826 protein-coding genes, 17 tRNA genes, 2 other RNA genes, 10 pseudogenes, 1 CRISPR repeat array, 3 riboswitches and 1 other annotated feature (2 of these 860 cut by a window edge) are annotated in these 909477 nt (G+C 63.7%); of the genes and pseudogenes, 462 read left to right on the top strand and 393 right to left on the bottom strand.

Annotated elements, in window-relative coordinates:
- The 10 genes from der to ACFOKF_RS14780 form a co-directional block, all read right to left on the bottom strand.
- Positions 1-1215: the 5' portion of a ribosome biogenesis GTPase Der gene (gene der / locus ACFOKF_RS14825; RefSeq protein WP_380796575.1), read on the bottom strand. Its footprint begins 150 nt before the window's first position; 1215 of the gene's 1365 nt are visible here — the first part of the coding sequence; its start codon is at positions 1213-1215; its stop codon lies off the left edge, out of view.
- Positions 1216-1310: 95 nt separating this feature from the next.
- Complete coding sequence (locus ACFOKF_RS14820) at positions 1311-2648, bottom strand: outer membrane protein assembly factor BamB family protein (RefSeq protein ID WP_380796573.1); 1338 nt, start codon at positions 2646-2648, stop codon at positions 1311-1313.
- Between the two features lie 8 nt (positions 2649-2656).
- Complete coding sequence (locus ACFOKF_RS14815) at positions 2657-3355, bottom strand: tetratricopeptide repeat protein (RefSeq protein ID WP_380796571.1); 699 nt, start codon at positions 3353-3355, stop codon at positions 2657-2659.
- A gap of 75 nt (positions 3356-3430) precedes the next feature.
- A complete protein-coding gene (gene panB, locus ACFOKF_RS14810; RefSeq protein WP_380796570.1) occupies positions 3431-4303 on the bottom strand; it encodes a 3-methyl-2-oxobutanoate hydroxymethyltransferase in 873 nt (290 codons plus the stop codon).
- A 60-nt stretch (positions 4304-4363) separates the two neighbouring features.
- Positions 4364-4702 (bottom strand): type II toxin-antitoxin system RelE/ParE family toxin, encoded by a 339-nt coding sequence (locus ACFOKF_RS14805; protein WP_380796568.1) that lies wholly within the window; start codon positions 4700-4702, stop codon positions 4364-4366.
- Entirely contained in the window at positions 4692-4973 is a 282-nt protein-coding gene (locus tag ACFOKF_RS14800; RefSeq protein ID WP_380796567.1) for a type II toxin-antitoxin system Phd/YefM family antitoxin, read from the bottom strand. The genes ACFOKF_RS14805 and ACFOKF_RS14800 overlap by 11 nt, the downstream gene beginning before the upstream one ends.
- A gap of 111 nt (positions 4974-5084) precedes the next feature.
- Positions 5085-7541, bottom strand: a complete 2457-nt coding sequence (locus ACFOKF_RS14795) for a TonB-dependent receptor (protein WP_380796566.1) — start codon at positions 7539-7541, stop codon at positions 5085-5087.
- Positions 7542-7703: 162 nt separating this feature from the next.
- Positions 7704-7892 carry a YezD family protein gene (locus tag ACFOKF_RS14790; protein ID WP_380796564.1) on the bottom strand — a complete coding sequence of 63 codons (189 nt, stop codon included), beginning with the start codon at positions 7890-7892 and terminating at the stop codon, positions 7704-7706.
- 102 nt (positions 7893-7994) lie between these two features.
- Entirely contained in the window at positions 7995-8666 is a 672-nt protein-coding gene (locus tag ACFOKF_RS14785) for an RBBP9/YdeN family alpha/beta hydrolase (protein WP_380797821.1), read from the bottom strand.
- 177 nt (positions 8667-8843) lie between these two features.
- Positions 8844-9209, bottom strand: a complete 366-nt coding sequence (locus tag ACFOKF_RS14780) for a PRC-barrel domain-containing protein (protein ID WP_380796563.1) — start codon at positions 9207-9209, stop codon at positions 8844-8846.
- 91 nt (positions 9210-9300) lie between these two features.
- Between ACFOKF_RS14780 and ACFOKF_RS14775 the strand changes: the two genes are divergently transcribed.
- Complete coding sequence (locus tag ACFOKF_RS14775) at positions 9301-9732, top strand: OsmC family protein (protein WP_380796561.1); 432 nt, start codon at positions 9301-9303, stop codon at positions 9730-9732.
- Here the strand turns inward: ACFOKF_RS14775 and ACFOKF_RS14770 are convergent.
- From ACFOKF_RS14770 to ACFOKF_RS14705, 14 genes are all read right to left on the bottom strand, one after another.
- Positions 9704-10630, bottom strand: coding sequence for a DMT family transporter (locus ACFOKF_RS14770; protein ID WP_380796560.1), 927 nt, complete (start codon positions 10628-10630; stop codon positions 9704-9706). The two genes, ACFOKF_RS14775 and ACFOKF_RS14770, sit on opposite strands and share 29 nt — an antisense overlap.
- A 55-nt stretch (positions 10631-10685) precedes the next feature.
- A complete protein-coding gene (locus ACFOKF_RS14765; RefSeq protein ID WP_380796559.1) occupies positions 10686-11480 on the bottom strand; it encodes a class I SAM-dependent methyltransferase in 795 nt (264 codons plus the stop codon).
- A 477-nt stretch (positions 11481-11957) separates the two neighbouring features.
- A complete protein-coding gene (locus ACFOKF_RS14760) occupies positions 11958-12647 on the bottom strand; it encodes a hypothetical protein (protein WP_380796557.1) in 690 nt (229 codons plus the stop codon).
- 117 nt (positions 12648-12764) lie between these two features.
- Positions 12765-14297, bottom strand: a complete 1533-nt coding sequence (locus ACFOKF_RS14755) for a CpaF family protein (RefSeq protein ID WP_380796556.1) — start codon at positions 14295-14297, stop codon at positions 12765-12767.
- Positions 14298-14397: 100 nt separating this feature from the next.
- Positions 14398-14781: a hypothetical protein gene (locus ACFOKF_RS14750; RefSeq protein WP_380796554.1), complete on the bottom strand. Its 384-nt coding sequence runs from the start codon at positions 14779-14781 to the stop codon at positions 14398-14400.
- A 17-nt stretch (positions 14782-14798) separates the two neighbouring features.
- Positions 14799-14978 (bottom strand): hypothetical protein, encoded by a 180-nt coding sequence (locus ACFOKF_RS14745; protein ID WP_380796552.1) that lies wholly within the window; start codon positions 14976-14978, stop codon positions 14799-14801.
- On the bottom strand, positions 14975-16966 hold the full coding sequence (locus ACFOKF_RS14740) for a hypothetical protein (protein WP_380796550.1): 1992 nt from the start codon (positions 16964-16966) through the stop codon (positions 14975-14977). The genes ACFOKF_RS14745 and ACFOKF_RS14740 overlap by 4 nt, the downstream gene beginning before the upstream one ends.
- Before the next feature lie 209 nt (positions 16967-17175).
- Positions 17176-17430: an ATP synthase F1 subunit epsilon gene (locus tag ACFOKF_RS14735; RefSeq protein ID WP_380796549.1), complete on the bottom strand. Its 255-nt coding sequence runs from the start codon at positions 17428-17430 to the stop codon at positions 17176-17178.
- Positions 17431-17577: 147 nt separating this feature from the next.
- A complete protein-coding gene (gene atpD / locus ACFOKF_RS14730; RefSeq protein WP_155181116.1) occupies positions 17578-19023 on the bottom strand; it encodes a F0F1 ATP synthase subunit beta in 1446 nt (481 codons plus the stop codon).
- A gap of 21 nt (positions 19024-19044) precedes the next feature.
- The gene (locus tag ACFOKF_RS14725; RefSeq protein WP_298395323.1) at positions 19045-19929 is read right to left on the bottom strand and encodes a F0F1 ATP synthase subunit gamma; all 885 of its coding nucleotides are present in this window, start codon (positions 19927-19929) and stop codon (positions 19045-19047) included.
- A gap of 3 nt (positions 19930-19932) precedes the next feature.
- The gene (locus tag ACFOKF_RS14720; RefSeq protein ID WP_380796547.1) at positions 19933-20523 is read right to left on the bottom strand and encodes a LysE family translocator; all 591 of its coding nucleotides are present in this window, start codon (positions 20521-20523) and stop codon (positions 19933-19935) included.
- A 40-nt stretch (positions 20524-20563) separates the two neighbouring features.
- Complete coding sequence (gene atpA / locus ACFOKF_RS14715; RefSeq protein ID WP_380796545.1) at positions 20564-22093, bottom strand: F0F1 ATP synthase subunit alpha; 1530 nt, start codon at positions 22091-22093, stop codon at positions 20564-20566.
- Positions 22094-22096: 3 nt separating this feature from the next.
- Positions 22097-22651, bottom strand: coding sequence for a F0F1 ATP synthase subunit delta (locus ACFOKF_RS14710; protein ID WP_380796544.1), 555 nt, complete (start codon positions 22649-22651; stop codon positions 22097-22099).
- 200 nt (positions 22652-22851) lie between these two features.
- Positions 22852-24423, bottom strand: a complete 1572-nt coding sequence (locus tag ACFOKF_RS14705) for a S1C family serine protease (protein ID WP_380796543.1) — start codon at positions 24421-24423, stop codon at positions 22852-22854.
- Positions 24424-24535: 112 nt separating this feature from the next.
- On the opposite strand from ACFOKF_RS14705, the gene ada reads away from it, so the two are divergent.
- Positions 24536-25609 (top strand): bifunctional DNA-binding transcriptional regulator/O6-methylguanine-DNA methyltransferase Ada, encoded by a 1074-nt coding sequence (gene ada / locus ACFOKF_RS14700; RefSeq protein ID WP_380797820.1) that lies wholly within the window; start codon positions 24536-24538, stop codon positions 25607-25609.
- A gap of 80 nt (positions 25610-25689) precedes the next feature.
- Positions 25690-27216 (top strand): hypothetical protein, encoded by a 1527-nt coding sequence (locus ACFOKF_RS14695; protein ID WP_380796541.1) that lies wholly within the window; start codon positions 25690-25692, stop codon positions 27214-27216.
- On the opposite strand, the gene ACFOKF_RS14690 is transcribed toward ACFOKF_RS14695, so the two are convergent.
- Genes ACFOKF_RS14690 through ACFOKF_RS14680 form a run of 3 tightly spaced genes read right to left on the bottom strand, consistent with a single transcriptional unit; the run spans position 27137 to position 30230 of the window.
- Complete coding sequence (locus ACFOKF_RS14690; protein WP_380796540.1) at positions 27137-27352, bottom strand: DUF1289 domain-containing protein; 216 nt, start codon at positions 27350-27352, stop codon at positions 27137-27139. The genes ACFOKF_RS14695 and ACFOKF_RS14690 overlap by 80 nt on opposite strands.
- The gene (locus ACFOKF_RS14685; RefSeq protein WP_380796537.1) at positions 27352-29523 is read right to left on the bottom strand and encodes a primosomal protein N'; all 2172 of its coding nucleotides are present in this window, start codon (positions 29521-29523) and stop codon (positions 27352-27354) included. Before ACFOKF_RS14685 ends, ACFOKF_RS14690 begins: the two co-directional genes overlap by 1 nt.
- Positions 29524-29567: 44 nt before the next feature.
- Complete coding sequence (locus ACFOKF_RS14680; protein ID WP_380796535.1) at positions 29568-30230, bottom strand: DUF2490 domain-containing protein; 663 nt, start codon at positions 30228-30230, stop codon at positions 29568-29570.
- A 132-nt stretch (positions 30231-30362) separates the two neighbouring features.
- Here ACFOKF_RS14680 and fsa point away from each other — a divergent pair, with 132 nt between their 5' ends.
- Positions 30363-31016, top strand: a complete 654-nt coding sequence (fsa, locus tag ACFOKF_RS14675) for a fructose-6-phosphate aldolase (RefSeq protein WP_380796532.1) — start codon at positions 30363-30365, stop codon at positions 31014-31016.
- 148 nt (positions 31017-31164) lie between these two features.
- On the top strand, positions 31165-31506 hold the full coding sequence (locus tag ACFOKF_RS14670; RefSeq protein WP_380796530.1) for an antibiotic biosynthesis monooxygenase family protein: 342 nt from the start codon (positions 31165-31167) through the stop codon (positions 31504-31506).
- A gap of 139 nt (positions 31507-31645) precedes the next feature.
- Here ACFOKF_RS14670 and ACFOKF_RS14665 read toward each other — a convergent pair whose 3' ends face one another.
- Complete coding sequence (locus tag ACFOKF_RS14665; protein WP_380796529.1) at positions 31646-34441, bottom strand: TonB-dependent receptor; 2796 nt, start codon at positions 34439-34441, stop codon at positions 31646-31648.
- 689 nt (positions 34442-35130) lie between these two features.
- Between ACFOKF_RS14665 and ACFOKF_RS14660 the strand changes: the two genes are divergently transcribed.
- Positions 35131-38079, top strand: coding sequence for a TonB-dependent receptor domain-containing protein (locus ACFOKF_RS14660; protein WP_380796527.1), 2949 nt, complete (start codon positions 35131-35133; stop codon positions 38077-38079).
- Positions 38080-38193: 114 nt separating this feature from the next.
- Here the strand turns inward: ACFOKF_RS14660 and ACFOKF_RS14655 are convergent, their stop codons facing one another.
- Entirely contained in the window at positions 38194-39162 is a 969-nt protein-coding gene (locus ACFOKF_RS14655; protein WP_380796526.1) for a magnesium and cobalt transport protein CorA, read from the bottom strand.
- A 235-nt stretch (positions 39163-39397) separates the two neighbouring features.
- Here ACFOKF_RS14655 and ACFOKF_RS14650 point away from each other — a divergent pair, with 235 nt between their 5' ends.
- The 9 genes and pseudogenes from ACFOKF_RS14650 to epsC all read left to right on the top strand — a co-directional run bounded on the left by ACFOKF_RS14650 (position 39398) and on the right by epsC (position 48026).
- A complete protein-coding gene (locus tag ACFOKF_RS14650; protein ID WP_380797819.1) occupies positions 39398-39910 on the top strand; it encodes a hypothetical protein in 513 nt (170 codons plus the stop codon).
- Positions 39911-40029: 119 nt separating this feature from the next.
- Positions 40030-40473, top strand: a complete 444-nt coding sequence (locus tag ACFOKF_RS14645; RefSeq protein WP_380796525.1) for a hypothetical protein — start codon at positions 40030-40032, stop codon at positions 40471-40473.
- A pseudogene (locus tag ACFOKF_RS14640) lies at positions 40473-41181 on the top strand (winged helix-turn-helix domain-containing protein). Before ACFOKF_RS14645 ends, ACFOKF_RS14640 begins: the two are co-directional and overlap by 1 nt.
- Before the next feature lie 180 nt (positions 41182-41361).
- A complete protein-coding gene (locus ACFOKF_RS14635) occupies positions 41362-42060 on the top strand; it encodes a carbonic anhydrase (protein ID WP_380796524.1) in 699 nt (232 codons plus the stop codon).
- 3 nt (positions 42061-42063) lie between these two features.
- Entirely contained in the window at positions 42064-43560 is a 1497-nt protein-coding gene (locus tag ACFOKF_RS14630; protein WP_380796522.1) for a SulP family inorganic anion transporter, read from the top strand.
- A 297-nt stretch (positions 43561-43857) separates the two neighbouring features.
- The gene (locus tag ACFOKF_RS14625; protein ID WP_380796519.1) at positions 43858-44715 is read left to right on the top strand and encodes a TorF family putative porin; all 858 of its coding nucleotides are present in this window, start codon (positions 43858-43860) and stop codon (positions 44713-44715) included.
- A gap of 164 nt (positions 44716-44879) precedes the next feature.
- Complete coding sequence (locus ACFOKF_RS14620) at positions 44880-45590, top strand: response regulator (protein ID WP_380796518.1); 711 nt, start codon at positions 44880-44882, stop codon at positions 45588-45590.
- Complete coding sequence (locus tag ACFOKF_RS14615; protein ID WP_380796517.1) at positions 45587-46915, top strand: ATP-binding protein; 1329 nt, start codon at positions 45587-45589, stop codon at positions 46913-46915. Before ACFOKF_RS14620 ends, ACFOKF_RS14615 begins: the two co-directional genes overlap by 4 nt.
- Positions 46916-47003: 88 nt before the next feature.
- Positions 47004-48026 (top strand): serine O-acetyltransferase EpsC, encoded by a 1023-nt coding sequence (epsC, locus tag ACFOKF_RS14610; protein ID WP_380796516.1) that lies wholly within the window; start codon positions 47004-47006, stop codon positions 48024-48026.
- Positions 48027-48151: 125 nt separating this feature from the next.
- Here epsC and ACFOKF_RS14605 read toward each other — a convergent pair whose 3' ends face one another.
- Positions 48152-48556: a hypothetical protein gene (locus ACFOKF_RS14605; RefSeq protein WP_380796514.1), complete on the bottom strand. Its 405-nt coding sequence runs from the start codon at positions 48554-48556 to the stop codon at positions 48152-48154.
- 478 nt (positions 48557-49034) lie between these two features.
- A complete protein-coding gene (locus ACFOKF_RS14600; RefSeq protein WP_380796513.1) occupies positions 49035-50711 on the bottom strand; it encodes an alkaline phosphatase family protein in 1677 nt (558 codons plus the stop codon).
- 76 nt (positions 50712-50787) lie between these two features.
- Between ACFOKF_RS14600 and ACFOKF_RS14595 the strand changes: the two genes are divergently transcribed.
- The 10 genes from ACFOKF_RS14595 to ACFOKF_RS14550 all read left to right on the top strand — a co-directional run bounded on the left by ACFOKF_RS14595 (position 50788) and on the right by ACFOKF_RS14550 (position 61108).
- The gene (locus ACFOKF_RS14595) at positions 50788-52815 is read left to right on the top strand and encodes a protein-disulfide reductase DsbD family protein (RefSeq protein WP_380796512.1); all 2028 of its coding nucleotides are present in this window, start codon (positions 50788-50790) and stop codon (positions 52813-52815) included.
- Complete coding sequence (locus ACFOKF_RS14590) at positions 52815-53552, top strand: TlyA family RNA methyltransferase (RefSeq protein ID WP_380796511.1); 738 nt, start codon at positions 52815-52817, stop codon at positions 53550-53552. Before ACFOKF_RS14595 ends, ACFOKF_RS14590 begins: the two co-directional genes overlap by 1 nt.
- 88 nt (positions 53553-53640) lie before the next feature.
- Entirely contained in the window at positions 53641-54690 is a 1050-nt protein-coding gene (locus tag ACFOKF_RS14585) for an efflux RND transporter periplasmic adaptor subunit (protein ID WP_380796510.1), read from the top strand.
- A 10-nt stretch (positions 54691-54700) separates the two neighbouring features.
- Positions 54701-57805, top strand: coding sequence for an efflux RND transporter permease subunit (locus ACFOKF_RS14580; RefSeq protein ID WP_380796509.1), 3105 nt, complete (start codon positions 54701-54703; stop codon positions 57803-57805).
- Positions 57806-57832: 27 nt separating this feature from the next.
- Complete coding sequence (locus ACFOKF_RS14575; protein ID WP_380796508.1) at positions 57833-58381, top strand: TspO/MBR family protein; 549 nt, start codon at positions 57833-57835, stop codon at positions 58379-58381.
- Positions 58382-58423: 42 nt separating this feature from the next.
- Complete coding sequence (locus tag ACFOKF_RS14570; RefSeq protein ID WP_380796507.1) at positions 58424-58732, top strand: accessory factor UbiK family protein; 309 nt, start codon at positions 58424-58426, stop codon at positions 58730-58732.
- 42 nt (positions 58733-58774) lie between these two features.
- Positions 58775-59281, top strand: coding sequence for a type III secretion system chaperone family protein (locus ACFOKF_RS14565; protein ID WP_380796505.1), 507 nt, complete (start codon positions 58775-58777; stop codon positions 59279-59281).
- Between the two features lie 4 nt (positions 59282-59285).
- Positions 59286-60122 (top strand): pyrroline-5-carboxylate reductase family protein, encoded by an 837-nt coding sequence (locus ACFOKF_RS14560; protein ID WP_380796504.1) that lies wholly within the window; start codon positions 59286-59288, stop codon positions 60120-60122.
- A 158-nt stretch (positions 60123-60280) separates the two neighbouring features.
- A complete protein-coding gene (locus tag ACFOKF_RS14555) occupies positions 60281-60784 on the top strand; it encodes an asparaginase domain-containing protein (protein ID WP_380796503.1) in 504 nt (167 codons plus the stop codon).
- A gap of 81 nt (positions 60785-60865) precedes the next feature.
- A complete protein-coding gene (locus ACFOKF_RS14550) occupies positions 60866-61108 on the top strand; it encodes a hypothetical protein (RefSeq protein WP_298395424.1) in 243 nt (80 codons plus the stop codon).
- A 206-nt stretch (positions 61109-61314) separates the two neighbouring features.
- Here the strand turns inward: ACFOKF_RS14550 and ACFOKF_RS14545 are convergent, their stop codons facing one another.
- The 13 genes from ACFOKF_RS14545 to ACFOKF_RS14485 form a co-directional block, all read right to left on the bottom strand.
- On the bottom strand, positions 61315-61842 hold the full coding sequence (locus ACFOKF_RS14545; RefSeq protein WP_184266835.1) for a CarD family transcriptional regulator: 528 nt from the start codon (positions 61840-61842) through the stop codon (positions 61315-61317).
- Positions 61843-62106: 264 nt separating this feature from the next.
- A complete protein-coding gene (gene fdxA, locus ACFOKF_RS14540; RefSeq protein ID WP_380796500.1) occupies positions 62107-62445 on the bottom strand; it encodes a ferredoxin FdxA in 339 nt (112 codons plus the stop codon).
- A gap of 282 nt (positions 62446-62727) precedes the next feature.
- Complete coding sequence (locus ACFOKF_RS14535; protein ID WP_380796498.1) at positions 62728-64104, bottom strand: amidohydrolase; 1377 nt, start codon at positions 64102-64104, stop codon at positions 62728-62730.
- A gap of 82 nt (positions 64105-64186) precedes the next feature.
- Positions 64187-64483, bottom strand: coding sequence for a type II toxin-antitoxin system RelE/ParE family toxin (locus ACFOKF_RS14530; protein WP_380796497.1), 297 nt, complete (start codon positions 64481-64483; stop codon positions 64187-64189).
- Positions 64480-64737: a type II toxin-antitoxin system ParD family antitoxin gene (locus ACFOKF_RS14525; protein ID WP_380796495.1), complete on the bottom strand. Its 258-nt coding sequence runs from the start codon at positions 64735-64737 to the stop codon at positions 64480-64482. The genes ACFOKF_RS14530 and ACFOKF_RS14525 overlap by 4 nt, the downstream gene beginning before the upstream one ends.
- A gap of 45 nt (positions 64738-64782) precedes the next feature.
- On the bottom strand, positions 64783-66297 hold the full coding sequence (locus ACFOKF_RS14520) for a S10 family peptidase (RefSeq protein WP_380796493.1): 1515 nt from the start codon (positions 66295-66297) through the stop codon (positions 64783-64785).
- A gap of 73 nt (positions 66298-66370) precedes the next feature.
- Positions 66371-66892 carry a DUF2239 family protein gene (locus tag ACFOKF_RS14515; RefSeq protein WP_380796491.1) on the bottom strand — a complete coding sequence of 174 codons (522 nt, stop codon included), beginning with the start codon at positions 66890-66892 and terminating at the stop codon, positions 66371-66373.
- Between the two features lie 67 nt (positions 66893-66959).
- Positions 66960-67736 (bottom strand): exodeoxyribonuclease III, encoded by a 777-nt coding sequence (xth, locus tag ACFOKF_RS14510; protein WP_380796490.1) that lies wholly within the window; start codon positions 67734-67736, stop codon positions 66960-66962.
- A gap of 162 nt (positions 67737-67898) precedes the next feature.
- Positions 67899-68225 carry a HesB/IscA family protein gene (locus ACFOKF_RS14505; protein ID WP_380796489.1) on the bottom strand — a complete coding sequence of 109 codons (327 nt, stop codon included), beginning with the start codon at positions 68223-68225 and terminating at the stop codon, positions 67899-67901.
- Between the two features lie 81 nt (positions 68226-68306).
- Entirely contained in the window at positions 68307-69035 is a 729-nt protein-coding gene (locus ACFOKF_RS14500; RefSeq protein WP_380796488.1) for a M23 family metallopeptidase, read from the bottom strand.
- A gap of 107 nt (positions 69036-69142) precedes the next feature.
- Positions 69143-69952 carry a ferritin-like domain-containing protein gene (locus ACFOKF_RS14495; protein ID WP_380796487.1) on the bottom strand — a complete coding sequence of 270 codons (810 nt, stop codon included), beginning with the start codon at positions 69950-69952 and terminating at the stop codon, positions 69143-69145.
- Positions 69949-70410 (bottom strand): thioredoxin-dependent thiol peroxidase, encoded by a 462-nt coding sequence (gene bcp, locus ACFOKF_RS14490; RefSeq protein ID WP_380796486.1) that lies wholly within the window; start codon positions 70408-70410, stop codon positions 69949-69951. The genes ACFOKF_RS14495 and bcp overlap by 4 nt, the downstream gene beginning before the upstream one ends.
- A gap of 2 nt (positions 70411-70412) precedes the next feature.
- On the bottom strand, positions 70413-73097 hold the full coding sequence (locus ACFOKF_RS14485; protein WP_380796485.1) for a bifunctional [glutamine synthetase] adenylyltransferase/[glutamine synthetase]-adenylyl-L-tyrosine phosphorylase: 2685 nt from the start codon (positions 73095-73097) through the stop codon (positions 70413-70415).
- A 104-nt stretch (positions 73098-73201) separates the two neighbouring features.
- Here ACFOKF_RS14485 and ACFOKF_RS14480 point away from each other — a divergent pair, with 104 nt between their 5' ends.
- Together ACFOKF_RS14480 and ACFOKF_RS14475 are read left to right on the top strand one after the other, a co-directional pair.
- Complete coding sequence (locus ACFOKF_RS14480; protein WP_380796483.1) at positions 73202-73387, top strand: hypothetical protein; 186 nt, start codon at positions 73202-73204, stop codon at positions 73385-73387.
- 83 nt (positions 73388-73470) lie between these two features.
- A complete protein-coding gene (locus tag ACFOKF_RS14475) occupies positions 73471-73800 on the top strand; it encodes a hypothetical protein (protein ID WP_380796482.1) in 330 nt (109 codons plus the stop codon).
- Between the two features lie 3 nt (positions 73801-73803).
- Here ACFOKF_RS14475 and ypfJ read toward each other — a convergent pair whose 3' ends face one another.
- Entirely contained in the window at positions 73804-74691 is an 888-nt protein-coding gene (gene ypfJ / locus ACFOKF_RS14470) for a KPN_02809 family neutral zinc metallopeptidase (RefSeq protein WP_380796481.1), read from the bottom strand.
- Positions 74692-74835: 144 nt separating this feature from the next.
- Between ypfJ and ACFOKF_RS14465 the strand changes: the two genes are divergently transcribed.
- Together ACFOKF_RS14465 and ACFOKF_RS14460 are read left to right on the top strand one after the other, a co-directional pair.
- The gene (locus ACFOKF_RS14465) at positions 74836-76041 is read left to right on the top strand and encodes a patatin-like phospholipase family protein (RefSeq protein WP_380796480.1); all 1206 of its coding nucleotides are present in this window, start codon (positions 74836-74838) and stop codon (positions 76039-76041) included.
- Positions 76038-76829, top strand: coding sequence for a 3-hydroxybutyrate dehydrogenase (locus tag ACFOKF_RS14460; RefSeq protein ID WP_380796478.1), 792 nt, complete (start codon positions 76038-76040; stop codon positions 76827-76829). The genes ACFOKF_RS14465 and ACFOKF_RS14460 overlap by 4 nt, the downstream gene beginning before the upstream one ends.
- Before the next feature lie 228 nt (positions 76830-77057).
- On the opposite strand, the gene ACFOKF_RS14455 is transcribed toward ACFOKF_RS14460, so the two are convergent.
- Positions 77058-78125 (bottom strand): fatty acid desaturase family protein, encoded by a 1068-nt coding sequence (locus tag ACFOKF_RS14455; protein ID WP_380796476.1) that lies wholly within the window; start codon positions 78123-78125, stop codon positions 77058-77060.
- A 151-nt stretch (positions 78126-78276) separates the two neighbouring features.
- Here ACFOKF_RS14455 and ACFOKF_RS14450 point away from each other — a divergent pair, with 151 nt between their 5' ends.
- Both ACFOKF_RS14450 and ACFOKF_RS14445 read left to right on the top strand, forming a co-directional pair.
- Complete coding sequence (locus tag ACFOKF_RS14450) at positions 78277-79434, top strand: N-acetyltransferase (RefSeq protein ID WP_380796475.1); 1158 nt, start codon at positions 78277-78279, stop codon at positions 79432-79434.
- Between the two features lie 94 nt (positions 79435-79528).
- Positions 79529-79711 (top strand): CsbD family protein, encoded by a 183-nt coding sequence (locus ACFOKF_RS14445; RefSeq protein ID WP_380796474.1) that lies wholly within the window; start codon positions 79529-79531, stop codon positions 79709-79711.
- A gap of 176 nt (positions 79712-79887) precedes the next feature.
- On the opposite strand, the gene ACFOKF_RS14440 is transcribed toward ACFOKF_RS14445, so the two are convergent.
- Positions 79888-81258: an alanine/glycine:cation symporter family protein gene (locus ACFOKF_RS14440; RefSeq protein ID WP_380797818.1), complete on the bottom strand. Its 1371-nt coding sequence runs from the start codon at positions 81256-81258 to the stop codon at positions 79888-79890.
- Between the two features lie 101 nt (positions 81259-81359).
- Between ACFOKF_RS14440 and glmM the strand changes: the two genes are divergently transcribed.
- The 4 genes from glmM (at position 81360) to ACFOKF_RS14420 (ending at position 84407) form a co-directional block, all read left to right on the top strand.
- Positions 81360-82700 carry a phosphoglucosamine mutase gene (gene glmM, locus ACFOKF_RS14435; RefSeq protein ID WP_380796473.1) on the top strand — a complete coding sequence of 447 codons (1341 nt, stop codon included), beginning with the start codon at positions 81360-81362 and terminating at the stop codon, positions 82698-82700.
- Positions 82701-82823: 123 nt separating this feature from the next.
- A complete protein-coding gene (locus ACFOKF_RS14430; protein ID WP_380796472.1) occupies positions 82824-83048 on the top strand; it encodes a DUF1272 domain-containing protein in 225 nt (74 codons plus the stop codon).
- On the top strand, positions 83045-83815 hold the full coding sequence (thiD, locus tag ACFOKF_RS14425; RefSeq protein WP_380796471.1) for a bifunctional hydroxymethylpyrimidine kinase/phosphomethylpyrimidine kinase: 771 nt from the start codon (positions 83045-83047) through the stop codon (positions 83813-83815). Before ACFOKF_RS14430 ends, thiD begins: the two co-directional genes overlap by 4 nt.
- A complete protein-coding gene (locus ACFOKF_RS14420) occupies positions 83808-84407 on the top strand; it encodes a ribonuclease HII (RefSeq protein WP_380796470.1) in 600 nt (199 codons plus the stop codon). Before thiD ends, ACFOKF_RS14420 begins: the two co-directional genes overlap by 8 nt.
- 8 nt (positions 84408-84415) lie before the next feature.
- Here the strand turns inward: ACFOKF_RS14420 and ACFOKF_RS14415 are convergent, their stop codons facing one another.
- On the bottom strand, positions 84416-85828 hold the full coding sequence (locus ACFOKF_RS14415; protein ID WP_380796468.1) for an APC family permease: 1413 nt from the start codon (positions 85826-85828) through the stop codon (positions 84416-84418).
- On the bottom strand, positions 85825-86868 hold the full coding sequence (speB, locus tag ACFOKF_RS14410; protein WP_380796467.1) for an agmatinase: 1044 nt from the start codon (positions 86866-86868) through the stop codon (positions 85825-85827). The genes ACFOKF_RS14415 and speB overlap by 4 nt, the downstream gene beginning before the upstream one ends.
- 106 nt (positions 86869-86974) lie before the next feature.
- Here speB and ACFOKF_RS14405 point away from each other — a divergent pair, with 106 nt between their 5' ends.
- Positions 86975-87982: an Ldh family oxidoreductase gene (locus tag ACFOKF_RS14405; RefSeq protein WP_380796465.1), complete on the top strand. Its 1008-nt coding sequence runs from the start codon at positions 86975-86977 to the stop codon at positions 87980-87982.
- A gap of 5 nt (positions 87983-87987) precedes the next feature.
- On the opposite strand, the gene ACFOKF_RS14400 is transcribed toward ACFOKF_RS14405, so the two are convergent.
- Positions 87988-88284, bottom strand: coding sequence for an RNA-binding S4 domain-containing protein (locus tag ACFOKF_RS14400; RefSeq protein ID WP_380796464.1), 297 nt, complete (start codon positions 88282-88284; stop codon positions 87988-87990).
- A pseudogene (locus tag ACFOKF_RS14395) lies at positions 88277-91083 on the bottom strand (helicase-related protein). The gene ACFOKF_RS14400 and the pseudogene ACFOKF_RS14395 overlap by 8 nt, the downstream one beginning before the upstream one ends.
- A 226-nt stretch (positions 91084-91309) precedes the next feature.
- Here ACFOKF_RS14395 and ACFOKF_RS14390 point away from each other — a divergent pair.
- Positions 91310-92839, top strand: a complete 1530-nt coding sequence (locus ACFOKF_RS14390; protein WP_380796462.1) for a M23 family metallopeptidase — start codon at positions 91310-91312, stop codon at positions 92837-92839.
- A 40-nt stretch (positions 92840-92879) separates the two neighbouring features.
- Positions 92880-93662, top strand: coding sequence for a nucleotidyltransferase family protein (locus tag ACFOKF_RS14385; protein WP_380796461.1), 783 nt, complete (start codon positions 92880-92882; stop codon positions 93660-93662).
- A 275-nt stretch (positions 93663-93937) separates the two neighbouring features.
- On the opposite strand, the gene ACFOKF_RS14380 is transcribed toward ACFOKF_RS14385, so the two are convergent.
- From ACFOKF_RS14380 to ispH, 15 genes are all read right to left on the bottom strand, one after another.
- Complete coding sequence (locus ACFOKF_RS14380) at positions 93938-95854, bottom strand: TniQ family protein (protein ID WP_380796460.1); 1917 nt, start codon at positions 95852-95854, stop codon at positions 93938-93940.
- A gap of 2 nt (positions 95855-95856) precedes the next feature.
- Positions 95857-96885: an AAA family ATPase gene (locus ACFOKF_RS14375; protein WP_380796458.1), complete on the bottom strand. Its 1029-nt coding sequence runs from the start codon at positions 96883-96885 to the stop codon at positions 95857-95859.
- Positions 96882-99026 carry a hypothetical protein gene (locus tag ACFOKF_RS14370; RefSeq protein WP_380796457.1) on the bottom strand — a complete coding sequence of 715 codons (2145 nt, stop codon included), beginning with the start codon at positions 99024-99026 and terminating at the stop codon, positions 96882-96884. The genes ACFOKF_RS14375 and ACFOKF_RS14370 overlap by 4 nt, the downstream gene beginning before the upstream one ends.
- Positions 99023-99754: a hypothetical protein gene (locus ACFOKF_RS14365; RefSeq protein WP_380796455.1), complete on the bottom strand. Its 732-nt coding sequence runs from the start codon at positions 99752-99754 to the stop codon at positions 99023-99025. Before ACFOKF_RS14365 ends, ACFOKF_RS14370 begins: the two co-directional genes overlap by 4 nt.
- 300 nt (positions 99755-100054) lie before the next feature.
- A complete protein-coding gene (locus ACFOKF_RS14360) occupies positions 100055-101449 on the bottom strand; it encodes a UvrD-helicase domain-containing protein (RefSeq protein WP_380796453.1) in 1395 nt (464 codons plus the stop codon).
- A 4-nt stretch (positions 101450-101453) separates the two neighbouring features.
- Positions 101454-103151 (bottom strand): ATP-dependent nuclease, encoded by a 1698-nt coding sequence (locus ACFOKF_RS14355; RefSeq protein ID WP_380796452.1) that lies wholly within the window; start codon positions 103149-103151, stop codon positions 101454-101456.
- Positions 103152-103226: 75 nt separating this feature from the next.
- Positions 103227-105818: a hypothetical protein gene (locus ACFOKF_RS14350; RefSeq protein ID WP_380796450.1), complete on the bottom strand. Its 2592-nt coding sequence runs from the start codon at positions 105816-105818 to the stop codon at positions 103227-103229.
- Between the two features lie 8 nt (positions 105819-105826).
- Positions 105827-106336 (bottom strand): hypothetical protein, encoded by a 510-nt coding sequence (locus tag ACFOKF_RS14345; RefSeq protein ID WP_380796449.1) that lies wholly within the window; start codon positions 106334-106336, stop codon positions 105827-105829.
- 448 nt (positions 106337-106784) lie between these two features.
- A complete protein-coding gene (locus ACFOKF_RS14340; RefSeq protein ID WP_380796447.1) occupies positions 106785-107456 on the bottom strand; it encodes a hypothetical protein in 672 nt (223 codons plus the stop codon).
- Positions 107453-107944, bottom strand: coding sequence for a hypothetical protein (locus tag ACFOKF_RS14335; protein ID WP_380796445.1), 492 nt, complete (start codon positions 107942-107944; stop codon positions 107453-107455). Before ACFOKF_RS14335 ends, ACFOKF_RS14340 begins: the two co-directional genes overlap by 4 nt.
- Positions 107941-108165 carry a hypothetical protein gene (locus ACFOKF_RS14330; protein ID WP_380796443.1) on the bottom strand — a complete coding sequence of 75 codons (225 nt, stop codon included), beginning with the start codon at positions 108163-108165 and terminating at the stop codon, positions 107941-107943. The genes ACFOKF_RS14335 and ACFOKF_RS14330 overlap by 4 nt, the downstream gene beginning before the upstream one ends.
- Positions 108162-108695, bottom strand: a complete 534-nt coding sequence (locus tag ACFOKF_RS14325; protein ID WP_380796442.1) for a hypothetical protein — start codon at positions 108693-108695, stop codon at positions 108162-108164. The genes ACFOKF_RS14330 and ACFOKF_RS14325 overlap by 4 nt, the downstream gene beginning before the upstream one ends.
- Before the next feature lie 260 nt (positions 108696-108955).
- A complete protein-coding gene (gene rnhA / locus ACFOKF_RS14320) occupies positions 108956-109417 on the bottom strand; it encodes a ribonuclease HI (RefSeq protein WP_380796441.1) in 462 nt (153 codons plus the stop codon).
- 54 nt (positions 109418-109471) lie between these two features.
- Positions 109472-110449 carry a homoserine kinase gene (gene thrB / locus ACFOKF_RS14315; RefSeq protein WP_380796439.1) on the bottom strand — a complete coding sequence of 326 codons (978 nt, stop codon included), beginning with the start codon at positions 110447-110449 and terminating at the stop codon, positions 109472-109474.
- 3 nt (positions 110450-110452) lie between these two features.
- Positions 110453-111412 carry a 4-hydroxy-3-methylbut-2-enyl diphosphate reductase gene (gene ispH / locus ACFOKF_RS14310; protein WP_380796438.1) on the bottom strand — a complete coding sequence of 320 codons (960 nt, stop codon included), beginning with the start codon at positions 111410-111412 and terminating at the stop codon, positions 110453-110455.
- 156 nt (positions 111413-111568) lie between these two features.
- Here ispH and ACFOKF_RS14305 point away from each other — a divergent pair, with 156 nt between their 5' ends.
- The 9 genes from ACFOKF_RS14305 (at position 111569) to tatC (ending at position 118783) form a co-directional block, all read left to right on the top strand.
- A complete protein-coding gene (locus ACFOKF_RS14305) occupies positions 111569-112177 on the top strand; it encodes a hypothetical protein (protein ID WP_380797816.1) in 609 nt (202 codons plus the stop codon).
- A 117-nt stretch (positions 112178-112294) separates the two neighbouring features.
- Entirely contained in the window at positions 112295-114019 is a 1725-nt protein-coding gene (argS, locus tag ACFOKF_RS14300; RefSeq protein WP_380796437.1) for an arginine--tRNA ligase, read from the top strand.
- A 10-nt stretch (positions 114020-114029) separates the two neighbouring features.
- Positions 114030-114752 (top strand): SPOR domain-containing protein, encoded by a 723-nt coding sequence (locus tag ACFOKF_RS14295; protein ID WP_380796435.1) that lies wholly within the window; start codon positions 114030-114032, stop codon positions 114750-114752.
- Positions 114753-114871: 119 nt separating this feature from the next.
- The gene (gene nagZ / locus ACFOKF_RS14290; RefSeq protein ID WP_380796433.1) at positions 114872-115885 is read left to right on the top strand and encodes a beta-N-acetylhexosaminidase; all 1014 of its coding nucleotides are present in this window, start codon (positions 114872-114874) and stop codon (positions 115883-115885) included.
- Positions 115882-116667, top strand: coding sequence for a segregation and condensation protein A (locus ACFOKF_RS14285; protein ID WP_380796432.1), 786 nt, complete (start codon positions 115882-115884; stop codon positions 116665-116667). Before nagZ ends, ACFOKF_RS14285 begins: the two co-directional genes overlap by 4 nt.
- Positions 116664-117257, top strand: a complete 594-nt coding sequence (gene scpB, locus ACFOKF_RS14280; RefSeq protein WP_380796431.1) for an SMC-Scp complex subunit ScpB — start codon at positions 116664-116666, stop codon at positions 117255-117257. The genes ACFOKF_RS14285 and scpB overlap by 4 nt, the downstream gene beginning before the upstream one ends.
- Positions 117258-117285: 28 nt before the next feature.
- Positions 117286-117528 (top strand): twin-arginine translocase TatA/TatE family subunit, encoded by a 243-nt coding sequence (locus ACFOKF_RS14275; RefSeq protein ID WP_380796429.1) that lies wholly within the window; start codon positions 117286-117288, stop codon positions 117526-117528.
- A 29-nt stretch (positions 117529-117557) separates the two neighbouring features.
- A complete protein-coding gene (gene tatB, locus ACFOKF_RS14270) occupies positions 117558-118007 on the top strand; it encodes a Sec-independent protein translocase protein TatB (RefSeq protein WP_380796427.1) in 450 nt (149 codons plus the stop codon).
- The gene (tatC, locus tag ACFOKF_RS14265) at positions 118004-118783 is read left to right on the top strand and encodes a twin-arginine translocase subunit TatC (protein WP_380796425.1); all 780 of its coding nucleotides are present in this window, start codon (positions 118004-118006) and stop codon (positions 118781-118783) included. Before tatB ends, tatC begins: the two co-directional genes overlap by 4 nt.
- 114 nt (positions 118784-118897) lie before the next feature.
- Here the strand turns inward: tatC and ACFOKF_RS14260 are convergent, their stop codons facing one another.
- From ACFOKF_RS14260 to ACFOKF_RS14250, 3 genes are all read right to left on the bottom strand, one after another.
- The gene (locus ACFOKF_RS14260; protein ID WP_380796424.1) at positions 118898-119281 is read right to left on the bottom strand and encodes an excalibur calcium-binding domain-containing protein; all 384 of its coding nucleotides are present in this window, start codon (positions 119279-119281) and stop codon (positions 118898-118900) included.
- A 129-nt stretch (positions 119282-119410) separates the two neighbouring features.
- Complete coding sequence (locus tag ACFOKF_RS14255; protein ID WP_380796423.1) at positions 119411-119539, bottom strand: entericidin A/B family lipoprotein; 129 nt, start codon at positions 119537-119539, stop codon at positions 119411-119413.
- A gap of 348 nt (positions 119540-119887) precedes the next feature.
- A complete protein-coding gene (locus tag ACFOKF_RS14250; protein ID WP_380797814.1) occupies positions 119888-120871 on the bottom strand; it encodes a cell wall hydrolase in 984 nt (327 codons plus the stop codon).
- Positions 120872-121057: 186 nt separating this feature from the next.
- Here ACFOKF_RS14250 and ACFOKF_RS14245 point away from each other — a divergent pair, with 186 nt between their 5' ends.
- The 27 genes from ACFOKF_RS14245 to ACFOKF_RS14115 all read left to right on the top strand — a co-directional run bounded on the left by ACFOKF_RS14245 (position 121058) and on the right by ACFOKF_RS14115 (position 152869).
- The gene (locus tag ACFOKF_RS14245; RefSeq protein ID WP_380796421.1) at positions 121058-122053 is read left to right on the top strand and encodes a cysteine synthase A; all 996 of its coding nucleotides are present in this window, start codon (positions 121058-121060) and stop codon (positions 122051-122053) included.
- Positions 122054-122094: 41 nt separating this feature from the next.
- The gene (locus ACFOKF_RS14240; RefSeq protein ID WP_380796419.1) at positions 122095-122391 is read left to right on the top strand and encodes a hypothetical protein; all 297 of its coding nucleotides are present in this window, start codon (positions 122095-122097) and stop codon (positions 122389-122391) included.
- Between the two features lie 44 nt (positions 122392-122435).
- Positions 122436-123665, top strand: coding sequence for a DUF4350 domain-containing protein (locus ACFOKF_RS14235; RefSeq protein WP_380796418.1), 1230 nt, complete (start codon positions 122436-122438; stop codon positions 123663-123665).
- Positions 123666-123872: 207 nt separating this feature from the next.
- Positions 123873-124370 carry a division/cell wall cluster transcriptional repressor MraZ gene (locus ACFOKF_RS14230; protein ID WP_380796417.1) on the top strand — a complete coding sequence of 166 codons (498 nt, stop codon included), beginning with the start codon at positions 123873-123875 and terminating at the stop codon, positions 124368-124370.
- Positions 124367-125323, top strand: a complete 957-nt coding sequence (gene rsmH / locus ACFOKF_RS14225) for a 16S rRNA (cytosine(1402)-N(4))-methyltransferase RsmH (RefSeq protein WP_380796415.1) — start codon at positions 124367-124369, stop codon at positions 125321-125323. Before ACFOKF_RS14230 ends, rsmH begins: the two co-directional genes overlap by 4 nt.
- Positions 125320-125970 (top strand): colicin transporter, encoded by a 651-nt coding sequence (locus tag ACFOKF_RS14220; RefSeq protein ID WP_380796413.1) that lies wholly within the window; start codon positions 125320-125322, stop codon positions 125968-125970. Before rsmH ends, ACFOKF_RS14220 begins: the two co-directional genes overlap by 4 nt.
- Complete coding sequence (locus ACFOKF_RS14215) at positions 125970-127673, top strand: peptidoglycan D,D-transpeptidase FtsI family protein (RefSeq protein WP_380796411.1); 1704 nt, start codon at positions 125970-125972, stop codon at positions 127671-127673. The genes ACFOKF_RS14220 and ACFOKF_RS14215 overlap by 1 nt, the downstream gene beginning before the upstream one ends.
- On the top strand, positions 127673-129115 hold the full coding sequence (locus ACFOKF_RS14210) for a UDP-N-acetylmuramoyl-L-alanyl-D-glutamate--2,6-diaminopimelate ligase (RefSeq protein ID WP_380797812.1): 1443 nt from the start codon (positions 127673-127675) through the stop codon (positions 129113-129115). Before ACFOKF_RS14215 ends, ACFOKF_RS14210 begins: the two co-directional genes overlap by 1 nt.
- Before the next feature lie 97 nt (positions 129116-129212).
- The gene (locus ACFOKF_RS14205; RefSeq protein WP_380796410.1) at positions 129213-130604 is read left to right on the top strand and encodes a UDP-N-acetylmuramoyl-tripeptide--D-alanyl-D-alanine ligase; all 1392 of its coding nucleotides are present in this window, start codon (positions 129213-129215) and stop codon (positions 130602-130604) included.
- The gene (gene mraY / locus ACFOKF_RS14200) at positions 130604-131677 is read left to right on the top strand and encodes a phospho-N-acetylmuramoyl-pentapeptide-transferase (protein ID WP_380796409.1); all 1074 of its coding nucleotides are present in this window, start codon (positions 130604-130606) and stop codon (positions 131675-131677) included. Before ACFOKF_RS14205 ends, mraY begins: the two co-directional genes overlap by 1 nt.
- Positions 131678-131681: 4 nt before the next feature.
- Complete coding sequence (gene murD / locus ACFOKF_RS14195; RefSeq protein WP_380796408.1) at positions 131682-133142, top strand: UDP-N-acetylmuramoyl-L-alanine--D-glutamate ligase; 1461 nt, start codon at positions 131682-131684, stop codon at positions 133140-133142.
- Between the two features lie 40 nt (positions 133143-133182).
- Complete coding sequence (locus ACFOKF_RS14190; RefSeq protein ID WP_380796407.1) at positions 133183-134385, top strand: FtsW/RodA/SpoVE family cell cycle protein; 1203 nt, start codon at positions 133183-133185, stop codon at positions 134383-134385.
- Positions 134382-135563: an undecaprenyldiphospho-muramoylpentapeptide beta-N-acetylglucosaminyltransferase gene (murG, locus tag ACFOKF_RS14185; protein ID WP_380796405.1), complete on the top strand. Its 1182-nt coding sequence runs from the start codon at positions 134382-134384 to the stop codon at positions 135561-135563. The genes ACFOKF_RS14190 and murG overlap by 4 nt, the downstream gene beginning before the upstream one ends.
- Positions 135560-136987: a UDP-N-acetylmuramate--L-alanine ligase gene (murC, locus tag ACFOKF_RS14180; RefSeq protein WP_380796404.1), complete on the top strand. Its 1428-nt coding sequence runs from the start codon at positions 135560-135562 to the stop codon at positions 136985-136987. Before murG ends, murC begins: the two co-directional genes overlap by 4 nt.
- The gene (murB, locus tag ACFOKF_RS14175; protein ID WP_380796402.1) at positions 136933-137910 is read left to right on the top strand and encodes a UDP-N-acetylmuramate dehydrogenase; all 978 of its coding nucleotides are present in this window, start codon (positions 136933-136935) and stop codon (positions 137908-137910) included. The genes murC and murB overlap by 55 nt, the downstream gene beginning before the upstream one ends.
- 148 nt (positions 137911-138058) lie before the next feature.
- Positions 138059-139009: a D-alanine--D-alanine ligase gene (locus ACFOKF_RS14170; protein ID WP_380796401.1), complete on the top strand. Its 951-nt coding sequence runs from the start codon at positions 138059-138061 to the stop codon at positions 139007-139009.
- Positions 139002-139958, top strand: a complete 957-nt coding sequence (locus tag ACFOKF_RS14165) for a cell division protein FtsQ/DivIB (RefSeq protein ID WP_380796399.1) — start codon at positions 139002-139004, stop codon at positions 139956-139958. The genes ACFOKF_RS14170 and ACFOKF_RS14165 overlap by 8 nt, the downstream gene beginning before the upstream one ends.
- Before the next feature lie 6 nt (positions 139959-139964).
- A complete protein-coding gene (gene ftsA, locus ACFOKF_RS14160; protein ID WP_380796398.1) occupies positions 139965-141248 on the top strand; it encodes a cell division protein FtsA in 1284 nt (427 codons plus the stop codon).
- 106 nt (positions 141249-141354) lie between these two features.
- Positions 141355-142809: a cell division protein FtsZ gene (gene ftsZ / locus ACFOKF_RS14155; protein ID WP_380796396.1), complete on the top strand. Its 1455-nt coding sequence runs from the start codon at positions 141355-141357 to the stop codon at positions 142807-142809.
- A 124-nt stretch (positions 142810-142933) separates the two neighbouring features.
- Positions 142934-144808: a tetratricopeptide repeat protein gene (locus ACFOKF_RS14150; protein WP_380796395.1), complete on the top strand. Its 1875-nt coding sequence runs from the start codon at positions 142934-142936 to the stop codon at positions 144806-144808.
- A 112-nt stretch (positions 144809-144920) separates the two neighbouring features.
- A complete protein-coding gene (locus tag ACFOKF_RS14145) occupies positions 144921-146081 on the top strand; it encodes a deoxyguanosinetriphosphate triphosphohydrolase (protein ID WP_380796394.1) in 1161 nt (386 codons plus the stop codon).
- 87 nt (positions 146082-146168) lie between these two features.
- Positions 146169-146268: riboswitch (glycine riboswitch) on the top strand.
- A gap of 182 nt (positions 146269-146450) precedes the next feature.
- The gene (gene gcvT, locus ACFOKF_RS14140; RefSeq protein ID WP_380796393.1) at positions 146451-147602 is read left to right on the top strand and encodes a glycine cleavage system aminomethyltransferase GcvT; all 1152 of its coding nucleotides are present in this window, start codon (positions 146451-146453) and stop codon (positions 147600-147602) included.
- A 28-nt stretch (positions 147603-147630) separates the two neighbouring features.
- The gene (gcvH, locus tag ACFOKF_RS14135; RefSeq protein ID WP_380796392.1) at positions 147631-148002 is read left to right on the top strand and encodes a glycine cleavage system protein GcvH; all 372 of its coding nucleotides are present in this window, start codon (positions 147631-147633) and stop codon (positions 148000-148002) included.
- Between the two features lie 155 nt (positions 148003-148157).
- Positions 148158-149516, top strand: a complete 1359-nt coding sequence (gene gcvPA / locus ACFOKF_RS14130) for an aminomethyl-transferring glycine dehydrogenase subunit GcvPA (RefSeq protein WP_380796390.1) — start codon at positions 148158-148160, stop codon at positions 149514-149516.
- A 114-nt stretch (positions 149517-149630) separates the two neighbouring features.
- Positions 149631-151202, top strand: a complete 1572-nt coding sequence (gene gcvPB, locus ACFOKF_RS14125) for an aminomethyl-transferring glycine dehydrogenase subunit GcvPB (RefSeq protein ID WP_380796389.1) — start codon at positions 149631-149633, stop codon at positions 151200-151202.
- A complete protein-coding gene (locus tag ACFOKF_RS14120; protein WP_380796388.1) occupies positions 151199-151843 on the top strand; it encodes a DUF938 domain-containing protein in 645 nt (214 codons plus the stop codon). Before gcvPB ends, ACFOKF_RS14120 begins: the two co-directional genes overlap by 4 nt.
- A 102-nt stretch (positions 151844-151945) precedes the next feature.
- A complete protein-coding gene (locus tag ACFOKF_RS14115; protein WP_380796387.1) occupies positions 151946-152869 on the top strand; it encodes a hypothetical protein in 924 nt (307 codons plus the stop codon).
- On the opposite strand, the gene ACFOKF_RS14110 is transcribed toward ACFOKF_RS14115, so the two are convergent.
- The 7 genes from ACFOKF_RS14110 to ACFOKF_RS14080 all read right to left on the bottom strand — a co-directional run bounded on the left by ACFOKF_RS14110 (position 152826) and on the right by ACFOKF_RS14080 (position 161765).
- Positions 152826-154781, bottom strand: coding sequence for an ATP-binding protein (locus ACFOKF_RS14110; protein WP_380797811.1), 1956 nt, complete (start codon positions 154779-154781; stop codon positions 152826-152828). The genes ACFOKF_RS14115 and ACFOKF_RS14110 overlap by 44 nt on opposite strands.
- Positions 154782-154929: 148 nt before the next feature.
- Positions 154930-156162 carry a serine palmitoyltransferase gene (gene spt / locus ACFOKF_RS14105; protein WP_380796386.1) on the bottom strand — a complete coding sequence of 411 codons (1233 nt, stop codon included), beginning with the start codon at positions 156160-156162 and terminating at the stop codon, positions 154930-154932.
- A 107-nt stretch (positions 156163-156269) separates the two neighbouring features.
- On the bottom strand, positions 156270-156512 hold the full coding sequence (locus tag ACFOKF_RS14100) for an acyl carrier protein (protein ID WP_298397959.1): 243 nt from the start codon (positions 156510-156512) through the stop codon (positions 156270-156272).
- A 120-nt stretch (positions 156513-156632) separates the two neighbouring features.
- Positions 156633-156911, bottom strand: a complete 279-nt coding sequence (locus ACFOKF_RS14095) for an ETC complex I subunit (protein WP_380796385.1) — start codon at positions 156909-156911, stop codon at positions 156633-156635.
- Positions 156912-156966: 55 nt separating this feature from the next.
- The gene (gene hrpB, locus ACFOKF_RS14090) at positions 156967-159495 is read right to left on the bottom strand and encodes an ATP-dependent helicase HrpB (RefSeq protein ID WP_380796383.1); all 2529 of its coding nucleotides are present in this window, start codon (positions 159493-159495) and stop codon (positions 156967-156969) included.
- Positions 159496-159824: 329 nt separating this feature from the next.
- Positions 159825-160604: a TSUP family transporter gene (locus ACFOKF_RS14085; protein ID WP_380796382.1), complete on the bottom strand. Its 780-nt coding sequence runs from the start codon at positions 160602-160604 to the stop codon at positions 159825-159827.
- Positions 160605-160736: 132 nt separating this feature from the next.
- Positions 160737-161765, bottom strand: coding sequence for a polyprenyl synthetase family protein (locus ACFOKF_RS14080; protein ID WP_380796380.1), 1029 nt, complete (start codon positions 161763-161765; stop codon positions 160737-160739).
- Positions 161766-161828: 63 nt separating this feature from the next.
- Here ACFOKF_RS14080 and ACFOKF_RS14075 point away from each other — a divergent pair.
- A pseudogene (locus ACFOKF_RS14075) lies at positions 161829-162148 on the top strand (chorismate mutase).
- Positions 162149-162312: 164 nt separating this feature from the next.
- On the opposite strand, the gene ACFOKF_RS14070 reads toward ACFOKF_RS14075, so the two are convergent.
- From ACFOKF_RS14070 to ACFOKF_RS14040, 7 genes are all read right to left on the bottom strand, one after another.
- The gene (locus tag ACFOKF_RS14070; protein ID WP_380796378.1) at positions 162313-163257 is read right to left on the bottom strand and encodes a cupin-like domain-containing protein; all 945 of its coding nucleotides are present in this window, start codon (positions 163255-163257) and stop codon (positions 162313-162315) included.
- 283 nt (positions 163258-163540) lie between these two features.
- Complete coding sequence (locus ACFOKF_RS14065; RefSeq protein WP_380796376.1) at positions 163541-163810, bottom strand: hypothetical protein; 270 nt, start codon at positions 163808-163810, stop codon at positions 163541-163543.
- 101 nt (positions 163811-163911) lie between these two features.
- Positions 163912-164802: a DMT family transporter gene (locus ACFOKF_RS14060; RefSeq protein WP_380796374.1), complete on the bottom strand. Its 891-nt coding sequence runs from the start codon at positions 164800-164802 to the stop codon at positions 163912-163914.
- Positions 164803-165203: 401 nt separating this feature from the next.
- A complete protein-coding gene (locus ACFOKF_RS14055; protein WP_380796373.1) occupies positions 165204-165455 on the bottom strand; it encodes a hypothetical protein in 252 nt (83 codons plus the stop codon).
- Between the two features lie 389 nt (positions 165456-165844).
- Positions 165845-166492: a heme exporter protein CcmB gene (locus ACFOKF_RS14050; protein WP_380796372.1), complete on the bottom strand. Its 648-nt coding sequence runs from the start codon at positions 166490-166492 to the stop codon at positions 165845-165847.
- Positions 166489-167088, bottom strand: a complete 600-nt coding sequence (gene ccmA / locus ACFOKF_RS14045; RefSeq protein WP_380796371.1) for a heme ABC exporter ATP-binding protein CcmA — start codon at positions 167086-167088, stop codon at positions 166489-166491. The genes ACFOKF_RS14050 and ccmA overlap by 4 nt, the downstream gene beginning before the upstream one ends.
- Complete coding sequence (locus ACFOKF_RS14040) at positions 167085-167492, bottom strand: metallopeptidase family protein (protein WP_380796369.1); 408 nt, start codon at positions 167490-167492, stop codon at positions 167085-167087. Before ACFOKF_RS14040 ends, ccmA begins: the two co-directional genes overlap by 4 nt.
- 39 nt (positions 167493-167531) lie before the next feature.
- Here ACFOKF_RS14040 and ACFOKF_RS14035 point away from each other — a divergent pair, with 39 nt between their 5' ends.
- On the top strand, positions 167532-167822 hold the full coding sequence (locus tag ACFOKF_RS14035; RefSeq protein WP_380796367.1) for a 4a-hydroxytetrahydrobiopterin dehydratase: 291 nt from the start codon (positions 167532-167534) through the stop codon (positions 167820-167822).
- A 3-nt stretch (positions 167823-167825) separates the two neighbouring features.
- Here ACFOKF_RS14035 and ACFOKF_RS14030 read toward each other — a convergent pair whose 3' ends face one another.
- From ACFOKF_RS14030 to ACFOKF_RS14020, 3 genes are all read right to left on the bottom strand, one after another.
- On the bottom strand, positions 167826-168329 hold the full coding sequence (locus tag ACFOKF_RS14030) for a hypothetical protein (protein WP_380796366.1): 504 nt from the start codon (positions 168327-168329) through the stop codon (positions 167826-167828).
- Complete coding sequence (locus ACFOKF_RS14025) at positions 168326-170659, bottom strand: patatin-like protein (RefSeq protein WP_380796365.1); 2334 nt, start codon at positions 170657-170659, stop codon at positions 168326-168328. Before ACFOKF_RS14025 ends, ACFOKF_RS14030 begins: the two co-directional genes overlap by 4 nt.
- 173 nt (positions 170660-170832) lie before the next feature.
- Positions 170833-171531 carry an endonuclease/exonuclease/phosphatase family protein gene (locus ACFOKF_RS14020; RefSeq protein WP_380796364.1) on the bottom strand — a complete coding sequence of 233 codons (699 nt, stop codon included), beginning with the start codon at positions 171529-171531 and terminating at the stop codon, positions 170833-170835.
- 88 nt (positions 171532-171619) lie between these two features.
- Between ACFOKF_RS14020 and radA the strand changes: the two genes are divergently transcribed.
- Together radA and ACFOKF_RS14010 are read left to right on the top strand one after the other, a co-directional pair.
- Positions 171620-172987: a DNA repair protein RadA gene (radA, locus tag ACFOKF_RS14015; RefSeq protein WP_380796362.1), complete on the top strand. Its 1368-nt coding sequence runs from the start codon at positions 171620-171622 to the stop codon at positions 172985-172987.
- A gap of 11 nt (positions 172988-172998) precedes the next feature.
- Positions 172999-173517, top strand: a complete 519-nt coding sequence (locus ACFOKF_RS14010; protein ID WP_380796360.1) for a CvpA family protein — start codon at positions 172999-173001, stop codon at positions 173515-173517.
- A 21-nt stretch (positions 173518-173538) separates the two neighbouring features.
- On the opposite strand, the gene ACFOKF_RS14005 is transcribed toward ACFOKF_RS14010, so the two are convergent.
- The 4 genes from ACFOKF_RS14005 to ACFOKF_RS13990 all read right to left on the bottom strand — a co-directional run bounded on the left by ACFOKF_RS14005 (position 173539) and on the right by ACFOKF_RS13990 (position 177585).
- Positions 173539-174435: an NAD-dependent epimerase/dehydratase family protein gene (locus ACFOKF_RS14005; protein ID WP_380796358.1), complete on the bottom strand. Its 897-nt coding sequence runs from the start codon at positions 174433-174435 to the stop codon at positions 173539-173541.
- Between the two features lie 25 nt (positions 174436-174460).
- Complete coding sequence (gene proB / locus ACFOKF_RS14000) at positions 174461-175594, bottom strand: glutamate 5-kinase (protein ID WP_380796356.1); 1134 nt, start codon at positions 175592-175594, stop codon at positions 174461-174463.
- 95 nt (positions 175595-175689) lie between these two features.
- The gene (obgE, locus tag ACFOKF_RS13995) at positions 175690-176787 is read right to left on the bottom strand and encodes a GTPase ObgE (protein WP_380796354.1); all 1098 of its coding nucleotides are present in this window, start codon (positions 176785-176787) and stop codon (positions 175690-175692) included.
- Positions 176788-176967: 180 nt separating this feature from the next.
- Entirely contained in the window at positions 176968-177585 is a 618-nt protein-coding gene (locus ACFOKF_RS13990; RefSeq protein WP_380796352.1) for a TetR/AcrR family transcriptional regulator, read from the bottom strand.
- 53 nt (positions 177586-177638) lie between these two features.
- Here ACFOKF_RS13990 and ACFOKF_RS13985 point away from each other — a divergent pair, with 53 nt between their 5' ends.
- Positions 177639-178487: a metal-dependent hydrolase gene (locus ACFOKF_RS13985; protein ID WP_380796351.1), complete on the top strand. Its 849-nt coding sequence runs from the start codon at positions 177639-177641 to the stop codon at positions 178485-178487.
- Between the two features lie 31 nt (positions 178488-178518).
- Complete coding sequence (locus ACFOKF_RS13980; RefSeq protein ID WP_380796349.1) at positions 178519-179052, top strand: GNAT family N-acetyltransferase; 534 nt, start codon at positions 178519-178521, stop codon at positions 179050-179052.
- 19 nt (positions 179053-179071) lie between these two features.
- Here ACFOKF_RS13980 and ACFOKF_RS13975 read toward each other — a convergent pair whose 3' ends face one another.
- From ACFOKF_RS13975 to rplU, 3 genes are all read right to left on the bottom strand, one after another.
- Positions 179072-179644 (bottom strand): GNAT family N-acetyltransferase, encoded by a 573-nt coding sequence (locus ACFOKF_RS13975; protein WP_380796348.1) that lies wholly within the window; start codon positions 179642-179644, stop codon positions 179072-179074.
- A 273-nt stretch (positions 179645-179917) separates the two neighbouring features.
- Positions 179918-180187 (bottom strand): 50S ribosomal protein L27, encoded by a 270-nt coding sequence (rpmA, locus tag ACFOKF_RS13970; protein ID WP_093013466.1) that lies wholly within the window; start codon positions 180185-180187, stop codon positions 179918-179920.
- Positions 180188-180214: 27 nt separating this feature from the next.
- Positions 180215-180511: a 50S ribosomal protein L21 gene (gene rplU, locus ACFOKF_RS13965; protein WP_093013463.1), complete on the bottom strand. Its 297-nt coding sequence runs from the start codon at positions 180509-180511 to the stop codon at positions 180215-180217.
- 233 nt (positions 180512-180744) lie between these two features.
- Here rplU and ACFOKF_RS13960 point away from each other — a divergent pair, with 233 nt between their 5' ends.
- The 3 genes from ACFOKF_RS13960 (at position 180745) to ybaL (ending at position 183085) form a co-directional block, all read left to right on the top strand.
- On the top strand, positions 180745-181098 hold the full coding sequence (locus ACFOKF_RS13960) for a hypothetical protein (protein WP_380796345.1): 354 nt from the start codon (positions 180745-180747) through the stop codon (positions 181096-181098).
- Positions 181099-181153: 55 nt separating this feature from the next.
- On the top strand, positions 181154-181282 hold the full coding sequence (locus tag ACFOKF_RS13955; protein ID WP_256215045.1) for a hypothetical protein: 129 nt from the start codon (positions 181154-181156) through the stop codon (positions 181280-181282).
- A 174-nt stretch (positions 181283-181456) separates the two neighbouring features.
- Positions 181457-183085, top strand: a complete 1629-nt coding sequence (gene ybaL, locus ACFOKF_RS13950; protein WP_380796343.1) for a YbaL family putative K(+) efflux transporter — start codon at positions 181457-181459, stop codon at positions 183083-183085.
- A gap of 50 nt (positions 183086-183135) precedes the next feature.
- Here the strand turns inward: ybaL and ACFOKF_RS13945 are convergent, their stop codons facing one another.
- The 17 genes from ACFOKF_RS13945 to ACFOKF_RS13865 form a co-directional block, all read right to left on the bottom strand.
- Positions 183136-184881, bottom strand: coding sequence for a DEAD/DEAH box helicase (locus tag ACFOKF_RS13945; RefSeq protein ID WP_380796341.1), 1746 nt, complete (start codon positions 184879-184881; stop codon positions 183136-183138).
- A gap of 313 nt (positions 184882-185194) precedes the next feature.
- Positions 185195-185893 (bottom strand): 50S ribosomal protein L1, encoded by a 699-nt coding sequence (gene rplA, locus ACFOKF_RS13940; protein WP_380796339.1) that lies wholly within the window; start codon positions 185891-185893, stop codon positions 185195-185197.
- Between the two features lie 3 nt (positions 185894-185896).
- Positions 185897-186328, bottom strand: a complete 432-nt coding sequence (gene rplK, locus ACFOKF_RS13935) for a 50S ribosomal protein L11 (protein ID WP_380796338.1) — start codon at positions 186326-186328, stop codon at positions 185897-185899.
- 237 nt (positions 186329-186565) lie between these two features.
- The gene (gene nusG, locus ACFOKF_RS13930; protein ID WP_380796336.1) at positions 186566-187102 is read right to left on the bottom strand and encodes a transcription termination/antitermination protein NusG; all 537 of its coding nucleotides are present in this window, start codon (positions 187100-187102) and stop codon (positions 186566-186568) included.
- A 32-nt stretch (positions 187103-187134) separates the two neighbouring features.
- Positions 187135-187341: a preprotein translocase subunit SecE gene (gene secE, locus ACFOKF_RS13925; protein WP_298398022.1), complete on the bottom strand. Its 207-nt coding sequence runs from the start codon at positions 187339-187341 to the stop codon at positions 187135-187137.
- 171 nt (positions 187342-187512) lie between these two features.
- Positions 187513-187588, bottom strand: a tRNA-Trp gene (locus ACFOKF_RS13920).
- Positions 187589-187651: 63 nt separating this feature from the next.
- Positions 187652-188569 (bottom strand): YihY/virulence factor BrkB family protein, encoded by a 918-nt coding sequence (locus ACFOKF_RS13915; protein WP_380796335.1) that lies wholly within the window; start codon positions 188567-188569, stop codon positions 187652-187654.
- A gap of 61 nt (positions 188570-188630) precedes the next feature.
- Positions 188631-189548, bottom strand: a complete 918-nt coding sequence (locus ACFOKF_RS13910; protein WP_380796333.1) for a response regulator — start codon at positions 189546-189548, stop codon at positions 188631-188633.
- Entirely contained in the window at positions 189545-192904 is a 3360-nt protein-coding gene (locus ACFOKF_RS13905) for a hybrid sensor histidine kinase/response regulator (protein ID WP_380796331.1), read from the bottom strand. The genes ACFOKF_RS13910 and ACFOKF_RS13905 overlap by 4 nt, the downstream gene beginning before the upstream one ends.
- A 1-nt stretch (position 192905) precedes the next feature.
- On the bottom strand, positions 192906-193547 hold the full coding sequence (ureG, locus tag ACFOKF_RS13900; protein ID WP_380796330.1) for an urease accessory protein UreG: 642 nt from the start codon (positions 193545-193547) through the stop codon (positions 192906-192908).
- Positions 193544-194278 carry an urease accessory protein UreF gene (locus ACFOKF_RS13895; protein WP_380796329.1) on the bottom strand — a complete coding sequence of 245 codons (735 nt, stop codon included), beginning with the start codon at positions 194276-194278 and terminating at the stop codon, positions 193544-193546. The genes ureG and ACFOKF_RS13895 overlap by 4 nt, the downstream gene beginning before the upstream one ends.
- Positions 194214-194738, bottom strand: a complete 525-nt coding sequence (locus tag ACFOKF_RS13890) for an urease accessory protein UreE (protein ID WP_380796328.1) — start codon at positions 194736-194738, stop codon at positions 194214-194216. The genes ACFOKF_RS13895 and ACFOKF_RS13890 overlap by 65 nt, the downstream gene beginning before the upstream one ends.
- Before the next feature lie 13 nt (positions 194739-194751).
- Positions 194752-196464 carry an urease subunit alpha gene (gene ureC, locus ACFOKF_RS13885; protein WP_380796326.1) on the bottom strand — a complete coding sequence of 571 codons (1713 nt, stop codon included), beginning with the start codon at positions 196462-196464 and terminating at the stop codon, positions 194752-194754.
- A 1-nt stretch (position 196465) separates the two neighbouring features.
- Complete coding sequence (locus tag ACFOKF_RS13880) at positions 196466-196771, bottom strand: urease subunit beta (RefSeq protein ID WP_380796325.1); 306 nt, start codon at positions 196769-196771, stop codon at positions 196466-196468.
- A complete protein-coding gene (locus tag ACFOKF_RS13875; protein ID WP_298398040.1) occupies positions 196768-197070 on the bottom strand; it encodes an urease subunit gamma in 303 nt (100 codons plus the stop codon). Before ACFOKF_RS13875 ends, ACFOKF_RS13880 begins: the two co-directional genes overlap by 4 nt.
- An 8-nt stretch (positions 197071-197078) precedes the next feature.
- The gene (locus tag ACFOKF_RS13870) at positions 197079-197909 is read right to left on the bottom strand and encodes an urease accessory protein UreD (protein ID WP_380796323.1); all 831 of its coding nucleotides are present in this window, start codon (positions 197907-197909) and stop codon (positions 197079-197081) included.
- Between the two features lie 131 nt (positions 197910-198040).
- Positions 198041-199534: an agmatinase family protein gene (locus ACFOKF_RS13865; protein WP_380796321.1), complete on the bottom strand. Its 1494-nt coding sequence runs from the start codon at positions 199532-199534 to the stop codon at positions 198041-198043.
- A gap of 355 nt (positions 199535-199889) precedes the next feature.
- Between ACFOKF_RS13865 and ACFOKF_RS13860 the strand changes: the two genes are divergently transcribed.
- The 7 genes from ACFOKF_RS13860 (at position 199890) to ACFOKF_RS13830 (ending at position 207115) form a co-directional block, all read left to right on the top strand.
- On the top strand, positions 199890-200471 hold the full coding sequence (locus ACFOKF_RS13860) for a methylamine utilization protein MauD (protein WP_380796319.1): 582 nt from the start codon (positions 199890-199892) through the stop codon (positions 200469-200471).
- A 62-nt stretch (positions 200472-200533) separates the two neighbouring features.
- On the top strand, positions 200534-201004 hold the full coding sequence (locus ACFOKF_RS13855) for a (2Fe-2S)-binding protein (protein ID WP_380796318.1): 471 nt from the start codon (positions 200534-200536) through the stop codon (positions 201002-201004).
- A complete protein-coding gene (locus ACFOKF_RS13850; protein ID WP_380796316.1) occupies positions 201001-203184 on the top strand; it encodes a xanthine dehydrogenase family protein molybdopterin-binding subunit in 2184 nt (727 codons plus the stop codon). Before ACFOKF_RS13855 ends, ACFOKF_RS13850 begins: the two co-directional genes overlap by 4 nt.
- Positions 203185-203264: 80 nt before the next feature.
- Positions 203265-204203 (top strand): right-handed parallel beta-helix repeat-containing protein, encoded by a 939-nt coding sequence (locus ACFOKF_RS13845; RefSeq protein ID WP_380797810.1) that lies wholly within the window; start codon positions 203265-203267, stop codon positions 204201-204203.
- Between the two features lie 31 nt (positions 204204-204234).
- Complete coding sequence (locus tag ACFOKF_RS13840) at positions 204235-204429, top strand: hypothetical protein (protein WP_066863839.1); 195 nt, start codon at positions 204235-204237, stop codon at positions 204427-204429.
- A 650-nt stretch (positions 204430-205079) separates the two neighbouring features.
- Entirely contained in the window at positions 205080-205448 is a 369-nt protein-coding gene (locus ACFOKF_RS13835; RefSeq protein ID WP_380796314.1) for a BlaI/MecI/CopY family transcriptional regulator, read from the top strand.
- Positions 205445-207115, top strand: coding sequence for a M56 family metallopeptidase (locus ACFOKF_RS13830; protein ID WP_380796312.1), 1671 nt, complete (start codon positions 205445-205447; stop codon positions 207113-207115). Before ACFOKF_RS13835 ends, ACFOKF_RS13830 begins: the two co-directional genes overlap by 4 nt.
- Here the strand turns inward: ACFOKF_RS13830 and hemW are convergent.
- The gene (hemW, locus tag ACFOKF_RS13825; RefSeq protein ID WP_380796311.1) at positions 207112-208287 is read right to left on the bottom strand and encodes a radical SAM family heme chaperone HemW; all 1176 of its coding nucleotides are present in this window, start codon (positions 208285-208287) and stop codon (positions 207112-207114) included. The two genes, ACFOKF_RS13830 and hemW, sit on opposite strands and share 4 nt — an antisense overlap.
- On the opposite strand from hemW, the gene ACFOKF_RS13820 reads away from it, so the two are divergent.
- Both ACFOKF_RS13820 and ACFOKF_RS13815 read left to right on the top strand, forming a co-directional pair.
- Positions 208286-209023 (top strand): CAP domain-containing protein, encoded by a 738-nt coding sequence (locus tag ACFOKF_RS13820; RefSeq protein WP_380796309.1) that lies wholly within the window; start codon positions 208286-208288, stop codon positions 209021-209023. The genes hemW and ACFOKF_RS13820 overlap by 2 nt on opposite strands.
- Before the next feature lie 61 nt (positions 209024-209084).
- Entirely contained in the window at positions 209085-209837 is a 753-nt protein-coding gene (locus ACFOKF_RS13815; RefSeq protein ID WP_380796308.1) for a hypothetical protein, read from the top strand.
- 246 nt (positions 209838-210083) lie between these two features.
- On the opposite strand, the gene rdgB is transcribed toward ACFOKF_RS13815, so the two are convergent.
- Complete coding sequence (gene rdgB, locus ACFOKF_RS13810) at positions 210084-210713, bottom strand: RdgB/HAM1 family non-canonical purine NTP pyrophosphatase (protein ID WP_380796307.1); 630 nt, start codon at positions 210711-210713, stop codon at positions 210084-210086.
- A gap of 96 nt (positions 210714-210809) precedes the next feature.
- Entirely contained in the window at positions 210810-211526 is a 717-nt protein-coding gene (gene rph / locus ACFOKF_RS13805) for a ribonuclease PH (protein WP_093083901.1), read from the bottom strand.
- A gap of 133 nt (positions 211527-211659) precedes the next feature.
- Here rph and ACFOKF_RS13800 point away from each other — a divergent pair, with 133 nt between their 5' ends.
- The 4 genes from ACFOKF_RS13800 (at position 211660) to ACFOKF_RS13785 (ending at position 215131) form a co-directional block, all read left to right on the top strand.
- Positions 211660-212169, top strand: coding sequence for a DUF6438 domain-containing protein (locus tag ACFOKF_RS13800; RefSeq protein ID WP_380796305.1), 510 nt, complete (start codon positions 211660-211662; stop codon positions 212167-212169).
- 31 nt (positions 212170-212200) lie between these two features.
- Positions 212201-213244 carry a heat-inducible transcriptional repressor HrcA gene (gene hrcA / locus ACFOKF_RS13795; RefSeq protein ID WP_380796304.1) on the top strand — a complete coding sequence of 348 codons (1044 nt, stop codon included), beginning with the start codon at positions 212201-212203 and terminating at the stop codon, positions 213242-213244.
- The gene (gene grpE / locus ACFOKF_RS13790; RefSeq protein WP_380796302.1) at positions 213241-213795 is read left to right on the top strand and encodes a nucleotide exchange factor GrpE; all 555 of its coding nucleotides are present in this window, start codon (positions 213241-213243) and stop codon (positions 213793-213795) included. The genes hrcA and grpE overlap by 4 nt, the downstream gene beginning before the upstream one ends.
- Positions 213796-213889: 94 nt before the next feature.
- Positions 213890-215131: a threonine synthase gene (locus tag ACFOKF_RS13785; RefSeq protein WP_380796300.1), complete on the top strand. Its 1242-nt coding sequence runs from the start codon at positions 213890-213892 to the stop codon at positions 215129-215131.
- A gap of 39 nt (positions 215132-215170) precedes the next feature.
- On the opposite strand, the gene ACFOKF_RS13780 is transcribed toward ACFOKF_RS13785, so the two are convergent.
- Positions 215171-217360, bottom strand: a complete 2190-nt coding sequence (locus ACFOKF_RS13780; protein WP_380796298.1) for a TonB-dependent receptor — start codon at positions 217358-217360, stop codon at positions 215171-215173.
- A 177-nt stretch (positions 217361-217537) separates the two neighbouring features.
- Here ACFOKF_RS13780 and ACFOKF_RS13775 point away from each other — a divergent pair, with 177 nt between their 5' ends.
- Both ACFOKF_RS13775 and ACFOKF_RS13770 read left to right on the top strand, forming a co-directional pair.
- Entirely contained in the window at positions 217538-218170 is a 633-nt protein-coding gene (locus tag ACFOKF_RS13775) for a PadR family transcriptional regulator (protein ID WP_380796296.1), read from the top strand.
- A gap of 1 nt (position 218171) precedes the next feature.
- Positions 218172-218450, top strand: coding sequence for a DUF2218 domain-containing protein (locus ACFOKF_RS13770; protein ID WP_380796295.1), 279 nt, complete (start codon positions 218172-218174; stop codon positions 218448-218450).
- A gap of 55 nt (positions 218451-218505) precedes the next feature.
- Here the strand turns inward: ACFOKF_RS13770 and ACFOKF_RS13765 are convergent, their stop codons facing one another.
- Complete coding sequence (locus ACFOKF_RS13765; RefSeq protein ID WP_380796294.1) at positions 218506-219636, bottom strand: M14 family metallopeptidase; 1131 nt, start codon at positions 219634-219636, stop codon at positions 218506-218508.
- On the bottom strand, positions 219633-220250 hold the full coding sequence (locus tag ACFOKF_RS13760; protein WP_380797809.1) for a hypothetical protein: 618 nt from the start codon (positions 220248-220250) through the stop codon (positions 219633-219635). Before ACFOKF_RS13760 ends, ACFOKF_RS13765 begins: the two co-directional genes overlap by 4 nt.
- 210 nt (positions 220251-220460) lie before the next feature.
- Here ACFOKF_RS13760 and ykgO point away from each other — a divergent pair, with 210 nt between their 5' ends.
- The gene (gene ykgO / locus ACFOKF_RS13755) at positions 220461-220586 is read left to right on the top strand and encodes a type B 50S ribosomal protein L36 (protein WP_004210176.1); all 126 of its coding nucleotides are present in this window, start codon (positions 220461-220463) and stop codon (positions 220584-220586) included.
- A 125-nt stretch (positions 220587-220711) separates the two neighbouring features.
- Here the strand turns inward: ykgO and ACFOKF_RS13750 are convergent, their stop codons facing one another.
- Positions 220712-221716, bottom strand: coding sequence for an esterase-like activity of phytase family protein (locus tag ACFOKF_RS13750; RefSeq protein WP_380796292.1), 1005 nt, complete (start codon positions 221714-221716; stop codon positions 220712-220714).
- A 262-nt stretch (positions 221717-221978) separates the two neighbouring features.
- On the opposite strand from ACFOKF_RS13750, the gene ACFOKF_RS13745 reads away from it, so the two are divergent.
- A complete protein-coding gene (locus tag ACFOKF_RS13745; RefSeq protein WP_380796291.1) occupies positions 221979-222386 on the top strand; it encodes a glycine zipper 2TM domain-containing protein in 408 nt (135 codons plus the stop codon).
- Between the two features lie 52 nt (positions 222387-222438).
- Here the strand turns inward: ACFOKF_RS13745 and ACFOKF_RS13740 are convergent, their stop codons facing one another.
- From ACFOKF_RS13740 to ACFOKF_RS13730, 3 genes are all read right to left on the bottom strand, one after another.
- Entirely contained in the window at positions 222439-222687 is a 249-nt protein-coding gene (locus ACFOKF_RS13740; RefSeq protein ID WP_380796289.1) for a hypothetical protein, read from the bottom strand.
- A 93-nt stretch (positions 222688-222780) separates the two neighbouring features.
- The gene (locus tag ACFOKF_RS13735) at positions 222781-222996 is read right to left on the bottom strand and encodes a circumsporozoite protein (protein ID WP_093013587.1); all 216 of its coding nucleotides are present in this window, start codon (positions 222994-222996) and stop codon (positions 222781-222783) included.
- A complete protein-coding gene (locus ACFOKF_RS13730) occupies positions 222993-223244 on the bottom strand; it encodes a hypothetical protein (RefSeq protein WP_380796288.1) in 252 nt (83 codons plus the stop codon). Before ACFOKF_RS13730 ends, ACFOKF_RS13735 begins: the two co-directional genes overlap by 4 nt.
- Between ACFOKF_RS13730 and ACFOKF_RS13725 the strand changes: the two genes are divergently transcribed.
- From ACFOKF_RS13725 to ACFOKF_RS13690, 8 genes are all read left to right on the top strand, one after another.
- Positions 223225-224196 (top strand): ArsR/SmtB family transcription factor, encoded by a 972-nt coding sequence (locus ACFOKF_RS13725; protein WP_380796287.1) that lies wholly within the window; start codon positions 223225-223227, stop codon positions 224194-224196. The two genes, ACFOKF_RS13730 and ACFOKF_RS13725, sit on opposite strands and share 20 nt — an antisense overlap.
- Entirely contained in the window at positions 224193-225098 is a 906-nt protein-coding gene (metF, locus tag ACFOKF_RS13720; protein ID WP_380796285.1) for a methylenetetrahydrofolate reductase, read from the top strand. The genes ACFOKF_RS13725 and metF overlap by 4 nt, the downstream gene beginning before the upstream one ends.
- 96 nt (positions 225099-225194) lie before the next feature.
- Positions 225195-226241 (top strand): homocysteine S-methyltransferase family protein, encoded by a 1047-nt coding sequence (locus ACFOKF_RS13715; RefSeq protein WP_380796283.1) that lies wholly within the window; start codon positions 225195-225197, stop codon positions 226239-226241.
- 100 nt (positions 226242-226341) lie between these two features.
- The gene (gene metH / locus ACFOKF_RS13710) at positions 226342-228942 is read left to right on the top strand and encodes a methionine synthase (protein ID WP_380796282.1); all 2601 of its coding nucleotides are present in this window, start codon (positions 226342-226344) and stop codon (positions 228940-228942) included.
- Between the two features lie 156 nt (positions 228943-229098).
- Positions 229099-229923 (top strand): peptidyl-prolyl cis-trans isomerase, encoded by an 825-nt coding sequence (locus tag ACFOKF_RS13705; protein WP_380796281.1) that lies wholly within the window; start codon positions 229099-229101, stop codon positions 229921-229923.
- A 1-nt stretch (position 229924) separates the two neighbouring features.
- Positions 229925-230551, top strand: coding sequence for a HupE/UreJ family protein (locus ACFOKF_RS13700; protein WP_380796279.1), 627 nt, complete (start codon positions 229925-229927; stop codon positions 230549-230551).
- Positions 230548-230925, top strand: coding sequence for a HupE/UreJ family protein (locus tag ACFOKF_RS13695; RefSeq protein WP_380796278.1), 378 nt, complete (start codon positions 230548-230550; stop codon positions 230923-230925). The genes ACFOKF_RS13700 and ACFOKF_RS13695 overlap by 4 nt, the downstream gene beginning before the upstream one ends.
- Complete coding sequence (locus tag ACFOKF_RS13690; protein WP_380796277.1) at positions 230922-232487, top strand: tetratricopeptide repeat-containing sulfotransferase family protein; 1566 nt, start codon at positions 230922-230924, stop codon at positions 232485-232487. Before ACFOKF_RS13695 ends, ACFOKF_RS13690 begins: the two co-directional genes overlap by 4 nt.
- 120 nt (positions 232488-232607) lie before the next feature.
- Here the strand turns inward: ACFOKF_RS13690 and ACFOKF_RS13685 are convergent, their stop codons facing one another.
- Positions 232608-235064, bottom strand: a complete 2457-nt coding sequence (locus ACFOKF_RS13685) for a TonB-dependent receptor (protein WP_380796275.1) — start codon at positions 235062-235064, stop codon at positions 232608-232610.
- A 375-nt stretch (positions 235065-235439) separates the two neighbouring features.
- Here ACFOKF_RS13685 and ACFOKF_RS13680 point away from each other — a divergent pair, with 375 nt between their 5' ends.
- From ACFOKF_RS13680 to qhpE, 10 genes are all read left to right on the top strand, one after another.
- Complete coding sequence (locus ACFOKF_RS13680) at positions 235440-236891, top strand: agmatinase family protein (RefSeq protein ID WP_380796274.1); 1452 nt, start codon at positions 235440-235442, stop codon at positions 236889-236891.
- Positions 236891-238240 (top strand): agmatinase family protein, encoded by a 1350-nt coding sequence (locus ACFOKF_RS13675; protein WP_380796273.1) that lies wholly within the window; start codon positions 236891-236893, stop codon positions 238238-238240. Before ACFOKF_RS13680 ends, ACFOKF_RS13675 begins: the two co-directional genes overlap by 1 nt.
- A gap of 18 nt (positions 238241-238258) precedes the next feature.
- Positions 238259-239731: an agmatinase family protein gene (locus ACFOKF_RS13670; protein ID WP_298398411.1), complete on the top strand. Its 1473-nt coding sequence runs from the start codon at positions 238259-238261 to the stop codon at positions 239729-239731.
- 133 nt (positions 239732-239864) lie between these two features.
- On the top strand, positions 239865-241592 hold the full coding sequence (gene peaA, locus ACFOKF_RS13665) for a quinohemoprotein amine dehydrogenase subunit alpha (protein WP_380796272.1): 1728 nt from the start codon (positions 239865-239867) through the stop codon (positions 241590-241592).
- Positions 241589-243040 carry a quinohemoprotein amine dehydrogenase maturation protein gene (gene peaB / locus ACFOKF_RS13660; RefSeq protein WP_380796271.1) on the top strand — a complete coding sequence of 484 codons (1452 nt, stop codon included), beginning with the start codon at positions 241589-241591 and terminating at the stop codon, positions 243038-243040. The genes peaA and peaB overlap by 4 nt, the downstream gene beginning before the upstream one ends.
- The gene (gene qhpC, locus ACFOKF_RS13655; RefSeq protein ID WP_380796270.1) at positions 243037-243414 is read left to right on the top strand and encodes a quinohemoprotein amine dehydrogenase subunit gamma; all 378 of its coding nucleotides are present in this window, start codon (positions 243037-243039) and stop codon (positions 243412-243414) included. Before peaB ends, qhpC begins: the two co-directional genes overlap by 4 nt.
- 8 nt (positions 243415-243422) lie before the next feature.
- Positions 243423-244511: a YncE family protein gene (locus ACFOKF_RS13650; protein WP_380796269.1), complete on the top strand. Its 1089-nt coding sequence runs from the start codon at positions 243423-243425 to the stop codon at positions 244509-244511.
- A 121-nt stretch (positions 244512-244632) separates the two neighbouring features.
- Positions 244633-245625 (top strand): hypothetical protein, encoded by a 993-nt coding sequence (locus ACFOKF_RS13645; protein ID WP_380796267.1) that lies wholly within the window; start codon positions 244633-244635, stop codon positions 245623-245625.
- Positions 245622-247325 (top strand): ABC transporter ATP-binding protein, encoded by a 1704-nt coding sequence (locus tag ACFOKF_RS13640; protein WP_380796265.1) that lies wholly within the window; start codon positions 245622-245624, stop codon positions 247323-247325. The genes ACFOKF_RS13645 and ACFOKF_RS13640 overlap by 4 nt, the downstream gene beginning before the upstream one ends.
- Positions 247318-248019: a subtilisin-like serine protease QhpE gene (qhpE, locus tag ACFOKF_RS13635; protein ID WP_380796263.1), complete on the top strand. Its 702-nt coding sequence runs from the start codon at positions 247318-247320 to the stop codon at positions 248017-248019. The genes ACFOKF_RS13640 and qhpE overlap by 8 nt, the downstream gene beginning before the upstream one ends.
- On the opposite strand, the gene ACFOKF_RS13630 is transcribed toward qhpE, so the two are convergent.
- Both ACFOKF_RS13630 and ACFOKF_RS13625 read right to left on the bottom strand, forming a co-directional pair.
- Positions 247953-248948, bottom strand: coding sequence for a HupE/UreJ family protein (locus ACFOKF_RS13630; RefSeq protein WP_380796261.1), 996 nt, complete (start codon positions 248946-248948; stop codon positions 247953-247955). The two genes, qhpE and ACFOKF_RS13630, sit on opposite strands and share 67 nt — an antisense overlap.
- Entirely contained in the window at positions 248935-249702 is a 768-nt protein-coding gene (locus tag ACFOKF_RS13625) for a peptidyl-prolyl cis-trans isomerase (protein WP_380796260.1), read from the bottom strand. Before ACFOKF_RS13625 ends, ACFOKF_RS13630 begins: the two co-directional genes overlap by 14 nt.
- A gap of 226 nt (positions 249703-249928) precedes the next feature.
- On the opposite strand from ACFOKF_RS13625, the gene urtA reads away from it, so the two are divergent.
- The 5 genes from urtA to urtE all read left to right on the top strand — a co-directional run bounded on the left by urtA (position 249929) and on the right by urtE (position 254656).
- A complete protein-coding gene (urtA, locus tag ACFOKF_RS13620) occupies positions 249929-251140 on the top strand; it encodes an urea ABC transporter substrate-binding protein (RefSeq protein WP_380796259.1) in 1212 nt (403 codons plus the stop codon).
- Between the two features lie 139 nt (positions 251141-251279).
- On the top strand, positions 251280-252167 hold the full coding sequence (gene urtB / locus ACFOKF_RS13615; RefSeq protein WP_380796258.1) for an urea ABC transporter permease subunit UrtB: 888 nt from the start codon (positions 251280-251282) through the stop codon (positions 252165-252167).
- Entirely contained in the window at positions 252160-253188 is a 1029-nt protein-coding gene (urtC, locus tag ACFOKF_RS13610; RefSeq protein WP_380796256.1) for an urea ABC transporter permease subunit UrtC, read from the top strand. Before urtB ends, urtC begins: the two co-directional genes overlap by 8 nt.
- Positions 253185-253943 (top strand): urea ABC transporter ATP-binding protein UrtD, encoded by a 759-nt coding sequence (urtD, locus tag ACFOKF_RS13605; RefSeq protein WP_380796255.1) that lies wholly within the window; start codon positions 253185-253187, stop codon positions 253941-253943. The genes urtC and urtD overlap by 4 nt, the downstream gene beginning before the upstream one ends.
- A complete protein-coding gene (urtE, locus tag ACFOKF_RS13600) occupies positions 253940-254656 on the top strand; it encodes an urea ABC transporter ATP-binding subunit UrtE (protein WP_380796254.1) in 717 nt (238 codons plus the stop codon). Before urtD ends, urtE begins: the two co-directional genes overlap by 4 nt.
- A gap of 10 nt (positions 254657-254666) precedes the next feature.
- Here urtE and ACFOKF_RS13595 read toward each other — a convergent pair whose 3' ends face one another.
- From ACFOKF_RS13595 to ACFOKF_RS13560, 8 genes are all read right to left on the bottom strand, one after another.
- A complete protein-coding gene (locus ACFOKF_RS13595; protein ID WP_380796253.1) occupies positions 254667-255083 on the bottom strand; it encodes a DUF2147 domain-containing protein in 417 nt (138 codons plus the stop codon).
- Positions 255084-255311: 228 nt separating this feature from the next.
- Entirely contained in the window at positions 255312-256304 is a 993-nt protein-coding gene (locus ACFOKF_RS13590; protein ID WP_380796252.1) for a type II secretion system F family protein, read from the bottom strand.
- Positions 256305-256323: 19 nt separating this feature from the next.
- Entirely contained in the window at positions 256324-257322 is a 999-nt protein-coding gene (locus tag ACFOKF_RS13585; RefSeq protein WP_380797808.1) for a type II secretion system F family protein, read from the bottom strand.
- A gap of 56 nt (positions 257323-257378) precedes the next feature.
- Entirely contained in the window at positions 257379-258668 is a 1290-nt protein-coding gene (locus ACFOKF_RS13580) for a nucleotide-binding protein (RefSeq protein WP_380796251.1), read from the bottom strand.
- A gap of 1 nt (position 258669) precedes the next feature.
- Complete coding sequence (locus tag ACFOKF_RS13575; RefSeq protein ID WP_380796250.1) at positions 258670-259332, bottom strand: CpaD family pilus assembly protein; 663 nt, start codon at positions 259330-259332, stop codon at positions 258670-258672.
- A 16-nt stretch (positions 259333-259348) separates the two neighbouring features.
- On the bottom strand, positions 259349-260878 hold the full coding sequence (locus tag ACFOKF_RS13570; RefSeq protein ID WP_380796248.1) for a type II and III secretion system protein family protein: 1530 nt from the start codon (positions 260876-260878) through the stop codon (positions 259349-259351).
- Between the two features lies 1 nt (position 260879).
- Positions 260880-261893 carry a Flp pilus assembly protein CpaB gene (gene cpaB / locus ACFOKF_RS13565; RefSeq protein ID WP_380796246.1) on the bottom strand — a complete coding sequence of 338 codons (1014 nt, stop codon included), beginning with the start codon at positions 261891-261893 and terminating at the stop codon, positions 260880-260882.
- Between the two features lie 51 nt (positions 261894-261944).
- Positions 261945-262418: an A24 family peptidase gene (locus tag ACFOKF_RS13560; RefSeq protein WP_380796244.1), complete on the bottom strand. Its 474-nt coding sequence runs from the start codon at positions 262416-262418 to the stop codon at positions 261945-261947.
- Positions 262419-262466: 48 nt separating this feature from the next.
- Between ACFOKF_RS13560 and ACFOKF_RS13555 the strand changes: the two genes are divergently transcribed.
- The 3 genes from ACFOKF_RS13555 to ACFOKF_RS13545 are packed head-to-tail and all read left to right on the top strand — an operon-like array spanning position 262467 to position 264732.
- On the top strand, positions 262467-263432 hold the full coding sequence (locus ACFOKF_RS13555) for an alpha/beta fold hydrolase (protein ID WP_380796243.1): 966 nt from the start codon (positions 262467-262469) through the stop codon (positions 263430-263432).
- On the top strand, positions 263429-264532 hold the full coding sequence (locus ACFOKF_RS13550) for an NAD(P)/FAD-dependent oxidoreductase (RefSeq protein WP_380796242.1): 1104 nt from the start codon (positions 263429-263431) through the stop codon (positions 264530-264532). The genes ACFOKF_RS13555 and ACFOKF_RS13550 overlap by 4 nt, the downstream gene beginning before the upstream one ends.
- A gap of 23 nt (positions 264533-264555) precedes the next feature.
- A complete protein-coding gene (locus ACFOKF_RS13545) occupies positions 264556-264732 on the top strand; it encodes a YegP family protein (protein WP_082462619.1) in 177 nt (58 codons plus the stop codon).
- Between the two features lie 143 nt (positions 264733-264875).
- Here the strand turns inward: ACFOKF_RS13545 and ACFOKF_RS13540 are convergent, their stop codons facing one another.
- Complete coding sequence (locus tag ACFOKF_RS13540; protein WP_380796240.1) at positions 264876-266183, bottom strand: lipopolysaccharide biosynthesis protein; 1308 nt, start codon at positions 266181-266183, stop codon at positions 264876-264878.
- A 224-nt stretch (positions 266184-266407) separates the two neighbouring features.
- Between ACFOKF_RS13540 and ACFOKF_RS13535 the strand changes: the two genes are divergently transcribed.
- A complete protein-coding gene (locus tag ACFOKF_RS13535) occupies positions 266408-267178 on the top strand; it encodes a phosphocholine cytidylyltransferase family protein (protein WP_380796238.1) in 771 nt (256 codons plus the stop codon).
- A 182-nt stretch (positions 267179-267360) separates the two neighbouring features.
- Here ACFOKF_RS13535 and ACFOKF_RS13530 read toward each other — a convergent pair whose 3' ends face one another.
- The 6 genes from ACFOKF_RS13530 to ACFOKF_RS13505 all read right to left on the bottom strand — a co-directional run bounded on the left by ACFOKF_RS13530 (position 267361) and on the right by ACFOKF_RS13505 (position 271935).
- The gene (locus tag ACFOKF_RS13530) at positions 267361-267633 is read right to left on the bottom strand and encodes an HPr family phosphocarrier protein (protein ID WP_380796236.1); all 273 of its coding nucleotides are present in this window, start codon (positions 267631-267633) and stop codon (positions 267361-267363) included.
- Positions 267630-268034 (bottom strand): PTS sugar transporter subunit IIA, encoded by a 405-nt coding sequence (locus ACFOKF_RS13525; protein ID WP_380796235.1) that lies wholly within the window; start codon positions 268032-268034, stop codon positions 267630-267632. Before ACFOKF_RS13525 ends, ACFOKF_RS13530 begins: the two co-directional genes overlap by 4 nt.
- A gap of 28 nt (positions 268035-268062) precedes the next feature.
- Complete coding sequence (rapZ, locus tag ACFOKF_RS13520; protein ID WP_380796234.1) at positions 268063-268989, bottom strand: RNase adapter RapZ; 927 nt, start codon at positions 268987-268989, stop codon at positions 268063-268065.
- Entirely contained in the window at positions 268986-269435 is a 450-nt protein-coding gene (locus ACFOKF_RS13515) for an HPr kinase/phosphorylase (protein ID WP_380796233.1), read from the bottom strand. The genes rapZ and ACFOKF_RS13515 overlap by 4 nt, the downstream gene beginning before the upstream one ends.
- Before the next feature lie 231 nt (positions 269436-269666).
- Positions 269667-271262, bottom strand: coding sequence for a sensor histidine kinase (locus ACFOKF_RS13510; protein WP_380796231.1), 1596 nt, complete (start codon positions 271260-271262; stop codon positions 269667-269669).
- The gene (locus ACFOKF_RS13505; RefSeq protein ID WP_380796229.1) at positions 271231-271935 is read right to left on the bottom strand and encodes a response regulator; all 705 of its coding nucleotides are present in this window, start codon (positions 271933-271935) and stop codon (positions 271231-271233) included. Before ACFOKF_RS13505 ends, ACFOKF_RS13510 begins: the two co-directional genes overlap by 32 nt.
- Positions 271936-272212: 277 nt before the next feature.
- Between ACFOKF_RS13505 and ACFOKF_RS13500 the strand changes: the two genes are divergently transcribed.
- The 3 genes from ACFOKF_RS13500 (at position 272213) to ACFOKF_RS13490 (ending at position 275308) form a co-directional block, all read left to right on the top strand.
- Positions 272213-273814: a phosphoenolpyruvate carboxykinase gene (locus ACFOKF_RS13500; protein WP_380797807.1), complete on the top strand. Its 1602-nt coding sequence runs from the start codon at positions 272213-272215 to the stop codon at positions 273812-273814.
- Between the two features lie 195 nt (positions 273815-274009).
- Positions 274010-274321 carry a hypothetical protein gene (locus tag ACFOKF_RS13495; protein WP_380796228.1) on the top strand — a complete coding sequence of 104 codons (312 nt, stop codon included), beginning with the start codon at positions 274010-274012 and terminating at the stop codon, positions 274319-274321.
- A 168-nt stretch (positions 274322-274489) separates the two neighbouring features.
- Positions 274490-275308: a ferredoxin--NADP reductase gene (locus tag ACFOKF_RS13490; RefSeq protein ID WP_380796226.1), complete on the top strand. Its 819-nt coding sequence runs from the start codon at positions 274490-274492 to the stop codon at positions 275306-275308.
- Between the two features lie 210 nt (positions 275309-275518).
- Here ACFOKF_RS13490 and ACFOKF_RS13485 read toward each other — a convergent pair whose 3' ends face one another.
- From ACFOKF_RS13485 to ACFOKF_RS13470, 4 genes are all read right to left on the bottom strand, one after another.
- Positions 275519-276385 (bottom strand): FAD:protein FMN transferase, encoded by an 867-nt coding sequence (locus ACFOKF_RS13485; protein WP_380796225.1) that lies wholly within the window; start codon positions 276383-276385, stop codon positions 275519-275521.
- Between the two features lie 110 nt (positions 276386-276495).
- Positions 276496-277389: a DUF4198 domain-containing protein gene (locus tag ACFOKF_RS13480; protein WP_380796223.1), complete on the bottom strand. Its 894-nt coding sequence runs from the start codon at positions 277387-277389 to the stop codon at positions 276496-276498.
- Positions 277390-277402: 13 nt separating this feature from the next.
- The gene (locus ACFOKF_RS13475; protein ID WP_380796222.1) at positions 277403-277933 is read right to left on the bottom strand and encodes a DUF2271 domain-containing protein; all 531 of its coding nucleotides are present in this window, start codon (positions 277931-277933) and stop codon (positions 277403-277405) included.
- A 14-nt stretch (positions 277934-277947) separates the two neighbouring features.
- Positions 277948-278592 (bottom strand): PepSY-associated TM helix domain-containing protein, encoded by a 645-nt coding sequence (locus ACFOKF_RS13470; protein WP_380796220.1) that lies wholly within the window; start codon positions 278590-278592, stop codon positions 277948-277950.
- A 292-nt stretch (positions 278593-278884) separates the two neighbouring features.
- Between ACFOKF_RS13470 and ACFOKF_RS13465 the strand changes: the two genes are divergently transcribed.
- Positions 278885-279898, top strand: coding sequence for an MlaA family lipoprotein (locus ACFOKF_RS13465; protein ID WP_380796219.1), 1014 nt, complete (start codon positions 278885-278887; stop codon positions 279896-279898).
- A 268-nt stretch (positions 279899-280166) separates the two neighbouring features.
- Here the strand turns inward: ACFOKF_RS13465 and ACFOKF_RS13460 are convergent, their stop codons facing one another.
- Together ACFOKF_RS13460 and ACFOKF_RS13455 are read right to left on the bottom strand one after the other, a co-directional pair.
- A complete protein-coding gene (locus ACFOKF_RS13460; RefSeq protein ID WP_380796217.1) occupies positions 280167-284831 on the bottom strand; it encodes an NAD-glutamate dehydrogenase in 4665 nt (1554 codons plus the stop codon).
- A gap of 319 nt (positions 284832-285150) precedes the next feature.
- Complete coding sequence (locus ACFOKF_RS13455) at positions 285151-286461, bottom strand: PAS domain-containing protein (protein WP_380796216.1); 1311 nt, start codon at positions 286459-286461, stop codon at positions 285151-285153.
- Between the two features lie 193 nt (positions 286462-286654).
- Between ACFOKF_RS13455 and ACFOKF_RS13450 the strand changes: the two genes are divergently transcribed.
- From ACFOKF_RS13450 to ACFOKF_RS13440, 3 genes and pseudogenes are all read left to right on the top strand, one after another.
- Positions 286655-286730, top strand: a tRNA-Thr gene (locus ACFOKF_RS13450).
- Positions 286731-286876: 146 nt separating this feature from the next.
- Positions 286877-287056: pseudogene (locus tag ACFOKF_RS13445) on the top strand (DUF6538 domain-containing protein); the annotation flags it as partial.
- A gap of 18 nt (positions 287057-287074) precedes the next feature.
- Entirely contained in the window at positions 287075-288277 is a 1203-nt protein-coding gene (locus tag ACFOKF_RS13440) for a site-specific integrase (protein ID WP_380797806.1), read from the top strand.
- A gap of 29 nt (positions 288278-288306) precedes the next feature.
- Here ACFOKF_RS13440 and ACFOKF_RS13435 read toward each other — a convergent pair whose 3' ends face one another.
- Positions 288307-288924 (bottom strand): type II toxin-antitoxin system VapC family toxin, encoded by a 618-nt coding sequence (locus ACFOKF_RS13435; protein WP_380796214.1) that lies wholly within the window; start codon positions 288922-288924, stop codon positions 288307-288309.
- Positions 288924-289712 (bottom strand): hypothetical protein, encoded by a 789-nt coding sequence (locus tag ACFOKF_RS13430; protein WP_380796213.1) that lies wholly within the window; start codon positions 289710-289712, stop codon positions 288924-288926. Before ACFOKF_RS13430 ends, ACFOKF_RS13435 begins: the two co-directional genes overlap by 1 nt.
- A gap of 184 nt (positions 289713-289896) precedes the next feature.
- Here ACFOKF_RS13430 and ACFOKF_RS13425 point away from each other — a divergent pair, with 184 nt between their 5' ends.
- Positions 289897-290187 carry a hypothetical protein gene (locus ACFOKF_RS13425; RefSeq protein ID WP_380796212.1) on the top strand — a complete coding sequence of 97 codons (291 nt, stop codon included), beginning with the start codon at positions 289897-289899 and terminating at the stop codon, positions 290185-290187.
- Between the two features lie 25 nt (positions 290188-290212).
- On the opposite strand, the gene ACFOKF_RS13420 is transcribed toward ACFOKF_RS13425, so the two are convergent.
- The gene (locus tag ACFOKF_RS13420; RefSeq protein WP_380796211.1) at positions 290213-290767 is read right to left on the bottom strand and encodes a recombinase family protein; all 555 of its coding nucleotides are present in this window, start codon (positions 290765-290767) and stop codon (positions 290213-290215) included.
- A gap of 225 nt (positions 290768-290992) precedes the next feature.
- On the opposite strand from ACFOKF_RS13420, the gene ACFOKF_RS13415 reads away from it, so the two are divergent.
- The 5 genes from ACFOKF_RS13415 to ACFOKF_RS13395 all read left to right on the top strand — a co-directional run bounded on the left by ACFOKF_RS13415 (position 290993) and on the right by ACFOKF_RS13395 (position 295771).
- The gene (locus ACFOKF_RS13415; RefSeq protein ID WP_380796209.1) at positions 290993-291439 is read left to right on the top strand and encodes a hypothetical protein; all 447 of its coding nucleotides are present in this window, start codon (positions 290993-290995) and stop codon (positions 291437-291439) included.
- Between the two features lie 62 nt (positions 291440-291501).
- A complete protein-coding gene (locus ACFOKF_RS13410; protein WP_380796207.1) occupies positions 291502-292956 on the top strand; it encodes a hypothetical protein in 1455 nt (484 codons plus the stop codon).
- Complete coding sequence (locus ACFOKF_RS13405; RefSeq protein ID WP_380796205.1) at positions 292953-293750, top strand: hypothetical protein; 798 nt, start codon at positions 292953-292955, stop codon at positions 293748-293750. The genes ACFOKF_RS13410 and ACFOKF_RS13405 overlap by 4 nt, the downstream gene beginning before the upstream one ends.
- On the top strand, positions 293747-295093 hold the full coding sequence (locus ACFOKF_RS13400; protein WP_380796204.1) for a hypothetical protein: 1347 nt from the start codon (positions 293747-293749) through the stop codon (positions 295091-295093). Before ACFOKF_RS13405 ends, ACFOKF_RS13400 begins: the two co-directional genes overlap by 4 nt.
- A 3-nt stretch (positions 295094-295096) precedes the next feature.
- Positions 295097-295771: a hypothetical protein gene (locus tag ACFOKF_RS13395; protein ID WP_380796203.1), complete on the top strand. Its 675-nt coding sequence runs from the start codon at positions 295097-295099 to the stop codon at positions 295769-295771.
- Positions 295772-295775: 4 nt separating this feature from the next.
- On the opposite strand, the gene ACFOKF_RS13390 is transcribed toward ACFOKF_RS13395, so the two are convergent.
- Entirely contained in the window at positions 295776-296525 is a 750-nt protein-coding gene (locus ACFOKF_RS13390; protein WP_380796201.1) for a thermonuclease family protein, read from the bottom strand.
- A 219-nt stretch (positions 296526-296744) separates the two neighbouring features.
- Between ACFOKF_RS13390 and ACFOKF_RS13385 the strand changes: the two genes are divergently transcribed.
- Positions 296745-297056 carry a DUF6626 family protein gene (locus ACFOKF_RS13385; protein ID WP_380796199.1) on the top strand — a complete coding sequence of 104 codons (312 nt, stop codon included), beginning with the start codon at positions 296745-296747 and terminating at the stop codon, positions 297054-297056.
- 28 nt (positions 297057-297084) lie between these two features.
- Here ACFOKF_RS13385 and ACFOKF_RS13380 read toward each other — a convergent pair whose 3' ends face one another.
- The gene (locus ACFOKF_RS13380; protein ID WP_380796198.1) at positions 297085-297582 is read right to left on the bottom strand and encodes a hypothetical protein; all 498 of its coding nucleotides are present in this window, start codon (positions 297580-297582) and stop codon (positions 297085-297087) included.
- A gap of 55 nt (positions 297583-297637) precedes the next feature.
- Positions 297638-298150 (bottom strand): hypothetical protein, encoded by a 513-nt coding sequence (locus ACFOKF_RS13375; protein WP_380797886.1) that lies wholly within the window; start codon positions 298148-298150, stop codon positions 297638-297640.
- On the opposite strand from ACFOKF_RS13375, the gene ACFOKF_RS13370 reads away from it, so the two are divergent.
- The 3 genes from ACFOKF_RS13370 to ACFOKF_RS13360 all read left to right on the top strand — a co-directional run bounded on the left by ACFOKF_RS13370 (position 298066) and on the right by ACFOKF_RS13360 (position 301946).
- Positions 298066-298944: a DNA N-6-adenine-methyltransferase gene (locus tag ACFOKF_RS13370; protein WP_380796196.1), complete on the top strand. Its 879-nt coding sequence runs from the start codon at positions 298066-298068 to the stop codon at positions 298942-298944. The genes ACFOKF_RS13375 and ACFOKF_RS13370 overlap by 85 nt on opposite strands.
- 504 nt (positions 298945-299448) lie before the next feature.
- Positions 299449-300537, top strand: a complete 1089-nt coding sequence (locus ACFOKF_RS13365) for a hypothetical protein (RefSeq protein ID WP_380796195.1) — start codon at positions 299449-299451, stop codon at positions 300535-300537.
- Complete coding sequence (locus ACFOKF_RS13360; protein ID WP_380796194.1) at positions 300537-301946, top strand: DUF3987 domain-containing protein; 1410 nt, start codon at positions 300537-300539, stop codon at positions 301944-301946. The genes ACFOKF_RS13365 and ACFOKF_RS13360 overlap by 1 nt, the downstream gene beginning before the upstream one ends.
- A gap of 318 nt (positions 301947-302264) precedes the next feature.
- Here ACFOKF_RS13360 and ACFOKF_RS13355 read toward each other — a convergent pair whose 3' ends face one another.
- The gene (locus tag ACFOKF_RS13355; protein ID WP_380796192.1) at positions 302265-302780 is read right to left on the bottom strand and encodes a hypothetical protein; all 516 of its coding nucleotides are present in this window, start codon (positions 302778-302780) and stop codon (positions 302265-302267) included.
- 225 nt (positions 302781-303005) lie between these two features.
- Between ACFOKF_RS13355 and ACFOKF_RS13350 the strand changes: the two genes are divergently transcribed.
- Positions 303006-303560, top strand: coding sequence for a recombinase family protein (locus tag ACFOKF_RS13350; protein ID WP_380796190.1), 555 nt, complete (start codon positions 303006-303008; stop codon positions 303558-303560).
- 61 nt (positions 303561-303621) lie between these two features.
- Here the strand turns inward: ACFOKF_RS13350 and ACFOKF_RS13345 are convergent, their stop codons facing one another.
- Positions 303622-303837 (bottom strand): hypothetical protein, encoded by a 216-nt coding sequence (locus tag ACFOKF_RS13345; RefSeq protein ID WP_380796188.1) that lies wholly within the window; start codon positions 303835-303837, stop codon positions 303622-303624.
- A gap of 686 nt (positions 303838-304523) precedes the next feature.
- Between ACFOKF_RS13345 and ACFOKF_RS13340 the strand changes: the two genes are divergently transcribed.
- The 6 genes from ACFOKF_RS13340 (at position 304524) to ACFOKF_RS13315 (ending at position 312447) form a co-directional block, all read left to right on the top strand.
- The gene (locus tag ACFOKF_RS13340) at positions 304524-304613 is read left to right on the top strand and encodes a potassium-transporting ATPase subunit F (protein WP_380796187.1); all 90 of its coding nucleotides are present in this window, start codon (positions 304524-304526) and stop codon (positions 304611-304613) included.
- A 16-nt stretch (positions 304614-304629) separates the two neighbouring features.
- Positions 304630-306333 (top strand): potassium-transporting ATPase subunit KdpA, encoded by a 1704-nt coding sequence (gene kdpA, locus ACFOKF_RS13335; RefSeq protein ID WP_380796186.1) that lies wholly within the window; start codon positions 304630-304632, stop codon positions 306331-306333.
- A gap of 75 nt (positions 306334-306408) precedes the next feature.
- Complete coding sequence (kdpB, locus tag ACFOKF_RS13330; protein WP_380796185.1) at positions 306409-308457, top strand: potassium-transporting ATPase subunit KdpB; 2049 nt, start codon at positions 306409-306411, stop codon at positions 308455-308457.
- Positions 308458-308468: 11 nt separating this feature from the next.
- Positions 308469-309059, top strand: coding sequence for a potassium-transporting ATPase subunit KdpC (gene kdpC, locus ACFOKF_RS13325; RefSeq protein ID WP_380796184.1), 591 nt, complete (start codon positions 308469-308471; stop codon positions 309057-309059).
- Positions 309056-311725, top strand: a complete 2670-nt coding sequence (locus ACFOKF_RS13320; protein WP_380796183.1) for a DUF4118 domain-containing protein — start codon at positions 309056-309058, stop codon at positions 311723-311725. Before kdpC ends, ACFOKF_RS13320 begins: the two co-directional genes overlap by 4 nt.
- Positions 311722-312447 carry a response regulator gene (locus tag ACFOKF_RS13315; RefSeq protein ID WP_380796182.1) on the top strand — a complete coding sequence of 242 codons (726 nt, stop codon included), beginning with the start codon at positions 311722-311724 and terminating at the stop codon, positions 312445-312447. The genes ACFOKF_RS13320 and ACFOKF_RS13315 overlap by 4 nt, the downstream gene beginning before the upstream one ends.
- A gap of 92 nt (positions 312448-312539) precedes the next feature.
- Here the strand turns inward: ACFOKF_RS13315 and ACFOKF_RS13310 are convergent, their stop codons facing one another.
- Together ACFOKF_RS13310 and ACFOKF_RS13305 are read right to left on the bottom strand one after the other, a co-directional pair.
- Positions 312540-312764, bottom strand: a complete 225-nt coding sequence (locus ACFOKF_RS13310; protein ID WP_380796181.1) for a hypothetical protein — start codon at positions 312762-312764, stop codon at positions 312540-312542.
- Positions 312765-313082: 318 nt separating this feature from the next.
- Positions 313083-314927, bottom strand: coding sequence for a potassium transporter Kup (locus tag ACFOKF_RS13305; RefSeq protein WP_380797804.1), 1845 nt, complete (start codon positions 314925-314927; stop codon positions 313083-313085).
- Between the two features lie 630 nt (positions 314928-315557).
- Between ACFOKF_RS13305 and ACFOKF_RS13300 the strand changes: the two genes are divergently transcribed.
- Positions 315558-317018, top strand: a complete 1461-nt coding sequence (locus ACFOKF_RS13300) for a hypothetical protein (protein WP_380796179.1) — start codon at positions 315558-315560, stop codon at positions 317016-317018.
- A 166-nt stretch (positions 317019-317184) separates the two neighbouring features.
- Positions 317185-318000 carry a TorF family putative porin gene (locus tag ACFOKF_RS13295; protein ID WP_380796177.1) on the top strand — a complete coding sequence of 272 codons (816 nt, stop codon included), beginning with the start codon at positions 317185-317187 and terminating at the stop codon, positions 317998-318000.
- 395 nt (positions 318001-318395) lie between these two features.
- Here ACFOKF_RS13295 and ACFOKF_RS13290 read toward each other — a convergent pair whose 3' ends face one another.
- The 3 genes from ACFOKF_RS13290 to ACFOKF_RS13280 all read right to left on the bottom strand — a co-directional run bounded on the left by ACFOKF_RS13290 (position 318396) and on the right by ACFOKF_RS13280 (position 323101).
- Positions 318396-319037, bottom strand: a complete 642-nt coding sequence (locus ACFOKF_RS13290; RefSeq protein ID WP_380796176.1) for a UPF0149 family protein — start codon at positions 319035-319037, stop codon at positions 318396-318398.
- Positions 319038-319075: 38 nt separating this feature from the next.
- Positions 319076-321529 carry a glycoside hydrolase family 2 TIM barrel-domain containing protein gene (locus tag ACFOKF_RS13285; RefSeq protein ID WP_380796174.1) on the bottom strand — a complete coding sequence of 818 codons (2454 nt, stop codon included), beginning with the start codon at positions 321527-321529 and terminating at the stop codon, positions 319076-319078.
- Positions 321530-321652: 123 nt separating this feature from the next.
- Positions 321653-323101 carry a sigma-54-dependent transcriptional regulator gene (locus tag ACFOKF_RS13280; RefSeq protein ID WP_380796172.1) on the bottom strand — a complete coding sequence of 483 codons (1449 nt, stop codon included), beginning with the start codon at positions 323099-323101 and terminating at the stop codon, positions 321653-321655.
- Positions 323102-323251: 150 nt separating this feature from the next.
- Between ACFOKF_RS13280 and ACFOKF_RS13275 the strand changes: the two genes are divergently transcribed.
- From ACFOKF_RS13275 to ACFOKF_RS13260, 4 genes are read left to right on the top strand one after another with little or no spacing between them, the layout of a single operon-like run.
- Positions 323252-323377 carry an aa3-type cytochrome c oxidase subunit IV gene (locus ACFOKF_RS13275; RefSeq protein ID WP_380796170.1) on the top strand — a complete coding sequence of 42 codons (126 nt, stop codon included), beginning with the start codon at positions 323252-323254 and terminating at the stop codon, positions 323375-323377.
- Positions 323378-323402: 25 nt separating this feature from the next.
- Positions 323403-323672, top strand: coding sequence for an NAD(P) transhydrogenase subunit alpha (locus ACFOKF_RS13270; protein WP_380796169.1), 270 nt, complete (start codon positions 323403-323405; stop codon positions 323670-323672).
- The gene (locus tag ACFOKF_RS13265; RefSeq protein WP_380796167.1) at positions 323669-324322 is read left to right on the top strand and encodes a hypothetical protein; all 654 of its coding nucleotides are present in this window, start codon (positions 323669-323671) and stop codon (positions 324320-324322) included. Before ACFOKF_RS13270 ends, ACFOKF_RS13265 begins: the two co-directional genes overlap by 4 nt.
- A gap of 43 nt (positions 324323-324365) precedes the next feature.
- Positions 324366-325055, top strand: coding sequence for an aspartate/glutamate racemase family protein (locus tag ACFOKF_RS13260; protein ID WP_380796165.1), 690 nt, complete (start codon positions 324366-324368; stop codon positions 325053-325055).
- 18 nt (positions 325056-325073) lie between these two features.
- Here the strand turns inward: ACFOKF_RS13260 and ACFOKF_RS13255 are convergent, their stop codons facing one another.
- From ACFOKF_RS13255 to ACFOKF_RS13240, 4 genes are all read right to left on the bottom strand, one after another.
- Positions 325074-325817, bottom strand: a complete 744-nt coding sequence (locus ACFOKF_RS13255) for a FadR/GntR family transcriptional regulator (RefSeq protein ID WP_380796164.1) — start codon at positions 325815-325817, stop codon at positions 325074-325076.
- Positions 325818-325836: 19 nt separating this feature from the next.
- Positions 325837-326760, bottom strand: a complete 924-nt coding sequence (locus ACFOKF_RS13250) for a Gfo/Idh/MocA family protein (RefSeq protein ID WP_380797803.1) — start codon at positions 326758-326760, stop codon at positions 325837-325839.
- Positions 326757-328334: an aldehyde dehydrogenase (NADP(+)) gene (locus ACFOKF_RS13245; RefSeq protein ID WP_380796163.1), complete on the bottom strand. Its 1578-nt coding sequence runs from the start codon at positions 328332-328334 to the stop codon at positions 326757-326759. The genes ACFOKF_RS13250 and ACFOKF_RS13245 overlap by 4 nt, the downstream gene beginning before the upstream one ends.
- 171 nt (positions 328335-328505) lie before the next feature.
- Positions 328506-330308 carry an IlvD/Edd family dehydratase gene (locus tag ACFOKF_RS13240; protein WP_380796162.1) on the bottom strand — a complete coding sequence of 601 codons (1803 nt, stop codon included), beginning with the start codon at positions 330306-330308 and terminating at the stop codon, positions 328506-328508.
- A 136-nt stretch (positions 330309-330444) separates the two neighbouring features.
- On the opposite strand from ACFOKF_RS13240, the gene ACFOKF_RS13235 reads away from it, so the two are divergent.
- Together ACFOKF_RS13235 and ACFOKF_RS13230 are read left to right on the top strand one after the other, a co-directional pair.
- Positions 330445-331350, top strand: coding sequence for a 2-dehydro-3-deoxygalactonokinase (locus ACFOKF_RS13235; RefSeq protein WP_380796161.1), 906 nt, complete (start codon positions 330445-330447; stop codon positions 331348-331350).
- Positions 331347-331979, top strand: coding sequence for a 2-dehydro-3-deoxy-6-phosphogalactonate aldolase (locus ACFOKF_RS13230; RefSeq protein WP_380796160.1), 633 nt, complete (start codon positions 331347-331349; stop codon positions 331977-331979). The genes ACFOKF_RS13235 and ACFOKF_RS13230 overlap by 4 nt, the downstream gene beginning before the upstream one ends.
- 12 nt (positions 331980-331991) lie before the next feature.
- Here the strand turns inward: ACFOKF_RS13230 and ACFOKF_RS13225 are convergent, their stop codons facing one another.
- Positions 331992-334025, bottom strand: a complete 2034-nt coding sequence (locus tag ACFOKF_RS13225; RefSeq protein WP_380796158.1) for a hybrid sensor histidine kinase/response regulator — start codon at positions 334023-334025, stop codon at positions 331992-331994.
- 137 nt (positions 334026-334162) lie between these two features.
- Here ACFOKF_RS13225 and ACFOKF_RS13220 point away from each other — a divergent pair, with 137 nt between their 5' ends.
- From ACFOKF_RS13220 to rpsI, 4 genes are all read left to right on the top strand, one after another.
- On the top strand, positions 334163-335197 hold the full coding sequence (locus tag ACFOKF_RS13220) for a COX15/CtaA family protein (protein ID WP_380796157.1): 1035 nt from the start codon (positions 334163-334165) through the stop codon (positions 335195-335197).
- Positions 335194-335976, top strand: coding sequence for a hypothetical protein (locus tag ACFOKF_RS13215; RefSeq protein WP_380796156.1), 783 nt, complete (start codon positions 335194-335196; stop codon positions 335974-335976). Before ACFOKF_RS13220 ends, ACFOKF_RS13215 begins: the two co-directional genes overlap by 4 nt.
- Before the next feature lie 136 nt (positions 335977-336112).
- Positions 336113-336592 carry a 50S ribosomal protein L13 gene (gene rplM, locus ACFOKF_RS13210; protein WP_084438944.1) on the top strand — a complete coding sequence of 160 codons (480 nt, stop codon included), beginning with the start codon at positions 336113-336115 and terminating at the stop codon, positions 336590-336592.
- Positions 336592-337128 (top strand): 30S ribosomal protein S9, encoded by a 537-nt coding sequence (rpsI, locus tag ACFOKF_RS13205; RefSeq protein ID WP_298398089.1) that lies wholly within the window; start codon positions 336592-336594, stop codon positions 337126-337128. The genes rplM and rpsI overlap by 1 nt, the downstream gene beginning before the upstream one ends.
- A 67-nt stretch (positions 337129-337195) precedes the next feature.
- On the opposite strand, the gene ACFOKF_RS13200 is transcribed toward rpsI, so the two are convergent.
- On the bottom strand, positions 337196-338089 hold the full coding sequence (locus tag ACFOKF_RS13200) for a diacylglycerol/lipid kinase family protein (protein ID WP_380796155.1): 894 nt from the start codon (positions 338087-338089) through the stop codon (positions 337196-337198).
- 70 nt (positions 338090-338159) lie between these two features.
- Here ACFOKF_RS13200 and ACFOKF_RS13195 point away from each other — a divergent pair, with 70 nt between their 5' ends.
- Together ACFOKF_RS13195 and ACFOKF_RS13190 are read left to right on the top strand one after the other, a co-directional pair.
- A complete protein-coding gene (locus ACFOKF_RS13195) occupies positions 338160-339032 on the top strand; it encodes a metallophosphoesterase family protein (RefSeq protein WP_380796153.1) in 873 nt (290 codons plus the stop codon).
- A 240-nt stretch (positions 339033-339272) separates the two neighbouring features.
- A complete protein-coding gene (locus tag ACFOKF_RS13190; RefSeq protein ID WP_380796152.1) occupies positions 339273-340025 on the top strand; it encodes a helix-turn-helix domain-containing protein in 753 nt (250 codons plus the stop codon).
- A 29-nt stretch (positions 340026-340054) separates the two neighbouring features.
- Here ACFOKF_RS13190 and ACFOKF_RS13185 read toward each other — a convergent pair whose 3' ends face one another.
- From ACFOKF_RS13185 to ACFOKF_RS13175, 3 genes are all read right to left on the bottom strand, one after another.
- On the bottom strand, positions 340055-340318 hold the full coding sequence (locus ACFOKF_RS13185; RefSeq protein ID WP_380796150.1) for a type II toxin-antitoxin system RelE/ParE family toxin: 264 nt from the start codon (positions 340316-340318) through the stop codon (positions 340055-340057).
- Positions 340315-340581, bottom strand: coding sequence for a CopG family ribbon-helix-helix protein (locus tag ACFOKF_RS13180; RefSeq protein ID WP_380796149.1), 267 nt, complete (start codon positions 340579-340581; stop codon positions 340315-340317). Before ACFOKF_RS13180 ends, ACFOKF_RS13185 begins: the two co-directional genes overlap by 4 nt.
- A gap of 67 nt (positions 340582-340648) precedes the next feature.
- On the bottom strand, positions 340649-341500 hold the full coding sequence (locus ACFOKF_RS13175; RefSeq protein WP_380796148.1) for a class I SAM-dependent methyltransferase: 852 nt from the start codon (positions 341498-341500) through the stop codon (positions 340649-340651).
- Between the two features lie 41 nt (positions 341501-341541).
- On the opposite strand from ACFOKF_RS13175, the gene ACFOKF_RS13170 reads away from it, so the two are divergent.
- From ACFOKF_RS13170 to cas2, 8 genes are all read left to right on the top strand, one after another.
- Positions 341542-342291 (top strand): double zinc ribbon domain-containing protein, encoded by a 750-nt coding sequence (locus ACFOKF_RS13170; RefSeq protein ID WP_380796147.1) that lies wholly within the window; start codon positions 341542-341544, stop codon positions 342289-342291.
- A gap of 42 nt (positions 342292-342333) precedes the next feature.
- Complete coding sequence (gene grxC / locus ACFOKF_RS13165; RefSeq protein WP_380796146.1) at positions 342334-342591, top strand: glutaredoxin 3; 258 nt, start codon at positions 342334-342336, stop codon at positions 342589-342591.
- A gap of 8 nt (positions 342592-342599) precedes the next feature.
- A complete protein-coding gene (locus ACFOKF_RS13160) occupies positions 342600-343430 on the top strand; it encodes a carbon-nitrogen hydrolase family protein (protein ID WP_380797801.1) in 831 nt (276 codons plus the stop codon).
- The gene (locus ACFOKF_RS13155) at positions 343427-343915 is read left to right on the top strand and encodes a DUF1178 family protein (RefSeq protein WP_380796145.1); all 489 of its coding nucleotides are present in this window, start codon (positions 343427-343429) and stop codon (positions 343913-343915) included. Before ACFOKF_RS13160 ends, ACFOKF_RS13155 begins: the two co-directional genes overlap by 4 nt.
- A 48-nt stretch (positions 343916-343963) precedes the next feature.
- Positions 343964-344040 (top strand) — tRNA-Arg (locus ACFOKF_RS13150).
- Positions 344041-344567: 527 nt separating this feature from the next.
- The gene (cas9, locus tag ACFOKF_RS13145; protein WP_380796144.1) at positions 344568-347771 is read left to right on the top strand and encodes a type II CRISPR RNA-guided endonuclease Cas9; all 3204 of its coding nucleotides are present in this window, start codon (positions 344568-344570) and stop codon (positions 347769-347771) included.
- A gap of 46 nt (positions 347772-347817) precedes the next feature.
- Positions 347818-348762, top strand: a complete 945-nt coding sequence (cas1, locus tag ACFOKF_RS13140; RefSeq protein WP_380796142.1) for a type II CRISPR-associated endonuclease Cas1 — start codon at positions 347818-347820, stop codon at positions 348760-348762.
- On the top strand, positions 348759-349097 hold the full coding sequence (gene cas2 / locus ACFOKF_RS13135) for a CRISPR-associated endonuclease Cas2 (RefSeq protein ID WP_380796140.1): 339 nt from the start codon (positions 348759-348761) through the stop codon (positions 349095-349097). The genes cas1 and cas2 overlap by 4 nt, the downstream gene beginning before the upstream one ends.
- A 72-nt stretch (positions 349098-349169) precedes the next feature.
- A CRISPR array of direct repeats spans positions 349170-350327; the repeat unit is 36 nt; unit sequence GGCCTAGCATTTCAGAGATCGCAGGCCAACGGCAAC.
- A 191-nt stretch (positions 350328-350518) separates the two neighbouring features.
- On the opposite strand, the gene ACFOKF_RS13130 is transcribed toward cas2, so the two are convergent.
- On the bottom strand, positions 350519-350854 hold the full coding sequence (locus tag ACFOKF_RS13130; protein ID WP_380796139.1) for an ArsR/SmtB family transcription factor: 336 nt from the start codon (positions 350852-350854) through the stop codon (positions 350519-350521).
- Between the two features lie 290 nt (positions 350855-351144).
- Between ACFOKF_RS13130 and ACFOKF_RS13125 the strand changes: the two genes are divergently transcribed.
- Positions 351145-352272, top strand: coding sequence for a site-specific DNA-methyltransferase (locus ACFOKF_RS13125; RefSeq protein ID WP_380796138.1), 1128 nt, complete (start codon positions 351145-351147; stop codon positions 352270-352272).
- 131 nt (positions 352273-352403) lie between these two features.
- A complete protein-coding gene (gene folP / locus ACFOKF_RS13120; RefSeq protein ID WP_380796137.1) occupies positions 352404-353528 on the top strand; it encodes a dihydropteroate synthase in 1125 nt (374 codons plus the stop codon).
- Here the strand turns inward: folP and ACFOKF_RS13115 are convergent.
- The 5 genes from ACFOKF_RS13115 to ACFOKF_RS13095 all read right to left on the bottom strand — a co-directional run bounded on the left by ACFOKF_RS13115 (position 353525) and on the right by ACFOKF_RS13095 (position 357332).
- Complete coding sequence (locus ACFOKF_RS13115; protein ID WP_380796136.1) at positions 353525-354016, bottom strand: GNAT family N-acetyltransferase; 492 nt, start codon at positions 354014-354016, stop codon at positions 353525-353527. The genes folP and ACFOKF_RS13115 overlap by 4 nt on opposite strands.
- Before the next feature lie 6 nt (positions 354017-354022).
- Complete coding sequence (locus ACFOKF_RS13110; protein WP_380796135.1) at positions 354023-354652, bottom strand: hypothetical protein; 630 nt, start codon at positions 354650-354652, stop codon at positions 354023-354025.
- A gap of 72 nt (positions 354653-354724) precedes the next feature.
- Positions 354725-355162 carry an HIT family protein gene (locus ACFOKF_RS13105; RefSeq protein ID WP_380796134.1) on the bottom strand — a complete coding sequence of 146 codons (438 nt, stop codon included), beginning with the start codon at positions 355160-355162 and terminating at the stop codon, positions 354725-354727.
- The gene (locus ACFOKF_RS13100) at positions 355159-356262 is read right to left on the bottom strand and encodes a CDP-alcohol phosphatidyltransferase family protein (RefSeq protein ID WP_380796132.1); all 1104 of its coding nucleotides are present in this window, start codon (positions 356260-356262) and stop codon (positions 355159-355161) included. Before ACFOKF_RS13100 ends, ACFOKF_RS13105 begins: the two co-directional genes overlap by 4 nt.
- On the bottom strand, positions 356259-357332 hold the full coding sequence (locus tag ACFOKF_RS13095; RefSeq protein WP_380796131.1) for a glycosyl transferase: 1074 nt from the start codon (positions 357330-357332) through the stop codon (positions 356259-356261). The genes ACFOKF_RS13100 and ACFOKF_RS13095 overlap by 4 nt, the downstream gene beginning before the upstream one ends.
- A gap of 202 nt (positions 357333-357534) precedes the next feature.
- On the opposite strand from ACFOKF_RS13095, the gene ACFOKF_RS13090 reads away from it, so the two are divergent.
- From ACFOKF_RS13090 to lpdA, 9 genes are all read left to right on the top strand, one after another.
- Entirely contained in the window at positions 357535-358323 is a 789-nt protein-coding gene (locus ACFOKF_RS13090) for a succinate dehydrogenase iron-sulfur subunit (RefSeq protein WP_380796130.1), read from the top strand.
- 1 nt (position 358324) lies between these two features.
- Positions 358325-358786 (top strand): PaaI family thioesterase, encoded by a 462-nt coding sequence (locus ACFOKF_RS13085; RefSeq protein WP_380796129.1) that lies wholly within the window; start codon positions 358325-358327, stop codon positions 358784-358786.
- A complete protein-coding gene (gene zapE / locus ACFOKF_RS13080; RefSeq protein WP_380796128.1) occupies positions 358783-359895 on the top strand; it encodes a cell division protein ZapE in 1113 nt (370 codons plus the stop codon). The genes ACFOKF_RS13085 and zapE overlap by 4 nt, the downstream gene beginning before the upstream one ends.
- A gap of 320 nt (positions 359896-360215) precedes the next feature.
- The gene (mdh, locus tag ACFOKF_RS13075) at positions 360216-361178 is read left to right on the top strand and encodes a malate dehydrogenase (protein ID WP_380796127.1); all 963 of its coding nucleotides are present in this window, start codon (positions 360216-360218) and stop codon (positions 361176-361178) included.
- 99 nt (positions 361179-361277) lie between these two features.
- Positions 361278-362162 (top strand): succinate--CoA ligase subunit alpha, encoded by an 885-nt coding sequence (sucD, locus tag ACFOKF_RS13070; RefSeq protein WP_380796126.1) that lies wholly within the window; start codon positions 361278-361280, stop codon positions 362160-362162.
- An 89-nt stretch (positions 362163-362251) separates the two neighbouring features.
- Entirely contained in the window at positions 362252-365047 is a 2796-nt protein-coding gene (locus tag ACFOKF_RS13065; RefSeq protein ID WP_380796125.1) for a 2-oxoglutarate dehydrogenase E1 component, read from the top strand.
- 8 nt (positions 365048-365055) lie between these two features.
- Positions 365056-366306 (top strand): 2-oxoglutarate dehydrogenase complex dihydrolipoyllysine-residue succinyltransferase, encoded by a 1251-nt coding sequence (gene odhB / locus ACFOKF_RS13060; RefSeq protein WP_298396102.1) that lies wholly within the window; start codon positions 365056-365058, stop codon positions 366304-366306.
- A 72-nt stretch (positions 366307-366378) separates the two neighbouring features.
- Positions 366379-366645 (top strand): GIY-YIG nuclease family protein, encoded by a 267-nt coding sequence (locus ACFOKF_RS13055; protein ID WP_380797800.1) that lies wholly within the window; start codon positions 366379-366381, stop codon positions 366643-366645.
- Positions 366646-366694: 49 nt separating this feature from the next.
- Entirely contained in the window at positions 366695-368095 is a 1401-nt protein-coding gene (gene lpdA / locus ACFOKF_RS13050; protein WP_380796124.1) for a dihydrolipoyl dehydrogenase, read from the top strand.
- A gap of 420 nt (positions 368096-368515) precedes the next feature.
- Here lpdA and ACFOKF_RS13045 read toward each other — a convergent pair whose 3' ends face one another.
- Entirely contained in the window at positions 368516-370129 is a 1614-nt protein-coding gene (locus ACFOKF_RS13045) for a GNAT family N-acetyltransferase (protein ID WP_380797798.1), read from the bottom strand.
- 96 nt (positions 370130-370225) lie between these two features.
- The gene (locus ACFOKF_RS13040) at positions 370226-371449 is read right to left on the bottom strand and encodes an NADP-dependent isocitrate dehydrogenase (RefSeq protein ID WP_380796123.1); all 1224 of its coding nucleotides are present in this window, start codon (positions 371447-371449) and stop codon (positions 370226-370228) included.
- A 160-nt stretch (positions 371450-371609) separates the two neighbouring features.
- On the opposite strand from ACFOKF_RS13040, the gene ACFOKF_RS13035 reads away from it, so the two are divergent.
- Together ACFOKF_RS13035 and ACFOKF_RS13030 are read left to right on the top strand one after the other, a co-directional pair.
- Positions 371610-372344 carry a phosphatidylserine decarboxylase gene (locus tag ACFOKF_RS13035; RefSeq protein WP_298396091.1) on the top strand — a complete coding sequence of 245 codons (735 nt, stop codon included), beginning with the start codon at positions 371610-371612 and terminating at the stop codon, positions 372342-372344.
- An 88-nt stretch (positions 372345-372432) separates the two neighbouring features.
- On the top strand, positions 372433-373161 hold the full coding sequence (locus ACFOKF_RS13030; RefSeq protein ID WP_298396143.1) for a CDP-alcohol phosphatidyltransferase family protein: 729 nt from the start codon (positions 372433-372435) through the stop codon (positions 373159-373161).
- Between the two features lie 75 nt (positions 373162-373236).
- Here the strand turns inward: ACFOKF_RS13030 and ACFOKF_RS13025 are convergent, their stop codons facing one another.
- Positions 373237-373464 carry a hypothetical protein gene (locus ACFOKF_RS13025; RefSeq protein ID WP_380796122.1) on the bottom strand — a complete coding sequence of 76 codons (228 nt, stop codon included), beginning with the start codon at positions 373462-373464 and terminating at the stop codon, positions 373237-373239.
- A 256-nt stretch (positions 373465-373720) separates the two neighbouring features.
- Between ACFOKF_RS13025 and rpsB the strand changes: the two genes are divergently transcribed.
- From rpsB to ACFOKF_RS12960, 13 genes are all read left to right on the top strand, one after another.
- On the top strand, positions 373721-374479 hold the full coding sequence (gene rpsB, locus ACFOKF_RS13020) for a 30S ribosomal protein S2 (protein WP_380796121.1): 759 nt from the start codon (positions 373721-373723) through the stop codon (positions 374477-374479).
- 207 nt (positions 374480-374686) lie between these two features.
- A complete protein-coding gene (gene tsf / locus ACFOKF_RS13015; protein ID WP_298401465.1) occupies positions 374687-375613 on the top strand; it encodes a translation elongation factor Ts in 927 nt (308 codons plus the stop codon).
- A 192-nt stretch (positions 375614-375805) separates the two neighbouring features.
- On the top strand, positions 375806-376531 hold the full coding sequence (pyrH, locus tag ACFOKF_RS13010) for a UMP kinase (protein ID WP_298401461.1): 726 nt from the start codon (positions 375806-375808) through the stop codon (positions 376529-376531).
- A gap of 7 nt (positions 376532-376538) precedes the next feature.
- Positions 376539-377096 (top strand): ribosome recycling factor, encoded by a 558-nt coding sequence (gene frr, locus ACFOKF_RS13005; RefSeq protein ID WP_380796119.1) that lies wholly within the window; start codon positions 376539-376541, stop codon positions 377094-377096.
- 43 nt (positions 377097-377139) lie between these two features.
- Positions 377140-377880: an isoprenyl transferase gene (locus ACFOKF_RS13000; protein WP_380797796.1), complete on the top strand. Its 741-nt coding sequence runs from the start codon at positions 377140-377142 to the stop codon at positions 377878-377880.
- 4 nt (positions 377881-377884) lie between these two features.
- Positions 377885-378664, top strand: coding sequence for a phosphatidate cytidylyltransferase (locus ACFOKF_RS12995; protein WP_380796118.1), 780 nt, complete (start codon positions 377885-377887; stop codon positions 378662-378664).
- On the top strand, positions 378661-379818 hold the full coding sequence (locus ACFOKF_RS12990; protein ID WP_380796117.1) for a 1-deoxy-D-xylulose-5-phosphate reductoisomerase: 1158 nt from the start codon (positions 378661-378663) through the stop codon (positions 379816-379818). Before ACFOKF_RS12995 ends, ACFOKF_RS12990 begins: the two co-directional genes overlap by 4 nt.
- Entirely contained in the window at positions 379815-380948 is a 1134-nt protein-coding gene (rseP, locus tag ACFOKF_RS12985; protein WP_380796116.1) for an RIP metalloprotease RseP, read from the top strand. The genes ACFOKF_RS12990 and rseP overlap by 4 nt, the downstream gene beginning before the upstream one ends.
- Positions 380949-381038: 90 nt before the next feature.
- Positions 381039-383687 carry an outer membrane protein assembly factor BamA gene (gene bamA / locus ACFOKF_RS12980; protein WP_380797795.1) on the top strand — a complete coding sequence of 883 codons (2649 nt, stop codon included), beginning with the start codon at positions 381039-381041 and terminating at the stop codon, positions 383685-383687.
- Complete coding sequence (locus tag ACFOKF_RS12975; protein ID WP_380796114.1) at positions 383687-384337, top strand: OmpH family outer membrane protein; 651 nt, start codon at positions 383687-383689, stop codon at positions 384335-384337. Before bamA ends, ACFOKF_RS12975 begins: the two co-directional genes overlap by 1 nt.
- A gap of 40 nt (positions 384338-384377) precedes the next feature.
- Positions 384378-384818: a 3-hydroxyacyl-ACP dehydratase FabZ gene (gene fabZ, locus ACFOKF_RS12970; protein WP_449325397.1), complete on the top strand. Its 441-nt coding sequence runs from the start codon at positions 384378-384380 to the stop codon at positions 384816-384818.
- Positions 384819-384930: 112 nt separating this feature from the next.
- On the top strand, positions 384931-385155 hold the full coding sequence (gene rpmE / locus ACFOKF_RS12965) for a 50S ribosomal protein L31 (RefSeq protein ID WP_298401445.1): 225 nt from the start codon (positions 384931-384933) through the stop codon (positions 385153-385155).
- Between the two features lie 129 nt (positions 385156-385284).
- Positions 385285-385800 (top strand): hypothetical protein, encoded by a 516-nt coding sequence (locus ACFOKF_RS12960; RefSeq protein WP_380796112.1) that lies wholly within the window; start codon positions 385285-385287, stop codon positions 385798-385800.
- Here ACFOKF_RS12960 and aroB read toward each other — a convergent pair.
- Together aroB and ACFOKF_RS12950 are read right to left on the bottom strand one after the other, a co-directional pair.
- Positions 385797-386906: a 3-dehydroquinate synthase gene (aroB, locus tag ACFOKF_RS12955; protein ID WP_380796111.1), complete on the bottom strand. Its 1110-nt coding sequence runs from the start codon at positions 386904-386906 to the stop codon at positions 385797-385799. The genes ACFOKF_RS12960 and aroB overlap by 4 nt on opposite strands.
- Complete coding sequence (locus tag ACFOKF_RS12950) at positions 386897-387445, bottom strand: shikimate kinase (RefSeq protein WP_380796109.1); 549 nt, start codon at positions 387443-387445, stop codon at positions 386897-386899. Before ACFOKF_RS12950 ends, aroB begins: the two co-directional genes overlap by 10 nt.
- 97 nt (positions 387446-387542) lie before the next feature.
- Between ACFOKF_RS12950 and ACFOKF_RS12945 the strand changes: the two genes are divergently transcribed.
- From ACFOKF_RS12945 to ACFOKF_RS12925, 5 genes are all read left to right on the top strand, one after another.
- Positions 387543-387731 (top strand): hypothetical protein, encoded by a 189-nt coding sequence (locus ACFOKF_RS12945; RefSeq protein ID WP_380796108.1) that lies wholly within the window; start codon positions 387543-387545, stop codon positions 387729-387731.
- Positions 387732-387736: 5 nt separating this feature from the next.
- Entirely contained in the window at positions 387737-389569 is a 1833-nt protein-coding gene (locus ACFOKF_RS12940; protein WP_380796107.1) for a hypothetical protein, read from the top strand.
- A 2-nt stretch (positions 389570-389571) separates the two neighbouring features.
- A complete protein-coding gene (locus ACFOKF_RS12935; protein ID WP_380796106.1) occupies positions 389572-390504 on the top strand; it encodes a tyrosine recombinase in 933 nt (310 codons plus the stop codon).
- Between the two features lie 11 nt (positions 390505-390515).
- A complete protein-coding gene (locus tag ACFOKF_RS12930; protein WP_380796104.1) occupies positions 390516-391460 on the top strand; it encodes an acetyl-CoA carboxylase carboxyltransferase subunit alpha in 945 nt (314 codons plus the stop codon).
- Positions 391461-391588: 128 nt separating this feature from the next.
- Entirely contained in the window at positions 391589-393067 is a 1479-nt protein-coding gene (locus ACFOKF_RS12925) for a M48 family metalloprotease (protein WP_380796103.1), read from the top strand.
- Positions 393068-393134: 67 nt separating this feature from the next.
- On the opposite strand, the gene ACFOKF_RS12920 is transcribed toward ACFOKF_RS12925, so the two are convergent.
- Positions 393135-393296, bottom strand: a complete 162-nt coding sequence (locus tag ACFOKF_RS12920; protein ID WP_056687935.1) for a Flp family type IVb pilin — start codon at positions 393294-393296, stop codon at positions 393135-393137.
- A 135-nt stretch (positions 393297-393431) separates the two neighbouring features.
- Positions 393432-393617, bottom strand: coding sequence for a Flp family type IVb pilin (locus ACFOKF_RS12915; protein ID WP_380797793.1), 186 nt, complete (start codon positions 393615-393617; stop codon positions 393432-393434).
- An 83-nt stretch (positions 393618-393700) separates the two neighbouring features.
- Here ACFOKF_RS12915 and ACFOKF_RS12910 point away from each other — a divergent pair, with 83 nt between their 5' ends.
- Positions 393701-394108, top strand: a complete 408-nt coding sequence (locus tag ACFOKF_RS12910; protein WP_380796101.1) for a (deoxy)nucleoside triphosphate pyrophosphohydrolase — start codon at positions 393701-393703, stop codon at positions 394106-394108.
- A 61-nt stretch (positions 394109-394169) separates the two neighbouring features.
- Here ACFOKF_RS12910 and bfr read toward each other — a convergent pair whose 3' ends face one another.
- From bfr to ACFOKF_RS12895, 3 genes are all read right to left on the bottom strand, one after another.
- On the bottom strand, positions 394170-394649 hold the full coding sequence (bfr, locus tag ACFOKF_RS12905) for a bacterioferritin (RefSeq protein ID WP_298401424.1): 480 nt from the start codon (positions 394647-394649) through the stop codon (positions 394170-394172).
- A 161-nt stretch (positions 394650-394810) separates the two neighbouring features.
- Positions 394811-394981: a (2Fe-2S)-binding protein gene (locus ACFOKF_RS12900; RefSeq protein ID WP_298401422.1), complete on the bottom strand. Its 171-nt coding sequence runs from the start codon at positions 394979-394981 to the stop codon at positions 394811-394813.
- Between the two features lie 60 nt (positions 394982-395041).
- Positions 395042-396280 carry a DUF418 domain-containing protein gene (locus ACFOKF_RS12895; RefSeq protein ID WP_380797790.1) on the bottom strand — a complete coding sequence of 413 codons (1239 nt, stop codon included), beginning with the start codon at positions 396278-396280 and terminating at the stop codon, positions 395042-395044.
- A 61-nt stretch (positions 396281-396341) separates the two neighbouring features.
- Here ACFOKF_RS12895 and ACFOKF_RS12890 point away from each other — a divergent pair, with 61 nt between their 5' ends.
- Positions 396342-397115, top strand: coding sequence for a methyltransferase domain-containing protein (locus ACFOKF_RS12890; RefSeq protein ID WP_380796099.1), 774 nt, complete (start codon positions 396342-396344; stop codon positions 397113-397115).
- Here ACFOKF_RS12890 and ACFOKF_RS12885 read toward each other — a convergent pair.
- The 4 genes from ACFOKF_RS12885 to ACFOKF_RS12870 form a co-directional block, all read right to left on the bottom strand.
- Positions 397073-398716, bottom strand: coding sequence for a glycoside hydrolase family 43 protein (locus ACFOKF_RS12885; protein WP_380797789.1), 1644 nt, complete (start codon positions 398714-398716; stop codon positions 397073-397075). The genes ACFOKF_RS12890 and ACFOKF_RS12885 overlap by 43 nt on opposite strands.
- 159 nt (positions 398717-398875) lie before the next feature.
- On the bottom strand, positions 398876-401053 hold the full coding sequence (gene purL, locus ACFOKF_RS12880; RefSeq protein ID WP_380796098.1) for a phosphoribosylformylglycinamidine synthase subunit PurL: 2178 nt from the start codon (positions 401051-401053) through the stop codon (positions 398876-398878).
- 98 nt (positions 401054-401151) lie between these two features.
- Positions 401152-402480, bottom strand: coding sequence for a DUF418 domain-containing protein (locus ACFOKF_RS12875; RefSeq protein ID WP_380796096.1), 1329 nt, complete (start codon positions 402478-402480; stop codon positions 401152-401154).
- A gap of 45 nt (positions 402481-402525) precedes the next feature.
- Complete coding sequence (locus tag ACFOKF_RS12870; RefSeq protein WP_380796094.1) at positions 402526-402900, bottom strand: hypothetical protein; 375 nt, start codon at positions 402898-402900, stop codon at positions 402526-402528.
- Positions 402901-403114: 214 nt separating this feature from the next.
- Here ACFOKF_RS12870 and ACFOKF_RS12865 point away from each other — a divergent pair, with 214 nt between their 5' ends.
- A complete protein-coding gene (locus ACFOKF_RS12865; RefSeq protein WP_380796092.1) occupies positions 403115-405271 on the top strand; it encodes a winged helix-turn-helix domain-containing protein in 2157 nt (718 codons plus the stop codon).
- Positions 405272-405312: 41 nt separating this feature from the next.
- Here the strand turns inward: ACFOKF_RS12865 and ACFOKF_RS12860 are convergent, their stop codons facing one another.
- Positions 405313-405696, bottom strand: a complete 384-nt coding sequence (locus ACFOKF_RS12860; protein WP_380796091.1) for a hypothetical protein — start codon at positions 405694-405696, stop codon at positions 405313-405315.
- Positions 405697-405878: 182 nt separating this feature from the next.
- On the opposite strand from ACFOKF_RS12860, the gene ACFOKF_RS12855 reads away from it, so the two are divergent.
- The 5 genes from ACFOKF_RS12855 to queA all read left to right on the top strand — a co-directional run bounded on the left by ACFOKF_RS12855 (position 405879) and on the right by queA (position 409690).
- Positions 405879-406133, top strand: coding sequence for an exodeoxyribonuclease VII small subunit (locus tag ACFOKF_RS12855; protein WP_298401406.1), 255 nt, complete (start codon positions 405879-405881; stop codon positions 406131-406133).
- A gap of 5 nt (positions 406134-406138) precedes the next feature.
- A complete protein-coding gene (locus tag ACFOKF_RS12850) occupies positions 406139-407053 on the top strand; it encodes a polyprenyl synthetase family protein (protein WP_380796089.1) in 915 nt (304 codons plus the stop codon).
- 4 nt (positions 407054-407057) lie between these two features.
- The gene (coaD, locus tag ACFOKF_RS12845; protein WP_298401401.1) at positions 407058-407567 is read left to right on the top strand and encodes a pantetheine-phosphate adenylyltransferase; all 510 of its coding nucleotides are present in this window, start codon (positions 407058-407060) and stop codon (positions 407565-407567) included.
- 143 nt (positions 407568-407710) lie between these two features.
- Positions 407711-408499 (top strand): peptidylprolyl isomerase, encoded by a 789-nt coding sequence (locus ACFOKF_RS12840; RefSeq protein WP_380796087.1) that lies wholly within the window; start codon positions 407711-407713, stop codon positions 408497-408499.
- A gap of 162 nt (positions 408500-408661) precedes the next feature.
- Complete coding sequence (queA, locus tag ACFOKF_RS12835; protein ID WP_380796086.1) at positions 408662-409690, top strand: tRNA preQ1(34) S-adenosylmethionine ribosyltransferase-isomerase QueA; 1029 nt, start codon at positions 408662-408664, stop codon at positions 409688-409690.
- A 3-nt stretch (positions 409691-409693) separates the two neighbouring features.
- Here queA and ACFOKF_RS12830 read toward each other — a convergent pair whose 3' ends face one another.
- From ACFOKF_RS12830 to ACFOKF_RS12820, 3 genes are read right to left on the bottom strand one after another with little or no spacing between them, the layout of a single operon-like run.
- Entirely contained in the window at positions 409694-411676 is a 1983-nt protein-coding gene (locus ACFOKF_RS12830; RefSeq protein ID WP_380796085.1) for a M48 family metalloprotease, read from the bottom strand.
- Positions 411673-412041, bottom strand: a complete 369-nt coding sequence (locus ACFOKF_RS12825) for a hypothetical protein (protein WP_380796084.1) — start codon at positions 412039-412041, stop codon at positions 411673-411675. Before ACFOKF_RS12825 ends, ACFOKF_RS12830 begins: the two co-directional genes overlap by 4 nt.
- Before the next feature lie 16 nt (positions 412042-412057).
- The gene (locus tag ACFOKF_RS12820) at positions 412058-413845 is read right to left on the bottom strand and encodes a CHASE2 domain-containing protein (RefSeq protein WP_380796082.1); all 1788 of its coding nucleotides are present in this window, start codon (positions 413843-413845) and stop codon (positions 412058-412060) included.
- Positions 413846-414251: 406 nt separating this feature from the next.
- Here ACFOKF_RS12820 and ACFOKF_RS12815 point away from each other — a divergent pair, with 406 nt between their 5' ends.
- Positions 414252-414506, top strand: a complete 255-nt coding sequence (locus ACFOKF_RS12815; RefSeq protein ID WP_380796080.1) for a hypothetical protein — start codon at positions 414252-414254, stop codon at positions 414504-414506.
- Positions 414507-414511: 5 nt separating this feature from the next.
- On the opposite strand, the gene ACFOKF_RS12810 is transcribed toward ACFOKF_RS12815, so the two are convergent.
- The gene (locus ACFOKF_RS12810; protein ID WP_380797787.1) at positions 414512-414850 is read right to left on the bottom strand and encodes a DMT family protein; all 339 of its coding nucleotides are present in this window, start codon (positions 414848-414850) and stop codon (positions 414512-414514) included.
- A 122-nt stretch (positions 414851-414972) separates the two neighbouring features.
- Positions 414973-415899: a DUF2171 domain-containing protein gene (locus ACFOKF_RS12805; protein ID WP_380796079.1), complete on the bottom strand. Its 927-nt coding sequence runs from the start codon at positions 415897-415899 to the stop codon at positions 414973-414975.
- Between the two features lie 238 nt (positions 415900-416137).
- Here ACFOKF_RS12805 and ACFOKF_RS12800 point away from each other — a divergent pair.
- The 3 genes from ACFOKF_RS12800 (at position 416138) to ACFOKF_RS12790 (ending at position 417779) form a co-directional block, all read left to right on the top strand.
- Positions 416138-416213: transfer RNA gene (locus ACFOKF_RS12800), tRNA-Ala, on the top strand.
- A 66-nt stretch (positions 416214-416279) separates the two neighbouring features.
- Entirely contained in the window at positions 416280-417050 is a 771-nt protein-coding gene (locus tag ACFOKF_RS12795; protein WP_380796077.1) for an NUDIX hydrolase, read from the top strand.
- Positions 417051-417053: 3 nt separating this feature from the next.
- On the top strand, positions 417054-417779 hold the full coding sequence (locus ACFOKF_RS12790; RefSeq protein ID WP_380796075.1) for an extensin-like domain-containing protein: 726 nt from the start codon (positions 417054-417056) through the stop codon (positions 417777-417779).
- Positions 417780-417784: 5 nt separating this feature from the next.
- Here the strand turns inward: ACFOKF_RS12790 and trpE are convergent, their stop codons facing one another.
- Together trpE and ACFOKF_RS12780 are read right to left on the bottom strand one after the other, a co-directional pair.
- Positions 417785-419305 carry an anthranilate synthase component I gene (gene trpE / locus ACFOKF_RS12785; protein WP_380796074.1) on the bottom strand — a complete coding sequence of 507 codons (1521 nt, stop codon included), beginning with the start codon at positions 419303-419305 and terminating at the stop codon, positions 417785-417787.
- A 1-nt stretch (position 419306) separates the two neighbouring features.
- Positions 419307-421259 (bottom strand): peptidyl-prolyl cis-trans isomerase, encoded by a 1953-nt coding sequence (locus tag ACFOKF_RS12780; protein WP_380796073.1) that lies wholly within the window; start codon positions 421257-421259, stop codon positions 419307-419309.
- Positions 421260-421465: 206 nt separating this feature from the next.
- Between ACFOKF_RS12780 and tpiA the strand changes: the two genes are divergently transcribed.
- From tpiA to ACFOKF_RS12765, 3 genes are all read left to right on the top strand, one after another.
- Positions 421466-422227, top strand: coding sequence for a triose-phosphate isomerase (tpiA, locus tag ACFOKF_RS12775; protein WP_380796072.1), 762 nt, complete (start codon positions 421466-421468; stop codon positions 422225-422227).
- 181 nt (positions 422228-422408) lie between these two features.
- A complete protein-coding gene (gene secG, locus ACFOKF_RS12770; protein ID WP_380796071.1) occupies positions 422409-422783 on the top strand; it encodes a preprotein translocase subunit SecG in 375 nt (124 codons plus the stop codon).
- Between the two features lie 90 nt (positions 422784-422873).
- On the top strand, positions 422874-424505 hold the full coding sequence (locus ACFOKF_RS12765) for a CTP synthase (protein ID WP_380796069.1): 1632 nt from the start codon (positions 422874-422876) through the stop codon (positions 424503-424505).
- Positions 424506-424643: 138 nt separating this feature from the next.
- Here ACFOKF_RS12765 and ACFOKF_RS12760 read toward each other — a convergent pair whose 3' ends face one another.
- Positions 424644-425756 (bottom strand): NADH:flavin oxidoreductase/NADH oxidase, encoded by a 1113-nt coding sequence (locus ACFOKF_RS12760; RefSeq protein WP_380796067.1) that lies wholly within the window; start codon positions 425754-425756, stop codon positions 424644-424646.
- 160 nt (positions 425757-425916) lie between these two features.
- On the bottom strand, positions 425917-427047 hold the full coding sequence (locus ACFOKF_RS12755; protein ID WP_380796066.1) for a PQQ-dependent sugar dehydrogenase: 1131 nt from the start codon (positions 427045-427047) through the stop codon (positions 425917-425919).
- Positions 427048-427246: 199 nt separating this feature from the next.
- Between ACFOKF_RS12755 and rimP the strand changes: the two genes are divergently transcribed.
- From rimP to ligA, 18 genes are all read left to right on the top strand, one after another.
- Positions 427247-427771 carry a ribosome maturation protein RimP gene (rimP, locus tag ACFOKF_RS12750; RefSeq protein WP_380796064.1) on the top strand — a complete coding sequence of 175 codons (525 nt, stop codon included), beginning with the start codon at positions 427247-427249 and terminating at the stop codon, positions 427769-427771.
- 14 nt (positions 427772-427785) lie between these two features.
- Positions 427786-429357: a transcription termination factor NusA gene (nusA, locus tag ACFOKF_RS12745; RefSeq protein WP_380796063.1), complete on the top strand. Its 1572-nt coding sequence runs from the start codon at positions 427786-427788 to the stop codon at positions 429355-429357.
- Positions 429358-429642: 285 nt separating this feature from the next.
- Positions 429643-430305 (top strand): DUF448 domain-containing protein, encoded by a 663-nt coding sequence (locus tag ACFOKF_RS12740; protein ID WP_380796061.1) that lies wholly within the window; start codon positions 429643-429645, stop codon positions 430303-430305.
- A 102-nt stretch (positions 430306-430407) separates the two neighbouring features.
- Positions 430408-433035 (top strand): translation initiation factor IF-2, encoded by a 2628-nt coding sequence (gene infB, locus ACFOKF_RS12735; protein ID WP_380796059.1) that lies wholly within the window; start codon positions 430408-430410, stop codon positions 433033-433035.
- Between the two features lie 123 nt (positions 433036-433158).
- A complete protein-coding gene (gene rbfA, locus ACFOKF_RS12730) occupies positions 433159-433557 on the top strand; it encodes a 30S ribosome-binding factor RbfA (RefSeq protein ID WP_380796058.1) in 399 nt (132 codons plus the stop codon).
- Between the two features lie 31 nt (positions 433558-433588).
- Positions 433589-433858, top strand: a complete 270-nt coding sequence (locus ACFOKF_RS12725; RefSeq protein WP_380796056.1) for an AbrB/MazE/SpoVT family DNA-binding domain-containing protein — start codon at positions 433589-433591, stop codon at positions 433856-433858.
- Entirely contained in the window at positions 433858-434247 is a 390-nt protein-coding gene (locus ACFOKF_RS12720) for a type II toxin-antitoxin system VapC family toxin (RefSeq protein ID WP_380796055.1), read from the top strand. Before ACFOKF_RS12725 ends, ACFOKF_RS12720 begins: the two co-directional genes overlap by 1 nt.
- A gap of 15 nt (positions 434248-434262) precedes the next feature.
- The gene (locus ACFOKF_RS12715; RefSeq protein ID WP_380796054.1) at positions 434263-435159 is read left to right on the top strand and encodes an alpha/beta hydrolase family protein; all 897 of its coding nucleotides are present in this window, start codon (positions 434263-434265) and stop codon (positions 435157-435159) included.
- A 92-nt stretch (positions 435160-435251) separates the two neighbouring features.
- Entirely contained in the window at positions 435252-435830 is a 579-nt protein-coding gene (locus ACFOKF_RS12710) for a thymidine kinase (RefSeq protein ID WP_380796052.1), read from the top strand.
- Complete coding sequence (locus ACFOKF_RS12705; RefSeq protein WP_380796051.1) at positions 435827-436387, top strand: GNAT family N-acetyltransferase; 561 nt, start codon at positions 435827-435829, stop codon at positions 436385-436387. The genes ACFOKF_RS12710 and ACFOKF_RS12705 overlap by 4 nt, the downstream gene beginning before the upstream one ends.
- Before the next feature lie 11 nt (positions 436388-436398).
- On the top strand, positions 436399-437376 hold the full coding sequence (gene truB, locus ACFOKF_RS12700) for a tRNA pseudouridine(55) synthase TruB (RefSeq protein ID WP_380796050.1): 978 nt from the start codon (positions 436399-436401) through the stop codon (positions 437374-437376).
- Positions 437373-437642 carry a 30S ribosomal protein S15 gene (gene rpsO / locus ACFOKF_RS12695; protein WP_380796049.1) on the top strand — a complete coding sequence of 90 codons (270 nt, stop codon included), beginning with the start codon at positions 437373-437375 and terminating at the stop codon, positions 437640-437642. The genes truB and rpsO overlap by 4 nt, the downstream gene beginning before the upstream one ends.
- A 174-nt stretch (positions 437643-437816) precedes the next feature.
- Positions 437817-440135, top strand: a complete 2319-nt coding sequence (pnp, locus tag ACFOKF_RS12690; RefSeq protein WP_380796047.1) for a polyribonucleotide nucleotidyltransferase — start codon at positions 437817-437819, stop codon at positions 440133-440135.
- Between the two features lie 147 nt (positions 440136-440282).
- Positions 440283-441302, top strand: a complete 1020-nt coding sequence (locus ACFOKF_RS12685) for a sensor histidine kinase (protein ID WP_380796046.1) — start codon at positions 440283-440285, stop codon at positions 441300-441302.
- 55 nt (positions 441303-441357) lie between these two features.
- The gene (locus ACFOKF_RS12680; RefSeq protein ID WP_380796045.1) at positions 441358-442155 is read left to right on the top strand and encodes an outer membrane protein assembly factor BamD; all 798 of its coding nucleotides are present in this window, start codon (positions 441358-441360) and stop codon (positions 442153-442155) included.
- Positions 442156-442304: 149 nt separating this feature from the next.
- The gene (recN, locus tag ACFOKF_RS12675; RefSeq protein ID WP_380796044.1) at positions 442305-443966 is read left to right on the top strand and encodes a DNA repair protein RecN; all 1662 of its coding nucleotides are present in this window, start codon (positions 442305-442307) and stop codon (positions 443964-443966) included.
- A gap of 85 nt (positions 443967-444051) precedes the next feature.
- Entirely contained in the window at positions 444052-444426 is a 375-nt protein-coding gene (locus tag ACFOKF_RS12670) for a putative quinol monooxygenase (RefSeq protein ID WP_380796043.1), read from the top strand.
- Positions 444427-444664: 238 nt separating this feature from the next.
- Positions 444665-446776 (top strand): NAD-dependent DNA ligase LigA, encoded by a 2112-nt coding sequence (gene ligA / locus ACFOKF_RS12665; protein ID WP_380796042.1) that lies wholly within the window; start codon positions 444665-444667, stop codon positions 446774-446776.
- A gap of 104 nt (positions 446777-446880) precedes the next feature.
- Here ligA and ACFOKF_RS12660 read toward each other — a convergent pair whose 3' ends face one another.
- Complete coding sequence (locus ACFOKF_RS12660) at positions 446881-447270, bottom strand: winged helix-turn-helix transcriptional regulator (protein ID WP_380796040.1); 390 nt, start codon at positions 447268-447270, stop codon at positions 446881-446883.
- Between the two features lie 108 nt (positions 447271-447378).
- Between ACFOKF_RS12660 and ACFOKF_RS12655 the strand changes: the two genes are divergently transcribed.
- Positions 447379-447990, top strand: coding sequence for an NAD(P)-dependent oxidoreductase (locus tag ACFOKF_RS12655; RefSeq protein WP_380796038.1), 612 nt, complete (start codon positions 447379-447381; stop codon positions 447988-447990).
- A 40-nt stretch (positions 447991-448030) separates the two neighbouring features.
- Here the strand turns inward: ACFOKF_RS12655 and yghU are convergent, their stop codons facing one another.
- Complete coding sequence (yghU, locus tag ACFOKF_RS12650) at positions 448031-448900, bottom strand: glutathione-dependent disulfide-bond oxidoreductase (RefSeq protein ID WP_380796037.1); 870 nt, start codon at positions 448898-448900, stop codon at positions 448031-448033.
- A gap of 89 nt (positions 448901-448989) precedes the next feature.
- The gene (locus ACFOKF_RS12645) at positions 448990-449424 is read right to left on the bottom strand and encodes a universal stress protein (RefSeq protein ID WP_380797786.1); all 435 of its coding nucleotides are present in this window, start codon (positions 449422-449424) and stop codon (positions 448990-448992) included.
- 400 nt (positions 449425-449824) lie between these two features.
- Between ACFOKF_RS12645 and groES the strand changes: the two genes are divergently transcribed.
- Both groES and groL read left to right on the top strand, forming a co-directional pair.
- Positions 449825-450112 (top strand): co-chaperone GroES, encoded by a 288-nt coding sequence (groES, locus tag ACFOKF_RS12640; RefSeq protein WP_380796036.1) that lies wholly within the window; start codon positions 449825-449827, stop codon positions 450110-450112.
- A 56-nt stretch (positions 450113-450168) separates the two neighbouring features.
- A complete protein-coding gene (groL, locus tag ACFOKF_RS12635; RefSeq protein WP_380796035.1) occupies positions 450169-451812 on the top strand; it encodes a chaperonin GroEL in 1644 nt (547 codons plus the stop codon).
- 468 nt (positions 451813-452280) lie between these two features.
- On the opposite strand, the gene ACFOKF_RS12630 is transcribed toward groL, so the two are convergent.
- Positions 452281-452961 carry a GNAT family N-acetyltransferase gene (locus ACFOKF_RS12630; protein WP_380796034.1) on the bottom strand — a complete coding sequence of 227 codons (681 nt, stop codon included), beginning with the start codon at positions 452959-452961 and terminating at the stop codon, positions 452281-452283.
- 123 nt (positions 452962-453084) lie between these two features.
- Here ACFOKF_RS12630 and ACFOKF_RS12625 point away from each other — a divergent pair, with 123 nt between their 5' ends.
- On the top strand, positions 453085-455103 hold the full coding sequence (locus ACFOKF_RS12625) for a putative bifunctional diguanylate cyclase/phosphodiesterase (RefSeq protein WP_380796033.1): 2019 nt from the start codon (positions 453085-453087) through the stop codon (positions 455101-455103).
- Positions 455104-455114: 11 nt separating this feature from the next.
- On the opposite strand, the gene ACFOKF_RS12620 is transcribed toward ACFOKF_RS12625, so the two are convergent.
- Positions 455115-456071: a crotonase/enoyl-CoA hydratase family protein gene (locus ACFOKF_RS12620; protein ID WP_380796031.1), complete on the bottom strand. Its 957-nt coding sequence runs from the start codon at positions 456069-456071 to the stop codon at positions 455115-455117.
- Positions 456072-456309: 238 nt separating this feature from the next.
- On the opposite strand from ACFOKF_RS12620, the gene ACFOKF_RS12615 reads away from it, so the two are divergent.
- Together ACFOKF_RS12615 and tgt are read left to right on the top strand one after the other, a co-directional pair.
- Positions 456310-456489, top strand: coding sequence for a hypothetical protein (locus ACFOKF_RS12615; protein ID WP_380796030.1), 180 nt, complete (start codon positions 456310-456312; stop codon positions 456487-456489).
- A gap of 58 nt (positions 456490-456547) precedes the next feature.
- Entirely contained in the window at positions 456548-457678 is a 1131-nt protein-coding gene (gene tgt, locus ACFOKF_RS12610) for a tRNA guanosine(34) transglycosylase Tgt (RefSeq protein ID WP_380796029.1), read from the top strand.
- 6 nt (positions 457679-457684) lie between these two features.
- Here the strand turns inward: tgt and ACFOKF_RS12605 are convergent, their stop codons facing one another.
- Together ACFOKF_RS12605 and ACFOKF_RS12600 are read right to left on the bottom strand one after the other, a co-directional pair.
- The gene (locus ACFOKF_RS12605; protein ID WP_380796028.1) at positions 457685-459193 is read right to left on the bottom strand and encodes a sensor histidine kinase; all 1509 of its coding nucleotides are present in this window, start codon (positions 459191-459193) and stop codon (positions 457685-457687) included.
- A gap of 88 nt (positions 459194-459281) precedes the next feature.
- Positions 459282-459572 carry a NepR family anti-sigma factor gene (locus ACFOKF_RS12600; RefSeq protein ID WP_380796026.1) on the bottom strand — a complete coding sequence of 97 codons (291 nt, stop codon included), beginning with the start codon at positions 459570-459572 and terminating at the stop codon, positions 459282-459284.
- A 246-nt stretch (positions 459573-459818) separates the two neighbouring features.
- On the opposite strand from ACFOKF_RS12600, the gene ACFOKF_RS12595 reads away from it, so the two are divergent.
- The 8 genes from ACFOKF_RS12595 (at position 459819) to ACFOKF_RS12560 (ending at position 468972) form a co-directional block, all read left to right on the top strand.
- The gene (locus ACFOKF_RS12595) at positions 459819-460610 is read left to right on the top strand and encodes a response regulator (RefSeq protein ID WP_380797783.1); all 792 of its coding nucleotides are present in this window, start codon (positions 459819-459821) and stop codon (positions 460608-460610) included.
- 78 nt (positions 460611-460688) lie between these two features.
- On the top strand, positions 460689-460820 hold the full coding sequence (locus tag ACFOKF_RS12590) for a hypothetical protein (protein ID WP_380796025.1): 132 nt from the start codon (positions 460689-460691) through the stop codon (positions 460818-460820).
- A gap of 148 nt (positions 460821-460968) precedes the next feature.
- Positions 460969-461616, top strand: coding sequence for a sigma-70 family RNA polymerase sigma factor (locus ACFOKF_RS12585; RefSeq protein WP_380796024.1), 648 nt, complete (start codon positions 460969-460971; stop codon positions 461614-461616).
- A 50-nt stretch (positions 461617-461666) separates the two neighbouring features.
- Positions 461667-461930 carry a hypothetical protein gene (locus ACFOKF_RS12580; RefSeq protein ID WP_380797782.1) on the top strand — a complete coding sequence of 88 codons (264 nt, stop codon included), beginning with the start codon at positions 461667-461669 and terminating at the stop codon, positions 461928-461930.
- A 167-nt stretch (positions 461931-462097) separates the two neighbouring features.
- Complete coding sequence (locus ACFOKF_RS12575) at positions 462098-463486, top strand: TIGR03013 family XrtA/PEP-CTERM system glycosyltransferase (protein ID WP_380797781.1); 1389 nt, start codon at positions 462098-462100, stop codon at positions 463484-463486.
- 16 nt (positions 463487-463502) lie between these two features.
- Complete coding sequence (gene prsK, locus ACFOKF_RS12570; protein WP_380796023.1) at positions 463503-465569, top strand: XrtA/PEP-CTERM system histidine kinase PrsK; 2067 nt, start codon at positions 463503-463505, stop codon at positions 465567-465569.
- Positions 465569-466933, top strand: coding sequence for a PEP-CTERM-box response regulator transcription factor (gene prsR, locus ACFOKF_RS12565; RefSeq protein ID WP_380796021.1), 1365 nt, complete (start codon positions 465569-465571; stop codon positions 466931-466933). The genes prsK and prsR overlap by 1 nt, the downstream gene beginning before the upstream one ends.
- Entirely contained in the window at positions 466933-468972 is a 2040-nt protein-coding gene (locus ACFOKF_RS12560; RefSeq protein WP_380796020.1) for a tetratricopeptide repeat protein, read from the top strand. Before prsR ends, ACFOKF_RS12560 begins: the two co-directional genes overlap by 1 nt.
- A 170-nt stretch (positions 468973-469142) precedes the next feature.
- On the opposite strand, the gene ACFOKF_RS12555 is transcribed toward ACFOKF_RS12560, so the two are convergent.
- Positions 469143-469487, bottom strand: a complete 345-nt coding sequence (locus ACFOKF_RS12555; RefSeq protein ID WP_380796019.1) for a GntR family transcriptional regulator — start codon at positions 469485-469487, stop codon at positions 469143-469145.
- Between the two features lie 70 nt (positions 469488-469557).
- A complete protein-coding gene (locus tag ACFOKF_RS12550; RefSeq protein WP_380796018.1) occupies positions 469558-470136 on the bottom strand; it encodes a nitroreductase family protein in 579 nt (192 codons plus the stop codon).
- Between the two features lie 144 nt (positions 470137-470280).
- Here ACFOKF_RS12550 and ACFOKF_RS12545 point away from each other — a divergent pair, with 144 nt between their 5' ends.
- The 6 genes from ACFOKF_RS12545 (at position 470281) to ACFOKF_RS12520 (ending at position 477525) form a co-directional block, all read left to right on the top strand.
- Positions 470281-471804, top strand: coding sequence for a peptide MFS transporter (locus tag ACFOKF_RS12545; RefSeq protein WP_380796017.1), 1524 nt, complete (start codon positions 470281-470283; stop codon positions 471802-471804).
- Positions 471801-473198, top strand: coding sequence for an amidohydrolase (locus ACFOKF_RS12540; protein WP_380796016.1), 1398 nt, complete (start codon positions 471801-471803; stop codon positions 473196-473198). Before ACFOKF_RS12545 ends, ACFOKF_RS12540 begins: the two co-directional genes overlap by 4 nt.
- Positions 473195-474535, top strand: a complete 1341-nt coding sequence (locus ACFOKF_RS12535) for an amidohydrolase family protein (protein ID WP_380796014.1) — start codon at positions 473195-473197, stop codon at positions 474533-474535. Before ACFOKF_RS12540 ends, ACFOKF_RS12535 begins: the two co-directional genes overlap by 4 nt.
- A gap of 230 nt (positions 474536-474765) precedes the next feature.
- Positions 474766-475056, top strand: coding sequence for a GIY-YIG nuclease family protein (locus tag ACFOKF_RS12530; protein WP_380796013.1), 291 nt, complete (start codon positions 474766-474768; stop codon positions 475054-475056).
- A gap of 172 nt (positions 475057-475228) precedes the next feature.
- The gene (locus tag ACFOKF_RS12525) at positions 475229-475852 is read left to right on the top strand and encodes a hypothetical protein (protein WP_380796012.1); all 624 of its coding nucleotides are present in this window, start codon (positions 475229-475231) and stop codon (positions 475850-475852) included.
- A gap of 61 nt (positions 475853-475913) precedes the next feature.
- Positions 475914-475969: a sequence feature (sul1 is cis-regulatory element that is thought to sense ions involved in sulfur or methionine metabolism; They are found in Alphaproteobacteria), on the top strand.
- A gap of 65 nt (positions 475970-476034) precedes the next feature.
- Positions 476035-477525, top strand: coding sequence for a SulP family inorganic anion transporter (locus ACFOKF_RS12520; RefSeq protein WP_380796010.1), 1491 nt, complete (start codon positions 476035-476037; stop codon positions 477523-477525).
- 159 nt (positions 477526-477684) lie between these two features.
- Here the strand turns inward: ACFOKF_RS12520 and ACFOKF_RS12515 are convergent, their stop codons facing one another.
- The gene (locus ACFOKF_RS12515) at positions 477685-478155 is read right to left on the bottom strand and encodes an SH3 domain-containing protein (protein ID WP_380796008.1); all 471 of its coding nucleotides are present in this window, start codon (positions 478153-478155) and stop codon (positions 477685-477687) included.
- Positions 478156-478286: 131 nt separating this feature from the next.
- On the opposite strand from ACFOKF_RS12515, the gene ACFOKF_RS12510 reads away from it, so the two are divergent.
- Positions 478287-479285: a 2-hydroxyacid dehydrogenase gene (locus ACFOKF_RS12510; RefSeq protein ID WP_380796007.1), complete on the top strand. Its 999-nt coding sequence runs from the start codon at positions 478287-478289 to the stop codon at positions 479283-479285.
- 12 nt (positions 479286-479297) lie between these two features.
- On the opposite strand, the gene ACFOKF_RS12505 is transcribed toward ACFOKF_RS12510, so the two are convergent.
- Complete coding sequence (locus ACFOKF_RS12505) at positions 479298-479744, bottom strand: PA2169 family four-helix-bundle protein (RefSeq protein ID WP_380796006.1); 447 nt, start codon at positions 479742-479744, stop codon at positions 479298-479300.
- Positions 479745-479932: 188 nt separating this feature from the next.
- Between ACFOKF_RS12505 and ACFOKF_RS12500 the strand changes: the two genes are divergently transcribed.
- The 5 genes from ACFOKF_RS12500 (at position 479933) to acnA (ending at position 488314) form a co-directional block, all read left to right on the top strand.
- The gene (locus ACFOKF_RS12500; protein WP_298399454.1) at positions 479933-480118 is read left to right on the top strand and encodes a DUF1328 domain-containing protein; all 186 of its coding nucleotides are present in this window, start codon (positions 479933-479935) and stop codon (positions 480116-480118) included.
- Positions 480119-480123: 5 nt separating this feature from the next.
- A complete protein-coding gene (locus tag ACFOKF_RS12495; RefSeq protein ID WP_380796005.1) occupies positions 480124-480327 on the top strand; it encodes a DUF5818 domain-containing protein in 204 nt (67 codons plus the stop codon).
- Between the two features lie 42 nt (positions 480328-480369).
- Positions 480370-482130 (top strand): DUF885 domain-containing protein, encoded by a 1761-nt coding sequence (locus ACFOKF_RS12490; protein WP_380796004.1) that lies wholly within the window; start codon positions 480370-480372, stop codon positions 482128-482130.
- Positions 482131-482348: 218 nt separating this feature from the next.
- A complete protein-coding gene (locus tag ACFOKF_RS12485) occupies positions 482349-485114 on the top strand; it encodes a bifunctional aconitate hydratase 2/2-methylisocitrate dehydratase (protein ID WP_380796003.1) in 2766 nt (921 codons plus the stop codon).
- Between the two features lie 530 nt (positions 485115-485644).
- Positions 485645-488314 (top strand): aconitate hydratase AcnA, encoded by a 2670-nt coding sequence (gene acnA, locus ACFOKF_RS12480; protein ID WP_380796002.1) that lies wholly within the window; start codon positions 485645-485647, stop codon positions 488312-488314.
- Positions 488315-488371: 57 nt separating this feature from the next.
- Here acnA and ACFOKF_RS12475 read toward each other — a convergent pair whose 3' ends face one another.
- Both ACFOKF_RS12475 and ACFOKF_RS12470 read right to left on the bottom strand, forming a co-directional pair.
- Entirely contained in the window at positions 488372-489082 is a 711-nt protein-coding gene (locus tag ACFOKF_RS12475; RefSeq protein WP_380796001.1) for a rhomboid family intramembrane serine protease, read from the bottom strand.
- 4 nt (positions 489083-489086) lie between these two features.
- Positions 489087-491402 carry a GH92 family glycosyl hydrolase gene (locus ACFOKF_RS12470; protein WP_380795999.1) on the bottom strand — a complete coding sequence of 772 codons (2316 nt, stop codon included), beginning with the start codon at positions 491400-491402 and terminating at the stop codon, positions 489087-489089.
- 110 nt (positions 491403-491512) lie between these two features.
- Here ACFOKF_RS12470 and ACFOKF_RS12465 point away from each other — a divergent pair, with 110 nt between their 5' ends.
- Positions 491513-492214, top strand: coding sequence for a glutamine amidotransferase (locus ACFOKF_RS12465; RefSeq protein ID WP_380795998.1), 702 nt, complete (start codon positions 491513-491515; stop codon positions 492212-492214).
- A 377-nt stretch (positions 492215-492591) separates the two neighbouring features.
- Positions 492592-493944 carry a glycoside hydrolase family 27 protein gene (locus ACFOKF_RS12460; RefSeq protein WP_380795996.1) on the top strand — a complete coding sequence of 451 codons (1353 nt, stop codon included), beginning with the start codon at positions 492592-492594 and terminating at the stop codon, positions 493942-493944.
- Between the two features lie 88 nt (positions 493945-494032).
- Here the strand turns inward: ACFOKF_RS12460 and ACFOKF_RS12455 are convergent, their stop codons facing one another.
- Together ACFOKF_RS12455 and ACFOKF_RS12450 are read right to left on the bottom strand one after the other, a co-directional pair.
- On the bottom strand, positions 494033-495694 hold the full coding sequence (locus ACFOKF_RS12455; protein WP_380795995.1) for a M28 family metallopeptidase: 1662 nt from the start codon (positions 495692-495694) through the stop codon (positions 494033-494035).
- Positions 495695-495896: 202 nt separating this feature from the next.
- Positions 495897-496553: a glutathione S-transferase gene (locus tag ACFOKF_RS12450; RefSeq protein WP_380795994.1), complete on the bottom strand. Its 657-nt coding sequence runs from the start codon at positions 496551-496553 to the stop codon at positions 495897-495899.
- A gap of 126 nt (positions 496554-496679) precedes the next feature.
- Here ACFOKF_RS12450 and ACFOKF_RS12445 point away from each other — a divergent pair, with 126 nt between their 5' ends.
- On the top strand, positions 496680-497903 hold the full coding sequence (locus ACFOKF_RS12445; protein WP_380795993.1) for a polyhydroxyalkanoate depolymerase: 1224 nt from the start codon (positions 496680-496682) through the stop codon (positions 497901-497903).
- 135 nt (positions 497904-498038) lie between these two features.
- Positions 498039-498790 (top strand): IS5 family transposase gene (locus ACFOKF_RS12440; protein WP_380797779.1). Its coding sequence is split into 2 segments (ribosomal slippage): positions 498039-498369 and positions 498369-498790, totalling 753 coding nucleotides; the frame shifts between segments, so codons are not numbered across the junction.
- Between the two features lie 225 nt (positions 498791-499015).
- Here the strand turns inward: ACFOKF_RS12440 and ACFOKF_RS12435 are convergent.
- The 3 genes from ACFOKF_RS12435 to ACFOKF_RS12425 form a co-directional block, all read right to left on the bottom strand.
- Positions 499016-499984: a fatty acid desaturase family protein gene (locus tag ACFOKF_RS12435; RefSeq protein WP_380795992.1), complete on the bottom strand. Its 969-nt coding sequence runs from the start codon at positions 499982-499984 to the stop codon at positions 499016-499018.
- Between the two features lie 102 nt (positions 499985-500086).
- Entirely contained in the window at positions 500087-500821 is a 735-nt protein-coding gene (locus ACFOKF_RS12430; protein WP_380795991.1) for a GIN domain-containing protein, read from the bottom strand.
- On the bottom strand, positions 500773-501525 hold the full coding sequence (locus ACFOKF_RS12425) for a head GIN domain-containing protein (protein WP_380795990.1): 753 nt from the start codon (positions 501523-501525) through the stop codon (positions 500773-500775). Before ACFOKF_RS12425 ends, ACFOKF_RS12430 begins: the two co-directional genes overlap by 49 nt.
- Before the next feature lie 115 nt (positions 501526-501640).
- On the opposite strand from ACFOKF_RS12425, the gene ACFOKF_RS12420 reads away from it, so the two are divergent.
- Positions 501641-503224 carry a M28 family metallopeptidase gene (locus ACFOKF_RS12420; protein ID WP_380795989.1) on the top strand — a complete coding sequence of 528 codons (1584 nt, stop codon included), beginning with the start codon at positions 501641-501643 and terminating at the stop codon, positions 503222-503224.
- A gap of 176 nt (positions 503225-503400) precedes the next feature.
- On the opposite strand, the gene ACFOKF_RS12415 is transcribed toward ACFOKF_RS12420, so the two are convergent.
- Positions 503401-503784 (bottom strand): VOC family protein, encoded by a 384-nt coding sequence (locus tag ACFOKF_RS12415; protein WP_380795988.1) that lies wholly within the window; start codon positions 503782-503784, stop codon positions 503401-503403.
- Between the two features lie 86 nt (positions 503785-503870).
- On the opposite strand from ACFOKF_RS12415, the gene hisG reads away from it, so the two are divergent.
- The 8 genes from hisG (at position 503871) to ACFOKF_RS12375 (ending at position 511778) form a co-directional block, all read left to right on the top strand.
- On the top strand, positions 503871-504533 hold the full coding sequence (hisG, locus tag ACFOKF_RS12410; RefSeq protein WP_380795986.1) for an ATP phosphoribosyltransferase: 663 nt from the start codon (positions 503871-503873) through the stop codon (positions 504531-504533).
- Complete coding sequence (gene hisD / locus ACFOKF_RS12405) at positions 504523-505812, top strand: histidinol dehydrogenase (protein WP_380795985.1); 1290 nt, start codon at positions 504523-504525, stop codon at positions 505810-505812. Before hisG ends, hisD begins: the two co-directional genes overlap by 11 nt.
- Before the next feature lie 100 nt (positions 505813-505912).
- A complete protein-coding gene (nusB, locus tag ACFOKF_RS12400) occupies positions 505913-506359 on the top strand; it encodes a transcription antitermination factor NusB (RefSeq protein ID WP_380795984.1) in 447 nt (148 codons plus the stop codon).
- 34 nt (positions 506360-506393) lie between these two features.
- Entirely contained in the window at positions 506394-507308 is a 915-nt protein-coding gene (gene thiL, locus ACFOKF_RS12395) for a thiamine-phosphate kinase (protein WP_380795983.1), read from the top strand.
- A gap of 60 nt (positions 507309-507368) precedes the next feature.
- Positions 507369-508364: a porphobilinogen synthase gene (gene hemB / locus ACFOKF_RS12390; protein ID WP_380797777.1), complete on the top strand. Its 996-nt coding sequence runs from the start codon at positions 507369-507371 to the stop codon at positions 508362-508364.
- On the top strand, positions 508357-508923 hold the full coding sequence (locus ACFOKF_RS12385) for a GNAT family N-acetyltransferase (RefSeq protein WP_380795982.1): 567 nt from the start codon (positions 508357-508359) through the stop codon (positions 508921-508923). Before hemB ends, ACFOKF_RS12385 begins: the two co-directional genes overlap by 8 nt.
- 21 nt (positions 508924-508944) lie before the next feature.
- Positions 508945-511179 (top strand): spermidine synthase, encoded by a 2235-nt coding sequence (locus ACFOKF_RS12380; RefSeq protein ID WP_380795980.1) that lies wholly within the window; start codon positions 508945-508947, stop codon positions 511177-511179.
- Positions 511176-511778 (top strand): gamma carbonic anhydrase family protein, encoded by a 603-nt coding sequence (locus tag ACFOKF_RS12375; RefSeq protein ID WP_380795979.1) that lies wholly within the window; start codon positions 511176-511178, stop codon positions 511776-511778. The genes ACFOKF_RS12380 and ACFOKF_RS12375 overlap by 4 nt, the downstream gene beginning before the upstream one ends.
- 105 nt (positions 511779-511883) lie before the next feature.
- Here the strand turns inward: ACFOKF_RS12375 and ACFOKF_RS12370 are convergent, their stop codons facing one another.
- The 7 genes from ACFOKF_RS12370 to ACFOKF_RS12340 all read right to left on the bottom strand — a co-directional run bounded on the left by ACFOKF_RS12370 (position 511884) and on the right by ACFOKF_RS12340 (position 518419).
- Positions 511884-512168, bottom strand: a complete 285-nt coding sequence (locus ACFOKF_RS12370) for a hypothetical protein (protein ID WP_380795978.1) — start codon at positions 512166-512168, stop codon at positions 511884-511886.
- Between the two features lie 33 nt (positions 512169-512201).
- Positions 512202-512714 carry a hypothetical protein gene (locus ACFOKF_RS12365; RefSeq protein WP_380795976.1) on the bottom strand — a complete coding sequence of 171 codons (513 nt, stop codon included), beginning with the start codon at positions 512712-512714 and terminating at the stop codon, positions 512202-512204.
- A 154-nt stretch (positions 512715-512868) separates the two neighbouring features.
- Entirely contained in the window at positions 512869-513486 is a 618-nt protein-coding gene (gene eda, locus ACFOKF_RS12360; RefSeq protein WP_380797776.1) for a bifunctional 4-hydroxy-2-oxoglutarate aldolase/2-dehydro-3-deoxy-phosphogluconate aldolase, read from the bottom strand.
- Between the two features lie 2 nt (positions 513487-513488).
- Positions 513489-514463, bottom strand: a complete 975-nt coding sequence (gene glk, locus ACFOKF_RS12355; RefSeq protein ID WP_380795975.1) for a glucokinase — start codon at positions 514461-514463, stop codon at positions 513489-513491.
- A 112-nt stretch (positions 514464-514575) separates the two neighbouring features.
- Entirely contained in the window at positions 514576-516402 is a 1827-nt protein-coding gene (edd, locus tag ACFOKF_RS12350) for a phosphogluconate dehydratase (protein WP_380795974.1), read from the bottom strand.
- Positions 516395-517858 carry a glucose-6-phosphate dehydrogenase gene (gene zwf / locus ACFOKF_RS12345; RefSeq protein ID WP_380795973.1) on the bottom strand — a complete coding sequence of 488 codons (1464 nt, stop codon included), beginning with the start codon at positions 517856-517858 and terminating at the stop codon, positions 516395-516397. Before zwf ends, edd begins: the two co-directional genes overlap by 8 nt.
- A 147-nt stretch (positions 517859-518005) precedes the next feature.
- Entirely contained in the window at positions 518006-518419 is a 414-nt protein-coding gene (locus ACFOKF_RS12340; RefSeq protein ID WP_380795972.1) for a MerC domain-containing protein, read from the bottom strand.
- A gap of 189 nt (positions 518420-518608) precedes the next feature.
- Here ACFOKF_RS12340 and ACFOKF_RS12335 point away from each other — a divergent pair.
- Positions 518609-518693 (top strand) — tRNA-Leu (locus tag ACFOKF_RS12335).
- Positions 518694-518824: 131 nt separating this feature from the next.
- Positions 518825-519010 carry a hypothetical protein gene (locus ACFOKF_RS12330; RefSeq protein WP_380795970.1) on the top strand — a complete coding sequence of 62 codons (186 nt, stop codon included), beginning with the start codon at positions 518825-518827 and terminating at the stop codon, positions 519008-519010.
- Positions 519011-519041: 31 nt separating this feature from the next.
- Here the strand turns inward: ACFOKF_RS12330 and ACFOKF_RS12325 are convergent, their stop codons facing one another.
- Complete coding sequence (locus ACFOKF_RS12325) at positions 519042-520190, bottom strand: pyridoxal phosphate-dependent aminotransferase (protein ID WP_380795969.1); 1149 nt, start codon at positions 520188-520190, stop codon at positions 519042-519044.
- Positions 520191-520248: 58 nt separating this feature from the next.
- Between ACFOKF_RS12325 and ACFOKF_RS12320 the strand changes: the two genes are divergently transcribed.
- Positions 520249-520512 carry a hypothetical protein gene (locus ACFOKF_RS12320; protein ID WP_380797775.1) on the top strand — a complete coding sequence of 88 codons (264 nt, stop codon included), beginning with the start codon at positions 520249-520251 and terminating at the stop codon, positions 520510-520512.
- A 94-nt stretch (positions 520513-520606) separates the two neighbouring features.
- Here ACFOKF_RS12320 and pgl read toward each other — a convergent pair whose 3' ends face one another.
- The 5 genes from pgl to ACFOKF_RS12295 all read right to left on the bottom strand — a co-directional run bounded on the left by pgl (position 520607) and on the right by ACFOKF_RS12295 (position 526324).
- A complete protein-coding gene (gene pgl / locus ACFOKF_RS12315; RefSeq protein ID WP_380795968.1) occupies positions 520607-521299 on the bottom strand; it encodes a 6-phosphogluconolactonase in 693 nt (230 codons plus the stop codon).
- A gap of 1 nt (position 521300) precedes the next feature.
- The gene (locus ACFOKF_RS12310) at positions 521301-521777 is read right to left on the bottom strand and encodes a YbaK/EbsC family protein (RefSeq protein ID WP_380795966.1); all 477 of its coding nucleotides are present in this window, start codon (positions 521775-521777) and stop codon (positions 521301-521303) included.
- Positions 521774-522778 carry a UDP-glucose 4-epimerase GalE gene (gene galE / locus ACFOKF_RS12305; protein WP_380795964.1) on the bottom strand — a complete coding sequence of 335 codons (1005 nt, stop codon included), beginning with the start codon at positions 522776-522778 and terminating at the stop codon, positions 521774-521776. Before galE ends, ACFOKF_RS12310 begins: the two co-directional genes overlap by 4 nt.
- A 67-nt stretch (positions 522779-522845) precedes the next feature.
- Positions 522846-525023, bottom strand: coding sequence for a 3-hydroxyacyl-CoA dehydrogenase NAD-binding domain-containing protein (locus ACFOKF_RS12300; protein WP_380795963.1), 2178 nt, complete (start codon positions 525021-525023; stop codon positions 522846-522848).
- A 92-nt stretch (positions 525024-525115) separates the two neighbouring features.
- Entirely contained in the window at positions 525116-526324 is a 1209-nt protein-coding gene (locus tag ACFOKF_RS12295) for an acetyl-CoA C-acetyltransferase (protein ID WP_380797773.1), read from the bottom strand.
- A gap of 230 nt (positions 526325-526554) precedes the next feature.
- On the opposite strand from ACFOKF_RS12295, the gene ACFOKF_RS12290 reads away from it, so the two are divergent.
- Positions 526555-527289, top strand: a complete 735-nt coding sequence (locus tag ACFOKF_RS12290; RefSeq protein WP_380797771.1) for a metallophosphoesterase family protein — start codon at positions 526555-526557, stop codon at positions 527287-527289.
- 41 nt (positions 527290-527330) lie between these two features.
- A complete protein-coding gene (locus ACFOKF_RS12285; protein WP_380795961.1) occupies positions 527331-528998 on the top strand; it encodes an MFS transporter in 1668 nt (555 codons plus the stop codon).
- A gap of 3 nt (positions 528999-529001) precedes the next feature.
- Here the strand turns inward: ACFOKF_RS12285 and ACFOKF_RS12280 are convergent, their stop codons facing one another.
- Entirely contained in the window at positions 529002-529601 is a 600-nt protein-coding gene (locus tag ACFOKF_RS12280; protein WP_380795960.1) for a nucleotidyltransferase family protein, read from the bottom strand.
- A gap of 151 nt (positions 529602-529752) precedes the next feature.
- Here ACFOKF_RS12280 and folE point away from each other — a divergent pair, with 151 nt between their 5' ends.
- From folE to ACFOKF_RS12255, 5 genes are all read left to right on the top strand, one after another.
- Entirely contained in the window at positions 529753-530358 is a 606-nt protein-coding gene (folE, locus tag ACFOKF_RS12275; RefSeq protein WP_380795959.1) for a GTP cyclohydrolase I FolE, read from the top strand.
- Positions 530355-531194, top strand: a complete 840-nt coding sequence (locus ACFOKF_RS12270) for an SDR family oxidoreductase (protein WP_380795957.1) — start codon at positions 530355-530357, stop codon at positions 531192-531194. Before folE ends, ACFOKF_RS12270 begins: the two co-directional genes overlap by 4 nt.
- A gap of 87 nt (positions 531195-531281) precedes the next feature.
- A complete protein-coding gene (locus tag ACFOKF_RS12265) occupies positions 531282-532061 on the top strand; it encodes an enoyl-CoA hydratase-related protein (RefSeq protein WP_380795956.1) in 780 nt (259 codons plus the stop codon).
- A gap of 204 nt (positions 532062-532265) precedes the next feature.
- Positions 532266-534650, top strand: coding sequence for a TonB-dependent receptor (locus ACFOKF_RS12260; RefSeq protein ID WP_380795955.1), 2385 nt, complete (start codon positions 532266-532268; stop codon positions 534648-534650).
- The gene (locus ACFOKF_RS12255) at positions 534650-535894 is read left to right on the top strand and encodes a dipeptidase (protein ID WP_380795953.1); all 1245 of its coding nucleotides are present in this window, start codon (positions 534650-534652) and stop codon (positions 535892-535894) included. The genes ACFOKF_RS12260 and ACFOKF_RS12255 overlap by 1 nt, the downstream gene beginning before the upstream one ends.
- Before the next feature lie 113 nt (positions 535895-536007).
- Here the strand turns inward: ACFOKF_RS12255 and mmsB are convergent, their stop codons facing one another.
- From mmsB to ACFOKF_RS12235, 4 genes are all read right to left on the bottom strand, one after another.
- The gene (gene mmsB, locus ACFOKF_RS12250) at positions 536008-536892 is read right to left on the bottom strand and encodes a 3-hydroxyisobutyrate dehydrogenase (RefSeq protein WP_380795951.1); all 885 of its coding nucleotides are present in this window, start codon (positions 536890-536892) and stop codon (positions 536008-536010) included.
- Between the two features lie 145 nt (positions 536893-537037).
- Positions 537038-538126 carry an enoyl-CoA hydratase/isomerase family protein gene (locus ACFOKF_RS12245; protein ID WP_380795950.1) on the bottom strand — a complete coding sequence of 363 codons (1089 nt, stop codon included), beginning with the start codon at positions 538124-538126 and terminating at the stop codon, positions 537038-537040.
- Positions 538127-538206: 80 nt separating this feature from the next.
- Positions 538207-539349, bottom strand: coding sequence for an acyl-CoA dehydrogenase family protein (locus ACFOKF_RS12240; RefSeq protein ID WP_380795949.1), 1143 nt, complete (start codon positions 539347-539349; stop codon positions 538207-538209).
- 72 nt (positions 539350-539421) lie between these two features.
- On the bottom strand, positions 539422-540918 hold the full coding sequence (locus ACFOKF_RS12235) for a CoA-acylating methylmalonate-semialdehyde dehydrogenase (protein WP_380795947.1): 1497 nt from the start codon (positions 540916-540918) through the stop codon (positions 539422-539424).
- Positions 540919-541026: 108 nt separating this feature from the next.
- Here ACFOKF_RS12235 and ACFOKF_RS12230 point away from each other — a divergent pair, with 108 nt between their 5' ends.
- From ACFOKF_RS12230 to ACFOKF_RS12215, 4 genes are read left to right on the top strand one after another with little or no spacing between them, the layout of a single operon-like run.
- The gene (locus ACFOKF_RS12230) at positions 541027-541929 is read left to right on the top strand and encodes a LysR family transcriptional regulator (RefSeq protein ID WP_380795945.1); all 903 of its coding nucleotides are present in this window, start codon (positions 541027-541029) and stop codon (positions 541927-541929) included.
- A 38-nt stretch (positions 541930-541967) separates the two neighbouring features.
- Positions 541968-542597, top strand: coding sequence for a class I SAM-dependent methyltransferase (locus tag ACFOKF_RS12225; protein WP_380795943.1), 630 nt, complete (start codon positions 541968-541970; stop codon positions 542595-542597).
- 60 nt (positions 542598-542657) lie between these two features.
- Positions 542658-543590: an ABC transporter ATP-binding protein gene (locus ACFOKF_RS12220; protein WP_380795942.1), complete on the top strand. Its 933-nt coding sequence runs from the start codon at positions 542658-542660 to the stop codon at positions 543588-543590.
- A complete protein-coding gene (locus ACFOKF_RS12215; RefSeq protein WP_298401858.1) occupies positions 543587-544357 on the top strand; it encodes an ABC transporter permease in 771 nt (256 codons plus the stop codon). Before ACFOKF_RS12220 ends, ACFOKF_RS12215 begins: the two co-directional genes overlap by 4 nt.
- Positions 544358-544408: 51 nt before the next feature.
- Here ACFOKF_RS12215 and ACFOKF_RS12210 read toward each other — a convergent pair whose 3' ends face one another.
- From ACFOKF_RS12210 to ACFOKF_RS12190, 5 genes are all read right to left on the bottom strand, one after another.
- Complete coding sequence (locus ACFOKF_RS12210) at positions 544409-544729, bottom strand: hypothetical protein (RefSeq protein WP_380795940.1); 321 nt, start codon at positions 544727-544729, stop codon at positions 544409-544411.
- 114 nt (positions 544730-544843) lie between these two features.
- The gene (locus ACFOKF_RS12205; protein WP_380797769.1) at positions 544844-546154 is read right to left on the bottom strand and encodes an MATE family efflux transporter; all 1311 of its coding nucleotides are present in this window, start codon (positions 546152-546154) and stop codon (positions 544844-544846) included.
- Between the two features lie 186 nt (positions 546155-546340).
- Positions 546341-547270 (bottom strand): DUF808 domain-containing protein, encoded by a 930-nt coding sequence (locus ACFOKF_RS12200; RefSeq protein ID WP_380795938.1) that lies wholly within the window; start codon positions 547268-547270, stop codon positions 546341-546343.
- Positions 547271-547374: 104 nt separating this feature from the next.
- Positions 547375-547623: a hypothetical protein gene (locus tag ACFOKF_RS12195; RefSeq protein WP_380795936.1), complete on the bottom strand. Its 249-nt coding sequence runs from the start codon at positions 547621-547623 to the stop codon at positions 547375-547377.
- On the bottom strand, positions 547620-547949 hold the full coding sequence (locus ACFOKF_RS12190) for a hypothetical protein (RefSeq protein WP_380795935.1): 330 nt from the start codon (positions 547947-547949) through the stop codon (positions 547620-547622). Before ACFOKF_RS12190 ends, ACFOKF_RS12195 begins: the two co-directional genes overlap by 4 nt.
- A gap of 117 nt (positions 547950-548066) precedes the next feature.
- Between ACFOKF_RS12190 and ACFOKF_RS12185 the strand changes: the two genes are divergently transcribed.
- From ACFOKF_RS12185 to ACFOKF_RS12175, 3 genes are all read left to right on the top strand, one after another.
- Positions 548067-548336 carry a plasmid stabilization protein gene (locus tag ACFOKF_RS12185; RefSeq protein WP_380795934.1) on the top strand — a complete coding sequence of 90 codons (270 nt, stop codon included), beginning with the start codon at positions 548067-548069 and terminating at the stop codon, positions 548334-548336.
- A gap of 190 nt (positions 548337-548526) precedes the next feature.
- A complete protein-coding gene (locus ACFOKF_RS12180; RefSeq protein WP_380795932.1) occupies positions 548527-550701 on the top strand; it encodes a TonB-dependent siderophore receptor in 2175 nt (724 codons plus the stop codon).
- 212 nt (positions 550702-550913) lie between these two features.
- Positions 550914-551525, top strand: a complete 612-nt coding sequence (locus ACFOKF_RS12175; protein WP_380795930.1) for an outer membrane protein — start codon at positions 550914-550916, stop codon at positions 551523-551525.
- A gap of 265 nt (positions 551526-551790) precedes the next feature.
- On the opposite strand, the gene rplI is transcribed toward ACFOKF_RS12175, so the two are convergent.
- The 3 genes from rplI to rpsF are packed head-to-tail and all read right to left on the bottom strand — an operon-like array spanning position 551791 to position 553052.
- Positions 551791-552387 (bottom strand): 50S ribosomal protein L9, encoded by a 597-nt coding sequence (rplI, locus tag ACFOKF_RS12170; protein WP_380795929.1) that lies wholly within the window; start codon positions 552385-552387, stop codon positions 551791-551793.
- Between the two features lie 13 nt (positions 552388-552400).
- Positions 552401-552625, bottom strand: coding sequence for a 30S ribosomal protein S18 (gene rpsR / locus ACFOKF_RS12165; RefSeq protein ID WP_009821298.1), 225 nt, complete (start codon positions 552623-552625; stop codon positions 552401-552403).
- A gap of 13 nt (positions 552626-552638) precedes the next feature.
- The gene (gene rpsF / locus ACFOKF_RS12160; protein WP_380795927.1) at positions 552639-553052 is read right to left on the bottom strand and encodes a 30S ribosomal protein S6; all 414 of its coding nucleotides are present in this window, start codon (positions 553050-553052) and stop codon (positions 552639-552641) included.
- A 253-nt stretch (positions 553053-553305) separates the two neighbouring features.
- On the opposite strand from rpsF, the gene ACFOKF_RS12155 reads away from it, so the two are divergent.
- The gene (locus ACFOKF_RS12155) at positions 553306-554706 is read left to right on the top strand and encodes a GntP family permease (RefSeq protein ID WP_380795925.1); all 1401 of its coding nucleotides are present in this window, start codon (positions 553306-553308) and stop codon (positions 554704-554706) included.
- A 217-nt stretch (positions 554707-554923) separates the two neighbouring features.
- Here ACFOKF_RS12155 and ACFOKF_RS12150 read toward each other — a convergent pair whose 3' ends face one another.
- From ACFOKF_RS12150 to ACFOKF_RS12125, 6 genes are all read right to left on the bottom strand, one after another.
- Positions 554924-555298 carry an RcnB family protein gene (locus tag ACFOKF_RS12150; RefSeq protein WP_380795924.1) on the bottom strand — a complete coding sequence of 125 codons (375 nt, stop codon included), beginning with the start codon at positions 555296-555298 and terminating at the stop codon, positions 554924-554926.
- A 242-nt stretch (positions 555299-555540) separates the two neighbouring features.
- Positions 555541-555705 carry a hypothetical protein gene (locus ACFOKF_RS12145; protein ID WP_380795923.1) on the bottom strand — a complete coding sequence of 55 codons (165 nt, stop codon included), beginning with the start codon at positions 555703-555705 and terminating at the stop codon, positions 555541-555543.
- 197 nt (positions 555706-555902) lie between these two features.
- Positions 555903-557108: an ABC transporter permease gene (locus ACFOKF_RS12140; RefSeq protein WP_380795922.1), complete on the bottom strand. Its 1206-nt coding sequence runs from the start codon at positions 557106-557108 to the stop codon at positions 555903-555905.
- 190 nt (positions 557109-557298) lie between these two features.
- The gene (locus tag ACFOKF_RS12135) at positions 557299-558000 is read right to left on the bottom strand and encodes an ABC transporter ATP-binding protein (RefSeq protein ID WP_380795920.1); all 702 of its coding nucleotides are present in this window, start codon (positions 557998-558000) and stop codon (positions 557299-557301) included.
- A gap of 3 nt (positions 558001-558003) precedes the next feature.
- The gene (locus tag ACFOKF_RS12130) at positions 558004-559524 is read right to left on the bottom strand and encodes an efflux RND transporter periplasmic adaptor subunit (protein WP_380797767.1); all 1521 of its coding nucleotides are present in this window, start codon (positions 559522-559524) and stop codon (positions 558004-558006) included.
- On the bottom strand, positions 559524-561002 hold the full coding sequence (locus tag ACFOKF_RS12125; RefSeq protein ID WP_380795919.1) for an efflux transporter outer membrane subunit: 1479 nt from the start codon (positions 561000-561002) through the stop codon (positions 559524-559526). The genes ACFOKF_RS12130 and ACFOKF_RS12125 overlap by 1 nt, the downstream gene beginning before the upstream one ends.
- A gap of 160 nt (positions 561003-561162) precedes the next feature.
- Between ACFOKF_RS12125 and fabD the strand changes: the two genes are divergently transcribed.
- The gene (gene fabD, locus ACFOKF_RS12120) at positions 561163-562098 is read left to right on the top strand and encodes an ACP S-malonyltransferase (protein ID WP_380795918.1); all 936 of its coding nucleotides are present in this window, start codon (positions 561163-561165) and stop codon (positions 562096-562098) included.
- A 20-nt stretch (positions 562099-562118) separates the two neighbouring features.
- A complete protein-coding gene (gene fabG / locus ACFOKF_RS12115; RefSeq protein ID WP_380795917.1) occupies positions 562119-562859 on the top strand; it encodes a 3-oxoacyl-[acyl-carrier-protein] reductase in 741 nt (246 codons plus the stop codon).
- Between the two features lie 115 nt (positions 562860-562974).
- Here fabG and ACFOKF_RS12110 read toward each other — a convergent pair whose 3' ends face one another.
- Positions 562975-564207, bottom strand: coding sequence for a glycosyltransferase family 87 protein (locus ACFOKF_RS12110; protein WP_380795916.1), 1233 nt, complete (start codon positions 564205-564207; stop codon positions 562975-562977).
- 207 nt (positions 564208-564414) lie between these two features.
- Here ACFOKF_RS12110 and ACFOKF_RS12105 point away from each other — a divergent pair, with 207 nt between their 5' ends.
- From ACFOKF_RS12105 to mltG, 3 genes are all read left to right on the top strand, one after another.
- Complete coding sequence (locus ACFOKF_RS12105; protein ID WP_006950224.1) at positions 564415-564648, top strand: acyl carrier protein; 234 nt, start codon at positions 564415-564417, stop codon at positions 564646-564648.
- A gap of 179 nt (positions 564649-564827) precedes the next feature.
- Positions 564828-566087 (top strand): beta-ketoacyl-ACP synthase II, encoded by a 1260-nt coding sequence (gene fabF / locus ACFOKF_RS12100; RefSeq protein WP_380795914.1) that lies wholly within the window; start codon positions 564828-564830, stop codon positions 566085-566087.
- 82 nt (positions 566088-566169) lie between these two features.
- Positions 566170-567141 (top strand): endolytic transglycosylase MltG, encoded by a 972-nt coding sequence (gene mltG, locus ACFOKF_RS12095; protein ID WP_380795913.1) that lies wholly within the window; start codon positions 566170-566172, stop codon positions 567139-567141.
- Between the two features lie 12 nt (positions 567142-567153).
- On the opposite strand, the gene ACFOKF_RS12090 is transcribed toward mltG, so the two are convergent.
- On the bottom strand, positions 567154-567576 hold the full coding sequence (locus ACFOKF_RS12090; RefSeq protein ID WP_380795912.1) for a sugar transporter: 423 nt from the start codon (positions 567574-567576) through the stop codon (positions 567154-567156).
- Positions 567577-567666: 90 nt separating this feature from the next.
- On the opposite strand from ACFOKF_RS12090, the gene ACFOKF_RS12085 reads away from it, so the two are divergent.
- Entirely contained in the window at positions 567667-568173 is a 507-nt protein-coding gene (locus ACFOKF_RS12085; RefSeq protein WP_380795911.1) for a 2'-5' RNA ligase family protein, read from the top strand.
- 244 nt (positions 568174-568417) lie between these two features.
- Here ACFOKF_RS12085 and ACFOKF_RS12080 read toward each other — a convergent pair whose 3' ends face one another.
- Entirely contained in the window at positions 568418-569644 is a 1227-nt protein-coding gene (locus ACFOKF_RS12080) for an NAD(P)/FAD-dependent oxidoreductase (protein WP_380795910.1), read from the bottom strand.
- A gap of 187 nt (positions 569645-569831) precedes the next feature.
- On the opposite strand from ACFOKF_RS12080, the gene ACFOKF_RS12075 reads away from it, so the two are divergent.
- Positions 569832-571049 carry a hypothetical protein gene (locus tag ACFOKF_RS12075; RefSeq protein ID WP_380795909.1) on the top strand — a complete coding sequence of 406 codons (1218 nt, stop codon included), beginning with the start codon at positions 569832-569834 and terminating at the stop codon, positions 571047-571049.
- A gap of 63 nt (positions 571050-571112) precedes the next feature.
- Here ACFOKF_RS12075 and ACFOKF_RS12070 read toward each other — a convergent pair whose 3' ends face one another.
- A complete protein-coding gene (locus ACFOKF_RS12070; protein WP_380795908.1) occupies positions 571113-571814 on the bottom strand; it encodes a hypothetical protein in 702 nt (233 codons plus the stop codon).
- Entirely contained in the window at positions 571811-572902 is a 1092-nt protein-coding gene (locus ACFOKF_RS12065; RefSeq protein WP_380795907.1) for a GSCFA domain-containing protein, read from the bottom strand. Before ACFOKF_RS12065 ends, ACFOKF_RS12070 begins: the two co-directional genes overlap by 4 nt.
- Positions 572903-573183: 281 nt before the next feature.
- On the opposite strand from ACFOKF_RS12065, the gene ACFOKF_RS12060 reads away from it, so the two are divergent.
- Positions 573184-574653 carry a S41 family peptidase gene (locus ACFOKF_RS12060; protein WP_380795905.1) on the top strand — a complete coding sequence of 490 codons (1470 nt, stop codon included), beginning with the start codon at positions 573184-573186 and terminating at the stop codon, positions 574651-574653.
- 241 nt (positions 574654-574894) lie between these two features.
- On the opposite strand, the gene ACFOKF_RS12055 is transcribed toward ACFOKF_RS12060, so the two are convergent.
- The 5 genes from ACFOKF_RS12055 to ACFOKF_RS12035 all read right to left on the bottom strand — a co-directional run bounded on the left by ACFOKF_RS12055 (position 574895) and on the right by ACFOKF_RS12035 (position 577812).
- Positions 574895-575776: a hypothetical protein gene (locus ACFOKF_RS12055; protein WP_380795903.1), complete on the bottom strand. Its 882-nt coding sequence runs from the start codon at positions 575774-575776 to the stop codon at positions 574895-574897.
- Positions 575773-576315: a recombinase family protein gene (locus tag ACFOKF_RS12050; protein WP_380795902.1), complete on the bottom strand. Its 543-nt coding sequence runs from the start codon at positions 576313-576315 to the stop codon at positions 575773-575775. The genes ACFOKF_RS12055 and ACFOKF_RS12050 overlap by 4 nt, the downstream gene beginning before the upstream one ends.
- 125 nt (positions 576316-576440) lie before the next feature.
- Positions 576441-576683, bottom strand: a complete 243-nt coding sequence (locus tag ACFOKF_RS12045; RefSeq protein WP_380795900.1) for a hypothetical protein — start codon at positions 576681-576683, stop codon at positions 576441-576443.
- On the bottom strand, positions 576680-577609 hold the full coding sequence (locus ACFOKF_RS12040; protein WP_380795899.1) for a hypothetical protein: 930 nt from the start codon (positions 577607-577609) through the stop codon (positions 576680-576682). The genes ACFOKF_RS12045 and ACFOKF_RS12040 overlap by 4 nt, the downstream gene beginning before the upstream one ends.
- A complete protein-coding gene (locus ACFOKF_RS12035) occupies positions 577606-577812 on the bottom strand; it encodes a hypothetical protein (RefSeq protein WP_380795898.1) in 207 nt (68 codons plus the stop codon). Before ACFOKF_RS12035 ends, ACFOKF_RS12040 begins: the two co-directional genes overlap by 4 nt.
- A 154-nt stretch (positions 577813-577966) precedes the next feature.
- Between ACFOKF_RS12035 and ACFOKF_RS12030 the strand changes: the two genes are divergently transcribed.
- Positions 577967-579775 (top strand): recombinase family protein, encoded by a 1809-nt coding sequence (locus ACFOKF_RS12030; protein WP_380795896.1) that lies wholly within the window; start codon positions 577967-577969, stop codon positions 579773-579775.
- On the opposite strand, the gene ACFOKF_RS12025 is transcribed toward ACFOKF_RS12030, so the two are convergent.
- Positions 579754-579830 (bottom strand) — tRNA-Met (locus ACFOKF_RS12025). The genes ACFOKF_RS12030 and ACFOKF_RS12025 overlap by 22 nt on opposite strands.
- 263 nt (positions 579831-580093) lie before the next feature.
- On the opposite strand from ACFOKF_RS12025, the gene ACFOKF_RS12020 reads away from it, so the two are divergent.
- The 4 genes from ACFOKF_RS12020 to ACFOKF_RS12005 all read left to right on the top strand — a co-directional run bounded on the left by ACFOKF_RS12020 (position 580094) and on the right by ACFOKF_RS12005 (position 584309).
- A complete protein-coding gene (locus tag ACFOKF_RS12020; protein WP_298399373.1) occupies positions 580094-581503 on the top strand; it encodes a circularly permuted type 2 ATP-grasp protein in 1410 nt (469 codons plus the stop codon).
- A 175-nt stretch (positions 581504-581678) separates the two neighbouring features.
- Positions 581679-582611: an alpha-E domain-containing protein gene (locus ACFOKF_RS12015; RefSeq protein WP_380795894.1), complete on the top strand. Its 933-nt coding sequence runs from the start codon at positions 581679-581681 to the stop codon at positions 582609-582611.
- Positions 582612-582635: 24 nt separating this feature from the next.
- A complete protein-coding gene (locus ACFOKF_RS12010; RefSeq protein ID WP_380795892.1) occupies positions 582636-583508 on the top strand; it encodes a transglutaminase family protein in 873 nt (290 codons plus the stop codon).
- A gap of 63 nt (positions 583509-583571) precedes the next feature.
- Complete coding sequence (locus ACFOKF_RS12005) at positions 583572-584309, top strand: peptidase (protein ID WP_380795891.1); 738 nt, start codon at positions 583572-583574, stop codon at positions 584307-584309.
- A gap of 6 nt (positions 584310-584315) precedes the next feature.
- Here the strand turns inward: ACFOKF_RS12005 and ACFOKF_RS12000 are convergent, their stop codons facing one another.
- From ACFOKF_RS12000 to gyrA, 3 genes are all read right to left on the bottom strand, one after another.
- On the bottom strand, positions 584316-584669 hold the full coding sequence (locus ACFOKF_RS12000) for a YbaN family protein (protein ID WP_380795890.1): 354 nt from the start codon (positions 584667-584669) through the stop codon (positions 584316-584318).
- Between the two features lie 191 nt (positions 584670-584860).
- On the bottom strand, positions 584861-585208 hold the full coding sequence (locus tag ACFOKF_RS11995) for a DUF952 domain-containing protein (RefSeq protein ID WP_380795889.1): 348 nt from the start codon (positions 585206-585208) through the stop codon (positions 584861-584863).
- The gene (gyrA, locus tag ACFOKF_RS11990) at positions 585205-587901 is read right to left on the bottom strand and encodes a DNA gyrase subunit A (protein WP_380795887.1); all 2697 of its coding nucleotides are present in this window, start codon (positions 587899-587901) and stop codon (positions 585205-585207) included. Before gyrA ends, ACFOKF_RS11995 begins: the two co-directional genes overlap by 4 nt.
- Positions 587902-588193: 292 nt before the next feature.
- Between gyrA and ACFOKF_RS11985 the strand changes: the two genes are divergently transcribed.
- Entirely contained in the window at positions 588194-589468 is a 1275-nt protein-coding gene (locus ACFOKF_RS11985) for a hypothetical protein (protein WP_380795885.1), read from the top strand.
- Between the two features lie 86 nt (positions 589469-589554).
- Positions 589555-590799 carry a tetratricopeptide repeat protein gene (locus ACFOKF_RS11980; RefSeq protein WP_380795884.1) on the top strand — a complete coding sequence of 415 codons (1245 nt, stop codon included), beginning with the start codon at positions 589555-589557 and terminating at the stop codon, positions 590797-590799.
- A 54-nt stretch (positions 590800-590853) separates the two neighbouring features.
- On the opposite strand, the gene ACFOKF_RS11975 is transcribed toward ACFOKF_RS11980, so the two are convergent.
- Entirely contained in the window at positions 590854-591327 is a 474-nt protein-coding gene (locus tag ACFOKF_RS11975; RefSeq protein ID WP_380795882.1) for an Lrp/AsnC family transcriptional regulator, read from the bottom strand.
- 204 nt (positions 591328-591531) lie between these two features.
- On the opposite strand from ACFOKF_RS11975, the gene ACFOKF_RS11970 reads away from it, so the two are divergent.
- From ACFOKF_RS11970 to ACFOKF_RS11955, 4 genes are all read left to right on the top strand, one after another.
- On the top strand, positions 591532-593295 hold the full coding sequence (locus ACFOKF_RS11970) for a sensor histidine kinase (RefSeq protein ID WP_380795880.1): 1764 nt from the start codon (positions 591532-591534) through the stop codon (positions 593293-593295).
- Between the two features lie 47 nt (positions 593296-593342).
- A complete protein-coding gene (locus tag ACFOKF_RS11965; RefSeq protein WP_380795879.1) occupies positions 593343-594380 on the top strand; it encodes a polysaccharide deacetylase family protein in 1038 nt (345 codons plus the stop codon).
- A 27-nt stretch (positions 594381-594407) separates the two neighbouring features.
- A tRNA-Ile gene (locus ACFOKF_RS11960) sits at positions 594408-594483 on the top strand.
- 93 nt (positions 594484-594576) lie between these two features.
- On the top strand, positions 594577-596115 hold the full coding sequence (locus ACFOKF_RS11955) for a DUF6538 domain-containing protein (RefSeq protein WP_380795878.1): 1539 nt from the start codon (positions 594577-594579) through the stop codon (positions 596113-596115).
- 313 nt (positions 596116-596428) lie between these two features.
- Here the strand turns inward: ACFOKF_RS11955 and ACFOKF_RS11950 are convergent, their stop codons facing one another.
- The 5 genes from ACFOKF_RS11950 to ACFOKF_RS11930 form a co-directional block, all read right to left on the bottom strand.
- Positions 596429-597280, bottom strand: a complete 852-nt coding sequence (locus ACFOKF_RS11950) for a hypothetical protein (protein ID WP_380795876.1) — start codon at positions 597278-597280, stop codon at positions 596429-596431.
- A gap of 10 nt (positions 597281-597290) precedes the next feature.
- Positions 597291-597896 carry a hypothetical protein gene (locus ACFOKF_RS11945; RefSeq protein WP_380795875.1) on the bottom strand — a complete coding sequence of 202 codons (606 nt, stop codon included), beginning with the start codon at positions 597894-597896 and terminating at the stop codon, positions 597291-597293.
- Positions 597896-598405, bottom strand: coding sequence for a hypothetical protein (locus ACFOKF_RS11940; RefSeq protein ID WP_380795873.1), 510 nt, complete (start codon positions 598403-598405; stop codon positions 597896-597898). Before ACFOKF_RS11940 ends, ACFOKF_RS11945 begins: the two co-directional genes overlap by 1 nt.
- 17 nt (positions 598406-598422) lie before the next feature.
- On the bottom strand, positions 598423-598689 hold the full coding sequence (locus ACFOKF_RS11935) for a hypothetical protein (RefSeq protein ID WP_380795871.1): 267 nt from the start codon (positions 598687-598689) through the stop codon (positions 598423-598425).
- 1179 nt (positions 598690-599868) lie between these two features.
- Positions 599869-600456, bottom strand: a complete 588-nt coding sequence (locus ACFOKF_RS11930; RefSeq protein ID WP_380795870.1) for a recombinase family protein — start codon at positions 600454-600456, stop codon at positions 599869-599871.
- Positions 600457-600941: 485 nt separating this feature from the next.
- Here ACFOKF_RS11930 and ACFOKF_RS11925 point away from each other — a divergent pair.
- A pseudogene (locus tag ACFOKF_RS11925) lies at positions 600942-602116 on the top strand (IS3 family transposase); the annotation flags it as partial.
- A gap of 255 nt (positions 602117-602371) precedes the next feature.
- On the opposite strand, the gene ACFOKF_RS11920 reads toward ACFOKF_RS11925, so the two are convergent.
- The 5 genes and pseudogenes from ACFOKF_RS11920 to ACFOKF_RS11900 form a co-directional block, all read right to left on the bottom strand.
- On the bottom strand, positions 602372-603397 hold the full coding sequence (locus ACFOKF_RS11920) for an IS110 family transposase (protein ID WP_380795869.1): 1026 nt from the start codon (positions 603395-603397) through the stop codon (positions 602372-602374).
- 347 nt (positions 603398-603744) lie between these two features.
- Positions 603745-604222 (bottom strand): annotated as a pseudogene (locus ACFOKF_RS11915) (IS3 family transposase); the annotation flags it as partial.
- A gap of 84 nt (positions 604223-604306) precedes the next feature.
- Entirely contained in the window at positions 604307-606793 is a 2487-nt protein-coding gene (locus ACFOKF_RS11910; protein ID WP_380795867.1) for a branched-chain amino acid ABC transporter ATP-binding protein/permease, read from the bottom strand.
- The gene (locus ACFOKF_RS11905) at positions 606790-607659 is read right to left on the bottom strand and encodes a branched-chain amino acid ABC transporter permease (protein WP_380795866.1); all 870 of its coding nucleotides are present in this window, start codon (positions 607657-607659) and stop codon (positions 606790-606792) included. The genes ACFOKF_RS11910 and ACFOKF_RS11905 overlap by 4 nt, the downstream gene beginning before the upstream one ends.
- A gap of 9 nt (positions 607660-607668) precedes the next feature.
- Positions 607669-608853, bottom strand: coding sequence for an ABC transporter substrate-binding protein (locus tag ACFOKF_RS11900; RefSeq protein WP_380795864.1), 1185 nt, complete (start codon positions 608851-608853; stop codon positions 607669-607671).
- 244 nt (positions 608854-609097) lie between these two features.
- Between ACFOKF_RS11900 and ACFOKF_RS11895 the strand changes: the two genes are divergently transcribed.
- The 11 genes from ACFOKF_RS11895 to hpxZ (ACFOKF_RS11845) all read left to right on the top strand — a co-directional run bounded on the left by ACFOKF_RS11895 (position 609098) and on the right by hpxZ (ACFOKF_RS11845) (position 622289).
- Positions 609098-609856, top strand: a complete 759-nt coding sequence (locus ACFOKF_RS11895) for a GntR family transcriptional regulator (protein WP_380795862.1) — start codon at positions 609098-609100, stop codon at positions 609854-609856.
- Positions 609853-610506, top strand: a complete 654-nt coding sequence (locus ACFOKF_RS11890; RefSeq protein ID WP_380795861.1) for a flavin reductase family protein — start codon at positions 609853-609855, stop codon at positions 610504-610506. Before ACFOKF_RS11895 ends, ACFOKF_RS11890 begins: the two co-directional genes overlap by 4 nt.
- Before the next feature lie 275 nt (positions 610507-610781).
- A complete protein-coding gene (locus ACFOKF_RS11885) occupies positions 610782-614063 on the top strand; it encodes a TonB-dependent receptor (RefSeq protein WP_380795859.1) in 3282 nt (1093 codons plus the stop codon).
- A gap of 18 nt (positions 614064-614081) precedes the next feature.
- Positions 614082-615479: an amidohydrolase gene (locus tag ACFOKF_RS11880; protein ID WP_380795858.1), complete on the top strand. Its 1398-nt coding sequence runs from the start codon at positions 614082-614084 to the stop codon at positions 615477-615479.
- A gap of 7 nt (positions 615480-615486) precedes the next feature.
- Positions 615487-615648: a hypothetical protein gene (locus ACFOKF_RS11875; RefSeq protein WP_380795857.1), complete on the top strand. Its 162-nt coding sequence runs from the start codon at positions 615487-615489 to the stop codon at positions 615646-615648.
- Entirely contained in the window at positions 615645-616991 is a 1347-nt protein-coding gene (locus ACFOKF_RS11870) for an AtzE family amidohydrolase (RefSeq protein ID WP_380795856.1), read from the top strand. Before ACFOKF_RS11875 ends, ACFOKF_RS11870 begins: the two co-directional genes overlap by 4 nt.
- On the top strand, positions 616982-618559 hold the full coding sequence (locus ACFOKF_RS11865) for a gamma-glutamyltransferase family protein (RefSeq protein WP_380795855.1): 1578 nt from the start codon (positions 616982-616984) through the stop codon (positions 618557-618559). Before ACFOKF_RS11870 ends, ACFOKF_RS11865 begins: the two co-directional genes overlap by 10 nt.
- Positions 618553-619803 carry an allantoate amidohydrolase gene (locus ACFOKF_RS11860; RefSeq protein WP_380795827.1) on the top strand — a complete coding sequence of 417 codons (1251 nt, stop codon included), beginning with the start codon at positions 618553-618555 and terminating at the stop codon, positions 619801-619803. The genes ACFOKF_RS11865 and ACFOKF_RS11860 overlap by 7 nt, the downstream gene beginning before the upstream one ends.
- A gap of 55 nt (positions 619804-619858) precedes the next feature.
- Entirely contained in the window at positions 619859-621040 is a 1182-nt protein-coding gene (locus ACFOKF_RS11855; RefSeq protein ID WP_380797765.1) for a pyridoxal-phosphate-dependent aminotransferase family protein, read from the top strand.
- The gene (gene puuE, locus ACFOKF_RS11850) at positions 621037-621912 is read left to right on the top strand and encodes an allantoinase PuuE (protein ID WP_380795829.1); all 876 of its coding nucleotides are present in this window, start codon (positions 621037-621039) and stop codon (positions 621910-621912) included. Before ACFOKF_RS11855 ends, puuE (ACFOKF_RS11850) begins: the two co-directional genes overlap by 4 nt.
- Positions 621909-622289, top strand: a complete 381-nt coding sequence (hpxZ, locus tag ACFOKF_RS11845; RefSeq protein ID WP_380795830.1) for an oxalurate catabolism protein HpxZ — start codon at positions 621909-621911, stop codon at positions 622287-622289. Before puuE (ACFOKF_RS11850) ends, hpxZ (ACFOKF_RS11845) begins: the two co-directional genes overlap by 4 nt.
- Positions 622290-622361: 72 nt before the next feature.
- On the opposite strand, the gene ACFOKF_RS11840 is transcribed toward hpxZ (ACFOKF_RS11845), so the two are convergent.
- The 5 genes from ACFOKF_RS11840 to ACFOKF_RS11820 all read right to left on the bottom strand — a co-directional run bounded on the left by ACFOKF_RS11840 (position 622362) and on the right by ACFOKF_RS11820 (position 630214).
- A complete protein-coding gene (locus ACFOKF_RS11840) occupies positions 622362-623750 on the bottom strand; it encodes a uracil-xanthine permease family protein (protein ID WP_380795853.1) in 1389 nt (462 codons plus the stop codon).
- Complete coding sequence (locus ACFOKF_RS11835) at positions 623747-624853, bottom strand: purine nucleoside permease (RefSeq protein WP_380795851.1); 1107 nt, start codon at positions 624851-624853, stop codon at positions 623747-623749. Before ACFOKF_RS11835 ends, ACFOKF_RS11840 begins: the two co-directional genes overlap by 4 nt.
- A 62-nt stretch (positions 624854-624915) precedes the next feature.
- Entirely contained in the window at positions 624916-627396 is a 2481-nt protein-coding gene (locus ACFOKF_RS11830) for a TonB-dependent siderophore receptor (protein ID WP_380795850.1), read from the bottom strand.
- 188 nt (positions 627397-627584) lie between these two features.
- The gene (locus ACFOKF_RS11825; RefSeq protein ID WP_380795849.1) at positions 627585-629114 is read right to left on the bottom strand and encodes an adenosine deaminase family protein; all 1530 of its coding nucleotides are present in this window, start codon (positions 629112-629114) and stop codon (positions 627585-627587) included.
- A complete protein-coding gene (locus ACFOKF_RS11820; RefSeq protein ID WP_380795847.1) occupies positions 629111-630214 on the bottom strand; it encodes a purine nucleoside permease in 1104 nt (367 codons plus the stop codon). The genes ACFOKF_RS11825 and ACFOKF_RS11820 overlap by 4 nt, the downstream gene beginning before the upstream one ends.
- Before the next feature lie 132 nt (positions 630215-630346).
- On the opposite strand from ACFOKF_RS11820, the gene ACFOKF_RS11815 reads away from it, so the two are divergent.
- The 3 genes from ACFOKF_RS11815 to ACFOKF_RS11805 all read left to right on the top strand — a co-directional run bounded on the left by ACFOKF_RS11815 (position 630347) and on the right by ACFOKF_RS11805 (position 632503).
- On the top strand, positions 630347-631279 hold the full coding sequence (locus tag ACFOKF_RS11815) for a LysR family transcriptional regulator (RefSeq protein WP_380795846.1): 933 nt from the start codon (positions 630347-630349) through the stop codon (positions 631277-631279).
- Between the two features lie 85 nt (positions 631280-631364).
- On the top strand, positions 631365-631895 hold the full coding sequence (locus tag ACFOKF_RS11810; RefSeq protein WP_380795845.1) for a phosphoribosyltransferase: 531 nt from the start codon (positions 631365-631367) through the stop codon (positions 631893-631895).
- 29 nt (positions 631896-631924) lie between these two features.
- A complete protein-coding gene (locus ACFOKF_RS11805; RefSeq protein WP_298397725.1) occupies positions 631925-632503 on the top strand; it encodes an LOG family protein in 579 nt (192 codons plus the stop codon).
- 1 nt (position 632504) lies between these two features.
- Here the strand turns inward: ACFOKF_RS11805 and ACFOKF_RS11800 are convergent, their stop codons facing one another.
- The 18 genes from ACFOKF_RS11800 to ACFOKF_RS11715 all read right to left on the bottom strand — a co-directional run bounded on the left by ACFOKF_RS11800 (position 632505) and on the right by ACFOKF_RS11715 (position 652094).
- Entirely contained in the window at positions 632505-633200 is a 696-nt protein-coding gene (locus ACFOKF_RS11800; RefSeq protein ID WP_380795843.1) for an HAD family hydrolase, read from the bottom strand.
- Between the two features lie 13 nt (positions 633201-633213).
- Positions 633214-634491 carry a guanine deaminase gene (guaD, locus tag ACFOKF_RS11795; protein ID WP_380795841.1) on the bottom strand — a complete coding sequence of 426 codons (1278 nt, stop codon included), beginning with the start codon at positions 634489-634491 and terminating at the stop codon, positions 633214-633216.
- Complete coding sequence (xdhC, locus tag ACFOKF_RS11790) at positions 634488-635408, bottom strand: xanthine dehydrogenase accessory protein XdhC (RefSeq protein WP_380795840.1); 921 nt, start codon at positions 635406-635408, stop codon at positions 634488-634490. Before xdhC ends, guaD begins: the two co-directional genes overlap by 4 nt.
- The gene (xdhB, locus tag ACFOKF_RS11785; protein ID WP_380795839.1) at positions 635405-637714 is read right to left on the bottom strand and encodes a xanthine dehydrogenase molybdopterin binding subunit; all 2310 of its coding nucleotides are present in this window, start codon (positions 637712-637714) and stop codon (positions 635405-635407) included. The genes xdhC and xdhB overlap by 4 nt, the downstream gene beginning before the upstream one ends.
- The gene (xdhA, locus tag ACFOKF_RS11780) at positions 637707-639137 is read right to left on the bottom strand and encodes a xanthine dehydrogenase small subunit (protein WP_380795837.1); all 1431 of its coding nucleotides are present in this window, start codon (positions 639135-639137) and stop codon (positions 637707-637709) included. Before xdhA ends, xdhB begins: the two co-directional genes overlap by 8 nt.
- 1 nt (position 639138) lies before the next feature.
- Positions 639139-639468 carry a hydroxyisourate hydrolase gene (uraH, locus tag ACFOKF_RS11775; RefSeq protein ID WP_380795835.1) on the bottom strand — a complete coding sequence of 110 codons (330 nt, stop codon included), beginning with the start codon at positions 639466-639468 and terminating at the stop codon, positions 639139-639141.
- A complete protein-coding gene (locus ACFOKF_RS11770) occupies positions 639465-640883 on the bottom strand; it encodes an FAD/NAD(P)-binding protein (RefSeq protein ID WP_380795834.1) in 1419 nt (472 codons plus the stop codon). Before ACFOKF_RS11770 ends, uraH begins: the two co-directional genes overlap by 4 nt.
- Positions 640880-641323 carry a 2-oxo-4-hydroxy-4-carboxy-5-ureidoimidazoline decarboxylase gene (gene uraD, locus ACFOKF_RS11765; RefSeq protein WP_380795832.1) on the bottom strand — a complete coding sequence of 148 codons (444 nt, stop codon included), beginning with the start codon at positions 641321-641323 and terminating at the stop codon, positions 640880-640882. The genes ACFOKF_RS11770 and uraD overlap by 4 nt, the downstream gene beginning before the upstream one ends.
- Entirely contained in the window at positions 641320-641700 is a 381-nt protein-coding gene (hpxZ, locus tag ACFOKF_RS11760) for an oxalurate catabolism protein HpxZ (protein WP_380795830.1), read from the bottom strand. Before hpxZ (ACFOKF_RS11760) ends, uraD begins: the two co-directional genes overlap by 4 nt.
- Positions 641697-642572 (bottom strand): allantoinase PuuE, encoded by an 876-nt coding sequence (gene puuE, locus ACFOKF_RS11755; RefSeq protein WP_380795829.1) that lies wholly within the window; start codon positions 642570-642572, stop codon positions 641697-641699. The genes hpxZ (ACFOKF_RS11760) and puuE (ACFOKF_RS11755) overlap by 4 nt, the downstream gene beginning before the upstream one ends.
- The gene (locus tag ACFOKF_RS11750; protein WP_380797765.1) at positions 642569-643750 is read right to left on the bottom strand and encodes a pyridoxal-phosphate-dependent aminotransferase family protein; all 1182 of its coding nucleotides are present in this window, start codon (positions 643748-643750) and stop codon (positions 642569-642571) included. Before ACFOKF_RS11750 ends, puuE (ACFOKF_RS11755) begins: the two co-directional genes overlap by 4 nt.
- A gap of 55 nt (positions 643751-643805) precedes the next feature.
- Positions 643806-645056, bottom strand: coding sequence for an allantoate amidohydrolase (locus tag ACFOKF_RS11745; RefSeq protein ID WP_380795827.1), 1251 nt, complete (start codon positions 645054-645056; stop codon positions 643806-643808).
- Positions 645050-646627, bottom strand: coding sequence for a gamma-glutamyltransferase family protein (locus tag ACFOKF_RS11740; RefSeq protein WP_380795825.1), 1578 nt, complete (start codon positions 646625-646627; stop codon positions 645050-645052). The genes ACFOKF_RS11745 and ACFOKF_RS11740 overlap by 7 nt, the downstream gene beginning before the upstream one ends.
- Positions 646627-647538 carry a 5'-methylthioadenosine/S-adenosylhomocysteine nucleosidase gene (locus ACFOKF_RS11735; RefSeq protein ID WP_380795824.1) on the bottom strand — a complete coding sequence of 304 codons (912 nt, stop codon included), beginning with the start codon at positions 647536-647538 and terminating at the stop codon, positions 646627-646629. Before ACFOKF_RS11735 ends, ACFOKF_RS11740 begins: the two co-directional genes overlap by 1 nt.
- A complete protein-coding gene (locus ACFOKF_RS11730) occupies positions 647538-648905 on the bottom strand; it encodes an NCS2 family permease (protein WP_380795822.1) in 1368 nt (455 codons plus the stop codon). The genes ACFOKF_RS11735 and ACFOKF_RS11730 overlap by 1 nt, the downstream gene beginning before the upstream one ends.
- A complete protein-coding gene (locus tag ACFOKF_RS11725) occupies positions 648902-650242 on the bottom strand; it encodes an AtzE family amidohydrolase (RefSeq protein ID WP_380795821.1) in 1341 nt (446 codons plus the stop codon). Before ACFOKF_RS11725 ends, ACFOKF_RS11730 begins: the two co-directional genes overlap by 4 nt.
- Entirely contained in the window at positions 650239-651384 is a 1146-nt protein-coding gene (locus ACFOKF_RS11720; RefSeq protein WP_380795820.1) for a bile acid:sodium symporter, read from the bottom strand. The genes ACFOKF_RS11725 and ACFOKF_RS11720 overlap by 4 nt, the downstream gene beginning before the upstream one ends.
- Before the next feature lie 101 nt (positions 651385-651485).
- Complete coding sequence (locus ACFOKF_RS11715; RefSeq protein ID WP_380795818.1) at positions 651486-652094, bottom strand: TetR/AcrR family transcriptional regulator; 609 nt, start codon at positions 652092-652094, stop codon at positions 651486-651488.
- A 104-nt stretch (positions 652095-652198) separates the two neighbouring features.
- On the opposite strand from ACFOKF_RS11715, the gene ACFOKF_RS11710 reads away from it, so the two are divergent.
- The 8 genes from ACFOKF_RS11710 to cobJ all read left to right on the top strand — a co-directional run bounded on the left by ACFOKF_RS11710 (position 652199) and on the right by cobJ (position 664573).
- Positions 652199-655111, top strand: coding sequence for a DUF2339 domain-containing protein (locus ACFOKF_RS11710; RefSeq protein WP_380795816.1), 2913 nt, complete (start codon positions 652199-652201; stop codon positions 655109-655111).
- Positions 655112-655177: 66 nt separating this feature from the next.
- A riboswitch (cobalamin riboswitch) is annotated at positions 655178-655417 on the top strand.
- A 169-nt stretch (positions 655418-655586) separates the two neighbouring features.
- Positions 655587-656624, top strand: a complete 1038-nt coding sequence (locus ACFOKF_RS11705) for a HoxN/HupN/NixA family nickel/cobalt transporter (RefSeq protein WP_380795815.1) — start codon at positions 655587-655589, stop codon at positions 656622-656624.
- A 36-nt stretch (positions 656625-656660) separates the two neighbouring features.
- Positions 656661-656883: riboswitch (cobalamin riboswitch) on the top strand.
- 189 nt (positions 656884-657072) lie between these two features.
- Complete coding sequence (cobW, locus tag ACFOKF_RS11700; protein WP_380795814.1) at positions 657073-658110, top strand: cobalamin biosynthesis protein CobW; 1038 nt, start codon at positions 657073-657075, stop codon at positions 658108-658110.
- Positions 658111-658119: 9 nt separating this feature from the next.
- Positions 658120-661362, top strand: a complete 3243-nt coding sequence (gene cobN, locus ACFOKF_RS11695; RefSeq protein ID WP_380795813.1) for a cobaltochelatase subunit CobN — start codon at positions 658120-658122, stop codon at positions 661360-661362.
- On the top strand, positions 661359-662486 hold the full coding sequence (locus tag ACFOKF_RS11690) for a cobalamin biosynthesis protein CobG (RefSeq protein WP_380795811.1): 1128 nt from the start codon (positions 661359-661361) through the stop codon (positions 662484-662486). Before cobN ends, ACFOKF_RS11690 begins: the two co-directional genes overlap by 4 nt.
- Positions 662470-663099, top strand: a complete 630-nt coding sequence (locus ACFOKF_RS11685; RefSeq protein WP_380795809.1) for a precorrin-8X methylmutase — start codon at positions 662470-662472, stop codon at positions 663097-663099. The genes ACFOKF_RS11690 and ACFOKF_RS11685 overlap by 17 nt, the downstream gene beginning before the upstream one ends.
- A 5-nt stretch (positions 663100-663104) precedes the next feature.
- Positions 663105-663827 (top strand): precorrin-2 C(20)-methyltransferase, encoded by a 723-nt coding sequence (gene cobI / locus ACFOKF_RS11680; RefSeq protein ID WP_380797764.1) that lies wholly within the window; start codon positions 663105-663107, stop codon positions 663825-663827.
- Complete coding sequence (gene cobJ / locus ACFOKF_RS11675; protein ID WP_380795807.1) at positions 663824-664573, top strand: precorrin-3B C(17)-methyltransferase; 750 nt, start codon at positions 663824-663826, stop codon at positions 664571-664573. The genes cobI and cobJ overlap by 4 nt, the downstream gene beginning before the upstream one ends.
- On the opposite strand, the gene ACFOKF_RS11670 is transcribed toward cobJ, so the two are convergent.
- Entirely contained in the window at positions 664549-665298 is a 750-nt protein-coding gene (locus ACFOKF_RS11670) for a cobalt-precorrin-6A reductase (protein WP_380795805.1), read from the bottom strand. The genes cobJ and ACFOKF_RS11670 overlap by 25 nt on opposite strands.
- Between ACFOKF_RS11670 and cbiE the strand changes: the two genes are divergently transcribed.
- Genes cbiE through bluB form a run of 7 tightly spaced genes read left to right on the top strand, consistent with a single transcriptional unit; the run spans position 665297 to position 670948 of the window.
- Positions 665297-666502 carry a precorrin-6y C5,15-methyltransferase (decarboxylating) subunit CbiE gene (cbiE, locus tag ACFOKF_RS11665; protein ID WP_380795804.1) on the top strand — a complete coding sequence of 402 codons (1206 nt, stop codon included), beginning with the start codon at positions 665297-665299 and terminating at the stop codon, positions 666500-666502. The genes ACFOKF_RS11670 and cbiE overlap by 2 nt on opposite strands.
- On the top strand, positions 666499-666864 hold the full coding sequence (locus tag ACFOKF_RS11660) for a cobalamin biosynthesis protein (RefSeq protein WP_380795802.1): 366 nt from the start codon (positions 666499-666501) through the stop codon (positions 666862-666864). Before cbiE ends, ACFOKF_RS11660 begins: the two co-directional genes overlap by 4 nt.
- Positions 666861-667646, top strand: coding sequence for a precorrin-4 C(11)-methyltransferase (gene cobM / locus ACFOKF_RS11655; RefSeq protein ID WP_380795800.1), 786 nt, complete (start codon positions 666861-666863; stop codon positions 667644-667646). Before ACFOKF_RS11660 ends, cobM begins: the two co-directional genes overlap by 4 nt.
- Positions 667643-668950 (top strand): cobyrinate a,c-diamide synthase, encoded by a 1308-nt coding sequence (locus ACFOKF_RS11650; protein ID WP_380795799.1) that lies wholly within the window; start codon positions 667643-667645, stop codon positions 668948-668950. Before cobM ends, ACFOKF_RS11650 begins: the two co-directional genes overlap by 4 nt.
- On the top strand, positions 668947-669702 hold the full coding sequence (gene cobF, locus ACFOKF_RS11645) for a precorrin-6A synthase (deacetylating) (RefSeq protein WP_380795797.1): 756 nt from the start codon (positions 668947-668949) through the stop codon (positions 669700-669702). Before ACFOKF_RS11650 ends, cobF begins: the two co-directional genes overlap by 4 nt.
- Positions 669699-670304 (top strand): cob(I)yrinic acid a,c-diamide adenosyltransferase, encoded by a 606-nt coding sequence (gene cobO / locus ACFOKF_RS11640; protein ID WP_380795796.1) that lies wholly within the window; start codon positions 669699-669701, stop codon positions 670302-670304. The genes cobF and cobO overlap by 4 nt, the downstream gene beginning before the upstream one ends.
- On the top strand, positions 670301-670948 hold the full coding sequence (gene bluB, locus ACFOKF_RS11635) for a 5,6-dimethylbenzimidazole synthase (protein WP_380795795.1): 648 nt from the start codon (positions 670301-670303) through the stop codon (positions 670946-670948). The genes cobO and bluB overlap by 4 nt, the downstream gene beginning before the upstream one ends.
- Positions 670949-670984: 36 nt before the next feature.
- Here the strand turns inward: bluB and ACFOKF_RS11630 are convergent, their stop codons facing one another.
- From ACFOKF_RS11630 to ACFOKF_RS11600, 7 genes are read right to left on the bottom strand one after another with little or no spacing between them, the layout of a single operon-like run.
- Positions 670985-672442, bottom strand: a complete 1458-nt coding sequence (locus tag ACFOKF_RS11630) for a GH1 family beta-glucosidase (RefSeq protein WP_380795793.1) — start codon at positions 672440-672442, stop codon at positions 670985-670987.
- 14 nt (positions 672443-672456) lie between these two features.
- A complete protein-coding gene (locus ACFOKF_RS11625) occupies positions 672457-674781 on the bottom strand; it encodes a glycoside hydrolase family 31 protein (protein WP_380795791.1) in 2325 nt (774 codons plus the stop codon).
- 18 nt (positions 674782-674799) lie between these two features.
- Positions 674800-676425 (bottom strand): alpha-L-fucosidase, encoded by a 1626-nt coding sequence (locus ACFOKF_RS11620; protein WP_380795789.1) that lies wholly within the window; start codon positions 676423-676425, stop codon positions 674800-674802.
- A complete protein-coding gene (locus tag ACFOKF_RS11615; RefSeq protein WP_380795787.1) occupies positions 676425-677219 on the bottom strand; it encodes an SGNH/GDSL hydrolase family protein in 795 nt (264 codons plus the stop codon). Before ACFOKF_RS11615 ends, ACFOKF_RS11620 begins: the two co-directional genes overlap by 1 nt.
- Positions 677220-677236: 17 nt before the next feature.
- Positions 677237-678025, bottom strand: a complete 789-nt coding sequence (locus ACFOKF_RS11610) for a GDSL-type esterase/lipase family protein (RefSeq protein WP_380795786.1) — start codon at positions 678023-678025, stop codon at positions 677237-677239.
- Positions 678022-678990 carry an alpha/beta hydrolase gene (locus ACFOKF_RS11605; RefSeq protein WP_380795784.1) on the bottom strand — a complete coding sequence of 323 codons (969 nt, stop codon included), beginning with the start codon at positions 678988-678990 and terminating at the stop codon, positions 678022-678024. The genes ACFOKF_RS11610 and ACFOKF_RS11605 overlap by 4 nt, the downstream gene beginning before the upstream one ends.
- Positions 678987-679772, bottom strand: coding sequence for an IclR family transcriptional regulator (locus tag ACFOKF_RS11600; RefSeq protein ID WP_380795782.1), 786 nt, complete (start codon positions 679770-679772; stop codon positions 678987-678989). The genes ACFOKF_RS11605 and ACFOKF_RS11600 overlap by 4 nt, the downstream gene beginning before the upstream one ends.
- 253 nt (positions 679773-680025) lie before the next feature.
- Here ACFOKF_RS11600 and ACFOKF_RS11595 point away from each other — a divergent pair, with 253 nt between their 5' ends.
- The 11 genes and pseudogenes from ACFOKF_RS11595 to ACFOKF_RS11545 all read left to right on the top strand — a co-directional run bounded on the left by ACFOKF_RS11595 (position 680026) and on the right by ACFOKF_RS11545 (position 695307).
- Positions 680026-682827, top strand: coding sequence for a TonB-dependent receptor (locus tag ACFOKF_RS11595; RefSeq protein WP_380795780.1), 2802 nt, complete (start codon positions 680026-680028; stop codon positions 682825-682827).
- A gap of 93 nt (positions 682828-682920) precedes the next feature.
- Entirely contained in the window at positions 682921-684147 is a 1227-nt protein-coding gene (gene fucP / locus ACFOKF_RS11590) for an L-fucose:H+ symporter permease (protein ID WP_380795778.1), read from the top strand.
- Entirely contained in the window at positions 684144-685415 is a 1272-nt protein-coding gene (locus ACFOKF_RS11585) for an aldo/keto reductase (protein ID WP_380795776.1), read from the top strand. The genes fucP and ACFOKF_RS11585 overlap by 4 nt, the downstream gene beginning before the upstream one ends.
- On the top strand, positions 685412-686614 hold the full coding sequence (locus ACFOKF_RS11580; protein WP_380795774.1) for a UxaA family hydrolase: 1203 nt from the start codon (positions 685412-685414) through the stop codon (positions 686612-686614). Before ACFOKF_RS11585 ends, ACFOKF_RS11580 begins: the two co-directional genes overlap by 4 nt.
- Positions 686611-687342: an SDR family oxidoreductase gene (locus ACFOKF_RS11575; RefSeq protein ID WP_380795773.1), complete on the top strand. Its 732-nt coding sequence runs from the start codon at positions 686611-686613 to the stop codon at positions 687340-687342. Before ACFOKF_RS11580 ends, ACFOKF_RS11575 begins: the two co-directional genes overlap by 4 nt.
- A pseudogene (locus ACFOKF_RS11570) lies at positions 687342-687685 on the top strand (L-rhamnose mutarotase). The gene ACFOKF_RS11575 and the pseudogene ACFOKF_RS11570 overlap by 1 nt, the downstream one beginning before the upstream one ends.
- An 11-nt stretch (positions 687686-687696) precedes the next feature.
- Complete coding sequence (locus ACFOKF_RS11565) at positions 687697-689304, top strand: DUF5597 domain-containing protein (protein WP_380795771.1); 1608 nt, start codon at positions 687697-687699, stop codon at positions 689302-689304.
- A 140-nt stretch (positions 689305-689444) separates the two neighbouring features.
- Complete coding sequence (locus ACFOKF_RS11560; RefSeq protein WP_380795769.1) at positions 689445-690182, top strand: ImuA family protein; 738 nt, start codon at positions 689445-689447, stop codon at positions 690180-690182.
- The gene (locus ACFOKF_RS11555) at positions 690172-691635 is read left to right on the top strand and encodes a Y-family DNA polymerase (RefSeq protein ID WP_380795768.1); all 1464 of its coding nucleotides are present in this window, start codon (positions 690172-690174) and stop codon (positions 691633-691635) included. Before ACFOKF_RS11560 ends, ACFOKF_RS11555 begins: the two co-directional genes overlap by 11 nt.
- Positions 691632-694841 carry an error-prone DNA polymerase gene (locus ACFOKF_RS11550; RefSeq protein ID WP_380795766.1) on the top strand — a complete coding sequence of 1070 codons (3210 nt, stop codon included), beginning with the start codon at positions 691632-691634 and terminating at the stop codon, positions 694839-694841. The genes ACFOKF_RS11555 and ACFOKF_RS11550 overlap by 4 nt, the downstream gene beginning before the upstream one ends.
- Before the next feature lie 115 nt (positions 694842-694956).
- On the top strand, positions 694957-695307 hold the full coding sequence (locus ACFOKF_RS11545; RefSeq protein WP_380795764.1) for a hypothetical protein: 351 nt from the start codon (positions 694957-694959) through the stop codon (positions 695305-695307).
- Between the two features lie 96 nt (positions 695308-695403).
- Here ACFOKF_RS11545 and vapC read toward each other — a convergent pair whose 3' ends face one another.
- The 3 genes from vapC to ACFOKF_RS11530 form a co-directional block, all read right to left on the bottom strand.
- Positions 695404-695715 carry a tRNA(fMet)-specific endonuclease VapC gene (gene vapC / locus ACFOKF_RS11540; protein ID WP_380795763.1) on the bottom strand — a complete coding sequence of 104 codons (312 nt, stop codon included), beginning with the start codon at positions 695713-695715 and terminating at the stop codon, positions 695404-695406.
- Between the two features lie 97 nt (positions 695716-695812).
- Positions 695813-696043: a type II toxin-antitoxin system VapB family antitoxin gene (gene vapB, locus ACFOKF_RS11535; protein ID WP_380795761.1), complete on the bottom strand. Its 231-nt coding sequence runs from the start codon at positions 696041-696043 to the stop codon at positions 695813-695815.
- 77 nt (positions 696044-696120) lie between these two features.
- Positions 696121-696792 (bottom strand): spermidine synthase, encoded by a 672-nt coding sequence (locus ACFOKF_RS11530; protein WP_380795759.1) that lies wholly within the window; start codon positions 696790-696792, stop codon positions 696121-696123.
- Positions 696793-696921: 129 nt separating this feature from the next.
- On the opposite strand from ACFOKF_RS11530, the gene ACFOKF_RS11525 reads away from it, so the two are divergent.
- Positions 696922-697374: a hypothetical protein gene (locus ACFOKF_RS11525; protein ID WP_298397838.1), complete on the top strand. Its 453-nt coding sequence runs from the start codon at positions 696922-696924 to the stop codon at positions 697372-697374.
- Here ACFOKF_RS11525 and ACFOKF_RS11520 read toward each other — a convergent pair.
- The 10 genes from ACFOKF_RS11520 to ACFOKF_RS11475 all read right to left on the bottom strand — a co-directional run bounded on the left by ACFOKF_RS11520 (position 697359) and on the right by ACFOKF_RS11475 (position 708780).
- The gene (locus ACFOKF_RS11520; protein ID WP_380795757.1) at positions 697359-699146 is read right to left on the bottom strand and encodes a carboxypeptidase regulatory-like domain-containing protein; all 1788 of its coding nucleotides are present in this window, start codon (positions 699144-699146) and stop codon (positions 697359-697361) included. The two genes, ACFOKF_RS11525 and ACFOKF_RS11520, sit on opposite strands and share 16 nt — an antisense overlap.
- Entirely contained in the window at positions 699143-701257 is a 2115-nt protein-coding gene (locus ACFOKF_RS11515) for a DUF4175 domain-containing protein (protein ID WP_380795755.1), read from the bottom strand. Before ACFOKF_RS11515 ends, ACFOKF_RS11520 begins: the two co-directional genes overlap by 4 nt.
- Positions 701254-702384: a BatA domain-containing protein gene (locus ACFOKF_RS11510; RefSeq protein ID WP_380795754.1), complete on the bottom strand. Its 1131-nt coding sequence runs from the start codon at positions 702382-702384 to the stop codon at positions 701254-701256. The genes ACFOKF_RS11515 and ACFOKF_RS11510 overlap by 4 nt, the downstream gene beginning before the upstream one ends.
- Positions 702381-703274, bottom strand: a complete 894-nt coding sequence (locus tag ACFOKF_RS11505; protein WP_380795752.1) for a DUF58 domain-containing protein — start codon at positions 703272-703274, stop codon at positions 702381-702383. The genes ACFOKF_RS11510 and ACFOKF_RS11505 overlap by 4 nt, the downstream gene beginning before the upstream one ends.
- 11 nt (positions 703275-703285) lie before the next feature.
- Positions 703286-704275, bottom strand: coding sequence for an AAA family ATPase (locus ACFOKF_RS11500; RefSeq protein ID WP_380795750.1), 990 nt, complete (start codon positions 704273-704275; stop codon positions 703286-703288).
- 49 nt (positions 704276-704324) lie between these two features.
- Entirely contained in the window at positions 704325-705020 is a 696-nt protein-coding gene (locus ACFOKF_RS11495; protein WP_380795749.1) for a DUF4159 domain-containing protein, read from the bottom strand.
- A 16-nt stretch (positions 705021-705036) separates the two neighbouring features.
- Positions 705037-706371: a TldD/PmbA family protein gene (locus ACFOKF_RS11490; protein ID WP_380795748.1), complete on the bottom strand. Its 1335-nt coding sequence runs from the start codon at positions 706369-706371 to the stop codon at positions 705037-705039.
- 20 nt (positions 706372-706391) lie between these two features.
- Positions 706392-708026, bottom strand: a complete 1635-nt coding sequence (locus ACFOKF_RS11485) for a TldD/PmbA family protein (RefSeq protein WP_380795747.1) — start codon at positions 708024-708026, stop codon at positions 706392-706394.
- Between the two features lie 273 nt (positions 708027-708299).
- Positions 708300-708376, bottom strand: a tRNA-Pro gene (locus ACFOKF_RS11480).
- A gap of 104 nt (positions 708377-708480) precedes the next feature.
- A complete protein-coding gene (locus ACFOKF_RS11475; RefSeq protein WP_380795746.1) occupies positions 708481-708780 on the bottom strand; it encodes a JAB domain-containing protein in 300 nt (99 codons plus the stop codon).
- 161 nt (positions 708781-708941) lie between these two features.
- Here ACFOKF_RS11475 and thyA point away from each other — a divergent pair, with 161 nt between their 5' ends.
- From thyA to ACFOKF_RS11455, 4 genes are all read left to right on the top strand, one after another.
- A complete protein-coding gene (thyA, locus tag ACFOKF_RS11470) occupies positions 708942-709877 on the top strand; it encodes a thymidylate synthase (RefSeq protein ID WP_380795744.1) in 936 nt (311 codons plus the stop codon).
- Positions 709878-709994: 117 nt separating this feature from the next.
- Positions 709995-711290, top strand: coding sequence for a 3-methyl-2-oxobutanoate dehydrogenase (2-methylpropanoyl-transferring) subunit alpha (locus tag ACFOKF_RS11465; RefSeq protein ID WP_380795743.1), 1296 nt, complete (start codon positions 709995-709997; stop codon positions 711288-711290).
- Positions 711291-711446: 156 nt separating this feature from the next.
- On the top strand, positions 711447-712451 hold the full coding sequence (locus tag ACFOKF_RS11460) for an alpha-ketoacid dehydrogenase subunit beta (protein ID WP_380797763.1): 1005 nt from the start codon (positions 711447-711449) through the stop codon (positions 712449-712451).
- A gap of 94 nt (positions 712452-712545) precedes the next feature.
- A complete protein-coding gene (locus ACFOKF_RS11455; protein ID WP_380795741.1) occupies positions 712546-713826 on the top strand; it encodes a dihydrolipoamide acetyltransferase family protein in 1281 nt (426 codons plus the stop codon).
- A 43-nt stretch (positions 713827-713869) separates the two neighbouring features.
- On the opposite strand, the gene ACFOKF_RS11450 is transcribed toward ACFOKF_RS11455, so the two are convergent.
- Positions 713870-714613: a class I SAM-dependent methyltransferase gene (locus ACFOKF_RS11450; protein WP_380795739.1), complete on the bottom strand. Its 744-nt coding sequence runs from the start codon at positions 714611-714613 to the stop codon at positions 713870-713872.
- A gap of 99 nt (positions 714614-714712) precedes the next feature.
- Positions 714713-715171, bottom strand: a complete 459-nt coding sequence (locus tag ACFOKF_RS11445) for a hypothetical protein (RefSeq protein WP_380795738.1) — start codon at positions 715169-715171, stop codon at positions 714713-714715.
- Between the two features lie 174 nt (positions 715172-715345).
- On the opposite strand from ACFOKF_RS11445, the gene ACFOKF_RS11440 reads away from it, so the two are divergent.
- The 4 genes from ACFOKF_RS11440 (at position 715346) to ACFOKF_RS11425 (ending at position 716926) form a co-directional block, all read left to right on the top strand.
- The gene (locus tag ACFOKF_RS11440) at positions 715346-716494 is read left to right on the top strand and encodes an AI-2E family transporter (RefSeq protein WP_380797761.1); all 1149 of its coding nucleotides are present in this window, start codon (positions 715346-715348) and stop codon (positions 716492-716494) included.
- 42 nt (positions 716495-716536) lie between these two features.
- Positions 716537-716613 (top strand) — tRNA-Asp (locus ACFOKF_RS11435).
- An 80-nt stretch (positions 716614-716693) separates the two neighbouring features.
- Positions 716694-716770: transfer RNA gene (locus tag ACFOKF_RS11430), tRNA-Asp, on the top strand.
- Between the two features lie 79 nt (positions 716771-716849).
- A tRNA-Asp gene (locus tag ACFOKF_RS11425) sits at positions 716850-716926 on the top strand.
- Positions 716927-716956: 30 nt separating this feature from the next.
- On the opposite strand, the gene ACFOKF_RS11420 is transcribed toward ACFOKF_RS11425, so the two are convergent.
- From ACFOKF_RS11420 to ACFOKF_RS11405, 4 genes are all read right to left on the bottom strand, one after another.
- Positions 716957-717193 carry a DUF2842 domain-containing protein gene (locus ACFOKF_RS11420; RefSeq protein ID WP_380795736.1) on the bottom strand — a complete coding sequence of 79 codons (237 nt, stop codon included), beginning with the start codon at positions 717191-717193 and terminating at the stop codon, positions 716957-716959.
- Complete coding sequence (locus ACFOKF_RS11415; RefSeq protein WP_380795735.1) at positions 717190-717783, bottom strand: 5-formyltetrahydrofolate cyclo-ligase; 594 nt, start codon at positions 717781-717783, stop codon at positions 717190-717192. Before ACFOKF_RS11415 ends, ACFOKF_RS11420 begins: the two co-directional genes overlap by 4 nt.
- A 326-nt stretch (positions 717784-718109) precedes the next feature.
- A complete protein-coding gene (locus ACFOKF_RS11410; protein WP_380795734.1) occupies positions 718110-718445 on the bottom strand; it encodes a cell division protein ZapA in 336 nt (111 codons plus the stop codon).
- Positions 718438-718632: a hypothetical protein gene (locus ACFOKF_RS11405; protein WP_380795733.1), complete on the bottom strand. Its 195-nt coding sequence runs from the start codon at positions 718630-718632 to the stop codon at positions 718438-718440. The genes ACFOKF_RS11410 and ACFOKF_RS11405 overlap by 8 nt, the downstream gene beginning before the upstream one ends.
- 193 nt (positions 718633-718825) lie before the next feature.
- Between ACFOKF_RS11405 and tkt the strand changes: the two genes are divergently transcribed.
- The 3 genes from tkt (at position 718826) to ACFOKF_RS11390 (ending at position 723257) form a co-directional block, all read left to right on the top strand.
- A complete protein-coding gene (gene tkt, locus ACFOKF_RS11400; RefSeq protein WP_380795732.1) occupies positions 718826-720787 on the top strand; it encodes a transketolase in 1962 nt (653 codons plus the stop codon).
- A 99-nt stretch (positions 720788-720886) separates the two neighbouring features.
- A complete protein-coding gene (gene gap, locus ACFOKF_RS11395) occupies positions 720887-721897 on the top strand; it encodes a type I glyceraldehyde-3-phosphate dehydrogenase (protein ID WP_380795731.1) in 1011 nt (336 codons plus the stop codon).
- A gap of 157 nt (positions 721898-722054) precedes the next feature.
- Positions 722055-723257 (top strand): phosphoglycerate kinase, encoded by a 1203-nt coding sequence (locus ACFOKF_RS11390; protein WP_380795729.1) that lies wholly within the window; start codon positions 722055-722057, stop codon positions 723255-723257.
- Positions 723258-723381: 124 nt separating this feature from the next.
- Here ACFOKF_RS11390 and ACFOKF_RS11385 read toward each other — a convergent pair whose 3' ends face one another.
- Entirely contained in the window at positions 723382-724596 is a 1215-nt protein-coding gene (locus ACFOKF_RS11385; protein ID WP_380795727.1) for an MFS transporter, read from the bottom strand.
- A 140-nt stretch (positions 724597-724736) separates the two neighbouring features.
- Positions 724737-725222 (bottom strand): TlpA family protein disulfide reductase, encoded by a 486-nt coding sequence (locus ACFOKF_RS11380; protein ID WP_380797760.1) that lies wholly within the window; start codon positions 725220-725222, stop codon positions 724737-724739.
- A gap of 296 nt (positions 725223-725518) precedes the next feature.
- Between ACFOKF_RS11380 and ACFOKF_RS11375 the strand changes: the two genes are divergently transcribed.
- Positions 725519-726424, top strand: coding sequence for a fructose bisphosphate aldolase (locus ACFOKF_RS11375; protein WP_380797758.1), 906 nt, complete (start codon positions 725519-725521; stop codon positions 726422-726424).
- A 77-nt stretch (positions 726425-726501) separates the two neighbouring features.
- Entirely contained in the window at positions 726502-727548 is a 1047-nt protein-coding gene (locus tag ACFOKF_RS11370) for a hypothetical protein (RefSeq protein WP_380795725.1), read from the top strand.
- Positions 727549-727646: 98 nt separating this feature from the next.
- Here the strand turns inward: ACFOKF_RS11370 and ACFOKF_RS11365 are convergent, their stop codons facing one another.
- Entirely contained in the window at positions 727647-728774 is a 1128-nt protein-coding gene (locus ACFOKF_RS11365; protein WP_380795723.1) for a DmpA family aminopeptidase, read from the bottom strand.
- A 97-nt stretch (positions 728775-728871) separates the two neighbouring features.
- Here ACFOKF_RS11365 and thiE point away from each other — a divergent pair, with 97 nt between their 5' ends.
- From thiE to aac(6'), 25 genes are all read left to right on the top strand, one after another.
- The gene (gene thiE, locus ACFOKF_RS11360; RefSeq protein ID WP_380795721.1) at positions 728872-729573 is read left to right on the top strand and encodes a thiamine phosphate synthase; all 702 of its coding nucleotides are present in this window, start codon (positions 728872-728874) and stop codon (positions 729571-729573) included.
- A 125-nt stretch (positions 729574-729698) separates the two neighbouring features.
- Positions 729699-730796 carry a L,D-transpeptidase family protein gene (locus ACFOKF_RS11355; RefSeq protein WP_380795720.1) on the top strand — a complete coding sequence of 366 codons (1098 nt, stop codon included), beginning with the start codon at positions 729699-729701 and terminating at the stop codon, positions 730794-730796.
- Positions 730793-731362 (top strand): M23 family metallopeptidase, encoded by a 570-nt coding sequence (locus ACFOKF_RS11350; RefSeq protein ID WP_380795718.1) that lies wholly within the window; start codon positions 730793-730795, stop codon positions 731360-731362. Before ACFOKF_RS11355 ends, ACFOKF_RS11350 begins: the two co-directional genes overlap by 4 nt.
- A 290-nt stretch (positions 731363-731652) precedes the next feature.
- A complete protein-coding gene (efp, locus tag ACFOKF_RS11345) occupies positions 731653-732216 on the top strand; it encodes an elongation factor P (protein WP_380795717.1) in 564 nt (187 codons plus the stop codon).
- The gene (locus ACFOKF_RS11340) at positions 732216-732587 is read left to right on the top strand and encodes a hypothetical protein (RefSeq protein WP_380795715.1); all 372 of its coding nucleotides are present in this window, start codon (positions 732216-732218) and stop codon (positions 732585-732587) included. The genes efp and ACFOKF_RS11340 overlap by 1 nt, the downstream gene beginning before the upstream one ends.
- Positions 732588-732627: 40 nt before the next feature.
- Positions 732628-733443: an inositol monophosphatase family protein gene (locus tag ACFOKF_RS11335; RefSeq protein WP_380795714.1), complete on the top strand. Its 816-nt coding sequence runs from the start codon at positions 732628-732630 to the stop codon at positions 733441-733443.
- A gap of 267 nt (positions 733444-733710) precedes the next feature.
- Positions 733711-734085: an NADH-quinone oxidoreductase subunit A gene (locus ACFOKF_RS11330; RefSeq protein ID WP_093012011.1), complete on the top strand. Its 375-nt coding sequence runs from the start codon at positions 733711-733713 to the stop codon at positions 734083-734085.
- The gene (locus ACFOKF_RS11325) at positions 734076-734630 is read left to right on the top strand and encodes a NuoB/complex I 20 kDa subunit family protein (RefSeq protein ID WP_380795712.1); all 555 of its coding nucleotides are present in this window, start codon (positions 734076-734078) and stop codon (positions 734628-734630) included. Before ACFOKF_RS11330 ends, ACFOKF_RS11325 begins: the two co-directional genes overlap by 10 nt.
- 1 nt (position 734631) lies before the next feature.
- A complete protein-coding gene (locus ACFOKF_RS11320; RefSeq protein ID WP_380795710.1) occupies positions 734632-735357 on the top strand; it encodes an NADH-quinone oxidoreductase subunit C in 726 nt (241 codons plus the stop codon).
- Positions 735357-736592 carry an NADH-quinone oxidoreductase subunit D gene (locus ACFOKF_RS11315; RefSeq protein ID WP_380795708.1) on the top strand — a complete coding sequence of 412 codons (1236 nt, stop codon included), beginning with the start codon at positions 735357-735359 and terminating at the stop codon, positions 736590-736592. The genes ACFOKF_RS11320 and ACFOKF_RS11315 overlap by 1 nt, the downstream gene beginning before the upstream one ends.
- Positions 736592-737260, top strand: coding sequence for a complex I 24 kDa subunit family protein (locus ACFOKF_RS11310; protein WP_380795706.1), 669 nt, complete (start codon positions 736592-736594; stop codon positions 737258-737260). The genes ACFOKF_RS11315 and ACFOKF_RS11310 overlap by 1 nt, the downstream gene beginning before the upstream one ends.
- The gene (gene nuoF / locus ACFOKF_RS11305; RefSeq protein WP_380795704.1) at positions 737257-738594 is read left to right on the top strand and encodes an NADH-quinone oxidoreductase subunit NuoF; all 1338 of its coding nucleotides are present in this window, start codon (positions 737257-737259) and stop codon (positions 738592-738594) included. The genes ACFOKF_RS11310 and nuoF overlap by 4 nt, the downstream gene beginning before the upstream one ends.
- Before the next feature lie 2 nt (positions 738595-738596).
- The gene (nuoG, locus tag ACFOKF_RS11300) at positions 738597-740603 is read left to right on the top strand and encodes an NADH-quinone oxidoreductase subunit NuoG (RefSeq protein ID WP_380795703.1); all 2007 of its coding nucleotides are present in this window, start codon (positions 738597-738599) and stop codon (positions 740601-740603) included.
- Positions 740600-741640 carry an NADH-quinone oxidoreductase subunit NuoH gene (gene nuoH, locus ACFOKF_RS11295; RefSeq protein WP_380795701.1) on the top strand — a complete coding sequence of 347 codons (1041 nt, stop codon included), beginning with the start codon at positions 740600-740602 and terminating at the stop codon, positions 741638-741640. The genes nuoG and nuoH overlap by 4 nt, the downstream gene beginning before the upstream one ends.
- 1 nt (position 741641) lies before the next feature.
- Entirely contained in the window at positions 741642-742127 is a 486-nt protein-coding gene (gene nuoI, locus ACFOKF_RS11290) for an NADH-quinone oxidoreductase subunit NuoI (protein ID WP_380795699.1), read from the top strand.
- Between the two features lie 29 nt (positions 742128-742156).
- Positions 742157-742768: an NADH-quinone oxidoreductase subunit J gene (locus tag ACFOKF_RS11285; RefSeq protein ID WP_380795698.1), complete on the top strand. Its 612-nt coding sequence runs from the start codon at positions 742157-742159 to the stop codon at positions 742766-742768.
- A 112-nt stretch (positions 742769-742880) separates the two neighbouring features.
- On the top strand, positions 742881-743186 hold the full coding sequence (gene nuoK / locus ACFOKF_RS11280; protein ID WP_004211745.1) for an NADH-quinone oxidoreductase subunit NuoK: 306 nt from the start codon (positions 742881-742883) through the stop codon (positions 743184-743186).
- A 10-nt stretch (positions 743187-743196) separates the two neighbouring features.
- Positions 743197-745287, top strand: a complete 2091-nt coding sequence (nuoL, locus tag ACFOKF_RS11275) for an NADH-quinone oxidoreductase subunit L (protein WP_380795697.1) — start codon at positions 743197-743199, stop codon at positions 745285-745287.
- Positions 745287-746834: an NADH-quinone oxidoreductase subunit M gene (locus tag ACFOKF_RS11270; protein WP_380795695.1), complete on the top strand. Its 1548-nt coding sequence runs from the start codon at positions 745287-745289 to the stop codon at positions 746832-746834. Before nuoL ends, ACFOKF_RS11270 begins: the two co-directional genes overlap by 1 nt.
- Positions 746834-748270, top strand: a complete 1437-nt coding sequence (gene nuoN, locus ACFOKF_RS11265; RefSeq protein ID WP_380795694.1) for an NADH-quinone oxidoreductase subunit NuoN — start codon at positions 746834-746836, stop codon at positions 748268-748270. Before ACFOKF_RS11270 ends, nuoN begins: the two co-directional genes overlap by 1 nt.
- Positions 748267-748974 carry a biotin--[acetyl-CoA-carboxylase] ligase gene (locus ACFOKF_RS11260; protein WP_380797755.1) on the top strand — a complete coding sequence of 236 codons (708 nt, stop codon included), beginning with the start codon at positions 748267-748269 and terminating at the stop codon, positions 748972-748974. Before nuoN ends, ACFOKF_RS11260 begins: the two co-directional genes overlap by 4 nt.
- Positions 748975-748984: 10 nt before the next feature.
- Positions 748985-749767 (top strand): type III pantothenate kinase, encoded by a 783-nt coding sequence (locus ACFOKF_RS11255; RefSeq protein WP_380795693.1) that lies wholly within the window; start codon positions 748985-748987, stop codon positions 749765-749767.
- Positions 749764-751401 carry a ribonuclease J gene (locus ACFOKF_RS11250; RefSeq protein WP_380795692.1) on the top strand — a complete coding sequence of 546 codons (1638 nt, stop codon included), beginning with the start codon at positions 749764-749766 and terminating at the stop codon, positions 751399-751401. The genes ACFOKF_RS11255 and ACFOKF_RS11250 overlap by 4 nt, the downstream gene beginning before the upstream one ends.
- Before the next feature lie 10 nt (positions 751402-751411).
- Entirely contained in the window at positions 751412-751681 is a 270-nt protein-coding gene (locus ACFOKF_RS11245) for a DUF1467 family protein (RefSeq protein WP_380795690.1), read from the top strand.
- Complete coding sequence (aac(6'), locus tag ACFOKF_RS11240; RefSeq protein WP_380795689.1) at positions 751678-752139, top strand: aminoglycoside 6'-N-acetyltransferase; 462 nt, start codon at positions 751678-751680, stop codon at positions 752137-752139. Before ACFOKF_RS11245 ends, aac(6') begins: the two co-directional genes overlap by 4 nt.
- 1 nt (position 752140) lies before the next feature.
- On the opposite strand, the gene ACFOKF_RS11235 is transcribed toward aac(6'), so the two are convergent.
- From ACFOKF_RS11235 to ssrA, 9 genes are all read right to left on the bottom strand, one after another.
- Positions 752141-753319 carry a molybdopterin molybdotransferase MoeA gene (locus ACFOKF_RS11235; RefSeq protein WP_380795688.1) on the bottom strand — a complete coding sequence of 393 codons (1179 nt, stop codon included), beginning with the start codon at positions 753317-753319 and terminating at the stop codon, positions 752141-752143.
- Positions 753316-753786 carry a cyclic pyranopterin monophosphate synthase MoaC gene (gene moaC / locus ACFOKF_RS11230; protein ID WP_380795686.1) on the bottom strand — a complete coding sequence of 157 codons (471 nt, stop codon included), beginning with the start codon at positions 753784-753786 and terminating at the stop codon, positions 753316-753318. Before moaC ends, ACFOKF_RS11235 begins: the two co-directional genes overlap by 4 nt.
- Entirely contained in the window at positions 753783-754574 is a 792-nt protein-coding gene (gene trpC / locus ACFOKF_RS11225; protein ID WP_380795684.1) for an indole-3-glycerol phosphate synthase TrpC, read from the bottom strand. The genes moaC and trpC overlap by 4 nt, the downstream gene beginning before the upstream one ends.
- Entirely contained in the window at positions 754571-755563 is a 993-nt protein-coding gene (gene trpD, locus ACFOKF_RS11220; RefSeq protein WP_380795683.1) for an anthranilate phosphoribosyltransferase, read from the bottom strand. Before trpD ends, trpC begins: the two co-directional genes overlap by 4 nt.
- Before the next feature lie 159 nt (positions 755564-755722).
- A complete protein-coding gene (locus tag ACFOKF_RS11215) occupies positions 755723-756313 on the bottom strand; it encodes an anthranilate synthase component II (protein WP_380795682.1) in 591 nt (196 codons plus the stop codon).
- Between the two features lie 271 nt (positions 756314-756584).
- Positions 756585-759275 carry a TonB-dependent receptor domain-containing protein gene (locus ACFOKF_RS11210; protein ID WP_380795680.1) on the bottom strand — a complete coding sequence of 897 codons (2691 nt, stop codon included), beginning with the start codon at positions 759273-759275 and terminating at the stop codon, positions 756585-756587.
- A gap of 91 nt (positions 759276-759366) precedes the next feature.
- Entirely contained in the window at positions 759367-760965 is a 1599-nt protein-coding gene (locus ACFOKF_RS11205) for a hypothetical protein (protein WP_380795679.1), read from the bottom strand.
- A 282-nt stretch (positions 760966-761247) separates the two neighbouring features.
- Positions 761248-761631 (bottom strand): tetratricopeptide repeat protein, encoded by a 384-nt coding sequence (locus ACFOKF_RS11200; RefSeq protein ID WP_380795677.1) that lies wholly within the window; start codon positions 761629-761631, stop codon positions 761248-761250.
- Between the two features lie 326 nt (positions 761632-761957).
- Positions 761958-762318, bottom strand: a transfer-messenger RNA (tmRNA) gene (ssrA, locus tag ACFOKF_RS11195).
- Between the two features lie 24 nt (positions 762319-762342).
- On the opposite strand from ssrA, the gene ACFOKF_RS11190 reads away from it, so the two are divergent.
- Entirely contained in the window at positions 762343-763110 is a 768-nt protein-coding gene (locus tag ACFOKF_RS11190) for an NRDE family protein (RefSeq protein WP_380795676.1), read from the top strand.
- Here ACFOKF_RS11190 and ACFOKF_RS11185 read toward each other — a convergent pair.
- Complete coding sequence (locus ACFOKF_RS11185) at positions 763107-763751, bottom strand: prolyl hydroxylase family protein (protein ID WP_380795675.1); 645 nt, start codon at positions 763749-763751, stop codon at positions 763107-763109. The two genes, ACFOKF_RS11190 and ACFOKF_RS11185, sit on opposite strands and share 4 nt — an antisense overlap.
- A gap of 170 nt (positions 763752-763921) precedes the next feature.
- On the opposite strand from ACFOKF_RS11185, the gene ACFOKF_RS11180 reads away from it, so the two are divergent.
- The 14 genes from ACFOKF_RS11180 to ACFOKF_RS11115 all read left to right on the top strand — a co-directional run bounded on the left by ACFOKF_RS11180 (position 763922) and on the right by ACFOKF_RS11115 (position 776603).
- A complete protein-coding gene (locus ACFOKF_RS11180) occupies positions 763922-764797 on the top strand; it encodes a type II secretion system protein N (protein WP_380795673.1) in 876 nt (291 codons plus the stop codon).
- A complete protein-coding gene (gene gspD / locus ACFOKF_RS11175) occupies positions 764794-767001 on the top strand; it encodes a type II secretion system secretin GspD (RefSeq protein ID WP_380795671.1) in 2208 nt (735 codons plus the stop codon). Before ACFOKF_RS11180 ends, gspD begins: the two co-directional genes overlap by 4 nt.
- Positions 766998-768524, top strand: a complete 1527-nt coding sequence (gene gspE, locus ACFOKF_RS11170) for a type II secretion system ATPase GspE (protein ID WP_380795670.1) — start codon at positions 766998-767000, stop codon at positions 768522-768524. The genes gspD and gspE overlap by 4 nt, the downstream gene beginning before the upstream one ends.
- The gene (gspF, locus tag ACFOKF_RS11165; protein WP_380795669.1) at positions 768517-769734 is read left to right on the top strand and encodes a type II secretion system inner membrane protein GspF; all 1218 of its coding nucleotides are present in this window, start codon (positions 768517-768519) and stop codon (positions 769732-769734) included. Before gspE ends, gspF begins: the two co-directional genes overlap by 8 nt.
- 10 nt (positions 769735-769744) lie before the next feature.
- On the top strand, positions 769745-770299 hold the full coding sequence (gspG, locus tag ACFOKF_RS11160) for a type II secretion system major pseudopilin GspG (RefSeq protein ID WP_380795668.1): 555 nt from the start codon (positions 769745-769747) through the stop codon (positions 770297-770299).
- A gap of 88 nt (positions 770300-770387) precedes the next feature.
- A complete protein-coding gene (locus tag ACFOKF_RS11155) occupies positions 770388-770867 on the top strand; it encodes a GspH/FimT family pseudopilin (RefSeq protein ID WP_380795667.1) in 480 nt (159 codons plus the stop codon).
- Position 770868: 1 nt separating this feature from the next.
- Positions 770869-771231 (top strand): type II secretion system minor pseudopilin GspI, encoded by a 363-nt coding sequence (gene gspI, locus ACFOKF_RS11150; protein WP_380797753.1) that lies wholly within the window; start codon positions 770869-770871, stop codon positions 771229-771231.
- Entirely contained in the window at positions 771231-771956 is a 726-nt protein-coding gene (gene gspJ / locus ACFOKF_RS11145; protein WP_380795666.1) for a type II secretion system minor pseudopilin GspJ, read from the top strand. The genes gspI and gspJ overlap by 1 nt, the downstream gene beginning before the upstream one ends.
- Positions 771949-772938 carry a type II secretion system minor pseudopilin GspK gene (gene gspK, locus ACFOKF_RS11140; protein WP_380795664.1) on the top strand — a complete coding sequence of 330 codons (990 nt, stop codon included), beginning with the start codon at positions 771949-771951 and terminating at the stop codon, positions 772936-772938. The genes gspJ and gspK overlap by 8 nt, the downstream gene beginning before the upstream one ends.
- On the top strand, positions 772935-774050 hold the full coding sequence (gene gspL / locus ACFOKF_RS11135; protein WP_380795662.1) for a type II secretion system protein GspL: 1116 nt from the start codon (positions 772935-772937) through the stop codon (positions 774048-774050). The genes gspK and gspL overlap by 4 nt, the downstream gene beginning before the upstream one ends.
- Positions 774047-774535 (top strand): type II secretion system protein GspM, encoded by a 489-nt coding sequence (gene gspM, locus ACFOKF_RS11130; protein ID WP_380795660.1) that lies wholly within the window; start codon positions 774047-774049, stop codon positions 774533-774535. The genes gspL and gspM overlap by 4 nt, the downstream gene beginning before the upstream one ends.
- Complete coding sequence (gene gspN, locus ACFOKF_RS11125) at positions 774532-775254, top strand: type II secretion system protein N (protein ID WP_380795658.1); 723 nt, start codon at positions 774532-774534, stop codon at positions 775252-775254. Before gspM ends, gspN begins: the two co-directional genes overlap by 4 nt.
- Entirely contained in the window at positions 775251-775994 is a 744-nt protein-coding gene (locus tag ACFOKF_RS11120) for a prepilin peptidase (RefSeq protein ID WP_380795656.1), read from the top strand. Before gspN ends, ACFOKF_RS11120 begins: the two co-directional genes overlap by 4 nt.
- Positions 775995-776126: 132 nt before the next feature.
- Positions 776127-776603: a PilZ domain-containing protein gene (locus tag ACFOKF_RS11115; protein WP_380795655.1), complete on the top strand. Its 477-nt coding sequence runs from the start codon at positions 776127-776129 to the stop codon at positions 776601-776603.
- A 24-nt stretch (positions 776604-776627) separates the two neighbouring features.
- On the opposite strand, the gene ACFOKF_RS11110 is transcribed toward ACFOKF_RS11115, so the two are convergent.
- A complete protein-coding gene (locus ACFOKF_RS11110) occupies positions 776628-778028 on the bottom strand; it encodes an exopolysaccharide biosynthesis polyprenyl glycosylphosphotransferase (RefSeq protein ID WP_380795653.1) in 1401 nt (466 codons plus the stop codon).
- A gap of 246 nt (positions 778029-778274) precedes the next feature.
- Positions 778275-779366 carry a glycoside hydrolase family 5 protein gene (locus ACFOKF_RS11105; RefSeq protein ID WP_380795652.1) on the bottom strand — a complete coding sequence of 364 codons (1092 nt, stop codon included), beginning with the start codon at positions 779364-779366 and terminating at the stop codon, positions 778275-778277.
- A 92-nt stretch (positions 779367-779458) separates the two neighbouring features.
- On the opposite strand from ACFOKF_RS11105, the gene ACFOKF_RS11100 reads away from it, so the two are divergent.
- The gene (locus ACFOKF_RS11100) at positions 779459-780490 is read left to right on the top strand and encodes a glycosyltransferase family 2 protein (protein ID WP_380795651.1); all 1032 of its coding nucleotides are present in this window, start codon (positions 779459-779461) and stop codon (positions 780488-780490) included.
- Positions 780491-780835: 345 nt separating this feature from the next.
- Here ACFOKF_RS11100 and ACFOKF_RS11095 read toward each other — a convergent pair whose 3' ends face one another.
- From ACFOKF_RS11095 to ACFOKF_RS11085, 3 genes are all read right to left on the bottom strand, one after another.
- The gene (locus ACFOKF_RS11095; protein WP_380795650.1) at positions 780836-781825 is read right to left on the bottom strand and encodes an NAD-dependent epimerase/dehydratase family protein; all 990 of its coding nucleotides are present in this window, start codon (positions 781823-781825) and stop codon (positions 780836-780838) included.
- Positions 781826-782082: 257 nt separating this feature from the next.
- On the bottom strand, positions 782083-782340 hold the full coding sequence (locus ACFOKF_RS11090; RefSeq protein ID WP_380795648.1) for a hypothetical protein: 258 nt from the start codon (positions 782338-782340) through the stop codon (positions 782083-782085).
- A gap of 40 nt (positions 782341-782380) precedes the next feature.
- Positions 782381-782457 (bottom strand) — tRNA-Pro (locus ACFOKF_RS11085).
- 437 nt (positions 782458-782894) lie between these two features.
- Between ACFOKF_RS11085 and ACFOKF_RS11080 the strand changes: the two are divergent.
- The 9 genes and pseudogenes from ACFOKF_RS11080 to ACFOKF_RS11040 all read left to right on the top strand — a co-directional run.
- Positions 782895-783218, top strand: a pseudogene (locus ACFOKF_RS11080) (BapA/Bap/LapF family prefix-like domain-containing protein); the annotation flags it as partial.
- 79 nt (positions 783219-783297) lie between these two features.
- Entirely contained in the window at positions 783298-788094 is a 4797-nt protein-coding gene (locus ACFOKF_RS11075) for a hypothetical protein (RefSeq protein WP_380795647.1), read from the top strand.
- Positions 788091-796943: a BapA/Bap/LapF family large adhesin gene (locus ACFOKF_RS11070; RefSeq protein ID WP_380797751.1), complete on the top strand. Its 8853-nt coding sequence runs from the start codon at positions 788091-788093 to the stop codon at positions 796941-796943. Before ACFOKF_RS11075 ends, ACFOKF_RS11070 begins: the two co-directional genes overlap by 4 nt.
- Positions 796944-797062: 119 nt before the next feature.
- Positions 797063-798394 carry a TolC family protein gene (locus ACFOKF_RS11065; RefSeq protein WP_380795646.1) on the top strand — a complete coding sequence of 444 codons (1332 nt, stop codon included), beginning with the start codon at positions 797063-797065 and terminating at the stop codon, positions 798392-798394.
- A gap of 2 nt (positions 798395-798396) precedes the next feature.
- Positions 798397-800562, top strand: a complete 2166-nt coding sequence (locus ACFOKF_RS11060) for a type I secretion system permease/ATPase (protein WP_380797750.1) — start codon at positions 798397-798399, stop codon at positions 800560-800562.
- Complete coding sequence (locus tag ACFOKF_RS11055; protein ID WP_380795644.1) at positions 800559-801746, top strand: HlyD family efflux transporter periplasmic adaptor subunit; 1188 nt, start codon at positions 800559-800561, stop codon at positions 801744-801746. Before ACFOKF_RS11060 ends, ACFOKF_RS11055 begins: the two co-directional genes overlap by 4 nt.
- Positions 801743-804823, top strand: a complete 3081-nt coding sequence (locus tag ACFOKF_RS11050) for a Mur ligase family protein (RefSeq protein WP_380795642.1) — start codon at positions 801743-801745, stop codon at positions 804821-804823. Before ACFOKF_RS11055 ends, ACFOKF_RS11050 begins: the two co-directional genes overlap by 4 nt.
- A gap of 89 nt (positions 804824-804912) precedes the next feature.
- Positions 804913-805395 (top strand): MarR family transcriptional regulator, encoded by a 483-nt coding sequence (locus ACFOKF_RS11045; protein ID WP_380795641.1) that lies wholly within the window; start codon positions 804913-804915, stop codon positions 805393-805395.
- A 334-nt stretch (positions 805396-805729) separates the two neighbouring features.
- Positions 805730-806464 (top strand): cell wall hydrolase, encoded by a 735-nt coding sequence (locus ACFOKF_RS11040; RefSeq protein WP_380795639.1) that lies wholly within the window; start codon positions 805730-805732, stop codon positions 806462-806464.
- An 82-nt stretch (positions 806465-806546) separates the two neighbouring features.
- On the opposite strand, the gene ACFOKF_RS11035 is transcribed toward ACFOKF_RS11040, so the two are convergent.
- The 3 genes from ACFOKF_RS11035 to ACFOKF_RS11025 all read right to left on the bottom strand — a co-directional run bounded on the left by ACFOKF_RS11035 (position 806547) and on the right by ACFOKF_RS11025 (position 809286).
- A tRNA-Glu gene (locus ACFOKF_RS11035) sits at positions 806547-806621 on the bottom strand.
- A gap of 295 nt (positions 806622-806916) precedes the next feature.
- On the bottom strand, positions 806917-807717 hold the full coding sequence (locus ACFOKF_RS11030) for a SapC family protein (protein ID WP_380795638.1): 801 nt from the start codon (positions 807715-807717) through the stop codon (positions 806917-806919).
- 129 nt (positions 807718-807846) lie between these two features.
- Positions 807847-809286 carry an FAD-binding oxidoreductase gene (locus ACFOKF_RS11025; RefSeq protein ID WP_380795636.1) on the bottom strand — a complete coding sequence of 480 codons (1440 nt, stop codon included), beginning with the start codon at positions 809284-809286 and terminating at the stop codon, positions 807847-807849.
- Positions 809287-809364: 78 nt separating this feature from the next.
- Here ACFOKF_RS11025 and ACFOKF_RS11020 point away from each other — a divergent pair, with 78 nt between their 5' ends.
- Both ACFOKF_RS11020 and ACFOKF_RS11015 read left to right on the top strand, forming a co-directional pair.
- Positions 809365-809799: a hypothetical protein gene (locus tag ACFOKF_RS11020; protein WP_380795635.1), complete on the top strand. Its 435-nt coding sequence runs from the start codon at positions 809365-809367 to the stop codon at positions 809797-809799.
- 123 nt (positions 809800-809922) lie between these two features.
- Entirely contained in the window at positions 809923-811302 is a 1380-nt protein-coding gene (locus ACFOKF_RS11015) for a DEAD/DEAH box helicase (protein ID WP_380795633.1), read from the top strand.
- 147 nt (positions 811303-811449) lie between these two features.
- On the opposite strand, the gene ACFOKF_RS11010 is transcribed toward ACFOKF_RS11015, so the two are convergent.
- From ACFOKF_RS11010 to ACFOKF_RS11000, 3 genes are read right to left on the bottom strand one after another with little or no spacing between them, the layout of a single operon-like run.
- Positions 811450-811857, bottom strand: a complete 408-nt coding sequence (locus ACFOKF_RS11010) for a Rap1a/Tai family immunity protein (protein WP_380795632.1) — start codon at positions 811855-811857, stop codon at positions 811450-811452.
- Positions 811858-811861: 4 nt separating this feature from the next.
- Positions 811862-812335 carry a Holliday junction resolvase RuvX gene (gene ruvX, locus ACFOKF_RS11005; protein ID WP_380795631.1) on the bottom strand — a complete coding sequence of 158 codons (474 nt, stop codon included), beginning with the start codon at positions 812333-812335 and terminating at the stop codon, positions 811862-811864.
- A gap of 33 nt (positions 812336-812368) precedes the next feature.
- Positions 812369-813487: a DUF3089 domain-containing protein gene (locus ACFOKF_RS11000; RefSeq protein WP_380795629.1), complete on the bottom strand. Its 1119-nt coding sequence runs from the start codon at positions 813485-813487 to the stop codon at positions 812369-812371.
- Positions 813488-813606: 119 nt separating this feature from the next.
- Between ACFOKF_RS11000 and gatC the strand changes: the two genes are divergently transcribed.
- The 4 genes from gatC to ACFOKF_RS10980 all read left to right on the top strand — a co-directional run bounded on the left by gatC (position 813607) and on the right by ACFOKF_RS10980 (position 817842).
- Positions 813607-813894, top strand: coding sequence for an Asp-tRNA(Asn)/Glu-tRNA(Gln) amidotransferase subunit GatC (gene gatC, locus ACFOKF_RS10995; protein WP_093015170.1), 288 nt, complete (start codon positions 813607-813609; stop codon positions 813892-813894).
- 100 nt (positions 813895-813994) lie between these two features.
- Positions 813995-815479 (top strand): Asp-tRNA(Asn)/Glu-tRNA(Gln) amidotransferase subunit GatA, encoded by a 1485-nt coding sequence (gene gatA, locus ACFOKF_RS10990; RefSeq protein WP_380795627.1) that lies wholly within the window; start codon positions 813995-813997, stop codon positions 815477-815479.
- A 97-nt stretch (positions 815480-815576) separates the two neighbouring features.
- Positions 815577-817082, top strand: a complete 1506-nt coding sequence (gatB, locus tag ACFOKF_RS10985; protein WP_380795625.1) for an Asp-tRNA(Asn)/Glu-tRNA(Gln) amidotransferase subunit GatB — start codon at positions 815577-815579, stop codon at positions 817080-817082.
- A 244-nt stretch (positions 817083-817326) separates the two neighbouring features.
- Positions 817327-817842, top strand: a complete 516-nt coding sequence (locus ACFOKF_RS10980) for a hypothetical protein (RefSeq protein ID WP_380795623.1) — start codon at positions 817327-817329, stop codon at positions 817840-817842.
- A gap of 137 nt (positions 817843-817979) precedes the next feature.
- Here the strand turns inward: ACFOKF_RS10980 and ACFOKF_RS10975 are convergent, their stop codons facing one another.
- From ACFOKF_RS10975 to ACFOKF_RS10960, 4 genes are all read right to left on the bottom strand, one after another.
- The gene (locus ACFOKF_RS10975; protein ID WP_380795621.1) at positions 817980-821195 is read right to left on the bottom strand and encodes an autotransporter outer membrane beta-barrel domain-containing protein; all 3216 of its coding nucleotides are present in this window, start codon (positions 821193-821195) and stop codon (positions 817980-817982) included.
- A 99-nt stretch (positions 821196-821294) separates the two neighbouring features.
- A complete protein-coding gene (locus tag ACFOKF_RS10970; protein ID WP_380795620.1) occupies positions 821295-823733 on the bottom strand; it encodes a TonB-dependent receptor plug domain-containing protein in 2439 nt (812 codons plus the stop codon).
- The gene (locus ACFOKF_RS10965) at positions 823717-824646 is read right to left on the bottom strand and encodes a FecR family protein (protein ID WP_380795619.1); all 930 of its coding nucleotides are present in this window, start codon (positions 824644-824646) and stop codon (positions 823717-823719) included. The genes ACFOKF_RS10970 and ACFOKF_RS10965 overlap by 17 nt, the downstream gene beginning before the upstream one ends.
- Before the next feature lie 54 nt (positions 824647-824700).
- Positions 824701-825213 carry an RNA polymerase sigma factor gene (locus ACFOKF_RS10960; RefSeq protein ID WP_380795617.1) on the bottom strand — a complete coding sequence of 171 codons (513 nt, stop codon included), beginning with the start codon at positions 825211-825213 and terminating at the stop codon, positions 824701-824703.
- A 141-nt stretch (positions 825214-825354) separates the two neighbouring features.
- Here ACFOKF_RS10960 and ACFOKF_RS10955 point away from each other — a divergent pair, with 141 nt between their 5' ends.
- The 6 genes from ACFOKF_RS10955 (at position 825355) to glgX (ending at position 835963) form a co-directional block, all read left to right on the top strand.
- Positions 825355-826551, top strand: a complete 1197-nt coding sequence (locus ACFOKF_RS10955) for a serine hydrolase domain-containing protein (RefSeq protein ID WP_380795615.1) — start codon at positions 825355-825357, stop codon at positions 826549-826551.
- A gap of 123 nt (positions 826552-826674) precedes the next feature.
- Entirely contained in the window at positions 826675-829143 is a 2469-nt protein-coding gene (locus ACFOKF_RS10950; protein WP_380795613.1) for a glycogen/starch/alpha-glucan phosphorylase, read from the top strand.
- Positions 829144-829160: 17 nt separating this feature from the next.
- A complete protein-coding gene (gene glgB / locus ACFOKF_RS10945; protein WP_380795611.1) occupies positions 829161-831320 on the top strand; it encodes a 1,4-alpha-glucan branching protein GlgB in 2160 nt (719 codons plus the stop codon).
- Between the two features lie 55 nt (positions 831321-831375).
- Positions 831376-832635, top strand: a complete 1260-nt coding sequence (gene glgC / locus ACFOKF_RS10940; protein ID WP_380795609.1) for a glucose-1-phosphate adenylyltransferase — start codon at positions 831376-831378, stop codon at positions 832633-832635.
- Positions 832636-832643: 8 nt separating this feature from the next.
- On the top strand, positions 832644-834092 hold the full coding sequence (glgA, locus tag ACFOKF_RS10935; protein ID WP_380795608.1) for a glycogen synthase GlgA: 1449 nt from the start codon (positions 832644-832646) through the stop codon (positions 834090-834092).
- Entirely contained in the window at positions 834089-835963 is a 1875-nt protein-coding gene (glgX, locus tag ACFOKF_RS10930; RefSeq protein ID WP_380795607.1) for a glycogen debranching protein GlgX, read from the top strand. Before glgA ends, glgX begins: the two co-directional genes overlap by 4 nt.
- Here the strand turns inward: glgX and ACFOKF_RS10925 are convergent.
- The 7 genes from ACFOKF_RS10925 to ACFOKF_RS10895 form a co-directional block, all read right to left on the bottom strand.
- Entirely contained in the window at positions 835944-836513 is a 570-nt protein-coding gene (locus ACFOKF_RS10925) for an NUDIX domain-containing protein (RefSeq protein WP_380795606.1), read from the bottom strand. The two genes, glgX and ACFOKF_RS10925, sit on opposite strands and share 20 nt — an antisense overlap.
- A gap of 64 nt (positions 836514-836577) precedes the next feature.
- A tRNA-Lys gene (locus tag ACFOKF_RS10920) sits at positions 836578-836653 on the bottom strand.
- Between the two features lie 43 nt (positions 836654-836696).
- The gene (gene folK / locus ACFOKF_RS10915) at positions 836697-837191 is read right to left on the bottom strand and encodes a 2-amino-4-hydroxy-6-hydroxymethyldihydropteridine diphosphokinase (RefSeq protein ID WP_380795604.1); all 495 of its coding nucleotides are present in this window, start codon (positions 837189-837191) and stop codon (positions 836697-836699) included.
- A 1-nt stretch (position 837192) separates the two neighbouring features.
- Positions 837193-837438, bottom strand: a complete 246-nt coding sequence (locus ACFOKF_RS10910; protein WP_380795603.1) for a hypothetical protein — start codon at positions 837436-837438, stop codon at positions 837193-837195.
- Positions 837435-837821: a DUF1801 domain-containing protein gene (locus tag ACFOKF_RS10905; RefSeq protein WP_380795602.1), complete on the bottom strand. Its 387-nt coding sequence runs from the start codon at positions 837819-837821 to the stop codon at positions 837435-837437. Before ACFOKF_RS10905 ends, ACFOKF_RS10910 begins: the two co-directional genes overlap by 4 nt.
- 2 nt (positions 837822-837823) lie before the next feature.
- Positions 837824-838672, bottom strand: a complete 849-nt coding sequence (gene aguB / locus ACFOKF_RS10900; RefSeq protein WP_380795601.1) for an N-carbamoylputrescine amidase — start codon at positions 838670-838672, stop codon at positions 837824-837826.
- Between the two features lie 97 nt (positions 838673-838769).
- Complete coding sequence (locus tag ACFOKF_RS10895) at positions 838770-839756, bottom strand: agmatine deiminase family protein (protein ID WP_380795600.1); 987 nt, start codon at positions 839754-839756, stop codon at positions 838770-838772.
- A gap of 101 nt (positions 839757-839857) precedes the next feature.
- On the opposite strand from ACFOKF_RS10895, the gene ACFOKF_RS10890 reads away from it, so the two are divergent.
- A complete protein-coding gene (locus tag ACFOKF_RS10890; RefSeq protein ID WP_380795599.1) occupies positions 839858-840310 on the top strand; it encodes a DUF6265 family protein in 453 nt (150 codons plus the stop codon).
- A gap of 4 nt (positions 840311-840314) precedes the next feature.
- Here ACFOKF_RS10890 and ACFOKF_RS10885 read toward each other — a convergent pair whose 3' ends face one another.
- From ACFOKF_RS10885 to rpsD, 3 genes are all read right to left on the bottom strand, one after another.
- Positions 840315-840677 (bottom strand): hypothetical protein, encoded by a 363-nt coding sequence (locus tag ACFOKF_RS10885; RefSeq protein ID WP_380795597.1) that lies wholly within the window; start codon positions 840675-840677, stop codon positions 840315-840317.
- A 402-nt stretch (positions 840678-841079) separates the two neighbouring features.
- On the bottom strand, positions 841080-842735 hold the full coding sequence (locus ACFOKF_RS10880) for a M28 family peptidase (protein ID WP_380795595.1): 1656 nt from the start codon (positions 842733-842735) through the stop codon (positions 841080-841082).
- 135 nt (positions 842736-842870) lie between these two features.
- Positions 842871-843485, bottom strand: coding sequence for a 30S ribosomal protein S4 (rpsD, locus tag ACFOKF_RS10875; protein WP_093084966.1), 615 nt, complete (start codon positions 843483-843485; stop codon positions 842871-842873).
- A 257-nt stretch (positions 843486-843742) separates the two neighbouring features.
- On the opposite strand from rpsD, the gene ACFOKF_RS10870 reads away from it, so the two are divergent.
- Positions 843743-844039, top strand: coding sequence for a chorismate mutase (locus ACFOKF_RS10870; RefSeq protein WP_380795593.1), 297 nt, complete (start codon positions 843743-843745; stop codon positions 844037-844039).
- A gap of 87 nt (positions 844040-844126) precedes the next feature.
- Here the strand turns inward: ACFOKF_RS10870 and ACFOKF_RS10865 are convergent.
- The 4 genes and pseudogenes from ACFOKF_RS10865 to rpiB all read right to left on the bottom strand — a co-directional run bounded on the left by ACFOKF_RS10865 (position 844127) and on the right by rpiB (position 847614).
- A pseudogene (locus tag ACFOKF_RS10865) lies at positions 844127-845198 on the bottom strand (TrmJ/YjtD family RNA methyltransferase).
- Between the two features lie 113 nt (positions 845199-845311).
- On the bottom strand, positions 845312-845773 hold the full coding sequence (gene nrdR / locus ACFOKF_RS10860) for a transcriptional regulator NrdR (protein ID WP_298395859.1): 462 nt from the start codon (positions 845771-845773) through the stop codon (positions 845312-845314).
- Positions 845774-845862: 89 nt separating this feature from the next.
- Positions 845863-847164: a serine hydroxymethyltransferase gene (gene glyA / locus ACFOKF_RS10855; protein WP_380795591.1), complete on the bottom strand. Its 1302-nt coding sequence runs from the start codon at positions 847162-847164 to the stop codon at positions 845863-845865.
- A gap of 12 nt (positions 847165-847176) precedes the next feature.
- Positions 847177-847614: a ribose 5-phosphate isomerase B gene (gene rpiB, locus ACFOKF_RS10850; protein ID WP_380795589.1), complete on the bottom strand. Its 438-nt coding sequence runs from the start codon at positions 847612-847614 to the stop codon at positions 847177-847179.
- A gap of 102 nt (positions 847615-847716) precedes the next feature.
- Here rpiB and ACFOKF_RS10845 point away from each other — a divergent pair, with 102 nt between their 5' ends.
- Entirely contained in the window at positions 847717-847908 is a 192-nt protein-coding gene (locus ACFOKF_RS10845; protein ID WP_380797749.1) for a hypothetical protein, read from the top strand.
- On the opposite strand, the gene ACFOKF_RS10840 is transcribed toward ACFOKF_RS10845, so the two are convergent.
- The 4 genes from ACFOKF_RS10840 to gltX form a co-directional block, all read right to left on the bottom strand.
- A complete protein-coding gene (locus ACFOKF_RS10840) occupies positions 847862-848701 on the bottom strand; it encodes a helix-turn-helix transcriptional regulator (RefSeq protein WP_380795588.1) in 840 nt (279 codons plus the stop codon). The two genes, ACFOKF_RS10845 and ACFOKF_RS10840, sit on opposite strands and share 47 nt — an antisense overlap.
- Before the next feature lie 51 nt (positions 848702-848752).
- Positions 848753-849874: an HPP family protein gene (locus ACFOKF_RS10835; protein WP_380795587.1), complete on the bottom strand. Its 1122-nt coding sequence runs from the start codon at positions 849872-849874 to the stop codon at positions 848753-848755.
- 146 nt (positions 849875-850020) lie between these two features.
- Positions 850021-851307 (bottom strand): citrate synthase, encoded by a 1287-nt coding sequence (locus ACFOKF_RS10830; protein ID WP_380795586.1) that lies wholly within the window; start codon positions 851305-851307, stop codon positions 850021-850023.
- Positions 851308-851327: 20 nt separating this feature from the next.
- Entirely contained in the window at positions 851328-852770 is a 1443-nt protein-coding gene (gene gltX, locus ACFOKF_RS10825; protein ID WP_380795585.1) for a glutamate--tRNA ligase, read from the bottom strand.
- Between the two features lie 112 nt (positions 852771-852882).
- Here gltX and ACFOKF_RS10820 point away from each other — a divergent pair, with 112 nt between their 5' ends.
- A complete protein-coding gene (locus ACFOKF_RS10820; RefSeq protein ID WP_380797748.1) occupies positions 852883-854943 on the top strand; it encodes a ComEC/Rec2 family competence protein in 2061 nt (686 codons plus the stop codon).
- On the opposite strand, the gene lexA is transcribed toward ACFOKF_RS10820, so the two are convergent.
- Positions 854940-855626, bottom strand: coding sequence for a transcriptional repressor LexA (lexA, locus tag ACFOKF_RS10815; RefSeq protein WP_380795583.1), 687 nt, complete (start codon positions 855624-855626; stop codon positions 854940-854942). The genes ACFOKF_RS10820 and lexA overlap by 4 nt on opposite strands.
- A gap of 96 nt (positions 855627-855722) precedes the next feature.
- Entirely contained in the window at positions 855723-858401 is a 2679-nt protein-coding gene (locus tag ACFOKF_RS10810; protein ID WP_380795582.1) for a hypothetical protein, read from the bottom strand.
- 80 nt (positions 858402-858481) lie between these two features.
- Between ACFOKF_RS10810 and ACFOKF_RS10805 the strand changes: the two genes are divergently transcribed.
- The 4 genes from ACFOKF_RS10805 to ACFOKF_RS10790 all read left to right on the top strand — a co-directional run bounded on the left by ACFOKF_RS10805 (position 858482) and on the right by ACFOKF_RS10790 (position 862593).
- Positions 858482-858784: an Hpt domain-containing protein gene (locus ACFOKF_RS10805; RefSeq protein WP_380795581.1), complete on the top strand. Its 303-nt coding sequence runs from the start codon at positions 858482-858484 to the stop codon at positions 858782-858784.
- A 91-nt stretch (positions 858785-858875) separates the two neighbouring features.
- Positions 858876-860042, top strand: coding sequence for a hypothetical protein (locus tag ACFOKF_RS10800; protein ID WP_380795579.1), 1167 nt, complete (start codon positions 858876-858878; stop codon positions 860040-860042).
- 89 nt (positions 860043-860131) lie between these two features.
- Positions 860132-861217 (top strand): hypothetical protein, encoded by a 1086-nt coding sequence (locus ACFOKF_RS10795; RefSeq protein WP_380795577.1) that lies wholly within the window; start codon positions 860132-860134, stop codon positions 861215-861217.
- Positions 861214-862593 carry a sensor histidine kinase gene (locus tag ACFOKF_RS10790; protein WP_380795576.1) on the top strand — a complete coding sequence of 460 codons (1380 nt, stop codon included), beginning with the start codon at positions 861214-861216 and terminating at the stop codon, positions 862591-862593. Before ACFOKF_RS10795 ends, ACFOKF_RS10790 begins: the two co-directional genes overlap by 4 nt.
- Before the next feature lie 57 nt (positions 862594-862650).
- Here ACFOKF_RS10790 and ACFOKF_RS10785 read toward each other — a convergent pair whose 3' ends face one another.
- Positions 862651-863307, bottom strand: coding sequence for an alpha/beta hydrolase (locus ACFOKF_RS10785; RefSeq protein WP_179042312.1), 657 nt, complete (start codon positions 863305-863307; stop codon positions 862651-862653).
- 153 nt (positions 863308-863460) lie between these two features.
- Between ACFOKF_RS10785 and ACFOKF_RS10780 the strand changes: the two genes are divergently transcribed.
- The 8 genes from ACFOKF_RS10780 (at position 863461) to ACFOKF_RS10745 (ending at position 869657) form a co-directional block, all read left to right on the top strand.
- Positions 863461-864507, top strand: coding sequence for a cysteine desulfurase family protein (locus ACFOKF_RS10780; RefSeq protein WP_380795575.1), 1047 nt, complete (start codon positions 863461-863463; stop codon positions 864505-864507).
- Positions 864504-865592 (top strand): cysteine desulfurase family protein, encoded by a 1089-nt coding sequence (locus ACFOKF_RS10775; RefSeq protein ID WP_380795574.1) that lies wholly within the window; start codon positions 864504-864506, stop codon positions 865590-865592. The genes ACFOKF_RS10780 and ACFOKF_RS10775 overlap by 4 nt, the downstream gene beginning before the upstream one ends.
- A 19-nt stretch (positions 865593-865611) precedes the next feature.
- On the top strand, positions 865612-865947 hold the full coding sequence (locus tag ACFOKF_RS10770) for a 2Fe-2S iron-sulfur cluster-binding protein (protein WP_380795573.1): 336 nt from the start codon (positions 865612-865614) through the stop codon (positions 865945-865947).
- A gap of 13 nt (positions 865948-865960) precedes the next feature.
- Entirely contained in the window at positions 865961-866935 is a 975-nt protein-coding gene (gene blaSGM / locus ACFOKF_RS10765; RefSeq protein WP_380797746.1) for an SGM family class A beta-lactamase, read from the top strand.
- 55 nt (positions 866936-866990) lie between these two features.
- Positions 866991-867410, top strand: coding sequence for a hypothetical protein (locus ACFOKF_RS10760; RefSeq protein ID WP_380795572.1), 420 nt, complete (start codon positions 866991-866993; stop codon positions 867408-867410).
- A 138-nt stretch (positions 867411-867548) separates the two neighbouring features.
- Positions 867549-867644, top strand: an RNA gene (gene ffs / locus ACFOKF_RS10755) — signal recognition particle sRNA small type.
- Between the two features lie 67 nt (positions 867645-867711).
- Positions 867712-869337: a DNA polymerase III subunit gamma/tau gene (locus tag ACFOKF_RS10750; protein ID WP_380795571.1), complete on the top strand. Its 1626-nt coding sequence runs from the start codon at positions 867712-867714 to the stop codon at positions 869335-869337.
- On the top strand, positions 869334-869657 hold the full coding sequence (locus ACFOKF_RS10745; RefSeq protein WP_380795570.1) for a YbaB/EbfC family nucleoid-associated protein: 324 nt from the start codon (positions 869334-869336) through the stop codon (positions 869655-869657). The genes ACFOKF_RS10750 and ACFOKF_RS10745 overlap by 4 nt, the downstream gene beginning before the upstream one ends.
- Here the strand turns inward: ACFOKF_RS10745 and ACFOKF_RS10740 are convergent.
- Entirely contained in the window at positions 869641-870768 is a 1128-nt protein-coding gene (locus tag ACFOKF_RS10740; RefSeq protein ID WP_380795569.1) for an acyltransferase family protein, read from the bottom strand. The two genes, ACFOKF_RS10745 and ACFOKF_RS10740, sit on opposite strands and share 17 nt — an antisense overlap.
- Positions 870769-871127: 359 nt before the next feature.
- Here ACFOKF_RS10740 and lon point away from each other — a divergent pair, with 359 nt between their 5' ends.
- The 5 genes from lon (at position 871128) to ACFOKF_RS10715 (ending at position 875516) form a co-directional block, all read left to right on the top strand.
- Positions 871128-873524 carry an endopeptidase La gene (gene lon, locus ACFOKF_RS10735; protein WP_380795568.1) on the top strand — a complete coding sequence of 799 codons (2397 nt, stop codon included), beginning with the start codon at positions 871128-871130 and terminating at the stop codon, positions 873522-873524.
- Positions 873525-873703: 179 nt separating this feature from the next.
- Positions 873704-873976: an HU family DNA-binding protein gene (locus ACFOKF_RS10730; RefSeq protein ID WP_024019962.1), complete on the top strand. Its 273-nt coding sequence runs from the start codon at positions 873704-873706 to the stop codon at positions 873974-873976.
- A 219-nt stretch (positions 873977-874195) separates the two neighbouring features.
- Complete coding sequence (locus ACFOKF_RS10725) at positions 874196-874759, top strand: septal ring lytic transglycosylase RlpA family protein (protein WP_380795567.1); 564 nt, start codon at positions 874196-874198, stop codon at positions 874757-874759.
- On the top strand, positions 874756-875346 hold the full coding sequence (locus ACFOKF_RS10720; protein WP_380795565.1) for a nucleotidyltransferase family protein: 591 nt from the start codon (positions 874756-874758) through the stop codon (positions 875344-875346). Before ACFOKF_RS10725 ends, ACFOKF_RS10720 begins: the two co-directional genes overlap by 4 nt.
- Positions 875347-875439: 93 nt before the next feature.
- Positions 875440-875516, top strand: a tRNA-His gene (locus ACFOKF_RS10715).
- 157 nt (positions 875517-875673) lie between these two features.
- Here the strand turns inward: ACFOKF_RS10715 and ACFOKF_RS10710 are convergent.
- Positions 875674-877946, bottom strand: a pseudogene (locus tag ACFOKF_RS10710) (TonB-dependent receptor).
- Positions 877947-878179: 233 nt separating this feature from the next.
- Between ACFOKF_RS10710 and hisI the strand changes: the two are divergent.
- Positions 878180-878551: a phosphoribosyl-AMP cyclohydrolase gene (gene hisI / locus ACFOKF_RS10705; protein WP_380797744.1), complete on the top strand. Its 372-nt coding sequence runs from the start codon at positions 878180-878182 to the stop codon at positions 878549-878551.
- Positions 878538-879068 carry a hypothetical protein gene (locus tag ACFOKF_RS10700; protein ID WP_380795564.1) on the top strand — a complete coding sequence of 177 codons (531 nt, stop codon included), beginning with the start codon at positions 878538-878540 and terminating at the stop codon, positions 879066-879068. The genes hisI and ACFOKF_RS10700 overlap by 14 nt, the downstream gene beginning before the upstream one ends.
- Here ACFOKF_RS10700 and ACFOKF_RS10695 read toward each other — a convergent pair.
- The 3 genes from ACFOKF_RS10695 to ACFOKF_RS10685 form a co-directional block, all read right to left on the bottom strand.
- The gene (locus ACFOKF_RS10695; protein WP_380795562.1) at positions 879065-879691 is read right to left on the bottom strand and encodes a YitT family protein; all 627 of its coding nucleotides are present in this window, start codon (positions 879689-879691) and stop codon (positions 879065-879067) included. The two genes, ACFOKF_RS10700 and ACFOKF_RS10695, sit on opposite strands and share 4 nt — an antisense overlap.
- Before the next feature lie 121 nt (positions 879692-879812).
- Positions 879813-880952 (bottom strand): aspartyl/asparaginyl beta-hydroxylase domain-containing protein, encoded by a 1140-nt coding sequence (locus ACFOKF_RS10690; RefSeq protein WP_380795561.1) that lies wholly within the window; start codon positions 880950-880952, stop codon positions 879813-879815.
- A 41-nt stretch (positions 880953-880993) separates the two neighbouring features.
- Positions 880994-882187, bottom strand: coding sequence for an MFS transporter (locus ACFOKF_RS10685; RefSeq protein ID WP_380795559.1), 1194 nt, complete (start codon positions 882185-882187; stop codon positions 880994-880996).
- Positions 882188-882360: 173 nt separating this feature from the next.
- On the opposite strand from ACFOKF_RS10685, the gene ACFOKF_RS10680 reads away from it, so the two are divergent.
- Positions 882361-883248 (top strand): EamA family transporter, encoded by an 888-nt coding sequence (locus ACFOKF_RS10680; RefSeq protein WP_380795557.1) that lies wholly within the window; start codon positions 882361-882363, stop codon positions 883246-883248.
- A 6-nt stretch (positions 883249-883254) separates the two neighbouring features.
- On the opposite strand, the gene ACFOKF_RS10675 is transcribed toward ACFOKF_RS10680, so the two are convergent.
- From ACFOKF_RS10675 to ACFOKF_RS10665, 3 genes are read right to left on the bottom strand one after another with little or no spacing between them, the layout of a single operon-like run.
- The gene (locus tag ACFOKF_RS10675) at positions 883255-883977 is read right to left on the bottom strand and encodes a L,D-transpeptidase family protein (RefSeq protein ID WP_380795556.1); all 723 of its coding nucleotides are present in this window, start codon (positions 883975-883977) and stop codon (positions 883255-883257) included.
- A 40-nt stretch (positions 883978-884017) separates the two neighbouring features.
- Positions 884018-886285 carry an NADP-dependent malic enzyme gene (locus tag ACFOKF_RS10670; RefSeq protein ID WP_380795554.1) on the bottom strand — a complete coding sequence of 756 codons (2268 nt, stop codon included), beginning with the start codon at positions 886283-886285 and terminating at the stop codon, positions 884018-884020.
- 27 nt (positions 886286-886312) lie between these two features.
- A complete protein-coding gene (locus ACFOKF_RS10665; RefSeq protein WP_380795552.1) occupies positions 886313-887230 on the bottom strand; it encodes a LysR family transcriptional regulator in 918 nt (305 codons plus the stop codon).
- Positions 887231-887326: 96 nt separating this feature from the next.
- On the opposite strand from ACFOKF_RS10665, the gene ACFOKF_RS10660 reads away from it, so the two are divergent.
- The 4 genes from ACFOKF_RS10660 to alaS all read left to right on the top strand — a co-directional run bounded on the left by ACFOKF_RS10660 (position 887327) and on the right by alaS (position 894592).
- Complete coding sequence (locus tag ACFOKF_RS10660; RefSeq protein WP_380795550.1) at positions 887327-889438, top strand: malate synthase G; 2112 nt, start codon at positions 887327-887329, stop codon at positions 889436-889438.
- Between the two features lie 147 nt (positions 889439-889585).
- A complete protein-coding gene (locus tag ACFOKF_RS10655) occupies positions 889586-890212 on the top strand; it encodes a glutathione S-transferase family protein (RefSeq protein WP_380797742.1) in 627 nt (208 codons plus the stop codon).
- Positions 890199-891458, top strand: coding sequence for a M24 family metallopeptidase (locus ACFOKF_RS10650; protein ID WP_380795549.1), 1260 nt, complete (start codon positions 890199-890201; stop codon positions 891456-891458). Before ACFOKF_RS10655 ends, ACFOKF_RS10650 begins: the two co-directional genes overlap by 14 nt.
- Positions 891459-891937: 479 nt before the next feature.
- Positions 891938-894592, top strand: coding sequence for an alanine--tRNA ligase (gene alaS / locus ACFOKF_RS10645; protein ID WP_380795547.1), 2655 nt, complete (start codon positions 891938-891940; stop codon positions 894590-894592).
- An 82-nt stretch (positions 894593-894674) separates the two neighbouring features.
- Here the strand turns inward: alaS and rpoH are convergent, their stop codons facing one another.
- The gene (rpoH, locus tag ACFOKF_RS10640; protein WP_298399097.1) at positions 894675-895586 is read right to left on the bottom strand and encodes an RNA polymerase sigma factor RpoH; all 912 of its coding nucleotides are present in this window, start codon (positions 895584-895586) and stop codon (positions 894675-894677) included.
- 76 nt (positions 895587-895662) lie between these two features.
- The gene (locus ACFOKF_RS10635; RefSeq protein ID WP_380795545.1) at positions 895663-896616 is read right to left on the bottom strand and encodes an RluA family pseudouridine synthase; all 954 of its coding nucleotides are present in this window, start codon (positions 896614-896616) and stop codon (positions 895663-895665) included.
- A gap of 17 nt (positions 896617-896633) precedes the next feature.
- Between ACFOKF_RS10635 and ACFOKF_RS10630 the strand changes: the two genes are divergently transcribed.
- Entirely contained in the window at positions 896634-897035 is a 402-nt protein-coding gene (locus tag ACFOKF_RS10630; protein ID WP_380795544.1) for a M67 family metallopeptidase, read from the top strand.
- Positions 897036-897133: 98 nt separating this feature from the next.
- Entirely contained in the window at positions 897134-897793 is a 660-nt protein-coding gene (locus ACFOKF_RS10625) for a histidine phosphotransferase family protein (RefSeq protein ID WP_298399089.1), read from the top strand.
- Here ACFOKF_RS10625 and ACFOKF_RS10620 read toward each other — a convergent pair.
- The 5 genes from ACFOKF_RS10620 to map all read right to left on the bottom strand — a co-directional run bounded on the left by ACFOKF_RS10620 (position 897768) and on the right by map (position 902361).
- The gene (locus ACFOKF_RS10620; RefSeq protein ID WP_380795543.1) at positions 897768-898304 is read right to left on the bottom strand and encodes a DUF4269 domain-containing protein; all 537 of its coding nucleotides are present in this window, start codon (positions 898302-898304) and stop codon (positions 897768-897770) included. The two genes, ACFOKF_RS10625 and ACFOKF_RS10620, sit on opposite strands and share 26 nt — an antisense overlap.
- A complete protein-coding gene (locus ACFOKF_RS10615; RefSeq protein WP_380795541.1) occupies positions 898301-899350 on the bottom strand; it encodes an NAD(P)H-dependent flavin oxidoreductase in 1050 nt (349 codons plus the stop codon). The genes ACFOKF_RS10620 and ACFOKF_RS10615 overlap by 4 nt, the downstream gene beginning before the upstream one ends.
- 103 nt (positions 899351-899453) lie before the next feature.
- The gene (gene glnA / locus ACFOKF_RS10610) at positions 899454-900866 is read right to left on the bottom strand and encodes a type I glutamate--ammonia ligase (protein WP_380795540.1); all 1413 of its coding nucleotides are present in this window, start codon (positions 900864-900866) and stop codon (positions 899454-899456) included.
- Between the two features lie 88 nt (positions 900867-900954).
- Positions 900955-901293, bottom strand: a complete 339-nt coding sequence (locus ACFOKF_RS10605; RefSeq protein ID WP_298399077.1) for a P-II family nitrogen regulator — start codon at positions 901291-901293, stop codon at positions 900955-900957.
- Between the two features lie 237 nt (positions 901294-901530).
- Positions 901531-902361: a type I methionyl aminopeptidase gene (map, locus tag ACFOKF_RS10600; RefSeq protein ID WP_380797740.1), complete on the bottom strand. Its 831-nt coding sequence runs from the start codon at positions 902359-902361 to the stop codon at positions 901531-901533.
- A gap of 79 nt (positions 902362-902440) precedes the next feature.
- Here map and ACFOKF_RS10595 point away from each other — a divergent pair, with 79 nt between their 5' ends.
- Positions 902441-903202, top strand: a complete 762-nt coding sequence (locus ACFOKF_RS10595; protein ID WP_380795539.1) for a competence/damage-inducible protein A — start codon at positions 902441-902443, stop codon at positions 903200-903202.
- A gap of 105 nt (positions 903203-903307) precedes the next feature.
- On the opposite strand, the gene ACFOKF_RS10590 is transcribed toward ACFOKF_RS10595, so the two are convergent.
- Together ACFOKF_RS10590 and ACFOKF_RS10585 are read right to left on the bottom strand one after the other, a co-directional pair.
- Positions 903308-903691 carry a c-type cytochrome gene (locus tag ACFOKF_RS10590; protein ID WP_380795538.1) on the bottom strand — a complete coding sequence of 128 codons (384 nt, stop codon included), beginning with the start codon at positions 903689-903691 and terminating at the stop codon, positions 903308-903310.
- A 279-nt stretch (positions 903692-903970) separates the two neighbouring features.
- Positions 903971-904045, bottom strand: a tRNA-Asn gene (locus ACFOKF_RS10585).
- Between the two features lie 417 nt (positions 904046-904462).
- Between ACFOKF_RS10585 and ACFOKF_RS10580 the strand changes: the two genes are divergently transcribed.
- On the top strand, positions 904463-905125 hold the full coding sequence (locus tag ACFOKF_RS10580) for a PEP-CTERM sorting domain-containing protein (protein ID WP_380795536.1): 663 nt from the start codon (positions 904463-904465) through the stop codon (positions 905123-905125).
- A 24-nt stretch (positions 905126-905149) separates the two neighbouring features.
- Here the strand turns inward: ACFOKF_RS10580 and ACFOKF_RS10575 are convergent, their stop codons facing one another.
- The 5 genes from ACFOKF_RS10575 to mrdA all read right to left on the bottom strand — a co-directional run.
- Positions 905150-905689, bottom strand: a complete 540-nt coding sequence (locus ACFOKF_RS10575; protein ID WP_380795534.1) for a retropepsin-like aspartic protease family protein — start codon at positions 905687-905689, stop codon at positions 905150-905152.
- Positions 905690-905985: 296 nt separating this feature from the next.
- The gene (locus tag ACFOKF_RS10570; protein ID WP_380795533.1) at positions 905986-906528 is read right to left on the bottom strand and encodes a hypothetical protein; all 543 of its coding nucleotides are present in this window, start codon (positions 906526-906528) and stop codon (positions 905986-905988) included.
- A 144-nt stretch (positions 906529-906672) separates the two neighbouring features.
- Positions 906673-906748: transfer RNA gene (locus tag ACFOKF_RS10565), tRNA-Lys, on the bottom strand.
- Between the two features lie 107 nt (positions 906749-906855).
- Complete coding sequence (gene rodA / locus ACFOKF_RS10560) at positions 906856-907968, bottom strand: rod shape-determining protein RodA (protein WP_380795531.1); 1113 nt, start codon at positions 907966-907968, stop codon at positions 906856-906858.
- Positions 907965-909477, bottom strand: the 3' portion of a protein-coding gene (gene mrdA, locus ACFOKF_RS10555; RefSeq protein WP_380795529.1) for a penicillin-binding protein 2. It continues 563 nt past the right edge of the window; 1513 of the gene's 2076 nt are visible here — the last part of the coding sequence; its start codon lies off the right edge, out of view; its stop codon occupies positions 907965-907967. The genes rodA and mrdA overlap by 4 nt, the downstream gene beginning before the upstream one ends.

Below are 909477 nucleotides of genomic sequence, written 5' to 3'. Positions count from 1 at the left end.
CGGCGGACGCGTCTTGTTCTGGGTGATGTAGCGCAGCTTGATCCGCTTGCCGCCCGGCGCCGGGGGCGGATTGGCCTCCAGCGCGGTTTCGAACCAGCGGTTGAGCTGGCCGGTCGAAATGCGCTGCGACCAGGCGGTCCGCGTTTCGAAGGCGACATGGATCAGATCGTCCAGACCCTTTCCGCTTGCCGCCGACACGGTCATGATGGGCACGCCGCGCACCTGCGCCAGACCATCGGACAGCGCCTGCTTGATGCCCTGATACAGGGCCGATCCATTTTCCACCGTGTCCCATTTGTTGAGCGCGATGACGAGGGCGCGGCCTTCCTCCAGCACCTTGTCGGCGATGCGCAGATCCTGCGCTTCCAACCCGCGCGTCGCGTCCAGCAGCAGGACGACGACTTCGGCGAAGTTCACGGCGTTGAGACCATCGGAAACCGCCAGCTTTTCCAGCTTGTCCTGCACCTTGGCGCGCTTGCGCATGCCGGCCGTGTCGATCAGGCGGACGGGCCGGTCCAGCCCTTCGCGGCTGGTCCACATCCAGTCGACGGCGATGCTGTCGCGCGTGATGCCGGCTTCCGGCCCGGTCAGCAGGCGGTTTTCGCCCAGAAATTTGTTGATGAGCGTGGACTTGCCCGCATTGGGGCGACCGACGATGGCGAGCTTCAGTGGCGCGCTTTCCTCATCCTCGTAAAAATCCTTCTCGTTCGCGGCGTCCTCGCGGTCGATATGCGGTAGCAGCGCCTGGAACAGGTCGGCCAGGCCCTGACCATGTTCGGCAGAAAAGGGGATGGGTTCGCCCAGGCCCAGGCTGAAGGATTCCATGACGCCATCGTCCGCCGCCTTGCCTTCCGCCTTGTTGGCGACCAGCACGACCGGTGTGTCGTTGGCGCGCAGCCAGCGGGCGATTTCCTCGTCCAGCGGGGTGATGCCGGCGCGCGCGTCGATCATGAACAGGGCAACGTCACAATTGTCGACTGCGGCCTGCGTCTGCATCCGCATGCGGCCGGGCAGCGACTGCGCGTCTTCATCCTCATAACCGGCGGTGTCGACGATGGTGAAATCGACGCCGAGCAGGTTCGCCTCGCCCTCCCGCCGGTCGCGCGTCACGCCGGGCTGGTCGTCGACCAGCGCCAGCCGCTTGCCGACCAGGCGATTGAACAGGGTGGACTTGCCCACATTGGGACGTCCGACGATGGCTACCGTGGGCAGCATGCCCGTATTCCTTCCAAAAATTCAAACCGGTTAAACGCGCTACTCCCGCGCAGGCAGGGCCTGCACGGGAGTAGCGCTTAGCATATTTTTCGCTCTTAGCGGAACGCCGTCAATTTTCCATCATCGGCCAGCACATAAAGCATGTTGTTGGCGACGATCGGCGACAGCGACATGGAGTTTTTCATGTCGATGGTCGACTGGACGGTGCCGTTGGCCGGGTCGACATAGACCATTTCGCCACGGGTCGACACCACGATCAGGCGGCCGCCGGCCAGGATCGGGCCGGTCCAGCGGATCGCCTTGTCCTTTTTCTTTTCCTTCTGCCAGCGGCGCAGCTGGCTGACCCAGCGGATCTTGCCGGTGGCACGCGCGACGCACAGCAGGCGGGCGTCGCTGGTCACGGCGAACACCCATTCGCCAACGACCGCCGGCGTGGAAATGCCGGCGATGTTGATTTCCCACAGGCGCTGGCCGCTGGTCAGTTCATAGCTGGCCATGCGGCCGCCCTGACCAATGGCGAAGACGCGGCCGCGATCGATCACCGGATCGGCGTCGATGTCGGTCAGCGTCGCCACCGCGGTCGAAATGCTGGTGCGCGACAGGGCGTCGCCCCACAGGCTGCGGCCATTTTCATAACGATAGGCGGTGATTTCGCCCGAGCTGTAGCCCGCGATCACCGTGCCCTGCGCGGCGGCGGGCGCAGCTACGCCGAAAATGCCCGTGACCTGCAACGTGCCGCTGTCGGTCCACTGGGTTTCGCCGTCGCTCTGGTTGAGCGCGAAAATCTGATTGTCCTGGCCCATCACATAGACATGGCCGTTTTCCAGCGTCGGCGCGCCGCGCAGCGGGCCGCCGGGATGCTTTTTCCAGACAATCGCGCCATCCGCGACATTGAGCGCGAACACGTCGCCCAGGCCGGTGCTGGCGAACAGGCGATCGCCCAGCACGCTGACGCCGCCGCCAAACAGCGCGCGGCCATTGCCCTTGCCTTCGGACGGCAGGCTGGTTTGCCACAGCTTGGAACCGCTGGCCGCGTCATAGGCGATGACATGCGCGCCCGCGTCGGTCACGAACAGCTTGCCTCCCGCGACAACCGGCGATGCGGCAAGACGCGCCTGGGGCGAACTGCCCTCGATCGACGCGGTCCAGACGCGGCTGGGCGATCCGCCCAGCGACACATGGCCCATTGCCTTGGACGGGTCGCCGCCCGGCTGCGCCCATGCCTCATTCACATAGGGGGCGGGCAGGCTGACCGGCACGTCGGCCAGAGACGGCTCCACCTCTACGCCCTGCTCGTTGCTCAGGATCGATACGCGGTTGCCCAGCACCGGCGTCTTGGGGCCGCCCTTCTTGCCGCCGACCACGCCGCACCCGGCGATCAGCGCAACAAGTGCCGCCATCGTGACAGCCCGGCCCATCTTCATGCTTGCCATGCGATCGATCATCCTTCGGTGGTTTCGGCCGGTATCTCGACCGCATCAATGCCCATGACGCCGGCCATCTGTCTGGCCCGTGAACGGATCGATTCGGGCACCCGGCTATCCTTTGCCATGGCGGCGAAAATCGGCCCGGCCATCTTGGTCTGGCCCATCTTCATATAGGCCAGCGCAACCAGTTCGCCCGCGCTGCCGAACCAGGGCGCGCCCTCGATCGCCAGCGGCTTCAGCCGGTCGACCACCTGCTGGGGCTTCAGGCTGTCAAATTCCAGCGCAGTCTGGCGGATCAGCGCCAGATCGCGATAGGGCTGATCGAGGCTGGTGTCGGCGGCCATGGCGGCAAAGGCGGCGATCGCGGCCTTGCTGTCGCCCTTGCGCGCGGTAAGGCCTGCCTTGGTCAGCAGCGCGGATGCGCGATAGCCCGGCTGGTTGGCCTTGGCCAGCGCGTCCAGTTCCTTCGCGTCGGGCGTGCCGCCGCCAGCAGCGCTCGTCAGCACCGCGTCCATCTTTTCGGATACGGCTTCCGACTGTGTCTTGCTGTAATGCTGCCAGTAGAGCCAGCCGCCAAAGGCGGCCAAGCCCAGGATGATGGCGGCAAGGGTCAGGCGGCCATAACGCTCCCAGAAGGTCATCAGCCGGTCCTGACGGACGGCTTCATCGACCTCGCGCATGAAGGCTTCGCTGTTTTGCGGCGTGAGGGCCACGGGAATCTCCGAGAAATGGGTCAGAAAACTCTGCCGGAAGGCGCGATCAATAGCGGCGCGTATGCAACAGGCAAATCATATTTTGGGCCGATATACCTGTTCGTCGGTCGGAAAGGCGCGGCTGCGCACATCGGCGGCATAGCGTGCGGCGGCGTTGCTGATCGTTTCTGCGATATTGTCGTATCGCTTCACGAAGCGCGGCACCCGTTCGAACATGCCCAGCATGTCTTCCGCCACCAACACTTGTCCATCGCACCGCGCCGAAGCGCCGATGCCAATGACGGGGACGTCAACGCTGGCGGTGATGATGTCTGCCAGTTCCTCCATCACGCCTTCCACCACCATGGAAAAGGCGCCGGCCTTCGCCACCGCGCGCGCATCGCCCAATATCTTGGCATGTTCTTCCTGGCTCTTGCCGCGCGCGCCATAGCCGCCCAGCGCGTTCACCGCCTGCGGGGTCAGGCCGATATGCGCCATCACCGGGATGCCGCGCTGGGTGAGGAAGGCGATGGTGTCCGCCATCGCTTCGCCGCCCTCCAGCTTGACGCCGGCTGCGCCGGTTTCCGCCATGATGCGGCTGGCGCTGGCGAAGGCCTGCTGCGGCGAAGCTTCATAGCTGCCGAACGGCATGTCGATGATGACGACGCTGTGATAGCTGCCCCGCACGACGGCGGCGCCATGGGCGACCATCATGTCCAGCGTGACCGGCAGGGTGGAGGGCAGGCCATAGATGACCTGACCCAGCGAGTCGCCGACCAGCAGCATGTCGCAATGGGGGTCAAGCAACTGCGCCTGTCGCGCGGTATAGGCGGTCAGCATCACCAGCGGCTCCGCCGTCTGCCCTTCGAACTTGCGCCGCTGGATGGCGGGCACGGTCAGGCGCTTCATCGGTGCGGGCGTGGGATTGGCGCGGCTGGTCGCGGTGTCGATCGTGAAGGTCGTGGACATGGCGCGGGTGTCTAGCCCAGCGCGGGGCGCGGCGCAAATGCCGGTGCGGGGAAGGCGGGTTTACGGAGCGAGCAGGCGTCCCTTCAAAAGCGTCTGTACGTCGCGTCGGCCATCTACAATCGCCATGATCGCAACCCTATCCTGAGCAACATGATAGATAAGGCGATAAGGCAAATGAAGAATTTGCCGCACCTCGCGATTGCCGACTTCCGTGGCCTCTGGCACCATGCTGCCGCGCAAGGAAAAATATTCTAGCGTCTCGACCCGCTCATAAAGACTATCGAGAAGTGTGTCGGCGTCATCCAGCGAGCGCTGATCTGCCGTGTAGGCATGAATGGCCTCCAGGTCGTCGGCAGCGCCCTGCGTGATATTAACGAGATAGCGTTTTTCAGCCGTCATTTTTACGGCGCTTCGCCTTGATCTCCTCAAAGACTTCGCGCGCCGGCCTGACACGGCCTGCCCTGATGTCCTCCATCCCCAGCGCTAGTATCTTCAGCATCGCCAGGGTTTCCTGCGTCTTTTCATAAGAGCGGATGTCCTGAACGACCGCCTTCGCCTCGCCATTCTGGGTCAGGATCATCGGTTCGGCGCCGTCGTTCAGGTCGGCCAAGACCTCCGCCGCATTGGCCTTGAAATAGCTGATCGGCTTGATCCGGGTGGAATAGCGCATGGCGAATGGTCCTCGATCAAATATGGACCATATATAGTCCATCGGGCCGATCAACACAAACGGGGCGGCATCGTTGCCGCCCCGTCTTCATGCATTCTTCGAACCGAAATCTCAGAAGGAGAATTTGATCGTGCCGCCCCAGGTCTGCGGATCGCCGACCTGCCCTGCGATCAGGCCGGTATTACCCGGCGCGACTTGCAAGTTTTCGATATAATTGACGTCGAAGGCGTTGCGGACCCAGCCGAACACGTCGAACCCTTCGCCGCGGAAGCCGGCGCGCACATTGGTCAGCGCATAGCCCTTCACCTCGGTATAGATGGACGGCGAGGCATTGCTGTTCCAGTGCGAACGGTAATTGCCGTCGACGCCCAGATAGATTTGCCCTTCCTTCGCCAGCAGCGTGACCGGGATGTTATATTCCGCGCCGTAGGAGAAAGCCCATTTGGACACGCCAGGCAGATCCTGCCCCGAAATATCGCACTGGCGCGGGCTGAGCGCGCCGGGGACGCCAGGTTGGGAATAATCGGGCGTGGCGCTGGCCGCCTGATATGTGCCGCCGGACAGCTCGGGCGGGCACGGGGCGTCGACGAACTTCTTATATTTGGCGTCGGTATAGGCGCCGTTGGCATAGGCGGTGAAGCGATCGCTCGCCACGATCTTGAAGTCGGCCTCGATCCCCTGCGATCGCACCTTGCCAGCATTGGCGAGGTAGCCGCGCACCGTACCGAACTGGCCGCCATTCACCGTCGCTTGGAAATTCTTGATGTCGGTGCGGAAGGCGGTCAGGTTGAAGGTCGCCCGGCGATCCAGAAACTGGGTCTTGAGGCCAATTTCATAGTGGTTGACCGATTCCGGCTTCACCGTGCTGGCGTCATAATTGACGCTGTTGTCGGCGTTGAGCGGCAGGCCGTTCTGGTTGATGCCCAGCGTCTTGAAGCTCTTGGCATAGGTGGCGTAGGCCAGGACGTCGCGCGCCACCTTGTAATTGACGTTGAAGTCATAGGTGAAGTTCCACGCGCTGTCGGACGGCGCGCTGATCTGCGGCTGATAGACGCCGCATTGCTGGGTCGTACCCTTGATCGTGCCGGGTGCCGCGACCGTGGTGCAACTGATCGCCTGACCCTGGGCGTTGGTGACGACACGCTGATAATAGCCCGACTTCTTGTCATAGTTGAGGCGCACGCCCGGCTGGATGGTCAGCGCGTCCGTGACCTTCCAGCTCAGCTGCCCGAACAGGGCGGCGCTGTCTGCCTTGAGATATTGGGTGTTGCTGGCGGTCAGGCCCGCCAGAGTGGCCGGAATATTCGCCGGGTTGGTCGGGTCGGTCGACGGGGCCAGGCTCCACTGGGCCGCATCTTCGCCCTGCTGTTCCGTGCCCTGAGTGTCGATCCGCTGCTTGAAGCCGAACAGGCCGACGACGAAGTCGATGTCCTTGCTTTCATAATTATAGCGGAATTCCTGGCTATACTGATCCTGCTGCGACGGATTTTGCGAACGCGACACGATCGACAAGCCGGTGAAGTCGCGATCATTTTCCGGCTTCCAGTCCCAGAAACGCCATGCTGTGACGGATGTCAGGGTGCCGGGGCCAACATCCCATTTGATCTTCGCCGACACGCCGCCAATCTTGTTGCCGGCATTCAGGTTGCTGTCCAGATCGGTCAGCCGGTCATAGGGATTGCGGCTGGGCACGACATAGCCCTGCGCGGCGGCCAGCGCGTCATATTGGCGGTTGAGCGGGCGCTGGGTCTTGCCCACGCGCACGAAGGTGGTGCCGCAGCATTCGGGATCCTGCTTGCTATAGTCGCCCGACAGGGTGATGCTGAAATCTTCCGTGGGTTTGAACAGCAACTGGCCGCGAATGCCCAGATTATCCTGTTCGTTGATCCAGCGCTGGCTAGTCACATTATAGAGCGTGCCGCGCCGCGTGGTCGCGGCAACCGCGATACGGGCGGCGACGGTTTCGGACAGCGGGCCGGATATGGCGGCCTTGGCCTGCTTGTAGTTGAGATTGCCCACGGTCAGTTCGGCGCGGCCTTCGAAATCGAAGGTCGGCTGGTTGGTCGTGATGTTGATCGCGCCCGCCGTGGTGTTCTTGCCATAGAGCGTGCCCTGCGGGCCGCGCAGCACTTCCACCTGATTAACGTCAAGGAAATCGAAAGTCGCGGCGGCGACGCGGCTGTTATACACGTCGTCGACATAGATGCCGACGCCCTGTTCGAAGCCGTCGCTGGTCAGGCCGAACGGCACGCCAAGGCCGCGGATATTGACCGACGTGTTGCGCGGATTGGTGGTGTAGACCTGCAATGTCGGCGCCAGCTGTTGCAGCTTCACGATGTTGAAGTTGCCGGTCGCCTCGATGCTATCGCCCTTGACCACGGAAATGGCCAACGGCACTTCCTGCGCGGTTTCCTGCCGGCGGCGGGCGGTGACGACGATTACTTCGCCGCGCGGGCTGGTCTGCTCCGCGCCATCCGCATTGGGCTGGGCTGGTTCCTGCGCAAAGGCGCTCGGCGTGATGATGGAGGCGCCCGCGACGCCCGCGAGCAACAGAAAACGCGCAATCATGATATTCCCCTTTTGTCCGGATGTCCGGTGGTGCTGATCGCGGCGTTTCCGGTGGTCCGGTCAAAGCCGATAATTATCGGAGATGCTTGTCGTTGGTTGCGGCTCACCCCCATGCCGCATGGGCCATGCCGGCCCCTATTCGATGTGCCCCGGCTGACGACGTCAGCTGGTCAGGCGCGTCTTTTCCGTCACGTCGATCTGAACCACGCGCGCGTCATGGACGGTCAGCGTGATGGATCCAAAGCGCAGCGCTTCCAGTACGTCGCGCACCTTGTCGATGCTGGCGGCGATGTCGGGGCGCTGGCCTTCCGATCGGTTGTGGCGGATGTCGATTGGTCTGTGTTCGTTCATATAACCCTCTTTCCGCCTAATATCTCAACTTCAAAGATAGACAAAAAAGCAAATATAAGGGGCGCGCAAGTTTGTCTTGTCGCGCCCCTCGGGGGTGAGCCTTTAAATCCGGGCGGCCACGCGGCCGGGCTTGCGCTCCTGCTGCTGGGCCAGCGGGACGGCGGGGCGCATCTGGCGCATGGCGGACGCCTGTTCCTGGGCATTGTCGATCAGCCGGTCGACCAGCGACTGGCCGAACTGCCAGTCGCCCAGGCCGGAATCGGCGTTGATATGCCCGGCATGGCCAGCGTCGATAAACTCGCTGCCCCAATTTTTGCCGATGCTGTGCGCGCGCTCGAAGAAAATATAAGGGTCGTCGCGACTGCCCACCAATATGGAGGGGAAGGGCAGTTGCGCACGCGGCGTAGGGCCAAAGCCGCCGATCGTTTCGGGCGTTTCCATCCGGTCGCAATCGGGCGGCGCCACCAGCAGCGCGCCTGTCACTGGCCAGCCATAAGCCTGGCTTTGCAGCGCCCCCCACCAGGCTACCGCCATACAGCCCAGACTATGCGCCGCCAATATGACCGGCCCGTTCGCCTGCCGGATCGCGGCATCCAGCCGCGTGACCCAGGCGTTGCGATTGGGGCTGGCCCAACTGCCCAGATCGACCCGTTCGCAATCGCCGCGCTTTTCCTCCCACAAAGTCTGCCAATGTCCCGGCCCGCTATTGTTGAGGCCCGGGATGGTCAGAATGACCGGCTGGCGCGTGTCACTCGAAAAACCGAATCGCTCCATGGTCTGATCCTCATCCTTCATGTCGAGCCTTCGACAATAATTCTATTTATCTGGTAGACAATGGGCAAGCGGCGAAATGTGGTGAAATTTGGGCAGTTGGAAAAAGACGTCGGCAGGGTGATGAAAAGGGCCGGGCGAACGGTGTCGCCCGACCCTGTCATGGTGCGGCACTCGCCATTACCAGGGGTAGATCAGGCCATAATATTGGTGGACGTCGCGGCCATAAGCGTCGCTATAGGCCGGGCGCTGGTCTGCGGCGAAGCGCGGGGCATGGTCCAGCAACTGCCGGTCCAGATCGACGACATAGCCGCCTTTGTCCGCATCGAAATGCAGCATCGACCAGGGCAGGGGGAAATGATCGCTGCCGATGCCCAGAAAGCCGCCAAAGGACAATATGGCATAGCGGGCCTGCCCGCTGCGCTTTTCCACCATGAAACTGGCGATCCTGCCCAGATGTTCGCCCTGCCGGTTATAGACTGCTGTGCCTTCAATCTGATCGGACCCGATCAGGTCATGGGGATGGTCGATCGTCAGGTTCGTCATTGTCACTCTCCTGCATACATGTCTCTATAGTCATGCAACCAAGGGGAGCCGCCGGGGTTCCTCCGCTTCACCCTCAAAGGAGCATCAGGCCATGAAGATCAATCGCAGCGGTTCGGCAGTGTGGACAGGGGGCCTCAAGGACGGGAAGGGTGCGATCTCCACCCAGAGCGGCGCGCTGGACGCCTATCCCTACGGCTTTGCAACACGGTTTGAAGGCATGCCGGGCAGCAACCCGGAAGAGCTGATCGCGGCCGCCCATGCCTCCTGCTTCACCATGGCCTTGTCGCTCATTCTGGGCGAGGCAGGGCTGACGGCGGAGAAGATGGAAACGAGCGCGGTCGTCACGCTGGAAAAGCTGGAGGACGGTTTTGCCGTCACCGCCAGCAAGCTGACGCTCAAGGCGACCATCCCCGGCGCGGACGACGCGACCTTTCAGGATCTCGCCGCCAAGGCGAAGGCCAATTGCCCCATTTCCAAACTGTTGAAGGCGGAAATCAGTCTGGAGGCGGAGTTGCTAGGCTAACGATCGGCGGCCTGGCGCGGACATGTTCGCGCCAGGCGATATAGAGGCCGCTCGCGACGATCAGGGTCGCTCCGATCCAGGTCGTCGCCATCGGCCAGCCCTGACCGATCGCCACGCCCAGCAGCGTGGTCCAGATGATCGCGCTATAATCCATCGGCAGCACGACGGACACCGGCCCCCAGCGCAACGCAGCGGTCAGGCAGATCTGCGCCACGCCGCCAACGATGCCGATCGCCAGCAGCCAGCCCCACGTCACCATGTCATGCGCCTGCGCGTAAAAGGGCATGGCGATGCCCAGCGGCACCATCGACAACAGGGTGAACCAGAAGACGACGACGCCCGCGCTTTCCGTTCGCCCCAGTTCGCGCAGCACCAGGCTGACGCTGGCCGTCACCAGCGCGGCGGCGATGGCGACGGCGACGCCCTGAACGGGGAAATGGCCGGCATCGGGCCGCACCATCACCAATACGCCGGCAAAGCCGATCAACACGGCGGTCCAGCGATGGATGCCGGTTGCCTCGCGCAGCACCAGCGCGGACAGGATCGTGCCGAAAATCGGCATGGTGAAGCCGATCGTCGCCGCCTCTGCCGGGGGCAATAATATATAGGACAGGAAATTCAGCATCATGCCGATCAGGCCGATGGCCATGCGGGTGGCATGAACGCCGATGCGCCGGGTCTTGATCGCCGACAGGCCCGTGCTGGACGCGATCCAGGCAAACACCACCGGCAGCGCGATCAACTGACGGTAGAACACGGTTTCGATCAGATTGACGCCGCGCTCACTGGCGATCCGGCCGCTGACGAACATGATCGACAGGCAGATGACCGCGATCAGGCGTAGGCCGATGGCAAACAGCGGCCGGTGTGGGCGATCGGAAGAGGCAGCGGAAGTCACCCCGCCGCTCTAGCCCGGTTGCGCGATGACGCAACCGGGGAAGGCATATTCTCGCCTATTTCGTCGGCTTGCGGAATTTCAGCGTCATCCGGTCGCTTTCGCCGATGGCCAGATATTTGTCCTTGTCGACTTCCTTCTGGCTCAGCGTCGGGGGCAGGGTCCAGACGCCCTTGGGCCAGTCGGCCGTGTCCTTGGGATTGGCGTTCACGTCCGACGCGCCGACATATTCGAAACCGGCGGCCTCCGCGATCCGGCGTATGGTCGACACCTTCAGATAACCGCTGCTCTTTTCCAGTGCGGTGTCACGGTCTTCGGGCAGGCGATGGTCGACCACGCCCAGCGTGCCGCCGGGCTTGAGCATGTCGAAAAACGCCTTGAAGGTCGCGCCTTCGGTTCCGCCCATCACCATATTATGCACATTGCGGAACGTCAGCACCGTGTCGACGCTGCCGGCGGGAATAGCGGCCGTCTCCTCGGGATAGGCGACCAGCTTCACCTTGCCATAGACGTCGGGCTTGGCGGCCAGAAAGCCCTTATAGCCGTCCAGATAACGGCCGGTGGGCTGAAGCGCATAGAATGTGCCCTTATCCTTCAGCAACGGCGCCAGGATCTCGGTATACCAGCCGCCGCTCGGGCTATATTCCACCACGGTCTGGCCGGGCGTTACGCCAAAGAAAGCCAGCGTCTGCGCAGGATGGCGATATTGGTCGCGTACGACATTCTTGTCGGTGCGGCTTGGCGCGGCGACGGCGGCGGCGATCGGGTCTGCGGCCTGATGATGGGCATGCTGGGCAACGGCCGCGCCAATCGGCAGCAGCGCGGCGGCGGCAAGCAGGAGGGGAAGGCGCATCGGGCAATCCTCTTCATTGTGGAACTGCGCGCCGGTGTGCCCGCTCCCCGCCAGCCTGGCAAGCGCTGCTTGGCGGGAAAGGGCGGCGGCCAAAGAGCGATGACGGATTGTTGGCCACTATCCGTCACCCCAGCGAAGGCTGGGGTCGTAGGAGAGGGCGCGCTACACGGCCTGAGATCCCAGCCTTCGCTGGGATGACGGCGAAAACAAGACCGTCCCCTAACCACCCACTACCCTCGCTTCCAATGTTGGATTTTCTCTGATCTATCCTGTGGGGTGGAACAGTCGCTGCCTTTGCCGCCTCCATGCGCATCCTGTCGCGTCCCCGTCGCCAGCATGTCGCGCCGGCGTTGCGCCAGTGTCGCTTGGGTGTCGCGTCCCTGGCGCAAAGCTGTCGCAAAGGCGGAAAAAAGCGTCAGATTCGGCCGACGACACTGTGAACTTCGGCCGCATCGCTACGTCGCGACCCGATCCGCCCTAAAATTCGCGGATCAACCGGATTCCGCCCTTGGGTCGAAACACACCGCCATGCGGTCGTTCCGCACCCAGCCCCGCCTGCACATTGATTTTATGGGCCAGCCGCTGGTGGATTTGCGGCATGGCCAGCACATAGCCGTCCGATCCGCCCCGATAATTGAGTTCCAGCCCCAAAATCTGCCCCTCGGCGCTGTCGTAGAAGAGCGAGTGGTTGACGATGGCTGCATTGCGCCCGCGCCCGCCAGACAGGGACATGTCGCCAAGGCCGGCCATCGACACGCTGCTCCACCGCGAGTTGTAGCGATGGACGAACATGTAAGCGAAGCTACTGCGATAATGGCCGGCATGCCGGTCATAAATGCCCAGATATTGCACGCCATGGGCGCTGCGCCCGCCGTTCAGCGTCCCGAACGCCGCCTGCAACCCCAGCTTCAATTCGGTCAGCCGGCCATCCTCGAACGGCAATTCGCCCTCGATCGCGAAGCCGTCGGCCAGCGCATATTCCACTTCCGGCGCCCACTGGATGGTCCGATCGGGACCGGACAGCGATGTGGTCGCCAGCGTGTTGGCTTCCATCTGGCCGCGCTTGGCGCCCAGCGGCCTCATCATGTCGAACACCATCGGTTCGGGCACGTCGGGATAGCTGGTGGGATAGTCGGTTTCCGCCTCCGCCGACGACCAAAGACCCATCAAAAGAAACGCCACCCCGTGGCTGACGGGATGGCGTATGGTTCGTCGAAACACTCTGATCTCCTTCGATCACATGGCAATCACCATGTCTACGAAGGCGAGCGTCGGTTTATTCCCTTAGAGGCAGGCTTCCAGGAACGGCTGGTCGAATCCGAACATGCGCGCCTTGTCCAGCGTGTAGGGACGCAGGCCCATGGAGCGATAGTCGCCGACGATCTTCCCGCTGTCATCTTCGTCATGATATTCGAACTTGAACAGTTCCTGCGTGACGATGACGTCGCCTTCCATGCCGATGACTTCGGTGATGTTGGTCACGCGGCGCGAACCGTCGCGCAGGCGCTTCACCTGCACGATCAGGTCGACCGAATCGGCGATCTGCTTGGAAATGGCTTCCTTGGGGATCTTGATGTCGCCCATCAGGATCATGTTTTCCATACGGCCCAGACACTCGCGGGGCGAGTTGCTGTGCAGCGTGCACATGGACCCGTCGTGACCCGTGTTCATCGCGGCGAGCAGGTCGAAGCATTCCGCGCCACGAATTTCGCCCAGGATGATTCGGTCCGGGCGCATACGCAGCGCGTTCTTGACCAGATCGCCGATGGTGATCGCGCCTTGCCCTTCCAGATTGGGCGGGCGGGTTTCCAGCGGCAGCCAGTGCGGCTGTTGCAGCCGCAGTTCGGCCGCGTCTTCGATCGTCAGCACGCGTTCGCCCGGGTCGATCATCTTCGACAGGGCGTTGAGCATCGTCGTCTTGCCCGAACCCGTGCCGCCCGAAATCACGATGTTGAACCGGCATGCGCCGGCGATCTTCAGCGCCGTCGCCATCTTGGGGCTCATCGCGCCCCACTGGGCCAGCATGTCGATGGTGATTGGCTTGGCCGAGAATTTACGGATCGAAATGGCCGTGCCCTTCAGGCTCAGCGGCGGCACGATCACGTTGACGCGGGAGCCGTCGGGCAGGCGGGCGTCGGCCAGCGGCGTCGTCTGGTCGACGCGGCGGCCGACCTTGTTCACGATGCGCTGGGCGATCTGGAACAGATGCTCTTCATCGCGGAACTTGATCGGCGCGATCTGGAGCTTGCCCTTCTTTTCAATATAGGTCTGTTCCGGGCCGTTGACCATGATGTCGCTGACGTCCGGGTCGGCCAGCAATTCTTCCAGCGGGCCAAGGCCCAGCAGTTCGTCCACCAGCACCTTTTCCAGCGCGAACTGTTCGCGCCGGTTAAGCGTCAGCTTCAGTTCCGCCAGCACTTCCATGATGATCGGACGAAATTCCTCCGCCAGCTCATCCTTGGTCAGGGTCGCGGCGGCTTCCGGGTCGACGCGCTCCAGCAGGCGCGGCAGCACCTGTTCCTTGATCTTGTGGACGCTCGCTTCAAAGCCCTGCGGCCCCGCGTCGGGCACGTGCTCGGCATTGGCGCGTTCCGACAATCGCGACATGGCGTCGGCATTGCGCTGCATCGCGCTGGTGGGCGCGGCCAGCGGGTCGAACGGCGCTTCGCCGGGCAGAGACGCGATGTCGAGCGGAGGGAACTGGTCGCCGCCACGGGGCAGTTCCTCACGGGGGGCTGCGCCGCCCTGCATCGGGCGGGCCACGCCAAAGCCGGGCTTGATCCCGGCAGGTCCATTCTTCCGTCCAAAGGCGCTCATATATCTCCGCCATTCTGTCATGACCGGCCGGCAACCAACGAAAAGGCCGGATCATTATCTGGGTGATAAAGGTGAATAGGGTGGAAACTTTGATAAATGGCTAATGGCCCGTGGCCGCCGGAGCGGGAGCCGATACAAAGCGTGGATCGGCGCCGAACCAGCCGCCGATCATGCGCCCGCTGCGCAGCAGTTGCTGGCCCTGCGGCGTGATGTGGATGCGCCCCTGTTCGACGCGGATATTGCCGGACAGGCTTTGTTCGGCGATGCGCCGGTCGATCTGGCGCATGTCGCTCAGATATTCGCGCACGAAGACGCGCTCCAGACCCTGCGCATCCAACTGTCCGTCCTGCCGCTCGATCCGGGCGAGCAGGAACATGGTGATGGACCGGTCGAACGTGACGGGAAAGACGATCAGGAAGCTGATGTTGAACGCCAGCGACAGGGCGACGGCGCCGATCCCGGTCGACAGGTCGATCGCGGCCATGCGCCGGGCCGCGAGGATCAGCAGCCCCCCAGCAGCGCCGCACCGATGAAGCCGATCAGCACGCCGCGATAGAAGAGCAGGGGGATCGACGCCAGCAGGGGCGATGCGATCAGCGCCAGATAGAGCAGGAAGCCGCCGGCCAATATGAGGAGATAGAGGAGGGCGAGGACGGCCAGTTGGCGCATCATGGCGGTCATGGCGCAATCTCCTTCACGGTAACGAGGCAGGCCAGTGGTTCGCGCATCGCGCAATGCAGGCCCGGCGGCGGCCCGCCAGCCTTGCGCCAGATCGGGTCCACAGAGGCGAAGAGCAGATGATCGACCCCGGCCGCCCTGGCGCGCCGGCCTATCTCCTGCGGCGACAGCGGCTTCTCGAAGATCGGGCGAAGCAGGGCGATGCGTTGCTGCACCGCCTGCGGCGACGCGCCGAACAGATTGGCTTCGCGGTCGGCCACGCCGGTTCGCTGGACGCCATACAGGCCGAAATTGAAGATGCGCCGATGCAATGCCGGATTATGCTGGATGACATCGCTGGCCGGCAAGGTCCGCGCGGCGCGTTCATAGATGCGCCGCTGATCGTCATCGTCGGCGCGCGGGCTGATCAGTTCGCTGAAGGACGTGCGGAAATAGGGCGGACGAATGAGCCGCAGCCCGACCACGTCCCAGGCGACGGCCAGCATCCCCAGCGCCAGCAGCAGGCGGAAGGTCAGCGGCTGCATCTTCAGGCTGGACGCCGGTCCTTGCAGCCAGGCGGCGGTCCACAGGATTGCGGCAATCTGAGCGAACCAGATCGATCGCCAGGCGAGGTCATTGTTGATGATGGTCGATTTGAGGAAACTCGCCACCAGCAGCGAGATGATGGCGCTCGCCAGCAGCACCCATTGCACAGGTTCGCGCCGGTCGAAGGCGCGGCTGCGCCACCAGCCGATCGTCCCCCACAGGAAGATGCTGAATTCCATGGCATAGTTGAGCGGCAACAACGCCAGATGCAGCCAGGTCCAGTCGCCGCCTTCGGGCAGAAGCACGGTGAAGGGGCGTACCGACAGGGCGATGGGCAGGCCGCTGTCGTCGCGATAGGCCATCAGGTCCGCTATCTGCATCAGTGCCGCCAGCAGGGCGACCGCGCCCGCGACCGGCAACACCGGGTCGCGCCGCCACAGCGCGATGCAGCCCCAGCCGACCAGAAGCGGCGCAGCCGTCAGCATGATCCACACCGATGACCCGAAACAGGTGGCGACGCCCAGGCCCGCCGCGCCCGCCAGAAGCCAGCGCGCCTTGCCGGTCGCCGCCTGCGCGCGGATCAGCAACAGAAATGCGCCCCATGCCGCGATCATGGCGGTCATATGATGCGGCACCCACAAGGTGGAGCGCAGCGCGAAGACGATTTCGGTATTCCACCAGTCGGTCTGCGCTTCGATCTTTCCAGTGGACATCAACCGCACCGCCATCATCAGCAGGTCCGCGCCGGATGTGAAGCAGAAGAGCAGCAGCAGCGCCATGAAGGGGCGGGCGCGGCCGGGGCGGATCAGGCGGGCGTCAACGGCGATGCGCCAGAGCAGGGCGACGAAGGCAAGGCCGGCCCAGAAATCGGCGGCGGCAAAGGCCATGCGGGCGTTGATCGCCTGGCCGCCCGACCAGAGGATCGCTGCGGGCCAGAGATAGAAATAATAATAATAGCCGACAGAACCGGCCCGCGCGAAAAAGGGGTCGGTGAAGGGCAGTCCTTCCCGCGCGATGGCGCCGGTCACGGCCGCATGTTTCACCAGATCAAGGTCGAGCAGCGACTGGTTGAGCATCCCGCCAATGCTGAAATCGACAAAGACGAAGGCGATGATCGCGGCCCACAGCGCCACCAGCGGCCCGGTGATCGACCAGTCGCCGCCGCGCGGAGCGATCAGCAGCCGGAACCGGGGCAGGGCGGAGAGGGCCAGCATGCCATGCAGGCCCGCCATTGCCGCCATCCCACCTGCGCGCACCAGCAATGCGTCTATGGCAGGCAATAATGTGACGGCCAGCAGCAGCGCCCAGCCGATCCGGTCCCAACCGCGGCCGCAATCCATGCCAAGACGTTCGAACAGGCGAAGTATGCCCGCGCCCGGCAACAGCATCCAGCCGATTCCCAGCAATATGCCAAGCAACAGGCCGGCGCCATCCGTCAGCAGCGGTGAAGCCAGCATCTCACCCATGCCAGGCCATGCGCGCTTGTTCCGGGCCGAATCGCATTCTTCCCATGTCACCCTTGTCCAACCACATCGAGGCAAGACCTAGGGTGGGAGGGTAAATGTCTGTTTAACCGTCCCGCCGGGCAGGGATTGGATGATCCGTGGAATCAAGAAGGGGCGGCCTGCCATCGCAAGCCGCCCCTTCTGGAACATGGGATTAGGGTACTGAAGCCTTAGCCGGCCTTTTCGGCCAATACCGTCAGACCCTTTTCATTCACCTCGGCAAAGCCGCCTTGCACCCGGATCACTTCCGGGGCCGCGCCGGCGCTGGCGAAAATCTGGATCGCGCCGTCGCGCACGGTCGACATGAAGGGCGCATGGCCTTCCAGCACGCCGAAGTCGCCGTCGGCGCCGGGGACGACCACCTGATAGACTTCCTCCGAACGGACGAGCTTTTCAGGGGTCACGAGTTCGAAATGCAGTGCCATTTTTTCGATCCTAAGCCCCTCCCTTTCAGGGAGGGGTTGGGGTGGGTGCCATCGCGCGGCGATGGCCTACAACCTCTAAGGACGGAAGCTCGCTATGCTCGCACCCACCCCAACCCCTCCCTTGAAAGGGAGGGGCTATTTTCTGGTTTACGCCGCTTCGGCAGCCAGCTTCTTGGCCTTCTCGACGGCTTCGTCGATGCCGCCGACCATGTAGAAGGCGTTTTCGGGCAGATGGTCATATTCGCCTTCGACCACGGCCTTGAACGACTTCACCGTGTCTTCGATCTGGACGAACTTGCCCGAAATGCCGGTGAAGACTTCGGCGACGTGGAAGGGCTGCGACAGGAACTTCTGGATCTTGCGCGCACGGGCGACGGTCAGCTTATCTTCTTCCGACAGCTCGTCCATGCCCAGGATCGCGATGATGTCCTGAAGCGACTTGTACTTCTGAAGGATCGACTGGACCGCGCGGGCGGTGTCATAATGTTCCTGACCCACGGTGCGCGGCTCCAGAACGCGGCTGGTCGAATCCAGCGGATCGACCGCCGGATAGATGCCCAGTTCCGAAATCGCACGGTTAAGAACCGTGGTGGCGTCAAGGTGCGCGAAGCTGGTGGCCGGCGCGGGGTCGGTAAGATCGTCCGCGGGGACGTACACGGCCTGAACCGAGGTGATCGACCCCTTGTTGGTCGAGGTGATGCGTTCCTGCAGCGCGCCCATGTCGGTCGACAGGGTCGGCTGATAGCCCACGGCCGAAGGAATGCGGCCCAGCAGAGCCGACACTTCTGCGCCCGCCTGGGTGAAGCGGAAGATGTTGTCGACGAAGAACAGAACGTCCTGATTTTCGACGTCGCGGAAATATTCGGCGATGGTCAGACCCGACAGGGCGACGCGCGCGCGGGCGCCCGGGGGTTCGTTCATCTGGCCATAAACCAGCGCAACCTTGGAGCCTTCGCTGATCGCGTTGCCGTCGGCGTCCTTGGCGATAACGCCGGCGTCGAGGAATTCGTGATACAGATCGTTGCCTTCACGGGTGCGTTCACCCACGCCCGCGAAGACCGAGGTGCCGCCATGGCCCTTGGCGATGTTGTTGATCAGTTCCTGAATGAGAACCGTCTTGCCGACGCCGGCGCCGCCGAACAGGCCGATCTTGCCGCCCTTGGCATAGGGGGCCAGAAGATCGATGACCTTGATGCCGGTGACCAGGATCGAGCTTTCGGTCGACTGGTCGACGAACTCGGGGGCCTTGGCGTGGATCGGCGAGGTCAGCGTGGTGGCGACCGGGCCGCGCTCGTCGATCGGCTCGCCAACGACGTTCAGGATGCGGCCGAGCGTGGCCGGGCCGACGGGAACGCTGATCTGCGCGCCGGTGTCGGTGACTTCCTGACCGCGGGTCAGGCCGTCGGTCGAGTCCATCGCGATGGTGCGAACGGTGTTTTCACCCAGATGCTGGGCGACTTCCAGCACCAGGCGCTGGCCGTTGTTGCTGGTTTCCAGCGCCGAAAGAATGGCGGGAAGTGCATCCGGGAAGGTCACGTCGACGACGGCGCCGATGACCTGCGAAATGCGGCCTACATTGTTGGTGGTTGCCATGACTTATGTCCTTGCCTGCACTTAGAGGGCTTCGGCGCCCGAGATGATTTCGACGAGTTCGGTGGTGATCGCGGCCTGACGGCTGCGGTTATACTGGATGGTCAGCTTGTTGATCAGGTCGCCGGCGTTGCGGGTCGCATTGTCCATCGCGGTCATCGACGCGCCCTGTTCGGATGCGTTGTTTTCCAGCAGCGCCTTGAACAGCTGGATCGAAATGTTGCGCGGCAACAGGTCGTCCAGGATCGCTTCCTCGCTCGGTTCATATTCGACCGTGGCGGGGATGGCGTTGCGGTCGGCATCGGCCGGGATCTTGACCGGGATGATTTGCTGTTCGGTCGGGATCTGGGCCAGAGCCGACTTGAAGCGCGAATAGAAGAGGTGCGCCACGTCGAACTTGCCGTCGAGGAACATGGCGCTCAGCTCCTGCGCAACGGCCTGCGCCTGGGCAAAGCCTGGTTCTTTCGCGCCGGTGGTGTCGAACTGGGCGACGATCTTGCCGGGATAGGCGCGATTGATGACCGGACGACCCTTGCGGCCGATCAGGTAGAACTGAACCTTCTTGCCGTCCAGCTCCAGCTCGCGCGCCTTGGCGAGGGCCGCCTTGACGATGTTGGCGTTGAACGCGCCGGCCAGACCACGGTCGCTATTGGCAACGACCAGCAGATGCACATCATCCTTGCCGGTGCCGGCCAGCAGCGGCGAAGCGCCTTCGCCCGACCCGCCGGCGATCTTCGACGCGAGGCTCGCGACGACCGCTTCCAGACGGCTGCTATAGGGGCGGGCGGCTTCTGCAGCGGCCTGCGCCTTGCGCAGCTTGGCGGCGGCGACCATCTGCTTGGCCTTGGTGATCTTCTGGGTCGATTTGACCGACCCGATGCGGAGCTTCAGTTCCTTGAGGCTAGGCATAGTTTATACGTTCCGAGCAAGGGCCAGACGACCCGCGAGACCAAAGAAACCGACGCCCATGGCGCCTTCGAACCAGCGCATTGCGCGGCTTTGACCGACCGACCGACCCGCCTTGGTGGCGAGCGCCGCGAGCAGCGCGCACCAGACGAAGCCGAGCGCATAGACGATCGCGATCAGCAACATGCCCTGCCATGGCGCATCCGGGCCAGTGCCCACAAACTGGGGCAGCGCGGCCAGAAAGAAGATCGCAACCTTCGGGTTCAGCACGGTGCTGATGAACCCCTGCATGAAGGGCGATCCGCCGATGCGGACCTTTGGCGCGTCCGAAGCCGGTGTCGGCTTGATCGCGCCGCGCAGCAGGCCAAGGCCCATCCACGCCAGATACAGCGCGCCGGCGATCTTTACCGCCATGAACAGCCCCGGCACCGCGTTCAGCACGCTGAGGAAGCCGAAGCCGCACAGCAGCATGTAGAACAGGCCGCCCAACTGGATGCCGCCGATCGCCGCCATTCCCGCCTTCAGCCCGCGGCGCGCTGCGTGACCGGCCACCAACATGGTGTCCGGTCCCGGCAGCAGCACCAGACCGATCGACATGATGGTCCAGGCAAGGAGGGAATGGGCGGTCAGCACGGGCTTACGCGAAGGTCTTGCCGAACGAGTCGAGCGCAGCCTTCAGCTTGCCCTTGGCGTCGTCGCCCAGATCCTTGCTGTCGCGGATCGCGGTCAGCACTTCGGGGTGATCGTGACGCAGATAGGCCAGCATCAGTTCTTCGTAACGGGTCACGTCCTTGACCGGGATCGCGTCCAGATAGCCGTTGGTGCCGGCGAAGATCGAGGCGGTCTGCTCTTCGAACGGCAGCGGCGAGAACTGACCCTGCTTCAGCAGTTCGGTCAGGCGCGCGCCACGGTTCAGCAGCTTCTGGGTCGAAGCGTCGAGGTCCGAACCGAACTGGGCGAAGGCCGCCATTTCGCGATACTGAGCCAGCTCCAGCTTGATCGAGCCGGACACCTTCTTCATCGCCTTGGTCTGCGCGGCGGAACCGACGCGCGACACCGACAGGCCGACGTTGATGGCCGGACGGATGCCCTGATAGAAGAGGTTGGTTTCCAGGAAGATCTGGCCGTCGGTGATCGAGATCACGTTGGTCGGGATGTAGGCCGAAACGTCGCCCGCCTGCGTTTCGATGATCGGCAGCGCGGTCAGCGAACCATTGCCATTGGCGTCGTTCATCTTGGCCGCACGTTCCAGCAGGCGGCTGTGCAGATAGAAAACGTCGCCCGGATAGGCTTCGCGGCCCGGAGGACGACGCAGCAGCAGCGACATCTGGCGATAGGCGACGGCCTGCTTGGACAGATCGTCATACACGATCACGGCATGCATGCCGTTGTCGCGGAAGAATTCGCCCATGGTGACGCCGGTATAGGGCGCCAGATACTGGAGCGGAGCGGGTTCCGAAGCGGTCGCGGCGACGACGATCGAATATTCCATCGCGCCATTTTCTTCGAGCTGCTTGACGATCTGGGCGACGGTCGAGCGCTTCTGGCCGACGGCGACATAGATGCAATACAGCTTCTTGCCTTCGTCGTCGCCTGCGTTGACGCCCTTCTGGTTGATGAAGGTGTCGATCGCGACGGCGGTCTTGCCAGTCTGACGGTCGCCGATGATCAGCTCGCGCTGGCCACGGCCGACGGGGACCAGGGCGTCGATCGCCTTCAGGCCGGTCTGCACGGGTTCGTGCACCGACTTGCGGGGGATGATGCCCGGCGCCTTGACTTCAACGCGCTTGCGCTCGGTATACTGGATCGGGCTCTTGCCGTCGATCGGGTTGCCAAGGCCATCGACCACGCGGCCCAGCAGGCCCTTGCCGACGGGGACGTCGACGATGGTGCCGGTGCGCTTGACGGTGTCGCCTTCCTTGATCTCGCTGTCGGACCCGAAGATCACGACGCCGACATTGTCGGCTTCCAGGTTCAGCGCCATGCCCTGAACGCCATTGGCGAACTCGACCATTTCGCCCGCCTGGACGTTGTCGAGGCCATGGACGCGGGCGATGCCGTCACCCACGGTCAGCACGGAACCGACTTCGCTCACCTGTGCTTCGGTGCCGAAATTGGCGATCTGGTCCTTGATGACCTTCGAAATTTCTGCGGCGTTGATGTCCATGTCTTAGCCTTTCATCGCCATGGCGAGCGTGTTCAATCGGGTGCGGATAGAGCTGTCGATCATCTGGCTGCCGATCTTGACGACCAGCCCGCCCAGGATTGCGGGGTCGACCTTCGCCTCGACCGCGACTTCGCGGCCGACGCGCGCCTTCAGGCTCTTGGCCAGGGCGGTGATCTGGGTTTTGGTAAGGGGGTGCGCGCTCGTCACTTCGGCGCGGGCCTCGCCCTTGTGATTCGACAACAAGGTTTCATAGGCGCGGATGACGGCGGGCAATTGCCCCAGGCGACGGTTCTGGGCGAGCACGCCCAGGAATTTCGTCGTCAGCGCGTCGATCCCCATGGAGGATGCGACGGCGGCGATCGTCTTACCCGCTGCATCGCGGCTCAGCACGGGGCTGGTGATCAGGCCCTTGAAATCAGGCGATTCGGCCACAGCGGCCTTCAGCGCGCTCAGGCTTTCCGCCACCGTATCGAGCGCATTTGCGTCGCGCGCCAGATCGAACAGCGCCACCGCATAACGGCCGCTGAGGCTGGCTTGAATACCGCCGCTAGTCTCCACGCGCTTACCGTCCTCCGTTTGACGTTCCGGCTGCTGATCAGCCGGTCATGCAAAAAGGGGGCGCGGTCTGATGCCGTCCCGTGCCCCTGTTGTCGGGCCGGTTAGCAGCGGGTTTATGACTATGCAAGTCATGTGACGCGATTCCATCGATAGTGTGAAAGCGCAGCTATTTGCCTGAGTTTTTATGCGGGACGAATCGGTTATTCGGCAGGATCGGCCGGTGCAAGCCGTCCCTTCTGGCAATGATAGACAATTCGTTCATTGGACTGGGCCGGAAGCAGCGTTGTCATATTGCTCTGGAGCGAGGCGATCCGAGTCAGCATCGCGGAGTCGTTGCCGCATCCTTTGATCGGTCCGGCCCCGGCCCCGTCCTTCAATAGCGCGCGCGCCTTGTCCATCGTGTCGAGGTCGGGCAGCCAGCGCTGAACGCGCAGCGTGCCGCTGGCCGGATCAAACTGGCTGGACGTCACATAGTTGGAGTCGTCGGGGACGATCGTACGCTGCCACTGCGTGCCCGATGCGACATATTGGGTGTCGCCATTGACGCAGCCGCCCTCGGCCCAGTTGAAACCGATGTCATTGGGCTGAGATACGGTCAGTCGGCTGCGGTTGAGGTCGATCCGGCAGATATTGTCGCCGGCCCAGGCAAAGGCGCCGTTGCTGGTCACGCCCTTGTCCTGCGGCAACTTCACCCGTTCATCGATGCTGGCGAAGCTGGGCTTGAGGAAGAAGAGGCCGAGCGCCGCAAGCAACAATACGCCGCCGCCCGCCAGGAACCAGGTCGCCTGCTTTTCCTTGCCCTGATTGTAGAACAGGCCGCCCGCGGCAAGGCCCAGCACGGCGAGCGCCAGCAGCACGGCCGCGCCCGCCATCGCATTTTCGCGCGCGGTGATGACGTCGCGTTCGGCGTCGTCGCGCGCCTTGGTCAGCGCCTGTTCGCGCGCATCCGCGCTGGCGCGGTCCTTCTGTTCGGTCGCCTGCGCCTCGCGCTGGGTGATGGAGGCTTCGGCCGCGTCCGCTTCGGCCATGGACCGGCATCCGACAACGGTGTGCAGGGAGGAGACGCCGGCCTGCCGCAGGAAGGAGGCGACCTCGCGCCAGGACACGGCAAAGCCGAACTCCGCATCATTGCCGTCCGACACCGATCCGAAGCTGTTGACGCCCAGCACCCGGCCGCAATCGTCGACCAGCGGCCCGCCGCTGTTGCCGGCCGCCAGCGGGGCGGTGTGCAGCAATGTGTCGAAGCTCTGGCTGGCCCGGCCGGAAGAGAGGGTGCCGCTGGTTTTCACCGTGGCGAGCGGTTGCACCAGTTGCTTGAGGCCCAGCCCCTGCGCCCGATCGACTGTGCCGGGATAGCCGATGGCGGTGACATGCTGCCCGTCGCTCACGGCCCCGGCATAGAAGGTGCTGACCGGCAGCCGCCCTTCCTCCAGCTGAATGAGGGCCAGGTCATTGCCCGGCGAATAGGCGATGATTCGCCCGCCATAGGTCTTGGTCCCCTCGGACGGGATGACGCCGATGACCAGATTCTTCTCTTCGCGGGCCAGTTCCACGACATGGGCGTTGGTCAGCACCTTGTCGGGCGCGACGGCAAAGCCGCTGCCATGGCCGACGAAATAGGCATCCGACCCGTCGGTCGCGACCAGCGCGACCCGCACCACGCCACGCGCGGCGGCGGCAATGTCCTGCTGTTCCGCATGCAGCGAAGCCGGCGCCATCAGCGCCAGCGTGAAGCCAAGGATCGGGGTGAAGCGGCGAAGAAAGGCGACCATCGTGGCGCATACATATTGGAAGGCGGGCGCGGCGCAATCGGGAAAAGGCAAAATGCTTTGGGCGCAAGACGCAGGAAGCATGGCGGACGGCCTGCTTCTATCCCATATCCGCATGAACCACATGACTCGCCTTCCTGTTTCCTTGCCGGCCCGGTCCCCCGCCATGCCCGATGCCGACGCCTGCTGGGCCGCCTTTCTGGCGCGCGACCGGGCGATGGACGGCGTCTTTGTCGGCTGCGTCGCCAGCACCGGCATTTATTGCAAGCCCAGTTGCGCCGCGCGCCATCCCAGGCGCGAGAATATGTCCTTCCTGCCCGATCCGGCGGCGGCGCGTGCGGCGGGCTTCCGCGCCTGCCTGCGCTGCCGCCCGGACGAGATCGGGCGCGACCGGCTGGCGGTGGAGAAGGCTGTCGCGCTGATCGAATCAGCGGAAGAAGCGCTGCGTCTGGAGGCGATCGCCGATCATGTCGGCTATGCCCCGCATCATTTTCATCGCCTGTTCAAGCGGGAGACAGGGCTGACCCCGGCCGCTTTTGCGCGCGGCATGCGCGCCGAACGGCTGAAACGGGCGCTGGCCCAGCCGGGCAGCGTGACTGCCGCCATCTATGAAGCGGGCTATAATGCGCCCAGCCGCGCCTATGCCGATGCGGAGCAGCATCTGGGCATGACGCCCAGCGCCTGGAAGGATGGCGGGCGCGGGGTGACGATTCGCTGGCGCGTGATCGATTCCAGCCTTGGTTCCATGCTGGTCGCGGCGACTGGCAAGGGGCTGTGCCGCATCAGCTTCGGCGAAGGGGAAGGGGCTTTGCGCGCCCGCTTTCCCCATGCCGATATTCGCCCGGCCGACCCGGCGCTCGATGTTATGGCGCAGCGGGTCGTGGCGCTGGTCGATGATCCTGCGGCCGGGGCCGACCTGCCCGTCGATGTGCGCGGCACGTCGTTCCAGCAGGCGGTCTGGGCGGCGTTGCGCGCGATCCCGCCGGGTGAAACGCGCAGCTATGGCGCTATTGCCGCAGCGATCGGCCGCCCCGGCGCGGTGCGGGCGGCGGGCACGGCCTGCGGCGACAATGCTCTGGCGGTCCTTATCCCTTGTCACCGCGTCGTGCGGGGCGACGGCAGCATGGGCGGCTATGCCTGGGGACTGGAAAGAAAGCAGGCGCTGCTGGCGCGCGAAGCCGATAAGTAAGAGGCAAGTAACGGGAAGATTACGGCTTTTCTTCCTCATCTGCCTCGGCCACAAAGGGCTGGGGTTTATGGGGTGGTGATATGCGACATGCAGGAATTTGCAGCAGGATATTGGCCGGACTGCTTCTGACCGGGGCCAGTGTCGGCACGGCCCACGCCGCCTGGTATCAGGCTCAGTCGCGCCATTTCACCGTGTACAGCGAGGGCAATGATGCAAAACTGCGCGGCTTTGCCGAACGACTGGAGAAGTTCGATTATCTGCTGAGGACGATTACGGGCGTCACCGATCCGGAACGCGGCAGCCCGGTCAAGGTCTATCTGCTGTCGAGCGAGGGCAAGGTGAAGGCGCTGGCCCGCAATCCCAATATCGGCGGCTTCTACACCACCTCGGATCGCACCGCCTTTGCGGTGTTGTCACGCGAAGCCAAGAGCAACCAGTTTGATTTCGGGGCGGAGGAAATCCTCTTTCACGAATATACCCACCATTTCATGCTGCACCATTTCCCGGCCGCCTATCCGGCCTGGTATATTGAAGGGTTCGCCGAGTTTTTTTCGGTGGTTAAATTTCCAAAGGACGGGTCGATCGAATTTGGCAATTTCGTTTTGGCGCGCGCGCCGGGGCTTTTCCTGGGTGAACCTTACCCTGTCGCCAATCTTTTTGCCCGCAACGCCGATGGCCTCAGCCTGCGCGATGGCGATCGTTATTACGGCCGGGCTTGGCTGCTCACCCATTATTGCCGTTACAATGCTGCGCGCCGTGCTGAACTGGCGCGCTATCTTGCCGATGTGGCGAACGGTGTAAAAGACATTCAGCCGGAAAGCTATTTTGCCGGTGGCTTCGCCAAACTGAATGGCGAACTTAATGGCTATATGCGCAAGCGAACCATGTCCATGTCGCGGCTCACCCCAACGGAAATGAAGATCGACGCTATCGTGGTCACTCCGGTCGATCCGGCGCAAGGCGATCTGATCGAAAATGAACTGCGCCTCATCAATCATCCCCGGACCGAAGACCTGCCCGGAATCGTGACGGCCATTCGCAGCATCGCCGCCAAATATCCGGCCAGCGCCTATGCGCTGGCGCTGCTGGCCGAAGCCGAATGGGCGGCCGAACAGAAGGATGCGGCGCTGGCTGATGCGGACCGGGCGATCGCGATCGATCCCAAATCCTCGCGCGCTTATGCCGTGCGAGCCGAAGCCCTGCTGGAAAAGGCGCATGACAGCGATGCGGAGGCGGACTGGAAAGCGGCGCTGACCTCGATCGTGCGCGCCAACCGCGCCGACACCGAAGATCCCGTGCCGCTCGCGCTCTTCTACCGCTATCATGCGATGCGCGGCGGCAAGATGCCGGATATCGGTTATGACGGCCTGTACAAGGCTTTTACCCTATTGCCGCAAAGCCCCGAATATCGTTTCAATTTCGCCCATGCGACGGCCATCAGGGGCGATTACAAGACGGCCTCGATCCTGCTCGATCCGATCGCCTATTCGCCGCACGGATCGGAGATGCGCGAAGGCGCCCTGAGGCTCAAGACGGAGTTTGACGCGCAGGCGGCGGAAAAGGAGCAGGGCGCGGCAAAGGCTGGAAATCCTCCACCCGCGCCATGACCGCCGTGCGATCCGCGTCGCTCATGCTGCGCCAATGAACGATCTCCTCGATCGTTCGACCGCATCCGGTGCAGCTTTTGCGCGTCCGGTCGAGGCAGCACAGGTTGCGGCAGGGGCTGGCGATCGGCGCAGTCATCACATGAAGCTGTAGGGGTCGATGTCCACTGCGACCCGCGTGCCCGATTTCCACGCCAGATTGCCCAGCCATTCGCGGATCGCGCCCTGCACATCGACCTGACGGGTGGCATGGATCAACAGGCGATGCCGGTGCCGTCCGCGCAGGACGGACAGCGGCGCAGGCGCGGGGCCATAGACGCGCATCCCCTCTATCACCGGCGCCGATTTGCCGATCAGCCGTGCGGTCTGCGCCGCTTCATCGGCATCCTCGCTCGATATGATGATCGCGGCGAACCGGCCGAAGGGCGGGGCGTTGGCGCGTCGTCTATTCTCCGTCTCCACCCAATAGAAACGCTCGGTATCGCCGTCGATCAGCGCCTTGATCACTTCGCTTTCGGGCATGCGCGTCTGGATGAACACCTTGCCCGGCTTCTCCCCGCGTCCGGCGCGCCCCGCCACCTGCACGATCTGCTGAAATGTCCGTTCGGCTGCGCGCAGATCGCCGCCCTCCAGCCCCAGATCGGCGTCGATCACCCCCACCACGGTCAGGTTCGGGAAATGATAGCCTTTGGTGATCAGTTGGGTGCCGACGATGATGTCGATGTCGCCCGCCTCCACCGACTTCACGAACTCCGCCGCCCGCGCCGGCGAATGGAGCGTGTCCGATGTGGCGATGGCGATGCGCGCCTGCGGCCACAGCGCCTTCACCTCATCCGCGATCCGCTCGACGCCGGGGCCACAGGCGACCAGCGACTCTTCCTCCTTGCACTCCGGGCAGCGGCGCGGGGCGGGAACGACATGGCCGCAATGATGGCAGGCCAGCCGGTGCGTCAGCCGATGCTCAACCATCCAGGCGGTGCAATTGGGGCATTGAAAGCGATAGCCGCAATGGCGGCAGAGCGTCAGCGGCGCATAGCCGCGCCGGTTGAGGAACAGCAGGCTCTGCTCGCCCTTCGCCATCACCTCGTCGATCGCCTTGACCAGCGGCGGCGCGATCCAGCGGCCGCGCTCGGGCGGATCGGTCAGCAGGTTGATCCCCTCGATCGCCGGCATTTCCGCCCCGCCAAAGCGCGATGGCAGCTTGATTTCGGCATAGCGGCCCAGTTCCACCTGATGCCGCGTTTCGATCGCGGGTGTGGCCGAAGCCAGAATGACCGGGAATTTTTCCATGAGGCCCCGCATCACCGCCACGTCGCGGGCATGATAATGGACGCCTTCCTCCTGCTTGAAGCTCGCCTCATGCGCTTCATCGACGACGATCAGGCCCAGATTGGGATAGGGCAGGAACAGGGCCGATCGCGCGCCGACCACCACCTGCGCTTGTCCGCTGGCAATGGCGCGCCAGGCCCGCCGCCGCTCGCTCTGGCGCAGGCCGCTATGCCAGTTGACCGGCACCGTGCCGAACCGCTTTTCGAACCGCTCCAGAAACGGTTCGGTCAGCGCGATTTCGGGCAGCAGCACCAATGTCTGCCGGTCGGCGCGGATGGCGGCGGCGATTGCCTCGAAATAGACCTCCGTCTTGCCCGATCCTGTAACGCCGTCAAGCAGGAAGGGCGCAAAGTCATGCGCGCGCACCGCATCGGCCATCTGGTTCGCGGCGCTGCGCTGCGCCTCCGACAGGGCGGGCGGCGCATGGTCGGGATCGGGCATGGGAAAGGGCGTGTCGACGCTCACCTCCACCGCCTCGAATATATCCTGCTTGATGAGGCCACGGATCACCGCGTCGCTGACACCGCCGATCATCGCCAGTTCGCGGATCAGCCCCTGTCGCTCGCCGATGCGCTCCAGCGCCTGCGCCCGCTGCTCGGTCATGCGATCGGGCACGGCCCCGGTCGCCTTATACTCGATAACCGTGCGCGCGCCCTCCAGCGCCGCCATGGACGACAGCGCCATGCGCAGCACTGCGGCGGGCGGGCTGAGATAATAATCCGCCGTCCATTCGATCAGCCGGCGCAGCGGTTCGGGCAGGGGTGGGGCGTCGATCACTTCGATCAGGTTGCGTAGCCGGTTGTCGCCCACCGTTTCGGTGTCGGGGAAGCTGCTTTCCTCCCACACCACGCCGATCAGCTGGCGCGGCCCCAGCGGCGCGACGACGATGCTGCCCGGCTCCACCCGCATGCCGTGCGGCACGCGATAGTCGAGCGGGCCAAGAGCGGCGTTCAGGATCAGGACACGGGCGCGCGACGACATGGCTATCGTCCTTAAAGCGCTGGGCGCGGGGCGCAATGGGCTGGTTACAGCCGCCAACTCAGCGTCAGCCAGGGAATATGCGACACGACATCGGGCCGCCCGTCGCGGAAATTCTGTTGCAGCATATACAGGAGTTGCGCGTCCAGTGTCTTTGCAACCGGATGGCGCAGGCCGATCTGGTGGCGCATCATGGCCAGGCCCGTCTTGTCGCCCGGCCGGGCGCGGTTGAGGTGAAAGAAGATTTCGGTGGCGGCGATGACGGTCCATTGTTTCTCGCCGTCAATCGGGACCGCCGCCTGCACCCGTTGCCGCAGTCGCCAGCTGGCATGATCCGCCGTGCTGAAGAAGCGCTGCTCCATCCGGGTGCGGCTGATCCATATGCCCTTGGACAGCGTCGCCTGCTGGAACAGCCGCAATTCGTGATCCGCTTCGCTTTTCAGATAGGCCATGCCGCCGCCCAGTTGCAGATGCGGCGCGATCTTGTGGTCGATGCCGATCCGGGCGAGAAACTGTTCGCCGCCGCTGCGCGCGTCGGATCGCAGTCGCTGGCTCGAATCGACGGTGACGATGTCGCCGGGGCTGACGCGGATGGTCGCCAGTTCGGTCATCCATGCCTGGCTTTCTCCCGTCGCGGCGCAGGCCGGGGCTGCCGGCGACAGGAGGAGGCATAGCCCCGTGGTGAAGCGGGCGCGGGGCGAACGGGGCATGTCTGGTCCTTTGGAAAGGTAGCCATGCCTTAGTCGTGGCCCGGTGTGGATGTAAATATGGCCCTGCCAGATGGCGAAAGCGGCCATCAGCGGCTAAAGGGGCGCGATTCGCACAGCCCCGGAGTCCTCCCCATGAAATTCTTCGTCGACACCGCCGACACCGCCGAAATCCGTGAACTGGCCGCCACCGGCCTGCTGGACGGCGTCACCACCAACCCCACGCTGATCCACAAATCGGGGCGCAAGTTCCTGGAAGTGGTGGAGGAAATCTGCGGCATCGTGGACGGCCCGGTCTCGGCCGAAGTGGTCGCGCTCGACCATGAAACGATGATGAAGGAAGCCGAAATCCTGCGCAAGATCGCCGACAATGTCTGCATCAAGGTGCCGCTGACCATCGACGGCCTCAAGACCTGCAAGGCGCTGACCGACGATGGCGCGCAGGTCAATGTGACCCTGTGCTTCTCGGCCAATCAGGCGCTGCTCGCGGCCAAGGCCGGCGCGACCTTCATCTCGCCTTTCGTCGGCCGTCATGACGATAATGGCTTTGACGGTCTGGCGCTGATCGAGGACATCCGCCTCATCTATGACAATTACAGCTTCGGCACGGAAATCCTGGCCGCCTCGCTGCGTCACCCGATCCATGTGCTGGACTGCGCAAAGATCGGCGCGGACGTCATCACCGCCCCGCCGGCCGTGATCAAGATGCTGTCGAAGCATGTCCTGACCGACAAGGGCCTTGAAGGCTTCGCTGCGGACTGGGCCAAGACCGGCCAGACCATTCTGTAAGAGAGCCGCACCGGCCCGCACCCCCACCCGACCAACCATCAGGATACCATGTCTGGGCGGTCGAGTGGGGGTGCGGCCTCCTGACGAAGCTTCTTCTGGAACCCGTGCCCGACCCGGCTCATTCTCTCCTGAAGGAAGGAGAGAGGCTATGTTCGTCGCGGTCTATTGGTGGCGGGTCCATCCGGGCAAGGAGGATCAGTTTCGCGCCGCCTGGCGACGCGGCACCGATTTGATCCGCGCCAAATATGGCAGCTATGGATCGCGGCTGCATCGCGACGAGGATGGCCGCTTCGTGGGCTATGCCGAATGGCCGGACGAGGCGACATGGCGCGCGGCATTCGACCGCAAGATGGTCTATGACGACCCGGAAGCCCGCGCCGCCTTTGTCGACGCTATTGCAGAAGTCCCGGCGGACGCGGACCCCATCTTCACCATGACCGTGACCGACGATCTGCTGGTGCGGCACCCCTTGGAACAAGGACCGGAATAAAGATGCGCGATCCCGACAAGCCCGATTTCGGTTTCCTCTGGTTTGCGCTGTTGCTGACCGTCATCGGCCTGCTGTTCATGATGTTCTATGGCTGATCGGCGCACCCGTCGGCATCGGCCGGCGGGTGCGCCGCGACGGATCAGAACTTGATCGATGCGTTTACGAAGAAGGCGCGGCCATAGACGTCGTAGGTCGACGGATAGGTATTGGCCTGCTCCTGATTGTCGCCCAGGATCGGCGGCTTCTTGTCAAAGGCGTTGTTCATGCCGATCGACCAGCCGAAATGCTCGGTCGGCTGCACCTGCAACGCCAGATCGAACAGGTTGTACGCCTTGATCTTGTCGACGCTGTAGCCGCCGCTATCGTCGCGCACGCTCGACAGATAACGATGGGTGACGCCCAGCGTGATCGGCCCGCTGGTCCAGGTGATGCGGTTGTTCAGGCGCAGCTTGGAATAGGGGTCGCCGCAATTGACGCCGAACTTCCCCGCGCAGCTCTGGTTCAGTTCCGCGATTGCGGCGACCGGATTGAGGTCGAAGCGGATCAGGCGGGTGCCCGCCACGCGGAAGGCCAGTTTGCCGGTCTTGGCCCCGAACACACCGAAGTTCAGCGGCACGCTATAGTTGAGTTCGAAGTCGACGCCCGACGTCTTGAGGCCGCCAGTGTTGGATTGCAGGTTCACCGCTCCTTCAATCTCGCTGCTGGTCGCATTGCGCGGCAACAGCGCGCAATAGCTGCTGTCATAGGGCGTCCATCCATTGGCTTCGTCGCCATAGCAGGCGCGGATGATGTTCGCGGTGCCGGCGGTCGAGATATAATTGTCGATCTTCGTGTTGTAATAATCCACCGTCAGCGACAGGCGCGGGGCAAAGCTGGGTTGCAGGATCACGCCCAGACCCCAGGTGTTGGATGTTTCCTCGCGCAGGTCGGGATTGCCGCCGGTCAGCGATTCGATCTGCGAACTGCCGCCATAGAAATCCGTGCCCAGCGCGGAGGCCGACACGCCACTGGCAAGGCAACTGGCCGACAGGGCCGTGCTGCCGGTGGCGGCGTCGGTGGCGCAGGGGTCGGTAGCGGTCGGGAAATCCTGTGCCTGGCCCGAATAAAGTTCCGATACCGACGGCGCACGGACCGCGCGGCTATATTGGCCGCGGAAGGTGACGTCCTTGACCGGCGCATAGATCAGGCCAGCGGAGAAGGTGCTGACATTCTTCGCCGACGTCGAATAATGGGAAAAGCGATAGGCGCCGTTGAAGTCCAGCTTGTGTACCAGCGGCACGTCAGCCAGCAGCGGCACGCTGATTTCGGAGAAGAACTCCTTCACGGTATAACCGCCCGACAGGCCCTGTCCGCCGTTGAAGCCGACCACGTCGCCTGATGACAGCGCTTCGTCGGGATTATAGCTGCCATGTTCGTTGCGATATTCAAAGCCCAAGGCGATGCCCGCCGGCCCAGCGCCCAGATCGAACAAATTGCTGTTGGTGACTGCGACGTTCGCCACCTGTTCGGTGATGATGCTGACGTTGCGGGTGTCGATCGCAATGAAGGCGGCCGCTTCGTCGCTGATATTGCCTTCGCCAAAGATGTTGAGCGGCACGCAGCCATTGCTCGTGTCCGAACAGACCAGATTGCCGTCGCTGTCATAGCTGGTCTTGAGCGCCTGCTCGACCCGGCTGCGCGACACATTGCCATATTGGTTTTCGACCTGCCGGGTGCGGGCATAGGTATAATAGGCGTCGTAATTCCAGTCGCCGCTGATCTGCCCCTTCGCGCCGATCATCGCGCGGTAGGCAGTGTTGGTGACGTCGGAAATGCGATCGCCCACTTCGGTCATGCGGCGATAGATGTTGGCGCTGGCATAGCCGTCGCCATCCGTGTCCGCCGCAGCCAGCAACGCCTGCGCGTCCGACGACAGGAAGGACGAGTCCGTGTCGAGCGAGACGGTGCCGGTGAAGGGCGTCGGGGCCAGCTTGTTCTTCACCTTGTTGCGGATGAACTGCCCCTCGGCATAGAGGGTCAGGTGATCGCTGACGTCGAAATGGCTCTGCGCGCTCAGCAGGATGCGCTTCTGGGGCACCTGCAAATAGTTGGACGGCGCATAATTATAGGCGTCGCTCGCCGCGCTGTAGGCGGACAGGCTGCCATCCTGATTGAACTTGTACTGGCTGTTGTTCAGCGACAGGCGCGTCGCCGGGATGGAGCCGGAGCCGCCGGGGGCCAGTCCGCCGGCGCCGTCGTCGGTATAGGTTTGCCGCGTATAGCTGCGCGCGCTCTGGTCCACGCCGTCACGCTTGATATAATCGGCATAGAAAGTGATGTTGCCCCGGCCGTCGGCGAAATTCTGGCCCAGCAGGATATTGGTGTTGAACGTGCCGCCGTCGCCCGCTTCGTTCAGGCGATAATTGGCGTTGGCTTCGACGCCCGAATAATTTTTCTTCAGCACGAAATTGATGACGCCGGCGATCGCGTCGGACCCATAGACGGCGGACCGGCCGCCCGACACGACTTCGACATGATCGATCAGGCCGGCGGGAACGGTGTTCAGGTCGACCACCTGGCTGGCGTCATAGGACACATAGCGCCGGCCATCGACCAGAACCAGCGTGCGCTGCGCGCCCAGACCGCGCAGGTCCGCGGTCGATACGCCGCCGCCCGGATTGTTCGATGCGGCCGTGGTGCTGGGGATCAGTTGCGGCAGGTCATTGATGATCGCCTCGACATTCGCCTTGCCGCTCAGTTTCAGTTCCTGGCTGCTGACGATGGAGATGGGTGACGCCTGTTGCAGGTCGGGCCGGGCAATGCGCGATCCGGTGACGACGATCGTGTCGTCGCCCGCCGCGCTGCTGCTGTCATCCGCATTTTGCGCCAGTGCCGGCGTCGACAGGCCGAGCAAGAGCGTCGACGCCAGAAGGCGCCGTTGAAAAGAGGCTCGCATAATTGAAATTCTCCCTTTGGAAGCCTGCCTGCTGGGGCGGTTTCCGCGACCATTTATGATGAACGCACCGGTGCGATGCGTCAGGACTGTGACAGCATCGTCGGCCGGTCAATTATTTTTCATCTGTATAAATGGCTTTTGCGGGGCATGTTGCTTTTCAAGCACAACTATTTCTTTTTATTACATTATGTCCTGAAATATTGCGACTTTCCCCGCAATGTTGAGACGCATCAATGCCGGTCGGATTGGGCATGTGGATGCGATCGTCGGGGCACTTGGCGGGGCATGGGGCGACTCATGCCGAAGAATGCGCAGTCCGGTCGGCGCGCGTCGCCCTACGTTCCTTCGCTGCCTTTGTTCCCCTGTCGGCAAATAATTTTACGATCGAAAAGTAATTTTCGCCGGCGGATGACGGGCATTGCAGTGAATTTTCTATAATATCATTATAAATCAAATTGTTATGAGAAGTTGCGCGCTATATTTCTATCCCGAAATGATGTGGCAATAAAATGACACATTTCAAAAAAGGACGAGTTGCGAAACAGGATTTGTTTGCAAGGTCGGTGCAGGGACGGCACCGCAGGCCGTCCGCGCGGCGCCCCCCGCCTTAAACGGTCGCCAACGCAGGCAAATTTGCCGCTCCAGATAAGGGACTGGAAATCTTGAAGAACTTTGGACTTATCGCGTTCTTGCGAGGCGGAGTCGCGCCCGCAATCCTGGCTGCGACGCTCAGCCACGCCCCCGCCTTTGCGCAGGACGCCGCACCCCAGGCCGCTGCCGAACCGGCCGAAGACACGATCGTCGTCACCGGATCGCTGCTGCGTCAGGTCGACAAGCTGACCATGTCGCCCATCACCACCGTATCGGCGGAAGATCTGGCGGTGCGCGGCATCACCACGGTGCAGCAGGGCATTCAGAGCCTGTCGGCCAATAACGGCCCGGCGCTGACCAACGGCTTCTCCGCAAACGGCGCCTTCGCCGGCGGCGCGTCGGCCGTGTCGCTGCGTGGCCTCTCCACCTCCTCGACGCTGGTCCTGTTCGACGGCCTGCGCGCGGCTTATTATCCGCTGGCGGATGACGGCACGCGCAACTTCGTCGATCTCAACACCATTCCCGACGCGATCGTCGAGCGGGTTCAGGTGCTCAAGGATGGCGCATCGGCCACCTATGGCGCCGATGCGGTCGCCGGCGTGGTCAACATCATCACCAAGCGCGAAGTGAAGGGCCTGCACCTTCAGGCCGAAGCCGGCGTCAGCGAAAAGGGCTATGGCGCCAACCAGCGTCTGGCCGCCACCTATGGCTATGGCGACCTGTCCGAACAGGGCTTCAACGCCTATGTCAGCGCCCATTATCTCAAGAGCAACGCGGTCTATAACCGCGATCTCAGCGCGCCCTATAACAGCGACAATCAGTCGGGCATCTGCCACGACGGCGTGTGCGGCCCGAACAATATCGCCAACGGCGTCGATCCTTCGATCGGCTATACCGGCCTGTCGACGGCAACCAATGTGTTCATGGTCCGTCCGTTTGATCCGTCGACCAACCTTGGCACCGGCCGCTATCAGTTGCTCAACACGGCGGCGGGCTGCGGCAACCTCAATCCCTATACCCTGACCGATCAGGAATATGCAGATTTCACCACCGCGCCGCGCACCGTCTGCCAGCAGGACATCACCCATGACTATAGTCAGGTGCTGCCCGAACAGCAGCGCTGGGGCATTTCGGGCCGTCTGACCAAGATCGTCGGCGACAGCGGCGAAGCCTATCTCGAACTGAACTACGAGAACAGCAAGTCGTCCTACACCGGCCTTGCCTCGATCATCCGCGCCAATGCGCCGGCCGGCATCGACAATCCGGCCTATTCGACCTCGACCGGCTCCACCCTGCTGCGTCTGCCGGTCTATGTCTGCGCCCGCGGCACCGCGACCTGCGATGCCACCAACGGCACGCTGAACCCCAACAACCCCTATGCCGCGCAGGGTCAGGAAGCCGCCATCATCGGCCGCCTGCCGACCAGCACCGAATATAATGAATCGGTCAGCCAGGTCTTCCGCGCCGCCGCCGGCATCAAGGGCGATTTCGGCGACGACTGGCATTATCAGGTCGATGGCACCGCCATGGTGTCCAAGCTCAAGACCAAGGCGAAGGGCTATGTCTACATCCAGCATCTGCTGGATGTGATCGCGGACGGTTCGTACAACTTCATGAACCCGTCGGCGACTTCGCAGGACACGCTCGACTATCTGACCCCGACCCAGATCAACCACAGCAAGACCCAGCTGTATCAGGGTCAGGCCAGCATCTCGAAGGATGTGTTTGATCTGCCCGGCGGTCCGCTTCAGGTCGCCGTGGGCGTGGCTGCGCGCTATGAATCGCTCAACAATCCCAGCGGCAATCCCGATTATAACGGCCCGACCGAGCGCTATTTCCGCCTGAACGCCTTCGGCGCCAAGGGGCATCGCGACGTGGAATCGGCCTATTTCGAAATCAATGCGCCCGTCATCGATCAGCTGGAGCTGAACGCGGCCGGTCGCTACGACCACTACTCGACCGGGCAGGATAATTTTGCGCCCAAATTCGGCGCGAAGTTCAAGCCGATCCGTCAGCTGATGATCCGCAGCACCTATTCGCGCGGCTTCCGCGTACCCAGCTTTGCTGAAATGGGCGCGCTGCCGACCACCGGCTACGTCACCCAGTCGCTCGGCACCATGCCGGACTCCTATCTCGACCAGCATCTGAACGCTGATGGATCGTATAACAGCTATGTCACGACCTACTCGATCGGTCAGACGACGGTCGGCAACCCGGAACTGAAGGCGGAAAAGTCGCGCAACTTCACGCTGGGTGGCGTGTTCACGCCGACCAACAATCTGTCGTTCAGCGTCGACTATTATAACATCAAGAAGACCGGCGCGATCACCTCGGTCGATTTCTCCGGCGCCATCGCCAACTATTATGCCACTGGCGAAACCAGCTATGACGGCGTGACCATCATTCAGGATGAAGTCGATCAGGCCCATCCTGATGCGCAGCGCCGGATCCAATATGTCCAGGGCAGCTTCATCAACGCCAATACGATCAAGACGTCGGGCATCGATTTCAACGCCACCGGCAAGTTCCGCATCAACGACAACATCACCTTCTCGTCGTCGATCGATGCGACCTATGTGATCAAGCTGAACACCGAATATCCCGGTGGCCGTGTCGAACATTATGTCGACACGCTGGGCAACTTCAACCTGACCGCCGGGTCGGGCACCCAGCAATGGCGTGGCAGCTGGCAGAACACGGTCGATTTCGGCCGTGGTTCGATCAGCGCGACGGCTTACTACACCGACGGCTATAATTATTCGGCCGAAGATCAGGGCGGCACCGCCGGCGACTGTAGCCTAGTGCCCACCAACTATAATGGCGACGCCTATCAGGGTTGCCGCGTGAAATCGTTCATCAGCGTCGACATGACTGGCACGATCAAGGTCAATGACCAGTTCGAGCTCTATGCCAACGTCATGAACGTCTTCAACAACAAGCCGCCTATCGATGCGACGACCTATGGCGCCTATCTCTACAACCCGGTGGTTGGCGAGTCGGCGATTCTGGGCCGCTCCTTCCGCATCGGGGCGAAGGCTTCCTTCTAACAGGGGTGCCTTAAAGCAACCGGGCGGTCCTCCCTTGCGGGGCCGCCCGGCCTTTCTGGCAGTCGGTGCGTCCTCTCCAGCCGACACTGGAGGCGGCGCGCCGTCGCTGTTTCTTCACAACCACTTCAATTTCTTGAACCGCACGTAAAGCAGGGTGCAGATCACCGCGATCACACCCAGCACGACCGGATAGCCGTAGAGGCTTTTCAGCTCCGGCATATGTTCGAAATTCATCCCGTAAATGCCCGCAATCGCGGTCGGCACCGCCAGAATCGCGGCCCAGGCGGCCAGTTGCCGGGTGATGTCGCCGGTGCGCTGCTGCTCCAGCAGGTTGGAGGATTCGAACACGCTGTTCAATATCTCGCGCAGATCGTCCACCATTGTCTGCACCCGGCGCACATGGTCGCGCACATCGCTGAAATAGGGCCGCGCCTCATGGTCGATGCAGGGCAGGTCGACCTTCACGAACTTGGTCGCCACCTCCTGCATCGGGGTCAGGATGCGCTGGAACCGGATCAGCTGGCGGCGCAGGTTGAAGATGCGGGTAATTTCGTCCCGACCCAGAAAATGGTCGATCATGTGCTGCTCCATCGTCAGCACCTCTTCTTCGATCCCCTCGATGATCGGCAGATAGCCATCGACGATGAAGTCCAGAATGGCGTGGGCGATATAGTCCACCCCCTGCGCCAGACGCGAAGGCACCGCTTCCAGATCATGGCGCAGCGTCACATGCGCGCGCGCTGATCCATGGCGGACGCTGATGATGTGATTATGGCCGATGAACAGCGCCGTTTCGCCATAGCAGATGACGTCATCTTCGATATGGGCGGTGCGGGCGACGACGAACAGCTGATCGCCATATATATCGACCTTGGGCAGCTGGTTCGCCTTGATCGCATCCTCGACCGCCAGCGGATGGAGATCATAGGTTTTTGCCAGCATCTGCATCTCGTCCACGCTGGGGTCGGCGACCCCGATCCAGACGAACTCCGACTTGTCCTGCGCACAGGCGACCCGTTCGTCGATCGACACCGCGCGTACGCGCTGGCCATGGCGATAGAGATAGGCGGCGATGACGGTCATGAAGCCTCTGTTTCCCAGTTGTTTCGGGCAATTAGCAGACTCTGTCCGGTCCGTCGCCCGCGTCTTGCATTTTGTCGCGCGGATCGCTCGGCTCCTATGATTTTTGCCAAAGGGGGTGGCGTGTGACTTCACCCTGACATAGTTGGGGCGGAAAGGGGGGCGCATGAAGAAGCGCGCGGAACATGCCGGGGAGAGGGCAGGCCGTGCGCGGGACCGGAGCCGTGCCTTGACCATAATGACAATAGATTTTGAGGCGTCCTGCCTGCCCCGCCATGGCCGTTCCTTTCCGATCGAGGTGGGGATTGCCGGGGATGGTGTCGCGCGCAGCTGGCTGATCCGTCCGCATGCCGACTGGGCCGACTGGGACTGGACGGCCGAAGCGGAGGCGCTGCACGGCCTGTCGCGTGAGCGCATCATGCACGAAGGGCAAACGGTCGATATTGTGCTGGCCGAACTGGTTGCGGCGGTGGCCGGACAGCGTGTGGTCGCCGATAGTCTGATCGATCAATATTGGCTCGACACGCTGGCCAGCGCAGCCGGCGCAGCAAGTCCGTTCCGCATCGACCATGTCGCCAGCCTGTTCGATGAACAGGGCGCGGACGAACAGCGCGTCGCCGATGCGGTGGCCCATGCCGACGCGCAGGGCGTGGTGCGGCACCGTGCAGCCGGCGACGCCTTGTGGCTTTCGGCGCTGATTTCCCGGCTCACCGGCGTGGTGCGGGTGCCGGTACTGGTGGCCGCGCAATGAGCCTTGCTTTCACGCATCAGCAATGATTTGTTACGTCCAGCCCATTACGCAGACATTCATCGGACCTACACCCGACGCAATCCCCGGTCGCTGACGTCCGGGCGTAGAAGGAGTAGCCCATGTTCCTTATCATCGCATCGCAGGCGCTCGCCATCATGGCTGCGGCCGTCACCCCCGTTCACAGCACCGAAATCAGCCACGGTGCGCAGGCCTATAGCGCCAGCTATCATGCCCAGCCGTCGGTCAGCCTGCGCGAAGTCGAACCGCGCTTCGCCAACCGCAATGCCGTGCCGGTGTGCCGCTGGCAGGCCGACCTGACCGTCAACCGCGCCGTCGCCGCACAGGGGCGCGCCGTTCCCGCCTTTGGCAAGGCGATCCATCGCTTCACGCCGGTGTCGGGCAGCTATGCCGGCAGCTGCGCCGCTGCGCGCAGCCAGATCAATGCCGAAGTCGCGCGCTATGCCCAGGCCAAGGCGGCCGAAGCGGTTGCCGTCGCGCAGCAGGACCGCGCCGTGCTGGTGGATGAACTGGACAGCGTGCGCGCGCTGACTATTCAGGGCTGATGAACCCACCGCTGGTACTGATCGCCGAAACCCAGCAGGATTTGCGGCACAATGTCCGTGAATATCTGGAACAGAGCGGATTTCGCGCTCTGCCTGCGGTTTCGGCGAACGACATTTTCAGCGCTTTGACCAGCGCGCCGATCGGGGCGCTGGTGCTGGACGCGGCGTTGCGCGGATCGGACGGGCTGGACCTGTGCCGGGACGTGCGCGAACGCAGCGATGTGCCGATCATCCTGGTCGGCGCCAATAGTTCGGAGGTCGACCGGGTGGTCGGGCTGGAACTGGGCGCCGACGATTATATGGCCAAACCCTATTCCACGCGGGAACTGGCGGCGCGGCTGCGCGCCGTGCTGCGCCGGGGGGGGGGAAAGGGCGTTGGGCCTGCGCCGTCAGACCCAGGCGATCTTCGATGGCTGGGTGGTGGATTTCGCCCGGCGTGAAGTGGTCGATCCGCAGGGCGGGCTGGTGGACCTCACCGCCGCTGAATTTTCGCTGCTGACGGTGTTTATCGATCATCCTCAGACCGTGATCGCCCGCGCCCGCCTGATGGAGCTGGCCGGCGTGCGGGACGCGCCCTCGTCCGACCGCAGCATTGACGTGCTCGTCAGCCGCCTCCGCCGCAAGCTGGGGGAGAGTGGCCGGGCTGCCCCGATTGTTACAGTCAGGGGCGTCGGATATATGTTCAGCGCCGTGGTGGACCGGCGCTGAACCGGCCTTTTCTGCGCCAAATGGCCGTTTTCCGCCATTTGGCGCAGCGCCCGCTCTCTTTATCGGTCAGACATATAATTTAACAAATCCGCTGCGTTGCAGCAAAGTGGCGTCTCTATCCTTCAAACTACACCGGTCCGCCCCCTGGCCGGAAAGCATTTGAAGAAGAGGATAGACTCCATGAACGAGCTACTCGGCCGCGTTTTCGACTTTGAAACCAAGGTCTACCCCAGCGAAAGCACGCTGTACAATCAGCTGGCCAACCATGGCCAAAGCCCCAAGGCGCTGATGATCAGCTGCGCCGACTCGCGCATCGTGCCCGAACAGATCATGCAGGCTGCGCCCGGCGACCTGTTCGTGTGCCGCAACGCCGGCAATATCGTCCCCCCGCATGACAGCCAGCTTGGCGGCGTGACCGCCACGGTCGAATATGCCGTCATGGTGCTGGGCGTGCGCGACATCATCGTGTGCGGTCATAGCGACTGCGGCGCGATGAAGGCGCTGGCCACCAACGCCGACCTGACCGCCATGCCCAATGTCGCCGCCTGGCTGCGCCACAGCCATGCCGCGCAGAAGGTGTGCAGCGACAATTATCCGACCGATCTGGAAGCGGCCGACAAGCTGCGCAACATGGCGCTGGAAAATGTCGTCGTTCAGCTGGCGCATCTGCGCACCCATCCGTCGGTGGCTTCGGGCATCGCCCGTGGCGAAATCGCGCTGCATGGCTGGTATGTCGACATTCACGCCGGGCAGGTGCTGGGTCTGGACGGCGAGACCGGCCAGTTCGCACCGATGCGTGAAGGCGAACCCATGCCGGTCGCGCTCCCCCACGGCCGTCGCCTCGCCGGCGCAGCGGTCTATGCCCAGGCGGCGGAGTAAATCATGTTGAAGGCTCTTTCCGGCGGCAATTTCAGCCGCGACTTCACGGCGTCGATCGTCGTGTTTCTGGTGGCCATGCCGCTCTGCATGGGCATTGCTGTGGCCTCCGGCGTGCCGCCGGAAAAGGGCCTGATCACCGGCATCATCGGCGGCATCGTCGTCGGCCTGCTGGCGGGTTCGCCGTTGCAGGTCAGCGGTCCGGCCGCAGGTCTGGCGGTCATCGTTTTTGAAATCGTGCGCGAACAGGGGCTGTCCGCCCTCGGCCCGATCCTGATTCTGGCCGGTGCGATCCAGGTGGTCGCCGGTCTGTTGCGGGTCGGCGGCTGGTTCCGCGCCATTTCGCCTGCGGTCGTGCATGGCATGCTCGCGGGCATCGGCGTGCTGATCGTCGTCGGCCAGTTCCATGTGCTGTTCGATGACAAGCCCCTGTCGAGCGGCCTGCACAATCTGATCGCGATGCCCGGCCAGATTCTGGGCCTGTCGAACGGCGGCGCCGCCACGGCCTTTGCGGTTGGCCTCGTCACCATCTTCGGCATGCTGGGCTGGGAAAAATTCCGCCCCGCATCAATGAAGCTGGTGCCCGGCGCGCTGGTCGGCGTGCTGCTGGCGACGATCGTGGCTTTCTCGCTCGGCCTGCCGGTCGCGCGCGTGGCGGTGCCGGAATCGATCGTTGCGGCGGTCAGCCTGCCCGAACAGGGGCTGCTCGCCCAGTTGATGAACCCCACCATCATCACCACCGCCATCGCCATCGCCTTCATCGCCAGCGCGGAAACCCTGCTGTCGGCGGCGGCGGTCGATCGCATGCATGATGGCGTGCGCACCAACTATAACCGGGAACTCAGCGCGCAGGGCGTGGGCAATCTGCTCTGCGGCTTTGCCGGCGCGCTGCCGATGACCGGCGTCATCGTCCGCTCCTCGGCCAATGTTCAGGCCGGCGCCAAGACGCGCCTGTCGGCGATCCTGCATGGCGTCTGGATATTGGGCTTCGTCGCCCTGCTGCCCTGGCTGCTGCGGGAAATCCCGATGGCGGCGCTGGCCGGCATCCTTGTCATCACCGGCGTCCGTCTGGTCAGCCTGGCGCACGTCAAGCATCTCTTCAACCTTTATGGCCCGCTTCCGGCCGTGGTGTGGGCGGCGACTTTGATTTGCGTGGTGGCGACCGACCTGCTGACCGGCGTGCTGGTGGGCATCGGCCTGTCGATGCTGGAACTGTTGCCCCATGCCAGCAAGCTGCGCCTGAAGGTCGAGGAAGAAAATCGCGGCGATGCGCATGAAGTGGCGCTGCGCGGTACGGCGACCTTCCTCAGCCTGCCCAGATTGTCGGCAAAGCTCGAATCGCTGCCAGCCGCCGGACTCGTTATCCTGAATGTCGAGCGTCTGGGCCATATCGACCATACCTGCGCGGAAATGCTGCGTGAATGGGTCGATCGTCGCCGTGGTGCAGGCGCGCCGGTCGAACTGTTCGGTGCGACCGGACGGATGCGCCAGCTCGTCGCCTGACATCTCCCCCTCCCGTTCAGGCGGCATCCCGAACCGCCGTGCCATCCCCCCGGCACGGCGGTTCTTCTTTGTCCGTTTTCAATTCAGAAATATAATAGCAATATATATTGCTCTTACAGCAAAGAACCGTGTTCCCCATGGCACAACATGCCTGATCCTTTCGCAGGTGCGGTAAAAGCGGTTTGCGCGTCCGCCGCCAGCGAATAGTTGAAGGTCATCCGCCGGTATTGGAGACGATGATCCAAAGATCTTCGAGCCGCTGCGGATGCAGGACGGAACATTCCAACCTAAAGGGGAATGTTCATGAAGTATCAAATCGCCTGTGCCGCCCTCGCGCTGATGAGCGCCGCGCCGGCTTTCGCTCAGGAAGAGCCCGCCAGCCCCGTCACCGTTTCCGGCAGCGTCGGCCTTGTGTCCGACTATCGCTTCCGTGGCGTGTCGCAGTCGGACAAGGCTATGGCCGTTCAGGGCGGCATTACCGCAACCCATGAAAGCGGCGCCTATGTCGGCACCTGGGCATCCAACCTCGCGGGCTGGGGCACCTTCGGCGGCGCTGGCATCGAACTCGATCTGTTCGCCGGCTATGCTGTTCCGCTGAACGAAACGACGACGCTGGACGTCGGCCTGACCTGGTACATGTACCCTTCGGGCGCGGATGAAACCGATTTCGCCGAACCCTATGTCAAGCTGTCGAGCCAGTTGGGGCCGGTCAAGGGTCTGCTGGGCGTCGCCTATGCGCCCAAGCAGCAGGCGCTGGGCAAATGGTATAACAGCGCCGACAGCTATGCGACCGGCATTCCCGACGCTCCGGGCAAGAAGAATGACAATTTCTACATCTGGAGCGACGTCAGCGGCGCCATCCCGAACACCCCGGTCAGCCTGAAGGCGCATCTGGGCTGGTCGAAGGGCAATAGCGGCCTTGGTCCGAACGGCACCTCGGTTGCGCCGACCGGCAAATATCTCGACTGGATGGTCGGCGCCGACTTCGCCATCCCCGGCACGCCGCTCACGCTGGGCGTCGCCTATGTCGACACCGACATCGCTCGCGTCGAGCAGACCTATCTGCGCCCGAACCTGTCGGTTGCGGACGCTGACAATGCCGGCAAGTCGATCGTCGGCAGCCAGGTGGTCTTCTCGCTCTCGGCCGCTTTCTGATCCTGACAGGCGCCGGCCCATCCTCGTGACGGGCCGGCGCTTTTCCCTGCCGTGACAAATTGTTGCTACAGTCGCGATCATGGCTTTCCGCCCGCCGCCATGGTTGACCCCCGATATGGCCGGCCCTATCTCCGCAGCATGATAATCGTCCTGCTGCCGACCTCATGACCGCCCCGTCGATCATCCTCGTTGAAGACGATCCGCCGCTGCGCACGCTCACCGCCCGCGCGCTCCAGGAACATGGTTATCTGGTTCGCCCGGCCTCTTCCGGGCCGGAAATGTGGGTGGCCTTCGACGCCGGCCCGGTGGACCTGGTCGTGCTGGACGTCATGCTGCCGGGCACCAACGGCATTGACCTGTGCCGCCAGATCCGCCGCAAGAGCGACGTTCCCATCATCTTCATCAGCGCCAAGGGCAGCGAAACGGATCGCATCGTCGGGCTGGAGCTGGGCGCGGACGATTATTTGCCAAAGCCGTTCGGCACGCGCGAGCTGATTGCCCGCATCCGCGCGATCCTGCGCCGCGTCGGCGTGGAGCGCGGCCCGGACGAACATCGCGAAAGCGAAGCCCATTTCGACGGCTGGAGCGTCAACTTCCCCCGCCGCGAACTGCGCTCTCCCACTGGCGCGATCGTCGACCTGACCGGCGCGGAGTTTGATCTGCTCGGCTCCTTCCTCAGCCATCCGCAGCGGGTCATCGCGCGCGAACGGCTGATCGAACTGTCGCGTACCCGCATGGGCGACAGCTCCGACCGCAGCATCGACGTGCTCGTCAGCCGCCTGCGCCGCAAGCTCACCACGTCGGACAAGGCCGCGCCGATCACCACCGTCCGCGGCGTTGGCTATATGTTCAATGCAGAGGTCAGCCGCGCTTGAGGCGGCATGTCAGGGGATCGCTGGGGCTGCTGGGCCGGCTGTCCGCGATCCTGCTGCTGACGGTTACGCTGGAATTTGCGATCGGCGCGCTGATCTATGAACGGACCAGCCAGCTTTCCCTGCAAGAAGATGAAGCGCGGCGTCTGGCCGAACATCTGGTCATCGCGCGCAAGCTGCTGATCGAACAGCCGGCCCCCGAACGGCCGGCCCTGAGCCTGCAACTGACGACCGACCGCTATGACGTGCACTGGTCGCCCTCCGCGCCGCCGCCGCAGCAATTGTCGCCCGAACTGGAGCGGATGCGACGGCAGGTGGTGGTCTGGGAGCCCAGCCTCGAAAAGTCGAGCCTCTGGTTGCGGCTGAATCCCGCCCGCCCGGCTGAAATCAACGGCGGCCTTCGGCTGAGCGACGGCAGCTCGCTCTATTTCGCCATGCACAATAGCGGCGGCAAATGGGCCTTTGCCCTTGGGCGCATGGGGCTGGCGCTGATCCCGGTCATCGCATTGCTGATCGCGGGGTGGCTGCTCATCCGCCAGACGCTGGCGCCGCTGCGCGATCTCACCCACGCCACGCACAAGATCGGGCGCGGCTCCGAAGTGGTCGTGCCCGAAGCCGGCACCAATGATGTGCGCAACCTCATCACCGCCTTCAATGCCATGCAGGCGCGCATCCATCGCCTGATCGACGAGCGGACGGAAACGCTGGCGGCGGTCGGCCATGATCTGCGCACGCCGCTCGCCCGGCTGCAATTGCGGCTGGAAATGGTGAAGGATGATGAAGTGCAGCAGGCGATGGCCGGCGACCTGGAGGAAATGGGGTCGATGCTGGAATCGCTGCTCGCCTTTCTGGGAGGAGAGAAAGACCCGGAGCCGCCGGTGCGCACGGATATTGCCGTCAGCATCGCCACCGTGGTCGACGCATTTCAGGATCATGGCGACGATGTGACCTATGATGGGGCGGATCATCTGGAAATGGACGTGCGCAGCCTCTCCCTGCGCCGTGCGGTCCGTAACCTCATCGAAAATGCGCTCCATTATGGCCAGCGCGCCCGTGTCTCGGTGCAGCGCAAGGGGCATGAGGTGCTGATCCGGGTCGATGATGATGGCCCCGGCATCCCGCGCGAACGGCTGGAGGAGGTGCTGCGGCCCTTTTCCCGGCTCGACGATGCGCGCCAGCGCAATACGCGCGGCCTGGGGCTGGGGCTGGCCATCGTGCAAAAGGCGGTGGCGGCGGAAGGCGGCCAGTTGACGCTGGCGAACCGGCCCGAAGGTGGGCTGCGCGCGGAAATCTGCCTCCATCTGCCGCGATCGGTCGGTCGCGGCTAAAAGAAAAACCGTCCGACCCCAAGCAAAACTCGTTTATCGCGCTCCCCGCCCGCACGCTATGCCGTCTGCATAAAGGCATGAGGCGAATATGAGCGCAGACGGACCGGAAGACGATCGCAGCATCGAAGGGCGCGGGGTTGAAGGATATTGGGACCTGGATCAGCTGGTCGCGGATCTGAGCGCGGCGCGCGCGCGCTGGCGTCAGGCGCAGCAGCATCATGCCGAATATGGTGCGGAGGGTTTTCCCTCGCGCGCCAATCTGGCGAAGATCATGCAGTCCTTATGCGGCGCGCTCTTCCCGCTGCGCCTTGGCCCCAGCTTCGTGCGGCTTCACAATGAGGACGCCTTCGTCGCGGAAACGCTCCAGACCGTGCTCAGCCGCCTCTACGGCCAGATCCGGCTCGAACTCATCTATGCGCTGAAGGATGAACCGGCCGCCGTGGTGGATCGGGAGGCGGCCCGCATCATCGGCGGCTTTGCCCAGAGCCTGCCGGGGCTGCGCGAATTGCTGGATACGGATGTCGACGCCGCCTTCCTGGGCGATCCGGCCGCGCGCAGCGTCGATGAAGTGCTGATCTGCTATCCCTCCATGCTGGCGATCATCCATCACCGGCTGGCGCATCGCCTCTATGAACTGGGCGCGCCGCTGGTGGCGCGGATCATCTCCGAAATCGCCCATGGCAAGACCGGGATCGACATTCATCCCGGCGCGACCATCGGCCAGTCCTTCTTCATCGATCATGGCACCGGCGTCGTCATCGGCGAAACCGCGATCGTGGGCCATCGCGTGCGCCTGTACCAGGGCGTGACGCTGGGTGCGCGCAGCTTCCCGGCGGATGAGAAGGGGCATCTGGAAAAATCGCTGCCCCGCCATCCGATCATCGAGGATGATGTGGTCATCTATGCCGGGGCGACGGTGCTGGGCCGGATCATCGTGGGCAGCCGATCGGTCATCGGCGGCAATGTCTGGCTGACGGACAGCGTGCCGGCCGACTCCAACGTGCGTCAGGCCAAGGCGCATTATGAGGTCACAAGCCGCGTCGAAGTCTCCGCCCCCCACCGCGTCCACGCCCTGCTGGAAAGCACCGACGGCATTGGCGAGAATATCTGAGAGAAAAGGGGCGTGGCGGACAGGGGTGGTAAGGCGACAGTCTGGTTTTGGAGAGATGAACGGCGATAGCTGACGCTGCGCCTTAAAAATTATTAGGCAACGATCGCACGATTGCGGACGCCACTCTATTCGGCCTCTGGCCAAGCCGCTTCGTCTTCGACTGGGTTTGGCAACCTGCTCTCCATCCAGTCTGCGATGGTTCCGGGCCTCGTGTCGCGATCTTGGCATTCGATTACCCATCCGAGGTAATCTCGCGGGCCGCCGTTTAAGTATGGCGGCGGGGACACGGGCTTGAACACCGTCGGCAACCGTTCGGAAAGTGACAACTCGTTGAGAACGTAAGCGATCTCTTGAACGGCATTCCATGCGAGATGATGGTCAAGCTTCAGCGAGAACTTCACCCACCATCCAGCGTCGCTCATTCCTGAACCGAAGCCACCCCAAGGAGTGTCATTGGTCCGAACAGACGGTATTCGCGCGAGATATGTGAGTAGCTTGTGGAAGCCGCGATCATGCTTGGTCATATCCATGGGTTGCCAGCATATCCGAGTAAGTTCAGCAATCCACCAGATTTCGTCTTCGGCGTCTGACGTGCCATCCAAAAGAGTAGCCGGTTTCAAGAATGAGGATGATCTGATGAAGTGACCAAAAATGGTCGATTTCGCCCGGTCTGCTCTCCGGCCCGAAACCAGACAGGCCACTATCGCGACATCACCGGCGAATCGGTCTGCCTAATGGCGATCAGGGGTGGGAAGCGGACGGTCCATCTTCTCACTCTCCGTTCGCCCTGAGCTTGTCGAAGGGCTGCACTTCTTCTTCAAAACGCAGGGTTTAGAAGAAAAGAGCAGGGCTTCGACAAGCACAGCCTGAACGGATGTTTGGTGGCCGATTCTGGCTGTTTCCAGCCCAAAGCCCGTTCGCGTCGAGCGACGCTGGTCCTGAGCCAGTCGAAGGGGCGAGAAACGGATAGCGCGATGCTCCCCGTTGCCCGACCCGAACGACTAATCCTTACTGCGCGCAGCTATCGCCTGCGCCGGCAATCAGGTCCAGACAGCGCCCGTCAATCTGATCCTTCGGCACGGGCAGATGGATCAGCGCGGCCAGCGTGGGCAGAATATCCACCGTTTCCACGCCCAGCGGCTGTTCGAAATGGCGCATGCCCTTGCGCCAGAACAGGATCGGCACGCGGCGATCCGTGTCCCAGGGCGAACCATGGGTCGCGACATAGCCCTTGGTGCCGTCGGGAATGGACATGACGCGCGGCTTGAGCAGCAGCAGCAAATCGCCCGACCGCTGGGGATCGAAGCTGGCGCGCGCTTCCTGCAACAGGCTCCAGCTTTCGGGCGGGCCGGACGGGGCCGGGGCGGCGGCGATCTCCGCCTTGGTGAAGACGGTCTGCACCTGTGGATGGGCGCGCAGCAGCGTCAGCGTTTCGGCCTCCACCTTTGCCCGTTCGGCCTTGGTCAGCCCCTTGTCGAAATAGAGATCGCCCGCCGGGCCGTCGCCCCAGATCAGCTTCTTGCCGGTCAGGCCGGTCTTCGCGCCGATCGCGGCGGTCAGCGCCTTGGGCGTCAGCGCCGCATCGACGCGGGCCTCCATCGGCATGGCATTTTCCTGATGCCGTTCGGGCAGGTCGTGGCCGCCATGGTCGGCGGTCAGCACCACGACATAATCGATGCCGTCCTTGTCCAGCTTATCGAAAAACGCGCCCAGTTCGGTATCGAGCCGGTCGACCTGGATGCAGCTTTCGGTGCCTTCGGTGCCATAAGTGTGGCCGACATAGTCGGTCGCCGACAGGCCGATCGAAATGATGTCGGTCTGCGCCTGCTTGCCAAGGCCCATGCTTTCGATCGCGCCGGCGGCCAGCACCAGCGTCAGCGCATCCTGTTCCGGCGAGGCGCGGAACTTCTTGAAATCGCCGGCGTCGCGCGCGAAGCGGCCGTTGCCCACGGTTTGCCCAGCGCCGATATTGACCGCGAAATCCTTCGCCGCGCATTGCGGCGGCAGTTCGAAGCCCGGATTGGGCTGGGCCAGGCGGGCGGCCAGTTGCTCGTTCACCCTGGCGACCAGCGGCGGAGTCGCAATGCCTTTGTAACTGACATAGCCCTTGGGCGTCAGCCACCAGCTCTGGTCGGCGGTCGGCCCGCCCATCATGATGACGGCGCGGTCCTTGCCCGCGACCGATACGACGCGGGTGGCGGGGTTGGCGATCTTCATCCGGCCGCCCAGCGTCGGCACCTTCAAATGCAGGGGCGACGCGACATAGTCATTGCTGTTGGTGCCCGGCTGGCTTTCATCCTCGGCGCAATAGACCGCCTTGTCCTCGCGCTTGGTGTCCAGATCGAACCAGGTGTTGGCGATGATGCCGGTGCGCGACGGGCGGCTGCCGGTCAGGATGGTCGAATGGCCGGGGCAGGTTTCGGTCGCGGCATGGCTCTGATAGCCGCGCGGGAAGACCGCGCCTTCGCTGGTCAGGCGCTTGAGGCCGCCAGTATAATATTGGCGATATTCGCTGAACAGGTCGGCGGAAAACTGGTCGACGCTGATCGCGACGATCAGCTTGGGCGCTGAGGCAGGAACGGTGGTCGGCGTGGCCGCTGTCGGGGCGGGGCTTTGCGCCATGACTGGCATGACCGGGGCCAGCGCGGTGGCGAGCAACAGGGCGGCGGCGACTCTTTTGAACATATGTACAACCTTCTCATGCCTTGACGGCGGATAGGGACCGACCTAGCCCCCATGCATCCACCCGACCAGAGGCCCGATGCGGATTTTTCAAGTCATAATGATGACGCTCGCCCTGTTGGCGGGGGCGTCCAACGCAAAGGCGCAAACCGCTTTTGGCGGCGGCAACGCGCATATCGCGGCCGTTCTGGCGGCCGAAAGCGGCGCGCCCAAAGCCGGCGAGGGCACGACCATCGCCTTCGCCATGACGCCGCAGGCCGGCTGGCACGGCTATTGGGAAAATCCCGGCGACGCGGGGCTTGGCATGAGCGTCGACTGGACCCTGCCAAAGGGCGTGACCATCGGCGCGCTGCGCTATCCGGTGCCCGAAACGCTGCTGATTTCGGGCCTGATGAACCATGTCTATGAAGGCCCCTATGCCGTGCTGGCGGACCTCAAGGTCGCGGCGGATGTTGCGCCGGGCACCCATCTGCCGGTACGGGCGAAGGCGCAGTGGCTGGCCTGCACCGACAAGATTTGCGTGCCGCAAAATGGCGAACTGGCGCTGGACCTCATCGCGGGCGACGGCATGGTCGCACCGGCGGATCGCGCCCGGTTCGATGGCTGGCGCACGCATCTGCCCCGCCCGCTGGGATCGCAGGCCAGCTATGCCGTCAAGGACGGCATCCTGCGTCTGTCCGTGCCATTCCCCGCCAGCGCGCAGGCCAGCGATGTTCACCTCTTCCCGCTCGCCGAAGGGCTGGCCCGCTATGCCGCCCCGCAAAAGGTGACGCGCGACGGCGACCGGCTGCTGATCGAAACGCAGGCGGGCGAAGGCAAAGGCGGGCCGGTGCAGGCGGTGTTGCGCACCGGCGACCATGTCGGCTTCCTGCTGACCGCCGCGCCCGGCGTCGTCGATCCGGCGGCCGGGGGCGATGGCCGGTGGAGCGCCATCTTTGCAGCACTGGGCGGCGCGCTGCTCGGCGGCCTGCTGCTTAACATCATGCCTTGCGTCTTCCCGATCCTGGGCCTGAAAGCCATGAGTCTGGCGAAGGCGGGCGGGGACGAGCGCGCCGTCCGCCGCGAAGCGATCGCCTATACGCTGGGCGTCATCCTCGCCTGCATGGCGCTGGGCGGCGCACTGCTGGCCCTGCGCGCGGCGGGCAGCGCGGTCGGCTGGGCCTTCCAGTTGCAGGATCCGCGCATCATCCTGGGCCTGTTGCTGCTGGTGACGGCCATCGCCTTCAACCTTGCCGGCCTGTTCGATCTGCGCGCCTATGGCGGCGGCGAAGGTCTGGCGGGCAAGGGCGGCGTGGCCGGCTCCTTCTGGACCGGCGCACTGGTCGCTTTCGTTGCGACACCTTGTACTGGTCCCTTCATGGCGGCGGCCATGGGCGCGGCGCTGCTGCTGCCCTTGCCCGCCGCATTGGCCGTCTTCGCGGGCCTCGGCCTCGGCCTCGCGCTGCCCTTCCTGTTGCTCGCCTATCTGCCGGCCCTTCGCAAACGATTGCCAAAACCGGGGGCATGGATGGGCCGCATCCAGAAAATCCTGTCCATCCCGATGTTCCTCACCGCCCTTGGCCTCGCCTGGCTGCTCGGCCAGCAGCGCGGCGTTTCCGGCATGACCATCGGCCTTGGCGCAGCCCTGCTGCTGGCGCTGATGCTCTGGGGTCTGGGCGGCCGCCAGCGGCTGGGCAAAGGCGGCGGCCTGATCGCCGGTCTGCTCGCCATCGCCCTGTTCGCCGGCGCCAGTCTCGCCCTGCCGACCCGCGCGCCCGCCGCCGCTGCAAACAGCGAAACAACTGTCCACTTCGATGTCGCACGCCTCGCCGACCTGCGCGCCGCCGGCAAACCCGTCTTCCTCTATTTCACCGCCGACTGGTGCCTGACCTGCAAGGCGAACGAAGCCGCCGCCATTGACCGCGCCGAAACCCGCGCCGCCTTCGACAAGGCGGGCGTCACGGTGATGGTCGGCGACTGGACCAATGCCGATCCCGCCATCACCCGCTTCCTTGAAAGTCAGGGCCGTTCGGGCGTTCCCCTCTATCTATGGTATGCACCGGGCAAGGAGGCCCAGACCTTGCCGCAATTGTTGACCCCTGCCACCCTCGCCGGACTGGTGCGCTGATGGCCAAGCTGCGCGCCGATCAGTTGCTCGTTGACAATGGTCTTGCCGAAAGCCGCGCCCGCGCGCAGGCGCTGATCCTGGCCGGCCTCGTCTATCTGGGCGACAAGAAGGTGGAAAAGGCCGGGCAGCAAGTGCCTTCCGATGCCGATCTCGACGTGCGCGGCCGCGACCATCCCTGGGTTTCGCGCGGCGGCATCAAACTCGCCCATGGGATCGAGGCATTTGCCATCGACGTCACCGGATTCGTCGCCATCGACGTTGGCTCGTCGACCGGCGGCTTTACCGATGTGCTGCTGACCAATGGCGCGGCGAAGGTCTATGCGGTGGACAGCGGCACCAACCAGCTCGCCTGGAAATTGCGCTCCGACGACCGGGTCATCGTCCATGAACAGACCAGCGCCCGCATCCTCACTGACGCGCATATTCCCGAACCCATCGACATCATCGTATGCGACGCCAGCTTCATCAGCCTCGCCAAGGTGCTGGAAAAGCCGCTCTCCTTCGCCAGAGCCGGTGCGCACCTTCTCGCCCTCATCAAGCCGCAGTTTGAGGCGCGGCGGGAGGAAGTCGGCAAAAATGGCGTGGTGCGCGACGCCGCCGTTCATGACCGTGTCTGCGCCGAAGTGCAGGCTTGGGTGCGCGAACAGGGCTGGACCGTCTCCGGCCTGACGCAAAGCCCGATTACCGGGCCGCAGGGCAATGTCGAATTTCTCCTCTACGCCCGGCTTGGTGGATAATGGACGTATGTTCGTTCCCGCAGCTACTGTCATAAGCATTGGCGCAACCCGAATTGCGTCGCTCGAAAAGGCCCGTAAGCCCTCCGTCATGCGTTCTGTCCTGCCCATCACCCTGATCGCCCCCCTGATTGCCCTCGGTCTTGCCGGTTGCGGCGGTCAGAAGGAAAAGAAGCCGCGCGCCGTCCCCCTGGTCGAGGTGCAGCCGGTCGCCGTCCAAGCCTTCACCGACAATGTGGAGGCGGTCGGCACGGCGCTCGCCAATGAACAGGTGGTGCTCTCCGCACCCGTCACCGAACGCATTACCGCGCTCAACTTCGCCGATGGCGGCTATGTGGCGAAGGGGCAGGTCATCGCCACGCTCGCGGTCGGACAGGAACGGGCCGAACTCGCCTCGGCCGAAGCATCGGCATTGCAGGCGAACCAGCAGCTTCAGCGCATTCAGGCGTTGAAGACCCGCGGCTTCGCCACCGGCGCCACGCTGGAGCAACAGACGGCGCTCGCCAATGCCGCGCGCGCTAACGCAGATCTTGCCCGCGCCTCGATCGGGGATCGCATCATCCGTGCGCCCTTCGCCGGCTGGGTGTCGCTGCGCACCGTATCGCCCGGCGCGATCGTCACCGCTGGGACTGCCATCGCCACGGTCAGCGACATCAGCCGGATCAAGCTGGATTTCACCATCCCCGAAACCCGCCTGTCGTTGGTGCGGGAAGGCATGCCGATCCGGGCCGTGTCCGCCGCCTGGCCCGATCGCCCATTCAACGGCACCATTGCGACCATCGATCCGGTGATCGATCCCGCCACCCGCGCGATCCGGGTGCGCGCCATCCTGCCTAACCCGGACAAGGCGCTTAAGCCCGGCATGCTGCTGACGGTCAGCATCCTGTCGCGCCAGCGCCAGTCCCTGGCTGTGCCCGAACTGGCGCTGGTCGGCGATGGCGAGGAACGCTTCGTCTTCCTGCTGGAGGATCACACGGCCAAGCGGGTCAAGGTCGACACCGGCATCCGTCAGAATGGGCTGGTCGAAATCACCGGCGGGCTGAAGCCCGGACAGAAGATCGTGACCGAAGGCGTGGTCAAGCTGACCGACGGCATGACGGTGCGGCTGGCCGGCGACAAGCCCGCCAAGACTGGCGGCTAAGGCTAGGACGATGCAGCTTTCCGATCTTTCGGTCCGCCGTCCGGTCTTCGCCGCGGTCGTCGCGGTGCTGATGTGCATCGTCGGCCTCGTCGGCTATCTCAGCTTGTCGGTCCGCGAATATCCTGATGTCGATCCGCCGATCGTGTCGGTCGAAACCACCTATACCGGGGCGGCCGCTTCGGTCGTGGAAACGCGCATCACCCAGTTGATCGAAGATGCGGTTGCGGGCGTGCAGGGGATCGAAACGATCACCTCCACCTCGCAGGACGGCACCTCGCGCATCAACATCGAATTTAATCCGTCGCGCGATGTCGACACCGCCGCCAATGATGTGCGCGATCGTGTCGGCTCGGTGGTGGAGGATTTGCCGGAAGACGCGCTGGCGCCCGAAATCCGCAAGGTCGATTCCGATGCGCGCGCCATCCTCTTCCTCGCCTTTTCCCGGCCGGGCTGGTCGCCGATCCGCATCAGCGACTATCTGGACCGCAATGTCGTCGATCGGTTCGCCGCGATTGACGGTGTGGCGCGCGTCAATATCGGCGGCGAAGCCCGCCCGTCGACCCGCATCTGGTTCAACGCGGAAAAGCTCGCCGCCTTCGGCATGACCCCGGCCGATGTGGAAGCCGCGCTGCGCAGCCAGAATGTCGAACTGCCCGCCGGCCGCTTTGAATCGAAGGATCAGAACCAGACGCTGCGCGTTGAGCGCTCCTTCGCCACGCCTGACCAGTTTTCTCGACTGGTGGTCGGCCGCGGCGCCGATGGCTATCAGATCCGGCTGGGCGATGTCGCGCGGATCGAGGAAGGCGCGGAAAATCCCTATACCAGCTTCCGCTCCAATCAGGGCACGGCGATCGGCATCGGCATCATCCGCCAGTCGGGCGCGAACACGCTGGAGGTCGCGCAAAAGGCCAAGGCGCTGATCAAGGAACTGGAGCCGACCCTGCCCAAGGGGATGCGCGTCGCTATCGGCACCGACGAATCCCTGTTCATCGAACGCGCGATCGACAATGTCTATGACACGCTGATCGAAGCCGCGCTGCTCGTCATCCTGGTCATCTTCCTGTTCCTGGGGTCGGTGCGCGCGACCATCGTGCCGGCTGTCACCGTGCCTATCTGCCTGCTTGCGACCTGCGCCGTCATGTGGCTGATGGGCCTGTCGATCAACCTGCTGACCTTGCTCGCCTTCGTGCTCGCCATCGGTCTGGTGGTCGATGACGCGATCGTGGTGCTGGAAAATGTCTATCACCGGGTCGAACAGGGGGATGATCCGCTGGTCGCGGCCTATCTTGGATCGCGGCAGGTGGGCTTCGCCATCATCTCCACCACGCTGGTCGTGTGCGCGGTGTTCGTGCCGGTGATGTTCCTGGCCGGGCAGACCGGCCTGCTGTTCCGCGAACTCGCCATTGCGATGATCGCGGCCATCGCCTTTTCCGGCTTCATTTCGCTCAGTCTGGCACCGATGCTCTGTTCCAAGCTGCTCAGGACCGCCGAGCGCGGCCGGTTGGCCCATTGGATCGACGCCCGTTTCCAGCAGATCGAAGGCGGCTATGCCCGCTGGCTCGACGGCGCGCTGCGCAAACCGCTGTTGCCGCTGCTGGGCGTGCTGCTGTTCCTGGGCGTGGCGGGCTTCCTCTTCACCCGCCTGCCCAGCGAACTGGCCCCGGCCGAGGATACCGGCGTGGTCGAAGGCCAGATCAACGCGCCCGAAGGCACCGGTTTCGACCGGATGATGGCCTATATGAAGAAGATCGAGGATGATCTCGCCTTCCTGCGCAAGGATGGAACGCTTCAGAATTTGGTGATCCGCACTCCGGCGGGCTTTGGCACGACCGACGATTTCAACAGCGGCAACGTCATCGCCTTCCTGCGTCCGTGGGAAGACCGCACCATCACCACGGCGCAGGTCGCCGACATCGTCAACAAGGTGATTGCCGACCAGCCCGGCGTGCGCGGCAATGTCGCGCCGCGATCGGGGCTGGGGCGCGGGCGCGGGCTGCCGGTCAATATCGTGCTGGCCGGCTCCACCTATGAAGGATTGATGGCGGCGCGCGACCGGATCATGACCGCGGCGGCCAGCTATCCGGGCCTCATCAACCTCGACAGCGATTATAAGGAAAGCAAGCCGCAGATGCGGATCGAGACCGATCTGGCGCGCGCGGGCGATCTGGGCGTGTCGGTCAATGAAGTCAGTCAGGCGCTGCAAAGCCTGCTGGGGTCGCGCCGCGTGACCACCTATGTCGATCGGGGCGAGGAATATCGCGTGCTGGTGCAGGCGGAAAATGAAGGCCGCCGAACGGTCGCCGATCTGGAGCGGATCAATGTGCGCAGCCGCACCGGCGCGCTGGTGCCGCTGTCCGCGCTGGTCACGGTCCGCGAAGTCGCCGGGCCGCGTCAGCTCAACCGCTTCAACAAGCTGCGCGCCATTACCCTGAGCGCAGGGCTGGCGCCCGGCACCTCGCTGGGCGAGGCGCTGTCCTTCCTGGAGGATCAGGCGCGCCAGTCGCCCGAAGTGCTGGCAATCGGCTATCGCGGCGAAAGCCAGTCCTTGCGCGAAACCGGCGGGGCAATCTGGCTGGTCTTCGGCCTCACCATCCTGATCGTCTATCTGTTGCTCGCCGCGCAGTTTGAAAGCTTCATCCATCCCGCCGTCATCATCGCCACCGTGCCGCTGGCGGTGGCCGGCGGGGCGCTGGGGCTGGCGATCACCGGCGGATCGGTCAATCTCTACAGCCAGATCGGCATCGTCATGCTGGTCGGCCTTGCCGCCAAGAATGGCATCCTGATTGTCGAGTTCGCCAACCAGCTGCGCGACGAGGGCATGGAGATTGCCCAGGCCATTCGTGAGGCTGCAAAGCGGCGATTGCGTCCGATCCTGATGACCTCGATCGCGACCGTGATCGGCGCGGTGCCGCTGGTCATCCGGGGTGGGGCAGGGGCGGCGGCGCGCCACTCGATCGGCGTAGTGGTGGTGTTTGGCGTCAGCCTGGCGACGCTCATCACATTGTTCCTCATTCCAATCTTCTATTCGCGCGTTGCCAAGCGGACGCTTTCTCCGCAAACCGTTGGCCGCAAGCTGGATTCGGCGCTGAAAGATTCGCCCGAACCGGCCGAGTAGTGGCATGCGCGGGGGTTGTTGCTGTCGATGAACCAGATTGCGTCCCAGGGTCAGTTGCGTCTTGCCTATCTGCGATGGGCGCTCTTCACCGTTCCCACCGTCGTTGCTTTGGGGTTCCTGTCGGGAAAGCTCGCCAATAGCGGATATGGCAATCGCTGGTTCGACGCGCTGGAAAAGCCGGCGCTGATGCCGCCGGGCTGGGCCTTCGGCCTTGCCTGGACCATTCTCTATATCCTGATGGCGCTGGCCTTCGCCATTGTGCTGCATGCGCGCGGGGCGAAGGGGCGGGGCGCTGCGATCGCTCTTTTCCTGATTCAGCTGCTGATGAATCTGGCCTGGTCGCCCTTGTTCTTCCGTGCGCATCAGGTCGGCAGCGCGCTGGGGCTGATCCTTGCGCTGGTCGTCGTCGCGGGGATCACCACGCTGCTCTTCTGGCGCATCCGGCGCTTTGCCGGCATGTTGCTTGTGCCCTATCTCCTCTGGCTGGCCTTTGCGTCCTTCCTCACCTATGAGATCGGCCGACTGAACCCGGAAGCGGCCACCCTTGTCGCGCCTGCGCTCAGAACCCAGATATGAATTTCGGGCGCGCACCGCGCGCGCCGCAGCAAGGATAAGGCAATGCAGAGCGAAAACCGCTTTTTCGACGATCTGGCCAAGCTGGTGAACGGCGCTGCCGGGACCGTGGCGGGCATGACGCGCGAATTTGAATCCAACGCGCGGGAACGCGCCAAGGACTGGATCGGCGGCATGGACTTCGTGTCGCGCGAGGAATTTGACACGGTCAAGGCGCTGGCCGCCGCCGCGCGCGAAGAGGTGGAACTGCTCAAGGCGCGCCTCGATGCGCTGGAAGGCAAGGCTGGCGAACCCGTGACCAAAAGCGTCAAGGCGAGCAAGAAGGCATCGGACGGGGCAAAGTCTGCGGACTGATCCCGACTGTCCTTTCGCCGCATGCGGTGATAAGGCGCGCCGATGATGGATAGCGACGAATTTGAACATGGCGGCCAGGAAGCCGCCCCGATCGATATGCTGGCCGCCTTTTTCGAGGCACATGGCTGGAGCTACGATCAGGTCGGCGAGGATGAGATTGTCGCGAACACCCAAGGGTCGTGGGCGCAATATGAGTTGCGCGGCATCTGGCGCGACGAGGATCAGGTGCTTCAGCTTCTGGCCATGCCCGACATTCGCGTGGCGGAGGACAAGCGCGCCGCCGTCTATGAAACGCTGGGCCTGATCAACGAACAGCTCTGGATCGGCCATTTCGAACTCTGGTCCTCCAGCGGCATCGTGCTGTTCCGCCATGGCGCTCTGCTGGGCGCGGGCGGCACGCTGACGCTCGATCAGGCGCAGTTGCTGGTCGAAACCGCGATCGACGAATGCGAGCGCTTCTACCCGGTGTTCCAGTTCGTCCTCTGGGGCGGCAAGACCCCGACGGAAGCGATTTCCGCCAGCCTCATCGAAACGCGCGGCGAGGCCTGATCCCATGACCCCGATCCCGTCGATGCGCTGGCCCGATCATCTGTTCCTCATCGGCTGCGGCAATATGGCGGGGCAGATGTTGTCGCGCTGGCTCGACTGCGGCCTTGATCCCGCGCGTGTCACCGTGCTGCGCCCCAGCGGCCGGCCGGTGGCGGATGGTGTCACGGTCATCACCGATTATCCGTCCGCCTTGCCGGCCGGAACGACGGTGCTGCTGGGCATGAAGCCCTATCAGATCGCCGATGTGGCGGCTGCGCTGGCGCCGCTGTGCCGCGCCGATACCCCGATCATCTCAATCCTGGCCGGCACCACATTGGCCGATCTTCGCGCTCGTTTCCCGGCTGCGCGGGACATCGTGCGCGCCATGCCCAATCTGCCGGTAGGGTTGGGGGAGGGCGTGACGGCGCTCTTCACCGATGCGACGACGGGGCAAACGGGCAAGGCGGACGTCGAAGCGCTCATTCAGCCTCTGGGCCTTGCCGAATGGATCGCGGACGAATCTTTGTTCAATCAGGTGACGGCGCTGTCTGGCTGCGGCCCCGCTTTCCTCTTCCGCTTTGCCGATGCGCTGGCCCGCGCGGGGGAGGCGATCGGCATACCCGCGGATCAGGCCGCCCGCATGGCGCTGGCGACCGTGCAGGGTTCGGCCAATATGGCGGCGCGCGCCAGCGCCCATGCCGGCGACAGCCCGGCAATCCTGGCCGACCGGGTCGCCAGCCCCGGCGGCATGACGCGGCAGGGCCTCAACGTACTGGACGCCGACGACCGGCTATTGACCCTCCTCACCGATACGCTCGCCGCCGCCCGCGATCGCGGCGAGGCGATGGCGCGCGGCGAATAGGGCGGTTTCTGCAGCCATGCTTTTGCGCTAGAGCGATTTCCAGTCAGATGGAATCATCTGACGATTAAGAAATCGCGGTAAAAAAGACTTCGAACGTCGATCTGAACCAATCAGATCGACGTTCGAAGCCGCGCGAAAATATGGCCCCGGAGTCCCCTATGCTGTCGCCCGAAACCCCGATTTTGCTGCTCACCACCGGCGGCACCATCGACAAGATTTATTTCGACGCCCTGTCCGATTATCAGGTCGGTGAAACAGTGATGGCGAAGCTGCTGGAGGTCGCCCGTGTCAAGCGCCCCTTCCGCATCGAAGAAATTACCCGCAAGGACAGTCTGGAACTGGATGACGCCGACCGCGCGCTGATCGCCGCCCGCGTCGCCGCCGCCCGCGAAACGCATATCGTCATCACCCATGGCACCGACACCATGACCGATACGGCCAGGTTGCTGAAGGACATAACGGGCAAGACGATCGTGCTGGTCGGCGCGCTGGCTCCCGCGCGCTTTGGCGAAAGCGACGCCAGCTTCAACCTCGGCATGGCCTTCGCCACCGCGCAGGTCGCGCAGCCCGGCGTCTATATCACCATGAGCGGCTCCGTATTCCGCGCGGACAAGGTGGTGAAGGATCGCGCCAAGGGCGCGTTCGTACCCGTAGAGGACTGATAAGGGCCTCCGGCCTCCCCGGAACCTTGCCCGCGGCCCGCGCATTGAGGCGGACGGGTGGCTTGATGAGGAGGAGTGGTTATGGCCGATTATCAGGAGCGTCCGGCAACGACGACAACGGTGATCGAACGACGCAGCGGAGGCGGAATGACCTTCGCAATCCTGCTGCTGGTGGTTGTGGTGGCGGTGGCCGCCTTTTTCCTGATCAGCAGCGAAAGCAAGAAGGACAATGCGGTGTCGACCGCCGCGACGCAGGTGGGCCAGGCCGCCAGCGATGTCGGCGACGCGGCCAAGGATGCCGCTGGCGCCGCCAAGGGCGAATGACCGTTTGAACCGTCATATAATGCCCGTTCGGGCTGAGCCTGTCGAAGCCCTGCTCTTCCTTTGAATGAGCACGGCGCTTCGACGGATTCGAAGCGAACGCATGCTGGCAATGGCATGATAGTCTGACCAACGAAAAAGGGCGCCCCGACATGATCGGAGCGCCCTTTTTATATCCGCTTGCCGTTGTCGGCTCGGCGAAATGCGTGTCAGCCCTCGACCTTGGCGTGCTTGGGCGCGGCTTCGTTCAGAATGCGCAGGATCTTCTTGAGCGCGGTCGGTTCGTCCGTTTCTTCCATCGCGGCGAGTTCGCGGGCTAGGCGGCTGGATGCCGCTTCGAAAATCTGGCGCTCCGAATAGCTCTGTTCGGGCTGGTCGTCGGCGCGGAACAGGTCGCGGGTCACTTCGGCGATCGACACCAGGTCGCCCGAATTGATCTTCGCTTCATATTCCTGGGCGCGACGCGACCACATGGTGCGCTTGACCTTGGGCTTGCCCTTGAGCGTTTCCATCGATTCTTCGAGGGTCTTGTTGGAGGACAGCTTGCGCATGCCCACGCCTTCGGCCTTGTTCGTCGGCACGCGGAGCGTCATGCGCTCCTTTTCGAAACGGAGCACATACAGCTCCAGCTCCATGCCCGCAATCTGCTCCTTCTGGAGTTCGATCACACGGCCCACGCCGTGCTTGGGATAAACGACATAATCACCAACGTCAAAGGACAGCGCCTTGGCAGCCATTTGATACCTTTCCAATTCAATCGGGGAACGGGACGAACGCGGGGCAGATGCGCGAAAAGCAAATGCCGGGAGGTCCACGGCGCCACCGTCAAGACATGAAGCTTATTCTCCAGAGCCGGATATAAGGGGGCATATCCGACCGTCACGGCCCTATTTAGCAGATTCGTAACAAAATTACCACCCCCGGACACAATATCTGGGGATGGGTCTGGGGGTGGGCATGGGAATATGCCGCAATATGGGACGCTATTGGCGCTGCTTGGCTCAGCTGCCTTCGCCGGGGTTGGGCGAGAAGAACTGCTCCAGCTTGTTCTCGACGCCGCTCATGGCGTCGGCATCCGCCGGGGCTTCACCCTTGACCGTGATGTTGGGCCATTCCGCCGAATATTTGGTGTTCAGCTCCAGCCATTTTTCCAGCCCATTTTCGGTGTCGGGCAGGATTGCTTCGGCCGGGCATTCGGGTTCGCACACGCCGCAGTCGATGCATTCGTTCGGATTGATGACCAGCATATTTTCGCCTTCGTAGAAACAATCCACGGGGCAGACCTCGACGCAATCCATATATTTGCAGCGGATGCAGTTGTCGGTCACGACATAGGTCATTGTCTGGGCACTCTTGGCTTGGAAAAACGCGGCCCTGCTATGCCCGACGCGCGCGAAGGTCAATGAGGATAATGTTGCCGGGGCTTTAGGGGCGGTTTTCGCTGTTCGATTGCGCGTGACATTTCCTGGGAGTCGTTTGGAAAATGCGTGAAAGAACGCATTTTCATGGCGGCGCCGGCCCGCACCCCCACCCGACCGCCCATCAGGATACCATGTCTGGGCGGTCGGGTGGGGGTGCGGGCCGGTGCGGATGCGCCAGAGGCGCATACCCCAAAAAGGACTTCAGTCCTTTTTCAATATGTCGAGCGCCAGCACCGTCATCGCTTCGCTGGCGGTCGCGATCACCTTGTCGGCTTGCGGCGCCCAGAAGGGGCTATGCAGCGACGGCAGGCTGATCTGGCCGGCATCGGCCGCCGCCATCTTGTCCGCCGGCACGCCGCCGACCCAGAAGATGAAGCTGTTGATCGATTTATCGGCGCGATAGAAGCGGCCGAAATCCTCGCCACCCATCACCGCTGGCGTCTTGACGACGCGGCCTGCGGGGAAATGGCTCTTGAGCAGGCCCGCCATCTGCTCGGCAAATTCGGGCGGATTATAGGTGGAAGGCGTGAATTCATCCTTCACGCTGACCACCGGCATCCGGTCGTCCGGCACGCCGGCGGCGATCGCTTCGCCCTTCGCCACGCGCTCGATCCCCTTGATCAGCTTGGCGCGCGTCTCGTCCGAATAGCTGCGCACCGTCAGCAGCAGCTTCGCTTCATCGGGGATGATATTATGCTTGGCCCCGCCCTGAAAGCTGCCGACGGTGACCACCGCGGGATCCTGCGGATCTTGCTCCCGGCTCACCAGCGTCTGAAGCGTTGTCACGATCCGCGCGCCCAGCACGATCGGGTCTTTGGCCGTCTGCGGATAGGCGCCATGGCCGCCCAGTCCTTTCACCAGAATGTCGACGCTGTCGACATTGGCCAGCGCATAGCCGGGGGTATAGCCAACGACACCTGCCTCCAGATTGGCCGCGTCGTGGAAGGCGATGGCGTGGGTCGGGCGCGGAAAGCGGGTGTACAGCCCGTCTTCCAGCATGTCGCGCGCGCCCTTGCCCACTTCCTCGGCGGGCTGAAGGATCATGACCAGCGTGCCCTTCCAGTCCTTCTTGCGCGCGGCCAGCAGCTTGGCCGTTTCGATGAAGGCGGTCATGTGCGTATCATGGCCACAGGCATGCATCACGCCCGTCTCGACCCCCTCGGGCGTCTTGGTGCGGACCTTTGAAGCAAATTCTAACCCTGTTTGCTCCACCACGGGCAGCCCATCCATGTCGGCACGGATCAGCAAGGTCGGGCCGGACCCGTTGGTCATCACCGCCACGACGCCGGTGCCGCCGACCTTTTCGGTCACGTCGAACTTCAGCGCCTTCAACCGCTTGGCCAGTTTCGCGGCGGTATTCGTCTCCTGCAACGACAATTCGGGATTGGCGTGCAGGTCGCGATAGAGCGTCATCAGCCCGTCCATATCCTTGGCCACTGCCGCGCCGATCTCGCTCTGGGCGGGCGGGACGGAGGCGGGCGTAGCCGGAACAGGCGCTGGCGAAACTGGCGCGGTCTGGGCGCTGGCGATGGATGAAAGGCTGACGGCGGCCAGAACGGCCGTAAGCGCGTGGCGCATGTTGATGAATCTCCCTTGCTGCGCAGAAGCATAAGGGGATTTTAGGGCCGGGGAAGGGGGATTGTTACGGGTTTGGCGTTGCTCAATCGAGGCCAAGGCGATCGAGATAATCGCTGGCGCCATGCAGGACATGCAGCACAATGATCCGCTGCGGTTCGACCCGGTAAAAGATCAGATACTGCCCATGCACGCGCCTTCGCACATCCAGATGGGCGTAGCGCTCTACGACCGGGAACGCCCTTGGATAATCGGCAAGGCCAAGGCACTTGTTCCGCAGTTCGCGGATGAAGCCGAGCGCACGGACCGGACTATCGATCGCAATATGGTCAGCAATCGCCTCCAGATCGCGCTCCGCCTCGGCGGTCAGTTCGACCTTCATTCGGCGCTGTCAGGCAATGCGCGATATTTGCTCTCCAGCCGGTCGAATATGGACCCGGCCTCCTTCGTGCGGCCCGTATCGGCATCGGCTATGCCTCGCAGGATCGATGCATCCAGCGCCGCCAGCCGTGTCTCGCGCTCCTGGATCAGGCGCACGCCTTCGCGCAGCACCTCGCTCTTGCTGTTGTAGCGGCCGGTTTCGACCAGACCAGCGACGAAAGCTTCCAGTTGCTTGCCCAGATCGGCGCTGATCATGACATTGTCCTCCAGCGCCGATCATAGGGTGTTTATCAACTATTATCAACGCGCCGAAATGAACGCCCTGATGTCGGCGCTCAGCTTGCGCAGGTCGTCGGGGCGGACATACATCATGTGGCCGGCGTCATAATAATGATATTGGATGCGTGATGCGTCGAAGCCCGTGCGGCTCATCGCATATTCCGCGCCGAAGAAGGGCGTCGCGAAATCATACCAGCCCTGGCCGACAAAGACTTTGAGGCCGCTATTCTCGCGCAATGCCTTGCCCAGATAGGGGGCCACGCTGCCATAGACTTCGCTCGCCCGGCCGCTCTTGCCGTCCAGTTTCCAGTCCCATCCGCTGACCCCGCCAATCGTCACATAGGATCGATCGGTCTTGTAACCCAGATCATCGCGGGCGTAGCTGTTCATTGCGGCCGTATAAGCGCCATCGATCGCATAGAAGCTGGGGTCATTGTCCGGCTCCTCACCCGCCGCATCATAATCCTTGCCGGTATAGCGGGTGTCGAGCCGGCCGATGCTCACGCCCCGGTCGCGCAGCAATTCCTTATAGAAGCGGCCGGGCGAAATGCGCAGTTCGGCATGATCGACAAAGGCTTCCGACAGGCCGGTCAGCCGCGCCAGTTCCGCGCGCACGCTGGCGCGCTCCTGCGCGGGCAGGACATTGCCCTTAAGCAATGCGGCTGCATAAGGACCAATGGCGAAGGCGCGGGCCTGTTGCGCGGCTTCCGCCACGGTTGCGGGCGGATTGCCCATGCGCTTGTGATACCAGGCGGTCGTCGCCATCGACGGCAGGTTGATGATATAGGGCATTTCATTGCCCTGCACCTCGGCCGTCGCGCCGAAATCGAGGATGGTGGAAATCAGGATGATGCCGTTCACCGCGACATCATTGTAACTGCCTTCCAGTTCGTTGATCAGCGCCACTGAACGGGTCGTGCCATAGCTTTCCCCGCCAATATATTTGGGCGATGACCAGCGGCCATTGTCGTTCAGCCACAGGCGGATAAACTCGGCGATCGACTTGGCGTCGGCCGACACGCCCCAATAATCCTTGGGATCCTTCTTGCCGATGGCGTGGGAAAATCCGGTGCCGACCGGATCGATGAAGACAAGGTCGGTGACGTCCAGCAGCGATTCGGCATTATCCACCACCGGATAGGGCGGCGCACCGTCATCGCGCGCATCGGGCAGCACGACCCGCTTGGGCCCGAATGCGCCCATGTGCAGCCAGAGCGATCCTGATCCCGGACCCCCATTATAGAGGAAGGTGATTGGCCGGTTCCTGTCCCCGCCATCCTTGACATAGGATGTGGCATAGATCGCCGCGAGCGGCTTGCCATCCTTGTCCTTCAGATAGGTCTCGCCGGTGGTCGCGGTATAGCTGATCGCCTTGCCGCCAAACACGCCCTTATGTTTCGTGACAGAGACATTGGGCGCGGGAACGGGGCTTTCCGCCACATCCTCCTTCTTCCTGCCGTCATCCTGCGCGTGCGCGGCGACGGCGGTGGCGGAAAGGGCCAGCGCCATAGCGGCGAGGCTGGTGGTCAAACGCATGTCGGTCCCCTTGTTTTACGACCGTCTGGCTAGCGGAGAGACGGGTCGGCGGGAAGGGGGATTGGCTATGTCGTCAGCCTGCAAAGGCCGGCGCCGCCAGAGCGCGGCCATGGTCGCGCACGCCAGAGGGCCAGTCCTGCGACAGCGAAGTAAACAGGTCCGCGTCCTTTGCGAACAGCGCCCGCATGGCGGCTTCATAATTGGGCCGGTCGCCCGCCATGGCGGTGAGGAAATGATAGGCGGCGTCCATGGCTGCGCGCGGGCTGGGCGTCGCGGCGCTGGTCTTGCGCGCCTCTTCGACCAGTCGGCGCAGCGTCGCCGATGCGCCGCCGGGTTGCGCCGTCAACCAGTCCCAGTGGCGGGGCAGCAGCGTCACTTCGCGCGGCTGGACGCCCAGCTTGGGGCGCCCTCTGCCCCGCGATTCCTCCACAGCGGGGCCGCGCAGATCAATATCGACCTGCCGCCCGGTGGCGTCATCGAACAACAGGATATTCTGGGCCTCATCGCCCATGGCGCGCAGCGCAGCGCGTACTTCGCCTTCATCGCCCGTGGCGATCCACAAATCGCCTGCAAAGGCCGTCAATGTCCGTTCCATGCCGAATCTCCTTCGGCATGGGTTATTATTACCCGGATTTTATTGAGTCAATATAATCCGGGTAAAATTATGCCGAACGCAATTCCACCCAGGTCGGCGCGTGATCGCTGGCCTTCTCCCGCCCGCGAAATTCCCTATCGACCTGCGCGTCGATCAGGCGGTCGGCGGCCGCCGGGCTGAGGAGAAGATGATCGATGCGGAAGCCGGCATCGCGCGGCCAGCTGTTCGCCTGATAATCCCAGAAGGTCCAGACGCCGCCATTGGGGTGGCGGCTGAGGATCGCGTCGGTCCAGCCGTCGGCCAGCAGGCGGCGATAGGCGGCGCGGCTTTCGGGCTGCATCAGCGCATCATCCTGCATCGCCTTGACCGAGAATGTGTCCACGTCGCGCGGGATGACATTATAGTCGCCCGCCAGGATCGCGGGCACTTCCTCCGCCCAGATTTCCGCCGCACGGTCGCGCAGGCGCTTCATCCAGCGCAGCTTATAATCGAATTTCGGGCCGGGCTGGGGATTGCCATTGGGCAGGTAGATGCTGGCGACGCGCACGCCCTTTACGTCGGCTTCCAGATAGCGGCTATGCTCGTCCTCCGGCTCGCCGTCCAGACCGCGGCGCACCTCGACCGGGGTTTCGCCGCGCGCGAGGATGGCGACGCCGTTGAACCCCTTCTGCCCGTGCCAGATCACGCCATAGCCGGCGGCCTCTATATCCTTGACCGGGAAGGTTTCGTCGCTGGTCTTGATTTCCTGAAGGCAGGCAATGTCGGGGCGCGTTTCGTCCAGCCATTCCAGCAGGCGCGGCAGGCGCGCCTTGATGCCGTTGATGTTGAAGGTGGCGATGCGCATGGGACGGCCCAATCTCTGTAGGTTCGTTGATTCCGGCACCCCGCATAAAGGCGAATGTGCTCCTGCGAAAGCGGGAGCCTAGGGTCGACCGGAGTGCCCTGCATTCTAGGCTCCTGCGTTGGCCTATGGCCGCCCTACGGGTCGCAGGAGCACTGCGTTCCGTTACACCGAGAAGCTGGTGCCGCAGCCACAACCGGCGGTGGCGTTGGGGTTCGTCACCTTAAACGCCTGTCCGCCCAGATCGGACACGAAATCGACGGCGGAGCCACGGACCAGATCGATGCTGACATCGTCCACAACCAGCGTTACGCCGTCGCGCTCGACCGACAGGTCTTCCGCCTCGACCGCTTCGGCCAGACCGAACCGATATTGGAAGCCGGAACAGCCGCCGCCTTCCACCGACAGGCGCAGGATCGCGGGCTTGCCCTGCTTGGCGGCGATGGCGGCCACGCGGGCGGCGGCGGACGGGGTGAGATCAATATCGGCCATGATGCCCATCAGATAGGATCAAGCAAAAGGCCCGGCAACCCATGGGGCGCCGGGCCTTTTGCAAATTCGGTCAAAAAACGATCAGTCGACCGCCTTTTCCTCCGCCTTGGTCGGGCCGCCCATGGCGAGCGGCGGCTTGCTGTTCATCGCGACCAGATAGTCGGGGCCGGCGACGAAGGGCAGCGGGTTGATGGCGGCGCCGTCGACACGGACTTCATAATGGAGGTGGCTGCCGGTGGAGCGGCCGGTCGAGCCCATCAGTCCGATGATCTGGCCGCGCTTTACATAGGAGTTTTCGGCGACCAGCAGCTTCGACATATGGCCGTAACGCGTTTCCATGCCGCTGCCGTGGGAAATCTGGACCAGATTGCCATAGCCGCTGGCCCAGCCGGCGCGGCTGATGATGCCGTCGGCCGTGGCGTGGATCGGGGTGCCCACGGGGCCGGGAATGTCGATGCCCTTGTGCATGCGGGCGGAGCGATTGAACGGGTCGGAACGCACGCCGAAGTTCGACGTCAGGGTCAGCTTTTCGACCGGGCGGCCCGACGGGATATAGGCTGCGGTCTTGGCGTTGCCGTCCAGCCGCTGAAGGCTGGAAAAGAGATTGGAGAAGCCGACGTCTGACGGGCCAAGCGGGCTGGTGTTGATTTCCGACGCGTCGCCATAGGGATCGTCGGTTTCGGTGGCGCTGGCAGGAGCCGCGGCGCAGAGCGCGCTCGCCATTCCGATAGTCGCTAAAACCGTCTTAACCTTGATGCTCGTTTGGAACAAACGTGACCCGCGAGCATTGACCATATGAAGAACCGACATGCAGACCCCGACTATGTCACCGGAGACTTCAGTCACTCGGTGCTTCCCGTGTTATGTAATTTGGCGACCGTGATCGCCCCCGCTGAGTGCAGACTGCAAATCCGGGATCATGTTGCAAGCGCGACGTAGAATTCTTCCGTCAAACCGGCCTGCCGACGCGCCGAGTCGTTGAACGGCGGCTTAACGGAGCCACGAAAGTGGCGTTTCACAAGCATTTGGTAATGATTTGGGGAGTCGAGCCCCTGACGGTTCGTCGCCCAGTTAAACCATGTCGTCCCCGCTGACACGTGACGAATCTCGTCATGCATTATGCGCCGCAACATCCGGGCGGATGTCAGATCGCCGATCGTCTCGAACCGCTCCACCGTCGCCGGCGTGATGTCCAGTGCGCGCGCCTCAAGCACCATGGGCACGATGGCCAGACGTGCGAGCGCGTCGGCCGCCGTTTCCTCCGCCGCCTGCCACAAGCCGTCATGCGCGGGCAGCGCGCCATAATGGCTGCCGAGTTGCCGCAGGCGCCGGTCGAGCAGCGCGAAATGCATCGCCTCCTCTGCGCCGACCTGCATCCACTGGTCGGTGAAGGCGCGCGGAAATTCCCCGCCAAAACGACCGACCAGATCGAAGGCGAGGTCGATTGCGACAAATTCGATATGCGCGATGGCGTGCAGCATGGCGATGCGCGCGCGGTCCGATCCCATCTTGCCGCGCCGGGGCATCTGGGCCGGGAGCAACAGTTCGGGCGCATCGGGGCGCGCAGGCCGATCGGGCATGGCCGTATCGAAGCGATGGGCGATCCGCCCCAGCCGCCAGTCCCGCGCCGCCGCCCGCGCCGCCATCAGCTTGGCGTGCGGTTCGGGCGTGCGCAGCACATGGGCGCACGCCGCGCCCACGCTGTCGATCGAAACGGGTAACGTCAAAGCGCTTGCACCGCCTCCAGCACCTGCGCGGCATGGCCCTTCACCTTCACCTTGGGCCAGACGCGCAGGATATGGCCGTCCGCGCCGATCAGGAAGGTCGCGCGCTCAATCCCCATATATTTGCGGCCATAAAGCGACTTTTCGACCCATGTGCCAAAGGCTTCGCAGGCCGCGCCCGGCTCGTCGGACGCGAGGATGACGGTAAGGCCGTATTTTTCCGCGAATTTCTTCAGCTTTGCCGGCTTGTCCTTCGAAATGCCGATCACCGGCACGCCGGCGGCGGCATATTCGTCGGCCAGCGCGGTGAAATCCTTCGCTTCATTGGTGCAGCCGGGCGTATCCGCCTTGGGATAGAAATAGACCACCAGCGGCTTGCCGCGATAGGCATGCAGCGCGAAATCGACGCCGTCGGCATCCTTGAGCGTCACATCCGGGATCGCGTCACCCTGTTCCAGCATGGTCATTCCTCCTGATAGGGCGCGGCCAGCGCAGCCCAGGCTTCGTGCACGCATTGCCGCGCCTTGGCGTAGCTTGCAAGCAGCCCGTCCCAGTCCTCCGCGCCGCAGGCGCGCGCAACCAGCGGGCGCGTGGCCTCCGGCGGCTCGGTGGATTTGGGCGAAACGAGCCGCGAGACGACGAGATAGCGGGTGATAAGGTCATGCGCGGCGATCAGCCCGTCGGGCAGATGGCCGGCCGCGACCAGCTGGGCCAGCGCCTGGCCCAGGTCGGGATCAAACGCCATGCGATAATGGAACTGGTTGATGTGGATCAGAAATTCCAGATCGACGAGGCCGCCGGGCACCAGCTTTACATCAAGATTGCTGGCGGGCGGCTTATGCCTGGCGATGTCGCGGCGCATCTTCACCGCCTGCGCGGCGAGTTGATCGAAATCGCGCGGGCGCTGGAGCGTCTCGGACAGGACAGCGTCGACGGCGGCATAAGCGGACGGCGATCCGAAGACGGGCCGCGCCCGCGTGAGCGCCAGATGCTCCCAGGTCCAGGCTTCCTCGCGCTGATAGCGGGCGAAACTGTCCAGGCTGACCGTCAGCAACCCCTGCGCGCCCGATGGCCGCAGGCGGGTGTCGACTTCATAAAGCGGGCCGGACGCGGTGTGGACCGACAGGGCGTTGGTGATGCGCTGGGCCAGGCGATTGAAATATTGGGTGGCGCCCAGCGGCTTTGCGCCATCGGATTCGGTCGAAAAATCGCCGGTGAAGAGATAGACGAGGTCAAGGTCCGACGCATGGGTCAGCACGCCGCCGCCCATGCGGCCGAGCGCCAAGATGACCAGTTCGCCGCCGGGCACCTTGCCATGGGCGGCTTCGAATTCGGCGATGGTGCCGCTGGCCAGCGCCTCGATCGCGGCCTGCGCCACCCGGCCATAGCCCCGGCCCGCCTCCAGCGGATCGCCGCCGCGGATGATCTGCGCGCCCAGCGCAAAGCGGCGGTCGCCCACACGCTGGCGCACGCGATCCAGCAGGGTCTGATAATCCTCGCCCGGCTCCAGCGCGCCGAACTGTTTTGCCAATATCTCGACCGAAGGCGGGGGATCGAAGGCGGATGCGTCGATCAGCCCGTCGAGCAATTCGGCGCGGCGGCTGAGCGCATCGGCTAGGGTGGGCGCGTGGCTTAATATCTCGGCCATCAGTTCGACCAGCGCCGGGCGGGCGGCGAGCAGCTTGAAGAAATTGATGGCGCTGGGCAGTCGGCCGATCATGTCGTCCAGCCGATTGAGCGCGCGCGACGGATCGGGCGCCTTGGCCAGCGTGCGCATCAGGCCGGGCAGCAGCGCCTCCAGCGCCTCGCGCGAGGGCGCGCTGCGCAGCGCGCGGATGGTGCCGCCGCGCCAGTGGGCGATGCGGGCGATCGGGGTTTCAGGATCGGTAAAGCCCAGATCGATGAGTTGCGCCTTCAGCCGCTCCTCATCATGCGACAGGGAGGCGTCCTCCTTGTCCGGGCTGAGCCGGTCATAATTGCGGCCAACCCATTCGACATGCGGGCGCAGCAGGTCGATCAGCGCCGCGCCGTCGGGCAGGCCATGGAGCCGGGCGACATTGTCCAGACTGGCTTCCGACTTGGGCAGCTCATGGGTCTGGCGGTCCTCCACCATCTGAAGCCGATGTTCGATCGTACGGAACAGGATATAGGCGGCGTCCAGGCGCGCCGCGACATCGGCGTCGATGACGTTGGCGGCGGCCAGCGCGCGCAGCGCCTCGCGGGTGTTGCCCGACCGCAGCGATGGATCGCGGCCGCCATGGATCAGCTGGTGGACCTGCGCGAAAAACTCGACTTCCCGAATGCCGCCGCGCCCGCGCTTCAGGTCATAGCCCGGCCCGAAAGCCTGCCCCTGCGCATAATGGTCGCGGATGCGGCGCGATATGTCGACGATTGCGTCGATCGCGCCGAAATCCAGGCTGCGCCGCCAGACGAAGGGACGGATCTGGCGCAGGAAATAGTCGCCCAGCGCCTTATCCCCGGCCGCAGGACGGGCGCGGATGAAGGCGGCCTGCTCCCAGCCGAGCGCGGTCGATTCATAATAGCCGATCGCCGCCTCCACCGGCAGCGCGATTGGCGTGGCCTCAGGCGAAGGGCGCAGGCGCAGATCGACGCGGAAGACATAGCCGTCGCCGTCGCGCGCGGTCAGGATTTCGCTCATCCGTCGGCCAATGCGCACGGCGGCGTCGGCCACATCTTCGCGCTCGCCATGGGGCAGGGTGGCGGGATCATAGAGCAGGATCGGGTCGATGTCGGACGAATAATTCAGCTCGCGGCTGCCATGCTTGCCCAGCGCCAGAACGACGAAGCCCCTATGCTCCGCATCGGGATAGCGTTCGCGCATCGCCGCGGCCAGCGCCTCCTCCAGCGCCTGATCGGCAAAGTCGGACAGGGTGCGCGTCACCCGGTCCATATCCCATGCGCCGGCAAGATCGGCCGCCGCCACCGCAAGCGCAATCGCTCCGCGCCGCCGCCGCAGCGATCGGGCGACGCCATCCTCCGGCGTGCCGGCCGCCTGCGCCGCGGCCAGCGCGCCGTCATAGTCGGCATCGGCCAGCCGATCGGCCACGGCCGGGAAGCGATCGAGCGCGCGCGCCAGAAAGGGGGAGTGCGCCCTTATTCTCGCCTCGGTTTTCGACCAGTCCGTCACATTCGCTCTCCTGCGGCCTTCGCCTTATCCTGCGGCGCTATTGCGCGGGCATGCGACGAATGCCAGAAACTTTTATGGCGGATGGCCGTTCTTCGGACATGGAAATGCAGCGCAAAATTTATGGGCAGGCGACGACGGGGCGCGAAGGCGGCAATGGCCGCATCGTCACTGTGTCCCTGCCCGCGCCCCATGAAGGGGTGGGCAATGCGCTGCGGTCGACCTATGCGCCGGGGCGCGAAGCCTTGCCCGACGATATGGCGGCCCTGCTGGCCAAGCTCGACCGACACTGACCGGCCCAGGGGCTAAGGGCTTTCTTTACATGTTGGGCTTAGGATGCGCGGTCAATCATCGCCCATAATGAAGATCGCGCCCCATGATGTACCGCAATTTCGCCATCGCCATAGTGCTCGCCGCGCCGATCATCGTGATGGGCGTGCAGTCCTTCCTGCCGGCCCGGCATCAGCCGGCAGCGGAGCCACAGGCTGCGGCGCCCGCGCCCGCCCCGGAACCTGTCGCCCCGCAACCCGTGGCGCCGCCGCCCACGCCGGTCGCGCCCCCTGCCGATGACAGCGGGACATTCGGGCAGCCCATGGCCGACGCCGGCCAGCCGATGGTGACGGCTTCGCCCGACGTGGCGCCCACGCCTGCGACCGGCTTCACGCCGGGCGGCGCGCCGGCCGGATCGCCCAACGCCGAACCCTAAAGGTCAGATTGCGCCCTGAAACGTGTCGCACTGGGCCGGATCGCCGGTGGACAGCCCCTTGCGCAGCCACTGCATCCGCTGCGCACTGCTGCCATGGGTGAAGCTTTCGGGCACCGGCCGCCGGCCCGCCGCCTTTTGCAGCGTATCGTCGCCGATCGCCTCGGCCGCGCGCATCCCTTCCTCCAGGTCGCCCGGCTCCATCAAATTGGTGTCGCGCGCCGCCCAGACGCCGGCATAGCAGTCCGCCTGCAATTCCATCTTCACCTGTAGCGCATTGCCCTCCGCTTCGCTCGCGCGCTGTTGCGCCTTGCGGATGCGGTCGGCCTCGCCGGTGATGGTCTGGATATGGTGGCCCACTTCATGCGCGATGATATAGCCGATCGGGAAATCGCCCGGCGCGTTGAAGCGCGTCTCCATTTCCTTGAAGAAATCGGTGTCGAGATAGATGCGCTGGTCGGCCGGGCAATAAAATGGCCCCATCGCCGATTGCGCCGCGCCGCAGCCCGACTGGCCGTTCTGGCTGTAGAAAACCAGCGTCGGCGGCGGATATTGCTGCCCCTCCGCCTTGAAGATGTCGGTCCAGCGCCGTTCGGTCGATCCCAGCACCTTGAGCGATATGCGCTGTACATCGGTCAGTTCGTTGCTCGACGGGCGTTCGGTCTGCACCGGCGCCTGCTGACCGCCACCGCCGCCCAGCAGGCTCAGCGGGTTCATGCCCATGACCATCATGATCACCAGCACGACGACGATGCCGCCACAGCCAAAGCGGCTGCCGATCAGCGGCAGCAACATGCCCAGGCCGCCACCCAGTCCACCGCCGCCAAAGCCGCCGCCGCCCCGGCCGTCCTGCACTTCGAAATGGCTGCTTTCCTGTTCGTCGTCGAGCCGCATCGCGCCCTCCCTTTCGCTTCCCTGCCTACGCCATTCCCGGCGCGCGGAAAACCGTCCTTGCAAGACAAGGTTGCGGCAGGTGACTGAATTGTTACGAGACATTAAGTTGGAATGATCGCGCCAAAGCCTATATTGCAGTGCGACATGGCTGATATCGAACCCAAGCGCGCCCACGCGCCGACCGATGCGAAACCCCAGCGCCGTGCCAGGACGCCGCTGTCCCTTCCCCGCGAAATCGCGCTTTTGCTTCAGGGCGGCGGCGCACTCGGCTCCTTCCAGTCGGGCGTCTATGAGCATCTGGACGAACTGGGAATCGACGTCACCTGGGTCGCGGGCATATCGATCGGCGCGGTCAACGCCGCGATCATCGCGGGCAATCCGCCGCATCGCCGGATCAGCCGGCTAAAGAAATTCTGGTACACCGTGTCGGGCGGCATGCCCAATGTCATCCTGCCCGAAATCGATCATATTCGCGAGGTCGCGCATTTGATGGCGGCCGGCACGGTCGCCACCTTCGGCGTGCCGGGCATGTTCCGCCCTCGCCTGTGGCCCGCGCCGCTGATGCCGGCCGGCACATCGGGCGCGATCAGCTTCTATGACAGCAGCCTGCTGAAGGACACGCTGGACGCCTGCGTCGACTGGGATCTGCTGAATGACGGGCCGGTGCGGCTTTCGGTGGGCGCCGTCGACGTGGAAACCGGCAATTTCGCTTATTGGGACACGCGCGGTCCCGGCGGCAACACCCGCATCGACGCGCGCCACATCATGGCGTCGGGCGCGCTGCCCCCCGGCCTGCCGCCGGTCGAAATCGACGGCCGCTGGTATTGGGACGGCGGCATCGTGTCCAACACGCCGCTGTCCCATGTGATCAACCACCAGACCGAAGACATGCTGGTGTTCCAAGTCGATCTGTTCCCGGCCGAAGGGCCGATGCCGCGCCAGATGACTGACGTCTATTCGCGGATGAAGGATATTCAATATAGCAGCCGCACCCGGCAGGTGACGGACCAGTATCTGCGCCTGCGCCGCGAACATGGCGCGATCAAGGCGCTGCTCGACAAGCTGCCGCCCGAATTGCAGGACGCGGCCGAAGCGCAGAAGCTGCGCGACATGCTGGATTGCGGATCGGTCAACATCGTCCATCTCATCTACCGCTCCCGCAACTGGGAAAGCGGGGCGAAGGATTTCGAATTTTCCCGCTCCACCATGCTGGATCACTGGGCGCAGGGGCGCGACGCGGTGGAGGAAGTGATGCACAAGGGCGATCTGATCGCGCGCAATATCCTCGACGGCAAGAGCGCGACCTTCGACCTCGACGCACCCGATCATCTCAAGGAGAAAAAGGCATGAGCAAGTCCCTGCAAGGCAAGACCGCCCTGATCACCGGATCGACATCGGGCATCGGACTTGCCTATGCGAAGGCGCTGGCGGGGGAGGGCGCCAACATCGTCATCAACGGCTTTGGCGACAAGGATGCGATCGAAAAGGAACGGCTGGGGCTGGAAGCGCTCAGCGGCGCAAAGGCGCTTTATTCGGGGCATGATCTGACCAGGGTCGACCAGATCGAGGCGATGATGAAGGAAACCGCCGACAGCTTCGGCGGCGTCGACATCCTCATCAACAATGCCGGCATGCAGCATGTCGCCCCGGTCGAGGAATTTCCGCTCGACAAATGGGATCTGATCATCGCGCTCAATCTGAATGCGGCCTTCCACACCACCCGCCTCGCCATTCCCCATATGAAGGAAAAGAAGTGGGGGCGGATCATCCAGACCGCCTCGGCCCACTCGCTGGTCGCCTCTCCCTTCAAGGCGGCCTATGTCACCGCCAAGCATGGCCTTGCCGGCTTCACCAAGACGGTGGCGCTGGAAGTCGCGACCTTTGGCGTCACCGCCAACTGCATTTCGCCCGGCTATGTCTGGACCCCGCTCGTCGAAAACCAGATCCCCGACACGATGAAGGCGCGGGGCATGACCCGTGAGCAGGTAATGAACGACGTGCTGCTGGCGGGCCAGCCGACCAAGCAGTTCGTCACCGCCGAACAGGTGGCGGCGACCGCCCTCTATCTGTGCAGCGACGCCGCCGCGCAGGTGACGGGCGCGAACCTCAGCATCGACGGCGGCTGGACCGCGCAATAGGGCCGGGATGCTCTCCTTTCGTCATTCGCACCCGTGAGCATGACGAAAGGAGGATGACCGTCGTCGGCATTACCCGTCACCCCAGCGACCCGAAGGGCGACCGAAGGTCAACGCTGGGGTCGCAGGAGATGACGCTTTACCGGGCCTGAGATCCCAGCCATCGCTGGGATGACGGTGAAAACAACATGGTCCGCTTCCCGCCCATCTTGGCCATCATCGCCCCGCCGCTCAGCGCGCGGTCATCGTGCTCCGCGCGATCTTGCCGACCAGCGGCAGCATGCCGGCATAATTGCCCTTATGATAGGGCGAGTCCGCCGTCAGCGTCGCCATCAGCCGGACATGGGCCTTGCCCAGCGCATGATAGGGGACGCTGGGCAGCAAATGATGCAGCGCATGATAACGCAGCCCCACCGGCGCCCACAAAGCGGGCAGATAGCCGGGCGGCGGCACATTGACCGAATCCAGATATTGCGCCGTCACGGTCATCGCCTCGCCCTCATTCTCCCAGAGATGCGCGACCAGCGTGCGCAACTGGTTGATGACGGTCATGGCCGAATGCACGCCCATATAGACCAGCAGCGGCTTCCATCCGAAGGCGAACACGCTGCCCACCAGCGCCAGCGCAAAGACGCAGGCGCCGGCTTCCTGCCAATGCCACATGCGCGCAAAGTCGCCTTCGGGCGCGCGGCGGCGATAGGCCGGATTGATCGACAGCGCCGACAGCTCGGCGACGACCTTGCGCCGCAGCGGCGGGATCAGCAGCGACAGCGGCGTCAGCACGCCAAAGCGCAGGATCAGGCCCACCGGGGCCAGCGCCGCAACGACGATGAACAAGGGCAGCGACCATGGCTTCATCAACGCCAGCGGCAGATATTCCGGGTCGTCCGCCGTGCCATAACGGGTGCGGGCATGATGCTGGGTATGCACGCCTTCGTACAGGAAGGACGGGATCATCAGCGGAATGCCGACGATCAGGTTCCAGCCGAAACGAAAGCCGGGCAGGGCGCCTTTGCGGATATGCGTCAGTTCGTGGATGAAGCTTGCCGCGCGATACAGCGCCATCATCGCCACGATCGCGCAGCCGATCGCCACGGCCGCATCCTTAACCAGCATCGCGCCGCCCAGCGCTGCCCAGCCGACCAGAGCGGACGCCAGCATGTCGGGCCAGTAGATGCGAGGATTGGCCACGGCATAGTCGCGCGACATTTCGGCCGCGGCGCGCAGCATGGCATTGTCGTCAGGAATGGCCGCCCGTGCCTTTTGCGCGGCGGCCTTTATGGGATCATGCACTGTCATGCGGCCGGTCCTAGCTTCCAAATGCGCTAACATCATGGCAGCACCATGACATATTCATCCTGTTACCCATCTGTTTCCGGCGCGTGATTGACATTCCGCAAACAAGCGCCGAACTGCACCCCATTCCTCTTTTCCTCTGAAGGCGGCACCCGTGGCGCAGAACGATCTGGTTATCACTCCCGTTTCCGGCAAGGCGGACCTCAAGGCTTTCATCGATCTGCCCTGGCGGCTCTACGCCAAGGATCCCAATTGGGTGCCGCCTCTGAAGGCCGAAGTGAAGGAATTGCTGACGCCGGGGAAAAATCCCTTTTTCGGCCATGCCCAGGCGCAATATTTCCTCGCCCGTCGCGGTGGCGTGGTGGTCGGCCGCATTTCCGCTCATATTGATCGTCTGGCGCTCCAGCAGCCGGTGGAGCAAGGCATGGGGCCGGGCACCGGCAATTTCGGCCTGTTCGAGGCAGAGGATGACGCGACCGGCAAGGCGCTGATCGCCACCGCCGAAGACTGGTTGCGGGGTCAGGGCATGACCCGCGTGCTGGGTCCGATCTCGCTTTCCATCTGGGAAGAGCCGGGCCTGCTCATCCAGGGGCATGATCATCCGCCAACGGTGATGATGGGCCATAACAGCCCCGCCTATCAGGCGATGATCGAAGGGGCGGGCTATACCCCGGCCAAGCAGCTCAAAACCTATGAGCTGGACATCACGAAGCAATTCCCGCCGCTCATTCAGCGCATCGTCCAGTCGGGCGAGAAAAACGGCCGCATCCGCATCCGTCAGGTCGACAAGAAGCAGTTCGACAAGGAAGCGGCGATCATCCTGTCGATCCTGAACGACGCATGGGGCAATAATTGGGGCTTCGTGCCGATCACGGATGAAGAAGTCGCCCATACCGGCAAGAAGCTGAAACCCATCGTGTTCGAAGACCTCATCATGGTCGCCGAACTGGATGGCGAGCCGGTCGCCTTCATGATGACCTTGCCCGACTTGAATGAAGCGGTGGCGCCGCTCAACGGCTCGCTCTTCCCGTTCGGCTGGATCAAGCTGCTGAAATGGCTGAAGAAGCCCGATTGCCGGACGATGCGCGTGCCGCTGATGGGCGTGGTGCAGCGTCTCCAGTCGTCGCGCATGGCCAGCCAGCTCGCCTTCATGATGATCGAATATATCCGCCGCAACGCGATCGCCCATTATGGCTCGACCCGCGGCGAAATCGGCTGGGTGCTGGACGATAATCAGGGCATGAACGCCATTGCCGACGCGATCGACAGCAAGGTGAACAAGGTCTACCAGATTTACGAAAAGGCGCTGTAATCTGGGTTAAGCCGTTGTTTCGCCTGCGTATCGTTGGAAACTCTTTCCATGCTGCCTCGTTGATATTCCAAACCCTTCAACACGGAGTATCGACATGGGCGAAGCAACCGACAAGCTGAAGGCCGCCGGCAACAAGGCGGCTGGCGCGATCAAGGAAGGCATCGGCAAGGCGACCGACAATGAACGGCTTGAAGCCGAAGGCAAGGCGCAAAAGGCCAAGGGCACGGCGCAGGATATTGCCGGATCGGTCAAGGGCGCTTTCGGCGACAAGATTTAACGCTACTGCGTCTGCGCGGAAAAAGGCCTCGCTCCATCGGAGCGGGGCCTTTTTGCATTTCTGTCCTACAGGGCGGAAATCCGCTACTTCAGCGGGATGGAAAGAAGGATAGGAAACTTTCCGATAGGATCAGCCCGGCGCAACGAAATGTCGAAACTTGCGGGAAATATGCGAAGTTAAGCCTCCTCCTTCGCCAGATACTCCCGCACGTCCCGCCGCAATTCCCCGGCGCACAGATAGAGGGCGATGACATTGGGAATGGCCATCAGGAAGAAGCTGCTGTCGACGATCCCGACCACCCGGCCAAGGTCAATCGCGGCGGCAGGCGGCAAGGCGACGACATAGAGGATCTTGTAGACCCATTGCGCCTTTGGCCCGTTGCCGAACAGATAGCCCCAGGCCTGCAATCCATAAAAGCCCCAGGCGACCAGGGTGGAATAGGCGAACAGGAACACCACCACCGCCAGCAGCCAAGGGAACCAGGGCGAAACCCTGGCAAAGGCGGCCGATGTGATCGCAATCCCCTCCAGCCCGCTATTCCACGTCCCCGCCACCACCAGCGCAAGGCCTCCCAGCGCACAGACGATCATCGTGCCGAGCAGCGGCTCCAGCAGCGCAACCAGTCCTTCCGACACCGGATGCTCCGCCCGCGCCAGACTATGCGCCATCACGGCGGAGCCGACCCCGGCTTCGCTGGCGAAGACCGCGCGCCGCATTCCCGCCACGAACGCGCCCACCGCGCCGCCGGTCGCCGCATCGCCCGACCAGGCCCCGTTCCAGATCAGCGCCAGCGCGGACGGGATTTCGGCAGCGTGCAGGATCAGGATCGCCGCCACCCCGGTCAAATAGACAGCGACCTTGATCGGGGTCAGCCGCTTCGACACTTCGCCCAGCCAGGCCGCGCCGCCCAGTGTCACCAGCGCCACGGCGCTGGCGATGAACACGCCATAGGCCCAGCCATTGGTGATACCGGTCACGACCTTCACCTGCGCAAAGCTTTGATTGACCTGCACCATCGGGATCGCGCCGAACAGAGCGAAAAAGGCATAGGCCCCGCCCAGAAGCATCCCGATCTTCGGCCAGCCCCGCGCCGCGCCTACGGCTTTGAGAACATACATCGGCCCGCCATGCACATGGCCGCGACTGTCGAACACGCGATATTTCAGGCCCAGCGTGACCTCCGCCATCTTCACCGTCATCGCGAACCAGCCGATGATGAACATCCACAATATCGCGCCCGGCCCGCCCATGGTCAGCGCCACCGCGACGCCCGCGATATTGCCCAGCCCGATCGTCCCGGACAGCGCGGTGGAGAGCGCCGCCCACTGGCTGACATCGCCCTTCGCCTCGCCATGCTGGGGCTGGCGGCGCAGGATGCGGATCGCCCGCCCGACCTGGGTCACATTGGGGAAGCCCAGCCAGAGCGTGAAGAACAGCATCGGCAGCGCCAGATAGAGCACGATCAGTTCGATCTGCGCGCCAAAAAGCGGCATCTTGAAAAAGACGGCGGCGGACAGGCCGTCGACAAAGGCGTTGAAATTTTCCATCATCTGCCGATGCCGCCCTGCGCATGGAAAGTCGATTAAAGATTGCTCATGTGGCGGCTGCGGGTTGATCGCCTGACCCGGATCGGTGCATGGAGAAGGGCATGAGCAGGCAATATTTCGGCACTGACGGCATTCGCGGCCGCACCAACCAATGGCCCATGACCGCCGAGCTGGCGATGAAGGTCGGCATGGCGGCCGGCACCCATTTCCTGCGCGGCAGCCACCGCCATCGCGTGGTCATTGGCAAGGATACCCGGCTTTCGGGCTATATGGTTGAAAATGCGCTGGTCGCCGGCTTCACTGCCGTCGGCATGGACGTGGTCCAGTTCGGCCCGATCCCGACGCCCGCCGTCGCGCTGCTCGCCCATTCGATGCGCGCCGACCTTGGCGTCATGATCTCCGCCAGCCACAATCCCTATTTCGACAATGGCATCAAATTGTTCGGGCCGGACGGCTACAAGCTGTCGGACGAGGATGAACTGAAGATCGAGGCGCTGCTGGGGCAGGATATTCCCCTTGCTGCATCGAAGGATATTGGCCGCGCCCGCCGGGTCGAGGACGCCCGTGGCCGCTATATCCATGCGGTCAAGTCCAGCTTCCCCGCCGATCTGCGGCTCGACGGCCTCAAGATCGTGGTCGATTGCGCCAATGGCGCCGCTTATCAGGTCGCGCCCTCCGCCCTGTGGGAACTGGGCGCCACCGTTGTCGCTGTCGGCGTTACGCCCAATGGGACCAACATCAACGACGGCTGCGGTTCGACCGCGCCGCTGCTCTTGCAGGAAACCGTTGTTTCCTCGGGCGCGGACATCGGCATCGCGCTGGATGGCGACGCCGACCGGCTGATCGTCGTGGACGAACAGGGCAAGATCGTCGACGGCGATCAGATCATGGCGCTCATCGCCGCCAATTTCGCGCGGGAAGGCACGCTGCGCGGCGGCGGTCTGGTCGCCACGATCATGTCGAACCTCGGCCTCGAACGCTTCCTGTCGGGGCAGGGCATCGCGCTGGAACGCACCAAGGTCGGCGACCGCTATGTGCTGGAACGCATGCGGGAGGGCGGCTTCAATGTCGGCGGCGAACAATCGGGCCATATGATCCTGTCCGATTACGCCACCACCGGCGACGGCACGGTCGCCGCGCTTCAGGTGCTGGCGGCTTTGGTCCGCTCCGGCAAGCCCGCCAGCGAAGTGCTGCACCAGTTCGATCCCGTGCCGCAGCTTTTGAAGAATGTTCGCTTCTCCGGCGGCAAGCCGCTGGAGCATGACGAGGTCAAGCGCGTCATCGCTCAGGCCGAAGCCGAACTCAATGGCGCCGGCCGCCTCGTCATCCGCCCCTCCGGCACCGAACCTGTCATCCGCGTCATGGCCGAAGGCGACCGGGAGGATCAGGTGAAGGATGTGGTCGAGCGCATCTGCGCCGCGGTCGAAAAGGCGGCGGCATGAAGCGAGAAAAATTTCCGTTCGCCCTGAGCGAAGTCGAAGGGCATCGCCGACCGCAGGGAGGTGTCTTCGCCTCCGCTCAGAAAGGGGCTTCGACTTCGCTCAGCCCGAACGGATATATCTATCATGCTTGAAATGCGCCCCGATTGCGAACGCTGCGGCACGGATCTTCCCGCCGACGAACCCGGCGCCTTCATCTGTTCCTTCGAATGTACCTGGTGCGCGCCCTGCGCCGAAGCGCTGGACGACCGCTGCCCCAATTGCGGCGGCGAACTGATGGACCGCCCGACGAGGGTGGGGAAGGCGCTGGCTAGTAACCCGGCCTCGACGGAGCGGCATTACAAGGGATGACGCCCGCCCGCATCCTCATCATCGCCGGCTCCGACAGTGGGGGCGGCGCGGGTATTCAGGCGGACCTCAAGACCGTGACCCTGCTCGGCGGCTTCGGTATGACCGCGATCACGGCGATCACCGCCCAGAACACGCTGGGCGTGCAGGGCGTCCACCCGATCCCCACCGACATGGTGCTGGCGCAGATGGAAAGCTGCATCAGCGACATCGGCGTCGACGCGGTGAAGATCGGCATGATCGGCAGCGCGCAGACCGCCCACGCCGTCGCCGATCGGCTGGCCCAGTTGGCCCAGGTGGCCAATGTCCCGATCGTCTTCGATCCCGTCATGGTCGCGACCAGCGGATCGATATTGGCCGATGACGCGACGATCGCTGCGTTCGAAAAGCTCATGGCCATCGCCACGCTCGTCACCCCCAATATCCCCGAACTGGAGGCGCTTGGCGGGCAGGACATCGCCGTCCGCTTCGACACCCATGTCCTTGCCAAGGGCGGCCATGGCGAAGGGCCGATGCTGACCGACCGGCTGATCGCGCCGCGCGGCGTGCTCAAGGCATGGAGCAATGCGCGCATCGACACGCCCCATACCCACGGCACCGGCTGCACGCTGGCCAGCGCCATCGCGGCCGGGTTGGGGCAGGGGCTGGACCTGATCGAAGCGATCGAGCGCGGCCGCAAATATGTGCGCGAAGCGCTCAGCCTTTCGCCGGGGCTTGGCGGCGGTCATGGCCCGATGGGCGCGCCCTTCGGTTTCCACGCCTATGCCTGATTTCTCGCACGAAGCGCTGCATCATCCCGGCCTTGTCGCCGGGGTGGATGAGGCCGGCCGGGGACCGCTGGCCGGCCCGGTGGTCGCCGCCGCCGTCATCCTGCGCGCCCACGATTGCCCCGATGGCCTCAACGACTCAAAGCAATTGAGCGCAAAGAAGCGTGCCATGCTGGAAGGCGAGATCAAGGCGCGCGCCCTTTGCTGGGGCGTCGGCATCGCGACGGTCGAGGAGATTGACGAGATCAACATTCTCTGGGCGACGATGCTGGCCATGACCCGCGCGGTCGAGGCGCTGGGGCCGGATGTTGCCCATATATTGGTCGACGGCAATCGCTGCCCCAACTGGCGCTGGGCTTCGACGGCGATCGTGGAAGGCGACGCCAAATGCCTGTCGATCGCGGCGGCCTCCATCCTCGCCAAGGAGGAGCGCGATCGCATGATGATCGCGGCGGCGGCCGACTATCCCGGCTATGGCTGGGAAACGAACAAAGGCTATGGCAGCGCGAAACATATGGCCGCCCTGCGCGAACATGGCCCGACCCCGCTCCACCGCCGCAGCTTCGCCCCGGTGGCGCAACTGACCCTGTTATAGCGGACGCATCAGGCCGGCTGCGGCGCGGGCGCGCCGATCAAAAGCCGCTGCGCCATCACCAGCAGCCCGCCCAAAGCCAGCCAGCCCAGCATCAGCCATATCTCCACCGGCATGCTCTCGCTAATGCCGAAAGGCGTGGCGATCGCCGCGCTCGCCACCACGGTCGCACCGACGGCGATCGCCATCAGCAGCGGCCGCCCGCCCGGCAAGGCAAAAGCCGGAACCACGCGGTCCATCGCCCGCAACCGCATCAGCGCAAACAGCGCCACCGCGGCAATCGCGGTGGTGCACATCGTCCCCATGGAGATGATGGGACTGATCGCCCCGCGCCCCGCCAGCACGCCAAGGCAGGTCCAGAACCCGACCAGCAGCGCCGCCCGTCGCGGGGCGCCGGTCCGCGCATCGATATGGGCGAGGCTGGCCGGCAGGAAGCCCGCCCGCGCCTGCGCCAAAATCACCCGCGTCGCCGACAGGTGCATCGCGTTCCAGGTCTTCAGCAGCGAAGCCATGGCGACCAATATGATCCCGTTGGTCGCCAGCCCGCCCGCCAGCGCATGGTCGAACGCGGCGGCGACTGGCAGCGCGCCCGTCGTCAGATCGCGCCACGGCGCGAGCGACGAAGCGGCCAGGATGATCAGGCTGTAGAAGAGCGCCGCGACCGCAACCGCCAGCATCATGGCCCGCGCCACCGTGCCGAAACTGGTGCCCGGCGCGCGCTCCTCCACCGCCGATGCGGCGTTTTGGAACCCGGACAGCCACATGCCCGCAACGCCCAGCATCACGAACATGCCGCCGCCAAAGCTGCGCCCCTGCGCGCTCTCGAACAGCGGCTGCCAGTTGCTGATGTCACCCTGCGCAAAGCCCAGCAACACCAGCAGCGCCGATGCGGTCAGGAAGGCGAAGGTCACGATCTTCTGAAATCCCACCGCCACCTTCGCGCCCGACGCATTGAGCAAAGTCATGATCGCCGCGCCCGCCAGCCCGACCATCAGGTCCATCGCCGTGACCGGCCGGCCCAGCAGCGTATAGAGCGGCGTCTGTCCACTCAGCGAGGGGATCAGATTTTCCAGGAACCAGGACAGCGCCAGCCCCTCAAACGCGCTGATCCCGACAAAGTAGAGCGTCAGATACCAGCCGGTGACGAAGCCCGGCCATGGCCCGAACGCCTTTTCCACGAACACGAACTCCGCCCCGGCGCGCGGCACGCGGGCAACCAGTTCGGCATAGGCGGCGGCGACTGGCACCATCAGCAATGTCATGCCCAGAAACGCCAGCACCGCGCCGCCCGGCCCGGCGGGGGCGACCCATTCGCCCATCAACACCATCCAGGCGGAGCCGACGATCGTGCCAAAGGCGAGCGCGAAATAGCCCGGCCCGGTGACGCCGCGCTTCAGCGCCGGTTCGGCGGGCGCGCCGCTCATCGCCGCAACTGGACCAGGCAGAGCAATTGAAACAGCATTTGCGCGGCGGCCTGCGCCGTCAGCGTCGTCGGATCATATTCGGGAGCGACCTCCACCACATCGCCGCCGATGATGTCGATCCCGGCCAGGCCGCGCAGCAGGTGCAGCGCCTCGCGCGTCGACAGGCCGCCAATTTCCGGCGTACCCGTCCCCGGCGCATAAACCGGGTCCAGCCCATCGACGTCAAACGTCACATAGGTCGGGCCGTCGCCCACAACTTCCAGAGCCTTTGCGACCACCGCGTCCATGCCCATCGCCGCGCACTCTTCGGCATGGATCACCGTCATCCCGCTGGCATAGGAAAATTCCCACAGATATTCCGCGCCGCCCCTGATGCCGATCTGCACCGATCGCTTCGGGTCCAGCACGCCGGCCAGAACCGCCTCCCGGAAAGGCGCGCCATGGTGGAATTTGGACCCTTCATAAATGCCGCCCGTGTCGCAATGGGCGTCGAAATGGACCATGCCCATCGGTCCCCGCGTGCGCGCCAGTCCCTTCATGATCGATCCGGTGATGCTATGGTCGCCGCCCACCGACAGCGGGATCGCCCGCGTCGCGCCGACCATGGCATAGCATTCTTCTATGTCGGCATGGCACAGGGACAGGTCATAGCGGCTCTGCATCGCCACATCGCCGACATCGGCGACCTTGAGCGCATTCATCGGCGCCACCCGCAGCGCATGTTCATAGGGACCGATCCGGTCCACCGCCCGCACCGCGCGCGGGCCATAGCGCGCGCCCGGCCGGTTGGTGACGCCCAGATCCATCGGCACGCCGATCAGTGCGACGTCCAGCCCATCCAGCGTTTCAGGGGCCAGGCCGCCGGCGACATAGGGCGCGTCCAGCAGGGTAGAAGGCTGGGCGAAGGGCCATCGCCTCTTGTCGCCGCTCTTGAATTGCAGCCCGGCGACCTCGCGGAAATGGGGATCGTGAATATCCGCCCCGCCGCCTCCGGCATAAAGGCGGCGCAGCTCTTCAAGGTCGATCGGATCGATGGGCATGGCATCAGTCTGGACGGCGGCATGGGGGCGGCAATGGGGTGAATGACATATGGCCTGATCCGGTCGCGCCGTTGCGCCGCGCGATAAAGCAGGGGAGGGTGCGGCCATGACCCATATGGATTTCGACGCGCTGGTCGCGCTGCTGGCCCGCATCTTCATCGCCAATGGCGCATCTGCGGGCGTGGCCGATATTCTCGCCCGTAATTGCGCCGGGGCGGAACGGGACGGGGCGATGAGCCATGGCCTGTTCCGCATGCCCGGCTATGTCTCTACTCTGCATAGTGGCTGGGTCGACGGCCGGGCCGAGCCGGTGGTGGAGGATGCCGGCGCATCCTTTCTGCGGGTCGATGCCGCCAATGGCTTCACCCAGCCCGCGCTCGCCGCCGTGGCGCCGATTGCGATCGAAAAGGCGCGCGCCACCGGCGCCTGCGTGGTGGCGATCCGGCGGTCGCATCATTTCGCCGCGCTCTGGCCTGATGTCGAACCCTTCGCCGAAGCGGGCCTCGTCGCCATCGCCATGGTCGACAGCATGGCCGTGGTCGTCCCGCCCGGCGCGCGGCGGCCAGTCTATGGCACCAATCCGCTCGCCTTCGCCGCGCCGCGCGAAGGCGGCAGGATCATGGTGTTCGATCAGGCGGTCAGCTTGCTGGCCCATGGCGATGTGCAGATCGCCGCGCGCGAAGGCCATGTTTTGCCCGAAGGCGCTGGCGTCGATGCGGCCGGCCAACCGACGCGCGATGCGCAGGCGGTGCTGGACGGTGGCGCGCTCTTGCCCTTTGGCGGGCACAAGGGCGCGGCGATCGCGATGATGATAGAGATCATGGCCGCCGCCCTGACGGGCGGCAATTATTCGCATGAAGTCGACTGGTCGGCGCATCCCGGCGCGCAGACGCCCTGTACGGGCCAATGCCTGATCCTGATCGATCCTGCGCGCGGTGGATCGGGGGCGGGCTTTGCGGCGCGGGTCGAGCAACTGGTCGATGCGCTCCGCGCGGCGGGGCAGGAACGGATGCCGGGCGACCGCCGCTTCGCCGCACGCGCGAAAGCAGTCAGGGATGGTGTGCCGGTCAGTGCGGAGATGCTGGCGCGGCTGGAGGCGTTGCTGACGTCATAGCGCAATCAGCCGCCGACCGTCAGTTCCTCATAACAAGCCTGCGCCTCGGGGGCGGGGCCGCGTCTGGCCGGCAGGGCGATGACGCGGACCACGCGGACGCTGTCGCCATGGGGAAAGGTGATGAGGTCGCCCGCGCGCACCGGCGCATGGGCGCGGTCGATGCGGCGACCGTTCAGGCGGACATGGCCGTCCTCCGCCAGCTTCTGCGCGCTCGTGCGGCTTTTGCAGAGCCGCACGAACCACAGAAATTTGTCGATGCGCAGGCTGGGGCCGTGGCCGGCGCCCGCGATCGGATCAGCCATTGCGGCCGAGAAGGTCGGCCAGGCCGGCAAAGGCGTTGTTCACCGGCTTGGGGCTGCTGCCCGGCGAGGCGGAACGGGGCGCGCCGCCATCCTTGCCCGGGCGCCGATTGCCTCCATCACGCGACTGGCCATCACGCGGCTTGGCGTCACGCGATTGGGGACCGCGCCCCTGCTGACCCTGCGGCCGTCCACCCTGCGGACGATCGCTACGCGCCTTCTGACGCCCTCTGAACGCCCAGTTCGCGCCGGTTGCCGGGGTCGCCTCGACCACCGCAGCCGCTTCGCCGCCTTTCGCTTCGACGGCCGGCGCGCTTTCGGTTTCGGCCTCTGCGGCGATGGCTTCCGGCTCAGCGGCTGGCGCAATCGGCTGCGGCGTGACCGGCCGGAAGCCGGCCAGGCGCATCAGTTGCAGGAAGGATGCTTCGGACAGGCCCAGCGATACGATCTGCGGGCTGCTATGGGTGAAGGGTTCGTTCTTCGCGATCGTTTCATGCGCGGTCCGGGCCATGCGTTCGGCCATGTCGATGCGCAGCATCTGGTCGCCAAAGCCGCGGAAGCCGGCAATGCGCGCGCCCATTTGCGCCATTTTCTCGCCCGCCGGGATCAGGGTCAGCCCGGGCCGGGCAGCGGCAGGCAGGGCTTGGCGATGCGCGCGGCCAGCAGGGCGGAGCGCCAGCGCGCCGCGCCCGGTTTCAGCAGGCCGTGATGATAAATGTCAAGAACGCCAATATCGATGCCCGCCTTGCGCAGCAGATGGCGTTGCTCCTTGTCCAGATGGCCCAGCGCCGAATCGAGGTCGAGCCGCGCGATCACGCCGCCGGCGTCGCCCAACTGGGCAAAGACGGCGCGCACCACGGCGGGCACGGCCGGATCGGCGGCGCTTTCCGCCATCTTCACCAGCGGCAGCAGATGCTTCTGCTTCTGCGCCTCGAACCAGGCGGCCAGGCGGGCGACGACCTGCTTCTGCACATCCTGACCCAGGCTAAGTAACGCGCGATCCAGCCGAATTTCGGGCGCCAGCAGGCTTGGCCCCGCCAGCAGAGAGGCCACGGGCGTCTCTCCCCAGGCGATCCCCGGCGCCTGTCCCGCTTCGTCCAGCAGGGCGAAATCCGTATCCGCCGCTGCAATCAGTTCTTCAGCCTTCACTCGTAATACCTTTCCAAGGCGCCGTTCCGCGGCCGCCAGCAACATCTTTCGGTCCTGATGCCGCGTAGCGGGATCGACCGAGAAACGAAATCCGTCAAGTCGCCCGATCGTCTCGCCATCCACGCAGACCGTCCCATCCTGCTCCACGGTGACGGGCAGGGTGCTGGCATTCTGGCCGATGTCGCGCAGCAGAACGGATGTGCGCCGGTCCACGAAACGCTGCGTCAGCGCGGCGTGGAGGGCGTCGGACAGTTTTTCCTCCAGGGCGCGGGTGCGTTCGGCCATTTCGCCCGGATGGGCCAGCCAGTCGGGGCGATGGGCGATATAGGACCATGTCCGCGCCGCCGCGATCCGGCCCGACAGCGTGTCAATATCGCCCTGCACCGAATCGAGTCGCGCCACCTGCTGGGCGAACCAGTCGCGCGGGATATGGCCGGTTCCTTCCGACAGGAAGCGCCAGATGCGGCTCACCATGCGGGCATGATGTTCTGCGCCCAGCTTCTGGAAATCGGGCAGGCCGCATGCCGACCAGAGCCGCTCGACCTGCCGCTTACCCTTTACTCGCTCGATCACCAGCGGATCGTCGGCCATGCGGCGCAGCACGGCATGGTCCACCGCTTCGGGCGCGGCGCGCAATTGCGGCCGTTCGGGCTTTTGCTCCAGATCGAACAGCAAATGGTCCAGCCGGTCGGTGCGCGGCGTGCCGTTGCGCCAGAAAAGCTGCTCCACCGGCGGGAAGCGATGCGCCTCGATCGCTTCGATTTCTTCGGGCGTGAAGGCGGCGTCGCCATCCTCATGGCCCAGACTGCCGAAAGTGCCATCCTTGTGATGTCGCCCCGCGCGCCCGGCGATCTGCGCCATTTCGCTGATGGTCAGGCGGCGGCTGCGGCGGCCGTCAAATTTCCGCAGCGAAGCGAAGGCGACATGGGCGACGTCCAGGTTCAGGCCCATGCCGATCGCGTCGGTGGCGACCAGATAATCGACCTCGCCATTCAGGAACATTTGCACTTGAGCATTGCGGGTGCGGGGGCTGAGCGCGCCCATCACCACCGCCGCCCCGCCCCGGAAGCGGCGCAGCATTTCGGCGACGGCATAGACTTCCTCGGCGGAGAAGGCGACGATGGCGGAGCGTTTGGGCAGGCGGGACAGCTTCTTCGCGCCGGCATAGCTCAACGTGGAAAAGCGCGGCCGGCCGATGATCTCCACATCGGGCACCAGCGCTTTCACCAGTCTGGCGATGCTGGCCGACCCCAGGATCATCGTTTCCTCGCGGCCCCGCGCGCGGAGCAGCCGGTCGGTGAAGATATGGCCGCGCTCCGGGTCCGACCCTAATTGCGCCTCGTCCAGCGCGACGAAGGCGAAATCCTCCTTCACGCCGGACTCTCGTCCTCCGCCGATCGGCATGGATTCGGCCGTACACAGGAAATAGCGCGCGCCCGGCGGCACGATCTTTTCCTCGCCGGTGATGAGCGCGACCAGCTGCGGCCCCTTGATCGCGACCACCCGGTCATAGACTTCACGCGCCAGCAGGCGCAGCGGGAAGCCCATCATGCCGCTGGAGTGGCCACACATGCGTTCGACCGCCAGATGCGTCTTGCCGGTGTTGGTGGGCCCGAGAACGGCGGTGATGGGCGAACGGGCGAAGGATGCCATGGTCCCGCCTATGTCGGGCAGGATGCGTGCGCGGGCAAGAGGCGATTGCAGGTTCCCGGGCAATATCGCGCCCGTCCGGCTCCCGCCACGCTTCGTCGCAGCCTGGACTGTCATCGCATCGTCTTTATTTGACTTTAACCCTGTGCGTTCACAACAGTGCCACCCACGCATGGCGCGGGGGACGTTGCCGATGCGGCAATGAAAAGAATGCGTTGGGGTCGCGGTTTTGTTTCATGATAGCCAGTTCGGTCCGCAGCAAGGGGGCGCTTCGGTGTCTCTCTGGCTCGCCGATTCGCTTCAGCAGGCGCCGGCCGCCTCGCCGCAAGACTGGCGCACGCGCCTGCGTGAATGGGCCGATGAAGTCGATCTGGTCCCCGATCTTGGCCAGCGCATCGGCAGCCTCACCTGGTTTCGCGGTCTTGCCACCTGCTTTGGCCTGTGCGCCACCGCCCTTTATCTTTCCCCGGCTTTTGAGGCGATTCCGGGCGTTCCCGGCCCGGTTCTGAGCAGCGGGCATTATGATGAAGTGCGCAGCCAGATGATCACTCCGCTGGCGCTGGGCGCGGACAGCGGCCGCCATATGGGGCCGACCGATGCGGTCCAGCCGCTGCGCGAAACGCCCGAGCGCCCGCAGATCGAACTCTCCGCGCAGGTGGGTAGCAGCGACACGCTGCCCCGCGCCTTGTCGCGCGCCGGCGTCAGCAGCGGTGATGTGGCCACCGTCATGGCGATGGTCGGCGGCGACATCGATGCCGGGGTGAAGCCGGGAACGCGACTCGACATCATATTGGGCCGCCGCGCCAGCCGCGATCGGCCGCGTCCGCTCGACAAGCTGGCCTTCCGCGCCCGGCTCGATCTCGACATGGAAGTGACCCGCGCCGGCGGCGTCCTCTCTGTCCGACGCATTCCGATCCGCGTCGACAATACGCCGTTGCGCATTCAGGGCGTGGTCGGCGACAGCATCTATCGGTCTGCCCGCGCGGCTGGCGCGCCGCCCAAGGCGGTGCAGGCGTTCCTGCGCGTCATCGCGGGGCAGGTCGATCTTGGCGGCATCGGTGCGGGCGACCGCTATGACATCGTCACCGAATATCGCCGCGCCGAAACCGGCGATGTGGAGGTGGGCGAACTCCTTTATGCCGGGCTGAAGCGCGCGCGCGGCAAATCGATCGACATGCTCAAATGGACCAAGGACGGCCGCACCGAATGGTTCGAGGCGTCGGGCGTGGGCGAACGGCGCGGCGTGCTGTCGGCGCCGGTGTCCGGCCGCTTGTCCTCCAGCTTCGGCATGCGGCGTCACCCGATCCTGGGCTATACCCGCATGCATGCCGGCATCGACTTCGCCGCCCGTTACGGATCGCCCATCTATGCCGTGACGGACGGCGTCGTCTCCTATGCCGGGCGGCATGGCGGTCATGGCAATTATGTTCGCATCGAACATGGCGGCGGCCTTGCCACCGGCTATGCCCATATGAGCCGCATTGCGGCGGCATCGGGGCAGCGGGTGCGGCGCGGTCAGGTGATCGGCTATGTCGGGTCGACCGGCCTGTCGACCGGCCCGCATCTCCATTATGAATTGTATCGCCGGGGACAGGTGGTCAATCCGCTGTCGGTGAAATTCACCACCGTCGCCCAGCTCGCCGGGGGCGAACTGGCGGCCTTCCGCGCCCGTCTGGCCCAATATCAGGGGCTGCGCGTCGGATTGCACGATAATTTCGCACAAAAGGCAGCAACGGCTCCGGCGGCACTTGGCAAATAAGGCGCTTTCCGCGCCGCGCCTGCTTCGCTAACGGGCGGCAATGACTGGTTCCGTTACCGCCATCCTGCTCGCCGGCGCGCGCCCGATTCCCGATCCGCTGGCCGCCGCTGCGGGCGTTGCGGTCAAGCCGCTGGTGCCCGTCGGCGGCGAACCGATGATCAACCGCCCGGCGCGCGCGCTGCTGGATCATCCGGCGATCGGCCAGGTCGTCATCCTCACCCAGCGGCCTGATCTGCTCGCGGCCGACTCTGCCACCGGCTGGCTGGCTGCGCATCCGCGCGTGCGGTTCGAAACCGGCGGACAGGGCATCGCCTCTTCCCTGCTGGCGCTGCTGGAGGCGGGCGACCTGCCCTTTCCCATCCTGCTGACCACCGCCGATCATGTGCTGCTGGACCGCGCCATGCTCGACCAGTTCGTAGACGAAGCCACCGGGGCCGACATTGCCGTCGCCATGGTGGAGCGAGAAACGCTGCTGGCGCGCTATCCGGGATCACGCCGCACCTGGCTCAAATTCCGCGACGGCTGGTGGTCGGGCGCGAACATCTTCTGGTTCGGCAGCGACAAGGCGCGGTCTGTCATCGCCCTGTGGCAGGAGGTCGAACAGGACCGCAAAAAGGGCTGGAAAATCCTCGCCGCCTTCGGTCCCTTCGCTTTGCTCGGCGCGCTGTTGCGTATCCTGACGCTGCGGGGTGGTATCGCCCGGATCGGCCGCAAATTCGGCCTGACCGCGCGGCTGGTGGCGATGGCCAGCCCGGAAGCCTGCATTGACGCCGACAAGCCGGAAGATGTCACGCTGATCGAGACGATCTTGCAGCGCGGGTAAGCCGCGCGCTTATTTCTGTCGCAGCCTTCATAAGATGCTGACATAAATTATTATAAATCAGTTTCTTGCCATATTTTTCCTTCTACATAAGTTGTCGCTAGATGACCACCATAATTTGGCGATGACGCCCATCGCGTGCCCCATAAGTTGGCGGTGAAGCCAAGCATCTGTCGAAAATAAATATGGGGCAGAGGCATGAGACAAGCGGGCCAATTTTGAAAATGGCCCGCGATAGCTTGATTGTTGTAATTGCTTGCTACTTAACGTGCGAGCTCTTAATCCGCTTGGCGGATGAGATGCTTATCCAGTTCGTCGATGTACGACGGCCCAAGCGAGGCCGAGAAGTGCTGAATGACGTCCCGGACGCTATAGCTGTAACTCGGGTGAGATCGCTGTTCGGTAGGGTTCCACAGGGTCTCTACTTCAAAGCGTATCTGACCGTTTTGGCGTAATGCTCGACTTTCCTTGATGCCAAGGCGATGATTCGCGCCCCATAGTATGCTGACCATATTGTTGAGCGGGCGCGCTGGGATCATTGCATCGGCCGTATCCAGGGCGATTGCTCTGTTGGCAACACCAATCCGGTTGGCGAGAGACAGGTCGGCATAGAGATCGCAAAGTTTCGGATTGTTAACGGTGCAATACGTCGGCAGGCGCCCGCTCATCACGTCAAGCAATATCGCTGTTTTGTTATAGTGAGGAGATAAGACCTTGCGCATGACTTCTGTGGTCAACGGATGGTAAGCTGTAAGCGTATCGACCTTGACTGCGATCGAGCGTATCCGGGTAAGGATTGTCTCAATGTCATTCATTCGGTAGACCGATTTTCGCTTGCGGGCGAGACCTTCGAATTCGTTGGCGGGCAGGATTAGATCAACATGATCCCAACCAGCCAGACGACGTTCCTTAGAGCCGCCCTCGATCAAATCCGATGCCACCACTGACGATACGGTTCGTTGGTATTCGTCCCAGCGGGCTTTGACGCGAGTGAGTAGGGTGTCGCCAAGCTGCTTCGCGGGCTGGGCGCAGCCTTCTGCCTCCATCGCATCGATGGTTTCATCGTAGATACGCCGGAAGTCTGCAACATAATATTTGATGCCGAGCTCTTGCGCGATGATGCGTGCATTCATGGTTCTGGCCAGAACGCGCGCGCGGGCACTCTCGGACGTCCGGTGTCGTTTATGCCTGACGATCCCCTTATTTTCTGCCAGCCATCGACGTGTTTCCCGAGCAATGATTTGAAGCGGGATGCCATCAATTCCGCGGTCCGGTGCAAGACAGCGCCGGCCCATCCGGGTCGCCAGAACTGCGCGATCCTCCAGACGACTGGCTTGAGGTGGCGAACGCGAAGCAAGTTCATCAAGGATATTGTGCCAACTCTCGGGCCATCCAAGCATGATTTCGACCGCGGCTTCAGCGCGACGTATGAAATCGCCGGGCACTCGTGAGGGACCAGTGAGGCCATAGGGAAGAAAAGTATGTTCTGCCGGCCGATCTTCCTCGGCGGGCGTGGTGGCGACAGTTCCGATAAGGTCCATTGCAGCCAGAAGATCGTTCAATTCTAGGGTATCGAAAGGCGCAGGTACTTCATCCTTGGTTTTGGCCAGCGAAATATATCCTGTTACCTCGGTGCGACCGACTACGGGGTAAAGTAGGCGGGCTGCAGCAAGGGTTAATTCGGACGCTGGTATGATCGGCAGGTCGGCAAGTTCATGGCCACAAACGCAACTCCAAGCATCTTCGGCACCAGCAGAATGATACTTCAACTGCCGCGCGCATGCATTGCAACTATCGATAAGGAGGCAACCATGTTGTGGGCAGCAGGTGATCTGACTGACCGACCAAACCTCGCGTATTGTGCCGCCAGACCGAATACACGCGGGGCAGACCTTCATCTCACCACGCGATAGATGACTCGGTCGAATTGCATGCCCCATGAATCTGATGGCCCCATTGGCTCCTGGGACATTGGCCGGCAGCCATCGCATTTTAGTTAGCGCCTCGACGCTGGTTCCAGCGGCAGTTGCAAGATTGGCCCAGAGTCGGTCTTCTGAAACGGGTCTAATTCTCCCAATTTCTGCCCACCGCATTATTGCCGAAAGGGTAATGCCGTTAACCTCAGCAAGGCGGCGGACGAAGCCATGGACGGATTCACCACGGCGCGGCGGCAGGATCTGGGGCAGGCGGGCCATGGTCAGAGCACGCTTGCGTCGTCGAGGACGCCGCGCAGGCGCATGGCCGCGAGCGTGCCGCCGTTGAAGGGGTTGGGAATGGCCTTGCGTTCGGCCATGGAACTGTTTTTGCTTATCTGAGCTGCCTGCTGCAGGACGAACTGTGCTTCGGCCGAGTCATATAATTCCGCCTCGGTGATTCGGGGTAGGTCACGCTCGATCGCCAACCGTCCCGCTTCGACGATCAGGTGGCCGACCTGGCGAAGAAATCCGTAGGTTACCTGGTGGATCTTGAAGGCGAGCTCCGGGACGCTGAGGCCTGAAAATTCATCGAACGGCAGCTTGTCGTCGAGATCGGCCAGAAAGGCCTGCCATTTCAACTGTTCGGACGGAGTGTCGTGAGTGTAGCGGCCAACCTCGAAGAAGTGAGGCGTAATGCTGAAGAGTTCCGGTTCCTTGAGTACGAGGTCACGCACCTGATCGGTACCGACCATGACGATCGGGATGTTCGCCTCGCGCAGCCCGAAAGGTGCCTGACGCGATCGCTTTTTCTTCTTCGACAGGCTCTTGACCCAGCGCGCCACCCGGCTGGCCGTTACTGCCCCCTCGTTTGGAGCGATATGGTGGAATTCGTCGATGATGACCATTTCCACGCCCTGCATCAGCATTTGATGTTTGACCGCCGCCGTGATGGGCCCGGCATCGGACGCCGTGCGTCCCTTCGGCAGATCTTCCAGGCCAAGCTGAGCTGCCATTTCCGCAGCTATGAGAACCGGTGAGGTCGCGCCTTCCAGTTCAATCGCGATCAGGTCCTGCCGGAGGCTGCCATGTTCCTCGCAGATGGTGCGCCGCTTCTCAAGGTAATGCTCGATGATCAAGGTCTTGCCTACGCCGGACTCGCCCCAGATCACCACGTTGCCGGGCTCGCGGGCGTTGAGACGGGTCGCTCGGACCTTCTCGAGGGCCGCATGAATGTCCTTTTCGACCTTGCGTGAGACGAAGGCGTTACCGAGTAGGGCGATGCGGCGCTTGCGCTGTTCGTCGTCGCTCATTGGATGATGGTCTTTTTGCGACCGGCATAGGGCGAGGAGGGAAGCGCGGCCGGCGGCGGGACGTCCTCCTGTTGCTGAAGGGCGTCGGCCTGGATCTTGGCTGCTACGCTACGCTGGAAACTCTCGGTCCTGGGCTTCTGCAGCCGCGCGTTGGCATCGGATCCGACAACGGTGGTCGAGGCGTCGCTGCCTGCGCGCGCCTGGCGGCCTACGCCTTCCCAACGCTTGGCGGACACCTTGTGACCGGCGCCGCTTTTCCTGCCCGCCCGCATCTTGCTGACCAGTTGCCGCCGGCATTCCGGGAGGTCGTCCTCTTCCTCGCCCGCCTTTATCTGGGCGTTGCGGTAGTCGAGGATGCGCTCGTGCTGCCAGATCGAAAGGCCACGGGCATAGTCCTCCCACTTTTCGGCGATGGGCACCGCGAGCAGTTCGCCGGTATGCGGCATTTCGACGAAGATCTGGCTGATGTCGCCGGTCTTGAGGCGGCACTTCACACGGCGGCGCGGCGAGAGTTCCAGGAACCTGCGGTCGTCCAGCGCGTCGATCAGCTCCGGGGAATAGAAGAGCAACCGCTTGTAGGGCACGCCCGATGGCCGGATCGTTGCTTCGAAGCTGCGGCCGAATAACTGGTGCGCTTCTGCGATGTCGGGAATGATTTCGACTTCCTGCTCGTCGATCAGCGCGTTCCAGGCATCTATGGGGCGCCCCTGCAGTCCGGTCGTGAGGCCGCCGTGTCCCTGGCGTGCGTAGATGTCGACGAGGTAGATGTGGATGGCGTGCTCGATCTCCTCCAGCGTCGCGACGACGTCCTTTTCAGGATTGTAGCCCACGCGCTTGAGGACGTTGGCGAAGGTCGTGCCGGGGATGGTGTGGAAGAGCCCCCGCGACACCGTGCCGATGGCGCGCTCGATGCCTCCCTTTTCCCATGGCCGGCGCCGCCCCATGATCGCGACTTCGTTGATGCCGATGTCCATGCAGGTTTCCAGCACGGACTCTGACAGGTTCTCCATCCCCTGATCCAGCGCGATCGTGCGCGGCTTGCCATAGACCGGCCAGTCGTGACGGACGATCCAGTCATGGTCACGGCGCATTTCGTCGAGGTAGGACTTGGGGAAGATCGCGCTGCGCAGGCATTCCATGACCGTGTGGATGCTGGGCGGATCGAAGGAGATCGCGAAGCCCGCCGGCATGCGCGTGCAACGGTCGGTGGCGATTACCAGCCATGGTCGGCCGATCGGAAGATTGGTATCTGGATCGACGACGATGATGTCGGCCTTGGTGCTGTCGAGCTCCAGGCGCTCCAGCGGTAGTTCGGGATCAGCCAGCGTCCTGCGGCCCACGAACTTCGTGTCGGCGATGGCCTGGCCGAACTCGGCGGCTGTGAGGTCCGAGGGCTTGCGCCGGGCGATGGAGCTGCGCAGCGCGGTCTTGCCGACATGCGGGAATTTCATGTGGGGCAGGCGGGTGACATTCAGGGCGTCGATGTCGCCGTTGACGAAGGAGCGCAGCGTCTTGAAGTCGACCCGGGGCCGCGTCATCCAGAGTTCGTCGATGCGACGTTCGACGATTTCGCGGACCTGTTCGTCCAGTCGGTCGCTACGGTTGCCCTTGTCGTGATGGTGCGGGATCAGGCGCATGCGTTCGCACCGGCCGCCATCGTCGAGCATCCAGCGTTCAAGCGTTCGTACCGAAACGTCCGGTAATTCAAGCTCCCTATAGCTGGCTTCCCGGCGCAGCCGATCCAGCAACCACTTCTTTTCCTTCTGGGTCGCACCGATCATGCCGCCAGCAGCCTGGACAGCCTGCATGTAGCGCAGCTTGCGGTCAGCTTCGGCGATCGACTGCTTGCTCACGTCGCGAATTCGGGTGCGGATCACTTTGCCGCCGGCATCCAGCCGTTCGGTGTCAGGCGGCGAGCTGAGCTTGAATTCGCCGCATGCCACGCCCTCGGCTATTTCGAGGTCGGTGAACTGGATGTGCTCGTTGGTGAGATCGACGCGCCATTCCAGAACCTGGCCCTGCCGGCGCTCGAATCTGGCGATGCGCCCCTTCCATAGCATTGACCAGCCACGGTGGATCTTGAGGCGGACTTGCCCATCGCCCTTCTTAGGCGCGCGGATCGAGGACACGAGCGCGTTCATGCCGCGACCTTGTAGCGATCGAGCAGATCATCGATGGGGCGGCGAATGGGTAGCAGCCTGTCGGGCATGGCGGCCGGATCGAACGGCCGGACGACCGTCTCGATCCCGATGGGCCCATCCAGGTCGCAGAAAATCTCTCCGCGCGCGGCCATTCCCAGGACGGCGCCCCGGGTTGGCGCCTTTGCGCCCAGCCCTTCTGAAAGACGGCGCATCAGGTCGGCTACGCGGATGGGTCCCCGTTGCACGATCATCAGTACGGCGTTCGCGGATTCGCGTTCGATGCGGTGAGTGCTGAATGGCCAGAGGCGTGTCGCCCATTCATAGCGGGGTTCGGCCATGAGTTCGCTGCGAAGCGCGACGCTATACACCGCACCACTGGCCTCTATGGACCGGGCGTGCAGCGCCAGGCGGCGGATAAGGGTCTGATCGCCCAGGTAGATGTCGTCTGACTTCACCTCATGGACTTCGGTCACGCCGCCGATCAGCACGGCATAGTCGGGATAGTGGAGATCTGTGCGGCCATCCACCTTGGCGCAGCTTTCCAATGGCCGGTCGGCGATGCGAATGACGTTCGCGTCGATCTCGGCCAAGATCAGGAAGGCCCGCTCGTTCGGCGAGATGTACTGGAGCTTCCGGCCCATCTTGGCCGACAGGATGTGCCCGGCCGGATTGCGGTTGCCGCGCCTCACTTCCCGCCGCAGCGGGGTGTCCGAAATATCAAGCCCCATGGGCCATGGCGGAAGCAGGCGGAGTTTTTCCGCCCTCGTGCCTGCATGCGCGGCACGAACCTGTCCTGTCGAATTCGCCACCGAATCGGTTCCCCTTTGGACGCACCATGACGATCGGTACGTTGCCGGAAGGTAAATCCCCGCCCGGGCAATTTATATGGGCGGGAACGTATAGGGAACACGCAAGACGGGGTTTGGTTTCAGGATGGATGATCTATCCTGAAAATGAACTGCCTACATGCGCATTGCCAAAGGCTGACTGACGGTTTGTCTCACTGGCATTGGTGACAACAAGATGGATCAGAGGCTTCGACCTATGACTGATTTGTTGGAAATTACCGTTATCGCCTTTGATGCACGGCTGAGTGCGACGTAGGCGTTGCAAGCGTTCATCGCACCGGCTTCGAGGATCAGGACGTGTTCCGCCTCCAAGCCTTTGAGCAATAGGGTGCTACCGATTCCCATCGACGGTATTTGTCGCCCTCCGCTCCGCTTGGCTTCGCGTACGCTGAGCACCGATGCTTTCAGATCGCCGTCATCGGTTGTGCGACGCATTCCATCCAGCATCACGGCCAGCAGGTCCGGGCGGAACACCCGCAACCCCGGCGTGAGCCTCCATGACTCCAGCATCCGGGCAAGATTCCCAAATGTGGCGCTCTGGCGGGCGGAGAGGAAGGAACGCTCGATGTCGTCGCTGGGGACAGCTCTCCCCGCATTCAGATCATTTAACCGATCGACAAAAGGCTTATCGATCCCGGACATGACCGAGCGGGCGAATTTCAGAACCTTGTTCAGCCGCTTCAGATCTTTCTCGCCGCCGATTTCCGCCGCAGCATCCTTGATCTCTGGCATGTCGGCACGTTCAACCACTTGCACACCATGGTGCGCCTTGGCGAATGCGACCCTTGACGACGGGTCAATAGCGCTGCCTACGATCAATGACGTCGGCGCGCCAATAGCACGCAGCGCGGCTATGGCATTCGCTTCAGCCGCATTTTGTTCCGCAGCGTCAACCGCGCGGATCCAAGTCAGGTTGGCCGGCGCAGTCGCAAGATCGACGCCGCGACCGTTTTCGAGATCGTTTCGGATTGCCAGGATCCAGTGGCCGAAATCTTCCTCCCCTTGCCTAATCCAACGCCATGGATCGTTGAGTGTGCCCTCGAGCGGGAAGGCTGACAGCACAGTCCCGTCCCAATCGGGGAGGGCTTCTGCGAAATCGAAGATGCGCTGAAGCGGGTCGCCGAGCACGCAACATGGCAACCGTTGTGCCAGTTCCGTCACCAGACGGTGCTGGGCGGCATTGCAATCCTGATATTCGTCGACGATTACCCGGGAATAGGATGCGCGTAATATGGCGTCCAGCGCTCCTGATGAAACTGCGCGAATGGCAGCCTTGCGCAGCGTAGGATAATTGATGGCGGCGAGGTCCGGCCGATGCCCCGAGAGTTCTGGGTACGAGTTCACAACCTGCAGCGACCAGCCGTCCAGGGTAGTGACACGCGCCCTGGCATTCGCGATCTTCGAGCGCGCCATGCGTGACCGAAGTGCATGTACACCGGCATTGGTGTGGGTCAGCACGAGCGCTGGCTTGCCGTCATTCCGTGCGACAGCCTGCACGATCGCCTCCGTTTTTCCGCATCCGGCAGGCGCGACAATCGATCCGCGATTTATGGCAAGAATATCGGGAATGGACATCGAGTTACGCCGCTACCCAGTCCCGTAGATTCTGAAGGATGACCGGCATCTTGCCCGAACAGCTATCCAGCGCAGGCGCGAGAACTTCGCGGCCGACGCGCTCGCCAAGCGTCACATTCTTGAACCAGCCGCCCTTCTTTGCCGCGGCCCCAAGGTGCTCACGCTCGTCTTCGCTGATGCCGAGAGATGCGCAAAAGGCATCGGAATTGAGCGCGGGCGAACGATTGCGAAGATCACCGTCGACCTTGTCCTTTCCGTTTTCTTCGACGGCAATTTCTACCAGACGTTCGATTTCATCGTCCGGGAGGGTCCAGCACAGTTGTTCCTCTGTCGACAGACCGTGATCCCAATGGAATTGGGTGACACCCGCAGTAGCAAGCGATTCCAATTGCTTCGGTGTGAAGGGCTTGTCGCAATCGCGCAATAAGGCGGTTCGATAGCCAAGGCGAGCAAAGGCACAGGCGCGCGCGATCATGCTATCGCCGCCGCCATCGGCGAGCGCCGCCCCTTTGGCGGCTAAGGTCGGCAGGTTGTTTTCGTCGCGATGCATATCGAGACCGCGAAGAAGTCCGATTTCCGTTGGTCCTTCGCACACGATAACCTGGGGGGCGAGGAACGCTTCCGCACAGGCGCGAAATGTCTTTTGGCTTTCAACACTCCCATCAGTGCGGAAAAGGCGCACCTGTCCAGATCCGTCATCTGCGGCGCGCCAGATTTGGTCGGCGGATAGCTCGCGCACTACCACTGCTGAATGAGTGGTCAGGAAGACCTGGCGCTTTGGCGCGGCTTCCTTGCTGCCAAGCGTATGGAGCAGCCGTATGATCCGGTGAGGTTCCAGTCCATGTTCGACCTCGTCGACCAATACAAAGGGGCTGGCTTCGCTGGCGGCGGCCTGAAGTCCTGCGATCAGCAGCCTGCTGCTTCCGACGCCTAGGTTGCGAAGGGGGACCCCGTCCTTGTTGTGTAGAGCGATAGTGCCGCCCGAGAAGCTGATACCATGCGCGTCCAAAAGCGCGGTCGCTTCTAGCGCGCCCGAAATACCCGCTTTTGCCGCGACTTCGTGCACAATATCCAGTGCGTCTTTCACTTGATCGAGAGCTGCCAACCCGAATTCAGCACGAGCCTTGCGTGCCGCTTCCGCCAAAGCGCCTCCAGCGCCCGACGGAATTTCGGCCAGCTTGTTGAGGATCGACCTGTTGCCCCATGCGAGGTGATGGTTTGCGTAAACGCCAAGACGAGTGGGAGCGAGCTTTTTACGCTCGGCCGGCGGAATTTCACGGGTGACGCCATCGGCATCGGCCCGATCGGAATAGAGGCACCATCGCGGTTCAAGATCCTGATCGACGGTCAGACGGACAGTGATGACATCTTCGAGATCCGCCCCCGGCTCGTCCGATAGTCCCACGAGGGCATCCCATCCGCGATGCACTATGCCATATCTCTCGAAATCGAGCAGTGCATCGGGGAGCTCACCGATGGTGACCCGTATGTCGATGGGCTGATTTACATCGAGTTGCCAGAAATCTGCGTCGGAGAACGTGAGATTTCGACGTGGTGCAAGCGTCAGTTCGATCGCGTCCAATAGTGTCGATTTGCCTGTATCACCCGATCCGATGATAGCGTTGACGCCGGGAAGGGGCCCCCACACAGCTTCCCGAACCCCTCGAAAATGGCGCACATCGATCTGACGAATCGCGGTCATATTTCACCCTGCACGCGAAAAATCAGACGTGTCATCCTTCGTATCGTCCTATGAATTTTGAGAACATATTCACGATCAGAAACCTGAGCCACAATCGTGACAGACCACGTTGGAAATCTGGTCTGCGACGGTCAGGTGATAGGTCATCTGCTGGCCATTTTTATGCAAGGGCGTCCCGCATCCGAAACAGTGGGTCTGCATCGTTCCGGTCCCGCACCTATGACACTGGAAATACCATTTCCTGTTTCCATTCTCCGTACGGTCTGGCGTCACATCTGCCGGCTCGTGGGCCTCGCCGCAAGCAATGCAAAAGGTGGAGGTTGAACGGCATACTTCCATTGTCCTGCCCCAGGATCCCGCACCGCTTCCATCCCGAATTTCTCCAGACTCGGGCGCAGGGAATATCTGCTGCAGTTCAAGGGCGATCAGTCGGCGCAGGTTGGTCAGTGACGCAGCGCCCGATATAGGGTCAGCAGCGAGTTGGATGCTTCCATAAGCGTGCCCGGTGGGATTGTTCTGCCCATAGTCGCAATCTCGCCGCCAGCCGAGCGGAGACGTTCGGTGTTCGATTGCGGCCTTGGCGGGCTGCAGGATGAAGACCTTGTCCCCATCCTGGCCGTACTTCTTGATGTCGACCAGCAACGTCAGCATCGCGGAAAGCTCATCTGGCTTCCACCGCGTGCGAAACTTGGCGTCCATAACCAAGCCAGACCGGGACTGAGGCGGCATAAAATCCCGAAAAATCGACCGGCGCCCACCTTGGGGGGCCCCAACGGTAAAGCGCAGGCGAAAGTCTGGTCGACGACCGTTCGCCAGCACCGGCTCGACGTCGAGACAGGCGGTCATCCCTGGATTGGCCCGGGTGAAGCTCAGCGAAAACCCAGGATCATTGTGCACTGGCGCCCGGGTCACGGACGCAACCACATGAGCCACCCAATCGTCCTGCGGCTCGAAGCCGAAGTCTTGCATGAGGATGCCGATGATCTTGATCAGGCACCAGCGCTCGTAGAGCGCGCTGGCATGCAGGGTGTTGATACGTCCCAGCCTATCGAGTGTGTCGCCACTGAGACCTATGCGCCGTTCGAGCACCGACACCTTCTGGAAAGCTGCAAGCGCCGCAGCATAGATCGGCGACTGGAAGAAGCGCATTCCCATCGGAAACACCGAGCTACTGGGAACCTTGAGGTGTTCCCAGCCGGTGTCCTGCTGCCCCAGTGCGCTGGCAACGGCGTCCAGTTCGGCGCAGATCGCTGCATTTCCCGCGCCGCGCTCTGCAAAGTGGTCGGCGCGCGTGGCTGCACTGTTTGCCTCGAGGCGGTATTCTTCCTGTTCTCTGCGGCTGATTGGTCGACGCCAACCATGCTGCTCATATCGGGATCGCGCCGCCTCGCGCCGCACAAGGACCGGCGAATGGGCGCGGGCACTTGATATCTGGGTGAACGTCGCACGGCGCCCGGTCTTGTCGTTCGACGTCTGGAACGTGGTGATTTCCGCATTCCCGGTGAGATCGAGGCGCACGCCCTTGTCGAAACGGGAGGCGGCAACGATCAAGTCGTGCAGGTCTTCCGGGACTCGGGCGACGCTGAAATCGATCCCCTGGCGACCGTCGTACCGATCATCCCTGTCAGGGTTGCGATAAAAGAATTCCCTGGCTCCGCGCCCGTCTCCCCCGAATTCCTTGCCGACGGTGAACCGATACAGCCGTTCGGTCTGCCCCGGCGCGAGTGGAGAACTCGGCCATGTGGCGATGGCATCAAGGCGGGCACGGATGTCAGAAAGCTGGTTGTCGAAGATTTCCTGGTCGACCTCGACAGTTTCGACGGCCAGCAGTTCAGCTGCCCTCGACCTCTCCCGATTTGCCCTGGCGGTGAGATGAGCCTGATGGTGGCTGGAAGAGCGTGCGACCGATCTGGCCAGGCGACGACAGTGTTGGACAAGGCTGCGCAGATAGCGGTTCTCGGGAACGTCAGCACTTTCCTGTGCGGTACGGCCGGGATAGGTGCGAGCGCCCGGCCTGCGCATGACAGCGCGGAACGTCTCCGAATTTGGGCGGACCCTGGCGGTTGCCGTGGCGGCGGTCACTTCGCGGATTTCACGCGCGGGATGTTCAAGAACGCGGCCAGCGGTATCAGCGAACGCACGAAGGGCGTCCAGAAGATCTCGGCTGCTGTCCGACCCAACCTCTCCCAATGCGCCGGTACGGCTTCCTATTGCCAGCCAGACGAGCTCATCCCTGAAATCGTCCAGATAGTCCTGAGCATGCGCCCGATCGAGTTCCAGCGCCACGGCGTCGAGGATGAGCTTCCGGCTGGATCCGAGGTCGACCGAGAACGAACCGAACGAGCGGTGCATTTCCGAGACGTGCCTGTGCCCCGCCTTGTTCCACCCTGTCTCGGGGATCCACCATGTTCCGCCGTGTTCGTCCGACACCTTTAGCCATGGCAGACGCTCATCCTGGGCGTTGACGGTGCATGGCTCGACATCTGTCAGAGCCCCGGAGAGCTGAAGGCCAACCCACGGTGCTGGGTCACGGAAGATTGACACCTCGGCATGCAAGGTGCCATCCGGAGCCGTTTCGATCTCGATGGGATAGGTCGAAACCTCAACCCGACGCGCTATGCCTCGAGCCTCCCATTCGATGTCGAGATAGTGCGCCAGAACCCCCATGGGATGGTTCAGCGCAGCCAGTAGTTGATGATGCCGTTGTTGCCCTCGGCCAGTTTGATCATGCGCTCCAGATCCGTGACGCTGCTTGTGTCCGGATCGAGGGCTGCATTTTCGAATCGCTTGGTCAATTCGGCGCTCAGTTCCATCAGCAGCTCGAGACGCGGCCGCCCGTTGGCTGCAGGACGCGCGGAATCGAATGCGAGCTTCGGCAAGATCTTGTGCTTGATCACATTGTCCAAGGCCTCGTCAGCACCGATACCAGCCGCGGTTGCAGCATCGATGTAGCCTTGGGACTGGCGCACGGCGCGTAACCCGAATTCCACGCCCAGCGGATCGAGATACTGGCGCGCGATCTGCGAGAGGAACTTTACGTTCGCATCGCTGCGATCGAAAGCAGGATATTCCGCACGGCTGCCCAGTTCGTGTGGCAGCATCCGCAATGGACCATCGAGTGGCTGCATTGCTTGTGAGGCATCCTGCACTTCCTGCTCGATGGCAGGGAAACCGCCTTCTGGCATGCCGCCTGCGACGAGGCGATGGTGACGTTGATCATAATTGTATGTCCTGTTGGGCCGGGCGGCGTGGTGGGCTAGGAGAAAGCGGCAAGCGCGACAAGCTCACCCGCATGGCGGGTTACGCCGTTGCGGGTGCAGTCACGATCGCCGCCGTGCGGGTCAGAGAACCATGGTTGGTGGGAAGGCCTGACGCCGGATCCTGGACGAACTGGTCCTGCAATTTTTCAATCTGCATTACGTTCAATTCGTCACCCCCTGTATCTGTCAGGGGGTTATAGGATGGGCATCCGGTGAGGCCAATAGTGCGAAGGCAAAAGTGGCCGCGTTATGTTACGGAAGGTAAAGGCGAAACTTGGGCGGCCTGTCGCTCACTTTATACCGACTGCCATGATCCAAGATGAAGGGGCAGGGTGGGACGGCACTAGCAAGAGCAGCGCCGCCCCTCTGTGCCTCACGCTCCGGACGGACCTTCTATCCTTGGCGATGTGCCTATTTTTGGCAATCGCAGGCCGGAATCCTCGCCGATGGTTTCCAGCCAACGAGCGAGATCATGTTCGGCACCGGCCCGCATTTCTGCGCCGCGACGTACTTCCGACAGCCCTAGAGCCAGCGTCAGTCTGAAGGTCGCAATGGTGTCCACGATGATGCCCAGTTCCGCAGGACCCGCGTTCGTCGTGTAGAAGTCATCGAAGCGCTGGCCGTCGTCGCGTGTGTCGACGTCGATCCTGTGATCCATGCAGGTCGATCGGAAGCTGGCCCCATGCGGTGCCAAAGTCGAGAGATCGATCAGGCGCCCCTTCTTCAGATCGGTGCGGTGGATACGATCGACGCTGGCATCCGGGGCATCGTCTGGCACGCCGTCCAGCCGGTTCTCGAGATCCCAGCCAGCCAGCAGTCCCTGGGGCATGTTGGCGGACGTCCATCTTTCGATGGCTGTGTCGGGCTCTGAATACCGGATGCACCGGATGGCGAGGTCGAAGCGATCGGCTTCGTCCAGGTGAGGGCGGTATGACAGGAAACCGACCGCCGTTGGAACTTCGTAGGTCCATGACGTGCGGGACATGGTAGCCGGCTTGCTGACCGTCGTGACGGCAACGGCGGTGAATGCGACAAGCGCGCTCATCGTTCATCGCCTGGGAGCAGGGCCAGCATTTTCGCTGCACCTCGGTTCGCGGCGATCTGCCTTGGAACCGCTCCTTCTGACAGGGCCGAGGTCATACGAAGCATGAGCCGAACCGCCCGGCCTTCAGGGGTCAGGCGCTGCGAATCAAGCGGATGCTTGCCGTGCCAGGTCAGGCCGGACGAATTCAGCCAGTAGCAGTAGTGCTGCCAGAATCCGTCATGACAGAAGATGTCCCGTAAGACGACGGCGGGAACGAGATCATCGTCGAGCCGATGCAGGCGGTCCAGCGCGACGTGCAGCATATCCAGCTGCTCGTCATACTTGAGGCAGGCGCACATGTTGAGCCGGTGTTCCCAGAACACATGGCGTAGGCCGCCATCATAGACCTTGTTGCCCATCACGATGGTCTGACCGCCGTCCGGTTGCGGATGGGTCTGCAGCCAATAGCCCCACGGCAGATCTGGCGGATAGTTATAGGTCTCGATCATGGCCGCACCTCCATGTTCAGGAGGCCGACGGCCATGCCACCGGACACCACGACCGCATTGATGGCTAAGGTCATGGCCAGCCCGTAGGTTAGCCATTTGGTAGAACCGCCCGGGGCCGGGGTCGCAGCTCCGCGCGCCGCTTGGATCGCGATTGCGATTCCGAGCAGTCCAAGGAGTGCGGTGCTGAAGCCCAGCGCGTGTATGGGATGGAGATGCATCATTCTGCACCGTCCCAGGGCGCACCTTCACTATCGTCGTAGGACTGAATCTCCCGATACGACTGATCCCAGTCGACTTCGGCGAGGGTGGTAGGGTTGAGGATGGTGCCGTGTGAGGCAAGCCAGGATGCCGCGACTCCAATGCGCTGATCGAGGTCGGCGGCAACGAAGGGTTGGCTCAGACGGTTCAGCAGCAGTACCATGCCGAGCGGATCGACCTCTGCGGCCGAAAGCGCGGCGCAGCTGCCGCTGATTTCCGCAGCGATCCCGCCGGTCATCCTGTCGATGGAGGAAAAGCGCAAGCACAGGTCGTTCCAGACCGCGATCCGCTCTTCTTCGACCGCGTAGGTCATTTCGGCAATGAGGTTGTCTGGTGCAAGGCGGCTTACGGACACGATGCTCGCGACCGATGTCTCGACGACCCGCCTATGCTGGTGGAATGTCGGGGCGGGCAGAGTCCGCCAGTAGCTCAGTGATCCGACGAGATGCAGCGACTGCGCCGCGATCTCGCCCTCGAGGGCAAAGTTACGCATGGGTTTCTCCCCACGTTCGCCGACGACTTAGCCGGCTGCGGTTTCTGGATGAGAATGTCATCCGGAAAGCGGGAACGTAAGAAGAACGGATTTGGATTCAGGTGACCCGAAATTATTTTTAAGTGACGGGAACCTTCTGAGGTGTCGTCGCCAACTTATGCGATCCAAATCACAATTATATTGTATTTTAAGTAGTTACGGCTCGAACATCAGTCCGAGCCGTAACCTATCGACAACTTATGCCGGGTCTCGTCGACAACTTATGCCGGACGCGACAATTTCCGGAAACTCTCCGCCGCGGCGCAGGCCAGCTTGTCGGCGCGTTCATTTTCCGGGTGGCCGGCATGGCCCTTCACCCATTGCCACGTAACCTTGTGGCGCGCCGCGGCCTTCACCAGTTCCTGCCAGATTTCGACATTCTTGACCGGCTTGTTGTCGGCGGTGCGCCAACCCTTCTTCTGCCAGCCGAACACCCATTTGGTGATGCCGTCCATCACATATTTGCTGTCGGTGTAGAGCGTGACCTGACAGGGCTTCTTGAGCAGATTGAGCGCTTCGACCGCCGCCATCATCTCCATGCGGTTGTTGGTCGTCTGCGCTTCCCCGCCGGAGATTTCCTTCTCCGTTTCGCCAAAGCGCAGGACCGCGCCCCAGCCGCCCGGGCCGGGATTGCCCTTGCATGCGCCGTCGGTGAAAATGTCGACATGGGGAAGATCGGTCATATTCTCTCCTCCGTTCGGTTCGAGCGAAGTCGAGAACAGAACGAATTTCAGGGATTAGGCGCCCAGCAATTCGACCGGGTTCGCGCTGGCGTAAAAGTCCAGACGGCGCAGATAGGCGAGCGGATCCTTGCGCGTCACCAGCGCGTCGGCCGGCGTATTGATCCAGTCGAAGGCGCGGGTCAGCAGGAAACGCAGCGCCGCGCCCCGGCACAGGATCGGAAAAGCGGCGCGCTCGGCCTCGCTCAGGCCATGCGCCCGGCTATAGCCTTCGCCCAGCGCTGTCGCGCGCTCGCCAAACCAGGTCGCGCCGTCATTGCTGAAGCACCAGGCGCTGTGGGTCACGGCCAGATCATAGGCGCGAATGTCGGTGCAGCTGAAATAGAAATCGATCAGGCCCGTGACCTCGTCTCCCAGCATCAGCACATTGTCGGGGAACAGATCGGCATGGATGACGCTGCGGGGCAGGTCGTCGGGCCAATGAGCGTCGAGAAAGGCCAGTTCCTGCGCCACGCGCGCGCCCAGGCCCGGTTCGATCTGGTCGAAATCCGCGCCGCACCGCGCCGCCAGCGCATGCCAGCCATCCTTGTCGAGCGCATTGCGCCGCTCGCCCGAAAAGCCCTGCGCCGCTTTGTGCAATTCGCCCAGCGCCGCGCCGGCGGCGCGCGCCTGACCCGGCGTCGGTTCGGTCAGCGAAATGCCGGTCAGAAATTCGATCAGGCAGGCGGGGCGGCCCGAAAGCTGCTGGAGTCGCTTGCCTTCCCGGTCGGCGATAAAGCGGGGGACGAGGCAGCCGCGTGCGCCCAGATGATCCAGCAGGTCCATGAAGAAAGGCAAATCCGCCTCATCCACCCGCTTTTCATACAGGGTCAGGATATAGCGATGCCCTTTGCCGTCGGGACCGGTGGTTTCCAGCAGATAATTGCTGTTCTCCACGCCTTCGGCAATGCCCTTGGCCGACACCAGCCGCCCGGCGTCATAGCGCAGCAGGAACGCGTCAATCTCTTCGGCGGGAACATGGGTGTAGACAGCCATGGCTCAAGCCGTCTCCAGTCCGCGGGGCAGCTTGAAGGCGATATTCTCCTTCGCCGTTTCCACCTGCTGTTCCTCGACCGTGAAGCGCTCGCCGATCCGCTCCACCACCTCGCGCACCAGCACTTCGGGGGCGGAGGCGCCGGCGGTCAGGCCCAGCGTCTTCACCCCGTCGAGCCAAGCGAAATCAATGTCGGCTGCGCGCTGGATCAGGCGGGCAGGGGTGCCTTCGCGCTCCGCCACTTCGACCAGGCGCAGCGAATTGCTGCTGTTTGGGGCGCCGATCACATAGACGGCGTCGCACTGTGCGGCGATCGCCTTGACGGCGGTCTGGCGGTTCGACGTGGCGTAGCAGATGTCCTCGCCCTTGGGCGCGGCGATGCTGGGGAAGCGGCGCTCCAGCGTCGCCACGATCGCGGCGGTATCGTCCACCGACAGGGTGGTCTGAGTCAGGAACGCCAGATTGTCGGGATCGGCGGGTGCAAAGGCTTCCGCATCCTCCACCGTCTCGATCAGGGTCATCGTGTTCGCCGGAACCTGCCCGAACGTGCCGATCACTTCGGGATGCCCCTTGTGGCCGATGAACAATATATGCCGGCCGGCTTCGACCTGCCGTTCGGCCTGGCGATGGACCTTGCTGACCAGCGGGCAGGTGGCGTCCAGATAGTCGAGGCCGCGCTCCTCCGCCTTGGCCGGCACCGCCTTGGGCACGCCATGGGCGGAAAAGACGACCGGCACGCCATCGGGCACCTGATCCAGTTCCTCGACGAAGATCGCGCCCTTGGCCTTCAGGCTGTCGACCACGAACTTGTTGTGGACGATTTCGTGGCGGACATAGACCGGCGCGCCATATTTCTCGATCGCCCGCTCCACGATGATGATCGCGCGGTCGACCCCCGCGCAAAAGCCGCGCGGGGCGGCGATCAGCAAGGTCATGGGCGGCAGGTTGGCGGGCGCGTCGGTCATGCCTGCCGCTTAGGCGAATGTCGCTCGGGATGAAAGCCGCTTCCTTGCGGTTGCGTGCCGGGCGGCGGATGGATAAGGAAGCGCAAAGCGTCCGGTTCTGTGGGCCATGACAAGGAATATCTGTCTGTGAAACTGTCTCCTATCGCCCTGACTGCTATGCTGGCTTTGGCCCTGGCCGGTTGTTCGCGTCGGGGTGAAATCGATGCGACCGGCGGCATCGTCGCGGTGCGATCGGCCTGCCCGACGGCGGCGATTCCGGCGCAGACCGGCGATATTACGCTGTTCAACCCGGCAAACAGCACCGATGCGTCGGCAATCGATGTGGTGGCGAACATCACCGATCTGCGCTCGACCTGCGCCGATGGTGCGCAATTCTACACCGAAGCGACCTTCACCGTGAATGCGCGCCGCAGCGATGCCGGCGCGGCGCGGCAGGTGACTTTGCCCTATTTCTCGGCCGTGGTGCAGGGCGGTAACGCCGTCGTCGCCAAGCGCATCGGTCAGGTCACGCTGAATTTCGCCGCTGGCGAATATCGCGCCAGCGCGCAGGCCAAGGCCGGTTCCTATGTGAACAAGGCCGCCGCGACCCTGCCAACGGACATCCAGCAGAAGATCACGCAGAAGCGCAAGGCGGGCGACGCCGACGCCGCGATCGATCCCTTCGCCCAGCCGGACGTCAAGGCGGCGTTGCAGCGAACCAGCTTCGAGCTGCTCGTGGGTTTCAACCTGACCCAGGACCAGCTCAAATATAACGCGACCCGTTAAGCGCGGCCCCATTCAACCGTTCGGGCTGAGCTTGTCGAAGCCCAGCCCTTTTTTGCAGAAAAGAGCGGCCATTCGACAGGCTCAGGGCGAACGGAACTTGCAGGAAAGTTTCGTCCCTTGTCCCTTTACACCCGTTTCACCGCTCACCTCGACGCCGTGCTCGACGCGCTGGAGGCCGATGGCGTGTTGCCCGCCGGCCTCAACCGCAAGCCGGTGACGGTCGAGCCGCCGCGCGACCCCAGCCATGGCGATCTCGCCACCAACGCCGCGATGGTGCTGGCCAAGCCCGCCGGCACCAATCCGCGCGCTCTGGCCGACGCGATCGTGGCGAAATTGCAGGCGCTGGACGAAGTGGAAAGCGCGACCATCGCCGGTCCCGGCTTCATCAATCTGACGCTCACCGATCCGACCTGGCGGGCGGAACTCGCCGCGATCCATGCCGACGCCGCCGATTATGGCCGGTCCGATTTCGGGCAGGGCGTTACCGTCAATGTCGAATATGTTTCGGCCAACCCTACCGGCCCCATGCATATGGGTCATTGCCGCGGCGCGGTGGTGGGCGATGCGCTCGCCACGCTGCTGGAATATGCCGGGCATAAGGTGATCCGCGAATATTATATCAATGATGCGGGTGGTCAGGTCGATGTGCTCGCCCGCTCGGCGCATCTGCGTTATCGCGAGGCGTTGGGCGAAACGATCGCCATTCCTGAAGGACTCTATCCGGGCGACTATCTGGTCGCCGTGGGGCAGGCGCTGGCCGCCGAGCATGGCGACAAGTTCGTCGGCGCGCCGGAAAGCGACTGGCTGGTTCTGTTCCGCACCTTTGCCGTCGCCAGGATGATGGACATGATTCGCAGCGACCTTGCGCTGCTCGGCATCCATCACGACATCTTCTCGTCGGAAGCGGAATTGCAGGCGGCGGGCAAGCCCGAACAGGCCGAAGCCTGGCTGCGCGCCCATGACCTTGTCTATGACGGCACGCTCGAAGCGCCCAAGGGCGAATTGCCCGACGATTGGGAGCCGGTCGAACTGCCTTTGTTCCGCTCAACCAAATTCGGCGACGATCAGGATCGCCCGATCAAGAAGTCGAACGGCAGCTGGACCTATTTCGGCGCCGACATGGCCTATCACTATCAAAAGGCCCAGAACGCCGATCAGCTGATCGACATCTGGGGCGCCGACCATGCCGGCACGGTCAAGCGCATTCAGGCCGCCGTCGCCGCCCTGACCGAAGGCAAGGCGCGGTTCGACGTCAAGCTGATCCAGATGGTCCGCCTGTTGCGGGATGGCGAACCGGTGAAAATGTCCAAGCGCGCCGGCAATTTCGTGACCTTGGCCGATGTGGTGCGCGAAGTGGGCAAGGATGTGGTCCGCTTCACGATGCTGACGCGCAAGGCCGATGCCCAGATGGACTTCGACTTTGCCAAGGTGGTGGAGGCGTCGAAGGACAATCCCGTTTTCTACGTGCAATATGCCCATGCGCGCATTTCCTCGCTGGGCCGTCGCGCGCAGGAAGCGGGAATCGATCTGCCCGCACCCGACCTGTCCCTTCTTGGGACGGCGGAACTCGCCATGGTCAAACTCGCCGCCCAATTCCCGCGCGTGGTCGAAGGATCGGCGCAGGCGCGCGAACCGCACCGGATCGCTTTCTATCTCAACGATTTGGCCTCTGCCTTCCATGGCTGGTGGAATATGGGCAATGATGATCCGCGCGCGCGCGTCATTTTGGCGGACGATCCGGCAATCACCGCCACCCGGCTTTTCCTCGCGCAGGGAATCGGGCAGATTATCCGCAATGGCCTTGCCCTCATGGGCGTCGCGGCCCTGACGGAAATGCAGTGAGGCTCTGACCATGGGTGATTATGCGCGGGGACGACTGGATCTGGACGATGAAGATCGTCTGCCCTGGCTCGAACCGGCGATGGACGATGCGGACGATGACGGCATTTCGCCGTTGCGGCTGCTCGGCCTCATCATTCTGGGGCTGGTGCTGATCGGCGCAGTGGTTGCCGGCATATGGGCGGTGCAGAACCGCAATGGCGGCGGCGGCGCGAATGAGGGGCAGCTGATCGCTGCGCCGACCGACAGCTACAAGATCGCCGCCAATGAGGCGGACGCCAAGAAGTTCGCGGGCGAAGGCGACGCCAGCTTCGCCGCGAGCGAAGGCGTGGCCCGTGACGGCCGCATCGATCCCAGCCGCGTGCCCGAAGCGCCCATCGCCAAGACGGCGCCCGCACCGGCCGGCGCGCGACCCGCTGCCCCCGCCAAGCCAGCCGCCAGCGTCACCGCGCGCGTTGCCGATGAAACCAGCGTCACGCCCAAGGCCGCAGCGCCCAAGGCTGCGGCCAGCGGCACGATCCAGCTGGGGGCCTATGGAAGTGCGGCCGTCGCCAAGGATGGCTGGTCCAAACTGTCGAAGCGTTTCGCCTATCTCGCGCCGCTCGCCACCTCGATCGAGCCGGCTGAAGTCGGCGGCAGCACCGTCTATCGTCTGCGCGCCAGCGCCGGAGCGCAGGCAAGCATGATTTGCGGCAAGCTGAAGGTCGCAGGCGAAAGCTGCATGGTGGTCAACTGATCGATCGGGCCGGCGTGGTGGACAAGCGGGCCGGCCTGATCGTGCTTATGGCCTGATGTTATGGCCGAAGCGCCATTTGCGCTTCGACAGCGCCCCAACGGCCCGCTACCATATACGCCATGAAGCCTGTCATTTTCGGCCTTGCCGGCGAAGCCCTTACCCCCGACGAGCGCGCCTTCTTCATCGAAGCGCAGCCCGCCGGCTATATCCTGTTCAAGCGCAACATCGTGGATCGCGCCCAGTTACGCGCGCTGACCGACGATCTGCGCAGCCTGCATGGCCGCGACGACCTGTTGATCATGATCGATCAGGAAGGGGGGCGCGTCACGCGGATGCAGCCGCCCGTCTGGCCGTCCTTCCCCCCCGGCGCGGTGTTCGATCGCCTCTATGATCTGGCGCCGTCCAGCGCCATCGCGGCGGCGCGCGCCAATGCCCGCGCCATCGCCCTGACGCTGGCAGAGGTCGGCATCACCGTCGATGCGCTGCCGTTGCTGGACGTGCGACAGGAGGGCGCGAGCAACATCATGGGCGATCGCACGCTGGGCGCCGAACCGATGCGCGTCGCCGCGTTGGGCCGCGCCACGCTGGAGGGGCTGGCCGAAGGCGGTGTGGTCGGCATCGTCAAGCATATCCCCGGCCATGGCCGTGCGCTGGTGGACAGCCATCTGGAACTGCCGGTGGTGGACGCCAACCTTAATGCGCTGGACACCGACATCGCGCCCTTCCGCACGCTGCGGCATGCGCCGATGGGTATGACCGCCCATGTCGTCTATACCGAATGGGATGCGGAGCGCCCGGCGACCCTGTCGCCGACCGTGATTGGCGGGATCATCCGCGACCGGATCGGCTTTGACGGGCTGCTGATGTCCGACGATCTGGATATGAAGGCGTTGCAGGGCAGCATTCCCGATCTTGCCGCGGGCGTGATCGCGGCAGGATGCGACATTGCGCTCAACTGTTTCGGCAAGATGGACGATATGGTCGGCATTGCCGATCGCCTGTCCGACATCAGCGACCTGTCGCGCGGACGCCTTGATCGCGCCATGGCGTCGGTCACGCGGGGGGCGGACCAGCCGCCGATCGACGAACTGCTGGCGACGCGCGATTCGCTGCTCGGGCTGGTGGCCGCTTGACGCAAGACCTGTTCAGCCCTCCGGCCGTTCCCGCGCCGCACCAGCTGACCGTTAGTTTCGACCATTGGGAAGGGCCGCTCGATCTGCTGCTCACCCTTGCGCGCTCGCAAAAGGTCGATCTGCGCGAAATCTCGATCCTGGCCCTGACGCAGCAATATCTGGCCTTCATCGACAGCGCGCGCCAGTTGAAGCTGGAACTGGCGGCCGATTATCTGGTGATGGCGGCCTGGCTCGCCTATCTCAAATCCTCGCTGCTGCTGCCGAAACAGGAACAGCCTGATCCCAGTCCGGAAGAACTGGCGTTGCGGCTGCAATTGCGGCTCCAGCGGCTGAACGCCATGCGCGACGCCGCCGCCCGGCTGATGGCGCGTGACCGGATCGGCCGGGATGTCTTTCCCCGGCGCAAGCCCGAAGGGCTGCGGCTGGTAAAGAAGGCGCAGTGGCGGGCCAGCCTCTATGACCTGATCGCCACCTATGGCCAGATCCGCGCCCGCACCCAGCCGGTCATCCACACCATCGCCGTGCGTCCGGTGATGACCCTGGATGAGGCGCTCCAGCGGGTCGGGTCGCTGGTTGGCGCGGCGATCGACTGGACCCGCCTCGAATCATTCCTGCCCCCGGACATCGATCCGCCAAAGGCGAAGTCGGCGCTGGCCAGCAGCTTCGTCGCCGCACTGGAACTGGCGAAGCAGGGGCGGCTCGATATTCAGCAGGACGGGATTTTCGCGCCCATCTATCTGCGCTCCCATGTGCCTGACCCTGCCAGCGGATCGTTACTATGAATCCAGAACCCGATGATTATCTGCGCGCCGTGGAAGCTGCGCTGTTTGTGGCGGAAACGCCGCTGACCCCGGCCGAGATCCGGCTGCATGTCGGGGAGGGTGGCAATCTGGACGCAGCCTTGCGCACTATCGCCGCCGATTATGCCGGACGTGGCGTCAATCTGGTCGAGCGCGGCGGGCGCTGGCATTTCCAGACCGCGCCCGACCTTGCCCATATCTTGCGGCGCGAAAAGGATGAACCGCGCAAGCTGTCGCGCGCGGCGATGGAGACGCTGGCGATCATCGCCTATCATGAACCCGTTAGCCGCGCGGAAATAGAGGCGATTCGTGGGGTTCAGGTGGCCAAGGGGACGCTCGACGTGCTGATGGAGGCGGGCTGGGTTCGCCCCGCCGGCCGCCGCGAAGTGCCCGGTCGCCCGCTCATTTATGCGACGACTGTAGAATTTCTGACGCATTTCGGGCTTAGCAGCCGCCGCGACCTGCCAGGAATCGAGGATTTGCGGGCCGCAGGTCTGCTCGATCCGGTGGATTTGGCGCTGGAGGGTCTGGCCGGCCAATCCGTTGTGGAAAATGATGAGGAAGAGGCCTAGATAGGCGCTCTACTAGGAGTATTGAAAAATGGGTTCCTTTTCGCTGATGCACTGGGTGATCGTGCTCCTGGTCGTCATGCTGCTATTTGGTGGCGGCCGTATTTCCGGCCTGATGGGTGACGTGGCCAAGGGTATCAAGAGCTTCAAGAAGGGCATGGCCGAGGACGACGACGTTCCGCCCGCCAAGCCGGCGACGCGCATCGAAGGCCATCGCGTGCCCGAACAGGACGCGCCGAGCCCGAGCGCGACCGAAGAAAAGACCAAGGCCTGATCCTCTCCAGCACAGGCCGATAGTCCCGCATGTTTGGCATCGATTCGTCCGAACTTCTGGTGATCGTGATCATTGCTGTGATCGTGATCGGGCCGAAGGATTTGCCGCGCGCGCTCTACAAGGTGGGGCAGATCGTGGGCAAGGCGCAGGGCATGGCCCGCCATTTCCGCACTGGCATCGACGCCATGGTGCGCGAAGTGGAGCTGGAAGAGCTGGAAAAGAAATGGGCCGCGCAGAACAAGCGGATCATGGACGAGCATCCGCCCGAACCCATGCCCGCCAATGAAGTGCTGCCTGCGCCGGCGGAGGATAAGCCGGCCTTTGTCGCGCAATCCGCGCCGGTCGACGACAAGCCGGCCTTTGTCGTCGAATCGGCGCCTGCGACTTCTGCCCCGGCGCCTGCCGTTCCTGCTCCGGAAGGCCCGTCCTATCTGGCGGGGCCGGCGGCTCAGCCGCCCAAAGGTGATGCTGCGGCATGATCAACGATATTGACGACAGCAAGGCGCCCTTGCTCGACCATCTGATCGAACTGCGCAGTCGCCTGCTCAAATGCGTCTATGCGCTGTTCGTCACTGGCGCGATCTGCTTCTATTTTTCGGAGCAGCTCTTCGCCATCCTCGTCCATCCGCTCAAGGAGGCGTTCGGGGATGGCGGCGGCCGGCTGGTCTATACCAAGCTGTATGAGGCGTTCTTCGTTCAGGTGAAGATCGCCGTATTCGGCGCTTTCTGCCTGTCTTTCCCGATCATCGCCAATCAACTCTGGGCCTTTGTCGCGCCGGGTCTTTACGCCAAGGAAAAGAAGGCGTTGCTGCCCTTCATCCTGGCAACGCCTTTCCTGTTCGCGATGGGGGCCAGTCTCGCTTATTTCGTGGTGATGCCCACCGCCTTCCATTTCTTCCTGGAATTTCAGGGCAACAGCAGCGGCCTCTCGGTCGAGGCGCTGCCCAGCGCGGACAGCTATCTGGGCCTCGTCATGCAGTTCATCCTCGCCTTCGGCATCAGCTTCCTGATGCCGGTGCTGCTGATGCTGCTCAACCGGGCGGGCTTTGTGACGCGGGCGCAACTCATCGGTCTGCGCCGCTACATGATCGTGGCGGCCTTCATCCTGGCGGCGGTGCTGACACCGCCCGATGTGGTGTCGCAGCTGATGCTCGCCATCCCGCTGCTGCTACTCTACGAAATCACCATTATCGCCATCTGGTTCACGGATCGGAAGCAGGCGAAGGATGAGGCGACCGAAGAAGCGGCTGCCTGACGGCTTAGAGCATTTTCAAAGCAGATGGCATCATCTGCTGACTCGGAAAATGCGGAAAATAAAAGAAAAATAGAATATGTTCCGATTCAGAATGATCGGAACATATTCTAAACCCTATCGTGGGTGATAGGGTTCGCAGGCTATTCCATCATTATCGCCGTCCATATGCGCGCCATAGCCGGGCTGGCCACGATAGAGCGGGGCGGCGCCGGCTGCGCGTGCCTCCCGGCAATTGCGATAGGACCAGCTATTGCCCGCGCCGACGGTCTGGTTGGATCGCTGGACATTCACGCTTTCCCGGCCAGCGCTGGCGGGTTGCTGGCCATCCAGTTCAGCGGCCGACATCGGCGTCTGATCGCCAATGCTGTTGCGCGTCGGTCGCCATTGCGTGTCGACTTGCCGGGCGGCGGCGACCGCCGGCGGACTATCGCCATTCCGCGTCGCCATGCCGCCGACCAGTCCGATGACCACGGCGCCAAAAACGGTCTTGATGGCCATGCTGTTGCTTACCATGCCGCAGGGATGGCAGGTCGGGGTAAAGGTTCGGTTGCGATCGGGCCGGACGCATAAAAAAGCCCGCCTCGGCGGAGGCGGGCTTCGATAGAAAGCCTCGATCAGGCTCTCGGTTCAGTTTGCCGAGCGCTCCACGGCCTTGCCGGCGCTCTGTACGTCGCGGCCTGCGCCTTCGACCGTGTTGCACGCCGAAACCATAAGCGACCCAGTAAGCAGCAGTGCGGCCAGGATTTTCTTCGTCATCGAATATCTCCTCCAAAACTTCGTGGCCGCCCGTGGCGGCGACGCAGGAAAGAACCCGCGCCCGGCTGATCCGTTCCGATGCCGAAAAGAATAATGATTTCAATGGGAAGTGCCCCAAAAATGCTGAGCCCGGAACGCGTCGGGGGGGAGATACGTTCCGGGCTCATATTTTGTGGATAGCAAGAGCGGGGGGCAAAAGATTTGCTATCCGAAATGTAGAACCCCTCAAGGGTCGGGAAGGTTCCGGTTCAGGCTCGAAAAATCGATTTTTTTATTTGCCGCGATAACAAGCAGTTCGTTGGTTACTGGCGATTAACCGAAGAAAAATCGCTCTCGAAAGGCAGAATGTCAGATGAGCGGGCGGCCGCTGTTGCGATATTCCGGGCGAATGGTCGATTCCGGCAGTCCGTCGTCAGGCGCGGGCAGGCTGGATTTGGGGATCCAGCCGGTGGGCGGCGCGACGGGCATGGCGGGGGAAGAAGTGGCGGCGGATGGCGCCGTCAGCATCTCGACCGGCTGCACCGGCTTGGCGGGCCAGCTCGTCCGCGCCGGGCCGGAAATCGTCTCGCGCCCCAGATAGGCGATCTGGAAGGCGGCGGGCGTGCCGTTGAAGCCCGGATTGCGATAGAAGATATGCGCGCCGATCACCGCGACCGCCTGAAGGCTGGAGGACCAGTCGGGTCGCACCGCCAGCGTATGATAATGGGTGGCCAGGCCGACCGGCGCATACACCTGCCCGGCCAGCGCATTGCTCGCCACCCGGCGCGCCCGCACCCATGCCGCGGCGGCCGGCATCCGCGCCATCGATCCGTCGCAGCTGAAGGTGAACTGGCAATGGAAATCGGTGCGTTCCGATCCCTGATAGACGACGCCGCAGACCGTGTTGGGCCAGAGCGGGCTGCGCACCCGGTTCAGCACCACCTGCGCCACGGCGCGCTGGCCATCTTCCGGCTCGCTTCCCGCTTCATAATAGACGGCGGACGTCAGGCAGTTGAGCGCGCGATAGCTGTCGAGCGGGGTTAGGCCGCGAAAGAGGACGGCGGGAGCGGCCTTCACCGCCTCCAGCCCCAGCACATGTTCGCTCTTCACCGTCTCGACGCCGGGCGTCGGATCGAAGGCGCCCTCCGCAAAGAAAAAGGCCGATCCGGGAAAATTCTGTCCCACTTCCTCGGCCGGATCGACAAAGCGCTCCGCCTGTCCGCCGTCGAGCATGTCGAGCGGCGCGGCGGTGATCAGGCGCGGGGCGACCAGCGCCAGCAGCGCGATCAGCAGGATCGCGCCATGGGCTTTCCAGCCCCAACCTTGCCAGTCCGGCCTTTTCCAGCCCTGCATGATCCCGCTGTTCCGCATGGCCCGCCCATACACCAATCTTCCTGCCAACTCCTCAACGATTTGTCCCCGTGCCGCGATGGGACGTCCGGGGCATGGCGGGTTAACAGGCGCGACAAAATGCGCCTTGGGGCGATGCAGCAATCCCTTGCTTGGCAAAGGCGCGCCGCCTCCGCTATGCGTCTCCCCATGCTGCTCCAATCTGATAGTCTTGCGCTGATCGGCAACACCCCGCTCGTGCGCCTCGCCGGCCCCTCCGAAGAAACGGGCTGCGACATTTTCGCGAAATGCGAATTCGCCAATCCCGGTGCGTCGGTGAAGGATCGCGCCGCGCTGTTCATCGTCAACGATGCCGAGGAAAAGGGCCTGCTCAAGCCCGGCGGCACCATTGTCGAAGGGACGGCGGGCAATACCGGCATCGGCCTGGCGCTGGTCGCCAATGCCAAGGGGTATAAGTCGATTATCGTCATGCCCGAAACCCAGAGCCGGGAGAAGATGGACACGCTGCGCGCGCTGGGCGCGGAACTGGTGACGGTGCCCGCCGCGCCCTATTCCAACCCCGGCCATTTCGTCCACACCAGCCGCCGTATTGCCGAAGAGACGGAAAATGCGGTCTGGGCCAACCAGTTCGACAATATCGCCAATCGCAAGGCGCATATCGCCGGCACGGCCGAGGAGATCTGGACGCAGATGGATGGTCGCATCGACGGCTTCACCTGCGCAGCCGGCACCGGCGGCACGATCGCGGGCGTGGGCCTGGGCCTCAAGGCCAAGGATGAGGATATTGTCATCGCGCTCAGCGATCCGCATGGTGCGGCGCTCTATAATTATTACGCCCATGGCGAATTGAAGGCTGAAGGCAGCAGCGTTGCCGAAGGCATTGGGCAAGGCCGCATCACCGCCAATCTGGAAGGCGCGCCGATCGATACGCAGTTCCGCATTTCGGATGAGGAGGGGCTGCATTGGGTCCGCCGGCTGCTGGCCGAAGAAGGGCTGTGCCTTGGCCTGTCGTCGGGCATCAATGTCGCGGGCGCGGTGGCGCTGGCGAAGCATCTGGGGACGGGCAAGCGGATCGCGACGATATTGTGCGACACTGGCTTCCGGTATCTCTCGACCCTCTACAACCGGCAATGGCTGGAATCTAAGGGCTTGACGGTCTTCCCCTGGCTCGCGCAGACTGCATGATCGCCGACACGGGTCGCGACGAAGAGGTCAAAGGCAAGAGCATGGCTGAAACACCTCGCCGGCAGGAAGGGTTGCAGCGCGTCCAGATCGGTCTGACGGGTCTGGCCGGTGTCGTGCTGCTCGTGGGGCTGGCCAATATCGTGATCGACAAGGCGCGGATCGACGACGCGTCGCTGCCGCCGCCGGTGGTGCCGACCCTGACCCAGAACGCCGTCTCGCCCAAGGAGCCGCTGGCCGAACTGGGCGTGCAGCCCGCGCCTGAACAGGCGCCGATCGTGCCCGATCTTCAACCCGATCCCAATATCCGCAATCGCGACCCCGCCCAGCAGCAGCGCTGAACCGTGCGGGGCGAGTCGGACCACCGCCGATGAAGGCGGGCTGCGTGCGCTTTCTATGGCTGTGGCTGCCTTCGGTCGGCATCTTTCTCGCCGGTCTCTATCGCGCATTTCTGACCGGGCAGGCTGATCCATGGGATTGGGGTGTGCCAGTTGCCGGGATGCTGGCGGCGGCGGGGTTTGCGCTGGGGCAGCGCGGCTGGCGGATGCGCATCTGGCTGGCGCTGGGCGGCGTCGGGTCGGTTCTGCTCTTCTGTGCGCTCGCCGCCGCCCGGTCGTCCGATCCGCTGGCGGCGCTGGGGCTATTGGTGGTGGGCGTGCTCGCCGTGTCAGGTGGCGCGCTTTTGCACTCACCTCCGTTCGGTTCGAGCCTGTCGAGAACCCGAAGTGCTGGTCTGTCCCTATTCTTGCTGCTCCTCGCCGCTCTCCTCCTCTGGCGCGGTCCGGCCCAGCCGGTCCATCCTGTCCCGGATCGTCCCGACCTTGCCGTTATCACCGGACTGCCACTCTTCTGGGACGAGTTGGGAAGGGCCGGGCCGCGCGATGCGCCAATCGTCACGGTCCTGCGCACGCGCTTCACCGTCACACCGCTGGATGATCCGCTTCAACTCAAGGCGTCAGGTGCGTGTCGTCTGCTGCTGGCTCAGTCGCGTGCGCTGACGCCGGAGCAGATGGTGGCGATTGACCAGTGGGTGCGCGATGGCGGCACGGTGCTGGTGCTGGCCGACCCGTTGCTGCGCTGGCCTTCCGCACTGCCGCTGGGCGATCGCCGCCGCGCCCCGTCCGTCAGCCTGTTGCAACCGCTGCTGACCCATTGGGGCTTTCGTCCAATCGATATAAAAAGAGCGGAAATCCGTGATCGGACGCCTGACGGCTATGTCATCACCCTGTCGGGCGTGCAGTTGTTTCTGACCGGGGCGGAAGATCGCATCGTTGGGCCAAGTGACTGGATCGTGCATCGCAAACCGATGGGGAAGGGGGAAGTGTTGTTGCTGGGCGATGCCGACCCGATCGACGACCGGCTCTGGCTCGCCGATCCCGCACGCCCCCTCGATCCGCGCTACTGGGTGGCCGATACGCCTGCGCGCGTCGTCCACTGGCTGGGCGGCGCGTCGATCCCCGGTGACCGCCGCTGGATGCAGGATGTGCAGGGAGTCGCGCAGGCTGTCGGCAGGGCGCTTCTGGCTGGGATGGCATGGGCGATCATGGGTGCGCTGCTGTTTCGTCGGGAAAGACCAGGTTTCAGTCCGGAACAAAAGGAGAAGATGGCACAATGAAAGGTAACAAATCCGGTTAGTCCCGCATTTCACCGTCTTTTCCCAACTTCACCCATGCTTTCCCATTGCAGTCGCCCCCTATGCTTGGTAGGAAAACCAGCATTGGGGTTCGTCAGGCTTTGCGTTGTCCTGTGCGCTGGATGGTGTTTCTCGTGATTCCGGCGACGGATGGCCTGTGCCCTAAGAACAAGGGGTCAGGTTGCCAGCGTGTCGGACGTCATTCTCTATTCGGGCAACGCATTCAGCGTCGCGGACGGCAAGGGCCGTTTCGTGCTGCCCCTGGAGATGCGCAAGCTGGTCAAGCAGGCCAGCGGCGGCGAAAATCGCCTGTGCCTGTCGGTCCACTTCGGCAATGGCTGCGCCACCGGCTTCGGCCTGTCGCACAAGCAGTTCCTGTTCGAGGAAGTCGAAAAGCTGGAGCAGAAGGCCGATGAGGCCGGCCGCGATTTCAATGCCGACCTGGAGCGCGAAAACCGACTCGGCACGATCGAGGACGTGAATTTCGACGACGCCGGCCGTTTCTTCCTCCACCCCGATATTAAGGAAGAAGCGGGCATCACGGACGTCATCTTCTTCTACGGCGTTGGTCGCTATTTCCAGATCTGGAAGCCGGAGGCGCTGGTTGAAAGCCCCGACCGTCCTGCGCTGATCCGCAACAAGGTGAAGCGCTGGCTGGATGCGCGCGCGGCGGGGGGTGGTAAGTGAGCGCCCCCGTCGACGCCCCGCACATCCCTGTCCTGATCGATGAAGTCCTCGACGCCCTCGCCATCACCCCCGGCGAAATCCATGTCGACGGCACCTTCGGCGCGGGCGGCTATAGCAGCGCCATGGCCCGCGCCGGCGCGCGCGTCTTCGCCTTTGACCGCGACCCTGATGCGATTCGCGAAGGGCAGGGCGTGGCGCAGGCTCATGGCATCACGCTCATCCCCGGCGAATTTTCCCGTATGGCGGAATTGCTGGCGGAGCGAGGCATCGAAAAAGTGTCGGGCATCACGCTCGACATCGGCGTCTCCTCGATGCAGCTCGATCGGGCGGAGCGCGGCTTTTCCTTCCAGTCGGATGGTCCGCTCACCATGACGATGAGCCAGGACGGCATGAGCGCCGCCGATTTCCTCAACAATGCCCCTGAGGAAGAGATCGCCTACGTCATCTATCGTTATGGCGATGAACCCAAATCGCGCCGCGTCGCCCGCGCGATCGTGGACGCGCGCCCGCTGGAGCGCACCGGCCAGTTGGCGGCTGTCGTGCGCAAGGCGCTGGGTCACAAGCCCCATGACAAGAAGGATCCGGCGACCCGCACCTTCCAGGCGATCCGCATCCATGTGAACCGCGAACTGGAGGAGCTGGAACTGGCCCTCGACGCGGCCGAGGCGCTGCTGGAAGAGGGCGGCCGGCTCGCGATCGTCACCTTCCACAGTCTGGAAGACCGCATCGTCAAACAGTTTCTGCGCAAGCGCAGCGGTGGCGAAGGGGCGGGGTCCAGGCATTTGCCCGAACGCGCCGCCGGTCCGCAGCCCAGCTTCGCCAAGCCCGCAAAGGCGGTGCGTCCCGGTGAAGCCGAACTGGCCCGCAACCCCCGCGCCAGATCCGCCACCTTGCGGTCCGCCATTCGCACCTCTGCCCCCGCCCAAATGTCGCCCCGGAGTTCTCGGTCATGATTGCAGTCAAGAGGTTGCAGAGCCTGATCTGGGTGATCCTCGTCGCACTGGGGGCGCTCGGCGCCTATATGGTGTCGCTCAAGGTCGCGACCGAGCGGAACGAACTGATGAAGGTTCGGGCGCAGATTTCCGCGACCAGGGCTGACATCCGCTATCTGGAAACGGAATTCAGCGCGCGCGCCTCCATGCGTCAGCTGGAAAACTGGAACCAGCATGACTTCATGTATGCGACGCCCACCGCTCAGCAATATCTGGGCGGGGAGCAGGCGCTCGCCCATCTGGACGGCGTTCAGCCCAACGGTCCCGATTATGTTGCGCCGCCGGTGATGGTGGCGATGGTGGAAACCCCCGCCGATCTGCCCTCCGCCCCGCAAAAAGCGCCCGAAAGTCCTGCCGCGACCCAGATCCGCAGCGACATCGCCGTGATCCGGGAGGCGCATGCCGCCGACAATGTCGACAAGCTGCCCAAGCCCGCGCCCAAGACCCCGGTGCAGCAGGCGAAGGCCGATGCCGATGTGTCGCGCCCCAATCCGATCGCGCGCAAGGCGGAACGGATGGCGATGCTGGACGCCAAGCTGCTGGATGACAGCACACTGGGCGATCTGACCGCGAAGGCGGCGCGCGAAAAGCGCAAGGAGGCGCGCTGATGGCCACGATCATCGTCCAGCCCGGCGGGCCGCGGGCCGGGCGGCAGCGGGTCAACCTGACCGCCATCGCCCACAACCGGCTGATGCTGTTGTTGCTGATGTTCATGGGCATTACGGGTCTTGTGATCTGCCGGCTCCTTTGGGTCGGCATTTTTGCGCATGGGGCGGGGGGCGATGATGCCCTCTCCGCCTTCGTTCCCGCGCGCGCCGACATTGTCGATCGCAACGGGGTGCCGCTGGCGCGCACCATGGACGCCTATTCCGTCGCCGTCCGCCCGTCCAAGCTGATCGGCGATCCGGCCGAACTGGCGCGCAAGCTGCATCAGATTTTCCCCGAAGAGTCCGAATCGGCCTTCTACAAGAAGCTGACCGGCCGGGGCTGGGCCTATCTGCGCCGCCGCGCGCTGCCCGAACAAGTGGCTGCGGTGAATGCGCTGGGTGAAATCGGCATCGAATTTCCGCGCGAAAAGGAGCGCCTCTATCCGCAGCGCACGCTGGCCGCCCATGTGCTGGGCTTTGCCCCCAATGCAGAGGGTGCGGGCGGCATGGGCGCCGAGGCGGCGTTCAACGACCGTCTGACCGACGCTGCGCAGCGCAACAAGCCTTTCGCCATGTCGATCGACAGCCGGGTGCAGGGCGCGCTGGAAAGCGAACTTTATGCGCAGCTGGTGCAGACCCGCGCGAAGGGCGCAGGCGGCATCATCCTGGACGCCAACACCGGTGAAATCATCGCCATGGCGTCGCTGCCCGTGTTCGATCCCAACAAGTTGCAAAATTACGCTGGGAAGCGCTGCTCCGAATCGCCGCTCTGCAACCATATGGTGCAGGCGCGCTATGAGCTGGGTTCCGCCTTCAAGCCGTTGTCGATCGCTGCGGCCATGGATGCCGGTGTGGTGACGTCGATGAGCAAGCGGTATGACGCGACCGCGCCGCTCGCCGTCGCCGGCTTCCGCATCAAGGATGATCACCCGCTTGGCCGCTGGATCAACGTGCCGGAAATCCTCGTCCATTCGTCGAACATCGGCACCGCCCGCATCGCCGACGAAATGGGTGCCGCGCCGTTGCAAAAACTGTTCCGCAGCCTCGATTTCGATCAGCGCGCGCCGATCGAGTTCAACGAGCGCGCCGGGGGGCTGTGGCCCTCCAGTTGGGGCCGCATCACCAGCATGACCACCTCCTATGGTCATGGCATCGCCGTTACCCCGCTGCATCTGGCCACGGCTTATGCCGCGCTGGTCAATGGCGGTATCTGGCGCCCGGCGACCGTGCGCAAGCTCAGCGTCGATGAAGTGCCGGAAGGACGCCGGGTATTTTCCGCCGCCACCAGCGCGCGGATGCGGCAACTGTTGCGGATGATCGTGTCGGCGGGTACAGGGCGTAGTGCCGACGCCAAGGGATTCCGGGTGGGCGGCAAGACGGGTTCGGCCGAAAAGCCCCAGGAAGGGCGCTATAACAAGACTTCGCTGGTGACGACTTTCGCTTCTGCCTTCCCGATGGACAATCCCCGCTATGTCGTGATCGCGATCATGGACGAGGCGACGGGCCAATATGGTCTGCGCACCGCCGCATGGACCGCCGCGCCGGTGGTGAAGCGCGTCATCGAACGGACCGGGCCGATGCTGGGGGTCATGCCGGATGAGCGGCGGGACGTGGATATTTCGGATTTGATGCCGCTGCTGCACGGCGACAAGGAGAAAGAGTGATGCGCCTCGGGTCGCTAATCGAGGAGCTGGACGTCGAGGTCGGTGCCATCACCGGCCTCGACTCGTCCGTGACGGGTTTCGCCATCGACAATCGCAAAGTCGCGCCGGGCACCATCTTCGGCGCCTTTCAGGGCCTGCGCGTCAATGGGGAGGATTATATCCCCGAAGCCGTGAAGGCTGGCGCCATCGCCGTGGTCGCCCGCCCCGAAGCGAAGGTGGAAGGCGCGATCCATATCGCCCATGCCAATCCCCGCCGCATCTTCGCCCAGATGGCCGCGCGCTATTTCGCGCCCTTCCCGGACGTGACCGTCGCCGTCACCGGCACCAATGGCAAGACCAGCACAGTCGAACTCGCCCGCCAGCTCTGGCGGATGATGGGTCATAAATCCGCGTCGATCGGCACGCTGGGCGTCACCACATCGGTCGATCAGGTGTCGACCGGCCTTACCACGCCCGACATCGTCACCTTCCTCGCCAACATGTCGGGGCTTCGGCGCGAAGGCATCACCCATGCCGCGTTCGAAGCGTCCAGCCATGGCCTGGACCAGTATCGCACCGAAGGTCTGCCGGTTCTTGCCGGCGCCTTCACCAACCTGTCGCGCGATCATCTCGATTATCATGGCGACATGGACAGCTATTTCGACGCCAAGATGCGTCTGTTCGACGAAGTGGTCGCGCCCGATGGCGCGGCCATCGTCTGGGCGGACGACGCATGGTCGGACAAGGTCATCCAGCGGGCCTCGAAGCGGGGGCTTCGTGTGCTGAGCGTCGGGGTGCAGGGGCAGGCCCTTCGGCTCGCCAACCGCACCCCGACCCAGTTGGGCCAGACGCTGGACATCGAAGCGGACGGCAAGTCGTACAAGGTCAATCTGCCGCTGATCGGCGCCTATCAGGCCGCCAATGCGCTGACCGCCGCCAGCCTCGTCATCGCCACCGGTGGCGACACGGCCAAGGTGCTGGAACTGCTCGGCCGGGTCCAGCCAGTGCGCGGCCGTCTGGAGCGCGCCGTCATCAGCCGCGCGGGCGCGCCGGTCTATGTCGACTATGCCCATACCCCCGATGGTCTGAAGGCCGCGATCGAAGCGCTGCGCCCGCATACCAAGGGCCGCCTCATCACCCTGTTCGGCGCGGGCGGAGATCGCGATGCGGGCAAGCGGCCGCTGATGGGCAAGGTCGCGGCAGAATTGTCCGATCATGTCATCGTCACCGACGATAACCCCCGTTCCGAAGAACCTTCCGCCATCCGCGCCGCCGTGCTGGCCGGCGCACCGCAGGCCGAAGAGATTGGCGGCCGCCGCGCCGCCATCGCCGCCGCCATTGGTCAGGCCGGGGGCGACGACATCGTCCTGCTGGCGGGCAAGGGGCATGAGCAGGGCCAGATCATCGGCGACCGCGTCCTGCCCTTTGACGACGTCACCGTCGCGCGGGAGTGCGCGGGTTGATGCATCACGCACCATCAACCGTTCGGTTCGAGCTTGTCGAGAACCTCATGCGCGCGACGGTTCTCGACAGGCTCGAACCGAACGGAGGTTTGTGTCTATGACCGACCTCTGGACCTCCGCTGAAATCGCCCAGGCAACAGGCGGCGCCGCGTCGGCGCCGTTCGCCGTTTCGGGCGTCGCCTTTGACAGCCGCGAAGTGGGGCAGGGCGACCTGTTCGTCGCGATGAAGGGCGAAACCACCGACGGCCATAAGTTCATCGACCGGGCGTTCGGTCAGGGCGCGGCGGGTGCGATCGTCAGCGAACCCGTCGCCCATCCCCATATCCTCGTTCCCGACAGCGCCGCCGCGCTCGAATCTTTGGGAAGAGCGTCGCGCAAGCGCATGGCTGGCAAGGTGATTGGCGTCACCGGATCGGTCGGCAAGACCGGCACGAAGGAAGCGCTCTTCCTCGCGCTGGACCGCAGCGCGCCGGGGCAGGTGCATCGTTCGGTCAAAAGCTACAACAACCATGTTGGCGTGCCGCTCAGCCTTAGCCGGATGCCGCGCGATGCTGCCTATGGCGTGTTCGAAATGGGCATGAACCATGCCGGCGAACTCTCTGCCCTGACACGGCAGGTCCGCCCCCATGTCGCCATCGTCACCGCCATCGCGCCCGCCCACATCGAATTTTTCGGCACCGAAGCGAAGATTGCGCAAGCCAAGGCGGAGATTTTCGAAGGGCTGGAGTCGGGCGGCACCGCGATCATCCCCTATGACAGCCCCCATGTCGCGACCCTCTATAACAAGGCGGAGCGCCATGCCGGCCGCATCCTGACCTTCGGCATGAGCGATCAGGCCGACATTCATGTGATGGAATCGATGGCTGCGCCGGGCGGCGGCACCTTCGTCACGGCAAGGCTGCCCGACGCGGAACTTTGCTTCACCATCGCCGCGCCGGGCGATCATTGGGTGTCCAATGCATTGGCCGTGCTGGCCGCCGTGGAGGCGGTCGGCGGCGATCTGGCGGCGGCGGGCCTTGCGCTCGCCGAAATGCCCGGCCTGCCGGGCCGCGGCGAACGGCGCATGTTGCCCGTTGCGGGCGGCAAAGCGCTGCTGATCGATGAAAGCTATAACGCCAATCCGCTGTCGATGAAGGCGACGTTGACCCAGCTGGGCCGCGAAAATGCCGATCGCCGCATCGCCATATTGGGCGGCATGCGCGAACTGGGCGATCGCAGCGTCGAACTGCACGCCGGCCTTGCCGCGTCGCTGGCGGCGGGGCAGGTGGATTTCGCCATTCTCGTCGGCGCTGAAATGGCGCCGCTGGCCGATGCGTTGGATGGCGCCATCCCCTATGCCCATGTCCCCGACACGGCGGCGGCCATCCCCCTTATCCAAACCGAAATGCGCGCGGGCGACGCTGTTCTGGTCAAAGGCTCCAATGGCGTCGGGCTGTCCCGCCTGATCGCCGCCCTGACCGAAGCCGCCCGCGAGAAAGAGACGAACTGATGCTGTACTGGCTCGCCGAAACCCTTGATTTTGCGGGTATCTTCAACCTGATCCGCTATCTGTCCTTCCGGGCGGGCGCGGCGATCTTTACCGCGCTGCTGATCGGGCTGGTCATTGGTCCCAAATTCATCGGCTGGCTGCGCGTGCGTCAGGGCAAGGGACAACCGATCCGCACCGATGGGCCGCAGACTCACCTCGCCAAGCGCGGCACGCCCACCATGGGCGGCCTCATGATCCTGACCTCCATGGTCGCGTCGGTGCTGCTGTGGATGGACCTCAGTTCCACCTATGTCTGGGCCTGCCTGTTCGTGACGCTGGGCTTCGGCGCAATCGGCTTCCTCGACGATTATGACAAGGTGACGAAGGCCAGCCACAAAGGGCTGTCGGGCAAGATGCGCCTGCTCTTCGAATTTCTGATCGCGGGCGTGGCCGCATGGATGATCGTCCACCAGCATGGCAATACCGCGCTCTACGTGCCCTTCTATAATGGTCCCGCGATCGAGCTTGGGCCGTTCTATTTCTGCTTCGCCGCCTTCGTCATCGTGGCGTTCGGCAATGCGGTGAACCTGACCGACGGGCTGGACGGCCTCGCCACCATGCCGGTCATCATCGCCAGCCTCGCCTTCCTGCTGATCGTCTATCTGGTCGGCCGTGCGGACTTCGCCCAATATCTGGGCATTCCCCATGTGCCGGGCGCTGGCAACCTCACCATATTGTGCGGCGCGATCATCGGGTCGGGCCTCGCCTTCCTGTGGTTCAACGCGCCGCCCGCCGCCGTCTTCATGGGCGACACCGGCAGCCTTGCGCTGGGCGGCACGATCGGCGTGATCGCCGTCACTGCCCATCATGAAATCGTGCTGGGCATCATCGGCGGCCTGTTCGTCGTGGAGGCGCTGTCGGTCATCATTCAGGTCTTCTTCTACAAGCGCACCGGCAAGCGCGTCTTCCGCATGGCGCCGATCCACCATCATTTCGAACAGCTTGGCTGGGCCGAGCCGACCGTCGTGATCCGTTTCTGGATCATCGCCTTCGTGCTGGCGCTCGCCGGCCTCGCCACCCTGAAGCTGAGGTAAGCGAATGATCGTTTCAGACGCTTTTGCTGGCAAGACATATGCCGTCCTTGGCCTCGCCCGTTCGGGCCTTGCCACCGTCGACACCCTCGTCGCCAGCGGCGCGCGCGTCGTGGCGTGGGACAGCCGGGAAGAAGCGCGCGAGGCGGGAATGCACCGCGTCCGTTCGTCTCGAGCGAAGTCGAGAGACGGTAGTGGTGAGCAGGGTTTCTCGACTTCGCTCGAAACGAACGGGGTTTTGGAAATAGGCGATCCGATGGAGATCGACCTTGCCGGCTTCGACGGCATTGTCGTCTCGCCCGGCGTCCCGCTCAACAAGCATCCGATCGCGATGCGCGCGAAGCTGGCCGGCGTACCGGTCATCGGCGACATCGAACTGTTCGCGCTCGCCCGCCCGACGCTGCCGCCGCACAAGGTCGTCGGCATCACCGGCACCAATGGCAAGTCGACCACCACGGCGCTGATCCACCACATTATCGAGCAGGCTGGCTTCCCCGCGCGCATGGGCGGTAATATCGGCCTGCCGATCCTGGGGCAGGAGCCGCTGGAACCGAACCTGCATGGCGCCGGCGTCTATGTGCTGGAACTGTCCAGCTATCAGATCGACCTGACCCACAGCCTCGATTGCGACGTCGCCGTGCTGCTCAACATCACGCCCGATCATCTCGATCGCTATAATGGTTTCGAAGGCTATATTGCATCCAAGGCCCGGCTGTTCGCGATGCAATCGGCGGGGCATAAAGCGGTAATTGCGGTGGAAGACGAACCCAGCCGCAAGATCGCCCAGAGCTTGTGCTCCTGCGAAAGCAGGAGCCTGGGGCGCATTGGCGGTGCATCCGACCCTGGGCTCCTGCTTTCGCAGGAGCACGGCGTTATGGAAGTCGCCTCAACCGACATAGGCACCACCGAACAGCTTGGCTGGCCCTCGCTTCAGGGTCCGCACAACGCCCAGAATGCAGCTGTCGCCATCGCTGTCGCAAAGGCGCTGGGCATCGATGCCGCGACCATCGCCAATGCCCTCGCCAGCTACGCCTCGCTCCCCCATCGCATGCAGGCCGTCCGCACGTTGAACGGCGTCCTCTACGTCAACGACAGCAAGGCGACCAACGCCGCCTCGACCGCGCCGGCGCTCGCCGCATGGCCCGCGATCGACGGCAAGCCGCGCATCCACTGGATATTGGGCGGGGTCGCCAAGTCGGACAATCTGGACGAATGCGTCCCCCATTATGCCAACATCGCCCACGCCTATACCATCGGCGAAGCGGGGCATATGTTCGCCGACTTGCTGCGCCCGCATATGGCGGTGGATGACAGCGAAATGCTAAGCGCCGCCGTCCGCCGCGCCGCGCGCATTGCGCAGCCGGGGGATGTGGTGCTGCTGTCGCCGGCCTGCGCCAGTTTCGATCAGTTTCGCGATTTCGAAGCGCGCGGCGATGCCTTCGCCGCCGCCGTGAACGCGCTCGAATAAGAAAGGCCGTGGGGCGGCGATGAGCAGGAAGGGAACAGGCATGTCGAGGGCCGGTGAACTGGTGAAGGGGTTTCGCACCCGCACCGTTCCGCGCGAGCGGACGGCGCTCGCCATCTGGTTCTGGGAAATCGACCGCGTCCTCCTGTCGCTGATCGTCGCGCTGATGGCGATCGGGCTGGTCGCCGTCGCCGCGGCCTCGCCCGTCGCCGCGATCGACCGGTCGACGGCGTCGGTCGCGGTCAATCCGCTCATCTATTTCTATCGTCAGTTGATGTGGGTTTTCATCGGCCTGCCGATCATGCTGGTCATCTCCATGCTGCCCCGGCCGCAGGCGCGGCGGCTGGCGATTTTTCTATGCGCCTTCTTCTTCCTGATGCTGCTGTTCGTGCCCTTGCTCGGCTCGACGGTGAACGGCGCCAAGCGCTGGATCGATCTGCCCGGCTTCCGTTTCCAGCCATCGGAATTTCTGAAGCCCGTCTATGTGGTGACGCTGGCCTGGCTGCTGTCGCTGCGCGCCAAGGACCAGAATCTGCCCGTCATGCAACTGACCGGGGCGATGACTTTGCTGATCGCGGCGATCCTGATGCGTCAGCCCGACTTTGGCCAGACGGTCATCTTTCTCGCCTGCTGGGGCTGCTTGCTGCTGCTTTCGGGGCTGGAAATGCGCTGGATCGCCATGCTGGGCGGTCTTGGCCTTACCGGACTGGTCGGCGTCTACATGTTCTATGAAAATGGTCGTCAGCGCATCAACGACTTCCTCGGCATCGGCGTCCAGATGGACACCGGCCCGGACCAGACCGACCTTGCCTTCCGCACCATCACCCATGGCGGCTTTACCGGCGTCGGGCCGGGCGGCGGCCAGAACAAGTTCCGCCTGCCCGAAGCGCATACCGATTACATCTTCTCGGTCATCGGCGAAGAGTTCGGCCTGCTCGCCTGCATCGCCATCGCCTGCGTCTATCTGGCCATCGTGGTGCGGGTGCTGCTGCGCCTGCTGGACGAGGAAGATAATTTCACCATCCTCGCCGCCGCCGGCCTCACGACGCAATTCGGGCTACAGGCGATCATCAATATGGGCGTGAATGCGCAGATATTTCCGTCGAAGGGCATGACGCTGCCCTTTATCAGCTACGGTGGCTCCTCTATGCTGGCGCTTTGTATCGGCGTTGGCCTGTTGCTCGCATTCACGCGGCGCAACCCCTTCATGGGTCGGCACACGGTCGTCAAATGGAGTGGTCGATGAGCATTTCCCGTCACTTCGTCCTCGCCGCCGGCGGGACGGGGGGTCATATGATTCCAGCCCATGCGGTGGCGGAGGAACTGATGGCGCGCGGCCATCATGTCGCTCTCGTCACCGATGAACGGGGCGCGAAAATCCCCGGCATCTTTGACAAGGCGCCGGACAATCGGGCGCAGGTCCATGTTATGCCCGCCGGCCGCATGACCAAGAACCCGGCAAGTTGGCCCGGCGCGCTGAAGGCGATCCTGGCCGGCCGCGCCATGGCCCGCCGCCTCAACGAAACCTTCCGCCCGACCGCCGTGGTCGGCTTTGGCGGCTATCCCGCCATGCCCGCGCTGCTCGGCGCGCTGGCCGATGGCATCCCGACCGCCATCCATGAACAGAACGCCGTCCTGGGCCGGGTCAATCGCCTGCTCGCCGGCCGGGTCGACGCCATCGCCACCGCCTATCCCGACGTTCAGCGGCTCAAGAGCGGCTATGCCGGCAAGGTCCACCTGATCGGCAATCCGGTGCGCGAAGAAGTAAAGGCGCTGCGCGAAGAGGAGTTTCCCGCCCTCACCGACGAAAGCGTCTTCCGCGTATTGGTGATCGGCGGCAGCCAGGGCGCTTCGATCCTGTCCAGCGTCGTGCCCGAAGGCCTGTCGATGCTGCCCATCGCGCTGCGCCGCCGCCTGCAAGTCACGCAGCAATGCCGCGCCGAGGATATTGAGCGGGTGCGCAAAGTCTATGCGGAGATGGAAATCCCCGCCGATCTCGCCACCTATTTCAACGATGTGCCCGAAAAGCTCGGCTGGTCGCATCTGGTGATCGCACGCGCCGGCGCATCGACGCTGGCCGAACTGACCTGCGCCGGCCGCCCGGCGATCCTCATTCCGCTGCCCAGCGCCATGGACGATCATCAGACCGCCAATGCGAAGGAAATGACCGAGGCCGGCGGCGCCCGCACCATCCCGCAGGCGCGCTTCACCGCGGTCGAACTTGCCAAGCAGATGCAGAAGATGGCGCTGGAACCCGGCGCGCTGCAAAATGCCGCCAAGCGCGCCCGCAACTGCGGGCGCCCGGACGCCGCGCGCGACATGGCCGACCTGCTCGAAAGCATCGGCAAGGCGCCGATCATGAATGACCCGCTCAAGGTCGGCCCGACGCCGACCAGCCTCAATCTCCAGGGAGTTCCCGCATGAAGGGTGTCGGCACCGACATCGGCACGATCCATTTCATCGGCATCGGCGGCATTGGCATGTCCGGTATCGCCGAAGTGATGCATAATCTGGGCTATAGCGTGCAGGGGTCCGACGTGGCCGAAGGCTATGTCGTGGAAGGGCTGCGCGCCAAGGGGATCAAGGTGATGATCGGCCACAAGGCCGAAAATCTGGGTGACGCCGCCGTGGTCGTCACCTCCACCGCGATCAAGCGGGGCAACCCGGAAGTCGAACTGGCGCTGGAAAACCGCGTCCCCGTCATTCGCCGCGCGGAAATGCTGGCCGAACTGATGCGGCTGAAATCCACCGTCGCGGTCGCGGGCACCCATGGCAAGACCACGACCACCTCCATGGTCGCGGCGCTGCTGGATGCGGGCGGCGTGGACCCCACCGTCATCAATGGCGGCATCATCAACAGCTATGGCTCCAACGCGCGTCTGGGCAATAGCGACTGGATGGTCGTTGAGGCGGACGAGAGCGACGGCAGCTTCCTGCGCCTCGACGGCACGATCGCGGTCGTGACCAATATCGATCCCGAGCATCTGGATCATTATGGCAGCTTCGACCGGGTGAAGGATGCCTTCGTCGAGTTCGTCGGCAACGTGCCTTTCTATGGCGCGGCGATGCTCTGCCTCGACCATCCCGAAGTCCAGGCCATCCTGCCGCGCGTGCAGGACCGCCGCATCGTCACCTATGGCTTTTCCGCCCAGGCCGACATTCGCGGCGAAAATGTGCAGCCGATCCCCGGCGGCAATCGCTTCGATGTTCAGATTCGCGAACGCGACGGCGCGATCCGCCGGATCGAGGGCATCGAAATGCCGATGCCGGGCCGGCACAATGTCCTCAACGCCATGGCCGCCATCGGCGTCGCGTTACAAATGGGTATTGAAGACGCGACCATCCAGACCGGCTTCGCCAAGTTTGGCGGCGTGAAACGCCGCTTCACCAAGGTCGGCGAGATCGCGGTTGCGGGCGGCACCGCCACCGTCATCGACGATTATGGCCACCACCCGGTCGAGATCAAGGCCGTGCTCGCCGCCGCCCGCGAAGGCGCGAAAGGCCGGGTCGTCGCCGTGGTCCAGCCGCACCGCTTCACCCGCCTGCGCGACCTGATGGATGAATTTCAGCAGGCGTTCAACGATGCCGACATCGTCTATGCCGCCCCGGTCTACACCGCCGGCGAACAGCCGATCGAGGGCGTGGACAGTGCAGCTTTGGTCGCCGGTCTCAAGCGGCGCGGCCATCGCCATGCCTCGACCGTCGCCGATGCGGATGATCTGGCCAGGGCGATTGCGGCCGATATCCAGCCCGACGACATGGTCATCTGCCTAGGCGCGGGCGACATCACCAAATGGGCGGCGGGCCTTGCGGCTGCCGTGACGGCCCGGACGACGGAGACGGCGTGACGACGGCGTTCGCCCTCCCGGCCGTTCGCGGCACATTGAAGGCGCAAGCGCCGCTGGCCCCGCTCGTCTGGTTCAAGGCGGGCGGCGCGGCGCAATGGCTGTTCGAACCCAGGGATGCGGACGACCTGTCCGCTTTCCTGCGCGATCTTGATCCGTCCGTGCCGGTGATGGCGCTCGGCCTTGGCTCCAACCTCATCGTGCGCGATGGCGGCGTACCCGGCGTGGTCGTGCGGCTGGGCAAGCCCTTCGCGAAGGTCGAGGCGCTGGACGCCACCACGCTCATATGCGGCGGCGGCGCATCGGGCATCCTCGTCTCCTCGACGGCGCGCGACGCGGGCGTCGCCGGCCTTGAATTCCTGCGCTCCATCCCCGGCACGGTCGGCGGCTTCGTGCGCATGAATGGCGGCGCCTATGGCCGCGAAACCTGCGACATATTGGTCGAATGCGACGTCATTCTGCGCTCGGGTGAACGAGTGACGTTGTCCGCTGCCGATCTGGGCTACACCTATCGCCACTCGACCCTGCCAGCAGGCGCGGTCGTCGTCAGCGCAACCTTCCGCGGCCACCCCGGCGAACCCGCTGTCATTCAGGCCGAAATGGATCGCATCGCCGCCGCGCGCGAGGAAAGCCAGCCGCTGCGCAGCAAGACCGGCGGCTCCACCTTCAAGAACCCGGATGGGCACAAGGCATGGGCCTTGGTGGACGATGCGGGCTGCCGCGGCTTGGCTCTGGGTGGCGCGCAGGTCAGCGAAAAGCACACCAATTTTCTGCTCAACACCGGCGACGCCACCAGCGCCGACATCGAAGCGCTGGGCGAGGAAGTCCGCCGCCGCGTGAAGGCAAAAAGCGGCGTCGAACTGGAATGGGAAATCCAGCGGGTTGGCCTGTCTGCCGACGATGATTTTACGGGAGCCAAGAAGTGAGCGGCACGAACCAATTCCTCCCCGGTACGGGGAGGTGGCTGGCCGCAGGCCAGACGGAGGGGGTTATCCTCTCGGTGCGTCGCGTGGGGGTAACCCCCTCCACCGCCGCTTCGCGTCGGTCCCCCTCCCCGTACCGGGGAGGAGTGGCATGACCCGTGGTCCCTGGCATGTCGCCGTCCTGATGGGCGGCTGGTCGGCGGAACGGCCGGTGTCGCTGTCCTCGGGCGAGGGCGTCGCCAAGGCGCTGGAATCGCGCGGCCACACCGTCACGCGGATCGACATGGACCGCAATGTCGCCGCGCGCCTTGCCGAAACCAGGGCCGACGTCATCTTCAACGCGCTCCATGGCGTGCCGGGCGAGGATGGCACGGTGCAGGGCATGATGGACCTGATGGGCCTCACCTACACCCATAGCGGCCTCGCCACATCGGTCATCGCGATCGACAAGCAACTGACCAAGCAGGCGCTGCTGCCGCACGGCATCCCCATGCCCGGCGGCCATATCGTGGAAAGCGAAAGCCTTTTCACCGCCGATCCGCTGCCGCGCCCCTATGTGCTGAAACCCGTGAACGAAGGCAGTTCGGTCGGTGTCGCCATCGTCACGGCGGAGGGCAATTATGGCAATCCCATTGCCCGTGATGCTGTCGGCCCTTGGCAGGATTTCCCGCAATTGCTGGCCGAACCCTATATTCGCGGCCGCGAACTGACGACCGCCGTGCTGGGCGACGAAGCCCTGCTCGTCACCGAATTGCGGCCCAAGAGCGGCTTTTATGATTTCGACGCCAAATATACCGACGGCATGACCGAACATGTCTGTCCGGCGGAAATTCCGGCAGAAATCACCGAAGCCTGCAAGGCGATCGCGCTGCGTGCGCACCAGTTGCTGGGCTGCAAGGGCGCGTCGCGCTCCGACTTCCGCTGGGACGATGAGCAGGGCGTCGAGGGGCTGTATCTGCTGGAGGTCAATACTCAGCCGGGCATGACGCCCTTGAGCCTCGTCCCCGAACAGGCGGCGAAGCTGGGCATTGACTATGCCACGCTGGTGGAGACTATTGTCGAGGAGGCGCTGAACCGCGCCGGGGGACAGAAGGATGGCTGAAGCACGCATCCGACGCGGCGGCACCGCACGGCTGAGCAGCGCAAAGGGCAGGGCAACCAAGGGCGGTCGCGGCCGCGCGCTCAAGCGCCGTAGCTGGGTCGATCAGCTGTTCGAAATGCTCCCCGTCAGCGAAGCCACGCTGCAACGCATGGCCAGCTGGGCGATCGTCGCCATTTTCGGCGCCATCGCCATCGGCATCGCCATCTATCTGGGCGTCCCCGACATGGCGCGTCAGCAGGCGGCGGACATCGCCGCCCGCGCTGGCTTCGAGGTGGAAAAGGTCGAAGTGCGCGGTGTCGAGCGGATGGACGAACTGCCCGTCTACAATATCGCGCTGGGGCAGGTGGATCGCTCCATGCTCTCGCTCGATCTGCCGAAGGTCCGGGCCGAAATGCTGAAACTCGGCTGGGTCAAGGATGCGCGTATTTCCCGCCGTCTGCCCGACACTTTGGTCGTGGACATTGTCGAGCGCGATCCGGTCGCCGTGTGGCAGCATAATGGCCAGCTTCACCTGATCGATGTGCAGGGCGTGGTGCTTCAGTCCGTGTCCGCCAGCGCGATGCCGGATCTGCCTCTGGTCGTCGGACCCAATGCCAATCTTCAGACGGCGGGCCTCAACAAGCTGATGGAAAATGCCCCGGCGCTAAAGCCGATGCTGGCCGGCGCGACCTGGGTCGGGAACCGCCGCTGGGACTTGCGCTTTCAGTCGGGAGAAACGCTCTCCCTGCCGGAGGGTGACAAGGATTCAGCCTCTGCGCTGGTGAATTTCGCGCGCATGGATGGCGTCAACCGGCTGCTCGGCCGGGGCATCGTCAAATTCGACATGCGCGATCCTGACCGCTTCGTCCTGCGCCTGCCGCAAGGACAGGTGGAAGAAAAGCCGATGGACGCAGCGGCGAATGGATCGACCGACAGCGCCAAGGCGCCGACAGACGGCGAGGAAGGCTAAGACAGCATGGCGCAGCCCAAGGTCGAAAAGCTCATTACCGCGATCGACATTGGCTCCTGGAAAGTGTCGGCGCTGATCGCAGGTCGCACCGATACCGGCGAACTCGCGATCCTGGGCACGGGACAGCGGGAAAGCCGGGGCGTGCGCCGCGGCTTCATCGCCGATATGGAGCGGACCGAACTCGCCGTGCGCGAAACGGTGGAACAGGCAGAGCGCGTTGCAGGCACCAATATCGAGGATGTCTGGGTCAGCTTCTCGGGCGGATCGCTGGTCAGCGACGTCGTCACGGTCGAGCGCGACATGGGTGGATACCGCGTCGAGCAGGCGGATATTGACGATCTGCTCACCACCGGCCAGCAGGGCATCGACCCGGACGGCCGCATCGTCCTGCATGCGCAGCCCACCTGCTTCACCATCAATGGCAAGGTGCCGGTGAAGAAGCCGATCGGCATGCATGCCGACCTGCTGGGCGTCGACATTCATGTCGTGCTGGCGGACGGCGCGCCGCTCGCCAATCTCGACCTGTGCGTGCGTGGCGCGTACCTCAACGTCAATTCGATCGTCGCCGCGCCGATCGCGACCGGCCTTGCCTGCCTGTCGGAGGAGGAGCGCGATCTGGGCGTCGCGCTGGTGGAAATCGGCGCAGGCGTCACCAATGTCTCGCTCTATGCCGGCGGCATGCTGGTCGGCCTGCATTCGATCCCGCTGGGCGCATCGGACATTACCGATGACATCGCGTCCGCCTTCGGCATCCGCCGCAGCCAGGCGGAGCGGATCAAATGCTTTTATGGCTCGGCGATGCAGAACCCGCGCGATTTCCGCGAGATGATCGAAATCGCGCCGCCCCATGGCGAAGTCGCGGTGCCGGGGCAAGCCGCCGGTCCCAATGCGGAAGGGGGCAAGATCACCCGCGCAGCACTGGTCGGCGTCATCTGCGAACGGCTCAATCAGATCATGACCGAAGTGAATGCCGCGCTCGCTGGCATGGGCTTCAACTCCACCGGGCGTCAGGTCGTGCTGACCGGCGGCGGCGCGGAAATGAAGGGCATGGCCGATTATGCACAGGGCGCGCTGGGCCGCGCCGTGCGCGTCGGGCGACCAAGGGGCTTGTCCGCCATGCCCGAAGCGCATAGTGGGCCGGCCTTCGCAACTTTGGCGGGATTGGCGCTTTATGGCGCTTCTAACCCGGTTGATCTCCGCACGATGGCGCCCGCGCCGCAGACGGTGCACCGTATCGGTGCGCCCATGTGGTGGCAGCGAATGATGCGCGCGATGAAGACCAACTATTGAATGAATTTGAACGAAGACGAAAATAGGTGGTGAATCCCCTATTTTCTGGTGTTAACGAATGATGACGGTGTCGCTTCCTGACGAGGAAGCTGAGGGAGCAGAATATATGAGCATTGAAATCAGCCCGCCCCATGTGGACGAACTGAAGCCGCGCATCGCGGTCATCGGCGTCGGTGGCGCAGGCGGCAATGCCATCGCGAACATGATCGCCGCCTCGGTAGAGGGCGTGGACTTCATCGTGGCGAACACGGACGCGCAGGCGCTCAACAGCTCGCCGGCAGAACGCCGCATCCAGCTCGGCCCGCAAATCACCGAAGGTCTGGGCGCCGGTTCGCGCCCCGAAATCGGCAAGGCGGCGGCGGAAGAAACCATCGTCTCGGTCGAAGAAGCGCTCAACGGCGCGCATATGTGCTTCATCACCGCCGGCATGGGTGGCGGCACCGGCACCGGTGCGGCCCCCGTCATTGCCAAGGCGGCGCGCGATCGCGGCATCCTGACCGTCGGCGTCGTGACCAAGCCCTTCACCTTCGAAGGCAATCGCCGTATGAAGTCGGCCGAAAGCGGCATCGAAGAGCTTCAGAAGCATGTCGATACGCTGATCGTCATTCCGAACCAGAATCTGTTCCTGATCGCCAATCCGAACACGACCTTCAAGGAAGCGTTCCAGATGGCGGACGAGGTTCTGCAACAGGGCGTCCGTTCGATCACCGACCTCATGATCATGCCCGGCCTCATCAATCTCGACTTTGCCGACGTGCGTTCGGTGATGGGCGAAATGGGCAAGGCGATGATGGGCACCGGCGAAGCGGAAGGCGACGGCCGCGCGCTTCAGGCCGCCGAAAAGGCGATCGCCAACCCGCTGCTCGACGGCGTGTCGATGCGCGGCGCGAAGGGCGTGATCGTCTCGATCGTCGGTGGCGACGACATGCGCCTGATGGAAGTGGACGAAGCCGCCAACCATATCCGCGAACTGGTGGACCCGGACGCGAACATCATCTGGGGTAGCGCCTTCAACGACGGCCTCAATGGCAAGATTCGCGTGTCGGTGGTCGCCACCGGCATCGACAATGAAGTCGGCAATCATGCTGCGCCGCTGACCCAGCCGTTCAGCTTCGCCAGCCGTCCCGCCGTTGCCGTGCCGCAGGCCGCTGCCCCCCGTCCCGCGCCGGTCGCGCCCCAGCCTGCGCCGGTCGCCGCTCCGGCCCCGGCTCCGGTGGCCAAGCCCGCGCCCGAACCCGAAGCGCTGGAACTCAACGTGCCCGAAGCGCCCGCTCCGGTGCAGCCCGCCGCCGCCCCTGCGCCCTTCTCGCCGCCCAAGCCCACCGCCGTCTTCTCGGATGAAGGGCCGGATCAGGACGAACTGATCCTGGGTGAGGACAGCGCTGCGCCCGCACCGGCGCCTGCCGCTCCAGCCCAGCCCGCGCCGCGCGTCGCCACCGGCGGCACGCTGTTCGAACGCATGGCCGGCCTGACTCGCGGTGCTGACAAGGGCGCTGGCGCGGACGATGCGACGCCGGGCGTGGATATTCCGCGCTTCCTCAATCGTCAGAACAACCAGTGATCGTCCGGCGCATCGCTGCGCCGTGACATGCCTTGAAGCGCGCCGTCGATTGCCAGGGGCAATCCGGCGCGCTTTTTCATTGGGCCAATTCCCCATTCCTCCTTTCATCGGCTAAGGCGCGGACGTGAAACGCACTTCCTCCTGGATTCTCCGCAGCCTGCTGCTTGGCGTTGCGGTCCATGCGCCGCTGGCGCTCGCCCAGTCCGATCAGGCGCAACTGGTTCGTCCGCTCGACGCCAATGATCTCAACGCCCATCTGGCGCGCCTCGCTGCCAATCCCAGGGATGTGAACGCCCTGATCGGGGCAGGGGAGGCCGCGCTCGCGCTGGATGATCCGCGCGCCGCCGCCGGCTTCTATGCGCGCGCCGATGCGATCGAAAGCGGCAATGGACGGATCAAGGCCGGTCTGGCCCGCGTCATGCTCAAGATGCAGAACCCGGTCGAGGCATTGCGTCTGTTCGATCAGGCGGGACGACTGGGCTATCCCGATACGACCATCCTGTCCGACCGCGCACTGGCGAAGGATATGACCGGCGATCAGGCCGGGGCGCAGCGCGATTATTATGCCGCGCTTGCCCGGACCCCCAATGATGATGAACTGGTCCGCCGCTACGCCGCCTCGCTTGGCATATCGGGGCAGGTCGACGCATCGGAGAAGGTTCTGGAGCCTCTGCTCTACAAGAGCGACCGCGCCGCCTGGCGCTATCGCGCCTTCATCCTGGCGATGAACAACAAACAGGCGGAGGCGAAGAAGGTCGCCGATCAGACGATGCCGCCGCAATTGGCCGCCGCCATCACCCCCTATATGCAGAAAATGCCCTATCTGACCGCCGCGCAAAAGGCGGCAGCGGTGCATCTGGGCCATTTCCCGCAACAGATCGGCACGACCATCGCGGCGATCACGCCAACCCCGCCCGCGCCGGGCATCAGCGTCGCCAAGGCCCCGGTTGCCGTCGCGGCCGCGCCCGCTATCACCCCGGCCAAGCCGCTCAGCCGTTCCGAACAGCGCCGTCAGCAGCGCGAAGCGGCGCGCCTTGCCCGCGTAGAAGGCCTGCGGGCCGCCCGTCAGTCTCTTCCGGCCGCATCCGGGCCGCAACTGGCGCAGGCGCAAACGACGCAACCGCTACCGCCAGCCGCCACGCCGCAGTCCTCTCCGGTTCGCCCCGCACCGCCGCCCTCTGCCAACGCGCCCGCTGCAAATACGCCGCCAGCGCGGCCTGCGCCATCGCCCGCGACTGCCGCCAACGGGGTGCAGGGGCCGCCCGCACCTGGCTTCGATTCAATCGACCGGGCCGGCCAGACTGCTTCCGCTCACCCGACACCGCCCGCCACCTCGACCGGATCGCAGCTGAACGCCATCACGCTGGCGCAGGCGTCGACTCCGCCGCAGGCATCGCCGCAACCGCAACCGCAACCGCAATCCACGCCGCCCGTCGCTGCGGAGCCGGTCCCGCCGGCGCCTCCACCCCAGCCCGATCCGGAAGCGACCCGCACGCTGGCGCAGATCATCCACGCCATCGACGTGCCCGACGCCGAACGCCAGTCCAGCGTCGCCGCCGTCGATCTCAATGAAATCGCCGCGATTCAGGCGCAACGCCGCCTCGAACGGCAGCAGGCCGCCCGCATCGCCGCCGACAAGGCGAAGAAGGAAGCCGCCGCCAAGGCCAAGGCGGAGGCTGACGCCAAGGCAAAGGCCGAGGCGGAAGAAAAGAAGCGCCTCGCCGCCAACCCCTCGCGCAACTGGCTTCAGGTCGGCGTCGGCCAGAACAAGTCGGCGCTGGGCTTCACGATGAAGGGCCTGCGCAAGAAGTACACGATCCTGTCGCGTCAGGATGGCTGGAGCGCCAGCTGGGGCCGCACCAACCGCCTGCTCGTCGGCCCCTTCGCCAGCTTCACCCGCGCCAAGGAACTGGAAACCAACCTGAAGAAAGACGGCGCCGACGTCTTCGCCTGGAAAAGCGACGCCGGCGAAGTGGTGGAGAAACTCGCCGGCGAGTGACGCACCGCTATTCCCCCTCCCGTTTACGAGAGGGGCAATATGCGCGGCAAATAATGCGCGCCCACATCACGGACCGTTCAAACCCGCCCGATAATGCTCTAGGAAGCGCGCCATGACGAGCCTCGCTTCCTATGCCTGCCATCCTTCCGCCAGCCTTGGCCGCCTTCATGCTGAGGCGGGGGGCGAGATGCGCGGGCCGCGCGATATGTTTCAGCGCGACCGGGATCGCATCATCCATTCGATCGCCTTTCGCCGGCTTCGCCACAAGACGCAGGTGTTCGTGTCGCCCGATGGCGATCATTTCCGCGTCCGCCTGACCCACAGTCTGGAAGTTGCCCAGATCGGCCGCACCACCGCGCGCACGCTGGGCCTGAACGAAGACCTGACCGAAGCGCTTTGCCTTGCCCATGACATCGGCCATCCCCCTTTCGGCCATGCCGGGGAAGATGCGCTGGAAGCCGCGCTGGACGATCATGGCGGCTTCGATCACAACGCCCATACGCTGCGCACGTTGATGCTGCTGGAAAGTCCCTATCCGCGCTTTCGCGGCCTCAACCTCAGCTGGGAAATGCTGGAGGGGCTGGCCAAGCATAATGGCCCGATTGCCCATCCCGGCTGGGCCATGCGCGAACTGGACGCGCTGTTTCCGCTGGATCTCACCAGCCATGCATCGCTGGAGGCGCAGCTGGCTGCGATTTCCGATGACATCGCTTATGACAATCACGACATTGACGATGGCCTGCGCGCCGGATTGCTCACGCTCGACCAGTTGCTGGACGTGCCGCTGGTCCGCACCTGCTGGGATCGGGTGCGCGCCCGCTATCCCGATGTGCCGCAGGACCGGCTGCTGCGCGAACTGGTGCGTGAACAGATTGGCGTCATGGCCAACGACCTGATCGAAGCGACCCGCCGCAACATTGCGGAATCGCGCGTCGAAACGGTGGAGGATGTCCGCGCGCTGGGCCGGACCCTCGTCGCCTTCTCGCCGGAACTCGCCGCCCAGGAACGTGATCTCAAGCGCTTCATGTACGCCACCCTTTATCATCATCCCGAACAGCTTGCCGCCGCCGACCGGGCGCGCGTCATCGTCACCGACCTGTTCGCCGCCTATCAGGCCGATCCCGCCCTGATGCCGCCCGAATGGCGCGACGATTGCGCCTTGCAGGAGCCAACCCGCAGCCGCCACATCGCCGATTTCATCGCCGGCATGACCGACCGCTATGCCGAAAAGCGCCATGCCGAAATTTGCGGGGCGATGGCGCTGAACCCGTGAACGGCTACCAAAGAAGAACAGGCAGGCGATTGACGCGCCGCGTCCTTTGACGCAATGCACAAAGCGTCTCCAGCGGATTCGTCCGCCGGGCACGATGCGGGAGAGCATGGGAAGCCTTGAAGGCCACCCCATCACCGAAGGAGCAACCGCCCCGGAATCTCTCAGGTTAAAGGACCGCATCGCGCGCAAGGCACTCTGGAAAGCGGACGGGCAGATGCGCCGTCCCACCGAAGGGGTAAGCCATGTGGCCGCAAGGCCGCTGGTCAAAGCTCTCAGGTTCCGTGACAGAGGGGGTGGCAGTTGTAACAGGCCCGACTCCGGGCATGTTTATGCTGTCGCGCTCAAACCCCTGCACGGAAAGGCCGCTCCATGTCCGGCGCCGACGAAATCGCTCATCTCGAAGAAGAATTGCCGCTCGGCGAACTGCCGCTCGATGCCTGGCACCGGGCGAAGGGCGCACGCATGGTCGGCTTTGCCGGCTATCATATGCCGATCCAGTATGAAGGCATCATGGCCGAACATAGCTGGACCCGCGAACATGCCGGCCTGTTCGACGTCAGCCATATGGGCCAGCTCACTTTTTCGGGCGAGGGCGTGGACGATGTGCTCGAACATATTCTGCCCAGCGACATCAAGGGGCTGAAGCCCTTTCGTCAGCGTTATTCGATGTTGCTCGATGAAGAGGGCGGCATCCTGGACGATCTGATGGTGTCGCGTCCGGGCGATGGCGCGTTCGATGGCGCGGCCATCTACATGGTCGTCAACGGCGCGACCAAATATGACGATATGGGCTGGATGATCGACTATCTGCCCGATGAAGTCGTGATGAACCATATGGATGAGCAGGCGCTGCTGGCGCTGCAAGGGCCGGAAGCCGGCGAAGCGCTGGCCGCGCTCATTCCCGAAACCGCTGATCTCCTGTTCATGCAGTCGGGCCTCTTCACCTGGCGCGGCGTGCAGCTGTGGATCAGCCGTTCGGGCTATACCGGCGAAGACGGCTTCGAAATCAGCGTGCCCGCCGATGACGTGACCCTGCTGGCCGATGCGCTGTGCGAATTGCCGCAGGTCAAGCCGATCGGCCTTGGCGCGCGCGATTCGCTGCGTCTGGAGGCGGGCCTGCCGCTCTACGGTCATGACCTGTCGCCCGCCGTCAGCACCATCGGCGCGGATCTGGGCTTCACCATTCAGAAGCGCCGGCGGGAAGAAGGGGGCTTCATCGGCCATGCCCGCGTCATGAAGGAACTGGCCGACGGCCCCGGCGCAAAGCGCGTTGGCCTCAAGATCGAAGGCCGTCTGCCCGCCCGCGAAGGCGCGAAAATCTTCTCCGGCGCGGTCGAGGTCGGCGAAGTCACCTCGGGCGGTTTCGCCCCGACGGTGGGCGCGCCGATCGCCATGGGCTGGGTCAGCCTGCCCGACAGCGCGCTTGGCACCGCGCTTGAAATCGAAGTGCGTGGCAAGCGCATCGCCGCGGTGGTTGCGCCGATGCCGTTCGTTCCGCATCGTTACCGCCGCAAGGCTTGAGTCTTTTATTCTTGCAAGGGGACAGTTGATGAGCCGCTATTTCACCGACGAACATGAATGGATCGACGTAGAGGGCGAAATCGCCACCGTCGGCATCACCGACTATGCGCAGGAGCAACTGGGCGACATCGTATTCGTTGAGCTGCCCGCCGAAGGCACGACCTTCGAAAAAGGCGACGACGCCGCCGTCGTGGAATCAGTCAAGGCCGCTTCGGATGTGTACGCGCCGATCTCCGGAGAAGTCGTCGAAAGCAACGGCGCGCTGGAAGACGAACCCGCGCTGGTCAACAGCGACGCCGAAGAAGATGGCTGGTTCTTCAAGCTGCGCATCGCCGACGCCAGCGAACTGGACGGCCTGATGAACGAAGCCGCCTACAAGAAGTTCGTGGCCTCGCTTTAATCAACAAAAATAAGCCCCTCTCTTTCAAGGGAGGGGTTGGGGTGGGTGCGATTGCGCCAGCAATCGCTTCCGCCCTCCAGGCACGGAGCAGCGCTCGCTCCGCTCGCGACCCACCCCCATCCCCTCCCTAAGTAGGGAGGGGGGAGACATGTGACATGCGCTACCTACCCCTTACCGACACCGACCGGCAGGATATGCTGTCCGTCATCGGCGCGTCGAGCATCGATGACCTGTTCATCGACGTTCCCGTCGAAGCCCGCCTGACCGACAAGATCGCCGGCTTGGCCGATCATGCCAGCGAACTGGCGGTCGAACGCCATATGGGAGCCCTCGCGCGCAAGAATCTGTCGGCGGGGGAGGCGCCTTTCTTCCTGGGCGCCGGCGCCTACAAGCATCATGTGCCCGCCAGCGTCGATCATCTGATCCAGCGCGGCGAGTTCCTGACCGCCTACACGCCCTATCAGCCGGAAATCGCGCAGGGCACGTTGCAGGTGCTGTTCGAATTCCAGACCCAGGTCGCCCGCCTGCTCGGCGTCGATGTCGCCAACGCCTCCATGTATGACGGCTCGACCGCCTGCTGGGAAGCGATCGGCATGGCCCGCCGCATCACCAAGCGCGGCAAGGCGATCCTGTCTTCCGGCCTGCACCCTCATTATGTTTCGGTCGCCAACACCATGGCGAAGTTCACCGGCGACGCGCTGGTGCATGAAGCGCCCACGCTGGACGCCGCGACCGACATCGACGCGCTGATCGCCAGCATCGACAAAGATACGAGCTGCGTCGTTGTCCAGTACCCGGACATTCTCGGCCGCATCGCAGACCTGACCCCGCTGGCCGACGCTGCCCATGCCGCGGGCGCGCTGCTGGTCGCGGTCGTCACCGAGCCGGTCGCGCTGGGCGCGATCAAGGCGCCGGGCCATATGGGCGCGGACATCGTCGTGGGCGAAGGCCAGTCGATCGGCGTCGGCCTCCAGTTCGGCGGTCCTTATCTGGGGCTGTTCGGCTGCAAGCAGAAATATGTCCGCCAGATGCCCGGTCGCCTGTGCGGCGAAACCGTCGACGCGGCGGGCAAGCGCGGCTTCGTGCTGACCCTTTCCACCCGCGAGCAGCATATCCGCCGTGAGAAGGCGACGTCGAACATCTGCACCAATTCGGGCCTGTGTGCGCTGGCCTTCAGCATCCACATGACCCTGCTGGGCGAAAAGGGCCTGCGCGACCTCGCCAGCCTGAACCACGGCCTCGCCGTACAGGCCGCTGAGCGTCTGGCCAAGGTGCCTGGCGTCACGCTGCTGAACGACAGCTTCTTCAACGAATTCACGCTGATCCTGACCAAGGATGCGCGCGAAGTCGTCCGCACCCTCGCTGACAAGGGCATTCTCGCTGGCGTCTCGCTCGGCCGCCTGTTCCCGGACGCGCCGGCGATCGGCAACGGCCTCGTCGTCGCCGTAACCGAAACCGTCACGCCGGAGGACATCGAAACCCTTGCCGCCGCGCTTGAGGAGGAACTGGCATGAACTGCCCTCTCATCCCGTTCGCCCTGAGCCTGTCGAAGGGCCGTACTTTCTTTGAAGAAAAGAGCAGGGCTTCGACAAGCTCAGCCCGAACGGTTTTGGAAGGAGGGCTGTAAGATGACCATGTTGAAGGAAGGTCGCCCGACCACTCCGCAAGCCGTCGAGGAAGCCCATATGGCCCCCGCAACCGCCACCGGCAATCGCGCGCTGATGCTGGAAGAAAAGCTGATCTTCGAAATCGGCTCCACCGACACCACCGGCGTCGATTTCGCCGACCCGCCCAAGGTCGAAAGCCGCCTCGGTGGTCTCGCCCGCACCGACGGCATCGGTCTGCCCGGCCTGTCGGAACAGGAAACGGTGCGTCACTACACCCGCCTGTCGCGTCAGAACTACGCCATCGACCTTGGCCTGTTCCCGCTGGGCAGCTGCACCATGAAGCATAACCCGCGCCTCAATGAAAAGGTCGCGCGGATGCCCGGTTTCGCCGACATCCACCCGCTCCAGCCGCAATCGACGGTGCAGGGCGCGCTGGCCGTCATCCATGAACTGGCCGCATGGCTGGTGACGCTGACCGGCATGCACTCGGTCGCGATGTCGCCCAAGGCGGGCGCCCATGGCGAACTCTGCGGCCTGCTGGCGATCCGCGCCGCGCTCGAAGCCCGTGGCGACGCGCGCAGCGTGATCCTGGTCCCCGAAAGCGCCCATGGCACCAACCCGGCGACGGCCGCCTTCTGCGGTTACAAGGTCGAGGATATTCCGGCAACCCCGGACGGCCGCGTCGATCTGGAAGCATTGAAGGCACGTCTCGGCCCCGATGTTGCGGCGGTGATGATCACCAATCCCAACACCTGCGGCCTGTTCGAACGCGACATGAAGATCATCTCTGATGCGGTCCATGCCGCCGGGGCCTTCGTCTATTGCGACGGCGCGAACTTCAACGCCATCGTCGGCCGGGTCCGCCCCGGCGACCTCGGCGTCGATGCGATGCACATCAACCTGCACAAGACCTTCTCGACGCCCCATGGCGGCGGTGGCCCCGGTTCCGGCCCGGTCGTGCTGTCCGAAGCATTGACGCCCTTCGCCCCGCTGCCCTTCGTGGAAAAGCAGGACGGTAAATTCGTGCTGGTCGAGGAAGAAACGGCGGAGGATCACCACGCCCAGACCTTCGGCCGCATGGTCGCCTTCCATGGTCAGATGGGCATGTTCACCCGCGCGCTGACCTATATCCTCAGCCACGGCGCCGACGGCCTGCGTCAGGTCGCCAGCGATGCGGTGCTCAACGCCAATTATATCCTGCGCAGCCTGGACGATGTGCTTGACGCGCCCTTCGGTGCGGCTGGTCCGTGCATGCATGAGGCGCTGTTCAGCGATAAGGGCCTCGCCGACGGCTTCACCACGCTCGACATCGCCAAGGGGCTGATCGACGAAGGCTTCCACCCGATGACCATGTACTTCCCGCTGGTCGTCCATGGCGCGATGCTGGTCGAACCGACCGAAACCGAAAGCAAGGCTGCGCTTGACCAGTTCATCATGGCGCTGCGCAGCCTCGCCGAACGCGCGAAGGCCGGTGACGAAGCCTTGAAGGGCGCGCCCTATCACGCCCCGCGCCGCCGCCTTGATGAGACGCTGGCCGCGCGCAAGCCGGTCCTCACCTGGACCGACCCGGCGTTGGCGGTCGCCGCCGAATGACGAACAGGCCGGAACCCTGGCAACCGGGTTCCGGCCCATCCGTCGCGGGCAAGCGCCATGCCCCCGCGACGGAGCGCAACCGCGACGCCATCGTCGCGGTCCTGCGTGATGCCCTTCCAGCCTCCGGTGTCGTTCTGGAAGTGGCGAGCGGCAGCGGCGAACATGCTGTCCATTTTGCCGTCTCATTTCCCGATCTGGACTGGCAGCCGACCGATCCCGATCAGGCCGCGCTTATTTCTATCGCCGCATGGCGCGCGGAAGCCAGCTTGCGCAATCTCCGTCCGCCGCTCCAGCTGGACGCCAGCGGCGACTGGCCGATCGCCCATACCGACGCGATCCTCTGCATCAACATGATCCACATCAGCCCGTGGGAAGCCACGCTCGGCCTGCTCAAAGGGGCGGAGGAAACGCTGCCGCCGGGCGGCCTCCTCTATCTCTACGGTCCCTATATCCGCGACGGCGTGGAAACCGCGGCCAGCAACCTGGCTTTTGACGCTTCGCTGAAGGCCCGCGATCCCCGCTGGGGCCTGCGCCGGATGGAAGATGTGGTCGCCGCTGCAAGGGCGGAGGGGCTTGAGTTTGAGCAGCGGATCGAAATGCCCGCCAACAATCTGTCGCTTATGTTCCGACGGCGGGCTTGAAACAATAATGTGCTCCTGCGAAAGCAGGAGCCTAGGGCGTCAGGGCACGCGGCTCGACCCTGGGCTCCTGCTTTCGCAGGAGCACCTCTATATAGCAGTCCCATGCCCAACACACTCCTCTCCCTCGTCACCGCCGAACTTGCCGCCCCGGCCGATCCGCGCGCTGCCGCCATGGCAGGCGCGCTCGCGGCGAAATATCCCGCCGCCGCCCGCGCTGTGCTCTTCTACGGCTCCTGCCTTCGCGAAAAGAATCTCGACGGGCTGATGCTCGATTTCTATCTGATCGTGTCGGACTACAGCGCCGCCTATGGCAAAGGCTGGCTGGCGCGCGCCAACCGTCTGATCCCGCCCAATGTCTTTCCCTTCGAACATAATGGCCTGATCGCCAAATATGCGGTCCTGTCCGAAGCCGACTTTGCCCGGCTCAACAGCCCGGCGGCCGACAATGTTTCGGTCTGGGCGCGCTTCGCCCAGCCTTCGCGCCTTCTCTGGGCGGCCGACGATCTTGCTCGTCAGCGCGCTATTGCCGCCGTAGCGCAGGCCGCGCCGACCTTGCTTGATCTTACCTTGCCGATGTTGCCATCTGGCTCGGATCACGGTCTTTTGGATATTTGGAAGGCGGGTTTCACCCTGACCTACAATGCTGAACTGCGAGCCGAAAAGAAGGGGCGCTCACTTTCCATCGTGGATGTCGATCCCGATCGCTATGCGCAGTTCGGCAGGGCGGCGCTTGCAGCGATTTCGGCGCGTCGAGGTGTAGGGACAGGGGGTGAGGTGGCAAATTCCATGTCGCCTGCCGACGCCCCCGCGCTCTGGCGCCGTCTGCAATCGCGCGGCAAGCGGCTGTCGGTGATCCGCCTCGCCAAGGCCAGCTTCACCTATGCCGGCGGCATCGACTATCTGGCGTGGAAGATCAACCGCCATGCCGGCACGCAGATCGCGATCAAGCCCTGGCAGCGGCGCTGGCCGCTGCTCGGTGCGGTCACTCTGCTGCCGCGGCTGTTCCGGGGTGGCGCGATCCGGTAGCATTCTGATCGCCCAGCGCCGTTTCCAGCGCCCGCCCCAGCACCGCCAGCGTATAGGGTTTGCGCAGCACGACATGGCCTTCGAAGTCGGCGCTGTCCTTATTGTCGCCAGCATAGCCGGTGACGAACAACACCGGCAGATGGCGATATTGCGCAGGCAATGCCTTCACCATTTCCGGGCCGGTCATGTCGGGCATCAGCACGTCGCTCAGGATCAGGCCGATGTCGTCATTATGCGCCAGCAGCTTGGCTGCTTTGACCGGATGGTCGCAGGCGATCGGCAAATGGCCCAGTTCGCTCAGCGCCGCCATCGTCTGGTTCAGAACGCGCGGATCATCCTCCACCACCAGGATGCGCGTGGGCGGCTGCTCCACGGGGCTATGGGCAAAGGCGATGGCGTCTGGCGGACCTTCCATCGCCGCGGTCGATCGCGGCAGGTACAGATAGACGCTGCTGCCCTTGCCCGGCTCGGACTCGATGCGGATTTCGCCCGCGCTCTGCCGCACGAAGCCGAAAATCTGGCTCAGGCCCAGTCCCGTGCCCTTGCCGACCGGCTTGGTGGTGAAAAAGGGCTCGAACACCCGCGCCAGCACCTGCGGCGGCATGCCGCACCCGTCGTCGGTGACGCTCAGCACGACATAGTCGCCTGCTTCACATTCGCCGATCTCGCCGGCCTTCACCTGCGCCTGTCCGGTGGCCAGCATCAACCGGCCGCGCCCGTCCATCGCATCGCGCGCGTTGACGCACAGGTTCAGGATCGCATTCTCCATCTGATGCTGATCGACGAAAATGCGCCATCCCTGCGCCTGCCGGGTGAATTGCACGGTGATCTGGTCGCCGATCGTCCGGTCGATCAGGTCCGCCATGCCCGACAGCAGCGCATCGGCGTCAACCGCGCTTGGCAGCAGCGGCTCGGACCGGGCAAAGGCCAGCAGCCGGCGGGTCAGGGCGGATGCGCGATTGGCGCCGTCCATCGCATTGTCCAGGTGCCGCCCGGCCTCTTCGGGCTTCAGCCGCATCTTGCGCTTGGCCAATTCCAGCCCGCCGACGACGACCGCCAGCATATTGTTGAAATCATGCGCAATGCCGCCGGTCAACTGACCTACCGCATCCATTTTCTGCATCTGGCGCAGATTATCTTCGGCGGCCGCCCGTTCGGCGGATTCGTTTTTCAGCTGTTCATAGGCGTCGGACAGCTCGGCCGTGCGGGCTTGCACCGCTTGCTCCAGCCGGTCGGCGCGCTCCGCCTCCAGTTCCGCCATGCGCCGCGCCTTGCGCCGGTCGGCATAGGCGGCATTGGCGAACCAGGCGGCGAACAGGATGCTGACCAGCATCGCCAGCCCCACCAGCTGCGACGTCTTGCCGACCCATTCGGTGCGGTCGCCGGCCAGCGTCACCGCCAGGCTGCGTTCCCGCAAACGGTCATTTTCCGCCTTTATGACCAGATCGAGCAAAGCCGTGATCCGGCGCAGATCCTGGCTCTTGCCGGCCTGATGGAAACGGGCGAGCGCCGCCATCTTCTGGTCATAGGTGGTGCGCAGGCCGATCTCGCTGAGCGTCTTGCCGCGCTGCTCGAACGCATATTGCAGCGCATCAACATTGCCGCGTTGCCAGCCCGATGCGCGAGTGGCGTAGTGCAGCGCCTTCAACTGACTGCCCGCCCCGCGCCATTGGTCTTGAAACAGGCGGCCCGTGTCCGGGTCCAGGCTGATGACATAGCGCGCCAGCGTGACTTCGGCCCGCGCCGTCCGCGCTTCGAACCCGCGCGCCAGGGCAATGATCTCAAAACTGCGCTGTTGCTCGGCCAGAGCCTGTTGGTGGTCGCGGGACGCATTGCTGGCTGTATAAAGCAGGGCGCCAAGTGAGCCGATCAGCAATATTGCCAGCAGCAGAGGCAGGGTGCGCCATATCATCGCACCCGTGCCCTTGCTTCGATCGTCTTGAAACTCACTCACGGCCATTGACGCTGGCATAGCCCAACAAAATTGCCTGCGAAACACAGAACAGAGAAAGTTCCGTTAAAAAAATCGCTTCATCGCGGCAATGGATCGTTTTGTCGTTTTAATCTATCGCGCCAGTCGCTTTGCCGGCCGCTTCGAACATGCCGATGATCTGCGTCACCTGATCGTCGCTATGCTCGGCGCACAGCGAACAGCGCAGCAGGAAGGTGCCGGCCGGCGTGGCTGGCGGGCGGGCCATATTGACGTACAGGCCCAGTTCCAGCAGCGTCTGCCACATGGCGACGGCCTGCATCTGATCGGTCAGGATGACGGCGATGATCGCCGACTGCGGCGTTGCGCTGCCCAGCTTGAAACCGAGATCGGACAGACCCTTGTGCAGCCGCTGGCTGTTCTTCCAGAGATGCGCGCGCTTCTCGCCGGCATGCATCAGCTTGCGGATGCTGGTCGCGGCGGTAGCAACCACGCTGGGCGGCAGCGACGCGGTGAAGACATAGGGGCGGCATACGAGGCGCAATATTTCGAACTTGGGATGGTTCGATACGCAAAAGCCGCCGACCGTACCGACCGACTTGGAGAAGGTGCCGACCACGAAGTCGATCTCGCCTTCCACGCCCTGTTCTTCATAGGCGCCCCGGCCATTGGGGCCGAAGAAGCCCATGCCATGCGCTTCATCGCACAGGATCATGCAATTGGGGTGCTTGCGGATGGCGGCGACCATTTCGGGCAGCGGCGCAACGTCGCCCAGCATCGAATAGACGCCTTCCAGCACGACCAGTTTCAGCGCATCGGCGGGCAGGCGGCCCAGACGTTTGTCCAAATCCTCGACGCTGTTGTGGCGGAACCGGACGATCTCCGCATTGCCCATGGCGCAGCCGTCATAGATGGATGCATGGCTGTCCGCGTCCAGCACGACATAGTCGCCCTTGCCCGCCAGCGTGGAGATGATGCCGAGATTCGCCTGATAGCCGGTCGAAAAGACCATGGCGCCCGACGTGCCGTAAAATTCCTTGAGCGCGTCCTCGACTTCCTTGTGGCCCTGATAGGTGCCGTTGAGGACGCGGCTGCCGGTGGTGCCCGCGCCGAATTCGTCCAGCGCCTTCTTGCCGGCCGCGACGACATCCGGGTCGAACGTCATGCCCATATAATTATAGGTGCCCAGCAGGATGGTTTCCTTGCCCTTGATGATCGCGCGCGTGGGCGACAGCACCTGATCCATCACGATCGCATAGGGATCGCGCACGCCCGTCGCCAACAGCGCCTCGCGCTCGTTGATCAGCGGATCGAATTTGGAAAAGAGGTCGCGCGTTTCGGTCGCGGTGGCGGCGTCGGTCATAGAAAAATTCCGTTCAAGTCAAAACCGCCGTTCGGTTCGAGCTTGTCGAGAACCATCAGCACATGGTTCTCGACAAGCTCGAACCGAACGGAAGGAGGAAGAGCGGATCAGCCCTTCAGCTTCGCCACCGCGTCGACCAGCTGGCCCACGGTTTCGATCTCGGCCTGCATGTTCATGGTGATGATGATGTCGAACTCATCCTCGATCGCCGCGACGAAATCCATCACCGTCAGGCTGTCCCACTCCAGGTCGCCGGCAAAGGTGGTGGCTTCGGTGAGGTCGACGCCCTTCTTGTTGAAGGGCTCGATCTGCGCCGCAACGCTGTCGAAAATTTCGGTGCGATCCGTCATTATCGTGAAAATCTTTCCGTCAATAGCGCGGCCTTTGCCGCTCCCCTTCGCCCTTTGGCAGGCGAATAAGGCGTCAATCGGGCAGCATCGCGCCCGAATATGAAAGGATATGGGGTCCGCTTAGCGGAAATTGTCGGCGTAAGCCTGCAATTTCAGGGTCTTGGGCGGGGTTGTGATGACGGTGTAGGCCACGCCCTTCTTTTCCGCATAGGCAACAGCGGCCTCCTGCGACGGGAAGCTCAGCTTCAGCTGCTGCTGTGTGTCGCCCGAACCGGCCCAGCCAGTCAGCGGATCGGCCTTTTTCGCTTCGGCAGGCGCATATTCCAGCACCCATTTGTGGGTCAGCGCCTTGCCGGACTGGAGGGCGTTCTTCTGGATCTGGTAAATGCGCGCGCTCATCGCGGTGAACTCCGTAAAATCGTCCTTTTGCGTTGCACCAATGGCCGCCGCCAAGTCAAGAGTTGCGGGCGCCATGTCCTCGGGCATCGGCATTTTTGGTGCGCAATGTGGCGCTGGCGCTGGCCGGATCGTCGGGCCAGGGATGGCGGGGATAGCGGCCGCGCATTTCCTTTGCCACATCGCGCCAGTTGCCGGCCCAGAAGCCCGGCAGATCGCGCGTCGTCTGGATCGGCCGCCCGGCCGGCGAGGTCAGCGACAGCACCAGCGGAATGCGCTGATTGCCCACGGTTGGATGCTGCGACAGGCCGAACAGCGCCTGCACCCGCAATTCCACGCGCGGCCCGCCCTCAGCCGCATAGTCGATCGCATGATGGCTGCCGGCGGGCGACCGGAAATCGGGCGGGGCCAGCCGGTCGAGCTGGCTCTTGCCGTCCCATCCGATGATCCCTTCCAGCACCCCCGACAGTTGCGATCGGTCGATATCGGACAGCTTGCGCTTGCCTGTCAGCAGCACGGGGAGCCATTCGTCCAGCGTCCCGATCAGCGCCGCGTCGGACAGCGCCTCCAGCCCGGCAAATTCGCCCCGCATCCGCAGCGATTGCGCCGCGTCCGACCATGGCAGCAGCGACAGGCCGCCCTGTCGCACGCCTTCGGTCAGCGCGGCGGCAACGGCATCGGGATCGGGCCGGTCGTCGGACCCGGAGGATAGCCGCACCGCGCCCAGCCGTCGTTCGCGCAACGCCTCGATCCCGCCATTGGCCGGCCGGAACTTCACCGTGCGATGTTCCGCGATCCGCGCCCCGAACAGGGCGATCACATCGCTCTCGTCAATCGGCGCAGCGGACAAGATGCGCGCGCCCGCCGCGCTGCCCTGCACCTCGCCCACCGCCAGCCATTGCTCGCGCGCCAGCGGCGACAACGGATCAAGCCGAAAACCGCGCCCGCCCACACTCGCCCAGTCCGCGCCATCGGCGGAACGGCGTTTCGCCACCCGATCAGGAAAGGCGAGGGCAAGGCAGATGCCGACACTATTTTCTCCCCTCCCTTCCAGGGAGGGGCCGGGGGTGGGTGGCGAGCGTAGCGAGCCTCCTGCGGAGGCACCCACCCCCAACCCCTCCCTGGGAGGGAGGGGCTTAATTAAAGTCGCCCACCGTTTCGCCAATCCCCTTGCCGCATCCGCCCGCTTGCCGCTTTCCCGCCGCCAGCGCTGCCGCCGCAATGTCAGGTCGGTATCCTGCCCGCCAATCCCGCGCTCGCCCAGCAGCACCGCGACCTCGGCCGCCACTTCGGCCAGTCCCATCTCCCCCGCGCGCACCAGCATATGGGCGATCCGCGGGGACAGCGGCAGCTTCGCCAGCGTTTTCCCATGCGGCGTAATCCGTCCATCCGCGTCCAGCGCCTCCAGCACGGTCAGCCGCCCCCGCGCTTCCTCGACCGCCGCCGCCGGCGGCGCATCCAGCCAGCGCAGCGCGCCCGGATCGCTTACCCCCCACAGGGCGCAATCGAGCAGCAGGCTGCTGAGGTCGCTTTCCAATATCTCCGGCGGGTCGAACGGCGGCATCCCCGCGCTCGCGGCGGCTTCCCACAATCGATAGGCGACGCCCGGCCGCTGCCGCGCCGCACGCCCTGCGCGTTGGGTCGCCGACGCCTGACTGGCCCGCTCCGTCACCAGCCGCGTCACGCCGGCTGCCCGGTCATATCGCGGCCGCCGCGCCAGGCCGCTATCCACCACGATCCGCACGCCATCAATGGTCAGGCTGGTTTCCGCGATCGATGTGGCGAGGATGACCTTGCGCCGCCCCTCGCGCGAAGGCCGGATCGCCGCCCGCTGCGCGCCGGGGTCTAGCGACCCGTGCAACATATGCACTTCGATCGGCCCACCCTCAATCCGCTCCGCCGTCCGCTCAATCTCCCGCACGCCCGGCAGGAAGGCGAGCAGGTCGCCCTCCGCTTCCTCGCTCAGCGCCCGGCGGATCGCCGCCGCCATCTCATCCTCGATCTTTTTTTCTGATGCACGACCGATATGGCGCAATTCCAGCGGCTGGATGCGCCCCGCGCTCTCGATCACCGGCGCGCCATTAAGCAGCGTGGCAAAGCGCGCCCCGTCCAAAGTCGCGGACATCGGCACGATCCGAAGATCCGGCCGCAACGCCTCCTGCGCATCCAGCGCCAATGCCAGCCCGAAATCGCTGTCCAGACTGCGTTCATGCACTTCGTCGAATAGCACGGCCGACACGCCCGCCAGTTCCGGGTCATCCTGTATCCGCCGCACGAAAATGCCTTCGGTCAGCACCAGCAGCCGCGTCCGCGCCGAAATCTTGCTGTCCATGCGCGTCGCATAGCCGACCGTGCCGCCCGGCTGCTCGCCCATCATCTCGGCGATCCGCTCCGCCGCCGCCCGCGCCGCCAGCCTGCGCGGCGACAGCAGCAGCACCTGACCCCCGCACCATGGCTCATCCAGCAGGGCAGGGGCCACCGCCGTCGTCTTGCCCGCGCCCGGCGGCGCCACCAGCACGGCATTGCTCCCCGCCCGCAACGCGGCAAGCAGGTCGGGCAGCACGGCATATATCGGCAGGTCGGTCATCGCGCTTCCTCTCGCGCCAATCGGATCGAAGCGCAAGGCGGTGGAGGCCGGGGAATGCGCTTGCCGGCGTCGCTTGTGCCTGTCCTATCCACCCGGCCTTTGCTCTGTCTTCGGCGATGCCGCACCTTTCCCTCGCTTCACAGCGTTCCGCTCCTTGGCGCGCACCTGCCGCGCCGCTGTCTTCAACCTGTCGCCTATCTGTCGCGCACCTGTCGCGTTACCGGCGCGTCGCTGTCGCCTTTCTGTCGCAAAAACCCGAAAATGGCCGACGACACTGTGAACTTCGTAGGAAATGGTGGCAGTCGCATCATGCGCGACCCGCAACCCGCTTATCCGAACAGATAGATGTGGATCGGGTTCTTCGGGTCCAGCAGCATCTTGGTCGTCAGCGCCAGCGACATGATGATCAGCAGCGGCTTGATCAGGCGCGATCCAAAGCGCATCGCCAGATGCGATCCGACCTGTCCGCCGGTGATGCTGCCCACCGCCATCGCCAGCCCTGCGATCCAGATCACATGCCCGCCTGCGATCATCGTCAGCAGGCCCGCGACATTGCTGGCGAAATTGGCCGCCTTGGTCTGGGCCGTGGCGCGCAGGATGGAAAGGCCGCCCAGCGCCAGAAAGATGGTGGTGTAGAAAGCGCCCGCGCCCGGCCCGAAAAAGCCGTCATAAAATCCCACCACGCCGATCAGGCCGGACATGCCCGCCATGCCGATGCGCGCGTGGCGATCCGCGTCGCTCAGCTTGGGGGAGAAGGTGAAATAGGCCGCCATCGCGACCAGCAGCGCGGGCATCAGCCCCGCCAGGATCGACGGATCGACCCGCTGCAACAGCCATGCCCCGCCGACCGATCCGATGAAGGCGGCGGCGATTGGCGCCTTGAACGTCTTCAAATCCATATGCCCGCGCCGCGCATAGGCGATGCATGCGCCGAACGTGCCCATGCAGCTTTGCAGCTTGTTGGTCGCCACCGCCGGCACCGGCGGCACCCCCGCCGCCAGCAGCGCGGGCAGGGCGATCAGGCCCCCGCCGCCCGCCATCGCATCGACGCACCCGGCCATGAAGGCCGCGGCCATAAGGAAAGCGATGATTTCGGGGGACAGGATCATTGTGTGACGGGCCTAGATAAATTCCCGTTCGCCCTGAGCTTGTCGAAGGGCCGTTTTTATTTTGGAGAAGTGCAGGGCTTCGACAGGCTCAGCCCGAACGGAGACAAGAAACGAACGATGCCGCCCGTCTCCTCAATAGGCGCGCGCTATAGCGAACTCGACCGCTTCGGTAAGGGCCGCTTTGGCCGCGCCGGCATCGAACATCGCCAGCGCATCGATCGCCTGTTGGCCATAATGACGCGCCCGCGCCATGGTGTCGGCGATCGCGCCGGTCTGGCGCAGCAGGCCGGTGGCATGGGCCAGATCATCGTCGCTGATCTTGTGGCCTGCAATCGCGGCTTTCCAGAACGCCTTGTCCTCGTCGGACCCGCGCGCATAGGCCAGGATCACCGGCAACGTCACCTTGCCGTCGCGGAAGTCGTCGCCCGCATCCTTGCCCATCGTCGCGCCGTCCGATTCATAATCGATCGCGTCGTCGATCAGCTGGAATGCGATGCCCAGGTTGCGGCCATAAATGTCCAGCGCCTGCTCGTCTTCCTCGCTGCGGTCGGCGACCACGGCGGAAATGCGGCAGGCGGCGGCGAACAAAGCGGCGGTCTTGGCGCCGATAATGTCCAGATATTGCTCTTCGCTGGTGTCGATCTTGCGCTGGGCGGTCAGCTGATTGACCTCGCCCTCCGCAATCACCGCCGATGCGTTGGACAGGATGTGCAGCACCTTGAGCGACTCCGCCTCGACCATCAGCTCGAAGGAGCGCGAGAAGAGGAAGTCGCCCACCAGCACGCTGGCGCTGTTGCCCCAGATGATGTTGGCGGTCTTGCGGCCCCGGCGCAGGCCAGATCCGTCGACGACATCGTCGTGCAGCAGGGTGGCGGTGTGGATGAACTCCACCGCGGCGGCCAGCTTGTAATGGCGGTCGCCCGCATAGCCGACCAGATCGGCACAGGCCAAGGTTAGCATCGGGCGCAGCCGCTTGCCGCCGCCCGCGATCAGATGGCCGGCCAGTTCGGGGATCAGTGGAATGCGCGACTGCATCCGGTCGATGATGACGGCATTGACCTGACCCATGCCATCGGCGACCAGGTTCAGGATGGGCGTCAGCGATGGCTCCGCCTTGGCGCTACCGATGGGATCGACATTATCGGGGGCAACTGCTGTCATGGCGCGTCATGTGGCGCTGCAAAATGTGAAAGGCAAGCGGGAATAGCTTGCGCGCCGGCCCGGATGCGGCAAAAAGCGCGCCATCTGGAACCGGAGACCATCCAAGTGGACGAGACATTGAACCGCTATCGCGAAAGCATCGACAATATCGACGCGGCGCTGGTGTTCATGCTGGCCGAACGGTTCAAGATCACCCAGGCCGTGGGCGAGCATAAGGCGACTCACGATCTGCCCCGGCCGACTCCGGCCGCGAGGAACGCCAGATCGCCCGCCTGCGCCAACTCGCGCTCGACGCGAAGCTGGATCCCGACTTCACCGAAAAATTCCTGCGCTTCATCATCGACGAAGTGATCCGCCACCACGAACGCCTGCGCGAGGGTTAAGGACGCGATCTCGACCGTCTGTTAGGCGCAGCCGAGATTTCGTTCAGGTGGAGCCGAAAAGTGTGATTTTCGAGTACCGGAGCGCAGCGTACTTAAAGTACGTGAGCACCGGAACGCAGAAAAGCGCGCTTTGCAGGCCCGCCTGAGCGGAATGTCGGCTGCGCCTACCCCGCCGGATACCCCTCATGGCCCATATTGGGCCAATGGAACCCCGTATAGGTCAGCATGGTCGAAAAACTCTCCGACCGCACCTGATGCCACCAGCCGATCGGGATGAACAGCAGGTCGCCCGGCGTCAGCACTACGTCATAGCGCAGCACGTCGCGCGCCTGCGGATAGAGTTTCAGCCGCGCCTCATCGGTTACGTCGCGCACGTCGCTGAACACATGGCTCTTATGCGCCAGCCGCTTCGTCTGTGACGGCGGGATCAGGATCACCCGCTTGGTTCCCGTCACCTGCGCCAGCAAATTGTTGGTCAGGTCAAAATGCAACGGCGTAAAGGCGCCCGCCCCGCCGATCCACAACATCCCCGGCGCGCGCGTCAGATAGGCGTCGATAGGCCCCAGATCAGCCTGCAACGGCGCCAGCGCCGGCGCATTGGTCGCGCTGTTCGACGCGGTCAGATAGGCGTCATTGCCACCCGCCCGCACCGCCGCGATAAACTGGCGGAAGGGCGCCCGCTTGCGATGCTTCTCCTTCTTCAGCTCATAATCCTGCGCCCCGGCGCGGCCGCCCTGATATTCGATCACCGCTTCGCCGATCGTCTCGGCCAGATAGTCAGGCGTCCAGCGCGTCAGCGCCGGCCAGTCCGTCATCATCCCCTTGATCAGCACGGGCCGCCCGGCGGCATAGAAGCTGTGCAGGAAATCCTCGCCCGAAAGCTGCTCCGCCGTCAGCAGGCCCGACGCATAGGGCGACAAGGCCCGCTGACACTCCTGCACATCGAGCAACCAGTCCCGCCGCTTCAGCGCCAGAGTGTCTTCCGTATTTTGCGGCTTCGGCGCTGGCACGGCCACGCGCGGCGGCGCGGTAAAGTCGATCTGCCGCAAGGCCATCTGCATCGCCATGTCGGCGGCCTGGGCGGAGAGGGAAGGCGGGCGCTTGCTCATGTCGCCAGTTACGCTGCGATCATGACAGCGATGTTGCAGAAGATGACAATGGGATGACGTGAAGCCGCTGACCAATCCGTTCTGGTAGGGAAATGAAGCGCGCTCTTCCCGCGCTAATAATATGTCCGGCCGGGGCGGGAAGGGGACGGTCTGCTCTTCTTAGCCCCTCCCCTTTAGGGAAGGGGACGGGGGTGGGGATCGCCCCACGCGCAGCGCCAGAGGATAGCCCCCACCCCAACCCCTCCCCTGAAGGGGAGGGGCTAAAGCTGTCCGCCTTTAGTCGTCAGCGCCTATCGAACGCGACCGTTTCGCTTGCCGCAAAAGCCGGGCTAACCACGGCTTCATACCAATCCGCACGGAAACCGGGCAGCGCCGAGAGATGCTCGATCAGCTCCGCCCAGCCTTTCGCTTCCTCATGGAATGTCCAAACGCTGCCGGCTATTTCGACATCGCAGTAGATCAGGTCAGTCGTGACCTCATCCCGCTTATAAAAGACGACAGCAGCAATATCGGCCAGCGGCAATTCTGCAATGATAGCGGGCGTGATGCGCATCACAACATGCTGCCTTGGGGAATGAATGTTCGCAACCGGGAAACCCAAAGGCATCTTAAAACGGCAACAACCGGCCCATTCGCGCCCATCCAAGCCCCGCCCTAAGCCGGCTCCACAACCTCCACCTTCTTCCCCTGCGAGCGCCCCAGCAGCACGCCGCCCAGCGCCAGCGCAAAGCCGACCAGTTGCACCGGCCCCAGCCGCTCGCCGAACAATATCCACGCCTCGATCGCGGCGAGCGGCGGCACCAGCAGCAACAGCATCGACATGCGCGTCGCGCCCTGATGCCGCACCAGCCAGACCAGCAGGCTCAGCCCCGCCGCCGACAGGCCCAGCACCGACCAGCCGAGCCCGATCCACAGGATCGGCGCCCCGTCCCAGCGATACTCCCCGACCAGCAGCGTCGCGGCGATCGCCACCAGCGCGCCACCGGCATTCTGCACCGCGCCCGACACCGCGATGCCGTCCCCCGCGATTGTGCCACGCTGGATCAGCGTGCCGCCCGCCATGCCCAGCACCGCGAGCATGCCCGCGACCGCCGGCAACATCCCGATCCCGCCCGCGCCGCTGCGCTCCAGCGCCGGGGCCAGTACACAGCCCACGCCGAATATCGCGATAGCGAGGCCCCCCCAGGCTCGCCCCGGCAGCCGGTCGCCCAGCAACGCCACGCTCGCCACCGCCACCATCAGCGGTTGCAGGGATCCCAGCAGCGACATGATCCCGGCCGGCATCCCGTTATTCACCGCCCACCAGCTTAGCGTCAGATAAAAGCCATGCAGCATCGCCCCGGCCATCAGGTGCAGCCCCAGCCTTTTGCCCCTTGGCCAGCCCTGCTGCGCATAGAGCGCAGCCCCGGCCAGCAGCAACGTCGTCGCCGTCAACCGCAGCGCCAGGATCAGCTCCGGCGCGCCATGCGGCACCATCGCCCGCGCGACGATGAAGCCGGTGGACCAGATCAGGATGAAGAGGATGGGGGCAATAATGGCAAACATGCCGCCGCCTTTGGCCCAATGGCGCGGTCCTGTCGAGGCGGCGGAAGGGAGAAGGGCGGCCGCCCGTTACGGCCGGCCCATCCCGTTTGCGCGATCCGTCCGATCATCGCCCTGCGCAACAGGTTCGGCATGACGGTAAGCGAGCATTTATTGCCGTTCCTTCTCCCCTGGTGGGAGAAGGATATGAAGCCTTAGCCCGAAGGGCTTAGGCGCAGTTGGATGAGGGGGCATGGCGCTGCATTGGAGCATTTTCGTGATGTCGCCCCCGCCGCCCGCAATTCTCGCATGCTGACGTCCCGACAGCCCTGCGGGGATGCCGCTTGACGCGAACCCGTCAGATCAAGGAGCGACGTGCCAAAGCCGCGCTCTCGGCAGATCGTTTGAAAAGTGTCCGCGCCCTTCTATCGCAAGGATGCGGCGCTCAGCGCGGGCGGATTGAGCGCCATCATCGCCGCTTCCGTCATCTGCCGGTGCGTGTCGCTGCCGCGCGCCACGTCGGGCCAGGGCTGGCCGGTCCTGGCGCCATGACTCTCATGCCAGATCTTGCCGGCGATCAGGTCAATTTCTTCGGCGGTGGGCTGATGTTGTTCAGCCAGACACCGCACTAAAAGCTCATGAAAAAGCTTCCCGGAATTCGCGCGAATTCGGTTCATAGGCATCCTCTCCTGGCGCCGATGTTTCTCGACTGCCGCAAGGGAATTTGCCCGATTCGCGGGCAATCGTCAACATATCGGCGAATGAAGAAAATCCGGTCGAAATCAATCATGTGATGAAGATATTATTCTGCATTAACCGTTCTTCTTGCAGAAACATTTGTCTGCGTAAAAGGAAGGGCCGAAATTGGGCGGAAAAGCTTTGGCGAAGCTGGATCGCTTCTGCGCGCGGTCCGCTGACAGGCTGTCCTACTTACTATCCCTATGCGATGATCCGAATATTTCTTTGTCGACGTCCGCTATTCTCACCCGACTTTTCGATAGGATCAGGCCCGTGCAACAAAATGTCTTATTTGGCGGGAAATGTGCGAAGTTAAGCGCCGCAAATCCTATTCGCGCCCGGCCCTTATCGCCGCCCCGCCGGCAAAGGGCGTGATCGCCACCAGCAGCAGCGACGCCGCGCCCAGAAATTTGAGCGCTGCCCCGCTGCCATCGCCCAGCGTCCCCGCGCCGAAGATCAGCAGCGGCACCGCCAGCGGCAGCGCCAGCAATCCCGCCAGCGCCCCGCTCGATCGCAAACCTGCCGTCAGCGTCGCCACCAGCAGCCCCAGCGCCGCCAGCGCCGGCGTGCCTAAAGCCAACCCGATTTCCAGCCTCACGATCGTCGCGCCATCCAGTTTCAGCAGCGCCGCGGCGGGCAGGGTGGCGATCATCAGCGGCGGGCCAAAGCCCAGCCAGTGGGCGATCAGCCGGGCGATGACGACCATCTCCTCGCTTACGCCGCGCAGCGCGATCTGGTCCAGCACCCCGGCATCCCGGTCCGGCGCGACCAGCCGGTCGACGGGCAGCAGGCTGGCCAGCAGCGCCGCGATCCACAGCATCCCCCCGCCGGTCCGTCCCAGCAAGGCCGCATCCGGCCCGACCGCAAAGGGATAGAGGCTGGCGACCAGCAGCAGGAAGGCGACCGGCAGCCACAGACCGGCCGACGCCCAGGCCTGGCGCAAGTCGCGCGCCGCCAGCAGCCATAATGGCCTCATGCGATTTCCGCCTGATAATCAGAAAGGGCCAGCGTCACCGGCGCGGCGATCGGCAGCGGCTGGTGCGACGCCGCGACCATGATTCCGCCCTGCGCCAGATGATCCGCCACCGCCCGGCCCAGAAGGTCCAGCGACGCCACGTCCAGCCCGTTGCCCGGCTCGTCCAGCAGCCATATGCCTGCGCCGCTGGCGATCACCCGCGCCAGCATCGCCCGCTTGCGCTGCCCGGTCGACAGCATCCGCACCGGCACGTCGGCCAATGGGGTCAGCGCCATAGCCGCCAGCGCATACGCCACCGCCGCACCGTCAGTCCTGTCCAGCCTCGCCCAGAAATCGAGCGCCCTCGCCAGCGGCAGGTCCATGTCCAGCGCCAGCCGCTCGTCGGTCATGGCGGTGCCGCCGCTCTTCTCGATCGTCCCGGCAAAGGCCGGCAACAGCCCGGCGATGACGCGCAACAGGCTGGATTTGCCCACGCCATTGGGTCCGGTCAGCAACGCGCCGTCGCCCGGCGTCAATGTCAGAGCGACGCCGCGAAACAGCATCCGCCCGCCGCGCAGGCAGGCGACGTCTTTCAGGCGCAGTGCGGCGCCGGTCATAATGTGACCATGTCCTCCAGGACGTGCATGTCGATGTCGGACAGGCCGAAATGATGGCCGATCTCATGCACCACGACATGGGTGATGAGGGCATCAAGCGGCACGCCCGTTTCCACCCATTCGTCCAGCAAGGGCCGGCGAAACAGATGCACCGTGGGCGGCATGTCCCCGGTCTGCGCCTCCTGCCCGACGGACCGGCCGCTATACAGGCCCGTCAGTTCGAATGGGTCGGTCAGGTCCATATCCTTGAGGATGTCGGCGGAGGCAAATTCCTCCACGAACAGCACCACATCATGCAGATGCTCGGTGAAGGGCGCGGGCAGGCGATTGAGCGCGGCAAGGGCCAGCGTCTCGATTTCCTGCGGCGTGGGAGCAAAGCGGAGCGGTTGACCGTTGGACGACATAATTCCCATATAGCGAAACAGGATCACCGGGAAAGCGACATGATTGCCAGATTGACGGAAGAAGAACGCGCACTTGCGCTGGCGGACCTGCCGCACTGGACCCCGGTGGACGAACCGGAGGGCATATGCCGCCGCTTCACCTTCACCGATTTCAACGCCGCCTTCGGTTTTATGACGCGGGTGGCGATCATGGCGGAAAAGGCGGATCATCATCCCGAATGGTTCAATGTCTATAATCGGGTGGACATCACGCTGACCACCCATGACGCTGGTGGCCTGTCCCGGCGCGATGTTGACCTAGCCAAGGCGATCGACGCGGTGGCGGGCTGACCTTCAATAGGTCGCCACGCTTTCGATCCGGTCGTCATAGGCGCGCAGCGCAGCGATGACCGATGGGTCATTGGCGTAGCGCCGCCGCAGCGTCGCCAGCCGGGCGTCGGTCCCGGTGCATAATTCCGCCACGCTTTCGGCGATGTATGCGCGCCGTTCGGCGTCATAAGGCTCCTCGCCCCGGAAATGGTCGCACCCGTCGCGATCGACCATGAAGGCGGTGACTTCCTGCGGAAACGGCTCCGCGCTCAATCCGTCGTCCGATGGCGGCAGGTCCAGCACATTGCGCGGTGCGGGCTGGGCGCGCACTGTCACGGTCGGGGCTGGCCGTGCCGGTTCGGCGAGGGGGGCAGGCGGGGGCGAAAGATCCGTTGGCGCGGTTGCCATTGCCGGCAGGGCAGGGGCGGCGCCATTGTCGGCCTGGGCGCTGTCATCGGACGACGAACGACAGCCGGCCGTCAAGGCCAGCATCAGCATCACCGGAACCAGCACCACACGCCCGCTCACCCGATTTCCTCCCGCAAACTGGCGATGAGATCGGCCACATGGGGCAGCCGCGACTCTTCCTCATCAAGGATCGCCAGGAACGCCGCCCGCCTATAGTCGGCCAGACTGTCGGGCGAAAGGCGGCTTGCCACGGGCACACCCATATTCACGACGTCCAGAAGCCGCTCGACGCCATGCAGTCGTCCCCACAGATAGTCATTCTCGCGATAGACCCTGCTAAAGAAGGCGCCGAAATTGTTGAATTCTATGCCTTTGAGCGTGGCCGCCGCGCCGCCGCTACGGATGGCGACGCAATCTTCGGGCGAAATCCGGTCGACCTTCACCGGATCATATTCATCCAGACTGTCACTTTGAAGCAACGGTAATGTGGCTATATCGGTGAAGGGAAAGCCCAGATAGGCCAGCAACATCGTCCGCCGCCCGGCTTTGGGCAGGCCGGCAAAAGCGTCCGCCAGCAGCAGGTCGGCCGCCTCGTCCCGCGCCTTCAACCCTCGCGCCTGTGCGACGGCATCCAGCGCTGCGCTGGCATCGGTAGGCACGGCCTTGGCCGCAACCATCACCTGCGGCCCATGAAAATCCGCGTCCTCGCACTCGGCGTAGAGTGCTAGCGCCCCATAGATCGCGTCATGCATCGCCTGCACCGCCGGATCGTCGGCTTCGCTCTCCATCTCCAGCGTATCGGCCAGCCGTCGCGCCAGATAACGCAGCCGGCGCACGCGAAACGCCAGATCATGCGCGCGGAAGAAGGCGACCGGGGCAGAGGCCGATCCGCCTTCCGCGCCCAATTGGTCCGCGCCTTTGCTGCGAATGTCAGCCCAGATCGCTTGCCGATAGGCTTCGCGCATCATTGCGCTTTCCTCGCCGGACAGGCGGAACAACAGGGTGGAGAGCGATTCGACAATGCCCGACAGCTTCATATGGCCATAAGCGGGATAGGCGAAGCCCGCTGCGCTGGCGGCCCGTTGCTGCGCTTTGGCGCGCCAGGCCGACAGGCGCGCCGGGGTCGGCTTGTCCAGAAACAGCATGCGCCCGACCGCGCTTTCCACCTCTGCCTCGATTCCCGGCCGCAACGCATCCCAAATCCGCCGCATGCGTCGGATGCGCGCAGAATGGCGGTCGATCGCCTCCAGATTGTCACGGATCGGCTGCTCGCGTGGAATGTCACTCAGCGCGCCGAAAATGGTGCGGAAAAAGCCGGGCAAGGGGGCGTCCTCCCCGGTCGGCGCGTCCACCTGCTCCCCTTCGCGATTGAGTCGGATGGAGCGATGCCCCGGCTTGGGATCGATATAGACGAAGCGCCGGTCGACCTCGCGCCGCGACGGCCGGTTGCGCAGTGCACCGATCGCCTGCGCAAAGGGGGCGTTGGCCAGCACCGATCCGTCGATCAGCACTGCATCCTCCGCCGTCCCTCGCGCGGCATGGCGAGGCAAGGCGCGCGCCAGAAAAGCGTCGCGCGTCGGCCAGCCGCGATGGCGGCGTTTGAGCACCCGGTCCAGTTCGCGTACGGTGAAGGGCGGAAAGGCGCCGGGAAAACTCGCCGTCGCCCGCGCCGCAAACACCAGTTCGACCGCATCGGCAAAATCCCGCATCCCGCGCCCCCGCGCTCGAAACCCGATCGACAGCCGATGCTCCGTCTCGATCACCTGCGCTGGGCTGTTGAGATTGAGGCTCTGGGGATGGCCTTCAAAATCGGTGACAGTGACGAACAGGTCGAGCGGATGACCTTCAGGCAAGAGCGGCGGGCCTTTTTCCGCCGCCGCCATCGCATCGAACGCGTCCAGCAACATGGTCGAAAATATCTCTCCGCCAAAGGGCGGCTCGAACCAGCGGGACCGGATGAAGCGCGACAACTTCATCCGCACCTCTTCCCGTGTGTCCGGCGCGACGGTGCGCTCCACCGCGTCGCCGGGCCGCCGCGCCGCCATCCAGACTAGCGGCGTCGCCCAGAATTTGGTCATGGCCCGCGCCGGCCGCGCATCGGGATCGAGCAGCCGGTCGACATCGGCATTGTCCAGCCACATGTCGGTCAGCGGCTCCAGCGACTGGCCGGTTTCGATCGCCTGCGCCAGGAAGATGCCGTTAATGCCGCCCGCGCTCGCTCCGGCGATGATGTCCGGCATCACGCGCAAACGGATGCCGCTCTGCGCCTCGATCGCCTCCAGCAACCGACGATAGACCGCCTCGCTGCTTCCACTGGGCGGGGCATGATCGTGAAAGGCCCGGCTGGCGCGCGCCAGCCGCCAGATTTCCTTGGTGATGCCGTGCATGTAGACGGCCAGGCTGATCCCGCCATAGCAGACCAATGCCAGCCGCAGTTCCCGCTCCTTCATGGGGCAAGCCTCGCAGAGGGCGGGACAATTGTCGAGATCAGCAATCTCATCTCCGTTCGTTTCGAGCCTTTCGACTGCCTGTCAAGGCAGGCGCTCAGGACAAGCCAGGGTCGAGAAACGGAGAGGGCGGCGCAGTCGTTTCTCGACACGCTCGAAACAAACGGAGGCTATATTCAACCAACCGCAAAATCCGCCCAGATCGGCAGATGATCGGATGCCTTTCGGGCCGCCGCGCTTTCATGCACGCCGCAATCCTTCAGCGTCAGTTTGCCGCAATGCATAATCCGGTCGAGCCGCGCCACTGGCCGCCGCGCATGAAAGCTGCGCCCGCACGGCGCAAAGCTGTAATGGCGCGCAAAATCGGCCAGGCAGCCGCGCCCGGCGCTCCATTCGTTGAGGTCGCCCATCAGCACCGTCGCCATCTCCGCGCCCTGCGCCGCCGCGTGGATCACTGCCGCCGCCTGTCGCCGTCGCCACAAGCCTGAAAGGTCCAGATGCATGCCGAACACGCGCAGCGTCACGCCGTTCACCGCCACTTCCGCCATCGTCGCGCCGCGCGGTTCAAGATAGGGCAAATGCAGCACATCATGGCGAGCGACCTCAGCCTCCTTGCGCACCAGCAGGGCGTTGCCGTGCCAGCCCATGCTGTCCACCTGCACGTTGAGGGGAACGGGTCTATATCCGCTCTGATTGTCCATCAACAGCGGCGGGATGGCGGCCGAGCGCACGCCAAAGCGCCTGTCGGCCTCCTGAAGTGCAATAATGTCCGCATCCACTTCGTTCAGCACCTCCAGCACCCGTTCGGGCATTCGTCGCCGATCGGTGCCGATGGCCTTGCGGATATTGTAGCTGGCGACGCGGATCGTTTTCATCCCGTATCAATGCGCCAGCGCCACGGATGTTTCCAGTGCGACCATCCATGTTCTTGCAATGTTCGCGTCCGCCCGGCATATCTGCGCCATGGCCAAGGCAAAACGCAAATTCGTCTGTCAGCAATGCGGCACCGTCACCAGTCGGTGGCAGGGCCAGTGCGAGGATTGCGGCGAATGGAACAGCATCGTCGAGGAGGCGGCGGAAACCGTCTTTTCCCAGCGCCATGATTTGCAGAATGGCGGCCGCGCCATCACTTTGGTCGGCCTGGACAGCGCGGTGGAACTGCCGCCGCGCACCAGCACCGGCATTGCCGAGTTCGACCGCGCATTGGGGGGCGGCATCGTTCATGGCTCCGCTACGCTGATCGGCGGCGATCCGGGCATCGGCAAATCGACCTTGCTGTTGCAGGCGGCGGCGCGCATCGCCTCGCGCGGGCTGTCGGTCGCCTATATCAGCGGTGAGGAAGCCGCCGATCAGGTCCGCCTGCGCGCCCAACGCCTTGGCCTTGGCTCTGCGCCGGTGCAGTTGGCCAGCGCCACGTCGGTCCGTGACATCCTGACCACTTTGGGGGAGGGGCCACCGCCCGCGCTGCTGGTCATCGATTCGATCCAGACCATGCACAGCGATCTGATCGAAGGCGCGCCCGGCACCGTCAGTCAGGTGCGCGCGGCGTCCCAGGAACTCATAAAATTCGCCAAACAGCGTGGCACGGCGTTGATCCTTGTCGGCCATGTGACCAAGGATGGCAGCATCGCCGGTCCCCGCGTGCTGGAACATATGGTCGACACGGTGTTAGCCTTTGAAGGCGAACGCAGCCACCAATATCGCATCCTGCGTGCGGTGAAGAACCGCTTCGGCGGCACGGACGAGATCGGCGTCTTCGCGATGGTGGCGGAGGGACTGGAGGAAGTCGCCAACCCGTCCGCCCTGTTTCTCACCAATCGCGACGAAACGGTGACGGGCGCGACCGTCTTTCCCGCGCTGGAAGGCACGCGCCCGGTGCTGGTCGAGATACAGGCGCTGGTCGTGCGTCTGTCCAGCGGCGCCACCCCCCGGCGCGCGGTGGTCGGCTGGGACAGTGGGCGGCTTGCCATGATCCTCGCCGTGCTGGAGGCGCGCTGCGGCCTCAGCTTTTCGACCTGCGAAGTCTATCTCAACGTCGCAGGCGGCTATCGCCTGACGGACCCCGCAGCGGACCTTGCCGTGGCCGCCGCGCTCATTTCCGCCATGTCGGAACGGCCCGTGCCGGTCGATGTCGTGCTGTTCGGCGAAATTGCCCTGTCGAGCGAAATCCGGCCGGTCTCGCATTCACCCCTGCGCCTGCGGGAAGCCGCCAAGCTGGGTTTTAATCGCGCCTTCATCCCGGCTTCGGCTGCCGATGGGGTGAAGGGAATCGCGGTCAGCGGTTTCCGCACCCTCGCACAGCTTGTTGACCAGATGCTGGGACGCGGATAGCCACGGCGGCAATGAACGCCATCGACATTCTCGTCCTGCTCGCCATCGGCGGTTGCGCCGTGCTGGGCCTCCTGCGCGGCTTCGTGCTGGAAACGCTTTCGCTCATCGCCTGGGTGCTGGCGATCTTCGCCATTCGCCTTTTCCATGCCTCGGCAGCGGAATTGCTGAGCGCCTTTGTCGGCAATAGCAGCGGCGCGGCAATGCTGGCGCTGGTCCTTGTCTTCGGCGTCACCTTCGGCGTCGGCAAACTGATCGCCCATGCCATCGGCCGCCGCACCAGGCAGTCGATTCTCGGCCCCGTGGACCGGGTGCTGGGTGCGGGCTTCGGCGCGGTGAAAGGCCTGATCGGCGCTACGATCGTCTTCCTCGCTTTCAGCCTCGTCTATGACACTTTTTATGGCAGCAGCGCGCGCCGTCCTGACTGGCTGTCAGATGCGCGCACCTATCCGCTGCTCAACGCCAGCGGCCAGGCGATCAGCGAATTTCTGGCGGAACAGCGCGCGAAGAAACCGGCGGCGGAAGATCAGTAAATCAGACAGGGAGGGAAGGGCTTACAGCCACCCCTTCTCCCGATAGGCGGCGACCGTTTCCCGCAATCCATCCTCGGTTTTCACCTGCGGCAGCCACAGCCTCTTGGGCGGTTGCATCCGCTTGGTGACGACCCAGTCGGGATGGCAGAAATAATCGACCCGATCCGGCGTCAGCTTCGCTTTCTTGCCGCGCACCAGCTTGTCCGCCCGCGCCGCGACGTTCAGCAGCCATTCCGGCGTCGCCAGCGTCTTGACCTGCCGACCGACGGCGCGTCCGATGGCCGCACCAAAATCCTTATGATCCCAGCCGCCCGGCGTGCCGTCGTCCACCTCATAGGTGCGGGTCAGGCTGTTTTCCCGTTCATGCGTCAGCGCCAGCAGCAGCCGGGCCAGATCGCTGACATGGATGGCCGACAGGCGTCCGCTTGGCGGCAGCATCATGACGCCGCGCTTGGCCATGCGGAACAGTTCCAGCATTTCCTTGTCGCCCGGACCATAGATCGCCGGCGGCCGCACGATGGTCCAGTCCAACCCACTCGCCTTCACATATTTTTCGGCCAGTTCCTTGGACCAGCCATAGTCGGACAGGCCCGGCTCTCGCGCCGCGAGCGAGGATACATGCACCAGCCGCCTGATGCCCCGCCGCCGCATCGCATCGATCACCGCCACGGTGCCGCGCGCATTGCCCGCTTCAAAGCCTTCGCGGTCGGGCGCATTCACCACGCCGGCGATATGCACCACGGCATCGGCATCGCGCACCAAGGTGTCGAGCGCGGCCGCATCCTCCAGCGATCCCGGCACCCATTTCAGCTTCGCGCGCGGCGGCTGGGCGCGGCGGGTGAGCGCGTTGATACGCAGCCCTTCGGCCAGTGCCTGTTCCAGCACTTCGGCGCCGACGAAGCCCGTCGCGCCTGTCATGGCAATTCGCATTGGCTGCATCGTGTCAGACCATCGCCATATGGTCGCGATGGACCAGAACCGATCGGGGCATTTCACCCAGCAGCGCAGCGATCTCCTCACTGCGACGCCCGGCAATCTTCACCGCCGCCGCGCTGTCATATTCGATCAGGCCGCGGGCAATGACCCGGCCATCCTGCGCGACGATGTCGACCACGTCGCCGCGATCGAACAAGCCCTCGACGCTCGCCACCCCGGCGGGCAGCAGGCTGTTGCCCTTGCCCAGCGCCTTTTCTGCGCCTGCGTCCACGATCAGCCGTCCTCGTGTCGTCAGCCGTCCGGCCAGCCAGCCCTTGCGTGCGCCTTTTCCTTGCGCGGCCAAAAAGATCGACCCCTTGCCGCCATTGGCCCAATGCGCCAGCGGCGAATCCACCTTGCCCGAAATGATGGCCAGATGCGCGCCTGCGCCGGTGGCGATGCGCGCCGCCTGGATTTTCGACACCATGCCGCCCGATCCCATGCCCGAAGCGGAGCCGCCATCAGCCATTGCCGCGATCCGGGCGTCGATCGTCTCTATCGTTTCAATCAGCATGGCGCTGGCATCGACGTGCGGGTTGGCGGTGTAAAGCCCGTCGACATCGGAAAGCAGCGCAACCGCGTCAGCCCGTGCCGCCTGTCCGATACGCGCCGCCAGCCGATCATTGTCGCCAAAGCGGATCTCGGTCGTGGCGACGCTGTCATTTTCGTTGATGACCGGCACGACATTGAGCGCGACCAGTCGTTCCAGTGTAGCCGACGCGTTCAGGTAACGCCGCCGATTTTCCAGATCGTCCAGCGTCACCAGCATCTGCGCGGCGGTAATGCCCTTTTCCGCCAGCAGGCTGGCCCAGCATTGCGACAGGGCGATCTGTCCGGTCGCCGCCGCCGCCTGCGCATCTTCCAGGCTACCACGTCCGCCCTTAGGCAGCTTCAGCCGTCGCGCGCCCAGCGCAATTGCGCCGGACGACACGATGATAACCTGCTGCCCCGCCGTCTTGCGCTCCGCCACATCGGCGACCAGCGTGCGCAGCCAGTCGACGCGCACCTCTCCGGCCGGATCGACCAACAGGGCGGAACCGATCTTGATGACAAGCCGGCGGACAAGGGCAGGAGGGAAACCGGAGAGGGCGTTTGTGGCCACTTTGAAACAACATCCGTTCGGTTCGAGCTTGTCGAGAACCCTCACGCCGGGTTCTCGACAAGCTCGAACCGAACGGGGCTAAGGCTATTGATTCGTCAGATCGGCGACCAGGTGGCTGCACCTTCGTCGCCACCTTCATCTTCCTCATCTTCGGCGTCATAATCCAGCATTGGCAGCACTGCATCCATCAATGCGCCGACGCCTTCGCCAGTCGCGCCGGAGATGATGAAGACATCTTCCACCCCTGCTTCTTCGCGCAGTTGTGCGGCAATATCTTCCATCAGTTCCGACCCCAGCAGGTCGCCCTTGTTGAGCGCCACGATCTGCGGCTTTTCGTCCAGTCCGCCGCCATAGGCAGCCAGTTCATCGGTCACGATGCGGAAGGCATCGATTGGATCATCGCCCGTCGCATCGATCAGGTGCAGCAGCACGCGGCAGCGCTCGATATGCCCAAGGAAGCGATCGCCAATGCCTGCGCCTTCCGCCGCGCCCTCGATCAGGCCGGGAATGTCGGCCAGCACGAATTCGCGGTCGCGATGCAGCACCACGCCCAGTTGCGGCTTGGTGGTGGTGAAGGCGTATGCGCCGACTTTTGCCTTGGTGTTCGTCACCTGATTGATCAGGGTCGACTTGCCGGCATTGGGCATGCCCACCAGACCTACATCGGCCAGAAGCTTCAGCCGCAGCCACACCCACATTTCCTGACCCGGCCAGCCGGTGCCATGCTGGCGCGGCGCCCGGTTGGTGCTGGTTTTGTAGGACAGGTTGCCGCGTCCGCCGTCGCCGCCGCGCAGGAATGTGATCCGCTGCCCCACTTCGGTGAAGTCGGCCAGGATTTCCTGATCCTCATAGTCGGGATAGCCGTCCTCGTCCTCCGTGCCCTCAATGGGCTGGGGATCGGACAGGATTTGCGTGCCGAGGGGCACCTTGACGATCAGATCTTCGCCGCCTGCGCCATAGCGGTTCTTGCCCATGCCGGGCTGGCCGCGCTGCGCCTTGAAATGCTGGGTGTAGCGGAAATCGATCAGCGTATTGAGGCCGGCGACCGCTTCAAAGATGATGTCGCCGCCCTTGCCGCCATTACCACCGTCCGGGCCGCCATATTCGACATATTTTTCACGACGGAAACTGACTGCGCCGGGGCCGCCCCAGCCGGATTTGATATAGATTTTGGCTTGATCGAGAAAATGCATGGCGCGCCCATAGAGTATTCTGGAGGCGGCTGGAACAGTCGCCGGCCCGCAGAATGCGTAAAATCAAAAATAGAGCATTCTGGAGGCGGCTGGAGCAGGTGCCGGCTCGCGGAATGCAAATATGCGACGATAGGTGGATCGTCCGCTCTGCCCGCGCCCATAGCGCCTAATCGTGAAAAGTTAAACCTCGGCCTGCGCGGCGATCGTCGCGGCCTCCTGCATCAGCGCGAAAGTCAGGCTGCGCGTGGCGATTTCGCGCGCTTTTTCGCGTGGCAGCCCCAGTGCGCTGGCCATCGAACCGCCCAGTTGCGAATCACCCAGCGCTAGCAGCACCAGCATCAGCGTATTTTCCCGCATCAGTTCCGCCAGATTGGGGGTGAGGGCGCTCGCCGCCAGCTTGTCGACCAGTCGGTGGATCGCCTCCACGACCGGGTCCAGCGCATCCTCATTGCCCGACGCCAGCATCCAACTGGCCAGCGCCCCCGCGCCTTCCCGGTCGAAGGCGTCGAACGTCATGTTCACGATGATGCGGGGGGCAAGTTCGCCGCGCCGCGCCGCATCCACCGCCTCGCCGATCTTGGCTGTAATCGTGTCCGCCAAATGCGCAGCCAGCGCTTTCTGCAATCCCGCCGCCGATCCAAAATGATGCAGCAAATTGGCGTGGGTCCGCCCGATCCGTCCCGCCACAGCCTTGAGTGTTACAGCCTGCGGTCCGGCCTCGATCAGCAGGTCGCGCGCCGCCTCCACGGCGACGAGGCGGCTCTCATCCGGGCTAAGGCGGGCGCGTTTTATTGACATGAATGTCAGTTTCTCTTATTTACATTAATGTAAGTAACTAGTGGAGGCATCTGATGACCCCTGCCAATCTCACCATCACGCCGCGCGACCGTCGTTTCGGGCGGGGTCATGCAGCCGCACGACATTGGCTGAATGGCGATCCGATCGCCACGGCTTTCTTCAATGCGTTGTCGATTACCTTTCCGCGCGGTGAAGCTTATTTCGTCGACAGCGTCCGCGCCTTCCGAGATGGCGTGCCCGATAGATTGGCAGGGGAGATTGCCGCCTTCATCAAGCAGGAGGTCGTCCATAGCCGTGAACATCTCGCCTTCAACCGGCAGGTGACAGACCATGGCTATGACGTATCGCGCCTCGACGCCGATGTGGCGATGGTGCTGGACCTTGCAAAGCGGCGTCCGCCCATCGTCAGCCTGGCCGCAACCATGGCGCTGGAGCATTTTACAGCCATTCTCGCCCATGAACTGTTGAGCGACCCGCGCCATCTGGAAGGAGCGGACCCGGAGGTTGCGGCACTGTGGCGCTGGCATGCCGTTGAGGAAATCGAGCATAAGGGTGTGGCTTACGATACTTGGGTTCATGCCACCCGCGACTGGCCCCGTTTCCGGCGCTGGTGGGTGAAGAGCGCGATGATGCTGGTCGTGACTCGACACTTCTTGCATCATCGCGCGCGGGGGATGATTGACCTGCTGCGGCAGGACGGCGTCAGCGGCGTGCGGGCCTGGGGCGGGTTGTTGCGTTATGCGTTGGTGCGGCCGGGGATAATGCGCCGGGTGGCGCGCCCCTGGCTTGGCTATTTCCTGCCCGGTTTTCACCCATGGCGAGTGGACGACCGTGCGTTGATCGCGTTGGCCGAGACGCCCTATGCCGATGCGCGAATGGATACGGCATTGACCGCCGCTTGACCATCGGGTCGGCGCGGTTTCATATCCATGCATGTCCCACGCGCCTGTCATGGAAACCATCCGTCTCATCCTCCGCCCGCACCGGGTCCAGGATTATGCCGCCTGCAAGGCGCTATGGGCCGACGCCGATGTGGTGCGCCATATCGGTGGGCAACCGCAGGACGCGCAGGCGGTATGGTTCCGCCTGCTGCGCTATGCCGGCATGTGGTCGATGCTGGGCTATGGCATGTGGGTGATAGAGGAGCGCGACAGTGGTGTCTTCCTTGGGGAGGCTGGTCTGCTGAGCGCCGAACGTGGTATCGCCCAGTTGGAGGGCGTGCCTGAAGCTGGGTGGGTGCTGGCGCCCGATGGCTGGGGCAGGGACATCGCCACCGAAGCAATGCACGCCATATTGGATTGGGCGGACGCGCATCTCGACAGCCCCTCGGTCCGCTGCATCATTGACCCAGGCAATGCGGCGTCGATCAAGGTCGCCGAGAAACTCGGCTTTCACGCATTGATAGACACCGATTATGGCGGCAAGCCAACCCGTGTGTTCGATCGCCCGAAGCATCCTCCCTTCTAAGGGGGAGGATGCGATTCTCTCAGGCCGCTACTGGCAACGCATCCCGATAGAGGTCCATCGCCAGGTCGGCGTTCATTCGACCATCTTCGCCCTCCTCGAACAGCAGGCAATCGACCATCGAGTCGCGGCCCAGGCTGTAGCGCGGTTCGATCCGCCCGGTGAAGCGAAAGCCCAGCTTGCGCAGGACGTTGCCCGAAGCCGGATTGTCGGCGAAATGACATGCGCGAATATCGGTGACGCCATTAGCCCGCGCCATCGCCAGCACGGCGCGCGCCGCTTCCGTCGCGAAGCCCAGCCCCCAATAGGCGCGGGCGATCCAGTAACCCAGTTCCGGCACGCCATCCTCGTTCAGATGGATGCCGCATCCGCCGATCAGGCGCGGGGCACCCTGAGTGCGGGTGAAGGCCAGCAGGCGGGGCAGGTGCGGATGATGGGGCAGGGCCAGAAAGGCTTCAGCATCGTCCAGCCCATAGGGGCTGGGCACGCGCGTCAGGTTGCGGGCGACGGCCATGTCGTCAATTGCCATGGCCAGAGCCTGGGCGTCTTCCATCCAGCCGGGACGCAGCAGCAGGCGGGGGGTACGGGCGAACATTCTCGTCTCCTCTTCGGGCGCGCCGTTAGCCGCCTTTCATGACGGCTTCGCGACGGTATATCTCTGGCTGGATGCCCCGCCCGCACGACGCGCGAGAAGGCATGGAGTTCCAGAGGCTTGAGGGATTTTTGCGAGGGTGTTTCGCCCAACGGAAAAGGGGCGCCCTTCGCGTGGAAGGAGCGCCCCTTGTTCCCTCGGACCGGGTGTCAGGCCAATGGCCCTTCACCCATGAGGATCGCCCCTTTTGCAGGACGACCCGTCATCAGTCGTCCGTTATTCCGCGGCTGCGGCCAGCGCGTCTACCGACACGTACTTGCGGCCGAGCTTGCCGGTGTGGAACACCACCTTGCCTTCGCCGAGCGCGAAGAGGGTGTGATCCTTGCCCATGCCGACGTTGCGGCCCGGATATACGCGGGTGCCGCGCTGACGAATGATAATGTTGCCGCCGATCACGTCCTGACCGCCGAACTTCTTCACGCCAAGGCGCTTCGACTCAGAATCGCGACCGTTGCGCGACGAACCGCCAGCTTTTTTATGTGCCATGACCTAAACTCCTTACTTAAGCTGCGCTCAGGCGATCGACACGATCTTGAGGATCGTGTGATTCTGGCGGTGACCGTTCTTGCGGCGATAATTGTGGCGACGGCGCTTCTTGAAGACGATGACCTTCTCGCCCTTCGCCTGCGCGATGATTTCAGCGGCGACGGTCAGCTTGGAAGCATCCTTCAGCTCGCCACCTTCACCGGCCAGCAGGACGTCGCCCAGCTCAACCTTGTCGCCGGCTTCGCCAGCCAGCTTTTCAACGACAATCTTGTCTCCGGCGGCGACGCGATACTGCTTGCCGCCCGTGCGCACGATAGCGAACATGGCTCTTCTCTTCTCGTTCAAATCTGCTTTACGCAGCTCACCAAAGACATGAAGTCCTGCCGACCCGCGCGGGAATGTGGCCCGTTAGTGGAATGACTCGATTCTGTCAACCGATCCGGGCCGGTTTCGGCGCTGGTTTTCACCTCCTTCTTTCCCTATCTAAAAGAGGAAGCAGGCAAATGGACGGTGCAATGCGGCATATAGGGTCGGAAAAGCGGAAAGGAAGGCGCGCGATGCATCGTGCTGGCCTGATCGCCGCTTTCTGGACCCTGATCGCCGTCACGCTTCTGTCCGCGCTCGCGCCGCTTGGCCTGCCGCTCAGCCGGGCCACCGGTTCAGCCTTCAATCCTGCCACGATCGATGTCGTGCTCAAGGGGCGGGCTCCGGCCGCCGTGCAGGCGGTTCAGCTGGTGCGCTCCGATGGGGACGGCCTGCCGCCGGTGGCGCTATGGTGTCTGTTTGCGGCGCTGTTGGTCGCTGTCTGGCGGCGACTTCCCGACAGTCTGTCTTCTACCGATGCGCTGCCCCCCAGGCCTCTGCATCTTTTGCGCGCCCATCGCGCCAGGGCGCCGCCCGCCGCCTTCTGACGGATCGGACCCGCCCGTCGCGCACGGGCCTGTCGTCGGAAGGAGGAATCGTCCCATGCCTCGCAAAAGCCAGCGACGCAGCCGTCGTCGCCGTCAGCCCTGGTGGTTCATGCCCGTCGTCATGACGGGTCTGGGCGCTGCGGCCGTCGCCCTGTCGGCCGCGATGATGACCATCATTGAATGAAAAGGATGTCCCCCAGACCCGTTCGCTGCGAGCGAAGTCGAGAAGCGGCTAGAATTGCCCTTCACGTTTCTCGACTGCGCTCGAAACGAACGGAGGTAGGTGAGACGCCCTTACTCTGTTAATTTCCCGCCGGGCGCGCGTTCTGCCGTCCGGCGACCGGATCGAAAGGCATCTATGCCCCATCACACGCCCCTGATCGGCACTATCGTTGCCGGCCTCGTCGTCGCCTTCATCATGGGCGCCATCGCCCATCGTCTCAAACTCTCGCCGCTGGTCGGCTATCTGATCGCCGGCATCATGGTCGGTCCCTTCACCCCCGGCTTCGTCGCCGATGCGGGGCTGGCCAATGAACTGGCCGAAATCGGCGTCATATTGCTGATGTTCGGGGTCGGCCTGCATTTCTCGCTGAAAGACCTGCTCTCGGTCAAGAATATCGCCGTGCCCGGCGCACTGGTCCAGATTGCCGTGGCGACGCTGCTGGGCATGGGGCTGGCGCATCTGATGGGATGGGGCCTGATGGGCGGCATCGTCTTCGGCCTGGCCCTTTCGGTGGCCAGTACGGTCGTCCTGCTGCGGGCGCTTCAGGGTGCCGATCTGGTCGAAACCCGGCGCGGGCGAATCGCAGTCGGCTGGCTGATCGTGGAGGATCTGGTGATGGTCCTCGCCCTTGTCCTGCTGCCCGCCCTCGCCAGCGTCATGAACAGCGCCGACGGGGCAGGGGCGGGGGCGCTGCTGGGACCGTTGCTGGGCACGCTGCTTAAGGTAGTGGGCTTCGTCGCGCTGATGCTGATCGTGGGGCGCCGCGTCATCCCCTGGGCGCTGCACTGGGTCGTCCATACCGGATCGCGCGAACTGTTTCGCCTGGCCGTCCTTGCCATCGCGCTGGGCGTGGCTTTCGGCGCAGCGCTGGCTTTCGACGTTTCCTTTGCACTGGGAGCTTTCTTCGCCGGCATGATCCTGGGCGAAACGCCGCTCAGCCGCCGGGCTACGGAAGAAACGCTGCCGCTGCGCGACGCCTTCGCGGTGCTTTTCTTCGTGTCGGTGGGGATGCTCTTCAATCCTTCGATCGTGGTGGAACAGCCGCTGCCGCTGCTCGCGACCATCCTGATCATCGTCATCGGCAAGTCGATCGCCGCTTGGGGCATCGTGCGCGCCTTCGGGCATCCCAATGTCACGGCGCTGACCATCGCCGCCAGTCTGGCGCAGATCGGCGAATTTTCCTTCATCCTCGCCTCCTTGGGAACGGGGCTGGGGGTATTGCCGGAGGATGCGCGCGACCTGATCCTCGCCGGGGCGATGGCATCGATCTTCCTCAACCCCATCCTTTTCTCGATGATCGTGCGCAAACATGAGCGGGCGGATGATGAGGGTGAAGTGCAACCGCCGGAACGGCCGCGTCTGGGGCATGTCATTCTGGTCGGCTATGGCCGGGTCGGCAAGTTGATCGCTGCTCGTCTGGCTGAGCGCAATGTTCATTTCGTGATCGTGGAGGGCGATGCGGAGAAAGTCGAGGAGGCGCAGGAGGCTGGCCTGTCGGTGGTGAAGGGCAATGCACTGGAGGACAAGCATCTGCTTGCCGCCGGCATCTGCGAGGCGCGCCACCTGCTGATAGCCGTGCCAGAAGGGTTCGAAGGCGGCGCGATCCACGAACATGCCCGGCACCTGAACGACAAGCTGCAAGTGATCGCCCGCGCCCATAGCGATGCGGAGGTCGCGCATCTCGAAGGGCTGGGCGTGCCCCACATCGTCATGGGCGAACGGGAATTGGCGAGCCGTATGCTGACGCTCTGTGGCGTGAGCTGATGTAAAAATGGCGGGCGAAGTTTACTCCGCCCGCCACTATCATTCGATCATCAGCCGCGCGGGCGACGCGGCCCACCGGGGCCGCCTGGGCGCTTAGGACCACCCTTGAAGGGACGGGCGGCATGGGCCGGCGGGCGGGGGCCGCGATCGTTCGGGCGGCCGCCAGCGCGCTTATGTTCGCGGGCCTGATCGCGCGGTGCGCCGTCGATCATTTCGAACGCGACATCCGCGCCTTCGTCATTGGCTTCACCGCTGCGCTTCACCGCCGACAGGAAGCGGCTGACGATCGCCTTGGGAATTTCGAACATGGTTTCGTTGGTGGTGATGCGGATCGCGCCGATATCCTGGCGCGACACATGGCCGCGACGGCAGATCAGCGGCAGGATCCAGCGCGGATCGGCATTCTGGCGACGGCCAATGTCCATGCGGAACCACTGGGTGTCCTCAAAGCCGGGGCGCGGCCCGTCATTACGCGCTGGGGCCTCGCTGCGGTCCAGCAGTTCCTCAGGCGCGGGCAGGGCGGCGCGGGCGCTTTTGACCAGCATCGCGGCGATTTCCTTGGCGGACTTTTCGGCCAGCAGTTCGGCGCCCAGCGCCCAATCCGCCTCATCCAGTTCCGCCTTTTCCATCAGGGTCGAGCGCAGGCGCAGATTATCCTGCTCCAGAATCGCTTCCTTGCTCGGCGGGGTGCCCCATTCGACCGGAATCTTCGCTCCGCGCAGCATCGATTCGACCCGGCGGCGGCGCGGATAGGGGACGATCAGGACGGCGGTGCCCTTCTTGCCGGCGCGGCCGGTGCGGCCTGAACGATGCTGCATCGTTTCGGCGTCGCGCGGCAGTTCGACATGGACCACCAGCGTCAGGCTGGGCAAGTCGATGCCGCGTGCGGCGACGTCCGTCGCGACGCACACACGCGCGCGCTTGTCGCGCAGAGCCTGCAGGGCATGGTTGCGCTCATTCTGGCTATGCTCGCCCGACAGCGCCACGGCGGCGAAGCCGCGCTCGGTCAGGCTGCTATGCAGGTGGCGCACATTGTCGCGCGTGGCGCAGAACAGGATGGCCGTTTCCGCTTCATGATAACGCAGCAGGTTCACCACCGCATTTTCGATGTCGGACGGGGCGACCGTCAGCGCCTGATAGCTGATATCGCCATGGCCGCGCTCTTCGCTGACGGTGGAGATGCGCAGCGCGTCCTGCTGGTAACGCTTGGCCATCGCCACGATCGGCTTGGGCATGGTGGCGGAGAAAAGCAGCGTGCGGCGACCTTCCGGCGCGCTGTCGAGGATGCCTTCCAGATCTTCGCGAAAGCCCATGTCGAGCATTTCGTCGGCTTCATCCAGCACCACGGTGCGCATGGCCGACAGGTCCAGTGCGCCGCGTTCCAGATGGTCGCGCAGGCGACCCGGCGTGCCGACGACGATATGCGCGCCGTGCGAGAGGCTGCGGCGTTCCTTGGCGGCGTCCATGCCGCCCACGCAGGTCGCGATGCGCGCGCGGGCCGCGCCATAGAGCCATTCCAGTTCGCGGCTGACCTGCAGCGCCAGTTCGCGCGTCGGCGCGATCACCAGCGCCAGCGGAAGGCCGGCCATGGGCAGCTTTTCTTCTTCGCCCAGCAATTCGCCGGCCATGGCCAGGCCGAAGGCGACGGTCTTGCCCGATCCGGTCTGTGCCGACACCAGCAGGTCGCGACCCTGCGCTTCCTCCTGCGTCACTTCATTCTGGACGGGGGTCAGCGCTTCATAACCCTTGGTGGTCAGCGCCTGCGACAGGAGGGCGGGGAGATGTTCAAATGCCATTTTCTTGTTTTCCATCGGTAAAAGCGACCCGCCATTCCCGACGGATACGAAAAGACCGCTCATGCTTCCGCAAAGGGGAAGCCCAAGGGCCGGTCACGCCCTTGGTTCCAAAATCCTCCCCTGCAAAGGGGAGGGGGACCGCCCGCGTAGCGGGTGGTGGAGGGGTGTCCCCCTATCGAGAGGGTGATACCCCTCCGTCAGCACTTCGTGCTGCCACCTCCCCTTGCAGGGGAGGATGTTCTCATAAAATAAGAAGGCCGCCTTCCCCCGCAAGGAGGGAAGGCGGCCCCTTAATCTCTTATCCGTTACCGGATCAGATCGAAGCGACTTCCGCCACGTCGACCTTCACGCCCGGACCCATCGAGGACGACAGGGCGATCTTGCGGACATATTTGCCCTTCGAACCCGACGGCTTCGCCTTGACGATCGCGTCGACGAAGGCGTCGAAATTCTTGCGCAGGTCTTCTGCGGTGAAGCTCGACTTGCCGAGGCCAGCATGGATGATGCCGGCCTTTTCGACGCGGAATTCGATCTGACCACCCTTGGCGGCCTTCACGGCTTCGGCGACGTTCGGCGTCACGGTGCCCAGCTTCGGGTTCGGCATCAGGCCCTTGGGGCCCAGAACCTTACCCAGGCGACCCACCAGACCCATCATGTCGGGGGTGGCGATGACGCGCTGGAAGTCGATGTTGCCGGCCTGGATCGATTCGAGCAGGTCTTCGGCGCCCACGATGTCGGCACCGGCGTCGAGCGCCTGCTGAGCCTTGTCGTTGCGGGCGAACACGGCGACGCGAACGTCCTTGCCGGTGCCGGCGGGCAGGGTGACGACGCCACGGACCATCTGGTCGGCGTGACGGGGATCGACGCCCAGGTTGATCGCGATTTCGACGCTTTCGTCGAACTTGGCGGTCGCGTGGGTCTTGATCAGGCCCAGCGCTTCGTCAACGCCGTGCAGCTTGTCCTTGTTGATCGCGGCGGCGAGAGCCTTCGCCTTCTTGGTCTGCTTGGCCATGTCTTAGCCCTCCACCACTTCGAGGCCCATCGCGCGAGCGGAGCCTTCGATGATCTTCGTCGCTGCGTCGATGTCGTTCGCGTTCAGGTCGACCATCTTCGACTGGGCGATTTCAGCGAGCTGAGTGCGGGTGATCTTGCCGGCGACAACCTTGCCCGGTTCCTTGGAACCCGACTTCAGGTTGATGGCCTTCTTGATCAGGAAGGTTGCGGGCGGCTGCTTCGTGGTGAAGGTGAAGCTGCGGTCGGCATAGACGGTGATGATGGTGGGCAGCGGGGTGCCCTTGTCCATGCCAGCCGTCTGGGCGTTGAACGCCTTGCAGAATTCCATGATGTTCACGCCGCGCTGACCCAGGGCAGGGCCGATCGGCGGGGCGGGCTTTGCGTCTCCAGCGGGCACCTGGAGTTTGATATAGCCCGTAATCTTCTTGGCCATTTTCACTCTCTTTCAAGTTAAGCGGTCAAACGGTCGTCCAAAAACAACCTCCCGCACTTGGGTCCGGCCACCGGGCGGTGGACACGGAAGCGCGGGCCTATAGCGATGTTCGCCATGAAAGGAAAGGGGGTCTGTCGACATGTGCGGCAAACCCCCGTTCGACCTGCTCTTTACGGCAAAAGGGCCGCCGATCCGAAGATGGGCGACCCTTTTGAAAGCTTGCCTTGCGGCGAGCGTTTACTTCGACAGTTCGACCTGCTCGAAGTCCAGTTCGACCGGGGTGGCGCGACCGAAGATCGACACCGACACCTTGACGCGGTTCTTTTCGAAATCCAGTTCCTCGACCACGCCGTTGAAGCTGGCGAAGGGGCCGTCCAGCACCTTGACGCTGTCGCCGATTTCGTAATCGACATTGACCTTGTGCTTGGGGGCGGCTTCGGCTTCCTTCTGGGCGCCGAAATAGCGGGCGGCATCGGCTTCGCTGATCGCCTGCGGCTTGCCGCTCGATCCCAGGAAGCCCGTCACCTTGGGCGTGTTCTTAACCAGGTGATAGATGTCGTCGTTCATCGACAGCTTGGCGAGGACGTAGCCGGGCATGAACTTGCGTTCGACCTGGACCTTCTTGCCGCGCTTGACTTCGGTCACGGTCTCGGTGGGAACTTCCACCTGCTCGACCAACTGGGAGAGGCCCATGCGCTCGGCTTCGGACAGGATCGATTCCTTGACCTTGTTTTCGAAGCCCGAATAGGCGTGGATAATGTACCAGCGCGCCATGTTACCGTTTCAAACTCCCAATTAGCCTAAAGTCAGGCCTGGCCGGCCGCGAGGCTCAGCAGCCACTGAACGATCGCGCCGAAGAAAGTGTCGATGCCGAAGAAAAAGAGGCCCAGCAGCGTGGTCATGATCACGACCATCACGCCGGTCATCACCGTTTCGCGACCGGTCGGCCACACGATCTTCTTCGCTTCGGTCTGCACCTGATTGACGAATTCGCCGGGGGAAACCTTCGCCATCGCCTGCCTTCTTGCACCTTGAACCAACACAAATTCGCGAAGCAACAGTCCGCCCTCCCGATCCCGCTCTGTTCGGCGTCCGGGGGTGGGACCGCATACTCCGCGATCAAATCCGCTAAGCGCACCTAGCCGCGAACCCATGGTTTTTCAAGGGTTCGCGGCCAGTTCGCTTGGCAGGAGTGGAGGGACTCGAACCCCCGGCATTCGGTTTTGGAGACCGACGCTCTACCAACTGAGCTACACTCCTGCACTGGCCGGAGCCAGCGAAGGAGGGCGCTTTAGCGTGGCCGGGCAGGGAGGGCAAGCGCCATTATGCCGCTTTTTGCAATGGCTCGGCGACCTGGGTGTCGACACTGGTCTGCCGTTCGGCTTCGGCGTTGATCTGCGCCCCCAGCAATACGACATAGGCGGACACGAACAGCCAGAGTTGCAGCACGACCACGGCGCCCAGCGATCCATAGGTTTCGTTGTAATTGCCAAAGCGCGAGACATAGAAGGACACGCCCAGCGTGACCAACAGCCAGAAGAGCGTGGCGGTTACTGATCCGACCGTAAGCCATTGCCACTGCGCTTTGCGCCGGTGAGGACCAAAACGATAGATCAACGCGAAGATCGTGCTGGCCAGCAGCCCGGCGCACACCCATGTCGCCATCTTGATTGCGAAGATCACGCCGCCACCCCACCCGGTCAGCAATTTCTGGACAAGGCCGATGATCGTTGCGGTGACGACGCCGGCCACCACCACCAATACGGCGGAAAAGGTGATGCCCATTGATACGCGATAGAGGGCGATGATCCCACGTGACTCCTTGGACGCATAGACGATGTTGAGCGCCTCCATGATTGCGGTCGCTGCGCGCGTCGCGCCATAGACGGCTAGCGCCAGCGCCATGACCAGGCCAAGGCCGGTCGTCCCCTTGGCGGCGGACACGACGCCGATCAGTTGGTCGTTGATGATCTGGGCAGCGTCGCGCGGAACAACCGTAATGATCGCAGCCATATGCCGCTGCACCAGCGATGGATCGCCGATCAGGCCATAGGTCAGCACCACGGCCGCCAGCAGCGGCGCAATCGACAGGAAGGCGTAATAAGCCACGCCCGCTGACAGCAACCCCAGATGATTGCCCGACATGGCGGTGTAGACGCGCTTCAGAATCTCCCACCAGGCGCGGGGCGGGATTTTCCATGGTGCGTCGACATGCACCTGCTGCGCGATTCGGTCCGTCATCAGGCTCCCCTGCTGTTCCAAGGGCAAGCGCATGAAGCGGGGCGGGAGTTCCGTCAGCCGGTCAATGCGCAATCACCCGGACGGCGAAAGCCGCCGCGGCAGCGCGTGTCTCCACCCCCAGCTTCTCGAAAATCTGCTCCAGATGCTTGTTCACCGTGCGCGGGCTGATCGCCAGGATTTCGCTGATCACGCGGTTGGGCTTGCCATAGCTGATCCATAGCAGCACTTCCGCCTCGCGCTGAGTCAGGCCGAAATGGCTTTGCAGGCGACCAATATCGGCCTGCGGATCAAGATGGTTCAGGCGGATCAATATTTCGTCACGGCGGGGGCGACCGACGATAATCAGTTCGACCGTATCGCCGGCACCGCTGTCGGTTTTGACGGTCGTACCGGCGGGCAGTTCTTCGGCTGACAGGCGCGTCACAACCGGACGCAGCACGGCGGGTATGGCGTCACCGCGTGACCATTCGGGGGCCAGAGCCGCCATCAGCTTCTCTGCGCCGGGTGTGCTCCAGCTGAGCTGACCGTTGGCGCTCACCGCGATCAGGTTTCGTCCGGTGGCGTCCAACGCGTAATGGCCGCCCTGCGTCTGGCGGGCATTGGCCATATGAACGCGCACGCGGGCCAGCAATTCCTCGACCACGATGGGCTTGCGGACATAATCCACTCCGCCCGCCTCCAGCGCATGGACGACATGCTCGCTTTCGGTCAGGCCGGTCATGAAGATGATGGGAATCGGTGCACCAGCCGGCATCTGCTTGATCGCGCGGGTGGTTTCGAATCCGTCGAGGCCCGGCATGACCGCATCCATCAGGATCAGGTCGGGGGCGACATGTTCCATTAATTCCAGCGCGGCGTCGCCGCTGGTGGCGATCAACACCGAAATGTTGGCCGCCTCCAGCGTATCTGTCAGGAAACGAAGCGATTCGGGGGTGTCGTCCACGACGAGAACGGTGTCTTGGTGGGAAGGCGTGGTCATCGGGCGGCCCTTATGGTTCTGATCAGCCCCTTGAGGTCGAAACGGTCGAGATGGGTGAGGAGGCGGCGGGCCAGCGGCTGCGCATCGGGCACGTTTTCCTCCAGCGTGCGAATGCTGGCTTCGATACCGCGCACGTGGCCGATGATGGCCTTCTGCTCGATATCGGCCAGGATCGGTGTGGCGCCTGCGGGCAGCGGAGGCAGCACGTCATTCTCTACGGCAGTTTCTGGCACCGGCGGAGCGTCGCCGGTCCAGCGAATGTGCAGTTGGTCGGCGATCGCATCCAGCAGCGCGTCGAGATCGACCGGCTTCATCAGGAACATGTCATGCGCCGCGCGCCCGTCGCCGCCACGATGATATTCATGCGCATTGGCCGACACCATGATGATCCGCACCGCGCCGCCCAGCGTTTCTCGCAGGGCGCGACACACGTCCCAGCCGGATTCGCCGGGCATGCTGATGTCGAGCAGCACGATGTCCGGTGGCTCGCGCATTGCGATTTCCAGTCCCGTTCTGCCGTTCAGGGCTTCGAAAACTGCAAAGTCGAGCGGCTCCAGCAGGCCGCGCAGCACCGCGACCTGACTGGCATCATCGTCGATCAGCAGCACTTTGCGTCTTTGCCCCTCATAACCGCGTACGCGCTCGACCGAATCATTGTCTGCGGTCTGACTGGCGACATGGCCCAGCATCAGGCGCATGGTGAATTGCGTGCCCTGATCCGGCTGGCTGACTACGGACAGGTCGCCACCCAATATCTGCGCCAGGGCCTGCGTGATGGCGAGGCCCAGGCCGATCCCCTTCTGGCGCTGTGCATCGGGATTGGACCCGCGCTCGAACGGGTCGAAGATACGTTTCAGATCATCGGGGGCAATGCCGATGCCGGTGTCGATAATGTCGAACGTCGCCATCTGGCTGCGATAAGCGACGCGGAACGTGACCGATCCGCTGCGTGTAAACTTGATTGCGTTGGACAACAGGTTGATCAGGATCTGGCGCAGCCGCTTTTGATCGGTTCGCACAAAGTCCGGCAGTTTTTCCGGGCGTTCGTAAAGAAATTCGATTCCTTTTGCCTGTGCCTGCGGGCGGAACATGTTGGCGATCTGGTCGACGAAGGGGGACAGGCGGACCGTTTCGCTGCTGATCCGCAGCACGCCGCTTTCCACCTGACTGATGTCCATCAGCCCTTCGACTAGGTTGGTCAGATGCTCGGCGCTGCGGCGGATGACCTTGGCGGCCTCGACCGGGGCGATTTCATGGCCGCGCTCCATTAACTGGGCATAGCCATAGATGGAATTGAGGGGCGAGCGGATTTCATGGCTGACGCTGACCAGATAGCGGCTCTTGGCGGCGTTGGCGGCCTCGGCCGCTTCCTTGGCGCGTTGCAGTTCCGCGCCGGTCACATCATGCGCGATGACTTCTTCCATCAGCTTTTGCACATGATGCTCGCTTTCCTGCATCGCCGTGCGGCGGCTCTGATGCGCCAGCACGATCATCCAGGCGATGACGCCGCCCAGCAGAGAGAAGAGCAGAAACAGTCCCAGCATCAGACTGCCGGTCTGCGCCGCGATGGAAGGCATGCGCCGCGCCACCTGCCAGCCGATTCCGCCCATCAATGCGCCATTGGCCAGCGTAATGACGCTCATCACCGCGATGAAATGGCCGACTGGCGTATGGACATAATTAGCAACAGGGCGTGGCAGCAGGCGCTCCAGCCAGCGCGCCGCCTGCTGCGTGGCCCGGCTGTCGGTCTTGCAGCGATCATGACAGCGCGCCTCCAGCGTGCAGCAGAGCGAACAGATGGGCGCGGCATACATGGGGCAATGCGCCATGTCGGCATGCTGGAAGGCGTTTTCGCAGATGATGCAGGTCTGGCTGCTGCTGCCGGCGGGCCAGTGGGAACGGCGGGCGATATAGTAGCGGCCATGGGTGACGAGCGCGATGATGGGCGCGCTGGTGAAGGCGACCGCCATGCCGATCACCGGCGCAAAGGCGCGGGCGATGTCGCCCAGCAGGCCGAAATGGGCGAGGCCGGACACCGAAATAGACAGTAACATTGCGCCGATGCCGACGGGGTTGATGTCAAACAGATGCGCGCGTTTAAATTCGATGCCGGCGGGGGAGAGGCGCAGCGGCTTCGAGATCATCAGGTCGGCCGCCAGCGCCCCGATCCACCCCGCAGCAACTGTCGCATAGAGGATCAAGATCGCCTCAATGGCGTCGAAAATGCCGACTTCCATCAGCAGAAGCGCCAGAAGGACGTTGAAGATAAGCCATACGACGCGGCCGGGATGGCTATGCGTCAGCCGGGCGAAGAAGTTCGACCAGGCGATCGACCCGGCATAGGCATTGGTGACGTTGATCTTGAGCTGACAGATGATGACGAACAGGCCGGTCAGGATCAGAGACAGGCCGGCATGGCCCGACATGGCAGTGTAGATGCCTTCGAACATCGCGGTCGGGCTGGATGCTTCGCTTTGCGCCGCTGCGCTCTTCACCAGAAAGTGGGCGAGCCAGCTGCCCAACAGCAGTTTCATGCCGCCGATCAGCGTCCAGCCGGGGCCACCGGCCAGCATCGCCGTCCACCATCTGCCCGTGCCGATTTTCGCCTTTGCCGGCAGGAAGCGCAGATAGTCGGCCTGCTCGCCAATCTGGGGCAGCAGGGAAAGGAGGGTAGAGAGGGCAAAGCCGAAATAGAGCAGGCTGACGCTGCCGTCCTTCGCGCCCAACTGGCCGGTGAACTGGCTCCATTGCGCCAAGGCTTCCGGCCCGGACCAGAATATATAGGCGATCGGCGCAACCTGAAGCACGATCCAGACCGCCTGTGTCGCATTCTGGAAGCGGGTGATGGCGCTCATGCCATAAAGCGCGATCGGGATGACGACGAGCGCGCTCACCAGATAGGCGATGCTCATCGGCATGCCGGTCATGGCTTTGAGCGCCACCGCCATGATGGTCGCTTCCACCGAAAAGAGGAGGAAGGTGAAGCTGGCGTAGATCAACGATGTGAGGGTGGAGCCAAGATAGCCGAAGCCCGCGCCGCGGGTCAGCAGATCGATGTCCAGGCCATGTTTGGCGGCATGATAGGCGATCGGCAGGCCGATGACGAACATCAGCGCGACGGCGGCGGCGATGGCGGCGACGCTGTTGGCGAAGCCGTAGGTCAGGGTGATGGATGCGCCGATCGCCTCGCACGCCAGGAAGGCGGTTGCGCCAATCGCGGTATTGGCGACCTGTCCCGCCGTCCAGCGTCGGGCGCTGTCGGCGGTGTAACGCAAGGCATAATCCTCCAATGTCTGGCTGGCGACCCACTTATTGTAGAGCCGCTTTTCGCGCAGGACATAGGCGGCGCGGTCCATGTTACTGGGCAGGCGCCAGTGCGGGGCGCGCGCGCAGGCCGCCAGTCGCGACGATGAAGTCGATGATTGCGTCCAGCCCGATCATGTCCTTGAGGTTCGTGAAGAGGAAGGGGCGCGTCCCCCGCATCTTCTTCGCGTCGCGGTCCATGACGCTGAGGTCCGCGCCGACCAGTGGGGCCAGGTCGATCTTGTTGATGATCAGAAGGTCCGATCGGGTGATGCCGGGGCCGCCCTTGCGCGGGATCTTGTCGCCCGCCGACACGTCGATCACATAGATGGTGATGTCGGCCAGTTCGGGGCTGAAGGTCGCGGCCAGATTGTCGCCGCCGCTTTCGATGAAGATGACTTCCAGGCCGGGGAATTTCCGGCTCATTTCGTCCACCGCGGCGAGGTTGATGCTGGCGTCTTCGCGAATGGCGGTGTGGGGGCATCCGCCGGTTTCCACGCCCATGATGCGTTCGGGCACCAACGCGCCGGATCGGGTCAGAAATTCCGCATCTTCGCGCGTGTAGATGTCATTGGTGATGGCGGCGATATTGTAATGATCGCGCATCGCCTTGCAGAGCCGGTCGGTCAGCGCGGTCTTGCCGGAGCCGACCGGGCCGCCGATGCCCACGCGCAGGGGGCCGTTATGAGAGGTCATGAGCGGAACAACCTTGTATAGAGGGTTTCATGGGCAAGGGAGGCTAGCTCCAGTTCGGGCGCGGCGGTGCCCAGATCATCCAGCGATGTGACCAGCGCCTTGGCGGCGATCGGGGGAATGGCGTGAGACAAAGCGGCGAGCGCCAATTGCCCGTCGGTCTGCCCCAGCGGCACCAGGCGTACTCCGGCTGACACAAGGTTTGCGGCCGTGGCGTGCAGCCAGGCGTGCAGTGCGGGTTCCAGTGGAATGGCGTGGGCGGCGCAGGCCAGCGCCATGACGGCGGCATGCGCCATCGGCCGGTCCCCCCAACGCGCGGCGAAGGCGTCCAGATCGGCATGCGGCCATGCCTTGCGCGTGACCGACAGGAAGGAGCCGCCCTGCTGCCGGCTTTCCAGCGCCGTTTCGCTGCTGCCCCGGAAGGCGCTGGCGAGTTCGGCAATATCGTCGAAGGCCGCAGCGTCGCTTGCTGCGCGATAGGCATGGACGAACAGCACTGCGTCGACGCAGCCGCCGCCGCGCGCCAGGACCGCCTCGACATAGGCGGCGACATGGGCGGCGGTGCGCACGCGGCCATCCTCCACCGCCGTTTCCAGGCCATGGCTGTAGGTGAAGCTCCCCACCGGATAGGAGGGCGAGGTCCACGCCAGCAGGCGGTGAAAGGCGGCGTCAGCCAGCATGGTCGTGGTGATGATGGTCGTCGTCGTGCCCATGATGATGGCCATGGCCATCATGCGCATGGTCATGATGGTGATGATGTCCGCCGCCCGAATAGGCCCCGCCTTCCGGTGTGAAGGGCGCTTCGATCTTCGTCACGGTCGCGCCCAGCCCCTCCAGCATGGCGTTGATGACATGATCGTCGCGCAGGCGGATGGCGTGTGGGTGCAATTCGGCGGGCAGATGCCGATTGCCGATATGCCAGGCGAGGCGGATCATCGTCGCCGGGCTGTCGGCGGCGACTTCGACCAAAGCTTCGGGCGCGGCCAGCACTTCGACCAGTCGCCCGTCCGACAGTTGCAGCGCGTCACCATGGTTCAGCACCGTCGCGCGCGCCAGATCGAGCAGGAAAGCCGTTCCGTGATCGGCGGTATAATACCAGCGCCGCCGGTGCCGCGCATCATGGTCCAGCGTGATATGATCGGCGGCCGGGCTGGACCAGTGACCGTGGGGGATGACTTCATGGACGGTCAGCATGATGGGGCCTTCATCAGAACAGGAAATAACGCTGCGCGAACGGCAGCACGCTGGCCGGTTCACAGGTGAGCAATTCGCCATCGGCCCGCACTTCGTAGGTTTCGGGATCGACCTCGATATGCGGCATGGCGTCGTTCAGGATCATCGACGCCTTGCCGATGCCGCCGCGGGTATTGCGCACCGCCTCCAGCGGGCGCGCCAGTTGCAGGCGCTCGCCAATGCCTTCGGCAATCCCCGCCGCCGATACGAAATGCACGGCGGACAGTGCGCCGGCCCGGCCCAGCGCGCCGAACATGGGGCGATAATGCACCGGCTGGGGTGTGGGAATGCTGGCATTGGCATCGCCCATGGGTGCGGTCGCAATGCTGCCGCTCTTGATCACCAGATCGGGCTTCACCGCGAAGAAGGCGGGCGACCAGAGCACCAGATCGGCCAGCTTCCCCACCGCGATCGATCCGACAATGTGTGAAATGCCATGGGCGATGGCCGGATTGATCGTATATTTGGCGATGTAGCGCTTGGCCCGGAAATTGTCGCTGTCGGCGTCATCCGTGCCCAGCGACCCTCGCTGCTGCTTCATCTTGTCCGCCGTCTGCCAGCAACGGATCACTGTCTCGCCCACACGCCCCATGGCCTGGCTGTCCGAAGACATCATGGAGAAGGCGCCGAGGTCGTGGAGAATATCCTCCGCCGCGATCGTCTCCTTGCGGATGCGGCTGTCGGCGAAGGCGACGTCCTCGGCGATCTTCGGGTCCAGATGATGGCACACCATCAGCATGTCGAGATGTTCCTCGATCGTGTTGACGGTGTAGGGCCGGGTCGGATTGGTGGAGGAGGGCAGGACATTGGGCAGCCCCGCCACCTTGATGATGTCCGGCGCATGGCCGCCGCCCGCACCTTCGGTATGGAAGGCGTGGATGGTGCGCCCTGCAAAGGCGGCGACCGTGCTTTCGACAAAGCCGCCTTCGTTCAGCGTATCGGTGTGCAGCGTGACCTGAATGTCCATATCGTCGGCCACCGACAGGCAGCAGTCGATGGCGGCGGGCGTGGTCCCCCAATCTTCATGCAGTTTCAGGCCGCAGGCGCCGGCGCGGACCATTTCGATGAGCGCATCAGGACGGCTGGCGTTGCCCTTGCCGAACAGGCCGAAATTCATCGGCATCGTCTCCAGCGACTGGAGCATGCGCCCGATATGCCAGCTGCCCGGCGTGCAGGTGGTGGCCAATGTGCCATGCGCCGGGCCAGTGCCGCCCCCCAGCATGGTGGTGATGCCCGCGTTCAGCGCTTCCTCCACCTGCTGCGGGCAGATGAAATGGATATGCGCGTCGATGCCGCCGGCGGTCAGGATGCGCCCTTCGCCCGCGATGATTTCCGTCCCCGGACCGATGGGAATGTCGACGCCCGGCTGCACATCGGGATTGCCCGCCTTGCCGATAGCCGAAATCAGACCGTCGCGGATCGCCACATCGGCCTTGATGATGCCCCAATGATCCAGGATCAGCGCATTGGTGATGACGGTGTCGGGCGCGCCCTGCGCCCGGCTGATCTGGCTTTGTCCCATGCCGTCGCGGATCACCTTGCCGCCGCCGAACTTCACTTCCTCGCCATAGATGGTCCGGTCTTCCTCGACCCGGATGAACAGGGAGCTGTCGCCCAGTCGCACCCGGTCCCCCACGGTCGGGCCGAACATGCCGGCATAGGCGCGGCGGCTCATGGTTACGGGCATGTCAAAGCTCCCCCATCACATCGCCGCGAAAACCGATGACGACGCGCCCGCCCGCATAGGGGATGAGTTGCACGTCGCGGCTCTGCCCCGGTTCGAAGCGGACGGCGGTGCCCGATGGAATGTCGAGCCGATAGCCGCGCGCCGCCACCCGGTCGAAGAGCAGCGCCGGATTGGTTTCCGCGAAATGATAATGGCTGCCCACCTGGATCGGCCGGTCGCCGCTGTTTGCGACGGTGATGCTGATCGCTTCGCGCCCTGCGTTCAGCAGGATGTCGCCGGGGGCGGTGATGATCTCTCCGGGGCTCACCGGATCGGCCTGTGCACGGTGACGAGCTTGGTGCCGTCCGGGAAGGTCGCTTCGACCTGAATATCGTGGATCATCTCCGCCACCCCCTCCATCACCTGATCGCGCGTGATGACATGGCCGCCGCTCGCCATCAGCGCCGCCACCGATTGGCCGTCGCGCGCGCCCTCCACCACATGGTCGGTGATCAGCGCGATCGCTTCGGGATGATTGAGCTTCACCCCGCGCTCCAGCCGCCGCCGCGCGACCATTGCCGCCATTGCGACCAGCAGCTTGTCCTTTTCCCGCCCCGTGAGATTCATGGCGCCCCTTAACAGTAACAGATGGTCGGCATGGTCGGCGACAGGCCGAAGATCGCGGCGCGCAGCACGCCGGCCGCGCGCATCACATCCTTGCGCAGCGCCTGCGGATCGGCGGCGGTCAGGCGCAGGATGAGGAGGCCGTCGAAGCTGGTCGCACCGGCCCCTGGCCCCTCGAACAGGCTGCGCGCCAGATCGAGATAATCTCCGGCGTCCGACCCGGCATAGACGAGGGTCGCCACCGCCGTCGCATCGCCAAAGCCGAAAGGCGCGCGACCCTGCGCCGCGAAATCGCCATTGACATGCAGCGTGTCGGCCCAGACCAGCCGCCCGTCGCGCCGGATGCGCCAGGCGTCATGGATCAGGCCCTGCCTATAGGTTTCGCCCATCGCGCCGCGCCCCAGCACCAGCATTTCCATGGCCAGCATGCGCGCGTCGGGGGCCAGTTCCACCTCCAGCGTGCGTCGCATGGCGCTGCGGTCGAACAGGATCGCCTCCTGCGCCAGCCATTCGCAGGTCGCCCCCGCGCCGATGGCGATGCGCGTGTCGATGCGGGTCGGTTCATCCTCCGGCAGGGCGCGGTAGAGCTTCTCCGCCGCCTGCGGCACGATCGTCGCCGTCGCGCCGGGATCGACGATGATGTCGAGCGCCAGCCGGTCGCCGCCGGTCAGGCCGCCGCTGGTCGTGACGGTGACGGCCAGCGGGAAATCGCCATCGCGTCCGTCCGGGAAGAGCAGCCGGGCTGGCGCAACCTGCATCATGTCGCGGATGCCGCGCGGGGAAAAGGCGACCATGGCGCGTCCGTCCACCCGCTGATGCCGGGAGCGGGGTGGCACGATCATGGCGCTTTGAACGGTCATGGACGACATGTGGTTAGCGGCGGCAAGTCACGACATGGGGCATATGACGTATGGAACGAAAGGGCGGCCGGCATCCGCCAGCCGCTCCCGCTCATTTCCTCCCAATGGCGCGCTCAGGTTCTTGGCCGGCGGCCGCCGCGCGCGAAATCGGGATCGATCTTTTCGGCCTTGCCTTCCTTGGCGGCCTTCTCGCCATAATAGGGCTGGCCATGTTCGGTGGTAAGTTCGGACAGATAGCCCGCCTGCGTGATGCCCTTGCGCCGCATTGCAACGCCCGTCAGGCAGGCGTGCATGATGGTGTTGGCGTTGAGCGCGCTGCGATAGGTCGGGTCCAGCACCGGCGCGAGTTCGACGATCTCGAAGCCGACAAGTTCATTTTCCGCGCAGAGCCGCCGTACGATCGGGATCGCTTCCCGCATCGTCAGGCCGCCCGCGACCGGCGTGCCGGTGCCGGGGATGAAGGCGGGGTCCAGTACATCGACATCGAACGAGACGTAGAGTTTCTTGCCGCTTTCCCGCGCTTCCTTGAGCGCGCGTTCCATCACCGCCTGCCAGCCGCTTTTTTCGACTTCCGGCATGGCGTGATAGCGCACGCCATTGTCGCGCATCCATTCAAAGCCTTCCTTGCCGGGCCAGGAGCCGCGCAGGCCGACCTGAATATAATTCTTCCCCTGCACATGGCCTTCCTTGACGGCGCGATAGACGGGGGCGCCATGGGTGATGAAATGGACGCCGCCCTTGCCCGCATCATAGTGGGAATCGAAATGGACGACGCCAAAGCTGCCCTTGCCATGAACATCGGCCAGGCCCGCGACATCGGCATATTCCAGACTATGGTCGCCGCCGACGATGAAGGGAATGGCGCCGGTCCTGGCGATTTCCGCGACCCGCTCGCGCACATGCTGCACGCTGCGTTCGGTGCTCATATTGTCGATGGCGATGTCGCCATAATCGACGATGTTCAGTTCCTTGTCGGGATCGACCATCGTGTACATGTCGACCCCGCCCGCGCCATATTGGTTGCGCATGGCCGACGGGCCGCCCTTCGCCCCGCGATAGCCCGACCCCATGTCCAGCGGCGCGCCGACGATCGCGACGTCGACCTTCCCGGCGATCAGGTCTTCGGGATAGATGGCGACCGGCGCGCCAGCAAAGGTGGCGATGCCCCCGGCATACATGCCAGCGCCCCGACCATTGGCGTAATAGCTGAGTTCGATCGGGCCAGGTTCGCGCTTGGCCTCCAGCCCCTGCGGCCGGCGCAGCTTCCAGCCGTTGAAATTCTCATTCTCGGTGTCGAGCGGGATCGCCGCCATATCGGTCTTCGGATTGAACTTGGCCGCCTCGACCGCTGCCATCGCGCCGTCGATATAGGCGGCGATTTCCTGCGGCGTCTTGGTCGTCAGGCGAGCGAACAGCTTGTCATAGGAGCCGGCGAACATTTCGGCCGGGTCCGACGTCAGGAAATCGCGCTGCGCCTTGGTCAGGCCCTTGATCTTGGCTTCCAGCGTCGGAGGAATGGCGGGCTTGTCATTCTGCGCGACGACCGCCGCCGAAGAAATGACCGTTGTGCAGAGCAATGCGCCCCAAATGCCCTGTTTCAGCCCCATTGCCTGCCCCCGTCTGATCCCCGTTTCGTGCGATGAACATGCGTGGTGCGGCCGGGGACGCCAATGGGGCGATTGACGTAGCCTGTCCGGCAACGGCCCGGACCCCGTTTGCGGAATCCGGGCCTGAGCAGACGCCTATGGGAGAGGTAATTTATACGTCTGCTGCAAAAGGCAGCCAAAGCCGCCTATAGGGATCCTGCGAACGACCCTGCATCCGACATAGCGGAATGACGCGACAAGGCCCTACGTCAAACGCCCTATCCAGTGCCGCCCGCCGCCGGGTTAACGCCATAGGCGAGGCATCCGGGCGGGGCCATCAGGGGGTGAACATCGTGCAAAAGGCTATAGCCGCTTCGTGCTGATCGCATCTCTGTTTTTCCTGTGGATCGTCGTCATCCTGCTGGGTGTCGCCGTCATCGCGCTCGCGCGGCAGGTGCGCCTGTTGCAGGATCGGTCGACGCCTGCGGCATCGCATGTCATTCCAGCCGGGCCGAGCGGGGTTGCGCCGATCGTAAGCGCGCCGACGCTGGCCGGCGATATGTTGACGATCGGGGGGCAGAGCGCCGATGGTCGGGCGCTGTTGCTGCTCTTCATCCGCCCCGGCTGCGGCGCCAGCCGATCCGCCATTCGCGACGCACTGGCGCTGACGGATCGCAAGCGGTTGCGCCTGTTGTTCATGGGCGAGGGCCGCGCGGACGACTATGGCGATCTGCTGCGCCAGCATCGCATCCGCGACACCGACATCATTCTCAACGCCGATGTTTTGCGCGACTATCGGGCGGCCGATCGGCCGTCCGCGGCGTTGATCGACGGGCGCGGGCGGCTGCTGGCGCGCGGCGTGGTGGAGGCGCGCGAGCAACTCGACGCTCTGTTGCTCCATGTTCAGCCGCGCGTGATGGAAGCGGAAGGCGCAGACGCCGTTGCGTTGCTGCACTGATCCCGCTGGACAGCGGCGCGCAGATCGGCATTGATTGACGACATAAAAGCAGGGACAGGCATATGGCGATCAGCTTCACGGTGAATGGCGAAAAGCGGCAGGTCGATGGCGATCCGGCCAAGCCGCTGCTCTGGGTGCTGCGCGAGGATCTCGACATGGTCGGCACCAAGTTCGGCTGTGGCGCGGGCCTGTGCGGCGCGTGCACCGTGCATCTGGGCGGGGAGGCGGTGCGGTCCTGCCAGACGCCGCTGGGCGATGTGAAGGGCATGGCCGTCACCACGATCGAAGGGGTGCAGACGGGCGACGCGGGCAAGCGCATCGCCGCCGCCTGGGTGAAGCATGACGTGCCCCAGTGCGGCTATTGTCAGGCCGGCCAGATCATGAGCGCCACCGCGCTGCTGACCACCACGCCCAAACCCAGCGATGAGGAGATTGACGCGGCGATGATGGGCAACCTCTGCCGCTGTTCAACCTATGTCCGCATCCGCGCCGCCATCAAGGATGCGGCCGGCATCGCGGAGGCAAAGGCATGAGCGCGGCCATCCTTTCGCGCCGGGGCTTCATCTCCGCATCGCTGCTGGCGGGCGGCGGGCTGCTGTTCGACCTCAACATGCCGGTCGCCCGTGCGGCGGACGGAACGCCGGTGATCCTGACCGCCTTCATCCGCATCCTGCCCGACAATCGCGTCGTCATCGGTGCGAAGAATGCGGAGATCGGGCAGGGGGCCAAGACCATGCTGCCGATGCTGATCGCGGAGGAACTGGACGTCGACTGGAGCCAGGTCACGATCGAGCAGACCCATGCCGAGGCCAAGATTTTCGGCGGCCAGTCGGCGGGCGGCAGCCGCACTACCCCGCGCGAATGGCTGCCTACCCGGCAGGCCGGCGCGGCCGCGCGCGCGATGCTGGTCGCGGCCGCCGCGCAATCATGGGGAGTCGCGCCCGATACGCTCAGGACGGGTAGCGGCAAGGTCACGGACCCGGCATCGGGCAAAACAATGCCCTATGCCGCGCTCGCCGCCGCAGCGGCAAAACTGCCCGCGCCCGACCCGGCGATGCTCAAACTGAAAGACCCGGCCAGCTTCCGCATCATCGGCCAGTCGGTCGTGGGCGTCGACACGCCCGGCATCGCCGCCGGCAAGCCACTGTTCGGCATCGATTTCAAGCTGCCCGGCATGCTCTATGCCGTGCTGGAAACCTGCCCGGCCCATGGCGGCACCTATAAATCGGCCAATCTGGACGCCGTGAAGGCGCTGCCCGGCATCGCCCATGTGCTGACGATCAAGGGCGATGGCACGCCCGAATCCGGCTTCGACGGCGTAGCGATCCTGTCCAAAAGCTGGTGGACCGCCAATCAGGCGCGCGACATGCTGAAAGTCGACTGGGATGTGGGCGCCGTCAGCAGCTTTTCGACCGAAGCCTATGCCGCGCAGGCAGCCGCAAGGCGCAAGGGCAAGGCCGATGGCGACATCGTCCGCACGGGCGATGTCGATGCGGCCTTCGCCGCGGCGGCAAAAACGGTCAGCGCCGATTATGATTATCCTTTCTTGGCCCATGGCACGCTGGAGCCGCAAAACTGCACGGCTCTGTTCAAGGATGGTTCGATCGAAATATGGGCGCCGACCCAGAACCCGGAAAGCGGCCGCGCATTGGTGGCCAAGACGCTGAACCTGCCGCCCGAAAAGATACGCATCAACTTCACCCGCATCGGCGGCGGTTTTGGCCGACGGCTGATGAACGATTATATGGTGCAGGCGGCCGCCATCGCCGCACAGGTGCCGGGGGTTCCGGTCAAGCTGCTATGGAACCGGCAGCAGGATATGCAGCGTGATTTCTACCGCCCGGCCGGCTGGCATGGGTTCCGTGCGGCGCTGGACAAGGGCGGCAAACTTACCGCTTTTCACGATCATTTCGTCACATTCGGCAAAGACGGCAAGCCGGTGCGGTCGGCCGAACTGCCGGCCAGCGAACTGCCCGCAGGCCTGATCGACGCTGTGCTGCTGGAACAGAGTTTCCTGACCACCAACATGCCGACCGGCTGGCTGCGCGCGCCCGGATCGAATGCGCTGGCGTTCGTCTATCAGGCGTTTCTGGATGAAGTGGCGCAGGCGACGGGCAAGGATTTGCCGACGCTGATGCTGGAATTGCTGGGCGACCCAAAGGAACTGGCGCGCGGTCCCAATGGGCCGCCCTTCGTCACGGAACGGGCAAAGGGCGTCATCCGCAAGGCGGTGGCCATGGGCGGCTGGGCTGACCGCAAGACGCTGCCCAAGGGCACCGGCAAGGGCTTTGCCTTTTATTACAGCCATATGGGCTATTTCGCCGAAGTGCTGGAGGTGACGATCGTCGATGGCATGCCAAAGGTGAAGACCGTCTGGGTCGCGGGCGATGTCGGCAGCCAGATCATCAATCCCATCAACGCGCTGCATCAGGCGCAGGGGTCGGTGATCGAAGGGCTGGGGCAGGCGCTGGCCGGGCAGCAAATCACGCAGGTCGCCGGCGCAGTGGAGCAGGCCAATTATGACACCCACCCCTTCCTGCGGATCAACGACGCGCCGGAAATCATCGTGGAGTTCGTAAAGACCGATTATCCGCCCACCGGCCTTGGCGAGCCGGCCCTTCCGCCGGTCATCCCCGCGCTCGTCAATGCCATCCACGCCGCCACCGGCAAGCGCATCCGCACCCTGCCGATCACCGCGGAGATGCTGGCCTGACTATGGGCTGCTGTCCCATAGCGGGGCAGCGGCGGATAGGGTGGTTGGCGCAGGCGAGGTCTGGGCCTATCGTGACGGGTATGCGCATCCTTCCCACCATCCTGCTCGCCTCCGCCGCCATCGCTTCGACTGCGGTTGCGCAGGGTGGGACGGCGCCCTTCACCATTGCGGAAACCGGGCAGAGCTATGCCTCCATCGGTGACGCGCTCGCCGCAATCGGCGACCGGCGCGGCACGGTGATCGTGGCGCCCGGCACTTATCATCAATGCGGCGTGCAGCAGGGCGGCGACGTCACCATCCGCGCGGCCACCCCCGGCACCGCGATCTTCGATGGTGTGCCGTGCGAAGGGAAGGGCGCTTTGGTGCTGCGCGGCCGGGCTAGCACGGTCGAGGGCATCATCTTTCAGAACATCCGCGTGCCGGACGGCAATGGGGCTGGCATCCGGCTGGAAAGCGGCAATCTGACCGTGCGCAACAGCCTGTTCCGCAATAGCGAGGAAGGCATCCTCACTGGCGATTATGACGGCGGGCAGGTGGTGATCGACAAGTCCACCTTCCGCCATCTGGGCCGCTGCGACCGGGATCTCGATTGCGCGCATGGCGTCTATATCGGACGGCTCGCCAGCCTGTCCGTCACCAACAGCCGCTTCGATCAGGGCGATGGCGGCCATTATCTGAAAACCCGCACCGCGCGCGTCGCCATCAGCGGCAACAGTTTCGACGACAGTGGTGGCAAGCTGACCAATTATATGATCGATCTGTCCAACGGCGCGAGCGGCACGATCAGCGGCAATGACATGGTGCAGGGCAAGGACAAAGATAACTGGTCCGCCTTCATCACCGTCGCGCCGGAGGGCCGCGAACATTCGAGCGCCGGACTGGTGATTGAGGGCAACAAGGCTGGCTTCGTGCCTGGACTGGCGCGCGGCTCCACATTCGTCGCCAATTTCACCGATGATCCGGTGAAGATCGGCGCGAACGAACTGGCGCCATCCATGAAGGTCAAGGATCGGCGCTGACTTGGCCGCGCCGATCTGATAGGATCGGCCCATGCGAACCACTTATGACAGCGCGACAGTGCGCCTCTATCATCTGGGCGATGACGGGGCGGCTATGACCATCATGTATGGCCCTTTGAGCCAGGCGTTGCATGTCGCCGAACAGCAGCCTGCCGAAGTGCAGGATGGCCTGTTTCTGGCAACGGACAACGACGTCGTCGCCTATCTGGACCTGATCGAGGGCTGATTATCGCAGGCCGCCACCGGGTGGGGGATGCGCAGCGGAGGCCGCCTGCATCCCCCGGTAGTTGAACGGTGGGAATGCCGATTATGACGCAATTGCCATGCCAGAATGGCCCACTTGCGCGATACTGCGAGATGCAAAGGTTAACGCTGCCAAGCAGTCGGCAAACTTTGTAAGCATTTCCGACAATTGCGGCTGTAGCGAGCCCTCGGCTGAACGGATTGCTTCATTGTCGTTCCTGCGATATGAACGATGCAGCCCACAGGCGTTTCGGACGTCGGTTCCGGGGATTTTGCATCGGGACATGTGGGTGCCTGATTGTGTGATATTCCGATCTGATCGGTTGTCAAAATCAAACGCTTCGGCGTGACCTTTCGGGCCAGAGCCGCGCGCCGTTTCGGACGTTCTGTCTAGGCTGCAAGTACAAGACAGCGCGGACAGATAATCGTCGCCTTCATTAGATGGTTTGGTTATAGCGGATCCGCCCAGTGTTTCGGACGTAGGGCGGGTGCGGGCTTAGGCATGTCATCCCTGGGCAATCTTTTTCCATCATCTGACGTAACCGCTCCATCGTTGCGGACCGCTATTGACTACATCTGTAATCGGTGCAACTACAGTTGTGGTTGATAGATGATTGAGTCGGGTGAAGACAGGTGAGCGAGAAGATCAGCGAAGCAGAACTGGTGGTGATGGAGGCGCTGTGGGAAGCCGCGCCGCAGACCGCCAATGATGTTGCCGATCGTGTGGCCGCCGGCCGCGACTGGAGCCTCCAGACCGTCAAGACTTTGCTGTCCCGTTTAATGGCCAAGGATGTGATCGCCGCCGATCAGGATGGCCGCCGTTTCCTCTACCGCCCGCTGGTGGCGCGGGAAGATTATGTCGCGGGCGAATCAGGCCGGCTGGTGAACCGTCTGTTCGGCGGCCGGGTGTCGCCGCTGGTCGCCCAGCTGGCGAGCCAGGATCAATTGACGGCGGACGATATCGCCGAGCTTGAGGAAATCCTGAAAGGGCTGAAATCATGAGCGTCTGGATCGCCGAAACTCTGATCGCCACGACATTGCTGATGGCGCTGGTGATGATGCTGCGCCGCCCGGTGGCTCGCTGGCTGGGGGCGGGGGCGGCCTATATGCTCTGGGCGCTGCCGCTGGCCCGCATGCTGATGCCGGCGCTGCCGGAAGAGCTTGATCCTTCGCCGCTGCATCAGGCGGTGGATCAGGCGGGGCTGGCTGATCTGCTGGCCATGCCCGCCGCCGCGCCGATGGAGGCCGCCGCCCCGTCCATGCCCTGGCTGGAAATCGGCATTGCGGTCTGGTTCATCGGCATGGTCGCCTTCCTGATCGTGCAGGCGGTGGGCTATGTCCGTTTTCGCCGCCATATGCTGCGCGGCATGACGCCGATCGGGGAAGAAGGGCGCATCCGCATCATCACCAGTCCGCAGGCGTCGGGACCGCTGGCCTTTGGCATCTTCCGGCCCTTCATCGTTCTGCCTGCCGATTTCGCCCTGCGCTATGATGCGCAGGAACAGGATATGGCGATCGCCCATGAACGGGCGCATCATGAACGTGGCGATCTGACCGCGAACATGATCGCTCTGCTGTTGCTGGCGGTGCACTGGTGCAATCCGGTCGCCTGGATCGCCTATCGCGCCTATCGCGCCGATCAGGAAACCGCCTGCGATGCGCGTGTCCTGTCGCTTTACGGCCGGGATCAGGCCCATGCCTATGGCCGCGCCATATTGAAGGCCGCCGGTGGCCGCCAATTTGCCGCCGCCTGCCATCTTACCCGCATCAACGCTCTTAAGGGGAGGCTGAAAATGCTGTCCAATCATGACATGTCGCTCCGCCGTATCAGCTGGGGCATGGCCGCCGTCGCACTCGTCACCGCCACCGGTCTGGCGCTCACCGCATCGGGCAGCCGCGCCGCGCAGCAAATGGCGGCAATCACCGACAAGATGGAGGGAGCGGACTTCGCCCGCCTGACCGATCTGGTCGCCCAGCCGGCGCAGGCCAGCATTCCCGCCATCGCCGCTGTGCCCGCTGTCCCGGCCGTGCCTGCGGCTGATCCCGTGGCGGACGTGGCGCCGCCTCCCGCTCCGCCGACGCCGCTTGCCTCCGTTCCGCCGGCTGCCGACATTATCGCCCCGGTTCCGCCCGTTCCGCCGATGCCACCCGTCACCGTGCGGAGCGAAAAGGGCCGCATCACCGTAACCCATGCCGACGGCCGGGTGGAAACGCATCGCATCCCGACCGAAGCAGACATCGCCCGCATGGTGCCGGTGGTGGATGTGCGCGAAGGCTGCGACGCTGGCAAGCAGAGTACGACCCGCAGCGAAACGGTGGATGCCAATGGCCGTCGCCACATTCGTGTCCGCATCTGCAAGGCCGGCATAGAACGCGCGGCCGAACGCGCCGGGCAACAGGCGGAACGCGCGGCGCGTCAGGCGGAATGGCAGGCGGAGATCGCGGCGCAACGCGCGGAACGCCAGGCCGATCGTGCAGCCCGTCAGGCTGACATGGATGCGGCCCGCGCCGATCGCATCGCCCGCACCGCCCATGTCGCCGCGATCAATGGGCTGCGTTCCGCCCGCGCCCAGATTGCGGCCAATGGCAGCATGCCCGCAGAAGCCCGCGCCGAGGCGCTGCGCGAAATCGACCAGTCCATTGCCGAATTGCGCAGCGAACAACCCTAAATCGCCACCACCTCTGGCAGGATCGCATCCAGCAACAACATCCCGGCCGGCGCCACCTGCAAATGCGCGCCGGTCAGGCGGATGAGGCCCAGATTGGTCAGTTGCGCAATCGCCCTTTCATCAACCAGCCGGTCGGCCCGGACTCCTGACAAGGCGGCAATGCGCGAAAGGTCCACGCCTTCGCCCAGCCGCAATCCCATCAGCAGCGCCTCTCGCGCGCGATCCTCTGGGATCAGCGCATCCTCGCTCTGCATGCCATGGCCATTTCGCGCCACCGCCCCCATCCAGTTTTCCGGCTTCTTGTGCCGCATCGTCGCCATGCCGCCGCGCCGACCATGCGCACCCGGCCCGATCCCGGCGTAGTCGCCATAGCGCCAGTAAGTCAGGTTATGCCGGCTTTCCTGTCCCGGCCGGGCATGATTGCTGATTTCATAGGCGGGAATGCCCGCCGCACCCGTCATCGCCTGCGTCAGTTCATAGAGGGTGGCGCCATGGTCCGGGTCGGCTGGCGTCAGCTTGCCCTGCGCCACCAGCGTCGCAAAGCGCGTCCCCGGTTCGATCGTGAGTTGGTAGAGCGAGAGATGCCCGGTGCCGAAGGAAAGGGCGCGGGCCAGTTCCGCTTCCCAGTCGGCCTCGCTCTGATCGGGACGGGCATAGATCAGGTCGAAGCTGACCCGGCCGAACACGGATTGCGCCGTCGCCAGCGCCGCAAGTCCTTCGTCCACATCATGCGCGCGGCCCAGGAAATGGAGCGCTTCATTGTCCAGCGCCTGAAGGCCGAGCGACACGCGATTGACCCCGGCAGCGGCAATGTCGGCAAAACGCGCCGCCTCGACCGAATTGGGGTTGGCTTCCAGCGTGATCTCCATGTCCGGGGTGAAGCCCCAATGCCGTTCCGCGGCCGCCAACAGCGCCTCGACCAGCCTGGGCGGCATCAGTGACGGGGTGCCGCCACCGAAGAAGATGGAGGAGAGCGGGCGTCCTCCGGTCAGTGCGGCTTCATGCGCCATGTCGGCCAGCAGCGCCGCCTGCCATGCGTCCGTATCCACGCTGTCGCGGACATGACTGTTAAAATCGCAATAGGGACATTTCGATACGCAAAAGGGCCAATGAATGTATAAGGCTTGCGCGTCGCCGGGGGGCGGCGGAGATGCGGGGGGTAAAGAGGCCATGGCTGGGGGCGGCTCTAGAGACTTTTTGCGTGCGCGGCTATGGTCTGCGCAGACATTGGCGGCCTTGGCGCTGCTGGCGAGCAGCGTTGCAGCAGCAGCCGAACCGGAGGCTGCGACGGCGCCTGCCGGGCCGGCCGCCGCGGTCGCGGCAAGCGTCGTCATGCCGGCAGCCTATTATGGCATGGAGGAGGCGCCGCGCGGGCCTGATCTGCTGCGCGCCATCGTGCTGAACCTGCATAATGGCGAGCGGACGGCGCTGGGCGTGCCGGTGCTGGAGTGGGACGACGCGCTGGCCGCAGACGCGGCGCGCTATGCCGCCGAAATGGCGCAAACCGGCCTGTTCCGTCATTCGCCGCGCGGCGGCCGGACGATCCCCAGCGGCGAAAATCTCTGGATGGGGCCGCATCGCCTCTATGGCTATCAGGTAATGATCGAAGCCTTTCTGGACGAGCGCAAGCTGTTTCGGGTCGAAGGCAAGCTGCCCAATCTCAGCAGCACCGGCCGCTGGCAGGATGTCGGCCATTACACCCAGATGATCTGGCGCGGCACGAAGCAGGTCGGCTGCGCGCTGGGCGAAGGCGCGCAATATGATTATCTGGTCTGCCGCTATTTCCCGGCGGGCAACGCCTTTGGGAAGGGGCCGCTCGACGTCGATGAGCCGCTGCCGCTGCCGTCGACCCCGGCGGTAACGCCGCTGCCGGTTGCTGAAACCGTCGTGGCGAGCGCCGCGAAATAGGCCCAGGCGGATATTTCCGGCGACCATCGGCATTCTTCCTGTTGTGATGAAGGAGAATGCCATGTCTGTCCGGCACATAGCCGCAAGCTGCCTGCTGATCGGTCTGACCGGCTGTGGCGCACCGCCGCAACCCAAAGCGACGGATAGTCCCGGCAAGGGTGCGGCCGCCAATGCGGTCGCATCCGCCACTGTCGCGCTTCCAGCCGCGACAACACCGGCTGCGCTGCCAGCGTCGGATAGCCAGCCTCTGTCCTGCGTGGCGGACATTGGATCGGCGGCGGCGCAAAAGCGGGCGGCGATTTGTCGCAATGTCTCGCCGGCCACCCGGCCGCCCTGCAATGTCGCAAATAGCTGCGCGATGATCGAGGATGAGATTGCGCGCAGTTGCGCCCTGTTCGACGGGAAGGGCGATCCGATGCCCGGATGCACGCCCGCGCCCAGGAGCATGGAGGCGGCCGCTGCGGTCGTGTCGCGCTATTATTCCGCCATCAACGCGCGTGACTATGTCACGGCCTGGAGCCAGTGGGGCGAGGATGGACGCCCCGGCCAGACGCTGGCGCAGTTCGAGGCTGGCTTTATGCAGACCCGGTCGACGCGGGTGACGATCGGCAGGCTGGAGCCGGGCGATGCTGGCGCAGGATCCGTTTATCAGACGGTGCCGGTAGCGGTCGATGCGCAGTTACAGGATGGCACGCGCCAGCGCTTCGTCGGCGACTATGTCGTCCGCCGCGTCAATGGCGTGGATGGCGCGTCGCCGGCGCAATTGCGCTGGCATATCGATTCGGCGCAGTTGAAGGCTGCGCCGGGATGGTAGGCGGCATGGACTTCTGATCGCGTTGCTCTGACGATAAAGCGACAAAAGCACCGCAAAATGCGTGCGGATTTGTCGCTTTATGTCGCTTTTGCTGTGCCGAAGCGAAGCTGCTTGCAGCGCGTCTTATTGCTGACAATCGAAGGAACCGATTATAGCGTCACGGAAATCCATCCTGTAGGACAGGCAGGCATGACTCCCGCATAGCCATTGTCAGGCAGAGAGGAGGGATGACGCTGCCCACATCGCCTAGAAAACCGCCTTTACCAGTTGCGCGAAGGCATCGGCGCGGTGGCTCATGGCGTGCTTGGCGTCCGGGTCCATCTCGCCGAAGCTGATGTCATGGCCCAGCGGCTGGAACATCGCGTCATAGCCAAAGCCATTCTGCCCGCGCGGCGGCCAGACGAGCAGGCCATCGACGCGGCCTTCGAAGGCTTCGACATGGCCGTCGGGCCAGGCGAGGGCGAGGGCGCAGATGAAATGGGCCCCATGGCCGGCATCCGGCCCCTTGGCTTCCACGCCGTCCCACACTTTTTGCATCGCCATGCCGAAATCCTTGGTGGGACCGGCCCAGCGGGCGGAGAAGAGGCCCGGATCGCCGTTCAGCGCCTCGACGCACAGGCCGCTATCGTCGGCCAGCGCGGGCAGGCCAGACAGGTCTGCGGCCTGCATCGCCTTCAATTCGGCATTGGCGATGAAGGTGGTGCCGGTCTCTTCCGGCTCAGGCAGGTCGAGCGACCCGGCGGAAATCGGCTCGATCCCATAGGGGCCGAGCAAAGCGGCGATTTCCCGCACCTTGCCGGCATTATGGCTGGCGATCACCAGCTTGCCGGGCTTCAGCTTGCGGATCGCCTGTTCCTGTCCGAATTCGTCGCTCATTTTTCACTACCCTGTGCCGTTCGTTTCGAGCGTAGTCGAGAAACGCACAAATGCGCTATCCGCTTCTCGACTTCGCTCGAAGCGAACGGATATAAATTAGCGACCCGTCGCCACATCCTGCGCCGCGAAAATCTTCGCGCAGCCGATGCGGGCGAGGCGGAGCAGGCGGAGCAGCTCTTCCTCGTCATAGGCGGCGCCTTCGGCCGTCGCCTGCACTTCGGCGAACTTGCCGTCGCCGGTCAGGATCAGGTTGGCGTCCGTCTCGGCATTGCTGTCCTCGGCATAATCGAGGTCGAGGACGGGGGTGCCGTTGTAGATGCCGCAGCTGATCGCCGCGACCTTCTGGATGATCGGGTCTTCGGTCAGCGCGCCGGAAGCCAGCAGCTTGTCGACGGCGATGCGCAGCGCGACCCAGCTGCCCGAAATGGCAGCGGTGCGGGTGCCGCCATCGGCCTGGATCACGTCGCAGTCGACCACGATTTGGCGCTCGCCCAGCTTCTTCAGGTCGACGATCGTGCGCAGCGAGCGGCCGATCAGGCGCTGGATTTCCTGGGTGCGGCCCGACTGCTTGCCCTTGGCCGCTTCACGGCTGCCGCGGGTATGAGTGGCGCGGGGCAGCATGCCATATTCAGCCGTGACCCAGCCCGACCCCTTGCCGCGCAGGAAGGGAGGCACCTTTTCCTCGATGGAGGCGGTGCAGAGGACGCGCGTGTCGCCGAAGCTGACGAGGCACGAACCTTCCGCGTGGATGGTGAAACCGGGTTCCATGGTGATGTCGCGCATCTGGTCGGGCGCGCGGCCGGAAGGACGCATAATATTTCTCCGAAAACGGTCAGGTGGCGGGAATGGCCGCCAATGCGCCAGACAGCGCACTTAAAGCGGCGCTTAGCGTCCGAAGACGACACTTGCCAGTGTCCAGCGCGGGAATTGGACGATAAGAGGCGTTATGACGATAAAAATCTTGGGTCTGGCCGCGCTGTTCGCGCTGGCGGGGTGTATGGCAGAGCAGGAAGGGCTGGAACCGCCCAAGGCGCCGGGGGACGTGATCCGCTTTACCGCCGGGCGCTGCTTTGGCGCGTGCCCGACCTATACGGTGCAGGTGTCGCCCGATGGGGCAGGGCTGCTGACGCCGGAACGCTATACATCGGTGCCCGGGCCGACGCGCTTCACCGTGACGCGGGCGCAATATCGCAAACTGGTCGCGACCCTGGCCCCGCATCGCCCGGCGGCGGGGACGACGCAGACCATCACCCATGGCAAGAATTGCGAGCGTTTCGCCACCGATATGCCGAGCTACAGCGTCGAATGGACCCGTCCGGGGCAGGCGACGACGCGGCTGGACTATCAGTCGGGCTGCATGGACCCGCAATATGGCAAGCTGCGCGTGGCGATCGCTTCGGTGCCCAAGATCCTCGACGTCCAGCATATGCTCAATCCCAAGGCGGTCGCGCCTTGAGCCTATGCGCGCTCTTGCCTAGATAGACATTATGTCGATCACGCCCATCTCCGAACTGAATGATCGCGCGCGCGACGTGTTTCGCCTGGTGGTGGAAAGCTATCTGGGAACGGGTCTGCCCGTGGGATCGCGCACCATCAGCAAGATGGCGTCCTTGAGCCTGTCGCCGGCCTCGATCCGCAACGTCATGCAGGATCTGGAGGAACTGGGCCTGCTCGCCGCGCCGCATACCTCGGCCGGGCGCATGCCGACCGAAACGGGGCTGCGCCTGTTCGTCGACGGCATGATGCAGGCGGCCGAGCCATCGCCTGAGGAACGGCGCGCGATCGAGGCGGGGATTGTGGAAAACGGCCCGATCGAGGAAGCCCTGTCCGCCGCCACCGCGACACTTTCCGGTCTTTCGGCCTGCGCCGGCATCGTCATGGTGCCCAAGCGCGAGCCGGTGTTGCGGCAGTTCGGTTTTGTACCGCTGAACGCGCGGCAGGCGCTGGCCGTGCTGGTGGGGCAGGACGGGTCGGTGGAAAATCGCGTGCTGGACTTGCCCGAAGGGGTCAGCCCGATCGCGCTCAACGAAGCGGCCAATTTCATGTCGGCGCGCTTTGGCGGCCTGACCTTGCGACAGGCGGGTGAGGCGCTGGCGCGGGAGATGGAACTGGAGCGCCACGCGCTCGACAACAGCGCGCGCGATCTGGCGGCGCGGGGCCTGGCCATCTGGTCGCATGATGCGGACGATCGCCCGGTGCTGATCGTGCGCGGCCAGTCGCATCTGCTGGACGACAGTGCCGCCGCCGATCTGGAGCGCGCCCGGCAATTGCTGGAGCAGCTGGAGGGCAAGCAGGAAATATTGGACCTGCTGCGCGGCGCATTGGCGGGCAGCGCGACCAAAATCTTCATCGGCTCGGAAAACAAGCTCTTTTCCCTGTCGGGTTCTTCGGTCATAGCCGCGCCCTACCGGGGAGCGGACGGCCGGGTCGTCGGCGTGGTCGGCGTGATCGGCCCCACACGCTTGAACTATGCGCGGGTGATCCCCATGGTGGATTTCACAGCACAGACGCTATCGAGATTGATGAGATGAGCGAAAACAAAGACACTATCGAAAACACAGAAGTCGTGGATGCGTTGCCCGAGGATGCCGCGCCCGCAGCAGACCCCGTTGCCGAGAAGATCGCCGCGCTGGAGGCGGAACTCGCCACCGCCAGGCAGGATATTCTCTACGCCCATGCCGACACGCAGAATGTGCGTCGCCGACTGGAAAAGGAACTGGCGGACGCGCGCGCCTATGCGTCGACCGCCTTCGCCCGCGACATATTGTCGGTGGCCGACAATCTGAGCCGCGCGCTGGCGGCCATCCCCGCCGACCTGCGCGAGGATGACAAGTTCAAGAGCCTGGTCGTCGGGCTGGAAGCGACCGGCCGCGAACTGGAAAGCGTGTTCGGCCGCAACGGCGTGACCAAGCTGGAATCGGTCGGCCAGCCGCTCGACCCGAACAAGCATCAGGCGGTGATGGAACTCCCGTCGGCCGATGCCGAACCGGGCACCGTGCTGGTCGAAATGCAGGCCGGCTACATGATCAAGGACCGCCTGCTGCGCCCCGCCATGGTCAGCGTGGCGAAGAAGCCGGACTAATCTTCTCAACCCGTTCGGGCTGAGCCTGTCGAAGCCCTGTTCCTTCTTTTGAGAGGGACGGGAAAAAGACAGGCCTGGAACGAACGGGATTTTCATGCGCCACGACCTCAACCTCACCACCGACCGTCCCACCTTCGTAACCCATCTCGAATGTTCGCTGACCGGCGAGCATTATGAAGCGGATCGACTGCATGGGCTGTCGGCGGCGGGCAAGCCGCTGCTGGTGCGCTATGATCTGGATGGCGTGCGGGCCACGCTGACCAAGGAAGCCCTAGCCGCGCGGCCGATGGACCTGTGGCGCTGGCGCGAATTGTTGCCGGTGCGGCAAACCTCCAACATCGTCAGCCTGGGCGAAAATGCGACGCCGCTCATTCCGCTGCCGCGCACCGCGCAGCGGCTGGGCGGCGCGCATCTGCTGGCCAAGGATGAGGGGCGGTTGCCGACCGCATCGTTCAAGGCGCGCGGGCTGGTCATGGCGGTTTCCATGGCCAAGGAACTGGGCGTGACGCAGGTGGCGATGCCGACCAACGGCAATGCCGGTGCTGCGCTGGCCGCCTATGCCGCTGTGGCGGGCATGGAATCGGTGATCTTCTGCCCGGCCGACACGCCCGAAGTGAATGTGCGCGAAATCGCGGCGCAGGGCGCGCGGGTCTATCGCGTCAACGGCTATATCGATGATTGCGGGGCCATCGTGGGGCAGGGCACCAAGGAACGCGGCTGGTTCGACTTTTCGACGCTCAAAGAACCCTACCGGATCGAGGGCAAGAAGACGATGGGGTTGGAACTGGCCGAGCAGCTTGGCTGGGAATTGCCCGACGCGATCTTCTATCCCACCGGCGGCGGCACCGGCCTCATCGGCATGTGGAAGGCGTTCGATGAGCTGGAGAAGGTCGGCTTCATCGGGTCGAAGCGGCCCAAGATGTTTGCGGTGCAGGCCGAAGGCTGCGCGCCGATGGTCCGCGCGTTCGAGCAGGGCGTGGAATTTGCCGAACGCTGGGAGGATGCGCAGACCATCGCCATGGGCATTCGCGTGCCGAAGGCGGTGGGCGACTTCCTGATCCTGCGCGCGGTGCGGGAAAGCGGCGGCGCGGCGCTGGCGGTGTCGGACGCGGCGATCGCGGCGGCGGTGCGTGATGTGGCGCGCGACGACGGGCTGCTGCTCTGTCCGGAAGGTGGGGCGACGCTGGCGGCCTATCAGCGCGCGCTCGACGAAGGACTGATCGGTCGCGACGAACGGGCGGTGCTGTTCAACTGCGCCAGCGGTCTCAAATATCCGCTGGAGGATCAAAGCCGCACGCTCGACCGGCACGCGCCGATCGATTTCGCGTCGCTCTGAAGACACGGGATGGGCGGGCCTGAACCCGCCCATTCGCCGTTAGAAGCGATAGTCCCAACCCAGAGTAAAGAGCCGCCCGCGCCCGGCGAAGAAGGCCAGATTGTCGTTGGGCAGGCGCGTGTCGCTATTATAGTCGATATAGAATTTATCGAACAGATTCTGGACGCTGAGATAGACGCCGCCCATTGATGCCGTGTCATACCGCAGATAGGCGTCGGTGACATTATAGCCGCCGAAATTATTGCGCCGATCCGGGTTCGCCTTGCCATGGAAATTGCGCGCCAGATAAAATTGGCTCTGCAACCGGGCCGAGAAGGGGCCGCTGCTGTAATTGGCGGCGACGTTCAGGCGATCGGGCGAGATGTTGGTGCCGTCCAGATCGGTATCGACGATGCCGTCGGGATTGGCGCTGTCGCTGTCATAGCGGCCCTTGATATGGGCATAGCCGGTGGACAGTTTGAGGCCCGGTAGCGGCGTCTGTACGCCCAGATTGATCTCCAGTCCTTCGATCTCGACCCGCTGGCGCTGCACGGTGAAGATGCCGTCGCCTTGTGCGATCAAAATCTGGCCCTTGTCGCTGGACGACCAGAAATAGGTGGCACTGGCATCGATCGGGCCGCGCTTCACCTCCAGCCCGATTTCGCGGTTGTTGGAGACGATCGGGCTGATGTCGAGATAATCGTCGAGGTTGACGCCGGCGACGCCGATCGACCGGGTGACGCGGCCGACATCGGGCATGGTGAAGCCCTCGGCATAGCTGGCATAGGCGCGGATGCCCTTGAGCGGCTCCAGAATGACGCCGCCGTTCAGCAGCGCGTCGGAGAATTTGGGCTTGCCGCCGTCGACATCGACGCCGCCATAATTGGGCGCGGTGGTGGAGGCGAGGGTGTGGAAATCGGCGATCTTCACTTGCACATTTTCCCAGCGCGCGCCGCCCGCCACGCGCAGCAATCCGTCGGCGATCTTGAGGTTCGCCTGCGCGAAGGGGGCGATGGAGCGGAAATCGCTGGGCGGCACCCAGACGCGATCCGTGACCATCAGTCGCTGTTCGGTCTTGTCGAACAGGACGTCCAGGCCGACCGTGGTCGTCAGCGCCTCGAAACCGGGAAGGGCGCGTTCATAGCTGATCTTGCCACCAATCTTGCGCGACCGGTTCTGCGACTGATCGAACAAGGTGCCGACCGGCGCGATGCTGGGGTCCTGGAAGGTCGCGATCGCGGCAAATTCGCCGCCGAAAATGTCGCGGCTGCGGTTGAAGAACAATTGGGTGACGAGATTGCCGCCAGCCACGTCGCTGTCGATGTAGGAGAGGGAGGCGCTTTCGACGCGGTTCGATCCGGGCGTGCCGGGCGCGTCGCCCTTGACGGCGGTTGTCGGCAAGCCGTTGGCGCGGCTGCCGGCGCGCGGCACATAGTCGCCATCGCCCTTCAACTCATAGCGATTGAGGATCAGGTCGAGCCGGCCGGTGTCGCCGACGGCGTAACCCAGTCGCGCGAAGAAATCAGTGGTCTGCGACGCCTGCGTCTCCCCCTGCGTCAGGTTGATGCCGATGCGGCGGTTGCGCGCATCGTAGAAAGCGCCGCGCTTTTCGTAGGAGGCGCCGACGGTGGCGTCGAAATCCCCCGCTTTATACTGGACCAGCCCGGCCGCCTTGCCGCCAAAGCCGTCGCCGTCGAAACGGTCGCTGGCCGATCCCTGCACCAGCACCCGGCCGCTGACGCCCTCTTCCTTGGGCGCGCCGACCGTCACCTGATTGACGATGCCGCCAGTGCCGCCAATGCCCTGCAAGGCGTTGGAGCCGTAAATCAGCTCGACACGGTCGATGAAGAAGCCATCGATGGTGAAGCCGTCGCGGCTGCCGTCGCGCAGCGGGGTCGACTGAGGAATGCCGTTGATGGCGTAGAGCGGCGATCGTCCGCGCAGCGTTTCGCCCGCGCCCGACAATTTGCCGCGCGTTGGCGAAAAGCTGGGCGTCAGGGTGGAAACGGCGTCGGTGACGGAGCCGGAAATGGCGATTTGCTGATCCAACGTCTGCTTGTCGATCAGGTCGATGGTCAGCGGCAGCGCACTTGGCGGCAATAGGGTGCGGGCGGCGGTGACGACGATCGGGCCGCTATCTCCATCTTGCGGAGCCGAATCGATCTGTTGCGCCATGGCCGGCGATGCGGTGGCAAAGACGATCGCGCAAAGCGCCGTCGCGGTGGTGAGACTGGTGTCGAAACGAAGCATGATGACCCCCAAATTCCAATTTGGCAGGCTTGCTACCGATAATCGATCGCAATAACAATCCCGTTCTGCGCGGGCACGATGAAACGGGAATGACAAATAAGATATATCGCAACTCTTGACGCCGCACGCTTTTAAGATATATCGAAAAACATCATGACACATATGAAAGAGCACATAATGCGTTTCCCCCATAATTTTCACGGCCGCCATGGCGGCCATCATCACGGGCATGGCCGCTTCGCTTTTCCCGATGGTTTTGGGCGTGGCCGCGGTGGCCCGTTCGGCGGCGATCCCTTTGGTGACGATGGCCTGCGCGGCGGCGGCAGAGGTGGTCGTGGCGGCGGCGGTCGGCGGCGGCTGTTCGATAATGATGCGCTGCGGCTGATCCTGCTCAAGCTGATCGCGGACGAACCGCGCCATGGCTATGAACTGATCCGCGCGATCGAGGCGCTGTCGGGCGAAGCCTATGCGCCCAGCCCGGGCGTCGTGTATCCGACGCTGACCCTGTTGTCGGAAATGGACCTGATTGCCGAACAGCCGGGCGGCGGCAGCCGCAAGCGCTTCGCCATTACCGACGCCGGCAGGGCGCTGATCGACGAGCGTCGGGAGGCGCTGGACATGGCGCTGGAGCGCCTGTCCCATCTGGCGCGCAAGGCCGAGCGGGTCGATGGCGGGCCAGTGCGTCGCGCGATGCACAATCTGCGCTTCGCCATTCAGCAACGCCTTGAAAAGGAAGGGGCCGATAACCAGACCATGTTCGACGTCGCCGCCCTGATCGACGAAGCCGTCAACAAGATCGAAAGGCTGTAATATGACCCTGACCGCAACCGTGCCGACCACCAGCGGGAGCCGCTATCTTCAGCAGCTCTGCAAGCATTGGAGCCACAAGTTCGAAACGGATTTCACCCCCGAACAGGGTGTCATCGCCTTTCCCATGGGGCCGATCCGCATGGCGGCGACGCCGGAGGCTCTGGTGGTGACGCTGGAGCCGGACGAAGGGGCCGACATCGAGCGGTTCAAGCAGGTGGTCGCCGATCATCTCGACCGTTTCGCCTTCCGTGAGGCGCCGCTGCCCTTCGACTGGAAGTGATGCTCTTCACCCCACCTCCGTTCGCGCGAAGTGAACGGAGGTGGGGTGATTTGCCTCAAATATCCTCGATCATCTCCGCCAGCACGGCCAGGCAATCCTTGGCCAGCTGGATCGACCGGGCCGGCGACCAGCCATAATCGGCGTCGGGCAGGTCATCATTGTCCTTGAACGGCATTTCCAGCGTCATCGCGACCGCACCAAAGCGTTCGGCGACCTGATTGGTCGACATGGACAGGTTCGCCTTGCCGGCCGCCGCGACGGGATAGCCCAGCCGCGTCTGGAAATCGGGCGTGCGCGCCGCCAGCGTGTCGCGATAGCGGTGATACAGCTCGCTCTGCTTCGCGGTGATCGACGGGATGCCGTCAAACCCGGCGATGAAGACGGCCGGGATCGCCTCGTCGCCATGCACGTCCATGGCGAAATCGACGCCGGTGGCATCCATCGCATTGCGCACCATCAGCACTTCGGGGCTCTTGTCCGCCGATGGCTCATGCCATTCGCGGTTCAGGTTCACGCCCACCGCATTGGTGCGCAGATGGCCGCGACGACTGCCGTCCGGGTTCATATTGGGGACGAGGTGGATCGTCGCTTTCTGTCGCAGCAGTCGGGCGACCGGATCCTGTTCGTCGCACAGCCGCTCCAGCGCGCCTTCCATCCACCATTCGGCCATCGATTCGCCCGGATGCTGGCGGGCGTAGAGCCACACCTGCTTGGGGCCGTCGCCGATCGTCAGCATGTCCATCGGCTGACCGTCCAGCGTCAGGCCCAGTTCGCGATGGGCAACGCCCGACTGGCTCGCCGCCCAGGCGATCAGGTCATGATGGCGCTCCATCGAATAGGGCGCGAAATAGGCGATCCACACCGCATTGCTGTCGGGCGTCAGGCGAATGGTCAGCGTGCCATTGTCATAGCTGGTGTCGGCCAGATACCAGTTTTCGCGGTCTTCGCTTACCCGCGCGCTATAACCCGGCCAGCCGTCGGGATAGGCCGACGCGCCGCCATTGACGATCGCCAGTTCCACCTCGCGCCCGGCCGCATTGGCCAGGCGGAAATGGAACCACTGATAAAAGTCGCTCTGATGATCCGTCACGATCTCCAGCTCGGCGCGGGCGCCGGCGGGAGTGTCGGTGATGGAAAGGGTGCGAATATTGCCGCTGTCGAAGCCGCTGGAAATGCTGATGGTCATTTGACCGTTATAGTGCGCCCCGATTCACCCGGATAGCCCCCGATGAGGGCGGCAGCGAGTTTCTGCGCGGCCAGACCCGGTTGCGCGGCGGGCGTGCCCTGACGCGCCTCGGTGGTGGCGCGGCCTTCCCACACGGCGGTCGAATCGGCGCGGCGGCGCAGCTGGACATGGAGTTCGGTGGTCACGATGTCCTTTGGCTTGCCCGACAGGTTGATGCCCACGCCCACGCCCAGGCCGCCGAATGTGCCGCCCCGGCGGCCGCCGCCGCTACCCAGCCCGCCGCCTACTTCCACGCTCACCGGCTTGTCGCTGCTGCGGTCGACGCCCGACGGGCGGAAGCTGCGGCGGAAGCTGACCAGTGCGACATAATCGCTTGGCGCATTGGCCTGTGCTGCGGTGAAGCCGACCCGCTGGAACTCCTGCGACACGGCGGTCGCATAGGTGCGAAATTCCAGGCTGATGTCGGGGTTGCCGGGCATTTCCTCGACCGCGATGCTGCCCGATCGCGCCGGGTTTTCGACATGGAAGCGCGTCACCTCCACCGGCGGCACGGCGGTCGCGCAGGCGGCCAGGGGAAGGGCGAGGGCGGCGGCGAGGATCAGGCGCTTCGACATGTTCGACATGGGGGAGACTCCAGGGGGCATTCACGCAATACACGGCGCGGAGGCTGTAAATCCTCCCAACGCCTGTAGCCATCCCCTTGCTGCATAAAGGATGAACGGAGCGCAAAAGAGAGTCGAGCGCCCTTGACTCCGGGCCGTTCCACCCATAGGGGCTGCGCTTCGATTTTCGACCACATTCAGATTCATCAAAGGCCGATAGCCATGAAGATCCGCAACTCGCTCAAGTCGCTCAAGGGACGCCACCGGGACAACCGCGTGATCCGTCGTCGCGGCCGTACCTACGTCATCAACAAGACCAACCGTCGCTTCAAGGCCCGCCAGGGCTAAAAGCAGGCGCTGTTCCTGCGGGAACAGGTCTTGATACAGCGGTAAGCGCCCGGTCGATGATCGGGCGCTTTCTGCGTTTCTGCAAGGCAATCTGACGAGGTCCGCCATGCGCGGGGCCTGAGACTTCAGCTTGCCTCCAGCAATCTGTTTGGCAGGCCAAATTTCAGCAGCAATGTGCGCTGGAAAAATTCGTGATTATCGTCCGATACGACCCAGATGATCGTGCGTCCCGGTTCGCGCGTCACGGCCAGGCCTTCGAAATTGTCGGCCAATAGGGGTGGAGCAAGTCGGGCGATCGTGCGGGATTTCAAGTCCGTTCCCGGCGTCATGCGCGCGGGCAGATCGACGATGGCGATGGTCGCGGTGAACAGATCCTCCAGCGTCAGTCGACGATTGAGCACCAGCAGATGGCGGCTGTCGATCGCCACCGCATCGGTTGGCCGATAACCTTTGGGTGGCGTATAGCGCATGTGGATGGGGGCAGGGGTGTCCTGTTCCGCCGGATCGCCGGCAAAGAGCAGGCTGTCATGCTTCCCGTCCTGCGTCATGCCCATTTCGCCAATCACGATGAAGCGTCCGTCGGGCAGGCGGGCGAGCGATTCGATCGATCCGGTCTTGGGCCAGGCCATGATTTCCGGCCAGGTGCGGCATGCTTCGACCCGGGCAAAGCCGGGGCCATAGCGACAGATCGCCTGTAACAGTTCGAAGCCGACCCAATAGCGGTCCGTTGCCGGGTCATGTGTCAGCGATTCTGAATCCCATGACCACCAGGGGCGGAACCGGTCCTGTCTGCGCACCGGCAGCGGGGCGATGAAGGGGCGGCGGCGCGCTTCTCCCATGCCGACATGAAAGCCCGTCAATATGCCTGAATCGCTAAGGCCCAGCACATCGCCCTGTGGCGTTGCGATCAGCGCGGATATGCCGCCAAATCCGGGATTGTCGCTTTCCAACGACCATCCGCCCAGATAGTCGAGAGCGCCCACTCGCCGCAGCGCAGGATCGACGCTGCTGAGCGGCAGCGCGCGCGCTGTGACGAGCAGAGCCCCGGCGCGCACGTCCTTCGGCTTGCTGGGATGGGGCGCCGGCAACAGCAAAATCGCAAGGGCAAGGACGATCAGGATTCGCTGCATCTTCCCCGCCATAGAACATTCGCAGGGCAGGGGGAAATCAGCTGGCAGGACGCAGAACGGGTAAAAACAGACGCTTAGGTCGGCCTGTAGGAATATTCGGCAGGATGTAGCAGGATTGTGGCCGGCTGATCGCGTCTGAACGGCGGCTGTCACCCCCATTCAGGCTTGGCTCAAATCGACTCCGGCATAACGGCGTCAATCGATGGGCAATCCCGTTCTTTTCAGCGGCCGCCCAAGAGGATGGCAATTGAGGAGCAAAGCCATGAAGATGAAGTTTCTTGTGAATATGGGTGCGGCCCTGGCCATGGGCGCTGCATCGCTGGCCGTCACCGCCACCCCGGCGATGGCGCGCGACCATTATCGCGGTTACGATCGCGGCGACTATTACCGGGGCGGTTATGACCGCGGCTATCGCGGCGATTATTATCGCGGCTACCGTGGCGACGGCTATTATCGCAACAATGGCTATCGCGGTTATCGCGGCGGTTATCGCTGCCGGGATAACGGCACGGGCGGCACCATCATCGGCGCGATCGCCGGCGGCCTGTTGGGCAATGAAGTCGGCAAGGGTTCGGGCCGCTATGGCCGCCGTGGCGACGGCACGACCGGCGCGATCATCGGTGCTGGCGTGGGTGCGCTGGCCGGCCGCGCGATTGATCGCAACTGCTAAGCTGGCAAATATGCCGATCTGGAAAGGCCGTTCCGCACGGGGCGGCCTTTTTTCATGGCTGGCCTTGGGGCCGGGGCGCAATCCGGTTCCGGTCGGCTCGGACAGCGGTGGTCGCGGCGGGATTTAGCGCTGGCGCATCCGTTTGTGCCGCGCCTGCCTGGGCATCCAGCCGCGCGGCCACTTCGTTCAGCGCCCTGGCTTCGCCTGCGCTGACGCCACCCACGCCATCCTGATCCCCCGATCCGCAGGCGCCCAGCGCCAGCGCCGCAATCAGTGGCAGGGACAGGCGGATGCGTGTCATCGATCGATGCTCCAATGGGCCGGGGCCAAAAAGAAAAGGGCCGCGCCGTTGCCGGTGCGACCCCTTTCGAAATTTTTTCGCGTAAAGCGAAAATTACATCGCGTTCGCGGCGTTGTTGGTCGCGTTCGACGCAGCGTTGGCGGCGTTGTCGGCGGCGTTCAGCGCAGCGTTCATGGCGTTGTCGGCAGCGTTCGAAGCGTTCTCGGCGGCGTTGGCAGCGTTGTTGGCGGCGTTTTCATGGCCACCCGAGCAAGCAGCCAGGCCGAGCGAAGCAGCGAGAACGAGCGAAAGAGCAATCGACTTGGTCATGGGTTAAAACCCCTCTCTGAGAAAAACAAAATGCAGACCACTCTCGGAGAAAAGCTCACCCCCCATTGCGCCTGCCCGTTGATTCCTAATGCTTTGGAAAGGGCAAGGCAATCCCATTCATAGAGCTGCAAGGCCGCGCCGCCGCCATTTTGCTGGATCATGGACGAAAAATGCACGGAAAATTCACTGGCATTGACGTATATAAAGATTTCTTTATATGACGCATCCATGCATGCGGCACTCGACATTTTCCGGGCCTTGGGCGACCCGACACGGCTGCGCATCATCCATTTGCTGCGGGCGATGGAACTGGCTGTGGGTGAAATCGCGCAGGTCGTGGGGCAGAGCCAGCCGCGCGTGTCGCGCCATGTCCGTATTCTTGCAGAGGCGGGTCTGGTCGATCGGCGCAAGGAAGGCAATTGGGTGTTTCTGCGGCTGGGCCGCGATGCCGGCGTTGCGCCGTTCCTGACCCTGTTCGATCGTCTGGAGCCGTCCGACGGCGAAGCGTTGTGGCAGGCGGCGGACCTTGCCCGGCTGGCGGCGGTTCGCGCGGACCGGGCGCGCGCGGCCGAAGCCTATTTTGCCGAACATGCCGAACAATGGGACGCGATCCGGTCGCTCCATGTCGCCGAAGCCGAAGTGGAAGCGGCGATGCGGGCGCTGCTGGCGCGCGAGCCGATCGGCCATCTGCTGGACATCGGCACCGGGACCGGGCGGATCATCGAATTGTTCGGCGATGCGGCCGCGCATGTGACCGCGCTGGACCGCAGCCCGGACATGCTCCGTCTAGCGCGCACCAAGCTGCCGCCGGACGCTGGCGACAAATATGCGCTGCTGCTGGGCGATTTTCTGGATTTGCCGCTGGAGCGGGACAGCGCCGATACGGTGGTGCTGCATCAGGTGCTGCATTATGCGCAGGCGCCCGAGGCTGTCATTGCCGAGGCCGCGCGGGTGACGCGCAACGACGGCCGGGTGTTGATCGTCGATTTCGCCGCGCATGAACGGGAAGAATTGCGCACGCGCGATCAGCATGCGCGGCTCGGCTTTTCCGACGAGCAAATGGACAGCTGGTTCGCTGCGGCGGGGCTGGCGCTGGAACGGGTGGAGACGCTGCCCGGACAGGAACTGACGGTACAACTCTGGCTGGGGCGCCGCAGGACGGCGCGCATCCTGCCCATCGACGAACGGATTTCCGCATGACCCTGAACGATCCCGCCACCCCTCTTTATGCGGATCTGGCCGGCGACTGCCAGGTCAGCTTCGAATTCTTCCCGCCCAAGACCGAGAAGATGGAGGCGCAGCTCTGGTCCGCGATCGAGACGCTGACGCCGCTGGCGCCCAAATTCGTGTCCGTCACCTATGGCGCGGGCGGTTCCACGCGCGAACGCACCCATAATACGGTCGCGCGCATTGCCAAGGAAACGCCGCTGGCCGCCGCCGCGCACCTGACCTGCGTTGCCGCGAGCAAGGCCGAGATTGGCGAGATTGCCGATGCCTATTGGGAAGCAGGCGTGCGCCACATCGTCGCCCTGCGCGGCGATCCACCCGAAGCGGGCGGGACGTTCGAACCGCATCCCGATGGCTACACCGGCGCGGCCGATCTGGTCGAAGGGCTGATGCAGCGCCATCCGTTCGAGATTTCCGTTTCCGCCTACCCGGAAGTTCATCCCGAAGCCGCGAGCGCGCAGAGCGATCTCGACAATCTGAAGCGCAAGCTGGACGCCGGGGCGACCCGCGCGATCACGCAATTCTTCTTCGCGCCCGAAACCTATTTCCGCTTCATGGACAAGGTGCTGGCGGCGGGCATCAGCGCGGACATCGTGCCGGGCATCATGCCGGTGGGCAATTTCGCCGCGACCCAGCGCATGGCCGCCATGTGCAATACGGATGTGCCGCAATGGATGGGCCGCCTGTTCGAAGGGCTGGACGATCACCCTTCCGCGCGGCAACTGGTGTCGGCGACGATCGCTGCGGAACTGTGCCGCAAGCTGTATGAAGGCGGCGTGCGCGATTTCCATTTCTACACGCTCAACCGGGCGGAACATAGCTATGCCATCTGTCATCTGCTGGGTTTAAGGCCCAAGGTGGCGGTAGACGCTTAAGATTGGACACCCCCTCCGTTCGGTTCGAGCTTGTCGAGAACCGGTAGCGCGAGGGTTCTCGACAGGCTCGAACCGAACGGGGCGAGGGGAAAGATTATGACGGCTGAACAGAAATTGCGCGCCCTGGCGGCGGAAAAGATCCTGATCTTCGACGGCGGCTATGGCACGTCGATCCAGAAACATGGCCTGACCGAAGCGGATTATCGCGGCGATCTGGACCTGAGCAAGGACCAGAAGGGCAATAACGATCTTCTCTGCCTGACCCGCCCGGACATCGTGGAGGGCATTCACACAGCTTATCTCGACAATGGCGCCGACATGATCGAGACGAACACCTTCTCTTCGACCAAGATCGCGATGGCGGACTATGGCTGCGAGCATCTGGTGTGGGACATCAATGTCGCCGCCGCGAAGATCGCCCGCGCGGCCTGCGAGAAGGCGACAGCCAAGGACGGCAAGCCCCGTTTCGTGTGCGGTTCGATCGGCCCGACCAACAAGACGCTCAGCATCTCGCCCGACGTCAACGACCCCGCCTATCGCGAGGTCGATTATGACACGCTGAAGGCCGACTATCGCGAACAGTGCGACGCGCTGATCGCGGGCGGGGTCGATTTTCTGCTGATCGAAACCTGTTTCGACACGCTGAACGCCAAGGCCGCCGGCATGGCCGCGCGGGAAGCGGAGGCGGCGTCGGGTCGCCCGGTGCCGGTGATGCTCAGCTTCACCATCACCGATATGTCGGGCCGGAACCTGTCGGGCCACACGATCAACGCCTTCTGGTATTCGTTGCGACACCTGAAGCCGCTGACCATCGGCGTGAACTGCGCGTTCGGCGCGGATTTGCTGCGCCCGTATCTGAGCGAGCTGTCGAAAAATGCCGACACACTGATCCTGGCCTATCCCAATGCCGGCCTGCCAAACGAACTGGGCCAATATGACGAATTGCCGGAAACCACCGCGAAGCTGATCCGCGACTGGGTGGACGAAGGGCTGGTCAACATGGTCGGCGGCTGTTGCGGCACCACGCCTGCGCACATCGGCGCGGTGGCGAAGGCGCTGGCCGGCCACAAGCCGCGCGTGGTGCCGGAATTGCAGGTCGTGACCCGGCTCGCCGGCCTCGAACCGATGCATATCGCGGCCTAATATATAAACGTCATCCCAGCGAAAGCTGGGATCTCGTGCCTCCTGAGGCGCACTTCAACACGGGGAGACCCCAGCCTTCGCTGGGGTGACGAGCTAGATCATGACCACCCAATCGACCGCCACTTTCGTCAACATCGGTGAACGCACCAACGTCACCGGATCGGCCAAGTTCAAGAAGCTGATCATGGCGGGCGATTATGCCGCGGCCATCGACATTGCGCGCGAGCAGGTCGAGAATGGCGCACAGATCGTCGATGTGAACATGGACGAAGGTCTGCTCGACGCGGTCGAGGCGATGACCACTTTCCTGAAACTCATGACGTCGGAACCGGACATCAGCCGCGTGCCGGTGATGATCGACTCTTCGAAGTGGGAAGTCATCGAGGCAGGGCTGAAATGCGTTTCGGGCAAGCCCGTCGTCAACTCGATCAGCATGAAGGAAGGCGAAGAAGCTTTCCTGCATCATGCGCGGCTCTGCATGGCCTATGGCGCGGCGGTGGTTGTCATGGCGTTCGACGAAACCGGGCAGGCCGACACGCAGGCCCGCAAGGTCGAGATTTGCGAACGCGCCTACAAGCTGCTGATGACGATCGGTTTCCCGCCCGAAGACATCATCTTCGATCCCAATATCTTCGCGGTGGCGACCGGGATCGAGGAGCATAACAACTACGGCGTCGACTTCATCGAAGCCTGCCGCGAGATCAAGAAGCGCTGCCCGCACGTCCATATTTCGGGCGGCCTGTCCAACTTCTCCTTCTCCTTCCGCGGCAACGAACCCGTCCGCCGGGCGATGCACAGCGTCTTCCTGTACCACGCCATCCCGGCGGGTCTGGACATGGCGATCGTCAATGCGGGGCAGCTCGACGTCTATGACGCGATCGACCCCGCATTGCGCAAGGCGTGCGAAGATGTGCTGCTGAACAGCGATCCGGAAGCCGGCGACCGCCTCGTCGCGCTCGCGGAATCCTTCAAGGGCAAGGATGCCGCGTCCGAGAAAGCCGCGCAGGAATGGCGCGGTTGGCCCGTCGCCAAGCGGCTGGAACATGCGCTGGTCAAGGGCATCGACATGTATGTCGTGGAAGACACCGAGGAAGCCCGCCTCGCCGCCGCCAAGCCGATCGAAGTGATCGAAGGCCCGCTGATGGACGGCATGAACGTGGTCGGCGACCTGTTCGGCGCGGGCAAGATGTTCCTGCCGCAGGTGGTGAAGTCCGCCCGCGTCATGAAGAAAGCGGTCGCCCATCTGCTGCCCTTCATCGAGGCAGCGAAAGAACCGGGCGCCAAGGGCAAGGGCAAGATCATCATGGCGACCGTGAAGGGCGACGTGCATGATATTGGCAAGAATATCGTCGGCGTCGTGCTCCAGTGCAACGGCTTCGAAGTGGTCGACATGGGCGTGATGGTCCCCTGGCAGGACATCATCAAGGCCGCGAATGATCATGACGCGGACATGATCGGCCTGTCCGGCCTCATCACCCCCTCGCTGGACGAGATGGTGACGGTGGCCGCCGAAATGCAGCGGGCCAACATGACGATGCCGCTGCTGATCGGCGGGGCGACGACCTCGCGCGTGCATACCGCGCTGCGCATCGATCCAGCCTTTACTGGTCCGGTCGTCCATGTGCTGGACGCCAGCCGCGCCGTGGGCGTGGCCACCGCGCTGGTCTCCGAGACGCAGAAGACTGATTTCGTCCAGAAGACCAAGGACGATTATGAGCATGTCCGTGTCGCCCGCGCCAATAAGGGGCAAAGCGCGCTGGTCAGCATCGAGGATGCCCGCGCCAACGGCTTTGAAATTGACGAGAGCCTGAAGGCGCCGCGTCCACGCCTGCCGGGCGTTCACACCTTCAAGGACTGGGATTTGAAGGATCTGGTCAATTATATCGACTGGACGCCCTTCTTCCGCGCGTGGGAACTGGCGGGCAATTATCCAGCCATCCTGGACGACGAGATTGTCGGCGAAAGCGCCCGCAGCCTCTTCGCCGATGCGCAGAAGATGCTCGACAAGATCGTCAACGACAAATGGCTGACCGCGCGCGGCGTGGCAGGCCTGTGGCCCTGCCGCCGCGAAGGCGATGACATCATCGTCCATGTCGAGGATGAAAAACATGTCCGCCTGCCGATGCTGCGCCAGCAGATCCAGAAGCGGGAAGGGCGGGCCAATATGTGCCTCGCCGACTTCATCAGCCATGATGGCGACTGGATGGGCGGCTTCGCCGTGTCGATCCACGGCATCGAACCGCATCTGGCGCGGTTCAAAAATGCGATCGATGACTATTCGGACATTCTTCTCAAAGCGCTGGCCGATCGTCTGGCCGAAGCCTTTGCCGAGCGACTGCATCATTATGTCCGCACCGCGCTCTGGGGCTATGCCGAGGGCGAACAGTTGACCAATGAGGCGCTGATCAAGGAGCAATATCGCGGCATCCGCCCGGCGCCCGGCTATCCCGCCTGCCCGGAACATAGCCTGAAGCCGATCTTGTTCGACATGCTGGATGCGCATCACGCCACCGGCGCGACCCTGACCGAAAGCTTCGCCATGTTGCCGACCGCGGCGGTCAGCGGCTTTTATTTCGGCCATGCGCAGGCTGAATATTTCGGCGTCGCCCGCGTGGGCCGCGACCAGTTGGAAGATTATGCCCAGCGGCGCGGCATCGACCTGGAAACGGCCGAACGCTATCTGCGGCCCAATCTGGACTGAGGATTTTTGCGCGCCTCGCCCCTCCCGTAAACTGGAGGGGCGAGGCGCAAGCGTCCCACCCATGCGTCATTTGACGTAGAGGGCGCCGCCCCATGGATCGTCATAAACGGCAGGAACGCCCGGCCTGCCGGGCGGGGTGTGAAAGGGTTTGCGCTGATGCGCCGTGTGATGACTTCCCTGCGCGGACTGTTGCCGTCGCTGCGCGGCTGGGCGGACCGTGATCCGTTTATCGTTTTCCTTTGCGTCGCGGGCGTGATCTTCGCGCTCTACTGGGCGGTCAGCGCCCGGCATCAGGAGATTGACGTCCCGCTTTCCGTCCAGAAAAGCCTGTCCGACGATTATGAGATGATGGCCGGCAAAAAGCCCGATGCGCAGGCAAAGGCCAAGCTGATCCATGATTATGTCGCCGACGAACTGCTGTTCCGCGAAGCGGTGGAGCGCGGCATGCACATGACCGACAAGACCACCAAGCAGCGGCTGATCGACCGGGTCCGCTTCATGATTGCGGGTGCGCCGGCCGACCCCAGCGAGGATCAGCTGATGGGCTATTATGCCAGCCATCGCGATCTGTATCGCGCCGAACCGCGCCTGTCGGTCGACCATGTGTTTTTCGAACAAAAGCCCGGCGATGCGCCCGCGCTGCTCGCCACGCTGCAATCGGGCGGCAGCGTGAAGGGCGATGATTTCTGGATGGGCCATGACCTGAAGGATTATGGCGAATCCATGCTGCGCGGCATGTTTGGCCAGCCTTTCCTCGACACGCTCAAGAAGACGCCGGCCGGCCAGTGGATCGGCCCGCTGCAATCGACGCGCGGCTGGCATTTCGCCCGCGTGCGCGATCGCGGCCCATCCGCCATGCTGCCCTATACCGATGTGCGCGATCAGGTGAAGCAGGACTATCTGGCGGCGCAGACCGGCGCGCTGGTGGAGCAGGAAGTGCAGAAGCTGGAGGCCGGATACCGCATCAAGGTGGAACAATAACATGCTGCGCCGGCTGTTGCTGATCCTGATGCTGGCGGTCGGCTGTGCGGTCCCGGCGCAGGCGGACGTCTTTCGCGTCGGCGATTTCGTGATCCAGCCGGGCATCGACCCCGGCAGCTTCGACCTCAGCGCTTCGGTCCCCTCCGTCCTTGCGAGCGACAAGGCGTTGGGCCTGCCCGACGGATGCCGGGAAACCAGCCGGGAGAAACTGACCGAAACGGTGATGACCCGCTACGCCATCGGCATCGCCTGTGATCGGGCGCTGGCGGCGGATGACGCCATCGTCACCCCCTGGGCCGTCGATGGCGGCACCTTCCTGTCCACCGCCACCGGCGCGCGGGTGCAGCAGGCGTTGCAGCCCGATGGCGACACATTGTCCCTGCCGATCGGTGAGACGGCGGCGCGCACCCGCGCGCTGCCCGTCATCGCGGTGGAATATACTTGGCAGGGGATTGTCCATATATTGGGCGGCTGGGACCATCTGGCCTTTGTCCTGTGCCTGTGTCTGCTGGCGCGCGGGCGTTTCCTGCTGGCGCTGGTGACGACCTTCACCATTGGTCATTCGCTCAGTCTGGCGCTTGCCTTTTTCGACATCGTCACCGTGCCGGTGCCCCGGTGGAGGCGGTGATCGCCCTGTCCATCGCCTTCATGGCGCGGGAGGCGATCCGTGCGAAGGAGGAAGACGGGAACGATCCGTCCAAGCGTCGCCGCCAGTTGGCCGTGGTTGCCGGCTTCGGCCTGCTCCATGGCCTGGGCTTTGCGACCGTGCTGCGCGAACTGGGCGTCGCGCCGCAGGAGCGATTGTCGGGCCTGCTCTTCTTCAATGGCGGGGTGGAGCTGGGCCAGCTGATCTTCGTCGCCTGCGTACTGGCGATGATGAAGGTCGCCGAAATCCTTGACCGCGACCGGTGGGTGCGACAGGCTGCCCTCTATGGCGCTGGCATCATTGGCTGTTTCTGGATGATCGAACGGGTGGCGGGCTTCACCCTGGGGCAGGCATGACGCTGGCGGCGCAGGCGCGCGCGGCGCTGGCGCGGGGCGATCTCCCCGCTGCGGCGCAGGCGGCGCAGCGGCTGGCCATGGAACAGCCGGAGCAGCCCGACGGCTATTTCCTGCTTGGCATGGCGGCGGTGGAGGCGGGGCAGGTGGCCAGGGCGCTGCCCATGCTGGAACATGCGCTGGCGCGCGGGCGCGATGCTGAACATCTGGCCCAATATGCCAAATTGCTGATCCTGCTGCGGCGCGATGGCGATGCGGCGCAGGCGGCGCGCGATGCGATGGCCGCCGGAACGCAGGATGCGCGCACGCTCGACACGATCGGCTGCGTGCTGGCGCGGCTGGGCGATCATGAAGCATCGATCACGCCGTTCGAAGGCGCGGTCGCGGCCGAGCCGGATAATCTCTCCTATCGCTACAATCTCGCCGCCGCTTGCGGCTTTACCGGGCGGGTGGAGGCGGCGCGCGACCATTATGAGACGATCCTGAAGGCCGATCCGGCCGATTCCCGCGTCCATTATGCGCTCGCCATATTGTCGCGTCAGAGTGTGGAGGTGAACAGCCTGCCCCGGCTGGAGGCGGCGCTCGCTCGCGCGGCCCAGCCCGAAAATCGGCTGCGCATCCGTTATGCGCTCGCCAAAAGCCATGAGGATATGGGCAACGGGCGCGAAGCCTTCACCTATTTGTCCGCCGCCAATGCCGATCACAAACGCACGATCGGCTATGATTTCGCCCAGGACCGGGCGATCTTCGACGCGATCGAGGGGCTGTTTTCCGATAGCGCGCCTGCCGCCTGGGGGGCGGGGCTGGAAGAGCCTGCGCCTATCTTCATCGTGGGCATGCCGCGCACTGGCACTACGTTGGTCGATCGCATTCTTTCCTCCCATGCTGCGGTCGGATCGGCGGGCGAATTGCAGGCGATGCCGCTGGCGGTGAAGCAGCTGGCAGCTACACCCTCCCGCCTTGTCATCGACCCGGAGACGATCGCCGCCAGCGCCGCGATCGATCCGCTCGCCATCGGCCGGGCCTATATGGCGCGGGCGGAGCATCATCGGCCAAAGGGGGCGCCGCGCTTCATCGACAAGCTGCCGGCCAATTTTCTCTATGTCGGCCATATCGCGCGGGCTTTACCGCAGGCGCGGATCATCTGCCTGCGCCGCCATCCGATGGATACGGTCTGGAGCAACTACAAAAATCTCTTCGCCAGCCAGTCGACCTATTATGCCTATAGCTACGACCTGATGGACATAGCGCGCTATTATGCCCGCTTTGACGGGTTGATGGCGCTGTGGGACCGGCTGTTTCCCGGTCGGGTGCTTTCGCTCTCTTACGAAGCGCTGGTCGCTGATCAGGAAGGGCAGACGCGGCGCTTGCTCGCTCATTGCGGGCTGGACTGGGATGCCGCCTGCCTGTCCTTCCATGAGAACAAGGCCGCCGTCGCCACCCCCAGCGCCGCGCAGGTCCGCCGGCCGATCAATGCCGATGCGGTCGCCCGGTGGAAACGGCACGAGGCGGAACTGGCGCCGGTTGCAAACTGGCTGGCGGCGCAGGGCATCGCCGTCGACTGATCTTTCCTGTCGCCCGACGGGACTGTTGGAAGGGGGCGCTTCATCCATCAGCCGTTCGACATGCAAAACGCCAACAAAAAGGGCGCCCTTCCGTTAGAAGAGCGCCCTTTCTGGTTCGGATCAGAATTTGACCCGGCCCTCCACGCCCACGACGCGGGGCTGGACGACGCCATAGCCATAGCCGCGATAGAGAATGCCATCGTTGACGATGCCGGCGCGGGTCAGATCGCTCGACGTGCCCGAAACGGCATATTTGTCGAAGATGTTGTTGGCGAACAGCGACAGGTCCCAATGTTCGGTCTGGTAGGTCGCCGATGCGCGGTGCAGCACGTAGGATGGCAGCAACTCGCCACCAGCCCGGCCGCCGACCGACGTCAGGATGCCGCCGGTATAGGTCGCGGTCCAGTTGAGCGCCAGTTCATTGTCGCCCATCGGCACCGTGTAGACCGCCGCCAGCGCGCCCTTGTTCTTGGCCGATCCGGGCAGGCGGTCGCCGGCGAAGACGTCGCCTGACCCTTCATAGGGCGACAGCAGGTCCGGGGCGTCCTCGGTCAACTTGGCCTTCAGATAGCTGTAATTGCCGCGCAGCGAGAACTGGTCGGTGATGCGGGCGTTGAACGAGAAGTCGACGCCGCGGCTGCGCGCCTTGCCCGCATTGGCGGTGATGCCGATGCTGCCATAATAGGTTTGCGTGCCCAGCTGGATGCCGTCCCACTTGATCTGGAACACCGACACCGTGCCGGTCAGGCGACCGCCGAACAGCGCGCCGCGCACGCCCAGTTCGATATTCTTGGTCTTGTCCGGGCCATAGGCCAGTTCGTTGGGCAGGGCACACAGATTCTGGCCCGGAGGGGGCGCGGCCGGCGGCGGGGCGAAGGTGCAGGGCGCGACGCGGTTGACGCCGCCGATGCGATAGCCGGTGCTGTAGGTGGCATAGGCCATCAGAGCTGGTGAGAAGCTGTAGGAGGTGTTGGCCTTCCACACGAAGCCGTCGTCGCTGGCGGAACCGCTGCGCACGCGCGAGGATGCGATTTCCAGGCTGGGATAGGGCATGCGGCGGCGACCGCCCGGCGTCATCGGCGTATCGGACCCGCCCGTGATCGACGTGTCATAGCGGAAATAGCGGCCGCCGCCGGTGATCTGCCACTTGCTGGTCGGCTTGAAGGTCACTTCGCCGAACACGGCCTGTTCTTCGGTCTTGGACCGGGTGAAGGACACATATTCCGCGTCGTCGGGGCGGACCAGCCCGTCATAGAAGCCGCCATAGAGATCGCTGCCGGTGGGCGAGGCTGCGAAGGCCGCGAAGCCGGGCAGGGTTTCCACGCCGTCGGACTTGAACTTCTGATAGTTGAAGAAGCCGCCCAGCACCCAGCTGATCGGGCCGCCATGGGTGGAAACCAGCCGGATTTCCTGATTGAACTGGTCGCGCTTGGTCGATCCGCTGGTGGTGTAGCCGGCAAAGGCCGGGAACAGTTCATAGTCGTAATCGAGTTCGATCAGCAGGTTGGTGACGTCGCCAATCTGCTTGACGGTCTGCTTGGTATAGGCCGAAGTCCAGATCGCCTGCGCCACATCGCCCAGCTGCGCTTCCATTTCCAGGCTGACCAGCTGCGACTTGCGGTTCGACGGGGTCAGCATGCGCGCGGCATTTTCATATTTGCCTTCGCCAAAGACGCCGGCGGAATTGCCCTGAATGCCGTCCGTCTTCGTCTGCTGGAAGACATAGGTCAGATAGGCGTTGAAATCGGGCACGGAAATGCCGAGCTGGTTGCGGCTGCTGAACGTCTTTTCGAAGTTCACATCCTTCTTGCCCGCGAAATTCTCCTCCCGCTGCGCCTGCGTTCCGGCCGGATTTTCCAGCGTGCCGGGCTGCGGGATGGAGACGCCCAGCGTCTTCACCAGGAATGGATTGTCGATGAAGCCGGGGTCGTAATAATAGCCGGTGGAGGTGCGGAACGCCATCACATCCTTGATGATCGGGATATTCAGCGTCACATCGCCGACATAGCCCAGCCCCTTGGAATGGGCGACGTCATAGGCGCGGCCATGGACTTCGGCCGAAAATTTGGTGACGTCCGGCCGATTGGGAATGTAGCGGATCGCGCCCGCCAGCGTGCCCAGTCCATAAAGCGTGCCCTGCGGACCAAGCAGCGTTTCAACGCGCTCAATATCCATCAGCTTGAAGTCGAGATAGAGCGGCACTTCGCCCAGATAGGTGCCGACCGCGCTGTTGGAATTGCTGCCCGAAGCGCCCGCCCCGTCGGAGGCGAGACCGCGCATGACGATGGTGGCGGCGCCGCGCGGGCCGTTGTCGGCAACGGTGATGCCCGGCGTGAAGGCGCCCAGATCCTTGATGTCGTCAATCCGCTCGGCCGCCAGCTCCTTGGCCCCGATTGCGGTGATGTTGATCGGCGTTTCCATCAGCGTCGTGCTGCGGCGCGTGCCGGTGACGATGATCATATCGCCTTCGTCGGCGGCTTCAGCGGCGCTCTGGGCCATGGCGGGCATGGCGGCGACGGCGCCCGATATGATCGTCGCGGATAACAGCCCCATTTTCAGCTTTGCGCGATACGACATGGTGTTCCCCTTCTTTTCCAATGTCTTCCCCGGTCGTAATCCTCTGCCTGTCTTCGCCATGCTGCGTCTGTGCGCGGCCACGGCCTGCGGACGGCTGGACTGCCGCCTCGTGCTTTTCTGGCATGGCGGGAAGGCTATGGAGCGTGCAGGCAGGCAAACATGGGGCATTTGACGTAGCTGGCTCGTCTCTGCGCCTATGGGCCTGTCCTACGTCAAATGCCCTATTGGGATGCGGTGCGCTGCCCGCCTAGCCTGCGGGCCAAGCGACGGGATTTCCGTCCTATTCCTGTTGCCTTTGCCCGCTTCAGCCCAATGGGGGGTCTTCCGGGCCGGAGAATTTGCATGCCGTCTATGACCGCCATCACAGGATGGAGCATGGCCGGGATCGCGGCGATCGGCGCTGCGGTCGCGGGCGATCTTCCCTATAGCAAGCCGGATCGCAACGCCGCGACGCCCGCGATGCAGACGCCGCTGGAAGATGATATGGGCCGGCCCAAGCCGACAGAACTGCCCAAGGATGTCGAGGCGAAGCTGGCCGGCATCGACAAGGCGAAGGTGGATTTCCTCAAGAGCGGCGTCACCGGCCGCTATGTCGAGAAGGACAGGCTGTTCGAACGCATCCGCAAGGATGATGCCCAGGCGGTCAGCGCCTATATCGACGCGATGATGGCGCTGCATGCGCAGGTTGAATATAAGGCCGGCCGCGATCTCGCCGCCATTCCTCTCGACACCAAATCCCCCTGGTTCAACGCCTGGAAAGTGCGCCGTTCGGCTGCGCTGGACCCGAAGCGCGAAGCAGGGCCGCTGGAGCTGAGCCGCTATATTGGCGGCTGGGGCGGGGGCTTTGCCACCTTCGCTGGTGCGCCCGTAGCCATGACGCCGGAAGACCTGAAAGCCGGCAAGGTCGATGTCGCCATCGTGGGCGCGCCGCTGGACATGGGATCGGGCTGGCGCAATGCGATCGATGGACCGCGGGCCATGCGCATGACCGGCGGGGCCGCTGGCAACGACATGTATTCGATGATCAATCCCAATGGGGCGCTCAAGATCGTCGACTATGGCGACATTGCCATCGATCAGAACAGCACCGAACGCAGCGTCGATCATGTGCGCGAGATGGTGGGGGAAATCGCCCGCACCGGCGCGATCCCGATCGTCATCGGCGGCGACCACAGCCTGGAATATCCCAATGTCGCCGCCGCGGCGGACGTGCATGGTAAAGGCAATGTCAGCGTCATCCACTTCGACAGCCATTATGACATCGGCCGCGGCCGCGTCCATCTGCTCGACCATGGCCAGCCGGTCTATCGCGTCCTGTCCGAAGGGCATGTGCGCGGCAGCGACTATATTCAGGTCGGCCTGCGCGCGCGTGGTCCCGACCTCGAAACCTTCGGCTGGATGCGCAACAAGGGCATGCGCTATCACACCATGGTCGAGGTCGAGAAATGGGGCTGGGACAAGGTGATGGCCCGCGCGCTCAAAGAGGCGCGCGAGAATAGCAAGAAATTGTGGATCAGCTTTGACGTCGATGTGCTCGACCCGGCCTTCATGCCCGGCACCGGCACGCCGGTTCCCGGCGGCCTGACGATGCGCGAAGCCCAGCCGATCATGCGCAACCTGTGCGCCCAGAATGACATTGCCGGCATCGATATCGTCGAAGTCGCGCCCTATCTCGACACCAGTTACAAGACTGCGCTCAACAGCAATTTCCTGCTGAACGCCTGCCTCGCCGGCATCGCCATGCGCAAGAAGGGCCTGAAGCCCGGCTATCTCAACCCTGTTTCGGTCGATCATGGCCTCGACGCCTATTATGGGAAGAAGAATTGATGGCACGCACCACCCTGTTGGCGCGTAGCGCCGCTTTCGTCCTTGCCCTTGCAACGCTGTCCGGCCCGGCTGCGGCGCAGGATGCCGATCCCCTCGCCAGCCTGTCGCCCGAAAAGAAGGCGTTCCTGTCCGATCCCGCGACGCTGGAGCGGTTCGGCCTGACGCCGGAGAAGGTCAAGGTCGCGCTGACCGGGCGGTCGGCGGCCGATGTGGACGCCTATGCCGCCGGGCTGATGGCGGTGGTCGAAGACAGCAAATATCAGGCCGGCCGCGATGCGGGGGAAATCGCGCTCAACCCGCAGGCGCGGGGCTGGAATGCCGGCACGACGCTGCGCCCCAAGATGTTCGACAAGATGAAGCGCGACGACGGCCCGTTCAGCCTCAAGCGCTACATGTTCCAGAAGGGGGCCGTCGCCACGTTCGCGGATGCGCCGGTCGCCATTCGCAAGGAAGACCTGATCGCGGGCAAGGTGGAGGTCGCCTTCGTCGGCGTGCCGCTCGATTTCTCGTCGGGCTGGCGCGACGCCAAGCATGCGCCGTCCGCGCTGCGCAACATGGACGGGCTGGTCGGCGCGGATGCCGACGGCGGCGTCGATCCGGGGCTGGTCCTGTCGATCGCCGACTATGGCGACCTGTCGCCCGATTATATGGCGCCTGACCGGGGGCTGGACCATATCCGCACGATGATCGCCGAAATGGCGGGCGTGGGGACCATCCCCTTCGTCGTGGGCGGCGACCATACGATCATGTATCCCGATGTGGCGGCGATGGTTGACATCTATGGTGCGGGCAAGGTCGCTTTGGTCCAGTTCGACGCCCATGCCGACGCCGAACTGGGCGGCGATCACCTGATTTCCGACAATCAGACGCTGACCCGGCTGCTGGAGCAGAATCTGCTGCGCGGCAGCGACGTCACCCTTGTCGGCCTGCATGGCCGCGACGCTGGCCCCGCCACGCAGAAGCGGCTGACGGACGCCGGCGCGAAGATAGTGCTGACCGCCGCCGTACAGGAAAAGGGGTGGCAGTCGGTCACGAACGATCTGATTGCGGGCCTGAAAAAGGGGCCGGAAAATGTCTTCATATCGTTCGACATGAGCGTGCTCGACCCCGGCGACGCGCCGGCATCCGGTCGTCCGGTGCCCGGCGGTCTGTCGGTGCGCGAAGCCATTCCGATGGTGCGACAGATATGCGCTCAGACCAAGGTGGTGGGCTTCGACCTGCTCGACGCCGCGCCGATCCTGGATCCGACCTATGCCAGCCGGATGAGCGCCAACTACATCTTGCACGCCTGCCTCTCCGGCATCGCGATGCGCAAGACGGGAACGCCGGTCAAGACAGCCAAGCGCTAACAGGGGGGAGACTGGGTCATGCCTTCGATCAACGCGATAACCGGGTGGGGTATGGCGGCGGCCGCCGCAGCCTCTGCCGTGGCGGCCGGCACCGGATTTGAAACGCCCAATCCGCCGCCGCCCATCCCGCAGGAAGATATTATGGGCGAACCCAAGCCCATCGACATTCCCGCCGATGTGCTGGCGAAGCTGAAGGACATCGCGCCGGAGAAGGTGGCGCTGATCAAGGAAGGGCGCACCGGCCGCTATGTGGAAAAGGATGCGCTGTTCGACCGCATCCGCACCATGCCGGCGGCGGAACTGACCGCCTATATCGACGCGATCGCCGCGCTGCATGCGCAGGTGGAGTATCAAGAGGGCAGGGACGCCAAGACGATCCCGCTCGATACCCGATCCGCCTGGTTCAATGCGTGGAAGGCGAAACGTCCGCTGGCTATGGACCCGAAACGCGATCCGGGACCGATGGACCTTGGCCGCTATATTGGCGGGCGGCGGGGCGGCTTTGCGACCTTTGCCGGCGCGCCGGTGGCGATGACGCCTGAAGACCTGAAGGCCGGCAAGGTCGACGTCGCCATCGTCGGCGCGCCGCTGGACATGGGATCGGGATGGCGCAACGCGATCGACGGGCCGCGCGCGCTGCGCATGACCGGCGGCGCAGGCGGCAACGACATGTACAGCATGATCAATCCGGGTTCCGTGCTGGAAATCGTGGATTATGGCGACATCGCCATCGACCAGAACAGCACCGAGCGTTCGGTGGCGCATGTGCGCGACATGGTGCGCGAAATTGCACAGGCCGGCGCGATCCCCATCGTCATTGGCGGCGACCATAGCCTGGAATATCCCAATGTCGCAGCGGCGGCGGACGTGCATGGCAAGGGCAATGTCAGCGTCGTCCATTTCGACAGCCATTATGATGTCGGCCGCAATGGCGTCCACTGGATCACCCATGGATCGCCGGTCTATCGCGTGCTGCACGAAGGGCATGTGCGGCCGCAGGACTATATTCAGGTCGGTCTGCGCGCGCGTGGTCCCGATCTCGAAACCTTTGGCTGGATGCGCAACAAGGGCATGCGTTACCACACCATGGTCGAGGTGGAGAAGCATGGCTGGGACAAGGTGATGGAGCGCGCCATCGCCGAAGCGCGCCAGAACGCCAAGAAGCTGTGGATCAGCTTCGACGTCGATGTGCTTGATCCGGCCTTCATGCCCGGCACCGGCACGCCGGTTCCCGGCGGCCTGACCATGCGGGAGGCGCAGCCCATCATGCGCCGGCTGTGCGCTGAAAACGACATTGCCGGCATCGATATAGTCGAGGTCGCGCCTTATCTGGACACCAGTTACAAGACGGCGCTCAACAGCAATTATCTGCTGAACGCCTGCCTGACCGGCATCGCCATGCGCAAGAAGGGGCTGCCGCCGCGCTACTGGAACCCGGTGTCATCCGAACATGGCATCGACGATTATTACGGCGAAAAGAAAAAATCCTGACGGACGTCAAGATTTCCATGGCGGATTGCCATGGGGCCATACGTCATTTGGGCAATGGCGCCAGACGAGCGCCTGCCTAGGCTTTCGATACGCACCCAAGGCAAAATGCCGGGCGCCAAGGGGGACATAAAGGGTGAAGCGGCTTCCCGTCACGAAATTGGGCCTGCTGGCGCTGTTTTCTGCGTCGGTCGTGTTCGCGCAGGGCGATAATGGCCCGGATGGCGCGGCGATGAAGGAGGCGGAAGCCGGCATCCCGGTCGCCGATCCTTTGGTCAGGGAAAAGTGCGGCGCGTGCCACACTGGCGACGACAAGGGCAATCTCTCGCGCATCAGCTGGGTCCGCACTACGCCGGAGGGCTGGGCGCAGGCGATCAAGCGGATGGTGCGTTTGAATGGCCTGTCGATCACGCCGGAGGAAAGCCGGGCGATCGTCAAGTCTCTCGCCTCGTCCCACGGCCTTGCGCCGGAGGAAGCCCGGCCGGTCATGTATCTGCCCGAAAAGCGGATCATCGACGAAGTGCTGCCCAATGATACGATGCGCGGCGCCTGCGCCAGCTGTCATGCCTATGCGCAGCCTTTGTCCTGGCGGCGATCGAAGCTGGAATGGAAGACGTTGCAGGATCTGCATGTCGCCCTCTATTCGCAGGCTGACGCCCAGTATCGCCGTCCGGCCGAAGATAGCGAGCAGCCCGTCGGGCGCGACCCCAAGGACAAGCTGACGCGCGGCGAATATGCGCTGACCTATCTGCCCAAGGTGGCGGGGCTGCATACGCCCGAATGGGCTGCCTGGAGCGCGCGCCAGCGCAATCCGCGCCTCGCCGGGGAGTGGCTGGTGGTCGCATCGGTGCCGGGCAAGGGCAAGTTTGTGGGCGAACTGACGGTCGCGCCGGGCAAGGCCGCCGATGAGTTCACGACCAGCACGACATTACGGTCGCTGGCGGATGGCGGCACGATCAGCCGCACCGGCGCGGGCATCGTCTATGCCGGCTATAGCTGGCGCGGATCGTCCAGGGGCGGGGCGGCCGCCGCCAAGCCTGACGATCTGGGCAGCGCCGTGCGGGAAACCATGTGGTTCGCACCCGACCAGCAGAGCGCGCAAGGCCGCTGGTTCTGGGGTGAATATCAGGAATTCGGCTATGATGTGAAGCTGGTCCGGGCGACCGCCGCGCCGACCATCCTGGCGGTCACGCCGGGGCCGGTGAAGGCCGGGACGAAGGGGGTGCAGCTCCGCATTCTGGGCAACAACCTGCCCGCTGCGCCGGCTGCTGCCGATATTGATCTGGGCGCGGGCGTCACCGTGACCAGGATCGTGTCGGCCAGCCCGAAGGAACTGGTCGTGACCGCCGATGTCGCACCCGCCGCGCCATCGGGCCAGCGCGACGTCGCATTGGCCGGCGCCGTGCTGGAGCAGGCTTTCCCGGTTTATCGCAATATCGACTATATCAAGGCGACGCCGGAAACTGCGCTGGCCCGGCTTGGTGGCATCAAGTTCGCAAAGGGCTATCAGCAGTTCGAGGCGATCGGCTATGACAATGGCCTCGACGGCAAGCCCAATACGGGCGACGATGTGGCGCTGGGTCCGATCGCGGCCGACTGGGCGATGCAGGAATTCATGACCGTCTCTTATGATGACGACATGAAATATGTGGGCGCGCTCAGCCCTACCGCCTTCTTCACGCCGGGCGAGGAAGGGCCGAACCCGGCCCGTCGTTTCGCGCGCAACAATTATGGCGAGGTCTGGGCGGTCGCCACGGCGAAGAGCGCGAAGGACAAGTTCGGCAAGCCCTTGAGCGCCCGCGCCTATCTGGTCGTCACCGTCCCCATGTATCAGCGCTTCGATCAGCCGGAGGTATCGCGATGACCGTGATGCAGGCCCCGCCCGCCTATGCCCGGGCGGAATATCATGGCTTTGAAGCGGGCGGCAGTCAGTTCGTCTATCTGGTGAGCGCCGGTGCGATCTTCGAAATTGATGCCGATGTGCAGGCAGTCCTGTCCCGACTGGACGGGCAGGAACTGACCCACGCCGCGCTGATCCGCGAACTGGTGGCCGACGGGCGCGAACCCGCCGATGCCGAAGCGCTGGTGCGGGAATTGCGCGCCGCGCGACTGATCCAGCTAGGCGTTGCCGCCCCGGTCATGCCATCGGCCCCGCCCGCCGATTTCCCGCTTCAGGCTTTGGTGCTGAACGTCACCAACCAGTGCAATCTCGCCTGCACCTATTGCTATGAATTCGGCGCGGACAAGATCGCCACGCCGGCGGGCAAACCCAAATATATGACGCTGGAAACGGCGAAGGCGTCGGTAGACCTGTTGATCGCCGAAGCGGTCGGGCGCAAGGCGGTGCATATCACCTTCTTCGGCGGCGAAACGCTGATGAACTTCCGCCTGCTGCGCGATGTGGTGGACTATGCCAACGAAGCGACGGCGGCAGCGGGGAAGGGTATCACCTACAGCCTGACCACCAACGCAACGCTGCTGACGCCAGAGATCGTCACCTTCCTGTCGGACAACCGGATCGGCGTCACCGTATCGATGGACGGCCCGCCGGAAGTGCAGGACAAGCATCGCGTCTATAAAAATGGCAAGGGCAGCTATGCGGTGATCGAACCGCGTCTGCGCACCCTGATCGCCCACCACAAGACCCGCGCTATCACCGCCCGCGTGACGCTGACCGAAGGTGTGACGGACGTGGTGCGCATCTTCCGCCATCTGAAGGACGACCTTGGCTTCCACGAAGTCGGCTTCGCGCCGGTGACGACGGGGGAGGAGCGCGCTTATTCGCTGGACGCCAATGGCATGGACAGCGTGCTGACGCAGTTTACCGCGCTGGCCGACGAATGGCTGGACTATGCGCTGCGCGGGCAGGTCCATGGCTTCACCAATGTCAGCGAAACGATCAGCGAGCTGATTTCGGGCGTCAACAAATCGCATCCCTGCGGTGCGGGACTGGGGCTGATGGGCGTCAGCCCGTCGGGCGACCTGTCCCCCTGCCACCGCTTTACCGATGCTGACACGCACACGATGGGGCATGTGTCGAGCGGCATCGACCGCGCCAAACAGGGCGAATTCCTGTCGAAGGGCCATGTCGAGGCGAAATATGATTGCCAAAGCTGCTGGGCGCGGCCGCTGTGCGCGGGCGGATGCCATCATGAGGCGTTCGTGCGCTATGGCGATACTGGCCATGCGAACCTCCATTATTGCGACTGGATACGGCAATGGACCGACACCTGCCTGCGCATTTATGGCGTGCTGGCCGTGAAAAATCCCGGCTTCCTCGAACGCTTCGCTGAACGAAAGGGCCTGTCATGAAGCATCTTCGTGCCATTAATAAAAAGGCGCAGGCGATCGGCGAAGCGGTGACGCAGATCGAGGCCGCCGTCACTCAAGCGCCTGCCGAAGGCAATGCTGCGGATATGGAGGAGGATGTCGTCGCCCTCCAGCAACAACCCCGTCCGCATGTGCCGATGGGCTGCACCCTGTCCTTCTCTCCGGGCTGGGAAGTGGATGCCGGCGGCGGCACGGCGGGCCTGTGCCAGCCGGTCGAGCGTGACATTTACGACTGCTACGTCACCTGTTTCTGGCCCGTCCAGGTGCCCGACCATGTGAATTATTCGCCCGACTGGGCCAGCAACTGCGCCACGGCCACCAAGGACTGGCGCAACCTCGACCTCGTTTTCCCGTGAGGCGCGCCATGAAAATTCGCACCCTTCTCGCCGCCGGACTGGCTACGCTCGCCACCTTGCCGGCTGCCGCCTCCACCCTGTTCATGGGCAGCTATCCCGACCAGTTGCTGATCTTTGACGAAGGCAAGGCGGCGGTGACGGGCAAGCTGAAGCTCGACACCGGCCTGCCGACGTCGATGATCCTATCGGATGACGGCAAGCGCATTTATGTGACCACCATCACGACCAGCGGGATCGAGGTGGTCGATACCGCGACGCGCAAGATCATCAACAAGTTCAGCCTGAACGATGGCACGACGCGCTATCGTTTCTGGGGTGGGGCGGTGGATCCGGCGGGCCGCTATTTCTACACGGTCATCACCCGTTTCGACAAGGAAGTGGACCGCTACAAGGTCAGCAAGCCCATGTATGGCGTGATCGACCTGAAGCTGCAAAAGGTCGTGCGCACGGCGGAGATCGACAAGGAAGACGAGAAATCGGGTGGCGGCTATCGCGCCGCCTATAAAGTCTCGCCGGACGGCAAATATCTCTACATGTTCGGGGAGAAGATCCTGATCATGAATCTTGCCGACTTGAAGGTGGTGGACCGCATCGACCTGGCCAAGCCCGAGGGCACGGGCCTGGAAAATGTCGGCTTTGGCGGCGCGATCGACAATATGCGCACGCCCGGCCAGTTCATATCGCTGTTCAACGCGGCCGACCCCTATATCCATAACAAGATGTTCGGCGTCGCCCGCTTCGACCTTAACACGCGGCAATTCGCTTTCACCCCCATCGGTCCCGCGCCGGCGGCGATGGCGGGGCTGGAACTGACGCCGGATGGCAAGCAAGCCTATACCGTCGTCACCAACGGGACGCTGGGCGCCAAGCGCTGCGAATTCTGGCACATGGACATGACCACCAATGAAGTGGTCGATAAGGCCGAGTTTCCCTGCCGCTCCCGCTTCCGCTTCGGCATGTCGATGGACGGCAAGAAGCTCTACATCTACGGCGCCAGTTACGACATCGAAGTCTATGACGCCAAGACGCTGAAGCTGGAAACCAACTGGGATTTGGGCAACGACACCACCGGCGCGGGCATGGTCGCGGTGGAGTGAGAAGGTTGGACGTGCCATTTCCCTTGTTCCGTTCGCTTCGAGCGAAGTCGAGAAGCGGCAAGCACTGCGCGAGCGTTTCTCGACTTCGCTCGAAACGAACGGGCGTGGGTAGCCAAGGCAAATGAAAATAATCGCCATCCGGGGCAGCGGGATCGCCGCCAGTGGGTGCGCACATATACTGACAGGCGCGGGCCTTCGGGTCGCAATCGAGGAAGTCCGCCGCCCGTCCGTGCCGACGATCATGCTGAGCGATCCTGCCGTGGGGTTGATGCGCAGTGTGTTCGATCGGCCGGACCTGTTTTGCGACCACCCGCAGGTGCGTCGTCGGCTGGTCGCCTGGGGCGGGCCGCCGGTCATGGTGCGGCACGGTGCGGTCCTGACATCGGAAGATCAGGTGCAGGCGGTGCTGCCGGTTGTCGCAAATGCGCCCGTCATGCCAGCCGATTTCACCATTCACACCGCATCGCCCCTGCCGCAGGGGGGCATGCGCATATTTGGCGATCGCCATGCCGTGGCGATGAAGGTGAAACTGCGCGACCGGCGTTCCGCAGAGGAGGCCATGATCGAGGCGGTGGCGGGGGGCTGGCTCTATCTGGTCCCGGCCGAAGCGGGGATGGGCTGGCTGCTGGGCGTGGGTGGTTCGATCGACAATTTGCTGGGGCAAAGCGCCCTGATCGCGCCGGTGGTGGATGCAGCAGGGGGAGAGGCCGCGCCCTTTCTGGCCGCGCCGAGACTGCATATGCCTTTGCATGGCGATGACTGGCTGGCCTGCGGCACTGCGGCGCTGGGCTTCGATCCGATTTGCGGCGACGGCACGGCGCAATCGGTGCGCGAAGCGATATTGGCGGCGGCGGTCGTCACCGCGATAGCCGAGGGCGGTGATCGCGCGGCGTTGCTCAGCCATTATCAATCCATGCTGATCGCGGCGATGCGCCGTCATCTGCTGCTGTGCGCGCAATTCTACGCCAATGGCGGGCAGGGGGAGTGGTGGCGCGCGCAGCATGACGCGCTGGTGGAAGGGCATGGCTGGTGCACGGCGCTGCTCGCCAAGATGCCCGAACCGCGCTTCCTGCTCGATGGTTTCCGTCTGGCGCCGCGGCAGGCGGCGGCATGATTCCTCCAGCCCCGCCGCCCGTTGCCGATTGGCGCACCTATCGCCGCCTGACGCCCTATCTGAAGCCCTATCGCGGCGCGCTGCTGGTTGTGCTGGCGATCAGCCTGTTGTCGACCATGCTGGGGCTGGCGCAACCCTATCTTTCCAAGCTGATGATCGATCAGGCGCTGCTGAAACGCGACATGGGCGCGCTGTTCGAAATTGCCGGCGTGATGATCGGCGTCACCATCGCGGGCTTTGCGGTCAACATCCTCGCCAGCTATCGCTATGTCGCCCTGTCTGCGGCGATGCTCTATGATATTCGCACCGCGCTGCTGCGCCATCTCCAGACATTGTCGCCGCGCTTCTATGGCAGTTTTCGGCTCGGCGACCTTGTGTCCAGAATGAACAGCGACGTCAGCGATGTGCAGCGGATCGCATCCGACACATTGCTTTCGGTGGTCAGCAACCTGCTCTTCTTCGTCGGTTGCGTCGCGATGATGCTGTGGCTCGACTGGCGGCTATTTCTGGTGAGCGTGGTGCTGGTGCCGGCCAGCCTTGCGACCTTTTCCTATTATCAGCGCCGCCTGACCGCCCTGACCCGCGACATGCGGGAGCGGGGCGCGGATCTGGGCAGTCTGCTGGTTGACACGGTGATGGGGATGCGCGTCATCGCGTCGCTGCGCGCGGGCGAGCATGAGGTGGCGCGCTTCAAGGCGAAGAATGACGCCTTCATCGGCGCAATGCTGAAGATGCAGGTCGCCTCCTTCATGACCGGGGCGCTGCCGGGCACGCTGATGACGGCGGCGACGTCGGCCGTCATCCTTTATGGCGGCTGGCGGATCATCGACGGGGGGATGAGCATCGGCACGCTGGTCGCCTTCATGACCTATCATATGCGGCTGCTTTCGCCGATCCAGACGTTGATGGGGCTGACGTCCGGCCTTGCGTCGGCGCGAGTGTCGCTGGGGCGCATCTTCGAATTGTTCGATACGAAGCCCGATGTGGTCGACCGGCCCGATGCGCCGCCGCTGGAGCGGGTGGGCGCATTGCGTTTCGATCGGGTGGCGATGCGTTATGATCGCGATGTGGTGCTGCGCGACATCGACATCATCATCCCGGCGGGCAGTCTGTGCGCCATCCTTGGTCCGAGCGGAGCGGGCAAATCGACCATGGCCGATCTGATGGTCCGCTATCTTGATCCCGACAGTGGGCGCATAACGATCGATGGTCGCGATCTGCGCGATTGCCGGCTGGACGATCTGCGGCGCGAGATCATCCTGGTCGATCAGGCACCCTATCTGTTCAACGATACGATCGCCGCCAATATCGGCTTTGCCTTGCCGGAGGTTGCGCCCGAAGCGATTGCAGATGCGGCGCATGCCGCCGGGCTGGATGGCTTCATCGCGCGCCTGCCCGATGGGCTGGAGACGCGCGCCGGGGAGCGGGGCGCAGCGCTGTCCGCCGGGGAGCGGCAGAGGATCGTGCTGGCCCGCGCTTTGCTGCGCAAACCCGGCATCCTGATTCTGGACGAACCCACATCCGCGCTGGACGGCGACACCGAAGCACTGGTCGCCGGCCGCCTGCGTGATGCGCTGCCCGACGCCACGATCATCGTCATCACCCACAAGCCGGCGCTGGCCGACATGGCCGATCATGTCATTCGACTGGAGGAGGGGCGGGCAATAATGACCGCGCGGGTCGAGCCGGTTCATGCCTGATCCCGTCCGTATCGCCATCATCGACAGCGGCGTTCATCCCGATCACCCGCATATCAATGCGGAGCGTTTATTGCCCGGCTTTTCGATTGCGAAGGATGGTGCGAACAACGAGTTGGACAGTTTGGACGCATTGGGTCACGGCACCGCCGTCACCGCCGCCATTCAGGATCAGGCGCCCGATGCGCTATGCCTGCCGATCCGGGTCTTTCAGGATTCGCTGCGGACGACGGCGCGGGCTTTGGTATCGGCAATCGATTGCGCGATCGGCGCGCGGGTCGACCTCATCAACCTGAGCCTCGGCACCACAAATCCGGCGCATCATGACCTGTTCGCGGCGGCGGCCGATCGCGCGCTGGTGGCGGGCGTGCTGATCGTTGCGGCGCGGGAGGTGGATGAGACAGCTTGTTATCCCGGCAGCCTGCCCCAGGTGCTGGGCGTCTCGCTCGACTGGGATTGTCCGCGCGATCGCCATCGGCAGAGCGGCGGGCTGTACCATGCTTCCGGCCATCCCCGGCCGATCCCCGGCGTGCCGCAACAGCGCAATCTTCATGGTGTCTCTTTCGCTGTCGCCAACATGAGCGGGATCATCGCGCGCGGCGGTGCGCGCGAGATCGCCCGCTTGCGCGATCAGGCGGCGGCGAACCCGACGACCCGGTCGACCATCCAGAAGCAGCCGATCGCGCCCACGGCGTAGAGCGCCGCGACCCGCACCGGCGCGGCCAGTGACACGGCGCGCAATCCGGCCAGCAGCGCGACGATCGCGCCGACGAAGATCAATTGCCCCGCCTCCACGCCGATGTTGAAGAAGATCAGCGCGGACAACCGTTCATCCGCCTGCACGCCCAGTTCACCCAGCGCCGTGGCGAAGCCCAGCCCGTGCAGCAGGCCGAAAAGCGCGACGACCACCGCCTGTCGCCGAAAAGCGAAAAGCTGCTCGCCCCTGCCGACCAACAGCGCTTCGCGCGCCATGAAAGCGATCGACAGGGCGATGGCGGCCTCCACCGGCGGGACGGGCACCCGCACCAGATCGAAGAAGGCGAGCGCCAGCGACAGCGAGTGGCCCGCCGTAAAGGCGCTGACCAGCCAGAGCAGGTCGCGGCCGCGCGCCAGCAGCGTCAGGCACAGGACGAAGGCGAGATGATCCCAGCCCAGCCAGATATGCCACACGCCCTGCGCCAGAAATTCCGGGGCGATGACGCCGATCGGACGGGCGGTCGCGGCGGTCTCGCCAACCGGCACGGACACGCCCTGCGCGTCGCCGGTCAGGCTGCGGTCGACCTGCGCGCCCATGATGTTGGTGACGAAGCGGCCGCCATCGACCTTCCATGGCGTCTGGATCAGATCTCCGGCGGCGAAGGGGCGATCGCACGCCAGTTCGAAGGCATAATGTGCGCGGCCGCCGCCGCTCTGACGGGTCATGCCGGTCTGGCGGCAACCGTCGGGCAGGATGATCGGCGCGGGTTGCCCCACCGTTTCAGGGACGGCAGCGGTAAATTCATAGCTGTCGGGGTCTTCGCCTGCGGTCAGGGCGAAGTCGGCCGACAGGAATATGTCCGCCATGGCGGGGCAAGGCAGCAGCGCGGTGAGCGCGATCAGGAGAGCGGCGATCCTATTCCGCCACATCGAACTTCTCCCGCAGGCCGCCCAACGCCCGGTCGATCGCGGCGTTGCTGTGCGCGGTCATATAATCCTGTCGCACCTGATCCCGAATGGCGGGGAAAGGCAGGAGGGCGGAGGCGATGCGCTCGCTCCGCTTGACGAAATGCCAGCCGCGCGGGCTTTGGATCGGGCCGATCCATTGGCCTTCGGGCGCAGTCTTCAACTGGTCGACAAAGGGCTGGCCGAAAATGCCGCGCACCATCGAATCGCCATAGCGCGGGAAATTGCGCCCTTGCCAAAACTCATCGCTGGCGATGTTGTCCCCGGCGTTGAGCCGGGCCAGCAGCAGGGCGGCGTCGGTCGGTTTCTGCTGGCGATACAGTTGGATGAAGCTAGTGCGCGGTTCGGCGCGATAGAGGTCCAGATGGCTGGCATAATGATCGACCAGCTGCTCTTCGGTCGGTTCGGGCGGCGCGCCGGCGATGAGGTAGCGGACCTTGTCGACCAGCCGTTTGCGGGTTTCGCCGTCGGTCAGGTGCATGTTGCGGTCGATCGCCTCGCGGAACAGCAATTCCTCGGCGATATAGTCGGCCTTCAGCTTCGCGCGGTCGGCATCGGTCGCCTTGCGCCCGGCCAGCAGTTCGAAATCGGCGAGTTGCGCCTGCTCGATTTCCGGCGTGAAGATGATCGGCGGTTTTTCAAAATATTGGACGATGCGATAGCCGCCGAACAGCGCGACGCCGGCCAGCAGAAAGGCGAACAGCGGATCGCGCATCATCCGCCCCGCTATGGCAAGCGGGGGCTGTCGCCTGCCCGAAGCGCTTCTATTCACCGCCGCCTGATCCATGATGTCCGCCCCGTTGCCCATGGCGCATTTTTACCGGGAGCCGGCGCGCAACAGCCTACGTCAAATGACGCATACGGCGGTTTGCCGGCTTTCCATAGCCTTTGGACGACAATTGCTGCGTCGCCGCATCGGGCGCCGCCAGGGAGATTTTCGCCATATGATCCGTTCCAGGCTGCTTCTGCTCGCCACTTCCGCCTGCGCCCTAACGCTGACCGCCTGTTCGGGTGGCGGCCGTTCGAATGCGCCGACGGGCGACAGCGTTTCGGTGGGCGTGCTGCAATCGCTGACCGGTACGATGGCGATCAGCGAGATCACGGTGAAAAATGCCGAGATGCTGGCGATCGAGGAGATCAACGCGGCCGGCGGCGTGATGGGGAAAAAGATCAACGCGCTGGTCGAAGATGGCGCATCCGATCCGTCCACCTTTGCACAAAAGGCGTCGAAGCTGATCGAAAGCGACGGTGCGGTGACGGTGTTCGGCGGCTGGACCTCGGCCAGCCGCAAGGCGATGCTGCCGGTGTTCGAGCGGACCAAGAACCTGCTCTGGTATCCGGTCCAGTTCGAAGGCAATGAATGTTCGCCCAACATCATGTATTCGGGCGCCCAGCCCAACCAGCAGGCGCTGCCCGCGCTGGAATGGGCCGTGGCGCAGGGGCATAAGAGCTATTTTCTGGTCGGGTCCGACTATGTCTATCCCCGCACCGCCAACCTGATCCTGAAAAAGCATATCGAAAAGGGCGGCATGCAGGTGCTGGGCGAAGCCTATGTGCCGCTGGGCGGGACCGACTTTTCCGGCGTGATTGCCAAGATCGCGCAAGCCAAGCCGGCGATGATCATCAATACGCTGAACGGCGACAGCAACGTCGCCTTCTTCAAGCAGTTGCAGGCCGCCGGCATTAGCACGAAGACGATGCCGGTCATGTCCTTCTCCATCGGCGAACAGGAAGCCAAGGCGATGGGCGCGGCGCTGGTCGAGGGCAGCTATGCCGCCTGGAATTATTTCCAGAGCCTGCCCGGCGACGCGAACGCCAAGTTCATCGCCGCCTATCAGGCCAAGTTCGGCAAGGACGCCGCGATCACCGACCCGATGGTCCATGGCTATCTGGACGTTTATGCGTGGAAGGCCGCGGTGGAAAAGGCCAAGAGTTTCGATCCCGAAGCCGTCCGCAAGGCAGCCGTCACGCTGGGCGGGTTCGACACGCCGATGGGCAAGGTCAGCTTCGCGGCGAACCATAGCCTGACCCAGAAAGCCTATATCGGCAAGCTGAAGGCCGATGGCCAGTTCGAGATCATCGCCGACAGCGGCAAGGATTTGGCGCCTGAGCCTTATGATGCGCTCGCCTTCCCCGGCAAGACTTGCAAGCTTTGAGTAACTTGGCGTGAGATATCCTATTCTTCTCCCCTCACTTCCAGGGAGGGGTCGGGGGTGGGTAGCGAGCGTAGCGAGCCTCCTGCGGAGGCCACCCACCCCTAACCCCTCCCTTGAAAGGGAGGGGGACAGGTAGATCATGGACGCTCTTTTCCTCAACCAGCTGTTCAACGGCGCTTCGCTGGCTTCGCTTTATCTGCTGGCGGCGTTGGGGCTGGCTTTGTCCTTCGGCCTGATGCGCGTCATCAACATGGCGCATGGCGAAATGCTGATGCTGGGCGGCTATCTCGCCTGGATGACATTGCTGTTCGTGCCGGGTGCGCTGGGCATCATCCTGGCCATTCCGGTCGCCTTCATCGGGGCGGCGGCGATGGGCGGATTGATCCAGTCCACCCTGATCCGTCGCCTGTCCGCCCGGCCGCTCGACACGTTGCTGGCGACCTGGGGCGTCAGCCTGATCCTGCAACAGGGCGCCCGCGACCTGTTCGGCGCGATCGGCGTGGAGGTGCGCGCGCCCGAATGGCTGACGGGCAGCTTCATGATTGCTGGCGTCACTTTGCCGTCCGCGCGGCTCTTCATCATCCTGATTGCTGCGCTGGTGCTGGGCGGGCTTACGCTGTTGTTGCTCAAGACGCGGATCGGCCTGCTGGTGCGCGCCGTCAATCAGGATCGGATGATGGCGTCAGCCGTGGGCATCGATGTCAAGCGCGTGGACTTCACCGTTTTCTGCCTTGGCTCCGGCGTCGCGGGGCTGGCGGGCGTCATGCTGGCGCTGCTTGGCCCGGTGACGCCCAATGTCGGGCAAAGCTATATCATCCCGGCCTTTCTGGTCGTGGTGATGGGCGGTCTTGGCAGCATTGTCGGCACTACGGCATCGGCGATCATCCTGGGCCTGTTCGCCGCGCTGGCGCAGATTTTCGTCGATGTGAGCGTAGCGCAGATGCTGCTGCTGGTCTTCGTCATCCTCTTCATCCAGGTCCGCCCGCAAGGCGTGATCGCCGTCAAGAGCCGTCAGCTCGATGCCTGATCTGTCCCGCCTGAACCCCCTTAAGCCCTTCCTGCCATGGGTGCTGCTGGCGCTTGGCGTCGCCGCGCCCTTCGCGCTGTCGGCCTATGATCTCAATCTGCTCGCCCGCTTCATGGCGATGGGCATATTGGCGCTGGGCCTCGTCCTCATCTGGGGCCATGGCGGCATATTGAGCCTGGGGCAGGGCGTGTTCTTCGGCCTTGGCGGCTATGCCATCGCCCTGCATATGAAGCTGGCGGATTTGCCAGAGGGCGAGATTCCCGACTTCATGGTATGGAGCGGCCGCGAGAGCCTGCCCTTCTGGTGGGAGCCGTTCGCCAGCCCGGCCTTCACCATCGCGGCGATCCTGATCGTGCCGACGCTGGTGGGGGCGCTCTTTTCCTGGGCGGTGTTCCATCGCCGGGTCGGGGGCACCTATTTCGCGCTGATCACGCAGGCGCTGGCGCTGGCTTTCTCCACCCTGATCATCAGCCGGCAGGACGTGACCGGGGGCTTTAACGGCCTTACCGATTTCTATTCCATCTTCGGCATTGGCCTTGCCAGCCCTGGCACCGGCAGCATGCTTTACTGGGTGACGCTGGCGATTTTGTGCGCGGCGTTCGTCGGCCTGCGCTGGCTGCTCGCCTCGCGCTTCGGCATATTGCTGCGGGCTGCGCGCGATGGCGAGAACCGCGTGCGCTTCCTTGGCTATAGCCCCACGCCCTTCAAGGTCGTCGCCTTCGCCATCGCCGCGATGCTGGCAGGGATAAGCGGGGCGCTCTTCACCCTGCATGCCGGGGTCGTTTCGCCCGCGCTGATCGGCGTCGTCCCCTCGATCGAGATGGTGGTCTGGGTCGCGATCGGTGGGCGCTACAGTCTGGCGGGGGCGATCGTCGGTGCGTTGCTCGTCAACCTGGCCCGCGACGCGGTGTCCAGCGCCTTCCCGGAATTGTGGCTTTATCTCATGGGCGCGCTCTTCATCTTCGTCGTCACCCTGCTGCCGCGTGGCCTTGCCGGCCTGACCAAGGGGAAGGCAGCATGAGCGGCTCTGCGGTTTCGGACCTGCTGCTCAGCGTCGATGGCGTGACCATCGATTATAGCGGCTTCAAGGCGCTCGACAATTTCAGCATGACTCTCAATCGCGGCGAGACGCGCGTGGTGATCGGCCCCAATGGCGCGGGCAAATCGACGCTGTGCGATACGATCATCGGCCGCGTCCGCCCCAGCGAAGGGCGCGTGATCTTCAAGGGCGAGGAGATACAGCGGCTGCCCGAACAGCAGATCGTCGCACGCGGCATCTGTCGGAAATTTCAGGCGCCCGGCGTGCTGCCCAGCTTGAGCGTGCGCGATAATCTGGCGCTCGCCGCGCGGCGCGACCGGCGCTGGTGGAAGAGTTTCGGCACCGGCATCCCGGCGGACGAGACGCTGGCGATCGAGGAGGCGCTGGACAGCGTGGGCCTGACCCATCGCGCCATGGTGGAGGCGGGGACGCTGGCCCATGGCGAGAAGCAATGGCTGGAAATCGCGATGGTGATGGCGACCGGCGCGGAACTGTTGCTGCTGGACGAGCCGACCGCAGGGATGGGACCGGCCGAAACCAGCCGCACCGCGCAACTGATCCATGGGCTGGGCTCAAGCCGCACCGTGCTGGTGATCGATCATGACATGAGCTTTGTCGAACAACTCGCCGCCCCCGTCACCGTCATGCATCAGGGCAAATTCCTGAAGCAGGGCAGCATTGCCGATGTGCGCGCCGACCCGGAAGTCGCCGCCGTCTATCTGGGCCACACCGCATGAGCGCGCCGCTGATCGAAATTTCCGCCCTGTCGAGCGCCTACGGCCAGAGCCAGGTGCTGTGGGACGTCGAGCTTAGCCTTGAGCGCGGGCAGGTGATGGCGCTGATCGGCCGCAACGGCGTGGGCAAGACGACATTGCTGCATGCGATCATGGGCACGCGCCCGGCGACGGGTGGGATGATCCGGTTCGACGGGCAGGACATCAGCAAACTGCCCGCGCATAAAAGAGCGCGCGCGGGCGTTGGCTTCGTGCCGCAGGGGCGGCATGTCTTCCCGCACCTGACTGTGATGGAAAATCTGGAAACGGGCCTGTCGGCGCTGGCGGGGCGGGGGAAGGGCGCGGCGAAAGTGCCGCAGCATATCTTCGATCTGTTCCCCAAGCTCTGGGACATTCGCACGCGGGCCGCCGGTTTCCTGTCGGGCGGTGAGCAACAGCAACTGGCCATCGGTCGCGCTCTGGCAGGGGAGCCGAGCCTGCTGCTGCTGGACGAACCGACCGAGGGCATCCAGCCCAATGTCGTGCAGCAGATCGAGGCGGCGCTGGTCCATGTTCGCGACGAACTGGGCATGACGGTGCTGGTGGTCGAGCAATATCTCGACTTCGTCTGGCGCTTTGCCGACCGTTACAGCGCGATGCAGAATGGCCGGATCATCCGGCAGGGCAATATCGCGGACGAAAGCGCGAAGGATGTCGCGCATCTCGTCCAGATTTAGCGGCGGGGATTCAGCGCACCGCCGTCCAGGTCTGCGTCTTGCAGAAGAAGGCGATGCAGCCCTGGACCTTCAGCGTGCCGTTGGCGTTGCGGCTGACCTTGGACGTATAGCTTTTGCCGCTTTCCGGGTCGTAGATGGTCCCTTTCCACAAGTCTCCATCATCCTCGAACCCGGACAGCAGAGCGAGGCCGACCAACGGCTTGGCGCGCAGCGCGGGATCGGGATTCTTGATGTCGGTTTGCGGGCGGCCGGGCGTGGGCTTCACGATCTTCTCGATCTTACCGCAGAGATGCTTGCCGCAGGGCGCGATCTGGACGATCGCCTTGCCGTCCACGGTGGCCCAGCGGCCGGTGACGGGCTGGGCGGCCTGCGCGGGCAGGGCGATGCCGGCGGTCAGGGCAAAGATGGCGATAGCTGCCGATTTCATGCGATCCACTCCTTTGTTTGAGAGGGAGATAAGCATGAAAAACCGCGCCCGCCACCGCCTTTTTCGGCGGGGCGGGCGGGTTTTCGGAGCGACGCTACGGCAGCGCCTCTCCCCGCTCTCCAACTTTTTTGGAGCAGTCGATCCGATTTCATCGGATCGACTGCTCCAAGTTTTTGTGTTTCCGCATTCTCCGAGTCGTCAGGTGATGCCACCAGACTAGAGAATGCTCTAGAACGCCGTGCTGATCGAGCAGGCCGCCGGACCCAGAATGACGACGAACAAGGTCGGCAGGATGAAGAGAATCAACGGCACGGTCATGATCGCGGGCAGGCGCGCGGCCTTTTCCTCGGCGCGCATCATGCGTTCATGGCGGAACTCGGCCGACAGCACACGCAACGCGGAGGCGAGCGGCGTGCCATATTTCTCGGTCTGGATCATGGTCGTGACCACGCCCTTGACCGCATCCAGCTTCACGCGGTTGGCCAGATTTTCAAACGCCATGCGGCGTTCGGTCAGGAAGCTGAGTTCGATTGCGGTGAGCTGAAACTCGTCGCCCAGTTCGGGATAGGCCTTGCCCAGTTCGCGGGCGACGCGGCTGAACGCGGCGTCGACGGTCAGACCGGCTTCGGCGCAGATCACCAGCAGGTCGAGCGCGTCGGGCAGCCCCTTGCGGATCGCGGCGGAACGCTTTTGCACCTTGTTGTCGATGAACAGGTCGGGCGCCTTGTAGGCGAGCAGCAGCGCCACCGCGAAGGCGAAGAAGCGCTTCATCGGTCCCCATTCGGGTTCGATGCCGACGCCATAGAGCAGGATCGCCGCCAGACCGCCGACGATGATCGGCAGGATCATGCGGCCAAAGATCACCGCGACCGCCAGATCCTTCGACCGGATGCCCGCCTGCGCCAGACGGATCTGGGCGTCCTTGAGCTGATCGTCCTGCAAGACCTTGAGGCTCGACAGGAAGGACCGCATCTGATCGGTCGTCTGGTTTTTCTTGACCAGCTTGGCGCGGCGCTTAGCCGTGGAGGCGGTGATGCCCGCCTTCAGCTGTTCGCGGCGGTCGTTCAATGCCTTGACGCGCTTGGCCATCGGGTCGCGCACCGTCATCACCGCATAAAGGGCGGCGAGCACGGCAAGCGTGGCCAGCGCGGCGAGCAAGGTGCCGAAATCGGTGGCCGTAAGGCCGAACAATGTGCCGGCGGCGGGGGCAGGGCTGTCCATCGTCTTTTCTCCCTTCCCGTCAGATTTCGAAATTGACCATCTGGGCCATGATGAAGGCGCCGATGCCCATCCAGCACATGCCGCCGATGCCGATCACCTGCATCGTGCTGAGCCCGAAAATGCCCGCCGGATCGGGGGTGAAAAAGGGGCTCATATAGTTGAAGTTGATGTAGCAGATCATGCCGAACACAAGGAAAGGCAGCACGCCGATGATGTAAGCGGATGCCTTGGATTCCGAAGACATGGCCCGGATCTTGAGCTTCATCTGCGCGCGCTGGCGCAGCACGGTGGCCAGGTTCGACAGGGTTTCAGCCAGGTTGCCGCCGGTTTCCCGCTGGATCGCCAGGGTGATGACGAAGAACTGAAATTCGGGTGTGCCCAGGCGATCGGCGGTTTCCTGAAGCGCCTGCTCCATGGTCCGGCCGATCTTGATGCGTTCGGTAATCAGCTTGAATTCTTCGCCCACGGGGCCGGGAATTTCATTCGACACCACGCCCAGCGTTTCGGCGATGGGCAGGCCCGATCGCAGACCACGCGTCAGCAGTTCCAGCGCGTCGGGGAATTTGGCGTTGAACTTGGCGATGCGCCCCTTGATCATGCGGCCGATCCACCAGTGGGGCAGGCCAAGACCCGCCGCCAGCCCGACCATCATGGCGAACAGGAAGGGGAAGCCGCGCAGCATGAGGAAGGCGGTGATCAGCAGGAAGGTGATGGCGCACGCCGTCATATACTGGCTAAGCGTCCACTTCTTTCCCGTCATCCGCAGGCGCTTGGTCAGATTTTCCGGGTTGGGGACCAGCGACACCAGCATCTTGGCTTCGGCGCCGGTCGGCCGATTGGAAATCGCCTTGCGCATGCGCGCTTCCAGCAGGGCTTCGGCGGATTCGCTGTGTCGGCCGCGGATCAGGGCCACGCGGCGTTTGCGCGCCTTTTCCGGGGACGGACCCGCAAAGGCGACGACGACGACCCCCACAAGGGTCGCCAGCAGCACCGTGATCAGGATGAAGTTGCCGTCCATCATTTCGCCCGTTCATCATGAAAGGCTGCTGCTCCCGGAGAGGGAACAGCGCCCGATCAGTCTTCTACTGCCGCCTTGTCCTTGCGGCGCGACGACAGCATCGCCTTGAAGTCGATCTTGCCCAGCAGGGAATCGCCCTTCTTGGCGCTGCTCTTGCCGGTGGCGCCGGCGTCATCCGCGTCGATCGCACCCAGCGCTTCGTTCATCATCGCAACGCAGGCTGCACCCACCTTGCTGCCTTTGGCGGTTTCAGCCAGCGTCTTGCCCAGCTTGGCCGCCTGTGATGCGATCTTGAGATCGAAGGGGATAAGGACATCCACCTTACGTTCGATCGACTGTTCGAAATCCTTGCGGCTGATTTCGGGCGCGCCGGGGTGCACGCGGTTGGCGATCACCTGCACGCGGGTCTGCGGCGCATTGCTCTTGAGCCAGGACAGGATGCGGATCGTATCGCGCGCGCCGGCCAGGGTCAGTTCCGTCACCACCAGCGTCACGTTGACGTCGGCCATCAGGTGCGGATGCTGGATCAGCATGTGGCGGGGCAAGTCGATGACGCTGCATTCGAAGGCGAGGCGAAATTCTTCCAGCAACTGGTAGAAGGCGCCGCCATCGGTCAGCATCGGCTGGCTGATCGGCGCTTCGGCCGACAGGATGGCGAGCGTGTCGCTGGCGCGAACCATCGCGCGTTCGATGAACAGCCCGTCGATGCGGCTGGGATTTTCGATCGCGTCGGTCAGGCCGCGGCCCGGCTCCAGATCCATCGCCAGCGCGTTGGTGCCGAAATGAACGTCGAGGTCGAGCAGCGCAGTCGGTCGCTTTTTCTTGTCCGACAGCAGCCAGGCGAGCGAGGTCGCGATGCTGGATGCGCCGACGCCGCCGCGCGTGCCGATCACCGCCATGGTGCAATGCGGCCGTTCCGGGCCGGCGTCGCGCGGGGCCATGAACACGGCCTGCGCCTGCGCCAGCGCGTCGCGCAGCTGATCCGCGCCAAAGGGCTTGAGCAGATAATCCTGGATGCCGCTGGCGACGAGATCGCGATAGAGACGCACGTCATTGACCTGCCCGGCGGCGATCACCACCGTGCCGGGTTCGCACACTTCGGCAAGGCTGTTGATGTCGTTCAGCGGATCGCCGCTTTCGGACATGTCGACGAACAGGATTTGTGGGCTGGCGGTGATCGACAGGCTCTGCACCGCATTGCGCATGCCGCCCTTGTTCACCTTTTCCGGCGCCCAGCCCATTTCAGCGGCCACGGCGCGCAGCAGGTCGAAACTATGATCGTCGCAGACAAAGGCGTGGAAGGGATCACGCTGGCCGGCGCCGCCGGGTTTCCATGGAGCGTTCATCTTACTGGCCTCCCGCTGTGATCTGCTTCAGTTCGCCGGCACCCGTTGGCTTCTTGTCGCGATAGGTGGAGATGGCGCGGTTGGACGTGGCGGTGCGCAGGTCGCTTTCAGACCCTTGCCCCCGGACCAGATCCTCCGGGTTGGCGATCATCGCCGCCAGATTGCTGTTGGTGGCGCATCCATAGTTGGACGTCGTCGCCAGATTGGGATCGGTTTCCTGCGTCGAACGCCAATCCGGGCAGCCCGGCACGCTGGCGCTGGCCCGGCGCACGATCAGGCGGATGCTGCCGGCCGGTGCGGTGCCAGCCACCGCCGAACTGTCTTCGCCGACCAGCAGGCCGTGGCGCGCGACGACATTGGCAATGTCTTCGCGAATGGCGGGGCTGTAATAGCCGCCTTCGGTCACGACCGCGACCTGATCGCCATAGCCAAGTCCGATCGAGGCGAACCAGTCATTGAGGCGGCCCGCTTCGGCCGGCGACAGGTCGCCGCCCGATCCGGCCTGCACGTCGAAGGTGTAGGTGGCGTAGCTGACGACCGGCTGATGCACCGATTCCATGCTGCGATTGGGCGTGTCGGTGACGCAGCCGGCCAGCGGCAGCGCCATCAGCGCGATCGCGCCCAAGGCCTTGAGCGAGAGACGGGGAGGGAGGTGGGAAGTCATGTCTTTCGTCCTTCCGTCAGAAGCTGAAGCCGGGGGCCACGGTGGCCGCCTTGCCCGATTTGGGCGCTGCCGGCAGCGCGGCCTGCGGCGCGGGTGCGGGAACCGGCGAACCGGGCGCGCGGCTGGGCTGATAGCTGCGCGCGCCGCTGACGCCGTCGGCGCCCTGTTGCAGCAACAGGCCCTGCGCTTCGGTTGCGGTGCGGAAACCGTCTGTCGGCAGGCGCACATCGGACGCGTTGATCGGCTTCACCAGATAAGGGGTGACGACGATGACCAGTTCCGTTTCGTTCCGCTGGAAGCTGCGCGATTTGAACAGGCTGCCCAGGATCGGAATGTCGCCCAGACCCGGCACCTTGTTGATGCCGTTGCTGGTTTCATTGTTGAGCAGGCCTGCAATCATGAAGGCCTGACCCGATCCCAGTTCGACCGTGGTTTCGGCGGTACGGCTCTTGAGCGCAGGCACATCTGCATTGACCGAAAAGTCTAGGCTGGAGACGGTCGGCCGCACCCGCATCGAAATGCGGCCGTCGGCCAGCACTGTCGGCGTGAAGGCCAGCTGCACGCCATATTGCTTGAATTCGATGCTGTTGCCCGACGAAGGGCCGTTATTGACCGTATAGGGATATTCGCCGCCGGCCAAGAAGCTGGCGGTTTCACCCGAAATCGCGGTCAGATTGGGCTGCGCCAGCATGGTGGCGAGGCCGCTTGATTCGGCCAGATCCAGCGCGCCCGCGACATCCATGCCCAGGATGCGGGCGATGCCGCCGATGCTGTATCCGCCATCGATCACATTGTTGAACGTCCAGTAGCCGGGCGTGCCGGTCACGCTGGACGTGCCGTCGGAATTGGCGGTGATGCTCTGCGTGCCACGGGTATAGCTGGCGAAGTTGCGCGTGCCGCCACTGACATAGCCGCCCGGCGTCGTGTCCGTGCTGGCGATGTTGACGCCGATCTTGTGGCCGATGTCCTTGCTGACTTCGGCGATCTTGACCTGCAACATCACCTGAAGCGGGGTCGCCATGCGCAGGCGGCTGACCACGGTGACGTCCTTGCCAACAAAGGCCTGCGTCAGCCGTTCGGCCTCGGCCGCGTCTTCGGGCGCCTGGATCGTGCCGGTCAGCAGGACCATGCCGTTCATCTTGTTGACCGCGATGTTGGCGCCGGGCATCGCCAGACGCAGCATGTCATCGACGCTGGTCAGGTTGTTGCCGACGCGCACCGTGCCGGAAAACAGCACCTTGCCGTTGGTCGCGGTGGCGAAGACGGTGGTTTCGCCGGGCTTCTTGGCGATCAGGTACAGCTGGTTCTGCGATCGGACATGAACGTCGACCACATCGGGGTCGGCGATCACGACGTCCGACATCTTGGCCGGCAGATTGACCACCTTGCTGCCGCCCACCGACAGCAGGATCGCATTGTCCTGCGTGCTGGAAGGGGCCGCGTTGAGGGCGGTGACGGGGGCGGCGACGGCCGCGACCGCCAGGCCCAGGCCCAGGGCGATCGCCGGAGCGGCGATGCGCGGGGTGCGATAGTGCAAGCTCTTCATCTCACTTACCCCCGACCGGAACTTCGGTCACATTGGTGCCGCGGGCGATGCGGATCACCGGTCCCTTGAAGGCGACCGTGCCCACCGGCGCGCCATTGGCGGCGGCCATCTGCGGGACTGGCGCTTCGGCCTTGGCCGGCACGGAGCTGCGCTGGTAGCGCGACACGTCGGCGCCGGTCGAATAGGTGGAGCCGCGATCGACCGGGCGAGCGGCCAGCTTGGCGATGATCGCCTTTTCCGCGTTCGCATTGGCATTGCCGGGCAGGTCGACATCGGTGCCGGCGATCGCGGCATCCAGATCCGACGCATTGTCGGCGATCGAGCGGAGCGACATGGACAGCGACCCGATGGTCTGCGACACGGCGATCTTCTCGGCGATCTTGGGCGTCACTTCGATCGTGACGTTGGAATAGGTGCGCACTTCGGGCTTGCCGTCGGCGCCCATCGCATCCATGCGCTGGTCGGTGGCGAGCACGCGCAGATTGCGCAGGATGGTTTCGGAGACCTTGAGCGGATCGCCGTCGCCGCCGCCATTGACGCTCTGCGTCAGGACGAGGTCGATGCGGTCGCCCGGAAAGACGAAGCCCGCGACCGAGCTTTGCGCCGACACCGGCACCGTCACGGCGCGCATGCCCGGGCCAAGGGCGGCGGCCAGGAAGCCGCGTTCGCCAGGCTTTACCAGAGCGCCCTGCGTCAGCGGCTGACCGGCGGTGATGGTGGTGCGCACGACGCTGCCAGCCAGCTTGGCGGGATCAGCCTGACCGCGCAGATAATAGACCTGTTCGACCAGATCCTTGGGCCAGGGCTGGAAGCGGAAGCTTTCCGCATCCAGGATCGTGCCTACGGGCAGCGCCTTGGTCGCGACCAGCACATGGGGCTGGTCCGCTTCGTTCGGCATGGCCGCAGCGTTCACCTGCGGCGCGCTGGAGTTGCTCAACATGCTGCGAGCAAGCAGGGCTGTCGTGACCGCTATGATCAGCGCCCCCACCAACAGCACGATTTTCTTGGCATCCATGACGAAATTCGCCTCCCTCAAATGGGTGCACTGCCCCCAGCACCCACAACATCACGCAAACTGGTTAAGATATCGTTCGCCAAGCAGCCAAAGGGCTGCGATCGATATGGCGACGCCGTAGGGGATCTCCGGCTGGCCTTGCTTTTTCGCTATCCGATGATGGATGAGCGTCACGATCGTCACCGCGCCGCCCAGCAGCGCCATCAGCACGATCAGCGACAATGTGACCTGCCAGGGGAACCACAAAGCCAGCGCCCCCAGCAGCTTGACGTCGCCGCCACCCATCATGCCGATGGCGAACAGCGCCGCGAACAGCGCGAACACGACCAGCCCGGACAGAAGTTGCACCGCCATGTCCGGCCAGATCGACAATCCCCAGGCCAGCCACCAAAGCGGCGCCAGCAGGGCGATGGCCAGATTGAGCCGGTTGGAGATGATGCGCGCGCGCAGATCGGTGATCGCCGCCAGGATCAGCAACGCCCCCAGGGCGCAGATCAGCAAAAGCCTGAAAAAATCCCACGACATGCGGTCTGTCCCTAGACCTTATGGCTTACCAAAGAGTAACCATCGCCTATGGATTCACCTGATTTCCAGTTCGCGCACGCCGCCTTGCCGATCGATCGGCGGGCGTGGCCCGTTGGCGGGCGGCTGGATTACTGGCATGCGGCCGATGGCTGGGCGATCCGCCGCTACCGGCTGGGCGATGGTGCGCGCGGGCGGATGCTGGTGCTGGGCGGGCGCGGCGACATGATCGAGAAATATCTCGAGGTCGTCCACTATTGGGTGATGCGCGGCTGGGCCGTCACCAGTTTCGACTGGCGCGGGCAGGGCGGGTCAGGCCGGCTGACCGATGATCCGCTATGCGGTCATATCAATGACTTTGCCGATTATATCACTGATCTCAAAGGTATAGCGGAGGAATGGCGGAAGGAGGGGCATGGCCCCACCGCGATGGTCGCGCACAGCATGGGCGGGCATATGCTGGTGCGCGCGCTGGCCGAAGGAATGCCGCCACCCGATGCCGCCGTGGCGGTCGCACCGATGCTGGGGCTGCATAGCGCGCCCTTGCCGCGCTGGCTGGCGGTGGCGATCGCGCGGGTCATGGTGGCGCGCGGGCATGGCAAGAAACGGGCCTGGACGCAGAAGGAACATTCGGAACGGTTGCGCCGGTTGCGGCAGAAAAGACTGACGCATGACCCGGATCGCTATGCCGACGAATTGTGGTGGCGCGACCATAGCCGCGAGATCGCGCTCGGGCCGCCGAGCTGGAACTGGGTGCTGCAGGCGCTCGAATCGACTCGGGCGCTAGCCGAGGGGGAGGCGGTGGCGCAGATCGCCACGCCGCTGCTGATTCTGGCGACGTCGGCCGATCAACTCGTGTCCACCCCGGTCATCCGCCGGGTGGCGGCGCGCATTGCCGGCGCGCATTTGCATGTCTATGGCCCCGAAGCGGCGCATGAAATATTGCGCGAACTCGATCCGGTCCGGCTCGATGCGTTGCGCCGGATCGACGCCTTTCTGGACGAGAATGCCCGTTGAATCATCCTGACATCGTGATCGTTGGCGGCGGCATGGCAGGGGCCAGCCTGGGCGCTGAACTGGCCGCCCATGCCCATGTGGTGGTGCTGGAGATGGAGGATCGCGCCGGCTATCACGCCACCGGGCGCTCGGTCGCCTTTTGGGAAGAAACCTATGGCGGGCCGGTGGTTCAGCCGCTGACGACCGCATCCGGGCCGATGCTGTCCGCGCCAGATCCCGAATTTCATGACGGCAGTTTCCTGTCGCCGCGCGGCACGCTGCATATCGGGCGGCCGGGGGATGAGCCGCGGCGCGATGCGTTTCTGGACGCCTTTGCCGGGCGAGTCGATTTGCAGCCTGTCGATCCGGTTGCACTGGTGCCGGGGCTGCGGCCGGGTTGGACGCTGGGCGTGATGGAGGCGAGCTGCCAGGACATCGACGTAGCGGCGCTGCATCAATCCTATCTGCGCAAGCTGGAGCGATTGGGCGGCGAGGTCAGGCTGGCGACCCGGCTGGAAGCCGCGCGTCGGGAGGAAGGCGGCTGGCGGATCGAGACGCGCGACGGGGCGATCCATTGCGGCTTGCTGGTCAATGCGGCCGGAGCATGGGCCGATGATGTGGCGAGGGCATGCGGCGTCGCGCCGGTGGGCATTACGCCCTTGCGGCGGACTGTGGTGCAGATCGATGTGCCCGACCTGCCATCGCCCGATCTGCCGCTGATCATGGATATGCAGGCGCGTTTTTACTTCAAGCCGGAGGGACGCAACCGCATCTGGCTGACCCCGCATGATGAGGAGCCGTCGCCGCCCTGTGACGCCGCGCCCGAAGAGCTGGCGGTGGCCGAAGCGGTCGCCCGGTTCGAGGAGGCGGTGGACTGGGGGATCGGCAGGATCGTGCACAGATGGGCGGGGTTGCGCAGCTTCGCGCCTGACCGCGCGCCGGTTTATGGCTTTGATCCGACCGCGCCGGGGTTCTTCTGGTTCGCCGGGCAGGGAGGCTTTGGCATTCAGACAGCGCCGGCGGCGGCCCTGTTGGCGGCGGCGATCATCACTGGCGCTGCCTCTCCGTCGGCCATTGCCAGCGTCGATTCGCGGGCCTATTGTCCAGATCGGTTTCGCTGACGAAACGGGTCTGGAGACAAGCCATGGCGCACAAATTCGTGATCGAGAAGAACAAGGCGGGCGAGTTCGTCGCCAAGTTCAAATATAATAGCGAAACCATCTTCTGGACCGAAGGCTATGCCAGCAAGGCGGGGGCAAAGAACGCGATCGAATCGGTTCTGAAGAACGGTCCTGGCGCGCCGGTCGAAGAAGCCGACTGAAAAGTCAAAAGGGCGGGGGCGGTTCTATTGCCCACCGTTCGGGTTGAGCGTGTCGGGCCGAAGGCAGCCGTAAGGCTAAACCCTGTTCGTTTCTTCAAGAAGTGCAGCCCTTCGACAGGCTCAGGGCAAACGGTTTATCTTTATCAACTGCGCATGGCGCGACGGCTGGCGAGGCCCATCATCGCGAAGCTGGCGAGTGAGGACAGGATGTTCGCCATCGCCGCGCCTTTGGTGTCGTAAAGCGGCAGCAGCGCCGATTGCAGGCCCAGCAGCAGCAGCGTCGATACGAAAGTGATGCGCAGCGACAGGCTGGCCCGATCGGTCGCCATCAGCAGCGGGCGATAGCTGACCCCGATCAGGTCGATACAGGCCGCCACGCCCAGCATCAGCAGCAGCGGATAGGCAGGCAGAAATTCCTTGCCCGCGATCAGCCCCAGCAGCGGATGGCCGATCGTCAGGATCAGGCCGATGATGACCGCGCCCGCCGCCAGCGCCAGCTTGTTGGTGCGGCGGAACAGCGCGCCCAGCGCTTCCTTGCCATGGGTGCTGGTTCGGGACAGTTCGACGAAGATGCTGCGCGAGAGCAGGCTGCTGATCTTGGTCAGCGAATTGGCGAGCTGATTGGCGAGGCGATACAGGCCCGCGCCGGTCGGGCCGACAAAGGCGCCGACGATCAGCACCGCGACCTGCTGACCGATCGACCCCAGGCTGGTCTGAAGGTTGGTGGCGGTCAGGAAGCCGATGATGCCGGGATTTTCATGGCGCGCATCGAGCGCGCGGCCCGCGCGCCAGCTGCCGATCCGGTCGCCGCCGACCCGGACCGCCAGCCACCAATAGGCGATAGCGCAGACCAGTTCGGCAAAGGCCCAGGCGATCAGGAAGCCGGTGATGTCGGGCATGACCACCCAGGCGACGATCGCGCCGATCATGCGGCCCACCGGGATCATGGTTTCGGCAAAGGCAGCCGAATCGAAGCGGTCGAACAGGCGCAGCACGCCGGTCGGGCTGGACCGGATGGTGATCATCATCACCATGCAGAACAGCCATGCCTGAAGCCCGGCGCCCGGTTCCAGTTCCAGCATGTTGCCGAACAGCAGGATGATCGCGGCGGCGACCGCGCCGCCCACCAGCGCGGAGGCGAGATCGATGACGATGCAGAAGCGCAGCACGCGGTTGAGCGCGTCGCCATTGCCCTGCGCCAGATGCGGCTGGCCATAGCGCACGACGATCTGCCAGCTGTCGAAGCTGGTCAGCGCCTTGATGACGTTGGCGGCGCTGAGCACCAGCGCGAAGCGTCCGAAATCCTCCACCCCCAGGGTGCGGGTGACGATGGCGAGATAGGCGAGGCTGAGCACCGCGCCCACGCCCTTGCCGCCGAGCAGCCAGCCGGTATTGGCCAGGATGCGGGCGAAACCATCGCCTGCCGCGCCCGATCCGCGCTTGAACATCATATGGACTGCCGGTCCCTGCCTCTTAAACCCGTTCGCCCTGAGCTTGTCGAAGGGCTGCCCTCCCTTCCTGCGCGGAAAAGAAAGAGCAGGGGTTAGCCTTACGGCTGCCTTCGGCCCGACAGGCTCAGCCCGAACGGTTCTTTCAGGGCGGCCTTTAGGCGAGCGACGGACCCAGTGCAAATGCCGCCTTTTTTTTGGCAAGATTGGCCGTTAACAGCCGCGTCATGACGATCACCAAAGCCATCATCCTGTCCGCCGGCCAAGGCTCGCGCCTGCTTCCCCTGACCCGCGACGTGCCCAAGTGCATGATCGCGTTCAACGGCCGCAGCCTGATCAGCTGGCAGGTCGCGGCGCTGGCGGCCAATGGCGTGACCGACATCGTCGTCGTCACCGGGTTTCGCACCGAACGGGTCGAGGATCATGCGTTGCAGTTGTACCGCGACACCGGCGTGCGCATCCGCACCGTGTTCAACCCCTTCTTTCAGGTGGCCGACAATCTGGGCACCTGCTGGATCGTGCGGGAGGAGATGGACAAGGACTTCATCATCCTGAATGGCGATACCATCATTTCCGACGAGATCGTCGCGAAGCTGATCGCCGGCGCGCAGGATGCGATCACCGTAACCGTCGATGTGAAGCCCGATGGCGATTATGATGATGACGACATGAAGGTGAGCCGGGACGAAAGCGGCCGGCTGCACCATATCGGCAAGCGGTTGCTGCCGCCCGACACCAATGCCGAATCGATCGGCATGCTGGCCTTCACCGGCGAGGGCCCGGCGATCTTCCGCAACCAGATCGATCAGATGATGCGCACGCCCGAGGGGGTGGAGCGCTGGTATCTGCGCGCGATCGACATCATCGCCAAGGGCAATCGCGTGGGCACCGCCTCGATCGAGGGGCTGGAGTGGCAGGAGGTCGACTTTCCGCAGGATGTTGATGCGGCCAAGGCGCTGACGGCGAAATGGGTGGCCGAAGGGCGCTACGCGAAATAGAATTTCGGCGCGAAATATCGCTTAGAATGGATCCGTCCGTCGAGAAGTTGGCGCGCAGGGTTCTCGACAAGCTCGAACCGAACGGAGTGGTGCGGGTTTTCCCTTCCGCCCCACTAACTTCGCATATTTCCCGCCGAATCGGACATTTCATTGCCGGGTCGGGACAGATTGTTACGCGGAGGTCATTCCTCGCCGAACTTGTCCTCGACCAAAGTCACCAGCTTGCCGAGCGAATCGACGGCTTCGGGGCCGGCGGCCTTGATGGTGATATGATCGCCCATCGCCGCGCCCAGCATCATCAGGCCCATGATCGATGTGCCGGTGACATGATTGCCGTCCTTGCTGACGGTGATGTCGGCGGGCAGGCCGCTGGCCAGGGTCACGAATTTGGCGCTGGCGCGGGCGTGAAGGCCGCGCTTGTTGCTGATACGGACTTCCTGGCTGATTTCATTCATGTGCTGCTGCCCAACAATTCCGATGCGACGCTGATATATTTCTGACCGGCTTCGCGCGCGGCGGCCACCGCGGCGCGCACATCCATCACCTTGCGCGCGCTTTCCAGACGGATCAGCATGGGCAGGTTGATGCCGGCGATCACCTCTATCTCCCCGGCCTTGAGCAGCGAGATGGCGAGGTTGGACGGGGTGCCGCCGAACAGATCGGTCAGCAGGATCACGCCCGACCCGTCATTGACGCGGGCGACCGCGGCGGCGATGTCCGCGCGGCGCAATTCCATATCGTCTTCGGGGCCGATGCAGATCGTATCGATCTGCGTTTGCGGGCCGACGACATGTTCCATCGCCACGACAAATTCCGTCGCGAGCGACCCATGGGTGACGAGTACGAGTCCGATCATGCGCTTGCCTGGCCCACCTGTGTCATGATTATGCTTTCGGGCCTCCCGGTCGGCGCTTCTCCAGACTATTCTGGGGCGACGATTCTATATTGCGGTGCAAGACCGTGGGCGAAAAGCCCGCCTCTTGCAAGTGTTTCGCGACCCGCGTGGCGACATGGACGGAACGATGCTTGCCGCCCGTGCAGCCAAAGGCCACGGTGATATAGGCTTTTCCGCCTTCTGCGTAGCGGGGCAGGAGCAGGAGGAGCAGATCTTCTATCCGGCCGACCGCCTCTTCATAGGCGGGGTCCGCCTGAATATAGGCGGCGACGTCCGGCTCCAGCCCGGTTTTGGGGCGCAGATCCTCTTCCCAATGCGGGTTGCGCAGGAAGCGCATGTCGAACATCAGATCGGCATTGCGCGGCACGCCGCGCGAATAGCCGAAGGACAATATGGTCAGAACCGGCGCCGACAGCCCCTCAATCGAGAAGCGATTGCGCATTTCCTGTTGCAGGGCGTTGCTGGTGAAGCTGGTGGTGTCGATCACCTGGCTGGCCCAGCGGCGCAGCGGTTCGGTCAGTTCGCGTTCGCGCGCGATGCCGTCGGCCGCCGGCCGGTCCAGCGCCAGCGGATGGCGACGGCGGGTCTCGGCGAAACGGCGCTCCAGTTCGGTGCCTGAACAGTCGAGGAACAGGGTTTCGACATCATGGCCATGGCGCTCGCGCAGCGCCTTGATCCGCTGGACGATGGCGCCCGCGTCAAAGCCCCGGGTGCGCGCGTCGATGCCGAGCGCCAGCGGCCGTTCATCCTCACCGGCATGGCCGGCGGGCAGGGGGGTGTCGAGCAGGCGGTCGAGCAGGACGAGGGGGATATTGTCCACCACTTCCCAGCCCATATCCTCCAGCGTCTTGAGCGCCGTGGTCTTGCCCGCGCCCGACAGGCCGGACAGGAGAAGAATGGTCTTGGGCTGGGTCATGCCGGGCTCGGACCTTCCAGCCCATGGGCCTTGAGCGCCAGTTCGACCTTGATCGGGGCGGAGGTTTCGAACGGGGCGATCTTGATCACCGGCACGTCGATGCCGGCAACAGTGCGGCGCATCGGTTGCATCGGCATCCGGTCCACCTTGTCGAACAGCATGACGATAAGGCCGACGGGCGCGTCGGCAATGGCGGGAAGATCGACAATGCCCAGGCCGCGCACCTCCATGCGGCCCGCGATCGTTGCGGGCGCGGTGGCGATCAGGTGGCCGTCGATGCGCTGGACCAGCGTATAATCGTCGCTGACCAACTGTCCGCCGCGATCGATGAGCCGCAGGCCAAGGTCTGACTTGCCGCTGCCGCTGGGACCGGACAGCAGAACGGCGCGGCCGCCAATGGCCACGCTGGTCGCGTGAAGCGTTTCAGATGAAAGTGCGCGCGCCATAATCCCCTGCACCGTTCTAGTGGTCCGATTCTGACATTCGGTACCGCTTGAAGCGATGCCGCACACGAATGTCAGAATCTGTTCGGACCACTAGGAATATTTGATTCTAGTGGATTTTACGATTTTGACATTTGCAGACCCATCCCAGCCGCCAGGGAATGCAAATGTCAAAATCAATCCACTAGCCTGTGTCGGTGCGGAAGGAAATGGCGTTAATTCCGACCCTTGATCCTATTCCGACACGATGCCGGGGTCGCGCGCCACCGCCATGGGCAGGCGAACGACGAAGCGCGCGCCATTTTGCGCATCTTCGCGGTCGCCGATGGCGATCTTGCCCTGATGCCCTTCCACGATCGACCGCGCGATGGCGAGGCCAAGACCCGAATGCTTGCCGAATGCCTCCCCTTCCGGCCGGACGCTGTGGAAGCGGCGGAAGATATGTTCGCGTTCGGATTTCGGGACGCCGGGGCCTTCATCCTCGACGCTGACCAGCACTTCGTCGTCGGCGACGGTGGCGATGATCTGGACGAGGCCGCCGTCGGGGGAGAAGGAGACGGCATTGTCGATCAGATTGTCGAGCACGCGGATCAGCCGGCCTTCTTCCCCCAGCACCACGGCCACATCCTTGCGCGGGCGGGCGAAGGCGAGGCGGACGCTGCGCGGCACGCCGCGCGCCTCGCGGGCGATGACCATCCGTTCGATCAGCAGGCCAAGGTCGATCGGTTCGAAACGGGTGCGGGAGAGTTCGGCGTCGACGCGCGATGCTTCGGCAATGTCGGTGACGAGGCGATCGAGCCGTCGCACGTCATCCTGCGCGATCGCCATGAGTTGCGCGCGCAGGTCCGGCCGGTCGACCCGGTCGAGCGCGTCAAGGGCGGAGCGCAGCGAGGCGATCGGGTTCTTGAGTTCATGGGATACGTCGGCGGCGAAGGCGTCGGTCGCGTCGATCCGCTGGCGCAGCGCATGGCTCATGTCGGACAGGGCGCGGGCGAGCATGCCGATTTCGTCGCGTCGTTCGGGCAGGCGCGGCACCGTGACCGATCGGGCGCGGCCCAGGCGCACGCGCACGGCGGCGCGGGCAAGGCGCTGAAGCGGCTGGACGATGGTGCGGGCGAGGAAAAGCGAGAGCAGGACCGAGGCCAGAACCGCCGCGCCCAGCACGATGCCGAGGCGGAAGCGTTCGGCGCGCACGATGCGGGTGATGTCGCGCGCATTTTCCGTCGCCAGCAGGCTGCCGCCATCGCGCATCGCCACCGCCGCCGAGATCATGAAGGTGCGGTCGGGCGCATAACGGTTCGCTGCCTGAGGCTGGCCGGTCTTGCGCGCCACTTTCAGTTCGGGCCAGGCATCGGCGCGGTCGACGGCCGGCTCCTCGAAATCGGGCGGCCGGTCGGCGGACACCACCTTGTCCACCATCTTGTCGAGGAAGCGGGCGACATGGCGCTGCCATTCCTCATCCGCCGGCGAGCGCAGGCGGTAGCGCGGGGCATCCATGGCGAAACTGTCGGCGATGCGGGCGCCGGTGGGCGCATAGCGGCGCACCCGATCGCCGGTCTGGCGCGAGTAAGCGGCGATCAGCGCGTCCTGCCGGTCGGCAGGGGCATTGTCGAGGCCGATGGCGAGCAGCTTGAGCTCCCGCGCAGACTGTTCCAGCCGGTCATCGACGATACGGGTGCGATAGCTGTCGAGATAGAAGAAGCCGCCCGCCAGCAAGGCGAGCGCGAACACGTTGACCGCCAGAATGCGCGGCGTGAGGCTGAGCCGCCCCGACCAGCGCACCGCCAGCGGCACGCCTTCATTCTTCGGAGAATCGGTAGCCGGCGCCATAGAGCGTGTCGATTGCATCGAAGTCGGAATCCACCTCGCGGAATTTGCGGCGAAGCCGCTTGATATGGCTGTCGATCGTGCGGTCGTCGACATAGACGTCGTCCTGATAAGCCGCATCCATCAACTGGTTGCGGTTCTTGACCACGCCGGGCCGGGCGGCCAGCGTTTCCAGGATCAGAAATTCGGTGACGGTCAGGGTGACGTCCTGTCCGTTCCACTTCACCCGATGGCGGGCCGGGTCCATCTCCAGCCGGCCGCGCACGATCGGTTCGGCGGCGGGTTCATCCGGCGTTTCGGGCATCTTGCTGACTTCCGCCCGGCGCAGGATGGCGCGGATGCGGGCGATCAGCAGCCGCTGCGAAAAGGGTTTCGAGATATAATCGTCCGCGCCCATCGCCAGGCCCAGCGCTTCGTCCAGTTCATCCGCCTTGGATGTCAGGAAGATGACCGGCATCTGGCTCTTTTCCCGCAGCCGGCGCAGCAGTTCGAGGCCATCCATGCGAGGCATCTTGATGTCGAAGACGGCGAGGTCGGCCGGATTGTCGAGCAGGGCCTTCAGCGCGCCTTCCGGATCGGAATAGATGCGCGTCAGGAACCCCTCCGTCTGGAGGGCGATCGATACCGAAGTCAGGATATTCTTGTCGTCATCCACCAGGGCGATGGTTGCGGTCATGCGGCATCCCAGAAGATCGGAAGGGCAGGGTGAAGCCGAGCGTTAGACCATGCCGCCCATCGTCGCAAGAAAGGGGTGCGCAGGGGATGCTGCCGCATGGGTGTCGATATTCGGGACGGACGGCTGACCGCAGGGATTTGACGCTATGGCTGCAAAGCCTTATGCCATTGCGTGTCAGCAGGGAGAGACGTTGCCGGACCAACAGGCGGCGCTCAATGGGCAGATCGGTCGTGAACATAATGATGAAACGGCGATAACACATATCAGGAGTAAAGGCGTGCAGGCCACATCCTCAATCACCCTGGCGGACCAGGGCATCTCTACGCGTGCCACCCAGCATTGGAATCTGGGCACTGCGCCGCTGGTGGAAGCGGCCATCCGCAATGGCGAAGGAATCCTGTCGAAAGACGGCCCGCTGGTCGTGAAGACCGGCAAACACACCGGCCGTTCGGCCAGCGACAAGTTCATCGTCAAGGATGCCGAGACGGAAAGCACCGTATGGTGGGGCAAGACCAACGTGCCCATGACGCCGGAGCATTTCGCCGCGCTGAAGGAGGATTTCTTCAAGGCGCTGGGCGAGAAGGACACGCTGTACGTCGCCGACCTGTTCGGCGGATCGCAGCCCGAACATCGCGTGAATGTGCGCGTCATCAACGAGCGCGCCTGGCACAATCTGTTCATCCGCACGCTGCTGGTGCGTCCCGGCGCCGATGAACTGGCGGGCTTTGCGCCCGAATATACCATCATCGACTTGCCGACCTTCAAGGCCGATCCGGCCCGCCACGGCAGCCGCAGCGAAACCGTGATCGCGGTCAACTTCACCGAGAAGCTGATCCTGATCGGCGGCACCAGCTATGCCGGCGAAATGAAGAAGTCGGTGTTCGGCATCCTCAATTATCTGTTGCCGGTGAAGGGCGTGATGCCGATGCACTGTTCGGCCAATATCGGCGCGGACGGCGATACGGCGGTCTTCTTTGGCCTGTCGGGCACGGGCAAGACGACGCTGTCGGCCGATGCATCGCGGACTTTGATCGGCGACGACGAACATGGCTGGTCGGACACGGCGGTCTTCAATTTCGAAGGCGGCTGCTATGCCAAGATGATCAACCTGTCGGCCGAGGCCGAACCGGAAATCTTCGCCACGACCAAGCGGTTCGGCACGGTGCTGGAAAATGTCGTGATCGACGAGGAAACCCGCGTCATCGACCTGGACGACAATAGTCTGGCCGAAAACAGCCGCGGTTCCTACCCGATCGACTTCATCCCGAACACGTCGGAGAAGAATCTGGGGCCGGTGCCCAAGAATATCATCTTCCTGACGGCCGATGCTTACGGGGTTCTGCCGCCGATCGCGCGGCTGACCCCGGAACAGGCGATGTATCATTTCCTGTCGGGCTATACCGCGCGCGTCGCGGGGACCGAGATCGGCGTGACCGAGCCGACCGCCACCTTCTCGACCTGCTTTGGCGCGCCGTTCATGCCGCGTCATCCCAGCGTCTATGGCAATCTGCTCAAGGAGCGGATCAACAAGGGCGGCGTCACCTGCTGGCTGGTCAATACTGGCTGGGCCGGCGGCAAGGCGACGATGCCGGGGATCAAGCGCATGCCGATCAAGGTGACGCGCGCGCTGCTGAACGCTGCGCTCGACGGCAGCCTGAACAGCGCCGAGTTCCGCACCGATCCGAATTTCGGCTTCGACGTGCCGGTTGCGGTCAATGGCGTGGAGTCGACCATTCTCGACCCGCGCGCCATGTGGGCCGACAAGGAAGCCTATGACGCGACCGCGCTGACGCTGGTCAAGGCGTTCGTGGACAATTTCGCGCAGTTCGTGGACCATGTCGACGAAGGCGTGCGCAGCGCGGCGCTGACCGCCGCCTGATAAGGAATCGGTGTTGCTGCGGAAGCAGCAACCCAGTTCCGCCGATGCAAGCAGGCGAGAGCGCTGGACTGGGCTCCTGCTTTCGCAGGAACACGAAGCAAAAGAGCCGGGAGGATTGCCTTCCGGCTCTTTTGCTTTGGGTTAAGGATGTAAACTGCTATTCTGGCGGCCAATCTTTTGCGGGAGTGCAAGGGCATGTTCGAAGATATGATCGGCAAATTCGGTGGGCTGGAAGCGATCGCGGCGCAGATCGGCGTCAGCCCCGAACAGATGCAGGGCCTGATGAGCGAAATCAGCGCGAAGATCGGATCGGGCGAAACAAGCGTATCGGCGCTGGCGGAGACGGCGGCCGAACATGGCGTGTCGGCCGACAAGTTGCAGGAACTGCTCGGCGCGTTCGGCGGGCCGGAAGCGATCCTGGGCAAGCTGGGCGGCTTTTTCGACAAGGATGGGGATGGCAATCCGCTCAACGAACTGGGCGGGATCGCCAAAGGTCTGTTCGGCTGAAAACCCGGGAGCGAGGGCGGCCAGAAAGGACGCCCTTTGTCTGCTGCAAGTTTTTTTGGCCTTGTCATCCCGGTGCGGAAGGGCCATTCGCGGATTTAGCGTTTATTGCGAACGATCCGCAAAAGGCATCGCGTGCAGGCGATGCAGACGATATGCAAGGATAAGGTGTTGACCGACGTGACGATCGAAAAGCCGGTACTGGAACCCACCGGCGCGCTTTCCGTGGAAACCGTGCTGTCGGTGAAGCACTGGAACGAGCATCTGTTCAGTTTCCGCATCACGCGCCCCGCCAGCTTCCGTTTCCGGTCGGGTGAGTTCATCATGATCGGCCTGAAGGGCGACAATGGCAAGCCGCTGCTGCGCGCCTATTCGATCGCCAGCCCGTCATGGGACGAGGAAATCGAATTTCTGTCAATCAAGGTGCAGGATGGTCCGCTGACCAGCAAGCTCCAGAAGATCGAGCCGGGCGACCAGATTTATCTGGGCCGCAAGCCGACCGGCACGCTTGTCACCGACGCGCTGCTGCCGGGCAAGCGGTTGATCATGCTGTCGACCGGCACTGGGCTGGCCCCGTTCCTGAGCCTGCCGCGCGACCCGGACGTCTATGAATTTTACGAGCAGGTCGTCGTCGTCCATTCGGTGCGCCGGGTCAGCGATCTGGCGTTCCGCGAGGAAATGGAAGGCAAATGGAGCGAAGATCCGCTGGTGTCGGAACAGGCCGCCGGCCAGTTCCATTATGTGCCGACCGTGACGCGCGAGCCGTTTGACGGGCACACGACGCGGATCGACAAGCTGGTCGAGAGCGGCGCGCTGTTCGAGGGGATTCCGGGTGCGGCCAAGTTCGATCCCGAGACCGACCGGATCATGATGTGCGGCAGCATGGAGATGATCAAGCAGTTCGGCGCTTATTTCGAGGAGCAGGGTTTTACCGAAGGCTCCAATGCGGCGCCGGGCCAGTTCGTGATCGAGCGCGCCTTCGTCGGCTAACCGCCGAGGCAGAGAGATTGAAAAAGGGCCGGGAGAGCGATCTTCCGACCCTTTTTTTGTTTTTAGAGCATCGCGCTTTAAATATGATCCGTTCGCCCTGAGCCTGTCGAAGGGCTGCACTTTTCTTAATCGTATTCGAGGTAAAGTGCAGGGCTTCGACAAGCTCAGCCCGAACGGAGGTTGGGTGATCCAGATTTAACGCACGATGCCCTACTCCAGCATCGCGGTGAGCGCTGGCGTCATATATTCCATCGGTCCCGCGTCGCGGCGCAGGACGAGGCGCGCGGCCAGGCCGCTGCGGGTGGCGAGCGCCATGCCCCGATCGGGGCCAAGGATGGTGATCGCGGTGGCCCATGCGTCGGCCAGCATGGCGCTGTTATGCAGGACGGTGACGGAGGCGACGCCCGGCGCGATCGGCGCGCCGGTCGCCGGATCAATGCTGTGCGACAGGCGTGCGTCATCCTGCATGCGGAAGCGGCGATAGTCGCCTGATGTGGCGATGGCGCAATCGCTGAGCGCCACGCGCAGGGTGGGGATGGCAAGGCCGGGAGGGGCCTCCACATCGACCCACCAGGGCTGGCCATCGGGCTTGATCCCGTCGCCGCGCAATTCGCCGCCAATTTCCACCAGAAAATTGGCGACGCCCAGATCGCGCAGTTCCTGCGCCACGGCATCGACGGCGAAGCCCTTGGCGATGCCGGAGAAGTCGAGCGTTATGTCGGCGAGGCGGCGGGCATGATGGCGGTCCACCTCGATCCGGGTCCATGGCGCCGGAATGGCATAGGCAGGCTGGCCCGGAATGCCGGGACCAAAGCCCCATTGGTCGACCAGCCGCCCGATGGCGGGATCAAAGGCGCCGTTCGACAGGCGGGCCATGTCCAGCCCGGCGCGCAGCACGGTCATCATGTCGGCGGGCAGCGGCATCCATTCGCCAATGGGCGCGCGGTTGAAGCGGCTGATGGCCGAATCTGCTTCCCAGTTGCTCATCTGGTCGATGATGCGCGCCAGCACCGTTTCGATGGCGGCGGCGCAGCCATCCGGGGGCGCAACGATCTGCGCCGACCAGCTTGTCCCCATGGTGGGGCCGCCAAATGCGACGATAGCGCCCTGCCGCTGACGCCCGAGGAATGTTTCGGGCGTCAGGTCGGGCGCTATCGCGATGCGGATGCCGTGGGGTGCGCCCTCGCTCAGGGGGCCAGCACTTCCAGCGTGGTGATGTAGGAGGCGCGGCGCTGCGGCGGGCCGGCGGGGGCCTGCGGACGGGGGGCGGACGGTGCGCCAGCACCGGGGGCACCAGCGCCGCCTTCGCCGCCCGGCCCGCCGGGGCCGCCTTCACGGCCGCCGCCAAGCGTGGCGTTCAGCCAGTACATGCCCGGCTGCGGCCAGGTGACGGCGACCTTGCCGTCCTTGTCAGCGGTCAGGTCCATCTGGCCCAGGCTGTCCCGGTAACGAATGCCGCCGGGAATGACCGTGACCTTGAGGCCGGCGGCAGGCTTACCGTCCAGCAGGAACTGGAAAGTCGCGGCTTCGCCCGACACCAGATCATTGGGGTGGGTGACGGGCACCAGTTCGATGCCGGTGCCGGTCGGCTTGAAGATGGTGGTGGTGGGCGCGCCCAGCGTCACGAAAATCTCGTTGCGGTTGGACATTTCGGCGGTCTGGACATTGGTCGCGCCAGCGGGAATGGCGGTTGCCAGCTTGTCCTTGGTCGTGCCGCGCGGCAGGCGTTCCTGCTTGCCGTTCAACATGTAGCTGCCCATGATGCCGGTCGATACATTGGCGATGCGGTAGCTGCCGGGCTTGGTCAGATGCACGTCAAAGGTCGAGCGATAGCGGCCCTTGGCGGCATTTTCGATCTTGCCAACTGCGCCATCGGGTTCGGTGACAGCGATATTGTCGGTGCCCATGGGAAAATGTTCGAAATAGAACAGGTCGTTGGACACGGCGGCGTCCACCGTGACCCAGCTTTCATTGCCCGACAGGGTGGTGGAGGAGGGCATCATCCACTGGCGGTGCGCCTGCGCGGCGGTGGCGAGCGAAAGGGCGGCGATTGCGCCGGCGATCAGGAACCTGGCTTTCATGGTCTTTCCCCTGTTACTTTGCAAAGGTGAGGGCGACGGCGCCCAATTCGCTGCTGCCCTGCGCCTTGACGGTCGCACCCGGTTTGGGCGGCCAGGAGAAGGGCAGGCGGGCGACTTCACGGCCGCCAACTTCGCGCGCGGATTCCACCAGCAGCGTGTAGTTGCCCGGCGCCAACTGGCCCAGCGGCCCCTTGCCGGTGGTGAAGGCGATCTTTTGTTCGCCCGGCGCGCGGGTGGCGCCGGTAACGCCATCGGCCGGGAACTTCATCGTCCGACCGGAAGCGCGCCACCACTGGCGCACATCGCGCAGCCATTTGGTGCCTTCGCCATTGCGCTTGGCGCCATCATACCAGACCGACAGGCTGCGCGGCGCAGCGCCTTCCTTCTCGATCCAGATGGCGACATAGGGGCGATGATATTCGGCGACCGACAGGCGCGGAATGCCGACGCTGAGGTTGAGCGTTTCGGCGGTGGCGGGCGTCGCGATGGCGCCTGCCGCGCCAAGGGCCGTGCCGGTCAGGGCCAGGCGGTGGCGGATCTGCATGAATAGTCCCCCTTTTAATGGATGAAGATGACGGCGAGGATCGCCGGAATGACGAGGCCGGCGATAACGATCGGCCAGGTGGTCGGGCGCTTCTTTGCGTGCAATTGCAGCAGCAGCAGCCCGGTGAGGGCGAACAGGAAGCAGGCGACCGCGAAAATGTCGATGAACCATTTCCAGGCATCGCCGGCATTGCGGCCCTTGTGCAGATCATTGAGATAGCTGATCCAGCCGCGGCTGGTGCTTTCGCTGGTGACGGCGCCTTCATGCCGGTCGATTGCGACCCAGCCGTCGCCGCCGGGGCGGGGCAGGGGAAGATAGACTTCGTCGGCCGACCATTCGGCAACGCCCGCGCCGCTCTGGCCGATTTCCTTTTCCACCCATGCGGCGACGGGCGCGGGCAGCGGCTTCTTGGTATCAGGCGCATCGTCTGCCGCGACCTGTTTCAGCAGATCGGCGGGCAGGGTGGCGTTTTTCGAAATGGTCTGCGGCGCGCCCTCGACATCGGCGGCATGGTTGAGGGTGATGCCGGTAAAGGCGAAGAGCAGCAGGCCGATGAGGCTGATCGCCGAACTGACCCAATGCCAGGTATGAAGCTGCTTCAGCCAGAAAGCCTTTGCGCTCTTCTTCTTCTGGGTTGGGATGCGGGCGGTTCCGTGCATCGGAAAGGGACAAATCCTGCAAGAAATGAGGCGGATCGCATACCGCGAACGACTCGCAATTGCAAACGAGTCGCGTTGGGTAATTTGTATCAAAATGTAAGTTGCTGCTTTTCCTGCGACAGATGCCCTTACGGCAGCGGTGGCCGCGTGGCGGCGCTATTGACGGCCGGGGCCATCCCGCCTAGCCGCAGTGTCTGCCCGATGTAACACGGATTAAGCAGTGCCGGGACGTCGGGCGCACAACGGTCCGCTCTTCAGGAGAGCGAGCGGTGGCCGCAACAGGGAAAAGATTATGCTGCTGCCGGCCGTCGCCGCGGGAATGATGATGATGGGGACGCAGGCGCAGGCCGATGCGCCGCAACTGGTTATGGCTGCCGTTGCGGACGCCGCCATGTTGCAGGATAGCGCGCCGGCCGGCGCTGCGCCGGATCAGGCGGCTCCCGCTGTCGTAACCCCGCCGCCGTCCGTTGCGCCCACCACTGCGCCGCCCGCCGACGCTGCGGGGCAGGACATTGTCGTCACCGGCGACAAGGGCGCGCCCAAGGGCGATCCGCTGGAGCAGTTGAACGCCAAAAGCTTCGAGGCGGTGCAATCGGTTGACAAGGCGGTCGTGGAGCCGGTGGCGAAGGCCTATAACAAGGGCCTGCCGCGTCCGGTGCGCAAGGGGCTGCGCAACTTCTTCTCCAATCTGGGCGAGCCGGTTGTGTTCGCCGCCTATCTGCTCCAGTTCAAGCCGGGCAAGGCGGCGGAGACGGCTGGGCGCTTCGGCGTCAATTCGACGCTGGGCTTCCTGGGCCTGTTCGACGTCGCCAAGCGCAAGCCTTTCCATCTGCCGCATCGCAACAACGGCCTTGCCAACACGCTGGGCTATTATGGCGTGGGACCGGGGCCGTACATGTATCTGCCGATCGTCGGCCCGACGACGCTGCGCGACATCATTGGCGACACGGTGGACAAGATGATCCTTCCCTTCGCCGTGGGCAAGCCGTTCAACAAGCCGACCTATGTCATCCCAGCGACGGTCCTGAACCAGTTGGGCGAGCGCGCAGCGTTTGACGAGACGATCCAGGCGATCCGCAAGGAAGACGACCCCTACACCGTCTACAAAAATCTCTACTTGAAGCAGCGGCAGGCGGAAATTGACGCGCTGCATGGCCGCGCACCGCCGGAGGGCGTGGTCCCCATCTATGGCGAGGATATGCCCACGCCCGGCAAGAAGGGCGCGGCCAAGGTGACGATCCCCGATCCCTATGGCGATGACGATGCCGTGGACGATGCGCCGCCGGCGGACGCGCCGCAGCCTTAAGCGAAAATATAGTCAGGAAAATCCGTTCGCCCAGAGCCTGTCGAAGCTTCAAACGAGGCACGTGACTCGTTTGAACCTGAGCGCCTGCTGCAAGCAGGCAGTCGAAGGGGGCTGCGTTTCTTTTGAATATAGCAAGTGAAGGGCGGGGCTTCGACAAGCTCAGCCCGAACGGGTGCTGGGTCTTCGAGGCATAAGCGTGCAAGCGTTACAGCCACAAAAAGGGGCGCCATCCAATGTGGATGGCGCCCCTTTTTGCGTTGATGGATGATCAGCGGCCCAGCAGGCCGCGGGCTTGTCCGGCGATTTCGGCCAGCATGGCGACATTGGGCGTTGCCGCCGCCTTGGCGCGGTGGACCAGCGAGCGGAATTGCTGGATGCGGGCGCCCTTGGCCTGGAGCCATTGTTCGACATGCTCGGCAATATCCTTGCCCTTGCCCTGGGCCAGGAAGTCGAGCCGCACCTGCTGCATGTCGCGCGCGACGCCGGAGATGAGCAGGCGCTCCCACGGGTCGGTCGGCTCCATGCGGGCGGCGGTGGACTGGACCCAGTCGATGCCGACGGCTTCGCCCAGATGGGTGAAGGCGCGGGTCAGCGCGATCTCCTCCAGGTCCAGCCGCGCAGCCAGCGCCGCGATGCCGACGGCGCCGTCCAGCTTGAACAGGCCGGCGGTGCGCACCGCCAGCGCTTCGGGCGCGCCAAGGCCCAGCAGGCGATCGGTCACGGCGTTGACGCGGCGCTGCGCCTCGCTGGTCAGCAGGTCATCGACTTGCGACGCGAGCGCGCCGACGCCCTTGGCCAGACGATCATGCCCCTGCGCGGGCAGCGTGCCGGCGGGCAGCGCGCGGAGAATATCCGCGATTTGCGCGCGCATGCCGCCGGCAATGTCGCTGAACAGGGCAAGGCGCGCGGCTTCGCCCATGTCGGCGGCGTCGATGTCGTCCCACAGGGTTCGAATGTCGTAGAGCCGCTCGGCGATCAGGAAGGCGCTGGCAAGGTCGGCGAGCGAGCAGCCTTCCTCCTCCGCCAGTTCGAATGGATGGATGAGGCCGAGGCGATTGACGATCCGGTTCGCGACTTTGGTGGCGATGATTTCCTTTTTCAGCGCATGCGCCGCGATCGCGTCTGCTTCCTTCTTCTGCATCGCAGGGGGGAAGGCGGCGGCGAGTTCGGCGCCCATGCTGGCGTCAGTCGCCAGTTCGCCATGTTCGATCGCGTCCTGCAACGCCAGCTTCGCGGTGGAGAGCAGCACGGCAAGTTCCGGGCGGGTGAGGCCCAGGCCATCCTGACCCCGGCGCAGCAACTGGTCATTGGCGGCCAGCCCTTCCACCTGACGATCAAGCCGTCCGGTTTCCTCGAACGTCTCGATCAGGCGGACATAGGAGGCAAGGTCGGCCGCGCCGCCCGCTTCGGCGATGGAAAGGCCCAGCGCCTGAAGCCGGTTATCCTCCAGCACGATGTCGCCCACCGCATCGGTCATGCTTTCCAGCAGCGCGTTGCGCTTGTCGAAGGGCAGGCGGCCTTCCGCCATTTCCTTGTTCAGCGCGATCTTGATGTTCACTTCATTGTCCGAGCAATCGACGCCGGCCGAATTGTCGATGAAGTCGGTGTTGATCCGCCCGCCGCGCAGCGAGAAGGCGATACGGCCCGCCTGAGTCGTGCCCAGATTGGCGCCTTCGCCGATCACCTTGACGCGCAGCTGTTCGGCGTTGACGCGCAGGCGATCATTGGCGGGATCGCCCACATCGCCATGGCTTTGCGCCGCCGCCTTTACATAGGTGCCGATGCCGCCGAACCAGAGCAGGTCGGCCGGCGCCTTCAGGATCGCGGAAATGAGCGCGGCCGGCTCCATTTCCTTGTCCGTGACGTCCAGGATCGCCTGCATTTCGGGAGTCAGGGCGATGCGCTTGAGGCTGCGCGAGAAGACGCCGCCGCCCTTGGAAATGAGCGCCTTGTCATAATCCTCCCAGCTGGAGCGGGGCAGGGCGAACAGCCGCGAGCGCTCTTCCCAGCTTTTCGCCGGATCGGGCGCGGGATCGAAGAAGATATGGCGATGGTCGAAGGCGGCGACCAGTTTGATCGCCTTGCTGAGCAGCATGCCGTTGCCGAACACGTCGCCCGACATGTCGCCGCAGCCCACGACGCTGACCGGCTCGCTCTGCACATCGACGCCCATTTCGGCGAAGTGGCGCTGGACCGAAATCCACGCGCCGCGCGCGGTGATGCCCATTGCCTTGTGGTCATAACCATTGGAGCCGCCGCTGGCGAAGGCGTCGCCCAGCCAGAAGCCCTGTTCCAGCGCGATCGCATTGGCGACGTCGCTGAAGGTCGCCGTGCCCTTGTCTGCGGCGACCACGAAATAGGGATCGTCGCCGTCATGGATGACGATGTCTGCGGGGTGCTTCACCTTGTTCTTGACGATATTGTCCGTCACCGACAGCAGCGATCGGATGAAGATGCGATAGCTTTCCGTGCCTTCGGCAAACCAGGCGTCGCGATCGACCTGCGGGCTGGGCAGTTGTTTGGGATAGAAGCCGCCCTTTGCGCCGGTGGGCACGATGACGGCGTTCTTCACGCGCTGCGCCTTCATCAGGCCCAATATTTCGGTGCGGAAATCGTCGCGGCGGTCGGACCAGCGCAGGCCGCCACGCGCGACCGGGCCGGCGCGCAGGTGGATGCCCTCGACGCGGGGGGAATAGACCCAGATTTCGCGCCATGGCAGCGGCGCGGGCAGGCCGGGCACCTGTGCGCTGTCCAGCTTGAACGCGAGCGCTTCCTGTGCGGCGGGCGCATAGAAATTGGTGCGCAGCGTGGCGGTGATGACTGCGCGGAGCAGGCGCAGCACGCGGTCTTCATCGATCGCGCTGACCTGTTCCAGCCCGGCGTCGATTTCCGCCTGCGCGTCGGCTATGCGGTCCGCCGCGCCATCCTGTACGGCGGGGTTGTGCAGCGCGTCGAACAGGGTGATGAGGTTGGCGGTGACGCCCTGCGCCTTGCGCAGCGTGTCGGCGAAGGTCGCCATGCCATAGGCCACGCCCGCCTGCCGCAGATAACGATAGAGGGCGCGGAACAGGACCACCGAACGCGGCGTGAGGGCGGCGGTGACGATCAGTTCGTTGAACCGATCATTTTCGGCATGCCCCTCCAGCACCTGCGCGATGGCTTCGGTGACGATCGCGGCGCGATCCACCACGGCCTGCGCCTCGCCGCCCGCCGGCAGTTCCAGAACGAAGCGCTGGACATGGCCCAGCGCGCCGCCGTCAATGGCGGTCGTCATCTCCTCAATCACGCGGAAGCCGAAATTTTCGAACGCGGGGACGACTTCGGACAAGGCGACGGTGTCGTGGCTGTAAAGTTTCAGCCGCAGCCGTTCGGCGCTGTCTTCCGGGTTGCGATAGATGCGGATCGACTTGTCGCCCTCGCCCGACAGGCCGTGGATCAGGCGGATGTCGATGGCGGCCTCTTCCGGGCCGGCGCCGTTGCGATAGGCGAGCGGGAAGCCGCCGCCATAGCGCTGCGCCAGCGCGGCGGCGCGGCCCGGCTCTTCGGTCGCAGCCAGAGCTTCCTCGACCGCGGGAATCCAGCCGCGCACCATCTGCTTGAGCATCCGGTCGAGCGCGACATCATCCGGCACGACGCCGCCATCGCGCAGATCGAGCGTGATGCGCAGCAGCGCGAGGCCACCTTCCTCCAGCGCGATCGACCAGCTGAGCACCGTGCCATGGCTCTTGAGCGCCAGCATGTCCTGAATGCTCGTGCGGCGCGCGGTGGACAGTTCGTCGCGCGGCAGCCAGACGAAGGCGTAGAGATGGCGGGCGAGCGCGCTGGTGGCGAGCGCCAGCTTGGGGCGGGGCCGGTCGGTCAGCGACATGAAGGTCAGCGCCAGCCGTTCCAGCGTGTCCCGATCAAAGCCGATGGTGATGTCGTGCGGCAGGGCGGTCAGCGCGTGCGCCAGCGTCTTGCCGGCATGGCCCGACGGATCGAAACCGAACTTGTCCATCAGGGTGGACAGGGCCGATCGCAGCAGCGGCACCTTGTCCGGCGTGGCGGCCAGACCGGAACTGGTCCACATGCCGGCATGGATCGACAGCGCTTTGATTTGCTTGCCGTCGCGCACCGGGATGATGACGAGGTCGAGCAGCACATGGCGGTGAACGCGCGACAGGCGGCTGGATTTGATGATCAGCGGGGTGCGCTTGCCTTCCTCGAACCAGGTGAAGGCCGCCTCCAGCGAAGCGGGCGCGATCAGCGGCCGGTCATGCCGGGTGCAGATGCCAAGCGGCGCGCTGCTGGAGCCATCGCGGCTGACGATTTCATGGCCGGTCTGGGTGAAGTGGCGAGCGAGGAACCAGCGCAGCAAGGCGGCGCCTTCCTCATCGGGCACGGCGTCCGCGTCGGCGGCCATCGCCGCCTGCATGCGCGGCCAGTCGCCCACGGCGGCGCGTACGTCCGCCAGCGTTTCCTGCAACGCCTTTTCCAGCGCGCGGCGTGCCTTGGAATCGGCGCGGTCGGTTTCGACATAGATCATCGATTCCCGGCGCGCGCCCGGGGCTTCATCGTCCAGAATGGCGGACAGGGCGCCGTCGCCCTTGCGCTCCACCGACAGGACGGGGTGCAGCAGCCGATGGATGGTGATGTCGGCGGCCGCCAGCGCATTGGCGATCGAGTCCACCAGAAAGGGCATGTCGTCATTGACGATCGCCAGCCGCATGAAGCGGCCATTGGCCCCTTCACCCAGCGTTTCCATCGCGATCCCCGCATGGCCGGGCTTGCGCCCATTGGCGGTGGCGCCCAGGAAGGTGGCGGCGGCGGTCAGCGCCGCATCGTCCAGCCCCTCGCTCTCGCCGGGCAGGGCGCCCTTGCTCAGCGCATCTTCCAGCGCCTTTCGGATGATCGTGTCGACTTCGTTCTTCTTCGCTTCCGCCAGCGCCGTCATTCGCTTCCACCTCTCACAGCGGATTTGCCCGCTTCGATCGTAAACGGAGGAGGCGCTGGAACGCCGCCATGCGACTCCTCGGCTTGGGGCGTCTATATGCGCTTGCGGCAAGGGCGGCTCAACCCTTGGCGTGAAATAAAATTTCTAATGTTTGAAATTATATGATGCAGCGCAAAATGGCCCGCGCAAACGGCGCGGGGCGTGGCTGACGGCCCGTTATCGACCAGCGCCGGCCGCATGTCGAGCGCGAATACGGCCTTATTCCAAGCATTTTACCGTCGTTCGCGATCATCCGCGCGGCGGAACCTGCCGGGATGCATCAGGAGGCGGCGGCGACGATCACCCGCTGGCCAAGGTCGCTATCCTCCGGCAGGGCGGCGACGATCGCCAATGTTCCGTCCGCTTCGCGTCGGGCAATGACGACGGCCAGGCCATCGGCATCGGTGGGAACCGCGACCGGATCGATCGCGACGGCGGCCTTGATGGCGGCGCGGGCGGTGTCGCGGCGGCTGGGACGGGCGGGGGCGTCGGCCTTGCGCGCGGCGCGTTCGTCCCGCACCAGCGCCTTGAGGCCGCCGCGATAGGCGGCCAGATAATCGCCCAGTTCGCCCACGCCCAGTTGCTGCGTCATCGCATGGTCGAGCGCGGTCGCATATTCGGTGATGCGCGTCTTGTCATAGGTGGCGCCGAAGACCAGCTTGATGATCGCGGTCATCGGACTGCGCGCCTGCGCCTTCAGCCCATAATCGGCGAGCAGTTCGGCGTAATCGTCCGGCCGCACCTTCGCCACGCGGGCGAAATCATAGGACAGGCTGACAGCGCGATAGAGGGCGGCATGGCTGCGCGCTTCGGAAATGCGCACGCGCGCCGCGCCATCGCGGGCGAGCGCCAGCCAGTCGGACAGGGATGCATCGTCGGACGGGCATTCCATGCCAGTGAGGTCGAGCGTGTCGTCCTCATCCTCTTCCTCGTCCATTTCGAAATAGTTGGAGGCGGCCGGCGCAGCGGGGCCATCGGCCCAGACGGGTGCGCTGCTTTGTTGCACGGGCGCGGTGCGCAGCGCTTCGCCGACTTCCTGCTCCAGCGTTTCGATGACGGCGTGGCTGGCCACTTCCTTCCAGTTGATGACGCCGAAGACGAAGTCGATCGTCTCGTCATCCGAGGAGAAGGGCATCAAAATGCCGCGATACATGATTTCCGCACCGCGTTGATTGATGAATTCGGCCTCGAAGCCGATCGGCGCGGCATTGGCGATGATCTGGAGATAATGGTCGGTCAGGCGGGACAGCAATGAGCGGGCCGGCACATCGTTGATATAGTCGATCGTGCCGTCAATCTCGCATTCCTGGCGCAGCGCGGTGCCCAGATAGACGATGGCGGGATTGTCCAGGCCGACGCTGAAGTCCAGCAGGACGGCATGGGGACCGAAATCCTCCAGCTGTTCGGGCACCAGATCCTCGATCGAGGGGAGGGTGCGATCGCCCAGCAGCGACGTCCAGTAATTATAGGCGCGCACCTGCATGCGCCGTTCATCGGATACGAGAACGGGCGGATTTTCGACCTCCATGGCATCGGCATAGTCGAAATCATCTTCGTCATTGGCGGCGTCATGCCCCCGCAGAGTATCCATCCGGTCGTCCTATCTCAGGCCAGAATATGGCATGGTCAGGCGCGACCGTGCCACCAGATGGTAAATTTGCGGTAAACGGGATGCGCTTTGATGGCCGGGTGGCAGCATGAGGGGGGTGATCGAACAAAAGCGGGAAAGGATGCAAATGCCCGCTTGTCCTTCGCGCCAACCGCTGTTATCTGCCCGCCCCGACGCCGCTTTAGCTCAGTTGGTAGAGCACATCATTCGTAATGATGGGGTCACGTGTTCGAGTCACGTAAGCGGCACCATTTCCAAGAAAATCGTTGAAAAACAGACGTTTGGTGGATCGTCCGCCCCTGACTGTGACACAAGACTGTCGCACAAAAGGGTCGTCGATGGGTATCTAAATGCTTCAAATAACTCGAAGAATCGTCGTCTGAACTGTGACACACAGGTGTCGCACAGACGGCATTGCGGGCTATGGCGGAGAGGAGCGGTCTATCAATATCGTGTCCGTGTCCCCCACGATCTGATCGACCGGGTAGGCCGAACCCACATCAACCGATCCCTGAAAACCGCTTCCTTCACAGTCGCGGCACGATTGGTTCGGAAGGTTGCCTTCGAGATTGAAGCCTATTTCGATCAGTCATCTATGAGCGAAGGCGGATCAGTGCTGCCCACAGTCGAGCCGCGATCCGAACGGATCGTCAGCCCCATCGTCCTCGACATTGCGCCTCTCGCTCCCGCCGCGCTCACGCTCGCCGAGGTAAGCGAACGATATCTGAACGATCCCACATCTGCGCGGACGGCGAAGAGCGAAACGATCTACCGGACCACCTACGCGACGATCATCGGGATCGTCGGCGCTGATGCGCCTGCTGCGTCGATCAACCGGGAAACCTGTCGAGAGATTCTCGATGTTCTGCGGCGCTTGCCGCCCAATGCGAAGAAGCGCTGGCCGGAGATGTCGCCTCGCGAGGTTGCTGACATGGCCACGGCACAGAGCATTGCGCCAATGAGCGTGGCGAATGTGAATGAATATATGAACAAGCTCTCGACACTCTTCAACTGGGCCGTAAAGGAGGAGATGCTGACGAGGAACCCAGCCCGAGGATTGAAGATCGCCGACGGCACGACAGCACGGGAGAAGCGCCGCCCGTTTTCTGTTCAGCAACTCCAACGGATTTTCGACGCGCCGATCTATCGCGGTTGCGTCGATGACGAGCGCGGCTTTACGATGATAGGCAAAGAAAGGCCGAAGCGCTCGCGGTTTTGGATTCCCCTCATCGGGTTGTTCGCTGGTATGAGGCTGAATGAGATTTGCCAGCTACACACGGCAGATGTGCGGAAGCTCGACGGCATTTGGTGTTTCATCGTCACCGGGCAGGGGGAGGGCAAGCGCCTGAAAACCGCTTCGAGTGAGCGGATTGTGCCGGTCCACCCGGCGCTCATTAACATGGCCTTCCTCAAATATGTTGAAGATCGCAGGCGGTCAGGGGATGTCAGGCTGTTCCCCGAACTCTGCGTTGATGCCTTTGGACTCCATTCCGGCAGGTTTTCAAGATGGTTCGCCCGTTTCTTGGTTACCTGCGATGCGGCTGCTGATCGAACCTGTTTCCATTCGTTTCGACACTCCTTTCGAGACGCGATGCGCGAGGCGAAAGTGGATCGAGAAGTTGTGCTGGCGCTCGGAGGGTGGGCATCGTCCGGCTTTGCGGGAGGTGCAGTAGCGGATCAGTATGGGCAAGGTTTCAGCTACGCGCTTCTTGCCGATGCTGTCGCCCAAATATCATACCCGAACCTAAATCTCACTCATCTTTACACGAACGAATTGATGGATTTATCGCGAACATAGAGATGCTTCTCTGGCTGGGTGGCTTGTAGCTAAACGGTGGTGGTTTGCTGGGTTTCGAATTTGCCTCGAATGATATTTTCCCCGAACATATCCGGTTCTGGATGATTGGGCTTCTCGCGCGGAAGCGCGCAGACCTGCCTAATGCGATCAGTTCTACTTTGTTCTGGATACCAATTCTCAAAGCCGATTATCGGTATCGCCTTCCCAGCCCACCCTTTTCCTTTTCCTTCATCCGTAGAGTGGAGCACGATATCAGTCAGGCCCATGGCATCGCGAGCGAAAACACAGGACATGAGAACGATTGCATCGGGAGTGGCGATCACTCTCCCGCTGGCGCTTGGATTACCCGGATTGGTCGATTTTACGCTTCGGAGTTCGGCAACCGATATCATAATGTTAGGATTTGGCTCGATGGGAATACAAGCGGAGCCCATATCCTCAAAAAAGTCACGAACTGAACCGAAACGACTGCTGTCAAAATACTCTTCTTTCAGTTCGGCCAAGGTAATCGTAGAGTAGAAAATCTTTCGTTTCCCCGATTTTGCCTCGCCTACGAAGCGGGCAATGTCATTAAAGTGTGGGGAGTCTACATCGTTTGTTAGATATCGGATAAAGACGCAAGTGTCCCAGAAGATGTTGTTCATCATCAAGCGTCCCCATCCCAAGAATCAGCAGTGAATGGACGAAACGCCCCACGCCATTTTTCAAGGTCGCCCCCGCGTTTAATTGGTTCAATTGAGGTCACTTCGACTCTGAGTGGTAGGGGAGAGATCGATGAGTAAATCGCTCTTCCAAACACTCGCACGCGATGATCGAGCGCATCACCTATTGAGTCGATGTCTTCCTTACTACATACGCAGTCTAATTCTTTGACCGTGCCAGAAAGTGTGAGCTTAAATTGGGGAAGCGATCCCCGCAAATCAACAAATTTCAAGAAACCGTCGAACGCGCCGAAAGAAACGCCATCATACCAGACGCCGCGAGTGCTCTTCCTTGCTGCGGTGGCTCGTTTGCGGAGAAAGTCATCTACTCGGACTACTTTGGAATCTGATTTAATTTCAGCAAAGCCGAACCTGCTTTCTACCCCCCCCGTGAGAGCGCTGATTTTCTTAACCACAGGTGCCAGTGTTGTGGTGCGTCCGTCGTTCACCTTTATCCCATCGATGGCGTCGTTAAACACCGGGATAGCCGATTCACCCTCAGCCTCGATTTTGCGGGGCACTTCTCGAAGAATTGCGGTCGGCTCAGACATGTGCATGGCCGCGAGAATATAATCATGAACAGCATCGCCGTTTGCAATGGTGTCAGCGGCTTCGAGAGCTGCAACTAGTTGGGTCAACTTAGTTGCGAAAAGCCGAGCGGGCACACGACCGTGATCTTCTTCGGTCAGGCCGTGGACCTTTAATTCAATCTGACGCGGGCCAATCTCGTCCACATTTTACCCCTTCATACAGCGGTAGGGTAGCGCAAGCCCACCTCCTTGTGAATCCCTCTCGTCTCTGGCGTCCGCAACGAATTTAGACGACCCTTTTGTGCGACAGTCTTGTGTCACAGTCAGGGGCGGACGATCCACCAAACGTCTGTTTTTCAACGATTTTCTTGGAAATGGTGCCGCTTACGTGAAGGTCATCCTGATTTTCAGGGCTGTTTTCATCATCCATGGTGGTTTCTCCAATGATTTCAGTTGGTGTGATGTGATGCCGCTTACGATCATCGAACATGTGACCCGAACACGATCCAGGCCGATCATCCCGGCACCAGCGTCGACCAGCATTATCCCCGGCATCGCCACTTCAACGATCGGTCAGATAATGGTCGTCACGCTGTCGGCGGTCATAGCCGGGAGCATCGGCGTGATAGCGGCGGCCGCCCGATGCCTGATGATGGGCTGGATGATCCCATGTCGATGATGGTTGGGATCGTGGTTGTTGAAGGTCAGGCGGCGAGAGCGCGGTAGACTGAGGCGCGTGCGATCTTGAGGTTCTTGGCGATGGCGGTCGGCCCCATGCCTTGTTGATGAAGTTCGCGAACCCGGACCGGGTCGATCGAGGGCGGCCGACCTTTATAGATGCCCTTTGCCTTGGCGGCTTCGATACCCCGGCGCTGGCGGGCTTTGATGAAGTGTTTCTCGATCGAGCCGACCATGCCGAACAGCGTCAGCAGGACCTCGCCCATAAAGTCCGATCCGTCGAACACGATCTGGGGATCATGGATGCGGAGCACCGCCTTGCGCTCGACGATGCGCTTGCCGACGGTGAGGAGATCGGCGGTGTCGCGCCCAATTCTGTCTGGATGAAGTGAAATGACCTCGTCGCCGGGTTCAAGGAGCTTCAGGAGGCTGTCGAGCCCATCGCGGCCAACGAGGGTCGATCCATTGCCGATATCGCTGAACACGACCATCGCGCCCAGTTCCTCCAGCTTCATGCGCTGGCTGGCGAGGTCTTGCCCCTGATCCGAAGAAATCCGTGCATACCCAAACTTCCTGCCCATATGGCCTCCATCGTCTCGTTTGGGTTTTAGACCTGCCATCGTCGACCGTCTGAAAATCCAAAACCCACCCGGTTGCGACGGGAATATTGGATCATCGTCTGACCAGTTGGTGGTTACCCATCGGGGACAGATTCTCACTTCCTGAAAATCGGTCAAGCACTTCATTTACTTCGATAAAATTACAGTCCAGGCTTATGGCTGAGTGACAATGATGGAAGATCGAGGATGGACCTCTACGATCCGCGTGCAGGCGACCTCCGACGCGGTGACTATGTGGTCCGCGAAGATGGCTGTCATGATCATCCGCTTGTGGGGGGAGTGCTTTTTGTCCGCTCAAAGGTCCGCTTCATCGACAGCGACCGCGATTGGGCGGAGTGGTGGAACCTGAGCGAAGGCTATCCCTCAACGCTCGGGCCAAAGCTCGGCGCACCATTTTTCCTCCGTCGAGCATTACCGAATGAAGTCGAACAACCGATGTCAGCCGAGGTGATCGAGCGCGGGGAGATTGTCGGGGTCCGGGCGGGCGACAAAGTCGTGCGGCAGATGATCAATGGCGACCAGATGAGGCAGTATCTCGGCGAGGTGGTCCACGTCCGGGCACGCCTGCGATATCTCAACGTCGCCTACCCCCACAAACGGCGACCAACGCGCGGCCTTCTTGCACTTGCTTAGGCGAATTTAACCCCTACGATGCTTAGTCATATTGATGTGGGGCAAGTAGGGGAATTTGAAGCATGGCGGTTGTAGCCAGCTATACTGGTGCTTTAGCGAAAAAGAGTGCTGAATATCGGAAACTAGGCGAGCAGGAGGCGGCGAATCATAGGCCGCCCAGCAATGCTATCCACCCTGACTCTCATGAAGTCACGCTGCGGACGGAAGCGGATGCGTTAACGGCTTCCGAACAGCGCATATTCGACGCAATCATATCCGAGGTTGTTAAGTCTTCACTCGATGCGCAAAGCCGAATAACCGAGCTGAAGGCTGATATCCAGCAGTCGCTGGCCGACAATACTCTCGCGTCGCAGGTCGATGCCGAACTATCTGCGGATCGCGGCCAACTGGTCGAGGTTACCGCGACGCGCATCCGCCGCGAGGTTGATTGGCGATCGTTCCGCGCCGCCAACGGCATAACAGAAATGGCTCATTACCCAGAAAGTCTAATCTGGCATTGGGGCATTATTCTGTCACTCGCGTTCGTCGAAACCGTCGTAAATGCGTTCTTTTATGAGAACGCGAATGGCCTTGTTGGCGGTTTTGTAGTTGCACTCGCGGTCGCGGTCATAAACATGGGGTCGGCAGCTGGCCTCGGCAGCCTGTTTCGTCGCAAAAATCTGTCTGCGCCGGAGCAAAAATATTTTGGCTGGTTCTGCCTGATCGTGTTCATTCCGCTGACCTTTTTCTGCAACGCGCTTTTTGCGGCGTTCCGGTCGGCCTATCAAACCCTCTCCGATCCATCAGACCCGCTGGAGCTTCGAGAAGGTTTCAAGGAGGCATGGAGCGAAGCCGCGAGAATTTTCGTTTTCGATTTCCATTTTCAGGATTTCGCCAGCTTCTTGCTGTTTATGACTGGCGTGGCTTTGAGTTTCTTCGCGTTCTGGAAAGGCTACACTTCCGACGATCCCTATCCAGGCTATAGCAAGCGCGACCGTGCGCTTAAAGCCGCGAAGGCAGACGAAGCAGCGGTTCAGGGCCGGGTGAAGCAGAAACTGAAGGATTTCTTGCATGCACAACGGACCCATGTCCAAGGGCTTTCGGGGCAAACGGGAACACTGATCGCGGCTCTTACCAGGCGATTGAGCGAGGTCGAGCATGTGCAGCGCAGCACGCTAGCAAACGCCAATTCCATAGAACGCGATTATCATCTGGTGCTGGACGGCTACCGGCAGGCCAATCTTGCGATCCGTGGGACGGAGCCGCCCGCCTATTTTGCCGACAAACCGGTGACCGCGCATGCCATCAACACCGATGCAGCTCCTGCCACGATTTCGGAGATCAAAGGTGTCTTAATCGAACTGGAAGAACTGCAAGCCAAACATCGGGACGAACTGAATAATAAGCAAAACCAGCTTCAAGGGCATATGGCGGATACACTGTCCACATCCTTTGATGCCTTCATTCGCCGTGTCGAGGAAGATGCCAAGGGAGCGGTGGAGCGCGATATCCAGATTATGCCCGTGGCTGCGCAATGAAGCAGTTCTCGAACAAAGATAAGCAGGGAATGATGCTGATCGCCGCAGTCGTTGTGCTGCTCGTCCTCATCGTCGCTTACAACATGCACCTTACCTCGCGGCCAAAGCCAGATGCGCGGAGTTGTATCGCTCCGGTCGTGCGCAAGTCGGTTTTCGTTCTGGATCAAAGCGATTCAATTCCCGAGCAAACCTCGGTCGAAATTATGCGGCGCATCCGCGAAGCCATCGATAAAGATGTGCAGGAAAACGAACTTGTCACCATCTTTCAGGTCACGGATGAAGCGCGGACGGCGCTTCGTCCAATATTTAACAAATGCAAGCCAAAGCGCGATGGCAACGAACTGACCGAAAACGCGCGTATGATCCAGAAGAAATTCCAGAGCGAATTCATAGAGCCCCTCGATGAGGCCCTGTCCAATCCGCCCCCAAAATCGAGCACTTCACCGATTGGCGAAATTCTCATCGACCTCTCCTTAACCGGTTTTTTGTCCGGCGAGAATAACCGGCTTTTCGTGTTCTCCGACCTAATGCAAAATTCTAACAATTCCAGCCTCTATGCCTGCCAGAGCGCGGATCAGGCCATTGCGCAATTTCGCGCCAAGAGAACCGGTGCGGTCGAGCGTCCTACTTTCCGCAATACGGCAGTCTCGCTTAATTTCATCCCGCGAGAAGGCATCACACAAACCGCGCTCGCCTGCCGAAACGGGTTCTGGAACTGGTTCTTTGGTGACACGGAGGGCCCGAACGCGTCGGTGACGCCCAACTATCTGCCAGGCGGAGCGATGATGAAATGACTCAAGGCTATTCGGCCATCCTGACGCGATGCATGCTGATATCGGCAATCGGGCTTTTGTCGGGCGTCGCATTTTCGCTACCGCCATATCTACCGCTGCTGCTCGGGCTTGCCCCGCTCATCTGGTATCATTTGGGCTATTTGCGCAAACATGCTGGCGAAGGGATCAGCCAGCCTGCGGTGGATAGCGTCTATTACTTCGGCTTTCTCATCACGATTGGCGCGTTGGGCGCAACGGCCCTTCGGCTAGGCATCTACGGTATCGAAGGAAGTTTCGCTGCTGTCGCGATGCAATTTGGACTCGGTCTGCTAGCAACAGGCTATGCGGTATGGGCGCGCATTCATCTGACGGCATCCTCAAAGCTGCTCGATGAAGCAAATCTCGAAGAAGCTATGAATCGCTATGTCGAGAGATCGCGCGAGTTAGTAACCAATGTCGAAATGGCGTCCAGCTCGTTCAGCGCCTATGCCAATACGGTTCTGACGAATACAGAGGCGTTCGCGCAGCGTGTTCACGCCGATAGCGCGACGGAAATCAAGAATGCTGCCCAGCTATTTCGTGACTCCATCACGGGTTTGTCTGAGGAGGGCAAACTCGCGCTCCAGTCGCTTCGTGCCGTCGTTAATGATGTGACATTCGGGTCGGAGCGTGAAGAACTACGCCGGAGCGTTTCGGCGATGACCACAACCGTCACCGCGCTAACGAGCTCGCTGGAGGAGCTGAAAGCCTCGTCACAGGCGGGGGCATCAGTCGTCGGTGATTTCGCAGGCGGCTTGGCAGCGGTCAGCAAGGCGGCAAGCGATGCGGCGCAAGGCCTCGGCGAACTTGGCGACCGGAATGGGGTTCTGCCGAAAGTCATCGCCGCATTACAAGATAGCCGCGCACAGTTTGAACAGCTCAATCTCTCTGTCGATGTGGCCGGTGCCTCCGCCACCAAATTCTCCGACAGCATCACCAGCACGACCTCGGCGGCTGAAGCCTTTGGGACAAACTCCAACCAGGCTGTCCAGTCGATGCATAAGATCGCAGCGACGCTGGAGAAAATCGCATCGTTCGCCGTTAGCATCGAGAATCTCGAAGGCAGATTACAAACCTTGGGAAATGTCTCCGATAAGTCAGATGCCTCGTTGACGGGTATGGTCGGCAAGATTGACGAGCTGAAAGAGGTTCTTGAAAACCTGAATTTTGCTCTCATCGATTCGACTGGCGGCCTGAAGGATGCGATGTCGACGATTTCTGATGAGTTGGAAGGTAGGCTCAGGCGGTCGATCGAAACCGTGGAAGCGCATGTTGAGCGCGTCAACGTCGTGATGCCTTCATCGCCCGTCCAGGGGACCGCATAAGCCATGGCGACCCGTCGTTCGGACAACGTGTTTTTGCTAACGCTCTTAGACTTCCTGATCCAGATAATATTTTTCGGTTTGATCGTCTTCGTGTTCGTCAAGGAAATGGAAGGCAAACAGCGGGAAAGCTACTCGCCCAAGCAGGTTAGCGATGCGCTGGACGCGGCGGGCGTCTCGAATATCGTCGAACTAAATGACGAGCTGAGCAAACTCGCGCCTGTTCGCTTGAAGGGATTCAATGAGCGCCTGCATGCTGGCGATCAGGGAACAGATATGACGAAAGCCGCAGAGGCAATTGATAAGGCGGGCGGTGCGACTGGCCTGTCGACTGCGATGGATCGCCTAGCCAAGCTGGAGCAAGGCTCTGGCAAGCCAGCTTGCCTATACGATATGGTCGATGGAGCGAAAAAGCCGCGACCTTTGGCTACGGCAGTCGGATCGGGATCGACCATCAGTTTCCAAAGCGAAACGCCCGAGCTGGCAAAGCTGCTTCAATCTGTGGGCCTACGCTACGCGGAGGTGCAATCACTCTCGCTCGGTCAGTTTCGGCGGACTTTCAATCGCGTCCTGGCAAAACAGCCTGATTGCCGATACACACTGGACTTCAGGGAGACGACGCGCATGGTCGATGCGCGGGATGCGGCTGGACAAATTTTCTATCTCAGGATTCGGCGCTAACCGCTCATGGTAATCGCGGGCTGCACATACGTTCGCAAGGGATTCCGTCACGATCGCCGTCGATCCCCTCGCCGCCACATTGTCTGAGCCAATTCATTGCTTCGTTGCAGCTCGTCATCTGCCTACATTTCGGCTTCGCTTCGCAACTCAACGCTCCCGACGAACTCTGCGGGGATAGATCAGCCGCCAAGGCGGAGGAAGCTGCCTTCGCAGCCGATGCTTCGCGCCGTGCCTTGCGAAACTCCCACGGCGCGGTGATTTCCTCTTCCGGCATCGACCATAGGCCTGCTTTGCTTGCTCGCGCTTCCTGTTCGAGCGCGATCAGACTGCTATCGCGTAGATATTGCCGATAGGCCCATGCGCCACCCTGCCGGACCATCTCGTAGTTGATGTTCGTTCGCCCGACATGGATTTCGCCGACAAGCCGTCCATACCTGTCACGGTCATGGCCGGTCACGCATAGCATTTCACGGCCAAGCAACCGGGTGAGCATCTGCTTCGACCTATTGGACCATGGCTGACGGTTTTCAGGGGCATCGATCTGGTCCAGCCGCACCAGAACTTCACCCTGGCTTGCGGATCTCAGCTTGATAGTGTCCCCGTCCAAAACGCGCGATGCCACGCCTTCAAGGTCGCCGAGAGCACATGCTCCCCCACCGACCGGCGCTGTTTTCGACTGCCGTTCACAGGCGCATGTCGTCATTATGAAGACGGCAGCAAAGGCATGTCGGATCAGGAGTTTGGAAGGCTTCATTGACTAATGACTCTATTCGATAATGGTATGCGACCTGAGAATTGGTTGTGTCCACAGGAAGGGTATGTCCCACGGGGTGGGGTAGCAAAGGTTGTCCTGAGCGGTTCAACCACCGCAATCCCGCCACAGATCATCCCGTGGGAAATGACCGAACCCGTTGTTTGACTCCAACCATTAGCGCCTAACACCAGGTGATAAATACAATCAGGAGGTGCCAATATGCGTGATCTGTCTGATATTTTTAACCTGCTGTGTGAATATAATTTGTGCTCCAATCAGAGTGACTTTTCCCGCGACTGGTTGGGGAGAAGCAATGGATACTATGCGTATCTTCTCTCTTCAGGGGCGGAGCCAAACTCAGCGTCATTGGGCATGCTGTGCGCTAGAATCTCGAACGTGTTATTTCAGACAGTTGGTAAGATCGATGAGTCTGACCGAAAGCGTTTACTCAAAGCATCTGTCTTGGCGGGAATCATGATGATGCGAGAGAGATCGTATGAAGTGAGCAAGCGACGCGTTCACCGAGATTGAGGCGATGCGTAGCGGGCGAAGGCCACAATTACTGCGATGGCGTCGCCAGATCGAGCAGCACAATGGGGACTGACTGGTTGTCGATATTGTCATCCTCAATCAACCTTGCCCACGTAGCTCCCCCATCACCATGCAAGACGATTGCTTTCGCTGGGATCAGTTGCGTTGTGATCCAATCCCGAAGAGGGTGAAAAAGATGATCCTCCCAGAGGCACTCGATCGCCGGGAAAAATGATCGTTCTTCCGTAGGGCACAGAGTGCAGAACCATCCTTTCGACCCGCACTCTGCAACCACGTCGCGATCAAATAGAAAATCCCAGCACTCACCATCCCATAGAGCGGAAATGCTGATCCCGGCCGAATGAGCATAGCCATGGAGCGCCCCGTCGCCGATCACGAACTTGATATCGACAGCGTCACGATCGGCGCAAGGCTCGACCACCATAATGTCACGAACATCGGCAACGGCATCCAACCAGGAGGTGAAGGCATTGGCGAATGATTGTTCCGGCAGGATCGCAGCCATCACAGGTTCCATTCTCCCTGATATCTTGCCAGTCCTCTGAATGGAGCAGTATCGCCTAATCATCAATCCATCGCATCACGACATCAACAATATGAGCTTCCTCTACTTCGTTACTTGGTTCATCCATGCTGAAGCAACTCACGACACGATTTTCCATGGTATCAATTACGACACCGACTCCTGAACCATTTTCTATTATTCTACGCTTCACAAAAGCCTCCGTCTGCGTGACAATATCGATTATATCGTCCGATGTTTTCTGCCAAATCATCGGAGCATCTTCTACATGTCCGATGTATCGCTGCTTAATTTCAAAATGCTCTATATTCATAATACATCCTCCGTTTGTATTTTTATTATGGAGAATAGAGGGGGCTATCATCAATATATTTCGCAAGATGATTTGCAGTCCGCCGTCGCACATTCGGCCCATCGCCGAAGATATAACTTTATCGGGCAGAATATGATGATATTTTTTATCAGATGCTACTCGACCATCTCCGACACACGCGTCAATCACGCGGCCTATCGCGTGCGGCCCTAGCTGACGCATTAGGTGTGTCAGCACAGTCGATTGATCGCCTGGAGCGCGGGACTGGATCGGTCTCTCTGCTCGTGCGGGCGATGGCGTGCCTCGAACTTCATTTCTCAGGCATTGCCCGAGGTGCGTCGTTGCCAGTCCAACTTCAACGGAAGCGGTTGCAAATGGGCTGGTCTCTCGACGAAGTGGCGCGGCGGGCTAGGGTTACCCGCAAGACGCTGGCGGCCGTCGAAAATGGTGAAGGCTCCGTCGCATCGTTGCTGAAGGTCTTTGAAGTGCTGGGCCGGACCGCCAGAAAAGCCGAGCCCGTTCGTCCATCATGGGGGCATGACTCAACCGGAGAAAGTGACAAGAGATTCACGCCACTGGCATTTCTCGATTGTGTCACTTCATCTTTCGGCGAGATCGACCTTGATCCATGCGGCCATGAGGACTCGCCCGTGGTCGCGCGAAGGATTATTATGCCACCGGAGTGCGGACTTGCCGCATCCTGGCACGGCGCGCGCCTGACATTCGTCAATCCGCCCTACAGCCAGTTCGTGCGTTGGCTCGATCGAGCGATTGATGCGTGGGAAAGCAAAGAGACTGAAACAGTCGTTATTCTGGGTCCCGTCAGAACCGATGGCCGAGCCTTCCAGCAGCGCGTCGTCGGACGCGCGGATATATGCCTGATGGCAGATCGGCTGCGATTTCTCACTTCCACAGGGATACGCAACCCCATTCCAACTTCATTGATGGTGATGATTTTTGGAGGGCGGCCGGAGCAGATCGATCATTTCGCCACGCTGGTGCCTGGCGCGTGGTTTCCACGCATTACATGACATCGCTCACACAATACGCTCCATGGCTGCCAACCGGGCTTGGACGTTCCAGATAGCGCGTTGAAGTTGACTCCACTCGTCGGCATGTCGTCACGTCGTCAGGCACATTCGCGATCATGGACGCGGAGACGGGGGTTTTGCACTAATCAATTGAAATATAGATATATTTTAATAAAATTTGCTTAAATCGCCCTCATATCGCGATTTATGGGTGACGACGAAGACGACACCTGCGCCCCATTCGAAAAAACTGCGGATTTCCGCCATTTATTTCAATCCCAGCGTCGTTACCGGCGTCGTCAATCATGTGATGATGTCGTCAAAGTGACGACACTTCGCGTCGTCATTGTCGTCGACAAAAAATGGGACATGACGACATTAAAACATGAATAATATTGCATATGCTCTCTGCATTTTTCCATGTTGGATAAATAGATTGGCACTCCAATCGCGGTGGCAGTGAACAGGTTTGGTGACTTCTATGTCATGAGTCGATATGGCTTCATGGCATTGAATAATCCCTTCGGAAGTCCGAGCCGCCGCGATCGGCTCGGACTTTTTATTTCACGAAGGGATATTATGGAAACTGACATTACAATTTTGACGAATGCGCAAACCCATGATGGCGATTCGGCTTTCATGAGCAAAACCCATGTGTGCACGGCAGACGGCTGGGCCACTCAGCCCTATGATCGAGCGCTCACCTTCGATGCGGTGGTCGAAACGATCCATGACATTGAGCACCTGAGCGAGTTGCTGACACTTCTCGAAGGGGCACCCCACGCTTGTATTGTGCGTGGTCAACCTATCGGAGCAACCCATCACATTCGTCGTCTCCTACATGACAATGAACGATGTTCGGCCACACTGCGCGCCAATCCAGCGGGCTTGCGATGGGTAATGCTCGATTTCGACAAGGTGCCCGTTGGCTCCCTGGCACTGGCAGACTCTGATGCACGGCTATCCTACCTTGTCAGCTTACTCCCCGCAGAGTTCGACGATGTGAGCTATCATTATCAGTGGTCGAGCAGCGCAGGTGTCAGGGGCTGGGATACACTGTCTTGCCATCTGTGGTTCATGCTGGACGTCCCCTGGCTCTGCGGTGACTTGCACGCGCGCTTTGAAACTGGAGATTTTCGTGACATCGAAGTGGATTCCGCGCCCTTTGTCGCCAATCAGGTCCATTATACGGCCGCGCCTGTATTTATCGGCGGCGTGGACCCGATTGACGAGAGCCGGTCGGGTCTGGTCCGCCGTGCTAACGAGACAGTCCGCCTCTCGCGATGGGTTAAACCCGTTTCTTCTCCTCCGCCGCCGTCATGCCACCTCCCGCCTCGACCGTCGGGGGCGGCCTTCGAAGACCTTCTCGCTGAAATCGGGCCGAATTATCATCGACCAATCCTGCGTGCTGCGGCCCATTATGCTGCGGTCACGCCTGGACGCGAGTATGATGCCAACTATCTGCGGGACCGCCTCTGCGAAGCGATCCAGATGGGTATCCAGGGTAAAAACCGAAAATCCGACTATCTCAACCGAAGTTACCTTGATCGGGTCATTCGCGGCGCAGAATTTAAGTTCGGGAGGGCGTTCTGATGGAATTTCCTCTGCATCTCCTGCCGGTCAACGCGCGCACGGCAATCGAGGCTCAAGCTGCTCTTGGTAACTATCCGGTAGAGTCGGTCGGGACTGCTGCACTGGCAATCATGAGCCATGCGGCACAGGGACTTTACAATGTCGATAGCCTCCAGCGCGCCGGACATGCCTACCCCCTTAGTCAGCTTTTTCTCATTCTTTCGCCATCAGGCGATGCCAAATCGTCCATTTACAGGGCGCTCATGAGCGGCGTCGAAGCCTGGCAAGTCCGGATGGGCGACCTCTACGCTAGGCAAATGCAGGAATATGAGACTGACAAGCGCCACTGGGAACGCCGCCGGGCTGCTATGGACAAGGATAATGATGTATCACAAGAAGAGCGCCGGGAGATGGAACGACAGAAGCCAACTCTACCGCTCCACCCGTGGAACACACCATCGAAGACCACCACGAATGGAGTCTTCAAAACCCTTCAGGAAGGTTGGCCAACCTATGGACTGTTTACAGCCGAGGGCGGTTCGCTTCTCGCTGGGCACAGCCTCAAGGCAGAAAACTCTCCGGCGGAATTCGCCAGCGCGATTACCAACCTTTGGGATGGCGACACGATCGATCGCACAACCGGCGATCATATGATGCGCTTGCGGGGACGTCGACTGAGTGGGCTCATCATGGTGCAATCGGCAGTCGCCAGCGATTTCCTTTCGAATGTCACACTTCGTCAACATGGGATTCACGCTCGATTTCTGATCGTTTCCCCGCGCGCATGGCAACCGGTAGCGGTCGACTTCACCGATTCCTCCGAGATGATGCGTCGCGATCTCCTGATCAGCAAATTACAGGCTTTCTGCGGACGGATCGAAGAAATGCTGAGTTACCCCCTGACGACAAAAGAGGGTGATGATCGTGAACTGGTGCTGCCTACGATGTCTTGGTCTGGAGAGGCGAAACGTCACATGCTAGTGTTTCAAAACCGCGCGTTGGAAATGCGGGCGGAGGAAGAGACTTTTTTCAAACGCACCTTCGAGCATGCGTGTCGGATGGCTGCGGTGCTTACCGCGCACGAAGGACATGAAGAGATTACGCTTGAAGCGGCTCAGGCCGCCACGGCGCTGATCGAATTCTATGGACATCAGTGGCGTAGCCTGGACGTTCAGCACATCGACGAACGTGATGCTCGCCTTGCGAAATATATTGATCGCGTCCTTAAGTTTCTTCGAACCAAAGGACCTGCGACGATGCGTGATCTGACGCGGAATCCTCTTCAACGGCTTGATCTGCGGGTGCGCGAAGCGGTCATGGAAACATTGATTCGCGACGATCTCGTCACAGCCGCTGAAGAGACACAGGGGACAACCACGTCGGTATATTATTCGATCAAGCAATCCGTCCCGCGCCTAAAGGCCGCGTAATAGGTGGAAGAGGTCACCTGCGATGTTTAATCGAGAGGTTTCATCGCAGGCGGCCTTCCTTCATCGGTTGTCTTGGCTTCAGGCGATGTGGTGGACGGTCGAGCCCAAGGATCGACAATCATGCTTTTGACGATGCCAGCGGCCAAAGACGAGGTGCGATGATGCGAGCGGCATGATGTTTCCAGGGGCCATTCCAGAAACCTACCTGTCTTCCGTATCGATGCAGTCGAGCATTTCCCCCACTTCAACGATCTCGGAATTTCCACTCCAGAACCAGTGTCGATGGATTGGAGTCAGCCCGATCGAAGCGGCGTCTGATCACGACAGGCCGAAGCGCTGGAGATCGTCTTTTGTTGCCCGATCGAGCCGCTCGCCGTCATAGTGGGGAGCCAGAGGAGCCAGGGTGACTGTGTCGACCCAGTCGTGATGGGGGTAGGCGACGTTGAGATATCGCAGGCGTGCCCGGACGTGGACCACCTCGCCGAGATACTGCCTCATCTGGTCGCCATTGATCATCTGCCGCACGACTTTGTCGCCCGCCCGGACCCCGACAATCTCCCCGCGCTCGATCACCTCGGCTGACATCGGTTGTTCGACTTCATTCGGTAATGCTCGACGGAGGAAAAATGGTGCGCCGAGCTTTGGCCCGAGCGTTGAGGGATAGCCTTCGCTCAGGTTCCACCACTCCGCCCAATCGCGGTCGCTGTCGATGAAGCGGACCTTTGAGCGGACAAAAAGCACTCCCCCCACAAGCGGATGATCATGACAGCCATCTTCGCGGACCACATAGTCACCGCGTCGGAGGTCGCCTGCACGCGGATCGTAGAGGTCCATCCTCGATCTTCCATCATTGTCACTCAGCCATAAGCCTGGACTGTAATTTTATCGAAGTAAATGAAGTGCTTGACCGATTTTCAGGAAGTGAGAATCTGTCCCCGATGGGTAACCACCAACTGGTCAGACGATGATCCAATATTCCCGTCGCAACCGGGTGGGTTTTGGATTTTCAGACGGTCGACGATGGCAGGTCTAAAACCCAAACGAGACGATGGAGGCCATATGGGCAGGAAGTTTGGGTATGCACGGATTTCTTCCGATCAGGGGCAGGACCTCGCCAGCCAGCGCATGAAGCTGGAGGAACTGGGCGCGATGGTCGTGTTCAGCGATATCGGCAATGGAGCGACCCTCGTTGGCCGCGATGGGCTCGACAGCCTCCTGAAGCTCCTTGAACCCGGCGACGAGGTCATTTCACTTCATCCAGACAGAATTGGGCGCGACACCGCCGATCTCCTCACCGTCGGCAAGCGCATCGTCGAGCGCAAGGCGGTGCTCCGCATCCATGATCCCCAGATCGTGTTCGACGGATCGGACTTTATGGGCGAGGTCCTGCTGACGCTGTTCGGCATGGTCGGCTCGATCGAGAAACACTTCATCAAAGCCCGCCAGCGCCGGGGTATCGAAGCCGCCAAGGCCAAGGGCATCTATAAAGGTCGGCCGCCCTCGATCGACCCGGTCCGGGTTCGCGAACTTCATCAACAAGGCATGGGGCCGACCGCCATCGCCAAAAACCTCAAGATCGCGCGCGCCTCGGTCTACCGCGCTCTCGCGGCCTGACCTTCGACAGCCACGATCCCGACCATCATCGACATGGGATCATCTGGCTCGGCATCAGGCATCAGGCGACTGCCGCTATCATGTCCATGCTCCCGACTATGATCGCCGACAGCGTGACGACCATCATCTGACCGATCGTTGAAGTGGCGATGAAGGAGATGATGCTGGTCGACGCTGGTGCCGGGATGATGGAGCCGGATCGTGTTCGGGTCACATGTTCGATGACCGTAAGCGCACTCGAACTGCCATCACTGATATCATTGGAGAAAACACCCATGGACGACGAAAACAGCCCCGAAAATCAGGATGACCTTCACGTAAGCGGCACCAGTCCTTCAGTAGGAAATCCCTGAAATCCCTTGCGAAAGTGCCTTTCGGCTTATGGCCGTGAGGTTGCCTGGTTTATGGGCTTTTGGGCTGATCCACGTGGGTATGCAGTGGGTCGGGTGTGGGACGGGATTCTCCGCTTGGGTCAAGGCTGGGGAGTGTCTGGCTCATTCGGGTGGCTGATCTGGATGCATATCTCGCCAGCCAAATTCAACTGACCCAAAAGCCTTCCTGCAATCCCGCCGTGACGCATTGCGGGAATATGGCGACCTGTCCGCCCTTGGCATTTTTGCTCCAGATCGGGAAAGCGCGATAAGCTTAGCGTTTTTCGAATGCCGCGCCGGCCGTGCGACCGGAAAGCTGCGTCCAAACGCCCCGTAAGAGCGACCTTCGCCGCAAAATTATGCCGATCATATGCAAATACTATGCGTTCGTTATTTTCCCGCTCTCGAATTCAAATGCCGCTCTGCCCTAGTTGAAACGCTGCACATGACTCGGTGCCGCGCTTCCTGCGACCCCGACGCCGTGCGGGAGATTTTTCATGCAGGACATCCTCTGGATCGGCCTCACCCTTGGCCTGCTGGCCGCGACACTGGGCTACGCGGCCCTGTGCGACAATGCATAGGGGGTAAGACCATGACCATCGACCTATGGCTGGCCGCGATCACTGCGATCGGCCTTCTTCTGTATCTGGTGGCCGTGCTTGCACGCCCCGAACGCTTCTGATCGGGAGGCGACACTCATGACATTCCAGGGATGGATATTGATCCTGGCCTTTGTTGGCATTCTGCTGGCGCTGACCAAGCCCATGGGCTTGTGGCTCTTCGCGCTCTATGAAGGGCGCCGCACGCCGTTGCACACGGTGTTCGGTCCGATCGAGAGCGGCTTCTACAAGCTCGCCGGCATCGATCCGAGCGAGGAACAGGGCTGGCGCCGCTATGCGGTGCACATGCTGATCTTCAACGCGGCGCTGTTGCTGTTCACTTATATCGTGCTGCGCTTGCAGGGCGTGCTGCCGCTCAATGGCCTTGGCTATGCGGGCATCGGCGCCGACGGCGCGTTCAATACCGCCGTCAGCTTCACCACCAACACCAACTGGCAATGGTATTCGGGCGAGGCGGCGATGAGCAACCTCAGCCAGATGCTGGCGCTGACCATCCACAACTTCCTGTCGGCCGCGACCGGCATCGCGCTGGCGTTCGCCCTGTTCCGCGGCTTTGCCCGGCGCGAAGCCAGTGGCATCGGCAATTTTTGGGCGGACGTGACGCGCGTCACCCTCTATCTGCTGCTGCCGATCAGCATCGTCTATGCGATCTATCTGATCGCCAGCGGCGTGCCGCAGACCCTTGCCGCGTCGGTCGATGTGACCACCTTAGAAGGCGTGAAGCAGACGCTCGCGCTGGGTCCGGTCGCGAGCCAGGAAGCCATCAAGATGCTCGGCACCAACGGTGGCGGCTTCTTCAACGCCAACAGCGCGCATCCGTTCGAAAATCCGTCGGCGCTCACCAATCTGGTGCAGATGCTCTCGATCTTCCTGATCGGCGTGGGCCTCACCTACACCTTCGGCAAGGCCGTCGGCAATGTCCGTCAGGGCTGGGCGATCCTGGCCGCGATGATGACGATCTTCCTTGTCGGTGTGACCGTCGTTTACTGGCAGGAAGCAGCCGGCAACCCGATCCTCCACAATCTCGGCATTGCCGGGAGCAATATGGAGGGCAAGGAAGTCCGCTTCGGCATCGCCGCTTCGGCGCTCTTCTCGGTTGTGACCACGGCGGCCTCTTGCGGCGCCGTCAATGCGATGCATGACAGCTTCACCGCGCTGGGCGGCATGATCCCGCTGCTCAACATTCAACTGGGCGAAGTCGTGATCGGCGGCGTGGGCGCAGGCATATATGGCTTCCTGCTGTTCGCCATTCTGGCCGTGTTCGTCGCGGGCCTGATGGTTGGCCGGACGCCCGAATATGTCGGCAAGAAGATCGAAAGCCGGGAGGTCAAACTCGCTGTCCTTGCGATCGCCGTGTTGCCGCTCATCATCCTGGGGGGCACCGCCATCGCTTCGGTGCTGGACGTGGGCCTTGCCGGACCGCTCAACAAGGGGCCGCATGGCTTCAGTGAAATTCTCTACGGTTTCACCAGCGCTGTCGGCAACAACGGGTCGGCTTTCGCTGGCCTGACGTCGGGCACGCCCTTCTATAACGGGATGCTGGGCGTCGCGATGTGGATTGGTCGCTTCTGCGTCATCGTACCGATGCTGGCGATTGCCGGTGGCCTTGCCGCGAAGAAATACACACCGGAAACGGCGGGCAGCTTCCCGACGACTGGTCCGCTGTGGACCGGACTGCTGGTTGGCATCGTCCTGATCATAGGCGGCCTGACCTTCCTGCCCAGCCTCGCCCTTGGCCCCATCGCCGATCATGTCGCGATGATCAACGGCCAGACTTTCTAACGGAGGATCGCGCGAAAAGTGGGCGCCGGTTTTTCGCCCCAGCGATCCGACCAACAAACATATCGGAGCAAAAATATGGCACGCACAGCGTCCAAATCGCTCTTTACCGCCGACCTGATCGTACCTGCGATCGGTGACGCATTTCGCAAACTCAATCCCAAGGAACTGATCCGTAATCCGGTGATGTTCACCACTGCCGTCGTGGCGGTTCTCCTCACCATCCTGCTCGCTGTTGGGCAGGACGGTCTGGCCGTGGGCTTCAAGCTCCAACTGGTCATCTGGCTCTGGCTGACGGTGCTGTTCGGCACCTTTGCAGAAGCTATCGCCGAAGGGCGCGGCAAGGCGCAGGCCGCCTCGCTGCGTGCGACCAAGGCGGAACTGACCGCCAAGCGTCTGAAAGGGGACGCCAAAGGTGAGGCGCGCGCGCATGAGAATGTTCCAGCCAGCGCATTGAAGCTGGGTGACGTCGTGCTGGTTGAGACCGGCGATCTCATCCCTGCCGATGGTGAGGTCGTATCGGGCGTTGCGTCCGTCAATGAAGCGGCCATCACCGGCGAATCTGCGCCGGTCATCCGTGAGGCGGGCGGCGACCGCTCCGCCGTGACGGCTGGCACCCGCGTCATCTCTGACGAGATCCGGGTGCGCGTGACGGTCAATCCGGGGCAGGGCTTCCTCGACCGCATGATCGCGCTGGTCGAAGGCGCCGAGCGGCAGAAGACGCCGAACGAAATCGCGCTGACGCTGCTGCTGGTAGGTTTGACCATCATTTTCCTGATCGCGGTCGGCACGATTCCGGGCTTTGCCAGCTATGCCGGTGGCTCCATTCCGGTGGCGATCCTCGCCGCGCTGCTCATCACCCTGATCCCGACGACCATTGCGGCACTGCTGTCGGCGATCGGCATTGCCGGCATGGACCGTCTGGTGCGCTTCAACGTGCTGGCCAAATCCGGCCGCGCTGTCGAGGCCGCAGGCGACATCGACGTGCTGCTGCTGGACAAGACCGGCACGATCACGGTCGGCGATCGTCAGGCTACGGAGTTCCGTCCGGTCGGTGGCGCGTCGCAGACGAGCCTTGCCGAAGCCGCTCTGCTCGCCAGTCTCGCCGACGAGACGCCCGAAGGTCGCTCGATCGTCGTGCTGGCGCGCGAGAAGTTCGGCCAGACGACCAGCGTGCTGCCCGATGGAGCGGAGATCATTCCCTTCACCGCGCAAACCCGCGTGTCCGGCATCAGCTTTGGCGGCTCGACCATTCAGAAAGGGGCGGTGGACTCCATCCTGCGCGCTTATCCCGATGCGGCGAAGACAGCCGCCGCGACGGAGTTGCGCCGCATCAGCGACGAGATCGCGCGCGCGGGCGGCACGCCGCTGGCCGTGGCGAAGGATGGCGAATTGCTGGGCTGCATCTTCCTCAAGGACATCGTCAAGGCCGGCATCCGCGAGCGGTTCGGCGAACTCCGGCAGATGGGCATCCGCACGGTGATGATCACTGGCGACAATCCTTTGACTGCCGCTTCCATTGCCGCAGAGGCGGGTGTGGATGACTTCCTTGCCCAGGCTACGCCGGAGGACAAGCTCGCCCTGATCCGCAAGGAGCAGGAGGGCGGTCGCCTGGTCGCCATGTGCGGGGATGGCACCAATGACGCGCCGGCGCTGGCGCAGGCCGATGTCGGCGTTGCCATGAACACTGGCACGCAGGCGGCGCGCGAAGCGGGCAACATGGTCGATCTGGACAGCGATCCGACCAAGCTGATCGAGGTCGTTGGTCTGGGCAAGCAGTTGCTGATGACGCGCGGCGCGCTCACCACCTTCTCGGTCGCGAACGATGTCGCCAAATATTTTGCAATCATTCCGGCGATGTTCGTCGTGCTCTATCCGGGGCTGGGTGTACTCAACGTCATGGGTCTCGCCACGCCGGAAAGCGCGATCCTGTCCGCGATCATCTTCAACGCGCTCATCATACCCTTCTTGGTGCCGCTGGCTCTGAAGGGTGTCACCTATCGCCCCATCGGCGCCGGCCCGCTGCTGGCACGCAACCTCGCCATCTATGGTCTGGGCGGCCTGATCGCGCCCTTCGTTGGCATAAAGCTCATCGATCTGGCCGTGGGCGCCCTTGGTCTAGCCTGAGGAACAAGAATATGAACAAGGACATAGTGACATCACTCCGGCCGGCACTGGTCATGACGATCCTCTTCGCCATCCTGCTGGGCTTTGCTTATCCGCTCGCTCTAACCGGCATCGGACAGGCAATCTTTCCCAGCCAAGCCAATGGCAGTCTGGTCGAACAGGATGGCAAGGTCGTTGGATCGGCGCTGATCGGACAAGGCTTCTCGTCCGACCGCTATTTTAGTTCCCGCCCCTCGGCGGCAGGCGATGGCTATAATGGTCTTGCGTCCTCCGGCTCTAACCTCGGCCCCACGAGCCAGGCGTTGGTCGATCGTGTGAAGGCGGACAGCGAAACGCTGAACAAGGCCAATGCGGGCAAGCCGATCCCTGTCGATCTCGTGACGGCATCGGGTTCGGGCCTTGATCCCGACATCAGCCCCCAAGCCGCCTATTATCAGGTGGAGCGGATTGCGCGGGTGCGCGGCATCGAAGCCACCAAGATTCGTGCGCTGGTTGACGCCGGCATCGAACAGCCACTGTTGGGCATCCTTGGCGAACCGCGCGTCAATGTGTTGGAAATCAATCGACGTCTGGACCGGATCGGCGCTACCATTTCGCGATGAACGACCCTGATCGCCGCGATCCCGAAGCCTTCCTGCGCCAGGCGGCGCAGGAAGGCCGTGGTCGCCTCAAAATATTCCTGGGTGCTGCACCGGGCGTCGGCAAAACCTACGAGATGCTGACCGACGGCATGCAGCGTCGCAAGGCCGGGATCGACGTCGTCGTCGGCGTCGTCGAGACCCACGGCCGCAAGGAGACAGAAGCGCTGCTGGTCGGTCATGAGATCATCGCGCGGCGCAGCATCGATCATATGGGCCATCGGCTGGGCGAGATGGATATTGATGCGATATTGGAGCGTCGGCCTGCCCTGGTGCTGGTGGACGAACTGGCCCACACCAACGCCGCCGGCAGTCGTCACCCCAAACGCTATCAGGATGTCGAGGAACTGCTCGACGCCGGGATCGACGTTTATTCCACCGTCAATATCCAGCATGTGGAGAGCCTGAACGACGTCGTCGCATCCTTCACGCGCGTCCGGGTGCGCGAGACTGTGCCAGATTCCATCCTGGAAATGGCCGAGATCGAGGTGGTGGATATTCCGCCGGACGAACTGATCGAGCGCCTCAAGGAGGGCAAGGTCTATATCCCGCAGGAAGCGACGCGGGCGCTCAGCCATTTCTTCTCCAAATCCAACCTTACCGCACTGCGCGAGATGGCGCTGCGCCGCGCGGCGCAGGCCGTCGATGCGCAAATGCTGGACTATGTCCGCGCGCATGCACTGGCGGGCAGCTTTGCGGCGGGCGAACGCATTCTGGTTGCGATCAGCGAAGTGCCCAGCGCGCAGGGGCTTGTGCGCGCAGCCAAACGTCTGGCCGATGCGCTCAAGGCGCCATGGGCTGCGGTGCATATCGAGACGCAACGCACGCTGGCCTTCACGCCGCAGGAAAGAGAGCAACTGGCCGACACCATGGCGCTTGCTTCTCGACTTGGCGCTACGACGGCGACCATCCCTGCGCCATCGGTGCTGGAGGGGTTGCGCCACTATGCCGATGACGCGCGCGCCACCCAGATTGTGATCGGCAAATCGACCCGGCCCTGGTGGTTTGAACTGCGTCATGGATCCGTGGTCGACAAGCTGGTGCGGGAGATCGGCGACGTCGCCGTCCATGTCCTGCCCGGCGATGATCCGGCCCGCAGCCCGCGCAGCATGACCAAGATGATCGGGCAGGGCTGGGGCAAGCCGATCGACTATGTCTGGTCGACCCTGATGATCGTCGGGATGACCGCGCTTGGCCGCCTGCTGATCGAAATCATTGACCTTGGCAATATCGCGCTGCTCTACCTGATCCCGGTGATGTTCGCGGCAGCCAGCTTCGGCCTGCGCGCGGGGCTCTTTTCGGGCCTGCTGTCCAGCCTGGCCTATAATTTCTTCTTCCTGCCGCCCACCGGCACATTGACCGTCAACAATCCCGAAAATGTCATCAGCATTCTTGTGTTGCTGGGCGTCGCGATCGTCACCAGTCAGTTCGCAGCGCGCGTCCGGGCACAGGCGGACCTCGCCCAGTCGAGCGCGCGCCAGAATGCCGCGTTGGCCGGCTTTTCCCGCCAGTTGACCGCATCGGCCAGTCAGGAAGAGTTGATGCAGGCCATTTGCGCCGAAGTGTCGCGCCTGTTGTCGGTTCGCACCGTGCTGCTGCTGCCGTCCCGCGACGGTCCCGAATTGCGTGCGGCCTTTCCGCCGGAGGACCGCATGGAGCAGATCGAGAAGGCCGCCGCGCAATGGGCGATGGACAATGAGCAGCCTGCCGGGCGCGGTTCATCGACGCTGACGGCCTCCGACTGGCTGTTCCATCCCCTGCGTACGACGCGCGGCGTGTTGGGCGTTCTGGGGCTGGCGCGGGAGGATGCCGGCGCACCGCTCCGCTCGGACCAGATCCCGCTGCTGATGAGCCTGCTCGATCAGGCGTCCATAGCCTTCGATCGCATGGCGCTGGAGGAGGAGATGCTGGACGCGCGCCAGATACGCGAGCGCGATCGGCTGCGTTCAGCGCTGCTTTCGTCGGTCAGCCACGATCTGCGCACGCCGCTTACCACCATTATTTCCGCCATGCATGAGTTGAAGCGGCAGCAACCCTCGGACCTTCTCGATACGGTCGATGCGGAAGCCCAGCGCCTCAATCGCTTTGTCGCGAATCTGCTCGACATGGCGCGCGTCGAGGCAGGCGCCCTGCCACTCAAGGTCGAGCCGACCGACCTGTTCGACGCGGTGGCCGGCGCCGTCCACGACACGCGCCAATCCTTGATCGGACATGCGGTCAAGGTCGACATCCTGCCTGATATTCCACTGGTCCGGATAGACCCGACCCTGCTGCATCATTGCCTCATCAATCTGCTCGACAATGCCGGGCGCTATGGTGATCCCGGCACGCCCGTCGTCGTGCGTGGGCGGCGCTTGCCCGATGCGATCACCTTGTCCGTGCTGGACGAAGGCCCCGGCATTCCATCGGGCGCTGAGAGCAGGGTGTTCGACACCTTTACGCGGCTGGAGGGGTCCGACCGGGTCAAGCATGGCACCGGCCTTGGCCTTGCCATCGTCAAGGGCTTCGCTGAAGCGATGGGCCTGAGCGTGTCGGCAACCAACAATCATGAGCCGTTCGGCGCCTGTTTCACCATCACCATCCCGCAGGCGCTGATCATCACCGAGCTTCCCCAAGAGGATATACTATGAAAGTGCGCCACAAGGTGCTGATCGTCGATGACGAACCACACATTCGCAAGCTGATCCAGGCCGCATTGACGCGTGCCGACTATGCCACGGTCGAAGCGGAAAATGCGCGAGAGGCGCTGGAAAAACTGAAGCAGGAGCGTCCCGACATCAGCCTGCTGGACCTGGGTCTGCCTGACCGCGACGGTCTGGAACTGGTGCCGCTGTTCAAGCAGCAGTCGGATACGACATTGATCATCGTGTCAGCACGCGACGCCACCGATCAGAAGGTCGCCGCGCTGGATCTGGGGGCGGACGATTACCTCACCAAGCCCTTCGACACCGAGGAGTTGCTGGCGCGCGTGCGCGTGGCGCTGCGCAACCGGATGACCAAGGATGGCGGCATGGCGCTGGTGCGGGCCGGCGATGTGGAGATCGACCTCATCGCCCGCATCGTGCTCAAGGCCGGCAAGGAAGTGCATCTGACGCCCAAGGAATATGCGGTGCTGGCGCAACTCGCGAAATTTCCGGGCCGGGTCATCACACATGAGCAGATCATGACGCATGTCTGGCCCAATGAGCACGAACATCATGTCGAATATCTGCGCGTGCTGGTCCGCACCCTCCGCCAGAAGCTGGAAACCGATCCCCAGCGGCCACGGATTATCGGCAATGAACTGGGTATCGGCTATCGTCTGCGCTTCAACGTCGAAGGCGAGACCGAGGAGTTCGCCCCTAGAGCATAATCCGTTCGTACTGAATCGGATCATGCTCTATTTCTCTTTTGTTTTCCGCATTTTCCGATCCAGCAGATGATGCCATCTGCTTCGAAAATGCTCTAGTGGCGAGTAAATAGCCGCGCGCCCGACAGCAGGATCAGGGCGCCGATGCACAGGCCGGTGACGGAACCGATGGTGATGAGCCATTCGGCAACTCCAGGAACGTCAGGCAGGGAGTGCGACTTGATGTCATGTTGCGCACGGCCGAGCAGGCAGGCGATGACGATCATGACGGCACCGGCCGTCCGGATCGCGATAGCGATCATGGTCTGGCGAAAAGTCATGAGCCGGACTTAACGCAACCCGGCATTTGATTTCGAGACGAGGAGGTGCGGTCCTGCGTAAGAATTTTCATATGCAGCGCAGCGAATAGCGAAAATACTATGCTTTTTGCTGCCGCGTCATCTCGAATTCCAATGCGGCCCTCCGCTACGCATCGGCAGTGCTCGACCGATCCTCCTATGCGCAAAAGAACCGCAAACGAGCCGTTCGCACGCGGTTCGTGGACTGGCTTGGCGCGCAGGGCGCAGGCAAGCTGACAATGTATATGGTCGCTGCCATCAATGTGGCTGCGTTGCTCATCACGTGGCTTGAATAGTGGTTTAGATCTCGACCTGAGATCCGAGTTCCACCACCCGGTTGGTCGGCAGCTTGAAGAACTCCATCGGCGTTTCGGCGTTGCGCATCATCCAGGCGAACAGCTTCTCGCGCCAGATCGCCATGCCGGGTCGCTCGGACGCGATCAGCGTCTGGCGGCTGAGGAAATAGCTGGTGTCGCTGACGTTGATCGGGCCGCCACAGTCTTTCACCGTCTTCATGGCGGCAGGCACATCCACATCCTCCATGAAGCCATGGCGCCAGACAAGGCGATAAAAGCCTTCGCCCCAGTCCGTGACATCGCTGCGGCCGACAAGCGGCAGATGGGGTACGCCCTCGGTCAATATCGTCAGGATGATGATCCGCTCATGCAATATCTTGTTATGCTTTACATTGTGCAGCAGCGCCGGCGGCAGGCCTTCGACTCGCGATGACAGAAAGATCGCCGTTCCGGGCACGCGCTTGAGCGAATGGGATATGGACTGGATGAACAAGGGCACCTCCATCGCGCCCTCGTTCATATAATGGTGCATGATGGCGCGGCCCTTCGACCAGGTGGTGAGCGCCACGAAGGTCACGGCCGCGACCAGCAGCGGGAACCAGCCGCCATCGGGAATCTTGGTGGCGTTCGACGCGAAATAGGCGCCGTCGATCAGCAGGAACATCCCGGTCGTCGCACCGGCGAGCAGCGGATTCCAGCGCCAGACACTGAAGGTCAGCACGCCCATCATGCAGGATGTGATGACCATCGTGCCAGTAACTGCGATGCCATAGGCGGCAGCGAGGTTGCTCGATGACTGGAAGCCGATTACCAGCAGCAACACGAAAGCCAGCAGCGCCCAGTTGACCAGCGGCACATAGATCTGGCCGGCCGCCGATGCACTGGTATGGGCGATGCGGATGCGGGGCAGGAAGCCCAGTTGCACCGCCTGCTGCGTGACCGAGAAGGCCCCCGAGATCACGGCCTGGCTGGCGATCACCGTCGCCATGGTGGCGAGGATCACCAGCGGCAGGCGCGCCCATTCCGGCGCAAGCAGGAAGAAGGGATTGGCCGCCGCCGCTGGATTGTCGAGCAGCAACGCACCTTGTCCCATATAGTTGAGCAGCAGGCACGGAAAGGCCGCATACAGCCAGGAGATGCTGATCGCCTTTCGCCCGAAATGGCCCATATCGGCATAGAGCGCCTCGGCCCCCGTCACCGCCAGCACCACCGATCCCAGCGCCAGAAAGGCAAGCCTGGGATCGATCAGGAAGAAATGCACGGCCCAATAGGGGTTGATGATCCCAATGATCGTCGGATGGTTGAGGAGGTTGATCACGCCCAACACGGCCAGCACCAGAAAATAGATCGCCATGATCGGGCCGAAGAGGAGGCCGACCCTGGCCGTTCCATGCTTCTGGATCAGGAACAGGCCAATGAGGATGATCGTGGCGATCGGCAGGACATAGGCTTCGAACCCGCTGTTCACGACCGTCAGCCCCTCCACGGCGGACAGCACCGACATGGCCGGCGTGATGATGGCATCGCCGTAAAATAGGGCGGTCGCCAATACGCCCAGCATCGCGACGGCCGGCGTCCACCTTGTCTCGCCCAGTTTACGCGAAATGAGCGCCAGCAGCGCCATGCTGCCGCCTTCGCCCTTGTTATCGGCGCGCATGACGATGAACACATATTTGAGCGTGACGAGCAGCGTCATCGTCCAGAAGATGAGCGAGAGTACGCCGAATATATGATCGGCATCCACCGCCAGCGGATGATGGCCGACGAAGCTTTCCTTCAGCGCATAAATGGGGGACGTGCCGATGTCGCCGAACACGACGCCCAGCGCCCCCAACGCGAACACAGGCAGCTTTCCGTGCGATCCGGCATCATGGCCGGGTGTTTCGCTCGGTTGGTCGGTTATCAATGTCCCTGCTCGCTTTGTTGAGAACCCGCCATCGCACAAAGCCGCATTTTGTTTCCATATGAGCTTTTGGCCGTTCGCATATGAATTGCATATGATTTCGCCGGGAAGCCGCAAAAATATGGCAATTCCTATGCAATCTCAACGTGAAGGGCCACTTCCTCCTCTCGAGTTCCTATGCGGTGATGCGTATTTGAAGCGCCTCTTCTGAAGAGGTGTTCGTCATGGTCGCATGGCATGAGAAATTGGGCGCGCGGATCGGCCTCAGGGGCGTCGGCATAGGGTTTTTGGCGTCTGCCTGGATGGAATGCGTCTGGTTGCAGAAGATGATTGCGGTCAATCCGTCTGCGGAAGCGTCTCCTTCCCAATGCCTGCTTGCCGCCGCCATGTTCGCCAGCGCAGGCGCTGGCCTGCTTCTGACGTTCGTGGGCGCCGGGCTGTGGAAGCCGGTTACGGTGTCGGACCGCTGGGCTACCCGCATGCCGATGCCGGTTGTGCGTGATCTGGAGCCAGTCATGTCCATGATGAAAACCGCTCAGGGAGGCATTGCCAACCAGGAAAGCAGAGACGCATCCCATGACGGAGAAAGACCTCCAGTTCGTCATCCCCACCTACCGCCTTCGGGACGTGGGCGAAACGGTGGAAGCCTATGACGATAATTTCCGGCGCAGTGGGCGGACAGCGCCGATCTTCGTCTTCGACGACAGTTCGCTCGCCAACCACGATAAATATTTCGGCGCGCTGGAACGGGTGAAGACCCACAACGACCTCTTTTATGTCGGGCCAGCGGAGAAGGAGCAGTTCATCTCCTACATCTGCCGGCGTCTGCGCGACCGGAAACTGGACGTTCTGGTCCGGAACCTCTTCAGGCCCAGCTATGGCGGCAACCGCAATTTCACGCTGATGTATACGCTGGGCGACCTGATGGTCAGCGCGGATGATGACATGCGGCCCTATGGCCTGATCGAGGACAGCCCGGAATCGCTGGCCGATGACGAGATCAGCCGTGGCAAGCTTATCCCGCGCGGCGCCAACGGCCATACCCGCAAATCCTACGACATCCTCCAGTCCTTCCGGGACATATTGGGCAAGCCGGTGTGCGATGCGCCGCCCAATTACGAACGAGGCGAGATGCTGCTCGATACGTCGATGGACCTGGAGTCGAACACGTCATTGGGCCTGGCTCGCGAAAACTCCCTGTTCATGCAGGAGGGCAAGCTGTCGAAGGGCGCCATCGTCAAGATGGCGCAGACCTTCCGTACCGGCACCAATGACATCGATGCGGCCGATTATATCGATATGTTCCTGGAGGATCATGCGCGAACCGATGCCGAGGCGCTTAATGACCTGTATGTGCTGGTGAACTTCCGGCCCTGCGTCACGACCCGCAACTGGCGCATGGACTGCGGGGTGGCCGGGTATGACAATAGCACTGGCCTGCCGCCCTTCTTCCCTACGCGTCTGCGGTTCGAAGACTATATCTATCGACTGTGGGTCCAGCAGCCCGGTATCGCAGCCGCGCATGTCGATTCCGCGCAGACCCACATCAAGAATAATTACATGCGCGAGCCGCTGGCTTCGGAACTGTTCAACGAAGCGATCTGCACTTTGCTGAAAAAGAAAATCCGCTCGACGCTGCGCAAAGTCGACGATGTCAGCATCGCGTTCGATTATGAAGGGGCGGTGACGCTGGAAGACAGCCAGGAAATACTGCATGGTGCCCAGTCCCTGCACGATAAGGTGCTGGGTGCGCAGTCGATGGCGCGATCGGAAGAGCGCAAGCAGGCGCTGGCCCTGTTCGCTTCGAACCTGAAGCGGACCTTCTATGATTTCGAGCCGGATTTCTTCCAGCAGAATGTCAGCCGGATGGTGGATGACGAGGTCGGCCTCATCCGCTCTTCGCTGGAAATATGGCCGACTTTGCTGGAGATCGTTTACTTCCGCAAGAAATGCCATTCCCTGCCGATGCAGCGGGTGAAGGGCAGCGCCGTGGGCGCCAGGAAGCGTGCTGATTCGCCAACGCGCGTCGCGGCTTGATGCGGACGGAGGCACCTTTGGACAAACACAGCTGTAACCGACAGAAAATAACGAAAATACAATGCGATCGTCCTTGAGCTCCTCTCGATATTAAATGTCGATCCGGCCTAATTGCCCCTCCTCGCCGGGCCGCGCCGAGCGGCCCGGAGTTTTCCAAGAGGGCATCATGAAATTCATTTTTGTCGCGCCGATGTTCATGTTCGGCTTCGTTCCCGTCGCAGCATTTGCGCAGGAGGAAACGTCTCCGGTGACGGTTTCGGGTTCGGCAACCCTGGCATCCGACTATCGCTTCCGCGGCGTTTCGCAAACCGACAAGGGCATGGCGGTCCAGGGCGGCCTGACCGTAACGCATGAAAGCGGGCTTTATGTCGGGACCTGGGCCTCGAACCTGTCGGGCTGGGGTACGTTTGGCGGCGCCAACATGGAACTTGATCTCATCGCAGGGTACAAGTTTCCGTTAACGGACAACGCAACGCTGGACGTCGGCCTTACCTGGTACATGTATCCCAGCGGTGCCGACGATACCGATTTCGCCGAGCCTTACGTCAAGCTTAGCGGAACGACCGGACCGCTCTCATTGACGGCTGGCGCTGCCTATGCGCCCAAGCAATATGCGCTGGCCAACGTCTCCAATCACCCCGACAGCCGCAGTCAGAAGCAGGATAATCTGTATCTGTGGGGCGATGGCGCAATGGGAATCGCCGGCACCCCGTTCACGGCCAAGGCGCATATCGGCTACTCGAACGGCAATCCCGGCCTCGGGCCGAACGGCACCAGCGTCGCGCCCACCGGTGAATATTGGGACTGGTCGATGGGGGTGGATACGAACTGGCGTAACCTGACATTCAACATCTCTTATGTGGACACCGACATTTCCCACCGCGAAGCTGCGCGGCTGCAACCCAATTTTAGCAAGGGACAGGATGGGGTCGGATCCATCTCGGATGGAACCGTGATGGCCTCGTTGACCGCTGCATTTTAATCTAGGGCATTTTCGAAGCAGACGGCATCATGCGCTGGCTCGGAAAATGCAGAAAACAAAAGAAAAATAGATCGTGAGCCGATTCAGGACGAACGGATCACGATCCAGTGGATTGATTTTGACATTTGCATTCCCTGGCGGCTGGGATGGGCCTGCAAATGTCAAAATCATAAAATCCACTAGAATCAAATATTTCTAGTGGTCCGAACAAATTCTGACATTCGTGTGCGGCATTGCTTCAAGCGGGACCGAATGTCAGAAGCGGACCATAAGGCTCCGGCTCGATCAATATGTTCGAGCCGGCAGGCCATGGTGGCTTTGCGCGCTTTCCAGCCTTGTTTTGAAAGGCTTTGGTGGTGGAGGGGCGAGGCCGTTATCGGGGCTTGCCTGCTCATTCACGCCATGGCGCAGCATTTCTTGTATTTCTCGCCCGATCCGCAAGGGCAGGGATCGTTCCGGCCGACTTTGGCCTTACCGGCCAGCGGCTTGTCCTGCTGATTGCTGCGTTGCCATGCATGCAGCGTCGGGATCCAGATCGGGAGCAGGTCCGTCGCCCGCTGGTCCAGGCGTTGCTGTTGCTCCTCGCCAAAGGCCGGGGAGCGAGCCGACGCGGTGGCCAGTTCGATGATGCCGGCAAGCGCCGCCTTTGCTTCGGCGTCGTTGCTGGCGCGGATGCGGTTCCAGCCGGCCGGCGCCAGTTTCATGGCTGCGGCAAAGCCGTCCATCCACATTTCCCAGAGCACTTCGCCCGTGCGCGGATCGCTATCCAGGATCGGCGCATAGTCGCCCGGCATGCTCAGGCTTTCCAACAGCCTGTTGTGATGCGTCATCATCAGGTCGAGGAAATGCTGAAGCGATGCGGCATTGTCGAACGGTGGCGGCGCATCGCCCCATATGGGCTTGAGCCAGCGGGCCGGGGGAACGATGTCGGGACTGACGATCAGCCCGGTCAGATAGCCGTCCAGTTCCGACAGCAGCATGCCATCGTCAAACTGGGTGAGAAGAATGTCGTCAAGGTCGTCAAGATACTCGCTCATGGCTCCCCCCTAACGCGATGCGCAGGCAAGAGCCATGATCATTGCGTCGTGGAGAGATCGACAGAGCCGGCCTTCAGGCCCGGGGCGGTGGCGGTGAGCCTCATCCGGCCCGACCCATTTCCTCTTACCAGCGCGACGGCCAGCCCGTCCTGCGCGGAACGATCAGAGGAAGGGAAGGGCGTGTGGTCCACCGACGATCCGTTATCCGTCGCGACCAGCGATCCCTTGCCGCTGACCGCAAAATGCAGTCGATGGGTGGCCGACGGCACCGTGACCCCTTTCGCATCGACCACGCGGGCGCGCACATAGACCAGATCGTCAAAGCGCGATCCGACCGACGACGCATCCGCCTTCAGATCGATGCGGACGGGATCGCCGGCGGTTTGCAGACTGTCCGATACGGACGCAGCGCCCGGATCGCGGCAAAGCGCGCGCACCTGTCCGGGCGCATATTGCACCGCCCAGCGGCGCGGAGAGGCGTCGCGATTGATCGGCAGCACGCCCAGCGACCGTCCGTTCAGAAACGCCTCGACCTGCTGGCAATTGCTGTAGACTTCAATGGTTTCTTCGTGGGGCTTGCGGTTGGCCGGGCTCCAGTCGTCAAACAGCGCGGTTTTGGGCTTGGGCGTGGCGACGGCGATCATGGTGGGCAGGACCGGCTGATTGGGGCCGCCGGCGCCATCGGTGGAGGGCCCGGCCGCAGCAGGATCGGCATTGCGGACGACATGAACGACGGGGCGGTCCGACCACCAGCTTTCCCGTTCCATGCCGCTGATTTTCTGGCGCCCCGTGCGGTCCAGCAGGCCGGCGGGATTCTGGATATTGGGCCATCCCGATCGGTTCGCTTCGCCCAGATAATCCACCCCGGTCCACAGGAACATGCCGGAAAAGGGCGCATAGTCGCGCACCGGCAGCCAATTGACGCGGTTATGCGCATTTTCGGTGCCGACGATGCTGCGCCGGGGATTTTGTCGATTGGCGGCGATCAGTTCATTCTCGCGATAATTTTGCCCGATCACGTCCAGCATGTCGGCCAGCCCATTGTCATAATCCTTGGTCACGTTCGGGCGGAACAGCGCCATGGTCACGGGGCGGGACGGGTCGGCGGCGTGGATGATGTCGAGGATGCTGCGCAGCGCGGCCTTGGCCTGGACCGGATAGGCAGTGTCGTGAATTTCGTTGCCCGCGCTCCAGAGGATGATGCTGGGATGGTTGCGGTCGCGGCGCACCATGTCGAGCGTGTCGCGCTTGTGCCAGTCGCCGAAGAAAAGGTGATAATCTTCCGGCGTCTTGGCGACATTCCACTGGTCGAACAGTTCGTCCATCACGACCAGCCCGAGTTCGTCGGTCAGGTCCAGAAATTCCGGACTGGGCACATTATGGGCGGTGCGGACCGCATTGACGCCCTGCGCTTTCAGCGCGGTCAGGCGCTGGCGCCAGACGGCGAGGGGAACGGCCGCCCCCACGGCGCCGCCATCATGATGGAGCGCCACGCCCTTCAGCTTGAAATTGCGGCCGTTGAGCCAGAATCCGGTCGCCGGATCGAACCGGGCTTCGCGGATGCCGAAGCGGACCTGTTCATCGTCAAGCACGGCGCCATCGGCGGTCAGCAGCCGGATGGCGGCCCGGTACAGGAGCGGCTTGTCGATATTCCACCGCTGCGCATGGGGGAGGGTGAGGCTGGCCGGCGCGATCATCGTCCGGCCGGGTTCGATCATGCCCGCTGAAGCGACGGTCTGCGCGACCTGTCGTCCGGCCGGATCGAACAGCGCCACCTCCATCCGGATGTCGACCGGCTTGTCGCTGCTGTTCTGGACATCGGTTGACACCGCAATTCCGGCCTGATTATCGGCGATGCCGGTCGTCCGCACATAGGCGCCGCCCTGGGGAATATGGACGTCGCCGGTTTCGATCAGTCGGACATGCCGATAGATGCCAGAGCCGGTGTACCAGCGCGACGAAGGCGCCGCAGATGTGTCGGCGCGCACAGCGATGATATTCTGGCCGTCCGCGCGCAGGTGGCGGGTCAGGTCGTAACGCTGGCTGACATAGCCCATCGGACGATAGCCGATATGGTGGCCATTCACCCAGATGCCGCTGCGTTCCATGATGCCGTCAAATTCGATGAAATAGCGCCGGCCCGGTTGCGGCGTCAGGGGCAGGGCCCTGCGATACCAGGCGACGCCGCTGGGCAGGAAGCCATTTTCGCCCGCCGCCCTGGCATTGGGGTCAAAGGGGCCTGCGATGGCCCAGTCATGCGGGACGGAAACGACACGCCATGCCTGGTCGTTCAGCGTAGGGGATTCCGCGCCTTCAGGGTCGCCCTGAAGGAAACGCCAGCCATCGGCCAGCGGGGTGACGGCGCGGGGCGCAGCCAGAGCAGGGCTCGGCGAAGACAGGCTGACGAGAAGAGCGGCTATGGCTGCGACAGGTCTGGCGAAGGCCCGGCGCCGTCGCGCGTGATCCATCCGGCGCTGCCGCAAGTCGGCCATGCTTCTGTCCTCCCCTGAGATCCTGACCTTATGCTGCGGGCAAAGATCGCCCGCAGGTGCGTCAAGCTACAGGATGGGCCACTATTTGCAATATGGTTTCACCATGCGGTTCTGCGGGGTCGGTCAGGCCGCGCTGTCGATGCCGAGTTCCGCCAGCTTGCGGTAGAGGGTGGAGCGTCCAATCCCCAGTCGGCGCGCGACTTCAGTCATGCGGCCGCGATAATGGCCGATGGCAAGGCGGATGACGTCGGCTTCGATCTCGGCCAGTTGGCGGACATGGCCATCGCCTTCGAACAAAGTGATGCCGGCGCCGTCGCGGTGCGGGGAGGGGACGACGCGCGGACGCAGCGGATGAACGCTCTGCGTGCCCTGCGCTTCGATCTGGGCGCTGATCTGCGGGAAATCCTGCGGCGTCAGGGCGTCGCCTTCACACAAGACAGCGGCGCGGAACAGGGCGTTCTGCAACTGGCGGACATTGCCCGGCCAGCCATGCTGCATCAGCAGGGCCAGCGCATCATCGGTCAGGCCCAGGCCGCGCAATCCCGGCTGGGTCGCGATGCGGGCGAGCAGATGGCGGCAGAGCGCAGGAATGTCGCCCATCCGTTCGCGCAGCGGCGGCACGGTCAGTTGCACGACATTCAGGCGATAATAGAGATCCTCGCGGAAGCGCCCTGCTTCTATTTCCTCGCTCAGCTTCTTGTTGGTGGCCGCGATGACGCGGACATCGACATGGATCGGGCGGCGCGCGCCGATCGGCTGCACTTCGCCATCCTGCAACACGCGCAGCAATTTTACCTGCGCGTCGAGCGGCATTTCGCTGACTTCGTCAAGGAAGATGGTGCCCATGTCGGCTGCGGCAAATTTCCCGACATGCCGGTCGAAAGCGCCGGTGAAGGCGCCGCGTTCATGGCCGAACAATTCCGATTCGACCAGATTGGCGGGAATGGCGCCGCAATTGACCGTCACCATCGGCTGTTTGTGCCGCGGCGATGCGGCGTGGACGGCGCGGGCGATGACATCCTTGCCGACGCCGCTTTCGCCTTCGATCAGCACGGGCACGCGCGCGCGCGCCGCCTTTGCCGCGATGGCGAGCGCCGCGCGGAATTGCGGGGCGGACCCGACCACATCCTCGAAGGACAGGGGCGCGGTGATCTTTTCGGTCAGCGGGCGCAGTTCGCCCGTGTTTGCGCTGTCGGCCAGTGTGGCGTTGAGTGCAGCCAGCAACCGTTCGGGCGCGATCGGTTTGGACAGATAGTCGGTGGCGCCGGCGCGCATCGCCTCCACGGCGACGGCGACATTGTTATGCGCGGTCAGAACCAGAATCGGCAGCGCCGGGCGGCGTGCGCGAATCTCGCGAATCAGGCCCGATGGCTCATAATCCGGGCTCCACTGGTCCAGGATGATCGCGTCCAGCTGCATGCCATCCTGCGTACCAAGCGTGGCGATGGCGGTTTCGCCCTCCGCCGCAAAGATGGTGCGCCAGCCCGCTCGGGCGGCGAGGGCCGACACAAGGCGGCGTTGCGCCGGCTCATCATCGATCAGCATCAGCATCGGTACGCCGTCGCGCGTCATTCAAACCCCTCATTCATAACCCGAAACCGATGGTAGACGTTGGGAGTAAAGGGGCGCTTAACTGCGCTGTATTTTCTTGGGTGGTGGGTTGAGGGGGGCTGGTCTTGCCGATAAGACAGGGGAGATAATCGCTGAAAATGGGGACAGGATATGGCTTCGAACGGAAATATGAAGGCTGCGGAACAGACCTATTCGGGCTTTATCGGCTTCGTCAAATGGGGCACGATCGCTAGCGTCGCCGTTGCTGCGCTGGTGGTGTTGCTGATTTCCCAGTGATGCGCGGCGCGCCAGCCGGACGCCGATGTCGGGGGCGTTGACATTGCTGCCCCTGTTCCTACTGGCCTGTCTGGCTAGCGGGTTCATGGTTCGCCGGGCGGGTTCGCCGCCGGCGCCCGCACTGATTGCGGGATTTTCCTCCATAGTTCTGGCCGGCGCCCTGATCGCCGCTGCCGAAACCGGCAGCGCGACGGCGCGTTATCTGGCGTTGCTGGCTGTGTTGTGCGCCAGCATGGCGGGGGTTCTGGCCTTTGGCGTGGTGGAACATGCCGTCGATGAGGAACGGCCTTCTTGACCGCTGGCTTTGCTGCCTTGCTGGGCGCACGGATCGACGGGATAGCGCCGTCCCCCTTTGTCGCCTTTCTTTACCTACTGGCCGGCCTTTGCCTGCTGCTGGCGTTACGGTGGGGTTCGGGTCGGCGGGCCGGCCGCGTGGCGTTGCTGGGCGTGGCGCTGGCCTCTGGCGGCGCGCTCTATAGCCATGATGTCATGAACTTACCGGAAATGCTGGGCGCGATCGTCGTCGGCGGTGGTTTGGGGCTGTTGCTGGTGCGCCGGGCTGCGCGGCGGATGTTGCCCATCCTGCTGCGCATCAGCCAGGGACTGCTGGGCGTCGCGGCGGTGGCGACGGCGGGCGCCGTCTGGCGCAATCCGGGCGCGTTCGGGCTGGAGGGCGATGGGGCCGCAATGACGCTGCTGGCGGCGGCAGCCCTGATCGGCATGCTTGTCTGCCTTGGCGCAATATGGCCCGGACGCGTTGGCGCGCTGATCCTGTCCGGTGGCGCGGGCTGGGCGGGGGCGTTGTTGGGGCTGGCGATCGGCAACAGCGCCATGGTGATTGGCGGCGCGCTGGCCGGCGTCGCCGGCCTGTCGTTCGTCCTGCGGGGCAGGAAGATGGCGCGCAGCGCATCTGAGGGCTTGCCCCGCGCGCCGGGCCTGCCCTAACCCATGGGATATGACGGCCAGTCCCGGCCGCCCTGGAGACATAATGCATAAACTCGGCCTTATCGGCGGTCTCAGCTGGACCTCCACCGCCCGCTATTATGAGATCATCAACAAGGCGGTGCATCGCGCGCTGGGCGGCCAGCATAGCGCGCCGCTGCTGATCGAAAGCCTGGATTTCGCCGATGTCGCCCGCTGCGCCACGCAGCAGGACTGGGATTGCGCAGCGGGGCAACTCATCGGGTCGGCCCGGCGGCTGGAGCAGGCGGGGGCCGGCAGCATCCTCATCTGCGCCAACTCCATGCATCGCGTCTATGATCAGGTACAGGCCGAAATCGGCATTCCCATCATCCACATCGCCGAAGTCGTGGGTGACAGGATGCAGGCCGACGGGATCGAGAAGGCCGCGCTGATCGGCACGCGCAACGTCATGACCGAAAAATTCTATCGGCAACGGCTGGTGGCGCATGGCGTGTCGCTGCTGCCCGCCGACATGGAACTGGCCGACCGGATCGATCGCATCGTCTATGACGAACTGACCGTGGGCAAGGTCAGCAAGGACTCCGAACGCTACATGAAGTCGGAACTGACCGACATTGCGAAGGAAGATGTGCAGGCGGTGGTGCTGGCCTGCACCGAACTGGAGATGATCGTCGATGTGAAAGCCAATGTGCTGCCCATCTACGATTGCACCGGCATTCACGCGAAGGCGGGCGTGGACTTCATCCTGGGATAAACCCGGAGGTAGGCATATTCACTCCCCCGGTTCGGTGATCGCGATGTCCATGTCGGCCAGCGCCAGCCGCAGCAGCTCGGCCATGGCTGCGCGTGCCGCGGCTGTGTCGCGCGCGGCGATCGCCTGATACACGGCGCGATGGTCGGGCAGGGGGTCGCGCGGCATCAATTTCTTGCGATGCTTGAACTTGGTGGTCCAACTGACCGCCGCGCCGACCGAACTGGCCAGCGCCGATAGCGCATCATTGCGGGTCGCGGCCAATATGGCGTGATGAAAACGCTGGTCGGCGGCGCGGCCCTCGGGCGTCGACAGGCCATAGCGGCCCATCTCGTCCAGCGCTTCGCGCATCGTGGCCAGTTGATCGTCGGTGCGGCGGCGCGCGGCGAATTCGGCGGCGGCCGGCTCGATCACGCCGCGCAGTTCGAACAGGTCGCGGATAAATTCCGGGTCCGGCTCACCCGCGAACATCCAGGCGAGCATTTCGGGGTCCAGCACATTCCAGCGATTGCGCGGCAGGACGCGGGTGCCTGCCTTGGGCCGGCTTTCCACCATGCCCCGCGCGATCAGGATGCGCACCGCTTCGCGATAGGCGGTGCGTGACACGCCCAGCCGTTCGGATGCTTCGATCTCGCCTTCGAACAGGTCGCCGGGTTTATACTTGCCGGTCAATATGGCGGTGCCCAGATCGCGGGCGATCGCCTGATGAATGCGGAGCGCGCCCTCGTCCGATCCGAACGGTCCTTCCTTGCGCGCGCTCCCCATGCCTCTTCTTCCTTTAATATCAGTCCTCAAATGCAGCCGTAGGGCAATGCCGTCCGCAAAGGAAGGCATCAGCCACCAGACGCAGCGGCGCGGTGTCGGCGTCGATCGCCTTGTCCGCCACCAGCCCGACGAAGCGCCTGTACATGGCCGGATATTCCTCGTCCGGCGCCTTCATCTGCACTTCGCCGTCCAGGCGCAGGGTATTGCCGCCTTCCGACAGGAGCAGGCTGCCCTTGTCGGTGTCGACCGCAATGTCCCAGGTCTGGGGGCCGGTCTGGCGCCAGTCGAACACTGTGTTGATCGCCGCGCCCGACGCCGTCGCCAGCTCAAGCGTCGCGCCGATCGGCGCCTGCTTGTTTGCCGGGACTTCCAGCGAAGCAGACAGCACGGTGATCGGCTCGCCGACGATTTCGGTCAGGATCGACAGGGCGTTGATGCCCGGATCGAACACGCCGAAACCACCCGCTTCCCAGATCCAGGGCTGGCCCGGATGCCAGTGGCGCACATCCTCGCGCCATTGGATGTCGATCCGCTCGACCTTGCGTTCCGCGATCCACGCCCTGGCCTGCGCCACGGCGGCGGCATAGCGGCTGTGCCAGCTCGCATAGAGCGTCACGCCCTGTGCCTTTGCCAGCGCCGTCAGCGCCTCCACTTCGGACACGGTCGCGCCCGGCGGCTTTTCCAGGAACACATGCTTGCCCGCCAGCAGCGCCTGCCGTGCCGCATGATAGCGGACCTGCGGCGGCTGGCAGAGGATGACGGCATCCAGATCGGGTTCGCCCGCCAGCATCGCGCCGAGGTCGGGGTAATTATTCACCCCTTCGCCCTGCGCGTTGCGGCTGGCGACGGCGACCAGTTCGATGCCGTCGATCTTCTCGATCGCGGGCAGGTGCTGGTCGCGCGCGATCTTGCCGAGGCCGACGAGACCTGCCCGGATCATCAGGCCGCCACTTCCAGCTTGCCTTCCATGCGGCGCGTCAGGCCCCAGGGGTTGGCGTCCTGCAACGCGGCGGGCAGCAGCGCGTCGGGCACGTCCTGATAGCAGACGGGGCGCAGGAAGCGCATCATCGCCAGCGTGCCGACCGAGGTCGAACGGCCGTCGGCAGTCGACGGGAAGGGGCCGCCATGGACCATGGCGTGGGTCACTTCGACGCCGGTGGGCCAGCCGTTGGTCAGGATGCGCCCAACCTTCCGGGAAAGGGTGGGCAGCAGCTTGGCGGCGTCGCCTTCGTCGCCTTCACCGATATGCAGCGTCGCGGTCAGCTGGCCTTCCAGGCCTGCGATGGTCGCGATGACCTCTTCGATGCTGGAGCAGCGGATCAGAACGGACGACGAACCAAAGACTTCTTCGGCCAGCACGGGGTTGGACGAGAAGGTCGCGCTGTCGGTCGAGAAGAAGGCGGCCTGACCGCGGTTGCAGCCTTCCGGCTCCGTACCGCGGGCGACGGTGGTGACGCCATCGGCACCGACCAGAGCGGCGACGCCCTTTTCATAGGCGTCATGGATGCCCGGCGTCAGCATCACCTGCGGCGCGGCGCCCGACAGGGCGGCGGCGGCCGAAGCGACGAAGGTGTCGAGATCCGGACCGTCCAGCGCAATGACGAGGCCAGGGTTGGTGCAGAACTGGCCCGAACCCATGGTCAGCGAACCGACGAAGGCGGTGCCCAGCGCTTCGGCCTTGGCCGCCAGAACGCCGGGCAGCAGCACGACCGGGTTGATCGAAGACATTTCGGCATAGACCGGGATCGGCTCTGCGCGTTCGGCGGCGATCTTCATCAGCGCCGTGCCGCCACCGCGCGATCCGGTGAAGCCGACAGCCTTGATGCGATGATCGGCGACCAGCGAACTCCCCAGCGCACGGTTGGCGCCCGGCAGATAGGAGAAGACGCCTTCATGCAGGCCCAGCGACTTGACGGCCGCCTGAATGGCGCGGGCGACCAGCTCGCCGGTGCCGGGGTGAGCGCTGTGGCCCTTGACGACGACGGGCGAACCGGCGGCGAAGGCGGCGGCGGTGTCACCACCCGCGACCGAGAAGGCGAGCGGGAAGTTGGAAGCGCCGAACACGGCGACCGGGCCGACCGAATGATTGACGCGGCGCAGGTCGGCGCGCGGCAGCGGGGCGCGGTCCGGCAGAGCCTTGTCGATGGTGGCGTCAAGCCAGTCGCCCAGGCGCACATAGGAAGCGAACAGGCGCAGCTGGCCGACGGTGCGGCCACGCTCGCCTTCCAGACGGGCGCGCGGCAGGCCGGTTTCGGCCATGGCGGTTTCGATCAGCAGGTCGCCGATGGCGACGATATTGTCGGCAACGGTTTCCATGAAGGTCGCGCGCGCGTCGGGCGACAGGGTCGAAAAGCTTTCGAACGCGGCGTCGGCCAGTGCGGCGGCTTCATCGACTTCGGCGGGCATGGCGCTGGAGAAGGCGACGTCGCCCTTTTCGCCGGTGGCGGGATTGATGGCGTAGAAAGGCTCGCCGCCTTGGCGCTCGCTCGCACCGATGAGGATGGCTCCGTTGAACATCTGTGTTCTCCTGAAGGGGTCAGAATGGCTGGCTAGACGATCGCGCCGGAGAGAGCTGATCATTTCCCGGCACGAACGATGCAAAAATCGGGAGGAGGGGCGGCGTTCAGATGGATAGCCGCCCCGTCCTTTCAAGGGGCAATGCCGAAAATACTCGGACTTATTGCATGATCAATGATTGTCGCGGGGCAGGCCCATGGTCTGGGCGATGCGCTGATATTTTTCTGCGCCTTCCAGGATCGCGCCGGTGTTCATCTGGCCCACGACCGAACGCTGGATTTCCTGCCAGGGGGTCTGCGAGGCGGGATATTTATAGCCGCCCTCAGCGACCAGCTTGGCGCGGCGCGCTTCCAGTTCCTCATCGGAAATCAGGACGTTCACCGTGCCGGCCTTCAGGTCCATGCGGACGCGGTCGCCGGTTTCCAGCAGAGCGAGACCGCCCATCGCCGCCGCTTCGGGCGAGGCGTTGAGGATCGACGGGCTGCCCGACGTGCCCGACTGGCGGCCGTCGCCGATGCACGGGAGCGCGCTGACGCCTTCGGTGATCAGGTAAGCGGGCGGACGCATGTTTACGACTTCCGCCGCACCCGGATAGCCGATCGGGCCGGCGCCGCGCATGAACATCAGCGTGTCGGCGGTGATGCCGACCGACGGATCATCGATGCGGTGGTGATAATCTTCCGGACCGTCGAACACGACCGCCGGGCCTTCAAAGGCTTCGGGATCGTCGGGGTTCGACAGGTAGCGCATACGGAATTCTTCGCTGATGACGCTGGTCTTCATGACCGCTTCGTCGAAGAGGTTGCCGGTCAGCACCAGGAAGCCGGCTTCGTCCTTCAGCGGCTGATTGAAGGGGCGGATGACCTTTTCATCCTCAATCTCCACGCCCTTGCAATTTTCGCCCATGGTCTTGCCATTGACGGTCATTGCGCCTTCGCGGATCAGGCCCTGATCGATCAGCTGGCTGATGACGGCGGGCAGGCCGCCGGCGCGGTAATAATCCTCGCCCAGATATTCGCCGGCCGGCTGCATGTTGACCAGCAGCGGCACCTTGTGGCCGACCGTTTCCCAATCCTTGAGCGGCAGGTCGACGCCCATGTGGCGGGCGATGGCGGCGAGGTGGATCGGCGCGTTGGTCGACCCGCCGATTGCCGAGTTGGCGACGATGGCGTTGTGGAAGGCGTCCAGCGTCATGATGTCGGAAGGTTTCAGATCCTCATGCACCATTTCCACGATGCGCTTGCCGGTGCGGTAGGCGGCTTCCTGACGATCGCGATAGGGGGCGGGGATCGCCGCGCTGCCGGGCAGCATCATGCCCAGCGCTTCGGCCAGCGCGTTCATGGTGCTGGCGGTGCCCATGGTGTTGCAGAAGCCGGTCGAGGGAGCCGACGATGCGACCAGCTTGATGAAGCCTTCGTCATCGATCTTGCCGGCGGCCAGCAACTGGCGGCCATGCCAGACGATCGTGCCCGATCCGGTGCGCTCGCCCTTGTGCCAGCCATTGAGCATCGGGCCGACCGACAAAGCGATCGCCGGGATGTTGACGGTGGCGGCGGCCATCAGCAGCGCCGGGGTGGTCTTGTCGCAGCCGCTGGTCAGGATGACGCCGTCGAGCGGATAGCCATACATGGCTTCGACCAGGCCCAGATAGGCCAGGTTGCGGTCAAGGCCGGCGGTCGGGCGCTTGCCGGTTTCCTGAATCGGGTGGACCGGGAATTCCAGCGCGATGCCGCCCATTTCGCGAATGCCCTCGCGCATGCGCTCCGCCAGCACGAGGTGATGGCGGTTGCAGGGCGACAGGTCGCTGCCGGTCTGGGCGATGCCGATGATCGGCTTGCCGCTGCGCAATTCTTCAAGGCTGAGGCCGAAATTCAGGTAACGCTCCAGATAGAGCGAGGTCATGTCGATATTGTCGGGGTTGTCGAACCAGGCGCGGCTACGCAGCTTCGGAGCGGTTTTCGGCGAATCGGTCATTGGGCATCCTGACACAAAATAAGGCATGGCGCGTTGACGCGCTCACCTTCCTGATATACTCATACAAATGGAATTTCAAGAACCCGAAGTGGGGAAATGTGAGCGCTAACATTATTTTTCTGCGGAGCGGCCTCCAGTGACCGACTATGCCGTGATCGGTGATTGGGGGACAAGCCGTTTGCGGCTGTTTCGCGTGGAAAATGGGGTGGTTGCCGCCCGCCGGGATGGACCGGGGATCGGGGCAGTAGGGCGCGCCGCGGAAGGCGCCTTTGTTGAAACGATCGCGCCCTGGCTGGAGCAGGGCGCGCCCGAATCCATCACTTTGTGCGGCATGGTCGGCGCGCGCGACGGCTGGGTCGAAGCGCCCTATGCCGACTGCCCGGCCGACGCCGCGGCCTGGCGCAAGGCGGCGGTGCGGTTCGACTGGCGCGGCGTTCCACTAGCGATCATGGCGGGCCTTGCCTGCGAGGGGGCGGATGGCATCCCCGATGTGATGCGTGGCGAAGAAACCCAGATTTTCGGGGCGATCGACCGCGATCCTGCGCTGGGGCAGGGGCGGCATCTGATCGTGTTGCCCGGCACTCACAATAAATGGTCGCTGGTCGAGGATGGCCGCATCGTCGCTTTCCGCACCGTGCCGACCGGCGAGCTGTTCGCGCTGCTGCGCGACCATTCCACCCTAAGCCCCAAGGTCGAGGCGACCGATGCCACGGAAGAAGCGGCGGGCTTTGCGGAAGGTCTGGAAAAGGCGGGGGTCGGCAAATTGTCGCAATCCTTGTTCGCGGCGCGCGCGATGCGCCTGCGCGCCGGTCGTTCTGCCGACTGGGCGCTGGGTTATCTGTCCGGTCTGCTGATCGGATGCGAGGTTGCCGAAGTGCGGTCCAGCCTGGGCGAGGACGCCGATGTGCTGCTGATTGGCGACAAGCGGCTTTCGGCCCGCTATGCGCAGGCGCTTGAAGCGCAGGGCGTAGGCTCAACGGCGATCGACGGCGATGCCTGCGCGCTCGCCGGGCTGGGATATTTTGGAGACGTGACGGCATGACCCTCGACGAATTGCTGGCCGACGGCGCGCCGCCGGTGTGCGCTATCCTGCGCGGCATCAAGCCGGAGGAAGCACTGGACGTCAGCGCAGCGCTGGTCGAGGCGGGCATCCGCATCCTGGAAGTGCCGTTCAATTCCCCTGAGCCGCTCAAGAGCATCGCCGCCATGCAGGATGCGTTCGGCGACGTCGCGCTGATTGGCGGCGGTACGGTGCTGAGCGTCGAGGCGGTCGAGGGGCTGCATCAGGCGGGCGGCCGCATCATGGTGACGCCCAACACCAATCCCGAAGTGATTGCGCGCGGCGCGGCGCTGGGACTGGAGTTGCTGCCCGGCTTCATGACGCCCAGCGAAGCCTTTGCCGCGATTGGTGCGGGGGCGAAGCGGATCAAGCTGTTCCCCGCCGCCAGACTTGGCGCGGCCTATGTGAAGGCGGTCAAGGACGTGCTGCCCAAACATGTCGGCGTCTGGGCTGTGGGCGGCACCGGGGCGGACACGATCGGCGAATGGCTGGCGGGCGGATGCGAGGGCATTGGCGTTGGCGGCGCGCTCTACAAGCCGGGCGATGATGCGGCGAGCGTCGGCCAGCGCGGTCGTGAGCTTGTGTCGGCTTGGAAGGCGATCAGGGGCTGACGTCAGACGCGCTCAGCCGGTGCGTTGCGCGACGTCTTCGGGCCGGTCCAGCACTTCGCGAATCTTGGCGGCCAGGTCGCCATAGCTGAATGGCTTGGTCAGCAGGTCTACGCCCGCGTCCAGCCGGCCATGATGGACAATCGCGTCGCGCGCATAGCCGGTGGTGAACAGCGTTCGCAGTCCGGGCTGATGCTGGGTTGCGGCGCCGGCAAGGTCGGCACCGGTCATGCCGCCGGGCAGAACGACATCGGTGAAGAGCAGGTCGATCGATCCGTTTGCCGCCTTCAGAGCCGCAAGCGCTGCGTCGCCGTCGATGGCGGGGATGACATGATAGCCAAGTTCGCGCAGCACCTCGACCGAATAGGCGCGGACATTGTCGTCATCCTCGCACAGCAAAATCGTTTCTCGCCCGCCGGTCAGGGTCTTTGCGCGTCCGGGCGCTTCATCTTCATTCGCCGCGACATAGCCGTGGTGGCGGGGCAGGTAGAGCAGAATGCGCGTGCCATGGCCTGGGTCGGACTGCACCCGGACATGGCCGCCGGACTGTTTGATGAAGCCATAGACCATCGACAGGCCCAGCCCGGTGCCGCGACCGACCTCCTTTGTGGTGAAGAAAGGTTCGATGGCATGCGCCAGCGTATCGGCGTCCATGCCTTCGCCCGTATCCGCTACGGTGATGGCAACATAATGACCCGGCGCGATGTCGCCATCCTGCGCGGCTATCGCAAGATTGTCGACCGCAATGGTCAGGCGTCCGCCGTCGGGCATGGCGTCGCGCGCATTGACCGCCAGATTGAGCAGCGCATTTTCCATCTGGTTGACGTCGACTTCGATGGTCCAGGCGTCCGGTGACACGGTCGTTTCGACGGCGATGGTTTCGCCCAGTGTCCGGAGCAGCAGGTCGGACATGCCTGTAATCAGGCGGGCGGGATCGGTCGGTCGGGGATCGAGCGGTTGCCGGCGGGAAAAGGCGAGCAGCCTCTGCGTCAGGACGGCTGCCCGCTCTGCGCCCGCCATGGCGCGGTCGGCCATGCGCCGCAACCGCGTGTCATCGGCCGACAGGGCCCGTTGCAGCAGGTCCAGATTGCCGGTCACGATCTGGAGCAGATTGTTGAAGTCATGCGCCACCCCGCCAGTAAGCTGGCCCAGCGTCTCCATCTTCTGCGCCTGACGCAGCGCAGATTCCGCTTCAGCCAGAGCGCGGGCGTCAGCGCGATGATCGGTAACGTCACGGGCGACGCAATAGATCAGGTCGCCTTCGGGTACAGCCGTCCAGCTGAAGGTCCGATAGCTGCCATCCTTCGCCCGGAATCGGTTGTCGAAGCGCAGGACCGGTTCGCCATGGGCCAAGCCGTCGATCTGATCGCGGGTGGCGGACACATCGTCGGGATGTTCCATCCATTGCGACGTGCGACCGATCAGTTCTTCTTCGCTCCAGCCCAATATGTCGGTCCAGGCCGGGCTGGCGGCGATCCAGATGCCGGCGGTGTCGGCGATCAGGAAGGGATCGCGTGCCAGCGCCCATAGCCGGTTGCGGTCCGCCAGCATGGCCCGCTCGGCCAGCACGCGCTTGGTGGTTTCGCTGACGATGCAGAGGACGCCGCCGATCGATCCGTCGGCTTCGAACACGGGCGAATAGCTGATGTCGAAGAAGACATCCTCGCCGCGGCCGCCATCGCGCTCGATATAGAAGGGGCGGTCCCTGGCATGGAATGTCTCGCCGGTTTCCCGGACCGATTGCAGCAGCGGGCCCAGATCGTCCCACAATTCCGCCCAGCCCTCCCGCGCCGGCCGCCCCAGTACGCGGGGATGTTTGTCGCCGATCGTGGGCGCATAGGCTTCATTATAGAGGGCGCAATAATCAGGCCCCCAGAACAGCACGATTTCGGCTCTGGACGACAGCATCATGCGGACCGTCGATATAAGGGCGGGGGACCATGAATTGACTGGGCCGAGGGGCGATGGCGCATCGATGGCGGCGGTCAGGATGCCCAGTGGCCCCTGCGCGGCGATCATCGCGGCTGTGCCTGTTGGCGCGCTGGTCATCGACATATCCTGCTTCATACCCTGTCAGGTTGATACGCTTCGGTCCGTCTTTGTATCCCGGCCCGGCGGTCCTTGGACCCTTTGTCCCATGTCGGGCGGCTTGAAAAGGGCGGGGCTTGGGCGCATGGACCGGGGCCATGATTTCGACCGCATTTTCCCGCCCTGCGCGGCCTGTCGCCATTGCCCGCTGGCTGCTGATCGTCGCCTTTCTGGTCTTTTGCATGGTGGTGGTGGGGGGCATCACCCGGCTGACCGAATCCGGCCTGTCGATCACCCAGTGGAAGCCGATTACCGGGGCCATCCCACCGCTGACGCACGACCAGTGGATGGAGGCGTTCCGCCTCTATCAGCAGATCCCGGAATATCAGCAGTTGCGGCGGGGCATGACCCTGTCGGACTTCCAGTTCATCTTCTTCTGGGAATGGATGCACCGGCTGCTGGGACGGCTGATCGGGGTCGTCTTCGCGCTGCCGCTGGTCTGGTTCGCGTGGAAGCGCGCTATTCCGGCGGGCTATGGTCCGCGACTGGTCGCGCTGCTGGCGCTGGGCGGTTTGCAGGGGGCGATCGGCTGGTGGATGGTGAAGTCTGGCCTGTCGGTGCGCACCGATGTCAGCCATTATCGGCTGGCGGTGCATCTGCTGACTGCTTTGTTCATCATGGGCGGGCTGATCTGGACCGCGCTGGACCTGCTCGCGCTGGCCCGATCGCCTGCCGCGCGACCGGCGGTGCTGCGGCCTTTCGCCATCGGTGCGCTGCTGGCGTTGTTTGTTCAACTGATGCTGGGCGCGTTCACCGCCGGGCTGGATGCAGGCTATGTATCCAGCACCTGGCCGCTGATGAACGATCATCTCGTGCCGGAGGGGATCAACTGGATGGGATCGCTATGGGCGACCGTCTCGTCCGATCCCTATCTTGTCCATTTCCTGCATCGCTGGTGGGCGTGGGTCGCGGCGGTTGCGCTTTTCCTGCTGGCGCGGCGGGCGAAGCGAGCCGGGCGGCGCAGCGCGTCGATCGCGATCCAGGCGGCGCTCGGCACGCAGATAGTGCTCGGCATCGCCACAGTTATCAGCGGCATCGCGCTGCCGCTCGCGGTATTGCATCAGGCGGTCGGCGCGCTGGTCGTGGCGGCGGCGGCCTGGGGCGCGCACGCCATCGGCGTGAAAAGCCGGTGAGGCGCATTCTTGCCGCCGCGCTGCTCCTTGTCGCTCAGCCGGCATGGGCGGAGCGCATCGTCCTTCCCTTCGCGCCGCCGACCGACCGGCCGCTGGTCTATCGCATAGAACAGTATCGGCCGGTTGCGGGAAAGGTCAGCGCGTTCACCGCTATCCGTGATCTGCGGTTCGAGCGGACCGGAGAGGGCTATGTCTTATCGGTCACTTTGCGATCGATCGATACAGATGCGCCTGCCGCCGGAGCCGAACCTTATCGCGCCGCGCTGGAACCGCTGGTCGGCATTCCCATGCGCTTTCATCTGGAAGCGCGCGGACAAGTGGTGGCGCTGGACGATATGGGCGCGGTGTGGAGCAGGGTGCAGGCCGGGCTGAAGGCGATGCTAAACGGCCCGAACGCTGATCGCCAGCGCGCAGCGAAAAATGTGCAGGCGCTGTTCGACGGCCTCTCGCCCGAAGGGCGGCTGGCGCTGCTGGCGGGTGAAATCCGGCCGCTTCTGCTGTTCGCCGCCAGTGAGGTGGAGGATGGCGCCGGGCGCGGATTGCGCACCATGGCGGGGTCGCCGCTGGGGCGGCCCGTGCCCGTTGAAGGAAGCCTTGTCATTGCCGGGCAGGATGCCGGCGCGCTGGACCTGAAGGAGATATTGTCGGGCGAGGGCGTGCAGGTGGCGATCCGCTATCATCTCTCGCGCGCCACCGGCCTGGTTGAAAATCAGGAGCGCAGCCTGATCGTGGGCGGGCAGGCGCTGGTCGAAAGCCGCAGCCTTACCGCCGCCAAATAGGGCATGGTATTATTTTACCCGTCGTGAAACGCCCCGAATCTCTTGACTTCAAGGGACGCAATCGTCATTAGCGCCCCACTTCCGGGCGTCGGCAACGGCGTCCGGTTTCATTTTTTCATTCTGGAGTATTGGCACCATGAAGGCGCTGATGAAGACCACCAAGCCGGCGACCCCGGCAACGGTCGAAAAGAAGTGGATCCTGATCGACGCGGAAGGTCTCGTCGTGGGTCGCCTCGCTTCGACCGTCGCGAATATCCTGCGCGGCAAGCACAAGACCAGCTTCACGCCCCACGTCGATTGCGGTGACAATGTCATCATCATCAACGCCGGCAAGGTGAAGTTCACCGGTCGTAAGCTGACCGACAAGGTCTATTACAAGCACACCGGTTATGCCGGCGGCATCAAGGAAACCACCCCCCAGAAGATCCTGGAAGGTCGTTTCCCCGAGCGCGTCCTGGAAAAGGCCGTCGAGCGTATGATCCCCCGTGGTCCGCTGGGCCGTCAGCAGATGCGCAACCTGCGCATCTTCGCCGGCGCCGAACACGCCCATGAAGCCCAGAACCCCGAAGTGCTCGACTTCGCGTCGCGCAACCGCAAGAACAAGGTGGGTGCATAATGTCCGATAACCGCCAGTCCCTGTCCGACCTCGCGGCGATCGCTGCGAACGCCCCCGCCGCTGCCGCTCCGGCCGCCGTGGAAGCCGGCGAAGTCGCCGCTGCACCGGTCCAGCCTTCGGCGCCGCTGCGCGCCCAGGAAATCGACGGCCTCGGCCGCGCCTATGCCACCGGCCGTCGTAAGGACGCCGTGGCCCGCGTGTGGGTGAAGCCCGGCACCGGCAAGATCACGGTCAACGGCCGCGATCAGGAAATCTACTTTGCCCGTCCGACCCTGCGTCTGGTGATCAACCAGCCGTTCGGCGTGACCGAGCGTGAAGGTCAGTATGACGTGATCGCCACCGTCAAGGGTGGTGGTCTGTCGGGTCAGGCCGGCGCCGTGAAGCACGGCATCGCCCAGGCTCTGTCGAAGTATGAACCTGCGCTGCGCAGCGCGGTCAAGGCCGAAGGCTTCCTGACCCGCGACAGCCGCGTCGTCGAACGTAAGAAGTACGGTAAGGCCAAGGCCCGTCGTAGCTTCCAGTTCTCGAAGCGCTAAGTTTCTTCGGAACACCGAAAACAGAGAAGGGGCCGGTTTTCCGGTCCCTTTTTTGTTGGGCGCTTTGTTAGCTGGCTGGCACCGCCACCTCAATCGCGCCGGCGGCGATCTTCACCGTCACCGGCGTTTTCGCCAGCACTTCGCCGTCAATGGAGATGCGCTGGCGGGGCTTGGTGTCGATGCGGAAGGATTTGCCGTGAAATTCCTCCGTATGGGCATCGCGGTCGCGCAGCTTGAAGAATTTGGCGTACCAGTCCCAGGCGAGGCGCGGCTTGCTGCGGCCGACGACCGCCTGCACCACGATCTCGCCCGTGTCGACGGCGGCATTGTCGGATAGCTCCACGCCGCCATGATAGGGACCGTTGAGGATGCGGACCTCCGTCGACCACATGCGCCGTTCCTTCTGGCCGTCGTCGATCGTCAGGCGGAAGGCCCGGAAGCCGACCGAGCATTTGACCGCCCAGAGCAGATAGCCGATCCGCCCCAGATAGCGTTTGAGCTTGTGCGGCACGGTGCGGCCGATCATGGGCGACAGGCCCAATGAGGCGGCGTTGACGAAATAATCCCGGTCGATCATGCCCAGATCGACGCGGCGGCGCTGGCCGGTGGCGATCGCCTTCACCGCGCCGTCCAGATCGAGCGGCAAGCCGAGCGTGCGGGCGAAGCTGTTGGCGGTGCCAAGCGGCAGCACGCCGAAGACGCAGTCCTTGCCGACCAGTTCGTCCACTGTGCCGGACATGGAGCCATCGCCCCCGCCCACGATCACCATCGGCGCGCCGCTGTCCACCGCGGCCCGGACGGTCGCGGCCATCTTCTCTGGCTCCTCGACCGCATGCGCCTCGATCAGGCGGATGCCGGCGGCCTCCAGCCCGTCGCGGGCCTGCGCGAACATATCCTGTCCGCGGCGGCTATGGGCGTTGACGACGAGGATGGCGTCTTTGGGAAGGGGTTTCGTTTCCATGCCGCAATAACTCGGAAAAGCGGATTCGGGTCCGGGGGGAAACCATGTCGCGCGGATTCGTTACGTTGGCATGGCTCGCATCGCGCATCTTTCCGACATTCACTTTGGCGCCAATGATCCCAAGATCGTGGACGCTGCTACTGCCTGGCTGGAGGAGCGCCGGCCCGACCTGGTCGTCATCAGCGGCGATTTTACCCAGCGGGCGCGGGTGGAGCAGTTCAGGCAGGCGGCCGGATGGCTGGGCAGGTTGCATGCCGCGGGGCTGAAGACTCTGGTCGTGCCGGGCAATCATGATGTGCCGCTCTATGATGTGGTGCGGCGCTTTGGCGCGCCGCTCGACCGCTATAAACGCTATATCAGCCATGACCTTTGCCCCTTCTATGAGGATCGGGAAGTGGCGATACTGGGCCTGAACACCGCGCGGTCGCTGACGATCAAGGACGGGCGGATCAACCATGCCCAGATGGATTTGCTGCGCGATCGTTTCGCCAAGGTGCCGGCGGACAAGACCCGCATCCTCGTGACCCATCATCCGCTTTTTTCCATGCCGATCGGCAAGGGGAATGAATGGAGCGAGGCGGTGGGCCAGCATGCGGATGCGGTGCGCGCGGCGTGCGAGGCGGGGGTGCATGTGGCGCTGGCCGGGCATTTTCACCGGACCTATGCGGAAGCCGCGCAGAAGATGGTGGAACATAGCGGCGGTGCGCTGGTGATACAGGCCGGTACGGCGACCTCCACCCGGCTGCGCAATGCCGAGCCGCAAAGCTTCAACTGGCTGCATGTTCGGCGGAACAACGAGATGGAGTTGCAGGTGATCGTGTGGGACGGCGCAGCCTTCCGCCGGGCGAGCCATGTCGAATATCGGCATGACGGGGACGGCTGGGCATCGCGCGACATGGTGGATGCGCCGATGGTGGGTGAAGTGACAGCGCGCCGGGCGTAAAATAGGAAATGGCGCGCTTAACTTCGCATATTTCCCGCCAAACTGGACATTTTCGGATACGGTCTTGAAATTATATGTCGCGGATTGATGCCGAAGGTCTGGCGATGGCGAGAGCGGGCCAGCCTTGATGCTATCTGCCCTCTGCGCATGTAGGAAATGGGCCGGGGCGCGCCAGATACAAATTTTTTGGGGTGGCCGTGATAGGATGGCGCCCTTAGTCCCCGAACCATGAGCACGCAGATGACCGACATGCCATGGGCGCTGACCGAGAAGGAAAAGCAGACGCTGCGCCTGATCGTGCGGGGGCATGACGCCAAGTCGATCGCGCGCAGTCTGGGCCTGTCGGTCCACACGATCAACGAACGGCTGCGCGATGCGCGGCGCAAGATGGCGGTGTCCAGCAGCCGGGAGGCCGCGCGCCTGCTGCTGGAAGCGGAGGGCGAAGGGCAGGCGGCGGCGACCCCCTATTTGGTCGGGGACGCAGAAATGGGGGAAGATGCGGCGGTTATTCCGGTCGATCAGGCGACGGGGCAGGCAATCCGTCCTGCCCGGATCATCATCGGAGTAACGATCATGACATTTGTTCTTGGCCTGCTGGCATTGGCCGCCACGTCGCAAAACATGCCTGCCGCCCAGACCGACGCCGTTGCCGCCAGTGCAGCAACCAATCCGCAGGTGGTGGAGGCTGCCCGCCAATGGCTGATGCTGCTGGATCAGGGGAATTGGGAGGATAGCTATCGCGGAACGACGGCCCATTTTCGCACGATGAATAGCGTGAAGGTGTGGGCCGATGCATCTGAAAAGGCCAGAACGCCGCTGGGCGCTATCCTGTCCCGCACCCTGATCCGTCAGGAAAACCTGCCCGCGCCGCCCTATGGCTATGAAGTGGTGAAATTCCGCACCAGCTACGCCAACAAGGCGGACGCGATCGAAACGGTCAGTCTGGACAAGGAAAACGGCCTCTGGCGGGTGGCGGGCGTCACCATAGAATGAACGGCAAATATCCCCCTTCCCCTTGAGCGCTATTCTCGCTCGCCAAATTCCCGACCTTCCCGGCCATGCCATAGTCTCAGGATGAAGATCCTATGGCCGATGATGATGCGGCGGACTTCGCGCGGAGCGTAAGCTTCGAGCCTTTCGCCAATGCGGGGAAAGTCGATCAGGCGGGAGGGAGCCTTGGCCAACGATTGAACGATGCGAGCGGCTGAATCCGGGGCGACGGGTTTCAAATGGTCATGGAGGCGGACAAGGTCGGACATGGCCTTGCCGGTCCAGACGATTTTCATGCCTCCGGTGGCGGCTGAGGGCTGCCGGTGGACAGGCTATCCGCCCAGACAAGGACGGAAGCCTGATCGATCACCCGGCCGGCGTCGACATCATCAAGCGCGTCCAGCGTCATCTGATGGCGCATTTCTTCCTGATCGACCCAGGCGGAAAGCGCCTGCTTCATGATCCAGCCGCGCGAACGATCAAGCCGAGCGGCCAGCATATCGACCTGATCGGCAAGATCGTCGGGGACATGGGCGGTAATGACGCGGGTGGCGGTCATGCGGCTGGCTCCCAATCGGTATGATTACAATCTAATCATTTGGCTGTTCGCTGGCAAGGCAACGTCATCACCCCTTTCCCTTGAGCGCGGCGGCCAGCGATATGGTGGCGCTGCCGCGCCGCGCGGGGGCGGCCTGGCTGGGGTCGGGTTTCCAGCCGGACAGGTAGATGATCGCCATCTGCTCCGCCGTGCGGCCGTCCGGGTCGGCGGCGGCGGCGAAATGGGCGGCGGCGCGCATCAACGTGTCGCGGGTCAGGGCGGGCGGCCGGGTCGCCAGCGCATTGCCCGCGCCCATGCCGCGCAGATCATGCATCAGGCGGACGATGTCGCCATAGCGGACGCTCAGCACATCGCCATCGGCGACCGGCATGGTGAAGCCGGCGCGGCTCAAGAGATCGCCGGCGGAGCGCACGTCGACCTGGGGATGGACATGCTGGCCGGGCCGGTCGCCTTCGGCCGCGAGCAGAGCGGATTTGAGGCGGGGGACGCTGCCCGCGCCGGTGAAGGCGGCGAGCATCAGGCCGTCGGGCCGCAGCACCCGGCGCATCAGGATCAGCGCGCCGGGCAGATCATTGACGCTGTCGAGCGTGCCGCAGGCGATGACCAGATCGAAACTGTCGTCGGCAAAGGGGAGGGCGTCCTCGTCCGCCTGCACCCCGCCCACGGCCTTTGCGGCGAGAAAACCGGGGTCGGCGCAGGCGACGCGCTTGCCCATCGCCTCCAGCGCGGCGCGGGCGCTGCCATCGGGGCAGCCGATCAGCAGTATTTCGGGCAGGTCGCGCTGCACGTCGGTCAGGCGATCGAGCAGTTCGTCCAGCATCGCGCGATGGAGAAAGTCATGATCGGCGAAGCGGGGCAGCATGCGGTCGCGGTTGCGGGCGCGACGGGCGCGGTCGAAAATGTCGGGACGGGATTCCATGGCGGGCCTTGTGCATCGGGCGCGAAGTGCGGACAAGGCAGATGATGGCTGTCCTCCCGCTTCTCAAGGGTGCGCTGCGCCCGATGGTCGATTATGCGCTGCCGCCGCGCTGTCCGGGGTGCGGCGCGATCGTCGGGGAGGATTTCGCTTTCTGCCTGTCCTGCTGGGGCGGGATGGAGTTTCTGGGCGCGCCCTGTTGCGCGCGGTGCGGCCTGCCTTTCCCGCATGACATGGGGGAGGGGGCGGAATGCGGCGCGTGCATGGCCGATCCGCCGGCCTGGGATGGGGCGCGGGCGGTGCTGGCCTATGGCGATGTTGCGCGGACGGTGGCGCTGCGGCTGAAATATGGCCGGCGGATCGGCATGGCGCGGCTGATCGCGCGGCAGATGCTGCGTCATGTGGGGGACGAGGAGGCGGTGATCGTGCCGGTGCCGCTGCATCGCTGGCGATTGTGGCAGCGGGGCTTCAACCAGTCGGCGCTGATCGCCGATCATCTGGGGCGGATGACCGGCTGGCCGGTGGACAAGCGCGCGTTGCAACGGGTGAAGCGCACCGCGCCGCTGCGGGGGATGAACCCGGCGCAGCGGGCGCGGACGGTGCGGGGCGCTTTTGCGCTGGGGAAAGGGCAGGCCTTGCGTGGGCGGCGCGTGCTGCTGATCGACGACATTCATACCAGCGGGGCGACGGCGGCGGCCTGCGCGAAGCAACTGAAGCGGGGCGGCGCGGGGCAGGTGCATCTGTTGTGCTGGGCACGGGTGTTGCCCGACGCTGTCGCCATACCCGCTGATTGACAAAAGGCGACTTTGCCCCAATTTCGGGGGAAAGGAGTTATCATGGCGAAGGTCGAAATCTACACCAAGGACTGGTGCGGTTATTGCGCGCGGGCGAAGGCGCTGCTGGGCAGCAAGGGCGTCGCGTTCGAGGAATATGACATCACGCTGGGCGGGCCGAAGCGCGAGGAAATGCTGGAGCGCGCGCCGGGCCGGACCAGCGTGCCGCAAATCTTCATCGACGGCAGCCATGTCGGCGGCAGCGACGATCTGTCCGCGCTGAACCGCGAGGGCAAGCTGGACGCCTTGCTGGGGCTATGAGCGACACCATGCGCGCCGCCCTGTTCCAGATGACCAGCGGGATCGATCCCGGCGCCAACGCCGCCGCCATTGTGGAGATGGTGAAGCGGGCGAAGGGCGAAGGCGCGGACATGCTGTTCACGCCCGAAATGGCCGGGTGCCTGGATCGCGACCGGGCACGCGCGGCGGCGACGCTGCGCAACGAGGCCGGGGATGTGGTGCTGGCCGCCGTGCGGGACGCGGCGGCGCGCGAGGGGCTGTGGGTGCATATCGGATCGTTGCCGCTGAAGGGCGAGCGGGCCGACGGGCGCTGGGCCAATCGCAGTTTCCTGATCGACGATAGCGGTGCGATCCGGGCGCGGTACGACAAGATCCATCTGTTTGACGTGGACCTGGCCACCGGGGAAAGCTGGCGCGAATCCTCCGTCTATGGGCCGGGGGAACAGGTGGTGGCGGCCGACACGCCATGGGGTCGGATGGGCTTTTCCATCTGTTACGACATGCGCTTCCCGGACCTGTATCGCGCGCTGACCAATGCGGGGGCGACGATCTTGCTGGCGCCGGCCGCCTTCACTGTGCCGACGGGGCAGGCGCACTGGCATGTGCTGCTGCGCGCGCGGGCGATTGAGGCGGGATGCTATGTCATCGCCACGGCGCAGGTGGGCCAGCATGCCGACGGGCGTGTCACCTATGGCCATAGCGTGGTGATTGATCCGTGGGGCGAAGTGCTGCTGGATATGGGCGAAACGGCGGGCATGGCCCTTGCGGACATAGACCTGTCGCGCATAGGGGATGTGCGCGGGCGCGTGCCCGCCATCGCCAACCGCCGTGTGATAGCCAAGGATGTGACTCTTTCGTGATCGTGTTCGACCTGAAATGTGCGGGCGAAGGCCATGTGTTCGAGGCATGGTTCGGGTCCAGCGCCGATTATGAGGCGCAGAAGGCGCGGGGCCTGCTGGCCTGCCCGATGTGCGGCGACGCCGATGTGGGCAAGGCGGTGATGGCGCCGGCGGTGGCGGCGAAGGGCAATAGCCGGCCCGATCCGGCGCCGACGCCGGCCGTCCAGCGCGATGAGCCAGTCGCGCCGGTCATGAATGTGGCCGATCAGGCGAAGATGCAGGCGCTGGTCGAGGCATTGGGGCAAGCGCAGCAAAAGGCGCTGGAGGGATCGACCTGGGTCGGGCGCGGCTTTGCCGAACAGGCGCGCGCCATGCATTATGGCGAGCAGGACCGCGCCAGCATCCATGGCGAAGTCGCCCCGGCCGAGGCAAAGGCGCTGATCGCGGAAGGGGTGGAGGTGGCGCCGCTGCCTTTCCCGGTCATTCCGCCGCACGCCAAGAATTGACGGTCAAGATTGACCGCAGCCGCGACGCGCAATAGAGCCGTCGCCGGCGCACCCATAGCTCAGCAGGATAGAGCGTTGGATTCCTAATCCAAAGGCCACTGGTTCGAATCCAGTTGGGTGCACCATATTGCCCATATTTGTCTGTAAATGATGTAAGCGCGAAGCGGTACATTCGCAGCCGGAAGATAGCGCGCGCATTACCTGCGAAGATAGCATGAAAAAGGCGAGGCCTAAGCCTCGCCTTTTAAACTCTAGGAGCCGAGAAGGCCGCTTTTACGCCGAGGCCGTGGCCTCGCCCTTATTTGGTGCAGTCAAGCTGCTTGTTAACAGCTGGCCCGCGATCTCTGAAACTATAAAATTACAAAGAAATCTTATACTGTCAAGCGCCAGCTGCAACTAGATCACTCCCGAGCAGTGAAGCTGGTAGGTATCTAAAGAGCGCGCATTGGCTTGGAATTCAATGCGCTCAGCTATATATGCTCGGAATGCTCCTCAGCATCTGGGCCAATTGCGCGGGTTTGGAATCCGGCAATTGGCTCCAGAACATTCTTGCCTGAGCCGGATATTATCCTCGGAACTTCGACTTGCCAAGGGTCGATTTTAGAATAATATCTCTTAGATCACACCCAGTAGTGATGGAAGGCGAAAACCGATGCTTACTACCTTAGGATTGGATGTCGGATCTAGTAGCATTGGATGGATGCTGGTTAAAGGCGACAGGATCATCGACATTGGAGTGCGCATCTTCAGCGATGGCCGCGATCCGCAGTCGGGCGCGTCGCTGGCGGTGGATCGGCGCACCGCCCGGGCGATGCGCCGGCGGCGCGATCGCTATGTCCGGCGGCGATCGGTCTTTCTGGAGCAATTGATCCATTTCGGGCTGATGCCTGCTGACGCCGATGAGGCGAAGCTGATGGCGGCGCATGATCCTTATGATCTGCGGGCGCGCGCGCTGAACGAAGCGCTGACCCCGCATGAAGTGGGGCGGGCGCTGTTTCACCTGAACCAGCGGCGTGGTTTCCTGTCCAACCGCAAGGCTGAGCGTCGGTCGAAGGATAATGAGGACGGCAAGATAAAGCAGGGCGAGGATGCGCTTGATCAGGCTATGCTTGATGCTGGCGCGGAAACGGTGGGTGCCTTCATTTTCATGCGCCAATCGGAACTTGATGAGAATGGCAAGCCGGCACCCAAAGGCGCGCGCGTTCGCATGGACAGCGATAGTCAGAATTACAGCTTCTATCCGCAGCGCCGCCATATCGACTGGGAATTTGGTCGCATATGGGAAGAACAGGCGCGCCATCATCCCGCGATCCTGACCGAGGAAGCGCGGGCCGCGCTGCATCGCATTCTGTTCTATCAGCGCCCGCTCAAGGTGCCGGAAGTGGGCGTCTGCACCTTCGTCCAGAGCGAGCGTCGCCTGCCCAAGGCGCATCCGCTGTTTCAGGAGCGACGCCTGTATGAGGAGGTCAATCAACTGGAAATCACGTCGGCGGGTGAAGAATCGCGCAAGCTGACGATCGACCAGCGCGACAAGCTGATCCTGATATTGCGCGACAAGAAGGATGTGAGTTTCAAGACGCTGGGCGGCAGCAAGGGATTGAATCTGCAACCGGGCGAGAGTTTCAACAAGGCGAGCGAAACCCGGACCCATTTGCGCGGGGACGAGGTCCATGCCGCGATGGCCGACAAGAAACGGATTGGCGATCGCTGGGCGCATATCCCGGCGGACCGGCAATGGGCGATCGTCGAACGGTTGATGGAGGAAGAAGACCCGGACGCGCTCCATGCTTTCCTGACCGGCGAATGCGGGCTGGATGAAGCGGAGGCGGCCGCCACGGCGAAGGCGGCTTTGCCTGATGGCCATGGCCGGCTGGGCGAGACGGCGACCCGACGCATTTTGGAGGAATTGAAGAGGGCGGTTATCACCTATGATGTGGCGGTGCGCCGCGCCGGATGGCATCATAGCGATGATCGCACTGGCGAAGTCCTCGACCGGCTGCCCTATTATGGCGAACTGCTGACGCGCGATATTCCGCCCGGCACGCAGCGAGCGGATGATCCGCCGGAAGTGCGGTGGGGCAAGATCACCAACCCGACCGTGCATATCGGGCTGGGACAGTTGCAGAAGCTGGTCAACGCCATCATCGCCGTGCATGGCCGGCCCGACCGGATCGTCGTTGAACTGGCGCGCGAGCTGAAGCTCAACGAAAAGGACAAGGAAGAGCATAACCGGCGCATCCGCAAGGATACGGCCGAAGCCATTGCGCGTGGGCAAAAGCTGGAGGCGGAAGGCTTTGCCGACACCGGCGCCAATCGCGCCTTGTTGAAGCTCTGGGAGCAACTGAGCAGCAATCCGCTTGATCGCCGTTGCCCCTATTGCGCCGAACCGATCGGCATCCGGCAATTGTTCAGCGAAGCGGATGTCGATCATATCATCCCCTATTCGCGCTGTCTGGACGACAGTCAGTCGAACAAGGTGGTCGCCCATCGCCATTGCAACCGGGCCAAGGGCAACCGCACGCCCTTCGAAAAATGGGGGCATGACGCGGAGCGGTGGGACAAGATCGCCACGCAGGCGGCGCGCCTGCACAAGTCCAAGCAGTGGCGTTTCGGCCCGGACGCAATCGCGCGCGTGGAAAAGGACGGCGGGTTCCTGGCGCGCCAGTTGACCGACACGCAATATCTGTCGCGGCTGGCGGGCAAATATCTGCGCAGCCTGTATCCCACGAAGGAGGAGGGCAGCGTCTACGTCATCCCCGGTCGCATGACCGCGATGTTACGGCGGCTATGGGGGCTGAACAGCCTGTTGCGCGACCATAATTATGTCGACAACGCGCATAGCAATGCGCCCAAGAACCGGCTGGACCATCGCCATCATGCGATCGACGCAGCGGTGGTCGCGGTGACGAGCCGCAGTTTGATGCAGCGGATCGCGCGCACCGCCGGCCTGGCCGAGGATCGCGATCTCGATCGGTTGTTTGACGGGCTTGAGCAGCCATGGGAGGGTTTTCGGGAGGCGCTGGGCGAAGCGCTGGAGCGCACTATCGTCAGCCACAAGGCCGATCATGGGCGCAAGGGGCGGCCGGCGCGGGGCAGGGACGTCACGTCGGGCCAACTGCATAATGAGACGGCCTATGGCCTGACAGGCGACGACAATCGCAAGGGGGATGCGCTGGTCGTTTATCGCATCCGGCTGGACAATCTCCAGCCAAAGGATCTGACCGACCCGGAGCGGATGACCGATCACCATCTCCAGGCGGCTTTGTATCGCGCGACGCAGGGATTGTCAGGAGCGGCCTTTCTGAAGGCGCTGACCGATTTCCGCAAAGCGCCCGGACAATGGCAGGGGATCAAGCGCGTGCGGGTGCGCAAGCCGCTGTCGGTCATCCCGATCCGCGACGCCAGCGGACGCGCTTACAAGGGCTATCAGGGGGACAGCAACGCCGTTTTCAACGTCTGGCGGATGCCTGACGGCAAATGGATCACCCATTGGAAGGACCGTGACGGCGTGGCGCGATCCGGCATCATTTCGACCTTCGACTATCATCAGAAGGATTTTGTCGAGCATCGCCCGCATCCGGCCGCCAAGAAGATATTGAGCCTGCGCCAGAATGACCTGATCGCGATCGAGCGGGATGGCGGCGCGCGGCAGATCATGCGCGTGCAGAAATATGGCCAGAATGGACAGATTTTCCTGATTGCTCATAATGAAGCCGGGAAGATGGCGGATCGGGACAAAAGCCCCGATGATCCGTTCAAATTCTATGGCCCGCGCGCCAGTTCGCTCCAGAAGATGAAGGCGCGGCAGGTGCGGATCGATCCATTAGGGAGGATTTTCGATCCCGGTCCGCGCTGACATGCTAAGATTTGCGCCATAGCATTTCCTCGGCAGGGGGAAATGCATGGACCGGATTGTCGATATCGCCACGGATGGACGGCATCTGTCGCTCCATCGCGGTTTCCTGATGGTGGAGCAGGACCGGCAGGAAGTGGGGCGAGTGCCGCTGGACGATGTGCATGCAGTCATCATCCATGCGCATGGCACGACATGGACCGCCAATCTGGTTAGCGCGCTGGCCGAACGCGGTGCGCCGATCGTTTTTTGCGGGTCCAATCACAGCCCGGTGGCCGTCACGCTGCCGATCGAGGGGCATCATGCACAAAATGCCCGGTTTCGGGCACAATGGGATGCGTCAAAGCCGCTGATGAAGCAATTGTGGCGGCGGATCGTGTCGGTCAAAATTCTGATGCAGGGCAGCCTGCTCGCATCGCGCGGGGTTGCCGGGGCAGAGGCCTTGCCGCTGATGGCGCAGCGGGTGAAATCGGGCGACAGCGACAATGTGGAGGCGCAGGCCGCGCGTCGATACTGGCCGATGTTGATGGGGCCGGAATTTCGCCGCGATCGCGATAGCCCCGGCGCCAACGCCCTGCTCAACTATGGCTATGCGGTGATGCGCGCCACGGTGGCGCGGGCGATCATTGCGTCGGGCCTGCACCCCACGATCGGCATCAACCACGCCAATCGCGGCAATGCCTTTGCGCTGGCTGATGATCTGGTCGAACCATTCCGGCCGCTGGTCGATGCGGTCGTCGTCGGTCTGGTGGGGCAGGGGGTGGAGGCGCTCGACCCGTCGATCAAGCGGCGTCTGGCCCAGTTGATCGCTTTCGATCTGCGTTTGGGCGGCGAAGCGTCGCCAGTGTCCATCGCCGCCGTGCGACTGGCCCAATCTTTGGCGCGCGCTTTTGAGAGCGGCCGTCCCACTCTTGCGTTGTTCGACCCGCCGACGCCGATCGAATGGGCCGGGCTGGGGCGGGTCGAAGACATGAGCGGCGAAGCGGCCGCATGAGCGCATCTTATCTGAGCGGATATCGTCTGATGTGGATTTTCGTGATGTTCGACTTGCCCGTCGGCACCAAGAAGGAGATGCGCGACGCCACGCAATTCCGCCAGTTTTTGCTCGATGAGGGCTTTGAAATGAGCCAGTTTTCGGTCTATGCTCGCTTTTGCAACGGCAAGGATAGTTTCGACGCCCATCTGGGACGAATCGAACGAAATTTGCCGGAAAAGGGCGACATCCACATCCTGACTTTTACGGACCGGCAATATGAAAATATCGTCCGCTTCTCCAGCCAGCGCCGGCAGCGCCCCCGGAAAAATCCCGACCAACTGGCCATGTTCTGATTCGATGGCGCAGAATTTGCTGGCCGGATGCATGGATTTTTCGATATTTTTCAATCTTTTATCTATGCATCCGGCCTAGCATTTCAGAGATCGCAGGCCAACGGCAACAATAGAACGTCGGCGTGGCAGGGCTGGTCGGGCCTAGCATTTCAGAGATCGCAGGCCAACGGCAACTTGCGGCCTATGCGGTCGCCGTTCTGAAAGGGCCTAGCATTTCAGAGATCGCAGGCCAACGGCAACCTCCTTCATGGATACCGCAATGCAGCAGAAGGCCTAGCATTTCAGAGATCGCAGGCCAACGGCAACTGGTGTCGCAGCCATGCTACGCTGGAAAGGGGCCTAGCATTTCAGAGATCGCAGGCCAACGGCAACTCTTGTCGACGGCCTTCAAGTGATCGATCAGGCCTAGCATTTCAGAGATCGCAGGCCAACGGCAACGCAAATGGTATTGGGGCGCGGTCGGCTATTGGCCTAGCATTTCAGAGATCGCAGGCCAACGGCAACCATTCGCGTGGTCAGGGCCGGGCGCGTTTGGGCCTAGCATTTCAGAGATCGCAGGCCAACGGCAACTTCAGTGGCCGGTCAGCCAGTTTGTTCCGCGGCCTAGCATTTCAGAGATCGCAGGCCAACGGCAACGTTGCGATATTCTTGTCCACCGCCGCCACGGGCCTAGCATTTCAGAGATCGCAGGCCAACGGCAACGCAGCACGGTTGCGATCAGCATATCCGCCGGGCCTAGCATTTCAGAGATCGCAGGCCAACGGCAACACGCCCTTGACGAACAAGTTGGGGCGGTTGGGCCTAGCATTTCAGAGATCGCAGGCCAACGGCAACTGCGATGTAGACGAACCTCGTTAACTACAAGGCCTAGCATTTCAGAGATCGCAGGCCAACGGCAACTGTTGTTCGGCTATCTGAATGGTCCAGCCAGGCCTAGCATTTCAGAGATCGCAGGCCAACGGCAACCCGACTGGCTCGCCATCAAGGCGCGAGTGGGGCCTAGCATTTCAGAGATCGCAGGCCAACGGCAACCGTGCGACCAACTGATCCAATTTGCCGTCCGGCCTAGCATTTCAGAGATCGCAGGCCAACGGCAACCCCGCCGTGATCAATGCATCGTACCGTGCGGGCCTAGCATTTCAGAGATCGCAGGCCAACGGCAACGCCTTCGCGTTGTCTATCGCCCACGTCCGCGGCCTAGCATTTCAGAGATCGCAGGCCAACGGCAACTCATAGCTGTGATAGCTGGCCTCCGGCGCCAGCCTAGTCGCTCGGGAAGCGCAGGCCAATGGCCGTGAAGGCATCCTCAAGTCAGTGCCCATGCAGTTTTGGGCAGATCACGATGCCCATGTCACTGGTCGCCAAAAGAATGCCTGTAGCAGCCGGTCACAATCCAGCATCCTCCATGCCGCTGATCAAATTCAGCCCAGTCCTTCCAGCGCCGTGAAGCGTTGCGACCATAGCGCGCCATGCACGGCCATCCACTGGATTACCGGCCCCAGCCCCTTGACCCGCGCAGCGTACCAGGTTTCCCGGCCGGATCGGCGCGCGGTCACGAGGCCGGCACGTTTCAGCTTGGCCATGTGGCGCGACACCATCGGCTGGGATACGCCCGATCCTTCGGTCAGGGCCTGCACATTCTGTTCGCCTTCGCGCACCAGAGTTTCCAGAAGGGCGCGGCGGGTGCCGTCGGACAGGGCCTTGAACAGTGAATCGGTGGCGGCCTGATGCTGGGGGTCGGAAAGAGACTGAATCATGACGATCCCATAATCATCGGGTTATGATTTCGTCAAGTTTCCGGTCGCTTACGTCCGCGAAAGCAGCGTTAACCAAAAAAAGTCGTGACGCCCGATCCACTGAGTCTTTTGAGTCACACCGCCCCATATGGAGTCTGGCGCGACTCGCCTGACTCAACATCTTGTGGGTCCACCCTTCGTTCCGCCCCTTGTTAACCTTTTTGCGAAGACCAGCCCCTAAGTCGCTGATCTTGACGCGGGACTCCCGAGGACTCATCGCAGTTCTTCAAGACGATATGGGGGCCAAGATCATGGGTGTTATGGAGCGCGTTGCGGCGCCGCGGCGGAAGAAGGCGATTGCGCCGGTCGAGATCGAGGCGAACCGTCTGCTGCGCGGAGATTGCATCGCCGAAATGGCCAAGCTGCCCGACGCGTGCATCGACATGATCTTTGCCGATCCGCCCTATAATCTTCAGCTTGGCGGCGACCTGTTTCGGCCCGAAGGCGGGCGCGTCGATGCGGTCGACAATGATTGGGACAAGTTCGACACGCTGGGCAGCTATGACCGCTTCACCAAGGCGTGGCTGCGCGAAGCGCGCCGCATCCTGAAGCCCAATGGCTCGATCTGGGTGATCGGCAGCTATCATAATATCTTCCGCGTCGGCACCGCGCTCCAGGACGAAGGCTTCTGGATCCTGAACGACATCATCTGGCGCAAGTCCAACCCCATGCCCAATTTCAAGGGTACGCGCTTCACCAATGCGCATGAAACGCTGATCTGGGCGAGCCAGGGCGAAGACGCGAAATATACGTTCAATTACAAAGCGATGAAGACGCTGAATGATGAGTTGCAGATGCGCTCCGACTGGGTGCTGCCCATCTGTAATGGACAGGAACGGCTGAAGCGCAACGGGACCAAGGCGCACCCCACGCAAAAGCCCGAGGCACTGCTGTATCGCGTGATGCTGGCCTGCACCAAGCCGGGCGACGTGGTGCTCGATCCCTTCTTCGGCACCGGCACGACAGGCGCGGTGGCCAAGCGTCTGGGCCGCCAGTGGATCGGCATCGAGCGTGAGAATGACTATATCGAGGTCGCGCTGGAGCGGATCGAGGCGGCGTTGCCGCTGGACGAAAGTTCGCTGACCATCATGCAGACCGCGCGGCAACAGCCCAAGGTGGCCTTTGGCACGCTGGTCGAGACGGGCTATCTGAACCCCGGCGCGGTGCTGACCGACAGCAAGCGTCGCTGGCAGGCGGTGGTGCGTGCCGACGGATCGCTGTGCGTTGGGACCGAAAGCGGCTCGATCCACAAAATGGGCGCTACCCTGCAAGGCGCGCCAAGCTGCAATGGCTGGACTTTCTGGCATGTCGAAACACAGGGCAAGCTCGCGCCGATCGACAGCCTGCGCCAGACCTATTTGCTGGCCAACGAACCCTGATCTTTGCCTCCGTTCGGGCTGAGCCTGTCGAAGCCCTGTTCTTCTAGATTGAAGAAGTACGGCCCTCTTCGCCGCCGCTGGCGGCGGCGCTCAGGACAGGCTCTGACAGGCTCAGGGCGAACGGAGTTGATATGTCACTTTCTGCGATCCCACCTCATGCGCGCCTGTACCTTAAGCCCACCTGGTTCGTGCCGACGCCGATCGGCCAGAGCGATGGCGCCACGGCGCGGATGGGCAATGGGCTGATCTGGTTTCAGGGCTATGAACTGACGGCCTTTGACGGGGCGCGCCGGATCGCGCGTAAAACCGTGCCGGTCGCTGCGTTCGACGCGGCGATCGCGGCGTTGCCCGATCCGCTGGCGCAGCGGGCGCGGCGACTGGCGGACCATATCTCCGCCATGCGCGGGCCGATGGTGCTGGGCGACCGCACCATCCGGTTCGACGCGCCACAGGTCATGGCGATCCTGAACATCACGCCCAACAGCTTTTCCGATGGCGGCAAGCATATGGACGATCCGCAGGCTGCGGCCGATGCGGGCTTCGCCATGGCGGCGGCCGGCGCCGCGTTGATCGACGTGGGCGGGGAATCGACCCGGCCCAAGGCGGCGAAAGTGTGGGAAGGGGACGAGATCGCCCGGATCGTGCCGGTGATCGAACGGCTGTCGGCTGCGGGCGTGCCGATGTCGGTGGACACGCGCAAGGCCGCCGTGATGGAGGCGGCGCTGGCCGTCGGCGCGCAGATCATCAACGATGTCAGCGCGCTGGCGCATGATCCGCGCAGTCTGGAAGTCGCGGCGCGCGCTGCTTGCCCGGTGATCCTGATGCATGCGCCGTCCGCCGGGGATGATCCGCACGCCAATCCGGCCGGCTATGGCGATGTGGTCGCCGATGTGTTCGATCATCTGGAGGCGCGGATTGACGCCTGTGTCGCAGCGGGCATCGCGCGGGACAAGATCATGGTCGATCCGGGGCTTGGTTTCGGCAAGTCGCTGGCGGACAATCTGGCGCTGGTGAATGGCCTGGCGACCTTTCAGGGGCTGGGCGTGCCATTGTTGTTCGCGGGTAGCCGCAAGCGGATGATCGGCGCGCTGTCCAATGAGGCGCCGGCCGAACAGCGGCTGGGCGGATCGGTGGCGCTGGCCTTCCGCGCGGCGCAACTGGGCGCGCAGATGGTGCGCGTACATGATGTGCGCGAAAGCGTGCAGGCGCTGCATTTGTGGCGCGGGCTGGCGGATGCGGGGCTGAGCGGAGTTTAGGCGACAGTCAGCCGGTAGAAGCGCGTGTCCACCGCCATGCGCGGGAAGGCCGGGGGCAGGGCGTCGGCGCTGATCACGACGAAGCCGTTCTTTTCATAGAAGCGATGCGCCGCGACGAAGCGGTCGGTGGTGCCAAGATAGAGTTCGGTCAGGCCGCGCGTGCGGGCGGCGGCCAGCAATATGTCGAGCAATGCCTGCGCCACGCCGGCCGCGCGGCCGCGATGATCGGTGGCGACGAACATCTTGCGCAGCGCCGCCCGCCGGTCGCCAATATCCTTGAGCGCGATCGTGCCGACCACGCGGTCGTCGGATCGCGCCACCCAGAATCCGCCCGTTCCGGTCAGGTAGAAGCCGCCAATGTCGGACAGGTCGGGCTGATCGGCGGCAGTGATGGCGATGCCATATTCGTCGCGCTGGATCGACAGGATCAAGTCCAGCAGGCCCGGCTGGTCGGCCGGGACGAAGGGGGCGATGATCGGCGCGGCCAAGGCGGATTACTGGCTGACGTTTGATGCCGGGGCGGGCTGCTCTGCGCTCTCCTTCTCCGCCTTCGGCGCGAAGATGCGCAGGCTGTTCAGCACCGTGTCGGCCATGGTCTGATATTGTTCGCTCAGCATTTCGGGATAGACGAAGGTTGCAGTGACGATCGATCCGTCGGGCTGCTTCAGCAGGCGGATCGCGACATTATTGCCTTCGCCGTCATTGGCGCTGCCGCGATATTCATTGTCGCCGATAAAATCGCCATCGACGCCTTCTGCGCCGTCGCTGACCGCCTCGACAATCTGTTGCAGCGTCTGGTCCTTGTCATTGGCCTGCCAGAAGACGCGCACGTCCGCGCCTGCGCCGGGGTCTGCATAGACGACGCCGTCCGGGCTGCCCGCGCCTTTATCGATCGTCCAGCCTTCAGGGAAGGTGATGGAAAAGCCGCGGGCGACATTCACATAATTGCGGTTTGCCGCTTCCGTGTCGCCCTGCTGGTTGGCGATGGCGTTGGCCGCTGCGGCATTGGCGGCGGCGGTCAGTTCTTCCTGGCTGGGTGTGTCGCCCACGGGTTCGGTGCGGCCGCAGGCGGCGAGCAGAAAAAGGGGCAGGCTGGCGACCAGAAGGGGGGCTGCATATTTCATACCCCGTTCAAAAGCATAGCCGCCAGCAGATTTCAACGCCGCAGCGGTAACGGGCAGGGGGCGCGCGAGGAGCTATTTTATTTCGTTATCGAAATGATTTTTGAGGAAAGCGCGCAAAGTGTCTACTTCGCTGTCTAACTTGACTGCCTTACCCATATCCGGCTGCCCCGGCCAGCCCGCATCCGCCACCGTCACGCCGGCTGCGCTGCGTTCCCCGTCATAGCGGGGAATGACATGAAAATGGACATGCGGGTCGACCATCATCAGCATCAGATAGTTGATCTTCGCATAGTCCACGGCCTTGCCCAGCGCCGCCTCGATCGTGGCGGTGACGGTCTTGAGTTCGGCATGCGCTTCGGCGGGCAGGTCGCCGAAGGCGGTAGCGTCGCTCTTTGCCGCCAGCACCAGCGACCCCAAAGTCGGCTGGGCCGGGCGCAGCAGCACGACCCAATGGTCGAACTCCGCAATCAGCGTTGCGGGATAGCCGAATTTTTCGATCGTGGCGTTCATGCTGCCGCTTCGGCCTCATCCATCCAGCTGACGATGGGCTTGCCGGAGCGGCTGACGGCATAGGCCTGCACCAGCCGCACGGCATGGACGACCAGCGACAGGATCGTCCACCAGGCGAGCGCGATCAGGCCGATGTCGGGCCGCCCCGCCAGCAGGGCGACGAACAGGATCACCATGTTCGGGTTGCGCCGTGCGGTGATCAGGCGGAACTGGCTGTCGAACGGCCGCCAGACATGGATGTCCATCTTGAAGTCCTTGAGGAACATCCCTTCGATCAGCCGTTGCAGCACATAGCCGGCGATCACCGCCGTCATGATGAAGGTGAAGGTTCCGCCCGACAGGCCAAGGCCCCAATAGGCAAGGCCGGTGCCCCAGAAATACCACCAGAAGGGCGGATGAACGAGGTCGACGCCATGGTCGATCACATTGCCCCATTTGGAGGAAGTGATGGTGCAGCGGGCGAGTTTGCCGTCCACCGTGTCCAGCACCATGAAGATGAAGCCGGACAGGAAGCCGGTCCAGAACAGGCCCTTGGCGAACAGGTAAGTGGCGAGCAGGCAGAGGGTGACGCCGATCACCGACACCATGTTGGGCGTCATGCGCAGTTGCGCGGCGATGCGGGTCAGGATCAGCGCCAGTTCGGGCCAGAGATATTTGGTCAGAATATCGGTCACGCCCTTATAGGCGCCGAAATAGCTGCGCCGCTCTATTTCCCGCCGGGTCGCGGGCGTGAGTTCGCGCACCATCGGCTGCTCCAGCTTGCGCAACTGGCGGTTGTAAAGCTTTCGCCCGTCCGACAGGTCGATGACATGGGGCGCGGTCAACGGATTGATGCCCTGCGCCACCTGTCCGACGATCGGCGTGTCCGCCCAGACGAACAGCGTACCCGGCGTTTCCAGCGCCAGCCGCAGCAACAGCGGGTCGAACGCATAGGCCAGATTGAAGAGCAGTTCGTGTCCGGCTGCAAGTCTGCTGCCATTTTTTGCCGAGCTTTCCGCCATGCGGCGATTGCGTTCGGCATTGGGCATGCCCCAGATCGGCGTCGCATTGTCGCCGATCAGGCGGACGGGGCCAAGGGTGGTGGTGATCGTCTGGCTCATGCGCTCTTCTTCACGAAATTCAGGATGATGTCCGCCTGTCGCCGGGACGCGGCGATGGGGGACAGGTCAATGGATTGCTGCATCGCCGCTTCCTGAGCAGCAACGAAGCCGGGTTGCAAGTCGTTCGCGCAGGCCAGTGCCTGGGGCAGGGCGTCGGCGCGCTCGATCACCTGGCCCAGCCGCCAATGGGCGAAGGCGTCGCCAGATCCGTCGCGATGGTCGAGGTTCAGGAAGATGCAGGGGCGCGGATGGAGCAGAAATTCATATACCTGGCTGGATACGTCCCCCAGATAGACGTCCGCGCTCATCGTATAGCTCATGTCGATCGAATGGCGGCTGCCCATGTCGACGCGGATGTGCGGGGCGTGGCTGACGATTGGCGGCGTCTTGCGCGCCAGCTTCGTGTGGGGAGCGATGATGACGTTCCATCCCTTCAATGCCTCCAGCACGGCCAGAATTTGTGCGCCATGGCCGGGCCAGGAGGAAAGATGCGGATCGAAATGAGGATTGTAGAGCAGCACCGGATCGTCATTCTGGAAATAGCGCTGGCGTGGCGCCTTCAGTTCGAACTTGGAATAGCCGCCGACGGCGACTGCATCCGGCGCGCACAGGCCGCGGTCGATCATGCGGTGGCGATCCTTTTCGCCCGCGACCAGCGTCAGGTCGAAATCGGCGTGGCGCTTCTTGTAGCCGCCCTCCCGATCGCCTGCGCCATGCTTGATGAGGATCAGGCGGGAGCGGAAGCCGGGGATGCGGCGCAGCCAGGCGCTGCTGATTTCCGTTGTGACCAGCGTGGGGAAGCGGACGATGGCGGGATAGTTGAGCAGCAGGGTCGCCAGTCGCGAAGGCTGGCGGAACAGCGAATCGGGGCCCGATGGCGGCCGGCGCAGGCGGATGGGGCGGAGCAGGCCCTGCGGATCATAGCTGGCGGCCAGCGCCAATATCTGATCGGAGGGGGAGAGGATGTGGACCCGCACATCGGGCCGGCGCGCCAGTTCCAGCGCAGCAGGCAGCCAATGATAGAGTTGCTGCGCTTCGGCAATGGCGAGAAAGGCGATGTCGATCGGCAACAGTAAAGATCCTTACAGATTGCATCGCCCTAACGCGGATGGCGACGGAAGCAAATGCGTCACGCGGCCGCGATGATTTTCTGCAAGTGATTTGCAACAAGGACTTGAGGGCAGAAACATGGTCCTCAACGCTGGACCTTTGCAGATTTTTCGTTATGCGGACCCCCAACTGATAGACATCGACGAAGAGGCGCGACGAGCGATGGCCGAATTTGCTTTGCCCAAGAACAGCAAGATCAACGGCAAGGGCGTAACCCACAGGGCGCCCGAGGGCGCAACCAACGTCCGCAACTTCAAGGTCTATCGCTACGATCCCGACTCCGGTCAGAACCCGCGTTACGACACGTTTGAGATCGATCTCGACAAGTGCGGCCCGATGGTTCTGGACGCGCTGCTGAAGATCAAAAATGAATATGATCCGTCGCTGACGTTCCGCCGGTCGTGCCGTGAAGGCATTTGCGGCAGCTGTTCGATGAACATGAACGGCCGCAACGGTCTGGCCTGCACCACCGCGATTGACGAATGCGCCGGCAAGGACGTGCAGATCACGCCGCTGCCGCACATGGACGTCATCAAGGATCTGGTGCCCGACTTCACCCACTTCTACGCGCAGTACAACAGCATCAAGCCCTGGCTGCAAACCGTCAGCCCGGCGCCCAGCGGCAAGGAGCGGCTCCAGTCGCCCGCCGACCGCGAGAAGCTGGACGGCCTGTATGAGTGCATCCTCTGCGCCTGCTGTTCGACCAGTTGTCCCAGCTATTGGTGGAACAGCGACAAGTTCCTGGGGCCGGCGATCCTGCTCCAGGCCTATCGCTGGCTGGCCGACAGCCGCGACGAATATACCGGCGAGCGCCTCGATGAGCTGGAAGATCCGTTCCGCCTCTATCGCTGCCACACCATCATGAACTGCGCGAATGTCTGCCCCAAGGGTCTTTCGCCGGCCAAGGCGATCGCCGAAACCAAGAAGATGATGGTCGAACGGCAGCTGTAAGTTGACGAGCGACGGCGTTGCGGGCGGGAAACCGCTGACCGAAGGGAAATGGGCGGGCTGGGCCGCATGGTCCGACCCGCATCCCGATACATTTCTGCAAGCCATCGGCCGGGGCTATATGCGCGCGGAGAGCGCAACGAAGGCGCTGGTGGGTCTGGAAACACGCTCCGGCCATCGCAACCGACTCGACACGCTGCATGGCGGCTTTCTGGCCGCCTTTGCCGACCATGCCTATTTTGGCGGCCTATGGGCGATGGGCCATATCGAGCAGATGAACGGCGTCACCATCGACCTGTCCATGCAATATCTCGGTTCCGGCAAGGTCGGGCCGGACCTGTTCGCCGAAGTCGAATTGCTGCGGGAAACCGGGCGGCTGATGTTTCTTCGGAGTCTGATCACGCAGGAGGGGCAGCCGGTTGCCGCATCGACCGCCACGCTGCGCAAGGTGCCCGCGCCGAAATGACCCATGTGATTGCCCGCTATGATACGCTGGTGCAGGCCGGCGAATTGCGGCCCGATGCGGACCAGCGGGCGGCGGCCGAGCGACTCGACCGGCTGCAACAGGAGCTGGAGGCGGCGCCGGCGCGCGGATCGACGCTCTGGAAGCTGTTGCGTAAAGCGCCGGAACCGCCGCGCGGCCTCTATATGTGGGGCGGAGTCGGGCGCGGAAAATCGATGCTGATGGACCTGTTCTTCGATACGGTGCAGGTCCAGCGCAAGAAGCGCGCGCATTTCCATGAATTTATGCTGGACGTGCATGCGCGCCTGGCCGAAGCGCGCAAGTCGGAGACGGGCGATCCGATCCCGCCGGTGGTCGAGTCGCTGGCCGAGGAAGCGCGGCTGCTCTGCTTCGACGAGATGGTCGTCAATAATATGGCGGACGCGGCGATCATGTCGCGCCTGTTCACCGGCTTGCTGGAAAAGCGGGTGACGATCGTCACCACATCCAACCGCGAACCGGACGAACTCTACAAGAACGGTCTCAACCGTCAGCTCTTTCTGCCCTTCATCGACCTCATCAAGGCGAAGCTGGATGTAATGACGCTGAACGGTCCGGTCGATTATCGCCGCGACCGTCTGGGCGACTCGAAATTATGGCATGTGCCCAATGGCCCGGAGGCGACCAGGGCGCTGTCCGAGGCATTCTTCCGCCTGACCGATTTTTCGGTCGAGGACCGGGCCAAGGTGCCATCGGAGGAGATTGTCGTGCAGGGCGGGCGCACCATGCATGTGCCCAAGAGCCTGAAGGGCGTGGCCGTCTTCTCGTTCAAGCGACTCTGTGCCGAGGCGCGGGGCGCGCCGGACTATCTGGCGATCGCGCGCAAATATCATACGGTGATCATCGTCGGCATCCCCGTGCTGGGGCCGGAGAAGCGCAATGAGGCGGCGCGTTTCGTGACGCTGATCGACTCGCTGTACGAATATAAGGTCAAGCTGCTGGCGTCGGCCGATGCAGAGCCGATGCGCCTCTATCCCGAGGGCGACGGGGCGTTCGAGTTCGAGCGCACGGTGTCGCGTCTGATGGAAATGCAGTCGGACGACTATCTGGCATTGGGCCACGGCCCCAAATAAGCCCTTTATTGCAAACGGTTCATCGCCGGGCGGAATCTGTCCGTCCGATGTTGCGCGCGTCGTTCATCTGAACGCAATTTTCTTCGTGGAAACAGGCCGGGTGCTTTCGATCACGAAAGCACCCGGCAGGATACCTCTGCAGGGAAGGCTGCGAACCAGGGTAGGAGTTCGCAGCGACAGGGTGTAAAACCACCTTAATGCAATTGCGAACGAATTGCAAAGATAATTTGCATATCAAGGATTTCGGCGTTGAAACCCCGGTCCGAAGGGCGTAGGCGGGCCAGCAATTCCAGTAGTTATGACTTGGAGGATGATTGCATATGGCCCGTAACAAGATCGCGCTCATCGGCGCTGGCAATATCGGCGGCACGCTCGCGCATCTCGCGGCTCTCAAGGGACTGGGTGACATCGTTCTGTTCGACGTCGTAGAAGGCGTTCCGCAGGGCAAGGCGCTCGACCTGTCGCAGTGCGCTTCGGTGGAAGGCTTCGACGCCAAGATCACCGGTTCAAACGACTATGCCGACATTGCAGGCGCCGACGTGATCATCGTCACCGCCGGTGTCGCCCGCAAGCCGGGCATGAGCCGCGACGACCTGCTGGGCATCAACCTCAAGGTCATGAAGGCCGTGGGCGAGGGCATTGCCGCCAACGCGCCCGACGCCTTCGTCATCTGCATCACCAACCCGCTCGACGCGATGGTGTGGGCGCTGCGCGAATTTTCGGGCCTGCCCGCGAACAAGGTCGTCGGCATGGCCGGCGTGCTGGACAGCTCGCGCTTCAATCACTTCCTTGCGGAAGAATTCAACGTGTCGGCCAAGGACGTCACCAGCTTCGTTCTGGGCGGCCATGGCGACACGATGGTTCCGGTCATCGAATATTCGACCGTTGCCGGCATCCCCGTTCCCGACCTGATCAAGCAGGGCCGTTCGACGCAGGAGCGCATCGACGCCATCGTCAAGCGCACCCGTTCGGGCGGCGGCGAGATCGTCGCGCTGCTCAAGACCGGTTCGGCCTTCTATGCGCCCGCCACCAGCGCGATCGCCATGGCTGAAGCCTATCTGGGCGACAAGAAGCGCCTGCTGCCCTGCGCCGCCAACCTGACCGGCGAATATGGCATCGACAATCTCTATGTCGGCGTGCCGGTCATCATCGGCAAGGGCGGTGTCGAGCAGGTCATCGAGATCGACCTGAACGACGAAGCCAAGGCGAACCTTCAGGTGTCGGTCGACGCCGTCAAGGAATTGCTGGAAGCGTGCAAGGGCATCGATCCCTCGCTCGCCTGAGCCAACAAGCTTGCACCGGTCCGTCCCAGGTAAGTGCGCAGCCTGGGGCGGGCCGCTTTCGACCCAAGTGCCACGTCCACAGAAGAAAAAGGGACACCTATGTCCATTCTGGTGAACAAGAACACCAAGGTCATCACTCAGGGCATGACCGGTGCCACCGGCACCTTCCACACTGAACAGGCTCTGGCCTACGGCACCCAGATGGTTGCCGGCGTGACCCCCGGCAAGGGCGGCTCGACCCATATCGGCCTGCCGATGTACGACACCGTCGCGGAAGCCAAGTCGAAGACCGGCGCCGACGCTTCGGTTATCTATGTTCCGCCGCCGTTCGCGGCCGATTCGATCCTGGAAGCGATTGATGCCGAAATCCCGCTGATCGTCGCGATCACCGAAGGCATTCCGGTTCTGGACATGGTGCGGGTGAAGCGCGCTTTGTCGGGTTCGAAGTCGCGCCTGATCGGCCCGAACTGCCCCGGCGTCCTGACGCCCGGCGAATGCAAGATCGGCATCATGCCCGGTTCGATCTTCTCCAAGGGCAGCGTCGGCGTCGTGTCGCGTTCCGGCACCCTGACCTATGAAGCCGTGTTCCAGACCACCAATGCGGGCCTAGGCCAGACCACGGCCGTCGGCATCGGCGGCGACCCGGTCAACGGCACCAACTTCATCGACGTGCTGGAACTGTTCCTGGCCGACGACGCGACCGAATCGATCATCATGATCGGTGAAATCGGCGGCGACGCGGAAGAACAGGCTGCCCAGTTCCTGATCGACGAAGCCAAGAAGGGCCGCAAGAAGCCGATGGCTGGCTTCATTGCCGGTCGCACGGCGCCTCCGGGCCGCCGCATGGGCCATGCCGGCGCGATCGTGTCGGGCGGCAAGGGCGATGCGGAAAGCAAGATCGCAGCGATGGAAGCGGCCGGCATCAAGGTTGCTGCCAGCCCGTCCGAGCTGGGTTCGACGCTGGTCGAAGTGCTGAAGGGCTAATCAGCCCCTATATATAGGGCGGCCGGGCTGCACCCCGGCCGCTATTTTCCCGCTCCGCGACTGCACGCGGCTGGGATGGGACAAGGGTAATGGGTTACGAGAACCAGGAATTCGAGATAGAGCGCGGCCCAAGCTGGCAGCGTGACAACTGGCCGCTGAGCGACACCGACGATCTGACCGGGGCGATGGACCCCACCCAGATGCAGGTTGCCGTGAAGGCCGCCGCCAAGGCTGTCGGCAAGGCCGTGTCGGATGCCGACGCCGTTGCTGCGGCAGATGACGCCATTCGCGTGCAGATGTTGATCCGCACCTATCGCGTGCGTGGCCATCTGGCCGCAAATCTCGATCCGCTGGGCCTGTCCAAGCGTGACCTGCCGGCGGACCTTACGCCCGAATATCACGGCCTGACCGACCTCAACAAGAAGGTCTATCTGGGCGGTTCGCTGGGTCTGCAATATGCGACCGTGGCGGAAATCGTGTCGATCCTGCGCGCCAATTATTGCGGCAATGTCGGCCTTGAGTACATGCACATCGCCGACGTGGAGGAGCGCCGCTTCCTTCAGGAGCGTCTGGAAGGCAAGGATAAGGAAATTCACTTCACGCCCGAGGGCAAGAAGGCGATCCTGGCCAAGGTCATCCAGGGCGAGCAATATGAGAAGTTCCTGGGCCGCAAATATGTCGGGACCAAGCGCTTCGGCCTCGACGGTGGCGAGTCCATGATCCCCGCGCTGGAAGCGGTCATCAAATATGGTGGCCAGTCCGGCGTGCGCGAGATCGTGTTCGGCATGGCCCATCGTGGCCGCCTGAACGTGCTGGCCAATGTGATGGCCAAGGGCTTCCGCGTCATTTTCCATGAGTTTTCGGGCGGCACCGCCAACCCCGAAGACGTGGGTGGCTCGGGCGACGTGAAGTATCATCTGGGTACGTCGACCGACCGCGAGTTCGACGGCATCAAGGTCCATATGTCGCTGGTGCCCAACCCGTCGCATCTGGAAACGGTCGATCCGGTCGTTCTGGGCAAGGTTCGCGCGCAGCAGACCTTCCGTGACGATCTGGGCAAGCATGACCAGGTTCTGCCGGTGCTGATCCACGGCGACGCTGCCTTTGCGGGGCAGGGCATCGTGTGGGAATGCCTCGGCTTCTCCGGCGTGCCCGGTTACAATACCGGCGGCTGCGTCCACTTCATCATCAACAACCAGATCGGCTTCACCACCAGCCCGCAATTCTCGCGCGGTTCGCCCTATCCGTCGGACGTGGCGAAGGGTGTTCAGGCGCCGATCCTGCACGTCAATGGCGATGATCCCGAAGCCGTGACCTTCGCGACGAAGCTGGCGATGGAATATCGCCAGACCTTCCATCGCGACGTCGTGGTCGACATGTGGTGCTATCGCCGCTTCGGCCATAATGAAGGCGATGAGCCGGGCTTCACCCAGCCGCTGATGTACAAGGAAATCCGCCAGCATCCGCCGGTCAGCGAAGTCTATGCTTCGCGCCTGAAGACGCAGGGCGTGGTCGACGATGCGTTTGTCGCCGGTGCGACCGACGAATTCGTCGCCCATCTGGAAGACGAGTTCGAAGCGGCCAAGAGCTACAAGTCGAACAAGGCGGACTGGTTCGCCGGTCGCTGGTCGGGTCTGCACAAGCCCGCCGACGCGGAAACCGCGCGCCAGAGCGTGGATTCGGCGATCAGCACCAAGCTGTTCGACAGCCTGGGCAAGACGCTGACCACCGTTCCCGAAGGCCATAATGTCCACAAGACGCTGAAGCGCGTGCTGGATGCCAAGGCCGAGATGTTCAAGTCCGGCGAGAATTTCGACTGGGCGACCGGTGAGGCGCTGGCCTTCGGTTCGCTGCTGTCGGAAGGCTATGGCGTTCGCCTGTCGGGTCAGGACTCGGGTCGCGGCACCTTCAGCCAGCGTCACGCGGTCTGGACCGATCAGGACAGCGAAAAGAAATATATCCCGCTGTCGACCGTGCCGCATGGCCGGTTCGAGGTGCTGGATAGCCCGCTGTCCGAATATGGCGTGCTGGGCTATGAATATGGCTATGCTCTGGCCGATCCGAAGAGCCTGGTGATTTGGGAAGCGCAGTTCGGCGATTTCGCCAACGGTGCGCAGATCATCTTCGACCAGTATATCGCGTCGTCGGAAACCAAGTGGCTGCGTTCCAACGGCCTCGTTTGCCTGTTGCCGCATGGCTATGAAGGGCAGGGTCCGGAACATAGCTCGGCCCGTCTGGAACGCTATCTCCAGCTCTGCGCGGAAGGCAATATCCAGGTCGCGAACATCACGACCCCGGCCAATTACTTCCATGCGCTGCGTCGTCAGATGCTGCGTCCGTTCCGCAAGCCGCTGATCATCATGGCCCCCAAGTCGCTGCTGCGGCACAAGGGCGCGGTGAGCAAGGCCGAGGATTTCCAGGGCGAAACCCAGTTCAAGCGCATCCTGTCCGATCCGAACGGTTCGGCCGACAAGGACACCAAGCGTTTGGTTCTGTGTTCCGGCAAGGTCTTCTACGACCTGATGGATGCCCGCGACGCCGCCGGCGACAAGGACGTCCAGATCGTTCGCATGGAACAGATTTATCCGTTCGCGACCGACGCACTGGCCAAGCGCATAGAGCGCATGACCAATCTGGAAGACGTCGTCTGGTGTCAGGAAGAGCCGCGCAACAATGGCGCCTGGTTCTTCGTGGAACCCTATATCGAGGAAGCTCTGGCCAAGGCTGGCAAGGCGCCGATGCGCGCCCGTTATGCCGGTCGCAAGGCGTCCGCTTCGCCCGCTACGGGTCTGGCGTCGCGCCATGTGTCCGAACAGGGCGCCCTCGTCGCCGATGCGCTGGGTCACAGCGTTCGTGAAGAAATCCGTCGCCAGAAGAAAGGCTGATCAAGCTCATGGCTACCGAAGTTAAAGTCCCTACTCTGGGCGAATCCGTTACCGAAGCAACCGTGGGCCAGTGGCTCAAGAAGCCCGGTGAAGCCGTCAAGGTCGACGAGCCGATCGTCAGCCTCGAAACCGACAAGGTCGCAGTCGATGTGCCTTCGACCGTCGCCGGCGTGATGGGCGACATCATCGCCAAGGAAGGTGACACGGTCGAAGTCGGCGCGCTGCTGGCTTATGTGAATGAAGGCGGCGCTGCCGCCGCTGCTCCGGCGCCCGCCGCCGCTGCTCCCGCCGCCAAGGCGGAAGCGGCTGCCCCGGCGCCCGCTGCATCGGCTCCGGCCGCTGCGGACGACGAAGATGGCGGCAACCTGACCCTGTCGCCGGCGGTCCGCCGTCTGGTGCTGGAACATGGCCTTGACCCCAGCAAGATCAAGGGCACCGGCAAGGACGGCCGCCTGACCAAGGACGACGTCACCGCCGCTGTCGCCGCTGGTACGGCCAAGGCTGCTGCCGGCGCGGTTGCTGCTGCGCCTGCTGCTGACGCCCCGGCCGCTGGTCCCAGCCGCAAGCAGGAGCGGGTCAAGATGACCCGTCTGCGCCAGACCGTCGCCAAGCGTCTGAAGGAAGCGCAGAACAATGCCGCGCTGCTGACGACCTATAACGACGTCGACATGACCAATGTCATCGAAGCGCGCGCCAAGTATAAGGATCTGTTCGAGAAGAAGCATGGCGTCCGTCTGGGCTTCATGGGCTTCTTCACCAAGGCCGTCTGCATGGCGCTCCGCGACATTCCGGGCGTCAATGCGCAGATCGAAGGCGACGAGATCGTCTATAACGACTTCGCCGACATCTCGGTCGCCGTTTCGGCCCCGACCGGCCTTGTCGTTCCGGTCATCCGCAACGCGGAAAGCCTGAGCGTCGCCGACATTGAAAAGACCATCGGCGGCTTCGGCAAGAAGGCCAAGGAAGGCAAGCTGACGATGGAAGATATGAAGGGCGGCACCTTCACCATCTCCAATGGCGGCGTGTTCGGTTCGCTGCTGTCCAGCCCGATCATCAACCCGCCCCAGTCGGCGGTTCTGGGCCTGCACCGCATCGAGGAACGGCCGGTTGTCCGCAACGGTCAGATCGTGGCCCGTCCGATGATGTATCTGGCGCTGAGCTACGATCACCGTCTGATCGACGGTCGCGAAGCGGTGACCTTCCTCGTCGCGGTCAAGAACGCGATCGAAGATCCGACCCGCCTGCTGATCGACCTGTAAGCCAGTCCAACGTGCTCCTGCGAAAGCAGGAGCCCAGGGCGGAGAAGTGCAACGAAAGCGGGATATGTCTATCTGATGGCCAACAGTCGCAATGGCACCCTCTATCTGGGTGTCACCAGCGATCTGGCCGTCAGGGCATATCAGCACCGAAACGCTTTGGTGGATGGCTTTACGAAAGAGCATGGCTGCACCATGTTGGTGTGGTTTGAAGCATATGATGATCTGCAGGAAGCGCGGCGACGCGAATTGCAGATGAAGAAATGGAAACGCGCCTGGAAGATCGCGTTGATCGAACAGGAAAATCCGCGGTGGCGGGATTTGTTCGAGACGCTGTTCTGACGACGCCCTGGGTTCCTGCGTTCGCAGGAACACGAGAATGAGGTGAGAGATGGCAGATTTCGATTATGACGTCCTGGTAATCGGCGCTGGCCCCGGCGGCTATGTCGCCGCGATCCGCGCGGCGCAGCTTGGCCTCAAGACCGCCTGCGCCGAAAGCCGCGAAACGCTGGGCGGCACCTGCCTCAATGTGGGCTGCATTCCGTCCAAGGCGCTGCTGCATGCGTCGGAACTGTATGACGAGGCCGCCAATGGCGCGCTCGCCAAGCTGGGCGTCAAGATCGACAAGATGTCGCTCGACCTGCCCACCCTGCAGGGCCAGCGCGTCGACGCGGTCAAGGGCCTGACCGGCGGCATCGAATATCTGTTCAAGAAGAACAAGGTGACGTGGCTGAAGGGCCTGGCGACCTTCACCGGCGCGAACACCGTCGAAGTGAATGGCGAAAAGGTGACGGCGAAGAATATCGTCATCGCCACCGGTTCGTCGGTCGCGCCGCTTCCGGGCGTGGCGGTCGACAATGCAGGCGGCAAGATCGTCGATTCGACCGGCGCGCTGGAACTGGACAAGGTTCCCGATCATCTGGTCGTCGTCGGTGGCGGCGTGATCGGTCTGGAACTGGGTTCGGTCTGGAAGCGCTTGGGCGCCAAGGTGACCGTGGTCGAATATCTCGACCAGATCCTGCCCGGCATGGACGGCGAAGTCCGCAAGGAAGCCAACAAGATCTTCAAGAAGCAGGGCTTCGAATATAAGCTCGGCACGAAGGTGACGGGCGCCGAAGTCGGCAAGAAGGGCGTGACCCTGACGGTTGAACCGGCTGCTGGTGGCGACGCTGAAAAGATCGAGGCCGACGTTGTTCTGGTGTCGATCGGCCGCCGTCCCAACACCGAAGGTCTGGGCCTCGACAAGATCGGTCTGGAACTGAATGCCCGTGGTCAGATCGAAACCGATCATGAGTTCGGCACGAAGGTTCCGGGCGTCTGGGCGATCGGGGATGTCATCCCCGGCCCGATGCTGGCGCACAAGGCCGAGGACGAAGGCATTGCCGTCGCGGAAAATATCGCGGGCCTGACCGGCATCGTGAACCATGACGTGATCCCCTCGGTCGTCTACACCAAGCCGGAAATCGCCGGCGTGGGCTTGACCGAGGAAGCCGCCAAGGAGCGTGGCGCGATCAAGGTCGGCAAGTTCCCGATGCTGGCGAACAGCCGCGCGAAGACCAATCACGAGCCGGATGGCTTCGTGAAGATCATCGCCGACGCCGAAACCGACAAGGTGCTGGGCGTGTGGATCATCGCCACCGTCGCCGGCACGATGATCGCGCAGGCGGCGCAGGCCATGGAATTCGGCGCGTCGAGCGAAGACATCGCCTACACCTGCCACGCGCACCCGACGCACAGCGAAGCGATCAAGGAAGCGGCCATGGCCGTGCGCGGCAAGCCGATCCACATGTGATCGACTGCCTGATCGCAGGATAAGGGAAGGGGCCTCCGCGATGCGGGGGCCTTTTTCTTTTGGGATAGAGGGCAGGGTCGGGCGGGGTGCTGTGGCTGTTGTCGATCATCGGCGAAAACTCCCTAACTTCTCGCGTGTCGCATATGGAAAGTCAGGCCATAGCCGTGTGCGGGCGTGTAGGACAGGAAGGGGGGATGCCGGGTCAGGTCCCCGGCATGATGATGGAAAATGGCGGGTGACGGCCAAAGGCAGACATAATTAGCCCCTCCCTTTCAAGGGAGGGGGTGGGATGGGTGCGAGCGCAGCGAGCTTACAATCTATCGGTGTAAAGCGTCGCTGACGCGACGCTTTACACCCCAACCCCTCCCCTGAAGGGGAGGGGCTTATGGCAGGAAACCACCCAAAGCCGTCCTGCCAAATTTACCCACCACCCGGCGAATTATGCCCGCCGGCTGGCACGGGGCCGCCGCTCGGCGCGTGGCCGTGGTCGGGGTTATTGTCCCAGTCGATATGATAGAGGTCGAAACGGCGATCGCGCAGGTTGCGGACGGTGCCTTCGGCGCGCGCCCAGCTGAGGTCGGCTAGGTTGACGTCCGCCATCGTCAGCGTTTCGACATTTTCGGTCGATTCCGCCGCGATGCCGTCGCGGGCGAAGGGCAGGTCGCACGGCGTCAGGATCGCGCTCTGGGCATATTGGATGTCCATATTGTCGACATTGGGCAGATTGCCGACATTGCCTGACATGACGACATAGCATTGATTCTCGATCGCGCGGGCCTGCGCGCAATAGCGCACGCGCATGTAACCAAGGCGGGAGTCGGTGCAGAAGGGGACGAAGATGATGCGCGCGCCCTGATCGACCAGTCGCCGCGCCAGTTCGGGAAATTCGCTGTCGTAGCAGATGAGGACGCCGATCGGCCCGCAATCGGTCTGGATCACGTCGAGGGCGTCGCCGCCCTTGATGTTCCACCAGAAGGCTTCGTTGGGGGTCGGGTGAATCTTTTCCTGCGTATGGACCGATCCGTCGCGCAGCGCGACATAGGCGATGTTCTGAATATCGCCATCGTCGGCGCGGGTCGGGTGCGATCCGCCGATGATGTTGATATTATATTCCAGCGCCATCCGCGTCAGTTCCTTCGTCAGGCGCGGGGTGTAGCCGGTCAGCTTGTCGATCGCCTCCATGGGGTTGAGCTTCTTCGTTTCGAACGAGAGCAGGGGCAGGGTGAAAAGTTCCGGGAAAACGATGAAGTCGGAGCGATAGTCGGCCGCGACATCGACGAAATATTCGATGTTGCGGATGAATTCGTCGAAATCCTGCACCGCGCGCGCCTGTAGCTGGCAGGTGGCGAGGCGGACGCTTTCCACGCCGCGCGGGACGCGCATCTCGGGTGCTTCGTCGGGGTTTACATAGGGGTTGCGCCAGACGAGGTGGGCGGCGTGGCCGTCCGATTGCTTGTCTTCGGGCAAATAATTTTCCAGCACGCCCAGCGGTTCGAACTGGTTCTTGAGCTGGAAGCTGATCACCTGATCGCGCAGCTTGCCGGTGACGACCTTTTCCAGATAGTCCGCCGGGCTGCCGGCGCGGCGCTTGGCACGGGCATAGCCGGGCATGCGACCGGCGATGACGATGCCGTGCAGGTCCAGTTCCTCGGCCAGTTCCTTGCGCTCGTCATAGAGGCGCTGGCCGATGCGCAGGCCCCGCAACTTGGGATCGACCGCCATTTCATAGCCATAGAGCCATTCGCCTGCCGCGCTGTGCCGCGTGCCGAAGCCGTTGGCGGTGATTTCTTCCCAGTCATGATAGGAAAAGGCCATGGTCTTGCTGACGCGCATGGTGGCGCAATAGCCGACCACCTTGGCGTCATAGAGGGCGACGAAGCAGCCGCCGGGGAAATTGTTGATCTGCCCGCGGATGGTGGCGAGCGAATAATTGGGCATGCCGGGATAGGCGCGGGCGATGAGCCGCTGAATGCCGCGTGCGTCGGTCGGCACCGCGGCGCGGACCTCCAGACGTTTTTTGGCGGTGGTGGTCAAGGTCATTCTCCCGATCATTGCGGCCATAGAAAAAGGCGGCGCCGGGATGCGGCGCCGCCTCGTTCCGTTATCGTACTGAAACCGTAAGGGGAGGGATCAGTTCCACTTGCCCATTTCGGTTTCGAGGTTGACGCGGATCGCTTCGAAGAACTGCTCCGTGGTCATCCACGACTGTTCCGGGCCGATCAGCAGGGCCAGATCCTTGGTCATCGCGCCGCTTTCGACGGTCTGGATGCAGACCTTTTCCAGCGTCTCGGCGAACTTCACCACTTCGGGCGTTTCGTCGAACTTGCCGCGGAACTTGAGGCCGCCGGTCCAGGCGAAGATCGAGGCGATCGGGTTGGTCGAGGTCGCCTTGCCCTGCTGGTGCTGGCGATAATGGCGGGTGACGGTGCCGTGGGCGGCTTCCGCTTCGACGGTCTTGCCGTCGGGCGAGAGCAGGACCGAGGTCATCAGGCCCAGCGAACCGAAGCCCTGCGCCACCTGATCCGACTGGACGTCGCCGTCATAATTCTTGCAGGCCCAGACGAATTCGCCGCTCCACTTGAGCGCCGAGGCGACCATGTCGTCGATCAGGCGATGTTCGTAGACGATGCCGGTGTCCTTGAACTTTTCGGCGAAGCCTTCGGTTTCGAACACTTCCTGGAACAGATCCTTGAAGCGGCCATCATAGGCCTTCAGGATGGTGTTCTTGGTCGACAGATAGACCGGCCACTTGAGGTTGAGGCCATAGTTGAACGAGGCGCGGGCGAAATCACGGATCGAATCGTCCAGATTGTACATCGCCATGGCGACGCCCGAACCGGGGAAGTCGAACACTTCGCGGTCGATGGTTTCGCCATTTTCGCCTTCGAAGACCAGGCGCAGCTTGCCGGCGCCGGGCACCTTGAAGTCGGTCGCGCGATACTGGTCGCCGAACGCATGACGGCCAACCACGATGGGCTTGGTCCAGCCCGGGATCAGGCGCGGCACGTTGGAAATGACGATCGGTTCGCGGAAGACGACGCCGCCCAGAATGTTGCGAATGGTGCCATTGGGCGACTTCCACATCGACTTGAGGTTGAATTCCTCAACGCGGGCTTCGTCCGGGGTGATGGTGGCGCACTTCACGCCAACGCCATATTCCTTGATCGCATTTGCGGAATCGATCGTGATCTGGTCGTTGGTTTCGTCGCGCTTTTCGACGCTGAGGTCGTAATATTTGAGGTCAATGTCGAGATAGGGGAGAATGAGGCGCTCACGGATCCATTCCCAGATGATCCGGGTCATTTCGTCGCCGTCGATCTCCACGACGGGGTTTTTCACCTTGATCTTCGCCATAGCGCCTATTCGCCTTCTTTCTCTTGGGTGGAATATGGGGACGCCCTAGGCAAAGCGGCGGCAATGTTCAACCGTCAAGCCCCATGAATCTGCCTTGTGCGGAGCCATGCGCCGGATCGGTCGTTGTCAGCGCAACAGTCTCTGCCTAAAGACGGTGCCCATGGAAAATGACGAGATCACGATCGCCGCGGGCGGCAATATCAAATGGCGCTTCCCTTCGGTTCACCCGGAGGGGATGAAGTTCGGCCTGATCGCCGCCGCAATCACCGGCATCCTGTTCCTTTTGGGATGGGAAATTGTCGGCTGGCTGATGGTCATGGTGACGATCTGGGTGTTCGCCTTCTTCCGCGATCCGGTGCGCGCGGTGCCGCAGGATGAAGGCGCGATCATCGCCCCGGCCGATGGCCTGGTGACGCTGATCCAGCGCGTGCCGCCGCCGCGCGAAATGGCGGGCGCCAACGGCCTTGGCGATCAGCCGCTGATCCGCGTGTCCATTTTCATGAGCGTGTTCGACGTTCACATCAACCGCACGCCGATCGGCGGAACGGTGAAGTCGGTCGTCTATATTTCGGGCAAGTTCCTCAATGCCGATCTGGACAAGGCGAGCGAAGATAATGAGCGCCAGCATATCCTGGTGGAGCGCCATGACGGGCTGCGCGTGGGCTTTACCCAGATCGCCGGCCTGGTGGCGCGGCGCATCGTGCCGTTCGTCAAGCCCGGGGACATGGTCGCGGCCGGGCAGCGCATCGGCCTGATCCGCTTTGGCAGCCGGGTCGACGTCTATCTGCCCGCCGGCACTGCGCCGCGCGTGATCCTGGGCCAGCGCACCGTCGCTGGTGAGACGATCCTGGGCCAGATCGGCGATCGTCGCGTGGTGGCGGGCATTCAGCAGTGATGACCATAATCGCGCGCATGGAGCATCAGGCATGAGCCGGCAGCGGCGCGCCGTCCCGCGCGGGATGCGCCGGGGCATCACTCTGCGCATGCTGGCGCCCAATGCGGTGACGGCGATGGCGCTGTGCTTCGGCCTGACGGGGGTGCGCTATGGCATTTCGGGCGAATGGGAGCGGGCGGTGCTGTCCATCCTGTTCGCGGGCGTGCTGGATGGATTGGACGGGCGGATAGCGCGTCTGCTGCGCGGCGAAAGCCGTTTCGGCGCGGAACTGGATTCGCTGTCCGATTCGATTGCTTTCGGCGTGGCGCCGGCGTTGATCCTCTATCTCTGGTCGTTGCACGCCATGCCGAAATTCGGCTGGATCTTCGCGCTTGCCCATGCGCTGTCCTGCGCGCTGCGTCTGGCGCGCTTCAACGCGGCGATCGACGCCGATGAACAGCCGCATAAATCGGCCGGCTTCCTGACCGGCGTACCTGCGCCGGCAGGGGCGGGGCTGGCCTTTGTTCCGCTGTATTTGTGGCTGGTGACAGGCGAGGAGTTTTTCCGCGCCTGGTATGTGGTCGCACCCTGGACGGCGTTCAGCGCCTTCCTGATGATTTCGAACATTGCGACCTATAGCTGGTCGGCGCTGCGGCTGCGCAAGCGCATCCGGCTGGAGGCGATTGCGGTCGCGGGCCTGATGGCGGCGTTGCTGGTGACGGACCCCTGGCTGACGCTGCTGATCCTGTGCGCGGGCTATATCGCGCTCCTGCCCTTTGGCATCCTGTCCTATGCCAAGGTGAAGCGGCAGCGCGAGGCGGCAGCAGTTCAGGGATAAGTCGCCTTATCATCTCCCGACCGTTGGGAGTGGGGCGGCAGAGGCCGGCGCAGCGCCTTTTGCCTCCAGAAACAATCAGGCGGCGGCAGCGCGGGTGGGCAGGGGATGGCTCACCTTGCGCAGGCCATGCGTCACCCGAGGGCGGCTGACGCGGATATGATAGACTTGCGGGGTCTGTGGGATCGGCTGGAACAGCAGGGCGGCCACCATCTTGTCATGATAGGCGGCGAACATCCACGCCATGGTGCCGATCGCCAGCAGGAAAGCGCCGGAAAACAGGGTTGCAGCAACAAGAGTGAACATCGTCGATCACTTTCTGTCTTGCCATTTGCACGGCATGGCTCACTATGACGGTTTGAACGGCTTTTGACCGCATTTGTTCCGCCTGTTCCCTTTATGTTCTCATCACGGAACGGCGTCAACCCTTGCATTTGCTTTTTTTCGCGTCTAATGGCGCGACCATTCCACATGGGAATCGACATATCCGGTGCTGTGCATCGCCTTTCAGGCGGTTCTTCAGTTCCTGATTCCCAGAGGGCCAACCGGAAGGAGAAATATTATGGCGGCACCTGTCGTCACCATGCACCAATTGATCGAGGCTGGCGCCCATTTCGGCCACCAGACCCACCGTTGGAACCCGCGCATGAAGCCGTACATCTTCGGCGAGCGCAACGGCATCCACATTCTTGACCTGTCGCAGACCGTGCCGCTGTTCGGCCGCGCGCTGGACTTCGTGTCGGCGACCGTCGCCGCCGGTGGCAAGGTTCTGTTCGTCGGCACCAAGCGCCAGGCGCAGGACCCGATCGCGGAAGCCGCTCGCAAGTCGGGCCAGCACTTCGTCAACCATCGCTGGCTGGGCGGCATGCTCACCAACTGGAAGACCATTTCGGGTTCGATCAAGCGCCTGAAGACCCTTGAGGAAAAGCTGTCGGGCGATACCCACGGCTTCACCAAGAAGGAAGTCCTTCAGATGACGCGCGAGCGCGAGAAGCTGGAACTGTCGCTGGGCGGCATCCGCGACATGAACGGCATCCCCGACGTGATGTTCGTGATCGACGCCAACAAGGAAGAGCTGGCGATCAAGGAAGCCAACACGCTGGGTATCCCGGTCGTCGCGATCCTCGATTCGAACGTCTCGCCCGACGGCATCGCCTTCCCGGTTCCTGCGAACGATGACGCCAGCCGCGCCATCCGCCTCTATTGCGACGCCATCGCCGCCGCCGCCACCAAGGGCAACCGTGGTGCGCAGCAGGCTTCGGGCATCGACATGGGCGCGCTGGACGAGCCGGCCGCTGAAGAGATCGCTGTCGAAGCCTGATAAATCCTTTTCCGTTCAGGCTGAGCCTGTCGAAGCCCTGTTCTTCTTTTGAATCAGGAAGGACGGCCCTTCGACAAGCTCAGGGCGAACGGAGATGGAGGACGGAGGCTTACTCCGAACTGAAAGATTGACGGAGTAGGGCGCACTCTTCTGGAGATGCGCCCTCCCGCATATTTGAACCACATCGAACAATTTAGGAGCCGAAACATGGCCGAGATCACTGCTGCCGCCGTCAAGGAACTGCGCGACCGTTCGGGCGCGGGCATGATGGATTGCAAGAAGGCGCTCACCGAAGCCAATGGCGACATCGAAGCGGCAACCGACTGGCTGCGCGCCAAGGGTCTGGCTGCTGCGCAGAAGAAGTCGAGCCGCACCGCTGCTGAAGGTCTGGTCGGCGTCGCCGTCGCCGGCACCAAGGGCGTTGCCGTCGAAGTGAACAGCGAAACCGACTTCGTCGCCAAGAACGACCAGTTCCAGGACTTCGTCCGCACCGCGTCGACCGTCGCTCTGGAAAGCGGCGCCGCCGATGCCGAAGCCCTGACGGCGCAGGCGCACCCCGCCGGCGGCACCATCGCCGAAAAGCTGGTGTCGAACGTCGCCACCATCGGCGAAAACCAGACCGTCCGTCGCGTCGCCCATGTCGAAGTGACCGAAGGCGTCGTCGTTCCTTACGTCCACAACGCGGCTGCGCCGGGTCTGGGCAAGATCGGCGTGCTGGTCGCGCTGGAAGGCAATGCGCCGGCCGACGTTCTGGAGCCGCTGGGCAAGCAGCTGGCCATGCACATCGCCGCCGCTTTCCCGCTGGCGCTGTCGGCTGCCGACATCGATCCGGCCCTGCTGGAGCGTGAACGCGCCATCGCCGCCGAAAAGGCCGCCGAATCGGGCAAGCCCGCCGAAATCGTCGCCAAGATGGTCGACGGCGCGGTCGCCAAGTTCGCCAAGGAACAGGCCCTGCTGTCGCAGCTGTTCGTGATGGACAACAAGACCCCGGTCGCCGACGTCGTCGCCAAGGCCGCCAAGGATGCCGGCGCGACCATCACGCTGAAGTCCTATGTCCGTTTCCAGCTGGGCGAAGGCATCGAAAAGGAAGTCAGCGACTTCGCCGCCGAAGTGGCCGCTGCCGCGGGCGTCTGATCGCTCGCCAAGCATTGCGAAATAAGAAAAAGGGGAGTGGTCGCAGGGGCGCTCCCCTTTTTCTTGCGCGCTGCACATATTCTCCATCGGTCGACCGGCGCAATCGGCAACAATCGCCCTTCCCATTATGCGCGCGCGCCTCTAATGTCCGGCCCGCTTTCCCTGCCACCCATATAAGGATTCTTGCCCCGCATGACCCGGCCCGCCTACAAGCGCATCCTGTTGAAATTGTCCGGCGAAGTGCTGATGGGGCAGGGGCAGTTCGGCATCGAGCCTGAAACCGTCGCCCGTGTCGCTGGCGAAATCGCCGCGGCCAAGGATGCGGGGTTCGAACTGTGCATCGTCGTGGGCGGCGGCAATATCTTCCGTGGTCTGGCCGGCGCGGCCAAGGGCTTCGACCGGGCGAGCGCCGACTATATGGGCATGCTGGCCACCGTCATGAACGCGCTGGCGGTGCAGAATGCGCTGGAAAAGCTGGGCTATGACACCCGCGTCCAGTCCGCCATTCCGATGGCGTCGGTGTGTGAACCCTATATCCGCCGCAAGGCCGAGCGGCATATGGAAAAGGGCCGGATCGTCATCTTCGCAGCGGGCACCGGCAGCCCCTTCTTTACCACCGACACCACCGCAGCGTTGCGCGCGGCCGAAATGAACTGCGACGCGCTGTTCAAGGGCACCAGTGTCGATGGCGTTTATAATGCCGATCCCAAGAAGGTGCCGGACGCGGTGCGTTATGACACCATCGGTTTCGATCAGGTGCTGAACGACAATCTGAAGGTGATGGACGCCAGCGCCATTGCCCTGTGTCGCGAAAATAATATTCCCATCGTCGTGTTCAACATCCGCGAAACCGGCAATCTGGCGACTGTGCTGGCCGGGCAGGGTGTGGCGACGATCGTGAAAAATCAGGAGCGTTGAGAAGACCATGCCGCAATATGACAAAGCTGACCTTGAACGCCGCATGGCGGGCGCGCTCGAATCGCTGAAGGGCGACCTGACCGGCCTGCGCACCGGCCGCGCCAATGTGATGCTGCTCGATCCGGTGACGGTGACGGTTTATGGCGCGTCGATGCCGCTCAATCAGGTGGCGACCGTTTCCGCGCCCGAACCGCGCATGCTGTCGGTTCAGGTGTGGGACAAGGGCAATGTCGGCCCGGTCGACAAGGCGATCCGGTCTGCGGGCCTGGGCCTCAACCCCATCGTCGACGGCCAGACGCTGCGCCTGCCGATCCCCGACCTGACGGAGGAGCGTCGCAAGGAACTGGCCAAGCTGGCCAGCAAATATGCCGAAGGCGCGCGTGTCGCCGTGCGTAACGTCCGCCGTGACGGCATGGACAGCCTGAAAACTGACGAGAAGAAGGGCGAGATCAGCGAGGATGATCGCAAGCGTCTGGAAACCGAAGTCCAGAAGCTGACCGACAGCGCGATCGCGGATATCGACGCCGCCGCGACTGCGAAGGAAAAGGAAATCCTCGGCCAGTAAGCCGGGGCTTTCCTTTCGCGGTCAAAGCACGCATTCCTTGTCGATGGCCACACACGCCAAGCCCGATCTGCCCAGCGCCGCGCCGGCCCATGGTGCGCGTCATGTCGCCATCATCATGGATGGCAATGGCCGCTGGGCGAAAAAGCGCCTGCTGCCCCGCATCGCCGGCCATCGCGCCGGGGTGGAGGCGGTGCGCAAGGTCGCGCGTGCCGCGCAGGATATGGGGCTGGAATGTCTGACGCTCTATGCTTTCTCTTCGGAGAATTGGAAGCGCCCGGCCAGCGAAGTGTCCGACCTGATGGGGCTGCTGCGCCATTTCATCCAGTCTGACATTGACGAATTTCACGCCAATGGCGTGCGGTTGCGCATCATCGGCAATTATCGCGCGCTCGATCCGGCGCTGGTTGACCTGATCGATAACGCCATGGCGCGTACCGCCGCCAATAGCGGGCCGGTGATCGCGATTGCGCTCAACTATGGCGCGCAGGATGAAATGGTGCGCGCGGCGCAGCGTCTGGCCGAACGGGTGGCGCGGGGCGAAATGGCGGCGCAGGATATTGGCATCGGCGCGATTGATGCAGAACTGGATACGGCCGATTTGCCGCCGCTGGACCTGATGATCCGCACATCGGGCGAGCAGCGCCTCAGTAATTTCATGCTGTGGCAGGCGGCCTATGCCGAACTCTATTTCACCGATATGCTCTGGCCCGACTTTGACGGGCGGGCGTTGGCGGCGGCGCTCGACGCCTTCCGCATGAGGGACCGCCGGTTCGGCGGATTGTGATTCTATGACGAGCGAATTGCGCACCCGCACCATCGTCGGCGTCGCGCTGATCGCGGTGGCGCTGGGCGCCCTGCTGTCCGGCGGGCTGCTGTTCTGGCTGCTGCTGGTGGTGGCCGGCGTGCTGATGCAGGGCGAATGGGGCAGCCTGACCGGCGCCAATGCGGATCAGCGCAAGGCCGCGATGTTCGCCGTGTCGATCCCGCTGGCGCTGCTATGCCCCTTTGCCGCAGGGATTGGCTGGCCGGTCCTGATCGCGGGGGCGGCGGCTTTCTTCTTCATATTGTTCACCAGCCGTCGGATCACGCTGGCGCTGGGCATTCCCTATATTTGCGTGCCGATCACCGCCTTGCAGTTTCTGCGTGGCGAACAGCCCTATGCCTATGGCCTGCTGCTGGCCTTCTGGGCGCTGGGGCTGGTGTGGGCGACTGACATCGGCGCCTATTTCGCCGGCCGCTCGATCGGCGGACCGAAGCTGGCGCCGCGGATCAGCCCCTCCAAGACCTGGTCGGGGCTGGCTGGCGGCGTGCTGGCGGCGCTGGTGCTGGGGTTCCTGCTGCATCGGTTCGCCGGGTTGCCGATCCAGCTGGCGGCGGCCAGCGGATTGCTGGCGGTGGCTGCGCAACTGGGCGATCTGCTGGAAAGCCATATGAAGCGGCGGGCTGGCGTGAAGGATAGCGGGACATTGCTGCCCGGCCATGGCGGGGTGATGGACCGGCTGGACGGCGTGGTCGCGGCTGCACCGCTGGCGGCCTTGCTCTATCTGGTGCTGGTGCAGGGCGGATGAAGCACGTTTCGATCTTTGGCGCGACCGGATCGGTCGGCCTGTCAACGCTGGATCTGGTCCGGCGCGATCCCGAAGCTTATGGCGTCGTCGCGCTGACCGCGAACAGCGATGTAGACAGTTTGGCGGCATTGGCGCGCGAGACGGGCGCGCAGGTCGCGGTGATCGGGCAGGATCGGCTCTATGGCGCGCTGAAGGCGGCGCTGGCCGGATCGGGGATCGAGGCGGCGGCGGGCGAGGATGCGCTGGTCGAAGCGGCGGCGCGGGGCGCGGACTGGACCATGGCGTCGATCGTGGGCTGCGCGGGCCTGAAGCCCACCATGGCGGCGCTGAAGGCCGGGGGCACGGTGGCGCTGGCCAACAAGGAATCGCTGGTGTCGGCGGGCGGGCTGATGATGGACGCGGCGCGCCAGTCGGGCGCGACCCTGTTGCCGGTCGACAGCGAGCATAATGCGATCTTCCAGTGCCTTGCCGGCAGTAGTTTAGATGATGTCGCAAGGATCATCCTGACCGCGAGCGGCGGGCCGTTCCGCACGAAGAGCCGCGTTGAAATGGCGGCGATGACCCCGGCGCAGGCGGTGGCCCACCCCAACTGGTCGATGGGCGCGAAGATCAGCGTCGACAGCGCGACGATGATGAACAAGGGGCTGGAACTGATCGAGGCGGCCTATCTGTTCCCGGTCGGCCTCGACCGGATCGAGATATTGGTGCACCCGCAATCGGTGATCCATTCGATGGTCGAATATCGCGACCGTTCCACATTGGCCCAATTGGGATCGCCGGACATGCGCATCCCGATCGCCCATGCGCTGGCCTGGCCGCAGCGTATCGCCACGCCATGCCAGCCGCTGGACCTGGCGCGGATTGGCAGGCTCGACTTTGAAGCGCCTGACATGGAACGCTTTCCCGCGCTGCGACTGGCGCGCGCGGCGGCGGGGGAGGGCGGCGCGACGCCGGCCATATTGAACGCCGCCAATGAGGTCGCGGTTGCCGCTTTCCTGGACGGGCGCATCGGCTTCCTTGATATTGCCATGATTGTAGAGGATGTGTTGCAGCGATATGGCGCTCCACGGCCCGGCACGATCGACGATGTGCTGGCCGCAGACGCCGAGGCGCGCGCTCAGGCGGGCCAAGTGATGGAAAGATTGACGGCTTGATCCATAATCCCGGTTTCCTGCTGACCGTTCTCGCCTTTGTGGCGGTCATAGGGCCGCTCGTCTTCGTGCATGAGCTGGGCCATTATCTGGTCGGCCGCTGGTGCGGGGTGAAGGCGGAAGCCTTTTCGATCGGCTTCGGGCCGGAATTGTTCGCCTGGGTCGACCGGCGGGGCACACGCTGGCGCGTCGCGGCGTTGCCGCTGGGCGGCTATGTCCGTTTCAAGGGCGACATGAACGCGGCGAGCATGACCGATCCGGCCTGGCTGGAAATGTCGGCGAAGGACCGGGCGGAAAGCTTCCCTGCCAAGCCGTTGTGGCAACGCGCGGCAATCGTGGCGGCGGGACCGGCGATCAATTTCCTGTTCGCCATCCTGATCCTCGCCACCTTTGCCTTCGTTCATGGCGAAAGCCGCACGCCGGCCATCGCAGGCCTCGTCCAGCCGGGCAGCGCAGCGGCGTCGGCGGGCATCGTTGCGGGCGACCGCATCGTGTCGCTGGGCGGGCGCACGATGACGACATTCGACGATATTCGCCTCTATGCGCAAATTCGTCCCGGCGAGCCGGTGGAGATCGTGCTGGATCGGAACGGCGACCGCATCGTCAAGCAGGGGCGGATCGGCAGCGTTGCCGAGGATGACGGGCTGGGCAACAAGTTCAACGTCGGACGTCTGGGCATCGGACCGGGTAAGCCCGTGATCGAGCCGGTCAGCCTGCTCCGCGCGCCGGTCGTGGCGATCGAACGCACCGGGCAGATCATCCGCACCATGGTCGAGACGCTGGGCCAGATCGTCAGCGGCGGCCGGTCGGTGAAGGAACTGGGTGGGCCGCTCAAGATCGCGCAGGTTTCGGGGCAGGCGGCAACGCTGGGGATCGAAAGCTTCATCTTCTTCGCCGCGCTTATCTCGATTAACTTGGGGTTCATCAACCTCTTGCCAATTCCCATGCTGGATGGCGGGCATCTGCTCTTTTACGGGATTGAAGCGGTGCAGCGGCGGCCGGTGAGCGCGCAGGCGCAGGAATGGGCCTATCGGTCCGGTCTGGCGGTGCTCATGGCGATGATGCTGCTGGTGACTTTCAACGATTTGTCGTCTTTCGGGCTGTGGAAAAGCCTGTCTGGCTTGATCGGCTGACGCGCATCGGGCAGGGATGCGCCGTTCGGCGGCGTCTGTTGCGGCAGAAACATGGAATCTGGATTTTTTGAGGTGAAGCGGGTGACAGCGATGAACAGCAGCATGCGGCAGCGTCCGGTCGTATTCGCCCTGTTGGCGACGACCATGATCGCGGGCCTGCCCATGGCGCCCGCAATGGCGCAGGATGCGCCGGCGCCCGCCGCCACGCCGACGGCGGCCTCCGCCGTCGCGCCGCAGGGCACCGTCCGCGCAATTACCGTCAACGGCACGCAGCGGCTCGAGCCGGACACGGTATTGTCCTACACCAAGCTGCGCGTTGGCCAGCCCTATACCCAGGAAAGCCTGGATCAGGCGCTGCGCGACCTGTACGAAACCGAACTGTTCGCCGACGTCCAGATCCGCAACGACAATGGCGCCCTCATCGTCGAGGTGAAGGAAAATCCGGTCATCAACCGTATCGTCCTTGAAGGTAATAAGCGCCTCAAGGAAGACAAGATTCGTCCTGAAATAAAACTGGCTCCGCGCCAGATTTATACCCGGTCGAAGGTTCGCGCCGATGTCGCCCGCATCGTGGAGCTGTATCGCCGGCAGGGCCGCTTTGCCGCGACGATCGAGCCGAAGATGGTCCAGCTCGACCAGAACCGCGTCGACATCGTGTTCGAAATCTCGGAAGGGCCAAAGTCCAAGGTCCGCCAGATCAACATCATCGGCAATGAGAAGTTCAAGGACGGCGAACTGCGCAGCCAGATGGTGACGAAGCAGTCGCGCTGGTTCCGCATCTTTTCGTCGGGCACCAGCTATGATCCCGATCGTCTGGCCTATGACCAGCAGAAACTGCGCCAATTCTACCTGACCGAAGGCTATGCCGATTTCCGCGTGATCTCCGCCGTGGCGGAACTGACGCCCGACAAGCAGGACTTCATCATCACCTATGTGGTGGAAGAAGGCGACCGCTACAAATTTGGTGACGTGAAGGTCGAATCCGACATTCGCGACCTGTCCGGCGACAGCCTGACCAAGCGCCTGCCGATGAAGAAGGGCGACTGGTACAACGCCAAGCAGGTCGAGGATACGGTCGACACGCTGAGCGAGACGGCCGGCCTGTTCGGCTATGCCTTTGCCGACGTGTCGCCGGACTTCAATCGCGACAAGGACAGCCTGACGATGGGGATTAATTTCCGCATCGCCAATGCGCCGCGCGTCTATGTCGAGCGGGTCGACATCAACGGCAACACGCTGACGCAGGACAAGGTCGTGCGCCGCGAATTCCGTCTGGCGGAAGGCGACGCGTTCAACAGCTTCCTCGTCAAGCGCTCCAAGGACCGTATCAATTCGCTCGGCTTCTTCCAGGAGAAGCTGGATATCGAACAGAAGCCCGGTTCCGCGCCCGACCGCATCGTGCTGGAAACCAATGTGCAGGAAAAATCGACCGGCGAACTCTCGCTGTCGGCCGGCTATTCCTCGCTGGAGCGCTTCATCATCGCGGCGTCGATCACCCAGCGCAACTTCCGCGGCAAGGGCCAGGAACTGCGCACCTCGGTCAATTATTCGGCCTATTCCAAGTCGGTGGAAGTCGGGTTCACCGAACCCTATTTCATGGACAAGAATATCGCGCTGGGCGGCGACATTTATCGCCGCGACCTCAACAGCTTCCGCTATCTGACCAGCAACACCCGCGACACGACCTACGAACAGTCGACCACCGGCTTCCAGCTGCGCGCGGGCGTGCCGCTGACCGAATATATGTCGCTGGCGCTGCGCTATACGCTGAACTTCGATGACGTGACGCTGGACAAGGACACTTATTACACGGACGGTTCCTGCGATCCGCTGCTGGCGGGCCGCTATCTGTGCGACGCGATCGGCAAGCGGACGACATCGATGGTCGGCTATTCGCTGATCTACGACACCCGCGACAATCGCATCCGGGCGACGCGCGGCCAGAATGTCACGCTGAGCCAGGATTTTGCCGGGCTGGGCGGCAGCGTCAAATATGTCCGCACCCGTCTGTCCGCGTCCAAATATGTGCCGCTGGGCGCAGGCTTCATCTTCTCGCTGTCGGCCGAAGGCGGCTATATCCACAGCCTGGAAGGCACGCGCCGCGACGCGACCGGGCAGGAAGTCGATCCCATTCGTCTGACCGATCGCTTCTTCCTGGGTGAACCGCAGATCCGCGGCTTCGACATTCGCGGCGTCGGCCCGCGCGTGAAGCGCTATTATCTGACGGCGCAGACCGATGCGGATGGCAACACCACCTATGTCCGCAACAACAGCAATAATAATGTGACGGACGACGCGCTGGGCGGCCGGGTCTATTATATGGCCCGCGCCGAAGTCGAAATTCCGCTGGGTTCGGGCGCGCGCGAAATGGGTTTGCGTCCCTCGATCTTCGTTGATGCGGGCGCTGTCGCCGGTCTGAAGAATCCGGGCACGATCAATTTTGCCGGCTATTGCACCGTGACCACTGGTACGGGTGACACAGCGACGTCGAGCACGGTGCGCGCGCCGTCGGTCGGCAATTGCGACACGCCGGCGGTCGGATCGACCGCCACCTATGCGGGCGGCGCATTTGAAGAAGAATATCTCGGCGACACGCTTTCACCGCGTCTGTCGGTGGGCTTTGGCGTCAACTGGAACTCGCCCTTCGGCCCGTTCCGCATCGACATCGCCAAGGCCCTGCTCAAGCAACCAGGGGACGACAACAAACTCATCACCTTCAACGTAGGGACTCAATTCTGATGAAGACGATTTTCAAGGCTGCGGCGCTGACGCTGGCGCCCATGACTGCCATTGCCATGACCGCCGTGCCGGCTGTTGCCCAGACCAAGTCGGGCATCGCCGTCGTCGACCTGGAGGAAGCCGTCGCCAAGAGCGCGGCCTTCACCACCGCGATGACCCAGATGCAGACGACCTACAAGCCGCAGCTGGACCAGATCAACACGCGTCGCACCGCGATCGAAGCCGATCTCAAGACCAAGAATGACGCGCTTCAGGCCGCTTACAAGGCCGCCGGCAACAAGCCGACCCCGGCGATCGAAACCCAGTATCAGCAGTTGCAGCAGGCCCAGCAGAGCGGCCAGGCCGAATTGCAGCGCCTGACCCAGCCGGTTGCGCTGGCCCGCGCCTATGTCGAGGAACAGGTTGTCGCCAAGCTGGACGACGCGCTGAAGGCCGCGACCGCCAAGACCAAGTCGGAAATCGTGTTCAAGAAGGCTGCGACCGAAAGCTTCGGCGCGGGCGCGGACATCACTGACGAAGTCGTGACAGAACTCAACACGCTGGTCCCCAGCGTCGGCATCACCCCTCCGGCCGGCTGGCAGCCGGGCGGTCGCCAGGCTCCGGCCGCTGCTGCTCCGGCGACCCCGGCGCAGGCGCCCAAGTCGCGCTGATCGCATGACGGGAGAGGTTGAATCGACCGCACGTGGCCCGATGGACATCCGTCGGGTCATGGCTGCGCTGCCGCACCGCTATCCGATGCTGCTGGTCGATCGTGTGGTGTCGCTGGTCCCCGGCCAGTCGATCCACGCGATCAAGGCGGTGTCGGTGAACGAGCCCTTTTTCCAGGGGCATTTCCCGACCCGGCCGATCATGCCCGGCGTGCTGATCGTGGAAGCGATGGCGCAGGCCGCCGGTGTGCTGGCGGTGGAATCGATGAACCTCGCCGACAGCGGCAAGCTCGTCTATTTCATGAGCATCGACGGCGCGAAATTCCGTTCGCCGGTGGAGCCGGGCTGCCTGCTCGACCTGCATGTCGAAGTGACGCAGAATCGCGGCGCGATCTGCAAGTTCAGCGGCAAGGCGATGATCGACGGCAAGCTGGCGTCGGAAGCCAATTTCGTCGCGATGATCACCGATCCGCCCAAAGACTGACCGGCTTTTCATTGCCGGACTTGCCAAGGCGCGCCGAAACCGCTAACGGCGCGCCTTCGCATTTTTTCGCATCCGGCCGGTCGGAAACCGGCCAATTAAGGAGCATGACGCCATGAAGGCCAATACCCACCCCGACTATCACTACATCACCGTCCAGATGACCGACGGCACCACCTTCCAGACCCGTTCGACCTGGGGCAAGGAAGGCGACACGCTGGCGCTCGACATCGACCCCAAGTCGCATCCGGCCTGGACGGGCGGCAACCGCCAGCTGGACACCGGCGGTCAGGTGGCGCGCTTCAACAAGCGTTTCGGCGGTCTGACGCTGAAGAAGTAATCGGCCTTCGATGGTTGAATAGAAAGGGCGCCCGAGGGCGCCCTTTTTGTTTGCATCGAAAATGGCTTCGTGATCCACATCTTCCCTTCAGGCCGGCAGCGCTGACCTGTTTTATGAAGGGCTAATCAGATGATTTCATTGTTTCTGCTTGCCACTGCCGTCGCCGGCATGTCGGAAATCGATGTAGGCGCAAACAGCAGGGCGGGAATGCAACTATGTTCCAATCCCGATGCTGCCACGAAAACATGTTCGGCCATTGCTTCCTATGCCGTCGCTGGAGACGGCTCGTTCGTTGAGACGACCGAAGTTCTGATCGCAGCCGACAAACCGATCACGCTTCAGATGTCCGTCCCCGTGCAGGTCGAGGGCGGGTCTATTTGTGGGCAAATGACCGAAGGCGGCCTTGAAGGCGCTATGGTGCGCGTAGGTGGCGTTCCATTGCCGGCCGACCGCAATTCCGCAGCGCTGAACAGCTTGATGCCCCAACTCAAGCCGCTTGTCGGACGTAAGACGTGCGACGGTCTTAGAGTAGAGGACGGACGGTTGATGAAGTATGGTCAGGTGGACCGCATCGACGTCAATTTGCCAGGCAAGCCGGTCGCTTGGGTAAGCGTGGGCAGTGGCTACAGAGTCGCTCCGCGCTAGGCCAAGCCCCGTTCCTCATCCAGAAACGCCGCCACATCATCCAGCACGACGTCCTTCGACAGGAAGGTCTGGCCGATGCCGCGCGCCAGCAGGAAGGGCAGGGTGCCGGCCGCCATCTTCTTGTCATGCAGCATATGGCCGACCAGTTCCGCGCCATCTGCCGTCACATGGGCGGTGGCGAGGTCATGGGGCAGGCCCACGGCTTTCAGATGGGCGGTGACGCGCGCGGCTTCTTCCGCGGAACACAGGCCAAGTCGCGCCGAATAGCGGAAGGCGAGCGCCATGCCGGCGGCGACGCCTTCGCCATGGAGCAACGTGTCGGAAAAGCCGGTGTCGGCCTCCAGTGCGTGGCCGAAGGTGTGGCCAAGATTGAGGAGCGCGCGGCGGCCCGACGTCTCGCGTTCATCGTCGGCGACGATCGCGGCCTTGGCCTGCACGCTTTTTTCGATCGCTTTGGTGCGCGCGTCGGGATCGCCGGCGAGCAGCGCGTCGGCATTGGCTTCGCACCAGTCGAAGAAATCGGGATCGTCGATCAGGCCATATTTCACGACTTCGGCATAGCCGGCGCGGGTTTCGCGCGGGGGCAGGCTGTCGAGGGTCGAGGGGTCGATCAGGACGAGGGCGGGTTGATAGAAGGCGCCGATCAGATTCTTGCCGGCCTTGGCATTGATCGCGGTCTTGCCGCCGACCGACGAATCGACCTGCGCCAGCAATGTGGTGGGCACCTGAATGAAGTGGCAGCCACGCTTCAGGATCGAAGCGGCAAAGCCGACCAGATCGCCGATCACGCCGCCGCCCAGTGCGATGACATGGTCGCCGCGCTCTATCTCCAGCGCCAGCAGCGCGTCGAGCAACTGCTCCAGATGACGCCAGCTTTTGGTCTGTTCGCCCGGCGGCAGGATGATCGGTTCGACCGCGACATTGGCGGCGCGCAGGCTGGCTTCCAGCCGGGGCAGTTGTGCGCGGGCGACATTGGCGTCGGTGACGACCACCAGCCGTCCCTTGCGCGCATAGCCGCGCAATATGTCGCCGGCGCGGTCGAGCGCGCCCTGTTCGATCAATATGTCATAACTGCGCGCGTCCAGCGCGACGTGGACTAATGCCATGCCGTCAATTGCTCCATGATCCGCTCGACCGCGACTTCGTGCGGGGCGGCGATGCTCTTCACATGAATGGGGGCGAGCGCGTAGACCGGATTGCGCACCGCCGCCAGTTCGGTCAGCACCACGCGCGGATCGCGATCCTTGAGCAGCGGCCGGGTTTCGCGGCGGCCGACGCGATCGACCAGCACGTCGATGTCGGCGTCCAGCCAGACCGCGATGGCCGCGTCCAGGATCAGCTTGCGCGTTTCATCCTGCATGAACGCGCCGCCGCCCGTGGCGATCACCTTGGGCGCGCCATCCATCAACCGGGCGATCACGCGGCGTTCGCCATCGCGGAAATAGGATTCGCCATAGCGTTGGAAAATCTCCGCCACGGTCATGCCGGCGGCTTTTTCAATCTCTTCATCGGCATCGACGAAGGTCACGCCCAGCCGCGCCGCAAGACGGCGGCCGACGGTGGATTTCCCCACGCCCATCATGCCCACCAACACGATGGGACCGCGCCTGGTCTGGCTCTCCGGGATTTTGCTGTTTCGCTGCATGGCGAGGGGGGCTATACAGCCAGCCGTCGCAGAGGCAAATCGCATCTTTTCCCCCGACGTCCGGCCTTGCAGGCCGATCAGCTTAAGCCAAGGACCTATGAAGAATAATCGCAACTTCGTCAGTTTCGAAAGCAGTTCGCGCCGTCGTGGCCGCCGGTTGCCGATCATTCCCATCGCTCTGGTCGTGCTGGTTGCGCTTTTGCTCGCCTTTTTCTGGTCGCGCGGCGGTGAAAAGCCGCAGCAGCCCGTCGAAAAGATCATCCCCGCAGAGAAGCTGGGCCAGTAAGGCGGATGCGCTGGCCGCGGGCTAACGCCAAATGGGCGCTGGGCAGCTTTGCGCTCGCTCTGACCTTGCCCGTGGTGGCGCAACAGGCGCCCGAATCGCTGCTGCCGCCCGGTTTTGGCGATGCGCCCGAAGCACGGCCCCCGGCGACGCAACCGCCGCGCCCCGCGCAAAATGCGCCGGCAGCGCCAAGTGCGCCCGCTATATCGGGCAACCTGCCGATGGTGCAGCCGCTCAATCCGGCGACGCCGCCGGATCTGTCTCTGATCGCCAATGCCGCCGAAGAGGAACTGACGCCCGAGGAACTGGCGGCGCAGAAGGCGAAATATGACCTGCCCGATACGGCGCGCCGCTCGCTCGACCGGATCGGCCCGCTGACGCCGCAGACGCGCGGGTTCGAACCGGACGCCTTCGGCCGCGAATCGGGTAAATATCTCGCCGCCCTGATGAAGGAGACGCACGCGCCGATCGTGTCGCGTTGGGCCTCCATCCTGCTGCGCCGCGCGCTGCTGACCGCGAGCGACACGCCGGGCGACATCGACGGCGCGGACTGGGCGGCGGAGCGCGCCTGGTTGCTGCTGCGCATGGGGGAGGCGGACAATGCTCGCCTGATGGTGCAGAGCGTCGATCCCGACCGCTATTCCCCACGCCTCTACGCGATTGCGATGCAGACTTATCTGGCGACCGCCGATCCGGCGGGCCTGTGCCCGCTGTCGGCTGGCGCGCTGCGCTTCAGCAAGGAACCGGGCTGGGACATGACGCGCGCCATTTGCGCCGCGCTGTCGGGGGATCAGGGCACGGCCAGCGGCGCGCTCAACCAGGCGCAGCGCAAGGGCGTGGTGCGGGGCGTCGATTATCGGCTGGCGGAAAAGGTGGTCGGCACCGGCTTCAACGCGCGCCGTTCGGTCAAGATCGAATGGGATGGGGTCGACCGGCTGACGGCATGGCGTTTTGGTCTGGCGACCGCGCTGAACGTCGAAATTCCGCAGGATCTGTATGCGACGGCGGGCCAGCATGTCCGCGCCTGGGAAGCGCGCGCGCCGGCGTTGACGGCGTTGCGGCGGCGACCGGGCGTCGACATGGCGGCGCGGTTGGGCGTGCTGTCCAACGCGGCGCTGGTCGGTTTCTATGGTCAGGTCGGCACCGATGGCGACGCGCCGGCGGATGTGGCGGACAAGGTCGATGCGCTGCGCGCCGCCTATGCCGGGGCGACCGTGGGCGATCGCATCGGCGGCATGCGCAGTTGGTGGCAGGATGAGGCCAAGCCCGATTATCTGGGCCTGATCGCGACCGCGCGCGCCGCCGCCGCGCTGCCGGTGTCGCAGGCGTCGGCGCAGGATGCGGCCAATCTGGTCGCGGCGATGCTGACGGCGGGTTATGACCGCAACGCCGCACGCTGGGCGCGGGCGATCGGCCAGTTGGATGGCGATGGCGCGTCGCAATTCTGGGCTTTGCTGGCCGTGGGCGCGCCAAGCCCGGTGGTCGACATCAGCAGCAGCCGCGTGTCGGGCTATCTGAGCGATGCCGGTGCGGCAAAGGGGCGGATGCTGATCGCGGCGCTGGCCGGCCTGTCGCGCCTGTCGGCGCAGGACACCGCTTCGCTGGCGCAGGACAATGGCGTCAATCTGACCGCCAACAGCCGCTGGGCGCGCGCCATCGGGGCTGCGGCGCAGCGGGGCGAGAAGGCGACCGTGGCGTTGCTGGCGGCGGTCGGCATGCAGGGCAGCGACTGGAGCCATTTGCCGGCCGGGCATCTTTATCAAGTGGTGGCGGCGCTGCATCGCGTGGGGCTGGACCCCGAAGCGCGCATGATCGCGGCAGAGGCGATCAGCCGCAGCTGACCATGGGGCAGGATGACGCCGCCCTGATCGACCGCTTCCTGGAAATGATGGCGGCGGAGCGCGGCGCGTCGCGCAACACGTTGCTGGCCTATCGCACGGACCTGACCGGCGCGGGCGATCTGCTGGGCGGGCTGGCGCAAGCGCACCGCGAGGCGATCGGCACATTGGCGGCGCAATGGGCGACGCTGGCGGCGTCATCGGTGGCGCGCAAGACGTCGGCCCTGCGCGCCTTCTACGCCTTTCTGGAGGAGGAGGGGCTGCGCGCCGACAATCCCTCCGCCGCGCTGCCGCGCCCGACCCGGGGGCGATCTTTGCCCAAGATATTGTCCACGGCCGAGGTCGACCGATTCTTCGCCCTGATCGCCGAGCGGCTGGCGGTGGAGCATGTCGCGCCGCTGGACCTGCGCCTGTCAGCCCTGATCGAACTTCTTTATGGATCGGGGCTGCGCGCGACCGAACTGGTTTCGCTGCCGCGCCGGGCGCTGGCCCATGACCGGCCTTTCCTGATTTTGAAGGGGAAGGGCGCGCGCGAACGGCTGGTGCCGATTTCCGATCGCGCACGCGCGGCGGTCGCCGGCTGGCTGCCCCATGTGCCGGCGGACAGCCCCTGGCTGTTCCCGTCGGGCAAGAGTCATCTGAGCCGCATCCGCCTGTATCAGCTGGTGAAAATGCTGGCCGCCGCCGTGGGCATCGCGCCGGAACGGGTCAGCCCCCATGTGCTTCGCCACGCCTTCGCCACCCATTTGCTGGAGGGCGGGGCGGACCTGCGCGCATTGCAGGCAATGCTGGGCCATGCCGACATTGGCACCACCCAAATCTACACCCATGTCGACAGCCGCCGGCTGGTCGAACTGGTCAATCAGCGCCATCCGCTGGCGACGATGCCGGGGCGCAACCCGCATCCGCGCGTTGACGGCGACGCGCCATCGCCCTAACGCCTTGCGCCATGGTAAGCTTTCTGGAATTTGAAAAGCCGATTGCGGAGCTGGAAGCGCGCATCGTCGAAGTGCGCGCGACCGCCAGCGTGGGCGACATCAACATCGATGGCGAGATCGCGACGCTGGAGCAGCGCGCGGCCAAGCTGCTCAAGGACACCTATGCCAAGCTGACGCCCTGGCAGAAGACCCAGGTCGCGCGGCACCCCGACCGTCCGCATTTCAAGGACTATGTGGCGGGCATGTTCGACAATTTCATGCCGCTGGCGGGCGACCGCGCCTTTGCCGACGATCAGGCGATCATCGGCGGCTTCGCGACGCTGGGCGAGCGCAAGGTCATGGTGATCGGCCATGAAAAGGGTGACGACACCGCCAGCCGCGTGCGCCATAATTTCGGCATGGCCAAGCCCGAAGGCTATCGCAAGGCGATCCGCCTGATGGAACTGGCCGACCGTTTCGGCCTGCCGGTGGTGACTCTGGTCGATACGTCGGGCGCTTTTCCGGGTGTGCAGGCTGAAGAACGCGGTCAGGCCGAAGCCATTGCCCGGTCGACCGAAGCCTGTCTGGCGCTGGGCGTGCCGATGGTGGCGGCCGTGGTGGGCGAGGGCGGCTCCGGCGGCGCGATCGCGCTGGCGGCGGCGAATCGCGTGCTGATGTTCGAACATGCGGTCTATTCCGTGATTTCGCCCGAAGGCTGCGCATCGATCCTGTGGCGCACCGCCGAGAAGGCGAGCGACGCGGCGACGGCGATGCAGGTGACGGCCCAGCATCTGAAAGCTCTGGGCGTGATCGACCGGATCGTTGCGGAGCCGGTGGGCGGCGCGCATCGTGATCCGGTGCAGGCGATCGCCAGTCTTGGCGCAGCGATCGAGGCGGAACTCGATGCGCTGGACGGCATGGACGCGAAGGCGCTGCGCACCGACCGCGCCGACAAGTTCCTGGCCATTGGCGTCTGATTTGCGTTTCGGCCGGGCGTAATCGACCGGCCGGAAAACGCGACTGACCGTTCCTCCCCCTTTGTTTTTCTGGAACGCCGCGCCATGGTCGCTCGTTACGTCAGGGTAACGGCAAAGGGTGGAGAGTCATGAACTGGAAGATGTCGCTGGGCTGCACGGGTGCGGCGCTGGCGGTGGCCTTAACTGCGCCGGCGGTGATCGGGCAGCAGCGGGCGATTCGCACCGTCTCCTCGATCAGCGCGCAGGACAAGGCGAGCGGCGCCAAGCAGCATCCTGAATTGCTGAAGGAATTTGGCGGCGCCTATGCCGGGCCGCAGGCGAAATATGTCGAAGGTGTTGGCCGGCGCATCGCCGTGCAGTCCGGCCTGTCCAATGCGCAGGGCGACTTCACCGTCACGCTGCTCAATTCGCCGGTGAACAACGCCTTCGCCATTCCCGGCGGCTATGTCTATGTCACGCGCCAGTTGATGGCGCTGATGAATGACGAGGCGGAACTGGCTGGCGTGCTGGGGCATGAAGTGGGCCATGTCGCGGCCCAGCATGGCCAGCGGCGGCAGCAGGCGGCGCAGCGCAATGCGATTGGCGGGGCGCTGCTGGGCGCGCTGGCGGGCGCGTTGCTGGGCGATTCGGGCTTTGCTGGACTGGTGCAGAAGGGCATCGGCACGGGCAGCCAGTTGCTGACGCTCAAATTCTCCCGCACGCAGGAATATGAGGCGGACGATCTGGGCATCCGCTATCTCGCATCGGGCGGTTATGATCCGCGCGCCTTGTCCGGCATGCTGGCGTCGCTGGCGGCGCAGAGCAATCTGGACGCGCGGGTGGCGGGCAGCGCCCGCTCCATGCCCGAATGGGCCAGCACCCATCCTGATCCGGGCGCCCGCGTCGATCGCGCGGCGCGGGCGGCCGCGGCGACCCGCGTCACCAGCACGGTGCGCAACCGTGACGCCTTCCTCAATGCGGTGGATGGCGTCCTCTATGGCGACGATCCCAAACAGGGGGTGATTGACGGCAATCGCTTCCGTCACCCGGACCTGCGGCTGACCTTCGCCGTGCCGAGCGGTTTCGGCATGGAAAATGCGTCGGATGCGGTGTCGATCACCGGATCGGGCGGGCAAGCGCAGTTCAGCGGTGCAGCCTATTCGGGCAATCTGGCCGCCTATATCGACAGCGTCCTGTCAAAGCTGGGCGGTGGGAATGGCGGCGTTCCGGCGGGCGAGGTCAGCCGCACGACGATCAACGGCCTGCCTGCGGCCTGGCGCACGGTGCGCGCGAGCAGCCAGTCGCAGCAGATCGACGCGACCGTCTTCGCCTATGATTTCGGCAATGGGAAAGCCTATCATTTCCTGCTGCTGACGCCTGCGGGGAAGGGGATTGGTCCCTTCACATCGATGATCGAATCGGTGCAGCGCCTGTCTGCGCAGGAAGCGGCGGCGATCAAGCCGCGCCGGGTGGATGTGGTGACTGTCAAATCTGGCGACACCATCCAGTCGATGGCGAAACGCATGGCCTATAGCGACTATCCGCTGGAACGCTTCCTGACGATCAATGCGCTGTCCGCAAATGCCACGCTGCGGCCGGGGCAGCGAGTGAAGATCGTTACCTGGTAGAATGCGCATATGAAAAGGGGCGGCGAACCGATGTTCGCCGCCCCTGATCTCATCAAGCGTCTGAAGCTTACTTCAGGTTGCCCGAAACATTGTTGAAGGTCGAACCCAGCTTGGTGCCCAGGCTGGTCATCGCGCCGATGGCGGCGACGGCGATCAGAGCGGCGATCAGGCCGTATTCGATCGCGGTTGCACCCTTTTCATTCTTCAGCATCTTGCGGATGAACTGCATGTGACGTCTCCCTAAATGGATTTCCGTTAAACTACCCGGCCGCCCCGCTTGGTAATTCGTGGTCAGCAAGGATCGAATTAGAGCAGCACGGTTGAAAAAGACTTAATGGCGGAAATAACTGTCAAACATTGATGGTTAATGCTTGGTAACTTCCGTGGCGACATTGTTCCACATGCCAACGGTCTTATTGGCGACGCTGTTGAGTGCGGCGAGCATGGCGAGAACGATCATCGCGATGATGAGCGCATATTCGACCGCGGTCGCGCCGCGTTCGCACCGTGCAAGCCCCCATCGGGCAATGATCTCGATAAGCCCGCGCATCATTTTCCCCAGTTCGCTACAGACAGTCCCCGTCAGACATGTAAAGCAGACGGGGTTAACAAAGCCCTCAACAACGGAACGTCATGTCGTCAATTCCTCCCCTGTTCGTGGTTGCCGTAGCGTTGATCGATGCAGACGGGCGTGTCCTGTTGCAGCAGCGCCCGCCGGGAAAGGCGATGGCGGGCCTGTGGGAATTCCCCGGCGGCAAGGTGGAGCCGGGCGAAACGCCCGAGGCGGCGCTGGTGCGGGAACTGGAAGAGGAACTGGGGATCGAGACGCACAGCAGTTGTCTGGCGCCCGCGACCTTCGCCAGCGAACCGCTGGGCGACCGGCACTTGCTGCTGCTGCTCTATGTCTGCCGCAAGTGGAAGGGCGTGCCGCAAATGCATGAGGCGACAGCGCTCAAATGGGTGCGGCCTGCGCAAATGTACGGGCTGGAGATGCCGCCGGCGGACTTGCCGCTGATCGGCCTGCTCGAAGCGCTGTTGTAGCGCAAAAAAAGGGGGCGTCCTGCCGGACGCCCCCTTCGAAATTCTACGCAGGCCGGGAAGATCAGTCTTCTTTCGCCTTGCTCTGCAACTGGACATAATTCTGGATGCCCATGCGCTCGATCATTTCGAACTGGGTTTCCAGCGTGTCGACATGCTCTTCCTCGCTTTCGAGGATATACTGGAACAGGTCGCGGCTGACGAAATCCTTGATCGATTCGCAATAGGCGATCGCGTCGCGCAGCACCGGCAGCGCCTCATATTCCAGTTCCAGGTCAGCCTTGAGGATTTCCTCGACCGTTTCGCCGATCTTCAGGCGGCCCAGCAGCTGAAAATTGGGCAGGCCATCCAGGAACAGGATGCGCTCCGCCACCTTGTCGGCATGCTTCATCTCATCGATGGATTCTTCATATTCGAACTTGGCCAGCTTCTCGATGCCCCAATGGTTGAGCACGCGATAGTGGAGGAAATATTGATTGATCGCGGTCAGCTCATTTTTGAGGACCTCGTTCAGATAGTCGATGACCTTCTGGTCGCCTTTCATGGCGCTATACTCCGGCAATGGGGGAACGGCCGGCTTATAACCCTTTGCATGCAGGCTGTTAAGCTGAAAAACCGCAGAAATCCGCCAGTTTTTCGCGCGCTATTGCGTCAAGTTCGCGTCTGCGAAATGCGCTTGATTTGCAATCCCGCTAAATTGCGGGGTCAGATCGACGCCCGTTCGGCGGCGATGATGGTGCGGCAGAAGGAAACGCACTGGCCGCATTTGGGGCGGCGGCCATATTGGGCATAGGCGCTGCAGGGCGTGTCAGCCCCATTACGCGCGGCTTCCCGTACATCTTTTTCCCGAAGTGCATTACAAACGCAGACGACCATCGAAGACACTCTCCTGACGAATCCGCAGATAGCGTGTCTGATAATGGGTCGCAATAGTAATCAACTGCTCTTGCGAATCTTTTGCGGTCGGCCGTGGCACAGGCTGCGCCAGATCCATTCGGCCGGCCCCATGGCGAATCGGGCGGCATAGGGCTGCGACCAGGCCAGCATCGCCGCCCAGCCGCCCAGAACGAACAGCGGCAACAGGGCGGGGCGGACATAAGCGAACAGGCCAAGCCCCCAGCCATAGAAGAGCGCCGTCATGATCAGACTGGTGCCCAGATAGTTGCTGAGCGTCATGCGCCCGGTGGCGGCGAGGCGGGCGACCAGCGCGCTGTCACGGTGGCGGGCGGCCAGCCACAGGATCAGCGCCGCCCAGCCGACGGTCAGCGGAATGCGGAAGGGCAGCGACCAGGCCAGCGCCACGCCATAGGTGGGCAGCGGCGCAAAGCCGCTCCACCACACCCACAGCGCCAGAGCGGCCATGGGCGGCAGGCCGATCAGGAAGCAATGGCGCGCGGTGCGGCGATATTGCTCAGCGTCCCAGCCGCCGGTCAGGAAGCCGCCCTTCAGCATCGCCATGCCCAGCAGCATGAAGCCCAGCGTTTCGAAGGCGGTGAACAGGAAGCCCCAGATCCAGTCGCCGGGGAAGGCGGCGATCTTCATGGCGAGGATCGTGCCAAAACCGCTGCGATAGGTGGCGATCTCCGCCAGCGTGCCGGGGCTGGCGGGATCGGACAAGGCGCTCATGAAGCTGGCGAAGCCGTCGCGCATCGCTGCCCCGGCGCCGGGCGCGGCGGCGCCATGGCCCCACAGATAGAGGCTGCCGATGAAGGCGGCGACCAGCAGGAACTGGAGCAGGAAGCAGAGGAAGGCGCGCTTCACCAGATCGAGCGGATCAAGCTGGACGAAAAGCATCGCGAACAGGCCGACCAGCGCATAGACGCGCAATATGTCGCCCCACCACAGCAGGAAGAAATGGGCGCAGCCCAGCATGGACAGCCACAGCAGGCGGACCATCTGCGTGCGGCGGCCATCGCGCCCCGCCATTTCCTCCCGATCGACCAGCAGCAGCATCGACGCGCCGAACAGCAGCGCGAACAGGCCGCGCATCTTGCCGTCGATCAGCAACAGGCTGACCGCCCAGAAGGCGATGTCGCCAGCGCCGGTCCAGCCCGACACCGCCGGATTGAAATAGGCGTTTTGCGGCAGGGCGAAGGCGCTGATGTTCATCCAGAGGATGCCCAGCACCGCGCAACCGCGCAGCACGTCCATGGCGGGAATGCGGGGGGAGGTCATTATGCGCTGCGTTTCCCTGAAATACTGGCCAAGCCGAACCGTCTCTGCCATGCGCCTAGCCATGATCGATGGCCGCAAGCAACGAATAAGCGACGCGTTCGGCGCAGCGGCCGGCCATTATGAGGTCCATGCCGGGCCGCAGCGGCTGGCGGCGGCGCTGGTCGCGGACATTGCCGTGCGGCAAAAGCCCGATGGCGTGGCGCGCATATTGGAAGTGGGTTGCGGCACCGGCCTGTTGACGCGCGACATTCAGATGCGCTGGCCGGGCGCGGAACTGATCGCCACCGATATTGCGCCGGGCATGCTGACGCAGGCGGCGTCCGCCGGCCGGGTGGCGGGGCGCTTTCTGGCGATGGACGGCGAAGCGCCACCGTTCGACGGGCCATGGTTCGACCTGATCCTGTCAAGTCTGGCTTTCCAGTGGTTTGATGATCTGCCGGCTGCGATCGCGCGGCTGGCCGGATTGTTGCGGCCGGGCGGCAGCCTGATCTTCTCCACCATGGGGCAGGGCAGCTTTGCGGGCTGGCGGGCCGCCCATGCCGCCTGTGGCGAACAGAGCGGCGTGCCGGATTATCCCTCGCTCGATGCGTTGCGGGCGATGCTGGCGGGGAAAGAAGACGCCTTCGCCTTTGAGGAAACGGTGGCGCTGGAGGGCAGGGGAGCGCGCGCTTTGCTGGCGCATCTGAAGGGCATTGGCGCGGTGGTGCCGGGCGAGGGGCGCAGGCCGCTCGGCCCGGCGGCGCTGCGCCGGGTGATGGCGGCCTATGATGCGGCGGGCGGGCGCGACGTCTATCAGTTGCTGCTGGGCCGGGTGACGCGCGCCGCCCAGGCATAGGGTCCGACGATCGTGCCGACGAAACCGCCGGCTTGTTTGGTGCTGAGGAAGCGTATGTCGACCTTGTCCGCCAGCAGCCGCTCCTTGCCCTTGCTGGCATAGATGGCGCGCAATTGCCCGCCATCCATATGCAGGGTCAGGGTGACGGGGTTGGCCGGATCGATCGGCGCGGTGGCGATCAGACGGTCCATGTCCGCCCCCTCCCGCGCGGTCAGGATGATATGCGGTGCGCCGTCCCGCTGCTCCACGCCGAAGAACAGCATATTGCGGTCCGACTGGATCGCCACCAGCCCGGCGCGGTCGCCAGCGGCATCGGGGCGATAGCTTAGCCGGGTCGAAATGGTCGCGACATGATGGTGTTGCCGCCGCCCGATGAAGGCCGGCGCCCCGGACAGGTCGCCGATCGCGCTGCTCCCGTCGATCACCAGCGCGCGCCCCTCCAGCCGATAGAAGGGGCGGGCCGGGGTGCGTAGGCCGATCCAGGCGGGGTCCAGCCGCGTGCCGCTGAAATCGGCGCGATAGGAAAAATCGCCACTGGTCGGCGGCGCGTCTGTCTGGCTGGTTGGCAGCTTCGGGCGCGGCGCGGCAAAGGGGATCGGCGCGCCATCGGGCAGGATATGCGGCCAGCCATCGCGCCATTGGACCGGCAATAGGAAGGTTTCACGCCCGATATTATAGAGGTCCGGGCCATAGGGGCGGGTGGCGAGGAAGGTTGCCCACCAATCGCCCGCCTGCGTCTGCACCAGCTTGGCATGACCGGCCGACGTCACCGGATGGGCGCGATCGGGGGACAGGCTGCGCTGGCTGAGGATCGGATTGCCGGCATAGGGCGTGAACGGCCCGCGCAGGTCGCGCGATCGGAACACCACTTCGCTATGCTTGTCACCGGTGCCGCCCTCCGCCGCGATCAGATAATAATAATTGTCGCGCTTCAGCAGATGCGGCCCTTCGATCCAGGCGGGTTTTTGGGCAATGTCGACGCCGCCATTGACGATCTGGGTCGATGGTCCCGTCATTTTCAGCGCGCGCCAGTCAAACTCCTGCACCCAGATGGCGCGGTGCCCATCATAGCGGGGTGTCTCATCGGGCGGACGGTTGTTGACGATGAAGGCGCGGTCGCCCTCCCAATAGATGGATGGGTCGATCCCTTCGAACGGCAACCATGTCGGGTTGGACCATGGCCCGGCCGGATCACGCGCGGTCATCACGAAATTGCCCCGACAATCGATACAGGTGCCGACCAGATAGAAAAGCCCGTCATGGTAGGAAATGTCGGGCGCGAACATGCCGCGCGACGTGCGCAGCCCGGAAAAGTCGAACTGGTTCGGCCGGTCGATCGCATTGCCGATCTGTCGCCAGTGGACCATGTCGGTCGATTGGAAGACGGGCAGGCCCGGATAATGGGCGAAGGAGGAATTGACGAGATAATAGCTGTCGCCGACGCGGGTGATCGACGGATCGGGATAATAGCCCGACAGGATCGGATTGCGATATTCGCCGGGCGCGGGCGTTACGCGCTCCTGCGCATGCCCGTCATAGCGGAAATCGTCGAACCGGGCCGGGCCGGCGAGCACGGGCGTCGCCGACGACGACATGGCCATGAGCAGCCAGATGGCGGCGCGTGATGCTGGACCCAAAATTCCTCTCCCATCCTGTTTCGACCAGCATAAGAGAGGCATTTTGATAGCGCTATCAAAAAGCGGCTATCATCGGGACGGGGCAGCGGTGGGTTGGCGTGAACGCCCTCCCACCGCCGATTTTCAGAGTTCGCTGTCCATCAGCGCCGGGAAGAAGCCCTCATGCGCGGTGCGCAGGGCTTCGACCGAAACGCCCGCGACGCTGTCGCCGCCGACGGCGCCGATCTTCACCGCGCCTGGCACGATTGCATCGGCGGCAGTGGTGACAACATAGCGGCCCTGATCCTCGCCAAAGGCCGAGGCGGTGGTGAGAGCGACGTCCAGCGTCGCGCCGATCTTGCCGGCCAGCGCCATTTCCGCGATCGTGACGATCAGGCCGCCATCGGCGATGTCATGCACGGCGGTCGCCTTGCCTTCTGCGATCAGGGCGCGGACGATGTCGGCATTGGCGCGTTCGGCGGTGAGGTCCACCTTGGGCGCTTCGCCGGCTTCACGGCCGGCGATTTCGCGCAGCCAGATGGTCTGGCCCAGATGCGAACCTTCGCCGCCGATCAGCCAGATCGCGTCGCCTTCCGTCTTGAACGCGACCGTCGCCATGACGTCCACATCCTTCAGCAAGCCGATGCCGCCGATCGCCGGGGTTGGCAGGATCGCCGAGCCGCCGCCGGTCGCCTTCGATTCATTGTAGAGCGAGACGTTGCCCGATACGATCGGGAAGTCGAGCGCGCGGCAGGCGTCGCCCATGCCCTCCAGGCAGCCGGTCAGCTGCGCCATGATTTCAGGGCGTTGCGGGTTGGCGAAGTTGAGGCAGTTGGTGACGGCCAGCGGGGTGGAGCCCACGGCGCTGAGGTTGCGATAGCATTCGGCGATCGCCTGCTTGCCGCCTTCATAGGGATCGGCATAGCAATAGCGCGGCGTGCAGTCGGTGCTGATGGCAATGCCCTTTTGCGCGCCATGGACGCGCACGACTGCGGCGTCGCCACCGGGGCGCTGCACCGTGTCGGCGCCGACCATGTGATCATATTGCTCCCAGATCCAGCGGCGGCTGGCGATGTCGGGGCTGCCCATCAGCGTGATGAGGTCCGCGCCAATGTCGGCGCTTTCGGCGATCTCGCCCAGCGCTTCGACCTTCGACCAGAGCTTATACTCGTCCTTTGGCATGGAGGGGCGATCATAGAGCGGCGCGTCGTCAGCCAGCGGCGCGAGCGGAATGTCGCAGACGATCTCGCCTTTGTGCTCCAGCACCATGCGGCCGGTGTCGGTGACATGGCCGATGACGGCGAAGTCCAGTTCCCACTTCTTGAAGATCGCCTCGGCGAAATCCTCGCGGCCGGGCTTCAGCACCATGAGCATGCGCTCCTGGCTTTCCGACAGCATCATTTCATAGGTGGTCATGCCGGTTTCGCGCTGCGGCACGTCATCCATCTTGAGGTGGATGCCGACGCCGCCCTTCGACGCCATTTCGACGCTGGAGGAGGTGAGGCCAGCCGCGCCCATATCCTGAATGGCGACGATGGCGTCCGACGCCATCAGTTCCAGGCAGGCTTCGATCAGCAGCTTTTCGGTGAAGGGATCGCCGACCTGCACGGTCGGGCGCTTGGCGTCGGCGTCGTCGCCGAAGTCGGCCGAGGCCATGGTCGCGCCATGGATGCCGTCACGGCCGGTCTTGGAACCCACATAAACGATCGGGTTGCCGACGCCGCTGGCGGCCGAATAAAAGATCTTGTCGGTGTCGGCGACGCCCACGGTCATCGCATTGACCAGGATATTGCCGTCATAGGCGGGGTGGAAATTCACCTCGCCGCCCACGGTCGGCACGCCCACGCAATTGCCATAGCCGCCAATGCCATGCACGACGCCGGCGATCAGATGCTTCATCTTGGGGTGATCGGGGCGGCCGAAGCGCAGCGCGTTCATGTTCGCCACCGGGCGCGCGCCCATGGTGAAGACGTCGCGCAGGATGCCGCCGACGCCGGTCGCCGCGCCCTGATAGGGTTCGATGTAGGACGGGTGGTTGTGGCTTTCCATCTTGAAGATGGCGGCCTGTCCATCGCCAATGTCCACGACGCCCGCATTTTCGCCCGGACCGCAAATGACCTGTGGCCCCTTGGTGGGCAGCTTCATCAGATGGATCTTCGACGATTTATAGGAGCAATGCTCCGACCACATGACCGAGAATATGCCGAGTTCGGTCAGGTTCGGCTCGCGGCCGATCGCCTTCAATACGCGGTCATATTCTTCCGGGCTGAGGCCATGTTCGGCGACGACTTCCGGGGTGATCTGGGGCGGTGTGCTGGACATGTGCGCGCCTTTAGCGAGGGCGAGACCGAATCACAATGGCGGGCGTGCGCACGAAGGCGGAATGGCCGCACCCGGACGGGCGCGGCCATGGCGGCTATTCAGACGGTCGCTTCGCCGGTTGGCATTGCGCCTGTCGCATTGCGCCGGCCGATCGGCGTGAAGCGGCCATAGGTCAGCGATCGCAGCAGCCATTCGGCCGGTCCCATGTCGAACCGCCGCAGCCAGGCCATGCTCATCATGCACTGTGCGATCCAGATGAGCAGGCACAGGCCCATCAACTGGGCAAAGCCGAAGCGGCCATAAAAGCCGAGACCATAAAAGAGGATCGAGGTGATGACCGATTGCCCGATATAGGTGGTGAGCGCCGTGCGCCCCACCGCCGCCAGCGGACTGGCTAGCCGTCCGAGCGCGCCGCTTTTCAGGAGCAGCATCACCAGCCCCAGCATGCCGATCATCATGCACAGACGCGCAGGCTGATAGAGCCAGAGTTGCAGCGTTACGCCATCGGCCGTGGGAATATAGCCATTGCGCCACAAAACGATCTCCACCGCACCGCGCAGGGCAAGGCCGGGGATCAGCCCGCCCGCCGCCATCAGGGCATAGAAGCGCGTGGATCGCCGCCCGGTCAGCACGCCGATCCTGAACAGGATCATGCCCAGCAGCATGGACCCCAGCGTTTCCAGCTGGAACCAGACGGTGAAGGGGCCGGTCAGGCTGATCTCCGACCATTTTTCCAGGCTCCATTCCGGCAGGGTCTTCAGGCTGGTGCGGATCGCGCGTTCCTTCGCCTGCGTTTGCGGCGACAGCGCTTCCCGGATCTTCTCGTCGCGGGTCTTGAGCGCTTCAGCCTCCTCCTTGCCGGGCTTCTTCCCGGCGTCTTTTGCGGCGACGGCGGCATCAGCCAGTTTAAGCATCGCTATTCTGTCCGACAGTGTATGGTGGAGGCCGATCGGCATCAGGATCAGCGACAACGCCGCCGCCATGCCGAGCAGGCGTATGTCCGCTTTACGGAACAGGAAAAGGACCAGCCCGCACAGGCCATAGGAGAAGAGGATTTCGCCCGGCCACAGAAAGATCGCGAAATTGACGAAGCCCAACAGCATCAGGGCGAAGCAGCGGGCGAAATAGGCTTTGTGCGCCGCCTCCTCGCGGGCCGGATCAGGGCGGGTCAGCATCACGATCATCCCCGCGCCGAACAGCAGCGTGAACAGGCCGCGCATCACGCCATTAAAGGCAAGCTGCTGGATGACGACGGCGATCCAGTCGGCGTTCCACTGGACCGGCAAGGGCGGGAGCGCCCTGTCCCAGGACAGGCCCATGGACGGGATGTTCATCAGCAATATGCCAAGGGCAGCAAAGCCGCGCAGGACGTCGAGCGACTGGAAGCGGGCCGCCTTGGCGATCGGATTGAGTGGAGTGTCAGTCATGATGGCCTGTTCAGGAGAGAGGAATATGGAAAGCGGCTGTCGGCATCATTCCGGCCATCGCTGCGGGGCCGGTTCGGGCGAGACGGATCGGGCGAGGGCGGCGGCACCGGCCTGCGCGAAATATTCGGCTCTTGCCGCGAGCAGGGGGAGCGCGGCGATCATCGCCCATGCCATGGCGCCAAGCGCCAGCAACCCGATGCCGCCGGTCCATAGGAGCCGGGATCGCGTTGGATGGTCTGGCGGGCGCCGATCAGGAACAGACTCGTTTTCATCATCGTCCGCCCGCATGCGCGCCAGCGGCAGGCGTAGTTCAACCCGCTCCAGCGCCTGATCGATAGCCAGATCAAAGTCGGTCGGTCCTGTTGCAGACGACTCCTCCAGCCAGCTTCCCACATCCCGTCGCCAATGCCCGTCCGCCATGTCACAATCCGCCCCAACCGCTCGATTACAGGACAGATTTTGCCGCAAATCCGGCCTTTTTGGCCAGATTGGGAACGCCGATCTTTTGCCGATGAAATGCCGATCTTTCGGCGTAGCGGCCGATGCCGCGGGGCGATTTCCCGATCGGGGGCAACGGCGCCGGGGCGATCGACTTGATCCCCCCTGACCAAAGCGCCAAGGAGGAGCGGGGGACATGGCGATGAATCCGACTGGAAATGGCGACCCGATCCTGCTCGCGCGGATAGCGCCGTTCCGGCTTGGGGCGGTGCAGGTGGAGCCTGCCCATTGCCTGATCCGCAACGATGCTGGCGCGCAGCAGGCGATCGAACCGCGCATGATGCAGGTTCTGGTTGCCCTGGCGCAGGCGGATGGGGCGATCGTCACCCGCGATGAACTGATTGCGGCCTGCTGGGGCGGGCGGCTGGTCAGCAATGATGCGGTCAGCCGGGTGATTTCGCATCTGCGCCTGCTGGCTGGCGGGATCGCGGCTGGCAGCTTCCAGATGGAGACGCTGCCACGCATTGGTTATCGCCTGACCGTGGCCGATGATCCCGCAGAGCAGGATGCGGCTGTTGATGTTGCGGAGCATCCCGCTTCGATCACGCGGCCTGACCGGCGCACGCTTCTTGCTCTGGCCGCTGGCGCTGGAGTCGCTGCGGCTGCAACGGCCTGGGGCCTGCGTGGGGCAGGTTTTTCGTCCGTCGCCGCTTCCGCCGATCGGCTGTTGGCCATCTCTGCCCTGGCGATCGATGCAGGCGACCCTGCACTGGGCATGATCGCGCGCACGACGGTCGACGCGCTGCGCGGCGACCTGACCCGCGTGCCGGGCCTGCGGGTGGCGGGGCAGGCGGCTGAGCAGGGCGCGGTTCCCGCCGATGTCACAGAGGCAAGCTATCGCGTCGATGGAACATTGGTCAGGCCCGCGCCCGATCGCCTGCGCCTTTCGCTCAGCCTGACCGATGGCGTTGGCAATCAGCAACTCTGGTCGGGCGCATTTGACGCGGCCGCATCGGCGCTGGTCGACGTGCAGCGCGACGCGTCCGCCGCTCTCATCGAACAACTGGTGCTGCGATTGCCGATCCGGCCGGTCAGTCCGACGGCCGTTGCCATGCGCGGCGACCCCGAAGCCTATCGCCTGAGCGAGGCGGCGCGCGCCTTGTGCGACGATGTGCGCGAACTGCTCCTGACGGGGCAAAAAGATCAGGCGCAGGATCTGGCCGACAAGGCGGCCGCGCTGGCCGAACGGTCGCTGACGTTGGCGCCGGACAATCCCGGCGGGCTGGTCGTAATGGCGGACCTGACCCGCAATGGCTGGTCCCATGCGATCGTCGCGCAGGCATTGACCACCCAGCAACGGGTGGACCGGGCGATGGAGTTGCTCCGCCGGGCGCTGCGGACCGACCCGGCGAACGCGGCGGTCATGACCCGGATCGCCGACATGTATCGCCGCTTCAGCTGGCGATGGGATGATGCAGCGACCCTGTTCCGTCATGCGCTGGCCAATGATCCCGCCAATATCGACGCGCACTGGGCCTATTCTCATTTGCTGGCGACGCTGGGCGACAGCGTGGCCGGCATGGATCATGCGCTGACGCTTAAACGGCTGGCGGACGTCCATTTATGGCATCGCATCACCTTGCCGCGCATGTTGTCGCTGGCCGGGCGGCATGATGCGGCGATGACGCTCTATTACAGAGAATTGGAGGTGCGGCCGGACAGTTATTTCCTGCTCTACGAAATTTATTATCTGCTGGTGGCGCGGCACGATCGGCCGGGTTTGCAAACCTATCTGCGACGGCTGGAAAGCGGAGCGCTCGCCAATGCGGCGATCGACTGGACGATCGGGCGATGCCGTGCGGCGCTGGACGCCATGGCCGGGCGTCCGCTGGCGCTGCTTGCGATTTTAGATGCGGAACTCGCCAGCTATGACGGAGCGGGCCTGAGCGGCGCCACGATCGGCGGCCGCGCGCGGGACGACATTCTCTTCATACTGGCGATCGAATATGGTTGTGCCGGCCGATTTGATCGCGCCATCGAATTGCTTGACCGGGCGTTGCAGGCCATGTCGGTTTATTGGCTGGCGTCGCTGCCCTATGGCGATGCGCCATTCCCGCCGGCGATGCAGCGCGACCCACGCTTTCGCGCCTTGTGGCGGCGCGACCCGCGTCTGGCCGATGCGGTCGATCGCCGTCGTCGCGCGGCGCAGGCCCGGCTGTCGAGCGCACACTGGCCCGATGGCGCGGTGACGCAGGCACGCCTGCCGGTGGCGCTACAGGATCGCCTGGAAGCGGTTCTCAAGCGGCCTGGCCAATCCGGGAGCGACTGGCAAAAGAAAAGGGCCGGACCCTAGGGAAGGTCCGACCCTGTTTGAAACCGAAGGAAAGCGCTGGCTTAGACGTGGCAGGCCTGCGCACCCTTGCCGGGCACGGTGATGGTGACGTCGTCGCCTGCACCCTTGACCTCGAAACCGCCTTCGGCAGTGAAGGGCTGGCCGGCTTCGGCAGCCTTCAGCGAGGTGGCGGCGCCGTTCTTTTCCGTGCGCAGCAGCGCGGTCTTGTCGTCGCTCATGAAGTCGACGAAGATCAGGCTGTTGTCCTTGCAGCGATACTGCTTGTTGGCCTTGACCGAAGGCGGAAGCTCGACCGGCGCGGCATTGGCCAGCTGGGCCGCCATCGGGTCGGCGGGGCCGCCGACGACTTCGGGTTCGTCACTTTTGTTGCAGGCCGACAGAAGGGCGATGCTCGCAACGGCGATCAGGGAGAGATATTGTTTCATAGCGGTCCTTGTTATGTGCAACTGCAACATGGGGGTCAACGCAAAATGACGCTTTTTCCGCCATGCCCCCTGATCAGACATCATGACGCCATGATGACGCGGCCGCGACCGCGCATCCTTCCCCCGGCATAAAAGCCGGGCGCGGGCTTGACCGGGCGCGTGGGCGCGGCCAATGCAGGGGCATGGCTGAGGATGTGACCACCCCCGATCTTTCGACCCTGTCCTTCGAGGATGCGCTGCGCGCGCTGGAGCAGATCGTGCGCCGCCTCGAAAGCGGGGACGTGCCGCTCGATGAGTCGATTTCGCTCTATGCCAAGGGCGAAGAGCTGCGAAAACGCTGCGCCGAGCGGCTTCAGGCGGCCGAAGCGCGCATCGCCAAGCTGACGGTCGACGCCAATGGCGCCGTCACCGGCGCCCAGCCCTTCGGCGCGGATTGAGCGACATGGCCGGGGGAGGGGGCGCCTCCGCAACCGCTCTGGTCACAGCGCGCGCCGCCAGCGTCGCGGCGGACATTGACTCGGCTTTCGATCACCTGCTGGCCGTGCCGGATGACCCGCGCCGCCGCCTCTATGAAGCGATGCGCCATGCCGCGATCGGCGGGGGCAAGCGGCTGCGGCCGTTGTTGGTGCAGGCGGCGAGCGACCTGTTCAATATCTCGCGCGATTCGGCGCTGCGCGTCGGCCTCGCGATCGAATGCATCCATGTCTATTCGCTGATCCATGACGATCTGCCGGCGATGGACGATGACGACATGCGCCGCGGCAAGCCGACGGTGCACAAGGCTTTTGACGAGGCGACGGCGATCCTGGCGGGCGATTGCCTGCATGATCTGGCGTTCGAAGTGCTGGCGGACGAGGAAACCCACCCCGACCCCTTCGTGCGCGTCGAACTGGTCAAGGCGCTGGCGCTGTCCAGCGGGCCGGCCGGCATGGCGGGCGGGCAGATGATGGATCTGGAGGCGGAACGCACCCGTTTCGACCTCGCCACCGTCACCCGGTTGCAAAATCTCAAGACCGGCGCGCTCATCGCCTTCTGCGTGGAAGCGGCGGCGATCATGGCGCGCCTGCCGCATGAGGCGCGCACCGGCCTGCATGGCTATGCCCGCGACATTGGCCTCGCCTTCCAGATTGCAGACGACCTGCTGGATGTTGAGGGCGACCCGGATCTGGCCGGGAAGGCGCTGAACAAGGATGCAGCGGCCGGCAAGGAAACCTTCGTCTCGCTGCTGGGCGTGGAGCCGGCGCGCGAGCGCGGCCATATGCTGGTCGCGCAGGCAAAGGCGCATCTGCATGGCTATGGTGCGGAGGCGGACCTGCTGCGCGCCATTGCCGACTATATCGTGGAGAGGGACCGCTAAACCCATGAGCAAGCAGCGTATCGGCGTCTATCCCGGCACTTTCGATCCCATTACCCTGGGGCATATGGACATCATCCGGCGCGGCGCGAAGCTGGTCGACAAGCTGGTGATCGGCGTCACCACCAACATCAGCAAGTCACCCATGTTCTCTGACGAGGAGCGGCTGGACATGGTGCGCCGCGAATGCGCGGGGATCGACACGGAAATCGTCGTCACCGGCTTCAACTCGCTTCTGATGGACTTTGCCGAATCGCAGGGCGCCAGCGTCATCATCCGGGGCCTGCGCGCCGTCGCCGACTTCGAATATGAATATCAGATGGCGGGCATGAACCAGCAGATTAACGGCCGGGTCGAAACCGTCTTCCTGATGGCGGACGTCTCGCTTCAGCCGATCGCGTCGCGGCTGGTGAAGGAAATTGCGCTCTATGGCGGGCCGATCCATAAATTCGTCAGCCCCGCCGTGCGCGACGAAGTGGTGGAACGGGTCGAGAAGCTGGGTCGCAAGGGCGATTAAATGCCGGCATAGCGGCATGATCCGCGCGCATTTTGCAAAAGGACTCCCTCGTTTCAGCCTGCGTTCAGTTGCCAATCGCGATCAGCGCGCTATCAGGGCGGTGCGACCCATCGGGCCAGTTTGTTTTAAGGAAAGCCTCATTCATGCGTTTGACTAGCGCGCTCAAGACCGTGGCGATCGGCTTCGCCCTCTCCGCGTCCGGCGTGGCCTTTGCCCAGGGTGGCGGGGGCGGCAATGCCGAGGAAATGAAGAAGGCGGAAGCCGCCGTGCGCGCACAGGAAAATGTGAAGTCGCTGGAGGCTGACCCGGCTACCAAGCTGCCACCGGCCACCGTGCCCGCCGATCCGCAGAATATCTGGGATCTCGACCTGTCGAGCGGCGGCCGCGTGCGCATTCAGTTGCGCCCGGACATCGCACCCAATCATGTGGAGCGGATCAAGGAGCTGACGCGCCAGGGCTTCTACAATGGCCTGAAGTTCCATCGCGTCATCCCCGGATTCATGGCGCAGGGCGGCGATCCCAAGGGTGACGGCACCGGCGGTTCGCAGCTGCCCGACCTGAAGGCGGAGTTCAATCCGATGCCGCATTTGCGCGGCACCGTGTCGATGGCCCGCGCCCAGAGCGAAGACAGCGCCAACAGCCAGTTCTTCATCGTCTTCCTGCCGCGCATGCAGCTCGACAAGAAATATACCGTCTTCGGCCGCGTGATCGAGGGCATGCAATATGTCGACGCCATCCATGAAGGCGAGCCGCCGGCCGACCCCAGCGTGATCCTTCAGGCGTCGATCGAAAGCGACGGAAAGCCGCCGGTGACTGTTGCGCCTCCGCTGCCGCCCGCGCCTGCGCCTTCGATCATCGGCACGCCGGCCCCTGCGGCAAAGAAGCCCGCCGCAGCGCCCAAAAAGCCTGCGCCGGCCGCGAAGAAGAAATAAGCCGGCTCATCCGGTCGGTCGGCGCTGCCTGACCGACCCAATGTCCGTTCGCTTCGAGCGAAGTCGAGAAGCCTGTCTCGCGCGCCATTCCATGACGCGCATCGTGTCTTGGCTTCGCGCGGCACGAACGGATGTTTTATTCAATCGGGATGCATCCGCACCATGCGCGTAGACCTGTTCGATTTCGATCTGCCGGCGGAGAATATCGCGCTCCGCCCGGCTTCCCCGCGCGATAGCGCGCGGCTGTTGCTGGTGCCCGGCGCGGACGCGATGCAGGATCGCATCGTGCGCGACCTGCCGTCGCTGCTGCGCGCCGGCGATGTGCTGGTGTTCAACGATACGAAGGTCATTCCTGCTCAGCTGGAAGGCATGCGGGGCGAAGCGCGGATCGGCGCGACGCTGCACAAAAGACAGGGGCTGCGCCAGTGGCAGGCGTTTTTGCGCAACGCCAAGCGGGTGCGCGCGGGCGACCGGATCGATTTCGGCGCGGGCGTCACCGCCATTGCCGGGCCGCGCGACGAAGATGGGGGTGTGACGCTCGACTTTGAGGGCGACGAGCCGGTCGAGATTTTGCTGGAGCGGGCCGGGCGGATGCCGCTGCCTCCCTATATCGCCAGCAAGCGCCCGACCGATGAGCGCGACCGCAGCGATTATCAGACGATGTTCGCGCGCGAAGATGGCGCTGTGGCTGCGCCCACCGCCGCGCTGCACTTCACGCCGGATCTGATGGCGGCGATCGCGCAGGCGGGCGTAAAGACCGAAACGCTGACCCTGCATGTGGGCGCGGGCACCTTCCTGCCGGTCAAGGCGGACGATACCGACGATCATCGCATGCACGCCGAATGGGGGCGGATCGACGCTGCGACCGCCGATCGCCTGAACGCCGCACGGGCGGCGGGCGGCCGTCTGATCGCCGTGGGCACCACGTCCCTGCGCCTGCTGGAAAGCGCGGCGGGCGAAGATGGCTTGCTGCGCCCCTTTGCCGACGAAACGCGCATCTTCATCACGCCGGGCTATCGGTTCCGGGCGGTGGATGGCCTGATGACCAATTTCCACTTGCCCAAATCGACGCTCTTCATGCTGGTCAGCGCGCTGATGGGACGCGATCGGATGCAGGCCGTCTATGCCCATGCGATAGAGACGGGCTATCGCTTCTACAGCTATGGCGATTCCAGCCTGCTGCTGCCCTGAAAGCTATTCATCATCATCGTCAGCCGCGTCGGCTGCTTCGATGTCGACCCCTTTTTCGGCTGCCTTCACCTCGGTCGCGGATGGCAAGCCGCAACTCGTGCCCTTGCGCGCGTCCGCAGAGGCGCGTGCTAGGCTGCCCATCAGCTTGTCCTGATCGGCGGGCGACAGGGCGGCGAATTGATCCTGCTGTTGCGGGTTCATGAAAGAAAATTCGCAGGCCTGCACCAGTGCCGGGTCGCTGCTGGCGTAACAACGCTGCACGGCATCGGTCAGTCGGTCGACATCCTTCGTTTGGGCCGCGATTGTGATCAGCGAAGGAAGGAAGCGGTTATCGTCCTGAAAGCGGCTTTTGGCCATGGCGATCACGGTCAACGCCTTGGTGTAATTCTTCATGCGCACCAGCAGTTTCACATGTTCGTCGAAGCCGTCGAGACTCTGCTGCATGTAAGGATCGGGGGTGAAAGGCGCGGCAGGCTGGGGTGAAAGCGCTGGCGCCGCGACCTTGGCCTTGGCTTTTCCCTTGCGAACGACCGGCTTGGCAGGCGCTGGCGCAGGCGGCGGCGCGGTGCCAACGCGATCAGCGATGTCATACATGCGGTCCGCTTCAGGCAAATTGCCCAGCGCGTAGTTCAGAAACGCAACGGTATTGGCAACCAGCGGCGTGCCGCGATAGCGGGTCGTCAGCGCCGGCTGCACCGCGGCCAGCGCCTTTCCAGCGCCGGCCGATACGCTTGCCTCGCATTCGGGCTTTTCCAGGTCGCACGGCGCCGCTGGAATGGCTGCGCGGGCGCTGTCGACGGCCCTGACCGTGACTTCCGCCTCCTTGAATTCAGGGGTCATGCGCACCGCGCCCAACCAGCTTTCGGTGGGATCCTTCGGCTCCATTGCCGCATAGGCATTGTCCATATATTTGGTCATGCCCGCCTGGCGCTGTTTCGCGGGTCTGTGGCTGGCGGTCAGCACATTCTTGATCTTCTTGAAGATGATGCTTTCCGCGTTGCGCATCAGCCCGTCCGTCCATTGCTGGAAAATGTTGCTGGCGTTGCCGCCGTCAGCAAACTGCGCCAGCGCCTGGCCGCTCGCGACCTTCATATAGCCGCTGAACTCATTACCGAACTGTTCGAAGAAAGTACCTGCCCGCGCTTCTTCCTGCTGAAGAAACGCCAGAGCGGTGCCGAAACCCGCGTCCGAATATCCGGCTTTGAGCGCCAGATCTATGCCAAGCGCGTCGGCCTGATCTTCATGGCGGCGAGACAGGCCCTGATTATAGATTTCCAGAAAATCATCGACGATATTTTCTTTCGCCCAGATTTGCGTGGACAGGGCTGCCAGATGCTTGTCGTTGGCCCGCTGCGCCTGGAAATTATTCCCATTCTTGGAAATGCGCACATCGGCCAGCATCAGCCCCAACTGCGCGCATCCCGTGATCCGATCCACATTGCTGCGCAACCGTCGCTGGCTGGCCGCGCGGGAAAAATGCGCCATGGCGATGTGTGCGAATTCATGGGCGACGACCCAGGCGACTTCATCGTCGGACTGCGCATGCATCAGCAGGCCGACGGGGATGACGATGACATTGTCAGGATGGGCGACCGGACTGTAGACCGCTGTACCAGTCATACGAAGCGAAATGGATGGAGGCGCGCGATATGGCCATGGCGTCCGCACCCGGTCGAGTATCTGGAACAGCGCCTTTTCGGTCAGCGGCATGGAGATGCCGGCGCCGGAATTGGCTCCCTTGTTGATGGACGCGGCGTTCAGCGTCTCGCCATTGGCAAGGTTGGTGCTGACTTCCTTATCCGCCTTGGCCAGAATGTCCGATGTCACTTCCGCCTGGACGAAGGGGCCTTTCTTGCCCTTGACCGTGAACGGACAGGCTATGCCGGGAATGCACTGGCCGATCGCCGCCGACGATGCCGATAGCGCCAGCGCTGCGGCTGTCGTCAGCGCTGCGATGCGAAGGGCCGGATGGACCGGGCCTGTCACAGGCAGGGCTTCGTATTGCCGCTCATGCCGGATCCCGCGCCGATGGAGGCGGCGATATGCGATTGCTGTTTGGAACCCGCAACATTGGCGATTTGCGGGCAGGGGTCGGTATTCATGCCTTCCGTGACGACCTCGGCAAGCCGCAGATAGACAAGCTCCCCTTTCAGTCTGATGGCGACATAGCCCTTTTTCGATATGTCCTCTATCGCAGCGCCGCCTTTCGCCAATGTGATGGGCGCGCGCTCCTTGAGCACAAGATTCTGGTCATAGATGTTCACGCTGGCGCGTGTCTTGACCACGCGGCCGTTGCTGCCGGCGGCAACAAGCAGGATTGCGCCGACGCAAAGCAGGACATGATGCCGCATAGTCATTTTCCTTTTCTCATGTGCTGGATGAAGGGGGGATCGGCCCCGAAGTGGTGATGAAGGCCCAAATGCGCCTGAGGGAGAAACGCTGGACGGCGGTCTGACGCAGGGGGGCTATCGCCGCCCAGAACAGTTCGGACAGGCCGATGATGACGATCACCGTTGCGCCGACCGCATTGAATCGGGACGGAACCCCTTTCATCGTCCAGATAGTGCGGGCATCGGGCCAGAGGGCGCATGTCAAAATGATCAGAGCCCATGCCAGGCCAAGGCAGAAAATCGCGGTGTGCCAGGTGGCGATGCGCGCGCCGCCGCCGGTTGCGAAACGCGGATAATGGCGCGGGTTCAGCCACTTCCTGCCTATCGCCAGCATCAGGGCAATGAAGAAGAAGATGGCCAGATTGAACAGGTCGCCCATGCTGAGGCTGAGATGCTCGGAAATCTGCTCAGATTGCCGGGCATATTGGTCGCCCCGTTCAATCAGATTGTCGAGCGCCATGGCATGAAAATAGACCCCCGGCATGCGGTCAAAGGGGGCTGTCGCCAGCATGTCGTTCGAATCGCTGAACTGGCCGCCGATGATGACCAGCTTGTTCGCGAACAGGGCTGATGCAAGACTTGGAGAAAACCCCTCCCACTGGACGATGTCGCTGGGATAGGCGCGGGTGTACAGGCAGGGGGCGGGTCGATCGGACCATTTGATTCCGGCGAAGGATAGCCTGATGACGCGACCCATGGCGTTCCAGAAACCGGGGGAGGCGTAGCTGCACGCTGCATGGTTGGCCAGATAACGCCAATCCTGATCCTGCGCGGCCTGCCCTGTGGACATCGTTTGCGGATCGGGTTGAATAGCCCATTCGATGTCGAGCGGTTCGGTGAAGGCATCGCTCCAGACAAACAGGCGATCTTGTGATCGCGCGGGCTTCTTGTTGCATGGCTGAGCGGCCTCTATGGCCTTCCCATTGCCCGCGATCGGCTTATCGGCGTGCGTGCACCAGATGTCATACAGAGCCGCGGCCGGGTAAAGCGCATAGCGGTGATCCCTGCGCTCCTGGGCCGTTGCCGGCGAAATCAGCGGATATTTGTGGGGTTCTATGCCCACCGGCACGGTCAGCGCTATCTGGGCCAGCGCGTCAATCAGCGGCGTAGCCGGCTTCTCGGGTGCCTGTGCGACATTGTCGCCCAAAGCGGGATCCGCCACCAGGATCGGGATGCCCTTGGATCGCCGAATGCAGTCGATCTTTGCTGCGCTGTTGATCTGGCACCAGTGATCATCACGCCACGTCTCATATTTCGTCAGTTCTGCTATATCGAAGACCAGGCACTGGACTGGCGACGCATAGGGACCATTCCGTCTTGCGCAGTCCGTTTCTACTTTCGGATCCAGCACGCCCTGTATCAATATATTGCCGTCGGTCGCCTTGCCGTTGGCGTCAGTCAGCAGCATGTCCATGAAGATGGCGAGTGGCGCCCCGTCGTCTGCGGACGTGTGGCGAATATCCTGAATCAGGTTGGACAGGTCATACAGGCTCAGGGGACGCTTCTGGTTCGCCCGCTTCAGCGAATCGTCATCATAATAGATGACGGTGATGGCGCTCCTGCCGATCGCTTGTGTGACCGTCGCCCTATCGTTCGTCGCGCCCGGATAGTCATGGGCATGCAGCCTTTCCCAAAGGAGATGGCTGCGCTCTTCGCTCCACTGGACAATTTCGAAAGGGTTGAGGATGGCGAGTAGCAGAACGATGAACGCTTCAAATAAAGCGTGCGTGACTGGACGCGCCAGCCATCTGCCTATCCCCCTCAAACCGTCTCTTATCAAGACGCAGCCCCCTGATTTCCCCGTTTATCAACTTACAGCAGGTTCATCACGAGTCCAGATAGTAGAATGATCCGATATGAGACCATAATCGAAGGATTTTGTTGGTCGTTGTGAAGGGGGAATAAAAATAATATTTGAAAGCGCATGAACGCGGCACTGGGCCATTTGTGATCCGAAAATAAATTCTGTCTAAGGATTCGCTCGCGTCACGAAAATGTGCAGTCGGGTGTTGCCGGGTTCAGCCATCGACAGACGATCGTCATCCTATGGCTGGTCTGAAGGCGCGCAGAGGTGCGGAGGCTTTCTATCGGATGGAGCCCGCCTTTTGGTTCACAAGTGAAACCTTTTGCGTCTCAAGCGTTGAATCCGCAGGCAATAGAGGAAGACGCGCATGCAGATCGCTTTCGGAAACGCCCGCCCCTCCTTCGCGAAGGGCTTCAGCCCGCTCTATCATGCAGGGGAGACCAATCGCTGTCCCTCCTGCACCCGCCAGCAATGGATCGTCGGCCGGATGGTCGCGGAATGCGCCTTTTGCGGCACGGCGCTGCCGCTGGAGCAGTTCAGCACCTACAGCGCGCGCCCGCGCATCGCGTGTCAGGGCGCCAGCAGTGATCTTATGCCTGAAGAATTGCGCGCCATATCCTGATCTGTTCAGGCGCGCCCGACGAACAGAAAACCGACCGCTCCCATGATGCAGGCAAAGGCGGCCAGATGCCGCCAGTGCAGCGGTTCGCCCAACACCGTAACCATGAAGCCGCCAAAGATGATCAGCGCAATCGCTTCCTGCGCGACCTTGAGCTGGCCCGCGCTCCAGCCATGCGCATAGCCGATCCGGTTGGCGGGCACGGCCAGACAATATTCAATCAGTGCAATGCCCCAGCTGATCAGAATGACCAGCAGGATCGGCTTTTCCATCCCGCCCTTCAGATGCCAGTACCAGGCGATCGTCATGAAGATGTTGGACAGGATCAGCAGGATGATGGTCGGCATGGCGATCTCGCGCGGCGGGACGGGGGCCTGCTTTGCAGGCTCCGTCGGGCCGGCGCAAGTTGCCATGCGAAAAGGCCCGGCGGTGATCGCCGGGCCTTCTTTTAATCAGCGTCTATCGAACCTTAACGATAGCGCGTGCCGCCATAATTGCTGGAATAGCCAGCATAGCCCTCGCGTGTCCGGTCTGAGCGATTCTGGTCGCGGTCGCCGAACAGCGCATTTTGTTCGCGCTCGGTGCGCCAGGCGTCCTGCGCCTGCTCGGCCGTCTTTTCCAGCGTCACCTTGGTCGCATCGACCGACTTGATCCAGCTCGACGGGATGGAATGATGCACGCCGCCGGCATCCTGGTCATTCTTGGTCAGGATGATGCGGTCGCCGCGCAGCTTGTCGACCGTGCCGACATGCTCGCCATCGCTGCCGACCACTTCCTGATGCTCCTGCACCTGGTTGATGGCCTGCCGCTGTTCGCCGCGACGGGTGCGCCAGGTGCCGAACTCGCTGTTGAAGCGATCGCGATTCTCCCGCTGATATTCATGATAATCGCGGTCCAGTTCGTCGATCCTTTGCTGGCGCCAGGCGTAATAGTTGCTGTCGTGATGCGCGCCATATTCCTGCTGCTGGCCATAGCTGCGGATGCGCGATCCATGATCCTCGCTGCCATAACCGCTGCGTTCGCCGCTATAGGGTACGAAGCCGCGTCCGGGCAGATAGTCGTTGCCCGACGCCGCCGCAAAGCCCAGCCGGCTCGACTGGTCGCGCGGGTCGCCATAGGGGCGGTTATAATATTCGTCATATTCGCGCCGGCGCTCCGCCTCTTCATCGCCGAACCAGCTACGAATCTCGTCGCCGGCCCGGTCGAAGAAGCCGCGATCCTCATAATCATAATCGGCCGGGGGGCGGCGCAGATCGGGTCCGCCAAATTGCCCGCGCGTGCCGTAGCGATAGCCGCGATCCTCGCGCGGGTCGCGTTGCGTGCGATACCGGTCGCCCCGGTCCCAGCCGGTGGAATAGCGATCCTCGCCATAACGGCGTCCGCCTTGATAACCCATCGTCCATCTCCTTATGTCGCTGGCGACGCATTGTCGGCGTCGTCGCTGCATCAATGGGTGGAAAGGGGCATCGTTCCGGGCGTTACGCAGGAGTAATGTCTGGCTGAAACACCGCCCTGTCGCGGCCAAAAGCCCTGCCATTTCGCGGACTTGATCGAGATTAACAAGGCCCACGCTTTTTTGCGCAAAAGACCGTTGCATGGGCCAAATTGCTCGCCTATAGGCAGCGCTCCTTTACGGGGCCTTAGCTCAGCTGGGAGAGCGCGTCGTTCGCAATGACGAGGTCAGGGGTTCGATCCCCCTAGGCTCCACCAACCTCCTCAATGAGGTTGCACCGAAGGACTTTACCGCCAGCGCCCCGAGCGCCTAGAGCGGTTTTCATGACAGAAGATGCTGATACGGGCCGTCCTGCCGCGACGGTGGTGGTCGTGCGCGATCGGGCCGATGGCTTGCCGGAATTGCTGATGGTGGAACGCGCGTCGACCATGGCCTTTGCCGCAGGGGCGCTGGTCTTTCCCGGCGGCGCGGTGGACCCGGCCGACCATGCGCTGGCGGCGCGGATCGGCGGCGCGCTGGACCAGGATGAAGCGGCCGGGCGCATCGCTGCAATCCGGGAAACGATCGAGGAAGCAGGGTTGGGGATCGGGCTGACCGGCGCGGTCGATGCGGCGAGCGTGCTGCGCCTGCGCGACGGATTGCATGACGGCAGGCCGCTCGGCGATCTGCTAGACCGCCATGGTCTTGGATTGGATATGGAGGCTCTGACGCCCTTCGCCCGCTGGCATCCTGCCCCGTTCGAGCAGGCGAAACGGGTGTTCGACACGCGCTTCTATCTCGCCCGCGCGCCGCAGCGGCAGGTGGCGAGCGTCGACACGACCGAAAATGTCCGCCTCTTCTGGAGTAGCGCCGCCGACACGCTGGCGCGGTGCGACGCGGGAGAGGGGCGCATCATCTTCCCTACCCGGCGCAATCTGGAGCGGCTGGCGGGCTTTGCCTCCTATGCCGATCTGGTCGCGCATGCAGCCGCTTTCCCGGTGGAGAAGGTGCGCCCATGGCGGGAGGAGCGGAATGGGGAGACGCATCTCTGCATCCCCGATCATCTGGGCTATCCGGTCACATCGGAACCAATGGGGCAGGCTCTGCGTGCTTGAGGGGTGAGAAAACTCCATCTGACCCTGCGCCGTCTCGTCCTGCTGGGCGGTGCGTTGATCCTCCTGTTCCTCGGCTATGCCTGGCTTCGGCAAAGGCCGCAGGATCTGCCCTGGACTGATCTGGACCTTGCCCAGCCGGTGGGCCTGTTCACCGGGCGCAAGCTTGCCGCGCTGACCAATGATGCGCCACGGTGCAAGGCGCTGCTGGATCGCGCCGGGGTCGATCATGTCGCGATGAAGCCCGGCGGCGCGGATCAGTGCGCCTATGCCGATGCGGTGCGGCTCCGGCCGGAGGCAGGCGCGATCACCCTTGCGCCGGCATCCGTCGCGCCATCCTGTCCGGTGGTGGCCGCGTTCAAGCTATGGGAATGGCAAGTGGTTCAGCCCGCCGCCCAGCGCATCTACGGCCAGCCCGTCCGCACCATCCGCCATTTCGGCAGCTATAGCTGTCGCCGCATGTACGGCCGCAGTCAGGGCGATTATAGCGAACATGCCACCGCCGATGCGATCGACATCGCCGCCTTTGTGCTGAAGGACGGGCGGCAGATCAGCGTGCTAAACGACTGGAAGGGGCAGGGGAAGGACGCCGCCTTCCTGCGCGCGGCGCGGGACGGGGCCTGCGACCTTTTTTCGACCGTGCTGTCGCCCGACTATAATGCGGCCCATCGCGATCATTTCCACCTGGATCAGGCGGAACGGGGCGCGACCGGATGGCGGGCCTGTCGGTAACGGACTTATTGCCCGAACCCGGCCTCCCGCGCCACGTTCACCGCTTCACGGGCGGCGGCCAGCAGCGCGCCGCTCTTTGCTTCTGTCTCGCGTTCTTCATAGTCGGCAGTCGAATCTGCGACGATGCCCGCGCCCGCCTGCACATGCATCACGCCATCCTTCAGCACGGCGGTGCGCAGCACGATGCAGCTGTCCATATTGCCGTCCGGCCCGAAATAGCCGACCCCGCCGGCATAGGCACCGCGCGTTTCCGGCTCCAGTTCGGCAATGATCTCGCACGCGCGGACTTTGGGCGCGCCCGATACGGTGCCGGCCGGGAAGCCGGCGAACAGCGCGTCGATCGCGTCCTTTTCCGGCGACAGGCGGCCCACCACATTCGATACGATGTGCATGACATGGCTGTAAAATTCGACGGTGTAGCTTTCCGTGACCGTCACCGATCCGGCGCTGGCCACCCGGCCGACATCGTTGCGGCCCAGATCCAGCAGCATCAGATGCTCGGCCCGTTCCTTGGGATCGGCGAGCAGGCTTTCGCGATTGGCCGCATCCTCGACCGCATTCTGCCCGCGCGGGCGGGTGCCGGCGATCGGGCGGATCGTCACTTCGCCATTGCGCGCGCGCACCAGGATTTCGGGCGACGACCCGATCAGCGCGAAGCCGGGCAGGTCGAGATAATAGAGGAAGGGCGACGGATTGATCCGCCGCAGCGCGCGATAGAGCGCAATGGGGGGCAGGGTGAAAGGGCTGGTGAAACGCTGCGCCAGCACCACCTGAAAAATATCGCCTGCGACGATATAGTCCTTCGCCTTCTCCACCATCTGCGCATAGCGGCCCGGCTCCAGCACCGGCGTCACCGCCACATCGGCGATCTCGGCCGGGGCGGTGGCGGCGGGCAGCGGCGCGGCGAGGCGCGCGGCGGCGGCGTCGATCCGCTCCAGCGCGCTGTCTATCGCCTTGTCGGCATCGGCAAAGCTGCCCTTCCACACCGGCGACACGATATAGAGCTGATCGGCCAGGCGATCGAAGATCAGGATCACGGTCGGCCGCACGAACAGCATGTCGGGCACGCCGATCGGATTGGCGGCGGGGCGAGGCAGCTTTTCCACCAGCCCCACCGTCTCATAACCGAAATAGCCGACCAGGCAGGCAAGCGCGGGCGGCAGCGCCCCGTCCATTTCCGCCCGACATTCCGCCACCAAAGCGCGCAATGCATCGAGCGCGCCGGCCTTTTCAGGGATGAAGGCGTCGCGATCGCTCGCCCAGTGGCGGTTGATCTCGGCGCTCTGGCCATTGGCGCGGAAGACGAGGTCGGGGGCAAGGCCGATCAGGCTGTACCGGCCGCGCACCGCGCCGCCTTCGACCGATTCGAGCAGATAATCGCCGCGATGGGGTTCGAACAGCTTGAGCGCCGCCGAAATCGGCGTGTCGGTGTCGGCAATCTGCCGCCGCCACACCAGCGTAGATTCGCCGCGCGCCAGCGCCGCGCGTGCAAAGTCGATCCCGTCCATGCCCCCGGTCGCCGCCATGTTACTGGTCGCTGCCGTTGTTGGTCGACAAGGCCTGACGCGCCTGCGCCACGGCGTTGGGGTTGCGGCTGACCTTCAGATCCTTCTCGACCGCGCGTTCGAACTGCTGGGCATATTCCTGGCCCACCACTTCGCCCAGCTGGGTGCGCACCTGATTGAGCAGTGCGGACTGTCCCTTGGCGTCGCCGCGCTCGATCTTGTTCAGTTGCACGACGAAATAGCCGCGATCCTGGCCGATCGGCAGCGTCTTCACACTGTTTTCGGCCATCTGGAACAGCATGGCGACTTCGGCGGGCGGACGCTGCTGGCTGCGCATGATGTCGGCGCGGCGGCCGCCCAGCGTCTGCGGCGCGGGCAGCTTGACCCCAGCCTGTGCGATCGCATCGGCCAGCTTCATGCCCTTGGCGACCTTCGCCTGAATCTGGGCGGCCAGCGCCTTCGCCTTCGCATTGCCCGCGTTCAGCTTATACTGCGCCAGCACCAGTTGCTTGACTTCGGCCAGCGGCGGCGGCGCGGCGGCGATGATTTCGCCCGGCGCGGCCAGCGCATAGCGCTTGTCGGCGGTGATCGGGATCAGCTGCGCGTCATCGTCGGCGCTCATCGCGAAGACCGGGGTCAGCAGCGGCTTGATGTCGGCGGGCGCATCATAAGCCTGATCCTTCACCTGCTTGCCGGTAGCGAGCAGGGCGGGGCTGGTTTCCAGCGTCAGGCCATTGTCCTTGACGACTTCCTGGAAAGTGCCGCCATCGGCGATCGCATCCTCGATCTTGCCGGTGAAGTCGTTCAGCAGCTGCTTTTCCTTCTGGGCGCGCAGCGTGGTGACGATCTCTTCGCGCACCGCCGTCAGCGGGCGAGCGGGCGTGTCCTTGATCGCGGTCACGCGGACCAGCAGCCAGCCCAGCGATCCACGCACCGGCCCGACCAGTTCGCCCTGCTTTGCGGCCCAGGCGGCGTCGGCCACGGCCTTGCTGGTGGATGCGGTCAGCGCGTCGCGGCTTTGGTCGGCCAGCGTCGATACGGCAAGGCCAGCACCCTTTGCGGCGTCGGCCAGGCTCTTGCCGGCCTTCACCTGATCGGCGATCGCCTTGGCGCCCGCCTGCGTCGGCAGCACCAGCTGTTCGACGCTGCGGCTTTCCTTGGCGGCATAAGCGGTCTTGCTCTGATTATAATAGGCGCTGATTTCAGCATCGCTGGGCTGCGCCGCCTGCACGAAGCGATCCGCGTCGATAATGGCGTAACGGATGCGGCGCTGCTCGGGAATGGTGAAGCGCGCGCTGTTATTCTTGTAGAAATTGTTCAGCTGCGCGTCGGTCGGGCTTTTTTCATCCAGGAAAGCGAACGCCGGGATCGCCGCCACCGTGCCCTGCCGCGCCTCCAGCAACAGCGAGGCGTAGGGCAGCGTCTGGCTGTCCGTCAGCTTCACGCCAAAGCCGACCGGCGCCAGCAGAAGGCGTTGCAGGATGCTCGCCGAAAAATCCTGGCGCAGCTGGGCTTCGGTGATACGCTGTTGCGACAGGAACTGGCGGAAGACATCCTGGCTGAAATTGCCGGCGGCGTCGCGAAAGGCCGGAATTTGCGCAATCTGCGCGTCGATCAGCCGCTTGCTGATATGCACGCCCTGCTGCTTGGCAAAGGCCTTGAGCGTGAGTTCCGCGACCAGCCCGTCATAGACCTGATCGATGCCGCCCTGCGCGATCAGCTCGCTCATCTGCAGGGTCGGGTTGGACCGGCGCGCATTTTCAAAGGCGCGCTGCACTTGCGTCTGCAATTCCGCTTCTGTCAGTTCATAGCCCTTGGCCTTCGCAGCGGCCTTGCCGCCGAGCAGCGATCCGGTGCCGAATTTGCCGCTGGTGATGTCACCCATGATGAAGGCGGATGCGATAACGCCAAGGAACAGGATCGCGATCAGCGCGCCGAACTTGGAATGGATGATGCGGCGAAAGACAGAGAGCATGAAATTGTCCGAACTGCGGGCGGTATAGGCGGCCCGCTTTAGGCGCGGATGCGCGCGGCGGCAAGGCTTGCACTGGACAAATGCGTGAGCGCCGTTCATCGGCTTATATCAGCAATCTGCGCTTTCGAAGGAGACGCCAGGGGCAATCGCCCGGCGGCGGAGGGGCAGGGGGCGACGTGCAGCAATAATCAAAAGGAAACAGATTGATGGGCAGGCGCAAGCTGGTTGTCGGCAATTGGAAGATGAACGGGATGCGCGCGCATCTTGACGAGGTGGAGGCTATCGGCCGTGTCGCGGCTGCGCATCCGTCGGTGGAGGTGGGGCTGTGCCTGCCGGCCACGCTGATCATGGCGGGATCGGAACGGCGCGGGGCGGCGTTCATCGGCGCGCAAAATTGCCATATGGACATCAGCGGCGCCTATACCGGATCGCTGTCGGCCGACATGCTGGCCGAAGCCGGCGCCACCTGGGTCATCACCGGCCACAGCGAACGGCGTGAGGCGCGTGGCGAAACCAATGCCGATATTGCCGCCAAATCGGCCGCCGCGCATCAGGCAGGCATCAACGTCATTCTGTGCGTGGGCGAAACGCTGGCGGTGCGGGACGCAGGCAAGGCCGAACAGGTTGTGGCCGATCAACTGCTCGCGTCGCTGCCCGACGATGCGGCGGCCGACTGGCTGGCGGTCGCCTATGAACCCATCTGGGCGATCGGCACCGGCCGCATTCCCACGATGGAAGCGGTAGCCTCCATGCACGCCGCCCTGCGCGCCGCGCTCGCCAGCCGGATCGGCGCAGAGGCGGACAAGGTGCGAATCCTCTATGGCGGATCGATGAACGGCGACAATGCGGCCGACCTGATGGCGATCGCGGACGTCGACGGCGGCCTGGTGGGCGGCGCCAGCCTGTCAGCCAAAAAATTCGCGCCGATCATCGAAGCCGCCGACCAGCGCATGGCGGCTGCGGCCTGATAACCCACGAAACCCGTTCGTTTCGAGCGAAGTCGAGAAACGCTGGCGCAGTGCTGGCCGCTTCTCGACTTCGCTCGAAGCGAACGGATGCCGTGTAGTTCCCGGCAGGCAGGTTGCCCCCGCGCCTCATCATCGCTATGTGCGCGCCAACGCCCTCCTTCACCGGACAGATATAACCGCAATGTTCACTTTCCTTCTTGTCGTGCAGGCGATCATCGCCGCCCTGCTGGTCACCGTCATCCTGATGCAGAAGTCGGAAGGCGGCGGTCTGGGCGTGGGCGGCAGCCCGGCCGGCCTGATGTCGGCGCGCGGCGCGGCGGATTTCCTGACCCGGTCGACCACCGTTCTCGCCAGCATCTTCGTGCTGCTGTCGATCGTGATGGCGGTCATCGCATCGGTGCGCCATGCACCCAGCGACATCGACACCTCGCTGGTGAAGCAGGCCCCGGCCACGCAGAGCGCGCCGGCAACGCCGAACGCGGATCCGCTGGCGGGTGCGGCCAGCAATGCCGCGTCCGCTCCGGCGTCCAACGGTGCGGTTCCGCTCGCCAACTAACCACTTCACCGATCTTTCGATCTTTTTTTAAGCGCGCGTGGATTCGCGCGCTTGCCCTTTGTTGTTCCGAAAGGCTAAGCCTCTCCTCCCATGACGCGGTATATTTTCATCACCGGCGGCGTGGTCTCCTCGCTTGGCAAGGGCCTTATGGCCGCATCGCTCGCAGCGCTGCTGCAAGCGCGAGGTTTCCGTGTGCGAATCCGGAAGTTCGACCCTTATCTCAACGTCGATCCGGGGACCATGTCGCCCTATCAGCACGGTGAGGTCTATGTGACCGACGACGGGGCGGAAACCGACCTCGACCTTGGCCATTATGAGCGTTTCACCGGGGTCTCGGCGCGTCAGTCGGACAATGTGACGCAGGGCCGCGTCTATCAGACGATCATTCAGCGCGAACGGCGCGGCGATTATCTGGGCGCGACCGTGCAGGTCATCCCGCACGTCACGGACGAGATCAAGGCGTTCGCCACCGCCGACACCGAAGACCTCGACTTCGTCTTGTGCGAAATCGGCGGCACGGTGGGTGACATCGAATCGCTGCCCTTCATGGAAGCGATTCGCCAGCTCCATAATGATCTGGATCGCGGCCAGTCGATCTTCGTCCATGTGACGCTGGTGCCGTACATTGCGGCGGCGGGCGAGCTGAAGACCAAGCCGACCCAGCGCAGCGTGCGCGACCTGACCTCGCTCGGCATCCAGCCGGACATCCTGCTCTGCCGTTGCGAACATCCGCTGCCCGACAGCGAACGCAAGAAGATCGCCTTGTTCTGCAACGTCCGTCCCGAAGCGGTCATCCCCGCGCTCGACGCCAGCAGCATCTATGCCGTGCCGCATCAATATCATGCCGAAGGGCTGGACGCCGAAGTGCTGCGCGCGTTCGGCATCAATGATGCGCCCGCGCCCAAGATGGACCGCTGGGACGACATCATGGATCGTCGCCAGAACCCGGAAGGCGAAGTCACGATCGGCGTGGTCGGCAAATATGTCGGCCTGCTCGACGCCTACAAGTCGCTCTATGAGGCGCTGAACCATGGCGGCCTGGCCAACCGGGTGAAGGTCAACGTCAAGTGGATCGACGCGGAGCTGTTCGAGAAGGGCGACGACATCGTCGCCAGCCTGGAACCGATGCACGGCATTCTGGTCCCCGGCGGCTTTGGCGTGCGCGGGTCGGAAGGCAAGATCGAATCGGTCAAGTTCGCACGCGAACGCAATGTGCCCTTCTTCGGCATTTGCCTCGGCATGCAGATGGCCTGCATCGAGGGCGCGCGGAACACGGCGGGCATTGCCGACGCTTCGACCACCGAGTTTGGCGAAACGTCCGAGCCGGTCGTGGGCCTCATCACCGAATGGATGAGCAAGGAAGGCCTGCAACAGCGGACCGCCGAAACCGATCTGGGCGGCACCATGCGTCTGGGCGCCTATCCCGCCAAGCTGACCGGCAACAGCGTGGTCGCGGGCATCTATGGCAGCAACGACATCAGCGAACGGCATCGCCATCGCTATGAAGTCAATGCCAGCTATCGCGAACCGCTGGAAAAGGGCGGTCTGATCTTCTCGGGCATGTCGCCGGACGGCACGCTGCCCGAAATCGTCGAACGGCCCGACCATCCCTGGTTCGTGGGCGTGCAGTTCCACCCGGAACTGAAATCCAAGCCGTTCGATCCGCACCCGCTCTTCGCCAGCTTCATTGCGGCGGCGGTCAAGCAGAGCCGACTGGTGTAAAAGCATCGTGCGGAAAAGTGGGAACCGGTTTTCCGCCTAAAACGATGCGACAACAAAAAGCTTAGAGCGCGCGACTTGCGTCAAATTTTACGCAGCGCGCTCTAAAAAAAACGGGGCCAATCGGCCCCGTTTTTCGTTTCAGGCCTTCGGCGCGTCGAACAGGTGCCGATATTGGCGCGGCTGACAACGCAGATATTGCGGCGCAGCCTTCACGCTCGCGCCCAGATGGGCGGCGGCATGCCAGGGCCAGCGCGGATCATAAAGGATGGTGCGCGCGATCGCGATCAGGTCCGCGTCGCCGGTGCCCACGATCGCCTCGGCCTGCTCATAGTCGGTGATCAGGCCCACGGCGATCACCGGCATATCGACCGCCTGCTTCACCGCGCGGGCGAGCGGCACCTGATAGCTTGGCCCCACCGGAATATCCTGTCGCGGGTCAAGGCCCCCGCTCGACACATGGATGGCGCTGCACCCGCGCGCCTCCAGCGCGTGCGCAAAGGCAATCGTCTGGTCGATGTCCCAGCCGCCTGCCACCCAGTCGGTGCCTGACACGCGCATCGTCACCGCCTTGTCCGCCGGAAAGGCCGCGCGCACCGCATCGAAAATCTCCAGCGGCAACCGCATGCGATTTTCGAGGGCACCGCCATACTCATCGTCGCGCTGATTGGAGAGGGGCGAAAGGAACTGATGCAGCAGATAGCCATGCGCGCCATGCAGCTGGATCGCATCAATCCCCAGATTGTCGGCCCGCTTCGCTGCCGCGACGAAAGCGTCGCGCAGCCGGTCGATCCCCGCTCTGTCCAACGCCATCGGCGCATGGGTGCCCGGCGTAAAGGGCAGGGGGGATGGGGCGACCGTCCGCCATCCATCGTCATGGTCGGGCGCGATCTGCGCGCCGCCTTTCCACGGCACCTGCGTAGACGCCTTGCGCCCGGCATGGCCAAGCTGGATCGCGATCGGCATGTCGCTATGGGCGCGCACGCCGTCCAGCATCCGCTTCATCGCCGCCTGCGTGCGGTCGTCCCACAATCCGACATCGGCGTAGGATATGCGCCCTTCGGGCAGCACGGCGGTCGCCTCGATCGTCAGCAGCGCCGCGCCCGATTGGGCCAATTGGCCCAGATGCATCAGATGCCAGTCGGTCATCTCGCCATCGACTGCCGAATATTGGCACATGGGCGCGATGACGATGCGATTGTCGAGGCGCAGGCCGCCGACATGGAAGGGCTGAAACAGCTTGGGACCGCTCATGATGGCTCCGGAATTAGCGATGGGACAGGCGCTAAATAGGCGTCATTGTGCGGTGCGGTAGGGGGCGTCAGGACAATAATGAAATCATCATGCAAAGGCCGACAGCCAGCGCCCCCGCACTTGCGATCAGCACCGCTCCGGCGGCCACATCTTTTGCGGTTCAACTCACAGGCGTCAGCTTCAGCATGCGGCCCTGCGATTTGCCGCCATCCTCCAGCAGCCACAATGCGCCGTCCGGTCCCTGTTCGACCTCGCGGATGCGTGCGCCCATGTCCCATTGGTCGGCCTTTTCCGCCTTTTCGCCGTCCAGCTTCACCCTTACCAGGCTCTGGCTGGAAAGCCCGCCGATGAACAAGGATCCCTTCCACATCGGGAAGGCCGCGCCGCTATAATAGAGCAGGCCGCCCGGCGAAATCACCGGGTTCCAGCTGACTTTGGGCGCTTCATAGCCATCGCCTGGCGCATGGTCGGGAATGTCGCGGCCGTCATAATGGCTGCCGTTCGACACATTGGGATAGCCATAGTTGAGGCCCGGCTTGATCAGATTGACCTCGTCCCCGCCTTGCGGTCCCATTTCCTGTTCCCACAAACGGCCATCCTTGTCGAAGGCCAGCCCCAGCAGGTTGCGATGGCCGTAGGACCAGATGGCGGGGGTGAAGCCCTTGGCGGCGAGCGGATTGCCGGCCGCCGGCGTGCCGTCCGGATTGAGGCGCAGCACCTTGCCCAAAGTCGATTTGGGGTCTTGCGCCGGATCGAATTTCTGCCGTTCACCATTGGTGAAGAACAGATATTTGCCATCGGGGGAAAAGGCGATGCGGCCCGAATAATGGCCATCGCCCTCGACATAGGGGCTGGCGCGGAAGATGATCTGCACGCCGTCCAGCTTCGTCGTCCCGTCGCTCGCCTGATGAAATGCGCCCTTGGCCAACGCCACGCCCTTCAACCCGTCGCGTTCCTCCGAAAAGCTGAAATAGACCGCCTTGTCCCTGGCGAAGGTCGGGGAAAGCACCACGTCCATCAGCGCGCCCTGCCCGGCGCTGTCGACCTTGGGGATGCCGGCAATCGGGATCTTGGTGCCGTTGCCGGGATCGAACAGGATCATCTCGCCCGCTTTCTCCGTCACCAGCGCGCGGCCGTCTGGCAGGAATGTCATGGCCCAAGGCGAATCGAAGTCGGCGATGACCGACGTCTTGAACGGCTTTTCGGCCGCCGCTGTCGTCTGGCTGTTGGCCCCATCCCCCGAGCAGGCGATCAGCAACAGGGGCAGGGCGGCAAGCGTGATATGGCGCATATATATATCTCCATCATCGGGCATTTGCGGCGGGTTAGCGCGCGGATAATGCGCGGAAAATGATTGCGGTCGAATGTTGTTGCAGATTATTCGCACCACGCCTATATCGGCAATGCTTCCTTACATCGTCAAACATGTCAGGGTCGCGGGCACCAGCTCGCGGCGCGGAAGACGCACATATCTGGTTCATGGAGACTGCATGGCGGACATCGCCGAACTGACCGCATTGATCGAACCCGAAGTGAAGGCTTTGGGCTTTGACCTCGTGCGCATCAAACTGTTCGGGTCGGGTGATGAATATACGCTTCAGATCATGGCCGAAAACCCGAAGACCAAGCAGCTGGTGATCGAAGATTGCGCCACCATCTCGCGCCGCATTTCGGACGTGATGGATGAAGCCGACCCGATCGAGGAAGCCTATCGTCTGGAAGTGAGTTCGCCCGGCATCGACCGGCCGCTGACCCGCCTGCACGACTTTCAGGAATGGGCCGGGCATGAGGCAAAGATCGCCGCGACCGAACTGGTCGAGGGGCGCAAGAGCTTTCGCGGCATTCTGAACGGCGTGGAGGGGGAGGATATTCTCTTTACCGACGCCAAGGTCGGGGATGTGTCCATTCCATTCGCTCTGGTCGGCGAAGCCAAGCTGTTGCTGACCGATCGACTGATTTCTGCTACCATGCCGCTCTCTTCCGATGGGGCGGATGAATTTGAAACCGAAGAATAAGGGTTCATAAAGTCATGGCCAACGCCATTTCCGCCAATCGGGCCGAACTGATCGCCATCGCCAATTCGGTGGCCAGCGAAAAGATGATCGACAAGGCCATCGTCATCGAGGCGATGGAAGACGCGATTCAGCGCGCCGCGCGCGCCCGCTACGGCGCCGAAAACGACATCCGCGCGAAGCTGGACCCGGACAGCGGCGACCTGCGCCTGTGGCGCGTGGTTGAAGTGGTCGAAACGGTCGAGGATTATTTCAAGCAGGTGGACCTCAAGCAGGCCGCCAAGCTGAAGAAGGACGCTGTCGTCGGCGACTTCATCGTCGATCCGCTGCCCGCGATTGACCTCGGCCGTATCGACGCCCAGTCGGCCAAGCAGGTGATCTTCCAGAAGGTCCGCGACGCCGAGCGTGAGCGCCAGTATGACGAATATAAGGACCGCGTGGGTGAGATCATCACCGGCGTCGTCAAGTCGGTCGAATTTGGCCATGTCGTCGTCAATCTGGGCCGCGCCGAAGGCGTGATCCGCCGCGATCAGCAGATCCCGCGCGAAGTCGTCCGCGTCGGCGACCGCATCCGTTCGGTCGTGCTGAACGTGCGCCGCGAAAATCGCGGCCCGCAGATTTTCCTCAGCCGCGCGCATCCTGAATTCATGAAGAAGCTGTTCGCGCAGGAAGTCCCAGAAATCTATGACGGCGTCATCACCATCATGGCCGCCGCCCGCGATCCGGGTTCTCGCGCCAAGATCGGCGTCATCAGCCGCGACAGCAGCATCGATCCGGTCGGGGCCTGCGTCGGCATGAAGGGCAGCCGCGTTCAGGCCGTCGTGCAGGAAATGCAGGGCGAAAAGATCGACATCATCCCCTGGTCGGAAGACACGGCCACCTTCGTCGTCAACGCGCTTCAGCCCGCTCAGGTCGCCCGTGTCGTCATCGATGAGGAAGAAGAGCGCATCGAAGTCGTCGTGCCTGACGATCAGCTCTCGCTCGCCATCGGCCGTCGCGGCCAGAATGTCCGCCTCGCCAGCCAGCTGACCGGTAAGGCGATCGACATCATGACCGAGGCTGACGCCAGCGAGAAGCGCCAGAAGGAATTTGTCGCCCGTTCCGAAATGTTCCAGAACGAACTGGACGTGGACGAAACCCTGTCGCAGCTGCTGGTTGCCGAAGGCTTTGGCGAGCTGGAAGAAGTCGCCTATGTCGAGGTGGACGAACTGGCCGCGATCGAAGGTTTCGACGAGGAACTGGCCGCCGAATTGCAGAGCCGCGCGCAGGAAGCGCTGGAGCGGCGCGAGCAGGCCAATCGCGAAGAGCGTCAGGCGCTGGGCGTCGAGGATGCTCTGGCCGACATGCCGCATCTGACCGAAGCGATGCTGGTCACGCTGGGCAAGGCGGGCGTCAAGACGCTGGACGACCTTGCAGACCTCGCCACCGACGAACTGGTGCAGAAGAAGCGCATCGATCAGCGCCGTCGCAAGTCTGACAGCAACAGCGACGACAAGGGCGGCATCCTGGCGGCCTATGGCCTGTCCGACGAGCAGGGCAATGAGATCATCATGGCCGCCCGCGCCCACTGGTTCGAAGAGGAAGCCTAAGTCTCCATGATTGCAACCGACACCCGTCTTGCTGATTTCACCTGGTCGCTCTGCGAGCGGCCGGGGCAGCGGACGGCTGTCGTTTCTTTCCCTCCATCAAGGGAGGACGCCTATGTTGCGGACACTCCCCGATGAGAGAATAAACACTCCAACATTGCAACCTCACTCCTCCCCGGTACGGGGAGGGGGACCGCTCGCGCAGCGAGTGGTGGAGGGGGTGTGCGGCGGGGCGAGCCCCCTCCGTCAGGCCTGCGGCCTGCCACCTCCCCGTGCCGGGGAGGAAAAATGACCGAACGCAAATGCATATTGAGCGGCGACCGCGCCGATCCCGAAACGCTGATCCGGCTGGCTATTGGCCCGGAAGGACAGGTGCTCCCCGACATCCGCGCCAAGGCGCCGGGGCGGGGCGCCTGGGTCGGCGTGTCGCGCGCGGAGCTTGAAACTGCCCTGGCCAAGGGCAAGCTGCGCGGCGCGCTGGCGCGCTCCTTCAAGGATGGCGACCTTCAGATTCCAGAAAATTTGCCGGCTCTGATCGAGGATGGGTTGCGCAAGGCGCTGCTCGACCGGCTGGGGCTGGAAGCGAAGGCGTCGATGGTTCTGACCGGATCGGAAAAGATCGACGTCGCCTGTCGCAAGGGGCAGGTGCAGTTGCTGCTTCATGCCGCCGATGCGGCGGCGGACGGCAACCGTAAACTGGATCAGGCGCTGCGCGTCGGCCAGGAAGCGGAAGGCACGGATTTGGCGGGTGTCACCTTGCCTGTGGACCGCGATGCCCTATCTATGGCAATGGGGCGCGACAATGTCGTCCATATCGCGGTGACCGACTCGCGGGCAGCTTCGCGCCTGCGCGCGGCCATAGGCCGCTTGGAAAGCTATCTGGGTTGCGCTAACGGAGCGTCCGTGCATGGGGAGCATGTCTCCGCTGATGCGCCGGGCGTTCTGGAATGAGCATATCGCTCTGACGGGCAAGGGCCGGAACGGCATCGAAGAATATAGGGCGTCGGCGGGCCTATCCGGCCGAAGCGGAAGTGAAGGGTTAAGTTCGATCATATGAGTGACAGCAAGGAAGACAAGCCGGTTCTGGGTCGCAAGCCGCTGGGCATCAAGCGGACCGTCGAATCCGGCCAGGTGCAGCAGCAGTTCAGCCATGGCCGCAAGAATACGGTCGTGGTTGAGGTGAAGCGGCGCCGCGTCCTGGGCAAGCCCGGTGAGACGACCGGTGGCGCTCCTGCGGCTGCGCCCCAGACCGAATCGGCGCCTGCGCCCGCAGCGCCCCGTCCGGCCGCACCCGCGCCGCAACAGCCGCAGGCGCGCGCCCCGCAGCCTGCGCCGGTGCGCCACACCCCGCCGCAAAGCCTGATGTCGCGTCAGGAATTGCAGGCAAAGCTGCTGCGCGAGGCGGAAGAAGCCCGCATGAACGCGTTGGAGGATGCTCGTCGTCGTGAAGACGCCGCGCGCCTTGCCGCCAGCGAAGAAGAAAAGCGTCGCGCCGAAGAAAATCGCCAGGCCGCCGAAAATGCCGAGGCGGAAGCCGCGCGTCAGGCTGAAGAAGCCGCAAAGGCCGCCGAGGAAGCTGCAAAGGCGCCCGCGCCTGCGCCGGTGGAAGAGGCTGCGCCTGTTGCTGCCGCGCCCGAAGCGGCGCCCGCTGCGCCCGCCGCTGCCGAAGCGAAGCCTGCGACCACGGCGTCCACCATGCCGCCGCCGCGCCGCTTTACCCCGGTCGCGCCGATCAAGCGTCCCGAACCGGCCAAGCCCGATCGCGCCAAGAAGGGCGAGGATAATCGTCGCCAGGCTGGCAAGCTGACCGTCACCAAGGCGCTGGCCGATGACGACAGCGCGCGCGCCCGCTCGCTCGCCGCGCTCAAGCGCGCTCGCGAAAAGGAACGTCGCGCCCATTATTCGGGCGGGTCGAAGACGCGCGAAAAGCAGAGCCGCGACGTGATCGTGCCTGAAAGCATCACCGTTCAGGAACTTGCCAACCGTATGGCCGAAAAGGGCGCGGATCTGGTCAAGTCGCTGTTCAAGATGGGCACCGCCGTCACGCTCAACCAGTCGATCGATCAGGATACGGCGGAACTGCTGGTGGAAGAATTTGGCCACCGCATCCAGCGCGTGTCCGACGCCGACGTCGAAATCGGCATGGAAGGCGAGATTGACGCGTTCGAAACGCTCAAGCCCCGTGCGCCTGTCGTCACCATCATGGGCCATGTCGACCATGGCAAGACCTCGCTGCTCGACGCGCTGCGCGGGACCGATGTGGTTGCCGGCGAGAGCGGCGGCATCACCCAGCATATCGGTGCCTATCAGGTGAAGACCAAGGGCGGTGACGTCATCACCTTCCTCGATACGCCGGGCCACGAAGCTTTCTCGGAAATGCGCGCCCGCGGCGCCAACGTCACGGACATCGTCATCCTGGTGGTGGCGGCCGACGACGGTCTGATGCCGCAGACGGTGGAAGCCATCAACCACACCAAGGCCGCTGGCGTGCCGATGATCGTTGCGATCAACAAGTGCGACAAGCCCGAAGCCAATCCGCAGAAGGTGCGTGAGCGCCTGCTGAGCGAAGAGGTCGTGGTCGAGGATATGGGCGGCGACGTTCAGGACGTGGAAGTGTCGGCGCTCAAGAAGACCGGCCTTGACGAACTGATCGAAAAGATCCTGCTCCAGGCCGAAGTCATGGAACTGACCGCCAACCCCGATCGCGCCGCCGAAGGCAATGTGATCGAGGCGCAGCTGGACAAGGGCCGTGGCGCCGTCGCCACCGTGCTGGTCCGCAAGGGCACGCTCAAGATCGGTGACACCTTCGTCATCGGGTCGGAAAGCGGCAAGGTCCGCGCGATGATCAATGACAAGGGGCAGCAGGTGAAGCTTGCCGGTCCCTCGACCCCGGTCGAGGTGCTGGGCCTGTCGGGCGTGCCGATGGCGGGCGATCAGCTCACCGTTGTCGAAAACGAAGCCCGCGCCCGCGAAGTCGCCGCCTATCGTCAGGAACTGGCGACCCGCAAGCGCACCACGGCTGCGCCCACCAGCTTCGAGAATATGTTCTCGGCGCTCAGCACCAAGGTTATCGAATATCCGGTGGTGGTGAAGGGCGATGTGCAGGGGTCTGTCGAAGCGATCGTATCGTCGCTCAACAAGATTTCGACCGACGAGATCAAGGTGCGCATCCTGCATTCGGGTGTCGGCGCGATCACCGAAAGCGACGTTACGCTGGCCGCCGCCAGCCGCGCGCCGCTGATCGGCTTCAACGTCCGTCCCAACGCCAAGGCGCGTCAGCTGGCGGAGCGCGAGAAAATTTCGCTGCGCTATTATGATGTGATCTACGACCTTCTTGAAGAAGTGCGTGGCGAAATGGCGGGCCAGCTGGCGCCCGAACGCATCGAAACGATCGTGGGTCGCGCCGAAGTGCTTCAGGTGTTCCCGGCCGGCAAGAAGGACAAGGCGGCTGGTCTGCTCGTCCTCGACGGCATCATCCGCAAGGGTCTGTCGGCGCGCCTCACCCGCGACGATGTCATCGTGTCGCGCACCAACATCGCCTCGCTCCGCCGTTTCAAGGACGACGTGTCCGAAGTACGCGCCGGCATGGAATGCGGTGCGGTCCTTCAGGACACCAACGACATCAAGGTCGGCGATACGCTCGAACTGTTCGAAGTCGAGGAACGCGCCCGCACGCTGTAATTCAATATTCCCCCTCCCGCTTGCGGGAGGGGGGTAGGGGGTGGGCTCGCCCTCTCCTATATTGTTATGGCCGGTGGGAAGAGCCCACCCCCGGCCCCTCCCGCAAGCGGGAGGGGAGGTACTATGTCGAACCAACCCGAAGGCCCCTCCGTCCGCCTGCTGCGCGTGGGCGAACAGGTGCGCCATGTCCTCTCGGACATTCTGCAACGCGGCGATGTGCATGATGATGTGCTGGCAAAGCATGTCGTCAGCGTCACCGAAGTGCGCATGTCGCCCGACCTGCGCCACGCCACCGTCTTCATCAAATCGCTGCTGGGGCAGGATGAGGAGGCGGTGCTGAAGGCGCTGCGCACCAACACCGCCTATCTCCAGCGCGAAGTCGCGCACCGCATTCGCCTCAAATATGCGGCGAAGCTCAAATTCCTGGCCGACGAAAGCTTTGATGAGGGCAGCCATATCGACAAGCTGCTGCGCGATCCCAAGGTCGCCCGCGACCTGACCCCGGACGAGGGCGAAGATTGACTTCGTTTGCGGTAAGACGCATCTTACCGTCATGAACGCCAAGACCACCCTGTCGGCCAAAGGCCAGGTCGTCATCCCCAAGGATGTGCGCGATCAGCTGGGCCTTGCGCCGGGTCAGGTGCTTGATGTCGTGCCTATGGCTGGCGGCGTGCTGCTCAAGCCTCAGCATAAGAAGTCCGGTCGCAGTTTCGAAGAGATCATGGCCGGCATCCGGGCGCGCTACCAGCATCAAGGTCCGCCGGTTTCCATTGAAGAGATGGACGAGGCGATTGCGCAGATGTTTCGCGACCGGAAGGACTGATGGCAGCAGCCATCGACACCAATGTACTGGTCCGCTTTCTGACTGGCGATGACCTCGCTCAGGCTGAATTGGCGGCTGCGCACATCAGTCAGGGATTTGTGCTGCTGCCAACAGTGGCGATAGAAACCGAATGGGTCTTGCGCGCTAGCTATAATTGGTCGCGCCCGCGGATCGAAACGGCCTTCCGGGAGGTCATAGATTTGCCAGAAGCAATCGGATTTCCGATCGCTATGCATTGGGTGCTGGATCGCTTCGCGGCCGGCGCGGATTTTGCGGACATGATGCATCTGTCGATGGCTGGCGATACCGACGGCTTTCTGACATTCGACCGGCGGATGGAAAAACTGGCGGGGGTTTCCCCGCCCGTTGCCGTCATTACCTTGATATAAAAACGGGGAATAATCATGCGGGCTTTCTGGTTGTCTTGTGCGCTTCTGTCTTGCGCAATCACGCCCGCCCTCGCCAAAGACCCCGCCATCCACCCCGCCGTCATCGCCGATCCTAGGCCCGACGCGGCTTACCCCGCCGGCATGAGCGCCTTTGTTATCCCGGTCGAGGATGGCGCCATGAACGCGGTCATGTATACCGCCGCAGGCTCCGGCACGCACCCCACGCTGCTGCTGCTCCACGGCTTTCCCGGCAATGAGCAGAATCTTGATCTGGCGCAGGCCGCGCGGCGCGCCGGATGGAACGTCCTGACCCTTCATTATCGTGGTTCCTGGGGCAGCCCCGGCACCTTCTCCTTCGGCCATGCGTCGCAGGACGCCTTCGCCGCGCTGCAATTCCTCCAGCAGCCCTCGGCCGTGGCGAAATATCGCATCGACACCAGCGCGATCGTGGTGGCCGGACACAGCATGGGCGGCTTCATGGCGGCCGATGCCGCCGCCGCCGAACCGCGCGTCGCCGGCCTGTTCCTGATCGATCCCTGGGATCCGGCGCAGACCGTCGCCGCACTCGCCACGCCGGAAGGCGAAGCGGTCTGGAAAGCCGAAGTGGCCGGCGACCTGCCGCCGCTCAACGGCGCGACCTATGACAGCCTGACCGGCGAGATCAAGGCGGACGGCGCGAAGTTCGATCTGGGCCGCCGCCTTGCCGGCTATGGCCGTCGGCCGCTGACGATGATCGGCGCGGATCGGGGCATCGGCGCCATGGCGCGCAAGGCCGCCGCCGATGCGCAGGGCGCCAATCCGGGCACGCGGCTGATGGTCTGGCCGACCGACCATAGTTTTTCCGACAAGCGTATTGCCCTTGCCGACGCGCTGGTCCGTTTCCTTGCTGGCGTTGCTCCGACAATGCGATAGTCTTTGATTGTCGCGATTTAGCTTCGCTGATCTGATGATTCCGAGTCGGCGGATGTTCCATCCGCCTCGAAATCGCTTTAGACCGCCCCAATATGGCGAAACTCTATTTCTACTATAGCTCGATGAATGCGGGCAAATCGACCACGCTGCTGCAATCGGACTTCAACTATCGCGAACGCGGCATGGACACGATGCTGTGGACCGCCGCGCTGGACGATCGTTATGGCCATGGCCGGATCGTGTCGCGCATCGGGCTGGAGGCCCAGGCGCATCTGTTCGACGCTGCAACCGACATGCTGTCCGCCATCGCCGCGCAGCATGCCGCCACGCCGCTCTCCTGCGTGCTGGTGGACGAGGCGCAGTTCTTGGGCGAAGCGCAGGTGTGGCAATTGGGCGGTGTGGCTGACCGGCTGGGCATTCCCGTCTTGTGTTATGGCATCCGCACCGATTTTCAGGGTCAGCTTTTCCCCGGCAGCGCCGCCTTGCTGGGCCTGGCCGACACGCTCAGCGAGATCAAGACGATCTGCGAATGCGGGCGCAAGGCGACCATGAACCTGCGTGTCGACGCGCAGGGCAGGGCGATCCGACAGGGCGACCAGACCGAAATTGGCGGCAATGACCGCTATGTGGCGCTGTGCCGCCGCCATTTCGTGGAGCAGATGCAGCGATGAACCGGATCGACCAGCTGCTTGCGCCGATCGACGTGCCGGGCCTTTCTCTGGAGCAATTGCGCGCAGAACATCGGGAAGAATTGCGCGCGATCTGTCCGGCTGATGACCCGGTATGGGATATTTATCCCAGCCGCTGGGCCGGCGCGGATTTCGACGCCGCCTTTGACGCGACCATCGCCAACCCGGATCGCTGCCCCTTCCTGATCCACGCCGATGGCGTTGCGGTCGGCATGTCGGGCTATCTGCACCTCCATCCCGAAGACAATGCCCTGGAATTGGGCGGCACCTATATGGCCCCCGCCGCGCGCGGCACCGGCCTGAACAGCCGGATCAAGCCTTTGCTGATCGGTCGGGCGCTGGACTGCGGCTTCACCCGCATCGAATTTCGCATCGACGTCCGCAACGTCCGGTCGCAAAAGGCGGTGGAGAAGCTGGGCGCGGTGCGCGAAGGCGTGCTGCGGAAACAACGGATCACCTGGACCGGCCATGTCCGCGACACCATCATCTATTCCATCCTCGCCGACGAATGGCGTGACAGGCTGGTCGCGCAGGGATAAGGGCCGCCGCCATGCACGGCTGGATCATCCTCGACAAACCCCTTGGCCTTGGCTCGACGCAGGCGGTCAGCGCGGTCAAGCGCGCGCTGCGCACGCAAAGAGAGGTGCTGGGGGGCGCCGAAAAGTGGAAGGTCGGCCATGGCGGCACGCTCGATCCGCTGGCGACCGGCGTGCTGCCGATCGCGATCGGGGAGGCGACCAAGCTGGCCGGCCGGATGCTCGACAGCGACAAAATCTATGATTTCACGATCGAATTCGGCGCGCAGACCGACACGCTCGATCTGGAAGGAAAAGTGATTGCGCAAAGCGACCACCGCCCCACGCTGGCCGATGTGGAGGCCGTCCTTCCGCGCTTCACTGGTCCCATCGAACAGACGCCGCCCGCCTACAGCGCCATCCTGATCGACGGCCAGCGCGCCTATGACCTCGCCCGAAAGGGGGAGGCGGTGGAAATGAAGCTGCGCAGCGTGACCATTTACAGGCTGACCTCCGTTCGGTTCGAGCTTGTCGAGAACGGCGCGCAAGGGTTCTCGACAAGCTCGAACCGAACGGAGGAGGGGGCGCTCGCTTCCATCACCCTGACCGCCCATGTTTCCAAGGGCACCTATATCCGCTCCCTCGCTCGCGATATATCGCTAGCGCTCGGCACGGTCGGCCATGTCACCATGCTGCGCCGGGTGAAGGCCGGGCCGTTCACCCTGGAAACCGCGATTTCGCTGGACAAATTGGACGAAGCTGCTAGGGGCGGCGCAATCGGCGGACTTATGCTGCCGTTGACCGCAGGGCTGGACGACATCCCGGCTCTTGCAGTCTCTCCCGATGATGCGCTGGCTCTCCGACAGGGGAAGGTGCTTGTCGGTCACGCCATTGCCACCGGCCTTCATCTGGCGTTAGACGGGGTCATTCCCGTGGCGCTGGTCGAAGCGCAGGACGGAGACATCCGGGTCGTGCGTGGATTTAACCTGATGCCGAAGGAAGAAGACAGATGACGATCACTGCCGAGCGCAAGGAAGCGCTTATCAAGGAATATGCCCGCGTTGAAGGCGACACCGGTTCGCCGGAAGTCCAGGTTGCGATCCTGACGGAGCGCATCACCAACCTGACCGAGCATTTCAAGTCGCATCACAAGGATAACCACAGCCGTCGCGGCCTGCTGATGCTGGTCAACAAGCGCCGTTCGCTGCTGGACTATCTGAAGAAGAAGGATGGGGCGCGTTACACCGACCTCATCGCCAAGCTGGGCCTGCGCAAGTAAGCCTGCTACAAAGGGACGGCCCCATTCGGGGCCGTTTCCGATTCTGGAAGGGGCGCAATCCGGCGACCCGTTTCATCTCAGGGGCCACACGATGCCCCGACACCGCAGCGGGCCGGTTAGCCCGCATCACAGGCCCCGCCCGGCAATAGGGCCAGGTGGGCGAAGGAAAATTCTATGTTCGATGTAAAGAAGGTATCAATCGAGTTGGGCGGCAAGACGCTGACCCTCGAAACAGGCCGTATCGCGCGTCAGGCTGACGCCGCCGTGCTGGCGACCTATGGCGAAACCGTGGTGCTCTGCGCCGTGACCGCCGCCAAGTCGGTGAAGGAAGGGCAGGACTTCTTCCCGCTGACCGTCCATTATCAGGAAAAATATTCGGCCGCCGGTCGCATTCCCGGCGGCTTCTTCAAGCGTGAACGCGGCGCCACGGAAAAGGAAACGCTGGTTTCCCGCCTGATCGACCGTCCGGTCCGCCCGCTGTTCCCTGAAGGTTTCTATAACGAAATCAACGTCATCGCTCAGGTTCTGAGCTTCGACGGCGAAAGCGAGCCTGACATTGTGGCGATGATCGCCGCTTCGGCCGCGCTGACCCTGTCGGGCGTGCCCTTCCTGGGGCCGATCGGCGCCGCGCGCGTCGGCTACAAGGATGGCGAATATCAGCTGAACCCGAGCCTTGACGAAGTGAAGGCCGGCGAACTCGACCTGGTCGTCGCCGCCACCGGCAACGCGGTGATGATGGTCGAATCCGAAGCCAAGGAACTGTCGGAAGACGTCATGCTGGGCGCCGTCCTGTTCGCCCATGAAGCCAGCAAGAAGGTCGTCGACGCGATCATCGACCTGGCGGAAAAGGCTGCCAAGGATCCGTGGGAAGTTGCCAAGGGCGATGATCTGGAAGATCTAAAGAAGAAGCTGAAGAAGCTGATCGGCAAGGACATCACCGCCGCCTACAAGCTGACCGACAAGTCGGCCCGCTCGAACGCGCTGAACGAAGCCCGCGCCAAGGCGAAGGCCCAGTTCGCGGCCGACGGCCTCGACGCCCAGACCGTGATGGCCGGCATCAAGCTGACCAAGAAGCTGGAAGCCGAAATCGTGCGTGGCGCCATCCTGAAGGACGGCAAGCGCATCGACGGCCGCACCACCACCCAGATCCGTCCGATCGAGGCGATGGTTGGCTTCCTGCCCCGCACCCATGGTTCGGCCCTGTTTACGCGCGGTGAAACGCAGTCCATCTGCACCACCACGCTGGGCACCAAGGACGCCGAGCAGATGATCGACGGCCTCACTGGCCTGCATTATGAAAACTTCATGCTGCACTATAACTTCCCGCCCTATTCGGTCGGTGAAGTCGGCCGCTTCGGCGCGCCGGGTCGTCGTGAAGTGGGTCATGGCAAGCTGGCATGGCGCGCTCTGCACCCCGTCCTGCCCAGCAAGGACGAATTCCCCTACACCATCCGCGTTCTTTCGGACATCACCGAATCGAACGGTTCCTCCTCGATGGCGACCGTCTGCGGCGGTTCGCTCTCGATGATGGACGCCGGTGTGCCCCTGAAGCGCCCGGTGTCGGGCATCGCCATGGGCCTGATCCTGGAAGGCAAGAATTTCGCTGTCCTGAGCGACATCCTTGGCGACGAAGATCATCTGGGCGACATGGATTTCAAGGTGGCCGGTACGGAAGCGGGCATCACCACCATGCAGATGGACATCAAGGTTGCCGGCATCACGCAGGAAATCTTTGAAGTCGCGCTGCGCCAGGCCAAGGAAGGCCGCGCACACATTCTGGGTGAGATGAGCAAGGCGCTGTCGTCGACCCGCACCGAATTGTCGGCGCACGCTCCGCGCATCGAAACGATCCAGATCGACAAGTCGAAGATCCGGGACGTCATCGGCACCGGCGGCAAGGTCATCCGCGAAATCGTCGCCGAAACCGGCGCGAAGGTCGACATTGACGATGAAGGCATCATCAAGATTTCCTCGTCCGACACCGCCCAGATCGAAGCCGCCAAGAAGTGGATCCTGGGCATCGTCGAGGAAGCGGAAGTCGGCAAGATCTACACCGGCAAGGTCGTCAACATCGTCGACTTCGGCGCTTTCGTGAACTTTATGGGTGGCAAGGACGGCCTCGTCCACGTCTCCGAAATGAAGAATGAGCGCGTCGAAAAGCCGACCGACGTTGTGTCGGAAGGCCAGGAAGTGAAGGTCAAGGTTCTCGAAATCGACCCGCGCGGCAAGGTGCGCCTGTCCATGCGCGTCGTCGATCAGGAAACCGGCGAGGAACTGGAAGATACCCGTCCGGCCCGCGAACCGCGTGAACCGCGCGGTGATCGTGGTGATCGTGGCCGTGGCCCGCGCCGTGATGGCGGCGACCGTGGCGGTCGCGGCGGAGACCGTGGTGGCGATCGCGGTCCGCGTCGCGACCGTGGCCCGCGCAGCGAAGGCGGCGACCGCAATGACGGTCCCAGCGGCGGTCTGCCCGACTTCCTGACCCAGGACTGATCGGTCGGCATCTGCTGACAGAAAAGGGGCGTCCGGTCCGACCGGGCGCCCTTTTTCGTTCCGTCGCAAAGCGACAAGCGACTGATTTCGATCAAGGCAGAGGCCGAAAGTTCTGCTACTGTAACAAAAGGCCATCCGGGGACATCCATGCACAGGAGTAACGAGCGCTTTGTCGAACGCCTGCCGCTCGTCCTCGATCGGCCGGTCTATGCTTATGGCCTGACGCTGATCTTCTGCGCCGCCGCCTTGCTGCTGCGCTGGGCGGCCGAACCATTGCTGCCCTTTGGCTATCCCTTCGTCACCTTCTTCCCCGCCGTCATTCTCACCTCCTTCCTGTTCGGCGTGCGGCCCGGCATCTTCGCCGCCATCGTCTGCGGCTTCCTGTCCTGGTATTTCTTCATTCCGCCCTATGGCCGGCTCACGCTCAATCCGGCCGTCGCCGTGGCGATGCTGTTCTACACCGGCGTCGTGGCGGTCGACATCGTGCTGATCCATTTCATGCAGCGGGCCAATTATAATCTGGCGGTGGAGCGGGAACGCAGCCGCCTGCTGGCCGAAAATCGCGAATTGCTGTTCCGCGAATTGCAGCATCGCGTGTCGAACAATCTTCAGGTCGTCGCCGCTCTGCTCTCGCTCCAGCGCCGCCATATCGACCATGATGTGGCCCGCCGCGCGCTGGACGATGCATCGGAACGGCTGGCGCTGGTCGGCCGCATCAGTCGCACCCTCTATGACCCCGAACGCACGGGGCAGGATATGGCGACCTTCCTCACCGCGCTGACCGCCGATGTGCTCGATGCATCCGGCCGCGCCGACATCCGCCTGTCGATCGATGCGCCCGGCGGCATGGTGCTTGATCCCAACGTCACCGTGCCGCTCGCGCTGGTGGTGGCCGAAGCGGTCAGCAACGCGATCGAACATGGCCTGTCCGATCGGGCCGGCAGCATCGACGTGACCCTCGCGGCGGAAGGGGATGCGCTGGTGCTGCGCGTCGCCGATGATGGCCATGGCGTCGCCGCCGATTTCGAAACGACGCAGACGGACTCGCTTGGCTTGCGCATCGCCAATGCGCTCGCGGCGCAACTGGGCGGGCGTTTCAGCCTGTCGCCGGGCCTGGTCGCGGGGGCCGTCGCCCGCCTCGACCTGCCGCTCGCGACGGCCTGTTGATGCCGCCGCATTCTGCCGCTTGGCGAGCGCCATCGGCTCGGCTATGACCGCCGCCATGCTGACGAAAACCCTGACGCGCATCGGCGCGCCCATCCGCGTTCTGGCCGCTCCGGTTCTGCTTGCTGCTCTGTTGTCGGGTTGCTCGACGTCGAAGAACAAGGCCGATACCCTCTATGTCGCGCGCGACGTCTCGACGCTGTACAACAGCGGCAAGGCGCGGCTCGATCGCGGTCAGTATAAGCTTGCCGCCGCGCTGTTCGACGAAGTCGAACGTCAGCATCCCTATTCGCCCTGGGCGCGCCGGGCGCAGCTCATGTCGGCGTTCAGCTATTATATGAACCGGGATTACCCGGAATCGATCAGCGCGTCGCAGCGTTTCCTGTCGATCCACACCGGCAACAAGGATGCGCCCTACGCTTATTATCTGATCGCGCTCTGCTATTATGAACAGATTGCCGACGTTACCCGCGATCAGAAGATCACGCAGCAGGCGATGGACGCGCTGGGCGAACTGATCCGCCGCTATCCCGACACGCGCTACGCCGCCGACGCCCGTCTGAAGGTCGATCTGGTCAATGATCACCTTGCCGGCAAGGAAATGGAGATCGGCCGCTTCTATCAGCGTCGCGGCCAATGGCTGGCCGCCACGCTGCGCTTCCGCACAGTGATCGATAAATATCAGACGACCACGCATACGCCGGAGGCTCTGGAGCGTCTGGTCGAATCCTATCTTTCGCTCGGCATCCCGGCCGAAGCGCAAAAGGCTGCCGCCGTCCTGGGCCGCAACTATCCCGGCACCAAATGGTATGAACGCAGCTACAAACTGATGCAGGAACATGGCGTCAAGGCTTAACTCTCTTTAGCCCCTCCCTTTCAAGGGAGGGGTTGGGGTGGGTCGCGACCCCGCAGGGGGCGCGTCCGGCCTCACCGTTGCAAGGCGTCGCTGTCGCGCCGCACCCACCCCCGGCCCCTCCCTGGAAAGGGAGGGGGGAGTCTGGTGAAATGCTGACCTCGCTCGCCATCCGCAATGTCGTGCTGATCGAGGCGCTGGACCTGGAGTTCGGCGCGGGCCTGTCCGTGCTGACCGGCGAAACCGGCGCGGGCAAATCGATCCTGCTCGATTCGCTGGGGCTGGCGCTGGGCGCGCGCGCAGACAGCGGCCTTGTCCGCGCCGGCGAAGCGCAGGCCAGCGTCGTCGCCAGCTTCGATCCGCCCGCCGTCGATCATCGCGCCACCGCGCTGCTGATCGAAAATGGCATCGACATCGAACCGGGCGAGCCTTTGTTGATCCGCCGCCTGGTCAAGGCCGATGGGGGCAGCCGCGCCTTCGTCAATGATCAGCCCTGCTCGGCGGCGCTGCTGCGCGACCTTGGCGGATCGCTGGTCGAAATTCACGGTCAGCATGACGATCGCGGTCTGCTTAACCCGCGCGGCCACCGCGCGCTGCTGGACAGCTATGGCCGCTGCGAAGCCGGCGCGATCGCCGCCGCCCATGGCGCATGGCGCGCTGCTACAACCGCGCTCGCCGAAGCCCGCACCATCGTCGCCAACGCCGCGCGCGATCGCGATTATCTGACCCACGCGGTCGAGGAATTGCGCAAATTCGCGCCCGAAGCCGGCGAGGAGGCGACGCTCGCCGAAGAACGCGCCACCATGCAGAAGGGCGCGCGCCTGACTGATGATCTGTCCGCCGTCAGCGATTGCCTGACCGGATCGGACGGCGGCCTTGCCCAGTTGCGCCAGGCCGCGCGCCGGCTCGACCGCATCGCCGGGGAGGAGCCGCTGCTGACCGCCGTGCTCGAAGCGCTCGACCGCGCCGTGGTGGAGGCGGGGGAGGCGGAGGATCGTCTTGCCGAAGCCGCCGAGGCGCTGAGCTTCGATCCCGCCCGGCTGGACGCGATCGAAACCCGCCTGTTCGACCTGCGCGGCCTTGCCCGCAAGCATCAGGTCGCGCCCGATGATCTTGCCGCCCTGCGCGACGAGATGGCCGCGAAACTCGCCGCGATCGAGGGCGGGGAGGAGCATATCGCCGCGCTCGAAAAGGATGTCGCGGCAAAGGCCGCCGCCTATCGCGCCGCCGCGCAAGCCTTGTCGGCCGAACGCCAACTGGCCGCCGGCCGCCTCGACGCGGCAGTCGCGGGCGAACTCGCGCCCTTGAAGCTGGACGCCGCCCGCTTCCGCACCGTGGTCGCGCCGCTGGACGAGGGCCAGTGGAGCGCGCAGGGCATGGACCGGGTGGAGTTCGAAATCTCGACCAACCCCGGCGCGCCCTTCGCCCCGCTGGCCAAGATCGCGTCGGGCGGCGAACTCTCCCGCTTCATTCTCGCGCTCAAGGTCGCTCTGGCCGAACGGGGCGGGGCGGACACGCTGATCTTCGACGAAATCGACCGGGGCGTGGGCGGCGCGGTGGCAGACGCTATTGGCGAACGGCTTGCACGCCTCGCCCAAAGCAACCAGATTCTCGTCGTCACCCACAGCCCGCAGGTCGCCGCGCGGGGCGCAGGCCATATGCTGATCGCCAAATCCAGCGACGGCACCGTAACCCGCACCGGCGTCCATGCGCTGAGCGACGCCGAACGCCGCGAAGAAATCGCCCGCATGCTCTCCGGCGCGGAAATCACCGCCGAAGCAAGGGCGCAGGCGGAACGGTTGCTGGAGGCTTGACTCTTTCTCCCGTTCGGTTCGAGCTTGTCGAGAATTTGGGCACAGGGTTCTCGACAAGCTCGAACCGAACGGGGAGGATAGGCGCATGACCCATAATCGCAGAGACATGCTCGGCCTCACCGCCGTCATGATCGCCGCAACAGCGATCCCCACCGCCGCGCAGGAGGCAAAGCCCCGCTATGGCCTGATCGGTCAAATGCTCGCCAGCCCCGGCAAGCGCGACGAACTGGTCGCTATCCTGACGGAAGCGACCGGCGCGATGCCCGGCTGCCTCTCCTATGGCGTCGCGCTCGACAGCGCCAATCCCGATGCGCTCTGGATCACCGAAGTCTGGGACAGCCGCGAAAGCCACGCCGCCTCCCTCAAACTCCCCGCCGTGCGCGCCGCCATCAGCAAGGCCCGCCCGATCATCGCCGGCTTCCCCCAGCATTTTGAAACCGTGCCGGTGGCGGGGGGCTAATCCGACTTGCTCCTGCTTCAGTGACAGTGCTTTTGATAAGGGGCTAACTTATGCCGCTTACGTTGACGCAATTCTTATTCTCGATCCCCGTTACGATGGGGGTACCATTTTTGCCATTTTTCCTCGGAGGTATGCTGAAAGGTCGCCCTCTAAAGCCGCTTTTGATAGCTTACTTGATTGTCAGCGGGTTACTGGTGGCTTTCTTTTTCCTTCTCGCCTTGTTTGAGCATCTAAATAAATGACCGATCCCGCCAGCCTTACCGAAGCCGCCAACCGCCTGATGCGCCTTGCCAGGGAGGTGGCGAAGCATAACCGCCTCTATCATGATCAGGACGCGCCAGAGATTAGCGATGCGGATTATGACGCGCTGATCCGGGAGAATAATGCCCTCGAAGCGCAATTCCCGCACCTGATCCGCGCCGATTCGCCCAATGCTTTGGTCGGCGCCGCCGCCACCTCGACGCTGAAGAAAGTGCCCCACGCGGTCCGTATGATGAGCCTCGACAACGGCTTTTCGGACGAGGACATCGCCGAATTTCTCGCCCGCGTCCGCCGCTTCCTCGCGCTGCCCGAAGCCGAGCCACTGGCGCTGACCGCCGAACCCAAAATTGACGGCCTATCCTGCTCGCTCCGCTATGAACAGGGTGAGTTGGTGCTGGCGGCCACCCGCGGCGATGGCGCAACGGGGGAGGATGTCACCGCCAACGTCCGCACCATCGCCGACATCGCCCAGCGCCTGACCGGCCCGAACATCCCCGATCTGTTCGAGGTGCGTGGGGAGGTCTACATGGCGAAGGAGGATTTCGTCGCCCTCAACGCCCGCCTGCTGGCCGAAGCGGAAGACCCGGAAAAGGCGCGCCAATTCGCCAATCCGCGCAACGCCGCCGCCGGATCGCTACGCCAGAAGGACGCCGCCGTCACCGCCAGCCGCCCGCTGCGCTTCCTGGCCCATGGCTGGGGCGCGCACAGCGCCTTGCCCGCCGACACGCAACTGGGCGTGATGCAGGCGATCGCAAGCTGGGGCCTGCCGGTTTCCGACATGCTCGCTTGCGTCGACAGCCTCGACGCGCTGATCGCCCATTATCGCGGCATTGAAACCGCGCGCGCAGACCTGCCCTTCGACATTGACGGCGTGGTGTACAAGGTCGACCGGCTCGACTGGCAACAGCGTCTGGGCTTCGTCGCGAAGGCGCCGCGCTGGGCGATCGCGCATAAATTCCCCGCCGAACGCGCCCAGACCACGCTCGAAGCCATCGACATTCAGGTCGGCCGCACCGGCAAGCTCACCCCCGTTGGCCGCCTGACCCCCGTCACCGTCGGCGGCGTCGTCGTCTCCAACGTCACGCTCCACAATGCCGACGAGATCGCCCGGCTTTGCGTGCGTCCCGGCGACCGCATCGTGGTCCAGCGCGCGGGCGACGTCATCCCGCAGGTGGTCGAAAATCTGACCCGCGACGAAGCCCGCAATCCCTTTCCCTTCCCGACCCATTGCCCCGTCTGCGGCTCTGAAGCGGTGCGTGAAGAGGAGGAAGTCGATTTTCGCTGCACCGGCGGCCTCATCTGCCCGGCCCAGCGGTTCGAGCGGTTGCGCCATTTCGTCAGCCGCGCCGCGCTGGATATTGAAGGACTGGGCGAAAAGACCATTCAGGAATTTCTCGACCTTGGCTGGATCACGGAGCCGGCCGACATTTTCCGCCTGAAAAAGCATGGCTCCGATCTGCTGGGCCGCGAAGGCTGGAAGGAAAAGTCGGTCGACAATCTCCTCGCTGCGATCGAGGCGAAGCGCGCGCCCGACGCCGCGAAGCTGCTCTTTGGCCTTGGCATCCGCCATGTCGGCGCGGTGACGGCGCGCGATCTGCTGAAGCGCTACACCACGCTGCCCGCCATCCGCACGCTGGCCGCAGAGATCATCGCCCTGCGCGCCGCCGTCGATCCGGCCGAAACGCAGGCCAGGCGCGACAAGGCGATCGCCGAACATATTGGCGTCGAAAATGTCGGCGCTGCGGTCGGCCATGCGCTCGCCGACTTCTTCCACGAGCCGCATAATGTGGAGGCGTGGGAAGACCTTCTCTCCGAAGTGTCCCCGCCCGACTATGTGGTGGAAACCACCGCCAGCGCCGTTACGGGCAAGATCGTCGTCTTCACCGGCAAGCTGGAAACCATGAGCCGCGACGAGGCGAAGGCGCAGGCGGAGCGTCTGGGCGCCAAGGCGGCCGGCTCCGTCAGCGCCAAGACCGATCTGGTGGTCGCGGGTCCGGGCGCTGGCGCCAAACTCAAACAGGCCACGGCGCTCGGCATCGAAGTCATAACCGAACAGGCATGGGCGGACATCGTGAAAGCCGCAGGGTAGCGCTTCACGCCCTTAACCCAACCCGTTCGCTTCGAGCAGGTTCGAGCGAAGTCGAGAACCGCCCGTCGAGAAGCCAGCGCGCGCGTTATCGACATGCTCGAACGTCAGGCCGCCATCGCCTCCTGCCCGTCATGCGCGCGCCGCGCCGTCATGATGTCACCGACATGGGCTTCGGCCCATCGGGTTATCTGGTCCAATATGCCGATCAGCCCGTCCGCCAGCGGCGTCAGCCTATATTCCACCGTCACCGGCACGGTGGGGAAGGCGGCACGGCTGACCAGCCCGTCGCGCTCCAGGCTCTTGAGCGTCTGCGACAGCATCTTCTGCGAAATCGCGCCGATCCGCCGCCGCAGGTCATTGAAGCGCACCGGCCCGTCCTTCAGCGTCAACAGCACCAGCACCGCCCATTTGTCGCCGATCCGGTCGAGTATCTGCCGGGTCGGGCAATCGGGATTATAGGCGTCGCCCATGCGCAGCAACTGGGGTTCGGTCATGGTCGGTATCCTCGGCGTAACCAGGTGATGGCCAAGTGCCTTCTTGTGATCCTGATACCCTAATCGCTATCTGGTTTCCATTGGTAACTATCTATGGAGCGATAGGATATGAACGTGGCGATCATCGGCGGCAGCGGCCGTGCGGGCAGGGAAATCAGCGCGGAACTGGCGCGGCGCGGGCATCAGGTGACGGCTATTTCCCGCCATCCCGAAAATGCGGTCGCGGCTGATGGCGTGACGGCGGTGGCCGGCGACGTCAACCATCCCGCTGCATTGGTCGACGCGATCCGTGGCCATGATGCGGTGGTTAGCGCCGTCATGTTCTCCGACACCGATCCCGTATCGCTGGTGGGCGTCGTACGCGCGTCTGGCGTGCCGCGCTATCTGGTGGTCGGCGGCGCGGGCAGTCTGGAGGTGGCGCCCGGCGTCCCCCTCATCACCACGCCGGAATTTCCGCAAGTCTATAAGGCCGAAGCGGGGAGGGGCGCCGACTTCCTGACCTATCTGCGCGGCGTGGATGACATCGACTGGACCTTCCTGTCGCCCTCGGCCCTGTTCTTCGTGGGCGACCGCAAGGGCAGCTTCCGCCTCGGCAAGGACCAGCTTCTGGTCGATGCCGATGGCAACAGCAGCATCTCTTACGCCGACTATGCCATCGCCCTGGTCGATGAGATCGAAAATCCGCAGCACAGCAAGGCGCGGTTCACGGTGGGCTATTGAGCTTCCTTCAATCCCCTCCCGCCTGCGGGAGGGGGAATAATCAACCCGCCCCTTCCAGCTTGTCCTGCGTCTTCGTCTCGAAATCGCTGGCGGCATGGCGTTCGTGCAGTTGCTCTTCCAGCGGCCCGTTCGCCTTGTTGACCATGCGCCCGCGCTTCACCGCCGGCCGCGCGTCGATCTGCCTGGCCCAGCGCAGCACGTTCGCATAGCTTTGCGCATCCAGAAACTCCGCCGCGCCATAGGCCCGGTTCAGCACCAGCCCGCCATACCAGGGCCAGATCGCGATGTCGGCGATCGAATATTCGCTGCCTGCGATATACTCATTGTCCGCCAGCCGCCGGTCCAGCACGTCCAGTTGCCGCTTCACTTCCATCGTATAGCGGTTGATCGGATATTCATATTTTTCCGGCGCATAGGCGAAGAAATGGCCAAAGCCGCCACCCAGCAGCGGCCCCGCGCCCATCTGCCAGAACAGCCAATTGAGCGCCTCGGTCCGCCCGGCCGGATCGGTCGGCAGGAATTTGCCGAATTTCTCCGCCAGATAGAGCAGGATCGAACCGGATTCGAACACGCGCTGCGGCGGCGATACGCTGCGGTCCAGTAGGGCGGGGATCTTGCTGTTGGGGTTCACCTCCACAAAGCCGCTGGAAAACTGGTCGCCATCGCCAATCCTGATCAGCCATGCGTCATAATCCGCCGCCACAACGCCCGCCTTCAGCAACTCCTCCAGCATAATCGTCACCTTCTGCCCGTTGGGCGTGGCGAGCGAGTAGAGTTGCAAGCCATGCTCGCCCACCGGCAGCGCCTTGTCATGGGTGGCTCCGGCGATCGGCCGGTTGATATTGGCGAAGGCGCCGCCGTTACTTTTGTCCCAGATCCAGACTTTGGGCGGGGTATAGCTGTCGGTCATGCGGGCAAGCCTCCAATGAAGGGAAATCTTGCCCGCAGGTAGGAAGCGGTTCCGCCGCCCGCAACCAAGCCTCTCTCAACGACCGATGATTATTGCGCATCCGTCCGCACCACCAGCACGCTGACCGGCGACTGGTGGACGATGGCCGATGCGTTCGATCCCAGCAGTTTGGAACTCAGCGTCGGTTGGTGCGAAGCAATGACGATCAGGTCGGCCTTGCGCCGCTGCGCTTCGGTGATCACTTCGTCCCGCACCCGCCCGCGCCGGGTGAATATCTGCGTGCGCGCCTCGTCCAGCCCAGCCTCGCTGGCCCATGTCTTCATGTCGGCGATGGCGTCCTCTTCCTCGCGCTCGTCGAAATCGCCCGACAGCAATTCGGAATAGCGGGTTGGCAGATAATAGCGGACATAGAGGATATGGACGGTCCCCTGCGCACCGGCGATTGTGGCGGCGCTGGCGATGGCGGCACGGGCCAGCGCCGGGCTGTGGACGTCGACGGCGGCGAGTATCGTGGTGTAGAGCATCATCCTCTCCTTCTGCTTATGCCGCCTTCAACCGGCGACACGCGCGCGCGATGCCCCTGTCATCAAAGATTCCCGAAACGACATATATCAGGAATGACCGCAATATCCGCGCAATCCGTCGCGTGGGCGGTGTCGATCGGGGTGGAAGCGCCTATATGCCGCGCCATGCGCTGGAAAAGCCTGTGCAGGAAACGGACGGGCGGCGTAAAAAATTCCGCTTGCCCGCTCTTGACCAGCGGATCGACTTTTCCATATGCATGCCGCTAGCACTCCCCTATAGTGAGTGCTAACAAGAAAGAGTTCATCGGGAGAAGGATAGGCGGACAGGGCATATTCGGAGCGCGACTCCGGCTTCCCGTGCGCCCTTCTGATCCCAAACGCCAAGGGAAAGGCAATCAACATGGCATTTCGTCCGTTGCATGACCGCGTTCTCGTTCGCCGCATCGAAGCGGAAGCGAAGACTGCCGGTGGCATCATCATCCCCGACACCGCCAAGGAAAAGCCGCAGGAAGGCGAAATCGTCTCTGTCGGTTCGGGCACGAAGGCCGAAGACGGCAAGGTTACGCCGCTGGACGTCAAGGCTGGCGATCGCGTTCTGTTCGGCAAGTGGTCGGGCACCGAAGTCAAGGTCGACGGTGAAGACCTGCTCATCATGAAGGAATCGGACATTCTCGGCATCGTCGCCTAAGCGATACCCAGGAATTTCGGTTTTCAGATTTCCCCATTTTTCAAAGGAATTAGATCATGGCAGCGAAGGACGTAAAGTTTTCGCGTGACGCTCGTGAGCGCATCCTGCGCGGCGTCGACATTCTGGCCGACGCGGTCAAGGTGACTCTGGGGCCGAAGGGCCGCAACGTCGTCATCGACAAGAGCTTCGGCGCGCCCCGCATCACCAAGGACGGTGTTTCGGTCGCCAAGGAAATCGAGCTGAAGGACAAGTTCGAGAATATGGGCGCCCAGATGGTCCGCGAAGTTGCTTCGAAGACCAACGACATCGCCGGTGACGGCACCACCACCGCGACCGTCCTGGCTCAGGCCATCGTGCGCGAAGGCATGAAGTCGGTTGCCGCCGGCATGAACCCGATGGACCTGAAGCGCGGCATCGATCTCGCCGTCGCCAAGGTTGTCGAAGACATCAAGTCGCGCTCGAAGCCGGTTTCGGGTTCGTCGGAAGTTGCCCAGGTCGGCATCATTTCGGCCAATGGCGACCGTGAAGTCGGCGAAAAGATCGCCGAAGCCATGGAAAAGGTCGGCAAGGAAGGCGTCATCACCGTGGAAGAGGCCAAGGGTCTCGACTTCGAACTGGACGTCGTGGAAGGCATGCAGTTCGACCGTGGCTACCTGTCGCCCTACTTCATCACCAACCCGGAAAAGATGGCTGTCGAGCTGGCTGATCCGTACATCCTGATCCACGAAAAGAAGCTGTCGAACCTTCAGTCGATCCTTCCCATATTGGAAGCCGTCGTTCAGTCGGGCCGTCCGCTCCTGATCATCGCTGAGGACATCGAAGGCGAAGCGCTGGCGACCCTGGTCGTCAACAAGCTGCGCGGCGGCCTGAAGGTTGCGGCTGTCAAGGCGCCTGGCTTCGGCGATCGCCGCAAGGCCATGCTGGAAGACATCGCCGTCCTGACCAAGGGCGAAGTGATCTCGGAAGACCTGGGCATCAAGCTGGAATCCGTGACCCTGGGCATGCTGGGCACCGCCAAGCGCGTCACCATCGACAAGGACAACACCACCATCGTCGATGGCGCCGGTGAAGCCGACTCGATCAAGGGCCGCACCGAACAGATCCGTGCGCAGATCGAAGTCACCACTTCGGACTATGACCGTGAAAAGCTTCAGGAACGTCTGGCGAAGCTCGCTGGCGGCGTGGCCGTCATCAAGGTCGGCGGCGCGACGGAAGTCGAAGTCAAGGAACGCAAGGACCGCGTCGACGACGCCCTGCACGCCACGCGCGCAGCCGTCGAAGAAGGCATCGTCCCCGGCGGCGGCACGGCTCTGCTCTACTCGACCAAGGTTCTCGAAGGCGTCACCGGCGCGAACGACGACCAGACCCGCGGCATCGACATCGTCCGCAAGTCGCTGACGGCTCTGGTTCGCCAGATCGCCGCAAACGCTGGCCATGACGGCGCCGTCGTGTCGGGCAAGCTGCTCGATCAGGCTGACACCTCGTTCGGCTTCAACGCGTCGACCGACACCTATGAAAACCTCGTCGCCGCTGGCGTCATCGACCCGACCAAGGTCGTGCGCACCGCGCTCCAGAACGCTGCCTCGGTCGCTGGTCTGCTGATCACCACCGAAGCCGCTGTTTCGGAACTGCCCGAAGACAAGCCGGCTCCGGCCGGCATGCCCGGCGGCATGGGCGGCATGGGCGGCATGGACTTCTAAAAGCGATCGTAGCGGGTGGGCATCGCTCATCCGCGGTTCGATCGCGACTTCAAAGAAGTCCGGCGCTTTGCTGATCAGGAAGGGGCCGGTGGAGCGATCCACCGGCCTTTTTCATTGGGAGCGGGGATGGGCGCGCCTGTCCTATCGCCTGCTTTCCAAGGCAGGATGACGACGCTTCTTTCTCAATCGTCGCTCTGCGCCAACGACGCTCCCGCTTTCCGATAGGATCACGCCCGCGCATCCTTATGTCGCATTTGGCGGGAAATATGCGAAGTTAAGCGCGCGCGCCGCAAGATGATCCGTTCGCCCTGAGCCTGTCGAAGCCTGTCCTGAGCGCCTGCTGCAAGCAGGCAGTCGAAGGGGGCTGCACTTTTCTCAAACGCTTCAAGCAAAGAGCGGGGCGTCGACAGGCTCAGCCTGAATGGAGGTTGGGTGACTCATGATACTCGACACGGAAGAGTCTTGCGATCAGTCGCGCTGCGTCAGCACCAGCATCGGTAAAGTCGCCCGCATCTCGAACCCCAAAGTCCGATACAGCGCGATCGTCTTGTCATGGCTGGCATAGGCGTGGAGGAAGGGCGTCTCGCCCCGGTCCAGCATCGCCTGCATCACCACCCGCATCAGCGCCCCGGCATAGCCGCGCCCGCGCCAGTCGGGATGGGTGCACACTCCGCTCACTTCGGTGAAACCGGGCATCCGCATCCGCTCGCCCGCCATCGCGACCAGCTTGCCCCCATCGCGCACGCCGATGAAGCGCCCCAGCCGATGCGTGCTGGCGCGGAAAGGTCCGGGCTTGGTCAGCAGCGCCAGTTCCAGCATCTCCGCCGCATCCTCGTCGCCCAATGGCGTCCAGTCCGGCTCCGTCCCGTCCCCGGCGCGGATGGAGGGCGCAACCATCTGCGCCAGCATCGCGCTGCGGGACAGGGTCATATTGGCCGGCGCAATGTCGGCCTCGCGCCCCACCATCCAGATTTCGCCCTCGGCGGGGATCAGGTCGGCCAGCGCGGCCAGCGCGGTCGGCCTGCTATCGGCCGGCGCGGCAAAGGGGCCATGGCCCGGCTCCAGGCGCAGAGCATGGGCGTCCCCCTCCGCCAGCGTGGACCATCCGCTGTTGAGGGCATTCCATACAGGGCGATCGAGCGGATGCATGTCAGTGGTTTCCTGTCGGGTCGAGGGCGAAACGATCCCGCGTTATCAGCGCGCCGTGGCGATGCAAGACAGTCCCGCTACGCTCCCGCCCGGTCATAATGTTAACCGAATGATAAATCGAAAATGCGAGGTAGCGGGACGGGAACCGGAGAACCGGAATTGCGCAGATTAAGGACATTGCTGGACAGACGCCGTGTGCCGCCTTCGGCGCATGATGCAGACGTGCGTCGCAGCCTTGTCGAATCGCTCTATGCTTCGCCCACTTCGCTGACGATCGGCGCAGTCACCGGCGTTGCGGTCGGCATCGTCATCAGCAGCCTGTCGGCGCCGGGGCCGATCCAGCTGGTTGTGCTGGCGCTGTGCGTCGTCGCCACGCTGCGGGTGATTTCCGCCGTCTTCTTCCACCGCCAGCTGGTGCGCGGTACGGCGGTCGCCTCGCGCAGCTGGGAACTCATCTACGAACTGGGCGCTTGGGGCTATTCCGGGCTGCTCGGTCTGATGGCCTTCGTCACCCTGCTGGGATCGCGCGATCCGGTGACGCACATGCTCAGCGTGTCGATGGCGACCGGCTATGCCGGCGGCATTTCCGGTCGCAACGCCGGCCGCGTGCAGATTGCGATCGGACAGGTGTGCCTCACCCTGCTGCCGACCGCGACGGGCTTGTGGCTTCAGGGATCGACCGGCTACCGCGTGCTTTCGGTCGCCATGGTGATGATGGTGCTGGGGCTGGCGGAAATCAGCTCCACTATTCACCGCATCGTCGTGCAGGCGCTTGTCGGCCGGCGGGACAAGTCGCTGCTGGCGGAAAAGTTCGAACGGCTGGCCCGTTTCGACAGCCTGACGGGTCTGGAAAACCGCATGGCGATGCAAATGCGCCTGCGCGAGATTTTCGACACCAATCAAAAGCGCAACGACGCCGTCACCATCCTGTGGATGGATGTCGACCGCTTCAAGGAAATCAACGATTCGCTTGGCCATATGGTCGGCGATCAGTTGCTGCGCGGCGTGGCCGAACGACTGACCGAAGTGGTGCAGGGCAGGGGGCGGATCGCCCGCTTCGGGGGGGACGAATTCGTCATCATCTGCCCGGACATGGACCGCGTGACCGCGTCTGCGCTGGCGCAGGAAATCATCTCCTACTTCGCCCATGGCTTCGATCTCAGCGACAATCATCTCCAGGTCACGGCCTCCATCGGCTACGCCGTCGCGCCACAGGACGGCCGCGACATGGACGAACTGATGCAGCATGCCGACCTTGCCCTCTATGAGGCGAAGGGGCAGGGGCGCAACCGCGCCGCCAGCTTCAACTGGTCGCTGAAAGAACGCTTCAACCGCGTGCACGAGATTGAGACGGGCCTGCGCCGCGCGCTCGACGGCGGCGAACTCAAGCTGCTGTTCCAGCCGATCGTAGATCTGGAAAGCGGCCGCATCGATGCGTGCGAAGCGCTGCTGCGCTGGGACCATCCGGTGCTGGGGCCGATCCCGCCGTCCGAATTCATCCCCATTGCGGAGGGGATGGGCATGATCGAGGCGATGACAGGCTGGGTGTTGCGCGAAGCCTGCGCTGCCGCGGCCTCCTGGCCCGGCGACGTGCGGATCGCGATCAACATTTCACCCGCCTCGCTCAAATCCAACGAATTGCCGGCCAATGTCATCGCAGCCTTGCTGGAATCGGGCCTGTCCGCGCGGCAGCTGGAGCTGGAAGTCACCGAATCCATCTTCCTGGACGATAGCGGCCAGACCAACGCCGTCCTGCGCGAATTGCAGCGGATCGGCCTGCGGCTAGCGCTCGACGATTTCGGCACCGGCTACAGTTCGCTCTCCTATTTGCGCTCCTATCGCTTCGACACGCTCAAGATCGACCAGAGCTTCATGGCAGGGGTCAGCGCCAATGCGGAGGATCGCGCGATCGTGCGCGCGATCGGCAATCTGGCCCGCGATCTGGCGATGGACACCGTGGCGGAAGGCATCGAAACGCAGGACCAGCTCGCCCATGCGCGCGAAGCGGGCTTCACCAATGTTCAGGGCTATCTGTTCAGCCGGCCTGTCCCGCGCGACAGGATCGCGGATCTGATCGCCGCCGGGCCGCTGGAAGGGGCGGAGCGGCCCGAACCGATGCGGCCCAGCCGCCGCCGGGCCTGATCCTCGTCGTTTCAGCCGCGCAGCCGGGTCTGGGCTGCGGCCAGCCGGCGCATCATCCGCAGGTCGCGGTCAGACAGCGACAGGGCGGTTTCGGTCCACATTTCGACAATGTCGGTCAGTTCGGTCAGCGTCATCGGATTGACCCGCCGGCCCGCGCGATTGATCCCGACATAGCCGGCATGATGCGCGGCATGATCTTTGATCCACTGCGCGGTCGCCGCTTCGCCCGTGCCAGTGTCGACCACCTGGGTGACGATGCCCATCTCATACATTTCGTCCGCACTATAGATGCGGCCTTCAGCGATCATCTGGCGCGCCATGACCGGCCCGACCCGCCGTTGCAGGATCGAATAGGCGCCCATGCCGGGGAACAGGCCAAACAACACTTCGGGCAATCCGAAGCGCGCCTGCCGTTCGGCGATGATGACGTCGAAACACATCAGCGCTTCCAGTCCGCCGCCCAGCGCGTCGCCCTGCGCCAGGCCGATATTGATGATGTTCATGTCGTTGCAGTGCCAGATGCGATCGACGATCTCGCAACAGGCGACGCCATATTTCAACAGCGTCTCCCGGTCGCGCCGCTGGATGCACTCGGCAAACATCTCCAGGTCGCCGCCCAGGTTGAACACGCCGGGAAAGCGCGATCCCAGCACCATGAATTTGAGCACGCCGTCCCGGTCGGCGAAGACGCGGCGGCTTTCCCGTTGCCATGCCATCGTGTCGCGAATCAGGCCCATATTGCTGTTGGGCCGCTCCAGCGGCGTCATGAACGCCCAGAGCGTTCCCAATTCCTCTTCCCAGCGCACGTCAATCTGCCCCAGGTCGAACAAGGTCGACTGGCGAAAGGCGGTGGCCAGTGGCGTTTCCGTATCGGCCAGGGGCGGATGGTCGCCAGCGTCGACGAAATGGTTTTCGTCCGCAGCCTCGACATCGTCCCGCGCCGGATTAAACCGTCCTGAATCAATCATGTGCGACCCCGTTTTCCTATTTCGCATGAGCAGAACAGGCTTGCAGGCAGCATGCAATCAACCGCCCATATATTGACAGGGCGTTAACCATTTTTATGGTTAACTGTTGCAAGGAGGTCGCCGCAAACTATGGCGTTGCGGACAGGCTGTGGCGGTTATGCCACAAAAGACGCTTTTGTACATTTGTAAAACTGATCGCGCAGGTCTTTGTTAACCTTTGTTAATTATGATCATGGGCATGACCGATCGACGTTCGCACTCTCCCCGCGTCACCCTTGGCCTGCATGATGAACAGGGCGAACCCTGGCCGCTGCGCCTTTCGGCCGACTGCCTGCGCTTCATCGGCCCCTATCGCCGGCTTGAAGGCTTCAACATCGATGCGATGGCCCTGTTCGAAGGCGTCCGCAAGGCGGGCTGAGCCCCGCCAATTCCCCTGATCCTTGTGTCCGGCCGCGTTCGCCCCTAGAGCGCGGGACATGACTAGACCCCGTTTTTCCTTCGCCATCAGCGCCACCGATGGGAAGGCGCGCACCGGCGCGATCCAGATGCGCCGCGGCGAAATCCGCACGCCAGCCTTCATGCCGGTGGGCACCGCCGCCACCGTCAAGGCGATGCGCCCGGCCGAAGTGCGCGCGACCGGCGCGGACATCATTTTGGGCAACACCTATCATCTGATGCTGCGCCCCGGCGCGGAACGCATGGCCCGCCTTGGCGGCCTTCATGGCTTCATGGGATGGGACCGGCCGATCCTGACCGACAGCGGCGGCTATCAGGTGATGAGCCTGTCCGCACTGACCAAGATGAGCGAGGAGGGGGTCGCCTTCTCCAGTCATATTGACGGGTCGAAGCATATGCTGACCCCCGAACGGTCGATGGAAATCCAGCGCCTGCTGGACAGCGACATCGTCATGGCCTTTGACGAATGCACCAAAAACGGCTGTACTCATGATGAAGCCGCCAGGTCGATGGAGCGATCGATGCGTTGGGCGAAGCGATCGCGCGACGGTTTCGACGCCGGCGGCGAGCATGCCGAACGCGCCGCCCTGTTCGGCATCCAGCAGGGGTCGCTGGATGAAAATCTGCGTCGTATCTCTGCGGAAAAGCTGATCGAGGTCGGCTTTGACGGTTATGCCGTCGGCGGTCTGGCGGTGGGCGAGGGGCAGGAGGCGATGTTCGCCACGCTCGACTTCGCGCCCGACATGCTGCCGCAGGACAAGCCTCGCTATCTGATGGGCGTGGGCAAGCCCGACGACATTGTCGGCGCGGTGGAACGCGGCATCGACATGTTCGATTGCGTGCTGCCGACCCGGTCTGGCCGCAATGGACAGGCCTTCACCTGGGCCGGTCCGCTCAACATCCGCAACGCCAAGTTCAATGAGGATATGGGTCCGCTCGATCCGCGCTGCGGCTGCCCGGTCTGCGCGACCTGGAGCCGCGCCTATCTCCATCATCTGGTGAAGGCGGGCGAGATGCTGGGCGCGATGCTGATGACCCAGCACAATATTCACTTCTATCAGGAACTGATGCAGGGCCTGCGCGACAATATCGCCGCCGGCACGCTGTCGAGCTTCACCGCCGATTTCCGTCGCGACTATCAGCGCGTCTGAAGACGATCAGGGAATAACCGTGATGGCGATGCTGTAGCGGCCCGCATCGCCATCATGATCCAGCGGTGCGCGCAACTGGCGCGACAGGCCGGTCAGCACCCGGCCATAGCGTTCGCCCAGCAATTCGGTCATCCGCTCGGACGTGCGCAGGCCGCCGGACTGGACGCTCAGCAGCGCGCGGTCGGCGCGCTCGCCGTCCTGCTGCACCGAAATCCGCATCGTCCCCTGCGGCGCCAGCACCATCGCGAGTTCGACCAGTTCGGTGATCAGGAAGGCGACGGGCACCGCCACGTCCTGACCGATGTGCAGATTGTCGCTTTCGATCTGGATGGCGAAACGGCGCGCCTGGGCCGGGGCGGTGCCGCGCAGGCTGGCGGACAATTCGCTGATCAGCGGGCGCACGCCCACGCCGCGATTTTCCTCCAGTTCGGCAAAATGATTGCGATGCACCACCGACAGCGCGTCCACGCGGCGCTGGATGGAGGCATAGGCTTCTATCGCTTCGGCTTCATGGGCGGACCGCGCGTGCAGGCTGATCAGGCTGGCGATGATCTGAAGATTGTTTTTTACCCGGTGGTGCACTTCGCGGGTCAGCTTGCGCTGCGTTTCCAGCCCCTCGGCCATTTCAGCCTCGTGCGTGGCGACATCCTCGCTGATTTCACGGAATGTCTCGCCCAGCGCCATGATTTCCTGCGCGGGCGTGCGCACCTTCTGCATCGGTTCCAGCACGGCGCCCGGCTCATAGGCGGCGACGACGCGGCGCAGCAGCACCAGCGGACGGATCAGCAGCCGGTTGACGACCAGCCAGCCGATGGCCGCAGCGGCGAACCACATGACCAGCGGCAGGAACAGCGACAGCAGGCGCGCCACCGTCGCGGGGGGATCGCGCACGGACATGGTCAGCAGAATATCCGGCGGATCGAGCCGGGCCGACAGGCTTTCCATATGGCCCTGGACGGTGGCGCCCGATCGGCTGACGATCAGCGTCCTGTCGCCCTGACGCAGGCTGAGTTGCCGATTTTGCAGCGCCGTGGCGGGATCGGCGATGCTTTCCAGATGCGCGCGCGAATAATAAGCGAGCGCCACAACCCGGCCATCCTTGCTGCGGACCCGGCTCACCAGGGAGTGGGACGCGGGAAGAAGTTCGGCGATCTTGCGGTCGAAGCGGGCGGATGCAGCGATTCCCGCCGGTTCATCGTCATCGGACTGGCACAGCCGCCGGCCGGACCGATCATAGATGAAGAAGCGCCCGCCATCCACATCATGCGACGTCAGAAAGAATCCCAGCCTTTTGCACATGCCCGGATCGGCGGCATTATTCGCCAGCGCATTGGCGGTCAGTTCCAGTGCGGTGCGATCGGACTGAAGATCTGCGGTCAGCTTGCGCGCGCTTTGCGTCACGGCGACGCGCAGCAACGCTTCCTTTTCCAGATCGGCGGTGCGGATCGCCTGCAACGACGCGACAAGGGCGATCAGTCCCAACGGAAGCAGGGCCAGCGTCAGGATGAGGAACATCTTGACGCCGGTGGACCGAAAATATCGCAGCAGAGGCTCTGTCAGGGAGCGGGCTGCCGGAGGAAGGCTGCCCCCGTTCATGATCGCGTCAGTCCAGCTTGCTCAACAGGTCCAGCATTTCGGACGGAATATCTTCGTCTACCGCTTTCTGATAGACGGTGCGCAGAGCCTGCGACACTTGTCCTTCTTCCTTTGCGGCGGCGGCGGACCGGCGCTTGCGTGCGGCAGGCGCAGCCTTCGTCTGGGTTTGTGGAACGGTCAGGCCGGCATCCTTGCTGTCGTCGGCCACGCCCCGCTCCGTCGTTGAAGAAACCAAAATCAGCCCCTCTGCAACCATCTGTGTCACGCCCGCCAGCCCGTATTTGCGGGATTTTGTCATGACGTCAATTCAGCGCTGCGCGATGTTTCCAGGAAAATCACGATATCGCCCAAAAAAACCATATGGATGCGAAACAAATCGGGTGGTCGATGGTTCCGCAATCCGAAGCATTTTTTGCGCCGACCGGCATGAGGCGGCGATGGGGGGACGGGGGCTTGCCAATATGGCATGGACATTCCATCCTTCCTGCGAACGCCGATGCTTCGGGACAAGGACGCCCGGTTCGGGCAGGGAGACGATTTGACGATGTCGCTTGGACAGCAACTGCACCCCCATCTGCCGTTTTTGCGGCGCTATGCCCGCGCCCTTACGGGCAGCCAGGGGCATGGCGACGCCTATGTGCGCGCCGCGCTGGAGGCGATCGTCGCGGCGCCGGAAGAATTTCCGACCGACGTTGATCCGCGACTGGGCCTTTATCGCACCTTTCACGCCATCTGGTCGTCAGCACATCTGGAAGATGTGCCCGCTGCGTCCGGCGGCGGTCGCGAAGCCATCGCTCAGGCGCGCCTCGCCCGCCTGACGCCGCTGCCGCGCCAGGCGTTGCTGCTGACCGCGCTCGAAGGCTTCACCATCGACGACGTATCCTATCTGATTGATATGGACGCCGGCGAAGTGGAAGCGCTGGTCGAAGAAGCGCTGAGCGAGATCGAGGCGCAGACCCGCGCCAAGGTGCTGATCATCGAAGATGAGCCGATCATCGCGATGGACATCGAAACCATCGTGCGTGATCTGGGTCATGACGTCACCGCCATCGCCGTGACCCGCGAGGATGCGGTGCGCGAAGCGCTGGCCGACCGGCCGGGGCTTGTGCTGGCGGATATCCAGCTTGCCGACGACAGCAGCGGCATAGATGCGGTGAAGGATATTCTCGCCGAATTTTCGGTGCCGGTCATCTTCATTACTGCCTTCCCGGAACGGCTGCTCACCGGCGAACGTCCTGAACCGACCTTCCTCATCACCAAGCCGTTCCAGCGGTCCACGGTGAAGGCCGCCATTTCGCAGGCGCTGTTCTTTGATGAGGCGACGGCGCCCGCCTGATTGGCGGTGATCTGACAAAGGCACGGAACCCTGATCCCAACGCTGCGTTAATGATGCGTAACGATTGGGAGAAGGGCCATGGCGGAACCGGAGAAGCATATTGCTGCCGATGAAGCTCGTGCCGGGAGCACGCCGCACATTGTGCGTTATGTTCTGGGCATATCCATGGTGTTGGCCATTATCGCGATGTTGCTGGTGCTATGGCGCTGACGGCATCGTCCCCGGTTCTTCCAGGGAGTGGATGGCGGACGCAGGAATTGGTCTTTGGTCATAAACGGTTTAGGGTACGGGCGCACATATGGCTTTGACGACGTCGATTCACGCGGCGAAGGCGGTTGCGGACACGGGGATGGAACCCATGGATGAAGCCGTTGGCGATGTCGGCGGAATGGAAGAGCGCGCTGCGCTTTCCGATTCGGATTTCAAACGGGAACTGGCGGCGGTCATTCCCCATTTGCGCGCCTTTGGCCGGTCGCTGTCCGGCAACCGGGATCTGGCCGATGATCTGGTGCAGGAAACCCTGCTAAAGGCGTGGGCGGCCCGCGCCCGGTTTCAGGCCGGGACCAACATGCGCGCCTGGACCTTCATCATCCTGCGCAACCATTATCTCTCGCAGATGCGCCGTTCGCGCTTCCGCGGCGACTGGGATGATCTGACTGCGGATCGCATCCTTGCCGCGCCGGCCGGTCAGGACAAGCATGTCGAACTGTCGGACATGCAGCGCGCGCTGCTGCAATTGCCCCAGCCCCAGCGCGAGGCGCTGATTCTGGTCGGCGCCGGCGGCTTCGCTTATGAAGAGGCAGCCGAAATCTGTGGTGTGGCGGTCGGCACGATCAAGAGCCGCGTCGCGCGCGGTCGCGCCGCGCTGGAGCAGATTTTGGAAAATGGCGACTTGCCGTCCCGCCGCAGTCAGGAAACCACCGATACCGCTGTTCTCGATGAGATTATGGACGATGTCGATCGCTTGAGCCGCGGGCGCATTGCCGGAACTGACGACGAGGAATGACCGGAACAGTCTTGTCCTGCCGACCGTTATGCATGGACAAGGAGATGGTCATGGTTGAGGAACCTTTTTCCTCGCAACGGGGTGATGCCCCGGACAGGTCCGTGGTGGAACGCTCGCGTGGCAGCGGCGTGGTGTTTGCGCTCGTCGCCCTTGCGCTCATTCTTGCCATCGGCTTTTTCTATCTGACCAATGACCGGCGCGAAGACCGTCAGGCGGACGCGGTGACAGAAGCGGCCGGTTCGGTTGACGATGCCGCTCGGGTCGTTGGCGACGCGGCGAAAAATGCGGCGGACGCGCTCCGGAATCAGAACTGATCTGCCTCAAATAGGAAATGATCGCGCCGGCGTGACGGATCATTCAGCATTTCTTTGCCTTTTTTCGGCAGGGTGCATGCACTGTCGGATTATCTTACATTCATTGTAAGGCGCATCCGATTCGAAGGAGGCGCGCCAGTCCGGCCGCCAACAGGGCGTGCGTGACGATGATCAGGTTGTTCAAACATTATGTGCCGCATGCGGTGCTGCTGCTGGGGCTGCTTGATTTTCTGCTGATGCTGGGCGCTGCGGAAGGCGGCTGGATTTTGCGCGCGCATCAGATCGGCATGGATGTCGATCATATCTCCACGCGCATGGGGCCGTTGCTCAGCTTCGCGATCGCGATCCAGACCGCGATGATTGCCGTCGGCGTCTATGGCGTGGAATCGCTTCAGTCGATCCGATTTGCCTTCGCGCGCCTGCTGGTGGCCGTATCGCTGGGTGTCATCTTCCTGTCGGTCATCTACTTCCTGCTGCCGGGCATGACGCTATGGCGATCCAATTCGCTTTACGCCATGGGGCTGGCTCTGGGCTTGCTGGTGATTGTGCGCCTGCTGCTGGGGTCGATCCTGGGCGGCGAAGCCTTCAAGCGCCGGCTGGTCGTGCTGGGTGCCGGCAACCGCGCCAATCGGATCAAGGAACTGGAGCATAAGCGCGGCGCCGGTTTTCTCGTCGTCGGCTTCATCGCCATGAATGACGGGCCGCAGGTCATCCCCGAAGCGATCAACCGCGACGCCGTGTTCAACCTGTCCGATTTCGTCGTCCGGCTGAACGCCAGCGAAGTCGTGCTGGCGCTGGAGGAACGTCGCAACGCCATTCCCATGGCCGACCTGCTGCGCATCAAGACGACGGGGGTTCATGTCAACGATCTGTCCACCTTCCTGGAGCGGGAGACAGGCCGCGTGGACCTCGCCAGCGTCAATCCCAGCTGGCTGATCTTTTCCGACGGTTTCTCCGCTGGCCGCCGCCTGTCGAGCATGGCCAAACGCCTTTTCGACGTTATCGCCAGTTCCATCCTGCTCGCGCTCACCGGACCGGTCATCCTGCTCGCCGCCATATTGGTGAAGCTCGACAGCAAGGGGCCGGCTTTCTACCGCCAGCAGCGCGTGGGCCTCTATGGTCAGGAATTTTGGATCATCAAGCTGCGCACGATGCGCCTCGATGCGGAAGTCAATGGCAAGGCTGTCTGGGCGGAAAAGGACGACCCCCGCATCACCCGTCTTGGCTATTGGCTGCGCAAGTTGCGCATTGATGAACTGCCCCAGACATGGACCGTGCTGAAAGGCGAGATGAGCTTCGTCGGCCCGCGTCCCGAACGCCGCCAGTTCGTCGAGGATCTGGAGCAGCAGCTGCGCTATTATGCCGAACGCCATATGGTGAAGCCCGGCATTACCGGCTGGGCGCAGATCAACTATCCCTATGGCGCATCGCTGGAGGATGCCCGGCACAAGCTGGAATATGATCTCTACTACGCCAAAAATTACACGCCCTTCCTTGATCTGCTGATCCTGCTTCAAACCTTGCGCGTTATCCTCTGGCCCGACGGCGCACGCTGAGGGGGGAGAGGGGCCGATGGGCGCACTCCTGCAATTTGTCGGCGACTGGGGCCATGCGCTGGCGGCGGTGCTGTTCGCTGCTCTGGGCATCTTCCTGTTGCGCCGGCGCGATGAAGCGCCCGAACCGCGCCTGTTGGCCGCCGCGTTGCTGCTCACTTCCTGCTGGGCGCTCTATGTCTCCTTCGGCGGCGTATCGAAGCCGCTGTCGGGCATTGGCGAAAGCATCCGCAACGCCGCCTGGCTGCTGGTCCTGTTCGTCATGCTGCGGCGCGGGCCGGTCGGGCGGAGCGGCGCGACGTTGGCGGTCGGCGCCGTCTATGTCGCCGTTGCCGGGTTGATCCTGCTCCAGACCTTCACCGATCTGGTCTGGCGACAATTGTCGCCGGTCAGCGATCTGCATCGCGCGCTGCTCACTTGCTCGCTGATCCTGCGGATGATGACCGCGATCGGCAGCCTGCTGCTGGTCCATCATCTCTACACCGCCTGGCCCTCGCGTGAGCGGGGCGGGGTGGCGCTGCTGCTGGGGTCGCTGGCGGCAATGTGGACCTATGATCTCAACCTCTACGCCATCTGCTATTTTGCGCCGAACCGGGTCAATGAACTTTATGCGCTGCGTGGGCTGCTGATGGCGCTGGTCGCCCCGGTGATCGCGGTCGGCCTGCGCAAGGGGATGAGCGGACGGTTGCAATTGTCGCGCGCGATCACCTTTCAGTCGCTTTCGATCGTGGCGGTGGGCCTCTATGTCGCGGTGCTGACGGCGGCGGCGGTGCTGATCGAACTGATCGCTGGCCCCTATGCCCGGCTGGTGGAGATCGCCGCCGTTTTCTTCATGGCCGTCACCGCGCTGGTGCTGCTGCCCTCGCCGCGCATCCGGGCGCTCTGGAAGGTGCAGGTCGCCAAGCACTTCTTCCAGCATCGCTATGACTATCGCACCGAATGGATGCGCTTTGGCGAAACGATCGGCCGCCCCGGCGACGATGCAGCGCCGCTGGGCGAGCGCGTTGCCAAGGCGGTGGCCGACATCACGGACAGCCCCGGCGCGATGCTGTTGCTGCGGGATGACCGGGGCGGCCTAGCCTTCGAAACGCACTGGAACTGGGGCGGCGACGCCCCCGAGCCGGTATCGCCCGCCATCGTGCAGCGGCTGGAAAAAAGCGGCTGGATCGTCGATCTCGCCCGGCTGAAGGGCGGCGAAAGCGCGCTCGACCTGCCCGGCTGGATGCTGGAGGATCGCCGCGCCTGGGCCTTGGTCCCCCTCATCCATTATGGCCGGCTGATCGGCGCGATCCTGCTGGCCCGCCCGCCCGTTGACCGCCGGCTCGACTGGGAGGATTTCGACATGCTGCGCGCTGCGGGGCGGCAGGCGGCGACCCATATCAGCGAAGCGCAGGGCCAGCAGGCGCTGGACGATGCGCAGCGCTTCGACGAATTCAACCGCCGCTTCGCCTTCATCGCGCATGACATCAAGAATCTCGTCAGCCAGTTGTCGCTCCTTTCCCGCAATGCGGAGCGGCACGCCGACAATCCCGAATTTCGCGCCGACATGGTGCTGACGCTCAGGGAATCGGTGGGCAAGATGAACGACATGCTCGCCCGCTTGTCGCAGCATAACAAGGGGCGGCCCGAAGAACCCCGGCCGATGCAGTTGCGCAGCCTGCTCGATCAACTGGCCCGCACCCGCGCCCGCCAGCATGATGTGCATGTCACCGGCGATGCGCCCCCGGCGCTGGCCGATCCCGCGCGTGTCGAACAGATTATCGCGCACCTGATGCAGAACGCCATAGACGCCAGTTCGGCCGACAGTCCGGTCGAACTACGCCTGTCCACGGATGGCGCCGACGTGCTGGTCGACATCGTTGATCGGGGCCGGGGCATGAGCGCCGAATATATCCGCCGCGATCTGTTCAAGCCCTTCTCCTCCAGCAAGGCGGGCGGCTTTGGCCTTGGCGCGTTCGAAGCGCGCACCCTGGCCGAGGCGATGGGCGGCTGCATCGCGGTGGAAAGCAAGCCCGGCGCCGGCAGCCGATTCACCCTGCGCCTGCCGCTGGCGCCCCATATCGACCATAAAGAGAAAGCCGCCTGATGAGCGACACCCGCCCCAAATTGCTGATCGTGGAGGATGATCCGGGTCTTCAGCGGCAACTGCGCTGGGCCTATGAAGATTATCAGCTTTTCATCGCCGGCGATCGTCAGGAAGCGATCGAGATGCTGCGCGCCGAAACGCCCGATGTGGTGACGCTCGATCTTGGCCTGCCGCCCGATCCTGACGGCACGACCGAAGGCTTCGCCACGCTGGCGGAGATGCTCAAGATCAAACCCGATACCAAGATCATCGTCGCCTCCGGCCATGGCGCGCGGGAAAGTGCGCTCGATGCGATTTCGGGCGGCGCCTATGATTTCTACCAGAAGCCGGTCGATATTGACGAACTGGGCCTGATCGTCCGCCGCGCCTTCCACGTCCATGCGCTGGAGCGGGAAAATGCCCGCCTTGCCGAAACCGCGCCGGAAGACGGCCGGGTGCTCGGCCGCATGATCACCGGCGCGCCGGAAATGATGAAGGTCGCCCGCACCATCGAGCGGGTGGCGAGTGCGGACGTCTCCATCCTGCTGCTGGGCGCCAGCGGCACCGGCAAGGAATTGCTGGCGCAGGGCCTGCATGACGCCAGCCCCCGCCGCAACGGCGGCTTCGTCGCGATCAACTGCGCCGCGATTCCCGAAACCTTGCTCGAATCCGAACTGTTCGGCCATGAAAAGGGCGCTTTCACCGGCGCGATCAAGATGACGCCCGGCAAGATCGAACAGGCGCAGGGCGGCACGCTCTTCCTTGACGAAGTCGGCGACATTCCGTTGCCCCTGCAAGTGAAGCTGCTCCGCTTCCTTCAGGAGCGCGTGATCGAACGCATTGGCGGGCGTCAGCCCATCGCCGTCGATACCCGCATCGTGTGCGCCACGCATCAGGATCTGGCGGCAATGATCGCGGCGGGCAGCTTCCGTGAGGATCTTTATTATCGCCTCGCCGAAATCACCGTGCGCATCCCGCCGCTGCGCGACCGGCCGGGCGATCCGGCGCTGCTGGCGCGCCATTTCCTCACCCGCTTCGCGCGCGACATGAACCCGCAGGTGAAGGGGCTGGCCCCCGATGCGCTCGCCGCGCTCGACGCATGGGGCTGGCCCGGCAATGTGCGCGAGCTGGAAAACCGCATGAAGCGCGCCGTCATCATGGCCGATGGCAAGCTGATTACTGCCGCCGATCTCGATCTGGACGATGACCGCGCCAATGGCGGCGAGGTCGTCAATCTGAAAGCCGCGCGCGAAATGGCCGACCGCCGCGCCATTCGCCGCGCGATCGCCCGCACCGACGGCAATATTTCCGGCGCGGCCAAGATATTGGGGATCAGCCGGCCGACCCTCTATGACCTGCTCAAACAATATCAGATGCAGAATTGATGCGCCGGTCCCGTATTTTCCTGATTGTCGCCTGCGCCCTGCTGCTGCTTGGGCTGGCGGGCCTGTGGCAATGGCGCGCGCATGAACGCGATGGCAGCGCGGCGCTGGCCCGTGGCGTCGCCGCGCTCGATCGGGGCGACGCCCGCACCGCGCGGGTCGAACTGATGAACGCGATCAAGGGCAGCCCCCGTTCGGGGCAGGCGCGTGCGGCGCAGGCCTATGCGCTGGCCGAATTGGGCGATGGTCCCGGTGCGCAGGCCGAAGCGCAGCGGGCGCGATCGCTGGGGCAACCCGCAGCGCAGACCCGCGCCGTCATGGCGCAGGCGCTGTTCCTGCAAGGTGACATGCAGGGCGCGCTGCGGGAGGCTGGCGCACCCGACCTGCCCGAAGCATCGGCCGTTGCGGCCGCGCGCGTCGTCGCCCGCGCCACGCTGGCGCTGGGCGACGCCAATGCCGCCCGCGCCGCGCTCGACCGCGCGCTGACGCTCGCGCCCAACGACCCGGAAAACTGGATCGATCTTGGCCGCTTCCGCATGGCGATCGGCGATCAGGCTGGAGCGATCGTCGCCGCCGACCGCGCCGTCGCCCTGATGCCCGGCAAGGGCAAGGCGCTGGCCTTGCGTGGCGAACTCACCCGCGCCCAATATGGCCTGATCGCCTCTCTGCCATGGTTTGACCGCGCCCTTTCGGCCGAACCGGACTCCGTACCCGCGCTTCAGCAATATGCCGCCACGCTCGCCGATTCGGGGCAGGCGAGCAAAGCGCTCAGCCTCACGCGTCGCCTGCTCGCGCTCGATCCATCCAACCCGCGCGCCTGGATGATTCAGGCGGTGATGGCCGCGCGCGCCGGCGAGGATGATCTGGCCCGCAAGCTGCTCGATCGCACCAAAGGCCGGCTCGATGGCGAACCGGCAACTCGTTTGCTGCGCGGCGTGCTGCATATGGATGAAGGCAATGCCGTGCTGGCGGCCGAAACGCTGCGCCCATTGGTCGATGCCCAGCTGGACAACCGCACCGCCCGCACGCTGCTGGGCCGGGCCTATTTTCTGAATGGCGATTTCGCGGCCGCCGCCACGATGCTTGCGCCCATGGTCGCGCAGCGCGACGCCGATCCCTATGCGCTGACGCTGGCCGCCCGCGCGCAGGAGGCGCTGGGTAATCGCGCTATGGCCGATGATATGCTCGCCCGCGCCGCATGGCCGGTGCGCCCGCCTGCCGATCCCTTCGCCAGCCCGCGCGACGCCGCTCTGGCCAATGGCGCGCCGCCGGCCAGCATCGCCACCGCGCGCGACAATATTCCCTATATCCGCGCGCTGCTCAGCGTCGGTCGGCCGGCCGATGCACTGGCGCGGGCGCGTCTGCTCGGCCGGGCCAATCCCGGTGCGCCCGACGCATGGCTGATCCTGGGTGACACGCTGGCCGCCGCCGGGCAAACGGGCGAAGCGGTCCGCGCCTATGAGGCCGCCGCCAATATCCGCTTCGATCGCGACGCCGCCCTGCGCCTTGCTGCCGGCTGGGCGCGCGCCGGCAATCCCGCCCGCGCCGCACAGGTGGCCCAGCTTTTCCTGTCGCAAAATCCCAATGATCTGGAGGCCCAGCGCCTTGCCGCCGGTGTCGCTGCACAGGCGCAGGACTGGCGCAGCGCGCTACGCCTGCTGCGCGCAGTGCAGGCGCAAACGGGGGATAATGACGCGCTGCTGATGGCCGACCTTGCCCGCGCCGCGCTCGAAAATGGCGATCGCGCATCGGCGCGCGCCTATGCTGCCCATGCTTATCGCCTGATGCCCGCCAATCCGGTAACGGCCGACATGCTGGGCTGGGTGCTGCTGCGCACGGGCGAGAAGGGGCCGGCGACCGTCGATCTGCTGGAAAAGGCGGTGGCTCTGGCCCCCGGCGCACCCGCGCTGCAAATGCATCTGGGCCAAGCCTATGCTGCCGCCGGGCGCAAGGGAGAGGCGAAGCTGGCGCTGCGCCGGGCCGTTGCCAATCCCGGCTTCACCGGCCGTCAGGAAGCAATGGACGCGCTCGCGGCGCTGTAACTTAACCAATAAAAACCGTTCGCCCTGAGCCTGTCGAAGCCTGTCCTGAGCGCCTGCTGCAAGCAGGCAGTCGAAGGGGGCTGTACTTTTCTAGATTGCCACAAGAAAAAGCAGGGCTTCGACAAGCTCTCCTGAGCAAAGTCGAAGGGCCGAACGGGTTGGGAATCTTTTTAAGCCTTCGCCAGATCCAGTTCGTCGATCCGCAGCCCCAGCCGCCGGATTTGCGCGGCTACGGGCGGCCATACATGTTCGATGAAGCGCTCCCGCTCCATCTCGCGCAGGCGGCGGGTCGCGCCATCGGCGACGAACATGCCGACGCCGCGCTTCACCACGACCAGCCCGTCATCCTGAAAACTCTGATAGGCTTTCGCCACCGTCAGCGGGTTGGCCCCCTGCGTCGCGGCAAAGGCGCGCACCGATGGCAACAGGTCGCCATCGGAAAATTCCCCATCCAATATGGAGGCGGCAATGATCTCACGCAGGCGGAGATAGACGGGTTTGGATTCGTCGGCCATAGTGCATCACTGCCATAATACAGCCATGGGGGCAAGCTATAAAATTTCTTATAGATTTACAGTTGCGTAATTATCTGTCCCAAGTCGACACGATGTCATCATATTCTGGCCGTGGCCGTTCTTCCTGCGGCTTACCCGGAGTCCCGATAAACACAAAGCCGGCAATCTTCTCATGCTCGCCGCCAAAGGCGTCGCGCACGTCGGCGTTGAAGCTGGGCCAGCCGGTCAGCCATCCGCCGGCAAAGCCCAGCGCATGGGTGGCGTGCAGCAGGTTCATGATCGCCGCGCCCGCCGACAATTCCTGTTCCCACAGCGGGATTTTGCTGCCCGCGACCGGGGCGGACAGCGCCACCACCAACGTCGGCGCCTGTTGCGCAAACTGGTGCATCGCTTCGATCTCCAGCCGACCGGCCTCCGGCTTTTCGGCGCGATAGGCGCGCTCCAGCAATTGCGCCAGCGCATCGCGCCTGTCCTGCGGTACGATCACGAAGCGCCACGGGGCCAGCTTGCCATGATCGGGCGTGCGCAGCGCCACCTCCAATATCTGTCGCAGCTGCGCGTCGTCCGGGCCGGGCGCGATCAGGTCGCGGGGCTTGCCGGACCGGCGGGTCTGGAGCAGGGCGAGCGGGGAGGAAAGGTCGTTGAACATCGCCGCGACAGATGGCGCGGCGACGGCTCAAGCGCAAGGGTGCGGCTGGCTTTTTGACAGGAGCGCACCAGTCGCTCTAGGCTGGCTCCATAAGCGGCCCCGCCCGACGGCGGCCGGAAACAAGATATATGTAAAGGGTGCCGAATGGCGACTTCGGACAAGATTGCGGCCGAGCCGGGAAAAACCTGGCTTGGCCATCCGCGTGGGCTGTATCTGCTCTTCTTCGCGGAAATGTGGGAGCGTTTTTCCTATTATGGCATGCGCGCCATCCTGATCTTCTACCTCACCAAACATTTCCTCTTTGGCGAAGACAAGGCGTATCTCCTCTACGGCGCCTATACATCTTTGGTCTACATCACCCCGGTCATCGGCGGTTATCTGTCGGATCGGTTCCTCGGCCCGCGCAAGGCGGTGACGGCGGGCGGCGTCTTCATCGCCATCGGCCATTTCCTGATCGCCGTGACCGAAGGGCCGGGGGGGCAGCATCCCTTCTTCCTCAACGGCTTCTATCTGGCGCTCGCCTCGATCATCGTGGGCACCGGCTTCCTCAAGGCCAATGTCTCGGTGCTGGTCGGCGAACTTTATCCCCGCGACGATCATCGCCGCGATTCGGCCTATTCGATCTTCTACATGGGCATCAACATGGGCGGCATGTTGGGGCCGATCGTCTGCGGCCTGCTGGGGGAACTCTGGGGCTGGAGCTGGGGCTTCGGCGCAGCGGGTGTGGGCATGCTGCTTGGTCTCGTCATGTTCGTCTGGCTCAAACCCTGGCTGCTGGGCAAGGGCGAACCGCCCGCGCCGCAGCAACTGCGCACGCCGACCGCCGCCGGTCTCAGCCAGGAATGGACCATTTACCTCGGCGCGGCGCTGGGCGTCATCGCGATCTGGCTGGTGATCCGCTACGCTGAACTGCTGGGTTATGCGCTGCTGATCTTCTCGGCCCTCACCGTCGTCTACATCCTCTGGCGCACGCTCGGCACGTTGGGCCGGGTCGATCGCGACCGCATGTTCGCCGCGCTCTTCCTGATCGCCTTGAACCCGCTCTTCTGGGGTCTGTTCGAACAGACCGGATCGTCGCTGAACATCTTCACCGACCGCAATGTCGATCGCGTCATATTGGGCTGGGATGTCCCTGCATCCCTGTTCCAGTCGGTCAATTCGGTCTTCATCATCCTCTTCGCGCCGTTGTTCGCGGTGGTCTGGACCTTCCTCGACAAACGCCGGCTGGAACCGTCTTCGCCCGCCAAGTTCGGCATCGGCCTGATCCTCTGCGGCGCGGGCTTTCTGGTTCTGGTGGCGGGCGCGGCGATGGCGGGCGAAAATCTGACCCCGGTCATCTTCGTCTTCCTCATCTACCTGTTCCACACCATGGCGGAACTCTGCTTCTCGCCGGTCGGCCTGTCCGCCATGACGCGCTTGTCGGTGTCGTCGATGGTCGGGCTGGTCATGGGCACCTGGTTCCTCGCCATGGCGGCGGGCAATTTCATCGCGGGCCTCATCGCCCGCGCCACCGGCAGCGGTGAAGCCGGAAATGTCGCACAAGTACTTGACGTCTATACGCAAATCGGCTGGTTTTCGGTCATCGTCGGGGGACTGGTGCTGCTCGTCTCGCCCTATGTGAAACGCATGATGCACCTCGACAGCATCGCTTCGGAGGATAAGGCATGAAGACGCACGGCAGATGGCTGCTGATCGCGGCATTGCTGGCGGGGGCTGCCGCCCCCGTCGCCGCGCGCAAGGACAAGGATGAGGCACCGGCATCGCAGGGATCGTCGGCCGAACCCGAAAATCCCTATCCCTCCACCTATAAAGCCTATCCCGGCCGCCCGACCGTGATACGCAATGCCACCATCTTCGACGGGGAAGGGGGCCGCATCGACAAGGGCGTCGTCTTCCTGTCGGAGGGGAAGATCGTTGCGATAGGCGGGCCGGACACGCCGATCCCGGCCGACATCGCCGTGTTCGACGGCACCGGCAAATATGTGACGCCGGGCGTGATCGACATTCACAGCCATCTGGGCGTCTATGCGTCGCCCGGCGTCGATGCGCTGTCCGACGGCAATGAAATGACATCGCCCGTGACCCCGCATGTCTGGGCCGAACATAGCATCTGGCCGCAAGACCCCGGCTTTGGCCGTGCGCTCGCCAATGGCGGCGTCACGACGCTTCAGATTCTTCCCGGATCGGGCAACCTCTTCGGCGGCCGCAGCGTCACGGTGAAGAATGTCCCCGCCCGCACCCAACAGGGGATGAAATTCCCCGGCGCGCCCTATGGCCTCAAAATGGCGTGCGGCGAAAATCCCAAGCGCGTCTATGGCGGCCGGGGGCGCGAACCCTCCACCCGCATGGGCAATATGGCGGTCGACCGCCAGACCTGGATCAAGGCGCGGGAGTATCAGAAGAAGCGCGCCGCCGGGAAAGATCAGACCCGCGACCTTGGCATGGAAACGCTGGCGGATGTGCTGGAGGGCAAGATCCTCGTCCACAACCATTGCTATCGCGCCGATGAAATGGCGAACGTCATCGATATGTCGAAGGAGTTCGGCTACAAGATCGCCGCCTTCCACCACGCCGTCGAAAGCTACAAGATCGCCGATCTGCTGCGCGACAATGGCATCTGCTCGGCCATGTGGGGCGACTGGTATGGCTTCAAGATGGAAGCCTATGACGGGATCAAGGAAAATGTCCCGCTGGTCCACCGCGCCGGCGCCTGCGCCATCGTCCATAGCGACGATCAGGATGGCATTCAGCGCTTGAATCAGGAAGCGGCCAAGGCGCTGGGCGCGGGCCGCCGCATGGGCATCGACATAGCGGACGAGGTCGCCTGGACCTGGCTGGCCATCAATCCGGCCCGCGCCATGGGCATTTCCGAACAGACCGGCAGCCTGAAGGTCGGCAAGATGGCCGATGTCGTCCTGTGGAACGGCAACCCGTTCAGCACCTATACGCGGCCCGAAAAAGTCTGGATCGACGGCGCGCTCCTGTACGACAGCGCCAATCCGAAACTGCGGCCGGTATCCGATTTCGAACTGGGCCAGATCGGCGCGGGAGACGTGAAATGAGCAAGACCCTACCTCTCTCCCCGTTCGGTTCGAGCCTGTCGAGAACCCTTGCCTGCGCACTGGCCATGGCGCTCTCCACTCCCGCGCTCGCCCAGTCCGTCGCCATCACCGGCGCGACGCTGGCGATCGGCGACGGATCGGAGCCGATCCAGAACGGCACCGTGGTCATCACCGCTGGCAAGGTGGTTGCGGCCGGCGCCGGCATCGCCGTGCCCGCCGGCGCAAAGACCATCGACGCCGCCGGCAAGTGGGTGACGCCCGGTATCGTTTCGGGCTTTTCACGCCTTGGGCTGGCCGAAGTGCCGGGGGTGAAGGAAACCAACGACACCCGCGCCGCCCGGTCGTCCTTTTCCGCCGCGATCGACGTCGCGCCCGCCATCAATCCGCTGGCCAATCCCGTCGCGATCAGCCGCACGGCGGGCATCACCCGCGCGGTGGTGGCGCCCGCCGCCGCCGCTGGGATCTTCGCCGGGCAGGGCGCGGTGGTCGATCTGGGGGCGGACCTGACGCCGATCACCCGGCCCCGCGCCTTCCAATATGTGGAGATGGGCGAAGAGGGGAAGGATGACGCCGGCGGCAGCCGCGCGGCGAGCATCCTGACCTTCCGCATGATGCTGCGTGAGGCGCAGGAGTTCGCCAAAGCCCCCGCCAGCTATGACGGCCGGTCGAAGGACGCGCTGCTCAACCGCGTCGATGCCGAAGCGCTGGTCCCGGTCGTCACTGGCGCGATGCCGCTGATGGTCCATGTCGAAAGCGCGCGCGACATTCTGACCATCCTGTCGCTGCGACAGGATTTTCCGGCCCTCAAACTCATTCTGGCCGGCGCGACCGAAGGCTGGATGGTCGCGCCCCAGATCGCCGCCGCCAGGGTGCCGGTCATCACTGCGGGCCTCGAAGACCTGCCCTCCAGCTTCGAAAAGCTGGCCGCGACCCAGAGCAATGTCGGCCGGCTGGTCAAGGCGGGCGTCAGCGTCTCCATGGGCATGCTGACCGGCGACGACGCGCTGCAACTGCGCGCTGCAACCCAGCAGGCGGGCAATATGGTCGCCCTGGCGAAGGTGCCCGGCGCGACGGGCCTCAGCTGGGGTCAGGCGCTGCGCACCATCACTGCTGCCCCCGCCGAAGCGATGGGCCTTGGCGACCGGATCGGCTCGCTGCGTCCCGGCCGGGCAGGGGACGTCGTGATCTGGGACGGCGACCCGCTGGAAATGACCTCCGCCCCGGTCGCGGTGTGGATCGATGGCGTGGCCCAGCCGCTGGAAAACCGCCAGACCCGATTGCGCGACCGCTACGCCACACCGGGCGAAGGCGCATTGCCAAAGGCCTATGAGTGGTAAGGGGAAGGGAAGGGGGCCACGGCCCCCTTCTTTCCGGCACAGGAAGGATCATGATCCTGCGCTGTAAATGAACTGAAGGCTGCTGGTGTCCCGTGCCTGGTCTTTGCATGCAGATGCATGGCGGGTTCGGGTGGTTAGGCGACTGTCAGGTTATCATGCGTGCCGACATGAAATTGAGCGTCATGCCAGCGAAGGCTGGCATCTCGGGGAATGGTGCGCGACAGTAGGACATGGCGCGAGGCGGCTATACCTACATCATGACCAACAAGGCGCGCGGCGTGCTCTATATTGGCGTCACGGCTGATCTCGCGGCGCGGATCGAGCAGCACCGCAGCGGGACAGGCTCTGCCTTCTGCAAGAAATATGGCCTGACATGCCTCGTTCTCGCGGAAGTCCATGATGACATCACATTGGCCATTGCTCGCGAAAAGGCGCTCAAGGCATGGAGGCGAGACTGGAAAATCCGGCTGATCGAAGAACGCAATCCCGATTGGCTGGATATTACGCACCTCTTCCTTTGATCGCCTGAGACCCCAGCCTTCGCTGGGGTGACGAATATGGAATGGCTGCTTTCGAGCAATATGAAATGCGGCTAACTGTCCGCCTCTGGCCGCTTCTGCCTGCTTGGCCCAGACGCATCGCCATCAACCCGCCTTAATCAAAAACTGACGATTGCCGGCTTACTCTCGCGCCATGCGCATTGCTCCCGCCCTGCTGGCCCTGCCGCTTCTGGCCTTAACCTCCGCCTCCGCAGCGGCGCAGGACAACATCCCGCTGGTCGCGATCGGCCTGCCCTTCGCGCCGGAAACGCCCCGCCCGGTGGCGGCCACCCATCCGCTCTATCATCGCATCGATGCGCTGGAGATCGAAGGCTTGCCGCCGACGATCAAGAGCAGCGCGCTCAACTGGATCGCGGCGGCCAAGCGGTCGAGCGTCAACGCTGCGCTGCGCGAAAGCCTCAATCGCATGAACATGCTTTCGCCCGACGCGGCGGCGGCCCGCACGCGCCTGACGGTAAAATGGATCGGCAGCGACACGCCCTTCCGCATCGGCACCAGCAACCGGACCAGCGTGACGATGCACTATCGGCTGGTGCGGATCGACAATGGCCAGTCGCTGTTCGATCGCGAAATCACGACCTGGATGGATGGCGGCGGCGTGGATGCGGGCCTGCGCGACAATGGCATCGTGCGCGCGGCGATCGCGACGAACTTCGCGTCGGCGGCCTATTGCGTCGATCGCGCCGCCTTTGGCGCAGCGCCCGCCGACTGCGCGCTGACCCCCAAATTCTCGGTATCGGTGGTGCGGCGGCGTTGACGCAAGCGCATCGAAGCCCCTTGATCCCGCACATCACCCTCCGCTAAAGCGCATTCATTCGCATGGACCCGGTGAAATTCCGGGTGGCTATTCCGGCCGCCGATCCGCCGGACAACATCCCACATGATCCCAATCGATGCGCCGCCTGATCGCGGCGCCATGTGCCTTGTTGTGGACTCTTCATGACTGATCTTCTCACCCGCTACCGTCGGCAGTGGTTTGCCGACGCCGCCTCCGCGCGGCGCGACATATTGGCCGGCATCGTCGTCGCGCTCGCGCTCATTCCCGAAGCCATCGGCTTTTCGATCATCGCCGGGGTCGATCCGCGCGTCGGCCTCTATGCCTCGGTCGCCATCGCCATCACCATATCCCTGATCGGCGGACGGCCCGGCATGATCTCCGCCGCGACCGCCGCCGTCGCCGTTCTGGTCGGCCCGCTGGTGAAACAGCATGGCGTCGACTATCTGTTCGCCGCCACCATCCTGATGGGCCTCGTCCAGATTCTCGCCGGCCTGTTGCGGCTGGACCTGCTGATGCAATTCGTGTCGCGATCGGTCATCACCGGCTTCGTCAACGCGCTCGCCATCCTCATCTTCATGGCGCAACTGCCGCAACTCACCCATGTCGGCTGGCAGACCTACGCCATGGTCGCGGCGGGCCTGGCCATCATCTACATCTTCCCGCGCCTGACGAAGGCGGTGCCATCGCCGCTGGTGGCGATCCTTGTCCTCACCGTCGTCAGCCTGACCTTCGGCTTGCCGGTGCACAGCGTCGGCGACATGGGGAAATTGCCGCAGGGACTGCCCAGCTTCGCCCTGCCGCATGTGCCGCTCACGCTCGACACGCTGCGCATCATCGCGCCCTATTCGGTGACGATGGCGGCGGTCGGCCTGCTCGAATCCATGCTGACCGCGCAGATCGTGGACGACATGACCGACACGGACAGCGACAAGCAGCGCGAAGCCATGGGGCAGGGCGGGGCGAATATCGTCGCCGCCCTGTTCGGCGGCATGGGCGGCTGCGCCATGATCGGCCAGTCGGTCATCAACGTCACCTCGGGCGGGCGCGGCCGGCTCTCCACCTTCATTGCAGGCGCCTTCCTGCTGTTCCTGCTCGCCGTGCTGGGGCCATGGGTCGGGCGGGTGCCGATGCCCGCATTGGTCGCCATCATGATCATGGTGTCGATCGGCACCTTCAGCTGGAATTCCATCCTCAATCTGCGCCGCCATCCGCCGACTTCCTCGGTGGTCATGCTGGTGACGGTGGTGGTTGTGGTCGCCACGCATGATCTGTCATTAGGCGTGCTCTCGGGCGTGCTGTTGTCGGGCATCTTCTTCGCCGGCAAGGTGCAGCGCATGTTCGCTGTCGAGCGTGGCGAGGCAGGCGGTGTCGCCACTTATCGCGTCACTGGCCAGATATTCTTCGCCTCGGTCGATCGCTTCACCCGCGCCTTCCAGCAGCCCGAAAGCGCCAGCCATGTCGTCATCGATGTGTCGGGCGCGCATTTCTGGGACATTTCGGGCGTCGGCGCGCTCGACAAGATCGTCGCGCGCCTGCGCCGCGATGGTCGCCAGGTGGAGGTGGCCGGCTATAACCGCGCCAGCGCCGACCTGATCGACCGCTTTGCCCTGCATGACAAGACCGGCGTGGAACTGGGCGCCGCGCCGCATTGAAGGGGAAAGGGCCGGCCTGTCCTACAGGCTGGCCCTTTGCCATGATGACAGGTCTTTTTCAGGAGAGATCAGCTTTATGGCTTTTGTAATTAAATGTCAGCACTTCGCACGGAAATGTCGAATCCGGCGGGAAATATGCGAAGTTAAGCCGGCGAAATCCTATTTGTCGGTCGCGCCCCACACGTCGCTGGCCTTCACATAGCCGCGCTGGCCCTTGACGTCGAACGTGCACCAGCCGCCCGAACAATCGTGCAGCCGGCCGACCACGCCCCGTTCTGCCCGAAACAATGTGCGCGATCCGTCGCTGGCGCTTTCATGCAGCGGCGCGACATCGGCCTTCACGATCCCGGTCGCGGTGTCGCTCAGCAGGCGGACATGCATCCATCCCTGCGCGCCGTCCGGGTCTTCGACCTTGCGCCACAAGCCCAGCACCTGCACCACCTTCACTGGCAGGTCGCGGCGGCGATAGACCCAGTTGGATGGGTAATCCAGGCTCGGCCCGACCCGCATCCGCGCCTCGTCCTGCGCCAGCGACGCCCAGTAAGGCACGGGCTTGGCCGGCGCGGCCCAAGCCGCCGCAGCGCCCGCCAGCGCCATGATCGCACCCGCGCCCAGACAAAAGCGCTTCATTCCAAACCCCGAACCCACAATATCCATGGTCCCGCCATAGTCGCTTGCGGCGCGTTGCGACAGCCTTTCCTGTCACGCCCGCCGCCTTATCCGCTTGACCCGCAGCCTTGCTGGGAATAGCGGCTTGACCCATGGCCAGAAAACCGCGCCCCGCCAAGCCGCGCGTCATCGTCACGCGCCGCCTGCCCCCCAATGTGGAGGCGCGCATGGCCGAGCTGTTCGACGCCAGTTTCAATGTCGCCGACATCGCGATGAGCCGGGACGAACTGGCCGCCGCGATGCAGCAGTGCGACGTGCTGGTGCCCACCATCAACGACACGATCGATGCGGCCCTGATCGCCCAGGCTGGCGACCGGCTGCAACTGATCGCCAGCTTCGGCAGCGGCGTCGACCATGTCGATCTGGCCGCCGCGCGCGGGAAGGGCATCATCGTCACCAACACCCCCGGCGTCCTGACGGAGGATACCGCCGACATGACGATGGCGCTGATCCTGTCGGTGCCGCGCCGTCTGGCCGAAGGGGAGAAACTGGTGCGCGCCGGCGAATGGCGCGGCTGGAGTCCCTCGGGCATGCTGGGCCATCGCATCGGCGGCAAGCGGCTGGGCATTATCGGCATGGGCCGCATCGGCCGCGCCGTCGCCCGCCGCGCCCGCGCCTTCGGCCTCTCGATCGCCTATCATAACCGCCATCGCCTGCCCTTCGAAGTGGAGCAGGAACTGGAGGCGGAATGGCATGCCGATCTCGACGGGCTGCTGGCGGGCAGCGACATATTGTCGATTCATTGCCCGCTCAACGCCGACAGCCGGGGCCTGATCGACGCGCGCCGGATCGCGCTGCTGCGCCCCGACGCCTATCTCATCAACACCTCGCGCGCGGAAATCACCGATGAGCAGGCGCTCATCACCGCGTTGCAGGAAGGGCGCATCGCCGGTGCGGGTTTCGACGTCTACACCCACGAACCCGCTGTGGACCCGCGCCTCTTGACCCTGTCCAACGTCGCGCTGCTGCCGCATATGGGGTCCGCGACCTTTGAAGGCCGCGACGCCACCGGCGCGCGCGTCATCGCCAATATCCGCACCTGGGTCGATGGGCATCGCCCGCCCAATCAGGTGCTGGAAGGCTGGGTTTAACCGCGGAGGGCTTCAGGCGGCCAGCTGCTGCTTGAGCGTCTCCACCACCGACCGGCCATGCGCGACCGATGCATAGGCCTGCTGCACTGCGGCGTTCGTCTCGGCGTCGATCGCGTCATCCTTGATCACCCGCTCAAATTCTTCGCGCAGATAATCCTCGCCGCGGTCGATCGCCTGGATCACCGCCTTGTCGCCGCCGCCCAGCGCCACGAAAATATCCTCCATCCGGCGATGCACCGTGCCGGCCATGGAGCCGAAATCATTGGGCTTGCCGCCCAGTGCCCGGCTGCGTTCCTGCAACAGCGCGACCGCCTGTTTTCGCTCGGCTGCCAGATCCTGGAATAATTTTTCGTGATAGTCCGACTTCGTCTTGTCGGCGCTGTGGGCATAGCCTTTGACACTGTCGATCAAAGTCGTGATCAGGTCGTCCAGCTTGCTGATGGCGTGATTGTTCGACATCGCCTTCTCCTCATCATGGGTGGGGCGACAACGGCCGCAATCAGCGTTGGTTCATTCAACCACCCGATATTCAACCTTAATTTCTGGTTATGCATGCGTGTGGCGATGATGGCGTAACGCTACGCAGGTGGAACAAGCGGACCGTTCATCGGTTGTCTGCCCATCACTTCCACATAAGGGATTGTCCCATGATCAAGCTCGCGATCATTTCGCTCGTCATTGCCGCCGTCCTTGCGCTGCTGGGCTTTGGCGGCGCGGCCGGCACCTTTGTCGGCATCGCCAAGATATTGTTCTTCATCGCCATTGCCGTCTTCGTTCTTTTCCTCGTGCTGGGCATATTGGCTGGCAAGGGCATCAAGGACGCGATAGACTGAAAGGCATGACTGACATTGGCGCTGGAGTGAATGAAACCGGGCGGTTGCTGCGCGATGAGGCCGGCTTTCTGCTCCAGCGCGATCTGGGCGGCAGCTACCGCCTCGTTCTGCTCCGCGTGCCCGTGGATCATGTCGAAAAGCGGGTGCGGGTGCAGGGCTTCTATGCCGGCGACAATGTGGTGGAGGCGGAAGGCGTAGCCGCCGCCTGACCCTCTTGCCAAAATGCGTTCGGCGCGCGATCCATTGCGCCTATGCGCAAGATTCTGTCTCTCCTCATCGCCGTCTCCGCTCCGGTTCTGGTTCCTGCCCAGACCGCGCCCCATGACCAGCTAACCAAAATCATTGATGATCATTGGGCCTGGTATCTTTCGACCCATCCGGTTGATGCCACCGCGCGGGGCGTGCGCGATTATGATGATCGCATCTATGACATGTCGCTGGCGGCGCGCGATGCTCAGGTCAAGGCGGAGCAGGGTTTCGTAACGCGGCTGGAGGCGATGCCGGCCGATCAACTGGATGCCGCCGATCGCGTCAATCGCGACGTCCTGCTCTGGATGCTGCGCGACGACATCGACAGCGACCGGTATCCGGCCGAACGGCTGATGCTCTTCACCACCTATTATGGCTGGCATCAGGGCTTTTCCGGCATGGCCGATGGCCTGCCTTTCTATAACCGCGCTGACTATGACAGCTATCTGAAACGCCTTGCTCTCTACCCGAAGCAGAATGGCGATGCGCTCGCCATCACGCGGCAGGCGATCAGGGGCGGCTATGTCCAGCCCTGTTCCGTGCTGCAAAATTACGCCGGGACGATCAGCGGCATTGTCGATGGCAAGCCGGAGGACACGCGCTTTTACGAGCCGTTCAAGCGCGCCAAACCCCGCGACATCAGCGATGTCGACTGGAGCGCGATGCAGGCGCGCGCGGTCACGATCATCCGCGATGTGCTGACGCCCGAATATCGCAAATGGCATGATCTGTTCGTGGCCGACTATCTGCCCCATTGCCGCAAGAGCGACAGCGCATCGGCGTTGCCGGGCGGCGCGGCCTGGTATGCCAGCCGGGCGCGGGCGCACACCACCACCGACCTGACGCCCGATCAGATTCATCAGATCGGGCTGGATGAAGTCGCCCGCATCGGCAAGCGGATGGACGAGATCGCGGCGAAGGCCGGCTATCCCAGCCGCGCCGCCTATATCCAGCATCTGCGCACCGATCCGAGCTATTACGCCAAGACGCCCGAAGAATTGCTGCGCGTCGCGGCGCGACAGGCGAAGACGATCGACGGGCTGCTGCCGCGCTATTTCGGCACGCTGCCGCGTCTGCCCTATGGTCTGAAGCCGATTCCGGCGGCCGAAGCGGAAGGAACGACCACCGCTTATTACGGCCCCGGCGCGCCTGAATCGGGCATATCGGGCACTTTCTGGGTGAACACGTCAAAGCTGGATCAGCGTCCCTTCTGGGAAGTGCCGGCGCTGACCGCACATGAAGCCGTGCCGGGCCATCACAACCAGATCGCGCTGCAACAGGAATTGCCGCTGCCGCCCTTCCGCAAATATCTGGCTGGCTTCACCGCTTATGTGGAGGGGTGGGCGCTCTACACCGAATATCTGGGTGAAGAGATGGGCCTGTATGACACGCCCGAAAAGATGATGGGCCGTCTGTCCTATGAAATGTGGCGCGCCTGCCGGCTGGTGGTCGACACCGGCATCCATGCCAAGGGCTGGGACAAGGCAAAGGCCGTCGCCTTCATGAAAGCGAACAGCGCCCTGTCCGACGCCAATATCGATGCGGAGGTCAATCGCTATATCAGCTGGCCCGGACAGGCGCTGGGCTACAAGCTGGGCGAAATTAAAATCCGGGAATTGCGGAAAAAGGCGGAAGGGGCGTTGGGGCCAAAATTCGACTTGCGCCGCTTCCATGACGCGGTGCTGGCGCAGGGCGCGGTGCCGCTGACGGTGCTGGAAAGTCAGATCGACGTGTGGATCGCGGTGGAGAAGGCCAAAGGATAGGCGTCCTACTTAAGGCCATCCTTATACTCAGAGTAATAGAAAAATCGCGGTTTTCGGCCAATTGTCCTGGTTGGCAGCAATATTTTGCTGCGCTGCCGCGACTTGCCAATTGGCGTGTCTTGACGTACCGGGGCGGCGTCAGCTCCCGGACCGGGCATATAAGTCGGCAAGTGGCGCTGCGCGTCGACTCCGTGCACTTTTATGACGTTGGGAACGAGATGAGCATTTACCTGGATTATCTGGCCGAAATCGAAAGCCGAAAGACTCAGGGGCTCGCGCCCAAGCCGATCGACGACGGCGCGCTGGTTGCCGAACTCATCGCGCTGATTCAGGATGCGGGCAGTGAGCATCGCGCCGACGCGCTGCAATTCTTCATCTACAACACGCTGCCGGGCACCACCAGCGCCGCGGCCGTGAAGGCCGACTTCCTCAAGAAGATCGTTGTGGGCGACGTTACCGTTGCGGAAATCACGCCGGCCTTCGCGCTGGAACTGCTCAGCCATATGAAGGGCGGCCCTTCGATCGCCGTTCTGCTCGACATCGCGCTCGGCGATGACGCAGCGCTGGCCAGTCAGGCGGGCGACGTGCTCAAGACGCAGGTGTTCCTGTACGACGCCGACATGTTCCGCCTGCGCGACGCCTATGCCGCTGGCAATGCGGTCGCCAAGGATGTGCTGGAAAGCTACGCCAACGCCGAATTCTTCGTGAAGCTGCCCGACGTCGAGGGTGAGATCAAGGTCGTGACCTTCATCGCGGGCGAAGGCGATATTTCGACCGACCTTCTGTCGCCGGGCAACCAGGCGCACTCGCGCTCCGACCGCGAACTGCATGGCCAGTGCATGATCTCGCCGGCCGCGCAGCAGGAAATTCAGGCGCTCAAGATCCAGCATCCTGACAAGCGCGTGATGCTGATCGCCGAAAAGGGCACGATGGGCGTTGGCTCGTCGCGCATGTCGGGCGTCAACAATGTGGCGCTGTGGGCCGGCAAGCAGCAGAGCCCCTATGTGCCCTTCGTCAACTATGCGCCGGTCGTCGCGGGCACCAATGGCATTTCGCCGATCTTCGCGACCACCGTGGACGTGACCGGCGGCATCGGCCTGAACCTGAAAAACTGGGTCAAGATGACCGGCCCGGATGGTAAGGCGATCCTGAACAATGATGGCAACCCCGTCCTTGAAGAGAAGTTCTCCGTTGCAACGGGCACGGTCCTGAAGATCGACGTCAAGAACAAGAAGCTGACCGACGAGGCCGGCAACGAACTGGTCGATGTCGCCGCGTCCTTCACGCCCCAGAAGATGGAGTTCATGAAGGCTGGCAGCAGCTACGCCATCGTCTTCGGCAAGAAGCTCCAGACTTTCGCCGCCGAAACGCTGGGCATCGAAGCGCCCAAGGTGTTCGCCCCGAACAAGGAAATCACGGTCGAGAACCAGGGCCTGACCGCTGTTGAAAAGATCTTCAACCGCAACGCCGTGGGCGTAACGCCGGGCAAGGTGCTGCACGCCGGCTCCGACGTGCGCGTGAAGGTCAACATCGTCGGGTCGCAGGACACCACCGGCCTGATGACCGCGCAGGAACTGGAAGCGATGGCGGCCACCGTCATTTCGCCGCTGGTCGATGGCGCCTATCAGTCGGGCTGCCACACGGCGTCGGTCTGGGACAAGAAGGCGCAGGCCAACATTCCCAAGCTCATGTCCTTCATGAACAATTTCGGCCTGATCACCGCGCGCGATCCCAAGGGCGTCTATCACGCGATGACCGACGTCATCCATAAGGTGCTGAACGACATCACCGTGGACGACTGGGCGATCATCATCGGCGGCGACAGCCACACCCGCATGTCGAAGGGCGTGGCCTTCGGCGCGGACTCGGGCACCGTCGCGCTGGCGCTGGCCACGGGTGAAGCCACCATGCCGATCCCGCAGTCGGTCAAGGTCACGTTCAAGGGGCAAATGGCGCCCTATATGGACTTCCGCGACGTCGTCCACGCGACCCAGGCGCAGATGCTCCACCAGTTTGGCGGCGAAAACGTGTTCCAGGGCCGCATCATCGAAGTCCATATCGGCACGCTGCTGGCCGATCAGGCCTTCACCTTCACCGACTGGACGGCCGAAATGAAGGCCAAGGCGTCGATCTGCATTTCGAACGACGAAACGCTGATCGCGTCGCTGGAAATCGCCAAGTCGCGCATCCAGATCATGATCGACAAGGGCATGGAAAATGCGGCGGGTACGCTCAAGGGCCTGATCGCCCTGGCGGACAAGCGCATTGCCGAAATCCGATCGGGTGAAAAGCCCGCGCTGGCGCCCGACGCCAACGCCAAATATTTCGCCGAAGTCGTGGTCGACCTCGACCTGATCGACGAGCCGATGATCGCCGACCCGGACGTCAACAATGCAGACGTGTCCAAGCGCTACACCCACGACACGATCCGCCCCGTTTCCTATTATGGCGGAACGAAGAAGGTCGACCTGGGCTTCATCGGATCGTGCATGGTGCACAAGGGCGACATGAAGATCCTCGCCCAGATGCTCAAAAATGTCGAAGCGACGCAGGGCAAGGTCGAATTCAAGGCGCCTCTGGTCGTCGCCCCGCCGACCTACAACATCGTCGACGAACTCAAGGCAGAGGGCGACTGGGACGTGCTCCAGAAATATGCCGGGTTCGAATTTGATGATGCGCATCCCAAGAATGCAGCCCGCACCGAATATGAAAATATGCTCTATCTGGAGCGTCCGGGCTGCAACCTGTGCATGGGCAATCAGGAAAAGGCCGCGAAGGGCGATACCGTCCTCGCCACCTCGACCCGTCTGTTCCAGGGCCGCGTCGTGGAAGATACGGCCGAGAAGAAGGGGGAATCGCTCCTCGCTTCGACTCCGCTCGTCGTGCTGTCGACCATCCTTGGCCGTACGCCCAACATGGACGAATATAAGGTTGCTGTCGCTGGCATCGACCTGACCAAGTTCGCGCCGCCCGCCGCGCACTGATCTGATAGGGCTGCGGCCCTTTAAGACAAATGCCGCCGCTGCACTCTCTCTGATCAGAGGAGGATGCAGCGGCGGCATTGTCGTTACAGGCATCGGAAAACGCCGTCGGTTCATCACCGATGTTGCAATGCAACGGGCTGCGACACCGTTGCGCGCAGGGCGGCTCCGCTGTCGCCAGCTTCCTGATCCGCCGATGATCAGCACCGTCGGACGCCGACAGCTTTTTCAATTAAATGCTAATGCGGATCGATAGTAAAAATATTGATTTCAAAAGAGCAAATAACTGTCTCCTTCGTTGTCTCACCTTTCTGTCCACGCCATGTTTAAAGGCGGGTGATGCATCCCTAAATAGGGGTGGCACGCTGCGTCGTCATTTGACTGGGATGCCCCAAATGATATGGCGGTGCAGCATCGGGACATACCTGCTTCGACCACGGGTTGCGGCGCTCCCTGCCACCTTGCCACTTGGCGAGCCTCTGGTGGAAATGCGCCATCCTCTGGCCGGGGCCATGTGAGGAGACGCACATCTTATGACAGCCATTGGACAGGATACCCTGGGCACGCGCGACACGCTGAATGTCGGCGGGAAGGACATCGGCTATTATTCGCTGAAGAAGGCTGCCGATAAGCTCGGCGATGTTTCGCGCCTGCCTTTCTCGATGAAGGTGCTCCTGGAAAATCTGCTCCGTTTCGAAGATGGCGTGACCGTCACCACGGACGATATTCAGGCGATTATCGACTGGCAGAATGATCGCGGCAAGGCCGAGCGCGAAATCCAGTATCGCCCCGCGCGCGTGCTGCTTCAGGACTTTACCGGCGTTCCCTGCGTGGTCGATCTGGCCGCCATGCGCGACGCGATGAATGCACTGGGCGCCGACGCCAGCAAGATCAATCCGCAGGTGCCCGTCCATCTCGTTATCGACCACTCGGTCATGGTCGATGAATTCGGCACGCCCAAGGCGTTCGAGCAGAATATGGAAATCGAATATCAGCGCAATATGGAGCGCTACGACTTCCTGAAATGGGGCAGCAAGTCCCTGGCCAATTTCTACGCCGTGCCCCCGGGCACCGGCATCTGCCATCAGGTCAATCTGGAAAATATCGCGCAGGGCGTCTGGTCGTCGGTCGATGCGGATGGCGCCACCGTCGCCTATCCCGACACCTGCGTCGGCACCGACAGCCACACCACCATGGTCAATGGCCTTGGCGTGCTGGGCTGGGGCGTAGGCGGGATCGAGGCCGAGGCCGCAATGCTGGGCCAGCCGGTATCGATGCTGATCCCCGAAGTGGTGGGCTTCAAATTTACCGGCAACCTCAAGGAGGGCGTGACCGCCACCGATCTGGTTCTCACCTGCACCCAGATGCTGCGCAAGCGCGGCGTCGTCGGCCGCTTCGTGGAATATTTCGGACCGGGCCTCGCCACCCTGTCGCTTGCCGACCGTGCGACGCTGGCCAATATGGCGCCCGAATATGGCGCGACCTGCGGCTTCTTCGGCATCGATGACAAGACGCTGGACTATATGCGCCTGACCGGCCGTCCCGATGACACTATCGCGCTGGTGGAAGCCTATGCCAAGGAGCAGGGATTCTGGATCGACCCTGACGCCGATCTGGTCTTTACCGACACGCTGGAATTGGACCTTGGGACCGTCGTCCCCAGCCTTGCCGGACCCAAGCGTCCGCAGGACCGTGTTTCGCTGCCCGAAGTCGATGATGTGTTCAACGCCGACATGGCCAATACCTACAAGAAGGCACAGACCCGCGTTCCGGTCGAGGGCAAGGATTTCGACATTGGCGACGGCGACGTCACCATCGCTGCGATCACCAGTTGCACCAACACATCGAATCCCAGCGTGCTGGTCGCCGCTGGCCTGGTTGCCAAAAAAGCGAACGAACTGGGCCTGAAGCCCAAGCCCTGGGTCAAGACCAGCCTCGCCCCCGGATCGCAGGTCGTCACCGACTATCTGGAAAAGGCTGGCCTTCAGTCGCATCTCGACGCGATCGGCTTCAATCTGGTGGGCTATGGCTGCACCACCTGCATCGGCAATTCGGGACCGCTGGCCGAACCCATCAGCAAGGCGATCAACGAAAATGGTCTGGTTGCCGCTGCCGTCATCTCCGGCAACCGCAATTTCGAAGGCCGCGTGTCGCCCGATGTGCGCGCCAATTTCCTTGCCAGCCCGCCGCTGGTTGTCGCCTATGCGCTCAAGGGTACGGTGATCGAGGATTTCATCACCACGCCCATCGGCCAAAGCAGCGACGGTCAGGACGTCTATCTCAAGGACATTTGGCCGACCAATGATGAAGTCGCGTCGACCATAGCGGGCGCTGTCGATCGTCAGATGTTCCAGGCGCGCTACGCCAATGTCTATAAGGGCGACGCGCACTGGCAGGCGATCGAAGTCACCGGGTCGGACACATATAAATGGCGCGCCGGATCGACCTATGTCGCCAATCCGCCCTATTTCGAAGGGCTGACCATGACCCCGGCGCCAGTCACAGACATTATCGACGCTATGCCGCTCGCCATCTTCGGCGATTCGATCACCACCGATCACATCTCGCCGGCTGGCTCGATCAAGGCTACCTCGCCTGCGGGGAAATGGCTGTCGGAGCATCAGGTCGCCCAGGCCGACTATAACAGTTATGGCTCGCGTCGTGGTCATCATGAAGTGATGATGCGCGGCACCTTCGCCAATATCCGCATCAAGAATCTGATGCTGGATGGCGTCGAAGGCGGCATGACCAGCTATAAGGGCGAAACCATGGCGATCTATGATGCCGCCATGGCGCACAAGGCTGATGGCACGCCGCTGGTCGTGATCGGCGGCAAGGAATATGGCACCGGCTCCTCGCGCGACTGGGCGGCCAAGGGCACCAACCTGTTGGGCGTCCGCGCCGTGATCGTAGAGAGCTTCGAGCGTATCCACCGTTCGAACCTGGTCGGCATGGGCGTTCTGCCTCTGGTGTTCAAGGATGGCCAGACCCGCGACACGCTGGGCCTTAAGGGCGATGACAGCTTCACCATCACCGATGTCGCCGACCTGAAGCCGCGTCAGGACGTGACCGTCAATGTGACCCGCGCCGATGGCTCGACCTTCAGCTTCACCGCACTGTGCCGCATCGATACCGTCAATGAGCTGGAATATTTCCTGAACGGCGGCATCCTGCAATATGTGCTGCGCAAGCTGGCTGCTTGACGGTCGTTTGTCTGTCTCTGATGAAAGGGCGTCGTTCGGTAGGACGGCGCCCTTTCATTATCCAACGCCTTCAAACGACGGAGTCTGTTTTGCAGTCGCCCGGATTAGGACCGGAGAGAGTAAAAGGCCAGCGATGAAACCGCCAAGATGGGCCTCCCAAGCAAGGCCGCCTGATCTATTGGTTAGCAGCGAAGGGAGGGTGAAGATCAGCAGGAGCCAGAAGTGGCTTTTGACGATGTCGATGGTGGCAGATGCCATGTCCCTTGACCATAGCGGAATGGGAGGAAAATTCACGGCGGGAAACCGTACGATGAGGCCGATGAGTCCAAAGATTGCGCCTGATGCACCCAGCATGGGAGTGGTTCCGTAAGGGTGAAAGGCGAGATAGGTAGCTGCTCCGACTAAGCCCGATAGCAAGAACAGGATATAGAATTTGGCCCAAGCGACGGCGTCGCCGCCCAGCCGTAATATCGTGACAGCGCTCAAACTGTATAGCGCGGTGCCATTCATTACGATGTGCATGATGGAGCCGTGCGCGAACATGTGCAGGATGATCGGCGCATATTGGCCTTGCCGCAGCTTTTGAGCCGAAATGGCCCAATCGACCATTCCATTCGAGAAAAAATAGAGGATGAAGGCCAGCGTCATCGGGGCGATGAGCAGTATGCCAGGTACATAGTGGTGCCATGGCAGCACGATCTCCTGGATGTCCAGATCATCCGTCGCTGCGACCTGGGCTTCGGGACCGTTGGTCTCGTTCAGAGACACAGGCTCACTGCTTCTCATAGCCCGTCATCGAATAGGGCCGCGCCTTCACGCCGGTTGCCCATGTCCTGTTGGGTGTCGCCTGCATCGTGAAGCGCAGTTCGCCGCCAGCCCGGATTTCCGCATCGGTGATGTAGCCCCGATCCAGCGCCTTGCCGTCCAGAGTCACCCGGCCGACATAGCGGTTCGCATCGGACAGGCCTTCGGCAATCACGGTGAAGCGCTGGCCGTTCGGTAATGTCATCTCCGCCCGCTCCACGAATGGCCGCCCGATCACATATTCATTGCTGCCCGGCGCCACCGGATAGAAGCCCAGCGCGGTGAAGACCAGCCAAGCGGACATCTGACCCAGATCGTCATTGCCCGCGAGGCCATCGGGCGTCGGCTTATACTGGCTGTCGACGATCTGCTTCAGCCGCTCCTGCGTGCGCCATGGCTGGCCGGCATAGCTGTAGAGATAGGCGACATGGTGGCTGGGTTCATTGCCGTGAATATATTGGCCGATCAGGCCGGATATATCCTCGGCATGGCTATAGTCGATCTTGCTATTGTCATAATCGAACATGGCGTCGAGCCTGGCCACGGTCTTCGCGTCGCCGCCGAGCAGGCGGAACAGCCCGCCCTGATCATGGGGCATGAACCAGCTATATTGCCAGGCATTGCCCTCCGTATAGTCGCTGCCATAGTTGATCGCGGTGGGGTCAAAGGGCGTGCGGAACGATCCGTCCGCTTTGCGCGCGCGCAGGAACCCGGTCTTCGCGTCGAAGCTGTTGCGCCAGTAGAGCGCCCGCTTCCCGAACCGTTCGGCCGTGGCCATATCGCCCAAATGCCGGGCAAGGCGGGCGATGGTCCAGTCGTCATAGGCATATTCGACCGTCTTGGATGCTGCCTCCGGCTCCCGGTCGATCGGTACATAGCCCAGCGTCATATAGTCTGACAGGCCGCCATAGGGCGCATAGTCGGCGCTGGCGACCATGGCCTTCAGCGCGCCGGCGCAGTCGATGCCCCTGATCCCCTTTAAACAGGCGTCGGCAATCACGGGAACCGCATGATAGCCGATCATGGTCCAGGTTTCCTTGCCGCCAAACTGCCAGACGGGGAGGATGCCGAACGGGCTGTTCTTCTGGCTGGCGATCAGAGAATTGACGAAATCGGCATTTTTCGCTTCGGGCTGGATCAGCGTCAGCAGCGGATGTTCGGCGCGGAACGTGTCCCACAACGAGAAGGTGGAATGCATGGTGAAACCCGCGCCGGCATGCACCTGATCATCCGGTCCGCGCCAGCGCCCGTCGGCGTCGCTCCACACGCTGGGCGCCATCAGGCTGTGATAGAGGGCGGTGTAGACATTGCGCCGCATCGGGGCAGGGGCGTCTATCTTTACCGCGCCCAGCGCCTGCGCCCATGCCGTGCGCGTCTTCGCGCGGATGATGTCGAAATCGCCCGGTTCGCTTTCCAGATTGGCGATCGCGCCATCCTCATCCACGCCCGACAGCGCGACCTTCACCTCCAATGGCTGCGTCAGCGCGCCGAAATCCAGCTGCGCCACCAGCGCGCGGCCAGCCAGCGCATCCAGCGTTTCCGGTCCACGCCCCGGTCCCTTGAACCCCTTGTAGAGTATGTCCTTCTCGGTGGTTACGAAGCGATGGCCGGTCAGCGGCGCGGAAAAGCGCATGGCAAAGAAGATGCGGCGCGGTGTTGCCCAGCCGCGCACTTCGCGCATTCCGGTGATCGTGCCGTCGGGCCGGATGCGGACCGACGACCAGAGGATCTTGCCGGGATAATCATAGATGATGGAGCGCAGGTCGATCACCAGATGCGCCGCCTTGCCCGCCGGGAAGGCATAGCGGTGGACGCCGATGCGCGTGCCCGCCGTCATTTCCGCGCGCACGCCCGCATCGGTCAGGGTGACGGCATAGTAACCGGGCGACGCAACCTCATCCGCTTTGCGGGAGCGGAAACCGGGCGTTTTTTCATCACCCGCTTCCAGCGGAACGCTGTCGCCGCTGACCGGCATGACCAGAAAATCGCCCAGATCGCTATGCCCCGCGCCCGAGAAATGGGTGTGTGAAAAGCCGAGGATCACCGGGTCTTCATGGCGATAGCCCGCTGCCCAGTTATAGGTCTGGCGCGCCGGTCCGACATGCGTGTCGGGCGATAATTGCACCATGCCGAAGGGGGCGACCGCGCCGGGGAAGGTGTGTCCTTCGCCCGATGTGCCGATGAAGGGATCGACCGCCGCAACCGGATCATGATCGGTCGTCTGAGCGAGGAGGGGCGCGGCAAAGAGGGAGCCTGCGAGCAGCGCGATGCGAAGGGCGTTCATGCGCCGGTTAGATCATGGCTGCGGCCTTTGGCCAATAGCGCTTATTTTACAGCCTCAAGAAAGGCTGGGGTGGCGGCTGGCGGCGGGATTGTCTAGCGTCCGAATCAGCAATGAAAAGAGCGTTGATCGTCCGTCATGTGCCGCGCGAGGGTGCGGCAGGGTATCTCCAGCCGATCGAGGCGGCGGGCTATCATATCGATCGCATTGATGTGGCCAGCCCGGACTTTGCCGGGGTGGATTTGTGCGATCCCGACCTGCTGATCATGATGGGCGGGCCGATGGGCGTCTATGAGCATGACCTGCATCCCTGGATTCCCGTGCAGATCGAAAAGCTGGCCGCGCGGCTGGCTGCCGACCGGCCGACCCTGGGCGTCTGTCTGGGCAGCCAGATGATCGCGGCGGCGCTGGGTGCGCGCGTCTATCCCGGCGGTCATATGGAACTGGGCTTTGCGCCGGTGACGGTCAACGGCGCGGGGGCCGGGTCGCCGCTGCGCCATATTGACGGCGTGCCGATCCTGCACTGGCACAGCGACACGTTCGACCTGCCCGACAATGTCGAACTGCTCGCTTCCACCGGCAAATATGCGCATCAGGCCTTTCGTCGTGGTCCGAACCTGCTGGCCCTGCAATTTCACGCGGAAATGGGGGAGGATCCGCGTTTCGAGGATTGGCTGACCCATTTCTGGGCCGATCTGGACGTGGCCCAGCAATGCGGCATCGCCCTGCGCGAAGATCATGCCCTGCACGGCCCGATCGCGGTGGCCGCCGGCCGCGCGATGATCGGCGAATGGCTGGCGGGGATTGCCGCCTAGAGCAGGCCTCATCGCACTCAAACTGCCGATAAAGCGACAAAAGCACCGCAAAATGCGCGTGGAATTGTCGCCTTATGTCGCTTTAGAGTTCGTTTGGAAAATGCGCGAAAGAGCGCATTTTCGGTGCGGGTGCGCCAGAGGCGCATTTTCAAACAGACTCTCAGCCGTGCTTGAGGAACCACTATACCCATGTCCTGTATCGACGATCGAAAGAGCCGATCGCAGGATGGCGGAGACCGGCGCTGTAGGACAGTAGTTGCCAGCCTGCATGGCCATTGCCGGGTGGGGAGTGACCCGCGAATGGAACCTCGCCACCTAAGACTGCTACGGCCTTGATCTTCGCGGCTGCCTGATATTAACTCCGACAAATGATGAGGATGAACTGGAAGGCCAGCCGCCGCGATATGATCGCAGGCGGCGTGGCGGGGCTGGCGGCTGCGGGCGCGGTGCGCGCGGGCGCAACATCAAGGGAAGCGGGCAAGGCGTTGCTCGCGCCACGGCCGCCCATGGGCTGGAACAGCTGGAACAGTTTCGCCACGACCATCACCGAAGCCCAGGCGCGCGAAACCGCGGCGATCATGGCGGAAAAGCTGCTGCCCTATGGCTATGACATCTTCACGGTGGACATTCAGTGGTATGAGCCGGAAGCGTCGAGCTATACCTATAATGCGAAACCCAGACCGGCGATGGACGACCATGGCCGGATGATCCCGGCGCCCAATCGTTTCCCCTCCAGCGCCGGGGGGAGGGGCTTTGCGCAACTGGCGAAGGATGTGCACGCGCTGGGCATGAAATTCGGCATCCATGTCATGCGCGGCATCCCTCGCGCGGCGGTGGAGGCGAATCTGCCGATACTGGGCACGTCCTATCGCGCCGCCGACATTGCCGACCGGGCCAGCATCTGTTCCTGGAACCCGGACATGTACGGCGTCGATATGACGCGGCCGGGTGCGCAGGCCTATTATGACAGCATCTTCCGCCTCTATGCCGACTGGGGCGTCGATTTCGTCAAGATGGACGATATGAGCCGCCCCTATGACGCGCATGCGCCGGAGATCGAGGCGGCGCACAAGGCGATCCAGGCGACGGGCCGCCCCATTATCCTCAGCCTCTCGCCGGGCGAAACGCCGGTGATCCGTGGCGATCATGTGCGGAAATATGCGCAGATGTGGCGCATCTCCGACGATTTCTGGGACGACTGGGCGATGCTGGAAGCTCAGTTTACCCGACTGGAGAATTGGACGCCTTATCGCGGGCCGGGATCATGGCCCGACGCGGACATGCTGCCGCTGGGCCGGCTGGCGCTGGGCGAGCGGGACACGCGCTTTACGCCGGATGAGCAGAAGACGCTGATGACCCTGTGGGCGATTGCGCGGTCGCCGCTGATCATGGGCGGCGATCTGCGGCATCTGGACATGGCGACGCTGGCGCTGCTGACCAATCGCGAGGTGCTGGCGGTCAATCAGGCGAGCCAGGGCAATTGCCCGCATTTCGTGGAGGATGGGGTGCGGGTCTGGTCGGCCGTGCCGGATGACGGGAAGGGGCGCTATCTCGCGCTGTTCAACACCGGCGACAAGGCGCGCAATGTTGGCGTGAAGCTGCGCGATCTGGGGATAAGCGGGCCGGTTGCGGTACGGGATTTGTGGGAAGGCAAGGCGCTGGGGCAGCAGACGGAACGGGTGTCCGCAATGGTGCCGGCGCATGGGGCGGCGCTGTATCGGCTGGGGTAAAAGGGCCGTTCGTTTCGAGCGAAGTCGAGAAACGGGAAGCGCCGTGCTGGCGGCTTCTCGACTTCGCTCGAAGCGAACGGAGATTGTTTTACTTCCGCGCCGCCGCGCTCTTGTCGCGCGCCGCCTTGAATTCCGATCCCGCTTTCCATTCGGGCCAGCGGGTCGAGTTCGCCAGATCGCGGCCGATGTCGAGCATCAGGTCCACATCCTGCGCTGCGCCGTCCAGCTTCCATGTGTCGTCCACCGCGTCGCACGCCTGATGATAGCATTTGCCGGTATAGGCATCGATCCACGCCTGACCCGCAGCGCGGCCGCCTTCGACCATGTCGGATGCGCCAGCAAGGCCCATCATCAGCAGCACGGGCACGCCGCGCTTGGCCATGGAAAAATGGTCGGCCCGGTAGAAAAGGCCGCGTTCGGGCAGACTTTCCTGCGTGATGACGCGGCCCTGCTTCGCCGCGAACTGCGCCAGATCATCCTCCAGGCTGTTCTGGCCCTTGCCGATCAAGATGACGTCCTTCGCCTTGCCGGCGGTCTGGAGCACGTCGATCGTCAGGTTCGCGACTGTCTTGTCGATCGGATAGACCGGGTTCTGGGCATAATGTTCGGACCCGAGCAGGCCGCGCTCCTCCGCTGTCCAGGCGGCAAAGACGACGGAGCGGTCGGGCGCGGGGCCAGCCTTGAAGGCGCGGGCGATTTCGAACAGGCCGGCCATGCCCAGCGCGTCGTCATTGGCGCCGGCGCGATAGATGCGGCCCTGCGCGTCGGGCGCGCCCTTGCCATAGGCGTCCCAGTGCGCGCCATACATGACCGTTTCATCCGGGCGTTTGGCGCCGGGGATGCGGGCGAGGACATTGGCGCTCTGCACGACTTCCTGCGTCACCGGGAAGGCGGCGGAGAAGGTCGCGCCCTTGAGTTCAACCGGCCTGAACCTGGCCGACCGGGCTTGCCTGCGCAGCGTTGCAAGGTCTTGCCCGGCGCCGGCGAACAGGGATTTGGCGGCTTCGCCTTCGACCCAGCCCTGTACCTGAAGGCTGGTCAGCTTGTCGGCGGGGCGGACGAGGTCGTAATTTTCGCCGCCGGGGCTGACCACCACATTCCAGCCATAGCCAGCACCCGGCGTGTCGTGGACGATCAGCGCGCCGATGGCGCCGCGCCGGGCGGCTTCCTCGAACTTGTAGGTCCAGCGGCCATAATAGGTCATGGTCTTGCCGCCGAACTTGCCGAACGGGTCTTCGCCCTTCGCCGCTTCAAAGTCCGGATCGTTGATCAGGAAGACGGCGATCTTGCCCTTGAGGTCCACGCCCTTGAAATCGTCCCAGCCGCGTTCGGGGGCGGATACGCCATAGCCGACGAAGACCAACGGCGCATTGGCCACGGCCACCTTGTCCCTGGGCTGGAGGGTGGAGAGATAGACTTGGCGGCCGAAGGTCCAGGGGGTGGCGGCGCCATTTTGCGCGACCGACAGCGTTTCCGACTGGCCGAGGCGGGTGTGGAGCAGCGGCACCGTCTGCACCCACTGGCCGTCCGGCCCGCCCGGCGCCAGACCCAGTTGTTCGAAACGAGCGACCAGATAGCCGATCGTGCGCTCTTCGCCGATCGTGCCGGGCGCGCGGCCCTGAAACAGGTCGGACGCCAGCGTGCGGACCGATTGTTCCAGACGCTGCGGATCGGTCGTCTGGGCGGCGAGGGCGGAGGGAAGAAGGGCGGCGGTCAGGCCAAGGGCCAGAGCAAGGGTGCGAATGGTCATGCCCCGTGCCTTAGCCCCCGGCCTGCGCAGGGGGAAGGGGGAGCGACCGTTTGAGAATATTGCAGGTCGGTCTGGCGGCGCTTTTGCACGCTGGCAGCGTCGCGATCTCACCACGATGTCCCGGCATCGCGGTTTCGATCGCTCCTTGCCAGCGCACAAAATCCCTCGCCAGCCCTCAACCGCACTATTCTCAAACGGTCTCTTAAAACTCGATTTCGAGTTCGACCATTTCCTCCGGCTCCGCCCGTGCGGCGTCGATCCATTCGCGCATCAGCGGCCAGCTGTTGATCGTCTGGCAATAGTCGGCCGAGGTGGGGGACACCGGCACGGCATAGGTCAGGAAGCGCTGGGCCACCGGCGCGAACATGGCGTCGGCCACGGTCGGCGTGTCGCCGAACAGCCAGGGACCGCCATAATGGTCGATACATTCCTGCCAGATCGTTTCGACCCGTTCGATGTCCGCCTTCGCGCCTGAAAAGATCGGGAAACGGGCGTGCCGCACCTTCAGGTTCATGGGCAGGGCGGAGCGCAGATTGGCGAAGCCCGAATGAATTTCGCCAGACACCGATCGGCAATGGGCGCGGGCGATACGGTCGGCCGGATACATGGCGACCTGCGGATAAAGCTCATGCAGATATTCGGCGATCGCCAGCGTGTCCCATACGCTCGCCCCTTCATGGGTGAGTCGCGGCACCAGCACCGATGGGGAGAGCAAAAGCAGCTCCGCGCGGTTCTCGGGATCGTCCAGCGCCACCAGTTTTTCGACGACCTGAAGCCCGGCAAGGCGGCATAACAGCCATCCGCGCAGGGACCAGGAGGAATAATTCTTACTGGAAAGAGTGAGTTCCGCGACCGCCATGCCTTTCCTCCCGCTTTGGACCAACGTCCCATTTATGATGATGCGGCGCAACACAAAAAGACTGTATAGCGTTTGTACAAAATACCGATTCGGTTCGCGGACACAGATTAAGGCTCAATCGTTACTATGCGCATGCTTTACAGTGGGTATCAGGCCTGGAACGACATGCTGGCTCCGGCGCGGATGGGCGCTCAATGGGCGCTGGGCATGCGGGACAAGATGGGGCCGATGGCCGACTGGGCGATGCCCCGGCGCATGTTTGCGTTGATGGATGTGTTCCAGGGCGCGAAGCTGACGCACAAGCGGCCGGCCTATGACATCCACACCGTCCAGAGCGGCAATGCGGACGTTTCGGTGCGCGAGGAAGTGGCGCTCGACCTGCCATTTGGCGACCTGCTGCATTTCGTGAAGGATGAGGTGGAGGCGCACCAGCCCAAGGTGCTGGTGGTCGCGCCTATGTCCGGCCATTTTTCGACGCTGTTGCGCAGCACGGTCGCGACGTTGCTGCGCGATCATGATGTTTACATCACCGACTGGAAGAATGCGCGCGACGTGCCGCTGGAGGCCGGGCGCTTCGGCTTTGACGACTATGTCGACTATGTGATCCGTTTCTTGCAGGAACTGGGCGAGGGCGCGCATCTGGTGTCGGTATGCCAGCCCTGCGTGCCGGCGCTGGCCGCGGTGGCGCTGATGTCGGAGGACAAGGACAAGGCGACCCCGAAGTCGATGACCTTGATGGGCGGGCCGATCGACCCCAATGCCGCGCCGACCGTGGTGAATGATCTGGCCAATGAAAAACCGATCCAGTGGTTCGAGGAGAATCTGATTTCGGTCGTGCCGTTCCGCTATGCCGGGCGCGGGCGCGAAGTCTATCCGGGCTTCCTGCAACTGTCGGCCTTCGTGTCGATGAACATGTCGCGCCATGGCAGCCAGCATCGCGAACTCTATCAACTGCTGGCCGACGGCAAGGTCGAGGAAGCCGACAAGATCAAGGATTTCTACGGCGAATATTTTGCCGTGCTGGACATGACCAAGGAATTCTATCTGGAAACCGTGGACATGGTGTTCCAGCGGACCTTGCTGTCCAAGGGCGAACTGACCGTGCGCGGCCGCAAGATCAATCCGGGGGCGATCCGCAAGACGGCGTTGCTGACCGTCGAAGGCGAAAAGGACGATGTTTGCGCCGTCGGCCAGACGTCGGCCGCCCATACGCTGTGCACCGGCCTGCGTCCGCATTTGAAGCGCCATCATCTCCAGCCGGGTGTGGGCCATTATGGCGTTTTTTCCGGCAGCAAATGGGAAAAGCAGGTCTATCCGCAGGTGCGGAACATGATCCTGGCGATGAACTGACGGCGTTTCGCCAGTCAGGCGTCCACATGCCGGTGTTTGGTGATGGCGGCGCTTAACGTCGCATATTTCCCGCCGAATTAAGGGTTGTGGGGATTTAGGATTCCCATTTATCTGGATATGTGATTCATGTTGTGGATGGATCGCTTTGTACTGACCGACGCCCAATGGGCGAAGATGGAGCCACATTGTCTGGGGAAGGTCAGCGATCCTGGACGCAGCGGCAAGAACAATAGGCTATTCATGGAAGCGGTGTTGTGGATTGTCCGAACGGGCAGTCCATGGCGCGACCTGCCAGCACAGTTCGGCAATTGGAGTACGGCGTTTCGACGCTTTCGCGATTGGCGCGAAGCGGATGTTTTCAAGCGGATTTTCGATGCTTTGTCGGATCAGCCTGACATGGAATACGCTATGATCGATGCCACCATCGTCAAAGTTCATCGTCATGGACAAGGCGCAAAAGGGGGACTTCGAGCCAGGCCATCGGCCGCTCCAAAGGCGGCATGACGACCAAGATATTGGCGCTCACCGACGCCTTGGGCAACCTGGTGCGCTTCCGTCTGATGCCGGGCAATCGCTTCGATAGCGTTGGTGTTGCACCGCTGATCGAAGGCGTCGAGTTCGGAGCGTTGCTCGCCGACAAGGCTTTCGACAGCAACGACATCATTACCGATCTCAACCAACGCGGCGCCAAGATCGTTATCTCTCAGCACCCTCGCCGCGCCATACCCATCCCGCTCGACGCCGAAATGTACAAATGGCGACACCTGATCGAAAACTTCTTCTGTAAACTCAAAGAGTTCAAGCGCATCGCCATGCGCGCATGCAAAACTGATCGCAGCTTCGAGGCCATCATCTACCTCGCTGCTGCCGTCATCAACTCAAGATGAATCCCCACAACCCTTAGAGCATCGTGCGGAAAAGTGGGAACCGGTTTTCCGCTTAAAACGATGCGACAACAAAAACTTAGAGCATGCGGTCCGCGTCGAATTTAACGCAGCATGCTCTAGACATTTTCTGGCGCAAACCGGACATTATGTTGCGCGTCGATCTCCGTTCGAAATGGGCGGTCGCGCTTTTCCCTGCTGCCATATATGCCGCCCGTAGGACAGCTGTCACCTCTTGCCCATCAACTCGCGGATCACGCCCCAATAGCCGCGGGTGACATGGGCGTCCGCCGCATAGGCCGGGTCGCGCATCAGTTCGCCGTGCAGCCGGCGGAGGTTGTGGCCGGGGACGGAGGGGAAGAGGTGATGTTCCAGATGATAGCTGACGTTGATCGGGCCGATCAGCAGGCGATCGAGCAGGGTGGGGATGACGGTGCGGGTGCCGTTGAGTTCGCGCGTGTCGGCCACGCCATTATGTTCGGCCATCGCGCGGATGCGGTTGAAGATGTTGGCCCAGAGATATTGGGGGATCAGGAACAGCCCCAATACCTGCCAGCGCCAGGGCGACCAGAGGATCAGCCCATAGACCACCACCGCCCACACGACATAGCGGATGCGCAGGGACAGCGGGAAATTATAGCCGAAGCGGCCGGGATTGTGGAAATTGGCGAGCGGCGACCAGACCCGCGCGGCGCGGGCGACGCGATAATAGTTCAACCCGAACAGGCTGCGCAGGAACAGGCGCAGCATGCCCCGGCCGCTTTTGGGAAAATGCTGGTCGGGATCCTTGCGCTGGACCCGATAATCATAGTCCTGCGGCGTGTTGGTATGGCGATGATGCACCATATGGGCGACGCGATAGAGATGGATGGAGAGGGCCAGCGGATAGGCGACGAACAGGTCGCCGATCAGATCGTTGATGCGCCGGTTGCTGAACAACAGCCCATGACAGGCTTCATGCATCATCACCGCCAGACACTGGATGCGGGTGCCGATGACAAGGCCGGCGAGCAGATAGACCGCGACATGATCGGCCCGGATCGCGACCGCGCAGGCGGCGGCCATCACCACCCATTGAAACGCCAGCAATATCGCGTTGCGCCCATTGGGTACGACCGACAAGCGCCGCACCAGCGGCAGGGCGTTGCGCCGGGCATAGCGATAGCCGGGCGGTCGTGCGCTGGTGATGTTGATCATGGGCCTGTGCCTCCCGCTGCTGCATCAGCCTGACGGTGAGGCTATGGACGGGGCAGGGCAGCGTCAACCTTGGCGCGGCTCAACTGTCTGACATTGCAGTGCTCAATAGGTTTCGCCGCCGCACAGCACGCGGCCGACGCCGCGATTGTCGACGCTGCACGCGGGTTTGCCGGCGATGGTGACATTGCCCGATCCGGTGGCGATGATCTTTGCCGTGACGTCGGTGGTCAGGGTCAGGCTGCCCGCGCCGTCATTGGTTATGGTCGCCTGCCGCGCCCGCAGCGGTTCGGCGGCGATCGTGCCGGGACCGGACAGGCGGATGGTGGCGACGCCGGCCCGGCCATTGAGCGCCACGCGCCCGCCGCCCGCCATCGTGACGCCGATCTGGTCGAGGTCGACCGCCGCCACGCTGACATCGCCATTGCCGCCGACGATGATGTCGCCGCGCAGCCCCTTCATCCGGTTGATCGACAGCGACCCGCCGCCTGCCAGCATCACCCGCTCCAGCGCGCCGGTTGACAGGCGCAGCGTGGCCGCGCCGCCGCTCTTCGTTCCATTGCGCGCGCGATCGGCGGTGATGGTGAGCAGCCGGCCCGATACGTCCAGTTTCAGCCGGTCGAGCATCGCCTGATCGCCCTCCGCCCGCGCCGATGCGCCCGCGCCGGTGGTCAGGATGATGGTCACGGGCGCTTCGACCCGGATCGCATCGAAACTGGTGATGGTGAAGCCGCGCGTCGCCGCACCGGCGGGCGCGGCGATCATCAGGCCGGCAATCAGACCCGCCGCGCTCAGGGCGCGCAGCGCGCTTCGCCCGGTCCCACACCCTTGGTCGTGCATTGCGCCTTGCCCTTCACTGTCACGTCGCCCGGTCCCATGATGCTGATAGCGACCTGGCCGTCGGAGGCAATGTCGATGTCGCCCGCGCCCAATATGTCGATCTTCGCCCGGCCGACCTTCAGCGCTTCGGCATCGATATCGCCCGCGCCGGTGATGGACAGGGTCGCTTCGTCGGCGGCGCCTGCGATCTTGACCGATCCCGCGCCGGTAATGTCGGTGCTGAGCGATTTCAGTTTCACCGCCCCGATGCGGAAATCGCCCGCGCCGGTGAGCGAGAGGGACAGGCTATCGCCTTCCGCCTTGTCGAGGTCAAAATCGCCCGCGCCGGTCAGGTCGGCGGAGCGGATGGCGGGCATGGTGACATGAACGGTCGCGCCCCGGTCGCCATCCTTGCGGTCCCAACTCCAGTTGCCCTTCGACTTGCGGCCGATCACCAGCTTGTCGCCCTGAACCTTGATGTCGAGATCGGCGACCGCCTGCGCATCGCCATCGGCCTTGACCGAGAAGGTGCTGCCGATGGTGACGGCGACATTGTCCGGCCCGGTCGCGTCGATCGCGGTAAAGTCCTTGAGGCTCGACCAGTCCTGGGCCGAACGGGCGACTTCGTCGGCCGCCGGCGTCTCGTCGGTGCGCGAACAGGCGCTGGTCGACAGGGCCATGCCGGCTGCGACCAGAGCGATCAGGGGAAGGGAGCGGGGCATCATCGGTCTCCTATGTGTATTGCGACTATAATACACATCCGGGGTGGCGGTTCCAAGCCCCTTGTTCGTCGGGCTTCTTCAAGCAAGATTAGTATATTGAAATCGCGGAGTCTCCCCCATGCGCCTGTCCCTCATCGCCCTGCCGCTGCTGGCGCTCGCCGTCCCGGCTCATGCCGAAACCGATGAAGAGAAGGGCGCGCGCTGGTGGAGCCATGTGCAGGCGATCGCCAATGACGGGATGGAAGGGCGCGGCACCGGCACGCCGGGCTATGATCGCGCGGCCGACTATGTGATCGGGCAATTGCAGGCGCTGGGGCTGAAGCCCATGGGCGTGGACGGCTACAAGCAGCCGGTCGCCTTTGTCGAGCAGGTCATCCAGTCGGACCAGAGCAGCGCGTCGCTGGTCGGGCCGCAGGGGGCGGTGACGCTGGCGGTGCCGGGCGACCTCATCTTTTCGGGCGGCGGCGGGCCGGTGCCCGAAAGCATCGACGCGCCGATGGTGTTTGCCGGCTATGGCCTGCACCTGCCCGAAGCGGGGCATGATGATTTTGCCGGGCTGGACCTGAAGGGCAAGATCGTCGTGGTGCTGTCTGGCGGGCCGGCGACGATTTCGGGCGCGCTCAAATCGCACGCCCGGTCGGAGCGGGCGCACTGGCTGGCGCAGCAGGGCGCAGTCGGCCTCATCACGCTGGTGACGCCAGGGCAGGTGGAAATTCCGTGGGTGCGCCGGGTCGCGCTGGCCAGCGCGCCGGCGCTTTATTATGCCGATGCGACGCTGCGTGATACGGGTGCGGCTTTCCTGGGCGCGCAGTTCGATCCGGCCAAATCGGCGATGTTCTTTGAAGGAACGGGGCAGGATTTCGCAAAGATCGCCGCCGCTGCTGACGCCTCCGCGCCGGTCGCCAGCTTCCCGCTGGCGCTACGCTTCAAGGCGCAGGTGGCGGCCAGGCGCCGGGATCTGTCCTCGCCCAATATCGTGGCGGTCATGCCCGGCAGCGATCCGAAGCTGCGCAGCGAATATGTCGTCCTGTCCGCCCATCTGGACGGCTATGGCGTCGGCACGCCGATGAAGGGCGACGCCATTTATAATGGCGCGTTCGACAATGCGTCGGGCGTCGCCAGCCTGCTGGAAATCGCGCGGGCGCTGAAGGCCGGGAAGGAGAAGCCGAAACGATCGATCCTGTTCACCTTCGTCACGGCCGAGGAAAAGGGCCTGCTGGGCGCGCGCTATTTTGCGCGGCGGCCCACCGTGCCGCAGAAGGCGATCGTCGCCGACCTCAATTTCGACATGGCGCTGCCCATCTTCCCGCTGACCGCCGTCACGCCGATCGGCTATGACCAGAGCAGCCTGGGGCAGGATGCGGCGGCGGTCAGCGCGGCGATGAACCTGCCGATCACGCCGGATCCCTTCCCGGATCGCAACGTCTTCATCCGGTCGGACCAATATGCCTTCATTCGCGAAGGCATTCCCGCGCTGTTCTTCAAATATGGGTTCAAGGCGGGCACGCCCGAAGCGGAGACGGAGAAGGCGTGGCGCGCCAACCTCTATCATTCGCCCTTCGACGATTTGAACCAGCCGGTTCTGCCGGCCGAAACGGCGAAGCTGAATGATTATGTCACCGCCGTCACCCTGCGCGTCGCGAACAGCCCGGCGCGGCCAAGCTGGAATGCGGACAGCTTCTTCAAACGCTTCGCTAAGTAGGGGAGGCGGACTTCACATTTAATCCGTTCGCCCTGTTCGACCGAGACACTTGTCTCGGCCGAATGTCGAAGAGCTGTACTTCCTTTCAAAGTTCAAAGGAAAACAGGGCTTCGACAAGCTCTCCTGAGCGAAGTCGAAGGGCCGAACGGGGGACTTTTGATCCGGTGTATGCCGCGTCACGCCGCCCGTTCATACAATTCCAGCGGCAGGCCGTCGGGATCGGTGAAGAAGGTGAAGCGCTGATCGGTATAGGGATCGATGCGGATGGGTTCGCACGCCACGCCCGCTGCGCTCAGCCGCGCGACCTCCGCATCGATGTCGTCGATCAGGAAGGCCAGATGGCGCAGCCCGCAAGCTTCCGGGCGGCTGGGGCGGGCAGGGGGCGTGGGAAAGGAAAACAGCTCGATCTGGGCATTCCCCGCGTCGAGATCGCATTTCCACGATTCCCGTTCGGCGCGCCACACTTCGCGGATGACGGGAAAGCCCACTATGTCGCGATAAAAAGCGCGCGAGCGTTCATAGTCGGAACAGATGATGGCGATATGATGGATGCAGCGCATGGCGGCGGCTTAGCGCAGAAGCCGGACGGTTGGAACAGGCGCGCAACCTTGCCCTTTTGCGCCCCGGCGCGTAAGGCGCGCGCGTCATGACTCGCTCCCTCACCTTCGCCATCCCCAAGGGCCGCATCCTTGATGAAGCGCTGCCCCTGCTCGCCAAAGCCGGTATCGAACCGGAGGCGGAGTTTCATGACAAGAAGAGCCGCGCGCTGCGTTTCGCCACCAACCGGCCCGATGTGTCGATCATCCGCGTGCGCGCCTTCGACGTCGCCACCTTCGTCGCCCATGGCGCGGCGCAGATCGGCATCGTCGGTTCCGATGTGGTGGAAGAGTTTAATTACTCCGAACTTTATGCGCCCGTCGACCTCGACATCGGCCATTGCCGCCTGTCCGTCGCCGAGCCGGTCGACGCCGCTGACGAAGATCAGGCGGCGATGAGCCATGTGCGCGTCGCGACCAAATATCCGCACCTCACCTGCCGCTATTATGAAGCGCGGGGGCTTCAGGCCGAATGCGTGAAGCTGAACGGCGCGATGGAACTCGCGCCATCGCTGGGCCTGTCGCGTCGCATCGTGGACCTTGTGTCGTCGGGCGCGACGCTCAAGGCCAATGGTCTGGTGGAAACCGACATCATCATGCAAATCAGCGCGCGCCTGATCGTCAACCGCGCCGCCTACAAGATGCGGTCGGCTGAACTGACGCCGCTGATCGACGCCTTCCGCGCCGCCGTGGGGGTGAAGGATGCCGTTTAAGCTCTCCACCACTGACGCCGATTTCGCGTCCGCCTTTACCGCGCTGGTCGATGCCCGGCGGGAAGCGGACGAGGATGTGTCGCGCGATGTGTCCGCGATCCTGAAGGCCGTGCGTGCGGGGGGCGACGCAGCGCTGGCCGACTATACCCAGCGTTTTGACCGGCATGACCTGAATGTCAGCGGCTGGGCGGTGACGGCGGCGGAAACCCGCGCGGCGCTCGATGGGCTTTCGACAGAATTGCGCGACGCGCTGGAACTCGCGGCTGCGCGCATCACCGCCTATCATGAAAAGCAGAAGCCGGTGGACAGCGACGGCGTGGACAGCGCCGGCGTGCGTCTGGGCGCGCGCTGGAGCGCGGTTGACGCCGCAGGCCTCTATGTGCCGGGCGGGCGGGCTGCTTACCCCAGTTCGCTGCTGATGAATGTGATCCCCGCCAAGGTCGCGGGCGTGCAGCGCATCGCCATGGTCACGCCGACCCCCAATGGCGAGATCAACCCGCTTGTCCTCGCCGCCGCGCAGATTGCGGGGATCGAGGAAATCTGGCGGGTAGGGGGCGCGCAGGCCGTCGCCGCACTTGCCTATGGCACCGACCGGATCAGGCCCGTCGACGTCATCACTGGTCCGGGCAACGCCTGGGTCGCCGAAGCCAAGCGCCAGCTTTATGGCGTGGTCGGCATCGACATGGTGGCTGGCCCGTCCGAGATCGTCGTCGTCGCCGATGGCAAGAATGATCCCGAATGGACCGCTGCCGATCTGCTCAGCCAGTCGGAGCATGATCCGACCAGCCAGTCGATCCTGTTCACCGACGATGCGGTCTTTGCCGATGCGGTGGCGCAGGCGGTGGAGCGCCAGATACCGGCGCTTTCGACCAGCGCCGTCGCCCGCGCCAGCTGGGACGCCAATGGCGCGATCATCGTCGTGCGCGATCTGGACGAGGCGATGCCGCTGGTCGACCGGCTCGCGGCCGAACATCTGGAACTGGCCGTGGACGATCCCGACCGCTATTTCGCGCAGGTCCGCCATGCCGGGTCCGTCTTCCTTGGGCGCATGACGCCGGAAGCGGTGGGCGATTATGTCGCCGGGCCGAACCATGTGCTGCCCACCGGCCGCCGCGCGCGCTTCTCCTCGGGTCTGTCCGTGCTCGACTTCATGAAGCGCACCAGCTTCCTCAGCCTGACGCCCGCCGCCATCGGCGCGATCGGCCCCGCCGCCGTCGCGCTGGCGCAGGCCGAAGGGCTGCCAGCCCATGCCGCTTCGGTGGCTTTGAGATTACAATAACCCCCGTTCGCCCTGAGCGAAGTCGAAGGGCCGTATTTTCTTCATGAAGGAAGAACGAGGCTTCGACAGGCTCAGCCCGAACGGTTTATATAGGACCGCTATGAACGACCGCTCCAAATCCCGCTCCGCCGCGCGCCTTGCCGCGGTGCAGGCGCTTTACCAGCTCGAAATGGAGGGCACGCCCGTCCATATCCTGCTGCATGAATTTCATCAGCACCGCCTGGGCGCGACGATCGAGGACGTCACCTATGCGCAGGCGGAGGAGCCTTTCTTCGACGATATCGTGCAGGGCGTGGATCGTCGTCGCGGCGAGATTGACGCGTTGATCACGGCGCGCCTATCCAGCGGCTGGAGCCTCGACCGGCTGGACAAGCCGATGCGCCAGATTTTGCGCGCGGGCGCCTATGAACTGCTGGCCCGCGCCGATATCGGCACCGGCACCGTCATCAGCGAATATGTCGATGTCGCCCACGCATTCTACGACAAGCGCGAAGCGGGCTTCGTCAACGGCCTGCTCGACGGCGTGTCGAAGGACGTGCGCAAGTAAAGCCTTCCGCCATCCGCCCGTATAGATAGGGATCATGTCCGCCGAATCCCGCTTCCTCACCTTGTTGCGCCTGCTCGCCCATGATCCGGCGGCGCAGGGGCTGATGGATGATGTCGCGGTGCTGCCCGTGGGCGACAGCCGCTTGATCCTGACCAGCGACACGATGGTCGAGGGGGTGCATTACCTGCCCACCGATCCGCCGGCCGACATTGGCTGGAAACTGGCGGCGGTGAACCTGTCCGATCTGGCGGCGAAGGGCGCGCGGCCGGTCGGCTGTCTGCTCAATTATGCGCTATCGGGCGACGAAGCCTGGGACGAAGCCTTCATTGCGGGGCTTGGCGAGGCGCTCGACCGGCACGCTATGCCATTGCTGGGCGGCGACACGGTGAAGATGCCGGCCGGATCGGCGCGCAGTTACAGCCTGACCGCGATCGGCGAAGCGACCGGCGTCGTCCCCACCCGCACCGGCGCGCAGCCGGGCGACATGCTTTATGTCACCGGGCCAGTGGGCGACGCGGGTGTGGGGCTGGCGCTGGCCAGCGCCGATCCGGCGGCGTCCGGTCCGCTGGTCGACGCCTATCGTCGGCCCCGTCCGCGCATTGCCGAAGGGGCGCTGATTGCGCCCGTCGCCACGGCTATGATGGATCTGTCCGACGGCCTGCTGATCGACGCCGCCCGCATGGCGCAGGCCAGCGGCGTCGCCGTGACCATCGACCATATCCCCCTGTCGCGCGCGCTGGAACGGGCGCGGGGGGCAAGCGTGGCGGTGCAGATTGCCGCCGCCCGCGCGGGCGACGATTATGAACTGCTGTTCGCCCTGCCGCGCAGCAAGACGCCACCGGTGCGCGCTATTCCGGTCGGCTATGTAACGCAGGGTGCAGGCCTGGCACTGATGATCGACGGCGCGGTCATGCCCTTGCCCGACCGGCTCGGCTGGGAACATGGCTAGGGCCGCTGGGACAATGTGCCCGGCTTGATCCCCCCGGCGGGCGGGCCTACACCGCTGGCCATGACCCATGCACTTTATCCGGCGCTGCGCATGCGCCGCACCCGCGCCTCGGCCTGGAGCCGTGCCATGCACGCCGAAAATCGCCTGTCGCCCAGCGATTTCCTCTGGCCGCTGTTCGTGACCGAAGGCGAAGGCGTGGAGGAACCGATCGCCGCGCTGCCCGGCGTGTCGCGCTGGTCCGTCGACCTGATGGTCGCCCGTGCGAAGGAAGCGCGCGATGCCGGCATTCCCTGTCTGGCGCTGTTCCCCAATACCCAGGCCGACCGGCGCAGCGACGATGGCGAAGAGGCGCTGAACCCCGACAATCTGATGTGCCGGGCCATCCGCGCGATCAAGGATGCGGTGCCCGACATCGGCATCCTGACCGATGTGGCGCTGGACCCCTATACGGTTCATGGGCAGGACGGGCTGCTCGATGAGACGGGCTATGTCGTCAATGATGCGACGATCGACGTGCTGATCGGCCAGTCGCTCAATCAGGCGGCGGCGGGCGCGGACATCATCGCGCCCAGCGACATGATGGATGGCCGGATCGGCGCGATCCGCGAGGCGCTGGAGGAAAATGGCCACGCCAATGTCCAGATCATGGCCTATGCCGCCAAATATGCCAGCGCCTTCTATGGCCCGTTCCGCGACGCGGTGGGATCGCGCGGTCTGCTGAAGGGCGACAAGAAGAACTACCAGATGGACCCCGCCAACGGCGAAGAGGCGCTGCGCGAAGTCGCGCTCGATCTGGCCGAAGGGGCGGACAGCGTGATGGTGAAGCCGGGCCTGCCCTATCTGGATATTGTCGCGCGGGTGCGCGATCGCTTCTCCGTCCCGGTCTTCGCCTATCAGGTGTCGGGCGAATATGCGATGATCGAACATGCCGCCGCCGCGGGCGCAGGGGATCGCGACGCGCTGATCCTGGAAACGCTGATGGCGTTCAAGCGGGCGGGTTGCTCGGGGGTGCTGACCTATCATGCGCTGCACGCCGCGCGCCTGCTGAATGGCTGAATTCCGGCTTGAAACGGATCGGCTGATCCTGCGCGGCTGGCGGCAGGAGGACGTCGATCCGTTCATGCAGGCGCTCGACACGCCCGATGTGATGCGCTGGCTGGGCGGATCGCAGCCGCGCAGCCATTATGCCGCCATGCAGCAGACTATGGCGCAGATGCAGGCGGATGCCGGCCATTGCTTCTGGATCATGGAAAGCCGCGCGGATGGCGCGATCCTGGGCTTTTGCGGCCCGCGCCGGGGGCGGCATGCCGGCACGCCCATCTATGGCGAAGTGGAACTGGGCTGGCGGCTGGCCGCCAGCCATTGGGGGCGGGGACTGGCGAAGGAAGCGGCCCGCGCCGCGATCGACTGGTGCCGCCTCAACCTGCCCGACCGGCGGGTGGTCGCCTATACGGTGCCGGGCAACAGCGCATCCTGGGGCCTGATGCGCGCGCTGGGCATGACCCGACGGGAAGAGATGGATTTCGATCATCCCGCCTTCGCGCAGGGGCATCCGCTCCGCCGCCACATCGTCTATGCGCTGGATCATCCTGACGGACACCCATCTCCCCCTTGAACCGCAGGCCATGGTTGCGGCATGACCATGGCGCAGGGGCAGGACAGGGGATGGATATTGATCGGAACGCGCGCTCGCTTCGTCCTGACCATTTGCGCGGGATCCTTCCTGCTCTTCCTCGTCCAGCCGATGATCGCCCGCATGGCGCTGCCGCGTCTGGGCGGGGCGCCGTCGGTGTGGAACTCCGCCATGCTGGTCTATCAGGCGCTGTTGCTGGCGGGCTATGGCTATGCCCATCTGCTGGGGCGCGTGCCGGCGCGGCGACAGGCGCTGATCCATCTCGCGCTGTTCCTGCTGTCCGCCATCTTCCTGCCGATCGGCCTCGCGGGATGGCAGCCGCCCGCTACGATCGAGCCGGCCCTCTGGGTGCTCTGGCTGATCGGCGCGTCGATCGGGCCGCTGTTCTTCGTCGTCGCCGCGCAGGCGCCGCTGCTTCAGCGCTGGTTTGCGATCGCCGATGGCGGCGATCCCTATCCGCTCTATGCCGCGTCCAATCTGGGCAGCTTTGGCGGGCTGATCGCCTATCCGCTGCTGGTCGAGCCGCTGTTGACGCTGAAGGCGCAGAGCATTCTCTGGTCGCTTTGCTATGGCTTGCTCTTCTTTCTGGTCTACGCCAGCGCCCGCCGCCTGCCGCCCGATAGCGCCACCGTCGCTGCGCAGCAGGATGCCGCGCCGCCGCCATCATGGCGCATGATGCTGCACTGGATGGCGCTGGCGGCGGTGCCTTCCGGCCTGATGCTGGCGACCAGCCTGTATCTCACCACCGACATCGTCGCCATGCCCTTGCTCTGGGTGGTGCCGCTGGGCCTCTATCTGCTCAGTTTCAGCGCGGCTTTCGCCAATGGGCGCGGCGTCGCCAATCTCTGCACCTTGACGGCGCCTCTGGTCCTGCTGATCGGGGCGTGCATCGCCTTTACCGGCGGGGTGCATTTCCCGGTCTTCATTGCGCTGGGCATCGTCACCGTGCTGTTCGTGGCGTCGACCGCGCTGCACGCCTATCTTTATGATCTGCGCCCCGCCCCGGCGCATCTGACCCGCTTCTATCTGATCCTGTCGGTGGGGGGCATGATCGGCGGGCTGTTCTGCGCGCTGCTGGCGCCGCTGATCTTCGACTGGACCTATGAATATCCGATGCTGCTGGGGGCCGCCGCGCTGCTGCTGCCCGCGCGCGATCCCTTCCTGCGGCTGCCGCGCCTGTTGTGGAAAAATCCGCAACGCCGTGTCTGGCTGGCCTGCGCGATGCTGCTGCTGGGCCTTGGCCTGTCGATCATCGGCGGAGGGCTGGCGCCCGGCCTTGCCTCGCCGCCGGTCAAGACCGCCTGTTTCCTGGCGATCATCGCCATGGGCGTGATGGCGCTGGGGCATCGCGCGCTCAGCGCAGGGATGCTGATCTATCTGATGCTGTGCCTTAGCGGATGGGAAAAGCTGTCCCAATCGGCCAGCGGCATGCTGACGCGCAGCTATTTCGGCGTTTATGGTGTCGCGAACAAGGGTGCGGACCAGCGCATCCTGTTCCACGGCACGACGCTGCACGGCATCCAGAATCTGAAGCCCGGCCATGAACGGGACGCCACCAGCTACTATGCGCCGCTGTCGGGCGTGGGGATGGCGATGCGCCATGCGCCCGCGCTGTTCGGGCCGCACGCGCGGGTCGATGTGGTCGGGCTGGGGGCGGGGACGCTGGCCTGCTATATCCGCCCCGGCCAGCGCTGGCGCTTTTACGAGATCGACCCGGCGATGGTGGCCATCGCCCGCAATCCGGCCGATTTCAGCTTCCTGTCCCGCTGCCAGCCACATGCCGACATCGTCATCGGCGATGCGCGCATGACGCTGGCGCAGCAGCCGGCCGGCGGCGCGGACCTGCTGGTGATCGACGCATTCTCCTCTGATTCGATTCCCCTGCATCTGCTCACGCGGGAAGCGCTGGCCGTCTATAGCCGCCGTCTGGCGCCTAATGGGCTGCTGATGATCCATATTTCCAACCGCTATCTGGACCTGCGCCCGGTGGTGGCGGGGGATGCGGCGGCGGAGGGCTGGCACGCGCGGCTGCGCCATTATGTGCCGGACAAGCGGGATGAGGCCCGCCACTATGCCGCGTCTTTATGGGTTGCCCTGTCGCGCGACCCGGCGCAACTGGACCGCCTGGAATATCTGACCCGGCCGCAGGACTGGCAATTGCTGCGCCCGCGCCCCCGCTTTTCCGCCTGGACCGACGACCATGCCAGCATCCTGCCGGTGCTGAAGATCAGACCATGAGAAAGGAAAGTGAATTGTCTGCCCCAGACTATCCAGATGTCAGCATCATCCCCTTTGGCGACAAGACCCCCCGCATCCACCCCAGCGCCTTCATCGCGCCGGGATGCCGGATCATCGGCGATGTGGAAATCGGCGAAGATGCCAGCATCTGGTATAATTGCGTGATCCGGGCCGATGTGAACCGGGTGCGGATCGGCGCGCGGACCAATGTGCAGGACGGCACGGTCATCCATTGCGACAGCCCCGGCGACCGCGCCGACGGCCGTCCGGCCGATGGCTGGCCCGCGATCATCGGGGAAGATGTGCTGATCGGCCATATGGCGATGATCCATGGCTGCGTGCTGGAGGACCGGGCGTTCGTGGGGCTGGGCGCAATCGTGATGAGCGGCTGTACGGTGGAAAGCGACGCGATGCTGGCCGCGGGCGCCCTGCTCTCACCGGGCAAGCGCGTGCTGCACCGCCAGCTATGGGCCGGGCGCCCGGCAAAGTTCATGCGCGACCTGAGCGACGAAGCGCTGATCGACATGCGCGAAGGGGTGGACCATTATGTTCATAACGCCAAAGCGCATAAGGGTGCGGTGAAGGCGATGGGGGAGTAGGGGAGACACCGTCATCCCAGCGAAGGCTGGGATCTCAAGCGAGGTAGCGCGCCATCTCATGCGACCCCAGCCTGCGCTGGGGTGACGGATATTGGTGGTCAGCCGTCAAATTGGATGCTGGATCACTTTGGCGCGCGCGTCAGAAAAATAACCTACCTTTGTTCCGGGTAACTCGGATGCCAATCGCTCAGCGAGTTCCAACCCGTCAGCATCCAAAAGCGTGACAACCTGATTGTCGATAAAGCCTACATGGTGGGCTTTGCGGTAATGGCTCCGCCATTGTTCGATGTCGGCCAGCAGCGACGGAGTTAGTGGAAGCGTCGTCAAAGTCAGGTATCCGCCTGCAACAGCATCTCTGACACCCGTTCCCGAAGCCATGCCATCGACCATCAAATATCTTGGTATCATCCGGTCAACCACCCGTTAAGGCTGCGGCAGGCGCGCCTTCATCGCGTCGATGCGATCATTCTGCTGGTCGACCAGTGCCAGCGCCGCGCTGCGGGCGGCGTCTATGTCTTCCAGGCCGCCGCGCGCCTTGCCGTCGGATATGGCGTTGATGCGTTCGACATAGAGGGTGTCGAGGCTGGCGAGGGCCGAGACGCTGTCGTTGCGGGCGGTTTCCAGCGCGCTGATCGCGACCTGTGCGGCGACCCAGGCGTCGCTCGAAACCGCCGATCCCGATGCCGCGCGCACGGCCTTGTCGGCCTTGTCAGAGGCGGCGTCAAACCCGGCAGCGCCCTTGTCCGCCTGCGCCACATGGCGGGCGATCTCTGCCGACAAACCTGTGTCAGCCGGGGCGGGGGCAGGAGGCGGCGCGACTTCGGCGACCGGCGCGCTTTCGATCGGCCGCTTGGCCAGCGACGGATAATTTTGCGGCGACCCGGCGCAACCGGACAGGAACAGGGCCAGAGCGGCAAGAAGGCGGCGCGGAGTCATGACTATCATCTAGGTGGAGGCGAAGGCGGACGCAACCGCGTCAACGCTCTGGTTGCGTCATACTATCTCCGTTCGCTTCGAGCGAAGTCGAGAAGCGGCCAGAACTGCGCTTCCCGTTTCTCGACTTCGCTCGAAACGAACGGATAGACTCAGTTCAACGCGGCAGGGCGGCGGCTTCGCGGGCCAGCGCCTCGATCTTCGCCGGGTCGATCGGTCCCTTGGGCACGACCCAGCTGCCGCCGACGCATTTGATGAAGGGCTGGGCCAGCCATTCGGGTGCGCTCTGCGGCGTGATGCCGCCGGTGGGGCAGAAGCGGGCGGTGTGCAGCGGCGCGGCCAGCGCCTTCAATGCCGGCAGGCCGCCAGACGTTTCGGCCGGGAAGAATTTGAAATGGCTAAGCCCCATGTCCATGCCGCGCATGATGTCGCCCGCCGCGGCGGTGCCGGGCAGGAAGGGGATGTTGGCCGCGATCGCCGCCTTGCCCAGCGGTTCGGTGAGGCCGGGGCTGACGATGAAGCGCGCGCCCGCCTCCATTGCTGCATCAAGCTGCGCGGGGTTGAGCACGGTGCCGGCGCCCACCACGGCACCTTCGACCTTCGCCATTTCGCGGATCACGTCCAGCGCGGCGGGGGTGCGCAGCGTCACTTCCAGCGCGGGCAGGCCACCGGCCACCAGCGCCTGCGCGATCGGCAGCGCATCTTCGACCCGGTCCACCACCAGCACCGGAATTACCGGCGCCAGTTCCATCACCTGTTCTACGGTCAGGCTCATCATCACTTCTCCCTATAAGCTGCGGCAGCGCCGAACAGCCCGATTTCATCATGGATGGCGCAGCGGATCGGCACGGTCGCCATCAGGCTTTCGAACCGGCCCTTCGCCTTGAAGCGGGTGTGGAACCCGCTCTGCTTCAAAAAGTCGTGCATCCGCTGGGTCAGGCCGCCGGCCAGCACTACCGCATGCGGGCCATGGGCCAGCGCCAGATCGCCCGCGACGGAGCCATAGCAGAGGCAGAAACGCTCCAGCGCGCGGCGGGCGAACTCGTCACTGCCGTCCAACGCCGCCTGCCACAATTCGGGGTCTTCCATCAGGATGACGCGATCATGGCCGATCGTCGCCAGCGCCTTGTAGATATAGTTGAGGCCCGGCCCGGACACGATCCGCTCGGTCGACACGCGCAGGAATTTGTCGCGCAGATAGGAGAGGATCTTCTCCTCGGTCGGGTCAAGCGGGGCGAAGTCCAGATGCCCGCCCTCGGTCGCGATGACATGGGGATGGCCTTGATCATAGGCGATCATCGCCACGCCCAGTCCCGTGCCGGGGCCAAGGATGGTCACGCCGCCATCGCTGGGGAAGGGACTGTCCTCGCCGAACAGCAAAGGCAGGTTTTCCGCCGGCAGGCGCGACACGGCGTGGGCCACCGCCTCGAAATCATTGACCAGGCGAACGGTGTCGACATTGATGTCGGCCGCCAGCGTATCGGCGCGGATCACCCAATTGCTGTTGGTCAGCTTGATCACCTCCCGCCCGATGGCGGTGGCGAAGGCGATGGAGGCGGCGCGGGGCAGGTCGCCGCTGCCCTCCTTCTTCTCATCCTCGGCAAAAGCGGCCCAGCAGCTTTGCAGGCTGGGATAGTCGGCAACCTTGTACTTGCGCACGGTGCCGAGCGTCGGCACGCCCCGTTCGTCCAGCGAGGCGCGGGCGAAGCGGGCATTGGTTCCGCCAATGTCGGCGGCGATGATGTCGGTCATCAGGGCATCCAATTCTTATTATCGTCACCCCAGCGAAAGCTGGGGTCTCAGGGAGCTGGGGCGCGCCCTGTCGCCTGAGATGCCAGCCTTCGCTGGCATGACGGATGAAAGTTTAAAGCTCGCTTTCCATCGCCGCCAGGATCGGCGATGCGCCGGCTTCGGCCAGATCGCTATGATGGCGGAACAGGGCGAACAGTTCGCGGCCGGTGTCATAGGGCGGGGGCGGGGCGGCGGGAATGTCCCGCGCGGCCCATGTCGCCGCATCGACCAGCGCGTCGACCGCGCCGGTTTCCGCGCAGACCCGCACCATGTCGCCATCGCGCAGCTTGCCGATCGCGCCACCACCGAGCGCCTCTGGCGACAGATGGATAGCGGCCGGCACCTTGCCGGATGCGCCCGACATGCGGCCGTCGGTCAGCAGCGCGACCTTGAAGCCGCGATCCTGCAGCACGCCCAGCGCCGGGGTCAGCTTGTGCAGTTCCGGCATGCCATTGGCCTTTGGTCCCTGGAAACGGACGACGACCACGACGTCACGCTCCAGTTCGCCGGCCTTGAAGGCGCGCAGCACATCGTCCTGATCGTGGAAGACGGCGGCAGGCGCCTCGATCGTCCAGCGTTCCTTGTCGACGGCGCTGACCTTCATGACGCAGCGGCCGAGGTTGCCTTCCATCAGCTTCATGCCGCCATCGGCCTGGAACGGGTTGGATGCAGGGCGCAGGATTGCCTCGTCGCGCGACGCCGGCACGTCCTTCCACACCAGCGCATCATTCTCCAGCACCGGTTCCTGCCCATAATCGGCCAGCCCCTGCCGCGCGACGGTCAGGATGTCGCCATGCAGCAGCCCCGCGCCCAGCAATTCGCTGATCACATAGCTGATGCCGCCGGCGGCGTGGAAATTATTCACGTCGCCCGATCCATTGGGATAGACCCGCGCCAGCAAGGGCACGACGTCCGAAATCTCGGCAAAGTCGGTCCAGTCGATGCTGATGCCTGCCGCGCGCGCCATGGCGGGCAAATGGATGGCGTGGTTGGTGGAGCCGCCCGTCGCCATCAGGCCGATGATCGCGTTCACGATCGCCTTTTCATCGACGCAATGGCCCAGCGGCCTGTAATCGTCTCCGTCCCAACCGATCCGCGCCAGCTGATGCACCGCCGCGCGGGTCAGTTCCTGCCGCAGCTTTGTGCCCGGATGCACGAAGGAGGCGGCGGGCATGTGCAGCCCCATCATCTCCATCATCATCTGGTTGCTGTTGGCCGTGCCATAGAATGTGCAGGTGCCCGCGCCATGATAGCTGGCGCTCTCCGATTCCAGCAGTTCGTCCTTGCCCACCTTGCCCTCGGCATAAAGCTGGCGGATGCGCACCTTTTCCTTGTTGGCCAGACCCGACGGCATCGGGCCTGCGGGCACGAAGATGGTCGGCAAATGGCCAAAGCGCAGCGCGCCGATCAGCAGGCCGGGTACGATCTTGTCGCAAATGCCCAGCATCAGCGCGCCTTCGAACATCGCATGGCTCAGCGACACGGCTGTCGACAGGGCAATGGTGTCGCGGCTGAACAGCGACAGGTCCATGCCCGCCTGTCCCTGCGTCACGCCGTCGCACATGGCGGGCACGCCGCCCGCCACCTGCGCGGTGCAGCCAATTTCGCGCGCGGCGATCTTGATCTGGTCGGGATAGCGGCCATAGGGCTGATGCGCCGACAACATGTCGTTATAGGCGGTGATGATGCCCATGTTCATCGCGCTGCCGGTGCGGATGACAGCCTTGTCCTCGCCGCTGGCGGCAAAGCCATGGGCCAGATTGCCGCAGGACAGCTGCGCGCGGTTGGTGCCGGCTTCGCGGCCGCGCTCGATCAGATCCAGATAGTGGCGGCGGCGCGGCGCGCTGCGCTCCACGATGCGCGCCGTCACTCTGGCGATTACGGGATGTAGGTCAGTCATGCCAGCTGGCTCCGTCGCGTTCGATAAGGGCAATGGCCGAAGACGGACCCCAGTTCCCTGATGAATAGGCGGCGGGCTTCACATTGGCCTCTTTCCACCCGTCGATAATGCTGTCGATCCATGTCCATTGCGCTTCCACTTCGTCGCGGCGCACGAACAAGGTGGCGTCCCCGGCCAGCAGGTCCAGGATCAGCCGTTCATAGGCGATGCGGCGGCGCTGCCCGGCGAAAGCGGCGGTCAGCGACACGTCCAGCGTCACCTCGTCCAGCTTCACCTGCCGTTCCAGCCCCGGCCTTTTGCTCATGATTTGCAGGCGGATATATTCTTCCGGCTGGAGGCGGATGACCAGGGTGTTCGGCTCCAGCCCCGATCCATGGCCGTCGCGGCCAAAGATGCTGTGCCGTACCGGCTTGAACTGGATCACGATTTCGGACTGGCGCGCGGGCATCCGCTTGCCGGTGCGCAGATAGAAGGGCACGCCCTGCCAGCGCCAATTGTCAATATGCGCCTTTAGCGCGACGAAGGTTTCGGTGTCGGACGGCTGGCCCAGCTCGTCGGCATAGCCGGTGACGATCTGGCCGCAGACCGCGCCCGGCGTATATTGGCCGCGCACGCTGTTGGTCTTGACCGTTTCGTCGGTCATCGGGCGCAGCGAACGCAGCGCCTTCACCTTTTCATCGCGCACCGCCGTCGGGTCCATGCGCGCGGGCGGCTCCATGGCGATGATCGACAGGATCTGGAGCATGTGATTCTGCACCATGTCGCGCAGCGCGCCGACCCCGTCATAATAGGAAACGCGGCCTTCCAGCCCGACCGTTTCGCCCACGGTGATCTGCACATGGTCGATCGCGGTGGCGTTCCACAGCGGTTCGAACATGACGTTGCCGAACCGCAGGGCGAGCAGGTTCTGGACCGTTTCCTTGCCCAGATAATGGTCGACGCGGAAAATCTGGTCTTCGGCAAACAGGTGGCCGATGCCGTCATTGACCAGTTTGGAAGAGGCCAGATCCTTGCCGATCGGCTTTTCCATCGCGATGCGCGTTGTCGGCGTGATCAGGCCCGCCTCGCTCAATCCCTGCGCGGTCGGCGCGAACAGGGACGGGGGTGTCGAGAGGTAGACGGACAGGCCGCGTTCCAGCCGGCCGTCGATCCGCTCCGCCAGCGCCGCGAACTGATCGGCATTGCCGGCCTCGACCGGCTGATACTGGATCATGCCGGCGAAGGTTGCGGCGGTCGTCGCGTCATAGCGGTCAGCGGGCAGGAATTGCTGGAGCGCCGCGTCGATCTCCGCGCGGAACGCCTCGTCGCTCATCTCCGATCGGGCGGACCCGATGATCAGGAAGTCGGCCGGCAACAGGCCATCGGACAGAAGATTGTAGAGCGAAGGGAAGATCATCCGGCGCGCCAGATCCCCGGTGGCGCCAAATAACAGAAACGTAGCAGACGGATCGGTCAAAGGATGGTCCTTCTCCGGTATGAAATTGTCTATGTCTGCACGAAGCCGCCCTTATAGCGAGCGCAGATCGTTACGCAAGAAGGCTATCGTCGATGGCCGTTCGTCGCAACAACATGGCGCGGATCGGGGGATTTTTCCCGGTTTTTGTTATCGGGGGACGTTAAGCCCCCTGCGCCAGTTGAGGATGTGGCCGGTCGCCAGCAACAGGCTGCCCGACACGGTCCATAGGGTTTCGGCCAGAACCCCATCCGCCGCCAGCGCCCCGACGGCCATCAGGATCAGCCCGGCAACACCTGCAACCATGGGCAAAGTGCCGCCATGCCGCCGCCATCCCTGCGCCAGCGCGAACAGGCTGGTCGGGATCGCCAGCGCCAGCATGATCAGGTGAAAGGATTCGCCCGGATCGATCCTGCTGGCCAGCGCAGGGAGCAGAGCGAACAGCAGCGGCAGGCCCAGGCAATGCAGGGTGCAGAGAGAAGAAGCGCACAGGGCAAAGCCGTCCAGCCAGCGTTCCGACGCCTTTGGCGCGCAGCTCGCGCGCTCCGATTCCATCCCGCTCATTCGGCCTCATCTTTTATGATATAATGTAACATTTCGGGCGGCATGTGGGGCGCGGGCGGCTGGCTGTCAACCATGGCGGGACAAGTTAAGCGCAATGATCCGATTTTCGGCTGGACGCCCGCCGCGGATTTTGCCATTTGGCGGCTCCACCCGATGAATAGCGGAATCACCGCCCTCATCGTGCACCGTGCGGGTGTGGTGAAACTGGTAGACGCGCCGGACTCAAAATCCGGTTCCGCAAGGAGTGTCGGTTCGATTCCGACCACCCGCACCATTATTTGCAGCCTCAGGCGCCGGCGCGGGCATCCGCCCGCTTGGCTATCCTCGCAAAAGATCGGGCGGCCGTTCGGCCCTTTGGTCGCATCGCGTGTCGCGAACTGGCTGCGGGCCTGCTATGGCCGGCTCATGAAGGTCCGCCACATATTGCCGCCGCTGCTGTTCGGCCTGCTTTTCCTGACCATCATCACCGTGGGCGACGCGCTGTTCTGGAGCGTGCCGCATGCGCTGGAGAAGCTGCCGCCGCGCCTGATAACCGTCGCCGTCCTGACCGGCCTATGGCTGGTGCATCTCTATAAGCGCACGGTGCGCTGATAACATCCGTCACCCCGGCCTTTGCCGCGCCTTATCGCCCGCCCTGCGCCTGAAACCATGGCACCATCCGCGCGATGGCGTCTTCGACCCGGTCGGTGGAGACGGCGAAGCTGAAGCGGATGAAGCGGTGGCCGTCCACAGGATCGAAATCGATCCCGGGCGCGGTCGCCACGCCGGTTTCGCGCAGCAGTCTCTGGCAGAAGCTGAGGCTGTCATTGGTCAGATGGCTGATGTCGGCATAGATATAGAAAGCGCCGTCGGGCGGGGCGATCTGCGCCAGCCCCAGCGCGGGCAGCGCGTCCAGCAGCAATTGCCGGTTGCGGCGATAGCCCTCGACATGCCCCTCCAGTTCGTCGGTGCAGTCGAACGCGGTCAGCCCCGCGCGCTGCGCCAGCACCGGCGGCGTCAGGAACAGATTGCCCATCCGCGCGCGCGCCACGCCGATCAGGTCGGCCGGCACCACGATCCAGCCCAGCCGCCAGCCGGCCATGCTGTAATATTTGGAGAAGCTGTTCACCACGATCGCGTCGGGCGCATATTCCAGCATCGAATGCGCCGGCTCGCCAAAGCTCAGTCCATGATAGATTTCATCGGAAATGATGCGGATGCCGCGTTCGGCGCAGACCTTTGCGATCCGCGCCAGTTCGTCCGCCGGAATGATCGTGCCGGTGGGATTGGCCGGGCTGGCGAGGATCAGGCCATCAGGGGCTTTGGCAGGCGCGGGATCGATCGCGGCCAGCGCATCGGCGCTGATCTGATAGCGCTCGGCCGGGCCGCAGGGCACCTCCACCGGCTCCAGATAGAGCGCCTTCAAATTGTTGCGATAGGCGACATAGCCCGGCCGCGCCGTGGCGACGCGCGCGCCGGGCCGGAATAGGCAGGTGAGCGCCAGCACCAGCCCCGGCGACGCGCCGCAGGTCAGGATGATCTGTTCGGGGTCGACCGCAACCCCGTGCCGCTCGCCATAATGGCGCGCGATTCGTTCCTTGAGGGCAGGGCTTTCCCAATAGCCCATCGGGTCGGTGTCCAGCACCTGATGCGCCACTGCGATCGCTTCGGCGGGCGCGCCGGTTGACGGCTGGCCGAACTCCATGTGCAGGATGGATCGGCCCGCGGCTTCGAGGGCATGGGCTTCGCGGCTGATGGCGATGGCGTGGAAGGGATCGATAGTGGCAACCATGGAGGCGTGCCTATTATGCCGGGGCAACCATGTCCATGGCCGCCGCGTTTCCACCGGCATGGACCCGATGCTGCTCACTGCTTTGCAATATTATGGCGCGGGGGCGGCGGCGCTCGCGGCGCTGATCGTGTCGCTCAACCTGGGCCGCCGGGTGACGGGATGGGCGTTCGTGCTGTTCGTCACCAGTTCGATCGCGCTGATCGGCTGGGGGTTCCTCGACAAGGACAGCGAAGGCATAGGCTGGCAGAATGTCGCCATGCTGATCATCAATGTCGTGGGCGTGTGGCGCTATTTGATTTCGGACCACAAGCCGAAGACCTAAAAGCTTTCCCTCCGTTTGTTTCGAGCGCAGTCGAGAAACGCCTGACGCAGCTTTCCCGTTTCTCGACACGCTCGAAACGAACGGAGGTTGGGTGTCAGCCTTCCGCGATCCACACCTCGACCGGCACGGCATCCTGCAACAGCGCCAGCCGGATCGGCAGTTCCTCGACCGCGCCGCCCGCCAGCGCACGATCATAGACGGCCTTCTTGCCCGCGCCGCTGATCTGAAGGAAGATGTGCCGGCTCTGCAAAATCCCATGCGCGGTCAGCGACATACGCTGATGGGGCGCAACCGGCGGCGTCGCCGCGATGGTCAGCGCCTTGCTCACCAGCCCTTCGGCCAGTTCCGTCCCCTCGGGAAAGAGGGAGGCGGTATGTCCGTCATCGCCCATGCCCAGCAGGATGATGTCGAGCGGCCATGGCAGCTGTGCGAAGGCCGCCTCCACCGCGCTCTGCCCGGCATAGGCGTCGGCCGCGTCATTCTTCATCGGCACGAAGCGCGCTGCGGCCGCAGCGCCCTGCAACAATGTCTCGCGCACCAGCCGTTCATTGCTGTCGGGGCTGTCGGGCGCGACCCAGCGTTCGTCCACCAAAGTCACCACGACCTTGCCCCAGTCGAGGTCGACGCCGCTCAGCGCCTCCAGCACCGGGCGCGGCGATCGGCCGCCCGAAACTGCGATGCTCGCCACTCCGCGCGCGGCGATCGCGTCGGCCAGGATCGCGGCGATGCGCGCGGCGATGTCCGCCGCAGCCTCGCCTCCGGTGGTAAACAGATGGTGGGTCGGCATGTCAGGAAACCTCTTGAGGCAATGTGCAAATATCCACCCAGCGCGCGCCGGTCAGGGCGGCGAGGCGGTCTGGCGTCAGTTCGACCGATGTGGTCCGCGATCCCGCCGCCGGAAAGACGGTGGCGAAATCCTTGAGCGACACGTCGCAATAGACAGGCAGGGGCGTGGACAGGCCAAAGGGGCAAACGCCGCCGACCGGATGGCCGGTCAGTTCCTCCACCTCATGCCCGCCCAGCATGCGCGGCTTGGCGCCCAGCGCGGCCTTCGCCTTGGCATTGTGCAGCCGGGCGTCGCCCCGCGCGCAGACCAGAACCACCGTTTCGCCCGCGCGCAGCGACAGCGTCTTGGCGATGCGCGCCGGTTCCACGCCCAGCGCCTGCGCCGCTTCCGCCACCGTGGCCGTGCTCAGCCCCTGATCGATGATCGTCACATCGGGCGCATGCTCGGCCAGGAAGGCGCGGACGCTCGCTTCGCTCATGCGCCCTGAATATCGCCCAGCTTGCGTTCCCAGGCCAGAGCATGGGTGACGATCTGGGTCAGGTCGGCATAGCGCGGCTCCCACGGAAATTCCGCCATGATCGCGCGATTGTCCGAAATCAGCGCATCGGGGTCGCCGGCGCGGCGGCCCTCCAGCTTGCGTTCGATCGTCATGTTGGTCACGCGATCGACCGCGTCCAGCACTTCCAGCACGGAAAAACCCCGGCCATAGCCGCAATTGAGCAGGTAATTCTGGTCGGGTTTCGCCATCAGCCCTTCCAGCGCCAGCACATGGGCGGCGGCCAGATCGCTGACATGGATATAGTCGCGCACACCCGTACCGTCGGGCGTATCGAAATCGGTGCCGAACACGCTGACATGGCTCCGCTTGCCCAGCGCCGCTTCGACCGCCACCTTGATCAGATGGGTGGCGCCCGCCGTCGACTGGCCGGTGCGGCCTTCCGGGTCTGCGCCCGCGACGTTGAAATAGCGCAGCGCGCAGAAATTCATCGCATGCGCCGCCGCCACATCGCGCAGCATATGCTCGGTCATCAGCTTCGACATGCCATAGGGGTTGATCGGTCGCTGCGGCGTGGTTTCGCGGACCGGGCTTTCCTCCGGTATGCCATAGGTGGCGGCGGTGGAGGAGAAGATGAAGTGCGGCACGCCAACGGCCACCGCGCTTTCGATCAGGTCGCGCGTCTTCGCGCTATTATTATGATAATATTTCAACGGGTTTTCGACCGATTCCGGCACCACGACCGAACCGGCGAAATGCATGATCGCCTTGACATCATGGTCGCGCAGCGTCGCCTGCACCAGCGGCTGATCGGCGATGTCGCCCTGCACGAAAGGAACGTCCTGCGGCACTGCCCAGGCAAAGCCCGTGACCAGATTGTCGATCACCACCACGCCATAGCCGGCGTCTTTCAGCGCCAGAACCGCATGGCTGCCAATATAGCCGGCGCCGCCCGTCACCAATACCGTAGGCTTATCCTGCATAAGAAAAAGGTCTCCCCGTGGATATGCAGGGAGACCTAGACCAGAGAGGTTACGATTTACAGTCTAATCATGCCGCAGCGCGGGATGGGGCCGGGCGGTAGAAGCTGCCGCCGCTGGCCGCCATGTCGCGCAGTTGCTGGGTGGGGGCGAAGCGGGGGCCGTGGGCCGCCGCCAGCCGATCCAGCACGGCGACGACATGGGCGATGCCGACCGTGTCCATATGGCTGAACGGCCCGCCGGTATAGGGCGCAAAGCCCCAGCCGAAGATCGCGCCGATGTCGCCATCTTCCGGCGTTTCCAGCACGCCTTCTTCGAAACAGCGGGCGCATTCGATCAGCTGGCGATAGAGCAGCCGCTCCTTCACCGCCTCCACATCGGGCTGGTCGTCGGCGTGCGGGAACATTTCGGTCAGCACGGGCGACAGATGCTTCTTCGCGTCTTCGGGATAGTCATACCAGCCCTTGCCATTCTTGCGGCCCAGACGCCCGGCATCGACCATCTTCATCATAACGTCGTCCGAAGCCTGGGGTATATAGGCGTCGCCCAGTTCCTTCTTCGCCGCCGTCATGATCTTGACGCCCAGTTCGATCGACACTTCGTCGCTGACGGCGAGCGGGCCGGTCGGCATGCCCAACTGCTTGCCGGCATTTTCAATGAGCGCCGGATTGACGCCTTCGCCGACCATTTCCGTGCCTTCCTGCACATAGGTGCCAAAGCTGCGCGAGGTGTAGAAGCCGCGGCTGTCATGTACGACAATCGGCGTTTTCTTGATCTGCGCCACGAAATCCAGCGCCTTGGCGATGGCGGCAGGCCCCGTCTTCTCACCCAGGATGATCTCGACCAGCGGCATTTTTTCCACCGGCGAGAAGAAATGGACGCCGATGAAATTCTCGGGCTTGCTCCACGCATTGGCCAGCTTGGTGATCGGCAGGGTGGAGGTGTTGGAGCCGAAGATGGTGTCCGCGCCCAGCACTGCTTCGACCTGCTTGGTCACTTCCGCCTTGATGGCGACATCCTCGAACACCGCCTCGATCACGAAGTCGGCCCCGGCCAGCGCGGCATAATCGGTGGTCGGCGTCACGCGGGCCAGGGTGGCTGCCAGCTTTTCGGGCGTCATGCCCTTGCCCAAACGCTTCTTGAGCACCGCTTCGACATGCGCCTTGCCCTTTTCCGCATAGGCCAGATCGCGGTCGAACAGCACGACCTCGATCCCCGCCTGCGCCGCGACGGTGGCGATGCCCGCGCCCATCATGCCCGCGCCCAGCATGGCGAGCTTGGTCGTCGGCGCCTTGGGCTGATGCTTGGGGCGGCGCGCGCCGCGCTCTGCCGCCTGCTTGTTGACGAACAGGGTGCGGATCATGTTCGACGCCTGCGGATCGGCGGCGACCTTGGCGAAATATTTGCTCTCGATCCGGATCGCGCGATCCATCGGCAAAGTGATGCCTTCATAGACGGCGGACAGCAGGGCGATGGGCGCGTTCATGTTGCCCTGGGTCTGCTTCAGCGTCATCGGCAGCGCGCCGATCATGGTCTGGGCGAAGGCGGGGTTGAAGCCGCCAGCGCCACCTGGCACCTTGAAGCCCTTCACATCCCAGGGCTGGGTGCTGGCGGTCGGATTGGCCTTCACCCATTCCTTCGCCGCCGCAACCGCCGTGCCTTGCGGCACCACGCCGTCCACCACCTTCAGCATGGCCGCTTCGGCCGGGCGGAACAGCTTGCCCTGCAACATGTACATCAGCGACGCCTGCACGCCGATGATGCGGGGCAGGCGCTGCGATCCACCCCCGCCGGGGAACAGGCCGATCAGGATTTCCGGCAGGCCCAGCTGCGTCTTGGGGCTGTCGCCCACGAAACGGCGATGGCAGGCCAGCGCCAGTTCAAAGCCGCCGCCGACGCAGGTGCCTTCAATGGCGCAGGCGATCGGCTTGCCGTTGGTTTCCAGACGACGGAACAGGGCGTTGAGCATGAACAGCTTGTCGAAGATCGCTGCCGGAGCAGGGCGTCCTTCGCCCTCGCTCGCCAGCATCGACCCGAAAAATTTGAGGTCCATGCCGGCCATGAAGCCGCTGTCCTTGCCCGACGCGATGACCGCGCCCTTGATGCCCTCTTCCGACGCGATGCGCGTGATCGCTGCATCCAGATCGGCCAAGAAATCCGGGCCGATGACGTTCATCGACTGACCCGGAACGTCGATCGTCAGGGTGGCGATGCCGTCGGCGTCAATGTCGAATGCGATGGTCTGCATAATAGTGCTACCTCTCAAATCCGTTCGCCCTGTTCGAACGAGCCACTTGTCTCGTTCGAATGTCGAAGGGCCGAACGGTGTTTATTCTTGTCTCAGATACGCTCGATGATGATGCCGGTGCCCATGCCCGCGCCCACGCACAGGTTGATGAGCGCAGTGCCCTTGCCCGATCGCTCCAGTTCGTCGAGCGCCGTGCCCAGCACCATCGCGCCGGTCGCGCCCAGCGGATGGCCCATGGCGATCGCGCCGCCATTCACGTTGATCTTGTCATGGTCGAGGTCCATCGCCTGCATGTAGCGCAGCACGACAGATGCGAAGGCTTCGTTCAGTTCCCACAGGTCGATGTCGGCGGCGCTCATCCCGGCGCGGGCGAGCAGCTTGCCCGCAACAAATTCCGGCCCGGTCAGCATGATCAGCGGTTCCGACCCGATCGACGCCATCGCCCTGATCTTCGCGCGGGGTTTCAGGCCATATTTCTCGCCCATATCCTTGTTGCCGACCAGCACGGCGGCCGCGCCATCCACGATGCCGCTGCTGTTGCCGGCATGGTGGACATGATTGACCTTCTCCAGTTCCGGGTAGCGGAGCAGGGCGACGGTGTCGAAGCCCGGCATGTCCTCGCCCAAGGCGGTGAAGCTGGGCTTCAGGGCGCCCAGCGACTGCATCGTCGCATCGGGGCGCATATGTTCGTCATGGTCCAGCACGATGCCGCCGATCACATCCTTCACCGGCACGATCGACTTCTTGAAGCGGCCTTCGTCCCATGCCTGCTTGGCGCGCTTCTGGCTTTCCACGGCATAGGCGTCGACATCGTCGCGGCTGATGCCGAACTTGGTGGCGATGACGTCCGCGCCAATGCCCTGCGGCGCGAAATAGGTCTTGTAGGCGACCGCCGGGTCCATTGCCCAGGCGCCGCCGTCCGACGCCATCGGCACGCGGCTCATCGATTCGACGCCGCCGCCGATCGCGAACATGGCTTCGCCCGAATAGACCTTTGCGGCGGCCATGTTCACCGCCTCCAGACCCGAAGCGCAGAAGCGGTTGATCTGCACGCCCGGCACGGTCTGCGCGTAATCGGCGTTCAGCACGGCGACGCGGGCAATGTCTGAGCCCTGTTCGCCGACGGGGCTGACGCAGCCCAGAATGACGTCGTCCACATCCGCCGTGTCGATCTGGCTGCGGTCGCGCACGGCTTCCAGCACCTGCGTCGCCAGCTGGATCGGGGTGATTTCATGCAGCGACCCGTCGGCCTTGCCCCGGCCACGGGGCGTCCTGACGGCGTCGTAAATATAGGCTTCCATGCTCATTCCCTCTCCGTGGGGGCCGTTTCGGCGCTACGCCAGCGCCATGGGTTGTGGCCCTGAATGTATTTACGTTTACGTAAAGTGCAAGCATCAATTGCAGCATCGTCGTCCCGGCCATGCTGCCGTAACGGCAATTTTTTCCGGCGTGCGCAAAATCGCAAACAACTGTCTACATCGCTGTCTCACTATCCGCTTTCCTCCGCCGAATCTCCATGCCATCCTTTCCCATGCGCATCGCCATCCTCTCCGACATCCATGGCAATATCGCGGCGCTCGACGCGGTGCTGGCCGACATTGTCGGCCGGGGCGTCGATCGCATCGTCAATCTGGGGGACATCCTGTCCGGGCCGCTCTTCCCCTGCGAAACCGCCGATCGGCTGATGGCGCTCAATCTGCCCACGATCCGCGGTAATCATGAACGGCAATTGCTGACGCTGGCGCCCGACGCCATGGGGCCATCCGACCGCTACGCCCATGCCATGCTGGAGCCGCGCCATCGCGCGTGGATCGCCAGCTTGCCCGAACATTATTGGCTGAGCGACGATGTGCTGATGGTCCATGGCGCGCCGGGCGGCGACCTCATCTATTTCCTCGAAAGTATCGAGGATGGCGGGACAAGGGCGGCGACGGCGCAAGAGGTCGAGGAACGGGCAGGGGGCGTCGCCGCGCCGCTGATCCTGTGCGGCCACACCCATGTCCCGCGCATCCATCATCGGCCGGGCGGCGGAATGATCGTCAATCCGGGCAGCGTCGGGCTGCCGGCCTATGACGATGCGCATCCCGTGCGGCACAAGGTGGAGACAGGCTCCCCCCATGCCCGCTACGCCATTGTCGATCAGGCCGAAACGGGCTGGCGGGCGGAGATCATTGCCGTCGATTATGACTGGGAACGGGCCGCACAATGGGCGCAAGCGCGGGGACGCGTCGACTGGGCGCAGGCATTGCGCACCGGAACCCTATAGAAGCGTTGCCACTTCGTCATCGGTGTCTATATCCGGACTTCATGGATAGCGTGACCGAACCCTCCCAGAAATCCCCGTCACCTTTTTCCATTCCCACCTTTCGCGCGATCTGGATCGCCAGCCTCGGGTCCAATTTCGGGGGCCTCATTCAGTCGGTCGGCGCGGCGTGGATGATGACGTCGCTCTCCGCATCGCCATTGCTGATCGCGCTGGTGCCGGCAGCGACCACATTGCCGATCATGCTGCTCTCGCTCTGGGCGGGCGCGGTGGCCGACAATCTGGATCGGCGCAAGGTGATGATCGTGTGTCAGAGTGCGATGCTGCTGACCTCCGCCGCGCTGGCGGCGACGGCCTGGGCCGGGCTGATGACGCCCTGGCTGCTTTTGTCCTTCACCTTTGCGATCGGCTGCGCGACGGCGATCAACGGCCCCGCCTGGCAGGCGTCGGTCGGCGACATGGTGCCGCGCGTCGTGTTGCCGAGCGCGGTGGCGATGAATTCCATGGGTTTCAATCTGGCGCGCAGCATGGGGCCGGCGCTGGGCGGCGTCATCGTCGCGGCGGCGGGCGCGGCGGCGGCTTTTCTGGTCAACGCGCTCAGCTATGTCGGTTTGCTGACGGTGCTGGCGCGGTGGCGGCCGGATCTGCCGCCCAAGCTGCTGCCGCGTGAGCGGCTTGGCGTCGCGATGGTCGCAGGCGTCGGCTATGTCGCTGCATCCCCCAAGATCAAGCTGGTATTGCTGCGCGCCGGGGCGTTCGGCGTCGGCGCCAGCGCGGTGTCGGCGCTGATGCCGCTGGTCGCGCGTGATTTGCTGGGCGGCGGCGCGCTGACCTTTGGCGTCACCAGCGGGGCGTTTGGCGTGGGCGCGGTTTTGGGCGCCTTGTCCAGCCGGCGGCTGCGTACGCGCTATTCGGTGGAGGCGATCGTGCGCTGCGCCGCGCTGGCGATGGCGCTGGGCACCGCGCTGACCGGGGCCAGCCACTGGCTGATGCTGGCCATGCCGGGCTATATGCTGGCCGGGGCCGGATGGGTATTGGCGCTGTCGACCTTCAACGTCTCGGTCCAGATGTCCGCACCCCGCTGGGTCGTGGCGCGCGCCGTTGCGCTCTATCAGATGATCGCCTTTGGCGGGATGGCCGGCGGCGCATGGTTGTTCGGCTGGGTGGCGGAGCATCATGGCGTCGCCACGGGGCTTTACACGGCGGCCATGGTTCAGTTCGCCGCCGCCATATTGGGCCTGTGGCGTCCACTGCCGCAGACCGGGAACGACAATCTGGATCCGCGCGGTGACTGGCATGAACCCGATACGGCCGTTCCGGTGGAGCCGCGCAGCGGCCCGATCGTCGTCACCATCGAATATCGCATCCCGGCCGGATCGATCGTTCCCTTCCTGACGGCGATGAGCGAACGCCGCCGCATCCGCCGCCGCGACGGCGCGCATGGCTGGCAATTGCTGCGCGATCTGGGCGAATCCGATCTGTGGGTCGAACGCTATCATGTGTCGACCTGGCTGGATTATGTGCGGCATAATCAGCGCCGCACCGTCGCCGACATCGCCAATAGCGACGCGATCCATGCCCTGCATCAGGGGCCGACCCCCCCGGTCGTCCATCGCCGGCTGGAGCGCCAGACCGGATCGCTGCCGATCAGCCGGGCGCCCGATGCGCGCGAAATGGGCGATGGCCTGACCGACCCGACCCGGCTGAGCTGATCCTTAGCTCGGTGTGACCGACCGGACGTTCAGCAGGTCTTCGGGCGTGTCGATGTCATGCAGGATCGCGCCCGTGGTTTCGATCTGAAGGCCATGGCTCAGCAGGGCGCGCGCGCCCTGATCGCCTTTCAGTGCGAGAAGTTCCGGGAAATGCTTGCGCCCGATGAAGGCCGGAGGCGAAGAAGAAAAGCCGTCCGTGCTGGCGACGACCGATCTTATGTCCTCCGCCGCCAGGCAGATGCGGTTGTAATGGCTGGGGGGCACGTCGGGCATGTCAGCCAGGCAGATGAGGATGCCGCGTATCTTCTGATCGGGCAGGACATGTTCGACCGCCCGCACGATACTGCCCGACATGCCTTCTTCCGGCTGGTCGTTGACCAATATCGTGTAGCCACGTCGATCAAGTTTGCGATGAATTACCGGCGCGAAGTCGATCGGGCGGACGACGGCGACCAGTTTTGCAAAGGCCATGGAGGCGACCGTCTCCAGCGTGTGCGCCGCCACCGGCTTGCCACGCAGGGGCGCCATCAGCTTGTCTTGCTCGCCAAAACGGGACGAGGTTCCGGCCGCCAGCAGGACGGCTGCGATTTTTTCAGTGCGCATGGCTATTTGATAGGAATGACATTTTTGTTGGCGACCCTGGACAACATCGATTTGCCATTGCGGCGATCTTGTGTCCAGCGGGCGCGAAAGGGCTGGCCATCGCGAAATCGAGTCGTATATGCGGGGCGGCAGAATAAGGAGTAGCCCGTTCATGGCATGTGAACTCGACGCCGAGACGGTTGGCGAAGGCAAGGAACCGGTTCCGGCCGACGTCAGCGAAGCGATCCGCACGCTGATCCGCTGGGCGGGGGACGCGCCGGATCGGGAAGGGCTGATGGAAACGCCCGAACGCGTCGCGCGGGCGTGGAAGGAATATTGCCGTGGTTATGGTGATGATCCGGCCTATCATCTCTCGCGCATCTTTCATGAAGTGGGCGGCTATGACGATGTCGTGCTGCTAAAGGATATTCCGTTCCAGTCGCATTGCGAACATCATATGGCGCCGATCGTGGGCCGGGCGCACATCGCCTATCTGCCCGGCGAATATGTGGTCGGCATTTCCAAGCTGGCCCGTGTTCTGCACGCCTTCGCCAACCGGCTTCAGGTGCAGGAACGGCTGACATCCGAAGTCGCCAACTGCATCTGGGAGCATCTGAAGCCCCAGGGCGTGGCGGTCGTGATAGAGGCCACCCATGGCTGCATGACCGGGCGGGGCGTGCGCACCCCCAATGTCATCATGAAGACCAGCCGCATGCTGGGCGTGTTCCGCGACGATGAAAAGTCGCGCGAGGAAGTGCTGAAGCTCATCGCTTCATGAGCGAAGCCGAGGAGCCGTCCTATCGCCCGCTGGGCAAGGCGCGCAACGATGCCGCGCCGGTCGGCGCGCCGCTGGCGCAAAAGCGGCTGGCGCTGGTCACGGGCGGGCATCGGCGGCTGGGCGGCATCATTGCCGCCGCGCTGGCGAAGGCGGGCCATTCGCTCGCCATCCATGGCAGCCATGATACGCGGCTCGATTCCCATCTGGCGCTGACCTTCGAGGAAGAAAAGACGCAATGGGAGGGCTTCGTCGTCGATTTTGCCGATCCCGAAGGGGCGGAGGAACTGGTGGCGCAGGTGGCCGAGCGGTTCGGGCGCCCGCCTGACATATTGGTGAACAGCGCCGCGATCTTTGGGCAGGATCGTCTGGAAACGGTCAGCGCGGACGATCTGATGCGCCATTATGCGGTGAATTGCGCCGCGCCCACGCTGTTGACCAAGGCGTTTGCGACCATTCCGGCTGGCGTTGGCGACCGCTGCATCATCAATATTCTCGACCAGCGGATCGACCATCCCCATGCCGACCAGCTGGCCTATACGCTGTCCAAGCTGGCGCTGGCGGGACTGACGCGCACCAGCGCGCATAGTCTGGCGCCCAAGGTCAGGGTCAATGCGGTTGCGCCGGGCCTGACGATTGCGACCCCCGATTATGACGAGGCGCAGATGGAGCGTCTTGGCGCGATGATGCCGCTCGCGCGGCTGCCGCAGGCGGAGGAGATTGCGCAGGCGGTGCTCTATCTGGCCAATGCGACGGCCATTACCGGCCAGACGCTGTATGTCGACGGTGGCGCGCATCTGAAAAGCTATGATCGCGACTTCATGCATTTATGCCGATAGGGATCGCATAAATCGCATGGAGGAGGGGCTGGCGGAGCGATGGCCTTATCCATAAAGCGGTCGCCAAATCTGTAATGGGAGACGGCGATGACCTATGAAACGATCCTGGTCGAACAGCGCGACGCGGTGACGCTGATCACGCTCAACCGGCCGCAGGCGCTCAATGCGCTGAACAGTCAGGTGCTGGCCGACCTGAGCGCCGCCTTCGCCGCCTATGACGCCGACCCCACTCAGCGTTGCGCCGTCCTGACCGGCAGCGGGGAAAAGGCGTTCGCGGCGGGCGCCGACATCAAGGAAATGGTCGAAAAGGAAGCCGCCGACTTTTTCCTGGAGGATTTCTTTTCCGGCTGGCAGACCGGCGTCGTGGCGACCCGCAAGCCGTGGATCGCGGCCGTGCAGGGCTTTGCGCTGGGCGGCGGTTGCGAACTGGCGATGATGGCGGACTTCATCATCGCGGGCGACACGGCGAAGTTCGGCCAGCCCGAAATCAAGCTGGGCGTGGCCCCCGGCATGGGCGGGTCGCAACGCCTGACCCGCGCGGTGGGCAAGGCCAAGGCGATGGAAATGTGCCTGACCGGCCGGATGATGGATGCGGCCGAAGCGGAGCGTTCGGGGCTGGTCAGCCGCATTGTGCCGGCGGCCGATCTGCTGGAGGAAGCGCTCAAGACAGCAGCGACGATCGCCGCAATGCCGCCGATGGCCAGCATGATCAACAAGGAGATGGTCAACATCGCCTTCGAAACTGGGCTGGCGCAGGGCCTGTTGACCGAACGCCGCCTGTTCCAGATTCTGACCGCGACGCAAGACAAGAAGGAGGGCATGACCGCCTTCGTCGAAAAGCGGCCGGGCGTCTGGAAGGGGCGCTAAGCGCTTTATAATGCTTTGATTATTTCACCATGGACTGAGAAAATCTCATTGGTCCATGGTGGAGTTCCCCGGCACTCTCGTTTCACAAGAAAACGTAGAAACGATGGCGGGCGCGGTGCAGCGCCCGTCGTTAAAATTCCGGGGAGAGGTGAGGCGCGGATAGGCGCCCCCTGATTGGCTCGTTGTGAAACAGGGAGCCTCCATATGTCCGTTACTTCGTCCATCCGCCTGTCGTCGCGCGCGGCGCTGCTGATTGCCTGCGCCGCCGGTGCGCTGGGCGTCGCCCATGCGCAGGAGCCGGTGGGGGATGGGGATGAGACGATCACCGTTACCGGCCGCCGCATCTCGCAATCGGCCGAGGCGATCGGCGAAGACAAGGTAAGCAATGTCGTGGCGGTGACGCGCGAGGCGTTGCTGTCCGCGCCGTCGGGCATTTCGGGCCTGAAGATGCTGGAGCAGCTGCCCGGCTTCAACGTGCAGACCGACGGTGCGCTGGGCCTCTATGAATTTGGCAACAGCGTCCAGACCCGCGCCTTCAATCTGGACCAGATCGGCTTCGTGGTTGACGGCATCCCCACCGGCCGCAGCGATGCGTTCGGCGGCAGCCCGGTCTTCCGCTATGTCGACAATGAAAATCTGGGCGTGGTGGAAGCGGCCGTGGGCGCGGGCGATGTTGGCTTGCCCAGCTACTCCACGCTGGGTCCGGTGGTGCAGTATAACAGCATCAAGCCGCAGGAAGAGATGGGCCTGTTCGTGTCCCAGAGCTTTGGCGACTTCAACATGAAGCGCACCTTCATCCGCGCCAGCACCGGGCAGGTCGGGCCGTTCCGCGCCTATGTCAGCCGCACAAAGCTGGACACCGATCTGTGGCGTGGCGACGGCACGGTCGATCGCGAACATTGGGAAGGCATGGTCCATGCCGATCTGGGCGGCGATAGCTGGGCCCGCTTCAAGTTCGTGTCGAACAAGTTCAACGATTTCGATTCGCCGACGCTCAGCCGCAGCCAGTATCTGACCGGCGCCGACATTGGCGGGAAGAGCGGCCGGGATCGCGGCTATATCTCGGTCGTGCCCAATACCACGCCCGGCTTCGCCCCGGTCGCTGGCGGCCCCGCCTATAGCAACGCCAACTATGCCTATACCAATACGCTGGCGATCAACGTGCGCGATGACAAGCTGTATGGCGGCACCGTCCATGCCGGCATCGCCGACGGGGTCTGGGCCGAAGCGACGGCCTATTATGAGGACAAAGGCGGTTATGGCGTGTCGCCCGACACCTATGCCAACAGCCTGCTGCAATATCAGCGTCAGACGGCGGCCGGCATTGCTCTGTTCGCGCCCAAGGGCACGCAATATGGCCTGTCGACCGTGGGCGGCGACCGCTATGGCCTGACCAGCAAGCTGCATTGGGAATTGGGCGCGCACACGCTGGAAGCCGGGCTGTGGGCGGAGGTCGATACCTATAACCGCACCCAGGCGCGCTATAATACGACTGACGGATCGCCCGCCAGCGCGCCGAACCTCAATGAAACCGTCTATGTCCGCCGTGATTATCAGAGCGAACGCAACACGACGCAGGCGTTCGTGAAGGACCGGATCGCCCTGCTGGACGACAGCCTGATCTTCGACCTTGGCATCAAGGCGCTGAATATCGACTATCGTTACAGCGGCTATCGCGATTTCAACGATTATTATCGCAACGCCGGCACGACCGCCGCGCCCGTCTGGGTCGCGGGCTGGGGACCGCAGCAATTGCGCACCAGCTATAGCGACGGATTCCTGCCGATGGCGGGCGTGCTGTACAAGATCGACAACCAGACCCAGATTTTTGCGTCCTATGCCGAAAATATGGCGCTGCCCAAGGGGCTGGACGATGTCTTCTCCGTCTCGCTCAACAGCAGCGCGGCCGGCGTGCCTGCGCCCGCGCCGGAACGGTCGCAAAATTTCGAGGCGGGCATCCGCACCAATCAGGGGCAGTTCTATGCCTCGCTGGCGGGCTATTACACCAAGTTCAAGAACCGCATCCAGTCGATAGGGTCGATCCTGCCGGGCACGACCAACGTCATCGAAACCTTCTACCAGAATGTCGGCCGGGTCAGCGCCTATGGCGCGGAGTTCAGCGGCACGTTCAAGCCTTCGGCGCTCAATGGCCTGGCCTATTTCAACCTCAACGCCACCTATAATATCGCAAAGTTCAAGGACGATATTGTCACCGCCACGACCACCTATCAGACGGACGGCAAATATATTCCCGACAGCGCCAAGTGGATCGTCAATGGCGGCGTGACCATCGAACCGGCGAGCTGGCTGGTGGGCAATTTCAGCGGCAAATATACCAGCCGCCGCTGGTCGACCTTCGACAATTCGGCCGGATCGAGCGTGAAGGGCTTCACCGTGTTCAGCGCCTATGTCGACATTGGCGACGGCTTTAGCCTGGGACCGATCAAGGGGGTGAAGGCGCGGTTCAACCTCGACAATATCTTCGACAAGGATACGCTGTCCTACATCTCGCCGGCGGTGACGGGCGACGGCAATTTCCGTCCGCTCTCTCCGCGCACCTTCCAGTTCACGATCTCGGGTGAAATCTGATGCGAACAATGTTGATGATGGGGGCGGCGCCACTTTCTCTATTTGGGGTCGCGCTGCTCCCGCTGACTGCTCATGCGGAAGCGCCCGTCGTCACGAAGAAGGATTTGTCGCTGCACCAGCGGCTGATCACGCTGGACAGCCATCTCGATACGCCGGCCTCGCTCGACCTGCCGGGCTGGTCGATCGAGGAGGAGCATGGGGTTCATAGCGACTATACTCAGGTCGACCTGCCGCGGATGAAGAAGGGCGGCCTGGATGGCGGTTTCTGGGCGATCTATACCGGGCAGGGCCCACTGACGGTCGAGGGGTTCCGCAAGGCGCGCGACTTTGCGCTGCTGCGTGGCATGTCGATCCGGTCGATGGTGGCGGCGGACCCGGACAATTTCGTGCTGGCAACCAAGGCCAGCGAGGCCGCGCCGATCGCGGCGGCGGGCAAGCGCATCGTCTATATGTCGATCGAAAATGCCTATCCGCTGGGTGAGGACATTACACTCCTCAAGACTTTTTATGATATGGGCGTGCGGGTGTCGGGCTTTGCCCATTTCGCGCATAACCAGTTTGCCGACAGTTCGACCGACCCGTCGAAGAAGCCGCGCTATGGCGGCCTCAGTCCGCTGGGCAAGGAATTGCTGAAGGAAATGAACCGGCTGGGCGTGGTGCCCGACGCATCGCACAGCAGCGATCAGGTGCTGGACGATCTGCTGGCGCTGTCCACGACGCCGGTGCTGCTGACCCATTCGGGTTGCAAGGCGGTCTATGACCATCCGCGCAATATCGACGATGAACATCTCAAGGCTCTGGCGGCCAAGGGCGGGGTCATTCAGATGAACGCCTATGGCGCCTATCTGCGCGCGTCCAAGCCCAATCCCGAACGGCAGAAGGCGCTGATGGCGCTGTACGGCCAGATGCGCGAAGACGCCAAGCTATCGCCGGAAAAGCGCGCAGAACTGCTGGCCAAAAGGCAGGAGATCGACAAGCATTATCCCGACACGGACCGGCCGACCTTTGATGATTTCATGGCGCATATGCTGCATGCCCTGAAGGTCGTGGGGCCGGATCATGTCGGCATCGGCCTCGACTGGGATGGCGGCGGCGGCGTCGTTGGGCTGGAGGATGTGGTCGATCTGCCCAAGATCACCGCCGCACTGCTGAAGGCCGGCTATAGCGAGGCCGACCTTCAGAAAATCTGGTCCGGCAATGTGTTGCGCGTGCTGGCTGCGGCTGACGCGGCCAAGGGGAAATGATATTTGCCCGTCATGCCAGCGAAGGCTGGCATCTCTCTCCTCCAAATATTTTGTCATAAGGAGGGAGATCCCAGCTTTCGCTGGGATGACGGGTGAACTGGGCGGCGGGAAGGCTATTTCCCTTCCAGCATCTCGATCATCAGGGAGAAGTCGCGCGCAGCTTCGCCCTTGTTGACGAGCAACTGGTAAAGCGATTCCGCGACATTGCCCATTGGCACGGAAGCGCCGACCAGCGCGGCGGCTTCGGTCGCGAGCTTCATGTCCTTGAGCATCAGCCCCGCGGCGAAACCGCCCTGATAGCCGTTATCGGCGGGGGTTTGCGGGCCGACGCCGGGGACGGGGCAATAGCTGGTCATCGACCAGCTCTGGCCCGACGACACGCTGCTGATGTCATAGAAGGTCTGCGGATCGAGGCCCAGCTTCTTCGCCATGGCGAAGCTTTCGCAGGTGGCGACCATGGTCGCGCCCAGCAGCATATTGTTGCAGATCTTGGCCGCCTGACCATTGCCCGCGCCACCGGCATGGATCACCGCCTTGCCCATGGCGGACAGGATCGGTTTTGCGCGCGCGAAGGCCGCGTCCGCGCCGCCGACCATAAAGGTGAGCGTGCCGCCATTGGCCGCCGCAATGCCGCCCGAAACGGGGGCGTCGACCATGTCGAACCCTTTGGCGCTGGCCGCGTCGATCACGCGGCGGGCGGTCGCGACGTCGATGGTGGAGCAATCGAGGAAGAGGGCGTCGGCCTTGGCCGCGCCGAACACATCGCCCTGATAGACGCCCTCGACATGCTTGCCGGCGGGCAACATCGTCACCACCGCATCGGCCCCGGCAACGGCGTCGGCGGCGCTGGCGGCGCGGACGGCACCATGGCTTTCCGCCTTGGCCAGCGCGTCTTCCGACAGGTCGAAGGCGCGGACGGCATAGCCGTTCTTCAGCAGATTGGCGGCCATGCCGCCGCCCATATTGCCTAGGCCGATAAAGGCGATCGTGTGGGTCATCGCATCACTCTCCTGATTAACTTCGCACATTTCCTGCAAGTTTTGACATTTCGTTGCGCGGCGCTGATCCTATCGGAAAGTGGCGCACGCAGATCAGGGGAAGAACAGGGACCAGTGTAGCGCCCGGCTTTCCCATAGGACAGGATCAGCCGCCGTCCGCCAGTTGCGGCAGCGGCGTCCATTGTTTTTCCGGCGGCAGCGGGGCGAAGATCACGTCGATCGCGGCGTCGCTGACTTCTTCCAGCGTCGCCGGGGTCCAGACCGGCGCATTATCCTTGTCGAAGATCACGGCGCGCACCCCTTCGATAAAATCAGGGCGGCGGATCATGGCGCAGGCCAGGCCGAACTCCATCGCCATATTATCGGCAAAGCTCTGCTTCTTGCCGCCTTCCACCAGCTGGCGCAGCGCGACCTTGATCGTCTGGGGCGATTTGGTGGCGAGTACAGCCAGTTGTTTCGTCGCCCACGCGCCGCCATCGGTGCGCAGGGCGGCGACGATGTCTTCCGCCTTGTCGGACGCGAAGAGGCGGTCGATCGCATCGCGGTTCGCCTGCAATGTGGAGGGCGGCGGAAGCTGCGCATTTTCGTCCAGTATCTCGCCGAGGCCCAGCGGGTCGGCGAGTATCCGCGCCTTCACCGCCTCCAGATGATCGGACTGGATATAATGGGTGGCGATACCGATTGCGGCGCAATCCGCCCCGTCGATGCGCGATCCCGTCGCCGCCAGCCATGCGCCGACCCGGCCGGGCAGGCGCGACAGGAACCAGCCGCCGCCCACATCGGGAAACAGGCCGATGCCGGTTTCGGGCATCGCGAAGACCGTCCGTTCGGTCGCAACGCGGAAGCGTGCGGGGAGGGATATGCCCACGCCGCCGCCCATGACGATGCCGTCGATGAAGGCGACGATCGGCTTTTCATAGACGAACAGCAGATGGTTCATCCGATATTCGTGGGTGAAGAAGCGTTCGGCATCGACACAATCGGCCTTGGCGCTGGTGGCGATCAGCGCGATGTCGCCGCCCGCGCAGAAACCGCGCGACAATTTGGGATCGCCATCGGCGGCGGGCAGATGATCGATCATCACCGCGCGCACGGCATCGTCCTGACGCCAAGCCAGCAGCGCCGCGTTGATCGCTTCGCACATGTCGGGCGTCAACGCATGAATGGCGCGGGGCCGGTTGAGACGGATGCGGCCGACGCCGTTTTCGATTGTGGTCAGGACTTGGTCGGTCATATCAAAGGTCCGTTCGGTTCGAGCTTGTCGAGAACTGGGGGCGCTGGGTTCTCGACAAGCTCGAACCGAACGGCCTGGGTTTACTGACGCAACATGTCTCGCGCCACGATCATGCGCATCACCTGATTGGTGCCCTCCAGGATCGAATGGACGCGCAGGTCGCGCCAGAAGCGTTCGATTGGATAATCCATCAGATAGCCATAGCCGCCATGCAACTGAAGCGCGCGATCGACCACGGAAGATCCGGTGTCGGTGGCGAAGCGCTTCGCCATGGCGGCAAAACGGGTCTTGTCGGGCGCATTGTCCGTGACCTTGACGGCGGCGGCGTAGAGCAGGGTGCGGGCGGCCTCCAGTTCGGTCTGCATGTCGGCCAGCGTGAATTGCGTATTCTGAAAGTCCGCGATCGACTGGCCGAACTGCTTGCGATCCCTGGTATATTGCACCGATTCATCAATGCAGCGCTGCGCCCCGCCGAGCGAACAGGCACCGATGTTGAGCCGGCCGCCGTCCAGCCCCATCATGGCGATGCGGAAGCCGTCTCCTTCGCCGCCGACCAGATTTTCGACCGGCACGCGGACGCCGTCAAAATTGACCTGCGCCGTGGGCTGGCTGTGCCAGCCGAGCTTGCGTTCCTGCGCGCCGAAGCTGACGCCGTCCATATCCTTGTCGATGACGAGGCAGGATATGCCCCTGGGGCCATCTTCGCCGGTGCGGACCATGACGACATAGACGTCATTTTCGCCGCCGCCCGATATGAACTGCTTGGACCCGGTGACGACATAATGGTCGCCGTCGCGGACGGCGCGCGTCTTGAGACTGGCCGCATCGGAGCCTGCCCCGGCCTCCGTCAGGCAATAGCTGGCCATGCGGACCATGGGGACGAGGTCGGGAAGATATTTGTCCTTCACGGCCTGGCTGCCGAAGCGGTCGATCATCCACGCGCCCATATTGTGGATCGAGATGAAGGCGCTGGTCGACGGGCAGCCATAGGCCATCGCCTCCATGATGAGTGCGGCCTCCAGCCGGCCAAGGCCGATGCCGCCCGCTTCCTCCGACACATAGATGCCGCCAAAGCCCAGGTCGGCGGCGGCGCGAATCGTGTCGCGCGGGAAGATATGTTTTTCATCCCATTCGCCGGCATGTGGGGTGATCGCGTCAGCGGTGAAGCGGCGTGCGAGTTCCTGAATCTCGCGCTGGTCGTCGGTCAGGTCAAACTGGGTCATGCGATATTGCCTATTCCTATACCCTCGTCAGGATGACGAAGGGGAGAGAGGCCAGGCCTCTCCCCCGCATCCTCACCCCATCGTCGGGATGACGAAGGCGCTGTCGCCGGTCGCGCCGCCATCGGGCCAGCGCTGGGTGATGGTCTTGACCTTCGTCCAGAACTTCACGCCTTCCATGCCATGCTGGTTGGTGTCGCCAAAGGCGGACCGCTTCCAGCCGCCGAAGGTGTGATAGGCGACCGGCACCGGGATCGGCACGTTGATGCCGACCATGCCGACATTCACTCGCGCGGCAAATTCGCGGGCGGCATGGCCGTTGCGGGTGAAAATGGCGACGCCATTGCCATATTGATGCTGGCTGGGGAGGGCGAGCGCTTCCTCGAAGCTTTCGGCGCGCACCATCTGGAGCACGGGGCCGAAAATTTCCTCCTGATAGGAACGCATGGTCTGCTTCACATGGTCGAACAGGGTCGGGCCGACGAAGAAGCCTTCCTCATGCCCCTGCAACGTGAAGCCGCGGCCGTCGACCACCAGTTCCGCGCCTTCATCGACGCCCATCTGGATATAGCTTTCGATCTTCGCCTTGTGCGCGGCGGTGACGACCGGGCCATAATGGGCTTCGGGATCGGTGGAGACGCCAACCCGAAGGGCTTCGATCGCGGGGATCAGCTTTTCGCGCAGGGCAATGGCCGTCTTCTCGCCCACCGGGGTCACGACGGGGAGCGCCATGCAGCGCTCACCCGCCGACCCGAAGGCGGCGCCGGAGAGGTCATTCACCACCTGGTCGAGATCGGCGTCGGGCATGACGATGCCGTGATTCTTGGCCCCGCCCATGGCCTGCACGCGCTTGCCGTTGTCGACGCCGCGCTTGTAGACATAATGGGCGATGTCGGACGATCCGACGAAGCTGATCGCGCCGATGTCCGGATGGTCGAGGATCGCGTCGACCATTTCCTTGTCGCCCTGCACTACCTGAAGAATGCCGTCGGGCAGGCCGGCTTCGCTGAACAGTTCAGCAAGGCGCACGGGCACCGAGGGGTCACGCTCCGACGGCTTCATGATGAAGGCGTTGCCGGTCGCGATGGCGACGCCCGACATCCACAGCGGGATCATGCCGGGGAAGTTGAACGGCGTGATGCCCGCGCCGATGCCGATCGGCTGGCGGAAGCTGTAAACGTCGATGCCCGGACCCGCGCCCTGCGTATATTCGCCCTTGAGCACATGGGGGATGCCGCAGCAAAATTCGATGACTTCCAGACCGCGCTGAATGTCGCCCTTGGCGTCGGCGATCACCTTGCCATGTTCGGAACTGAGCAGATGCGCCAGTTCGTCCATATTCTTTTCTACCAGCGCCTTGAAATTGAACATGACGCGGGCGCGGCGCTGTGGATTGACGGCGGCCCAAGCGGGTTGCGCCTTCTTCGCGGCCTCGACCGCCTTGTCCAGCAGAGCCGCGTCGCCCAGTTCGACGCGGGCCTGCACACCGCCATTATTGGGATCGAAAACATCGCTGTAGCGCGCCGATGCGGCGGTATGGGCGAAGGCGAGCTTGTGCGTAATGTCACGCATGGGGACTATCCTCTCCTGTGGTCGCGAGCCTTGTAGCCATGTTGCGATATTGCAAGCAACAACGGACTACTGCATGAAGTTGCTGCAATTTTGCAGTATTGGGGTGACATGTTCGATTGGGACGACCTGCGGGTGTTTCTGGCGGTGGCGCGCGCGCGCAAGGTGGCGCCGGCTGCGCGCGCGCTGGGCATTGACGCGACGACCATCGCGCGGCGGCTGGCGCGGCTGGAAAAGGCGCTGGAGGCGGACCTGTTCGAAGTGGGCGCCGGCGAGCGATCGCTGACGTCGCGCGGACAGATGCTGCTCGTCCATGCGGAGGCGGCTGAGAGCGCGACGCTGGCGGCGTTCGAACAGATGAGCGGGCAGGAGCGCAAGCTGGCCGGGCAGGTGCGACTGTCGGTGGCGGAAGGGTTCGGCACCTGGGTGCTGGCGCCGGGCATGGGCGATTTCAACCGCAGGCATCCCGGCATCCGGCTGGACCTCATCACCGCATCGGGCTTTCTCAATCCGTCCAAGCGGGAGGCGGACATGGCGGTGATGTTGGCGCGGCCGCAGCGCGGGCGGCTGACGGTGCGGCGGCTGGGCGATTACCGGCTGCATCTTTATGCCTCGCCGGCCTATCTGGAGCGGGTGGGGCGACCGGGGAAACCCGCCGACCTGCGCGATTGCACGCTGATCGGCTATGTCCCCGAATTCATCTTTTCTCCCGAACTCGATTATCTGGACGAGGTGGAGGCGGGGCTGGAGGCCAATTTACGATCGACCAGCATCATCATGCAGCAGCGCATGATTGCGGAAGGGGCGGGGATCGGCGTGCTGCCCGATTTTATCGGCCGGCGCGATCCGGCGCTGATGCCGCTGATGGCCGATCGGGTGGAGATCACGCGCAGCTTCTGGCTGGTGATGCAGGATGATATGCGGCGGCTGGCGCGCATCGCCGCCGTGGCCGATTGGCTACAGGAACGCATTGATACGTTAAAGCCAATCGACGCGGCCCGTTCCGCCCGCTAAGGGAGTCGGGATGGATAGAGAGCGGTCGCATTTCGCCCATGCAGCATAAGCCCAAGCGCAGCCGGGCCGTGGCCTTGCCGAACGGCGAGTTTCGCGCGCGCGCGACCGAATATCTGGATTTTCTGGCGGCCTGGGTGAAGAAGCCCCGGCAGACCGCATCGGTCGTGCCGTCGAGCCGCTATCTGGCGCGGCTGATGGTGGGGCAGATCGATCCGCAGGATGGCCGGGTGCTGGAACTGGGCGGGGGCACGGGCGTGTTCACCCGCGCGATCCTGGAAACCGGCCTGCCGCCCGAAAAGCTGGAGGTGGTGGAGATCAACCCCGCCTTTGCGCGCGGGCTGCGTCGCCATTTTCCCCATGTGTCGGTGCTGGAAACCCCGGCGCAGATCGTATCGACCGCCACCGCCGGCGAACCGGGCGATTATCAGACGGTGGTCAGCGGCTTGCCATTGCTGGCGATGGACCGGACCATGCATGTCGACATATTGACTGAGGCGTTCCGCATGTTGAAGCCCGGCGGCAGCTTCGTGCAGTTCACTTATTCGATGCGGCCGCCGGTCAATCGCGAGATATTGGACGCGCTGGACCTGGATGTCGTGCGCGCGGGCCAGACGGTGCGCAACTTCCCCCCCGCCACCGTCTTCCGGTTTTTTCGCCGCGGCGAATAGGTTGCGCTTGGCAATCTGCCCCCTATCTTCGCGGCAGTGCGAAAAGGGGCAGAGCCATCCATGGCATCCATCATTGAGATTAAGGGCCTGACGAAAGTCTATGCGTCGGGCTTTCAGGCGCTCAAGGGCGTCGACCTGACGATCGAGGAAGGTGAAATCTTTGCGCTGCTGGGGCCGAACGGTGCCGGCAAGACGACGATGATCTCCATCATCTGCGGCATCGCGCGGGCCAGCGGCGGCAGCGTGACCGTGGCGGGGCATGATATTGTCCGCGACTATCGCGGCGCGCGCACGGCGATCGGGCTGGTGCCGCAGGAATTGTCGACCGACCAGTTCGAACGGGTGATCGACACGGTGACGCTGAGCCGCGGTATCTTCGGCAAGCCGCGCGATGACGCCTATGTCGAGAAGATTTTGCGCGACCTGTCGCTGTGGGACAAGCGCAACAGCAAGATACTGGAACTGTCGGGCGGCATGAAGCGCCGCGTGATGATCGCCAAGGCGCTGAGCCATGAACCGCGCGTGCTGTTTCTGGACGAGCCGACCGCCGGCGTCGACGTGGAACTGCGCCGGGATATGTGGAAATTGATCGGCGAATTGCGCCAGACCGGCGTCACCATCATCCTGACCACCCATTATATCGAGGAAGCCGAGGAAATGGCCGACCGGGTGGGGGTGATCAACCGGGGCGAACTGATGCTGGTCGAGGAAAAGACCGCGCTGATGAAGAAGCTGGGCAAGAAGACGCTGAGCGTGGTGCTGACCGATCCGATCGCAACGGTGCCGGCGGAACTGGCGGACTGGAAGGTCGCGCTGGGCGCGGACGGCCATGAAATCGAATATGAGTTCGATACGAAGGCGGAACGGACCGGCGTGTCGTCGCTGCTGCGCAAGCTGGGCGACCTGGGCATCGGATATAAGGATCTCAACACAAAGCAGAGCAGTCTGGAGGATATTTTCGTGAGCCTGGTCCATCAGGAGAAGGCCGCATGAGCCTCCAGAATTTTCGCGCGATCGCGTCCATCTACAAATTCGAACTGCACCGTTTCCGCCGGACCTGGCTGACCGGGCTGCTGGTGCCGGTCATCACCACGACGCTCTATTTCGTGGTGTTCGGCGGCGCGATCGGATCGCGCATGACGCAGGTGGACGGCATTCCCTATGCCGCCTTCATCGTGCCGGGCCTGATCATGATGTCGATGCTGACCGAGAGCATCTTCAACGCCAGTTTCGGCATCTACATGCCCAAATTCACCGGCACCATCTATGAACTTTTGTCCGCGCCCATATCCGCGACGGAAACGGTGATCGCTTATGTCGGGGCGGCGGCGACCAAATCGCTGATCGTGGGCACGATCATCTTTCTGACCGCCCATCTGTTTGTGGACATTCATGTTGCCCATCCGTTTGCGATGGCGGGCTTCATGCTGCTGATCGCGATCAGTTTCTGCCTGTTCGGCTTCATCCTGGGCATCTGGGCGCAGGGATTCGAACAGTTGCAGGTGATCCCGCTGCTGGTGGTGACGCCGCTGACCTTTCTGGGGGGAGCCTTCTATTCGGTGCACATGCTGGCCGATCCGTGGCGCACGATGACGTTGTTCAACCCGATCGTCTATTTGATCTCCGGGTTCCGCTGGACCTTCTTTGGCCGGGGGGACGTGGGGATCGAATATAGCCTGTTGTTCGTGGCGGCGATGCTGGCGGTGTGCCTGACTATCATCGGCTGGATGTTCCGCACCGGATACAGGCTGAAGAAATGAAAAGGGCGGCCCATAGCCGCCCGGTCGCTCCGTCAGTCAGGCGTCGCCTTTTCAGGCGGCCTGGCTTTCGGGCGTGACGGCGAACAGGGTGACGCCCTTATATTTGTCGTCGCCGTCATTATAGAGGCCGTACATCGCCTCGAACGTCTCATCGAGCACCTGAATGTCGGACAGGCCGGCCAGTTTGAACGTGCCAAGCTTCAGCTCGCGCGGGGGCGTGCCGTTGCGGTCCGTGGTCACGGCGTCGATATACATCTCGTCGTGGCGCGTGTAGAGGATGTGCGGCGCGAGGGTGACGACCATCTTGTTATAGGTCACCTTCAGGCACTTCTGGAGCGCGATCGCTTCAAAAATCTCGGTCGGGGCTTGCATGATCGGCTTTCCCTTACCGATTTTGGCGATTCTTTCAATTGCTTTGTGCGTTGCACCATCACTGTCTGACGCAATCGGAGGCGCGGATGCGACGGGCCGTTGAATGCCGGCGCGTCAGCCGGGCATCAGGCCCAGACGTTCGCGCAGGCTCCAGCGGATGATGAGCAGCAATGCCACCGCGCCCAAGCCGCTGGCCAGACCCAGCCAGATGCCGACGCCTTCCATATGCAGCGGGAAGGCGAGCAGCGTGCCAACGCCAATGCCGACCACCCAATAGCCGACCAGCGCGAAGATCATCGGCACCTTCGTATCCTGCACCCCGCGCAGCACGCCTGCGCCGACCGCCTGCGCGGCGTCGACCAGCTGGAACAGCGCGGCGACGGCGAGGAAGCTGACGGCAAGGCTGGCGGTGCGGGCATTGGCCGGGTTCGACAGGTCGAGGAAGGCGGAAACCAATGTACGCGGCATCAGGATCAGCAGCGCGCCGGAACAGACGGCAAAGCCGGTGCCGACCAGCAGCGCCAGCCAGCCCGCGCGGCTGACGCCGGCACGATCATGGCGGCCATAGGCGATGCCCACGCGCACGGTTGCGGCCTGACCTATGCCCATCGGCACCATGAAGGCGAGCGCCGCGATCTGGATCGCGACGGCATGGGCGGCCAGCGAATCCCGGTTGATCAGCCCCATCAGGAAGGCGGACGCATTGAACACCGATGTTTCGAAACCCAGCGTGATCGCGATCGGCAGGCCCAGCGCCCAGACCTGCCGGTGCCGTTCGCGATCGTGGGTCCAGAAGCGGCCCATCAGGCGATAGCGACGGAAGCGCCGGTCGATCAGGATGACCGACAACAGGCCCAGAAACAGGAAGCAGGAGGACAGGGTGCTGGCGAGGCCGGCGCCGAACAGCCCCAGTTCCGGCAAGCCCAGATGCCCGAAGATCAGCGCCCAGCCGGCCAGCACGTTGAAGGGAATGGCCATCAGCATGATGACGAGGCCCCAGATCGGCCGTTCCAGCGCGGCGATGAAGTTGCGCAGCGTGGTGAAGCAAAGAAAGGGCAGCAGCGCCCATTGCAGGCCGCGCATCAACTGGCCCGCTTCATGGGCGAGATCCGCCTGTTGCCCCATGGCGAGCAGGATCGCCTCGCACTCCCATAATATCGCCCAGGCCGGCAGCACGAAGAAGAGGGCGGCGCGCAGCGTCTGTTGCACGGTGCGGCGCACGTCGCGCACGCTATGGCGGCGGCGGCCCCGTTCGCTGGCGATCAGCGGCGCGGCGGCCGTGACCAGCCCCATGCCGAACAGCAGCAGCGCATGGAACAGGTTGATGGCCAGCGCGCCCGCCGCCACGCTTTCCGCACCCCGGCGGCCGAGCAGCAGCAGATCTGTCGCGGCGATCGCCGACCAGGCGATGTTGCCCGCGATCATCGGCAGGGCGAGCGCGATCAGCGCGCTTGCCTCGATGCGCCAGGGGGAGGGATGGGTCACGACGTACGGTCCGAATATGCGTCCGTTCGCCCTGAGCCTGTCGAAGGGCCGTTCTTTCCAAAGGAAGGGCGGGGCTTCGACAGGCTCAGCCTGAACGGAAGGAGATGAACGGCCCTATTAGAAGCCTCAGTGCTTTTTGAACAGATGCAGCACGCCGACGATGATGCCGCCGACCACCAGCCCGACGAGCGCGCCGCCGATGGCGTTGACCAGCCAGTCGAGAAAAGCGCCGATCGCCGGTACGGCATGGGCTGCGCTTTCTGCGAGATGGTGGATCAGGCCGGGAATCGGCTCGATATGAAATTCGTGCAGTCCATGAACGATCAGCCCGCCACCGACCCACAGCATGGCGGCGGTGCCGACCACCGCGAGGATCGACATCAGCACCGGCATCGCCTTCACCAGCGCGCGCCCCAGCGACTGGGCGCCGGCGCCGTCCTTCTTGGCGAGGTGCAGGCCGATGTCATCCATCTTCACGATCAGGCCGACGACGCCATAGACGCCCGCGGTGATCAGGATGGCGACGACCACCAGGATGATGGCCTGTTCCCACACCGGTTCAGTCGCGACCGTGCCTAACGAGATCGCCATGATCTCGCCCGACAGGATGAAGTCGGTGCGGATGGCGCTCGACACCTTCTGATTTTCCAGTTCGGCCGAGCTATGCGCCTTGACCGCTTCTTCGGCCGGGTCATGGCCGCCCTGAATGGCTTCCAGCAGCTTTTCGACGGCTTCAAAACACAGGAAGGCGCCGCCCAGCATCAGGAGAGGGGGCAGCAGCCAGGGCGCAAAGGCGCTCATCAGCAGCGCGGCCGGCAGCAGGAAAAGCAGCTTGTTGCGCAGCGATCCCTTGGCGATTTTCCAGATGATCGGCAATTCGCGATCGGGGGTCAGGCCCATCACATATTTGGGCGTGACGGCTGCATCGTCGATCACCACGCCAGCCGCCTTCGTGCCGGCCTTACCGGCGGCGGCGGCGACATCGTCCAGCGACGTCGCCGCCAGCTTGGCGATGCCGGCCACATCGTCGAGCAGCGCGATCAAACCCGAAGGCATAGTTTTCATTCCCCTGTTGCGGCCGGCGACGCCGACCCTGCGACCGCCTCATAAAGAGCGCGCATCGGGGGGGCAATGGATTGAACGGAACGGAAAAATCGGGATCAGTAATTGCCGGGCGGATCGCTGGCCGGAAAACTTTCGTCAGACTGTTCGTCCACCTTGTCCCAGTTGCGGGCGGATATGCCCTGTTGCGGGCCGGCGTCGCGAATATAGCCGCTAAAGCCTGCGGCCTCCATTTCGTCCATGTCGACGATGCCGGCGTCCTTGTCGTCGCCCATCCATTCGCGCCAGCCCTTGAACGCGATCGCGCCAAGGCCCGTGACGATGGCCAGTTTCACCAGCCCTTTCATGATGGCTTCTCCTCTCCATGATGCAGATGGACCCAATCGGCCCGGTCATGGCCGACGGCCTGCGGCGTCAGGCGGATTTCGCCTTCCTCGTCCGCGCCATCATTCGATACGTCTTCCGAACTATGGGGCAGAGTCCATCGCTCGCGCAGCGCCGCGTCGATCATCAGCCCCCAATGGGTTGCATCTCCGGCCGCGCGCATAGCGCTGTCCGGCTCCTTGATCAGGGCGAGAATGCTGGCGGCGTTCGCGACATGATCGGGCCATCGATCCGGGGTCGACGCGGCGAGATGACGGGCGAGGCGCTCTAGCAGGGAACGGTCTTCCATATCGGTCCAACGCGTTCCGGCGGGCGCTGTTCCGCTGCATCGTGACGATAGCGCATCGATATGAACGCCCGGCGCGATGGCGAGTTGAGCCAGAGGTTGCACAGCAGGAGACGGGCGATGCCGCAGGGTGACAAGCGCCGCTATACCGACAAGCAGAAGCGCAAGGCCGCACATATCAAGGAAGGCTATGAAGCGCGGGGCGTTCCCGAAAAGGAGGCGCAGGCCCGCGCCTGGGCGACGGTGAACAAGGATTCGGGCGGCGGCAATCTGTCTGGATCGGGGCGGGGACAGCCAGAAAGCCATGCGGCGGAGCGGCGCAAGCGTGCGGCGCGCTCCGCCGCGGCGCGCAAGGGGTGGGACACGCGCCGGAAGCAGACCGGGGACTGAGGGGCTGTTGCGCAAATGCGACGCTGTCGCAAAATGTCGCCCGGATATGGGATGCGCATAAAACTACTATTGCGAAACATTATTATTAAGGATAACGGCCTTCGCGACCGGGACCGTAGCGCCTGGCCGGGCTGATCCTATCCCGGCCATGGATGACGCGGCCCGTGGAAATTCCATCGGGGGCCTTATAATGATCCGCAAATTTTCCTTCCTCCTGAGCGCGTCGGCAGCAGCCTTCGTCGCCATGCCCGCCGCCGCGCAGACGCCGGCCGAAGCTGGACCCAAGGAGGACGAGATCGTCGTCACCGGCACCTATACGCTGCCCAACAAGATCGACACGGCGACGGGCCTGGGCCTGACCGTGCAGGAAACGCCGCAGTCGGTCAGCATCATGACCGCGCAGCGCATCCTCGACCAGAATCTCATCAGCGTGAAGGATGTGATCGTCAACAGCGTGGGCGTGTCCGCCAACGAAGTCGATGACGTTCGCAACAATTTCTACGCGCGCGGCTTTGAAATCCGCAACACGCAGGTCGACGGCGTTCCGGCGGCCTGGACGCTGGCGGGCGGCAATGGCGAAACCAGCATCGACGTGTCCATCTATGAGCGCGTGGAAATCGTGCGCGGCGCGACCGGCCTGCTGTCGGGCGCGGGCGATCCGTCCGCTTCGGTCAATCTGGTGCGCAAGCATGCCGACGCCACGGAGTTGACCGGCTACGCCAATGCCAGCATCGGCAGCTGGAACACCTGGCGCCTGTCTGGCGACATTGCCGGCGCGCTGACCAGCGATGGCCGCATCCGCGCCCGTCTCGTCGGGCGCTATGAGGAAGGCGAAAGCTATATCGACATCCAGAAGAAGAAGAAGTGGGTGGTCTATGGCGTGGTTGACGCCGACCTGACCGACAGCACTCTGGTGCGCGTGGGCATGAGCCATCAGGACACCAAGCCCAAGGGCGCGACTTGGGGTGCGCTGCCGACCTTCTACACCGATGGCACGACCACCGATCTGGCCCGGTCGCAGAGCACGGCGGCCGACTGGACCTACTGGAACACCACCAACCAGAATATCTTCGCCACCGTGCGCCAGGAATTTGGCGACAAATGGAACCTGACGGTCAATTATAACCGCCTGAAGAACACCGGCGATACGCAGTTGCTGTATCTGTACGGTAATGTCGACAAGGCGACCGGCACCATCGAAAGCAGTAACCCCTATAAGTCGAAGGGCGACAGCGTTCAGAATAGCATCGACGCGCAGTTGAAGGGTTCGGTCAATCTGTTCGGCCGCGATCATGAGGTGGTGCTGGGCGCGCTGCATAGCGTGCTGAAGCGCCACACCGACAATTATGTCGCGCCCTACACCGAAAATAATCCGGCATGGGGGCCCGGCCTCAACAGCTGGCAGACCAATGTGCCGGTCATCGGTGCGGGCGGCGCGGACTTTGACGAGCCGACCTGGGGCACCACCGCCGTCCGCAACGAACAGGAGCGGATCGAGCAGACCGGCTATTATGGCGCGTTCCGCCTGAATGTGGCCGATCCGTTCAAGGTCATTCTGGGCGGCCGCATTTCCAGTTGGAACCAGAAGGGCTTCGCCTGGAGCGGGCCGAGCGACTATGGCGACGACAATGTGTTCATCCCCTATGTGGGCGCGCTCTATGACGTGACGCCCAACCATCGCGTCTATGCCAGCTACACCAAGATCTTCCAGCCGCAGAACCTGTATGACCGCAATCTCAATTTGCTCGATCCGCTGGACGGCAACGCCTATGAAATCGGTCTGAAGAGCAGCTTCTTCGGCGACGCGCTGCAAACCTCCATCGCGCTGTTCCGCATCGAACAGGATAATGTCGGTCAGATTGGCGACGTCATCGTCACCCCCAATGGCCCGCAGCAGACCTATGTTGCGGCCGAAGGCGTGACCAGCAAGGGCTTCGAACTGGAAGCGACCGGCCAGCCGCTGCCGGGCTGGAACGTCAACGCCAGCTATAGCCAGTTCAAGGCTGAAGATGCCGACGGCGTGGCCGCCAACACCAATCAGCCGCGCAAGCTGTTGAAGATCTTCACCACCTATGACCTGTCGGGCGCGCTGGCCGGCCTGACCGTGGGCGGCGGCATCAATTATCGCAGCAAGGCCTATTCGGAAGGGCTGAACCCCGTCACGGCCGCGCCTTTCCGCTTCCAGCAGGACGGCTATACGCTGGTCAGCCTGATGGCGCGCTATGCCGTGACCGAGCAGTTGCAGTTGCAGGCGAATGTCGAAAATCTGTTCGACAAGAAATATTATAGCCAGATGGGCTTTTTCAGCCAGTATCGCTACGGCGCGCCGCGCAACTTCACGATCAGCGCCAACTATAAATTCTGATCGGATCGCAAAGACAGAAAGAGGAGCGTCCTTCCAACGGGGAGGGCGCTCCTTTTTTCATCTGCGCGGCACGATCGGAGGCTGAATGGCAATATTCCGTGTTTTCAAGCAGCTGATGTCAGCCTTTGTCATGATTTTTTAGCGCTTCCTTTACTCCTGGCCGGCATGTCGGTCCCGCCCATCAGGGGGCATATGATTTTCAGGGGGCTATCGTGATCCGCTATCTTCTTCCCGTTCTTGGCGCAGCGAGCGTGGCGATTGCGCCGGCACAGGCGCAGGAGGCCGGCGCGTTCGGCGGTTTCAAGCTGGGCGTGGTTGCGGGCTATGACAAGGCGACGCTGGAATATGCCGATCTGGACACCAACGAAGATGGCGTCCTCTATGGCGTGAGCGCCGGCTATGACATGGATCTGGGTAGCGCGGTGATCGGGCTGGAACTGGAGGCGAGCGACAGCGCGACCAAATGGCGCGTCACCGACGCGGACTTTGGCGACAGCATCGCACTGGCGCTGGGCCGCGACCTGTATGTCGGCGCGCGCATCGGCATTCCGGTGACGAGCAACCTGTTGATCTACGCCAAGGGCGGCTACACCAACGCCCGCGCGAAGCTGAGCTATGATGATGGCGAAGGACTGGTGATCAGCGACAGCGATACGCTGGACGGCTGGCGACTGGGCGGCGGCGTGGAACTGACCAACGCCAATCATTTCGCACGGGTCGAATATCGGTACAGCGACTATGGCAATTACAAGGATGGCGGCGTCGACACCGGCCTGTCCCTGTCGCGTCAGCAGGTGTCGGTAACGGGTGGTTTCCGCTTCTGACGCGCGGATGCATAGGTGATGAAAGGGCCGGGGGAGCGATCCTCCGGCCTTTTTCGTGGCTGGGATGCGGGGGTGTGGCCTTCGTCCGCCGGCGGCCAGAAATGGACGTCGGGCGGTCATTTTGGCCTGCCCCATAGCCTTCGCTGGGATGACGCTATTTCGCGCGTCCCGCCTGAAAGCAGCTAGTCCGCCATCCACCCAATCCAGCCCAACAAAAAAGCCGCCCGTTGCGGGGCGGCTTTCTCGTTTGATCCTGTCAGAAGGCTCAGGCTTCTTCAGCCGTCTCTTCTTCGGCTTCCACGGCGATTTCGCCGGGTTCCGCGTTGGGATCATAATCTTCGGTGAAGCCGGATTCGTCCTTTTCGAACAGGTCAGCCATCACGTCCACGCCCTGCGACTGGAGTTCGGCTTCTTCCGGCGAACGGGCGACGTTGACGGTGATCGTCACGGCGACTTCGGGGTGCAGCGCAACCTTGACGTCGAATACGCCCAGGGTCTTGATCGGGCGTTCCAGCACGACCATCGCCTTGGTGACGTTGGTGACGCCATCGGCGTGCAGCGCTTCCACCACGTCACGGACGGCAACCGAACCGTACAGGTGGCCGGCGTTCGACGACTGGCGGATCAGGACGATCTGCTTGCCGTTGACGCCTTCGGCAGCCTTTTCGGCGTCCGAACGGCGCGCCGCGTTGTCGGCTTCGATCTTCGCGCGGTTGGCTTCGAAGACCTTCTTGTTGGCGGCGTTCGAACGAAGCGCCTTCTTGTTGGGCAGCAGGAAGTTACGGGCATAGCCGTCCTTCACGGTGACGACGTCGCCGATCGCGCCCAGCTTTTCGATGCGTTCGAGGAGAATGATTTCCATGGGGCTTTCTCCCTTACTTCACGATGTAGGGCAGCAGGCCCAGGTGACGGGCGCGCTTGATGGCCGAAGCCAGTTCACGCTGCTTCTTGGCCGAAACAGCCGTGATGCGGCTGGGAACGATCTTGCCGCGTTCGGACACGAAGCCCTGAAGCAGACGAACGTCCTTATAATCGATCTTCGGCGCATCCTTGGCGGCGAAGGGGCAGCTCTTGCGGCGGCGGAAAAACGGGCGTGCCATTTGTCAGATCTCCTTATTCAGCAGCCGGAGCGTCTTCACGCTCACGACGCGGGCCACGATCACCGCGGTCGCCACGGGGGCCGCGATCACCACGCTCGGCGCGTTCCTGCTTGCGCATCATCACCGACGGGCCGGTTTCCAGCTCGTCAACCTTGACGGTCATGTAGCGGATGATGTCTTCGTTGATCTGGGTCTGACGCTCCAGTTCCGCGACGACGCCGGCGGGGGCGTCGATGTTCAGCATCACATAGTGCGCCTTGCGGTTCTTGGCGATCTTGTACGCGAGCGAACGCAGGCCCCAGGTTTCCACCTTGGTCACCTTGCCAGCATTTTCCTCGACGATCTTGGTGGCGGTTTCCGCCAGTGCGTCTACCTGCGCCTGTGCCAGATCCTGGCGCGCAAGGAAGACGTGCTCGTAAAGAGCCATGTCATGCCTCATCTGTTGGCCGATCGCTGACGCGCACCCCATGTGCAGCGCCCCTCCGGCTGTCGTCTCATGCTTCGCGGCGACCCCGAGTCACCCCGGAACCGATGCGAAGGCGCGCCTATGGCGGAAAAGCGGGGGAAAGGCAAGGGCGCATCCATGCGGCGCACAGCCGCGACGATGCCGGGTGGCGCCCGCTTGCCCAATGCCGGTTTTTCTCCATAAATGACAGGCAGAAAAGATCGTAGGAGAGTGCATGGCCGTCGCAATCGCCGCCCTGTCGCTGATATTGCTGATGATCGCCGCCTATCGCGGCATGAGCGTCATTCTGATGGCGCCGCTGCTGGCGATGCTGGCCGTGCTGCTGACAGATCCGGCAGCCGTGCCGGCCGCTTTTTCCGGCCTGTTCATGGAAAAGGTGGCGAGTTTCCTGAAACTCTATTTTCCCGTGTTCCTGCTGGGCGCGCTGTTTGGCAAGCTGGTGGAGATTTCCGGCTTTTCCCGCGCGATCGTGACGGCGGTGATCGGGGTGGTCGGCGCCAGCCGCGCCATCCCTGCGATCATGATCGTCACCGCGCTGCTCACTTATGGCGGGGTGTCGGTGTTCGTGGCGGTGTTCGCCGTCTATCCCTTTGCGGCGGAGATGTTCCGCCGCGCCGACATCCCCAAAAGGCTGGTGCCCGCGACGATCGGTCTGGGCGCGATCACCTTCACCATGGATGCGTTGCCCGGCACGCCGCAGATCCAGAATATCATTCCCACCAGCTTCTTTGGCACGACCACATGGGCCGCGCCGGTGCTGGGGACGATCGGGTCGGTCTGCATCGCGGCGACGGGGCTGACCTATCTGGCCTGGCGGCGACGGGTGCTGATGGCGGCGGGGGAGGGCTATGGCGCGCCCGAAACATTGGTGAACAAGCCGGAGCAGCATGGCGAGGAAGCGCGCATAGCGCCGTTGATTGCGCTGTTGCCGCTGCTGGTGGTGGGGCTGGGCAATTTGCTGCTGACGCTGGCCATTCCGCATTGGGTGCCAGCGCAGGAGTTGATGCTGGCGCTGCCGGGGATGGCGGAGCCGGTTGCGGTGAAGGTGGCGCAAATGTCCGCGCTCTGGGCGGTGGAGGGCGCCTTGCTGCTGGGGATCGCCACGATCCTGATCTTCGCCTTCCGTACCGTGGCGCAGCGTTTTGCCGAAGGATCGAAGGCGGCGGTCGGCGGTGCTTTGCTCGCGGGGATGAACACGGCGGTCGAATATGGCTTTGGCGCGGTGATCGCGGCGCTGCCGGGCTTTCTGGTGGTGAAGGAAGCGCTGCGCGCCATTCCCAATCCGCTGCTGAATGAAGCGATCACCGTCACGTCGCTGGCCGGCATTACGGGATCGGCGTCGGGCGGCCTGTCGATCGCGCTGGCGGCGATGGCGGACCAGTTCATGGCGGCGGGCGATGCGGCGGGCATTCCGCGCGAAGTGCTGCACCGGGTCGCCTCCATGGCGTCGGGCGGCATGGACAGCCTGCCGCATAATGGCGCGGTCATCACATTGCTGGCGGTGACGGGCCTGACCCATCGGCAGGCGTACAAGGATATATTCGCGCTGACGCTGATCAAGACGCTGACCGTCTTTTTGGTGATTGCTGTCTATTATCTAACCGGATTGGTATGACGCTTTTTGAAAAATGCGCGGAAGATCGCATTTTTGCTGCCGTACCGGCCCACACCCCCGCCCGACCACCCAGACATGGTATCCTGATGGGCGGTCGGGCGGGGGTGTGGGCCGGTACGGTGCGGATGTGCGTGAGCACATCTACAAAAAAACGCTCCGGGGGGAGAGAAACCCCGGAGCGTCTGCGACCCGTCGGCTGCTGGCCGGCTGGGAAAATTTAGCGGATCGCGCTGCCGACGACGGCGCCGATGATGCCGCTGGTGATGGCGATCAGGACCGCGTCATTGCCCGAACGGACCCAGTGATAGCCACGCGGCGGGGCAGACAGGCGATAATCGCGATAATTGTTCACCACGCGGTAATTGGTGGCGTAGCGGCGATCGAAGCGCTGGCCCTTGGCCCAGCGGCGGCCAGTGTCCTTGCGCACCACGGTCTGTTTCTTCACGACGGTGCGGCCGTTCGCCTTGTGCTTAACGGTGGTGCGGCTGACTTCGTGGCGTTCCTGATGGGGGGCGGCCTGCGCCTGCGCGGTTACGATCGGGCTGGCGATCAGCGTCGTGGCGGTCAGGGCCATGATGATCTTCTTGAACATGTCTTGCTCCTTTACCTGTGTATCGGGCGCCGTTCCGTGGCGTCGAAGACAGAGATAGAAGCCGCTTGTCGCGTGAATGTGTCGCAGGCGGACGAAAAATGTCGGAAATTGTAACAAAGGGCGATTTAAGCTGAACATATGTTCAGAAATGACGGATTTTCAATAAGTTGCAGATTTCCTGACACGAAAAGCCCCGCAGCGGCGGCTGCGGGGCGTGGGATTATAGAGGGGGGAGGGGCGTGTCAGTTCAGCGGCGTCGCCGTCACCACCATGCGCGCCAGCAGGATGGGTTTGTCCTTGCCCTCGACGATCGGCGCGGGATGCTGCACGGGCGCAGCGGCCAGCGCGGACAGGCTGGCGCCCAGGACCAGCGCGCTGCTGGCGAGGCTGAGGGCGATGGTCTTCATGGGGGTGCTCCTTGCGCGCGCCGGGGTGGCGGTATGGAAGGAGCATTAGGGCGGCCATGTCGCAGGACTGTGCCGCAGGTGGGGCATCTTTGTCGGAAAATGTATCAGGAGATGGGCGGGGTGTCCTTTCGCCCTCACCCTTCCGCCGCGCTTCGCACGGCTCCCTCCCTCTCCCGGTGGGAGAGGGAAAGTTGCTCTTATTCGTGCCGCAGCGCGTCGATCGGGTTGAGCGCGGCGGCGCGGCGCGCGGGGAAATAGCCGAACACCACGCCGATCGCCGCCGAAAAGAGAAAGGCGATCAGGTTGACCTTTAGGTCGAACAGGAAGGGCACCTGCATTAGCGGGGCGATGGCGAGCGAGGCGACCAGCGCCAGCGCGAGGCCGATGAGGCCGCCAAGGCAGGACAGCACGATCGCCTCCACCAGAAATTGCAGCAGCACTTCGCGCGCGACCGCGCCGATGGCGAGGCGAATGCCGATTTCCCGTGTCCGCTCCGTCACCGACACCAACATGATGTTCATGATGCCGATGCCACCGACCAGCAGCGAAATCGCCGCCACCGCGCCCACGATCTGGGTCAGGATGGTGGTGGTGCCGGTCAGCGTGTCGCTGATCTGCTTGGTGTCGAAGACGTTGAAATTATCCTGATCGCCCGGCTTGATCTTGCGCCGTTCGCGCATCAGTTCTTCCAGGCTGTTCTGCACGGTCGCGCTGTCATAGGCGTCGTCCACCGCGACCATGATCTGGCTGATGTCGCGGTCGCCGGTGAAGCGGCGCTGCACGAATTTGATCGGCATCACGACGACATCGTCCTGATCGCCAAAGCCGCCCTGGCCGCGCGTCGCCAGCACGCCCACGACCTGACAGGATACGCCCTTGATCCGCATCCGCTGGCCGACCGGCTCGACATTCTGGAACAGGTTGGTGCGCACCGTATTTCCGATGATGCAGACGGATTTGCCCGCTTCCTCCTCATCGGGCAGGAACAGGCGGCCGTCCTGCACCTTCCACTGCTGCACCTCCGAATAGGCGGAGGTCGTGCCATAGACGGTGGTGGACCAGTTATTGCCTTCATAAATGGCGGTGCCGCTCGACTGCACCACCGGGGCGACGGCGCGCACGCCAGTCAGCTGGTTTTCGATGGCGGTCAGGTCAGCAGGCTTGAAATCGGGCGGACGCGGGCCGCCGCCGCCGCGACCAAAGCCTTGCCCTGGCCGCAGTTGCAGCACATTGGCGCCCAGCGAACTAATCTGTTCGCGCACCGCGGCGGTGGCGCCATTGCCCAGCGTGACCATGGTGACGACCGCGGCCACGCCGATGATGATGCCCAGCGTCGTCAGGAAGCTGCGCAGCTTGTGCCGGTTGATCGCGCGGAAGGCGAGGATGATGGTTGTGCCTAGCATGGTCTGCCTTTACTTCTCCCTTGAGGGAGAAGGCTGCGAAGACTTGGCAGCGTGCTGCCTAGTCGAAGCTGGATGAGGGGGGAGCGATCTGTCGAGATGGGGTTCCCCCTCATCCAACTGCGCCTAGGCTCGTTCCTCGCCAAGGCTGCGTATCCTTCTCCCTCAAGGGAGAAGGTTTGAACCATGCCACTCACGCCTTCACCCCCGCTTCGATGCTTTCCACCAGCCCGTCGCGGAAATGGACGATGGTGCGGGCATAGGCGGCCATGTCCGGCTCGTGCGTCACCATCAGCACGGTAATGCCGCTGTTCCTGTTGAGGTCGGTCAGCAATTCCATGATCTCGACCGATCGCTGAGAATCGAGGTTGCCGGTCGGTTCGTCCGCCACCAGCACGTCGGGCTGGGTGACGATGGCGCGGGCGATGGCGACGCGTTGCTGCTGTCCGCCGGACAGTTCGGCTGGCGTATGGTCCCACCAGTCCTTGAGGCCCACCTTGTCGAGCGCGGCCATGCCCATGTCATAGCGCAGCTTCTTGTCCTCGCCGCGATAGAGCAGGGGCAGTTCGACATTTTCCAGCGCCGTGGTGCGCGACAGCAGATTGAAGCCCTGAAACACGAAGCCGAGATAGCGCCGGCGCAGCAGCGCCCGCTGATCGCGGTCCAGCGTCTCCACATGATGGCCCTTGAACAAATAGGTGCCGCCCGAAGGCACGTCGAGACAGCCCAGGATGTTCATCGTGGTCGATTTGCCCGACCCCGATGGTCCCATCACGGCGACGAAATCGCCCTGTTGAATGTCGAGATCGACGCCCTTGAGCGCCTGAAAGGCGGTCGGCCCCTCACCATAGACCTTGGTCACGCCCCTCAGGGAAATGATGGGATTGGCGGCCACGGTTCAGTTTCCGCCCGGCCGGGCTGCGGCGGCTTTTCCTGCGGCCGGCGCCACGGGCGCGGTTTCCGGCGCGGCGTCGCCCGAATTGCCGAGCTTGCCGACGCTGGCGGGCGTGCCGTCTGCGGCCGGATTGGCCTGACGGCGATCGGGGGCCTTGGTGTCGCCGTTGCTGTCGGGCTTCTGGTCTTCGGCCGGGGCCTGCTGGCCCTTGGCAAGCTGGCCGGTGATGACGCGCGCTCCGGCCTTCAGGTCGCCGCCGGTGATGACCGTGCGTGATCCGTCGCTGGCGCCCACCGTCACCTGAACCGCTTTGGGATTGCCATCTTCGCCCACGACATAGACGGTCTGGCTGCTGCCTGCGCCGAAGCTGACCTGACGATTGGCGCCGCTGCGGCGCATGCGGCCGGGGCCGGGCAGGACGCTGGTGATGCCGCCGCCCTGCGCCTGGGCGCTGGGCTTGAAGCGCAGCGCGCTGTTGGGGACGAGCAGAACATCATGCAGTTCCTGCGTCACGATGTCCGCCGTGGCGGTCATGCCGGGGCGTAGCGTTTCATCCTTGTTGTCGACCGACAGTACCGCCGTATAGGCGACCACGGTGCCGGTCGACGTGCTGGTGGAACTGCTGCTGCTGGACGAGGAGGAAGTGCTCGATGCGTTCGATCCGACATTCACCCGCGTCACCTTGGCCGGAAAGGTGCGGCCGGGGAAAGCATCGACGGCGAAGTTGGCGGTCTGGCCTTCCTTCACCTGCCCAACGTCGGCTTCGTCCACCGAGACTTCGACTTCCATCTGGGTGAGGTCTTCGGCCAGGGTGAAGAGCACCGGGGCGTTCAGGGAGGCGGCAACCGTCTGGCCCGGCTCGATGTCGCGGGACAGGACGACGCCGTTCACCGGCGACACGATCTGGGCGATCGACAGGTTGGTCTGGGCCGTAGACAACTGCGCGCGGGAGACATTCACCTGCGCCTGCGCGGACCGCAGATTGGCGAGCGCGCTCTGATAGTCGGCGCGGGCCGAGTCCATCTCCGTCTTGGCCGGCACGCGGCCGCCCGACAGCTTGAACACCGTTTCCTGCCGATCCAGCGTCGCCTTCGCCAGGGCGACCTGCGCCTGCGCCTGCGCGACGCTGGCCTGGGACGAGGCGACCTGCGCCTGATTCTGGTTCACCGTGTCGACCAGGCGGCGGGTATCCAGTTCGGCCAGCTTCTGCCCCTTGGTCACGCGATCATTGACGTCGACATAGACCGCCGTGATCTTGCCCGATTGTTCGGACCCGACATCGACCTGATTGATGGGCTTCAAATTGCCCGTCGCCGACACGCTGACCGTCAGGTCGCCCTGCCGCACTTCGCGGGTCGCATAGCTGGCCTTGTCCTCGCCCGAAAAACAGCGGGCGGCGAGCAGGACGAGGATCAGCAGGAAGACGCCCGCGCCGCCCCGGATCGCCCATTTGCGATAGGGTTTTTGCGGCTTTTCGCCCAGGAAGTCGCCGAGGTCTTTATCTGGGGTCACATCATTGCTCATCATTTTGACCCTTCAGCGGGGCGGTTGTCCATGGTCTGCCAGCCGCCGCCCAGCGCATCGTAAAGCTGGGCGACGGCCAGAACTTCGTCCGATTGCGCTGAGGCCAGGCTGTTGCGGGCGTTCAGCAGGGTGGTTTCGCTGGTCGAGAGGGTCTGGAAATCGGTCAGCCCCGCCTGATACTGGCTGCGCGCCATGATGGCGGCATTGTTCGACGCTTCATAAGCGGTGGCGAATTCGACCTTGCGCCGGCGCGCGCTGTCGAGTGACGCCATCGCATTTTCCACATCTTCCAGCGCGGTTAGCACGCTTTGCTTATAGGCGGCGAAGGCGGCGTCGGTCGCGGCCTTCTGCGACCGGACCTGAGAGGCGAGCCGGCCGCCGTCGAAGATGGTCTGCGCCACATTGGCGAAGATGCCGCCGGTGATCAGGCTGAACAGATCCTTGAAGCTGTTCGATGTGGTGCCGATGTTGCCGCTGATGCCGAGCGAGGGGTAAAGCTGGGCCTGCGCCACGCCGATCCGCGCGGTGGCGGCGGCCAGCGCCCGTTCGGCGCTGCGCACGTCGGGCCGCTGGCGCAGCGTGTCGGCCGGAATGCCGGTCGCGATCTGCGTCGATGCGGTGGGGATGGGGGCGGGCGTTTCGAGCGCGCGGGTCGCATCGCCCGGCGCCTGCCCGGTCAGCACGGCAATGCGGTTGAGGCTGCCGCGCAGGCTGGCTTCCAGTTGGGGGATGGTCGCATTGGTCTGGGCCAGCTGGGCCTTGGCCTGCTGTTCATCCAGCGAGGAGACGAGGCCCGCCTGCAAGCGCCAGCCGGCGATGTTGTAATTGTCCTGCTGGACCTTCTGCGTTTCCTGGGCGACGCGGAGTTGCTCCTGCGCCAGCCGCGCCTGCACATAGTTGGTGACGAGTTCGGAAATGATCGTCAGCCGCACATTGGCAAGGTCATAGCCCGACGCGGCAAGGTCTGCGCGGGCGGCTTCCGACGTGCGCGCCAGTTCGCCGAACAGATCGGCCTGCCAGCTGGCGTTGGCGCGGATCGAATAGCTGCTGGACCAGTTGCTGGAGCCGCCGCCGATGGGATTGCCGCTGCTGTCGAGGCGGCCGCCGGCGTCCTGGCTGCTATAATTGCGGCCGCCCGTGCCAGATCCGCTTACCTGCGGCAGGAAGCTGGCATTGGCCTGACGCAGGCTCTCGCGCGCCTGCCGCAACCGGGCCTGCGCCTGCACGATGTCCAGATTGTTGGCGATGGCGCTGTCGATCAGGCCGGATAGCGCCGGATCATTGAGGCGCGTCCACCATTGCGCCAGATCGGCATCCTCCAGCGCCGGGCCGTTCCCTTGGCTATAGGCGGCCGGCACGCCCAGCGCAGCCGTCTGCGGGGCGCGATAATTCGGGCCGGCGGCGCAGGCGGACAGCATGAGCGCGCTCCCGCTGATCCATGCAAAGCGATATCGCACCTTTTCCTTGCACTCCGTCATCGTTAAAGGGGCCGCCACGCTGATCCCCCGCGAAGGGGAAGGGGCGTCCATCGCTTGCCTGCCGCAAGCGCATGTACGGCTCAACGACATTTATGTCTCAAAGTGTAACGAGTTTGAATATCGGCGCTTTTCGCGGCGTCATGGGTCTGAAGGATATAAGATGCGGGCATTTCTCTTTCCGGGACAGGGCAGCCAGTCCGTAGGCATGGGCAAGGCGCTGGCGGATGCCAGCCCAGCGGCGAAGATGTTGTTTCAGGAGGTGGATGACGCACTGTCGCACCATCTGTTTCGCCTGATGGTGGAAGGCCCGGACGATCGCTTGACCCTGACGGAAAATGCCCAGCCCGCGATCATGGCCAACGCCATCGCCACGCTGCGTGTCATGGAAAAGGAAGGCGGCCTGTCGCTGGCGGACAAGGGCGATTATGTCGCCGGTCACTCGCTGGGCGAATATACGGCGCTGTGCGCGGCCGAGGCGCTGGATGTCGCCACTACGGCGCGTCTGCTCAAGCGTCGCGGCTATGCCATGCAGGAAGCCGTGCCGGTGGGCGAGGGCGCGATGGCGGCGCTGCTGGGCGCGGACATCGAAAAGGCGCAGGCATTGAGCGAAGCGGCCGCGCAGGGCGAAGTCTGCGCCGTGGCCAACGACAATGATCCCAGCCAGGTGGTGATTTCCGGTCATAGGGGGGCGATCGAGCGCGCTGTCGCGCTGGTGAAGGAGCATGGCATCAAGCGCGGCCTGATGCTGCCGGTGTCGGCGCCCTTCCATTGCGAACTGATGCAGCCCGCCGCTGAAGCCATGGACGCGGCGCTGGCCAACGCGGCGCTGGCCACGCCCCTGCTTCCGGTCTATGCCAATGTTCTGGCGGCGCCCATTGCCGATCCGCAAGAGATCAAGGCGCGGCTGGTCGAGCAGGTTACGGGGCGTGTCCGCTGGCGTGAGTCGGTCGCGGCGATGTGGGATGCCGGCGTGACGGAATTTGTCGAGGTTGGTGGCAAGGTGCTTGGCCCGATGGTCAAGCGCATTGCTCCCGATGCTACCGTGCGCAGCATTGTGACGATGGACGATATTGAGGCCGCTCTGGCCGCGTTCTGACATATTCGGGGGAAAGAAATATGTTCGACCTTACAGGCATGACTGCGCTCGTCACGGGCGCTTCGGGGGGCATCGGCTCGTCCATTGCAAAGGCGCTGGCTGCGCGGGGCGCGACGTTGGCGCTGTCGGGCAGCAATGAAGACAAGCTCAAGACCTTTGCCGCCGAACTGGGCGGAGACCACAAGACCATCGTCTGCAACCTGTCCGATCCGGCATCGGTCGACGCGCTGGTGCCGCAGGCGGTGGAAGCGCTGGGCGGGAAGATCGACATTCTGGTCAACAATGCCGGCATCACGCGCGACAACCTGATCATGCGGATGAAGGATGAAGAATGGTCGCAGGTCATCCAGGTCAATCTGGAGGCGGCTTTCCGCCTTGTCCGCGCTGCCGCCAAGCCGATGATGAAGGCGCGTTTCGGCCGCATCATCTCGATCACGTCGGTCGTGGGCGTCACCGGCAATCCGGGGCAGGCCAATTATTGCGCGTCGAAGGCGGGCATCATCGGCATGTCCAAGTCGCTGGGTCAGGAACTGGCCAGCCGCGGCATCACCGTGAACTGCGTTGCCCCCGGCTTCATCCGATCGGCGATGACCGATGCGCTCAATGATGCGCAGAAGGGCACCATATTGGCCAAGATTCCCGCAGGCGATCTGGGCAGCGGCGAAGATATTGGCGCGGCGGTCGTCTATCTGGCGAGCAAGGAAGCGGGCTATGTCACCGGCCAGACGCTGCATGTGAATGGCGGCATGGCCATGATCTGAAGATAGGCCGATATTTCGCCCAGGCCGGGCTGCAAATCCCACCTTTCTGCGCTTCCAGTGCTCACGTGCATTTGAGCACGCTGCGCGCCGGTTCTCGAAAGACGGAATTTTCGCCTCAGCCTGAGCGAAATCTCACCCTATCTTCGGGCTGCATAATTTCCAGCGCGCCGTCCAGCCGGATGGCGCGCCGCATCGCCAGCGCCAGTATGGCAATGGTGGCGATCAGGTTGACCGGAATATGAGTCAGTTCCGACAGAGACCGGCCGAATAGCGGGGCGATCCAGGCGTAGGCAAGCCATGTCGGCTCCCACGCCAGGGCTCCCCGACTTTTCATGTCCGCCGCCAGAAAGGCGATGGCGACGCCCAACAGCACATAATCATAGTCCAGCACATAAGGGGTGCAAAGCAGGGCCGCGCTCAACGCCGCTGCGCCGCGCACCTCCATCGACCCGCGTCGTGCCGCCAATGCCGCCGCCGCGATGGCGATCGCAGTCACGATGCCTTGCGCACCATAAGCGAAGGGAATGGAGCCGCCCCACTGGCGGATGGCGGCGAAGGGGCTCTGGATCTTCTCCCACCCGGTCGCGCCGGCTTCGATGATGACATGCTGGGTCAGCGGCAGGGAATCGAGGAAGGCCCGCCATACCGGCCAGCCCCAGATCGCCAGCGTCAGCAGGCAGAGCGCGCCGACTGTCAGTCCCGCCGACAGGAAGGCGCGCAGATTGCCGCGCGCCAGCACCAGAACGGGGATCAGCACGGCAAATTGCGGCTTGTAGACGAGTGCGCCCAGCAGCATTCCCGCCACCCATGGCCGCTTGTCGAGCAGCAGCATGCCCGCGCCCAGCAGGCTGGCGGTCAGGAAGGCGTTCTGGCCATGGCCCAGGCATACCAGCACCACCGGCGCGCCCAGCGCGACGATCAGCGCGTCGCGATCATCGGGCAGGATGCGCCGCACCAGGCACAGCGCCAGGACCAGGGTCATCCCCTGCCAGATCAGCAAAGCGGCGACATAGGGAAATTGCGCCAGCAAGGTGGCGATGATCAGGAAGGGAGGGGGATAGTGCCAGCCATAAAAGGGAATGGCGGGATCATGATGGATCTGTTTCTGCACTTCATGCTGGGTCGGCCAGTCCCATGCCTGCGGCGCGCGGCCATGATCGGCCATCCAGCCCGCCGTCCAGACGTTGGAAAAATCGGTGCCCAGCGGCCGGCCGAGCGAATCCACCGTGCCATGGGCGGTCGCGAACAGCCAGGTCAGGCCGATGATCGTCGCGGCCAGCACCAGCAGCGCGGTCAGCCGAATACGCGGCCGGGTGATGAAAGAGTCGGGGGAGGAAAGGGGCACCATGCCGCTTTCCTGGCACAAAGCCGCTGAAATTTTGGTAAATCGCGCGTTATCGGCACGGAAAAGGCGGGTTTTTGTTGCCGGACGGTTGCCCTGACGCATGAAGGGGCTTGGCGGCCTTCCCTCTTGCCTCTATCGGAGCTTGGCACTAGGGCATTGCCTTAACGGTTATTCAGAACCACCAACGATACCAGTCAAGAAGGACCACTCATGAGTGAGACCGCGGATCGCGTAAAGAAAATCGTCGTCGAGCATCTGGGCGTCGAAGCCGAGAAGGTGACCGAGGACGCCAGCTTCATCGACGATCTGGGCGCAGACAGCCTGGACATCGTTGAGCTCGTCATGGCGTTCGAAGAAGAATTCGGCGTCGAAATCCCTGACGATGCGGCCGAGAAGATCGGCACCGTCAAGGACGCCATCGATTATATCGACAGCAAGCAGTAAGGCGTTTTCCGGCCTGACCCTTTCAGGGAAAGGCCGTGCCTACGCATAAGAAACGGCTCCTCTTGTCCGGCCTTTGCCGAGCGTGGGGAGCCTTTTCGTATCTGGCGCGTGGTTTGAAAACGCGCCGCAAATGGCTACATGGGCGGCGCAAAGCCCATAAGAGATTTCGGAGCTAGGATATGCGTCGTGTCGTCGTAACCGGCCTTGGCATGGTGAGCCCGCTGGGCGGGAATGTCGAAACCAGCTGGAAGAACATCATTGCGTCCAAATCGGGCGCGGCCACGATCCAGCGTTTCGACGCGAGCGAGTATAAATGCCGCATCGCTTGCGAAGTGAAGCCCAAAGACCATGAATATGGCTATGATCCTTCTCTGGACGTCGATCACAAGATCCAGCGTCAGGTCGATCCGTTCATCGTCTATGGCATTTCCGCCGCCAGCGAAGCGCTGCGCGATGCGGGTCTGGACAATATGTCGGAAGAAGAGCGGCTGCGCGCCGGCTGTTCGATCGGTTCGGGCATTGGCGGCCTGCCGGGCATTGAAAGCGAATCGCTGGTGCTGGCCAATAAAGGCCCCAGCCGCGTGTCGCCGCACTTCGTCCATGGCCGTCTGATCAACCTGATCTCGGGTCAGGTGTCGATCAAATATGGCCTGATGGGGCCTAACCATGCCGTCGTGACCGCCTGTTCGACCGGCGCCCACTCTATCGGCGACGCTGCGCGCATGATTGCGATGGACGATGCCGACGTGATGCTGGCGGGCGGCGCGGAAAGCGCGATCTGCCCGATCGGCATCGCCGGCTTCGCGCAGGCGCGCGCGCTTTCGACCGGCTTCAACGACACGCCGGAAAAGGCGAGCCGTCCCTATGACGTCAACCGTGACGGCTTCGTCATGGGCGAAGGCGCGGGCGTGGTCGTGCTGGAAGAATATGAGCATGCCAAGAAGCGCGGCGCGAAAATCTATGCCGAAGTGATCGGCTATGGCCTGTCGGGCGACGCCTATCATGTCACCGCCCCCCATCCGGAGGGCAATGGCGGTTTCCGTTCGATGCAGATGGCGCTCAAAAAGTCGGGCCTGTCTCTTGAAGACATCGACTATGTGAACGCGCATGGCACATCGACCCCGCTGGGCGACGAGCTGGAGCTGGGCGCGGTCAAGCGGCTGTTCGGCGACAATCTCAGCACCATGTCGATGTCGTCCACCAAGTCGGCGATCGGCCACCTGCTGGGCGGCGCGGGCGCAGTGGAAAGCATCTTCTGCATCCTCGCCATGCGCGACCAGATCGTCCCGCCGACGCTGAACCTCGATGAACCGAGCGAAAGCTGCAAGGGCGTGGACCTGGTCCCGCATGTCGCCAAGGAGCGTAAGGTGCGCGCGGTGCTGAACAACTCGTTCGGCTTCGGCGGCACCAACGCATCGCTCATCATGAAGGCAATCTGATCGCATTTCGCGCGCGCCGTGCTGCGGCGCGCGCGACCACCATATAGGCTGGACGGGCATGGCAAGACGATCAGGAAACCCCATGCGCCGTCTGGGCTGCATCGTTCTTTTAATCGGCCTTGCCGTGGCGGCCTTCGTCGCCTTTCGCTTCGTCCATGGCTGGAGCGAGCAGGGACCGGCCGCCAAGGACATCAGCATCATCGTGCCGGAAGGATCGACCCTGTCCGATGCGGCGGTGCTGCTGAAACAGGCGGGCGCGGTGCGCTCCGCCGATGCCTTCCTGACCCGCGCCAAGGTATTTGGTGGCGGCAAGTCGATCAAGGCGGGTGAGTTCATCATCCCTGCCGGCGCCAGCAACAGCGACATATTGTCCATCCTTCAGGGGGGGAAGACGCTCACGCGCCTCATCACCATTCCCGAAGGCATGCCATCCATCCTGGTCTATGAACGGCTGATGGCGAACGATCAGCTGACCGGCGACATCAAAGTGCCCGAAGAAGGCAGCGTGCTGCCCGACAGTTATGCCTTCGACAAGGGCGAGGCGCGGGCCGTGGTGCTGAAACGCATGCAGGACGCGATGGACAAGGCGCTGGCGAAGCTATGGGCCGAGCGCGCCGCCAACACGATCGCGAAAAGCCCGCGTGAAGCGATCATCCTGGCCAGCATCGTGGAAAAGGAAACGGGCGTGCCGTCCGAACGTCCGATGGTCGCGGGTGTCTATAGCAATCGCCTGCGCACCAACATGATGCTTCAGGCCGATCCAACGATCATCTATCCGATCACCAAGGGCAAGCCGCTGGGGCGCCGCATCCGCAAGTCGGAAATCGCGGCGGTCAATGATTACAACACCTATGCCATGACCGGCCTGCCCAGAGGGCCGATCGCCAATCCGGGGCGGTTGTCGATCCTAGCGGTGCTGCATCCGGCGCAAACCAAGGCGCTCTATTTCGTCGCGGATGGGAAGGGCGGCCATATCTTCGCCGACACCTATCAGCAGCATAATGAAAATGTGCGCAAATGGTTCGAAATCCGGCGGTCGCGCGGGGAGCTTTGAGCGGGGCGCGGCTTATCGCAGCACCCCTTTCGCCCGCTGGACTATCGCATAGCGCCACTGGATGATCGCGATCACGAAGATCAGGATCGGGAAGGCGGTCGCCACCACCACGCCCTTGATCGCGATGATGTCGGTCGCGACGAAGACATAGCCGAACTGCACAACCACGGCGATCAGCGAGAGCAGGAAGAGCGGTACGGCCGCGCGCTTGCGCAGCAGCAGGAACAGCGCCCCGCCAAGTCCGGCCAGCACCGCAACGCCATAATCGAGCCACAGCCATTCCGGCATGGCGGCAAAGATTTTCGCGCCGCCCGGATCGGTCTTTGCCAGTTCGTTCAAATCCATCAGATATTGCATGATGAAGGACGCCAGCCCCATGCAGTTCCACAGCAGGAACAGGATGGCGATGAGGATGAAGGATCGTGGTGCCGACATGATATGTCCCTCCCATGGGTGCGGCCGGACGTTGCGCGGCCGTCATGATGCCATGCTACGCCTTGTCGCGGCCAAGCGAAAGCATCTTGGATGAGTGCGCCGATCATCGTCACGGCGCTGCTGGGGGCAGGGGACTTCGCCTGGGCGGATGGCTTGCGCCGCGCGCATTTTCCGCCCGAATGCAATCTCATTCCGGCGCATCTGACCCTGTTCCATCATCTGCCGCCATCGGCGCTGGAGGAAGTGGCGGCCCGGCTGAAGCGTCTGTGCACCGGCCCGCCGCCGCCGGCTCGACTGACGGAGGTGATGCTGTTGGGGCGGGGCGTGGCGTTTCGCGTGGATAGCCCGGCATTGCTGGCGATGCGCAATGAACTGGCGGACGCCTTTGCCGGCTTGCTGACTCCGCAGGATCAGGCGCGGCCCCGCCTGCACATCACCGTGCAGAACAAGGTCGCGCCGGAGGCGGCGAAGGCGCTGGCGGCGGCGCTGCGCACGGCTTTTCGTCCCCGTCCGCTGGCGATCGCGGGCCTCGCCGCCTGGCACTATCGCGGCGGGCCATGGGAACTGGCGATGAAGGCGATGTTCAGGGGGAGGTGAAGTGGCGGATATGGGTGGATTGCCGCCATCTTTATCCCTCTCCCCCTTGGGGGAGAGGGCTGTGTAGACTTGGCAGCTTGCTGCCTAGTCGTAGCTGGGTGAGGGGGAGTCGACCTCACGACAATGCGCCAACGCAGCGCCATGTCCCCCTCATCCGACTGCGCCTAAGCCCTTCGGGGTAAGGCTTCATATCCTTCTCCCACTAGGGGAGAAGGAACGGCAATAAATGCCCGTCACCCGCCCCTTAGGCCAGCCCCACTTCCTTCAGGGGCACGCCGGCGTCGGCCAGTTGCGCGACATCCAGCGCAGCGCCCGACAACACATGCGCTCGGCCCTGGACATAATCCTTGACCATGTTGACGCAATCCAATGCGATCACCTTGCCGCCCTTGAGGTACACGATCGAAAAGCTGCGATTGGCGGTGTCGCCGCGCAGCACCGTCTGATCAAAGCCGGTCGACAGCCCCACCGTCTGGAGCTTGAGATCATATTGGTTCGACCAGAACCACGGCACCGCATCATAGGGCTCTTCCTTGCCCAATATGTGCGACACGGCGGTCTTGGCCTGGTCATTGGCGTTCTGCACCGACTCAACCCGCATCTGCGCCCCGCCGGCAAAGCGGTTGGCATGCGACGCGCAATCGCCCACGGCATAGACGTCCGGCAGGCTGGTCCGGCAAAATTCGTCCACGTCCACGCCATTGCCGCCGGCCGCGCCCGCTGCGATCAGCGGTCCGGTTTCGGGGATGATGCCGATGCCCACGATCACCATATCGGTTTCGATCCGCTCGCCATCCTGCATCAGCACGGCGGTCGCCTTCCCGTCGGTCACTTCGATGCAGTCCATCCGTGCGCCGGTGCGCAGGTCGACGCCATGGGCGCGATGTTCCGCCTCATAAAAGCGCGACAGTTCCTCACCGGCGACGCGCGCCAGCACCCGGTCCAGCGCTTCCAGCAGGACGACTTTCTTGCCGAACTTGGACAGCACGGCCGCCGCCTCCAGCCCGATATAGCCGCCGCCGATGATGGTGACATGGCTGATCGTATCGATCTTCGCCATCATCGCGTCGACATCGTCGCGGCGGCGCACGGCATGGACGTTGATCGCGTCCGCGCCGGAACAGGTCAGCGTACGGGGGGAGCCGCCGGTGCACCAGATCAGCTTGTCATAGCCAATATCTTCCTCGCCCACTGTCACGGTCTTGCCGACCGGATCGACGCTCTTCACCCGCTTGCCCAGCAGCATGTCGACCTTGCGTTCTTCCCAGAAAGCGGCCGGGCGGATCAGGATACGGTCGAAGCCCTTGTCGCCAGCGAAATATTCCTTGGACAAAGGCGGCCTTTCATAAGGCGGATAATGTTCGTCGCCGATCATGGCCACCGTGCCTTCAAAGCCCAGTTGTCGCAGCGATATTGCAGCCTGCGCGCCGGCATGGCCAGCGCCCACGATCAGAACGTCATAATAACTCATCCGCCCGCAATCCTTTTTGCCTTTGCGCCGCTGATTGGCCCGCTTTGTCCTGTGGCGCAAGCGATTTGCAATCCGCGGCGTTGATGATGTCGCGCTCAGATTGCGCTCATCCGGGCGGCCCCCTATGGGATAGGCGTGCGCGGCCGACGCCGCGAAATCCGGCTATATCCAACAAGGGGCGATGTGCATGGAGTTGACCGAGACGGACGTGCAGATGGTGTATGCCAATGACGATGTCGAAGTGAAGTTCCTGGATCAGGGCGGATCACGCCTGTTGATGACCTTCGCGCCATTGAATTACAATGAAACGATGGACCTGTTCTGGGGGCATCGCTTCGCTCGCAAGGCCGGTTTGTCGGCGATCGGCTTCGTCGCGAAGAAGCCGAACTGGTATCCTGGAATATATGTCAGGCCCGCGATCGAGGCTATTGCCGCCCTGTTGGCGCGTTTCCCGGACCGAATCGCCTATGGATCGTCCATGGGCGGTTATGGCGCGCTCAAATATTCCTCCGCGCTTGGCGCGACCGCAACGCTGGCTTTTGGTCCGCAAACGTCGATCAATCCGGCCGACGGCATTACCCAGCCCGGCTTCACACGCCATTTCATCGCGGGTCTGCATGACGACATGGCCGTTGATGGCGCCGACGTGGCCGCGAACAGCTATCTCTTCTACGATCCGCGCGAAAGGTTCGACCTCGCCAATGCCGGCATGATCGGGCAGGCGGCGCCCGCCATTCATCAGGTGCGAATTCCATTTGCCGGGCATGAATGCGTCAAAATCATTGCGGGGAGCGAGCCGGCGCTGCGCCTGATCGATCTGTGCGCGCGGGGCGACTTGCAGGGCGTCAATCGGGCGGTGCGCGCCCTGCGCGCGCCATCAGGCGTGCGGGCGACCGGCATTGCGCGGGCGCTGCTTGCACGACACCCCGATTGCGCGATCCGGATCGGCGGGCAGTTCAAGGACCGTTTTGACCGCAAAAGCCGGGCGCTGTTCGAACATGATATTGCGAAGATGCATCTGGCGAATGGAGAAGCGTTGCTGGCGATGCGGCATGTCCAGATCGCGCGGCGAATCATGCCGCGCTACATGCTGTTCATCAAGACGCATGGCGCAATTCTGGAAGCGCTGGAGCGGTGGGGATCGGCGCATCGCGTCTATTCCGAAAGCCTGGCGATCGATGATGCGGACGCTGTCACCCATTGCGTGCTGGCGCGGATAGAGGTCGAACTAGGGCGGTGGGAACAGGCGCTGGAATCCTGTCGCAAGGCGCTGGCGATATTGCCCGATCATCCGCGCATCCTGCGCCGCGTCGCCGCCATCCATCAGGCGTGCGGGGCCATGGCGGCCGCGCATTACAATAATCTGGCGCGCAAGGCGGAGGCGCGCGCCGCGTCGGTCACATGATGCAAGGGCGGCGGCTGGAGAGCCGCCGCCTGAAAAAGGCATGCCGTGCCGCCGCCGTTTCCGTCAGTGCAGCCGGGCGAAAAATTGCTCCAGCCACAGCGCGCCGAAGGCGTCATTCATATGGTTGAGGTCGGTCACGACATGATCGCCGCCGCCGCGCTGCGTGCCGATCGCCAGCGCCTTTGCGCCCTGGGCATAGTGCATGGCCGATCCCCGGCCGTTGACGATCGTCTCGGGCGGCTGGGGCAGCAGGATCGCGTCGAAGCCGCCATAGAGCGCATCGTTCAGGAAGGCGATGCCGCGCATATAATCGGATATGTCCTGCGACACGCCATTGCGCTGGTCCGCGCCGCGCATGGGATTATGGCCCAGATAGATGGGCTTGCTGGTGGCGTCGCGCAGTTTCTTCAGCGTCAGATAGGATACGCGGGGATGTACATGATCGGCCAGCGTCGCCTGCATCACCTGCTGCGAATAAAATGTCCGCCCGTCCAGAAACAGCGGCAGCGCTTCCATGCCGTAGAGGAGGAAGGCGTCATAGGCGTCCAGATCGATATGATCGAGGCCGCCCGAGGTGAAGCGGATGGATTCGAGCACGTCCGGATCGGTCGGGCGCAGCCGATTGCCGTCCAGTTCCAGACTTTTGAGGCCATCGCGGCGCGCGCCGAAGAAATCCATCTGATGATCGGGTTGCTGCGCTGAGACAATGTCCCAGCCGCGCTTGATGGAGCCGATATGGCTGTTGCCCAGGACGGCAAATCTCATTTCTTCCCTCCAAAGGCGCCGAGCAATTCTTCCTCGCACACGACATCGTCATTGCTGGCGGGCGTGGGGCCTGCCTTCACCGGGGCCTGAACCGCGCCGAATTTGGCGGTGAGGCAATTGAAGAAATGGTCCATCACAAAGGCGACGCCGCGCTTGTTGACGCTGCGCTGGTTGGGATCGAAGAAAGTGCCCTTGAACACCGCGCTGTTGATGATTTCGTAGGATGGGAAATAATCGACCAGCGGATTGCTCATCGCGGTCTGGCCGGCCACCGCGCGCAACACCGATTTGGAATACATGGTCGCGACCAGAACATGCTGGTCCGATTTGGTGGCGGTCAGCGGCACCGGCGACACCGTCAGCAGGATGCGCAGCTTCGGGTTGATCGTGTGCATCATGCGGATGGCGGCGGCCAGCGCGTTGCGCACATCGTTGAATTCCTGATTGCGGAAGACATGGACGTCGCCGTCAAACGCGCCTGCCGCCGTGCCGGGGCACATGGGATATTCATATCCCAGTTCCGCATTGAACCAGCTTTCCGTCAGGCCCAGCGTGAAGACGAAATAATGCGATTTCTCGATGCAGTCGCGAAACGCCCGGATGGTTTCCAGCCGCGACAGGCGCACTTCCTCGGGGGAGGCAAAGCCCTGTGGTTCGATCAGCGGGCGGAACGGATCATAATAGCGTCCGTCCTTTTCCCAGACTTCTTCCGGCGGCGTGGCCGATCCGATCGCCCAGGACGTCCATTGGCGCAGCAGGGAGGTCGTGTATATATTCGCCGTTCGCGCCGAGAAGATGCCGTAGTTGAACGTCCTGGCGCTGTCTGCGGACAAGCCATAGGGCGCGGTTTCGGTAATCAGCCAGTTATAGCCGCGCTGGCGCAGCGCATTGCCGATATGCTGGGCAAAGCAGGAGCCGAATGTCGAGACGCGCGAATGGGGCGTAATGTTGAACTTGGGCGACCAGAGTTGTTCGATGTCGAACATCGACTTGTCGGCGATGGAAGGCTTCCAGAAGGCGCGTTCCGGCAAGTCCTTATAGGGATTGGTGGTGCGCTTCTTTTCAGAAATATTCGCATCGTCGGGCATGATGTAACCTCGCGGACATTTTTTCCTTGATGCGGCTTTGAATAGCTAGGCTATTCTGCACGCATCGGGTCGCTGCGGATAGTGGTGCAAAGCCGGACCGATTGCAATCGCGCATAATGCGGCCTGGCCTGATGCGGCACCACGCCATCCCCGCATGGCCCGCCCGAGAATGACGGGGCGAGAGGCTGCCGCTTATTTGGGGGGACGTCGCAAAGCCGCCCAGGAATGGACTTGTGACCCCCTTGCTCCACCGATATGCCGAGGAAAATCGTGGGGGTATAATGACATATAAAGTTGCACGGACGGCGTTGCTGGCTGGGATGCTGGCGATGGTGACAGCATGTGGCGGGGGCGGAGACAGTGCAGGCGGGGCTGGCGGTTCACCCGCGCCGACGCCCACTCCCACGCCAACCCCGACCGCGGCCTGCTCCCTGCGAGAGAGGCAGGATTGGGCCGAGGCAACGCTAAAGGAATGGTATCTCTTCCCCGACACATTGCCGGCGTCCCTCGACCCCACGCCCTACGCCAGCGTCGAAACCTATGTCGATGCGCTGACCCAGGCTGCGCGGCAGCAGGGGAAGGACCGTTATTTCACCTATCTCACCTCCATTGCCGAGGAGGACGCCTATTATGATTCCGGCTCCAGCGCCGGTCTGGGCGTGCGCTTTGCCACGGACCAAACCCAGACCCGGCTTTTCGTTATCGAAGCCTTTGAAAATAGCGCAGCCTTTGACGCCGGCATTGATCGGGGCGCGGAAATCATCGCGATCGGCACGACGGCCGCCAATTTGCAAAATGTTTCGTCTCTGTTTGCATCGGGGGGAGCCGATGCTGTGATAAATGCGCTTGGCCCCGACACCGCAGGGACGACGCGGGTGCTGCGCGTCTCCGACGCGGTGGGTACGCGCAATATCTCCGTGAGGAAGAAGGCGTTCGACCTGATGCCGGTGTCCAGCCGCTATGGCGCGCGGATCATCGACGATGCCGGCCGTCGTGTCGGTTATGTAAACCTGCGCAGTTTCATCCATCCGGCGGAGCAACCGCTGCGCGACGCCTTCGCAATGTTCAGGGCGCAGGGCGTCACCGACTTCATTCTGGACCTGCGCTACAATGGTGGGGGACTTGTCTCGACCTCCGAATTGCTCGGAAATCTGCTTGGAGCAGGCCGCGCGTCGACCGACATTTTCACGCGCCTTAGTTATCGGCCGGAAAAAAGTGCGGAAAATGAGACGGCCTATTTCGCGTCCCAGTCGCAATCCGTCGCCCCGACCCGCATCGCCTTCATCGGCAGCGGCGCGACCGCATCGGCGAGCGAACTCGTCATGAATGCCTTCATCCCCTATCTTGGGGCGCGGGCGGCGCTGATCGGCACGAACACCTATGGCAAGCCGGTCGGGCAGATCGCCGTCGATCGTTCGGCGTGCGACGACCGACTGCGCGTGGTGGCCTTTGCAACTCAGAACAGCGCGGGCAATGCCGACTATTATGGCGGGCTGGCCGGCAGCATGAAGGCGACCTGCCAGTCAGTGGACGACATCGGCTATGCGCTGGGCGACCCGCGCGAGGCGTCTGTCCGGCAGGCGCTCGATTTTATCGCGGGGAGGAGTTGCACGCCCATCGGCGGAGCGTCCAGCGGGGCCAGCGCGTCGGCTGCGGCCATGCGGGTAGGGGCGCCGGCCAGCGCTGCGCGCATGCTGCTTGCGCCGACACGCCCCAGCCCAGCCCAGAAAGAAGTTCCTGGCCTATTTTAAGGGGGGGCGTGGCAGGTCGGCATCTTTTTCGGGCTGGGGAAAGGTGTCGACGCGCAAGGCGTTCGCCGGCTTTACCGCGTGTGGCGCGCATCGCCTTAACTCGCGATTTGTGTAAACCGGCTGTAAATCAGCCGAGGCAGTTGCCACTAAGTGCTTGATGAATGGTAGCGGAGGTCCGAGTTCATCAAGCTCCCTGACGCGCCGATTGCCGTTTAGGATCGCCGCTGTGGGATAGCGACTGCTAACGGCTGCCGGGGCAGCGCAGGTCCGTAGCATACACCCGCCAGCCTGCGATTGCGGCTTCACGCTCTCGATCCGAACCGCCGTTCACAATCGAGCCGAAGCTCTCGCCGGTTATCTGATTGAGAATAGCGTCGAGTCCATCGACGACCTGCTCTGGGCCGTAATGGCGCATTCCCTCAAAGGCATCCGGGGCGTGGTTGACGAGCGAGATCGCTTGCGTGCGCAAGGGGCGTCGATCATCCATCTGGGCGATGATCGCTGGCACCGCTTCTTTGCCCAGTGCTTCAAGCTGGTTGAATACGCTCTGCTGCTCGTTGCCGCCAACTCGACCGAGGCGCGAGATGAGCGCACGCACTTCCGCGAAGCGCGGCAGGGTGGTGTCCGCGCGCCACGACGAGGCTATCTGCGCCTGCCGTGCTGTTTCGATGCGCACTGCTGCCGTGGTGGTTTCGGTCGCCGACATCAGAGCGTTGGGCGTGTTGCCCGCGAAGTAGAGGCCAACCGGTCCTTCGTCCACGCGCGTCAAAAACAGAATCGCCGGTTTATCAGCCATTGCGATCATGTTCGCGTTGGACGGCTTATAGATCGCATCTTGCGGATAGAAGCGCACCGTTGCGCTAACCATTTCCCCGCCCTTTACGACGCTCTCGACCTGTATGGGGATGTCCACATAATCAGGTGATGGCTTTCGCGCTTCGTCCATGAGGCGTTGCTTGGCGACATCCATCTTGCCGATCAGGATGATCTCTGACGCGGCGATCAGGTTCGCCAACTTGGCGTCGCCGGGGCATTCTGTCTGCTGCCGCTGGATGACGGGAGAAGCAGCGCAACCTGCTGTCGCGCTTACCAGTGCTGCGCCCAAAAGCAGATAGCGCGTCATGCTGCCAGCGCCCGGTAGACGCTGGTTCGCCCAATGCCCAAAAGCCCTGCGATTTCGCTGGGGCTGATACCCTGTCCGTGAAGTTTCTTGACCTTCGCATAATCAATACTGGCAGAGCGCCCCCGATAGCGGCCCTCCTGTTTCGCACGCGCGATGCCTTCAGCCTGCCTTTCGGCGCGGAGGTCCGCTTCGAAGGCGGCAACAGCACCGAGAATAGAGAGCGTGAGTTTTCCGGTCGCGGTGGTGGTATCGACACCCACCTGTGCGAGGCAGCGGAAGCCAACACCCTTCGCCTCCAAGGTCGCGAGCAGATTGTGAAGGTCTTGCGTCGAACGCGCGAAGCGGTCGAGGCGAGTCACTACGATGATGTCGCCAGACCGCGCGGCCTTGATCGCGTCGTTCAGAGCCACGCGGTCAGCGGCGTGCCGCCCGGACTTCTTCTCGGCATAGACCTGCTCGCATCCAGCAGCGCGCAGCGCTTCATCCTGAACGGTCAGGTCTTGGCCGGTGGTGCTCACTCGTGCGTAGCCGATCAACATCGCTGTGTTCCAAATACCCTAAAGACCCAAACGGTATGTTCCAAAAGGGTCTGTGTGTCAATGTATTTGGAACAGATTTGATGCCGTTCCAAATACCCGACCGGGTATACTCAAAAGGACTCGGATCACGGCCACGACAAACGGAAGATGACGCCCTCGTAATCGCTCTCGAAGTCAAACCACACCTGATCCGGCGTGGCGGTCCACCGCTTGGCCCAGCGATGCTCGCAGTTGTCGCGACACCAGATTTTCATCTCGTGTCGTCGTTGATCGGGGTCGCAGTCTCCGGCCAGCGACAGCCTTACGGATCGCGCGACAACGAAATCCGACTTGTCATACCGGGCCTTGATGCCAGCAAGCCCGTTCACGCCAGTCGTCCTCCGTCAGTATATAGTATAGGATAACTATTAAATGATGATGTTGTATACATAGGCTCAATATACGACACATCGACGCTCGACGCATTATTCATCTCACGGGAATCGATCATGGCCCTTCCATTCATGCGGAAACGCATGGACTGCCAACCCTGTGAGAATCGATCAGCCCAGTCGTAATATTCGGCCATCCAAGAGGCGGGCCAGTAGTCGAATCCCGAGCCGATCCAGCGGCCCGCATGATACTTCGTCGCGTAGCGGACAACGCCGCCGATGTTCGCATCCACGCTCTTGCTGGCATCGAAGGGCTGAACATGAGCCCGGCGCTCTCCCTGCCACTGGGACGCGAACGCCGCCTGCGTTTCCTGCCAGTCGATCTTGGGGTGGTAGGTGATGCCATGCGCGTGAACGACCCACGCCGGTCCACCATCCGCCCGCCAGCACGGCGTGTTCAGCCCAGCGAGCATGGCTCGCTGATGCGTGCCCAGCCGCGCCATATCGTCGAAGATTATCGGGTCCGCCTCGACCCATCCGGTGAGCGCCACACGATCCCAACGCGGACTCGCCCGACGCATCGCGTTGACGCGGTTGCGAAGGTCGCGCTTGGCCTTCAGCCAGATGGGGCCGATGTCATCGGCTTCGCTCGCGACGCCGAACATGATCGTGAACATGGACAGGTCGGCGTTCGTCGTATCGCCCAGCGCGGCGGATAGCTGGCGCTCCTGCTTGCGCGTGTAGCGCCCACGACAGCGCACGCACGCGGGTGAATGGCAACGCCACTCATTCCACATCCAGTGTCCGTCCTCGCCGCACTTCGACAGTCGCTGGCGCAATGGCGACGGCCACCGGAGGGCCGCGACCATCGCCTTCTGCGCGCGCTCTTGGTCGGCGCGCCCGCCTGCTGCTCGCCCGGTCATGAGGGCTTGATCGCCGCCATTGCGTTGTCGGCACTCTGGATCGCGTCATTGGCCGAGCGGATCGTGTCCTGATAGCGAAACGCCGCATCGGTCTTCTTCTTCCGCGCGCGGTTGCGCTTCTCCGTGGCCTTGCGCCGCTTCTCGGCATCGCGACGCGCGCGCTCGGCGAGCGTCAGTTCCTCGAATAGTTCATAGTATCGCATGATCGTATTTACACGCGATGATTTGGGTTTCATTTTCATCATGACGCGATGATCTCATCGCGTCGCTGATCGCCGCAATATTTATTTTTCACATCATGTCGAAATCAAATAATGCGGCGCGATAATAGTCCGATGTAAAAATGGAGAATGAAGCGTGCGTCTCCTTCTTCGAGCATTGGTGAGAGCGAGGATTTCTTCCTCGACCTCATCCGTGCGCTTGCCCGTGAGGCAGCGAAGAGAGACCACGACTCATCTGAACCATCGAAACTGGAATCGTAATATGACAGCAACAGCTATCTACGGTCGATATTCGACCGAGCTACAATCCGAGACATCCCTGATCGACCAAGAGCGATTCAATCGCCGCTTCATCAAACGAATGGAGTGGCAAAGCCCGATCGTCGTCTACAGCGACCGCGCTATCTCCGGGGCCAGCCGCCTCAACCGTCCCGGCTTCCTCAAGATGCTCGACGACATGAAGGCGGGCCGCATCAGCCGCATCGTTGTCGAGAACCTTTCGCGACTGACCCGCGATCTGGAGGACTCCAGCCATCTCATGAAGCAGGCCAAGTTTCGCGGCGTCAAAATCTTCTGCGCGAACGAGAACGGCGCGGAACTGACAAAGATGAATGCCGCGATCAACGCCCTCATGGCCGAACAGGCGCGTGAGCAGGGCGCGGAGATGATCCGGCGCGGAATGACCGGCGTTGTTCTCGCCGGGAAGTCGGCGGGTGGGCGATCCTACGGCTACCGCTCGCTGCCGCGTCTGGACATCGAGAAGGGAAAGGGCGGGAGGATCGAGATCGTGCCCCATGAGGCCGACATTGTGCGTGAGATTTTCATCCGCTACATCGCCGGGGAAAGCCCGAAGGCCATCGCCGCTGACCTGAACCGGCGCGGCGTCCCGTCTCCGCGCGCCTCTCTCAAGGGTAAGAACGGGTTCAACACCGGCCTGTGGTCGGATTCCACGATCAACGGCAATCGCGCACGCGGCACCGGCATTCTACACAACGCGCTCTATGCCGGTCGCCGCAACTGGAACCGGGTCGGGATGCCGAAGAACCCTGACACCGCACGCCGCGTCAGCCGCGCCAACGACGAGAGCGACTGGATCAGCGTGAAGATCGACGACACGCTGCGGATCGTTTCCGACGAGGTGTTCGCGGCGGCGCAGACCCGCAAGGAGGAACGCAGCTTCAAGCAGACGAAGCGACAGGCGCAACGGCCCAAGCGGCTGTTCAGCGGCCTGCTGCGATGCGGCTGCTGCGGCCTGTCGGTGAACTCCGCTGGCTGGGACAAGAATGACCGCCTGCGGGTGAAGTGTAGCGGCAAGACCAGCCGGGGCGTCTGTGGCGATCCGGTCGGCTGCTATATTGAGGACATCGAGAATGTCGTAATGAGCGCCCTGCGGAAGCATCTCGCCGCGCCGATGATGCGGCAGGCGTATATCGACGAGTATATGGCCGAGCGGCACCGCTTCGCGTCGAGCGCAGGCAACGATCATGAGGCCATCGCCAAGCAACTCGCGGCCCTGACGGCGCAGATGGACCGGGCGCGCAAATGGGCGCGGGAAGGCATCACGGACGAGGCCGACTTCGAGCGCGACTATCCGCCGCTGGTGGCCGAGCGCGCCGCGCTGGAGGCGAAGCTGTCGGCCACCGCCGCGCCTGCGGCTGCGCCGTCGTTCCATCCCGTTGCGGTCGCCCGCTTCACCAGCGCCCTCGACGGCCTGACCGATGTTCTGTGCGAGGATGGCTCCCAGCCGTCAGCGCAGATGATCCGCGCAGTCGTGGACCAGATCGTGGTGACTCCGCTCGCCGAGAAGCCGTCGAACCCGTTCGAGCGCCGACAAATCTCGGTGGAAATCTTGGGAGGGCTGGACGCTCTGTTGAGCCGAAAAGCGGGATGGTCATCCACCACCACCCTCGTTGGGGAGGGTGTTGGTAGCGGAGGAGGGACTTGAACCCCCGACACGCGGATTATGATTCCGCTGCTCTAACCAGCTGAGCTACTCCGCCCCAAAGGGCCTCGCCGGGGCAGTGCCCTGCGGTGAGGCGGGCCTATACGCATGGCTTTTGGATCGGTCAACCGGGCTTTGCATATGATGCGGAAAAAATCCCCGGTCCGCGCGCGAACGATCCGCGTGCCGCATTCCGCCATCATGGTGACTGGCCCGGAAAGCTTTTTCTTGTCCCGCATTTTTATCTTGCAATCGCTGCGAGCCGACGCCCTAATATTGCAATGCACAACCGGCCATATTGGCTGAGGGAGGATTGTCCACTTGCCCTTCCATGAAATGTTTGAGCCTGATGGTTCGATACGCCCCTGTTACGACGAAGTGCAGAAGTGGGTGGAGCGAACCGGCATAGCCGGGCTTAACCGTCGCATGGATGAGGCCGAGGCGATTTTCCGCCGGATCGGCATCACCTTCGCCGTCTATGGCGAGGGCGGCGACCCGGAACGGCTCATCCCCTTCGATCTATTGCCGCGCATCTTCACCGCGAACGAATGGCGCATCCTGGACAAGGGCATTCGCCAGCGGGCGCGGGCGCTCAACGCCTTCCTGCACGACGTCTATCATCGCGGCGAGATTGTGAAGGCCGGCATCATGCCCGCCGACATCATTTACAAGAACAGCGCCTATCTCGCCGAAATGGCCGACTTCACCCCGCCGGGGAAAGTCTACAGCCATATTGTCGGCATCGACATCGTGCGCACCGGACCGGGCAGTTTCGAGGTGCTGGAGGATAATTGCCGCACCCCATCGGGCGTGTCCTACATGCTCGAAAATCGCGAGATCATGACGCGCATGTTCCCCGAACTGTTCGCGCAGGGCGTGGTCGCGCCGGTGGACGACTATCCCGCCGAATTGCTGAAAAGCCTGAAGGAAGTCGCGCCGCCCGCGTGCAAGGGCGATCCGGTCGTCGTCGTGCTGACCCCCGGTTCGCTCAACAGCGCTTATTATGAGCATAGCTTCCTCGCCGACCTGATGGGCGTGGAACTGGTGGAGCCGGCGGACCTGTTCGTCGACAATGACCGGGTGTGGATGAAGACCACGCTGGGACCAAAGGCGGTCGACGTCATCTATCGCCGCATCGACGACGAATATATCGACCCGCTGGTGTTCCGCCCCGACAGCCTGCTGGGCGTGCCGGGCATCTTCAACGTCTATCGCAATGGCGGCGTGACGCTGGCGTCGGCGCCCGGATCGGGCATTGCCGATGACAAGGCGGTCTATATTTACGTGCCGGAGATGATCCGCTTCTACCTCGGCGAAAAGCCGATCCTGGACAACATCCAGACCTGGCAATGCGGCAAGCCTGATGAACTCAAATATGTGCTGGAAAATCTGCACGAGTTGGTTGCCAAGGAAGTGCATGGATCGGGCGGCTACGGCATGCTGATCGGTCCCAAGTCCACCAAGGATGAAATCGCCGCCTATGCCGAGCGGATCAAGGCGAACCCGAGCGAGTTCATCGCCCAACCAACGCTGGACCTGTCGACCGTGCCGACATTGGGACCAGCGGCAGTGGTCGGCCGTCACGCCGATTTCCGCCCCTATTGCCTGGTCGGCAAGCAGATCCGCCTCGTCCCCGGCGGCCTGACCCGCGTCGCCCTGACGGAAGGGTCGCTGGTGGTCAACTCCAGCCAGGGCGGCGGGGTGAAGGATACATGGGTGTTGCAGGACTGATGATGCGTGCACGCATATTTGCTCCAGGGCGGGCTGCAAATGGCACTGTTCTCCGCTTCCGGTGCTCACGTGCTTTAAGCACGCTGCGCGCCGGTTCTCGAACAGCACCATTTTCGCCTCCCCCTGAAGCAAATCTCCGCACACTCATGTTCACGTTTGATCGGGAAATTCCCACATGCTGAGCCGGACCGCCGAAAATCTTTTCTGGATGGCGCGCTATATGGAGCGGGCCGAGGCCACGTCGCGCCTGCTGACCATGGGACAGCGTATGGCGATATTGCCGGGAGCGCATCATCGCGACGAATGGCGATCGGTCGTGCGCGCCACCGGGGCGGGGCACCAGTTTCCCGAAGGCACGATCGTCACCGAAAGCGACGCCATCGCCTTCCTGATGCTGGACCTCGACAATCCCAGTTCGATCCGCTCCTGCCTGCTCAAAGCCCGCGCCAACGCCAAGTCGGCGCGCACCATGTTGACGCAGGATATGTGGGAGGCGCTGAACGAAGGCTGGCGCAAGCTGGACAGCTATGATGTGAGCGAAGCGCGACAGCAGCTCCCGGCGCTGATCGACTGGGTCAAGACCCGCGTCATGACCTTCCGCGGCGCCGCCCATTCGGGGCAGTTGCGCAATGAAGGCCATGACTTCCTGCGCACCGGCTCCGCGCTGGAGCGGGCGCAGATGACGCTGCGGCTGCTCGACGTCAAATATTATGTGCTGCTGCCCGAAACCGAAGTGATCGGCGGCAATCGCGATCATTATCAATGGACGTCGGTGCTCTATGCGCTGTCGGGCGCGCGCGCCTATCATCATGTCTATGGCGGCACCTACACGCCTTGGCAGATCACCGATTTCCTGATGCTCAACCGGCTGTTCCCGCGCAGCGTCGCCTATTGCTACGATCAACTGGCCTATCGGCTCAATCGTCTGGCGGGCTGGCACAATGCCAAGGGCGCGTGCCACGAAACCGTGCGCGAGATGGTCGCCGGACTGGAACAGCAGGACAGCGGCGAGATTTTCCGGCGCGGCCTGCATGAAACCGTGCAGAACGGCCTGACCATGACCAACCGGCTGGGCAGCGAAATCGCCCAGACCTATCATTTCGGCTGAAGGAGGCCGGGGGAGGCTGACCGCATGAAGCTGCTCGTCCGACACCAGACCATCTATCGCTATGCCGCGTCCGCCGGGCGGGTGGCGATGCGGCTGAAGCTGATGCCGGTCGATACGCCCGCGCAAAAGGTGCTGGAATGGCGGGTCAGCGTGAATGATGAGCCGCTGACCGGATTCCACCCCAACAGCTATGGCGAAAAGGAAGCGATCTGGATTCGCCACGACCGGCTCGACAATGCGGTGATCGTGGCGGAAGGGCTGGTCGAAACCCGCGAAAGCCATGGCGTGGTCGGGCATCTGCAAAGCCGGGTCGATCCCCGCTATTTCCTGCGCGACACCCGCCTGACCCGCGCTTCGGACGGGATCAAGGCGATGGCGCAGGACTTGCCGGAAGGGGACGGGCCGCTCGCCACGTTGCACGCCCTGTCGGCGGCGGTCAGCGACGCCGTCCAGTATCGCGCCGGCGTCACCACGTCCGACACCACGGCCGCTGAATCCTTCGCGCTGGGTGCAGGCGTGTGTCAGGACCATGCGCAGGTCTTCATCGCCGCCGCCCGGTCGATCGACATCCCGGCGCGCTATGTTTCGGGTTATTTGCTGGCGGGCGATGGCGATGCGCTGCACGAAACCCATGGCTGGGCCGAAGCCTTCGTGCCCGAACTGGGCTGGATCGGCTTTGATCCGTCCAACCGCGTTTGCGTGACCGAGCGTTATTTGCGTGTCGCCAGCGGCCTGGATGCCGATGAAGCTGCGCCGATCCGGGGATCGGTCACGGTTGCGGGCGACATATGGATTGACGCCGACGTCCGTATCGCGCAGGCGGAGGATGGAGTCGAGGAACGGCAGCTGCAAAAACAGCAGCAACAAAGCACCCCGCCGCCCGACTCTGCGGGTTGAACAGCGCGATCGATCCCGACGACTCGGGCATCGCAGCAGAGAAGAAGCAGGAGGCCGGGGGCCGTGACTTATTGTGTGGCCGTGCGCGTGGACCAGGGACTGGTCATGCTGTCCGACACCCGCACCAATGCGGGCATGGACAATATTGCGCGTTTTCGGAAGAGCTTTACCTATCATGTTCCCGGCGAACGGGCGATCACTCTGCTGTGTTCGGGCAACCTGTCCATCACCCAGGGGGTGAAGGCGGTGCTGAGCAAGGCGATTCGCGAAGCTGAACTCAATCCCGACGTCGAAACCATCCTCAATTGCGACACCATGCATCGCGCCGCCCAGATTGTGGGCGACGCCATGCGATCGATGCAGAGCAAATATCGCGAAAGCATCGAAATGGGCGGATCGGGCGCCAGCGCGTCGATCATGATCGCGGGCCAGCGCCGGGGCGGCAAGCCGCGCCTCTACCTCATCTATTCCGCCGGCAATTTCATCGAGGCGACGGAGGACACGCCTTTCTTCCAGATTGGCGAGCATAAATATGGCAAGCCGATCCTGGACCGGATCATCAAGCGCGAAACCAGCCTGGAAGATGCGACCAAGGCAGTTCTGGTGTCGATGGATTCGACGCTGCGCTCCAACCTGTCGGTCGGCATGCCGCTCGATCTGACGGTGATCCCGACCGACGCCTATGATTTCCGCGTCCGCACCCGGATCGAGGCGGATAATGAGGAGTTCGCCATGATCTCCCAGGGCTGGAGCGCCGCCCTGCGCAAGGGGTTCGAAGATCTGCCCAACGTGCTGGATTAAGCGGAATCAGGCTTCCGGCCGGGTCCATATCCATGAGCCGCCGATCAGCGCGGCGGCGATGGGGACCAAAAACCATGGCCAAGGTGAAAAGATCAGCGCCAGCACCGCGCTGAAGGCAAAGGCGCCAAGCGCTGCCTTCTTGCCCCGGCGACTGATCGCGCCGCGCGTCCGCCAGCGGCGGATATGCGGACCAAAATGCTTGTGATCCAGTAATTTGGCCTCCAGTCGCGGGCTGGAGCGCGCAAAGCAGAAGGCCGCCAGAATCATGAACGGCACGGTCGGCAGCAATGGCAGAAACGCCCCGATCGCGCCAAGCCCGATCGAAACGAAACCCGCGATAAGATAGAAATAGCGCCGCATGAACTTCCCGCTGCCAATGCTATTGCTTCGCAGGCGCGAGGGTGAATGGCAAGGCGGATATGGGGTAGAGGGGATGGGTACGGTTCGGTCGGCTGGAAACGGAAGGTCTTGTTCCGCTGAAATGCGAGAGAAGAAGCGGAGCCCCCGGATCAGGTCCGGGGTGACGTAAGCTGGGAGATATTCCGGCGCGCTTAAAAGCCGGCCGGAAATAGATGTGCGCCGTCGTCGCCGAGGCGCAGGACGACCTTGCCGGCCACGGCGCTGATCGGCAGGTCGCCATAGAGGTGGGGGAAGAGCGCGCCGCCGCGTGAGACTTCCCATTTGATCGCGTCGCCAAAGGGCGCGAGGTCGATCATCAGCATGACGAGGCGGTCCTGTCCCGCGAAATGCTTGGCGACCGTTTCGGCCGCCTGATCGCGCGTGGACATGTGAATATAGCCGTCGGTCAGGTCGATCGGTGCGCCCTTGAACACAGCATCGGCCTTGAACTGGTCATATTGTTCCGCCGTCAGCACCTTATAGGCGAAGAGGTCGCTCATGCCTCCCCATTTCCCGAACCGGCTTCCGATGCGTCGGGGGTTTCGCCATCTTCGCTTTCCTCGATCTTCGCCGCGCTGACGACATGTTCGTTATCGGCGACGTTGAACAGGCGCACGCCGGCAGAGTTGCGGCCGATGACGCGCAGGCTGTCGAGGCCCATGCGAATGAGCTTCGCCTGATCGGTGACGAGCATCAGCTGATCGGCCTGGGTGGCCGAGAAGCTGGCGACGACGCGACCGTTGCGGGCGATATTGTCGATATTGGTGATGCCCTGACCACCGCGCCCGGTGCGGCGATAGTCATAGGCCGACGACAATTTGCCATAGCCGTTGGTGCAGACGGTCAGGATGAACTGTTCCGCTGCCGCAAACTGTGCGGCACGTTCGGCGGGCAGGGTGGATTCGGCTTCATTGCCCTTCCACGCGGCGGCGCGCAGATAGGCTTCGCGCTCGTCCGCAGAGGCGTCAAAACCCTTGAGGATCGAGAGTGAGATGACCTGATCGTCATCCTTGAGCGTCATGCCGCGCACGCCGGTCGCGGTGCGGCTCTGAAATTCGCGCACGTCGGTCGCAGCGAAGCGGATCGCCTTGCCCTGACGGGTGGCGAGCAGAACGTCATCCTCTTCGGTCAGCAGGGCGACGCCGATCAGGCGATCTTCGCTGCCTTCGTCGAAGCGCATGGCGAGCTTGCCATTGCTGGGCACATTGGCGAAGGCGTCCATGCTGTTGCGGCGCACCGTGCCGGTCGCCGTGGCGAACATGACGTGCAGATCCTTCCAGCTATCCTCATCTTCGGGCAGCGGCAGGACGGTCTGGATGGTTTCGCCCGGACCCAGCGGCAACAGATTGACCATCGGCCGGCCGCGCGTCGCGGGACCGCCTTCGGGCAGGCGCCACACCTTCATGCGATAGACCTTGCCGGCGGTCGAGAAGAACAGCACCGGCGTATGGGTCGATGTCACGAAGAGTTCGGTGACGGCGTCCTCATCCTTGGTCGCCATGCCCGAACGCCCCTTGCCGCCGCGTGCCTGCGCGCGGAAGCTTTCCAGCGGGGTACGCTTGATATAGCCCTGTACCGTGACGGTGACGACCATCTCTTCGCGCTCGATCAGGTCTTCGTCATCAATGCCGTCGGCCGCGGCGGTGATTTCCGACAGGCGCGGGGTGGCGAATTCGCGTTCGATCGCTTCAAACTCTTCGCGCATCACGGCGTAGAGCTTCACGCGGTCGGCGAGGATGGCGAGATATTCGGCGATGGCTTCGGCCAGTTCGGCCAGTTCCTTGCCGATTTCGTCACGGCCGAGCGCCGTCAGGCGATGCAGGCGCAGGTCGAGGATGGCGCGGACCTGAATGTCCGACAGCTTGTAGATGTCGCCGCTGATTTCCGTCTCGATCGCTTCGACCAGACGCAGATAGGGGGCGACTTCGCCGATCGGCCATTCGCGGGCGAGCAGCTTTTCACGGGCTTCGGCCGGGCTGGACGAACCGCGGATGATCTTCACCATCTCGTCCAGGTTGCTGACCGCGACGACGAGGCCGAGCAAGATATGCGCCCGGTCGCGCGCCTTGTTCAGTTCGAACTTGGTGCGGCGGGTGATGACCTCTTCGCGGAACTTGACGAAAGCTTCGATGATGTCGCGCAGGCCCAGCAATTCGGGGCGGCCGCCGCGAATGGCGAGCATGTTTGCGGGGAAGCTCGACTGGGCGGGGGTGTTGCGCCACAACTGGTTGAGGACGACGTCCGGCGTGGCGTCGCGCTTCAGGTCCATGACGATGCGCACGCCTTCACGGCTCGATTCGTCGCGAATGTCGCTGATGCCCTCGATCCGCTTGTCCTTGGCGGCTTCGGCGATCTTTTCTACCAGGCCGTTCTTGCCGACTTGATAGGGGATGGAGGTGAGGACGATGGAGCGGCGGTCGCCGCGGCCTTCCTCCACATCATGGCGGGCGCGCATGATGATCGACCCCCGTCCGGTATGATAGGCGCTGCGCGCGCCCGACTGACCCAGGATCAGCGGCGCGGTCGGGAAATCGGGGCCGGGGACGATCTGGATCAGTTCGTCGGTGGTGATGCCGGGATTGTCGATATAGGCGAGGCAGGCGCGCAGCACTTCGCCAAGATTGTGCGGCGGAATATTGGTCGCCATGCCGACCGCGATGCCGCCCGCGCCATTGACCAGCAGGTTGGGGAAGCGGGCCGGCAATACCTGCGGTTCGCTTTCCGACGCGTCATAGTTGGGCGTGAAATCGACGGTGTCCTTGTCGAGATCCTCCAGCAGCGCGGTTGCCACCTTGGCCAGACGCGCTTCGGTGTAACGCATGGCGGCTGGCGGATCGGGGTCCATCGAGCCGAAATTGCCCTGGCCGTCGATCAGCGGCACGCGCATCGACCAGTCCTGGGTCATGCGGGCCAACGCATCGTAGATCGAGCTGTCGCCATGGGGGTGATATTTACCCATCACCTCACCGACCAGACGAGCGGACTTGCGATAGGGGCGATTATAGACGAAGCCCGATTCCTGGGCCGAGAAGAGAATGCGGCGATGCACCGGCTTCAATCCGTCGCGCACATCCGGCAGGGCGCGGGCGACGATGACCGACATGGCGTAATCGAGATAGCTGGTCTTCATCTCCTCCACGATGGAGATGGGGCTGATGTCCGAAGGGTCGGCGAGGGCAGTCTCGTCGGTCAATGCGATTCTCTTTTGTGGATGGATGCGTTCTTGGCTGATCCACTAGCCCAGCGAAACAAATCTGTCACCCCTTGGTCCGGGGTGCGGGCGCGCTTCCGCGCTTGCGCGTGCAGCCGGGGCGGCAGCGCGTGTGACGAATATTTGCAGGCGGAACGAAGGGGCCGCATAACTGTTGCAAATTCCGACAAGATAGGCTTGTTCAATGGCCATTCACGCGCCGCCCCCTAATCGGCGCTTAACCGCGAAAGGTCGCCTGATCCCCCTAGTCAGGCGCGCAGAGGAGATGAGGATCATGCGTTTTGTTACCCCGGTGTCGCTCGCGCTGGCTCTGGCGTTGACCGGCGGCGCCGTTTCGGCCCCCGCCTTTGCCGCCAAGAAGGAAGAGAAGAAGGCTGGTCCCAAGCTGAACGTATCGCCCGACGTCATCAAGGCGTTGCAGGCTGCGCAGAAGGCGGCCGAAGCGCAGGACTTTGCCGGCGCGAAGGCCGCTCTGGCCGAAGCCGACAGCAAGGCGCAGTCGAACGACGACAAATATCAGATCGGCGCGATCAAGCTGAACACCTCGATCGGCGCGAAGGATGCGGCGTTGCAAGGCGAAGCCCTGACGCAGATGCTCGACAGCGGCCTGACCCCGCCCGAACAGGCCGGCCAGTTCAACGCGATTGCTGCCGATCAGGCGTTGCAGGCGAAAAATTATGATCTGGCGATCCAGCGTGGCCAGGCGGCCGTTGCGGCCGGTTACAAGGCTGAAGCCGTTCAGCCGACCATCGCCCAGGCCTATTTCGGCAAGGCCGGCACCACCAACACGTCGGCCGAGCCGGCACGCGGCTTCACCCAGCAGGGCCTGACCGCGCTGAAGGCCGCCGCTGACGCGATGAAGGCCGCCGGACAGCAGGTGCCGGCGCAATGGTATCAGATCGGCGTTGGCCGTGCGGAAGGCGCCAAGTTGCCCGACGTGACCGAATGGGCCAAGATGGCCTATCAGGCCGAACCCAGCGGCCAGAATCTGCGCACGCTCGTCCGCCTGTTCCAGCGCGCCAACCCCAATATTTCGAATCGCGAAAATCTGGACGTTCTGCGCCTGCTGGGCGCGTCGGACGGTCTGGTGGTCGCTGGCGACTTTACCGAATATGCCGAAATGGCGTCGAAGACCGGCATCTATGGCGAAGTGAAGTCGGTGATCGACAAGGGCCGGGCGAAGGGCGTGCTGAACGCCAGCGCTGGCGCGGACCTCTATTCGACCGCCGTTCCCAAGATTGCGGGTGACAAGGGTTCGCTGGGTTCGGCCGAAGCCGACGCGCAGAAGGCCGCCAATGGCAAGATCGCGGCGGCCACCGCCGACGCCTATCTGGGCTATGGCGATTATGCCAAGGCGATTTCCATGTTCGACCTTGCCAAGCAGAAGGGCGGCGTCGACGCGGATGAAATCAACACGCGTCTGGGCATCGCCAAGACGCTGGCCGGCGACACCGCCGGCGCCAAGGCCGCGTTCGAGGCGGTGCAGGCCGGATCGCGCAAGCAGGTTGCGGGCCTCTGGATCGCCTATCTGGGCACCAAGGGCGCCTGACGCCTGATTGTTCGGGCGCGCCGCTTTCGGGTGGCGCGCCCTTTTCGATTCTGATCGTAATTTTGCTGGGGGAGGCCGGGACGGCCATGCGTATTCATCATCTTTTGTCGTCCCGTCTGGTGCTGGCGATCGCGCTTGCGGCATCGGTTTCAACGCCTGCTCTGGCGAAGAAGAAGCCGGTCGTCGCCGGCCCCCCGATCATTTTGTCGGATACCTTCCGCGCCAATGTGCAGGCGGCGGAAGCGGCGCTGAAGGCGCGGGATGCCGCTACCGCGGGCGCGCGGATTGCTGCGCTTAGCCCGACGACCGATTTCGAAGCCTATCTGGTGGCGGGCCTGCAGTTCCAGCTGGCGGCGCAGCGCGGCGACGTACAGGCGCAGCGGGTCGCACTGACCGATTTGTTCAAGACCACGTCGCTGCCGCGCACGGATGCGCCGCGCCTGCGCTTCGTGGCGGGCTATCTGTCCTATCGCGTCGGCAATTATGACGATGCCACGGCGCAACTCGATTACGCAAAAACGCTGGGCTATGACGGAGTCGATGCGACGATGCTGCGTGCGGACATCGCGCTGCGGCGGAACAAGCCCAAGGAAGCCCGCCCCTATGTGCAGGCGGCCATCGCTGCACAAAAGGCGGCCGGCAAGCCGGTGCCGATCGCCTGGATCGATCGCGCCATCTCCATGGCCTATCAGGCGGGTGACTGGACTGAAGTTGGCCAGCTTTATCGCGAACGGCTAGATCGGGAGGAAAGCCGGGAGGATTGGCGCGCGGCGCTGATCAACTATCAGACCGGGGCGACCCCTGAACCACAGTTGCAACTGGACCTTTATCGTTTGCAGGCCGCCAATGGCGCGATGGCGAGCGAGCGGGATTATCAGGCCTATGCGCAGGCGGCAGAGAAGGCGGGCTGCTATGCCGAAGCCAGGACCATTATCGAGGCCGGGCGCTCCGCCGGCAAGCTGACGCCGACCCAGCCGACAACCAGCCAGTTGCTGAAATCCGTGACGCCCAAGGCGACGAAAGAAATTGCAGCGCTGCCCGCGCAGGCAAAGAAGGCGGCGGCGGCGAGCAGCGGCAAGGACGCGCTGGCCGTGGCGGACAGCTATTTCTCGCTCAGCCAATATCCGCAAGCGGTGGAGCAATATCGCGCAGCGATCGCCAAGGGCGGCGTGGACGCGGACCGCGCCAATGCGCGGCTGGGCGTGGCGCTGGCGCGATCGGGCGATCTGGTCAATGCCCAGACCACGCTGGCGCTGGTGAACGGAAACTGGGCGCCGGTCGCCGGCTTCTGGGCGGCATGGGTGGCGGAAAAAAGCCGGAAGGCGGGCTAATCCGCCTTCCAGGGCGCGGCCCCAATCCCGCGCCGCGCGTCAGAACGGCCTGTTTCAGACCGGAAGGGGCACGCCCGGCAGGTTTTTCGAGGTGCGGATGGTCAGCGACGTCTTTACGCTGACCACATTGGGCGCGGGCGTCAGCTTGGACGTCAGGAATTGCTGGAAGCTCTGCAAATCCTTGGCCACGACCTTCAGAATGAAGTCGATTTCGCCGTTGAGCATGTGGCATTCGCGCACTTCGGGCAGGCCGGCGACATGGTCCTGAAACGCCTTGAGGTCCGCTTCGGCCTGGCTTTTCAGGCTGACCATCGCGAAGACGGTGATTGTGTAGCCCAGCAATGCGGGATCAACAACGGCGTGATAGGATGTGATGGCGCCAGCTTCCTCCAGCGCGCGCACGCGGCGCAGGCATGGCGGGGCGGTCAGGCCAACCTTCCGCGCCAGCTCCACATTGGTCATCCTGCCATCCCGCTGCAATTCTCCCAAAATTTGCAGGTCGATGTCGTCGATATTGGGGCCGGCCATTAGTGCGATTATTTCCTGTCCTGTTTGAAGCCTCTATCATAATAATGTTTCAGGGCATTGCAATTGTCCCACTATGCGACGGTCGTTTTTGTTCGCGGGTTCAGGCTCTTTCCCTTTTTTCCCCAAGCGCCTATCGGTAATGATAACGGCATCGAAAGGGCGATGGATCATGGTCCGCCTGACGATGCGCAATGGGGATTTTTCGTGCGTTTCAACGATCTCATGCAGACAGTGCTGGCGGCGGAAGACCGTGGCGATCTGGGCGGCGTGACATTGTGGCGCCAGTGCGTCGACCTGCTGGCGCAGCGCGACGCGGCCGGCCGTACGGACATGGACGAGCAGGCGCGTGAGGCGTTGCTGGATCGCCTTTCCGTACTGCGCACAAGGCTGAGCGAGACGCAGCGAATCGCAACCGTGGTGGAATTGGGCAGCCGCCTGCGTTCGCCCAGCCTGATCCGCTTCTTTGCCCGGGACCGTCCATCGATTGCCGCTGCGGCGATGGCGCGCGCGCAATTGCCCGACAGCGCATGGGTGGATGTGTTGCCGCATCTGACGCCGACGGCGCGGGGCGTGCTGCGCGGCCGGCGCGACATTGGGCCGGAAACGCGCAAGGCGCTGGAGGCGTTCGGCGCTCATGATCTGGTGTTGACGACCGTTCGGCAGGACATGGTCGGCGAACCCGACATGCTGCTGACCGCCGATATGGCCGCTGCGCCGGAGGATGAAGCGCAGGCCCATGATCCGGAGCCGCCGGTCAGCCTGGCGCCGGTCAGTCTGGCGTCAGTCAGCCCGCTTCGCGCCGCGCCGGGGAACGAAGGGCAGATTCGCAATCTGGTCGATCGCATCGCCCAGTTCACCAGCACCAGAAAGGCGGCTGATCCGGCGGCCGAGCCGGCATCGTCCCAAGGTGACGATGCGATTGCCGCGCCACGCAGTTTCGCCTTCGAAACCGATTCGGCCGGCATCATCCTGTGGATCGATCAGGGGCCGCGCGCGGCGTTGATCGGCCTGTCGCTGGGCGACATCGCTCTGGAAGGCGGCAGCGGACCGGACGGCCATGTCGCCGGGGCCTTTGCCCGCCGCAGTGGTTTCCAGCATGGGCGCTACACCATCGTGGGCGGTGCCATGGCCGGGGAATGGCGCCTGTCGGCCGCGCCCTTCTTCGATGCGCGGTCCGGCCGTTTTCAGGGCTATCGGGGGCAGGCGCGTCGCCCCTATCTGCATGAAGTCGCCAGCGAACCCAAGCCGTCGGCCATGGCGATCGCCGGCCTGTCCGCGGATTCGCTGCGGCAACTGGTGCATGAATTGCGCACGCCGCTGAACGCCATATTAGGCTTTGCCGAGATCATCGAACAGGAATTGTTCGGTCCGGCGGGGGACGAATATCGGGATATGGCCGGCAAGATCACGGTCGACGCCCGCCATCTTCTGGCGGCATTTGACGATCTGGATCTGGCTGCCCGCGTCTCTCGCGGGGATGGCGCCAGCGCGCCGCAACTGGTCGATCCCGCCTTGCTGGTGACGCAGGTGGCCACGCGCTTTAGCGAACAGGGCACTGCCGGCATCGACATCGCGATGGCGCCGGGCCTGCCGCAGGTGCGCGTCGATCCGGTGCAGGGCGAACGCATGGTGCAGCATCTTATCCGCACTTTGCTGTCGGTTGCGCCCGCTTCAGAGAAGCTGGTCGGGGCCTGCTGGTTCCAGCCTGACGGCGGCAGCGGGCATGTCGTGCTGGCGATCGATCGCCCGTCCAGCCTGGTCGGGATGGAGGAAACCCAGTTGCTCGATCCGGGCTATAGCGGGGAGCGGGACTGGGCGGACGGGCCGTTGCTGGGCATGGGCTTTTCGCTGCGGCTGATCCGCGGGCTGGCCTCCACCTGCGGCGGCAATCTGACGATCGATCCGGCGCGCTTGCTGTTGGCCATTCCGGCCGTTGCCGCCGTCACCGGCCTGGCGGACCAGGCCTGACGATAGCGGGAAACTCTATCGCAACCATTATGGGGTAGCGCAGGAGCATGACCGCTTCCCTATACGACGGCAATCTGCTGCAACCGCCTGCGCCGCAGGACATGATCGCGCTCGATCCCGCATTTGGCACGCGCTTTATGCTGTTCGTGGATACCGAGGAGGAATTTGACTGGGCGGCGCCGTTCAGCCGGACCGGACATGGCGTAACCGCGCTGGCCGGCATGGCGCGCGGGCAGGCCTATTTCGCGGCCGCAGGGGTAAGGCCGGTCTATGTGACCGACTATCCCGTCATCGACAGCGACGAAGCGGCGGCGATGATGGGGCAATGGGCCAGCGACGGCATGGCGGATATTGGCGCGCATCTGCACCCTTGGGTCAACCCGCCCCATGTCGAGGATGTGAGCGCGCCCAACAGCTATGTCGGTTTTCTGCCCGAAGAAGTGGAGCGCGCCAAGCTGGAGGCGCTGTGCAGCCGGATCGAGGCCCGTTTTGGCCAACGGCCGATCGCCTATCGCGCCGGCCGCTATGGCGTTGGCCGCAACAGTGCGCGGCTGCTGGAGGAGGCGGGCTTCAGGCTGGACAGTTCGGTGCGCAGCCGATTCGATTACAGCCATCAGCACGGACCCGATTTCCATGGTCTGCCGCAACATCCCTATTGGGCGGGGCCGACGCGCTCTCTGGTCGAATTGCCGCTTTCGACGGCCTTTGTCGGCCTGTTGCGCGGCGGCGGCGAGCGGCTGTACCGGGCGACGCAGGCGGTCGGGCCGCTGGCGGGAGCCTTATCGCGCGCGCGCATGTTGAGCCGGGTTCCGCTCACGCCCGAAGATGTGCCTGCACAAGAAGCGATTGCCGCGATCGACGCGCTGATCGAAGAGGGCGTACGCGTGCTCAATTTCAGTTTTCATTCGCCCACGCTGGAGCCGGGGCATACCCCCTATGTGCGCGATGCGACGGATATGGCGGCCTTTTATGGCTGGTGGGACCGGGTTTTGGCGCATCTGGCGCTGCGCGGCGTGCAGGCCGCCAGCCTGAACCAGTTGCTGGCCGCCATCCCCATGCGCACGAAGGCTTGCAAAGCGGCGTGATGCTGCCTAATCGCCTGATCCAGGGTGGGGCCTGTAGCTCAATGGTTAGAGCTGGCCGCTCATAACGGCTAGGTTGCGGGTTCGAGTCCTGCCGGGCCCACCATCGTCCCTAAGTCGTTGAACGGATTAGAAATTATTGAAATTTAGGGACTTTTTACAGGCGTCTGTTACATATGTAACAGTGATGGAAACGCCCATGTCCTATCTCGCCAAGCGTGGCGCTGTTTACTACTTCCGACGCATCGTGCCGGATGATTTGCGGCTGGCCCTAGGCAAACGCGAAATCATGCTGTCCCTGCGGACCAAGGATCGGGAGGATGCCAAGCGGCTAATCCCGAAAGAAATCATCAAATCTGACGCTCTGTTTGCCGCTGCCCGCAAGCAACTACAGCCCAATGCCATGCCTGCGCCTGCCGATAGTCCCTTTGCCAATGAGGCAAGGCGGGCAGCGTTTGAGCAGGCCGAACGCAAGATGCTGGAGGACCAAGAGCATTGGGAACAGACGGAAGGCGCACGGCAGGACTTTGCCGAACTGGAGTTGATCGACTGGTGGGATAGCCTGCCCGATACGCCCTTGGGTAAAGCCATCAAGGCGGATGCCGGGGAGCAGGTCGCCATTGCCAAGATGGAGGGCGAGCGGGCGGCCTTGGCTGCATTGAAAAGCCAGCGCGCATCGGAAGCTGAAAGTCAGGCCGTGGACTGCGAAAGCGGCAAGCCCGTTGCTGGCCGGGGCGTATATCTTGATACCGACATTGTGGACCTATGGGCGGCGGAACGGTCCCCGGCTGCTAAGACGAAAGACAGCTATAGGCGGGTGGCGGAATGGCTGCATGAACGCATAGGCCGCAAGTCTGTGGAGCAGTTTACCCGAAAGGACATGCTGGCTTTCAAGGATCGGCTATTGGCTGACGGCCAGACGCCCCAGAATGTAAATGTCAAGCTGGGCAATCTGCGGACCTTGCTGCAATGGGCCGTCGATAACGACTATGCCGAAACCAATGCAGCTATGGGTATCGTCCTGAAAGCGCCTGCCAACAAGCGCATGACCTATGGCCTTGCCGATCTACAGTCCCTCTTTAGCAGCCCGGTCTATGCCGATGGTGCTAGGCCAAAGCAGGGCCGGGGAGAGGCGGCTTACTGGCTCCCCGTGCTGGCGCTGTTCACGGGCGCGAGAATGGAAGAATTGGGGCAGCTACGGGTAGGCGACATTAAGCAGGCTGACTATCCGGATGCCGACAATAAGATGCGGTCATGCTGGGGGCTGCATTTCGTGGCCGATACTGATGACAATGGGCAAGTGACCCGGCTCAAAAATGCTGAGAGCGAACGCTTTGTGCCGCTGCATCCTGAGTTGGAGCGCCTTGGCTTCCTGAAATATGTGAAGGGGCTAACCGACAAGAAAGGCCGGATATTCCCTGAGTTGAAAGCCGGGGCTTATGGTCGTCAATCTGCCAAGTGGGGCGAGTGGTATGGCCGCTATGTGGATAGCGATACCGGCATCACTGATAGGCGTATCACCTTCCATTCCTTCCGGCATACCTTCAAGGATTACTGCCGTCTGGCCAGCATAGAGGAACCGCTGGCCAATCGCCTGATGGGGCATAAGACGCAGGGTGTCGCGGCAAGCTATGGGCTGGGCTGTGGCCTGCATAATCTGGTGCAAGCGATCCGCCGATACAAAGTCCCCGGCCTGTCGATCCCTGCCCCAAAACCGGCAGCAACAGATACACAATAGCGCCCCATATCAGCCCGTGGAGAGCCGATAGGAGGGTTTGGGTATCTGTGTTGCCGAAAGGTGGTTTCGCGCTTCTACGGTCTGTGGTTGAGCCGTGGAGTAGCGCAGGCGACTATATCAGGGTGCCGGTCTACGTTCCGCAGGAGCGGAGCCGCGCCCGTCTCACGCTGCCAGTCTATTCCGCGCTTCCCTGATGCGGGCATCCCGATCCACTATGCCGCGATAGGCAGGGACGGGCCGGAACGGGTGGAGCGGGCAGTTTGAGCAGGCGCAATCCGCGATCTGTTCCTTCCATGATCCTTTGGCCATCGGATCAAATGAGCAGTCCCGGCACTTGGCCGCGATAGCAGCCTGCCGGGTCAGGGCCGACATTATGCTTCCGGCCCCAGCGGGACGCCTGCCGCCTGTCGGGCCTTCTCGCCTGTCGGCGCGCGCTGGTAGCCGCTGGCCGTCTTGATGTAGCCGCTGCTGCCTGTCGCTGTGTCGGACCATGCCCTTGCCCGATATTCGGTCTGGGTCTGAGGGCGTCCGCTGGGCTGCTGCTGGGCCTCTCTGGCACGGGCTGGGGAGTATCCCATGGCGTTCCAGCCGGGGGCATATTGCGATGCCTGCTGGGCCGTGTCGGGGACAAGCTGGCTGCTGTTGCCCAGTGCACCCGGCCTGCCTGCTGCGGACCTTCAAGGGCGGCTTGATATTCCGATGGCGGGACCGGACTGGCTGCATCGGGAACGTCGGGCATTTCGGCAAAGGCATCTTCGCTAAAGCCCAAGGCATCCTCTATGTCCCAACCGGCAGCATCTTCCGCGCTGACTTCGCCATTCTGGACGGCCAGAGCCTTGGCATCCTCCAGTATCATGGGGGTGATGGCATCAAGGTGCGCCGTGTCGCCCGTTTCATTGAACGCCGCCAACGCCTTATCATAGGTCGCAATGGTCGCATCATCGCTGTTCTGGATCAGGTCTAGGGCAATCTCCATCATGGGACGGATGGCCGGAACCTTGTCGGCAAATGCGTTGAGGGCGAAAGTGTATGCCAGATTTGCAGGCTGGCCAGCGGCAATGCGCTGATTGGCGACTTCCTGCACGGTGCGGGGGTTGTGGCCGTGCAGGGCAATGAGGGAGAGCGCAGCGGATACCTTGGTACGGGCGCGGGCATCTAGGGTCATGATTATCCTTTCAGAATTTGAGATTGTTGGCGAGACATGTCGGCTCCCGCATGAAGGTCTGGGGTTCGTCGGCAGGGATGGCCCGGATCGGGGGCAGCTTCCCTTGGCGGACAGCGGCGACAAGAAACTGGTAGGTGTCACCGATCAGGCGGGCAGACAGGCAGGGCCGTCCTTCCGCTATCCAGACACGGAACACTTCATTAGCCGTGCGTCCCGCCTCGTTTTGACTGGCGTTGGACAGGCCGTGGAGTAGCGGGGTTTCACTGGGGCCGTTGAGCCGGGGCCAGCCCTTCGCATGGTCCTTGGCTGCATGAACCAATCGGACGGCAACACGGGCAACTTCATAGGGGATGCCTGCCGCTTCAATGGCAGCGGTCGCTTGCCCCTTCATCATCCATGCAGAGATTGCTGACCATTCCACATGCGTCTTGGCCCGACCGAAATATTCGCCGGTCCTGCCCTGTAGCGTTTCCATGGTGGTCGGCTGGCTGTTGATCCTCCCGGCCTGATGAAACGGATTGTGCCGGGGCTGGGGAGCGCCTGTCCTGCGAGGGTTCTTCAAGTCATAGACATGGCCGTCAACAATCGGGCCATGCCGGTCATGGGCGCGGTGCATTAAGCCGCTTCCGCCCTCACATATCCCCGCTTCACGGCAAGGAAATAGCGAGACAGGGCGGCAACAGGATGGCCGGGAGCAAGGGCCATGATCCGATCCGGTATGACTTCGGGGCGGGTGAGCAGATACTCCATCGCGTCATCAGGCAGGCGGCGGAAGCCATCGACCTTTGTGACCTTGGGCGCTGTCGTCTTGGTCACGGGATCATAGGCCCGCTTGGTATAGCTGATGGTGAAATTCATGCGGAGCAGGTTGCGTTCCGGGTCATCCGGGTAGGTGACGCTGATGTCAGTGAAGGATGCCAACCGTTTATCGCGGGCTGCGGTGACTTCATCAGCCAGTGCAGCGGCATAGCGTTCCTGTGCATCGTCAATGGCGGCGGCAATTTCCTTGGCCTTGGCGGATGCAGCCTTGCCGATAGCGGGGATCGCAGCTTCAACCTTAGCAAGATCGGAGCGCAGGGCAGCAATCTCACTGTGAATATCAGCGGATAGGGTGGAATGGGTCATGATGGTTCCTTGTTCGATTAGCGATTACGGGGAGCGAATGGGCCGGTGCCTCTTTTCTCAGCCCGGTAAGTATGGATGGTGCCGCTATCGGCATCGGCCTGTGCCATCAGTTTGGCAGGGGTAGGACGGCCAGCGGGCTTGCGTTCAGCAAATTCAGGAAGCGGGATGCCAAGGACTTCCAGTGTGAAGCGGAAGCCGATCATCACACGGCGATCAGTCGATGCAAGGTAAGCGGCAATGCGGTCATTATCGACACGGCTAATATCAACGGTCATCTGAGACATGGATTGTCCTTTCTATCGGGAATTATTTGTCCCAATGATTGAGAGAGATAGGGTTTGCCCGTAGACATTATTCTGGAACGGGGATGGCTATTGGCTGCATCCCTCGGATTGATCCCGCGCACGGTGGATCATGTCATGCCCATGACCCTACAGGCATGATGGATTGGTTCCTGTTCACTGACGCCGTAAAGCGAACAGGGTGCAACGGGATCAATCGGAAGGATGTGTCTATTTATTCAGCGGAGGCTATGCCGACTGCTGGTATGTCCAGCATGGTCAAGGCTTGTTGCCATACAGTCATAACCATTGTCGCTGTCGCTCCATGGTTCATGATCTGATTTCCTACAGGTATGCTATACTGTTATCATACCCGTTCATGATCTTGTTCGATCATTATATCTATACCTGTCTATCCCGTTACCTTCATAGGCTTTCTAACCTATTCCAATCCCGGTCTATCAAGGTCTGGCAGGATCATCATTCCCGCTGCATCATCAGGTCTGGTCAGCGGAGGCTCTGCCGACTGCTGGTATTACTGTATCCATCATACTGGATCATTTCCGTTCCATTCCCTTCCTACCCCAGAGATAGATTTTGGAATGGTCCGCATCCGCGTCACGCATCTGATGCCCTCCCGGTGGAACGGGATAGGCTGGCTGGGCTGATGGATCGTATTGCGTTAAGGTACTGTATCGTTCAGGCAATACACCTGTTGATGCTATCGGATTTTTTCCATTGCTTTAAGGGACTGTATTGGTCAAGTGATACGCTGGCTTAGGCTTTCCCGATGCTGCTTTGCTCTAGGGGGATGTATTGCTCTGGCCATCACGGGCTTAACGCTAAGAACAGGGACAATCGCGGGACTAAGCCTTGCGAGTAGCATGGTCCGTGTCTTGTGTGTGCTGGCAACAATGTTCCTGTTGCGTTACGGTCCAGAATTGAAAGTCCCTAACTCAGCCAAAGAATAGGGGCTGTCCAATGCCAGTCTTAGTCATAAGGCTCGATTTATGCCGACGCTTATTCAGGCGTTTCTAGGGCTGTTACAGCGCCATTTCATCTTTGGGCAGGGTGAGTGCCGGTCAATGCCATATCGGCGCTGTAGGGTCCGCCTGCGCTATCGTACAGCATCGCAAGGGAGGGCGCGCATCGCTTCCCCGTCCCCATGCCGTCGAGTGCCGGTTATGCCGGGATGCCTGCCCGCGTCTCAGCCCGTTGGATCGACGCAATGCTGGTGCCGTATTCCTTGGCCAATGCCCGGATGCTGATGCCTGCCTTGCGCTTGTCGGCAATCTCAGCCTGTTGAGCAGCGGTTAGCGTCATGGGCCTGCCCAGTGCCTTGCCCTCAGCCTTGGCACGGCTCAATCCGGCCTGCGTCCGCTCTATCAGCAAGTCCCGCTCAAACTCAGCGACGGCAGCGATAACGCCCATGGTCATCTTCCCGGCTGGGCTGGTCAGGTCCGTTCCGCCCAAGGCAAGGCAATGGACCCTGATGCCCTCAGCGGCCAGCTTCTCGACCGTTGCCCGAACGTCCATGGCATTGCGGCCTAACCGATCCAGCTTGGTCACTATGAGAATGTCCCCAGCTTCCAGCCGGTCCAGTAGCTTGGCAAAGCCCTTGCGCTCCATAGCAGGCAGGGAGCCGGATACGGTTTCCGTCACTATGCGCTTAGGCTCGACCGTGAAGCCTGCGGCCTCAATCTCCCTAACCTGATTATCTGTGGTCTGGTCTGCCGTACTGACGCGGCAATATGCAAACGTCCTAGCCATGATGCCCTCTGTATGTATCGAATAGGTGCATCAGTAATATGCCTGTATCGTATCCATGGTCAAGCTAATTAGCGATACGCTCTATCGGTATGTATCATAAACGGTCGATTGCGATACGATATGGCGGCTGGGCGTTGGCTGGGCTGCATCCCGTTCGATCCCGATAGGGCAGGCCGTCCCGCTGCGCCGGCCGGAGCAATGCCCGCCATGGGGGAAATCAGTCACGCGCTTGTCTGAGTTGCCCTCTCGCAAATCTCTAGCAAAATTTGGGTCTGAGGGGTTCGGCTAAATCTTGCTACGCTCTGGTGCAGCGTAACGAATGAATGTTGGGGGTGATGGAATGCTGCGTAAATTCCTTTGGCTATGGCTAATGCGAGCCGCTGATAACAGCGTGATGCTCACAGATAAGTTGACCATCCTGATTGATCTGCCCCCGCTGAGTGGCCCAGAGACTATGATAGTCTGGACCACGAAAGGGACGATGAATGCCGAGCAAGAAGCACAAGCCGGAAGAGATTATCGGCAAGCTGCGTGAAGCTGAGATTGTGCTGGCGCAGGGAGCCTCGACAGCAGAGGCGTGCCGCCGGATCGCAGTCAGCGAGCAGACATACTATCGCTGGCGCAAGGAATATGGTGGCCTGAAGACCGACCAAGCGCGGCGGATGAAGGATCTGGAGAAAGAGAACCAGCGGCTACGCCGGGCGATTTCGGATCTGACGTTGGACAAGCTGATCTTGCAGGAAGCTGCCAAGGGAAACTTCTAAGCCCCGCGCGGCGGCGGCGCTGCATCGATCAGTTGCGACAAGATTTGCCGATCCGGGTGTCCGAGCGACGGATATGCCGGGTGCTAGGGCAGCATCGATCGACACAGCGCAAGGTGCCGCGTGGGGCGGATGACGAACAGGCTCTCACGGAGGACATCATCGCGTTGGCGAAGCAATATGGTCGCTATGGCTACCGCCGGGTGACGGCGTTGCTGTGCCATGCGGGGTGGACGGTGAACCACAAACGGGTCGAGCGGATATGGCGACGCGAAGGACTGAAGGTCCCGCTGCGCCAGCCCAAACGGGGACGCCTGTGGCTCAACGACGGATCATGTATCCGCCTACGGCCTGAGTATCCCGGGCATGTGTGGGCCTACGACTTCGTCGAAGGGCGCACGCACGATGGCCGCAAGTTCCGGATCCTGACCATCATCGATGAGGCCAGCAGGGAGTGCCTGGCACTTATCGTTGCCCGGCAGCTCAAACACGAGGATGTGCTGGCGGCGCTGGCTGACCTGTTCATTTCTCGCGGTCCTCCGGCACATATACGGTCCGACAACGGAAGCGAATTTATCGCGACCGCCGTCCAGAAATGGCTGGGGCAGATCGGCGTGAAGACGCTTTTCATCACGCCGGGATCACCATGGGAGAATGGCTATAACGAAAGCTTCAATGGATCGCTTCGCGACGAACTGCTCAACGGCGAGATCTTCTACAGCCTCACTGAGGCCAAGGTGCTGATCGAGGCATGGCGGCGGCATTACAACACCGTTCGCCCTCACAGTAGCTTGGGCTACCGACCGCCGGCACCGGAAACAGCGACACCGCCATATCCGGCCTCCGGTTCCGCTTCGCTCCACCTCCGTCCGGATATGGCGGCGATGGGCTTAATGCATCTGTGGATGCCCCGATTAACGCAAGTGGTATTTGGAGGTAGGCACGTAGTCGGATGCTGCCATCTGTCCGGCCTCTCTGATGCAGCGATGATAGCTGCGGGCCCGTATGGGAGTTCGCGGACCGGAACCACATCACTAACGCGTGCTGATGAAGCACGGTGGATTAACCTGGTTCTTCCGACCCCGTCTCGCCGACTGTTGTGCCATACCCTCCTTCGACCGACTACGTTCCGACGACCTCTGGCCCGCCTTGGCTTACGCCGTCGCTGCGACCGGAGCTTTGTAAACTTCATCCTTCATCATCAGCGCCCAGACGATCCGTGCCGTCTTATTGGCCAGCGCGACCGTCACCAGCATACGTGGTTTGCGGGCCAGCATCTGCTCGATCCACGATCCCTTCGCCGGGCCTCGTTTGCTCGCTTGGAGCACCACCGCGCTACTGCCGTTAATCAGCAATCGACGTAGCGTGCGCTCGCCCATCTTCGAGATAGATCCCAACTTCTGTTTACCACCCGTTGAGTGCTGACGAGGGGTAAGGCCGACCCAGGCAGCGAAGTCACGCCCCTTGGCGAACGTTCCTAACGGCGGCGCAAGTGCGGTGATCGCCGTTGCGGTGATCGGTCCGATGCCAGGGATCGTCATCAGGCGGCGCGTGACCGTATCCTCCCGAGAGCGTCGCACGATCTCCTTGTCGAGCAGGGCAATTTGCCGGTCGAGCTTAGCCAGAGTATCGAGCAAAACCACGCACACAGACCGCACCCCTTCAGGCACTGCCGTTTGATCGGAGAGCAGCGCCCTGAGCTTTTCCAGATGCGCCAAGCCCTTGGGCGCGATCCAACCATATTCTGCCATGTGCCCGCGCAGGGCGTTGCTAATCTGGGTGCGTTGGCGGACCAGCAGATCTCGACCCCGGAACACCATCGCAGCTGCCTGCTGTTCCTCAGTTTTCACCGGTACGAACCGCATGTTGGGACGCTGTGCTGCCTCGCAGATCGCCTCGGCATCGGCCGCGTCGTTCTTCTGCCGCCTCACAAAGGGCTTCACATAGGCCGGAGCGATCAACCGCACTTCGTGACCGAGCTTGAGCAACTCGCGCGCCCAGTGATGGGCTCCGCCACATGCCTCCAACACAATGAGGCAAGGCGGATGAACGGCAAAGAACGGCAGCAACTTCGAACGCGTAATCTTCTTACGCAAAATCGCATGGCCTGACGCATCTACCCCATGCGCCTGAAAAACATGCTTGGCGATATCCAACCCGATTATGGTAACTTCCGACACGGACGCCTCCCTCAAGTGGTGTTCAACACCTCCACTGTGGCACATCGATGCCGTCGGGGGGCGTCCACCCCATCACTAACAAACCAATCGGTCCACTCGGCGGGGGCAGATCACTTCATCAGCACGCGTTAGTGATGTGGTTCCGGTCCGCGAACTCCCATACGGGCCCGCAGCTATCATCGCTGCATCAGAGAGGCCGGACAGATGGCAGCATCCGACTACGTGCCTACCTCCAAATACCACTTGCGTTAATCGGGGCATCCACAGATGGATTAAGCCCATCGCCGCCATATCCGGGTGGATGTGAGTAAAGCGGAGCCCAGAGGCCGGATATGGCGGAGTCGCCGTTTCTGGACGGCGGTCGCGATAAATTCGCTGCCATTATCGGACCGTATATGTGCAGGCGGACCGCGCGAGATGAACAGGTCGGCCAAGGCCGCCAGAACATCCTCGTGCTTGAACTGCCGTGCCACGATGAGACGATGATGGTCAGGATGCGGAACTTGCGGCCGTCATGCGTGCGCCCCTCGACGAAGTCGTAGGCCCACACATGCCCCGGATACTCAGGCCGTAGGCGGAGGCGTGATCCGTCGCTGAGCCATAGACGCCCGCGCTTTGGCTGGGGCTGCGGCACCTTGAGCCCTTCGCGCCGCCATATCCGCTCGACCCGTTTATGGTTCATCCTCCACCCCGCATGGCACAGCAACGCTGTCACCCGGCGGTAGCCCCAACGACCATATTGCTTCGCCAGGGCGATGATGCCCTCCGTCCGCGCCTGTTCGTCATCTGCCCCACGCGGCCCTTGCGCTGCGTCGATCGATGCTGACACGGCATGACCGCTTTTATTGTGAGGAAAACGAAGTTGCGCCGGTTGGAAGAGGGCTGGGCGTGACGGTTTTGCCGCCGCGATCATCCCGGTTGCGATCCCAGCAGATATTCCTTGTCCAGATCGCCGCTGGCGACAATCGCGCGCGCCGACCCCTTCTTGCTGATGCGTCCCTGATTGAGCAGATAGGCCCGGCTGGACAGCGAAAGGGCCAGATCCGCCATCTGGTCGACGATCAGCATGGCCATGCCTTCATCCCGAATGGCTTCAAGCTGGTCGAAAAGGTCCGACGTCGCCTGCGGAGACAGGCCCAGCGACGGCTCGTCCAGCAGCAGGATGCGAGGGTTGGCCATCAGTGCGCGGCCGACCGCCAGCATCTGTTGTTCGCCCCCGGACAGCAGGCCGGCGCGCCGGTCGCCCATCGCGGCAAGGCGCGGGAAGCGGGCGAATATCTGCGCCATGCGATCCGCCACGCCTGCCGGACATGTATAAGCCCCCAGCCGCAGATTGTCGCGCACGGACAGTTCGGGGAAGACCTGTCGCCCTTCGGGCACCAGAACGAGACCCGCGCGCACCCGTGCCATGGCGGACCAGTCGTTGATCTGCCTGCCCTCCATGCGCAGATGGCCGTCCTTCACGGTCATCAGGCCAGACAAAATGCGCATCAGCGTAGATTTGCCCGTGCCGTTCGCGCCGAGCAGCGCGACGGATTCGCCTGGGCGCACTTCGATGTCGATGCCGTGCAGCACGTCGACCGTGCCATATCCTGCATGGATGGCATAGGCGCCCAGCGCCGGTTCGCCCCCCTTTTCAGTGGGCGGAGGGCTTTGCCGGATGCTGCGTTCGCCCAGATAGGCCCTGCGGACCAGCGGGTCGGCCTGCACCTGGGCCGGGGTGCCGGTGGCGATCAACTGGCCCGTCTGGAGCACGACCACCTGATCGGCGGCGCCCATGACCAGCCCCATATCATGTTCGACCAGCGCCACGCCGATGCCGGCTGCGGCGATCCTGCGCAACAGCGTGCCCAGCATGCGCTTTTCGCCTTGCGACAGGCCGGCGGCCGGCTCGTCCAGCAACAAAATGTCGGGATCGGTCGCCAGCGCGCGGGCGATTTCGACCAGTCGCCGGTCGACATGCGCCAATGCGCCTGCGGTTATATCCGGGCTGCCGGTATAGCCGCAGGCGCGCAGCAGGGCGTGGGCCTGGGCTGCCGCGTCCGCGCGGTCGCCAATGGCACCGGCCAGCAACTGGCCCAGACGGCCCTTGCGCCGGGCCAGCACGATATTGTCCGTCACGCTCATGCTGTCGAACAGGGCGGAGCTTTGATAGGTGCGGGCAATGCCCGCGCGCGCGGTCAGGAAGGCGCGGCCCGGCGCCAGCGCTGCGTCGCCCAATGTGCGCCCGCCTTCATCCGGACGGTAAAAGCCGCTCAGCATGTTGATGACGGTGGATTTGCCCGCGCCATTGGGGCCGATCAGCGCCGTCACGGCGCCGGCCAGGATGTCGATGTTCAGCGCATCGATCGCCCGAACCCCGCCGAAATGGATGGACAAGGCCCGGCCATGCAGGGCTGCGCGCGGACGGTCGGCCAGCAACGCATCCAGCGGAGCGGCTTCGGTATCGGGCGAGGCGGGCTGTTGGCGGACGTGCAGCAGGCCGGCAATGCCCGACGGCGCCAGCCACAGCACCAGCAGGACCAGAACGCCATAGGCCAGCACGCGATAGGCTTCGAAGGAAGACAGGATTTCAGGCAGCAGGCCGATCACTACAGCGCCCAGCACGGGGCCGGATCGCGCACCCGCGCCGCCGATCACGACCACCAGCACCAGCAGGATGGAGAAGCTGAGGCTGAAGGATTGCGGCGTCACGAAGCTGTTGAGCGGCGCAGACAGACCGCCTGCCAGCGCGGTGCAGGCGGCCGAAGCCATGAAGGCGACAATGCGGACATGGGTGGGGGCGATGCCGATCGACGCAGCCGCATGATCGCAATCGCGCACCGCGCGCATCGCCGCGCCCCATGCGTTGCGCGACAGGCGGGCATAGGCGGCCATCACCAGCGCGGCGACCAGAATGGCGACGATCGCCATGGCGCGATCGCCCAGCATCATGCCGCCGATGGACAGGGGAGCGATTTGCAGGATGCCGCTCTGTCCGCCGGTCAGGCTTTCCGCCTCGATCAGCGTCTGTTCGACGATCAGGCCGAAGGCGATCGTCACCATGGCCAGATAGGGGCCTTTCACCCGCAAAGCCGGCAGGGCGAGCAGACCGCCGATTACCGTCGCCAGTCCGACGCCCAGCGGCCATGCAAGCCAGAAGGAAAGCCACCCGCGCGATGTGCAGATGGCGACGGTGTAGGCGCCGATGGCGTAGAAGGCGGCATGGCCGAAGCTGAACTGCCCCGACAGGCCGATGAGGATGTTGAGGCCGATGCCCGCAATGACGAGCAGGGCGATCTGGCCGATGACGAAGGCATAATAGCCGTTAAGCAGCAACGCCCCGCCAATGGCGCAAATCAGGCAGAGGCACCATAAAGCGGGCGCGAGGCGACGGGCGTGGGGAAGGGCGATCATACCTTGCGAACCTGTGCGCGGCCGAGCAGCCCGTCCGGGCGCAGGGCGAGGGTGACGATGACCAGCAGGAAGGTCACGATCTGGGTATAGCCTGACCCCAGGCCAAGCGTGACGAGCGCTTCCACCAGGCCAAAGAGCAAAGCGGCGCTGACGATGCCCCAGGCGCTGCCAAGTCCGCCCAGTATCGCAACGGCAAAGGCCTTGAGGCCCAGCACCACGCCCATGCCGGTTTCGACATGGGCCAGCGGCGCCACCAGCATGCCGGCGATGCCCGCCAGCGCCGATGACAGGGCGAAGGCTGCGGCGATGATCCGTGGGACAGGGATACCGACAATCAGCGCCGCATCCCGATTTTGCGCCACCGCCAGCATGGCGATGCCGTGCAGCGTGCGGTGGCGGAATGCATCTATTCCCCCGGCCAGCAGCAACATGATGAGGGGGATGAGCAGATGGAGCGGATAGACGCCAAGATCGATCTGCCCGATATGCACCGAGGAAATGGCGAGGGCGGATGGCAGCGATCGGGGTTCCGCGCCAAAGATCAGCATCATCCCATTGTCGCACACCAGCCCCAGCGCCACGGTGGCCATCAGCCAGACGTCCGATCGCCGCGCCAGAAAGGGGCGGATGGCGATCCGCTCCACCAGCAGGCCATAAAGGGCGCACAGCGCGATCGCGGCGATCGCCGCAGCTGGCACGGGCCATCCTGCTTGCGCCAGCATCCACAATATGACTGCGCCCAGCATCGCGCTCGACCCTTGCGCGAAATTGACTGCGCCGCAGACGGACGATGTGATGTGGAAGCCCAGCGCGATCAGCCCATAGATGGAGCCGAGCGCAAGGCCGGTGAGGAGGGCGGGAACCATGTCCATGGCTCAGGCCGCGCCCGCCGGCAAAGGCACGATCCGGCCCCCGTCAAACTCCGCCCAGATATAATCCGCTTCGCCCAGTGCATCCTGCCCATGGGCGAAGGGTGCGCGATAGCTTTTGATCAGCCCGTCATAGCGGTCGATCCGCGCAAAGCCGCGCCGTACGGCGTCGCCATCGGTCGATCCTGCGGTGCGGATGGCGATCGCGGCCAGATGCATCGCGTCATAGGCGTTGGCCACGCCGACCGCCGGGGTGACGTCCTGCGGTCCCTTGATGTCGGGATATTTGGCCTTCAGCGCCGCCAGCACATAGGCCTTGACCGGATTGTCCGGTCCCAGAAAACTATATGTCTGCACGAATTTCACCCTGTTCGCATGCGGTCCGGCCAACTCGCCGAAGCGACCGCCTGCCGGTCCCCAATGGGACACGATCGGCACATCCCATCCCATCTGGTCGAGCGATTTGACCACCTGCGCCGACGGGCCGACCGTCGCCACCATCAGCAGGCAATCGGCGCCGTCCGCGCGCAACCGGCCCAGTTGCGGCGTCACATCGACATCGGCATGTTCGAACCGTTCCGATCCGGCGGCCGGCAGATGCGCGGCGGCCAGGGCCGCCTTCAGCCCCTTTTCATTGGACTGGCCCCAGGGATTGTTCAGCATGATCAAGCCCGGCCGGCGCGTATGATATTTTGCCTGGGCAAAGGCGACCATCGCCTTGTCCACCTGTTCATCGACGGCGGACACGCGAAAGACGAAATTGGGATCGGTGCCATTATGGGTGATGACCGTGCCCGCCGCCCATGGCACGACGAAGGGTGTTCTGGCGGCCGTCGCGATCTGCACGATGGCGCGGGCGACCGGCGTGTCGAGGCCGCCGAACAGGATGGATACGCCTTCCTTGTACAGCAGCTCGCGCGCGGCGATCACCCCCTTGCCGGGATTGCTCTCATCATCGCGCCGGATCAGTTCCAGCCTGCGGCCCAGCAGGCCGCCAGACGCATTGATTTCGTCGATGGCGACAGACAGCCCGCGTGAGATCGCCTCGCCCGATTTGGCCGATTGCGCCGACAAAGCGGTGATCAGTCCGATGCGGATCATGCCATCCTGTCTGGTGCAGCCGGTCAGGCCGGCAAGGATGCTGCCGGTAATGCCTGTCAGGATGGCGCGACGCGAAGAGAGAATCGCCATGGTCCACTTTCGTCCTACGGTGATGGCAATGGGCTATCATCAAAACAAAACAATTCAATATAAAAATCGTTGACGATTTATATCAAACATCGTCCATGATTTTTCTTGCAAATGGCCTTCAACATGGTGCAAGGGGGTCAGGCATAACCACCATGGTCTTGAGAGTGGGGTGCGGAGGGGTAAGGGTGGTTGCCAGCCACCGGTCTTTGAAAGGCAATGATGGACCATGAATCAGAGCGTCGACATGTCTAACGAAAGCACCGCCGCTGTTCCTCAGCGCCGCAACCGAAAGGCGGAGGCCGCCCCGGATCTGGGTGCTGGCGTCGCTGCGGCCGGCGTCGATATCGAACAGCATATCTATCAGACGGTCTTCGACAGCGTCCTCAACCAGCGGCTGACGCCCGGCACCAAGCTGCCCGAACCGGCATTATGCGAATTGTTCAACGTGTCGCGCGCCGTGATCCGCAAGGTGTTGCAGCGGCTGGAACATGACCGCATTGTGGAACTGCGCCCGAACAAGGGGGCGGTGATCGCTGCCCCGACGCCAGAGGAAACCCGCCAGATTTTCGAGGCGCGCCGCGCGCTGGAAGTCTCGATCGTGGAATTGGCGACGCGCCGTCATAAGCCGGAAGATCTGGAGGAATTGCGCCATCTTCTTGATCATGAACATGGCGTCACGCACAATCCCTATCAGCCGGCCTGGGCCGCCTGCGCGCGCGAATTTCACCTGAAAATCGCGACGGTCGCGGGCAATCCGATCCTCATCGACTATCTGACCGAACTCATGACGCGCTGTTCGCTGATCGTCGCGCTCTATCAGCCGATCGGCAATGCCGCGTGCGAACATGCCGAACATCGCCGTATCGTCGACTATATGGCCAAGGGCGATGTCGCATCGGCGCGCGCCGAAATGGGCAAGCATCTGCGCAGCCTGGAGGATAATATCTGTCTCGATCGCAAGGCGTCGGTTCAGACCCTCGCCCAGATGCTGAACATCGGATGACGCAGCCGGCCGCCGCCTTACCGCAGACGCATGTCGATTTCGACGCGATCGGCGCCTATCAGCGCTACAAGCTGATGGCGAGCCTGATCGTGCCGCGTCCGATCGCGCTGGTGACGACGGTCAATGACGACGGCGTCGTCAACGCTGCGCCGTTCAGCATGTTCGCCATGCTGGGGGAAGATCCGCCGCTGGTGATGATCAGCATCAACCGGCTGGAGGATGGCGCGCTCAAGGATACGGCCGCCAACATCCTGCAATCGGGCGAGTTTGTCGTACATATGGCGGACGAGGCGATCGCCGCGCAAATGCATGACTGCGGTCAGTCGCTGCCCCCTGATCAAAGCGAACTCGATCTGGTGGGGTTCGATGCGGTCCCCTCCGTCAGCGTGCGGCCGCCGCGCATCGTTCAGGCGCCGATCGCCTTCGAATGCCAGCTCTGGGAAAAGATCGAAACCGAAAGCCGCTATATTTTTCTGGGCAAAATCCTGCATCTCCATGCCCGCGAAGGCTTGATCGACACCCGGCTCTGGCGCGTCAACCTTCAGGATTATTTCCCCGTCGGCCGCTTCGGCGCCAGCTTCTACACCCGCACGCGCGATCGTTTCGCGTTACAGGGGGAGGCGCGGGAAACCGCCATAGACCGCATCTGACGCCGCATTAAATCGTCAACGATATTTTCAAAAGGCTTTGCCCGAACAGGGCAGGGCCTTTTCGCTTATGCATCCTGATCAGGATCATGCGACGAAAATCCGCAGAAAATTATCGTTTTCGAAAATATCTTAGATCGTTGACGATTTAATCTTGGATCATAGACGGAATTCCCCTTATGACATGATTCGCAACGGGCGATCGGGTCGCTTGCACCGGCAGGGCAAAGGCCCGCCGCATGACCGATCGATAATTCGAAACGTGGGGGTTTACGGATATGCGGATCACGAAATTTGCCGTCGGTCTTTCTCTGGGCGCGGTCAGCGTCGCACTGGCCAGCGTGCCCTCGGCGCTCCATGCGCAGATCATCACCGGCGCCATCAACGGCCGCCTGACCGATGCTGACGGCGCGCCGGTCGCCAATGTGCCGGTGACGATCGTCCATATCCCGTCGGGCACCACAACGACGGCCACGACCAGCAGCGAAGGCGTCTATGCCGCCCGCAACCTGCGCCCCGGCGGTCCCTATCGCGTCACCGCCAATTCCCCCGCGCTGGGCAGCCGATCGGTGGATATTCCCGCTATCAACACCGGCGATCCGTTTCAGGTGAATTTCGCGCTGGGCGAAGCCGAAGCGATCGTCGTCACCGCCTCCTCGGTCGGTGGCGGCGAACTCAAGACCGGTCCCAGCTCCAATTTCTCCGCGCAAAAGATCGAGGCCGCGCCGTCCATCAGCCGCGATCTCAAGGATCTGGCGCGCATGAACCCGTTCGTCGCGGTCGACCCGACCAATAATGACGCGCTGGTGTGCGGCGGGGCGAACAACCGCACCAATTCGCTCACCATCGACGGCGTGCGCCAGAATGATGATTTCGGCTTGCAGGCAAATGGCTATCCGACCCAGCGCTCCCCCATCTCGATCGACGTCGTGGAGACGCTGGGCGTCGAACTGGCCCCCTATGACGTCAACTATGGCGCCTTTGGCGGCTGCACCATGAACGCCACCACCAAGTCGGGCGGCAACCAGTTCCATGGACAGGCTTTCTACGAATATACCGGCGATCGCCTTCAGGGGAATGATTTCGCCTATACCGATTTTCAGGACGGATCGCGCCAGAGCCGCCGCCTGACCGGCAAATTCTCCGAAAAGACCTTCGGCGCCACCCTGACTGGCCCGATCATCCGCGATCGCCTGTTCTTCACGCTGAACTATGAAAAGTTCAGCCGCACCGAACCCTCGCTGGTCGGTCCCACCGGCTCCAGCTTCGCCAATCAGGTGCCCGGCGTCAGCGTCGAACAGGCCAATGCCGTCCGTCAGATATTGCAGGACGTCTATGGCTATGACCCGCTGGGTTATGAAGCGACCCGGCTGCCCTCGCGCGATGAGAAAATCTTCGCCAAGCTCGACTGGAACATCGCGCCCGGCCACCGCGCGACCGTCTCCTATCAGCGCACCAAAGGCTCCTCCATCTCGGCGAACGGCAATACGCTCACTGGCTCCAGCACCTCATTGGGCCTGCTGTCGCAATGGGTGGAACGCCAGAATAATCTGGACGTTTACAAGGCGCAGGTCTTTTCCGACTGGACCGATAATTTCAGCACCGAAATCAGCGCCTCTTACAAAAAGATGGACAATCCCGGCTATCCGCTGGCCGGCAATGATTTCGCGCAGTTCCGTGTCTATCTGAACGGCACCACCACCGGGCCGAGCATCTTTGCCGGCACCAACGCCTCCTATCAGGCGAATGAACTGACCACCTATCTCCAGCAATATCGGGCCAAGGCGACATATACCGCCGGATCGCACCGCATCACCGCAGGCTATGAGCGCGAGACGCTCAAGCTCTGGGATTTGTTCGTACAGAACGCCAACGGCTCCTACGTCTTCAATTCGCTCGATGATCTGCGCAACCGCAACGCCTCCTCGGTCAGCTATGCCAACGCCGCCAGCAACGACAAGGCGGAAGGCGGCTTCACTGCCCACACCACCACCAACACGCTCTATTTGCAGGATGAATGGGCGCTGCTGCCGGAACTGACGCTCAAGGCCGGCCTGCGCTACGACTTCTTCGATCAGTCCGATCATCCGGCCGAAAATCCGGTGGTCATGGCGCGCTATGGTCTGTCCAACACCGAAAATCTGGATGGTAAGCATCTGCTCCAGCCGCGCTTCGGCTTCAACTGGAAGCCCGATCCGACCCTGACCGTCTATGGCGGCGTCGGCCTGTTCGGCGGCGGATCGCCCACCGTCTGGACGGCGAACACCTTCTACAATACCGGCATGATGCTGGGCAATGTCACCTGCACCCGCAATGCCTCGGCCAGCGCCGCCTGCCTTGCCGGCCTCAGCAATGTCGATGGCCTCAACGTCAATCCCGCGCTTCAGGAACAGAACACCCAGAGCGCCGGGCGCGGGCAGGGCCTCATCAACGTCCTCGACAAGGATTTCAAACCGCAGTCGACCTGGAAAATGTCGGTCGGCGCGCAGAAGGAGTTCGATCTTGGCGCGCTGGGCAACAACTGGCGGGTCGCGGGCGAATTCATCCACAGCGAAGTGCAGAATGCGGTCGCATGGTATGAACTCTATGCCGGCGCCAATCAGGGACCGGCCGCGCCCGATGGTCGCCCCACCTATCTGCGCACGCGCGACAACCGCAACGACATATTGGTGACGAACACCAAGCAGGGCTATGCCAACCAGATCGGTCTGGCCGTCGCCAAACGCTGGGTGGAAGGGCCGCTGACCGGGCTGGAGACGTCGCTGTCCCACACCTATATCCGTTCGAAGGACATCAATCCGGGCATCACCACGGTCGCCGCCTCCAACTATAGCGGCGTCGCGACCTCCGATCCCAATGATCCGTCGCTGGCAACATCCAACTATGAATTCCGCAATCTCACCAAATTGTCGCTCAGCTACGAACATGCCTTCTTCGGCAATTACCGCACGCGCCTGACCGTCTTTGGCCAGCGCCGTTCGGGCCAGCCGTTCAGCTACACCTTCGATGTTGGGGCCAACGCCAATCAGGCGGCGGACATGCTGGTGGGCGAAAATGGATCGCTCGCGACCCGCAACCGGCAATTGCTGTACGTGCCAAAGGCCGACGGTGGCGCGGTAACGGCGACCAGCGATTCCATCGTCCGCTATGGCGCTGGCTTTGATCTCGCCGCGTTCAACGCCTTCCTTAAGAAGACCGGCCTGATGAAATATGCCGGCGAAATCGCGCCGCGCAACGCCTTCACCGCGCCGCCGGTGACGACTATCGACCTGCGCATCAGCCAGGAAATTCCCGGCTTCTTCCCCGACGGGGCAAAGGCGGAAATCTATCTGGACATCGAAAATTTCGGCAATTTGCTGAACCGCAAATGGGGCGTGATCCAGCAGATTCCGTCGCCCTATGTCTCGGCCAATGTCGTTGCCCGCAATTGCCAGTTCGCCGGGGTTTGCCCCACGGTCGGCGATTATTATCAATATGACAGCTTCGTGGGTCGCGCCGCGACCAGCTTCAACACGCAATCGGTCTGGCAGATGAAGATCGGCGCACGGTTCAAATTCTGACGGACAGGAAGGGAAGGGATGAACATGATCGACAGCAACAGCCCTGCGGGTCGCAAGCCGATGGACGGGCCGGTCCTGTCCCGACGCGGGGTGCTTGCTGCGGCGCTGGCGGCCGGCGCCGCCAGCGCCGCAGCCCCTGCCTTCGCTGCAAAGGGCAAGGCTCCGGCCGTGAAAGGCGACAGCTTCCTGCTGCGCAACGTCCTGCTGGAAAGCGGCTATGCCCGCGACGCGGAAGGCATTGCCGCCACGCTGACCACCAAAGCGTCGATCCTGATCCGCGATGGCAAGGTGGCGGCCGTGCTGCCCGCCAATGCGCCTGCGCCCGCTGGCGTCGTGGCGCGCGATGGCGACGGCATGTTGCTGCTGCCGTCCTTTCGCGACATGCACATCCATCTGGATAAAAATTATTATGGCGGCCCCTGGGTCGCGCCGCGCAAGCGCAAGAATGGCATTCGCGGCCTGATCGAGCTGGAGAAGATCCTCAATCCCCAATTGCTGCCGACGCTGGACGATCGTGCGGGCAAGATCATCGACCTGATGCAGCGCAACGGCACCACCTTCGCGCGGGTCCAGTGCAATGTCGATCCTTCCATCGGCACGCACTATGTGGAGATCATGCGGGCGCTGCTGGATCGGCGCGCCGACGGCTTTGGCAGCGAACTGGTCGCCTTCCCGCAACAGGGCTTCATCAGCGCCGATCTGATCCCCACGATGCGTGCGGCGCTGGCGGCGGGGGCCACCCATGTCGGCGGCATCGATCCGACCGCGATCGATGGCGGCATGGAGCGTTCCATCGACGCGCTGATGCAAATCGCGCTGGATATGAACAAGGGCGTCGACATTCACCTGCACGAACCGGGCGAAACCGGCATCGCCGCGATCCACCGCATTGCCGATCAGGTGGAACAGACGCCTGCGCTCAAGGGGCGGGTGACGATCAGCCACGCCTTCTCGCTCATGTCGCTCAATGAAAAGGACATGGCCGCGCTCGCCACGCGCCTGGCCTCGCTCGACATGGCGGTCATATCGACCCTGCCGTTCGGCGGCAGGATCATGCCGGTCCCCGCGCTGCTCGATCATGGCGTGCGCGTCTATACCGGCACCGACACGGTGCAGGGCTTCTGGGGCGTGTTCGGCAGTTGCGACATATTGGAAAAGGCCAAGCTCGCCTGCCAGCTTTATGGCTGGAGCGACGAGCAGGGCATTGCCCAGTCGCTCAGGATCGCGACCGGCGGCGTCACCCCGCTGAACGTGGCGGGCGATCAGATATGGCCCAAAGTTGGCGATGCAGCCGACATGGTGCTGGTCCCGGCCAGCTGTTCGGCCGAAGCTGTCGCCCGGCAAAGCCCGCGCAAGGCGGTGTTCCACGCCGGCAATCTGGTCGCCGGCGCGCTGGACGGCGTGACGGCCGCCTGACCCAGCGATGACGGAAGACGCTGTCCCTGTCGATGCCGAACTGACCGCTTTGTTGCGTCGGCTCGGCATCGCCGCCGATCCTGCCGCATTCCCCGCACTGGCGGGCAATATCGCTTTGCTGTTGCATCATTGGGCGATCGTGCGCGGCGATGATGAGGCGCAACCATGATTGGGGATGCCGGGGAAATCGCGCAGGCGGTGCGCGCAGGCCGCGTCAGCGCGGTGGCGATGGCGCAGGCGGCGATCGATCGCATCCGCGCCGTCGACGGTCGGATCAACGCCGTCACCCGCCTGCTCGAAAAGCGCGCATTGGCCGAAGCCGCACTGGTGGATCAGAAGGTGGCGGCCGGCATCGATCCCGGCCCGCTGGCGGGCGTGCCCTATGGCGTCAAGGATTTGTTCGATATCGCTGGCCTGCCGACCACGGCGGGGGCGGGGATGCGCCGCGATGCGCCGCCCGCATCCGTCGATGCGCAAGCGATCGTGCGCCTGAACGCGGCTGGCGCGGTGCTGGTGGCGACGCTCAATATGGACGAGTTCGCCTACGGTTTCGCCACGGTCAACGCGACCTGGGGCACGACCCGCAATCCCCATGATCTTCAGCGTCTGGCCGGCGGATCGTCGGGCGGTTCGGCGGCGGCGGTCGCGGCGGGCATGCTGCCCTTCACGCTGGGGTCGGACACCAACGGATCGATCCGCATCCCCGCCAGCCTGTGCGGCGTCTGGGGTTTGAAGCCCACCCATGGCGCCCTGCCGATGGAGGGCGTCTTTCCCTTCGTCGACAGCTTCGACGATATTGGCCCCTTCACCCGCAGCGCGCGCGATCTGGCGCTCATCACCGGCATATTGGCGGCAAAGCCGCTACAAATGGGCGCATCGCAGGATCTGCGCGTCGCCCGTCTGGGCGGATGGTTCGCGAATAATCTGGAACCGGCGATGGAAAGCGCCTTCGCGGATTTCTGCGACAGGCTGGGCGCGCTCCCGACCATCGAATTGCCGCAGGTGGAACGCGCCCGGTCCGCCGCCTTCCTGATGACCGCAGCGGAAGGCGGGCGGAGGCACCTGCCAATGCTACGCCATAACCCCGCCGGTTTCGACCCCGCCACCCGCGACCGCCTGATTGCTGGCGCAGCCCTGCCAGCCGCCGCCTATCTCGACGCGCAGGATTTTCATATATATTATAAAACCCAGTTGGATCGCATCTTCGAAACTGTCCACATCCTTGTCTCACCCGTCACGGTCGGCGTCGCCCCCCTTATCGACAATCCCGTCATTCGGATCGACGGGCGGCCTGTTCCAGCCCGCGCCAATCTGGGCCTATTCACCCAACCCCTTAATTTTGCCGGCCTCCCGGTCATATCCGCACCGCTGCCGCTGGCCGATGGCTTGCCGCTCGGCGTGCAGTTGATCGGCCCTCCGGGCAGCGACGCGCAACTCTTCGCCTTCGCCGCCGACCTAGAACAACGTGGCCTGTTGCGCGCCCATATTTGTGAGAACCCGGCATGCCCCTGACGACCGTATCGGGCCACAATGGCCTTGTGACTGCCCCGCATGTTTTGGCGAGCGATGCGGGTTTGTCGGTGTTGCGGGACGGTGGGAGTGCGGTTGATGCGTGCGTGGCGGTGGCTGCGACGTTGGCGGTTGTGTATCCGCATATGACCGGGATCGGGGGTGATGGTTTCTGGGTGATGCGCGAGCCGGATGGGCGGGTGCATGCGATCCATGGCTGCGGCGGCGCGGCGGGGGCGGCGGATCTGGCGCTCTATGCGGGGCTGGAAGCGGTGCCGACGCGCGGACCGCTGGCGGCGAACACGGTGGCAGGCACCATATCGGGCTGGGCGGCGGCGCTGGAGGGCGGAAGGTTGCCGCTCTCACGCCTGCTGCGCGATGCTTGTCGCCATGCCCGGGCCGGCGTGGCGGTGACGGCGGGCGGCGCGGGCATCGCTGCGGCCAAGGGCGACGAGTTGCGGGGGCAGCCGGGCGCTTATGCGGCGATCTTCGAACCGGAAGGCCAGCCTTTGGTTGAGGGCGATGTTCTGCGCCAGCCCCAACTGGCCGACACGCTGGAACGGCTGGCGACCGAGGGTCTGGAGAGCTTCTACACCGGCGCGCTGGCCGCCGACATCGCCGCCGATCTCGCCTTGCTGGGCAGCCCGGTGTCCGCCGCCGATCTGGCCGCGCATGTCGCCACACGCCCCGATCCGCTGCATGCCGCGATCGGGGGCGCGACCCTCTATAACAGCGCGCCGCCCACACAGGGCTTCGCCTCGCTGCTGATCCTGGCTTTGTTCGACCGGCTTCAGGCGCAGCAGGCCGATGGCTTCGACCATGTCCATGGGCTGGTGGAGGCGACCAAGCAGGCGTTCCTGATCCGCGACGTCCATGTCGGCGATCCGGCGTTCCATGATTATGACTGGCAGGGCCTGCTGGACGATCCCGCCGCCCTGGATGCGCTGGCGGGCAAGATCGATCCCGCCCGCGCGCTGCCCTGGCCGCAGCCTTCCCAATATGGCGATACCTGCTGGTTCGCGGCGGCCGATGGCGAAGGCCGGCTCGTATCCTGCATCCAGTCCACCTATCATGAGTTCGGATCGGGGCTGGTGCTGCCGAAGACCGGCATCATCTGGCAAAATCGCGGCAGCAGCTTCCGCCTGGCGGAAAGCGGCTGGAATGCGCTGAGGCCCGGGCGCAAGCCTTTCCACACGCTCAACCCCGCGCTGGCCGTCTTCGACGATGGCCGGGTCATGGCCTATGGCACGATGGGCGGCGAGGGCCAGCCCCAGACGCAGGCTGCGCTCTTCACCCGCTATGCCCGCTATGGCGTGGATGTGCAGGAGGCGATCAGCCGGCCCCGCTGGCTGCTGGGCCGCACCTGGGGCGAACAGTCGACCACGCTCAAGCTGGAGGACGGGTTTGACGAGAGCCTCTATGCCGACCTCATTGCCGCGGGCCATGATGTCGAGCGGGTCGGCCCGCTGACCGCGATGATGGGCCATGCCGGCGCGATCATACGCCATCCCGACGGACGGCTGGACGGCGCGACCGATCCGCGCAGCGATGGCGGGGTTGCGGCATGGTAGGGGCCAAAGACCAGGCCGGCGGACACCGCGCGGTCGCGCGCTGCGACGCGCTGGGCGTATCGCCCTATAGCGACATGGAGGGCGGCCTGTACCGCGCCTATCTGACGCCGGCCTATGCCGCGGCGCAGACGGCGCTGGCCGGCTGGATGGAGGAAGCGGGCATGACCGTGCGGCGCGACGCCGCCGCCAACCTCATCGGCCGCTATGCAGGCAGCGACGCCGGCGCCCCGGCGCTGCTGATCGGCAGCCATCTCGACAGCGTGCGCGATGCCGGCCGCTATGACGGGCCGCTGGGGATCATGCTGGGGGTGGAGGCGGTCGCCGCGCTGCACCGGGCCGGCCGACGCATGCCCTTCGGAATCGAGGTCATCGCCTTTGGCGACGAGGAAGGATCGCGCTTTCCCGCCGCCATGCTGACCAGCCGGGCGGTGGCCGGCACGCTCTCCCCGGACGCGCTCGACCTGCGCGATGGCGATGGCGTGGCGTTGCAGGACGCAGGCATCGACATTGATAGCTATCTCTCCGCCATGCGCGCGCCCGGCACGACGCTCGCCTATCTGGAGGCGCATATCGAACAGGGACCGGTGCTGGAGGCGCAGGGTCTGGCCATCGGAACCGTGACCGGCATCGCGGCGCAGTTGCGCTTTGCGGCGACCGTCACCGGACAGGCCAACCATGCCGGCACCACCACCATGGGCCTGCGCCGCGACGCAATGACCGGCGCGGCGCAGATGATGCTGGCGATCGAGCGCATCGCTTGCGACGACGCCTCCGATCTGGTCGCCACGGTGGGCCGGGTCGAGGCGCTGCCGGGCGCGGCCAATGTCATTCCGGGCGAAGTGCGCTTCACCATCGACGTGCGATCGGGGGAGGAAGCGCGGCGCAACCGCGCGGCGCAGGCGATCCGCGTCGCGCTGGAAGAGATTGCCGCCGCGCGCGGCCTTCGCCTGTCGGTGACGCAGGTGCACGACCTGCCGGCCAGCCCCTGCGACCCGGCGCTCATGGACCTGATGGACGCGGCGATCGCCGACGCCGGCCAGCCGCCCTTCAGCCTCGTGTCGGGCGCGGGCCATGATGCGATGGTGATGGCGGCGCTGTGCCCCACCGCGATGCTGTTCATCCGCTGCCGGGACGGGATCAGCCATAATCCGGCCGAGCATGTCGATCCCGCCGATGTGGACATCGCACTGCGGGCGATGACGGGCTTTATCGAGAAACTGGGAGAGACTTTTGCCGACGCCTGACGCCCCATGCGATCCGACCCTCTTTGGCGAGATCGATCCGCCCCAGCGGCTGCTGATGGGGCCGGGACCGGTCAACGCCCACCCCCGGGTGCTGCGCGCCATGTCGGCCGATCTGCTGGGCCAGTTCGATCCCGAGATGACCGGCTATATGAACCAGGTCATGGCGCTCTATCGCCCGATTTTCGGCACGCATAATCGCTGGACCATGCTGGTGGACGGCACCGCGCGCGCGGGGATAGAGGCGGCGCTGGTCAGCCTGGTCGCGCCGGGCGACACGGTGCTGGTGGTGAACTTCGGCCGGTTCGGGCTGCTGCTGGGCGAGATATTGGGCCGCATCGGCGCGGTGATCGAGACGGTCGACGCGCCCTGGGGCGAGGTCGTGCCGCTGGACGCCATCGCCGCCGCCATCGAACGGACCGCGCCCAAAGTGGTCGCCACCATCCATGGCGATACCTCCACCACCATGGCGCAGCCGCTCGATGGGCTGGGCGATCTCTGCCATGCGGCGGGCGCTCTGCTCTATGTCGATGCGACCGCGACGATCGGGGGCATGGAACTGGCCAGCGACCGCTGGGGCGCGGACATCGTTACCGGCGGCCTGCAAAAATGCCTGGGCGGCCCTTCCGGATCGGCCCCCATCACCATTTCCGATCGCGCGGCCGACCATATCTTCACCCGCCGCCATACCGAAGCGGGCATCCGCGCCCCCGGCATGGTCGATGGCAGCGGCCCGCGCATCGGCTCCAACTATTTCGATCTCGCCATGATCATGGATTATTGGAGCGAGAAGCGGCTCAACCATCATACCGAGGCGACCTCGATGCTCTATGCCGCGCGCGAATGCGCCCGGATCATGCTGGGCGAAGGGCTGGAGGCGCGCTATGCCCGCCATGCCGCCGCCAGCCGGGCGATGAGCGCCGGGCTGCGCGCCATGGGTCTCACCCTCTTTGGCGAGGATGCCCATCGCATGACCAATGTGACCGGCGTCTATATTCCCGAGGGCGTGGATGGCGATCGGGTGCGCACCGCGATGCGCGAGACGTTCGAGATCGAGATCGGCACCGCCTTCGGTCCGCTCGCCGGGCGCATCTGGCGGATCGGGGCGATGGGTTATAACGCCATGCAGCACAAGATATTGATCACGCTGGGCGCACTGGAAGCCTGCCTGCGGATGGAAGGCTATCGCCTGCCTGCGGGCGCGGCGGTGACGGCGGCGATAGAGGCGTGGCGCGCATGAGCGATCCCCGTGATCTGATCGGCTATGGCCAAACCCCGCCCGATCCGCGCTGGCCCGGCGGGGCCAGGATCGCCGTGCAGTTTGTCGTCAACTATGAGGAAGGGGCGGAGAACAGCGTCCTCAATGGCGACAAGGGGTCCGAAGCCTTCCTGTCCGAAATGGTCGGCGCGCACAGCCATCCTGATCGGGCGATGGCGATGGAGAGCCTCTATGAATATGGCGGCCGCGCCGGCTTCTGGCGGCTGCACCGGCTCTTCACCGATCGCGGCCTGCCGGTCACGGTCTTCGGCGTCGCCAACGCCATGGCGATGAACCCGCAGGCGGTTGAGGCGATGCTGGCCGCCGATTGGGAGATCGCCAGCCACGGCCTCAAATGGATCGACTATCAAAGCGTGCCCGAAGACGTCGAGCGGGATCATATCGCGCAGGCGATCGCGCTGCACGAAAAGCTGACCGGCAGCCGGCCGCTCGGCTGGTATCAGGGCCGCACATCGCCCAACACGGCGCGCCTGATCCGCGAGGAAGGCGGCTTTACCTATGACGCCGACAGCTATGCCGACGATCTGCCTTATTATCATCAGGGCCAGCTGATCGTCCCTTACACGCTCGACGCCAACGATATGAAGATGGTGGCCTATAACGGCTTTACCGAGGGCGAGCAGTTCTTCCGCTATCTGCGCGATACGTTCGACCAGCTGGCGCAAGAAGGCGGGCGGATGATGTCGGTCGGCCTGCATGGCCGCATCGCCGGGCGTCCCGGCCGCGCCCGCGCGCTCGCCCGGTTCCTCGATCATGTCACCGTCAGCGGCGACGCCTGGGTCGCGCGCCGCATCGACATCGCCCGCCATTGGATGGAGGTTCACCCGCTATGAAAATCGACGACCCCGATCTGCTTGCCGAAATGACCGCGGCCTTCGCCGAATATGAGCGCGCGCTGATGGAGGATGACATCCCGGCCATGGACGCGCTGTTCCACGACGCGCCCACCACCAACCGCTATGGCGTGGGCGAGGTGCTCTACGGCATCGACGCCATCCGCGCCTTCCGCAAGGGCCGCGGCGGATCCCCCCAGCGCACCCTCGGCAAGGTCGCCATCACCATATATGGCGACAATTTCGCGACGGCCGACGCAGAGTTCTTCCGCAACAACAACGACCGCCGTGGTCGCCAAACCCAAAGCTGGGTCAAGTTCCCCGATGGATGGAAGGTCGTCTCAGCCCATGTATCCCTCGAGGGAAACACACATTGAGCGCGCTGTTCGAACATAGCCCCTGGATCGAGGCGCGCGCCAACGCGCGACCGTCATCTGACGGACCGTAAGTCATTTTGCGTCAGCATGGCGGCCGGGCACCAGCAGGTTGAGGATGACCGCAATCAGCGCGGCGGGCAGCACGCCTGACGACAGGATGATGCGCGCGGCTTCAGGCAGGTGGGAAAGGGCGGCAGGCTCCAATTCCAGCCCGATGCCCGCCGACAGCGCCAGGCCGAAGATCATCATGTTGCGCTGGGTCCATTCCACCGCCTGCAACATCGATAACGCGGCGGATGCGACCATGCCGAACATTAGGATGACGCCCCCGCCCAATACCTCGATTGGCACGGTGGTGATCGCTGCGCCGACCTTGGGCAGCAGGCCGCAGAGGATCAGGAACAGCGCGCCGATCGTCACGACATGGCGGCTGACGACGCCGGTCATGGCGATCAGGCCGACATTCTGGCTGAAACTGGTATTGGGCATCGCTCCGAACAGCGCGCCAAAGGCCGTGCCGACCCCGTCCGCCGCCGTCGCGCCGATCAGTTCGCTGTCGCGCGCCGGGCGGCCGATATTGCCTTCGCATATGGCGGACACATCGGCGATGGATTCGATCGCGGAGATGAATCCCATCAGGCAAAAGCCGAATATGGCGGAGGCGGAGAGGGCAAAGCCGAAATGAAACGGATCGGGCAGCATGATCAGATCGGCTGATGCGACCGCCGCCATCGATACGCGCCCCATGGCGATCGCCACGGCATAGCCGGCGAGCAGGCCCAGAAGCACCGATGCCGTCGACCACATACCGCGCCCGAAGAAGCTGAGGCCCAGCGTCGTGACGATGACTACGCCGGCCAGCAACCAGCTTGCGCCCGCGCCATAGGCTGGCGTGCCCTGCGTCGCGACGCCGCCGGCGGCATATTGGATGCCCACCCGCATCAGCGACAGGGCGATCATCAACACCACCAGTCCCGTCACCATCGGTGGCAGGGCGAAGCGGATGCGGCCGACGAACATGCTGAGGACGCTGTGAAACAGCCCACCGCACAGCGCGGCCGCCGTCAGTTCGGCCATCGCCTCCACCCCGCGTCCGGAACAGATGGGGATGATGACGGGGAGAAAGGCGAAACTGGTGCCCTGCACCAGCGGCAGGCGTGCGCCGACGGGGCCGACGCCCACCGTCTGGAGCAGGGTGGCGACGCCCGCAAACAGCATCGCCATCTGGATCATGTAGATGAGCGCGCTCGGATCCGCCGATCCATAGCCGAAACCGGCCGCGCCCGCGATGATGATCGCCGGTGTGATGTTGCTGACGAACATCGCCAGCACATGCTGAATGCCCAGCGGGATGGCGATGGCCAGGCCAGGAAAATGATCGGGATCGCGCGCCTGCGCCGTCGTGATTCCCCCGGGCGGCGAGGGGAGGGCATCGGTCAAGGCAATCGGCGCGGCGGTCATTGCGGCGGTGCCTTCTCGTAACGGTCCCAATGGCCCAGCAATTCGTCGACTACCTTCGATCCCACCAGATACAGGCTTTCGAGCGAGGCGCGCATGCCGGAATAGCCTTCATTCTCGCGCATCAGATTGTCGGCGGCGGACACGCCATCGGGCGGCATGGAATAATTGCTGCCCGACCGCAGCACCATCACCCGGTCCATCTTCGCCCGGCCGACCCGGTCGAGATAGGTCATGGCCTGAAGCGTGCCGGTTTCCTCCATGGCGGAGGTGACGAACTCGCCCTTGCCGCTGGTGGCATAACGGGCATAGTCGTTGGCCCACTGGTTCATCAGCTTGCCATGCCAGAAGGTCATGGCCGAAAACTGGTCGCCGATCAGGACGAAGGGCGGCTTTTGCGCATTGGGATAGCCGCTATAGCTCGCGCGCTCCTTCTGGATGCCGGCGTCGTCGGGAATGGGCGTGTCCCTGGTCAGCGCGAAAGCCCAGTCGGCCAACTTGGGATTGAGTGCGAAGACCCGGCCTTCGGTGATGGGCGGACTTTTGTCATGCGGACCATTTTTGTCGAGCGGGAAGAAACCCGACGGCCAGTCCTTCGGGATTTCCCGCGCATCGACTTCATGAACCAGATCGCCATCCACGCTGTAGCGGGCCCAGGCAGCCGACCCGATCGATGCGTCTTCCGGGTCGATCCCGGCTATGCCCGCCACCAGCCAATAGGATTTGGACAGATCGAAGCGCGGGTCGAGGCCCAGCGCCATGGTCGCGGTAGCGGATCGGGCGGTGCCCACGCCCGTCACCATCGCCAATATCTGGCTGTCCGGGTTGTAATGGAGATCATGATAGCCCTGCGGGAAGGGAATACGCGTGTCGAGTTTGCGCCTTTCCTTCCAGAGCTGAAATTCGCCCGGCGCATCGCCGCTGTCCGCGCCGATTTCGAACATGGTGACGATAACCATGCGGACAGGCAGGGGGCTGGCGCAGGGGGTTGTCGGCGCGCAGGCCAGCGCTGCTTCGACATTGGGAACGGCGGCGGAGGCCGTATTGACGCCGGCCAGACAGGCGCAGGCGATCAAGAGCAGGCGACGGAATGGGGAGAGAAACAAGCAGCAACCTTCCGATAAAAAGAAAGGGGGAGCGCAGCATCGCCGCGCTCCCCCGAAGCAGATCAGAATTTATAGACGACCGACGCCTGGAAGCTGCGCGGCCGTTCCGGCAGGACGATGGTGCTGCCGAACAATTCGGTGAAGTTGGCGCGGAAATATTTCTCGTTGGTGGCGTTTTTGACCACCAGCCGGAACAGCATCGGCCCGGTTTCGAACGAAGCGCTGATGTCCGCCGTGGTGTAGGCGGGCAGCTTCACCGCCTGGCTCTGACCCGAATAAACAGAGTCGACATGGACGACGCTGCCCGACAGGGCGAGGCCGAAGTCGAAGGCGTAGGTCGCCGTCGCCGAGAACATATTTTCGGGAATACCCGCGCGCTTGGAGTCGCTCTTGCTGTTAATCGGCACCAGACCGATCGGCTGGCCGCCCAGATAGAGGGTCGGGTCGGTAACATTGACCAGATCGTCGATGCCGAAGAAGCTGAACAGCGTGCCGTCATGCAGCGCGGTCAGATTATAGACATTGGTGTGGGTGTAGGCGCCGGTGATCAGCAGATGCTTGTCCACCGCCCAGCGCATTTCCGCTTCCAGCCCCTTGGTTTCGACCGACTGGTTCACCGTGATCGACTGGACATTATAGTCGGTGCGCTTCTGTTTGTAGACCGACACGGCGGCATAGAGCGTGTTGTCCAGCCAGCTGCCCTTGATGCCGCCTTCATAGAGTTTCGAGGCGGAAATATAGGTGCCGGCCAACACGTCGGTCGGATAGATTTCCGCGCCCTGACCGGCGATGACGGTCGATTGCTTGGCGATCGTGCCATAAGGGACGAGGCCGAAGGGCAGCTTGTAATTGGCGCTGGCCGACCAGGACCATGCCCCCTTGCTGCCGCTGGCATTGTTGTTGCGCGGATCGGGATCGGGCGCTTCCAGCTTCGACACGATGTTGGTCGCCTTGACGTCCAGATGGTCGTAGCGGGCGCCCAGCGTCACATCCAGGCCGAAGGCGAAGTCGAGATCGGCCAGGCCCGCAAAGGCGAGGTCGGTATAATGGCCGACGACATTGTTGGTGTAATCGCAATCGCATTCGGTCGACAACAGACGGTCGGACAGCGCGTCATAACCGACGGTCAGGTCGACGCGGTGGAAATATTCATAGTTGAAGTCGTCGCCATGCTTGAAGCTGGTGTAGCGGACCGAGGGCGATAGCTGGAACGCGAATTTGCCCACGTCGCTTTCGAACGTCTTGGACGCGACGATCTTGTCCTCGACCACCCAACTGTCATGGAATTGCGAGAAGCCATAGGCGTTTTCGTTGAGGTTCTTGTAGCTGTCGTAGAAGGCCTGGTTCTTCAGCTCAAAGCCGCTGTCCGATGTGAAGATCGTATCGAAATAGAGCGTGGTGCCCTTGTTGTTGAGCTTGTCGTCCTTGCCGGTCAGCGTGTCACGGCGGCTCAATTTGGTGGTGCCGGTGTTGACCAGGTTCATCGCGTTATAGGGGGAGCCGGTGAAGCAGGCGTCGGTGATCGACGCGGCAAATACGCCGCCGCCGCACTGGAATCCACCGAACACCGCAAAGCCGCCGGGGATGACCGAACTGAATTCCTGTTGCGACAATTGGCCATCGCCATTGGTGTCGAGCGGCTTGGCCTGGCCGGTGATATAGGTGCCATTGTCGACCAGGTCCTGCGTCAGGCGGTTCCAGCCGCCATTTTGCTGGCCCTTGAAATTCTGATACTGGCCGCCCCATTCGATGCGGACATGATCGCTGAGGTCGGTGTCGAACGCACCCTGCAACACATATTGCTTGGTGCCCATGTTGCGATAATAGCTGCCATCATCTTCATATTGGCCGAACAGGCTGTAGCCGAATTCCTGCTCGCCAATCTTGAGCGGGCCGGACACCTCGCCCTTGAAGATGTTCATGTCCCAGCTGCCACGGGTGTAGCTGAGTTCGCCCGACGCCTTGTCGCGCAGCTTGCCGTCGGCGACGCGCGCGGACTTCGGCACGAAGTTCATATAGCCGCCGGTCTTGGATGGGCCATAGATGGGCGATGCCGGGCCGCGGACGATGTCGATGCGGTCCGATGCGGCGATCGGAGTGGGATAATTGCCCGGATTGTCGAGCCGGCGCATGCCCCGGAAGTAGACTTCGCCGGGCGTGCCGCGAATGTCGAGCGCGCCGCCGACGCCAAAGAAGCTGTTGGTGAAGGTGCCGGGAGCCTGCGCCACCAGATCATAAATGTCGGTGATGCCGAAGCGTTCGATCTGTTCCTTGGAGATGGTCGAGGCGGAGCGCGGCGTTTCCAGGATCGTCTTGTCGAAGCCGAAGATGGAGCCGACATTCTTGACCGGCAGCGCGTCCAGCGCGCCGGTGACGACGATGTCGGCCGGCGCATCCACGGCGTCGGCGGGTTCGGGCGCCTGCGCCTGCGCAACGGAACTGAGCGCCGTGCAGGAGAGAAGCGCGAGGCCGAGCGCGATGCTCCGCTTATGCTGCGCCGCAACTTTACGCGAACGACGGTAAAAAGGCAGATAATTCGCCATCTTATAACCCCCTTTTAAAGGCGGCGAAGCGCAAAACCCCACAGCTCCGCCAGCCGGTTTCCCTGCTGTCTGCCTCTCCCATGACAAATTGAAATGCTGCGATGCATCATGCTAATATTGTTGGCGCATCACCGCAAAGAAAATGTCTTATTCTTTTCTGCTATCTCTCATTGTCGCGCCATAACTGCTCAAGGTCTTGCCATATTGATCAGGGATGGAGCGGTAACATCTTCAAACTGCTTGAAATCTTCTTCCAGTTTTAGCTGGAGCGCCGCCTTCGGGCTGCGTTTCGCCAGGGCGCGGCACTCAGGCGTAGTCAGCGTGCCGGCGCAGGGGGCGACGAGGGGGCCAATCCGCCCATCGAGCCAGAGGCTTTCACCCGCGATGAACGCCTGCTCCAGGCTGGTGCGCGCCATCTCCTTGAGGTCGGCATAGGACAGGCCCTGCTCGCGCGCGGCGCGCAGATATTCGTTGGTCATGTCGGTGCGCAATATGCCCTGATCGTCGGTCGACAGCATCACCGGCACACCCATGCGCCGATACAGGCGCAGGGGATGGGCATCGCCCTTCACGCCCAATATGACATCATTGCTGCTAAGGTTGATTTCCACGCTAATATGGTCGCGCGCCATGCGCTGCATCGTTGTGGCGGCGTGATCCTCATAGGCGATAGCGGTGCCATGGCCGATCCGTTCGGCGCCGGCGTCGATCGCCTTGGCAATATGGTCGCGCAGCGCGGCGGGCGGGACCAGGCCGAACGCCAGTTCGCCGGCATGCAGCGTGCGATGCACGCGGGGATGGCGCTGCCGCAGGAAGCGGATCATCGCCATGTGCAGATCATAATCGCGCAGCGCGATCACCCAGTCTTCAGGCTGGACGATGTTGATGCCGACATAGCGCGGATCGCGATCCGCCAGCGCAAAGGCCAGGATCAGCGAGGTGAAGGCTTGCGTCGGCGGCAGGTCGCGCCATCCCCAGGCAAGATAGCGGATAGTGACGCCGCACCCCGGATCGGGCCGCGCGCCGTCGCAGGCCAATGTCTTACGCGCCGCCGCTTCATGGGCGTCCAGTTCGGCGATGGCGCGATCGATGATCGGCTTGGCGTCGCGCATCGTGCGATCGTAAAAGGCGGCAAGACTGCTGGCGTCGAGCGGCGTGGTGGCCGCGCCGAGCGTCGCAGCGATCAGCGCGGCGGGATTGTGGGTCAGTTCGACATAGGCGACCCGATCCCCCGCCGCGACCTGTCGTGCTACAACCATGCTGCCCGCTTCGGTGTTCGGCGCCTCTGGCCCGAACCGTTCGAAGCTAGAGAAAAATTGGGTATGTCCCGACGCGTCATTGGTGCCCACGCCGCGTTGCAGCCCACGTGTCGACATGGCGTCGATCAGCTTGCCAAAGGCAAAGGGTGCGCGCTCGCCCAAATATCTTAGCCGCCGATCATCGGGGCAGGGCGGAGCGACGATCGCTGTGCCGCCTTCATCGACGCACAGGTCGGCATCGGCCGCCCAGCGCAGATAATCTTCGGCATAGGGCGTGCCGCCCAGATGATTATGCAGGTCGCCGCCCTTGGGCATGGCCTTCAGGAAAACGCGCAGCGCCGGCGGATTGTCCAGCAGCCTGTTGAATAGGGCGGACGCCGTCGCCTCGCCCGACTGCGCCTGCGCAGCTACAGGCGATAGAGCCGCCAGAGAGGTGAAGAGAGCAAGGCCGGGCTTCACTGAGGCTCGGCTCCTGGCACCTGATCCTTGTAGACGTCCCAGTGGCTTAGCAATTCATGCACCACCGGCACGCCGACGCGATAATTGGCTTCGAATGCGGCGATCTGGCCAGCGCCTTCATCGGCCACGCTTTCCACGGCGGAGCGGCCGGGCGGGGGCATGGAAGGATTGCTGCCGGTGCGCAGCACCAGCACGCGTGCAGGATCGACTAGCCCCTGCTTCGCCGCGATCGCCATCGCGCCGGCCAGCGACTGGCTTTCCATATTGGTCATGGCGAAGCGGCCCTTGCCGCCGGTCCACAGCTTCACCCAATCGCGCGCCCATTGGGTGCGGCCGGGGCCATGCCAGTAGCGTACCGATCCCAGCGTCTCGCCCATCAGCACGAAAGGCGGCTTTTGCGCGTTCGGATAGCCTTTCCACGCAGCGCGCGCCTTTTGCAGGGCCGGGCTGTCGGGAATGACCACATCCTTGGTGCGGTCATAGGCCCATTGCGCCAGGCTCTGGTTCAACTTGACCGACATGGCCAGCTTGCCCGTATCGGTGAAGCCGGCGAAGCTTTCGGTATTGGCGGGCAGTTTGTTGGGGGCGTCCGCGCCGATGGCGAACAGGCCATAGGGCCAGTCTTTCGCCACTTCGCGATCGTCAAATTCGCGCAGTGTGTCGCCCTGCACCACCCAGCGCGACCAGGCCGCGCTGCCGACCGAAGCCAGTTCGGGGTCGACGCCGGAAATGCCGGTGAACAGCCAATAGGTCTTGCTGAAATCGAAGCGCGGATCGAGCAGCAGGCTCATCAATTGTTCGGCCACGCCACCCAGCATCGTGTCCGGGCTGCCCCAGCACATGCCGTAAAGCCCGTCAGCGTTGCGCCGCAACGGATGCAGCGCCCCCTTTATCGGGATCACTTCGTCCAGCTTCTCGCGCTCTGCCCAGAACTGGAATTCGCCCGGCGCATCGCCCTTGTCCTCGCCCGGTTCGAAATTGGCGACGACGATGACCTTCACTGGGATCGGTTTGACAGCGGGCAGGGCAGGAACGGGCGGCTCGGCGGCAAAGCTGCCGATTGGAGCCAGGAGCGCTGCCGAGGCGAAGGCGGCCAGCACTGTGCTCGTCCGAAACCCTCTGCCCATCTATGCCCGCGCCCCCAAATTTCCTTGCGGTGCGAGTAAGGACTTGACCTGTTGCGATCAAACGCAATGAATTAGACAGAGCGTTGCAAAAAATAGAGAGCGTCCATGCCGGCATTTTCGCGATTCCTGCGTTACTTCATGGCGGTCGGTCGGCTGGGTTCCATCCGCAAGGCGGCGGATGAACTGAATATCTCCGCTTCCGCGATCGACCGGCAGATTTTGAATGTCGAAGCGGACATCGGCATGCCGCTGTTCGAACGGCTGCCGACCGGCCTGCGGTTGACCGCCGCGGGGGAAATCATGATGGCGGCCGGCACGCGCTGGCAGAAAAATCTGACGGATGTGCGCGCCCAGATCGAGGATTTGCGGGGGCTGAAGCGCGGTCATGTCGATATTGCGATCATCGACGCGCTGGCCAAAGGCTATATCCCCAACGCCATTCGCGCGATCCAGAGCCGCTATCCGGGCATTACGATTGGTGTCCGGGTGCTGGAAAATGACAAGGTGCGTCAGGCGATCGCGGACGGGGAAGTCGATTTCGGCATATTGTTCGAACCGCAATCCTATCGCGACCTGACGGTGCGTTCCTTTGTCGAGGTGGTTCTGGGCTTCCTCACGCCTGCCGGCCATCCCTTTGGCGACCGGCGCGAGGCGCGCTTTTCCGCCTGCGCCGGATCGCCGCTGATCGTGCCTGCCGAACCGCTGGCGGTGTGCCAGCAGATTGCCGTGCTGGAAGGAACGACCGGACTTCAGATCGACCGCACCGTGACGTCGGACAATATCCAGATGATCACGTCGCTGGTGTTGCAGGGCGTTGGGATCGGCATTCTCACATCGCTCGACGTCATTACCGAAGTGCAGCGCGGCCTCCTGTCCTTCACCCGCATTTCCGATACGGTATTGCGGCCGATGACGCTGGCGCTGTGCACCGCGACGGCGCGCACATCCTCCTATGCGGCGGGCATCGTCCTAGGCGAGATTGAGAGCGGCTTCGCGCAACTCAGCTATCCCGCGTCGATCGAGCGGAACGACATCTGATCCGCGCCAGCGCCGATTGCCCCCTTGGCCCCGGCAGGATAATCGGCATGTTTATCTCAATTTCCGCCAACTGGATTCGCTTTTCATGAGCAACACCGAACAACCCGAACTTTTCTATATCGCCTATGACGCCTTCCTTGCTGATGTGCAGACGGTTGCGCGGCAGGTCGGCAGCGGCGACTGGACGCCCGACTTCATCATCGGCATCGGGCGCGGCGGACTGGTGCCGGCGGTCTATATCTCGCATCAATTGAAGCTGCCCATGCTCTCGATTGACCATAGCAGCAAGGTGCCGGGTTTTGCCGACGAATTGCTGGGCAAGGTCGCGGCCAAGAGCGCGGCGGGCGTGAAGCTGCTGTTCGTGGATGACATCAACGACAGCGGCGGCACGATCGACTATATCCGCCGCCTGCTGGCCGACAATGGCTGCGCCCAGGACAATCTGCGCTTCGCGGTGCTGATGAACAACAGCCGGTCACGCCAGACGGTGGATTATTGGGCGAGCATGATCGACCGCGACAGCGACAAGCGCTGGTTCGTCTTCCCCTGGGAATCGGTCGGCGCGAACGACGACATTGTCGAAGAAGCCCTGTCCGTGCCTGAGAGGCTGTCCTGAGCATGGAGGCTCTTGGCCGCGACGGGCGGATGCGGATTTGCGTGTTCCTGGGTTCCTCGCCGGGCCGCTCGCCCGTCTATCGCGAGGCGGCGGAAGCGTTCGGCACCTTGTTGGCGAAGCGGGGCATCGGCCTTGTCTATGGCGGCGGCACGGTTGGCCTGATGGGCGTGGTGGCCGATGCGGCCTGCGCTGCGGGCGGGGAAGTGATCGGTGTGATCCCCGAAGCGCTGCGCGCGCGCGAGCATGATCATCAGGGCATCAGCGAACTCCACGTCGTGCAGACCATGCATGAGCGCAAGGCGCTGATGGCGAAGCTGGCCGACGGGTTCGTGACCCTGCCGGGCGGCATCGGCACATTCGAGGAAATGTTCGAAGCCTGGTGCTGGTCGCAGCTTGGCTATCATGCCAAGCCGGTCGGCATGCTGGACGTCAACGGCTTCTACAGCGGCATGTCGGGTTTCATCGACCATGTCGTGGCCGAAGGTTTTCTGAAGCCCGAGCATCGCGCGATGCTGCTGGTGGAAAAAGACCCGGAGGTGATGCTGGACCGGATCGCCCAGTATCTACCGCCGCGCACCGAACATTGGCTGGGCGACAACGACGTCTGATTCAGGCGATCGACCGGACCCAGTCGGGCAGGTCACCCAGCCGGTCGAGCAGGCGGAAATGGGCATGGCCTTCGGGCACATGGCCCATTTCATGCGCCCACGCGCCTTCCTGCGGGATATAGGCGGCCCAGGCGCCGGCCTCCAGCGCGGGGTTGATGTCCGAACGCAGCGAGTCGCCCGCCATCACCGCTTCCTGCGCCGCGACGCCATATTGGGCGAAGATGCGGGTGAAGGTTTCGGGCTTCTTGTCGCTGACGATTTCGATCCCGCTGAACAGATCGCCCAGCCCAGAGGCGGCCAGCTTGCTTTCCTGATGCAGCAGGTCGCCCTTCGTCACCAGCACCAGCCGGCCGAGTTCGGACAGGGTTTCGAGCGTTTCATATACGTCGTCGAACAGTTCGACCGGATGAGCGAGCAGGGTCCGCCCGGCGGCAAGAATGTCCGCGATCAGCGATTTGGACAGATGATCGCCGGCCAGCTCCACTGCCGTCTCGATCATCGACAGGGTAAAGCCCTTGGCGCCATAGCCATAGAGTTTCAGGTTGCGCGTTTCGCAGGTGATCAGCCGTTCGCGCGTGACATGATCGTCGGCGAAGGGCTGGAGCATCGCCACCAGCGCTTCTTCGGTCGCGTTGAAATGGCGCATATTGTGCCAGAGCGTATCGTCGGCATCCAGGCAGATGAGCTTGATCGTCATAATCTTTCCATCATCAACACGCCGCCCGTTCGCCCATGACATAGGTGCTTGCGATCGCCCGGTCGTCACCCAATATTTGCAACGCAAAAAGCCGTTCGGCAAGGTCCGCGCCGGCGGTTCTGCGCGCCAGCAGCGGCGTGGCGGCCGGGTTCAGCACAACGAAATCGGCTTCCTGTCCCGGCATCAGCCCACCCACCTTGTCTGCGATATGCAGCAGCGCCGCGCTGCCCGCGGTGGCGAGGTGGAGGGCCCGGAACGGATCGAGCCGATGCCCGCGCATCAACCCGGCCTGATAGGCGACACCAGCCGTATGCAGCATCGAAAAGCTGGTGCCTGCGCCGACATCGGTGCCAAGGCCCAGCTTCAGCCCATGCCGCGCCGCCTGCGTAAAATCGAAGAAGCCTGATCCCAGAAACAGGTTGGACGTCGGGCAGACCGCGACCCCTGCGCCGCTTTCATGCATGCGTGCGCAGGCGCGATCGGACAGATGGATGCCATGGGCAAAGACGGATCGGTCGCCGACCAGGCCAAAGCGATCATAGGCGTCGAGATAGTCGGCCGCCTGGGTGAAGCGGGCCGCGACTTCCGCGCATTCCCGCTCATTTTCCGCCAGATGGGTGTGCATCAGCACATCGGGATGATCGACCAGCAATTGTCCCGCGGCCTGCAACTGCTCTTCCGACGATGTCAGCGCAAAGCGCGGCGTCACGGCATAGCCCAGACGCGCCTTGCCGCGCCAATAGCGGATCAGCGCATCGCTCTGGGCGCGCGCGCTATCCACAGTGTCCGCCAGACCATCGGGACCAAGGTCCATCAGCACCTTGCCGGAGATGATCCGCATGTTGCGGTCCAGTGCCGCCTCGAACAGCGCGTCGACCGAATGGGCGTGGACGGTGGGGAAGACCAGCGCGCTGGTGGTGCCGTTACGCAGCAATTCGTCCAGAAACAGCCCGGCGACATGATCGGCATGGGCGCGATCGGCGAACGCCTTTTCCGCCGGGAAGATATGCCGGTCCAGCCAGTCGAGCAACTGTTCGCCATGGGAGGCGATCCGGTCCATCTGCGGATAATGGATATGGGCGTCGATGAAGCCCGGTACGATCAGTCCCGGCAGCATGTCGACCGGAACATCCCCATAGCGCGGCGCGAGAGCGGCATAAGCGCCGCGATCGATGATGATGCCATCTTCGACTACCAGCATCCCGTCCGGGTCGTGGCGCACCGCCTGCGGGTCGGTCAACGGATCATGGGGAACGGACACTATTTCACCGCGAAAGGCCCGGACGGTCATGGGCGCTCCAGTTGCAAGAGTTGGGCGAGGGCGGCGATGGCGATGACGTCCGGCTCCTTGCCGGTGACGCCGGCGACGCCGATCGGACAGGTCAGGCGCGCGCGCGCCGCTTCGGATAGGCCGTCGCGCTCCAGCCGGCTGTGAAAGCGCGCGCGTTTGGTCTGCGATCCGATCAGGCCCACGAAGGCGATCGGACCACGCGCCAGCGTGGCGCGCGTGAGATGATAGTCCAGCCCATGGTCATGGGTCAGGATCAGCATCGCCGCATCATCGGGCGCTTCGGCGACGCATTGGGTGATCGCATCCTCCGGCACGATGGCGACGCCGTCGATCGTCTCGAACAGCGGTCGGGTGTCGAACCAGGCGAGGCGGAAAGGTAGCGGCTGAGTATGGCGGGCGATCGCCTGCCCGACATGGCCCGCGCCGAACAGATAGAGCGGGCGACGACGCTGGCCGATAATTTCGGCAAAGACCATGCCTTCGCGTGGACGATCGCCCCGCGCCGACAAAGCGGTCGGCGCGGCCTGCGCGCTGACATGCCGATTGATCCCGCCGGCGGTCAGGGTGGACACCAGCACCCGTTCTTCGGCTGCATCGGTCAGCCAGTCGAGCGAGGCCGGATCGACATGTTCGATCAGCAACCGCACCCGCCCGCCGCAACATTGGCCAAGTAACGGGCCGAGCGGATAATCCTGAACCCGCCAATGGCCCGGCGGCAAATCCAATATGGCGCGCGCCTGCTCTATCGCCCGATGCTCCAGCTGACCGCCGCCGATCGTACCGAACAGCCGGTCGGCGCTGACCAGCATGCGCGTGCCCGCGCCACGCGGAGCCGATCCCTCGCTCGCCAGCACGCTGACCAGCGCGGCGGGTTCCTGCGTCGCGACGTCCGTGATCCATGTCAGCCATTCGCTCATGCTGCGCGGTTGCTCGCAATCGCGCGCAATATGCGTTCGGGCGTGGCCGGCGCGTCGAGCGCGGGCAGGGCGCGCTTGTTCGGTGCGGTCGCGGCAATCGCCTGATTGAGCGCAGAAAAAACCGAATTGGCCAGCATGAAGGGCGGCTCGCCCACGGCCTTGGACCGGTTGATGGTCGGTTGCACATTCTCTCCATCCCACAGGCGGATGGACAGATGGCGGGGCCGGTCCGACGCGGTCGGGATCTTGTAGGTGGCGGGGGAGTGGGTCAGCAGCCGGCCCTTGTCGTCCCACACCAGCTCCTCGGTGGTCAGCCAGCCCTGTCCTTGCAGGAAGCCGCCCTCGATCTGGCCGATGTCGATGACGGGGTTCAGCGATTTGCCGACATCATGCAATATATCGACCGCCAGCACCTTATGCTCGCCGGTCAGCGTATCGATCGCGACTTCCGCCACCGCCGCGCCATAGGCGAAATAATAGAATGGCCGCCCCTTATGCGCGGCGCGGTCATAGGCGATGTCGGGCGTCGCATAATAGCCGGTCGAGGATAGCGAGATGCGCCCCATATGCGCCTTGCGCGCGAGCGCGCCGAAGTCGATCTGTTCGGGGCCGACCTGCACGCCGTCCGGCGTGAAATGAACGGCCTCCTCCGCACAGCCGAAGCTGCGCGCGGCAAAGGCGGTCAATCGATCCCGGATCGTCATCGCCGCATTATAGGCGGCCATGCCATTGAGGTCCGCGCCAGACGATGCGGCCGTGGCGGAGGTGTTGGGCACCTTGTCGGTGCGAGTCGCGGTGATACGCACCTGCCCGACCGGTACGGCAAATACATCGGCCACCACCTGCGCCACCTTGATATACAGGCCCTGGCCCATTTCGGTGCCGCCATGATTGATCTGGATGCTGCCATCGGCATAAACATGGACCAGCGCACCCGCCTGATTGAGGTGAGTGGTGGTGAAGCTGATGCCAAAGCGCACCGGGGTCAGCGCAATGCCTTTCTTGAGCACCGGATTGGCTGCATTGAAGGCGGCGATCGCCTCCCGCCGCGCATCATAACGGGCATCGGCGCGCAGCCGCGCGATCAGTTGCGGCGCAATATCGTCCGTAATCGTCATGCCATAAGGGGTGACGTCGCGACCGGGACCATAAAGATTGGCGATGCGGACGCTGAGCGGATCGACGCCCAGATGCGCGGCGACATCGTCCATGATCCGCTCGATCGCCAGCATGCCCTGCGGCCCGCCAAATCCGCGAAAGGCGGTGGCGGACACCATATGGGTCTTCAGCCGTTCCGACGCGATCGTGATAGCAGGCAGATAATAGCAATTATCGGCATGGAACATCGCCCGATCGTTGATTGCAGGCGACAGGTCCACGGTCGCGCCACAGCGGGAGGCGAGGCGAAGCTTGAGAGCGAGAACATGCCCCTGGCCGTCAAAACCCGCCTCATAATCGACGCGGAAATCATGGCGCTTGCCGGTCATCACCATGTCGTCGTCGCGGTCGCAGCGGAACTTGGCCGGGCGTCCGGTCTTGTGCGCGACCAGCGCGGCGGCTGCGGCGAAGAGGGCGGCCTGCGTTTCCTTGCCGCCGAATGCGCCGCCCATGCGCCGCACCTCCACCGTCACATCGGCAGAACTGCGGTGGAGCATATGGGCGACCAGATGCTGCACTTCGCTGGGATGCTGGGTGGAAGAGAGGACATGCATCTGCCCATCCTCGCCCGGTGTCGCGACCGCGACCTGCCCCTCCAGATAGAAATGATCCTGACCGCCCATGTCGAAACCGCCGGCCAGGCGCAGCGGTGCGGCGTCCAGCGCCGCATCAGCATCGCCGCGCGCCATATGCTGGGTCGGTTCGATCAAAGAGGCGGCGGCGCGCGCCTGTTCGACGCTCAGATGCGCGGGGAGGGGATCATAGTCGATCTTGCCGAGGCGTGCCGCCTGCCGCGCGGCGCGCTGGCTGGTGGCCGCGATCAGGAAAATGGGTTGCCCCACGAACAGCACCTCGCCGTCGGCCAGCAATCGGTCGTCGCCCGCGACGGGACTGACGTCATTGGCGCCGGGAATGTCGGCGGCGGTATAGACCGCCACTACGCCCGGCGCGGCGCGCACGGCCGACAGGTCGATCGCGGTGATGCGCGCATGGGCCTGGCTGCTCTGCCCGAAGGCAAGGTGCAGCATGGCTGCCGGTTCGGGCAGGTCGTCGGCATAGCGGGCGAGGCCGCTGACATGCAGCGGCGCGCTGTCATGCGGATTGGACGGCTTGGCCAGCGCTGGCCAGACGGGATCGCGCTCAGCCATGTTCCGCCTCCAGCGCCAGCAGCGACACGGCCGCGCCGGCTTCCCGGTGCCACAGTCGCCGGAACAGGCTGGCCGCCGCTTCGATGCGGTAGGCGGCGCTGCCGCGCACATCGCTCAGCGGACTATAATCCTCGTTCAGGGCCGCAATGGCGCTGTCGATGGCGGCTTCGCTGAAAGGCTGGCCGATCAATGCGGCCTCGCACGTTGCAGCACGGCGGGGCGTGGCCGCCATGCCGCCAAAGGCGACGCGCGTGTCCGCGATCCGACCGCCCTCCATGCGCAGCATGATCGCGCCGCACACTGCCGAAATATCGCTGTCGAACCGCCGCGACAACTTGCCGATCAGGATGATGTCGGTCGGTGCCGGACGGGGCACATGGATGCTTTCCATGAACTCGAACGGACGGCGATCCTGCTGGCCATAGGCCAGGAAATACTCCTCCAGCGGCATCGTCCGCCGCCCCATGGCGCTGCGCAGAGTCAGCGTCGCGCCTAGTGCGATCAGCGCCGGTGGACCGTCGCCGATCGGGGATCCGTTGGCGATGTTGCCGCCAACCGTGCCGGCATTGCGCACCTGCAACCCGCCGATCCGCCGCACCAGTTCGCCCATATCCGGGTGCAGACGGGCAAAGGCGGCATGGGCGTCGGCGTAACGCACCCCGGCGCCAATGGTCAGGCCATCCCGGTTTTCGGTCATCTGCTGCAATTCGGGGATGCCGCCGATGAAGATCAGCGTTTCCAGCGTGCGCAGCCCCTTCGTCACCCACAGGCCAACGTCGGTCGCCCCCGCCACCAGCCGCGCGTCGGGATGTTTCGCCAGCAAATCGGCCAGCGCCTCGACGGTGCGGGGGATGAACCAGCGCCGGTCGCCATACTGGCCCGACACCGTTTCATCTGACGCCAGTCTTTCCAATGCTGCGATCGTTGCGGCATCGTCGTGCGACAGCGACGGCACCTTTTCGGCCGCCTCCAATATTGGGCCATAGCCGGTGCAACGGCACAAATTGCCCGCCAGCACATCGCCGACCGGCAATTCATGCCCGCGCGCGCCGATGCAGCGGCCATGCAGCGACATGACGAAGCCAGGCGTGCAGAAACCGCATTGCGAACTGCCATTGGCCGCCATGCAGGATTGCAGGGGATTGAGCGCTTTCTCCGGCCCCAGACTTTCGACCGTCATCAGCGCCTTGCCATGCAGCATCGGCAGGAACAGGATGCAGGCATTGACCGCGCGCCAGTCGATCGCGTCGCCTGTCAGTTCGCCGATCAGCACGGTGCAGGCGCCGCAATCGCCCTCGGCACAGCCTTCCTTGGTGCCGGTGCGCCCCATGCGATAGCGCAGATGGTCCAGCAGCGTGGCCGTCGGATCGACATCCGCAATCTCGACGATCGCGCCATCCAGCAGAAAATGAACGCCGCTCATCTCAACTGCCCCGATAGGTGGAATAGCCATAGGGCGATACCAGCAGCGGGACATGATAATGGCCTTCGTCCGCGACACCGAAGTCGACAGTGACGATGTCCAGAAAGGGCGGATCGGCCAGCATCGTGCCGCGCGCCCGATAATAAGCGGCGACCGCGAAACTTATCCGATAGCGGCCCGGTTCGATCGGCGGGATGCCGGGGCAGCGGCCGTCCGCATTGGTTGTTCCGGCGAACAGCAACGCTCCGGTGTCGGACAGCAGTTGCAGCGACACGCCTTCAGCCGGGCAGCCATGGGCGGTGTCGAGGACATGGGTGGACAGGCTGGTCATTCCGCCGCCTCCTGACGGGGCCATTGGCCCAGAAATTCATTTTCGTCATAGGCGATCAGATCGGCGATCAGCGCGTCCCGATCGTCCAGAAACAGCTGATCGGTCACACCCCGGATCAGGCGGGGCAGCGCGGTCTGAAGCCCCGACAAGGCGGAGGCGGAAAGGCCAAGGCTGATGAGCGCAGAATAGTTGAAGGCGAACAGACCATGAAGCTGCGTCGCATCGCCTTCTTCACGCGGTGTCAGTTCGAAACCGGGGCCAAGATAGGGATGCGCGTCGATCAGGGCATTGGCATCGCCTGCAGGCGGTGTGTAGCGATCGGCCCAGCGCGCAATATGCGGCGCGATCTGAGACAGTTCCGGGCGCAGGCCGGGATCGCTGATCAGTCCGGTTGAAAGCACCACGAAATCAAAGTCATGATGCCCCTGCGGCGTCATGACGCGCACCTGTCCATTTCGTTGTTCGCACGCGATCCATGGCGATCCCAGATGCAGGTCGAAACCGGGCCAACTGGCCGCCCGCGCGAACGTGTCGTTGGTCGGCGGCTGGTTGTGGCCAAGGAAGCTCGCCATCACCGCATATTTTTCCGCATCCGACAAAGCGGGGTAGCGTCCGGTGAAGCCGACCCGCTCCATGAAGCGGATGGGGTTGATGCGTGGCAATATCGCGCGGCGGATGAAGACATGCGCCTGCGCCACGCCCAGCGACAGGGCATGGTTCGCATTGTCGAAGGCGGATGCGCCGCCGCCCAATATGCCGATCCGCTTGCCCGCCAGCGCGGCATAGTCGATCGCCTCGCTGGTATGGGCATAAAGGCTGCGGGGCAGGGCGTCGCGGATCATGGCAGGCGTATGCCATTCGCCCCCGCCCTGAATGCCGGTCGCCAATATGACCTTGCGCGCCAGCAGAGCTTCCTGTCCATCCAGATGCAGCCGGTGCAGGCCGTTCCCCAGCGGTTCGATCAGGGTCAGGCGCGTCTCGTTACGCACCGGCAGGGCCAGCACCCGGCGATACCAGCGCAGATACTCCATCCAGTCGCCGCGCGCGATCTTGTCCACCGCGTCCCAGCTCTGCGCGCCGTGCTGCGCCTCCCACCAGGCGCGATAGGTGAGCGCGGGCACGCCGAAGTCGATGGGATTGAGCGTCTTGGGCGTGCGCAGCGTGATCATCCGCGCATAGCTTTCCCACGGGCCTTCAAAGCCTTCGGGGCTTTCGTCGATAATCAATATGTTGGACACACGCTCGCGCAACAGGCCAAAGGCGGCGGCCAGCCCGCTCTGTCCTCCGCCGACGATGACGACGTCATGGACATGGCCTTGTGGATGGGCGCGCGCCCGCGTCCAGTCCGCGCCGCCAAAGCCGATCAGGCTCAGTTGCCGGGCGAGGTCCGTCTCCAGCGCAGCCAGCCCGTTCATGCCGCCATGTCCTTCAGGCGCAGGCGCACGATTTCGCCAATCTGTTCGATTGCGGTTGCGATCTCGGCGTCGCGATCATGGCGCAGCCGCTGTTCCATGGCCGCCAATATACCCGCCTTGTCGGTCAGTCGCACGCAGATGATGAACGGAAAATCGAAGCGATCCTGATAGGCGGCGTTGAGGTCATGAAAGCGCACATATTCCTGCGGCGTCAGGCGATCCAGCCCGGCGCTCGCCTGTTCGGCCGCTGACGCTTCGGTCAGCGTCTTGTCGATCGCCGCCTTGCCCGCCAGTTCGGGATGGGCGCGGATCAGGGCCATCTGTTCCTCGCTGCTGGCGCTGTGGACCACCGCCATCAGATCCGCCCAGCGATCGCCGGATGACGGTCGCGCGTTGGCGCGCGCCTCGATCCAGGGGCTATGTTCGAACAGCGCGCTCAATGTGTGTTTCCCTCGAGGGATACATGGGCTGAGACGACCTTCCATCCATCGGGGAACTTGACCCAGCTTTGGGTTTGGCGACCACGGCGGTCGTTGTTGTTGCGGAAGAACTCTGCGTCGGCCGTCGCGAAATTGTCGCCATATATGGTGATGGCGACCTTGCCGAGGGTGCGCTGGGGGGATCCGCCGCGGCCCTTGCGGAAGGCGCGGATGGCGTCGATGCCGTAGAGCACCTCGCCCACGCCATAGCGGTTGGTGGTGGGCGCGTCGTGGAACAGCGCGTCCATGGCCGGGATGTCATCCTCCATCAGCGCGCGCTCATATTCGGCGAAGGCCGCGGTCATTTCGGCAAGCAGATCGGGGTCGTCGATTTTCATAGCGGGTGAACCTCCATCCAATGGCGGGCGATGTCGATGCGGCGCGCGACCCAGGCGTCGCCGCTGACGGTGACATGATCGAGGAACCGGGCGAGCGCGCGGGCGCGGCCGGGACGCCCGGCGATGCGGCCATGCAGGCCGACCGACATCATCCGCCCGCCTTCTTGCGCCAGCTGGTCGAACGTATCGCGCAGATAGCGGAAGAACTGCTCGCCCTCGGTAAAGCCGTTATAGGCCACCATCTTCATATCGTTGGCGTCGAGCGTGTAAGGGACGATCAGCTGGCCCTGATGATAATAAGGCAGATCGTCGGCATAGCTGTCGGCGTCATAGGTAAAGCCGCCTTCCTCGCGGATCAGGCGCGCCGTGTTGGGCGATGTGCGGCCCTGATACCAGCCGAGCGGCCGGCTGCCGGTCAGCTTTTCGTGCAGCGCGATCGCCTGCGCGATATGATCCCGCTCGACGTCTTCGGGCACGCTTTGATAGTCGATCCATTTGAGGCCGTGGCTGGCGATCTCCCAATCGGCGGCCAGCATCGCCTCAACCGCCTGCGGGTTCATCGCCATGGCGTTGGCGACGCCGAAGACCGTGACCGGCAGGCCGCGATCGGTGAAGAGCCGGTGCAGCCGCCAGAAGCCGGCGCGGCCGCCATATTCATAGAGGCTCTCCATCGCCATCGCCCGATCAGGATGGCTGTGCGCGCCGACCATTTCGGACAGGAAGGCTTCGGACCCCTTGTCGCCATTGAGGACGCTGTTCTCCGCCCCTTCCTCATAGTTGACGACAAACTGCACGGCGATCCTGGCCCCGCCGGGCCAGCGCGGATCGGGCGGGGTTTGGCCATAGCCGATCAGATCACGGGGATCGCTCATGCGCGCCACGCCTCTATCGCCGCCGTCACCGCCGCGCCCGCAGGCAGGCGATAGCCTTCCATCCGCAGGCAGGCTTCCAGTGCGCCCAGCGTGATCAATATCTTGTGCTGCATGGCGTTATAACCCATCGCCCCGATCCGCCAGATGCGCCCGGCGAGCGGACCGAAGGCGGTGCCGATCTCGATCTCGAACGTCTCGCGCATCGCGGTGCGCACCCGATCGCCATCCACGCCCTCGGGAATATAGACGCCGGTCACATTGGTCATGCGATGGGCATCCTCGCCAAAGAGGGTGAGACCCATGGCGCGCAGCCCGGCGCTCATCGCCCGGCTGGCGGCGGCATGGCGGGCATAGCGCGCCTCCAGCCCTTCGCCCAGCATGATCCGGGCGCATTCGCGCGCGGCATAGAGCATCGAGGTCGCCTCGGTATGATGGTTGAGCCGCTTCTCGCTCCAATAATCCATGATCATGGCGAGATCGAAATAGTTGGAGCCGATGCGCGGGCCGCTGCCATCGACCATGCCGGGGGCGCGGATGCCCGCTTCGGTATGGCGGCGGGTGAAGATATGGTCGGCCGCGCGATCGGAAATGGTGATGGGGGCCGATCCGGAAGGGCCGCCCAGGCATTTTTGCAGGCCGCCGGTAACGATGTCCGCGCCCCAGCGGTCGCTGGCCAGTTCCATGCCCCCGATCGTCGCGGTCGCATCGACATAGAGCAGAGCGCCCGCCGCATGGCAGAGATCGCCCAGCCCATCGAGCGGCTGCGCCATGGTGGTGGAGGTATCGCCATGGATGGTGGCGACCACTTTGGGCGCGGTCCGTTCGATGGCGGCGGCGATGGCGTCCAGCGGCACGACCTCGCCCCAGGGCGCGTCGACCGTCTCGATCACCGCGCCGATGCGGCCCAATATCTCGCCCAGCAGCAGCCCGAACCGGCCGAAGTTCACCACCAGCACCGTGTCGCCCGGCGCGACCAGGCTGACCAGCGCCGCCTCTATCCCCGCGCGCGCGGTGCCGTCCACCAGCATGGTCCAGCGATTATGCGTGCCGAAAATCGGGCGATAGAGCGCCATGACCTGGTTCATATAGCCGGTCATCTCGGGATCGAACTGGCCCAGCAGATCGGCCGACATGGCGCGCAGCACCCGGGGGTGGGCGTTGACCGGTCCCGGCCCCATCAGCAGCCGCTGGGGCGGATCGATCTCGCCAAAGAGGGTCGGATCGCATGGGGCGTCAGGCGTCGGCAAAAGTCTCTCCCAGTTTCTCGATAAAGCCCGTCATCGCCCGCAGTGCGATGTCCACATCGGCGGGATCGACATGCTCGGCCGGATTATGGCTGATCCCGTCCCGGCAGCGGATGAACAGCATCGCGGTGGGGCACAGCGCCGCCATCACCATCGCATCATGGCCCGCGCCCGACACGAGGCTGAAGGGCGGCTGGCCGGCGTCGGCGATCGCCGCGTCCATCAGGTCCATGAGCGCCGGGTCGCAGGGGCTGGCCGGCAGGTCGTGCACCTGCGTCACCGACAGGCGAAGGCCGCGCGCGGCGGCAATCTCTTCCAGCGCGACGCGGATCGCCTGCGCCGCGCGGTTGCGCCGCGCTTCCTCCCCCGATCGCACGTCGATGGTGAAGCGCACTTCGCCCGGAATGACATTGGCCGCGCCCGGCAGCGCCTCGACCCGGCCCACCGTGGCGACCAGATCGGAGGCGTCGTCGCAAGCGATGCGCTCGATCGCCAGCATCATCTGCGCCGCGCCGGTCATTGCGTCGCGGCGCAGGCCCATGGTGGTGGTGCCGGCATGGTTGGCCTGTCCGGTGACGGTCGCCGCAAAGCGCAACTGCGCCGCGATGCCGGTCACGGTTCCGATGGCCAGACCCTGCGCCTCCAGCACCGGTCCCTGTTCGATATGCGCCTCCAGATAGGCGAGCGTCGTGCCGGGCGCGCGCATGGCGGAGAGATAGCTATCAATGTCGATGCCTGCGTCCTGCAACGCCACGCCATCGCCATCGCGCAGGTCGAGCGCGTCCGGGGAGAGCGTGCCGGCCACCGCCCGGCTGGTCAGCATGGCGGCGGGAAAGCGCGATCCTTCCTCGTCGCCAAAGGCGATGACCTCGATTCCGAAGGGCATGCGTCGGCCGGCCCGGTGCAGCGCGGCGACCGCCTCCACCCCCAGCATGATCCCCAGCGGCCCGTCATAGCGGCCGGCATCGCGCACGCTGTCGAGATGGCTGCCGATCAGCAGCGCCGGGGCGCCGGCGTCGCTGCCTGCATAGCGGCCGATGAGGTTGGCGGCGGCGTCGCGCCGCACGGTCATGCCCGCTTCCTCCATCCAGCCGGCCAGCGCCGTCTGCGCCGCGGCATAGGCCGGCGTCAGATAGGCGCGGTACAGGCCGCCCTCCATGTCGCTATAGGGCGATACGCCCAGCGCGTCGCAGCGCGCGACCGCGCGGTGTCCGCCGGCCTGGTCTTTGGCCCCTACCATGCCGCAACCCCGCCATCGCTGCGCGGATCGGTCGCGCCGTCCAGCCGTCCGTCGGGATGGCGTATGATCGCGCCGGCATGGCCCATCATCGCGGTCAGCGGGCCGACCCGCTCGACATCATGGCCCGCGGCAATGAGGTCGGCATAGAGGCTCTCGTCAAACCCGTCCTCCAGCTTGAGCGTGGTCGACTGTTCGCCCCAGGTGCGGCCCAGCAGCCAGCGGGGCCGGCTGATCGCCTCCTGCACATCCACGCCATAGCGGGCATAGCGGGTGAAGAGCGCAGCCTGCGTCTGGGGCTGGCCCTCGCCGCCCATCGTGCCATAGGCCATGACCCGGCCATCGTCGAAGACGGCCAGCGCGGGGTTGAGCGTGTGGAAAGGCTTGCGCCCGGGCCTCAGCGCATTCCAGCCGCTTTCCGCCAGGCGGAAGCTGCTGCCGCGATTTTGCCAGATGATGCCGGTCTTCGGCAGCACCAGCCCCGATCCGAACTCATGATAGGTGGACTGGATGCAGGATACGAGCCGGCCTTCGCCATCGGCCGCCGCGAACCAGCAGGTATCGCCATATTGGGAAGGCTGCGGCCAGGGCAGCGCGCGGGCGGGATCGATCTTGCCCGCCAGCGCATCCAGGGCGGCGGGATCGTCCAGCAGGCCCTGCCAGTCATAATCATGGAACGCCGGATCGCCGACATGGACGTCGCGGATCAGGAACGCCTGCTTGGTCGCCTCCACCAGCCCATGGACATGGTCGAAGCCATCGGCCTGCTGCGCCTGAAGCCGGTCGAACAAAGCCAGGATCAGCAGCGAGGCGAAGCCCTGTGTGGGCGGCGCGCTGTTATAGAGGGTCGCGCCCCCGATCGCGGCATGCAGCGGATCGGGGCGTGTGGCGACATGCGCGGCCAGATCGGCGGCGGACACCGGGCTGCCCAGCAAGGCGAGATCGGCGGCGATGTCGGCGGCCAGCGCGCCGGTGTAGAAGCTCTCCAGACCCTCGGTCGCCAGCCGTTCCAGCGTGTCGGCCAGTTGGGGCTGGCGCAGAACATCGCCCTCAACCAAAGGCTGGCCTTCCGGTTCGAAGATCGCCGCATAAGCGCCCGGCTGCCCCCGCAACTCGTCGCCCTTGGCCGCAGCGATGCCCGCGCCGCCCGCCGTCACCGCCACGCCGGCCCGGGCATGGCGACAAGCATCGCGCAGCAGGCGTGAGAGCGGCAACCTTCCGCCCTCCAGCGCCGCCGCCCAGCCCGATATGGTGCCTGCCACCGTGTTCGCCGCCAGCGGTCCGCGCGTCGGCACCGCTTCCAGCCCCGCATAGAGCGCCAGATCCGCCGCCCCCGCCGCGCCGCCGCAGCCATGGATCGCATGCACCCGCCCATCCGGCTCGCGCATCACCCAGAAACCATCACCCCCGATCCCGGTCATATGCGGATACACAACCGCCAACGTCGCAGCCACCGCCACGCACGCATCAACCGCACTCCCACCGTCCCGCAACACCGACAAACCCGCATCGCTCGCCAAAACATGCGGCGATGTGACCATGCCGTTATGGGCGGATATGGTCCTCAGGGGCATCAGTTGGGCAACTCCGCGACGAAGGCGTGGACGACATGCGCGCTATTGACCGAGGCGAGCGCCATGAAGGCGACCATCTGGTTTTCGCCCGCGTCGCCACCGGCCAGGTCCGACAGGCTGCGGAAGACGATCGTCGGCACCTGATTTGCATAGGCGACCTGCACCACCGCCGCGCTTTCCATGTCGAGCACGCGGGCCTTCCATGCCGATGCCAGATAATCGCGGAACTCGGCATTGTCGGCGAAGACGCCCGCCGAAACGCCGGTGCCGCCAACGACGATCTTGGGATCATGCGGCAGACAGGCGGAGGCTTCATTCCGGACGCAGCGTTCCAGCTTCACATCGCCCGCAACCTTCTTCGCCAGATCGAACAGGGCCGGATCGACGCCAAAGCTGTAATGGCGCTTTACCGCTTCCGTGGCATTGCCCATGCGCACGCCGCGCGGGAACATCATGCCCCAATTGGCGGGCGCATCCGCATCGACCGCTTCGGGCACTTTCCAGCTATCGCCGGTCTTGCGGGCGAAGGAGACTTCCAGATATTGCGCCCAATCCTGCGGCACGATGACGTCGCCGATCGACAGGCCGGGATCGACTCCACCGGCAATGCCGGAAAAGACGATGCGCCGCACGGTGAAGCGATCCAGCACCAACTGCGTGTTCATCGCGGCGTTCACCATCGACACGCCGCTCTGCATCAGCAGCACCGGTTTTCCCGCCATTTTGCCGGTCAGGAAGGTAAGACCGTTAATCTTGTAGCTCTTCGGCTTGTCCACGGACTTGACCAGCGCGTCCCATTCGGGGGGGAAGGCGGTCATGACGACGGTGCGGGGCGTGCTGTCCAGCTTGCGGGCAAGCGCCGGGGCGGGAAGGGCGGCGAGCGCCAGCAGAGTGAAGGCGAGGACGCGCATCAGGCGGCTCCCATCCAAACGAAGCGAATGACGAAAAGGCCGGCGAGCAGGAAAAGGAACCAGTCCTTGCGCGTGGCCGTGCCCCGCAAAGCCTTCAAGGCCGCATGGGCGGTGATGCCGAAGGCGAGGCCATTGGCGATCGAGAAGGTGAGCGGGATCATGGCGACTGTCAGGAAGGCGGGGATAGCCGACATGGGGTCTTCCCACTCGACCTCCGTCAGCGGCAGCAGCATCAGGCCGCCAACGATGATGAGCGCAGGCGCCGTCGCGGCCAGCGGCACCAGTTGCGCATAGGGGGCGACGAACATGGTCAGAAGGAACAGGATGCCGGTGACGACGGCGGTCAGCCCGGTGCGTCCGCCCGCCTGCACGCCAGCTGCGCTTTCGACATAGGAGGTGACGGTGCTGGTGCCGGCCATCGACCCGACCACCGTGGCGATGGCATCGGTGGTAAGGATGCGGTTGAGGCCGGGGATGCGCCCCGCCGCGTCCATTATCCCTGCGCGCTTGGTGACGGCGACCAAAGTGCCGATATTGTCGAACAGGTCGACGAAGAGGAAGACGAACAGGATTTCGAGGAGGCCAAGGCCATGGCTGCCGGTCAGGCCGAACACGCCGGGCAGGTCCAGCTTGAACGCCGTGCCGGTCAGCGCGTCGAGGCTGTAGGGTTCGGGTTTCACCGTCACCATGCTGGTCAGCCAGCCGACGATCGTCGTGGCGACGATACCGATCAGCATCGCGCCGCGGACATTCCAGACGGACAGGGTGCCGATCACCAGCAGCCCCAGCAGCGCAAGCGCTGCGCCAGGGGACTTGAGATCGCCCAGCGCCACGAAGGTTGCCGGATTGGCGCCGACGATCCCGGCGTTCTTCAGGCCGATGAAGCCGATGAATAGCCCGATGCCGCCAGCGACCGCCGCGAACAAATAGGTGGGGATGACGGCCACGATCAGTTGCCGGACGCCGGTTGCGGTCAGGATGAGGAAGGCGACGCCGGAAAGGAAGACGCAGCCCAGAGCGATCGGCCATGGCACGCCCATCTGGCCGACGACAGTAAAGGCGAAATAGGCATTGAGGCCCATGCCCGGTGCGAGCGCCAGCGGCACATTGGCGGTCAGCCCCATCAGGATGGAAGCGAAGGCGGCGGCAAAGCAGGTGGCGGCCGCGACTGAAGCGACCGGCATTCCGGCTGCGCCCAATATAGCCGGATTGACCAGAACGATATAGGCCATGGTAAGGAAGGTGGTGATCCCCGCCAATATTTCCGTCCGTGCGGATGTGCCCCGCTGGCTGAGGCCAAAATAGCGATCCAGCGTGCCCGCCGGCGGCGCTGGCGCCTCCGTTTCCGCGATTTGCGGCTGCATCATGCAATATCCCCCGAATATGTGCCGGTCGCCAGACTGACGCCGGTGATGCCCTTTTGCTCCAGTTGGGCCGCGAATTGAAACAGCGCCGGTTCGGTGCCCGGCTTGCCGATCAATTGCAGACCCAATGGCAGTCGTCCGGGACGATAGAGCGGAACGGCGAGCGATGGGAAGCCGGTGAAGCTGATCGGCTGGCTATGAATGCCCAGATCCGCGCGCGCCGCACTCATCGCGCCATCGATGAGGATGCGGGGATCATCGACTAAAGGCGCGGAACAAGGCGTGGCCGGGGCGATCAGCACATCATAGGGCGCTATCAGGTCTGCCACTCCGTTGATGAATCTGATACGGAAAGCCTGTGCCTTTTCATAAAGATCATGAGGCAGCAGAGCGCCCGCGATTAGGCGGTCGCGCACTTGCGGATCGAACAGCATTGCGTTGCGTGTCAAGGCGTCTTGATGCAGACGGCCGCCCTCAAATGCGGTGATCAGGAAGGCGGCGGATCGCGCACGGGCGATGTCGGGCAGAGTGATGACCGGGGCGTTGGGCGCGATGGCATCCATCGCGGCGACCTGTTCGGGATCGACATTGTCGGCGAAACGCCCACCGAGGCGCGCGATGCGCAGCGGTCGATCCTCTTCCGTAGCGGAGCGGCCGCTCAATATCTCCCAGAGGAGCGCCATGTCCGCCAACGATCCGGTAAAGGGGCCGATATCGTCGAAACTGTCGGCGAAAGGAAAGACGCCGCCCATGGGCAGATCGCGATGGGTGGGTTTCAGGCCATAGAGTCCGGTCAGGCTGGCGGGGACGCGGATCGACCCGTTGGTGTCGGAGCCGAGCGAGAAGGGCAGCAGGCCAGCAGCTACGACCGCCGCCGATCCGCCAGACGATCCGCCCGCCAGTCGCGTCAGGTCGTGCGGGTTGCGGGTGGTGCCATGCAGCGCGTTAATGGTTGCAAAACCATAAGCAAACTCATCCATGTTGAGCGTGGCGATCAGCACCGCGCCGGCATCACGCAGTTTGCGGATGGCTGCTGCATCGCTGGCAGCCGGCGGGGCGTCGGCATAGAGGCGCGACCCCGCTGTGGTCGGTAGGCCGGTGACGTCGAACAAGTCCTTCACGCCATAGGGTACGCCGGCCAGCGGTCCCGGATCACCGCCGGCCGCCACCAGCGCGTCGATCCGCTGTGCCTCCTGCCGCGCGCGATCGGCCAGCGTCCGGGTGACGGCGCAGAGCGGGGATGCGCGCTCCGCCAGCCTGATCAGGCATTGTTCGACATGATAAACCGCAGACAGGCGGCCGCTGCGTACAGCCTGGGCGATGGCGACGGTTCCGGTCATGCGGCGTCTTTCCCGTCGCTGGCCAGCATAATCCCGACATGATGATCGAGCAGTGCCATGTTAGCGACCACGCCGGGCATGCAGGCCGGATCGATTGGCAGGTCGATTTCTGCCGCAGCGCGGCTGATTTCCGCCTCTGTGCGGGGCAAGGAGGAGGGTACGATGCTTTCCTCTTGGCGGCGGAAGCGCATGGCGAGGGCGGCGCAGAGGAAAAGCTGCAACTGGTGAAAGATCATCAGCGGCAGGATCAATGGCCCGACCTGCGCAGCGGGGAACAAAGCGCCGGCCATGGGCACGCCCGACACCAGGCTCTTCTTCGATCCGCAGAAGAGCAGCACGATCGCATCTTCACGAGGCAGGCTGAAAAGGCGCGCAACACCGATATTGGCGCCCATGACGATTGCTAGAATGAGCGAACTGAGCAGCAACAGGATCAGCAAGTCACCAAAGCCGACCTGCGTCCAGATGCCGCCAACGACCGCCGCGCTGAAGGCGGAATAGACGACGAGCAGGATCGAACCGCGATCCACCGGCGCCAATATCCCCTTATTACGATCGATGAAACCGCCGATCAATGGGCGCAGCAGATGGCCGGCGATGAAGGGGAGCAGCAATTGCAATGCGATGCTCTGAACAGAATGGAGCGCTGCCGAGCCGCCGCTGCCGCCGACATGCAGCGCCAGCGCGACCCATAAGGGCGTCAGCACGATGCCGATCAGGTTGGAAAGGGACGCACTACACACGGCAGCAGCGACATTGCCACCGGCGATGGCCGTAAAGGCGATTGAGGACTGCACGGTCGATGGCAGCAAGGTCAGATAGAGAAGGCCCGACGCGAGCACGGGATCGATCCATCCCCTCAGCAGTAGCGTCAGCGTGATCCCCACGACAGGGAACAGAATATAGGTAGAGCCAAAGACCAGCAGATGCAGCCGCCAATTTCCAGCGCCCTGACGAATGGCGTCGCGAGACAATTTGGCGCCGTGCAGAAAAAAGAGCAGGGCAATGGCGCAATCCGCCAGAATATCGACGGCCGCTGCTGTCTGTCCTTCCGCGGGTAGCAACGATGCGCATCCGACCGTGGCGACCAGCCACAGCAGGAATGGGTCGATCCGCAGGGACAAGGGGGAGGGGCGCGTCATGGCGGCCTTATGTACGTCTTACCCCTACCGATCCAATAGAATGACTTCAACGGATCGTTGCAAAAAAGAGGGCGGTCGTGACGGTCGCCAGCCTGTTGTTATTACGACGCCTCTGCCATCCCCATGACCGCAGCCAATGACTCCCGAACGCGGGCCGTGGCCAGTTCCAACGGTTCGGTTTCTCCCAATAAGGCGAAACTGCCGTTAAGGGCAAAGGTGCAGTGGCCGTGAACCGTCGCGATCAGGGAGCGCGCCAGTCTGGGCGCTTCGCCTTTCCTGTTTTCAGGCAAGACGGCGGCGATCTCGCGCGTCACGACGTCGGTAAGGGTGCCGCGCCGTATTGCGAGCGCTTCCGGCATGGCCATGTCGGCTGGCAATCGATGATCATAAATGGCTGTCCACACATTATAATGGCTGACGGCAAAGCTGAAATAGCCCTCCACCAGCGTGCCGATCCGGTCGGCCGACGATGCCGCCAGCCGATCTTCCAGATGTGAGGCCCATTGTTCAAATGTGTGGGTGTTGATTGTCGCTACCAGCAGATCATAACTGCCGAACACATTATAGAGCGTGCCGACGGTATAGCCGATGCGCTTGGCGATTTCCCGCGCGGAAAAGCGAGCGAAGCCGACCTCCGCCATCAGGCGGTGTCCCTCCTCCAGAATCAATGCCTCCAGTTCGGCGCGGCTATGGTCGGATCGTCTGCCCATGGCATGGCTCTAGAAACTTAATTGAACACTGTCTAATATTTTAATTGATCAGTGTTCAATTTGAGCTTATCCAGCAGGCTCCCATGGCGAATGGAAGGTCTGTCATGCTGGCTGTGCTACTTTTGGTCCTATTGGGTGCCGTGCTGTTCGATACGCGGCGTCGCGTGATGGCGCTGGAGGCGCGCATCGCCATATTGGAAGCAGAGGCGCAGCCTTTGCCAGTACCCGTTGCGCCGGAACCTGTGCGGGTGGTGCGAGATAGCGTGGAGGTTTCGCCGCCCACGCCCACGCCGGTGGTCACGGTGCGTCGCACGCCATGGACAGAGGCGGTTGTTCAGCCGAAGGTCGAGCCGGAGCCGGAAGTCGTCAATGCCGCGTCGATCGAAGATGTTGCGTCCGCACGGCCCGCCTTCGGCTTTGAAGAGTTGTTCGGGCGGCGCCTGCCGATCTGGGCGGGCGGTGTCACGCTGGCGGTTGCGGGTGTTCTGCTGGTCAAATATTCCATCGATTCCGGCCTGTTGTCGCCTGTCATTCGCGTGTTGCTGGGCCTGATCTTCGGTGCTGGCCTGATCGCTGGCGCGGAAGTCGCGCTGCGGCAGGAAGAACGGGTGCGCGATGCCCGCGTACGGCAGTCGCTGGCGGGCGCTGGTCTTGCCACCCTTTATGCCGTCATATTGGCGGCGGCCAATCTCTATCATCTGGTCGGGCCGGGGACAGCCTTTGTCGGTCTGGCCGGAGTGACTGCGCTGGCCATGGTCCTGTCGCTGCGCTTTGGCGCGCCCAGTGCCATGCTGGGGCTGGTGGGTGGTCTGGCCGCGCCGGCGCTGGCGGGGGCGGACGAACCCAATATTCCGCTGCTGTCCTGTTATCTGGCGCTCACCATCGGCGGCCTGTGCGCCTTGTCACGGACGCAGCGCTGGATGTGGCTGGGTGTCGGCGCGCTGATCGGTGGCGCGGGTTGGGGCAGCCTGTTGCTGCTGTCGGGCGCGCTGGATTTGGCGTCTTCGCTGTCGGTGGGCCTGCTCATTCTGGCGATCGGCATCGCCTTCCCGCTGTTCGCCTTCTCAGGCAGCCGGGCCACGCTGATCCGTGCGGCGTCGGCGGTGGTGGCATCGGCGCAGATGGCGGCGCTGATCGCGACCGGTGGTTTTGCGCTGCTGCACTGGGCGCTGTTCGGCCTGTTGTCGATCGCCTTCCTCTGGCTGAGCGGTCGGGAGCCGGCGTTGCGCCGCCTAATGCCTGTCGGGCTGGCGGTGGGGCTGTTGCTGGCTGGGGCCTGGCCTGCGCCGGCGGCTTCCAGCTTCATGCTGGTCGTGCTGGGGCTGGCCATGATCTACGGCGGCGGCGCGTTGTGGCGGCTCTGGCGCCCGGCGGGTGGGCTGATCGAGGCGGGGCAGGTCGCTGGCGTGGCGCTGGGTGGCCTGGCGGTGAGCGTGCTGCATTTTTATCGCGGGTCGGCGACCGATGATCTGCGCTTTGCGCTGATCGCGCTTGTCGCCAGCGCCTTGCCTGCTGTCGCTGTGGCGATGGGCTGGCGCAATCCAACGCGGCGGGACGACGCACGGCTTGCCCTGCTGGCGACCAGCGCGGCTATCCTGCTGGCCCTTGCCGGGATTTTCGGCCTTGCCGGATGGACCTTGCCGCTGGTGGTCGGGATCGTCGCGGTTGCCCTGTTGCTGCTGGCGGCGCGGGCCGGGGACATGAGGATCGAATATAGCGGTTGGGCCTTTGCCTTCACGGCGGTCGCATCGCTGGTGTCCGGGGATCGGGGGCTGGGCGAGCTTGGCCGACTTGCCGGCCTTGGCGCGGATGCCGGGCCGGCTATCGCCCTGCTGCGCTGGAGCGGCGTGGCGCTGGCCCAGATGCTCTATGCCTGGCGGGCGCGACTGGCCGAAGGGCGGCTGGTGGCGCAGATCGTCGCGACACTGTGCGCTTATGGTGCCTTTGCGCAGGTGGTGCCGGTCCTCTGGCTTGCCCCGATCGTTGCGCTGGGTCTGCCGTTGCTGGCCGAGGGTGCGTGCCGCCTGCCGCCGTTGCGCCTGCTGCCTGCGCTGGCGACCCTGTTCCTGCTGACATTGCTCTGGGCGGCGGAACCGCTGCTGGCGTGGATCGACCCGGCGATGCTGTCGCTGCTGGGGCGGCCGATGCTGGTGAGCCTGTTGCCCGATAGGGTCGACATGCTGCTTCGCCTTGCCTTGCCGGCCGCGCTCATTGGGCTGGCGGTGATCCGGGGGAAGCAGGCGATCGGTCTGATCGGACGGAAACTGGCGGTGATCGCGGCCGGCCTGTTCGGTATGATCGCCCTGCATATCCTGTATAAGCAGGCCTTCGCCATCGCCGACCATGCCGCCTTCGTGCGGGCCGGCCTGGCCGAGCGTACGCTTTGGGAAGGCTTGTTGATCATGGCGGGCTGGGCCGCATGGCGCCGGTTCAATCAGCGGGAGATCGGCCTGACGCTGGTACTGGCCGGGATCGCGCATAATTTGCTCTATACGCTGTTGCTGCATAACCCGTTCTGGGCGGCGCAGGCGGTGGGTAGCGTGCCGCTGTTCAACCTGCTGGTGCCTGCCTTTGCCATTCCGCTGATCGGGCTGTGGCTGGTCGGACGAATGGCGCCAGAACCGGCCGAGCGTTGCATGCGCTATCGCGAAGGCGCCTATATGGTCCTGATCCTGCTGTTCGCCTTTACCATGCTGCGCCAGTTGTTCTGCGGGCCGATGCTGAACCTGCCCTATCTGTCGGCGGGTGAGGATATTGGCCGCTCCGTTCTGGCGATCGCGCTGGCCATCAGCTTCCTGCTATGGGGTATTCGGCGCGGTGGACGCGACTGGCGGATTGCATCGTTGTTGCTGATGCTGGGGGCGGTGGCCAAGGTGTTCCTGCTTGATGCATCGGGCCTGACCGGGTTGCCGCGCATCGCATCCTTCCTGGCGCTGGGCTTCAGCCTGATTGGCATCGGCTGGCTTTACAGCCGTCATCTGCGTGTCGATGCCCGGCACGGGCGGGCTGAAAGCTGAACTTTCACCCGCTTGGCAAGCGGGTGACGCCGGGTTATGCCCGGCGTCGGCCGATGGGTTCACCCATTGGCCGCCGATCGCGCCGGTGCCTCGTGAGGGGCTTTAAAAGGGAATGCGGTGCGGGGGACTCGTCCCCCAAATCCGCGGCTGTCCCTGCAACTGTAAGCGGTGAGTGCGACGCATAGGCCTTTCTGAAATAAGGAAGGCAGCCACTGGGCCGGACGCTAAATCCTGCGAGGCCCGGGAAGGCCATGCGTCAAGCGTCGACCCGCGAGCCAGGAGACCTGCCGGCGTCTGGTCGCTCTTGCCCTGGTCCAGGGGATGGCCATGGCACGGTATCACTCCGTCTGAGCGACGAAAGAGCGGCGGGGGCCGCCTTGGAACCGTGCGTCGGTCGCTGATGGCGTCCGGTCGATGCGCGCTGGCCCCTGTCTTGTCGCATGATGCCGGGGTGTTTCCTTTTCCCATGACTGACATGTCCAAATCTTCGACGCCGCGCCTGCGGCATCGCGTGACCGGGTTGATGGCCGCGCTGATCGCGGCGAATATCGCCGTTTGGCTATGGGCCTTTGCCCAATTTCATGACCAGCCATTGATGCTGGGGACGGCGCTGCTCGCCTGGGGGCTGGGGCTGCGCCATGCGGTGGATGCCGATCATATCGCTGCGATCGACAATGTGACGCGCAAGCTGATGCAGGATGGGCAGCGGCCGATCACCGTCGGCTTCTGGTTTGCGATCGGCCATTCGGCGATCATCGCTATCGCCTCCGTCACGATCGCGCTGACGGCCAGTGCGTTGGCCCGGTTCGAGAGTTTTCGCGAGGTTGGCGGGATCGTGGCGACCGGCGTGTCGGCGACCTTCCTGTTCGCGATCGCGGCGATGAACCTGATGATCCTGCGGTCGGTGTGGAAGAGCTTTGCCCATGTCCGGGCGGGCGGCGCCTATGTCGAGGAGGATCTGGACCTGTTGCTGGGCAATCGCGGGCTGTTGGCGCGCCTGTTCCGGCCGATGTTCCGGCTGGTCAGCGCAAGCTGGCATATGGCGCCGCTGGGCTTCATCTTCGGTCTGGGCTTCGATACCGCGACGGAAGTGGCGATATTGGGCCTGTCTGCCAGTCAGGCCGCCGATGGCATGGCGATCGGCACGATCCTGGTGCTGCCCGCTTTGTTCGCCGCCGGCATGGCGCTGGTCGATACGGCGGACGGGGTGGTGATGCTGGGCGCCTATGAATGGGCGTTCGTGAAGCCGATCCGCAAACTCTATTACAATATCACCATCACCCTGATTTCGGCGCTGGTCGCGATCGTCATCGGCGGGATCGAGGCGATGGCGCTGATCGGCGACAAGCTGGGGCTGGAGGGTGGCCCTTGGCGGATCGCGGCGGAACTGGGCGAGAATTTCAACAGTCTGGGTTTTGCCATTATCGGCCTGTTCATCCTCTGCTGGGTGCTGAGTTTCGGCATTTATCGTTGGAAACGCTTTGACGAGATCGAAGTGCGGACGGCTGGTTGAACAGCGTTGGCTTGGCGGCCGATTTGGTTTAGGGCGACGAACATTGATCGCGCCGGTGCCCCGTAAGGGGCTTTAAATGGGAATGCGGTGAGAGGGGCTTGCCTCCTCAATTCCGCGGCTGTCCCTGCAACTGTAAGCGGCGAGCGCGATGCGCATGCTCTCCTTGCGAGAGCGGCCACTGGACCCCAAAAGGTCTGGGAAGGCGCGCATCAAGCCTTGACCCGCGAGCCAGGAGACCTGCCGGCGTCTGGTCGCTCTTGCTCTGGTCCAGGGGATGGCCATGGCACGGTAGTTTCTTCCGTCTGAGCGACGAAATCGTGTGGCTGGGGCTACACGGTGCGGGATGCCGGGCGCCCTGTCGCGTCCGCCCGTCGTCGCGCGTCGGTCGGCGTCTCTTGGGGATGCCGGCAAGCCCCGCCTGTCGTCGTTTGGCGCGCGGGAGAATAACATGTCCGATCTGGCCAAGCTGCCGGTCACTATCGTCACCGGCTTTCTGGGTGCCGGCAAGACCACGCTGATCAGCCATCTGATCCGCAATGCCGGCGGGCGTCGGCTCGCGGTGGTCGTCAATGAATTCGGCACTTTGGGTGTGGATGGCGACATATTGAAAAGCTGCGCCATTCCCGATTGCCCGGCGGAAAATATCGTCGAACTGGCCAATGGCTGCATCTGTTGCACCGTCGCCGATGATTTCATCCCCACGGTCGAGGCGCTGCTGGCGCTGGAGCCGAGGCCCGACCATATATTGATCGAAACCTCAGGGCTGGCGCTGCCCAAGCCGTTGCTCAAGGCGTTCGACTGGCCGGCGATCCGGTCGCGCATCACCGTGGACGGCGTGATCGCGCTGGCCGATGCGGAGGCGGTGGCGGACGGGCGGTTCGCGCCCGATCTGGAAGCGCTGGAGGCGCAGCGTCTGGCTGATCCGGGCATCGACCATGAAACGCCGCTGTCCGAAGTGTTCGAGGATCAACTGGCCTGCGCCGACATGGTGCTGCTGACCAAGGCGGACCTTGCCGGGCCGGAAGGCGTCGCCGCCGCGCGGGCGGTGATTGCGGCCGAAACGCCGCGTCCCTTACCGGTGATCGAACTGGTCGAAGGGGTGATCGACCCGCGCGTGCTGCTGGGCCTGAATGCGGCGGCGGAGGATGATCTGGCTGCGCGTCCATCGCACCATGATGGCGAGGATGATCATGAGCATGAGGATTTCGACAGTATCGTCCTGACGCTGGGCGAGATTGCCGATCCGGCTGACCTGACTGCGCGGATCGAGCGGCTGGCGCGCGAGCAGCAGATTTTGCGGGTGAAGGGCTATGCGGCGGTGGCCGGCAAGCCGATGCGCCTGCTGGTGCAGGCGGTCGGCGCGCGGGTGCGGCACCAGTATGACCGGCCCTGGCGGCCTGGCGAAGCGCGTGCAACGGCTTTGGTGGTGATCGCCGAGCATGATCGCATCGATGAGGCTGCGATCCGGGCCGTGCTGGAAGGCTGAGCTACCCCGATGCACGTCATCTTCCGCGAGACCCATGGGATCGAGGAAGCGGCTGTCCCGCAGGATCTGGGGCAGACGCCTGCCGATCTTGTCTTCCTGTCCTTTTCGGACAGCGATCTGGCCGCCTTTGCGGCGGGTTGGCATGGCGCGCGCGGCGTGTTGCCGACACTGCGGCTCGCCAATCTGGCGGCGCTGACGCATCCGCTGTCGGTCGATACCTATATCGAACGGACGCTCTTCGGGGCGAAGGCGATCCTGATCCGGCTGATCGGGGGGGCATCCTACTGGACCTATGGCCTGCAACAGGTCGAGGCGCTGGCGCTGACGCGGGGGATCGCGCTGGCGGTGCTGCCGGGGGACGGGCGGCCCGATGCGCGGCTGGAGGCGGCCTCGACCGTGCCGGCTGCGACGTTGCGGGCACTTGCGCGGCTATGTGACGAGGGCGGTGCGGTGGCGGCGCAGGTGGCGCTGGGGCTGCTGGCGGGTGCTGCGGGACTAGGTGGGGCGGAGTCGCCGATTGCGTCTTTGCCGATGGTCGGGGCGTGGGATGGCGATCTGGCGTCTCCGGCGGTTTTCGAAAGCCGGACGGATCGGCCACGCATCCTGCTGGTCTTCTATCGTTCCTATCTGACGGCTGCGGATACCCAGCCATTCGAGGCGCTGCGCGATGCCTTTGCCGGGCGGGGCTTCGACATGGTGGGGCTGTTCGCGCCCTCGCTCAAACCGGTTGAAATACGGGATCAGATTGCGGACTGGGTGAAGGCCTATGCGCCCGCCGCGATCATTAATGCCACCGCCTTTTCCGCGCGGGGAGAGGATGGCACGACCCCGCTCGATGGCGCGGGCGTGCCGGTGTTCCAGCTGGCGCTGGCGACATCGGGACGGCAGGCGTGGCAGGAGTCGGCGCGGGGCCTGTCGCCCGCTGACCTCGCTATGCATGTCGTCCTGCCCGAAGTGGATGGGCGGCTGTTTGCCGGGGTGGCGAGTTTCAAGGAAGCGCAGGCGCGCGACCCGGCGCTGGAATTTGCGCGCGGCGCGCATCGGGCGGACCCGGCACGGATCGCGGCCATTGTGGACCGGGTGGCGGCTTGGGTACATCTGCGCCAGCGCCCGGTGGCGGAGCGGAAACTGGCGCTGATCCTGTCGACCTATCCCGGCAAGGCGCATCAGATGGCGCATGCGGTGGGGCTGGATGCGATCGCTTCGGCGGAGGCGATGCTGGGCGATCTGGCCGGGGCTGGCTATGCGGTCGAGGTGGCGGGCGATCTGGTCGCCGACCTCCAGCGCGAATATCTGACCTGGTCGCTGGCTGACTATCGGCGTGCGCTGGCGTCTTTGCCCGACGCGCTGCGCGATGATCTGCATGTGGTATGGGGCGCGCCGGACAACGATCCCGATTTGCGGGATGGGGCTTTCCATTTCCCGGCCGTGCGGCGCGGCACGATGATCCTCGCGCTCCAGCCCGAACGTGGTCTCACGCATGATCGCGCCGACAGCTATCATGACCTGTCGCGCTGCCCGCGCCATGCCTATGTCGCTTTCTATCTGTGGCTGCGGACGCAGGGGATCGATGCGCTGGTCCATATGGGCGCGCATGGCACGCTGGAATGGCTGCCGGGGAAGGCGGTTGCCCTGTCCGACGCCTGCTGGCCCGAAGCACTGATCGGGACGACGCCGGTCATCTATCCCTTCATCGTCAATGATCCGGGCGAGGCCGCGCAGGCCAAGCGGCGGATCGGCGCGGTGACGATCGGCCATGCGCCGCCGCCGCTGGCGCCTGCGCGACAGGGGGCGGGGCTGGGGCGGATCGAGGCGCTGCTCGACGAATTTTCCAATGCCGATGGGCTTGATCCGGCGCGGCGGCAGCGGTTGCAGGCGGACATAAGCGAGGAATCGCGCGCGCTGGGGCTGGAGGCGGAACTGGGTATCGACGCCAGCCTGTCCCCGGCGGAGGCGATCAGCCGGATCGATCGCTTCGTCTGCGACGTTAAGGAAAGCCAATATGGCGACGGCCTGCATATTTTCGGCCGGGGCGAGCAGGGCGTGGCGGAGCGCGATGGCCTGTTGGCGGCGCTGGATGGGCGGCGGGTTGCGCCGGGGCCGTCGGGATCGCCGCATCGCGGGCGGACCGATGTGCTGCCGACCGGCCGCAACCTGTTCATGGTCGATCCGCGCGCCGTGCCATCCCGCGCGGCGCATACGCAGGGCATTCGTCTGGCCGAGGAACTGATCCGCCGCCATTTGCAGGATCATGGCGATTACCCGAAGGGGCTGGTGGTCGACCTGTGGGGATCGGCAACGATGCGCACGGCGGGCGAGGATTATGCCATGGCGCTGCATCTGCTGGGCGCAAAGCCGATCTGGGATTTCGCGTCGGAGCGGGTGACGGGAATAGAAATCCTGCCGCTGGCGATGCTCGATCGGCCGCGCATTGATGTGACATTGCGCGTCTCCGGCCTGTTCCGCGATGCCTTTCCGACGCTGCCCGTGCTGTTCGGGCAGGCGGTGCGCGCCTTGTGTGACAGGGATGAGCCGACCGACTGGAACCCCTTTGCGGGAATGGCGCCCGCCTCGCGCGTCTATGGGCCGCAGCCCGGCCATTATGGGCTGAACATGGGCGATGCGGCGGAAACCTACACGGACGACGCACGCCGGGCGGCCGGGGAGGCGTGGCTCGCCGCGTCCGATCAGGCGCTGGACGTGGATGTGCGGGATGCGGATGGCCTGCGCGCGCGCGTCGCGGCGGCGGATGCCTTTGTGCATGCGCAGGATTTGCCCGAAACCGACCTGCTGCTGGCCGCCGATTATGCCGCGCATGAGGCGGGCTTCGCCGCCGCGCAGGCGGTGCTCGGGGGCAAGGCGGCGCTTTACCATCTTGACGCGCGTGATCCGGCGCGGTTGGCGGCGCGGCCGCTGACCGAGGAGATTGCCCGCGTGGTGCGCGCGCGCGCTGCCAATCCCGGCTGGGTGGATGGCATGATGCGCCATGGCTTTCGCGGCGGGGCGGAACTTGCGGCGACGCTCGATCATCTGGGTGCCTTTGCGCATCTGGCAGGCAGCGTGCCGAATCATCTGTTCGATCTCTATCATGACGCGACGCTGGGACGGGCGGAGGTTCGTGCTTTCCTGAGCGACGTTAATCCCGGCGCGCTGGCGGCGATGGAGGCGCGTTTTGCGGCGCTCCATGCGGCAGGCCTGTGGCGCACGCGGCGTAATTCCATTCTCGCCAGTTTGGTGGGGGAGGCACCATGAGCCAGATCAAGGGCTGGTGCCCCGATGCCTGGCATCCGATGGCGGCGGGCGATGGCCTGCTGGTGCGGGTGCGTCCGATGATGGGACGGATCGATGGCGCGCAACTGGCGGGCTTGCGTGACGCAGCCCTGGCCTATGGCAATGGGCTGATCGACCTGACCAGCCGCGCTAATCTCCAGATACGCGGTGTCAGCGAACAGGGCTGGGAGCCTCTTATTAGGCGGCTGATAGCTCTGGGCCTCGTCCATGCCGATCCGATCATGGAGGCGCGCCGCGCGCTGCTGGTCGCGCCGGATTGGGAAGCGGGGGATGATACGGCCTGTATCGCTGCGCAATGGGCCGATCGGCTGGCAGAATTTCCCGATCTACCGGCCAAAGTGGGCTTTGCGATCGATGCCGGCTCCGCACCTCTGTTGACGGGCAAGGCAGGCGATTTCCGGATCGAGCCGGGTGCGCAGGGCGGATTGATTTTGCGCGCGGCCGGTCGGCCGACCGGCGTGGCGGTAACGCGGAGCGATGCCGTCGATGCGCTGCTGGCGCTGGCCCACTGGTTCGTCGCCTGTGGCGGCCGTGAAGCCGGACGCATGATGCGGCACAAGGCGGCATTGCCAGACTGGGCGCAGGGAGATGTGGCGACGGCGACGCCTATCCTGTCGTTGCGGCCGGGGCAGCATGCGCTTGGCTTTATCTATGGCGTGCCGTTCGGGCAGATCGACGCAGCGACTTTGGCGGAGTTGGCACCGCACGCCATCCGGCTGACGCCATGGCGGATGCTGATCGCCGAGGGTGCGGAGGGCCGGGCGATCGAGGGGCTGTTGCAAGATCCGGCCGATCCGCTGCTGCGCGTCGATGCCTGTCCCGGCCAGCCTTCCTGCCCGCAGGCCAGTGTCGAGACGCGCGTGCTGGCGCGGCAGATCGCCCCCTATGTGAACGGCCGCCTCCATATCTCCGGTTGTGCCAAGGGCTGCGCGCGATCCGCGCCGGCGGCCCTGTGCCTGACCGGGCGCGAGGGTCGCTACGACCTTGCCCGCCATGCCAAGGCTGGCGCGCCGCCGCAGCGGGCTGGCCTCACCCATTCCGACATATTGGCCCATTTGGGAGTGACCGATGCCGCATGTCTATGAAACGGATGGCGCGGCCATCTATCGCCAGTCCTTCAGCATCATCCGGGCGGAGGCGGCACTGGACCGTTTTTCGTCCGAAGAGGAGCCGGTCGCGGTCCGCATGATCCATGCTGCCGGGATGGTCGATCTGGCCGAGCATATCCGTTTTTCTCCTGGCTTTGCGGCGGCGGCGCGTGGCGCCCTGGCGCAGGGCGCGCCGATCCTGTGCGACGTGCGGATGGTGTCCGAAGGGGTGACGCGCGCGCGCCTTCCCGCCGACAATGAGGTGATCTGCACGCTGGGCGATCCATCGGTGCCCGAACGGGCGCGCGCCATGGGCAATACCCGGTCCGCCGCCGCGCTGGAGCTATGGCGGCCGCATCTGGCGGGGGCGGTGGTGGCGATCGGCAATGCGCCGACTGCGCTGTTCCATCTGCTTGATATGCTGGCCGACCCCGAATGTCCCCGTCCGGCGGCGATCATCGGGTGCCCGGTGGGCTTCGTCGGGGCGGCGGAATCCAAGGCGGCCTTGTGGGCGGAACAGCTGGTGCCCTGCTGCATCGTGGAAGGACGGCTGGGAGGCAGCGCGATCACCGTGGCGGCGATCAACGCGCTGGCGAGCTACGCGGAATGAGCAACATGCCCGGCACCATTCATGGCGTGGGCCTTGGCCCCGGCGCGCAGGATCTGATGAGCGTGCGCACCGACCGGCTGGTGCGCGGTGCGCGCCATATCGCTTATTTCCGCAAGGCCGGCCGCCCCGGTCAGGCGCGCCGCATTGTCGAGGGGATGCTGCGCCACGACGCGATCGAGATTGCAATGGAATATCCGGTGACGACGGAAATTCCGCTGAGCGATCCGCGCTATAATGAAAGCCTGTCCGCCTTCTATGCCGATTGCACCGAACGACTGGCCGCGCTGGCGCAGGCGGGCGAGGATGTGGTGGTGCTGTGTGAGGGCGATCCCTTTTTCTATGGGTCCTTCATGCATCTGCACAGCCGGCTGACGGGCGTGGTGCCGGTGCGGATCGTGCCGGGGATCAGCGGCATGGCGGGGGCCTGGACCGCTAGCGGCGCGCCGATCACCTGGGGCGACGACGTGCTGACGGTGCTGATGGCGACTTTGCCGGAGGAGGTTCTGGTTCGTCGTATCCGCGATACCGACGCGCTGGTGGTGATGAAGATCGGCCGCAACCTGCCCAAGCTGCGCCGTGCGGTGGCGGCGGCCGGGCGCGAGGCCGAGGCCTGGCTGGTCGAACATGCGGCCATGCCGGAGCAGAAGGTGACGCCTTTGCGGGAGGCGGACAGCGTTACCCCCTATTTCTCGATCCTGCTGATCCACGGACAGGGGCGGCGGCCATGAGCGGCTGGTTGGTGGTTGCCGGGCTGGGGCCGGGCAACGAGGCGCTGGTGACGCCTGAAGTCACGACGGCGCTGGCGCAGGCGACCGACATTGTCGGCTATATCCCCTATGTCGCGCGAGTTGCGCCGCGCGACGGACTGACCCTGCACCCCACCGACAATCGGGTGGAGGGGGAGCGGGCGGCCCATGCGCTGGAAATGGCGGCGGCGGGGCGGCGCGTGGTGGTGGTGTCGTCGGGCGATCCGGGCGTCTTCGCCATGGCGGCGGCGGTGTTCGAAGCGCTGGAGGCGGGGCCGGATACATGGCGGGACATCGATATAAGGGTGCTGCCCGGCATTACCGCGATGCTGGCGGCGAGCGCACGGGTGGGCGCGCCGCTGGGCCATGATTTCTGCGCGATCAACCTGTCGGATAATCTCAAGCCCTGGGAGTTGATCGAGCGGCGGTTGCGGCTGGCGGTCGAGGCGGACTTTGCCATTGCCCTCTACAATCCCCGTTCGAAGGCGCGGCCGGAGGGCTTTGCCCGCACGCTCGGCTTGTTGCGTGAGGCCTGTGATGATGATCGGCCAATCCTGTTCGCGCGCGCCGTTTCGACACCGGAGGAAGTGCTGACTATCGTGCCGTTGTCGCAGGCGAAGCCGGAGATGGCGGATATGCGCACCATGATCATCATCGGGTCGAGCCAGACGCGGGTCATTACGCGTGCCGGTGCGCCGATCCTCTACACGCCCCGGTCGGTCATATGATCCAGCCAGTGCAGCACGGTGCGCGGATCATGGGCCTCGAGCCGGTCGGGCAGAGCGGGGCGATCGATCATCAGCACGGGCAGGCCGAGGCGACGGGCGGCGATCAGCTTCGCCTGCGCGCCGGTGCCGCCGGCATTCTTGCAGAGGATGAGGTCGATGCCATGGTCCTGCATCAGCCGCATGTCGCCATCGGCATCGAAGGGGCCGCGATCGACCAGCAGATGATGGTTGGGCAGCGCGGGAGGGATCACTGGTGCGTCGACGAAGCGCAGCAGATAGAAATGTTGCGGCTGGGCAGCGAAGGCATCGGCATGCATCCGGCCGAGCGCCAGCATGATGCGGCGGGCGGAGCCATCCAGCGCAGCGATAGCAGCGGCGATGTCGGGCACATGGGTCCATTGGTCGCCCTCTTCCGCGCGCCACTCGGGGCGCGTCAGGGCGATGAGGGGGATGCCGGTCTGTCGCGCGGCCATGACGGCATTGCCGCTCATCATAGCGGCGAAGGGGTGAGTGGCGTCGACCAGATGGGTGATGCCTTGGTGGCGCACATAGGCGGCCAGTCCCTCCGCGCCGCCAAAGCCGCCGACGCGCACCGGCACCGGTTGCGGCCGGGGATTGTCGACCCGGCCCGCATAGCTGAGCGTCGTCTGCTCGCCGCGTTCGGCCAGCAAGCGGGCCAGCGCGCTCGCTTCGGTGGTTCCGCCCAAAATCAGGATGTTGCGCATGGCTGAGCGTCCGGAAGAGCCATGGCTGACGATCGTCGGCTTGGGCGAGGATGGATGGGACGGGCTGGCATCGCCGGCCCGCGCGGCGATCGAGGCGGCGGAACTGGTCATGGGACCGGCCCGGCATCTGGCGCTGCTGGGGGAGCATAGGGGGCAGGCGGTCGAATGGCCAGTCCCCTTCGCCGACGGCATTAATTTGCTGCTGGCCGCGCGGGGCCGGCGCGTCGTGGCGCTGGCGTCGGGCGATCCCTTTTGGTTCGGCGCGGGGAGCAGTCTGACCCGGCATCTGGAGCCGGGCGAGTGGGTGGCGCATCCCGCGCCCTCGACCTTTGCGCTGGCGGCGGCGCGGCTGGGCTGGGCGGTGCAGGATATAGCCTGCACCGCACTTCATGCCGCGCCGGTGCCACGGTTGCGGCCGCATCTGGCGCCGGGGCGGCGCATATTGGCGCTGCTTCGGGATGGCGCGGCGGTGGGGGAGGTCGCTGCCTATTTGGGCGATCAGGACTTTGGCGCATCGACCATACACATATTGGAAGCGCTGGGCGGTCCGCGTGAACGAGTCCGGGCCATCTCGGCCGACGGTTCGATCCCGGATGATGTCACCCATCCGGTCGCGATCGGCATCGATACTGCGGGCGAGGGGCGGGTGCTGCCCAGTGCTTCAGGGATCAGCGACGACTGGTTCGAGCATGATGGCCAGATCAGCAAGCGTCCGGTGCGCGCGCTGACGCTGTCGGCACTGGCACCTCGTCCCGGTGAATTGCTTTGGGACATTGGCGCGGGGTCGGGATCGATCGGGATCGAATGGCTGCTCGCCCATCCTGCCAATCGGGCAGTCGCCGTGGAGCATGATCCGGTGCGCGCCGCGCGGATCAGGACCAATGCCGATGCGCTGGGCGTCGACCGGATCGCGGTCCTGACCGGCAGCGCGCCGGAACTGCTGCCAGACGGCGTGCCGGATGCGGTGTTCATCGGCGGCGGGCTGTCGCAGGCCTTGCTTGAAACGCTCTGGGCGCGATTGCCCGCCGGGCGGCGGCTGGTGGCCAATGCGGTGACGCTGGAGTCCGAAGCGCTGCTGGTGCGCTGGCAGGCGGAGAAGGGCGGGCATCTGCTGCGGGTCGAACTGGCCGAAGTCGCGCCGATCGGGTCGCGGCGGGGCTGGCGCGCCAGTTATCCGCTGGTGCAGTGGAGCGTCACCCTATGATCGTCGCCGGTTTCGGTTTTCGTACAGGGGCGACGGTCGAGTCGCTGCATCTGGCGCTGGAGGGTGCGCGGCATGGCCGCCTGACGATCACTCATCTGGCCTCGCCGCAGGACAAGCTGCCGTTGCTGGAGGCTTTGGCGACGGAACTGGGCCTGTCTGTCATCGGTGTGGTGCCCGACGTGTTGACCGCCATAGTCACGCCGACCCGATCGATCGCCAGTCTGGCGGAACGTGGGGTAGGCAGCGTCAGCGAAGCCGCCGCGCTGGCCGCCGCTGGCCCCGGCGCGCGGCTGATCGTCCATCGCTGCATTTCATCCGATCGCATGGCGACCTGCGCCATCGCCCAGGGAGCGACCTCATGACCATCCACTTCATCGGTGCCGGCCCCGGCGCGCCCGACCTGCTGACCCTGCGCGGGCGTGATCTGATCGAGGGATCGCCGGTCTGCCTCTATGCCGGATCGCTGGTCCCGGCGGCTCTGCTCGACCATTGTCCGCCCGGCGCGCGGATCGTGAATACGGCGCCACTGTCGCTGGACGATATCATCGCCGAAATGGCCGCCGCCCATGCCGATGGCCATGATGTGGCGCGGCTCCATTCGGGCGACCTGTCGATCTGGTCGGCGGTGGGCGAGCAGTTGCGGCGGCTGCGGGCGTTGAACATCCCCTTCGACGTGACGCCCGGCGTGCCGTCCTTTGCCGCTGCCGCCGCTGCGCTGGAGGCGGAACTGACCCTGCCGGGCCTAGCCCAGTCGCTGGTGCTGACGCGCACGCCCGGTCGCGCCAGCACCATGCCATCGGCCGAAAGCCTTGCCGCCTTTGGCGCGACCGGCGCGACGCTGGCCATCCATCTGTCGATCCATAATCTGGCGCAGACGGTGGAGAACCTGATCCCGCATCATGGCGCAGATTGCCCGGTGGCGGTGGTGTGGCGGGCAAGCTGGCCCGACCAGCGCATTGTCCGCGCCACGCTTTCCACTATCGAGCAGGCCGTCGCAGGCAGCATGGAGCGTACCGCCCTGATCCTTGTGGGGCAGGTGCTGGGATCGCCCGACTTCGGCGAAAGCAGCCTTTACGCGCCGGATTATGACCGCCGTTTCCGTCCGCAATCGGCGGATTCGCGCTTTGCGGAGTCCAGCGAATGAGCGCCCCCGGCCTGATGATCGCCGCGCCTGCTTCGGGCACCGGCAAGACCACGGTGATGCTGGGGCTGCTGCGGGCGTTGTCCGAAGATGGCCTGACCGTGCAGCCCTATAAGAGCGGGCCGGACTATATCGATCCCGCTTTTCACCGTGCCGCCTGTGGAAGGGCGTCCTTCAACCTTGATAGCTGGGCGATGACGCCGGGCCTGATCGACGCCATCGCGGCAGAGGCGACTGGCGCGGACCTCGTCATCGCCGAGGGATCGATGGGGCTCTATGATGGCGTCGCCAGCATCGGTGGGACCGGCCATGGCGCGAGCGCCGATATTGCAAAGCGCATGGGATGGCCGGTGGTGCTGGTGATCGATGTATCGGGGCAGGCCCAGTCCGCGGCCGCCACTGCGCTGGGCTTTGCCCGTTTCGATCCCGACCTGCCCTTTGCCGGAGTGATCCTGAACCGGGTTGCCAGTCCGCGCCATGAGCGGCTGGCGCGGCGGGGCATGGAGGCGGCGGGGATCAGGGTGCTGGGCGCGCTGCCCCGGCGTGGCGACCTGACGCTGCCGGAGCGGCATCTGGGGTTGGTGCAGGCGGTCGAGCATCCCGATCTGGATCGCGCCATCGCCGATTATGCGGCTTTCCTGCGTGACCATGCCGATTTGGAGGCTATTAGGCAGGCGGCGCAGGGGAATGTGCTGGGGCAGGGCGATGGCCTGCCATTGCCGCCCGCCCAGCGCATCGCTCTGGCGCGCGACGAAGCCTTTTCCTTCACCTATCCCCACCTGCTGGAAGGCTGGCGCCGGGCCGGGGCGGAGATACTGCCCTTCTCGCCATTGGCCGACGAAGCGCCTGCGGCCGATGCCGATCTCGTCTGGCTGCCGGGCGGCTATCCCGAACTCCATGCCGGGCGGATCGCTGCGGCGTCGCGCTTCCTCGCCGGGCTGCGTCGCCATGCGCAAAGCCGCCCGGTCCATGGCGAATGCGGCGGCTATATGGTGCTGGGCGAAGCGCTGATCGACAAGGCGGGCGAACGTCATGCCATGGCCGGGCTGCTCGGTCTCGTCACCAGCTATGCGCAGCGGCGGATGCATCTGGGTTATCGCCATGCGGCGCTGCTCGCCCCGGTCGCGGGCATGGCGGCCGGTACGGCGCTACGCGGGCATGAATTTCATTATTCGACGATCATTGAGCAGCCCGATGCGCCGCTCGCCTATGTCACGGATGCTGATGGCACCGCCGTTCCCGAAACCGGATCGCATCGTAACCAAGTGACCGGCACTTTCTTCCACATGATCGCGCCCGCCCGATGATCGACCTTACCCTCATCGGCATAGGCACCGGCGATGCACAGCAACTGACGCTGGCGGCGATCCGGGCGATGAATGCCGCCGACCTGATCCTGCTGCCGCGCAAGGGCGAGGAGAAGAGTGATCTGATTGCGGTGCGGCGGCAGATATGTGCCGATATGCTGACCAGCGCGACCAAGGTGGTCGAATTCGACCTGCCGGTTCGCCGCGCGCAGGGCGATTATCTGGGCGCAGTGAAAGACTGGCATGACGCCATCGCCGCTTGCTGGGCCGCGCAAATCGCGCACCATCTGCCGGATGGCGGCAGGCTCGCCTTGCTCGTTTGGGGCGACCCGTCCCTTTATGACAGCACGTTGCGCATTGCCGAGCGGCTGCGCGGGCAGGGCATGGACCTGTGCGTCACTGTGGTGCCGGGGATCAGCAGCCTCCAGGCGCTGACCGCCGCCCATGCCATTCCCCTGAATGCGCTGGCCGAGCCGGTCATCATCACCACGGGTCGGCAATTGCGCGACCATGGCTGGCCCGTTCAGGCAGACAGTGTTGCGGTAATGCTGGATGGTGGCGGCGCGTTTCAGGCGGTCGATCCGGCCGGCATCACCATCTGGTGGGGTGCCTATCTGGGCATGGTGCAGCAGGCGCTGATTGCCGGGCCGCTTAGCGAGGTCGGCCCCCGCATCATCGCCGAACGGGCGGCGCTGCGGGCGCGGCATGGCTGGATCATGGATGTCTATCTGATGCGGAAGGAAGCGAAATGAGCGAAGCGGACGAAGCCCGCCACGCCGAAAAAATGCGCAAGAAACAGGCGGCGCAGGCAAAGATCATGGCCAACAAGACCCAGGAAAAGGGGCTGCTGATCGTCCATACCGGCAAGGGCAAGGGCAAGACCAGCGCCGCGCTGGGCATGGTCGTGCGCGCCATCGGCCACGACATGAAGGTCGGCGTCGTCCAGTTCGTGAAGGGCGCGATGGCGACCGGCGAAAAGGCCGTGTTCGACGCCTTCCCCGATCATGTCGAATTCCAGCCAATGGGCGAGGGCTTTACCTGGAACACGCAGGATCGCGCCCGCGACATCGCCACCACCCGCGCCGCCTGGGATGAGGTGAAGCGGATGATCGCCGATCCCAGCTATGCTATGGTGCTGGCCGATGAACTCAATATCGTGCTGCGCTATGACTATCTGCCGGTCGATGAAGTGTTGACGGCGGTGAATGCGCGCGATCCGATGAAGCATGTGATCATTACCGGCCGCAATGCGCCCGACGCGCTGATCGAGGCGGCGGACCTTGTTACCGACATGGTGATGGTGAAGCATCCCTTCCGATCGGGGGTGAAGGCGCAGAAGGGCATCGAATTTTGACCAATGGCCCGCCGGATTTCGATGCGGCTTTTGTGGAGCAACTCGACGCCCTGATGCGCTGGCGGCGGGACGTGCGCCATTTCCGCACGGACCCGGTGCCGGAGAGCGATATACAGGCGCTGCTGGCCAGCGTCAGTCTGGCGCCCTCGGTCGGTCATGCCCAGCCTTGGCGGCTGGTGCGGGTGCGATCGGGCGCGCGGCGCGTGGCGATAGCCGAGCATGTCGATGCGCAGATAGTGGCGGCGGCGGAGCGTTATGCCGATCCCGCCCAGCGCGATCAGTATAGCAGGCTGAAATTGCATGGCCTGCGGGAGGCGCCGGAAATCCTCGCCGTCTTTTCCGATGATCGGCCGGTCGCGGGGCATGGGCTGGGCATCGCCACCATGCCGGAAATGCTGCGCTATTCGACGGTGATGGCGATCCATGGCCTGTGGCTGGCGGCGCGGGCGCGGGAAATCGGCATGGGGTGGGTGTCGATTGTCGATCCGGCAGCGCTGGCGGCGATGCTCGATGTGCCGGGCGAATGGACGCTGATCGCCTTGTTGTGCATCGGCTATCCGGCCCAGCCGTCCGACACGCCGGAACTGGAACAGCGCGGCTGGCAGGCGCGCGAGCCGCTGGCCGATCGGCTGTTCGAACGGTAAGGACGGCCCGGATCGCCGGGCCGTCCCATCATCCGATCACACCAGCTTGTTGGTGCGGACCAGTTCGCGATACCAGTCCGCGCTGAGCTTGGGCGTGCGCTTCTGGGTCTTGAAGTCGACATGGTGGATGCCGAACAGCTTGGTATAGCCATCCTCCCACTCGAAATTGTCCATCAGGCTCCAGACGAAATAGCCCTTCACCGGGATGCCTTCGCGGGTCGCGCGCTGAAGATGGGTGAGGTAGTTGCGCAAATACATGACGCGGTCGGTGTCATAAACCTTGCCGTCCGCTGCGACCGTATCGTCGGCCGAGCAGCCATTTTCGGAGATGTAGAGGCCCTTGGGCTTCCAGTTCTCGCTAATGGCGCGCATCCCCCAATAGATGACCTCCGGCGTGACGTAGAGCCAGGGGGAGGGCATGCGCGGCGCCTGACCCGGATGGGGCAGGATCTTGTAGCCCGACGGCGCAGTTTCGTCGGCGCGGACGGTGTTGCCGGTATAGACATTGACCGACAGGAAATCGAGCGGCGCGCCGATCAGCTTCATGTCGCCTTCCTTGACCACCGGCGCATCCTTGCCCTGCGCAGTCAGGTAGCTGTCGATGTAGCGGCCTTCCATGATCGCGGTCAGGAACATGGCGTTCTCTTCGCGCACGGCCTTCTTCACCGCCTCGATATGCTCGGGCGTCTCGATCGCCGGCACATAGATGTTGGGATTATCCGCAATGCCGACCTGCGTGCCCGACTTGGTCGCGGCGCGGATCGCCTGCACGCCCAGGCCATGGGCCAGCACGCCATGGTGGCGCACCTGATTGACGTCCTTCATCGGCAGCTTCAGGCCCGGCGCCTTGCCGCCGGTCATGTAGCTCAGATCAGTGAAGCAGCGCAGTTCGTTGAGCGTCATGAAGTTCTGCACGCGGTCGCCCAGCTTGCCCGCCGTATAGCCGGCATAGTCGGCGAAGGCATAGCTGGTGTCGCGGTTCTGCCAGCCGCCCGGCAGGGCATGGGGCAGATCCCAGTGGAACATGGTGACATGGGGGGTGATGCCCGCCGCCAGCAGCCCGTCGACCAGCCGGTTATAATAATCCAGCCCCTTGGCATTGGGCTTGCCCCGGCCATTGGGGAAGATACGCGACCAGGCGATCGAGAAGCGATAGGCCTTGACGCCCAGCGCCTTCAGCAGGGCAATGTCGTCCTGATAGCGATGATAGCTGTCGCAGGCGACGTCGCCGGTGTCGCCATTGGCGACCTTGCCGGGGGTGTGCGAAAATACATCCCAGTTGGTCTGGCCCCGGCCATCCTCATTCACGGCGCCCTCAATCTGGTAGGCAGCGGTGGCGCAGCCCCAGAGGAAGTCGGAAGGGAAGGCGAGATTGCCTTGCGGCGCGCCAGCGGCGGCGGTCTGCGCAGAAGCGCTCGTCGAGCCGGCAAGGCCCGCGCCCAGCGCTGCGGCGCCAAGCCCCATACCCAGTTGGCGGCGGTTGATACCCGTCATGTCTTCTTGTCTCCTTATTGACCGACGATCTGCACCAGACCGGCGATTGCCTGACCGGTGGGCAGCTTCGTCTTGCTCGTCAGCGTCTTTGCCTTGTCGTCCCAGACCAGTTCGGCCTTCATGCCGCCCTTGCGATAGGCATTGGTCGTGCCGTCATCGTCATAAAGGGTGAAGCGCGCGTCGGCACCCGGATAAACCCGGATGCTTTCCAAGGCCTGCTTCTCGGCCGTGCTCTTCACCTGCACACCCATCGGCACGATCGACCCGGCTTTCACGAACAGCGGGATGCGGTTGATCGGGGTATCCACCTCGATCGTCTGGCCGCCTTCATATTTCTGGTTGGTCCAATAGTCATACCAGGCGGTGCCGGCGGGCAGATAGACCGACCGCTTGGTCTGGCCCTGCTTGGTCACTGGGGCGACCAGGAAGGCGGGGCCGAACATATATTGGTCGCCGATGTCCGACACTTTGGGATCGTTCGGGAAGTCCATGAACAGGCCGCGCATGAAGGGCGCGCCCGTATCATAGGTGTGGCGGCCCAGCGCGTAGATATAGGGGACCAGCGTGTAGCGCAGGCGCAGCCAGTCGGCCAGAATCGGCTCAGCCGCCTTGCCATATTCCCACAGCGCCGTGCCTGGGCGCTGGCCATGGATGCGCAGCGTGGGCGTGAAGACACTATATTCGAACCAGCGCACGAACAGTTCGGGATAGTCGGGATAGTCCGCGCCCATCGCTGTCGCGCCTGCCGGATCGACCAGGATCGGATTTTCCGCCTTCGGGCCGCTCGGCCACTGCCAGCCGCCAATGTCGCTGCCCCAATAGGCCAGGCCTGACGCGGTGAAGTTGAGGCCGGCGGGCACCTGCCGCTCCAGCGCTTCCCAGGTCGATTTGACGTCCGACGACCAGAAGAGGCCGCCATTGCGCTGCGATCCCAGATAGGCGGCGCGGGCCAGGATCATGTTGCGGAAATTGGGCCGGTCCCGCTCCGATCCTTCGGCGACACCGGTGGTGTGCACCAGCGGGAACAGGTTATGGTAACGGTCGCCCGATCCGATCGAATATTGATAGCCGTCGGGGATCAGATCCGGTTCCGTTTCGTCCAGCCAGAACCAGTCGAAGCCCTGGCTTGCGATATTGTCGCGGATCTTGCCCCAGAACCATTCGCGCGCCTGCGGATTGGTGCTGTCGATCAGCGCGCCGGCACGGTCGGATCGCATCGGCAGGCCGTCGATCAGATTGCCATCCTTGTCATGCAGGAACCAGCCCTTCGCCTTCAAATATTCAAAATAGCGGCCTTCGCGCTCGAAACGCGGCCACACGCTGATGATCGATCGCATGCCCATGGCGTTGAGCGTGTCGTTCATCCCCTTGGGATCGGGATAATAGGTGTGGTCGATGTCAAGCTGACCCATGCGGGTCCAGTAGAACCAGTCGAGCACCATGACGTCGAGCGGCAGATTGCGCTGGCGATAGCCATTGGCGATGTCGAGCAGTTCCTTCTGGCTCTCATAGCGCGCCTTGCTCTGGATCAGGCCGAAACCGGCCTTGGGCGGCAGCGGCGTGGCGCCGGTCAGCTTTGCGTAACCGGCATAAAGTTCGTCCGTGCTCTTGCCGGTGATGACGAAGAAGGAGACGCGCTCGCCGACCTGGCTCTGGAAGCGAGTGCTGCTGTGCAGGCCCGGCCATACCAAAGTGCGGGCCGGATTGTCCCAGACGATGCCATAGCCCTTGTTGGTGACGAGGAAGGGGACGCAGACGGTTTCGCCGGCCGGCGCATCATAGCTGTGCGAACAGTCGATCTGCTTGCCGCGCAAATCCATGAAACCTTCCTGGTTCTGGCCCAGACCATAATAATGTTCGTCGGCCGGGGAATCGAAGCTGGCGCCCACCTTGAAGGTCTTTTCGCCATTCACCGTCACCGGTGCCATTTCCCAGCCGGTCATCTTGGTGAGCAGCGTGCCGCTGGCGTCCTTCACCGACAGGCTGACCGGCGGCAGGGCGGGCGCGAAATAGCGCTCCATCTGGGTCGGTGCCTTGGGCCATTCTTTGGCGTCGATGGTCAGGCTGATGGCAGAGGAGGTGAAGACATCGCCAGTCGCGTCGGTGCGGTGGGTCCAGCCGCTCGCATCCGCCTTAGCGTTGGGGCCTTCGCCCGGCGCGGCCGAGGCAAGGTCAGGATCGACCGCGATCGTCACGCGCACGATGTTGGGCGCATAAGGCTCCACCGCGACCCGGCTGCCATGACGGTCGAGCAGCGCCATCGGTTCGGCAAAGGCGGGGGCAGCCATGGCAAGGCAGGACGCGCCAAGCGCGAAGGCGGTGAGTTTTCTTGCGATCATCCCTGTAAATCCCTGTTCTTAAACGAGGCCATGGCCGTCGATGCGGACGGCCGGCACGAAATTGACGCCATGCGGCATGGTGAAATGAAGGCCCGCGCTATCCTGCCGGAAGGCAAGCGGGCCACCGCCGAGCAGTGTCACCCGTTCGATCTGGCCGCCCGTGCGGCCGCGCGCCAGTGAGCGGATAGTCGTAGATCCCTGCGCCCGGCCCAGGAACAGCGCATAGAGCGCTCCCTTGTTGGTGGTGAAGCGAATGTCCTGAGCGGTGAAGGGCTTGGCTTTCTCTTCATTCTGCATGCCAGCAATCAGCTGCGTCGGCCCTTCGCCATAGATGCGCCAGGGCCGCGACCCGAAGATCGCCTCCCCGCCATGGGTCATCCATCCGGCCATGCCGTCCAGCACCTTCTCCGTCTCGCTGTCGATGGAGCCATCGCCCGGTTGCGGGATGGAGAGCATGAGATTGCCGTTTTTCGACACGACGTCGGCCAGCCGCTGGATGACTTCCTCCGCGCTCTTGTAACTTTTGTCGTGCAGCCGGGCTTCATTGTAGAACCAGTCGCCGATGCAGGTGTCGGTCTGCCAGGGTTCGTCCCATAGATGGTCGGTGAAGCCGCGCTCCACATCCTGCACCATGCCGAACCGGGCATAAGGCTTCAACTGCTTGCCGGTCAGCACGACGTCGATCTTGCCGTGCCATTCGATCGACCGGTTATAATAGTCCGCCGCCGCTTCCAGCCCTACGGGGCCGAAGGGCAGTTCATGATCGTCCATATAGACCATGTCGGGCTTGTACTTCGCGACCAGATCGGTCTGGCGCAGCAGCCAGCGGGTGACATAGGCCGGATCGTCCTTCGGCCCGGTTTCGATCCACTGGCCGTTATTCGCGTCATGCCATTTGTCCATCGCCTCGATCGTGTCGATGCCGTCGGGCAGTACGGCATGGCCGCCGGTATAGAGTTCGCGCGGATCGAGACCGTCCCACCATTTGCCGACGCCATCGGCCTTACGCAGCGTATAGGCGTCGTAACGCACGCCCTTCTTCGGGCCGATCGGGTCATAGCCATAGGCCGGCTGATACCAGTGCCAGGCATGGGCGGCATGGTTGGACACGCCGAACTTCATGCCCGCCTTGCGCGCCGCTTTTTCCCAGATGCCGACAATGTCCTTCTTCGGCCCGACGCGCAGGCTGTTCCAGGCATGATAGCGGCTGTCGTAGCAATCGAGATTGTCATGATGGCAGGCCAGCGCCATGAAATATTTGGCGCCCGCCTTCTGGTAGCGGGCCATCAGCGCATCCGGCTCCCACTTGTCGGCGGTCCAGAGATTCTGGATGTCCTTCATCCCCGCGACCGACGGATGGCCGTAGGTCTTGAGGTGATGCTCGTACATGGGGTGGCCCTGCATATACATGAAGCGGCCATACCAGTCGCCCTGCGCCGGCACCGATTGCGGGCCCCAGTGCGACCACATGCCCAGCTTCGCGTCGCGGAACCAGTCGGGATAGCGGTAATTGTTGACCAGCGAAGGCCAGCTTGCCTGCACCGGGCCTTTGGCGGTGCCCATAGGGCTGGCCGCGCGGGCGGCATTGGCAAGGCCCAGCGCGGCCGCGCCCGCCAGGAAGGATCGGCGTCCGAAATCCTGCATCACTTTTCCCCCAAAGTCTTGGCGATCGCGGCTTCGGCCAGCGGGCGCATGATGGCATAGCCTTCCCTGGTCGGATGGACGCCGTCGCTCGACAGGCCCGGCTTCATCGCGCCATCGGGTTGCGCCATCGCGCTATGATAATCGACGAAGGTGAAGCCGTTGGCGCGAGCATAATCGGCCAGCCATTTGTTGATCGCGGCGACCTGCGGCGCGGGCGTCATGCCCGGGCTCCAGGGGAAGGCGGCGGCGGGCGGGACGGAGGCGATGATGACCTTGATGCCATGGGCGCGGGCAAGATCGGCCATGGTCTGGATGTTGCCCAGCACGGTTTCCATCGTCGCCGCGCCGGTATTGCCGGCGATGTCGTTGGTCATCGCCATGATGTGGACCGCCTGCGGCTTCAGCGCGATCACGTCATTGCGGAAGCGCACCAGCATCTGTTGCGTCGTCTGGCCGCTGATGCCGCGATCGACCAGCCCGTTCTGGAACATCGCAGGGTCCAGATTGATCCAGTTGTCGGTAATGGAATCGCCCATGAAGACGACGCGCACCTTCTGGCCTTCGAACGCCTTGTTGGCGGCGGCATAGCGGCACAGTTGCCCGAAATCGCGGGTCAGCATGTGCAGGTTCCAAAATTTCCAGCCGGCCTCGTCGGTCGGCTTGGGATGGACTGGGCAGGGGGCGGCGACGATGCCAACCGGATCGTCGGCATGGGGATCGCCCGGCACCTTGGTTTCCGCATGCGCGGCGCCAGCGATAGCCAGCGCGCAAAGAGCAGCCGTCAGGCGAAACATCCGCATCTCTCCCTTTCTCAGTTCTTTCGCAGCGCCCGGTCGATCGCCCGCTGCGCGATCGGGGCCATCACCGCATAGCCACTGTCGAGCGGATGCACGCCGTCCTGCGTATAAGCGGCGGTCATCAGGCCGTTCGGATCGACCATCGCGCTATGATAATCGGCGAAGACATGGCCATGCTGCGCACAAAAGGCGCGCAGCCACTGGTTGAGCGCCACCAGTTCGGCCGGCTTGCGCTCCTTCACCACATCCTTGGCGGCGTCGGTATAGTTGTTGACCGGCAGGATCGATCCAAACACGACCCTGATATGATGGGCGGTGGCGATGTCGGCCATCGCTTCCCAATTGGCCTCGATCTGGTCGGGCCTTTCCTGCTGCAGGAAACCTTGCACATCGTTGATGCCCGACAGGATCACCACGACCTTGGGCTTGAGCGCCACGACATCCTGATGGAAGCGCAGCAGCATTTGCGCCGTCACCTGACTGCCGATGCCACGATTGACATAGGGTTTGCCGGGGAAACTGGCGGCCAGGTTCCAGCGGTCCGTGATGGAATCGCCCAGAAAGACGACGCGCTGCTCGCCCGGCTTGGGCGCGGGCAGGGCGGCGTTGGCGGGCGCGTAAAGATAGCGTTCGCCGAAATCCTGCATCATGCTGGGCACCAGCTTGGCGCGGAACGGACCAAGCCATGGCCCCCAGTCCTTTTCCACTACGGTTCGCCGCTCGGGCGAGCTTTGGTAGTCGCCGGGCGTGGCCAGTGCGCCGCTGGCGCTGAGCGTTAGCAGCAGGGCGATCAGCCGTTTCATGCCGGGATCAATCCATGCTTTGCGGCGAAAGTCGTCAATAATTCCGGCCAGACCGCTGCCTGCATCTCCTTGGGCAGGCGCACGCCGAAGCCATGGCCGCCATCTTCGAAAATATGCAGCGCGACCGGGCGCTTTGCGGCCTCCATCGCCTGAAACAGGGCGATGCTGTTGGCCGGCGGGACCAGCCCGTCATCGCTGGCATGGACAAGGAAGAGGGGCGGGGTGGCGGCATCGACCCGCAACTCGACCGATCGGCTGCGGCGCACCTGCGTATCGGCGCCTTCGCCCAGCAGCATGTCGCGCGATCCGCCATGGGTGAAGGGCGCGTCGAGGCTGACCACGGGATAGATAAGAGCGGCCAGATCGGGCCGGGCAGTTTCGCGGTCGGCTGCATCGACGGAATCATAGACTTTTTCGCCATGACGGGTGGCCAGCGATCCCGCCAGATGGCCGCCGGCGGAAAAGCCCAGCACGCCGATCCGATCCTTTGAGACAGCGAATTGGACAGCTTGGGCGCGAATGATGCGCATGGCGCGTTGCGCGTCCTGAAGGGGGACATCTTGCCGCTGTTTCCAGCCTTCGCCGGGCAGGCGGTAGAGCAGGATGAAGGCGGTGATGCCGCGTGCGTTGAGCCAGGCGGCCTGACTGGTGCCTTCATTGTCGTAGGACAGGAAGCCATAGCCGCCGCCGGGCACCACCAGCATTGCCGCGCCATTGGGGCGGGCGGGGCGGCGCACCACCAGTATCGGGCGTTCGATGCCGGTGATCCAGCGATCGGGCTTGGCCGGGTCTTTCGACTGGTCGTCGATCTTGCGGATGATGCGCGCGTCGGTGCTGCCAGGGGGCGGGCCGGGCCACAAATCGATGATTTCATCGGTGGGGGTGATCTGGGCGGCGGAAAAAGAGGGGAGGGCGGCAAGCCCGGCAGCGGCGATCAGGGCGGCGCGGCGATCGAGCAGGGTCATTGGGCGTCCTCGCCATTTCGTATCGGTATCGTAACTATTGGCGACATGGCCGTGCCGATTGCGTGGGCGGCGTCGCGGACCATCTGGCCGCACGCCTCCAGCGTCGCCCGGTTCGCAGCGCCATCGACAAAGGGCATGGTGAGCGCGGCGCGCGCGACGCCGCCGACCAGTATCGGGGCGGACAGGTCGGTAATGCCCGTGAGCATCGGACTGGGGGAAATGGCGCCGCCGGCGGCGACAGCCGCATCCAGCCGCGCGATCAGTTCGGCTTCGTCGAACAGGTCGCCGGTCGCGCTGATGTCCGCCAGCATGGCGGAGCGCGCGTCGGGCGACTGGAAGGCGAGCAGAATGCGGCCGCTGTTGGAGCGGTGGAGCGGGCGACGATAGCCGATGCGCACGGCAAAGCCGGACAGGCCGGGCGCTTCGATCGCGATGATGACGACCATTTCGGCGCCCGATGCGACGGCGAGGTGGCAGCTTTGCCCGGCCCGACGCGCGAGATCCTGCATCACCGGCAGGGCGGTGGAGGCGAGATCGCGAATCGGCGGCTGGCTCATGCCCAGCGCGAACAGACGGTTGGTCAGCCGATAGCCTTCTTCGGCGCGGGCAATATAGCCATGCTCCTCCAGCACCTGAAGCATGCGGAATATTTCACTGACGGATCGGCCCAATGCGGTAGATATGTCAGACATGATCAACGGTTCGCTGGCGGAAGCGAGAAGCTCCAATATTTCCAGCCCCTTCGTCAGCGCCGGCGCCTGATAGCGCGTCTTGCCGGTCATGCTGAGCCTCCCCTTTTGTTTTCGCTACCATCGCTGGCCGCAGCCACCGTTGCCGATAAGCCTCTACTAAGCTCCATCCACCCATGAAATCAATTTTTATATTTCATAATTTGAAATGTGGGAGTAATGGGAGCGCGTCTTGGTATCGCTCCCAATGCGGGCCGGGACATGAAAGGGAAATGTTTTTGGCCGCTCTGTGCGGTCTCGAATCGATCAGCGCTCCGACCCAGGGGCCAGGGAGAGGAAGGGTTCCATGACCAAGATGATTCACATGCCGCGTCGCGCCGCGTTGATGGCGGGGATTTCGATCGCCAGCGTCGCGCTGGGATGCAGCGCCCATGCGCAGGACGCCGCCGCGCCCGAACAGGCAGCGCCCCCGGCCGAAGAGGGCGACATCGTCGTCACCGGCGTGCGCGCCAGCCTTTCCAGCGCCCAGTCGATCAAGCGCAACAGCGATGTGATCGTGGATTCGATCGTCGCCGAAGACATTGGCAAGTTGCCCGACCGCAATGTCGCCGAAGCGTTGCAACGCATCACCGGCATTCAGATCCAGCGCAGCTTTGGCGAAGGTTCCTCCGTCGCCATTCGCGGCCTTAGCCAGGTTCGCACCGAAATTAACGGTCGCGACGTGTTTACGGCCAATGGCGGCCGCACGCTGAGCCTGGAAGATGTGCCGTCCGAATTGCTGGCGGGCGTCGATGTCTACAAAAATCCGTCGGCCGACCTGATCGAAGGCGGCATTGGCGGCCTCATCAACCTGCGCACGCGCAAGCCGTTCGATTTCGACGGGTTCAAGGCGTCGGCCAGCGCCAGCGTCAACTATTATGACATGTATGGCAAGTCGAAGCCGCAGGCGAACCTGCTGCTGTCGAACCGTTGGGACACGGGCATTGGTGAAATCGGCGTGCTGGTCGACCTGGCCTATCAGAAGACCGCCTTCCGTCAGGATCAGATCAGCAGCCAGCCCTTCTTCCTGCTGGACCAGTCGTTGAAGGCCGATGGCACCCCTAACAATGCCACCGATTATGCGACCGCGCAGGGTCTGGGCCGTCTGGGCAAGCCGACCTATCTGCCCCATGGCGTGGGCATCGGCCAGTATCTGGGCGATCGCCAGCGTATCGGCGCGGACGTTGCGGTGCAGTGGAAGCCGACCGACACGCTGCTGGTGACGGGCGAATATGTCCGTTCGGATTACAAGTTCCAATATGGCGACTATAGCTTCTTCGCCTATACCGGCACCAATTCGATCACCCCGGATTACACCGCGCCCTTCACCTTCGACGATGACGGCAATTTCCGCAGCGGCACCTTCGTCAACGTGCCGATCGATTCCAACACCAGCCTGGAACGTCGCAAATCCGTCACCAACGACTTCTCGCTGAACGTGAAGTGGAACCCGACCAGCAACCTGACCGTCACCGCCGATGGTCAGTTCATTCGCGGCGTGACCGATGGTCAGCGCTCCATCGTCATCCTCCATTCCAATGCCGAACGCCTGTATCAGGTCGTGGGCAATGGCGTGCCGACCATGGACATCCTGCCCGACAGCAACCCCGCCAACGGCAATGGATCGGTCACGGACATCGCCAACTACGCTCCGCTGGGCGGCGGCTATCTGGACCATATCGATCATTCGGTGGGCAAGGAATATGCCGGCCGTCTGGACGCCGAATATAAGTTCGATGCCGGCATCATCCGCTCCATTTCGGGCGGTCTGCGCTATACGGATCGCACCGCCGTGACCGACAGCAGCACCTATGCCTATTATGGCACCAGCGCGCTGGCGGACAATCTGTATGAAGTGCATCCCTTCCGCGGCGATCTGTATCGCGGCTATCAGGGCGTACCCGCCGGCGGCGTGTTCTTCAGCCGCGGCATCGTGCTGGATTATGACGCCACCCGTCAGGCGTTGGCCCCTTATGTCGATGCGTCGCAGCGCCAGTCCCTGCTGGACGGCGTCAGCTATGTGCCCAGCGATCGCAACACCCAGGGCGAAAAGACCTATACGGCCTATGGCGTCGCAAAGTTCGACTTTGAGGAGGCCGGCTTCCCGCTGGACGGCAATATCGGCGTGCGCGTGATCAAGACCAAGGTCGCGACCGACGGCTTCAGCGTCCAGACGCCGCAGGCTGAATTGCCCAATGGCGAACCGACCAATGGTGCGATCAGCTATGTCCCGATCAGCGTCAATTCCAGCTATACCAAGGCGCTGCCCAGCCTGAACCTGCGCTATCACTTCACCGATCGTCTCCAGCTGCGTCTGGCGGCGTCGAAGGGGCTGACGCGGCCGGACTTTTCGCAGCTCAACCCCAACATCAACATTGTCGAATTCAACCCCGGCAACGGCATCCGCACCTCCAGTTCGGGCAATCCCTATCTGAAGCCACTGGAAGCCAAGCAGTTCGATGCGTCGCTGGAATGGTATTTCTCGCGCACCGGATCGCTCTATGCCGCCGGTTTCTACAAGAAGGTGGATGGCTTCATCGCCAACATCGCCACCGACGAAACCTATGATTTCGGCAATGGTCCCTTCACCGTGTCGGTCAGCCGGCCGCTCAATGGCGACAATGGCAAGATCAAGGGCTTCGAAGTGGGCGGCAACAGCTTCTTCGACTTCCTGCCGGGCCTGTGGTCGGGCTTTGGCGTGCAGGCCAACTTCACCTATGTCGACAGCAAGGCGCCAAGCCCGGCTGCCACCGACAATGAAGGCAATGCGCTGATCGTGCCGCTGGAGCAGCTGTCCAAGTACAGCTACAATCTGATCGGCTTCTACGACAAGGGACCGCTTTCGGCCCGCGTCGCCTATAACTGGCGCAGCAAATATGTCGTCACGACACGCGGCAATGGCAGCGGCGAATTGCCGATCTTCAATGCGGCGCGCGGTCAGCTCGACGCATCGCTGACCTACACGGTCAACGATCATTTCGGTCTGACGGTCGATGGCGTGAACCTGACCAACACTGAAAACCGGACCTATTACGGCATTCCCAGCCGTCCGCAGTCTTCGGTGCTCAACGATCGCCGGATCAGCATCACCGCGCGCCTGACCTATTGATCCATGGCGCGGGCGTTCATAGCGTCCCCCTCCTGGCGGGCCGGACCCATAAAGGGCCGGCCCGCTCTTTCAGGAAACAGAGAGGATGGCCTGATGCATATGCCGGGAGCCGGTATCGAACGGAGTAGCAAGCGGGCCATGGTCCTGACCACGGGGCTGTTTTTCCTGTGGGGCGTGGCCAATAATCTCAACGATGTGCTGATCGCCCATTTTCGGCATGTTTTTTCGCTGACGGATTTTCAGTCGGGACTGGTCCAGTCGGCTTTTTATCTGGGCTATTTCTGCTTCGCCATTCCGGCCGCGCTGGCGGCGGAGCGGTTGGGCTATAAGGCGACGATCATCCTCGGCCTGTTGCTGTTTGGCGCGGGTGCGCTGCTGTTCCTGCCGGCTTCGATCCAGCTGAGCTATGGCTTCTTCCTATTCGCCCTGTTCGTGATCGCCAGTGGCCTTGCCTTTCTGGAAACCGCCGCCAATCCGATGGTGGCCGCGATGGGGGCGGCCGAAGGCGCGGCGCAGCGGCTCAATCTGGCGCAGGCGTTCAACCCGCTGGGGTCGATTGCCGGCGTGGCGCTGGGCGCCAGCCTGATCCTGTCCGATGCGCCACAGCAGGGCGCGGCCGGGGCCGCCGCCGTGCAGCTTCCTTATCTGGCTATTGCGCTGATCGTTCTTGGCTGGGCGGTGGTGCTGGGCCTTACTCGTTTCCCCAGCGCCGCGACGGAGGCTTCGCATGGCGGGGGGGCGGCGCTGGCGGGCTATGGCGCGCTGTTGCGGCGGCCGCGCTATCTGGCGGGGGTGGCAGCGCAATTTTTCTATGTGGGCGCGCAAGTCGGCGTCTGGAGCTATCTGATCCGCTATGCGCAGCAGGCGATGCCGGGCATCGGCGCGCAGAAGGCGGCCTGGCTGCTGACGCTGTCGCTGGCGATCTTCATGATCGGCCGTTTCGTCGGCGCGGCGTTGCTGGCCCGGTTCGACGGGGCACGGCTGATGGCGCTGTTTGCAGGCATCAACATCGCGTTGTCGCTGGTTGCGGCATTGGTTGGCGGCGTCGTCGGCCTTGCTGCGCTGGTGGCGACCAGCTTCTTCATGTCGATCATGTATCCGACCATCTTCGCGCTGTCGTTGCGGGGATTGGGGCCGCTGACCAAGGCCGGGGCGTCGATGATCGTCATGGCCATTATCGGCGGCGCAGTGCTGACCATGGCGATGGGGCTGCTGTCAGACATCAGCGGCACGATCCGCATGGCGATGCTGGTGCCCGCTTTCTGTTTTGCTGTTGTCGCTCTCTATGCCCGCGCCGCGCGACGGGAAGGAACCGCATGATCCCATTTCCCACCCTTGGCATGGGCACAGCGCCCATAGGCAATCTCTATCGCGTGGTGAGCGATGAGGAAGCGCGCGCCACACTGGACTCTGCCTGGGATGCGGGCATCCGTTATTATGACAGCGCCCCCCATTATGGCTTTGGACTGGCCGAACGGCGGCTGGGCGCGATGCTGGCGGAGCGTGACCCGGCGGGCGAGGCGATGGTGTCGACCAAGGTCGGGCGCCTGCTGGTGCCGACCGATGCGCAGGGCGAACGACACGGCTTTGTCGATGCCGATCCGTTCGAGCCGGTCTTCGACTATGGCTATGATGCGGTGCTGCGTTCGTTCGAGGGCAGCCGCGAGCGGCTGGGGCGGGACCGGATCGATCTGTTGCTGGCGCATGATCTGGGCCGGCTGACCCATGGCGATGCGCATGACGATCATCTGCGCGCTTTCCTGAACGGCGGCTATCGCGCGATGCGGGATTTGCGCGATATGGGCGCGATCGGCGCGATCGGCATCGGTGTGAATGAAGTCGCGGTCTGTGACGAACTGCTGGACCATATCGAACTGGATATGATCCTGCTGGCGGGGCGTTACACGCTGCTCGACCGAAGCGGTGAAAAGCTGCTGGCGCGCTGTGCGGAACTGGGCGTGCAGGTGATTGTGGGCGGCCCCTATAATAGCGGCATATTGGCCCGCGACCTGCAAGGCCCGCTGCATTTCGATTATGGCGCGGCCAGCGCGGAAATCGTTGCGAAGGCGCAGCGCCTGTCCGACGTTTGTGCGCAACATGGCGCGGCATTGCCTGCCGCCGCGCTGCAATTTTCGCTGCGTCACCCGGCCGTTGTCAGCATCATTCCGGGGCTGGTCGGTGTCGATCAGGTGGCCGACACGATGGCGCGTCTGGCCATGGCGCTGCCCGAACCGCTTTGGCCGGCACTCGACGCGGCCCTTATCAGGAAAGATCCTTCCATGCTTCAGGATGATGCGCGGCTGATCCTGCTGCATCCTAACGATAATGTGCTCATCTGCGTCCGCGCGATCGAGGCGGGGGATATATTGCCGGCCTCTGGCGGCACCATCCCGGCGCGCGAGGGCATCGCCATCGGCCACAAGGTCGCCCGCACGGCCCTGCGCGCCGGGGACAAGATCATCAAATATGGCGCGCCGATCGGGTCGATGACCGCAGACGCCGCCACTGGCGACTGGGTCCATATGCACAATATGAAGAGCGACTATATCAGCAGCCATACCCGCACCGCGCTGGAGCCGGAGGCATGATCCGCGCCTGGCAGAGACAGGATGGGCGCAAGGGCATCCGCAATGTCGTGGCGGTCGCCTATCTGGTGGAGTGCGCGCATCATGTCGCGCGGCGGATCGTGGACAAGGCGGACGATCCCGATGTCCAGTTGATCGGCTTTCCCGGCTGCTATCCCAACGCTTATGCCGCCAAGGTGATGGAGGCGATCGCCACCCATCCCAATGTCGGCGGGCTGGTGATCGTGTCGCTGGGTTGCGAGAGCTTCAACCGGGAACGGCTGCTGGCCGTGGCGCGGGCGAGCGGGCGGGCGGCCGAATTGCTGGTGATCCAGGAGGTGGGCGGCACGGCGGCGACGATCGCGGCGGGGCTGGAGGCAGTGGAGCGCGTGCGCGCCGCCATCGCCGATGTGCCGCGCGTCGATATGGGCGTGGAGGAACTGGTCGTTGGCACCATTTGCGGCGGGTCGGACGGAACCAGCGGCATCACTGCAAACCCGGCGGTGGGGCGCGCTTTCGACCGGCTGGTGGCCGATGGCGCAGCTTGCATCTTTGAAGAGACGGGCGAACTGGTCGGCTGCGAGACGATCATGGCCGATCGCGCCCGCACGCCCGAACTGGCGGTCGCGATCGAGGAATGCGTGCAGAAGGCCGAGCGCTATTACACGATTATGGGCTTTGGCAGTTTCGCGCCGGGCAATGCGGAAGGCGGGCTGACGACGCAGGAGGAAAAGTCGATGGGAGCTTATTCCAAGTCCGGCTCCTCGACGATCGACGGCATATTGAAGCCGGGCGACGTGCCGCCGACAGGTGGCCTCTATCTGCTCGACGTCGTGCCCGATGGCGAGCCGCGTTTCGGCTTCCCCAACATCTCCGACAATGCCGAGATCGTCGAACTGATCGCCTGCGGCGCGCATCTGACTTTGTTCACCACCGGGCGTGGATCGGTGGTGGGATCGGCCATTTCGCCGGTCATCAAGATTTGCGCCAATCCCGACACTGGCCGTCGCCTCGCCGCCGACATGGACGTCAATGCCGGCCGCATCCTGGAAGGCGAAGCGACGCTGGAACAGGTCGGCACGGAGATATACGACAGGGTGCTCGCCGTCGCGGCGGGTGAACGCAGCATTTCAGAATCCCTTGGCCATCAGGAGTTTATTTTGACCTATAAGGCTTTCGATCCCATCGGCCCCGAATGTCTCCCCACGAGTGTTCGCGCATGAGCGGGCGTCTGGCAGGCAAGGTCGCGCTGATCACGGCGGCGGCGCGGGGCATCGGCCGGGCAAGCGCGCAGCGTTTCGTGGCGGAGGGCGCGCGGGTGATCGCGACCGACCGCGATTTCGATGCGCTCGAAGGGCTGGACGGCTGCGAACTGCGCGCGCTCGACGCGACCGATGGCGCGGCGGTGCGGGCGCTGGCGGCGGAGGTCGGCCCGATCGACATTCTCGCCAATATCGCGGGCGTGGTGCATGCCGGCAGCATACTCGAATGCTCGCAGGAGGATTGGGACTTCGCCCTCTCGCTCAACATGACCGCCATGTATCACACTATCCGCGCCTTCCTGCCCGCCATGGTGGAAAAGGGCGCGGGATCGATCGTCAACATGTCCTCCATCGCCAGTTCGGTGAAGGGCATCCCCAATCGCTTCGCTTATGGCGCGAGCAAGGCGGGCGTCATCGGCCTGACCAAGGCGGTGGCCGCCGATTTCGTGGGGCAGGGTGTGCGGTGCAACTGCATCTGCCCCGGCACGATCGACACCCCTTCGCTGCAACAGCGGTTGCACGATACCGGCGATTACGCAGCGGCGCAGGCCGCCTTCGTCGCGCGCCAGCCCATGGGGCGGCTCGGCCGGGCGGAGGAGATTGCCAATCTCGTCCTCTATCTCGCCAGTGACGAGGCCGCCTTCACCACCGGCGCGGTCCATGTGATCGACGGCGGCTGGGTCAATTGATGCGGCATGTTCTGCTGATCGATCTGGCCGACGATGCGGAGGCCATCGCCCATTATGAGGCGTGGCACGCATCGGGCGCGCTGCCCCGGCGATCGGCGCCAGCATCCGCAATGCCGATGTGACGGCGATGGAAATCTATCGCAGTGGCAACCGGCTGGTCATGCTGATGGAAACCGGTCCCGCTTTCGACCCGGCGGCCAAGGCAGCGGCGGATGCGGCCGATCCGGCGGTGCAGGTGTGGGAGGCGCAGATGGACGGTGTCCAGCGCCCGCTGCCCTGGGCCGTGCCCGGTGCCAAATGGACCGAAACGACCCGCATCTTCTCCCTCGACGAACAGCCCTGAAAGGCCCTTTCATGACCCTTGCCCGGCTCCTGCTCGCCGCTACCCTTTTGACCGCCACGCCCGTTCTGGCGCAAAGTGACGTCCCCCATCTGGAAACCAAGGCAGGCCGCCATGCCCTGATCGTGGACGGCGCGCCCTTCCTGATGCTGGGCGGACAGGTCAACAACAGCAGCAACTATGCCGCCCCGCTGGAAAAGGTGTGGGCGACGCTCGACCGGATCGGCGCCAACACGGTCGAAGTGCCGATCGCCTGGGAGCAACTGGAGCCGAAGGAAGGGACGTTCGACTATAGCTTCGTCCAGACCCTGCTCGAAGAAGCGCGCAAGCATGACAAGCGCATCGTGCTGCTATGGTTCGGCGCATGGAAGAATACGGGGCTGGCCTACACCCCCGACTGGGTGAAGCTGGACAATCGCCGCTTCCCGCGCATGAAGACGAAGGACGGCAAGGATCATGGCGTCCTGTCCCCCCATGGCGCGGCCACGCTGGAGGCGGACAAGCGCGCTTTCCTGAAGCTGATGAGCTATGTGCGCGATCATGACGCCCAGAATACGGTCATCATGGTGCAGCCGGAAAATGAGGTCGGCAGCTACAAGAACCCGCGCGACTATGCCCCGGCCGCGCAGAAGCTGTTCGACGGCCCGGTGCCTGCCGCGTTGACGAAGGCGTTGAAGAAGCCGGGCGGCACATGGGCCGGCGTCTTCGGCGATCAGGCCGATCGCGCGTTCAACACATGGTATACCGCCCGTTATATCGAGGCGCTGGCGGCAGAGGGCAAGGCAATCAAGCCGCTGCCCATGTATGTGAACGCATCGCTGGGCGATCCCTTCGCCAAGCCCGATCCGATGGCGCTGTCCAGCGGCGGGCCGCAGGGCGACGTTATCGACATCTGGAAGGCGGCGGCCCCCTCCATCGATATTGCCGCGCCCGACATTTATGATCGCGCCAGCCGCAACGTCTTCAAGCATCTCGATCTCTACACACGGCCGGACAATGCGCTGATGGTGCCGGAAATCGGCAATGCCCGCGAATATGCCCGCTATTTCTGGGCAACGCTGGGGCGCGGGGCGATCGGCTTTTCGCCCTTTGGCATGGATGACACCGATTATTTTAACTATCCGCTGGGCGCCAAGAGCTTCGATGATGCGACGCTCCATGCCTTCGGCCAGAAATATCGCATCCTGGCCGCTGCGCCATGGGCCAAGATCGCCTTCGACCATCCGGTCTGGGGCGCGGCCAAGCCGGATGACGGCACCCCGCTCAGCACGACGATGGGCGAGTGGACGATCACGGCCAGCTTTGGCCAGTGGCAGTTCGGCCAGCGCGAATGGTTCCCCAAGGCGGACCTGCCCGCCTGGGCGACCGAGTCGACTGGCGGCATGGTGGTGGCACAATTGTCCGCCAATGAATTCCTTTTCACCGGCGACCATGTCCGCGTGGAATTCGCGCCCAAGGAAGGCAGCGCGTCGGGCGGCATGATCGTCAAGGTGGAGGAAGGCCATTTCGACAAGGGCCAATGGGTGATGGACCGCATCTGGAATGGCGACCAGACCGATTATGGCCTGAACCTGATCGACAAGCCGGTCTGGATCAAGGTGACGATGGGCCGCTATCGCTGAATATCATCTGATCCATCTTTCAATTTTCTATCCAATGCAGGGGGCGGTCCGGGGCAATCGGGCTGCCCCTTTTGCTGTGCAGGCGGTAGACATAGGAATAATTAAAGAACATAAAGAGAACAAATTGAGCGAATCGAGATATGGCAGGCAATATTTCCCTTTGGGGCGGCCGTTCGGTGGGGCGGGACACGCCACTGGCCCAAGCGTCGATGCCGGCGCTGGCGAAGGGACAATTGCATGAAATCCATGCGCAGGGCGCGGACTGGGCGGCGGCGCTGGCCTTCGCGCTGACCATGGGGGAAAAGACGCGGCACGGAGCGATCTTCGCGCTGCGCACGCCGCGCCGCCATCGTCTGCCCATGGTCTTTTCCGGGGACGGGCTGGCGTTGCTGGGCATCCGGCCCGACCGGCTGACGATCATCGAGGCGGGTAATGAGAAGGACATGCTGCGCGCCGGGCTGGAGGCGGCCCGTTGCGCCGGGGTGGCGGCGGTGCTGATGGAAAGCGAGGGTCGCTTTGCCGATTATGACCTGACCGCCAGTCGCCGGCTGGTGCTGGCGGCGGAAGCCTCGCGCGCCTGCGTGCTGCTGCTGCGCGGCGACGCGGAACCCCGGTCGAGCGGGGCGCAGACTCGCTGGTCGATCCGCAGCGCGCCTTCGGAAGCGTGGGAGGCGGAGGCGCCCGGCTGGCCGGCGATCGACGCCGAACTGCTCCGCTATCGGGGCGGTCCCGCCGGGGGACGCTGGCGGCTGATGTGGGACGAGGATGATGGACGATTTCGGGATTCAGCCCGGCCCCAGACGCTGTCTGGCGCTGTGGTTCCCCTTTCTCGCCTGCGAACGGGCGCAGATGGGGATGCCCGGCGACATGTCGCCTGAACCTCTCTCGCCTGAAACTGCGCCTGAACCCTTTGCTCTCGTGGCGCGGGTCGGCAATGCGTTGCGGTTGGCGGCGGTCGATCGGTTGGCGCTGGCGCAGGGGCTGGCGGTGGGCATGACGATGGCCGATGCACGGGCGCGTTGCCCGGCGCTGGTCACTTTGCCGGCCGATCCCGCCGCCGATGCGCGCGCACTGGACCGGCTGCTGGAGGGGATGCGCCGCTTCACCCCCATGGTCGCGCTCGATCCGCCCGACGGGCTGGTGCTGGACATCAGCGGCTGCGCGCATCTGTTCGGCGGAGAGGCTGCGCTGGCCGATGCGGCGCGGCGGCAGGCGGGTTTTGTCAGCCATATCGGCTTTGGTCCCAACGCCATGGCGGCGCGCGCCTTGGCGCGGCATGGCGGCAGTGGCGAAGATGTGGCGATGCTCCCCGTCGCGGCGCTCGATCTGGACGATGGCGCGCTGGCGGCATTGCGGCGGGCGGGGCTGCGCACGATCGGCGATCTGGCGCGCCGGCCGATGGGGATGATCGCTGCGCGCTTCGGTGAGCAGGCCGTCACGCGGTTGCGGCAGATATTGGGCGAAGCGCCCAGCCCGATCGCCCCGCGTCGCCCGCAGGCGCCGATCCGCGCCGACGCCCGCTTTCCCGAACCGATCGGCCGCACCGACGATGTGATGGAGGTGATCGAACATCTGCTGGCGCAGGCCGCGCGGCAGATGGAGGCACGCCATCTGGGCGGGCGGCGCTTCGTCGTCCAACTGGTGCGCAGCGATGGCGCGCGGCAGGGGCTGAGGATCGAGACGGGTCAACCGGTGCGCGATCCCGCTGCCGTGTTGCGCCTGTTGCGCGAACGGATTGACACGATGGCCGATCCGCTCGATCCCGGTTTCGGCTTCGATTCCGTGCATCTGACCGTGCCCTGGACCGAGGCGCTGGTCGAACGCCAGCCGACATTGGAGGGCGAAGCGCAGGCGCGGGGAGAAGCGGACGTCATCGCCCTGATCGACCGGCTGGGCATCCGGCTCGGTCCCGATCGGGTGCGGCGGCTGGATCCGTGCGACCGGCATCTGCCCGAGGGGACGCAAAGGCTGGTCCCGGCGGCGCGGGCCTCAACCGCCGATTGGCCCGCCGATCCTGATCGTCCGCCCCGGCCGTTATTGCTGTTCGATCCGCCGCAAAGCGTCGATGTGATCGCCGGCGTGCCCGATGGCCCGCCGCAGCGCTTTCGTTGGCGCGGCGCGCTGCATGAGGTGCGGCTGGCCGAGGGGCCGGAGCGGATCGCAGCCGAATGGTGGCGACGGCGCGAAGGGCATCAGCCCGGCGGCGCAGGGCGGACGCGCGACTATTACCGGATCGAGGATGGAGACGGCCGCCGTTACTGGATGTTCCGCCACGGCCTGTTCGGGCAGGAAGCGGATATCCACTGGTATCTGCATGGCCTGTTCGCATGAACGCGCCGCCCTTTGCCGAAATCGTCGCCGCGACCAATTTCAGCTTTCTGCGCGGGGCATCGCATCCGCGCGACATGGTGGTTCAGGCGGCGCATCTGGGCATGACCGGCCTTGGCGTCGCCGATCGCAACAGCGTGGCGGGCGTGGTGCGCGCGCATCAGGCGATGAAGGATCTGGGCGCTTTGGCCGGGGGGATGCGCCTGATCGTCGGCGCGCGGCTGGTCTTTGCCGATGAGACGCCGGATATCGTCGCCTATCCCGTGACCCGTTTCGGCTGGGGGCGGCTGACCCGGCTGCTGACGCTGGGCAATCGCCGCGCGATCAAGGGGGAATGCGAACTGCGCCTGCCTGACCTGATCGATCATGCGCAGGACATGGCGCTGATCGCGATGGATGGCGACGCGGCGTTGCTCACGATATTGCGCGGCCTGACCCCGCATTGCTGGCTCGCCGCGACCATGGGCCGGGCGGGGCGCGATGCGCGGATGCTGGCGCGGCGTCAGGCATTGGCGGCGCAGTATGGCGTGCCGCTGATCGCCACCAATGACGCGCTCTATGCAGAGGCGGACGACCGGCCGATGCAGGATGTGCTCACCTGTATCCGCGAAGGGCTGCGCGTGCAGACCGCCGGCCGTCGCCTGGCCATCAATGCCGAACGCCATCTGAAGGAGCCGGCCGAAATGGCGCGCCTGTTCGCCGCCTGCCCGGAAGCGATCGCCGCGACGCAGGATCTGCTTACCTGCATCGACTTCACGCTCGACCAGCTTGTCTATGAATATCCCCATGAGCCGGTGCCGGAGGGATGGCAACCGCAGGACTGGCTGGAGCATCTGGTGCAGGACAAGGCGAAGGCGCGTTTCCCCGACGGCCTGCCGCCGCGCTATCGGGAGGTGCTGGACGAGGAATTCACCCTGATCCGCAAACGCAACTATGCTTATTATTTCCTGACCGTCCACGACATCGTCGCCTATGCGCGCAGCCTCGATCCGCCGATATTGTGTCAGGGGCGCGGATCGGCGGCCAATTCGCTGGTCTGCTATCTGCTGGGCGTCACCCCGATCGACCCGGTGGAGCAGAAACTGCTCTTCTCCCGCTTCCTCTCCGAAAACCGCGACGAACCGCCAGACATCGATGTCGATTTCGAACATGAGCGGCGCGAGGAAGTGATGCAATATATCTACCGCCGCTATGGCCGTGATCGGGCGGGCATCGCCGCGACCATCATCCGATACCGTCAGCGCAGCGCAATCCGTGAAGTCGGCAAGGCGCTGGGCCTGACCGAAGATGTGACCGCGCGCCTCTCCGGCACCGTCTGGGGCAGTTGGGGCGGGGAGGAAGTGCCCGAAAGCCGGGTGAGCGAAGCGGGCTTCGACCCCGCCAATCCCGAACTTGTCCGGTTGCGCGACATGGCGAGCCGACTGCTCGAATATCCCCGCCACCTCTCGCAGCATGTCGGCGGCTTCGTGCTGAGCCATGGGCGGCTCGACGAACTGGTGCCGATCCACAATGCCGCCATGCCCGACCGCACCTTCATCGAATGGGACAAGGATGATCTCGACACGCTGCGCCTGATGAAGGTCGATGTGCTGGCGCTCGGCATGCTGACGGCGATCCGCAAGAGCTTCGACCTGATGCGCCGCCACGACCTTGGCGACCTGACGCTCGATCGGGTGCCGGTGGAGGATCGGGCGACCTATGCCATGCTTCAGACGGGCGACAGCATCGGCACCTTTCAGGTCGAAAGCCGGGCGCAGATCGCCATGCTGCCCCGGATGAAGCCGGCCTGTCTCTATGACCTCGTCATTCAGGTCGCGATCGTGCGGCCGGGGCCGATCCAGGGCGGCATGGTGCATCCCTATCTGCGGCGGCGTGCAGGGGAGGAGGCCGAAGACTATCCCGGTCCGCCCGGCAACCCGTTCGAACTGAAGGAGGTTCTGGAAAAGACCAAAGGCGTGCCGCTGTTTCAGGAGCAGGCGATGCGCCTCGCGATCGTCGCCGCCAAATTCACCCCGGCGGAAGCGGACGGACTGCGCCGCTCCATGGCGACCTTCCGCAATCGCGGGGACATGCATAACTGGCAGGAAAAATTCATCACCGGCATGACCAAGCGCGGCTATCCGCAGGATTTCGCCGAACGCTGTTTCGAACAGATCAAGGGGTTCGGCGAATATGGCTTTCCCGAAAGCCATGCGCAGGCGTTCGGCTGGCTCGCCTATGTCTCCTCCTGGCTGAAATGCCATTATCCCGCGGTCTTCACCTGCGCCCTGCTCAACAGCCAGCCCATGGGATTTTACGCCCCCGCGCAACTGGTCCGCGATGCGCAGCAGCATGGGGTAGAAGTGCGGCCGATCGATGTGCAGGCCAGTGACTGGCATAGCAGTCTGGAGGGCGAACGCATCCTGCGCCTCGGCCTCAAGCAGGTCGACGGTTTTCGCGAGGAATGGGCGAAGGCGCTGATGGCGGCGCGTACCGATGCACCGATCCGCGACATGGAGGATCTGGCGCGCCGGGCGGGGATGCCGGCCCGCGCGCTCCATTTGCTGGCCGATGCCGATGCGCTGCGATCGATCGGGCAGAACCGGCGCGAGGCGGGATGGGAAGCGAGGCGCGTGCCGCCCGCGCAATTGCCGCTGTTCGCCGCGCAGGATTTGCCCGAACTGGGCAAGGAAGCGGACGCCGCGCTACCCGCCATGCCTTTGGCCGAGGAGGTCGCGATCGACTATGTGACCCACCGCCTGTCGCTGAAGGGGCATCCGATGCAATTCCTGCGCGCCCGTTTCGCGCGCGCCGGGGCGGTCGACTGCGCGGCGGTCAATGCGGCAAAGGACGGCGCGAAGGTCCGGGTGGCGGGCGTGGTGCTGACCCGCCAGCGACCGGGCAAGGGCAATGCGGTCTTCATCACGATCGAGGATGAAAGCGGCATCGTCAACGCGCTGCTGTGGGCGCGCGACATGGAGAAACAGCGCCGCGCGGTGATGGCCGCCCGACTGATGCTGATCGACGGCGAAGTCCAGCGCAGCAAGGAAAATGTCGTCCACCTGATCGTCGACCGCGTAACCGACGCCAGCGCTGCACTGGATAACCTGCACCACCCCATGGCGCGCGGCGACGAAGTAACGCATCCGGGGCAACCACGCGGCAGGCCGTCATCACATCGGCATCCGCGTGATGTGCGGATATTGCCGAAGTCGCGAGATTTTCATTGAGTGGCGACGGGTATTGATGGGCGGGAATGGATGGGTAGGAGACAATCCGCCCTCAGTTGCAGGCGAGGGAAAGCGGTCATTGCGCCATGGCCCGAGATACGGCACATCATGGGCCATGAACGACTTCAATATCGTTGACGTGCCGGGAATTCTGTCCACCCCAGTTGCCACCTACGATGGCGACGGAAACCAAATCACAAACGATGGCGAATGGCACCGGCAGGCTGCTGAGACGCAGTATGTTCTTGCCGAATTCCTTGCCGCCAAGGGAATGGTAGTGGGCCGCACAGCTATTGATCGGTCGCCCACGCTGACCATTAAGTTTTCTGCGCTTACACCCGAGGGGCAAGTGTTCGCGCGTGAGGCAGTCCACAAATGGTTAGTTTCGATGGATAGGCCGACCGCGAAAATCAACGACAGCGGATTAGAAAAGCGCTGGCAGAAATTCAAAGCCAAGCCAGCCTAACGGCTGCTTTGCGGATCACTTGGCACTTCAAAGCACGGCCGCAACTGGTCGTTTTCGCCTGCCTGCTACCTTGCCCTCAAGCATAACTGCTGCGGATCACCCGGCGTTATGGACCCAGTCCTCGACGCGCAGGCCGGGCACGCGGTCGAATTCGTGCAGATTGTTGGTGACGAGGATCATGCCGCATGAGCGGGCATGGCCTGCAATCATCTGGTCATAGGCGGCGATCGGCGTGCCTGCACGCGCGAGTTCCGCGCGAACCTGCCCGCTATGGGCAGCGGCGTCCCGACCATAGTCGAGCACATCCAACCGCGCTGCGAAACCTTCCACATCCATGAGATTGCGTTCAGGATTGGCGGATTTCTCTGCGCCGTAGATCAGTTCCATCAAGGTGAAGGAACGGATCACATCTGCCCATGGCGCCGCTTGAAGGCCGCACGCAACGCCTGCGGCCGGTTCTTGATGGTGAAAATGCAGATATTGGTATCGAGCATATATTTGAGCATCAGAAGGTTTCGCGTTCCTGATGATCCGGCTGCTCACGGTCCGTCATGAAATCGGCGGTCACGCCTTCGCCGTCAAACCAGCTATCCCATGCTTCGCCCGCAGGGGTGAGGATGCGGGTCCGCCCCAGAGCGTTTACGTCGACACGCTTCACATCGTCGGGCAGGGCGACGGCCTTGGGCAGTCTCACGGCCTGACTGCGGTTGCTCTGAAATATAGAGGCTTGCTGCACGACATGTCTCCTCGACCCTCACATAGGAGAGCATGGGATATACCCTCTTCGGCCGTTTGCGACCATCCCCTAGCGCCCTACCGCTTCGTCGCGAACCAGATCACATGGCGCGGGCCTTTGCCATTGTCGCGCGCCTTGACCGCGACTTCCTCGACCAGAAAGCCCGCATTATTGAGCCGCCGGGTGAAAGCGTCATCCGACCCCGCCGACCACACCGCCAATATGCCGCCCGGCTTCAATGCCGCCTTGGCTGTTTGCAGGCCCGCCCTTGAATAAAGCCGGTCATTGGCCGCCGCCGTCAGCCCATCCGGTCCATTGTCGACGTCCAGCAAGATCGCGTCATAGGTGCCATGCCCCGCCTCGATAATCGGCACGACATCCTCGATCAGCAGATGTACGCGCGGATCGTCCAGACATCCGGCCATCAGGTCGACCATCGGCCCGCGCGCCCATTCGATGATCTTGGGCACCAGTTCGGCCACCGTCACCTTCGCCGCCTTGTCCAGCACGCCCAAAGCCGCGCGCAGGGTGAAGCCCATGCCATAGCCGCCGATCAGCAGATGCGGCGCCTTGCGCCCGCGCAATCGATCGATCGTCATCAACGCGAGCTGCTTTTCCGACCCGCTCATCCGGCTGCTCATCAATTCGTTGCGGTCCAGCACGATCATATGATCGGCGCCGCGCCGATAGAGTTTCAGTTCCTGGCCGCCCGGCACTTGCGCGCAATCCAGATATTCGCGGGGGATCATGTCACGTCCTTCCATTCAGCGCACAGCCTGTCGCGCCGGGAGCGCATGGCAGCTTGGCTTCCGTCGCGCAAATGCTACAGGCAGCAGCAATCGCGTTTCATCCTATCACGGCAGGCAGTTTCCCCCTTCATGCGTTATTTCCTCGATACCGAATTCAATGGCTTTGGCGGCACGCTGATCAGCGTGGCGCTGGTTCCCGAGCATGAAGGGGACGAGGAATTCTATGTCTCCCTGCCGCTGCCCGACGCGATCGAGCCGTGGGTGGAAAAGCATGTCGTCCCCTATCTGCGCCATGTGCCGCCCGCCATCGACCTGCAACTGAACCGGATCGACGCGGCCGACCATGTCGCCGCCTATCTGGAGGGGGACAGCGATCCGGTCATCATCGCCGACTGGCCGGAGGATCTGGCCCATTTCTGCGCGCTGCTGGTGACGGGGCCGGGCCGGATGGCGGGCGTGGATTTTGGCCTGCGGCTGGAACTGATCAACGCGGCGGGCTTCAGCGCCGCGGCCAACAGCCGCGTGCCGCACAACGCCCTGCATGATGCGCGGGCATTGCGTGACTTTTACATGGCCGACTGAGACGTTTCGGCTGGCCCGCTGCGGCGGCCGAGGCGGGAGCGCTCCAGCCACCAGAGCAGCGCGCTGACCGCCAGCCAACCCAGCCACCAGAGCCATGCCGTGCCGGACCGGCCGGGCAGAGCGGCGGTCGCCTGTTTCCCTTCGCCAGCGGAGAGCAGCGCCATCGCCTGTCGATCACGCGCGGCGCGCATGGTCGGCAGGGTGCCGGCAGGCTGGACATGGAAGGCGCTCGCTGCGTCCTTGCTGCGCAGCATGTGCCATCCAGCCTGTGTCGGCCAATAGCCGCCACAGCCGTTGACCGGCAGCACGCGCACCCGGCCGTCCACCTGCGCTTCGCCGGTCAGACCGCACAGCGTCATCCGTTCGCCGACCCAGCCCGTGTCGGTCAGGACGCGGTTGCCGGGTGCCGGACGCGCGACGGTGTTGAGCAGGGCGCTCCACCAGTCGCCGTAAAGGTCACGCCGCCCCGTCAGGGTCAGGCCATAGCTGTCGATGCCGGTGAACAGCGCAACCCGCCCGGCACCCAACGTCCGCCATGCGCCCAGCGTTGCGCCGCCGGCATCGCGGAGCAGCGGGACGGCGTCATTGCCGCCGGGCGTCAGGCTCAGTCGGCTGATGTCGGGGAGATAATCGTCGGCCGTGGCGATGTCGATCGGCGCCTCTTCGCTGCCGATGCCCTGACGCGTGCGGGCGACGGGTTCGGCATCGACCTTGGGCAGGGCCAATGGCGCGACGCCGCCGGGGCCGCTGAGGCCAAATCCAAGCGCCTGCCATTGCGATCGCGTCGCGCCGTCGATCGGTCCGCCGGGCCGCAGCACCAGCCCCATGCCGCCGCGTGCCGCCGCCAGCAAAGCGCCGCGCGCGCCAGCCCAGCTTCGGTCATCGACAATAGCGGCGTCGAAGCGGCGCAGGCTGGCGGCATCCAGCGCGACCGGCGCATCGCCCAGAGTCACACCGCCGCCCGCGCGCATCTGCGTGGTGACGTCATAGCCGGCGTCGATCGCCCAGCGGCGCAGCGTCTTGACCTCGGCGCCCGGCGCGCCAGCCAGGATCAACAGCTTGGGGCGGGCGCTGTCCGCCACCCAGACTGGCACATCGGCTTGTTCGATGATGCGCTTGCCCTGCCGCACCCGCAGCGTGAAGGTGGTGGCGCCTGCCGCGCGGGCCGTGCCGGCGAGGAGAAGATGGCCGCCCTTGTCGGGCATGCCGCTATCGGTCACGCGGCCGGCCGGATCAATCAGTTCCGCCGTCGCATTGGGCAGGCCCGCCAGCGTCACGCCAACGGTAAAGCGCGCGCCCGGCGCGACGACCGGCGGCGGCGCAAGATGCAGGATGCCGGGATGCGGCGGCGGATCGAAATACACCGCCAGACCGCGCGCGGCATCCATGTCACGCGGGCCAAGGCCTTCGCCCAATATCGTCAGGCTGGTGACGCGGGGATGGCGGCGCAGCGCGGTGGCGAGATCGGGCACGGCCTCGCCGCCGCCGATGGCGGGCGCTTCGGGCAGCAGGATCAACGGCGATCCGTCAGCCGCCGCCAGTCGGGAGGTATTGGCGGTAGCGATGCGCAGGCTGGATGCACCGTCCGCCATGGAAGGCGGAAAAAGCGCCATATAGAGCAGCCCGGCCGCGATCGGCTGCAACAGCAGGAGCAGGCCCGTCCGCAGCGGCGAAGCCAGCGCTCCGGCGGCGCGGTGCCAGATCAGCAGACGGCCGCCACCGACCAGCACGGCGAGGCCCACGATCAGCGCGACGATATAGTGCGGGGTCATTGTGCCGCTCCGATCCGGTCCAGATAGCGCGCGCCGGTGGCATCGGCCGGGCGGCGGCGGACGAGGCGGCCGGAGGGGCGCTCCATTGCGGCCCAGAGCAAGGCCCGCAATTTGGTGCGGCAGGCGGCGCAGCCGGGGGCCTGGCGCACCGCGTCGATTGCGCCCGACAATGCCAGCGCATCGGGCAGGCGGGCGGCATTGGTGCGAACCCAGCCGTCCAGCGGCGCAAGGTTTATCGCGCCCCGGATCGCATCCGGCCCGTCACCCAGCGCCCGCCATGCGGCTGCTGCCGGGCCGTCCTGCTGCTCGATCGGGGTGATTTCCAGCTGACGGCTGGCCAGCCCCTCGCGCTTGCCGGTCATGCGGCGGCTGGCGTCGATCGGCGGCAATTCCGGCCCGACCCGCGACAGGAAAATGCGGGTCGCCTGCTGGACCTCCTTGATGAAGCGCAGCGCCTTATAGGCATAGGGCAGGGCGGCGTCGGGATGGCCGGTCTTGAGTTCCCGTTCGGACTGCCACATCTCGTCTACCGCCTGTTTCAGAATCGCGCGGGTTTCTGGGTCGAGGCTGGAGGCCGGGCTTTCATCATGGGGATGGCCAAATTCGGCCAGCACATCTTCCTTTTCGCCGAAGACATTGGGCGTCGCGACGGGCGGGCCGCCATGATCGTGGCCGTCGCCATCGCTATGCGCTTCGCCGTCTGCGGTGGGCAGGTCTGGCGCGCCCTCATTTTCGCCGCCCAGAAACTGGCTGTAGCGGCCGCGCAAAATCTGCTGGTCGCCGCCGATGGAGGCGGAGCGGGCAAGATAACGGTCGGGAGCGATGCCGCGCTTTTCCTTCAGCAGCTTTTCGATGTCGATGATGATCTGGCGCTGGCTGCGGAAATAGGCGGGCAGGGTGGTGTTGACCATGCCGGTGAGGCCGCTGCTTTCCGGCGCTTTGGGGGACGGCCAGCGCAGGATCAGGCTGGGGCCGCGCACTTCCTGCGGATTGGGGCTGCGATTGTCGCGGACGATGAGTTGCACGACCATGTCACCGCCCGCAGCAAAGCCGAAGGTTGAGAAATCGAGGCGCGGGGTGAAGCGGCGGTCGCGGGCATGGCCGTTGCCGCTGACCGGGATTTCGCGTTCGGAGAAGGTCACATTCTCGCCCTCGCCGATCGCCAGCGTGATGCGCAGGCGCGCGCTGGCGGCGACGCCATAATCGTCGGTGGCGGCGAAGGCGGGGGACCAGTTGCGCTGACCCGGTTTCACGATGGTCAGGCTGTCGGTCAGTGCTTTCACCTGCGGCGGGGCGTCGGTGATGGCGTCGATGCGGTGGAGCGGCGGTGTCGGCCCGCGCCCGGCGGCGGGATCGACGCGGTAGAGGAAGGCAGCGTCGGCCGTGCGGCTGGCGATCCAGTTGGCGCCGTCTTGACGCAGGGTGATGGGCTGATTGCCTAGCATCAGCAGCTTGGGGGCGGTGGCCTGTGGATCGAAGCGCAGAGTCCATTCTAGGCGCGATCCTTGCGGAACGCGGGCGTCGAGGGTGGCGGAATCGCGCACTGGCAGGCCGGTATAGGCGGGCGGAATGATGCGCAGATTTTGCGCGACGAGGCGGGGGATGCCCGGCTTTGCGGGCAGGCCTTCGCTGCTGGGGGCAAGGGTGGGCGGACCGTCGCTGGCGCGGGGCCAGAGCAGGGCGGCGGCGATCAGGGCGAGGGAGGTAAGGCTGACGATCAGGAGCGCGCGCTTCGACCATGGGGGGGCGAGGTCTTGCGGATTGCCCTGATCGAGGCGGGCGGCGATGCGGTGGCGCTGGAGCGACTGGAGTGGGGAGGCGGGGGCTTCATCCGTGAAGATGAGTGCGCTGCTATCCTCCAGTTCCGGCCGGGTGGAATCGAGGGTGCGGATCAGCCAGAGGCGGTCGAAACGGAGGCTGCGCTGGCGGGCGAGGACGAGTGAGACAAGGAGGGAGACAGTTGCGGCGCATAGGGCGAAAAGCAGTGAAATCGTTAGCAGGCTAAGGATCGTCAGGGCGAGGATCGGCGGCAGGGCGAGCGCCAGCGTGTCGGCGAAGTGGCGGCGGCGTGCGGGCGTAACCCATTGGATAAACAGGGCTTCATCGCTCATGGCGCGATGTTCCGGCGGCGGCTGGTGGCGAGCCAGCGTTCGGCCAGCAGCAGCAGCGCGATCAGTATGGCGAGCCAGGGGCGCAGTTGTTGCGGCGGCTGATCATAGGCGCGGCCGCCGGTCAGGGGGGCATAGTCTGTCGCAGCGACGCGGGCCGGGCTGGGCGTCGGCGTCAGCAGCGCGCGCAACTGGGTCGGGAAATCGGCGTCCAGCAGGATGGGCATCTGGGCGGGGACCAGCGGGCGGGTGAGGCGGATGAGGCGGCCTTTGCCCAGCGTTGCCGCCTGAGCCAATGGCTGGCCGTCCGCATCGCGCCAGAGCGGGACCATCGGCTGATCGGCAGACAGGCGGGTGTCGCTGGCGGCCAGCAGCGTGCCGCCTTGCCTGACCCAGTCGACGGCGCTGGCGGGCAGGGTTCCGCCGGCCAGCCAGACGAGGATATGGGTCTTGTCCGGCAGGGGGGCATCGGTCGGGGCGCTGTCCGGCTCGACGGTCCGCCATGCCAGCGCGGCAGCGCGGATATAGCGCAGGGCGGCGCGATGATCGGCGTCGGAACGGATGGCGAGGATGGGCGGGGTCGTGGGCTTGTCGGGCGCTGCCGTGGTTTCGCCACTGACCCGCCAAGCCACCTTGCGCGACAGGCGCAGGCGGTCGGCGTCCGCGCCGTCGAGAATATTCGGGGTGACGATGGTGAGCGGGGTTTTGGGCGGCAGTTCAGCGTCCAACTGGCGGATCAGGCTGGCGACGGGCAGCGGGCCGGTCGGCCGGGCAGTGTCGATCTTTGGGAAGCCGGGGGCGAGCCAGTGGAGGCGGGCGTCGGCGAAGGCGGCCTGATCGACCTGCGCGCCGGGAACCACCGCCACATAGGGCCGTTCATCGCCCGCGCCGAACAGGACCGGCTGGGCCAGCCAAAGCGCGGCCAGCGCCAGCAGCGCGAGGCGGAGCAGCAGCAACGGCCATTCGTCGAAGCGCAGGCGCGACCGGGGCTTTGGCCGGGAGCGCAGCCAGCGCAGCGCGGCGAAATCGGTCGGCAACTGTTCGCTCTTGCGCGCGATGTGCAGGATCAGCGGTATGATCAGCGCCGCGAGCGCGGCGAGCGCCGCCGGGAAGAGCAGGCCCATGCTCATTGATATTCCGCCGCGCCCTGGGCCGCGAACAGACGGCGCAGGGGCAGGTCGACTGGTTCATCGAGATAATGGGCGGCGTGGCGGATGCCGATCGCGTCCAGCCGGGCATGGAGGGCGGCGCGGGCTTCGGCAAAACGGGCGAGAAATTCCGCGCGCAGGGCGGCGCCGTCAGCCAGCAATTCCTGCCCGGTTTCCGGGTCGCGGAAGCGATAGCCGCCGTCGAAGGGGAAATCCCGTTCGGCAACGGTCAGCATTTCGACCACCAGCGTTTCGCGTCCCGCCGAAGACAGTTTCTCGGCCAGCGCCACCGCGCCTTCATCGAAACAGTCGGAGAGCAGGAGGACGAGATCCTGCGCGCCGATCCGTTCCCAGACCGGACCCAATTGGCTTTCGGGTGCGAAGCCGCGCGCCGGGCGGACGGTGAGCAATTCGAGCAGCAGCCGGTCGCGCTGGCGCAGGCCGGTGGCGGGCGGCAGCAGCGTCAGGCCATTATCGCCCAGCGCCATGAAGCCGAAACGGTCGCCCTGTTGCATCGCCAGTTCGCCGATGGCGGCGGCCATCGCCTTGGCGGCGTCGAGGCGGCTATAGTCCGGGCGTGTCGCGTCGCACTGGCCCATGGAGGCGCTGGCGTCGATCAATATCCAGACCGCGACCGGGCTTTCGCGCTCTGCCTCCCGCACGAAAAATTTGTCCGATCGGGCGTAGAGTTTCCAGTCGATCTGGCGCAGTTCGTCGCCCGGTTCATAAGCGCGATATTGGGCGAATTCGAGGCCCGCGCCCCGGCTGTGGCTTTGATGCAGGCCGATGCCATGCGACCCCACCGCCCGGTGCGTGACGAGGCGCAGGCCGCGCAGGCGGCTGCGCACATCGGGAGGGAGAAGATCGACCATGGCGGGCCGGGTCAGGCGAGCGGAACGGCGCGGACGAGGGCGGCGACCACATCATCGGCGCTGCGTCCTTCGGCTTCGGCGGCGAAGGACAGGAGCAGGCGATGGCGCATCACCGGCACGGCGAGCGCGGCAATGTCGTCGCGGGTGGCGGCGAGGCGGCCATGGAGCAGGGCGCGCGCCTTGGACGCCAAAATCAGTGACTGGCCGGCGCGCGGACCTGCGCCCCATTTCACATATTTGCGGATGTCTTCCGCCATGCCTTCGCCGGGGCGGCTGGCGCGGATGAGGCGCGTGACCCAGTCGAGCAGATCGTCGCTGAAATGCACGTCGCGCACCAGTGCCTGAAGCGCCAGCACTTCCTCCCCCTGCATCACGGCGGGGACGGCGGCGGGTCTGGAGCCGGTGGTCTGGGCCAGAATGGCGCGTTCTTCCGCCTCGGTCGGATAATCGACGCGGATATGCAGCAGGAAACGGTCAAGCTGGGCTTCGGGCAGGGGATAGGTGCCGGCCTGCTCCAGCGGGTTCTGCGTCGCCAGCACGAAGAAGGGCCTGGGCAGGACATGGGTGACGCCGGCATAGCTGACCGTCTTTTCCTGCATGGCCTCCAGCAGGGCGGCCTGCGTCTTGGGCGGGGTGCGGTTGAGTTCGTCGGCCAGCAGCAGGTTGGTGAAGACCGGCCCCTGCTGAAAACGGAAGCTGCGATGGCCGGTGCCATGATCCTCCTCCAGCAATTCGGTGCCCAATATGTCGCTGGGCATGAGGTCTGGCGTGAACTGGACGCGGCGGAAATCGAGCTTGAGCGCTTCGCCGAGCGAGCGGACGAGCAGGGTCTTGCCAAGGCCCGGCACGCCCTCCAGCAGGCAATGGCCGCCCGCGAGCAGGCCGATCAGAAGCTGTTCGACCACATCGCCCTGCCCGACGATCGCCTGTCCGATCGCGGCGCGCAGCCCGGTCAGCGCGTCAAGGCGGGTCTGGATTTCGGCTTCGGTGAGGTTGGTCATGTCATGTCCCTTGCTGGACGAAAGGCGGGAAAGAGGCGGGGGGACGGCATCACACCGACAGCGCGTACATCACGATATTGACCGCGAATTTGGTATTGTCCTCGGCCAGGAAACGCTTGTTGCGCCAGTCATAATCCCATTCGCAGCCATAATCCTTGTTGCTGTAGAGAACGCCCAGCCGTCCGTTCACCTCTATCCCTTTCAGATATTCGTGGACGAGGTCGTCGCCCCAGCCATTGAGTTCGAGGCCGGTGTTGGGCGGGCCATCGAACTTGAAGAAGCTGCGGTAGAGGCCGTGGCTCTTGGGCAACTCCTTCAGGGCCTTCGGGCCAAAAATCCTGGCCATCTGCGCTTCGAAGGAGCGGGCGAACAGGCCGTCTATGTCATGGTTGCAATCGTCTACCATGACAAAGCCGCCATTGCGGACATAGCGTTCGAAATTGCGCCGTTCGGCCGGGGAAAACTCCACCAGCTTATGCCCCGCCATGTAGCAGAAAGGCGCGGTCAGCATCTTCGGGTCCGAAAGGGCGATGACATGCTCCTTCGGATCGACGCGCAGCGTGGTGTAATCGATCAGCGAGGTGATGATGTTGGACGGCGTGCGCTGGTCCACATCCCAGTCGCCACTGTCGTAGCGCAGGCGGGTGAACCAGAAGTCGTAGCCCCCTGCTGCGGCGAGTGGCCGGGCCAGCATCGTGCTGGCTAGACCACCCGCCATCAACCGAAGAAATTCGCCGCGTGTCATGCAGATCGGATCGGCGTCACACCGCGTCCGACAGCGAGGTGAAGGTGAAATCGCGCAGCTTCATGGGCGGCACGACGATGTTCATCGACACTTCGTCCGGCGGCACGCGGACCGGCTTGCCCAGTTCCTCGACATTGTTGAGCATGATGACCGGGCTTTCGTTGAACCGGAAATTCTTGATCGGATATTTGATCTGTCCGTTCTCGATATAGAAGGTGCCGTCGCGGGTCAGGCCGGTCAGCAGCACGGTCTGGGGATCGACCATGCGGATATACCAGGTGCGGGTCACGAGCACGCCGCGTTCGGTGGAGCGGACGAGATCAGCGGTTGACTTGTCGCCGCCCGTCATCAGAATATTGCCCATCTGCCCCGCGGCGGGCTTGCCCTGCTTGCTGGCCCAGTAACGGCTATAGTTGAGGTTCACGACCTTGCCGTCCTTCACCATGTCCATGCGCTGGCGGGCAAGGCCGTCCTCGTCCCACGGTTCGCACGGGGCGACCGGGTCCCAGGGATCGGTGTAGAAATTGACCTGCGGTCCGAACACCTGTTCGCCCAGCTTGTTGCCGCCGCCCTTTTTCGACAGGAAGCTGCGGCCTTCATCCGCTTCACGCGCGCCGAAGAAATAGAACATGAAGCCGATCAGGCCCGCGGCCGCCATCGGTTCCAAGATCACGGTATATTTGCCCGGCTCCAGCGCCTTGGCTTCCGAAGACGCCGACGCCTTGCGCATGGCGATCTGGATGTCGCTGTCCGCCTTGAAGCGGGTGGCGTCCTGCGTGTCGGTGCCGACCCAGCCGGAACCCCGGCCGTCTTCGGTGCGGACGGTGCAGGTGTAATCCAGCATGGTCGAGCGCTGATAGCCGAAATTGCCCTTGCTGTTGGCGATCGCCTTGAAGCTCTGATTATCCTCCAGATAGCCCGCCGCGATCAGCTTTTGCGCCTTGCAGGCGTCGATCGATGTCTTGGCAACCTGCGCACGGTAGGCCGGGGTGATGTCGGCGGTGGACTGCGCAAAGGTCGGGCTGGGCTTGTACGCCTGCTTGTCGACGGCGGGCATGAATTCGGGGTTGTCGGGGGCCAGCTGCGCCAGCGTTTCGGCCCGGCGCACGACCCGCTCCAGCGAGGCGTCGTCAAACTGGTTGATGGTGGCGGTGCCGACCTTCTTGCCGAAAGCGACCTGCACGGCGAGTTCGATGTCGTCGGTCAGGCCGGCGGTCGACACGTCGTTGCGGGCGAAACGGACATTGCCCTGAATCTTGCCGGTGAGTTGTGCGGTGCATTCGTCCGCCTTGGAGAGCGCGACGACCTTCGTCAGGATCGCCTTGGACTGCGCTTCGGTGAGGATGCTCATTATAGTGTCTCCCTGAACGATCAGCCGAGCGAACGCGCGGTGTTGATGACGTTGATGCCGTTGAAGCGCGCGGTCGATGACCCGTGCGACACGGCGGAGACCTGGGCCGGCTGGCCCTTGCCGTCGAAGAAGGAGCCGCCCAGACGATAATCGCTGCTGTCGCAGACGCCGGTGCAGGCGTTCCAGAATTCCGGGGTGCGGATCTGATAGGCGACATCCTCGATCTGCTGGGTGATCTTGCCCTGCTTGATCTCGTAGAAGAGCTGGCCGCCGAACTGGGCGTTATAGCGCTGCTGATCGATCGAGAAGCTGCCGTCGCCGATGATGTAGATGCCGTCTTCGACACCCGCGATCATGTCCGCGACGCTCTTCTTGGTCTTGCCGGGCTCCAGCGACACATTGGCCATGCGCTGGAATTGCACATTGGACCAGCTGTCGGAATAGGCGCAGCCGTCCGATTCCTTCTTGCCTTCGATATGGGCCTGATCGCGGATCGCCTGATAGCCGACCAGCTTGCCGTCGCGGATCAGATCCCACTTCTTGGTCTTCACGCCCTCATCGTCATAGGCGACCGCGCCTAGGCTGCCGACCTGCGTCTTGTCGGCGACGATGTTCACATTGGGGCTGCCATATTGGAAATGGCTTTCCAGCTTGTCCATCGTGGCGAAGCTGGTGCCGGCATAATTGGCTTCATAGCCAAGCACGCGGTCCAGTTCGAGCGGATGGCCCACCGATTCATGGATGGTGAGCCAGGTGTGCGACGGGTCGAGAACAAGGTCGTACTTGCCCGGCTTGACCGAAGGCGCCTTCAGCTTCGCGCGCGCCTGCTTGGCGGCGGCGATGGCGTCTTCCTTCATGTCATAGCTGTTGCCATAGACGACCACGCCATTGGGCAGCACGGTCTTGCCGCTGGCCGCGCCGTCCAGATATTCAAAGCCCATGCCCATCGGCGCGGACAGGCCTTCACGGGCGCGGAACTTGCCGCTGGTCTTGTCGACCGCCGTGATGGTGGTCGGCGCCCAGATGCGGTGCACGTCCTGATCGATATAGCTGCCGTCGGTGCTAGCGAAATATTTCTGTTCATTGACCAGGAACAGGATGGAATTGATGAAGTCCGCGCCCGCATCCATGGCGGCGGCGTTGACGTCCATCAACAGGGCGACCTTGTCCTTGATCGGCACGTCCATGGCGTTCTTGACGATCGGCGTCTTCCAGCTGACTTCGCCCACGCCCTTCGTCGGGGCGAGCTGGACTGGTGCGCTCTGGGTCGGGGCATTGGCCTTGGCGATGGCGACGGCCTGCTGCGCGGCCTTGGCCACGGCGTCGGCGGTCATGTCATTGGTGGCGGCAAAGCCCCATGCGCCATTGGCGATCACGCGGATGCCGACGCCCGACGATTCGGTGTTGACGATATTTTCGACATTGCGTTCGCGGGTGATGACGAACTGGCGAAGGTAGCGGCCGACGCGCACGTCGCAATAGGATGCGCCCGCGCTCTTGGCGGCGTTCATCGCGGTGTCGGCCAGACTCTTCTTCACCGCCACGTCGATGGCGTTGTTCAGTTCCTCGGCGGCGATGGCCCTGCCGAACATGGCGGGGAGGACAAGGCCGCCCATGCCTGCGGCCCCGAGGGCCAGAAAATCGCGTCTGTGCAAGGTAAGTCTCCTGCCTGACTATGCCCGCATGGCGCGGGTCGGATTGTGATTGGGTGACGGCGCTGGGGCCGGACCGGTGTGATGGCGGGGATCATTGCGACCCGGACAGGCGGGGTCAAACATCTTTTACGGATGCACAAGAAGCGGCCGTATACTTTCGACAAATGTCATCTGTCGAAAAATTGTGTCGACTGGACGGAGCGCAGACGCAAAAAATCGGCGGTGATGGCTGTGCCATCCCGCTGATAATTCGCTTCTTCCCATGAAGAAAGTTGGTCGGGGAAAGAGGATTCGAACCTCCGGCCCCTGCCTCCCGAAGACAGTGCTCTACCAGGCTGAGCTATTCCCCGACCGATGCCGAAGCCGCTTTCTGGGCGGCCCCGTAAGGCAGGAGTGCGCCTATAGAGAGGGGTTTGAGGGCTGGCAAGCGGCAATGACGCTTTTTTTGCACAGGCTATAAAAGCCCCGCCGTGCGGAAGCTGAAACGCGCGGGACCGGCGTGGATGACATGGTCGGCCAGCCGCAGGTCGAGGGCGCGCAAGTGCCGCGCCAGCGCGCGGGTCAGCGATATGTCGGCGGACCGGGGCAGGGCGGGGCAGTCCGCCCGCCGCCGCTGGATCAGCGCCAGCCAGCGCGCCTCGTCCGCCAGTGCGCAGTCGATCAGGCCGCGCCAGCCTTCATCCATCGGGCGGGCATGGCGCGGCCGCCACTGATGGTCGAGAATGGCGATCGTCAGTCCGTGCCCCTGCATCATGGCGGCAGAGTGCGAAGGCCGGCATGATCCGCGCCATCGCAACTCTATCCATTATGGTGGGACCGGGGCGGAGATCGCACCATAATGGCTGGAGGATTTGGCCTGCCGTGCGCGCTCGGCTACAGCCGGGCCACCGGATTCGTGATTTCAGGACTGTAGCTTTGACCGACACCCAGCCCCATTATGAAGACCAGTATCTGAAACTGATGCGGCATATCTGGCGGCATGGCGATGAGCGGATCGACCGCACCGGGGTCGGCACGCGATCGGTGCTGGGGGCGAGCATGCGCTTTTCGCTGGCGGATGATGCGGTGCCGCTGCTGACCACCAAGCGCGTCTATTGGAAGGTCGCGGCGCGGGAGATGCTCTGGTTCCTGACCGGGGACACCAATATCCGCGAACTGGTGAAGCAGGGCGTCCATATCTGGACCGACTGGCCGCTGGACGCCTATCGCCGCGCGACTGGCGAGGATCTGGACCGGGATACGTTCGAAATGCGGATCGTGGGCGATGATGATTTCGCGGCGCGCTGGGGCGATCTTGGCCCGGTCTATGGCGCGCAATGGGTGAACTGGCCGATTTATGAGCCGGCGGGCGAGGGCCTGTATCGCAAGGCGGAAAAGGGCCGCAACCAGATTGCAGAGCTGGTCGAGGCGATTCGCACGACTCCGGGATCGCGCCGGTTGCTTTTCACCGGCTGGAACGTGGCGGAAGTGCCGCAAATGGCGCTGCCGCCGTGCCACATGACCTATCAGTTTCAGGTCGCGAACGGGAAGCTCAACGGCCTGTTGTTCCAGCGCAGCTGCGACCTGGGGCTGGGCTTTGCCTTCAACATTTTCGGCCTGTCGATGATCACCCGGATGCTGGCGCAGCAATGCGATCTGGAGCCGGGCGAGGTGGTCTGGCAGGGCGGCGACGTCCATCTGTATCTGAACCACGCCGAACTGGTGGAGGCGCAGATGAGTCGCGTGCCCGCTGGCGCGCCAAAGCTGCGGATCAATCGGCGGCCTTCAAGCATTTTCGATTACAGGATCGAGGATTTCGAGGTGGTCGATTATGCGCCACAGGCCCATATTTCCGCGCCTGTCGCGGTCTGATGCGACAGCAGTTGCACCAGTAGAAAGGAATTTGGGACAGCAAGGCTTGCCTTGTGGGGCGTTGAAATATAATATCTGCGTCAAGCAATATTATTGCAATGCACCATAGGAGGCAGGATGAGCGATCCCGATGGAATCGCGGGCATGGAAGGGCAGGCGGGGCGCAATTTGCCGCCGCTGAAACTGCATGTGCCCGAGCCGCCGGCGCGGCCGGGCGAGAGCGCCGACTTCACCCATTTCGACATTCCCGCCGCTGGCGCGCAGCCACGCCCGGATGAGGCGGCGCAGCCCGCCGACATGCGCGACATGGCCTATGGTCTGGTGCGGGTGCTGGATGACGAAGGGCAGGCAGTCGGCCCATGGAACCCCCGGCTGCCGGCCGACATGCTGCTGGCGATGCTGCGATACATGGCGCTGACCCGTGCGTTCGACGGGCGGATGTTCCGGGCGCAGCGGCAGGGCAAAACCAGCTTCTACATGAAGTCCACCGGCGAGGAGGCGGTGTCGATCGGTGCGGCGCTGGCCCTGTCGCGCGATGACATGTGCTTTCCCAGCTATCGCCAGCAGGGCATTTTGATCGCGCGCGACTGGCCCATCATCGACATGATGAACCAGATTTATTCCAACAAGGGCGACCGGCTGAAGGGCCGCCAATTGCCGATCATGTATTCGGCGCGGGAGGCCGGATTCTTCTCCATCTCCGGCAACCTGACCACCCAATATCCCCAGGCGGTGGGATGGGCGATGGCGAGCGCGGCCAAGGGCGACACCCGGATCGCGGCGACATGGTGCGGCGAGGGATCGACGGCGGAAGGCGATTTCCATTCGGCCTGCACCTTCGCCAGCGTCTATCGCGCGCCCGTCATCATGAATATCGTGAATAACCAATGGGCTATCAGCAGTTTTTCAGGTTTTGCGGGAGCCGAATCCACGACCTTTGCCGCGCGCGCGATCGGCTATGGCATTGCGGGCCTGCGGGTCGATGGCAATGATGTGCTGGCGGTCTATGCCGCGACGCGCTGGGCCGCCGACCGGGCGCGGGCCAATGGCGGGCCGACGCTGATCGAGCATTTCACCTATCGCGTCGAAGGGCATAGCACATCGGATGATCCGACCGCCTATCGCTCCGCCGAGGAAAGCAGCCTGTGGCCGCTGGGCGACCCGATCGCGCGGTTGAAGGCGCATTGCATTGCGCTGGGCATCTGGGACGAGGAACGCCACGCCGCGATGGACAGGGAACTGGCCGAACTGGTCCGCGACGCCGCGCGCGAGGCGGAGAAGAACGGCATCCTTGGCCATGGCCTGCATCACCCGATGGAAAGCCTGTTCGAAGATGTGTTCGAGGAGATGCCCCGGCACCTGAAGGAACAGCAGCAACAGATGCTGGACGAATGGAAGGCGGCCGGGCTGTGAGCGTGACCCGCATTCTTGCCGTCATCCCAGCGGAAGCTGGGATCTCATTTTTCTTCTGCCCGACCTCTCAAGAAAGAGAGATGCCAGCCTTCGCTGGCATGACGGAGGTTTTTCATGGCTGACAGCATTGTTGAGGCTCAAGCAGACACCAGCCAGATGAACATGATCCAGGCGATCAACAGCGCCATGGATGTGATGATGGCGCGCGATCCCGATGTGGTCGTGATGGGAGAGGATGTCGGCTTTTTCGGCGGCGTGTTCCGCGCCACGGCCGGGCTGCAACAGAAATATGGCAAGAACCGCGTGTTCGACACGCCGATCACCGAATGCGGGATTATCGGCGTGGCGGTGGGCATGGGCACCTATGGCCTGCGGCCGGTGCCGGAAATCCAGTTTGCCGACTATATCTATCCTGCGCTGGACCAGTTGGTCAGCGAAGCGGCGCGGCTGCGATACCGTTCGGCGGGCGAGTTCATCGCGCCGATGACGGTGCGCTCGCCCTTTGGCGGCGGCATTTTCGGCGGCCAGACGCACAGCCAGTCGCCCGAAGGCATCTTCACCCATTGTTCGGGAATCAAGACGGTGATCCCGTCCACCCCCTATGACGCCAAGGGGCTGTTGATCGCGGCGATCGAGGATAATGACCCGACGCTCTTTTTCGAACCCAAGCGCATCTATAATGGCCCGTTCGACGGCCATTATGACACGCCGGCCAAAAGCTGGGCGGGGCATGCGGATGCGCAGGTGCCCGCCGGCTATTATCGCATCCCGCTGGGCACGGCGCGGATCGCGCGGGCGGGGGAGGCGCTGACTATCCTCTGCTATGGCACGATGGTCCATGTGGTCGAAAATACGGTGGCGGCGATGGGCATTGATGCCGAGATTGTCGACCTGCGCAGTCTGGTGCCGCTGGACATCGACACGATCGAAGCGTCGGTGAAGAAGACCGGCCGTTGCCTGATCGTGCATGAGGCGACGCGCACGTCCGGCTTTGGCGCGGAATTGCTGGCGCAGGTGCAGGAGCGTTGCTTCTATCATCTTGAAGCGCCGATCGAGCGCGTCACCGGTTTCGACACGCCTTATCCGCACAGTCTGGAATGGGCCTATTTCCCCGGCCCGGTGCGGATTCGCGAAGCCATCATAAAGATCATGAAGGATTAAGGGCTATGGTTGTTACACCTCCCTGTTCCGTTCGTGCCTCGCACGACGTTTACGAAATCATTCTTACGCCCATGCACGAACGGGGGAGGATGTAATGGCGCTGTTCACGTTCAAGCTGCCGGACATCGGCGAAGGCATTGCACAGGCCGAAATCGTTGGCTGGCACATCAAGGTCGGCGATCGGGTCGAGGAAGACCAGCCGATCGCCGACATGATGACCGATAAGGCGACGGTCGAAATGGAAAGCCCGGTCGCAGGGACCGTGGTGCGGCTGGCCGGCGAACCGGGCGATCAGGTGTCGATCGGGTCGATGCTGGTGGAGATAGAGGTTGAGGGCGAAGGCGAGGGAGCGGTTGCTGTTGCAACTGTGCTGAGTGACGCGGATATTGACACTGAGGTCGAGGCGGCGGCGGAGGTTCTGGATTCCGGTGCTCCTGCGCAAGCAGGAGCCCATGGTTCCAGCGTGGAGGCAGGCGACCCTGGGCTCCTGCCTTCGCAGGAGCACGTCTCTCTGCAACCCATCCTCGCGTCCCCTGCCGTGCGGGCGCGGGCGAAGGAACTGGGCGTCGATCTGGCGCAGGTGAAGCCGGCGGGCGATCATGTGCGCCATTCGGACCTCGACGCTTTCCTGCTCTATGGGCAGGGGCAGGGCTATCGGCCCGCCGGGCGCAGCGCCAGGCGCGCGGACGAGCAGATCAAGGTCATCGGCATGCGCCGCCGCATCGCCGAAAATATGGCCGCGTCCAAACGGCATATCCCCCACTTCACCTATGTCGAGGAAATCGACGTCACCGCGCTGGAGGATCTGCGCGAGCAGCTCAACGCCGGGCGGGGGGAGCGGCCGAAGCTGACCATGTTGCCGCTGCTGATCGTGGCGCTATGCAAGGCGCTGCCCGATTTTCCGATGCTCAACGCGCGTTATGATGACGAGGCTGGCGTGGTGACGCGCCATGGATCGGTGCATCTGGGGATGGCGACGCAGACCGACGCCGGGCTGATGGTGCCGGTAATCCGTGATGCGCAGGATCGCAATGTCTGGCAACTGGCCACCGAAATCCGCCGGCTGGCCGACGCCGCGCGCAGCGGCAAGGCGAAGTCGGAGGAATTGTCCGGCTCGACTTTGACGCTGACGTCGCTGGGGGCGCTGGGCGGCGTTGCGACCACGCCGGTCATCAATCGGCCCGAAGTCGCGATCATCGGTCCCAATCGGGTGATCGAGCGGCCGGTGTTTCGCGGTAAGGACGTTGTCGTGGCGAAGCTGATGAACCTGTCGATCAGTTGCGACCATCGCGTGGTCGACGGCTGGGACGCGGCCAGTTTCGTTCAGGCGGTGAAAAAGCTGCTGGAGGCGCCGGCCTTCCTGTTCGTGGACTGATGACGGGAAGGGCGGGGGGCGGACAGCGCCCTCTCGCCCTGCCTCATTTGGTCATGACGACGATCGAACTGAGGCCCGGATCAGGATCGAACAATATTTTGAGAACCCGCCGGATCATGGTCCAGCGACGCTTGCTCAGCAGCCTGTTGGGATAATCCCGCTGCTTGTAGAACAGATCGTACAGATAATGGGGAATGGGCAGCACGCGATGATCGGTGAATCCCACTTCCCGGCCGCGCTGCATGATGAGGCGCGGGGGCATGTCGCGCTCGGTAACGCCATAGAGGCGCATGGCTTCGATGGACTCCGGCGCGGTTGCATGGCCATCGCCCGGCTCATGGGTGATGAGCAGGCCGCCGGGCTTGAGCGCGCGATGGGCCGATCGGATCGCCAGCAGCTCATCTTCGGCATGATGCAGCGAATCGAAGAAGATTGCGGCGTCGAAGCTGCCGTCCAGATCAAGCGATTCATAATCGCCGCACAGGAAGGAGAGGCGGTCGGTAAGGCCGTGCCGCTCCGCATTCTGCCGGGCGACGTCGATCATGTCGGGCGCGATGTCCTGCCCCACCACGTCATAACCACGCTTGGCGAAGAAGATGCTGGTCCAGCCGCCGCCGCATCCCAGATCCAGGATGCGGGCGGGCGGCGGCGGCAACAACGTCATGATGAAGCCGATAGAGGCCAGCGCGATGCCGCAATAGGGATCGGAAAAGGGCTTTTCCAGTGAATGGGCGCGGCCCATTTCGCCAAGATTGGCGAGATAGGTCAGTTCCCCGGCTTTGGGCATTAGGCGTCTCCGTACAGGCTTGTGCGTGTAGGGAGGGGCGGCCCCGAACTCAAGCCCGGTGCGGCGGCCGTTCAGCCCAAACCGTTCAGGCCAGGCAGGTCAACGCAGCGTCGCGCGATAGCTGATGCGGCCGGTCTGGCCGGCGGCGGCCCGCGGCAGGGGCCAGCGCATATGGGTGATGTCGGCCGCCACGGCGCGGCGCGTGCCGCCAAGTGGAGTAGGCAGCCATAGCTGGTCGATCCGCCCCCAATGGGCGCCGCCATCGACGGACACCTGCATCGCCGGGTCGCTGAGGTCCGGTTCCTGCCCGCGTGGCATGGCCCGCACGATCGCGGCGTCGCGCAGCGGCGCGCTGCCGTCGTTGCGCCAGTGGAGCAGGACGATCAGCTGATCGCCGGGCGACAGCCGGGCGGGGCTGGCCAGGGTACGTCGGGGGCGACCGTTGATGTCGGTGCTGACCCGTTCGACGAACATCTGCGTATCGAGCCGCAGCGGCTGCTGCGCGCCTGCCGCCTGCGCCGCCAACAGGCCGGCCAGCGTTACAAGCACCCCCTTCATGCGTTTCCCCGTTCCTGGCGTCCCCGTCGGCTTCTTTACCGGCAGAGCGCGAATATTTGGTTAAATTGCCGTTTTTCCTGTTCTGGCCTGATGAGGACGGCTTTGCAAATTGACGCTGGATCGCGGCGCGCGCACATCGGACGGGACAGAAGGGGGAATCGGCGCAGCGTGACAATGAATGACCAGCAGGAAATCAACCGGCGGCGCGACCGGCTGCTGGCGTCGATCGCGCTGACGTCGGGCATCGGCCTGATGCTGGCATTGCCCTTTGCACTGCGGGCCGGGGCGGAATTCTTCCTGCCGCTGACGGCCGCGCTGGTGATCGCCATTGCGCTGGTGCCGCTGCTGGAATGGATGGAGCGGCGCGGCATTCCGTCGGGCCTGTCGGCGCTGATCGCGGTGGGGGGTTTCCTGCTGGTGGCCAATACCGCGCTGGTGCTGATCATCGTGCCAGCGACCGACTGGTTCCGCATCCTGCCCCAGCGCCTGCCCAAGATTCAGGCGAATCTGGCGCCGCTGATTGATTTTTATTCCAACCTTCAGCGATTCGTGGATGAAACGGTGCAGATGCTGGCGACCGGGCCGGTGGCGGCGGCGCAGGCGTCCGCCGTGGAGGCGCCGCGATCGCTGCTCCAGTTTGCCGCCACATCCGCGCCGTCGGCGATCATCCAGATGGTGTTTGCGCTGCTGATCATCTATTTCTTTCTGGCTGGCTGGACGAAATTGCGCCGCCGCACGATCAACAGCCGGGGCAGTTTCGACGGGGCCATGGCGGTCGCGCGGGTGATCCAGAATGTGGTCGACGCGACGTCGGCCTATGTCATCACCATCGCCACCATCAACCTGTGCCTGGGGCTGGCCGTGGCGATCGCGCTGTGGGTGATTGGCATGCCGTCGCCGCTGATGTGGGGCGGCATCGTCGCGCTGCTGAACTTCGTGCCCTATTTCGGGCCGATGCTGGCGGCGGTGCTGCTGGGGCTGGGCGGCCTTATGGTGTTTGACGACGTCTATGTCGCGCTGTTGCCGGCCGGATTGCAGGTGGCCTTCCATCTGGTGGAGGCCAATGTGGTGACGCCGCTGCTGCTGGGGCGGCGGCTGACGATGAACCCGCTGCTGATTCTCGTGTCGCTGACCTTCTGGGGATGGGTGTGGGGCACGCCGGGCGCGCTGCTGGCGGTGCCGCTGCTGATCATCATCCAGACCGTGGTCGGCGCGGCGGGAACCCCGGATATTGCCGGTTTCCTGTTCGAGCAGGGGACGTTGACGGTGCCGCGCCGCAAAGAAAATGCGGAGAATGGCGAAACTGATGTTACGGACGGTTGACAGCATCGCAGGACGCTCATAGACGGCGGCTCCACACCAAACGCGGGTGTAGCTCAGTTGGTTAGAGTGCCGGCCTGTCACGCCGGAGGTCGCGGGTTCGAGCCCCGTCACTCGCGCCACTTTCCTTGCAGGAAGGTGGATATGGTGTAGAAGATACGCATCGTCTGGCGGCCAAAGGCTGCGAAAGATGCCACCCTGCGCGGGTGTAGCTCAGTTGGTTAGAGTGCCGGCCTGTCACGCCGGAGGTCGCGGGTTCGAGCCCCGTCACTCGCGCCACCTTCCTTGACCGGAAGGTGAATTTTCCCAGATATGCATCGTCTGGCGGCTTTCGGGTCGGAAGGATGCAAGCGCCTACGCGGGTGTAGCTCAGTTGGTTAGAGTGCCGGCCTGTCACGCCGGAGGTCGCGGGTTCGAGCCCCGTCACTCGCGCCACCGCTCATGAAGAAGCGGTGGGAATTAGATTCAGCGCCAGCGCCCGGTTTCCATCCAGGCGAGCAGCCGTTTGAGCGGCAAGATCCAGATCCACACGATCCCCAGCACGACATAGACGGGCACCTGCGCCCAGACCGGCAATGTGCCGATCCATGGCGACAGGCTGCCCACCAGCACCGCCCATGCGATGATCAGGCCGACGATCGTCAGCATGCCCACGGGCTTGCGCCAGCTGGGCTGGTGGTAATGGCGCGGGTCGATGCTCATGCGTTCTCGCCTTCGCCCTCGATCAGTTCGACTTCGGTCATGATGATGTCGAGCGGCAGATCCCACGGATCGGCGGGCACCGTCTCCATCTCCTGCACCGACCATGCCACGCCTACGCGCAGCGCGTCGGGGAAGCGGGCAAAGGCGCGGTCATAATAGCCGCCGCCCTGACCCAGCCGGTTCATGTCCCGATCGAAGCCGACCAGCGGCGCGATGATGACGTCCGGCGTCACCGGGCCGTCGCCGGGTTCAGGATGGCTGGTGCGGAACGGGCCGGGGATCAGCGTGTCTTCGGGCCGCCAGTTCAGGAAGTCCATGCTGCCCAGCCGGTCAAGGACGCGCGGCAGTGCCACGCTCTTGCCCATCGTCAGCAGTTGCGCGGCCATGCGCTGGGCCGGCGCTTCATCGTCCAGCCCCATATAGAGCGCCACGACATTGGCGTCCGCGATTCGCCGGGCGAGGGGGGAGGGGATCACCTTGAACGCCAGCCGGTGGGCCAGCGGATCGAGCGTGGTGACGAAGGCGCTGCGCCGTTGCCGCGCAAGGGCGCGCAGGCTGGTCTTGTCGGGCGCTATGCTGTCGTCGCTCATCAATGGTCCGCTTTGTCTGGCAATGATGCACTTCTGCGAAAGCAGAAGCTCAGGATATAGGGTAGGGCGTTCCACCCTAGGCTCCTGCTTTCGCAGGAGCACATCCTTATCGCAATCCGGCTTACCGCAATCGGGGTGCTGTAAAAGAAAAAGCGGGTGACGGGACCGCCTCGGTCGTTTGCTGGAATATCCTCTGACGCCTCAACGTCAGGTGGGGACCATGTAGAACGGGCCTGAACCCGCCCAGGGACAGCCCCCTTGGATGTGATTATCGCCTCAGGGATGTTCGCTAAAGCTCGTGCCGCGCAGTGCCCGTCGCCGCCAATCTAGGCGTCCGGGGCGCTCGCGGCAAGCCGGTCGCGCAGCTTTTCTATCCGGCCGGCCAGCGCCTCGATCGCGCGGGCGCTGGGTTCATCGTCGCCGTCCAGCGGCAGGCGGGTCTGTCGCCCGGCCGCTTCGCGCTTCAGATCATTGAGTTCGTCCGCCAGAAACAGCCCGGCGAACAGCAGGGCGCGGACCTCCGTCAGGCCCGGCGTGGCCTGTTGCGCCTGGCGCGCCTTCTGATCGATCATGCTGGCCAGATGCGTGATATGCGCCTCCTCCCCGTCGCGGCAGCGTATCGGGTAGGGGCGTCCGGCAATCTGTAGCATGATTTCAGCCATGGGCATGTCCCTTCAGCGTGTCGATCAGATCGTCCAGCGATCGCAACGCAGCGCGCGCGGCCATGGGATCAAGGGTTTTGGAGGGGTTAGTCGGGGGCGTCTCGACGAGACGGCCCACATCCTGTTCAAGCCGGCTGACTGCACGCTCCAGCGTGCCGATCGCCTGCATCATGCGGTCGCTTGCCATCGTCCATTCATAGCGAAACTCTGCGCGCCGCAAAAGCGGTCTTTGGTGCAGGCGACCGCTGTTTTCCGGCCGTTCAGGGTGACATGCGGTTGACGCATGGGGCTTGACGCGACAAAGGGGGCGCGATCTCGACTCGCCTGCACGCGCGCGGGCACTGTCCTTATGCATGCTTCAGGAAAGACGCTCGCTCCCTATGACCGTTTCGGAAAAGTCGCTCGCCAACGCCATTCGGGCGCTCTCCATGGACGCGGTGCAGGCCGCCAATAGCGGCCATCCGGGCATGCCGATGGGCATGGCGGACGTCGCGACCGTGCTGTTCGGCGATTATCTGAAGTTCGATCCGACCCAGCCGAAATGGGCCGATCGCGACCGTTTCGTCCTGTCGGCCGGCCATGGATCGATGCTGATCTACAGCCTGCTGCACCTGACCGGCTATGCCAAGCCGACGATCGAGGATATTGCCAACTTCCGCCAGTTGCACAGCCCCTGCGCCGGCCACCCGGAGAATTTCGAGCTGGCGGGCGTGGAAGCGACCACTGGTCCCTTGGGTTCGGGTCTGGCCACCGCGGTCGGCATGGCTATTGCCGAGCGTCACCTGAACGCGCAGTTCGGCGACGATCTGGTCGACCACAAGACCTGGGTCATCGCCGGCGACGGCTGCCTGATGGAAGGCATCAACCATGAAGCGATCGGTCTGGCCGGCCATCTGGGTCTGGGCCGCCTGAACGTCTTGTGGGACGACAACAAGATCACCATCGACGGCGCCGTCGACCTGTCGAGCAGCGAAGATGTGCTGGCGCGCTATGCCGCCACCGGCTGGCATGTCGTGTCGTGCGACGGCCATGATGTCGCGGACGTCCGCCGCGCGCTGGCCGAGGCGGTCGCCGATCCGCGCCCCTCGATCATCGCCTGCGCCACCAAGATCGGCTATGGCGCGCCGAACAAGGCCGGCACGTCGGGCGTCCACGGCTCCGCGCTGGGCGAGGCTGAAGTCGCCGCCGCGCGCGAGTTTCTCGGCTGGACCGCCGAACCTTTCGTCATCCCGGCAGACATTGCCGACGCATGGAAGGCGATCGGCGCCAAGGGGCGCGACGTTCGCGCCGCATGGGAAGGTCGCCTGGCAAGCAGCGACAAGGGCGCGGAATTTTCCCGCCGCATGGCTGGCGAACTGCCGGCCGACTTCTCGCTGTCGGCCTATATCGACACGCTGATCGCCAACCCGCAGAAGGTCGCCACCCGCAAGGCGAGCGAACTGGCGCTGGGCGCGATCAACGATCTGCTGCCCGAAACGCTGGGCGGATCGGCGGACCTGACCGGCTCCAACAACACCAAGACCAAGTCGACCGGTCCGCTGACCAAGGACGACTATTCGGGCCGTTACGTCTATTATGGCATCCGTGAGTTCGGCATGGCCTGCGCCATGAACGGCATGGCGCTGCATGGCGGCGTAATCCCCTATGGCGGCACCTTCCTCGTCTTCTCCGACTATATGCGCGCGGGCATCCGTCTGGCGGCGCTCCAGCAGCAGCGCGTGATCCATGTTCTGACCCATGACTCGATCGGTCTGGGCGAAGACGGCCCGACCCATCAGCCGATCGAACATGTCATGTCGATGCGCATGATCCCGAACCTGGACGTTTATCGCCCGGCTGACATTGTCGAGACGGCGGAATGCTGGGAACTGGCACTGAAGGATGCGACCGGCCCGTCGGTGCTGGCGCTGACCCGCCAGAACCTGCCGCAGCTGCGCACGGAAAAGAGCGAGAACCTGTCGGCCAAGGGCGCCTATCGCCTCGTCGCCGCCACCGCCGCGCGCAAGGCGGTGATCCTGGCCACCGGTTCCGAAGTCGAAATCGCCGTCGCCACCGCCAAGGCGCTGGAAGAACAGGGCATTGGCGTCGACGTCGTCTCCATGCCCAGCTTCGCCCATTTCGATGCGCAGGACGCCGCGTACAAGGCCGACATCCTGCCCGCCGACGTGCTGCGCGTTTCGATCGAAGCGGGCACGACTTTTGGCTGGGAACGCTATACCGGCCTTAATGGCCTGCGCTTTGGCATCGACAGCTTCGGCGCGTCGGCTCCGGCGGAAGACCTGTATGACCATTTCGGCCTGACCGCCGCCAAGATCGCACCGCAAATCGCGGCCGCCCTCTAAAAATCCTTTGCGCGCCGTCTCCGAACCCGGATGATGGCGCGCAACAGGCTGACATTCACGATAACCCAACCGAACAACACACCTCAGGAGGCTAGTGCAGTGGCAACGAAGGTAGCAATTAACGGTTTCGGACGCATCGGCCGCCTGGTGGCGCGCGCAATCCTGTCGCGCACCGACCATGATCTGGAACTGGTCAGCATCAATGATCTGGGGCCGGTCAAGTCCAACGCCCTGCTGTTCAAGCGCGATTCCGTGCATGGCAACTGGGCCGGCGACGTCAGCGTCGATGGCGATTTTCTGGTCGTTGACGGCAAGAAGATCAAGGTGACGGCGGAGCGCGACCCCGCCAACCTGCCGCACGCCGAACTGGGTGTCGAAATCGCGCTGGAATGCACCGGCATCTTCACCACCAAGGACAAGGCCAGCGCCCACCTGACCGCCGGCGCCAAGCGCGTGATCATTTCCGCGCCGGGCACCAATGTCGATCGGACCGTCGTGTTCGGCGTCAACCATGACGCGCTGACCGCCGACGACATCGTCATTTCGAACGCCAGCTGCACCACCAACTGCCTGGCTCCGCTCGCCAAGGTGCTGAACGATGCGATCGGCATCGAAAGCGGCTTCATGACGACGATCCACAGCTACACCAACGACCAGAATACGCTGGATCAGCTGCACAGCGACATGCGCCGCGCCCGCGCCGCCGCCCTGTCGCAGATCCCGACCTCCACCGGCGCCGCCCGCGCGGTGGGTGAAGTTCTGCCTGAACTCAAGGGCAAGCTGGACGGGTCTTCGATCCGCGTGCCGACCCCGAACGTCTCGGTCGTGGACCTCAAGTTCATTCCCAAGCGCCCGACCACCAAGGATGAAGTCAACAGCCTGCTGAAGGCCGCGTCGGAAGCCGGCCCGCTCAAGGGCGTGCTGGGTTATTCGGACGAACCTCTGGTGTCGATCGACTATAATGGCGATCCGCGCAGCTCGACCGTCGACAGCCTGGAAACCGCCGTGGTCGATGGCAAGCTGGTCCGCGTGCTCAGCTGGTACGACAATGAATGGGGCTTCTCGAACCGCATGATCGACACCACCGGCGTCGTCGCGAAGTTTCTGTAAGACAGTCTCACTCTAAATATATGCCGTTCGGTTCGAGTAGCCGTCGAGCGAAGTCGAGACGGCGTATCGAGAACATGTTCTCGACGGACGCTTCTCGACAGGCTCGAAGCTGCTCGAACCGAACGGTTTTTTTATGCGTATAATCAGGGGAAAAGACATGACCAAGCCCTTCAAGACGCTCGATGACATGGGGGACATCACCGGCAAGGTGGTGCTGGTGCGCGAAGACCTGAACGTCCCCATGCAGGATGGTTCGGTCAGCGACGACACCCGCCTGCGCGCGGCGATGCCGACCGTGCTGGAACTGGCCGATCGCGGCGCCAAGGTGCTGATCCTGGCCCATTTCGGCCGCCCCAAGGGGCAGAAGAACCCGGAATATTCGCTGTCGAAGATCACCCGTCCGCTCACCCAGGTGCTGGGCCGTGAAGTCCAGTTCATCCCTGACTGCCAGGGCGAAGCGGCCGCCGACGGGATCAAGGTGATGCGCAACGGCGACATCGCGATCCTGGAAAATACCCGCTTCCATCCCGGCGAGGAAAAGAATGATCCGGCGCTGGTGGAGGCCATGGCGGCGATCGGCGACCTGTACGTCAACGACGCCTTCTCCGCCGCGCACCGCGCGCACGCCTCGACCGAGGGGCTGGCGCACAAGCTGCCCGCCTTTGCGGGTCGTTCGATGGAAAAGGAACTGGACGCGCTGGCGGCGGCGCTGGGCGCGCCGGTGAAGCCGGTCGCGGCGGTCGTGGGCGGCGCGAAAGTGTCAACCAAGCTGGACGTGCTCAACAATCTGGTCGCCAGGGTCGATCATCTGATCATCGGCGGCGGCATGGCCAACACCTTCCTCTATGCCCGCGGCGTCGATGTCGGCAAATCGCTGTGCGAAAAGGATCTGAGCGAGACGGCCGAAGCGATCTTCGACAAGGCGGAAGCCGCCGGCTGCATCATCCATCTGCCCTATGACGTTGTCGTGGCGAAGGAATTTGCGGCGAACCCGCCGTCTGTGCGCACCTGCAACGTGCATGAAGTCGCCGAAGACGAGATGATCCTGGACGTCGGTCCGTCTGCGGTCGAGGCGCTGGGCGATGCGCTCAAGAACTGCCGCACTCTGGTCTGGAACGGCCCGCTGGGCGCGTTCGAGATCGCGCCGTTCGACACGGCGACCGTGGCGCTGGCCAAGACGGCGGCGGCGCTGACCAAGGAAGGGCAACTGACGTCGGTCGCTGGCGGCGGCGACACGGTGGCCGCGCTCAACCATGCGGGCGTGGGCAGCGACTTCAGCTTCATCTCGACCGCCGGTGGCGCGTTCCTGGAATGGATGGAAGGCAAGGAGCTGCCGGGCGTGAAGGCGCTGACGATCTGAATATGAAATAATCCGTTCGTGTCGAGCCCTTCGACTGCCTGCTTGCAGCAGGCGCTCAGGACAGGCCAAGGTCGAGAAGCGTGTCTCGACTTCGCTCGACACGAACGGAGGTTATTCCAATATCTTACCGGGCAACGCTAGCGCCCCGGTCGAACAACAGGAAGCCCAGCGTGGCGACGCTGCCGATCGCTGCGCCGGCCATGGCGCTGGCCGACCAGCCGCCCGCTTCGAACGTGACGGAGCCAATCACCGATCCCAGCGCGCCGATGACGAACATCACCGTCACATAGGCCGCGTTGATCCGGCCGCGCGCATGCGGATCGAGCGAGAAGATCAGCTTCTGCCCGGTGATCTGGCTCATCTGCACCGCTGCGTCGATCAGCACCGCCATGATGGTGAAACCGATCAGGCTGCCCGCCGCCACCGTCCAGTCGGCCAGCAGGAATCCGATCGTCAGGCCCGCAAGACCAATCAGCGAGGCCGGCCGCGTCAGCTTGCGATCGGCCAGCCAGCCCGCGACCGGCGCGATGAGCGCACCGCCGGCCCCGGCCAGCGCAAAGGCGCCGACGCCGGTGTGGCTCAGGTGAAAATCATGGATCAGCGCCAGCGGCGCAGCGGTCCAGAACAGGTTGAAGGCGGCGAACATCATCGCCTGATAGAAGGCGCGCAGCCGCACCACCCGATGCTGCACCAGTTGGGCGAAGGTCGACGCCAGCACCGCGCCATAATGCATCCCGCCCTTGGGCGTGCGGCGGGGGCAGGCGGCCAGCAACGCGACGGCGACGATGCCCATGGCCACGGCCGACAGGATGAAGGTCGCGCGCCAGCCGACCGATCCGGCGAGGAAGCTGGCGATCGGCCGGGCGAGCATGATGCCGAACAACAGGCCGCTCATCACCGTGCCGACGACGCGACCCTGTTTTTCGGGCGTGGCGAGGTGCGAGGCGAGGGGGACGATCACCTGCGCGCCGATCGCGCCGATGCCGGTGACGATCGATGCGATCAGGAAGCTGGTTGGGCCGGCGGACAAAGCGATGCCGGTGCAGCCCGCAATCGTGAGCAGGATCGACCCCAGGATGATCCGGCGATTTTCGAACAGGTCGGCGATCGGCACGATCAGGAACAGGCCGAGGCCATAGCCCAGCTGCGTCAGGGTGGTGATCAGTCCCGCGACGCTGGCGGACATGCCGATTTCCGGGCCGATCACATCGATCAGCGTCTGGGCATAATAGAGATTGGCGACGATCACGCCGCACGCCACCGCCATCAGCAGGATTTTTGCAGAAGAAAGATCGACGGCGGGCGCGGGGGAGGCGGGGGAGGCAAGGCTGCTGGTCATGGCTGGCCTAATGGGTCTTGAAGCGCAACCTTTCAACCCTGCCTCGGGGTTTGATGGGCTAAGAATTTGTTTGAAAAATGCGCGAAGGGCGCATTTTCTTGGCGGTGCGGATGCGCCGGAGGCGCATTTCCAAACAGCCTCTATGACGGGGCCTTTTCCTTGAGCAACGGCACCAGCAGGCTGTTGAGCGCGTCCAGATCGAACGCGCCGGACCGGGCGTAGCGCAGCACCCCGGCGCGATCGATGATGAAGTTGGTGGGCACGCCGGTCAGCGGACCATAAGGCCCCTTGATGCGCCGGGCGGACGGGATCGCCATGGCCGCGAACAGCTTTTTGAGCTGGCCGATCGGCACCGAACCCTGCGTGGTGATGGCAAAGACTTTCAGCCCATATTTTTGCTGCGCCGCATAATAAGCGTCGAGCGTCGGCAATTCCTTGCGACAGGGCACGCACCAGGTCGCCCAGAAATTGAGCAGCACCACCTGTCCCTTAAGGTCCGCCAGCGCCACCTTGCTGCCGTCGATCAGCGTGAGTTCAAAGGCCGGCGCCGGCGCTCCAATGGCAGGCTGCGTCGCGGCATTGGCGGGCGCAGCGGTTGCTGTAAGCCCCGTCAGCCAGCCCGCCATGGCGATGGTCCACAACCGTCCGGTCGATTTCGTCATTGTCTGCCCCCCCCACCCTTAACGCACATGCTGCATGACCCCATGGACATGGATAGCATCCCGCCGCAGATATGCCAGTTCCCGTTTCGGGACGCCCCGATGTTTCTTGCGGTGCGGCATGGGACTAGCTAACAGCGCGTAGACCGGCGATCATAACAGGATGTCGCTCCCGGCCGGCAGATGATGGAGCATCTGCCGAAACTCCATTTTTCCGCGCGCCCGTGCAGGGATGCGCCGCAAGCAAGAGAAGGTATGTGCAGATGCTGGATCAGGACATGAAGCAGAAGATCGCGGACGGCAACGGCTTCATCGCCGCGCTGGACCAGAGCGGCGGTTCGACGCCCAAGGCGCTCAAGGGCTATGGCATCGAAGAAGGCGCCTGGGGCAGCGAAGAGGAAATGTTCGGCCTGATCCACGCGATGCGCAGCCGCGTCATCACCGCGCCGCCCTTCACCGGCGACAAGGTGCTGGGCGCGATCCTGTTCGAACGCACCATGGACGGCACCGTCGACGGCAAGCCCACCCCGACCGCGCTGATCGAACGCGGCGTCGTGCCCTTCATCAAGATCGACAAGGGTCTGGAAGACGAGGCCAATGGCGTTCAGCTGATGAAGCCCAATCCGGGCCTCGACGCGCTGCTGGCCCGCGCCAAGGGGCTGGGCGTGTTCGGCACCAAGGAGCGTTCGGTGGTGAACCTGGCCAACGCCGAAGGCATCGCCGCGGTCGTCGCGCAGCAGTTCGAAGTCGGCAAGCAGGTTCTGGCCGGCGGTCTGATGCCGATCATCGAGCCGGAAGTGAACATCAAGTCGCCCGAACGCGCCGAAGCGGACGCAATCCTGCTTGCGGAAATCCTGAAGAATCTCGACGCCCTGCCCGAAGGCGAGCAGGTGATGCTGAAGCTGTCGCTGCCCGCCAAGCCCGGCCTGTTCGACCCGCTGGTCGATCATCCCAAGGTGCTGCGCGTCGTGGCGCTTTCGGGCGGGTTCAGCCGCACCGAAGCCTGCGCCGAACTGGCCAAGAATCGCGGCATCATCGCCAGCTTCAGCCGCGCGCTGCTGAACGATCTGCGTCACCAGATGACCGAGGATGAGTTCAACGCATCGCTGGGCGAAGCGATCGACGAAATCCACGGCGCATCGGTCGCCAAGCAGCCGGTCGCGGCCTGAACATCTGACTGACTGACGGCCGGCGCAGCTCTGGGGAGGGCGGCGCCGGCTGATCGCTTCTGGGGGAAGAGCGAAACATGCATGTTCTGCGTCGCGCGCTGATGATCGGCGCGCTGGGTCTGTGTTCCGCGCCTGCCGCGCAGGCTGCGCCGGTGCGCGACACGATGCTGCCGACCGCGCAGGAAGACGCCACGCTGACGGCGCTCAACAGTGAAATGGCGGCCTATGGCCTGTGGATGACGCAACTCAACGCCATCCAGTTGCCGGTCCTTGGGCAGTTGTCGGCATTGCAGCCCGCATGGGACAGCGCCATGCGGCAGGGGCCGGCGAAAGGGGCGCTGACCTTCCGCCCGATCGTGGATCGCATGGTCGTTTCCATCGATCAGGCCAACCGGCAACTGGCCGCGCTCGATCAGCCGGATTTCCCAAGCCTCGCCCTGACCGACGACATCAAGACGCCCGGTCTGGTCGCGGATGCCGTCCATCTCAACGGACAGGTCAAGGCGCTGATCCAGAGCTTCATTCCGCTGATGGACGCGATGAAGCGCAATGACCAGAAGGCCGGCGCTGCCGCCGGGCGGCAGATGATCGGCAGCATGAAATTGCTGCTGGCCGCGCAGGAAAAGAGCGCACGGGCGGCGCTGGCCGCTACCCCGCGGGAAGAAGGCGCCTGGCATATGGCCAATGCCGAATTGCTGCTGGCCGAAACCATGGCGCTGATCATTTCACCCGTCGATCTTGATCGGCCAGCTAAGGTGGATACCGTCTTCGCTACCCGATTGTCCGCGATGGCCGACAAGATAGCGATGGCGATGGACGATGGTGACAAGGATGCCGATGCGACACTGGAGCGCTGGCATGCGGTGGCGGCGGAACTGGACCGCACCAGTCAGGCCAATGGCGCCAGCGCCATGCAGCGCGCCATCCGGGCCATCACGGTCGGTCGGGAAATTTTTGCCACGGTCCGATCCACCGTGCCGATCCTGCGGGATGCGGCGACCCGTTTCCGCACCCAGCCGGTTTCGATCTTCACGCTGGGCGCGCTGCTCAAGCAGTTCCGGCCGATCCGCCAGCAGGCCAATGATATTTCGGTCCGCGCGGCGGAGGGAATGGCGGGGGTCTGAAATATAATCCGATCATTCTGAATCGGATTATATTCTATTTCTCTTTTGTTTGCCGCATTTTCCGAGTCAGCAGATGACACCATCTGCTTTGAAAATGCTCAATCTCCCGCCTTCAGCATCGGCAGCACCTTGTCGAGCGGCAGCGCCTGCGCCGTGCCGCGATGCCCTTCGACCGTCTGCGCCTTGAACAGGGCGTTCAATACCGCTTCCTCGGTCGCCTCGATCGTCGCCTGAAATAGCGGCGACATGCGGTCATTGGGCAGATCCTCCACCGCCGCGACGGCATTGCGCTTTGCCGCCGTGCGCCGCACCGTCGGGTTGGTGGAAAAGGCGATGGCATAGTCGCCCGATCCATTGGAGAAGCTGGAGCCGGTGCGCGCGATGCCGCCGAATGCGCGTTCGGCCACGCGGCGCAGATTGCGGTCGGACAGCGGCGCGTCGGTGGCGATCACGATCACCACCGATCCGTCCGCCTTCTTCTCTTCGACTTGCTGCCGATAATCATATTGGCCCAGTTTCACGCCCACCGGCACGCCCGATATGGTCAGCACCCCGCCATAATTGGCCTGCACCAGCACGCCCACGGTCCAGCCGCCCAAAGAGGAGGGCAGTTTGCGCGAGGATGTGCCGATCCCGGCCTTGAAGCCGAAAGCCACGGTGCCGGTCCCCGCGCCGACCGCGCCTTCCTCCACCGGGCCGGGCTTTGCGCTCTCGATCGCGCGGCGGGCGTCGGCGATGGCGACATGGCGGCCGCGAATGTCGTTCAACATGCCGTCATTGGTTTCGCCCACCACGGCATTGACCGACCGCACCTCTTCATTGCCCGGCTGCGCCAGCGTCCATTCGACCGATGCGGCGGCGGCTTCGGCGACGCTCAGCGTATTGGTCAGCAGGATCGGCGTTTCGATCTCGCCCAGTTCGGCGACCTGGGTCGATCCCATGAACTTGCCGAAGGCGTTATAGGCGACGAAGCCGGCCGGCGCCTTGTCCTGAAACAGGTTGCCGCCATGGGGAAGGATGGCGGTGACGCCGGTGTTGACGTCATGGGTGCGCGGCAGCGTCACCTGACCCACGCGCACGCCGGCGACATCGGTGATGGCGTTGAGCGGGCCGGGGGAGAGGATGCCCACGCTGACACCGGCTTCCCGTGCGCGGGGGCGGGCGGCCTCCTTCGCAGCCAGCGGCGCACCGGACAGCAGCAACAGAAGGGCGATGGCGTGGCGCATAATGCTTTCCCCAATTTTATGAGGGCCTTCGTCTATCAGCCCGGCAGGCCGGCCGCCATGGTCTTGGCGCGGGCGACAGAGTGGCTATAAGGCGCGCATGACCGACTTTACCGATGAAGAGCTGGCGCTCGATCCGCATTTTGCCGACCAGTTCGAACAGGGCTTTCGCCCGGCATGCCAGCTTTACCTGATTTCCCCGCCGACGATCGACGAGACGTTCGTCGATGCGCTGGCCGCCGCCTTCGATGGGGGGAAGGTCGCGGCGTTCCAGTTGCGGCTGAAGGGGCTGGATGAAGAGGCGATCGCGCAGGCGGCCGCCCCGCTGCAAAAGCTGTGCGCGGATCGCGACGTCGCCTTCATCATCAATGACAGCGCCGCGCTGGCGCACCGGCTGGGCGCGGATGGCGTGCATCTGGGGCAGGGGGACGGCGATCCCAAGGCGGCGCGCAGGCTGCTGGGGCCAAAGGTGCAGATCGGCATCACCTGTCATGACAGCCGCCATATGGCGATGGAAGCGGGCGAGGCGGGCGCGGACTATGTCGCGTTCGGCGCCTTCTACCCCACCACCACGAAGGAAACGACGCATCAGGCCGATCCGTCGATCCTGGGCTGGTGGACGACGCTGTTCGAACTGCCCTGCGTCGCGATCGGCGGCATCAATGCGGACAATGCCGCGCCGCTGGTGGCGGCCGGCGCGGATTTTCTGGCCGTCAGCGGGGCGGTGTGGAACCATCCCGAAGGGCCGAAGGCGGGCGTGGCGGCCTTTGCGGCGGTGCTGGACTGGGAGAACGAGGGATAAGCCCCTCCCTTTCAAGGGAGGGGAGAATATGTGTCCGCCTCCTGCTTCAAACATCCTATGCGCCGCCCAAGGCAGCTTTCTGCGCGTCCGTGCGTTGTCTCTTCCTGATCCGGGAGAGTATCGCCTTGAAATATCGCCTTCTTGCTCTGACTTTGTCATGCGCGGCCTGCAATGTGAACGTCACCGACGCCAATGACAGCGCGCCGGCCGCGCCGGTCAATCAGATGCCCGGCAATCAGGCGCAGGCCGCGCCCGATCCATCCGCCGATTATGCTTTCCAAATTGTGGCAGAGCCGGGCGGTAAGCCATGGCAACCTAACCAGATTTTGCAGGCGCAGGTGGCGCTTGATCGCGCCGGCTTCTCGCCCGGCGTGATCGATGGCAAGGATGGCATGAGCTTCAAGGCGGCGCTGCGCGGCTTTCAGGAAGCGAATAATCTGCCCGTAACCGGCGTCTATGACCAGAAGACCTCCGTCGCTCTGCTGGAGGGGGAGGCGCGGCCAACCACCTGGCTGGTGAAAATCCCGGCCGGTTTTGCCCGTGGTCCCTTCTTCACGATTCCCAGGGGACTGAACGAGCAGGCGAGCCTGCCCGCGCTGACCTATCGCAATCTGCTGGAGAAGCTGGCGGAGCGGTTCCACACCACGCCCGAAGCGCTGATCGCGCTTAACCCGCCGAACACGAAGGCGGCTGCCGGCGCGACGATCCGCGTGCCCGCGATCGATAATCAGCCGGTCGCGCGGATTGCGGGGGATGAGCGCGGCTGGGGCGAAACGCTGGCCAGTCTGGCGGTTGCGAAGGATCAGCCGCAGGCCGATCATCTGGTGGTGGACAAATCGGACGGGCTGCTGCGGGTCTATAATGCCGACAACCGCCTGATCGCACAGTTTCCGGTGACGACAGGCTCGCAGCATGATCCGCTGCCGCTGGGCGAATGGACCATCAAGGGGGTTAGCCGTAATCCCGATTTTCACTATAATCCCAATCTCTTCTGGGACGCTTCTGCCACCGACAAGAAAGCGTTGCTGCGCCCTGGTCCCAATGGTCCGGTCGGCGTGGTGTGGATCGACCTGTCGAAGGATCATTACGGCATCCACGGCACGCCCGAGCCGCAGACGATCGGCCGCACCGAAAGCCATGGCTGCATCCGCCTGACCAACTGGGACGCCGCCCGTCTGGCCCAGATGGTGAAGAGCGGGGTCAAGGCGCGGTTTCAGGCGTGAATGGGCGGTTGTGGAGCGGGGGCGTCGTCGCGCTGCTGCTCTGCGCCGCCTTCGCCCATTTTTGCGTGCGCATCGTGCCGGCCGACCCGCCATCGGCTCCGTTGCAGCAGGCGGCGACGCGCCCTGCCGACGCTGGCCCGCTGCTGATCCCGGTGGAGGGCGTGCCGGCATCCGCGCTGACCGACAGCTTCACGCAGGCGCGGGCTGGCGGCGCGCGGCCGCATGACGCCATCGACATCATGGCTGCGCGGGGCAGGGCGGTTCTGGCCGCCGCTGACGGTCGCGTCGAAAAACTGTTCTGGAGTGAGGAGGGCGGCCGCACCCTGTATCAGCGCTCCGCCGATGGCCGGATCATCTATTATTACGCTCATCTGGACGGCTATGCGCCGGGCCTGCGCGAAGGGCAGACGCTGCGTCGCGGGCAGCGGATCGCGACCGTGGGCAGCACCGGCAATGCCGATCCCGCTGCGCCGCATCTGCATTTCGCGGTCAACGTCATGGCGGCGGGCGACCCCTGGCATGGCGGCCGGCCGGTCAATCCCTATCCGCTGCTGGTGCGCCGCTAATCTGTCCTGCAGGTCAGAGTTTATGCTAGCTCCGTTCGTTTCGAGCGAAGTCGAGAAACGCGCGCGCCACCGTTTCTCGACTTCGCTCGAAACGAACGGAGATGGGTATGGGCGGCTTTGCGAAAATGTCCTGTATAGGAAACGCGATTTCAGGATATGCGGGAAAAGTGCGAAGTTAAGCGCCGGCGGGCCTGCCTCTTGCCCTTGGCCCCGTAGCGCTGTAAAGGCGCGGCCAGCCTCAAGAGAGGCCGGCTCTTTTCCACATTCAGACATATAGGCAGGCTCTTCCCATGAAGATCAGCGGCGTGGACATTCGTCCCGGCAACAATATCGAATATGAGGGCGGCCTGTGGCGCGCTGTCAAGATTCAGCACACCCAGCCCGGCAAGGGCGGCGCCTATATGCAGGTGGAGCTGAAGAACCTGATCGACGGCCGCAAGAACAACGTCCGTTTCCGCTCCGCCGAAAGCGTCGAGCGCATCCGTCTCGACACCAAGGATTTCCAGTATCTCTATGCCGAAGGCGATATGCTCGTCTTCATGGATCAGGAAACCTACGAACAGATCAACCTGCCGTCAGAATTGCTGGGCGAGGCCGCAGCCTTCCTTCAGGACGGCATGATGGTCGTTCTGGAAATGTATGAAGAACGCCCGATCAGCGTCCAACTGCCCGAAACCATCGAAGCCACCGTCGTCGAAGCCGACGCCGTGGTGAAGGGGCAGACCGCATCGGCCAGCTACAAGCCGGCGATCCTCGACAATGGCGTGCGTGTCATGGTGCCGCCGCACATCGTCAGCGGCACGCGCATCGTGGTGGACGTCTATGCCCGCGAATATGTGAAGCGGGCCGACTGATGCGGTCGGGGCGCAGCGCGGCGGCATGGGCCGTCCTTGTGGCGATCGGCACGCTGCCGGCTGCGCTCCCCGTTGCGGTGTCCGCCCAGACGCCGCCGACCAAGGCGCAACTGGACAGCGCAGCCCAGACGCTGCGCATCATCATGAGCGCGCTTCAGTCGAGCGAGGTCGAACAGCCGGTCAAGAGCGCGCTGTTCGATTGCCTCTATTCCAATTCGATCGGTGAGATCAGTGCGGCCACGGACAAGGTGATCGCCGCAAATGCCGGCAAGGTCGATCGCAAGGATGTGTCGCAGATGCTGGCGGTGATCGCCGGCACATGCGGCTATCGCCCGAAAGCGCCGGCCGCCAAGCCCGCACCGAAGAAATAACCCAGCAGGCCGCCCGGATGCGGGCGGCGGAGAAAAGAACATGGTATCGCATTCCGGCCTTCTCACCGTCATGGAGCGCGCCGCGCGCAAGGCAGGCAGCAAGCTGCGCCGCGACTTTGGCGAGGTCGAGCATTTGCAGGTCAGCCGCAAGGGACCGGCCGACTTCGTGTCCAAGGCCGATCAGCAGGCCGAGCGCACCCTGGTCGAGGAATTGCAGAAGGCGCGCCCCGACTGGGGCTTCCTGCTGGAAGAAGGCGGGGTGATCGAAGGCGATCCGACCAAGCCGCGCTGGATCATCGATCCGCTGGACGGCACCACCAACTTCCTGCACGGCATCCCGCACTTCGCCATCTCGATCGCGGTGGAAGAACCGCTGTTCGGCGGATCGAAGCGCGAAGTGACCACCGGCCTTATCTATCAGCCCGTCACCGACGAAAGCTATTGGGCGGAAAAGAGCCGGGGCGCCTGGCGCCATGACCAGCGGCTGCGCGTGTCGGCCCGCCGTGACCTGGCCGATTGCGTGATCGCGACCGGGATCCCGTTCATGGGCCATGGCAATATGGCCGAATGGACCCGCATCTTTGGCGCAGTGGCCCCCTCGGTCGCCGGCATCCGCCGTTTTGGCGCGGCTTCGCTCGATCTCGCCCATGTCGCCTCTGGCCGCTATGACGGCTATTGGGAAAGCGGGTTGCAGCCCTGGGACGTCGCTGCCGGCCTGCTGCTGGTGCGCGAAGCGGGCGGCTTCGCCAGCGACTTCCGCGGCGGCGATCAGGCGATCGAGCGCAAGGAAGTGATCGCCGGCAACGACGCCATCCACAGCAAGCTGCACAAGCTGGTGGCCGGCGCGCTGCGCTGATCGCCAGATTGTTGCAATTAAAGAGGCTCATGGTTCGCCATGAGCCTTTTTTATGTCTGCGTAGGCCGCCTATGATGCGGATTTATGTAAAAGTTGTAACTTGACACGGCTGGAAACGGGCCTTGCCGCCGCCAACTCCGGCGCTGCCGCGCTGCGGCTGTAAGTGGCGGATTTCTTGCGAATCATTCTCACATCCCTGGCCCCTTGCTTCGCATATGCAGCAGGCTTAAAGGCCCCCCAGAACAAATTTTCGCCCAGGGGATTCCATTGGTCGATCTCGCCCAATATCTGCCGATCCTGATCTTTCTCGGGATTGCCTTGTTGCTTTCCACGGCATTCGTCTTTCTGCCGATGCTGGTGGGCCGCCTGACCGGCGCGCACAAACCTGACCCTGCCAAGCTCTCTGAATATGAGTGCGGTTTCCCCGCATTTGAAGAGCCGCGCAGCCAGTTCGACGTGCGTTTCTATCTGGTCGCCATTCTCTTCATCATCTTCGATCTTGAAGCGGCGTTCCTGTTTCCGTGGGCGGTTAGCCTCGACCAGATCGGCTGGGCCGGCTGGGCGACGATGATGATCTTCATAGCGGAGCTGGTGCTCGGCCTCGTCTATGCGTGGAAGAAGGGAGCACTCGATTGGGAGTAGAACTGACCAGCCCCATGCCCGGCACCATGCCGCCCATGGGGACGCAGCCCGACCAGGCCTTTTTCGACTCGCTGAACAGCGAAGTGAATGACAAGGGCTTCCTGATCACATCGACCGAGGAATTGTTCCAGTGGGCCAGAACCGGCTCGCTGTGGTGGATGACCTTCGGCCTGGCCTGCTGCGCGGTGGAGATGATCCACGTCAACATGCCCCGTTACGACATGGAGCGTTTCGGCGCTGCGCCGCGCGCCTCTCCGCGCCAGTCGGACGTCATGATTGTTGCGGGCACGCTCTGCAACAAAATGGCCCCGGCGCTGCGCAAGGTCTATGACCAGATGTCCAACCCGAAATATGTGATTTCGATGGGCAGCTGCGCCAATGGCGGCGGCTATTATCATTATAGCTATTCCGTGGTCCGTGGCTGCGACCGCATCGTGCCGGTCGACATTTATGTGCCGGGCTGCCCGCCGACCGCCGAGGCCTTGCTCTACGGCATCATGCAGTTGCAGCGGAAGATCCGCCGGATCGGGACGATTGAGCGTTAATATGGGCCATTCTGCACCCAAGATCGTGAACCCTGAAGGCATTGCCGAGGAAATCGGCGCGCTGCTGGGTGGCATGCTGATCGAAACCGTCGATCATGCTGACGAACTGACCTTTACCGTCGTGCGCGAGGATCTGGCCAACGCCATGGTCGCGCTGCGCGACATGGGCCATTATCAGCAGTTGATGGAAATTGCGGGCGTCGATTATCCCGATCGCCCTGAGCGGTTCGAAGTCTGCTATCATCTGCTGAGCGTTACGCGGAACCATCGCGTTCGCGTGAAGGTGTCGACCGACGAAGATACGCCGGTGCCCACCGTCACGCATCTCTGGCCGGTCGCCGGCTGGCTGGAGCGCGAAGTGTTCGACATGTATGGCGTCGTGTTCGACGGCAACAAGGATCTGCGCCGCATCCTGACCGACTATGGCTTCAAGGGCCATCCGCAGCGCAAGGACTTCCCGCTGACCGGCTATGTCGAGCTGCGCTATTCCGAAGAGGATAAGCGCGTCGTCTATGAGCCGGTGAAGCTGGCGCAGGACTTCCGCAGCTTCGACTTCATGTCGCCGTGGGAAGGCGCGCAATATGTGCTGCCCGGCGACGAAAAGGCTGCTGCCCCTGCGGCGCCTGCCGCTGCGCCTACCCCCAAGGTGACGGAGAAGAAGGGCGTGAGCGGCGCCGGAGAGCCGACCGACAGCGCGGCGAACAAAAAGTCCGAGGACAAGGCCTGATGTCCGACTATCTGGAAAAGCTGGACCATATCACCGATGCGGCCGACCCGGCCTATGGCGATACGGAAATCCAGAATTACACGATCAACTTCGGCCCGCAGCACCCGGCGGCACACGGCGTTCTGCGTCTGGTCATGGAACTGGACGGCGAAATCGTCGAGCGCTGCGACCCGCATGTCGGCCTGCTGCATCGCGGCACCGAAAAGCTGATCGAGCACAAGACCTATATGCAGGCTTTGCCCTATTTCGACCGGCTGGACTATTGTTCGCCGCTCGGCATGGAGCATAGCTATGTTCTGGCGGTCGAAAAGCTGCTGAACCTGGAAGTGCCGCTGCGCGCGCAATATCTGCGCGTGTTCTTCGCGGAACTGACCCGCATCTGCAATCACATGCTGAACCTGGGTTCGCACGTGATGGACGTGGGCGCGATGACGCCGAACCTGTGGCTGTTTGAAATCCGCGAGGATTGCCTCAACTTCTTCGAACGGGCATCGGGCGCGCGCATGCACTCGGCCTATTTCCGGCCGGGCGGCGTGCATCAGGATGTGCCGCTCAAGCTGCTGACGGACATTGCCGAATGGCTCGACACCCGCCTGCCGCGTCTGTTTGAAGACGCGATGAGTCTGGTCGTCGACAACCGCATCTTCAAGCAGCGCAACGTCGACATTTCGGTGGTGAGCAAGGAAGATGCGCTCAAGTGGGGCTTCTCCGGTCCCATGCTGCGCGGTTCGGGCATCGCCTGGGATATCCGCAAGGCGCAGCCCTATGACGTGTATGACCGCATGGACTTCGACATTCCGGTCGGCACCGCCTATGACTGCTATGATCGGTTCATGGTTCGCGTTGAGGAAGTGCGCCAGTCCGCGCGCATCATGAAGCAGTGCCTCAATGAAATGCCCGAAGGGCCGATCGCCAGCTTCGACCGCAAGGTCTCGCCGCCCAAGCGCGGGGAAATGAAGCGGTCGATGGAAGCGCTGATCCACCACTTCAAGCTCTATACCGAAGGCTTCCATGTCCCGGCGGGCGAAGTCTATGTGGCGACGGAAAGCCCCAAGGGCGAATTCGGCGTCTATCTGGTCAGCGACGGCAGCAACAAGCCCTATCGCTGCAAGATCCGCCCGACCGCTTTCTCGCATCTGCAAGCAATGGACTTCATGATGAAGGGCCACATGCTCGCCGACACCACCGCTGTACTGGGCGCGATGGACATCGTGTTCGGAGAATGTGACCGATAATGGCTGACGCAGTTCATATCCCCGATGAGGCCGAAACCCGCGCGCGCTGGGGCGCGTTCGAGTGGACCGCCGAAAATGCCGAACAGGCCAAGAAGGTCATCGCGCGCTACCCCGCCGGTCGCCAGCAGTCGGCGGTGATGCCGCTGCTCGACCTGGCCCAGCGTCAGGTTGGCGCCGAAACGCAGACCAATGGCTGGCTGCCCGTGCCGGTGATGGAATATATCGGGCGTCAGCTCGATATGCCGTATATGCGCGTGTACGAAGTCGCGACCTTCTACACCATGTACAACCTCGCGCCGGTCGGCCGCTATCATGTGCAGGTGTGCGGCACGACGCCGTGCATGCTGCGCGGGTCGGACGATGTGTTCGCCGCGTGCAAGAACAAGGGTCTGGTCAAGGGCGGGACGACCCCTGACGGCCTGTTCACCCTGACCGAAGTCGAATGCCTTGGCGCCTGCGCCAACGCGCCGATGGTCCAGATCAACGACGATAATTTCGAAGATCTGACCTATGACAGCACGGTCGCGATCCTGGAAACGCTGGCCGCTGGCGGTCAGCCCAAGATCGGCCCGCAGATCGACCGTCAGACGAGCGCGCCCGAAGGCGGCCCGACCACGTTGAAGGACATGGTCAGCGACAATCACGACTATCGGGGGGATTGGGCATGACCGACGCACCCGCTACACCGGCTCCCTTCGTCGGCCCGCTGGCCGACAAGGACCGCATCTTCACCAACGTCCACGGCTTCCAGGATTGGGGCATCGACGCCGCCATGAAGCGCGGCGATTGGGACAATACCAAGAAGCTGATGGAGATGGGGCAGGACGCCATCATCGACACCATCAAGGCGTCGAACCTGCGCGGCCGTGGCGGCGCCGGCTTCCCGACCGGCATGAAGTGGAGCTTCATGCCCAAGGAAAGCAAGGATGGTCGTCCCAGCTTCCTGGTCATCAACGCCGACGAATCCGAGCCGGGTTCGTGCAAGGACCGCGAAATCATCCGTCACGATCCGCACAAGCTGATCGAAGGCGCGCTGATCGCCGGTTTCGCGATGCGGGCGCGCGCCGCCTATATCTATATTCGCGGCGAGTTCATCTATGAGGCGAAGGTGCTCTTTGCCGCCGTCGAGCAGGCCTATGAAAAGGGTTTCATCGGCAAGAATGCTTGCGGTTCGGGCTATGATTTCGACGTGTTCGTCCATCGTGGCGCCGGCGCCTATATCTGCGGCGAGGAAACCGCGCAGATCGAAAGCATCGAGGGCAAGAAGGGCCAGCCCCGCCTGAAGCCGCCTTTCCCGGCGGGTGCGGGCCTCTATGGTTGCCCGACGACCGTGAACAATGTGGAATCGATCGCGGTTTCGCCGACGATCCTGCGGCGCGGTGCGGCCTGGTTCAACGGCTTTGGCCGTGAGAATAACCGCGGCACCAAGCTGTTCCAGATCAGCGGCCATGTGAACAAGCCGTGCGTGGTCGAAGAAAGCATGTCGATCCCGTTCCGCGAACTGATCGACCGCCATTGCGGCGGCATCCGGGGCGGCTGGGACAATCTGCTGGCGGTCATCCCCGGCGGTTCGTCGGTTCCTTTGGTTCCTGCCAAGGAAATCATGGACGCGCCGATGGACTTTGACGGTCTGCGTGCGCTGGGTTCGGGCCTTGGCACCGCCGCCGTGATTGTCATGGACAAGTCGACCGACATCGTCCGCGCCATTTCGCGTCTCTCCTACTTCTACAAGCATGAGAGCTGCGGCCAGTGCACGCCGTGCCGCGAAGGCACCGGCTGGATGTGGCGCGTCATGGAACGTCTGCGCACCGGCGACGCCGACCAGAGCGAAATCGACATGCTGTTCAATGTGACCAAGCAGGTCGAAGGCCATACCATCTGCGCGCTTGGCGACGCGGCGGCATGGCCGATCCAGGGGCTGATCCGGCACTTCCGGCCGGAAATCGAGCGCCGGATCAACGAGAACAAGGGTAGTGCCCCCGTCATGGAGGCAGCGGAGTAACCATGCCGAAGGTCAAAGTAGACGGCGTAGAACTGGAAGTCCCGGCCGGGGCGACCGTTCTTCAGGCTTGCGAGCAGGCGGGGAAGGAAATCCCCCGTTTCTGCTATCATGAGCGCCTTTCCATCGCGGGCAATTGCCGCATGTGCCTGGTCGAGGTGAAGCCCGGACCGCCCAAGCCGCAGGCTTCGTGCGCGCTGCCGGCCACCGAAGGTCAGGAAATCCGCACCGACAGCGAAATGGTCAAGAAGGCCCGCGAAGGGGTGATGGAGTTTCTGCTCATCAACCACCCGCTCGATTGCCCGATCTGCGATCAGGGCGGTGAGTGCGACCTTCAGGACCAGTCGGTCGCCTATGGCCGTGGTTCGTCGCGCTATGACGAAAACAAGCGCGCCGTGACCGAGAAGAATATGGGTCCGATCGTCAAGACGGTCATGACCCGTTGCATCCAGTGCACCCGCTGCGTGCGCTTTGCAGAGGAAGTCGCGGGCGTGCCGGAAATCGGCGCCATCTATCGCGGCGAAAATATGCAGATCACCACCTATCTCGAACATGCTGCCAAGAGCGAGCTGTCGGGCAATGTGGTCGACCTGTGCCCGGTCGGCGCGCTGACCGCCAAGCCCTACGCTTTCGAAGCGCGTCCGTGGGAATTGAAGAAGACCCATGCGATCGACGTGATGGACGCGCTGGGCACCAACATTCGCCTCGACAGCCGTGGTCGTCAGGTGCTGCGCGCCGTGCCGCGCATCAATGACGATGTGAACGAGGAGTGGGCGTCAGACAAGACCCGTCACAATGTCGACGGTCTGGTCCGCAAGCGCCTCGACAAGCCGTTCGTGCGCAAGGATGGCAAGCTGGTTCCTGCCACCTGGGCGGAAGCCTTTGCCGCCGTCGCCGCCGTCCAGCATGGCGGCAGCGTCGCGGCGATCGCGGGCGACCTGCTCGATTGCGAAACCATGTTCGCTGGCAAGGCGCTGGTCGAAAAGCTGGGCGGCACCATGCTGGAAGGTCGTCAGACCGGCCTGTCCTATGATGTGTCGAGCCTGTCGTCGGTGGTGTTCAACACGCCGCTGGCTGATCTGGAAACCGCGGACGTCATCCTGCTGGTCGGCACCAACCTGCGCTGGGAAGCGCCGCTGGTGAACACCCGCATCCGCAAGGCGATCAAGAAGGGCGCGAAGGTCTTCGCCGTCGGCCCTGAGTTCGACCTGACCTACAAGGTCGAATGGCTGGGCAATGACGCGTCGCTGCTGGCCAAGCTGCCGGAAGCCGTGCTCGAATCCTTCAAGGGCGCTGCCCGTCCGGCGATGATCGTCGGTGGCGGCGTGCTGGCCAAGGACGGCGCGCATGGTGACACGCTGGCGCTGGTCGAGACGCTGGGCCTGATCAAGGATGGCTGGAACGGCTATAATGTCCTGCACTTCGCGGCGGCGCGCATGGGCGGCCTGATGCTGGGCTATGCGACCCAGGGCGGCATCAAGGCGGTGGCTGAGGCCGCCCCCAAGCTGCTCTTCTCGCTGGGCGCGGATGAAGTCGATTATTCGGCCTTTGGCAGCAGCTTCAAAGTCTATGTCGGCCATCATGGCGACAAGGGCGCACATGCAGCCGACGTCATCCTGCCGGGCGCGACCTACGCCGAAAAGGCGGGCACCTACGTCAATCTGGAAGGCCGCGTGCAGTTCGGTGAAAAGGCCGTGTTCGCACCGGGCGACGCCCGTGAGGACTGGTCGATCCTGCGCGCGCTTTCCGACGCGCTGGGCGCCAGGCTGCCGTTCGACAGCTTCGAACAGCTGCGCGCCGAAATGGCGAAGGCGGTTCCGGCGCTGGGCGTCGAAGGTCTGGCCGACTATGGCTGGTCCGTGCCTTCGCTGCCGACCGGCGCGACCGGCGAGCTGGGTTCGCCGATCAAAGATTTCTACCTCACCAACGCCATCTGCCGCGCCAGCCCGACGATGCAGCAATGCTCGTCCGAACTGGTCCACGGCGTTGAGTTTGCGGAGGCCGCAGAGTGACCGCTTTCTTCCAAGGCCTTGGCCTGCCATTCGAGGGCGCCTGGCTGCTCTCCACCATCATCGGCATCCTCGTCATCGCGCTGCCGCTGATGCTGGCGGTCGCTATGATCATCTATGCCGACCGCAAGATCTGGGCCGCCATGGCGCTGCGCCGTGGTCCCAACGTCGTTGGTCCGTTCGGCCTGCTTCAGTCCTTCGCGGACGGCCTGAAGGTTTTCCTTCAGGAAACCATCATTCCTTCGGCCGCGAACAAGACCTTGTTCCTGATCGCGCCGATCATCACCTTCACCGTGGCGCTGATGGCCTGGGCCGTCATCCCCTTCGGTGCGGGCGTGCTGGTGTCGAACATCAACGTCGGACTGCTCTACATTCTCGCCATCTCGTCGCTGGGCGTGTACGGCGTGGTGCTGTCGGGCTGGGCGTCCAACTCCAAATATCCCTTCTACTCCGCGATCCGCGCCTCCGCGCAGATGATCAGCTATGAAGTCTCGATCGGCTTCATCCTGATCACCGTGGTTCTGTGGGCCGGCAGCTTCAACATGTCGGCGATCGTGGGAAGCCAGAAGGGCTATTACGGCTTCGTCAACGGCAACTTCATCAACCCGTTGCTGTTCCCGATGGCGATCATGTTCCTGATTTCGGCCATGGCGGAAACGGCGCGCGCGCCGTTCGACCTGACCGAAGCGGAGTCCGAACTGGTTGCAGGCTATCAGACCGAATATTCGTCCATGGCCTTCGCCCTGTTCTGGCTGGGTGAATATGCCAACGTGATCCTGATGTGCGGCCTGAACGCGATCCTGTTCTGGGGTGGCTATCTGCCGCCGTTCGACTGGGCGCCGCTCTATCTGGTGCCGGGCATCATCTGGTTCCTGCTCAAGATCGCTTTCTTCTTCTTCGTCTTCTCCTGGGTGAAGGCGACGGTGCCCCGCTACCGCTACGACCAGCTGATGCGGCTGGGCTGGAAAATCTTCCTGCCGACCTCGCTGCTGTTCGTCTTCCTGGTTTCGGGCTTCCTCATGCTGACAAGGTATTCGTGACATGAGCCTTGGCTATTACGTCAAAAGCTTCACCCTCTGGGAGTTTGTGAAAGCGCACTGGCTGACCTTGAAGTATTTCTTCAAGCCTAAGGCGACGATCAACTATCCCTATGAGAAGAACCCGATTTCGCCGCGTTTCCGTGGTGAACATGCGCTGCGCCGTTACCCCAATGGGGAAGAACGCTGCATCGCGTGCAAGCTGTGCGAGGCCATTTGTCCGGCGCAGGCGATCACCATCGAGGCGCAGCCGCGCGAGGATGGCAGCCGCCGTACGACGCGCTACGACATCGACATGACCAAGTGCATCTATTGCGGTTTCTGTCAGGAAGCCTGCCCGGTGGATGCCATTGTCGAAGGCCCGAACTTCGAGTTCGCGACCGAAACCCGCGAGGAACTGGTCTATGACAAGGCCAAGCTCCTGGAAAACGGTGACAAGTGGGAGCGTGCCATCGCTGCCAATCTTGCTGCCGATGCCCCCTATCGTTAAGCCGCCGGCGTCAAAGGGAATATGAACCTGTGATCCACGTCCTCGCCTTTTACCTGTTCGCCATTTTGGTGGTGAGCAGCGGCGCGCTCACGATATTGTCGCGCAACCCGGTCCATTCGGTCCTCTGGCTGATCCTGGCCTTCTTCAACGCCGCCGGTCTGATGATCCTGCTCGGCGCCGAATTCATCGCGATGCTGCTTGTCATCGTCTATGTCGGCGCGGTTGCGGTGCTGTTCCTGTTCGTCGTCATGATGCTCGACATCGACTTCGCCGAACTGCGCGCCGGCTTCGTCAGCTATCTGCCCTTTGGCCTGCTGATCGCGGCGGTGCTGCTGGCGGAAATCATCCTGGGCATTGGCCTCTGGAGCGTCGGTCCGATCGAACTGGCGCAGCGCGCCGGCCCGGTGAACCCGGAACTGAGCAATATTCAGGCGATCGGCGGGCTGCTCTATACCCACTACATCTTCCTTTTCGAGGCGGCGGGCATCGTCCTGCTGGTTGCGATGATCGGCGCCATCGTGCTGACGCATCGTGCCCGTGGCGGCGTGCGGCCGCAGAATATCGCCAAACAGAACCGTCGCCGTCCGCAGGATGCGACGCGGAACATCAATCAGCCCGTGGGGCAGGGGGTGGAGCTGTGATCGCGACCCTTTTCGTCATGCCAGCGCAGGCTGGCATCTCATGCGCCCGTGCGCAAACGCCTGAGACCCCAGCTTTCGCTGGGGTGACGGCCTCTCTCATGGGGGTGGAGCTGTGATCGGCCTTCAACATTATATGGTGGTCAGCGCCATCCTCTTCGTAATGGGGGTGCTGGGCATCTTCATCAACCGCAAGAATGTCATCATCATCCTGATGGCGATCGAGCTGATCCTCCTCAGCGTGAACATCAACCTTGTCGCCTTCAGCGCCTTTCTGGGCGATCTGGTGGGGCAGGTGTTTTCGATGTTCGTGCTGACCGTCGCGGCGGGTGAAGCGGCCATCGGCCTCGCCATCCTCGTCATTTACTTCCGTGGTCGCGGCACCATTGCCGTTGACGATGTCAACCGGATGAAGGGCTGAGACTGACCCCATGATCCAGTTCATAGTTCTTCTTCCGCTGCTGGCGGCTGCCATCGCCGGCCTTGGCAACAAGGCCCTTGGCAAGCTGCCCGCAAAGATCGTCACCACCGGCGCGCTGTTCGCAGCCTGCGCCATGAGCTGGGCGATCTTCATCCCCTTCGTCACCGGCCATGCCGAAGCGTCGGTCACGCCGCTGTTCACCTGGATCGAAAGCGGCAGCTTCGACGCCCAGTGGGCGCTGCGCGTCGACACGATGACGGCGGTCATGCTGGTGGTCATCACCAGCGTGTCGAGCCTCGTCCACCTCTATAGCTGGGGCTATATGGACGAAGAGCCGGATCAGCCGCGCTTCTTCGCCTATCTCTCGCTCTTCACCTTCGCGATGCTGATGCTCGTGACCGCGAACAATCTGTTGCAGATGTTCTTCGGCTGGGAAGGCGTGGGTCTGGCTTCGTACCTGCTGATCGGTTTCTGGTTCCGCAAGCCCAGCGCCAATGCGGCCGCGATCAAGGCGTTCGTCGTCAACCGCGTCGGCGACCTTGGCTTCATGATGGGTATTTTCGGCACCTATCTGGTGTTCAACACCATCTCGATCCCGGAAATTCTGGCCGCCGCGCCGTCTATGGCCGGTTCGACCATCGGGTTCCTGGGCTATCGTTTCGACACGATGACCGTGCTTTGCCTGCTGCTGTTCGTCGGCGCGATGGGCAAGTCGGCGCAGCTTGGCCTCCACACCTGGTTGCCCGACGCGATGGAAGGCCCGACCCCGGTGTCGGCGCTGATCCATGCGGCCACCATGGTCACGGCCGGCGTCTTCATGGTCTGCCGCCTGTCGCCCATGTTCGAAGTCAGCCCGACGGCGCTGACCGTCGTCACCTATGTCGGCGCGGCCACCTGTCTGTTCGCGGCGACCGTTGGCACGGTGCAGACCGACATCAAGCGCGTCATCGCCTATTCGACCTGTTCGCAGCTGGGCTATATGTTCTTTGCGGCCGGTTGCGGCGCTTATGGCGCGGCGATGTTCCACCTGTTCACGCACGCTTTCTTCAAGGCGCTGCTGTTCCTGGGCGCCGGCTCGGTCATCCATGCGATGCATCACGAACAGGACATGCGTTACTATGGCGGCCTGCGTAAGAGCATTCCGATCACCTTCTGGACGATGACGCTGGGTACGCTGGCCATCACCGGCGTGGGCATCCCGCTCGTCGGCGTGGGCTTTGCCGGCTTCTATTCAAAGGACGGCATCCTGGAAGCGGCCTTTGCTTCGGGCGGTGCGGGCGTCGGCGCTTATTATGTCGGCGTGTTCGCCGCGCTGCTGACCAGCTTCTACAGCTGGCGTCTGGTGTTCCTCACTTTCTTCGGCAAGCCGCGCTGGACCCAGTCCGAACATATCCAGCATGCGCTGCATGACTCCCATGGGCACGACGCCCATGGCCATGGTCATGACGATCATGGGCATGACGATCACGCGCACGCCGCGCAGGGTCACGGCCATGGCCATGACGATCATCATGCGCATGATGCAGGCGACGGCACCGGTGGCTATCACCCGCATGAAAGCGGGCTGGTCATGCTGATCCCGCTGCTGGTGCTGAGCATGGGCGCAGTGTTCGCCGGCTTCATCTTCCACGACCAGTTCATTGGTCCGGAAGGCGGCATCGAATTCTGGAAGGGCGCTCTGGCGTTCAACAGCCACCTGATGCACGCGGCGCATGAAGTGCCGACCTGGGTCAAGTTCGGTCCGTTCACCGTGATGCTGACCGGTCTGGTCATTGCCTGGCTGGCTTATATCAAGAACACCGACTGGCCGCAGCGCTTTGTCGCCACCTTCGGCGCGCTGTACCAGTTCCTGCTGAACAAGTGGTATTTTGACGAGCTGTATAACTTCCTGTTCGTCAAGCCTGCCTTTGCCATCGGCCGGTTCTTCTGGAACTTCGGTGACATCGGCCTGATCGACCGCTTTGGCCCCAACGGGCTGGCCGCTCTGGTCGTGCAGGGCAACAAGATCACCCGTCGGCTTCAGTCCGGCTACCTCTACACCTATGCGCTGGTGATGCTGATTGGCCTCGCCGCGGCTGCAACCTGGGCGATGACACGATAATGGACGGCTTCCCCATCCTTTCCCTGATGATGGCAGTGCCGATGGCTGGCGCCATCGCCTGTCTCTTCGCGAGCGCCAACAGCGCGCGCTGGATAGCGTTGATCGCCACGCTGGTCGATCTGGTGCTGGGCATCGCGCTCTGGACGAATTTCGACCAGGGCGGGCTGCAATGGCAGTTCCAGGAATATTATCCGGTGTTCGGGCGTTTCGCCTGGGCGCTGGGTATCGACGGCATCGCCCTGATGCTGATTGCGCTGACCGTCTTCCTGATGCCGATCTGCATCGGCGCCAGCTGGGAAGCGATCACCAAGCGCGTGCCGGAATATATGGCGGCGTTCCTGTTCATGGAGGTGCTGATGATCGGCGTCTTCGCGGCGCAGGATCTCTACCTCTTCTACATCATGTTCGAAGCCGGCCTGATCCCCATGTATCTGGTGATCGGCATCTGGGGCGGCGCCAACCGCATCTATGCTTCGTACAAATTCTTCCTCTACACGCTGCTCGGCTCGGTCCTGATGCTGATCGCGATGATGTGGATGGTGCATGAAACCGGCACCACTGAAATTCCGGCCCTGATGGCCTATAATTTCGATCCGCATGTCCAGACCTGGCTCTGGCTCGCCTTCTTCGCCAGCTTCGCGGTGAAGATGCCGATGTGGCCGGTCCACACCTGGCTGCCCGACGCGCACGTTCAGGCGCCGACCGCAGGGTCGGTCATTCTGGCCGGCGTGCTGCTGAAGATGGGTGGTTATGGCTTCATCCGCTTCTCGCTGCCCATGTTCCCCGAAGCATCGGCCCAGTTCGCCTGGCTGGTGTGGGGTCTGTCGATGGTCGCGGTGGTCTATACCAGCCTCGTCGCCCTCGTTCAGTCGGACATGAAGAAGCTGATCGCCTATTCCTCGGTCGCGCATATGGCGATCGTGACCGTCGGCCTGTTCGCCTTCAACCAGGCGGGCATCGAAGGTTCGATGATGGTCATGTTGGGCCATGGTCTGGTGTCGGGCGCGCTGTTCCTGTGTGTCGGCGTCATCTATGACCGGCTGCACACCCGCGAGATCAACCGTTATGGCGGCCTCAGCATCAACATGCCCAAATATGCGGTGCTGTTCCTGCTGTTCACCATGGCGTCGGTCGGTCTGCCGGGCACGTCCAACTTCGTCGGCGAATTCCTGTCGCTGATGGGCATTTATCAGGCATCGAGCTGGGTCGCGCTGGTCGCCACCACCGGCATCATCCTGGGTGCGGCCTATATGCTCTACCTCTATCGCCGCATCTGTTACGGCGATCAGGTGAATGCGGATGCGGCCGCCATGTCCGACCTGTCGGTGCGCGAAATTGCGCTGCTGGCGCCGATCGCGGCGGCGGTTCTGTGGATGGGCGTCTATCCCGAGAGCTTCCTCGCGCCGATGCGGGCCGACATTCGTGCGCTTGAAGCGCGCCTCGCCCCTGCGGCTCCCGCAGGAGATTCCAAGATCAAGATGGGTGCGCCCAAGCCTGCGGGCGAGGGCCACCATGAAGAAGCACCGGCGCACGGGGAGGCGCACTGATGATTGACTCCGCTTCCCTTCTGGCGGTCCTGCCGGAACTCATCCTGACGGCGGGTGGGCTTGTCCTGATGCTCGTCGCGGCTTTCGGCGGCGACAATAGCGCGCGCGTCATCAATTGGCTGTCCGTGGTGACGCTGGCGATTGCCGGCATCTCGCTGTCCTGCTCGCTGGCCCACGGCCCGGACGCCTTTGACGGGCTGATGCGCGCAGACGCCTTCTCGGTCTTTGCCAAGGCGCTGATCTATGGCGCGGCGGCGGCGGCCATCCTGCTTGCGCCGCGCTTCTTCTCGGTCGGCGGCAAGCCGCGCCCCGAATATGCGGTGCTGATCCTGTTCGCCGCCATCGGCATGGGCATGATGGTGTCGGCGGGCGACCTGCTGACGCTGTATGTCGGGCTGGAGATGAACAGCCTTGCCTCCTATGTGCTGGCCAGCTTCATGCGCCAGGATGAAAAGTCGTCGGAAGCGGGCCTGAAATATTTCGTGCTCGGTTCGCTGGCGAGCGGCATCCTGCTCTATGGCTCGGCGCTGCTTTATGGCTTCACCGGCACCACGGCGTTTGACGGCATTGCGGTCGCCATGGGCGACGGCGTGTCGAACGGCGAACTGTTCGGCATGGTGTTCCTGCTCTGCGGTCTGGCGTTCAAGATCAGCGCAGTGCCGTTCCACATGTGGACGCCCGACGTTTATGAAGGCGCGCCGACCCCGGTCACGGCCTTCTTTGGCAGCGCGCCCAAGGTCGCCGCCATGGCGCTGACCGTGCGCGTCGCGATCGAAGCGCTCGGCCCGGCGGGTCTGGACTGGCAGCAGATCGTCATCTTCGTGGCGCTGGCGTCGATCCTGTTCGGCGCCGTGGCGGCCATCGGCCAGACCAGCCTGAAGCGCCTGATGGCCTATTCGTCGATCAACAATGTCGGCTTTGCGCTGATCGGCCTTGCCGCCGGCACGCCGGCCGGCGTTGCGGGGACGATGAGCTATATGGCCATCTATGTCCTGATGACGGTCGGCGGGTTTGCGTGCATCCTTCAGTTGCGCGATGCCGACGGCAAGCCGGTCGACACGATCGCCAACCTTGCCGGCCTGTCGCAGTCGCGCAAGGGCCTGGCTGCGGCCTTCGCCATCTTCATGTTCTCGATGGCTGGCATCCCGCCGCTCTTCGGCTTCTGGGCGAAGTTCCTGGTGTTCGATGCCGCGGTCGCCGCGAACCTGACTGCACTGGCGGCCTTCGGCATCGCCATGTCGGTGATCGGCGCCTTCTATTATCTCAAGATCATCAAGACGATGTATTTTGACGAGCCGGTCATCGCCTATGAGGCGAAGGGTGGTCCGGTCGAAAACATCATCCTGACGGCCTGCGCCGTGGTGATCGTGCTGGGTTATCTGCTCAACCCCGTACTGGATCAGGCGAGCGCCGCCGCTGCGGCGTCGCTGTTCTGACACTTCTTCGCTTCGTCGAGGAAACTGGCTCCACCAACGCCGATATGCTGGCGTTGGTGGAGCAAGGCGTTCCAGAGGGCAACTGGCTGCGCGCCGGCCGCCAGACCGGGGGCAGGGGCCGCATGGGCCGCGCGTGGGAAAGCCCGGTCGGCAATCTCTATTGCTCCACATTGGTCAGGATCGCGCCGGGCGATCCGCTGCCCCATACGCTGGCGCTGGTCGCCGCCAATGCGGTGCATGCGCTGATCGCGCCGCTATGCGCCGGGCAGGCGCGGATCAAATGGCCCAATGACATATTGGTCGATGGCGCGAAGATCGCCGGCATATTGCTGGAGCGGTTCGGCGATGCGATCATCATCGGCATCGGCATCAACGTCACCCATCATCCGACCGGCCTTGATCGTCCCGTCACAAGCCTTGTCGCGCAGGGAGCCGCCGACGCGGAAGCCGGCGCGCTGATGGAGCGGCTGGCGCAGCTTTTCGCGCATTGGCTGGGTATCTGGCGGGCGCAGGGGCTGGACCCGGTGCGCGCCCATTGGCTGATCAACGCCCATCCGACCGGCACGCCGATGCGCGTCGTCCAGCCCGACGGCGAAGTGGTGGAGGGCGCGTTCGACACGCTCGACCGCCAGGGCATGTTGATCCTGCGCTTGGCGAATGGCGAAAGCCGTGCCATTCACGCCGGCGACATCATTCTGACCTGAAGGACGGGCCATGCTTCTCGCGATCGACGCGGGCAACACCAATGTCGTTTTCGCGCTGCTGGAAGGCCGTGAGATCAAGACGCGCTGGCGGATTGCGACCGACCCACGCCGCACGGCTGACGAATATGCCGTCTGGCTGCATCAGCTGTTGCAGCTGGAAGGTTATGGCATGGCGGATGTCGACGCCGTCATCATCGCCACCGTCGTACCCCGCGCGCTCCATAATCTTCAGGTGCTGGCCGACAAATATTTCAAGACGCCGGCGCTGGTCGCCGGGCAAGCTCCTGTCGATTGGGGCATCGAACTGGACGTGGCGGAGCCGGCATCGGTCGGCGCGGATCGGGTTGTAAACGCGATTGCCGCCCACCATCTCTATCAGGACGACCTGATCGTCATCGATTTCGGAACGGCGACGACATTCGATGTGGTCGATTATAGCGGCGCCTATAAGGGCGGGATCATCGCGCCGGGCATCAACCTGTCGCTCGATGCGCTGGTCGCAGCCGCAGCCAAGCTGCCCAAGATCGCGATCGAGCCGCCAGAAAGTCGTTCGGTGATCGGGCGGACTACGGTCGACGCGATGCAGATCGGCGTCTTCTGGGGCTATGTGGCGATGATGGAGGGCCTGGTCGCGCGCATTCGTGCGGAAATAGGCCGCCCCGCCAAAGTGATTTCGACCGGAGGACTCGCCGTCCTCTTCAATGACAATAGCGATATTTTCGATGCGATCGCGCCGGACCTGACCATTCAGGGGCTGGCGCTGTTGTACGAACGGAGTTTGAAAACAGAATGACACCCAAGGACGAACTGCTCTTCCTGGCCCTGGGCGGGTCCGGTGAGATCGGCATGAACGTCAATCTTTATGGCTGCCAGGGCAAGTGGGTCATGGTCGACCTGGGCCTGACCTTTGCCGACCCCGCCTATCCCGGCGTGGAGCTGGTGCTGCCGGATCTCAGCTTTATCGAGGATCGCAAGGACGATCTGCTCGGCATCGTGCTGACCCATGGGCATGAAGACCATATCGGCGCCATCCCCTATCTGGCCGCCGATCTGGGCGTGCCGCTCTATGCGACGCCCTTTACCGCGGGGCTGATCCGGCTGAAGCTGGAGGAAGAGGGGCTGACCAAGGAGGTCAAGCTGCACGTCATCGAGAATGAAGGCAGCTTCAACCTCGGCCCGTTCGGCTTCCGTTATGTGCCGCTGGCGCATTCGATCCCCGAAGGGAACGCCGTTCTGATCGATACGCCGCATGGCCGCATCTTCCACACCGGCGACTGGAAGCTGGATGAGGCGCCGCTGCTGGGCCAGCCATCCACCCCGGAAGAATTGACGGCTATTGGTGACGAGGGCGTGCTGGCGCTGGTGTGCGATAGCACCAACGTCTTCAATTCCGAAGCCAGCGGGTCCGAAAGCGATGTGCGCGACGGGCTGATGCAGACGGTGAAGGGGGCCAAGGGCCGCGTGCTGGTCACGACCTTCGCCTCCAATGCCGCGCGGGTGCAGACGCTGGGCGAAGTGGCGGTGGCGACGGGGCGCAAGCTGTGCGTGGCGGGCCGTTCGCTCGACCGGATCATCAGCACGGCCAAGGCTGCCGGTTATCTGAAAGATTTCCCGCCGATGGTGGACTGGGACGACGCCATGGCGCTGCCCCGCAGCGATGTGATGATCGTCGCGACTGGCGGTCAGGGCGAGGCGCGCGCCGCCCTGTCGCGCATCGCGTTCGACAGCCATCCGATCAAGCTGGCGGAAGGCGACATGGTCGTTTTCTCCTCCAAGCAGATCCCGGGCAATGAAATCGCCATCGGTCGCATTCAGAATGCGCTGGCGGCGAAGAATATCGTGATGGTCACGGATCGTCAGGCCGAAGTCCATGTGTCGGGCCACCCCGGTCGCCCGGAACTGGAAGCGATGTATCGCTGGATCCGCCCCGAAATATTGCTGCCGGTCCATGGCGAGCGCCGCCACATGGCGGAACAGGCGCGGCTTGGCATTGCCAGCGGCCTGCGCCATGCGGTGGTCCAGTCGAACGGCGATGTGCTGCGGCTGGCGCCCGGCGCGCCGACCATCATCGGGCAGGAGGATACCGGGCGTCTGGTGCTGGACGGCGACGTCATCCTGCCGGCCGACGGATCGACCATGAACGAACGGCGCAAGCTGGGCCTGCATGGCCAGATCAGCGTCGCCGTGGCGCTGGACCGCAAGGGCAAGCTGATTGGCGAGCCGGCATTGCGCACGCAGGGCGTTCCGGTCGAGGAAGACAAGGCGACGTTTTTGGCCGAAGCGGCCGAAGAAGCGGCGATCGTCGTTCCCAAGGGATCGCAGGAAGAAGATGCGTTGCGCGAGCGTGTTCGGCTGGCCGTGCGGCGTGTTGCGACCCGCTGGACCGGCAAGAAGCCGATAGTGGACGTATTGCTCATCCGCGCCTAATCAGGTCGTCATGAACTGGTATGCGATCTTCGCCATCTATTTCCTGATGTGGGTGATCAGCGCCTTCATCATGCTGCCCTTTGGCCTGCGCACGCCCGATGAAACGGGCGAGGCGTTGCTGAAGGGACAGGCGGACAGCGCGCCCAGCAATTTCCGGCCTGGCGTCGTGGCGTTGCGCGCGACAATCCTGTCCACGCTGATCTTTGGCCTCTATTACGCCAATTATGTGCAGGGCTGGGTGACGTTGGACATGTTGCCGGGCTATCGCGGCGGGCAGTGACGGGCAAGGTGCGCATCGTTCGCGCCGAGGCCGCCCACAAGGCGCGATGGGCGGCGATGCGCAGCACTTTGTGGCCGGATGCATCGGCCGATGCGCATCACGAAGAAATAGCGGCCATGCTTCAGGATGGGGGCGACGATAGCGTCGCCTTCATCGCTGTCGATGCGGCGGGCGAAGCGATCGGCTTTGCCGAAGCGGCGCTGCGGCATGATTATGTAAATGGCTGCGATACCAGTCCGGTCGCGTTTCTGGAGGGCATTTATGTGGAGCCTTCGGCGCGATTGAGCGGTGCGGCCCGTGCACTGGCCGATGCTGCGATGGATTGGGGCAAGGCGTTGGGCTGTACCGAAATGGCGTCCGATGCTGATATGGCCAATCAGGCCAGCCATGATTTCCATGCCGCGATCGGCTTTGTCGAGACGGAGCGGGTCGTCTATTTCCGCAAAATGATCCCGTAAATCAAAGCGGCAGGACCGTCACCCGATCGCCGGGCGCAGCGGCGGGCGAATTGGCGGGGCGCAGGATCAGGCAATCGGCCTGCGCCATGGCGGCGGTGGCGGCGCTGTCCTGTGATGTGACGGAGACGATGCCGTCGGGGCTGCGGAAGGCGCGGAGGTAATCGTCCCGCTCCGCCGTGGCGGGCAAAGGAGAAGCCAATATCGCGTCGCCGATTGGTGGACGCGGATCGGCGGCGCCGGACAGATGGCGGACCAGCGGCAAGAGGAACAGGGTTCCTGTGACGAAAGCCGATACCGGATTGCCCGGCAGGCCGAGGAAGAGCGCATCGCCCAGACGACCGGCCATCAACGGCTTGCCGGGACGCATCCTGATCTTCCAGAAATCGAGCGATCCGCCGGCCTGAAGAAAGGCGGGACGCACCAGATCATGGTCGCCCACGGATGCGCCGCCGGTCGAGACGATGATGTCGGCCTGTGCCGCCTGTTCCAACGCGGCGACCATCGCGTCCAGATCGTCGGGCACGATGCCCAGATCCATGACGTCGCAGGGCAGGGTGGCGAGCATCGCCGCCAGCATCGGGGCATTGGATGATGGCAAGAAGCCCGGCGGCGTCGGCGCACCCGCCGGCACCAGTTCATTGCCGGTGGAAAGCAGCGCAATCTTCGGGCGAACTGCGACCGGCAAGGCGCCATGGCCGGCGACCACGGCAAGGGCGATCTGCGCGGGGCCGAGGCGCGCACCGGCTTTCAGCAATAGGGCGTTGCGGGCAAAGTCGAAGGCGGCGGGCCGGACATTGCGGCCGGCGGGGAGCGGATCGGCGTTGGCGGTCAGAATATCGCCGTCCCTGACGGCATTTTCCTGGATCAGAATGGCGTCTGCGCCGGGCGGCAAGGGCGCGCCGGTGAAGATGCGCATCGCTTCGCCAGCGCCAAGCGGCGGAAGGTGGGCGGATCCTGCCGCGCTTTCGCCGACGATGCGCCAGGGGCCGGGATATTCGGCGGCGCGCACGGCATAGCCATCCATGGCGGAAAGATCGGCCCAGGGCTGATCGCGAAGCGCCAGCACATCCTGCGCCAGCCAGCGACCGGCGGCCTGGGCAATCGGCATGGTTTCTGCCGGAAGCGGGCGGGCGAGGGCGAAAAGGCGCGCCTGCGCGTCGGCGACCGGCAGCAGGCTCATGCCGCGCGCCAATCGCCCGATTTTCCGCCGCTCTTGGCGATCAGGCGGACGCCGCCGATGACCATGCTCTTGTCCAGCGCCTTTGCCATGTCATAGACGGTCAGCAGCGCGACCGAGGCGGCGGTCAGCGCCTCCATCTCCACGCCGGTCTGGCCGGCGGTGCGGGCGGTGGCGGTGACGGTGACGCCATCCTCGTCGAGGTTGAAGTCGACCGTTACGGCGCTCAAGGCGATCGGGTGGCAGAGCGGGATCAGGTCGGCGGTTTTCTTGGCCGCCATGATGCCGGAAACCCGCGCCACGGCGAGCACGTCGCCTTTCTTGACCAGCCCATCGGCGATCGCTTTGGCGGCGTCCCTGCTCATGTCGATGCGACCGGCGGCGACGGCTTCCCGCGCGGTCACGGCCTTGGCCCCCACATCGACCATGCGCGCGGCGCCATCGGCGTCGAGATGGGTGAGGCCGGTCATGCCCCGGTCAGCAGGTTGCGGGTTGCTGCTTCGACATCGGTTTGGCGCATCAGGGTTTCGCCGACCAGGAAGCAGCGCACGCCATGATCGGCCATGGCGGTGAGGTCGGCATGGGAGCCAAGGCCGCTTTCGGCGACGAAGGTGCAGCCTTCGGGCGCCTTGCCCACCAGTTCATAGGTGCGGGCGAAATCGACGCTGAAGTCGCGCAGGTCGCGGTTGTTGACGCCGATCAGGCGCGAGCGGAGTTTGAGCGCGCGCTCCAGTTCGGCCTCGTCATGCACTTCGATCAGGGCGTCCATGCCAAGGCCGAGGGCGGCGTCCTCAATCTCCTGCATCTGGCCGTCGTCCAGTGCGGCGACGATGATCAGGATCGCGTCGGCGCCGAGCGAGCGGCTTTCCAGTACCTGCCAGGGATCGACCAGGAAATCCTTGCGCAGCACGGGAAGGGCGCAGGCGGAGCGGGCGGCCATCAGATAATCGTCATGGCCCTGAAAATAGGGTTCGTCGGTGAGGACCGAGAGGCAGGCCGCGCCGCCGGCGGCATAGGCCTGCGCATGGGCGGGCGGATCGAAATCGGCGCGGATCAGACCCTTGGAGGGGCTGGCCTTTTTCACTTCCGCGATCAGGCCGAAGCCCGAACGGGCGGCATCGTCCAGCGCCTTGCGGAAGCCGCGCGGGGGTGTCTGTTCACTGGCGCGGGCGTGGAGCGCGGCGATGCTGGTCGCGGCCTTGCGGCGGACAACATCCTCCCGCTTATAGTCGCAAATTTCGATGAGCTTGTTGGTCATGAATAGGCAATCCAGCAATTGAGCAGCGCATTGGCAAGGCCGCGGTCGATGGTTTCGGCGGCTTCCTCCACGCCTTCGCGAAGGTCGGGGACGGCGTCGGCGACGACGAGGGCGGCGGCGGCGTTGAGCAGCACCGCGTCGCGATAGGGGTTGGCCTCCCCCTGAAGAAGGGCGCGCAGGGCGGCGGCATTATGGGCCGCGTCGCCGCCCCGGATCGCTTCGACCGGGTGGGTGGAAAGGCCCAGTTCCGCGGCGGTCAGGCGGTGCATGGCGACCAGATCATGGCCCTTCACTTCGGCCATGTCGTTGCCACCGGCGAGCGAGAGTTCGTCCAGTCCTTCGTCGCCGGAGATGATCATGGCGCGATCGACGCCCAGTTCGGCGAGCGCTTCGGCATAAATGGGGACATAGGCCGGGCGGGCGATGCCGACGAGTTGACGGCGGACATTGGCCGGATTGGCGAGCGGCCCCATCAGGTTGAAGATGGTGCGTTCGCCGATCGCCTTGCGGATCGGGGCGAGGCGCTTGAGCGCGGGGTGATAATTTTGCGCGAAGAGGAAGCAGATGCCGAGATCGGCAAGGGTTGCTTCGGCGGTGCCGGCGGCCTTGTCGAGATTGAGGCCCAGCGCTTCGAGCGTGTCGGCAGCGCCCGCCTTGGACGAGGCGGCGCGGTTGCCATGTTTGGCGACGGGAACGCCGGCCGCTGCGACGACGAGGGAGACGGCGGTCGAGACGTTGAGCGTGTGGTGGCCATCCCCGCCGGTGCCGCAGACGTCGATCGCGCCGGCGGGCGCCTGAACCGGGATCATCCGGGCGCGCATGGCGCGAGCGGCGGCGGCGATTTCGGTCGCGGTTTCGCCGCGCCGGGCCATGGTGACGAGGAAGGCGGCAATGTCTTCTTCCGGCAGATCGGCGTCGAACAGCAGGTCGAAGGCCGTGGCGGCGGCGTCGGCGGAAAGCGGTGCGGAAGGATCGGGCAGGCTGGTCATCGCCCTCTGCCTTAGTCGGCGGGGGGCGGTAGTGTCGAGGGGCCCTGCACGCTTAACTTCGCATATTTCTCGCAAGTTTTGACATAAGATTTCCTATTCCGGTCATTTTCGGAAAGCGGCTGGAGCATCATGACCGCACCGCCCGGAATAGGACAGATGTCAGGCCGCTTCGCGTTCCCGCACCGGCAGGCCGGCGATGCGCAGGAAGTTGGCCAGCATGTCATGGCCATGTTCGGTGGCGATGCTTTCCGGGTGGAACTGCACCGAATGGATCGGCAGGGTCGCGTGGCGGAAGCCCATGACCGAGCCGTCTTCGCTGGTCGCGTTGACGACCAGCGTATCGGGGATATTTTCCACGATCAGCGAATGATAGCGGGTGGCGGTGAAGGGCGAAGGCAGCCCTTCGAACAGGCCAGTGCCGTCGTGGCTGACGGGCGAGGTTTTGCCATGCATCAGGCCGCCACGGACGACCTTGCCGCCGAAATGCTGGCCGATCGCCTGATGACCCAGGCACACGCCCAGCAGCGGTGCGCCGGCGTCGGCGCAGGCGGCGACGAGATCCAGGCTGACGCCCGCTTCATTGGGGGTGCAGGGGCCGGGCGAGAGCAGGAAGGCCTTCGCCCCGGTGGACAGCGCCTGTCCGGCGGAGATGGCGTCGTTGCGGACGACCTCCACCTGTGCGCCAAGCTCCATCAGATAATGGACGAGGTTCCAGGTGAAGCTGTCATAATTGTCGATGACGAGGATCATGACAAAGCCTTAGCGCGACATGCGGGCGGGGGGAAGGGGCAGCGCCCTTTTGGCGTATAATGGCAAAAGGGCCAGCCCGCACATGGCGGACCGGCCCTTTTTTGGGAAAATGCCCATGTGGGCATTTTCGAAGCGGCACCGGCCCGCTCCCCCACCCGGCCACCCATAGAATACTGCCGTTGGGTGGCCGGGTGGGTTCAAACGAGTCACGTGCCTCGATTGAAGCGCCGGTGCCGTTAAATTCGCATTCGGCGAATTTCCAAAAGGAAAATCAGAAGGCGACGGTCAGCGAGGCGGCGATGGTCGTGCCCAGCTTATATTTGTTATAATAGACCTTCGTGCCGCCCTGTTCCTGGAATTCCTGATATTTGCGGCCGGTGATGTTGCGGGCTTCAAATTTCAGTTCGCTGTTGATGCCGCCGGGCAGGGTGATGCCCTGACGCGCGACGAAATCCAGTTGCAGGCCCGGCTTTTCCTTGATGTCAGGTTGCAGGTTCGGGCCGCGGCTGGTGACGCGGGGGCTGGCATAGGTGAGCAGCAGCGTCTGCTGCGACAGCTTGTCCGTATCCTCCAGACCCAGTTGCAGGTTGACCAGATGGTCCGACTGCCCGGTGAGCGGCGCGCCATCCACGAAATAGTCCGACGCCGCCGGCAGATCGCCGGTGGTGTAGGTATAGGGGATGGTGGTGTCGCCGTCGCTGACCTTCAGTTCCGACTGGGTATAGGTGTAGTTGGCGATCAGCGCGATACGGCGGCTCTGGAAGAAGGGCGAACTCCAGCCGTCGAGCGGGATATATTTCTGCGCTTCGATTTCCGCGCCATAGAGCGTGGCTTCCGGCGCGTTGGCGAAGCTGGTCGTCACCGAATAGGTGTCGCTGATCGTGGTGTAGGTTTCGATCGGGTTCTTGATCTTCTTGTAGAAGGCCGAGGCGGTCAGCCGTTCTTCACGACCCATATACCATTCGGCGCGGATGTCCGCATTCCAGAGTTCGCTGTCCTGAAGGAAGGGATTGCCGCGATAGAAACGGTTGGAATCGGTGTCGATGAACGGCTGGGCGATCAGTTCGCGGAACTGAGGACGGGCCAGCGTCTTGGACCCCGATGCCCGGAATTGCAGGCCGCCGCCGGCATCATAGGTCAGGGTGACGGCAGGCAGCCAATAGTCGTTCTTGATCTGGTTGAACGGGGTGACGCCGGTCGAATAGACGTCCACGCCCGTCACCGACTGACGGCCGCTTTCATAGCGGACGCCGGCGTCGATGCTGAGACCGGGGAACAGTTCCGCCTTGACCTGACCATAGCCGGCATGGACGCGCATCGCGGCGTCATAGACCGGATAATTGCCCGAGAAGTCGAGCAGGGTCATGTCATACAGCTGGATCGAGGCGTCCGACAGCAGATAGTCGGGGCGCAGCTGCTGTACGGCGATCGGCAGGTTGGTGGCGTCGAAGTGGAGTTCGTAGCGCGACGAGGTGCGCTTCGTGTCGGTGTACGCATAACCGCCGGTGATCGTGAACTTGGGCGAAATCTTGTAGCTGAGGTCCGCGCCGCCCGACCACAGGTCTTCTTTCAGGTCGCTGAACGTGACCGATGCGTCGCCGCGCTGACGGTTGAGCGCGTTGACGAAGCGGTCGCCGACCGGATCGGTCGCCAGATCGCGGTTTGAGCGGACATAGACAAATTCGCGCTCATAGGGGGCTTCGCGCTGCGAATTGGCGTAGCCGCCGCGCAGATCGAGGCTGAGTGCGTCGTTGAACTTAAATTCGCCGGTGAGCTGGGTGTCGATCAGCTGACGTTCATACCAGGCGGTCTGCTGAGTCATATAGTCAGCGCCCTGGATCAGGCCGTCATTGGTGCCAACCGCCAGCGCGCCGCGCTTCAAAGTGTCGCGGATATAGAGGTTGGTCCAGCGAACCTTCTGGTCGCCCCATTCCAGACCGAAGCCCAGCAGGCCGTTGACCGTGACCTGATTGTCGGTGACGACCTGATGATAATCCTTGCCCGCGCCTTCCGATACGGTGAGCGAGGCCTGCTGGATATTGTCGCGGGTGCGCCATTTGTTGCTGTAGCCGGCGGTGGCGATGATGCCGAGGCGCGCGTCGCCAATGTCGAGCGCGGTGCCAGCGTTGAGCGAGCCGGAGAAGTTGAAGGGCAGGCTGTTGGTGCGTTGCAGGACGGAGGTCTTGCTGTTGAGGAACTGCATCGACATCGCCTGAAGATCGCTGCGGTCCATATTGGCGAAGGGCGTGCCCGAACCGAAGGCCTGCTTCAGCAGCGGCGGCACGTCGCGCGAGCTGTCGTCAAAGCCGGTCCAGTCCGACTTGCTGCCATAATAGGTATAGCCCATCTGGCCCGAGCTTTCGGTGTTGCCGGCAACGCCGCCGCCGATTTCCAGATAGGATTCGGTCGGAATCGCCTTGGTCGTCAGGTTGATGACGCCGCCGCCAAATTCACCGGGGAAGTTGGCCGAAAAGCTCTTTTGCACCAGGGTCGATGCGATGACGCTGGTGGGGAAAAGATCGAGCGGGACGACGCGCTTCAAGGGTTCGGGGCTGGGCAGGGGCGAGCCGTTCAGCAGCGCGAGCGAATAGCGGTCGCCAAGGCCGCGAACATAGACATAGCCGCCCGACACGACCGACAGGCCGGTGACGCGCTGGAGCGAGCCGGCAATGTCGCCTTCGCCCGTGCGCTTGATGTCGGCGGCGGACAGGACGTTCACCACCTGCGGCGCGGACTGCGAGATATTGCTGGTGCGGCGGCCGGTGACGATGATGTCGGAACCGGGGATCGACACATCGACATTGCCTTGCTGCGCGGCGGCCTCATCGGCGGCGCTGGGCGTGGTCGACAGGCCGGCGTCGCCGGCGGGCGTGGCAGCGGTGTCGGTTTGCGCCATCGCCATCGGAGCGACAAGAGCGCTGGAAATCAGGAGCAGGCGCGCCAGGCTGAGCGGCTTCGACATGCTATTAGTCCCCCTTGGGAAGAAAATCAGTGCAAAGAAGGCGGGGAAGCGAGTGCACGCTCCCCCGCCCCTGTTGAGGTCGTGGGTCCGATCAGGTCGTCGGAATGGCGGTGCAGGCCTTGCTGGTGCTGCCGAAGCTGGCGCTCACCGAATTGCAGGTCCAGCCGGCGTACCAGGTGTCGCTGCTGTCCTTGACCGCGCCGACATAGTTGGTCGTGGTGAAGGCGGCGTCGATGGTCTTCGGGTCGATCGCGGCCACGGCCGTTTCGGTCGCGCCGTTGATGAACAGGTTGGTCAGCGACGGGGTGTAGGTGTAGCTGCTGTTCGCGCCGGCGGTGAAGATCGACTGGACCAGAGCGGCGTCGACGCCGGTGCCGGTGCCCTTGAACGGGGTGGCGTTGCACTGCATCACCACCGACAGGTAGCGCGGCTTGCCGGCGTCCTGAAGCGCGGTGTCAGCGTCACGAACCGCAGCGGCGCCGTTGATGCGCAGGCAGCTCTGGTTCGGGCTGATGATGATGCCGTTGACCAATGCCAGATCGGCGCCGCCGCGCAGCAGCATCGACGCGCCGTCGTCGCCGGTGTTCGAACGCTGGATGTGCGTGAAGTTGGCGACCTTCAGATACTGGCGCGGCAGGGCGTCTTCGCTGGCGTTGCTGTTGGTGGCCGAACCGTTCGAGTCGGTTTCGAGGAAGGTGTCGCCGATATTGTTGCCTTCGCGCTGGGCGGAGATCACGAACTGGGCGGTGCCGCGGAAGCCGACGTCGGTGTCGAGATTATCGTCTTCGTTGCCGGTGAAGACCAGATACTTCATGTTCGCGGTGCCGCCGAAGGCTTCGATGCCGTCGTCCGAGCTGTTGTGAACCTGAATATGGTCGATGACCGTGCCGGTGCCGACGCCCGAGGGGGTCAGGCCCTGCAGTTCCTTGCCGTCGGCCAGGACGAAGCCCGAATAGCGGATCTGGACATAGCTGAGGCGACCCGAGCTGTCGGTGTCGGTCGCGCCGCCATAAAGGGCGTTGCTGGTGCCTTCGGTGTCGCGTTCGCAGGCCGTGGTGCCCGGCGCAGCGGCAGGCGCCTGACAGTCGGTAATCTTGGCGCGGCCGAGCAGCACGATGCCGCCCCACTGGCCCGACGACTGGTCGGTCGCTGCGCCGGTGACGTTTTCACGGCTGGTGAAGATGATCGGCGCGGCGGCGGTGCCGACGGCGTTGATCTTGTTGCCGCGATTGACCGCCAGATAGGCGTTGCCGGTGCTGGCGAACACGACCACGCCCGGATCGATGCTGAGCGTGGCGACAGTGTTGGTGCTGGCGGCGCCCTGATCGGTGCCGACGTCAACGCGGCCCGGCAGCGAGTAGATCACGCCAGCGGTCTTGGCGATCGCCGTCGTGCTGTTGAAGCGCGAAGGGAAGCCGCAGTTGCGCCAGGTGTTGGTGCCGTCCGTGATGGTGCCCAGATTTTGCAGCTGGTCCGAACCGGCGATGGTTGGGCAGTCGGCGGCCGGCGTGACGGCCGTCGGGGTGGGCGTGGGGGTCGGCGTCGGGGTGGGGGTCGGCGTGGGCGTCGGGGTCGGGATGACGATCGTGCCTTCACCCGGCGAAGCGATGTCGTCGGCGCCGCAGGCGCTCAGGCCCACGCAAGCGCAGCTCGCCATCAGGATGGTGTGAATACGGTTAATCTTGGCCATGTCGTCTCCGCTCCGGCCGCGGGCCGGGAATGTTGAAGTGCGGAGCGCAGGGGAATTTTCGACTCGGACAACGCCCCCTGTCGCCCTCGGGAGCGGCAGGTAGGCGCGGCAAATGACATGGTTGTTTTGCTTCTGTGACGAAATGGCGTCTCTAAAATGACAATCGGATGACTATCATTTCAATTGCATGACGTCGGGCGGGCGCGGATGCGCGAAGGGCGCCGTCCTTGTCGGACGGCGCCCTGCTCCCTGCACCTTGTTTATGGATATTATGTGCGGTGATCAGCGCATCGCGTAGCTGGGATTGAGTTTGCTGAGGGCGCGCTTTGCGACGTCGCGCGACGATTCTTCTGTGCCGTTGGCCAGCGCCAGGGTGGTTTCCGGGGCGAAGCGGGCCGAGCGATAGGCTTCGCGCGCATCGGCCATGCGGCCGAGGCCGGCATAGGCATTGCCGAGGTTGATGAGGCGGGCCGCGTCATTGGCGCCGTCGGGCCACATCGCCTTGAGCTTGTTGGCGGCGGCGTCATAATCGCGCGCGACCAGCGCCTTGGCAGCCAGATTGCCGTCCGGCACGCCCAGCACGACGACGTCGTCAGCCGCTGCGTGAGCGATCCCCGGTGCGATTGCAGCCAGTGCAAGGCCCATCATGACAGCGACTTTTTTCATCAGACATCTCCTGAAAAAACTTCCTACTATAGCCGGAATTATTTCACTTAGATGACATCTGGGCAAGTGTGCGCGAGGTCGTGAAAAACGAATTTCTTTCGTTTAAATTCAATATCATATAATTTTTTCATGAGAGTGTCATAAAAGCGTAATCGAACGAATGTGCGAATTTCGCTCCGATTCGAATCGCGGTGGGCCGGGGCAGCTTCGATGCGTCGGCGCGGACAGGCGGCATGCGGCTCCGCCCTCGTCCGAGGGGCAGCAAGGTCCGATCGTGATGCAGGAAGGTCCAGAGGCTTCTGTTGCCCGGCGCCCCTGGAAGCCGCTGAATTCCCTTCTGTTGCCCGGTGGGTTCAACCGCGCTATTTTAGAGTAATGTCAGGCCGTGAGGCCCTCAATTACGCTGCAATGGCGAGTGCTTCGTTATCGTTGGCACTTGTGAGTTTTGCACAGTTTAACGGCTTACACGGGCCGGGTAAAAGCATCGCCTTTGAACACACGTCGATCCTAGTTCGGCCCCGTCAGACACCCCGTCATGCCGCCCAAAGGCGCGAAACGGGGTATGTGGTGGAACCGCCGGGTACTGCCCCCGGGTCCGCTGCGTCTATTACTCGACACAATTTATCACCATAGCCGGGCGAACCCGGCAGCCTCTATATGGCGCGGGGCGGGCGATTTATCAAGTCATTGCAGGCAGGAGCGGGAAACGGAATGTGCATCATGGCGATGGCGTGGGACGCGCATCCGCGCTGGCGGCTGATCCTGATCGGGAATCGCGACGAATATCATGCCCGGCCAGCCGCGCCGCTGGCCCAGTGGCAGGATCGGGACGGGGTGATCGCCGGGCGCGACCTGCAATCGGGCGGGACATGGCTGGGCGTATCGCAGGCGGGGCGCGCGGCGATCGTCACCAATTTGCGCGGCTTTGGCGGGCCGCAGCCGGACCGGGCGTCGCGCGGGGCGCTGGTGACGGACCTGTTGGCGGGCGACGGGCTGTACGCCGATCCTGCGCGCGCGTCGTTGATGGATTTCAATCCGTTCAACCTAATCCTGATCGATGGGGCGGGCGCGCATTTCCTGACCAATCGTCCGGAAGCCGTGCGCACGGCGTTGACGCCGGGGCTGTACGGATTGTCCAACGGAACGCTGGACGCCCCCTGGCCCAAGACGTTGGCGCTCAAGGCGGCGCTGATCGACTGGCTGATGGCGGGGGCGGGCCGGCCGGAAACGCTGTTCGACGCTCTGCGGCAGGAAAGCCTGCCCGATGCCGGGATCGTGCCCGACATGCCATCCGATGCGCCGGACGAGGCGGCGATGTCGCCGATCTTCATCCAGAACCCCGTCTATGGCACGCGATGCAGCAGCATCGTTGCAATCGACCGGGATGGGCGGGGGCAAATCTTCGAGCGGCGTTTCGATCAGCGCGGCGCAAAGGTAGGTGAAACCGTGTTAGCCTTCAACTGGTCGAACGGGGATTAGCCCCAGGGGCGTTCGCGATACCATTTGGTGATGACATGCTTCACGCCGCTGCGCACCTTCATGCCATGATGGATGCTGGCGGGATTGGGCTGGCCGTCCGTCAGCCGGTTGTTCCAGGCGAGCAGCTTGCCGGTTTGCGGCTGCACCGTCTTGCCGATCTTTGTGAAGCGGGTCGCGCCGCCGGCTGTGGGTTCGTTGAGATAGATCATCAGCGTCCAGGTGCGGTTGCCCGCGACGCCGCAATATTGCGGATAGTCCGCGCCCTTGGGATCGAAATAGTCGGTATGCGCCTTAAATTCCTGCCCCACGGCATAGCGTTGCCCCTGAATGGGTTCGCCATGGGCGGTGGCGATGCCGGCGAAGCTGTCCAGCCGGGCGTTGATCGCGGCGACGAACGGATCGCCATGGTCGAGATCGCACGTCTCGCTGGTGCGGAAATAATGATCGCCATTGGCGTCGGCGATGGTCGAGGGGCGGCGCTGCGCATCGATTCGATCAACCAGAGCAGCGCATTCCTCCACGCTTAGAAAGTCGCGCTGAATGAAAAGCGTCAGTTCCTTGCTCGGGACTCGCTGAATGCGGGGATGCGCGCCGATCAGGGCCGGATCGCCGTCGGTGGCGGTGCATAAAATGGCGGTCATTGCATGTCCTGGCAGGGAAATATGCGGCTGAGACGGCGTCCCTGCTAACTTCCAGTCCCGTAAATGCAAGCGACTGCATGACACGTCATATTTGTGTAATATAAATGTCATTCGGCAGTAAGAACATCTGCCTAGCAGGCTCGCAGATCATAGGGGGTTGGGTCGCAATCATGCGGGTGCCGTTTGGCGACAGAATAAGCGGATGGCGTCGCGGGACCAGTGGGTCGCTGCGCGGCGTAGGCTCGGCTGGCTGGGACTGGCTGGGTTGGCTGGAGCGCGGGCTGCTGGGCCTGCTGGCGCTGGCGATCGGGCAACTCGCATGGGCCATCGTGACGCCGACGGGCAGCTTTGGCCCGTGGGAGGGGCGGCAGGCGCAATTGCTGTCCGCTTCCGCGCGACAGGCGCTGTTCGCCAGCTTCGATCCCTTTTTCCGCACCGGCGCGCCGCAGCAGTCGGGCGGCGTCGTCACATCGCTGGCCCTGACCGTCTATGGCATTCGCCTGAATGAAGGGTCGGGGCTGGGATCGGCGATCATCGCCGGACCGGATGGCGTGCAGAACAGCTTTGCCGTGGGCGATGAGATATTGCCCGGCGTGGTGCTCAAGTCAGTCGCCTTCGATCATGTGACGATCGACCGGGGCGGCGCGGAGGAACAGGTGTTCTTGGACCAGTCCACGCCCGCGCCCGACGCCGCGCCGCCGGCCGGAAACGCAGGGCCGGGGTGGCAGAGCGCCGCGCCGCCGCCGCAACCCGCGCCGGGCGTGGGGACGGGCATCGGACCGAATGTCGACAGCCTGAAGAAGGATATTGGCTTTGCCCCGCGCATGCAGAATGGCCGCATCACCGGCCTGGCCGTCAGCCAGCGCGGCCCGGCCTTCGCCAGTGCGGGTTTCCGCCCCGGCGACATCATCAGTCAGGTCAATGGCCAGCCGGTCAGTGACCTGACGTCGCTTCAAAACCAGATCGCGCCCGGTGCGCGCCTTTCCCTGACCGTAGAGCGCGGCGCCGCCGTCGCATCGGTCAACCTGATAGTGCAAGGCCAATGACCCGCAAATTCCTGCTCTCCGCTGCCGCCATGGCGCTGGTTCTGGCGACCCCGATCGCCGCCTCCGCGCAACAGACATTGAATGTTCGCGATGCCGACATCCGCGCCTTCATTCAGGATGCCGCGCGGGTGACGGGCCGCACCTTCATCATCGACAACAAGGTGCAGGGGAAGGTTTCGGTCGTGACCGACCGGCCGCTTAGCCGATCGGAATATTTCGAGATTTTCCTGTCGACCCTGCGCGCCAACGGGCTGGTCGCGGTGCCCGCGCCCGGCGGCGCCTATCGCATCCAGCCGGTCGACGGCGCGGCGGGGCAACCCAGCGGCGTGGGCAGTGCGGCCAATCGCAACAGCTTCGTCACCGAAGTCTTCCGCCTGCGGTCGATCGACGCGGCGAGCGCGCTGGAAACGCTGCGCCCGCTGGTGAGCAAGGAAGGATCCGTCACTGCCAACCGGGCGGGCAACAGCGTGGTCGTGGCCGATTATGCCGACAATGTCGCGCGCATCCGTCAGGTGATCGCGCGGGTCGACCGGGACACGGCGGCGACGCAGATGGTGGTGCTGAAAAATGCCGGGGCGCGGGAAATCGCGACGTCGCTTCAGGCGCTGGTGACGAGCGGGGGCGGCGGGGAAAATGCCGCGCCTTCGGCGGCGACGGTGGTGCCGATCGACAGCAGCAATTCGGTCGCGATCCGGGGCGACGCCAATACGGTCGCGCGGCTGGCCAATATGGCGCGCGAACTGGACCGGCAGGCGGCGAGCGGCACGGAAATCCGCGTCTACTGGCTGGAGCATGCCGATGCCGAGAAACTGCTCCCCGTGTTGCAGCAACTGGTCGGCCAGTCGAGCAGCCAGCCGGTCAGTTCCGACACGCCGGCCGCCAAGGGCAGCGCCGCGCCCGCTTCGCAGGCGGCGGCTCCGGTGGCGGCGGCTTCATCCTCCTCCGCGTCTGGCGGCGGGATCAATACGCGCGGTCCGGCGATCGTCACCCGCTATGAGGGCGCGAACGCCATCATCGTGGCGGCGAACAGCGACGTGCAGCGGATGCTGGGCGAAACTATTCGCCAGATCGATACGCGGCGCGAGCAGGTGCTGGTGGAGGCGATCATCGTCGAGATCAGCGATGCGGCCGCCAAGAAGCTGGGCGTGCAATTCCTGCTGGGCAGTACCTCTACCGGCTTTGCGGCGACCAATTACAGCAATGCTTCGCCCAATTTGCTGACTCTGGCGGGCGCTTATGGCGCGGACAAGCTTGGCACCACCAAGACGACGGTGGTGGCGGCCGACGGCACGACGACCACGACCGAGACGCAGACCAACAGCGATCTGGCCAGCACGTTGCAGTCGGCGGCGCTCAGCAGCCTGCAAAGCGCCACCGGCGCGATTGCGGGGCTGGGCGGCAGCATCGGCAAGAATGGCATTTTTGGCGCGATCATCAATGCGGTGAAATCCGACACGAAGAGCAACCTATTGTCCACGCCGTCGATCATGACGCTGGACAATCAGAAGGCGTCGATCCTGGTCGGGCAGCAGGTGCCGGTGACGACAGGCGAGGCGCTGAGCCAGAATTTCGACAATCAGTTCCGCACCGTCCAGCGGCAGGATGTCGGCATCAAGCTGGAGGTGAAGCCCCAGATCAACACCGGCGGCGCGATCAAGCTGTTCCTGAAGCAGGAAGTGTCGAGCGTGGCCGGTCCGGTCAGCAACGACAATAGCGACCTGATCATCAACAAGCGCGAGATCGAGACGACGGTTACGGTCGATGACGGCGAGATATTGGCGCTGGGCGGCCTGCTGGACGACAATGAACGCCGCACGATCGAGCGGATTCCGTTGCTGTCCGATATTCCGGGCATTGGCGAATTGTTCAAATCGCGCAGCAACAGCCGGTCCAAGACGAACCTGATGGTCTTCATCCGGCCGACGATCCTGCGGTCGAAGGAAGATGCGCAGAAGCTGACGCAGCAGCGTTACGGCTATGTGCGCGGCATGCAGTTGCAGCGCGATCCGCAATCCGAACCGACGATCGACGAACTGGTGCGCGATTATATGGGGGCGACCCCGCCAATCGCCGCGCCGCAGCCGGGCGATGCCGTGGCGCAACCGGGCGCGGCGGCCGATCCGCAGGTGATCGAACCCACGGTGCGCCAGTCGAGCGGGGTCGTCCGTCCGGTCGAAATCCCCGCCAGCGGAGGCCGCAAGTGAGCGACGAAACGCCCGCTGTTGCGGCGAACCGTCCCATCGACATACCCTATGGCTTTGCGCGCAAACATGGCGTCGTGCTGTTGCCGCCTGAGGGCGAGCGGCTGACTATTGCGGTGCGCGAAGGCAGCGATCCGCGCGTGCTGCTGGAAGTGCGGCGGCATCTGGCGCGCAGTTTCGACGTGCGGTTCGTGGAGCCGGCGCAGTTCGACCGGCATCTGTCAGATCATTATGCGATGGAGGGCAGCGCGGCGGCGATGGCGGGATCGCTGGAGGTCGGCGCGGACGAGCTGGACATATTGGCCGCCGATATTCCGACCGCCGACGATTTGCTGGACAGCGCGGATGATGCGCCGGCGATCCGCCTGATCAACGGCATCATTGCCGAAGCGGCGCGGCAGGGCGTGTCGGACATCCATATCGAACCCTATGAAACCGGGCTGATCGTGCGGATGCGGATCGACGGCGTGCTGCGCGAGACGCTGCGCATGCCGCCGCATGTCGCGCCGGTGGTGGTGAGCCGCATCAAGGTGATGGCGCGGCTGGACATTGCCGAGCGGCGCGTGCCGCAGGACGGGCGTATCGGCCTGACGCTGGGCGGGAAACTGCTCGATGTGCGCGTCTCTACCTTGCCGAGCCGGGCGGGGGAACGGGTGGTGCTGCGCATCCTGGACAAGGAAAATGCCGGCATTACGCTGGATCTGCTGGGCATGACGGGCGCGCCGGACCGGATTTTCCGCGAAGGGCTTTCCGAGCCGAACGGCATCATCCTGGTTACGGGGCCTACGGGTTCGGGCAAGACGACGACGCTTTATGCCGGCTTGCGCACGCTGAACGATGGCAGCCGCAATATCCTGACGGTTGAAGATCCGGTCGAATATGCGATCGAGGGCGTGGGCCAGACGCAGGTGAACGCCAAGGTCGGGCTGACCTTCGCGGCGGGGCTGCGCGCGATTTTGCGGCAAGACCCTGACGTCGTGATGGTCGGCGAAATCCGCGATCGCGAGACGGCGGAGATTGCGGTGCAGGCGTCGCTGACGGGGCATCTGGTGCTGTCGACCGTGCACACCAATGACGCCGTGGGCGCGATTACGCGGATGCGCGACATGCGGGTCGAGCCGTTCCTGCTGGCCTCAACCTTGCGTGCGGTGATCGCCCAGCGGCTGGTGCGGCGGCTGTGCCAGAGCTGTCGAGAGCCGGTGCAGGCGGACAAATCGGCCAGCGCGTTGCTGGGCTTTGATCCGGGCACGATCATCTACAAGGCGCGGGGCTGCGACCAGTGCAACGGCACCGGCTATAAAGGCCGGATCGGCGTGTTCGAGGCGATCCGCGTGGATGACACAATCCGCCGGCTGATCAATGACGGCGGCGATGAATCGCTGATTGCGCGCCATGCTTTCCTGAACGCGCCCAATCTGGGATCGGCCGCGCGCGCGCTGGTGCGCGACGGGCAGACCACGGCGGAAGAGGCGATCCGCGTGTCGCGGCGCGACGCGGTCGAGGCGGAAACCATCGCCGATGGCTGATTTCGATTATGTGGCGATCGACCCGGCGGGCAAGGAGCGTGGCGGCCGGATCAAGGCCGATACGATTGACGACGCGCGCGCGAAGCTGGACGCGCGCAAGCTGTTCGTCGTCCGGCTGGAGCCGGGCGTGGTTGAGGCGGCGCGCAAGCGGGCCGGCCTGTCGCTGCGCGCGCCCAAATTATCGTCCAAGGAACTGACGCTGTTCACCCGCCAGCTTTCCACGCTGATTCAGGTCAGCCCGCTGGAGGAATCGCTGCGCACCATCGGCAAGCAGAGCGAGCAGGACCATGTCCGCGCCATCGTGGGCAAGGTGCATGGCGGCGTGCTGGAAGGGCGGCGGCTGGCCGATGCGCTGGGCGCGGAGCCGAAGAGCTTTCCGCCGCTCTATCGGGCGATGATTTCCGCCGGTGAAAGTTCGGGCAGCCTGCCCACGATCATGGAGCGGCTGTCCGACCTGATGGAACGGCAGGCGGTGATGCGGTCCAAGGTGCTGACCGCGATCGCTTATCCCTCCGTGCTGGCGACCTTCGCAATCTTCGTGGTCGCGGCGCTGATGATCTTCGTCGTGCCCAAGGTGGTGGAGCAGTTCGACACGGTGGGGCAGGAACTGCCCTTCCTGACGCGGATGGTGATGGCGATTTCCGCTTTCCTTGCGGGTTACTGGTGGTTGCTGCTGATCCTGATGGCGCTGGCGGGGTTCGGCTTCTGGCGCGCGATGAAGGTCGAGAGCTTCCGTTATCGGTTCGACGCGATGTTGCTGGGCCTGCCGCTGCTGGGGCGGCTGATCCGCGATCTGCATGCGGCGCGGATGGCGCGCACATTGTCGACCATGATCGCGAGCCGGCTGCCGTTGATGGAGGGGCTGTCGCTGACGGCGAACACGGTCCATAACCGCGTGCTGCGCAAGGCGTCGGACGAGATTGTCGAGGCGATCCGGGGCGGCGGCAGCCTGTCCGCCGCGCTGCGCCGGGCCGGGGTGTTTCCACCCCTGCTGGTCTATCTGGCGGCGAGTGGCGAAAGCGCCGGGCGGCTCGATACGATGCTGGAGCGCGCCGCCGACTATCTGGAACGCGAATTTGACAGCTTCACATCGGCCGCGCTGGCGATGCTGGAGCCGATCATCATCATATTGATGGGGGGCATCGTCGCCGTCATCATCCTGTCCATCCTGCTGCCGATCCTGCAGCTGCAAAGCCTGACCGGGGCTTGAAGGAGTGCATATGAAGAATATTTTCGTCCACCGCTGTTCAGTGCGGTGCTCCTGCGAAAGCAGGAGCCCAGAGCCCGAGGCGCAGCATCAGGAACCTTGGGCTCCTGCTTTCGCAGGAGCACGATCAGATGCTGATGTTGGGCATTCCGGCGAAGCCGGATTCACGCTTGTGGAACTGATGGTCGTGATCGTCATCATCGGCCTGCTGGCGACGATCGTGGCGATCAATGTCATTCCGGCTACCGATACGGCGCGTGTCGAAAAGGCGAAGGCGGATATTTCGACGATTGAACAGGCGCTGGAGCAATATCGCCTCGACAATCTGACCTATCCGGCGGCGTCGGACGGGTTGCAGGCGCTGCTCAATCCGCCCGCTTCGCTGGCGCAGCCGCAGCGTTATCGCCGGGGCGGCTATATCAAGAAGCTGCCGCAGGACCCGTGGGGCCGCGCCTATGTCTACACCGTGCCGGGGCGCAAGGGCGCGTTCGACATCAGCTCGCTGGGCGCCGATGGCCAGCCGGGTGGCGACAATGAAAATGCCGACATCTTCTCCAGCGAGCTTTGATCTTTCTTCCGCGCAGTTCGAGCCGGTCGGGAAGCGTTTCTCGACTGCGCTCGAAACGAACGGAGGCGAGGAGGGCGGATTTAGCTCTATGCGTTCCGCCCAACAGGGCTTCACGTTTTTTGGACGTTCCGCCCAACAGGGCTTCACGTTGATCGAACTGATGGTCGTGCTGACGATCATCGGCTTCATTTCGGCTGCCGTCGTGCTCGCCATTCCCGATCCGCGCGGGCGCGTGATCGAGGATGCCGACCGCTTCGCCGCGCGCGTTGCCGCCGCGCGCGACGAAGCGGTCGTGACCGCACGGCCGATGGGCCTGTGGGTGTCGGCTTCCGGCTATGGTTTCCAGCGTCGCGAGGGCGACCAATGGACGCCGGTCGAAGAAAAGCCCTTCATCACCGCCAACTGGAAAGGCGGCACGCGCGCATTGGTGGGCAAGGATGGCCGGCAGCAGATTGCGTTCGACGGCACCGGCCTGCCGACCGATCCCCTGACCGTGACGCTGGCCCGCGAAGGCGAGCGCGTGTCCGTGACCGTCGACATGGCGGGGAAGGTCATGGTCGGTGGCTGAGATTCGCAAAACAGAACGCGGCTTTACTCTGTTGGAAATGCTGGTCGCGCTGGCGGTGTTCAGCCTGGCCGCGCTGGCTTTGGTGCGGTTGCAGGGGGTGACGCTGCGCACCGCCGCCGATCTGGACAGCAAGGCGCTGGGGCAGATCGTCGCGCGGAACCTGATGGTCGAGGTGCAGAGCGATCCCGTGCCGCCCTCGATCGGCGAGGAGGATGGCGAGGTCGAGAATGGCGGGCGGCGCTGGCACTGGAGCCGCAGCGTCAAGGCGATGGAAGACAGGCGGCTGTTGCAGGTCGATGTGACGGTCGATGGCCAGCCCGGCGCATCGCCCGTGGTGCTGAGTTTCGTGCGGGTGGTGGAGTGATGGTGGATTCACCGACCCCGGAATGTGCCCAGTCGCCTTCGGTCCCCGCCTTCGCGGGGACGCGATCGAGTGTCAACGATCGCGGCTTCACCATCTTCGAGCGTTCCGCCGAACACGGCTTCACGCTGATCGAACTGCTCGTTGCGCTGATGATCTTTGCGATGTTGGCGGCAGCGGGTGTGCTGTTGCTGGGCAATAGCGTGTCGGCGCAGGCGCAGATCAAGGCGCGGCTGGACGATATGGCGGCGGTGCAGCGGGCGGCCGGCGCGCTGGCCGGTGATCTGGGGCAGGCGGTGCCGCGCATCACCCGCACCGAAGCGGGCACTAATGCGCCGGCCTTCTGGGCGCATGATGACGGCGAAGGCCAGCCGGTGATGCAGTTGGTGCGCGGAGGCTGGGACAATCTGGGCGATTTGCCGCGGCCATCGCTGCAAAAGGTCGAATATTGGGTGCGGCAGGGGCGGCTGGAGCGGCGGACCTATGCGCAACTGGATGGCGCGGCGGGGGATGATCCCGCCGCGCTGCTGGAGAATGTCGAGGCGGTGACGCTGCGCTTTCGCGACGCGCGGGGGGAGTGGCTGGAGCAATGGACGCCGTCTCAACCCGACCTGTTGCCGCTTGCTGTGGAAATGACGGTGAAGCGCACCGGCGAACCGCCGGTGACGTTGCGCTTTCTGGTGGCGCCCGGCCCGATCGAGAAGATGGAGGGCGCGGCCGGTGCCTGATCCACGGAAGAACAAGGAGCGCGGCGCGGCGCTGCTGACCGTGCTGTTGCTGGTGGCGGTGATGGCGGTCGTGGCCGCCGGCGCGCTGGAGCGGGTGGCGCTGGCGACGCGCATGACCGGCAATGGCGGCGCGATCGATCAGGCGCGGGCCTATGCCGATGCGGGGGCGGAGATGGCGCGGATGCGCATCGCCGATCTGACCGCGTCCAACCCGGCGAAGATCACACTGGCGGGCGGATGGATGGGAACGCCCCAGAGCCTGCCTGTGCCCGGCGGCGTGGCGACCGTGAGCGTCAGCGATGCCGGCAATTGTTTCAACCTGAACAGCGTGGTGAGCGGCGAAAGCGAGGCTGCGCTGAAAGTTCGGCCGATCGGCGTGACCCAGTTTCAGGGGCTGTTAGAAGTTTTGGGGGTAAATGTGCGGCAGGCGCAGGCGGCCGCCGCAGGGCTGGCGGACTGGATCGACAGCGACAGCGTGCCGCAGCCGGGTGGGGCGGAAGATGAGGTCTATGCCGGCTATGCACGGCCCTATCGCACGCCCAACCGGCTGATGGTCGATCCCAGCGAATTGCGCGCGGTCGCGGGCGTGACGCCCGCCATCTATGAGTTGGTGAAGCCGTGGATTTGCGCGCTGCCGGTCACGGATTTGTCGCCGATCAACATCAATACGCTGCTGCCCGAACAGGCGCCCTTGTTCGCCATGTTGTTGCCCGGACAGCTGACAATCGCGCAGGCGCGGCAATTGCTGGCGCAGCGGCCGGCGGACGGCTACGGCAGTACGGTGCAATTCTGGGCCTTGCCGTCTCTGGCGGGGCTGTCGCCGGCGACCGAGGTGGCCGAGCAGGTGAAGTTGAAGACGGGATTTTTCGGAGTGAATGTCGCGGTGGATGTCGGGGGAACCCAGGTGGTGGAGCGGGCGCTGATCGACGCGCGGGAAAGCCCGGCGCGGCTGGTGCGGCGCAACTGGGGGGCAGGCGCATGAGCAGTCGGGATGCCCTGATCGTCGTGCTGCCTGAAGGCGACGCCGAGCCGATATGGATGCGGGTGGTGGACGGCGCGCCGATCCAGTCGGGCGCGGGGGCGAACTGGCTGGCGGCCTGTGGCGTCGCCGCCCTGCCGGACAAGGCGCGGGTGATGCTGGTGCCGCCGGCGGCCCAGGTGGCGCTGCACTGGATCGCGCATCCCGATCTTCCCGCGCGGCAGGGGCGGGCGGCGGCGCGCCTTGCCGCATTGGCGGCCAGCATCCTGCCCGCCGACCAGTTGTTCGCCGCGACCGACAGTCAGGATGATCCCGCCCGGCCGCATATCGTGGCCGTGGCCAGCCGCGCGGACATGCAGCATTGGCTGCTCTGGGCGCAGCATCATGGGCTGGACCCGGATTTGATTGTGCCTGCGCCCTTGCTGTTGCCTGAGCCGGAAGCCGGCTTCGTGCGGGGGCAGATCGGCGGAGAAACGGTGCTGCGCGGCACGGATTTGGCGCTGACGGCGGACATGGCGTTGCCTGCGCTGATCGGCGATGCGCTGGTTGCCGATGCGACGCCGGGCATGGTGGAGGGGCGAATGATGGCCGTGCTGGACGCGCCGCCGCTGGATTTGCGGCAGGGCGATTTCGCCAAGCGAGTGCGGCGCGCCGTCGACAAGCAGGCGCTGGGCCGGGTGGCGCTTTGGGCCGGCCTTATCATGCTGACCTGTTTTACGATCGCGCTGATCGGGATCGTGAAGCAGCATATGGCGACAAGCCGGCTGGATCGTGAGAGCGTGGCGCTGGCGCAGCAGGTGCTGCCGGGCGCCAGTGACGCGGCGCAGGCGCAGGTCGAACTGGAAGGGCGGCTGGCGGCGCGTGGCGCGGGGGGGCGGGCCTTTACCGCGCCGGTTTCCGGGCTGCTGGCGGCAATGCAGGATGCGCCCGGCGTGGCGCTGACCAGCCTGTCGCGCGACCCCGACGGCATGATCCGCGCGACGCTGGCGGCGGCGAAGGCGGAAGACATCAACGCGGTGCTGCTGGCGCTTCAGGCGGCGGGCTTCACCATTACGGCGACGCCGTCGCAAGACCCGGGCGGGCGCACGCTGGCGGATATTACGGTGCGATCATGATGGAACGGATAGCAACCTATTGGGGCGAACGGTCGCCCCGCGAACAATGGATGCTGGGCGTGATGTTCGCGCTGCTGGCGGCAACCCTGTTGTGGTTTGGCGTCGCTGTGCCGCTGGATCGGGCGCAACGCAGCGCACGGGCGGCGCTGGTGGAGGCGACCGATCGCAATGCGGCCATAAGGGCTGCGGTGAAGCAGTTGAAGACATTGCCGCGCACGCCGGCCGCCACGGGCGCGACCGCGCCGATCGACCAGTTTGTCGGGCAGGGCGCGGGCGAAGCCGGACTGACGCTGGAGCGGGCGCAGGCGCAGGGCAATGACCGGATGGAGATCGCCATCGCATCGGTGCGGCCGGTTGCGCTCTTTTCCTGGCTCGCGGGGCTGGAGGCGCAGGGCGTGCGGGTGGAGACGATGAGCGCGCGGCCATCTCCGACGGCGGGCAGCGTTTCGGTGCAGGCGGTGCTGGTGCGGGGAGAAGGGCAATGATGGGCCTCCTATTGTCGCGCCGGATGCGCATCATCCTGATCCTGCTGCTGTTGTTCGGCCTGTTGCTGTTCCTACCGATGCGGGTTGCGCTGGGGCTGGCGGGGCTGGAGCGGATCGGCGTTGCCGCGCGCGAGGTGCGCGGGACGGTGTGGAGTGGCCGGATCGACCAGTTGATGCTCGGCAATATGCCGCTGGGCAGCGTGCGGGCCGGGCTTTCCCCCATTTCGTTGCTGATGGGCCGCGCTCGGTTCGATGTCGCCCGGACCAAGGGGCTGCCCGACGATGTGAAGGGCGCGCTGACCGTTGGGTTCGGCCGGATCGGTGTGGATGACGTGACCGGCGCGGTGCCGCTGGGGCGGACATTCGCGCCCTTGCCGGTGGGCGGCCTGATGCTGGAGGATGTGAGCGCTTATTATAGCGGCGACACCTGCGGCCATGCCGAAGGGCGGGTGCGGGCGCGGATGGCGGGGCAGTTTCCGGGACTGAATCTGACGCAGGGGCTGTCGGGCACGGTCGCTTGCGATGGGGATGCGTTGCTGTTGCCGCTGGTCAGCCAGTCAGGACTGGAGAAGATCACCCTGCGGATCTGGCGATCGGGTCGTTATGTTGCGGAAATGCGGGTTGAAACCGCCGATCCCGCGCTGGCGGCGGTGCTGGGGCAGGCGGGCTTTGCCGGGGTCGGCAATGCGCAGTTTCTGAAGGTTGAAGGGACGCTGTGATCCAGCCGGTTGCGGCGCTGATCGGCGCGCTGGCCGGGGCGATCCTGGGCAGCTTCCTTGCGACGCTGATCCTGCGCTGGCCCCAGGGGCGGGGCGTGATGCGGGGGCGGTCGGCCTGTGATGGGTGTGGGCGCACGCTGGGCGCGCGCGATCTGATCCCGATGCTGAGCGCGCTGATGAGCAGGGGACGTTGCCGCACCTGCGGTGGCCTGATTGATCCGCTGCATGGGCGGGTGGAGGCGGGCTGTGCGATTATCGGCGCGCTGGCGATCGGATTCCGGCCCGATCTGGGCGGGATCGGCTGGGCGCTGCTCGGCTGGATGTTGCTGGCGCTGGCGGTGCTGGACTGGCGGCATTTCTGGTTGCCCGATGCGTTGACGCTGCCGCTGGCCTTTCTGGGCTTCACCATCGGAATGTGGGCGAGCGATGTGACGCTGATCGACCGGGTGATTGGTGCGGCGGTGGGTTATGGCGCGCTGCTGGGCATCGCGCTTGGCTATCGGACGCTGCGCGGGCGCGACGGGCTGGGGCTGGGCGACGCGAAGCTGCTGGGCGCGCTGGGCGCGTGGCTGGGGTGGCAGGCGCTGCCCTTCCTGTTGCTGATCGCGTCGTTGATGGGGCTGGCGGTGATGCTGGTCACAGGACGGGCGAAGCATCGGACTGCGCGCGTGCCGCTGGGCACATTTCTGGCGCTGGCGGCCGCGCCCGCCGCTTTGCTGACTGATCGCCTGATCGGATAGGCAGCCAGCGCGCCAACAGCGGGCGATCCCGATCCCCGGATCGTCATCCAATGCAGGAAATTCAGCGCTCGTTTACCGTACCGTTACCACTCTCGACTAGGCTTCAGCCCATTATCGTCGGGAATGAAGATCATGCAGACCAACATCGCCGCCAAAATCTATCCGCTGGAACGGACGGTTGACCGATTCGTCGTCAATCGCCCGTCCACGATGCGCGATCAGGAAGGGGCGCCGATCGATGTCGTGATCGAGGATATTTCCGAAACCGGCTGCCGCATCCGATCCGACGCGATCCCGGCGATCGATGATGAAATCCGCATCGGCATTGCCGGCATCGGCATTCGCAACGCGCGGGTGATCTGGAGCGACGATCGCAGTTTTGGCTGCACGTTCGATGATGCGCTGAGTGCGCATAATGTGGCGATGACGATGGAAGCGGCGACGCTGGTTCAGGGCGTTTTTGAGAAGCCCGGCATCGGTCCCGCGCCGGAGGCAACCCCGGACGGCGCGCTTGGCCCGCGCAGCAAATTGCTGATCATCGTTGGCGCCGCAGCCTTTTCCTGGCTACTGTTCCTGGGCGCGGCGAAGCTGATCCAGTTCCTGCTCTGAAAAGGTCGGTCGCTGCGCCGAACGTCAGTAGGCGTTCTTGTGCAGCACGACCTTCACGGTGAGGAACAGGATACGCAGATCGCGCAGCAGCGTCCAATCCGACACATATTCCAGATCCGCCGCCAGCCGCTTTTGCAGGTCGCTCATTTCGTGAGTCGCGCCGCGGAAGCCGCGCACCTGCGCCAGGCCGGTGATGCCGGGCTTGAGCGCGTGACGGCGCCAATATTGCCGGTCGACCTCCCAGAACAGCTGATTGCCCGCCAGTGACCCCAGCGCATGGGGGCGCGGCCCTACCAGGCTCATATCCCCCAGCAGCACGTTAAAGAGTTGCGGCAGTTCATCAATGCTGGTGCGGCGAATCAGCCGGCCGACGCGGGTGACGCGATCATCATCGCGCGATGCGGACCGGTTGCCGCTATGATCGTTCAACTCCTCGCGCATGCTGCGAAATTTGTAGATGTCGAACAGGCGGTTGCCCCGGCCGACTCGTTTCTGGCGGAAAAGGATGGATCCGGGGCTGTCGATCTTGATCGCCAGCGCCACCAGAATGAGCAGCGGCAGCAGGGCGAACAGCGCCGGCAGGGTGAAGGCCAGATCAAAAATCCGCTTCTGGAGCCGATCGGGCAGGCTGAGCGGCCCCTTGGCGATGACCAGCGTCTGGGCGCCGGCAAAATAGCCGATGCCCAGAGCGCCCAGTTCGCGCAATCCGGGCTGCGCGATTTCGCCAATGACATTGCCGCCCTTGAGGATCAGCGCCCAGTCCGACCGGCGCTCAGGCTCGCAATGTACGATGACCCGGTCATAATTGGCCAGAACCAGCCCGATTTCGTGCATTTTCATCGGGTCGTTGACATTGGCCTGCAATCCCGAGGCGTTGACGTCCAGCACGTCATGGTGCGGGCTGGGCATATGGGTTGCCGCAGGACTGTCGATGATGACCAGAACCGATTCGGTGGACGGATAGCGGCTGCGGACTGCCCGGGTGAAATAAGCCCTTGCGAGGAAAAGCAATGCTGCGGACAGGAGAATGCTGATCGAAACATTCAGTCTCGACAAATCCCTGCTCGCGCCGAGCAGGAAGACGGAGGCCATGATTACCGCGCCCGTCACGCCGATGGCGATGAGCGAGCGGCTGACGCTATATTCGATGCTTTCCAACGTGGACCGCGAATAGCCGCTGCTCATCAGGCATAATGTCAGATAGAGCGGCGCGGCCAGGAAGATGATGTCGATGCCCAGCGGCCCGGCAAAGCCCTGACGCCGCACGACTTCAGCAATGCCAAAGCCCAGCATGAGGCAAAACTGATCCATCAGCATCATCAGCAGGTACAGGCGGACGCGAAGACGATGAGTCCGGATTTTCCGCCACGGGTCGGGCAAGGCGCCCATCTGGCTTATATCGCTGAGCATCATGAGAAATCGCATCGCCCCCTGCGGAAATATCCTGGCGTCGTTGCGCCAACAGCAATCAGCGCCCAAATCCGAGAACCGGATTTGACTGAAATTTCCTCGCCGTTGCAAGTAGCTATTATTTATCCCCTTCAAAAGGCACAGAACAGCCCCAATAACCCGGCCTGGCTCACAAATGTTTCATAATCGGTCACATGCTGGTTTGACAGGGTGAAACGATCGGAAAAACAGATATGTCTCTGTCCGGGATTTGCGCCCCTATCAATCGGTCGTAGTGGCGATGGCGTTGGTGATCTCCAAAATCCATCCGCTGTCGTTCGACAGGTGAAATGTGTTGGTGAAAGACCAGGCGCAACTTTGTATCCCGATCGATGCGAAGGCGTGGCTGACCGCGCCATAATAAATGGCCCGCTGGCTGACCGATGCATAATGGATGGCGCCATATTCGCCGACGAAGGGAACGCGGCCGGTGCGGGCCATATAATCCCGCACCGTCTGTAAATCGCTGTCCAGCCGCGCATAATCCGCGGCGCTGCCGAAGGTGGCGCCCAGAGGCGGTGTTGGCGTGATATATTCAGCGCCCTGATGCGTGAAGGCGAAGGGCTCATAATAATGGAAGGTCGGCACGACATAGGGATCGTCCGGCATGGGCATGTCGCGCAGCGAATCGATATGAGAGGTGCCGCCGCCGCCGATGATGACCGGACGGGCAATATTGGTGCGCCGGATCGCGGCCAGGGCGGGCACATAGATGTCGGGCAGAGTCGCATTTGTCAGGGCGATATGGGGTTCGTTCAGCAGTTCGAACCAGACGCTGCCCGGAGCATTGAAGAATGTTTCCGCGATCTGCGCCCACATTGCGACGAATCGGTCCTTCTGGCCCACGGGGTCGGTCTGGATTTCGTCATAATGATGCATGTCGATGATGACGTTCAGGCCCGCGTCGGTCGCCCATTGCGTAACCTGGCGCACGCGCTCCATGAAACTGCTGTCGATCGTGTAGGGTGCGCGGTTGCTGGCATGCGCGGAAAACCGCGCAGGCAGGCGGACGGTGCTGAACCCGCCCGCCTTGATCATGGCGAAATCGGCCTGCCTGATCCTGCGCCCGCCGCTTCCTTCGGTCTGCAATTCCAACTGGTTGCCCATGTTCACGCATTTTCCGATCGGCAGCGCAGGTCCGGTGGTGGCGCGGGCCGATGCGATCGGGACATAGGGGAAGCTGTGGGTCGGCGTAGGAGTCGGCGTTGGTGTGGGTGTAGGCGGTGGCGTCGTTTCGGTGCCGGACGTCGATCCGCCGCCGCATCCGGCCAAAAGCAGGCTACAGACGCATAGAGTGAGGATGGAAGTGCGCAATTGTCCCCCGAACCGATTTGCGGATGCCGCCAAGCACCCTAGGCATTGTCATAATGACCCTCTATGCTTTGCTATCTCAACGAGGGCAACGCATGAACCCAATCGTATCGGTCATCATCCCCGCCTATAACGCGCAGGCGACGATTGCCGCGACCATCGGCTCCGTTCAGGCGCAGACGCTGCAAGATCTGGAAATCATGGTCGTTGACGACGGGTCGACAGACGATAGCGCTGCCATCGTGGAGAAGATGGCGGCCGGGGATCCGCGCATTCATCTGATCCGTCAGGCCAATGCCGGTGTGGCGGCGACTCGCAATGCGGCGATGGCGCGCGCGTCCGGGCAGTTTATCGCGACCCTCGATTCTGATGACATCTGGCACCCGAAAAAGCTGGCGATGCAGGTCACTGCCCTGACTCAGGCGCCGGCCCATACTGGCCTTGCTTATTGCTGGTATCGCCGCATCGATGCGATCGATCATGTCTTTCCGGGCTCATCCTCGCCTGTCATCGAAGGGCCGGTGCTGCACCAGCATCTGGAATGGAACTTCATTTCCAATGGCAGCGCGCCGATGATGCCGGCCGATCTTGCCCGATCGGTCGGGTATGACACGGTGCTGCTCCAGGGGTGCGAGGATTATATGTTCCAGCTGCGGATCGCGCAGACGCATCGTTTTCTGTGCGTGCCGGCCTATCTGGTGGGGTATCGCTACCGGCCCGACAGCCTGTCGCGCGCGACCGAAAATATGCTGCGCGGCCATCTTCAGATGTATGGGGTGCTGGACGCCGAAATGTCGAATAATGACGCCGCGCGCCGGATCATCGCATGGCGAAAGACCAAATTATTTGTCGAACTGGCGCGCAATCAGTTGCGCAAGGGCAATGTCGGATCGGCCATGGCGGCCTTTGCCAGCGCCGTTCGCATCAGTCCGCGCCATGTACCCGGCGCCCTGTGGGTGGAGATTCGCAATGCGCAGGCGATGTTCGCTCCGCCGCGCCAGCCTTTGCTGCCAACACGGCCCTTTTTGAGCTATGGCATCGATGAACCCGACGGCGCATGGGCGTCGCGCCGGTCGAAGGCCTATCTGACGCGGTTGCGCAAGCTGGATCTGGCCGGCGCCGTATAGCGCTGACCCGTGATCCTATCGATCGTACTCGTGGGTGTGTCGCGCTTCTTACGCGGTAGAGCATTTTCGAAGCAGATGGCATCATCTGCTGGCTCGGAAAATGCGGAAAACAAAAGAGAAATAGAGCATGATCCGATTCAGTATGAACGGATTATGCTCTGACCTTCGGGTCGGCTGGACAAGCTGATCCCGATTGATCGGGACTCGCCATTCATCAAGTTGCCGATCGTTGAACCTGACATAGAAAGAGCGTCGATCGAAAATGTCGATCGACGCTCTTTCTATTCCAAGTCTGGCCATGCCGCGTTAGGCCGATCCCCCCGAACCGGCCCGGACCTCTTTTAGTCAGCCCGCCAGGCGCACCGGATCCGGCGCGTCGGAGCTGGCGCCGCTCATCAACGTGTCGCGGAACCATTCCAGCGTGCGGCGCACGCCTTCCTCATAGGAAATCTTGGCTTCCCAGCCCGGCAGGATTTGACGGCAGAGCGTCAGGTCCGGGCGACGGTTGGTCGGATCCTGCGGGATGGGCGGGCACATCTTGATGCTGGCGCCCGGCACGATGTCGGCGATGAATTTCGCGACGTCCAGCACCGAAATCTCCCGGTCATTGCCGACGTTGAGCGGACCCGGATAGTCAATCTGGTCCAGCCAGAAATAGCGTTCCAGCGCATCGACAATGTCATCGACATAGCCCCAGCTGCGCGACTGAAGGCCATCGCCATAGACGGTGAGTTCGCCCGTGGTCAGCGCCTGGCTGAGGAAGTTGGACACGGCCCGTCCGTCATCGGGGCGGGTGCGCGGGCCATATACATTGAAAAGGCGTACGATCCGCAGATCGATGCCGGCGGTGCGGCGCATTTCGAACAGCAGCGATTCGGTGCAGCGCTTGCTTTCATCATAGGAAGAGCGCGGCCCGGTGCAGTCCACCTGGCCCCGATAGCTTTCGGGCTGCGGCGTGATCAGCGGGTCGCCATAGACTTCCGACGTGGAGGCGAAGCTGATGCGCCCGCCCGGCTGGATCATTTCGATGAGGTTGAGCGCGCCCACCAGGTTCGCCTTGATCGTGCGCACTGGCTCACGCATATACCATGGCGGCGAGGCGGGCGACGCCAGATGGATGATCTCGTCGAACTTCTCGGACGTCTGGAAATTTTCGACGTCGCATGTTTCGAGATGCATGCGCTGATCTTTGATATGCGTCAGATTCTGTTTCAGGCCGGTCCAGAAATTGTCGACGATGATCAGTTTTTCCATGTCGCTGCGGTTGAGCAGGCGATCGACGATGTGAGAGCCGATGAAGCCGGCCCCGCCCGTTACAAGAACCTTCTTTCCCACGTGCTACTTCCCCCTACAGAATTACACTCTATCCCCCGAGAATGCGGGTGAAGCCCACATGCAAAGAAGAGTTCCCTAAAATGCGGGCACTTCACATGTCCGTCGTGCAACGATGAATATGATCCATTATCCCAATTGGCGGCAATCCAACAATTTGAAAGATATTTGGAAACAATCTCTCATGCAAAGAGAATTTTATGCGTACGCATTGTTGTTCGGTTTTGGGGCAATTTTATAAAAAGTCGCACCAGATCAGTTCAGATGCGAAACAATATATCCAAAGGAGGGAGAGCGCTGGCGCTGATCCATTCAGGCAGAATTGCACTGTCGGCGATTTCTCCTTTCCTCCCGATATTTTTCCACTGGCCTGAAGCGACTGTCCATGGCCGGATCGCGTCCGTGATCGCCAGGGTGCCGCTGTAATGCCATGGCCTGGACATCATGGATTGCGCGGTGTCCGGTGATAATATTGCGATGCAGCATGTCGCCGCTGTCATGAGCGACTGTTGGCGCATGCTATGCGCCTGCGAAGGCAGATCGTCCTGGTCGAGAAAATGGTCGGGGAGACAGGATTCGAACCTGCGACATCCTGCTCCCAAAGCAGGCGCGCTACCAGACTGCGCTACTCCCCGACCGGCGGATTTCCGCCATCGCTGGCCGATTGCCTCCCAAGTGGAGAGGGCAATCCATTCGTCAGCTTCGCCGCCTCTTTCAAGAGGCTGTTTTATCCGGAAATTCGCTGGAATTCCTGGACGTTCCTTCATGGCCGGAGCCGGGCAAGCTGACGATTCGCCAGAGAGGGAGGGCTATAGCGATGGAGTTGATGTGCGTCTCCCCAAAAAGGACGAACGAGGATTTTTTGCCGTGGCCGGCGAAAGCCAGCGGCGAGGGCGGCTCGCAACATCCAGAGAGGAAAATCTCATCCGAAATCGGAATCCTTGCAGCGTCCCGATGCTGGCCTTGGTTTTTACCCCGGCGCTGCGTGTCTTTGTGACGTCCTGAAGACCGCGCAGCGATCCCCGTGCAACCGTCCCCCGATGGTCGCAACGGGACGAGAGAGGGATCGGTGATGGCTGCTGAGATTATCGACAAGTCGACTGGTGTGGTTGCGCAGGCTCCGGTCGAGGCCATCAGGCTGGAGCGGCCCAGCATCGTTCGACTGGATTTGAGCCCGGAGGCTGTTTCTGCTTTCGAACGGAACGGGGAAGATCTGCTCATCCGCTTGAATGACGGGCAGGTCATCAAGATCGAAGAATTTTACGCGCATTTCGACGGCGTCGACAATAATCTGGTGCTGCGCGACACGGAAGGAACCCAGTGGCTGGCCCGATCCGGCAGCCGCTTTCCCAGCTTCTCCATCCTCAATGAGATTGACGATCTTATCGCCGCAGCGGGCGCGGGCGGCGCCGGATCGTCCCTTGCCATCCCCGCTCTGATCGGCGGCATTGGCATAACCGGCATGGTTGTCGCCGATGACGACTGGGTTGATGGCGATAGTGATGCCGACGCCGATGCAGATGCAGATGCAGATGCAGATGCAGACGCTGACGCTGACGCTGACGCTGACGCTGATGCCGATGCAGATGCTGATGCAGATGCTGACGCTGACGCTGATGCAGACGCCGATGCAGATGCAGATGCAGATGCAGATGCTGATGCAGATGCTGATGCTGATGCTGATGCTGATGCTGATGCAGATGCCGATGCTGATGCGGATGCAGACGCCGATGCAGATGCAGATGCAGATGCAGATGCCGATGCTGACGCAGACGCAGATGCTGATGCTGATGCGGATGCGGATGCAGACGCTGATGCTGATGCTGATGCAGATGCTGATGCTGATGCTGATGCTGATGCAGATGCCGACGCAGATGCTGACGCTGATGCAGATGCAGATGCTGACGCGGATGCAGACGCAGATGCAGATGCGGATGCAGACGCCGATGCAGACGCAGATGCAGATGCAGATGCAGATGCAGACGCTGATGCAGATGCAGACGCCGATGCTGATGCAGACGCAGACGCTGATGCAGACGCAGACGCTGATGCAGACGCTGATGCAGATGCAGACGCCGATGCTGATGCAGACGCAGACGCTGATGCAGACGCAGACGCTGATGCAGATGCAGACGCTGATGCAGATGCAGACGCTGATGCAGATGCCGACGCAGACGCTGATGCTGACGCAGATGCCGACGCAGACGCAGACGCAGACGCAGATGCTGATGCGGATGCCGACGCAGATGCCGATGCAGACGCCGATGCAGATGCAGATGCAGATGCCGACGCCGATGCAGATGCAGATGCAGATGCAGATGCTGACGCCGATGCAGATGCAGACGCTGACGCCGACGCAGATGCTGACGCTGACGCTGATGCAGATGCAGATGCAGATGCAGATGCTGACGCCGATGCAGATGCAGACGCTGACGCCGACGCAGATGCTGACGCTGACGCTGATGCAGATGCAGATGCAGATGCAGATGCAGATGCTGATGCAGACGCGGATGCAGACGCAGATGCAGATGCGGATGCAGACGCCGATGCAGACGCTGATGCAGATGCAGATGCCGATGCCGATGCCGATGCCGATGCTGATGCAGATGCCGATGCAGATGCTGACGCAGATGCCGATGCAGATGCCGATGCCGATGCAGATGCCGATGCAGATGCTGACGCAGATGCCGATGCAGATGCCGATGCTGATGCTGATGCTGATGCTGATGCTGATGCTGATGCTGATGCTGATGCTGATGCTGATGCTGATGCTGATGCTGATGCTGATGCTGATGCTGATGCTGATGCTGATGCAGATGCAGATGCTGACGCTGACGCTGATGCAGACGCCGATGCTGATGCAGATGCAGATGCAGATGCAGATGCTGATGCAGATGCAGATGCGGACGCAGATGCAGACGCAGATGCGGATGCAGACGCTGATGCCGACGCAGATGCTGACGCTGATGCAGATGCTGACGCTGATGCTGACGCTGACGCTGATGCAGATGCGGACGCCGATGCTGATGCTGATGCTGATGCTGATGCTGATGCTGATGCTGATGCTGATGCTGATGCTGATGCTGACGCAGACGCAGATGCAGACGCTGATGCAGATGCAGACGCTGATGCTGATGCTGACGCAGACGCAGATGCAGATGCGGATGCAGACGCTGATGCTGATGCAGATGCCGACGCAGATGCTGACGCTGATGCAGATGCAGATGCAGATGCAGATGCAGATGCAGATGCAGATGCAGATGCTGACGCAGACGCTGATGCAGATGCAGATGCAGACGCTGATGCAGATGCAGACGCTGATGCAGATGCAGACGCTGATGCAGATGCAGACGCTGATGCAGATGCCGACGCAGACGCTGATGCTGACGCAGACGCTGATGCAGATGCCGACGCAGACGCTGATGCTGACGCAGATGCCGACGCAGATGCTGATGCCGACGCAGATGCAGACGCTGATGCAGATGCAGACGCAGACGCAGACGCAGACGCAGATGCGGACGCAGATGCCGATGCAGACGCAGACGCAGACGCAGATGCCGATGCCGATGCAGACGCAGACGCAGATGCAGATGCTGACGCCGATGCTGATGCTGATGCTGATGCTGATGCTGATGCTGATGCTGATGCTGATGCTGATGCTGATGCTGATGCAGATGCAGATGCAGATGCAGATGCAGATGCAGATGCAGATGCAGATGCTGATGCTGATGCGGATGCTGATGCAGACGCTGATGCTGATGCAGACGCTGATGCAGACGCGGATGCCGATGCCGATGCAGATGCAGATGCTGATGCAGATGCTGATGCAGATGCTGATGCTGATGCAGATGCTGATGCTGATGCTGATGCTGATGCAGATGCTGACGCGGATGCAGATGCAGATGCCGATGCCGATGCCGATGCCGATGCCGATGCAGACGCAGATGCTGATGCGGACGCCGATGCAGATGCAGATGCAGATGCAGATGCAGATGCAGATGCAGATGCTGACGCCGATGCAGATGCAGACGCTGACGCCGATGCAGATGCAGACGCTGACGCAGATGCCGACGCTGATGCGGATGCCGACGCAGATGCCGATGCAGACGCCGACGCCGACGCCGATGCAGATGCAGATGCAGATGCAGATGCAGATGCAGATGCTGATGCTGATGCTGATGCTGACGCAGACGCAGATGCAGACGCTGATGCAGATGCCGACGCAGACGCCGATGCTGATGCTGATGCTGACGCAGACGCTGATGCAGATGCTGATGCCGATGCTGACGCTGACGCTGATGCTGATGCTGATGCTGACGCAGACGCAGATGCAGATGCGGATGCAGACGCTGATGCTGATGCAGATGCCGACGCAGATGCTGACGCTGATGCAGATGCAGATGCAGATGCAGATGCTGACGCAGACGCTGATGCAGATGCAGACGCTGATGCAGATGCAGACGCTGATGCAGATGCAGACGCTGATGCAGATGCCGACGCAGACGCTGATGCTGACGCAGATGCCGACGCAGACGCAGATGCTGATGCCGACGCAGATGCAGACGCTGATGCAGATGCAGACGCAGACGCAGATGCGGACGCAGATGCCGATGCCGATGCAGACGCAGATGCCGATGCAGACGCAGACGCAGACGCAGATGCCGATGCCGATGCAGACGCAGACGCAGACGCAGATGCAGACGCAGATGCAGATGCTGACGCCGATGCTGATGCTGATGCTGATGCAGATGCAGATGCTGACGCCGATGCTGATGCTGATGCTGATGCTGATGCTGATGCTGATGCTGATGCTGATGCTGATGCTGATGCTGATGCTGATGCTGATGCTGATGCTGATGCTGATGCTGATGCTGATGCTGATGCTGATGCTGATGCTGATGCTGATGCTGATGCTGATGCTGATGCTGATGCTGATGCTGATGCTGATGCTGATGCTGATGCTGATGCTGATGCTGATGCTGATGCTGATGCTGATGCTGATGCTGATGCTGATGCTGATGCTGATGCTGATGCTGATGCTGATGCTGATGCTGATGCTGATGCTGATGCTGATGCTGATGCTGATGCTGATGCTGATGCTGATGCTGACGCAGACGCGGATGCCGATGCCGATGCAGACGCAGATGCCGATGCAGACGCAGACGCAGATGCAGACGCAGATGCAGACGCAGATGCCGATGCCGATGCTGATGCTGATGCTGATGCTGATGCTGATGCTGATGCCGATGCAGATGCTGACGCGGATGCCGATGCTGATGCCGATGCCGATGCAGATGCGGACGCAGATGCCGATGCCGATGCAGATGCCGATGCTGATGCTGATGCTGACGCAGATGCTGACGCCGATGCTGACGCAGATGCTGATGCAGACGCAGATGCCGATGCCGATGCAGACGCAGATGCAGACGCCGATGCCGATGCCGATGCCGATGCCGATGCTGATGCCGATGCCGATGCTGATGCTGATGCCGATGCCGATGCTGATGCTGACGCGGATGCCGATGCTGATGCCGATGCAGATGCAGATGCAGATGCAGATGCAGATGCAGATGCAGACGCAGACGCAGATGCTGACGCAGACGCGGATGCCGATGCCGATGCCGATGCCGATGCCGATGCCGATGCAGACGCAGATGCCGATGCAGATGCAGACGCAGATGCAGACGCAGATGCCGATGCTGATGCTGATGCTGATGCCGATGCAGACGCGGATGCTGACGCAGATGCGGACGCGGACGCAGATGCTGATGCCGATGCTGATGCAGACGCCGATGCAGATGCAGATGCAGATGCAGATGCGGACGCAGATGCCGATGCAGATGCCGATGCTGATGCTGATGCTGATGCTGATGCAGATGCTGACGCGGATGCCGATGCCGATGCAGACGCAGACGCAGACGCTGACGCTGACGCAGATGCTGATGCAGACGCCGATGCAGATGCAGATGCGGACGCAGATGCCGATGCAGATGCCGATGCTGATGCTGATGCTGATGCCGATGCAGACGCGGATGCTGACGCAGATGCGGACGCGGACGCGGACGCGGACGCAGATGCTGATGCCGATGCAGATGCAGATGCAGATGCAGATGCAGACGCTGACGCTGACGCTGACGCAGATGCAGACGCTGATGCAGATGCTGACGCGGATGCCGATGCCGATGCCGATGCCGATGCCGATGCCGATGCCGATGCCGATGCTGACGCAGATGCAGATACCGACGCGCCGTCGCCGCCGACTGCCCGGTTGAATGCTGTCGGGACGATCCTGTCCGGTACGGCTGAGGCCAATGCGACGATCGAAATCCGCGATGCGGACGGCAATCTGTTGGGCAGCGGCTTAGCGGATGGTGATGGAAATTATGCGATCACGCTGGATGTGGCGCTCGACAATGGCGAGACGGTCAGCGTTACGCAGATCGATGCGGCCGGTAATATCTCGTTGCCGACACTGGCTGTCGCGCCCGACCTCACTTCGCCGACCGCGCCGGACGCTGCACTGGATGGCGTGAACAGCGTTATCGGCACGGGCGAGCCTGGCGCGTTGGTCACGGTCTATGATGCTGCGGGTGCGGTGTTGGGGACTGCCCGCGTTGGCAGCGATGGCAATTTCCAGGTAGCGCTGAGCAGTCCGCAGAATAATGGCGAGACGCTGACCGTGCGTCAGACTGACGGGGCGGGCAATGTTTCCGATCCTGTCCAGTTGATCGCACCAGACGGCACGGCGCCGCTGGCGCCGACGGCCCTGGTGGCGGTTGATGGGCTGACGGTGACCGGCACGGCCGAAGCCGGGGCGACTGTTCGCATTTTCGATGCGGCAGGCGTTCTGATCGGCACGGCAATTGCGCTGGGCGACGGCAGCTATGCCGCCACATTGGATATGGCGCAAACCAACGGTCAGTTGCTGAGCGTTATCCAGTCCGATGCGGCGGGCAATTCGTCTGCGCCAACCGTGATCAGCGCACCTGATCTGGATGCGCCGATCGCGCCGGTCGCAAGCGTGACGGCGGACGGCCTTGCGGTCATCGGGACGGGCGAGGCTGGCGCCATTATCGAAGTGCGTGACGGGTCGGGCGCGTTGCTGGGCAGCGGCGTTGTTCGCCCTGACGGCGGCTTCAGCATCACCCTCAATCCGCCCCTGACCAATGGCGAAGCATTGGCGGTGACGCAGGTGGATGGGGCGGGCAATGTGTCCGATCCGACGCCGATCGTTGCGCCCGACCTGACGGCGCCCGATGCGCCGACCGGGGTGATCGCGGCCAATGGCGGGTCGATCAGCGGCACGGGCGAGGCTGGAGCCACGATCAGCGTCACGGATGCGAGCGGTGCGGTGATCGGCACGGCGATCGTGGATGGTGACGGCGATTATGTCGTGCTGTTCGATCCGGCGCTGGTCGATGGCCAGGTGCTGGGGATCGTGCAGAGCGACGTGGCCGGCAATGTGTCGACCGGGATCAGCGTGATTGCGCCCGACTTCACCCCGCCGCCTGCGCCCACGGCCACGATCGATGGCACCGGCACGGTGGTGACGGGATCGGTGATCACGGGCGAGGGTGTTGCGGGATCGACGATCGAGGTGCGGGCGGCTGATGGAACGCTGCTTGGCACCGGCATTGTCGATGCGCAGGGCAATTATACCGTGACGTTGAATGCGCCGCAGGTGGATGGCGAAGCATTGGCGGTGACGCAGGTGGATGGGGCGGGCAATGTGTCCGATCCGACGCCGATCGTTGCGCCCGACCTGACGGCGCCCGATGCGCCGACCGGGGTGATCGCGGCCAATGGCGGGTCGATCAGCGGCACGGGTGAGGCCGGTGCGACGATCAGCGTCACCGACGCGGGCGGCGCGGTGATCGGCACGGCGATCGTGGATGGTGACGGCGACTATGTGGTGCTGTTCGATCCGGCGCTGGTCGATGGCCAGGTGCTGGGGATCGTCCAGAGCGACGTAGCCGGCAATGTGTCGACCGGGATCAGCGTAATCGCGCCCGACTTCACCCCGCCGCCTGCGCCCACGGCCACGATCGATGGCACCGGCACGGTGGTGACGGGATCGGTGATCACGGGCGAGGGTGTTGCGGGATCGACGATCGAGGTGCGGGCGGCTGATGGAACGCTGCTTGGCACCGGCATTGTCGATGCGCAGGGCAATTATACCGTGACGTTGAATGCGCCGCAGGTGGATGGCGAAGCATTGGCGGTGACGCAGGTGGATGGGGCGGGCAATGTGTCCGATCCGACGCCGATCGTTGCGCCGGACCTGACGGCACCCGATGCGCCGACCGGGGTGATCGCGGCGAATGGCGGGTCGATCAGCGGCACGGGTGAGGCCGGTGCGACGATCAGCGTCACCGACGCGGGCGGCGCGGTGATCGGCACGGCGATCGTGGATGGTGACGGCGATTATGTGGTGCTGTTCGATCCGGCGCTGGTCGATGGCCAGATGCTGGGGATCGTCCAGAGCGACGTGGCCGGCAATGTGTCGACCGGGATCAGCGTGATTGCGCCCGACTTGACCCCGCCGCCTGCGCCCACGGCCACGATCGATGGCACCGGCACGGTGGTGACGGGATCGGTGATCACGGGCGAGGGCGTTGCGGGATCGACGATCGAGGTGCGTGCGGCTGACGGAACGCTGCTGGGCACCGGCATTGTCGATGCGCAGGGCAATTATACCGTTACCTTGAATGCGCCGCAGGTTGATGGCGAAGCGCTGGCGGTGACGCAGGTGGACGGGGCCGGCAATGTGTCCGATCCGACGCCGATCGTTGCGCCGGACCTGACGGCACCCGATGCGCCGACCGGGGTGATCGCGGCGAATGGCGGGTCGATCAGCGGCATGGGCGAGGCCGGCGCGACGATCAGCGTCACCGATGCGAGCGGCGCGGTGATCGGCACGGCGATCGTGGATGGTGACGGCGATTATGTGGTGCTGTTCGATCCGGCGCTGGTCGATGGCCAGGTGCTGGGGATCGTCCAGAGCGACGTAGCCGGCAATGTGTCGACCGGGATCAGCGTGATTGCGCCCGACTTCACCCCGCCGCCTGCGCCCACGGCCACGATCGATGGTAGCGGCACGGTGGTGACGGGTGTTGGCGTCGCGGGATCGACGATCGAAGTCCGCGCGGCCGACAATAGTCTGCTGGGCAGCGGCATCGTCAACGCCCAGGGCAATTATACGGTCATGCTGACGCCGCCGCAGGTGGATAGCCAGCCCTTGACCGTGACCCAGATGGACGCGGCGAACAATGTCTCTGCGCCGATCAACCTGACGGCGCCGGACCTGACCGCGCCTGAACCGCCGACGGCGATCATTGCGGGCGACGGCGCGTCGATGACCGGCACGGGCGAGGTGGGCGCGACCATCAGCGTCCGCGATCCGGCAGGCGTGGAGATCGGTACGGCGATAGTGGATGCCGACGGCAACTGGAGCAGCGTGCTGACGCCTGCGCAGGTGCATGGCGAGCCGCTGACGGTCGTGCAGAGCGATGTTGCGGGCAATATATCGGCAGAATTGCCGGTGACGGCGCCCAATCTGAATACCCCCGATGCGCCCGATCCGGTGACGGCCATCGTGACGGCAGGCGGCGTGGCCGTGACCGGAACCGGCGAAGCGGGGGCGACGGTGACAGTCACCGGCCCCGGCGGCGTGCCGCTTGGCTCTGCGATCGTGGAAGGCGACGGCACTTATTCGGTGACGCTGAACCCGGCGCAGGCCAATGGCGAGAAACTGGTCGTCATCCAGACCGATACGGACGGCCTTTCGTCCGTGCCGGTCATCGTGACCGCGCCTGACATCACCCCGCCCGCGATGCCGACGGCGCAGATCGATGCGACGGGCGCGGCCGTGAGCGGATCGGGCGAGAAGGGCGCGACCGTGACCGTGCGGGATGCCGACGGCGCAGTGATCGGCACGGCGACCGTCGACGGGCAGGGCCATTTTGTGGTGATGCTATCGCCGGCGCAGATCGACGGCGCATCGCTGAGCGTTACGCAGAGCGATGCGACGGGCAACGAGTCCGATCCTGCGATCGTGGTGACGCCCGACCTGACGGCGCCCGATGCCCCGACGGGAACGGTGGCCGGCGATGGTGCGACCGTGACGGGCAATGGCGAGGCAGGGGCCACGATCACCGTGACCGATGCCGCCGGAATAGTGCTGGGCACGGGGACGGTCGCCGTCAATGGCAGCTTCACCGTCGCCCTGACGCCGTCGCAGGCCAATGGGGAAGTGCTGACGCTGGTTCAGGCGGATGCCGCCGGGAATCTGTCTGCCGCCACCACGATCACCGCGCCTGACACCACGGCGCCTGCTGATCCGAATGGCAGCGTAACGTCTGACGGCACGGCCGTGATCGGATCGGGTGAGGCGGGCGCAACGATCAGCGTCACCAATGCGGCCGGCACCGTGCTGGGCACGGCGATCGTCGGCGCCAATGGCAGCTTTATCGTCACATTGGCCAGCCCGCAGGTGAATGGCGAGACGCTGGGTCTGATCCAGACGGACGGGGCCGGCAACGCATCGACCCGGGTTGACGTCGTTGCGCCTGACATCACCGCGCCCGATGCGCCGACCGGCGCGATCACGGCGGACGGCACGACGGTCAACGGTACGGGCGAAGCCGGGGCGATGATCAGCATCACTGGCGTCGGCGGCGCTTTGCTGGGTACGGGCGTCGTCGCCGCGAATGGCAGCTATTCGGTGACGTTGACCCCGACGCAGGCCAATGGACAGGCGCTGACCCTGGTTCAGGTCGATGCGGCAGGCAATATATCGCCGTCCCTGCCGATTACGGCGCCCGATATTACGGCGCCCGACGCGCCGACCGGAACGGTGGCGTCCGACGGGATATTGGTCACTGGCACGGGTGAGCCCGGCGCGACGATCAGCATCACCGATCCGGCCGGCCTTGTCATCGGTACGGCCATAGTGGCCGCCAATGGCAGCTATGTCGTGTCGCTGGCGACGCCGCAGCTCAATGGGCAGATGCTGGGCATCATCCAGACGGATGCTGCCGGCAATGCTTCGGCGGAATTCGATCTGATAGCGCCCGACAGTACGGCCCCCACGGCGCCCACGGGCACGATCCGTGGCGATGGCGCGGTGATCACTGGCACCGGCGAAGCCGGCGCCACCATCACTGTCACCAACGCAGCCGGAACGGCGCTTGGAACGACGATCGTGGCGGGCAATGGCAGCTATAGCGTCACCCTGACACCGGCGCAGACCAATGGCGAAGCGCTGACGCTGGTCCAGTCCGACGCTGGCGGCAATGTCTCTCCGCAACTGCCAATCATAGCGCCTGACATCACCGCTCCAGACGCCCCCACCGGCACGATCACGGCGGACGGCTCGACCGTCACCGGCACGGGCGAAGCGGGCGCGACGATCAACATCACCGATCCGGCCGGCGCCGTCATCGGTACGGCGATCGTCGGCACCAATGGCAGCTATGTCGCGACGCTCACCACGCCGCAGCTGAATGGCGAGACTCTGGGCCTGATCCAGACCGATGCGGCAGGCAATATATCGACCGAGGTCGACCTGATCGCGCCGGATGTCACGCCGCCTGCTGCGCCGACTGGCACTGTCAGGGCGGATGGCGCTGTCGTGACCGGGACGGGTGAGGCGGGTGCGGCGATCAGCATTACCGATCCCGCCGGGATTGTCATCGGCACCACGACCGTGGCGGGCAATGGCAGCTATAGCGTCACCCTGACGACGCCGCAGGTGAATGGCGAAACGCTGGGCATCGTGCAGGCGGACTCTGCTGGCAATGTGTCGCCGCGTGTGCCCGCGATCGCGCCCGACATCACGCCGCCGGCTGCGCCTACCGGCGCTGTCACGGCCGATGGGGCTATCGTGAACGGCACGGGCGAGGCGGGTGCGACGATCAGCATCACGGACCCGGCCGGCAGCGTTATCGGCACGGCGATCGTAGCATCCAATGGCAATTATAGCGTCACGTTGACGACGCCGCAGGTGAATGGAGAGACGCTGGGCATCACCCAGCGGGATGCGGCCGGCAATGTGTCGCCGGCGGCTTCGGCCGTTGCGCCGGACGTCACGCCGCCGGCTGCGCCCACCGGCAGCATCTCGATCGGCGGAACGATCGTGACCGGCAGCGGGGAGGCGGGCGCGACCATTCGCATCAGCAATGCGGTCGGCGTGCTGCTGGCCACGGCGATCGTGGCGGCCAATGGCAGCTATAGCGCCACATTGCCAACGGCGCAGACCAATGGAGAGAGGCTGACCCTGATCCAGGTGGATGCGGCGGGCAATGCGTCGTCCCAGGTGCCTTTGATCGCACCGGACACGACGCCGCCCGCTGCCCCGACCGCCGCCATTTCCGCCAATGGCGGAACGGTGACGGGATCGGGTGAGGCCGGTGCGACGATCACCGTGCGTGGGGCCGACGGGTCGGTTCTGGGCAGCGCGCTGGTTGCCGCCAATGGCAGCTATAGCGTGGCCCTGAACGCTGCGCAGCTGAACGGCCAGCAATTGAGCGTCAGCCAGTCCGATGCGGCCGGCAATGCGTCGCCCAATGTCGGCCTGACTGCGCCCGATCATACGCCGCCTGATGCGCCGACGGCGATCATTTCGGGAACCGGCGCCGTTATCACCGGCACGGGCGAGGTGGGCGCCACCATCACGATCACCAATGCCGCCGGCGTCGTGATCGGCAGCGCGATCGTCGCGGCGAATGGCAGCTATAGCGTCACGCTGACGCAGGCGCAGGCCAATGGCGAAACCGTCGGCATCATCCAGACCGATCAGGCGGGCAATGCGTCGGCGCAGACCAATATCGTGGCGCCGGATATTACCCCGCCTCCCGCGCCGGCCAATCTGGCGGTCGATGCGAGCGGGACGACGCTGACCGGCATCGGCGAAGCGGGCGCGACGGTCCGGGTGCGCGACGGCAACGGCACGCTGATCGGTACGGCGCAGGTCGGGGACGACGGCCGTTTCTCCGTCATCCTGTCCAGCCCCCAGATTGGTGGCGAGAACCTGACCGTCACGCAGACCGATCTGGCGGGCAATCCGTCCATCGCCGCCACTGTCGGCGCGCCATTCGACATTGCCGCGTTCGACAATAGCGCGATCGCCCTCATCGACCTGCTGCCGGTATCGACGGCGGTCAATCATGGCAGCGCCAATTATACGGCGCTGGTGTCGCTGGACCTGCTGAACCTCAACCTGCAGGTGCTGGGGACGCCCAGCGTCGGCTTCACCGTGGCGGACGGACACAGTTTCAACGCGGTCTTCACCTATGATGCGACGCTCACCATCGGCGCGCTGAGCGGCTATACGGTTGCGGTGCAGCGCTGGAACGGATCGCAATGGGTCGCTGTGGACGGCGGCAGCGGCGTATCGCTGGTGCAGCTCAACCTGCTGAACGGCAATCTGGTCAGCACGGAGACGCTGGGGCCGGGGCAATATCGCGCCTTTGCCGCCTTTGAAGGCACGCTGGGCCTGGGCCTGTTGGGCGATCTGCATGTGACGGGCACCGATGTCGACTTCACCGATATTGGCGGGGTCGTGCCGCAGCAAATCCATGGCAATGTCATTACCGATCCCAGCGCGGACGGGCATGTCGACATTATCAGCCCGCAGACGCAGATTCAGAGCGTCACCGTCAATGGCGTGACCACAGCGGTCAATGCGAACGGTACGATCGTGAACGGCGCCTTCGGCCGGCTGGTGATCAATCTGGACGGCAGTTACAGCTATACGCCGTCACCCAGCGCAGCATCGATCGGCAAGAGCGACATTTTCCAATATCAGCTGATCGACCGGAGCGATGGCGAGACGGAGACGGCCAATCTGATCATCTCGATCGGTAGCGACGACATTAGCGCCGCCCCGGTCGCCAGCCATGACAGCGCAACGGCGGCGGTCCAGTATCACAATGTCGTGACGACTGTGCCGACGGCGCAGGAGTTCAGCTTCAGCACGCCGATCCTGTCGACCAGGTCGGGCAGCGACACATTCTCGGTTGCCGCCAACAGCCAGGCCGACATCACCATCACGGTGATCCGTGCCGGTACGATCGCGGTGCTGCCCAGCTACACGATTACCGTGCGCAATGCTGCGAACGTCGTTGTCGGCACACACACCGCCACGGCCATTGCCGGATTGCCGCTGGGATCAGGCATCAGCCACACGTTCGAGGATCTGCCTGCGGGCAATTACAGCTATACCGTGTCCAGCACGAACACGTTGGGCCTGGCCTATAATTCGACAGTCTATATCGGCGAGACGATTACCCATCTCGACCAGTATAGCGTGTCGAGCGTCACCGGCACGCAGGGTGAACTGCTGGCCAACGACACGACGGGCACGCCCTTTGTCGTGGTGAAGGTCGGCACGGGCAGCGGCTTTGTCGAAGTGGGTGAAACGCCCATTACGGTCAACGCGACTTATGGCACGCTGACGGTGAACGAGACGGGGCATTACAGCTATACCCCAGGCACGGCGATCGCACATTCCACGGTCAATCTTGTCGACAGCTTCACTTATCAGATCGTGCAGCCCAATGGCGTATCGGCCACCGCGACGCTGGACGTGACGATCAACGTCGCCACGGGCGCTGCATCGTCGCTTCTGTCGGTCGAGCAGGCGAGCCTGCTGGTCGAGGATGTCGTCGTGCCAACCGAGGACACGCATGCCGCGGCCAGCCTGATGTCAAATCAGGCGGCGTCCGAACCGGATGATGGGGCGTCGCCGGCAGTCGAGATTGCATCGCTGTCGAGCGGCGACCTGATCCTGGCGGCGACGCAGTCTGATGCGGTCGATCCATCCGATCCTATGGCTGACAGCATGACGCCGGACACAGGCCAGGCTGGCGCCATTGTATCGGACGAGGTTCTTGGCGAACTGGCCTATCAGATGTTCGAAGGGCAAGGGGCGCTGGAGGATGTGCTGTCGGCCTATCTCGATGACCAGCCATCATCGGAACAGTCCGGGCCGGTCGAAGACGCTGCGCCGGTTCGGGACAGTGTCGACCTTACGCCGGTTGATCTGCCGCAGGATCCGCTATCCTATCTTGCGTCGCCCGACGATATTGAGAAAAGTCAAAATAACGGACACCAGTTCTAATGTAACTTTTAAGTAATTTATGTAATTTCCATCATTACGATGGCGGCATAATAATAAAATACATGCGTTAGCTTGTTCGTAACCAATGGAAATCATTCTGGTCATAAACGGATGAGGATATGACCGGGATGGAAACATGCTTCCATGGCGGCAAATTCTGTCTACTGGCTTTCGGCGCGATGCTGACCATGTCTGCGTCTGCATCGGCCGAAGCGGTAGCCAGCCCTGCCGATCGGGTGACGCTGGAAGAAGCCGCCCGCGAGGCGGTCGCCTGGCACCCGGTGCTGAGCGAGGTCGCTGGCGAATTGCGGGCGCGCGGGACCGAAGTCGATGTCGCACGCGCAGGCTATTCACCCCAGATCAGCGCGGGCATCGCCACCGGCTTTGACAGCCGTCTGACCGGCGACTGGCGGCCCCGGCCCCAGATCAACGCATCGCAGATGATCTATGATTTCGGCAAGGTGTCGAGCGCGGTCGATTCCGCCTGGGCCGGGGTGCGGATCGGACAGGCGCAACTCTTGCGCGCGGTCGACGATCTGGTCCGCGACACCGGCTATGCGATGATTGAAGTGCAACGCGGCGAAGCGCTGCACAAGATTGCGCTGGAGCAGCTGGATCGCGTCCGCGCCATCAGCGATCTGGTCGACAGCCGCATGACCAAAGGCGCGGCGACCCAGTCCGACGGCTTGCAGGCGCTGGCCCGCGTCGAGGCGGTGATGGCCACGCTGTCGCAGATTGAGGCTGTCCGTCGTCGCTGGTCCAGCAATCTCGCCTTCCTGCTCGGTCGGCCGGCACCGGCGGGCACGGTCGACCGGGACGTGCCCGGTTGGCTGATGGCGGCCTGTCGCCAGCCATCTATCGACTGGAAGGATGTGCCCGCGGTCATGGCCGCCGAAGCGCGCAAGAATCAGGCCGCCGCCGATCTGCGGCGCAGCAAGGCCGATCAATTGCCGACCATATCGATCGGTGGAACTGGGACGATCGACGTGTCCGATCCGCTGTCCGACCGGCGCAGCGCCTATACGATCGGCCTTAACGTCACCAGCAATGTGTTTGGCGGCGGGATCAGCAAGGCGCGGGTGCGCGGCGCGGAATATGCGCTGGATGCGGCGCAGGCGGCGACCGACCGGGTGCGCAATGAAACCGCGCAGCGCCTGTCGGAAGCGCAGCAGCAGATCGAAAGCCTCAATGCGCTGCTCAAGACGCTGTCTTCGCGGGAGGGCAATATGAGCGAAACCGGCAAGCTGTATCGCATGCAATATCTGGAAATGGGCACCCGCACGTTGGTCGATCTGCTCAATGCCGAACAGGAATATCAACAGGTTCGGATAGAGGCGGCCAATACCGTCCATGATCTGCGCCGGCTGGAGCTGGATTGCCTCTATAGTTCGGGACGGGTCCGGTCGGCCTTTCACCTGACCGGCATGGTGGTGCGGGGGGTGACGCTGTGAACATGGCCCCGCCCGTCCAGCCCGTCGCCAGCGCGGTGCCGGTGGATGCCTGGCTGGACCTGCTGCAACAGGTTGCGCGGCATTATGGCCTGCCCAACAGCGAACAGGGCGCGCGGCTGGCGGGAATGTGGGCCGGGGCGGGCGCGGGCGCGCAGGACGAGCATGCCCGCGTGCGCGGCATGGCCCGCGCGCTGGGGCTGTCGGTCCGCTTCCGGGTGCCGGCCGCCGGCGAAAAGCTGTTGTCGGGCTGGCGTTTGCCGATCATCGTGCGGATGGACGATGGCGGCATGGCGTTGCTGACCGCCATATCCGAAGACGGCGTGGCGACGCTGTCGCTGGCGGGCGATGGCGGCCTGCACATTCAACTGCCGATCGCGGATATAGCGCAGGGACTGGCCCTGCTGGTGATCGCCCGGCCCAGCCGGTCGGCCCCCGACGCCCGCGTCGATCCCTATATTCACCGCCATGACGAACATTGGCTGCGCGCGATCCTGCATCAGGACAGTCGGTCCTATGTGCCGGTGATGGTGGCGTCCTGCATCGCCAATATGCTGGGCCTGTCGGGCGTCATCTTTTCGATGCAGGTCTATGACCGGGTCGTGCCGGCGGAATCCTTCCCCACCCTCTATATATTGGCGTTCGGTGTGGCGATGGCGATCGGCTTCGATTTTCTGCTGCGCCGGCTGCGGATGAACATCGTCGATATATTGGGAAAGCGCGCGGATCTGCGCATGTCGGACAAGGTGTTCAGCCATGCGCTGCGCGTGCGCAATCGGGCGCGGCCGACATCGACCGGCACCTTCATCGCGCAATTGCGCGATCTGGATCAGGTGCGCGAACTGCTGACGTCGACCACGATCGCGGCGATCGCGGACCTGCCTTTCTTTCTGATCTTTCTGGCGATCCTCTGGTCCATTGGCGGCCCGCTGGTGCTGGTGCCGCTTGCCGCGCTGGTGCTGCTGATCCTGCCGGGGCTGCTCGTCCAGCGGCGCCTGCGCGCCTATGCCACCGCATCGATGCGTGAATCCTCGTTGCGCAACGCCATGCTGGTGGAGGCGGTGCAAGGAATAGAGGATATAAAGGCATTGCAGGCCGAGGAGCGGTTCCGCCAGCATTGGAACCGCTATAATGCCGAAGCGGGCGAGGCGCAGTTGAAGCTGCGCGGGCTGACCAACAGCCTGACGGTCTGGACGCAAAATGTGCAGAATGGCGTCTACGCCGGCATCATCTGCGCCGGTGCGCCGATGGTGATGGCCGGCGACATCACGACCGGCGCTTTGGTCGCCTCCTCGATCCTGGGATCGCGGATGATGGCGCCGATGTCGCAGGTGACGTCGCTGCTCAGCCGGTTCCAGCAATCGCGCGTGGCGATGGGCAGCCTGAACCAGATCATGGACCTGCCCGTCGATCGGCCGGATATGGAGCATCGAATTTCGGTCAACGCCATTGCCGGCGCGATGACGATTCATGACGGCCTGTTCAGCTATGGCGACCCGAACAGCCTGCCTGCGCTGACGATTCCCAAGCTGGAGATCGCCGCTGGTGAGAAGGTCGCGCTGCTTGGCCGCAATGGTGCGGGCAAATCCACCCTGTTGCAGGCGCTGTCGGGCATGTTGCCTCCGATTTCGGGTGAAGTGCTGGTCGATCATCTGGCGATGCACCATGTCGATCCTGAAGATTTGCGCCGCGACGTCGGATTTCTGTCGCAGAACAGCCGGCTGTTCCATGGCACGATCCGCGAAAACCTGACTTTGGGCGCGCCGGATGTGTCCAGTGAGGAAATCCTGTCCATGCTGGCGATGACCGGCGCGGCGGAATTTGTGCGTCGCCTGCGCAGCGGGCTGGAGCATGTCATCCTGGAAGGAGGCCGGGGCCTGTCGGGCGGCCAGATCCAGTCGCTGCTGCTGGCGCGCCTGTTGCTGCGCCACCCGACTGTCGCGCTGCTGGATGAGCCGACCGCATCGATGGACGAAGTGTCGGAGCGGCATTTCATCACCGGCCTCAAGACATGGGCGCAGGGGCGGACGCTGATCGTGGCGACCCACCGGATGCGGGTGCTGGAACTGGTCGACCGGGTGATCGTGATCGACAATGGCAAAATCCTGCTCGACCAGCCCCGCGATGCGGCGCTGCGCACGATGCAGAATAACCGGGTGAGGGCGGCATGAGCATCGCCCTGACTGATCAGGAATGGCGGTTCGATGATGAGGGGCGCAGCCGCCTTATCGGTGCGAAGCGGCTGCTCTGGCTGGTGGTCATCCTGTTCGTTGCTGGCTTTGCCTGGGCCTGGTTTGCGAAATTGGACGAGGTGGCCAGCGGCAGCGGGCGCGTGGTGCCGACCAGCCGGGAACAGGTGATACAGTCGCTGGAAGGCGGCATATTGGCCAAGTTGCTGGTCAAGCAGGATGACATTGTCCGGCCGGGTCAGATATTGGCGCAACTGGACCCGACGCAGGCGGGATCGACGGTGGACGAGAGCGCCGCCAAATATCGCGCCGCCCTGGCCAGCGCAGCCCGGTTGCGGGCGGAAGTCGGCGGCACGGCGATCGTCTTTCCGCGCGAACTTGATCCTTATCCCGACCTCAAGGCCGCTGAAACCCGCCTCTATCAGGACCGACGGCAAAGTCTGGCCAGCGCCGACAAACTGATCGATGAATCGCTGGCGCTGATCAGTCGGGAAGTGGGGATCGGCGAATCCCTGATCTCCGTCGGCGCGGCCAGCAATGTCGAGGTGCTGCGGTTGAAACGTCAGCGCGCCGAATTGGCGCTGAAAAAGGCCGATCTGCGATCGCAATATCTGGTCGAGGCGCAGCAGGATCTGGCCAAGGTCAGCGAGGAAGTGGAGGCGCTGGCCCCGGTGGTCCGGGGCCGGTCCGACACGCTCAATCGCCTGACGCTGCGTTCGCCGGTGCGCGGCGTGGTGAAGAGCATCGAAGTGTCGACGATCGGCGGGGTGGTGTCGCCCAATGGGGAGATTATGCAGATCGTCCCGCTGGACGACCAGTTGCTAATCGAGGCGCGGATTGCGCCGCGCGACATCGCCTTCATCCATCCCAACCAGCGCGCCACCGTGAAGATCACCGCCTATGACTATGCCATCTATGGCGGGCTGGAGGGCGAAGTGTCGAGCATTTCGCCCGACACGATCAAGGATGAGGTGAATCCGGACATTTATTATTACCGCGTGTTCGTGCGGACGCGGTCGGTGTCGCTGGTCAACAAGGCGGGCAAGCATTTCCCGATCGTGCCGGGGATGATCGCCACGGTCGACATCCACACCGGCAGCAAGACGGTGATGCAATATCTGCTCAAGCCGCTCAACCGCGCGCGGGAAGGACTGCGGGAACGATGAAGGTGTCGTTGGAGGAAAGGCTGGCCGCGATCGGCGAACAAATGGACAGGGTTCCCGCCATCCTGATCGACGGCAGCCCCTGTGTCGTCCTGTTCCTGTCTTTCACGGACGGTATGACGCGTGCCCGCACGCTGACCATTACCGGCCCGGACGGGGCATCCTGCTGGCAATCGGCCCTGCCGCATCTGATGCAGGCGGCCGACCGGCTGGACTGGCTGCGCGTCGATTGGGTTCGGGCGGTCGAGCGGACCGACTGGCATGGCCTGCGCCAGCGACTGGCGGCGACCAAGCGCAATTATTTCCGCCTCGGCATCGCGCTGGACGAGAAACTGGAACGCGCTTTTCTGGAAACGGAGATCAATGCGAACGCCATGCTTTATGGCGGCAAAGGCCATCCGACGGCCGTCGTCAACGAAGGCAATTTCCGGCGCTATGCCCGGCTGCGGCATGGCATCAGGGCGATCGACTTCAGTGATGATCACCCGATATGGCTGTTTTCGACCGGGGGATTGTTCATGGACGGCGATGGCGTCCTCCATGTCATTCGCCAGCAGGGGCGCAATGCCGGGCGTCGCACCGTCGATCGGCTCGATCCCGACCTGTTGTTGCGCCTGATCGATGACGGCAGCCGCTATCTGGCGTCGCAGGTGCAGGCGGACGGGCGTTTTCATTATGGCTGGCATCCTTGTTTCGACCGGCCGATCGCCGCCTATAACAGCCTGCGCCATGCCAGCAGCTGCTATGCGATGCTGGAAAGCTGGGAAGTCACGCGGGATCCTGATCTGCTGGTCGCGATCGAGCAGGCGCTGGCCTATCTGGAGCAGGAACTGATCCGGCCCGCAATCTTGCCGGACGGGACGCAGGCCGCTTTCCTGATCGATCCGGGCAATGAGATCAAGCTGGGCGGCAATGCCGTCTGCCTGCTGGCGCTGGTCAAATATAGCGAATTATGCGCGATCGATCGCTATCGCGACCTTCTGGACCGGCTGGCGGCTGGCATCCTGCACATGCAGGATGCGGATAGCGGCGGCTTCGTCCATGTGCTCGATTATCCGTCGCTGGCGGTAAAGCAGGCTTTTCGCATCATCTATTATGATGGCGAAGCGGCCTTTGGTCTGATGCGCCTTTATGGCCTGACCGGCGACAGCCGCTGGATCGACGCGGTGGCCCGCGCCTTCGATCATTTCATCGCGGCGGGCCATGCCTGCGCCCATGATCATTGGCTGGGCTATTGCGCGAACGAACTGACCCGGCATCGCCCCGCCGAAGCCTGGTTCCGTTTCGGGCTGGACAATGTCCGCGACTATCTGGATTTCGTGGAATATCGCATCACCACTTTCCCGACGCTGCTGGAACTGATGATGGCGGCGCAGCAGATGATCGCGCGTCTGGCCACTGACCCGGACCACCGCCATTTGCTGGACAGCATCGACCTTGGCCGGTTCGACCGCGCCCTGCATGCCCGCGCGCATTATCTGCTCAACGGCCATTTCTGGCCGGAACTGGCGATGTTCTACGCCAATCCTGCGCGCATCGTCGGCAGCTTCTTCATCCGGCATCATGCCTTTCGGGTGCGCATCGACGATGTCGAACATTATCTGTCGGGACTGGTTTCCTATCGCCGCCATCTGATCGAGCAGCAGACGGCGCAGGACGTGCCGGAAGAACAGGGCTGGACGCCGCGCAGCGTGATGCAGGCGACGGGAGGGCGCTGGGTCGTACCGCCGCCGGCAGACTGGCGCGCGCAGGGGCTGTGCGTCCATCCGCCCAGTCAGAGGCCGGGCGACATGGTGGTGATGCGCGGCCGGGACGGAGAAAAGGGGATCGCCCCTCTTCTGATCGCGCGGGTCAAGCCGCAGGCTGCCGCGATCATCACCAGCGCACCCGATCGCTATGCCGACAGCGGCCTTCCGGTGCTGGCGGTGCCGGACAATGATGCGGCGATGCTGGCGCTCGGCCGCCATGCGCGTGAGATGATCGCGGGCAAGCTGATCGGCGTGACCGGCAGCGCGGGCAAGACGACGATGGTCGCCATGCTGGCTCAGGCGCTGCGGCCCTGGGGCCCGGTTGGCGAGACGCGGATGAATGCAAATCTGCCTCATGGCATTGCCTGGAATCTGGCTTCCATCCCGTGGGATACGCCGCACGTCGTGATGGAGCTGGCGATCGGGCGCATGAAGCAGAATACGCAACTGACCCGCCCCGATGTTGCGATTTTCACCAATATCGCGGCTGCGCATCTGGAATTTCATCGCGACCTTGCCACCGTCGCGCGCCGCAAGAGCGCCATTTTTGAAGGGATGGCGCCCGGCAGCACTGCCATATTGAACGCCGACATGGCGGAATTGCCATTGGTGCGCGCACTGGCGCAGGCCCATGATCTGCATGTCGTCACCTATGGCGAGACGGCGGATGCCGATTTTCGCCTGATCGACCGTCAGGATGGACAGTTGTGCGTGCGGACACCCGCAGAACCAGTGCGTTATATGTTGCAGGCGCCGGGGCGGCATATGGCGCTCAACAGCGTGGCGGTGCTGGCGACCCTGTCGGCGCTGTCCCTGGATATTGGGCGCGGCGTCGCGGCGATTGCGGATTTTCGCCCGCTCGCCGGACGCGGCGAGGAAGTGCCGCTGACTATCGGCGGACGGCGGATCAGGTTGATCGACGAAGCCTATAACGCCAACCCTGCATCAATGACGGCGGCGCTGGAACTGCTGGGCGCTCAGGTCGGTGGTCGGCGGATCGCATTGTTGGGCGAGATGCTTGAACTGGGGCAGGACGCAGCGGGCTATCATGCTGCGCTGGCGCCGTTGATAGCCGATCAGGCGATCGACCGGGCGCATGTGATGGGCGGCCTCTACACATCTTTCTGGGCCGGGCTGCCGGCGGCCTGCCGGGGCCTTTATGCCGATCATGTGGATCAGCTTTTCGATCATCTCGTAGCGGGCTCGCAGGATGGCGACATCCTTCTGGTCAAGGGATCGCATGGCAGTGGCCTGCATACTCTGGTCGGTCGCCTGAAGACCCGCGCGCAGGAGGAGGAAAGGGCCGGGCTGAAGATGGTCGGGGGCATGTGACCGCAGAAATTTGCCTTCTTTGGTAATTTGTTAACGGGACAGGCGCAGCATCGGGCTGCTCCACGAGAACGCAATGCAAGGAAGACTGCATGGGCTCGCGCGAACGACATATGGAGGGATCACCGGGCCGGGATATGCCCCGTGCGTCGTTGCTCGCCCTCGCTCGCCAGACACAACAGGCGCGGATCCACTGTTCCGCTCATTTTCCCAAACATGTGTTTCGCGATTCCGCCTGGGACATCATGCTGGAACTGTTCATCACGGCGGAGGAAGGGCGCACGCTTTGCGTCAAGGACATCATGGCGATCTCTGGAGAGAGCGCCACAGGCACGGTCCGCCGGATCGAAGGGCTGGAGGAAGCGCAACTGGTGGTCCGGCGCTATGATCCGCGCGATCATCGCCGCATGCTGGTGGAACTGAGCGGGAGAGGGCGGCACGCCATGATTTCCTTTCTCCAGCATCTGTTCGAAGCGGGGGAGGCGGCTTCGCGGGACGGCGTGTCGGTCACGCCGATCTCCTTCGTTCCCATTGCGCCGCGCCAGCCCCAGCGGGGGCTGGGCGACGCCGGTTGAGCGAACCGCCATGGCCCGCACCTCGCCAGGCGTGGCGGGCCGCTTCATGGCTGGCGTGCCGATTTTGGCGTTGGCCACCGCACCTTTTGCGCCGATGCGTCCACCCGGACCATCGTCCGCTTTTCTGGCATCTGACCTTTCGGCATCGGATCTGCCGACGCGCGCATCGTTCGCCAGAGCCATGCCATCAATCCGGCCGCCCGTTGTAGAAGCAGGAGAAAACCATATACTGCCGACCGACAGGGCGCGGGCGATGAATGCGGCCATTCCTTTTTCTGCGCGCGCTAATCCGGCAGCCAGCCCGTTCCACTTCGCTGGCGACGGAGGCAATCTGTTGCGCGCGGTCGATTGTCTGGCGGCGGCGCAAATCTATGAAGCAGGCGATGATGCCACCGGTGAACAGGCGGTCGCGCAGGTGGTGCTCAACCGGGTGCGCCACCCCGCTTTCCCCAAGAGCATATGCGGCGTCGTCTTTCAGGGGCAGGAACGCGCGACCGGCTGTCAGTTCACCTTTTCCTGCGACGGTGCGCTGGCGCGAACACCATCTCCAGCGGCATGGGACCGCGCCCGTACGATCGCGCGCGCGGCGCTGAACGGCGCCGTGTTCAGGCCCGTTGGCCTGTCGACCCACTATCATACCGACTGGGTCGTGCCCCACTGGAGCGCCAGCCTAGACAAGACCGCCAGAGTCGGCACCCATCTCTTCTTTCGCTGGACCGGGGAGTGGGGCACTGCCCCGGCCTTTCAGAATGCGGAGACCGGCGCAGAGCCGGTGATTGATCGTATTGCGCGGCTGTCGCTTGCGCACAGAAGCGCAGGCAAGTCGCCCGTTCTTCCTTCCGCGCTCAATGCCCAGGCAGAAGCATCCCGCAGCGAAATGGCGCAGGCGCGGGTCATGTCGCCTGTCAGCAAGAGTTGGACTGCCTCGCCTGCAACGCCATTGTTGCTTGTCGCCCCACAGGCTCGGGAAGGAGAGATGGGCGTTGAGGCCGGCAAAGGGAGTGGAGTGCGCATGGCGCTGCGGCCGGAGAGCCGAGCGGTTATATCGCAGGATAAAGGTCAGCCGTGATGGAAAATGTCCGCAAAGGCGAAACATGCCCCAAGTTATTGGCTCTTTATGGATAAGGCCGGCATCTAGCGCAGCGGCTGTCTGGTGACCCCTACGGGAATCGAACCCGTGTTTCAGCCGTGAGAGGGCCGCGTCCTAACCGCTAGACGAAGGGGCCTTGGGGCCGCTTGGGCGGCCGGCAGGCGGTGGGCTTTAGCAGGCCGGGCACGCGCGTCAAGCGAAAGCGCCGGCCCCTTCCTGTCCACCCCATAAAAAACCACCCCATGCAAGCATGGGGTGGCCAAGGTTCAGGGAGGAGACGCTTCCAAAGGGGGAAGCGCCCATATGACACACCCGAAAGGGGGGCAGGTGCGCCATATGTTTGGAAGATAGGACAGGGCGCACCGCCTTTCAAGGGGGGATGCGCCCTGCCATCTATCAAATTTTTCAACCCTTTCGGGTTAATTGCTCATTCAGGCTGCGGTCGGCTCCGGGGCCGCTTCTGCTGCGGCGGGAAGGGCGATCGGCCCCTTGCCCTGGGCGACCTGCGCTTCGAAGATGTCGCGCATCAGCTGAAGCGAGAAGAGGTGCGCATGGATCAGCGGCAACATGCCGTTCTGGTTGATCTTGCGCAGCTGGTCGCCACGCAGGTCGCGCAGCTTTTCCTCGTTGATCATGCGGAAACCGCGATAGACGAAGGGCTGTTCGGCAATCGGCGTCTGGATCGCGACTTCGCCGTCCATCAACAGATCCATGTCCTGAAGATCCTTCACGAACTGGCCGGTGCGGGCCGCAGCCTGTTCGAAATCCTCGCAGAATTTCAACACGCCCTGCGTCAGTTCGCTGGGCTTGCCCTCTTCGAACAAAGGCTGGCCTTCTTCGAACGCGCCCACGGCCGGGCTGGTCGGATCGAAGCAGAGCGACAATTCTTCGCTGTCCGGGCGCAGCTTGGCCAGCATCCAGGGATAGCGGCGGACATAGGCCGGCACATAGGCGGGGCCGCGCAGCTTGCCTTCGTCATCGACGAAGATGTTGACGCCTTCATTGAGACCCATCAGCAGCAGCGGCACGGAATCGGCGCCGGCCGAGAAGATGATCGGCGCAAAGCGCTGCGCAGGCACGAATTCGTCGATCGTCAGCGGTACGGCGTGCTGCGTCGTCAGGAAAGGGGCGGCTTCGACCGAGCGGACCTTGTAGTCGGCATGGTCTGCGGAACTGAGCGGCAGCAGGTCGTTATAGAAGATCGGCAGGGAGTTTGCGGGCGCGCTGGCCATGATCAGTCCATTCTCTCTCAAAAATGCAGCGCACCGGGGCACGCTGCGGTCGGCACATTGGGGCAGGGCGATATAGGCCTTGCCGGCCGGGCGCAATCGCTTTGTCGGCGGCTCGCGCCCGGCGCGGGATCAACCCTCGTCCGGGAATGGGATGAGTTTCCCCGGATTGAACAGCCCCCTGGGGTCGAACGCCGCCTTGATCGCGCGCAGGGCGCCGATTCGCGCCGGGCCGGCCAGCCGCCCCAGTTCCGCCCGCTTCATCTGGCCAATGCCATGTTCGGCCGAAATGGAGCCGCCCGCCGCCACGACCGCATCATGGACGAAAGCGTTGATCGCCTGTCCCCGTGCCGCGATCCAGGCCGGCCCGTCGCTGGTCCCTTTGGGCGCGCGAACATGGAAATGGACATTGCCGTCGCCCAGATGGCCAAAGGAGGAAGCCGTCGTGCCGGGGAAGCTCGCTTCCGCCGCCGCCGCCGCCTCGACCATGAAGGCGGGCATTTTCGCCACCGGCACGCTGATGTCATATTGCAGCGCCGGTCCCTGCGCCTTTTCCGATTCCGACAGGGATTCGCGGATGCGCCAGAAGGCGTCGGCCTGCGCTTCATTGGCGGCAATGGCGGCGTCCACCGCAATGCCCCGCCCGAACGCGTCGGCCAGAGCGCCCTCCAGCCGTTCGGACGGGCCGGGTTCGCGCAGATCGGCATGGTCGACTTCGATCAGCACATGCCAGGGCGTGCGCGTTTCGATCGGGCTGCGCGTGCCGGGGATATGGCCCAGCACGAAACCCAAGGTCTCGTCGGCGATCACCTCAAACCCCTCGACGCTGTCGCCCAGTCTCTCCTCGATCAGGCGCAACAGGCGCAGCGCATCGGCCGGCGTCTCCACCCCGACCCAGCCAACCGCCCGCGCCGCGATCGCCGGGGCGAGCCGCAGCGAGGCTGCCGTGACGACGCCCAGCGTGCCTTCCGCCCCGATCAGCAACTGCTTGATGTCATAGCCGCGATTATCCTTCTTCAACGCGTCCAGTCCATCGAAGATGCTGCCGTCGGGCAGCACCGCCTCTATCCCTTCGACCAGCGCGCGCATCGTGCCGTGACGCAAAACCTGCGTGCCGCCCGCATTGGTCGACACCAGTCCGCCGATCGTGGCGGAGCCTTTCGCGCCCAGGCTCAGCGGAAACCGCCGTCCCGCCGCCTCCGCCGCGTCATGCAGCACGCTCAGGATCACGCCGGCTTCGCAAACGGCCAGATTTTCATCGGGTGACAAGGCGCGAATCCGGTTCATCCGGCGCAGCGACAGGATCAGCGCAGAGCCGTCCGCCGGTGGAGTTGCGCCGCCGACCATCGACGTATTGCCGCCTTGCGGCACCAGCGCCACGCCCAGTTCCGCCGCCAGCCGCACCGCATCGGCCACTTCCTGCGTGGAGACCGGCGACAGGATCGCGCTCGCCGCGCCATGATAGCGTCCGCGCCAGTCATGCACCCATGGATCAACATCGTCCGGGTCGGTGATGACGCCCTTTGGTCCGAGCAGGGCGACGAAGCGTTCGATAATCTGCTGTTCAATCATGAGACAATGCTATGCCCCGGAATTCATCGACTGTTCAACCATCAGGCGATAGCGTGCCATTCCCAAAAGGGGTCCGACTTGCTTCCATCTGTCCTGCTGCTGTTGATCGCGCCCGGCGCTGAGCCTGTGCAAATGGCGCAGCTCACGATTCAGCAGCGCATCATCATTCGCGTGCCGATGGCGAAACGGGGCAAGGCGCCGGCGCGAATCACGCCTGAAGCGCGTGGGGCATGGGAAGAAAAGAAAGGGCCGCGCTGCGTTGCGCTCCGATCGATTCGCGGCGCCAGCATCGTCGTGGAAAATGGCGTCGATCTGATCCTGGCCGACAATCACCGTTACCGCGCCCGGCTGGAGCGGGGCTGCGACTCCGACGGCTTTTATTCCGGATTTTATGTGGAGCCGGACGAGGATGGCTCGCTCTGTTCGGGCCGGGACGAACTGCAGGCGCGCAGCGGGCTTAGCTGCGCGATCGACAGCTTCCGACGGCTGATCCCGGTCGACGAAGAAGATTAAAGCGGCCCGATAGGCCTTGAAATACGCGAATTTCTTGACAAGTGGCCGATATTTCCGCAATGCGCGGCCGATTTTCCGTCGCGTGGACGCGCGCGCCGGCCACCTCCTGTCCCGGACGATTGAATGACTTTTGCCGATCTCGGCCTTTCCGACGAATTGCTCAAGGCCGTAACCGAGGCCGGCTATGACACGCCCACGCCTATTCAGGCGCAGGCGATCCCGCCGGTGCTGATGATGAAGGACATTATCGGCATTGCGCAGACGGGCACGGGCAAGACCGCCAGCTTCGTGCTGCCGATGATCGACATCCTGGCCCATGGCCGCGCCCGCGCGCTGATGCCGCGCAGCCTGATCCTGGAGCCGACCCGCGAACTCGCCGCCCAGGTGGCGGAGAATTTCGAGAAATACGGCAAATATCACAAGCTTTCCATGGCGCTGCTGATCGGCGGCGTGCAGATGGGCGATCAGATCAAGGCGCTGGAAAAGGGCGTCGACGTGCTGATCGCGACGCCGGGCCGCCTGATGGACCTGTTCCAGCGCGGCAAGATATTGCTCAACGGCTGCAACATGCTGGTCATCGACGAAGCCGACCGCATGCTCGACATGGGCTTCATCCCCGACATCGAGGAAATCTGCACCAAGCTGCCGGCGCAGCGCCAGACGTTGCTGTTTTCGGCCACCATGCCGCCGGTGATCAAGAAACTGGCCGATCGCTTCCTGTCCAATCCCAAGTCGATCGAAGTGGCGCGGCCCGCAACCGCCTCCACCAACATCACCCAGCATCTGGTGAAGGTCGATTCGCGCAAGAAGCGGGAGGCGCTGCGCGCGCTGCTCGACGCGCAGGATGTGCAGAGCGCGGTGATCTTCTGCAACCGCAAGACCACGGTGCGCGAACTCAACAAGAGCCTGCAACGCCATGGTTACAGATCGGGCGAAATCCATGGCGATATTGACCAGTCATCGCGCATCGCCGAACTGGAGCGCTTCCGTGACGGCAAGGTGAATATCCTCGTCGCGTCGGACGTCGCGGCGCGCGGTTTGGACATTAAGGGCGTCAGCCATGTCTTCAACTTCGACGCGCCCTGGCACCCGGACGATTACGTCCACCGCATCGGCCGCACCGGCCGCGCGGGGGCGAAGGGCGTCGCCTTCACCTTCGTCACGAACGAGGATGCCGAGGCGATCGACAATATTCAGAAGTTGATCGGCACCAAGATCGCCTATGCCGATCTGCCGGCTGGCGCGGATGCGCCGCAGGCGGAAATGCGCGGCGAAGGTCGATCCGAAAACCGTGATCGCAAGGATGGTCGCCGCCGTGACGATAAGCGCCGTGCCGATGGTCCGCGCGAGGACCGTCCCCGTGAAGATCGTCCTCGTGCTGATCGTAAGGACTCGCGCGCCGTTCCGCCGCCGCCGCGTCGGCGCGACGCTGCGGAAGACGGTCCGGACGAGGGCTGGAATGGTCCCGTCCCCGAATTTCTGTCGGTCGGCTTTAGCGGCTGAGCGGCAGCGGGAGGCCGTCCGGATGCAGGGCTGTTCTCCAATATTCTTCTCTATCAGGCCCTGGATGTGATGGCTTTGTGGCCATTCTCGTCACCCTAGGCATTGGTGGGTTGAAGGAAGCCAGCTCTTAAAGTCCGCGACTGTCGCTCAGCGCTTCTTGCGGCTCGTCTTTTTCTTCGTTGCCGGCTTGGCCGTAGGGCAGGGCCATGCCTTGCGCGTGGCGGCGAAGACCTGAGAAGACGCCGATTTCTTGCGGTCGATCGGGTTTTTGCTGAGATAGGCGACGGTAGTGTTGCGTAACTGGTTGATGGTCACGTCGCCGGGGATGCAGCTTTTGAGTTTGTTGGCTTCGCGCGTTGTGTTGAACGCGTCCACCGCGCCGCTGATATAGCCAAGGCACTCATAGCTTTTTTCGAAATAGTCCTTGCCTTCCTTGTCCGCGGTGCAGACGGCGTAGAGGTCGTCGCCCGAATAAAAGCCGGCATGGGCGGTGGCGGGCGCCAGCGCAGAGGCGGCGAGGGCAAGGGCGATGTTATAATAAGTCCGGCGCAGCATTGTCTCACTCCATCCCGGCGACCAGGCCGTCGATTGCGCCCTGCAAAATATAGCTGGCGGCGAGTTTATCGACCAGTTCGTCGCGGCGGGCGCGGCTGGCGTCGGCCTCCAGCAATGTGCGGGTGACGGCCTGGGTCGACCAGCGTTCGTCCCACAGCAGGATGGGATAGCCAAGATCGCCCAGATTATGCGCGAAGGCGCGGCTGGACTGGCTGCGCGGGCTATTGGTGCCATCCAGGTTCAGCGGCAGGCCGATGACGATGCCCTTCACCTGCTGCTGTTCGATAAAGCTGGCGAGCGCCGGTTTATCCTTGCTGAACTTGCCGCGATTGACGGTGTAGGCGGGGCTGGCGATGGTCCAGTGGGCGTCGCACAGGGCCAGGCCTATCGTCTTGGTGCCGACATCCATGCCGATCAGCCGCCCGCCCTGCGGCAAAGCCTCCCGAAAGGCGACGCGATCCGTTGTTACCAGTGTCATGGGGTGCCCCCCTGTCACTTTTCCGGTCGCAAGTCACTTCTTCATGAAGGCCGCCAGTCGTTTCTGCGCATCCTCGCGCACATTGCCCCAGAACAGGCTGTAGTCATAAACATGATAGTTATTGCCCGGCAGCGTGAACGGACCCATGTCGACCGGCTCCCCGATCATCAGCACGCCGCTGGTATCGCAGCGGGCGGGCACGACGCCGGTAACGAGCTTGGGCGGTTGACCCTGTTCGCGCGCGTCGAGCGTGCCCTTGTTGGCGCTGGCCGGGGCCTTGCCATTAAAGGCACCGGTTATGGGGTTGGTGCAGAGCATGTGGGTGCCCTTGCGCGGTCGTCCGGTATAGCCGGTCTTGCGCTCGAAGCTTTCGAGCACGGCGGACGGATCGGCCGGTTCGGCATAGCTTTGCCAACTGACGATGCAGTGGGCCTGCGCCTGTCCAGCGCAGGCGGGCAGGCCCAGCGCAGGCAGGTCCGCCTCCACCGAGACAGGCCAGCCGACCACATAGGCGGCGACGACCCGGTCAGCGACAGGCTTTCCCGCCACCTGTTCGCGCAGTAGTTGCAACAAATGGCGCGACCCCTGGCTATGCCCGGCCAAAATGAGCGGGCCGTTCGGGTTGGCTTTAAGGAAAGCGGCGAAAGCCTGCGCCACATCGCGATAGGCGGCGTCCAGCGCCTGATCGCCGGCGGGCTTGTCGGTCAGGAAGGCGCCATAATTGGCCTGGCGATAGCGCGGCGCCCAGATGGCGCCGGCGGCGTTGAAAGCGCTGGCCTGTCCCATGACGAAACGGCGGGCGGTGGCGTCCGCCTCCTTGTCGTCCAGCCGAGCGTTCCAATGGGAATCGCCGAATGTGGTGATGTAGCTGGTGGGATGGATGAAGAAGATCGCGGCCTTGCCCGGGGTCGCGATCTTCGCGACGCCGGCCGGAGTCCAGAGTGCAGCATTGTCCTTCTCTATATCCGGTCGGGCGATCCACATCTTCGCGTCGATATAGGCATCGGCGGGGAGCGGCTGAAGCTGGGTGAACGGCTCGCGCGGCACCATGACCATGCGGATGAGTTGCATGCCCCAGACGCGATAGACCAGCAGCGCGGCGATCACCAGCACCACCAGGGTCGCGATGACGTAGAGAAATTTGCGCGCCACCCATGCTCTCCGAAATTGTCGCCCCCTGTCTGGCGCATGGATGGAACCGAAGCAAGGGGAAGAGGCGGCGCGCTAAACCCGCTTGAAGCGGGCAGGTGCGGGTGCTAGCGGCTTGGCCCATGTCGATAGACCTTCAGACCGTGAAAAAGATCGCCAGCCTTTCGCGCATTTCGGTGACGGATGCAGAAGCGGAAGCCATGGTGCCCGAACTCAACAACATCCTTGGCTGGGTGGAGCAACTGGGTGAGGTGGACGTGACCGGCGTGCAGCCGATGACGGCCGTCATCCCCAACCATCAACGCCTACGCGACGACGTCATCAACGATGGCGATGTGCGCGACAAGGTGCTGGCCAATGCGCCGCAGGCCGAACATGGCTTCTTCGCGGTGCCAAAGGTGATCGAGTGACCTTTTTTATTCCCGTTCGGGCTGAGCTTGTCGAAGCCCAGTCCTTCTTGAAAGAAAAGTGCAGCCCTTCGACAGGCTCAGGGCGAACGGAAGTTGGGGCATGACCAATTTAACTGATCTTACCGTGGCGGAAATCCGCGACGGCTTTCGTGCAGGCGATTTTTCGGCGCGCGAAGTGGCGGAAGGCTTCAACGCCAATGTCGCCGCGGCCAAGGCGCTGAACGCCTTCATCGTGGAAACGCCCGAAAAGGCGCTGGAAGCCGCTGACGCGGCCGACAAGGCGAAGGCCGCCGGCGAAACGCTGGGTGCGCTGGCCGGCGTGCCGATCGGCATGAAGGATTTGTTCTGCACGCAGGGCGTGCAGACGACCGCCGCGTCGCACATGCTGGAAGGCTTCACGCCGACCTATGAATCGACCGTGTCGGGCAAGCTGTGGGCAGCCGGTGCGGGGATGCTGGGCAAGCTGAACCTCGACCAGTTCGCCATGGGTTCGTCCAACGAGACGAGCTATTTTGGCAATGTGATCTCGCCCTGGCGGCGGAATGACGGCGGCAATGCCGCGCTGGCGCCGGGTGGCTCTTCGGGTGGTTCGTCTTCGGCGATTTCCGCGCGGCTGTGCCCGGCGGCGACCGGCACCGATACCGGCGGTTCGATCCGTCAGCCGGCCGCCTTCACCGGCATCAGCGGCATCAAGCCGACCTATGGCCGTTGCTCGCGCTGGGGTGTGGTGGCGTTCGCCTCTTCGCTGGATCAGGCCGGGCCGATGGCGCGCACGGTGCGCGACAATGCGATCCTGCTGGAGGTGATGTCGGGCTTCGATCCCAAGGATTCGACCTCGCTCGATCTGGCCGTGCCCCAGTGGGAAGCCAATTTGTCGAGCGATCTCAAGGGCAAAAAGGTCGGCATTCCCAAGGAATATCGCCCCGATGGCCTGAACGCAGAAATCTCCGCCATGTGGGATCGCGGCATCGCCTGGCTGAAGGACGCGGGTGCCGAGGTGGTCGAAGTGTCGCTGCCGCATACCAAATATGCGCTGCCGACTTACTATATCATCGCCCCGGCCGAGGCTTCCTCGAACCTCGCCCGCTATGACGGCGTGCGCTATGGCCAGCGCGACCTGCCCGATGGGGCGGGATTGCAGGACATGTATGCCGCGACCCGCGCTGCCGGTTTCGGGCCGGAAGTGAAGCGCCGCATCATGATCGGCACCTATGTGCTGTCGGCGGGCTTCTATGACGCCTATTATACGCAGGCGCAGAAGGTGCGGGCGCTGATCGCGCGCGATTTCGAGCAGGCTTTCGAAAAGTGCGACCTGCTGCTGACGCCGACCGCGCCGAGCGCGTCGTTCGCGCTGGGCGAGAAGCAGGCCGATCCGCTGGCCATGTATCTGAACGACGTCTTCACCGTGCCGGCCTCGCTGGCGGGGCTGCCAGCGATGGCGGTGCCGGGCGGGCTGGATTCCGCCGGGCTGCCGATCGGGTTGCAAATCATCGGCAAGGCGCTGGACGAACAGACCGTGCTGAACGCGGCCCTCGCGATCGAGGAGCGTTCGGGTTTCACGGCGCGGCCGGACAAGTGGTGGTAAATAATCATCGTCATGCCAGCGAAGGCTGGCATCTCAGGCGATGTGGCACGACATACGAGAAAGATCCCAGCCTTCGCTGGGATGACGGTGTGAAAAGATGACTGAATCAACCTATCGCATTCAGGGCGCAACCGGCGAGTGGGAGGTCGTGATCGGCCTGGAAGTCCATGCGCAGGTGACGTCGAACGCCAAGCTGTTTTCGGGCGCGGCGACCGCTTTTGGCGCAGAGCCGAACACGCAGGTTAGCCTGGTCGACGCGGCGATGCCCGGCATGCTGCCCGTGCCCAACCGCGAATGCATCCGTCAGGCGGTGCGCACCGGCATGGCGATCGACGCGCAGATCAACAAATGGTCGCGCTTCGACCGCAAAAATTATTTCTACGCCGATCTGCCGCAGGGCTATCAGATCAGCCAGCTCTATCACCCGATCGTGGGTGAAGGTGCGATCGACATCGTATTGGATGAGAAGAACCCGCAGGCCAGCACCAAGCGGATCGGCGTCGAGCGCATCCATGTCGAGCAGGATGCCGGCAAGCTGATGCATGACCAGCATCCGACCAGCTCCTATGTCGACCTCAACCGTTCCGGCGTGGCGCTGATGGAAATCGTGTCGAAACCGGACATGCGTTCTCCTGCCGAAGCAGGGGCTTATCTGTCGAAGCTCAGAACGATCCTGCGCTATGTTGGGTCGTGCGACGGCAATATGGATCAGGGCTCGATGCGCGCCGACGTGAACGTTTCCGTGCGTCGTCCGGGCGAGGAGTTCGGCACCCGCACCGAAACCAAGAATGTGAACTCGGTCCGCTTCGTGATGGCCGTGGTCGAGCATGAAGCGAACCGCCAGGTCGACGTGCTGGAGGCCGGTGGCAAGATCGTGCAGGAAACGCGCCTCTATGACCCGGATCGCAACGAAACGCGATCGATGCGGTCGAAGGAAGATGCGCATGACTATCGCTACTTCCCCGATCCCGACCTGCTGCCGCTGGAACTGGACGACGCTTTCCTGGAGGCATGCCGCCAGTCGCTGCCCGAACTGCCGGACGCCAAGCGGGCGCGTTACGAAGGCGCTCTGGGCCTGTCCGCCTATAATGCCGCGACTTTGACGGCCGATGCCGACACGGCCCGCTGGTTCGAGGCGCTGCTGGCTGAAGGCGCGCGCATCCAGAAGAAGAGCGAGGGTGACGTTGCCAAGGCTTCGGCCAACTGGCTGTTGTCGGAGCTGTATGGCGCGCTCAACCGTATTGGCAAATCGTTGGAAGATAGCCCGGTAAGCCCCGAAGAAGGCGCGGAATTGCTGGCGCTGGTGGCCGACGGCACGATCAGCGGCACGATCGCCAAGCAGGTGTTCGAGATCATGCTGGAAACGGGCGACAAGCCGGGCAAGATCGTCGAGGAAAAGGGCCTGAAGCAAACCAGCGACACCGGCGCGATCGAGGCGGCGGTGGCCAAGGTGCTGGCCGACAATGGCGACAAGGTCGAGCAGTATCGTGGCGGCAAGGAAGCTTTGTTCGGCTTCTTCGTCGGCCAGACGATGAAGGCGATGCAGGGCAAGGCCAACCCGCAGGTCGTCAACGAACTGGTGAAGAAAGCGCTGGCGGGCTGATCAGGCCGCCAGACTGGGATCAATCTATCAAGACCCGTTCGTTTCGAGCGAAGTCGAGAAACGAAGCAGAGCCGAGTTCAGCGAAGCTAACTATAGGCGCTGCTCTATCCGCTTCTCGACTGCGCTCGAAGCGAACGGATGTTTTCCATCAGTCTCACTTAAATCCTGCTCCAGGCTGCAGCTGATCTGGCTTGAGTAGAGGGATGATCCATGTTTCATGGCCTTTCGAACGGGGGCCATAAATATGCGACCGGATCATCGCATGCTGATCGGCGGCATTGTCGCCATGCTGTTGCCCATTTTGTCGCAAGCCGCTGCGGCGTCGGCAGCCCCGCGCGCCTCGATTGCCTTTCCACTGTCGGACGTTGTCGGCCCGGTGCGCGCCGGGTTGCTGTGCCTGCCCAATGGCAATTTGCACGGCAGGGATTTTCTGCGGTCGGATGCCGATCTTGCGGTGCGGCTTCAGGAGGTGATGGCTGAAGGCGATCAGACGGACCACGGCACGCTTACCGTCCGGCTTCAGTCATTATCCGTCAGCCTGTGCGCGAAATCATGGGGTGTCATGGGCATGGGGGACAGGAAGGCGCTGTCCGGGAAGGCCGATTTCGCCTTTGCATGGTCCACGCAAGCGGAGCATTCACCCGATAAGGTGGCGCGCGTCACCATCAAGCTGGGCAAGGATCAGGCGATGCCGCCTGATGACATCATGCAGGAAGCGCTGCGGCGACTGGTTGCCCAGATCAGGCAGCAACAGCCATGAAATAAGGGGCGCCGCCGGGGGGACCAGCGACGCCCCTCTTTTATGCCCGGCGCCCTTGGGGAGGGATTATTGCCGGAGCGGAAGGGACGGACCGGGAGGGTCTGTGGGGTGTGGCCCGTCCTTTCATCTTCAAGACGTCACAGGACGAAATTAACCGTCGCCCTAAATGAGATGGCGACGTGATTTTGTTGTTCCTCCGCGCCGAATTCACCGCCGACGCGGAACGTGTCGGTGCCGCCATAGAGGCGTGCCCGGCCGGTCCAGCCGCTGGTGCGGTCTTCCGACACCAGGGTGAACTCGTCACCATCCTTGAAATAGGCGGTGGTGTCGCCCAGTCCGCCGCCGATGATCTGGCGGCGTCCGCCTTCCAGTTCCAGGCGGACCCAGCCATTTTCCTGGTCCATGCTGCCGAAATCATAGCCGGCGGTCATGGTGCCGTTGACCGTGGTTTCGTCGCTGGTGCGGCCCAGCACGGTCAGGTTGAAGGCATCGCCGCCGCCGGTTTCGGCATAGCCGTCTTCCTTCAGGCGATAATAGTCGATGCCAACAGCCGGGCGCAGGCTGAAGCGACCGATCTGCTTCTGATAGGAGGCGCCGGCCGTGGCGGAGTACAACTGGCCATCCCATTTGCCATAGGCGGTCCGGGTGACGTCACCATTGTCGAAATGACGCGATCCGTCGAAGTTGATCATCGCGGCGGACAGGCGGGCGAACGCCTGCAACGGCCCCCATTGACCGCGCCAGTGCGCCGCCAGTTCATATTGGTCGGAATCGACCGCATTGTTGGAGCCGCCGCTGCTATCGCTGCCATGGACATAGGCGAAGGAGCCACCGAACGCGCCCAGATCGGTCAGATATTCGACGCCGCCACCTGCGCCCCAGCCGTTGATGTCATAGGAGTCGGTGCTGCCCACACTCTTGGCGCTGCCAAAGGCGACCTGTTGCAGCCAGAAGCCCAGACGGCCATCCTTGGTGCGATAGATGCCGTTGGGATCGGACAGGATGCGTGCCGTCGCCCGCGACCCGGCCGTGACCGCTTCGAACGTGCCGCCGGCATGGTCGGGCAGCATCTGGCGCAGATTGGCGGTCAGCGCTTCGCCGGTGGAGACGCCCAGATAGGCGTTGGCGATGTCGCTGTCATTGTCCAGCGCGTTGAAAACGGCCGAATAGGCGCGCGCCAGCGATCCGGTCAGGCTCAGATCTGATACGGTCTTAGCCGCGACGGACAGGGTGACGGTGCCGGCGGCGGCATCGCTCGCCACCGTTCCCTTGAACATATAGGGCAGGACGGTGGCGGTGCCGAGCGTCGGCGATCCGCTAAGCGATCCGGCACGCACGATCACATAGTCGCCTTCCGATCCGCTGACCTGGGTCAGGTTGACCTTCACCTGCGATCCGCTGGCGAAGCTGGCCGCGCCGGCAACGTCATAGGTCGTATGGGCACCAGTGTCGGCATTGATGGTGACGCCGATACTGGAGGTTGCCCCGGCCGAGAGCGAGGCGAGCGCCACCGATCCGGTGTTGGTGGCATTGAGCGTGCCGCCGTTCAGCACGACATTGGTGCTGCCTGCATTGCTGATCGCGCCCGACAGGGAGGAGGTGCCGCCCAGCGTCAGCGTGCCGGCGCTGCTGCCGAAATCGACCCCACCGCTGATGCTGGCGGTATCGGCCAGAGTCAGGCTATTGTTGCCCGCCCCGAAAGCGATGCTGCCGGTCAGCTTGGATGTGCCGGACAGCGTAAGGCTGTCATTGCCGGCGCCGGTGCTGACGGCGCCGGAGACGGTGCCGGCCGACACGGTCATGACGTCATTGCCCGATCCCAGCCGGATGTCGCCGCCGATCGACGGAGCGGTTGCCGTGGCGGAAGCCAGCCCCTGCGTCAGGGTGACGCCGCTGCTGTTGGCGCTCAGATCAATGGCGATGTTGGTCGCGCCGCCCGATGCCGTGATGGTGCCACTGTTGCTGAGCGAGGAGACGGTGCCCGAGGAATCGAGAATGGCGATCGCCGCGCCCTTTTCCGTGCTGGAGGCCGTCGCGACCACCCGGCCGCTGACCTTGAGCGCGTCAACCGATGCCCCGGCATCGATCACCAGACCCCGCGCAGTGGTGCCGGTCAGGGCCGATCCGGTCGCGCCCACAGTGCCGCTGACTTCGATCGCGCCGGTCGAAGCGCCCGATCCCAGACGCAAGCCAGTGGCGCTGCTGTCGTAGGAGACGGCGGCCACGCTGCCGCTAATCAATATGCCCTTGGCGATGGTGACGTCGCCGCCCAGCCCGCCAAGAACCATGCCGTTGGCGGCAACGCCGTCATAGATGCCATAGCCCGCGACGCTGCCTTTGACGATCAGGCCATAGCCCGAACTGTCGGCCGCCACCACGCCGATGGCGGTGTCCTCGCTGGCCGAACCGACCTGTACTGCTGCGGCCGAACCATAGGTTACGACGGCGGCCGTGCCTTCGGTGCTGTCGGTCAGGCCATCGTCGTCAATGTCGGTATCGTCTTCATCATCATCGTCGCTGGCGGTAGGGGGCACGTCAAAGATGATGCCGCCGGTCACATTGCCGGCGATGACCAGCGCCGACCCACCCTGAAGCAGATCGTCCCCATCCAGTTTCGATACGTCGGTGGGACGCGACGTGCTGCGATAGCCGGTGCTGACGATGGAGCCTTGAATCTTCACTGCGCCGGTGACATCGCCCAGCAGCGCTGCGCCAATGCTGTTGGCGCCGGTGGCGACGGTCGCCCCGCGCAGCGTGACATTGCCGGTGACGTCGTTGGCCACGACGCCATAGCTGTTGTCGCCGATCACGTTGGTCGAACCGCTGGTGGACAGGTTGCCGGTCAGCGTGCTGTCGATGCGGATGCCCGCCGACTGATTGCCCTCGATCGAAATGGTGCCGCTGTGGATGATGTCGCCGCTATGGCCTGCGCCCGACTGCACCCAGATGGCGTTCCGACCGCTCCCCTTGGCGAAGGCGCCGTCGACATCGCCATCGCTGTCCGTGTCGGTGGCGGTGTAATTTTCCGTCAGGGTGATGGTGCCGCTGTTGGTCACGATCCCACTGGTGCCAGGCGACACCAATATGCCGGTGGCATTGTCGGCGTCGTTGATCGTGATGGTGCCAGCGTTGGTGACGGCATGATTGCTGTCCATCGTGACGGCGGTGCCGCTGGTCAGCGTGATCGATCCGGCTGATGTGATGTTGATGGAATCGGCCGCCCCGCTGGCCACTGTGGACGTCTTGACGGCGGCGGTCGTGGCTGTGCTGATACTTGTCTCGGCAGCCGCTTCGGCCACGGTCAGCGCCACCAGGACGGGGGCGATGGCCGTGCAGGCCAGTAGATGTCGCATGATGTCTCCTCTGCGTGTCGCGCTCGGTTTTATGTGCGCGCGTGCGCTTGGGACGACGCCAGGGCGGGTCTTCCGTCAGGTAAAGCGATGAATAGATGTTCAGAAAGCGAAATCGACGCCGATGCGGACGGTCCGGGGGCGCAGCGGGGTGTAATAATCGGTGCGCAGGTCGAACGGCGTACCCAGTGAGAAGCGATTGCCGTTGCTGTCGAGCAGGTTGGTGATCGACAGCGAATATTGCACCGGCCCGCGGGTCAGCGCGGCGGACAGGCTGGTGTCGACATAATCGCCCTGCGTCTGGCCCAGGATCGGCCCGACGCCCAGCCGCGACTTGCCGACATAGCGGGCCGAGCCGGACAGGGTGAAGCGCATGGCGTTGCCCAGCGTCGCGCGATAATCGAACGCAAGCCGGCCGCCCAGATTGGCGACATTTGGCAGGCTGAGCGAGCGGCCGTCATAGGAAAGAGCGCGGACGAAATCGGTCGGTTGGGTCAGGCGGCTGTCATTATAAATGACGCTGCCGTCCAGGGTCAGGGCAGGGATCGGCCGCAGAACGATGCGCCCCTCCACCGTATAGATGCGCCCGTCGCCGATATTGGCGGTGGTGGGCAGGCCGATGCGGTCGGTGACGTCGGCCTGAATGTTGCGCCAGTCGGTATAGGCGACATTGGCGCTGGCGGCGAACATGTCACGACCGGGCACGCCCTTGCGCGCGCCAATTTCGAACGTGGAGGCGCGGTCATTCTGGAAGCGGCGGACGCGCTGGTCGTCCACCGCCAGCCCGCCGGGGCGGAAACCCTGCTGGAAACGGGCATAGAGGGTGATGTCGGCGATCGCATCAGTCAGCAGAGAAGCGGACGGCAGGAAGATGGTTTCGCTGCGGTCGGCCTGCGCTTCGGCGCGGGCGAGATCGACCGACGAAGAAAGGGCGGCGACCGGATCGAGCGCCTCGCCCGACAGGCGGCTGTTGGTCAGGCGGCCGCCGATCGTGCCGATAAGTCCCCGGATCGGTTCGAACGAGGCTTCGCCGAACAGGGTCGCTTCCTTGACCATGTTGCGCACGCCAGTCGCCGGCGCAGCGCGGCCAAGGCCATAGAGCGGGACGCCGGGCAGGATTTCCGGCTGCATCGGCGCGACCGTGCCGAAGGATGTGAGCGATCGGTTGAGGTTGGATGTGCTCTGAAGATAAGAGGCGCCCAATATCCAGCCCAGGCCATTGTCCAGATCGCGCACCAGACGATTTTCGGTCGAGAAAATGTCGACCTTGTTGCGCTGGCGGAACAGGGCGGGGGCGCCGCCGGGCTGGGTCGCGTCATAGCTTTCGGTCAGGATGTTGCGGACATAGCCGGTGGAGGACACGAAGCGCAGCGTATCCCATTGCCGTTCGATCCGCAGATTGCCGAGCAGATAGTCGGAATAATAGGGCTGGGCGACGGCCGAAGCGCGTTCCAGCCGACCGACCGACCGGCTGGCATATTGGGCGTCGTCGCCGTCGATATGCTGGTAGACGCCGGTCAGGTCGATCGTCCAGTTCTCGTCAGGGACGAAGCGCAAGGCCGCGCGGCCGCCATAGGTGCGGGTGCGGTTGACGTCATCCTTGCCGCGATTGACGTCGTCAATATAGCCGCCATCCTGCATGCCATAGCCCACGACGCGCAGCGCCAGCTTTTCCGAAACGATCGGCAGGTTGAGTGTGGCGGACAGGTCGCCGCCCGGATCGCCATGCTGGGTGGCGGACAGGCCAGCCGACATCTGCCCGCCAAATTCGGCAAGGTTGGGGGCGTTGGGCATGACGCGGATAATGCCGCCCAGCGATCCCGCGCCATAAAGCGTGCCCTGCGGTCCTTCCAGCACCTCGACCCGGCCGACGTCGTAGAGTTTGAGGTCGGGATCGGGCGCGGCATAGTTGAGGCGCATGTCGCCCAGATACTGGCCGGTGGTCGCCTGCGTCGGGCCGGCGACGCCCGAATCCGCGATGGCGCGGATGAACAGCTTGTTGCGGCCCGCGCCGGCATGGGTGGAACTGAGGCTGGCGACGCGGGACAGCAAGGTGGCGGTGCCGCCCGCCGCTTCGCCGGTCGTGAAGGCGCCGCTGCCTAGGGTTTCGACCATGCCGGCATAGCGCGGCAGGGGCGTGTCCCGCTTCGAGGCGGTGACAATGATCTCGGCGGGGGGCTGGTCCGGCGCGGGCGCGGCTGTGATCGGGGCGGGGGCTGTTGCGGGAGACGGCGCGCGGGCAGTGCGCAGGATCCGCCAGCCATTGTCGCCCACGCGCTGCGCCTTTGCGTCGCTGCCCTTCAGCATCCGTCGCAGCGCGTCCTGCGTGGTCATGCGCCCCCGGATTTCGGGGGTGCGGATGCCGGCCAGCGACTGGTCCGACATGCCGATGCTGGCCCCGGTCTGACGGCCAAGCGCAATCACCGCATCCCCGAGCCGGCCGGGGGCGATACTGATGTCCTGTCTGTCCGCCGCTAGAGCGGGAGTCGCTGTTGCTGTTGCCAGGGCGGTGACGATCAGAAGGTCAGTTCGGCGACCCATTGCCCTCCTTCAAAAGCCACCCGTCCCCCTGACGGACGGCGGAAAGCCCCATCAGCGGCGCCGCCTCCGCAAAGAAGCGCACGGGATCGCGATCCAGTCGGATCGTGCCGGTAAAGCGCATCGCCTGCGCCTGTGGCGTGAAATGCACGGTCAGGCCCAGCGAACGGGCGGCGTCTTCGGCCACCTGCGTCACGGGGGCGTTTGCGTAGACCAGCTGTCCCTGTCGCCAGCTGGCGACGGCGGCGGGCGCGACGTCCATGACGCGCAGCCCTTGCGCATCGTCGGACAAAGCGCGGCCGGCGGGCAGGGCGATCGCTTCGGCCTGCGGATTATAGATCACCTTGCCTTCCGAAACGCCGATGCGGGTCGCGGCGGCGGTGCGGACAATGTTGAACACCGTGCCGGCATCTTCGAATATGGCGTCGCCCACGGTCACGCGGAACGGGTTGGCGACGTCATGCCGCACGGTGAAGGCGGCCTCACCCGCATCCAGCGCGGCGAAGCGCGCATCCTTGCGATCGAAGCGCATGGTGGTGCCGCCGTTCATTTCGACCGTCGTGCCGTCGTCCAGCGCAATGGTGCGGATTTCGCCGGGGCGGGTGGTGACGCTGTAGATGTCGCTGCGGTTGAAGACGGCAATGGAGACGGTTGCGACCAGCGCCGCCGCCACAGCGCCGCCAGCGATCCAGCGGAGCGGCCGACGGGAGCGGACGCCCGGATCATTCGCAGCGACCGGCATGGCGACGGGTTCGACCGGAACGATGCTGTCCAGTTCGTTGTCCGCCGCCATCAGCGCATCATAGGCGGACGCATGCGCGGGATCGGCCTCCAGCCATAGGGTGAAGCCGTCCCAATCGGTAAATTCGGGATCGCGGGTGCGGATGACCCAACCCAGCGCCTCCTCGTCAATCATGGCTCCAGCCCTGTTCCTTTTTGCCCCTTGCAGAGCCTGACGCCGCCGACCGCATCATTCCGTATCCATTTTTTGCTTCAGGCTCAGCATCGCCCGATAGGCCTTTTGCAGATCCTTCTCCACCGTGGTCAGGCTGACGCCCAGTTCCTCGGCAATGACGCGCTGGCCCACCCCTTCGATGCGGAAGCGGCGGAACACCAGTTCGACCCGCGGCCCCAGATCGCGCAGCACGGCGCGCGCCTGATCCAGTTTCTGATTGAGGATCATGCGTTCGTCGATCGCAATATCTTCGCTGGGGTCGGCCATGACGCCGCCGGCCCCTTCGGCCCAGTCCTGTTCGCGCCGTTCGCGCCGGCTGGACGAGCGATAACGGTCCAGCATCAGATTATTGGCCATGCGATAAAGATAGGGCAGCGGATCGGACACCGGGCCAAGATCCTTGGCTTCCAGCTTCATCCACATATCCTGCATCAGGTCTTCGGCATCGTCGCCCGCGCCGCGCGCACGCACGAAGCGCAGCAGGGCAGGGCGGTTCGCCATGAAGATTGCGGAGAGGCCGGTGGCCATGCCTGTGAGGTCCGTTATGCGCTGGTCTGGCGCGTTGCCATAGAGGGGCGGGCGGGGTCTTGGCAACGGCCAAGCTGTTTACCTGCGCGCGTCGCTGCTTTAGCGCTGTGGGCAAGGACGAGATCGGAGCGGCGCAAGAGCATGACGGCAGGCGTGGATAGGGTAGCGGCGCAGGCGGCGGGGATGGACGCGGACCGGCTGGAGGCGCTGGTCGCGCATCTTGACCACGCTTACCTGTCGACCGGCAAATTGCCGCATATGCAGTTGCTGCTGTCGCGCGACGAACAGACCATTTTGTCGGTGGCTAAGGGACAGGCGCGCGCCAGCGGCGAAGCGTTGCAGGCGGATGCGCTCTATCGCATCGCATCCATGACCAAGCCGGTAACGTCCGTCGCCTTCATGATGCTGGCGGAGGCGGGCAAGGTCGCGCTGGATACGCCGGTGGCGGATGTGATCCCCGAATTTGCCGACCTGCGCGTGGGGCGCGGCAACAGGGCCAAGCCGGCGCGCGCGATGCTGATGATCGACCTTCTGCGGCATACATCGGGCCTGACCTATGGCCTGCAACATCAGACGCCGATCGACGCGCGCTATCGCAAGCTGGGGCTGGACGAATTTCAGCAGCCGCGCACATCGGACCAGTTCGTCGCCGATCTGGCGACCCTGCCGCTGGAGTTTTCGCCCGGAGAGCGGTGGAATTATTCGGTGTCGACCGATGTGCTGGGCGTCGTGGTCGAGCGGCTGATGGGCGCCGATCTGGAGAGCGTCTTCCGCGAGCGCATCTTCGAACCGCTGGGGATGACGGACACGACCTTCATGCTGCCCGACGACAAGGCGCATCGCATGACCGACGCCTGGAAGCTGACCGGCAAAGGCGGCCTGAGCATCGCTGACCTTGGCGCGCGCAGTGGATGGCGGCGCAAAGGGCGCTTTCTGTCGGGCGGTGGTGGACTGGTGTCGTCGCTGGCGGATTATCACCGCTTTGCCCGGATGCTGCTGCGCGGGGGCGAACTGGATGGCGTGCGGCTGCTGGCGGCGGAAACGGTCGCGCAGATGCGCAGCAACCAGTTGCCGGGCGGCGGCGATCTGGCCAGCATGTCGAGCGCGATGTTCAGTGAAGCGGATTATCAGGGCGTCGGCTTTGGTCTGGGCTTCGCCATGAACCTGGAGAAGCAGGAATTTTACTGGGGCGGGGTGTTTTCGACCTATTTCTGGATCGATCCGGTCGAACGGCTGATCGGCCTGTTCGCGACCCAGCATCTGCCGTCCAGCACCTATCCCGTCCGGGCGGAATTGCGCGCCGGGGTGCGGGACGCGCTGCTACGCCGAAACGGGTAAAGAATGGCTTAGAAAACTGGCTGAAATCAGCCGATATTTCTTGCTGCGCCGCAAAAATCCCTTTGGCGTGAAGACAGGGGCTGTGTCATCATCGCGTTCGACTCAACAGGGGGAACAGCGCCGATGAACCTCAAGGGCCAGACCGAACTTCCCAAACCCGCGCCGCGACAGTTCGACCCGGAAGTCCTTGCCCATGAGATTGTCGAGCGGCTGACCTATCGCATCGGCAAGAATGCGGCCGCGGCCAAGCCGCATGACTGGCTCTATGCCGTCATCCTGTCGATCCGCGACCGGGTGATCGACGCCTGGATCACCTCCACCCAGAAAACCTATGAGGAAGAAGGGCGCAGGGTCTATTATCTGAGCCTGGAATTTCTGATCGGCCGGCTGATGCGCGATGCCGCGTCCAACATGGAAATGCTGGACGATATGCAGGCGGCGCTCAGTTCGCTGGGCGTCGACATCGACATCATCGCCGCGCTGGAGCCGGATGCGGCGCTGGGCAATGGCGGCCTAGGCCGTCTGGCGGCTTGTTTCATGGAAAGCATGGCGACGGTGGACGTGCCGGCCTATGGCTATGGCATCCGCTATGTGAACGGCATGTTCCGGCAGGAAATCAGCGACGGCTGGCAGGTGGAATTGCCCGAAACCTGGCTGGCGCACGGCAATCCCTGGGAGTTTGAGCGGCGCGAGGCGAGCTATGAAGTCGGCTTTGGCGGGCGCGTCGATCCGGCGGAGAGCGAGGATGCCGGGCCGCACCAGATGCAGTGGAAGCCCAGCGAGCGCGTGATCGCCACCCCCTATGATACGCCGATCGCGGGCTGGCGGGGCAAGCGGGTCAACACGCTGCGCCTGTGGGAAGCGCAGCCGATCGACCCGATCCTGCTCGACAAGTTCAATGCCGGCGACCATCTGGGGGCGCTGTCCGAAAGCAACCGGGCCGAAGCGTTGACCCGCGTCCTCTATCCGGCGGACAGTTCGCCGGCGGGGCAGGAATTGCGGCTGCGGCAGGAATATTTCTTCTCCTCCGCATCGTTGCAGGACATTGTTCGCCGGCATATCCAATATTTCGGCGATGTTCGCTCGCTGGCCGCCAAGGCGGCGATCCAGCTGAACGACACCCATCCGGCGGTCGCGGTGGCGGAGCTGATGCGGATATTGATGGACGATCATGGCGTCGATTTCGGCGAGGCATGGGATGTCACCCGCGCCACGTTCAGCTACACCAATCATACATTGTTGCCCGAAGCGCTGGAAAGCTGGCCGGTGCCCCTGTTCGAACGGTTGCTGCCGCGCCACATGCAGATCGTCTATGCGATCAATAGCAAATTGCTGGGCGAAGCGCGAAAGTCGGGTCAGTTTGATGATCAGTCGATTGGTGCCATATCGCTGATCGACGAAGGCGGCGAACGGCGGGTGCGCATGGGCAATCTGGCCTTTGCCGGATCGCACAGTGTCAATGGCGTGTCCGCGCTGCACACCGACCTGATGAAAGTCACGGTCTTTGCCGACCTGCACAAGCTCTATCCGGCGCGGATCAACAACAAGACCAATGGCGTCACCTTCCGCCGCTGGCTGATGCAGTGCAACCATGGCCTGTTCGAACTGATCCGCGAGGCGATCGGCGACAGGTTCATGGACGATCCAGAAGCGCTGCGCGATCTGGACCCCTTTGCCGACGACAGCGGATTTCAGGAGAAATTTCTGGAGGTCAAGCGCTCCAACAAGGGCGCGCTGTCGGACCTGTTGCGCCGGCGCGTAAATGCCCGGATCGATCCGGCGGCGCTGTTCGACATTCAGATCAAGCGTATTCACGAATATAAGCGGCAGCTGCTCAATATCGTCGAGACGGTGTCGCTCTATGACCAGATACGGTCGCACCCGGAAAAGGACTGGGTGCCGCGGGTGAAGCTGTTCGGGGGCAAGGCCGCGTCCAGCTATCATAACGCGAAACTGATCATCAAGCTGGCCGGCGACGTCGCCCGCGCGGTCAATCATGATCCGGCGGTGCAGGGACTGCTGAAGGTGCAGTTCGTGCCCAATTACAATGTCTCCATGGCGGAAATGATGATCCCCGCCGCCGACCTGTCCGAACAGATTTCGACGGCGGGTCTGGAGGCTTCAGGCACCGGCAACATGAAGTTTGCGGTCAATGGCGCGCTGACCATCGGCACGCTGGACGGCGCGAATGTCGAGATGCGCGACCATGTGGGCGATGAGAATATCATCATATTCGGCCTGACCGCGCAGGAAGTGAATGAGCGGCGCGCCAAGGGCTATACTCCGCGCGACGTCATCGGGCAGAGCCGTGAACTGGGGCAGGCGCTGGATGCGATCGCCGGCGGCGTCTTCTCGCCCGACGATCCGGATCGGTACAAGGGGCTGATCCAGGGCATTTACGACCATGACTGGTTCATGCTGGCGGCCGATTTCGACAGCTATTCCGCCGCGCAGCGCCGGGTCGACGCGCTGTGGCTGGACCAGTCCATCTGGGCGAAGAAGGCGATCCACAATGTCGCGCGCATGGGATGGTTCTCGTCCGACCGGACGATCCGGGAATATGCGACCGACATCTGGAAGATGCCCGGATGATGGGGAGCCAGGAATAGGTGCTGGACGCGGAGCGGATCGATCGGCTGGTACAGGGTCTGGATGACGATCCCTTCGCCACGTTTGGCGTGCATCCTGCCGAGAAAGGCTTCACCGCCTGCGTTCTTATGCCCGAAGCGGTGAGCGTGCAGGCCCAGACGCTGGCGGGCAAGGCGGTGGGTGCGCTGGAACGGGTGCATGAGGACGGGCTGTTCTTCGGACCGGTCACGATCCGCAAGCGCCAGCCGCTGCGCTATGTCGCGGCCTATGGCGATGGCAGCGACTATGCGTTGATCGACCCCTATGGCTTTGGCCCAGTACTGGGACCGATGGACGATCATTATCTTTCCGAAGGATCGCACGGCCGGCTGTTCGACAAGCTGGGTGCGCATGTCATGACCCATGAAGGGGCGACGGGCACGCATTTCGCGGTGTGGGCGCCCAATGCCCGGCGCGTGTCGGTGGTGGGCGATTTCAATCGCTGGGACGGGCGGCGCGGGCTGATGCGGCATCGCGCCGATGCGGGCGTGTGGGAGATTTTCCTGCCCGAAGTCGGGCCGGGCAGCGCCTATAAATATGAGATTGTGGGCGCAGATGGCGTGGTGCTGCCGCTCAAGGCCGATCCTTTCGCCTTTCAGTGCGAATTGCGCCCGTCCACCGCCTCCATCGTCGCGGCGCCGCCGGATCACATATGGGGGGACGATCGGCACCGTGAGCATTGGCGCGTCAGCGATGCGCGCCGTCAGCCCGTGTCCATCTATGAAGTGCATGCCGGGTCGTGGCAGCGGGACGATCAGGGCGAATTCCTGAGCTGGGACGGGCTGGCCAACCGCCTGATCCCCTATGTCGTCGGCATGGGTTTTACCCATATCGAATTTCTGCCGATCAGCGAATATCCCTATGATCCCAGTTGGGGTTATCAGACGCTGGGCCTTTATGCGCCGACAGCGCGGTTCGGCGATCCGGCGGGTTTCGCCCGCTTTGTCGACGGGGCGCACCGGGCGGGGATCGGCATCATTCTGGATTGGGTGCCGGCGCATTTCCCGACCGACGAACATGGGCTGGCGCGGTTCGACGGCACGGCGCTGTATGAACATGCCGATCCGCGCAAGGGGTTCCACCCCGACTGGAACACCGCCATCTATAATTTCGGGCGGCGGGAGGTGGCGCAATATCTCACCAACAACGCGTTGTTCTGGGCCGAGCGATACCATGTCGACGGGCTGCGCGTGGATGCCGTCGCGTCGATGCTGTATCTCGATTATTCGCGCCAGCCCGGCGAATGGATCCCCAATGATCATGGCGGGCGGGAGAATGTGGAGGCGGTCGGTTTCCTCCAGCAGATGAACAGGGCGCTCTATGGGACGCATCCTGGCGTCATGACGATCGCGGAGGAATCGACCAGCTGGCCCGGCGTGTCACAGCCTGCGCATGCCGGGGGGCTGGGCTTTGGCTTCAAATGGAATATGGGCTTCATGCACGATACGTTGCGCTATCTGGCGCGCGATCCGGTGCATCGCGCCCATCATCATGACGACATCACCTTTGGCCTGATGTATGCCTTTAGCGAGAATTTCGTGCTGGCGCTCAGCCATGACGAGGTGGTGCATGGCAAGGCGTCTCTGCTGCACAAGATGGCGGGCGATGACTGGCAGAAATTCGCGACGCTGCGGGCTTATTATGGCCTGATGTGGGGCTATCCCGGCAAGAAGCTGCTGTTCATGGGGCAGGAATTCGCCCAGCGCGGCGAGTGGAGCGAGGAGCGCGCGCTCGACTGGGAACTGCTGGAGCATGCGCCGCATCAGGGGGTGCAGCATCTGGTCGCCGACCTTAACGAGCTCTATCGCTCCCGCGCGGCGCTGCATGCGCGCGATTGCGAGGCGGAGGGGTTTGAATGGGTGCTGGTGGACGGCGCGGCAGATTCGGTCTTTGCCTGGCAAAGGCGTGCGCCTGGCGCCCGGCCGATCGTCATCATCAGCCATTTTACCCCGGTGTTGCGCCATGGATACCGGATGCGGCTGCCCTCGGGCGGACGCTGGCGCGAAATATTGAACAGCGACGCCACCGTCTATGGCGGCAGCGGCGCGGGCAATCTGGGCATGGTGCATGCCGATGAGGAGGGGTGGGCCAACATCACCATCCCGCCCTTCGCAACCTTGATGCTGGAACTGGATTATTGATTACCGACGGGGCGCGTGCAGGCGAAACGCGGGCAAAGTGAGGAGAGGCCCAGAAGTGCAGACCAAATATCAGCCGATCGCGCGTGACGCCATGGCCTATGTTCTGGCCGGGGGACGCGGCAGCCGCCTGTCCGAACTGACCGACCGACGCGCCAAGCCTGCGGTCCATTTCGGCGGCAAGGCGCGGATCATCGACTTCGCCCTATCCAATGCACTGAACAGCGGCATCCGCCGCATCGGCGTGGCGACGCAATATAAGGCGCATTCGCTGATCCGCCATTTACAGCGCGGCTGGAACTTCCTGCGTCCCGAACGCAACGAGAGTTTCGACATATTGCCCGCCAGCCAGCGCATTTCCGAAAGCCAGTGGTATGAAGGCACCGCTGACGCCGTGTTCCAGAATATCGACATCATCGAAAGCTATGCGCCCGAATATATGGTCATTCTGGCGGGCGACCATGTGTACAAGATGGACTATGAACTGATGCTCCAGCAGCATGTGGATAGCGGTGCGGATGTGACCGTGGGCTGTCTGGAAGTGCCGCGCAAGGAGGCGGTCGGCTTCGGCGTCATGCATGTGGACGAAGCGGACGTCATCACCGCCTTTGTCGAAAAGCCCAAGAACCCGCCGGCCATCCCCGGCCAGCCCGACATGGCGCTGGCGTCGATGGGCATCTATGTCTTTCGCACCCGCTTCCTGATCGAACAATTGCTGCGCGATGCCGACGACCCGAACAGCAAGCGCGATTTTGGCGGGGACATCATTCCCTATATCGTCAAGCATGGCAAAGCGGTGGCGCATCGTTTTTCCAGCAGCTGCGTGCGGGCAGAAAGCGAACTGGTGCCCTATTGGCGGGACGTCGGCACGATCGACGCCTATTGGCAGGCGAATATCGACCTGACCGATGTCGTTCCCAGCCTGGATCTGTATGACCGCAGCTGGCCGCTATGGACCTATTCGGAAGTCACCCCGCCGGCCAAGTTCGTGCATAATGAGGATGGCCGGCGCGGATCGGCCACATCGTCGCTGGTGGCGGGCGGCTGCATCGTGTCGGGATCGTCGCTGCACCGCAGTCTGCTGTTTTCAGGTGTGCGCACGCACAGTTTTTCGTCCGTCACGGAGAGCATCATCATGCCCAATTGCGAGATCGGGCGTGGTGCGCGGCTGCATAAATGCGTGGTGGATTCCGGGATCATCATTCCGCCCGGCCTGATCATCGGCGAAAATCCCGATTATGATGCCCAGCGTTTCCGCCGCACCGAAAGCGGCATCTGTCTGGTGACGCAGGCGATGATCGATCAACTGGCGGCCTGACCTGACCCATGACCATCAAGCTGCTGTCCGTCGCATCCGAAATCTATCCGCTGATCAAGACCGGGGGGCTGGCAGACGTTGTCGGCGCGCTGCCCGGCGCGCTGGCTGGCCATGGCGTGGCGGTGCGTACGTTGGTCCCGGGCTATCCGTCCGTCATTGCCCGGCTCGGGAAGGCGAAGGCGGTGCGCCGTTATGACGATCTGTTCGGCGTGCCAGCGACGATCCTGTCCGCGCAGGTCGAGGGGCTGGACCTGCTGGTGCTGGACGCGCCCGACTTTTTCGCGCGCGAAGGCGGTCCCTATGGCGATCATGGCGGCAATGACTGGGCCGACAATTGGCGGCGCTTTGCCGCTTTGTCGCGCGCCGGGGCGGATGTCGCCGAAGGGGCGTTGAAGGGATGGCGGCCCGATATTGTCCATGTCCATGACTGGCAGGCGGCGATGACCGCGGCCTATATGCGCTTTGGCCCGGCGGCATCCGTGCCCAAGCTGGTGACGATCCACAATCTGGCCTTTCAGGGGCGGTTCAGCGCCGGGATTTTCGGCGGACTGGGCCTGCCGTCCGAAGCCTGGGGCGTGGATGGCGTCGAATATTATGGCGGCATCGGCTATCTGAAGGCGGGCCTGGTTTCGGCGGATGCGATCACCACGGTCAGCCCCACCTATGCGCAGGAAATCCGGTCTTCGGTTCATGGCATGGGGCTGGACGGCCTGATCAATGGCCGTGTCGACCGGCTGCACGGCATATTGAACGGGGTCGATATCGACATTTGGAACCCGGCCGCCGATGCGCTGATCCCAAAAGCCTATGGCGCGCGGACGCTGGGCGAGCGGGCGGTGAACCGGCGCGCGCTGGAGCGGCGCTTCGGGCTGGATCAGGACGATGCGCCGATCTTCACCATCGTCAGTCGCCTGACATGGCAGAAGGGCATGGATTTGCTGGTCGAGGCGCTGGATCATCTGGTCGGCGCAGGCGCGAAGCTGGCGGTGCTGGGATCTGGCGATCATCCGCTGGAAGGTGCGCTACTGGGCGCGGCGGACCGGCATCGCGGGCGAATCGGCGTGCAGATCGGCTATGATGAGCCGCTGTCGCATTTGTTGCAGGCGGGGGGCGACGCGATCCTGATCCCGTCGCGCTTTGAACCCTGCGGCCTGACCCAGCTTTACGGCCTGCGCTATGGCTGCGTGCCGGTGGTGGCGCGGGTCGGCGGGCTGGCCGACACGGTGATCGACGCCAATGAAGCGGCGGTGGCGGCGGGCGCAGCGACGGGCGTGGTGTTTACGCCATCCGACCTGCTGGCGCTGCATGGCGCGATCAACCGGGTGGTCGACCTGTATCGCGACAAGTTGGCCTGGCAGGCGATGCAGCGCGCGGGCATGCGCGCCGATTTTTCCTGGACGCACAGCGCGGCGCGCTATGCCGCGCTCTATCGATCGCTGATCGCGGAGGCGGCATGACGCCGGGGCCGACGGTACAGGCGCAGGGGACGCGCTTTACCGTCTGGTCGCCTGACGCCAGCCAGTTGTGGCTTTGCCTGTTCGATGCGCAGGATCGCGAAACCCGCCTGCCCATGCTGCGCGATGCCGAGGGATATTGGCATGTCGAAGCGGCGGGCGTGGGTGTGGGAGCGCGCTATGGGTTGCGTGCCGATGGCCATTATGATCCAGGCGCGGGCCTGTGGTTCGATCCCGACAAGCTGCTGATCGATCCTTATGCTCAGGCGACCGACCGGGCTTTTGTCTATGATCCGTTGCTGGCCGCACCACGGGGCGAGGGCGTCGATACGGCGTCCTTGATGCCCAAGGGGGTGGTGATGGACGCCCTGCCGCCCATGCCGATGGCGTCGCCGTGTTTCGACCCTGGCGGGCTTGTCTATGAAGTGCAGGTGCGCGGCTTCACCATGTTGCATCCCGATGTGCCGGAAGCGCAGCGGGGCACCATCGCCGCGCTCGCCCATCCGGCGGTGATCGCGCATCTCAAGGCGCTGCACGTTTCCGCGATCGAACTGATGCCGATCAACGCCTGGATCGATGAGCGGCATCTGGGACCGTTGGGGCTGACCAATTATTGGGGTTATAATCCGGTCAGCTATTTCGCGATCGACCCGCGTCTGGCGCCGGACGGCCTTGCCGAGCTGCGTAATACGGTGGCGGCGCTGCACGAAGCGGGCATCGGCGTGATCCTGGACATGGTCTATAATCATGACGGGGAAAGCGACGCGCTTGGCCCGACGCTGTCGCTGCGCGGGCTGGATGCGCGCAGCTATTTCCGGCATGAGGCCGACGGGCGGCTGATCAACGATACCGGGACCGGCAACAGCATTGCCTGCAACCATCCGGTGGTGCGTTGCCTGATCCTCGATTCGCTGCGCCATTTCGTGGAACAGGCGGGGATAGACGGTTTTCGCTTCGATCTTGGCCCGGCGCTGGGGCGAATGGAGCATGGGTTCGATCCGGCTGCGCCATTGTTGCAGGAGATACGGGCAGACCCTGTGCTGGCAGACCGCATCCTGATCGCCGAACCTTGGGACATAGGGCCGGGCGGCTATCAACTGGGGCGTTTTGGCGAAGGCTGGCTGGAATGGAATGACCGCTATCGCGACGATATGCGGCGCTTCTGGCGCGGGGACGCCGGGATGATCGGGGCTTTCGCCACGCGGCTGACGGGATCATCCGACATATTCGGCGGATCGGCGGCGACCCGCAGCGTGAATTTCCTCGCGGCGCATGACGGTTTCACGCTGGCCGACGTCACTGCCTATGAACAGCGGCACAATAACGCCAATGGCGAAAATGGCCGCGATGGCCATGGCGAGAATTTCAGCTGGAACAATGGCGTCGAGGGGGCGTGCTACGATCCACAGGTGCAGGCGGCGCGGCAACGCGACGTTAAGGCGCTGCTCTCCACCCTCTTCTGTTCGCGCGGGGCGATTATGCTGACGGCTGGGGACGAATTTGGCCGCAGCCAGCAGGGCAACAATAATGCCTATGCGCAGGATAATGCGATCAGCTGGATCGACTGGACAAGGCGCGACCGGGAAGTGGAGGCTCATGCCTTCGCGCTGGCGGCCTTGCGGGCGGAGGCGGCGGAGTTGCGAGGAACGGCCATATTGTCCGATGCCGGTGTCGAGTGGCTGAACGAGGATGGCAGGCCGCTGGATGCGGGGCAATGGGAAGACATGGACCGCAAGCGTCTGGCGCTGCGCTATCGGGCGAGCGGCCTGGCCATCTGCGTCAATGGCAGCGATGCTGCCTGCCAGTTCCACTTGCCCGACGGCGCAGTGGAGGTGCCGGCCCGCGCGATCGAAATCAGGCGACCGGCACGCTGAACAGGTCCGGGCGCCGCAGCCGTAGCGCCATCAGCGATATGGCGAGCTTGCCGTCATGGATCCGCTTTTTGGCGAACATCGTCCATAGATCATCGAGCGGGAGTTCGTGGACGGTGATATTCTCCTGCTCATCGTCCAATCCGCCGCCGGCCGCGATCCGGTCGCTCGCCTGATATTCCGCGAGAAAATAATCGATCTTCTCGGTGCTGACGCTGGGGATGCTCCAGATCTGGCCGATGTGCAGCAGGTCGCCCAGTTGCACGCCGGCTTCCTCCAGCGCTTCGCGACGGGCGCATTCGGCTGGTTCATCCTCCAATATGCCGGCGATCGCCTCCATCATGTCGGGAAGGCCCGCGAGCATGACGGGGGTGCGCGGCATCGATACGGTCAGCGCCACGCGCCGCACCGGATCATAGGGCAGCACCGCGACGGCGCGATTCATTTCGACCACATGGCGTTCGAACTCGTCGCCATTGGCGGCGCGCAGATCGACCATCAACAGGTTGAGCCACCCCTGATAAATGGGGCGGGATGTCAGGATGACGGTCATGCACTATTCTCCATATGGTCCGCCTTGCGTAGCGGACGCGCATCGCAGCGCCAATGGAGGAAAATGGTGAGTCCAACTGGGTTCGAACCAGTGACCTACTGATTAAAAGTCAGTTGCTCTACCGACTGAGCTATGGACCCTTCCGTGCGGTGGAGGTCGCCCTAATGGCGCGGGGGCGGATGGTCAACCTTGGCTTTTGCTTTTTTGTAGCCGGGCGTGAAGATGGCGAACGGCGAAGCCGGTGATTGGGTCGCGCCAGTCGCCAGCCACGGCCAGCAACGGGGTCAATACGAAGGCGCGTATGCGAAAGGCTGCGTGGGGGATAGTGAGCGTGCGGCTGCGCCATTGGCCGCCCGACCAGAGGATGATGTCGATGTCGATGCTGCGCGCGCCCCAGCGTCGGTGGCGGCGGCGGCCGAGCCGGCTTTCGATCGACTGGAGAAAGGACAGCATGGCAAGCGGCGGCAGCGCGCTTTCCACCAGCAGCGCGCCATTGGCGAAGATGCGGGATGATGGGCCGAGCGGTGGCGTCAGGATCATGGGGGATACGGCAATCACCCGCGCTTCATCGCCGATCAGCGCAGCGGCCTCTGCCAGCAGGCGCGTGGGCGTGCGGCGTGCGGAGAGGGGCCGGTTCGATCCCAGCGCCAGAGCGTAGAGATGGGGGCCGTTCGCCACGTTATCGCGTCTTGTCTTTGACATGCGCCTTCATGACGGCATAGGCGGCCTCCCGCGCATCCACCGGCAGAGACAGAAGATAGCGCGCGGCGTCGCGATAGGCGAGGAACGCGCGATCATCGACCAGGATCGGAACGGTGCGGGCATTGTAGAGCCGTTTGAGCATGCGCTTCTGCGGTCGGCTCAGGTCGGAGTTGCCCTCAACGACGGCTTCTTGCGCGATGATGGGGGATTCTTCGGTCGTCAATTGCGTGTCTTTCGGGGTTTGGCGGCATTGTGGGCCGCCGCAGCCAATATCAGGGCGATGAAGGCGGGCTCGTCGATCCTGTCGCCTTCATGCAGGTCGATGGCGCGGCGGACATTGCCGTCGAGGCTGGCGTTGAACAGGCTGGATGGATCATCCAGCGCCGCGCCCTTTGCGAAGGTCAGCTTGACCGCGCTCTTATAGCTTTCGCCGGTGCATATTATGCCGTCCTTTTCCCAGACCGGCACGCCGCGCCATTTCCACGTTTCCACCACATCGGGGATGGCGCGGTGGATGAGCGCGCGGACCTGCGCCAGCATATCCCTCCGCCAGTCGCCCAGCGCAGCGATGCGCGCGTCGATCAGGGCGGAGGGGGTGTCCGTCATGCTCAGATGTCCTGTGCAATGCGGCCGTAAAGCTCAGGGCGGCGATCGCGGAAGAAGCCCATGCCGGCGCGGTGGATCTTCGCTTTGGCAAGGTCCAGCGTGGCGACCAGCGCGCCGCTGTCTTTCGCGTCGGCATCGGCCAGATAATCGCCCCATTCGTCGCTGATGAAGCTGTGGCCGTAGAATTTCTGGCCTTCTTCATCCCCGATCCGGTTTGCAGCGATCACTGGCATGCAGTTGCTGACCGCATGACCGATCATCGCGCGGCGCCACATGCGGCTGGTGTCGAGGTCCGCATCATAGGGTTCGGAGCCGATTGCGGTCGGATAGAATAGCATTTCCGCACCCATCAGCGCCATGCAGCGCGCGGTTTCGGGATACCATTGGTCCCAGCAGATGCCGACGCCGATGGTGCCATATTTCGTCTTCCAAACCTTGAAGCCGCTGTTGCCGGGGCGGAAATAATATTTTTCCTCATAGCCCGGACCATCGGGAATATGGCTCTTGCGATAGACGCCCATAATCTCGCCCGCATCATCAATCATGGCGAGCGAGTTGTAATAATGATGGCCGTCGCGTTCGAAGAAGCTGGTCGGAATATAGACGCCCAGTTCCTTGGCCAGCTTGCGCATTTCCTGTACGGCAGGATGCTCGTCGGTGGGCAGGGCGTTATCGAACAGCGCCTCATCCTCGACCCGGCAGAAATAGGGGCCTTCGAACAATTCGGGCGGCAGGATGATCTTTGCGCCGCGCATCGCGGCCTTGCGCACATGATCGGCCACCATGGCGATATTGTCGGTCCTGTCGTCCGAAAAGGCGAGTTGGAGCGCGGCGACGGTCACTTTGGTCATGGTTCGTTTCTCTCACCGTTCGCCCTGAGCGTGTCGAAGGGCTGTTCTTACAGAAAATTGCCGGGCTTCGACAGGCTCAGTCCGAACGGAACAAGGGTTACAGGCTGGGCATTTGCTGGCTGCAGCAATGGAAGCTGCCGCCGCCCGACAATATGGCGTCGCTGCGCAATCCGACAATCTCCCGGCCGGGGAAGAAGGGGCGGAAGGCGTCGAGCGCGGCCTGATCATTGGGCTGGCCATAGATGGGCACGATGACGGCGGCGTTGCCGACATAGAAGTTCATGTAGCTGGCCGGGATCGCTTCGCCGTCCACGATGACAAGGCCGGGCGAGGGGATGTCGACCACCTCCACGCCATGCGCCTTCGCGCGGGCGCGGGCGTCGGCATAGATGGCGGTGTTGGGATCGTCGTCCGTCGTGGCGATCGGCAACGCCAGCTTGCCCGGCGCCACAAAGCGGGCGAGATTGTCGACATGACCGTCGGTATGATCATTGAGCAGGCCGTCGCCCAGCCACAGCATGTCGCACAGGCCCAGCGCGCCGGCCAGCAAGGTTTCGATCTTGCCGCGGTCCAGATCAGGGTTGCGGTTGGGATTGAGCAGACATTGTTCGGTGGTGACGAACAGGCCGGTGCCATCGGTGTCGATCGCGCCGCCTTCGAACACCCAATGCTGGGTGGAGGTGGGCAGGCCGGTGGTTGCGGCAAGGCGCGCGCCAATATCCTCGTCGCCGGGCATCTGATATTTGCCGCCCCAGCCGTTGAAGCCGAAATCGACAAGCGCCCGGCCGCCCGTGCCGTTCAGCACGGCGATTGGCGCAGTGTCGCGCAGCCAGACGTCGCCCAGCTTATGGACGGCGATGGAGACACCCGGCGCGGCCAGCGTGCGGGCGGCGGCGGCATCATCTTCGTTGGCGACCACCAGGCGGACTTCCTCACCCTTGCCATCGGCGTGGAGGGCGCTGGCGAAATCGGCGATCTGTTGCCGGGCGCCATCGAACGCGCCGGGCCATTCGGCGGGGTTGGTCGGAAAGCCGATCCAGGTCCAGTCGTGCGGCGCCCATTCGGCGGGCATGCGGAAAGTCATGGCTTTTTATCCTTGCTCGGCGGAAGCGCCGATCCGTAAAGTGCGGGAATGATGCGCGCTCCATAGCGTGCCGGATCGCATGTGGACAGAGGGCGAAAGCCATGAAGACAAGAGTTTCCGCCATTGCCGCCGCCATGCTGTTGATGCTGGCGCCCGGCGCGCAGGCGGCGGAGTTGCCGGATTGGTTGACCGGCGAATGGCAGCAGCAAAATGGCGATCGGTGGAGCGAGGAAGTGTGGACGCTGCCGCGTGGCGGCACGATGATCGGCGTAGGGCGCACGGGACGGGGCGAAAGCCTGCGGAGTTGGGAAGTCATGCGGATCGTGCGGGCGGCGGACGGATCGCTGGCTTTTCATGGCGCGCCCGAAGGTGGCGCGGCGACCGTCTTTCCTGTTGTCGAACAGGGCGTTCGCGACGTGACCTTCGCCAATCCGGCGCATGATTATCCCCAGCGCATCCGTTACTGGCGCGAAGGGCGGTTGCTGATGGCGGAAACGGCGATGATGGACGGCAGCGGGGCGCAGAACTGGACCTATTCGCCGGCCGGGCAATGACGGATCAGGGGCGGCGCGGCTGGCTGCGCTGTCCTTCGGTCAGGCTTTGCAGCGCACGGCCCTGCATATCCAGTTCGCGTTGCTCCGAATAGCTGAGGCCGTCGCGCCCGTTGCGGTCGGCCAGCGCCTGTGCCCGGTCGGCTTCACGGCGCAGGCGGCGCGCCTCCTTCCTGTCCAGTGCGCCGCTCTTGCGCGCCTTGCGGATGACCGCACGGGCCTGCTCCACTTCATGGATGCCGATGGCGGATGGTTCGACCCGAATGGTGACAGGGGCGGGCATATCGTGCGGCGGTGATCCGGGTGCGTTCCGCGCCATGGCGGCGCCACCGATCAGCATGGACAGGAACAGGAGGGCAGGATTGCGCATCGTCAGGCTCCCATGAAGGCAAGACCGGATCATTTTGAAGTCATCCAAAACAGATGGCAAATCCCGTAAAGTGACAAAAGAGACGCAAAATGCGCGTGGAATTGTCACCTTATGTCACCTTAGGGCGCGATGCGATTAGATTGAACCGCACCACGCCCTAAGAGTCTTTTTTCCGCATTTTGCGAGCCATCATCTGTTCCAGATGACTTCAAAATGCTCCAGCCGGGCCGGCGCGGGAAGGTTGCCAGCGCGTCCTTGATCGACAGTGGAAGGAGCCGATCGCAGGATGGAAGCGCGCGACGCTGTAGGACAGGCAAAATGCCCGGACGGTCAGGTCGCTTTCCTGCATCGCCCCTGTCCTGAACCGGCCGGCGGCGGACCTATCCGCCGCCGGCCGCAATCTTATTTGCCGGCCCGGTCCTTGTCGCGAATGGGGCGAAATTCGTCGCCCTCCACCCAGTTGGGCCAGTCGGTCGTCGTCGCGAGCGCGCGGCCGACATCATAATAGAGTTTCAGGTCAGCGGAGATGCCCGTCCAGTCCCAGTTGGGATCATATTCGTCCTTGGGGCCGTGATAGCGATGTTCGGTATAATCCTCCGCGGCGGCCATGCCCGCTGCGGTGCCGCCCTTCACCAGATCCTCGCCACCTTCGAAATAGAGCATCGGCAGGCCATGCTTGGCGAAGCTGAAATGGTCGGAGCGGTAATAATAGCCCTTTTCCGGGGTGGGTTCGAGCGTGGCGACGCGGCCCTGTGCGGCAAGGGCGCGGTCGAGATAGCCGTCCAGTTGCGACTTGCCCTTGCCGATGACCACGACATTCTTCGCAAGGCCAGCGACCGACAGGGCGTCCATGTTCACGCCGCCTACGGTCTTGCTGAACGGGAAGACCGGGTTCTTGCCATAATAGTCGGAGCCCAGCAGGCCCGATTCCTCGCCGGTGACGGCCAGAAACACCTGGCTGCGGTCGGTCGGCCCGGCCTTCACATTGGCCTGGGCCAGTGCAACCAGCGCGGCGGTGCCGGTGGCGTTGTCGACGGCGCCGTTGCAGATGTCGTCGCCGTCGGGCGCGGCTTCACAATGCCCCAGATGATCCCAATGGGCGCTGTACAGCACATATTCGTCGGGGCGCGTCTTGCCGGGAAGCAGGGCGACGACATTCTTCGAGCTATGCCTGCGCAGATCATTGTCGAAGGAGACGTTGGCGGTGATGCCGGTCAGCGGCACGGCCTTGAAACCAGGCTTCTTGGCGGCGGCCATCTGCGCGTCGAGGTCCAGCCCTGCGCTGGCGAAGAGGGCGGCGGCCTTGTCCTTCGTTACCCAGCCGATCGCCTGGCTCTGCCCGGCATTGCCGTCGGCGCTGTCGGCGACATGCTGCGCGCCGGTCCAGCTCGACTGCACGACGTTCCAGCCATAGGCGGCGGGGACGGTGTCATGCACGATGATCGCGGCAGCGGCGCCCTGCCGCGCGGCTTCCTCATATTTATAGGTCCAGCGGCCATAATAGGTCATGGCGCGGCCGTTGAACGGGCCGGTCAACCCCTGCGTCTCATAATCGGGATCGTTGACCAATATGACGACCGTCTTGCCCTTCACATCGAGGCCGGCATAATCGTTCCAGCCCTTTTCCGGGGCATTGATGCCATAGCCGACGAAAACGACCGGGCTGTCCTTCACGTCGATATGCTTTTCCGTGGTGCGATAGGTGCCGATCACCATTTCCGGGCCATAGGCGGCGGTGACGGGCGTCTTTCCGCCGGTAAAGCTGAGCGCGGACACATTTTTCGCGTTGATTTCGACCAGCGGCACATCCTGGAACCAGCTGCCCTTGTTGCCGGGCTTCAGGCCCAGCTTGCCAAATTCGGCGGCGAGGAGCGCCAGCGTCTTTTCCTCGCCCGCCGTGCCGGGCGCGCGTCCTTCAAAGGCGTCGGACGACAAGGTCTGCACCAGCCGCTTCATCGTGTCGACCGAAGGCTGGACGGATTTGGCGGGGGCTGCATTGGCTGCGGCCGACGCCGACAGGGCGAGAATGGCGGCGATTGCCGCAAAGGACGTGCGCATGGGATTACCCTTTATTTTACGAATGCGCAGGTGAATGCCACCAGCCCAAAGGGTGTGCAAGAATGTTGCGGGCGTAAAGAAAAAGGGCGGTCCCTTGTGGGGCCGCCCTTCTTTGTAACTGGATCGGAAAACCGATTAGCGCGAATAGAATTCGACGACCAGATTCGGTTCCATCTTCACCGGGTAAGGCACTTCGTCCAGCGTCGGAACGCGGACATAGGTGATCTTCGCGGCGCCATCGGGCGACACATAGTCGGGGATGTCGCGCTCGGGCAGGCTCTGTGCTTCCAGAACCAGCGCCATTTCCTGCGCCTTCTTGCCCAGGGTGATTTCGTCGCCCGGCTTCACCAGACGCGAGGCGATGTTGCACTTCACGCCGTTCACATAGATGTGGCCGTGCGAAACGATCTGACGCGCCGAGAAGATGGTCGGCGCGAACTTGGCGCGGTACACGACGGCGTCCAGGCGGCGTTCCAGCAGACCGATCAGGTTCTGGCCGGTGTCGCCCTTCATGCGGCTGGCTTCGAAATAGTTCTTCTTGAACTGCTTTTCGGTGATGTCGCCGTAGTAACCCTTCAGCTTCTGCTTGGCGCGCAGCTGGATGCCATAGTCCGACATCTTGCCCTTGCGGCGCTGGCCGTGCTGACCGGGACCATATTCGCGCTTGTTGACGGGCGACTTGGGGCGACCCCAAATATTCTCGCCCATGCGACGGTCGATTTTATACTTGGCGCTGGAGCGCTTCGACATAGGTAATTCCTTACAACTGCTACTACGTTATCCGCCCTCCTGATCCGAAAACCGCCTAATTCCAAATCAGGGGTCCGCAAATGCGGAGGGCGAAGGCTTCCCGGTCATCGCCTGTTTCCATATTTCAGGGACAGGGCCACCGCTTCACCGGGATGCGGGGCCAATCGCGAAGGCGCGCCTATGGCCATGTGACGGGGATATGTCAAGCGCGGACTGGGCCTCGACAGGGATGGCGCAGCGGCTTAAATCCCGCGGGCATGAACCCAGACAGCTATACCAGCATGACGCAGGTGCGCGCGGGCGTCGACGAACTGGATCGCCAGATCGTCGCCCTGCTCGGCCAGCGTTTCGCCCATATGCGCGCCGCCGCCCGGATCAAGCCCGACCGCAGCGCCGTGCGCGACGAAGCGCGCAAGACGCAGGTGATCGATCAGGCGCGCGCAGAGGCGGAGCGGATCGGCGCGCCCGGAGACGTGATTGCCGACCTCTGGGAGCAACTGGTCGAAGCGTCGATCGCCTATGAAATGGCGGAATATGACCGGACGCGGGGATAGGCGTCTCTACATCCGTTCAGTTCGAGCTTGTCGAGAACCCTTGCGCGAGGGTTCTCGACAAGCTCGAACTGAACGGAGAGGGGCGTTTCAGCGTTCGCGCGGGCGGTTGAGGTGGGATAGCACGCCGCGTAGTGTGCGCACCTCCAGATGGTTCCAGCCCGGCTTGGTCAGCAGGTTGCGCAGCGTCAGCCTGGTCGCTGGCGCACGGTCGGGCGGGAAGAAATAGCCGACCTTCTCCAGCAGCGTGTTGAGTTGCTCAATCATGCCTTCCAGTTCGACCTGCGGGGCGGGTTCGCCAAGCTCGGTAACGGTCGGTTGCGCCAGATCGGCATTTTTCGACCATTCATAGGCGCACAGGATGACCGCCTGCGCCAGATTGAGCGATCCGAATTCCGGGTTGATCGGGACGGTGAGGATCTTGCGCGCAACGGCGACATCCTCCGTCTCCAGGCCTGAGCGTTCGGGGCCGAAGACATAGGCGCTGCGGCCCTGTGCCGTATGGATTTTGCGCGCGGCTTCTTCGGGTGTGACAACCGGCTTGGTGACGCCGCGCTTGCGGACGGTGGTGGCGTAGACATGGGCGCAGTCCGCGACCGCATCGGCCAGCGTTTCATAGACTTCCGCCTTGTCGAGGATGAAGTCTGCGCCGGCGGCTGCCGGACCCGCATCGGGATTGGGCCAGCCGTCACGCGGGGTGACGAGGCGCATTTCGGTCAGCCCGAAATTCAGCATCGCGCGCGCAGCCTTCCCGATATTCTCGCCCAGTTGCGGGCGGACCAGAACGATGACGGGGGGGAGGGGGGAGTTTTCTTCTGCCATATTAACACCGTTCGTCCTGAGTAGGGGCTGAGCCTCTAGCGCCTCCGTTCGGTTCGAGCCAGGGTCGAGCGCGGGCTGCATCGGAAACGGCGTTCCAATCGCCGCGGATCAGCGCTTCCTTCTTCTTGCGGGACCAGTCCTTTACCTGACGTTCGCGTTCCAGGGCGTCGATCCTGTCCGTGAAAGTCTCACTGAAAACCAATTCGACCGGGCGTCGGTCATGGGTATATCCCGGTAGCTCTCCGGTCTGATGCTGTGCGAAGCGCCGCTCCAGATCATCCGTGTGTCCGGTATAATAGGTGCCGTCCGAGCAGCGGAGGATATAGACCCAAAAACTCATGGCGCGCGAGGTTCTCGACAGGCTCGAACTGAACGGAGGTAGAGATAATCAGCTTATCTCGCTAATCCGCTAGAAGGTTCTCGACAAGCTCGAACCGAACGGCGGAGGGACCATCACTCCCGCCCGACTTCCTTCACCGTGCTGGCGAATTCCTCGAACGCCTTTGCGTCGGTGAAGTCCTTATAGACGCTGGCGAAACGGATGTAGGCGACGCTGTCGAGGCGTTTCAGCCCTTCCATCACCATTTCGCCGATCGCGCGGGCCGGCACTTCGCCGTCGCCGCTGGTCTCCAGCTGCCGCTGAATGCCGGAAATCAACTTTTCAATGCGGCTGGGATCGATCGGCCGTTTGCGGCAGGCGATGCCGATGGAGCGGGCCAGCTTGTCCCGCTCGAACGCTTCCTTGCGGCCTTCGCTTTTCACCACCCAGATGTCGCGGAGCTGGATGCGCTCGAAGGTGGTGAAGCGCGCGCCGCACGCTTCGCACTGGCGGCGGCGGCGGATGGCGTTGCCATCTTCCGTGGGCCGGCTGTCCTTCACCTGGCTGTCTTCATGGGAACAGAAGGGGCAGCGCATTCAATAATCTCCGTTCGCTTCGAGCCGGGTCGGGAAACGATGTCGTGGAACCCGTTTCTCGACAAGCTCGAAACGAACGGCTCTTGGTCTTAGTAGATCGGGAAGCGCGCCGTCAGGCCCAGCACCTTTTCGCGGACATGCTGTTCGACCTGGCCGTCGCCTTCGTCGCCATTGCGCTTCAGGCCTTCGACCACTTCGGCGATCAGCCGGCCGATTTCGCGGAATTCTTCCTCGCGGAAGCCGCGGGTGGTGCCGGCCGGGGTGCCGAGGCGGACACCGGAGGTGACGAACGGGCTGGCCGTGTCGAAGGGCACGTTATTCTTGTTGCAGGTGATATAGGCGCGATCGAGCGCCTTTTCCGCTGCCTTGCCCGTGGTGTTCTTGGCGCGCAGGTCGACCAGCATCAGATGATTGTCGGTGCCGCCCGACACGATCGACAGGCCGGCGTCGCTCAGCGTTTCAGCAAGCGCGCGGGCATTGGCGACGATCTGATGGGCGTAGGCCTTGAACTCGGGCGTCAGCGCTTCCTTGAACGCCACCGCCTTGGCGGCGATGATGTGCATCAGCGGGCCGCCCTGAAGGCCGGGGAAGATCGCGCTGTTCAGCTTCTTGGCGATCGCCTCGTCGTTGGACAGGATGATGCCCGAACGCGGACCGCGCAGCGACTTGTGGGTCGTGGTGGTGGTGACATGGGCATAGGGAACCGGCGAGGGGTGCGCGCCGCCGGCAACGAGGCCGGAGAAGTGCGACATGTCGGCCAGCAGATAGGCGCCCACTTCGTCAGCGATCTCACGAAAGCGCTTGAAGTCCCAGACGCGCGAATAGGCCGTGCCGCCGCAGATGATCAGCTTGGGCTTGCACTCGCGGGCGATGCGGGCGACTTCGTCCATGTCGATGGTGTGGTCATCTTCACGCACGCCATAGGCCACCGGGTTGAACCACTTGCCCGACATGTTGACCGGCGACCCATGGGTCAGGTGGCCGCCCGACGACAGGTCGAGGCCCATGAAGGTGTCGCCCGGCTGGAGCAGCGCCAGGAACACGGCCTGGTTCATCTGGCTGCCGCTATTGGGCTGGACGTTGGCGAAGTTGGCGCCGAACAGCTGCTTGGCGCGCTCGATCGCGAGGGTTTCCACCACGTCGGCATATTCGCAGCCGCCATAATAGCGCTTGCCCGGATAGCCTTCGGCATATTTGTTGGTGAAGATCGAGCCGGCGGCTTCCAGCACGGCCTTCGACACGATGTTTTCGGACGCGATCAGTTCGATCTTGTCCTGCTGGCGCTTCAGTTCCTTGCCGATCGCGCCGAAGATTTCCGGGTCCGCGCTGGCGAGCGATTCGCTGAAGAAGCCGTCCTGACGGATGGCGGGGGCTAGGGTGTCAGTGCTCATCGAAACGTCCTTTCAGAGCGCGGGCTGGGATAGTTTTTCGACGCGGCCGGCATGGCGGCCACCGCCGAACTCGGTGGAGAGGAAAGCCGTAACGCAGGCCTTGGCCATGTCCACGCCGGTCAGGCGCGCGCCCATGGCCAGCACATTGGCGTCATTATGCTCGCGCGACAGGGCAGCGGAAAGCGGTTCGCCCACCAGCGCGCAGCGACAGGCCGGGTTGCGATTGACCGCAATCGAAATGCCGATGCCGGAACCGCACAGGGCAATGCCCCGTTCGGCCGCGCCCGAAGCAACGGCCGTCGCAAGCTTGTAACCATAATCGGGATAATCGACCCGGTCGGCGGTCGCCGGGCCAAGGTCATCGACCTCATGCCCTTCGTCGCGCAGCCATTGGGCAAGTTCCGCCTTCAGGTCTACGGCGGCATGATCGGAAGCGATGGCGATTTTCATAGGTGCGGCCCCTGCGTCCATGGGGTGATTCGTTTCTGCGGGCCTCATAGGGGGAGAGGCGCGCAATTGCCACCATGGAGCGCGCCCTCTATGCCAAGCGGCATGGCTGGAACGATTTTATCCATTTTGATGCTGGCGGGCGCGCTGCTGACCGGGGGCGGCATCTATACGATCGCGAAGAAGGGCGACCGCAAGCGGGGCGTGCTGATGATCCTGGCGGGACTGGTCATGTTCGCCAATGTGGCGATCACGGCGATTCCGGGGCCTGACCTGTCGGTGCTGGAGCAGCGCTGATAGCGGATATGCGGAGCAGGTAGGCTGAGTGAATATAGCCTTTGCCAGGTCCGCCGAATGTGCCCGTCGAGAATGTCAGTCCAATTTTGGCGAGCGCGTCTGATAAATCCTGCCCCTGCAAGTCTCGTGTTAGTCTGGTCGTCTTATCGTCCGACAGGTTTAGCTTCATAGCGACTTCGCAGGTCATTTTGCCGCAAAGCGCCCGGACAGGCTGTCGAACGCCATATTTTTGCAGCAGGACGGCATAGCTGGCAACCAGTGCCTTTTCTGTTTCATCGGCCCATGGCGCATCACGCTTTTCCTTACGCAGCATGACGTAGCGATCCGAAGGCATGGGGCCAAAGAAAGAGCCAGCAAGCAAAGGATCATCCTTTGCCGGACTACTATAGCTTTCCTCAACCGGCGCTTTCGGCGCGGATGGCGCGTTCTGGAGCAGATAGGCACCCGCGGATAGGGCGATGGCGGCGACGATGGTCATGGCAACTCCTCGAAACAGCGCGGACCGGGATGGTCCGACCGCTTCGGGCAGGTCTGACGCAGGGCCTTCTGTCGGGTCTATATCGATTAAATCGTCCCGATTTTCTTGGGCCACGAAGGCGCGGGACAGGGCACGGCTGCTGCTGACACCAGTCTTGCGCCGCGCGTCGCGCAATCGTTCATTGACCGATCCGACGGACCGGCCTGTCAGGTCCGCTACACTCTTGGCGGTATGCCCCTGCGCCAAGAGCCGTAATATCTCGCGCTCGCTGTCGTTGAGGCGCGAGAGGTCCATTATGTCATCCTGCATGGCCATGATCCTGTCATGCGGGGTGACAGGTGCAATCCCAAAAAAATTGTGGTGGCGTCAGCGCGATAATGTGTCGTCGATCTGATCGGGCGAATGTAGCAGGAACAGCGCGAGCAGATCGGTCTGGGTGATCAGGCCTTGCAGCCGGTGATCAGCGTCGATCACGATCGCTTCGCGTCGGGGGCCGTTGCTGAACGGCGCGATCAGTCGGGCGACCGGCGTGTCGGCATGAACGAGCAGCGGACGGCGGGCGATGTCGGCGGCTTGCGCACCGGGCCGGGCGAGATCAAGCGCCCCTATGATGCCCTGTATCTGGCCGGAATTACTGATGACCGGCAGGGACAGCAGGCCACGATCCTGCATCAGGTCGCGGACCTGCGCGATGGAGGCATGTGCAGCGACATGCATAATGTCGCGCGACATGATGTCGCCGCAGCGCACCGTGCCCGTCATTCTGGCGGCGGCGCGCAACTCAGCGTCCGCGAGCAGGGCATGCAGGTCGCGTTCGTCCACATCCAGCCTGTCGCCGAAATCATGGAGGGCATCGGCGATGTCCTGATGGCTGGGGCCGGCGCGGAGCAGCGGCGGCGGATCGGCCGTATCATGGGGTGTTACGGCTTTGGGTGCGACATGGGGGTAATTCTGTCCGGCGATCCGATGGAAGAGGATGGCGACGACCAGCAGCAGCACTGTATTCACGCCAACGGGGACGAGGGCGAACATATAGCTGCTCGCCACTGTTTTTGCGCCCAGCGCGGCGGACAGGGCGACGGCGCCGCCGGGCGGGTGAAGGCAGCGCAACAGCGACATGATGGCTATGGCCGCGCCGACGGCCAGTGCGGCGGCAATGGTGGGATCGGGTACAGCCTTGGCCACGAAAATGCCGACCAGCGCAGAAATGACATTGCCGCCCAGGACCGGCCAGGGCTGGGCGAGCGGGCTTGCCGGGACGGCAAAGAGTAACACCGCAGATGCACCCATCGGCGCGACCAGCAACGGATGCGCTAGGCCGCTGCCCAGCATCAGGCCGCACAGCAGGCCGGTGATGGCGATGCCGCCGATGGCGCCGCTTGCGGCCTTCAGCCGGTCGAGAAGGCTGGAGCCAGCCGGCGCGGGAATGAACGCGCTATAATAGCGGCTCCAGATCAGGCGGACGTCGTCTTTGGGGGCGTCGGACATACAGGCGCCGCTAGGCGGCAACGATGGAACGACCAAGCGGGAAAAATTTCGGGTCGGCTAAGCGTAGCTTTGCCGATTCCCATCGACGACAAAAAAACGGCGCCCGATCAGGGGCGCCGTTTCTTCACTGTCCGTGGTGCCGTCGCTTAGCGCGCGTCGACCGGAACATAGTCGCGCTCGGTCGGGCCTGTGTACAGCTGACGCGGGCGGCCGATCTTCTGCGCTGGGTCCGAAATCATTTCGTTCCACTGCGCGACCCAGCCCACGGTGCGGGCGAGGGCGAAGAGCACGGTGAACATTTCGGTCGGGAAGCCGATGGCCGACAGGATCACGCCCGAATAGAAGTCCACATTGGGGTAGAGCTTCTTTTCGACGAAGTACGGATCGTTGAGCGCAATCTGCTCCAGTTCTTTGGCGACATCGAAGATGGGGTCGTTGACGCCCAGCTTTTCCAGAACATCCTTCGCGGTCTTCTGCATCACGGTCGCGCGCGGATCGTAATTTTTGTAGACGCGATGGCCAAAGCCCATCAGGCGGAACGGATCATCCTTGTTCTTGGCGCGGGCGATATATTCCGGGATGCGATCGACGGTGCCGATTTCGCGCAGCATGTTGAGCGCGGCTTCGTTCGCGCCGCCATGCGCCGGACCCCACAGGCAGGCGATGCCGGCCGCGATGCAGGCGAACGGATTGGCGCCCGACGAACCGGCAAGGCGCACGGTCGAGGTCGACGCATTCTGTTCATGGTCGGCATGGAGGATGAAAATCTTGTCCATCGCGTCCACGATCACCGGATCGGGAATATAGTCTTCCGCCGGGACCGAGAAGGTCATGCGCAGGAAGTTGGCGGTGTAGGACAGGTCGTTGCGCGGATAGACGAAGGGCTGACCCACCGAATATTTGTGCGCCATCGCGGCGATCGTCGGCATCTTGGCGATCAGGCGGTGGCTGGCGATGCGGCGCTGTTCGGGATCGTTAATGTCGGTCGAATCGTGATAGAAGGCCGACAGCGCGCCGACCACGCCGACCATGATCGCCATCGGGTGCGCGTCACGACGGAAGCCGCGGAAGAACGCCGTCAGCTGTTCGTGGATCATGGTGTGGCGGGTAATGGTGTTGGTGAAGTCCGCCAGTTCGCTCTTCGAAGGCAGTTCGCCGTTCAGCAGCAGGTAGCAGACTTCCATGAAGCTGGACTGTTCGGCCAACTGGCCGATCGGATAGCCGCGATGCAGCAGCACGCCGGCGTCGCCATCGATATAGGTGAGGCCCGATTCACAGCTGGCGGTCGAGGTGAAACCCGGATCGTAGGTGAACATGCCGGTGTTGGCGTAGAGCTTTCGAACGTCGATGACCTGGGGACCGACCGTACCATCCATGATGGCGTAGTCTTTCGCCTCTCCCCCAACGGTCAAACTGGCTTTGTTATCCGACATGTTTTTCTCCTTGTATGCCATCAACCGGCCGTTGCGTGCCCTGCAGCGGTCAGTCGTTCCAAGCTCGCCTCTTTCCCAAGCAGGAAGAGGACGTCAAAAATGCCCGGCGAGGTCGTTCGGCCGGTGAGCGCCGCACGCAGCGGTTGCGCCACCTTGCCAAGGCCCAGGCCCGCATCCTCTGCCACGCGGCGTATAACGTCTTCGATCGCTTCAACCGTCCAGGACTGGACGGGCTGGAGAACGTCGGCTGTCTTGATCAGCAGCGCGCGCGCGGAATCGTCTAGCAGAGCGGATGCCTTCTCGTCAAAATCGAGCGGGCAATTTTTGAACAAAAATTCGGCGCCTTCGGCAATTTCGTTAAGGGTTTTGGCGCGCGGCTTCAGCGACGCCATCGCCTGTGTCAAAATGCCAAGTCCGTTTTCAGGAAAAACCTTTCCAAGCCGCTGCGCGATGCGCGGCGCGACCAGTTCGGCCAGTCGCGAGTCGTCGGCTTCGCGCAGATAATGGCCGTTCAGATTTTCCAGCTTCTTGATATCGAAACGGGACGGGGAGCGGCCCACGCCGCTGATGTCGAACAGTTCGATCGCGCGATCGAGCGGGATGAACTCCTCATCGCCATGACCCCAGCCCAGACGCAGCAGATAGTTCAGCACCGCTTCGGGCAGCATCCCCATGTCGTCGCGATAGGCGTCCACGCCCAGCGCGCCATGCCGCTTGGACAATTTCGCGCCGTCCGATCCGTGGATCAGCGGGATATGCGCATAGGTGGGTTCTTCCCAGCCCATGGCTTTTATGATGCTAAGCTGACGGAAGGCGTTGTTGAGATGATCATCGCCGCGGATGACATGGGTGACGCCCATGTCATGATCGTCAACCACAACCGCTAGCATATAGGTGGGCGTGCCGTCGGACCGGAGCAGGATCATGTCGTCCAGTTCCGCATTCTGCACGACCACGCGGCCCTGCACCGCATCCTCGATCACGGTTTCGCCTGTCTGCGGCGCCTTGATGCGGATGACAAAGGGCGCGCCTTCGGGCGCTTCTGCCGGCGAACGGTCGCGCCAGCGGCCGTCATAGCGCATCGGCTGCTTGGCGGCGCGCTGCTGTTCCCGCAATTCGGCCAGTTCTTCGGGCGTCGCATAGCAGCGATAAGCGTGACCAGCCTCCAGAAGCTGGTTGGCGACTTCCGCGTGGCGCGGGGTGCGTTCGAACTGGAAGACGGCCGGCTCGTCGCCGCCCAGACCCAGCCATTCCAGGCCGTCGAAGATCGCGGCCACGGCTTCCTCGGTGGAGCGGGCGCGATCGGTATCCTCGACGCGGAGCAGGAACTTGCCGCCATGGTGGCGGGCGTAGAGCCAGTTGAAGAGCGCTGTGCGAGCGCCGCCAATGTGGAGGAACCCCGTGGGGGACGGGGCGAAACGGGTCACCACCTGCTTGTTCATTCCCGTTGCACTTGCCGTCATATTCTCTGACATTCGCCTTTGCTGACCCATGGATGCGCCGCCCCCTAGCACGGCTTTTGAGCCACGACAAACCTCCCTTGGAGCAAGGGGGGCGCTGTTGTTCCAGACGGGGATGGAAACAGTTGAAAGCTGGCTGGAACGGGAGCGGGAACAGGTCGGGCTATGGGCGCCGGTTGCGCTGGGCGGCGGCATTGCCGGATGGTTTGTGCTGCCGCACGCCATGGCCTGGCTGGCCTTTTGCTGCGTGGCGCTTGGCCTAGCCTGCATGGGGGCGATGCTGCCCGTTGGCGGGCGGTTGCGCCATATGATTGTCGCTGGCGCAATATTGCTTTGTTTTGGTTGCATGCTGGTGTGGGGCAAGGCCACCCTGATGGGGCAGCCGCCGCTGGCGCGGGCGATGTTCGTGCGATTGACCGGGGATGTTGTCGGCGTGCGGCCGGTGCCGGCGCAGAAAATGGTGCGTGTGATGCTGCGGCCGGTCGAAGCGCCGATGCTGCCGGCAATGGTGCGGGTGAATATTGCCGACGCCGATGTGCCGAAGGGATTGGGGCAGGGCGCTCGCATCCGGTTCCGGGTGCGGTTGATGCCGCCCGCGCCGCCCAGTGTGCCGGGCGGCTATGATTTTGCCGCGCGCGCCTATTTTCAGGGGATTGGCGCGACCGGCAAGGCGCTGAAGCCGGTCGAGATGCTGCGCCCTTCGTCCGCCGGACCATCTCTGCGCGCGCGCCTGTTCGGGCATATTGTGGATCGGGTCGATGGCCCGGCCGAGGGGATCGCCGCCGCGCTGGCGACCGGCGATCAGGGGGCGATCCCAGAAAGCGATGCGGAGGCGATGCGGCGCAGCGGGCTGGCGCATCTGCTGTCCATCAGCGGGTTGCATGTCACGGCGTTGATCGGTGCGGTCATCTTCCTGTTGATGCGGGTGATGGCGCTCAGCGCGCGGGCGGCGCTGGACTGGCCGCTGATGCTGATCGCCGCCACCGGCGGCGCGCTCGCCGGAATTGGCTATACCTTGCTGACCGGGGCGGAGGTGCCCACGGTGCGCTCCTGCGTCGCCGCGCTGCTGGTGCTGGGCGGTCTGGCGATGGGGCGGGATGCGGTGACGCTGCGACTGGTGGCGACCGGCGCGCTGATCGTGCTGCTGTTCTGGCCCGAAGCGCTCGCCGGGCCGAGTTTCCAAATGAGCTTTGCCGCCGTGACGGCGCTGGTCGCGCTGGCCGAGCATCCCCGCTTTCGCGCCTTTGCGGTGGCGCGCGATGAAAGTGCGATTCGCAAGGCGGGCCGGATGCTGGCGGTCATGCTGGCGACCGGCATCGCCGTGGAACTGGTGCTGATGCCGATTGCGCTGTTCCATTTTCATAAGGCGGGATTGCTGGGTGCATTCGCCAATCTGATTGCGATCCCGCTGACGACCTTCATCATCATGCCGCTGGAGGCATTGGCGTTGCTGCTGGATGTGATCGGGCTGGGCGCGCCCTGCTGGTGGCTGACGGAGCAGACGCTTAACCTGCTGCTGGGACTTGCCCATGGCGTGTCGGCCAGTCCGATGGCGACGCTGCTCGCGCCGACGATGGGCATGGGTCTGTTCGGCGTCGCGATGGCGGGGTTGCTCTGGTGCCTGTTGTGGCGGACGCGGGTGCGATGGCTGGGGCTGGCGCCAGTGGTGACGGGCGTGGCGATGACGTTTTTTGCATCGCCGCCAGACCTGCTGATTACCGGTGACGGGCGACATGTGGCGGTGCGCACCGATAGGGGCATGGCCATATTGCGCGATCGGGCGGGCGACTATGTGCGCGATGTCCTGTCGGAAAGCGCGGGCTATGACGGGGAATTGACGGCGATTGCCGACCTGCCCGACGCGCGCTGTTCAACCGATCTGTGCGCCGTGCGGGTGAAAGACCAAGCGGAGCGGATCTGGCGATTGCTGTTCACGCGCAGCGATGCGCTGATTGCGCGGCGCGACTTTGCGCGCGATTGCGCAGCGGCCGATATTGTAGTCAGCGACCGCGGGTTGCCGCGCTGGTGTCGGCCGCGCTGGATGAAGATCGACCGCCGGCTGCTGTCGCGCACCGGCGGCCTGTCCATCACGCTCGAAACGGGCGAAGTTCACACCGTCTTCAGGCCGGGCGACGCGCATCCCTGGATTGCGCGCCGCCGGTTTCGAACGCCTTAATTATAGCGGCGCAGCAGGCCGGCGAGCTTGCCCTGAATGCGGACCTGGCGGGGATCATAGATTTGCGGTTCATAGGCCGCATTGGCCGGATCGAGCCGGACCTTCGCGCCTTCACGGCGGAAATATTTGAGCGTCGCTTCCGCCTCGTCGATCAGCGCGACGACGATCTGGCCTTCGCGCGCGGTCTCGGTGCGCTGAATGAGAGCGAAGTCGCCGTCAAGAATGCCGGCTTCCATCATCGAATCGCCTGACACTTCCAGCGCATAATGATCGCCGGCGCCCAGCAAAGCTGCGGGCACGGAGAGCATGGCGTGCCCCTCCATCGCCTCGATCGGCACGCCCGCCGCGATGCGGCCATGCAGGGGGATTTCAATGACGTCATTGGCGGCGGTCGGCAGCATGGGCGGCTGAACCGGCGGCGCGACCTTCGGCTGAAGCGCAACGACCGGCGCAGGCACGCGATGCATGGCGTCGGGCAGCTTGAGCACTTCGAGCGCGCGGGCGCGGTTAGGCAGGCGGCGAATGAAGCCGCGTTCCTCCAGCGCGTTGATCAGGCGATGGATGCCCGATTTGGAGCGCAGATCGAGCGCATCCTTCATTTCCTCGAACGAGGGCGAGACGCCGCCCTCTTCCAGTCGGGTCTGAATGAAGCTCAGCAATTCCTGCTGCTTGGGCGTCAACATCGCTGCGGTCCTCCGTGGAACGTATGAGGAACGCATAGGAAACACATCGGGGTTAGTCAAGCGTTTGCGGGCCTATCTGCGGCCCGCCATCCGACCTTATTGCCGCAACCGTTCGATCGCCTGGGCCAGCGCGACATAGAGCTTGCCCATGTCGGACGAGAGGATGGCCACGCCCAGCGCATTGCCGTCCCGTGCAGACAGGATGATCCGCAACATCGCCTCGAAATCGTGGATGTAGCGGTTCACATGGTCGCGGAAGTCGGCGTCATTGTCATAATGCAATGCGATTTCGCGCGATTCTCCGGCATCCAGCAACTTGACTGCGCGCCGGGTGAACACACCCCGATCGCCCTTCAGATAGGCCGACCAGGCCGAATCGGTCACATCGTTGGACAGGATCTTCGCCACGTCGATCGCGGTGCTGTTGAGCGATTCGATCAGCAAGGCGGATCGGCGGGCGAAATGGTCGCGGTCTCGATCTTCGGACGCCTGCTGCGCCTCGACGATGCGCTGTTCTACATTGGCGCTGGTGTCGGCGATGGTCAGCAATTGGCGGGTCAGTCGTTCTGACGCCTGATGCGCGGCCTTGACCGCTTCTTCGGCGACACGGGCGACCTGCTCGATCTGCGCCGTCACCTTTTCGCCGATCACGCCTTCCAGCGCAGCATCGCTCGCCTCGGCCAGCTGTTGCGCGGCCTCCGGAATGGCGCGGCCCAGCGCCTGTCGCGCGCGTTCCGCCGCCTGATCGGCCGTGTCCTTGACGCGCAGTAGAGCCGTGACCAGCAGCGGCCCTGCGCCTTCGGTGATGCGGCGCGCATCCTGATCGGCGGCATCCAGCGCCGTGCGCAGGCGATCGACGAGTTCGCGATTGGCGGTAAGGCCGCCCTGCGTGCTTTCCAGCCATTCAGTCAAACGGCTGCCCTGGCCGCGCAGCAGCGATTCGGCCTCCTCGGCGCGGCCGACCAGCGCTTCGGAAATCGCCTCCAGCCGCTCCATTTCGGGCGTCGTGCTGCCCAGAAGGGCGCGGCTTTGCGCCATGCGATTGTCGAACCGGGTCAGTGCGCCGGGATAGGTTTCATCCAGTTCGCGCACGCTGGAATCGAGCGCAACCATCAGCGTTTCGGCGGCGCCGATCAGCTTCTCGGCGGTCAGGCCGCCGGCCGTGAGCGCATTGTCGATGCGCTGCGTCTCCTCGGTCATGCGGGCCAGCGCGGCGGTCAGCCGTTCGCTGCGGGCCAGCGCATTGTCCTCCAGCGCGGCGAACCGGCCTTCGGTGGACGCAATCGTATCATGCAGACCCGCGTGCAGGCCGGACATCAGGCTGCGCTGCCCTTCGACCATCGTGTCGAGCTGATGCAGGCGGCTTTCAATATCGCCGATCATGTCGCTGAGGCTGGCGACCGTTTCGCCGCCAATGGCGTCCAGGCTTTGGCGCGACCGGGCGATCAGCGCGTCGAGCGAATCGGCCTGCGTCGAAAGCCCGCCGCTGGTGATGGCAAGATTTTCCTGCGCCCGTTCCAGCGCGGCCTCCAGCCGGCGGCGCAAATCGCTGTCGATCACTTCCATATCGCGCGACAGGGCGGCGATCGCCTGCTGGCTGGTCGCATCAATGCCCTTTTGCGCGCCGGACAGCAGCGTTTCGAGCGCTTCGGCCCGGCGGGACAATCCCTGATCGGTGGTGGCGAAGCTGTCCCGCGCAGAATGAAGGATGCTGTCGATCCGGGCGCGCAGGGCGCCGCCGATGGCGTCAAGATCGTCCGCCAGCGACGCGCGCACCTGATCGCTGGTGCTGGCGACGCCGGCCTGCGCCGCTTCGATCGTGGTGGTCAGCGCGACGGCATGCGCCTCCATATCCTGGCGGCTGCGATCCATCGCCTGACGGGCGCTTTGCGCGGTCGCATCGATCCGACTGGAAGCAATGTCGGCCAGGCCGGTGACTTCCTGCGTCGCGGCGCGGGTGTTTTCCTGCAACTGGGTGAGCTGGCTCGACAGGCTTTTGGTGGCAGCCAGCGTGCGGGTGCGCGCCTCGTCCGACACTTCGGTCAGCGCGTGCAGTCGGGCCTCCAGCATGTCGATGCGTTCGGCAAGCGCATGGCCATCGTCCATGATCCGCGCGCTCATGCGGCCGGCGCGTTCCTCCAGTTCGGGAATGGAGCCGATCAGCGTTTCCATCCGCTCGACCAGCGCCATGCCGGCGCGCTCGGCGCTTTCGGCCAGTTCGGTGGTGGAATGCGCGCGCGCGGCGATCAGTTCGGCGGACGCTTCCATATTGCTGCTGGCGGCCGCGCCATAGCTGTCGAGCAGTTCGGCCTTGTCCTGCATCGTCTGCCGCGCGCTTTCCAGCTGGGCGCTGATGCGGCCAAGGCGCAGTTCCAGCAGATCGGCTTCGGTGCGCAGCGCGCGGGCCGTATCGAGATAGCGGCGCGATTCGGTGCGGCTGTTGCGCACCAGCAGCAGATAGGCGAGCGCCAGCAGGATGAGCGGCGCCGTCAGCGTGGCGACAGCGCTGGCCCAGGCGGACGGCCCGGCCAGCAGATCGCCCGACATGATCATCGCCCAGAGCGCAAAGCCCGTCCACGCCACGCCCAGCAGCGACAGGCCGATGCGCACCCGTCGGACCATCGTTTCGCCAGCGCCATCGGCCGGATCATCCAGATCGTCGATTTCCAGAACAGCCTGTTTCAAAAGTAAAATATCATCCGCCTGCGACTCGTTAACGGTCGCGCCCGGTTCGTCTCGCCAAAATTCGACGATTTTGCTGTTGCCCCCTGTCATGCCCGCATCCTAGCAGTTTTTCCGCCCGCGCAAATGCCCTGTTACCAAAACTTAACGCACGCCAGATAGCGTCCGTCGCCATGTCTTATGATTCCGGCGCCCTTCACGCAGCCCTGGCGGCAGCCGTTGGCGAAGATCAGGCGCTGATCGCCGATCTGCGCATCGCCTTCATGGAAAGCGCCACGCATCATGTCGACCTGCTCAGCCGGGCGCGGTGCGACGCCAATTGGGAACTGGCCGCCTGGCGGCTCAAAGGGCTGGCGGCGAGTTTTGGCCTGACCGCACTGATGGTACTGGCGGATGAGGCGGCGCAATCGGCGCCGGGCGATCCGCGCATCGTGCGGCAATTGCGCGCCGTGCTGGACAGCCTGCGCCAGGACTGATTCGCAATCATCGGGCCGGCGCTGCTTGCGCTAATGCGTCCGCCTTGCGAAAAGGTCGCCCGCACAACAATCGGGTCACAAGCGTAACGACATGAGTTTCGCCGCAATTCTCAGCGCCAGCAGGCCATCGACCGATTCGCCGCCCGGATTGCGGGCAAGCCTGCATTTCGCCGGGCAAACGCTGGTCGAATATCAGGCGCGCCAGGCGGTGCAGGCCGGCGCGGACCGCATCCTGATCTTGGTCAGCGTCATCACGCCCGCCCTGTCGCAGGCTGTCGATCGTCTGAGCGCGGACGGCATTGCGGTCGCACTGGTGCGCGACATGGTGTCGATGGTGCGGGATGCGCCGCGCGACGGCGACGTTCTGCTGGTGGCGGACGGCGCCGTCGTGGCGCAGGCGCATTTCGACAATATCGGCGCGAACGAAGGCAATGCGCTGCTGGTGGCGGACGACAGCCGGGCGAGCGGCCCGCTGGAGCGAATCGACGCCGGGCAGCGCTGGGCCGGGCTGGCGCGGGTCGGCCCCGACCTGTTGTTCGGCACGCTGGACATGATCGGCGACTGGGATCTGGCGCTGACGCTGGTGCGTGCGGCGGTGCAGAAGGGCGCGCGTCGCGTCACCGTGCCGCAGGACGATCTGCTGGAAGGGCGCGTTGCTCTGGTCGAAAGCCAGGAGCAGGCGGATCTGGTGGCGCAGGCGGTAACGGCCGCCGGCGCATCGAGCGTGCGCGGGCGCGGCGGGATCGAACATTATCTGCTGGCGCCGCTGGCGCGCCGGATCGGCCCGGCGCTGATGCGGATGCAGGTGCCTGCGGTGCAGGTGCGGATTGCCGCCATGGCGCTGGGCGCGATCGCGCTGGTGCCGATCGAACTGCAATGGATGCTGACCGGCTTTGGCATCCTGATCGGGGCGCTGTTGCTGGCGGAGACGGCTGATCGGCTGGATGAACTGGCGCTGCGGCCGCCGCCGCTTGGGTGGACTGCATTTGTCACGCCGGGCTTCGCGCTGATGGGTGTGGCGCTGGCTGGAGCGGACGCGCTATCCACCTATCTGGCTCTGCTGCTGGCGGTGATCCTGACGGCCGATCGCTGGGGGCGCACGGGCGCGGCCCGGCCATGGATGGTCGCAACCCCCGGCGGCGTGCTGCTGCTGTTGCTGCTGGCCGGGCTGATCGGCGCGACAGAGAGCGGATATGACGTTGCGATGGTGATGGCCATCGCGTCGGTCGCAGCCATATTGCTCCGCAAACCCGGCTGATCTGGATCGGGGCTGAATTTTGTTTCGACCCCGGATTTTCGCCGTCAGGGTTTAGTGCATTTTAACGACGTGCGATTATGCTGCACCGCATGAACGCCCTTTCGTCCCTTACCGGCACGGTCATGGCGGGCGGCTGGCCAATGGCGCGCGTCATGGCCGGCATGTCCGCCGTGCCGGTTGGCCATGCGATCGATCTGGCCCTATTCTTTCCGAACGATGATCTGACGCGGCACGATGCGCTGATCGCCGAAACGCGGCGCCATCTGGGCGGCTGCGTGGCGGCGGTGGAAATGGCCATGCGCCTGTCGTTCGACCATGCGCCCCACATCGCGGCCGCGTTGGACCGTTGGCCTGAGCCGCTGGTCTGGCCGATGGTGCGGGCGCAACCGACTTTGCTCGGCCCCGGATTGCTGGCGCATATGCAGATGCGCGCGGGCGTGACGCTGATGCTGCGGCAATCTGGCGAGGCGGATTTGGAACGGCCGGGGGAGGCCGCGTCCGACCTGCCTACGGCCGATGATCCCGATCTGGGCGACGCGGTGTCGGCGCTGGCGCTGACCGAAGGACGCTGGCTGATGCTGGGGGGGGAAGACCGGCCGATGCGGCCCGACCTGCCGGCCGAACATTATGCCGAACTGGTGTGGACGGTCGCGGCCTGCCTGGCGGCGGTGGCGCAGCGCACCATGCCCGATGGGGGCGATGCGTTGCTGGGCGCGTTCGAACGATCGGGCTGGGCGTTGCTGACCGATCATGACGAAGCGGCCGGGCCGATCGCGCAGGCGGATCAGCTGGTGCGCCGGATGGGGGACCGCGCCGATTCGCTGACGCTGGTTGGTGCCGCGCTCGACCAGAGGCGCTTCCTGTTGTTCACGGCGCTGGCGGCGCGCCGGCTGCGGCTGGATAGCGTGCAGGTGGCGGACATGCTGGTGCTAGGCCCTCTGTCGGACGTCGCCCTGCTATGCCGGGCGCTTGGGGGATCGGACAGCGATTATCGCCATCTGCTGATTGCGCTGCGGCCGGTGCGCCCGGCCTTGTCCGATGTCGCGATCGTCGCGGAGGCCGAACGCTATCAGATGCTGAATGATGGCGACGTCGATCTGGCGATCGGCGCGCTGCGCACGCCGGCCGCTTTCCGCGCGAAGCTGGATCATCTCCGGGCGGTCTGCCCGGCATGAACAATCCGGCGCATCCCGCCATTGTCCGCGCCACGCTGGCCACTGATGGCCGGTTGCTGGAGGCGGATGCGCCATTGCTGGCGTTGCAGCGGGAAGCCGGGGCCGATCTGGGAATGGTGATCGCGGTGCCGCAACTGGCGGCGATCGTCAGACTGGCGGCGCGATTGAACGTCACATTGTCGCGTCCGGTGGTCGCAGCGGCGGAGCGGGGCGACATCGACATGTGGGTGCGCGCCCGGCCCGAAGGCAATGGCGTCACCCTGTCCGTCGTCGACTGGCGCGAACGGCCGCCACTGGACATGCCGGCCGACAATGGTCAGCGCGACGCCGACATTGCCGCCCTGTCCGAAGGATGGACCTGGCAAATCGACACGCAATTGCGGTTCGAAATGGTGCTGGAGGGCGAAGGGCAGGATGGCGCGCTGCCGCCGGAGCCGCCCGTGCCCGGCAGCCGGTTTTCCAGCTATTTTCAGCTTCAGGCCAATGCCGACGGCGACATGGCGATGCTGCGCGGCTTTGCCCTGCGCCGCGCCTTTCGCGATCAGCAGGCGGTGCTGGCGAAGGATGCCGCCAGCCGCTTCAGCCTGTCGGCCTTTCCGATGTTCGATCAGGCGGGGCAGCTGAAGGGCTATCGGGGCACGGCCTTCCCGATGGTGCGCGCGGTCGTGGCGCCGATGGCGCAGGAACCGCAGTTGACGCTCTATCCCGCAGAGTTCGGGCGGCGGCTGGACCGATCGCTGCGTCAGCCGCTGGGCCGGATCATCGCCAATGCCGATACGATCAGCGCCCAGCTGGAAGGACCGCTGCGTCCCGACTATGCCGGCTATGCCAGCGATATTGCGGTGGCCGGCCGGCATCTGATGGCGCTGGTCGATGATCTGGCGGATTTACAGGCGATCGACCGGCCGGACTTCAGCGTGGTGGCCGAACCTGTCGATCTGGCGGATCTGGGCCGGCGGGCGGCCGGGCTGCTGGCGGTCAAGGCGCTGGATCGGCGGATCGCCATCGTCGCGCCGTCGCCTGACGCCTCGCTGATGGCGACTGGTGAGTTTCGCCGCGTGCTTCAGATATTGGTCAATCTGGTCGGTAATGCCGTGCGCTACGCGCCCGAAGGCAGTGAAGTGCGGATCGCCACCGAATGGGAAAGCGGACAGGCCCGCATCGCCGTGATCGACCAGGGTAGCGGCGTCGACCCGGCGAATCGCGAACGTATTTTCGAAAAGTTCGAACGGCTGGGCCGGGACGATGCCGGCGGCAGCGGTCTTGGCCTCTATATCTCGCGCCGGCTGGCCCGCGCCATGGGCGGCGACATCGTCATTGGCGGCGCGCCGGGCGAAGGCGCGCGCTTCATCCTGTCTCTGCCGGTGTCGGGCTGACGGACACAAAAAAAGGGCCGCCTTTCGGGCAGCCCTCCTTTCAATGTCAGCCAGCGATCAGCGGATCGGCGAGTCCGGCGACAGGCGCATGTCGAGATAATTGTCGACCGACTTCATCAGCTGATCCAGCTCATGCTCGAAAAAGTGGTTCGCGCCCTTGATCTCGTCATGATGGATGGTGATGCCCTTCTGCGTGCGCAGCTTGTCCACCAGCTTCTGCACGGCGCTGGCCGTCACCACTTCGTCCGACGTGCCCTGCACGATGATGCCCGAAGAGGGGCAGGGGGCCAGGAACGAGAAGTCATACATGTTGGCCGGCGGCGCGACCGAGATGAAGCCACGGATTTCCGGGCGGCGCATCAAGAGCTGCATGCCGATCCACGCGCCGAAGGAGAAGCCGGCAATCCAGGTGGTCTGCGCTTCGGGGTGGAAGCTCTGCACCCAGTCGAGCGCGGCTGCGGCGTCGCTGAGTTCGCCAATGCCATTGTCGAACGTGCCCTGGCTGCGGCCGACGCCCCGGAAGTTGAAGCGCAGCACGGCAAAGCCGCGCTTCACGAAGGTCTTGTAGAGCGCCTGGGTGATGCGGTCGTTCATCGTGCCGCCGCCCTGCGGATGCGGGTGCAGGATCATGGCGACCGGCGCGCGCGGGCGGGGCGGGGGGCTGAAGCGGCCTTCGAGGCGGCCTTCGGGTCCGGGGAAAATGACGTCGGGCATGGCACCTGTTATCGTTCTGGGCCGCGGGAATGCGGCGGGGATAGGATCGATGCGCGCGCCGGCGCTGGGCACAGGGGCTTCACGCTGGCGCTGCGCGGCAGACCGCCTATATAGAAGTCGCCGCCATTTCCGCAATCAATGAGTAACGCCCGCTTGGCCGCCGACCGTCTTTATCTGGATCATGCCGCAACCACCCCGATGTCACCTGCCGCGCAGGCGGCGATGGTGGGGGCAATGGCTGGCTGGGCCAACCCATCCAGCCCCCATGCCGATGGCCGCGCCGCCCGCGCCATGCTGGAGGATGCGCGCAGACGCATCGCTGCGGCTTTGGGCTGGGACGGGCATGTCATCTTCACCTCCGGCGCGAGCGAGGCGATCGCTATCGGCCTCCAGCGGGCGAAGGCGGGTCGGATCGTCACGTCTCCGGTGGAGCATGACGCGGTGCTGCGGGTGACGAAGGGCGCTGATCGGCTGGCGGTGGATGGGGACGGTATCGTTCAAGGCCCCCGAGATCCCAGCCAGCGCTGGGATGACGTCATTCTCGCCATCCAGCACGTCAATAACGAAACCGGGGTGATCCAGCCGCTTGATCGGATTGATCGCGAAGGCGCGATCCTGTTTGCCGATTGCGCCCAGAGCGCGGGCAAGCTGGCGCTGCCCGATGCCGACATGATCGCGATCAGCGCCCATAAATTCGGTGGGCCGCCCGGTATCGGCGCATTGCTGCTGCGCGATCTGGCGCTGGTCGAGCCGAGCGGCGGGCAGGAGCAGGGCTATCGCGCCGGCACCGAAAATCTGCCCGCCATCCTCTCCATGGCCGCTGCGCTGGAGGCGCGGGAGGACTGGCTGGGCCGGGCAGCGGGCATGCGCGCGCGTCTGGACGCCGGCATAGAGGCGGCGGGCGGGATCATCGTCGCGCGCGATGCGCCGCGCCTGCCCGTCATCGCCAGCTATCGCCTGCCCGGCCTGTCCGCCCGCGCGCAACTGATCCAGTTCGACCTTAAAGGCATATCGGTGTCTGCGGGCAGCGCCTGTTCGTCGGGATCGCTCAAGACCAGCCATGTGCTGGGCGCGATGGGGTGGGAGGATGATGCGGCGGGGCAGGTGGTGCGCGTCAGCTTTGGCCCGCAGACCTGCGACAGCGATATAGACAGGTTCCTGTCGGTGTGGACCGCCATGGCGGAAAAGGCGCAGCCATGATCTATCTGGATTATCAGGCGACGACGCCGCTGGCGCCCGAAGCCTTTGATGCGATGATCCCGCTGCTGCGCGACCAGTTCGCCAATCCGCACAGCGCCCATCGCCTGGGCCGGGCCGCCGCCGCGCAGGTGGAAGTGGCGCGGGACGAAGTGGGCAAGCTGTTGCCTTCGGGCGGGAAAACGCTGTTCACCTCCGGCGCGACCGAGGCGTTGAACATCGCCATTCAGGGCGCGCCGGCCGGCGGCATCGTCACCATCGCGACCGAACATGCGGCCGTGCTGGACACGGTGGAGGCGATGCGGCGGACCGGGCGGGCCGTGACTGTCCTGTCGGTCGGCGCGGATGGGCTGGTCGATCTGGACGCGGCGCGGCAGGCGATCGTTCCAGGCGTCTCCCTCGTTGTCGCGATGCTGGTGAATAATGAAATCGGGGTGATCCAGCCGGTCGAGGCGATGGCGATGATGGCCCATGATGCCGGCGCGCTGTTCCTGTGCGATGCGGTGCAGGGCTATGGCCGGGTGCCCATCCCGCAGCAATGCGACATGGTGGCGGTCAGCGCACACAAGATCCACGGTCCCAAGGGTATCGGCGCGCTATGGCTGCGCGACGGGGTGAAGCCCATGCCGCTGATCCATGGCGGCGGGCAGGAGGGCGGATTGCGGTCCGGTACGCTGTCGCCGGCTTTGTGCGCCGGGTTCGGCGTCGCCGCCCGGTTGATGCGCGAGCGGGCGGACAGCGATCGCGCGCATGTCGAAAGCCTTGCCGCGCTGGCCCGCGCCCTGTTTGCCGACTGGACGCTCAACGGCAGCGCCACCGCCCGTTATCCGGGCAATCTGAACCTGCGGCGCGACGGGATAGACGGCGCGCGGCTGTTGTCCCATTGCCGCACTGTTGCTTTTTCGTTGGGAAGTGCTTGCGCAAGCGGGTCCGGGCGGCCTAGCCATGTGCTGCGTGCGCTGGGTCTGACGGATGGGCAGGCGCGCGGATCGGTGCGGATCGGCTTTGGCCGATACACGGACCGGCAGGAACTGGAGAGGGCAGCCGAAGCATTGCAGGAAGCGGCAGCCGCACAAGCGGCGCCGTGACAAGGGAGCGCACGCAGTCATGACCAGAGTCACCTTCATCAGCGCTGATGGCGAACGGCGGCAGGAGGTCGACGCGCCGGCTGGATCGGTGTTGCTGGACGTCGCCCAGGGGGCCGGCCAGCCGCTGGAGGGGACATGCGAAGGGCAGATGGCCTGCTCCACCTGCCATGTCATCGTGGATGCGGGCGATTTTGGCCGCTTGCCGCGCGCCAGCGAGGATGAGGAAGATATGCTCGATCTCGCCGCCGCGGCCACCCGGACCAGCCGGCTCGCCTGCCAGATCATCCTCGACGGCAAGCTGGAGCAACTGACCGTCCGTATCCCGAGCGAAGCCTATAATATGCAGGGCATGTGATTTCCCGATGACGATGTTGACCGCAAAGACCCTGACGTCCCTCGCCGCGCTGGCGCTGCTGGCTGCGCCCTCTATCGCGGCGGAGAAGAAGAAGGCGCCGGCCAAGGAGCCGGTGCCGACCGGGCGGCTCGATTCGTTGATGCCGGCCGCGCCGCGCTATCTGGTGCCGCAATCGGTGCTGGAGCAGGTGCGCAATCCGGCCGAGATCGAAAAGGAAACGGGCGGGCGGCTGGGCGTCGCGCTGGTGGACAGCAAGGGTGCGTTGATCCTGGGGTTCAACCGGGACGAGCGCTTTGCGATGTGCTCCACCTTCAAGGCGCCGCTGGCCGCCGCCGTGCTGATCGGCGCGGAGGCGGGCAAGTTCGGGCTGGAGGGCGAAATTCCCTTCAGCGGCGACGACATCCTCGATTACGCCCCGGTGGTGAAGAAGAACAAGAGGCGCGGCCGGATGAGCATGGGCGAACTGGCGCGCGCGGCGGTGGAGGTGAGCGACAATAGCGCCGCCAACCTGCTGTTGCCGATGCTGGGCGGGCCGGAAGGGCTGACGTCCTTCATGCGCGCGCATGGCGACAGTGTGACCCGGCTGGACCGCAACGAACCCAAGCTCAACGAAAATGCGGAAGGGGACGAGCGCGACACCACCACGCCGGCCGCCATGGCCGGCCTGATGGGGCGGTTGTTCTTCCGCGACATGAAGGGGCAGAGCGCCGACACGCTGCGCGCCTGGTTCAACGCCAGCAGCACGGGCGATCATCGCATCAAGGCGGGCCTGCCCGAAGGCTGGACCTCTGGCAGCAAGACCGGCACCTGCGGCAACGCCTATAATGACGTGGCGCTGGTGAAATCGCCGGCGGGCGACGAATATATATTGGCCATCTATATCGACCGGCCGACCGTGGACGCGAAGAAGGCTGAAGCCGCGATTGCCGAAACCGCGCAGGCGGCGCTCGCCTTCGTCGCGAAGGCGCAGAAGAGCGGGCTGGAATAGGGCGGCTATTTATCGTGGACTGGGTTATGCTCCTACTGTCCACTTCGAGGTGAACATGGTCGATCTGCGTTGCTTTCTTCTGATCGCCACTCAGCATTTGAAGCGCCCGATAAAAACTACATCAGGAGAGTGCAGTGACGAAAGTGGCATTCCACAGCGTCGATCTTGGTGTTCATGGACTACCTATGGCAGACTCTCGCGAGATGCGGGGTATTGGACGGGTGAACTCCCGTTGGAAGCCGAGTTGGGCGATAATTCCGTCTCGGATGGCGGGACTTGGGTGCAGCCATTTTATTACAAGGATAATCTCGCCCATATCATTATCCCTCGGATTTTTACTGAAGAACATTATGGCATTGGTGTGTTCCGTCAATGGCAACATGAGCAAGACATCGACGGCCTATCGTTACTGCTGCACGCCGCTGGTATTGATCATTATCTGTCCCAATATGCGCTCGAAGTGAAACTGTTCTAAGTCAAACATAACTTAAATTTTCTTCTTGCAGGCAGTCTGCTCTTCACTCTCTTTTACCTGTATTCGGCCGAAGCCTTGATCGCGCCGACGAAATCCGAACCCCCTTGCCAACCCGGCATGACTTCGCCATATGCCGCGCCGGGAGTCGGGCGGACGTGATCGTCGCGAACCGGGTCAGGTCCTGACGGAAGCAGCCACAGTGATTTCGTCACGGGTCGTTCCGGCTCCTACTTTCCAGTCATCCTCCAGACCGGAACCTTCCGGCTTCGACAATGGCCGCATGAGCGGCTAGGACAGGGTCATGTCCGATTCACCCCAGCCTTACCGCGTTCTTGCGCGCAAATATCGACCGCGCAATTTTCGCGAGCTGATCGGTCAGGACGCCATGGTCCAGACGCTGGGCAATGCGATCCGGCGGGGGCGGCTGGCCCATGCCTTTTTGATGACCGGCGTGCGCGGGGTGGGGAAGACCTCCACCGCGCGGCTGATTGCCAAGGCGCTGAACTGCGTCGGCCCTGACGGGCAGGGCGGCCCGACGATTGATCCATGCGGTGTGTGCGAACCCTGTCTGGCCATTGCCGAGGGTCGCCATATCGACGTGGTGGAAATGGACGCCGCCAGTCATACCGGCGTGGACGATGTGCGTGAGATTATCGAGGCGGTGCGCTATGCCGCCGTGTCGGCGCGGTACAAGATCTACATCATCGACGAAGTCCATATGCTGTCCAAAAACGCCTTCAACGCGCTGTTGAAGACGTTGGAGGAGCCGCCGGCCCATGTGAAATTCCTGTTCGCCACGACCGAGGTGAACAAGGTGCCGGTCACGGTGCTGTCGCGTTGCCAGCGGTTTGATCTGCGCCGCATATCGGCCGAGCTGCTTGCGGCCCACTTCGCCCATGTGGTGGAGGCGGAGAGCGTGGCGGCCGAGCCTGACGCGCTGTCGCTGATCGCGCAGGCGGCCGAAGGGTCTGCGCGCGACGGCCTGTCCATCCTCGATCAGGCGATTGCCCATGCCGAAATGGGACCGGGCAGCGAAGAGGCTGCGCCGGTCGTCACGGCGGCGCAGGTGCGCGACATGCTGGGCCTGTCCGATCGCGGCTCCACGCGCCGCTTGCTCGGGCTGTTGCTGGAGGGCGACACGGGCGCGTTGCTGGGCGCGGTGCGCGACCAATATGCGCTGGGCGTCGAGCCGCTGTCGCTGATGCGCGGCCTGATGGAACTGACCCATGCGGTGACTTTGGTGAAGGCCGGGCGGGACATTGCCAGCCCCGGCCAGTCCGCCGAAGAACGCGAGGCGCTGGCCGACTGGGCGTCGCAGCTGGGCTTCGCGCCGCTGCATCGGCTCTGGCAGTTGCTGGTCAAGGGGCATGAGGAAGTGGCGAACGCCGTCCTGCCGATCGAAAGCTGCGAAATGGCGCTGCTGCGCGTCATGCACGCCGCGACCATGCCCGATCCGGGCGAACTGGCGCGGATGTTGCGCGAAGGCGGCGTGCCAATGGCGGCGCCCGTGGCCGGTAATGGCGCGCCAGCGGCGGCGTCTTCCGCGCCGGTCGCACGCCTGCCTGCGACCTATGCCGACCTGATCGAATCCTTCTGGCAGAAGGGCAAGGGGCAGCTGGCGCAGGAACTGCATGATTGCGTGGGCGTCGTGCGCTTTGCGCCGCCGCAGTTCGATTATCGGCCGACGCCGCAATTGCCGGCCGATTTCACGGCGCGGCTACTGCCGGCGCTGCGAGAGCTGACCGGGACGGTGTGGCAGGTGGCGCAGGCCGATGGCGGCGAGCCGACCCTGCTGGAGCAGGAACAGAACAAGGCGGCGGACGCCCGCGCGCAGATTTTGGAAACCCCGGTGGTCAAGGCGGCGATGGCCGCCTTCCCCGAAGCCGAGCTGGACGACCAGCTCGAACCATGGAGTGCAAAAGCATGAAAGATTTGAATGAAATCCTGGGCATGGCGAGCCGTGTTCAGGAAGAGTTGCAGCGGGCGCAGGACAATCTGGACAAGCTGGAGGTCGAAGGCGCGGCCGGTGGCGGACTGGTCAAGGTGAAGGCGTCGGCCAAGGGGCGCATTTTGGGCGTGTCGATCGACGACAGCCTGCTTGCCCCGTCGGAAAAGCAGATGCTGGAAGACCTGATCACCGCCGCTTTCAACGATGCGCGCAAGAAGGCCGACGAAGTCAGCAATGCCGAAATGGGCAAGATGACCGCCGGTCTGCCGCTGCCCCCGGGCTTCAAGCTGCCGTTCTGAGATCGGGCTCGGGCGACGGGATGGCTGGGGCCGGCCGTCGCCCTTTAAGGAAGCGATCCGTCAGTTTCCGGCGGAACGGCACGTCCCAGTGGAAATGCAGAAGCCATGCGAGCGCCATCGAAATCGGGATGGTGATCGCCCAGGTCGCGCCGGTGGGCACATAGGCGCTGGCGACGCCTCCCGTCATGAGGAAGCGCAGCCCTTCCACGATCATGATGATCGGCACATGCAGCACATAGACCGGATAGGATAATTCCCCGCTCAGGGCGCAGAGGCGCGCGGTCCGGCCGCTGGCGGTGGCGCACCCCCCCAGCCAGATGAGCAGCGGATTGACGACGAACAGCACCGCCGCGAAGTAGATGCGGTGCTTGGGCGGATCATACATGCAGATCGCCGCGACGATCGCCAGGATCAGCAGCGCGGGCACCCGGATGCGCGGCAACAGGCCATTGCTCCACAGCCGATAGATCAGCACGCCGGTAAAGAAGGAAAAGAAGCCGCGGGCGAAGGCGCCCCAGAGGCTGTACCATCCGGTCGGCCCGCCCTGATAGGCATAGACGCCATAGAGCAGCAGCGGCCCGGCCAGCGCGAGGATGAACAATGTGGGCTTCAGCCGGGTGGCGGTGAAGAGGAACACCGCATTGGCCAGCAATTCGAAGCAAAGCGACCAGCCCGGCGGGTTCAGCGGAATGGAGAAGCTGTCATAGGGCAGCAGGATGAAGAAGGGGGCGGTCACGATCGACAGCGCCAGAACCTCGAAATTCCAGAAGGACCAGTTGAACAGCGCCATGCCGATCGCCGGCGGGATCGCGATCAGGCAGCCCAGCAGATAGAGCGGCCACAACCGGATCAGCCGGGCGATGACGAAGCGCTTGCGTTGTTCGCCATTGTCGAGTCGCGCGCCATAGCCATGGGCCAGCACGAATCCGCTCAGCATGAAGAACAGGTCTACGGCCAGCGATGCGGAGGGAAAGATGAAGGCGCTATGCAAGATGAGGACCATGAGCGCCGCCATGCCGCGCACCCCGTCCAGCACAATGAAGCGCGCGGATGATCCGCCTGTTATCGGGGCGGCACCATGATCCACCCGGCTTATGCTATTCTCACCCATATTTGTCGCCCCCACGACGCCTGTTCGGCCCCGCCCGATTTTTATTGTAAGAATGTAAAGAAATAAATGGGCATGGCAGGCGGTAAGCCAGTGAAAATCGGTTCTAACGGCCTTTTATCCCGATTTGGAACAGGGCGGGGCATGGCAGCCTGCCGTACGATGTGGCGCGCGCGACATGTTCATCCTGCGCTCATGGCAATTATGGTCCTGTAGACGTTCGACAAGGGCTGTGGTCGTCGGCCTTCCGACCTGTCGCCGCCATATTTGGGATTTCCTCGACGATCGGTCATTGATAGTGGGGACGGCTACGCCATATTAGGGCGAATGGACCGCCCGGTGCGGCCGGTGGAGAATTTCTTTTGACCGAACGTTTCCCTTTGCTTCCCCTGCGCGACATCGTCGTCTTCCCGCAGATGATTGTTCCGCTGTTCGTTGGCCGTGACAAGAGCGTCGCTGCGCTGGAAGCGGCGATGGAAGGCAATAAGGAAATCTTCCTCGTGTCGCAGCTGGACCCGGCCGAGGATGATCCGGGCCGGGATTCGCTTTATGACACCGGCGTTGTCGCCGTTGTGCTTCAGTTGCTCAAGCTGCCCGACGGCACCGTGCGCGTGCTGGTGGAGGGTAAGCATCGCGCCCAGCTTGACAGCATGGAGGCCAATGACACGCATCTGATTGCGCATGTCGCGCCGGTCGCGGATATTCCCGCCGAAGGGCCGGAAGCCGCTGCGCTGATGCGGTCGGTTGCCGAGCAGTTTGAAAATTACGCCAAACTCAACAAGAAGCTGCCGGCCGAAACGCCGGTGCAGTTGCGCGAGATCGAGGACGCCGGGCGCCTGGCCGACGCCGTGTCGGCGAACATCAACGTCAAGGTGTCCGACAAGCAGTCGCTGCTGGTAGAGGCTGATCCGGTCAAGCGTCTGGAAATGGTGTTCGCCTTCATGGAAGGCGAACTGGGCGTGCTCCAGGTCGAAAAGAAGATCCGTGGCCGCGTGAAGCGCCAGATGGAAAAGACCCAACGCGAATATTATCTGAACGAGCAGTTGAAGGCGATCCAGCGCGAGCTGGGCAATGGCGAAGGTGAGGAAGGCGACGAACTCGCCGAACTGACTGAGAAGATCGCCAAGACCAAGCTGAGCAAGGAAGCGCGCGCCAAGGCGACGGCGGAGTTGAAGAAGCTCAAGGGCATGCAGCCCATGTCGGCCGAAGCGACGGTGGTGCGCAACTATCTGGACGTGCTGCTGGGCCTGCCCTGGGGCAAGAAGGGGAAGGTCAAGACCGACCTCAAGAAGGCGCAGGCGATCCTGGACGAGGATCATTTCGCGCTGGAGAAGGTCAAGGACCGGATCATCGAATATCTGGCGGTGCAGGCGCGCACCAACAAGCTGAAAGGCCCGATCCTGTGTCTCGTCGGCCCGCCGGGCGTCGGCAAGACTTCGCTGGGCCGCTCGATCGCCAAGGCGACGGGCCGCGAGTTCGTGCGCCAGTCGCTGGGCGGCGTGCGCGACGAGGCCGAAATCCGCGGTCATCGCCGCACCTATATCGGCTCGTTGCCGGGTAAGGTCGTGTCGAACCTGAAGAAGGCGGGGACGATGAACCCGCTCTTCCTGCTCGACGAGATCGACAAGCTGGGCCAGGATTTCCGGGGCGATCCGGCGTCGGCGCTGCTGGAAGTGCTGGACCCCGAACAGAACAGCAAGTTCCAGGATCATTATCTGGAGATTGACGTCGATCTTTCGGACATCATGTTCGTGACGACGGCCAACTCGCTGAATTTGCCGCAGCCTTTGCTGGACCGGATGGAGATCATCCGGCTGGAAGGCTATACCGAGGATGAGAAGGTCGAGATTGCCGAGCGACATCTGCTGCCCAAGCAGATCGACGCCCATGGCCTGAAGGACGGGGAGGTCGAAGTGACCGAACCGGCGATCCGCGACCTGATCCGTTATTATACCCGTGAAGCCGGCGTGCGTACGCTGGAGCGCGAGATGGCGCGTTTGGCCCGCAAGGCGCTGCGCAAGATCCTGGAAGGCGAATATGACAAGGTCGTCATTACGCCCGACAATCTGGCCGACTATGCCGGCGTGCGCAAATTCCGTCATGGCGTGGGCGAAGAAGAAAACCAGATCGGCGCGGTGACGGGCCTGGCCTGGACCGAGGTTGGCGGCGAGTTGCTGACGATTGAGGCTGTCACCGTGCCCGGCAAGGGCGCGATCAAAACGACCGGCAAGCTCGGCGAAGTGATGAATGAGTCGGTGCAGGCCGCCTTCTCCTATGTGAAGGCGCGGTCGCCCGGCTATGGCATCAAGCCGAGCCTGTTCAACCGCAAGGACATACATATCCACCTGCCCGAGGGCGCAGTGCCCAAGGATGGCCCGTCCGCAGGCATCGGCATGGTCACGACGATCGTGTCGACGCTGACCGGCATCCCCGTCCACAAGGATGTGGCGATGACCGGGGAAGTGACTTTGCGTGGTCGCGTGCTGCCGATCGGCGGCCTCAAGGAGAAGCTGCTGGCGGCTCTGCGCGGCGGCATCAAGACGGTGTTGATCCCGCAAGAAAATGAGAAAGACCTAGCGGAAATTCCTTCCAACATCCGTGAGGGGCTGGAGATCATTCCGGTGTCTCATGTGGATGAGGTGCTGGCCCGCGCGCTGGTGTCGAAGCCGGAAGCGATCGCCTGGACCGAGGAAGATGATCTGGCTGCGCAGCCGTCCGCCGGGGCGGGGCGCGACGGTGATCCTGCACTGCGTCACTAAACCGGAGCGGCAAAGCGAAAAGGCCCGGCTTTCAAGCGATTTGCGCCTGAGGATGCAAAATTGACTTGGGGCCGGGGTCTTCGTCGCTTTCTCTTTGACAGCCGTCGGAAACCGCGCCTTATTGCCGGCCCTACGCCGCGATTCCTAACGAACAAACAGCACAAGGGGGTTCCCAAGGCATGAATAAGCAGGATCTGATCAGCGCGGTCGCTGAAAGCAGCGGCCTTAGCAAGAATGACGCGACGAAGGCTGTCGAGGGCGTGTTTGACGCCATCACCGGCGCGCTGAAGAAGGGCGACGAAGTGCGCCTCGTCGGTTTTGGCACTTTCTCGGTTTCGCAGCGCAAGGCTTCGACCGGCCGCAACCCGCGCACGGGGGAAACCATGACCATCAAGGCTTCGGCGCAGCCGAAGTTCAAGGCCGGTAAGGGTCTGAAGGATTCGGTCAACTGACGGATCGAGCGCTCGCGATATGCGGGCGCTCGCCGTTTTTGACCTTCAGCCGGCGTCGCGGTCGGAAAGTTTTTCAGGAGAGTGGCGCGGATAGGGGAACAGACCCCACCTGCGCATGAATGCCAAAGGCGGAAAGGGACGGAGGCGCATCATGCCCTTCGTCCCTTTCTTTTTTCTGTCCGTTGGGGGCAGGACGGCAGCAGCGATTTGGGAAGCGGCATGCACAGCGCAAGACGGACCGGATGGACAATGGCGGGGTTGCTGGCCCTGACGGCCTGCGGCGGTGGGAATTACCGGCCGGTGAGCGACACGCCAGTCAAGCTAGGGCGTCCCTATGCGGTGCGCGGCATCACTTATGTGCCAGCGGCCGATCCCGGCTATGACATGCTGGGCTATGCCAGTTGGTATGGATCGGAATCGGGCAATCGCACCGCCAATGGCGAGCGGTTTCGCGCAAAGTGGGTGACGGCCGCCCATACCAGCCTGCCGCTGCCCAGCTATGTCGAGGTGACGGCGCTGGACAGCGGGCGAACGATCCTGGTTCGCATCAATGATCGTGGTCCTTTTTCCGGGCGTGGCCGGATCATCGATCTGTCGCGCGGGGCGGCTGAGGAACTGGGCGTGCGGGCGCAGGGGCATGTCGCGGTGCGCGTGCGCATCGTCGCCCCGCCGGAAAAGGACAGGGAACGGCTGCGCCATGGCAAGCCGGCGCGGGAGCGGCCGCGCGTGCCGGAGGGGACGTTGGTCAATCTGCGCGCGCAATTGCAGGCCGCCGGTCAATGAGCGGGGCGGCCGCGACGGAGCAGGCGGTGCGTCGTCTGGCCGCCGACCATCCCGTCACCGCCACGATCCTGTCTCGCTGGCATCATGTGGCGTTGCCCGATGCTTGGTTGTCCGGCAGTTTGCTAGCGCAAGCGCGCTGGAATGAGGCATTCGGCTTTCCGCCGCTTCACGGTATCGCTGACGCCGACATCATCTATTTCGGCTCCACTGATCTGTCCGAAGCGGCGGAGCAGGCCGTCGCGCAAAGGGTGCAGGCGCTCTATGCCGACCTGCCGGTGCGGCTGGACGTCAAGAATGAGGCGCGGGTCCATCTCTGGTATCCCGACCATTTCGGGAAGGCGATAGCGCCCTATCATTCGGCGGTTCAGGCGACCACGACTTTCCCGACCACCGCTTCGGCCGTCGCCATCACGCCCCATGCCTTGTCCGCGCCCTTTGGCCTCGATGATCTGATGCAGCCGGTGGTGCGGGCCAACGCGACGCAGATCGACCGAACCTATTATGAGGCGAAGGCCACACGCTGGGCGCTGCACTGGCCCGATCTGGTGATCCTGCCCTGGGATCAGGCGGGGCATTATCCTCTCTAAAATGGAGCCGCGTCATAAAGTCGCAATTGTTCGCTTGACGGGGGCGGATCGGCCGCATATGTGGCCCTTCTCGCAGGGCCAAGCGCCCTTGTGGCGATCGTAGCTCAGTTGGTTAGAGCGCTGGTTTGTGGTACCAGAGGTCGCGGGTTCGGATCCCGTCGATCGCCCCATTTTTCCGTGAAATCATAATATTAGCCGCCTTGCGGCGCCGCATGGCTTGCTTGCGGCTGCGCGCGCCCGGTCGCTGCGCCGCGCCTGCATGGGCCAAGAAAAAGGGCGCCCTTTGCCGGGGCGCCCTTTCCTGTTTCATGCTGGCTTCCGACGGGATCAGAAGCTGGCCTTGATCATGCCGCCGATGATGCGCGGCTCGTTGATCATGCCGGTCAGATTGTTGAAGTCGATCGCGCTGACGGCGCGGATCTGGTTGGTGATGTTGCGGGCGAAAGCCGCGATCTCATAGCCATGATCCGACTTGTAGCCGAGCTTCAGGCCTCCCTCCAGCGACGACCGGCCACGGAATTCGGCAGCCGAATAGAGGAAATAGTTGATGCTGCTGCGATAGGCCCAGTCGGTATAGGCGAACACTTCGCCCGATCCGACGGGAATGCCATAGCGCAGCGTCGCATTGCCGATGTAGCGCGGCGCCTGGGGCAGGTCGTTGCCGTCCAGATAGCTGTAGGTGGTGCCGCCATCGACGAAGGTGTTGCCGGTCGGCGTGCACATGCCCGAACCGCAGACTGCCACGAAGGCGTCCTTGTCGCGGATTTCGGTAAAGTTGTAGCTGCCGCCGACGGTCAGGGTCAGGTTGGGGATAGGCTGCGCTTCCAGATTGCCTTCCAGGCCATAGCCCACCGCCTTGTTGACGTTGATGAGACGCGCGGAGTTGCCCACGCCGCCCACGGCGGTCAGTTGCAGGTCGTCCGTGTTCCAATAATAGGCCGACAGGTCGAAACGGACCATGTTGGCGATCGCGCCCTTAATGCCGCCTTCATAGGAAATGGTCGTCTGCTTTTTGGCGACCGAAGGCGTGCTGAAGAAGGTGACGCGATCCTGGATGGCCGGACCCTGATAGCCGGTGGCGATGCGGCCATAGAGGTTGACGTCAGGGCTGAGCGCATAGGTGGCGCTGACGTCCCAGGACAGATTGTCGCCCTTGGCCGTGTTGCTGAGCGGCAGGTCGACTGCGATCAACTGCGAGGAAATGCTGCTCGCGGCCAGCGCCGGGTCCAGCGTGATCGTGTCGCGCTTGTTGTCATGCGAGTAGCGCAGGCCTGCGCGCAGCGTCAGGGCTGGCGTCACCTTGGCTTCGCCCGATGCGAACAGGCCGATATTCTCGTTGGTGTTGTCGTGCAGGATCGCGCTGACCGGTTGCCAGCGAGATCATAGGCATATTCGTTATAGTTCAGGCGCTGGTGGAAGAAATAGGTGCCGGCCTGAAGCCGGATGCCGTTCATGTCGTCGGTTGCGAAGCGGAATTCCTGGCTGAACTCTTCCGGCTTCGTCACGCCGCCCGTATTGGAATCGAAGCTGCCCACGCCCAGCGCGCCGGCGGTGCAGCCGGTATAGGGATAGCAGCCGCCGCCATCGATGTCGCCCGTGCTTTCGACGCTGGCCTTTTCATAGCCGGTGGTCGAGAAAAAGGTGCCCAGGCCGTCGAGATGCACCTGCATGCGCAGATTGCCGCCGCCCTGCTTCATCGACTGGCTGGTATAGCCGTCGAGGTTCACATGATCCTTGTCGAAGCCGTCGACGAAATGATTGCTGCCCTGCTTGAAGATATTGGCGCGGAACACGCGCGGGCTGCCATCCAGATCGCGGTAATGACCGCTCAGCACCGCCTTGAAATCCCCCGATTCATAGGCGATCTGGAGGCGGCCGGCGAGGTCGCGATACCCCTCCAGCTCGCTTGCGGCGTTGCCGCCCTGATTGTCGTTCTTCACCCAGTCGTCACGACGCTGGAGCATGCCCGACAGGCGGAAGCTGAGGCCATCGGCGATCGGGCCGCTGATCGCGGCTTCGGCATTCACGGTGTTATAGGTCGCCCAGGATGCGCTGGCATAGCCGGTATAGTGGTCGGTCGGCGCGGCGGAGGTCAGCTTGACCACGCCGGCGGGCGTGTTGCGGCCGAAAAGCGTACCCTGCGGCCCGCGCAGCACTTCGACGCTGGCAAGGTCGAACACCGGGAAGCTCTTGAGCATCGGATTTTCGAGCGCGACATCGTCCAGCACGACCGAAACCGGCTGGGCCGCGTTGGGATCGAAATCGGTGTTGCCAAGGCCGCGAATGTAGAAACGGGGGAAGGTGCGGCCGAAGGAGCTTTCGACCTGAAGGCTGGGGGTGCGCGCCGCGAGGAAGCGAATGTCGAGGCCGCTGCTGTTGAGCGCGTCCAGCTTTTCCCCGCCGATCGCGGTGACGGCCACGGGCACATCCTTCGCATTTTCGGCGCGGCGCGAGGCGGTGACGACGATTTCGCCCAGTCCTTCGCCGGCGGTTGCGGCCGGATCAGCCTGTGCATGGGCGGCGACGGGCGCCAGCGCGGCAGCGAGCGAGACGGCGAGGGCGCCGCGCGAAATCATCGTGAAAATCGGTAGTGAAGACATGATAAGACCCTTTATTCCCTGGCCCTGCATCCGCTCCCGGCGGCATTCCGCTTTTGATTGTCGGGCGGGACGCTATGCGCGCTTTTCATCAGGGGCAAGAAATGCCGACGCGAATTTGTCGCCATTTTGCAACGCTCTTGCCAAAAAGCGACAGGCGGTTCGTCGCGCCTTTGTTGCGCATGGCCGCTGGAAAAGGGCTTCGCAGCGGGCGTCCTCCCCTCTATATCGCGGCGATGGACGATGTGCGCGACAAGGGGCTGACCCTCAATCCGAAATTTGACCGGGACGGCCTGATCACGGCGGTCGTTACCGATGACGCCAGCGGCGACGTGTTGATGGTCGCGCATATGAATGCGCAGGCGCTGGACCTGACGATCGAAACCGGCCTTGCCCATTTCTGGTCGCGCAGCCGTCAGTCGCTCTGGAAGAAGGGCGAAACGTCCGGCCACATGTTGCAGGTGCGCGACCTGCGCATCGATTGCGATCAGGATGCGGTCTGGGTGAAGGCGGTGCCTGCCGGTCCAACCTGCCACACCGGCGCGCGCTCCTGCTTCTTCCGCCGGATCGGGTCGGAGGGTCTTAGCAGCGTCGATGCGGCGGACTAGCCTTGCGCTCCTGATCCTGCTCGCCGCCTGCCAGCGCACGCCGGCGGGAGATGCGGCTGCGCCTGACGGGCGCGATACATCGGCATCAGGATTGGAGCGCGCCGCAATCGCGAGCGGGGCGATCGCCGACGCCAGCAAAATATCCCCCGTCGGCCTGTATCAGCGCAGCCATGAAGCCGGGCGCGACGCGCTGTGCGTCATTCCGGGCAAGGACGGGCAATATCGCTTCGGGTTGGAGGCGGTGTTTGGCGAAGAGCCGAATTGCCGTGGCCATGGCGCGGCGCGGCGCGCGGGCGACAAGTTGATCCTCAGCTTCAAGGGCGGGGATCGCTGCATCATCGTCGCCCAATATGATGGCGACCAGATTGCCTTGCCCGGCGTGGTCGACATGGCCTGCGCCGACCTGTGCGAAGGGCGCGGATCGTTGGAAGGCGTAAGTTTCCCTCGCATCGCCAATGACGCGGCAGCGGCGCTGCGCGCGCGCGATCGCGGCAACGACCCGCTGTGTGATGCTTAATAGCCGATATAGCGCCCCGGCCGGTGGTTCACGACCAGCACGGCGTTCATCGCGGCGGCGGACAGGATCGACAGGCCGAAACGATCGAGGCTGAGCACTGGCAGCGACAGCGCCAGGATCATGATGTCGCAGATCATCTGCGTGCGTCCCGCATTCCAGCCGCGCGACTTTTGCAGGATCAGCGCCACCACGCCCACGCCGCCTACGCCCGCGCCATGGCGGGCGATGGCCAATATGCCGAAACCGATGATCGATCCGCCAAACAGCGCAGCGAACAGCGGGCTGATCTTTGCGATCTGCATCGCCCAGGGCATGGTCAGGCCCAGCGCCATGATTGCGACATTGGCGAACAAGGTCTTCAAGCCGAAGGCCGGTCCCATCGCCTTTCCGGCAAACAGGAAGAAGGGGATATTGATCAGGATGAACAGCGCGGCGGGCGACCAGGGGATGAAATAGGAGAGCAGCAGCGCGATGCCCGCCATGCCGCCCGTCACCAGACTGGCCTGCTTCAACAGCATGATGCCCATGGCGATGAAGGCGCAGCCGATCGCGATGGCATAGCCATCTTCGGCAAGGCTGTGGGGACGGGCAGAGGATGTCTGCGACGGGATGACAGGCGGCATGGGCGAAATCCGTAAAGCGGGAGCGCCCCGGTCATCCTCCTGTTATTTTATTGCGCTCCTCAATAACAAACTTGCGGCCCTCTGCAAAGTCCCCGGATGCGATCGAAGCTGTTGATCCGGTTTAGCCGCCCATGTCGATCTGGGCCGGACCAAAGGCGTCGATCGCTTCGAACAGGCGAGTCAGCGCCTCCCGTTCCTCCACGTTGATTTCCGGCCGCCATATCTCGAACAGCAGGACGACGCGGGTCTGCGCGCTGCGATTCCATGCCTCATGCTCGATACTGTCGTCGAAGATCAGAAGCTCGCCCTTGCGCCATTCCCGCGTTTCCGCGCCGACCCGCAAAGCGCAATCGCCCGGCGTCAGCAACGGCAAATGACAGATCAGCCGCGTGTTGAGCAGGCCATGATGCGGCTGGATATGGGTTCCGGGCTTCAGCAGCGACCAGAGCGCGGACGGGGAGCGGCGCTGGATCGCCGGCATGGGCGCATGGGCCAGCGCCGCCATCACAGCCGGGCAACGCCGCGCATTCTCTTCCACCGGAGCGCCATTCTGCCAGAAATAGAGCGCCCCCCAACTGTCGTCGTCGCGCAGCGGATTGTTGGGCGCGGGGCGATCGACCGACGTCTGGACATAAGGCGCGAAATCGCCTGCCTGTGCGCGAATGGCGGTCAGTTCATCGACGATGGCGTCGGTCATCGCCTCGACCGCCGCGACCCAGCCAAACTCCGACCGCTCGTAAAAGGCGCGCTGGGGCAGGCCGGGGAAGTAGAACATGCTGGGCTGTTGCAGGTAAAGCTCGCTCTTGCCCAGCAGCAGGTCGGTCGCCTGCGCGATGCGGGGCAGGGGCGGCAGGTCGCGGATCGCGGCGCTCAGATGATCCTCGAACTTCCGGCTCGATTGCGCGACGCTGGCTTGCGCCTGTTGCAGCAGGGGTTGCACCTGCGGCGGCGCGCCGGTCGCCGCCGCCTGCGCGAGGGCGGCGCGAAACCAGCTGATCGATCCGCGCTCGTCACCGCGACGCAGCGCATTCTGGCCCATGCCCAGCAGCGCAGGCAGGTTGCGCATGTCGCCGTCCAATATATGGCGCAGCGCTGCCGCCTCACCCTCCAGATCGCCGCAGCGGTGGCAGGCCTGCGCCAGAAGCATGGGCGGCGGCGCAGCCATTTCGCGCAGGGTGGTCAGCGCCGTCGGCCCATCGCCGCGCCGCAGGGCGGCGATGGCGGCCTCGGCCAGCGCCTTCTCTCTCGTCTGATCGATCATGCCTTCCGCCTTATCGGGCGAAGGGGCAGGGCGAAAGCCGCTTATTCGGCGGCGGCCGGAACCATGTCGGGACGACGATCCAGCGTGATGGCGATCAGGAAGATCACAAGGCCGCCCAGCGCCAGCGCGCAGCCGATCCAGCCGGTCGACACCAGGCCATAGCCGGCCGCGATCGACAGGCCGCCCAGCCAGGGGCCAAGCGCATTGGCGATGTTGAAGGCGCTATGGTGCAGGGCGGCGGCCAGCGTCTGCGCGTCGCCCGCAACGTCCATCAACCGCGCCTGCAATGGCGTGCCCATGCCGCCGCCAATGCCGATCAGGAAGACGATCAGGCTGAGGCTCCAGATATTGCCCGCCATGAACGGGAAGAGGGCAAGCGCCGCCGCGCTCCACAACAGCACGCCGATCACCGTCCGGTTGAGCGCGCGGTCGGCCAGCCAGGCGATGGCCAGATTGCCCAGCGTCATGCCGAGGCCAAAGACGATCAGGACCAGCGGAACATAAGTTTCGGCCACATGGGTCACTTCGATCATGGTCGATGCGACATAGGTATAGACCGCAAACAGGCCGCCAAAACCGATCGCGCCGGTCAGCAGCGTCAGCCACACCTGCGACTTGCCGAGCGCGCCCAGTTCGCGCATCGGGCTGGCCTTGGGATCGCCGGCGTCGCGCGGCGCATAGAGGGCGACGAGCGTCATGGTCAGTACCGCCAGCGCCGCAACCACGAAGAAGCCCGACCGCCAGCCGAGAATCTGGCCCATCCAGTTGGCGACGGGCACGCCCAGCACCGTCGCGATGGTCAGGCCCGACATCACCTTGGCGATGGCTAGGGTGCGCTTTTCGATCGGCACCAGGCTGGCGGCCACCAGCGCAGCGACGCCGAAATAGGCGCCATGGGGCACGCCCGACAGGAAACGGAACAGCAGCATCCAGTGATAGCTGGGCGACAGCGCCGACAGGGCGTTGCCGATCGCGAACATCGCCATCAGCCCAACCAGCAACGTGCGGCGGGGCAGGCGCGCGGCAAAGGCGGCGATCACCGGCGCGCCCGCCACCACGCCCAGCGCATAGGCGCTGATCGCATGGCCAGCGGTCGGCGCGTCGATATGCAGGTCGCGCGCGAAGAAGGGCAGCAGGCTCATCGACGCAAATTCGGTGGTGCCGATGGCAAATGCGCCGACCGAAAGCGCAAACAGGACGAGCGCGGGGTGCGCTTTATGAGGCTGGGCGCCCATGGCAAGCTCCATGCTGCAATGCAAAATATACGGAAGTCCCGCAAATGGCCCCGCTGACAGCGTTGGTCAACCCTGCATTCGTATGAGATTTTTGCAGTTGCAGGCGCAATTCTTGCAAACCTTATCTTGAACGAATGGGTCGCCTGCGCGGCGCAATCGGCTATAGCGCCGACATGAGCGGGAAAATCAGGCAGGATGGGCGTGCGACCATCATCGGGGCATGCGCGGTCCTGGCGTCGCTGACATCGGTGACGCTGGGCGCGGCAATTGCCAAGACCCTGTTTCCGGTGGTCGGCGCCTATGGCATCACCAGCCTGCGGGTCGGGCTGGGCGCGATCCTGCTGTTGCTGTTCCGTCGGCCCTGGCGGCGGCCAATTCCATCGCGATTGCGGTGGCCGCTGCTTGCCTATGGCGCGGTGCTGGGGTTGATGAACATCCTGATCTATCAGGCGTTCGCCCGCATTCCGATCGGCATTGCCATCGCAATCGAAGTGATCGGCCCGTTGGCGGTCGTGCTGTTCGGATCGCGCCGGCCGCGCGATTTTCTGTGGCTGGCGGCGGCAGTGGCGGGATTGCTGTTGCTATTGCCATTGCGCAGCGACGCGGCGCTCGATCCGGCGGGGGTCGGCTTTGCGCTGGCGGCGGCGGCGTGCTGGGCCACCTATATATTGACGGGCAAGCGGGTGTCGGGCGCACTGGGCGGCGATGCTGTCGCCTGGGGGATGCTGGTGGCGGCAATAGTGATCCTGCCCGTTGGCCTTGCCGAACAAAATGCCGCGCTGTTCAGCGCCCATGTGCTGTTGCTGGGCATCGCCATCGCCATCCTGTCCAGCGCCTTGCCCTATTCGCTGGATATGGAGGCGATGCGGCGATTGCCGGCGCCGGTGTTCGGCCTGATGGTCAGTTCCGCGCCGGCGGTAGGCGCGGTGATCGGCTTCCTGCTGCTGGGCGAACGTCTCAGCCCGCTTCAGTGGATCGCGATCCTGTGCATCATGGCGGCATCAGGCGGCAGCGCTTTGACCGCCGGGCGCAAGCCAGCGATCGAAGAAACGCCGCAATGATGCGCGTCAGCCGTTCACCTTGGCCTGGCTGACGTCCAGCATCTTGCCGTCGGTGATGACGACGAGGTCGCCGATCTTGGTGACGCCGAACAATTTCTGCGCGAAGGGCGTCGGCACGCCGATGCAGCCATGGGTGCCGCGGCCCCATTGCACGTCGCTGCCATGGATGAACACGCCATCGCTGGTCAGGCGCTGGGCATAGGGCATGGGCGCGTTGTTGTAGGTGCGCGAATAATAGTCCGCGACCTTCTGGGTGATGGGGAATGCGCCTTTCGGACTGGGCTTGTCGGTCGCGCCATAGAGGATCACGGCCGCGCCAATCTCATAACCGTCGCGAAAGACCGACAATGTCTGCGCGCGCAGGTCGACGGTGATGATGACGCGTCCGGCCTTGGGCGCGCCATTTTCGTCCCAAGCATAATCGCCATGGCGGAATGGCCCGTCGATTTTCAGCACGCGCTTGACGCGCAGGGCATTCGGATCGACGGCCATGCCCTGATCGCTGCGGAGTTCGGCGGGCTTTGCAGGGCTGTGTGGCGGCGCGGCGGCTGAGGCGGAAGGCGCAGCCGCCGCCGTTTCCGCCGCGGTGGCGGCTTCAGGCGCTGCCTTGCCGCCAAAGCCCTGCCGGCCGATCGACACGCCGACCACCAGAATCGTCACGGCCACTACGCCGCCGATCGCCGCTTTGGTTCCGACGCCTTTCGGAAAACCCGCCATCTTTGCCCTCATGCCTTCCTTTGCCGCGCAGCATAGGGCGGAAAGGTTAAGCTCAGCCTTCCCGCGCCACTTCCGCTGCCGCGATCGCCGTCAGGTTCAGGATGCCGCGCGATGTCACGCCCGGCGTCAGCACATGGATCGGCTTGGACAGGCCCATCAGCATCGGCCCGACCGTGGGCGAACTGGACGAGGCGGACAGGGCGGTCAGCGTGATGTTGGCCGCATCCAGATTGGGCATGACCAGCAGGTTGGCCGGCCCGTCGAACCGCGAATCCGGGATCAGCCGTTCGCGCAGCGACTGGCTGAGCGCGGCGTCGGCATGCATTTCGCCATCCACCGCCAGTTCCGGCGCTGCCGCGCGGACCAGTTTGAGAGCCCTGCGCATCTTGCGCGCGCTGTCGGTATGCGAAGCGCCGAAATTGGAGTGCGACAGCAGCGCCACGCGCGGGGCCAGGCCGAAATGCTGCAATTCGGCCGAAGCCGCCAGCGTCATTTCCGCAATTTGTTCGGGCGTGGGGTCGGGCACCATATGGGTGTCGGTGATGAACAGCGCGCCTGCATCCAGGATCAGGCCCGACAGCGCATAGACGCGGCTATGGTCGGCATCGCGATCGATGATGCGCAGCACATGTTCGACCTGCCCCCAATATTCGGAGCGGCCGCCGACCAGCGCAGCGTCGACCCGGCCGGTGTGCAGCAGCATGGCGGCGGTGACGGTGGGGCGGCGATAGACATGGCGCAGGATTTCGTCGGCCGGCACGCCCCGGCGCGATGCGACGGCGCGATAGGCCTCCACCAGTTCGCCCATGATCAGATGATCGGTTTCCGGGTCGACCACCACGACATCCTTGTCGAGGTTGAGGTTGAGGCCCAGTTCGGGCAGCTTCTGTTCTAGGATGCGGCGACGCGCGACGATGGTCGGCTGCACGATCCCTTCGTCCAGCGCATCGCGGATGGCGCGCAGCACGCGATCATCCTCACCCTCGCCATAGACGATGCGGCAGGCGCTGCCGCGCGCGGCTTCGAACACCGGCAGCATCAACTGGCCGGATCGTGTGTTCTGGCGGGTCAGGCTGCGCTTGTAATCGTCCAGATCCAGCGTTTTCCTGGCGACGCCGCTGTCCATCGCCGCCTTTGCGACGGCGACGGCGATTTCACCAATCAGGCGCGGGTCGAACGGGGTGGGGATGATATAGTCCGCGCCGAAGACCAGCTTTCGGCCGCCATAGGCCTGCGCCACGCTGTCATGCGCGGGCATGCGGGCCAGCGCGGCGATGGCGTCGGCTGCGGCAACCTTCATCGCCTCGTTGATCTGCGTCGCGCCGACATCCAGCGCACCGCGGAAGATATAGGGGAAGCAGAGGACGTTATTGACCTGATTGGGATAATCCGATCGGCCGGTGGCGATGATCGCATCCGGGCGCACTTCGCGGGCGGCCTCCGGGCGGATTTCCGGTTCCGGGTTGGCCAGCGCGAAGATCAGCGGATTGGGCGCCATCAGCGGCAGCCATTCCGGCTTCAGCACGCCCGGCGCGGACAGGCCCAGGAACAGGTTTGCGCCCGGCAGCACGTCGGGCAGGGTGCGCGCGTTGGTGTTGCGGGCATAGCGCGCCATGTTGGGCAACATGCCTTCGCGACCCGAATGGATGACGCCGTCCTTGTCGGTCATCGTCACATTTTCGATCGGCAGGCCCATCGACACCAGCAGGTCGACGCAGGCGAGCGCAGCGGCGCCCGCGCCCGACGTCACCAGCTTCGCATCGGCCAGCGTCTTGCCCTGCAACACCAGCGCATTGCGCACCGCCGCCGCGACGACGATGGCGGTGCCATGCTGATCGTCATGGAAGACCGGAATGTTCATCCGCTCTTTCAGGCGCGCTTCGATCTCAAAACATTCGGGCGCCTTGATGTCTTCCAGATTGATGCCGCCAAAGGTCGGCTCCAGCAGGGCGACGGCTTCGACGAACTTGTCCGGGTCGGTCGTGTCGACTTCGATGTCGAACACGTCGATGTCGGCGAATTTCTTGAATAGGACGGCCTTGCCTTCCATCACCGGCTTGGACGCCAGAGCGCCGATCGCGCCCAGGCCCAGAACGGCGGTGCCGTTGGAGATGACGGCGACCAGATTGCCGCGCGCGGTATAGTCCATCGCCTTGTCGGGATCGGCGGCGATCTCGACGCAGGGCGCGGCCACGCCCGGCGAATAGGCCAGGGCAAGGTCGCGCTGGTTCACCATGCGCTTGGTCGGCTCTATGCGGAGCTTACCGGGCTGGGGATAGCGGTGATAGTCTAGGGCGGCGCGGCGTGTGTTATCGTCCATGCGATGGGCCTTAGTGACTGCTTTCCGCTAGGGCAAGACGGTCCGTTCCCCCAATGCCTCCCAGGGCGGGCTTGGGACATAAAGTGTAACAAGAAAATCGACGAAAGCGCTGATCGCGCGCGGCGGATTGGCCTGCGGCAATTGTACGGCGAACAGCCCGACGTCGCTGGACCCTTCATAGGCGGGCAATATCTGCTGCACATCGCCGCGCAACAAAGCCGCGCTGATGTCCCACAATGACCGCAGCGCTATGCCGCCGCCCGCCAGCGTCAGTTCTCGCACCAGTTCGCTGCTGTTGGTGCGGACATGGCTATGCCCTTCCACCTTGGTCGGCCCGCTTGGTCCGATCAGCCGCCAGGGCATCTGGCCATCGGCGGCGAGCAGGCGATGGTTGCCAAGGTCCGCGATGGTACGGGGCGCGCCATGCTGCGCCAGATAGGCGGGCGACGCGCACAAGATGCGCCGATTGGTGGCCAGCCTTTGCGCGGTCAGCCCCGCGCCCGGATCTGCGGTGATGCGGATGGCCAGGTCCGCCCGGCTGTCGATCAGGTCGGCGAAATCGTCCGACAGGTCGATGCTCAGTTCCACCTTGGGGTGATCGTCCAGAAAGCGCTGGAGATAAGGCGCCAGATGCATGCGCCCGAAAGAGGTCGGCGCGGTGATGCGCAGCGGCCCGCTGGCCACGGCCGACGCGCCCGACACCCGCCGTTCCGCCTCGTCCAGCGCCGCCAATATGCCGCGCAGGTCCGCATGCAACTGTTCGCCAGCCGGGGTCAGCGCCAGCCGCCGCGTGGTGCGGTGAACCAGCTTCGCGCCCAGCCTCTCCTCCAGCCGGGCCAGCCGCTTGGACATCATGGCGGGGGAAATGTGCAGCCGCCGTCCGGCCGCCGCCAGTCCGCCCTCGTCCACGACGGTCACGAACAGTTCATGGTCGGGATCCATCATATTCGTTCACCAGAGGAATGACTGTCTTCGAATAATAGCGTCTACACTGCATAATGCGAACAGTCTATGAAGGGCGCAACCAATGGAGTGGATAGCATGACCGACCGCATGATCGACAAGGCCGGCCTTCACGTCGCAGAGCAACTGGCCGATTTCATCGAAACCCGCGCGCTGCCTGGCACCGGCATTGGGCCCGACGCCTTCTGGACCGGCGCGGCCGCCATTTTTGCGCGCTTCGCCCCCGAAAACACCGTCCTGCTGCGCAAGCGCGATACATTGCAGGCGCAGATCGACAGCTGGCATGAACAGCGCCGTGGACAGCCGCATGATGCCGCTGCTTATCAGGCTTTTCTGCGTGAGATCGGCTATCTGGTCCCCGAACCTGCGCCCTTCACCATCGGCAGCGAAAATGTCGATGATGAAGTCGCCCGCATGGCCGGGCCGCAGCTGGTTGTCCCCATCCTCAACGCCCGCTTTCTGCTGAACGCCGCCAATGCGCGCTGGGGCAGCCTGTATGATGCGCTCTATGGCACCGATGCGATTCCCGGCGCGGCCGCAGGGAAGGGCTATGACGCGGCGCGCGGCGCGCAGGTCATCGGCTGGGCCAAGGCGTTTCTGGACGACGCCATCCCGCTGGCGAGCGGCAGTTGGGCCGATCTGGCGAGCGAGAACATCGTTCTGGCTGACCCGGCGCAGTTCGTCGGCACGAGCGAGAAGGGCAAGCTGTTCCGCCATAATGGGCTGCATATCGAGGTTGTTTTTGACAAGGCGCATCCGATTGGCGCGACAGACCCGGCCGGCATTGCCGACGTCATTCTTGAATCCGCGCTGACCGCGATTTGCGATCTGGAAGACAGTGTCGCGGCCGTCGATGCGGAGGATAAGGTCGCCGCCTACGCCAACTGGCTGGGGCTGATGCAGGGCGACCTGACCGACACGTTCGAAAAGAATGGCGCGATGATGACGCGCGCGCTCAATCCCGATCGCGCCTACACCGCGCCGGACGGCAGCGCCTTCACCCTGCCGGGCCGCAGCCTGTTGTTCGTCCGCAATGTCGGCCATCTGATGACCAATCCGGCCATCCGCCTGTCCAATGGGGAGGAAGCGCCCGAAGGCATATTGGACGGCATCGTCACCAGCCTGATCGCGCTGCATGACCTGAAGCGGAATGGCGGAAATAGCCGCGCGGGCAGCGTCTACATCGTCAAGCCCAAGATGCATGGTCCGGCAGAAGTCGGTTTCACCGACAGCCTGTTCGACGCGATCGAGGATATGCTGGGCATGGCGCGCCATACGCTCAAAGTCGGCGTCATGGACGAGGAGCGCCGCACCTCTGCCAATCTCGCCGCCTGTATCGAGGCCGTCCGCGACCGCATCGTCTTCATCAACACCGGCTTCCTCGATCGCACCGGGGACGAAATGCACACGTCGATGCAGGCCGGGCCGATGATCCCCAAGGGCGAGATGAAGACCAGCGACTGGATCGCGGCGTACGAAGATCGCAACGTCCAGATCGGCCTCGCCTGTGGCCTGTCGGGCCGGGCGCAGATCGGCAAGGGCATGTGGGCCGCGCCCGATCGCATGGCCGACATGCTGGAGCAGAAGTCGGGCCACCCGAAAAGCGGCGCCAACACCGCCTGGGTGCCTTCACCCACGGCCGCCACCCTGCATGCGACCCATTATCACCGCATCGACGTCTTCGCCCGACAGGCGGAGCGCAAGGCGGAGGGCATTGCATCGCTCGACCGGCTGTTGAGCATCCCCGTTGCGGTTGGCCGCAATTTCTCCGAGGAAGAAATTGCGCGGGAACTGGATAATAATGCGCAGGGCATTTTGGGCTATGTTGTCCGCTGGGTCGATCAGGGTGTCGGCTGCTCCAAGGTTCCCGACATTCACGACATTGGCCTGATGGAGGACCGCGCGACGCTGCGCATTTCCTCGCAGCATATGGCCAACTGGCTGCTGCATGGCGTCTGCACGTCCAATCAGGTCGACGCCGCGCTGAAGCGGATGGCCGCGAAGGTCGATGCGCAAAATGCCGGCGATCCGCTCTATCAGCCGATGAGCGGCCGGGAGGCCGAAAGCCTGGCTTATCAGGCGGCGCGCGCGCTGGTGTTCGAAGGTGTCGAGCAGCCGAGCGGCTATACCGAGCCCTTGCTCCACGCCTTCCGCGCAGAGCAGAAGGCAGAGGCGCTGGAGGCCGCATAAAGCGCTAACCTCCGTTCGTTTCGAGCGAAGTCGAGAAACAGGAAGCGCAGTTCTAGCGGCTTCTCGACAGGCTCGAAGCGAACGGACATTGTGGTGGTCGCTGTGCTGCTTTACGCCCGCATCGGCGCGCAGCATGGGAGGTCCGCTTTGACCATCATCGTCCATCATCTGAACAACAGCCGGTCGCAACGCATCCTCTGGTTGCTGGAGGAACTGGGCGAAGCCTATGAAGTCTGTCGCTATGAGCGGGACCGCAAGACGATGCGCGCGCCCGCATCGCTGCGCGCCATCCATCCGCTCGGCCGTTCCCCGGTGGTGGAGGTGGACGGCCATCGCCTGATCGAAACCGGCGCGATCATGGAGCATCTGGTCGCCCGCGCTGGCAACCGCTTCGGCCCGCCCGCCGATGCGCAGGGCGCCATCCTCTACCGCCAGTTCCTCCATTATGCTGAAGGCTCCATGATGCCGCCGCTGCTGGCGCTGCTCGTCGTTGGCAAGCTGGGCCTGCTTGGCCGCCCCGCGCGCCCGACGGTGCAGCGCATGCTGGACGATCATCTGGACTGGCTGGAAAGCGAACTGGAGACGCGGCCCTATTTTGCGGGGGACATCTTCACCGCTGCCGATATGATGCTGAGCTTCCCGCTGGAAGCGTCCCGCGCACGCGGCGGCCTTGACAGCAGCCGCCCGCATCTGATCCGCTGGCTGGAAGAGATGCATGCGCGGCCCGCTTATCAGGCTGCGCTGAAAACCGGGGGATATTATGCCTACGCCTGATCGCCGCACCGTGCTGCGCTATGCTGCCGCCGGCCTTGCTACGTCGCTGATAAGCCCGCGCCTGTTCGCGCAGGAGAAGGCGGGCGAGGCGCTCCAATCCCTGACCGGCGGCGTCACGCCGATCGGCAAGGCCGAGCGCGCCGATCGCCTCGCTCGCGCGCAGGCGATGATGCAGGCGCAGGGCATCGACGCGCTGCTGGTCGAACCGGGCGCCAGCCTCATTTACTATAGCGGCATCCGCTGGCATCGCTCCGAACGCCTGACCGCGCTGGTGATTCCGGCCAGCGGCGCGCCTCTGGTCGTCTGCCCCTTTTTCGAAAAACCCTCGATCGACGAATCGCTGGCGATCCCGGCGGAAGTCCGCGTCTGGCAGGAGCATGAAAGCCCCTATGCGCCGATCGCCGACTATCTGACCGCGAAGGGGCTGGCCAAGGGGCGCATCGGCATCGAGGAAACCGTCCGCTATTTCGCGGTCGACGGGATGAAGGCAGCGCTGCCCGCCGCAAGTCTTGTGAAAGACCCCGTCACCCGCGCCATCCGCATGCGCAAGACGGCGGCGGAGATCGCCCTGATGCAGACGGCCGCCGATGTCACCATGGCCGCCTATCGCTGGACCTATCCGCAGGTGAAGGCCGGCATGACCCCGGCTGACATCGGCGCGCTGATGAGCGCTGCGACTAAGCAACTGGGTGGGCAGGTGGAATTCAACCTCATCCTGCTGGGCGAGGCCGCCGCCTATCCGCATGGCTCCGGCAAGCCGCAGGCGGTGCGCGCGGGCGAGGTGGTGCTGATGGACTGCGGCTGCACGGTCGAGGATTATCAGTCCGACATCAGCCGCACCTTCGTCTATGGCGCGGCCCCCAGTGCGCAGCAGCGCAAGGTGTGGAACGACGTGTCGCAGGGACAGAAGATCGCCTTCGCCGCCGCGAAACCCGGCGCGCCTGCCGGTTCGGTCGATGACGCGGTGCGCGGCTATTATCAGTCACTGGGCTACGGCCCCGGCTATGCGCTGCCCGGCCTGTCCCATCGCACTGGCCATGGCATTGGCATGGAAGGGCATGAGCCGGTCAACCTGGTCCATGGCGAAACGACGAAGCTGGACGTCGGCATGTGCTTCTCCAACGAACCGGGCCTGTACCTGCCCGGCACCATGGGCATCCGCATGGAGGATTGCTTCCACATGACCGCGCAGGGGCCGAAATGGTTCTCCAAGCCTCCGGTGTCGATTGAGGAACCGATGGGGTAGGTCAACTATGACCGCAAAAAGCGCGATATGTCCGATTTGGGCTTTATGTATTGCTGCGGTAATTTCTGGGTGTCAAAGCGCTCCACCTATGTCGAAGGCCACCTTTTCTGACGCCGCGACGAGATGTAATTTACACGCTACCACATATACATATCGTGACGGTATCTTCGTTGATGAGCCGTTAATAGACTTTTCGCGCGAAACAGACCCGTTCAAAGCCCGTAATTGTTTCGATGCAGCATTGGAGAAAATCGGTAGAGAAATGACGGAGCGTGGCGTGACTCACGTCAGTTATATTTGGGAGTGGCGATCGTGAGGCTGTCCCCCGGTCCGTCATCCCAGCGAAGGCTGGGATCTTACTTTTCTTGGAGGCGCGGGAAGAAGGAAGAGAGATGCCAGCTTTCGCTGGGATGACGGATGTTGTACCACGACCAAATCCCCCGCTTGTGCGGCGGGCCGCTTCCCACTAAATCGCCCCCATGACCTCGACCAACGACATTCGCCGCTCTTTCCTCGACTATTTCGGGGCCAACGGCCACACCATCGTTCCGTCCGCGCCGCTGGTGCCGCACAACGATCCGACGCTGATGTTCGTGAACGCCGGCATGGTGCCGTTCAAGAATGTCTTCACGGGTCTGGAAACGCGCCCCTACAAGACCGCGACGTCGAGCCAGAAGTCGGTCCGCGCCGGTGGCAAGCATAACGACCTCGACAATGTCGGCTACACCGCGCGCCACCACACCTTTTTCGAAATGCTGGGGAATTTCAGCTTCGGCGACTATTTCAAGGAACAGGCGATCCATCATGCATGGACCCTGCTGACGAAGGAATGGGGTCTGCCCGCCGAAAAGCTGACCGCGACCGTCTACCACACGGACGATGAGGCGTTCGATCTGTGGAAGAAGATCGCCGGCCTGCCCGATCACAAGATCATTCGCATCCCGACCAAGGATAATTTCTGGGCGATGGGCGACAGCGGCCCCTGCGGTCCCTGCTCGGAAATCTTCTACGATCATGGCGACCATATCTGGGGCGGCCCTCCCGGATCGCCAGAGGAAGATGGCGACCGTTTCGTCGAAATCTGGAACCTGGTCTTCATGCAATATGAGCAGGAAGCCAACGAGATTGTCGGCGAGCTTCCCAAGCCCTCGATCGACACCGGCATGGGGCTGGAGCGCATCGCAGCCGTCATGCAGGGCGTCCACAACAATTATGACACCGACACGTTCAAGGCGCTGATCGCGGATTCCGCCGCGCTGACGAAGACGGCGACCGATGGCGAGTTTCAGGCCAGCCACCGCGTCATCGCGGATCATCTGCGCTCGACCAGCTTCCTGATCGCGGACGGCGTGCTGCCCGCCAATGAAGGCCGTGGCTATGTGCTGCGCCGGATCATGCGCCGCGCCATGCGCCACGCGCACATCATCGGCGCGAAAGATCCGCTGATGTATCGTCTGGTGTCGAGCCTCGTGTCGGAAATGGGCGGCGCCTATCCCGAACTGGTCCGCGCTCAGCCGCTGATCGAGGAAACGCTGCTGCGGGAGGAAACCCGGTTCCGCAAGACGCTGGAAAACGGCCTCAAGCTGCTGGACGAAGCGACCGTGGGTCTGGGCGAGGGCGGTACGCTGCCCGGCGAAACCGCGTTCAAGCTCTACGACACCTATGGCTTTCCTTATGACCTGACCGAGGATGCGCTGCGCACCCAGGGCCTGTCGGTCGACCGCGCCGGTTTCGACGCCGCCATGGCCGAGCAGAAGGCCGCCGCGCGCGCCGCCTGGAAGGGATCGGGCGAAAAGGCTTCCGACGAAATCTGGTTTGATATTGCCGAAAAGGCCGGAAATACCGAGTTTATCGGCTATTCGTCGACCAAGGGCGAAGGTGAAGTTTTGGCCCTCATCAAGGACGGTGTGAACTTCGACAGTGCGACCGCCGGCGACACGGTGACGATCATCACCAACCAGACGCCTTTCTATGGCGAAAGCGGCGGCCAGAATGGCGACGCTGGCACCATCAGTTCGCTGGGTGGGCTGGTGGCGGACGTGGCCGACACGTCCAAGCCGCTCGGCCGTCTGCATGCGCATCAGGCGACGATCAGCGCGGGCAGCGTCAAGGTTGGCGATACCGTCAACCTGTCGGTCGATGTCGAACGTCGCGACCGCATCCGCGCCAACCATAGCGCCACCCATTTGCTGCACGCCGCTCTCCGCAAGGAACTGGGCGCGCATGTGACGCAAAAGGGCAGCATGGTTGCCGCCGAGCGTTTGCGCTTCGACTTCAGCCATCCCGAAGCGCTGACCCATGCCCAGATCGCGAAGATCGAGGCCGATGTGAACGCGCAGATTCGCCATAATGAGGATGTCACGACCCGCCTCATGACCCCGGACGACGCCATTGCGGCAGGAGCCATGGCGCTGTTCGGCGAGAAATATGGCGATGAAGTCCGCGTCCTTTCGATGGGCAAGGGCGACGAACATAGCTATTCGGTCGAACTGTGCGGCGGCACCCATGTTCGCGCCACCGGCGACATCGCCCTGTTCAAGATCGTGTCGGAAAGCGCCGTCTCTTCGGGCGTCCGCCGGATCGAGGCGCTGACCGGCGAAGCCGCGCGCCTGTGGCTGATCGACCGCGACGACAAGCTGCGTCAGACCGCCGCTGCGCTCAAGACCTCGCCCGATGAAGTCCCCGCACGCATCGCCGCGCTGGTCGAGCAGAGCCGCAAGCTGGAGCGTGACCTCGCCGACGCCAAGAAGGCGCTGGCCCTTGGCGGCGGTGGTTCCGCGCAGGCGGCCGGTCCTGAAAAGGTCGGCGCCATCGATTTCCTCGGTCAGGTCATCGACGGCCTCGATCCCAAGGAATTGCGCGGCATTGTGGACGGCAACAAGAAGGCGCTGGGCAGCGGCGTTTCCGCCGTGCTGGCCGTGGTCGATGGCCGCGCCACCATTGCCGTGGGCGTTACCGATGATCTGACCGGCACGTTCAGCGCGGTCGATCTGGTGCGCGCCGGCGTGGAAGCGCTGGGCGGCAAGGGCGGCGGCGGCCGTCCCGACATGGCGCAGGGCGGCGGTCCCGAAGGCGACAAGGCGCAGGCGGCGATCGATGCGGTCAAGGCGGCGCTGGCGGCGGTGCCGGCCTGATCGGCCGGTACGCCCATAACTGAACTACAATAAAAAAGCCCCGGATCGCTCCGGGGCTTTTTCTCATTCTTGATCTGCCGGATCAGGCGGCGGCCAGGCGCGCCATCTTTTCCAGCTTGCCGCCAGCGATGCGCATCATCGCCTTTTGCAGCTTCTCGAATGCGCGAACCTCGATCTGGCGGACGCGCTCGCGCGACACGCCATAGACCTGGCTCAGTTCTTCCAGCGTCTTCGGCTCTTCGGCCAGACGACGCTCGGCCAATATGTGCTTTTCGCGGTCGTTCAGATCGTCCATCGCCTCGACCAGCATTTCGTGGCGCATCGCGCTTTCCTGCTGCTCGCCCACGCGCTCGTCCTGCAACGGATCAGTGTCCGCCAGCCAATCCTGCCACTGGCCCTCGCCATCCTCGCGCATCGGCACGTTCAGCGACGTGTCGCCGCCCATCGCCATGCGGCGGTTCATGGACACGACATCTTCTTCCGACACGCCCAGATCGGTGGCGATCTTGTTGACGTCGGCCGGCTTCAGATCGCCATCCTCGAACGCATCGATGCTATTCTTCATCCGGCGCAGGTTGAAGAAGAGCTTCTTCTGCGACGCGGTGGTGCCCATCTTCACCAGGCTCCAGCTGCGCAGGATGAATTCCTGGATCGACGCACGGATCCACCACATGGCGTAGGTCGCCAGGCGGAAGCCGCGATCGGCCTCAAACTTCTTCACGCCCTGCATCAGGCCGATATTGCCTTCGCTGATCAGTTCGCTGACCGGCAGGCCATAGCCGCGATAGCCCATGGCGATCTTTGCCACCAGCCGCAGGTGCGACGTGACAAGCTGCGCGGCGGCTGCGGGGTCCTGATGTTCCTCGTAGCGCTTCGCCAGCATATATTCCTGTTCAGGCGTCAACAGCGGAAATTTGCGGATTTCCGACAGATAGCGGTTGAGGCTGGCTTCACCGCCCAGCGCCGGAACCGCGGGGACATTGCTCTTGGCCATGTCGTCACCTTTCCCTTTCATTGCGCGGCGGGACCCAGAAGAGGCGTCACAGGCGCCGTCGCAAACTTGTTTGAACCTATACGTGAAGCTCGCTTAACAGTTCCTGCATGTCGGTCGGCAACACACTTTGAAACAGAAGGGGCTTGTCCGTTGCAGGATGTATGAACCCCAGTGTTTTCGCGTGCAATGCCTGCCTTTTGAAACCCAGCGTTTCCAGTATTGATTTGAAACCTTTTCTGTCTCTACCGTAAACCGGGTCCCCGATCAAGGGGTGCCCCAGATGCGCCATATGCACACGGACCTGATGGGTTCGGCCGGTTTCCAGCCGGCATTCCACCATTGCCGCGCCCTTCAGGCGCTCTACGGTGCGGTAATGGGTGACGGCATGCTTGCCGCGTCCTTCCCGATGAACCGCCATCTTCTTTCGATCAGCGTCGGACCGGCCGATCCAGGTGTCGACCGTGCCACTGGCCGGAACCGGAACCCCATACACTACAGCGGCATAAAGCCGGTCGATACTATGATCCTTGAACTGCCGGGCCAGCCCTTCATGCGCCCGATCCGTCTTTGCAACGACCAACAGGCCCGAAGTATCCTTGTCGATGCGATGAACTATGCCCGGCCGCGCCACGCCGCCAATGCCGGACAATTGCCCGGCGCAATGATGCAGCAGCGCGTTGACCAGCGTTCCGTCCAGATTGCCGGCGGCGGGATGGACCACCAGACCCGCAGGCTTGTCCACCACGATCAGTTCGGCGTCTTCATGGACGATGGTCAGCGGAATATCCTGCGCCACCGTATCCAGCGGAACCGGCGGGGGCAGGGTGATGCTGTATGTCTGACCGGCGCTGACTTTCAGCGACGCATTGATCTTCGTCGTTTGCGGGCTGCGCACCTGACCCTCGCCGATCAGCGCCTTCAGCCGCTCACGCGACATGTCTGGCAGCAAATCCGCCAGCGCACGATCCAGCCGCAGCCCATGCTGGGCTTCGCCGATCGCCGCTTCGATGATGGAATCCCCCGGATGCATCAGGTAGGGATGTAGGAATGACGGTAGCAATATCAAGGGGACTGTTGGAACAAATCGTGGCCCTGGCTGCGGATAGTCCGCTTGAAATATGCGGTTTGTTGCTGGGGCGGGGCGGCGTGATAGAGGCGATCGCGCCCGCCGCCAATGTCGCACCCGACCCCGCCCGTCATTTCGAACTGGACCCGACCGTGCTGATCAGGGCGCACCGCGCGGCCCGATCGGGCGGGCCTGCCGTCCTTGGCCATTATCATTCGCACCCGTCAGGTGTCGCAATTCCTTCCGCCACCGACGCCGCCTGCGCCGCGCCCGATGGAAGTTTGTGGATGATCATAGGGGGCGGCGAGGTCACTTTATGGCGCGCCGGGCCGGATACGGCAGTTAACGCCTATTTCACCAAAGTTCAGCTCGACAGTCGGTGACACAAAGGCGGCAGGCCGGGCTTGCATCATGGGGCAGGGCAGCGCATTAGCCGGGAACCGCGCTTTTTCTGACCTCCAATCCGGCGACCCTCAACGGCATGACCAATCCCACCGACAGCATCGAATTTGCCAGCCTGCTCTGCTCGCGCCTGTGCCATGATCTGCTCAGCCCCGTCGGCGCGCTGAACAATGGTCTGGAACTGATGGCGGATGAGACGGACCCGGAAATGCGCGAGCGCTGTCTGGACCTGCTGGGGGAAAGCGCGCGGACATCCGCCAACAAACTCAAATTCTTCCGTCTGGCCTTCGGCTCGGCGGGGGGCTTCGGCGACGCCGTGCCGCCGCACGAAGCGCGCGTCGCGATCGAGGGCATGTTCGCCACTGCCGGCCGGGTGAAGCTGGGCTGGATGGTCGAGGAACAGTTGCTGGACAAGCTGGCGGCCAAGATCCTGCTCAATCTGGCCCTGATCGCCGGCGACGCGCTGGTGCGCGGCGGACAGTTGGACATCGGTACGGAAACCCGGCCCGGCGTGATCGAAATCGTGGTGCGCGCCGAAGGGCCGAAGGTCGTGCTGGACCCCGATCTGCGCGCTGCCCTTGCTGGCACCCTGCCGATCGAAGGGCTGGCGTCGCGCACCGCCGCCGCCTGGATGATCCGCCAACTGGTGCTGGAGGCCAAGGGCGACATCGCCCTGTCGCCGCCGGGCGAGCCGGTGCTGCTGTTCGGCGCGTCTATTCCTGAGCGTCGGCCAGGTTGATCGCGGCCAGGCGGTCGCGCAGACAGGCGTCGCTTTCGCTGTCCAGTTCCAGCAGCGCCGCATAGGGATCGCCCGCCAACCCCAGCAGCGATGCGAAGGCTGGCTCGGTCTTAAGGCCGCTATGGCGCAAATCCACGATCGCCGCGCGCAATCGCGTTCCGCCGATCCGCAGCAACCGCTCTTCTATCTGAAAATGCCGCCAGCCATCTTGCCGGGCGATCGGGCGGTTCTGGCCGAAAATCTCGAACGGCCAGCCATGGGCGGTGAAGCTCGCAATGACGGCGTCCAGATCCGGCCGTTCGTGCAACGCAAAATCCGCCTCATCGCAAAAAGCCGCTCTCAAATGGGCGGCAAAGGCGGGCAGGTCAGGCGCTTCGCAGACAATGTCGATGTCGCTCGCAGGCAAGTCGATGCCCAGCGGCGGGGTTCCCACGACATGGGGATCGAAGAGCGCCAGTCTGGCCAAAGCATCGGAGCGGGCCAGCGCCTGCGCGTAGGAAGGACGGGTCACGCAGCCTGCATTTCAGCGACAAGCGCGGCGATCAGCTCTGCTGCCGGTAATGATCGGGCGAGCGGTGCGCCTTGACCCGCCCATTGCGCGCCATAGCCGCCTTCGCCCATCGCTTTCGCCGCCTGATGCAGGGTTTTTCCCGCATCATAGGCAATCGGATAGTCGGGTATTTTCTCTGTGTTTGATGCCCCCCAGCCGGTGAATCGGTTGGGCAGGCAGCGGGCCGGCCGGCCGGAAATCACGCTGGTCATGGTCGTATGGTGCGCCGCTGCGCTCAGGAGCGTGGAACGATAAACCTCGTCCGCGCTGCTTTCGGGGCAAGCGATGAAGGCCGTGCCAAGCTGCGCGGCAATCGCGCCCAGGTCGAGCGCTGCCCGAACGCCCCGTCCATCCATGATGCCGCCCGCCGCTATCACCGGCAGGCCGGATCGTTCGACCAGCAACCGGGTGAGGGCGAAAGTTCCAAGGCAGGCGTCCGGCGCATCGGGATCGAACATGCCCCGGTGCCCGCCCGCTTCATAGCCCTGCGCAACCACTGCGTCGATCCCGGCCTGGCGGGCGGCCAGTGCTTCATCCAAGCTGGTGGCCGTAGCAAGTAGCACACATCCAGCCCGTTTCAGCGTTGCGATGCGGGCAGCGTCGGGTAGCCCGAAATGAAAGCTGACGACGGCAGGCCGGGTTTCCGTCAGAACCGCCAGCATGGCGTCATCCACGACGAAGCTGCGATAGATTTCCCGCAAGATCGACGGTGGTTGCGCGCCATAGGCGACGAACAGCGGTGACAGCGCTTCGATCCAGTCCCGCTCGATCTGGGGCCGCGCTGTCGCTGGCGGGTGGACGAAGAGGTTGACGTTGAACGGCCGATCGGTGCGCGCCCGCACCTGCATGATCATCGCGCGCGCGGCGTCTGCATCAATGGCTCCGACGGCGATCGAACCCAGCGCGCCCGCATTGCTGACGGCGGCCGCCATCTCCGGCGTGGAAACGCCCGCCATCGGCGCCTGAATGATCGGAACGGGCAGGGCGAGCGAGTCGAGGCTAAGCATGCTCCCCATGTGGGCCTCGACGGCGCAAAGGAAAAGGCCCGGCCGCTCGATGGAGCGACCGGGCCTTTTCCATAATCAGACCTAAAAATCAGGCCCGAACAAATCAGGCGCTGTAGTACATGTCGAATTCGACCGGCGACGGCGCCATTTCCCAGCGATACACTTCGGGCCACTTCAGTTCGATATAGGCATCGATCTGATCCTTGGTGAAGACGTCGCCCTTCAGCAGGAAGTCATAATCGGCTTCCAGGCTGTTGAGCGCTTCACGCAGCGAACCGCAGACGGTCGGCACCTGGCTCAGCTCTTCGGGCGGCAGGTCATAGAGATTCTTGTCCATCGCGGCGCCCGGATGGATTTTGTTCTCGATGCCGTCGAGGCCGGCCATCAGCAGTGCGGCGTAGCACAGATAGGGGTTGGCCATCGCGTCGGGGAAGCGGAATTCCACGCGCTTCGCCTTGGCGCCCGCGCCGTAGGGAATACGGCAGGAGGCCGAACGGTTACGCGCCGAATAAGCCAGCAGAACCGGGGCTTCGAAGCCCGGCACCAGACGCTTGTAGCTGTTGGTGGTCGGGTTGGTGAAGGCGTTCAGGGCCTTGGCGTGCTTGATGACGCCGCCGATGAAGTAGAGGCAGGTGTCCGACAGGCCGGCATAGCCGTCGCCCGCGAAGAGCGGCTTGCCGCCTTCCCAGATCGACATGTGGGTGTGCATGCCCGAACCATTGTCCTGCGCGATCGGCTTGGGCATGAAGGTCGCGGTCTTGCCATAGGCCTGCGCAACCATCTGCACGACATACTTATAAATCTGCATGCGGTCAGCGGTCTGGACCAGCGTACCGAAGGTCAGGCCGAGTTCGTGCTGCGCGGCGGCGACTTCATGGTGATGCTTGTCGCAGGGCAGGCCCATTTCGAGCATGGTCGAAACCATCTCGGCGCGGATGTCGGTGCACGGATCGACCGGCGCGACGGGGAAATAGCCGCCCTTGGCGCGCGGACGGTGGCCCAGGTTGCCGCCTTCATATTCCTTGCCGGTGTTGGTCGGCAGTTCGATGTCGTCGATCTTGAAATAGCTCTGCGAGTAATCATTCTCGAAGCGCACATCGTCGAACATGAAGAATTCGGCTTCCGGGCCGACATAGATGGTGTCGCCAAAACCGGCCGACTTGACGAAGGCTTCGGCGCGCTTCGCACAGGAGCGCGGGTCGCGGCTGTACAGTTCGCCGGTGTCGGGCTCGACGATGTCGCAGAAGATGATCAGCATCGGGGTGGCGCTGAACGGATCGACATAGACGGCGTCCAGGTCGGGCTTCAGGATCATGTCCGATTCGTTGATCGCCTTCCAGCCTTCGATCGACGAACCGTCGAACATCAGACCCTGGGTCAGCTCATCTTCACCAAGCACGCTCGACACCATGGTCAGGTGCTGCCACTTGCCCTTGGGATCGGTGAAGCGGACATCGACCCACTCGATCTCCTTTTCTTCGATCATCTTCAGGATGTCTTTTGGCGTGTTGGCCATGTGCAGTTGCCCTTCTCTAGAAAAACCCCCCCGAAGGGGTCGTTGAAGTTCTTGTCCGCCGGTCCCCTGTCAACCAGCGGGAAAACGGTCAGATGGCGTCGCTGTCGCGCTCGCCGGTGCGGATGCGGACCGCACCTTCGATATTGGAGATGAAAATCTTGCCGTCGCCGATGCGGCCGGTCTGGGCGGCGGCGCAGATCGCCTCGACCACCCGGTCGGCCAGCGTATCGTCCACCACTACTTCCAGCTTCACCTTGGGCAGGAAATCGACGACATATTCGGCGCCCCGATACAGTTCGGTATGGCCCTTCTGACGTCCAAAGCCTTTCGCTTCGGTGACGGTGATGCCCGAAACGCCGACTTCGTGCAGCGCTTCCTTGACCTCGTCCAGCTTGAACGGCTTGATGATGGCTTCGATCTTTTTCATCACTCGTAATCCCAACCCATGACGCACGAAAGAATGCGGCGCGTCCGCATCCTTCTCCTTCGAGCGACGATCGTCATGCCCCCCGAGGCACCCGTCGTCTCCCTTGGCAATCAATTACCGTGCCAAATGGCGAATCGCTACAACTGCTTTCGGCGATGCAGCAATCTTTGTCCATATTGCCCGGTTTCCGGGCAATATCGTGACTCTCTGCCCGTTTTTTGGGCAGCGTTTCGATGATCAGAGCTTATAAGGCGGGCAATCGAAACCAGCCGGGCTTTTGGTGAAAATCTCACACCCGGTTTCGGTGATACCGATGCTGTGTTCGAACTGGGCGGACAGGGTCCGGTCGCGCGTCACGGCGGTCCAGCCATCGTCCATCATCTTCACGCCGGGCTTGCCGATGTTGATCATCGGCTCGATCGTGAAGAACATGCCGGGCTTCAGCTCCGGGCCGGTGCCGGGACGACCGACATGCACGACTTCCGGGCTGTCGTGGAAAACCTGCCCCAGTCCATGGCCGCAGAAATCGCGCACCACGCCATAACGATGCTTTTCAGCGTGCTTCTGGATCACATAGCCGATGTCGCCCAGATGATTGCCGGGCCTGGCCTGCTCAATGCCCATCATCAGGCACTCATAGGTCACTTCCACCAAGCGGCGCGCCTTGATGGATGTTTCGCCGACGATGAACATGCGGCTGGTATCGCCATGCCAGCCATCGACTTGCGGCGTCACGTCGATGTTGAGGATGTCGCCGTCCTTCAGCCTATAATCACCGGGGATGCCATGGCAGATCACGTTGTTGAGCGAGATGCAGCAGCTATGCGCATAGCCGCGATAGCCCAAAGTCGCCGGCACGCCGCCGCCGTCCAGCGTCATGCGGCGGACTATGTCGTCCAGTTCGCCGGTGGTGACGCCCGGCACGACATGCGGGACCAGCGCGTCCAGTATCTCCGCGGCTAGACGACCTGCCTTGCGCATGCCGGCAAAACCGCTTTCGTCATAGAGTTTGATTGCGGTCGATCGGGTGGTCGGCGCGTCCGCCGTCATCGTCATATATTCGGTCATGATCCGATTATAGGCGCAGCCCGTCGATAATGCGAGGGGGCCTAGGCATGGATCGCGGCGCAGGCTATGGGCTTTGGCCATGGCCGATCCCACACGCATCTGGACCGCAGCGCTGATCGTGATCGGCGACGAAATTCTTTCCGGTCGGACGCAGGACAGGAATGTCTCCCAGATTGCGACCTGGCTGAATGTGCAGGGCATCCGGCTGCGTGAAGTGCGGGTGATCGCCGATGACAGGGACGCGATCATTGAAGCGGTGAACCTGCTGCGCGTGCGCAACGATTATCTGTTCACCACTGGCGGCATCGGCCCCACCCATGACGACATCACCGTTGATGCGATCGCGGCGGCGCTGGGCGTGGAGGTGGAAATTCATGAGGCGGCGCGCGCGATCCTGGCCGATTATTACGAAACGCGCGGCGGACTGACCGATGCGCGCCTGCGAATGGCGCGTGTGCCGGCGGGCGCCAGCCTGATCGAAAACCGCATGTCCGGCGCACCGGGCATCCGCCACGGCAACATCTTCATCATGGCGGGCGTGCCGCATATCACCGCTGGCATGCTCGATCGGCTGACCGGCACGCTCGAAGGCGGTCTGCCGCTATTGTCCGCCACCATCGGTTGCTGGGTCGCCGAAAGCGAAATCGCCGATCTGCTGGGGGCTACGGAAAAAGCCCATGATGGCTGTCAGATTGGCAGCTACCCCTTTTTCCGCGAAGGGCGGACCGGCGCCAATTTCGTGATCCGTTCGACCAGTCAGGCGGGACTGGACGCCTGCGTCAGCGACCTCAGCGCCGGGCTGGAGCGCGGAGGCTGGGCCGTGACGGCGGGCGGGATCTAGGGCATTTTGTGAAGTTATCTGGGACGGATGACTTCACAAAAATGCGACAAAAATGACTTTCAGAGCATGATGCGATGCAATCCAATCGCATCATGCTCCAGGCGCTTACTTGGCTTCCGCCTTCAGATAGGCGAGCAGGTTGGCCCGATCAGCCGGGTTTGGAACGCCCGGAAAGGCCATCTTCGTTCCGGGAACCATCGCGGACGGCTTGGTGATGAAGCTGTCCATGCTTTTTACATCCCAGCGGATCTTCGCCTTCTGCATTGCGGGCGAATAGGCAAATCCGGCTGATGCGCCGGATGTGCGGCCAAAGATGCCGGCAAGGTTCGGACCCATTTTCTTCGGGCCAGGCTTTACGTCATGACACAGGGCGCAGCGGGCAAAAACTATTTTGCCCTTCGTTGCGTCTCCGGCCTGCGCCAGAGCGGGCGCGCTCGACGCGCAGAGAAGGAGCAGGGAAAATCTACTGGCGACCGATGCAAACGACATGAATGGATACCCCTTGGAGAAATGGCGACATTGTTGCCAGGCTTTTGCCGGTCTGCATGTCTATGCCGTGCCAAGTGAATGGGGCTTTAAGCGTATGGACGTCAATAGAGGACAGAAACTCATGTGCTCGCGTCATTTTTGATGCGGCCTCATGGCGGCGATCGCGGATGTCGGAAGGCATCAGCATCATCGGCCTATCAGATTGTCTGATGTCGTTCGCGCGGGCTTTGGCCTCGCGTCATCCCGCTTGTAACTGATGGAGCCAGCGGCCAGCAAAGCTGGCTCCCCGAGTAGGATTCGAACCTACGGCCATTCGATTAACAGTCGAATGCTCTACCGCTGAGCTATCGGGGAGCAGCCCGACTTCCGCCGGGCAGGCCGCGCCTATGCAATGGCGCGACGGAAATGGCAAGGGGCTGATGGCCTTTGAAAGGGAAAAAAGTCATCCGGATAAAGATGAATGGATTCCGCCCCTTGCCAAATGATGTGGTGGCCGTGGCAGGCCTATTTCTGTGGCGCACACCATGTCCTTCGATCGATATGAGCCGTTAAGATCGGTGCGGCCCGCTGTCTCCTTGCGGAACAGTCTGTCGCAAACAGCCGGATGGCGCAGATGAAATGGGCGCAAACAAAAGCGCCTGTCGCTTCAGGCAAAGGCCTAATATCGCTCCATATTGGCGATGGGGTCTTTTAATCTGGCGTGCGTTCGACAACTCATCTATATTCCCGTGCAATTTCCCGCTGCGGGATTTGGAACGGGAGGATCAGGCGATGGCTTCAGCAGCGAATGTAAAGACAGAGCAACGCCATCTGGCGCTTCTGATGCTGTCGCTGGCTGTCGGCGGCGCCGCCATATTCAGCCTTGGCGGGCTGATGCGTGCGATGTTCCTTCCTTCCGATGTTGCTGCGGCCGTTCGACAGGGTGCAATGGCGTCCAATAGCGCGCTCGCCGCGCCGGAAATGTTCGGAACCGGGCGAATGCTGAATGGCGGGACCGGGCGTCCAATTGGCAGTGCCTATCGGCCGCTGGGTTCGCCGGATGCCGCCGGGCAGCCTGCGGGCGTCGCGCCGCCCTCGGTCGGCCAGGGCACGGAATCAGCGCCGGACGGTGGCGTGAACGGGCAGCAATTTGCGCTTGGTTCGCCATCGGCCTTTGGACCGGCCGGTAACGGCAACGGTGCCCCCGGCGGTTCGAACGGCGGCGCAGCCGGTGGTGGCGGCTCCAGCGGCGGCGGTACATTGCCCGGCACAGTGGGCGTTGAACCCACTCCGACCGGATCCGACACCAATGTCAATAACCCCGGTGGCGGGGATGGCGGCGTAACGCCGACCGAGCCGTTGCCGGAGCCGGAAACCTGGGCAATGATGACGGCAGGGCTGGCGGTTGCAGGCTGGCTTGCGCGGCGTAAGCGGCGGCAGGCCGCTGCCGCCTGACAATTTTTGGCGACCCTGTGCTTGTCAGCGCAGGGTCATCTGGTCGTTGGCAAAGAGGATCGGGCCGAGCTTCGACAGGGCGTTCTGGCCCAGCAGAGACACGTCCATTTCCGAATCCATGATCGCCACCCGCAGCGGCGGCAGGCGTCGGCCCGCGACGACCAGATCCTTCAACTCCGCTTCCTGAACGCGTCTGGCGCCGCCCACGGTCATGAGCTGACCCGATCCGCTGGTCGGCACAAGATGATCGCCAAAAGCGGCCGCATCATGCGCGGTGAGCACCGTCACGCTAGCGCCGGTGTCGACGATGAAGCGGATGCGTGCGCCGGCGCTGGCGCCATGAATATAGAACATGCCGTCGGCCGACCTGTTGATGGTCGTTTCCGTGCTGCTTTCCACGGCTGGTCCCAATCCGGCCGACGGGGTTGCAATCGCGGCGTGCGCCGCCGGTTGCATGGGCGAAGCGTCATCCGGCAGATCCGCATGCGCCACGCACAGAAAGCCCGCAGTGCCGATCATCGATAGGGCGGCCAGCCAGCAGCGCATGTCCAGTGAAGCGATCATGCGCTTTCGATGGCATGGCAGCCGTCAAGAAGCGGTGCCTCCGCTTGGTTGAGCGCACATTAACCAGAATGAAATCGCCGCGATTCGCCGCAGTGGGACGGGCTGTTCTACGATCAGGGCGCGCTGCATGCGGCTTGGGATGTAGTCAAGGACTGGAGCCTGCTGGACCGGCGGGGGGGCGGTCGTCGCTGCTCTCGGGTCTTGGGAGGCGGACGGGACATAGGACAGGTGTATGCTCGCTGACAGTTATCCCAATTGGTTAATAGCGTGGGGCGGTCGCGACCGTCAGCCGCAGCCTAGCTCTTTGTGTCGGTCACTTCGTATTTTGCCGCAGCTGAGGTGGTGACTTTATAGCCCTTCGGTGTCCTTACGAGGTCCCCGTGTAAAGGTATCGCTCCGGTCGGCATGATCGGAAGTATCAATGTGTCGGGCCATCGAGCGAAAATCGCTCGAACTGCTTTTTCGCGGAATTGGCTAGCTAGGCGAGGATCCTCGCCTTTGGAGAACATGATCCAGACCCGCCCTAGATGGTCAGCCTGGTCCATTATGACCGCTTCGGATTCGTTGTCATCAGTTCCGCGCCAGACTGCGGCGTGGAGTGTCATCTTTGCTGCTGGGATATCCCTGCCTGTCTGTATCAGCCGCTGCTCATCTGCTGCATCAACATGAAGGCCTTCAGCTTCCGCCTCTCTGCGCAGCACGGCGAGAAACTCGTCTCGCTCGTCTTTTGTCGGCAAGGAGATTTCAAACGCAGCAACCGTTTTCGCGCTCTCGGGCTGCTGTGCGACTCCGCAGGCGACGCACATCGCTGATGCTAGTTGAAGGAGGAGCCATTTCATCTGTGCAGACTAACCCACCTGCCTGCCCGGTAAAAGGCTCAGTCGATGCCAGCGCACTCTGGCAATGCTTTTACTCGATGCTTACGAGCGGCATGTAAGGCCCAACCCGTAAGGGTGCAGGTCAGTGTATTTCCTATGGCAATTTGGTGGACGCACTTGGGCTCGAACCAAGGACCCGCTGATTAAGAGTCAGCTGCTCTACCAACTGAGCTATGCGTCCATGCCGTGGCGGTTAACCGTCTGGCGTGGCCGGGCTGTTAGCAGCCGCATGATGATTTGCAAACATTAAATCGCCCTGATTGGCATTTTTTTCGCAAGTCGCGAATTTCAGTGCCAGTTTCCCATGCCTGCGCGCTTTTTCCCGGCGCGGTCGATGGCCATGATGATGCCCACGCACAGCATCACCGTCAGCATCGACGATCCGCCATAGGACATGAAGGGCAGGGGAATGCCCACCACCGGCGCCAGGCCCATCACCATCATCAGGTTGATCGCGACATAGAAGAAGATCGTGGTGGTCAGGCCCGCCGCCGTCAGCCGTGCAAATTTGTCCTGCGTACGCATCGACACCCGGATGCCCCAGCGAAACAGCAGCATGAACGCCAGGATCAGCATCGTGCCGCCCAGCAATCCCCATTCCTCCGCCATGGTGGCGAAGGCGAAATCGGTATGGCCTTCGGGCAGATATTGCAGATGGCTCTGCGTGCCGTTCAGGAATCCCTTGCCCCAGACGCCGCCGGAGCCGATCGCGATCTTGGACTGGCTGATATGATAGCCCGCGCCCAGCGGATCGCTTTCGGGGTCCAGGAAGATGAGAACGCGGTTCTTCTGATAATCATGCAGGAAACTGAAGGCGATCGGGATCAGGGCTGCGACGGCAAGGCCCGACCCGATGAACAGCCGCAGCGGCAGGCCGGCCAGGAACATGACGGTGATGCCCCCCGCCAGGATCATGGTTGCGGTTCCCAGATCCGGCTGGATCAGCACCAGCGCCCAGGGAAAGCCGATCAGCACCAGCGCGGGCCAGATGGCATGCCAGCCGCGAATTTCGCCCACCGGCAACATGGCGTAGAAACGCGCGATGGTCAGGACGATGATCGGCTTCATGAATTCCGACGGCTGGAGTTGCATGAAGCCCAGATTGATCCAGCGCTGGCTGCCCCCGGCCACGCCGCCGATCAGTTCAACCACGACCAGCGCCGCCAGCACCGCGCCATAGGCCGGGAAGGCGTAGCGGGCGAAAACCGACACCGGAATGCGGCTGAGACCCAGCGCCATCGCGGAGAAGACGCAGAAGCGCACGCCCTGATTGACCGCCCAGGGAAAGATGCTGCCATTGGCCGCACTGTAGAGCACGACCGTGCCAAAGCCGGCGATCGCCAGCAACAGGCCCAATATGCGCCAGGGAAAATCGGTGATGGGCTTGGGAACGATGCTCATGGCGCGGCCGTGCTGTTGGCGGGGGGGGGAACATCCTCTTCCTCCGCGGCGGATGATTGGGGCGCGGCCTGCGCTGCGGGTTGCGCGGCATTGCTGCTCGCCGCATTCATCGCATTGTCGGCGGGGGGCGGCACCTCGCCCTTCTCGATCGCCTTGGCCAGACGGAAGGCCGCCATCTGCCGCGCCTGCCGCTCTCCGGGCGTGCCGCCCCAGCCCTTCTCCAGCGTCTCCAGCTTCTCCATCGCCTTGGCCGGATCGAACAGATAGGACAGCGTGTCGCTGGCGATCATCGGCGCGTCTTCATTGCGAATGGTGTGGCCGCCATGTTCGATGATGCAGGCGATGGCGTAGCGCGGATTGTCGAACGGCGCGAACCCCTGGAACAGGGCATGGTCGCGCAGCTTGAAGGGCAGGCCGGCATTGCCGCGCACGCCGCCCGCGCGTTCGGCCATGGTGATGCGGCGCACCTGCGCCGTGCCGGTCTTGCCCGCAATCATCACACCGGGAATGGAACTGCGCGCCGCTCCGCCGGTGCCGCCGCCATTGACCACCGCGTTCATCGCGTCGCGGATCACGACCAGATGCTCCTCGGTCGATCCGACCGGCGCGGGATCGGGCCGTGGCGCACCATGAATGAAGTTGGGCATCAATTGCTTGCCGGTGGCCAGCCGCGCCGCCATCACCGCCATTTGCAACGGGTTGATCAGCATATAGCCCTGACCGATGGTGGCGTTCACCGTGTCATAGACTTGCCATTTCTGGTTATATTTCCGTTCCTTCCACGCCGGGTCTGGCACAGTGCCATAACTCTGGCTGGGGAAGGGCAGGTCGAATTTCTGACCCATGCCCACGCGCCGCGCCATGCTGGCGATGCGATCCATGCCGATGCGCTGGGCCATCTGATAAAAATAAATGTCGCAACTCTGGGCGATAGCCCCGCGCATGTTGAGCGGCCCGTGGCCGCGCTTCTTGTGACAGTGGAACAGCGTGTTGCCGACCCGGATCGCGCCCGGACAATTGACCGATTCGGCCGGCGAAACACCCGCCTCCAACAGCGCCAGCGCCACCATCGGCTTGACTGTCGATCCGGGCGGATAAAGCCCCTGCAACGTCTTGTTGCGCAGGGGGATGTGATCGTCCTTCGACAGCATTTCATATTCCAGATGGCTGATGCCGTCGGAAAAGCTGTTGGGATCGAAACTGGGCATGGACGCCAGCGCCAGCACATCGCCATTGTGGCAATCGAGCACCACCACCGCGCCGCTCTGCGTGGCGAGGCGGCGGCCGGCATATTCCTGCAATCCGGCGTCGATGGTCAGCTTGATCGTGCGCCCCGGCGTATCGGTGCGGGTGGTGAGTTCCTGCACGATCTTGCCCCGCGCCGTCACCTCCACGCGCTTGGCGCCGGGCTTGCCGGTCAGGTGACGATCAAACGCCTTTTCAAGGCCATCCTTGCCGATCTTGAAACCCGGCGTGATCAGCAGCGGGTCCTTGCGCGCCTTATAATCC

The organism is Sphingobium rhizovicinum, assembly GCF_042647625.1.
GTDB lineage: Bacteria > Pseudomonadota > Alphaproteobacteria > Sphingomonadales > Sphingomonadaceae > Sphingobium > Sphingobium rhizovicinum.
This window is presented reverse-complemented; position numbering and strand designations above follow the sequence as displayed.

Excerpts from the sequence above, each read along its gene's own strand:
- ACFOKF_RS14820 (WP_380796573.1), bottom strand. The coding sequence starts at position 2,648 with ATGGCAAGCATGAAGATGGGCCGGGCTGTCACGATGGCGGCACTTGTT.
- panB (WP_380796570.1), bottom strand. The coding sequence starts at position 4,303 with ATGTCCACGACCTTCACGATCGACACCGCGACCAGCCGCGCCAATCCC.
- ACFOKF_RS14805 (WP_380796568.1), bottom strand. The coding sequence starts at position 4,702 with ATGACGGCTGAAAAACGCTATCTCGTTAATATCACGCAGGGCGCTGCC.
- ACFOKF_RS14800 (WP_380796567.1), bottom strand. The coding sequence starts at position 4,973 with ATGCGCTATTCCACCCGGATCAAGCCGATCAGCTATTTCAAGGCCAAT.
- ACFOKF_RS14795 (WP_380796566.1), bottom strand. The coding sequence starts at position 7,541 with ATGATTGCGCGTTTTCTGTTGCTCGCGGGCGTCGCGGGCGCCTCCATC.
- ACFOKF_RS14790 (WP_380796564.1), bottom strand. The coding sequence starts at position 7,892 with ATGAACGAACACAGACCAATCGACATCCGCCACAACCGATCGGAAGGC.
- ACFOKF_RS14785 (WP_380797821.1), bottom strand. The coding sequence starts at position 8,666 with ATGGAGCGATTCGGTTTTTCGAGTGACACGCGCCAGCCGGTCATTCTG.
- ACFOKF_RS14780 (WP_380796563.1), bottom strand. The coding sequence starts at position 9,209 with ATGACGAACCTGACGATCGACCATCCCCATGACCTGATCGGGTCCGAT.
- ACFOKF_RS14775 (WP_380796561.1), top strand. The coding sequence starts at position 9,301 with ATGAAGATCAATCGCAGCGGTTCGGCAGTGTGGACAGGGGGCCTCAAG.
- ACFOKF_RS14765 (WP_380796559.1), bottom strand. The coding sequence starts at position 11,480 with ATGCGCCTTCCCCTCCTGCTTGCCGCCGCCGCGCTGCTGCCGATTGGC.
- ACFOKF_RS14760 (WP_380796557.1), bottom strand. The coding sequence starts at position 12,647 with ATGGGTCTTTGGTCGTCGGCGGAGGCGGAAACCGACTATCCCACCAGC.
- ACFOKF_RS14755 (WP_380796556.1), bottom strand. The coding sequence starts at position 14,297 with ATGAGCGCCTTTGGACGGAAGAATGGACCTGCCGGGATCAAGCCCGGC.
- ACFOKF_RS14750 (WP_380796554.1), bottom strand. The coding sequence starts at position 14,781 with ATGGCCGCGATCGACCTGTCGACCGGGATCGGCGCCGTCGCCCTGTCG.
- ACFOKF_RS14745 (WP_380796552.1), bottom strand. The coding sequence starts at position 14,978 with ATGACCGCCATGATGCGCCAACTGGCCGTCCTCGCCCTCCTCTATCTC.
- ACFOKF_RS14740 (WP_380796550.1), bottom strand. The coding sequence starts at position 16,966 with ATGGGTGAGATGCTGGCTTCACCGCTGCTGACGGATGGCGCCGGCCTG.
- ACFOKF_RS14735 (WP_380796549.1), bottom strand. The coding sequence starts at position 17,430 with ATGGCACTGCATTTCGAACTCGTGACCCCTGAAAAGCTCGTCCGTTCG.
- atpD (WP_155181116.1), bottom strand. The coding sequence starts at position 19,023 with ATGGCAACCACCAACAATGTAGGCCGCATTTCGCAGGTCATCGGCGCC.
- ACFOKF_RS14725 (WP_298395323.1), bottom strand. The coding sequence starts at position 19,929 with ATGCCTAGCCTCAAGGAACTGAAGCTCCGCATCGGGTCGGTCAAATCG.
- ACFOKF_RS14720 (WP_380796547.1), bottom strand. The coding sequence starts at position 20,523 with ATGTCGATCGGTCTGGTGCTGCTGCCGGGACCGGACACCATGTTGGTG.
- atpA (WP_380796545.1), bottom strand. The coding sequence starts at position 22,093 with ATGGACATCAACGCCGCAGAAATTTCGAAGGTCATCAAGGACCAGATC.
- ACFOKF_RS14705 (WP_380796543.1), bottom strand. The coding sequence starts at position 24,423 with ATGGTCGCCTTTCTTCGCCGCTTCACCCCGATCCTTGGCTTCACGCTG.
- ada (WP_380797820.1), top strand. The coding sequence starts at position 24,536 with ATGAACCACATGACTCGCCTTCCTGTTTCCTTGCCGGCCCGGTCCCCC.
- ACFOKF_RS14695 (WP_380796541.1), top strand. The coding sequence starts at position 25,690 with ATGCGACATGCAGGAATTTGCAGCAGGATATTGGCCGGACTGCTTCTG.
- ACFOKF_RS14690 (WP_380796540.1), bottom strand. The coding sequence starts at position 27,352 with ATGACTGCGCCGATCGCCAGCCCCTGCCGCAACCTGTGCTGCCTCGAC.
- ACFOKF_RS14685 (WP_380796537.1), bottom strand. The coding sequence starts at position 29,523 with ATGTCGTCGCGCGCCCGTGTCCTGATCCTGAACGCCGCTCTTGGCCCG.
- ACFOKF_RS14680 (WP_380796535.1), bottom strand. The coding sequence starts at position 30,230 with ATGCCCCGTTCGCCCCGCGCCCGCTTCACCACGGGGCTATGCCTCCTC.
- fsa (WP_380796532.1), top strand. The coding sequence starts at position 30,363 with ATGAAATTCTTCGTCGACACCGCCGACACCGCCGAAATCCGTGAACTG.
- ACFOKF_RS14670 (WP_380796530.1), top strand. The coding sequence starts at position 31,165 with ATGTTCGTCGCGGTCTATTGGTGGCGGGTCCATCCGGGCAAGGAGGAT.
- ACFOKF_RS14665 (WP_380796529.1), bottom strand. The coding sequence starts at position 34,441 with ATGCGAGCCTCTTTTCAACGGCGCCTTCTGGCGTCGACGCTCTTGCTC.
- ACFOKF_RS14655 (WP_380796526.1), bottom strand. The coding sequence starts at position 39,162 with ATGACCGTCATCGCCGCCTATCTCTATCGCCATGGCCAGCGCGTACGC.
- ACFOKF_RS14650 (WP_380797819.1), top strand. The coding sequence starts at position 39,398 with ATGACAATAGATTTTGAGGCGTCCTGCCTGCCCCGCCATGGCCGTTCC.
- ACFOKF_RS14645 (WP_380796525.1), top strand. The coding sequence starts at position 40,030 with ATGTTCCTTATCATCGCATCGCAGGCGCTCGCCATCATGGCTGCGGCC.
- ACFOKF_RS14635 (WP_380796524.1), top strand. The coding sequence starts at position 41,362 with ATGAACGAGCTACTCGGCCGCGTTTTCGACTTTGAAACCAAGGTCTAC.
- ACFOKF_RS14630 (WP_380796522.1), top strand. The coding sequence starts at position 42,064 with ATGTTGAAGGCTCTTTCCGGCGGCAATTTCAGCCGCGACTTCACGGCG.
- ACFOKF_RS14625 (WP_380796519.1), top strand. The coding sequence starts at position 43,858 with ATGTTCATGAAGTATCAAATCGCCTGTGCCGCCCTCGCGCTGATGAGC.
- ACFOKF_RS14620 (WP_380796518.1), top strand. The coding sequence starts at position 44,880 with ATGACCGCCCCGTCGATCATCCTCGTTGAAGACGATCCGCCGCTGCGC.
- epsC (WP_380796516.1), top strand. The coding sequence starts at position 47,004 with ATGAGCGCAGACGGACCGGAAGACGATCGCAGCATCGAAGGGCGCGGG.
- ACFOKF_RS14605 (WP_380796514.1), bottom strand. The coding sequence starts at position 48,556 with ATGGATATGACCAAGCATGATCGCGGCTTCCACAAGCTACTCACATAT.
- ACFOKF_RS14600 (WP_380796513.1), bottom strand. The coding sequence starts at position 50,711 with ATGTTCAAAAGAGTCGCCGCCGCCCTGTTGCTCGCCACCGCGCTGGCC.
- ACFOKF_RS14595 (WP_380796512.1), top strand. The coding sequence starts at position 50,788 with ATGCGGATTTTTCAAGTCATAATGATGACGCTCGCCCTGTTGGCGGGG.
- ACFOKF_RS14590 (WP_380796511.1), top strand. The coding sequence starts at position 52,815 with ATGGCCAAGCTGCGCGCCGATCAGTTGCTCGTTGACAATGGTCTTGCC.
- ACFOKF_RS14585 (WP_380796510.1), top strand. The coding sequence starts at position 53,641 with ATGCGTTCTGTCCTGCCCATCACCCTGATCGCCCCCCTGATTGCCCTC.
- ACFOKF_RS14580 (WP_380796509.1), top strand. The coding sequence starts at position 54,701 with ATGCAGCTTTCCGATCTTTCGGTCCGCCGTCCGGTCTTCGCCGCGGTC.
- ACFOKF_RS14575 (WP_380796508.1), top strand. The coding sequence starts at position 57,833 with ATGAACCAGATTGCGTCCCAGGGTCAGTTGCGTCTTGCCTATCTGCGA.
- ACFOKF_RS14570 (WP_380796507.1), top strand. The coding sequence starts at position 58,424 with ATGCAGAGCGAAAACCGCTTTTTCGACGATCTGGCCAAGCTGGTGAAC.
- ACFOKF_RS14565 (WP_380796505.1), top strand. The coding sequence starts at position 58,775 with ATGATGGATAGCGACGAATTTGAACATGGCGGCCAGGAAGCCGCCCCG.
- ACFOKF_RS14560 (WP_380796504.1), top strand. The coding sequence starts at position 59,286 with ATGACCCCGATCCCGTCGATGCGCTGGCCCGATCATCTGTTCCTCATC.
- ACFOKF_RS14555 (WP_380796503.1), top strand. The coding sequence starts at position 60,281 with ATGCTGTCGCCCGAAACCCCGATTTTGCTGCTCACCACCGGCGGCACC.
- ACFOKF_RS14550 (WP_298395424.1), top strand. The coding sequence starts at position 60,866 with ATGGCCGATTATCAGGAGCGTCCGGCAACGACGACAACGGTGATCGAA.
- ACFOKF_RS14545 (WP_184266835.1), bottom strand. The coding sequence starts at position 61,842 with ATGGCTGCCAAGGCGCTGTCCTTTGACGTTGGTGATTATGTCGTTTAT.
- fdxA (WP_380796500.1), bottom strand. The coding sequence starts at position 62,445 with ATGACCTATGTCGTGACCGACAACTGCATCCGCTGCAAATATATGGAT.
- ACFOKF_RS14535 (WP_380796498.1), bottom strand. The coding sequence starts at position 64,104 with ATGCGCCACGCGCTTACGGCCGTTCTGGCCGCCGTCAGCCTTTCATCC.
- ACFOKF_RS14530 (WP_380796497.1), bottom strand. The coding sequence starts at position 64,483 with ATGAAGGTCGAACTGACCGCCGAGGCGGAGCGCGATCTGGAGGCGATT.
- ACFOKF_RS14525 (WP_380796495.1), bottom strand. The coding sequence starts at position 64,737 with ATGATCAGCGCCGATCTGGGCAAGCAACTGGAAGCTTTCGTCGCTGGT.
- ACFOKF_RS14520 (WP_380796493.1), bottom strand. The coding sequence starts at position 66,297 with ATGCGTTTGACCACCAGCCTCGCCGCTATGGCGCTGGCCCTTTCCGCC.
- ACFOKF_RS14515 (WP_380796491.1), bottom strand. The coding sequence starts at position 66,892 with ATGGAACGGACATTGACGGCCTTTGCAGGCGATTTGTGGATCGCCACG.
- xth (WP_380796490.1), bottom strand. The coding sequence starts at position 67,736 with ATGCGCATCGCCACCTTCAACATCAACGGCATCAAGGCGCGCCTGCCG.
- ACFOKF_RS14505 (WP_380796489.1), bottom strand. The coding sequence starts at position 68,225 with ATGGCCGATATTGATCTCACCCCGTCCGCCGCCGCCCGCGTGGCCGCC.
- ACFOKF_RS14500 (WP_380796488.1), bottom strand. The coding sequence starts at position 69,035 with ATGTCGGTTCTTCATATGGTCAATGCTCGCGGGTCACGTTTGTTCCAA.
- bcp (WP_380796486.1), bottom strand. The coding sequence starts at position 70,410 with ATGCTGGAACAGGGTGACGCGATCCCGGATGTGACGCTCAAGGATGCC.
- ACFOKF_RS14480 (WP_380796483.1), top strand. The coding sequence starts at position 73,202 with ATGCAGCGCAAAATTTATGGGCAGGCGACGACGGGGCGCGAAGGCGGC.
- ACFOKF_RS14475 (WP_380796482.1), top strand. The coding sequence starts at position 73,471 with ATGATGTACCGCAATTTCGCCATCGCCATAGTGCTCGCCGCGCCGATC.
- ypfJ (WP_380796481.1), bottom strand. The coding sequence starts at position 74,691 with ATGCGGCTCGACGACGAACAGGAAAGCAGCCATTTCGAAGTGCAGGAC.
- ACFOKF_RS14465 (WP_380796480.1), top strand. The coding sequence starts at position 74,836 with ATGGCTGATATCGAACCCAAGCGCGCCCACGCGCCGACCGATGCGAAA.
- ACFOKF_RS14460 (WP_380796478.1), top strand. The coding sequence starts at position 76,038 with ATGAGCAAGTCCCTGCAAGGCAAGACCGCCCTGATCACCGGATCGACA.
- ACFOKF_RS14455 (WP_380796476.1), bottom strand. The coding sequence starts at position 78,125 with ATGACAGTGCATGATCCCATAAAGGCCGCCGCGCAAAAGGCACGGGCG.
- ACFOKF_RS14445 (WP_380796474.1), top strand. The coding sequence starts at position 79,529 with ATGGGCGAAGCAACCGACAAGCTGAAGGCCGCCGGCAACAAGGCGGCT.
- ACFOKF_RS14440 (WP_380797818.1), bottom strand. The coding sequence starts at position 81,258 with ATGGAAAATTTCAACGCCTTTGTCGACGGCCTGTCCGCCGCCGTCTTT.
- glmM (WP_380796473.1), top strand. The coding sequence starts at position 81,360 with ATGAGCAGGCAATATTTCGGCACTGACGGCATTCGCGGCCGCACCAAC.
- ACFOKF_RS14430 (WP_380796472.1), top strand. The coding sequence starts at position 82,824 with ATGCTTGAAATGCGCCCCGATTGCGAACGCTGCGGCACGGATCTTCCC.
- thiD (WP_380796471.1), top strand. The coding sequence starts at position 83,045 with ATGACGCCCGCCCGCATCCTCATCATCGCCGGCTCCGACAGTGGGGGC.
- ACFOKF_RS14420 (WP_380796470.1), top strand. The coding sequence starts at position 83,808 with ATGCCTGATTTCTCGCACGAAGCGCTGCATCATCCCGGCCTTGTCGCC.
- ACFOKF_RS14415 (WP_380796468.1), bottom strand. The coding sequence starts at position 85,828 with ATGAGCGGCGCGCCCGCCGAACCGGCGCTGAAGCGCGGCGTCACCGGG.
- speB (WP_380796467.1), bottom strand. The coding sequence starts at position 86,868 with ATGCCCATCGATCCGATCGACCTTGAAGAGCTGCGCCGCCTTTATGCC.
- ACFOKF_RS14405 (WP_380796465.1), top strand. The coding sequence starts at position 86,975 with ATGACCCATATGGATTTCGACGCGCTGGTCGCGCTGCTGGCCCGCATC.
- ACFOKF_RS14400 (WP_380796464.1), bottom strand. The coding sequence starts at position 88,284 with ATGGCTGATCCGATCGCGGGCGCCGGCCACGGCCCCAGCCTGCGCATC.
- ACFOKF_RS14385 (WP_380796461.1), top strand. The coding sequence starts at position 92,880 with ATGACTGGTTCCGTTACCGCCATCCTGCTCGCCGGCGCGCGCCCGATT.
- ACFOKF_RS14380 (WP_380796460.1), bottom strand. The coding sequence starts at position 95,854 with ATGGCCCGCCTGCCCCAGATCCTGCCGCCGCGCCGTGGTGAATCCGTC.
- ACFOKF_RS14375 (WP_380796458.1), bottom strand. The coding sequence starts at position 96,885 with ATGAGCGACGACGAACAGCGCAAGCGCCGCATCGCCCTACTCGGTAAC.
- ACFOKF_RS14370 (WP_380796457.1), bottom strand. The coding sequence starts at position 99,026 with ATGAACGCGCTCGTGTCCTCGATCCGCGCGCCTAAGAAGGGCGATGGG.
- ACFOKF_RS14365 (WP_380796455.1), bottom strand. The coding sequence starts at position 99,754 with ATGGGGCTTGATATTTCGGACACCCCGCTGCGGCGGGAAGTGAGGCGC.
- ACFOKF_RS14360 (WP_380796453.1), bottom strand. The coding sequence starts at position 101,449 with ATGTCCATTCCCGATATTCTTGCCATAAATCGCGGATCGATTGTCGCG.
- ACFOKF_RS14355 (WP_380796452.1), bottom strand. The coding sequence starts at position 103,151 with ATGACCGCGATTCGTCAGATCGATGTGCGCCATTTTCGAGGGGTTCGG.
- ACFOKF_RS14350 (WP_380796450.1), bottom strand. The coding sequence starts at position 105,818 with ATGGGGGTTCTGGCGCACTATCTCGACATCGAATGGGAGGCTCGAGGC.
- ACFOKF_RS14345 (WP_380796449.1), bottom strand. The coding sequence starts at position 106,336 with ATGCCAGAAGGCGGTTTCCCTGCCATCGAGCAGGAAGTGCAGGATGCC.
- ACFOKF_RS14340 (WP_380796447.1), bottom strand. The coding sequence starts at position 107,456 with ATGAGCGCGCTTGTCGCATTCACCGCCGTTGCCGTCACGACGGTCAGC.
- ACFOKF_RS14335 (WP_380796445.1), bottom strand. The coding sequence starts at position 107,944 with ATGATCGAGACCTATAACTATCCGCCAGATCTGCCGTGGGGCTATTGG.
- ACFOKF_RS14330 (WP_380796443.1), bottom strand. The coding sequence starts at position 108,165 with ATGATGCATCTCCATCCCATACACGCGCTGGGCTTCAGCACCGCACTC.
- ACFOKF_RS14325 (WP_380796442.1), bottom strand. The coding sequence starts at position 108,695 with ATGCGTAACTTTGCCCTCGAGGGCGAGATCGCGGCGCAGTCGCTGCAT.
- rnhA (WP_380796441.1), bottom strand. The coding sequence starts at position 109,417 with ATGACCGATCTTCCCCATGTCGACATTTTCACCGACGGCGCATGCAAG.
- thrB (WP_380796439.1), bottom strand. The coding sequence starts at position 110,449 with ATGGCTGTCTACACCCATGTTCCCGCCGAAGAGATTGACGCGTTCCTG.
- ispH (WP_380796438.1), bottom strand. The coding sequence starts at position 111,412 with ATGACCGACGCGCCCGCCAACCTGCCGCCCATGACCTTGCTGATCGCC.
- ACFOKF_RS14305 (WP_380797816.1), top strand. The coding sequence starts at position 111,569 with ATGCTGGCTTTGGCCCTGGCCGGTTGTTCGCGTCGGGGTGAAATCGAT.
- ACFOKF_RS14295 (WP_380796435.1), top strand. The coding sequence starts at position 114,030 with ATGGGTGATTATGCGCGGGGACGACTGGATCTGGACGATGAAGATCGT.
- nagZ (WP_380796433.1), top strand. The coding sequence starts at position 114,872 with ATGAAGCCTGTCATTTTCGGCCTTGCCGGCGAAGCCCTTACCCCCGAC.
- scpB (WP_380796431.1), top strand. The coding sequence starts at position 116,664 with ATGAATCCAGAACCCGATGATTATCTGCGCGCCGTGGAAGCTGCGCTG.
- ACFOKF_RS14275 (WP_380796429.1), top strand. The coding sequence starts at position 117,286 with ATGGGTTCCTTTTCGCTGATGCACTGGGTGATCGTGCTCCTGGTCGTC.
- tatB (WP_380796427.1), top strand. The coding sequence starts at position 117,558 with ATGTTTGGCATCGATTCGTCCGAACTTCTGGTGATCGTGATCATTGCT.
- tatC (WP_380796425.1), top strand. The coding sequence starts at position 118,004 with ATGATCAACGATATTGACGACAGCAAGGCGCCCTTGCTCGACCATCTG.
- ACFOKF_RS14260 (WP_380796424.1), bottom strand. The coding sequence starts at position 119,281 with ATGGCCATCAAGACCGTTTTTGGCGCCGTGGTCATCGGACTGGTCGGC.
- ACFOKF_RS14255 (WP_380796423.1), bottom strand. The coding sequence starts at position 119,539 with ATGACGAAGAAAATCCTGGCCGCACTGCTGCTTACTGGGTCGCTTATG.
- ACFOKF_RS14250 (WP_380797814.1), bottom strand. The coding sequence starts at position 120,871 with ATGCAGGGCTGGAAAAGGCCGGACTGGCAAGGTTGGGGCTGGAAAGCC.
- ACFOKF_RS14245 (WP_380796421.1), top strand. The coding sequence starts at position 121,058 with ATGCTGCTCCAATCTGATAGTCTTGCGCTGATCGGCAACACCCCGCTC.
- ACFOKF_RS14240 (WP_380796419.1), top strand. The coding sequence starts at position 122,095 with ATGGCTGAAACACCTCGCCGGCAGGAAGGGTTGCAGCGCGTCCAGATC.
- ACFOKF_RS14220 (WP_380796413.1), top strand. The coding sequence starts at position 125,320 with ATGATTGCAGTCAAGAGGTTGCAGAGCCTGATCTGGGTGATCCTCGTC.
- ACFOKF_RS14215 (WP_380796411.1), top strand. The coding sequence starts at position 125,970 with ATGGCCACGATCATCGTCCAGCCCGGCGGGCCGCGGGCCGGGCGGCAG.
- ACFOKF_RS14210 (WP_380797812.1), top strand. The coding sequence starts at position 127,673 with ATGCGCCTCGGGTCGCTAATCGAGGAGCTGGACGTCGAGGTCGGTGCC.
- ACFOKF_RS14205 (WP_380796410.1), top strand. The coding sequence starts at position 129,213 with ATGACCGACCTCTGGACCTCCGCTGAAATCGCCCAGGCAACAGGCGGC.
- mraY (WP_380796409.1), top strand. The coding sequence starts at position 130,604 with ATGCTGTACTGGCTCGCCGAAACCCTTGATTTTGCGGGTATCTTCAAC.
- murD (WP_380796408.1), top strand. The coding sequence starts at position 131,682 with ATGATCGTTTCAGACGCTTTTGCTGGCAAGACATATGCCGTCCTTGGC.
- ACFOKF_RS14190 (WP_380796407.1), top strand. The coding sequence starts at position 133,183 with ATGTCGAGGGCCGGTGAACTGGTGAAGGGGTTTCGCACCCGCACCGTT.
- murG (WP_380796405.1), top strand. The coding sequence starts at position 134,382 with ATGAGCATTTCCCGTCACTTCGTCCTCGCCGCCGGCGGGACGGGGGGT.
- murC (WP_380796404.1), top strand. The coding sequence starts at position 135,560 with ATGAAGGGTGTCGGCACCGACATCGGCACGATCCATTTCATCGGCATC.
- murB (WP_380796402.1), top strand. The coding sequence starts at position 136,933 with ATGGGCGGCGGGCCTTGCGGCTGCCGTGACGGCCCGGACGACGGAGAC.
- ACFOKF_RS14170 (WP_380796401.1), top strand. The coding sequence starts at position 138,059 with ATGACCCGTGGTCCCTGGCATGTCGCCGTCCTGATGGGCGGCTGGTCG.
- ACFOKF_RS14165 (WP_380796399.1), top strand. The coding sequence starts at position 139,002 with ATGGCTGAAGCACGCATCCGACGCGGCGGCACCGCACGGCTGAGCAGC.
- ftsA (WP_380796398.1), top strand. The coding sequence starts at position 139,965 with ATGGCGCAGCCCAAGGTCGAAAAGCTCATTACCGCGATCGACATTGGC.
- ftsZ (WP_380796396.1), top strand. The coding sequence starts at position 141,355 with ATGAGCATTGAAATCAGCCCGCCCCATGTGGACGAACTGAAGCCGCGC.
- ACFOKF_RS14145 (WP_380796394.1), top strand. The coding sequence starts at position 144,921 with ATGACGAGCCTCGCTTCCTATGCCTGCCATCCTTCCGCCAGCCTTGGC.
- gcvT (WP_380796393.1), top strand. The coding sequence starts at position 146,451 with ATGTCCGGCGCCGACGAAATCGCTCATCTCGAAGAAGAATTGCCGCTC.
- gcvH (WP_380796392.1), top strand. The coding sequence starts at position 147,631 with ATGAGCCGCTATTTCACCGACGAACATGAATGGATCGACGTAGAGGGC.
- gcvPA (WP_380796390.1), top strand. The coding sequence starts at position 148,158 with ATGCGCTACCTACCCCTTACCGACACCGACCGGCAGGATATGCTGTCC.
- gcvPB (WP_380796389.1), top strand. The coding sequence starts at position 149,631 with ATGACCATGTTGAAGGAAGGTCGCCCGACCACTCCGCAAGCCGTCGAG.
- ACFOKF_RS14120 (WP_380796388.1), top strand. The coding sequence starts at position 151,199 with ATGACGAACAGGCCGGAACCCTGGCAACCGGGTTCCGGCCCATCCGTC.
- ACFOKF_RS14115 (WP_380796387.1), top strand. The coding sequence starts at position 151,946 with ATGCCCAACACACTCCTCTCCCTCGTCACCGCCGAACTTGCCGCCCCG.
- ACFOKF_RS14110 (WP_380797811.1), bottom strand. The coding sequence starts at position 154,781 with ATGATATGGCGCACCCTGCCTCTGCTGCTGGCAATATTGCTGATCGGC.
- spt (WP_380796386.1), bottom strand. The coding sequence starts at position 156,162 with ATGACCGACGCCGCCACCGCGACCGAAACGCGCGACCTCTTTTCCAAA.
- ACFOKF_RS14100 (WP_298397959.1), bottom strand. The coding sequence starts at position 156,512 with ATGACGGATCGCACCGAAATTTTCGACAGCGTTGCGGCGCAGATCGAG.
- ACFOKF_RS14095 (WP_380796385.1), bottom strand. The coding sequence starts at position 156,911 with ATGAGCGCGCGCATTTACCAGATCCAGAAGAACGCCCTCCAGTCCGGC.
- hrpB (WP_380796383.1), bottom strand. The coding sequence starts at position 159,495 with ATGACCGACCTGCCGATATATGCCGTGCTGCCCGACCTGCTTGCCGCG.
- ACFOKF_RS14085 (WP_380796382.1), bottom strand. The coding sequence starts at position 160,604 with ATGATCCTGTCCCCCGAAATCATCGCTTTCCTTATGGCCGCGGCCTTC.
- ACFOKF_RS14080 (WP_380796380.1), bottom strand. The coding sequence starts at position 161,765 with ATGACAGCAGTTGCCCCCGATAATGTCGATCCCATCGGTAGCGCCAAG.
- ACFOKF_RS14070 (WP_380796378.1), bottom strand. The coding sequence starts at position 163,257 with ATGAGCAAGCGCCCGCCTTCCCTCTCCGCCCAGGCCGCCGACATGGCG.
- ACFOKF_RS14065 (WP_380796376.1), bottom strand. The coding sequence starts at position 163,810 with ATGCGCATCACGCCCGCTATCATTGCAGAATTGCCGCTGGCCGATATT.
- ACFOKF_RS14060 (WP_380796374.1), bottom strand. The coding sequence starts at position 164,802 with ATGTTTGCCATTATTGCCCCCATCCTCTTCATCCTGATCTGGTCCACC.
- ACFOKF_RS14055 (WP_380796373.1), bottom strand. The coding sequence starts at position 165,455 with ATGAACCGAATTCGCGCGAATTCCGGGAAGCTTTTTCATGAGCTTTTA.
- ACFOKF_RS14050 (WP_380796372.1), bottom strand. The coding sequence starts at position 166,492 with ATGAGGCCATTATGGCTGCTGGCGGCGCGCGACTTGCGCCAGGCCTGG.
- ccmA (WP_380796371.1), bottom strand. The coding sequence starts at position 167,088 with ATGACCGGCGCCGCACTGCGCCTGAAAGACGTCGCCTGCCTGCGCGGC.
- ACFOKF_RS14040 (WP_380796369.1), bottom strand. The coding sequence starts at position 167,492 with ATGTCGTCCAACGGTCAACCGCTCCGCTTTGCTCCCACGCCGCAGGAA.
- ACFOKF_RS14035 (WP_380796367.1), top strand. The coding sequence starts at position 167,532 with ATGATTGCCAGATTGACGGAAGAAGAACGCGCACTTGCGCTGGCGGAC.
- ACFOKF_RS14025 (WP_380796365.1), bottom strand. The coding sequence starts at position 170,659 with ATGAAGGAGCGGGAACTGCGGCTGGCATTGGTCTGCTATGGCGGGATC.
- ACFOKF_RS14020 (WP_380796364.1), bottom strand. The coding sequence starts at position 171,531 with ATGAAAACGATCCGCGTCGCCAGCTACAATATCCGCAAGGCCATCGGC.
- radA (WP_380796362.1), top strand. The coding sequence starts at position 171,620 with ATGGCCAAGGCAAAACGCAAATTCGTCTGTCAGCAATGCGGCACCGTC.
- ACFOKF_RS14010 (WP_380796360.1), top strand. The coding sequence starts at position 172,999 with ATGAACGCCATCGACATTCTCGTCCTGCTCGCCATCGGCGGTTGCGCC.
- ACFOKF_RS14005 (WP_380796358.1), bottom strand. The coding sequence starts at position 174,435 with ATGACAGGCGCGACGGGCTTCGTCGGCGCCGAAGTGCTGGAACAGGCA.
- obgE (WP_380796354.1), bottom strand. The coding sequence starts at position 176,787 with ATGCATTTTCTCGATCAAGCCAAAATCTATATCAAATCCGGCTGGGGC.
- ACFOKF_RS13990 (WP_380796352.1), bottom strand. The coding sequence starts at position 177,585 with ATGTCAATAAAACGCGCCCGCCTTAGCCCGGATGAGAGCCGCCTCGTC.
- ACFOKF_RS13985 (WP_380796351.1), top strand. The coding sequence starts at position 177,639 with ATGACCCCTGCCAATCTCACCATCACGCCGCGCGACCGTCGTTTCGGG.
- ACFOKF_RS13980 (WP_380796349.1), top strand. The coding sequence starts at position 178,519 with ATGTCCCACGCGCCTGTCATGGAAACCATCCGTCTCATCCTCCGCCCG.
- ACFOKF_RS13975 (WP_380796348.1), bottom strand. The coding sequence starts at position 179,644 with ATGTTCGCCCGTACCCCCCGCCTGCTGCTGCGTCCCGGCTGGATGGAA.
- rpmA (WP_093013466.1), bottom strand. The coding sequence starts at position 180,187 with ATGGCACATAAAAAAGCTGGCGGTTCGTCGCGCAACGGTCGCGATTCT.
- rplU (WP_093013463.1), bottom strand. The coding sequence starts at position 180,511 with ATGTTCGCTATCGTGCGCACGGGCGGCAAGCAGTATCGCGTCGCCGCC.
- ACFOKF_RS13960 (WP_380796345.1), top strand. The coding sequence starts at position 180,745 with ATGCATCGTGCTGGCCTGATCGCCGCTTTCTGGACCCTGATCGCCGTC.
- ACFOKF_RS13955 (WP_256215045.1), top strand. The coding sequence starts at position 181,154 with ATGCCTCGCAAAAGCCAGCGACGCAGCCGTCGTCGCCGTCAGCCCTGG.
- ybaL (WP_380796343.1), top strand. The coding sequence starts at position 181,457 with ATGCCCCATCACACGCCCCTGATCGGCACTATCGTTGCCGGCCTCGTC.
- ACFOKF_RS13945 (WP_380796341.1), bottom strand. The coding sequence starts at position 184,881 with ATGGCATTTGAACATCTCCCCGCCCTCCTGTCGCAGGCGCTGACCACC.
- rplA (WP_380796339.1), bottom strand. The coding sequence starts at position 185,893 with ATGGCCAAGCAGACCAAGAAGGCGAAGGCTCTCGCCGCCGCGATCAAC.
- rplK (WP_380796338.1), bottom strand. The coding sequence starts at position 186,328 with ATGGCCAAGAAGATTACGGGCTATATCAAACTCCAGGTGCCCGCTGGA.
- nusG (WP_380796336.1), bottom strand. The coding sequence starts at position 187,102 with ATGGCGCGCTGGTACATTATCCACGCCTATTCGGGCTTCGAAAACAAG.
- secE (WP_298398022.1), bottom strand. The coding sequence starts at position 187,341 with ATGGCGAAGGTTTCCCCCGGCGAATTCGTCAATCAGGTGCAGACCGAA.
- ACFOKF_RS13915 (WP_380796335.1), bottom strand. The coding sequence starts at position 188,569 with ATGACGGACCGAATCGCGCAGCAGGTGCATGTCGACGCACCATGGAAA.
- ACFOKF_RS13910 (WP_380796333.1), bottom strand. The coding sequence starts at position 189,548 with ATGACCACGCCTTCCCACCAAGACACCGTTCTCGTCGTGGACGACACC.
- ACFOKF_RS13905 (WP_380796331.1), bottom strand. The coding sequence starts at position 192,904 with ATGGACCGCGCCGCCTATGTCCTGCGCGAAAAGCGGCTCTACAATAAG.
- ureG (WP_380796330.1), bottom strand. The coding sequence starts at position 193,547 with ATGACCTCTCATAACGGCCCCCTGCGCGTGGGCATCGGCGGCCCGGTC.
- ACFOKF_RS13895 (WP_380796329.1), bottom strand. The coding sequence starts at position 194,278 with ATGATGGCCATGGCCATCATCATGGGCACGACGACGACCATCATCACC.
- ACFOKF_RS13890 (WP_380796328.1), bottom strand. The coding sequence starts at position 194,738 with ATGCTGACCGTCCATGAAGTCATCCCCCACGGTCACTGGTCCAGCCCG.
- ureC (WP_380796326.1), bottom strand. The coding sequence starts at position 196,464 with ATGCCCGTAACCATGAGCCGCCGCGCCTATGCCGGCATGTTCGGCCCG.
- ACFOKF_RS13875 (WP_298398040.1), bottom strand. The coding sequence starts at position 197,070 with ATGAATCTCACGGGGCGGGAAAAGGACAAGCTGCTGGTCGCAATGGCG.
- ACFOKF_RS13870 (WP_380796323.1), bottom strand. The coding sequence starts at position 197,909 with ATGATCGTGCCACCCCGCTCCCGGCATCAGCGGGTGGACGGACGCGCC.
- ACFOKF_RS13865 (WP_380796321.1), bottom strand. The coding sequence starts at position 199,534 with ATGGGGCTGAAACAGGGCATTTGGGGCGCATTGCTCTGCACAACGGTC.
- ACFOKF_RS13855 (WP_380796318.1), top strand. The coding sequence starts at position 200,534 with ATGGCGATCAGCTTCACGGTGAATGGCGAAAAGCGGCAGGTCGATGGC.
- ACFOKF_RS13850 (WP_380796316.1), top strand. The coding sequence starts at position 201,001 with ATGAGCGCGGCCATCCTTTCGCGCCGGGGCTTCATCTCCGCATCGCTG.
- ACFOKF_RS13845 (WP_380797810.1), top strand. The coding sequence starts at position 203,265 with ATGCGCATCCTTCCCACCATCCTGCTCGCCTCCGCCGCCATCGCTTCG.
- ACFOKF_RS13840 (WP_066863839.1), top strand. The coding sequence starts at position 204,235 with ATGCGAACCACTTATGACAGCGCGACAGTGCGCCTCTATCATCTGGGC.
- ACFOKF_RS13830 (WP_380796312.1), top strand. The coding sequence starts at position 205,445 with ATGAGCGTCTGGATCGCCGAAACTCTGATCGCCACGACATTGCTGATG.
- ACFOKF_RS13820 (WP_380796309.1), top strand. The coding sequence starts at position 208,286 with ATGGCTGGGGGCGGCTCTAGAGACTTTTTGCGTGCGCGGCTATGGTCT.
- hemW (WP_380796311.1), bottom strand. The coding sequence starts at position 208,287 with ATGGCCTCTTTACCCCCCGCATCTCCGCCGCCCCCCGGCGACGCGCAA.
- ACFOKF_RS13815 (WP_380796308.1), top strand. The coding sequence starts at position 209,085 with ATGTCTGTCCGGCACATAGCCGCAAGCTGCCTGCTGATCGGTCTGACC.
- rdgB (WP_380796307.1), bottom strand. The coding sequence starts at position 210,713 with ATGAGCGACGAATTCGGACAGGAACAGGCGATCCGCAAGCTGAAGCCC.
- rph (WP_093083901.1), bottom strand. The coding sequence starts at position 211,526 with ATGCGTCCTTCCGGCCGCGCGCCCGACCAGATGCGCGACATCACCATG.
- ACFOKF_RS13800 (WP_380796305.1), top strand. The coding sequence starts at position 211,660 with ATGACGATAAAAATCTTGGGTCTGGCCGCGCTGTTCGCGCTGGCGGGG.
- hrcA (WP_380796304.1), top strand. The coding sequence starts at position 212,201 with ATGTCGATCACGCCCATCTCCGAACTGAATGATCGCGCGCGCGACGTG.
- grpE (WP_380796302.1), top strand. The coding sequence starts at position 213,241 with ATGAGCGAAAACAAAGACACTATCGAAAACACAGAAGTCGTGGATGCG.
- ACFOKF_RS13785 (WP_380796300.1), top strand. The coding sequence starts at position 213,890 with ATGCGCCACGACCTCAACCTCACCACCGACCGTCCCACCTTCGTAACC.
- ACFOKF_RS13780 (WP_380796298.1), bottom strand. The coding sequence starts at position 217,360 with ATGCTTCGTTTCGACACCAGTCTCACCACCGCGACGGCGCTTTGCGCG.
- ACFOKF_RS13775 (WP_380796296.1), top strand. The coding sequence starts at position 217,538 with ATGCGTTTCCCCCATAATTTTCACGGCCGCCATGGCGGCCATCATCAC.
- ACFOKF_RS13770 (WP_380796295.1), top strand. The coding sequence starts at position 218,172 with ATGACCCTGACCGCAACCGTGCCGACCACCAGCGGGAGCCGCTATCTT.
- ACFOKF_RS13765 (WP_380796294.1), bottom strand. The coding sequence starts at position 219,636 with ATGACCATCAGCATTTCCAGCGGCTTCGACAGCGGCAATATTCGCACC.
- ACFOKF_RS13760 (WP_380797809.1), bottom strand. The coding sequence starts at position 220,250 with ATGTCGAAGCGCCTGATCCTCGCCGCCGCCCTCGCCCTTCCCCTGGCC.
- ykgO (WP_004210176.1), top strand. The coding sequence starts at position 220,461 with ATGAAGATCCGCAACTCGCTCAAGTCGCTCAAGGGACGCCACCGGGAC.
- ACFOKF_RS13750 (WP_380796292.1), bottom strand. The coding sequence starts at position 221,716 with ATGCAGCGAATCCTGATCGTCCTTGCCCTTGCGATTTTGCTGTTGCCG.
- ACFOKF_RS13745 (WP_380796291.1), top strand. The coding sequence starts at position 221,979 with ATGAAGATGAAGTTTCTTGTGAATATGGGTGCGGCCCTGGCCATGGGC.
- ACFOKF_RS13740 (WP_380796289.1), bottom strand. The coding sequence starts at position 222,687 with ATGACACGCATCCGCCTGTCCCTGCCACTGATTGCGGCGCTGGCGCTG.
- ACFOKF_RS13735 (WP_093013587.1), bottom strand. The coding sequence starts at position 222,996 with ATGACCAAGTCGATTGCTCTTTCGCTCGTTCTCGCTGCTTCGCTCGGC.
- ACFOKF_RS13725 (WP_380796287.1), top strand. The coding sequence starts at position 223,225 with ATGCATGCGGCACTCGACATTTTCCGGGCCTTGGGCGACCCGACACGG.
- ACFOKF_RS13730 (WP_380796288.1), bottom strand. The coding sequence starts at position 223,244 with ATGTCGAGTGCCGCATGCATGGATGCGTCATATAAAGAAATCTTTATA.
- metF (WP_380796285.1), top strand. The coding sequence starts at position 224,193 with ATGACCCTGAACGATCCCGCCACCCCTCTTTATGCGGATCTGGCCGGC.
- ACFOKF_RS13715 (WP_380796283.1), top strand. The coding sequence starts at position 225,195 with ATGACGGCTGAACAGAAATTGCGCGCCCTGGCGGCGGAAAAGATCCTG.
- metH (WP_380796282.1), top strand. The coding sequence starts at position 226,342 with ATGACCACCCAATCGACCGCCACTTTCGTCAACATCGGTGAACGCACC.
- ACFOKF_RS13705 (WP_380796281.1), top strand. The coding sequence starts at position 229,099 with ATGCGCCGTGTGATGACTTCCCTGCGCGGACTGTTGCCGTCGCTGCGC.
- ACFOKF_RS13700 (WP_380796279.1), top strand. The coding sequence starts at position 229,925 with ATGCTGCGCCGGCTGTTGCTGATCCTGATGCTGGCGGTCGGCTGTGCG.
- ACFOKF_RS13690 (WP_380796277.1), top strand. The coding sequence starts at position 230,922 with ATGACGCTGGCGGCGCAGGCGCGCGCGGCGCTGGCGCGGGGCGATCTC.
- ACFOKF_RS13685 (WP_380796275.1), bottom strand. The coding sequence starts at position 235,064 with ATGTCGTATCGCGCAAAGCTGAAAATGGGGCTGTTATCCGCGACGATC.
- ACFOKF_RS13680 (WP_380796274.1), top strand. The coding sequence starts at position 235,440 with ATGGCCGGGATCGCGGCGATCGGCGCTGCGGTCGCGGGCGATCTTCCC.
- ACFOKF_RS13675 (WP_380796273.1), top strand. The coding sequence starts at position 236,891 with ATGGCACGCACCACCCTGTTGGCGCGTAGCGCCGCTTTCGTCCTTGCC.
- ACFOKF_RS13670 (WP_298398411.1), top strand. The coding sequence starts at position 238,259 with ATGCCTTCGATCAACGCGATAACCGGGTGGGGTATGGCGGCGGCCGCC.
- peaB (WP_380796271.1), top strand. The coding sequence starts at position 241,589 with ATGACCGTGATGCAGGCCCCGCCCGCCTATGCCCGGGCGGAATATCAT.
- qhpC (WP_380796270.1), top strand. The coding sequence starts at position 243,037 with ATGAAGCATCTTCGTGCCATTAATAAAAAGGCGCAGGCGATCGGCGAA.
- ACFOKF_RS13650 (WP_380796269.1), top strand. The coding sequence starts at position 243,423 with ATGAAAATTCGCACCCTTCTCGCCGCCGGACTGGCTACGCTCGCCACC.
- ACFOKF_RS13645 (WP_380796267.1), top strand. The coding sequence starts at position 244,633 with ATGAAAATAATCGCCATCCGGGGCAGCGGGATCGCCGCCAGTGGGTGC.
- ACFOKF_RS13640 (WP_380796265.1), top strand. The coding sequence starts at position 245,622 with ATGATTCCTCCAGCCCCGCCGCCCGTTGCCGATTGGCGCACCTATCGC.
- qhpE (WP_380796263.1), top strand. The coding sequence starts at position 247,318 with ATGCCTGATCCCGTCCGTATCGCCATCATCGACAGCGGCGTTCATCCC.
- ACFOKF_RS13630 (WP_380796261.1), bottom strand. The coding sequence starts at position 248,948 with ATGTGGCGGAATAGGATCGCCGCTCTCCTGATCGCGCTCACCGCGCTG.
- ACFOKF_RS13625 (WP_380796260.1), bottom strand. The coding sequence starts at position 249,702 with ATGATGCGCGATCCGCTGTTCGCCTTTCTGCTGGCCGGCGTCGCGCTG.
- urtA (WP_380796259.1), top strand. The coding sequence starts at position 249,929 with ATGATCCGTTCCAGGCTGCTTCTGCTCGCCACTTCCGCCTGCGCCCTA.
- urtB (WP_380796258.1), top strand. The coding sequence starts at position 251,280 with ATGGACGCTCTTTTCCTCAACCAGCTGTTCAACGGCGCTTCGCTGGCT.
- urtC (WP_380796256.1), top strand. The coding sequence starts at position 252,160 with ATGCCTGATCTGTCCCGCCTGAACCCCCTTAAGCCCTTCCTGCCATGG.
- urtD (WP_380796255.1), top strand. The coding sequence starts at position 253,185 with ATGAGCGGCTCTGCGGTTTCGGACCTGCTGCTCAGCGTCGATGGCGTG.
- urtE (WP_380796254.1), top strand. The coding sequence starts at position 253,940 with ATGAGCGCGCCGCTGATCGAAATTTCCGCCCTGTCGAGCGCCTACGGC.
- ACFOKF_RS13595 (WP_380796253.1), bottom strand. The coding sequence starts at position 255,083 with ATGAAATCGGCAGCTATCGCCATCTTTGCCCTGACCGCCGGCATCGCC.
- ACFOKF_RS13590 (WP_380796252.1), bottom strand. The coding sequence starts at position 256,304 with ATGGACAGCCCTGCCCCCGCCGCCGGCACATTGTTCGGCCTTACGGCC.
- ACFOKF_RS13585 (WP_380797808.1), bottom strand. The coding sequence starts at position 257,322 with ATGGACGGCAACTTCATCCTGATCACGGTGCTGCTGGCGACCCTTGTG.
- ACFOKF_RS13580 (WP_380796251.1), bottom strand. The coding sequence starts at position 258,668 with ATGAACGCTCCATGGAAACCCGGCGGCGCCGGCCAGCGTGATCCCTTC.
- ACFOKF_RS13575 (WP_380796250.1), bottom strand. The coding sequence starts at position 259,332 with ATGACTTCCCACCTCCCTCCCCGTCTCTCGCTCAAGGCCTTGGGCGCG.
- ACFOKF_RS13570 (WP_380796248.1), bottom strand. The coding sequence starts at position 260,878 with ATGAAGAGCTTGCACTATCGCACCCCGCGCATCGCCGCTCCGGCGATC.
- cpaB (WP_380796246.1), bottom strand. The coding sequence starts at position 261,893 with ATGGATGCCAAGAAAATCGTGCTGTTGGTGGGGGCGCTGATCATAGCG.
- ACFOKF_RS13560 (WP_380796244.1), bottom strand. The coding sequence starts at position 262,418 with ATGTCGTGGGATTTTTTCAGGCTTTTGCTGATCTGCGCCCTGGGGGCG.
- ACFOKF_RS13555 (WP_380796243.1), top strand. The coding sequence starts at position 262,467 with ATGGATTCACCTGATTTCCAGTTCGCGCACGCCGCCTTGCCGATCGAT.
- ACFOKF_RS13545 (WP_082462619.1), top strand. The coding sequence starts at position 264,556 with ATGGCGCACAAATTCGTGATCGAGAAGAACAAGGCGGGCGAGTTCGTC.
- ACFOKF_RS13540 (WP_380796240.1), bottom strand. The coding sequence starts at position 266,183 with ATGATGTTCAAGCGCGGATCGGGCGCGGCAGGCGATGGTTTCGCCCGC.
- ACFOKF_RS13535 (WP_380796238.1), top strand. The coding sequence starts at position 266,408 with ATGACGATCACCAAAGCCATCATCCTGTCCGCCGGCCAAGGCTCGCGC.
- ACFOKF_RS13530 (WP_380796236.1), bottom strand. The coding sequence starts at position 267,633 with ATGAATGAAATCAGCCAGGAAGTCCGTATCAGCAACAAGCGCGGCCTT.
- ACFOKF_RS13525 (WP_380796235.1), bottom strand. The coding sequence starts at position 268,034 with ATGATCGGACTCGTACTCGTCACCCATGGGTCGCTCGCGACGGAATTT.
- rapZ (WP_380796234.1), bottom strand. The coding sequence starts at position 268,989 with ATGACCCAGCCCAAGACCATTCTTCTCCTGTCCGGCCTGTCGGGCGCG.
- ACFOKF_RS13515 (WP_380796233.1), bottom strand. The coding sequence starts at position 269,435 with ATGGCGCGCGCACTTTCATCTGAAACGCTTCACGCGACCAGCGTGGCC.
- ACFOKF_RS13510 (WP_380796231.1), bottom strand. The coding sequence starts at position 271,262 with ATGGCGCCGGCTACCGATTCTCCGAAGAATGAAGGCGTGCCGCTGGCG.
- ACFOKF_RS13505 (WP_380796229.1), bottom strand. The coding sequence starts at position 271,935 with ATGACCGCAACCATCGCCCTGGTGGATGACGACAAGAATATCCTGACT.
- ACFOKF_RS13495 (WP_380796228.1), top strand. The coding sequence starts at position 274,010 with ATGTTCGAAGATATGATCGGCAAATTCGGTGGGCTGGAAGCGATCGCG.
- ACFOKF_RS13485 (WP_380796225.1), bottom strand. The coding sequence starts at position 276,385 with ATGGGGACAAGCTGGTCGGCGCAGATCGTTGCGCCCCCGGATGGCTGC.
- ACFOKF_RS13480 (WP_380796223.1), bottom strand. The coding sequence starts at position 277,389 with ATGAAAGCCAGGTTCCTGATCGCCGGCGCAATCGCCGCCCTTTCGCTC.
- ACFOKF_RS13475 (WP_380796222.1), bottom strand. The coding sequence starts at position 277,933 with ATGCAGATCCGCCACCGCCTGGCCCTGACCGGCACGGCCCTTGGCGCG.
- ACFOKF_RS13470 (WP_380796220.1), bottom strand. The coding sequence starts at position 278,592 with ATGCACGGAACCGCCCGCATCCCAACCCAGAAGAAGAAGAGCGCAAAG.
- ACFOKF_RS13465 (WP_380796219.1), top strand. The coding sequence starts at position 278,885 with ATGCTGCTGCCGGCCGTCGCCGCGGGAATGATGATGATGGGGACGCAG.
- ACFOKF_RS13460 (WP_380796217.1), bottom strand. The coding sequence starts at position 284,831 with ATGACGGCGCTGGCGGAAGCGAAGAAGAACGAAGTCGACACGATCATC.
- ACFOKF_RS13455 (WP_380796216.1), bottom strand. The coding sequence starts at position 286,461 with ATGGATACTCTGCGGGGGCATGACGCCGCCAATGACGAAGATGATTTC.
- ACFOKF_RS13440 (WP_380797806.1), top strand. The coding sequence starts at position 287,075 with ATGAGCGAAGGCGGATCAGTGCTGCCCACAGTCGAGCCGCGATCCGAA.
- ACFOKF_RS13435 (WP_380796214.1), bottom strand. The coding sequence starts at position 288,924 with ATGATGAACAACATCTTCTGGGACACTTGCGTCTTTATCCGATATCTA.
- ACFOKF_RS13420 (WP_380796211.1), bottom strand. The coding sequence starts at position 290,767 with ATGGGCAGGAAGTTTGGGTATGCACGGATTTCTTCGGATCAGGGGCAA.
- ACFOKF_RS13415 (WP_380796209.1), top strand. The coding sequence starts at position 290,993 with ATGGACCTCTACGATCCGCGTGCAGGCGACCTCCGACGCGGTGACTAT.
- ACFOKF_RS13410 (WP_380796207.1), top strand. The coding sequence starts at position 291,502 with ATGGCGGTTGTAGCCAGCTATACTGGTGCTTTAGCGAAAAAGAGTGCT.
- ACFOKF_RS13405 (WP_380796205.1), top strand. The coding sequence starts at position 292,953 with ATGAAGCAGTTCTCGAACAAAGATAAGCAGGGAATGATGCTGATCGCC.
- ACFOKF_RS13400 (WP_380796204.1), top strand. The coding sequence starts at position 293,747 with ATGACTCAAGGCTATTCGGCCATCCTGACGCGATGCATGCTGATATCG.
- ACFOKF_RS13395 (WP_380796203.1), top strand. The coding sequence starts at position 295,097 with ATGGCGACCCGTCGTTCGGACAACGTGTTTTTGCTAACGCTCTTAGAC.
- ACFOKF_RS13390 (WP_380796201.1), bottom strand. The coding sequence starts at position 296,525 with ATGAAGCCTTCCAAACTCCTGATCCGACATGCCTTTGCTGCCGTCTTC.
- ACFOKF_RS13385 (WP_380796199.1), top strand. The coding sequence starts at position 296,745 with ATGCGTGATCTGTCTGATATTTTTAACCTGCTGTGTGAATATAATTTG.
- ACFOKF_RS13380 (WP_380796198.1), bottom strand. The coding sequence starts at position 297,582 with ATGGCTGCGATCCTGCCGGAACAATCATTCGCCAATGCCTTCACCTCC.
- ACFOKF_RS13370 (WP_380796196.1), top strand. The coding sequence starts at position 298,066 with ATGCTACTCGACCATCTCCGACACACGCGTCAATCACGCGGCCTATCG.
- ACFOKF_RS13365 (WP_380796195.1), top strand. The coding sequence starts at position 299,449 with ATGGCATTGAATAATCCCTTCGGAAGTCCGAGCCGCCGCGATCGGCTC.
- ACFOKF_RS13360 (WP_380796194.1), top strand. The coding sequence starts at position 300,537 with ATGGAATTTCCTCTGCATCTCCTGCCGGTCAACGCGCGCACGGCAATC.
- ACFOKF_RS13355 (WP_380796192.1), bottom strand. The coding sequence starts at position 302,780 with ATGGACCTCTACGATCCGCGTGCAGGCGACCTCCGACGCGGTGACTAT.
- ACFOKF_RS13350 (WP_380796190.1), top strand. The coding sequence starts at position 303,006 with ATGGGCAGGAAGTTTGGGTATGCACGGATTTCTTCCGATCAGGGGCAG.
- ACFOKF_RS13345 (WP_380796188.1), bottom strand. The coding sequence starts at position 303,837 with ATGGGTGTTTTCTCCAATGATATCAGTGATGGCAGTTCGAGTGCGCTT.
- ACFOKF_RS13340 (WP_380796187.1), top strand. The coding sequence starts at position 304,524 with ATGACCATCGACCTATGGCTGGCCGCGATCACTGCGATCGGCCTTCTT.
- kdpA (WP_380796186.1), top strand. The coding sequence starts at position 304,630 with ATGACATTCCAGGGATGGATATTGATCCTGGCCTTTGTTGGCATTCTG.
- kdpB (WP_380796185.1), top strand. The coding sequence starts at position 306,409 with ATGGCACGCACAGCGTCCAAATCGCTCTTTACCGCCGACCTGATCGTA.
- kdpC (WP_380796184.1), top strand. The coding sequence starts at position 308,469 with ATGAACAAGGACATAGTGACATCACTCCGGCCGGCACTGGTCATGACG.
- ACFOKF_RS13320 (WP_380796183.1), top strand. The coding sequence starts at position 309,056 with ATGAACGACCCTGATCGCCGCGATCCCGAAGCCTTCCTGCGCCAGGCG.
- ACFOKF_RS13315 (WP_380796182.1), top strand. The coding sequence starts at position 311,722 with ATGAAAGTGCGCCACAAGGTGCTGATCGTCGATGACGAACCACACATT.
- ACFOKF_RS13310 (WP_380796181.1), bottom strand. The coding sequence starts at position 312,764 with ATGACTTTTCGCCAGACCATGATCGCTATCGCGATCCGGACGGCCGGT.
- ACFOKF_RS13300 (WP_380796179.1), top strand. The coding sequence starts at position 315,558 with ATGACGGAGAAAGACCTCCAGTTCGTCATCCCCACCTACCGCCTTCGG.
- ACFOKF_RS13295 (WP_380796177.1), top strand. The coding sequence starts at position 317,185 with ATGAAATTCATTTTTGTCGCGCCGATGTTCATGTTCGGCTTCGTTCCC.
- ACFOKF_RS13290 (WP_380796176.1), bottom strand. The coding sequence starts at position 319,037 with ATGAGCGAGTATCTTGACGACCTTGACGACATTCTTCTCACCCAGTTT.
- ACFOKF_RS13285 (WP_380796174.1), bottom strand. The coding sequence starts at position 321,529 with ATGGCCGACTTGCGGCAGCGCCGGATGGATCACGCGCGACGGCGCCGG.
- ACFOKF_RS13280 (WP_380796172.1), bottom strand. The coding sequence starts at position 323,101 with ATGACGCGCGACGGCGTACCGATGCTGATGCTGATCGATGATGAGCCG.
- ACFOKF_RS13275 (WP_380796170.1), top strand. The coding sequence starts at position 323,252 with ATGGCTTCGAACGGAAATATGAAGGCTGCGGAACAGACCTATTCGGGC.
- ACFOKF_RS13270 (WP_380796169.1), top strand. The coding sequence starts at position 323,403 with ATGTCGGGGGCGTTGACATTGCTGCCCCTGTTCCTACTGGCCTGTCTG.
- ACFOKF_RS13260 (WP_380796165.1), top strand. The coding sequence starts at position 324,366 with ATGCATAAACTCGGCCTTATCGGCGGTCTCAGCTGGACCTCCACCGCC.
- ACFOKF_RS13255 (WP_380796164.1), bottom strand. The coding sequence starts at position 325,817 with ATGGGGAGCGCGCGCAAGGAAGGACCGTTCGGATCGGACGAGGGCGCG.
- ACFOKF_RS13245 (WP_380796163.1), bottom strand. The coding sequence starts at position 328,334 with ATGTTCAACGGAGCCATCCTCATCGGTGCGAGCGAGCGCCAAGGCGGC.
- ACFOKF_RS13240 (WP_380796162.1), bottom strand. The coding sequence starts at position 330,308 with ATGACCGATTCGCCGAAAACCGCTCCGAAGCTGCGTAGCCGCGCCTGG.
- ACFOKF_RS13230 (WP_380796160.1), top strand. The coding sequence starts at position 331,347 with ATGACCCTCGACGAATTGCTGGCCGACGGCGCGCCGCCGGTGTGCGCT.
- ACFOKF_RS13225 (WP_380796158.1), bottom strand. The coding sequence starts at position 334,025 with ATGACCAGCGCGCCAACAGGCACAGCCGCGATGATCGCCGCGCAGGGG.
- ACFOKF_RS13220 (WP_380796157.1), top strand. The coding sequence starts at position 334,163 with ATGATTTCGACCGCATTTTCCCGCCCTGCGCGGCCTGTCGCCATTGCC.
- rplM (WP_084438944.1), top strand. The coding sequence starts at position 336,113 with ATGAAGGCGCTGATGAAGACCACCAAGCCGGCGACCCCGGCAACGGTC.
- rpsI (WP_298398089.1), top strand. The coding sequence starts at position 336,592 with ATGTCCGATAACCGCCAGTCCCTGTCCGACCTCGCGGCGATCGCTGCG.
- ACFOKF_RS13200 (WP_380796155.1), bottom strand. The coding sequence starts at position 338,089 with ATGGAAACGAAACCCCTTCCCAAAGACGCCATCCTCGTCGTCAACGCC.
- ACFOKF_RS13195 (WP_380796153.1), top strand. The coding sequence starts at position 338,160 with ATGGCTCGCATCGCGCATCTTTCCGACATTCACTTTGGCGCCAATGAT.
- ACFOKF_RS13190 (WP_380796152.1), top strand. The coding sequence starts at position 339,273 with ATGACCGACATGCCATGGGCGCTGACCGAGAAGGAAAAGCAGACGCTG.
- ACFOKF_RS13185 (WP_380796150.1), bottom strand. The coding sequence starts at position 340,318 with ATGAAAATCGTCTGGACCGGCAAGGCCATGTCCGACCTTGTCCGCCTC.
- ACFOKF_RS13180 (WP_380796149.1), bottom strand. The coding sequence starts at position 340,581 with ATGACCGCCACCCGCGTCATTACCGCCCATGTCCCCGACGATCTTGCC.
- ACFOKF_RS13175 (WP_380796148.1), bottom strand. The coding sequence starts at position 341,500 with ATGGAATCCCGTCCCGACATTTTCGACCGCGCCCGTCGCGCCCGCAAC.
- ACFOKF_RS13170 (WP_380796147.1), top strand. The coding sequence starts at position 341,542 with ATGATGGCTGTCCTCCCGCTTCTCAAGGGTGCGCTGCGCCCGATGGTC.
- grxC (WP_380796146.1), top strand. The coding sequence starts at position 342,334 with ATGGCGAAGGTCGAAATCTACACCAAGGACTGGTGCGGTTATTGCGCG.
- ACFOKF_RS13160 (WP_380797801.1), top strand. The coding sequence starts at position 342,600 with ATGCGCGCCGCCCTGTTCCAGATGACCAGCGGGATCGATCCCGGCGCC.
- cas9 (WP_380796144.1), top strand. The coding sequence starts at position 344,568 with ATGCTTACTACCTTAGGATTGGATGTCGGATCTAGTAGCATTGGATGG.
- cas1 (WP_380796142.1), top strand. The coding sequence starts at position 347,818 with ATGGACCGGATTGTCGATATCGCCACGGATGGACGGCATCTGTCGCTC.
- cas2 (WP_380796140.1), top strand. The coding sequence starts at position 348,759 with ATGAGCGCATCTTATCTGAGCGGATATCGTCTGATGTGGATTTTCGTG.
- ACFOKF_RS13130 (WP_380796139.1), bottom strand. The coding sequence starts at position 350,854 with ATGATTCAGTCTCTTTCCGACCCCCAGCATCAGGCCGCCACCGATTCA.
- ACFOKF_RS13125 (WP_380796138.1), top strand. The coding sequence starts at position 351,145 with ATGGGTGTTATGGAGCGCGTTGCGGCGCCGCGGCGGAAGAAGGCGATT.
- folP (WP_380796137.1), top strand. The coding sequence starts at position 352,404 with ATGTCACTTTCTGCGATCCCACCTCATGCGCGCCTGTACCTTAAGCCC.
- ACFOKF_RS13110 (WP_380796135.1), bottom strand. The coding sequence starts at position 354,652 with ATGAAATATGCAGCCCCCCTTCTGGTCGCCAGCCTGCCCCTTTTTCTG.
- ACFOKF_RS13105 (WP_380796134.1), bottom strand. The coding sequence starts at position 355,162 with ATGAACGCCACGATCGAAAAATTCGGCTATCCCGCAACGCTGATTGCG.
- ACFOKF_RS13100 (WP_380796132.1), bottom strand. The coding sequence starts at position 356,262 with ATGAGCCAGACGATCACCACCACCCTTGGCCCCGTCCGCCTGATCGGC.
- ACFOKF_RS13090 (WP_380796130.1), top strand. The coding sequence starts at position 357,535 with ATGGCCGAATTTGCTTTGCCCAAGAACAGCAAGATCAACGGCAAGGGC.
- zapE (WP_380796128.1), top strand. The coding sequence starts at position 358,783 with ATGACCCATGTGATTGCCCGCTATGATACGCTGGTGCAGGCCGGCGAA.
- mdh (WP_380796127.1), top strand. The coding sequence starts at position 360,216 with ATGGCCCGTAACAAGATCGCGCTCATCGGCGCTGGCAATATCGGCGGC.
- sucD (WP_380796126.1), top strand. The coding sequence starts at position 361,278 with ATGTCCATTCTGGTGAACAAGAACACCAAGGTCATCACTCAGGGCATG.
- ACFOKF_RS13065 (WP_380796125.1), top strand. The coding sequence starts at position 362,252 with ATGGGTTACGAGAACCAGGAATTCGAGATAGAGCGCGGCCCAAGCTGG.
- odhB (WP_298396102.1), top strand. The coding sequence starts at position 365,056 with ATGGCTACCGAAGTTAAAGTCCCTACTCTGGGCGAATCCGTTACCGAA.
- lpdA (WP_380796124.1), top strand. The coding sequence starts at position 366,695 with ATGGCAGATTTCGATTATGACGTCCTGGTAATCGGCGCTGGCCCCGGC.
- ACFOKF_RS13040 (WP_380796123.1), bottom strand. The coding sequence starts at position 371,449 with ATGGCGAAGATCAAGGTGAAAAACCCCGTCGTGGAGATCGACGGCGAC.
- ACFOKF_RS13035 (WP_298396091.1), top strand. The coding sequence starts at position 371,610 with ATGGAAAATGACGAGATCACGATCGCCGCGGGCGGCAATATCAAATGG.
- ACFOKF_RS13030 (WP_298396143.1), top strand. The coding sequence starts at position 372,433 with ATGCTGGCGCCCAATGCGGTGACGGCGATGGCGCTGTGCTTCGGCCTG.
- ACFOKF_RS13025 (WP_380796122.1), bottom strand. The coding sequence starts at position 373,464 with ATGTTCACTCTTGTTGCTGCAACCCTGTTTTCCGGCGCTTTCCTGCTG.
- rpsB (WP_380796121.1), top strand. The coding sequence starts at position 373,721 with ATGGCGGCACCTGTCGTCACCATGCACCAATTGATCGAGGCTGGCGCC.
- tsf (WP_298401465.1), top strand. The coding sequence starts at position 374,687 with ATGGCCGAGATCACTGCTGCCGCCGTCAAGGAACTGCGCGACCGTTCG.
- pyrH (WP_298401461.1), top strand. The coding sequence starts at position 375,806 with ATGACCCGGCCCGCCTACAAGCGCATCCTGTTGAAATTGTCCGGCGAA.
- frr (WP_380796119.1), top strand. The coding sequence starts at position 376,539 with ATGCCGCAATATGACAAAGCTGACCTTGAACGCCGCATGGCGGGCGCG.
- ACFOKF_RS13000 (WP_380797796.1), top strand. The coding sequence starts at position 377,140 with ATGGCCACACACGCCAAGCCCGATCTGCCCAGCGCCGCGCCGGCCCAT.
- ACFOKF_RS12995 (WP_380796118.1), top strand. The coding sequence starts at position 377,885 with ATGACGAGCGAATTGCGCACCCGCACCATCGTCGGCGTCGCGCTGATC.
- ACFOKF_RS12990 (WP_380796117.1), top strand. The coding sequence starts at position 378,661 with ATGAAGCACGTTTCGATCTTTGGCGCGACCGGATCGGTCGGCCTGTCA.
- bamA (WP_380797795.1), top strand. The coding sequence starts at position 381,039 with ATGAACAGCAGCATGCGGCAGCGTCCGGTCGTATTCGCCCTGTTGGCG.
- ACFOKF_RS12975 (WP_380796114.1), top strand. The coding sequence starts at position 383,687 with ATGAAGACGATTTTCAAGGCTGCGGCGCTGACGCTGGCGCCCATGACT.
- fabZ (WP_449325397.1), top strand. The coding sequence starts at position 384,378 with ATGGACATCCGTCGGGTCATGGCTGCGCTGCCGCACCGCTATCCGATG.
- rpmE (WP_298401445.1), top strand. The coding sequence starts at position 384,931 with ATGAAGGCCAATACCCACCCCGACTATCACTACATCACCGTCCAGATG.
- ACFOKF_RS12960 (WP_380796112.1), top strand. The coding sequence starts at position 385,285 with ATGATTTCATTGTTTCTGCTTGCCACTGCCGTCGCCGGCATGTCGGAA.
- aroB (WP_380796111.1), bottom strand. The coding sequence starts at position 386,906 with ATGGCATTAGTCCACGTCGCGCTGGACGCGCGCAGTTATGACATATTG.
- ACFOKF_RS12950 (WP_380796109.1), bottom strand. The coding sequence starts at position 387,445 with ATGCAGCGAAACAGCAAAATCCCGGAGAGCCAGACCAGGCGCGGTCCC.
- ACFOKF_RS12945 (WP_380796108.1), top strand. The coding sequence starts at position 387,543 with ATGAAGAATAATCGCAACTTCGTCAGTTTCGAAAGCAGTTCGCGCCGT.
- ACFOKF_RS12940 (WP_380796107.1), top strand. The coding sequence starts at position 387,737 with ATGCGCTGGCCGCGGGCTAACGCCAAATGGGCGCTGGGCAGCTTTGCG.
- ACFOKF_RS12935 (WP_380796106.1), top strand. The coding sequence starts at position 389,572 with ATGGGGCAGGATGACGCCGCCCTGATCGACCGCTTCCTGGAAATGATG.
- ACFOKF_RS12930 (WP_380796104.1), top strand. The coding sequence starts at position 390,516 with ATGGTAAGCTTTCTGGAATTTGAAAAGCCGATTGCGGAGCTGGAAGCG.
- ACFOKF_RS12925 (WP_380796103.1), top strand. The coding sequence starts at position 391,589 with ATGAACTGGAAGATGTCGCTGGGCTGCACGGGTGCGGCGCTGGCGGTG.
- ACFOKF_RS12920 (WP_056687935.1), bottom strand. The coding sequence starts at position 393,296 with ATGCAGTTCATCCGCAAGATGCTGAAGAATGAAAAGGGTGCAACCGCG.
- ACFOKF_RS12915 (WP_380797793.1), bottom strand. The coding sequence starts at position 393,617 with ATGCGCGGGCTTATCGAGATCATTGCCCGATGGGGGCTTGCACGGTGC.
- ACFOKF_RS12910 (WP_380796101.1), top strand. The coding sequence starts at position 393,701 with ATGTCGTCAATTCCTCCCCTGTTCGTGGTTGCCGTAGCGTTGATCGAT.
- bfr (WP_298401424.1), bottom strand. The coding sequence starts at position 394,649 with ATGAAAGGCGACCAGAAGGTCATCGACTATCTGAACGAGGTCCTCAAA.
- ACFOKF_RS12900 (WP_298401422.1), bottom strand. The coding sequence starts at position 394,981 with ATGGTCGTCTGCGTTTGTAATGCACTTCGGGAAAAAGATGTACGGGAA.
- ACFOKF_RS12895 (WP_380797790.1), bottom strand. The coding sequence starts at position 396,280 with ATGACCTCCCCCCGCATTCCCGCCATGGACGTGCTGCGCGGTTGCGCG.
- ACFOKF_RS12890 (WP_380796099.1), top strand. The coding sequence starts at position 396,342 with ATGATCGATGGCCGCAAGCAACGAATAAGCGACGCGTTCGGCGCAGCG.
- ACFOKF_RS12885 (WP_380797789.1), bottom strand. The coding sequence starts at position 398,716 with ATGGCCATGTCGTCGTCGGCGACGCCCGTGCTCGCCGGCCCGGCCCGG.
- purL (WP_380796098.1), bottom strand. The coding sequence starts at position 401,053 with ATGTCCAGCACACCGCCCCAGATCACCCCGGAAGTCGTCGCCGAACAT.
- ACFOKF_RS12875 (WP_380796096.1), bottom strand. The coding sequence starts at position 402,480 with ATGACTGACACTCCACTCAATCCGATCGCCAAGGCGGCCCGCTTCCAG.
- ACFOKF_RS12870 (WP_380796094.1), bottom strand. The coding sequence starts at position 402,900 with ATGGCGGACGGGCATTGGCGACGGGATGTGGGAAGCTGGCTGGAGGAG.
- ACFOKF_RS12865 (WP_380796092.1), top strand. The coding sequence starts at position 403,115 with ATGGCGATGAATCCGACTGGAAATGGCGACCCGATCCTGCTCGCGCGG.
- ACFOKF_RS12860 (WP_380796091.1), bottom strand. The coding sequence starts at position 405,696 with ATGAAACAATATCTCTCCCTGATCGCCGTTGCGAGCATCGCCCTTCTG.
- ACFOKF_RS12855 (WP_298401406.1), top strand. The coding sequence starts at position 405,879 with ATGGCTGAGGATGTGACCACCCCCGATCTTTCGACCCTGTCCTTCGAG.
- ACFOKF_RS12850 (WP_380796089.1), top strand. The coding sequence starts at position 406,139 with ATGGCCGGGGGAGGGGGCGCCTCCGCAACCGCTCTGGTCACAGCGCGC.
- coaD (WP_298401401.1), top strand. The coding sequence starts at position 407,058 with ATGAGCAAGCAGCGTATCGGCGTCTATCCCGGCACTTTCGATCCCATT.
- ACFOKF_RS12840 (WP_380796087.1), top strand. The coding sequence starts at position 407,711 with ATGCGTTTGACTAGCGCGCTCAAGACCGTGGCGATCGGCTTCGCCCTC.
- queA (WP_380796086.1), top strand. The coding sequence starts at position 408,662 with ATGCGCGTAGACCTGTTCGATTTCGATCTGCCGGCGGAGAATATCGCG.
- ACFOKF_RS12825 (WP_380796084.1), bottom strand. The coding sequence starts at position 412,041 with ATGCGGCATCATGTCCTGCTTTGCGTCGGCGCAATCCTGCTTGTTGCC.
- ACFOKF_RS12815 (WP_380796080.1), top strand. The coding sequence starts at position 414,252 with ATGCAGATCGCTTTCGGAAACGCCCGCCCCTCCTTCGCGAAGGGCTTC.
- ACFOKF_RS12810 (WP_380797787.1), bottom strand. The coding sequence starts at position 414,850 with ATGCCGACCATCATCCTGCTGATCCTGTCCAACATCTTCATGACGATC.
- ACFOKF_RS12805 (WP_380796079.1), bottom strand. The coding sequence starts at position 415,899 with ATGGGTTATCAAGGCGGACGCCGTTATGGCGAGGATCGCTATTCCACC.
- ACFOKF_RS12795 (WP_380796077.1), top strand. The coding sequence starts at position 416,280 with ATGACAGAAGATGCTGATACGGGCCGTCCTGCCGCGACGGTGGTGGTC.
- trpE (WP_380796074.1), bottom strand. The coding sequence starts at position 419,305 with ATGGCGGCGACCGGGGGCATGGACGGGATCGACTTTGCACGCGCGGCG.
- ACFOKF_RS12780 (WP_380796073.1), bottom strand. The coding sequence starts at position 421,259 with ATGCTCTCTGTCTTTCGCCGCATCATCCATTCCAAGTTCGGCGCGCTG.
- tpiA (WP_380796072.1), top strand. The coding sequence starts at position 421,466 with ATGGGCAGGCGCAAGCTGGTTGTCGGCAATTGGAAGATGAACGGGATG.
- secG (WP_380796071.1), top strand. The coding sequence starts at position 422,409 with ATGTTCACTTTCCTTCTTGTCGTGCAGGCGATCATCGCCGCCCTGCTG.
- ACFOKF_RS12765 (WP_380796069.1), top strand. The coding sequence starts at position 422,874 with ATGACGCGGTATATTTTCATCACCGGCGGCGTGGTCTCCTCGCTTGGC.
- ACFOKF_RS12760 (WP_380796067.1), bottom strand. The coding sequence starts at position 425,756 with ATGAGCGGTCCCAAGCTGTTTCAGCCCTTCCATGTCGGCGGCCTGCGC.
- ACFOKF_RS12755 (WP_380796066.1), bottom strand. The coding sequence starts at position 427,047 with ATGCGCCATATCACGCTTGCCGCCCTGCCCCTGTTGCTGATCGCCTGC.
- rimP (WP_380796064.1), top strand. The coding sequence starts at position 427,247 with ATGGCGGACATCGCCGAACTGACCGCATTGATCGAACCCGAAGTGAAG.
- nusA (WP_380796063.1), top strand. The coding sequence starts at position 427,786 with ATGGCCAACGCCATTTCCGCCAATCGGGCCGAACTGATCGCCATCGCC.
- ACFOKF_RS12740 (WP_380796061.1), top strand. The coding sequence starts at position 429,643 with ATGACCGAACGCAAATGCATATTGAGCGGCGACCGCGCCGATCCCGAA.
- infB (WP_380796059.1), top strand. The coding sequence starts at position 430,408 with ATGAGTGACAGCAAGGAAGACAAGCCGGTTCTGGGTCGCAAGCCGCTG.
- rbfA (WP_380796058.1), top strand. The coding sequence starts at position 433,159 with ATGTCGAACCAACCCGAAGGCCCCTCCGTCCGCCTGCTGCGCGTGGGC.
- ACFOKF_RS12725 (WP_380796056.1), top strand. The coding sequence starts at position 433,589 with ATGAACGCCAAGACCACCCTGTCGGCCAAAGGCCAGGTCGTCATCCCC.
- ACFOKF_RS12720 (WP_380796055.1), top strand. The coding sequence starts at position 433,858 with ATGGCAGCAGCCATCGACACCAATGTACTGGTCCGCTTTCTGACTGGC.
- ACFOKF_RS12715 (WP_380796054.1), top strand. The coding sequence starts at position 434,263 with ATGCGGGCTTTCTGGTTGTCTTGTGCGCTTCTGTCTTGCGCAATCACG.
- ACFOKF_RS12710 (WP_380796052.1), top strand. The coding sequence starts at position 435,252 with ATGGCGAAACTCTATTTCTACTATAGCTCGATGAATGCGGGCAAATCG.
- ACFOKF_RS12705 (WP_380796051.1), top strand. The coding sequence starts at position 435,827 with ATGAACCGGATCGACCAGCTGCTTGCGCCGATCGACGTGCCGGGCCTT.
- truB (WP_380796050.1), top strand. The coding sequence starts at position 436,399 with ATGCACGGCTGGATCATCCTCGACAAACCCCTTGGCCTTGGCTCGACG.
- rpsO (WP_380796049.1), top strand. The coding sequence starts at position 437,373 with ATGACGATCACTGCCGAGCGCAAGGAAGCGCTTATCAAGGAATATGCC.
- pnp (WP_380796047.1), top strand. The coding sequence starts at position 437,817 with ATGTTCGATGTAAAGAAGGTATCAATCGAGTTGGGCGGCAAGACGCTG.
- ACFOKF_RS12685 (WP_380796046.1), top strand. The coding sequence starts at position 440,283 with ATGCACAGGAGTAACGAGCGCTTTGTCGAACGCCTGCCGCTCGTCCTC.
- ACFOKF_RS12680 (WP_380796045.1), top strand. The coding sequence starts at position 441,358 with ATGCTGACGAAAACCCTGACGCGCATCGGCGCGCCCATCCGCGTTCTG.
- recN (WP_380796044.1), top strand. The coding sequence starts at position 442,305 with ATGCTGACCTCGCTCGCCATCCGCAATGTCGTGCTGATCGAGGCGCTG.
- ACFOKF_RS12670 (WP_380796043.1), top strand. The coding sequence starts at position 444,052 with ATGACCCATAATCGCAGAGACATGCTCGGCCTCACCGCCGTCATGATC.
- ligA (WP_380796042.1), top strand. The coding sequence starts at position 444,665 with ATGACCGATCCCGCCAGCCTTACCGAAGCCGCCAACCGCCTGATGCGC.
- ACFOKF_RS12660 (WP_380796040.1), bottom strand. The coding sequence starts at position 447,270 with ATGACCGAACCCCAGTTGCTGCGCATGGGCGACGCCTATAATCCCGAT.
- ACFOKF_RS12655 (WP_380796038.1), top strand. The coding sequence starts at position 447,379 with ATGAACGTGGCGATCATCGGCGGCAGCGGCCGTGCGGGCAGGGAAATC.
- yghU (WP_380796037.1), bottom strand. The coding sequence starts at position 448,900 with ATGACCGACAGCTATACCCCGCCCAAAGTCTGGATCTGGGACAAAAGT.
- ACFOKF_RS12645 (WP_380797786.1), bottom strand. The coding sequence starts at position 449,424 with ATGCTCTACACCACGATACTCGCCGCCGTCGACGTCCACAGCCCGGCG.
- groES (WP_380796036.1), top strand. The coding sequence starts at position 449,825 with ATGGCATTTCGTCCGTTGCATGACCGCGTTCTCGTTCGCCGCATCGAA.
- groL (WP_380796035.1), top strand. The coding sequence starts at position 450,169 with ATGGCAGCGAAGGACGTAAAGTTTTCGCGTGACGCTCGTGAGCGCATC.
- ACFOKF_RS12630 (WP_380796034.1), bottom strand. The coding sequence starts at position 452,961 with ATGCATCCGCTCGATCGCCCTGTATGGAATGCCCTCAACAGCGGATGG.
- ACFOKF_RS12625 (WP_380796033.1), top strand. The coding sequence starts at position 453,085 with ATGCGAGGTAGCGGGACGGGAACCGGAGAACCGGAATTGCGCAGATTA.
- ACFOKF_RS12620 (WP_380796031.1), bottom strand. The coding sequence starts at position 456,071 with ATGATTGATTCAGGACGGTTTAATCCGGCGCGGGACGATGTCGAGGCT.
- ACFOKF_RS12615 (WP_380796030.1), top strand. The coding sequence starts at position 456,310 with ATGACCGATCGACGTTCGCACTCTCCCCGCGTCACCCTTGGCCTGCAT.
- tgt (WP_380796029.1), top strand. The coding sequence starts at position 456,548 with ATGACTAGACCCCGTTTTTCCTTCGCCATCAGCGCCACCGATGGGAAG.
- ACFOKF_RS12605 (WP_380796028.1), bottom strand. The coding sequence starts at position 459,193 with ATGTTCCTCATCCTGACGCTGGCCCTGCTTCCGTTGGGACTGATCGCC.
- ACFOKF_RS12600 (WP_380796026.1), bottom strand. The coding sequence starts at position 459,572 with ATGACAAAATCCCGCAAATACGGGCTGGCGGGCGTGACACAGATGGTT.
- ACFOKF_RS12595 (WP_380797783.1), top strand. The coding sequence starts at position 459,819 with ATGTCGCTTGGACAGCAACTGCACCCCCATCTGCCGTTTTTGCGGCGC.
- ACFOKF_RS12590 (WP_380796025.1), top strand. The coding sequence starts at position 460,689 with ATGGCGGAACCGGAGAAGCATATTGCTGCCGATGAAGCTCGTGCCGGG.
- ACFOKF_RS12585 (WP_380796024.1), top strand. The coding sequence starts at position 460,969 with ATGGATGAAGCCGTTGGCGATGTCGGCGGAATGGAAGAGCGCGCTGCG.
- ACFOKF_RS12580 (WP_380797782.1), top strand. The coding sequence starts at position 461,667 with ATGGTTGAGGAACCTTTTTCCTCGCAACGGGGTGATGCCCCGGACAGG.
- ACFOKF_RS12575 (WP_380797781.1), top strand. The coding sequence starts at position 462,098 with ATGATCAGGTTGTTCAAACATTATGTGCCGCATGCGGTGCTGCTGCTG.
- prsK (WP_380796023.1), top strand. The coding sequence starts at position 463,503 with ATGGGCGCACTCCTGCAATTTGTCGGCGACTGGGGCCATGCGCTGGCG.
- prsR (WP_380796021.1), top strand. The coding sequence starts at position 465,569 with ATGAGCGACACCCGCCCCAAATTGCTGATCGTGGAGGATGATCCGGGT.
- ACFOKF_RS12560 (WP_380796020.1), top strand. The coding sequence starts at position 466,933 with ATGCGCCGGTCCCGTATTTTCCTGATTGTCGCCTGCGCCCTGCTGCTG.
- ACFOKF_RS12555 (WP_380796019.1), bottom strand. The coding sequence starts at position 469,487 with ATGGCCGACGAATCCAAACCCGTCTATCTCCGCCTGCGTGAGATCATT.
- ACFOKF_RS12550 (WP_380796018.1), bottom strand. The coding sequence starts at position 470,136 with ATGTTCAACGACCTTTCCTCCCCGCTCGCCCTGCTCCAGACCCGCCGG.
- ACFOKF_RS12545 (WP_380796017.1), top strand. The coding sequence starts at position 470,281 with ATGGCGACTTCGGACAAGATTGCGGCCGAGCCGGGAAAAACCTGGCTT.
- ACFOKF_RS12540 (WP_380796016.1), top strand. The coding sequence starts at position 471,801 with ATGAAGACGCACGGCAGATGGCTGCTGATCGCGGCATTGCTGGCGGGG.
- ACFOKF_RS12535 (WP_380796014.1), top strand. The coding sequence starts at position 473,195 with ATGAGCAAGACCCTACCTCTCTCCCCGTTCGGTTCGAGCCTGTCGAGA.
- ACFOKF_RS12530 (WP_380796013.1), top strand. The coding sequence starts at position 474,766 with ATGGCGCGAGGCGGCTATACCTACATCATGACCAACAAGGCGCGCGGC.
- ACFOKF_RS12525 (WP_380796012.1), top strand. The coding sequence starts at position 475,229 with ATGCGCATTGCTCCCGCCCTGCTGGCCCTGCCGCTTCTGGCCTTAACC.
- ACFOKF_RS12520 (WP_380796010.1), top strand. The coding sequence starts at position 476,035 with ATGACTGATCTTCTCACCCGCTACCGTCGGCAGTGGTTTGCCGACGCC.
- ACFOKF_RS12515 (WP_380796008.1), bottom strand. The coding sequence starts at position 478,155 with ATGAAGCGCTTTTGTCTGGGCGCGGGTGCGATCATGGCGCTGGCGGGC.
- ACFOKF_RS12510 (WP_380796007.1), top strand. The coding sequence starts at position 478,287 with ATGGCCAGAAAACCGCGCCCCGCCAAGCCGCGCGTCATCGTCACGCGC.
- ACFOKF_RS12505 (WP_380796006.1), bottom strand. The coding sequence starts at position 479,744 with ATGTCGAACAATCACGCCATCAGCAAGCTGGACGACCTGATCACGACT.
- ACFOKF_RS12500 (WP_298399454.1), top strand. The coding sequence starts at position 479,933 with ATGATCAAGCTCGCGATCATTTCGCTCGTCATTGCCGCCGTCCTTGCG.
- ACFOKF_RS12495 (WP_380796005.1), top strand. The coding sequence starts at position 480,124 with ATGACTGACATTGGCGCTGGAGTGAATGAAACCGGGCGGTTGCTGCGC.
- ACFOKF_RS12490 (WP_380796004.1), top strand. The coding sequence starts at position 480,370 with ATGCGCAAGATTCTGTCTCTCCTCATCGCCGTCTCCGCTCCGGTTCTG.
- ACFOKF_RS12485 (WP_380796003.1), top strand. The coding sequence starts at position 482,349 with ATGAGCATTTACCTGGATTATCTGGCCGAAATCGAAAGCCGAAAGACT.
- acnA (WP_380796002.1), top strand. The coding sequence starts at position 485,645 with ATGACAGCCATTGGACAGGATACCCTGGGCACGCGCGACACGCTGAAT.
- ACFOKF_RS12470 (WP_380795999.1), bottom strand. The coding sequence starts at position 491,402 with ATGAACGCCCTTCGCATCGCGCTGCTCGCAGGCTCCCTCTTTGCCGCG.
- ACFOKF_RS12465 (WP_380795998.1), top strand. The coding sequence starts at position 491,513 with ATGAAAAGAGCGTTGATCGTCCGTCATGTGCCGCGCGAGGGTGCGGCA.
- ACFOKF_RS12460 (WP_380795996.1), top strand. The coding sequence starts at position 492,592 with ATGAACTGGAAGGCCAGCCGCCGCGATATGATCGCAGGCGGCGTGGCG.
- ACFOKF_RS12455 (WP_380795995.1), bottom strand. The coding sequence starts at position 495,694 with ATGACCATTCGCACCCTTGCTCTGGCCCTTGGCCTGACCGCCGCCCTT.
- ACFOKF_RS12450 (WP_380795994.1), bottom strand. The coding sequence starts at position 496,553 with ATGGCGGTCGCGGAACTCACTCTTTCCAGTAAGAATTATTCCTCCTGG.
- ACFOKF_RS12445 (WP_380795993.1), top strand. The coding sequence starts at position 496,680 with ATGCGCATGCTTTACAGTGGGTATCAGGCCTGGAACGACATGCTGGCT.
- ACFOKF_RS12435 (WP_380795992.1), bottom strand. The coding sequence starts at position 499,984 with ATGATCAACATCACCAGCGCACGACCGCCCGGCTATCGCTATGCCCGG.
- ACFOKF_RS12430 (WP_380795991.1), bottom strand. The coding sequence starts at position 500,821 with ATGCACGACCAAGGGTGTGGGACCGGGCGAAGCGCGCTGCGCGCCCTG.
- ACFOKF_RS12425 (WP_380795990.1), bottom strand. The coding sequence starts at position 501,525 with ATGATGCCCCGCTCCCTTCCCCTGATCGCTCTGGTCGCAGCCGGCATG.
- ACFOKF_RS12420 (WP_380795989.1), top strand. The coding sequence starts at position 501,641 with ATGCGCCTGTCCCTCATCGCCCTGCCGCTGCTGGCGCTCGCCGTCCCG.
- ACFOKF_RS12415 (WP_380795988.1), bottom strand. The coding sequence starts at position 503,784 with ATGCGCTGCATCCATCATATCGCCATCATCTGTTCCGACTATGAACGC.
- hisG (WP_380795986.1), top strand. The coding sequence starts at position 503,871 with ATGACTCGCTCCCTCACCTTCGCCATCCCCAAGGGCCGCATCCTTGAT.
- hisD (WP_380795985.1), top strand. The coding sequence starts at position 504,523 with ATGCCGTTTAAGCTCTCCACCACTGACGCCGATTTCGCGTCCGCCTTT.
- nusB (WP_380795984.1), top strand. The coding sequence starts at position 505,913 with ATGAACGACCGCTCCAAATCCCGCTCCGCCGCGCGCCTTGCCGCGGTG.
- thiL (WP_380795983.1), top strand. The coding sequence starts at position 506,394 with ATGTCCGCCGAATCCCGCTTCCTCACCTTGTTGCGCCTGCTCGCCCAT.
- hemB (WP_380797777.1), top strand. The coding sequence starts at position 507,369 with ATGACCCATGCACTTTATCCGGCGCTGCGCATGCGCCGCACCCGCGCC.
- ACFOKF_RS12385 (WP_380795982.1), top strand. The coding sequence starts at position 508,357 with ATGGCTGAATTCCGGCTTGAAACGGATCGGCTGATCCTGCGCGGCTGG.
- ACFOKF_RS12380 (WP_380795980.1), top strand. The coding sequence starts at position 508,945 with ATGACCATGGCGCAGGGGCAGGACAGGGGATGGATATTGATCGGAACG.
- ACFOKF_RS12375 (WP_380795979.1), top strand. The coding sequence starts at position 511,176 with ATGAGAAAGGAAAGTGAATTGTCTGCCCCAGACTATCCAGATGTCAGC.
- ACFOKF_RS12370 (WP_380795978.1), bottom strand. The coding sequence starts at position 512,168 with ATGGTCGATGGCATGGCTTCGGGAACGGGTGTCAGAGATGCTGTTGCA.
- ACFOKF_RS12365 (WP_380795976.1), bottom strand. The coding sequence starts at position 512,714 with ATGACTCCGCGCCGCCTTCTTGCCGCTCTGGCCCTGTTCCTGTCCGGT.
- eda (WP_380797776.1), bottom strand. The coding sequence starts at position 513,486 with ATGAGCCTGACCGTAGAACAGGTGATGGAACTGGCGCCGGTAATTCCG.
- glk (WP_380795975.1), bottom strand. The coding sequence starts at position 514,463 with ATGACCGACATCATCGCCGCCGACATTGGCGGAACCAATGCCCGCTTC.
- edd (WP_380795974.1), bottom strand. The coding sequence starts at position 516,402 with ATGACTGACCTACATCCCGTAATCGCCAGAGTGACGGCGCGCATCGTG.
- ACFOKF_RS12340 (WP_380795972.1), bottom strand. The coding sequence starts at position 518,419 with ATGAGCGGGATGGAATCGGAGCGCGCGAGCTGCGCGCCAAAGGCGTCG.
- ACFOKF_RS12330 (WP_380795970.1), top strand. The coding sequence starts at position 518,825 with ATGAAGGTCCGCCACATATTGCCGCCGCTGCTGTTCGGCCTGCTTTTC.
- ACFOKF_RS12325 (WP_380795969.1), bottom strand. The coding sequence starts at position 520,190 with ATGGTTGCCACTATCGATCCCTTCCACGCCATCGCCATCAGCCGCGAA.
- ACFOKF_RS12320 (WP_380797775.1), top strand. The coding sequence starts at position 520,249 with ATGGACCCGATGCTGCTCACTGCTTTGCAATATTATGGCGCGGGGGCG.
- pgl (WP_380795968.1), bottom strand. The coding sequence starts at position 521,299 with ATGCCGACCCACCATCTGTTTACCACCGGAGGCGAGGCTGCGGCGGAC.
- ACFOKF_RS12310 (WP_380795966.1), bottom strand. The coding sequence starts at position 521,777 with ATGAGCGAAGCGAGCGTCCGCGCCTTCCTGGCCGAGCATGCGCCCGAT.
- galE (WP_380795964.1), bottom strand. The coding sequence starts at position 522,778 with ATGCAGGATAAGCCTACGGTATTGGTGACGGGCGGCGCCGGCTATATT.
- ACFOKF_RS12300 (WP_380795963.1), bottom strand. The coding sequence starts at position 525,023 with ATGCAGACCATCGCATTCGACATTGACGCCGACGGCATCGCCACCCTG.
- ACFOKF_RS12295 (WP_380797773.1), bottom strand. The coding sequence starts at position 526,324 with ATGGAAGCCTATATTTACGACGCCGTCAGGACGCCCCGTGGCCGGGGC.
- ACFOKF_RS12290 (WP_380797771.1), top strand. The coding sequence starts at position 526,555 with ATGCGCATCGCCATCCTCTCCGACATCCATGGCAATATCGCGGCGCTC.
- ACFOKF_RS12285 (WP_380795961.1), top strand. The coding sequence starts at position 527,331 with ATGGATAGCGTGACCGAACCCTCCCAGAAATCCCCGTCACCTTTTTCC.
- ACFOKF_RS12280 (WP_380795960.1), bottom strand. The coding sequence starts at position 529,601 with ATGCGCACTGAAAAAATCGCAGCCGTCCTGCTGGCGGCCGGAACCTCG.
- folE (WP_380795959.1), top strand. The coding sequence starts at position 529,753 with ATGGCATGTGAACTCGACGCCGAGACGGTTGGCGAAGGCAAGGAACCG.
- ACFOKF_RS12270 (WP_380795957.1), top strand. The coding sequence starts at position 530,355 with ATGAGCGAAGCCGAGGAGCCGTCCTATCGCCCGCTGGGCAAGGCGCGC.
- ACFOKF_RS12265 (WP_380795956.1), top strand. The coding sequence starts at position 531,282 with ATGACCTATGAAACGATCCTGGTCGAACAGCGCGACGCGGTGACGCTG.
- ACFOKF_RS12260 (WP_380795955.1), top strand. The coding sequence starts at position 532,266 with ATGTCCGTTACTTCGTCCATCCGCCTGTCGTCGCGCGCGGCGCTGCTG.
- ACFOKF_RS12255 (WP_380795953.1), top strand. The coding sequence starts at position 534,650 with ATGCGAACAATGTTGATGATGGGGGCGGCGCCACTTTCTCTATTTGGG.
- mmsB (WP_380795951.1), bottom strand. The coding sequence starts at position 536,892 with ATGACCCACACGATCGCCTTTATCGGCCTAGGCAATATGGGCGGCGGC.
- ACFOKF_RS12245 (WP_380795950.1), bottom strand. The coding sequence starts at position 538,126 with ATGACCGACCAAGTCCTGACCACAATCGAAAACGGCGTCGGCCGCATC.
- ACFOKF_RS12240 (WP_380795949.1), bottom strand. The coding sequence starts at position 539,349 with ATGACCCAGTTTGACCTGACCGACGACCAGCGCGAGATTCAGGAACTC.
- ACFOKF_RS12235 (WP_380795947.1), bottom strand. The coding sequence starts at position 540,918 with ATGCGTGACATTACGCACAAGCTCGCCTTCGCCCATACCGCCGCATCG.
- ACFOKF_RS12230 (WP_380795945.1), top strand. The coding sequence starts at position 541,027 with ATGTTCGATTGGGACGACCTGCGGGTGTTTCTGGCGGTGGCGCGCGCG.
- ACFOKF_RS12225 (WP_380795943.1), top strand. The coding sequence starts at position 541,968 with ATGCAGCATAAGCCCAAGCGCAGCCGGGCCGTGGCCTTGCCGAACGGC.
- ACFOKF_RS12220 (WP_380795942.1), top strand. The coding sequence starts at position 542,658 with ATGGCATCCATCATTGAGATTAAGGGCCTGACGAAAGTCTATGCGTCG.
- ACFOKF_RS12215 (WP_298401858.1), top strand. The coding sequence starts at position 543,587 with ATGAGCCTCCAGAATTTTCGCGCGATCGCGTCCATCTACAAATTCGAA.
- ACFOKF_RS12210 (WP_380795940.1), bottom strand. The coding sequence starts at position 544,729 with ATGCAAGCCCCGACCGAGATTTTTGAAGCGATCGCGCTCCAGAAGTGC.
- ACFOKF_RS12205 (WP_380797769.1), bottom strand. The coding sequence starts at position 546,154 with ATGATCGCGGGCAACATCGCCTGGTCGGCGATCGCCGCGACAGATCTG.
- ACFOKF_RS12200 (WP_380795938.1), bottom strand. The coding sequence starts at position 547,270 with ATGCCTTCGGGTTTGATCGCGCTGCTCGACGATGTGGCCGGCATCGCC.
- ACFOKF_RS12195 (WP_380795936.1), bottom strand. The coding sequence starts at position 547,623 with ATGAAAGGGCTGGTGAAACTGGCCATCGTCACGGGCCTTGGCGCGATC.
- ACFOKF_RS12190 (WP_380795935.1), bottom strand. The coding sequence starts at position 547,949 with ATGGAAGACCGTTCCCTGCTAGAGCGCCTCGCCCGTCATCTCGCCGCG.
- ACFOKF_RS12185 (WP_380795934.1), top strand. The coding sequence starts at position 548,067 with ATGCCGCAGGGTGACAAGCGCCGCTATACCGACAAGCAGAAGCGCAAG.
- ACFOKF_RS12180 (WP_380795932.1), top strand. The coding sequence starts at position 548,527 with ATGATCCGCAAATTTTCCTTCCTCCTGAGCGCGTCGGCAGCAGCCTTC.
- rplI (WP_380795929.1), bottom strand. The coding sequence starts at position 552,387 with ATGGAAATCATTCTCCTCGAACGCATCGAAAAGCTGGGCGCGATCGGC.
- rpsR (WP_009821298.1), bottom strand. The coding sequence starts at position 552,625 with ATGGCACGCCCGTTTTTCCGCCGCCGCAAGAGCTGCCCCTTCGCCGCC.
- rpsF (WP_380795927.1), bottom strand. The coding sequence starts at position 553,052 with ATGGCTCTTTACGAGCACGTCTTCCTTGCGCGCCAGGATCTGGCACAG.
- ACFOKF_RS12155 (WP_380795925.1), top strand. The coding sequence starts at position 553,306 with ATGGCCGTCGCAATCGCCGCCCTGTCGCTGATATTGCTGATGATCGCC.
- ACFOKF_RS12150 (WP_380795924.1), bottom strand. The coding sequence starts at position 555,298 with ATGTTCAAGAAGATCATCATGGCCCTGACCGCCACGACGCTGATCGCC.
- ACFOKF_RS12145 (WP_380795923.1), bottom strand. The coding sequence starts at position 555,705 with ATGAAGACCATCGCCCTCAGCCTCGCCAGCAGCGCGCTGGTCCTGGGC.
- ACFOKF_RS12140 (WP_380795922.1), bottom strand. The coding sequence starts at position 557,108 with ATGCTAGGCACAACCATCATCCTCGCCTTCCGCGCGATCAACCGGCAC.
- ACFOKF_RS12130 (WP_380797767.1), bottom strand. The coding sequence starts at position 559,524 with ATGAGCAATGATGTGACCCCAGATAAAGACCTCGGCGACTTCCTGGGC.
- ACFOKF_RS12125 (WP_380795919.1), bottom strand. The coding sequence starts at position 561,002 with ATGACGGAGTGCAAGGAAAAGGTGCGATATCGCTTTGCATGGATCAGC.
- fabD (WP_380795918.1), top strand. The coding sequence starts at position 561,163 with ATGCGGGCATTTCTCTTTCCGGGACAGGGCAGCCAGTCCGTAGGCATG.
- fabG (WP_380795917.1), top strand. The coding sequence starts at position 562,119 with ATGTTCGACCTTACAGGCATGACTGCGCTCGTCACGGGCGCTTCGGGG.
- ACFOKF_RS12110 (WP_380795916.1), bottom strand. The coding sequence starts at position 564,207 with ATGGTGCCCCTTTCCTCCCCCGACTCTTTCATCACCCGGCCGCGTATT.
- ACFOKF_RS12105 (WP_006950224.1), top strand. The coding sequence starts at position 564,415 with ATGAGTGAGACCGCGGATCGCGTAAAGAAAATCGTCGTCGAGCATCTG.
- fabF (WP_380795914.1), top strand. The coding sequence starts at position 564,828 with ATGCGTCGTGTCGTCGTAACCGGCCTTGGCATGGTGAGCCCGCTGGGC.
- mltG (WP_380795913.1), top strand. The coding sequence starts at position 566,170 with ATGCGCCGTCTGGGCTGCATCGTTCTTTTAATCGGCCTTGCCGTGGCG.
- ACFOKF_RS12090 (WP_380795912.1), bottom strand. The coding sequence starts at position 567,576 with ATGTCGGCACCACGATCCTTCATCCTCATCGCCATCCTGTTCCTGCTG.
- ACFOKF_RS12085 (WP_380795911.1), top strand. The coding sequence starts at position 567,667 with ATGAGTGCGCCGATCATCGTCACGGCGCTGCTGGGGGCAGGGGACTTC.
- ACFOKF_RS12080 (WP_380795910.1), bottom strand. The coding sequence starts at position 569,644 with ATGAGTTATTATGACGTTCTGATCGTGGGCGCTGGCCATGCCGGCGCG.
- ACFOKF_RS12075 (WP_380795909.1), top strand. The coding sequence starts at position 569,832 with ATGGAGTTGACCGAGACGGACGTGCAGATGGTGTATGCCAATGACGAT.
- ACFOKF_RS12070 (WP_380795908.1), bottom strand. The coding sequence starts at position 571,814 with ATGAGATTTGCCGTCCTGGGCAACAGCCATATCGGCTCCATCAAGCGC.
- ACFOKF_RS12065 (WP_380795907.1), bottom strand. The coding sequence starts at position 572,902 with ATGCCCGACGATGCGAATATTTCTGAAAAGAAGCGCACCACCAATCCC.
- ACFOKF_RS12060 (WP_380795905.1), top strand. The coding sequence starts at position 573,184 with ATGACATATAAAGTTGCACGGACGGCGTTGCTGGCTGGGATGCTGGCG.
- ACFOKF_RS12055 (WP_380795903.1), bottom strand. The coding sequence starts at position 575,776 with ATGACGCGCTATCTGCTTTTGGGCGCAGCACTGGTAAGCGCGACAGCA.
- ACFOKF_RS12050 (WP_380795902.1), bottom strand. The coding sequence starts at position 576,315 with ATGTTGATCGGCTACGCACGAGTGAGCACCACCGGCCAAGACCTGACC.
- ACFOKF_RS12040 (WP_380795899.1), bottom strand. The coding sequence starts at position 577,609 with ATGACCGGGCGAGCAGCAGGCGGGCGCGCCGACCAAGAGCGCGCGCAG.
- ACFOKF_RS12035 (WP_380795898.1), bottom strand. The coding sequence starts at position 577,812 with ATGCGATACTATGAACTATTCGAGGAACTGACGCTCGCCGAGCGCGCG.
- ACFOKF_RS12015 (WP_380795894.1), top strand. The coding sequence starts at position 581,679 with ATGCTGAGCCGGACCGCCGAAAATCTTTTCTGGATGGCGCGCTATATG.
- ACFOKF_RS12010 (WP_380795892.1), top strand. The coding sequence starts at position 582,636 with ATGAAGCTGCTCGTCCGACACCAGACCATCTATCGCTATGCCGCGTCC.
- ACFOKF_RS12000 (WP_380795890.1), bottom strand. The coding sequence starts at position 584,669 with ATGCGGCGCTATTTCTATCTTATCGCGGGTTTCGTTTCGATCGGGCTT.
- ACFOKF_RS11995 (WP_380795889.1), bottom strand. The coding sequence starts at position 585,208 with ATGAGCGACCTCTTCGCCTATAAGGTGCTGACGGCGGAACAATATGAC.
- ACFOKF_RS11985 (WP_380795885.1), top strand. The coding sequence starts at position 588,194 with ATGCGTTTTGTTACCCCGGTGTCGCTCGCGCTGGCTCTGGCGTTGACC.
- ACFOKF_RS11980 (WP_380795884.1), top strand. The coding sequence starts at position 589,555 with ATGCGTATTCATCATCTTTTGTCGTCCCGTCTGGTGCTGGCGATCGCG.
- ACFOKF_RS11975 (WP_380795882.1), bottom strand. The coding sequence starts at position 591,327 with ATGGCCGGCCCCAATATCGACGACATCGACCTGCAAATTTTGGGAGAA.
- ACFOKF_RS11965 (WP_380795879.1), top strand. The coding sequence starts at position 593,343 with ATGACCGCTTCCCTATACGACGGCAATCTGCTGCAACCGCCTGCGCCG.
- ACFOKF_RS11955 (WP_380795878.1), top strand. The coding sequence starts at position 594,577 with ATGTCCTATCTCGCCAAGCGTGGCGCTGTTTACTACTTCCGACGCATC.
- ACFOKF_RS11950 (WP_380795876.1), bottom strand. The coding sequence starts at position 597,280 with ATGACCCTAGATGCCCGCGCCCGTACCAAGGTATCCGCTGCGCTCTCC.
- ACFOKF_RS11945 (WP_380795875.1), bottom strand. The coding sequence starts at position 597,896 with ATGCACCGCGCCCATGACCGGCATGGCCCGATTGTTGACGGCCATGTC.
- ACFOKF_RS11940 (WP_380795873.1), bottom strand. The coding sequence starts at position 598,405 with ATGACCCATTCCACCCTATCCGCTGATATTCACAGTGAGATTGCTGCC.
- ACFOKF_RS11935 (WP_380795871.1), bottom strand. The coding sequence starts at position 598,689 with ATGTCTCAGATGACCGTTGATATTAGCCGTGTCGATAATGACCGCATT.
- ACFOKF_RS11930 (WP_380795870.1), bottom strand. The coding sequence starts at position 600,456 with ATGGCTAGGACGTTTGCATATTGCCGCGTCAGTACGGCAGACCAGACC.
- ACFOKF_RS11910 (WP_380795867.1), bottom strand. The coding sequence starts at position 606,793 with ATGATCGCCCTTCCCCACGCCCGTCGCCTCGCGCCCGCTTTATGGTGC.
- ACFOKF_RS11905 (WP_380795866.1), bottom strand. The coding sequence starts at position 607,659 with ATGGTTCCCGCCCTCCTCACCGGCCTTGCGCTCGGCTCCATCTATGGG.
- ACFOKF_RS11900 (WP_380795864.1), bottom strand. The coding sequence starts at position 608,853 with ATGGCGATTCTCTCTTCGCGTCGCGCCATCCTGACAGGCATTACCGGC.
- ACFOKF_RS11895 (WP_380795862.1), top strand. The coding sequence starts at position 609,098 with ATGTCTAACGAAAGCACCGCCGCTGTTCCTCAGCGCCGCAACCGAAAG.
- ACFOKF_RS11890 (WP_380795861.1), top strand. The coding sequence starts at position 609,853 with ATGACGCAGCCGGCCGCCGCCTTACCGCAGACGCATGTCGATTTCGAC.
- ACFOKF_RS11885 (WP_380795859.1), top strand. The coding sequence starts at position 610,782 with ATGCGGATCACGAAATTTGCCGTCGGTCTTTCTCTGGGCGCGGTCAGC.
- ACFOKF_RS11880 (WP_380795858.1), top strand. The coding sequence starts at position 614,082 with ATGAACATGATCGACAGCAACAGCCCTGCGGGTCGCAAGCCGATGGAC.
- ACFOKF_RS11875 (WP_380795857.1), top strand. The coding sequence starts at position 615,487 with ATGACGGAAGACGCTGTCCCTGTCGATGCCGAACTGACCGCTTTGTTG.
- ACFOKF_RS11870 (WP_380795856.1), top strand. The coding sequence starts at position 615,645 with ATGATTGGGGATGCCGGGGAAATCGCGCAGGCGGTGCGCGCAGGCCGC.
- ACFOKF_RS11865 (WP_380795855.1), top strand. The coding sequence starts at position 616,982 with ATGCCCCTGACGACCGTATCGGGCCACAATGGCCTTGTGACTGCCCCG.
- ACFOKF_RS11860 (WP_380795827.1), top strand. The coding sequence starts at position 618,553 with ATGGTAGGGGCCAAAGACCAGGCCGGCGGACACCGCGCGGTCGCGCGC.
- ACFOKF_RS11855 (WP_380797765.1), top strand. The coding sequence starts at position 619,859 with ATGGGGCCGGGACCGGTCAACGCCCACCCCCGGGTGCTGCGCGCCATG.
- puuE (WP_380795829.1), top strand. The coding sequence starts at position 621,037 with ATGAGCGATCCCCGTGATCTGATCGGCTATGGCCAAACCCCGCCCGAT.
- hpxZ (WP_380795830.1), top strand. The coding sequence starts at position 621,909 with ATGAAAATCGACGACCCCGATCTGCTTGCCGAAATGACCGCGGCCTTC.
- ACFOKF_RS11840 (WP_380795853.1), bottom strand. The coding sequence starts at position 623,750 with ATGACCGCCGCGCCGATTGCCTTGACCGATGCCCTCCCCTCGCCGCCC.
- ACFOKF_RS11830 (WP_380795850.1), bottom strand. The coding sequence starts at position 627,396 with ATGGCGAATTATCTGCCTTTTTACCGTCGTTCGCGTAAAGTTGCGGCG.
- ACFOKF_RS11815 (WP_380795846.1), top strand. The coding sequence starts at position 630,347 with ATGCCGGCATTTTCGCGATTCCTGCGTTACTTCATGGCGGTCGGTCGG.
- ACFOKF_RS11810 (WP_380795845.1), top strand. The coding sequence starts at position 631,365 with ATGAGCAACACCGAACAACCCGAACTTTTCTATATCGCCTATGACGCC.
- ACFOKF_RS11805 (WP_298397725.1), top strand. The coding sequence starts at position 631,925 with ATGCGGATTTGCGTGTTCCTGGGTTCCTCGCCGGGCCGCTCGCCCGTC.
- ACFOKF_RS11800 (WP_380795843.1), bottom strand. The coding sequence starts at position 633,200 with ATGACGATCAAGCTCATCTGCCTGGATGCCGACGATACGCTCTGGCAC.
- guaD (WP_380795841.1), bottom strand. The coding sequence starts at position 634,491 with ATGACCGTCCGGGCCTTTCGCGGTGAAATAGTGTCCGTTCCCCATGAT.
- xdhC (WP_380795840.1), bottom strand. The coding sequence starts at position 635,408 with ATGAGCGAATGGCTGACATGGATCACGGACGTCGCGACGCAGGAACCC.
- xdhB (WP_380795839.1), bottom strand. The coding sequence starts at position 637,714 with ATGGCTGAGCGCGATCCCGTCTGGCCAGCGCTGGCCAAGCCGTCCAAT.
- xdhA (WP_380795837.1), bottom strand. The coding sequence starts at position 639,137 with ATGAGCGGCGTTCATTTTCTGCTGGATGGCGCGATCGTCGAGATTGCG.
- uraH (WP_380795835.1), bottom strand. The coding sequence starts at position 639,468 with ATGACCAGCCTGTCCACCCATGTCCTCGACACCGCCCATGGCTGCCCG.
- ACFOKF_RS11770 (WP_380795834.1), bottom strand. The coding sequence starts at position 640,883 with ATGAACGGGCTGGCTGCGCTGGAGACGGACCTCGCCCGGCAACTGAGC.
- hpxZ (WP_380795830.1), bottom strand. The coding sequence starts at position 641,700 with ATGAAAATCGACGACCCCGATCTGCTTGCCGAAATGACCGCGGCCTTC.
- puuE (WP_380795829.1), bottom strand. The coding sequence starts at position 642,572 with ATGAGCGATCCCCGTGATCTGATCGGCTATGGCCAAACCCCGCCCGAT.
- ACFOKF_RS11750 (WP_380797765.1), bottom strand. The coding sequence starts at position 643,750 with ATGGGGCCGGGACCGGTCAACGCCCACCCCCGGGTGCTGCGCGCCATG.
- ACFOKF_RS11745 (WP_380795827.1), bottom strand. The coding sequence starts at position 645,056 with ATGGTAGGGGCCAAAGACCAGGCCGGCGGACACCGCGCGGTCGCGCGC.
- ACFOKF_RS11740 (WP_380795825.1), bottom strand. The coding sequence starts at position 646,627 with ATGCCCCTGAGGACCATATCCGCCCATAACGGCATGGTCACATCGCCG.
- ACFOKF_RS11735 (WP_380795824.1), bottom strand. The coding sequence starts at position 647,538 with ATGCGCGTCCTCGCCTTCACTCTGCTGGCGCTCGCCGCCCTTCCCGCC.
- ACFOKF_RS11730 (WP_380795822.1), bottom strand. The coding sequence starts at position 648,905 with ATGATGCAGCCGCAAATCGCGGAAACGGAGGCGCCAGCGCCGCCGGCG.
- ACFOKF_RS11725 (WP_380795821.1), bottom strand. The coding sequence starts at position 650,242 with ATGACCGGAACCGTCGCCATCGCCCAGGCTGTACGCAGCGGCCGCCTG.
- ACFOKF_RS11720 (WP_380795820.1), bottom strand. The coding sequence starts at position 651,384 with ATGACGCGCCCCTCCCCCTTGTCCCTGCGGATCGACCCATTCCTGCTG.
- ACFOKF_RS11715 (WP_380795818.1), bottom strand. The coding sequence starts at position 652,094 with ATGGGCAGACGATCCGACCATAGCCGCGCCGAACTGGAGGCATTGATT.
- ACFOKF_RS11710 (WP_380795816.1), top strand. The coding sequence starts at position 652,199 with ATGCTGGCTGTGCTACTTTTGGTCCTATTGGGTGCCGTGCTGTTCGAT.
- ACFOKF_RS11705 (WP_380795815.1), top strand. The coding sequence starts at position 655,587 with ATGTCCAAATCTTCGACGCCGCGCCTGCGGCATCGCGTGACCGGGTTG.
- cobW (WP_380795814.1), top strand. The coding sequence starts at position 657,073 with ATGTCCGATCTGGCCAAGCTGCCGGTCACTATCGTCACCGGCTTTCTG.
- cobN (WP_380795813.1), top strand. The coding sequence starts at position 658,120 with ATGCACGTCATCTTCCGCGAGACCCATGGGATCGAGGAAGCGGCTGTC.
- ACFOKF_RS11690 (WP_380795811.1), top strand. The coding sequence starts at position 661,359 with ATGAGCCAGATCAAGGGCTGGTGCCCCGATGCCTGGCATCCGATGGCG.
- ACFOKF_RS11685 (WP_380795809.1), top strand. The coding sequence starts at position 662,470 with ATGCCGCATGTCTATGAAACGGATGGCGCGGCCATCTATCGCCAGTCC.
- cobI (WP_380797764.1), top strand. The coding sequence starts at position 663,105 with ATGCCCGGCACCATTCATGGCGTGGGCCTTGGCCCCGGCGCGCAGGAT.
- cobJ (WP_380795807.1), top strand. The coding sequence starts at position 663,824 with ATGAGCGGCTGGTTGGTGGTTGCCGGGCTGGGGCCGGGCAACGAGGCG.
- cbiE (WP_380795804.1), top strand. The coding sequence starts at position 665,297 with ATGGCTGAGCGTCCGGAAGAGCCATGGCTGACGATCGTCGGCTTGGGC.
- ACFOKF_RS11670 (WP_380795805.1), bottom strand. The coding sequence starts at position 665,298 with ATGCGCAACATCCTGATTTTGGGCGGAACCACCGAAGCGAGCGCGCTG.
- ACFOKF_RS11660 (WP_380795802.1), top strand. The coding sequence starts at position 666,499 with ATGATCGTCGCCGGTTTCGGTTTTCGTACAGGGGCGACGGTCGAGTCG.
- cobM (WP_380795800.1), top strand. The coding sequence starts at position 666,861 with ATGACCATCCACTTCATCGGTGCCGGCCCCGGCGCGCCCGACCTGCTG.
- ACFOKF_RS11650 (WP_380795799.1), top strand. The coding sequence starts at position 667,643 with ATGAGCGCCCCCGGCCTGATGATCGCCGCGCCTGCTTCGGGCACCGGC.
- cobF (WP_380795797.1), top strand. The coding sequence starts at position 668,947 with ATGATCGACCTTACCCTCATCGGCATAGGCACCGGCGATGCACAGCAA.
- cobO (WP_380795796.1), top strand. The coding sequence starts at position 669,699 with ATGAGCGAAGCGGACGAAGCCCGCCACGCCGAAAAAATGCGCAAGAAA.
- ACFOKF_RS11630 (WP_380795793.1), bottom strand. The coding sequence starts at position 672,442 with ATGACGGGTATCAACCGCCGCCAACTGGGTATGGGGCTTGGCGCCGCA.
- ACFOKF_RS11625 (WP_380795791.1), bottom strand. The coding sequence starts at position 674,781 with ATGATCGCAAGAAAACTCACCGCCTTCGCGCTTGGCGCGTCCTGCCTT.
- ACFOKF_RS11620 (WP_380795789.1), bottom strand. The coding sequence starts at position 676,425 with ATGCAGGATTTCGGACGCCGATCCTTCCTGGCGGGCGCGGCCGCGCTG.
- ACFOKF_RS11615 (WP_380795787.1), bottom strand. The coding sequence starts at position 677,219 with ATGTTTCGCCTGACGGCTGCTCTTTGCGCGCTGGCTATCGCTGGCGCC.
- ACFOKF_RS11610 (WP_380795786.1), bottom strand. The coding sequence starts at position 678,025 with ATGAAACGGCTGATCGCCCTGCTGCTAACGCTCAGCGCCAGCGGCGCA.
- ACFOKF_RS11605 (WP_380795784.1), bottom strand. The coding sequence starts at position 678,990 with ATGACCCTGCTCGATCGCCGCGCCGCCCTGATCGCCGCTGCCGGGCTT.
- ACFOKF_RS11600 (WP_380795782.1), bottom strand. The coding sequence starts at position 679,772 with ATGACCGGCAAGACGCGCTATCAGGCGCCGGCGCTGACGAAGGGGCTG.
- ACFOKF_RS11595 (WP_380795780.1), top strand. The coding sequence starts at position 680,026 with ATGACCAAGATGATTCACATGCCGCGTCGCGCCGCGTTGATGGCGGGG.
- fucP (WP_380795778.1), top strand. The coding sequence starts at position 682,921 with ATGCATATGCCGGGAGCCGGTATCGAACGGAGTAGCAAGCGGGCCATG.
- ACFOKF_RS11585 (WP_380795776.1), top strand. The coding sequence starts at position 684,144 with ATGATCCCATTTCCCACCCTTGGCATGGGCACAGCGCCCATAGGCAAT.
- ACFOKF_RS11580 (WP_380795774.1), top strand. The coding sequence starts at position 685,412 with ATGATCCGCGCCTGGCAGAGACAGGATGGGCGCAAGGGCATCCGCAAT.
- ACFOKF_RS11575 (WP_380795773.1), top strand. The coding sequence starts at position 686,611 with ATGAGCGGGCGTCTGGCAGGCAAGGTCGCGCTGATCACGGCGGCGGCG.
- ACFOKF_RS11565 (WP_380795771.1), top strand. The coding sequence starts at position 687,697 with ATGACCCTTGCCCGGCTCCTGCTCGCCGCTACCCTTTTGACCGCCACG.
- ACFOKF_RS11560 (WP_380795769.1), top strand. The coding sequence starts at position 689,445 with ATGGCAGGCAATATTTCCCTTTGGGGCGGCCGTTCGGTGGGGCGGGAC.
- ACFOKF_RS11555 (WP_380795768.1), top strand. The coding sequence starts at position 690,172 with ATGTCGCCTGAACCTCTCTCGCCTGAAACTGCGCCTGAACCCTTTGCT.
- ACFOKF_RS11550 (WP_380795766.1), top strand. The coding sequence starts at position 691,632 with ATGAACGCGCCGCCCTTTGCCGAAATCGTCGCCGCGACCAATTTCAGC.
- ACFOKF_RS11545 (WP_380795764.1), top strand. The coding sequence starts at position 694,957 with ATGAACGACTTCAATATCGTTGACGTGCCGGGAATTCTGTCCACCCCA.
- ACFOKF_RS11530 (WP_380795759.1), bottom strand. The coding sequence starts at position 696,792 with ATGATCCCCCGCGAATATCTGGATTGCGCGCAAGTGCCGGGCGGCCAG.
- ACFOKF_RS11525 (WP_298397838.1), top strand. The coding sequence starts at position 696,922 with ATGCGTTATTTCCTCGATACCGAATTCAATGGCTTTGGCGGCACGCTG.
- ACFOKF_RS11520 (WP_380795757.1), bottom strand. The coding sequence starts at position 699,146 with ATGACCCCGCACTATATCGTCGCGCTGATCGTGGGCCTCGCCGTGCTG.
- ACFOKF_RS11515 (WP_380795755.1), bottom strand. The coding sequence starts at position 701,257 with ATGAGCGATGAAGCCCTGTTTATCCAATGGGTTACGCCCGCACGCCGC.
- ACFOKF_RS11510 (WP_380795754.1), bottom strand. The coding sequence starts at position 702,384 with ATGAGCATGGGCCTGCTCTTCCCGGCGGCGCTCGCCGCGCTCGCGGCG.
- ACFOKF_RS11505 (WP_380795752.1), bottom strand. The coding sequence starts at position 703,274 with ATGGTCGATCTTCTCCCTCCCGATGTGCGCAGCCGCCTGCGCGGCCTG.
- ACFOKF_RS11500 (WP_380795750.1), bottom strand. The coding sequence starts at position 704,275 with ATGACCAACCTCACCGAAGCCGAAATCCAGACCCGCCTTGACGCGCTG.
- ACFOKF_RS11495 (WP_380795749.1), bottom strand. The coding sequence starts at position 705,020 with ATGACACGCGGCGAATTTCTTCGGTTGATGGCGGGTGGTCTAGCCAGC.
- ACFOKF_RS11490 (WP_380795748.1), bottom strand. The coding sequence starts at position 706,371 with ATGAGCATCCTCACCGAAGCGCAGTCCAAGGCGATCCTGACGAAGGTC.
- ACFOKF_RS11475 (WP_380795746.1), bottom strand. The coding sequence starts at position 708,780 with ATGATGCAGGGGCACGGACTGACGATCGCCATTCTCGACCATCAGTGG.
- ACFOKF_RS11465 (WP_380795743.1), top strand. The coding sequence starts at position 709,995 with ATGAGCGATCCCGATGGAATCGCGGGCATGGAAGGGCAGGCGGGGCGC.
- ACFOKF_RS11460 (WP_380797763.1), top strand. The coding sequence starts at position 711,447 with ATGAACATGATCCAGGCGATCAACAGCGCCATGGATGTGATGATGGCG.
- ACFOKF_RS11455 (WP_380795741.1), top strand. The coding sequence starts at position 712,546 with ATGGCGCTGTTCACGTTCAAGCTGCCGGACATCGGCGAAGGCATTGCA.
- ACFOKF_RS11450 (WP_380795739.1), bottom strand. The coding sequence starts at position 714,613 with ATGCCCAAAGCCGGGGAACTGACCTATCTCGCCAATCTTGGCGAAATG.
- ACFOKF_RS11445 (WP_380795738.1), bottom strand. The coding sequence starts at position 715,171 with ATGAAGGGGGTGCTTGTAACGCTGGCCGGCCTGTTGGCGGCGCAGGCG.
- ACFOKF_RS11440 (WP_380797761.1), top strand. The coding sequence starts at position 715,346 with ATGAATGACCAGCAGGAAATCAACCGGCGGCGCGACCGGCTGCTGGCG.
- ACFOKF_RS11420 (WP_380795736.1), bottom strand. The coding sequence starts at position 717,193 with ATGAGCATCGACCCGCGCCATTACCACCAGCCCAGCTGGCGCAAGCCC.
- ACFOKF_RS11415 (WP_380795735.1), bottom strand. The coding sequence starts at position 717,783 with ATGAGCGACGACAGCATAGCGCCCGACAAGACCAGCCTGCGCGCCCTT.
- ACFOKF_RS11410 (WP_380795734.1), bottom strand. The coding sequence starts at position 718,445 with ATGGCTGAAATCATGCTACAGATTGCCGGACGCCCCTACCCGATACGC.
- ACFOKF_RS11405 (WP_380795733.1), bottom strand. The coding sequence starts at position 718,632 with ATGGCAAGCGACCGCATGATGCAGGCGATCGGCACGCTGGAGCGTGCA.
- tkt (WP_380795732.1), top strand. The coding sequence starts at position 718,826 with ATGACCGTTTCGGAAAAGTCGCTCGCCAACGCCATTCGGGCGCTCTCC.
- ACFOKF_RS11390 (WP_380795729.1), top strand. The coding sequence starts at position 722,055 with ATGACCAAGCCCTTCAAGACGCTCGATGACATGGGGGACATCACCGGC.
- ACFOKF_RS11385 (WP_380795727.1), bottom strand. The coding sequence starts at position 724,596 with ATGACCAGCAGCCTTGCCTCCCCCGCCTCCCCCGCGCCCGCCGTCGAT.
- ACFOKF_RS11380 (WP_380797760.1), bottom strand. The coding sequence starts at position 725,222 with ATGGCGGGCTGGCTGACGGGGCTTACAGCAACCGCTGCGCCCGCCAAT.
- ACFOKF_RS11375 (WP_380797758.1), top strand. The coding sequence starts at position 725,519 with ATGCTGGATCAGGACATGAAGCAGAAGATCGCGGACGGCAACGGCTTC.
- ACFOKF_RS11370 (WP_380795725.1), top strand. The coding sequence starts at position 726,502 with ATGCATGTTCTGCGTCGCGCGCTGATGATCGGCGCGCTGGGTCTGTGT.
- ACFOKF_RS11365 (WP_380795723.1), bottom strand. The coding sequence starts at position 728,774 with ATGCGCCACGCCATCGCCCTTCTGTTGCTGCTGTCCGGTGCGCCGCTG.
- thiE (WP_380795721.1), top strand. The coding sequence starts at position 728,872 with ATGACCGACTTTACCGATGAAGAGCTGGCGCTCGATCCGCATTTTGCC.
- efp (WP_380795717.1), top strand. The coding sequence starts at position 731,653 with ATGAAGATCAGCGGCGTGGACATTCGTCCCGGCAACAATATCGAATAT.
- ACFOKF_RS11340 (WP_380795715.1), top strand. The coding sequence starts at position 732,216 with ATGCGGTCGGGGCGCAGCGCGGCGGCATGGGCCGTCCTTGTGGCGATC.
- ACFOKF_RS11335 (WP_380795714.1), top strand. The coding sequence starts at position 732,628 with ATGGTATCGCATTCCGGCCTTCTCACCGTCATGGAGCGCGCCGCGCGC.
- ACFOKF_RS11320 (WP_380795710.1), top strand. The coding sequence starts at position 734,632 with ATGGGCCATTCTGCACCCAAGATCGTGAACCCTGAAGGCATTGCCGAG.
- ACFOKF_RS11315 (WP_380795708.1), top strand. The coding sequence starts at position 735,357 with ATGTCCGACTATCTGGAAAAGCTGGACCATATCACCGATGCGGCCGAC.
- ACFOKF_RS11310 (WP_380795706.1), top strand. The coding sequence starts at position 736,592 with ATGGCTGACGCAGTTCATATCCCCGATGAGGCCGAAACCCGCGCGCGC.
- nuoF (WP_380795704.1), top strand. The coding sequence starts at position 737,257 with ATGACCGACGCACCCGCTACACCGGCTCCCTTCGTCGGCCCGCTGGCC.
- nuoG (WP_380795703.1), top strand. The coding sequence starts at position 738,597 with ATGCCGAAGGTCAAAGTAGACGGCGTAGAACTGGAAGTCCCGGCCGGG.
- nuoI (WP_380795699.1), top strand. The coding sequence starts at position 741,642 with ATGAGCCTTGGCTATTACGTCAAAAGCTTCACCCTCTGGGAGTTTGTG.
- nuoL (WP_380795697.1), top strand. The coding sequence starts at position 743,197 with ATGATCCAGTTCATAGTTCTTCTTCCGCTGCTGGCGGCTGCCATCGCC.
- ACFOKF_RS11270 (WP_380795695.1), top strand. The coding sequence starts at position 745,287 with ATGGACGGCTTCCCCATCCTTTCCCTGATGATGGCAGTGCCGATGGCT.
- nuoN (WP_380795694.1), top strand. The coding sequence starts at position 746,834 with ATGATTGACTCCGCTTCCCTTCTGGCGGTCCTGCCGGAACTCATCCTG.
- ACFOKF_RS11255 (WP_380795693.1), top strand. The coding sequence starts at position 748,985 with ATGCTTCTCGCGATCGACGCGGGCAACACCAATGTCGTTTTCGCGCTG.
- ACFOKF_RS11250 (WP_380795692.1), top strand. The coding sequence starts at position 749,764 with ATGACACCCAAGGACGAACTGCTCTTCCTGGCCCTGGGCGGGTCCGGT.
- ACFOKF_RS11245 (WP_380795690.1), top strand. The coding sequence starts at position 751,412 with ATGAACTGGTATGCGATCTTCGCCATCTATTTCCTGATGTGGGTGATC.
- ACFOKF_RS11235 (WP_380795688.1), bottom strand. The coding sequence starts at position 753,319 with ATGAGCCTGCTGCCGGTCGCCGACGCGCAGGCGCGCCTTTTCGCCCTC.
- moaC (WP_380795686.1), bottom strand. The coding sequence starts at position 753,786 with ATGACCGGCCTCACCCATCTCGACGCCGATGGCGCCGCGCGCATGGTC.
- trpC (WP_380795684.1), bottom strand. The coding sequence starts at position 754,574 with ATGACCAACAAGCTCATCGAAATTTGCGACTATAAGCGGGAGGATGTT.
- trpD (WP_380795683.1), bottom strand. The coding sequence starts at position 755,563 with ATGACCAGCCTGCCCGATCCTTCCGCACCGCTTTCCGCCGACGCCGCC.
- ACFOKF_RS11215 (WP_380795682.1), bottom strand. The coding sequence starts at position 756,313 with ATGATCCTCGTCATCGACAATTATGACAGCTTCACCTGGAACCTCGTC.
- ACFOKF_RS11210 (WP_380795680.1), bottom strand. The coding sequence starts at position 759,275 with ATGTCGAAGCCGCTCAGCCTGGCGCGCCTGCTCCTGATTTCCAGCGCT.
- ACFOKF_RS11205 (WP_380795679.1), bottom strand. The coding sequence starts at position 760,965 with ATGGCCAAGATTAACCGTATTCACACCATCCTGATGGCGAGCTGCGCT.
- ACFOKF_RS11200 (WP_380795677.1), bottom strand. The coding sequence starts at position 761,631 with ATGAAAAAAGTCGCTGTCATGATGGGCCTTGCACTGGCTGCAATCGCA.
- ACFOKF_RS11190 (WP_380795676.1), top strand. The coding sequence starts at position 762,343 with ATGTGCATCATGGCGATGGCGTGGGACGCGCATCCGCGCTGGCGGCTG.
- ACFOKF_RS11185 (WP_380795675.1), bottom strand. The coding sequence starts at position 763,751 with ATGACCGCCATTTTATGCACCGCCACCGACGGCGATCCGGCCCTGATC.
- ACFOKF_RS11180 (WP_380795673.1), top strand. The coding sequence starts at position 763,922 with ATGCGGGTGCCGTTTGGCGACAGAATAAGCGGATGGCGTCGCGGGACC.
- gspD (WP_380795671.1), top strand. The coding sequence starts at position 764,794 with ATGACCCGCAAATTCCTGCTCTCCGCTGCCGCCATGGCGCTGGTTCTG.
- gspF (WP_380795669.1), top strand. The coding sequence starts at position 768,517 with ATGGCTGATTTCGATTATGTGGCGATCGACCCGGCGGGCAAGGAGCGT.
- gspG (WP_380795668.1), top strand. The coding sequence starts at position 769,745 with ATGAAGAATATTTTCGTCCACCGCTGTTCAGTGCGGTGCTCCTGCGAA.
- ACFOKF_RS11155 (WP_380795667.1), top strand. The coding sequence starts at position 770,388 with ATGCGTTCCGCCCAACAGGGCTTCACGTTTTTTGGACGTTCCGCCCAA.
- gspJ (WP_380795666.1), top strand. The coding sequence starts at position 771,231 with ATGGTGGATTCACCGACCCCGGAATGTGCCCAGTCGCCTTCGGTCCCC.
- gspL (WP_380795662.1), top strand. The coding sequence starts at position 772,935 with ATGAGCAGTCGGGATGCCCTGATCGTCGTGCTGCCTGAAGGCGACGCC.
- gspM (WP_380795660.1), top strand. The coding sequence starts at position 774,047 with ATGATGGAACGGATAGCAACCTATTGGGGCGAACGGTCGCCCCGCGAA.
- gspN (WP_380795658.1), top strand. The coding sequence starts at position 774,532 with ATGATGGGCCTCCTATTGTCGCGCCGGATGCGCATCATCCTGATCCTG.
- ACFOKF_RS11115 (WP_380795655.1), top strand. The coding sequence starts at position 776,127 with ATGCAGACCAACATCGCCGCCAAAATCTATCCGCTGGAACGGACGGTT.
- ACFOKF_RS11110 (WP_380795653.1), bottom strand. The coding sequence starts at position 778,028 with ATGCGATTTCTCATGATGCTCAGCGATATAAGCCAGATGGGCGCCTTG.
- ACFOKF_RS11100 (WP_380795651.1), top strand. The coding sequence starts at position 779,459 with ATGAACCCAATCGTATCGGTCATCATCCCCGCCTATAACGCGCAGGCG.
- ACFOKF_RS11090 (WP_380795648.1), bottom strand. The coding sequence starts at position 782,340 with ATGCGCCAACAGTCGCTCATGACAGCGGCGACATGCTGCATCGCAATA.
- ACFOKF_RS11075 (WP_380795647.1), top strand. The coding sequence starts at position 783,298 with ATGACGACTGGGTTGATGGCGATAGTGATGCCGACGCCGATGCAGATG.
- ACFOKF_RS11065 (WP_380795646.1), top strand. The coding sequence starts at position 797,063 with ATGACCGGGATGGAAACATGCTTCCATGGCGGCAAATTCTGTCTACTG.
- ACFOKF_RS11060 (WP_380797750.1), top strand. The coding sequence starts at position 798,397 with ATGGCCCCGCCCGTCCAGCCCGTCGCCAGCGCGGTGCCGGTGGATGCC.
- ACFOKF_RS11055 (WP_380795644.1), top strand. The coding sequence starts at position 800,559 with ATGAGCATCGCCCTGACTGATCAGGAATGGCGGTTCGATGATGAGGGG.
- ACFOKF_RS11050 (WP_380795642.1), top strand. The coding sequence starts at position 801,743 with ATGAAGGTGTCGTTGGAGGAAAGGCTGGCCGCGATCGGCGAACAAATG.
- ACFOKF_RS11045 (WP_380795641.1), top strand. The coding sequence starts at position 804,913 with ATGGGCTCGCGCGAACGACATATGGAGGGATCACCGGGCCGGGATATG.
- ACFOKF_RS11030 (WP_380795638.1), bottom strand. The coding sequence starts at position 807,717 with ATGGCCAGCGCGCCCGCAAACTCCCTGCCGATCTTCTATAACGACCTG.
- ACFOKF_RS11025 (WP_380795636.1), bottom strand. The coding sequence starts at position 809,286 with ATGATTGAACAGCAGATTATCGAACGCTTCGTCGCCCTGCTCGGACCA.
- ACFOKF_RS11015 (WP_380795633.1), top strand. The coding sequence starts at position 809,923 with ATGACTTTTGCCGATCTCGGCCTTTCCGACGAATTGCTCAAGGCCGTA.
- ACFOKF_RS11010 (WP_380795632.1), bottom strand. The coding sequence starts at position 811,857 with ATGCTGCGCCGGACTTATTATAACATCGCCCTTGCCCTCGCCGCCTCT.
- ruvX (WP_380795631.1), bottom strand. The coding sequence starts at position 812,335 with ATGACACTGGTAACAACGGATCGCGTCGCCTTTCGGGAGGCTTTGCCG.
- gatC (WP_093015170.1), top strand. The coding sequence starts at position 813,607 with ATGTCGATAGACCTTCAGACCGTGAAAAAGATCGCCAGCCTTTCGCGC.
- gatA (WP_380795627.1), top strand. The coding sequence starts at position 813,995 with ATGACCAATTTAACTGATCTTACCGTGGCGGAAATCCGCGACGGCTTT.
- gatB (WP_380795625.1), top strand. The coding sequence starts at position 815,577 with ATGACTGAATCAACCTATCGCATTCAGGGCGCAACCGGCGAGTGGGAG.
- ACFOKF_RS10980 (WP_380795623.1), top strand. The coding sequence starts at position 817,327 with ATGCGACCGGATCATCGCATGCTGATCGGCGGCATTGTCGCCATGCTG.
- ACFOKF_RS10975 (WP_380795621.1), bottom strand. The coding sequence starts at position 821,195 with ATGCGACATCTACTGGCCTGCACGGCCATCGCCCCCGTCCTGGTGGCG.
- ACFOKF_RS10970 (WP_380795620.1), bottom strand. The coding sequence starts at position 823,733 with ATGGGTCGCCGAACTGACCTTCTGATCGTCACCGCCCTGGCAACAGCA.
- ACFOKF_RS10965 (WP_380795619.1), bottom strand. The coding sequence starts at position 824,646 with ATGATTGACGAGGAGGCGCTGGGTTGGGTCATCCGCACCCGCGATCCC.
- ACFOKF_RS10960 (WP_380795617.1), bottom strand. The coding sequence starts at position 825,213 with ATGGCCACCGGCCTCTCCGCAATCTTCATGGCGAACCGCCCTGCCCTG.
- ACFOKF_RS10955 (WP_380795615.1), top strand. The coding sequence starts at position 825,355 with ATGACGGCAGGCGTGGATAGGGTAGCGGCGCAGGCGGCGGGGATGGAC.
- ACFOKF_RS10950 (WP_380795613.1), top strand. The coding sequence starts at position 826,675 with ATGAACCTCAAGGGCCAGACCGAACTTCCCAAACCCGCGCCGCGACAG.
- glgA (WP_380795608.1), top strand. The coding sequence starts at position 832,644 with ATGACCATCAAGCTGCTGTCCGTCGCATCCGAAATCTATCCGCTGATC.
- glgX (WP_380795607.1), top strand. The coding sequence starts at position 834,089 with ATGACGCCGGGGCCGACGGTACAGGCGCAGGGGACGCGCTTTACCGTC.
- ACFOKF_RS10925 (WP_380795606.1), bottom strand. The coding sequence starts at position 836,513 with ATGACCGTCATCCTGACATCCCGCCCCATTTATCAGGGGTGGCTCAAC.
- ACFOKF_RS10905 (WP_380795602.1), bottom strand. The coding sequence starts at position 837,821 with ATGACGGACACCCCCTCCGCCCTGATCGACGCGCGCATCGCTGCGCTG.
- aguB (WP_380795601.1), bottom strand. The coding sequence starts at position 838,672 with ATGACCAAAGTGACCGTCGCCGCGCTCCAACTCGCCTTTTCGGACGAC.
- ACFOKF_RS10895 (WP_380795600.1), bottom strand. The coding sequence starts at position 839,756 with ATGACTTTCCGCATGCCCGCCGAATGGGCGCCGCACGACTGGACCTGG.
- ACFOKF_RS10890 (WP_380795599.1), top strand. The coding sequence starts at position 839,858 with ATGAAGACAAGAGTTTCCGCCATTGCCGCCGCCATGCTGTTGATGCTG.
- ACFOKF_RS10885 (WP_380795597.1), bottom strand. The coding sequence starts at position 840,677 with ATGCGCAATCCTGCCCTCCTGTTCCTGTCCATGCTGATCGGTGGCGCC.
- ACFOKF_RS10880 (WP_380795595.1), bottom strand. The coding sequence starts at position 842,735 with ATGCGCACGTCCTTTGCGGCAATCGCCGCCATTCTCGCCCTGTCGGCG.
- rpsD (WP_093084966.1), bottom strand. The coding sequence starts at position 843,485 with ATGTCGAAGCGCTCCAGCGCCAAGTATAAAATCGACCGTCGCATGGGC.
- ACFOKF_RS10870 (WP_380795593.1), top strand. The coding sequence starts at position 843,743 with ATGAACCCAGACAGCTATACCAGCATGACGCAGGTGCGCGCGGGCGTC.
- nrdR (WP_298395859.1), bottom strand. The coding sequence starts at position 845,773 with ATGCGCTGCCCCTTCTGTTCCCATGAAGACAGCCAGGTGAAGGACAGC.
- glyA (WP_380795591.1), bottom strand. The coding sequence starts at position 847,164 with ATGAGCACTGACACCCTAGCCCCCGCCATCCGTCAGGACGGCTTCTTC.
- rpiB (WP_380795589.1), bottom strand. The coding sequence starts at position 847,614 with ATGAAAATCGCCATCGCTTCCGATCATGCCGCCGTAGACCTGAAGGCG.
- ACFOKF_RS10845 (WP_380797749.1), top strand. The coding sequence starts at position 847,717 with ATGGCTGGAACGATTTTATCCATTTTGATGCTGGCGGGCGCGCTGCTG.
- ACFOKF_RS10840 (WP_380795588.1), bottom strand. The coding sequence starts at position 848,701 with ATGGCCATGCAGGATGACATAATGGACCTCTCGCGCCTCAACGACAGC.
- ACFOKF_RS10835 (WP_380795587.1), bottom strand. The coding sequence starts at position 849,874 with ATGTCCGACGCCCCCAAAGACGACGTCCGCCTGATCTGGAGCCGCTAT.
- ACFOKF_RS10830 (WP_380795586.1), bottom strand. The coding sequence starts at position 851,307 with ATGTCGGATAACAAAGCCAGTTTGACCGTTGGGGGAGAGGCGAAAGAC.
- gltX (WP_380795585.1), bottom strand. The coding sequence starts at position 852,770 with ATGACGGCAAGTGCAACGGGAATGAACAAGCAGGTGGTGACCCGTTTC.
- ACFOKF_RS10820 (WP_380797748.1), top strand. The coding sequence starts at position 852,883 with ATGGAAACAGTTGAAAGCTGGCTGGAACGGGAGCGGGAACAGGTCGGG.
- lexA (WP_380795583.1), bottom strand. The coding sequence starts at position 855,626 with ATGTTGACGCCCAAGCAGCAGGAATTGCTGAGCTTCATTCAGACCCGA.
- ACFOKF_RS10810 (WP_380795582.1), bottom strand. The coding sequence starts at position 858,401 with ATGACAGGGGGCAACAGCAAAATCGTCGAATTTTGGCGAGACGAACCG.
- ACFOKF_RS10805 (WP_380795581.1), top strand. The coding sequence starts at position 858,482 with ATGTCTTATGATTCCGGCGCCCTTCACGCAGCCCTGGCGGCAGCCGTT.
- ACFOKF_RS10800 (WP_380795579.1), top strand. The coding sequence starts at position 858,876 with ATGAGTTTCGCCGCAATTCTCAGCGCCAGCAGGCCATCGACCGATTCG.
- ACFOKF_RS10795 (WP_380795577.1), top strand. The coding sequence starts at position 860,132 with ATGAACGCCCTTTCGTCCCTTACCGGCACGGTCATGGCGGGCGGCTGG.
- ACFOKF_RS10790 (WP_380795576.1), top strand. The coding sequence starts at position 861,214 with ATGAACAATCCGGCGCATCCCGCCATTGTCCGCGCCACGCTGGCCACT.
- ACFOKF_RS10785 (WP_179042312.1), bottom strand. The coding sequence starts at position 863,307 with ATGCCCGACGTCATTTTCCCCGGACCCGAAGGCCGCCTCGAAGGCCGC.
- ACFOKF_RS10775 (WP_380795574.1), top strand. The coding sequence starts at position 864,504 with ATGATCTATCTGGATTATCAGGCGACGACGCCGCTGGCGCCCGAAGCC.
- ACFOKF_RS10770 (WP_380795573.1), top strand. The coding sequence starts at position 865,612 with ATGACCAGAGTCACCTTCATCAGCGCTGATGGCGAACGGCGGCAGGAG.
- blaSGM (WP_380797746.1), top strand. The coding sequence starts at position 865,961 with ATGTTGACCGCAAAGACCCTGACGTCCCTCGCCGCGCTGGCGCTGCTG.
- ACFOKF_RS10760 (WP_380795572.1), top strand. The coding sequence starts at position 866,991 with ATGGTCGATCTGCGTTGCTTTCTTCTGATCGCCACTCAGCATTTGAAG.
- ACFOKF_RS10750 (WP_380795571.1), top strand. The coding sequence starts at position 867,712 with ATGTCCGATTCACCCCAGCCTTACCGCGTTCTTGCGCGCAAATATCGA.
- ACFOKF_RS10745 (WP_380795570.1), top strand. The coding sequence starts at position 869,334 with ATGAAAGATTTGAATGAAATCCTGGGCATGGCGAGCCGTGTTCAGGAA.
- ACFOKF_RS10740 (WP_380795569.1), bottom strand. The coding sequence starts at position 870,768 with ATGGGTGAGAATAGCATAAGCCGGGTGGATCATGGTGCCGCCCCGATA.
- ACFOKF_RS10730 (WP_024019962.1), top strand. The coding sequence starts at position 873,704 with ATGAATAAGCAGGATCTGATCAGCGCGGTCGCTGAAAGCAGCGGCCTT.
- ACFOKF_RS10725 (WP_380795567.1), top strand. The coding sequence starts at position 874,196 with ATGCACAGCGCAAGACGGACCGGATGGACAATGGCGGGGTTGCTGGCC.
- ACFOKF_RS10720 (WP_380795565.1), top strand. The coding sequence starts at position 874,756 with ATGAGCGGGGCGGCCGCGACGGAGCAGGCGGTGCGTCGTCTGGCCGCC.
- hisI (WP_380797744.1), top strand. The coding sequence starts at position 878,180 with ATGGACGATGTGCGCGACAAGGGGCTGACCCTCAATCCGAAATTTGAC.
- ACFOKF_RS10700 (WP_380795564.1), top strand. The coding sequence starts at position 878,538 with ATGCGGCGGACTAGCCTTGCGCTCCTGATCCTGCTCGCCGCCTGCCAG.
- ACFOKF_RS10695 (WP_380795562.1), bottom strand. The coding sequence starts at position 879,691 with ATGCCGCCTGTCATCCCGTCGCAGACATCCTCTGCCCGTCCCCACAGC.
- ACFOKF_RS10690 (WP_380795561.1), bottom strand. The coding sequence starts at position 880,952 with ATGATCGATCAGACGAGAGAGAAGGCGCTGGCCGAGGCCGCCATCGCC.
- ACFOKF_RS10685 (WP_380795559.1), bottom strand. The coding sequence starts at position 882,187 with ATGGGCGCCCAGCCTCATAAAGCGCACCCCGCGCTCGTCCTGTTTGCG.
- ACFOKF_RS10680 (WP_380795557.1), top strand. The coding sequence starts at position 882,361 with ATGAGCGGGAAAATCAGGCAGGATGGGCGTGCGACCATCATCGGGGCA.
- ACFOKF_RS10675 (WP_380795556.1), bottom strand. The coding sequence starts at position 883,977 with ATGAGGGCAAAGATGGCGGGTTTTCCGAAAGGCGTCGGAACCAAAGCG.
- ACFOKF_RS10670 (WP_380795554.1), bottom strand. The coding sequence starts at position 886,285 with ATGGACGATAACACACGCCGCGCCGCCCTAGACTATCACCGCTATCCC.
- ACFOKF_RS10665 (WP_380795552.1), bottom strand. The coding sequence starts at position 887,230 with ATGATGGATCCCGACCATGAACTGTTCGTGACCGTCGTGGACGAGGGC.
- ACFOKF_RS10660 (WP_380795550.1), top strand. The coding sequence starts at position 887,327 with ATGACCGACCGCATGATCGACAAGGCCGGCCTTCACGTCGCAGAGCAA.
- ACFOKF_RS10650 (WP_380795549.1), top strand. The coding sequence starts at position 890,199 with ATGCCTACGCCTGATCGCCGCACCGTGCTGCGCTATGCTGCCGCCGGC.
- alaS (WP_380795547.1), top strand. The coding sequence starts at position 891,938 with ATGACCTCGACCAACGACATTCGCCGCTCTTTCCTCGACTATTTCGGG.
- rpoH (WP_298399097.1), bottom strand. The coding sequence starts at position 895,586 with ATGGCCAAGAGCAATGTCCCCGCGGTTCCGGCGCTGGGCGGTGAAGCC.
- ACFOKF_RS10635 (WP_380795545.1), bottom strand. The coding sequence starts at position 896,616 with ATGCATCCGGGGGATTCCATCATCGAAGCGGCGATCGGCGAAGCCCAG.
- ACFOKF_RS10630 (WP_380795544.1), top strand. The coding sequence starts at position 896,634 with ATGACGGTAGCAATATCAAGGGGACTGTTGGAACAAATCGTGGCCCTG.
- ACFOKF_RS10625 (WP_298399089.1), top strand. The coding sequence starts at position 897,134 with ATGACCAATCCCACCGACAGCATCGAATTTGCCAGCCTGCTCTGCTCG.
- ACFOKF_RS10615 (WP_380795541.1), bottom strand. The coding sequence starts at position 899,350 with ATGCTTAGCCTCGACTCGCTCGCCCTGCCCGTTCCGATCATTCAGGCG.
- glnA (WP_380795540.1), bottom strand. The coding sequence starts at position 900,866 with ATGGCCAACACGCCAAAAGACATCCTGAAGATGATCGAAGAAAAGGAG.
- ACFOKF_RS10605 (WP_298399077.1), bottom strand. The coding sequence starts at position 901,293 with ATGAAAAAGATCGAAGCCATCATCAAGCCGTTCAAGCTGGACGAGGTC.
- map (WP_380797740.1), bottom strand. The coding sequence starts at position 902,361 with ATGACCGAATATATGACGATGACGGCGGACGCGCCGACCACCCGATCG.
- ACFOKF_RS10595 (WP_380795539.1), top strand. The coding sequence starts at position 902,441 with ATGGCCGATCCCACACGCATCTGGACCGCAGCGCTGATCGTGATCGGC.
- ACFOKF_RS10590 (WP_380795538.1), bottom strand. The coding sequence starts at position 903,691 with ATGTCGTTTGCATCGGTCGCCAGTAGATTTTCCCTGCTCCTTCTCTGC.
- ACFOKF_RS10580 (WP_380795536.1), top strand. The coding sequence starts at position 904,463 with ATGGCTTCAGCAGCGAATGTAAAGACAGAGCAACGCCATCTGGCGCTT.
- ACFOKF_RS10575 (WP_380795534.1), bottom strand. The coding sequence starts at position 905,689 with ATGATCGCTTCACTGGACATGCGCTGCTGGCTGGCCGCCCTATCGATG.
- ACFOKF_RS10570 (WP_380795533.1), bottom strand. The coding sequence starts at position 906,528 with ATGAAATGGCTCCTCCTTCAACTAGCATCAGCGATGTGCGTCGCCTGC.
- rodA (WP_380795531.1), bottom strand. The coding sequence starts at position 907,968 with ATGAGCATCGTTCCCAAGCCCATCACCGATTTTCCCTGGCGCATATTG.